Annotated in this window: 812 protein-coding genes, 8 tRNA genes and 21 pseudogenes (2 of these 841 only partly in view); 397 read left to right on the top strand and 444 right to left on the bottom strand. The window is 65.0% G+C overall.

The features are described 5' to 3' along the window. The 3 genes from ACVMIH_RS30105 to ACVMIH_RS30095 all read right to left on the bottom strand — a co-directional run. Positions 1-599, bottom strand: the 5' end (the start) of a protein-coding gene (locus tag ACVMIH_RS30105; protein WP_456864384.1) for an FMN-binding glutamate synthase family protein. The gene continues 1,027 nt to the left of window position 1, outside the view; only the first 599 of its 1,626 coding nucleotides appear in the window; the start codon lies at positions 597-599; its stop codon lies off the left edge, out of view. A 656-nt stretch (positions 600-1,255) separates the two neighbouring features. Further along, complete coding sequence (locus tag ACVMIH_RS30100; protein ID WP_082654003.1) at positions 1,256-2,125, bottom strand: patatin-like phospholipase family protein; 870 nt, start codon at positions 2,123-2,125, stop codon at positions 1,256-1,258. 252 nt (positions 2,126-2,377) lie between these two features. Further along, the gene (locus ACVMIH_RS30095) at positions 2,378-3,151 is read right to left on the bottom strand and encodes a ferredoxin--NADP reductase (protein WP_076832718.1); all 774 of its coding nucleotides are present in this window, start codon (positions 3,149-3,151) and stop codon (positions 2,378-2,380) included. 297 nt (positions 3,152-3,448) lie between these two features. Here ACVMIH_RS30095 and ACVMIH_RS30090 point away from each other — a divergent pair, with 297 nt between their 5' ends. After that, positions 3,449-4,384 (top strand): ATP-grasp domain-containing protein, encoded by a 936-nt coding sequence (locus ACVMIH_RS30090; protein ID WP_456864382.1) that lies wholly within the window; start codon positions 3,449-3,451, stop codon positions 4,382-4,384. A gap of 58 nt (positions 4,385-4,442) precedes the next feature. On the opposite strand, the gene ACVMIH_RS30085 is transcribed toward ACVMIH_RS30090, so the two are convergent. Both ACVMIH_RS30085 and ACVMIH_RS30080 read right to left on the bottom strand, forming a co-directional pair. Next, complete coding sequence (locus tag ACVMIH_RS30085; protein WP_057020127.1) at positions 4,443-4,643, bottom strand: hypothetical protein; 201 nt, start codon at positions 4,641-4,643, stop codon at positions 4,443-4,445. Between the two features lie 20 nt (positions 4,644-4,663). After that, positions 4,664-5,020: a response regulator gene (locus ACVMIH_RS30080; RefSeq protein ID WP_076832727.1), complete on the bottom strand. Its 357-nt coding sequence runs from the start codon at positions 5,018-5,020 to the stop codon at positions 4,664-4,666. A 215-nt stretch (positions 5,021-5,235) separates the two neighbouring features. Between ACVMIH_RS30080 and ACVMIH_RS30075 the strand changes: the two genes are divergently transcribed. Together ACVMIH_RS30075 and ACVMIH_RS30070 are read left to right on the top strand one after the other, a co-directional pair. After that, positions 5,236-5,493 (top strand): hypothetical protein, encoded by a 258-nt coding sequence (locus tag ACVMIH_RS30075; RefSeq protein WP_057020129.1) that lies wholly within the window; start codon positions 5,236-5,238, stop codon positions 5,491-5,493. Between the two features lie 336 nt (positions 5,494-5,829). Beyond that, positions 5,830-6,057 carry a hypothetical protein gene (locus ACVMIH_RS30070; protein WP_028337614.1) on the top strand — a complete coding sequence of 76 codons (228 nt, stop codon included), beginning with the start codon at positions 5,830-5,832 and terminating at the stop codon, positions 6,055-6,057. Between the two features lie 57 nt (positions 6,058-6,114). Here ACVMIH_RS30070 and ACVMIH_RS30065 read toward each other — a convergent pair whose 3' ends face one another. Beyond that, entirely contained in the window at positions 6,115-7,071 is a 957-nt protein-coding gene (locus tag ACVMIH_RS30065) for an amino acid ABC transporter substrate-binding protein (RefSeq protein WP_057020130.1), read from the bottom strand. Between the two features lie 12 nt (positions 7,072-7,083). Continuing rightward, complete coding sequence (locus tag ACVMIH_RS30060) at positions 7,084-8,373, bottom strand: dicarboxylate/amino acid:cation symporter (RefSeq protein WP_057020131.1); 1,290 nt, start codon at positions 8,371-8,373, stop codon at positions 7,084-7,086. 241 nt (positions 8,374-8,614) lie between these two features. Here ACVMIH_RS30060 and ACVMIH_RS30055 point away from each other — a divergent pair, with 241 nt between their 5' ends. Continuing rightward, positions 8,615-9,616 (top strand): NADP-dependent oxidoreductase, encoded by a 1,002-nt coding sequence (locus ACVMIH_RS30055; RefSeq protein WP_057020132.1) that lies wholly within the window; start codon positions 8,615-8,617, stop codon positions 9,614-9,616. A 390-nt stretch (positions 9,617-10,006) separates the two neighbouring features. Here ACVMIH_RS30055 and ACVMIH_RS30050 read toward each other — a convergent pair whose 3' ends face one another. Together ACVMIH_RS30050 and ACVMIH_RS30045 are read right to left on the bottom strand one after the other, a co-directional pair. Continuing rightward, positions 10,007-13,174 carry an efflux RND transporter permease subunit gene (locus ACVMIH_RS30050; RefSeq protein WP_456864380.1) on the bottom strand — a complete coding sequence of 1,056 codons (3,168 nt, stop codon included), beginning with the start codon at positions 13,172-13,174 and terminating at the stop codon, positions 10,007-10,009. Between the two features lie 12 nt (positions 13,175-13,186). Further along, on the bottom strand, positions 13,187-14,344 hold the full coding sequence (locus tag ACVMIH_RS30045; RefSeq protein ID WP_456864378.1) for an efflux RND transporter periplasmic adaptor subunit: 1,158 nt from the start codon (positions 14,342-14,344) through the stop codon (positions 13,187-13,189). Between the two features lie 249 nt (positions 14,345-14,593). On the opposite strand from ACVMIH_RS30045, the gene ACVMIH_RS30040 reads away from it, so the two are divergent. The 5 genes from ACVMIH_RS30040 (at position 14,594) to ACVMIH_RS30020 (ending at position 18,816) form a co-directional block, all read left to right on the top strand. Beyond that, positions 14,594-15,379, top strand: coding sequence for a cysteine rich repeat-containing protein (locus tag ACVMIH_RS30040; RefSeq protein ID WP_456864376.1), 786 nt, complete (start codon positions 14,594-14,596; stop codon positions 15,377-15,379). Positions 15,380-15,418: 39 nt separating this feature from the next. Then, positions 15,419-15,640 carry a cysteine rich repeat-containing protein gene (locus ACVMIH_RS30035; RefSeq protein ID WP_028336261.1) on the top strand — a complete coding sequence of 74 codons (222 nt, stop codon included), beginning with the start codon at positions 15,419-15,421 and terminating at the stop codon, positions 15,638-15,640. A 110-nt stretch (positions 15,641-15,750) separates the two neighbouring features. Next, entirely contained in the window at positions 15,751-15,963 is a 213-nt protein-coding gene (locus ACVMIH_RS30030) for a hypothetical protein (protein WP_253588206.1), read from the top strand. A 115-nt stretch (positions 15,964-16,078) separates the two neighbouring features. After that, positions 16,079-17,209 carry an FAD-dependent monooxygenase gene (locus tag ACVMIH_RS30025; protein WP_456783261.1) on the top strand — a complete coding sequence of 377 codons (1,131 nt, stop codon included), beginning with the start codon at positions 16,079-16,081 and terminating at the stop codon, positions 17,207-17,209. Continuing rightward, positions 17,206-18,816, top strand: a complete 1,611-nt coding sequence (locus tag ACVMIH_RS30020; protein ID WP_456864374.1) for a benzoate-CoA ligase family protein — start codon at positions 17,206-17,208, stop codon at positions 18,814-18,816. Before ACVMIH_RS30025 ends, ACVMIH_RS30020 begins: the two co-directional genes overlap by 4 nt. A 524-nt stretch (positions 18,817-19,340) precedes the next feature. Here the strand turns inward: ACVMIH_RS30020 and ACVMIH_RS30015 are convergent. The 3 genes from ACVMIH_RS30015 to maiA are packed head-to-tail and all read right to left on the bottom strand — an operon-like array spanning position 19,341 to position 21,659. Beyond that, positions 19,341-20,525, bottom strand: a complete 1,185-nt coding sequence (locus ACVMIH_RS30015; protein ID WP_456783259.1) for a 3-hydroxybenzoate 6-monooxygenase — start codon at positions 20,523-20,525, stop codon at positions 19,341-19,343. Continuing rightward, positions 20,525-21,037 carry a MarR family winged helix-turn-helix transcriptional regulator gene (locus ACVMIH_RS30010; RefSeq protein WP_092083193.1) on the bottom strand — a complete coding sequence of 171 codons (513 nt, stop codon included), beginning with the start codon at positions 21,035-21,037 and terminating at the stop codon, positions 20,525-20,527. The genes ACVMIH_RS30015 and ACVMIH_RS30010 overlap by 1 nt, the downstream gene beginning before the upstream one ends. After that, positions 21,027-21,659 (bottom strand): maleylacetoacetate isomerase, encoded by a 633-nt coding sequence (maiA, locus tag ACVMIH_RS30005; protein WP_076832895.1) that lies wholly within the window; start codon positions 21,657-21,659, stop codon positions 21,027-21,029. Before maiA ends, ACVMIH_RS30010 begins: the two co-directional genes overlap by 11 nt. Before the next feature lie 158 nt (positions 21,660-21,817). Here maiA and gtdA point away from each other — a divergent pair, with 158 nt between their 5' ends. After that, entirely contained in the window at positions 21,818-22,858 is a 1,041-nt protein-coding gene (gene gtdA / locus ACVMIH_RS30000; protein ID WP_456864372.1) for a gentisate 1,2-dioxygenase, read from the top strand. A gap of 233 nt (positions 22,859-23,091) precedes the next feature. On the opposite strand, the gene ACVMIH_RS29995 is transcribed toward gtdA, so the two are convergent. The 4 genes from ACVMIH_RS29995 to ACVMIH_RS29980 all read right to left on the bottom strand — a co-directional run bounded on the left by ACVMIH_RS29995 (position 23,092) and on the right by ACVMIH_RS29980 (position 27,318). Next, positions 23,092-23,919 (bottom strand): ABC transporter permease, encoded by an 828-nt coding sequence (locus ACVMIH_RS29995; RefSeq protein ID WP_456866584.1) that lies wholly within the window; start codon positions 23,917-23,919, stop codon positions 23,092-23,094. Beyond that, a complete protein-coding gene (locus tag ACVMIH_RS29990; protein WP_076832758.1) occupies positions 23,912-24,685 on the bottom strand; it encodes an ABC transporter ATP-binding protein in 774 nt (257 codons plus the stop codon). The genes ACVMIH_RS29995 and ACVMIH_RS29990 overlap by 8 nt, the downstream gene beginning before the upstream one ends. Positions 24,686-24,843: 158 nt before the next feature. After that, positions 24,844-25,848, bottom strand: a complete 1,005-nt coding sequence (locus ACVMIH_RS29985) for an ABC transporter substrate-binding protein (protein ID WP_456864370.1) — start codon at positions 25,846-25,848, stop codon at positions 24,844-24,846. A 114-nt stretch (positions 25,849-25,962) separates the two neighbouring features. After that, entirely contained in the window at positions 25,963-27,318 is a 1,356-nt protein-coding gene (locus tag ACVMIH_RS29980; protein ID WP_456866582.1) for an FAD-dependent oxidoreductase, read from the bottom strand. Between the two features lie 114 nt (positions 27,319-27,432). Here ACVMIH_RS29980 and ACVMIH_RS29975 point away from each other — a divergent pair, with 114 nt between their 5' ends. Then, positions 27,433-28,317 carry a LysR family transcriptional regulator gene (locus ACVMIH_RS29975; protein WP_456864368.1) on the top strand — a complete coding sequence of 295 codons (885 nt, stop codon included), beginning with the start codon at positions 27,433-27,435 and terminating at the stop codon, positions 28,315-28,317. A gap of 62 nt (positions 28,318-28,379) precedes the next feature. Further along, complete coding sequence (locus ACVMIH_RS29970) at positions 28,380-28,643, top strand: hypothetical protein (RefSeq protein ID WP_456864366.1); 264 nt, start codon at positions 28,380-28,382, stop codon at positions 28,641-28,643. 2 nt (positions 28,644-28,645) lie between these two features. Here the strand turns inward: ACVMIH_RS29970 and ACVMIH_RS29965 are convergent, their stop codons facing one another. After that, entirely contained in the window at positions 28,646-29,443 is a 798-nt protein-coding gene (locus ACVMIH_RS29965; protein WP_456864364.1) for an enoyl-CoA hydratase-related protein, read from the bottom strand. A 179-nt stretch (positions 29,444-29,622) separates the two neighbouring features. Here ACVMIH_RS29965 and ACVMIH_RS29960 point away from each other — a divergent pair, with 179 nt between their 5' ends. Continuing rightward, entirely contained in the window at positions 29,623-30,597 is a 975-nt protein-coding gene (locus ACVMIH_RS29960; RefSeq protein ID WP_456864362.1) for a ketopantoate reductase family protein, read from the top strand. Positions 30,598-30,637: 40 nt separating this feature from the next. Further along, positions 30,638-31,417, top strand: a complete 780-nt coding sequence (locus ACVMIH_RS29955; protein ID WP_168859383.1) for an SDR family oxidoreductase — start codon at positions 30,638-30,640, stop codon at positions 31,415-31,417. A gap of 98 nt (positions 31,418-31,515) precedes the next feature. Here ACVMIH_RS29955 and ACVMIH_RS29950 read toward each other — a convergent pair whose 3' ends face one another. Next, the gene (locus ACVMIH_RS29950; RefSeq protein WP_456864360.1) at positions 31,516-32,250 is read right to left on the bottom strand and encodes an aspartate/glutamate racemase family protein; all 735 of its coding nucleotides are present in this window, start codon (positions 32,248-32,250) and stop codon (positions 31,516-31,518) included. Positions 32,251-32,408: 158 nt separating this feature from the next. Next, positions 32,409-33,089: an alpha/beta hydrolase family protein gene (locus tag ACVMIH_RS29945; protein WP_057020149.1), complete on the bottom strand. Its 681-nt coding sequence runs from the start codon at positions 33,087-33,089 to the stop codon at positions 32,409-32,411. 249 nt (positions 33,090-33,338) lie between these two features. On the opposite strand from ACVMIH_RS29945, the gene ACVMIH_RS29940 reads away from it, so the two are divergent. Further along, positions 33,339-35,174, top strand: coding sequence for a di-heme-cytochrome C peroxidase (locus ACVMIH_RS29940; RefSeq protein WP_456864358.1), 1,836 nt, complete (start codon positions 33,339-33,341; stop codon positions 35,172-35,174). Positions 35,175-35,448: 274 nt separating this feature from the next. On the opposite strand, the gene ACVMIH_RS29935 is transcribed toward ACVMIH_RS29940, so the two are convergent. Next, on the bottom strand, positions 35,449-36,987 hold the full coding sequence (locus ACVMIH_RS29935; RefSeq protein WP_082654006.1) for an aspartate ammonia-lyase: 1,539 nt from the start codon (positions 36,985-36,987) through the stop codon (positions 35,449-35,451). Between the two features lie 317 nt (positions 36,988-37,304). Between ACVMIH_RS29935 and ACVMIH_RS29930 the strand changes: the two genes are divergently transcribed. Further along, the gene (locus ACVMIH_RS29930; protein WP_028336241.1) at positions 37,305-38,018 is read left to right on the top strand and encodes a hypothetical protein; all 714 of its coding nucleotides are present in this window, start codon (positions 37,305-37,307) and stop codon (positions 38,016-38,018) included. Between the two features lie 370 nt (positions 38,019-38,388). Here the strand turns inward: ACVMIH_RS29930 and ACVMIH_RS29925 are convergent, their stop codons facing one another. Further along, on the bottom strand, positions 38,389-39,162 hold the full coding sequence (locus tag ACVMIH_RS29925; protein ID WP_283805980.1) for a tetratricopeptide repeat protein: 774 nt from the start codon (positions 39,160-39,162) through the stop codon (positions 38,389-38,391). A gap of 291 nt (positions 39,163-39,453) precedes the next feature. On the opposite strand from ACVMIH_RS29925, the gene ACVMIH_RS29920 reads away from it, so the two are divergent. Continuing rightward, complete coding sequence (locus tag ACVMIH_RS29920; protein ID WP_456864356.1) at positions 39,454-40,707, top strand: glycosyltransferase family 87 protein; 1,254 nt, start codon at positions 39,454-39,456, stop codon at positions 40,705-40,707. A gap of 36 nt (positions 40,708-40,743) precedes the next feature. On the opposite strand, the gene ACVMIH_RS29915 is transcribed toward ACVMIH_RS29920, so the two are convergent. The 6 genes from ACVMIH_RS29915 to ACVMIH_RS29890 all read right to left on the bottom strand — a co-directional run bounded on the left by ACVMIH_RS29915 (position 40,744) and on the right by ACVMIH_RS29890 (position 47,765). Then, complete coding sequence (locus ACVMIH_RS29915; RefSeq protein WP_456864354.1) at positions 40,744-42,345, bottom strand: hypothetical protein; 1,602 nt, start codon at positions 42,343-42,345, stop codon at positions 40,744-40,746. Then, positions 42,345-43,091, bottom strand: coding sequence for an SDR family oxidoreductase (locus ACVMIH_RS29910; protein WP_057020153.1), 747 nt, complete (start codon positions 43,089-43,091; stop codon positions 42,345-42,347). The genes ACVMIH_RS29915 and ACVMIH_RS29910 overlap by 1 nt, the downstream gene beginning before the upstream one ends. Next, positions 43,091-44,446 (bottom strand): FAD-binding protein, encoded by a 1,356-nt coding sequence (locus tag ACVMIH_RS29905; RefSeq protein ID WP_456864352.1) that lies wholly within the window; start codon positions 44,444-44,446, stop codon positions 43,091-43,093. Before ACVMIH_RS29905 ends, ACVMIH_RS29910 begins: the two co-directional genes overlap by 1 nt. Positions 44,447-44,478: 32 nt before the next feature. Continuing rightward, the gene (locus ACVMIH_RS29900; RefSeq protein ID WP_076832794.1) at positions 44,479-45,909 is read right to left on the bottom strand and encodes a UbiA family prenyltransferase; all 1,431 of its coding nucleotides are present in this window, start codon (positions 45,907-45,909) and stop codon (positions 44,479-44,481) included. Positions 45,910-46,066: 157 nt separating this feature from the next. Then, positions 46,067-46,143: transfer RNA gene (locus ACVMIH_RS29895), tRNA-Arg, on the bottom strand. 119 nt (positions 46,144-46,262) lie between these two features. Next, positions 46,263-47,765 (bottom strand): flavin-containing monooxygenase, encoded by a 1,503-nt coding sequence (locus tag ACVMIH_RS29890; RefSeq protein ID WP_229192606.1) that lies wholly within the window; start codon positions 47,763-47,765, stop codon positions 46,263-46,265. An 84-nt stretch (positions 47,766-47,849) separates the two neighbouring features. Here ACVMIH_RS29890 and ACVMIH_RS29885 point away from each other — a divergent pair, with 84 nt between their 5' ends. The 3 genes from ACVMIH_RS29885 (at position 47,850) to ACVMIH_RS29875 (ending at position 50,656) form a co-directional block, all read left to right on the top strand. Then, entirely contained in the window at positions 47,850-48,500 is a 651-nt protein-coding gene (locus ACVMIH_RS29885; RefSeq protein ID WP_092083175.1) for a TetR/AcrR family transcriptional regulator, read from the top strand. A 200-nt stretch (positions 48,501-48,700) separates the two neighbouring features. Continuing rightward, positions 48,701-49,798: a helix-turn-helix transcriptional regulator gene (locus ACVMIH_RS29880; protein WP_057020156.1), complete on the top strand. Its 1,098-nt coding sequence runs from the start codon at positions 48,701-48,703 to the stop codon at positions 49,796-49,798. Positions 49,799-49,990: 192 nt separating this feature from the next. Then, positions 49,991-50,656, top strand: coding sequence for a hypothetical protein (locus ACVMIH_RS29875; RefSeq protein WP_057020157.1), 666 nt, complete (start codon positions 49,991-49,993; stop codon positions 50,654-50,656). Between the two features lie 108 nt (positions 50,657-50,764). Here ACVMIH_RS29875 and ACVMIH_RS29870 read toward each other — a convergent pair whose 3' ends face one another. From ACVMIH_RS29870 to ACVMIH_RS29860, 3 genes are read right to left on the bottom strand one after another with little or no spacing between them, the layout of a single operon-like run. Further along, positions 50,765-51,187, bottom strand: coding sequence for a CAP domain-containing protein (locus tag ACVMIH_RS29870; RefSeq protein WP_057020158.1), 423 nt, complete (start codon positions 51,185-51,187; stop codon positions 50,765-50,767). Positions 51,188-51,209: 22 nt separating this feature from the next. Beyond that, complete coding sequence (locus ACVMIH_RS29865; RefSeq protein WP_057020159.1) at positions 51,210-51,416, bottom strand: hypothetical protein; 207 nt, start codon at positions 51,414-51,416, stop codon at positions 51,210-51,212. A gap of 40 nt (positions 51,417-51,456) precedes the next feature. Next, positions 51,457-52,479, bottom strand: a complete 1,023-nt coding sequence (locus ACVMIH_RS29860; protein WP_057020160.1) for a 2-dehydropantoate 2-reductase — start codon at positions 52,477-52,479, stop codon at positions 51,457-51,459. Between the two features lie 151 nt (positions 52,480-52,630). Between ACVMIH_RS29860 and ACVMIH_RS29855 the strand changes: the two genes are divergently transcribed. Together ACVMIH_RS29855 and ACVMIH_RS29850 are read left to right on the top strand one after the other, a co-directional pair. After that, a complete protein-coding gene (locus tag ACVMIH_RS29855; protein ID WP_168858718.1) occupies positions 52,631-53,236 on the top strand; it encodes a YidB family protein in 606 nt (201 codons plus the stop codon). 36 nt (positions 53,237-53,272) lie between these two features. Further along, complete coding sequence (locus ACVMIH_RS29850; protein WP_024582682.1) at positions 53,273-53,551, top strand: GlsB/YeaQ/YmgE family stress response membrane protein; 279 nt, start codon at positions 53,273-53,275, stop codon at positions 53,549-53,551. Between the two features lie 165 nt (positions 53,552-53,716). Here the strand turns inward: ACVMIH_RS29850 and ACVMIH_RS29845 are convergent, their stop codons facing one another. Both ACVMIH_RS29845 and ACVMIH_RS29840 read right to left on the bottom strand, forming a co-directional pair. Then, complete coding sequence (locus tag ACVMIH_RS29845) at positions 53,717-54,499, bottom strand: SDR family NAD(P)-dependent oxidoreductase (RefSeq protein WP_225164107.1); 783 nt, start codon at positions 54,497-54,499, stop codon at positions 53,717-53,719. Between the two features lie 92 nt (positions 54,500-54,591). Continuing rightward, positions 54,592-55,353 (bottom strand): N-acyl homoserine lactonase family protein, encoded by a 762-nt coding sequence (locus tag ACVMIH_RS29840; RefSeq protein WP_456864350.1) that lies wholly within the window; start codon positions 55,351-55,353, stop codon positions 54,592-54,594. A 111-nt stretch (positions 55,354-55,464) separates the two neighbouring features. Here ACVMIH_RS29840 and ACVMIH_RS29835 point away from each other — a divergent pair, with 111 nt between their 5' ends. From ACVMIH_RS29835 to ACVMIH_RS29805, 7 genes are all read left to right on the top strand, one after another. Beyond that, positions 55,465-57,183, top strand: coding sequence for an AMP-binding protein (locus tag ACVMIH_RS29835; RefSeq protein ID WP_057020162.1), 1,719 nt, complete (start codon positions 55,465-55,467; stop codon positions 57,181-57,183). Between the two features lie 15 nt (positions 57,184-57,198). Further along, entirely contained in the window at positions 57,199-58,416 is a 1,218-nt protein-coding gene (locus ACVMIH_RS29830) for an ABC transporter substrate-binding protein (RefSeq protein ID WP_456783245.1), read from the top strand. A gap of 58 nt (positions 58,417-58,474) precedes the next feature. Then, positions 58,475-59,608, top strand: coding sequence for an NADH:flavin oxidoreductase/NADH oxidase (locus ACVMIH_RS29825; RefSeq protein WP_456864348.1), 1,134 nt, complete (start codon positions 58,475-58,477; stop codon positions 59,606-59,608). A 2-nt stretch (positions 59,609-59,610) separates the two neighbouring features. Further along, positions 59,611-60,462 carry an IclR family transcriptional regulator gene (locus ACVMIH_RS29820; RefSeq protein WP_229192821.1) on the top strand — a complete coding sequence of 284 codons (852 nt, stop codon included), beginning with the start codon at positions 59,611-59,613 and terminating at the stop codon, positions 60,460-60,462. A gap of 230 nt (positions 60,463-60,692) precedes the next feature. Further along, positions 60,693-61,760: an acyl-CoA dehydrogenase family protein gene (locus ACVMIH_RS29815; protein ID WP_057020166.1), complete on the top strand. Its 1,068-nt coding sequence runs from the start codon at positions 60,693-60,695 to the stop codon at positions 61,758-61,760. 30 nt (positions 61,761-61,790) lie between these two features. Then, positions 61,791-62,951 (top strand): acyl-CoA dehydrogenase family protein, encoded by a 1,161-nt coding sequence (locus ACVMIH_RS29810; protein WP_018269158.1) that lies wholly within the window; start codon positions 61,791-61,793, stop codon positions 62,949-62,951. 40 nt (positions 62,952-62,991) lie between these two features. Further along, positions 62,992-63,792 carry an enoyl-CoA hydratase/isomerase family protein gene (locus ACVMIH_RS29805; RefSeq protein WP_028341859.1) on the top strand — a complete coding sequence of 267 codons (801 nt, stop codon included), beginning with the start codon at positions 62,992-62,994 and terminating at the stop codon, positions 63,790-63,792. Positions 63,793-63,981: 189 nt separating this feature from the next. On the opposite strand, the gene ACVMIH_RS29800 is transcribed toward ACVMIH_RS29805, so the two are convergent. The 5 genes from ACVMIH_RS29800 to ACVMIH_RS29780 form a co-directional block, all read right to left on the bottom strand. Next, complete coding sequence (locus tag ACVMIH_RS29800) at positions 63,982-66,096, bottom strand: acetate--CoA ligase family protein (RefSeq protein ID WP_456864346.1); 2,115 nt, start codon at positions 66,094-66,096, stop codon at positions 63,982-63,984. 298 nt (positions 66,097-66,394) lie between these two features. Then, a complete protein-coding gene (locus ACVMIH_RS29795; RefSeq protein ID WP_253638048.1) occupies positions 66,395-67,150 on the bottom strand; it encodes a VOC family protein in 756 nt (251 codons plus the stop codon). A 3-nt stretch (positions 67,151-67,153) separates the two neighbouring features. Beyond that, a complete protein-coding gene (locus ACVMIH_RS29790; RefSeq protein ID WP_076832822.1) occupies positions 67,154-67,948 on the bottom strand; it encodes an enoyl-CoA hydratase in 795 nt (264 codons plus the stop codon). A 131-nt stretch (positions 67,949-68,079) separates the two neighbouring features. Further along, on the bottom strand, positions 68,080-69,285 hold the full coding sequence (locus ACVMIH_RS29785; RefSeq protein WP_057020170.1) for an ABC transporter substrate-binding protein: 1,206 nt from the start codon (positions 69,283-69,285) through the stop codon (positions 68,080-68,082). Positions 69,286-69,443: 158 nt separating this feature from the next. After that, on the bottom strand, positions 69,444-76,937 hold the full coding sequence (locus tag ACVMIH_RS29780; protein ID WP_456864344.1) for an Ig-like domain-containing protein: 7,494 nt from the start codon (positions 76,935-76,937) through the stop codon (positions 69,444-69,446). A 478-nt stretch (positions 76,938-77,415) separates the two neighbouring features. Here ACVMIH_RS29780 and ACVMIH_RS29775 point away from each other — a divergent pair, with 478 nt between their 5' ends. Next, a complete protein-coding gene (locus ACVMIH_RS29775) occupies positions 77,416-78,162 on the top strand; it encodes a thermonuclease family protein (RefSeq protein ID WP_057015130.1) in 747 nt (248 codons plus the stop codon). A gap of 72 nt (positions 78,163-78,234) precedes the next feature. Continuing rightward, positions 78,235-79,728 (top strand): M48 family metalloprotease, encoded by a 1,494-nt coding sequence (locus ACVMIH_RS29770; protein ID WP_076824772.1) that lies wholly within the window; start codon positions 78,235-78,237, stop codon positions 79,726-79,728. Between the two features lie 72 nt (positions 79,729-79,800). Here the strand turns inward: ACVMIH_RS29770 and ACVMIH_RS29765 are convergent, their stop codons facing one another. Continuing rightward, on the bottom strand, positions 79,801-80,202 hold the full coding sequence (locus tag ACVMIH_RS29765; RefSeq protein WP_057015128.1) for a c-type cytochrome: 402 nt from the start codon (positions 80,200-80,202) through the stop codon (positions 79,801-79,803). A gap of 192 nt (positions 80,203-80,394) precedes the next feature. On the opposite strand from ACVMIH_RS29765, the gene ACVMIH_RS29760 reads away from it, so the two are divergent. Beyond that, positions 80,395-81,204, top strand: a complete 810-nt coding sequence (locus ACVMIH_RS29760) for a transporter (RefSeq protein ID WP_076824774.1) — start codon at positions 80,395-80,397, stop codon at positions 81,202-81,204. Between the two features lie 132 nt (positions 81,205-81,336). Here ACVMIH_RS29760 and ACVMIH_RS29755 read toward each other — a convergent pair. After that, positions 81,337-82,646 (bottom strand): annotated as a pseudogene (locus tag ACVMIH_RS29755) (MFS transporter). Between the two features lie 215 nt (positions 82,647-82,861). Between ACVMIH_RS29755 and cyoA the strand changes: the two are divergent. From cyoA to ACVMIH_RS29720, 7 genes are read left to right on the top strand one after another with little or no spacing between them, the layout of a single operon-like run. Beyond that, positions 82,862-84,028: a ubiquinol oxidase subunit II gene (gene cyoA / locus ACVMIH_RS29750; RefSeq protein ID WP_229192747.1), complete on the top strand. Its 1,167-nt coding sequence runs from the start codon at positions 82,862-82,864 to the stop codon at positions 84,026-84,028. A gap of 10 nt (positions 84,029-84,038) precedes the next feature. Next, the gene (cyoB, locus tag ACVMIH_RS29745; RefSeq protein WP_057015510.1) at positions 84,039-86,042 is read left to right on the top strand and encodes a cytochrome o ubiquinol oxidase subunit I; all 2,004 of its coding nucleotides are present in this window, start codon (positions 84,039-84,041) and stop codon (positions 86,040-86,042) included. After that, on the top strand, positions 86,039-86,671 hold the full coding sequence (gene cyoC, locus ACVMIH_RS29740; protein ID WP_225163208.1) for a cytochrome o ubiquinol oxidase subunit III: 633 nt from the start codon (positions 86,039-86,041) through the stop codon (positions 86,669-86,671). The genes cyoB and cyoC overlap by 4 nt, the downstream gene beginning before the upstream one ends. Continuing rightward, positions 86,668-87,069: a cytochrome o ubiquinol oxidase subunit IV gene (gene cyoD, locus ACVMIH_RS29735; RefSeq protein ID WP_456783239.1), complete on the top strand. Its 402-nt coding sequence runs from the start codon at positions 86,668-86,670 to the stop codon at positions 87,067-87,069. Before cyoC ends, cyoD begins: the two co-directional genes overlap by 4 nt. A 2-nt stretch (positions 87,070-87,071) precedes the next feature. Further along, a complete protein-coding gene (locus tag ACVMIH_RS29730; RefSeq protein WP_456864342.1) occupies positions 87,072-87,902 on the top strand; it encodes an SURF1 family protein in 831 nt (276 codons plus the stop codon). Beyond that, the gene (locus tag ACVMIH_RS29725) at positions 87,874-89,259 is read left to right on the top strand and encodes an ATP-binding protein (RefSeq protein ID WP_456864340.1); all 1,386 of its coding nucleotides are present in this window, start codon (positions 87,874-87,876) and stop codon (positions 89,257-89,259) included. Before ACVMIH_RS29730 ends, ACVMIH_RS29725 begins: the two co-directional genes overlap by 29 nt. After that, a complete protein-coding gene (locus ACVMIH_RS29720) occupies positions 89,249-89,785 on the top strand; it encodes a response regulator transcription factor (protein ID WP_057015515.1) in 537 nt (178 codons plus the stop codon). The genes ACVMIH_RS29725 and ACVMIH_RS29720 overlap by 11 nt, the downstream gene beginning before the upstream one ends. Positions 89,786-89,843: 58 nt before the next feature. On the opposite strand, the gene ACVMIH_RS29715 is transcribed toward ACVMIH_RS29720, so the two are convergent. After that, positions 89,844-90,242 (bottom strand): nuclear transport factor 2 family protein, encoded by a 399-nt coding sequence (locus tag ACVMIH_RS29715; RefSeq protein WP_057015516.1) that lies wholly within the window; start codon positions 90,240-90,242, stop codon positions 89,844-89,846. Positions 90,243-90,436: 194 nt separating this feature from the next. On the opposite strand from ACVMIH_RS29715, the gene ACVMIH_RS29710 reads away from it, so the two are divergent. Further along, positions 90,437-90,856, top strand: coding sequence for a hypothetical protein (locus tag ACVMIH_RS29710; RefSeq protein ID WP_057015517.1), 420 nt, complete (start codon positions 90,437-90,439; stop codon positions 90,854-90,856). A gap of 335 nt (positions 90,857-91,191) precedes the next feature. Here ACVMIH_RS29710 and ACVMIH_RS29705 read toward each other — a convergent pair whose 3' ends face one another. The 6 genes from ACVMIH_RS29705 to ACVMIH_RS29680 form a co-directional block, all read right to left on the bottom strand. Continuing rightward, the gene (locus tag ACVMIH_RS29705; RefSeq protein WP_456864338.1) at positions 91,192-91,746 is read right to left on the bottom strand and encodes a hypothetical protein; all 555 of its coding nucleotides are present in this window, start codon (positions 91,744-91,746) and stop codon (positions 91,192-91,194) included. A 310-nt stretch (positions 91,747-92,056) separates the two neighbouring features. Continuing rightward, positions 92,057-92,863 carry a CarD family transcriptional regulator gene (locus ACVMIH_RS29700; RefSeq protein ID WP_076824782.1) on the bottom strand — a complete coding sequence of 269 codons (807 nt, stop codon included), beginning with the start codon at positions 92,861-92,863 and terminating at the stop codon, positions 92,057-92,059. A gap of 411 nt (positions 92,864-93,274) precedes the next feature. Next, positions 93,275-93,613, bottom strand: a complete 339-nt coding sequence (gene fdxA / locus ACVMIH_RS29695; protein ID WP_057015519.1) for a ferredoxin FdxA — start codon at positions 93,611-93,613, stop codon at positions 93,275-93,277. A gap of 136 nt (positions 93,614-93,749) precedes the next feature. Further along, on the bottom strand, positions 93,750-94,034 hold the full coding sequence (locus tag ACVMIH_RS29690; RefSeq protein WP_076824784.1) for an RNA-binding S4 domain-containing protein: 285 nt from the start codon (positions 94,032-94,034) through the stop codon (positions 93,750-93,752). 30 nt (positions 94,035-94,064) lie between these two features. Next, positions 94,065-97,583: a helicase-related protein gene (locus ACVMIH_RS29685; protein ID WP_456864336.1), complete on the bottom strand. Its 3,519-nt coding sequence runs from the start codon at positions 97,581-97,583 to the stop codon at positions 94,065-94,067. Between the two features lie 620 nt (positions 97,584-98,203). Then, complete coding sequence (locus tag ACVMIH_RS29680; RefSeq protein ID WP_456866581.1) at positions 98,204-99,034, bottom strand: DUF3108 domain-containing protein; 831 nt, start codon at positions 99,032-99,034, stop codon at positions 98,204-98,206. A gap of 355 nt (positions 99,035-99,389) precedes the next feature. Here ACVMIH_RS29680 and rpmB point away from each other — a divergent pair, with 355 nt between their 5' ends. After that, a complete protein-coding gene (rpmB, locus tag ACVMIH_RS29675; RefSeq protein WP_057015522.1) occupies positions 99,390-99,698 on the top strand; it encodes a 50S ribosomal protein L28 in 309 nt (102 codons plus the stop codon). A gap of 72 nt (positions 99,699-99,770) precedes the next feature. Here rpmB and ACVMIH_RS29670 read toward each other — a convergent pair whose 3' ends face one another. Both ACVMIH_RS29670 and ACVMIH_RS29665 read right to left on the bottom strand, forming a co-directional pair. Next, positions 99,771-100,040 (bottom strand): hypothetical protein, encoded by a 270-nt coding sequence (locus tag ACVMIH_RS29670; protein WP_456864334.1) that lies wholly within the window; start codon positions 100,038-100,040, stop codon positions 99,771-99,773. A gap of 418 nt (positions 100,041-100,458) precedes the next feature. Then, positions 100,459-101,007, bottom strand: a complete 549-nt coding sequence (locus ACVMIH_RS29665) for a dsDNA nuclease domain-containing protein (protein ID WP_456864332.1) — start codon at positions 101,005-101,007, stop codon at positions 100,459-100,461. A 996-nt stretch (positions 101,008-102,003) separates the two neighbouring features. Between ACVMIH_RS29665 and ACVMIH_RS29660 the strand changes: the two genes are divergently transcribed. The 3 genes from ACVMIH_RS29660 (at position 102,004) to ACVMIH_RS29650 (ending at position 105,424) form a co-directional block, all read left to right on the top strand. Further along, on the top strand, positions 102,004-102,231 hold the full coding sequence (locus tag ACVMIH_RS29660; protein WP_016843499.1) for a hypothetical protein: 228 nt from the start codon (positions 102,004-102,006) through the stop codon (positions 102,229-102,231). Between the two features lie 269 nt (positions 102,232-102,500). Then, complete coding sequence (locus ACVMIH_RS29655) at positions 102,501-103,706, top strand: ABC transporter substrate-binding protein (RefSeq protein ID WP_057015524.1); 1,206 nt, start codon at positions 102,501-102,503, stop codon at positions 103,704-103,706. 365 nt (positions 103,707-104,071) lie between these two features. After that, a complete protein-coding gene (locus tag ACVMIH_RS29650) occupies positions 104,072-105,424 on the top strand; it encodes an ISNCY family transposase (protein ID WP_456860876.1) in 1,353 nt (450 codons plus the stop codon). Positions 105,425-105,639: 215 nt separating this feature from the next. Here ACVMIH_RS29650 and ACVMIH_RS29645 read toward each other — a convergent pair whose 3' ends face one another. From ACVMIH_RS29645 to ACVMIH_RS29630, 4 genes and pseudogenes are all read right to left on the bottom strand, one after another. Further along, entirely contained in the window at positions 105,640-106,602 is a 963-nt protein-coding gene (locus ACVMIH_RS29645) for an alpha/beta hydrolase (RefSeq protein ID WP_057015525.1), read from the bottom strand. A 29-nt stretch (positions 106,603-106,631) separates the two neighbouring features. Next, complete coding sequence (locus ACVMIH_RS29640) at positions 106,632-108,407, bottom strand: NAD(P)-binding domain-containing protein (RefSeq protein WP_057015526.1); 1,776 nt, start codon at positions 108,405-108,407, stop codon at positions 106,632-106,634. 75 nt (positions 108,408-108,482) lie between these two features. Beyond that, a pseudogene (locus ACVMIH_RS29635) lies at positions 108,483-111,952 on the bottom strand (acyl-[ACP]--phospholipid O-acyltransferase). A 287-nt stretch (positions 111,953-112,239) separates the two neighbouring features. After that, positions 112,240-112,497 carry a hypothetical protein gene (locus ACVMIH_RS29630; RefSeq protein ID WP_057015528.1) on the bottom strand — a complete coding sequence of 86 codons (258 nt, stop codon included), beginning with the start codon at positions 112,495-112,497 and terminating at the stop codon, positions 112,240-112,242. Positions 112,498-112,549: 52 nt separating this feature from the next. Here ACVMIH_RS29630 and ACVMIH_RS29625 point away from each other — a divergent pair, with 52 nt between their 5' ends. Further along, positions 112,550-113,170, top strand: coding sequence for a TetR/AcrR family transcriptional regulator (locus tag ACVMIH_RS29625; RefSeq protein WP_194295307.1), 621 nt, complete (start codon positions 112,550-112,552; stop codon positions 113,168-113,170). 20 nt (positions 113,171-113,190) lie between these two features. On the opposite strand, the gene ACVMIH_RS29620 is transcribed toward ACVMIH_RS29625, so the two are convergent. Further along, positions 113,191-114,189: a winged helix-turn-helix domain-containing protein gene (locus ACVMIH_RS29620; RefSeq protein ID WP_057015530.1), complete on the bottom strand. Its 999-nt coding sequence runs from the start codon at positions 114,187-114,189 to the stop codon at positions 113,191-113,193. Positions 114,190-114,395: 206 nt separating this feature from the next. On the opposite strand from ACVMIH_RS29620, the gene ACVMIH_RS29615 reads away from it, so the two are divergent. Beyond that, on the top strand, positions 114,396-115,520 hold the full coding sequence (locus ACVMIH_RS29615) for an ABC transporter substrate-binding protein (RefSeq protein WP_456864329.1): 1,125 nt from the start codon (positions 114,396-114,398) through the stop codon (positions 115,518-115,520). Positions 115,521-115,679: 159 nt separating this feature from the next. On the opposite strand, the gene ACVMIH_RS29610 is transcribed toward ACVMIH_RS29615, so the two are convergent. Further along, the gene (locus tag ACVMIH_RS29610; RefSeq protein ID WP_057015532.1) at positions 115,680-116,099 is read right to left on the bottom strand and encodes a hypothetical protein; all 420 of its coding nucleotides are present in this window, start codon (positions 116,097-116,099) and stop codon (positions 115,680-115,682) included. Positions 116,100-116,319: 220 nt separating this feature from the next. Between ACVMIH_RS29610 and ACVMIH_RS29605 the strand changes: the two genes are divergently transcribed. Beyond that, a complete protein-coding gene (locus tag ACVMIH_RS29605; protein ID WP_456864327.1) occupies positions 116,320-118,587 on the top strand; it encodes a DUF2235 domain-containing protein in 2,268 nt (755 codons plus the stop codon). 231 nt (positions 118,588-118,818) lie between these two features. Then, on the top strand, positions 118,819-120,501 hold the full coding sequence (locus ACVMIH_RS29600; protein WP_057015534.1) for a phospholipase D-like domain-containing protein: 1,683 nt from the start codon (positions 118,819-118,821) through the stop codon (positions 120,499-120,501). A 66-nt stretch (positions 120,502-120,567) separates the two neighbouring features. Here ACVMIH_RS29600 and ACVMIH_RS29595 read toward each other — a convergent pair whose 3' ends face one another. Together ACVMIH_RS29595 and ACVMIH_RS29590 are read right to left on the bottom strand one after the other, a co-directional pair. Continuing rightward, a complete protein-coding gene (locus tag ACVMIH_RS29595; protein WP_057015535.1) occupies positions 120,568-121,668 on the bottom strand; it encodes an LLM class flavin-dependent oxidoreductase in 1,101 nt (366 codons plus the stop codon). A gap of 105 nt (positions 121,669-121,773) precedes the next feature. After that, positions 121,774-122,412 carry a TetR/AcrR family transcriptional regulator gene (locus ACVMIH_RS29590; RefSeq protein ID WP_456864325.1) on the bottom strand — a complete coding sequence of 213 codons (639 nt, stop codon included), beginning with the start codon at positions 122,410-122,412 and terminating at the stop codon, positions 121,774-121,776. Positions 122,413-122,467: 55 nt separating this feature from the next. Between ACVMIH_RS29590 and ACVMIH_RS29585 the strand changes: the two genes are divergently transcribed. After that, positions 122,468-123,979, top strand: a complete 1,512-nt coding sequence (locus ACVMIH_RS29585; RefSeq protein WP_456864323.1) for an FAD-dependent monooxygenase — start codon at positions 122,468-122,470, stop codon at positions 123,977-123,979. A 21-nt stretch (positions 123,980-124,000) separates the two neighbouring features. Here ACVMIH_RS29585 and ACVMIH_RS29580 read toward each other — a convergent pair whose 3' ends face one another. From ACVMIH_RS29580 to cobS, 5 genes are all read right to left on the bottom strand, one after another. Continuing rightward, positions 124,001-125,113 carry an NADH:flavin oxidoreductase/NADH oxidase gene (locus tag ACVMIH_RS29580; RefSeq protein ID WP_456864321.1) on the bottom strand — a complete coding sequence of 371 codons (1,113 nt, stop codon included), beginning with the start codon at positions 125,111-125,113 and terminating at the stop codon, positions 124,001-124,003. Positions 125,114-125,250: 137 nt separating this feature from the next. Then, complete coding sequence (locus ACVMIH_RS29575) at positions 125,251-126,333, bottom strand: esterase-like activity of phytase family protein (protein ID WP_229190795.1); 1,083 nt, start codon at positions 126,331-126,333, stop codon at positions 125,251-125,253. 3 nt (positions 126,334-126,336) lie between these two features. After that, positions 126,337-128,235: a cobaltochelatase subunit CobT gene (gene cobT / locus ACVMIH_RS29570; RefSeq protein WP_028343273.1), complete on the bottom strand. Its 1,899-nt coding sequence runs from the start codon at positions 128,233-128,235 to the stop codon at positions 126,337-126,339. Then, entirely contained in the window at positions 128,232-128,642 is a 411-nt protein-coding gene (locus tag ACVMIH_RS29565) for a GNAT family N-acetyltransferase (protein ID WP_229190794.1), read from the bottom strand. Before ACVMIH_RS29565 ends, cobT begins: the two co-directional genes overlap by 4 nt. A 3-nt stretch (positions 128,643-128,645) precedes the next feature. Continuing rightward, the gene (gene cobS, locus ACVMIH_RS29560; RefSeq protein ID WP_057015539.1) at positions 128,646-129,644 is read right to left on the bottom strand and encodes a cobaltochelatase subunit CobS; all 999 of its coding nucleotides are present in this window, start codon (positions 129,642-129,644) and stop codon (positions 128,646-128,648) included. 292 nt (positions 129,645-129,936) lie between these two features. Between cobS and ACVMIH_RS29555 the strand changes: the two genes are divergently transcribed. Next, the gene (locus ACVMIH_RS29555; protein WP_057015540.1) at positions 129,937-130,599 is read left to right on the top strand and encodes a DedA family protein; all 663 of its coding nucleotides are present in this window, start codon (positions 129,937-129,939) and stop codon (positions 130,597-130,599) included. 60 nt (positions 130,600-130,659) lie between these two features. Here the strand turns inward: ACVMIH_RS29555 and ACVMIH_RS29550 are convergent, their stop codons facing one another. Continuing rightward, complete coding sequence (locus ACVMIH_RS29550; protein ID WP_057015541.1) at positions 130,660-131,883, bottom strand: citrate/2-methylcitrate synthase; 1,224 nt, start codon at positions 131,881-131,883, stop codon at positions 130,660-130,662. A gap of 76 nt (positions 131,884-131,959) precedes the next feature. Here ACVMIH_RS29550 and ACVMIH_RS29545 point away from each other — a divergent pair, with 76 nt between their 5' ends. After that, positions 131,960-133,054: a citrate synthase/methylcitrate synthase gene (locus tag ACVMIH_RS29545; protein WP_456864318.1), complete on the top strand. Its 1,095-nt coding sequence runs from the start codon at positions 131,960-131,962 to the stop codon at positions 133,052-133,054. A 199-nt stretch (positions 133,055-133,253) separates the two neighbouring features. On the opposite strand, the gene ACVMIH_RS29540 is transcribed toward ACVMIH_RS29545, so the two are convergent. Further along, positions 133,254-133,892: a J domain-containing protein gene (locus tag ACVMIH_RS29540; protein WP_028338207.1), complete on the bottom strand. Its 639-nt coding sequence runs from the start codon at positions 133,890-133,892 to the stop codon at positions 133,254-133,256. A 109-nt stretch (positions 133,893-134,001) separates the two neighbouring features. Here ACVMIH_RS29540 and ACVMIH_RS29535 point away from each other — a divergent pair, with 109 nt between their 5' ends. Both ACVMIH_RS29535 and ACVMIH_RS29530 read left to right on the top strand, forming a co-directional pair. Further along, the gene (locus ACVMIH_RS29535) at positions 134,002-134,277 is read left to right on the top strand and encodes a BolA family protein (RefSeq protein WP_028338206.1); all 276 of its coding nucleotides are present in this window, start codon (positions 134,002-134,004) and stop codon (positions 134,275-134,277) included. Positions 134,278-134,395: 118 nt separating this feature from the next. Further along, the gene (locus ACVMIH_RS29530) at positions 134,396-134,845 is read left to right on the top strand and encodes a hypothetical protein (protein WP_456783226.1); all 450 of its coding nucleotides are present in this window, start codon (positions 134,396-134,398) and stop codon (positions 134,843-134,845) included. 176 nt (positions 134,846-135,021) lie between these two features. On the opposite strand, the gene ACVMIH_RS29525 is transcribed toward ACVMIH_RS29530, so the two are convergent. The 3 genes from ACVMIH_RS29525 to ACVMIH_RS29515 all read right to left on the bottom strand — a co-directional run bounded on the left by ACVMIH_RS29525 (position 135,022) and on the right by ACVMIH_RS29515 (position 138,220). Next, positions 135,022-136,329, bottom strand: coding sequence for an HlyC/CorC family transporter (locus ACVMIH_RS29525; RefSeq protein WP_076824825.1), 1,308 nt, complete (start codon positions 136,327-136,329; stop codon positions 135,022-135,024). Between the two features lie 117 nt (positions 136,330-136,446). After that, the gene (aroB, locus tag ACVMIH_RS29520) at positions 136,447-137,589 is read right to left on the bottom strand and encodes a 3-dehydroquinate synthase (protein WP_456864316.1); all 1,143 of its coding nucleotides are present in this window, start codon (positions 137,587-137,589) and stop codon (positions 136,447-136,449) included. Between the two features lie 10 nt (positions 137,590-137,599). Beyond that, positions 137,600-138,220 (bottom strand): shikimate kinase, encoded by a 621-nt coding sequence (locus ACVMIH_RS29515; RefSeq protein WP_076824827.1) that lies wholly within the window; start codon positions 138,218-138,220, stop codon positions 137,600-137,602. 145 nt (positions 138,221-138,365) lie between these two features. On the opposite strand from ACVMIH_RS29515, the gene ACVMIH_RS29510 reads away from it, so the two are divergent. The 4 genes from ACVMIH_RS29510 (at position 138,366) to ACVMIH_RS29495 (ending at position 142,401) form a co-directional block, all read left to right on the top strand. Then, on the top strand, positions 138,366-138,512 hold the full coding sequence (locus ACVMIH_RS29510; RefSeq protein ID WP_253638074.1) for a histidine kinase: 147 nt from the start codon (positions 138,366-138,368) through the stop codon (positions 138,510-138,512). A 16-nt stretch (positions 138,513-138,528) separates the two neighbouring features. Beyond that, a complete protein-coding gene (xerD, locus tag ACVMIH_RS29505) occupies positions 138,529-139,512 on the top strand; it encodes a site-specific tyrosine recombinase XerD (RefSeq protein ID WP_057015546.1) in 984 nt (327 codons plus the stop codon). A gap of 203 nt (positions 139,513-139,715) precedes the next feature. Then, a complete protein-coding gene (locus tag ACVMIH_RS29500; RefSeq protein ID WP_057015547.1) occupies positions 139,716-140,678 on the top strand; it encodes an acetyl-CoA carboxylase carboxyltransferase subunit alpha in 963 nt (320 codons plus the stop codon). Positions 140,679-140,907: 229 nt separating this feature from the next. Continuing rightward, positions 140,908-142,401, top strand: coding sequence for a L,D-transpeptidase family protein (locus ACVMIH_RS29495; protein ID WP_229189795.1), 1,494 nt, complete (start codon positions 140,908-140,910; stop codon positions 142,399-142,401). Between the two features lie 465 nt (positions 142,402-142,866). On the opposite strand, the gene ACVMIH_RS29490 is transcribed toward ACVMIH_RS29495, so the two are convergent. Beyond that, positions 142,867-143,097: a hypothetical protein gene (locus tag ACVMIH_RS29490; RefSeq protein WP_057015635.1), complete on the bottom strand. Its 231-nt coding sequence runs from the start codon at positions 143,095-143,097 to the stop codon at positions 142,867-142,869. A 68-nt stretch (positions 143,098-143,165) separates the two neighbouring features. After that, a pseudogene (locus ACVMIH_RS29485) lies at positions 143,166-144,222 on the bottom strand (flavodoxin family protein). 197 nt (positions 144,223-144,419) lie between these two features. On the opposite strand from ACVMIH_RS29485, the gene ACVMIH_RS29480 reads away from it, so the two are divergent. From ACVMIH_RS29480 to ACVMIH_RS29470, 3 genes are read left to right on the top strand one after another with little or no spacing between them, the layout of a single operon-like run. Continuing rightward, positions 144,420-145,043 (top strand): phosphatase PAP2 family protein, encoded by a 624-nt coding sequence (locus ACVMIH_RS29480; RefSeq protein ID WP_168858590.1) that lies wholly within the window; start codon positions 144,420-144,422, stop codon positions 145,041-145,043. Next, entirely contained in the window at positions 145,040-145,387 is a 348-nt protein-coding gene (locus ACVMIH_RS29475; RefSeq protein ID WP_057015633.1) for a DUF3147 family protein, read from the top strand. Before ACVMIH_RS29480 ends, ACVMIH_RS29475 begins: the two co-directional genes overlap by 4 nt. Then, entirely contained in the window at positions 145,384-145,872 is a 489-nt protein-coding gene (locus ACVMIH_RS29470; RefSeq protein ID WP_076824835.1) for a DUF3147 family protein, read from the top strand. Before ACVMIH_RS29475 ends, ACVMIH_RS29470 begins: the two co-directional genes overlap by 4 nt. A 6-nt stretch (positions 145,873-145,878) precedes the next feature. Here the strand turns inward: ACVMIH_RS29470 and ACVMIH_RS29465 are convergent, their stop codons facing one another. The 8 genes from ACVMIH_RS29465 to ACVMIH_RS29430 form a co-directional block, all read right to left on the bottom strand. After that, positions 145,879-146,580, bottom strand: coding sequence for a branched-chain amino acid ABC transporter ATP-binding protein (locus ACVMIH_RS29465; RefSeq protein WP_057015632.1), 702 nt, complete (start codon positions 146,578-146,580; stop codon positions 145,879-145,881). Continuing rightward, a complete protein-coding gene (locus tag ACVMIH_RS29460; RefSeq protein WP_021081562.1) occupies positions 146,573-147,307 on the bottom strand; it encodes an ABC transporter ATP-binding protein in 735 nt (244 codons plus the stop codon). Before ACVMIH_RS29460 ends, ACVMIH_RS29465 begins: the two co-directional genes overlap by 8 nt. After that, a complete protein-coding gene (locus tag ACVMIH_RS29455) occupies positions 147,294-148,388 on the bottom strand; it encodes a branched-chain amino acid ABC transporter permease (RefSeq protein ID WP_253588262.1) in 1,095 nt (364 codons plus the stop codon). Before ACVMIH_RS29455 ends, ACVMIH_RS29460 begins: the two co-directional genes overlap by 14 nt. Positions 148,389-148,395: 7 nt before the next feature. Beyond that, the gene (locus ACVMIH_RS29450; protein ID WP_028337305.1) at positions 148,396-149,613 is read right to left on the bottom strand and encodes a substrate-binding protein; all 1,218 of its coding nucleotides are present in this window, start codon (positions 149,611-149,613) and stop codon (positions 148,396-148,398) included. 4 nt (positions 149,614-149,617) lie between these two features. After that, the gene (locus tag ACVMIH_RS29445) at positions 149,618-150,475 is read right to left on the bottom strand and encodes a branched-chain amino acid ABC transporter permease (protein ID WP_028337306.1); all 858 of its coding nucleotides are present in this window, start codon (positions 150,473-150,475) and stop codon (positions 149,618-149,620) included. A 54-nt stretch (positions 150,476-150,529) separates the two neighbouring features. Beyond that, entirely contained in the window at positions 150,530-152,044 is a 1,515-nt protein-coding gene (locus tag ACVMIH_RS29440; RefSeq protein ID WP_057015636.1) for an amidase, read from the bottom strand. 164 nt (positions 152,045-152,208) lie between these two features. Beyond that, positions 152,209-153,393, bottom strand: a complete 1,185-nt coding sequence (locus tag ACVMIH_RS29435) for a substrate-binding domain-containing protein (protein WP_456866579.1) — start codon at positions 153,391-153,393, stop codon at positions 152,209-152,211. A 79-nt stretch (positions 153,394-153,472) separates the two neighbouring features. Continuing rightward, positions 153,473-154,654 carry a substrate-binding domain-containing protein gene (locus ACVMIH_RS29430; RefSeq protein ID WP_456864314.1) on the bottom strand — a complete coding sequence of 394 codons (1,182 nt, stop codon included), beginning with the start codon at positions 154,652-154,654 and terminating at the stop codon, positions 153,473-153,475. A gap of 178 nt (positions 154,655-154,832) precedes the next feature. Between ACVMIH_RS29430 and ACVMIH_RS29425 the strand changes: the two genes are divergently transcribed. Continuing rightward, positions 154,833-155,276, top strand: coding sequence for a MarR family winged helix-turn-helix transcriptional regulator (locus ACVMIH_RS29425; protein ID WP_016847408.1), 444 nt, complete (start codon positions 154,833-154,835; stop codon positions 155,274-155,276). 165 nt (positions 155,277-155,441) lie between these two features. Beyond that, positions 155,442-155,876, top strand: a complete 435-nt coding sequence (locus tag ACVMIH_RS29420; RefSeq protein WP_168858585.1) for a VOC family protein — start codon at positions 155,442-155,444, stop codon at positions 155,874-155,876. A gap of 55 nt (positions 155,877-155,931) precedes the next feature. Here the strand turns inward: ACVMIH_RS29420 and secA are convergent, their stop codons facing one another. Beyond that, complete coding sequence (gene secA, locus ACVMIH_RS29415; protein WP_253588264.1) at positions 155,932-158,796, bottom strand: preprotein translocase subunit SecA; 2,865 nt, start codon at positions 158,794-158,796, stop codon at positions 155,932-155,934. Between the two features lie 392 nt (positions 158,797-159,188). Here secA and ACVMIH_RS29410 point away from each other — a divergent pair, with 392 nt between their 5' ends. Further along, positions 159,189-160,115 (top strand): peptidylprolyl isomerase, encoded by a 927-nt coding sequence (locus ACVMIH_RS29410; RefSeq protein ID WP_076824733.1) that lies wholly within the window; start codon positions 159,189-159,191, stop codon positions 160,113-160,115. Between the two features lie 411 nt (positions 160,116-160,526). On the opposite strand, the gene ACVMIH_RS29405 is transcribed toward ACVMIH_RS29410, so the two are convergent. Beyond that, on the bottom strand, positions 160,527-161,555 hold the full coding sequence (locus tag ACVMIH_RS29405) for an IS110 family RNA-guided transposase (protein ID WP_057016162.1): 1,029 nt from the start codon (positions 161,553-161,555) through the stop codon (positions 160,527-160,529). Positions 161,556-161,832: 277 nt separating this feature from the next. On the opposite strand from ACVMIH_RS29405, the gene argJ reads away from it, so the two are divergent. Next, positions 161,833-163,074 carry a bifunctional glutamate N-acetyltransferase/amino-acid acetyltransferase ArgJ gene (argJ, locus tag ACVMIH_RS29400; protein WP_229189787.1) on the top strand — a complete coding sequence of 414 codons (1,242 nt, stop codon included), beginning with the start codon at positions 161,833-161,835 and terminating at the stop codon, positions 163,072-163,074. Between the two features lie 159 nt (positions 163,075-163,233). Here argJ and ACVMIH_RS29395 read toward each other — a convergent pair whose 3' ends face one another. Further along, on the bottom strand, positions 163,234-164,562 hold the full coding sequence (locus ACVMIH_RS29395; protein WP_057015622.1) for a TadE/TadG family type IV pilus assembly protein: 1,329 nt from the start codon (positions 164,560-164,562) through the stop codon (positions 163,234-163,236). Positions 164,563-164,736: 174 nt separating this feature from the next. On the opposite strand from ACVMIH_RS29395, the gene ACVMIH_RS29390 reads away from it, so the two are divergent. Beyond that, on the top strand, positions 164,737-165,147 hold the full coding sequence (locus ACVMIH_RS29390) for a (deoxy)nucleoside triphosphate pyrophosphohydrolase (RefSeq protein ID WP_057015621.1): 411 nt from the start codon (positions 164,737-164,739) through the stop codon (positions 165,145-165,147). 395 nt (positions 165,148-165,542) lie between these two features. Here the strand turns inward: ACVMIH_RS29390 and ACVMIH_RS29385 are convergent, their stop codons facing one another. Beyond that, positions 165,543-166,385, bottom strand: coding sequence for a methyltransferase domain-containing protein (locus ACVMIH_RS29385; protein ID WP_057015552.1), 843 nt, complete (start codon positions 166,383-166,385; stop codon positions 165,543-165,545). 77 nt (positions 166,386-166,462) lie between these two features. Between ACVMIH_RS29385 and ACVMIH_RS29380 the strand changes: the two genes are divergently transcribed. From ACVMIH_RS29380 to ACVMIH_RS29360, 5 genes are all read left to right on the top strand, one after another. Further along, positions 166,463-167,272 carry a ComF family protein gene (locus ACVMIH_RS29380; RefSeq protein ID WP_456864310.1) on the top strand — a complete coding sequence of 270 codons (810 nt, stop codon included), beginning with the start codon at positions 166,463-166,465 and terminating at the stop codon, positions 167,270-167,272. 29 nt (positions 167,273-167,301) lie between these two features. Then, entirely contained in the window at positions 167,302-167,574 is a 273-nt protein-coding gene (gene grxC, locus ACVMIH_RS29375) for a glutaredoxin 3 (RefSeq protein ID WP_057015554.1), read from the top strand. Beyond that, entirely contained in the window at positions 167,574-168,449 is an 876-nt protein-coding gene (locus ACVMIH_RS29370) for a carbon-nitrogen hydrolase family protein (RefSeq protein WP_057015555.1), read from the top strand. The genes grxC and ACVMIH_RS29370 overlap by 1 nt, the downstream gene beginning before the upstream one ends. After that, positions 168,446-168,916 (top strand): DUF1178 family protein, encoded by a 471-nt coding sequence (locus ACVMIH_RS29365; protein WP_456864308.1) that lies wholly within the window; start codon positions 168,446-168,448, stop codon positions 168,914-168,916. Before ACVMIH_RS29370 ends, ACVMIH_RS29365 begins: the two co-directional genes overlap by 4 nt. Before the next feature lie 113 nt (positions 168,917-169,029). After that, positions 169,030-169,470 (top strand): EamA family transporter, encoded by a 441-nt coding sequence (locus ACVMIH_RS29360; RefSeq protein WP_456864306.1) that lies wholly within the window; start codon positions 169,030-169,032, stop codon positions 169,468-169,470. Here the strand turns inward: ACVMIH_RS29360 and ACVMIH_RS29355 are convergent. The 3 genes and pseudogenes from ACVMIH_RS29355 to ACVMIH_RS29345 form a co-directional block, all read right to left on the bottom strand. Continuing rightward, positions 169,471-170,369, bottom strand: a pseudogene (locus ACVMIH_RS29355) (EamA family transporter). A gap of 256 nt (positions 170,370-170,625) precedes the next feature. Beyond that, positions 170,626-171,396, bottom strand: a complete 771-nt coding sequence (gene ubiG / locus ACVMIH_RS29350) for a bifunctional 2-polyprenyl-6-hydroxyphenol methylase/3-demethylubiquinol 3-O-methyltransferase UbiG (protein ID WP_057015558.1) — start codon at positions 171,394-171,396, stop codon at positions 170,626-170,628. Between the two features lie 14 nt (positions 171,397-171,410). Next, positions 171,411-171,878 carry a PH domain-containing protein gene (locus tag ACVMIH_RS29345; RefSeq protein ID WP_057015559.1) on the bottom strand — a complete coding sequence of 156 codons (468 nt, stop codon included), beginning with the start codon at positions 171,876-171,878 and terminating at the stop codon, positions 171,411-171,413. 209 nt (positions 171,879-172,087) lie between these two features. Here ACVMIH_RS29345 and ACVMIH_RS29340 point away from each other — a divergent pair, with 209 nt between their 5' ends. The 3 genes from ACVMIH_RS29340 to prfA all read left to right on the top strand — a co-directional run bounded on the left by ACVMIH_RS29340 (position 172,088) and on the right by prfA (position 177,169). Further along, positions 172,088-173,344, top strand: a complete 1,257-nt coding sequence (locus ACVMIH_RS29340; protein ID WP_057015560.1) for an aspartate kinase — start codon at positions 172,088-172,090, stop codon at positions 173,342-173,344. Positions 173,345-173,764: 420 nt separating this feature from the next. After that, positions 173,765-176,032, top strand: a complete 2,268-nt coding sequence (gene ptsP / locus ACVMIH_RS29335; protein ID WP_028343590.1) for a phosphoenolpyruvate--protein phosphotransferase — start codon at positions 173,765-173,767, stop codon at positions 176,030-176,032. Positions 176,033-176,089: 57 nt separating this feature from the next. Beyond that, positions 176,090-177,169, top strand: coding sequence for a peptide chain release factor 1 (prfA, locus tag ACVMIH_RS29330; RefSeq protein ID WP_456864304.1), 1,080 nt, complete (start codon positions 176,090-176,092; stop codon positions 177,167-177,169). Positions 177,170-177,203: 34 nt separating this feature from the next. Here the strand turns inward: prfA and ACVMIH_RS29325 are convergent, their stop codons facing one another. Together ACVMIH_RS29325 and ACVMIH_RS29320 are read right to left on the bottom strand one after the other, a co-directional pair. Further along, complete coding sequence (locus ACVMIH_RS29325; RefSeq protein WP_456864302.1) at positions 177,204-177,674, bottom strand: MarR family winged helix-turn-helix transcriptional regulator; 471 nt, start codon at positions 177,672-177,674, stop codon at positions 177,204-177,206. Between the two features lie 145 nt (positions 177,675-177,819). Beyond that, positions 177,820-178,260: a hypothetical protein gene (locus ACVMIH_RS29320; RefSeq protein WP_456864300.1), complete on the bottom strand. Its 441-nt coding sequence runs from the start codon at positions 178,258-178,260 to the stop codon at positions 177,820-177,822. 291 nt (positions 178,261-178,551) lie between these two features. On the opposite strand from ACVMIH_RS29320, the gene ACVMIH_RS29315 reads away from it, so the two are divergent. From ACVMIH_RS29315 to ACVMIH_RS29300, 4 genes are all read left to right on the top strand, one after another. Then, the gene (locus ACVMIH_RS29315) at positions 178,552-179,907 is read left to right on the top strand and encodes a substrate-binding protein (RefSeq protein ID WP_456864298.1); all 1,356 of its coding nucleotides are present in this window, start codon (positions 178,552-178,554) and stop codon (positions 179,905-179,907) included. Between the two features lie 114 nt (positions 179,908-180,021). Further along, the gene (locus tag ACVMIH_RS29310; RefSeq protein WP_456864296.1) at positions 180,022-180,897 is read left to right on the top strand and encodes a branched-chain amino acid ABC transporter permease; all 876 of its coding nucleotides are present in this window, start codon (positions 180,022-180,024) and stop codon (positions 180,895-180,897) included. Positions 180,898-180,911: 14 nt separating this feature from the next. Then, complete coding sequence (locus ACVMIH_RS29305) at positions 180,912-182,768, top strand: branched-chain amino acid ABC transporter ATP-binding protein/permease (RefSeq protein ID WP_456864294.1); 1,857 nt, start codon at positions 180,912-180,914, stop codon at positions 182,766-182,768. After that, complete coding sequence (locus tag ACVMIH_RS29300; protein WP_057015566.1) at positions 182,765-183,463, top strand: ABC transporter ATP-binding protein; 699 nt, start codon at positions 182,765-182,767, stop codon at positions 183,461-183,463. The genes ACVMIH_RS29305 and ACVMIH_RS29300 overlap by 4 nt, the downstream gene beginning before the upstream one ends. Positions 183,464-183,682: 219 nt before the next feature. Here the strand turns inward: ACVMIH_RS29300 and ACVMIH_RS29295 are convergent, their stop codons facing one another. After that, complete coding sequence (locus ACVMIH_RS29295; protein ID WP_456864292.1) at positions 183,683-184,108, bottom strand: HIT domain-containing protein; 426 nt, start codon at positions 184,106-184,108, stop codon at positions 183,683-183,685. 105 nt (positions 184,109-184,213) lie between these two features. Here ACVMIH_RS29295 and prmC point away from each other — a divergent pair, with 105 nt between their 5' ends. Together prmC and ACVMIH_RS29285 are read left to right on the top strand one after the other, a co-directional pair. Then, positions 184,214-185,101, top strand: coding sequence for a peptide chain release factor N(5)-glutamine methyltransferase (gene prmC / locus ACVMIH_RS29290; protein ID WP_316395909.1), 888 nt, complete (start codon positions 184,214-184,216; stop codon positions 185,099-185,101). A gap of 497 nt (positions 185,102-185,598) precedes the next feature. Further along, positions 185,599-186,369: a DUF4167 domain-containing protein gene (locus ACVMIH_RS29285; protein ID WP_057015569.1), complete on the top strand. Its 771-nt coding sequence runs from the start codon at positions 185,599-185,601 to the stop codon at positions 186,367-186,369. 66 nt (positions 186,370-186,435) lie between these two features. Here ACVMIH_RS29285 and ACVMIH_RS29280 read toward each other — a convergent pair whose 3' ends face one another. Next, entirely contained in the window at positions 186,436-187,188 is a 753-nt protein-coding gene (locus ACVMIH_RS29280; RefSeq protein ID WP_456783216.1) for a class I SAM-dependent methyltransferase, read from the bottom strand. A gap of 185 nt (positions 187,189-187,373) precedes the next feature. Here ACVMIH_RS29280 and gloB point away from each other — a divergent pair, with 185 nt between their 5' ends. Continuing rightward, positions 187,374-188,141 carry a hydroxyacylglutathione hydrolase gene (gene gloB / locus ACVMIH_RS29275; protein WP_092083095.1) on the top strand — a complete coding sequence of 256 codons (768 nt, stop codon included), beginning with the start codon at positions 187,374-187,376 and terminating at the stop codon, positions 188,139-188,141. Further along, on the top strand, positions 188,141-188,572 hold the full coding sequence (locus ACVMIH_RS29270) for a cupin domain-containing protein (RefSeq protein ID WP_076824702.1): 432 nt from the start codon (positions 188,141-188,143) through the stop codon (positions 188,570-188,572). Before gloB ends, ACVMIH_RS29270 begins: the two co-directional genes overlap by 1 nt. Positions 188,573-188,843: 271 nt before the next feature. Here the strand turns inward: ACVMIH_RS29270 and yddG are convergent, their stop codons facing one another. The 3 genes from yddG to ACVMIH_RS29255 form a co-directional block, all read right to left on the bottom strand. After that, on the bottom strand, positions 188,844-189,716 hold the full coding sequence (gene yddG / locus ACVMIH_RS29265; protein ID WP_092083093.1) for an aromatic amino acid exporter YddG: 873 nt from the start codon (positions 189,714-189,716) through the stop codon (positions 188,844-188,846). Between the two features lie 187 nt (positions 189,717-189,903). Continuing rightward, positions 189,904-190,629 (bottom strand): acetoacetyl-CoA reductase, encoded by a 726-nt coding sequence (gene phbB / locus ACVMIH_RS29260; protein ID WP_016841131.1) that lies wholly within the window; start codon positions 190,627-190,629, stop codon positions 189,904-189,906. Positions 190,630-190,896: 267 nt separating this feature from the next. Then, positions 190,897-192,075: an acetyl-CoA C-acetyltransferase gene (locus ACVMIH_RS29255; RefSeq protein WP_076824763.1), complete on the bottom strand. Its 1,179-nt coding sequence runs from the start codon at positions 192,073-192,075 to the stop codon at positions 190,897-190,899. A 313-nt stretch (positions 192,076-192,388) separates the two neighbouring features. On the opposite strand from ACVMIH_RS29255, the gene phaR reads away from it, so the two are divergent. Then, positions 192,389-192,979, top strand: coding sequence for a polyhydroxyalkanoate synthesis repressor PhaR (gene phaR, locus ACVMIH_RS29250; RefSeq protein WP_057015574.1), 591 nt, complete (start codon positions 192,389-192,391; stop codon positions 192,977-192,979). A 125-nt stretch (positions 192,980-193,104) separates the two neighbouring features. Here the strand turns inward: phaR and ACVMIH_RS29245 are convergent, their stop codons facing one another. The 6 genes from ACVMIH_RS29245 to ACVMIH_RS29220 all read right to left on the bottom strand — a co-directional run bounded on the left by ACVMIH_RS29245 (position 193,105) and on the right by ACVMIH_RS29220 (position 201,882). Continuing rightward, complete coding sequence (locus ACVMIH_RS29245) at positions 193,105-193,491, bottom strand: RidA family protein (RefSeq protein ID WP_225162692.1); 387 nt, start codon at positions 193,489-193,491, stop codon at positions 193,105-193,107. A 257-nt stretch (positions 193,492-193,748) separates the two neighbouring features. Continuing rightward, positions 193,749-196,085: an acetamidase/formamidase family protein gene (locus ACVMIH_RS29240; protein ID WP_456783215.1), complete on the bottom strand. Its 2,337-nt coding sequence runs from the start codon at positions 196,083-196,085 to the stop codon at positions 193,749-193,751. 82 nt (positions 196,086-196,167) lie between these two features. Continuing rightward, positions 196,168-197,409: an acetamidase/formamidase family protein gene (locus ACVMIH_RS29235; protein WP_456783214.1), complete on the bottom strand. Its 1,242-nt coding sequence runs from the start codon at positions 197,407-197,409 to the stop codon at positions 196,168-196,170. A gap of 40 nt (positions 197,410-197,449) precedes the next feature. Further along, positions 197,450-199,060 carry an amino acid ABC transporter permease/ATP-binding protein gene (locus tag ACVMIH_RS29230; protein WP_456783213.1) on the bottom strand — a complete coding sequence of 537 codons (1,611 nt, stop codon included), beginning with the start codon at positions 199,058-199,060 and terminating at the stop codon, positions 197,450-197,452. A gap of 32 nt (positions 199,061-199,092) precedes the next feature. After that, positions 199,093-199,986, bottom strand: coding sequence for an ABC transporter substrate-binding protein (locus ACVMIH_RS29225; protein ID WP_076824695.1), 894 nt, complete (start codon positions 199,984-199,986; stop codon positions 199,093-199,095). Between the two features lie 204 nt (positions 199,987-200,190). After that, complete coding sequence (locus ACVMIH_RS29220) at positions 200,191-201,882, bottom strand: EAL domain-containing protein (RefSeq protein WP_456864289.1); 1,692 nt, start codon at positions 201,880-201,882, stop codon at positions 200,191-200,193. Between the two features lie 220 nt (positions 201,883-202,102). Between ACVMIH_RS29220 and ACVMIH_RS29215 the strand changes: the two genes are divergently transcribed. Beyond that, entirely contained in the window at positions 202,103-202,387 is a 285-nt protein-coding gene (locus tag ACVMIH_RS29215) for a hypothetical protein (RefSeq protein ID WP_069279792.1), read from the top strand. Between the two features lie 7 nt (positions 202,388-202,394). Here the strand turns inward: ACVMIH_RS29215 and ACVMIH_RS29210 are convergent, their stop codons facing one another. The 3 genes from ACVMIH_RS29210 to mtgA form a co-directional block, all read right to left on the bottom strand. After that, positions 202,395-203,033, bottom strand: coding sequence for a hypothetical protein (locus ACVMIH_RS29210; protein ID WP_057015581.1), 639 nt, complete (start codon positions 203,031-203,033; stop codon positions 202,395-202,397). A 143-nt stretch (positions 203,034-203,176) separates the two neighbouring features. Continuing rightward, positions 203,177-203,362: a 50S ribosomal protein L32 gene (gene rpmF / locus ACVMIH_RS29205; protein ID WP_021077536.1), complete on the bottom strand. Its 186-nt coding sequence runs from the start codon at positions 203,360-203,362 to the stop codon at positions 203,177-203,179. Between the two features lie 160 nt (positions 203,363-203,522). Beyond that, on the bottom strand, positions 203,523-204,194 hold the full coding sequence (gene mtgA / locus ACVMIH_RS29200) for a monofunctional biosynthetic peptidoglycan transglycosylase (RefSeq protein WP_456866577.1): 672 nt from the start codon (positions 204,192-204,194) through the stop codon (positions 203,523-203,525). Between the two features lie 199 nt (positions 204,195-204,393). Between mtgA and ACVMIH_RS29195 the strand changes: the two genes are divergently transcribed. Together ACVMIH_RS29195 and ACVMIH_RS29190 are read left to right on the top strand one after the other, a co-directional pair. Continuing rightward, positions 204,394-205,314 carry a polyprenyl synthetase family protein gene (locus ACVMIH_RS29195; RefSeq protein ID WP_076824685.1) on the top strand — a complete coding sequence of 307 codons (921 nt, stop codon included), beginning with the start codon at positions 204,394-204,396 and terminating at the stop codon, positions 205,312-205,314. 18 nt (positions 205,315-205,332) lie between these two features. Continuing rightward, positions 205,333-206,013: a DUF1345 domain-containing protein gene (locus ACVMIH_RS29190; RefSeq protein ID WP_092090495.1), complete on the top strand. Its 681-nt coding sequence runs from the start codon at positions 205,333-205,335 to the stop codon at positions 206,011-206,013. Between the two features lie 78 nt (positions 206,014-206,091). Here the strand turns inward: ACVMIH_RS29190 and ACVMIH_RS29185 are convergent, their stop codons facing one another. After that, positions 206,092-206,526 carry a GFA family protein gene (locus tag ACVMIH_RS29185; protein ID WP_456864287.1) on the bottom strand — a complete coding sequence of 145 codons (435 nt, stop codon included), beginning with the start codon at positions 206,524-206,526 and terminating at the stop codon, positions 206,092-206,094. Positions 206,527-206,776: 250 nt separating this feature from the next. On the opposite strand from ACVMIH_RS29185, the gene ACVMIH_RS29180 reads away from it, so the two are divergent. Both ACVMIH_RS29180 and ACVMIH_RS29175 read left to right on the top strand, forming a co-directional pair. Next, positions 206,777-207,151, top strand: coding sequence for a nuclear transport factor 2 family protein (locus ACVMIH_RS29180; RefSeq protein ID WP_016847513.1), 375 nt, complete (start codon positions 206,777-206,779; stop codon positions 207,149-207,151). A 109-nt stretch (positions 207,152-207,260) separates the two neighbouring features. Continuing rightward, positions 207,261-208,868: a Na+/H+ antiporter gene (locus ACVMIH_RS29175; protein WP_057015584.1), complete on the top strand. Its 1,608-nt coding sequence runs from the start codon at positions 207,261-207,263 to the stop codon at positions 208,866-208,868. Positions 208,869-209,025: 157 nt separating this feature from the next. On the opposite strand, the gene ACVMIH_RS29170 is transcribed toward ACVMIH_RS29175, so the two are convergent. The 3 genes from ACVMIH_RS29170 to ispG all read right to left on the bottom strand — a co-directional run bounded on the left by ACVMIH_RS29170 (position 209,026) and on the right by ispG (position 212,875). Next, positions 209,026-210,366 (bottom strand): Rieske 2Fe-2S domain-containing protein, encoded by a 1,341-nt coding sequence (locus ACVMIH_RS29170; RefSeq protein ID WP_057015585.1) that lies wholly within the window; start codon positions 210,364-210,366, stop codon positions 209,026-209,028. Positions 210,367-210,439: 73 nt separating this feature from the next. Next, positions 210,440-211,333, bottom strand: a complete 894-nt coding sequence (locus tag ACVMIH_RS29165; RefSeq protein ID WP_028343560.1) for a TauD/TfdA dioxygenase family protein — start codon at positions 211,331-211,333, stop codon at positions 210,440-210,442. Between the two features lie 252 nt (positions 211,334-211,585). Then, positions 211,586-212,875, bottom strand: coding sequence for a flavodoxin-dependent (E)-4-hydroxy-3-methylbut-2-enyl-diphosphate synthase (gene ispG / locus ACVMIH_RS29160; RefSeq protein WP_057016780.1), 1,290 nt, complete (start codon positions 212,873-212,875; stop codon positions 211,586-211,588). Between the two features lie 259 nt (positions 212,876-213,134). On the opposite strand from ispG, the gene ACVMIH_RS29155 reads away from it, so the two are divergent. Beyond that, positions 213,135-214,010, top strand: coding sequence for a sulfurtransferase (locus ACVMIH_RS29155; RefSeq protein ID WP_456864285.1), 876 nt, complete (start codon positions 213,135-213,137; stop codon positions 214,008-214,010). 218 nt (positions 214,011-214,228) lie between these two features. On the opposite strand, the gene ACVMIH_RS29150 is transcribed toward ACVMIH_RS29155, so the two are convergent. After that, on the bottom strand, positions 214,229-214,417 hold the full coding sequence (locus ACVMIH_RS29150; RefSeq protein WP_038387623.1) for a hypothetical protein: 189 nt from the start codon (positions 214,415-214,417) through the stop codon (positions 214,229-214,231). A 164-nt stretch (positions 214,418-214,581) separates the two neighbouring features. Between ACVMIH_RS29150 and ACVMIH_RS29145 the strand changes: the two genes are divergently transcribed. Then, positions 214,582-215,841: a DUF805 domain-containing protein gene (locus ACVMIH_RS29145; RefSeq protein WP_456864283.1), complete on the top strand. Its 1,260-nt coding sequence runs from the start codon at positions 214,582-214,584 to the stop codon at positions 215,839-215,841. A gap of 187 nt (positions 215,842-216,028) precedes the next feature. Here the strand turns inward: ACVMIH_RS29145 and ACVMIH_RS29140 are convergent, their stop codons facing one another. Both ACVMIH_RS29140 and ACVMIH_RS29135 read right to left on the bottom strand, forming a co-directional pair. Further along, positions 216,029-216,985, bottom strand: a complete 957-nt coding sequence (locus ACVMIH_RS29140) for a DMT family transporter (RefSeq protein ID WP_028343556.1) — start codon at positions 216,983-216,985, stop codon at positions 216,029-216,031. 231 nt (positions 216,986-217,216) lie between these two features. Continuing rightward, positions 217,217-217,705: a Fur family transcriptional regulator gene (locus ACVMIH_RS29135; protein ID WP_026191999.1), complete on the bottom strand. Its 489-nt coding sequence runs from the start codon at positions 217,703-217,705 to the stop codon at positions 217,217-217,219. 169 nt (positions 217,706-217,874) lie between these two features. On the opposite strand from ACVMIH_RS29135, the gene ACVMIH_RS29130 reads away from it, so the two are divergent. From ACVMIH_RS29130 to ACVMIH_RS29115, 4 genes and pseudogenes are all read left to right on the top strand, one after another. Next, a complete protein-coding gene (locus ACVMIH_RS29130; protein WP_085970781.1) occupies positions 217,875-218,354 on the top strand; it encodes a MarR family winged helix-turn-helix transcriptional regulator in 480 nt (159 codons plus the stop codon). Beyond that, positions 218,347-219,520 (top strand): annotated as a pseudogene (locus tag ACVMIH_RS29125) (HlyD family secretion protein). The gene ACVMIH_RS29130 and the pseudogene ACVMIH_RS29125 overlap by 8 nt, the downstream one beginning before the upstream one ends. Positions 219,521-219,617: 97 nt before the next feature. Next, positions 219,618-221,174, top strand: coding sequence for an MDR family MFS transporter (locus tag ACVMIH_RS29120; RefSeq protein WP_253638107.1), 1,557 nt, complete (start codon positions 219,618-219,620; stop codon positions 221,172-221,174). A 282-nt stretch (positions 221,175-221,456) separates the two neighbouring features. After that, on the top strand, positions 221,457-222,767 hold the full coding sequence (locus tag ACVMIH_RS29115) for an ABC transporter substrate-binding protein (protein ID WP_057016785.1): 1,311 nt from the start codon (positions 221,457-221,459) through the stop codon (positions 222,765-222,767). 443 nt (positions 222,768-223,210) lie between these two features. On the opposite strand, the gene ACVMIH_RS29110 is transcribed toward ACVMIH_RS29115, so the two are convergent. The 9 genes from ACVMIH_RS29110 to ACVMIH_RS29070 all read right to left on the bottom strand — a co-directional run bounded on the left by ACVMIH_RS29110 (position 223,211) and on the right by ACVMIH_RS29070 (position 230,046). Next, positions 223,211-224,380 carry a Gfo/Idh/MocA family protein gene (locus ACVMIH_RS29110; protein WP_229192015.1) on the bottom strand — a complete coding sequence of 390 codons (1,170 nt, stop codon included), beginning with the start codon at positions 224,378-224,380 and terminating at the stop codon, positions 223,211-223,213. A 16-nt stretch (positions 224,381-224,396) separates the two neighbouring features. Further along, positions 224,397-225,251 (bottom strand): shikimate dehydrogenase, encoded by an 855-nt coding sequence (locus tag ACVMIH_RS29105; protein ID WP_253588284.1) that lies wholly within the window; start codon positions 225,249-225,251, stop codon positions 224,397-224,399. 21 nt (positions 225,252-225,272) lie between these two features. Further along, positions 225,273-225,737, bottom strand: coding sequence for an SRPBCC domain-containing protein (locus tag ACVMIH_RS29100; protein WP_057015448.1), 465 nt, complete (start codon positions 225,735-225,737; stop codon positions 225,273-225,275). A gap of 11 nt (positions 225,738-225,748) precedes the next feature. Continuing rightward, on the bottom strand, positions 225,749-226,072 hold the full coding sequence (locus ACVMIH_RS29095; RefSeq protein WP_057015449.1) for an ArsR/SmtB family transcription factor: 324 nt from the start codon (positions 226,070-226,072) through the stop codon (positions 225,749-225,751). Positions 226,073-226,215: 143 nt separating this feature from the next. Further along, positions 226,216-226,818, bottom strand: coding sequence for a protocatechuate 3,4-dioxygenase subunit alpha (pcaG, locus tag ACVMIH_RS29090; RefSeq protein WP_456864281.1), 603 nt, complete (start codon positions 226,816-226,818; stop codon positions 226,216-226,218). 1 nt (position 226,819) lies between these two features. Continuing rightward, positions 226,820-227,521: a protocatechuate 3,4-dioxygenase subunit beta gene (pcaH, locus tag ACVMIH_RS29085; protein ID WP_456864279.1), complete on the bottom strand. Its 702-nt coding sequence runs from the start codon at positions 227,519-227,521 to the stop codon at positions 226,820-226,822. 38 nt (positions 227,522-227,559) lie between these two features. Further along, positions 227,560-228,099, bottom strand: a complete 540-nt coding sequence (locus tag ACVMIH_RS29080; protein WP_229193455.1) for a 4-hydroxylaminobenzoate lyase — start codon at positions 228,097-228,099, stop codon at positions 227,560-227,562. A 13-nt stretch (positions 228,100-228,112) separates the two neighbouring features. Next, positions 228,113-228,841, bottom strand: coding sequence for a nitroreductase (locus ACVMIH_RS29075; protein WP_082653659.1), 729 nt, complete (start codon positions 228,839-228,841; stop codon positions 228,113-228,115). Continuing rightward, on the bottom strand, positions 228,817-230,046 hold the full coding sequence (locus tag ACVMIH_RS29070; protein ID WP_082653660.1) for an ABC transporter substrate-binding protein: 1,230 nt from the start codon (positions 230,044-230,046) through the stop codon (positions 228,817-228,819). The genes ACVMIH_RS29075 and ACVMIH_RS29070 overlap by 25 nt, the downstream gene beginning before the upstream one ends. A 232-nt stretch (positions 230,047-230,278) precedes the next feature. Here ACVMIH_RS29070 and ACVMIH_RS29065 point away from each other — a divergent pair, with 232 nt between their 5' ends. Further along, positions 230,279-231,256 carry a LysR family transcriptional regulator gene (locus ACVMIH_RS29065; protein WP_456864277.1) on the top strand — a complete coding sequence of 326 codons (978 nt, stop codon included), beginning with the start codon at positions 230,279-230,281 and terminating at the stop codon, positions 231,254-231,256. 8 nt (positions 231,257-231,264) lie between these two features. Here ACVMIH_RS29065 and pcaG (ACVMIH_RS29060) read toward each other — a convergent pair whose 3' ends face one another. The 3 genes from pcaG (ACVMIH_RS29060) to pcaF all read right to left on the bottom strand — a co-directional run bounded on the left by pcaG (ACVMIH_RS29060) (position 231,265) and on the right by pcaF (position 233,884). Beyond that, positions 231,265-231,867, bottom strand: coding sequence for a protocatechuate 3,4-dioxygenase subunit alpha (pcaG, locus tag ACVMIH_RS29060; protein WP_456864275.1), 603 nt, complete (start codon positions 231,865-231,867; stop codon positions 231,265-231,267). 1 nt (position 231,868) lies between these two features. After that, the gene (gene pcaH / locus ACVMIH_RS29055; protein WP_168858251.1) at positions 231,869-232,570 is read right to left on the bottom strand and encodes a protocatechuate 3,4-dioxygenase subunit beta; all 702 of its coding nucleotides are present in this window, start codon (positions 232,568-232,570) and stop codon (positions 231,869-231,871) included. Between the two features lie 105 nt (positions 232,571-232,675). Beyond that, a complete protein-coding gene (pcaF, locus tag ACVMIH_RS29050; protein ID WP_028337987.1) occupies positions 232,676-233,884 on the bottom strand; it encodes a 3-oxoadipyl-CoA thiolase in 1,209 nt (402 codons plus the stop codon). Positions 233,885-234,096: 212 nt separating this feature from the next. Here pcaF and mutS point away from each other — a divergent pair, with 212 nt between their 5' ends. Continuing rightward, entirely contained in the window at positions 234,097-236,826 is a 2,730-nt protein-coding gene (gene mutS, locus ACVMIH_RS29045; protein WP_253638115.1) for a DNA mismatch repair protein MutS, read from the top strand. A gap of 92 nt (positions 236,827-236,918) precedes the next feature. Here mutS and ACVMIH_RS29040 read toward each other — a convergent pair whose 3' ends face one another. The 5 genes from ACVMIH_RS29040 to ACVMIH_RS29020 form a co-directional block, all read right to left on the bottom strand. Then, a complete protein-coding gene (locus tag ACVMIH_RS29040; RefSeq protein ID WP_229193477.1) occupies positions 236,919-237,716 on the bottom strand; it encodes a hypothetical protein in 798 nt (265 codons plus the stop codon). A gap of 169 nt (positions 237,717-237,885) precedes the next feature. Next, positions 237,886-238,395, bottom strand: a complete 510-nt coding sequence (locus ACVMIH_RS29035) for an OsmC family protein (protein ID WP_076824652.1) — start codon at positions 238,393-238,395, stop codon at positions 237,886-237,888. Between the two features lie 157 nt (positions 238,396-238,552). After that, the gene (locus ACVMIH_RS29030; RefSeq protein ID WP_456864273.1) at positions 238,553-239,338 is read right to left on the bottom strand and encodes an ABC transporter ATP-binding protein; all 786 of its coding nucleotides are present in this window, start codon (positions 239,336-239,338) and stop codon (positions 238,553-238,555) included. Then, positions 239,338-240,171: an ABC transporter permease gene (locus ACVMIH_RS29025; protein WP_229192247.1), complete on the bottom strand. Its 834-nt coding sequence runs from the start codon at positions 240,169-240,171 to the stop codon at positions 239,338-239,340. The genes ACVMIH_RS29030 and ACVMIH_RS29025 overlap by 1 nt, the downstream gene beginning before the upstream one ends. 216 nt (positions 240,172-240,387) lie before the next feature. After that, entirely contained in the window at positions 240,388-241,362 is a 975-nt protein-coding gene (locus ACVMIH_RS29020) for an aliphatic sulfonate ABC transporter substrate-binding protein (protein WP_057015402.1), read from the bottom strand. Between the two features lie 199 nt (positions 241,363-241,561). Between ACVMIH_RS29020 and ACVMIH_RS29015 the strand changes: the two genes are divergently transcribed. Further along, complete coding sequence (locus ACVMIH_RS29015; protein ID WP_225647051.1) at positions 241,562-244,354, top strand: [protein-PII] uridylyltransferase; 2,793 nt, start codon at positions 241,562-241,564, stop codon at positions 244,352-244,354. Between the two features lie 524 nt (positions 244,355-244,878). Here the strand turns inward: ACVMIH_RS29015 and ACVMIH_RS29010 are convergent. From ACVMIH_RS29010 to ACVMIH_RS29000, 3 genes are all read right to left on the bottom strand, one after another. Continuing rightward, complete coding sequence (locus ACVMIH_RS29010; RefSeq protein ID WP_057015401.1) at positions 244,879-246,825, bottom strand: glycosyltransferase; 1,947 nt, start codon at positions 246,823-246,825, stop codon at positions 244,879-244,881. Beyond that, on the bottom strand, positions 246,822-248,177 hold the full coding sequence (locus tag ACVMIH_RS29005; protein ID WP_245311273.1) for an HlyD family efflux transporter periplasmic adaptor subunit: 1,356 nt from the start codon (positions 248,175-248,177) through the stop codon (positions 246,822-246,824). The genes ACVMIH_RS29010 and ACVMIH_RS29005 overlap by 4 nt, the downstream gene beginning before the upstream one ends. 388 nt (positions 248,178-248,565) lie before the next feature. Next, positions 248,566-248,832 carry a hypothetical protein gene (locus ACVMIH_RS29000; protein ID WP_057015418.1) on the bottom strand — a complete coding sequence of 89 codons (267 nt, stop codon included), beginning with the start codon at positions 248,830-248,832 and terminating at the stop codon, positions 248,566-248,568. A gap of 368 nt (positions 248,833-249,200) precedes the next feature. Between ACVMIH_RS29000 and ACVMIH_RS28995 the strand changes: the two genes are divergently transcribed. From ACVMIH_RS28995 to ACVMIH_RS28985, 3 genes are all read left to right on the top strand, one after another. Next, positions 249,201-250,952, top strand: coding sequence for a PAS domain-containing sensor histidine kinase (locus ACVMIH_RS28995; RefSeq protein ID WP_245311272.1), 1,752 nt, complete (start codon positions 249,201-249,203; stop codon positions 250,950-250,952). Continuing rightward, complete coding sequence (locus tag ACVMIH_RS28990; protein WP_057015399.1) at positions 250,946-251,620, top strand: response regulator transcription factor; 675 nt, start codon at positions 250,946-250,948, stop codon at positions 251,618-251,620. Before ACVMIH_RS28995 ends, ACVMIH_RS28990 begins: the two co-directional genes overlap by 7 nt. Positions 251,621-251,722: 102 nt before the next feature. Next, positions 251,723-252,097, top strand: coding sequence for a response regulator transcription factor (locus ACVMIH_RS28985; RefSeq protein WP_076824638.1), 375 nt, complete (start codon positions 251,723-251,725; stop codon positions 252,095-252,097). A 770-nt stretch (positions 252,098-252,867) separates the two neighbouring features. Here the strand turns inward: ACVMIH_RS28985 and ACVMIH_RS28980 are convergent. Continuing rightward, positions 252,868-253,392: a methylated-DNA--[protein]-cysteine S-methyltransferase gene (locus tag ACVMIH_RS28980; protein WP_057015397.1), complete on the bottom strand. Its 525-nt coding sequence runs from the start codon at positions 253,390-253,392 to the stop codon at positions 252,868-252,870. 190 nt (positions 253,393-253,582) lie between these two features. Here ACVMIH_RS28980 and ACVMIH_RS28975 point away from each other — a divergent pair, with 190 nt between their 5' ends. The 3 genes from ACVMIH_RS28975 (at position 253,583) to ACVMIH_RS28965 (ending at position 256,976) form a co-directional block, all read left to right on the top strand. Continuing rightward, positions 253,583-253,945 carry a DUF1304 domain-containing protein gene (locus ACVMIH_RS28975; protein WP_028335620.1) on the top strand — a complete coding sequence of 121 codons (363 nt, stop codon included), beginning with the start codon at positions 253,583-253,585 and terminating at the stop codon, positions 253,943-253,945. Between the two features lie 203 nt (positions 253,946-254,148). After that, positions 254,149-255,369, top strand: a complete 1,221-nt coding sequence (locus ACVMIH_RS28970; protein ID WP_057015416.1) for an ABC transporter substrate-binding protein — start codon at positions 254,149-254,151, stop codon at positions 255,367-255,369. Between the two features lie 380 nt (positions 255,370-255,749). Beyond that, the gene (locus ACVMIH_RS28965) at positions 255,750-256,976 is read left to right on the top strand and encodes an ABC transporter substrate-binding protein (RefSeq protein ID WP_057015395.1); all 1,227 of its coding nucleotides are present in this window, start codon (positions 255,750-255,752) and stop codon (positions 256,974-256,976) included. A 211-nt stretch (positions 256,977-257,187) separates the two neighbouring features. Here the strand turns inward: ACVMIH_RS28965 and ACVMIH_RS28960 are convergent, their stop codons facing one another. Further along, positions 257,188-257,613: a DUF1330 domain-containing protein gene (locus tag ACVMIH_RS28960; protein ID WP_057015394.1), complete on the bottom strand. Its 426-nt coding sequence runs from the start codon at positions 257,611-257,613 to the stop codon at positions 257,188-257,190. A 247-nt stretch (positions 257,614-257,860) separates the two neighbouring features. Here ACVMIH_RS28960 and ACVMIH_RS28955 point away from each other — a divergent pair, with 247 nt between their 5' ends. Continuing rightward, on the top strand, positions 257,861-260,116 hold the full coding sequence (locus tag ACVMIH_RS28955; protein WP_456864268.1) for a transglycosylase domain-containing protein: 2,256 nt from the start codon (positions 257,861-257,863) through the stop codon (positions 260,114-260,116). A 259-nt stretch (positions 260,117-260,375) separates the two neighbouring features. On the opposite strand, the gene ACVMIH_RS28950 is transcribed toward ACVMIH_RS28955, so the two are convergent. The 4 genes from ACVMIH_RS28950 to ACVMIH_RS28935 form a co-directional block, all read right to left on the bottom strand. Then, positions 260,376-261,215, bottom strand: a complete 840-nt coding sequence (locus ACVMIH_RS28950; RefSeq protein ID WP_076824634.1) for a M48 family metallopeptidase — start codon at positions 261,213-261,215, stop codon at positions 260,376-260,378. A gap of 198 nt (positions 261,216-261,413) precedes the next feature. Further along, on the bottom strand, positions 261,414-262,742 hold the full coding sequence (locus tag ACVMIH_RS28945; RefSeq protein ID WP_028341465.1) for a polyhydroxyalkanoate depolymerase: 1,329 nt from the start codon (positions 262,740-262,742) through the stop codon (positions 261,414-261,416). Between the two features lie 128 nt (positions 262,743-262,870). Beyond that, the gene (locus ACVMIH_RS28940; protein ID WP_057015392.1) at positions 262,871-263,695 is read right to left on the bottom strand and encodes an ABC transporter permease; all 825 of its coding nucleotides are present in this window, start codon (positions 263,693-263,695) and stop codon (positions 262,871-262,873) included. Next, positions 263,692-264,498 (bottom strand): ABC transporter ATP-binding protein, encoded by an 807-nt coding sequence (locus ACVMIH_RS28935; protein WP_456853934.1) that lies wholly within the window; start codon positions 264,496-264,498, stop codon positions 263,692-263,694. The genes ACVMIH_RS28940 and ACVMIH_RS28935 overlap by 4 nt, the downstream gene beginning before the upstream one ends. Before the next feature lie 141 nt (positions 264,499-264,639). Between ACVMIH_RS28935 and ACVMIH_RS28930 the strand changes: the two genes are divergently transcribed. Further along, positions 264,640-265,959, top strand: coding sequence for an ActS/PrrB/RegB family redox-sensitive histidine kinase (locus ACVMIH_RS28930; protein WP_456864266.1), 1,320 nt, complete (start codon positions 264,640-264,642; stop codon positions 265,957-265,959). Between the two features lie 134 nt (positions 265,960-266,093). Further along, the gene (locus ACVMIH_RS28925) at positions 266,094-266,648 is read left to right on the top strand and encodes an ActR/PrrA/RegA family redox response regulator transcription factor (protein ID WP_016845514.1); all 555 of its coding nucleotides are present in this window, start codon (positions 266,094-266,096) and stop codon (positions 266,646-266,648) included. A 317-nt stretch (positions 266,649-266,965) separates the two neighbouring features. On the opposite strand, the gene ACVMIH_RS28920 is transcribed toward ACVMIH_RS28925, so the two are convergent. Continuing rightward, entirely contained in the window at positions 266,966-267,448 is a 483-nt protein-coding gene (locus ACVMIH_RS28920; protein WP_456864264.1) for an MmcB family DNA repair protein, read from the bottom strand. Positions 267,449-267,665: 217 nt separating this feature from the next. Between ACVMIH_RS28920 and ACVMIH_RS28915 the strand changes: the two genes are divergently transcribed. After that, positions 267,666-269,366: an alpha-amylase family protein gene (locus ACVMIH_RS28915; protein ID WP_076824628.1), complete on the top strand. Its 1,701-nt coding sequence runs from the start codon at positions 267,666-267,668 to the stop codon at positions 269,364-269,366. On the opposite strand, the gene ACVMIH_RS28910 is transcribed toward ACVMIH_RS28915, so the two are convergent. Both ACVMIH_RS28910 and ACVMIH_RS28905 read right to left on the bottom strand, forming a co-directional pair. Next, positions 269,354-270,961 (bottom strand): alpha-amylase family glycosyl hydrolase, encoded by a 1,608-nt coding sequence (locus ACVMIH_RS28910; RefSeq protein WP_057015388.1) that lies wholly within the window; start codon positions 270,959-270,961, stop codon positions 269,354-269,356. The genes ACVMIH_RS28915 and ACVMIH_RS28910 overlap by 13 nt on opposite strands. A 120-nt stretch (positions 270,962-271,081) precedes the next feature. Beyond that, positions 271,082-271,894, bottom strand: a complete 813-nt coding sequence (locus tag ACVMIH_RS28905) for an RMD1 family protein (RefSeq protein WP_057015413.1) — start codon at positions 271,892-271,894, stop codon at positions 271,082-271,084. A 175-nt stretch (positions 271,895-272,069) separates the two neighbouring features. Between ACVMIH_RS28905 and ACVMIH_RS28900 the strand changes: the two genes are divergently transcribed. After that, a complete protein-coding gene (locus tag ACVMIH_RS28900) occupies positions 272,070-272,738 on the top strand; it encodes an MBL fold metallo-hydrolase (RefSeq protein ID WP_057015387.1) in 669 nt (222 codons plus the stop codon). Here the strand turns inward: ACVMIH_RS28900 and ACVMIH_RS28895 are convergent, their stop codons facing one another. Then, positions 272,739-273,914 carry an extracellular catalytic domain type 1 short-chain-length polyhydroxyalkanoate depolymerase gene (locus tag ACVMIH_RS28895; RefSeq protein ID WP_057015412.1) on the bottom strand — a complete coding sequence of 392 codons (1,176 nt, stop codon included), beginning with the start codon at positions 273,912-273,914 and terminating at the stop codon, positions 272,739-272,741. It abuts the gene before it with no gap. Positions 273,915-274,124: 210 nt separating this feature from the next. Continuing rightward, complete coding sequence (locus ACVMIH_RS28890) at positions 274,125-275,531, bottom strand: MFS transporter (RefSeq protein WP_456864261.1); 1,407 nt, start codon at positions 275,529-275,531, stop codon at positions 274,125-274,127. A 272-nt stretch (positions 275,532-275,803) separates the two neighbouring features. Between ACVMIH_RS28890 and ACVMIH_RS28885 the strand changes: the two genes are divergently transcribed. Continuing rightward, complete coding sequence (locus tag ACVMIH_RS28885) at positions 275,804-277,045, top strand: LLM class flavin-dependent oxidoreductase (RefSeq protein WP_229191221.1); 1,242 nt, start codon at positions 275,804-275,806, stop codon at positions 277,043-277,045. Positions 277,046-277,526: 481 nt separating this feature from the next. On the opposite strand, the gene ACVMIH_RS28880 is transcribed toward ACVMIH_RS28885, so the two are convergent. Next, on the bottom strand, positions 277,527-278,369 hold the full coding sequence (locus ACVMIH_RS28880; RefSeq protein ID WP_076824619.1) for an SDR family NAD(P)-dependent oxidoreductase: 843 nt from the start codon (positions 278,367-278,369) through the stop codon (positions 277,527-277,529). A 179-nt stretch (positions 278,370-278,548) separates the two neighbouring features. Here ACVMIH_RS28880 and ACVMIH_RS28875 point away from each other — a divergent pair, with 179 nt between their 5' ends. Both ACVMIH_RS28875 and ACVMIH_RS28870 read left to right on the top strand, forming a co-directional pair. Next, the gene (locus ACVMIH_RS28875) at positions 278,549-279,511 is read left to right on the top strand and encodes a sensor histidine kinase (RefSeq protein WP_057015384.1); all 963 of its coding nucleotides are present in this window, start codon (positions 278,549-278,551) and stop codon (positions 279,509-279,511) included. A gap of 204 nt (positions 279,512-279,715) precedes the next feature. Continuing rightward, positions 279,716-281,488 (top strand): putative bifunctional diguanylate cyclase/phosphodiesterase, encoded by a 1,773-nt coding sequence (locus ACVMIH_RS28870; protein ID WP_456864259.1) that lies wholly within the window; start codon positions 279,716-279,718, stop codon positions 281,486-281,488. Between the two features lie 167 nt (positions 281,489-281,655). Here the strand turns inward: ACVMIH_RS28870 and ACVMIH_RS28865 are convergent, their stop codons facing one another. Then, complete coding sequence (locus ACVMIH_RS28865) at positions 281,656-282,294, bottom strand: carboxymuconolactone decarboxylase family protein (protein WP_456864257.1); 639 nt, start codon at positions 282,292-282,294, stop codon at positions 281,656-281,658. A 219-nt stretch (positions 282,295-282,513) separates the two neighbouring features. Between ACVMIH_RS28865 and ACVMIH_RS28860 the strand changes: the two genes are divergently transcribed. Further along, complete coding sequence (locus tag ACVMIH_RS28860; protein ID WP_016843571.1) at positions 282,514-282,918, top strand: YccF domain-containing protein; 405 nt, start codon at positions 282,514-282,516, stop codon at positions 282,916-282,918. Between the two features lie 180 nt (positions 282,919-283,098). Here the strand turns inward: ACVMIH_RS28860 and ACVMIH_RS28855 are convergent, their stop codons facing one another. From ACVMIH_RS28855 to ACVMIH_RS28845, 3 genes are all read right to left on the bottom strand, one after another. After that, positions 283,099-283,356 (bottom strand): GCG_CRPN prefix-to-repeats domain-containing protein, encoded by a 258-nt coding sequence (locus tag ACVMIH_RS28855; protein ID WP_156436045.1) that lies wholly within the window; start codon positions 283,354-283,356, stop codon positions 283,099-283,101. 110 nt (positions 283,357-283,466) lie between these two features. Next, on the bottom strand, positions 283,467-284,507 hold the full coding sequence (locus ACVMIH_RS28850; protein WP_456864255.1) for an alpha/beta hydrolase: 1,041 nt from the start codon (positions 284,505-284,507) through the stop codon (positions 283,467-283,469). A gap of 95 nt (positions 284,508-284,602) precedes the next feature. Then, positions 284,603-285,682, bottom strand: coding sequence for an LLM class flavin-dependent oxidoreductase (locus ACVMIH_RS28845; RefSeq protein ID WP_168856590.1), 1,080 nt, complete (start codon positions 285,680-285,682; stop codon positions 284,603-284,605). A gap of 130 nt (positions 285,683-285,812) precedes the next feature. Here ACVMIH_RS28845 and ACVMIH_RS28840 point away from each other — a divergent pair. Then, positions 285,813-285,889 (top strand) — tRNA-Arg (locus ACVMIH_RS28840). Positions 285,890-285,942: 53 nt separating this feature from the next. On the opposite strand, the gene ACVMIH_RS28835 is transcribed toward ACVMIH_RS28840, so the two are convergent. The 3 genes from ACVMIH_RS28835 to ACVMIH_RS28825 form a co-directional block, all read right to left on the bottom strand. Beyond that, positions 285,943-286,263, bottom strand: a complete 321-nt coding sequence (locus ACVMIH_RS28835; protein WP_456864253.1) for a hypothetical protein — start codon at positions 286,261-286,263, stop codon at positions 285,943-285,945. A 71-nt stretch (positions 286,264-286,334) separates the two neighbouring features. Beyond that, positions 286,335-291,158: an NAD-glutamate dehydrogenase gene (locus tag ACVMIH_RS28830; protein WP_456864251.1), complete on the bottom strand. Its 4,824-nt coding sequence runs from the start codon at positions 291,156-291,158 to the stop codon at positions 286,335-286,337. Between the two features lie 321 nt (positions 291,159-291,479). Then, entirely contained in the window at positions 291,480-293,423 is a 1,944-nt protein-coding gene (locus tag ACVMIH_RS28825; RefSeq protein ID WP_456864249.1) for a sigma-54-dependent Fis family transcriptional regulator, read from the bottom strand. A 284-nt stretch (positions 293,424-293,707) separates the two neighbouring features. On the opposite strand from ACVMIH_RS28825, the gene ACVMIH_RS28820 reads away from it, so the two are divergent. Next, positions 293,708-295,516 (top strand): NAD(P)-binding domain-containing protein, encoded by a 1,809-nt coding sequence (locus ACVMIH_RS28820; RefSeq protein WP_456864247.1) that lies wholly within the window; start codon positions 293,708-293,710, stop codon positions 295,514-295,516. A gap of 191 nt (positions 295,517-295,707) precedes the next feature. Here ACVMIH_RS28820 and ACVMIH_RS28815 read toward each other — a convergent pair whose 3' ends face one another. From ACVMIH_RS28815 to ACVMIH_RS28785, 7 genes are all read right to left on the bottom strand, one after another. Then, a complete protein-coding gene (locus ACVMIH_RS28815) occupies positions 295,708-296,127 on the bottom strand; it encodes a CBS domain-containing protein (RefSeq protein WP_057015376.1) in 420 nt (139 codons plus the stop codon). Between the two features lie 251 nt (positions 296,128-296,378). Next, complete coding sequence (locus ACVMIH_RS28810) at positions 296,379-296,849, bottom strand: aminoacyl-tRNA deacylase (RefSeq protein WP_176937234.1); 471 nt, start codon at positions 296,847-296,849, stop codon at positions 296,379-296,381. A gap of 120 nt (positions 296,850-296,969) precedes the next feature. Next, positions 296,970-297,782 (bottom strand): pentapeptide repeat-containing protein, encoded by an 813-nt coding sequence (locus ACVMIH_RS28805; RefSeq protein WP_456864245.1) that lies wholly within the window; start codon positions 297,780-297,782, stop codon positions 296,970-296,972. 288 nt (positions 297,783-298,070) lie between these two features. Continuing rightward, the gene (locus ACVMIH_RS28800) at positions 298,071-298,628 is read right to left on the bottom strand and encodes a hypothetical protein (protein ID WP_456864243.1); all 558 of its coding nucleotides are present in this window, start codon (positions 298,626-298,628) and stop codon (positions 298,071-298,073) included. A 1,334-nt stretch (positions 298,629-299,962) separates the two neighbouring features. Continuing rightward, positions 299,963-300,646 carry a DUF1963 domain-containing protein gene (locus ACVMIH_RS28795; RefSeq protein ID WP_456864241.1) on the bottom strand — a complete coding sequence of 228 codons (684 nt, stop codon included), beginning with the start codon at positions 300,644-300,646 and terminating at the stop codon, positions 299,963-299,965. A 190-nt stretch (positions 300,647-300,836) separates the two neighbouring features. After that, positions 300,837-302,075 carry a CaiB/BaiF CoA transferase family protein gene (locus ACVMIH_RS28790; RefSeq protein ID WP_456864239.1) on the bottom strand — a complete coding sequence of 413 codons (1,239 nt, stop codon included), beginning with the start codon at positions 302,073-302,075 and terminating at the stop codon, positions 300,837-300,839. After that, the gene (locus ACVMIH_RS28785; protein WP_456783185.1) at positions 302,062-302,763 is read right to left on the bottom strand and encodes a haloacid dehalogenase type II; all 702 of its coding nucleotides are present in this window, start codon (positions 302,761-302,763) and stop codon (positions 302,062-302,064) included. The genes ACVMIH_RS28790 and ACVMIH_RS28785 overlap by 14 nt, the downstream gene beginning before the upstream one ends. A 95-nt stretch (positions 302,764-302,858) precedes the next feature. Between ACVMIH_RS28785 and ACVMIH_RS28780 the strand changes: the two genes are divergently transcribed. After that, on the top strand, positions 302,859-303,761 hold the full coding sequence (locus ACVMIH_RS28780; RefSeq protein ID WP_310882184.1) for a LysR family transcriptional regulator: 903 nt from the start codon (positions 302,859-302,861) through the stop codon (positions 303,759-303,761). Here ACVMIH_RS28780 and ACVMIH_RS28775 read toward each other — a convergent pair. Continuing rightward, the gene (locus tag ACVMIH_RS28775; protein WP_456864237.1) at positions 303,758-305,167 is read right to left on the bottom strand and encodes an MFS transporter; all 1,410 of its coding nucleotides are present in this window, start codon (positions 305,165-305,167) and stop codon (positions 303,758-303,760) included. The genes ACVMIH_RS28780 and ACVMIH_RS28775 overlap by 4 nt on opposite strands. A gap of 298 nt (positions 305,168-305,465) precedes the next feature. Here ACVMIH_RS28775 and ACVMIH_RS28770 point away from each other — a divergent pair, with 298 nt between their 5' ends. Continuing rightward, positions 305,466-306,635 (top strand): hypothetical protein, encoded by a 1,170-nt coding sequence (locus ACVMIH_RS28770; protein WP_456864235.1) that lies wholly within the window; start codon positions 305,466-305,468, stop codon positions 306,633-306,635. Between the two features lie 115 nt (positions 306,636-306,750). On the opposite strand, the gene ACVMIH_RS28765 is transcribed toward ACVMIH_RS28770, so the two are convergent. Genes ACVMIH_RS28765 through bioB form a run of 4 tightly spaced genes read right to left on the bottom strand, consistent with a single transcriptional unit; the run spans position 306,751 to position 310,855 of the window. Beyond that, the gene (locus ACVMIH_RS28765; RefSeq protein ID WP_253588315.1) at positions 306,751-308,013 is read right to left on the bottom strand and encodes an adenosylmethionine--8-amino-7-oxononanoate transaminase; all 1,263 of its coding nucleotides are present in this window, start codon (positions 308,011-308,013) and stop codon (positions 306,751-306,753) included. Then, positions 308,010-308,642, bottom strand: a complete 633-nt coding sequence (gene bioD / locus ACVMIH_RS28760; RefSeq protein WP_168856604.1) for a dethiobiotin synthase — start codon at positions 308,640-308,642, stop codon at positions 308,010-308,012. The genes ACVMIH_RS28765 and bioD overlap by 4 nt, the downstream gene beginning before the upstream one ends. Continuing rightward, complete coding sequence (locus tag ACVMIH_RS28755) at positions 308,639-309,793, bottom strand: 8-amino-7-oxononanoate synthase (protein WP_456864232.1); 1,155 nt, start codon at positions 309,791-309,793, stop codon at positions 308,639-308,641. The genes bioD and ACVMIH_RS28755 overlap by 4 nt, the downstream gene beginning before the upstream one ends. Positions 309,794-309,802: 9 nt before the next feature. Continuing rightward, the gene (bioB, locus tag ACVMIH_RS28750; RefSeq protein WP_456864230.1) at positions 309,803-310,855 is read right to left on the bottom strand and encodes a biotin synthase BioB; all 1,053 of its coding nucleotides are present in this window, start codon (positions 310,853-310,855) and stop codon (positions 309,803-309,805) included. A gap of 124 nt (positions 310,856-310,979) precedes the next feature. Here bioB and ACVMIH_RS28745 point away from each other — a divergent pair, with 124 nt between their 5' ends. Beyond that, the gene (locus ACVMIH_RS28745) at positions 310,980-311,618 is read left to right on the top strand and encodes a GntR family transcriptional regulator (protein WP_456864228.1); all 639 of its coding nucleotides are present in this window, start codon (positions 310,980-310,982) and stop codon (positions 311,616-311,618) included. Positions 311,619-311,847: 229 nt separating this feature from the next. Here the strand turns inward: ACVMIH_RS28745 and greA are convergent, their stop codons facing one another. The 4 genes from greA to ACVMIH_RS28725 form a co-directional block, all read right to left on the bottom strand. After that, positions 311,848-312,330, bottom strand: coding sequence for a transcription elongation factor GreA (greA, locus tag ACVMIH_RS28740; RefSeq protein WP_057015361.1), 483 nt, complete (start codon positions 312,328-312,330; stop codon positions 311,848-311,850). Positions 312,331-312,409: 79 nt separating this feature from the next. Further along, a complete protein-coding gene (locus ACVMIH_RS28735) occupies positions 312,410-315,556 on the bottom strand; it encodes an efflux RND transporter permease subunit (protein ID WP_057015360.1) in 3,147 nt (1,048 codons plus the stop codon). Further along, the gene (locus ACVMIH_RS28730) at positions 315,553-316,788 is read right to left on the bottom strand and encodes an efflux RND transporter periplasmic adaptor subunit (protein WP_456864226.1); all 1,236 of its coding nucleotides are present in this window, start codon (positions 316,786-316,788) and stop codon (positions 315,553-315,555) included. The genes ACVMIH_RS28735 and ACVMIH_RS28730 overlap by 4 nt, the downstream gene beginning before the upstream one ends. Before the next feature lie 311 nt (positions 316,789-317,099). Continuing rightward, the gene (locus tag ACVMIH_RS28725) at positions 317,100-318,236 is read right to left on the bottom strand and encodes a hypothetical protein (protein WP_057015358.1); all 1,137 of its coding nucleotides are present in this window, start codon (positions 318,234-318,236) and stop codon (positions 317,100-317,102) included. Positions 318,237-318,895: 659 nt separating this feature from the next. Between ACVMIH_RS28725 and ACVMIH_RS28720 the strand changes: the two genes are divergently transcribed. The 3 genes from ACVMIH_RS28720 (at position 318,896) to ACVMIH_RS28710 (ending at position 320,992) form a co-directional block, all read left to right on the top strand. Beyond that, complete coding sequence (locus ACVMIH_RS28720) at positions 318,896-320,008, top strand: helix-turn-helix transcriptional regulator (protein ID WP_057015357.1); 1,113 nt, start codon at positions 318,896-318,898, stop codon at positions 320,006-320,008. Positions 320,009-320,161: 153 nt separating this feature from the next. Continuing rightward, on the top strand, positions 320,162-320,467 hold the full coding sequence (locus tag ACVMIH_RS28715; protein ID WP_253638142.1) for a hypothetical protein: 306 nt from the start codon (positions 320,162-320,164) through the stop codon (positions 320,465-320,467). Positions 320,468-320,470: 3 nt separating this feature from the next. Then, the gene (locus tag ACVMIH_RS28710) at positions 320,471-320,992 is read left to right on the top strand and encodes a DUF1697 domain-containing protein (RefSeq protein WP_253638143.1); all 522 of its coding nucleotides are present in this window, start codon (positions 320,471-320,473) and stop codon (positions 320,990-320,992) included. Positions 320,993-321,131: 139 nt separating this feature from the next. Here ACVMIH_RS28710 and ACVMIH_RS28705 read toward each other — a convergent pair whose 3' ends face one another. The 13 genes and pseudogenes from ACVMIH_RS28705 to ACVMIH_RS28645 form a co-directional block, all read right to left on the bottom strand. Beyond that, positions 321,132-322,355, bottom strand: coding sequence for a threonine ammonia-lyase (locus tag ACVMIH_RS28705; RefSeq protein WP_057015354.1), 1,224 nt, complete (start codon positions 322,353-322,355; stop codon positions 321,132-321,134). A 316-nt stretch (positions 322,356-322,671) separates the two neighbouring features. Further along, positions 322,672-322,827 (bottom strand): response regulator, encoded by a 156-nt coding sequence (locus ACVMIH_RS28700; RefSeq protein WP_307720376.1) that lies wholly within the window; start codon positions 322,825-322,827, stop codon positions 322,672-322,674. Positions 322,828-322,881: 54 nt separating this feature from the next. Further along, positions 322,882-323,205, bottom strand: coding sequence for an aminoacyl-tRNA deacylase (locus tag ACVMIH_RS28695; protein ID WP_225646649.1), 324 nt, complete (start codon positions 323,203-323,205; stop codon positions 322,882-322,884). 211 nt (positions 323,206-323,416) lie between these two features. Next, positions 323,417-324,943, bottom strand: coding sequence for a magnesium-protoporphyrin IX monomethyl ester anaerobic oxidative cyclase (gene bchE / locus ACVMIH_RS28690; protein WP_456864224.1), 1,527 nt, complete (start codon positions 324,941-324,943; stop codon positions 323,417-323,419). 113 nt (positions 324,944-325,056) lie between these two features. Then, positions 325,057-325,797 carry a di-trans,poly-cis-decaprenylcistransferase gene (locus tag ACVMIH_RS28685; protein WP_057015350.1) on the bottom strand — a complete coding sequence of 247 codons (741 nt, stop codon included), beginning with the start codon at positions 325,795-325,797 and terminating at the stop codon, positions 325,057-325,059. A gap of 29 nt (positions 325,798-325,826) precedes the next feature. Beyond that, on the bottom strand, positions 325,827-326,249 hold the full coding sequence (locus tag ACVMIH_RS28680; protein ID WP_168856613.1) for a transcriptional regulator: 423 nt from the start codon (positions 326,247-326,249) through the stop codon (positions 325,827-325,829). After that, entirely contained in the window at positions 326,236-326,853 is a 618-nt protein-coding gene (locus tag ACVMIH_RS28675) for a hypothetical protein (RefSeq protein WP_456864222.1), read from the bottom strand. Before ACVMIH_RS28675 ends, ACVMIH_RS28680 begins: the two co-directional genes overlap by 14 nt. 128 nt (positions 326,854-326,981) lie before the next feature. After that, positions 326,982-327,338 (bottom strand): DUF1428 domain-containing protein, encoded by a 357-nt coding sequence (locus ACVMIH_RS28670; protein ID WP_028335567.1) that lies wholly within the window; start codon positions 327,336-327,338, stop codon positions 326,982-326,984. Between the two features lie 145 nt (positions 327,339-327,483). After that, positions 327,484-328,221 (bottom strand): DUF899 domain-containing protein, encoded by a 738-nt coding sequence (locus ACVMIH_RS28665; RefSeq protein ID WP_253588320.1) that lies wholly within the window; start codon positions 328,219-328,221, stop codon positions 327,484-327,486. A gap of 18 nt (positions 328,222-328,239) precedes the next feature. Further along, positions 328,240-328,602 (bottom strand): annotated as a pseudogene (locus ACVMIH_RS28660) (SRPBCC family protein); the annotation flags it as partial. Continuing rightward, positions 328,587-329,042, bottom strand: coding sequence for an ArsR/SmtB family transcription factor (locus ACVMIH_RS28655; protein WP_156436043.1), 456 nt, complete (start codon positions 329,040-329,042; stop codon positions 328,587-328,589). The pseudogene ACVMIH_RS28660 and the gene ACVMIH_RS28655, both read right to left, overlap by 16 nt. A gap of 130 nt (positions 329,043-329,172) precedes the next feature. Continuing rightward, on the bottom strand, positions 329,173-329,460 hold the full coding sequence (locus tag ACVMIH_RS28650) for a DUF3551 domain-containing protein (protein ID WP_057015346.1): 288 nt from the start codon (positions 329,458-329,460) through the stop codon (positions 329,173-329,175). Between the two features lie 171 nt (positions 329,461-329,631). After that, positions 329,632-330,603, bottom strand: a complete 972-nt coding sequence (locus ACVMIH_RS28645; protein WP_057015345.1) for a Bug family tripartite tricarboxylate transporter substrate binding protein — start codon at positions 330,601-330,603, stop codon at positions 329,632-329,634. A 204-nt stretch (positions 330,604-330,807) separates the two neighbouring features. Between ACVMIH_RS28645 and ACVMIH_RS28640 the strand changes: the two genes are divergently transcribed. Together ACVMIH_RS28640 and ACVMIH_RS28635 are read left to right on the top strand one after the other, a co-directional pair. Next, entirely contained in the window at positions 330,808-331,227 is a 420-nt protein-coding gene (locus tag ACVMIH_RS28640) for a VOC family protein (protein ID WP_057015344.1), read from the top strand. Between the two features lie 209 nt (positions 331,228-331,436). After that, the gene (locus ACVMIH_RS28635; RefSeq protein WP_456864219.1) at positions 331,437-333,017 is read left to right on the top strand and encodes an AMP-binding protein; all 1,581 of its coding nucleotides are present in this window, start codon (positions 331,437-331,439) and stop codon (positions 333,015-333,017) included. A 102-nt stretch (positions 333,018-333,119) separates the two neighbouring features. On the opposite strand, the gene ACVMIH_RS28630 is transcribed toward ACVMIH_RS28635, so the two are convergent. The 4 genes from ACVMIH_RS28630 to ACVMIH_RS28615 all read right to left on the bottom strand — a co-directional run bounded on the left by ACVMIH_RS28630 (position 333,120) and on the right by ACVMIH_RS28615 (position 338,723). Continuing rightward, positions 333,120-334,409, bottom strand: a complete 1,290-nt coding sequence (locus ACVMIH_RS28630; protein ID WP_076824552.1) for a cytochrome P450 — start codon at positions 334,407-334,409, stop codon at positions 333,120-333,122. Between the two features lie 151 nt (positions 334,410-334,560). Next, the gene (locus tag ACVMIH_RS28625) at positions 334,561-335,658 is read right to left on the bottom strand and encodes an HD-GYP domain-containing protein (RefSeq protein ID WP_076824550.1); all 1,098 of its coding nucleotides are present in this window, start codon (positions 335,656-335,658) and stop codon (positions 334,561-334,563) included. A 291-nt stretch (positions 335,659-335,949) separates the two neighbouring features. After that, on the bottom strand, positions 335,950-338,235 hold the full coding sequence (locus tag ACVMIH_RS28620) for a xanthine dehydrogenase family protein molybdopterin-binding subunit (protein ID WP_168856618.1): 2,286 nt from the start codon (positions 338,233-338,235) through the stop codon (positions 335,950-335,952). Further along, on the bottom strand, positions 338,232-338,723 hold the full coding sequence (locus ACVMIH_RS28615; RefSeq protein ID WP_026192016.1) for a (2Fe-2S)-binding protein: 492 nt from the start codon (positions 338,721-338,723) through the stop codon (positions 338,232-338,234). Before ACVMIH_RS28615 ends, ACVMIH_RS28620 begins: the two co-directional genes overlap by 4 nt. Positions 338,724-339,032: 309 nt before the next feature. Between ACVMIH_RS28615 and ACVMIH_RS28610 the strand changes: the two genes are divergently transcribed. From ACVMIH_RS28610 to ACVMIH_RS28600, 3 genes are all read left to right on the top strand, one after another. Further along, positions 339,033-339,821 carry an alpha/beta fold hydrolase gene (locus tag ACVMIH_RS28610; protein WP_057015340.1) on the top strand — a complete coding sequence of 263 codons (789 nt, stop codon included), beginning with the start codon at positions 339,033-339,035 and terminating at the stop codon, positions 339,819-339,821. After that, on the top strand, positions 339,818-340,153 hold the full coding sequence (locus ACVMIH_RS28605) for a hypothetical protein (RefSeq protein ID WP_057015339.1): 336 nt from the start codon (positions 339,818-339,820) through the stop codon (positions 340,151-340,153). The genes ACVMIH_RS28610 and ACVMIH_RS28605 overlap by 4 nt, the downstream gene beginning before the upstream one ends. A 134-nt stretch (positions 340,154-340,287) precedes the next feature. After that, positions 340,288-340,962, top strand: a complete 675-nt coding sequence (locus tag ACVMIH_RS28600; protein ID WP_253625188.1) for a dienelactone hydrolase family protein — start codon at positions 340,288-340,290, stop codon at positions 340,960-340,962. 131 nt (positions 340,963-341,093) lie between these two features. Here the strand turns inward: ACVMIH_RS28600 and ACVMIH_RS28595 are convergent, their stop codons facing one another. From ACVMIH_RS28595 to ACVMIH_RS28585, 3 genes are all read right to left on the bottom strand, one after another. Continuing rightward, on the bottom strand, positions 341,094-341,849 hold the full coding sequence (locus ACVMIH_RS28595; protein WP_168856621.1) for a polysaccharide biosynthesis/export family protein: 756 nt from the start codon (positions 341,847-341,849) through the stop codon (positions 341,094-341,096). A gap of 173 nt (positions 341,850-342,022) precedes the next feature. Then, complete coding sequence (gene msrA / locus ACVMIH_RS28590) at positions 342,023-342,679, bottom strand: peptide-methionine (S)-S-oxide reductase MsrA (protein WP_057015336.1); 657 nt, start codon at positions 342,677-342,679, stop codon at positions 342,023-342,025. Positions 342,680-342,809: 130 nt separating this feature from the next. Beyond that, positions 342,810-343,127, bottom strand: coding sequence for a hypothetical protein (locus tag ACVMIH_RS28585; protein ID WP_016842666.1), 318 nt, complete (start codon positions 343,125-343,127; stop codon positions 342,810-342,812). Positions 343,128-343,500: 373 nt separating this feature from the next. Here ACVMIH_RS28585 and rpsT point away from each other — a divergent pair, with 373 nt between their 5' ends. From rpsT to ACVMIH_RS28540, 9 genes are all read left to right on the top strand, one after another. Then, a complete protein-coding gene (gene rpsT / locus ACVMIH_RS28580) occupies positions 343,501-343,767 on the top strand; it encodes a 30S ribosomal protein S20 (RefSeq protein WP_253638150.1) in 267 nt (88 codons plus the stop codon). A gap of 1,232 nt (positions 343,768-344,999) precedes the next feature. Further along, positions 345,000-346,430 (top strand): chromosomal replication initiator protein DnaA, encoded by a 1,431-nt coding sequence (gene dnaA / locus ACVMIH_RS28575; RefSeq protein ID WP_057015334.1) that lies wholly within the window; start codon positions 345,000-345,002, stop codon positions 346,428-346,430. 264 nt (positions 346,431-346,694) lie between these two features. Continuing rightward, a complete protein-coding gene (gene dnaN, locus ACVMIH_RS28570; RefSeq protein WP_074126563.1) occupies positions 346,695-347,813 on the top strand; it encodes a DNA polymerase III subunit beta in 1,119 nt (372 codons plus the stop codon). A gap of 52 nt (positions 347,814-347,865) precedes the next feature. After that, positions 347,866-348,153: a GIY-YIG nuclease family protein gene (locus ACVMIH_RS28565; RefSeq protein WP_057015332.1), complete on the top strand. Its 288-nt coding sequence runs from the start codon at positions 347,866-347,868 to the stop codon at positions 348,151-348,153. A gap of 46 nt (positions 348,154-348,199) precedes the next feature. Next, a complete protein-coding gene (recF, locus tag ACVMIH_RS28560) occupies positions 348,200-349,336 on the top strand; it encodes a DNA replication/repair protein RecF (protein WP_092080951.1) in 1,137 nt (378 codons plus the stop codon). Positions 349,337-349,821: 485 nt separating this feature from the next. Continuing rightward, positions 349,822-352,257: a DNA topoisomerase (ATP-hydrolyzing) subunit B gene (gene gyrB, locus ACVMIH_RS28555; protein WP_057015330.1), complete on the top strand. Its 2,436-nt coding sequence runs from the start codon at positions 349,822-349,824 to the stop codon at positions 352,255-352,257. A gap of 164 nt (positions 352,258-352,421) precedes the next feature. Continuing rightward, complete coding sequence (gene murA, locus ACVMIH_RS28550; protein WP_057015329.1) at positions 352,422-353,714, top strand: UDP-N-acetylglucosamine 1-carboxyvinyltransferase; 1,293 nt, start codon at positions 352,422-352,424, stop codon at positions 353,712-353,714. A gap of 57 nt (positions 353,715-353,771) precedes the next feature. Next, the gene (locus ACVMIH_RS28545) at positions 353,772-355,169 is read left to right on the top strand and encodes an MATE family efflux transporter (RefSeq protein ID WP_057015328.1); all 1,398 of its coding nucleotides are present in this window, start codon (positions 353,772-353,774) and stop codon (positions 355,167-355,169) included. After that, the gene (locus ACVMIH_RS28540; protein ID WP_057015327.1) at positions 355,166-355,639 is read left to right on the top strand and encodes a DUF2867 domain-containing protein; all 474 of its coding nucleotides are present in this window, start codon (positions 355,166-355,168) and stop codon (positions 355,637-355,639) included. The genes ACVMIH_RS28545 and ACVMIH_RS28540 overlap by 4 nt, the downstream gene beginning before the upstream one ends. A 14-nt stretch (positions 355,640-355,653) precedes the next feature. Here ACVMIH_RS28540 and ACVMIH_RS28535 read toward each other — a convergent pair whose 3' ends face one another. Then, positions 355,654-356,793 carry an FUSC family protein gene (locus ACVMIH_RS28535; RefSeq protein ID WP_456864216.1) on the bottom strand — a complete coding sequence of 380 codons (1,140 nt, stop codon included), beginning with the start codon at positions 356,791-356,793 and terminating at the stop codon, positions 355,654-355,656. Between the two features lie 162 nt (positions 356,794-356,955). Here ACVMIH_RS28535 and ACVMIH_RS28530 point away from each other — a divergent pair, with 162 nt between their 5' ends. Then, entirely contained in the window at positions 356,956-358,326 is a 1,371-nt protein-coding gene (locus tag ACVMIH_RS28530; protein WP_057015325.1) for an MmgE/PrpD family protein, read from the top strand. A 273-nt stretch (positions 358,327-358,599) separates the two neighbouring features. Here ACVMIH_RS28530 and ACVMIH_RS28525 read toward each other — a convergent pair whose 3' ends face one another. The 4 genes from ACVMIH_RS28525 to ACVMIH_RS28510 all read right to left on the bottom strand — a co-directional run bounded on the left by ACVMIH_RS28525 (position 358,600) and on the right by ACVMIH_RS28510 (position 362,439). Further along, complete coding sequence (locus ACVMIH_RS28525) at positions 358,600-358,890, bottom strand: DUF1330 domain-containing protein (RefSeq protein ID WP_316395106.1); 291 nt, start codon at positions 358,888-358,890, stop codon at positions 358,600-358,602. Between the two features lie 129 nt (positions 358,891-359,019). Further along, positions 359,020-360,447 carry a serine hydrolase domain-containing protein gene (locus ACVMIH_RS28520; RefSeq protein WP_456864214.1) on the bottom strand — a complete coding sequence of 476 codons (1,428 nt, stop codon included), beginning with the start codon at positions 360,445-360,447 and terminating at the stop codon, positions 359,020-359,022. Between the two features lie 311 nt (positions 360,448-360,758). Then, positions 360,759-361,832 carry a helix-turn-helix domain-containing protein gene (locus tag ACVMIH_RS28515; RefSeq protein ID WP_456864212.1) on the bottom strand — a complete coding sequence of 358 codons (1,074 nt, stop codon included), beginning with the start codon at positions 361,830-361,832 and terminating at the stop codon, positions 360,759-360,761. A gap of 31 nt (positions 361,833-361,863) precedes the next feature. Next, entirely contained in the window at positions 361,864-362,439 is a 576-nt protein-coding gene (locus ACVMIH_RS28510; protein ID WP_456864210.1) for a GNAT family N-acetyltransferase, read from the bottom strand. A gap of 293 nt (positions 362,440-362,732) precedes the next feature. On the opposite strand from ACVMIH_RS28510, the gene ACVMIH_RS28505 reads away from it, so the two are divergent. The 3 genes from ACVMIH_RS28505 to ACVMIH_RS28495 all read left to right on the top strand — a co-directional run bounded on the left by ACVMIH_RS28505 (position 362,733) and on the right by ACVMIH_RS28495 (position 365,731). Beyond that, positions 362,733-363,650, top strand: coding sequence for a pirin family protein (locus ACVMIH_RS28505; RefSeq protein ID WP_028335539.1), 918 nt, complete (start codon positions 362,733-362,735; stop codon positions 363,648-363,650). A 99-nt stretch (positions 363,651-363,749) separates the two neighbouring features. Then, positions 363,750-364,664, top strand: coding sequence for a phosphoribosylaminoimidazolesuccinocarboxamide synthase (locus tag ACVMIH_RS28500; RefSeq protein WP_229190992.1), 915 nt, complete (start codon positions 363,750-363,752; stop codon positions 364,662-364,664). A gap of 260 nt (positions 364,665-364,924) precedes the next feature. Beyond that, a complete protein-coding gene (locus tag ACVMIH_RS28495) occupies positions 364,925-365,731 on the top strand; it encodes a crotonase/enoyl-CoA hydratase family protein (protein ID WP_057015319.1) in 807 nt (268 codons plus the stop codon). Positions 365,732-365,932: 201 nt separating this feature from the next. Here the strand turns inward: ACVMIH_RS28495 and ACVMIH_RS28490 are convergent, their stop codons facing one another. From ACVMIH_RS28490 to ACVMIH_RS28480, 3 genes and pseudogenes are all read right to left on the bottom strand, one after another. Next, a complete protein-coding gene (locus ACVMIH_RS28490; protein WP_456864208.1) occupies positions 365,933-366,394 on the bottom strand; it encodes a hypothetical protein in 462 nt (153 codons plus the stop codon). 109 nt (positions 366,395-366,503) lie between these two features. Further along, a pseudogene (locus ACVMIH_RS28485) lies at positions 366,504-368,001 on the bottom strand (NAD-dependent succinate-semialdehyde dehydrogenase). Positions 368,002-368,242: 241 nt separating this feature from the next. Next, on the bottom strand, positions 368,243-368,566 hold the full coding sequence (locus tag ACVMIH_RS28480) for a hypothetical protein (protein WP_092080983.1): 324 nt from the start codon (positions 368,564-368,566) through the stop codon (positions 368,243-368,245). Between the two features lie 345 nt (positions 368,567-368,911). Here ACVMIH_RS28480 and ACVMIH_RS28475 point away from each other — a divergent pair, with 345 nt between their 5' ends. Both ACVMIH_RS28475 and ACVMIH_RS28470 read left to right on the top strand, forming a co-directional pair. Then, positions 368,912-370,105 carry a serine hydrolase domain-containing protein gene (locus ACVMIH_RS28475; RefSeq protein WP_456864206.1) on the top strand — a complete coding sequence of 398 codons (1,194 nt, stop codon included), beginning with the start codon at positions 368,912-368,914 and terminating at the stop codon, positions 370,103-370,105. A gap of 289 nt (positions 370,106-370,394) precedes the next feature. Continuing rightward, positions 370,395-372,134, top strand: coding sequence for an AMP-binding protein (locus ACVMIH_RS28470; protein WP_456864204.1), 1,740 nt, complete (start codon positions 370,395-370,397; stop codon positions 372,132-372,134). Positions 372,135-372,304: 170 nt separating this feature from the next. Here the strand turns inward: ACVMIH_RS28470 and ACVMIH_RS28465 are convergent, their stop codons facing one another. Continuing rightward, positions 372,305-373,306 carry an adenosine kinase gene (locus ACVMIH_RS28465; RefSeq protein WP_076824515.1) on the bottom strand — a complete coding sequence of 334 codons (1,002 nt, stop codon included), beginning with the start codon at positions 373,304-373,306 and terminating at the stop codon, positions 372,305-372,307. Between the two features lie 259 nt (positions 373,307-373,565). On the opposite strand from ACVMIH_RS28465, the gene murJ reads away from it, so the two are divergent. The 16 genes from murJ (at position 373,566) to ACVMIH_RS28385 (ending at position 388,736) form a co-directional block, all read left to right on the top strand. After that, positions 373,566-375,104: a murein biosynthesis integral membrane protein MurJ gene (murJ, locus tag ACVMIH_RS28460; RefSeq protein WP_456864202.1), complete on the top strand. Its 1,539-nt coding sequence runs from the start codon at positions 373,566-373,568 to the stop codon at positions 375,102-375,104. 65 nt (positions 375,105-375,169) lie between these two features. Next, positions 375,170-376,222 (top strand): tryptophan--tRNA ligase, encoded by a 1,053-nt coding sequence (gene trpS, locus ACVMIH_RS28455; RefSeq protein WP_076824511.1) that lies wholly within the window; start codon positions 375,170-375,172, stop codon positions 376,220-376,222. 88 nt (positions 376,223-376,310) lie between these two features. Next, positions 376,311-376,805, top strand: a complete 495-nt coding sequence (locus ACVMIH_RS28450) for a universal stress protein (RefSeq protein WP_028335525.1) — start codon at positions 376,311-376,313, stop codon at positions 376,803-376,805. Between the two features lie 201 nt (positions 376,806-377,006). After that, complete coding sequence (locus tag ACVMIH_RS28445; protein WP_076824745.1) at positions 377,007-377,576, top strand: NifU family protein; 570 nt, start codon at positions 377,007-377,009, stop codon at positions 377,574-377,576. A gap of 88 nt (positions 377,577-377,664) precedes the next feature. Beyond that, positions 377,665-378,360: a tRNA (adenosine(37)-N6)-threonylcarbamoyltransferase complex dimerization subunit type 1 TsaB gene (gene tsaB / locus ACVMIH_RS28440; protein ID WP_057015310.1), complete on the top strand. Its 696-nt coding sequence runs from the start codon at positions 377,665-377,667 to the stop codon at positions 378,358-378,360. After that, on the top strand, positions 378,357-378,842 hold the full coding sequence (gene rimI, locus ACVMIH_RS28435; RefSeq protein WP_057015309.1) for a ribosomal protein S18-alanine N-acetyltransferase: 486 nt from the start codon (positions 378,357-378,359) through the stop codon (positions 378,840-378,842). Before tsaB ends, rimI begins: the two co-directional genes overlap by 4 nt. A 77-nt stretch (positions 378,843-378,919) precedes the next feature. Then, a complete protein-coding gene (locus ACVMIH_RS28430) occupies positions 378,920-379,372 on the top strand; it encodes a Fur family transcriptional regulator (RefSeq protein WP_016840396.1) in 453 nt (150 codons plus the stop codon). A 5-nt stretch (positions 379,373-379,377) separates the two neighbouring features. Next, a complete protein-coding gene (locus tag ACVMIH_RS28425) occupies positions 379,378-380,058 on the top strand; it encodes an HAD family hydrolase (RefSeq protein WP_057015308.1) in 681 nt (226 codons plus the stop codon). Positions 380,059-380,262: 204 nt separating this feature from the next. Further along, the gene (gene miaB / locus ACVMIH_RS28420; protein WP_057015307.1) at positions 380,263-381,651 is read left to right on the top strand and encodes a tRNA (N6-isopentenyl adenosine(37)-C2)-methylthiotransferase MiaB; all 1,389 of its coding nucleotides are present in this window, start codon (positions 380,263-380,265) and stop codon (positions 381,649-381,651) included. Between the two features lie 5 nt (positions 381,652-381,656). Next, on the top strand, positions 381,657-382,727 hold the full coding sequence (locus tag ACVMIH_RS28415) for a PhoH family protein (protein WP_077231173.1): 1,071 nt from the start codon (positions 381,657-381,659) through the stop codon (positions 382,725-382,727). Positions 382,728-382,795: 68 nt separating this feature from the next. Next, the gene (gene ybeY, locus ACVMIH_RS28410) at positions 382,796-383,293 is read left to right on the top strand and encodes an rRNA maturation RNase YbeY (protein ID WP_057015306.1); all 498 of its coding nucleotides are present in this window, start codon (positions 382,796-382,798) and stop codon (positions 383,291-383,293) included. 1 nt (position 383,294) lies between these two features. After that, positions 383,295-384,407: a hemolysin family protein gene (locus ACVMIH_RS28405; protein WP_456864200.1), complete on the top strand. Its 1,113-nt coding sequence runs from the start codon at positions 383,295-383,297 to the stop codon at positions 384,405-384,407. Then, entirely contained in the window at positions 384,404-386,017 is a 1,614-nt protein-coding gene (gene lnt / locus ACVMIH_RS28400; RefSeq protein WP_456864198.1) for an apolipoprotein N-acyltransferase, read from the top strand. The genes ACVMIH_RS28405 and lnt overlap by 4 nt, the downstream gene beginning before the upstream one ends. Before the next feature lie 261 nt (positions 386,018-386,278). Continuing rightward, complete coding sequence (locus ACVMIH_RS28395; protein ID WP_028335515.1) at positions 386,279-386,695, top strand: helix-turn-helix domain-containing protein; 417 nt, start codon at positions 386,279-386,281, stop codon at positions 386,693-386,695. 179 nt (positions 386,696-386,874) lie between these two features. Continuing rightward, a complete protein-coding gene (locus tag ACVMIH_RS28390) occupies positions 386,875-387,999 on the top strand; it encodes a M20 family metallopeptidase (RefSeq protein WP_057015302.1) in 1,125 nt (374 codons plus the stop codon). Further along, positions 387,996-388,736, top strand: coding sequence for a tRNA (guanine(46)-N(7))-methyltransferase TrmB (locus tag ACVMIH_RS28385; protein WP_057015301.1), 741 nt, complete (start codon positions 387,996-387,998; stop codon positions 388,734-388,736). Before ACVMIH_RS28390 ends, ACVMIH_RS28385 begins: the two co-directional genes overlap by 4 nt. Before the next feature lie 90 nt (positions 388,737-388,826). Here the strand turns inward: ACVMIH_RS28385 and ACVMIH_RS28380 are convergent, their stop codons facing one another. Continuing rightward, positions 388,827-389,669 carry a phytanoyl-CoA dioxygenase family protein gene (locus ACVMIH_RS28380; protein WP_456864196.1) on the bottom strand — a complete coding sequence of 281 codons (843 nt, stop codon included), beginning with the start codon at positions 389,667-389,669 and terminating at the stop codon, positions 388,827-388,829. A 217-nt stretch (positions 389,670-389,886) separates the two neighbouring features. Next, positions 389,887-390,957 carry a DUF2336 domain-containing protein gene (locus ACVMIH_RS28375; RefSeq protein ID WP_456864194.1) on the bottom strand — a complete coding sequence of 357 codons (1,071 nt, stop codon included), beginning with the start codon at positions 390,955-390,957 and terminating at the stop codon, positions 389,887-389,889. Positions 390,958-391,304: 347 nt separating this feature from the next. Here ACVMIH_RS28375 and rimP point away from each other — a divergent pair, with 347 nt between their 5' ends. From rimP to ACVMIH_RS28320, 11 genes are all read left to right on the top strand, one after another. Next, positions 391,305-392,093, top strand: a complete 789-nt coding sequence (gene rimP, locus ACVMIH_RS28370; protein WP_057015298.1) for a ribosome maturation factor RimP — start codon at positions 391,305-391,307, stop codon at positions 392,091-392,093. 3 nt (positions 392,094-392,096) lie between these two features. Further along, on the top strand, positions 392,097-393,713 hold the full coding sequence (gene nusA / locus ACVMIH_RS28365) for a transcription termination factor NusA (protein WP_057015297.1): 1,617 nt from the start codon (positions 392,097-392,099) through the stop codon (positions 393,711-393,713). Between the two features lie 15 nt (positions 393,714-393,728). Next, a complete protein-coding gene (locus ACVMIH_RS28360) occupies positions 393,729-394,415 on the top strand; it encodes an RNA-binding protein (RefSeq protein ID WP_456864192.1) in 687 nt (228 codons plus the stop codon). Between the two features lie 107 nt (positions 394,416-394,522). After that, positions 394,523-397,219, top strand: a complete 2,697-nt coding sequence (gene infB / locus ACVMIH_RS28355; protein ID WP_076824501.1) for a translation initiation factor IF-2 — start codon at positions 394,523-394,525, stop codon at positions 397,217-397,219. A 174-nt stretch (positions 397,220-397,393) separates the two neighbouring features. Then, the gene (gene rbfA, locus ACVMIH_RS28350) at positions 397,394-397,804 is read left to right on the top strand and encodes a 30S ribosome-binding factor RbfA (RefSeq protein ID WP_028343913.1); all 411 of its coding nucleotides are present in this window, start codon (positions 397,394-397,396) and stop codon (positions 397,802-397,804) included. Further along, positions 397,804-398,913: a tRNA pseudouridine(55) synthase TruB gene (truB, locus tag ACVMIH_RS28345; RefSeq protein ID WP_076824499.1), complete on the top strand. Its 1,110-nt coding sequence runs from the start codon at positions 397,804-397,806 to the stop codon at positions 398,911-398,913. The genes rbfA and truB overlap by 1 nt, the downstream gene beginning before the upstream one ends. Before the next feature lie 2 nt (positions 398,914-398,915). Continuing rightward, complete coding sequence (gene rpsO, locus ACVMIH_RS28340; RefSeq protein WP_016844725.1) at positions 398,916-399,185, top strand: 30S ribosomal protein S15; 270 nt, start codon at positions 398,916-398,918, stop codon at positions 399,183-399,185. Positions 399,186-399,499: 314 nt separating this feature from the next. Beyond that, positions 399,500-401,662, top strand: a complete 2,163-nt coding sequence (pnp, locus tag ACVMIH_RS28335) for a polyribonucleotide nucleotidyltransferase (protein ID WP_050383431.1) — start codon at positions 399,500-399,502, stop codon at positions 401,660-401,662. Positions 401,663-401,865: 203 nt separating this feature from the next. Continuing rightward, complete coding sequence (locus tag ACVMIH_RS28330; protein WP_456864190.1) at positions 401,866-402,588, top strand: superoxide dismutase; 723 nt, start codon at positions 401,866-401,868, stop codon at positions 402,586-402,588. A gap of 123 nt (positions 402,589-402,711) precedes the next feature. After that, complete coding sequence (locus ACVMIH_RS28325; RefSeq protein WP_456854017.1) at positions 402,712-403,188, top strand: GNAT family N-acetyltransferase; 477 nt, start codon at positions 402,712-402,714, stop codon at positions 403,186-403,188. Continuing rightward, on the top strand, positions 403,185-403,781 hold the full coding sequence (locus tag ACVMIH_RS28320) for a glutathione S-transferase family protein (protein ID WP_253638170.1): 597 nt from the start codon (positions 403,185-403,187) through the stop codon (positions 403,779-403,781). Before ACVMIH_RS28325 ends, ACVMIH_RS28320 begins: the two co-directional genes overlap by 4 nt. Positions 403,782-403,902: 121 nt before the next feature. On the opposite strand, the gene fabV is transcribed toward ACVMIH_RS28320, so the two are convergent. The 3 genes from fabV to fabA all read right to left on the bottom strand — a co-directional run bounded on the left by fabV (position 403,903) and on the right by fabA (position 406,942). Then, positions 403,903-405,075, bottom strand: coding sequence for an enoyl-ACP reductase FabV (gene fabV / locus ACVMIH_RS28315; RefSeq protein WP_456864188.1), 1,173 nt, complete (start codon positions 405,073-405,075; stop codon positions 403,903-403,905). Positions 405,076-405,153: 78 nt separating this feature from the next. Next, on the bottom strand, positions 405,154-406,377 hold the full coding sequence (gene fabB / locus ACVMIH_RS28310) for a beta-ketoacyl-ACP synthase I (RefSeq protein WP_057015290.1): 1,224 nt from the start codon (positions 406,375-406,377) through the stop codon (positions 405,154-405,156). A 43-nt stretch (positions 406,378-406,420) separates the two neighbouring features. Beyond that, a complete protein-coding gene (gene fabA / locus ACVMIH_RS28305; RefSeq protein ID WP_057015289.1) occupies positions 406,421-406,942 on the bottom strand; it encodes a 3-hydroxyacyl-[acyl-carrier-protein] dehydratase FabA in 522 nt (173 codons plus the stop codon). 327 nt (positions 406,943-407,269) lie between these two features. Between fabA and irrA the strand changes: the two genes are divergently transcribed. Then, positions 407,270-407,761, top strand: a complete 492-nt coding sequence (gene irrA, locus ACVMIH_RS28300) for an iron response transcriptional regulator IrrA (protein WP_026192029.1) — start codon at positions 407,270-407,272, stop codon at positions 407,759-407,761. Between the two features lie 72 nt (positions 407,762-407,833). On the opposite strand, the gene ACVMIH_RS28295 is transcribed toward irrA, so the two are convergent. Continuing rightward, positions 407,834-408,361: an SH3 domain-containing protein gene (locus ACVMIH_RS28295; RefSeq protein WP_076824741.1), complete on the bottom strand. Its 528-nt coding sequence runs from the start codon at positions 408,359-408,361 to the stop codon at positions 407,834-407,836. Positions 408,362-408,707: 346 nt separating this feature from the next. Here ACVMIH_RS28295 and ACVMIH_RS28290 point away from each other — a divergent pair, with 346 nt between their 5' ends. Beyond that, positions 408,708-409,712, top strand: a complete 1,005-nt coding sequence (locus ACVMIH_RS28290; RefSeq protein ID WP_253605834.1) for a 2-hydroxyacid dehydrogenase — start codon at positions 408,708-408,710, stop codon at positions 409,710-409,712. 590 nt (positions 409,713-410,302) lie between these two features. Here ACVMIH_RS28290 and ACVMIH_RS28285 read toward each other — a convergent pair. Continuing rightward, positions 410,303-411,214, bottom strand: a complete 912-nt coding sequence (locus ACVMIH_RS28285; protein WP_253590522.1) for a LysR family transcriptional regulator — start codon at positions 411,212-411,214, stop codon at positions 410,303-410,305. Between the two features lie 121 nt (positions 411,215-411,335). Here ACVMIH_RS28285 and ACVMIH_RS28280 point away from each other — a divergent pair, with 121 nt between their 5' ends. Further along, positions 411,336-412,343 carry an aldo/keto reductase gene (locus ACVMIH_RS28280; RefSeq protein WP_253638172.1) on the top strand — a complete coding sequence of 336 codons (1,008 nt, stop codon included), beginning with the start codon at positions 411,336-411,338 and terminating at the stop codon, positions 412,341-412,343. A 9-nt stretch (positions 412,344-412,352) separates the two neighbouring features. On the opposite strand, the gene ACVMIH_RS28275 is transcribed toward ACVMIH_RS28280, so the two are convergent. Next, a complete protein-coding gene (locus ACVMIH_RS28275; protein WP_253638173.1) occupies positions 412,353-413,156 on the bottom strand; it encodes a HesA/MoeB/ThiF family protein in 804 nt (267 codons plus the stop codon). 111 nt (positions 413,157-413,267) lie between these two features. On the opposite strand from ACVMIH_RS28275, the gene ACVMIH_RS28270 reads away from it, so the two are divergent. After that, positions 413,268-414,641 carry a serine protease gene (locus ACVMIH_RS28270; RefSeq protein WP_456864186.1) on the top strand — a complete coding sequence of 458 codons (1,374 nt, stop codon included), beginning with the start codon at positions 413,268-413,270 and terminating at the stop codon, positions 414,639-414,641. A 156-nt stretch (positions 414,642-414,797) separates the two neighbouring features. Here the strand turns inward: ACVMIH_RS28270 and ggt (ACVMIH_RS28265) are convergent, their stop codons facing one another. The 3 genes from ggt (ACVMIH_RS28265) to mutM form a co-directional block, all read right to left on the bottom strand. Then, a complete protein-coding gene (ggt, locus tag ACVMIH_RS28265; protein WP_253640934.1) occupies positions 414,798-416,477 on the bottom strand; it encodes a gamma-glutamyltransferase in 1,680 nt (559 codons plus the stop codon). 123 nt (positions 416,478-416,600) lie between these two features. After that, positions 416,601-417,164 carry a GNAT family N-acetyltransferase gene (locus ACVMIH_RS28260; protein WP_057020429.1) on the bottom strand — a complete coding sequence of 188 codons (564 nt, stop codon included), beginning with the start codon at positions 417,162-417,164 and terminating at the stop codon, positions 416,601-416,603. A 2-nt stretch (positions 417,165-417,166) separates the two neighbouring features. Then, positions 417,167-418,072 (bottom strand): bifunctional DNA-formamidopyrimidine glycosylase/DNA-(apurinic or apyrimidinic site) lyase, encoded by a 906-nt coding sequence (mutM, locus tag ACVMIH_RS28255; protein ID WP_057020428.1) that lies wholly within the window; start codon positions 418,070-418,072, stop codon positions 417,167-417,169. 141 nt (positions 418,073-418,213) lie between these two features. Here mutM and ubiE point away from each other — a divergent pair, with 141 nt between their 5' ends. The 8 genes and pseudogenes from ubiE to ACVMIH_RS28215 all read left to right on the top strand — a co-directional run bounded on the left by ubiE (position 418,214) and on the right by ACVMIH_RS28215 (position 428,450). Next, positions 418,214-418,975: a bifunctional demethylmenaquinone methyltransferase/2-methoxy-6-polyprenyl-1,4-benzoquinol methylase UbiE gene (gene ubiE, locus ACVMIH_RS28250; protein ID WP_057020427.1), complete on the top strand. Its 762-nt coding sequence runs from the start codon at positions 418,214-418,216 to the stop codon at positions 418,973-418,975. After that, positions 418,972-420,546 (top strand): 2-polyprenylphenol 6-hydroxylase, encoded by a 1,575-nt coding sequence (gene ubiB, locus ACVMIH_RS28245; RefSeq protein WP_057020426.1) that lies wholly within the window; start codon positions 418,972-418,974, stop codon positions 420,544-420,546. Before ubiE ends, ubiB begins: the two co-directional genes overlap by 4 nt. A 110-nt stretch (positions 420,547-420,656) precedes the next feature. Beyond that, positions 420,657-422,123: a bifunctional phosphopantothenoylcysteine decarboxylase/phosphopantothenate--cysteine ligase CoaBC gene (gene coaBC / locus ACVMIH_RS28240; protein ID WP_456864184.1), complete on the top strand. Its 1,467-nt coding sequence runs from the start codon at positions 420,657-420,659 to the stop codon at positions 422,121-422,123. A 51-nt stretch (positions 422,124-422,174) separates the two neighbouring features. Beyond that, a complete protein-coding gene (gene dut, locus ACVMIH_RS28235; protein WP_456864182.1) occupies positions 422,175-422,633 on the top strand; it encodes a dUTP diphosphatase in 459 nt (152 codons plus the stop codon). Positions 422,634-423,162: 529 nt separating this feature from the next. After that, positions 423,163-425,674, top strand: a pseudogene (locus ACVMIH_RS28230) (ATP-binding protein). Further along, positions 425,671-427,194, top strand: a complete 1,524-nt coding sequence (gene tsaE / locus ACVMIH_RS28225) for a tRNA (adenosine(37)-N6)-threonylcarbamoyltransferase complex ATPase subunit type 1 TsaE (RefSeq protein WP_076833817.1) — start codon at positions 425,671-425,673, stop codon at positions 427,192-427,194. Before ACVMIH_RS28230 ends, tsaE begins: the two are co-directional and overlap by 4 nt. An 87-nt stretch (positions 427,195-427,281) precedes the next feature. Further along, on the top strand, positions 427,282-427,602 hold the full coding sequence (locus ACVMIH_RS28220; protein ID WP_028337556.1) for a PilZ domain-containing protein: 321 nt from the start codon (positions 427,282-427,284) through the stop codon (positions 427,600-427,602). 125 nt (positions 427,603-427,727) lie between these two features. After that, positions 427,728-428,450 carry a nucleotidyltransferase family protein gene (locus ACVMIH_RS28215; RefSeq protein WP_057020444.1) on the top strand — a complete coding sequence of 241 codons (723 nt, stop codon included), beginning with the start codon at positions 427,728-427,730 and terminating at the stop codon, positions 428,448-428,450. A 12-nt stretch (positions 428,451-428,462) separates the two neighbouring features. Here the strand turns inward: ACVMIH_RS28215 and ACVMIH_RS28210 are convergent, their stop codons facing one another. Beyond that, positions 428,463-429,476, bottom strand: coding sequence for a DUF2891 domain-containing protein (locus ACVMIH_RS28210; RefSeq protein ID WP_229192687.1), 1,014 nt, complete (start codon positions 429,474-429,476; stop codon positions 428,463-428,465). Further along, the gene (locus tag ACVMIH_RS28205) at positions 429,473-430,396 is read right to left on the bottom strand and encodes a hypothetical protein (RefSeq protein ID WP_456864180.1); all 924 of its coding nucleotides are present in this window, start codon (positions 430,394-430,396) and stop codon (positions 429,473-429,475) included. The genes ACVMIH_RS28210 and ACVMIH_RS28205 overlap by 4 nt, the downstream gene beginning before the upstream one ends. A 90-nt stretch (positions 430,397-430,486) precedes the next feature. On the opposite strand from ACVMIH_RS28205, the gene ACVMIH_RS28200 reads away from it, so the two are divergent. From ACVMIH_RS28200 to ACVMIH_RS28175, 6 genes are all read left to right on the top strand, one after another. Beyond that, positions 430,487-431,407, top strand: a complete 921-nt coding sequence (locus tag ACVMIH_RS28200; protein ID WP_456864178.1) for a LysR family transcriptional regulator — start codon at positions 430,487-430,489, stop codon at positions 431,405-431,407. A gap of 80 nt (positions 431,408-431,487) precedes the next feature. Then, positions 431,488-434,634 carry a double-strand break repair protein AddB gene (addB, locus tag ACVMIH_RS28195; protein WP_456864176.1) on the top strand — a complete coding sequence of 1,049 codons (3,147 nt, stop codon included), beginning with the start codon at positions 431,488-431,490 and terminating at the stop codon, positions 434,632-434,634. Further along, positions 434,628-438,104 (top strand): double-strand break repair helicase AddA, encoded by a 3,477-nt coding sequence (gene addA, locus ACVMIH_RS28190; RefSeq protein WP_456864174.1) that lies wholly within the window; start codon positions 434,628-434,630, stop codon positions 438,102-438,104. Before addB ends, addA begins: the two co-directional genes overlap by 7 nt. A 116-nt stretch (positions 438,105-438,220) precedes the next feature. Next, positions 438,221-438,541 carry a thioredoxin gene (trxA, locus tag ACVMIH_RS28185; protein WP_016847387.1) on the top strand — a complete coding sequence of 107 codons (321 nt, stop codon included), beginning with the start codon at positions 438,221-438,223 and terminating at the stop codon, positions 438,539-438,541. 96 nt (positions 438,542-438,637) lie between these two features. After that, positions 438,638-439,702, top strand: coding sequence for an ATP-dependent DNA ligase (locus ACVMIH_RS28180; RefSeq protein WP_456864172.1), 1,065 nt, complete (start codon positions 438,638-438,640; stop codon positions 439,700-439,702). An 83-nt stretch (positions 439,703-439,785) separates the two neighbouring features. After that, positions 439,786-440,244 carry a DUF2231 domain-containing protein gene (locus ACVMIH_RS28175; RefSeq protein ID WP_057020418.1) on the top strand — a complete coding sequence of 153 codons (459 nt, stop codon included), beginning with the start codon at positions 439,786-439,788 and terminating at the stop codon, positions 440,242-440,244. Between the two features lie 5 nt (positions 440,245-440,249). Here ACVMIH_RS28175 and ACVMIH_RS28170 read toward each other — a convergent pair whose 3' ends face one another. From ACVMIH_RS28170 to aroA, 12 genes are all read right to left on the bottom strand, one after another. Beyond that, a complete protein-coding gene (locus tag ACVMIH_RS28170) occupies positions 440,250-440,990 on the bottom strand; it encodes a metallophosphoesterase family protein (protein WP_057020417.1) in 741 nt (246 codons plus the stop codon). 47 nt (positions 440,991-441,037) lie between these two features. Continuing rightward, positions 441,038-442,282 (bottom strand): bifunctional folylpolyglutamate synthase/dihydrofolate synthase, encoded by a 1,245-nt coding sequence (locus tag ACVMIH_RS28165; RefSeq protein WP_233475501.1) that lies wholly within the window; start codon positions 442,280-442,282, stop codon positions 441,038-441,040. Between the two features lie 95 nt (positions 442,283-442,377). Continuing rightward, the gene (gene accD, locus ACVMIH_RS28160) at positions 442,378-443,319 is read right to left on the bottom strand and encodes an acetyl-CoA carboxylase, carboxyltransferase subunit beta (RefSeq protein ID WP_057020415.1); all 942 of its coding nucleotides are present in this window, start codon (positions 443,317-443,319) and stop codon (positions 442,378-442,380) included. Between the two features lie 104 nt (positions 443,320-443,423). Continuing rightward, entirely contained in the window at positions 443,424-444,260 is an 837-nt protein-coding gene (gene trpA, locus ACVMIH_RS28155; RefSeq protein WP_057020414.1) for a tryptophan synthase subunit alpha, read from the bottom strand. Then, on the bottom strand, positions 444,257-445,474 hold the full coding sequence (trpB, locus tag ACVMIH_RS28150) for a tryptophan synthase subunit beta (protein ID WP_456864170.1): 1,218 nt from the start codon (positions 445,472-445,474) through the stop codon (positions 444,257-444,259). Before trpB ends, trpA begins: the two co-directional genes overlap by 4 nt. Positions 445,475-445,594: 120 nt before the next feature. Further along, a complete protein-coding gene (locus tag ACVMIH_RS28145) occupies positions 445,595-446,296 on the bottom strand; it encodes a phosphoribosylanthranilate isomerase (RefSeq protein ID WP_057020412.1) in 702 nt (233 codons plus the stop codon). A 75-nt stretch (positions 446,297-446,371) separates the two neighbouring features. Continuing rightward, positions 446,372-446,758 carry a LapA family protein gene (locus ACVMIH_RS28140; RefSeq protein WP_057020442.1) on the bottom strand — a complete coding sequence of 129 codons (387 nt, stop codon included), beginning with the start codon at positions 446,756-446,758 and terminating at the stop codon, positions 446,372-446,374. An 84-nt stretch (positions 446,759-446,842) separates the two neighbouring features. Continuing rightward, positions 446,843-447,172 (bottom strand): integration host factor subunit beta, encoded by a 330-nt coding sequence (locus tag ACVMIH_RS28135; protein WP_016847379.1) that lies wholly within the window; start codon positions 447,170-447,172, stop codon positions 446,843-446,845. 174 nt (positions 447,173-447,346) lie between these two features. Further along, a complete protein-coding gene (sppA, locus tag ACVMIH_RS28130; RefSeq protein ID WP_057020411.1) occupies positions 447,347-448,324 on the bottom strand; it encodes a signal peptide peptidase SppA in 978 nt (325 codons plus the stop codon). A 465-nt stretch (positions 448,325-448,789) separates the two neighbouring features. Then, the gene (rpsA, locus tag ACVMIH_RS28125) at positions 448,790-450,499 is read right to left on the bottom strand and encodes a 30S ribosomal protein S1 (RefSeq protein WP_028337539.1); all 1,710 of its coding nucleotides are present in this window, start codon (positions 450,497-450,499) and stop codon (positions 448,790-448,792) included. A gap of 394 nt (positions 450,500-450,893) precedes the next feature. Further along, on the bottom strand, positions 450,894-451,523 hold the full coding sequence (gene cmk / locus ACVMIH_RS28120) for a (d)CMP kinase (protein WP_057020410.1): 630 nt from the start codon (positions 451,521-451,523) through the stop codon (positions 450,894-450,896). Next, on the bottom strand, positions 451,520-452,857 hold the full coding sequence (gene aroA, locus ACVMIH_RS28115) for a 3-phosphoshikimate 1-carboxyvinyltransferase (protein ID WP_057020409.1): 1,338 nt from the start codon (positions 452,855-452,857) through the stop codon (positions 451,520-451,522). The genes cmk and aroA overlap by 4 nt, the downstream gene beginning before the upstream one ends. A 145-nt stretch (positions 452,858-453,002) precedes the next feature. Between aroA and ACVMIH_RS28110 the strand changes: the two genes are divergently transcribed. From ACVMIH_RS28110 to ACVMIH_RS28100, 3 genes and pseudogenes are all read left to right on the top strand, one after another. Beyond that, positions 453,003-453,410 carry a TIGR02300 family protein gene (locus ACVMIH_RS28110; RefSeq protein WP_057020408.1) on the top strand — a complete coding sequence of 136 codons (408 nt, stop codon included), beginning with the start codon at positions 453,003-453,005 and terminating at the stop codon, positions 453,408-453,410. Positions 453,411-453,505: 95 nt separating this feature from the next. Next, positions 453,506-453,581 (top strand) — tRNA-Ala (locus ACVMIH_RS28105). A gap of 153 nt (positions 453,582-453,734) precedes the next feature. Further along, positions 453,735-453,967: pseudogene (locus tag ACVMIH_RS28100) on the top strand (GIY-YIG nuclease family protein). Between the two features lie 15 nt (positions 453,968-453,982). On the opposite strand, the gene ACVMIH_RS28095 reads toward ACVMIH_RS28100, so the two are convergent. Next, entirely contained in the window at positions 453,983-454,444 is a 462-nt protein-coding gene (locus ACVMIH_RS28095) for a MarR family winged helix-turn-helix transcriptional regulator (protein ID WP_456866574.1), read from the bottom strand. A gap of 168 nt (positions 454,445-454,612) precedes the next feature. Between ACVMIH_RS28095 and ACVMIH_RS28090 the strand changes: the two genes are divergently transcribed. The 8 genes from ACVMIH_RS28090 (at position 454,613) to ACVMIH_RS28055 (ending at position 461,931) form a co-directional block, all read left to right on the top strand. Beyond that, on the top strand, positions 454,613-455,038 hold the full coding sequence (locus ACVMIH_RS28090) for an organic hydroperoxide resistance protein (protein WP_212057979.1): 426 nt from the start codon (positions 454,613-454,615) through the stop codon (positions 455,036-455,038). A gap of 189 nt (positions 455,039-455,227) precedes the next feature. Beyond that, on the top strand, positions 455,228-456,433 hold the full coding sequence (locus ACVMIH_RS28085) for a CaiB/BaiF CoA transferase family protein (protein WP_168856207.1): 1,206 nt from the start codon (positions 455,228-455,230) through the stop codon (positions 456,431-456,433). A 290-nt stretch (positions 456,434-456,723) separates the two neighbouring features. Further along, positions 456,724-458,040, top strand: coding sequence for a sn-glycerol-3-phosphate ABC transporter substrate-binding protein UgpB (gene ugpB, locus ACVMIH_RS28080; protein ID WP_076833789.1), 1,317 nt, complete (start codon positions 456,724-456,726; stop codon positions 458,038-458,040). A gap of 163 nt (positions 458,041-458,203) precedes the next feature. Then, the gene (gene ugpA, locus ACVMIH_RS28075) at positions 458,204-459,085 is read left to right on the top strand and encodes a sn-glycerol-3-phosphate ABC transporter permease UgpA (protein ID WP_057020405.1); all 882 of its coding nucleotides are present in this window, start codon (positions 458,204-458,206) and stop codon (positions 459,083-459,085) included. Beyond that, on the top strand, positions 459,085-459,933 hold the full coding sequence (gene ugpE, locus ACVMIH_RS28070) for a sn-glycerol-3-phosphate ABC transporter permease UgpE (RefSeq protein WP_057020404.1): 849 nt from the start codon (positions 459,085-459,087) through the stop codon (positions 459,931-459,933). The genes ugpA and ugpE overlap by 1 nt, the downstream gene beginning before the upstream one ends. After that, positions 459,933-461,015 (top strand): sn-glycerol-3-phosphate import ATP-binding protein UgpC, encoded by a 1,083-nt coding sequence (locus ACVMIH_RS28065; protein WP_018269287.1) that lies wholly within the window; start codon positions 459,933-459,935, stop codon positions 461,013-461,015. Before ugpE ends, ACVMIH_RS28065 begins: the two co-directional genes overlap by 1 nt. Before the next feature lie 170 nt (positions 461,016-461,185). After that, the gene (locus ACVMIH_RS28060) at positions 461,186-461,611 is read left to right on the top strand and encodes an Hsp20 family protein (protein WP_057020402.1); all 426 of its coding nucleotides are present in this window, start codon (positions 461,186-461,188) and stop codon (positions 461,609-461,611) included. A 50-nt stretch (positions 461,612-461,661) separates the two neighbouring features. Further along, on the top strand, positions 461,662-461,931 hold the full coding sequence (locus tag ACVMIH_RS28055) for a BQ00720 family protein (protein ID WP_016843536.1): 270 nt from the start codon (positions 461,662-461,664) through the stop codon (positions 461,929-461,931). Positions 461,932-462,010: 79 nt separating this feature from the next. On the opposite strand, the gene ACVMIH_RS28050 is transcribed toward ACVMIH_RS28055, so the two are convergent. Beyond that, positions 462,011-462,358, bottom strand: coding sequence for a DUF6665 family protein (locus tag ACVMIH_RS28050; protein WP_057020400.1), 348 nt, complete (start codon positions 462,356-462,358; stop codon positions 462,011-462,013). A 261-nt stretch (positions 462,359-462,619) separates the two neighbouring features. Here ACVMIH_RS28050 and ACVMIH_RS28045 point away from each other — a divergent pair, with 261 nt between their 5' ends. Continuing rightward, the gene (locus ACVMIH_RS28045; RefSeq protein ID WP_253588360.1) at positions 462,620-463,177 is read left to right on the top strand and encodes a cytochrome P460 family protein; all 558 of its coding nucleotides are present in this window, start codon (positions 462,620-462,622) and stop codon (positions 463,175-463,177) included. A gap of 17 nt (positions 463,178-463,194) precedes the next feature. Here the strand turns inward: ACVMIH_RS28045 and ACVMIH_RS28040 are convergent, their stop codons facing one another. The 3 genes from ACVMIH_RS28040 to ACVMIH_RS28030 form a co-directional block, all read right to left on the bottom strand. Then, on the bottom strand, positions 463,195-464,724 hold the full coding sequence (locus tag ACVMIH_RS28040; RefSeq protein ID WP_456864167.1) for an AMP-binding protein: 1,530 nt from the start codon (positions 464,722-464,724) through the stop codon (positions 463,195-463,197). Between the two features lie 123 nt (positions 464,725-464,847). Beyond that, a complete protein-coding gene (locus ACVMIH_RS28035; RefSeq protein ID WP_092081095.1) occupies positions 464,848-465,978 on the bottom strand; it encodes a DUF5938 domain-containing protein in 1,131 nt (376 codons plus the stop codon). Between the two features lie 36 nt (positions 465,979-466,014). After that, positions 466,015-466,818, bottom strand: a complete 804-nt coding sequence (locus tag ACVMIH_RS28030; RefSeq protein ID WP_456864165.1) for an SDR family NAD(P)-dependent oxidoreductase — start codon at positions 466,816-466,818, stop codon at positions 466,015-466,017. 365 nt (positions 466,819-467,183) lie between these two features. Between ACVMIH_RS28030 and ACVMIH_RS28025 the strand changes: the two genes are divergently transcribed. Continuing rightward, positions 467,184-467,789, top strand: coding sequence for a TetR/AcrR family transcriptional regulator (locus tag ACVMIH_RS28025; RefSeq protein WP_026192040.1), 606 nt, complete (start codon positions 467,184-467,186; stop codon positions 467,787-467,789). A gap of 147 nt (positions 467,790-467,936) precedes the next feature. Here ACVMIH_RS28025 and ACVMIH_RS28020 read toward each other — a convergent pair whose 3' ends face one another. From ACVMIH_RS28020 to ACVMIH_RS27975, 10 genes are all read right to left on the bottom strand, one after another. Beyond that, the gene (locus ACVMIH_RS28020; protein WP_057020395.1) at positions 467,937-468,230 is read right to left on the bottom strand and encodes a HepT-like ribonuclease domain-containing protein; all 294 of its coding nucleotides are present in this window, start codon (positions 468,228-468,230) and stop codon (positions 467,937-467,939) included. Beyond that, on the bottom strand, positions 468,231-468,527 hold the full coding sequence (locus ACVMIH_RS28015) for a nucleotidyltransferase family protein (RefSeq protein ID WP_057020394.1): 297 nt from the start codon (positions 468,525-468,527) through the stop codon (positions 468,231-468,233). It lies immediately after the preceding gene. A gap of 55 nt (positions 468,528-468,582) precedes the next feature. Then, complete coding sequence (gene ptsN / locus ACVMIH_RS28010) at positions 468,583-469,044, bottom strand: PTS IIA-like nitrogen regulatory protein PtsN (RefSeq protein WP_016843543.1); 462 nt, start codon at positions 469,042-469,044, stop codon at positions 468,583-468,585. Positions 469,045-469,275: 231 nt separating this feature from the next. Further along, complete coding sequence (gene hpf / locus ACVMIH_RS28005; RefSeq protein ID WP_057020393.1) at positions 469,276-469,875, bottom strand: ribosome hibernation-promoting factor, HPF/YfiA family; 600 nt, start codon at positions 469,873-469,875, stop codon at positions 469,276-469,278. A gap of 185 nt (positions 469,876-470,060) precedes the next feature. Then, positions 470,061-471,716 carry an RNA polymerase factor sigma-54 gene (gene rpoN / locus ACVMIH_RS28000; RefSeq protein WP_076833777.1) on the bottom strand — a complete coding sequence of 552 codons (1,656 nt, stop codon included), beginning with the start codon at positions 471,714-471,716 and terminating at the stop codon, positions 470,061-470,063. A 205-nt stretch (positions 471,717-471,921) separates the two neighbouring features. Further along, the gene (gene lptB, locus ACVMIH_RS27995) at positions 471,922-472,902 is read right to left on the bottom strand and encodes an LPS export ABC transporter ATP-binding protein (protein WP_028341724.1); all 981 of its coding nucleotides are present in this window, start codon (positions 472,900-472,902) and stop codon (positions 471,922-471,924) included. A gap of 341 nt (positions 472,903-473,243) precedes the next feature. Beyond that, positions 473,244-473,975, bottom strand: a complete 732-nt coding sequence (locus tag ACVMIH_RS27990; RefSeq protein WP_057020392.1) for an LptA/OstA family protein — start codon at positions 473,973-473,975, stop codon at positions 473,244-473,246. After that, positions 473,972-474,697, bottom strand: a complete 726-nt coding sequence (gene lptC / locus ACVMIH_RS27985) for an LPS export ABC transporter periplasmic protein LptC (protein WP_057020391.1) — start codon at positions 474,695-474,697, stop codon at positions 473,972-473,974. The genes ACVMIH_RS27990 and lptC overlap by 4 nt, the downstream gene beginning before the upstream one ends. A gap of 154 nt (positions 474,698-474,851) precedes the next feature. Then, positions 474,852-475,466, bottom strand: coding sequence for a ribonuclease H-like domain-containing protein (locus ACVMIH_RS27980; RefSeq protein WP_057020390.1), 615 nt, complete (start codon positions 475,464-475,466; stop codon positions 474,852-474,854). Between the two features lie 237 nt (positions 475,467-475,703). Next, positions 475,704-478,487, bottom strand: a complete 2,784-nt coding sequence (locus ACVMIH_RS27975) for an autotransporter family protein (RefSeq protein WP_456864162.1) — start codon at positions 478,485-478,487, stop codon at positions 475,704-475,706. Positions 478,488-478,939: 452 nt separating this feature from the next. Between ACVMIH_RS27975 and ACVMIH_RS27970 the strand changes: the two genes are divergently transcribed. After that, positions 478,940-480,205, top strand: coding sequence for an MFS transporter (locus ACVMIH_RS27970; RefSeq protein WP_057020388.1), 1,266 nt, complete (start codon positions 478,940-478,942; stop codon positions 480,203-480,205). Positions 480,206-480,245: 40 nt separating this feature from the next. On the opposite strand, the pseudogene ACVMIH_RS27965 reads toward ACVMIH_RS27970, so the two are convergent. Then, positions 480,246-481,456 (bottom strand): annotated as a pseudogene (locus tag ACVMIH_RS27965) (GNAT family N-acetyltransferase). Between the two features lie 255 nt (positions 481,457-481,711). Next, entirely contained in the window at positions 481,712-482,608 is an 897-nt protein-coding gene (locus ACVMIH_RS27960) for a LysR family transcriptional regulator (protein WP_057020387.1), read from the bottom strand. 93 nt (positions 482,609-482,701) lie between these two features. Here ACVMIH_RS27960 and styA point away from each other — a divergent pair, with 93 nt between their 5' ends. The 3 genes from styA (at position 482,702) to ACVMIH_RS27945 (ending at position 484,918) form a co-directional block, all read left to right on the top strand. Then, entirely contained in the window at positions 482,702-483,952 is a 1,251-nt protein-coding gene (styA, locus tag ACVMIH_RS27955; protein WP_253638188.1) for a styrene monooxygenase subunit StyA, read from the top strand. A gap of 129 nt (positions 483,953-484,081) precedes the next feature. Next, positions 484,082-484,609: a flavin reductase family protein gene (locus tag ACVMIH_RS27950; RefSeq protein ID WP_253638189.1), complete on the top strand. Its 528-nt coding sequence runs from the start codon at positions 484,082-484,084 to the stop codon at positions 484,607-484,609. A gap of 147 nt (positions 484,610-484,756) precedes the next feature. After that, positions 484,757-484,918 (top strand): hypothetical protein, encoded by a 162-nt coding sequence (locus tag ACVMIH_RS27945; protein WP_456864160.1) that lies wholly within the window; start codon positions 484,757-484,759, stop codon positions 484,916-484,918. Positions 484,919-485,089: 171 nt separating this feature from the next. Here the strand turns inward: ACVMIH_RS27945 and ACVMIH_RS27940 are convergent. Further along, positions 485,090-485,176, bottom strand: a tRNA-Leu gene (locus ACVMIH_RS27940). 146 nt (positions 485,177-485,322) lie between these two features. On the opposite strand from ACVMIH_RS27940, the gene ACVMIH_RS27935 reads away from it, so the two are divergent. Next, a complete protein-coding gene (locus tag ACVMIH_RS27935) occupies positions 485,323-486,291 on the top strand; it encodes a complex I NDUFA9 subunit family protein (protein WP_253638191.1) in 969 nt (322 codons plus the stop codon). A 269-nt stretch (positions 486,292-486,560) separates the two neighbouring features. Here ACVMIH_RS27935 and ACVMIH_RS27930 read toward each other — a convergent pair whose 3' ends face one another. Further along, complete coding sequence (locus ACVMIH_RS27930) at positions 486,561-487,367, bottom strand: undecaprenyl-diphosphate phosphatase (protein ID WP_028341730.1); 807 nt, start codon at positions 487,365-487,367, stop codon at positions 486,561-486,563. A gap of 263 nt (positions 487,368-487,630) precedes the next feature. On the opposite strand from ACVMIH_RS27930, the gene ACVMIH_RS27925 reads away from it, so the two are divergent. Genes ACVMIH_RS27925 through ACVMIH_RS27915 form a run of 3 tightly spaced genes read left to right on the top strand, consistent with a single transcriptional unit; the run spans position 487,631 to position 490,294 of the window. After that, entirely contained in the window at positions 487,631-488,323 is a 693-nt protein-coding gene (locus ACVMIH_RS27925) for a glutathione S-transferase family protein (protein ID WP_057020382.1), read from the top strand. Next, the gene (gene queG, locus ACVMIH_RS27920; protein ID WP_456864158.1) at positions 488,272-489,462 is read left to right on the top strand and encodes a tRNA epoxyqueuosine(34) reductase QueG; all 1,191 of its coding nucleotides are present in this window, start codon (positions 488,272-488,274) and stop codon (positions 489,460-489,462) included. The genes ACVMIH_RS27925 and queG overlap by 52 nt, the downstream gene beginning before the upstream one ends. Positions 489,463-489,496: 34 nt before the next feature. Beyond that, positions 489,497-490,294, top strand: a complete 798-nt coding sequence (locus ACVMIH_RS27915; protein ID WP_057020380.1) for an acyl-CoA thioesterase domain-containing protein — start codon at positions 489,497-489,499, stop codon at positions 490,292-490,294. A gap of 150 nt (positions 490,295-490,444) precedes the next feature. On the opposite strand, the gene ACVMIH_RS27910 is transcribed toward ACVMIH_RS27915, so the two are convergent. Further along, positions 490,445-490,912 (bottom strand): nuclear transport factor 2 family protein, encoded by a 468-nt coding sequence (locus ACVMIH_RS27910; protein ID WP_057020379.1) that lies wholly within the window; start codon positions 490,910-490,912, stop codon positions 490,445-490,447. A gap of 178 nt (positions 490,913-491,090) precedes the next feature. After that, positions 491,091-491,885, bottom strand: a complete 795-nt coding sequence (locus ACVMIH_RS27905; protein WP_057020378.1) for an alpha/beta hydrolase — start codon at positions 491,883-491,885, stop codon at positions 491,091-491,093. A 229-nt stretch (positions 491,886-492,114) separates the two neighbouring features. Here ACVMIH_RS27905 and infC point away from each other — a divergent pair, with 229 nt between their 5' ends. From infC to rplT, 3 genes are all read left to right on the top strand, one after another. Next, positions 492,115-492,654, top strand: a complete 540-nt coding sequence (gene infC / locus ACVMIH_RS27900) for a translation initiation factor IF-3 (protein ID WP_026192043.1) — start codon at positions 492,115-492,117, stop codon at positions 492,652-492,654. A 378-nt stretch (positions 492,655-493,032) separates the two neighbouring features. Then, positions 493,033-493,233: a 50S ribosomal protein L35 gene (gene rpmI, locus ACVMIH_RS27895; protein WP_008539890.1), complete on the top strand. Its 201-nt coding sequence runs from the start codon at positions 493,033-493,035 to the stop codon at positions 493,231-493,233. 74 nt (positions 493,234-493,307) lie between these two features. After that, complete coding sequence (rplT, locus tag ACVMIH_RS27890; protein WP_018269297.1) at positions 493,308-493,667, top strand: 50S ribosomal protein L20; 360 nt, start codon at positions 493,308-493,310, stop codon at positions 493,665-493,667. A 16-nt stretch (positions 493,668-493,683) separates the two neighbouring features. On the opposite strand, the gene ACVMIH_RS27885 is transcribed toward rplT, so the two are convergent. Beyond that, a complete protein-coding gene (locus ACVMIH_RS27885) occupies positions 493,684-494,094 on the bottom strand; it encodes a hypothetical protein (RefSeq protein ID WP_057020377.1) in 411 nt (136 codons plus the stop codon). 207 nt (positions 494,095-494,301) lie between these two features. Here ACVMIH_RS27885 and pheS point away from each other — a divergent pair, with 207 nt between their 5' ends. The 5 genes from pheS (at position 494,302) to ACVMIH_RS27860 (ending at position 501,574) form a co-directional block, all read left to right on the top strand. Then, entirely contained in the window at positions 494,302-495,384 is a 1,083-nt protein-coding gene (pheS, locus tag ACVMIH_RS27880) for a phenylalanine--tRNA ligase subunit alpha (protein ID WP_456864155.1), read from the top strand. A 163-nt stretch (positions 495,385-495,547) separates the two neighbouring features. Continuing rightward, entirely contained in the window at positions 495,548-497,956 is a 2,409-nt protein-coding gene (gene pheT / locus ACVMIH_RS27875) for a phenylalanine--tRNA ligase subunit beta (protein WP_456864153.1), read from the top strand. 215 nt (positions 497,957-498,171) lie between these two features. Next, positions 498,172-498,948 carry a sulfite exporter TauE/SafE family protein gene (locus ACVMIH_RS27870; protein WP_456864151.1) on the top strand — a complete coding sequence of 259 codons (777 nt, stop codon included), beginning with the start codon at positions 498,172-498,174 and terminating at the stop codon, positions 498,946-498,948. Between the two features lie 35 nt (positions 498,949-498,983). Then, a complete protein-coding gene (locus ACVMIH_RS27865; RefSeq protein WP_057020374.1) occupies positions 498,984-499,928 on the top strand; it encodes an MBL fold metallo-hydrolase in 945 nt (314 codons plus the stop codon). A 401-nt stretch (positions 499,929-500,329) separates the two neighbouring features. Further along, positions 500,330-501,574, top strand: a complete 1,245-nt coding sequence (locus ACVMIH_RS27860; RefSeq protein ID WP_456866572.1) for an IS4 family transposase — start codon at positions 500,330-500,332, stop codon at positions 501,572-501,574. Positions 501,575-501,692: 118 nt separating this feature from the next. On the opposite strand, the gene ACVMIH_RS27855 is transcribed toward ACVMIH_RS27860, so the two are convergent. Then, positions 501,693-503,102 (bottom strand): flavin monoamine oxidase family protein, encoded by a 1,410-nt coding sequence (locus ACVMIH_RS27855; protein ID WP_456783113.1) that lies wholly within the window; start codon positions 503,100-503,102, stop codon positions 501,693-501,695. Between the two features lie 199 nt (positions 503,103-503,301). On the opposite strand from ACVMIH_RS27855, the gene ACVMIH_RS27850 reads away from it, so the two are divergent. After that, a complete protein-coding gene (locus tag ACVMIH_RS27850) occupies positions 503,302-504,183 on the top strand; it encodes a YiiX/YebB-like N1pC/P60 family cysteine hydrolase (protein WP_456783112.1) in 882 nt (293 codons plus the stop codon). A 3-nt stretch (positions 504,184-504,186) separates the two neighbouring features. Here the strand turns inward: ACVMIH_RS27850 and ACVMIH_RS27845 are convergent, their stop codons facing one another. After that, positions 504,187-506,391: a TonB-dependent receptor gene (locus tag ACVMIH_RS27845; protein ID WP_245311771.1), complete on the bottom strand. Its 2,205-nt coding sequence runs from the start codon at positions 506,389-506,391 to the stop codon at positions 504,187-504,189. A gap of 147 nt (positions 506,392-506,538) precedes the next feature. Here ACVMIH_RS27845 and nikR point away from each other — a divergent pair, with 147 nt between their 5' ends. Then, positions 506,539-506,976: a nickel-responsive transcriptional regulator NikR gene (gene nikR, locus ACVMIH_RS27840; RefSeq protein ID WP_456783110.1), complete on the top strand. Its 438-nt coding sequence runs from the start codon at positions 506,539-506,541 to the stop codon at positions 506,974-506,976. A gap of 110 nt (positions 506,977-507,086) precedes the next feature. On the opposite strand, the gene ACVMIH_RS27835 is transcribed toward nikR, so the two are convergent. Both ACVMIH_RS27835 and ACVMIH_RS27830 read right to left on the bottom strand, forming a co-directional pair. Further along, entirely contained in the window at positions 507,087-508,034 is a 948-nt protein-coding gene (locus ACVMIH_RS27835; protein ID WP_456864149.1) for a hydroxymethylglutaryl-CoA lyase, read from the bottom strand. A 7-nt stretch (positions 508,035-508,041) separates the two neighbouring features. Next, the gene (locus ACVMIH_RS27830; RefSeq protein WP_456864147.1) at positions 508,042-509,211 is read right to left on the bottom strand and encodes a CaiB/BaiF CoA transferase family protein; all 1,170 of its coding nucleotides are present in this window, start codon (positions 509,209-509,211) and stop codon (positions 508,042-508,044) included. 170 nt (positions 509,212-509,381) lie between these two features. On the opposite strand from ACVMIH_RS27830, the gene ACVMIH_RS27825 reads away from it, so the two are divergent. Continuing rightward, positions 509,382-510,305: a LysR family transcriptional regulator gene (locus ACVMIH_RS27825; protein ID WP_456864145.1), complete on the top strand. Its 924-nt coding sequence runs from the start codon at positions 509,382-509,384 to the stop codon at positions 510,303-510,305. Positions 510,306-510,753: 448 nt separating this feature from the next. On the opposite strand, the gene ACVMIH_RS27820 is transcribed toward ACVMIH_RS27825, so the two are convergent. Next, entirely contained in the window at positions 510,754-510,975 is a 222-nt protein-coding gene (locus ACVMIH_RS27820; protein WP_456864143.1) for a hypothetical protein, read from the bottom strand. Here ACVMIH_RS27820 and ACVMIH_RS27815 point away from each other — a divergent pair. Together ACVMIH_RS27815 and ACVMIH_RS27810 are read left to right on the top strand one after the other, a co-directional pair. Further along, positions 510,878-512,047, top strand: a pseudogene (locus ACVMIH_RS27815) (MFS transporter). The gene ACVMIH_RS27820 and the pseudogene ACVMIH_RS27815 sit on opposite strands and share 98 nt — an antisense overlap. A gap of 104 nt (positions 512,048-512,151) precedes the next feature. Further along, entirely contained in the window at positions 512,152-512,904 is a 753-nt protein-coding gene (locus ACVMIH_RS27810; RefSeq protein ID WP_057020368.1) for a sulfate transporter family protein, read from the top strand. On the opposite strand, the gene ACVMIH_RS27805 is transcribed toward ACVMIH_RS27810, so the two are convergent. The 6 genes from ACVMIH_RS27805 to nth form a co-directional block, all read right to left on the bottom strand. Further along, complete coding sequence (locus ACVMIH_RS27805) at positions 512,901-514,403, bottom strand: DHA2 family efflux MFS transporter permease subunit (protein ID WP_456866570.1); 1,503 nt, start codon at positions 514,401-514,403, stop codon at positions 512,901-512,903. The two genes, ACVMIH_RS27810 and ACVMIH_RS27805, sit on opposite strands and share 4 nt — an antisense overlap. A 59-nt stretch (positions 514,404-514,462) precedes the next feature. Next, positions 514,463-514,975, bottom strand: coding sequence for an isoprenylcysteine carboxyl methyltransferase family protein (locus ACVMIH_RS27800; protein ID WP_456864141.1), 513 nt, complete (start codon positions 514,973-514,975; stop codon positions 514,463-514,465). After that, positions 514,972-516,024 (bottom strand): type III polyketide synthase, encoded by a 1,053-nt coding sequence (locus tag ACVMIH_RS27795; protein ID WP_229192877.1) that lies wholly within the window; start codon positions 516,022-516,024, stop codon positions 514,972-514,974. The genes ACVMIH_RS27800 and ACVMIH_RS27795 overlap by 4 nt, the downstream gene beginning before the upstream one ends. A gap of 140 nt (positions 516,025-516,164) precedes the next feature. Then, entirely contained in the window at positions 516,165-517,793 is a 1,629-nt protein-coding gene (locus ACVMIH_RS27790; protein WP_456864139.1) for an MFS transporter, read from the bottom strand. After that, entirely contained in the window at positions 517,780-518,925 is a 1,146-nt protein-coding gene (locus ACVMIH_RS27785) for an HlyD family secretion protein (RefSeq protein ID WP_168856183.1), read from the bottom strand. Before ACVMIH_RS27785 ends, ACVMIH_RS27790 begins: the two co-directional genes overlap by 14 nt. Positions 518,926-519,031: 106 nt before the next feature. Next, entirely contained in the window at positions 519,032-519,817 is a 786-nt protein-coding gene (gene nth / locus ACVMIH_RS27780; RefSeq protein WP_210262631.1) for an endonuclease III, read from the bottom strand. 22 nt (positions 519,818-519,839) lie between these two features. Here nth and ACVMIH_RS27775 point away from each other — a divergent pair, with 22 nt between their 5' ends. Both ACVMIH_RS27775 and ACVMIH_RS27770 read left to right on the top strand, forming a co-directional pair. Continuing rightward, on the top strand, positions 519,840-520,400 hold the full coding sequence (locus ACVMIH_RS27775) for a DUF2244 domain-containing protein (RefSeq protein ID WP_244558980.1): 561 nt from the start codon (positions 519,840-519,842) through the stop codon (positions 520,398-520,400). 273 nt (positions 520,401-520,673) lie between these two features. Continuing rightward, a complete protein-coding gene (locus ACVMIH_RS27770) occupies positions 520,674-521,570 on the top strand; it encodes a methylated-DNA--[protein]-cysteine S-methyltransferase (RefSeq protein WP_456866568.1) in 897 nt (298 codons plus the stop codon). A 124-nt stretch (positions 521,571-521,694) separates the two neighbouring features. Here ACVMIH_RS27770 and ACVMIH_RS27765 read toward each other — a convergent pair whose 3' ends face one another. The 8 genes from ACVMIH_RS27765 to dnaK form a co-directional block, all read right to left on the bottom strand. Then, on the bottom strand, positions 521,695-522,318 hold the full coding sequence (locus ACVMIH_RS27765; RefSeq protein ID WP_076833727.1) for a 2,3-bisphosphoglycerate-dependent phosphoglycerate mutase: 624 nt from the start codon (positions 522,316-522,318) through the stop codon (positions 521,695-521,697). Positions 522,319-522,365: 47 nt separating this feature from the next. Beyond that, a complete protein-coding gene (gene dapB, locus ACVMIH_RS27760; RefSeq protein WP_016841511.1) occupies positions 522,366-523,178 on the bottom strand; it encodes a 4-hydroxy-tetrahydrodipicolinate reductase in 813 nt (270 codons plus the stop codon). 71 nt (positions 523,179-523,249) lie between these two features. Next, on the bottom strand, positions 523,250-523,546 hold the full coding sequence (locus ACVMIH_RS27755) for a DUF1330 domain-containing protein (RefSeq protein ID WP_057020363.1): 297 nt from the start codon (positions 523,544-523,546) through the stop codon (positions 523,250-523,252). A gap of 21 nt (positions 523,547-523,567) precedes the next feature. Beyond that, positions 523,568-524,278 carry an orotidine-5'-phosphate decarboxylase gene (pyrF, locus tag ACVMIH_RS27750; RefSeq protein ID WP_057020362.1) on the bottom strand — a complete coding sequence of 237 codons (711 nt, stop codon included), beginning with the start codon at positions 524,276-524,278 and terminating at the stop codon, positions 523,568-523,570. A gap of 6 nt (positions 524,279-524,284) precedes the next feature. Further along, positions 524,285-524,863: an NADPH-dependent FMN reductase gene (locus tag ACVMIH_RS27745; protein WP_076833724.1), complete on the bottom strand. Its 579-nt coding sequence runs from the start codon at positions 524,861-524,863 to the stop codon at positions 524,285-524,287. A 48-nt stretch (positions 524,864-524,911) separates the two neighbouring features. Next, positions 524,912-525,514 (bottom strand): class I SAM-dependent methyltransferase, encoded by a 603-nt coding sequence (locus tag ACVMIH_RS27740; RefSeq protein WP_076833722.1) that lies wholly within the window; start codon positions 525,512-525,514, stop codon positions 524,912-524,914. A 99-nt stretch (positions 525,515-525,613) separates the two neighbouring features. After that, positions 525,614-526,741: a molecular chaperone DnaJ gene (dnaJ, locus tag ACVMIH_RS27735; RefSeq protein WP_456864137.1), complete on the bottom strand. Its 1,128-nt coding sequence runs from the start codon at positions 526,739-526,741 to the stop codon at positions 525,614-525,616. Positions 526,742-526,913: 172 nt separating this feature from the next. Next, positions 526,914-528,815: a molecular chaperone DnaK gene (dnaK, locus tag ACVMIH_RS27730; protein WP_028335770.1), complete on the bottom strand. Its 1,902-nt coding sequence runs from the start codon at positions 528,813-528,815 to the stop codon at positions 526,914-526,916. Between the two features lie 566 nt (positions 528,816-529,381). On the opposite strand from dnaK, the gene ACVMIH_RS27725 reads away from it, so the two are divergent. From ACVMIH_RS27725 to ACVMIH_RS27710, 4 genes are all read left to right on the top strand, one after another. Further along, positions 529,382-530,317, top strand: a complete 936-nt coding sequence (locus ACVMIH_RS27725; protein WP_057020358.1) for a hypothetical protein — start codon at positions 529,382-529,384, stop codon at positions 530,315-530,317. Between the two features lie 84 nt (positions 530,318-530,401). Next, positions 530,402-531,112, top strand: a complete 711-nt coding sequence (pncA, locus tag ACVMIH_RS27720; protein WP_057020357.1) for a bifunctional nicotinamidase/pyrazinamidase — start codon at positions 530,402-530,404, stop codon at positions 531,110-531,112. Between the two features lie 22 nt (positions 531,113-531,134). After that, positions 531,135-531,989, top strand: coding sequence for a helix-turn-helix domain-containing protein (locus ACVMIH_RS27715; RefSeq protein ID WP_456864135.1), 855 nt, complete (start codon positions 531,135-531,137; stop codon positions 531,987-531,989). A 68-nt stretch (positions 531,990-532,057) separates the two neighbouring features. Continuing rightward, a complete protein-coding gene (locus ACVMIH_RS27710) occupies positions 532,058-532,483 on the top strand; it encodes a VOC family protein (protein ID WP_456864133.1) in 426 nt (141 codons plus the stop codon). 48 nt (positions 532,484-532,531) lie between these two features. On the opposite strand, the gene grpE is transcribed toward ACVMIH_RS27710, so the two are convergent. Then, complete coding sequence (gene grpE / locus ACVMIH_RS27705) at positions 532,532-533,137, bottom strand: nucleotide exchange factor GrpE (RefSeq protein ID WP_456864131.1); 606 nt, start codon at positions 533,135-533,137, stop codon at positions 532,532-532,534. Between the two features lie 165 nt (positions 533,138-533,302). Beyond that, on the bottom strand, positions 533,303-534,391 hold the full coding sequence (gene hrcA, locus ACVMIH_RS27700) for a heat-inducible transcriptional repressor HrcA (protein WP_016841498.1): 1,089 nt from the start codon (positions 534,389-534,391) through the stop codon (positions 533,303-533,305). 182 nt (positions 534,392-534,573) lie between these two features. Here hrcA and rph point away from each other — a divergent pair, with 182 nt between their 5' ends. The 3 genes from rph to hemW are packed head-to-tail and all read left to right on the top strand — an operon-like array spanning position 534,574 to position 537,078. Next, positions 534,574-535,287, top strand: coding sequence for a ribonuclease PH (rph, locus tag ACVMIH_RS27695; RefSeq protein WP_016841497.1), 714 nt, complete (start codon positions 534,574-534,576; stop codon positions 535,285-535,287). Positions 535,288-535,298: 11 nt separating this feature from the next. Continuing rightward, on the top strand, positions 535,299-535,934 hold the full coding sequence (rdgB, locus tag ACVMIH_RS27690) for an RdgB/HAM1 family non-canonical purine NTP pyrophosphatase (protein ID WP_456864129.1): 636 nt from the start codon (positions 535,299-535,301) through the stop codon (positions 535,932-535,934). Continuing rightward, on the top strand, positions 535,921-537,078 hold the full coding sequence (gene hemW, locus ACVMIH_RS27685; RefSeq protein ID WP_456864127.1) for a radical SAM family heme chaperone HemW: 1,158 nt from the start codon (positions 535,921-535,923) through the stop codon (positions 537,076-537,078). The genes rdgB and hemW overlap by 14 nt, the downstream gene beginning before the upstream one ends. 193 nt (positions 537,079-537,271) lie before the next feature. On the opposite strand, the gene ACVMIH_RS27680 is transcribed toward hemW, so the two are convergent. Beyond that, positions 537,272-538,486 (bottom strand): penicillin-binding protein activator, encoded by a 1,215-nt coding sequence (locus tag ACVMIH_RS27680; protein WP_456864125.1) that lies wholly within the window; start codon positions 538,484-538,486, stop codon positions 537,272-537,274. A gap of 220 nt (positions 538,487-538,706) precedes the next feature. Between ACVMIH_RS27680 and rsmI the strand changes: the two are divergent. The 4 genes and pseudogenes from rsmI to ACVMIH_RS27660 all read left to right on the top strand — a co-directional run bounded on the left by rsmI (position 538,707) and on the right by ACVMIH_RS27660 (position 542,168). Continuing rightward, positions 538,707-539,661, top strand: a pseudogene (rsmI, locus tag ACVMIH_RS27675) (16S rRNA (cytidine(1402)-2'-O)-methyltransferase). Further along, on the top strand, positions 539,648-540,031 hold the full coding sequence (locus ACVMIH_RS27670) for a YraN family protein (RefSeq protein ID WP_028335783.1): 384 nt from the start codon (positions 539,648-539,650) through the stop codon (positions 540,029-540,031). Before rsmI ends, ACVMIH_RS27670 begins: the two are co-directional and overlap by 14 nt. A gap of 30 nt (positions 540,032-540,061) precedes the next feature. Next, on the top strand, positions 540,062-541,009 hold the full coding sequence (gene gshB / locus ACVMIH_RS27665) for a glutathione synthase (RefSeq protein ID WP_456864123.1): 948 nt from the start codon (positions 540,062-540,064) through the stop codon (positions 541,007-541,009). 187 nt (positions 541,010-541,196) lie between these two features. Further along, positions 541,197-542,168, top strand: coding sequence for an MBL fold metallo-hydrolase (locus tag ACVMIH_RS27660; protein ID WP_456783097.1), 972 nt, complete (start codon positions 541,197-541,199; stop codon positions 542,166-542,168). A gap of 72 nt (positions 542,169-542,240) precedes the next feature. Here ACVMIH_RS27660 and ACVMIH_RS27655 read toward each other — a convergent pair whose 3' ends face one another. Further along, positions 542,241-543,068, bottom strand: coding sequence for a hypothetical protein (locus ACVMIH_RS27655; RefSeq protein ID WP_156436526.1), 828 nt, complete (start codon positions 543,066-543,068; stop codon positions 542,241-542,243). Positions 543,069-543,207: 139 nt separating this feature from the next. On the opposite strand from ACVMIH_RS27655, the gene ACVMIH_RS27650 reads away from it, so the two are divergent. From ACVMIH_RS27650 to ACVMIH_RS27640, 3 genes are all read left to right on the top strand, one after another. After that, positions 543,208-544,746, top strand: coding sequence for a YifB family Mg chelatase-like AAA ATPase (locus ACVMIH_RS27650; protein WP_141339863.1), 1,539 nt, complete (start codon positions 543,208-543,210; stop codon positions 544,744-544,746). Between the two features lie 119 nt (positions 544,747-544,865). Beyond that, a complete protein-coding gene (locus tag ACVMIH_RS27645; RefSeq protein WP_456864120.1) occupies positions 544,866-545,387 on the top strand; it encodes a hypothetical protein in 522 nt (173 codons plus the stop codon). A 103-nt stretch (positions 545,388-545,490) separates the two neighbouring features. After that, positions 545,491-547,740 carry a response regulator gene (locus tag ACVMIH_RS27640; protein ID WP_456864118.1) on the top strand — a complete coding sequence of 750 codons (2,250 nt, stop codon included), beginning with the start codon at positions 545,491-545,493 and terminating at the stop codon, positions 547,738-547,740. 172 nt (positions 547,741-547,912) lie between these two features. Here the strand turns inward: ACVMIH_RS27640 and coaA are convergent, their stop codons facing one another. From coaA to hisB, 7 genes are all read right to left on the bottom strand, one after another. Then, positions 547,913-548,869 (bottom strand): type I pantothenate kinase, encoded by a 957-nt coding sequence (coaA, locus tag ACVMIH_RS27635; protein ID WP_026192056.1) that lies wholly within the window; start codon positions 548,867-548,869, stop codon positions 547,913-547,915. A gap of 35 nt (positions 548,870-548,904) precedes the next feature. After that, positions 548,905-549,228 carry a phosphoribosyl-ATP diphosphatase gene (locus tag ACVMIH_RS27630; protein WP_028341982.1) on the bottom strand — a complete coding sequence of 108 codons (324 nt, stop codon included), beginning with the start codon at positions 549,226-549,228 and terminating at the stop codon, positions 548,905-548,907. Between the two features lie 151 nt (positions 549,229-549,379). Next, positions 549,380-550,156, bottom strand: a complete 777-nt coding sequence (gene hisF / locus ACVMIH_RS27625) for an imidazole glycerol phosphate synthase subunit HisF (RefSeq protein ID WP_038382736.1) — start codon at positions 550,154-550,156, stop codon at positions 549,380-549,382. A gap of 9 nt (positions 550,157-550,165) precedes the next feature. After that, complete coding sequence (gene hisA / locus ACVMIH_RS27620) at positions 550,166-550,894, bottom strand: 1-(5-phosphoribosyl)-5-[(5-phosphoribosylamino)methylideneamino]imidazole-4-carboxamide isomerase (protein ID WP_057020434.1); 729 nt, start codon at positions 550,892-550,894, stop codon at positions 550,166-550,168. Continuing rightward, the gene (gene hisH, locus ACVMIH_RS27615; RefSeq protein WP_057020345.1) at positions 550,891-551,541 is read right to left on the bottom strand and encodes an imidazole glycerol phosphate synthase subunit HisH; all 651 of its coding nucleotides are present in this window, start codon (positions 551,539-551,541) and stop codon (positions 550,891-550,893) included. The genes hisA and hisH overlap by 4 nt, the downstream gene beginning before the upstream one ends. Then, the gene (locus ACVMIH_RS27610; RefSeq protein WP_456864116.1) at positions 551,538-552,068 is read right to left on the bottom strand and encodes a DUF2628 domain-containing protein; all 531 of its coding nucleotides are present in this window, start codon (positions 552,066-552,068) and stop codon (positions 551,538-551,540) included. Before ACVMIH_RS27610 ends, hisH begins: the two co-directional genes overlap by 4 nt. A gap of 86 nt (positions 552,069-552,154) precedes the next feature. After that, positions 552,155-552,748, bottom strand: a complete 594-nt coding sequence (hisB, locus tag ACVMIH_RS27605; RefSeq protein WP_456864112.1) for an imidazoleglycerol-phosphate dehydratase HisB — start codon at positions 552,746-552,748, stop codon at positions 552,155-552,157. 244 nt (positions 552,749-552,992) lie between these two features. Between hisB and hslV the strand changes: the two genes are divergently transcribed. From hslV to ACVMIH_RS27580, 5 genes are all read left to right on the top strand, one after another. After that, a complete protein-coding gene (hslV, locus tag ACVMIH_RS27600) occupies positions 552,993-553,550 on the top strand; it encodes an ATP-dependent protease subunit HslV (RefSeq protein ID WP_024583062.1) in 558 nt (185 codons plus the stop codon). Between the two features lie 2 nt (positions 553,551-553,552). Further along, entirely contained in the window at positions 553,553-554,038 is a 486-nt protein-coding gene (locus ACVMIH_RS27595) for a GNAT family N-acetyltransferase (protein ID WP_076833690.1), read from the top strand. Continuing rightward, positions 554,035-554,631 (top strand): DUF2585 domain-containing protein, encoded by a 597-nt coding sequence (locus ACVMIH_RS27590; protein WP_316398492.1) that lies wholly within the window; start codon positions 554,035-554,037, stop codon positions 554,629-554,631. Before ACVMIH_RS27595 ends, ACVMIH_RS27590 begins: the two co-directional genes overlap by 4 nt. A 61-nt stretch (positions 554,632-554,692) precedes the next feature. Then, the gene (gene hslU, locus ACVMIH_RS27585) at positions 554,693-555,997 is read left to right on the top strand and encodes an ATP-dependent protease ATPase subunit HslU (RefSeq protein ID WP_016841472.1); all 1,305 of its coding nucleotides are present in this window, start codon (positions 554,693-554,695) and stop codon (positions 555,995-555,997) included. 161 nt (positions 555,998-556,158) lie between these two features. Continuing rightward, the gene (locus ACVMIH_RS27580) at positions 556,159-557,283 is read left to right on the top strand and encodes a hypothetical protein (RefSeq protein WP_456864108.1); all 1,125 of its coding nucleotides are present in this window, start codon (positions 556,159-556,161) and stop codon (positions 557,281-557,283) included. A 2-nt stretch (positions 557,284-557,285) separates the two neighbouring features. Here ACVMIH_RS27580 and ACVMIH_RS27575 read toward each other — a convergent pair whose 3' ends face one another. The 3 genes from ACVMIH_RS27575 to ACVMIH_RS27565 are packed head-to-tail and all read right to left on the bottom strand — an operon-like array spanning position 557,286 to position 560,174. Then, entirely contained in the window at positions 557,286-557,879 is a 594-nt protein-coding gene (locus ACVMIH_RS27575) for a Smr/MutS family protein (protein ID WP_168856142.1), read from the bottom strand. Then, positions 557,876-559,492 (bottom strand): murein transglycosylase A, encoded by a 1,617-nt coding sequence (mltA, locus tag ACVMIH_RS27570; protein WP_233285960.1) that lies wholly within the window; start codon positions 559,490-559,492, stop codon positions 557,876-557,878. The genes ACVMIH_RS27575 and mltA overlap by 4 nt, the downstream gene beginning before the upstream one ends. After that, positions 559,470-560,174, bottom strand: coding sequence for a Tim44/TimA family putative adaptor protein (locus ACVMIH_RS27565; protein ID WP_057020336.1), 705 nt, complete (start codon positions 560,172-560,174; stop codon positions 559,470-559,472). The genes mltA and ACVMIH_RS27565 overlap by 23 nt, the downstream gene beginning before the upstream one ends. A 412-nt stretch (positions 560,175-560,586) precedes the next feature. On the opposite strand from ACVMIH_RS27565, the gene secB reads away from it, so the two are divergent. Beyond that, complete coding sequence (gene secB / locus ACVMIH_RS27560; protein WP_057020335.1) at positions 560,587-561,075, top strand: protein-export chaperone SecB; 489 nt, start codon at positions 560,587-560,589, stop codon at positions 561,073-561,075. A 149-nt stretch (positions 561,076-561,224) separates the two neighbouring features. Here secB and dnaQ read toward each other — a convergent pair whose 3' ends face one another. The 4 genes from dnaQ to ACVMIH_RS27540 are packed head-to-tail and all read right to left on the bottom strand — an operon-like array spanning position 561,225 to position 564,065. Further along, complete coding sequence (gene dnaQ, locus ACVMIH_RS27555) at positions 561,225-561,950, bottom strand: DNA polymerase III subunit epsilon (protein WP_168856141.1); 726 nt, start codon at positions 561,948-561,950, stop codon at positions 561,225-561,227. A 30-nt stretch (positions 561,951-561,980) separates the two neighbouring features. Continuing rightward, positions 561,981-562,580, bottom strand: coding sequence for a dephospho-CoA kinase (coaE, locus tag ACVMIH_RS27550; RefSeq protein WP_057020333.1), 600 nt, complete (start codon positions 562,578-562,580; stop codon positions 561,981-561,983). A 29-nt stretch (positions 562,581-562,609) separates the two neighbouring features. Next, positions 562,610-563,218 (bottom strand): Maf family protein, encoded by a 609-nt coding sequence (locus tag ACVMIH_RS27545; protein ID WP_456854114.1) that lies wholly within the window; start codon positions 563,216-563,218, stop codon positions 562,610-562,612. Between the two features lie 10 nt (positions 563,219-563,228). Then, positions 563,229-564,065 carry a pyruvate, water dikinase regulatory protein gene (locus tag ACVMIH_RS27540; RefSeq protein ID WP_016841463.1) on the bottom strand — a complete coding sequence of 279 codons (837 nt, stop codon included), beginning with the start codon at positions 564,063-564,065 and terminating at the stop codon, positions 563,229-563,231. Between the two features lie 473 nt (positions 564,066-564,538). Here ACVMIH_RS27540 and hemJ point away from each other — a divergent pair, with 473 nt between their 5' ends. Together hemJ and rho are read left to right on the top strand one after the other, a co-directional pair. After that, the gene (gene hemJ / locus ACVMIH_RS27535) at positions 564,539-564,961 is read left to right on the top strand and encodes a protoporphyrinogen oxidase HemJ (protein WP_057020433.1); all 423 of its coding nucleotides are present in this window, start codon (positions 564,539-564,541) and stop codon (positions 564,959-564,961) included. A 252-nt stretch (positions 564,962-565,213) separates the two neighbouring features. Next, complete coding sequence (rho, locus tag ACVMIH_RS27530; protein WP_021078151.1) at positions 565,214-566,479, top strand: transcription termination factor Rho; 1,266 nt, start codon at positions 565,214-565,216, stop codon at positions 566,477-566,479. A gap of 140 nt (positions 566,480-566,619) precedes the next feature. On the opposite strand, the gene ACVMIH_RS27525 is transcribed toward rho, so the two are convergent. Continuing rightward, on the bottom strand, positions 566,620-566,883 hold the full coding sequence (locus ACVMIH_RS27525) for a hypothetical protein (protein WP_456785684.1): 264 nt from the start codon (positions 566,881-566,883) through the stop codon (positions 566,620-566,622). Here ACVMIH_RS27525 and mnmE point away from each other — a divergent pair. The 5 genes and pseudogenes from mnmE to ACVMIH_RS27500 all read left to right on the top strand — a co-directional run bounded on the left by mnmE (position 566,783) and on the right by ACVMIH_RS27500 (position 572,946). Beyond that, the gene (gene mnmE, locus ACVMIH_RS27520) at positions 566,783-568,108 is read left to right on the top strand and encodes a tRNA uridine-5-carboxymethylaminomethyl(34) synthesis GTPase MnmE (protein WP_456783088.1); all 1,326 of its coding nucleotides are present in this window, start codon (positions 566,783-566,785) and stop codon (positions 568,106-568,108) included. The genes ACVMIH_RS27525 and mnmE overlap by 101 nt on opposite strands. Before the next feature lie 234 nt (positions 568,109-568,342). Beyond that, positions 568,343-570,227, top strand: a pseudogene (mnmG, locus tag ACVMIH_RS27515) (tRNA uridine-5-carboxymethylaminomethyl(34) synthesis enzyme MnmG). Positions 570,228-570,362: 135 nt separating this feature from the next. Further along, a complete protein-coding gene (gene rsmG, locus ACVMIH_RS27510) occupies positions 570,363-571,028 on the top strand; it encodes a 16S rRNA (guanine(527)-N(7))-methyltransferase RsmG (protein WP_456854118.1) in 666 nt (221 codons plus the stop codon). Between the two features lie 31 nt (positions 571,029-571,059). Continuing rightward, the gene (locus tag ACVMIH_RS27505; RefSeq protein WP_028335813.1) at positions 571,060-571,911 is read left to right on the top strand and encodes a ParA family protein; all 852 of its coding nucleotides are present in this window, start codon (positions 571,060-571,062) and stop codon (positions 571,909-571,911) included. Between the two features lie 144 nt (positions 571,912-572,055). After that, positions 572,056-572,946 carry a ParB/RepB/Spo0J family partition protein gene (locus ACVMIH_RS27500; protein WP_456864105.1) on the top strand — a complete coding sequence of 297 codons (891 nt, stop codon included), beginning with the start codon at positions 572,056-572,058 and terminating at the stop codon, positions 572,944-572,946. 106 nt (positions 572,947-573,052) lie between these two features. On the opposite strand, the gene holA is transcribed toward ACVMIH_RS27500, so the two are convergent. The 4 genes from holA to ACVMIH_RS27480 all read right to left on the bottom strand — a co-directional run bounded on the left by holA (position 573,053) and on the right by ACVMIH_RS27480 (position 579,423). Next, complete coding sequence (holA, locus tag ACVMIH_RS27495; protein WP_057020328.1) at positions 573,053-574,084, bottom strand: DNA polymerase III subunit delta; 1,032 nt, start codon at positions 574,082-574,084, stop codon at positions 573,053-573,055. Positions 574,085-574,199: 115 nt separating this feature from the next. Next, positions 574,200-574,757, bottom strand: a complete 558-nt coding sequence (gene lptE, locus ACVMIH_RS27490) for an LPS assembly lipoprotein LptE (protein WP_076833672.1) — start codon at positions 574,755-574,757, stop codon at positions 574,200-574,202. Then, on the bottom strand, positions 574,744-577,380 hold the full coding sequence (gene leuS / locus ACVMIH_RS27485) for a leucine--tRNA ligase (RefSeq protein ID WP_057020327.1): 2,637 nt from the start codon (positions 577,378-577,380) through the stop codon (positions 574,744-574,746). The genes lptE and leuS overlap by 14 nt, the downstream gene beginning before the upstream one ends. Positions 577,381-577,731: 351 nt before the next feature. Next, complete coding sequence (locus ACVMIH_RS27480) at positions 577,732-579,423, bottom strand: sensor domain-containing diguanylate cyclase (RefSeq protein ID WP_057020326.1); 1,692 nt, start codon at positions 579,421-579,423, stop codon at positions 577,732-577,734. 110 nt (positions 579,424-579,533) lie between these two features. Between ACVMIH_RS27480 and ACVMIH_RS27475 the strand changes: the two genes are divergently transcribed. Continuing rightward, complete coding sequence (locus tag ACVMIH_RS27475) at positions 579,534-580,238, top strand: YggS family pyridoxal phosphate-dependent enzyme (protein WP_057020325.1); 705 nt, start codon at positions 579,534-579,536, stop codon at positions 580,236-580,238. 61 nt (positions 580,239-580,299) lie between these two features. On the opposite strand, the pseudogene ACVMIH_RS27470 reads toward ACVMIH_RS27475, so the two are convergent. Continuing rightward, positions 580,300-581,086: pseudogene (locus ACVMIH_RS27470) on the bottom strand (2-keto-4-pentenoate hydratase). Positions 581,087-581,190: 104 nt separating this feature from the next. Beyond that, a complete protein-coding gene (locus ACVMIH_RS27465; RefSeq protein WP_057020323.1) occupies positions 581,191-581,730 on the bottom strand; it encodes a L,D-transpeptidase family protein in 540 nt (179 codons plus the stop codon). A 241-nt stretch (positions 581,731-581,971) separates the two neighbouring features. On the opposite strand from ACVMIH_RS27465, the gene ACVMIH_RS27460 reads away from it, so the two are divergent. Together ACVMIH_RS27460 and ACVMIH_RS27455 are read left to right on the top strand one after the other, a co-directional pair. After that, on the top strand, positions 581,972-582,658 hold the full coding sequence (locus ACVMIH_RS27460; RefSeq protein WP_057020322.1) for a response regulator transcription factor: 687 nt from the start codon (positions 581,972-581,974) through the stop codon (positions 582,656-582,658). Between the two features lie 57 nt (positions 582,659-582,715). Continuing rightward, positions 582,716-583,156, top strand: coding sequence for a cyclic nucleotide-binding domain-containing protein (locus ACVMIH_RS27455; protein ID WP_057020321.1), 441 nt, complete (start codon positions 582,716-582,718; stop codon positions 583,154-583,156). A 178-nt stretch (positions 583,157-583,334) separates the two neighbouring features. Here ACVMIH_RS27455 and ACVMIH_RS27450 read toward each other — a convergent pair whose 3' ends face one another. The 4 genes from ACVMIH_RS27450 to ACVMIH_RS27435 all read right to left on the bottom strand — a co-directional run bounded on the left by ACVMIH_RS27450 (position 583,335) and on the right by ACVMIH_RS27435 (position 589,039). Beyond that, positions 583,335-584,150: an exodeoxyribonuclease III gene (locus tag ACVMIH_RS27450; protein WP_028335822.1), complete on the bottom strand. Its 816-nt coding sequence runs from the start codon at positions 584,148-584,150 to the stop codon at positions 583,335-583,337. Positions 584,151-584,397: 247 nt separating this feature from the next. Then, entirely contained in the window at positions 584,398-585,216 is an 819-nt protein-coding gene (locus tag ACVMIH_RS27445; RefSeq protein WP_028335823.1) for an outer membrane lipoprotein carrier protein LolA, read from the bottom strand. A 99-nt stretch (positions 585,217-585,315) separates the two neighbouring features. Beyond that, a complete protein-coding gene (locus ACVMIH_RS27440) occupies positions 585,316-587,796 on the bottom strand; it encodes a DNA translocase FtsK (protein ID WP_456864101.1) in 2,481 nt (826 codons plus the stop codon). Positions 587,797-587,812: 16 nt separating this feature from the next. Continuing rightward, positions 587,813-589,039, bottom strand: coding sequence for an aminotransferase class I/II-fold pyridoxal phosphate-dependent enzyme (locus ACVMIH_RS27435; protein ID WP_456864099.1), 1,227 nt, complete (start codon positions 589,037-589,039; stop codon positions 587,813-587,815). Between the two features lie 179 nt (positions 589,040-589,218). Between ACVMIH_RS27435 and ACVMIH_RS27430 the strand changes: the two genes are divergently transcribed. Then, positions 589,219-589,692, top strand: a complete 474-nt coding sequence (locus ACVMIH_RS27430) for an NUDIX domain-containing protein (RefSeq protein WP_253588397.1) — start codon at positions 589,219-589,221, stop codon at positions 589,690-589,692. A 164-nt stretch (positions 589,693-589,856) separates the two neighbouring features. Here the strand turns inward: ACVMIH_RS27430 and ACVMIH_RS27425 are convergent, their stop codons facing one another. The 3 genes from ACVMIH_RS27425 to ACVMIH_RS27415 form a co-directional block, all read right to left on the bottom strand. Continuing rightward, positions 589,857-590,261, bottom strand: coding sequence for a GFA family protein (locus ACVMIH_RS27425; RefSeq protein WP_057020317.1), 405 nt, complete (start codon positions 590,259-590,261; stop codon positions 589,857-589,859). Between the two features lie 199 nt (positions 590,262-590,460). Then, positions 590,461-591,909 (bottom strand): ammonium transporter, encoded by a 1,449-nt coding sequence (locus tag ACVMIH_RS27420; protein ID WP_057020316.1) that lies wholly within the window; start codon positions 591,907-591,909, stop codon positions 590,461-590,463. A gap of 39 nt (positions 591,910-591,948) precedes the next feature. Continuing rightward, complete coding sequence (locus ACVMIH_RS27415) at positions 591,949-592,287, bottom strand: P-II family nitrogen regulator (RefSeq protein WP_024583097.1); 339 nt, start codon at positions 592,285-592,287, stop codon at positions 591,949-591,951. A 658-nt stretch (positions 592,288-592,945) separates the two neighbouring features. Here ACVMIH_RS27415 and ACVMIH_RS27410 point away from each other — a divergent pair. The 6 genes and pseudogenes from ACVMIH_RS27410 to ACVMIH_RS27385 all read left to right on the top strand — a co-directional run bounded on the left by ACVMIH_RS27410 (position 592,946) and on the right by ACVMIH_RS27385 (position 600,681). Next, positions 592,946-593,191, top strand: coding sequence for an acyl carrier protein (locus ACVMIH_RS27410; protein ID WP_057020315.1), 246 nt, complete (start codon positions 592,946-592,948; stop codon positions 593,189-593,191). Between the two features lie 4 nt (positions 593,192-593,195). After that, a complete protein-coding gene (locus ACVMIH_RS27405) occupies positions 593,196-594,398 on the top strand; it encodes an acyl-CoA dehydrogenase family protein (RefSeq protein ID WP_456864096.1) in 1,203 nt (400 codons plus the stop codon). A 1-nt stretch (position 594,399) separates the two neighbouring features. Beyond that, a pseudogene (locus ACVMIH_RS27400) lies at positions 594,400-595,324 on the top strand (amino acid--[acyl-carrier-protein] ligase). 1 nt (position 595,325) lies between these two features. Next, a complete protein-coding gene (locus tag ACVMIH_RS27395) occupies positions 595,326-596,324 on the top strand; it encodes a DUF1839 family protein (RefSeq protein ID WP_456866566.1) in 999 nt (332 codons plus the stop codon). Positions 596,325-596,350: 26 nt separating this feature from the next. Continuing rightward, positions 596,351-598,879 carry a glycoside hydrolase family 2 protein gene (locus ACVMIH_RS27390; RefSeq protein ID WP_456866564.1) on the top strand — a complete coding sequence of 843 codons (2,529 nt, stop codon included), beginning with the start codon at positions 596,351-596,353 and terminating at the stop codon, positions 598,877-598,879. Beyond that, positions 598,876-600,681, top strand: a complete 1,806-nt coding sequence (locus ACVMIH_RS27385) for an alpha/beta fold hydrolase (protein ID WP_456864093.1) — start codon at positions 598,876-598,878, stop codon at positions 600,679-600,681. Before ACVMIH_RS27390 ends, ACVMIH_RS27385 begins: the two co-directional genes overlap by 4 nt. Before the next feature lie 28 nt (positions 600,682-600,709). On the opposite strand, the gene ACVMIH_RS27380 is transcribed toward ACVMIH_RS27385, so the two are convergent. The 5 genes from ACVMIH_RS27380 to ACVMIH_RS27360 form a co-directional block, all read right to left on the bottom strand. Next, on the bottom strand, positions 600,710-601,336 hold the full coding sequence (locus ACVMIH_RS27380; protein WP_316395421.1) for an ATP-dependent Clp protease proteolytic subunit: 627 nt from the start codon (positions 601,334-601,336) through the stop codon (positions 600,710-600,712). Positions 601,337-601,391: 55 nt separating this feature from the next. Further along, entirely contained in the window at positions 601,392-601,748 is a 357-nt protein-coding gene (locus ACVMIH_RS27375; protein ID WP_456864090.1) for an SRPBCC family protein, read from the bottom strand. Continuing rightward, entirely contained in the window at positions 601,745-602,059 is a 315-nt protein-coding gene (locus tag ACVMIH_RS27370; RefSeq protein ID WP_016841428.1) for an ArsR/SmtB family transcription factor, read from the bottom strand. Before ACVMIH_RS27370 ends, ACVMIH_RS27375 begins: the two co-directional genes overlap by 4 nt. Before the next feature lie 178 nt (positions 602,060-602,237). Continuing rightward, on the bottom strand, positions 602,238-603,557 hold the full coding sequence (locus ACVMIH_RS27365; protein ID WP_253588405.1) for an ammonium transporter: 1,320 nt from the start codon (positions 603,555-603,557) through the stop codon (positions 602,238-602,240). Positions 603,558-603,704: 147 nt separating this feature from the next. Beyond that, a complete protein-coding gene (locus ACVMIH_RS27360; RefSeq protein WP_028335836.1) occupies positions 603,705-604,043 on the bottom strand; it encodes a P-II family nitrogen regulator in 339 nt (112 codons plus the stop codon). Positions 604,044-604,373: 330 nt separating this feature from the next. Here ACVMIH_RS27360 and ACVMIH_RS27355 point away from each other — a divergent pair, with 330 nt between their 5' ends. Then, positions 604,374-605,264: a DUF4339 domain-containing protein gene (locus ACVMIH_RS27355; protein ID WP_316395419.1), complete on the top strand. Its 891-nt coding sequence runs from the start codon at positions 604,374-604,376 to the stop codon at positions 605,262-605,264. Positions 605,265-605,307: 43 nt separating this feature from the next. Here the strand turns inward: ACVMIH_RS27355 and tesB are convergent, their stop codons facing one another. Continuing rightward, positions 605,308-606,171: an acyl-CoA thioesterase II gene (gene tesB / locus ACVMIH_RS27350; protein WP_016841424.1), complete on the bottom strand. Its 864-nt coding sequence runs from the start codon at positions 606,169-606,171 to the stop codon at positions 605,308-605,310. 206 nt (positions 606,172-606,377) lie between these two features. Here tesB and ACVMIH_RS27345 point away from each other — a divergent pair, with 206 nt between their 5' ends. Continuing rightward, the gene (locus tag ACVMIH_RS27345; RefSeq protein WP_076833641.1) at positions 606,378-607,598 is read left to right on the top strand and encodes a ubiquinone biosynthesis hydroxylase; all 1,221 of its coding nucleotides are present in this window, start codon (positions 606,378-606,380) and stop codon (positions 607,596-607,598) included. A 101-nt stretch (positions 607,599-607,699) separates the two neighbouring features. Here ACVMIH_RS27345 and ACVMIH_RS27340 read toward each other — a convergent pair whose 3' ends face one another. Further along, positions 607,700-607,897, bottom strand: coding sequence for a Trm112 family protein (locus ACVMIH_RS27340; RefSeq protein ID WP_018269337.1), 198 nt, complete (start codon positions 607,895-607,897; stop codon positions 607,700-607,702). 46 nt (positions 607,898-607,943) lie between these two features. Further along, positions 607,944-608,480, bottom strand: a complete 537-nt coding sequence (locus ACVMIH_RS27335; protein ID WP_456864087.1) for a TetR/AcrR family transcriptional regulator — start codon at positions 608,478-608,480, stop codon at positions 607,944-607,946. Positions 608,481-608,572: 92 nt separating this feature from the next. Here ACVMIH_RS27335 and ACVMIH_RS27330 point away from each other — a divergent pair, with 92 nt between their 5' ends. The 6 genes from ACVMIH_RS27330 to ACVMIH_RS27305 all read left to right on the top strand — a co-directional run bounded on the left by ACVMIH_RS27330 (position 608,573) and on the right by ACVMIH_RS27305 (position 613,942). Further along, positions 608,573-608,923 carry a hypothetical protein gene (locus ACVMIH_RS27330; protein ID WP_253588408.1) on the top strand — a complete coding sequence of 117 codons (351 nt, stop codon included), beginning with the start codon at positions 608,573-608,575 and terminating at the stop codon, positions 608,921-608,923. A gap of 11 nt (positions 608,924-608,934) precedes the next feature. Next, positions 608,935-609,741, top strand: coding sequence for a crotonase/enoyl-CoA hydratase family protein (locus ACVMIH_RS27325; RefSeq protein ID WP_456864084.1), 807 nt, complete (start codon positions 608,935-608,937; stop codon positions 609,739-609,741). Beyond that, on the top strand, positions 609,738-610,160 hold the full coding sequence (locus ACVMIH_RS27320) for a PaaI family thioesterase (RefSeq protein ID WP_456783071.1): 423 nt from the start codon (positions 609,738-609,740) through the stop codon (positions 610,158-610,160). The genes ACVMIH_RS27325 and ACVMIH_RS27320 overlap by 4 nt, the downstream gene beginning before the upstream one ends. 161 nt (positions 610,161-610,321) lie before the next feature. After that, positions 610,322-612,856: a bifunctional diguanylate cyclase/phosphodiesterase gene (locus ACVMIH_RS27315; protein ID WP_456864081.1), complete on the top strand. Its 2,535-nt coding sequence runs from the start codon at positions 610,322-610,324 to the stop codon at positions 612,854-612,856. Between the two features lie 221 nt (positions 612,857-613,077). Then, on the top strand, positions 613,078-613,374 hold the full coding sequence (locus tag ACVMIH_RS27310) for a PepSY domain-containing protein (protein ID WP_156436601.1): 297 nt from the start codon (positions 613,078-613,080) through the stop codon (positions 613,372-613,374). A 10-nt stretch (positions 613,375-613,384) separates the two neighbouring features. Next, positions 613,385-613,942 (top strand): cytochrome b/b6 domain-containing protein, encoded by a 558-nt coding sequence (locus tag ACVMIH_RS27305; protein ID WP_057021348.1) that lies wholly within the window; start codon positions 613,385-613,387, stop codon positions 613,940-613,942. Between the two features lie 100 nt (positions 613,943-614,042). On the opposite strand, the gene ACVMIH_RS27300 is transcribed toward ACVMIH_RS27305, so the two are convergent. Both ACVMIH_RS27300 and trxA (ACVMIH_RS27295) read right to left on the bottom strand, forming a co-directional pair. Then, entirely contained in the window at positions 614,043-614,717 is a 675-nt protein-coding gene (locus ACVMIH_RS27300) for an LON peptidase substrate-binding domain-containing protein (RefSeq protein WP_076833630.1), read from the bottom strand. 30 nt (positions 614,718-614,747) lie between these two features. Next, entirely contained in the window at positions 614,748-615,668 is a 921-nt protein-coding gene (trxA, locus tag ACVMIH_RS27295; RefSeq protein ID WP_026192069.1) for a thioredoxin, read from the bottom strand. A 222-nt stretch (positions 615,669-615,890) separates the two neighbouring features. On the opposite strand from trxA (ACVMIH_RS27295), the gene ACVMIH_RS27290 reads away from it, so the two are divergent. From ACVMIH_RS27290 to ACVMIH_RS27270, 5 genes are all read left to right on the top strand, one after another. Next, positions 615,891-616,382 (top strand): SRPBCC family protein, encoded by a 492-nt coding sequence (locus ACVMIH_RS27290; protein ID WP_057021346.1) that lies wholly within the window; start codon positions 615,891-615,893, stop codon positions 616,380-616,382. 160 nt (positions 616,383-616,542) lie between these two features. After that, positions 616,543-616,617, top strand: a tRNA-Gly gene (locus tag ACVMIH_RS27285). A gap of 287 nt (positions 616,618-616,904) precedes the next feature. After that, a complete protein-coding gene (locus tag ACVMIH_RS27280; protein WP_456864076.1) occupies positions 616,905-617,537 on the top strand; it encodes a DUF2865 domain-containing protein in 633 nt (210 codons plus the stop codon). Positions 617,538-617,805: 268 nt separating this feature from the next. Further along, the gene (locus ACVMIH_RS27275; RefSeq protein ID WP_076833625.1) at positions 617,806-619,083 is read left to right on the top strand and encodes a PQQ-dependent sugar dehydrogenase; all 1,278 of its coding nucleotides are present in this window, start codon (positions 617,806-617,808) and stop codon (positions 619,081-619,083) included. A gap of 194 nt (positions 619,084-619,277) precedes the next feature. Next, entirely contained in the window at positions 619,278-619,859 is a 582-nt protein-coding gene (locus ACVMIH_RS27270) for a c-type cytochrome (protein ID WP_076833623.1), read from the top strand. 106 nt (positions 619,860-619,965) lie between these two features. On the opposite strand, the gene panE is transcribed toward ACVMIH_RS27270, so the two are convergent. The 4 genes from panE to ACVMIH_RS27250 form a co-directional block, all read right to left on the bottom strand. Then, positions 619,966-620,886 (bottom strand): 2-dehydropantoate 2-reductase, encoded by a 921-nt coding sequence (gene panE / locus ACVMIH_RS27265; protein ID WP_076833621.1) that lies wholly within the window; start codon positions 620,884-620,886, stop codon positions 619,966-619,968. A 111-nt stretch (positions 620,887-620,997) separates the two neighbouring features. Beyond that, positions 620,998-621,603, bottom strand: a complete 606-nt coding sequence (locus ACVMIH_RS27260) for a 2-hydroxychromene-2-carboxylate isomerase (RefSeq protein WP_057021342.1) — start codon at positions 621,601-621,603, stop codon at positions 620,998-621,000. A 110-nt stretch (positions 621,604-621,713) separates the two neighbouring features. Next, positions 621,714-623,063 carry an MATE family efflux transporter gene (locus ACVMIH_RS27255; RefSeq protein WP_456864073.1) on the bottom strand — a complete coding sequence of 450 codons (1,350 nt, stop codon included), beginning with the start codon at positions 623,061-623,063 and terminating at the stop codon, positions 621,714-621,716. A 117-nt stretch (positions 623,064-623,180) separates the two neighbouring features. Further along, positions 623,181-623,765, bottom strand: a complete 585-nt coding sequence (locus ACVMIH_RS27250; protein WP_168856115.1) for a DUF2239 family protein — start codon at positions 623,763-623,765, stop codon at positions 623,181-623,183. A 131-nt stretch (positions 623,766-623,896) separates the two neighbouring features. Between ACVMIH_RS27250 and ACVMIH_RS27245 the strand changes: the two genes are divergently transcribed. Further along, complete coding sequence (locus tag ACVMIH_RS27245; protein ID WP_456864070.1) at positions 623,897-624,562, top strand: glutathione S-transferase family protein; 666 nt, start codon at positions 623,897-623,899, stop codon at positions 624,560-624,562. 8 nt (positions 624,563-624,570) lie between these two features. Here the strand turns inward: ACVMIH_RS27245 and ACVMIH_RS27240 are convergent, their stop codons facing one another. Then, on the bottom strand, positions 624,571-624,822 hold the full coding sequence (locus ACVMIH_RS27240) for a hypothetical protein (protein ID WP_456864067.1): 252 nt from the start codon (positions 624,820-624,822) through the stop codon (positions 624,571-624,573). A 102-nt stretch (positions 624,823-624,924) separates the two neighbouring features. Here ACVMIH_RS27240 and ACVMIH_RS27235 point away from each other — a divergent pair, with 102 nt between their 5' ends. Beyond that, positions 624,925-625,260 carry a GIY-YIG nuclease family protein gene (locus tag ACVMIH_RS27235; RefSeq protein ID WP_057021339.1) on the top strand — a complete coding sequence of 112 codons (336 nt, stop codon included), beginning with the start codon at positions 624,925-624,927 and terminating at the stop codon, positions 625,258-625,260. 1 nt (position 625,261) lies between these two features. On the opposite strand, the gene ACVMIH_RS27230 is transcribed toward ACVMIH_RS27235, so the two are convergent. The 3 genes from ACVMIH_RS27230 to ggt (ACVMIH_RS27220) form a co-directional block, all read right to left on the bottom strand. Continuing rightward, on the bottom strand, positions 625,262-626,137 hold the full coding sequence (locus ACVMIH_RS27230; protein WP_456864064.1) for an SDR family oxidoreductase: 876 nt from the start codon (positions 626,135-626,137) through the stop codon (positions 625,262-625,264). Between the two features lie 111 nt (positions 626,138-626,248). Next, positions 626,249-627,547, bottom strand: a complete 1,299-nt coding sequence (locus tag ACVMIH_RS27225; RefSeq protein ID WP_076833613.1) for an MFS transporter — start codon at positions 627,545-627,547, stop codon at positions 626,249-626,251. A gap of 131 nt (positions 627,548-627,678) precedes the next feature. Next, complete coding sequence (ggt, locus tag ACVMIH_RS27220; RefSeq protein WP_456864061.1) at positions 627,679-629,424, bottom strand: gamma-glutamyltransferase; 1,746 nt, start codon at positions 629,422-629,424, stop codon at positions 627,679-627,681. Between the two features lie 126 nt (positions 629,425-629,550). On the opposite strand from ggt (ACVMIH_RS27220), the gene ACVMIH_RS27215 reads away from it, so the two are divergent. Beyond that, positions 629,551-630,930 (top strand): MFS transporter, encoded by a 1,380-nt coding sequence (locus ACVMIH_RS27215; protein WP_057021335.1) that lies wholly within the window; start codon positions 629,551-629,553, stop codon positions 630,928-630,930. A gap of 147 nt (positions 630,931-631,077) precedes the next feature. Here ACVMIH_RS27215 and purH read toward each other — a convergent pair whose 3' ends face one another. The 3 genes from purH to ACVMIH_RS27200 all read right to left on the bottom strand — a co-directional run bounded on the left by purH (position 631,078) and on the right by ACVMIH_RS27200 (position 636,142). After that, the gene (purH, locus tag ACVMIH_RS27210; protein ID WP_456864058.1) at positions 631,078-632,670 is read right to left on the bottom strand and encodes a bifunctional phosphoribosylaminoimidazolecarboxamide formyltransferase/IMP cyclohydrolase; all 1,593 of its coding nucleotides are present in this window, start codon (positions 632,668-632,670) and stop codon (positions 631,078-631,080) included. 232 nt (positions 632,671-632,902) lie between these two features. Continuing rightward, positions 632,903-634,654 (bottom strand): heparinase II/III domain-containing protein, encoded by a 1,752-nt coding sequence (locus ACVMIH_RS27205; protein WP_168858083.1) that lies wholly within the window; start codon positions 634,652-634,654, stop codon positions 632,903-632,905. A 141-nt stretch (positions 634,655-634,795) separates the two neighbouring features. Next, on the bottom strand, positions 634,796-636,142 hold the full coding sequence (locus ACVMIH_RS27200; protein WP_057021332.1) for an RsmB/NOP family class I SAM-dependent RNA methyltransferase: 1,347 nt from the start codon (positions 636,140-636,142) through the stop codon (positions 634,796-634,798). Between the two features lie 175 nt (positions 636,143-636,317). Here ACVMIH_RS27200 and ACVMIH_RS27195 point away from each other — a divergent pair, with 175 nt between their 5' ends. Both ACVMIH_RS27195 and ACVMIH_RS27190 read left to right on the top strand, forming a co-directional pair. Next, positions 636,318-636,545, top strand: a complete 228-nt coding sequence (locus ACVMIH_RS27195) for a DUF1674 domain-containing protein (protein ID WP_057021331.1) — start codon at positions 636,318-636,320, stop codon at positions 636,543-636,545. Between the two features lie 40 nt (positions 636,546-636,585). Further along, positions 636,586-637,182 carry a thermonuclease family protein gene (locus ACVMIH_RS27190; protein ID WP_210262897.1) on the top strand — a complete coding sequence of 199 codons (597 nt, stop codon included), beginning with the start codon at positions 636,586-636,588 and terminating at the stop codon, positions 637,180-637,182. Between the two features lie 79 nt (positions 637,183-637,261). Here the strand turns inward: ACVMIH_RS27190 and ACVMIH_RS27185 are convergent, their stop codons facing one another. Continuing rightward, on the bottom strand, positions 637,262-637,777 hold the full coding sequence (locus ACVMIH_RS27185; protein WP_057021359.1) for a L,D-transpeptidase: 516 nt from the start codon (positions 637,775-637,777) through the stop codon (positions 637,262-637,264). A gap of 185 nt (positions 637,778-637,962) precedes the next feature. On the opposite strand from ACVMIH_RS27185, the gene ACVMIH_RS27180 reads away from it, so the two are divergent. Further along, positions 637,963-638,097 carry a hypothetical protein gene (locus ACVMIH_RS27180; protein WP_283809232.1) on the top strand — a complete coding sequence of 45 codons (135 nt, stop codon included), beginning with the start codon at positions 637,963-637,965 and terminating at the stop codon, positions 638,095-638,097. An 18-nt stretch (positions 638,098-638,115) separates the two neighbouring features. Here the strand turns inward: ACVMIH_RS27180 and acs are convergent, their stop codons facing one another. Then, positions 638,116-640,068 (bottom strand): acetate--CoA ligase, encoded by a 1,953-nt coding sequence (acs, locus tag ACVMIH_RS27175; protein ID WP_057021358.1) that lies wholly within the window; start codon positions 640,066-640,068, stop codon positions 638,116-638,118. Between the two features lie 771 nt (positions 640,069-640,839). On the opposite strand from acs, the gene ACVMIH_RS27170 reads away from it, so the two are divergent. Next, entirely contained in the window at positions 640,840-642,018 is a 1,179-nt protein-coding gene (locus ACVMIH_RS27170) for a DNA topoisomerase IB (RefSeq protein ID WP_076835000.1), read from the top strand. Positions 642,019-642,181: 163 nt separating this feature from the next. Here ACVMIH_RS27170 and ACVMIH_RS27165 read toward each other — a convergent pair whose 3' ends face one another. From ACVMIH_RS27165 to tsaD, 4 genes are all read right to left on the bottom strand, one after another. Beyond that, the gene (locus ACVMIH_RS27165; protein ID WP_057021328.1) at positions 642,182-642,595 is read right to left on the bottom strand and encodes an EVE domain-containing protein; all 414 of its coding nucleotides are present in this window, start codon (positions 642,593-642,595) and stop codon (positions 642,182-642,184) included. 86 nt (positions 642,596-642,681) lie between these two features. Further along, complete coding sequence (locus ACVMIH_RS27160) at positions 642,682-643,794, bottom strand: alpha/beta hydrolase (protein ID WP_456854162.1); 1,113 nt, start codon at positions 643,792-643,794, stop codon at positions 642,682-642,684. Between the two features lie 117 nt (positions 643,795-643,911). Continuing rightward, positions 643,912-644,889 (bottom strand): NAD(P)H-dependent glycerol-3-phosphate dehydrogenase, encoded by a 978-nt coding sequence (locus ACVMIH_RS27155; protein ID WP_456864055.1) that lies wholly within the window; start codon positions 644,887-644,889, stop codon positions 643,912-643,914. A 188-nt stretch (positions 644,890-645,077) separates the two neighbouring features. Beyond that, entirely contained in the window at positions 645,078-646,151 is a 1,074-nt protein-coding gene (gene tsaD / locus ACVMIH_RS27150; RefSeq protein ID WP_076834997.1) for a tRNA (adenosine(37)-N6)-threonylcarbamoyltransferase complex transferase subunit TsaD, read from the bottom strand. 174 nt (positions 646,152-646,325) lie between these two features. Between tsaD and ACVMIH_RS27145 the strand changes: the two genes are divergently transcribed. The 4 genes from ACVMIH_RS27145 (at position 646,326) to ACVMIH_RS27130 (ending at position 650,436) form a co-directional block, all read left to right on the top strand. Further along, positions 646,326-647,066, top strand: a complete 741-nt coding sequence (locus ACVMIH_RS27145) for a uroporphyrinogen-III synthase (RefSeq protein ID WP_456856711.1) — start codon at positions 646,326-646,328, stop codon at positions 647,064-647,066. A 112-nt stretch (positions 647,067-647,178) separates the two neighbouring features. Then, the gene (locus ACVMIH_RS27140; RefSeq protein WP_456864052.1) at positions 647,179-648,450 is read left to right on the top strand and encodes a COG4223 family protein; all 1,272 of its coding nucleotides are present in this window, start codon (positions 647,179-647,181) and stop codon (positions 648,448-648,450) included. 20 nt (positions 648,451-648,470) lie between these two features. After that, positions 648,471-650,252, top strand: coding sequence for a heme biosynthesis HemY N-terminal domain-containing protein (locus tag ACVMIH_RS27135; protein WP_456864049.1), 1,782 nt, complete (start codon positions 648,471-648,473; stop codon positions 650,250-650,252). Between the two features lie 108 nt (positions 650,253-650,360). Further along, positions 650,361-650,436 (top strand) — tRNA-Thr (locus tag ACVMIH_RS27130). A gap of 748 nt (positions 650,437-651,184) precedes the next feature. Here the strand turns inward: ACVMIH_RS27130 and ACVMIH_RS27125 are convergent. Both ACVMIH_RS27125 and ACVMIH_RS27120 read right to left on the bottom strand, forming a co-directional pair. Further along, complete coding sequence (locus tag ACVMIH_RS27125) at positions 651,185-652,252, bottom strand: hypothetical protein (RefSeq protein ID WP_456864046.1); 1,068 nt, start codon at positions 652,250-652,252, stop codon at positions 651,185-651,187. Between the two features lie 556 nt (positions 652,253-652,808). Next, positions 652,809-653,861: a polysaccharide deacetylase family protein gene (locus ACVMIH_RS27120; protein WP_456864043.1), complete on the bottom strand. Its 1,053-nt coding sequence runs from the start codon at positions 653,859-653,861 to the stop codon at positions 652,809-652,811. A gap of 308 nt (positions 653,862-654,169) precedes the next feature. Here ACVMIH_RS27120 and ACVMIH_RS27115 point away from each other — a divergent pair, with 308 nt between their 5' ends. Beyond that, positions 654,170-654,385: a hypothetical protein gene (locus ACVMIH_RS27115; RefSeq protein WP_456783059.1), complete on the top strand. Its 216-nt coding sequence runs from the start codon at positions 654,170-654,172 to the stop codon at positions 654,383-654,385. A 137-nt stretch (positions 654,386-654,522) separates the two neighbouring features. Here ACVMIH_RS27115 and ACVMIH_RS27110 read toward each other — a convergent pair whose 3' ends face one another. Next, positions 654,523-656,202: an MFS transporter gene (locus ACVMIH_RS27110; RefSeq protein ID WP_456864040.1), complete on the bottom strand. Its 1,680-nt coding sequence runs from the start codon at positions 656,200-656,202 to the stop codon at positions 654,523-654,525. A gap of 184 nt (positions 656,203-656,386) precedes the next feature. Between ACVMIH_RS27110 and ACVMIH_RS27105 the strand changes: the two genes are divergently transcribed. From ACVMIH_RS27105 to ACVMIH_RS27075, 7 genes are all read left to right on the top strand, one after another. Then, positions 656,387-657,748 carry a hydrolase gene (locus ACVMIH_RS27105; RefSeq protein ID WP_456864037.1) on the top strand — a complete coding sequence of 454 codons (1,362 nt, stop codon included), beginning with the start codon at positions 656,387-656,389 and terminating at the stop codon, positions 657,746-657,748. Positions 657,749-657,832: 84 nt separating this feature from the next. Next, complete coding sequence (locus ACVMIH_RS27100) at positions 657,833-659,218, top strand: cytochrome P450 (RefSeq protein ID WP_456864034.1); 1,386 nt, start codon at positions 657,833-657,835, stop codon at positions 659,216-659,218. Positions 659,219-659,259: 41 nt separating this feature from the next. Next, positions 659,260-660,669, top strand: a complete 1,410-nt coding sequence (locus ACVMIH_RS27095; RefSeq protein ID WP_225642287.1) for an adenylate/guanylate cyclase domain-containing protein — start codon at positions 659,260-659,262, stop codon at positions 660,667-660,669. A 277-nt stretch (positions 660,670-660,946) separates the two neighbouring features. Beyond that, a complete protein-coding gene (locus ACVMIH_RS27090) occupies positions 660,947-661,450 on the top strand; it encodes a tellurite resistance TerB family protein (RefSeq protein WP_016847256.1) in 504 nt (167 codons plus the stop codon). A gap of 226 nt (positions 661,451-661,676) precedes the next feature. Then, on the top strand, positions 661,677-662,456 hold the full coding sequence (locus ACVMIH_RS27085) for an SDR family NAD(P)-dependent oxidoreductase (RefSeq protein ID WP_076834982.1): 780 nt from the start codon (positions 661,677-661,679) through the stop codon (positions 662,454-662,456). 142 nt (positions 662,457-662,598) lie between these two features. Further along, a complete protein-coding gene (locus ACVMIH_RS27080; protein WP_456864031.1) occupies positions 662,599-663,414 on the top strand; it encodes a glutamine amidotransferase in 816 nt (271 codons plus the stop codon). A gap of 116 nt (positions 663,415-663,530) precedes the next feature. Next, a complete protein-coding gene (locus tag ACVMIH_RS27075; RefSeq protein ID WP_456854179.1) occupies positions 663,531-664,340 on the top strand; it encodes an enoyl-CoA hydratase in 810 nt (269 codons plus the stop codon). 151 nt (positions 664,341-664,491) lie between these two features. On the opposite strand, the gene ACVMIH_RS27070 is transcribed toward ACVMIH_RS27075, so the two are convergent. After that, positions 664,492-664,567 (bottom strand) — tRNA-Ala (locus ACVMIH_RS27070). Between the two features lie 297 nt (positions 664,568-664,864). Between ACVMIH_RS27070 and ACVMIH_RS27065 the strand changes: the two genes are divergently transcribed. The 3 genes from ACVMIH_RS27065 to folD are packed head-to-tail and all read left to right on the top strand — an operon-like array spanning position 664,865 to position 666,398. Further along, entirely contained in the window at positions 664,865-665,155 is a 291-nt protein-coding gene (locus ACVMIH_RS27065) for a YggT family protein (RefSeq protein ID WP_016847252.1), read from the top strand. A gap of 21 nt (positions 665,156-665,176) precedes the next feature. Next, positions 665,177-665,512: a DUF167 domain-containing protein gene (locus ACVMIH_RS27060; protein ID WP_456854181.1), complete on the top strand. Its 336-nt coding sequence runs from the start codon at positions 665,177-665,179 to the stop codon at positions 665,510-665,512. A 1-nt stretch (position 665,513) separates the two neighbouring features. Next, positions 665,514-666,398: a bifunctional methylenetetrahydrofolate dehydrogenase/methenyltetrahydrofolate cyclohydrolase FolD gene (gene folD, locus ACVMIH_RS27055; protein WP_253625278.1), complete on the top strand. Its 885-nt coding sequence runs from the start codon at positions 665,514-665,516 to the stop codon at positions 666,396-666,398. A gap of 154 nt (positions 666,399-666,552) precedes the next feature. On the opposite strand, the gene ppa is transcribed toward folD, so the two are convergent. Together ppa and ACVMIH_RS27045 are read right to left on the bottom strand one after the other, a co-directional pair. Continuing rightward, on the bottom strand, positions 666,553-667,083 hold the full coding sequence (gene ppa / locus ACVMIH_RS27050; protein ID WP_028337382.1) for an inorganic diphosphatase: 531 nt from the start codon (positions 667,081-667,083) through the stop codon (positions 666,553-666,555). A 165-nt stretch (positions 667,084-667,248) separates the two neighbouring features. Beyond that, the gene (locus ACVMIH_RS27045) at positions 667,249-667,758 is read right to left on the bottom strand and encodes a GNAT family N-acetyltransferase (protein ID WP_028343770.1); all 510 of its coding nucleotides are present in this window, start codon (positions 667,756-667,758) and stop codon (positions 667,249-667,251) included. A gap of 374 nt (positions 667,759-668,132) precedes the next feature. Here ACVMIH_RS27045 and ACVMIH_RS27040 point away from each other — a divergent pair, with 374 nt between their 5' ends. From ACVMIH_RS27040 to ACVMIH_RS27030, 3 genes are all read left to right on the top strand, one after another. Beyond that, complete coding sequence (locus tag ACVMIH_RS27040; protein ID WP_456854183.1) at positions 668,133-668,600, top strand: DUF2269 family protein; 468 nt, start codon at positions 668,133-668,135, stop codon at positions 668,598-668,600. Between the two features lie 125 nt (positions 668,601-668,725). Next, a complete protein-coding gene (locus ACVMIH_RS27035) occupies positions 668,726-670,054 on the top strand; it encodes an SDR family oxidoreductase (protein ID WP_456854185.1) in 1,329 nt (442 codons plus the stop codon). Between the two features lie 58 nt (positions 670,055-670,112). After that, complete coding sequence (locus ACVMIH_RS27030; protein ID WP_076834976.1) at positions 670,113-670,520, top strand: thiol-disulfide oxidoreductase DCC family protein; 408 nt, start codon at positions 670,113-670,115, stop codon at positions 670,518-670,520. 42 nt (positions 670,521-670,562) lie between these two features. Here the strand turns inward: ACVMIH_RS27030 and ACVMIH_RS27025 are convergent, their stop codons facing one another. The 6 genes from ACVMIH_RS27025 to ACVMIH_RS27000 form a co-directional block, all read right to left on the bottom strand. Continuing rightward, on the bottom strand, positions 670,563-671,813 hold the full coding sequence (locus tag ACVMIH_RS27025) for a flavin monoamine oxidase family protein (RefSeq protein WP_456854187.1): 1,251 nt from the start codon (positions 671,811-671,813) through the stop codon (positions 670,563-670,565). A 178-nt stretch (positions 671,814-671,991) separates the two neighbouring features. Beyond that, positions 671,992-673,818 carry a translational GTPase TypA gene (gene typA, locus ACVMIH_RS27020; RefSeq protein WP_016847242.1) on the bottom strand — a complete coding sequence of 609 codons (1,827 nt, stop codon included), beginning with the start codon at positions 673,816-673,818 and terminating at the stop codon, positions 671,992-671,994. A 276-nt stretch (positions 673,819-674,094) separates the two neighbouring features. Next, entirely contained in the window at positions 674,095-674,256 is a 162-nt protein-coding gene (locus ACVMIH_RS27015) for a hypothetical protein (RefSeq protein WP_456854189.1), read from the bottom strand. 72 nt (positions 674,257-674,328) lie between these two features. Then, complete coding sequence (locus ACVMIH_RS27010) at positions 674,329-674,607, bottom strand: hypothetical protein (RefSeq protein WP_456854191.1); 279 nt, start codon at positions 674,605-674,607, stop codon at positions 674,329-674,331. Beyond that, positions 674,604-676,049: a radical SAM protein gene (locus ACVMIH_RS27005; protein ID WP_456854193.1), complete on the bottom strand. Its 1,446-nt coding sequence runs from the start codon at positions 676,047-676,049 to the stop codon at positions 674,604-674,606. Before ACVMIH_RS27005 ends, ACVMIH_RS27010 begins: the two co-directional genes overlap by 4 nt. Continuing rightward, on the bottom strand, positions 676,030-676,749 hold the full coding sequence (locus ACVMIH_RS27000; protein WP_456854195.1) for a prolipoprotein diacylglyceryl transferase: 720 nt from the start codon (positions 676,747-676,749) through the stop codon (positions 676,030-676,032). The genes ACVMIH_RS27005 and ACVMIH_RS27000 overlap by 20 nt, the downstream gene beginning before the upstream one ends. A 303-nt stretch (positions 676,750-677,052) precedes the next feature. Here ACVMIH_RS27000 and ACVMIH_RS26995 point away from each other — a divergent pair, with 303 nt between their 5' ends. From ACVMIH_RS26995 to ACVMIH_RS26980, 4 genes are all read left to right on the top strand, one after another. Beyond that, positions 677,053-678,432: a hypothetical protein gene (locus ACVMIH_RS26995; RefSeq protein WP_456854197.1), complete on the top strand. Its 1,380-nt coding sequence runs from the start codon at positions 677,053-677,055 to the stop codon at positions 678,430-678,432. A 264-nt stretch (positions 678,433-678,696) separates the two neighbouring features. Beyond that, positions 678,697-679,155: a hypothetical protein gene (locus ACVMIH_RS26990; protein WP_028343759.1), complete on the top strand. Its 459-nt coding sequence runs from the start codon at positions 678,697-678,699 to the stop codon at positions 679,153-679,155. Between the two features lie 156 nt (positions 679,156-679,311). Next, a complete protein-coding gene (locus tag ACVMIH_RS26985) occupies positions 679,312-681,051 on the top strand; it encodes a type I secretion system permease/ATPase (protein ID WP_456854199.1) in 1,740 nt (579 codons plus the stop codon). Continuing rightward, positions 681,048-682,520: an HlyD family type I secretion periplasmic adaptor subunit gene (locus ACVMIH_RS26980; RefSeq protein WP_456854201.1), complete on the top strand. Its 1,473-nt coding sequence runs from the start codon at positions 681,048-681,050 to the stop codon at positions 682,518-682,520. The genes ACVMIH_RS26985 and ACVMIH_RS26980 overlap by 4 nt, the downstream gene beginning before the upstream one ends. 15 nt (positions 682,521-682,535) lie before the next feature. On the opposite strand, the gene ACVMIH_RS26975 is transcribed toward ACVMIH_RS26980, so the two are convergent. From ACVMIH_RS26975 to ACVMIH_RS26965, 3 genes are all read right to left on the bottom strand, one after another. Next, positions 682,536-683,306: a response regulator transcription factor gene (locus tag ACVMIH_RS26975; RefSeq protein ID WP_057021302.1), complete on the bottom strand. Its 771-nt coding sequence runs from the start codon at positions 683,304-683,306 to the stop codon at positions 682,536-682,538. A 206-nt stretch (positions 683,307-683,512) separates the two neighbouring features. Then, positions 683,513-684,097, bottom strand: coding sequence for a hypothetical protein (locus ACVMIH_RS26970; protein WP_456864028.1), 585 nt, complete (start codon positions 684,095-684,097; stop codon positions 683,513-683,515). A gap of 200 nt (positions 684,098-684,297) precedes the next feature. After that, positions 684,298-685,062 carry a Crp/Fnr family transcriptional regulator gene (locus ACVMIH_RS26965; protein WP_057021301.1) on the bottom strand — a complete coding sequence of 255 codons (765 nt, stop codon included), beginning with the start codon at positions 685,060-685,062 and terminating at the stop codon, positions 684,298-684,300. A 203-nt stretch (positions 685,063-685,265) separates the two neighbouring features. Between ACVMIH_RS26965 and ACVMIH_RS26960 the strand changes: the two genes are divergently transcribed. Next, the gene (locus tag ACVMIH_RS26960) at positions 685,266-685,640 is read left to right on the top strand and encodes a response regulator (RefSeq protein ID WP_229191914.1); all 375 of its coding nucleotides are present in this window, start codon (positions 685,266-685,268) and stop codon (positions 685,638-685,640) included. Positions 685,641-685,732: 92 nt separating this feature from the next. After that, positions 685,733-686,854: a hypothetical protein gene (locus tag ACVMIH_RS26955; RefSeq protein ID WP_456864025.1), complete on the top strand. Its 1,122-nt coding sequence runs from the start codon at positions 685,733-685,735 to the stop codon at positions 686,852-686,854. A 22-nt stretch (positions 686,855-686,876) separates the two neighbouring features. On the opposite strand, the gene ACVMIH_RS26950 is transcribed toward ACVMIH_RS26955, so the two are convergent. The 3 genes from ACVMIH_RS26950 to ACVMIH_RS26940 form a co-directional block, all read right to left on the bottom strand. Further along, positions 686,877-687,944 (bottom strand): N-acetylmuramoyl-L-alanine amidase family protein, encoded by a 1,068-nt coding sequence (locus ACVMIH_RS26950; protein ID WP_309143556.1) that lies wholly within the window; start codon positions 687,942-687,944, stop codon positions 686,877-686,879. A 240-nt stretch (positions 687,945-688,184) separates the two neighbouring features. Next, a complete protein-coding gene (locus ACVMIH_RS26945; protein WP_057021298.1) occupies positions 688,185-689,747 on the bottom strand; it encodes an alkaline phosphatase D family protein in 1,563 nt (520 codons plus the stop codon). A 183-nt stretch (positions 689,748-689,930) separates the two neighbouring features. Further along, positions 689,931-691,334 (bottom strand): TAXI family TRAP transporter solute-binding subunit, encoded by a 1,404-nt coding sequence (locus ACVMIH_RS26940; RefSeq protein WP_229160558.1) that lies wholly within the window; start codon positions 691,332-691,334, stop codon positions 689,931-689,933. A 212-nt stretch (positions 691,335-691,546) separates the two neighbouring features. Here ACVMIH_RS26940 and ACVMIH_RS26935 point away from each other — a divergent pair, with 212 nt between their 5' ends. From ACVMIH_RS26935 to ACVMIH_RS26925, 3 genes are all read left to right on the top strand, one after another. Beyond that, positions 691,547-691,852 (top strand): 4a-hydroxytetrahydrobiopterin dehydratase, encoded by a 306-nt coding sequence (locus ACVMIH_RS26935; RefSeq protein ID WP_168858057.1) that lies wholly within the window; start codon positions 691,547-691,549, stop codon positions 691,850-691,852. Positions 691,853-691,943: 91 nt separating this feature from the next. After that, a complete protein-coding gene (locus ACVMIH_RS26930; protein WP_057021296.1) occupies positions 691,944-692,321 on the top strand; it encodes a YkvA family protein in 378 nt (125 codons plus the stop codon). Positions 692,322-692,603: 282 nt separating this feature from the next. Then, positions 692,604-693,440, top strand: a complete 837-nt coding sequence (locus tag ACVMIH_RS26925; RefSeq protein ID WP_076824982.1) for an IS5 family transposase — start codon at positions 692,604-692,606, stop codon at positions 693,438-693,440. Between the two features lie 171 nt (positions 693,441-693,611). Here the strand turns inward: ACVMIH_RS26925 and ACVMIH_RS26920 are convergent, their stop codons facing one another. Next, positions 693,612-694,592 carry an NADPH:quinone oxidoreductase family protein gene (locus tag ACVMIH_RS26920; protein ID WP_168858174.1) on the bottom strand — a complete coding sequence of 327 codons (981 nt, stop codon included), beginning with the start codon at positions 694,590-694,592 and terminating at the stop codon, positions 693,612-693,614. 105 nt (positions 694,593-694,697) lie between these two features. Between ACVMIH_RS26920 and ACVMIH_RS26915 the strand changes: the two genes are divergently transcribed. From ACVMIH_RS26915 to argG, 6 genes are all read left to right on the top strand, one after another. Beyond that, positions 694,698-695,534, top strand: a complete 837-nt coding sequence (locus ACVMIH_RS26915; protein WP_057021294.1) for an SDR family oxidoreductase — start codon at positions 694,698-694,700, stop codon at positions 695,532-695,534. A gap of 154 nt (positions 695,535-695,688) precedes the next feature. Then, on the top strand, positions 695,689-696,282 hold the full coding sequence (locus ACVMIH_RS26910) for an invasion associated locus B family protein (protein ID WP_057021355.1): 594 nt from the start codon (positions 695,689-695,691) through the stop codon (positions 696,280-696,282). A gap of 125 nt (positions 696,283-696,407) precedes the next feature. Then, a complete protein-coding gene (gene rlmN, locus ACVMIH_RS26905; RefSeq protein ID WP_057021293.1) occupies positions 696,408-697,622 on the top strand; it encodes a 23S rRNA (adenine(2503)-C(2))-methyltransferase RlmN in 1,215 nt (404 codons plus the stop codon). A gap of 119 nt (positions 697,623-697,741) precedes the next feature. After that, on the top strand, positions 697,742-698,242 hold the full coding sequence (locus ACVMIH_RS26900) for a hypothetical protein (protein ID WP_076834963.1): 501 nt from the start codon (positions 697,742-697,744) through the stop codon (positions 698,240-698,242). A 157-nt stretch (positions 698,243-698,399) separates the two neighbouring features. Continuing rightward, complete coding sequence (locus tag ACVMIH_RS26895; RefSeq protein WP_076834962.1) at positions 698,400-699,182, top strand: phosphatase PAP2 family protein; 783 nt, start codon at positions 698,400-698,402, stop codon at positions 699,180-699,182. 90 nt (positions 699,183-699,272) lie between these two features. Continuing rightward, positions 699,273-700,610, top strand: a complete 1,338-nt coding sequence (gene argG, locus ACVMIH_RS26890) for an argininosuccinate synthase (RefSeq protein WP_229191908.1) — start codon at positions 699,273-699,275, stop codon at positions 700,608-700,610. Positions 700,611-700,778: 168 nt separating this feature from the next. Here argG and ACVMIH_RS26885 read toward each other — a convergent pair whose 3' ends face one another. Next, positions 700,779-701,366 (bottom strand): TetR/AcrR family transcriptional regulator, encoded by a 588-nt coding sequence (locus tag ACVMIH_RS26885; protein WP_076834698.1) that lies wholly within the window; start codon positions 701,364-701,366, stop codon positions 700,779-700,781. A 96-nt stretch (positions 701,367-701,462) separates the two neighbouring features. Here ACVMIH_RS26885 and ACVMIH_RS26880 point away from each other — a divergent pair, with 96 nt between their 5' ends. Together ACVMIH_RS26880 and ACVMIH_RS26875 are read left to right on the top strand one after the other, a co-directional pair. Further along, a complete protein-coding gene (locus tag ACVMIH_RS26880; RefSeq protein ID WP_028340880.1) occupies positions 701,463-701,828 on the top strand; it encodes a hypothetical protein in 366 nt (121 codons plus the stop codon). Positions 701,829-701,938: 110 nt separating this feature from the next. Continuing rightward, the gene (locus tag ACVMIH_RS26875) at positions 701,939-703,711 is read left to right on the top strand and encodes an alkaline phosphatase (protein ID WP_456854213.1); all 1,773 of its coding nucleotides are present in this window, start codon (positions 701,939-701,941) and stop codon (positions 703,709-703,711) included. Positions 703,712-704,003: 292 nt separating this feature from the next. Here ACVMIH_RS26875 and ACVMIH_RS26870 read toward each other — a convergent pair whose 3' ends face one another. From ACVMIH_RS26870 to ACVMIH_RS26845, 6 genes are all read right to left on the bottom strand, one after another. Further along, positions 704,004-706,340, bottom strand: coding sequence for an OmpA family protein (locus ACVMIH_RS26870; RefSeq protein WP_456854215.1), 2,337 nt, complete (start codon positions 706,338-706,340; stop codon positions 704,004-704,006). A gap of 187 nt (positions 706,341-706,527) precedes the next feature. Next, positions 706,528-706,803 carry a hypothetical protein gene (locus ACVMIH_RS26865; RefSeq protein ID WP_076834722.1) on the bottom strand — a complete coding sequence of 92 codons (276 nt, stop codon included), beginning with the start codon at positions 706,801-706,803 and terminating at the stop codon, positions 706,528-706,530. Positions 706,804-706,909: 106 nt separating this feature from the next. Beyond that, complete coding sequence (locus ACVMIH_RS26860) at positions 706,910-707,296, bottom strand: VOC family protein (RefSeq protein WP_057021286.1); 387 nt, start codon at positions 707,294-707,296, stop codon at positions 706,910-706,912. An 89-nt stretch (positions 707,297-707,385) separates the two neighbouring features. Beyond that, positions 707,386-708,243 carry an FkbM family methyltransferase gene (locus ACVMIH_RS26855; RefSeq protein WP_456854217.1) on the bottom strand — a complete coding sequence of 286 codons (858 nt, stop codon included), beginning with the start codon at positions 708,241-708,243 and terminating at the stop codon, positions 707,386-707,388. A gap of 57 nt (positions 708,244-708,300) precedes the next feature. Further along, positions 708,301-710,325, bottom strand: coding sequence for an ABC transporter ATP-binding protein/permease (locus ACVMIH_RS26850; protein ID WP_456854219.1), 2,025 nt, complete (start codon positions 710,323-710,325; stop codon positions 708,301-708,303). Positions 710,326-710,594: 269 nt separating this feature from the next. Continuing rightward, entirely contained in the window at positions 710,595-712,739 is a 2,145-nt protein-coding gene (locus ACVMIH_RS26845) for an ATP-binding protein (RefSeq protein WP_456864021.1), read from the bottom strand. Positions 712,740-713,072: 333 nt separating this feature from the next. On the opposite strand from ACVMIH_RS26845, the gene ACVMIH_RS26840 reads away from it, so the two are divergent. The 3 genes from ACVMIH_RS26840 (at position 713,073) to ACVMIH_RS26830 (ending at position 718,107) form a co-directional block, all read left to right on the top strand. Further along, positions 713,073-713,360, top strand: a complete 288-nt coding sequence (locus ACVMIH_RS26840; RefSeq protein WP_057018132.1) for a FeoA family protein — start codon at positions 713,073-713,075, stop codon at positions 713,358-713,360. After that, positions 713,357-715,231, top strand: coding sequence for a ferrous iron transporter B (feoB, locus tag ACVMIH_RS26835; RefSeq protein WP_057018133.1), 1,875 nt, complete (start codon positions 713,357-713,359; stop codon positions 715,229-715,231). The genes ACVMIH_RS26840 and feoB overlap by 4 nt, the downstream gene beginning before the upstream one ends. Positions 715,232-715,356: 125 nt before the next feature. Continuing rightward, entirely contained in the window at positions 715,357-718,107 is a 2,751-nt protein-coding gene (locus tag ACVMIH_RS26830; RefSeq protein WP_456854223.1) for a bifunctional acetate--CoA ligase family protein/GNAT family N-acetyltransferase, read from the top strand. 28 nt (positions 718,108-718,135) lie between these two features. On the opposite strand, the gene ACVMIH_RS26825 is transcribed toward ACVMIH_RS26830, so the two are convergent. From ACVMIH_RS26825 to ACVMIH_RS26805, 5 genes are all read right to left on the bottom strand, one after another. Continuing rightward, positions 718,136-718,921 carry a succinate dehydrogenase iron-sulfur subunit gene (locus tag ACVMIH_RS26825; protein ID WP_028337893.1) on the bottom strand — a complete coding sequence of 262 codons (786 nt, stop codon included), beginning with the start codon at positions 718,919-718,921 and terminating at the stop codon, positions 718,136-718,138. 18 nt (positions 718,922-718,939) lie between these two features. Then, a complete protein-coding gene (gene sdhA, locus ACVMIH_RS26820; protein ID WP_057018135.1) occupies positions 718,940-720,778 on the bottom strand; it encodes a succinate dehydrogenase flavoprotein subunit in 1,839 nt (612 codons plus the stop codon). Positions 720,779-720,781: 3 nt separating this feature from the next. Next, entirely contained in the window at positions 720,782-721,156 is a 375-nt protein-coding gene (sdhD, locus tag ACVMIH_RS26815; protein ID WP_141341401.1) for a succinate dehydrogenase, hydrophobic membrane anchor protein, read from the bottom strand. 14 nt (positions 721,157-721,170) lie between these two features. Further along, on the bottom strand, positions 721,171-721,569 hold the full coding sequence (sdhC, locus tag ACVMIH_RS26810) for a succinate dehydrogenase, cytochrome b556 subunit (RefSeq protein ID WP_028337891.1): 399 nt from the start codon (positions 721,567-721,569) through the stop codon (positions 721,171-721,173). Positions 721,570-721,798: 229 nt separating this feature from the next. After that, a complete protein-coding gene (locus tag ACVMIH_RS26805; RefSeq protein WP_456866562.1) occupies positions 721,799-722,701 on the bottom strand; it encodes a LysR family transcriptional regulator in 903 nt (300 codons plus the stop codon). A 122-nt stretch (positions 722,702-722,823) separates the two neighbouring features. Here ACVMIH_RS26805 and ACVMIH_RS26800 point away from each other — a divergent pair, with 122 nt between their 5' ends. Beyond that, a complete protein-coding gene (locus tag ACVMIH_RS26800) occupies positions 722,824-723,063 on the top strand; it encodes a hypothetical protein (protein ID WP_456854227.1) in 240 nt (79 codons plus the stop codon). A gap of 13 nt (positions 723,064-723,076) precedes the next feature. Then, a complete protein-coding gene (locus ACVMIH_RS26795; RefSeq protein WP_456864018.1) occupies positions 723,077-723,937 on the top strand; it encodes a sulfite exporter TauE/SafE family protein in 861 nt (286 codons plus the stop codon). On the opposite strand, the gene ACVMIH_RS26790 is transcribed toward ACVMIH_RS26795, so the two are convergent. Further along, the gene (locus ACVMIH_RS26790) at positions 723,915-724,388 is read right to left on the bottom strand and encodes a DUF3658 domain-containing protein (RefSeq protein ID WP_456854231.1); all 474 of its coding nucleotides are present in this window, start codon (positions 724,386-724,388) and stop codon (positions 723,915-723,917) included. The two genes, ACVMIH_RS26795 and ACVMIH_RS26790, sit on opposite strands and share 23 nt — an antisense overlap. Before the next feature lie 82 nt (positions 724,389-724,470). Continuing rightward, the gene (locus ACVMIH_RS26785; RefSeq protein ID WP_456854233.1) at positions 724,471-726,000 is read right to left on the bottom strand and encodes a malonate--CoA ligase; all 1,530 of its coding nucleotides are present in this window, start codon (positions 725,998-726,000) and stop codon (positions 724,471-724,473) included. An 86-nt stretch (positions 726,001-726,086) separates the two neighbouring features. Between ACVMIH_RS26785 and ACVMIH_RS26780 the strand changes: the two genes are divergently transcribed. After that, complete coding sequence (locus tag ACVMIH_RS26780; protein WP_057018142.1) at positions 726,087-726,848, top strand: SDR family oxidoreductase; 762 nt, start codon at positions 726,087-726,089, stop codon at positions 726,846-726,848. Between the two features lie 257 nt (positions 726,849-727,105). Here the strand turns inward: ACVMIH_RS26780 and ACVMIH_RS26775 are convergent, their stop codons facing one another. Beyond that, on the bottom strand, positions 727,106-728,506 hold the full coding sequence (locus ACVMIH_RS26775) for an MFS transporter (RefSeq protein ID WP_057020967.1): 1,401 nt from the start codon (positions 728,504-728,506) through the stop codon (positions 727,106-727,108). A gap of 326 nt (positions 728,507-728,832) precedes the next feature. Here ACVMIH_RS26775 and ACVMIH_RS26770 point away from each other — a divergent pair, with 326 nt between their 5' ends. The 3 genes from ACVMIH_RS26770 to ACVMIH_RS26760 all read left to right on the top strand — a co-directional run bounded on the left by ACVMIH_RS26770 (position 728,833) and on the right by ACVMIH_RS26760 (position 730,996). Further along, on the top strand, positions 728,833-729,387 hold the full coding sequence (locus tag ACVMIH_RS26770) for a fasciclin domain-containing protein (protein ID WP_057020966.1): 555 nt from the start codon (positions 728,833-728,835) through the stop codon (positions 729,385-729,387). Positions 729,388-729,567: 180 nt separating this feature from the next. Beyond that, on the top strand, positions 729,568-730,200 hold the full coding sequence (locus ACVMIH_RS26765; RefSeq protein ID WP_076834681.1) for a cytochrome b/b6 domain-containing protein: 633 nt from the start codon (positions 729,568-729,570) through the stop codon (positions 730,198-730,200). Positions 730,201-730,210: 10 nt separating this feature from the next. Continuing rightward, a complete protein-coding gene (locus ACVMIH_RS26760) occupies positions 730,211-730,996 on the top strand; it encodes a molybdopterin-binding protein (RefSeq protein WP_057020964.1) in 786 nt (261 codons plus the stop codon). A 98-nt stretch (positions 730,997-731,094) separates the two neighbouring features. On the opposite strand, the gene ACVMIH_RS26755 is transcribed toward ACVMIH_RS26760, so the two are convergent. After that, positions 731,095-732,318, bottom strand: a complete 1,224-nt coding sequence (locus tag ACVMIH_RS26755) for a YbfB/YjiJ family MFS transporter (protein WP_253588491.1) — start codon at positions 732,316-732,318, stop codon at positions 731,095-731,097. Positions 732,319-732,407: 89 nt separating this feature from the next. Then, the gene (locus tag ACVMIH_RS26750; protein ID WP_057020962.1) at positions 732,408-733,271 is read right to left on the bottom strand and encodes a DMT family transporter; all 864 of its coding nucleotides are present in this window, start codon (positions 733,269-733,271) and stop codon (positions 732,408-732,410) included. Between the two features lie 264 nt (positions 733,272-733,535). Between ACVMIH_RS26750 and leuB the strand changes: the two genes are divergently transcribed. Beyond that, positions 733,536-734,648, top strand: a complete 1,113-nt coding sequence (leuB, locus tag ACVMIH_RS26745) for a 3-isopropylmalate dehydrogenase (protein WP_038387231.1) — start codon at positions 733,536-733,538, stop codon at positions 734,646-734,648. Between the two features lie 176 nt (positions 734,649-734,824). Here leuB and ACVMIH_RS26740 read toward each other — a convergent pair whose 3' ends face one another. Together ACVMIH_RS26740 and ACVMIH_RS26735 are read right to left on the bottom strand one after the other, a co-directional pair. Further along, complete coding sequence (locus ACVMIH_RS26740) at positions 734,825-735,229, bottom strand: hypothetical protein (RefSeq protein ID WP_057020960.1); 405 nt, start codon at positions 735,227-735,229, stop codon at positions 734,825-734,827. A gap of 176 nt (positions 735,230-735,405) precedes the next feature. Then, entirely contained in the window at positions 735,406-736,200 is a 795-nt protein-coding gene (locus tag ACVMIH_RS26735; protein WP_456864015.1) for a hypothetical protein, read from the bottom strand. A gap of 116 nt (positions 736,201-736,316) precedes the next feature. Here ACVMIH_RS26735 and ACVMIH_RS26730 point away from each other — a divergent pair, with 116 nt between their 5' ends. Together ACVMIH_RS26730 and ACVMIH_RS26725 are read left to right on the top strand one after the other, a co-directional pair. Further along, positions 736,317-737,351 (top strand): aspartate-semialdehyde dehydrogenase, encoded by a 1,035-nt coding sequence (locus ACVMIH_RS26730; RefSeq protein WP_253588492.1) that lies wholly within the window; start codon positions 736,317-736,319, stop codon positions 737,349-737,351. A 38-nt stretch (positions 737,352-737,389) separates the two neighbouring features. Then, a complete protein-coding gene (locus ACVMIH_RS26725) occupies positions 737,390-737,950 on the top strand; it encodes a TIGR00645 family protein (RefSeq protein WP_092086973.1) in 561 nt (186 codons plus the stop codon). A gap of 1 nt (position 737,951) precedes the next feature. Here ACVMIH_RS26725 and ACVMIH_RS26720 read toward each other — a convergent pair whose 3' ends face one another. After that, on the bottom strand, positions 737,952-738,608 hold the full coding sequence (locus tag ACVMIH_RS26720) for a carbonic anhydrase (RefSeq protein ID WP_168858194.1): 657 nt from the start codon (positions 738,606-738,608) through the stop codon (positions 737,952-737,954). A gap of 143 nt (positions 738,609-738,751) precedes the next feature. On the opposite strand from ACVMIH_RS26720, the gene ACVMIH_RS26715 reads away from it, so the two are divergent. Next, the gene (locus tag ACVMIH_RS26715; protein WP_229192521.1) at positions 738,752-739,630 is read left to right on the top strand and encodes an HpcH/HpaI aldolase/citrate lyase family protein; all 879 of its coding nucleotides are present in this window, start codon (positions 738,752-738,754) and stop codon (positions 739,628-739,630) included. 56 nt (positions 739,631-739,686) lie between these two features. On the opposite strand, the gene ACVMIH_RS26710 is transcribed toward ACVMIH_RS26715, so the two are convergent. From ACVMIH_RS26710 to ACVMIH_RS26700, 3 genes are all read right to left on the bottom strand, one after another. Then, positions 739,687-740,475, bottom strand: coding sequence for a glycosyltransferase family 32 protein (locus ACVMIH_RS26710; RefSeq protein WP_057020955.1), 789 nt, complete (start codon positions 740,473-740,475; stop codon positions 739,687-739,689). A 93-nt stretch (positions 740,476-740,568) separates the two neighbouring features. Continuing rightward, positions 740,569-741,171, bottom strand: coding sequence for a 3-isopropylmalate dehydratase small subunit (gene leuD, locus ACVMIH_RS26705; protein ID WP_057020954.1), 603 nt, complete (start codon positions 741,169-741,171; stop codon positions 740,569-740,571). A gap of 87 nt (positions 741,172-741,258) precedes the next feature. Beyond that, positions 741,259-741,657 (bottom strand): metallopeptidase family protein, encoded by a 399-nt coding sequence (locus tag ACVMIH_RS26700; RefSeq protein WP_016847635.1) that lies wholly within the window; start codon positions 741,655-741,657, stop codon positions 741,259-741,261. Between the two features lie 115 nt (positions 741,658-741,772). Between ACVMIH_RS26700 and ACVMIH_RS26695 the strand changes: the two genes are divergently transcribed. Continuing rightward, positions 741,773-742,099, top strand: a complete 327-nt coding sequence (locus tag ACVMIH_RS26695; protein WP_456864011.1) for a hypothetical protein — start codon at positions 741,773-741,775, stop codon at positions 742,097-742,099. Here ACVMIH_RS26695 and ACVMIH_RS26690 read toward each other — a convergent pair. Beyond that, positions 742,096-742,434, bottom strand: coding sequence for a hypothetical protein (locus ACVMIH_RS26690; RefSeq protein ID WP_456864008.1), 339 nt, complete (start codon positions 742,432-742,434; stop codon positions 742,096-742,098). The two genes, ACVMIH_RS26695 and ACVMIH_RS26690, sit on opposite strands and share 4 nt — an antisense overlap. 220 nt (positions 742,435-742,654) lie before the next feature. Between ACVMIH_RS26690 and ACVMIH_RS26685 the strand changes: the two genes are divergently transcribed. After that, on the top strand, positions 742,655-742,888 hold the full coding sequence (locus ACVMIH_RS26685) for a hypothetical protein (protein ID WP_057020951.1): 234 nt from the start codon (positions 742,655-742,657) through the stop codon (positions 742,886-742,888). A gap of 127 nt (positions 742,889-743,015) precedes the next feature. Then, a complete protein-coding gene (locus ACVMIH_RS26680; protein WP_063790190.1) occupies positions 743,016-743,351 on the top strand; it encodes a hypothetical protein in 336 nt (111 codons plus the stop codon). 77 nt (positions 743,352-743,428) lie between these two features. On the opposite strand, the gene ACVMIH_RS26675 is transcribed toward ACVMIH_RS26680, so the two are convergent. After that, positions 743,429-743,722 carry a DUF1330 domain-containing protein gene (locus ACVMIH_RS26675; RefSeq protein WP_016847630.1) on the bottom strand — a complete coding sequence of 98 codons (294 nt, stop codon included), beginning with the start codon at positions 743,720-743,722 and terminating at the stop codon, positions 743,429-743,431. Positions 743,723-743,880: 158 nt separating this feature from the next. Here ACVMIH_RS26675 and ACVMIH_RS26670 point away from each other — a divergent pair, with 158 nt between their 5' ends. Further along, the gene (locus tag ACVMIH_RS26670; RefSeq protein ID WP_253638297.1) at positions 743,881-744,447 is read left to right on the top strand and encodes a hypothetical protein; all 567 of its coding nucleotides are present in this window, start codon (positions 743,881-743,883) and stop codon (positions 744,445-744,447) included. A 125-nt stretch (positions 744,448-744,572) separates the two neighbouring features. Here the strand turns inward: ACVMIH_RS26670 and ACVMIH_RS26665 are convergent, their stop codons facing one another. The 6 genes from ACVMIH_RS26665 to ACVMIH_RS26640 all read right to left on the bottom strand — a co-directional run bounded on the left by ACVMIH_RS26665 (position 744,573) and on the right by ACVMIH_RS26640 (position 750,396). Further along, on the bottom strand, positions 744,573-744,782 hold the full coding sequence (locus ACVMIH_RS26665) for a hypothetical protein (RefSeq protein ID WP_016847629.1): 210 nt from the start codon (positions 744,780-744,782) through the stop codon (positions 744,573-744,575). A 171-nt stretch (positions 744,783-744,953) separates the two neighbouring features. Beyond that, complete coding sequence (gene leuC / locus ACVMIH_RS26660) at positions 744,954-746,360, bottom strand: 3-isopropylmalate dehydratase large subunit (RefSeq protein ID WP_057020948.1); 1,407 nt, start codon at positions 746,358-746,360, stop codon at positions 744,954-744,956. 358 nt (positions 746,361-746,718) lie between these two features. Then, positions 746,719-747,099 (bottom strand): 50S ribosomal protein L19, encoded by a 381-nt coding sequence (rplS, locus tag ACVMIH_RS26655; RefSeq protein WP_018269387.1) that lies wholly within the window; start codon positions 747,097-747,099, stop codon positions 746,719-746,721. Between the two features lie 109 nt (positions 747,100-747,208). Further along, a complete protein-coding gene (gene trmD / locus ACVMIH_RS26650; protein ID WP_456854246.1) occupies positions 747,209-747,970 on the bottom strand; it encodes a tRNA (guanosine(37)-N1)-methyltransferase TrmD in 762 nt (253 codons plus the stop codon). A 9-nt stretch (positions 747,971-747,979) separates the two neighbouring features. Continuing rightward, complete coding sequence (locus tag ACVMIH_RS26645) at positions 747,980-749,062, bottom strand: zinc-binding dehydrogenase (protein ID WP_456864005.1); 1,083 nt, start codon at positions 749,060-749,062, stop codon at positions 747,980-747,982. A 134-nt stretch (positions 749,063-749,196) separates the two neighbouring features. Continuing rightward, positions 749,197-750,396 carry an MFS transporter gene (locus ACVMIH_RS26640; protein WP_057020945.1) on the bottom strand — a complete coding sequence of 400 codons (1,200 nt, stop codon included), beginning with the start codon at positions 750,394-750,396 and terminating at the stop codon, positions 749,197-749,199. Between the two features lie 172 nt (positions 750,397-750,568). Between ACVMIH_RS26640 and gcvA the strand changes: the two genes are divergently transcribed. Further along, a complete protein-coding gene (gcvA, locus tag ACVMIH_RS26635) occupies positions 750,569-751,480 on the top strand; it encodes a transcriptional regulator GcvA (RefSeq protein WP_225163580.1) in 912 nt (303 codons plus the stop codon). A gap of 13 nt (positions 751,481-751,493) precedes the next feature. On the opposite strand, the gene rimM is transcribed toward gcvA, so the two are convergent. From rimM to ffh, 3 genes are all read right to left on the bottom strand, one after another. Continuing rightward, positions 751,494-752,015 carry a ribosome maturation factor RimM gene (gene rimM / locus ACVMIH_RS26630; RefSeq protein WP_057020943.1) on the bottom strand — a complete coding sequence of 174 codons (522 nt, stop codon included), beginning with the start codon at positions 752,013-752,015 and terminating at the stop codon, positions 751,494-751,496. Positions 752,016-752,033: 18 nt separating this feature from the next. Continuing rightward, complete coding sequence (gene rpsP / locus ACVMIH_RS26625; protein WP_016847621.1) at positions 752,034-752,366, bottom strand: 30S ribosomal protein S16; 333 nt, start codon at positions 752,364-752,366, stop codon at positions 752,034-752,036. Between the two features lie 85 nt (positions 752,367-752,451). Continuing rightward, the gene (gene ffh, locus ACVMIH_RS26620) at positions 752,452-753,999 is read right to left on the bottom strand and encodes a signal recognition particle protein (protein WP_018269389.1); all 1,548 of its coding nucleotides are present in this window, start codon (positions 753,997-753,999) and stop codon (positions 752,452-752,454) included. Positions 754,000-754,424: 425 nt separating this feature from the next. On the opposite strand from ffh, the gene ACVMIH_RS26615 reads away from it, so the two are divergent. After that, a complete protein-coding gene (locus tag ACVMIH_RS26615) occupies positions 754,425-755,489 on the top strand; it encodes an MBL fold metallo-hydrolase (RefSeq protein WP_076834648.1) in 1,065 nt (354 codons plus the stop codon). A gap of 145 nt (positions 755,490-755,634) precedes the next feature. On the opposite strand, the gene ACVMIH_RS26610 is transcribed toward ACVMIH_RS26615, so the two are convergent. Continuing rightward, the gene (locus tag ACVMIH_RS26610) at positions 755,635-756,375 is read right to left on the bottom strand and encodes an SIMPL domain-containing protein (RefSeq protein ID WP_456864002.1); all 741 of its coding nucleotides are present in this window, start codon (positions 756,373-756,375) and stop codon (positions 755,635-755,637) included. A gap of 5 nt (positions 756,376-756,380) precedes the next feature. Continuing rightward, on the bottom strand, positions 756,381-757,085 hold the full coding sequence (locus ACVMIH_RS26605) for a GyrI-like domain-containing protein (protein ID WP_456863999.1): 705 nt from the start codon (positions 757,083-757,085) through the stop codon (positions 756,381-756,383). Between the two features lie 183 nt (positions 757,086-757,268). On the opposite strand from ACVMIH_RS26605, the gene dapF reads away from it, so the two are divergent. Together dapF and mtaB are read left to right on the top strand one after the other, a co-directional pair. Next, complete coding sequence (dapF, locus tag ACVMIH_RS26600; protein WP_456854256.1) at positions 757,269-758,156, top strand: diaminopimelate epimerase; 888 nt, start codon at positions 757,269-757,271, stop codon at positions 758,154-758,156. A gap of 18 nt (positions 758,157-758,174) precedes the next feature. Beyond that, entirely contained in the window at positions 758,175-759,449 is a 1,275-nt protein-coding gene (gene mtaB, locus ACVMIH_RS26595) for a tRNA (N(6)-L-threonylcarbamoyladenosine(37)-C(2))-methylthiotransferase MtaB (RefSeq protein WP_456854258.1), read from the top strand. Positions 759,450-759,709: 260 nt separating this feature from the next. Here mtaB and ACVMIH_RS26590 read toward each other — a convergent pair whose 3' ends face one another. Both ACVMIH_RS26590 and ACVMIH_RS26585 read right to left on the bottom strand, forming a co-directional pair. Then, entirely contained in the window at positions 759,710-760,849 is a 1,140-nt protein-coding gene (locus tag ACVMIH_RS26590; RefSeq protein ID WP_456854260.1) for a DUF2336 domain-containing protein, read from the bottom strand. 204 nt (positions 760,850-761,053) lie between these two features. Further along, positions 761,054-761,755, bottom strand: coding sequence for an RluA family pseudouridine synthase (locus tag ACVMIH_RS26585; RefSeq protein ID WP_456863996.1), 702 nt, complete (start codon positions 761,753-761,755; stop codon positions 761,054-761,056). Between the two features lie 49 nt (positions 761,756-761,804). On the opposite strand from ACVMIH_RS26585, the gene ftsY reads away from it, so the two are divergent. Both ftsY and ACVMIH_RS26575 read left to right on the top strand, forming a co-directional pair. Beyond that, positions 761,805-762,752 carry a signal recognition particle-docking protein FtsY gene (gene ftsY / locus ACVMIH_RS26580; RefSeq protein ID WP_456854264.1) on the top strand — a complete coding sequence of 316 codons (948 nt, stop codon included), beginning with the start codon at positions 761,805-761,807 and terminating at the stop codon, positions 762,750-762,752. A gap of 61 nt (positions 762,753-762,813) precedes the next feature. Next, positions 762,814-763,416 (top strand): septation protein A, encoded by a 603-nt coding sequence (locus tag ACVMIH_RS26575; RefSeq protein ID WP_057020937.1) that lies wholly within the window; start codon positions 762,814-762,816, stop codon positions 763,414-763,416. Positions 763,417-763,596: 180 nt separating this feature from the next. On the opposite strand, the gene ACVMIH_RS26570 is transcribed toward ACVMIH_RS26575, so the two are convergent. The 5 genes from ACVMIH_RS26570 to ccmA form a co-directional block, all read right to left on the bottom strand. Next, complete coding sequence (locus ACVMIH_RS26570) at positions 763,597-764,190, bottom strand: DsbE family thiol:disulfide interchange protein (RefSeq protein WP_057020936.1); 594 nt, start codon at positions 764,188-764,190, stop codon at positions 763,597-763,599. Further along, entirely contained in the window at positions 764,187-764,366 is a 180-nt protein-coding gene (gene ccmD, locus ACVMIH_RS26565; protein ID WP_057020935.1) for a heme exporter protein CcmD, read from the bottom strand. The genes ACVMIH_RS26570 and ccmD overlap by 4 nt, the downstream gene beginning before the upstream one ends. 4 nt (positions 764,367-764,370) lie before the next feature. Further along, entirely contained in the window at positions 764,371-765,159 is a 789-nt protein-coding gene (locus tag ACVMIH_RS26560) for a heme ABC transporter permease (RefSeq protein ID WP_456863993.1), read from the bottom strand. A 75-nt stretch (positions 765,160-765,234) separates the two neighbouring features. After that, positions 765,235-765,903 (bottom strand): heme exporter protein CcmB, encoded by a 669-nt coding sequence (ccmB, locus tag ACVMIH_RS26555; RefSeq protein WP_057020933.1) that lies wholly within the window; start codon positions 765,901-765,903, stop codon positions 765,235-765,237. Further along, positions 765,900-766,502, bottom strand: coding sequence for a heme ABC exporter ATP-binding protein CcmA (gene ccmA, locus ACVMIH_RS26550; RefSeq protein WP_456854266.1), 603 nt, complete (start codon positions 766,500-766,502; stop codon positions 765,900-765,902). The genes ccmB and ccmA overlap by 4 nt, the downstream gene beginning before the upstream one ends. Positions 766,503-766,742: 240 nt before the next feature. Between ccmA and acnA the strand changes: the two are divergent. The 3 genes and pseudogenes from acnA (at position 766,743) to ACVMIH_RS26535 (ending at position 771,351) form a co-directional block, all read left to right on the top strand. After that, positions 766,743-769,464, top strand: a pseudogene (gene acnA, locus ACVMIH_RS26545) (aconitate hydratase AcnA). Positions 769,465-769,690: 226 nt separating this feature from the next. Further along, on the top strand, positions 769,691-770,452 hold the full coding sequence (locus tag ACVMIH_RS26540) for a DUF1223 domain-containing protein (protein ID WP_057020930.1): 762 nt from the start codon (positions 769,691-769,693) through the stop codon (positions 770,450-770,452). A gap of 527 nt (positions 770,453-770,979) precedes the next feature. Beyond that, positions 770,980-771,351 carry a DUF2794 domain-containing protein gene (locus ACVMIH_RS26535; RefSeq protein WP_028340822.1) on the top strand — a complete coding sequence of 124 codons (372 nt, stop codon included), beginning with the start codon at positions 770,980-770,982 and terminating at the stop codon, positions 771,349-771,351. Between the two features lie 382 nt (positions 771,352-771,733). On the opposite strand, the gene ACVMIH_RS26530 is transcribed toward ACVMIH_RS26535, so the two are convergent. From ACVMIH_RS26530 to ACVMIH_RS26520, 3 genes are all read right to left on the bottom strand, one after another. After that, on the bottom strand, positions 771,734-772,525 hold the full coding sequence (locus ACVMIH_RS26530; protein ID WP_021078796.1) for a Bax inhibitor-1/YccA family protein: 792 nt from the start codon (positions 772,523-772,525) through the stop codon (positions 771,734-771,736). 234 nt (positions 772,526-772,759) lie between these two features. Next, positions 772,760-775,330 (bottom strand): ABC transporter permease, encoded by a 2,571-nt coding sequence (locus ACVMIH_RS26525; protein ID WP_456863990.1) that lies wholly within the window; start codon positions 775,328-775,330, stop codon positions 772,760-772,762. After that, positions 775,327-776,046 carry an ABC transporter ATP-binding protein gene (locus tag ACVMIH_RS26520; protein ID WP_028336302.1) on the bottom strand — a complete coding sequence of 240 codons (720 nt, stop codon included), beginning with the start codon at positions 776,044-776,046 and terminating at the stop codon, positions 775,327-775,329. Before ACVMIH_RS26520 ends, ACVMIH_RS26525 begins: the two co-directional genes overlap by 4 nt. Positions 776,047-776,101: 55 nt before the next feature. Here ACVMIH_RS26520 and ACVMIH_RS26515 point away from each other — a divergent pair, with 55 nt between their 5' ends. The 12 genes from ACVMIH_RS26515 (at position 776,102) to ACVMIH_RS26460 (ending at position 790,392) form a co-directional block, all read left to right on the top strand. Beyond that, on the top strand, positions 776,102-776,761 hold the full coding sequence (locus ACVMIH_RS26515; RefSeq protein WP_057020976.1) for an arylesterase: 660 nt from the start codon (positions 776,102-776,104) through the stop codon (positions 776,759-776,761). Between the two features lie 166 nt (positions 776,762-776,927). Then, the gene (gene thpR / locus ACVMIH_RS26510; protein ID WP_057020928.1) at positions 776,928-777,464 is read left to right on the top strand and encodes an RNA 2',3'-cyclic phosphodiesterase; all 537 of its coding nucleotides are present in this window, start codon (positions 776,928-776,930) and stop codon (positions 777,462-777,464) included. 222 nt (positions 777,465-777,686) lie between these two features. Continuing rightward, positions 777,687-778,874 carry a cell division protein ZapE gene (gene zapE / locus ACVMIH_RS26505; RefSeq protein ID WP_057020927.1) on the top strand — a complete coding sequence of 396 codons (1,188 nt, stop codon included), beginning with the start codon at positions 777,687-777,689 and terminating at the stop codon, positions 778,872-778,874. A 223-nt stretch (positions 778,875-779,097) separates the two neighbouring features. Further along, positions 779,098-780,066 carry a malate dehydrogenase gene (mdh, locus tag ACVMIH_RS26500; protein WP_028336306.1) on the top strand — a complete coding sequence of 323 codons (969 nt, stop codon included), beginning with the start codon at positions 779,098-779,100 and terminating at the stop codon, positions 780,064-780,066. A gap of 161 nt (positions 780,067-780,227) precedes the next feature. Beyond that, on the top strand, positions 780,228-781,424 hold the full coding sequence (sucC, locus tag ACVMIH_RS26495; RefSeq protein WP_057020926.1) for an ADP-forming succinate--CoA ligase subunit beta: 1,197 nt from the start codon (positions 780,228-780,230) through the stop codon (positions 781,422-781,424). Between the two features lie 2 nt (positions 781,425-781,426). Beyond that, positions 781,427-781,903, top strand: coding sequence for a DUF1579 family protein (locus ACVMIH_RS26490; RefSeq protein WP_057020925.1), 477 nt, complete (start codon positions 781,427-781,429; stop codon positions 781,901-781,903). A 95-nt stretch (positions 781,904-781,998) separates the two neighbouring features. Next, positions 781,999-782,880, top strand: coding sequence for a succinate--CoA ligase subunit alpha (gene sucD, locus ACVMIH_RS26485; RefSeq protein WP_028340814.1), 882 nt, complete (start codon positions 781,999-782,001; stop codon positions 782,878-782,880). Positions 782,881-783,134: 254 nt separating this feature from the next. After that, positions 783,135-786,095, top strand: coding sequence for a 2-oxoglutarate dehydrogenase E1 component (locus tag ACVMIH_RS26480; RefSeq protein ID WP_057020924.1), 2,961 nt, complete (start codon positions 783,135-783,137; stop codon positions 786,093-786,095). 167 nt (positions 786,096-786,262) lie between these two features. Then, positions 786,263-787,504, top strand: coding sequence for a 2-oxoglutarate dehydrogenase complex dihydrolipoyllysine-residue succinyltransferase (odhB, locus tag ACVMIH_RS26475; protein ID WP_057020975.1), 1,242 nt, complete (start codon positions 786,263-786,265; stop codon positions 787,502-787,504). A 72-nt stretch (positions 787,505-787,576) separates the two neighbouring features. Continuing rightward, positions 787,577-788,326 (top strand): SDR family oxidoreductase, encoded by a 750-nt coding sequence (locus ACVMIH_RS26470; protein ID WP_057020974.1) that lies wholly within the window; start codon positions 787,577-787,579, stop codon positions 788,324-788,326. A gap of 85 nt (positions 788,327-788,411) precedes the next feature. Then, positions 788,412-789,812, top strand: coding sequence for a dihydrolipoyl dehydrogenase (lpdA, locus tag ACVMIH_RS26465; RefSeq protein WP_057020923.1), 1,401 nt, complete (start codon positions 788,412-788,414; stop codon positions 789,810-789,812). A gap of 40 nt (positions 789,813-789,852) precedes the next feature. Then, complete coding sequence (locus tag ACVMIH_RS26460) at positions 789,853-790,392, top strand: hypothetical protein (protein WP_057020922.1); 540 nt, start codon at positions 789,853-789,855, stop codon at positions 790,390-790,392. Positions 790,393-790,602: 210 nt separating this feature from the next. On the opposite strand, the gene ACVMIH_RS26455 is transcribed toward ACVMIH_RS26460, so the two are convergent. Both ACVMIH_RS26455 and ACVMIH_RS26450 read right to left on the bottom strand, forming a co-directional pair. Then, positions 790,603-791,193 (bottom strand): DUF4337 domain-containing protein, encoded by a 591-nt coding sequence (locus tag ACVMIH_RS26455; RefSeq protein ID WP_028336314.1) that lies wholly within the window; start codon positions 791,191-791,193, stop codon positions 790,603-790,605. 143 nt (positions 791,194-791,336) lie between these two features. Next, positions 791,337-792,308 carry a tyrosine recombinase XerC gene (locus tag ACVMIH_RS26450; protein ID WP_057020920.1) on the bottom strand — a complete coding sequence of 324 codons (972 nt, stop codon included), beginning with the start codon at positions 792,306-792,308 and terminating at the stop codon, positions 791,337-791,339. 234 nt (positions 792,309-792,542) lie between these two features. Between ACVMIH_RS26450 and ACVMIH_RS26445 the strand changes: the two genes are divergently transcribed. Next, positions 792,543-794,753, top strand: a complete 2,211-nt coding sequence (locus ACVMIH_RS26445) for a primosomal protein N' (RefSeq protein ID WP_057020919.1) — start codon at positions 792,543-792,545, stop codon at positions 794,751-794,753. A gap of 223 nt (positions 794,754-794,976) precedes the next feature. On the opposite strand, the gene ACVMIH_RS26440 is transcribed toward ACVMIH_RS26445, so the two are convergent. Beyond that, positions 794,977-795,468: a septal ring lytic transglycosylase RlpA family protein gene (locus tag ACVMIH_RS26440; protein ID WP_057020918.1), complete on the bottom strand. Its 492-nt coding sequence runs from the start codon at positions 795,466-795,468 to the stop codon at positions 794,977-794,979. A gap of 629 nt (positions 795,469-796,097) precedes the next feature. Between ACVMIH_RS26440 and ACVMIH_RS26435 the strand changes: the two genes are divergently transcribed. The 7 genes from ACVMIH_RS26435 to ACVMIH_RS26405 all read left to right on the top strand — a co-directional run bounded on the left by ACVMIH_RS26435 (position 796,098) and on the right by ACVMIH_RS26405 (position 802,610). Continuing rightward, the gene (locus ACVMIH_RS26435) at positions 796,098-796,658 is read left to right on the top strand and encodes a F0F1 ATP synthase subunit delta (protein ID WP_028340805.1); all 561 of its coding nucleotides are present in this window, start codon (positions 796,098-796,100) and stop codon (positions 796,656-796,658) included. After that, entirely contained in the window at positions 796,658-798,187 is a 1,530-nt protein-coding gene (gene atpA, locus ACVMIH_RS26430; RefSeq protein ID WP_028340804.1) for a F0F1 ATP synthase subunit alpha, read from the top strand. The genes ACVMIH_RS26435 and atpA overlap by 1 nt, the downstream gene beginning before the upstream one ends. Positions 798,188-798,278: 91 nt before the next feature. Continuing rightward, positions 798,279-799,157: a F0F1 ATP synthase subunit gamma gene (locus ACVMIH_RS26425; protein ID WP_057020916.1), complete on the top strand. Its 879-nt coding sequence runs from the start codon at positions 798,279-798,281 to the stop codon at positions 799,155-799,157. Positions 799,158-799,183: 26 nt separating this feature from the next. Next, entirely contained in the window at positions 799,184-800,626 is a 1,443-nt protein-coding gene (gene atpD, locus ACVMIH_RS26420; RefSeq protein WP_016843821.1) for a F0F1 ATP synthase subunit beta, read from the top strand. A 117-nt stretch (positions 800,627-800,743) separates the two neighbouring features. Beyond that, on the top strand, positions 800,744-801,151 hold the full coding sequence (locus ACVMIH_RS26415) for a F0F1 ATP synthase subunit epsilon (RefSeq protein ID WP_028336321.1): 408 nt from the start codon (positions 800,744-800,746) through the stop codon (positions 801,149-801,151). Between the two features lie 204 nt (positions 801,152-801,355). After that, complete coding sequence (locus tag ACVMIH_RS26410; RefSeq protein ID WP_156436571.1) at positions 801,356-801,601, top strand: hypothetical protein; 246 nt, start codon at positions 801,356-801,358, stop codon at positions 801,599-801,601. Positions 801,602-801,614: 13 nt separating this feature from the next. Continuing rightward, positions 801,615-802,610, top strand: coding sequence for a helix-turn-helix domain-containing protein (locus tag ACVMIH_RS26405; RefSeq protein ID WP_057020915.1), 996 nt, complete (start codon positions 801,615-801,617; stop codon positions 802,608-802,610). Here the strand turns inward: ACVMIH_RS26405 and ACVMIH_RS26400 are convergent. The 12 genes and pseudogenes from ACVMIH_RS26400 to ACVMIH_RS26345 form a co-directional block, all read right to left on the bottom strand. Continuing rightward, a complete protein-coding gene (locus ACVMIH_RS26400; protein WP_057020914.1) occupies positions 802,568-803,068 on the bottom strand; it encodes an RNA pyrophosphohydrolase in 501 nt (166 codons plus the stop codon). The genes ACVMIH_RS26405 and ACVMIH_RS26400 overlap by 43 nt on opposite strands. A 32-nt stretch (positions 803,069-803,100) precedes the next feature. Beyond that, positions 803,101-803,604, bottom strand: a complete 504-nt coding sequence (locus tag ACVMIH_RS26395) for an RNA pyrophosphohydrolase (RefSeq protein WP_028336325.1) — start codon at positions 803,602-803,604, stop codon at positions 803,101-803,103. An 84-nt stretch (positions 803,605-803,688) separates the two neighbouring features. Then, entirely contained in the window at positions 803,689-804,891 is a 1,203-nt protein-coding gene (locus ACVMIH_RS26390) for a divergent polysaccharide deacetylase family protein (protein ID WP_456863983.1), read from the bottom strand. 150 nt (positions 804,892-805,041) lie between these two features. Next, positions 805,042-806,412, bottom strand: a complete 1,371-nt coding sequence (locus tag ACVMIH_RS26385; protein ID WP_253638315.1) for a S41 family peptidase — start codon at positions 806,410-806,412, stop codon at positions 805,042-805,044. Further along, entirely contained in the window at positions 806,409-807,812 is a 1,404-nt protein-coding gene (locus ACVMIH_RS26380) for a murein hydrolase activator EnvC family protein (protein WP_057020911.1), read from the bottom strand. The genes ACVMIH_RS26385 and ACVMIH_RS26380 overlap by 4 nt, the downstream gene beginning before the upstream one ends. A gap of 40 nt (positions 807,813-807,852) precedes the next feature. Further along, positions 807,853-808,335 carry a 23S rRNA (pseudouridine(1915)-N(3))-methyltransferase RlmH gene (gene rlmH, locus ACVMIH_RS26375; protein ID WP_456866560.1) on the bottom strand — a complete coding sequence of 161 codons (483 nt, stop codon included), beginning with the start codon at positions 808,333-808,335 and terminating at the stop codon, positions 807,853-807,855. Positions 808,336-808,385: 50 nt separating this feature from the next. Further along, entirely contained in the window at positions 808,386-808,754 is a 369-nt protein-coding gene (rsfS, locus tag ACVMIH_RS26370; protein WP_016847840.1) for a ribosome silencing factor, read from the bottom strand. A gap of 186 nt (positions 808,755-808,940) precedes the next feature. Continuing rightward, positions 808,941-809,564 (bottom strand): nicotinate-nucleotide adenylyltransferase, encoded by a 624-nt coding sequence (locus ACVMIH_RS26365; RefSeq protein WP_080583350.1) that lies wholly within the window; start codon positions 809,562-809,564, stop codon positions 808,941-808,943. Between the two features lie 45 nt (positions 809,565-809,609). After that, positions 809,610-810,902 (bottom strand): glutamate-5-semialdehyde dehydrogenase, encoded by a 1,293-nt coding sequence (locus tag ACVMIH_RS26360; protein WP_456863980.1) that lies wholly within the window; start codon positions 810,900-810,902, stop codon positions 809,610-809,612. Positions 810,903-811,025: 123 nt separating this feature from the next. Continuing rightward, positions 811,026-812,168 carry a glutamate 5-kinase gene (gene proB, locus ACVMIH_RS26355; RefSeq protein ID WP_057020908.1) on the bottom strand — a complete coding sequence of 381 codons (1,143 nt, stop codon included), beginning with the start codon at positions 812,166-812,168 and terminating at the stop codon, positions 811,026-811,028. An 82-nt stretch (positions 812,169-812,250) separates the two neighbouring features. Then, positions 812,251-813,304 (bottom strand): annotated as a pseudogene (gene obgE / locus ACVMIH_RS26350) (GTPase ObgE). Between the two features lie 101 nt (positions 813,305-813,405). Continuing rightward, on the bottom strand, positions 813,406-813,885 hold the full coding sequence (locus ACVMIH_RS26345) for a MaoC family dehydratase (protein WP_076834607.1): 480 nt from the start codon (positions 813,883-813,885) through the stop codon (positions 813,406-813,408). Positions 813,886-814,039: 154 nt separating this feature from the next. On the opposite strand from ACVMIH_RS26345, the gene ACVMIH_RS26340 reads away from it, so the two are divergent. Beyond that, a complete protein-coding gene (locus ACVMIH_RS26340; protein WP_456863977.1) occupies positions 814,040-814,954 on the top strand; it encodes a DMT family transporter in 915 nt (304 codons plus the stop codon). Between the two features lie 169 nt (positions 814,955-815,123). On the opposite strand, the gene ACVMIH_RS26335 is transcribed toward ACVMIH_RS26340, so the two are convergent. The 4 genes from ACVMIH_RS26335 to ACVMIH_RS26320 all read right to left on the bottom strand — a co-directional run bounded on the left by ACVMIH_RS26335 (position 815,124) and on the right by ACVMIH_RS26320 (position 817,937). Then, positions 815,124-815,720, bottom strand: a complete 597-nt coding sequence (locus ACVMIH_RS26335; protein ID WP_028336336.1) for a GNAT family N-acetyltransferase — start codon at positions 815,718-815,720, stop codon at positions 815,124-815,126. Between the two features lie 170 nt (positions 815,721-815,890). Continuing rightward, complete coding sequence (gene rpmA, locus ACVMIH_RS26330) at positions 815,891-816,160, bottom strand: 50S ribosomal protein L27 (protein WP_016847848.1); 270 nt, start codon at positions 816,158-816,160, stop codon at positions 815,891-815,893. 102 nt (positions 816,161-816,262) lie between these two features. Next, positions 816,263-816,730, bottom strand: coding sequence for a 50S ribosomal protein L21 (gene rplU / locus ACVMIH_RS26325; protein ID WP_016847849.1), 468 nt, complete (start codon positions 816,728-816,730; stop codon positions 816,263-816,265). 256 nt (positions 816,731-816,986) lie between these two features. Next, entirely contained in the window at positions 816,987-817,937 is a 951-nt protein-coding gene (locus ACVMIH_RS26320; protein ID WP_057020904.1) for a GlxA family transcriptional regulator, read from the bottom strand. A gap of 124 nt (positions 817,938-818,061) precedes the next feature. On the opposite strand from ACVMIH_RS26320, the gene ACVMIH_RS26315 reads away from it, so the two are divergent. Continuing rightward, positions 818,062-818,865 carry an SDR family NAD(P)-dependent oxidoreductase gene (locus ACVMIH_RS26315; RefSeq protein WP_057020903.1) on the top strand — a complete coding sequence of 268 codons (804 nt, stop codon included), beginning with the start codon at positions 818,062-818,064 and terminating at the stop codon, positions 818,863-818,865. 168 nt (positions 818,866-819,033) lie between these two features. Next, the gene (locus tag ACVMIH_RS26310) at positions 819,034-820,191 is read left to right on the top strand and encodes an ROK family protein (protein WP_057020902.1); all 1,158 of its coding nucleotides are present in this window, start codon (positions 819,034-819,036) and stop codon (positions 820,189-820,191) included. 467 nt (positions 820,192-820,658) lie between these two features. Here the strand turns inward: ACVMIH_RS26310 and ACVMIH_RS26305 are convergent, their stop codons facing one another. Further along, entirely contained in the window at positions 820,659-821,522 is an 864-nt protein-coding gene (locus ACVMIH_RS26305; RefSeq protein WP_456863973.1) for an alpha/beta fold hydrolase, read from the bottom strand. 213 nt (positions 821,523-821,735) lie between these two features. On the opposite strand from ACVMIH_RS26305, the gene ACVMIH_RS26300 reads away from it, so the two are divergent. Further along, positions 821,736-821,825, top strand: a tRNA-Ser gene (locus tag ACVMIH_RS26300). Continuing rightward, positions 821,781-822,227 (top strand): annotated as a pseudogene (locus ACVMIH_RS26295) (GNAT family N-acetyltransferase); the annotation flags it as partial. The gene ACVMIH_RS26300 and the pseudogene ACVMIH_RS26295, both read left to right, overlap by 45 nt. 63 nt (positions 822,228-822,290) lie before the next feature. On the opposite strand, the gene ACVMIH_RS26290 reads toward ACVMIH_RS26295, so the two are convergent. The 5 genes from ACVMIH_RS26290 to ACVMIH_RS26270 form a co-directional block, all read right to left on the bottom strand. Beyond that, the gene (locus ACVMIH_RS26290) at positions 822,291-822,968 is read right to left on the bottom strand and encodes a hypothetical protein (RefSeq protein WP_245311849.1); all 678 of its coding nucleotides are present in this window, start codon (positions 822,966-822,968) and stop codon (positions 822,291-822,293) included. Between the two features lie 112 nt (positions 822,969-823,080). Beyond that, on the bottom strand, positions 823,081-823,281 hold the full coding sequence (locus ACVMIH_RS26285; RefSeq protein ID WP_057020971.1) for a hypothetical protein: 201 nt from the start codon (positions 823,279-823,281) through the stop codon (positions 823,081-823,083). 190 nt (positions 823,282-823,471) lie between these two features. Next, complete coding sequence (locus ACVMIH_RS26280) at positions 823,472-824,056, bottom strand: protein-S-isoprenylcysteine O-methyltransferase (RefSeq protein ID WP_057020970.1); 585 nt, start codon at positions 824,054-824,056, stop codon at positions 823,472-823,474. A 243-nt stretch (positions 824,057-824,299) separates the two neighbouring features. Beyond that, positions 824,300-824,839 (bottom strand): SGNH/GDSL hydrolase family protein, encoded by a 540-nt coding sequence (locus ACVMIH_RS26275; RefSeq protein WP_229191613.1) that lies wholly within the window; start codon positions 824,837-824,839, stop codon positions 824,300-824,302. Positions 824,840-824,964: 125 nt separating this feature from the next. Next, a complete protein-coding gene (locus ACVMIH_RS26270; protein ID WP_141342041.1) occupies positions 824,965-825,678 on the bottom strand; it encodes a thioesterase domain-containing protein in 714 nt (237 codons plus the stop codon). A 383-nt stretch (positions 825,679-826,061) separates the two neighbouring features. Here ACVMIH_RS26270 and ACVMIH_RS26265 point away from each other — a divergent pair, with 383 nt between their 5' ends. After that, entirely contained in the window at positions 826,062-827,291 is a 1,230-nt protein-coding gene (locus ACVMIH_RS26265) for a hypothetical protein (protein ID WP_057020899.1), read from the top strand. Here ACVMIH_RS26265 and ACVMIH_RS26260 read toward each other — a convergent pair. From ACVMIH_RS26260 to ACVMIH_RS26235, 6 genes and pseudogenes are all read right to left on the bottom strand, one after another. Next, positions 827,292-827,433, bottom strand: a pseudogene (locus tag ACVMIH_RS26260) (sigma factor); the annotation flags it as partial. Beyond that, positions 827,430-828,069, bottom strand: a pseudogene (locus tag ACVMIH_RS26255) (flavodoxin family protein). The pseudogenes ACVMIH_RS26260 and ACVMIH_RS26255, both read right to left, overlap by 4 nt. A 284-nt stretch (positions 828,070-828,353) precedes the next feature. Then, positions 828,354-828,710 carry a hypothetical protein gene (locus ACVMIH_RS26250; protein ID WP_156436570.1) on the bottom strand — a complete coding sequence of 119 codons (357 nt, stop codon included), beginning with the start codon at positions 828,708-828,710 and terminating at the stop codon, positions 828,354-828,356. A 221-nt stretch (positions 828,711-828,931) separates the two neighbouring features. After that, a complete protein-coding gene (locus tag ACVMIH_RS26245; RefSeq protein ID WP_057020898.1) occupies positions 828,932-830,521 on the bottom strand; it encodes an ABC-F family ATP-binding cassette domain-containing protein in 1,590 nt (529 codons plus the stop codon). Between the two features lie 132 nt (positions 830,522-830,653). Further along, positions 830,654-831,973: an Hsp70 family protein gene (locus ACVMIH_RS26240; RefSeq protein ID WP_057020897.1), complete on the bottom strand. Its 1,320-nt coding sequence runs from the start codon at positions 831,971-831,973 to the stop codon at positions 830,654-830,656. Between the two features lie 242 nt (positions 831,974-832,215). Continuing rightward, positions 832,216-834,591, bottom strand: a pseudogene (locus ACVMIH_RS26235) (glucose/quinate/shikimate family membrane-bound PQQ-dependent dehydrogenase). Between the two features lie 223 nt (positions 834,592-834,814). Between ACVMIH_RS26235 and ACVMIH_RS26230 the strand changes: the two are divergent. Continuing rightward, positions 834,815-835,564 carry a class I SAM-dependent methyltransferase gene (locus ACVMIH_RS26230; RefSeq protein WP_456863969.1) on the top strand — a complete coding sequence of 250 codons (750 nt, stop codon included), beginning with the start codon at positions 834,815-834,817 and terminating at the stop codon, positions 835,562-835,564. A gap of 6 nt (positions 835,565-835,570) precedes the next feature. Here the strand turns inward: ACVMIH_RS26230 and ACVMIH_RS26225 are convergent, their stop codons facing one another. Both ACVMIH_RS26225 and ACVMIH_RS26220 read right to left on the bottom strand, forming a co-directional pair. Next, the gene (locus ACVMIH_RS26225; protein ID WP_456866557.1) at positions 835,571-835,873 is read right to left on the bottom strand and encodes an SRPBCC family protein; all 303 of its coding nucleotides are present in this window, start codon (positions 835,871-835,873) and stop codon (positions 835,571-835,573) included. A 194-nt stretch (positions 835,874-836,067) separates the two neighbouring features. Next, positions 836,068-837,024 (bottom strand): LysR family transcriptional regulator, encoded by a 957-nt coding sequence (locus tag ACVMIH_RS26220; RefSeq protein ID WP_092090019.1) that lies wholly within the window; start codon positions 837,022-837,024, stop codon positions 836,068-836,070. A 100-nt stretch (positions 837,025-837,124) separates the two neighbouring features. Here ACVMIH_RS26220 and ACVMIH_RS26215 point away from each other — a divergent pair, with 100 nt between their 5' ends. Together ACVMIH_RS26215 and ACVMIH_RS26210 are read left to right on the top strand one after the other, a co-directional pair. Next, positions 837,125-838,306 carry an MFS transporter gene (locus ACVMIH_RS26215; RefSeq protein ID WP_456863965.1) on the top strand — a complete coding sequence of 394 codons (1,182 nt, stop codon included), beginning with the start codon at positions 837,125-837,127 and terminating at the stop codon, positions 838,304-838,306. A 22-nt stretch (positions 838,307-838,328) separates the two neighbouring features. Further along, complete coding sequence (locus ACVMIH_RS26210) at positions 838,329-839,363, top strand: aldo/keto reductase (protein WP_456863962.1); 1,035 nt, start codon at positions 838,329-838,331, stop codon at positions 839,361-839,363. Positions 839,364-839,382: 19 nt separating this feature from the next. On the opposite strand, the gene ACVMIH_RS26205 is transcribed toward ACVMIH_RS26210, so the two are convergent. Beyond that, positions 839,383-840,285 carry an AraC family transcriptional regulator gene (locus ACVMIH_RS26205; protein ID WP_057020892.1) on the bottom strand — a complete coding sequence of 301 codons (903 nt, stop codon included), beginning with the start codon at positions 840,283-840,285 and terminating at the stop codon, positions 839,383-839,385. A gap of 302 nt (positions 840,286-840,587) precedes the next feature. Here ACVMIH_RS26205 and ACVMIH_RS26200 point away from each other — a divergent pair, with 302 nt between their 5' ends. Both ACVMIH_RS26200 and ACVMIH_RS26195 read left to right on the top strand, forming a co-directional pair. Beyond that, a complete protein-coding gene (locus ACVMIH_RS26200) occupies positions 840,588-842,228 on the top strand; it encodes a flavin-containing monooxygenase (RefSeq protein ID WP_057020891.1) in 1,641 nt (546 codons plus the stop codon). Positions 842,229-842,317: 89 nt separating this feature from the next. Then, positions 842,318-843,511 carry a methyl acetate hydrolase AcmB gene (locus ACVMIH_RS26195; protein WP_057020890.1) on the top strand — a complete coding sequence of 398 codons (1,194 nt, stop codon included), beginning with the start codon at positions 842,318-842,320 and terminating at the stop codon, positions 843,509-843,511. Positions 843,512-843,538: 27 nt separating this feature from the next. Here the strand turns inward: ACVMIH_RS26195 and ACVMIH_RS26190 are convergent, their stop codons facing one another. Together ACVMIH_RS26190 and ACVMIH_RS26185 are read right to left on the bottom strand one after the other, a co-directional pair. After that, the gene (locus tag ACVMIH_RS26190; RefSeq protein ID WP_456863959.1) at positions 843,539-844,672 is read right to left on the bottom strand and encodes a threonine synthase; all 1,134 of its coding nucleotides are present in this window, start codon (positions 844,670-844,672) and stop codon (positions 843,539-843,541) included. 38 nt (positions 844,673-844,710) lie between these two features. Next, positions 844,711-846,807, bottom strand: a complete 2,097-nt coding sequence (locus ACVMIH_RS26185) for an acetoacetate--CoA ligase (RefSeq protein ID WP_456866555.1) — start codon at positions 846,805-846,807, stop codon at positions 844,711-844,713. A 132-nt stretch (positions 846,808-846,939) separates the two neighbouring features. Between ACVMIH_RS26185 and ACVMIH_RS26180 the strand changes: the two genes are divergently transcribed. Beyond that, positions 846,940-847,941, top strand: coding sequence for a glycoside hydrolase family 3 N-terminal domain-containing protein (locus ACVMIH_RS26180; RefSeq protein ID WP_076834579.1), 1,002 nt, complete (start codon positions 846,940-846,942; stop codon positions 847,939-847,941). A 376-nt stretch (positions 847,942-848,317) separates the two neighbouring features. Here ACVMIH_RS26180 and ACVMIH_RS26175 read toward each other — a convergent pair whose 3' ends face one another. Beyond that, on the bottom strand, positions 848,318-848,713 hold the full coding sequence (locus ACVMIH_RS26175) for a hypothetical protein (protein ID WP_456854314.1): 396 nt from the start codon (positions 848,711-848,713) through the stop codon (positions 848,318-848,320). A gap of 600 nt (positions 848,714-849,313) precedes the next feature. Here ACVMIH_RS26175 and ACVMIH_RS26170 point away from each other — a divergent pair. Beyond that, positions 849,314-849,916: a helix-turn-helix domain-containing protein gene (locus ACVMIH_RS26170; RefSeq protein WP_229192800.1), complete on the top strand. Its 603-nt coding sequence runs from the start codon at positions 849,314-849,316 to the stop codon at positions 849,914-849,916. 135 nt (positions 849,917-850,051) lie between these two features. On the opposite strand, the gene ACVMIH_RS26165 is transcribed toward ACVMIH_RS26170, so the two are convergent. From ACVMIH_RS26165 to ACVMIH_RS26155, 3 genes are all read right to left on the bottom strand, one after another. After that, on the bottom strand, positions 850,052-850,300 hold the full coding sequence (locus ACVMIH_RS26165; RefSeq protein ID WP_076834575.1) for a hypothetical protein: 249 nt from the start codon (positions 850,298-850,300) through the stop codon (positions 850,052-850,054). 156 nt (positions 850,301-850,456) lie between these two features. Continuing rightward, complete coding sequence (locus ACVMIH_RS26160) at positions 850,457-851,176, bottom strand: Crp/Fnr family transcriptional regulator (protein ID WP_456863956.1); 720 nt, start codon at positions 851,174-851,176, stop codon at positions 850,457-850,459. Between the two features lie 188 nt (positions 851,177-851,364). Then, positions 851,365-852,075: a Crp/Fnr family transcriptional regulator gene (locus tag ACVMIH_RS26155; RefSeq protein WP_063779960.1), complete on the bottom strand. Its 711-nt coding sequence runs from the start codon at positions 852,073-852,075 to the stop codon at positions 851,365-851,367. Between the two features lie 547 nt (positions 852,076-852,622). Here ACVMIH_RS26155 and ACVMIH_RS26150 point away from each other — a divergent pair. From ACVMIH_RS26150 to ACVMIH_RS26125, 6 genes are all read left to right on the top strand, one after another. After that, entirely contained in the window at positions 852,623-854,146 is a 1,524-nt protein-coding gene (locus ACVMIH_RS26150) for a flagellin N-terminal helical domain-containing protein (RefSeq protein WP_076834571.1), read from the top strand. Positions 854,147-854,534: 388 nt separating this feature from the next. Next, positions 854,535-857,294 carry a hybrid sensor histidine kinase/response regulator gene (locus ACVMIH_RS26145; protein ID WP_456863953.1) on the top strand — a complete coding sequence of 920 codons (2,760 nt, stop codon included), beginning with the start codon at positions 854,535-854,537 and terminating at the stop codon, positions 857,292-857,294. Between the two features lie 73 nt (positions 857,295-857,367). Continuing rightward, positions 857,368-857,841, top strand: coding sequence for a chemotaxis protein CheW (locus ACVMIH_RS26140; protein WP_253588546.1), 474 nt, complete (start codon positions 857,368-857,370; stop codon positions 857,839-857,841). Positions 857,842-857,884: 43 nt separating this feature from the next. Beyond that, entirely contained in the window at positions 857,885-858,274 is a 390-nt protein-coding gene (locus ACVMIH_RS26135) for a response regulator (RefSeq protein WP_018269419.1), read from the top strand. Between the two features lie 37 nt (positions 858,275-858,311). Beyond that, positions 858,312-859,169, top strand: coding sequence for a CheR family methyltransferase (locus ACVMIH_RS26130; protein WP_456863950.1), 858 nt, complete (start codon positions 858,312-858,314; stop codon positions 859,167-859,169). Positions 859,170-859,172: 3 nt separating this feature from the next. Continuing rightward, entirely contained in the window at positions 859,173-859,490 is a 318-nt protein-coding gene (locus tag ACVMIH_RS26125; RefSeq protein WP_057021081.1) for a hypothetical protein, read from the top strand. A gap of 138 nt (positions 859,491-859,628) precedes the next feature. Here ACVMIH_RS26125 and ACVMIH_RS26120 read toward each other — a convergent pair whose 3' ends face one another. Continuing rightward, a complete protein-coding gene (locus ACVMIH_RS26120; RefSeq protein WP_456863946.1) occupies positions 859,629-859,937 on the bottom strand; it encodes a hypothetical protein in 309 nt (102 codons plus the stop codon). Positions 859,938-860,091: 154 nt separating this feature from the next. Between ACVMIH_RS26120 and ACVMIH_RS26115 the strand changes: the two genes are divergently transcribed. The 3 genes from ACVMIH_RS26115 (at position 860,092) to ACVMIH_RS26105 (ending at position 863,457) form a co-directional block, all read left to right on the top strand. Beyond that, positions 860,092-860,724: a response regulator transcription factor gene (locus ACVMIH_RS26115; protein WP_018269422.1), complete on the top strand. Its 633-nt coding sequence runs from the start codon at positions 860,092-860,094 to the stop codon at positions 860,722-860,724. 175 nt (positions 860,725-860,899) lie between these two features. Continuing rightward, positions 860,900-862,633 carry an L-arabinonate dehydratase gene (araD, locus tag ACVMIH_RS26110; RefSeq protein ID WP_456863943.1) on the top strand — a complete coding sequence of 578 codons (1,734 nt, stop codon included), beginning with the start codon at positions 860,900-860,902 and terminating at the stop codon, positions 862,631-862,633. 104 nt (positions 862,634-862,737) lie between these two features. Beyond that, positions 862,738-863,457 carry a ribonuclease activity regulator RraA gene (locus tag ACVMIH_RS26105; RefSeq protein ID WP_456863940.1) on the top strand — a complete coding sequence of 240 codons (720 nt, stop codon included), beginning with the start codon at positions 862,738-862,740 and terminating at the stop codon, positions 863,455-863,457. Between the two features lie 224 nt (positions 863,458-863,681). Here the strand turns inward: ACVMIH_RS26105 and ACVMIH_RS26100 are convergent, their stop codons facing one another. The 8 genes from ACVMIH_RS26100 to ACVMIH_RS26065 all read right to left on the bottom strand — a co-directional run bounded on the left by ACVMIH_RS26100 (position 863,682) and on the right by ACVMIH_RS26065 (position 875,583). Beyond that, a complete protein-coding gene (locus ACVMIH_RS26100) occupies positions 863,682-865,790 on the bottom strand; it encodes a S9 family peptidase (protein WP_456863937.1) in 2,109 nt (702 codons plus the stop codon). A 183-nt stretch (positions 865,791-865,973) separates the two neighbouring features. Continuing rightward, positions 865,974-867,689 carry an ABC transporter permease gene (locus ACVMIH_RS26095; RefSeq protein WP_456854325.1) on the bottom strand — a complete coding sequence of 572 codons (1,716 nt, stop codon included), beginning with the start codon at positions 867,687-867,689 and terminating at the stop codon, positions 865,974-865,976. Between the two features lie 215 nt (positions 867,690-867,904). Then, positions 867,905-868,969: an extracellular solute-binding protein gene (locus ACVMIH_RS26090; RefSeq protein ID WP_456854327.1), complete on the bottom strand. Its 1,065-nt coding sequence runs from the start codon at positions 868,967-868,969 to the stop codon at positions 867,905-867,907. A 22-nt stretch (positions 868,970-868,991) separates the two neighbouring features. Beyond that, on the bottom strand, positions 868,992-870,044 hold the full coding sequence (locus ACVMIH_RS26085) for an ABC transporter ATP-binding protein (protein WP_456856716.1): 1,053 nt from the start codon (positions 870,042-870,044) through the stop codon (positions 868,992-868,994). A 319-nt stretch (positions 870,045-870,363) separates the two neighbouring features. Then, the gene (locus ACVMIH_RS26080; protein WP_057021087.1) at positions 870,364-871,548 is read right to left on the bottom strand and encodes a pyridoxal-phosphate-dependent aminotransferase family protein; all 1,185 of its coding nucleotides are present in this window, start codon (positions 871,546-871,548) and stop codon (positions 870,364-870,366) included. A 131-nt stretch (positions 871,549-871,679) separates the two neighbouring features. Next, positions 871,680-872,513 carry an LssY C-terminal domain-containing protein gene (locus tag ACVMIH_RS26075; RefSeq protein ID WP_456863934.1) on the bottom strand — a complete coding sequence of 278 codons (834 nt, stop codon included), beginning with the start codon at positions 872,511-872,513 and terminating at the stop codon, positions 871,680-871,682. 144 nt (positions 872,514-872,657) lie between these two features. Beyond that, positions 872,658-873,383, bottom strand: a complete 726-nt coding sequence (locus ACVMIH_RS26070) for a thermonuclease family protein (protein ID WP_016845489.1) — start codon at positions 873,381-873,383, stop codon at positions 872,658-872,660. 472 nt (positions 873,384-873,855) lie between these two features. Then, positions 873,856-875,583, bottom strand: coding sequence for a hypothetical protein (locus tag ACVMIH_RS26065; protein WP_168859253.1), 1,728 nt, complete (start codon positions 875,581-875,583; stop codon positions 873,856-873,858). Between the two features lie 372 nt (positions 875,584-875,955). Here ACVMIH_RS26065 and ACVMIH_RS26060 point away from each other — a divergent pair, with 372 nt between their 5' ends. After that, the gene (locus ACVMIH_RS26060) at positions 875,956-876,807 is read left to right on the top strand and encodes a caspase family protein (protein ID WP_057021090.1); all 852 of its coding nucleotides are present in this window, start codon (positions 875,956-875,958) and stop codon (positions 876,805-876,807) included. A 208-nt stretch (positions 876,808-877,015) separates the two neighbouring features. Here ACVMIH_RS26060 and ACVMIH_RS26055 read toward each other — a convergent pair whose 3' ends face one another. From ACVMIH_RS26055 to ACVMIH_RS26040, 4 genes are all read right to left on the bottom strand, one after another. Next, positions 877,016-877,894, bottom strand: coding sequence for an efflux RND transporter periplasmic adaptor subunit (locus tag ACVMIH_RS26055; protein WP_076834752.1), 879 nt, complete (start codon positions 877,892-877,894; stop codon positions 877,016-877,018). A gap of 7 nt (positions 877,895-877,901) precedes the next feature. Beyond that, on the bottom strand, positions 877,902-878,798 hold the full coding sequence (locus tag ACVMIH_RS26050; protein ID WP_456854328.1) for an alpha/beta fold hydrolase: 897 nt from the start codon (positions 878,796-878,798) through the stop codon (positions 877,902-877,904). A gap of 377 nt (positions 878,799-879,175) precedes the next feature. Next, on the bottom strand, positions 879,176-881,614 hold the full coding sequence (locus tag ACVMIH_RS26045) for an adenylate/guanylate cyclase domain-containing protein (RefSeq protein WP_456863932.1): 2,439 nt from the start codon (positions 881,612-881,614) through the stop codon (positions 879,176-879,178). Between the two features lie 129 nt (positions 881,615-881,743). Next, positions 881,744-883,792, bottom strand: a complete 2,049-nt coding sequence (locus ACVMIH_RS26040; RefSeq protein WP_456854330.1) for an AsmA family protein — start codon at positions 883,790-883,792, stop codon at positions 881,744-881,746. Between the two features lie 211 nt (positions 883,793-884,003). Here ACVMIH_RS26040 and ACVMIH_RS26035 point away from each other — a divergent pair, with 211 nt between their 5' ends. Next, positions 884,004-884,678, top strand: a complete 675-nt coding sequence (locus ACVMIH_RS26035; protein ID WP_057021095.1) for a Crp/Fnr family transcriptional regulator — start codon at positions 884,004-884,006, stop codon at positions 884,676-884,678. 246 nt (positions 884,679-884,924) lie between these two features. Here the strand turns inward: ACVMIH_RS26035 and ACVMIH_RS26030 are convergent, their stop codons facing one another. Then, positions 884,925-885,785: an AraC family transcriptional regulator gene (locus tag ACVMIH_RS26030; RefSeq protein ID WP_028335183.1), complete on the bottom strand. Its 861-nt coding sequence runs from the start codon at positions 885,783-885,785 to the stop codon at positions 884,925-884,927. Positions 885,786-885,970: 185 nt separating this feature from the next. Here ACVMIH_RS26030 and ACVMIH_RS26025 point away from each other — a divergent pair, with 185 nt between their 5' ends. The 6 genes from ACVMIH_RS26025 to ACVMIH_RS26000 all read left to right on the top strand — a co-directional run bounded on the left by ACVMIH_RS26025 (position 885,971) and on the right by ACVMIH_RS26000 (position 893,105). Then, complete coding sequence (locus ACVMIH_RS26025; RefSeq protein WP_456863929.1) at positions 885,971-887,548, top strand: ABC transporter substrate-binding protein; 1,578 nt, start codon at positions 885,971-885,973, stop codon at positions 887,546-887,548. Next, positions 887,545-888,546, top strand: a complete 1,002-nt coding sequence (locus ACVMIH_RS26020; protein ID WP_456863926.1) for an ABC transporter permease — start codon at positions 887,545-887,547, stop codon at positions 888,544-888,546. Before ACVMIH_RS26025 ends, ACVMIH_RS26020 begins: the two co-directional genes overlap by 4 nt. Beyond that, the gene (locus tag ACVMIH_RS26015) at positions 888,546-889,379 is read left to right on the top strand and encodes an ABC transporter permease (RefSeq protein WP_057021099.1); all 834 of its coding nucleotides are present in this window, start codon (positions 888,546-888,548) and stop codon (positions 889,377-889,379) included. The genes ACVMIH_RS26020 and ACVMIH_RS26015 overlap by 1 nt, the downstream gene beginning before the upstream one ends. After that, complete coding sequence (locus tag ACVMIH_RS26010; RefSeq protein WP_456854333.1) at positions 889,376-891,064, top strand: dipeptide ABC transporter ATP-binding protein; 1,689 nt, start codon at positions 889,376-889,378, stop codon at positions 891,062-891,064. The genes ACVMIH_RS26015 and ACVMIH_RS26010 overlap by 4 nt, the downstream gene beginning before the upstream one ends. Then, complete coding sequence (locus ACVMIH_RS26005; RefSeq protein ID WP_456863923.1) at positions 891,061-892,362, top strand: ArgE/DapE family deacylase; 1,302 nt, start codon at positions 891,061-891,063, stop codon at positions 892,360-892,362. Before ACVMIH_RS26010 ends, ACVMIH_RS26005 begins: the two co-directional genes overlap by 4 nt. Before the next feature lie 107 nt (positions 892,363-892,469). Continuing rightward, positions 892,470-893,105, top strand: coding sequence for a pyridoxamine 5'-phosphate oxidase family protein (locus tag ACVMIH_RS26000; protein ID WP_076834761.1), 636 nt, complete (start codon positions 892,470-892,472; stop codon positions 893,103-893,105). Here the strand turns inward: ACVMIH_RS26000 and ACVMIH_RS25995 are convergent. From ACVMIH_RS25995 to ACVMIH_RS25975, 5 genes are all read right to left on the bottom strand, one after another. Beyond that, on the bottom strand, positions 893,023-894,132 hold the full coding sequence (locus ACVMIH_RS25995; RefSeq protein ID WP_456863920.1) for an IS481 family transposase: 1,110 nt from the start codon (positions 894,130-894,132) through the stop codon (positions 893,023-893,025). The genes ACVMIH_RS26000 and ACVMIH_RS25995 overlap by 83 nt on opposite strands. Positions 894,133-894,528: 396 nt before the next feature. Next, positions 894,529-897,681: an efflux RND transporter permease subunit gene (locus ACVMIH_RS25990; RefSeq protein WP_057021104.1), complete on the bottom strand. Its 3,153-nt coding sequence runs from the start codon at positions 897,679-897,681 to the stop codon at positions 894,529-894,531. A gap of 13 nt (positions 897,682-897,694) precedes the next feature. Beyond that, positions 897,695-898,612, bottom strand: a complete 918-nt coding sequence (locus ACVMIH_RS25985) for an efflux RND transporter periplasmic adaptor subunit (RefSeq protein ID WP_076834763.1) — start codon at positions 898,610-898,612, stop codon at positions 897,695-897,697. Positions 898,613-898,861: 249 nt separating this feature from the next. Further along, the gene (locus tag ACVMIH_RS25980) at positions 898,862-899,512 is read right to left on the bottom strand and encodes an OmpA family protein (RefSeq protein WP_028343656.1); all 651 of its coding nucleotides are present in this window, start codon (positions 899,510-899,512) and stop codon (positions 898,862-898,864) included. A 139-nt stretch (positions 899,513-899,651) separates the two neighbouring features. Further along, positions 899,652-901,211, bottom strand: coding sequence for a caspase family protein (locus tag ACVMIH_RS25975; protein WP_076834766.1), 1,560 nt, complete (start codon positions 901,209-901,211; stop codon positions 899,652-899,654). 388 nt (positions 901,212-901,599) lie between these two features. Between ACVMIH_RS25975 and ACVMIH_RS25970 the strand changes: the two genes are divergently transcribed. Continuing rightward, positions 901,600-902,406 carry an N-acyl homoserine lactonase family protein gene (locus ACVMIH_RS25970; protein ID WP_016843242.1) on the top strand — a complete coding sequence of 269 codons (807 nt, stop codon included), beginning with the start codon at positions 901,600-901,602 and terminating at the stop codon, positions 902,404-902,406. Then, positions 902,360-903,361: an NAD(P)-dependent oxidoreductase gene (locus ACVMIH_RS25965; protein ID WP_456854335.1), complete on the top strand. Its 1,002-nt coding sequence runs from the start codon at positions 902,360-902,362 to the stop codon at positions 903,359-903,361. Before ACVMIH_RS25970 ends, ACVMIH_RS25965 begins: the two co-directional genes overlap by 47 nt. 263 nt (positions 903,362-903,624) lie before the next feature. On the opposite strand, the gene ACVMIH_RS25960 is transcribed toward ACVMIH_RS25965, so the two are convergent. Beyond that, positions 903,625-904,185 (bottom strand): MarR family winged helix-turn-helix transcriptional regulator, encoded by a 561-nt coding sequence (locus tag ACVMIH_RS25960; protein ID WP_375167041.1) that lies wholly within the window; start codon positions 904,183-904,185, stop codon positions 903,625-903,627. Between the two features lie 169 nt (positions 904,186-904,354). On the opposite strand from ACVMIH_RS25960, the gene ACVMIH_RS25955 reads away from it, so the two are divergent. From ACVMIH_RS25955 to ACVMIH_RS25930, 6 genes are all read left to right on the top strand, one after another. Next, entirely contained in the window at positions 904,355-905,983 is a 1,629-nt protein-coding gene (locus tag ACVMIH_RS25955; RefSeq protein WP_141342735.1) for an FAD-dependent oxidoreductase, read from the top strand. A gap of 9 nt (positions 905,984-905,992) precedes the next feature. Beyond that, positions 905,993-906,220 carry a DUF2783 domain-containing protein gene (locus ACVMIH_RS25950; RefSeq protein ID WP_050401747.1) on the top strand — a complete coding sequence of 76 codons (228 nt, stop codon included), beginning with the start codon at positions 905,993-905,995 and terminating at the stop codon, positions 906,218-906,220. Positions 906,221-906,452: 232 nt separating this feature from the next. Then, positions 906,453-907,406: an MBL fold metallo-hydrolase gene (locus ACVMIH_RS25945; RefSeq protein ID WP_456854337.1), complete on the top strand. Its 954-nt coding sequence runs from the start codon at positions 906,453-906,455 to the stop codon at positions 907,404-907,406. 2 nt (positions 907,407-907,408) lie between these two features. Then, positions 907,409-908,755, top strand: coding sequence for a homogentisate 1,2-dioxygenase (hmgA, locus tag ACVMIH_RS25940; RefSeq protein WP_456863917.1), 1,347 nt, complete (start codon positions 907,409-907,411; stop codon positions 908,753-908,755). Positions 908,756-908,864: 109 nt separating this feature from the next. Beyond that, a complete protein-coding gene (gene fahA / locus ACVMIH_RS25935; RefSeq protein ID WP_076834776.1) occupies positions 908,865-910,136 on the top strand; it encodes a fumarylacetoacetase in 1,272 nt (423 codons plus the stop codon). Positions 910,137-910,361: 225 nt separating this feature from the next. Then, complete coding sequence (locus tag ACVMIH_RS25930; RefSeq protein ID WP_057015126.1) at positions 910,362-911,525, top strand: IS4 family transposase; 1,164 nt, start codon at positions 910,362-910,364, stop codon at positions 911,523-911,525. Between the two features lie 176 nt (positions 911,526-911,701). On the opposite strand, the gene ACVMIH_RS25925 is transcribed toward ACVMIH_RS25930, so the two are convergent. Continuing rightward, entirely contained in the window at positions 911,702-912,013 is a 312-nt protein-coding gene (locus ACVMIH_RS25925) for a DUF1272 domain-containing protein (protein WP_253605318.1), read from the bottom strand. Between the two features lie 81 nt (positions 912,014-912,094). Then, positions 912,095-912,571: an Lrp/AsnC family transcriptional regulator gene (locus ACVMIH_RS25920; protein ID WP_050384067.1), complete on the bottom strand. Its 477-nt coding sequence runs from the start codon at positions 912,569-912,571 to the stop codon at positions 912,095-912,097. 123 nt (positions 912,572-912,694) lie between these two features. Here ACVMIH_RS25920 and hppD point away from each other — a divergent pair, with 123 nt between their 5' ends. Continuing rightward, positions 912,695-913,813 carry a 4-hydroxyphenylpyruvate dioxygenase gene (hppD, locus tag ACVMIH_RS25915; RefSeq protein WP_456863914.1) on the top strand — a complete coding sequence of 373 codons (1,119 nt, stop codon included), beginning with the start codon at positions 912,695-912,697 and terminating at the stop codon, positions 913,811-913,813. 201 nt (positions 913,814-914,014) lie between these two features. Here the strand turns inward: hppD and ACVMIH_RS25910 are convergent, their stop codons facing one another. Then, a complete protein-coding gene (locus ACVMIH_RS25910; RefSeq protein WP_456863911.1) occupies positions 914,015-915,127 on the bottom strand; it encodes a CaiB/BaiF CoA transferase family protein in 1,113 nt (370 codons plus the stop codon). A 233-nt stretch (positions 915,128-915,360) separates the two neighbouring features. After that, positions 915,361-916,100 carry the 3' portion of an FAD binding domain-containing protein gene (locus ACVMIH_RS25905; protein ID WP_057021118.1) on the bottom strand. The gene runs 61 nt beyond the window's last position, so 740 of the gene's 801 nt are visible here — the last part of the coding sequence; its start codon lies beyond the right edge, outside the window — the gene reads right to left on this strand; its stop codon occupies positions 915,361-915,363.

Here is a 916,100-nt window from a genome sequence, read left to right as displayed (position 1 = left end):
CCCTCGCCGGTGTCGTGGGCGAAGCCACCCTTCTTGGCGCCGGCATTGAGCGCCCGCACCGCGTTCGGGCTCAGCGCGCCAAAGCTCATCGCCGAGATGTTGAAGACCGAGGCTGAATACGGCCTGGTGCAGTCGGGGCCGCCGATGGTGATGCGGAATTTCTGGTCGGCACGCGGCTTCGGCGCCACCGAGTGGTGCATCCACTCATAGCCCTCGCGATAGACGTCCTCCTGGGTGCCGAATGGCCGCTTGTCGAGCACCATCTTGGCACGCTGATAGACCACCGCGCGGGTGTCGCGGGAGAACGGCATGCCGTCCTTCTCGCTCTCGAAGAAATATTGCCGCATCTCCGGGCGGATTTCCTCGAGCAGGAAGCGGACATGCGCCGAGATCGGGTAGTTGCGCAGCACCGCGTGGTTCTTCTGGGTGAGGTCGCGAATGCCGAGCAATGTCAACGCGCCGAAGATGACCAGCGGGATCAGGACGATCCTGAAGACCTTGTGATCGAAAATTCCAACCAGCAGCAGGAGCGCGGTGACGACGGCGCAGATGGTCAGCACGATGAAGCGCGGCGAGAACGGAAGCAGCACTGTATCCATGAAATTCCTCCGGTCTGCCCAAATGACCTGTCGGCCGCGAGCCTAATCCAACTCGCGGAACAAGTGCACTACGGTTATACGGCCGAGCAGTCACAGATGTGACAACCGCCCGAATGGGCGGGTGCGGATACCGGTCAAACTAAAACGAAATCGACTTTTGCACTGCAACGAAGGGGAGCGCATGCGATAACCTGCCGTCGCAGGGCGCGCTGCCAAAATATCGAAAACAACCCCATGCAAAGGAGCCGGCGACGTGCCGGCGCTCGACCAGGCACCTTGACACGTCGGGCAAATCAGCGGCATTATTCTATTATCCCGAAATCGTGATGTGAATCTGCGGCTCCTCCAACCCGTCATCCCTGCCTGGTGCGCAATTGCGCACGGGAGCAGGGACCCATACGCCGCGGCGGACCTTCATCGATCACGCCGATCGAGACACCTTCATCGCCAAATTCGTCCACGACTACAATCGAACCAGGCTCAAATGCCTCCGCTACCAGGCCCCAATGCGGGCCCTCGCCAATCATACGGGACCAAACACTTTCGCAGGGACGACGATGGGGATGGTTCTCGATTCGAGGCGTCGCACCACGCGGTGTCATCACCCGCGCATGTGAGTGCGCTTGCAGAGGAGATGAGGAGAGAGCACCGTTCGCCTAATGCTCGTGCGGCTGCAATTCGTGCGGGATGTGGCCAGGCTTCAGGCCGTCGCCGTCGAGCCAGGCGTTGGTGGTGTCGAGCGCCCGCGTGATATGATCCGAGGTCCGGGAGAAATCGTAGGGCGAGCCGACCAGCGGGCAGAGCGGCGGCACCACGAAGTACTCGACATCGGGCCCGATGTTCTCGAGCTCGTTGACGAGCTGCCGCGCGATCAGGAGCGTCAGTGCGTGCAGGGCATTGGCGAGCGCGCCGACCGGCGGCGCCTGGTTGGCGCAGGCATGCCCGGTCGGCAGCACAATCAGCCGTTTGGCGCCGTGCCTGACCGCGACGCGGACCGGCGTGTTGCTGGAGATCGCGCCATCGGCCAGGAAACGATCGCGGTAATGCACCGGCGTGAACGCGCCGGGGATCGCGGTCGATGCGACGATCGCCTCGGCGGTCGAACCTTCCGACAGCACCACGCTGTCGCCGCTGATGATGTCTGTGGTGACGATGTGGATCGGGATCCGCGCGTCCTCGAGATTGCGGAACGGGATGTAATCGTCGATCAGCTTGCGGACGCCGTCATGCGGGATCAGGAAGTCACGCCGCCACAGGAAGCTCACCAGCGTCCGCCAGGTCACCGGAAACACGTCCTGACGGCTGAGGCCGCGCCAGATCTCGGCCAACCGCGCGACGCCCGAGACCGTCGGGTCGCCGGCGTAGAACGCGCCGTTCAGTGCGCCGACGCTGGAGCCGACCACCATGTCGGCAACCACGCCATGCGCGGCCAGCGCCTGCAGCATACCGACCTGGATCGCGCCAAAGCTGCCGCCGCCGGCAAACACAAAGGCGGTTTTCGGTGCATCCGGATCGGTGATGGACAAGGTTCTGCTCCCAAATCGCCGCGTTCGCGCAAAGGCCGCGCGGCGTTGGGGGCGTTATAGCAGCGTGGCAATGGTGCGCACTACAAACACCATCGTCGTCCCGGCCTAGTCTAGTGAGCAATTGCGCACGGGGCCGGGGCCCATAACCACAAATGCAAAAGGCTGAAGCCCGGCGGGGCCTCAGCCTTCGTCCAATCAGCAACGGTGGTTATGGGTCCCGGGTCGCGCTTCGCTTGCCCGGGACGACACCGGTTAGCGCTCGACGAACGCCTTCTCGATCACGAAGTGACCGGGAGTGTTGCCGCTGCCTTCCTTGAAGCCGCGCGTCTCGAACAGCTGCTTCAGCTCTTCCAGCATCGCCGGGCTGCCGCACATCATGATGCGATCGGTCTCGATGTCGAGCGGGCCCTGATGCAGGTCACTGAACAGCTGGTTGGAGGTGATCAGATCGGTGATGCGGCCGCGGTTGCGGAACGGCTCGCGCGTCACGGTCGGGTAGTACGAGAGCTTCTCGGACAGCAGCGGCCCGAACAGCTCGTCGTCGCGCAGCTTGGCGACCAGCTCCTCGCCATAGGCGAGCTCGGAGACCTGACGGCAGCCATGCACCAGCAGGATCTGATCGTAGCGATCATAGACCTCGGGGTCCTTGATCAGGCTGGCGAACGGGGCGAGGCCGGTGCCGGTCGACAGCAGCATCAGCCGCTTGCCGGGAATCAGGTTGTCGGTGATCAGCGTGCCGGTCGCCTTGCGGCCGACCAGGATGGTGTCGCCCTCGCGGATCTTCTGCAGCTTGGAGGTGAGCGGGCCGTCCTGCACCTTGATCGAGAAGAACTCGAGCTCTTCCTCGTGATTGGCGCTCGCCATCGAATAGGCGCGCAGCAGCGGCCTGCCGTCGACCTCAAGGCCGATCATGGCAAACTGCCCGTTCTGGAAGCGGAAACCGGAATCGCGGGTCGCCCGGAAGCTGAAAAGCGTATCGGTCCAGTGCTGAACGGAAAGAACTTTCTCTCGATAGAACGCGCTCATGGGTTTTCGTTTTCTCGACTGACCAGAATTAGAATGGTTTGATTTCTAGACGGCTCGCGACGGCGCGGAAGTGGCCGAAATCACTGAAGATCTCGCGTGTCCATTGCGCCAATGCAGGAGATAGTCAAGATCAACTGGCGTGCAATTGCGATCTCAGAATGGCAGTCGTTCGATTTCGCGCAGAGGTTCAACGACGTCATCGTTAACACGTGGCGCTGTACGTAATTTACTTGCTGAGATCGGCATCGATCTGGCAATTAATTGCTACAAAAACCGCGGTGAAGGGAAAATGATCTCGTGGTCCTGATCAGCCAGCGAATCTTCCTGGAAACCATCAAAAAATATTGTTTGGCGCACGCGATTGCGGTCGAGGTGCGGTCCGGCGGCTGGCTGGTCACCATGACCAAGGGCAACGCGCGGCGGCTCGCGATCGGCTACGACGTCGGGCTGAACAGCGCGGTCGCGCATCAGGTCGCCAACGACAAATCGGCCTGCGCGGACGTGCTGGCATCGGCCGGCGTCCCCGTCATTCCGCATACGCTGTTTTTGGGCGCGAAGCTCAGCAAGCACATCCCGGGATCGGGCTCGCTGGACGCGATGCAGCGTCTGCTCGAGCAGCATCCGCAGGGGCTCGTCATCAAACCCAATGAGGGGACCTCCGGCGAGCTCGTGTTCCGCGTGACGACGCGGGCGCAATTGGAGACCGCGGTCGCGCGCGTCCTTGCCGCACATCCAAGTCTCGCCATCTCGCCCTATGTCGAGATCGTGGACGAGGTGCGCGTCGTGCTGCTCGATGCGCGCGCGCTGATCGTCTACGGCAAGGCGCGCCCGTCGGTGACTGGCGACGGCATCCAGTCGCTGCGCGCGCTGGCGCAGGCGAGCGCGACGGCCGAGCAACTCAAGACCATCACCGAGGATTTCGATGCCGCCGCGCTCGACGCCGTTCCGCCCGCCGGCGAACGGCTTCTGCTGAACTGGCGGCACAACCTCGAAGCCGGCGCGGAGCCCGTGCTGCTCGCCGATGACGCAATGCGCGAGGCCTGCGTCGCGCTCGCGATCAAGGCCGCGCAGGCCGTCGGCATCCGCTTCGCCTCGATCGACGTCGTGCGCACGGATGGCGCGTGGAAAATCCTCGAGGTGAACTCCGGGGTGAAGATGGAAGCGCTGGGGCGCCGGCATCCGGCGTTGGTCGAGGCGGCGTATTCGGCGGCGCTGGACGAAGTGTTCGCGTAGCGTTTCCCTGCCCGACGACCCAGGCTCGCCGGCGCGATCCTGCACTGTGAGCGCCCGATCAGTCTTGCGGGTGCTCCTTTTCATAGGCGGCGACGATCAATTCCGATTGCTCGACCTGTGCCATGAGACGGTCGATCTCGGCTTGCGTCTCCGGAAACACGTCAGCCCCCGCCGTATTTCCGGATTGCAATTCCGCGATCAGTTCCCGGTTCTTCGCAATCTGCTCCCGGTGCCAATCGATTTCGGGATCGTCTTGCATGGGCCACCCGTCGGCGAGATCTACGACGCCAGCTCTCGCAGCAGCATGGGTGGATAAACCGGCTTCTCGAAAAACTTGACGCCCTCAGGCAGCGCGCTGTCCGGGGGCCGGCCCGAGATGACCATAACGCGCACGCCCGGGTCGCAATCGACGGCCAAGCGTGCAAGCTCGACGCCATCCATTTTGCCCATGAGCTTGATATCGGTAACCACCAGCGACGGATGACGCATCTTGATGGCCAGCGCTGCCGTCTCGGCGTCTTCGCACTGGATGACGTCGAAATGGCCTTCTTCCAACAACAGCGCAATCATGTCGCGCTGGATCGTGTCGTCTTCGACCACAATTGCTATTTGACGAATTGGTCTCGCGTAAGCCATGGCGACCTCCGAACGATCAACCAGAGTTAATGATCGAGGACGCTGATGGTTCTGGTTCCCGCTTCATGAGGGACTGTTCCGGCAGACCTTTGCAGGTTCCGTGCGGAACAACTTTGCAGGTTTCAGCGTCATCGATGGGCGACAAGCCGGACGAGCCGAATGGTTCGGGCCTGAGCAAGGGAATTCTTGCGAGATAGTGCCAGGAGGCAGAGCTCATGAAGAACGCTGTGCAGTCGGATCAGGATCCTTGCGAACCCCACGGGACTGACGTGACGGCCGGCGCGACAGGCTATGCGTCCTCTCGACGATTGATCGAGGATCAGGCGCTTAAACGACCCGCGCTCGCCAAGCGGCCCAGGATGCAGCACGAGACGACCGATCCGCTCCGCGCTCGCCTGCCGCACGACGTCATTTCCGAAATGGAAGCAGAGCTGAAGCAACAGGTCGATCGAATCGTCGCCGAACGACATTAGCCGGTGAAGCGACGAGTTCGCAGACCGCAACAGCCGAATCTTGCCTGCCGATGATGCTCCAGAGATCGCGGCGCGTGGACACTCGAAGGAAGATCCCGCCGGATCGACGGAGCTTTGATGGGAGCGATTCTTGGGCGCGCGGTTTTCCAGGTCATGGTTGTTCTGGCGGCGGTCGGCATCGTTGCCCTCGCATGCATGGCGGTTCGCGGCGGCTGACGCGGAGGCGGCGGTACAGCCGGCACCGAAGTTCTGACCGTCATTTTGATCGATTCAGCGCCTTGCTCATCCTACGCAAGGGAGTACGCTTCCCTGCATTGATTGATCCGGAAACAGATTATGCGCAAACTTCTTTTGAGCTTCGTCGCACTCGCGGCGTTCGCCGCCGCCTTCAATCCTCCGGCCGCCAACGCGGTGTTTTGGCGCGGCGTCACGGCGCCGACGAATATCGACATCCACGGCTACCCGATCATCAAGGAGCCGCCTCCGAGCACATGCCAGTTGATCCATGTAAACGGATACTGGGTCCGGCAGTGCCTGGATTTGTCGCGGCGCTATTGGCGGTGAACGGCGCGCACCGGGCTTTCCGACCTCTCCCGCAAGGGGAGAGGCCTAAATTCGCGGCTAGTTCGACCCGCCCGGCGAATCGTCGAGCGCCTTGAAGGCCTCTTCGAGCTGCGGTGACAGCGCGACGTTGAGCTTCTCGCCGGTCGGCAGCCGGGCGACGAACCATTTGTTGTAGAGCGGGACGATGTCGCGGTTCGAGGCCAGCCTGCGGAACGCGCGCTCGACCACGTCCTTCATCTGCGGCTCGCCCTTGCGGTACATGATGCCGTAGGGATCGTAGGACAGGTAGTCGCCGGTGACGCGGAATTTGTCCTGCGACTTGTGCCGCGCGATCAGGCCGTGGAGCAGGATGTCGTCGGTCGCGAACGCATCCGCCTTGCCGTCCACCAGCATCTGGTAGGACTGCTCGTGGTCGGGGGCGGTGACGATGTTGAGGCCGAGCTTTTGCTTGGCGTCGACATTGTGCATCGCCTGCTCGTTGGTGGTGCCCTTGGTCACCACCACCGTCTTGCCCTTCAGGTCGGCGACCTGGGTGACGCCGGAGGCCTTCGGCACCATCAGCTTGGTGCCGGCCACGAACATCAGCGGCGAGAATGCGACCTGCTTGCCGCGCTCGGCATTCGCCGTGGTCGATCCGCATTCAAGGTCGATCTTCTTGTCGACGACCGCCGGAATGCGGTCGTCGGAGGTGACCTTGACGTAGTCGACCTTGAGATTGGCGTCGTCGACCTCGGTCCCGATCTCCTCGACGATCGCATCGCACAGCTCGAGGCTGTAGCCGATCGGCCGGTTGGAGTGATCGAGGAACGAGAACGGCGGCGAGCTTTCGCGATAGCCGATCCGCACCGTGTGCGTGGCCTTGATGTTGGCGAGCGTGGGGCTGAGCCCCTCGCCCGCCGGCTGTGCGGACGCCGGTGCGGCGAGCAGGCTTGCCGCCAGCAGACACGCTGACAGCAGGCGTGTCGACAGGAGAGGCGCCTCAGCCCGTATCGGCCTCCAGCGGGCGCGGTGCATGCATGCCTCCCGTCAATGGCCGGCCATCACGGCGCCGGGCACCGCATCCTGCGGCACCGCGTCGTCGGGCCCGAGCTCGTGCTCGGGCTTCAACTCACCCTCCCACTTCGCGACCACGGCGGTCGCCAGCGAGTTGCCGATCACGTTGGTGGCGCTGCGGCCCATGTCGAGGAAGGTGTCGATGCCCATGATCATCAGCAGGCCCGCCTCGGGGATGTTGAACTGCGCCAGCGTCGAGGCGATCACCACCAGCGACGCGCGCGGCACGCCGGCGACGCCCTTGGAGGTGATCATCAGCGTCGCCAGCATCGCGAGCTGCGTGCCGAGCGACATCTCGATATGGTAGGTCTGCGCGATGAAGATGCTCGCGAAGGTGCAGTACATCATCGTGCCGTCGAGGTTGAAGGAATAGCCGAGCGGCAGCACGAAGGCCGAGATGCGCGAGGAGGCGCCGAACCTGTTCAGCCCCTCCAGCGTCTTCGGATAGGCCGCCTCCGACGAGGCGGTCGAGAACGCGATCATCAGCGGCTCGCGGATCAGCCGCAAGAGATGGCTGTAGCGCGGCCCGATCACGATGAACCCGACGACGACCAGGATGCCCCACAGGATCAGGAGCGAGAGATAGAAGCCGCCCATGAAGACGATGAGCTTCCAGAGCACGCCGAGGCCGTTCTTCGAGACGGTCGCCATGATCGCGGCCCACACCGCAAGCGGCGCGAACAGCATCACATAGCCGGTGACCTTGAGCATGATGTGCGCGAGGTCGTCGATCAGGCTCATGATCGGCTTGGCCCGTTCAGGCATCGCACCGAGCGCAACCGCGAAGAACACCGCGAACACGACGATCTGCAGAATCTCGTTCTGCGCCATCGCGTCCGCGATCGAGGTCGGGATCAGATGGGTGAGGAATTTTTCGATCGAGAACGCCGACACCGGCAGTCCGGTCGACTGCGCCTTGTCGGGCAGCGTGCCGGGGAAGTTGGCGCCGGGCTGCAGCAGGTTGACCATCACGAGGCCGAGCAGCAGCGAGACGAAGGAGGCGGAGACGAACCAGCCCATGGTCTTGGCAAAGATGCGGCCGAGCTTGGCGCCGCTTCCCATATGGGCGATGCCGCCGACGAGGGTCGCGAAAACCAGCGGCGCGATGATCATCTTGATCAGACGCAGGAACAGCATCGCGATCAGGTTGACGTCTGCTGCGATCTCGGCACGGCTGTCAGGAAAGTAGTTGAAGACAATCGTCCCCATCGCGATGCCAAGGACCATCGCAATCAGGATATACTGCGTAAACCTGCTGGACATTCTCTTACCCCCGTCAGTTCCCGGCGGAGGGCAAGTGTGGCAGATTTACGCAGCTACGCAACACGCTTCGCGTCCAGCGGGACTTTGCCGAAACGTTCCCGTTGTGGAATGCCAGCGCGCGGACTAGCGTTCATGCAGCGCACAATCTGTGCAAGGCGCTGCGCGCGTCGCGGTCAATTTGCATGCGAAACGACCAACGCCATGGGAAGGCAAAGCGAAGGCAAAGGGGGAGACACCGCCAATGAACGACACCGTCAATCGCCAGATCCTGCTTGTCGAAAAGCCGACCGGCAAGCTTGGCCCCGAGCATTTTCGTCTGACCACGGGGACGATCCCCACGCCGAAGGACGGCGAGGCGCTGGTGCGGACGCGCTACATCTCGCTCGATGCCGCCAACCGCGCCTGGATGCACGGCGCCACTTACCGCGCTGCGGTGGAAGCCAACACCGTGATGGCCGGCGGCAGCATCGCCGAGGTGATCTCGTCGAAGGATTCTAGCCTGAAGCCCGGCGACATCGTGTTCGGCGACACCGGCTGGCAGGATTATGCCGCCGTGCCCGCCAAGCACCTGGCAAAGATGCCGAAGCTCGAGCCGATGACGCATCTGCTCAGCGTCTACGGCGTTGCCGGCCTGACCGCCTATTTCGGCCTGCTCCACGTCGGCAAGCCCAGGGAAGGCGAGACCGTGGTGGTGTCGGCGGCCGCGGGCTCGGTCGGCTCGATCGTCGGCCAGATCGCTGGGATCAAGGGCTGCCGCGTCGTCGGCATCGCCGGCGGCAAGGACAAGTGCCATTGGCTGACCAGCGAGCTCGGCTTCGACGCCGCGGTCGACTACAAGGACGGCGCGACCTACAAGGCGCTGCGCGCGGCGGCGCCCAAGGGCATCGACGTCTATTTCGACAATGTCGGCGGCGACATTTTGGAAGCCTGCCTGGCGCAGATGAACAATCGCGGCCGCATCGCCTGCTGCGGCGCGATCTCGCAATATGACGGCGTCCCCTCCGCGCACGGCCCGCGCGGCGTGCCCGGCCTGATCGTGGTGAAGCGGCTGATCATGCAGGGCTTCATCGTGATGGACTACATGGACCAGCGCGACGCCGCACTCGCCGACCTGCAGTCCTGGGTCGCCTCGGGCAAGCTCAAGGTGCAGGAGGACGTGATCGACGGCCTCGAGAACACGCCGCAGGCGCTGATCGGGCTCTTGGCCGGCGAAAATCGCGGCAAGCGCATGGTGAAGGTGTAGGCGGGGAACATCTCCGAACCCGTCATCCCCGCGCAAATGCTTCGCCTTTGTCGCTGGAGGAGCGCGTAGCGCGTCTCGAAGGATGCACGGCCCGGCTGGTGGCCGTCGCCCCTTCGAGACGGCCGCTTCGCGGCCTCCTCAGGGTGACGGGGATGCAGCGCAATCTCTCCGCTCGTCGTCCCGGCGAAAGCCGGGACCCATAACCACAGGGTTGAGTCGTTAGAAAGCTGTGGCCCCAGCGTCGTGCAACAATGACCTTCGGTGGCTATGGGTCCCGGCTCCCGTGCGCAATTGCGCACTAGGCCGGGACGACATCGAGTATGTTGCGTCATCGAGAGTCATCCATTCACGGCCTCTCAGGGGCACGGTGATAGGTTTGAATGCGCAGACCTAATGCGCCGTGCCCGACGCCCGTGGAGCGGCTTGCGGCGCCGTCTTGCCTTTCTTCGCCTTGCGCCAGTTCTCAAAACTCTGCACCACGACGAAGAACGCCGGCACGAACAGCACGGCGAGGCAGGTCGAGGCGATCATGCCGGAGAACACGGTGATGCCGATCGACTTGCGGGCGTTTGCGCCGGCGCCGGTCGCGATCACCAGCGGCAGCACGCCGAGGATGAAGGCGAACGACGTCATCAGGATCGGCCGGAATCTCGCGCGTGCCGCGTCGATCGCCGCATCCAGCACCGATCGTCCGTCGCGCAGATGACGTTCCAGCGCGACCTCGACGATCAGGATCGCGTTCTTGGCCGACAGCGCGATCAGCAAGATGGTGCCGATCTGGGTGTAGAGGTTGTTCTCGATATTCAGGCTCAGCAGCACCAGCGTCGGGCCGAGCAGCGACAGCGGCACGGCGAGGATCACCGAGATCGGCGCGTACCAGCTCTCATATTGCCCGGCGAGCACGAGATAGACCAGCAGCAGCGCCAGCGCGAACACGTAGTAGATCTGACTGCCGACCTCCTTCTCCTGGTACGACATCGCCGTCCACTCAAAGCCCGACCCGGGCGGCAGCGTCTTGGCCGCGATCTCCTCCATCAGCGCCATCGACTGGCCGGACGAGTAACCCTGCGCCGGCAGCCCGATGATGGAGGCGGACGGATAGAGGTTGTAGAGGCTGATCAGCGACGGTCCGATCGAGGGCGTGATCTTGGCGACCGTGCCGAGCGGGATCATGTCGCCGTTGCTGTTGCGCACCATCATGTTCTCGATGTCGCGCAGGCTCAGGCGGTACTGTGCCTCGGCCTGGGTATAGACTTGGAAGGTGCGGCCGAACTTGGTGAACTGGTTGACGTAGCTGGCGCCGAGATAGGACGACAGCGCCGCGAAGATCTGGTCGGGGGTGACATGCAGGGTCTGCGTCTTGATGCGATCGACGTCGACGTCGAACTGCGGCACCATCGAGCGGAACGACGACTGGACCCGCTGCAGCGCGCTCTGGGTCTGTGCATTGGCCACGATCGCCCCCGTGACCGCCTGCAGCTTGCCGTAGTCGGCATTGCCGTCGCGCAGCTCGACCTGCATGGCAAAGCCGGCGGCGTTGCCGATGCCCTGGATCGGCGGCGGCGGGATCACCAGGATGCGCGCCTCCGGGATCACCGCGAGCTTGTCGTTGAGCCCGTAGACCAGCGAGCGCAGATCCTCGCCCGGCCCCCGCGCACTCCAGTCCTTCAGGATCAGATAGGCGACGCCGGCATTGGCGAGGCTCGAGGAATTGTCGAGCGCCGAGATGCCGGCGATGCTGACCACCTGGTCGACGCCCGGGGTCTTGCCGGCGATCCTGGTGACCTCGTCGAGCACGTGCTGGGTGCGGTCGAGGGCCGCGCCGTCGGGCAATTGCACCGCGGCGAGCAGATAGCCTTGGTCCTCGATCGGAATGAATCCGGTCGGCACCCGCGACAGGCCGTAGCCGGCAAGCCCGATGATGACAAGCGCAACGGCGACCGAGGTCTTGGCATGCCCGGCGATGCCGCTGACCAGCCGAGTGTAGCCGCGCTCGAGCCGGTCATAGACCGCGTTGAAGCCGCGATAGAAGAAATTGCGCTGCTCGGGCGGCGCGGGGGGACGCAGCCATAGCGCGCACTGTGTCGGCTTCAGCGTCGCGGCGTTGACGGCGCTGAGCAGCGCGGTGGCGGCGATCACCAGCGCGAATTGCGCGTACATTCGCCCGGTCAGCCCGGGCAGGAACGCCGCCGGCAGGAACACCGAGATCAAGACCAGCGTGATGCCGACGATCGGCGCGAACAATTCGTCCATCGCCTTGATCGCGGCGTCGTGGCCCGACATGCCGCGCTCGATATTGTGCGCCGCGCCCTCGACCACGACGATGGCGTCGTCGACCACGATGCCGATCGCCAGCACGATCGCAAACAGCGTCGACAAGTTGATGGTGAAGCCGAGCGCCGCCATGGCCGCGAACGCGCCGATGATCGTGACCGGCACGGTGGTTGCCGGCACCAGCATCGCCCGCCAGTCCTGCAGGAAGACCAGGATCACGACCAGCACCAGCAGGCCGGCCTCGAACAGGGTCTTGTAGACCTCCTCGATCGAGGCGTTGACGAATTTGGTGGTGTCGAACGGCGTGTCGTATTTGATGTCTTGCGGGAACTGCTTGGCGAGCTCCGCCATCTTCTTCTCGACGGCCTTCTCGACCTGCAAGGCATTGGCGCCCGGCGACTGGAACACGCCGATGCCGGTCGCGGGCTTCTGGTTCAGCGAGAAGATCTGGCTGTAGGTCTGCGCGCCGAGCTCGACCCAACCGACGTCGCGGACCCGGGTGACGTCGCCGACATTGCCTGTCTTGACGATGATGTCCTCGAACTGGCTCTTGTCGTCGAGCCGGCCGTTGACGTTCAGCGTGTACTGGAACGCCTGGCCCGCCGGCGTCGGCGGCGCGCCGACCTGGCCGGCGGTGACCTGCTGGCTCTGCTGCTGGATCGCCTGGATGACGTCCTGCGGCACCAGCCCGCGCACCTGCAGCTTGGTCGGATCGAGCCAGACCCGCATCGAATATTGCCCGGCGCCGAACACCGTGACGTTGCCGACACCCGGAAGGCGCGACAGCTCGTCCCGGATGTTGATGGTGGCGTAGTTCGACAGGAACAGGCTGTCATAGGTTTTGTTCGGCGAGGTCAGCGTCACGAACAGCAGGATCGAGGTCGACCGCTTCTGGACCGTGACGCCCTGGTTCTGCACCGAGGTCGGCAGCTGCGACAGCGCGCTGGAGACACGGTTCTGCACCAGCACCTGCGCGAAATTGAGATCGGTGCCGATCTTGAAGGTCACCGTCAGCGTATAGGTGCCGTCGGCGCCGCTGTAGGACTGCATGTACAGCATGTCCTCGACGCCGTTGACCTGCTGCTCGATCGGCAGCGCCACGGTGTCGACCACCGTCTTGGCCGAGGCGCCGGGATAGCGCGTCGTCACCTGTACCGTCGGCGGCACCACGTCGGGATATTGCGCGACCGCGAGATTGTACAGCGCCACGCCGCCGATCAGGATCATCAGGATCGCGATGACGTTGGAAAGGACCGGGCGCTCGATGAAGAATTTCGAGATCATGGCGCGTGCGTCCTATTTGGCGGCTGTCGGCGCCGCGTCGGCCTTCTGCACCTGCGGATCGACCTTCTGCCCGGGGATCGCGCGCAGCAATCCGGCAGTCACGATGCGGTCATCCGGCTTCAGGCCGCTCTCGATGACGCGCAGCCCCTCATCGAGCGGGCCGGTCGTCACCTTGCGCTGCTCGACCACATTCTCGGCATTGACGACCAGCACGTAGCGGCCGGCCTGGTCGCTGCCGATCGCGACGTCGGGCACCAGCAGCGCGTTGTCCTGCTTGTCGAACGGCACGCGAACGCGGACATAGAAGCCGGGCAGCAAAGTGCGGTCCGGATTTGGGAACACGCCGCGGACCGCGAGCGTGCCGGTCGACTGATTGAGGGTCGGCGAGATGTAATCAAGCTTGCCCTTGTGCGGAAAGCCGGTCTCGGTCTGCAGGCCGACCTCGACCGGCAACTGCCTGAGTTCGTTGACCGTCAGGCCACGACGGCGCGCTTCATCCCGCACGCGCTGCACGTCCTGTTCGTTGACGTTGAAGTTCACATAGATCGGATCGAGCTGCACGATGGTGGCAAGCTGCGTCGGCGACGCCGCGCCGACCAGCTCGCCGACCGAGACCAGGTGATTGCTGACGATGCCGTCGAACGGCGCGGCCACGTTGGTGTAGCCGTAGTTGACCGCCGCGATCCTGGTGTTGACCTGGGCCTGCTGCAGGCTGGCCTGGGCGTTGTCCCGGGTGGACGTCGAGGTATCAAGGGTCGCCTGCGAGACCGCCTGCCGCTGCACCAGATCGGTCTGCCGCTTGAAGTCGAGCTCGGCCTGCTTCAGCGTCGCCTGCGCGCCGACCTCTGCGGCCTGCGCCTGTTCCAGCTTCAGCTTGTAGGTCTCCGGCTCGATCGTGAACAGCGTGGTCCCCGCCTTCACGAAGGAGCCGTCCTGATAGTTGATCGCCTGCAGGAAGCCCTGCACGCGCGCGACCAGATCGACGGTCTGGATCGGCGCGGTGTTTCCGGTGGCGTCCAGATAACGCGTGACGGCGCGCTGCACCGGAGGCGCAACCTCGACCTTGGGCGGCGGCGGCGCAACAAAACTGTTTTGCTCGCAGGCACTTAAACTGACGAAGGCCGATACGACGAACGCGATGCGCGCAAGCGGTGCATTTCGCAGCCGCACAAAACTGCTCCGACCGAAATGTGCCGACGCGCGCGCATGCCTCATGTCCGAGCCTCGATTCAAATGACTAAATTTAAAGATCTCGTGACGGGCAAAAAATCCGCCTGCTTCATCCATAGCAACAATCCGCTTGCAGCGGAACTCGAAAGCGAAAATGATGCCGCTCGCCGAGGTTGCTACAACAAGACTTTTTCAGAACTCAGTTCAGTTGAGCCGGAGACATCCGGCGCGACCAGAGGATTAATTCAGATGATCAATGCGTTGACACGAGCAACGAAGCTGTCCGCATGTCTTGCGCTTGCAGCATTCATGAGCACCGCACCGGCCTTGACGCAGGCGCCGACCCAGGCGCAGCGCGACGCCATCAAGTCGCAATGCCGCAACGACTACATCGCCCATTGCTCAAGCGTACCGCCGGGCGGCGAAGCCTCACTGCAATGCCTGCAGAAGAACATGGCAAGCCTCGGCGCGGGCTGCGCCAGCGCGGTGAAGGCCGTCGAAGCGCCGGCCGCCGCACCGAAGGCAGACTCCGCGCCCGCGGCGGCCAAGACCGAAGCTGCACCCGCGGCAGCGGCCAAGCCCGCCACCGAAGCCGCCGCACCGAAGGCGGCCGGGACGCCGTCCAACACGCAGATCTCCGCGATCCGCAGCGCATGCCGCTCCGATTATCCCAAGGTTTGCGCGGGCGTGCCGACCGGCGGCGCGGCGGCGCTGCAGTGTCTCGAAAAGAACAAGGGCAAGCTTTCGCCGGCCTGCGAGAAGGCCGTCGCCGCCGCTGGTGGCGGCGCCGCCGCGCCGGCCGCCGGCGCTGCAGCGACGACAGCACCAGCCGCGGCGCCGGCCGTGATCGCGTTGCGGCCGCTGCGACCGCGCGAAGAGCTGTTCGTGCTGCGCTCGGCCTGCGGCGCCGACGTCCGCTCGATCTGTGGCGGCGTCCAGCCGGGCGGCGGGCGGATCGTGCAGTGCCTTGCGACCAATGCCGGCTCGCTGTCGCCGGCGTGCCGCGATGTGTTGGCGCCGTTCGCAGCGCGGTAATCCTGTTGTCACGCTAGAGACCGGAGAAGGGAGCAAACAATGCTGCGTATCGTCCTGACCGCCGCGCTGCTTTGCGGCGCAACCGCTGTCTACGCGCAGGAACTGACCACCGCGCAACGCGACGCCTGCATGGGCGACTACGAGAAGTTCTGCAAAAGCGTGACGCCCGGTGGCGGCCGCATCATCGCCTGTCTCGCCAAGCAGAGCGACAAGCTGGCGCCCGCCTGCAAGAAGGTGCTGGCGGAAGCGGAAAAGAAATAGCCGCGCCGGCGGTGAGACGAGAGGTGCCCGGCGATTTGCCGGGCACGGAACCGCAGCACCTTGTTGCCACCTGCAGGCCAACCATGCCTCACCCGGGAGAGGGAATTTTCATGCGTTCAATATTGCTGATCGCCGCGGCCCTGCTGTCCTTTGCCGCGACGATGACCTTTGAGTCCTCCGACGCCAATGCGGTCGTTTGCGCGCGCGGCGTCTACCGCGCCGGCTGCGCCGGTCCCAACGGCGCGGTCGTCGCCCGCAAACCCGTCGCCGCCGGCTGCCGCTGGGTATGGGTCGACGGGGTCAAGGCCCGCCGCTGCTACTGAACCCTTCGGCCCCACGCGGCTAGTCGCCGCACGCATTTTCCCTCTGGCGTTCCCGCCGGAGGGCGATTAGTCTGGACACAAATTGTAAGTATACTGTCAATCTGGGAGGCAGACGTTGCGGATCGCCGTGATCGGCGGAGGGCCCGGCGGGCTCTATTTCGCCTATCTGTGGAAGAAGCGTCATCCCGACGCCGAGATCGACCTGTTCGAGCAGAACGCGGCCGGCGCCACCTGGGGCTTCGGCGTGGTGTTCTCCGAACAGGCGCTGGACTTCCTGCGCGCCGACGACCCTGAGACGGTCGACGCCATCGCCCCGCTTATGGAGAGCTGGAAGAACATCACCCTCAATCTGCGCGGCGAGAGCGTCGAGATCGACGGCGTCGGGTTCTCCTCGATCGGCCGGCTGGCGCTGCTGACGATCCTGCAGGAGCGGGTCCGCAGCACGGGCGTCACGCCACGCTTCGACACCGTGGTGCAATCGGTCGACCAGCTCAGGGGTTACGACCTGATCGTTGCCGCCGACGGGCTGAACTCGATGGTTCGCCGCGGCTATGAGTCCGCCTTCGGCGCCTCGGTCTCGCATTCCACCAACAAATTCGCCTGGTACGGCACCACCAAGACCTTCGCGACGCTGTCGCAGACCTTCGTGGGGACCGAGCGCGGCAGCTTCAACGCCCATCACTATCGCTATGCGAAGGACATGAGCACCTTCCTGGTCGAATGCGACGCGGCGACCTGGGCGGCCTACGGCTTCGCCGACAAGAGCATCGAAGAGTCGCAGGCGATCTGCGAAGATATATTCGCCGCGGCGCTGGACGGCCACCGGCTGATCTCGAACAAATCGGTGTGGCGCAATTTCCCGTGGATCTGGAACGAGCGCTGGTCGCACGGCAACATGGTGCTGATCGGCGATGCGCTGCATTCGGCGCATTTCTCGATCGGCTCGGGCACGCGGCTCGCGATCGAGGATGCGATTGCGCTGACCAAGGCGCTGGAGACCGAGAGCGGCATTGGCGCCGCGCTTGCCCGCTACGAGAGCGAGCGCAAGCCCATCGTGAAGAAGCTCGTCACCGCGGCGCGGACCAGCGCCGACTGGTACGAGCATTTCCCCGCGCACATGACGCTCGACCTGATGGATTTCGCCTACAGCTACATCACCCGCTCCGGCCGGATCGACGAAGCGCGGCTGCGCGCGATGTCGCCCGCCTTCATGGCCCGCTACGCAGGCGCAAAGGGACAATCATGACTGGGATCGCCGACCAGGTTCCGCTGGACAATCCCGGTGCGCGCGAGATCGGCTTTACGATCCCCGAGCGCTACAATGCGAGCCGCATCCTGTTCGACAATCTCGGCAACGGGAATGCCGAGCGCCTGGCGCTGACCGGCCCGGCAGGCTCGCGGACCTATCGCGAGCTCTGCACTGAGGCCGCACGCTGGGGCCACGCCTTCCGGTCGCTCGGACTGCAGCGCGGCGACCGCGTGCTGCTGTTCCTCGACGACACCCCGGCCTATCCCGCGGCATTCTTCGGCGCGGTGCGCGCCGGCTACGTGCCGCTCTTGATCAACACGCTGACGACGCCCGAGCTGCTGCAATTCTACCTGTCCGACGCCGGCGCGCAGGTCGCCGTCACCGATGCGGAATTCTGTGGGCGCTTCAACGCGGAAGCCTGCAAGGACACGCCGCTGCGTACGCTGGTGGTGGTCAACGGCGCCGCCGGTGATCACGCGGCTGCCGAAACGCGCGAGGCCGCTGATTGGCTGCAAGCGTTTCCGACCGAGCTCGACGCGGCCGACACGCACCGCAACGAGATGGCATTCTGGATGTATTCGTCGGGCTCGACCGGCCGTCCCAAGGGCATCGTGCATCTGCAGCACGACATGGCCTATAGCGAGCGCGCCTTTGCCCGCAATGTGCTGAAGCTTTCGCCCGGCGACATCTGCTTCTCGGTGCCGAAGATCTTCTTCGCCTACGGTTTCGGCAACTCGATCACGTTTCCATTTTCCGTCGGCGCCGCGACGCTGCTGCTGCCGGGCCAGCCGAAACCGGCCGCGATCTTCGCGGCGATCGGGCAATATCGCCCGACCGTGTTCTTCGGCCTGCCGACGCTCTACATCTCCCTGACCAAGGCTGAAGGTGCCGACACCGCCGATTTCTCCTCGCTGCGGATGGCGGTCTCGGCCGCCGAAGTGCTGTCAGCCGACGTCTTCAACGGCTGGAAGCGGCTCACCGGGCTCGAGATCATCGAAGGCCTCGGCTCGACCGAAGTGCTGCACGTCTATCTCAGCAACCGCGCGGAACAAAAGAAGCTCGGCGCCGCCGGCCTGCGCGTGCCCGGCTACGAGATCATGCTGCGCGACAGCGATGACCGCGAGGTCGGCGACAGTGAGGAAGGCATCCTGTGGGTGCGCGGCGATTCCGCGACCCCGCTGTACTGGAACCGGCCGGACAAGACCGCCGAGACCGTGCGCGAGGACGGCTGGATCTACACCGGCGACCGCTTCATGCGCGACAGCGACGGCTTCCACTTCTTCCGCGGCCGCGCCGACGATCTGATCAAGATCTCCGGCCAGTGGGTCTATCCGCTGGAGGTCGAGCTCTGCCTCGCCGATCACCCCGACGTCCGCGAATGCGCCGTCTACGCCGCCGAATTGCCGGACCGGCGCATGACGCTGCGCGCCGTGGTTGTCATGAACAAGGCCGGCTTCGACACAGCCGAAGCGACGCGGCGGCTGCAGGACTACGTCAAGACAAGGCTGTTGCCGTACAAATATCCGCGCGAGGTCAAATTCATCGACGAGCTGCCGAAGACCGGCACCGGCAAGATCGACCGGCAGGCGGTGATGCGGATGTAGGGCGTTGGTTGATGGACGCGGCCACCGCAAATTCAATGTCGTCCCGGCGAAAGCCGGGACCCATAACCACAAATGCTTGTGGCGCGAGAGCTGGAGCCCCAGCCTGCCACAACAACAGCCATCGGTGGTTATGGGTCCCGGATCGCGCTTCGCTGTGCTCGCTTGCCCGGGACGACGAGCATTAGCTGCCCGCCATCCAGCCACACATTCGATGTCGTCCCGGCGAAGGCCGGGACCCATAACCACAAATATTTGCGGCGCGACGGCTGGAGCCCCGGCTCGCCATAACAACGGCCTTCGGTGGCTATGGGTCCCGGATCGCGCTTCGCTTGTCCGGGACGACGAGCATTAGCTGCCCCGCCATCCCGCCACACATTCGATGTCGTCCCGGCGAAGGCCGGGACCCATAACCATAAATATTTGTGGCGCGACGGCTGGAGCCCCAGCCTGCCATCACAACAGCTTTCGGTGGTTATGGGTCCCGGATCGCGCTCGCTACGCTCGCTTGTCGGGACGACGAGTAATTAGCTGCCCAGCCCCGTCCCGCCATACAGCCAGGCGATGTCATCGCACCACTCGACCTGCGACTTCGCGCTCATGATCGCGTTGCGGATGCGGGCGTGCTCGCCTGAGGGATGGTAGACGTGTTCGCCGATCGCGCGTGACATCAGTTGCACGCGCGCGGTGCGCGGGAAGCGCTGCGCGCTGTAGGCTTCGAGCGCCGCTGCCTGGTCATTGTGACTGGCCAGCATGTGCGACAGGCAGACCGCGTCCTCCATGGCCTGGCAGGCACCCTGCGCGAAATATTGCAGCATCGGATGCGCGGCGTCGCCGAGCAGCACCACGCGGCCGTCGATCCACTGCTCGTTCGGATCGCGGTCGCACAACACCCAGAGCTTCCAGTTGGTGCCGTGGCGGATGATGTTCTGCGCCCGTTCATGGACGTGGGTAAAACCCTTCATCACCTCGGCTTCGGAAACCGGCTTGCCGGCGACCGGCTCCGGCGCATTGTTGTGATAGGTGACGACGAGGTTGAACACTTTCCAGCCCGACAGCGGATAATGCACGATGTGGCATTTCGGGCCGGCCCACAGCGTGGCCGCGTTCCAGCGCAGGTCTTCCGGCATCTGCTCGGTCGGGATCACGGAGCGATAGGTGGTGTGGCCGGAGACGCGCGGCGGGCCGTCCGCCGTGACCTGCTTGCGGATGTTCGACCACAAGCCATCGGCGCCGATCAGGAGACGGCCGCCGATGCGCTCCCCACTCGCGAGCGTAGCGGTCACCGACGAACCATCCTGCTCGTAGCCTGTCACCTCGCTGGACACGCGCAGTTCGATCAGCTCGTGATTCTGGCAGGCGCGCAGGAACACACCGTGCAGATCGCCGCGATGCACCACGGCATAGGGATTGCCGAACCGCGCGCGAAAGGCATCGCCGAGATCGATATGGGTGATCTCGTCGGCGGTCAGCGCATCCATCAGCCTGAGCTGATCGATATAGACGGCCATGTTGCGCGCGGCCTCGCCGACGCCGAGATAGTCGAAGGCGTGGAACGCGTTCGGGCCGAGCTGGATGCCGGCGCCGATCTCGCCGAGCGCGACAGCCTTCTCCAGCAGGATCGAGCGGATGCCTTTTTGCGCGAGGCCCAGCGCCACGGCGAGGCCGCCGATGCCGCCACCCGCGATCAGGACAGGTCTCGTCTCCGCCATCAGCCCGACCTCCCGAGATGTTCGAGCGCATCCTCGGCGCGCAGCGGCACCCGCGACGCCTCGTTGTTGAGGTCGACGAGCTGGGTCAACAGCGCCAGCAGCGTCTTGCGGTCGGCCGGCTTCAGTGGCTGCAGCATCCGCGCCTGCGCCTTGTCGACCGAGGGCATGATGTCGCTCAGCACCGCCGCGCCGGCCTTGGTAAGATAGAGCAGCTTGACCCGCTTGTCCTCGGGCGCCGGCTTGCGCACGATGAACTCCTTGGCCTGCAGCCGTTCGATCACATTGCCGAGCGTGGAGCGGTCGAACGCGATCACCGCCGAGAGTCTTGTGGCGTCGATGCCGGGATGGGTCGAGATCGTGACCAGCGCGGCGTATTGCACCGGCGTCAGGTCGAACGCCTTGCACTCCTCGATGAACAGCGCGACCGCGATCTGCTGCATCCGCCGGAACAGGTAGCCGGGCGCGGTGTAGACCGCGTCCATCGTGACGGGCGCTGGTTTGTTATTCGGCATCGGGTTGTTTGTCCGGGGCGGCGTCGGCAAACGCCTTGATTTGCTTTGCCGCGGCCTCGGCCTTGAGCAGGCGCGGATAGGCCGAGACGTCGACACCGAAGCGCCGCGCATTGGCGAGCTGCGGCACCAGGCAGAGATCGGCCAGTGTCGGCGCATCGCCAAAGCAGAACGGGCCGGACTCCGCCGCGATCAGGGTCTCGCAGGCCGACAGTCCCTCGCGATTGGCCCAGGCCGCCCATTCCGTCACCTGCTCCTCGGGCAGGCCGAGCTGACGCAGCCGCGCCAGCACCTTCAAATTTTGCACCGGATGCGTATCGCAGGCGATCGCCTGCGCAAACGCCCGCACCTTGGCGCGCCGCAGCGGATCTTTCGGCAAGAGCGGCGGGTTGGGATTGGTCTCGTCGAGCCATTCGATGATCGCGAGCGACTGGGTGAGGATCGCGCCGGCGTCGCTCTCCAGCGTCGGTACCAGCCCCTGCGGATTGATCGCGAGATAGGCCGGCGCGCACTGCTCGCCCTTGCGCAGATGATGCGGCAGATGCTCTGAGGTGAGCCCCTTCAGGTTGAGGGCGATCCGGACCCGGTAGGACGCGCTGCTCCGGAAATAGCCATGCAGCTTCATCGGAACCTCCCTTGCATTATTCTGGTTTGGCGCGCTTTCTTTGCGCGAACCGGTATCCACTTCGCTCGAAAACGCCATGGCTTGCTTCATTGACGCTAGCCATATTGTCAGTATACTGTCAATTAAATTGCACCGACAAGAATGATGGGAGGCTTGCCATGGAAGCCGTGCAGAAGACCCCGGAGCGCGACGCATTCTACAAGAAGATCGACGGCCAGAACCTCTCGGCGCTGTGGAACGTGATGAACGATCTGATCACGCCGGAGCCGAAAAGCGCCTGCCGTCCGCACTTGTGGAAGTTCGATCAGATCCGCGACTACATGAACGAGGCCGGCAAGCTGATCACGGCCAAGGAAGCCGAGCGCCGCGTGCTGGTGCTGGAAAATCCCGGCCTGCGCGGCCAGTCCAAGATCACGACCTCGCTGTTCGCCGGCGTGCAGATGGTGGTGCCGGGCGACATCGCCCCCGCCCATCGCCATGCCCAATCGGCGCTGCGCTTCGTGCTCGAGGGCAAGGGCGCGTTCACCGCCGTCGACGGCGAGCGCACCGCGATGTCGCCGGGCGACTTCGTCATCACGCCGTCGATGACCTGGCACGATCATTCCAACGAAACCAATGAGCCGATGTTCTGGCTCGACGGGCTCGACATCCCGATGGTGCAGTTCTTCGACTGCTCGTTTGCCGAAGGCGCCAAGGAAGATCAGCAGTCGATCTCCAAGCCGGCCGGCGCCAGCTTCGCGCGCTACGGCCACAATCTGCTGCCGATCGACCAGAAGCGAACCTCGAAGACCTCGCCGATCTTCAACTATCCCTATGAATACACCCGCGAGGCGCTCGAGAAGGCCAAGGCCAGCGACGAATGGGACGCCTGCCACGGCCTGAAGCTGAAGTTCTCCAACCCCGAGACCGGCGATTTTGCGATGCCGACCATCGGCACCTTCATCCAGCTGCTGCCGAAGGGTTTCAAGACCGCGCGCTATCGCGCAACCGATGCCACCGTGTTCGCCGCAATCGAGGGCAAGGGCCGCACAAGGATCGGCGACCAGAGCTTCGAGTGGGGACCGCGCGACCTGTTCGTGGTACCGAGCTGGCACTGGGTCACCCACGAGGCCGATGCCGACTCCGTGCTGTTCTCGTTCTCCGACCGCCCGGTGCAGCAGAAGCTCGACCTGTTCCGCGAGGACAGGGGCAACGCATAACAGGCGCGGCAAAGTGTAATGCTGTCGTCCCGGGCAAGCGAAGCGCGACCCGTTTCGCGGGGACAGGGGAGCGCGTAAGTCTCGTCGTCCCGGCGAAAGCCGGGACCGATAACCACCGCCCTCGGTTGGTTAAAGAAGCTGCGGCCCCAGCCTGTTTTAACAACCACGCCCCTTGGTTATGGGTCCCTGCTTTCGCAAGGACGACAGCGGGGGTTGTGGCCCGCAGCGCGCCCTTACCGCCAGTGCAGCAACCGCGTCTCGAGCAAAGTGATCAGCTTCCCCACCGCAAGCCCGAACAGCGACAGGATCACGACGCCGGCGAGCAGCTGATCGGTCTGCATCAAATTGCCCGCCTGCAGCACGAAGGCGCCGATGCCGTATTGCGCGCCGATCATCTCGGCGCTGACGACGAGCAAGAGCGCCACCGACGCGGTGATGCGGAAGCCGGCGAGGATCGAGGGCAGCGCGCCCGGCCAGATCACGCGGCGGACAATGGCGTGGAACGGCACGTTGAAGCTTTGCGCCATCCGGATCAGATTGCGCGGCACCGCATCGACGCCGCTATAGACCGAGATCGCGGTCGAGAAGAACACGCCAAGCGCAATGGTCGCGATCTTCGGCTCCTCGCCGATCCCAAGCCATAGAATGAGCAACGGCAGCAGCGCGATCTTCGGAATCGGAAACAGCGCCGAGATGAAGGTGATGCCGACGCCGCGCGCCATCGTCGACAGCCCGATCGCGAAGCCGACCACGACGCCGGCGGCCGTGCCGATGATCCAGCCGGTACCGATCCGCATGATCGACCACGACAAGTGCTGCCACAGCGCACCCGACATCGCGAGCTTATAGATCGCGAACGCGATCGCCGACGGCGCCGGCAGGAACAGCGGATTGACCCAGCCTGCGCTGCCGGCGAGTTGCCAGACCGCGATCACGAGCGCGAGCGCGATCCAGCCGGCATGGCGGCTGCCGCCAGACGTGAAGCCGGCGCCGCGAAACGCGACCGGGCGCGTCGCCTCCGCCGACTGGTCTTTCGCTTCCTGCGGCGCGCGGTCAAGCATGCTGGACCTCGCGCTCGGCATCGATCGCCTCCTTCCGGATCAACGACCACAGCTCACCCTGTAGCGCGGCCATCGGCCCGCGCGCATCCGTCGTGCCGCGCTCGGCGCGCGTCATCGGGATGGTCACGATTTCCCGGATCCGGCCAGGGCGGCGCGACAGCACCACGACGCGGTCGGCGAGCCGCACCGCTTCCTCGAGATTATGCGTGACATAGACCGCGCCCATCGCGCCGTCGGCGAGCAGGCGCACGAAATCCTCCATCAGGAGCTCGCGGGTCTGCGAATCCAGCGCCGACAGCGGCTCGTCCATCAGCAGGATCGCGGGGCGAACCGCGAGTGCCCGCGCAATGCCGACGCGCTGGCGCATGCCGCCGGACAGTTGCTTCGGATAGGCGCTGCGGAAATCCGACAGCCCGGTGCGGCGCAGCGCATCGTCGATCACGGCGCTGCGCTCGCCGGCGCTCAAACCCGTATGCAACAACGGAAACGCGACGTTGTCCTCGACCGTGCTCCACGGCAGCAGCGCAAAATCCTGGAACACGAAGGTCAGCGGATTGAGGCTATCAGCCGGCGCCGCGCCGCGCAGCTCGGCGGCACCTTTGCTCGGCCGCAGCAGGCCGCCGAGGATCGACAGCAGCGTGCTCTTGCCGCAGCCGGACGGACCGACGATCGCAACAATCTCGCCCGCGCGGACCGTGAAGGAGACATCGTCGAGAACGTCGAGCGCGCCGAAGCGATGGCTGATATGGTCGGCGATCAGGTCCATCTACCGGCTCACTCTTTGACCCGTCATCCTGAGGAGCGCGCACTTGCGCGCGTCTCGAAGGATGGACGGCCGGTCACTATCGGGGCCGTCGATCCTTCGAGACGCCGCTTCGCGGCTCCTCAGGATGACGGGGATAGAGTGGTGTCTGCGGTCTAACATCAATCCGCCTTCACGTAATCCTTGGCGATGATCGCATTGGCATCGAAACCCTTGTCCACGAAACCCTGCCCCTGCAGCCATTTGATCTGGTTGTCGAGGTTCTTCACGTCGAGCTTGCCGTCGGGATCGATATAAGCGCAATTGCCGACCACCTGCGCGACCGGCAGGTTGGTGTATTTGGCGATGATCTCGAGCAGCGGCCTGGTCTTGTCGTTGATCGGCGCCACGCCGTCCTTGATCGCAGTCAGGATCACGTCGTGATATTCGTGGTCGGCACGGGTGAGCGCGGTGAGCAGCCTGGTCACCAGCGGTGCGTTGGTCAGCGCCTTCGGCGACGCGAAGATCGCCCCCAGCTGCCACGGCGTCTCGTCGCCGACCCAGCCGAGCAATTTCGCGCCGTTGGAATCCATCAGCGTCCGCGCGGTCGAGACCGGCAGCAGCGCGGCGTCGACAGTTTCGCCCTTCAGCGCCGCGGCCGCGTTCGACAGCGACTGCAGCGGCACTACCTTCACGTCGGACAGCTTGAAGCCGTATTTATCGGCGAGCAAGCCGAGCGAATAATGGAAGCTGGAGCCGACCTGGGTCACCGCGACGCGCTTGCCCGCCAGATCCTTCGGCGTCTTGAGGCCGGCGGCATAGGCGTTGTTGCTGGCGAAGTAGCCGATCAGGGGATAGCCGGCCTTCTCGCGGCTCATGCCGCCGATCACCTTCAGCGTGCCCTTGCCGGCGAGATTGTAGAGGCCGGCGGTGACGGCGGTGATGCCGAAATCGACATCGCCCGACGCGGTCGCGACCGCGATCGGCTGCGCCGCGTCGAAGAACTTCAGCTCGACGTCGAGCCCGGCGTCGCGGAAATAGCCCTTGTCCTGCACGATGAACACCGGCGCCGAGGACGACAGCCGCAAGACGCCGATCTTCGCCTTCAGGAGATCGTCGGCCCGCGCGATGCCGCTCGCGGCCCACACCAGCATGCCCGCGACTGCGAGCCGCGCCCAACCCTTCATTCCGTCCTCCGCCTGGAGCCGCTTCCGTCCCGATTAAATCGGAACGGGGCTCCAGATTCCTGTTTTGACGCGTTTTCTTCACGCGAACCGGTATCCACTTCGCTTGAAAACGCTCTAGATTCCTTCGGGCACGGCCTGATCGCGGCCGATGAACGCGCCCTGTGTGCCGAGCTGTTGTTGCAACTTTTCGATGGAAATGTCGCGCGGAATCGTATTGCCCGACAGCGCGAGTGCGGCTGCGGTTCCCGCCGCCTCGCCCATCACAAAGCAGGCACCGGAGACGCGCGCCGCCGATTGCCCCTCATGGGTCATCGAGGCGCAGCGGCCGGCGACCAGGAGATTGTCGACGCCCTCCGGTACCAGCATGCGGTACGGCAACTCGTTATAGCCGCGGCTCTCCGGGATCGGCGGAAACTCGAAGATCACATCACCCGGCACATGGGATTCCTTCGGCCAACCATTGACGCCGATCGAATCCTCGAACGAGGCGCAGCCCAGCACGTCCTCGCCTGACAGCATGTAGCCGCCGATCACGCGCCGCGTCTCGCGGATGCCGAGCTGCGGCGGCAGATCGACGATGTAAGAATTCTCGAAGCCGGGCACCGTGCGCAGGAACCTGAACGCTTCGACCGCCTGGCGGCGGCCCTCGATCTCGCCGCGCGTCATGTCGTCAGGATCGATACCGGAAATGGCGCCGCCGTCGCTTCGCGTCACCTGGGTGAAATTCACCCGCCATTCGATCTGCGATTTCTGCGGCCGCACGATCGCCGACTTGCGCGGGAATCTGTGGGTGCCGGCGGCCTCAGCCATCAGCGCCGGGATGGTGCGCCAGGCATCGCCGGCCTTCGCTGGATCGATGCCGTTGAGGCGGAACATCATCGAGGGGTAGAGCATGCCGCCGGCATTATCGCCGACTTCATAGGGCGCACCGGCCCACACCGCGAGATCGCCGTCGCCGGAGCAATCGATGAAGATGCTGGCGCGCACGGCCTGACGGCCGGCCTTGGTTTCCACCATCAGCGCACGGATATGCGAACCATCCATGACGACGCCGGCGCCGAGCGCGTGGAACAGAATGTCGACCTTGTGATGTGCGAGCAGATCGTCGGCCGCGATCTTGTAGGCCGCGGTGTCGTAGGCCTGCGCAAGGATCTTGCCGAGGATCAGATGTGGCGCGTTCAGCCCGCCGAGCCGGTCAATCCGCGCCAGGAGGTCGGAGGCGATGCCCTGCACCACGCGGTGCATCTCGCCGAAGATGTTGGCGTGCAGTCCGCAGAAGTTGGTCACGCCGGCCGCGGTGCCCATGCCGCCGAGAAATCCGTAACGCTCGATCAGGAGCGTCCGCCGTCCGGCACGTGCCGCGCCGACCGCTGCCGCGATGCCGGCCGGTCCGCCGCCAAGCACCACCACGTCATATTCGCCATAGATCGGGACCTGCCGCGCAGGTTCTTCGATCGTGCTCGCTCGCATCATTTCCGCCCTGAACAAAGTTGATTGGGCCAACTATGAATTGATGCAGATTGCAGTACAATCTACCAAATTATGTAATCAGCTTTCGCGAATCGAGAAAGACGAGCAAGGCAGATGGATACGCTGGTCAATCTCGAAGCCTTCCTTGCCACCGCCGATGCCGGCGGCTTTTCCGCCGCGGCGCGCAAGCTCAACGTCGCGACATCCGTCGTCGCCAAACGCGTCACCCAACTCGAGGAGCGGATCGGCACCGCGCTGTTCCACCGCTCGACCCGCCAGTTGCGGCTGACCGAGGCCGGGCAGCAATATGTGCATCGCGCCCGTGGCGTGGTTGCCGATGTCGGCGATCTCTTGTCGCGGATGGGCGAGAAGCAGCGCGACCTCTCCGATCATCTGCGCGTCAAGGCGCCGACTTCGCTGACGGTGGCGCGGCTCGCCGATGCCTTCACGATCTTCCAGAAGCAGAACACAAGCGTGAAGCTCGAGATCGTGATGATCGATCGTCCGGTCGATCCGGTGACCGAAGGTTTTGATATCGCGATCGGCGCCTTCCCGCATTCCTTCGGCGGCGTGGTCGACGAGCCCTTGTGCCGGCTGCCGCGCCTCGTGTGCGCCTCACCGGCCTATCTGAAGAAGCACGGCATACCGAAGCATCCGCGCGACCTGGTCGATCATCGCTGCCTCAGCTTCCTGCCGACCGGACCGGAATGGCCGTTCGAGGGACCGCGCGGCCGCATCAATATCCAGGTCCGCCCGATTCTCTCTTCGAACGAAGGCCGCGTGCTGACGCAAAGCGCGATCGCCGGCAACGGCATTGCGCTGCTCTCGCATTATCTGGTCGCGGACGCGCTGCGCGACGGCGCGTTGCAGCCGGTACTCACCGACTTTCCTATTCCGGAATTGTGGGTCAAGGCCGCCGTTCCCGAGCGCCGCATCGATGCCGCCGCGGTGCAGGCGCTGCTGAAGACATTGAAGAAATCGCTGTCGCAGCCGCTGTGATGCGACGCCGGCGTTGCCGTTGGCATGCCGACCTGAGACAAGGACGCGAAAGGATCGCCCGCTTGAAACTCCTGATCTCAATGTCGTTTGGTCTCATCATCGTCGCTGGGCCCGCGGCCGCGATCGAGACCTGCCGCTTCATTGAGGCCAAGGCGGAGCGCGAGGCCTGCTACCATCGGCAAGAGCAGGAACTTGCGGCGAAGCGCAAGCCCGAGCCGCCGGTGACGCGGTCGAGCGAATCGAAGACGTTTGATCAGCTGCAGCAGATGCGCCGTGACGACGAGGAGGTCTATCGCAGCATGCACGGCATCTGCCGCGGCTGCTGAGCTTACGCGCCGCTACCCCACCGGCCGGCGCGCTTCTCGGCGAACGATGCAAGGCCTTCGGCAGCTTCCGCGGTCTGCCGCTTGGCCGAGTGCAGATGAACGAGGCGTTTGTAGGCCGCGTCGTCCACCGCCATGCCGCCGAACGAGCTTTCCATCGCGAGCTTCTTGGTCTCGGCCATAGCGTCCGGCGCGTTGCCGAGCAGCTGCTCGACGACCTTGGCGCCGGCGCCGTCGAGATCGGCCAGCGGCACCACCTCATGGACGAGGCCGATGCGGCGGGCATCCTCGGCGCCGAACCGTTCGCCGGTCAGCGCATAGCGGCGCACCTGGCGGACGCCGATCGCGTCGCAGAGCTGCGGGATGATGATCGCCGCGGTCAGGCCCCAGCGCACCTCGGTGATCGAGAACAGCGCATTGTCGGCCGCGATCACGATATCGCAGGCCGAGATCACGCCGGTGCCGCCGCCGAAGCAGCCGCCCTGCACCAGCGCGACGGTCGGGACCGGCAGCGTGTTGAGACGCTGCACCGCCTCGAAGGTGGCGCGCGACGCCGCCTCGTTCTCCTCGAACGATTTCGGCCGCACGCCGTTGATCCATTTCAGGTCGGCGCCGGCCTGGAAATGCTTGCCGTTGCCCTTCAGTACGACGACGCGCACCGGCCTGGTCGAGAGATCGTCGATCGCGGCCAGCACGCCTGCAATCAGCGCGCCGTCATAGGCATTGTTGACCTCGGGACGATTCAGCGTGACGGTCGCGACACCCCGCGCATCGAGGCTCCACAGGACTGGGCTGGCCGACATGACGTTGCTCCCTCGTTCGGCATTGCTGTTATCTTGTACTGGCCTTGCACTATGGCGAGAGCGGATGCCTTGATCCATCACTTTCGAGCGCGCGCGACCGCGCCACGCGCATGACGGGTTGCGCGATGCCCCGCGCTTGTGGAAACTGACCGGGCACGTTGCGGAGAATTGTTCCACTCATGCGTATTTGCATTTTCGGCGCGGGCGCCGTCGGCAGCCACTTCGCGATCCGGCTCGCACGTGCCGGCCATGATGTGGCCTGCGTGATGCGCGGGCCACATCTCGACGCGGTCAGGACCAACGGACTGACGCTGAAGGTCGGCGACACCAGCATCACCGCGAAGGTGAAGGCCTCAGCCGATCCTGCCGATTTGGGACCGCAAGACATCGTCATCAGCACACTGAAGGCGACCGGCATCGGCGCGCTCGCAACCGGGCTCCCGCCGCTGCTTCAGCGCGACACATCAATCGTGTTCGCGCAGAACGGCATTCCCTGGTGGTACGATCTCGGCCTGCCGCCACAGCATCCCGCGATCCCCGATCTCGGCTTCCTCGATCCCGGCGGGCATTTGCGCAGCGCCGTCCCGAAGCAGCGGATCATTGGCGGCGTGATCTTTTCCTCCAACGAGGTGGTCGCGCCGGGTGTCGTCGCGAACCTGTCGCCGGACCGCAACCGCCTCTTGATCGGTGAATGCGACGATCGGCAGAGCGAGCGCATCGCCCGCCTGCGCGCGGCGCTCAACGACGCCGCGGTCGAATCGCCCGAGGTCAAGCAGATCCGCGAGACGATCTGGTCGAAGCTGTTGACCAACATGTCGATGTCGGTGCTCTGCCTGTTGACCGGGCTGACTGCGCGCGGCGTCCGCGACGATCCTGACATGCAGGACGTGATCCCGCGCCTGCTCGACGAGGCCAATGCGGTGGCGACACACTATATTCCCGAGGTCAAGCGTATCACCCGCTCAGGGCCGGCGCCGGACCACAAGCCGTCGATCCTGCAGGACTACGAACTCGGGCGCGCCATGGAGATCGACGCGCTGGTGCGCGCACCGGCGGCATTCGCCCGCGCGGCCGCCATTTCGACCCCGATGCTCGACCTGATGGCCGCGCTCGCGATCCAGAAGGCGCGTGACAAGGGCCTGTATCAGGGCTGACAATCCGACCCACCACGATAACAAGCAGGGACATCGAACCATGCAAGTCAAGGACAAGGTCTGCGTCGTCACCGGCGGCGCGAGCGGGATCGGCGAGTCGGTGGCGCGGGCCTATGCGGACGCCGGTGCTCGCGGCGTCGTGGTCGCCGATCTCAAGACCTCGCGCGATCGGCTCGCGAGCGTCGCCGGCGATATCGACGGTCTTGCCGTTACCGCCGATGTCGGGCTCGAGGAGGACATCAAGGTGTTGATCGCCGCCGCCGAGGACAAATATGGTCCGGTCGACGTGTTCTTCTCCAATGCCGGGCTCTCGCGCAAGGGACAAGAGACCGCGTCCGATGCCGACTGGGACGTGAGTTGGCGCGTGCATGTGATGAGCCACGTGTACGCGGCGCGCGCGCTGGTGCCCGGCATGCTCGCGCGCGGCTCCGGCTATCTCATCAACACCGCATCCGCCGCGGGGCTATTAGCCTCGCTGAACTCGATGCCTTACGGCGTGACCAAGAATGCCGCGGTCGCGCTCGCCGAGCATCTCGCCATCCAGTATGGCGATCGCGGCATCCGCGTCTCCGTGCTCTGTCCGCAATCGGTGCAGACGGGCATGACGACGCCGGGTCCGAGTGCCGCGCGCGTCGACGGCGTGCTGCAGCCGGGCGAGGTGGCGCGCATGGTGATCGAGGCGATGGCGGAAGAACGTTTCCTGATTCTGTCGCATCCGCAGGTGCAGGAATACATGCAGCGCAAGGCCACCAATCGCGAGCGCTGGCTGTCCGGTATGCGCCGCCTGCGCGACCGGATCTATGGCGGGGTGGCGTCATAAAAACTTCATCCGTCATTGCGAGGAGCGACAGCGACGAAGCAATCCATTCTCGGCATGCGGCGCCATGGATTGCTTCGCTTCGCTCGCAATGACGAAGCTTAGTCTTCTGGAGCCGGCGCGAATCCTTCGAGCAAACCCGTGTATCTCTTCGCCCCAGGTGAGGCATAGGCACCGCGGCGCGACGTCGTCAGCTTGAGGCCGGCAAGCGCTTCCGCCTGCTTCACCGCGGCGGCCACGCCGTCGACCACGGGCACGCCGAATTTCACCGACAGCTCATGGGCAAGATCAGCCATGCCGGCGCAGCCGAGCACGATGGCGTCCGCGCCCTTGTCCAGCGCGCGGGCGATCTCGGCCTTCAGCTTCGGCCTCGCGCCCGAGCCCGGCATCTCGAGATCGAGCACCGCGACATCGCAGGCAGTAACCACCGCGCGGTCGGCAAAGCCGTAGCGGCGGACCAGTTCCTCCAGCGGGACGATCGAGCGCGGCAGCGTGGTGACGATGCCGATGCGCTTGGCGATCTGCCCGGCGGTGACCAGCGCCGCCTCGCAGATGCCGACCACCGGATAGCGGGCCGCCGACCGCGCGGCATCGAGCCCGGTATCGTCGAAGCAGGCGATGATGCCGGCGTCGGCATCGGGCGTCTTCAGCAACGCCTCGATCAGCCCGGGAACGGCGAAGGCCTCGTCATAGAAGCCTTCGATCGAGGCCGGTCCCATCGCAGACGTGACGGCGACGATCTCGGTGCCCGGTGCGGCCACCGCCCGCGCGGCGGTCGCGATGGTCGCGGTCATCGACGCGGTGGTGTTGGGATTGACGATCAGGATCTTTGTCATGGGTGGAGAATAACATCCCTTTCGCGGCCAAGCGTAGCCCGGATGAGCCAACGGGTCGCGCGAACGCGCGCCCGATGACAGGCTCCGCGATATCCGGGACCGATCTCGCCCGCGGCATGCAGACCCCGGATGTCGCTTCGCTCATCCGGGCTACACACCTATGCATGCTTCGCCACCCAGCCCGCGAAGGCATCGAGCACGTCGGCCATCACCTCGCGGTCGTTGCGGCCGGAGCGCTTGAGGACATGGAAGGAGTGGTCGGCCTCCTGCACCGGATGCAGCGTCGCGCGATGACCCAACCCCTTCACCACGGGCTCGAGCAGGTCGAGCTCGGCCAGCGCGTCGCGGGTGCCCTGCAGGAACAGCATCGGGACCTTGACCTCGGCGAGATGCCTGGCCCGCTCGCTCGACGGCTTGCCGGCGGGATGCAGCGGAAAGCCGAGAAACAGCAGCCCGCGCACGCCGGCGAGCGGCGCCTTGGCCTGTGCCTGCGAGGTCATGCGTCCGCCGAACGACTTGCCGCCGGCGAACAGCGGCAGTTCGCCGCAATGACGCGCAGCTTCCGCCACGGCGGCACGCACCGTTGCCTGCGCGACGGCGGGCGGATCGGGCCGCTTGCTGCCCTTCTCCATGTAGGGAAACTGATAGCGCAATGTCGCGATGCCGCGCTCCGCCAGGCCCTCCGCAATCGCGACCATCGAGGGATGCGTCATGCCGGCGCCGGCGCCATGGGCAAACACATAGGCGCTACGGGCCTGCGCCGGCCGCAGCAGCAGCGCGGACACCGTGCTGTCGTCCGAGACCGTGATCGTGAGCGGCTGCACGCCTGACGTGTTCAAGATGACATCTCGAAGAATTGTTGCGCCGTTGTTTCTAGCCGCAGGCCTCGATGCGCGCAAATGCCGCCGCGGAGGGAACGCCGCAAGTGAACTGGCTCACAGCCAATCAACATTTCCGTTGTTAGACCAAGCGCCGCCACTGTAGGATGGCGCACACCGCATCACACGCTTAACGCGAACTCGTTTTTCGGCGAATTTTAACATCTCATCCATATCACGCGCGGATACCGCGAATTGGGGGAACGGGGCATGCCTCGCAAGACGATATTCGTCATCGGACTGTTGATTGTCGCCGGCGTGCTCTATTTCAAGGACGATATCGAGACGGTGGCGAGCGGCTTCCGCGTCAAGGTCGTCGACTACCAGCCGCCGGCAAAGACGGTGTGGCTGGATCAGAATGTCAGCGCGGAGCGGCTGCGCTGGTTCTATCACGCCGACCAGGGCACACGGACCTTCGGCATTCCCCATGAATGGTTCATGGCGCTGGAGCAGCCGACGGTCTGGCCGCTGTTCACCGCGGCGCCGCGACTTAGCGAGACCAATTATCTCGGCCGCTTCGGCTTTATTCCCGACACGGTGATTCCGGGCAAACCCGATGCGCTGCCGATCGGCTTTTCGCAGGGCGGCCCGATGGCCGATGCCAACGGCGCGCCGTGGCGCAATCCGCACAGCAAGGCGGATATGACCGGCGTCGGCCTGACCTGCGCCGCCTGCCACACCGGCAGCTTCTGCTATCGCGGCACCGAGATCGTGATCGACGGTGGGCCGGCCAACACCAATCTGTTCGAATTCCAGAAGAGCGTCGGCGTCTCGCTGCTGCTGACGCGGTTCTGGCCGGGGCGCTTCTCGCGCTTTGCCGACGAGATCCTCGGCAAGGATGCCAGCCTCGACGAGCGCATGGCGCTGCGCGGCCAGCTCGACCTCGTGCTGAAGCAATACGCCAACATCAATTCGCTGGAGAACAAGGTCGCCGCCAACAGCGTCGAGGAAGGCTATGCGCGGCTCGACGCGCTGAACCGGATCGGCAACCAGGTGTTCTCGATCGACCTGAACAACCCGAACAACTACGCCTCGCATTCGGCGCCGGTGCATTTCCCGCGGATCTGGAACGCACCGTGGTTCAGCTGGGTGCAATATGACGGCTCGATCATGCAGCCGATGGTGCGCAACGCCGGCGAGGCGCTCGGCGTCAGCGCCGAGCTCAACCTACTCGACGAGTCCAAGGGGCTTTACAAATCGAGCGCGCGGATCGACGTGCTGCACGAGATGGAGCGGATGATCGCCGGCGAGCCGCCCAGCGAGGACAGGGGTTTTGGCGGACTGGCGTCGCCGAAATGGCCGGAGAACATCCTGCTGCCGATCAACATGGATCTCGCGAAGAAGGGCGGCGAGCTCTACAAGGCGCATTGCCAGGGCTGTCACGGCCCGGCGATCGACAGCAAGGCGCTGCCGGCGAGCGAAGCCTTTGCGCTGTTCAAGGACAAGAAGCGCTGGACCAGGAACGAGGCCGGCCAGCCGCTGCTCGATGTCGAGATGATTCCGATCAGCCATATCGGCACCGACAGCGCGCAGGCCGAGGGCCTCGCGCACCGCACCGTCGAGACGCCGGCCAATCTGAACATCAAGGACAGCAGTTTCGGTCCGGCGCTCGGCGATCTCGTCGAGAAGACCGTCGACTATTGGTACGACCAGAACAAGACCCCGCCGGAAGATCGCAAGCGCATCAACGGCTACCGGCCGAACGAGATCCAGGCGCCGCTCGCCTACAAGGTCCGGCCGCTCAACGGCATCTGGGCGACCCCGCCCTATCTGCACAACGGCTCGGTCCCGACCATCTACGCACTGCTGTCGCCGGTGAAGGATCGTCCCGCAACCTTCTATCTCGGCAGCCGGGAGTATGATCCGAAGGATCTCGGCTACGTCTGGAAGGACAAGATCAAGAACGCCTTCATGCTCGACACCACCAAGCGCGGCAACAGCAATTCCGGACACGAATTCTCCAACGAGAAGCGCACCGGCGTGATCGGGCCGGAGCTGAAGGAAGACGAACGCCGCGCCCTGATCGAGTTCATCAAGACGCTGTAGGCCCCCGAAGGGACTGCGCCCCCTCTCCCGCTTGCGGGGGAATCGCATATAGAAAAATCTGTCGGGCAGCGTCCTCGCGGCCATCCTTCGAGACGCCGCTGCGCGGCTCCTCAGGATGACGGGTCTTGTTTTGCGGCACTCATGGTGAGGAGCGCCGCTTGCGGCGCGTCTCGAACCACGAGGCCGAGTTACCTCCGTAGCCGCTGAAGGTCATATGCGATTGCCCTACCCGCAAGCGGGAGAGGGAGCCGACTGCCGATGCAGCGGCTGTCCTTCAACTCCTCGGCACCGGCTGCCGGCGCGCCGGGCGGGTCATGGCCTCGAGCTCGAGGAGCTGGTTGAGCTGCGCTTCGGTCAGCAGTTTTTCCTCCAGCACGATGTCGGCGACCGAGCGGTTCTCCTTGAGCGCACGGCGCGCCACGCGCGATGAGGCTTCGTAGCCGAGCGACGGCGCCAGCGCCGTGATCAGGCCGATCGAGCCCTGCACCAGGCTGCGGCAACGCTCGCGATCGGCCTCGATGCCGTCGACACAGCGCTTGGTCAGCGTATCGACCGCCGCCGTCAGCATGCGCAGCGAACTCAAGACGCAATAGCCGATGGTCGGCTCGAACGCGTTGAGTTGCAACTGGCCGCCTTCGGCGCACATCGTGACCGTGAGGTCGTGCCCGATCACCAGGAAAGCCACCTGGTTGACCACTTCGGGAATGACAGGATTGACCTTGCCGGGCATGATCGACGAGCCGGCCTGCACGGCGGGCAGGCGGATTTCGCCGATGCCGGTGCGCGGCCCCGACGACAGCAGCCGCAGGTCGTTGCAGATCTTGGACAGCTTGACCGCAACGCGCTTGAGCACGCCGGAGAACAGGACGAAGGCGCCGAGATCGGACGTCGCCTCGATCAGGTTGGAGGCAAGCACCATCGGCTGGCCGGACAGCCGCGACAATTCCTCGACCGCGAGCGCCGCATAGCGCGGATCGGCATTGATGCCGGTGCCGATCGCGGTGGCGCCGAGATTGACCTCGCGGAACAGCGCGGAAATCTCGTTCAGGCGCGCGACATCCTCCTTCACGGTCACGTGGAAGGCATCGAATTCCTGGCCGAGCGTCATCGGCACCGCATCCTGAAGCTGGGTGCGCCCCATCTTCAACACGTCGGCGAACTCCACCGCCTTGCCTTTGAGCGAGTAGGCGAGATCGTCCAGCGCGCGCACCAGCGGCTGGGTGGCGAAAATCACCGCGAGCCGCAGCGCGGTCGGATAGGCGTCGTTGGTCGACTGCGCCATGTTGACGTCGTCGTTCGGATGCAGCGCGTGATAGTCACCCGGCTTGCGCCCCATCAGCCGCAGCGCGACGTTGGCGATCACCTCATTGGCGTTCATGTTGGTCGACGTGCCGGCGCCGCCCTGGATCGCGTCGACGACGAAGGATTCGGCATAGACCTTGTCGGTCGCAATCTGGGTGCAGGCCGCTTCGATCGCATCCGCCTTCTCCGGTGCGAGATAGCCGAGCCGCTTGTTGGCGCGCGCGGCAGCCTGCTTCACCAGCGCCAGCGCGCGGACGAATTCCGGGAAGTGCCCGACCGGCACGCCGGTGATCGGAAAGTTCATCACCGCGCGCTTGGTGTGAATGCCCCACAGCGCATTGGCCGGGACGTCGTCCTCGCCGAGCAGATCATGCTCGGTGCGGGACTGCGCCTGCTCGATCGGCACGGTGCGGACGGTCGCGACCGCGAGCTGGCTGGGGCCGCTGCCGCTCTCGCCGGAGGGGGACGCGGCAGCTGCAGCGTTGGCGGTCTCAACCTTCGATTCGGCCATGGTACCTCCGTTACCTCACGCAGATCGTGTCGTCAGCGACGCCATGATGCGCCCGGCGGGCGTCGAAAGCCAATGCCTATCGGCAGAGTCTTGCACACCGGTGAGCGGCAAGACGCGGAAAACCGGCATTGGCGCGCGCCGAACCGTGAGATTAAGGACTTTGCCTTATCCGTCATGATAACAACAACTTATAGCTCGATATCGCGGCTCGCTTCGCGACCGATGCGGCTGCTTTCTCCGCCCCGTCGTCGCGTGCTAGACGAGCATCGACTGGCGCAAGGGCGCCGCCGACACTGAACGAACCAAGGACCAAAGCCGTGTCCAACAATAACGAAGCGATCACCATCAAATTCCGCTGCCCCGCGGAGCTCGAGGGCAAGATTCCGCCGCCGATGCCTGCGTCGTTGGGGCTTCCCGGATGGCTCAAGGCGATGCCGACGCAGGCCTTCAATACGATGAGCAATCGCGAAGAGGATACCGTCAAGCGCTGCCCGCCATTCGTCGATGCGATGACATCGGGTTTCCTTTTGCCGCTGATCTGCGATCTCAAGGTCGAGAATGGCGCGATCACCTGGGACAACGACCTTCCCGCCGGCGGCGCGCTCGAATTCCCGCGCTCGCCGGTCGGCTTCCACGACGAAAGCCAGGTGGTCGGCTCGCCGCTGTTCGAGCCCGACCGCTTCGTCATCAAGTTCGTCAATCTGTGGACCATCGAGGCGCCGCCCGGCTACTCGCTGTTCTTCACGCATCCGGTCAACCGGTTCGACCTGCCGTTCACCACGCTGACCGGCATGGTCGATTGCGATCTGTTTCACGACAGCTGGGTTCATTTCCCGGCACGCTGGCACGACACCAGTTTCAACGGCGTATTGCCCAAGGGCACGCCGGTTGCGCAGTGCTTCCCGGTGAAGCGCGAAAACTGGGTCGCGCAGACCGCCGCGATGACGCCGGATGAAACATCGCGCGCCCAGGAACTGACCAACAGGATGGCCCGCGAGTCCGGACTCTATCGGCGGCAGTTTCGGACGTAGAGCGGGCCCGCGAAGCTCCGCTGCGGCCTCCTCCGTCATTGCGAACTACCCGATGGGAGGCTCGGCATCCACCGCCGTCGTCCTGGCGAAAGCCAGGACCCTTAGCCACCGTCTTCGGTGATGAGCGGGATCGCGGCCCGGTAGCGCTTAACAATTGAGATTTGGGGTAATGGGTCCTGGCTTTCGCCAGGACGACACCGACTATGGGGCGCGATCCTGAGCCAGTTCGGTGTCTTCACCCGGATGCGGGCGATCCAGCATTCCAGAGGCGCTTGTGCTTGAGCGCAGAGGCCGCGGCTTATCCCTGCCGCTCTAGATTCTAGTTTTGACGCGTTAGCGCGAGCCGGTGTCCGCTTCGCTCGAAAACGCCCTAGCTCAGAAATTCCGCAAAGGCGCTGCGACGGAAGAAGAAGCGGCCGTGCGATGACATGATCAGCGCGGCGGTCGTGCGGCCGATCATTTGCGGCCGGCCGCGCAACGCGAGACGCAGATTGGCCTCGCCGGCCGCGCGGTCGCCCATTTCCAGAAGACTGGCGGAGAAGCTGAGACGCGTCAGCGGGTCGTCGGGGCGCTGCGCCACCACCTGGCGGTAGAGATCCGCCGCGGCAGCATATTCGCCATCGAGCAGCAGCACACGCGCGAGCGCGGCCAGAACATCGGGATGTCCCGGCGCCGCATTGCGCAGCTTCTCCAGAATCTCGCGCGCCCGGCCACGCTCATTGCGCTGGGGCAGCAGCTGCGCCAGCAGCAGCTGAAACTCGAGGCTCTCCGGCGCGAGAACGAGCGCGCTCTCGATGACGGCAACCGCCTCGTCGATGCGACCGGCCGAGTGCAATTGCCCTGCCAGCGCCTGGAATGCGGGCAGGTACGGCGGCCGCCGCGCGGTGGTTCGCCGCAGCACATCGATCGCCTCGCTGCCGCGACCAGCGCCGCCGAGCGCTGCGCCAAGCAGGGTCTCGAGGCCGGGATCCTCGACGCGGCGTACGGCTCGCTCGAGCGGTGCGATCGCTTCCTCGTTGCGGTTCTGGATCATCAGCGCCCGTGCCAGGATCGAGGCCGCGCCGACATCGGTCCGGTTTGCCTTCAAGACCTCCGCCGCCAGCCGCTCGGCTTCGACGACCTGTCCCATCTGCAATGCGACCACGGCGCGTTGCAGTACCGGGGATGGGCTGGGCCCGCGATTGGAAGGAGGCGGCGGTTTCGGCATGCGGTCCGTCGTGAGATGGTTCTTGTCAGCGGTTATCACTGCCGCCGACGGAGCGTCCAGCGAAAGTCGCATCCGGACACCGAGATACCGTCCGGTTCCAGCCTCGACCGACCGATTTCATGCATCCCTGCGGCTGTCAGGCCACAGGGGATCCACCCTCTCCCTGCAATTTTTCGACTGCTTAACCTATTCAATCTAGCTTGGGTTGCCATAACAGGGCCCGGCCTGATGCTCGCAACAACGCTCGAAACAATTCAGTCGACGGACTCGAAGCGCACCAACTACACGCGCGGAATCCTCGTGATGCTGGTCGCCGCCCTCCTGTTCAAGGTTGTGTGGTTCTCCCAGCTGGGGCTGGGGCACGGCCGCGAACTGGTCGACTTCGCCGCCTTCTACATCACCGCAAAGCTGGTGTGGCTCGGCGACCTCGACCAGGCCTATCAATTCGCGAAGCTCGCCATCATCGAGAAGCAGGCGTCGGGCGGGCACGACGGCTTCATGCCGTGGACCTACCCGCCGCAATTCAACCTGCTGCTGGCTCCGTTCGCGCTGGTCCCGTTCGGGATGGCCTATCTGTTGTTCATGGCCTCGACGCTGGCTCTTTATCTCGCCGTGCTGCGGCGTCTTGCCGGAAACCGGTTCGTACTCGTGCTGATCGTTTGCTTTCCGACGATCGGGGTCACGCTGGCATGCGGCCAGAACAGCTTCCTTACCGCCGCACTGATCGGGCTGGTGTGCCTGTACTTCGAAGAGCGGCCGATGCTCGCGGGCGTGGCCCTTGGTCTCATGATCATCAAGCCGCATTTCGCCGTTGCCTTCGCACTCTATGCCATCCTGCGGCGCTCGTGGATCGTCGTGATGACGGCCGGCGCCGTCGTGCTGATCAGCTCGGCGATCTGCACCGTGCTGTTCGGCATGCAGATCTGGACCGTGATGCTGCAGAGCGTGCATGATTCGTCGGTATTCCTGCGGGAAGCCTACTATCCGCTGTATCGAATGGTCTCGACCTATGCCGCGCTGCGAACCACGGGGTTCTCCGCATCGGCAGCGTTTATCGGCCAGGGCGTGGTCGCTGTCCTTGCGCTCGGCATCGTGCTGGTCGCGGTCTACCGCAAGATGCCCGCGCGCGAGAGTCTCGGCCTGACCGCGATCGCATCGGTCTGCATCAGCCCCTATGCGTATGATTATGACTTCCTGATCTTCAGTGTCGGAATGGCGCTGCTGTTGCCGGCGCTTCAGGCCAAGGCCCGCGAGTGGGAACGTGCGATCATCTATGCCGCGCCGATACCGATCGGAGCCTTCGGCTACATGCACACGGTCCATAACAACACGCCGCGCACGGACGTCCATTGGGTCGACGTGCTTTCGATCGGAGGCTTCGGGATCGCCGCGCTGATCACGCTGATCGTCGCAATCCTGCTGCTGCGCGAATCAAGCAGCGGCTCTCCCGTTCCGGCGCAGGGGCCGCTTGCGAGGAATTGAGCACCCGGCGCGACGCCGCCCGCGATCACGCAACGCTTACGGCGCCACCATTTCGAGACGATCGCGCGCCGGCAGGGTCGACGCGAAGGCCTTCAGCGCGCCGGCGACGAGCTCCGGCTCCGCGGCCGGCGTGACGTAGAAGCTTACCTCACCGCGCGCGCCGGTCACCGGAATCGTGTGCAGGATCGCGACCTTCCTCCAGCTCGCCGGCACGCCCTGCGCAAACCAGCTGTCGTAGATCATGGCGACGCCGACATGATACTCGTCGGCGAGCGCGGCCATCTCGGCCGGGCCGTAGCGGCCGGCGCGCTTCGCCTTGCGCACGCGCTCCGAACCGAGCCCCCACAGATCCAGGACGAAGTTCGCATTTCCCCAGGCAACGAGCCCAAGATCGTTCACGGCAACCGGCCGCCGGTAGAGCTGCTGGGCAAAGCGCCCCAACTGATAATGCTGCTCGTAGACGCCGCGCGAGGCAAACGGCGTCTCCAGAGCGGCGCTGACATAGCCCACGCTGGCAAAACCGGCAAGCCCGACGCTGGCGAGCGTCGCGGCGGTCCATTGCGGGACGCTCAAGACCGCTCGCGCGCGTGCAACCGCGTAGAGCAGCGCCAGCACCGCAAGCGCAACGATGTAAACCTCATACCGGTGGAACCAGCCATATTGGCCAAAGCCGAGATGCGCAGCGATCGCGGCGAGCACCGTCGCACAGACGATCAGGGCGCCGCGGTCGGAGCGGAGCAGCGCCATCACGGCGGCGAACGCAAGACCGAGCAGCATCAGCCTGAAGCCGGCGGGATCAGCGAAGCTGTCGCCGAGATTTCGGAGGATGGAGGCGAACACGCCGGTCCCTTCATAGCCGGATTCGGCGATGCGTGATTTGAGCAATACCGAACTCGGCAACAGCGGGAGCCCGAGCGAGGCCATTCGCGCGAAATACGCGGCGAAAGCGCAGAGCGTGACGGCAGCGGCCGCGGCCGCAAAACGGCGCTGGCCGAGCAGGGCAAACCCCGTCATCGCCGCGATGGCGAACGCGATTCCCTCGAAGCGAATCAACGGCAGCAGCACCAGCGCCGCGAAGTGCATGGCGGTCGGCGGCCGTCCGCGCGCGGCTTCGGTCAGGCCGCCAAAGGTCGCGACCGTGGCCCAAACGTGAAGGCTGTGCTCCATGCCGGTCATCGGCAGGGCGATCGCGCTTGACGAAAAAATGGCGAGCAACGCGACGAAAAGCAGCAGCGGCTTCTCCCGGCCGGGGTCGAGCAGTTCAGCCGATTCAAGGATGCGCAGGAAAGCCACGACGGTCGCTGCCGCGGCCGCGGCATTGATCAGGAGCGGACCGAATGCGCCAAGATGCAGCATCTCCGTCACAGCCAGCAGATAGGGCCAGATGATCGATGAGCTTGGCGACGAGACCTCGGACGCATTGACGCCGTAGCCGCCCGACCGGATGTGATCGGCGACGGCGAGGTGGATGTAGGGATCGTCGAGGGTGAAGATCAGCCGGCCGTCGCAGAGCGTGACGCTGAAGGTCAGCGTCGCCGCGAACAGCATGAGCCACAGCGATGCCGTCACAAGCGGGACGCTCTGCCGGATCGCGCTGGATCGCGGGAACGACGCGTGGTTGGCGGCGACGCCCGGCATCAGATACGCATCCGTTTGAAGATCGTCTCCGGCAGCGCGCAGATGATCGCCATCACCAGCCGGAAGCGGCGCGCCACATAGATCACGTCACGCGGCCTGGTCACATCGGCCCGGAAGATATCCTCCGCGACCCGATCCGGCTGCACCGTCAGGGGAGCCGGCAGCTTCATATGCGCCGTCATCCTGGTCCGCACGAATCCCGGCTTGACGGTGACGACACGGACCTTGCCCGCAAGCGCCAGGCGATTGCGCAAGCCGGACAGGAATTGCGAGAAGCCGGCCTTGGCCGCGCCGTAATAATAGTTCGAGGCCCGCCCGCGATCGCCGGCGACCGAGCTCACGCCGACGATGGTTCCCGAGCCGCGCGTCGCGAAGGCTTGCGCGAACAGTTCGAGCAGCAGGCTGGGCGCCTCGAAATTGGTGCGCATGATCTTCGTCGCAAGCTCGGGATCGGTCTCGGCACGCTGCTGATCGCCGAGCTCCCCGACAACGCATACGACGGTGTCGGGAAGTGGGGAAAGACCGGCGACGAAGCCGGCAAGCTGCCCGGTCTGCAGCACGTCGAGCGCGACAACCGAGATTTCGGTACCGCTTCGCGTCTTGATGTCGTCCGCATTGCGCTGTGCCGCGGCGATATCGCGGGCGGCGAGCATCACGCGCCATCCGTCCCTCGCATAGCGCAGCGCGGTCGCGTGCCCGATGTCCGAACTGCCGCCAATCACCAGAATTGATTTTGTGCCGGTCATCAAATTCCAAGCCGTGCTGAAAGATGGGACACGAGGCGACTGTTCGCCCCGATCTGCTGGCGGATGTCGCGCAAGGCCGCAAGGCCGGGATATCCGGATTCGAATGTCGCGCGGGACTGCCGCGCATCCTTGGCGAGATAGAGCCGGCCGCCGGCATCGACCACCAGCGCGTCGAGCTGGTCAAGAAACCCGAACAGCGCGTCGGTGACCGGAAAGTCCATCGTCAGCGTGTAGCCGCGGAGCGGAAACGACATCGGCCCGCTGCCTTCGCCGAGCTGCTTGAGCACCGCGAGAAACGACGCATCGCCGCGCCGCGACACACGATCGAGAATTTCGGCGAGAACGCGGCGCGCGCGGCTAGCCGGGATCACGCATTGATATTGCACGAAGCCGCGCCAGCCGTAGATCCTGTTCCAGTCGGCGATCGCATCGAGCGGAAAGAAATACGGGTCCCAATGGACCAGCCGTGGCTTGCCCGGATGCGCGGCGCCGCGGCGGAAGTACAGCTCGTTGAACGCCCGCATCGATGCGCGATTGAGCAGCCATCCCGGAAACAGCTCCGGGACCGCGAGCCGCGACGCGCGAAGCTTGGGAAACGCTTCGAGGCCGGGTTCCAGCATATCCCTGTCGCGCCGCGTGGCGTGCTCGGCAAGATAGACGAGCGAGCGTCCGAGCGATGCCCCGCGCGCGAGGCAGTCGATCCAGGCCACCGAATAGGTGGTCGATGCGCTGCTTTCCAGCTGATCGATCGCCGCGTCGAGATTGCCGGCGACGCGGGTGTCCTGACGCAGCCAGGCGGTCTCGATCGGCAGCAGTTGCAGCGTCGCGTCGAGGATCATGCCCGTCAGCCCCATGCCTCCCAGTGTCGCCGCGAACAGCGCGGCGTTTTCCGATCGCGAGCAGGTGACGATCTCGCCGCCAGGCAGCGCGAGGCGGAACGAATCGACGATGTTGCCGAAGCCGCCATCGCGATGATGGTTCTTGCCGTGAACGTCGGCCGCGATCGCGCCGCCGACCGTCACGAATTTCGTGCCGGGCACGACCTTAAGGAAGAAGCCGCGCGGCTCGAAAACGGCAAGGATGTCGGCGATGGTCACGCCGGATTCGACCGTCAATCGCGCGGTTGCGGCATCAAAGCTCCGCATCCGGTTCAGGCCGCGCGACGAAATCGTGGATTGCGTTCCGATCGCGGCATCGCCGTAGGCCCGCCCGGCCCCGCGCGCGACGACGCCGGACCGCGCAAGCAGGTGGTCCCGCGCGCCTGCGGGCGTCTGCGGCGCCAGCAGTTCGGACGACGCCCTGGGATAGTTGCCCCAGCCGGACAGGCCAATGCCGCCCGGACTGGAGGTCGACATCACAGCTCCTGGTAACGCAGCCGCCGGCATCGCTAGATGGCGGCGAGCATGATGGCGCCGATCGCGCCGAGCGCGACCCAGCTGACGCGATCCCTCAGCGCAAAGATGACCGGATCGTCGTCGATCAATCCGCGCTGCGCGAACAACATCACGCGGCCGATCCAGTACATCAAGATCGGACAACCGACCCAGAGCAGTTGCGGATGGCTGTAAAGCGCGCGCACCGTATCGGACGAGATGTAGAGCGTGAAGATCACGACGGCGTTGAAGCCTGACGCGGCGGCGAGGATCGCGATCATCGATTTGTCTTCGACCTGGTAGCCGCGCGCCGCCAGCACGGCGCCGTCCGGCTGGCCGGCGAGCTCGATATAGCGCTTCACCAGCGCCAGCGACATGAAGATGAACAGCGAGAACGCGAGCAGCCATTCCGACATCGGCACGCTGATCGCGACGGCGCCGCCGATCACGCGGACGGTGTAAAGCGTGGCGAGCACGACGACGTCGACGGTCGCGATGCGCTTGAGCCAGAACGAATAGGAGGTGGTCAGCGCGAAATAGCCGAGCAGGACGCCGCCGAACTCGATCGATATCGACATTGCGATCGCAAATGCGGCGACCAGCGCCAGGGCCATCGCGCCGACGGCCCGCGATGCCGGGATGGCGCCGCTTGCGATCGGGCGGTTGCGCTTGGTCGGATGCGCGCGGTCGGCCTCGACGTCGAGAAGATCGTTCAGGATGTAGGCGCCCGACGCGCAGAGCGAGAATGCGATCACCGCAAGCAGCGACGTCGCCGCCGATCCCAATGCGAATTTGTGTGCGGTCAGCAGCGGCACCAGCACGAGGGCGTTCTTGGCGTATTGATGCACCCTGAACAGCTTCAGCCAGCTGCGCATACTGACGCGCATACTGACCCGCGCGGGCGCGGACGGCTCGGATCGAGCGGAGCGCGCGAGGCGCGATGCGGAATCGGGCAACGCGACCGCCGCGCTGCCGATATAGTCAAAGCCCTGCCGAAGCACGGGCGGCAGCTCTTCGCGCTGCGCCGGCGGCAATCGACGTTCCGGCGCGGCAGCCCAGGCGGTGAAGACGCCAAGATGCTCGGCGACCGCGCTGACGAACGGCTCGGGATGGGTTTCCGAGCAAAGGTAGACCGGGCGGCCTTCGCCCAGCACCTGCAGCAGGAACCTCACCGCGTCGGGGTCAAATTGCGCCCGGGATGGATCGAACCCCGATCGAGCTACACCATGAGTCGATCGCGCTTGCGCTCCAAGGGAAGCGGTGATCGCCGCGGCGAAAGCGCGAAGGCGGCGGATCAGATCGGATGCGATATCGGCCGGGACGGAGCTTCCCCGCACCATGACCTCGTCGACATCGACGACGAGCGGCCGGCCCTTCGAACGCAGCGGATCGCGAAGGGCATCGCCGCCCCCCTGCTCAACCCGTTCTGGAACGCTAGCTCGCATACGTGCGGTCTTCCGGTGCCCCCTCCCCATTGTCCCGGGCTTTCCCTAATTTGGGGTGAACTTGATTTCGGGTGAACTTGGGGGGAGCGAACGCCGGGCAGATGGCGCCGAAATGCGTGGTGAAAAGCCTCACCGACAGCGCGCGGTGAGCGAAAAATGGCGATCCCGGGAAGACTCGAACTTCCGACCTACGGTTTAGGAAACCGTCGCTCTATCCGGCTGAGCTACGGGACCGCACGGCCCGCAGCGAAAGCATGCGGGCGTCGCCATCCCATAGCAGAGCTGCCGGGTGATCGCCAGCCCGCGCCACATCGGGCGCGCGCGAAGTTGCATGGCGTTTGGCGCGTCGCGCGTTACGCCACCTGGCGTGCCGGATTCGAGGCGGCATCCGCGCTGGCCCGACGCGCCGGGAGAAACTCGATGGCTTCATCCTTCAGCGAGCCGAAGCGCAGCGTCATGATATCGAGAGCATAATTCTGGTAGAGCCGCCACGGCCGGCGCGAGCCCTGCTTGGGGAACCTGGCGGCGGCGCGCTGGATATAGCCCGATGAGAAATCCACCCAGGGCAGTTCGGCGACATCAGGGTCGTTCCGCCGCGGCGTGACCTGCGCGTACCCGTTCGCCTTCATGTGGTTGAGCATGCGGCAAACATATTCGCAGGTCAGGTCGCATTTCAGCGTCCAGGACGCATTGGTGTAGCCGAAGGCGGCGGCGAGGTTCGGCACGCCCGAGTACATCAGCCCCTTGTAGTTCATGGTCTTCGACAGATCGACGCGCGCGCCGTCGACATTGATCTCGAGTCCGCCGAGCACCTGCAGATCGAGGCCGGTCGCGGTCACCACGATGTCGGCGTCGAGCACATTGCCGCTCTTGAGCTTGATGCCCCCACGCGTGAAGGTCTCGATCTGATCGGTGACGACGGACGATCTGCCGTTGCGCAGCGATTCGAAGAGATCGCCGTTCGGCACCAGACAAAGCCGCTGGTCCCACGGATTGTAGCGCGGCGTGAAATGGGTGGCGACGTCGTAGTCCGGACCGAGTGCATGCCGCACGCCGCCGAGGATCAGCTTCTTGACGCGCTCCGGATCGCGCTTGCAGAGCCGGTAGAAATACATACCGAACAGCACGTTCTTCCAGCGCGTGAGGCCGTAGGCGAGTTTCGCGGGCAGCCGCGCGCGCAGCCAGTTGGCGACTTTGTCCTCGTCGGGCCGCGCCACGACATAGGTCGGCGAGCGCTGCAGCATCGTGACATGGGCGGCGGTCTTGGCCATTTCCGGCACCAGCGTCACCGCGGTCGCGCCGCTGCCGATCACCACCACCTTCTTGGCGGCATAGTCGATGTCGTCGATCCATTTCTGCGGATGGACGACACGGCCGGCGAAATCGGCGATGCCGGGGAAGTCGGGCGTGTAGCCGTGTTCATATTTGTAGTAGCCGCTGCACATGAACAGGAAGCTGCAGGTGAAGCGCTCGATCGTCTTCTCCGGCCCGCGCTCGACCTCGACCGTCCATTGCGAGTCCGCCGACGACCAGTCGGCGCGCACGACGCGATGGTTGAAGCGGATGTTCTTGTCGATGCCGTAGGCGCGCGCGGTCTCGCGCACATAGTTCAGGATCGACGGGCCATCCGCGATCGCCTTCGGCTCGGTCCACGGCCGGAACGAATAGCCAAGCGTGTACATGTCGGAGTCGGAGCGGATGCCGGGATAGCGGAACAGGTCCCAGGTGCCGCCAATGCAGTCGCGGCCTTCAAGAATGGCGTAGCTGCGGTCAGGGCAGTTGGCCTGCAAATGATAGCCGGCGCCGATGCCCGACAGTCCCGCGCCCACGATCAACACGTCGAAATGAACGGACACGCCTTGACCCTCCCGTGGCAGTATTGACAATACATATTGTCAGATAACTTGACATCTGACAATGCCTCGTGTCAATACACTTTCATGGCAAGCAGCCGGAAAGCCCGCCTCTATGGCGGTATGGACGCCGAGGAACGCCGCGCCGAGCGGCGGCTCAAGCTGATCGACGCGGCGATCGAGGTCTATGGCGAGGTCGGCTATCGCGGCGCCACCGTGAAGGCGATCTGCGAGGCGGCCGAGCTGACCGAGCGCTATTTCTACGAGTCCTTTGCGAACAGCGAGGCTCTGCTGATCGCCGCTTACGGCCATGTCGTCGGCCACCTGCACGAGGAAATGACCGCGGCCGCTGCAGCCGCAGGCGACGATGCCGAGATGAGGCTGCGCGCGGCGCTGACGCTCTATTTCACGCGGCTGAAGCAGCACCCGAAGCCCGCCCGGGTCTTTCTGCTGGAAATTTCAGGCATCAGTCCGGCGGTCGATGCCGTCAAGCTCGACGCCTTGCGCGTCTTCAGCGACATCCTGGTGCCGCCGGCGCTCGACCCGAAGCGCAGCGGCAAGGGCGCGGCCGCCTCGCTGCTCTCGGTCGGCATGGTGGGCGCCGTCATCTCGATCGCGCTGCGCTGGGTGTCGAAGCAATATCCGCAGGCCGTGGAAGAGGTCGTCGCGATCGCCGCCAGCTTCTGCCGCGTGGCGCTGACCGAGGCCGGCCACCGTGAGGATGGTCACTTATCGTAGCGGCCGGATCGCACCGGCCAGCGGGACCCGCCGATTTTCGATCATGTTTCGCCAGCGCTTGCGGACCCGGCCCCTAGCCTGTCGCTGATTTAACTTGCATATCGGGCCCCTGGGTTTTCTTATGCCCGGTACCGGGCGCAACGAGGTGCAGCCTGTTTCGCCTGACAAAACAACGCTGTTTGCATCGGCGGAGCTGAATTTTGGTCGATCTGCACAGGCTTGACGATGTGACCGCGCGCCTCGGCGATGTGGTTCTCGATCCCTCGACCTGGCCGTCCTTCATGGACGAGGTCTGCGCCGCCGTCGGCGCGACCGGCGCTGCGATGCTTCAGAGCGATATCCGCACTGAAGACATTCCGCGCACGGACTCGATCACCGAGTATTTCACCAAGACCTACTTCCCGCACAATCTTCACCTCACCGACATCCGCGCGGCCCGCGGCGTGCCGCTGATGCATGCCGGCGTCGATGTCATCACCGATGCGGATCTGTTCGAATCCGAAACCGAGATGCTGCGCGATCCGCTCTACGCCACGCTCGGCGAGTTCGGACTGAAATGGTTCGCGGCGATCGGCTTCCACTCCGGCCCGGCGTTATGGGCACTGACGATCCAGCGTTCGCCCAGAGAAGGCTTGTTCGACGCCGACGAGATCAAGGCGCTGCAAAGGGTGTCGGCGCCGCTCACGGAAGCCGCGACGCTCTCCGCCGTCGTCGGCCGCTCCGCACTCTCGGGCATCACCGGCGCGCTCGATCTGATCCAAGTCGCTGCGATTGCCGTCGGCCGCTTCGGCACCATCATCGGCATGAACAGCCAGGCGGAACGCTGCCTCGGCTACGACCTTGCGATCCGCAACAATCGCCTCACCCTGCTCGACCGACAGGCCAATGCCGATCTGACCAGGCTGATCGATCAGTTGGCCCACAGCTCGGACCTGCACCCATTGCCGTCGTCGCCGATCGTGGTGCGCAGGATCGACAAGCGGCCGATCGTGATCCAGATCCAACCGGTGCCTCCGGCGGCGCGCTCGCCGTTCCTCGGGGCGCGCGCGATCCTGTTGATCCGCGATCTCGAAGGCAGCGCCGCGTTCGATCAGGCGCTGCTGGCGGCGACGTTCGAGCTGACGCCGGCGCAGGCACGCCTCGCCGCGCGGCTTGCGCGCGGCGATTCGGTCGAAGCGGCCGCGCAGGCGGCCGGCGTTGCCCTTGCCACCGCGCGCAATCAGCTCAAGACGATCTTCCAGAAGACCGGCACCCACCGGCAGGCGGAACTGGTTGCGTTGCTGCACAGGGTGAAGTGAACGATTAGAGGCGAATTGTTCTAATCTCCGGCCCGTTCCGATGAGATTCTTCAATTATTCCAATCGCGAAGGCTGTGTTCCATCAGCCGCGGCAACATTCCACAGGTCAGGAAAATCGTCGGGTTCCCGGGTGACAAGTGTCACTAAAATGGCGACAATCTGCTCACTCTGTGTCGTTCGGGTTTGGTCTCAATGTCCGTGATGCCGTCACGATCATCGACGTTGGCTGTTGCCGCTTTCGCCGTCGCTTGCGTGCTGGCGCCGATGAGCGCGCACGCGCAATGGTGGCGCGGCGGCCCGAAGGACTTCGAGGACTGCGCAGACCTCGCCGAGAAGGCGAAGACCAGGGAAGACAAGACCGCGCAACTCGCCGATTGCAACGCCAAGTTCGCCGGCCGTCGCAAGCCTGGCGGTGGCTACACCTATTACGACTTCATGCAGGACCGCAGCTTCGACATCGCCGGTCCCAATCCGACGCCGGACGAGCAAAAGAAGATCGACCAGGAATATACCGGCTATCTCGAGCAGCAGCGCCGCTCGCGTATCGTCGCGGCGTTCAATGCGAAACAGCTCGAGCGGCAGGAGACACAGCCGGTGCGTCCGCCGCAGGTCCAGCAGGCGTCGTTGCACAATGAGCCGGTGCGCAGTGAGACTGCGAAGGTCCCCGTCCCTGCTGCAAGGCCGGTCAAGCCGCGGGGCGCTGCCGTACCTATTCCTGAGCCGCGGCCGCGGGCAAGCAACTGCGTGAAGGGTACGTTCTCCTGCGAATGGCCGCGGCTTTCCGAGGGATTGGACGGCCTGAAGAAGCTGTTCACGCCGACACCGCCGCCACCGACCAAGGTTGCGAAGCGAAACTGACGGTTCGCTTGGTCATTCCGGGGCTCGCGCAAGCGAGAACCCGGAATCTCTCTGCCGTCGAGATTCCGGGTTCGTCGCTTCGCTCCGCCCCGGAATGACACCGCAGGCTCAATCGGTAATCACCATCGCCCAAAACCTGCGGTACGGCGACTTCGGATTGTCGACGAAGGCGACGCCGACGCGCTTGGCGCCCGGCATCAGCAGGTTCTCGCGATGGCCCGGCGAATTCTCCCACTGCTTCAGCATCTCGGCGAAGGCGATGAAGCCGGCGCCGATATTCTCGGCGGCGCGCTGCTTCTTGAGCGGCGCGATGCGCGTGAAGAAGCTGCCGCCCGCGGAGTGGCTGACCGATCCGGTCGCCGACATCGCCTGGGCCTGCTTCAGCGCCATCGCGTTCAGCTTCGCGTCGAGCTTCACCGCGGGCATGCGGTTGGCGCGCCGGTAGGCACTGATCGAGCCGGCATAGTCGGCGGCACCTGAGGCCGTGGTGAAGCCAAACACGAAGGTGAGCGCGAGGAACAGCAGCTTCATCTGAAGTCGTCTCTGTAATGGATCAGTGCGCGCGGGTGCGCTTGTGGTGTCGGGGCGCGACCGATTTGTGCGCAGGCGTGGCCGCTCGGCTGGCTGCCGCAGCCGCCGCGCGCTGCTCCTGCAAGCGCGCATCATAGCCAGGCGACGGTGTCACGGTCGGCGGCGCCGCACGGACCGGGCCGGCCGCGAGCGCAACAAGCGTGAACAGCATGATGCTGGACCATTTCATGATGTCATCTCCTCTGTTGTTCGATCGACGTGGCGGACGATCATCGGCGTTCATGGTCACTGCCATCGCGGATCTGTTCGGGCGTTAGCCCCGGCGAGCCCTTGCCGTCCGCCTCCGCCTTCCGGATCAGCGCGATGACGCGGCGCGACAATGGCGCCTCGAGCCCGCGGCGACCCGCGATCGCGGTAATCACGCCCTGCAAATAGTCGATCTCGGTGCGGCGGCCGCGCTGCAGATCCTCCCACATCGAGGAGCGCGCCTCGGGATCGATCTTCATGGTGCGGCCGAGCAGCATGTCGAACAGCGCATCGGGCAGCCGCAGCAAAGGCGGCATCCAGTTCGACGGCAGCGGCGTCGGCGACACCGGCGCAATGCCTTCGGCGCGCACCGCGGCCAGGCCCTCGGCCATCTGATCGGCAAGCAGTCGTCGCCAGCCGCGCTGCGCGAGCTGTTGCCGCAGCGGAATATTGGACAGCGCATTGAGCGCATTGTTGAGATTGACGATCAGCTTGCCCCACTGCACGCCGTCGATATCGCCGGTGGGCTTGATCGCAAGGCCCGGCACCGACAGCCGCGCCGCGGTGCCCGCGTCATCCTGCGCGATGACGATGTCGCCGGAGGTCGAGCGATGGAAGCGGCCGTCGCCGAGCGCGACCACGTTGAACGGCACCATGCCACCGAGCACCTTGCGGCCCGGCAGGCGGTCGCGCAGCAGCGGCACATTGCCGACGCCGTTCTGCAGGCTGATCACCGCGGCATCGCCAGGCGCGTGGCGCGCGATCACATCGGCCATCGCAGCGGTATCGGCACTCTTCACCGTCATCAGCACGGCCTGAACGTCGGACAAGATCGACGGATCGTCGGACACAATGAGCCGGTCCGCGGATACCGTCCGCTCGGAGCCGTCAAAGCTGCTGATCCGCAAGCCGTTGCCTGCGATCTCCTGGATCAGCCGCGGCCGCGCCAGCAGCGCGACACGGCGCCCCGCAGCCGCGAGCGTGCCGCCGACGAAGCAGCCGATGCTTCCGGCGCCCGCAATGCCGATCGGCCGGTCCTCGTTCATGTGGCCAAACGTCCATTCATCATTGGCTCGATAGCAGACCTGGGGTTGCCTGCCTATTTCGACGCACCGCGGGCCGGGTGGCCCGCCTTGTAACCGTCATGGGCGGAAGCTATGTTTCCCGCTCGGGGCACGGTTGCGGCAGGAGACGATCATGGGTTTACTCGACGTACTCAACGGCATGCAGAACGGCCCGCGCGGTCCGAGCGCGCCAAGCACCTCATCCGACAGTTCGAGCGGCGGCGGAATGTCGCCGATGACGATGGCTATCCTCGCGCTGCTCGCCTGGAAGGCGGTCAAGCATTTCTCCGGCGGCCAGGCGGACGCGAGCGCCCCTGAGCCGAAGCCGGCGCAGGCGCCGCCGCTTCCTCCCGGCAACGTCACCGCAGGCCTGCCCGGCGGCGCCGGTGGCGGCGGGCTCAGCGATCTGCTGAAGGGCGGCCTCGGCGGCCTGCTCGCCGGCGGCGCAGCCGGCACCGTGCTCAGCGGCGGCCTCGGCGATCTGCTCAATCAATTGCAGCAGAAGGGCCATGGCGACGCGGCCAATTCCTGGGTCAGCAACGGTCCCAACAAGCAGATCGCGCCCGGCGATCTCGCCAACGCGCTCGGCGCCGACCAGATCAACTCGCTGGCATCGCAGAGCGGCCTCTCGCGCGACGAACTGCTCCAGGGCCTCAGCCAATATCTGCCCGACGCGATCAATCACCTGACGCCGGACGGCCGGCTGCCAAGCGGCGACGAGTTGCACCGCAGGCTCTGACGGTAGCGTTGATTCCATCTGAGGAGGACGACAGTCATGGGCGGCATCATCTGGGTCATCATCGTCGGCTTTGTCGCGGGGATCATCGCGCGATTCCTGTCGCCGGGACCGAACAATCCAAGCGGCTTTATTCTCACCACCGTGCTCGGCATCGCCGGCGCGTTTCTTGCGACTTTCATCGGCCAGGCGATCGGCCATTACGGTCCCGAACAAGGTGCCGGCTTCATCACCGCCACGATCGGCGCTCTGGTGGTGCTGTTCATCTGGAATCGGCTGGTCGCGGCGCGCGTGATCCCGGATATCGGAAACAGGTGACGCCGTAGGCGTCATCCCGGAGCGATGCGAAGCATCGAATCCGGGATCTCGAGATTCCGGGTTCGATGCTAACGCATCGCCCCGGAATGACGGAACAACGACAGGTTCAAAATCAAAATGCCCGGGCCAGGCCCGGGCATTTTTCATTTGTGCAACGGCGCTCCGTCACTGAATCAGATGCATGCCGGCGTCCATGCGGACGAACTCACCGGTCATGTTGCTCGACGCCGGGCTCGCCAGGAAGCAGACCAGGTTGGCGATGTCTTCGGCCGTCGAGGCGACCTTCAGCGGCACGCGCGCCACCACGGCATCGCGCACCTGCTTGGCGCCGGCCTCGCCACGGCCCTTGGTGAACCAGGGCGTATCTATATAGCCCGGACACACCGTGTTGACGCGGATCAACGGTGCCAACGCGCGCGCCAGCGACTGCGTCATGGTGTTGAGCGCGCCCTTGCTCGCGGCATAGGCGACCGACGAACCGCCGCCGGAAATGCCTGCAACCGAGGAGACGTTGACCACCGCCGAGGGACGGCTAGATGCCTTCGCGCCGGCTTCGAGCAGCGCGCGCGCGGCACGAACCATCTGGAACGGGCCGATGGTGTTGACGGCGTAGATGCGCTGGAAATCTTCCGCGGTCAGGCCGTCGAGATCGTGATGCGGGACGTGCTTGGTGGTGCCCGCATTGTTCACGAGCACGTCGAGGCGGCCCCAGCCCTGCGCGGCGGCTGCGATCTTCTTGCAGTCCTCATCGCGCGAGACGTCGCCCTGCACCACCAGCACCTCGGCGCCCTGCTTGCGGCAGGCTTCCGCGGTCGCCTCGGCTTCCGCCTTGCTGTTGGAATAATTGATGATGAGGCGCGCGCCCTGCGTGGCGAGGATTTGCGCGGTGGCGGCGCCGAGTCCCGATGCCGATCCCGTCACGATCGCGCACAAACCATCCTTGGACATCTGCATTTTCCTTGTTGTTGTGAGCCAGATGAACTCCGGCGGCGGCACACCATATCGCGTGGAACGACATCTGCAAGCCGCGCCCAAAATCCTCACGTGTACGCGTTCAGGCCCTTTTGCAGGCTGGCCCACTGCGCTTCGTCATGGCCGCAGATGATCTTGACGCCGGACGCCTCGAGCCTGGCGATCTCGTCGAGCGACTTCAGGAACTGGCCGACGTCAAGGCTGTTCCTCGGCGAGGTCCGCTGGTCGAGATTGGCGCGCACACTGAGCGCGTCGGAGGCGAGCAGGAATTCGCCGCTGTTGTCGAGCTTGACCAGCGCGCCGGTCGTTCCCTTCGAGTGTCCGGGCAGCGGGACCAGCGTCAGCTTGCCGTCGCCGAACACATCCATCTGCTTGTCGAAGATCTCCATCTTCAGCGGATGATCCCAATCCGCCTTGATGTATCCGCGATCGAACGCGTTATCGGCATTCGCGGCCTCGATCTCGAGTGCGTGGACGAAGATCGTCGCCTTCTTGAAGAAGGCGTTGCAGCCGCAATGGTCGGTGTGCAGGTGGGAGCAGATCACCACGTCGATGTCATCAGCGCCAAGGCCAACGGCCTTCAGGCTCGTCAGCACATGATCATCCGCCGGCATGATCGGGCGCATGTATTTGGCGAGCGTGCCGAGCCGCCCTTCAGGATCGGTCGCGACATCGGGATGGCATCCGGTGTCGAACAGCACATTGCCCTGCGCATGCCGCAACAGCACGCAGGCGACCGGAAGCTCAATCATCTCGCCGCGCGCCGCATCGGGCAGATAGGTCCGCTTCGACATCTGGAGACGGCCGCCCGACAATATATGCATCTTCATCTCGTTACCTCCGCTTTTGGCTTCAAACTACATATGAGTTTTATGGAAACTCATAATGGATTTGACAGCATATTATTCGTCCTTATAGCTTCCCCGCAACGTCGCGATCGCATGACAAATGCGCTCAACGAAGCACCCGGGCTCCTTCGGATCGGCATCGTTGGCATCGATCAGCGGCCGTCGAAGGGAAGTTTCGCCACGATGTACACCGTGTTCAGCACGTTCGCTGCGACATCCGATGCGGCAGCGTTCAAACCCTTTCTCTGCATTCCCGCGCGTGCCGACCGCGCATACTTTCCCGATGGCGTCGAACTGTCCTATGGCGGCATTGCGCGGCAGGTCTGCGCATTGCGCGATCAGTACCGCGCAGCAGGCTTCGGCCACGGCCACCGCGCCTGCCTGCTGCTGGAGAACCGCCCCGATTTCATCGTGCACTGGCTGGCGCTCAATGGCATCGGCGTCTCGATCGTTCCGATCAACCCGGCCTATCGCGCAGCGGAAATCGAATACCTGATCGCGCATGCCGAACCCGACCTGATCGTCACGCTGGCCGATCAGAAGGAATTGCAGAAGGCGCTGACCGGCGACGTTCCGCTGCTCACCGTCTCCGGTGACGATCTCGGCGCCAGCGTCGAGACAGTCCCGCACGCCCAGCGGCCGCCACCGCGCGCCGACGAGCCGGGAAGCGAGACCGAGGCTGCGCTGCTCTACACGTCAGGCACGACGGCGCGTCCGAAGGGATGCATCCTGACCAATGAATACGTGGTCTCGACCGGCCGCTGGTACGTCAGCCACGGCGGCGAGGCGACGTATCATGCCGGAATGGAGCGCCTCTACAGCCCGCTGCCGCTGTTCCACATGGCCGGCCTGACGCTGACCCCGATCGCGATGATCTTGACCGGCGGCTGCCTGATCCTGCCGGAACGCTTCAACGCAAAGTTTGCCTGGCACGACATCGTCGCATGCCGCGCCAGCGTGCTGCATTATCTCGGCGTGATCGTCGCGGCCCTGCTGGCGCAGCCGGAGACGCCGGACGAGAAGGCCCATGCGCTGCGCTTCTCGATGGGCGTCGGCGCCAATCCCGAGCAGCGCGCGCGAGCCCGCGAGCGCTTCGGCATCCCCTTCGTCGAAGGCTGGGGCATGACGGAGACCGGGCGCAGTCCGTTCAACACGGTCGAGCCGCGCCATCTCGAGACCAACACCATCGGCCGCAGCGTACCGGGGCTCGAAATGACGATCCTCGATGCCGACGGCAATACGCTGCCGGCTGGCGCAGTCGGTGAACTCTGCGTGCGCCATTCGGAAGCGACGCCGCGGCGCGGCTTGTTCTCCGGCTATCTGAAGGACCCCGAGGCCACCGAGCAGGCCTGGCGCGGCGGCTGGTTTCACACCGGCGACAGCGCCTGGCAGCACGAGGACGGCGCCTTCGTGTTCGTCGACCGGCTGAAGCATCTGGTCCGGCGCGCCGGCGAGAACATCTCGGCGGCGGAGGTCGAGGCCGTGCTGACGACGTCGCCTCAGGTCAAGCAGGCCGCAGTCATCGCCGCGCGCGATCCGATCCGCGACGAGGAAGTTGCGGCCTTCATCGTGAGCAACGACGGCGCCGATGCTTCACGCGAGCTCGCGCAGGACATCTTCCGCTTCTGCCGCGAACGCCTGGCGGCGTTCAAGCTGCCGGCGTGGATCGCTTTCGTCGCCGAGTTGCCGCTGACCTCGACCAACAAGATCCAGAAGCACGTGCTGCTCGGCGCGGACAGGGATCCGCAGTCGCATCCGGGCATGATCGACCTGCGGCAAGACAAGACCAACGCCATAAGGCAATCGAACTAGAGGAAACCAGGGACAATGACATCGAGATACGGATGGATCGCCGCGAGCGCTGCAATCCTCTCAGTCGCCTTCGCCGCCGCGCCATCCCACGCGCAGATTTCCGACGACGCGGTGAAGATCGGCGTGCTGACCGATCAGGCCGGACTCTACGCCGACGCCGCCGGCCCCGGAGCGGTCGAAGCGGTCCGGATGGCGATCGCGGATTTCGGCGGCAAGGTGCTGGGCAAGCCGATCGCGATGGTCGATGCCGACCATCAGAACAAGGCGGACATCGGCGCCGGCATCGCGCGGCGCTGGTATGAGCAGGAGAATGTCGACGTCATCGTCGATTTCGCCAATTCCGCCGTCGCCTTCGCCGTGCTCGAGCTCACCAAGCAGAAGAACAAGGCGATGCTGGTGTCGTCGGCCGGCTCCTCCGATCTGACCGGAAAGGGCTGCTCGGCGAATTCGGTGCAGTGGACCTACAACACCTATGCGCTCGCCAACAGCACGGTGCGGGCGCTGGCCAAGGAAGGCGCGAAGAGCTGGTACTTCGTCACGGTCGACTACGCCTTCGGCCACGCCCTGCGCAACGACGCGGCCAAGACCGTGGAGAAGGTCGGCGGCAGCATCGCCGGCGAGGTGCGGCATCCGCTCAACAGCATGGATTTCTCGTCCTATCTGCTGCAGGCCCAGAGCTCGAAGGCTGACGTGATCGCCTTTGCCAACACCGGCGGCGACCTCGCCAACTCGATCCGGCAGGCGCAGGAATTCGGGATGGCGCATACGCAGAAGCTCGCGGCCTTCCTGATGCAGACCAGCGACATCCACGCGATCGGCTTGCAGGCCGCCCAGGGGCTGCAGCTCGCGACCGCCTTTTATTGGGATCTCGACGACAAGACCCGCGACTTTGCCGCGCGCTTCATGGCCAGGACCAAGAAGCGGCCGACCATGGTGCAGGCCGGCCTCTACTCCGCGGTGATGAACTATCTCAAGGCGGTCGAGAAGTCCGGCACCGACGACGGCCCCAAGGTGATCGCGCAGATGAAGGACATGCCGATCGACGATTTCTTTGCCCGCAACGCATTCCTGCGCGAGGACGGCCAGCTCATCCACGACATGTATCTCGTGCAGGTGAAATCGCCGGCCGAATCGAAGGGCGCCTGGGATTACGAGAAGCTGGTTCAGGTGATTCCGGGCAAGGAGGCGTTTGCGACGCCGGAGGAGAGCGCCTGTCCGCTGCTGAAGAAATGACTGCGCGCACGAATCCACGCACCACAGGCAAGAAACCACAGGCAAGGCTGGACATCCCATGACTGAGCTGCCGCTGCTGTTCACCCCGCTGCAACTGCGCGACCTCGAACTGAAAAACCGGATCATGGTCTCGCCGATGGCGACCTATTCGGCGCAGGAGGGGCGCGCCACCGATTGGCACACCGCGCATATCGGCAAGCTCGCCGCCGGCGGCGCCGGCCTAGTGTTCGTCGAGCAGAGCTCGGTGAACAGCCAGGGGCGCATCACCCATGGATGCCTCGGCATCTGGGACGATGCGCACATCGCGGACCACGCCGCCCTCGCCGCGCTGATCCACAGCTTCAACGCCAAGGCCGCGGTCCAGATCGCACATGGCGGCCGGAAAGGCTCCTCGCAGCGGCCGTGGGAAGGCGGCAACCCGCTCGGCGAAGCTGACATCAAGGCACGCGGCGAAGGCCCATGGCAGATCGCGGCCTCGAGCGGCATTCCCTTCGATGACGGCTGGCCGGCACCGCAGATGATGACTTCAGAGCAGATCGATGCCCTGGTGGACGACTATCGCCAGGCATTTCGTCGCGCCAGGGCGGCCGGCTATGACGTCATCGAGCTGCACTGCGCGCACGGCTATCTGATGCACTCGTTCCTGTCGCCGCTGGCGAACAACCGCAACGACGAGTATGGCGGGTCGCGCGAGAACCGCATGCGCCTGCCGCTGCGGATCGCGGCGATCATGCGCGAGGAGTGGCCCAGCCATCTGCCGGCCTTCGTCCGCATCTCGTCGGTCGACGGCGTCGACATCGGCTGGTCGATCGAGGACTCGATCGCGTTTGCGGCGGAGCTGAAGGCGATCGGGATCGACATGGTGGACTGCTCGTCGGGCGGCATGAAGCTACCGCGCGGCAATTCGCTGGTGTCGCGCACCCCGGGCTTCCAGGTGCCGTTCGCCGAGCGCATCCAGAAGGAAGTCGGCATGCCGACGGTGGCGGTCGGGCTGATCCGCGAACCGGACTACGCCGAAGCCATTTTGCGGGACGGCAAGGCGACGCTTATTGCGCTCGGCCGCGAACTGCTGTGGAATCCGAACTGGCCCGCGCAGACGGCGCTTGCGCTCGGATGCGATCCGGAGTGGACGAGTTGGCCGGAGCAATATGGCTGGTGGCTGAAGCGGCGGGTGGCACAGCAGGGACGATAGCGATGCCGGTGGCGAAGAAAGACTTGGCGAAGGCCGGCACGGCTGCCGGCGCGCGGACTTTCGACCGCCCCGATTTCCCCGGCGACACCTCGCGCGACCTGCCGAAGATGGACAATGCAGTCAAGTCGGCGCGGCGCGTGTTCGACGTGCTCGAATTCTTCGAGGAGCACCAGCGCGCCGCCTCCGCGATCGAAGTCGCGGCCGCGCTCAAGTTCCCGCAATCCAGCACCTCGGCGTTGATGCGGACGATGACGGCGTTCGGCTATCTCCACTATGACACCAGCCGCCGCACCTATATCCCGACGCCGCGGATCTCGATGCTGGGGCACTGGCTGAGCCCGGCGTTGTTCACGAAGGGACGCCTGGTCAATCTGATGGAAGAGCTCTCCGCGCGGACCGGAGAGACCATCATGCTCGCGGTGCGCAACGGGCTCAGCGCGCAGTATGTCCATATCATTCAGGCCAAGCTGCCGATGCGGCTGTATGTCAAGGCCGGAACGCTGCGGCCGCTGGCGCGATCCGCGTCGGGTTACGCGCTGCTGTCGGCCTATCCGGACAAGGAGGTGCGCCGCCTGGTGCGCCTGATCAACGCCAACGAGAGCCGGCCCGATCGTCAGGTCGACATCAAGGCGCTGCTGCTTGAGCTGAAGAAGGTCCGCGCCAAGGGGCACGCTTTCTCGCTCGGCCTGGTCACGCCGGGCGCGGGCGCCGTCGCCATGAACCTGCCGCCGATTGCGGAATCGAACGAACCGCTGGTGCTGTGCGTGGCCGGATTGAACGACGCGCTGGTCACCCAGGAGACCGAGTTCGCCGACCTGATGCGGAAGGCAATCGAGTTTCATCTGGCGGACTGAACTTATGTCGGCGGCCGGTTTGCGCGTGTGCGTGGCATACAAACGGGGACAATCGAAAGTTCACTATGCGGAATTCATGCGCCAAGTCCGGCTTTATGCCATCCGCGCAAGTGGCCCTGCGGGCAGCGCTTGTCACGGCTATGGCTTTTCCGCATCATTGAGCGCAAGACAACATCGCAAGCAGGGCATGGCCGAACAGCCAGCCCGAGCCAATCAACACGAGGAACGCTGTGGCGGAGAGTGAAAACATCGTCGCCGAGACCGCGGAAAAGATTTTCGCCGATCTCGCGGATGCCCAAACCATCAATCACGACAAGCAGGGCGCATGGAAGGCGCCGCTGTGGCAGGCGCTGACCGAAGCCGGCCTGCCGCTGTCCTGGGTGCCCGACGATCTCGGCGGTTCCGGCGCCAGCCTCGCCGAAGGATTCAGCGTCCTCAACGTCGCTGGGCGGCATGCGATCGCTGTTCCGCTGGCCGAAACAATGCTGGCCGGCTGGCTGCTGACGCAAGCCAGGATCGCCTCTCCCGAAGGCGAGATGACCGTGCTGCCGGCAAGCCCGAAGGACCGCGTGACGCTCAACGCCGACGGCTCGCTCTCCGGCCGCGCCCGCGGCGTGCCGTTCGCCAAGGACGCAAAACATTTCGCGGTGCTGGCTGAAGGCAATGGCGGCGTGTCGATCGCGCTGATCGATGCAGCGAAGTGCCGGATCGAATCCGGCATCGGGCTCGGCGGCGATCATAACGACATTGTCACGCTCGATAAGGTGCAGCCGGTCACGACCAGGCCGGCGCCGAAGGGTTTTGACCAGTCCACGCTGATGCTGATGGGCGGCGTGGTGCGCAGCCTGCAGATCGCCGGCGCGCTGGAAGCGATGCTCGACATCTCGGTGCGCTATTCCAATGAGCGCATCGCCTTCGAGAAGAAGATCTCGAAATTCCAGGCGGTGCAGCACAACCTCGCGCGGCTCGCCGGCGAAAACGCCGCGGCACTGGCCGCTGCGACCTCGGCGGCGGACACGATCGTGAACGCCAAGTCGCTGGACACTGATGCGGTGTTCCTGGAAGCCGCAGCGGCCAAGGTCCGCTGCTCGGAAGCGGCGGAGAAGGGCAGCGGCATCGCGCATCAGGTGCATGGCGCGATCGGCTTCACCATCGAGCACATCCTGCACCGCTATTCGCTGCGGGCGCTGGCCTGGCGCGACGATTTCGGCTCGGAGAGCTACTGGGCGGTCGAGCTCGGCAAGCTCGTCGCGAATCGTGGCGCCGATGAATTGTGGCCGCTGGTGGCTTCGCGCTGAGATCAGGCAGAAAGATCAGGACTGGACATCATGACTGCAGCCCTTCGTTTCGATCCGATCCGCCTGCCGGAAAAATGCGAGCAGCTCCGCAAGGAGGTGCGCGCCTTCCTCGCCGAGGAAATCGCCGCCGGCACCTTCGATCCCCACGCGCCGAACCGCGAGGACAATGACGCGCCGGAATTCTCCCGTCGCGTCGGCGCCAAGGGCTGGCTCGGCATGACCTGGCCGAAGAAATATGGCGGCCAGGAGCGCTCGTTCCTCGAGCGCTACGTGGTCACCGAGGAGATGCGGGTGGCGAACGCGCCGACCCGGCGCTTCTTCGTCGCCGACCGCCAGAGCGGGCCGGTGCTGCTGAAATACGCGCCCGAGCACATCAAGATGGACATCCTGCCGCGCATCTGCCGCGGCGAGGTCTGTTTCGCCATCGGCATGAGCGAGCCGAACTCCGGCTCTGACCTGTTCGCGGCGAAGACCCGCGCCACCAAGACCGACGGCGGCTATCTGATCAACGGCACCAAGATCTGGACCTCGTCGGCGCACATCGCCGACTACATGATCGCGATCTTCCGTACCTCGCCGCCGACCAAGGAAAACCGCCGCCACGGCCTGACCCAGTTCCTCGTCAAGATGAAGCAGCCGGGCATCCAGGTGAATCCGATCGGCCAGATCACCGGCCAGTTCGAGTTCAACGAGGTCGTGTTCACCGACTACTTCGTGCCCGACGATCACGTGCTGGGCGAGGTCGATGGCGCCTGGAAGCAGGCGACGTCGGAGCTCGCCTATGAGCGAAGTGGTCCCGAGCGCTTCCTCGAGACCTATTACGTGCTCACCGAGCTCGTGCGCGCGGTCGGCAAGAACCCGGACACCCGCAGCGCCGAGGGCATCGGACGCCTGGTGGCGCAGGTGCACACCATGCGCCGCATGTCGGTGTCGGTCGCCGGCATGCTGCAGGCCGGCAAGGAGCCGGTGGTGGAGGCCTCGATCGTCAAGGACATCGGCACGGTGTGGGAGCAGCAGCTGCCGCATCGCGTCCGCGATCTCGCCGCCTTCGTCGAGGAGACCGCGACCAACCGCGAGACGCTGGAAAAGCAGCTCGATTTCGCCATCAAGACCGCGCCCAAGCTGACGATCCAGGGCGGCACCACCGAAGTGCTGCGCGGCATCATCGCCCGCGGACTTGGCCTGCGCTAGCCGCGCGGGCTCGCCTGCGCTAATTCAACGAGGACAGATCATGACCAAGTACACTGATATCGGCGTCGAAACCCACGGCCATGTCGGCCTGATCGAAATCCGGAAACCCCCGCTGAACTTCTTCGACGTCGCGCTAATCAACCAGATCGCCGACGCGCTGGAGGAGTTCGACAACAATATCGAGATCCGCGCCTCGGTGCTGGCGGCGCAAGGCAAGGCGTTCTGCGCCGGTGCCAATTTCGGCGATCCGGCCCGCCAGGAGCAGGAGGAGCGCGCCAAGAGCGATCCGGCTTCCAACCTGCCGATCAACCATCTCTACGTTCAGGCGGTGCGCATCTTCCGCAACAAGAAGCCGATCGTCGCGGCGATCCATGGCGCCGCGATCGGCGGCGGCCTCGGCCTTGCCGTCTCCGCCGACTTCCGCGTCGCCTGCCCCGAGGCACGCTTTTCGGCCAACTTCACCAAGCTCGGCTTCCATCCGGGCTTCGGCCTGACCGCAACGCTGCCGGAACTGATCGGCAAGAACAATGCCGAGCTGATGTTCTACACCAGCCGCCGCGTCACCGGCGAAGAGGCCTATCGCTGGGGCCTCGCCAATGTGCTGGTGCCGCAGGATCAGGTGCGGGCGGAAGCGATGAAGCTCGCGCAGGAGATCGCCGAATGCTCGCCGCTCGGCCTGGTCTCGACCCGCGCCACCATGCGCGCCGGCCTCGCCGACCGCGTGCTCGCCGCAACCAACCATGAGCTCGCCGAGCAGACCAAGCTGCGCGCGACCGAAGACTTCAAGGAAGGCGTCAAGGCCACCGCCGAGCGTCGCGTCGCCAACTTCAAGGGGCGGTAGCCGCAAGCGCCGCTCTCTCCACGGGTCGTCCCGGCCTAGTGCGCAATTGCGCACGGGAGCCGGGACCCATACGCCGCGGCCCGCGGAAGGGGCACAAGCGGCGTCGGCTTCTCTTACAACTCACTTCGGTGGTTATGGGTCCCGGCTTTCGCCTGGCTTTCGCCGGGACGACACCGGGGAGATATCTAGCTACCCCCTCGGTACCACCAGCGCATCGACGATCGTGACGCCCTGCCCCTCGGGGTGCACCAGCACCGGATTGACCTCGATCTCGGCGATCTCGCCTCGGTGCTGCGCCGCCAGCACTGAAATCTGCGAGATCAATCGGGCGAGTGCCGCGACATCCGCCTTCGGCGCGCCGCGGAAGCCGTGCAGCAGCGGCGCGGCCTTCAGCGTCTCAAGCATCGTGCTCGCTTCAGCCGGGCTCACCGGCGCGGGGCGATAGACCACGTCCTTGAACAGTTCGGTAGTGATGCCGCCGAGCCCCACCATCACCATCGGCCCGAACGTCTTGTCCGTCATGGTGCCGACGATGATCTCGACGCCCTTCCTGGCCATCGGCCCGACCAGCACGCCCTGGATTTCAGCGCCCGGCCGCTGCTTCTGCACCGTCTCCAGCATGTCGCGATAGGCCGTGAATGCCGCGCCCTTGGCGGCGATGTTGACGCGGACGCCGCCGACCTCGCTCTTATGCGCGATCGCGGGCGACTGGATCTTCATGACCAGTGGAAATCCGGCGCGCTCGATCGCAGCGTCGAGCCCGTCGCGGTCGGTCACCAGCACCTCATCCGGCAGCGCAATGCCGGCCGCGCGCAGCAGCGATTTGCTGTCATATTCCGACAACGTCTTCGACGTGAGATGCATGGAGAGATCGTGCGCCGGCGACGCTGATGCCGAGATCTCCGGCGCGGGCTTGAAGCCGGCATAGTCCGCCAGCCGCCGCATTGCGACGCCGACATGGGTCAGTCCCGAGAGCACCACCACGCCCGACTTCGCCAGCTCCTGCCGCGCGAATTGCGACGGCAGCGTGTAGGAATAGAACACCACCGGCTTGTTCTGCGCCGCGATCACCGGCTTCAGCTCGGCTTCCTTGAACGGCATCCGCGTCTCGCTCGACAGCGACAGCACCACCAGCGTCGCGTCCACTTCATCAGACGTGTCGAACAGCTCGATGCTCTTCTGCAGTCCGCCGGATGACACGCCCTGCGCGGTCACGTCGACCGGATTGCCCGCCGCGCCGTAGGACGGCATCCATTGCTTGATCTGGCTCTGGATCGCGGCTGAAAGCTCCGGCACGCGCAGGCCCTGCATCGAGACGGTATCGGCGCCCCAGATGCCGGCGCCACCGGACACCGTCAGCACCGCGACGCGATCGCCCTTCGGCAGCGGATTGGTGGTCAGAACCGCGGCAATGGTCACGGCCTCGTCGAGGTCGTTGGAGACGATGAAGCCGTATTTCGCGAACACCGCATCATAGGCCGCCGACCAACCCGCCATGCTCGCGGTGTGCGAGGCCGCCGCGCGCTCGCCGGCGCCGGAGCGCCCGACCTTGGTGACGATCACGGGCTTTTTGAGCTCTGCGGCGCGCTTCGCCGCCGCCAAAAGCTTGTCGACGTCGCGGATACCCTCGATGAACAGCAGGATCACGTCGGTCGAGGCATCCTGCACCATGTAGTCGAGGAACTCGCCGGCGCCGAGATCGCTCTCATTGCCGGCGCTGACGACATAGCTGAGCGCAACCCCGAGCGCCTTGGCGCGGTGATAGATCGCAAAGCCGATGCCGCCGCTCTGCGCGACGATGCCGATCCGCCGCTTGCTGGCGACCAGATCGGGCGCATCCGGCTTGACGTCGACGGTCGGGCTGAAGGTCGCGGCGACCTTCTGCGCCTGGCTGTAAAACCCTTCCGCGTTCGGCCCACTAATCCGCATCCCGGTCCGCTTCGCCAGCGCGACGATCGCGTCCTGCATGTCAGCGCTGTCGCCGCCCTCCTCGGCGAAGCCGGACGAGATGATGACCGCGTTCTCCACGCCGGCGGCCGCGCACTGCTCCAGCGCCGGCAGCACTGCACGGGCGGGAATGACGATAACGGCAAGATCGATCGGCGCGCCGATCTCGGCAACCGACCTGAAGCACCTCAAGCCGTCGATCTCGTCATAATTCGGGTTGATCGGATAGAGCGTGCCGGGATAGCCGTTCTTGCGCAGCATCGCGAGCAGCCGCCCGGGAATCTTCTCGTGATCGCGCGAGGCGCCGATCAGCGCGATGCTCTTTGGTGCGAAGAAGGTATCGAGCGGATGCGGCATGGGGGCGTGTTCCAATTGTTGTTATTGCTCTTGACGATATTGGATCGCTACAGCGAGCTCAACCGCTCTCCCCGCAAGCACCAATCGTTCACCGTCACCCTGAGGTGCGATCGAAGAGAGCCTCGAAGGGTGCACGGCCACAAGCCGGGCCGTGCATCCTTCGAGACGCCGCTTCGCGGCTCCTCAGGATGACGGGAGAAAGATGCGTAGCCCGGATGGAGCGCAGCGCAATCCGGGGCCGGTCTATCCGCGAAGAGCGCGGTCCCGGATTGCGCTCCGCTGCATCCGGGCTACGACGTCACGCCGTCAGCTTGAACGTCACGCCGCAGAGCAGGAACTCGTCGCCCTTCACCGCACAGCCTCTGGCTTTTGCGGCTTCCAGCACCTTCGCCTTGTCGGCGACCTTGAACGTCAAGCCGCTCATGATCTCGCTGTCGCCCTTGACGAAGCGGAAGGTGCCGTTCGGCAACTTCACCACGGCACCATCGGCGGGAATGCCGATGATCCTGCCCCAATGCGTCGCCAACGCCTCAGGCTCGGGGCTCTGCATCTCGACCGTGGTCAGCGCCAAAGTCGTGTCCTTGCGGATCGACTTCTGCCAGTCGGGGCCGGCCGGCGGGTACGGTCCCAGCACGTCGTCGCTGCCGTCGGTGTGGTTGAACTCGATGAAGGCGGCTCGGCAGTCGCGCGGATGCAGCTGCACGCCGTGATATGGCGCGTGCGTGATCACGTTGGCGGTGCGCACGCCCATCGCGTTGGCCTTGGCGCCACGCGCGTCGGGATCCTCACAAACGAAGATCGCCATATAGCCGCCGCGGCCGCCGGTCTTCTCGATGAAGCGGCCGGCCGCCGTGCCCGGCCCCGGCTGGAACGGCGCGACGACTTCGAGCAGGATGGTATCGACCGGCAGCAGCGCATTCTCGAGGCCGTATTTCGCGACGTTGCCGTCGCGATAGCAGACGTCGAGGCCCATGATCGCGGAGATGTCCGCGATCACGGGCGCAAGCTGCGGCGCCACCAGGCAGATCTGCCGCAGCCGCATGTACTCGGCCATGGTCTACTGCCCCTGGAAGGTGGGCTTGCGCTTCTCGACGAACGCTTTTGCCGCTTCCTTGTGGTCCGTGGTCTCGCCGGCACGCGTGTGGTGGATCGCCTCGCCGTCGAAGCAGGCTTCGAGGGTCATGGTCTCGGCATTGTTGATGTTGCGCTTGATGTAGCCGAGCGCCACCGACGGGCCCTGCGCCAGCGACCGCGCCAGCTCCAACGTCTCGGCCTCGACGTCGGCATCAGGCACCACCTTGGAGACCATGCCGAGATTGTATGCTTCCTGCGCCGACAGCACCGGCGACATCATGTAGAGCTCGCGCGCTTTCGCGCTGCCGAGCATCTTGGTCAGGAAGTAGGTGCCGCCGTAGTCGCCGGAGAAGCCGACCTTGGCGAAGGCGGTGGTGATCTTGCAGGAGGCGCCGGCAACGCGGAGATCGCAGGACAGCGCGATCGAAAGCCCGGCGCCGGCCGCGGCGCCGTCGAGCTGCGCCACCACCGGCTTCGGCATCTGGTGCAGGATGCGCGAGACCTCCATGCCGCGGCGCAGGTTGGCCATCTTGGCCTCGAACGGCAGCGGGGCGCGGCCTTCCGCCATCGACTTGACGTCGCCGCCGACGCAGAAGGTGCCGCCGGCGCCCCGGATCAGCACGGCGCGCACCTCGGTATCGTCCTGCGCCCGCCGCGCCGCCTCGACGAGGCCGCGCGTCATGTCGGGATTGAGCGCGTTGCGCCGATCGGGGCGGTTCATGGTGATGGTGAGCAGGCCCTTGTCGAGGGATTGGAGGACCATCTGATTATCGCTCATGGCGTTTTGCCTTTCGTTGTTATTTTGAATCCGTCATTCCGGGATGGTGCGTAAGCACCAGACCCGGAACCTCGAGATCCCGGGTTCGTGCTTCGCACGCCCCGGGATGACTGCGTGACTTCGTCACTTCGTCACTTCTTCACCAGCGGGCAGCGCGACTCCGACAGCGGCTGGAAGGCCTGGTCGCCCGGCACGGTCGCCACCAGCTTGTAGTCGTCCCAGCGGCCCTTCGATTCCGACGGCTTCTTGACCTCGAACAAATACATGTCGTGCACCATACGGCCGTCCTCGCGGATCTTGCCGTTCTTGGTGAACATGTCGTTGATCGGGCTCTCCTTCATCACCTTCATGACGGCGGCCGCATCGGTGGTGCCGGCGGCCTTCACCGCCTTGAGATAGTGCGTCACCGAGGAATAGACCCCGGCCTGTGCCGAGGTCGGCACCCGCTTGGTGCGCTCCATGAAGCGCTTCGTGAAGGCGCGGCTGTCGTCGTTGAGATCCCAGTAGAAGGCTTCCGCCAGCAACAGGCCCTGCGCGGTATCGAGCCCGACGCTGTCGATGTCGGTGACGAAGGCCAATAGCGGCGACAGTTTCTGGCCGCTCTTGGTGAGGCCGAATTCGGCTGCCTGCTTGATCGCGTTGATGGTGTCGCCGCCGGCATTGGCAAGGCCGATCACCTTGGCCTTCGACGCCTGCGCCTGCAGCAGGAAGGACGAGAAATCCGAGGTGTTGATCGGATGCCGCACGCTGCCGAGCACCTTGCCGCCCGACTTCACCACGACGTTGCTGGTGTCCTTTTCCAGGTCCTGACCGAACGCGTAGTCCGCGGTAAGGAAGAACCAGGTATCGAGACCGGATTTCACCGCGGCAAGGCCGGTCACATTGGCCTGCGCGAAGGTGTCGAACACGTAGTGCACGGTATAGGGGCCGCAGGCCTCGTTGGAGAGGCGGATCGAACCCGGACCGTTGAACATGATGATCTTGTTGCGCGCCTTGGCGATTTCGGCAGCGGCGAGCGCGGTCGCGGAGGCCGCGACGTCGAAGATCATCTCGACGCCCTGGTTATCGATCATGTCGCGGGCGATGTTGGCGGAGAGGTCAGCCTTGTTGAGATGGTCGCCGACCACGATCTCGACCTTGCGGCCGAGCACCTCGCCGCCGAAATCCTCCACCGCCATCTTGGCAGCGGTTTCGCTGCCCGAACCGGTGATGTCGGCATAGAGGCTCGACATATCGAGGATGCCGCCGAGCTTCAGCGGAGGCTTGTCCTGCGCCAGCGACGCATTCGCCGAGATCGCAAACGCACAGGCCAACACGCCGGCCAAAACTCGTCTCATTCCAATCCTCCCTTGCAGCGCGGACCTCGTTCCATCAGGTCCGTTTCGAGGGCCGGATCATGCCGCATGGCCTGCACTGCAGCAAGCCGCAGCGGCAGCAATCTGTTTTCCACTAAGCGGAATGAAGCGCCGCGCCGGAGCTTCCGGCGGCGCTGCGATCAGAGATGAAAGTCGGGAACGGTCTGATGGGGCGTTCCCGCCGGCAGGCCGAGGAACAGGTACTGCATGCCATAATGTCCGGCGAATGCCGATGCCGTTGCATCCATGATGATGCGACCGCCCAGATCCAGATGCAATTCCGGCCGGGTAATAGCCCCGAGTGTGTAGGCCGGCACGATGGTCTCGTTGATATGCAGGGCGTCGAAGACGGCGGACACCGCCGAAAGCGAGGCCGCATTACCGGCCAGGTCGACGACATCGGCGCCATCGGCGGCGAAGCCGGTCACCGCCAGCGATCCGGCACGATCCGTCGATGACACGATGTGATCGAATACCAGCTTCGAGGAATCGCCGAGCAGCGCCGTCGCCGCGGCGTCGTAGATTGCGGTGCCGCCATCGTTCAGCGTCAGGCTCGGCGTGCCGCCATTGACATGCACCGCCTCGTTGAAGCCGACCGTCAGTTGCACCAGCGAACCCGGCGCCGCGACGCCGCCGGAGGGCGTCGCCGTGATCCCGGCGAGATGGGGCGCCGTGGTGTCGAGGGTGAACGTCAGGCTCGACGACGCGCTGACATTGCCGGCGGCGTCGACCTCCTGCACCGTGACGGAGTGCATACCATCAGCCGTAAAGACCGGCGCCGCCGTGGAGAAGCCCGAGGCGCCGTCGGCCTTGTAGCGCAGCGTGTCGGCCGCATCGAACTTGGTGTAATCGATCAGCGGATTGCTGGTGATGTGGTCGGCGCTGGAGACGCCGGTGTCGCGGTGCAGCGCCAGCGTCGGCGCCGATGGCGCCTTGGTGTCGCCGGTGAAGCTGACCACGTTGCTCGCTCCGCCGGCGTTGCCGGCGATGTCGGTGTAGCTCGCCCCGGCAACCGAAAGATCGGCCGACAGATCGTCGGTGACATCGGCGGTGAAGGTCGCGGTGTAGATATCGTGGCCCGCGCCATTGATGCCGACATGGACGAGGCTGCCCAGCAGGCCGCCATGGACCGTGACATCGCCGAGTCCGAAACCTGCGACCGCCTCGGAGAAGGTGAACGTCATCAACGCGGCGTCGCCGGCGTGCAGAAGGGTGTGATCGGCCGCCACCGATACCGTCGGCGGATGCGTGTCGCCAACGATCGTCGCGGTATTGCTCGCCGCGCCGGCATTGCCTGATACGTCGGCATAGCTTGCGGCGGTGACCCGGATCGAGCCCGCCACGACGTCGTTGATATCGGGCGTGAAGGTCGCGGTGTAGACGTCCTGCCCCGACACGTTGAGCCCGACATGGACCAGATTGGTCACCGTGCCGCCGGCGACGACGGTATCGCTGAGCGCAAAGCCCGCGACCTGCTCGGAGAAGGTGAAGGTGACAACCGAAGTCTGGCCCGAAAGCACCGTGCTCGGGCTCGCCGCAACCGACACCGTCGGCGTCCTGGTATCGCCAGTGAAGCTGATGGTGCCGCTCGCCGCACCGGTATTGCCGGCAACATCCGTATAGCTCGCGGCGGTGACTTGCACCGAGCCCGCTTCAGTGTTGCTTTCGTCCGGCGTGAAAATTGCCGTGTAGACGTCCTGGCCCGATGCGTTGACGCCGACATGGAGCAGATTGCCCAACGCCCCGCCATGCACCGTGACGTCACCGAGCGCGAAGCTCGCGATTTGTTCGGAAAAAGTGAACGTCACCAGCGCGGTCTGGCCCGCCAGCAGCGCGTGACGGTCAGCCGCGATCGACACCGTCGGCGCCAGCGTATCGCCGCCGATCGTCGCGGTGTTGCTTGCCGCGCCGGCATTGCCGGCCACATCGCCGTAACCGGACGCATTCACCTTCACCGAGCCGGTCTCGGTGTCGCTGACATCGGGCGTGAAGGTCGCGGTGTAGACGTCCTGCCCAGCGCCGTTGAGCCCGACATGCACGAGATTGCTCAGCGCGCCGCCATGGACGGTGATGTCGCCAAGGGCGAAGCCCGACACCGCCTCCGAAAAGGTGAAAGTCGCGACCGAGAGGTCGCCGGCCAGCACCGTGTCGGGATTGAGCGTGACGGAGACCGTCGGCGCCAGCGTGTCACCGGTGAAGTTGATGGCGTTGCTGGCAGCGCCGGCGTTGCCGGCCGTATCGCTATAGCTCGATGCATTGACCTGCACCGAGCCAGCCTCGGCGTTGGTGACGTCGGGCGTGAAGGTCGCGGTGTAGATGTCCTGGCCGGCGCCGTTGACGCCGACATGGACAAGGCTGCCCAACGCGCCGCCGCTGACGCTGATGTCGCCGAGCGCGAAGCCCGCGACGGCCTCGGAGAAGGTGAAGGTCACGACCGCGGTCTGGCCGGCAAGCAGCGTACCACGGTCAGCTGAAACCGACACGGTCGGCGTTTTGGTGTCGCCGCTGAAGTTGATCGTGTTGCTCGACGCGCCGGAATTGCCGGCAACGTCGCTATAGCTTGACGCATTGACCTGCACCGAACCTGCCTCGGTGTTGGTCACATCGGGCGTGAAGGTCGCGGTGTAGACGTCGTGGCCGGAGCCATCGACGCCGATATGGGTGAGATTGCCCAGCGTACCGCCCTGGACGGTGACATCACCCAATCCAAAGCCGCCGACGGCCTCGGAGAAGGTGAACGTGACAACCGCGCTATCGCCGGCAACCAGCGTGGTGTGATCGGCTGCAACCGCCACCGTCGGCGCCTTGGTATCGCCGGTGAAGCTGATCGCGCTGCTTGCCGCGCCGGCGTTTCCGGCGCTGTCGGTATAGCTTGACGCGTTGACCTGCACCGAGCCCGCCTCGGCGTTGGTCACGTCGGGTGTGAAGGTTGCCGTGTAGATGTCCTGGTGCGCGGCGTTGACGCCGACATGCACGAGGTTGCTCAGCGCGCCGCCGCTCACCGTCGTGTCCGTCAGCGCAAAGCCGGTGACCGCCTCGGAGAAGGTGAAGGTGACAATCGAGGTCTGCCCGGCCAGCAGTGCGGTCGAGCTCGCCGCAACCGACACGGTCGGCGCGATCGCGTCGATCACGAGATGCAAATCGGTCGCCGCATGGGTCACGTCGGCGTCCTGGCCGCCGGGATCCCTGATCGTGCCGCCGTTGAGCGAGAGGCTCTGCACCTGAAGATCGGACGTGCTGTCGCCGTCCTGCACCGTGTAGCTGAACACCAGCGCTTGCGAGCCGCTGCCGCTCAGATAGGTCGCGGCCTTGCCGTCGTTGAGCAGCAACTCCGGCGCGCCGGTCACGTTCACCGTGTTGCTGAAGTTGACGGTGATGGTCACGACCTTGCCGGCGTTCAGGATCGTGAGATGATCGGTGGTGTCAGAAGTGACCGAGGCGATGCTCGCCTGTGACCGGATCTCGAGATGCGGAGAGGCCGAGCCGTCGGACGCCAGCATCAGCGAGCCGGCCGAGGCGCCAGCGCCAAAACTCAGGTTCAGCGATGCGAGCGTCGTGCCGCTGCCGCTTTTCACCAGCAACACGCCGTTCGCATAGGACAGCGTCGTCGTGGCATCATAGGCGATGTTGCCGAAGTCGATGGTGTCGCCGCCGGAAAGGCCGGTGATCGACGTGCCAAACGAGGTGCCGGAGAATGCCGCAGCATCGAGCACGAGTTTTTCGGTACTGCCGTCGGTGAAGGCGATCGCGCCGGTCCCTGCCGCGCCGTTCGCCGCCAGCTCCAGGATGGAGCCCTTGATGACGGTGCCGCCCGAATAGGTGTTGTGCGCGGACAGCACCAACCGGCCGCCGCCGGTCACCTCGACATCACCAGGCGTCGTGCCATCGGAAATGACGCCGCTCTGGGTGACGGTCTCGCCGGCGGCGACGTTGAAGACCGGATCGCCCGCGACGGTGATGTTGCGGGTCTGCGTGAAGCCGTCGGTGAAGCTGATACCGGTGCCGTCGCCAAGCTTCAGCACATTGGTCACCGCGCCGAGATTCACGTTGGCGGAGATCGACACCCGGGTGCCGGCGCCGCTGACCGTGGTATTGCCGGTGTAGGTGTTGTTGCCGCCGAGGATGACGGTGCCGCCGCCGCTGATGGCGAGGCCCCCAATGCCCGCATTGGCACCGGTGCCGCCATTGCCGCTCTGGTCCGCGATGTCGTTGGCAACCGTCAGCGTCTGGCCGCTGGCCGGCGTGAAGCTGAGATTGTTGTTGCCCTGGATGAAGATGCCGGAGCCGAAACCCGAGCCGCTGGCCTGGCCGATGCCATTGGTGCCGCCCTTGACGGCGCTGAAGCCGGAATCGTTCGACAGCGAGCCGCCCTTGACGGTCAGCGAGCCGCCTTGCTGAACGAAAATGGTGCCACCAGCGCCGAGGCCGCCACCCCCACCCGCCGTGCCATCACCGCCGCCGAAGCCGCCGAGCCCGCTGACGCCGCCACCGCCGCCGAAGCCGCCACCGCCGCCATAGCCGCCGCCACCACCGAAGCCACCATTGCCGAACGCCCCGCCGCCACCGCCGTAGCCACCATTGCCGCCGTCGATTGCGTTGCCGCCGCCGACGCCACCGCCGGTACCGTGCGCGCGGTTGTTGTTGCCGAAGAAGCCACCCGCGCCGCCGCCGCCGCCATTGGCGCCGCCCGTTCCGCCATACCAGTAAAGCATGGTCCCGCCTCCGAACGGGATCAGGTAGCCGTCGACGCCTTTGCCGCCCCCCGCGGCGCCGGGAACGATGCCAGCGGCCCCGTTCTGAAATGCGGCAGAGTTCGCACCCTGTGCGTGAAGGCCGATGCCGCCACCGCTGCTGTTTCCGCCTTGGCCCCCCATGCCGCCACCACCGCCGAAGCCGTCGATGTTGGCGTTGCTCGCGGTACTGCCGGTTCCGCCATTGCCGCCGATCGCGGCACTGTTGTGAAATACGACATTGTCGATCGTGGCGCTGCCGTTCGCCGAGACGAACAGGGCGCCGCCGAGCCCGGCGCCACCGCCGCCGCCGCCCTGGATGATGCCGCCGCCGGCCGCCACCGTGTTCTGGATGGTCAGGTTCTCGAGATTGACGTTGCCCGCATAGACGAAGAAGCCACGCTGGGCGTTGAGGCCGTCGATCGTGTGCGTGCCGCCGTGGCCGTCGCTGCCGTTGATGGTGACGCTCGATCCGCTCAAGAGATTGAGCGCGTACAGCTCCGACGAGAGGCTGAAGCTGGCGGTGATGTTGATGGTGTAGTTGGCATTCGGCGCGGCGTTCTGGCCGCCGGAATCCATCTGCAGGATGGCCGCATTGAGCTCGGTGACGTTTGAGACATTGAAGACGCGGGTCGACACAAGCTGCACGACCGTGCCGCCATTCGCATCCTGCGAAAGCTGGAAGCGGGCGCCGCCGTCGAGCCCGTTCACCGTCAGCGTATCCGTCACTGTGCCGTTCGAGATCGAGAGCGTGTTGCCGGAAAGACTGACCGTGTTGAGCGAGGTATTCTGGGTGTTGTAGTGCAGCCCGGTCAGGTCGATGGACTGGCCGGGATTGAAGTTGGAGATGCTGTTGGTGAGCGCGTTGCCGGTCAGCGCGGCGTCGTCGATCTTCAGCGTGCCGGGAAGGCCGGTCGTGAAGGAGATGTTGCCGGTGCCGGCTGCGCCGGCCGTCGCAAGCCACACTGTGCCGGAATAGATCGTCGTGCTGCCATAAGTGTTGGCATGGCCGAGCACGAAGGTGCCGCCGCCGTCGATGCCGAGATTGCCGCCGCCACTGATCAGGGCGGTATCGGTGACGGTTGCGCCGTTCGCGATCTTCAGGAGCGAGCTGCCGCCGACCGAAATTGAGTCGTCGAACGTGCCGCCCGTCGTCAGCGAAAGATGCGCGCTGCTCAGGTTGAGCGTCCCGGTCAACCCCGCGAGCTGACCGAGCCCGAGCTGCAACGTGCCGGCGCCCGACAGCGTGAACGTACCGGAGCCGCTGATCGCGCCGGTGTCGGCAATCGTGCCGGACGAGATGTCGAAGGTGCCGCCAGCGGCGGTGACCTGGATGTTGTGGGTGAAGGTGTAGCCGCCGGTCGTGGTCAGCGTGCCGCCGTTGAGGATCAGCGCACCGGCCGAACCGCCGATGTTGTTGTCGGCCGTGATCGAGAGAGTGTTGCCGGCATCGATCTGCGTGCCGCCGACATAGGTGCTCGCACCCGTCAACGTCAGCGTACCGCCGCCGGAGACGACCAGCTTGCCAGTGGTGCCGCTGCCGCTGATGCCCCGCTCATCGGCGATGCTGTCGCCGATCGTCAGCGTGGTGACGGTCTGCAATCCCTCGAAGACCGTGGAAACGGTGTGCGTCGGCGTGACGACCATCGTGCCCTGGATGAAGATGTCACCATAGGCGGAGCCGTTGCCCGCACCATTGGCACCGGTGCCGCCGGTCTCGGTCGCATCCATCAAGGTGCCGCCGATGACGGTCAGCGTGCCGCCTTGTTGAACGAAGATGTCGCCGCCGGCGCCAAGGCCGCCGCCACCGCCGCCGGCGAGCGAGCCGCTGCCGGCGCCGAATCCGCCGGTGCCGGGCGTGCCGTTCGAACCGCCGCCTCCGCCGCCGAAACCGCCATTGCCGCCGGTATGCGCGTATCCGCTGCCATTACCGGAGCCGCCGCCACCGCCGGCGAAACCACCATTGCCGCCGCCATAAATGCCGCCGCCGCCACCGCCGCCCATGCCGCCGGCGCCGCCGAAGCCGATCAGGGTGCCCGAGGGGCCGCCGCCCACCGAGTTGGCGCCGCCGATGCCGCCGCCGCCGCCACCGACACCGCCGCCACCACCGCCGCCACTCGCGCCACCGCCGGCATGTGCTCCGTAGCCTGAGCCGCCGTAATTGTCGGCGCCCTGTCCGCCGCCCGCCGCACCTTCGATCGTCGCCGGTGTGCCGCCCGCGGTCTGCGCCCCGGTCGAGGGATGCTGGCTGTCGGAGCCCGCCTCGCTGTAACCGCTGCCGCCATTGCCGTGATAGCCGTAATAGTCTTGGCCGCCGAAGCCGCCGCCACCACCACCGCCGCCATTGCCGCTGCCGCCATCGGCACCGATGCCGCCGCCACCGCCGCCGCCGCCGGCCGGATCGACCACGCCGCCATCGCCGCCCTTGGCCGTGTTGCTGCCGAAATTGACGTTGTTCAGCGTGACGTTGGCGTTCTGTCCGACGAACAGGCCGCCGCCGAGGCCCGCGCCGCCGCCGCCACCGCCGACCCCGCCATTGCCGCCGCTCGCAACCGCGTTGACGATCGTGAGGTTCTTGAACGTCACCGTGCCTGATGTGACGACGAAGCCTTGATAGCCGCGCGCATCGATGATGTCGCTATAGTCCTGTCCGCCGAGTTGATTGTTGTAGTCGGAGTTGCCGTCGAAGGTCAGCGTTGAGCCGTTCATCAGATTGATGGCCGGCAGATCGTCCAGCAATTGCAGCGTGCGCGCGCCGGACGAGAGCGAGAAGTTGATGACGTAATCGGTGTTGGCCGCAGCCAGACCACCGCCGACGCTGATCGCCGAGATCGCGTTGTAGAGCTGGAGATAATCGTGCAGCGGATCGCTGGTCGTCAGCGTCAGAACAACGGGATTCGACACAAGGACCTCGGCAATATGCGTGAGCGACCGCAATCGGTCGCCTTTCAGAAAATTGCCGAATAGTTACCTTGCGCCGCAAGTCATTGGCAACAATAACGAATTCTCATTCCGCGCACGGAGTTGCAATCATGAATGGGTAAGGTTGACGCGTGTGAGGGCCGCTCGACGCACGATCGGACGGCAATTTTCGTCACGACGAGGGGTGCTGAAGACGAGTTCGTCCCGCGACAGGCACGCATTGATGTGAAACACCAATTTCGCCTGTGCACGCGATGAGAAGCGCCGCAGAAAAATTGACCACCGAATCAACGATGGCATCCCTCGATGCGATTTCGCTTCGCTTGTGGTGGCTCTGAAGCGATCTTTCCGTCAGACTGTCCTTGTTGGCGACCACGCTCCGAGCGGAGCGCGCCGGAGTGACGAGTGCCGCATGACGCCTCCACGCGATAGAGCATGGCGTCGCCGTCCGTGGGCGGTGATGATGACAGCATGCGTCCTCGCGATCGGCGCGTGCAGCGGACGCGCCGAAGCGGCTGGATGCAATTTCGAGATTCAGGGCGAGGGTCGCGTCGCCGCCATCGTCGATGCGCGCAGCCTGCGGCTCGACGACGCCCGTGAGGTCAAGCTCGCCGGTATCGAGGTGGCCGACAAGGCGAAGACCATCGCTGCACTGACGGCGCTGCTGGTCGGCCGCGAGGTGACGCTGCGCGGACAGGACGACACGCCGGACCGCTATGGCCGGCAGCCGGCCTACGCATTCCTCGAAGGCAGTGAGAAGCCCGTGCAGAGCGAGTTGCTGCGCCAGGGCCTCGCTGTGGCGTCATCCGAGGTCGCCGACAAGGACTGTGCGGCGGCGCTGATGGCGGCCGAGGCCGAGGCCAGGGCCGCCCGATCGGGAACCTGGGCCGAGGCCACCGTCATAAAAAACGCCGAAAGTTCCGCCGATATTTTGACCGGGATCGGGCGTTTTACAGTGGTCGAGGGCAGGGTTTTGTCCGTGCGTCAGGCGGGCGCGACGACCTACCTGAATTTCGGTCGAAACTGGACTCAGGACTTTGCTGCGACTATTTCAAGGCGCATAGTCCCTGCGTTCGAGGCGGCCGGGCTTGCGCCCAAGTCTCTGGAAAATCGTAAGATTCGTGTACGAGGCTGGGTGGAAGCACGACGTGGGCCGCGAATCGAACTGCTCCGGGTGGGGCAGCTTGAAGTGCTCGGCGGGAACTAGAGGCCCAAGGGACTCAAGAGACCCAGGGGCCATGCCCCGGTCTTTTTACGGGACAATTTGTGAGTTTTTGACGTGATTGAGCGCGCAGGACGGCGTGAAGAGGGGACTGGCCGCCGCCTTTTGGCTGCGCCGGCGCTCGTCTGCGCCGCCCTGACGCTGTCGGCCTGCGGCAATGTCGGCCGGTTCGAGCAGGCCGCGCCCACGGCAGCAGCGGCGCCGGTAAAGCCGAACCGCGTGGTACAGCAGACGCCCACGAGCGAACGCGAACATGAGCGCATCCTGTCGTCCTATGGCGGCGCCTACGACGACCCGAAGCTCGAGGCCCTGATCAGCAAGACCGTCGAGCGGCTGGTCGCCGCCTCCGAACGACCCGACCAGGCCTACAAGGTCACGATCCTCAATTCCGGCGCGGTCAACGCCTTCGCGCTGCCGACCGGCCAGCTCTATGTCACGCGCGGCCTGATTGCGCTCGCCAGCGACACCTCCGAGCTCTCCTCGGTGCTGAGCCACGAGATGGCGCATGTGCTGGCCAAGCACGCGGCGATGCGCGAGGACCAGGCCCGCCAGGCGGCTGTGGTGACGCGCGTCGTCACCGACATGAGCACCGATCCCGATCTCACCGCGCTGGCGCTCGCCAAGACCAAGCTGACGATGGCGAGCTTCTCGCGCCAGCAGGAGTTCGAGGCCGACGGCATCGGCGTCGGAATCGCCGCTCGCGCGCATTTCGATCCCTACGGCGCGGCGCGCTTCCTGACCGCGATGGAGCGCAATGCCGCGCTCAAGATCGGCAAGACCGCGCTCGATCCGCGCGCGCAGGACTTCACCTCGTCGCATCCGGCGACGCCCGAGCGCATCAACAACGCGCAGACCACCGCACGGCAATACTCATCGCCCGAGAGCAACGAGCGCGATCGCGAGACCTATCTCGCCGCGATCGACAACATCGTCTATGGCGAGGATCCCAGCGAAGGGTTCGTGCGCGGCCGCCGCTTCCTGCATCCCAAGCTCGGCTTCACCTTCACCGCGCCCGATAATTTCACGCTCGACAACACCGCGCAGGCGGTGATCGGCGTGCGCGAGGGCGGCAGCCAGGCGATGCGCTTCGACGTGGTGCGGGTCCCGGCCGAGCAGTCGCTCGGCGACTACCTGAATTCGGGCTGGATGGAAGGCGTCGAGAAGTCCTCGACCGAGGACCTCAACATCAACGGCTTTCCGGCGGCGTCGGCCACCGCCCATGGCGACCAGTGGCAGTTCAAGGTCTATGCGCTGCGCTTCGGCAGCGACGTCTACCGCTTCATCTTCGCCGCCAAGCAGAAGTCCACCGAGAGCGAGCGTAACGCGCGCGAGACCGTCAATTCGTTCCGCCGCCTGACGCTCGACGAGATCCAGGCCGCGCGCCCGCTGCGCATCAAGGTCATTAACGTGCAGCCCGGCGACACCGTGGAATCGCTGTCGCACCGCATGTCCGGCGTAGATCACCCGGCCGAGCGCTTCCGCGTGCTCAACGGCCTCGACGCCCATGCCCAGGTCAAGCCGCGCGACCGCGTCAAGATCGTGGTGGATTGAGGCCGCGAGGCGTCGTGCTCGCGCCTCACCACCGCTGTCGTCCCGGCGAAGGCCGGGACGACAGGCTACATTCTACTTCGCCTTCTCCTTGAGGAAGGCAATGATGTCGGCGCGATCCTTCGGGTCCTGAACCTCGTAGAACATCTTGGTGCCCGGAACCATCGTGTCCGGACCGGTGAGCCATTTGTCGAGATTCTCCTCGGTCCACACGATCTTCGAGTTCTTCAGCGCCGGCGAGTAGTCGTAGCCTGCGACGGAGCCGGCTAGGCGGCCGACGACACCCTTGTGCATCGGGCCGACGTCGTTCTTGTCGATCGAGTGGCAATCGCCGCAGCCCTGGTACAGCGTGGCGCCGCGCGCCGCATCTCCCGCGGCACGGGCGCTGTTCAGGGCGAGCAGAATCGCGATGGCCGCCATCGCGGCAATTTTGGCTTGCCGCGGCGCCAGCACGCCTGCGATCGAACGAATGCTCATTCCCGGGGCTCTCCTGTTTGCCACCACAACAGGAGCAGGCATGCCGCGATTCTATTCCCTGGAATGCCGCGCGCTCGCGCGACCGGCGACTGACGAAGATTTTTGAGCCAACCGGGAATTTCCCCGCGCGCCGCCGATCTCTATCGAAAGCTGCCACCTCCGCAGCGGCGCCGGGCTATTGGAGCATCCCCAGTGTTTCAGAATCGGTTCGGCGCCGTCGCTCGACTTGCCGAACTCGGGTGCGTGCTTGCTGCGCTCACACTCGCAGCAGCCACCGCCGCGCGCGCGGACGGCTGTCCCAAGCCGGGCGACGAAATCGCGACCGACCGGCCCGACGTCACCAATTCGAGTATCGTCGTGCCGGTCGGGAGCCTGCAGAACGAGAACGGCATCAACCTGACCGGCCGGAGCAGTGGCCGCAGCATCGACGGCAGCAACAGCCGCTGGCGGCTCGGGATTGCGCCCTGCCTCGAGGTGCTGATCGACCTACCGAGCTATGTCGGCACCGTGAAATCGCCCGGCGCGTCGGGCTTTTCCGACGTCGCGCCTGCCATCAAATGGCAGATCAGTCCGCTGCCGGGGAAGATCGACCTCTCGATCACGGCCGGCGTCGCGCTGCCGACGGGCGCTGCCGAAATCGCCGGTCGTGGCGCGCAGCCCTACATCCAGTTGCCGTGGTCATGGGAGTTGCATGACGGCTGGGGCGTCAGCGGCATGTTCACGGAATTCTTCCGCCCTGCCGAGCTGACCGGCCGGCACATGTCGGAAGCGACCTTCGTGATCGAGAAGAAGCTGACCGAGCGGATCAGCGTGTTCACCGAATATGTCGGCGACTATCCCGACGGTGCGCGGCCGACCCAGCTCATCAACTCCGGCGGCCTGTACCAGATCACGCCGACCCAGCAGGTCGACTTCCATGTCGCGTTCGGACTCAGCCGCAACTCGCCGAACTACATCGTCGGCCTGGGGTACTCGTTCCGCGTCGACGGATTGTTCCGCTAGCCCACCCTCCCCTTGAAAAGGGGAGGTCGCTTTGCTCGCCAGAGCAAAGCGGGTGGGGATCTGCTCTCTCCGCTTGCAGCGGAGCCTATGGCTGATCCCAACCTTCCCCCTTTCAGGGGGAAGGAGAAGAGTTCAACCCTCGGCTTCGCGCAATCCGCTCAGCCACAGCGCCAGCAGCGTCCACACCGCGCCCGACAACAGGTACGCACCGGCCGAGATCAAGCCGAAATGCGTCGCCAGCAGCAGCGCCGCGAGCGGCGCAAAGCCGGCACCGAACAGCCAGGCTAAATCCGAGGTCAGTGCCGAGGCCGTGTAGCGATAGTTGCGCGCGAAGCTCGAGGCGATCGCGCCCGACGACTGGCCGAACGACAGGCCGAGCAGCACGAAGCCGAGCACCATGTACACCGTTTCGCCAAACGCGCCGGCATCGAGCAGCTGCGGGGCAAAGCCGCTATAGACCGCGATCGCGACCGCAGACCCGAGCAGCAGCGGCTTGCGGCCGACGCGGTCGGCGATCATGCCGGAGGCGATGATCGCGACGACGCCGACCATGGCGCCGATCATCTCGATGATCAGGAAGCGCACCGGGCTTTCCTTGGTGAACAGGAACACCCAGGACAGCGGAAACACCGTGACCATGTGGAACAGCGCAAAGCTCGCCAGCGGCGCAAAGGCGCCGAGCAGGATGTTGCGGCCCTCCTGCGCGATGGTCTCGCCGACCCGCGCCGGCTCGAGATCGCGGCTTTCGAACAGCTCGGAATATTCATCCGTCGCCACCATGCGCAGCCGCGCGAACAGCGCCACCACGTTGATCGCGAAGGCGACGAAGAACGGATAGCGCCAGCCCCAATCGAAGAAATCATCCGCCGAGAGGTTGCCGGCGAAGAAGGCGAACAGCGCGCTGGCCACGATCAGCCCGAGCGGCGCGCCGAGCTGCGGCACCATCGCGTACCAGCCGCGGCGATGCGCCGGCGAATTCATCGCCAGCAGCGAGGCAAGGCCGTCCCAGGCGCCGCCCCAGGCGATACCCTGCAGCACGCGCGCGGCGGCCAACAGCCAGATCGCCGCGACGCCGATCGTATCGTAGCCGGGCAGAAACGCGAGCGCCACCGTGGCGGTGCCGAGCAGGAACAGCGCGATGACGAGCTTGGCGCCCTTGCCGTGGCGCGGCGGTCGACCGCCATGAAGATGACGGTGCCGAGTGGCCGCGCGGCGAAGGCCAGCGCGAAGATGCCGAATGAATAGAGCGTGCCGGTCAGTTCATTGACGAACGGGAACACCAGCTTCGGGAACACGATGACCGAGGCGATTGCATAGACGAAGAAATCGAAGAATTCCGACGTGCGTCCGATGATGACGCCGATGGCGATTTCGCCGGGTTTCGCCTGCCCGTGACCTGATGCGGTCGGGGTGCCGTGAGCCATTGCTGGGGCTTGTGCCATCGCCGGAGAACCGTCCTTTGGAGCACGATCAAACCGGTTTTCCGAACAGACCGTGCTCAAACAAGAAGTGAGGCCACGGGCAGATTGCCACGCGGTCCACCTCACCTTCTGACCCTTCATCCCGCAGTGCAACATTGGACAAATTGTCCAATGTGAACTTTGCTGCATCGCAGCTACCCCTTGGCGGAACTCATAAAATTCAAGTGGGGTGAGCCGTGCGCGCCTTGAAATTATTGGCCTTATTGCCGTTCGCGGCGCTCCTTGGCGGGTGCGATTTCGTCGTCCTGGCGCCTGCCGGCGACATCGCCGTCCAGCAGCGCGACCTCGTCGTCATCTCGACCGTGCTGATGCTCATCATCGTGCTTCCGGTGATGGCGCTGACCGTGTTCTTCGCCTGGCGCTACCGCCAGTCCAACACCGCGGCCCCCTACGAGCCGGAGTGGGATCACTCCACCCAGCTCGAGCTCGTGATCTGGTCGGCGCCGCTGCTGATCATCATTTGCCTCGGCGCGCTGACCTGGATGGGCACCCATCTGCTCGATCCCTACCGCTCGCTCGGCCGCATCGCCGCCGACAAGCCGATCGAGAGCAAGGACGCCCCGCTCAATGTCGAGGTGGTCGCGCTCGACTGGAAGTGGCTGTTCATCTACCCGGATTACGGCGTCGCCGCCGTCAACGAGCTCGCAGCTCCAGTCGACCGCCCGATCCGCTTCCGCATCACGGCGTCCTCCGTGATGAACTCGTTCTATATCCCCGCGCTTGCCGGCCAGATCTACGCCATGCCCGGCATGGAGACCAAGCTGCACGCGGTCGCCAACAAGGAAGGCACCTATCGCGGCTTCTCCGCCAACTACAGCGGCGCCGGCTTCTCCGGCATGCACTTCGACTTCAAGAGCCTGTCTGGCGCCGATTTCGACAAGTGGATCGCCACCGCCAAGGCGAGCAGCAACATGCTCGGCCGCACCGACTATCTGCAGCTCGAGCGTCCGAGCCAGAACGATCCGGTCCGGCTCTACCGCTCGGTCGACCGCGATCTCTACAAGGCGGTCCTCAACATGTGCGTCGAGCCCGGCAAGATGTGCATGAGCGAGATGATGGCGATCGACGCCAAGGGCGGCCTCGGCCGCGAAGGCTTCAACAACACGCTGCCGCTGACCTACGACAAATACGCCCGCCGCGGCGCGCCGCTCGGCTCTGAGCCGACCTTCGTCGCCGGCATCTGCTCGATGGACGAGATCAAGGACGCGCCGTCGCACGAGATCACCGCGCCGCTCGACCTGACGCCGCTGCGCGGCTTCGGGCTGAAGCGCCCGCCGTTCTCGCCCGCGCACCCCTCGTCGACATCCTTGCTGCTCGGTCAGCGTCCGAAATCAGAGTCCTGAGGAGGACCGCATGAATCCCGATCTCGTCAAGATGATCTTCGGCCGCCTCAATCTGGAGGCGCTGCCGATCCACGAGCCGATCCTGGTCGGCACCTTCGCGGTGGTGGCGACCGGCGGCCTCGCGCTGTTTGCGATCGTCACCTATTTCCGGCTCTGGACCTATCTGTGGCGCGAGTGGTTCACCACCGTGGACCACAAGCGCATCGGCATCATGTACATGATCCTCGGCATCGTGATGCTGCTGCGCGGCTTCGCGGACGCGTTGATGATGCGGCTGCAGCAGGCGATCGCCTTTGGCGGCTCCGACGGTTACCTCCCGGCCCATCATTACGACCAGATCTTCACCGCGCACGGCGTGATCATGATCTTCTTCGTGGCGATGCCGCTGGTGACCGGCTTGATGAACTACGTGGTGCCGCTGCAGATCGGCGCACGCGACGTCTCCTTCCCGTTCCTCAACAATTTCAGCTTCTGGATGACGGTCGGCGGCGCCGTGCTGGTGATGATGTCGCTGTTCGTCGGCGAATTCGCCCGCACCGGCTGGCTCGCCTACCCGCCGCTGTCGAACATCGGCTACAGTCCCGATGTCGGCGTCGACTATTACATATGGGGACTACAGGTCGCCGGCGTCGGCACGACGCTATCGGGCATCAACCTGATCTGCACCATCGTCAAGCTGCGCGCGCCGGGCATGACGATGATGAAGATGCCGGTGTTCACCTGGACCTCGCTCTGCACCAACGTCCTGATCGTCGCCTCCTTCCCGGTGCTGACGGCGGTGCTGGCGCTGCTGTCGCTCGACCGTTACGTCGGCACCAACTTCTTCACGAACGACTTCGGCGGCAACCCGATGATGTACGTGAACCTGATCTGGATCTGGGGCCACCCCGAGGTCTACATCCTGGTGCTGCCGGCGTTCGGTATCTTCTCCGAGGTGACCGCGACGTTCTCCGGCAAGCGGCTGTTCGGCTACACCTCGATGGTCTACGCCACCGTCGTCATCACCATCCTGTCCTACCTGGTCTGGCTGCACCACTTCTTCACGATGGGCTCCGGCGCCAGCGTGAACTCGTTCTTCGGCATCACCACCATGATCATCTCGATCCCGACGGGCGCGAAGATGTTCAACTGGCTGTTCACGATGTATCGCGGCCGCATCCGCTTCGAGCTGCCGATGATGTGGACGGTGGCATTCATGCTGACCTTCGTGATCGGCGGCATGACCGGCGTGCTGCTGGCGGTGCCGCCGGCCGATTTCGTGCTGCATAACAGCCTGTTCCTGATCGCGCATTTCCACAACGTGATCATCGGCGGCGTGCTGTTCGGCCTGTTCGCCGGCATCAACTACTGGTTCCCGAAGGCGTTCGGCTTCAGGCTCGATCCGTTCTGGGGCAAGCTGTCGTTCTGGTTCTGGGTCTCGGGCTTCTACTTCGCCTTCATGCCGCTCTATGTGCTCGGCCTGATGGGCGTGACCCGAAGGCTCCGCGTGTTCGACGATCCCTCCTTGCAGATCTGGTTCATCATCGCGGGCTTCGGCGCGTTCCTGATCCTGCTCGGCATCGTCGCGATGCTGGTGCAGTTCGCGGTCAGCATTCTGCGCCGCGAGCAGCTGAAGGACACCACCGGCGATCCCTGGAACGCGCGGACGCTGGAATGGGCGACCTCGTCGCCGCCGCCGGACTACAACTTCGCCTTCACGCCCGTGGTCTACGACAACGACGCCTGGTGGGACATGAAGCGCCGCGGCTACAGGCGCCCGCTGACCGGCTTCAAGCCGATCCACATGCCCTCCAACACCGGCACCGGCATCATCCTCGCCGGACTTGCGACGGTGATGGGGTTCGGCCTGATCTGGTACATCTGGTGGCTCGCCGCCGTCAGCTTCGTTGCGCTGCTCGCGGTCGCGATCGGCCACACCTTCAACTATCACCGCGACTTCCACATCCAGGCGGATGAGGTGGTGCGGACTGAAGACGCGCGGACACGCGTGCTCGCCGCGGGAGCCCAGACATGAGCGTAGCAACAACCGTCTCCACCCAGGACTCCGAGCCGATCTTTCACGTTGTGGACGAGCACGATCATCCGGAAGGCGCCAGCACCATGCTGGGCTTCTGGATCTACCTGATGAGCGATTGCCTCATCTTCGCGATGCTGTTTGCGACCTATGGCGTGCTCGGCGGCAACTATGCCGCTGGCCCATCGCCGAAGGACCTGTTCGACCTCAAGCTGGTCGCGCTCAACACCACGATGCTGCTGCTCTCCTCGATCACCTATGGCTTCGCCATGCTGACGATGGAGAAATCGAGGATCGGCGCGACGCAAGCCTGGCTCGCCATCACCGGGCTGTTCGGCCTCGCCTTCCTCGGCATCGAGCTCACCGAGTTCGCGCATATGATCCACGAGGGCGCGACGCCCCAGCGCAGCGCCTTCCTGTCGTCATTCTTCACCCTGGTCGGCACCCACGGCCTGCACGTCACCTTCGGCCTCGTCTGGCTGGTGACGCTGATGGTGCAGACCGCGCGCTTCGGCCTCACCGAAGCGAACCGGCGCCGGCTGATGTGCCTCTCGATGTTCTGGCACTTCCTCGACGTGGTCTGGATCGGCGTCTTCACCTTCGTCTATCTCCTGGGAATGCTGCGATGACAACAAAAGCTCACGCCAAAGCTCATACGCTCGAAGCCAATGCCAGCCACGGACATGGCGATCACGGCGGCGCGGCTCACGGCTCGCTGCAGAGCTATCTGATCGGCTTCGGTCTCTCCGTCGTCCTCACCGCGGTGCCGTTCTGGCTGGTGATGACCGGCGCCATCGCCGACAAGCAGGTCACCGCGCTGATCGTGCTGGTGCTCGCCGCGGTGCAGATCGTCGTGCACATGGTGTACTTCCTGCACATGAACACGCGGTCCGAGAACGGCTGGACCATGATGGCGATGATCTTCACCGTGATCATGGTGGTGATCGCGCTGACCGGCTCGCTGTGGGTCATGCATCATCTCAATGTCAACATGATGCCGCTGCACGACATGAGCCAGATGCCGTGATCATGCGGTCTGCCAGACCATCGCTTGTGCTGCTCACGCTCGGCATGCTGGGCGTGGTGCTGCTGAGTGCGCTCGGTATCTGGCAGGTCGAGCGCCGGACCTGGAAGCTGGCGCTGATCGAGCGGGTCGAGCAGCGCATGCATGCGGCGCCGGTCGCGCCGCCGCCCCCATCGTCATGGCCGGCGGTCACGGCCGCGAGCGATGAATACCGCCGCGTCACCCTACGCGGCACGTTCCTCAACGCCGACGAAACGCTGGTGCAGGCCGTCACGGCCGAAGGTCCCGGCTTCTGGGTACTGACCCCGCTGCAAGCCGCCGACGGAACCACCGTGCTGGTCAACCGCGGCTTTGTTCCCGCTGATAAGCGCGATCCCGCGACACGGCGCGATGGCGAGCCGCAGGGCGCCGTCAGCGTCACCGGACTGCTGCGGATGTCGGAGCCGAAGGGCGGCTTCCTGCGCAGCAACGATGCTTCGGCCGGCCGCTGGTATTCCCGCGACGTTGCCGCCATCGCCGCCGCGCACGGACTGTCGCATGTAGCCCCCTTCTTCATCGACGCCGATGCGACGCCAAATCCGGGCGGCTACCCAATCGGCGGGCTCACTATCGTGCGGTTTCCGAACAACCACCTGATTTACGCGCTGACATGGTTCGCACTGGCCCTTATGCTGGCGGGCGCGCTCCTGCGCGTCATCAGCGGCAGGAGCCGCGCCGGCGCCTCCGATCCAAGGTGGGGTTCACGGCGCGCCGCCGTGCGCCGCTTGATCGGCGCAGCCCGCAATCTGTCTCGCGACACAGGCCCAGATGCTCGAGCGCACATCGGATCTGCATGACGACAAGGCCGCGACCGGCGCGGCGGTAACGCCGTCCGCCGCGGGCGCGGCCGCCGGCATGCCGTTCGACCTCGCAGCGCCCGCCGACATCGCGACCAATCGCAAGAACATGGCCCTCCTGGTCCAGCTGCGCTGGATCGCCGTGATCGGCCAGATCGCCACCATCGGCTTCGTGCAGTTCTGGATGGGCGTCGCGCTGCCGCTGCTGCCCTTGGCGGCCGTGATCTCCGGGCTGGTGGCGCTCAATGTCGTCAGCCTGCTGTGGCTGCGCTACCGCGCCGACATCAACAATCGCGAGCTGCTGGTCGCGCTGGCGCTCGACGTCGCGGCGCTGACCGCCCTGCTCTATCTCAGCGGCGGCGCCACCAACCCGTTCACCTCGCTCTATCTGCTGCAGGTGACGCTTGGCGCGGTGCTGCTCGACGCGCCCTCGACCTGGTCGCTGGTGGCGCTGGTCTGCATGAACTTCGCCTGGCTGACCAGCTATTACCGGCCGCTGGAGCTGCCGCAGCAAGGCTTCGCCGATGCCTTCAACCTCTATATCGCCGGCACCTTCATCGGCCTCGTGCTCGATGCCGTGCTGCTCGTGGTGTTCATGACCCGGATCAACCGCAATCTGCGCGATCGCGACCTGCGCCTCGCGGCGCTGCGCCAGCACGCCGCCGAGCAGGATCACATCGTCCGGATCGGCCTCCTGGCCTCCGGCGCCGCGCATGAGCTCGGCACGCCGCTCGCCTCGCTCTCGGTCATCCTCGGCGACTGGCGCCGGATGCCCGCGCTCGCCTCCGACCCTGAAATGTCGCAGGACCTCGGCGAGATGGAGATCTCGGTGCAGCGCTGCAAGTCGATCGTGACGGGCATCCTGCTCTCGGCGGGCGAAGCCCGCGGCGAAGGCTCCTCGCCGACCACGGTCACGGCGTTCCTGACGGCATTGGTGGAGGAATGGCGGACGACGCGGCCGTCGGCCACGCTGTATTTCCGCAACGCCTTCGGCGCTGATCTCGCGATCGTATCCGACATCGCGCTCAAGCAGGCGATCTTCAACGTGCTCGACAACGCCGCCGAGGTGTCGCGCGACTGGATCGAGCTGACCGCCGAGCGCAATGCCGACACGCTGGTGCTGTCGGTGACCGATCGCGGCCCGGGCTTCTCGCGCGAGATGCTGGCGCATATCGGCAAGCCGTATCAATCGACCAAGGGCAGCCCCGGCAGCGGCCTCGGCCTGTTCCTGGTGGTCAACGTGGTGCGCAAGCTGGGCGGCCTGGTGACGGCGCGCAACCGGCCGGACATCGGCGCCGCGGTCAGGCTCGAGCTGCCGCTCTCGACGCTCGCGATCGGAGACCATCTTGACGGATGAACGCCAGCTCCTGATCGTCGAGGACGATGCGGGTTTCGCCCGCACATTGAAGCGCTCGTTCGAGCGCCGCGGCTATGATGTGGCGGTGTCGGCCTCGCTCGACGAGGTCCGCCAGCTGCTCGAGCAGCAATCGCCCGGCTATGCGGTGGTCGACCTGAAGCTCGCCGGCGGTGCATCGGGCCTTGCCTGCGTCGAGGCGTTGCACACGCATGATCCTGAGATGCTGATCGTCGTGCTGACCGGCTTTGCCAGCATCGCGACGGCGGTCGAGGCGATCAAGCTCGGCGCCTGCCACTATCTGGCCAAGCCGTCAAACACCGACGACATCGAGGCCGCGTTCCTTAAAGCGCAGGGCAATGCCGCCATCGAGGTCGGTGCGCGGCCGACGTCGATCAAGACGCTGGAATGGGAGCGCATCCACCAGACCCTGATGGAGACCGACTTCAACATCTCGGAAGCCGCCCGCCGACTCGGCATGCACCGCCGGACATTGGCGCGCAAGCTCGAGAAGCAGCGGGTGAAGTAGGCGATAGAGGCGGATGACGCCGACGACATCCGCGCATGCGCGCCTGCCTCTTGCTTTGTCACGACATCGCGGCAACATCCGCCGCAGTGTCAATGTACTCCTGAAAGCGGACCGCCTTCCCGTCACGGTACTTGAAAACGTGGGCCCATTCGTTCGTTACAGTCTTGCCTGTTTTCTTTGCCCGCGCCGTGAGTGTACCCAGGACCACGACGGTGTCGCCCTGCTCAATCATCTCACGCGGCGCGAACTCGCTGAATTCCAGATTCTCGCCAACCTGGACGAAGAAGTTTGCAATCTGCTGCTTTCCCTTGAAGGTCCCGGCCCAAGGCAGTTTGTCCTGGGGACCCGGGGTTATCCACGTGCAGTCGTCATCGATCAGATCCCTCATGAGCGTCGGAATGTCACCACGTTGAAAGGCCTCATAACCCTTCCTGGTTGCCTCAACATTGGATGTCATCGAATTTCTCCTCGCTGCAAATTGATGGGGTCAGTTTAATGTCGATCAAATAACGGCAGGGCGGTCAGCATAGCACGCCGCGCTCCGGTTGCCGTCGTCATCCATGAAGCAAGACAAGACGATACTGGTCAGGATCGTTTACGTAGCTTCGAGCGTCATTGCGGCTCGCTTCGCTGCCAGTGTAAAGCGACGGCATGAGTAATGCCGACAAGCTCTTCCAACCCGACCCTGACAATGCCGACCATGCGGCCATGATCGCGGCGGCGATCCGCTGCATCGACGATTTCACCGACCGCTTCAACGCTCGCGATCTCGCCGGCATGGACGCGCTGCTGCACTTCCCGCACGTCATCCTATCCGGCGAGCAGCTCGTGATCTGGGATGGCCCGGGCCAGCTGCCGCCGTCGTTCTTCAACGATCTGGCGCGCACCACGGGATGGACGAAGAGCACCTATCAGCGCAAGGAGCCGGTGCTGGTCGGGCCGCGCAAGGTGCATCTGCTGGTCGAATACAGCCGCGACCGCGCCGACGGATCGATTGCCAGCCGTCACCGCAATCTATGGATCGTGACCTCCGAGAACCGCCGCTGGGGCATCAAGCAGCGCTCGTATTGAGCACGCGGCGCGGCAGCATCAACGGCGTAGCCGACGGGCTACCGCCGAGCCAGGAAGACCCCCAGCAAGAATGCAACGGCAAGCGATTGAAGCGGAGCCGCCCTGGTCGCTTCACTCAAGTGATGCAGCCACCGATCTTGTTGCGGCAAAGGTTCGAATACGCCGCGCTCAGCCATCTGACGGATCGCCTCTGACGCCTGCTCTATGCGTTGTTCAGGACTGGCAGTTGAAGCAATGGAGTTTTCGTTAGCCATCAGACGAACGGGCCTTCTGTATCAGCACTAACGTCCCTCGATTGCGGACTGTTCCTCGGCTCCTTCACTAAAGCGATGCGCTCAGTCATTCATGAAGAAATTCGCGAACGGACGCGGCGGGGAGTCATCGTCTTCAGACGCCATGATCGGCACTTCGTGGCGTCGCGCCTGCTCCAAGAGCACCGGAGCTTCGCGGCGTTGCTCGCCTTGTTCGATGCGCCGCTGTTGACGCCTCGCCTGCTCGGTCGCGACGCGCTTCGCCTTGCGTTCGGCGTAGCGCTTACGCCGCTCCTTTTCTGCAATGTCAGATTTTCTCGTGTCCACCACGTCCGCCTGCTTCTCGACAGGCGCTTGTACGTCCTTGACCGGCTCCAGTGGCGGCTGCGGCGGTGAGGCTGCGTCTGGCGTGGCGGGCTCTCGTTGGGTGGCAGGCTGCGGTGGCTGCGCAGCTTCTGCCGTGGATGGCAGGATAACGCGCGCTGGTTCCGCGGGCGCTGGCGAAGAGACGCGCGCGGGGGCGCCGGCAGAATCCTTAAGCGCCGAATTCGCCATGAACAGTCCACCACCGAACCCTGCGCCTAGGATAATAAAAGTTGTTCCAACGCCTGCGAAAAAAATGCCTGCCTTTGATGTCATGGTCCGCTCTCCTCATTGGCGAGCGAACGCGCGAAAGTTACCGGCGTTCCGTTTCGGGATAAGTCGGCAACGTGTGCCGCTGGTCCAAGAGTCCAGCGGCGCGGACAGTTTGGAATATCGATCTGCCCGGGCGAAGATCGCGGTCGGGGGCTGCAACTTGCGGAGAGCCTGCACCCTCACCCGGATTGCATTTGCCATGCAATCCGACCTCTCCCACAAGGGGAGAGGTAAGCGTGCCCCACGGACACGCCGCCAAAGCAAAAAGCCCGGTCTTGCGACCGGGCTTTTGTTTTCAATCCGTCGAACCCTTTCAGGCGGCTTCGTCCTCGACGGCGGTATCGTCGCCATCGGTATCGGCATCCTCGCCGTCGGCATCACCCTCGCCTTCACCCTCGGCTTCTGCCTTGGCGCCGCGGCGCGGGCTCTTGGCGAGCTGGCCTTCGATCTCCTTGATCGCCTCGGTCTCGGTCGAGTGCTGCACGACCGCGATCTCGCGCGACAGGCGGTCGAGCGCCGCTTCATAGAGCTGGCGTTCGCTATAGGACTGCTCGGGCTGCGATTCCGAACGATAGAGGTCGCGGACCACCTCGGCGATCGCGACGATGTCGCCCGAGTTGATCTTCGCTTCATATTCCTGGGCGCGGCGCGACCACATGGTGCGCTTGACGCGGGCACGGCCCTTCAGCGTCTCCAGCGCCTTCTTGACCAGCGCCGGCTCCGACAGCTTGCGCATGCCGACATTGGCGACCTTCGCCGTCGGGACGCGGAGCGTCATCTTGTCCTTCATGAAATTGATCACGAACAGCTCGAGCTTGGCGCCCGCGATCTCCTGCTCCTCGATCGCCAGGATCTGGCCGACGCCGTGAGCGGGATAGACCACGAATTCATTGGCCTTGAAGCCCTGACGCTGCGTCACGACCTTCTTCGGCTCCTCGATGCGCGGCGCGGCGGCCGGCTTGGCGGCAGCCTTCGGAGCAGCGGCGGGGACGGCAGCCTTCGGGGCGGCCGGCTTCGGCGCAGCAGCCGTCTTGGTCGCGGCAGGCTTGGGGGCGGCCTTGGCAGCAGCGGGCTTCGCAGCTGCCGCTTTCGCGGCAGTCTTGGCAGTCTTTTCTGGCATCACGCTTCTTTTGTTCTTTGAGGACTTTGCAGCCGCCGCCTTCTTGGCCCCCTTCACGGACGCCTTGGCACGGCCCTTGGTTGCGCTGCGAGCAACGACAGCGGCTTTTTTCGTCGTCTTTGAAGCACTCTTTTTACGCGTTTTCTGTGACACAGCCTGCGCGCGGAAACTGCCACGCCCCTGTTCGAGTTTGCGGGAACCTCGAAGCCACAAGGTACGCATGGCAGGGGGTTCTTGGCCTGTAATGTGTCAGATATAGCACATTTTCCGCAAAAATCAATGGTTTACGCCCGATTCCGGGCATAACAGGGGCCGTTCAGGTCATATGTCCGTCATTAGGGTTAAATGGGCGGCCGAACGGAGGGCCGCGGCGGACCAGAGTCCGACCTTACCACGGTATTCCCTGGCGAATCAGTCGCCGCTGCCGGGATTCGGAGAAAAATATTTATCGAACTTGCCTTCCTTGCCTTCCCACTCCTTGGCGTCTTCCGGCGAGTCCTTCTTCTGGGTGATGTTCGGCCAGCTCTTGGCGTAGTCGCGGTTGACCTCGAGCCACTTTTCCAGGCCCGGCTCGGTGTCCGGCTTGATGGCGTCCGCCGGGCATTCCGGCTCGCACACGCCGCAATCGATGCATTCGTCGGGATGGATGACCAGCATGTTCTCGCCCTCGTAGAAGCAATCGACGGGGCAGACCTCGACGCAGTCGGTATATTTGCACTTGATGCAGGCTTCAGTGACGACGTAGGTCATCCAAAACTCCGGAACGATCGATTTTTCTGGGGTTGCGTAGCGCAGGAATACCGGGGCCGCAAGGGAAGCGGCCCTCGAAAAACGCCCGTATTCTCACGCTCCTGCCACCCAAATTTAGATAGCAAGCGCTAGATAACTACTCCTTACCGGCCTGCAAATTGCCGGCCTGCAAATCCTCGTACAGCACCCGCGCCGAACTGGCATCGCCGCGCCGCTCGGCAAAGCCGATGACCTTGAGCACGCGGACGCTGTTGTCGAGCGCGACGGTGACGACATCACCCGCCTTCACCGCATGGCCCGGCGATTTCTCACGCGCGCCGTTGATCCGGACATGACCCGATACGACGAGTTCAGCGGCGCTGGTGCGGGCCTTCACCAGGCGCGCATGCCACAGCCATTTGTCGAGGCGCTGTCGATCCAAACTAGACCAAGCGTTAAACCAAGGGTTGGACTATTCCTTCCGGCCTGCGAGCTGCTCTTTCAGGGCAGCGAGCTTGGCGAATGGCGAATTCGGATCGATCGGCCGGTCGCGCTCGCGCGGCGCGCTCGAGGCGTAGGGCCGATGCGACGGGCCGCCCTCGCGCTTGTCGCGGCCGCCCTTGCCGAAATCGCGGCCGCCGCGGTCACGATCGCCGCGCTCGCCCTTGCGCTCGCCGCCAAACTTGTTGTCGCGGCGACGCTCATTGTCGCGATCGCGACCCTTGCCTTCGAAGCGCTCGCGGCGCTGGCCCTTGTCGTCCCTGTTGTCGCGGGCCTGCGCGCCCTCGGCGGGCGCCGCAGCCGGATCCGCGGGCGCACCCGGGCGCGGCGCGCGGAAATCCTGGTGACGGCGCGGACGGCGATGCTGCTCGCGCTTGCCGTCGCTCTCACCGCCGCCTTCGGCGGCCTGCGCGCCCTCGGCGGGCTTGCCCTGGTGACGGCCGCGGTTGCGATCGTGGCCGCGATGATGCGGACGGCGCTCGTCGGATCGGCCACCGGGACGCCAGACTTCGACCAGCTGCGGCTCGGCCGGCGTCTCCGCGGCGGCGACAGCGGCTTCAGCCTGTGCTGCCTCGGCACTCGCGGTCTCCGCGGCTGCGTCTGTGGCGGTCTCGGAGGGTGTCTCTGCAGTGGCTTCCACGGCAGGCGCGGGCTCGGATACCGCTTCCGAAGCGGGCGCCTCAGCAGCGGGCTCTTCGGCGACAGCGGCGGGCTCCGCGGCAACTTCTGCCACGGGCTCGGGCTTGGTCTCGACGACGACCGGCGTCGCCTCGCTGGACACCACCTCGGCAAAGCCGACATCGGGCAGCAGCGCGGCCGACGGTGCGGGATCGCCCGACACTGGCTGATCCGTGGCGGCCTCCGGCGCTTCGGCCACAACCTCGGCGGTGGCACCGACCGGCGCATCCACGGCGGCGTCAGAGGTCGCCTCGACCGGCAGCGTCTCGGTGGTCTCGGCGACGGCCTCCGTGGCCTCGGCGACGGCCTCCGTGGCCTCGGCCGGCGCGGCCTCGACGGGCTTCGGCGGCAGCGGCGGACGGCGGTCCATGCGGTAGCCGAGCGCGCGCAGGATCGAGGCAAAATCCTCGCCCGCGGAGCCGGTCAGCGAGGTCATCGCCTGCGTCACGACAAAGCCGCGGCCGTCGAACGCACCGGCGGGTTTTTCGCCCGGCGACGTCTCACGCCAGGCCAGAGCGGGGCGGATCAGGTCGGCGAGCCGCTCCAGGATGTCGACGCGCACCGCGCGCTCGCCGCACTGGCGATAGCCGAGTACGCGATAGGCATCGCGCGGCAACGCCTTGTCGACCGGGAACGAGGTGCGGCCGCTGGAGGCGAGATGCTGCACATTCGACAATGCCGCCATGTCGGCATTGCTCTGCTTCTCGGCCCACAGCAGCGAGGCCAGCGAGCGCGCCGCGGGCTTCAAGAGCTGCGGGAAATAGATGTGGTAGGCGCCGAACCGCACGCCGTATTTGCGCAGGGCCGCGCGCGAGGGCTGGTCGAGATCCTTCATCTCGGCCGCGATCTTGCTGCGCTCGAGCACGCCGAGCGCCTCGACCAGCTGGAACGCGATGCCGCGGGCGATGCCCTGCAGGTCCTCGGCCTTGGACAGTTCGAACAGCGGCCCGAGCAGCTTTTCGATATGCGTCTTGAGCCAGAGGTCGAGCCGGGTCTGCACCGCTTCGCGCGAGGCGCCGGTCAGCCGCTCGTCGGAGATGATGCGCAGCCGCGGATGCAGCGCGTCCTCGGCGGCCACCAGCTTGGCCACCGCATCGCCGGTCCAGCGGATGGTGCCGTCGGAGGTCAGCACGAACTGCTCGTCAGGGGCGGCGCCCAGTTTCTCGGCACGCGCATCGATCTCGCGCGCCAGCACCTGCTGGGCGGCGGCTTGCAGCGCCTTGGCGTCGCTGCCGGCCTCGGCCGCATCAGGTGCGAAGGTGAAACCATCGAGCCGGCCGATCACGTGGCCTTCCACGATCACTTCACCGGTCTTGCCAATTTCCGTATTCAAAACTGAGTTCTCCCGCAGGCGGCGCATCAATACACTGGTCCGCCTGTCAACGAAACGCTCCGTGAGCCGTTCATGCAGCGCATCGGATAATTTATTTTCGAGCTCGCGCGTGATCCCCTGCCAGTGGTCCGGGTCGTAGAGCCAGTCCGGCCGGTTGGCAACAAAGGTCCAGGTCCTGATCTGCGCGATCCGGCCCGATAGCGTGTCGATATCGCCGTCGGTCCGGTTGGCCTGGTCGACCTGGGCGGCAAACCATGCGTCAGGGATACGCCCCTTTTGCATCAGGAAGCCATACAGCGTGGTCACGAGTTCGGCATGGGCGGCCGGCGACAGCTTTCGGTAGTCCGGAACCTGGCAGGCCTCCCACAGCCGCTCCACCGCTTTGGCCCCATGCGCCCATTCGCGCACCTCGGCGTCGCGCGCGACGTGCTCGAGCACGCGCAGATCCTCGGCTACCGGGGCCCGCGTCAGTGCCTCATGATTGGGCGATAGCGCGAGCGACACCTGCAACGCGCCGAGCGAGGCGAAGTCCAACTTCGCGTTGCGCCATTGCAGCACCTTGACGGCATCGAAGGTGTGGTTCTGCAGCGCGTTGACGAGCTCCGGCTCGAACGGCGCGCAGCGCCCGGTGGTGCCGAAGGTGCCGTTACGCGTCGCGCGCCCGGCGCGGCCCGCGATCTGCGCGAATTCGGCCGGCGTCAGGCGGCGGAACTGATAGCCGTCATACTTGCGGTCGGAGGCGAAGGCGACGTGATCGACGTCGAGATTGAGCCCCATGCCGACCGCGTCGGTGGCGACGAGATAATCTACGTCGCCGTTCTGGAACATCGCGACCTGGGCATTGCGCGTGCGTGGCGAGAGCGAGCCCAGCACCACGGCCGCGCCGCCATGCTGGCGGCGGATCAATTCGGCGATCGCGTAGACTTCGTCGGCGGAGAACGCGACGATTGCCGTTCTGCGCGGCTGCCGCGTGATCTTGCGGTCGCCGGCGAATTCGAGCTGAGACAGCCGCGGCCGCGTAATGATGGAAGCGCCCGGCAACAGCCGCTCGATCATCGGCCGCATGGTCGCCGCGCCCAGCAGCAGCGTCTCGTCGCGGCCGCGGCGGTTGAGGATGCGATCGGTGAACACATGCCCGCGCTCGAGATCGGCCGCGATCTGGATCTCGTCGACCGCGAGAAAGGACACATCGAGATCGCGCGGCATCGCTTCCACGGTCGAGACCCAGAAGCGCGGCGCCTTCGGCTTGATCTTCTCCTCGCCCGTGACCAGCGCGACGTTATCGATGCCGGCACGATCCGCGATCTTGTTGTAGACCTCGCGCGCCAGCAGCCGCAGCGGCAGCCCGATCAGGCCCGACGAATGCGCCAGCATGCGCTCGATGGCCAGATGCGTCTTGCCGGTGTTGGTCGGCCCGAGCACCGCGGTGACGCCTGCACCGGGCACGCGGTCATTTCCGAACGAAGTTGAGAAAACCATATTTTGCAGGTGTTTCTTGAATTGTTGGGGCGCTCTCTGATCCGTCATCCCCGGTACAACGGCGAATTCGCCGTTGTACCTATGAGCAGCGCGTCAGCGCGTCTCGAAGGATGCACGGCCGAGATCGACCCGTTTGCGGCGATCTTGATGAGACAGCAGGGCCGTCGCCCTTCGAGAGGGCCGCTGCACGGCCTCCTCAGGGTGACGGTGAGGGATTGACGCTCTGGTCTTCACTCCTTCACGCGTCCTTTTCACAAAATCTGTCTCACAATGCGACGCCTACCTTAAGCTCTGGAACGACTCTAGAACGAATCGCGGCCGAATCGCTGACTCGATTCCGGGCTCGAAACGTTCACCGCAACATCTCGGGCAGGCTGACGGCGGCGGCACTAGATCAAGTTTGAAGGGGCTCCACAAGCACAGGATATGCGGACTGAATTCCTTAAGTTCCAGGGGTGGCCGAGTCGAATCAGAAGCGGACAAGAGTCAACTGGATTCCGGTGACATTTGTTGCTGGTCCGCGCCTACCTCTGTCTGTCATTCCGGGGCGCGCGTAGCGCGAACCCGGAATCTCGAGATTCCGGGTTCGCGCTACGCGCGCCCCGGAATGACGGTGCGACTTACTGCGTCTTCGCCACGCGCGGCGGCGCGGCTGTGGTGACGAACGAGGTGGCTTCCAGCATGGCCTGGCCGAGCGGGGTCGGGATCGTCATGCGGAACGGCACCAGCAGGCGGGTGCCGGCGATCGGCACGAAGGCGATCTCGATGTTGCGCTGGGCGGCGAGATATTTGATCACCGGGCGATCCGGGATGTAGCCCGAGATCGGCACGAAATAGAGCGCGCAGACCAGCGCCGGGCCGTGATAGCCGCGCTCGGCCTTGACGATCTCGACCCGCTTGAAATCGAGCTTGAGGTCGTAGCGCATGCGGCCGTCGAAGATGCCGGCGCCGCTGCGGCAGATGTCCGGGCTCATCAATTCGGCATTGCCGGGCGCGCGCAGGAACGAGCCGGTCATCGGATCGAACACGTTCTTCTTCTGCGCATCGGTCACCGGCAGCCGGTCGGGATCGACCGGCGGCTCCGGCTCGATCGTGGATTCCTTGATGCCACCATTGGCCAGCACCATCCGGATCGTCTCCGACTTCTTCGAGGTGGTGGTGGTCGCGGTGTAGGAGGTGGCGGCCAGCGCGCCGTTGACGACGCGGCCCTGCGAGGCGCCCGCGCCAGAGCCGCCGGAAAACGCCTTCAGGAGGCCTGCGGTGCCGCCCTGGGCCGAGGCCGAGAAGCTGTCGTCGCCGATTTCGATGGTCCAAGTGCCCTTGCCGACCGGGATACCGGCCAGGGTCGCCTCATACTGGGCGTCGAGCCGCCCCTGCGCGCTGGCGCGCTCGGCGCAGAACAGCAGCAATGCGCCCGCGCACAGGCCGAGCAGCCGGCCGAGCGGGGGCAAAATGGCAATGGCGGTGGTCACTTAACCTACCTGACGGTCCTGCTATCGGCGCTCTATCCGTTGTCCATTTCGGCGTTCAATTCGGCCGGACAACAAGGCGCATCTTGTATGGAACCTAGACTTGCAGCCGAATACGCCCTTTATATGGTTGCCATATCCGCCGTTAAGTGGCTGGAAGACCTTATGAACCGGCATTTCCGGCGCCCCGCATGCGGCGATATAATCTTGACGCTCGGGTATTCTCCCCCTATACACCCGCGGTTCCTGGAAAATGGACGCGAATTCAAAACCCCCGCGCGGGCCGTGTGATTGCACGCCTGGCAGAGAGGCGGGGATGCAATAAGGATTTTGTAAGATGTCCCGGCGCTGCGAACTGACGGCCAAGGGCCCCCAGACGGGCCACAAGGTGAGCCACTCGAACATCAAGACCAAGCGGCGCTTCCTGCCGAACCTGGCCAACATCACCTTCATCTCCGAAGCGCTCGGCCGCAACGTGCGCCTGCGCGTCTCGACCAATGCGCTGAAGAGCGTCGACCACAATGGCGGCCTCGACGCCTATCTGCTCAAGGCCAAGGCCGACGTGCTCTCGCCCCGCGCCCTCGACCTGAAGCGCGCGATCGAGAAGAAGGTCGGCAAGCCGGCGCTGGTGAAGAAGGCGAGCTGAGCGAGACGCGAGAGCGGAATTCGCGGAGAGAGTTTTGAACGGCCGGGTCGGATGACCCGGCCGTCTTGTTTTTTAGATGGTAGGCTGAACGACTGTAACCAGCGACCGCTCAAAATCAGAGAAGTCGGTCAGTTGATTGACGTCAACGGCTCTCAAGTCCTGCAGCGCTCTATCAAGGTCATATTGATCGAGGTAGGGGATCAGCTTTCGCGCAATCTGATTGGGAATTCCGTACTCGTCTAAGGCAGCTATCGGTGCGGGCAAGAATAGATGCTCTGTAGCCTCGGCATAAACGGTATAGTCCGGGGAAGACAGCTCAAGACGATCTGCGACCTCGGACACGATACGATGAAGAACCATAAGATCGCGTGGGAACTGAAACGTAGCGATGTTACGGACGATTTTGAGCGCATTGTCGATTCGACTGACACTGACTGGCCAGGCAGCACGCCAACCGCAATCTCTCGAAGATAACCAGACAAGCCCCGCGACATCCCCAACGCATTAAGATGCCAAGCAAGCCCTTTGCCTGACTTGATATCAAGGTCCTTCAGTCTCGGTCCGGAGAGGTCTGCGACTATTAAATCGCAAACGGCTACTAATTGATCCCGCTGCGGGAACCCCCTCCAGAGCAGAAGCGCGTCACCTTGAACGAGTCTATCGTGGACGGCCCGCGCGATCCTGTTTTGCGTGTCCGGCAAGACCGAACCATTCGCCCGCAAAGTATCCGCAGACAAGAAACTACTTTCGATCGCATCGTTTACGCGCTCCCTTGAGCGCTCTGAGAGTTCGCTCTCAAGCTCGATCGCTGATCCCAAACGGCGTTCAATGTCCAATATGCAAGGTCATGGAGTGCAGCCGAAAGAGTTTTTGGATGCCGCTTCTTCAGACTCGTCGCCAAACGAGCAATTTCGCCGTTGGGATCGCGCACATCAATCGGATCAAGCAAGGCGCGTAGCGACGCGTTTACGGATCGCCGTGTTACAATTCTGAATCGGGCTCCTGGACCGTGCTTATCTGCAAGCAACGACTTCTCGATCAACGAGGTCGGTGCATTCTTGTTTGCTCGGCTCGCGATTTCAGTTGCAGTCCAATTCTTGTCCCGATCGGTTGTCTTTACCTGGACGTATTCGGGGAATTCGCGTCCCTCAAACCGAAGTATGCGGGTGATATCGTCGCTCGTCTCGCATTCGACCTGCACGATTCGTGGATCGCCGATCATTTCGAGGACAAACGACGCAGCTACATGATCTTGATACTTAAATCCAATTCGTGCGGCGACGCCGCCGGCGTCTGAAATGTCGTCCACAATTCACCCTGTACGCAGTTCAACGAACTCAGGTCCCAAACGACTTCTGCAATCAAGCGTTGAAAACGATTCTCCGCAAGAATTTAGTCGAATGCCCTGGGCAGCTTCTTCGCGCGCAGAAGATAAAATTCATCAAATATTTTCAATGCGATACAGCCCCACCCAGTCAATTCAAGGAAAATGCTCCTACTCATTGGCTCCAAATCGCGAGTACAAGCAACGCGTGCCTCCCCCGCTGAGGGACGTATCGCGATCGTGACGGACTGGGTGCGGGATGCGGTGGACGCGGGAGGCGCGCGAGACGAGCGCGCCGAATCGCGGACGGTGAAAGCGTGTGGTCCTGACGCCTCGGTGAAAGGTGTCCCCCGCGAGATGCGAAAGCGTCTTGCGAAGGCGGCGACAATCAAACCCTGTCTCGCCGGAGGTGAATCGATCTGACCGTTGCACGCGGCGTGCGATGGCGAGGTGGATTTTTCTTTGTACGATTACGCGTGAAGTAAAATCATCCATCATATCGCACGAGGAGAGATGGATTTCTTCGTCGCTGCGCTCTTCGCAATGACGGCGTTCGCGAAGGTTCGATGACAGCTGCCGCCAATGACAGCGGTGTCATCGCTGGCCACACTGCGAATCTCTGCTGACGCGCTCTAGGCGAGTGAAGAAAGACTTAACGCACGCGCCTTAACCAACGAAGAAACCCTATAAACAAAGGCAAAGCGGGCCTCTCGCGTGGCCGTTAATCACAACATCACTGCGCATCATCACGAGCGCATGAGGCGCATGCAAAACGCCACGATCTCTTCCAGATATTAGTGTGCAAACAAGCCGTCCGACACGATTGCGATTCGACGCAGGCCAAGCCCGTATCGTCTCGAACACCGTGAGGGACATCACGGCCGGCACAACTGATTGTGAGGCGTGCGCCGCACTCTTGGGAAGAAGCCTGGCCGTTCTTACATCACGTCCGAAGAACGACCCCGATAAAGGAATTCGTCAATGCAAGTTCGCGCAGCCGATCCGCGCGGAAGACTGGTGCCTGCGATTGCAACCGCCGCCGTGGCGGTGCTCGCGACGGCCGCCCTCGTCATCCTCGAATTCAACCCGCCCCGCAATGTGCAGGCCGCGGCCGAGCCCGGCATGATCACCTCCGCCGCCGCCAGCAGAGCCGGCGCTACCGTGCTGCCGACCGATCCGGTCACGACCGGCAGCGTGCGGTATCGTTAAGGACTCCGCTCTCTCATCACGTCGTCCCGGCGAAGGCCGGGACCCATTACCCCGGCTGTTTATTGGTTATAAGGCTGGGGCAACATTCCATGTAACGGCAAACATTAGTGGTTATGGGTCCCGGCCTTCGCCGGGACGACGGTAATCATCACCTCCCCCGCCCGCATTTTCGCATCCCTGCCCCGGCGTCTCACCACAAGCCCAACGTGCGGCCGCTCACGTAAGCTCTCCCTCGCTAACAAAACAAAAAAGCCACAGGGAGGCTCACGATGATCTGGAAGGCCGTCACGGCAGCCGTCGCGCTTGCGCTCGCGACGCAGGTACACGCCGCCGAGAAGAAATACGGCACGGGCGCCAGCGACACCGAGATCAAGCTCGGACAGACCTCGCCATTCTCCGGCGCGGCGTCGGCCTACAGCGTGATCGCGAAGACGCAGGCCGCCTACTTTAGGATGATCAACGACCAGGGCGGCGTGAACGGGCGCAAGATCAACCTGATCACGCTCGACGACGGCTACTCGCCGCCGAAGACGGTGGAGCAGACGCGCAAGCTGGTGGAGCAGGAGGAGGTCGCCGCGATCCTCAATCCGCTGGGCACGCCGACGGGCCTGGCCGTGCGCAAATATCTCAATGACAAGAAAGTGCCGCAGCTGTTCGTTGGCGCCGGCGCCACGCTGTGGGGCGACTACGCGCATTATCCGTGGACGATCGGCTTCCAGCCGTCGTACCAGGCCGAGACCGCGGTCTACGCAAAGTATGTGCTGACCAACAAGCCGGACGCCAAGATCGCGCTGTTCTACCAGAACGACGACGCCGGCAAGGATTACGGCAACGGCTTCAAGAAGGGACTGGGGCCGGAGAACACCGCCAAGATGGTGGTGGCGGAGACGACCTATGAATCGACCGATCCGACGGTCGACAGCCAGATCGTGAAGCTGAAATCCTCCGGCGCCAACGTGCTGTTCATGCACGCGATCCCCAAGCAGGCGGCGCAGGCGATCAAGAAGATCGGCGAGATCGGCTGGAAGCCGGATTTGTTCTTCCTCGCGGCGACCTCGACCTCGGTGTCCTCGGTGCTGAAGCCGGCCGGCTTCGACTATTCCAGGGACATCATCTCGTCCTACTCGCTGAAGGATCCGAACGATCCGCAGTGGAAGGACGATAAGGACGTGATCGCCTGGCAGGACTTCATGAAGAAGTATTTTCCGGACGGCAATCTGCAGGACCAGCTGATCGTCTACGGCTATGTGGTGGCGGAGGCGACGGTGCAGGTCTTGAAGCAATGCGGCGACGACCTCACCCATGAGAACATCATGAGGCAGGCCGCCAATCTCGACATCGCGCTGCCGATGTTCCTGCCCGGCATCAAGGTGAAGACCTCGCCGACCGACTACTTCCCGGTCGAGGCGATGCGGCTGCAGAAGTTCAACGGCGAGACCTGGCAGCTGTTCGGCGACACGATCGGAAATGATTGAGGGGGTTGTTGAACGCAAATCCATCCACATCGTCGTCCCGGCGAAGGCCGGGACCCATTACCCCGACTGGATGGCGTGGCGCGACGCTGGAGCCGCAGCCCGCTCCTGCAACAGGCTGCGGTGGTTATGGGTCCCGGCCTTCGCCGGGACGACGAGGAGGTTAGCTCCCCGTCAACAACGGCGAAATGCCACCTGCCCCCGGGTGCGGGCATACGCATGATCGATTTCGGAATATTGGAAATATACCCCTGAGTTGCCCGACGCGTCAAGTCGCCGGGTCGAACGTGTCAGTAGCTCGTGATCTGTCGCCTGTTTGTAGCTCGTGAAGTGTCGTGTTTTCGGTGCTCCGGAACAAGGGGGGCACGATGAGCACGGCATCCATTCACGAGGGTGTACGACGGATGCGGTTTTCAGATTTGCTGGATCGGACGGAGGCGAAGGAACTGACGCAGGAGGCAGCTTCGGAGGTTCTTGGGATCAGTGTTCGGACGTTTCAACGCTGGGCGGAGCGCTATGAGGCGGAGGGCGACGACGGGCTTGTCGACCGCCGGCTGGGGCGTCGTTCGCCACGGCGGGCGCCGGAGGAGGCGCTGGAACGGATGCTTGCGCTGTACCGGGACAAGTACGCGGACTTCACGGTGAAGCACTTCCACGAGCAGATGCAAAAGCGGCACGACTATGTGCTGGGCTATACGGTGACGAAGCTGGCGCTGCACGCGGCGGGGCTGGTGCGGAAGGCTCCGAAGCGTTCGGCGCACCGCAAGAAGCGGCCGCGGCGGCCGCTTCGGGGCATGCTGCTGCACCAGGACGGATCGCGCCACGTTTGGATCGAAGGCCTGCCCGCGAGGGACCTGATCGTCACGATGGACGATGCGACCAGCGAGATCTACTCGATGGTGCTGGTCGAGGAAGAAGGAACGGCCTCGACCTTCCAGGCCTTGCGCGAAGTGATTGGCGAGCATGGCCTGTTCTGCGCGCTCTACACCGACCGCGGCAGCCATTATTTCCTGACCCCAAAAGCTGGCGAGAAGATCTCGAAGACGCAACAAACCCAGGTGGGACGGGCTTTGTCGCATCTTGGGATCGAGCATATCGCAGCCTATTCGCCGCAGGCGCGCGGGCGCTCCGAGCGGGTGTTCGGCACCTTGCAGGATCGGCTGCCGAAGGAGCTGCGGCTTGCCGGGATCACGACGGTTGAGGCTGCCAACGCGTGGCTGAAGGCGCATTACATCCCCGGGCACAACGCCGCGTTTGCGATCAAGCCCGAACAGGAAGGCACGGCATTCGTGGCCGATCGGCATGAGGCCTGGCGCGAGGCGCTGTGCGTGATCGAGGAGCGAACCGTCGCCAACGACAATACCGTTGCATGGAACGGTCGGCGGCTGCAGTTGCCGCAGAGCCGGCTCAGACCTCACTTCGTCAAGGCTGTGGTGCGGCTCCATGAGTATCCCGATGGCACCGTCAGCGTGTTCCTTGGACCGCATCGGTTGGCGATGTTTAGCGCCAACGGACAGCAGATCAGCCCCGACGCGCCTCAGCCTGGCGGTGTGCTCGGAGCCGTCAAGGACAAGCCCTGGCGGGCGCGCAAGCGCGCGTCCTTGACCGCTCCTGCGCGCGCCGCCGTCGAGAAAGCGCGGGTCGGGACGGAGAAACGGGCTTCAAGTCGAACAAAGAAACTCACCCACAGGGCTAAAACCGCCACAACAGCCGTGGCATGATCAATCAGGGAAAGCCGTCCCCGCCTTCCGGCTCCCCTGCAAATCAGAAACGAAGGCGACAGATCACGAGCTACAAAAACACGACATCTTCACCCGCTACGGACAGTCGCCGGGTCGAACGTCGGCCACCGCCGGCTACTTTGCATGGGGTTGTTTTCGATATTTTGGCAACGCGCCTCCCCCGCAAGCGCCCTCCAGGGGAGGCAAGCGAGGAGTCACACCCCCTTCTCCAGCAACACCCGAAAATCCGCCCGCGCACGCTGCGCCTCGGCGCGTGCGGCCTCCGACGCGTCGCCGAGACCAAAATAGCCGTGAATCAGCCCCTCGCCGGAATGATAGGTCACCGGCACGCCGGCCGCCTGCAACGCCCGCGCGTAGGCATGACCCTCGTCGCGCAGCGGGTCGAACCAGGCGGTGGTGACGACCGCCGGCGCCACACCGGCAAGGCTCTTCGCGCGCAGCGGCGAGACACGCCAGTCGGCGCCCTCGGCCTTGTCGGCGAGATAGTGCCCGCAGAACCACTGCATCGTCGCCCGCGTCAGGAAGTAGCCGTCCGCATTCTCGGCGCGTGACGGAAATTTGGCGTTCTCGGCCGCGTCGGCAAAATTGCCGACCACATCGGTGACGGGATAGACCAGCAATTGCCCGGCGAGCCTGATGCCGGCGTCGCGGCAGGCCAGCGCTGACGTGGCGGCGAGATTGCCGCCGGCGGAATCGCCGGCGACGCCGACGCGGGAAAGGTCGCCGCCGAATTCGTCGATCCGCGCGACCACGTCGCGGATCGCGGCGAACGCATCCTCGAACGCGCCGGGAAAGCGGGTTTCCGGCGGGCGGCGGTAATCGACCGAGATCACGACAGCGCCGGTGTCGATCACGAGGTTGCGGGCCTGGCGATCATGCGTCTCGAGATCGCCGGCGACCCAGCCGCCGCCGTGGAAGAAGATCACGGTCGGCGCCGTGCCACGGCCGTTGCGATAGAGCCGCGCGCCGAGCTTGCCGGCGGCGCCAGCGACCTCGATATCGCGTGCCACGTCGACCGGCGGCGGCGGCACCGCCTTGCGCGCCTCCGCCAGCGCCCGGAGCGAATCGCGACAGCTCTGCGGCGTCATGGTTTCGGGATCGCGCAGCGGCAGCAGCGGGATGATCTTCTCAATGACGGGATCGAGCGGAAGCGGCATGGGAGTCCTTCAGTGCGAGTGCGTGGAGTTCAGGTGAGTTGCTTGGAAAGCGCGCCGGCCTCGATCGCTGCGATCTGCAGCGCGATGAAGCGGCTGTAGATGCGGGCCTGCGAGAACGCGCCGCCGGCGAACCAAAGGCCGGGCTGCGGCGTGCGCGTCCACATGTTGCGCAGCTCCTGGGTCGCCTCGTCGAAGCCCCAGACGCGGCCGACGCGGGCGGCGACGTCCTCGCCGAACAACCTGCCGACCAGATGGTCCGGGCCCTTGTAGCCGGTGGCGAGCACGAACAGCTCGGCGGCGAGCGACGTGCCGTCCTTCAGCGCAAGGCCGGCGGCGGTGATATCGGCGATGTCGGCGGCCTGGATCAGGCGGATTTTGCCGTCGGCGATCAATTCGGAGCAGCCGACATTGAAGTAGTAGCCGCCGCCGCGGGAGCGGAATTTCAGCGGCCAGCCGGTGCCGTCCTCGCCGAACTCGAGCCGGAAGCCGGCGCGCTCCAGCCGCGACAGCAGCGGCGCATCGAGCCGCTTGACCTCGTCAGTGATGATCCTGTGCGCGATCTTCATCACCGGCAGCGGCACGCCGGAATTGAGGATATCGCGCACCTCGATCGGCGGGCCATCGCCGAGATAGGTCTTGTCGTAGAGCTGCGCCGGCTCGACATTGACCACCATGGTCGGGCTGCGCTGCACCATGGTGACGTCGGCGCCGGCGGCGTGCAGCTCCTGGCAGATGTCATGCGCGCTGGTGCCGGTGCCGAACACGACGACCGAACGCCCCGCCCATTCGCGCCCGGCCGCGAACGCGCTGGAGTGCAGCACCTTCCCCTCGAAATTCCCGATGCCGTCGATCCTGGGAATGTTCGGCGTGCCGCTGACGCTGGTCGCGAGCACGATGTGCTTCGGATGCAGCGTACGCGGGCCACAGCTGCGTTGCAGTGTCACCGTCCAGCGTTGCGTCGTATCGTCATAGCGCGCGCCTTCGAACGAGGTCTCGGTCCAGAAGTCGAGCTCCATGATGTCGACATAGCTCTCCAGCCAGTTCGCGATCTTGTCCTTCGGGATGTAGTCCGGAAAGCTCGGCGGGAACGGGAGGTAGCGGAACAGATTGACCGGCGTCTTGTTGTGCAGCTTGAGGCCGCGATAGCGCAGCCGCCAATTGTCGCCGATGCGCCGCTCGCGATCGACGATCAGGGCATCGAGCCCGATCCGCTTGCACTCGACCGCGGCCGCGATGCCGGCATGGCCGCCGCCGACGATCAGCACGTCGGGCTCGCGGTCGGCATAGGCGCGCGAGGCCTGTCGCTGCTCCAGCCAGTCGGGTGCGGCGAAATCGCGCGCGTGGGATTGCTCGGCAGCGCCGTCGGTGCGCGCCTCGCAGATGCGGTTGAAGTCGAGCATCGTGGAGAACGTCCACGCCGCGGAATTTCCGTCAGCATCGTGGAGCAGCCGCACCGCGCCGGTGCCGGGGCCATTCGATGTGTCGAAGGTGAAGACAGCCTCGATCGCCTCGCGTCCGGCCACCACGGCCTGCCGCGGTATCAAGGCACGGTCATCGAGACGAAATCCGCGCGCGCCGACCGCTTCAGCGCGTGCAAGCAGCTCGGCCACGACGCGCTGCCGCCCGCTGAAGGTCGCAAACTGCCAGGAGATGCCGAAGATATTGCGCCAATGGCTCTCCGGCGCAAACAATGCGGATAGAGCCTCCGTGGAGCGGCTCGCGAGCGCCGCATCCAGCGCGCCGATCCATTGCTCGGCGGCAAGTTCAGGCGCGTCCTCCGTGGCCGGGTTCAGTTTGTCCAGCATGATCGTGCTTTCTCGGGAGCAGTTGCCGTCTATCTGACAACATGCTCCCGAAAAGCACAACCATCATGCCAAGCCTCATGCAACGTGTTGCGCCAGCCGCGCCGGCTCGGCCTCGCCCTCATCGCCGGCGGGCTCGACCTGCGGCGCAGGCGCCGCGGCAAGTTCCGCTGCTATTTCCTTGGCCAGCGCAGTGGCGCCGACATAGTCGGTCTTGCCGGTGCCGAGCAGAGGCACCTTGTCGACGACGCGGATATCGGCCGGCACCGCGAGCTCGGAGGCGCCGACGCTCTTGGCCTGGCGCTGCATCGCGGCGCGGTCGGCGTCCTTCTGCGTAGTGAGCAGCACGATGCGTTCGCCCTTGCGCTGATCGGGCAGCGTGACCGCAACCGACATGGCCTGCGGCCAGATCGCGGCCGCGATCGCCTCCACCGCGGACAATGAGACCATCTCGCCGGCGATCTTGGCGAAGCGCTTGGCACGACCCTTGATCGCGATGAAGCCCTGCGCGTCGACCGAGACGATGTCGCCGGTGTCGTGCCAGCCTTCGGGCAGCGGCTCGAGCACGCCGGGATTCTCGGCACGGAGATAGCCGAGCATGACGTTCGGGCCCTTCACCGACAGGCGGCCGCCTTCCTCGATGCCGGGGACCGGATCGAGACGGTACTGCATCAGCGGCGAGATGCGGCCGACGGTGCCCTGGCGATTGGCCATCGGCGTGTTCATCGCCAGCACCGGCGCGGTCTCGGTGACGCCATAGCCCTCGAGGATGCGGATGCCGTAGCGCTCCATGTAGATCTGCCGCGTGCGCTCCTTCACCGCCTCCGCACCGGCGATGACGAGCCGCAGCGTGCGGAAGTCATAGGCATGCGCCGAGCGGGCGTAGCCGGTGAGGAAGGTGTCGGTGCCGAACAGGATCGTCGCGCCGGTCTGGTAGATCAGCTCGGGCACGATCCGGTAATGCAGCGGCGACGGATACATGAAGATCGGGATGCCGCCGAGGATCGGCATCATCATGCCGCCGGTCAAACCGAACGAGTGGAACACCGGCAGCACGTTGAACACCTTGTCGTTGGCATTGGCATCGACCCGCGCCAGCGCCTGTGCCGCGTTGGCGAGGATGTTGCGATGGGACAGCACGACGCCCTTCGGCGTGCCTTCCGAACCCGAGGTAAACAGGATGACCGCGGGATCGTTGGCCTTGCGGGCGACGCGCGGCGCGATGCCGGCGCGGAAGCCCGCGACCTTGTCGGCGAGGCCGATGCCGGCCCTGACATCCTCGAGATAGACGACGCGCGCCTGGCCGGCGAGCGCCGCGATCAGCTTGTCGAGCTTGCCCTTCTCGATGAAGGCCTGCGAGGTCAGCACGGTCTTCACCTGCGCCGCCTTCATCGCCGCCAGCACATTGACTGGACCTGCCGAGAAGTTGAGCATCGCCGGCACGCGGCCGATGGTCTGCAGCGCCATGAACACGACGGCAACGCCGGCCGAGTTCGGCAGCAGCACCCCGACATTCTCGCCGACCGCGGTGCCCTGCTCGAGCTTGCGGCTCAGCACCTGGGCGCCGAGGATCAGCTTGCGATAGGTCAGCTTGGTGCCGAGCGCGTCCTCGATGATCGGCTTGCCGGTATCGCGGTCGCGATAGGCGTGGCCGAGGCCCTCGAACAGCGTGTGGTCGAGCATCGCGTTCTGGACCATGGCGTTGATCATCACGTCCTGCAGCGCGGCACCGGCGGCATTGCGGCGCGCCTTGCCCTTCAGCGACTGGTCGACCGGCAGCTTCACCGGCGGCAGGATCGAGATCGTCACCTTGGGGAACCAGGAGCGCTTGATCTCGCCATTCTTGAGATAGCTGAGATGCGAACGCTGCGCGCCCTCGATGCGGACCGGGACGACGACCGCATCGGCCTTGTCGGCGATCATTGCGGTGCCGTCATAGACCTTCATCAACGAACCCGAGACCGTGATGCGCCCTTCCGGGAAGATCACCACCGGCTCGCCGGCGGCGACCAGCTTGATCAGGTCGCGCGCGGCCAGCGGCTTGGTCGGGTCCATCGTGTAATGCTTGATCATCTTCAGGAACGGCTTGGCCCACCACGCCTTGGAGATGCCGGTGTCGACCGCGAAGCTCGCATCGATCGGCAAGGTGGCGTGCAGCAGCGGGCCATCGACCAGGCTGACATGGTTGGGCGCGATCAGCATCCGCGTGCCCGATGGCGGCAGGTTCTCCATGCCACGCACCTCGACACGGAACAGCGCCCGGAACAGCAGCGCGCCGAAGTCGCGCACGCCCTCCTTGCCCCACTTGCTCAGCACGAACCAGACGGTGCCGAAGCTCGCGACGGCGAGGCCGAAGAAAATCCAGGCGATCGGCAGGCCGATATATTGCAGGGCGCCGACGAACACCGCGCCGGCGACCATGAAGCCGGCCTGCAAAATGTTGCCTGCGGCGATGATGCGGGCGCGCTCGGACGGCGCGGTCCAGGCCTGCACGGCAGCGAACGACGGCACCACGAACAGGCCGCCGCCGAAGGCGAACAGGAAGAAGTCGGCCAGCATGCGGAAGCCGCCGAACGAGGTCGCGAACGCAACCGCGGTGACATCCTTGCCGAGCGAGGTGGTGGCGATCGCCCAGGCAGGTCGAGGCCGACCACGCCCATCACGATGGCGCCGATCGGCACCAGCGCGAGGTTCGGGCGGACATGGCTCAGCTGCGCGGCGAACAGCGAGCCGGCGGCGATGCCGATCGCGAACACGGCGAGGCACAGCGTGACCACGCCCTCGGTACCGCCGACGCCTTCCTTGATCAGCGCAGGCAGCAGCGACAGCACGATCGCACCGACCATCCAGAACCAGGACACGATCACCATGCCGTCCCACAGCCGCGGCTCGGCATAGAGCGACTTCAACAGGCGCACGGTCGAGGTCCAGGGATTTTTTGTGATCGGCAGATCGGGCGCCGACGGCTGCGTCACCGGGATGCGCGATGCAAACGCCCAGGACAGCACCGACAGGCCGACCACGGCGGCGCAGATCCAGCCCATGTGGCTGGCGCCGGCGACGAACATGCCACCCGCAATGGTGCCGATCAGGATCGCCATGAAGGTTGCGCCCTCGACCAGCGCGTTGCCGGTCGCGAGTTCAGACACCGACAGCTGGTCGGGCAGAACGGCATATTTCACCGGACCGAACAGCGCCGCGACGATGCCGAACAGCGCCAGCGCGATGAACAGCAGCGGGATCGAATGGGTGAAGAAGCCGGCGGCGGCAAAGGCCGCGGCGAAGATCTCGAAGAACTTCAGCCGGCGGGCGACGACGGATTTGATGTAGCGGTCGGCGAGCTCGCCGCCGAGCGCCGAGAGCACGAAGAACGGCGCGATGAACACCGCCCCCGCGAGTTGGACCAGCGCCGGCCCCTGCTCGTTGGCGACGCCATACAGCAGCATGATGACGAGCGCGTTCTTCAGCACGTTGTCGTTCAACGCCGAGCAGAACTGCGACCAGAACAGCGGCGCGAAGCGGCGGGACGTCATCAATTCCTTGATCATGACCGGTTCCTTGGGTTAGCGCGCACGGCGCTGGCAGGTCTGCGAATTCGGGTGGCGGAGAATGGTGAGCGTGGAGAAAATGACGGGGATGCCGCAGCCTTTAGTCTTTTCCGCAACGTATCGGTTCGAAGGCGCGCAAAATCGGGCGAACCGGGACGTCGCGACATTGCCCGCCAGAGATGTACGAGACCTTATCCAGACCTGGGGTTGATCGACGCCGGATAGGCTCGCAGGGGACATGGTGAGCGCTTTGTTGAGGTTTCGCCGACAATTGCGGGCCGCGTGCTTCAGGTCAGTTCACTCAAGCCGCCGAACGGTGACCATCGGCAGTTGCGCGGCTTGCAGCGGCCTCCGCTCGCAGCCGCCTGGCGCGGCGCGCGCCGATCCGCGCGCCGCTGCTCCAGGACGCCTGCGACGTCGCAGGCGCGGGCGATCCGCTCGATCGGCGCGGTCGCCAGCGTGAGGACGGCGCGGCCGAAGCCCTTCACGAGCTCGATCGCGTCATCGACAAGGGTGGCGGTCAATTGAAGTGCTAGGGTCTGCATCTGAGTGGCCTCCTATGCCAAATTGAGCAACGCTCAAATTAGTAGTACGAAAATGAACATTGTTCAAGAAGAATCGCGACGAGACCGAAAAAAACTTCAGCGGCGGGCTCTGCTGATCGAGATCGCGCGTCGGTCAATCGCCACTAAAGGCTTGAGATCACTCAAGGTTCGCGATGTCGCCGAGGCCGCCGGCTGCTCCATCGGCAGTGTCTATAATGAGTTCGGCGACTTCGACGGGTTGATCCTGACGGTGAACCGGGAGACCGTTCACGCCCTGACCACGCGGCTCAAGGCGGTCCCGGCCGACGATCCCCTGCGCCAGCTGCACGGACTTGCCGACGCCTATCTCGGCTTCGCCACCGAGCACGCCAATCTGCTGCGCTCGCTGTTCGAGCACCGGATGGAGGACGACCGGCCGTTTCCGGAAGACATCCTCACGATGGTGATGGAGGCGTTCGCGCTGATGCATGCGCCGCTGCTCCGGCTGCTGCCCGATCGCGATCCCGACGATGTCGCGTTGCTGTCGCGGACGATGTTCTCCGCGGTCCACGGCATCATCTCGCTCGGCCTCGAAGAGCGCATGGTCGCGGTCCCGCCTGAGATGCTGCGCGAGCGCCTCGCGCAGTTCGTCGACACGCATCTGGCGGGGCTCGGTGTTTCGCGGCGCGCGTAATCACACCGGGTGCGCTTCGATCAGGTTTGACTGCGTGCAATGGGGCCTGGGTGGGCAAGGGTCCAGAGCGGTTCGAGGAACACGACACTGGTACCTCCCTGACGGAAGACGAGCTTGAACTCGATCCGCCCATCCGCGGTGATGGAGGCGGAATGCAGTCCGGTATTGCCGTCATAGCGCAAGACGTCGTCGAGGACATATCCGGTGAAGCCACCGGAAAAGCCGGGCCCGGGTACACGGCTGTGCGGCATCGCCGGGCCGTTCACGAGATAGCCGGTCGCGACACCATCCCGATCGACATTGGTGACGATCATCATGAATTGGCGGTGCGAATTGATCCAACCCTCGGCGCTCACCCACACGCCGAGAAAGCGGCGGACATTGTCCGGTACGTCACTTGCCGGCGCGCGAACGCGATAGGCGGGAAGCGGCAGCTGCTTCTCGGCGGCCAGCGCGGTGATCCGCTCGACATCCTGCTCCGGCACGATGCCGTGATCCTGCGGCACAAGCCAGTGCGCCAATTCGGCCAGAGGATGCCACATCCCGTTGGCGAGCGGCGGCGCGGATGCGAATGATGCGAAGGCGATCACCGACAGGCCGGCGATCAGCGACCATCGGGGAAGTGCGGCCAAGCGTGCCGCGATGCCGCGGGGAGCGGACGTTCGGCGCGAGACGTTCTGCGATCCATGATCGTGCGGCGGCGGCAGCGGCCTGGCATCGAGACGATAGCCGCGGCGAGACACCGTCTTGATGATGCGGTGGTCATCATCGCGCAGCTTCAGGCGCAGCTCGCGGATGCACTGGACGAGCGAGTCGTCGGAAACCGCGACGTTACCCCAGACCGCCTCGTGCAGATCCTGCTTGGACGCCAGCCGTCCGGCATTGCTGGCGAGATAGCCGAGCACCGCGAATGATTTCGGCCTGAGATCGAGATCGACACCATCCACGCGGGCTACGCCGCGGGCGAGATCAAGCTCAAAGGAATCAAATATCAAAACGGAATCAGTCGCCGGGTCCATAGAGGTCACTCCATGCCCACAGACGGCACCAATCGGGAAAATTTAGCAGGAAATTCGCCGTTCTGTCACTTCTTCATCAGGACTTCCCTGGCGCGAAGCCGATAGTCGCGAACCGGCCCGGCATCATCTCCGGGCTCGCGGGAGGTTGGCCATGTCGAGTACCCGGTTTGCCATGTTGGTCGGGGGCCGTTCTGGCGCTTGCGGCGGTGCGACCGGGACCCACCCAGGCGCAGGACGTCGTAAGGGTCGGGCTGGTGATGCCATTGACCGGCGTTCTGGGGCCGGTCGGCAAGCAGGCGGTCGCCGGGGCGCGGCTCTACATGGCGCAGCACGGCGACATGGTCGCCGGCCGCAAGATCGAATTGATCGTCCGGGACGATGCCAGCCTGCCCGACAATGCCAAGCGCATTGCGCAGGAGCTGATCGTCAACGACGGGGTGGCGATCCTCGGCGGCGGGTTGACGCCGAGCGTGCTGGCGCTCGCGCCGCTGGCCAATGAGAGCAAGACGGCAACCGTCGTGATGGTATCGGGCACCTCGATCGTGACCGAACGGTCGCCTTACTTCGTGCGCACCAGCTGGACGCACGCGCAGCAGGCCAGCGTGCTGGCGGATTGGGCGGCGAGAAACGGATCGAAACGGGCCACCATCATCGCATCCGACTGGGCACCCGGGCGCGAAGCCGCCGGCGTATTTTCGGCGAGCTTCACCGCGGCAGGTGGAATGATCGTCGAAGCGCTGAAAGTGCCGCTGGCCAACCCCGATTTCGCGCCGTTCCTGCAGCGCGCGCGGGATGGCAATCCCGACACTCTGTTCATTTTTGTCCCGACAAGCCAGGCCGGTATCCTGGCCAAGCAGTTCGTCGAGCGCGGGCTCGACAAGAGCGGGATCAAGCTGATCGGCCCCGGCGACATCGCCGACGACGAGGACCTGCCGGGCATGAGCGATGCGATGATCGGCATGATCACGGCGGGGTTCTACTCCGCCGCGCATCCATCCGAGCTGAACCGCGACTATGTCGCGGCGTTTCGCAAGGCCAACGCGAATGTTCGACCGAACTTCATCAGCGTCAGCGCCTATGACGGCATGCATCTGATTTACGAGGCGCTGAAGGTGACCGGCGGCAAGACCAATGGCGATGCGTTGGTCGAAGCCATGAAGGGCATGGCCTGGGAAAGCCCACGCGGCCCGATGTCGATCGACCCGAAGACGCGCGAAGTCGTCCACGACATCTACATTCGCAGGGTCGAGAAGGTCGGCGGCGAGCTCTACAGCGTCGAGCAGGAGACGTTCAAGGCGGTCAAGGACCCCGCCAAGGTCGCGAACCGATGAGGGAGGCGCAGTAGCAGCTGATCCGGCTTGGCGTAGGCCTTTGCGGTGTCCCGGCGTAGCGGTGACGGCCGACACAGGACTTGCGTTCAGACCATCCCCCCTGCAACACGACCGATCCCGAGCCAACAAACCAGCCTCGTCCAACGCCACTCCGACGCTTCACGCGCGCGCCCGCGCGATCGTGCCGCCGACGATCTGCATGGCAACGCCGAGCACCCAGCCCGCCATGATGGCCGCGGTCCAGCCGATGTCCGGCTCGCTGCGCAGCACGACGACGCCAACCGAGAAGAACGCAACCATTGTCGCGAGGAAGGTCCCGATCGCGCCGAGCAGCTCCGCCGCGTCGATCTTGCGCATCGAGGCCGTATCCTTCGGATGGAACAGCTTGGGGGGCGTATCGATGCCGAGATAGAAGCCGATCGCGCCGCCCAGCATCATGACGAGCAGGAACGCCTGCGAGGTCAGCGCCGAGACGCTCGAGCCGACATGGATGGCGACAAACAGACCGCTTGCAGCTCCCGCCAAAGCAAGGCCGAAGCGCTCTAGGACATGGGCAAATTTTCTGACGTGGCTGCGCATGGCTGTGCCTCATCAATGAATTGCGCCGCTATCAGGCTAGGCCTTTTCGCAGCAGCGCGAAAGCGGTCACCTCTCACATGGCCGCGACCACGTGACGCTTTGTGCGCCAGTTCACACCTATCGCGGCATGGAATGTTTAAAGAACGATCAAAGGTAGCAATCGATCCGGTCCCTGCTACGCTGCGCCATCCGCTTCATTCGTTTCAGCGAGCATCCTTTAATGCCGAGTCCGAAGATCATTATTCTGTCCGACGGCACCGGCAACGCCGCTTCCAGCGTCTGGCGCACCAATGTCTGGCGGATATTTCAGTCGCTGGATTTGCAGGGCAATACGCAGGCCGCCAAGTATGATGACGGCGTCGGCACGTCGAAATTCATTCCGCTGGCCATCCTCGGCGGCGCCTTCGGCTACGGCCTCAAGCGCAACATCCTCGACGCCTACAAGTTCATCTGCCGGAACTACGACCACGAGAACGATTCGAAGGTCTACCTGTTCGGATTCAGCCGCGGCGCGTTCACCGTGCGCACGCTCGCCGCACTCATCCTCAATCAGGGCCTGATCGTCGCGGACACCGAATCCGAGCTGCACGACGGCGCGGTGAAGGCCTATCGCGCATACCGGGCCGAGGGCTACCACTCGATCTGGCGCATCGAGGTGCTGTTCCGCGCGCTGCGTGACTATGTTCTTGTGCCGCTGTGGGATCGCCTTCGAGGCAACAAGCCGTATGCAAGGATCGCGCGGAAGCCGGTGCCGGCGATCGAGTTCATCGGCATCTGGGATACCGTCGCGGCCTATGGCCTGCCGATCGACGAGATGACGCGCGGCATCTCCAACTGGGTGTGGCCGCTCGAACTGCCGAACCGGATTCTAAGCCCGAAGGTCAAGTGCGCGCGACACGCGCTGGCGCTCGACGACGAGCGCACGACCTTTCATCCGGTGCTCTGGACCGAGCAAGAGCCGGGGCAGCCCGCACCGGCCGTGCCGACCAGCATCGATGGCGAGCGCCTCATCCAGGTCTGGTTCGTCGGCATGCACGCCAATGTCGGCGGCGGCTATCCGGACGACGCTGTCGCATTCGTGCCGCTGGCCTGGCTGGTCGACGAAGCCGTCAAGCGCGGCCTCGCATTCAAGAGCGCACCGATCGCCGACCCTGACGCGATCAAGTCAATCAAGTCCTCCGAGGACAAGGATGGCCGCCTCTACGATTCCCGGGCCGGCCTCGGCGCGTACTACCGGTACGGTCCGCGCAAGGTCGCCGACCTCTGCAACGATCCCTATGCCGGCGTCAGCGTGCCGATGCCGAAGATCCACGAGAGCGTGTTCGAGCGGATCGACAGCGGCGCCAATGCCTATGCCCCGATCGGACTTCCGCCGAACTACGTGGTCGTGTCGCGCAGCGGCCAGGTCACTCCGCTCGGCGCCAATACGTTTGAGACGCCCGCGGGCGCACCGGCGCGCTATGCCGCACAGGAGAAGCTGTGGAACTACGTCTGGATGCGGCGGATCGCCTACTTCGCCACGCTGGCGGCGTCGCTGCATCTGGCCGCGTTCTGGCTGTTCCATAGCCAGCACAAGGAGCACGAATTCAGCTCACCTGTCAGGATGATCTCGGAGCTGGTGCGCTTCGTTCAATCGTTCCTGCCCGATTCCTTTCATTGGTGGACCGATTGGTACGCCGGCAATCCGGAATGGTTCGCCGGCGGCATCCTTGCTGTCATCGTGCTGATGGGTGCCGGCAGTTCGCTCAGCGCGACGATCAGCGACAGGATGCGGATCATCTGGCGTGACCGCGCGAAGCCGACGCCACTCTCCGGGTTCATGCACGATGCGATCTATCGATTCCGTACCAGCGCGGTCTATCAGTGGATTCTCAACGTCGGAAAGCGGCATGTCGTCCCTTTCCTGCTCACGGCCCTGCTGGTCTGGTTCAGCGCGACGCTGGTCAGCCACTTCCTGTTCAATCTCGCCGATTCGACGGGGGCATTCTGCAAGGGCACTGCAACGGACAAGCTTGTCGCCGTCGACAAGGGCATCCCGCAGGATGCCGCCGACTTCGACACCGGCGCCATCTGTGCGCCGACCGGCCTCAAGGTCCGCACCGGGTTCAAATACGAGATCGCGATCACGATGTCGGAGCCATGGGAGGACGCCGGCCGCGCGGTGACGCCGATCGGATACCGGACCTCGACCATCGAAGGCACAAAGCAGTTGCGCGGCTATTTCGCGATCTTCCTGCGGCGGATCCTGTTCCGGCCATGGTTCAGGCTGATCGCACGGGTCGGAGAGACTGGCGTCGACGAGTATTTTCTCGACCCCCTGCCGGTGTCGAACACCGACCCGCAGGTCTACAAGGCGCGTTTCACCGCCGATCGCAGCGGCGAGATCTTCCTCTACGTCAACCAGGCCGTCATCAGCCTGCCCTGGGTCTGCGGATGGTTCTACGGCGACCATAAGGGCAAGGCGAAGGTCACGGTGCGGTTGCTGTAGGAAGCCGCGATCGGGCCCACAGCATCGCGGCCCAACGGGTGCGCACGACGTGACCGATCTGTGATCCTGCCGACAGACCAGGTTGTAGATTGTCTGGCATACTCTCCTTGCTAGATCAGCTGCCCCGACGCCCGGAACGATCCGACGCGACTTCAGGGATCGCCGGGCGACGTTGACGCGCCAGGTTCATGTCGACCGGATATTTCTCAGCCGCGATTTGGAGGCATCACCATGATTTCCACAATTCAGGCGTTCCCGACCACCGACGGCATCTTCGTGGTCTGGGAGGTCGCGGCAATGATCCCGGACTGCCTCGGCTTTGCGCTGTATCGTCAGCAGCAGGGCAAAAGTGCAACCGTGGTCGACACCTGGGTCGGGTTCGAGGACCAGGCGCAGGATCACAAGCCGGGCGAACATCGGCCGAGCACCGAATGGCCGGTGCAGAAGACCAACTGGACCGATTTCCTGGCGCCAACCGACGCGCCGGTCCGCTATGGCGTCGTTCCGGTTCTCAAGGACGGCGCCACCAAGGTGAAGCCCGCCTACAGTGCGCCAGCGACATGGACCGAATACGTCTCCGCAATGCCGTCGGGCCCGCTCAAGCCATGGTTCAACCGCGGCACGATCTCGGCGCAATGGCTGTCGCGCGCGATCGGCAAGGACAAAAAGCCGGCGCAAACCCTGGAGAAGGCGATCTCGACCAAGGGCAACAAGATCCGTGACTTCCTCAAGGGCCAGCTCGGCGCCCGCCTGCTGGCGCTGTTGGCTGAAGCCAAGAAGAGCAAGCGCGACGTCTATCTCGCGCTCTACGAGTTCAACGACCCTGAGCTGATCGCCGCGCTGACCGCGATGAAGGGCAAGGCGCACGTCGTGCTCGGCAACAGCACAGGCAAGGCCGACGCCACCGCCAAGGACACCGAGAAGAACGCCGGCGTGCTGAAGAAGGCCGGCGTCGACATCGTCCGCCGCAAGATCGCGCCGAGCCGTTACGCCCACAACAAGTTCGCGGTGTTCTGCGACGGCGCGCAGAAGCCGAAGGTGGTCTGGACCGGCAGCACCAACTGGACCCGGACCGGACTGTGCACCCAGAACAACAACGGGCTCGAGATCACCGACGACAAGGTCGCGGCGGCCTATCATGACCATTGGAAAGCGATCTACGCCGACGGCAGCAAGTCGCCGAAGGCGCTGGCCTTGGCCGGCGATCACGAATGGCCCTTCACCATCGGCAAGTCGAAGCTCAGCGTCTGGTTCACGCCCACCACCAGGAGCGGTGACCTCAAGGAAGCCACCAGGATGATCGAGGACACCGAGCATGGCGCGGCGTGCCTGATGCTCAATCCCGGCAACAAGGGCCTGCTCGGCCCGATCCTGGAGAAGGCGCAGGACAAGAAGCTTTATGTGCGCGGGGTGCTCAACAATTTCCCGGCGCAGGGCAAGGACAGCCCGAAGGATCAGCTGCAGCTCCTGGCCGGCGACGGACAGCAGCAGGTCTTCAAGGGCAAGCAGATCGCCGACGTGATCCGGCCCGCCGGCATCGACAAGACCGCGGACTGGTGGGAGCACGAGATCAAGAACACCGGCAAATTCATGATCGCCGTGCACAGCAAGGTGATCGTGCTGGATCCGGCCGGCAAGAACGCGGTGGTCATGACCGGCTCGCACAATTTCTCCGACCGCGCCAGCACCAAGAACGACGACAACCTCGTCATCATCAGGGGCGATTCGCAGCTGGCGCTGACCTATGCCGCGCGCATCGTCAGCATCTACGGCCAGTATCGCTGGCAGGCCTGGCGCAACACGCCGGAGGGCCAGAAGGACAAGGGTCTGAAGCGCAGCGACACCTGGCTGAGCAACCGCATCGGCAAGGGCTGGGCGGAAACCGAAACGCGGTTCTGGCTCGGCACCACCTGACGCCGGCGATCCGTCGTGAACACGGGGCAGCGTTACCGCTGCCCCTTGTTATCCTCTCCGCCAAACCTACGCCGCGCGGCCGACCGAGGCGTCGAGATGCTTCAGCCGCGGCAGCACCTCCTGCTTCAGGAGCCGCAGCGAATTGTGCCAGGCTTCCGGCTTGTGCTTGTAGTCGAAGCCGAACACCAGGAGCACGCCGAAGCCGCCGACCTCCTGGTAGATCTGCTCGATCTTCTCGGTGACCGTCGCGGGCGAGCCGACGATCCAGTTGTTGCGCGCGCAATATTCGACCGTGACGTCGCTGTCCGGCACGTCGGGCGAGGCCTTCAAGTAATCCTTGAAACCAAAGTGGCCGAGCAGCGGCAGGAAGTACTCGCCCATCATCCGGCCCATCATGTCGCCGGTCGACAGCTTCCATGCTTCTTCATCGGTGTCGGCGACGAATACCTCGCGCACCATTCGCCAATCCTTGCGGCTCGGCGTGCGGCCGGTCTTGGCCGCGCCGGCTTCGACCGAATCCCAGTGGCTGCCGACATAGGCAGGGTTGAGGTTGAGGCTCATCGGAATGAAGCCGCGCTCGCCGGCGAGCTTCAGCGTATCCGAATTCTTGGAGAGCCCCGCGACGCCGATCGGCGGATGCGGCGCTTGCTGAGGCTTGATGTGCGGCTTGAGGAAATCGAACATCGTGTCCGGCTTGGTCACGGTCCAGAACTTACCCTTGTGGGTCCAGGGAGCCGGCTCGGTCCACATCTTCAAAATGATCTCGAGCGCCTCGCGGGTCATGTCGCGGTTCTGTCCCGACATGCCGTCGACATTGAACATCGCCCAGTCGCTCGGCAGCCCGGAGGCCGCGACGCCGAAATTGAGCCGCCCGTTCGAGAGGTGATCGAGCATCGCGACGCGGTTGGCGAGCTCGGCCGGGTGATGATACGGCAGCAGGAAGCCGCCGGGCCCGATGCGGATGTTCTTGGTCTGCAGCAGCGCCTGCGCGATCAACAGATCAGGCGACGGATGCGGCTCCCACGGTGCGGTGTGGTGCTCGCCGATCCAGGCTTCCTGATAGCCGAGCTCGTCGAGCCAGCGCAGCACCTGCAGGTCCCAGTCGTGGCCCTCCTTCAATCCGCACTCCGGCGGATGCGACGGCATCGCGAAGTATCCGAGTTCCATGGGTTTCCTCTCTTTGTTCGATGCGTGTCTTCCGCACGCGCTTCGAGAGTAGCTGCCCCGGCTACGGCAGAACAATGGCCTTGTCGCATCCGGCTCGGCCGGGATTCATGCGTAGGGCGTATCCTTCAGCATGATCGCGATACCGGAAAAGCTTCGCTCCATGATCCGCAGGAAGGTCTCGCGTGACGATGCAGCCGACCTGCGGGCCTTGTGCTCGCGAAGCCCTTCCGCATAGGCGACGGTCAGCGCCGTGACCACCATCGACGCGGCGAGCCGGGCATCGGCATCGGCGAGCGGGCGCTTGATGGCTGCCGCCAGCACGCTCGCGAGATCATCGATCAGTTCGTCACGCATCTCGCGCGCCCGCGCCGAGAGCGCCGGGCTCTCGGCGACGGTGCGCCAGAATTTCGCCGTTGCGTCGGTGAATTTCGCGAGCGGATGCACGCGATCCGCCAGGCTGTGCACCAGCTTGCGGAGCGTCGCGATCGGCGCCTCGCCGGCCGGACGCTCGGCAAAGGCAGTCCGCAGCAACTGACGGCTTTCCTCTTCACGGTCGAAGAACAGGTCTTCCTTGCGTGGAAAGTAATTGAACACCGTCATCCGGGAGACCTCGGCTGCCTCGGCGACTTCGGCCACCGAAACATTGTCGAAGCCCCGTTCCAGGAACAGCTCGGTGGCGACATCCGAGATCGCCTGGCGCGTCGCCTCCTTCTTCCGCTCCCGCAACCCGCCCTGATTTGACATGCGGGAATTTGTACCATAATAAATATTATACTGAGTATAATTTTATGGTGACGGCGTGACGCGTGAACGAACCGATGTGGTTGTGGTCGGTGCCGGGCCGACCGGACTGCTGCTGGCGATCGAACTGACCCTGGGCGGCGCCGACGTGATCGTCATCGAGCGGCTGGCCGAGCCCGACCAGACCATCAAGGCCGGCGCGATCGGCGCGCTGGCAGGCGAGGCCCTCGAGCGCCGCGGCCTCGGCGATGCGATGAATGCGGTCGAACGCAGCATGGCGGACAGCATGTCCAGGCTCATGAAGGGCTCGGGCGATGCGAGCGACCTGCCGTTCAAGAAATTCGGCGGTCACTTCTCGGGCATTTTCCTGATCGACCAGACGCGTCAGCGCGAGCCGGACCGGCGGTTGCGCGGGGTGAACCAGCAAGCCCTGGAAAGCATGCTTGCCGAGCGCACCCACGCGCTCGGCATCGAGATCAGGCGCGGCTGCGAGTTGATCGATTTCGAGGATAGCGGCGACGGCGTCGTGGCGCAAACTAAGGACGCGTCCGGCGATGCCACGCTGCACGCGGCCTATCTCGTCGGCTGCGACGGCGGACGCAGCGCCGTGCGCAAGCGCGCAGGCTTCGCATTCCCCGGCACCGAACCGACCCTCACCGGACACCAGGCCATCGTCGATCTCGATCATCCGGATCGACTTCTGCCGGTCGGCTGGCGGCGAACGCCGGTCGGCATGATGGCCTATGGACCGATTCCTGGCCGGGTGTTCCTGGCCGAGTTCGACGGACCGCCGGCCGATCGCAGCGCGCCGGTGACGCGCGAGGAGATCGAGACCACCCTGCGCCGGCTCAGCGGCGTCGACGTTCGCGTCACCGCTGTCAAGACCGCGACGCGCTTCACCGACAATGCGCGACAGGCCGACAGCTATCGCAGGGGCCGCGTCCTCTTGGCGGGCGATGCGGCGCATGTGCACTCGCCATTCGGCGGACAAGGCCTCAATCTCGGCCTGCTCGATGCGGTCAATCTCGGCTGGAAGCTTGCGGCGGTCGTGTGCGATCGCATGCCCGACAGCCTGCTCGACAGCTACACCGAGGAGCGGCACCCGATCGCGGCAAGGGTGCTGGCCAACACCCGCGCCCAGGTCGCCTTGATGCGGCCTGACGTCATGACTGATGCCCTGCGCGAGATCGTCGCTGATCTGATGAGCCTCGACGAGGGCACCCGCTATTTCGGCGAAATGATCAGCGGCATCAGGATCCGTTACGATCTCGGCAGCGACCATCCATCGGTCGGCCGGCTCTCCGGCAATTTTGCTCTCGGCGACGACGGCGCGGAAACAACCCTGTTCGATCGGATGGAGGACGGCAGGGCCGTGCTGGTCGATGCGACTGATGGAGCCGCGTCAGCGATCGCGGCACGCTGGGATATCTTCGTGCGATGCGTGCCGCGACGTAGCGGCGCTTCGCTGCTGATCCGCCCGGATGCCTGCATCGCCTGGGCGGCCGACGACGCCGACACGACGGGCCTCGACGCCGCGCTGACGCGCTGGTTCGGGCCCGCCATGCCGTGACCTCGCAAGCGAGGTGCGCTGTCAGCGCGTCCCGAACGTGGTCTTGCCGAACAGCGCCTTCTGCGTCGAGGGCTGCGAGCGCCAGTATTGCGGCGGTGCGCTCACCTCGCCGCCGAGCTCGGCGGCAGCGTGCCAGCCCCAGCGCGGGTCGTAGAGCATGCCGCGGGCGAGCGCGACCATATCGGCCTTGCCGGACGAGACGATCTCCTCCGCCTGCTTCGCTTCCGTGATCAGGCCGACCGCCATCGTGGTAACGCCGGTCGCCTCCTTGACCGCCAGCGCCGCCGGCACCTGGTAGCCCGGCCCGAGCGGAATCTTCTGCAACGGCGAGACGCCGCCGGAGGAGACATCCATCCAGTCGACGCCGCGCTTCTTCAGCTCCCTGGCAAACTCGATGGTCTGCGCAAGGTCCCAGGCGCCCTCGACCCAGTCGGTCGCCGACACCCGCATGCCGATCGGCTTGTGATCCGGGAATACGGCGCGCACGGCGTCGAACACTTCCAGCGGGAAGCGCATGCGGTTTTCCAGCGAGCCGCCATAGCGGTCGGTCCGCTTGTTGGCGATCGGCGACAGGAACTGGTGCAGCAGATAGCCATGCGCGCCGTGCAGCTCGAGCGCATCGATGCCGAGCCGGTCGGCGCGCCTCGCCGACGCGACAAAGGCCTCGCGGATGCGCGTCAGGCCGGCGTCGTCGAGCGCCACCGGCGCGGTCTCGCCTTCCTTGTGCGGGACGCTGGATGGTCCGACCGTCTGCCAGCCGCCTTCGGCAATCGGGATCAACTGCCCGCCCTCCCAGGGGCGCTGGCTCGACGCCTTGCGGCCGGCATGGGCGAGTTGCATGGCGACCGCCGCTTTCGAATGCTTGCGCACCGAGGCCAGGATCGGCTTCAGCGCCGCCTCGTTGGCGTCATTGTAAAGACCGAGGCAGCCGGGCGTGATCCGCCCGATATCCTCGACATGGGTGGCCTCGATGCAGAACATCGCCGCGCCCGACAGGGCCAGCATGTTGATGTGGGTGAAGTGCCAGTCGTTGGCGGAGCCGTCGATGGCCGAATACTGGCACATCGGCGAGACCATGATGCGATTGGAGAGTCTCAGGTCGCGCAGTTCGATCGGGGAGAACAGGGTGCTCATGCGGCGGATATCCGGGATCGGGGAGAGGGCCCGGTTAAGATAGAGGCACCACGGCCGATCACCAACCGTCCGGATGGCCGCGCAGGCCGGGGCGCAGATCAGCAATGTCCTGACGGGGTCCCTCCGGGCCGGCGCCCTCAGTCCACCAGCGTGAACTGCAGCAGCAGGTTGCGCTGGATCAGGGAGAAATTGTCGTCGGAGACCATGGTCAGCACGGTCTCGCCCTCCTCCGTGACATGGGCGTCGATGCCTTCCATATTGTCGATCTCGTTGCCGAGATCGGCATTGAAGATCGCGGGGCCGTCGACCACGGCGCCGGGCGCGATATCGGACAGCGCGAGACGGCGGATGCGGATGCCGACGCCGCCGAACCAGGAGAATTTCCGCTCCAGAATCAACAGACCGCCCGACGGCAGCAGGACCGCGTCGCTGATATCGAAATTCTCGCTGCGACGGACGCTAAACTGGCCCGGCGTCTTGCCGCCGACCAGGAAGGCGACCAAATTGCCGCTCGCATCGAGCCCGCGTTCCGAGAATGCGATCAGCGTACCGGCAAGCGGCTGGCCTTTCGGCACGAAGACGAGCCCCTCCAGCCCCTTGTTGTTGGGAAGCTTGCGTGCCGCCGGCGGCAGCGCAATCACCTCGCCGCGCGAGCGGGTAAAGCCCTTGGCGAAATCGAAGCGCAGCACCTGGTTGACCCGCTCGAGACCGACATAGGCGAACGAGCCGTCGAGCGCGAGCGATTCCGAATCATACCAGCCGCGGGTCGCGGTGATCGGCCTGCCGTCGGCGCCGAGCAGCGGCGCCGCTTCGACATCCTCGAGCCCGACCATCTCCCGGCCGCGATAGACGATGCGGCCGGTGAACCAGCTGCCCTGGTCGCTGACCGCGATGAAGCGTTCGCCCTTGGCATCGAGCCGTAGCGCGGAGAGGCCGCCGAAGCCGGAGAACGACGAGGTCAGGATCAGGCCGCTGCGATATTCCAGCGCGCCGAACCGCGTGCGCGCGCGGTCGCGGATATCGAACGACGGCATTGGCCGCGCGTTGACGTCGATCGAAACCGGTTCGTTGACCCGGTAGGGGCTCGGCCTCGCAGCCGGCCTCGGCGTTGCCGGCGGCTGGGTCGCGCTCTGCGCCTGCGCAAGACGCGGCAATGCGGCGGCCGACAGCCCCGCCGCCATACCCTGGAGGAAACGGCGGCGGCTAGGGGATGAGCGCATGTCTCACGAGTGGAGGCGGCGCCGGATGCCCGGCGCGGGCGCCGAGCCGTGAGTCTCGCTGAACAGCTCGGCGAGCTTTTCGGTAATGGCGCCGCCGAGCTCTTCGGCGTCCACGATGGTCACGGCGCGGCGATAGTAGCGCGTCACGTCGTGACCGATGCCGATCGCGATCAGCTCGACCGGGGAGCGGGTCTCGATCTCGTCGATGATGTGTCGCAGATGCCGCTCGAGATAGTTGCCGGGATTGACCGACAGCGTGGAGTCGTCGACCGGCGCGCCGTCGGAGATCATCATCAGGATGCGGCGCTGCTCGGGGCGCGCGAGCAGGCGCTTGTGCGCCCAGTCGAGCGCCTCGCCGTCGATGTTCTCCTTGAGCAGGCCTTCGCGCATCATCAGCCCGAGGTTTTTCCGCGCGCGACGCCAGGGTGCGTCAGCCGACTTGTAGATGATGTGCCTGAGATCGTTGAGGCGGCCCGGATTGGCCGGCTTGCCGGCCGCGAGCCACGCTTCGCGCGACTGCCCGCCCTTCCAGGCGCGCGTGGTGAAGCCGAGGATCTCGACCTTGACGCCGCACCGCTCCAGCGTGCGCGCCAGGATGTCGGCGCAGGTGGCGGCGACCGTGATCGGGCGGCCGCGCATCGAGCCGGAGTTATCCAGCAGCAGCGTCACCACGGTGTCGCGGAAGGTCGCCTCCTTCTCATGCATGAAGGACAGCGGATGATAGGGATCGGTGACGACGCGCGACAGCCGCGCCGGATCGAGGATGCCCTCCTCGAGATCGAAATCCCAGGCGCGGTTCTGCTGCGCCATCAGCCGGCGCTGCAAGCGGTTGGCGAGCCGCGCCACGATGCCCTGCAGATGCGCGAGCTGCTTGTCGAGATAGGAGCGCAGCCGCTCGAGCTCGTCGTGATCGCAAAGGTCTTCGGCGGCGATCACCTCGTCGAACTTCGGCGCGAAGGCGTGATATTCCGGACCGCGCGGCTCGTTCTGTCCGCGCGCATTCGGCCGCGTCGCCTCGCCCGGCGTCTCGTCGTCGCCGAGCTCGCCGTCGTCGAACGTGTCCGACGTGGAGGCCTGCGCGCTCTCCATCGCGCTTTCGCTCATCTCTTCCGCTGACGTCTGCGCCTGGTCGGCGCTCATCTCCTGCGCGGCGTCGGAGTCGGGCGAGCCCTCGGCGCCGGACTGATCGCTCTCGCCGTCCTGATTCTCGTCCTGGTCGTCGTCATCGTCCGAATCCATGTTGCGGTCGTCGCCGAGATCGAGCGCCGACAGCAGATCATGGACGAGGTCGCCGAACCTCGCCTGGTCCTCGGTGAAACGGCTGAGCTTGTCGAGCCGCGAGCCGATCTTGTCCTCCAGGGTCGGACGCCAGAGATCGACCATCTTCTTGGCGGCCGCGGGCGGGGCCATGCCGGTGAGACGCTCGCGCACCAGCATCGCCAGCGCATCCGACAGCGGCGCGTCGGCGCGGTCGGTGATCTCATCATACTTGCCGCGATGGAAATGATCGTCGAGCATCGCGGTGAGGTTCTTCGCGACGCCCGCCATCCGCCGCGAGCCGATCGCCTCGACGCGCGCCTGCTCGACCGCCTCGAACACGCCGCGCGCCTGCGGATTACCCGGCATCAGCTTGCGATGCACCTTGGGATCGTGACAGGCGATCTTGAGCGCGATCGAATCGGCGTGGCCGCGCACGATCGCCGCATCGCGCTTGGTCATCTTGCGCGCCGGCTCCGGCAGCCGCGCCTTGCCGGGCGCAAGCCCCGGGCGCTCGGCGGCGAAGGAGACCTCGAGCTCCGGCTTCTTGGCGATCGCCTTCAGGCACGCCGACACCGAGCGCTTGAACGGCTCGGTCGGCGCTTCCTTGGATCCGGGACGGAATTTGATGTTGGAGGTTGTCATAGCGATTTCGTAAACCAATGGCGCGTTACGCCGCCGGGATACCCCTCAATCGAACCGAACTCTTTATATCCGTTGGCGCGGTAGAAGCCCGGCGCCTGGAAGCTCATCGTATCCAGATAGGATCGCGTCGCTCCGAAGCGCCGCGCCTCGTCCTCGATCGCCTTGATCAGCTTCGCGCCAAAGCCCTTGTTGCGAAACTTCTGCTCCATCCAGAACAACTGGATGAACAACACCGCGGTCCAGACCTCACCGACGATGCCGCCGACGATCTCGTCGCCTTGCCGCAGCGAGATGGCGAAGCGCTTGTACTTCTGCTTCCCCATCTTCTCGTTGTTGTAGTGGAGCAATCCGCCGAGCACCGCCTTCTTCGTCTTTGTGACTGTGCGCTCGACGGAGATTTTCGGCATGGACTAGCTGAGCGCCACGTTGACCGAGGATTCCGGCAGCTCGACGTTGAAGCAGCGCTGGTAGAACTCGGCGACCAGCGGCCGCTCCAATTCGTCACACTTGTTGAGGAAGGTGACGCGGAACGCGAAGCCGATATCGCTGAAGATGTCGGCGTTCTCGGCCCAGGTGATCACCGTACGCGGGCTCATCACCGTCGACAGGTCGCCATTGGCGAACGCGTTGCGGGTCAGATCCGCAAGCCGCACCATCTTGTTGACGATGTCGCGGCCTTCCTGCGTGCGGTAGTGCTTCGCCTTCGCCAGCACGATCTCCACTTCCTCGTCATGGGCCAGGTAGTTCAGCGTGGTGACGATCGACCAGCGGTCCATCTGGCCCTGGTTGATCTGCTGGGTGCCGTGATAGAGGCCCGAGGTGTCGCCGAGGCCGACCGTGTTGGCGGTCGAGAACAGGCGGAACGCCGGATGCGGCTTGATCACCTTGTTCTGGTCGAGCAGCGTCAGGCGGCCGGAAACTTCCAGCACGCGCTGAATCACGAACATCACGTCCGGGCGGCCGGCGTCGTATTCGTCGAACACCAGCGCGATATTGTGCTGCAGGGCCCAGGGCAGGATGCCGTCGCGGAATTCGGTGACCTGCTTGCCTTCCTTGACCACGATCGCGTCCTTGCCGACGAGGTCGATACGGCTGATGTGGCTGTCGAGGTTGACGCGCACGCAGGGCCAGTTGAGGCGGGCCGCAACCTGCTCGATGTGGGTGGACTTGCCGGTGCCGTGATAGCCGGTGACCATCACGCGGCGGTTCTTGGCAAAGCCCGCGAGGATCGCGAGCGTGGTGGCGCGGTCGAAGCGGTAGTCGCTGTCGACTTCCGGCACATGCGGATCGACTTCGGAATAGGCGGGAACTTCCAGGTCGCTATCGATCCCGAAGACCTGCCGGACCGACACCTTCATGTCGGGCAAGCCGACGGGTTCCTGAGCTTTGGTCTGGACGGCGGTCGTCATTCATCCTCCGAGGTCCCGGGCGTTCCCGAAACCAGATTAATCGTTTGGCTGCGGATGGGGTGCTTCGCATAAGCCTAGCAGAGAGCAACGGTTGGCAGAAGCCCGCGAGCAAATCAAAGTTCCGTTGTTCTATCATAAAGATAGGAGCGAAACTCGGTTTTTGGAAGGCTGCCCTGCAAATCCCGCCGTACTTTTGCCGCAGCACCACGACGGCCGGCCCGGGCCGGGCACTTTTCAGCCCGGCGGGGAGTTGTTAGCTCTCAAATCGATAACACCGCCACATGGGAATTTTGTGACTTCATTCCTTGACCCTTTGATCGCGTTCGTTTCGGCCCATGCCTGGCTTGCCTATCTGACGCTGTTTCTGGCCGCCCTGCTGGAGGCGGTGCCGGTGGTCGGCTCCCTGGTGCCGGGGTCGACCATCATCCTGGCGTTGAGCGCGCTGGTGCCGGGCGGCGAATTGAAGCTGTTGCCGGTGCTCGCCGCGGCGGCCGCCGGCGCGATGCTCGGCGACGGCACCGCCTACCTGATCGGCCACCGCAGCCAGCGCGAGATACTGTCGGCCTGGCCGCTTTCCAACTACCCGCGCGTGGTGGCGCAGAGCGAGGCCTTCTTCAACCGCTGGGGCGTGCTCGCGGTGTTCTTCGCCCGCTTCGTGCCGCCGATCCGCGCCTTCGTGCCGATCACGGCCGGCGCGCTCGGCATGCCGCCGGCGCGCTTCTACGCGGTCAACATCCCCGCGATCCTGCTCTGGGCGCCGGCGCATGTGCTGCCCGGCGTGCTCGCCGTCACCGCGCTGCATGACTATGCCGGCCTGCCGCATCATGGCCATGTCGGCAAGCATCTCTGGATGTTTGCGGTCGCGGGCGGCGCCGTGATCCTGGCGCTGGCTGTCTGGACCATCCGCCGCCGGCATGGCGGCAGCCTGATCGAACCGGCCAAGCCGGCGAAATAATTCCTTTCACTTGCGCATGATCTTCTCGGAAAACCGGTCTCCACTTTTCCGGATCATGCGCTAGATGCTGTTGGTCGTTCCCGCCCGCCCGGGTGCCGGACCGACATAGCGCGCGCGAGGCCTGATCAACTTGCCGAGCTGAAGCTGCTCGCTGGCATGCGCGATCCAGCCGACGCTGCGCGCCATCGCGAACAGCGCAAGCTCGCTGCCCGCGGGCATCCGCAGCGCATGCACCAGCACCGCCAGCGCGTAATCGATGTTGACGAATTCGCCCGTTGCCTCCGCGATCCGCTCCGGCACTTCCCTGGTGAATTTGCGCGGCGCGCCGGCCCGCGTCAGCGCCTCGAGCAGCGAGATCGCGCGCGGATCGCCCTTCTTGTAGACGCCGTGCCCGAAGCCGGCGAAACGTTCGCCAAGCGCGACCCGCTCACGAACCACCGGCGCAACGTCATTGTCGAGCATCGTCTTGACGAGGCGCGAGGCGAGCACGCCGGCACCGCCATGCATCGGTCCCTTCAGCGCGACGAGACCCGCGATCACGGCGTCGTACAGATTGAGCCCGGTCGATGCCGCGCAGCGTGCGGTGAAGGTCGACGCATTCAGTTCGTGATCGGCGAGCAGCACCAGCGCGCGGCGGATCAGGTCGGGCGCGTGCTTGTTGCCTGGCGTCCAAACCTGCGCCACCTGCTCGTGCAGCGGCTCGTTCGATGGCGCAGCGTTCAGCATGGTCGCGACCAGCAGCCGCAGGATGCGGCCGCCGACCATGGCGCGGCCGTCGGGCGCGCGCGTGAAGGCGCCGGGATCGGCACTTGCCGCCAGCGCCAGCACTGCCACCGTGCGGTCGATCGGCTGGGCGCGGCGCGCGGCCTCAGCGATCGCGCGCATTTCGTCCGAGAGGTGCGGGCAATTGTCCGGCGCGAACGGATCGACGCCGGTGACATCCCACAGCAGCGTCGCGGTGTGCTCCAGCGTGTCGCGCTCGGCGAGCTCGACGCAGTTGACGCCGCGATAGATCGGGCCTTGCTCGGTGATGGTTGCGATCGCCGAATCCATCACCGGCAGGTCGGCGTCGAAATTACGGAAGCCCCGCGGCTCCGGCGACGGCACGCGGCGCTCCTTCAACCCCCTGATGTCCTCGGCGCGGTAGCGGTGGCTGCGCGAATCCGGCGACGGCTCTGAGCGGATCAGCCCGCGGCTGACATAAGCGTAGAGGGTCGCCGGCGAGATCGCGAGCTCGGCGGCGGCTTCGCGAGCGGAGAGGTAAAGCTCGGCGGATTTTTTCATATTGATTTATATAATCAAGATTGATCAACTCGTCGAGAGGCCTGACCTTGAAGGGGTGAAGCAAGGAGATCAGGCCATGAATATGCACCTCACCAAGAGCCAGATCGGTCTGGACGGCGTTCCTGCCGCCGAGACCGTGTTGAGCCATGTCGACGGCGAGCGCGGCGAATTGATCATCGCCGGCGAGCACGTCGCCGACCTCGCGGGCAAGTCGAGCTGCGAGGGCGTCACGGCGCGGCTGTGGAACGGCGCCACCGGCAAGTCGCTGAGTGAAGCCAATGTCCGCGCCAGCCTCGGCGCCGCCCGCGAACGCGCCTTCGCCCGCCTGCCGGACCTGCTGCCGGCGACGCGCGGCATGTCGATCATCGACGGCTTCCGGGCCGCGATCGCAGGCCTCCGCGGCGAGAACGGGCTGGAGCACGAGGCGACCATCGTCGGCGCCTTCCCGGTGATCGCGGGCGCCCTGGTCCGGCGCGCCAGGGGCTGCGATCCGATCGCGCCGGACCCGAATGCCGGCCACGCCGCCGACACGCTGCGGATGCTGCTGGGCCGCAAGGTCGAGCCGCGCGAGGTGGCAGCGCTCGACGCCTATCTCGTCACCGTCTGCGACCACGGCATGAATGCGTCGACCTTCACCACACGGGTGATCGCCTCGACGCAGGCCGACCTGTTCGCGGCGATCACCGGCGGCTATTGCGCGCTGACCGGCCCGCTGCATGGCGGCGCACCTGAGCCGGTGCTCGAAATGCTGGACGCGATCGGGACGCGCGAGCGCATCAAGCCCTGGGTCGACGGCGCGCTGGCGCACGGCGAACGGCTGATGGGGTTCGGTCACCGCGTCTATCGCGTGCGCGACCCGCGCGCCGACGTGCTGAAGGTCGCGATCGAGCGCCTCGAGGCCAGTGGCGCCGACCTGCCGTTTGCCGCCGAGGTCGAGGCCTACATCCGCGAGGCGCTGCGGAAAAAGAATCCGGAGCGGCCGCTCGAGACCAATGTCGAGTTCTTCACCGCGATCCTGCTCGACGGGCTGGAAATCCCGCGACAGGCGTTCACGCCGATCTTTGCCACCGCGCGCGCCGCCGGCTGGACCGCGCACGCCCTGGAGCAGCGGCGCACCGGGCGCCTGATCCGGCCGAGCTCGTCCTATGTCGGGACGGTGCCGAAGGGGTGAGAACTAAGCCGCATCAACGTTTACGACGGCGGAGCCACACACTCCGCCGTCGTCCCGGCGAAGGCCGGGACCCACACGCCGCGGCCCATCGATGGGGCAATCGGGCAGACATCTTGTGCAAACGATAACGGCCGGTGGTTATGGGCCCCAGCTCCGTGCGCAACTGCGCACTAGGCAGGGGCGACGAGGACGAGAGACTTCAGGCCTCGCGCACCACGGTCTTCAGATAATTGTACGCCTTGATGATCTCGATCAGGCGATCCTCGGTGGAGCGGTCGCCGCCATTGGCGTCGGGGTGGTGCTGCTTGACCAGCGCCTTGTACTTCGACTTGACGTCTTCGAGCGTCGCCTCGGCCCCGAGCCCCATCACCTGCAGCGCCTTGCGCTCGGCGTTCATCACCTTGCGGGTCTCGGGCTTGGGCTCCGCGCCACCGGGTCCGGGGCGCCAGCGGCCGCGGCCGTTGAGCTCGGAGAATACGTGGAACGGATCGGAGGCGGCATCGAGACCGCTCTCGCCCTTCTTGCCGTTGTTGGCGCCCATCTTCCAGGTCGGACGGTGGCCGGTCAGCGCGTCCTTCTGGTAGCGCGCGACGTCGTCAGGGTTCATACCCTGGAAGAAATTGTAGGACTGGTTGTATTCACGGACGTGGTCGAGACAGAAGTGCCAATACTCGCGTGAATTCTCGCGGCCTTTCGGGGCGCGATGCGCGCCCTTGTTCTGGCAACCCGCCCACTCGCAGGTCACGGCCTGCTCGCCGGCCTGCGCCTGGCGCTTCGCACTGACCTTGGTCGGCTTGATGCGAATGGAGTCGAAGAATTTTGATGAATCGATCGGCATGTTCTCTTTGACTACGCAATGCACAAATCTTCAAGTCTTGACATTGCGCGGACCTCGTTTCCCGCTTGCACCATTGACGAAAAGCTGTCGCGAACCTAACTCCGCCGCCATGAGCACCAAAGACGCTATCATAAACAAGTTGCGTGAAGCTTTCTTGCCGGAAAGCCTCGACGTCGTCGACGAGTCACATCTGCATGAGGGCCACGCCGGCCACAGGCCAGGCGGGGAGACGCACTTTCGGGTATATATTGTGTCTCCGGCCTTCGAAGGGAAGAGCCGGATCGAACGCCATCGCATGATAAATGCGACGCTGGCGCAGGAACTCGCCGGCTCGGTGCATGCGCTGGCGATCCACGCCCACGGCCCCGGGGAAAAGCCGCGCTAGTTCGCGCTTGCCTCAAGACGAAGCGGTGGTTTTCCTCTATGAGAACAGGATGGACCTGCTCCATAGGTGAGCAGGTGAAACTACGGATTGCACCGCCACGCATGATATGGGGCCATTGATGATCCGTTGCTGGCCACGTTTCCGGTCGATCGTCACCGCCGCCGGCCTGCTCCTGATATGCGCGATGCGCCCGGCCTCGGCGCTGGACATGCCGAGCCCGTTCGTCCAGGAGGTTCTGATCAAGAGCATCCTGGTCTCGCTCAACGATGCGGTGGCGGCGAACAATTTCACCGTGTTCCACGCCAAGATCTCAAAGCCGTTCCGCGACCAGTTTCCACCCGACAAGCTCAAGACCATCTTCAAGGATCTGGTCGACAAGCACGCGGTGTTCGACGCCGTAGTCGCCAAGCCGATCGTTCTCGACGAGGACGCCAAGATCGACGACAAGGGCGTGCTGCGGCTGAAGGGTCATTTCGACACCACGCCCAAGCAGGTGAAGTATCAGCTCGGCTTCATCCCTTCCGACGGCGCCTGGAAGCTGTCGGGCATCTCGATCGATATCGAGTAGGTCCACGCCGCTGCCTGATCCGTCATCCCCGCGCAAAGGCTGCGCCTTTGTCGCTGGAGGAGCCGCGAAGCGGCGTCTCGAAGGATGCACGGCCACCGGCCGGGCCGTCGACCCTTCGAGACGCGCGCGATGCGCGCTCCTCAGGGTGACGGTGCTAGGAGACTGGCCAACTCGAACTAGAACGCCGTCCCCGCCCGCTTCGGCTTCTTCTCCTCCAGCTCGGTCTCGCGCGGGACGGCGACGATGCGCAGCGCGGTGATGCGGTTGCGCTCGCGGCGGAGCACGCGGAAGCGGAAGCCGTGGAAGGTGAAGCTCTGGCCGCGCTCCGGGATCGAGCGCGCCTCGTGGATCACGAGGCCGGCGACCGTGGTCGCCTCCTCGTCCGGCAGGCGCCAGTCCATTGCACGGTTGAGATCGCGGATCGGCACCGAGCCGTCGACCACCACGGATCCGTCCGGCTGCGCCCGCACGCCGGCGACCACGACGTCATGCTCGTCGGAGATATCGCCGACGATCTCCTCCAGAATGTCCTCCAGCGTCACCATGCCTTCGACCTCGCCATACTCGTCGACCACGAGGGCGAAGTGGGTCTTGCGGCGACGGAACGCCTTCAGCTGTTCGGAGACCGGACGCATCTCCGGCACGAACCAGGGCGGCAGCGCGATCGCCGAGGCATCGATCGCCGACATGTCACCCTCGTTGGCGCGCATCGCGCGCAGCAGGTCCTTGGCGTGGAGCACGCCGACGATGTTCTCCGGCTTCTCCCGCCACAGCGGGATGCGGGTGTATTCGCTCGCCAGCACCTCGCGCACCAGTTCCTCGGGCGGCAGGTCGGCGTTGACCATGGTCATCTCGGTGCGATGGACCATGACGTCGGAGACCTGCAGTTCGCTGAGATCCAGCAACCCGCCGAGCATGTCGCGATCCTGCTTCTCGACCTTGCCCTCGTGATGCAACAGATCGACCGCACCGCGCAGACGTTCGGTCGGCGACAGCACCGCCTGATGCGCCCCGACCTTGATGCCGAGCAGCTTCATCAGCGCCAGCACGATGGTCTCGATGATGGTAAGCAGCGGCCCCAGCACGAAGATTGTCAGCCGCATCGGCCGCGCGACCAAAAGCGAGATGCGGTCGGGCGCGTTGATCGCGATGGTCTTGGGCAGCACCTCTGCAAACACCACGACCATCACGGTCATGACAGCGGTGGCATAGAGCACGCCGACGTCGCCAAACCAGGCGGTGAACACGCCGGTCGCCAGCGCCGAGGCGCCGATATTGGCGATGTTGTTGCCGAGCAGCAGCGCGCCGATCATGCGCTCGCGCATGTTGACCAGCTTGGAGACCACACCGGCATCGGTGTTGCCCTGCTTCGACAGCCGCAGCATGCTGGCGCGCGAGGCGCCGGTCAGCGCCGTCTCACTCGCCGCGAAAAACGCCGAGATGAACAGGCAGAGCAGCACGATCGAGAAGGTGAACCATCCCACTGAACTGATCCGTGGCTAGAGCGTGATCCGGAAAAGTGTGTAGCGGTTTCCCGAAAAGATCATGCTCAAATCAAAAAGATAGAGCGGGATGACGATCCGAAGGAGAGGCATCCCGGTCTAGGCCTTCAGCTTGGCTTGCAGGAAGTCGCGCACCGGCTGCGGCTCGACATTGTTGGCGATCACGGCGCGGCCGACGGCCTCCAGCAGGATGAAGGTGAGCTTGCCGCGCTTGACCTTCTTGTCCTGCGCCATCAGCGCCAGCAGCGCGTCGGCGTCGGCAAGGCCTTCCTGCGCGAAGCCTGCGATATCCTGCAGGCGCGTCGGCAATCCGACCGCGGACAGATGACGCGCGATGCGCCCCGCATCGTCGGACGAAATCATGCCGAGCTGCGCCGAGAATTCCGCCGCCAGCACCATGCCGACCGCGACGCCCTCGCCGTGGAACAGCCGGTCGGAGAAGCCGGTTGCGGCTTCCAGCGCATGGCCGAAGGTATGGCCGAGATTGAGCATCGCCCGCTCGCCGGTCTCGCGCTCGTCGCGCGAGACGACGCCCGCCTTGGCGCGGCAGGAGGTTGCGATCGCGTGCTCGCGCCCGGCGCCGCCGGCGAAGATGTCGGTGTGGTTCTTCTCGAGCCAGGCGAAGAAGGCTTCGTCGCCGAGGATGCCGTATTTCGCGACCTCGGCGTAGCCGGCGCGGAACTGGCGCGGCGACAGCGTGTCGAGCACCGAGGTGTCGGCGATGACCAGCACCGGCTGGTGGAATGCGCCGATCAGGTTCTTGCCCTGCGGCGAGTTGATGCCGGTCTTGCCGCCGACGGAGGAATCGACCTGCGCCAGCAGCGAGGTCGGCACCTGCACGAAATCGACGCCGCGGCGCAGGATCGCGGCCGCGAAGCCGGCGAGATCGCCGACCACGCCGCCGCCGAGCGCGATCACGAGGTCATTGCGCTCGATCTTCGCCGCGATCAGCGCCTCGCTGACCTCGGTCAGCGTGGCATAGCTCTTCGAGCCCTCGCCCTCCTCGACGACGATCCGCGACGTCGGCACCCCCGCGGCGGCGAGCGACGCCTCGGTCGGCTCCAGCCAGTGCTTGGCGACGGTGCGGTCGGTGACGATGGCGGTACGCACGCCGGGCCGCAGCGCCGCGACACGCTCGCCGAGCGACTGCAGCACGTCGCGGCCGATCACGATGTCATAGGCGCGGTCGCCGAGCGCGACGTCGACGGTAACTGAGGCGGAATGTTTCAAGGGCGCAGTCATGAGGTCGCGTTCAATCCATCACAGGTGGTTGCTCGTCGGCCGGACGCGCACCGCACAGATGCGCATGCAGGGCCTCGAGGCATTCGTCGACGATGCGGTCGTGCGGCACGTCGCGCGAGGCAATCGTCAAATCGGCGGTGCCGTAGACCGGCTCGCGCTCGCTGAGCAGGCGGTTGACGGTCGCCTCCGGGTCGGGGGTGTGCAACAGCGGACGATCGGCGCGGCGGCGCACCCGGCGCATGATGATATCACTGTCGGCCTTGAGCCAGATCGAGATCGCGCGGTCGCGGATCCGGTTGCGGGTCTCCTCGCGCATGAAGGCGCCGCCGCCGGTCGCCAGCACGACCGGGCCATTGCCGAGGATACGGGCGATCACCCGCGCCTCGCCGTCGCGGAAATACGGCTCGCCCTTGCTCTCGAAGATCTCCGGGATCGTCATGTCCGCCGCCGCCTCGATCTCGGTGTCGGCATCGGTGAACGGCAGCTTGAGTCGCGCCGCCACCCGCCGGCCGATGGTCGACTTGCCGGCCCCCATCATGCCGACCAGCACGATCGACCGCGTCCCCAGCGCGGCCGCGATATCGGCCTCCAGGGTCGGGTGGGTGGGCGCCGGGACGGCTGCGTCGGACATCAAAAAGCTCGGATATTGGGACGAATTGTTCAGAATTCGAGCCACCTATACTACCCCCGGCGACACCCTTACCAGCGACTCTTGCAACCGCGCGGGGAACATGTTGGATGATTTCATTGGTTAATTCGCCGCCCGAGTCGCCTCCATGCCCAGCCTGTTCCGCTTCCTGACGGTCGTCGCCGTGATTTTCGGGATCGGCTACGGCATCGTCTTCGCGCTGGCGAATTTCGTGCACCCGAAGCCGCGGGAAATGACGGTGACCATCTCACCGGATAAGTTCCTCAAGAAATAGACGCTATGATTCCGGCATGCCCGCTGCTGCCAAAAATCCCGCCAAGACCCTCGCCAAGTCCTCCGACGCCAGACTGACCGCGTTGTTCCTCGACATGCTCGCCGCGGAACAGGGCGCCGGCGCCAACACGCTCGACGCCTACCGGCGCGACCTCACCGATTTCTCCGACTACCTCGCCCATGCCGGCGCCGATTTCACCAGCGCCGACACCGAGACGCTGCGTGGCTACCTCGCCGACCTCGATGTCAGAGGCTTCAAGTCGACCAGCGTGGCGCGGCGGCTGTCGGCGATGCGGCATCTCTACCGTTTCCTGCTCAATGAGCGGGTCCGCACCGACGATCCGGCCGCGATCCTGTCCGGCCCGAAGCGCGGCCGCGGCCTGCCCAAGGTGCTGTCGATCGCCGATGTCGACCGCATGCTGACCCGCGCCAAGGAACTGACCCAGACCGACGTCTCGCCGGCGCAGCGGCTGCGCGCGCTGCGGCTGTATTGCCTGCTCGAGGTGCTCTACGCCACCGGCCTGCGCGTCTCCGAGCTGGTGTCGCTACCGGTCTCGGCGGCGCGGCGCGATGCGCGGATGATCGTGGTGCGCGGCAAGGGCAACAAGGAGCGGCTGGTGCCGCTGAACGACGCCTCGCGCCAGGCGATGGCAGACTATCTCGCAGCGCTGGAGGTGATGCAGCCGAAGGCGAAGAAGGCCGCGCCGGCGAAATGGCTGTTTCCGTCCTCCGGCGAGAGCGGCCATCTGACCCGGCAGCATTTCGCCCGCGATCTGAAGGAGCTCGCGAGCGCCTCCGGCCTTGCGCCGCGGCTGGTCTCCCCGCACGTGCTGCGTCATGCGTTTGCCAGCCATCTGCTGCACAATGGCGCGGACCTGCGCATCGTGCAGACCCTGCTCGGCCACACCGACATCTCGACCACCCAGATCTACACCCATGTGGTCGAGGAGCGGCTGAAGAGCCTGGTCCGCGACCTGCACCCGTTGGCGGAGAAGTCCTAGGGATCCGAAGCCCAGAGACCTCAATACCTTCATCTGATCCGCCTTGACTTCCGCTTCGTCTCCGCAGAAAGAGCGTCACTTGCTTGCGATCCCGAAGCGTGCATTCCACCCGGATGCGCGTTAACCGTTTGAAGTTACAAAGCTTCTCTTTCCGACGCCGAAACCGCTTCGCCCCTCGCACCGATCTTCCCTATATTGAGTTGATGCCCGACCCGATGCGCAGCTATCTCGACTTCGAAAAACCCGTCGCCGAGCTTGAATCCAAGATCGACGAGTTGCGTGCGCTTGCCGCAAGCGGCAGCGACATCGGCGACGAGGTCGCGCGGATCGAGGACAAGGCGGCGCAGGCGCTCACCGAGCTCTATTCCAATCTGACGCCGTGGCAGAAGACGCTGGTGGCGCGGCATCCGCAGCGGCCGCACTTCACCGATTTCATCGGCGGCCTGATCACCGAATTCACCCCGATGGCCGGCGACCGCAAATTCGCCGACGACGAGGCCCTGGTCGGCGGCTTCGGCCGCTTCCGCGGCGAGAGCATCTGCGTGGTCGGCCAGGAGAAGGGCGCCACCACCGAGAGCCGCATCAAGCACAATTTCGGCATGGCGCGGCCCGAAGGCTACCGCAAGGCGGTGCGCCTGATGGAGATGGCCGACCGGTTCGGCATTCCGGTGCTGTCGATCGTTGATTCCGCCGGCGCCTATCCCGGCATCGGCGCCGAGGAGCGCGGCCAGGCCGAGGCGATCGCGCGCTCGACCGACGCCTGCCTGTCGCTCGGTGTGCCCAATGTCGCGATCGTCACCGGCGAAGGCATGTCGGGCGGCGCCATCGCCATCACCACGGCGAACCGCGTCCTGATGATGGAGCACGCGATCTACAGCGTGATCTCGCCGGAGGCGGCATCCTCGATCCTGTGGCGCGACGGCACCAAGGCGCAGGAAGCCGCCAACAGCATGAAGATCACCGCCCAGGACATGCTGCGCTTCGGCGTGATCGACCAGATCCTGAAGGAGCCCTCGGGCGGCGCTCATCGCGACCCGGGCGCGATGATCGCGACCACGGGCGATGCCATCGCCCAGGCGCTCAACGACCTACGAAATCTTGATCCGGACGCGATTCGCAAACAGCGGCGCCAGAAATTCCTCGATATCGGCCGCAAGCTCGGCTGAGGCGCCCAAACCGCCCGATTTTTCGTCCAAATCGACCAATTTTGCCGTAATTGGGCCCCGAGCCGGGTCTTTAACATTCCTTGAACCATGCCTGCTACCGTGAGGGCTGTCCGCCCCGGTTCAGGTTGCGAGCAGGGGTCGTCGAAGGCTAATATTTTACACAATGGCTTCAGGGCATATTCGCCGTGTTGGGGTCGCGAAAATCGCCCGGTGGGTGTGGAGCTCGGACTTGACTCATCGCACGCTCGTACGCGCGCTTCTGACCTCGGCGGTCCTCGCCGCAGGCGTCATGCTCGCCGGTTGTGACAGCGACCAGATCTCGCTCGCGCAGAACGCCAAGGCCAACCAGCCGGTCCCGCCAAAGCTCGTCGCTGCCATGACCGAAAAGGACATGGACATGCAGTCGCCGATCCTGGTGCGGCTGTTCAAGCAGGAGGCCGAGCTCGAGGTCTGGAAGCAGAACCGCTCCGGCCAGTTCGCGCTGCTCAAGACCTATCCAATCTGCCGCTGGTCGGGCGACCTCGGTCCGAAGGTCCGCGAAGGCGACCGCCAGGCGCCCGAAGGGTTCTACTCGATCAACCCGAGCCAGATGAACCCGCAGTCGGCCTATTACCTGTCGTTCAACACCGGCTATCCCAACGCCTTCGACAAGGCGCTCGGCCGCACCGGCTCGCAGCTGATGGTGCACGGCGATTGCTCTTCGCGCGGCTGCTACGCGATGACCGACGAGCAGATCGCAGAGATTTACTCGCTCGGCCGCGAATCCTTCTTCGGCGGCCAGAAGGCGTTCCAGCTGCAGGCCTACCCGTTCCGGATGACGCCGGTGAACATGGCCAAGCACCGCAACAATCCGAACATGCCGTTCTGGAAGATGATCAAGGAAGGCTACGATCATTTCGAGGTGACGAAGCAGGAGCCGAAGGTCGACTTCTGCGAGAAGAAGTATGTGTTCGACGCGGTGAAGGCGCCGGGCGCGACACGCGATCCGGTGTTCGACGCCTCCGCGAAGTGCCCGGCCTATGTGATCCCCGAGGAGATCGCGAGCGCCGTGCACGAGAAGGAGCAGAAGGACGCCGCCGAGACCGCCAAGCTGGTATCCAAGGGCACGCCCGTTGCGCGCCTCAACACCGGCATCGACGGCGGCATGAACGCGATCTTCGCCTCGAAGATTCCGGAAGGAAACACCGGCCTCTCCGAAGGCGGCGACAGCCAGGCGCTGGCATCGATGTCGCTGGCGCGCGCGCCCGGCACGATCCCCGGTACGGTCAATCCGCCGAAGCCCAATCTCGCGGTCCAGCAGGAAGAGCCGGTCGTGGCGACGACGTCGTCCACCGCATCGTCAGCCGGCACCCGCGTTGCCTCGGCGAACGCGTCCGACAAATCCGCCTCTGACAAATCCGCCTCTGACAAGTCCGAAGGCTTCTTCTCCAGCTTTGCCCGCAAGGTCGGGATCGGCGGCACCGCCGACGCCAGCAAGACGACCGCGCCGGCTCCGGCCGCTGCCGCACCAGCCAAGCCGAAGGTCGCCGAGGCCAAGCCGCAATCGGTGGTTCGCGTCGCCCCCAAGGCTGAGCCGAAGCAGGCCGCCAAGCCCGCGCCGAAGCCGGCAGTGACCACGGCCGCAGCCGCCGCACCGGCCCCGTCGTCGTCGACCCAACTCGCCGGCTCCGCGCCTGTCGTGCAGACCAACTCGTTCGACACCCGCTTCTCGGCGGTGAAGTAGGCGGGGCGCGTCTGCGCGAAGACAGCTCGCTGCCGCTTGTCGCAATGCTGCTGTAGCGCAAACTATTTCCAGCCGTCGTCCCTGCGAAAGCAGGGACCCATAACCACCGAACTTGATCGTGAATGGGATCGTGGCCCCAGCGTCGCGCAACAACTCTCATTTGGGGTAATGGGTCCTGGCTTTCGCCAGGACGACATTGAGTGTGTGGCGCGGTCTGTGAGTCACACCACAACGTTCTCGCGACATGATTTGTCCGAGCTTTGCTCTTCGTTCCGCCCTCTCCGTTGGCAGAGCGCGCAGGGAAAGCCGGGCGCCGATCGCACCCAAAGCGTCAGGCCTGCACGATTTCGCCGTCCGCGTTGCGTGCTTTCGTCAGTACCGCGCGCAGACGCCTCGTCGCTGCCGCACCGCCACGCTCGCAGGTTCGAACACCACGCTCCGTCACCGTCGCATGCGCGTTGACCGTTACATTCCGTGGCTTTCGAAAACCTTCTTGCAGCTTCGGCTCAGGCTGGCCCGCTTCATCTGGAGACAGCTCTGCACGGCGCCGTCATTGCCGAGGTCCTTCCGGCAGAAGCGCTGTGCATCGCGCGTGCACGCGCTCTGTTCCGATGGCGTACCGGAATGCTGCGCCAACGCGGCACCGCTGCTCATCACGGCAGCAGCAACAAGAGCTGCAATCGAAATATAGCGCATTGTGACTTCCTCCCGCGGCCTAACGGGCAGCGGGGGCCCATCGTTCCTTTGGGAACCCGGATTCCATCCTACTTCGGCCGCGGGTCCTCAAGCCCCTTGCCGGGATCTTCCAGATGCCCGGTGCGCGCGAGGTCGACGGCGGCGCCGAGCGCCTGCGCGACATTGCGCACCTGTTCCTGGAAGGCCTTGTCTTCGTCGAGATCGCGATGCGACGTCGCATAGGGCTTCATGTAGCCGACATAGCCATCGATCTCGGCCCTGCCGCCGGCCGAGATCAACTCCATGTCGGTGAGCCAGTCCGCAAGAAAGCGGCGGCATGTTTCCGCACCGACGCTGTCGCCGTGGACCACGATGCCGAAATGCCGGCCGCGCAAATGCGAGTTCGAGCGCCTTGGCTTCGCTCGCGGTCTTGCCGTGGGTCGAGGTCGGATCGGGATTGCCGCCATCGGCGCAGACCAGGCGATCGATCATCGCCTTGAGTCCGGTCGGCGTCTGGTACCAGTAGACGGGCGAGATGATCATGATGCCGTGCGCGCGCACCCACAGCGGATAGATCTCGTTCATCCAGTCGTCGGTTTGCCCGAGCGAGTAGTTTGGATAGCAGCTGCACGGCCAGTGGCAGAGTGCCATCGAGGTGGAGACGCAGGACTTGCAGGGGTGAATCTCCCTGCCGAACTCGGACGTCAGCCGCGACAGATCGAGCACATCGACCGCCAAGCCCATCTCGCGGAAGGCGGCCTCGGCGATCTCGACCATGCGCCAGCTTTTGGACATCTCGCCGGGACACGTGTGCTCGCTGCGCGAGGAGCCGTTGATCAGCAGGATATGCGGCGCTTCGTTTGGATCGTCGTGCCTGCGCTGCGCTTCATCGATGGCATCGCGCGCGGACAGCCAATCGACCGCGAGATCATAGTCGGGATCGGCAAAACCGGGGCCGGCCTTGCGGGTAACCGGCGCCTTGCGCGAATGACGATAGGCGTCCCAGGCGCCGGCGATGATCGTCGCAAGCTCCGTCTGCATGGATTGAAAGACCGGATCGGCAAATCGCTTGCGGTAGCGCCGTTCGAATTCATCGCGCGAAAGCTTGACCGGCGGCATCCCCTTGCGAACGTCCGGCTCCGTCATCGACACCTCTCCCTGCCTACAATCCATCGCCCGCCCTGCATCCCCATTGGCGCGCGAAGCCTCGGGATAAGCCTCGGGATTGAGCCTTGGGATCGGGTCGAGACGGGCAAGAGTTCAAGAGCATCGATCTGCATTTGGTTCCTTGCACGCCGATTAGGACCCATGCCGCGCCTGGTGCGTTGGATGGGAACCTGACCATGGATACGACAACCAGAGTTCGCGCACGCCGCCAGCGAGGCGCCCCCTTCCCGATCACCATTCGCCCGACCGCGGCGGACGCCATGATCGCGCGTGCGATCGCCCGCAACACCGCACCTGCGCCGGAAGAGATCGCCCGCACACTGACCTGGGGCGCTGACGAAAAGGTCCTGCTTGCGCTCGCCGCCGCAGGCTGGCTCGCCTCGCGCGGGCGCGGTGCCTCGCTCGAGCGCGCCGGCAATCACGCGCTGCTGGTGACGGTCGCAGCATCGCTGCTGCCGCATGGCCTGAAGTTGCTGTTCAACCAGACTCGCCCGGATCGCCTGACCGTGGCCGGCCATGCCAACGGCATCCCGATCTCTGGCAGGCGCGACGACGCCTTCCCATCCGGCCACGCGCTGCATATGGGCGCGCTGGCGTCGGCGGCAGCGACATTGCCCGCCGGCGCGCGCCGCCCAATCCAGGCACTCGCGGTCGGCCTCTCGCTGACGCGCATTATGGTTCTCGCACACTGGACGAGCGACGTGATCGCGGGATTCGGGCTCGGAGCACTTCTCGAGCGGCTGCTGCGATTGTGGACCGGCTATCCCGGTGACGATCCACCGCGGGGCAAGGCGCGATGAGCGAATATGTCATCCGCTTTCTCGTGGGCGGGGCCGTGGTGTCGGCCTTCGCGATGCTGGGTGACGTGCTGCGTCCGAAGAGCTTCGCCGGGCTGTTCGGCGCCGCGCCGTCGGTTGCGCTCGCCACCCTCGGCATCGCCGTGTACCAGCACGGCACCGACTATGCCGGCCTGCAGAGCCGCGCGATGATGGCTGGCGCCGTTGCGCTGGCCATCTATAGCTTCGTGGTCTGCCAATTGCTGATTCGCGCGAGGCTCCGCGCTGCCCCCGCCACCTTGCTGGCGCTTGTCGTCTGGCTCGCGATCGTCTTCGGCTTGCTGGGCGTTGCCGGAGGACAGGCATGACACCGGTCCGCGTCTCACTGTCCTCGCTCAGGGAAAGCCGGTGGACCGAATATCTGATCCGCTTCGTGCTCGGTGGCGGCGCCACCGTCCTGACCGGACTGATCAGCAGCACGTGCGGCGCCTATGTCGGCGGCGCCTTTCTTGCACTCCCCGCCATCTTCTGCGCCAGCGCCACCCTCATCGAGAAGCATGAAATCCGCCGCAAGCGGAACGCCGGCCTCGACGGCACGTGGCGCGGGCAGCAGGCCGCGGCGCTCGATGCGGCGGGCGCAGCGCTCGGCGCGGTCGGCATGCTGGCATTCGCCATCGTCTTCGCGCTGACGGTGGGCCGCAGCGTCCCGGCCGCCTTCATCGCGGCATCGCTGGCCTGGCTGATCTGCTCGGTCGCGGCCTGGTATGTGCGTCGCGAGATACGATCGGCACGGCGGACGCGGACGCCGGGAGACGGCGTGATCGGCCGCAAGGCCGACCGCCTGCCGCATTGAAGCCTGCTACGGCGCCAGATAGCGCAGCAGTTCCGGATCGCTCCGCACCTCGCTGGCGCCGCCCTGCAGCGCGACGCGGCCGCGGTCCAGCACATAGGCATAGTCGGCGACGCGCAGCGCGAGGTCGAGATGCTGCTCGACGATCACGACCGAGATGCTTTTGGCGAGCTCGATCAGCCGTTCGGTGATCTCCTCGATCACGCCGATCCAGACGCCTTCGGTCGGCTCGTCCAGCAGCAGCAGCTTTGGATTGCCGAGCATGGCGCGGCCGATCGCCAGCATCTTGCGCTCGCCGCCGGACAGCGTGCCGGCCGGCTGGTCGAGCCGCTGGCCGAGTTTCGGAAAGATGGCCAGCACGCGATCGACGGCGCTGGCATCGGAATTGAACAGCGAGCCGACGGCGAGGTTGTCGCGCACCGACAGGCGGGCGAACACCGAATGCTCCTGCGGCACATAGCCGATGCCGGAGCGCACCCGCTCCTCGGTGCGGCGGCGGGTGATGTCGCGGCCGTCGAAGAACAACTCGCCCTGCGAGCTTGCGAGCTCGCCGACGATGGTCTTCATCAGCGTGGTCTTGCCGGCGCCGTTGCGGCCGAGCACGGCGACGCCGCCGCGCCAGGGAATGCCGATGTTGACATCGAACAGGACCTGGCTGCGGCCATAACCGGCGTCGAGATGCCGGATATCGAGGAAGGTTTGCTCAGGCACGGCGAAGATAGATCTCCTGGACGCTTTTGTTGGCCTGGATTTCCGCGACCGTTCCCGAGGCCAGCACCTTGCCCTGGTCGAGCACGGTGAGGCGGTCGCAGATGTCGCGGATGAAATCGAGGTCGTGTTCGACGATGACGAGCGAGCAATGCTGCTTGATCGGCTGCAACAGCTCGCCGGTGACGCGGCGCTCCTCGAGGCTCATGCCGCCGGTCGGCTCGTCCAGCAGCAACAGCCGTGGCTTGCCGGCGAGCGCCATCGCGATCTCGAGCCATTGCTGCTGGCCGTGCGACAGGGCCGCGGCGGCATCATGTGCGCGATCGGCGAGCCGGAACTGGGTCAGCATCGTCATCACCTGATCGTGCAGCTTCTTGCGGGTCCGCGACAGCACGAGGTCGAACAGCGAGCAGTGTGCCTGCAGCGCCAGCAGGATGTTGTCGTACAGCGTCAGCGTCGGCAGCACCGAGGTGATCTGGAACTTCAGGCTCATGCCGGCGCGCGCGCGCTCGGTCGGCGTGAACGCGGTGATGTCGGTGTTGACGAAGGAGACCTTGCCCGTGGTCGGCACCTCGGCGCCGGCGACGCATTTCATCAGCGTGCTCTTGCCCGAGCCGTTGGGGCCGATCAGGCCGTGGAACTCGTTCTCGCCGACGGTCAGCGCTGCACCGTCGAGCGCGGTCAGCTTGCCGAACACTTTGCTGATCCCTTGCGCCTCAAGGAGCGGCATTGCCGGTCTCCTTCGGGGCTTTGCCGAAACTGCCGACCCGCTCGCGCTCGCCGAGCACGAAGGAGATCAGCCCGAGCGGCCGGAACATGATGACGAGCAGCAGCAGCACGCCGAGGATGATCGGCCAGACGTCGCGGTAATTGTCGGACAGCCAGAAGCTGACGCCCTCGATGATCACGGTGCCGATCACGGCGCCGATCAGCGTGCCGGAGCCGCCGAACAAGACGTAGAGCACGACCTGGGTCGAGAACACGACGCCCAGCATGTTGGGCCAGACGAAGCCCTCGTGGAAGGCATAGAGGCTGCCGGCAAGACCGGCGATGGTGCCGCCGACTGCAAAGATGATCGCCTTCAGATGCTGCGCCTTGTAGCCGAAGAAGGCGATGCGCTGCTCGTTCTCGCGCAGGCCGGCGAGCGCGAGGCCGAATTGCGAGCGGACCAGGAAGCGGCAGAGCAGATAGACGACCACGAGGATGCCGAGCACCATGTAGTAGTAGATCGGCCCCTCCTCGAACTCGTAGCTGCCGAGGGTGAGCGGCGGGATCGACGGGATGCCGTTCTGGCCGCCGAGATAGTACCAGCCGCGCGCCAGCCGGTCCGCGGCATAGGAGCCGGTGAGGGTGCCGAGCGAGACGAAGATCACGCTCGAGGGATAACGCCCGAGCAGCAGGAAGCCGCCGAGCAGCAGCGACGCGGTGAGCCCGATCAGCGTTCCGGCAGGCAGGATCAGGAGGATCGAGGTGACGTTGAGATCGCGCGCCAAGAGCGCCACGCCGTAGCCGGCGGCGCCGAAGAACAGCGCCTGGCCGAAGCTCATGATGCCGGCATAGCCCCACACCAGGTCGAACGACAGGGCGAACAACGCGAGGATCACCACGCGGGTGGCGAACACCGTCAGATAGTCCTGCAGCACCCATGGCAGGACCAGTGCGATCAGCAGCACCAGCCCTTCCACGATCGGCAGGACCTTCCATCCTGCCGATACCCGTCCCGCCGGCGCGCTTGCGGCCGGTGCACCCTCGCCCGTCACGACATCTGGTTCCTCACCGACGCGTGCGACAGCCTCTCTTGCTCCAACCATGGATCGCTCAGCATTCCTTGGGATCAACGAGACCGTCGCTGCGCGCGACGATCTCATAGTTCCCGCCTTTGGCAACAGCGGTGTACATCTTCATCTTGCAGTGACGCTTGCCCGGCACCATCTCCGCCGGTCCGCCCGGCCCTTCGGCGATCTTGGCGTGGTCGAGCGCGGCCGCAACGGAGTCGCGGTCGACCTTGCCGGCCTCCTTGACCGCCGCCTCCCACAGCTTGAGGCCGCGATAGGTTCCGGTGGCGGCGCTGCCGGCCGCGAACAGGAAGTTGCCGGGGAAATCCTTCTCATAGGCTGCCTGGAGCTTGGCGTCGAACGGATCCTCCTTGGTCAGCACCTTGAAATAGTCGAGGCAGCTCGCAAGGCCCTCGATCTCGTTGGCCTGATTGATGTTGAGCGTGTTCTCGTCATAGTAGACGCAGGCGAGCCGCCCGCCGTTCTTGAGGAAGCCGGCTTCATAAAGCTGCTTGAAGAACGGGCCGACGCCGGGCGGGATCACGGTGTTGAACACGACGTCGACCTTGTTGGAGATGACGCGGTTCACGGTGGCCGAGAAGTCGACCTGGTCGAGCGGGTAGTATTCCTCGAACACCACCTCGCCGCCGTTCGATTCGATCACCTTGCGGGCGTAGACGTTGAGCGTGTGCGGCCAGACATAGTTGGCGCTCGGCAGCGCGAACTTCTTGCCGCCGTTCTTGATCAGCCAGGGAATGAAGGTGTCGCACTGCTGCGCCGGGGTCGGTCCGGTGCAGAACAGATAGGGCGTGCACTCCTTGCCTTCGTAGAGCTGCGGATAGATGTAGAGCGTCTTGCCGCGCGCCACGATCGGATCCTTGATCGCATTGCGCATCGACGAGGTGATTCCGCCGAGCACCATGTCGACCTTGTCGCGCTGGATCAGCTTGCGGACATTGCCGACCGCGACCGATTCGTTCGAGGCAGTGTCCTCGATGTAGAGCTCGAGCGGCCGGCCGAGCAGGCCGCCGCCGGCGTTGATCTCCTTGATCACCATCTTGGCGACGTTGGCGTCGGCGTTGCCGGCATAGGCGATCGGGCCGGTCAGGTCGGTCGCGATGCCGACCTTGATCGGTCCCTCCGCTGCGTTGGCCCAGTCGGGCCTGACCACCCAGCTGCCGACCCCGGTCGCGAGCGCGCCGGTCGCGAACGCGAAATTGCTCATGAAGCGGCGGCGCGTGAGATTGGTGCGATCGAACATCTGACTAAACCCCTTTTCCCGATATGAGGCCCTGCGGGCGGAATTTGATGAAGGCAATGGCGAGCACGAAGACCAGGACGTCGGCGACGACAGGAGACATCACCCAAGGCAGCGCCGCGCTGAGCGTGCCGATCACACCGGCGCCGGCGACCGGACCGATGAAGGAGCCGACCCCGCCGACCATCACGGCGACGAAGCCCTGGATCAGGAAGCGGATGCCGAGATCGGCGAACAGGCTGAACACCGGCACAATCAGCGCGCCGGCAAGTCCGGCCAGCGCCGCGCCGAACGCGAAGGTTGCCCCGTAGATCAGGGGCGTCGAGATGCCCGACGCGCGCGCCAGCGCCGGATTCTCCAGCGTGGCGCGGACCCGAAGCCCGAACGAGGTGCGCGCCAGCAAGAGATAGCAGCCGCCCATCACCAGCAGCGTGATCACGATGATGGTGAAGCGCCAGGCCGAGATGTGGACGGAGCCGAGGTCGATCGAACCGCCGATCGGCTCCGGCACCGTGAGATAGAAGCCGCCGATCAGGCCGCGCACGCTCTCGCGGATGATCAGGCCGAGCGCATAGGTGCCGAGCATCGCCACGATCGGCGCGGCGTAGAACCGCCTGATGATCAGCGCCTCCAGCACGAAGCCGATCGCGCCGACCACGAAGGGCGCCGCGACCATGCCGGCCCAGACCGGCGCGCCGTGGGCGTAGGCCAGATAGGTGACATAGGCCCCGAGCAGGACGAACTCGCCCTGCGCGAAGTTGAAGATGCCCATCATGCTGGCGATGATGCCGAGCCCGAGCACCACCAGCACGATGATCGCGCCGAAGCTCACGATCTCGAACGCCGCGGCAAAAGTGCTAGCCATGTCGTTCGATCCGGCGTTCGATCCATCCAGCCTGCGTCTGCAACAAGCGGCGCCTCACATCTTCTTCCAGTCGCCGGCCTGCTCGAAGGCGTGCGCGGCGCGGTAGATGGTGGATTCCTCGAACATCCGGCCGACCAGCATCAACCCGACCGGCAGGCCGTCGACCATGCCGCAGGGCAGCGACATCGCCGGGTGGTGGGTGATGTCGAACGGCGCGGTGTTGGTGATCATCTCGAGCGCACGGGCGACATAGTCCTCGCGGCTGGCATTGGCCGCCGGCAGCGCCGGCGCCTTCATCGGCGTGGTCGGCAGCAGCAGCAAGTCGTAATCCTTGAACGCCTTGTCATAGGCCGCGGTGAGGCGGCGGGAGATGTTGAGCGCCTTGCCGTAGAAGCGCGGACCGAAATTGTTGTTGATGTAGGTGCCGAGCATCATGAACAGCTTGGTGGTCTCCGACAGCGAGTCCGCCTGGCGGCGCCAGCCGCGATGGAAGTCCATCAGCGAGGTCGAATAGAGGTCGGGCCGGCTGAGGCCGTAGCCGTCGCCGAACATCATGGTCTGGGTCAGGCCTTCGGTGCCGATCGGGGTCCAGATCGCGGGGCCGACCATGTGCATCGGGATCGACACGGTGTCGACCGACGCGCCGAGATCCTTGAAGCGCTTGGCCGCCTCGCGCACGCTTTCATTGACCGCGGCTTCCGCGGTCGGCTGCTCGAAGCCTTCCTTGAGGATGCCGATCTTCATGCCCTTGACGCCCTTGCCCAGCGCCTTGGTGTAATCCTCGACCTTGGGCGCCTTGATGCGCGGATCGTAGCCGTCGTCGCCGGCGATCACCTCGAGCAGCAGCGCGTTGTCCTCCACCGTTGCGGTCATCGGTCCTGTGTGGTCGACGAAGATCTCGATCGGCATGATGCCGGTATAGGGCACGAGGCCCCAGGTCGGCTTCATGCCGTAGGTGCCGCAGAACGAGGACGGCATGCGGATCGAGCCGCCCTGGTCGCCGCCGATCGCCATGTCGACCTCGCCGAGCGCGACCACGACGCCGGAGCCCGACGACGAGCCGCCGGCCGAATAGCCCATCTTGTGCGGATTGTGCACCGCTCCGTAAGAGTTGGTGTGGCTGCCGCCGGACAGGCAGAAGTGCTCGCAATGGGTCTTGCCGGCGATCTCGGCGCCGGCATCGAGCATCCGCGTGACGATGGTGGCGTCGAAATCGGGGATATAGCCTTCCAGCGTCGACGAGCCGTTCGTCATCGGCACGCCGGCCAGCATGATGTTGTCCTTCAGCGCCACCGTCTTGCCCTTGAGCTTGCCGGACGCCGCGCCCTTCACGGTCGACTTGTAGTACCAGGCGTTGCGCGGGTTCTCCTCTGGAGCCGGGCGATAGCCGGGCGTGCGCGGATATTTCACCGCGGGCAGTTCGTCCGGCATCGCGGCGATCACGTTGTAGGCGTCGATCGAGCCCTGCATCAGGCCGCGGAACGAGGCCACATCCTCATCGGTCAGTGACAGGCCGCACTGCTCGGCGACGGCACGAAGTTGCGTTGGCGTGGGAAGGACGACGGTCACGGCGCTCTCCTGATAGTTTTGATCTTTGGATTTGATCCCTCGACGCAGGGCGCAGCGGCGCGTTGCCCGCGCGAACCGCTCACCCAGTTGCTGTATTGAAAACGGAAATATTTTCCTTTTCAAGCATTATTTCGCAAGACCTTCCGGCGACGCTGTCGCACTGCTCAGATCGGCTTGATCACCCTGAAGTCGAGACCGTCGGCTTCGGCAAGATACATCGGCATCCTGGCATGGCCGCTGCGCACCGTGACCGGACCGCGCGGGCCGCGATAGACGAGGTTGTCCGCCGCCGCGAGCAGCGGCCGCATGTCCAGCGTGCCGGCGCGCTTGGCGGCGGCCTCGAGCAGGCAGAACCCTTCATAGGCGGACTCGCTGCACGAGCCGACCGGCGGCGCGAACGCACCGAACATCGCGCGATAGCGGTCCCTGAAATCGTCGCCTTCGCGTGAGCCGACGGAGGGGAAATAGCCGGAGGCGCAGTAAAGGTTCTCGGTCTTGTCGGCGCCGATGCCGAGCAGCGCCGTCTCGTCGAAACAGCCGGCAAAGCGCAGCGTGGTGGCGGCAAGGCCGGCATCGGCGAAGGCGCGGTTGAAGGTCACGCTATCGGTGCCGATCAGCGAGATCAGCACGACATCGGGTTTCGCGGCGCGGATGCGTTCCAGCTGCGCCTCGTGATTATCCTCGCCGACCGGCACGAACTCCTCGCCGACCACGAGCCCGCCGGTCTCCTTGATGTAACGCTTCACCGCGCGGTGCGACTGCCATGGCCAGACATAGTCGCTGCCGATCAGGTACCAGCGCGAGGCGCGCTTCGCCTCGGCCAGCCAGTGGATCGACGGCCGGTTCTGCCAGCGCGGCGTCTCGCCGATCGCGATGACGCCGGGCGTCCGCTCGCCGCCCTCATAGACCGGCGTGTAGATGTAGGGGATCTTGCTGCGGGTGATCAGGCCGCGCAGCGCGACGCGCACCGCGCTGGTGTGCATGCCCATGATGAGATCGACATCGTCGGACGCGATCGCCTGCTCGACGCGATCGAGCACGTCCTCGATCGGTCCGCCGGCGTCATAGACCGAGAACTCGACCTCGCGGCCGAGGATGCCGCCGCGCCGGTTGATGTCGGCGACGGCGAGCTGTGCACTCGAGGTCGCGGCCGGTCCCCACATCCCGGGCGAACCGGTGCAGCAGACGAAGCCGGCGATCCGCAGCCGGCTGCGCGCACCGCGCGGACCGAAACCGTCCCGATCCATCGGGGAAAATACCCGATCGGACCGCGCAGACGTCAGGTTCCGGAACAACAGGGATGGCGGGCATGGAAGGCCGCCATACCTGTTGCTCGAGGTTCGGGCCATGACGTAGGGCGTCGAATGCACACCTGCTCCTGTCTGGCACCGGCAAGCCGCGCGGCGAGCGCGGCATCGCCCGGTCCATCTAGATCGTCCTGATCACATTGAAGTCGAGACCGTCGGCCTCGGCAAGATAGATCGGCATCTCGGCGCGGCCGTCGCGAAGGGTGACGGTGCCGCGGGCGCCGCTGTAGACGAGGTTGTGCGCTGCGGCGGACAATGGTCCGATCGACAGCGAGCGCGCCTGATTGGCCGCCGCCTCGAGAAAGCGCATCCCCTCATAATTGGACTGCCCGACCGAGCCGATCGGCGGCGCATGTGCCCCGAACATCGCGCGGTAGCTGGTCCGGAAGTCGTCATTGGCGCACGAATCGATGCAGCCGAAATAGCCGGAGGCGCAGAACAGGTTTTGGGTCGAGTCGGGGCCGATGCCGAGCATCACGGTCTCATCCATCGCGCCGGCGTAACGCAGCGTGGTCGCGGCAAGCCCGGCCTCGGCGAAGGCACGGTTGAAGGTGATGCTGTCGGTGCCGATCAGGGTGATCAGCACGACATCTGGCCGTGCTGCGCGAATCCGCGCCAGATGCGGCTCGTGATTGTCCTCGCCGAGCGGGACAAATTCCTCGCCGACGACGTGGCCGCCGGCCTCCTTGATGTAGCGCTTCACCGCGCGATGCGACTGCCAGGGCCAGACATAATCGCTGCCGATCAGGTACCAGCGCTGGGCCTTCTTGACCTCGGTGAGCCAGTGGATCGCCGGCCGGCTTTCCGCGCGCGGCGTCTCGCCGATCGCCATCACGCCGGGCGTCCGCTCGCCGCCCTCATAGACCGGCGTGTAGACATAGGGGATGCGGCCGGCTGTGACCTTGCGCAGCGCGAGGCGCACCGCCGAGATATGCGAGCCCATGATCACGTCGATCTCGTCGAACGCGATCGCCCGCTCGGCGCGGCGCACCACCTCCTCGATCGGGCCGCCGGCGTCGTACATCGACAATTCGACCTCGCGGCCGCGGATGCCGCCGCGGCGGTTGATCTCGGCGACCGCGAGCATGACGCTGTTGGCGGAGATCGGCCCCCAGATCCCGGGCGCGCCCGAGAAGGTGATGAAATTGCCGATTCTAAGCTTGCTGTCGGTGCCGCCGCGGCGCGAGGACCCCGGCTTGACGGTCAAAGCGAGATCGGCCGCGCAGGACGACGGATTTCGAAACAGCAGCGGCGGCGCGACGGGCATGCCGCCATACGCCTGGAAAGAGACCGTCGAGAGCACGCCAACTCCTGTCTGGGAAGCAGTACGCAACGCAGCCAGCGGGCGGTCGCGGCATCCGCCCCTTGGTTGGGGGAATATCCTAGGTGAAAATATTGAATATTCAACAATTGAAGTGCATATAGAAACGGCATCAGTTGCCGGACATTCATTCACCGGGTCAGGAACCAGGTCTCACGCCGTGGCTAAACCGCCGAAAGAAAATTCCCCGATCACCGAACATCTCGCCTACCTGCTGGCGCAAGCCAACCGGGAGATCAACCGGCAGTTGGAGACGCGGCTCGCCAAGGAAGGCGTGCCGGTCGAGCAGTGGCGCATCCTGAAGGTGCTGTCCGACGGCAACGGCCACTCGATGGGCGAGCTTGCGGATGCTGTGCTGCTCAACCATCCGACGCTGACCAAGATGATCGACCGCATGGTGTCGGACGCGCTGGTCTATCGCGTCCAGGATCCCAAGGATCGCCGCAAGGTGCTGATGTTCGTCTCCGACCGCGGCAAGGCGCTGTGCCGGCGGCTCAACTCGCTCGCGGTGAGCCAGGAGGAGCACATCGTCGAGAGCTATGGCGACAAGTCGACCACCGAGCTCAAGCGCCTGCTGGAAAGCCTGATCGGCAGCGCCAATTAAGGCCGCGCCGGCCCGGCGCGCTTCTAACAAGACCATCGAAAAAAGACCGGCAGGAAATGTCGGGATGCCGCGGTTTGGTGCGTCCTTGGGGCGCGCCCTGCGGCGCAGCCTTCGCGCTTGGCCGCGCTGGTCCACCCGATCACTCGCTAGTGAGGATTTCCCGTCATGACTTCGATCACGCCGTTCCTCTGGCTCGACAACAACGTCCGCGACGCAGTCGCCTTCTACCAATCGGTGTTTCCGAACGCCAAGATCGAGACCGTCAGCGATTTCATGGCGAGCTTCGAGCTCGAGGGGCAGCGGTTTCACGCGCTCAATGGCGGGCCGCAGCACAAGTTCAACGAGGCGGTGTCGTTCTTCCTGAGCGTCGAGACCCAGGAGCAGGTGGACTACTTCTGGGAGAAGCTCACCGACGGTGGCCAGGAATCGCGCTGCGGCTGGCTCAAGGACCGCTTCGGCCTGTCCTGGCAGGTGATCCCGACCGCGCTGGGCCGCTATCTCAGCGCCCCCGATCGCAAGGCAGCCGACCGCGCGATGCAGGCGATGCTGAAGATGCAGAAGATCGTGATCGCCGATCTCGACAAGGCCTTCGCCGGCTGAGAGCGATGCGGCTCGACGGGCGGCCAGTCGCCCGCCGCCTCAGCGCGTGCGACGGCTACGCGTACCGGCCGTGGCAGTGCTTGTACTTCTTGCCTGACCCGCAGGGGCAGTCCTCGTTGCGGCCGACCTTGCCCCAGCTCGCCGGATCGTTCGGATCGCGGTCGGTGGCAATCATCCCGGGCGCCAGCGAGGCCTGGGCGTAGGTCGCCTCGGTCAGGCGGGCCTGCGCGAACTCGTCCTCGCCGGTGTTCGGATCGAGCTTGTGCGCCTCCATCAGCGGCAGCGGCTGCGGCGGCTCCTCCGGCGGCACGATCTCGACCCGCATCAGCTGCGCGGTGACCGCCTCGCGCAGATGCGCGCTCATCTCCTGGAACAGGTTGAAGGCCTCGGTCTTGTACTCCTGCAACGGGTCGCGCTGGCCATAGCCGCGCAGGCCGATCACCTGGCGCAGATGGTCGAGCATGATCAGGTGCTCGCGCCAGAGATGGTCCAGCGTCTGCAGCAGGATGGTCTTCTCGACGTAACGCATCACGTCGGGACCCCATTGCGCGACCTTGGCGGCCATGCGCTCGTCGACATGGGTCTCGATGCGCGTCAGCAGCTCCTCGTCGGCGATGCCCTCTTCCTTGGCCCATTCGTCGACCGGCAGATCGACATCGAGCACACGCTTCAGCTCGTCCTTGAGGCCGGCGGTGTCCCACTGCTCGGCATAGGCGTGCTCGGGAATGTATTTGGCGACCACGTCCTCGACGAAGGCATGGCGCATGTCGGTCACGGTCTCGACGACGCTGTCGTCCTTCATCAGGTCGACGCGCTGGTCGAAGATCACCTTGCGCTGGTCGTTCTGGACGTTGTCGAACTTCAGGAGGTTCTTGCGGATGTCGAAGTTGCGCGCCTCGACCTTCTGCTGCGCCTTCTCGAGCGCCTTGTTGATCCAGGGATGGATGATGGCTTCGCCTTCCTGCAGGCCGAGCCGCTGCAGCATGCTGTCGAGCCGGTCGGAGCCGAAGATGCGCATCAGGTCGTCTTCCAGCGACAGGAAGAACTTCGAGCGGCCGGGATCGCCCTGACGGCCGGAACGGCCGCGCAGCTGGTTGTCGATGCGGCGGGATTCGTGACGCTCGGAACCGATGATGTAGAGGCCGCCCGGCTTCTTCACGGTCTTCGCGGGCTTGTTGCCCTTGGCGGGCTCGACCTCGAAATCCTCTTCCGCCTTCAGCACGATCTCGCGGAAGCGCTCGATGTCGGCCTTGATCTGCTCGATCTTCTTGGCCTTCTCGGCCTCATCCGTGATCCCGGCGGTCTCCTGCTGGATCCGCATCTCGAGCGAGCCGCCGAGCTTGATGTCGGTACCGCGGCCGGCCATGTTGGTCGCGATCGTGATCGCGCCCGGTACGCCGGCTTCCGCGACGATATAGGCTTCCTGCTCGTGGAAGCGCGCGTTCAGCACCGCGAACAGCTTTGCCGGCTTGCCGGCGCGCGCGGCGGCATAGAGCTTCTCCATGCCGGATTCGGACGTGAAGTCGATCTGCTTGTAGCCGTGCTTCTTCAGGTACTCGGCCAGCACTTCCGACTTCTCGATCGACGCCGTGCCGACCAGCACCGGCTGCAGCCGCTTGTTGGCGCGCTCGATCTCGGCAAGGATCGCGGCGTATTTCTCGTTCTGGGTGCGGTAGACCTCGTCGTCCTCGTCAAGGCGCGCCACCGGCAGGTTGGTCGGGATCTCAACGACCTCGAGCTTGTAGATGTCGAACAGTTCGTCGGCTTCGGTCAGCGCCGTGCCGGTCATGCCGGACAGCTTCTGGTACATCCGGAAATAGTTCTGGAAGGTGATCGAGGCCAGCGTCTGGTTCTCGGGCTGGACCGTGACGTGCTCCTTGGCTTCCAGCGCCTGGTGCAGGCCTTCCGAATAGCGGCGGCCCTGCATCATGCGGCCGGTGAACTCGTCGATGATGACGACCTCGTCGTCGCGGACGATGTAGTCCTTGTCACGCGTGAACAGCGTGTGCGCGCGCAGCGCCTGGTTGACGTGATGCACGACGGAGACGTTCTCGACGTCGTACAGCGAGTCGCCCTTGAGCTGGCCGGCGTCGCGCAGCAGGTTCTCCAGCTTCTCCATGCCGGCTTCGGTCAGCGTCACCGTGCGCTGCTTCTCGTCGACCTCGTAGTCGTCCTTCTTGGCGAGATTCGGCATGAAGGTGTCGATGGTGTTGTAGAAATCCGAGCGGTCGTCGAGCGGGCCGGAGATGATCAGCGGCGTGCGCGCCTCGTCGATCAGGATCGAGTCCACTTCGTCGACGATCGCGTAATAGTGCTCGCGCTGGACCATGTCCTCCAGGCGGTACTTCATGTTGTCGCGCAGATAGTCGAAGCCGTATTCGTTGTTGGTGCCGTAGGTGATGTCGCAGGCATAAGCGGCCTTGCGCTCGGCGTCGTCGAGGCCGTGCACGATCACGCCGGTGGTCAGCCCCAGGAAGGCATAGATCTGGCCCATCCAGCCGGAGTCGCGGCGGGCGAGGTAGTCGTTGACGGTGACGACGTGGACGCCCTTGCCGGCGAGCGCGTTCAGGTAGACCGCGAGCGTCGCGACCAGCGTCTTGCCTTCGCCGGTCTTCATCTCGGCGATGTCGCCCTCGTGCAGCACCATGCCGCCGATCAGCTGAACGTCGAAATGGCGCTGGCCGAGCGTCCGCTTGGCGGCCTCGCGTACGGTGGCGAAGGCCGGAACCAGGATGTCGTCCAGCGTCTTGCCGCTGGCGAGCTGCTGCTTGAACTCGGCGGTGCGGGCCTTGAGCTGATCGTCCGTCAGTTTGACGAGCTCGGGCTCCAGCGCGTTGATGGCGTTGACGCGGGACTGATACCCCTTGACCCGACGGTCGTTGGCGGAGCCGAAAAACTTGCGGGCGAGCGCGCCGATCATGCGAAATTCCTGTTCTTCGGTCTCGAGTTCGGTCTTCGTTCAGTGTTGGAATTCAACTTGGAATTCAGTCTTGGATTACAGCCTGAGATGGTCCGCCGGATCGCCTATCAACTCAACGTGACGCGCTACGGTTCGAGCCCCGGCCCGGGGGCTCCTCCGCCAATTGAGTGGGAAACAGGCCATCCTGGGTTCAACGGCGAAAAACGCAGCAAAATAAGCGCTCTCGCCGCTGACGCGGTTGGCCAGAGATATGGCCCGGTCGGGGGGTTGTCAACGCTGGCAAGATGTCAAGGAATTCATCATTTTGACAAGACTTTCGCGTTGCCAATGTAACACGATTGGGCGAGTGTCCGCCCCGCTCGAGCTTCCCCCCTTTGAGACAAGGATTTTGCATGACCACCTCGCCCCCGGAAACCAAAACCGGCCTGCGCCTCGGCCTCGCCACCCTGGCCGCGACGGGCTGTCTTGTCGCAGTGCTGGCTGCCGGCCTCCCGGTCCGGGCCGCGGAATCCGATCCGGTGCTGGCGAAGGTCAACGGCTCGGAGATCCACGCCAGCGACGTGGCGCTCGCCGAGGAGGAACTCGGCCAGAGCCTGCAGCAGATGGACCCCTCGACCCGCAAGGACAACGTGCTGTCCTTCCTGATCGACATGAAGATCGTGTCCAAGGCCGCCGAGGACAAGAAGATCGAGAACAATGACGACTTCAAGAAGCGGCTCGCCTTCACCCGCAACCGCCTGTTGATGGACAGCCTGCTTGCCAGCGAGGGCAAGGCCGCGACCACCGACGACGCCATGAAGAAGGTCTATGAGGAGGCCGCCAAGCAGATCACAGGCGAGCAGGAGGTGCACGCCCGCCACATCCTGGTCGAGACCGAGGACGAGGCCAAGGCGATCAAGGCCGAGCTCGACAAGGGCGCCGATTTCGGCGAGCTCGCCAAGAAGAAGTCCAAGGACCCCGGCGCCTCCGACGGCGGCGACCTCGGCTTCTTCACCAAGGAGCAAATGGTGCCGGAATTCTCCGCGGTCGCCTTCTCGCTCGAGCCGGGCAAGATCTCCGATCCGGTCAAGTCGCAGTTCGGCTGGCACATCATCAAGGTCGAGGAAAAGCGCAACCGCAAGGCGCCCGACTTCGAGCAGGTGAAGGCCCAGATCGAGACCTATGTGACCCGCAAGGCCCAGGCCGACTATGTCGCCAAGCTGCGCGAGGCCGCCAAGGTCGAGCGCATGGACAAGCCGGCCGACGCGGCCGCGCCGGCGGATGCCGCCAAGGACGCGCCGAAGCCGGCCGACAACAAGATGGCGCCGGCGAAGAAGTAAGCTTCGCGACGTCAATAGCTTCAATGCGCGATGGCCGGGCATGTCCCGGCCATTTTGCTTTTTACAGCTTCCTCGTAGCCCGGATGAAGCGCAGCGAAATCCGGGGTCTGTTGCCGCGGAGGGACCTGTCCCGGATTGCGCTTCGCTCCATCCGGGCTTCTGTAACGGGCCTTGGTTAGTCAATCCCTTTTCGCGTCATCCACTCGCCGGGCACTTGCTTCTGTACGGGATCGGCGCGAAGGCCGTCGCCTGATGGGGTGCATTGAGGAGCCGGCCGGCCAATCTACGGATTGCGTGGTCGTGAGCCACTTCCCGGATGGCGGCCTGACCGGATCCATCGTCCCAGCGGAGGGACTTCGCTCGGGGAGAGCCTGGTGTCGTGGCCCGCCCGGAACCGATTGCTGCTCCTGGCTAGATGGCCTTGGTCATCGGGTTGAACGGTTTGGTGTCGGCGAGCATGCGATGCAGGATCACGGCGAGCTTGCGAGCCAGCGCTACCTTGGCCTTGCGCATGCCTGCGCGCCGGGCGATCCGCATCGCCCAGCTCTTCAATGCCGAGCAATTCTTGACCGGCTTGGTCAGCATGACGTGAGCTGCCTGGTAGAGTGCCTCGCGCACGGAGGCATCCCCGATCTTGCTGATGCGGCCGGTGTAGTCGGTCTCACCGGACTGGTACTTCTTCGGGGTGAGCCCAAAGTGGGCTCCCGTGGCCTTCGAGGAGCGGAAGCGCTTCGGGTCGTCGATCGCCGCGGCATAGGTGAGCGCCACGATCGGACCAACGGACGGCGTTGTCATCAGGAGCTTGGCGGATGGATGCGTCCTGGCGAGCTTCTGGGTGTGCTTGTCCAGGCTCTTGAACTCCCGCAGCAGCACCGCATGGGCTTGGAGCAGCGCCGCCGCGACCAACTCCAGTCCGGGATGGCCGGTCACGAGCTCGCGGATGCGTCCGGCGAACGTGCGCTCGGTGGTCGCACCGACCTTCAGGCCAAAACCGCGAAGTATGCCGCGCAGGCTGTTCTCGACATCGCGAAGCTTGGATTGCAGCAGCTTGCGCGCCGTCAGGATGGCGCGGGTCTCCTGCGCCGCGACCGACTTGCAGTGCACCGGCCGGAACCAGCCGAGCCGCATCAACTGCGCGATCCGGCGGGCATCGTTGCGGTCCGTCTTCACCGGCATCGACTTGAAGGCTTCGCGAACGTGCCGCGTTTCCAGCAGCTCGACCGCAAGCCCTGCGTCTCGCAGACCCGCATACAGCCATTGCGACAAGGGGCCTGCCTCCAGCCCGATCCGTTCCAGTACCAGACCCAGCGACCGGAACCAGGCGATCAGCGCCGCCGGCTCGCTCGCAACCTTCGTCTCGCGCAAAATCTTGCCTGTCCCATCGACAAGGCAAACGCTCGAGCATTCCAAAGACACGTCAATTCCTGCATAGTGGTACATGGTCGTCCCTTAATGATGCTTGGAGCGGGCTTGCCCGACTCCGTTGAACACCATCAGTTTGAGGGACGACCGCCTTCCAACCAACAGGCCGCTCGCGAGCGCGCTTCCAAATTGCGCCGTAGCGAGCGGGCGGCCGGCCCGTTACCCCATCTACGCATTCGTCGCGCTGCTGCTTCCTTGAACGATTCATGACAGCGCGTTCGCATCGCAGCCCTCTCCCGCTTCTTGCGGCGAGATGTTATGGAGCGCTTCCCTCCCCGTAGCCGGAAGCTTGCCGATGTCCACCGCCGTCTCCCCCCTCGCCCCGCCCGACGTTCCAGAGATGCCCGTGATCGCGGGTGTGCGGCTTGCGACCGCTGCCGCCGGCATCCGCTACAAGGGGCGCACCGACGTGCTGCTTGCGCTGCTCGACAAGGGCACCACGGTGGCCGGCGTGTTCACCAAGTCGAAGTGCCCGTCGGCGCCAGTCGAATGGTGCCGCGCCAAGCTGAAGGGCGGCGCCGCGCGCGCGCTGGTGGTCAATTCCGGCAACGCCAACGCCTTCACCGGCAAGACCGGCAAGGCGTCCACCGCGCTGACCGCGCAGATCGCGGCGAAGGCGGTCGGCTGCGCGACATCGGACGTGTTCCTCGCCTCTACCGGCGTGATCGGCGAGCCGCTCGACGCCACCAAGTTCGACGGCGTGCTGGCGCAGCTCGCACAGACCGCGACCCCCGATCGCTGGATGGACGCGGCCAGGGCGATCATGACCACCGACACCTTCCCGAAAGTCGCCACCGCGACCGTCAAGCTCGGCAAGGCCAAGGTGACGATCAACGGCATGGCCAAGGGCGCCGGCATGATCATGCCCGACATGGCGACCATGCTGTCGTTCATCTTCACCGACGCGCCGCTGTCGGCCTCGGTGCTGCAATCCCTGCTCAAGGCCGGCGTCGAGGACACCTTCAATGCGCTGACCATCGACGGCGACACCTCGACCTCGGACACGCTGCTCGCCTTCGCGACCGGCGCCGCCGCTGCCAACGGCGCGCCGAAGATCTCGCGCGCCGGCGACCCGCGGCTGAAGGCCTTCACCAAGGCGTTCCAGCAGATCCTCGCTGATCTGTCCGAGCAGGTGGCGCGCGACGGCGAAGGCGCCCGCAAGCTGGTCGAGGTCGTGGTCGAGGGCGCCACCACCAAACCGTCGGCACGCAGAATCGCGATGTCGATCGCCAATTCGCCGCTGGTGAAGACTGCGATCGCCGGCGAGGACGCCAATTGGGGCCGCGTGGTGATGGCGGTCGGCAAGGCCGGCGAGCCCGCCAACCGCGACAAGCTCTCGATCTCCTTCAACGGCATCCGCGTCGCCAAGAGCGGCGCGCGCGACCCCTCCTACAACGAGAAAGAGGTGTCGGAGGCGATGAAGGCGCCGAAGATCCAGATCAAGGTCGCGCTTGGCCTCGGCAAGGCCAAAGACCGCGTGCTGACCTGCGACCTCACCAAGGAATACGTCGCGATCAACGGAGATTACCGGTCTTAATCGCACACCTTCCTACCCGTCATCCTGAGGAGCGCGTAGCGCGTCTCGAAGGATGCACGGCCACGAGAGCGCCGCATAGAGAAACCCTGGCCGTCGACCCTTCGAGACGGCCGCTTTGCGGCCTCCTCAGGGTGACGGTGATAGAGCGTGTGCGCTTCGCTAGCTGCTGATCCGCGCGTCGGCGACGGCCTTCTTGAACAGCGCGTTCATCGCGTCGGCGATGCCTTGCGTCAGGCTGACCTCGAAATAGAAGCCCGGCGACGCGCAGGCCTGCATGTTCTGCGCGATCTGGCTGTTCGGCGACGGGCCGAACGGGCCCTGGTTGAACGGATCGATCCAGGTCATGTACCAGCCGTTGGTCGGCAGCTGCAGGTAAGTCGTGTAGAGCACCGCGATCTTGATGCCGCGGTTCTTGATGGCCGTGCACAACGCCGGATTGATCGGCGACTGGCAGCGATTGCCGCCGCTGACCGGCTTCAGGCAGCTTGAATTCGGTTCGTCGGCCACGCCGTCGGACACGAAGAACAGGTATTTCATCGGCGCCGCCGCCGTGCCCGGGCCCGGCGCGCTGATCGCGTTGCTGATGGCCGGAAGCACCGTCGAGAACTGGCTGTCCTTGTCGGCGGTGTAGGTATCGTTGTTGCCGTAGACGCCCATCAGGTCGATGTTGCCGGCAGCGGTCTTGGCGCTCGACAGGCTGGTCGACAGCGAGAACAGCGCGCGCAGGCCGATCGTCTTCGACGAGGCGCCGAAATCGTAGATCGCCATCCGGTACTGGCTGACATAGGTCGCAGTGTTCGCGGCCGTGTCCATCAATTGCTGGGTCGCGCTGCGCAGCACGTCGATCCGCGTCGTCACGCCGAGCGTCTTGGCGAGATTGTAGTAGTTGTTGGCGTCGTTGTAGTCGTGACAGGCGAAGGCGCACTTGTCGGACGTGTTGTTGACCATCTTGGTCAGGTCGGCCGGCGTCGCCGCAACCCCCATCGACGGCGAGTTGTCGAGCAGGAGATAGAAGTCGATATAGAGTGGCATGTTCGCGGTCGAGGTCGACGCGCCGGTCACCGTCATCTTGCTTTGTCCGATCACGCCGAGGAACATGGTCGGGACATCGGCGGTGAACTTGACCGTCGAGGTGATGACGCCGCCGGTCTTGGTCATGGTCGGCGTCACGCTGGTCAGCGTGAAGCCGTTCTGGTTGAAGATGTTGCCGTTGAAGATCTTGGCCGCATCGGCTTCGCCCGCCTGGATCTCACCGTCCGAGGTCATGGCGCCGGCGGCGATGAAGCCGGGCGACGCCTTGGCGATCGATCCGACGCTCGCGGCGTCGGCGGCCGATATCAGCTTGCTGCGGATCTGGTTGGCGCGGGAATAGTCGACCGCGCATCCGACCGCGACGACGAGCGGCAGCACAGCGAGGCCAAAGGTCATTGCGATGTTGCCGGAGCGATCGCGACGGAAACGGCTGATGGTCCGGATCAAGGTGCTCATGGGTTATGTCGGCAAAGAATATGATGGGCAGATAAATGAGAACCTTCACCCTGCCGGATACGAATTAAGGCCGGCTTATCGCGATCGCGGAAAGCCGCGCGGGCATAAATCGTTTGGCTGACAGCGCGTTGCTGGTTAATGAAAGCTTGCAGACTGGAAGGAATCCCCCGCCGCATGGCTGACATCAAGCTGACCCTCGTCGTCGCGTGCGCGCTTGTCGATGCCGACAAGCGCGTGCTGCTGGCGCAGCGCCCCGAGGGCAAGGCGCTGGCCGGCCTGTGGGAATTCCCCGGCGGCAAGATCGAGCCCGGCGAGCGGCCGGAGCAGACCTTGATCCGCGAGCTCCATGAGGAGATCGGCATCACCGTGAGCGAGCCGTGCCTCGCGCCGCTGACCTTCGCCAGCCATGCCTACGAGACCTTCCATCTGCTGATGCCGCTCTACATCTGCCGGCGCTGGGAGGGCATCGCGGCGGCGCGCGAGGGCCAGAACCTCGCCTGGGTCCGCGCAAGCAAGCTGCGCGACTACCCGATGCCGCCCGCAGACATCCCGCTGCTGCCGCATCTGATCGATCTGTTGCTGTGATCCTCTTCGCCTCTTCCGCTTGCGAGGGAGGCGCGCTGCCAAAATATCGAAAACAACCCCATGCAAAGCAGGTGGCGGTGGCAGGCGTTCGACCAGGCGACTTGACACGTCGGGCAACTCACCGGCATAATTCCATTATTCCGAAATCGTGCAGGCTCCCCTCGCCTTTTCCCGCAAGGACAGGGCAATCGCATATGGCCGTTTGAGGCGATCGGAGTTCCCACAAACTCGTCATGCCCGGGCTTGTCCCGGGCATCCACGTCTTCGTTTCCACCGGAGAAAAGACGTGGATGGCCGGGACAAGCCGGGCCATGACGGCGCGGAAGAATCGGTTCATTCCATATGCAATTGCCCTCCTCCGCAAGCGGGAGAGGGAGCCCTTGCGTCGTGCGTCCCTAACGCTTCATCCCCTTCACCGCCGCCTCAAGGCTCGCCTTCGCCGACCCTGGCTTGAGCGGCTTCGGCTGGCTTTCATGCGGCGCCCAGCCGGACAGCCAGACGATGTCGAAGGTGGCGCGGATGCGGCCGTCGGGATCGGCGAAGCGTTCGCCGTAGATCTGCGCCATCCGCAGCATGGTGGCGCGGCGGGTCAAGGTATGGCGGCGCTCGCGCAGCACATTGGTCGCACCCATGCGTCGCAGGTCAGCCATCAGCGCGAACGCGCTTGAATAGCGCACCACGACGCGGTCGACGTCGGTGACCGGCAGCGCGAAGCCGGCCCGCTGCAACAGCGCGCCGATATCGCGCAGATCGGCGAACGGTGCGACGCGCGGCGACGCCCCGCCCTCGCATTCCGCCTCCGCCGCGGCAAAGCTTTGCCGCAGCTCGGTCAGCGTATCGCCGCCGAGCATCGAAGCGAGCAGCAGCCCGTCCGGCTTCAGCGCCCGGCGGAGCTGCGCCAGCACGCCCGGCAGATCATTGACGAACTGGAAGGCCAGCGCGGAGACCACAAGATCGAGCGACTCCGGCGCCAGACCGAGCGCTTCCGCCTCGCTGAAACCGATCGCATCGACCGCGGCGACACGCCCGCGCAGGACGTCCGCGAGCCCGACACCCGGCGTCCAGACATCGGCCGCCGCCGAAAAGCTGCGCGATACCGCCTGCAAGCGGTCCGCCATATCTTCGCTGGCACGCTCGAGCAGGAATGTCGCCGCGCCCTCGCGCCGCGCGCGCGCCAGCCGCGCGCCGAGCAAGGCGCGGTCGAACAGGATGGGGGCTGAGGGCGGGTTCGGTGTCATGCCGCTGGTTACGCCGGACCGCCGCCGCAGGCAATGCGCCTTGAGCCGGCGTTGCTCAAACGCTAGCCTCGCCCGCCATGGACGCCGAGGCATCACCGACACGCTCCATTACCGGTCACGTCCAGCGCGCGCTTGGCGCGATCGGGGGCGCGTGGCTGCGCACGGCGCGGCTGGCACTCGATATCGCGCTGCCGACGCTATGCGTTTCGTGCCGCGAGCCGGTCGATGGCGAGGGGGTGTGCGCGGCCTGCTGGGCCAGATTGTCGTTCATCGCGCCGCCGTTCTGCCCGCGGCTTGGGATTCCCTTCGTCTACGATCCCGGGCCCGGGTTGCTGTCGATGGAGGCGATCGCCAATCCGCCGGCCTACAGCAGAGCCCGCGCCGCGGTGCGCTATGACGATGTCGCGCGCACGCTGGTGCACGCATTGAAATACCAGGATCGCACCGATCTGGCGCCAACAATGGGTCGCTGGATGGCGCGGGCGGGGAAGGAATTGCTCGCCAACGCCGATCTGCTGGTTCCGGTTCCTCTGCATTGGCGGCGCGGCTGGAGCCGGCGCTACAACCAGTCCGGGGCGCTCGCCAAGGTGATCGCGCTCCAGAGCGGCGTCAAAATGGCTGCCGAAGCGCTGCGGCGCATCCGCGCCACCGAGCAGCAGATCGGGCTGTCACGCAAGGATCGCGCCAGCAATGTGCAGGGCGCATTCGGGGTCGCCGATGAACGCAAGGCTGACGTCCAGGGCCGCCGCGTGATCCTGATCGACGACGTCCTGACCTCGGGCGCGACAGTGGACGCCTGCGCACGGGCACTGCTCCGCGCCAAAGCCGCGCAGGTCGAAGTGCTGGTGTTTGCCCGGGTTGTCGATACCCACCGCGCTCCCATATAATCTGACATTCTGGTTCAACCGAGCGCACCATGACCGCTGCCATTGAAATCTACACCCGCCCGGGCTGCGGTTATTGCAGCGCGGCCAAATCGCTTTTGACGCGCAAGAACGCCGCGTTCACCGAATTGAGCGTCGCCAGCAACCCGGCGTATCGCGACGAGATGTATGGCCGCGCCGGTGCCGGCTCGACCTTCCCGCAGATCTTCATCGGCAAGACCCATGTCGGCGGCTGCGACGAGCTCTACGCGCTCGACCGCGAGGGCAAGCTCGACGGCCTGCTCAGCAACGGAGGCGGCGCCTGATGACGGAGAACATTTTCACCGCCGCCATGGTGCAGATGCGCACCGGATTGCTGCCGGAGCCGAGCCTCGAGCAGGGCACGCGGCTGATCCGCGAGGCGGCGGCGCAGGGTGCCAAGTACGTGCTGACCCCTGAGGTCAGCAACATGATGCAGCTCAACCGCAAGGCGCTGTTCGAGCATTTGGCGAGCGAAGAGGACGACCAGTCGCTGAAGGCGTATCGCGCGCTGGCCGCCGAGCTGAAGATCCACCTGCATATCGGCTCGCTGGCGCTGCGCTACTCGCCGGAGAAGGCGGTCAACCGCTCGTTCCTGATCGGGCCCGAGGGCAATCTGCTCGCGAGCTACGACAAGATCCATATGTTCGATATCGATCTGCCGGGCGGCGAAAGCTATCGCGAATCGGCCAATTATCAGCCCGGCGAGACTGCCGTGATCTCCGACCTGCCCTGGGGCCGGATCGGACTGACTATCTGCTACGACGTGCGCTTCCCGGCGCTGTACCGCGCGCTGGCCGAAGCCGGCGCATCGTTCCTCACCGTGCCGTCCGCCTTCACCCGCAAGACCGGCGAAGCGCATTGGCACACGCTGCTGCGCGCCCGCGCCATCGAGACCGGCTGCTTCGTGTTCGCGGCAGCGCAGGCCGGCCTGCATGAGAACAAGCGCGAGACCTTCGGCCATTCGCTGATCATCGACCCCTGGGGCGAGATCCTCGCCGAGGGCGGCGTCGAGCCGGGCGTGTTCCTGGCCGAGATCGATCCCGCCAAGGTCGAGACCGCACGCAAGACCATTCCTTCGTTGCAGCATGGCAGGCGTTTCGGCATCGCCGACCCCAAGGCCGGCCCGGAGCATCTGCACCTCGTCCGGGGTTCGGCATGATCCGCTACACGCTGCGCTGTGAGCGCGGCCACCAGTTCGAGAGCTGGTTCCAGAGTTCCGCGGCCTATGAATCGCAGGAGCGGCGTCACCTGATCGATTGCCCGTCCTGCGGCTCAAGCAAGGTCGAGCGCGCCATCATGGCGCCCCAGGTCGTCAGCAAGAAGGGCCGCGAACCGGCCCAGCCGGCGCCGGCGACGCCCGTCGAGGCGACCGGCAATGAATCGACATCGCTGATGATGGCGCAGGAGCGCGAGCTGCGCAGCAAGCTGAAGGAGCTGCGCGACCACATCGTGAAGAACGCCGACAATGTCGGCGACCGCTTCCCGAACGAAGCGCGCAAGATGCATTACGGCGATATCGAGCACCGGCCGATCTACGGCGAGGCCTCGCCCGAAGAGGCCCGCGCGCTGATCGACGAAGGCGTCGAGGTCTCGCCGCTGCCGACGCTGCCGGAAGACCGGAATTGACGCGCAGCGTCATTCCGGGGCACGCGAAGCGTGAACCCGGAATCTCGCGCCGCAACCTCGAGATTCCGGGTTCGGTGCTGCGCACCGCCCCGGAATGACAATCTGGGAAGAGCATGACCCCCGATTCATTCTCCTCCTGGCAGGTCTGGGCGTTTCTTTCCGCCGTCTTCGCCGCGCTGACCGCGATCTTTGCCAAGGTCGGCGTCGAGGGCATCAACTCCGATCTCGCCACCCTGATCCGCACCGTGATCGTCCTGATCACGCTGTCGGCCATCCTGTTCGCGACCGGGCAGTTTACCCAGTCGGGGCCGATCTCGGCGAAGAGCTGGCTGTTCCTGCTGCTGTCCGGGCTCGGCACCGGCGCGTCGTGGATCTGCTATTTCCGCGCGCTCAAGCTTGGACCTGCGACGCTGGTCGCGCCGATCGACAAGCTCAGCGTCGTGCTGGTGGCGCTGTTCGGCGCTACCTTCCTCGGCGAACGCCCCTCGGCCTATGGCTGGATCGGGATCGCGCTGATCTCCGCGGGCGCGGTGCTGATCGCGGTGAAAGGGTAATTATGCGGCGATCAAGAGCGCGACGCCGATCACGATCAGGACGATGCCGAACACCTCGCGCAGCGAGAACGGCTGCTTGAGCGAGAAATACGCCACGCCCTGCGCGAACAGCACCTCGATCAGCGCCAGCGTGCGCACATTGGCGGCGGCGGTGAGCGCGAACGCCAGGAACCAGAATTGCGATGAGAACGCGCCCATGAAGCCCGCGAACATCGAGGGCCGCCACAGCTTGAGGATCGACCTCAGCACGTCGGGCGCGCGCAGCAACAGATAGACCGACAGGATCAGCGTCTGCACGAGGAGGCTCCACATCAGCGTGTAGGAGGCCGCCGTGACAAATGAGACGCCGGGCACCGCGATGATCGCGCCGCGAAAGCTCACCGCCGAGATCGCGAACACTGCGGCGGCGCCGAGGCCGAGCACGGTCGGGCGCAGGTCGGCGAAGCTCTTCTGCCCGCCGGGCCGCAGCGCGGTGATGACGACGCCGATGGTCGCGATCACGATCGCGATCACCTTGTCGTCGTTAGATGGTCGCCGAGGAAGATGAAGCCGAAGATCGCGGTCTGGATCGCCTCGGTCTTCATGTAGGCCGTGGTGACGACGAAAGAGCGGTCGTTCATCGCCAGCAGCATGAAGCCGGTGCCGACGATCTGGCTGAGCGCGCCGGTCACCAGCCACGGCCAGAACGACGATGACGGCCACGGCACGCGATCGCCGGTCAGCAGCACCGCCAGCGCGAAGAACACCACCGAGAACGGCAGGCCGAACAGGAAGCGGATATTGGTCGCGCCCCAGGTCCCGAGCGGCCCGGTCAGATGCCGCTGCATCGCATTGCGCGCCACCTGCCCGAACGCAGCGACGATGGTGAAGGGGATCCAGAGCGAGGCGATCGTGAACATGGGGGATAAGGAAAGCATGCCGGCGGGAGTACACGCCCAGCGTGCCGATTGCCGCTGACGCGGTCAACCGAGTGGGCGCATGACAGGCCTGCGCGATGTCCACAAACTTCCGTAGCCCGGATGAAGCGAAGCGCAATCCGGGGCCAGCTCATCCGCGGACGAAGCAGTCCCGGATTACGCTACGCTCCATCCGGGCTACGCATTCTGTGGTCGCAGGGACGACACCTATTGTGTGGCCGAGACCGTGGTATCTAACTCACACCTCTTCCGCCACCACCATGTAGTTCACGTCCATGTCGGTCGACACGGTCCATTTGTCGGCGAGCGGGTTGTAGACCACGCCGGCCTGCTCGGTGACGGTGAGGTTGACGTCGCCGAGATAGCGCTCGAGCTCGGCGGGGGTGACGAACTTGCTCCACTCGTGGGTGCCGCGCGGCAGCCAGCGCAGCACGTATTCGGCGCCGACGATCGCCAGCGCAAAACTCTTCAAGTTGCGGTTCAGGGTCGAGACCACCATCAGCCCGCCGGGCTTGAGCATGACAGCGCAGCGCTTGATGAAGGCGCCGACGTCATTGACGTGCTCGACCACCTCCATCGCCAGCACGATGTCGAAGCGCTCGCGGGCGTCCATCTCCTCCACCGTGGTGCAGCGGTAGTCGATCGACAGATGGCCCTTGTCGGCGTGCAGCTTCGCGGCAGCGATGTTGGTGGCGGACGGATCGATCCCGATCACCTGGGCCCCTAACCGCGTGAACGGCTCGCACAACAGGCCGGCGCCGCAGCCGATGTCGAGCAGGCGCAGGCCGGACAGGCAGCTGAGGCTCTTGGCGTTGCGCTCGAACTTGCGGCAGGCCGCGTCGCGGATATAGGTCAGGCGCAGCGGGTTGATCTTGTGCAGCGGCGCCATCTTGCCGCGCGGATCCCACCATTCATCGGACAGTTTCGAGAATTTCGCGACCTCGGCCGGATCGACCGAGCTGGCGGAGGCATTGGCGGAGGAACCGGAAAGAGTTGATTGCGTGGCCATGATTGCGCGCGCCCCTATCGCGCGGTGATCGAATTGCGGAACGACAGCGGCGCGGCGATGGTCCTGATGGTCTCGATGCCCTCGCCGACGCCGCGGATGGTGACGTCGCCGTAATTGAGCAGGCGTCCCATGATGCTCTGGTTGACGTCGACGCTTTCGACCTTGTCGAGGCTCATCTCGAAGGTACGCCGCTTGATGAAGCCGCTCTTGTGCACCACGCGGAAATTGGTGACGTCGGTTTCGGTGGTCCAGCGGTGGAACCAGGCCGCGGCGGTCCAGTACAGCGCCGCGACCGCGACCACGGCGGCGGCCGCAAAGCAGGCCATCACGAGGCCGTCGACCGTCGTCATCCGCGACAGGATCAAGAGCGCCAGCACCACGATCCAGGCCCCGATCGCCGGCAGATAGAACATCCAGTGCGCATTGGTGGAATACAGCACCTTCTCGCCAGGCTGCAGGATCTCATCGATATAACGTCCCATCCAATCCGCCTTCGAGTTGCCCCGTGTTACCCGTGCGCCACAACCCGCCCGCAACCGGTCAAAACACCCCCAAAAGACACTCGAGGGCCCCCTACCTACCGGCTTGCCCCCGGGCGCAGCGCTATGTATACGCGCGTTTCGGTCCCCGCGCTTGCGGTTTTCGGCGTGGGTTAACCTACTTATCCTCTTAAAGGAATAGACGCGTCGTCATGGGCCGCCTCGTGATGAAATTCGGCGGTACATCCGTCGCCAATATCGATCGTATCCGCAACGTCGCGCAGCATGTGAAGCGCGAGGTCGACGCGGGCCACGAGGTCGCCGTCGTCGTCTCCGCGATGTCCGGCAAGACCAATGAGCTGGTGGCCTGGTGCACCGATGCCTCGCCGATGCACGACGCGCGCGAATATGACGCGGTGGTCGCCTCCGGCGAACAGGTCACTTCGGGCCTGCTCGCGATCGTGCTGCAGGGCATCGGCATCCAGGCGCGCTCCTGGCAGGGCTGGCAGATCCCGATCAAGACCTCGGAGGCGCATGCCTCGGCGCGCATCCTCGATATCGACGGCACCGAGATCATCACCCGCTTCAAGGAGCGCAAGGAAGTCGCCGTGATCGCCGGCTTCCAGGGCATCAATCCCGACACCGGCCGCATCACCACGCTCGGCCGCGGCGGCTCGGACACCTCGGCGGTGGCGATCGCCGCCGCGCTGCGCGCCGACCGCTGCGACATCTACACCGACGTCGACGGCGTCTACACCACCGATCCCCGCGTGGTGCCGAAGGCGCGCCGGCTCGACAAGATCGCCTTCGAGGACATGCTGGAACTGGCCTCGCAGGGCGCCAAGGTGCTGCAGGTTCGCTCGGTGGAACTCGGCATGGTGCACAACATGCCGATTTTCGTGCGCTCCAGCTTCGACAAGCCAGAGGATATCGACCCGCACGCCAACCAGCCGCCGGGCACGCTGATCTGCAGCGAGGAGGAAATCATGGAAATGCACGTCGTCACCGGCATCGCCTTCTCCAAGGACGAAGCCCAGATTTCCGTGCGCCAGATCGAGGACAAGCCTGGCGTCGCCGCCGCGATCTTCGGGCCGCTCGCGGATGCCAATATCAATGTCGACATGATCGTGCAGAACGTGTCCGAGGACGGCAAGACCACCGACCTCACCTTCACCGTTCCGGCCGGCGACTATAACCGCGCCAAGGACACGATTACCGCCGCCAAGGCCAAGATCGGCTACGCCCGCGTCGATACCGCGACCGACGTCGCCAAGGTCTCGGTGATCGGCAGCGGCATGCGCAGCCATGCCGGCGTCGCTGCCAAGGCGTTCAAGGCGCTGGCCGACCGCAACATCAACATCCGCGCCATCACCACCTCCGAGATCAAGTTCTCGGTCCTGATCGACGCCGCCTACACCGAGCTCGCGGTCCGCACGCTGCACACGCTGTACGGCCTCGACCAGGCGTAGGCGCGACCGGCAGGGGCAGGGCTCGCTCCGCTGTCATTCCGGGGCGATGCGACAGCATCGAATCCGGAATCTCGAGGTTCCGGGTTCGCCGCTTCGCGACGCCCCGGAGCGACGAGACCGAGCACTGGCCGTGCTCCCCAGCCGCGCCCCGGAGTTAGAATTTCTCTTAGCGGACGCAGCATTGGGCTGACGCAGACGTTATTTGCTACTGGCAGGCGTTTTGCTTGGCAAAGCAAGCCTCGATTGGCTATACGGCCAGTCAGGTAGGCTGTCGCAAACTGTGGCACAGTTTAGTGATCCCGAATCGGCGGGAACTGGCGAGCGGCGACGCCGAATGATTAAAATTGTTGTTTTTGACGAGTTTTGCGCCAACGGCCGGCCGCACCGGTGCGCTGGCTACGTGGGGAGGGACTGAAACATATGCGGAGCGCGTCGGGAGGCCCCCGCATCCTGTTGAGACGGCTCCGCGAGACCATGGCGGAGCAAGTCTCCGCCCAGGAGCGGCTCGACAAGATCGTGGTGCTGATCGCGGCCAACATGGTGGCCGAGGTCTGCTCCTGCTACGTGCTGCGCATCGACAATACCCTGGAGCTCTATGCCACCGAAGGTCTGAACCGCGACGCCGTCCACCGCACCGTGATGAGCGCGCATGAAGGCTTGGTCGGCCTCGTCGCCAGCGAGGCGACGCCGCTCAATCTGTCCGACGCGCAAAGCCATCCCGCCTTCGCCTACCGCCCGGAGACCGGCGAAGAGGCCTACCACTCGTTCCTCGGCGTGCCGATCCTGCGCGCCGGCAACACGCTCGGCGTGCTCGTGGTGCAGAACCGCGCCAAGCGCACCTATGTCGAGGAAGAAGTCGAGGCGCTGCAAACCACCGCCATGGTGCTGGCGGAGATGATCGCCTCCGGCGAGCTTGCCGCGCTGGCGCAGCCCGGCGCCGAGCCCGCCGCGCGGCACTCGCTGCACAAGACCGGCGCGGTGCTCTCCGACGGCATCGCGCTCGGCCATGTCGTGCTGCACGAGCCGCGCGTGGTGATCACCAATTACATCGCCGAGGATCTGCCGAAGGAGATCAAGCGGCTCGACACTGCGCTCGCCAATCTGCGCGCCGATCTCGACCGCATGCTGGAGCGCGGCGACGTCGCCGACGGCGGCGAGCACCGCGAGGTGCTGGAAGCCTACCGCATGTTTGCCAACGACCAGGGCTGGTCGCACAAGCTGCACGAGGCGGTCGCCACCGGCCTCACCGCGGAAGCCGCCGTCGAACGCGTGCAGTCCGACACCCGCGCGCGCATGCTGCGCTCGACCGATCCCTATCTGCGCGACCGCCTGCACGACCTCGAGGATCTCGGCCATCGCCTGATGCGGCAGCTGGTCGGCCAGGACCATGCGCCGTCGCGCGAGCAGCTGCCCGACAACGCCATCCTGATCGCCCGCGCGATGGGCCCGGCGGCGCTGCTCGACTATGACCGCAAGCGGCTGCGCGGCCTGGTGCTAGAGGAAGGCACCGCGAATTCCCACGTCTCGATCGTGGCGCGCGCGCTCGGCATTCCCGCGGTCGGCGAGGTGCCGAACGCGCCCGGCATCGCCGACCCGGGCGATGCCATCATCGTCGACGGCATTTCCGGCGAGATCTATGTCCGCCCCTCGACCGAGATCGAATCCGCCTATGCCGAGCGTGTCCGGTTCCGGGCGCGGCGGCAGGCGCAATATTCGGCGCTGCGCGACAAGGCCTGCGTGACCAAGGACGGCCAGCCGATCGAGCTTCTGATCAATGCCGGCCTGACCATCGACCTGCCGCATATCGACGACACCGGCAGCGCCGGCATCGGCCTGTTCCGCACCGAATTGCAGTTCATGGTGAGCCCGAACCTGCCGCGCTCGAGCGACCAGCTCGCGCTGTACCGCACCGTGCTCGACGCCGCGGGCTCCAAGCCCGTCACCTTCCGCACGCTCGACATCGGCGGCGACAAGGCGCTGCCCTATATGGAGACCGTGATCGAGGAAAATCCCGCGCTCGGCTGGCGCGCGATCCGGCTCGGCCTCGACCGTCCCGGCCTTTTGCGCGGCCAGATCCGCGCGCTGCTGCGTGCCGGCGGCGGCCGCGCGCTGAAGATCATGTTCCCGATGATCTCGGACATCGCCGAGTTCGACCAGGCCAAGGCGATCGTCGAGCGCGAGTTGACCTATCTGCGCCAGCACGGCCATTCGCTGCCCGAGCGGATCGATATCGGCACCATGGTCGAGGTGCCGGCGCTGCTCTACCAGCTCGACGAGCTCCTGAAGAAGGTCGACTTCGTCTCGGTCGGCTCCAACGATCTGTTCCAGTTCCTGTTTGCTGTCGACCGCGGCAATGCCAAGGTCTCCGAACGCTTCGACATCCTCTCGGCGCCGATCCTGCGCGCGCTGCGCGACATCGTGCGCAAGGCCAAGGCGGCGAAGAAGGCCGCCTCGCTGTGCGGCGAGATGGCGTCGAAGCCGATCGGCGCGCTGGCGCTGATCGCAATCGGCTACCGTTCGCTTTCATTGTCGGCAACCGCGCACGGCCCGGTCAAGGCGTTGATCCTCGACCTCGATGCCAAGAAGGCCGAGGCGATGATCAATCCGCTGCTGGACGCGCCGGTCGGCAGCGTCTCGATCCGCGCGGCGCTGACGAAGTTTGCGGAAACCGAGGGGCTGGCCTTGTAGCGACGCTGCCGTCGCCGCTGTCGCCGTTCCGGACCTTCCGCAATTCGAGATACCGCCATGCTACCCGAAGCCAAACTCGACGTCCTGCTCGCCCATCATGCCTCGCTCGAGGCCGAGCTGCTCGGCGAGGTCAAGTCCGAGCGCTATGTGCAGATCACGCGCGAGCTCGCCGAGCTCAACCCGTTGATCGACGCGGTGAAGCTCTACCGTTCTGCGCGCAGCGAACTGGCCGATACCGAGGCGATGCTGGCGGACGCCGGGACCGATCCCGAGATGCGCAGCATGGCGGAAGCCGAGCTGGAAACGCTGCTGGCGCGGCTCGGCGAGCTCGAGCAGCAGATTCGGATCGCGCTGTTGCCGAAAGACGCGATGGACGACCGCAACGTGATGCTGGAAATCCGTGCCGGCACCGGCGGCGACGAGGCCTCGCTGTTCGCCGGCGACTTGTTCCGGATGTATGAGCGCTTCGCATCCTTGCAGGGCTGGAAGGTCGAGGTGATTTCGGCGAGCGAAGGCACCGTCGGCGGCTACAAGGAAATCATCGCCGAGGTGCAGGGCCGCGGTGCGTTCGCCAAGCTGAAATTCGAATCCGGCGTGCACCGCGTGCAGCGCGTGCCCGACACCGAGACGCAGGGCCGCATCCACACCTCGGCTGCCACGGTCGCCGTGTTGCCGGAGGTCGAGGACGTCGACGTCGATATCAAGGACACCGACTTGAGGATCGAGACCATGCGCGCGGGCGGCGCCGGCGGCCAGCACGTCAACAAGACCGAATCGGCGATCCGCATCACCCATCTGCCGACCGGCATCGTGGTGATGATGCAGGACAGCCGCTCGCAGCACAAGAACCGGGCGTCGGCGATGAACATCCTGCGCTCGCGCATCTACGATGCCGAGCGCCAGCGCGTCGAGGCGGCGCGCTCCGCCGACCGCAAGGAGAAGGTCGGCTCCGGCGACCGCTCCGAGCGCATCCGCACCTATAATTTCCCGCAAGGACGCGTCACCGACCACCGCATCAACCTGACGCTCTACAAGCTGCCGCAGGTGATCGCGGGCGAAGCGCTCGGCGAATTGATCGACGCGCTGACCACCGAGCACCAGGCGGCACAGCTCGCCGCGCAGGGCGCCGCGGCCTGACGCGCGCCGCCGCTTGCGCCGGCGGATGCTGCACTCAGTCCTCTTCGGAAGACGGCGAAGACTTCAGCAAGCGGCGCAACGCCGGGCGCGCGACGCGGCGCAGCTCCTCGATGTTCTTCTTCGAGACCGCCTGGAGCTTCTGCTCACCCTTTGCCGTCAGCTTGAGCTGAACCCGCCGCGCGTCGTCGGGATCGGCAAGGCGGCTGACCAGCCCGAGCTTTGCCATGCGGTTCATCAGTTCGACGGCGGAGTGATGCCGGATCAGCAGGAACCGGGCGATGTCGCCGACGGTCGGCGGACCGGGATCGACGAAACCCTTGATGCCGAGCAGCGCCTGATGCTGCCGCGGCGTCATTCCGGCCTTCCGGGCGCCCTCCTCGCTGAATGCGAGAAACCTGCGCAACTCGTAGCGAAACTGCGCCAGCGCCCGGTAGTCCACCGTCGCGGCCACGGCCTTGCGTTTGGTTGCGCCGGCGAGCGCTCGTCGTTGCTTTGGTTGCGGCATTCGATCGTCCTGCTGCTGGCTCGCTCCGCCGGACGGCAGACGCCGTGCAACGCTATCAAGCCCGCGCCGGACGCACCATACTACCGGCCGCCCTTCCACTCATGTTTTCAACGGTTTGACGATCGAGCGGCGGGGCCGCGCAAGCTCAGGGCTGCGGCCAGTTATCGTAGGTCGAGCTCAATATTTTCAGCAGCACGATCTGGAACGCGACCGGAATCCGCGGGCTCCTGCGGCGAATGGATTTCTCCAGCGCCTCGGTGATCTCGCTCTTGGTGAGATGCCCGGCCGAGGCACGCGCGACCAGATCGCCCCAGACCTCCGTCAACGACTTGCCGGTGTGATGCGGAGACGGGATCGTTATCCCGCGCGTCTCGGCCCAAGCGATGATCTCGCGCATGGTTTGCCGTCCGCAATTCCGCGCCGTCGCGAGATGGCGCGCGGTGAGCAGGCGCAGCAGATCGTCCGGCGGCGTCCAGCCCACCTTCGGCGGCACTTCGTCGAGCAGCTCGACCGCCAGTTCCTTCAGGACGTTGATCGCGCGGATGCTCAGGCTGCCCGATTGCCCGGCGGCACCGTGCTCGGACACGGCGTGCTCTCCGGCATTTCCGGTGCGACTTGAAGGCTCCTGGATCATCGCTCCCTCACTTACAGGACCCGCACCCGGTCGGTAAACCTCGATACATCGTAGAACGATATTATTTCTATCGTAGGCCGATATGATTCGACGAAAGGTGACATTGACTAAATATGCCGGTGGGGAATTGTAGCTGTGACAGGCTGCTCGATTGCAGCCGGCGCATCGTGCCGCCGATCGATCCGATCAGGCGACGAGTGAGCATGCGCGCCAACAATCAATATAATTGGAGGATACTGAGCGATGAGCACCAAGGATTTTCGGCCGGGCAGTGCCCCGAACGTTTCGCGCCGCACTTTGCTGCAAGCCGGCGCGGGCCTGATCGGCGGCAGCGTGCTGCCGGCCTCGATCGCATCGCGGGCCTTCGCCGAGGACCACCCGGCGATCGGAACCTATCCCGCGGGCTCGTCGGGCTCTTCGGCGTTCATCGGCATCTCGGTCCCGCGCACCGGCACCTATGCGGTGCAGGGCGAGGATGAGCTCAAGGGCTATCAGCTCGCGATCGAGCACATCAACAGCGGCCACGAGCTGATCAAGAAGATCTCGCCGAAGACCAGCAAGGGCGTGCTCGGCAAGGAGCTGAAGTTCGGCGTCGCGGATTCTGCGGCGAAGCCGAACGAGGCCGTGCAGGCGCAGCAGCGCTTCATCTCCGAGAACAAGGCGGTGATGATCACCGGCGGCACGTCGAGCGCGGTCGCGGTGGCGCTGAACAAGCTGGCGCAGCGCGAGAAGGTGATCTTCGTCTGCGGCATTTCCGGCTCGAACGACACCACCGGCAAGGATTGCGTGCGCTACGGCTTCCGCCAGAACTTGTTCGGCCAGACCGCCGCGGCGGCGATCGCGCCGGTGCTGATCAAGCAGTTCGGCAAGAACAAGAAGGCCGCCTACCTGACGCCCGACTACACCTACGGCCACACCGTCACCAAGTCGATGCAGGACTACCTCGCCCAGGCGGGCTGGACCACCGTCACCAACCAGGTCTCGCCGCTCGGCGCGCCGGACTATTCGTCCTATCTGCTCAACGTCGCGAATTCCGGCGCCGACGTGATGATCAACGTCAACTGGGGCCACGATGCCGTGCTGTCGACGCAGCAGGCCAAGCAGTTCGGCGTGCTCGACAAGATGAAGCTCGTGGTGCCCTACCAGGTGCCGTTCATCGCCCGCGAGACCGGCGGCCTGATGCAGGGCGTCTACGCCGCGACCGACTATTGGTGGACCATCGAGGACAAATATCCGCTGGCCAAGATGTTCAACGAGGCCTTCGAGAAGAAGTACGGATACAAGCCGGAATGGGGCGCAGAGAACGCCTATGTCAGCTTCGCGCACTGGGCCCGCATGGTCGAGGAAGCCGGCAGCTTCTACCCGCCCGACGTCATCAAGGCCTATGAGAAGGGCGAGACGCTGCCTTCGCTTGTCGGCGACGTCCACTATCGCCCCGAGGATCATCAGTGCGTCCGCCCCGTCGTCATCGTCCGCGGCAAGATGGAAAAGGAGATGAAGAACAAGGAGGACTATTACGAGGTGGTCGAGATCGTCCCCGGCGACGGCTTGATGCAGAAGCCGGATGCGTTCGGCTGCCATCTCGGCGACTACACCTGATTAACGTGGGAAGACTCGGCGCCGTGGGCGGGGCGACCCGGCCCGCGGCGCCGCTTTTCTCGGAACGCATCCTCCACTGACCGGGCCAGGTATACGGCTAAGTGAACGCGCGTCATGATCAACTGGCCAAATTTCGTCTCGCAACTTTTCAACGGACTGGCGCTCGGCGCGCTGCTCGCGCTGATCAGCTCCGGATTGACGATCATCTACGGCACACTCGGGGTGCTCAACCTCGCCCACGGCGCCATGTTCATGATCGGCGGCTACGCCGGATACGTGACCTATTCCTACACCGGCTCGTTCATTCTCGCCGTGATCGCAGGCTCGCTGTTCGTGATGGTGCTCGGGATTGCGATGGAGCGGATCATCATCCGCCACTTCTACCATCGCCCGCATGAGGACCAGCTGCTGGTCACGTTCGGCCTCGGCATCTGCTTCGTCGAGATCGTGCGGCTGATCTTCACCAGCCAGTCGCAGGTGGTGCCGCCGCCGGCGCTGCTGAAGGGCATCACCTCGCTCGGCTTCCTGTTCTACCCGACCTACCGGCTTGCGGTCGTCGGCATCGTCGCGGTCGCGCTGGGCGCGCTGTTCCTGATCCTGTACCGCACCCGGCTCGGCATGATCGTGCGCGCCGGCATCGAGGATTCGGTGATGGTCGATTCGCTCGGCATCAACGTCTACCGCGTCTTCATGATCGTGTTCGGCATCGGCGCGATGGCCGCAGGCTTCGCCGGCATCATCAATGCACCGGTGGTGTCGCTGACGCCGGGTGTCGGCGACGACATCCTGGTCGAGACCTTCGTGGTGGTGGTGATCGGCGGCGTCGGCTCGTTTCCCGGCGCCATCCTCGGCGGGCTGATCGCCGGCGAGATCATCAGCATCACCTCGATGTTCAACCCCGGTTACGCCTACGTCATGCTGTTCGCGGCGATGACGCTCGTGCTGGTGCTCAGACCGCATGGCCTGCTCGGCACGCAGGGCCGCGAATGACGACGGATATTTAGATGCTTAAACAGCGCCCATACCTGATCGAATTCCTGACGGCCGCCGGACTGATCGTCGCGCCCTTCGTGCTGCCGTGGCTCGGCTTCGCGCCCAACACGGTGAACCGGATCCTGGTCTGGGGTCTGTTCGGCCTCGGCTTCGACATCCTGTTCGGCTTCACCGGCCTGCTGTCGTTCGGCCAGTCGGCCTTCTACGGCACCGGCGGCTTTGTCGCCGCCTGGCTGCTGACGCGCGCCGGCTTCCCGTACGTCGTGCTCGCGCTCGTCATCGGCATGATCGCGGCCGCCGCCACCGGCTATCTGATCGGCCTGATCGCGCTGCGTCGCACCGGCATCTACTTCGCGATGATCACGGTGGCGATCGCCGAGGTGTTCTTCTTCGTCGAGTTCAATCCGCTGTCGGACTTCACCGGCGGCGAGAACGGGCTGCCGGGCGTACCGACCCCGAGCTTCAATCTCGGCTTCACCACGCTGCACTTCACCACCGGCTGGTCGCTCTACCAGTTCCTGGCGCTGTGCTACTTCATCGGCGTCGTGATCGCACTGCGCATCGTGCGCTCGCCGGTCGGCGCCGTGTTCAGTGCGATCCGCGACAATCCGCTGCGCGCGACCGCGGTCGGCCACAACATCCACGGCTACAAGCTGACGGCCTTCGTGATCGCCGCCGCCTATGCCGGCTTTGCCGGCGGGCTGCTCGGCGTGCTGCAGGCCTTCATGCCACCCGACGCGTTCACCTTCGACACCTCGGGCCAGCTCGTGATGCAGACCGCGATCGGCGGCCGCGGCACACTGTTCGGGCCGCTGGTCGGCGCCGCGGTGTGGCTGTCGCTGCAGGACTTCCTGCAGGCGGCGCTCGGGCTCGGCGCGGCCTGGAAGCTGGTGCTCGGCATCGTGTTCGTGCTGCTGGTGTGCTTCCTGCGCCGCGGCATCATCGGCGGCCTCGCCGACCTGTACCGCCTCCTGACCGGACAGCGCGGCGCCAAGGAGCCGGAGGAGAGCGCACCCGAGGTCGTCGCCGTGGCAAGCGAGCGGCACGCCACGGCGCCCGCCGCGCCGAAGCCGGCGGCGGCTCGTGCCGGCGGCAATCCGTCCGGACCGATCCTCCAGGCCAGGGGCCTGACCAAGCGCTATGGCGGCCTGCTCGCCAACAGCGACATCGACTTCACGGTCAATCACGGCGAGCTGCGCGGCATCATCGGCCCGAACGGCGCCGGCAAGTCGACCTTCTTCAAGATGCTGACCTGCGAGGTGCACCCGACGTCGGGCACCATCCTGTTCGAGGGCCGCGACATCACCGGCATGAATGTCACCGACGTCTGTCAGCTCGGCCTGACCAAGAGCTACCAAGTCAACCAGCTGTTTGCCGGGTTGACGGTGCGCGAGAATTTGGTGATCGCGGCGCTGTCGGCGCTGCGCGGCAAGTTCAAGCTCGACCTGTTCCGCAGCATCGACAGCATCCCCGGCCTGTCCGAGCGCGTGCAGCAGACGCTCGAGCTGGTCAATCTGACCTCGAGGCCGGACACGCCCGTGTCCGAGCTTGCCTATGGCGAGAAGCGGCGGCTGGAGATCGGGCTGGCGCTGGCAACGTCGCCGAGCCTGTTGCTGCTGGACGAGCCGCTCGCCGGCATGAGCCCGCGCGAACGCGTCGAGACCGTCAAGCTGCTGAAGTCGATCAGCCAGGGCCGCACCATGATCATCATCGATCACGACATGGATGCGCTGTTCGAGCTCGCCGAGCGCGTCACCGTGCTGCAGGAGGGCCGCGTGCTGGTCGAGGGAACGCCGGAAGAGATCAAGAACAACTCGACCGTCCAGGAAGCCTATCTTGGCGGCGTGCATGGAGTGCTCGCCGCATGAGCCTGCTCGAGGTCAACGGACTGAACAGCTATTACGGGGATTCCCATATCCTGTTCGACGTCTCGATGCGCGTCGAGCGCAACGAGGTGGTGGCGCTGCTCGGGCGTAATGGCGCCGGCAAGAGCACGACGCTGAAGAGCCTGATGGGCGTGGTGACCCCGCGCCGCGGCTCGGTGATGTTCGACGGCGTCGAGATCTCCGGCCGGAAGAGCCACAAGATCGCGCAGGCCGGCATGCAGCTGGTCCATGAGGAGCGCCGCATCTTCGGCAGCCTGAGCGTCGAGGAGAACCTCGTGATCGCCGGCCTGACCGCCTCGCAGCGCTGGCCGCTCGACCGCATCTACGAGATGTTCCCGCGGCTGCGCGAGCGGCGCGGCAACCGCGGCACCGACCTGTCGGGCGGCGAGCAGCAGATGCTGGCGATCGCGCGCGCCTTGGTACGCGATCCCAAGATCATCCTGCTCGACGAGCCGTTCGAGGGCCTGGCGCCGGTGATCGTGCGCGACCTGATGAAGGCGTGTCGCGATCTCGCCGAGGCCGGACAGACCATCGTGCTGGTGGAGCAAAACCTCGCCGCGACGCTCGCGCTGGCGCAGCGCATCTACATCATCAACAACGGGCACATCGTGCATGAAGGGCCGGCGCAGGAGATCAAGGCGCAGCCCGATGTTCTGCAGCGCTATCTCGGGGTTTAGGGCGCGTCACTTTCTCCGCCGTCATTGCGAGCCAACGGGTCGCGCGAACGCGCGCCCGGCATCGGCCCGCATGCGCGGATGGATGGATTGCTTCGTCGCTACAGCGCAAAATTGCTTTGCAAATTTTGTCGCGAGCTCCTCGCAATGACGAACTCGATATTGCGCATGGCCTCTCGGGATAGGGATTACGGCATTCCCGCGTCGGACCGGGCCACCCGCTCACCCATCCAGCGCCGCGATCATCCGCCTGGCGTGATCGGCGAGCACATCCATCTCCGCCTTGACGGTCTGCGCCGGCAGCAGTGCGACGCCGGCGTTCACCGGCATCACATGCATGTGCAGGTGAAACACCACCTGACCGCTGGCGGGCTCGCTGAACTGCTGGATGATGATGCCGTCGGCCGCGAACGCCTTCATCGCGGCGATGGCGATGCGCTTGGCCGACCGCGCCACCGCGGCGAGGTCGTCTTCCGCGATGTCGAGGATGCCGCGCGCGGGCGCCTTCGGAATCACCAGAGTATGTCCCGGCGATCGCGGCATGATGTCGAGAAAGGCAAAGGTCCGGTCGGTCTCGTAGACCTTGAAGCTCGGGACCTCGCCGCGCAGGATCCTGGCGAAGATGTTCTGGTCGTCATAGCCCGTCATGGTCGCGCGTTCCGGATCGCTAGGTTTAGATTCTGACCGTGCGCGCCGGCCGCACGGGGCGCAAGTGATATCGACGCCGCATCGACCATCGGCTAACAACGCGCCATGAGCGAACCCGCAGGACATGGCCAGACTGTCGAGAGCATCAGGCGCAGCCTCGCCGCCCGCCTCAAGGCGGCCGGCCACGACGCCGCCGAGCTCGATGCGCGACTGCTGGTCGGCGCCGTGCTGGGGCTCGATCTGACCGGCATGATCACCGGCGCGAAGCGCGCGCTGACGAGGGACGAAGCCGATCGCCTCGAGCACCTCGCGCAGCGCCGCCTCGCCGGCGAACCGGTCGCGCGCATCCTCGGCGTCAAGGAGTTCTGGGGACTGCCGCTGCACCTGTCCGCCGCGACGCTGGTGCCGCGCCCGGACACCGAGACGGTGGTCGAGCGCGCACTCGAACTGCTGCGCGCCGACGGGGTGGCCGAGCGCGCCTTGCGGATCGCCGATCTCGGCACCGGTTCTGGCGCGATCCTGCTGGCGCTGCTCTCGGAACTGCCGAACGCGCATGGCTTCGCCACCGACATCTCGACGGAGGCGCTGCAGACCGCGAGCCGCAACGCCACCGCGCTCGGATTCGCCGATCGCACGACATGGATCGAGTGCGACTACGGCCGCGGGCTCGTCGGCGCGTTCGAGCTGATCGTGTCCAATCCGCCGTACATCCCCTCGGCCGACGTCGCCGGACTCGACATCGAGGTGCGCGCGCATGATCCGCGCGCGGCGCTCGACGGCGGTGCCGACGGGCTCGACGCCTACCGCGCGCTGATTTCGCAATCTGCGGGTCTTTTGACCTCAGGAGGATTTCTGGTTGTGGAAGTCGGACAGGGTCAGAGCGGCGACGTTGAAGCGCTGATGACGGCATCCGGGTTATCCCCAACGGGGCCGCCAAAGGCCGATCTGGGGGGCATCCCGAGGGCCGTTTCCGCCCGCCGGCTGCCCCGATAAAGTCCTATTGGAACGAAAAAAAACCTCTTGGATTATCCCCCGGGAACGACTACGTTCCGGGCACAACATCGGTGCTGGCCCCGTAATCCGTTACGGGTGATGACCAGGGTTCAGCAGAGCCCGCCGATCGAAAGGTTCCAGGAACGCAGGTCATATAGAGCGCAATAGCCGAAGCTGTGCTGCTCTCGACCGCCAAGCGAACGAAAGCCTGTTATTGCGCTTGAAGACTTACGCACGAGAACTGAGCCTGTCTCAACGGGCGGAATGATTTGGTCGCTGGCGCGATTGCCGGCGGTTGGGGAACGCGTCTTTGCTGCACGCGACTTTGCTGAACGAGATGGTCGGCGACATCGAAACCACTTCGAACGGTATTGCGATTCCGTGTGCCTAGGCGCGCGCCGAATCGGACTCTGGGAATCGGACTTCTGAGAAATCGGACTGCTGAGAAATCGGACTGTGGACTGCAATAACTTCAGGGCTGGAATAAAAGGCGACAGATGAGAAACGGTCAGAACAACAAGCGGATGCGCAACCGGAATAACAACAACAATAACAACAACAATAACCGGCGCGGCCAGAATCCCCTGACACGGGTGTACGAATCGAACGGACCTGACATCAAGATCCGCGGCACGGCCTCCCACGTGGCCGAGAAATACGTTCAGCTTGCGCGCGATGCGCGCTCCTCCGGCGATCCGGTGGCCGCTGAGAACTACTACCAGCACGCCGAGCACTACTACCGGATCATCGCGGCCGCGCAGGAGCAGTTCCGGCAGAATCAGCAGCCGCCGCGCCCCGACGCCGAGGTCACCCCGACCGAAGACGGCGACGACGACAGCGACGGCTATTCGAGCTTCGGCCAGGAGCCGGGCTTCGTGCCGCAGCAGCAGCAACCTTTCATGCGCGACAACGGCCAGCAGCCGTACCAGCGCGAGCAGCAGCAGCCGCGCGAGCATCGCGAGCGCGACCAGCAGCCGCGTGAGCACCGCGAGCGCGAGCATCGTCCGCAGCCGCAATATCAGCCGCAACCGCAGAACCAGCCGCAGCCCGCGATGGCCGATGCCGGCGGCGTCGATCGCCTGCCCTCGTTCATCACCGGCGGCGCGCAGCCACAGGTCAACGGCGCCTATGAAGGCAATAATGGCGGCGCAGAACGCGGCGAACGGAGCGAGCGCTTTCCGCGCCGCCGCCGCCGTCCGCACGGCCCGCGCCCCGACCTGGCGACGCAGCCCGCACCGAGCGACGACTTCAATCCGGGCAACGAGTAATCCTGAAAATCTGTCACCCTCCCTTCACGGGGAGGGTGAATTGTCCGCGTCACGCCTCGGGTCGTGTTACGGCTCTGCGTGAGTCGATTTGCGCGTCGCCGTCGAGGACGGCACCAGCACCGGACGCAATGACGGGATCAGTTGCGTGCGCTCGCGACGCGCGGGAATCGCCCGATAGACCTGCTTGGTCGCCTCCACGATATGCACGCCGGCGAACGGCATCGACAGCGCCGCGCCGACCCGCTCCCACGCCATCGCCGAGCGCAGGAACCAGCTGCCCTGCACCGGCGGCATGAACAACGCCTCGCCCCACGACGACGGCGTGAACCAGGTCTGCCGCAACAGCTGCGTGATCTGCGCCCGCGAATAGGGCCGGCCATGGCCGAACGGCGTGGCGTCGGTGCGCGTCCAGACGCCGCGGCGGTTCGGGATGATCGCGATCAGCCGCCCCGACGGCGAGAGCACCCGCCACACCTCGCGCAGCAACCGCTCCGGGTCATCGGACATCTCCAGCGCGTGCACCAGCAGCACGCGGTCGACCGCGGCATCCGGCAGCGGCATCGAGAATTCGTCGATCAAGGTGGCCAGCGCCGGCCGGCCGGTCGGCCATTTCAGCACGCCCTGGGCCGCCGGCATGAAGGCAATGCAGCGCTCGCAGGACTCACGGAACAGGCCGAGATAGGGGGTCGGATAGCCGAGGCCGAGCACGCGCTGGCCTTCCGCGTTCGGCCACCGCGCGCGGATACCCCGGTTGATCAGCTGCCGCGCCACGATGCCGAGGCGCTGCGAATAGAAGTCGCGCAGGTCGATGACGTCCATGGTGTTTAGCCTAACACGCCCCCTGCTGCCCGGGTGCGCCGAAAATTGCATTGCCGCCGGAGCGTTAACGCCATATTTCACCCCTATATTGGGCGCGTTAAAAGCATGACCCGGGAAAGTCGATACCGGTCTTTCGAATACATCATGCTTTGAAAATGTCCGTCCCGTTTGTTCGTGGAGATATCATGACCGCCGAAATTCGCACCTTCAGCTGCCTCACCGACAATTTCGGGTATTTGATCCACGATCCCGCGACCAAGGCGACCGCGTCGATCGACGCGCCGGAAGCCGGCCCGATCATCAAGGCGCTGGAGCGCGAAGGCTGGACGCTGACGGATATCCTGATCACCCATCACCACGGCGACCATGTCGGCGGCGTCGCCGAGCTGAAGCAGAAATACGGCTGCCGCGTCGTCGCCCCGCACGACCAGTCGGCCAAGATCGCCAATGTCGATCTGCGCGCCGCCAATGCCGATGTCATCAAGGTCGGCAGCCTGCTCGCACGCGTGGTCGAGACGCCCGGCCATACGCTCGATCACATCTCCTATGTGTTCGACGGCGAGAAGGCGGTGTTTGCCGCCGATACGCTGTTCTCGATCGGCTGCGGCCGGGTGTTCGAGGGCACCTACCCCATGATGTGGGATTCGCTGCTGAAGCTGCGCTCGCTGCCGGACGATTTCCGTCTCTATTGCGGCCATGAATATACCGCTGCGAATGTGAAATTCGCGCTCACCATAGAGCCCGACAATCCGGCCCTGCAGAAGCGGGCCGAAGAGGTCACAAAGCTGCGCGCCGAGAACAAGCCGACGATCCCGGTGCTGCTCGGCGACGAGAAGAAGGCCAACGTGTTCCTGCGCGCCGACGAGCCCGCGGTAGCGGCGAAGCTGCACATGAAGGGCGCCGATCCGGCGCTGGTGTTCGGCGAGCTCCGCGAGCGCAAGAACAAGTCGTGATGGCCGACCTCTCGGCGGCCGACATCATCGCGCGGCTCGCGCTGCAGCCGCATCCCGAAGGCGGGCACTATCGCGAGACGTTTCGCGACGCGCGCTGCGACGCCAATGGCCGTGCGCATTCGACCGCGATCTACTTCCTGCTGGCGCGCGGCGAGCGCTCGCATTGGCACCGCATCGACGCCGTCGAGATGTGGCACTATTACGCCGGCGCGCCGCTGACATTGCGGATCGCGCAGGACGGCGGCCCACATTCGATCACGCTCGGGCCGGATGTGGCGCGCGGCGAGCAGCCACAGGCAATCGTGCCGGCGGACACATGGCAGGCTGCGGAAAGCAGCGGCGACTGGACGCTGGTCGGCTGCACCGTCGCGCCGGGATTCGAGTTCGCGAAGTTCGAGCTGGCGCCGAAGGGCTGGGAGCCCGCTTCGTAAGAGCTTTTTCCCGTCATCCCCGCGCAAAGGCTTTGCCTTTGTCGCTGGAGGTGCGAGCCTTGCGGCGCAATTGCGCCGCTGGGCGAGCCTCGAAGGATGAATCGGCCACAGACGGGGCCGTCGACCCTTCGAGACGGCCGCGTTGCGGCCTCCTCTGGGTGACGGTGAAACAATAGCAACAACCCTCTTCGTAGGATGGGTAGAGCGCAGCGAAACCCATCATCTCGCCGCGTGGACCAAAGGCGATGGGTTTCGCTTCGCTCTACCCATCCTACGTTCTTTTTCTCAGCACCATATCCTTGGCCGCGATCAACCCGCCGCCGGCGATCAGGATCGCGGCGATCGCGATATTGGCGCTGGGCTTGGCGAAGCCCGCTGCGATCAGGAACGCGGTCGAGAGCAGCGGCGTGGCGTAGGAGGCGGCACCGAGCACGCGGATGTCGCCGCGCTTCATGCCGATATCCCAGGCGAAGAACGCGGCCCCCACCGGACCGATGCCGAGCGCGACGACGGCAAGCCACTGCAGCGGCGTCGCGGGCCACACCGTCGTCTCCACCATCATGTGCACGAGCGCCGCAAGCACGGCGGTCGCGAGGCAGAAGCCTGCCACCGCATCGGTCGGCACCGCCTTGAGCCGGCGCGACATCACCGAATAGGACGCCCAGACGAACGCCGCGACAAAGGCGGCCGCGAAGCCTGGAATCTGCTCTTTTGTGAAGGCGCCGGTGTTGCCGGCGAACAGCAGCACGGTGCCGGCGAGCCCGAGCAGCGCGCCGACGATGTGATGCACCGCAAGCCGCTCGCCCGGCAGCAGTGACGAGAACAGCACGATCAACAGCGGCCAGAGATAATTGAGCAGGCCGGCCTCGGCCGGCGGGGCGAAGCGCAGCGCCAGGAAATACAGCGCGTGATAGCCGAACAGCCCGCCGACGCCGACGACCCAGGCGACCAGCGGTTGCTTCAACGCGCCGAAGGCTGACGGACGCAACAGGAAGCTCGCGAACGCGACCGCGGCGCCGATCGCAAAGGTCATGGCCGCGAGCTGGAACGCCGGGATCGCCCCGGTCGCGACCGTCATGACCGACAGCAGCGACCACATCAGGATGGCGGTCAGTCCGACAAGGGTGGCAGTTCGGGTCGTCATCTCAATTCAATCCGTCGTGGCCGGGCATGACTATCCAAAGGATGGCGGTCTGAAGCCGCTCGCCGATGTCCCGGCCGGCCACGTCTTCCTTCGCGTGTGGCGCGTTGTAAAGACGAAAATGCCCGGCACAAGGCCGGGCATTCGCTACTTGATTGTGCGCGCCTGCGACGCGACGACGCTACTCGCGTCAGGCGTGATACTGGCCGCCGTTCACGGTCAGCGTCGAGCCGGTGATGAAACCGGCATCGTCGGCGGCGAGGAACACCACGGCCCGCGCGATCTCTTCGGGTTCGCCGAGCCGGGCAACCGGAATCTGCGGGATCACGTTCTTCTCGAGCACGTCCTTCGGCACCGCCTGCACCATCTCGGTGTTGATATAGCCGGGGCAGATCACGTTCACGGTGATGCCGCCCTTGGCGTTCTCCAGCGCCAAGGCCTTGGTGAAGCCGATGTCGCCGGCCTTGGCCGCGGAGTAGTTGACCTGGCCGAACTGGCCTTTCTGGCCGTTGATGGAGGAGATCGAGATGACGCGGCCGAACTTGCGGGCGCGCATGCCCTCGATCACCTGGCGCGTCATGTTGAACAGCGAGCCGAGGTTGGTGTTGATCACGGCATTCCACTGCTCGACCGTCATCTTGTGGAACGCGGTGTCCTTGGTGATGCCGGCATTGTTGACGAGCACGTCGACCGGGCCGAGATCGGCCTCGACCTGCTTGACGCCGGCCGCGCAGGCGTCGAACGATGCGACGTCCCACTTGTAGACCGGAATCCCGCTCTCCGCCTTGAACTTCTCCGCCGCGGCGTCATTGCCGGCGTAGCTCGCCGCCACCTTGTAGCCCGCCGCTTTCAGCGCCTTGCTGATCGCAGCTCCAATACCGCGCGTTCCGCCCGTCACCAATGCAACACGTGCCATGTCCGTTTCCTCCTTGGCCGTCTTTTATAACCGGATAACTCCGGCCTACGCACTCACTCAACAAAGCGCGATGAGATCAGGTTGAATTGTCATCGCGCTTTGGCTCCCTTTTTTGAGCATGATCTTTCGGAAAACCGCTGCACACTTTTCCGGATCATGCTCTCGAAACAAAAATGCCCGGCGCAAAGCCGGGCATCTTATTTATCAGCTCGCTTCGCGGTTGACAGATGATCTTTTCATCACCTAACCGGCCTCGCTGCCTTTTGTTCAGTCGCGTGCAACGCACATAGCGATGCCCATGCCGCCGCCGATGCACAGCGTCGCGAGGCCCTTCTTGGCATCGCGCTTCTGCATCTCGTGCAGCAGCGTCACCAGCACGCGCGCACCCGACGCGCCGACCGGATGGCCGATCGCGATCGCGCCGCCATTGACGTTGACCTTGGCCGGATCCCAGCCGAGGTCCTTGTTCACCGCGCAAGCCTGTGCCGCGAACGCCTCGTTGGCCTCGATCAGATCGAGGTCGGCGATGTTCCAGCCGGCCTTCTTCAGCGCGGCGCGCGAGGCGGGGATCGGGCCGGTGCCCATGATCTTGGGGTCGACGCCGGCCTGGCCCCACGACACGATGCGGGCCAGCACCTTCTTGCCCTGCTTGGCGGCTTCCTTGGCGGTCATCAGCACGACGGCGGCGGCGCCGTCATTGATGCCCGAGGCGTTGCCCGCGGTCACGGTGCCGTCCTTCTCAAAAGCCGCGCGGAGCTTGGCCATCGCGTCGAGCGTGGCGCCGTGGCGCGGATACTCGTCGGTGTCGACCACGATATCGCCCTTGCGGGACTTGATGGTGACCGGGACGATCTCGTCCTTGAACTTGCCGGCCTTCTGCGCCGCCTCGGCCTTGTTCTGCGAACCGACCGCGAACTCGTCCTGCTGCGACCGGGTGATCTGGTACTGCTTGGCGACGTTCTCGGCGGTGTTGCCCATGTGGTAGCCGTTGAAGGCATCCCACAGCCCGTCCTTGATCATGGTGTCGATCAGCTCGAGGCCGCCCATCTTGACGCCGCCACGCAGATATTGCGCGTGCGGGGCCATGCTCATGGATTCCTGGCCGCCGGCGACGACGATCGAGGAATCGCCGTTGAGCAGCGCCTGGTAGCCGAGCGCCACGGTGCGCAAGCCCGAGCCGCAGAGCTGGTTGACGCCCCAGGCCGGGCTTTCCACCGGGATGCCGGCCGCGATCGAGGCCTGGCGGGCCGGGTTCTGGCCCTGCGCGGCGGTGAGGATCTGGCCCATGATGACTTCGGAGACCTGACCGCCCTCGACGCCGGCACGCTCCAGCGCCGCCTTGATGGCGATGGCCCCGAGGTCATGGGCCGGCGTGGTGGCGAAAGCGCCGTTGAAGCTACCGACGGGGGTGCGGGCGGCGCTGACGATGACGACATCGTCTGACATGGACATCTCCTATGGGTTGTAGCTGGGTTTCTCGACGGCGGGCGGCCGATTTGGCGGGCCTGTCTCTTGACGGCTATCCTGTAAACCTCGTTGAGACATGTCAATCGCACTGTCGGGCAAATCGCGCCGCGACGCACTCAAAATGACGCCCTTGGCACTTTCCTGAGCAAATCCTATGCTTTGGAATTAACCGCACAGCACAAAACTGTAGCCGAACCGCTTTGAAAATGCTTACCTTTGCTGCGATGCGTTGCATTTTGCCCTGCGGCGATGCCGTAGGGTTCCAGGTTCTTCGGTGTTGAAGTGAGAGCCCATGGCAAAATCTGAACAACCGACCACGATCAAGAAATACGCGAACCGGCGGCTCTATAATACCGGGACGAGCACCTATGTCACGCTCGAGGATCTCGCGGCGATGGTGAAGGAAGGCGAAGATTTCCTCGTCTATGACGCCAAGACCGGCGACGACATTACCCGCTCCGTGCTCGCGCAAATCATCTTCGAGCAGGAAAACAAGGCCGGGCAGAACCTGCTGCCGACCACTTTCCTGCGCCAGCTGATCCGCTTCTACGGCGACAGCATGCAGATGGTGGTGCCGAAATATCTCGAACAGTCGATCGAGACGCTGACCAAGGAACAGGAAAAATTCCGCAAGCAGATCGCGGGCGCGCTGAGCGGGACACCGTTTGCGCCGCTGGAAGAACAGGTCCGCCGCAACATGGAGCTGTTCCAGCAGACCTTCTCGATGTTCAAGCCGTTCGTGCCGCAACGCGGTGGCGGCGAGGCCGACAAGGCGCCGGAGCCCACGCCCGATGACGGCAACATCGACGATCTTCGCCGCCAGATGAAGGACATGCAGGAACGCCTCGAGCGCATGTCGCAGCCGACGAAGAAGGACGAGTAGGTCTCGTTCAGGTCCGCTGCCGGCCCGGCCGGACCTCCGGCCGCCATCACTTCTGAAGTCCTGATGGCGGCTCTCGCCGACGTCGGGCGGTCTCCGTCTGGTCGAGCATACCCTCGCGGGCGCGTCTATGCAGGCCGGCGGCAGACGAGATCGATTTCGATCAACGCATCATAGGCGAGACCGGTGACGCCGACGCAGGTGCGGGCCGGCAGGCGGTCGGACGGGAAATAGCTGCGATAGGTCTCGTTCATCGCCGCATAATCTTCCTTGAAGCGCGTCAGATAGATGCGCGACATCACGATATGCTCGAGGCCGAGATCGAGGCCCGCAAGCACCACGCGCAGATTCTCCATCACCGCGCGGGTCTGCGCCACGATGCCCTCGGGCAATAGGCCGGGTGCGGCCGGCGTATCCGGCATCTGGCCGGTGACGAAGACGAAGCCGTCCGTCTCGACCGCGTGGCTGAACGGCGCGACCGGCTTCGGGCCACCGGATATCATGTGAAACTGCAACGACGTCTCCTCGCCTGCTCTTTGATGGATCATGATGCGCGTCTACGGCATCGCATCATGATCTCATGTCTTTGTTCGAGCATGATCTTTCACGCTCTAGTGTCCCGAATCCGAAGTTCGCATCATTTGCCGCACCTTCGGAGCGAACTTCGGATTCGATAAGGACACTAGCAAACTTATGATTCTAGTGTGCTTTATGAATGCGAAGTTCGTGAAAGTGGCTGCCGCGAAATCGCACGAACTTCGCATTCAGCACACTAGTTTTGCGGCGCGTGATCGAAGACGCGCTTGCTGAGAATGGCATGGACGCCCCAATTGCCGTCCACCACCTGCGTCACGCCGAAATCCACCGCCACCGACATCAGCGCGATCGCCTCGTCCTCGGTAAGGCCTTTGATGTTCATCAGGAAGCGGCGCATCTTGCGGAACGCATCCTTCATCGCGAGATCGAGCGACGAGGTCGCGTAGACCTCGCTCTGCCCCTTGGCGCCGAATTCGGCGAGATAGTTGGGATGACTGAAGCCCATCAGCACCCAGTCGGCTTCGGTCTCGATCAACGGATAGGTAAGATCGGCGAAGGGCTGATTGGTAAGCTCGTTCTTCTTGTGCAGGATGACCTGGAACGTGCCGGTCATCGAACATTCGATGGCGGTGCCGCCGAGTTCGCCGTCACCCTGCGCAGCATGGGGATCGCCGACTGACAATAGCGCGCCCGGCACCGACACCGGCAGATAGACCGTCGAGCCCTTGCCGAGCCGCCAATTGTCGAGATTGCCGCCGAAATATGCGGGCGGGACGGAATCGACAAGCTCGGCCTCGCGCGGCGCAAGCGCGATGACTCCGAAATGCGGGCGCAGCGGAATGCGGATGCCGTCGAGCACGTCGTGGCGGCGCCGCACCGATGACGGCGGGATCGGGATGCCCGGATAGTCGTAAGTCTTGTGCAGCGTCCCGAACGGATCGGTCTGCGGCTCCCAGCGATAGGAATACAGCGCACGGGCATGCGGCGCGTCATCGTCGTCGACGATCTCGTAGATCGTCACCGCCTCATGGGCGTTCTGCTCGGCAAGGAACTCCTTGTAGTGATAGCCCCACCAGGCCGCGACGCTGCTGCCGAACACGCGGCCCTCGAAGTCCGGATTGCGGCTCGCGCGCGGCGCGATGTCGAGGATGCGGATTTCCAGTACGTCCCCTGGCTCCGCGTCCTTCACGGCCACCGGCCCGGTGCAAATGTGAACGCCGAATCCCTCGCCGGCGCCGCGGCCGTAGATCGAGGCATCGAGCGGGCCGGCGCCGCGGCGATCGACGTTCTTCCGATCGCGCGTCCAGTGGAACACGCTCTCCGCGCCTGGATCTCCCTTGATCATGCGCTCGGGATCGTCGGAGGCGTGCTGGGTCAGCGTCTCAATGGTGATGGTGTCGCCGGAGCCGATCTCGACCTGCGGCGGCAACGAATGGCTGAAATAGCCCCAATGCACGCGCGAGGCATCCGCGGCGAGATGGTGATGGCGCGGCGCGTCCGCGATCTCCACGTCATGGGCGTTGAACGGCGCAGCCGTCCTGCGCACCAGCGCTGCGCGCCGGCTGCACATTTGCGCCAGCGCCTGTTGAGGCCAGCCGCGTTGCACCGTGGCCGCGGATGCGGTCTGCCGCTCGGCTTCATGCTGGCGGAATTCGCGCGGCGACAGACCGAAGCGCTGGCGAAACGCGCGGCTGAAATGGGCAGAGTCGTTGAAGCCGACGCGGAACGCGATCTCGGAAATCGAACGATGCGCCTCGGCGGGATTCGACAGATCGGCCCAGGTGCGCTGCAGCCGACGTTCGCGCAGGTAATGCGTGAAACTGGTGCCGGCCCCCTCGAACAGCTTTTGCAGATAGCGTTCAGAAATGCCCTCGGCACTGGCGATTTTGACCGGCGTCAGATCGGGTTCCTCGAGGCTGCGTTCGACGGTCTGACACAGGCGATGCAGCGTCGCTGCCTTGGAAGCGCCGCCGCCGCCGCGATCGCCCGCCGTCTCGCCATGCTGACGCATGAAGGTCGGCAGCAGATCGGCGAGACTTCGCGCCAGCGCCGTCCATTCGACATCGGACAGCGCGTCGAGATCGCGCGCGGCGAGCTCCATCATCTGCGCGAATACGCTGCCAAAGCCGCCGGGCTGGAGCACCCGCACCTCGCCGCCTTGCAACGTGGCGCGATGGCGATGTGCCGGTTCGGACGTCACCGACAGCACTACCGCGCGCATCTCGCGCTGGAACGACACGCTCCAATCCCCTGCGCGTGGCAGCAAGAGAAGATGCCGCGCAGCAACGATCTGATAACCGGTGGTCGTCTTCAGCGCCACCCCGTCTTCGAGCGGCAGCAGCACCAGCGGATGATCGGCCACAGCATCCGTGCGCGGCGACACCGATTGTGGCCCTGCCGAAAGCCTGGCCAGCGTCACGCCCTGAAAGCTGCGCCGCACCGCGATGGCATGGCCGGCATGGGTGCTCGTGGCGACCGTGGGCTGCAAGCCGACCGACGCCAGGACGTCCCGCCACGCCTCGGGGCGGTCGCCTTCGGAGTAGGATTCACTCGTGAACGGACGCAACCTCATGCATCGACCTTTATGGCCGAAGCGAAGCAATCTCCGTGCCATCCCCAAGGATGACACGTCCTGCTCGGTGGCCGGCGCGTGATCAGTCACACCGGAACACGTTCTTGCGGATGGTCCCGTGCACGCCCCAATTGGCGTCGACCACCTGCGTCACGCCAAAATCTGCCCCCACCGACATAAGCGAGATCGCCTCGTCCTCGCTGAGCTTGTGCACCGTCATCAGGAAGCGCCGCATCTTGCGAAAGGCGTCGCGCATGGCGCGGTCGAGGCTGGAGTGATTGGCGATTTCGAGCTGCGCATTGGCGCCGAGCTCGGCGAGATAGTTCGGGTAGGTGAAGCCGTAGACCGACCAGGCGTCGGGGGTTTCCAGCATCGGATGCGTCAGGCCTTCGAGCTGTGTGCCGCCGAGATCGCGATGCTTGTGCAGGATGAATTCGAAATCGCCGGTGAGCGAGGTCTCGATCGCCGTGCCGCCGAGCTCGCTGTCGCCCTGCGCGGCATGCGGATCACCGACCGAAAAGAACGCACCGGGCACCGCAACCGGATAGAACATCTTGGCCCCCTTGCCGACGCGCCAGTCGTCGATGTTGCCGCCGGTATAGCTCGGCGGGATCGAGGAGACGAAATCCTGCTCCGACGGCGCGAGGCCCATGGTGCCAAAATGCAGCCGCGCGGGCACACGGACATTGCTCAGAACATTCTCACGCTTGACGACGGTGGCGTGATCGACGCGGACGCCGGGATAATCGATGGTCGGGTGCACGATGCCATCAGGATCGGTCTGCGGCGTCCAGATATAATTGTAGACCGCTTTGGCGAAAGGCTCACCCGACGCGTCGAGCTCGAAGATCGTCACCACCTCGCGTGGCTTCGGCTCTTCGATCAGGTCGTGATAGTGAAAGCCCCAATTGGCCGCGACGTTGGAACCGAAGCATTTGCCGGCATGGCAGGCGTTGCAGGCCGGCCTCGGTCGCACGTCGAGAATGCGAACCTCCAGCACGTCGCCCGGCTCGGCGCCTTCGATCGCCACCGGACCGGTGAGCAGGTGCACGCCGACGCCTTCGCCGGAGCCGCGGATGAACGGCCCTTCGATGGGCCCCGAACCGCGCCGCACCACCGCCTTGTGCTCGCGCGTCCATTTGAACACGCTCTCGGCACCCGGATCGCCCTCGATCATGCGCTCGTAATCGTCATTGGCGTGATGCGTCAGCGTCTCGATGGTCGCGCGGTCGCCGGACTTCAGCGTCAATGCCGGCGCCACGACCTTGCTGAAATAGCCCCAATGCACAGTCTTCGCAGATACCGGCAGCAGATGATGTTTCACGCAGGGGTCCTCACGCGGATGGAAACGGAACGGGTTCTATTCATGCGACCTCGGCCTCCATGGCATTGAGGAAACGCTGCGCGACCGGATTGCGCGGATTGCTCAGCACCTCGTCGGCCGGGCCCTCCTCGACGATCGCGCCATCCGCCAGCAGCACCACGCGATCAGCGACTTCACTGGCGAAGCGCAGTTGATGGGTCGAGATGATCATGGTGAGGCCGTCTTCCACCGCGAGGCGACGGATCACTTCAAGGACCTCATTGACGAGTTCGGGATCGAGCGCGGAGGTCGGCTCATCCAGCAACAGCACGCTGGGATTCGGCGCGATCGCACGGGCGATGGCGACGCGCTGCTGCTGGCCACCGGAGAGATGCCGCGGCAGCGCATCGGCGCGGTGGCTGAGGCCGACGCGCCCGAGCAGTTCGGTCGCCCGGCGATCCGCATCTATGCGCGACACGCCATGCACCCAGCGCAGCGGCCCGGCGATGTTCTCCTTCGCGGTGAGGTGACCGAACAGGTTGAACTGCTGGAACACCATACCGACACCGACCTCGGCGCGCGCCTGCGCCAACAGTCGCGGCGACAGCGCCTTGCCGCTATCGCTGAAGCCGAGCCGGCGACCGCCGACCTTGATGCTGCCGTCGTTCCAGAGTTCGAGATTGTTGATACAGCGGAGCAGCGTGCTCTTGCCGGAGCCGGACGGCCCGAGCAGCGCGACCACCTCGCCGATCCGCACCGTGAGATCGACGCCGGCGAGCACCATTTGCTTGTCATAGCTTTTGCGCAATGCGGCAACATCGACCGCCACATTGTTCCGCTTCAGGATCTCGTTGCGTTTGGCACGATCGACACGCTCGGTCTGCGCCCGCGGCGGCGGCAATTCGGCGACACCGGCATCGGGCAAGATCTCGGGCGGCGCGTCCTCGGCCGCAATCAGCGGATCATCGAATCCCTGCGCGCGATACCCCGGCATCATCCGCATCAGCTTGATCTGCTTCGATGCGCGGTCGAGATCGAACAGCCATTCGAGGAACAGCTGGATGCCGGCGATCGCCGCGGTAAGGAACAGATAGATCAGGCCCGAGGCGAAGAAGATCGAGAAGAAATCGAAAGTTGCCGACGCCATCTGGGTCGAACGCAACGTCAGCTCCTGCACGGCGATCACCGACGCCAGCGAAGAATTCTTCAGCGCGCTGACGGTCTCGTTGCCGAAGGCGGGGATCATCGAGCGGATCGCCTGCGGGGCGATGATCCGGCGCATCAGGACGCCGGGCGTCATGCCGAGCGCCTGCCCGGCCAGCACCTGGCCGCGATCGACGCCGAGCACGCCGGAGCGCAGCATCTCGGCGATGAACGGAGCTTCGTTGCAGGCCAGCGCGAGGCCGGCGGCGAGAATGGCCGGTAGCTTGATGCCGATCTGCGGCAGGGCATTATAGGCGAACACCATCTGCAGGATCAGCGGCGTGCCGCGAAAGATCACGGTGTAGACCCGGGCGAAGGACGCCAGCGCCCTGAAGCGGCTGAGTTGCATCCACGCCAGGATCACACCGAGGATCAGGCCGCCGAGCAGACCGAGGGCGGTGACCTGCAAGGTCGCCTGAATGCCCTCGATCATATACGGCATGGTCAAATAGTGGAGGAACAGCTCCATGGAGCATGTCGTCCTTTTGCCGGTGCTGGGGCCTACTTGACCGTCAGCAGACCGGGCTCGATCAGGTTCTCCGGATCGAGATTCCACTTCTTCAGCAACGCGAGCTGATCGCCCGATTTGTAGATCTCGGTCAGCGCCGCCTTCACGGCATCGCGGAAGGCCGGTTTGTCCTTGGGCACGCCGATGCCGACCTTGTACGGGATCGTCACCGCGATAGCTTTTTCGAGCTTGTCCGGATAGGCCTTCACCGCATTGTCGACGGTGTTGACGTCGTTGACATAGGTGTCGGCGCGTCCGGCCAGAATCGCCTGGATGCAGTTGGCGTTGTTGTCGTAGAGCTGAATGGTCGGCTCAGGCTTGCCCTCCTTCTTGCACTCCGGCACGAGCGCCTGGATCAGCGGAACTTCAACGTAACCTGTGTTCTCGGCCGCTGCCGCACCGCACATCGAGGTGTTGATGCCGGAGATCTTCTTCGGATTGCCCTTGGCGACCAATACGCCGTCGAACACCTTCGAATAGGTGATGAAGTCGGCCGCCTTGGCACGCTCTTCCGTGGCGTAGATGTCGGAGATCACAATGTCGGCCTGACCACTGGACAGCGTGGTCAGAAGTGCGGCGAAGGTCACCGCCTTGTAGGTCAGCTTGAAGCCGAGGCATTCGCCGATCTGCTCGCCGAGATCGATATCGAAGCCGACATATTTGCTCGGATCCTTCGGATCGATCGACTCGTAGCCCGGCGTATGCGGATTGATTGCGTTGACGAGGGTCTTGCCCTTCCAGTCCGGATACTTTGCCTGCAGCTCCGCACAGGCGGCCGGCGCAGCTGCCCTGGCGTCGGTTGGAGCACCGACGCCCACAACGAGCAATGCCCCTAACGCTGCGATGTGCATGAGTTTGTACGCGCGCGGAAAAGATAACGTGACCATTCGATCCTCTTTCGACGTTGTCATGGCGCAAGCCACGGTCCAAACCTCGAAGAAGTAAACGGCGGTCTCCGGCGGAAAACTTGTCTGGGGACGCACAATTAATTGGATGAACTCCCGCCAAACCTTGGGCAGGACGCGCTCATATTTTGAGCAATCCCTTTCGCGGGTATCACGACCGATATTGTGAAGCGGCCTATGGCCGCTTCAGCCCGTGGCGGGCACGGGCTTCTCCGCCGACGCGTTCCACGGGCGGTCCGGCGAGGCGAGGCCGATCAGGCGGCCCTGGATGAAGTCGCAGCCCCATTCGCGCAGCATCACGGCGGCTTCCTCGTCCTGCACCCATTCGGCGACCGTCCTGATCTCGAGGCGGCGGGCGAGATCGATCAGCGTTTGCACGAAAGCGCGGTCGTCGGCCGAACGCACGATGTTCTGCACGAAGGCGCCGTCGATCTTCACGATGTCGACGCCGAGCTTGCGCAAGTTGCGGAACGAGGTGTAGCCGGCGCCGAAATCGTCGATCGCGATCCGGCTGCCGAAGTTCTTCAGGCGCGTGACAAAGCCGCGCACGTCGTCGATATCCTGGATCGCCACCGTCTCGGTGATCTCGACGATCAGCCGCTCGCCGACGCCGGGATGCGCGCGCATCAGGGATTCGATGGTGGCCCACCAGTCCGGATCCATCGTGGTGTCGGGCGAGATGTTGAGGCTGAGCTGTACGCCGGGAGCGGCAGCGAGCTCGGCGATGGCGAGCTCCAGCACACGGTGATCGACCAGCCGGATCAGGCCGAGCCGCTCGGCGACCGGCACGATATCGGGCGCGAGCAGCGCGCGGCCGTCGTCCTGCTCCATCCGGACCAGGCACTCGTAGAACGCGGGCTGCCGCAGGCGCGCATCGACCACGGGCTCGAAGCCGATCACGATGCGGCGCTCGTTCAGCGCGGTGACGATCTCGTCGGTGACGCGGATGTTGACGCGGCGCTGGGCGTCGCGCTCGACATTCGGCTTCCACAGCGCGAACGATCCGGCGCGGCGGCTCTTGGCCGCGTCCAGCGTCTCCTGGGCGCGATTGACCGCCTCCTCCGCCGACCGCGCATGGCGGGGAATGGTGACGGCGCCGATCGAGACCGTCACCGATACCGGGCCGGACTTGGTCGGCACCACCTCGTCGCGCACCGCGGCCAGGAAGCGCTCGGCCGCGACATTGGTGTCGTCGACGGTGCAGTTGCGCAGGATCAGGCCGAACTTGTTGCCGGAGAAGCGGCCGAGCATGTCGCCGCTGCGCAGCCGCGCACGAATCCGCTTCGCGACCTCGGCGATGACGGCGTCGGCGACATCGAAGCCAAAGGCATCGTTGACGCGCGCGAGGTGATCGATGCCGATCAGCATGAAGGCGCAGGAGGAGCGAAAGCGCGCGCACTCCTCCATCGTCTCGGCGAGCGAGGCGATCAGATGGGTGCGGTTGAGCTCATTGGTCAGCGGGTCGTGCCGCGACAGCTTCAGCAGCTGCTCGTCGCGGGCATGCCGCTCATTGTTGATGCGGACGACGCCCTGCACGCGCGCCGGCCTGCCGTCGGCGCCGGCAAACCAGCAGCCGGTCTCCTCGATCCAGATCACCGGCGCCGAGGTGACGGCCCGCACGCCATATTCGATCCGGTAGGGAACGCCCTCCCCGCCGCGTACCGGCGCCGGCGCGCCGAGCGCATCGGATCGCACCGAGCGCGATGGCTCGATCAGCTTTGCAAGCTCGGCGCCGCTCGCCAGCGCCGCGACCGGGATATCCGGGAAGACTGCCGCCACATTGTCGCTCCAGGCGATCGCATCGCTCGCGAGGTCCCAGGCGAATGTCGCTTGGCCGAGCGAGGCGAGGATGCTGGCAGGTGGCGGGACAGGGGGCATCGAACATGTCTCGATTTGGGACGGCGCCCGGTGATTCTACACGCTCTCAAGATAGTGGTTCCGGCGAATCCAACGCTAGGTGAAGTTGATAAATAATCTGGAAACCACGTTTTCGACTGTCCGGGAACGAACTGGGGACGGCGGGCATGACCCTTGCCACAGGGGGTGTTGCGGAGGGCCGCAACGTCCCAAACTATGACGCTCCAACGGGTCGCAGACGATGCCGGATATCGATCAATCGGAAATCCTCGACGGCGAGTGCACCGGCGATGCTGCGGCGGCCAGCACGGCGCTGGTGCCGCTGGCCGCGACCACCCATTGGGCGCCCAAGATCCCGCTGCCGCATGCCGATCCGTCGTTTGTGGCTCATCTGATCGCCACCGCCGCACACGAACCGCAGACGCGCGGGCAGCGGCGTGGGTCATTGGCCGACGCGCAGAGCGCTTACGGCCCGCATGTCGACGAACGCCGCAGCGTGGCGCGGCGGACCCGGCAGATCATCTAGGAAAATATCAGCGCTGCGGCGCGTCCGACGGCGGATGGCCGCCCGGCTGCAAATCCGGCGAGGTCACCGTCGGCTTTGGCGCGGACTGATCGAGCAGCACGGATTCCGCAACCGACGTCGCCGAGGGGACCGGTGCGGCCGGTGGCGGCGCGGCAGGCGCCGGCGCGGCGACAGGCGCGGGCTCAGGCCGGGGTGCCGGCTCCGCTACGGGTGCAGGTTGCGGTGCCTCAGCTGCCGCAGGGTGCGCCCTGCCGGCGCTGGGCGCCGGTGCGACCACCGCACGGCGGCGGGTGCGCAGCGCAATTCCGGAAATGAAATCGACCAGCGCCAGCAGCGTGAGCAGGCCATAGGTCGAGTTGCCGAATTTCGGCCAGAGCACGAATTCGGCGGCGGCGGCGCCGAACACGATCAGCGACAGCAGATGGTCGGTGAGATATTTCGCGCCGGGGCGCGCGCCCTTGATGACCTCGAGCAGCAACAGCAGCACGGCGGCGGCGAGCAGCATGTCGCTGAGCGTGATCTGCCACTGCTCGCCCGACAGCAATGTCAGCCTGATCAGCGGGTCGGTGAACGACACGCCGGGCATCAGGAAAGCGATGATGTTGTAGACCGCGAGCGGAACGAGCAGCAGCGGAAAACCGACCATCGGGGCTTGCGCCTTATTCAGGGAGAACCAGCAATGCGGCGATGCTCATTGGCCTCGCCGCGGACGCGCCCGTCTTGGCCGCACTCGTTGACCGAATTCAGGCGCCGCGCCGCATGGCTGCGGCGCGTAGGCCGAATGTCCGATCAGGACTCTTTCTTGGCCTTCAGGACCTGGCGGCCCTTGTACATGCCGGTCTTCAGGTCGAGGTGGTGCGGACGGCGCAGTTCGCCGGAGTCCTTGTCCTCGACATAGGTCGGGGTCTTGATCGCATCGGCCGAACGGCGCATGCCACGGCGCGACGGCGAGGTTTTTCTTCTGGGAACGGCCATGACGGTGTCCTCTAGGGGTGTTGCGGAGGCATCGTCCGAAATGGGGACGAGCGCACAGCGCTTCAAAGCGCCAGCTGCGATGCCGGTAAGGCCGCGCTTATAGAGGAAGGCACTGCGTAAAGCTAGGGCCGGAGACAGCAAAAAGCGTCCGAAATCGGCCTCAGGAGCCGCGATTTTCGCGCCAGCAGCGCGTCACGGAGTTGGCCCGGACCATATAGGTTGCGGACAGCCTGCGGACCCCCGGGCCGGGGTTCCGGGCGCTCCTCTTGACCGGATTCGGCAGGATCGCGGCCAAAAGCGCGGCCTCGCGGGCTGACAGCCCAGCGGCGGACCGGCCGAAGGCATATTGGGCGCCGGCTTCGGCGCCGAACTGGCCGGACGGGCCCATTTCCGCGATATTGAGGTAGATTTCCAGGATCCGCTGCTTGGGCAGCACGAGATCGATCCAGAGGGCCAGCGGCAGTTCCAGCCCCTTGCGGATCACGCTGCGGCCGGACCACAGGAACAGGTTCTTGGCGACCTGCTGGGTGATGGTCGAGCCGCCGCGGGCCACCTCGCCATCCTCGGCGTCGTCGAGCACCTCGCGCAGCGCGCCCCAGTCGATGCCCCGATGCTTGCAGAAAAGAGCATCCTCCGAGCCGACCACGGACCGCACCAGATAAGGCGACATCGCGCCGAAATCGATCCAGTGCCGCGTCACCGGGGCCCCGCGCAGGGTCCGCCACGCCATCAGCGCCGAAACCGGATGGCCGGTGCGATAGAACGGCGCCACCAGATACGGCAGCAACAGCAGCGCCAGCAAAAGCAGCAATAAAATTCGGACGATGCGCAAAACAGGGGTTTCCGGGGAGGACCATTCCAGGAAGGATTTGGGACCCGCCCGCCAGAACACGGCCGGCGCCGTCGACGTCTGCGGGATAATTCACGGTTTTTCCAGCACTTTTAAGGCGCATTCCGTCGCAGGGCGGGAATTGACGAAGCCGATGCCATCAACGATTGTCCGGCCGAAAATCGATCTGGAGCAATTCTTAATGACGACCGGTACTGCAGAGTTTTCCAAGCGGCTGGACCAGACCGCGGAGGATACCGAAGCCCTGCTCGCCAAACTGCTGTCCGACGCGACCGAAAGCGATGAGATCGTGCGCCCGAAGCGGCTGATCGAGGCCATGCGCTATTCGAGCCTCGGCGGCGGCAAGCGGCTGCGGCCGTTCCTCGCGGTCGAGAGCGCGGCGGTGTTCGGCATCCCACGCGAATCCGCGCTGCTGGTCGGCGCCGCGCTGGAATGCATCCACTGCTACTCGCTGATCCACGACGATCTGCCGGCGATGGACAATTCCGATCTGCGCCGCGGCCGCCCGACCCTGCACAAGGCCTATGACGACGCCACCGCGATCCTCGCCGGCGACGCGCTGCTCACCATCGCCTTCGACATCATCACCCGTGATGCGATCCACAAGGACGCCCAGGTCCGCCTGCTCCTGACCCGCGCGCTGGCGCGCGCCTCCGGCGTCGGCGGCATGGCCGGCGGCCAGATCCTCGACCTCGCCGGCGAAGGCCGCTTCGGCGACCGCGAGCCGGTCGACGTCGCGCGCCTGCAGCAGATGAAGACCGGCGCGCTGCTCCGCTTCGGCTGCATCGCCGGCGCGATCCTCGGCCAGTCCTCGCAAAAGGAGTACCAGGCGCTCGACGATTACGGCAAAGCACTCGGTGAAGCCTTCCAGATCGCCGACGATTTGCTCGACGTCGAGGGCGATGCTGCCGCGCTCGGCAAGCCGGCCGGCGCTGACGCCGCGCTCGGCAAGACCACCTTCGTCACCCAGCTCGGCATCGATGGCGCCAAGCAGCGCGTCCGCGATCTCCTCGCGCGTGCCGACGCCGCGCTGTCGGTGTTCGGCGACCGAGGCGACGTGCTGCGCGCGGCCGCCCGCTTCGTCGCCGAGCGCAAGAACTAGCCGAGAGCACAGCGCGAAATGAACAAGGAGATCGACGACCGCCTTGTTCGCTTCCGCAAGCTGCCGCTGCCGGTCCGCGTCGTCGTGGGCCGGCCGCGCACCTTCGGCTCGATCGCTTTCGGTATCCTGGCTGCGCTGCTGGTGCCGGGAGCACCGCGCATCGTCACGCGGCTGCTCGCGGGCTGGGATGCCTTCGCCGCGCTGTATCTCGTGCTTGCCTATGTGATGATGCTGCGCTGTGGCGTCGCCCATATCAAGCGAAGCGCCATCCTGCAGGACGACGGACGTTTCCTGATCCTGCTGCTGACCGCGTTCGGCGCGCTGGCGAGCCTCGCCGCCATCGTGTTCGAGCTCGGCGCATCAAAGGGCAGCCCGGCCGGACTGGCGCTGGCAATCGTCACCATCACGCTGTCATGGGCCGTGGTGCACACCGCGTTCGCGCTGCACTACGCCCATGAGTATTACCGCGGCAAGACGCCCGGCGGCCTGCAGTTTCCGAGCGGCGACGAACATGCCGACGCCGATTACTGGGACTTCGTCTATTTCTCGTTCGTGATCGGCATGACCGCGCAGGTCTCAGACGTCGGCATCACCGACAAGATCATCCGCCGCACCGCGACCGTGCACGGCATCATCTCGTTCGTGTTCAACACCGCGCTGCTCGCCCTGATGGTAAACATCGCCGCGAGCGCGATCTAGTCGCGCCGCCTGATGAGATGCCGTCCGCAAGGGGGTCGGCAAGGACGACACGCAGCACGCCGATGACGTCGCGCGAATTTATTTGCTGCCTTGCGTCACGTGCTCCTGATATTGCGGCAGATCGTCCGATATCGCGTACCACGGCGCCTTGGAGCCGACGAAGATATGGGCGGTCGGCCGGATCGCCGGCGCATCGCGCAGCGTGCCCATCGCAACATGGACATAGGCGCCGTCACGGACCAGCGAATAGAGCAGCGAGCCGCAGCGGCCGCAATGCGCGTCATGGGTGAGTTCATCGCCATAGATCAGGAGCTCATCAGCGCCGCTGACCACGGTGAATTTGTCGCGCGCGATTCCCGCGAATGGCTTGAACGCCGATCCCGTGGTGCGCCGGCAGTTCGAGCAGTGACAATTGAGCGCATAGGCAAACGCGTCGGCCACCTCGTAGCGCACGTCGCGGCAGAAGCATTCGCCGGTCAGGATATGTTCGTTCGAATTTGCAGATGCGGTCACAACTCGTCCCTCACGCAGAATTTTGTCGCCGGCCATGGCGCAATCTAGCGGTTCATGGCTAAATCCTAGCATTGTGTCTCTGACAGTCCATTCCGTCATTCCGGGGCGCGACGAAGTCGCGAACCCGGAATCCAGAGGTTGTGGATCGAGATTCCGGGTTCTCGCTTCGCGAGCCCCGGAATGACACTGAGTGAATCACGCGTCAGAGACGCAACACTAACAGATCAAACCCTGCCGGGAGGACCAACCAATGAGCCAAGATCGATCCAGCGTCGAAAGCGTCGTGCAAACCTATTTCGACGGTCTCTACGAGAGCAATGCCGACAAGCTCGCCGAGGCTTTTCATCCGAGCGCCGATTTGCGCTGGGTGGAGAAGGGCGAGCTGAAGGTCCTGACCGTGCCGGACTGGCTTGCCCTGGTGCGCAAGCGCACCTCGGCGAAGGCCGAAGGCAAGCCGCGCGAGGATTTTATCGTCACCATCGACCGCTCCGACGACAACACCGCCTTCATCAAGGTGCGCTGCCAGCTGCCGCCGCGCTATTTCACCGACTATCTGGTGGCGATGAAGCTCGCCGACGGCTGGCAGATCGTCTCGAAGTCGTACCGCTACGACCTCAGGGATTGATCGACCGGGCGCGGCGCGCCCGCGACGGCTTTGTGACACGCCCCCCCGCGGTCCGGCTCCGGCCGGACCGCATTGACTGGCATCGGTTTCCGGGCGAATTGAGCCCGTTATGGAAGCCAAATTTCAGATTTTTCTCACTTTGCTCGGCGTGCTGGCGGGAACCGCCCTGGTGGCGCGGCGGACCGATATCGCGCCCGCGATCCTGCTGCTGCTGGTCGGCATCGTGCTCGCCTTCGTGCCGGGCATGCCGTCGCTGGAACTGCCGCCTGAGCTGGTGCTGCTGGTGGTGCTGCCGCCGCTGATCTATTCGGCGAGCGTCGCGATGAGCTGGCGCGAGTTCAAGGCCAACCTGCGGCCGATCATCCTGCTGTCGGTCGGCTGCGTGATCTTCACCGCCTTCATGGTCGCGGCCGCGACCCATTATCTGATCGGCCTGCCCTGGAGCATCGGCTTCCTGCTCGGCGCCATCGTCGCGCCGCCTGACGTGGTCGCGCCGCTGGCGATCGCCCGCAGGCTCGGCATGCCCCGCCGCATCCTGGTGGTGCTCGAGGGCGAAGGGCTCGCCAATGACGCGACCGCGCTGATCCTCTACCGCTTCGCGCTCGCCGCGATCACCACCGGACTGTTCTCGCTGCCGAAGGCGACCGGCACCTTCCTCGTCATCGTCGCCGGCGAGATCGCGTTCGGCACCGCGGTCGGCTGGCTCAGCCTGCGCGCCCGCCGCCGCGCCAGGGATCCGCAGGTCGAGATCACGCTGTCGCTGATCACGCCCTACCTCGCCTACTGGATCCCCGAGCATTTCGGCGGCAGCGGCGTGATCGCGACCGTCGCCTGCGGCCTCTACATGAGCTGGAACGGACCGCTGTTGATCTCGGCCGCGACGCGCCTGCAGGGCATCTTCTTCTGGGACTTGATCATCTATCTGATCGAGGGCCTGCTGTTCCTCTTGACCGGCTTCCAGATGCGTTCGCTGTACGAGAAGTCGAAGTCGTTCCCGCTGCACGACATCCTCACCGCGACCGTGCTTGTCGCCGTCATCGTGATCGTGGCGCGCTTCGTCTGGGTGTTTCCCGGCACCTATCTGCCGCGCTGGATCAGCCGACGCGTGAGCGAGCGCGATCCGCTGCCGTCGTGGCGGGCGGTGTTCGTGGTCGCCTTCACCGGCGTGCGCGGCGCGGTCTCGCTCGCCGCGGCGCTGGCGCTGCCGCTGACATTGCCGAGCGGAGACGCCTTCCCGTATCGCGACCTGATCCTGTTCGTCGCCTTCGGCGTGATCTTCGTGACGCTGGTCGGGCTCGGCCTCACTCTGCCACCGGTGGTGCGCTGGCTCGGCCTCGCCAGGGACGGGCGCAGCGAGCACATCGCCGAGCACGAGCAGGAGATCGCGGCGCGGCGCGAGGCGCTGAACGCCGCGCTGAAGTCGCTCGATGCCATCACCGACGACCGCGAGCTTTCCGACGAGGTGATCAAGCTTTTGCGCTCACGGCACGAGATCCGGATCAACCAGCTGCCCGACTCGCTCAATCCCGACACGCACGACGTTTCCGCCACCGGCACCGAGCTGACGCGGGAGCTGATCGCCTCCGAGCGCAAGTTCATCCACATGCTGCTGCGCGACGGCAAGATCACCGACGAGACAAGGCGCCGGATCGAGCGCGACCTCGACCTCGAGGAAGCGAGCCTCGCCAACCGCGAGTATCGCAGGATTCCGTTGTAGCGCGTGTAGCGCGCGGTATCCCTCCCCACGTCGTCCCGGCGCAGGCCGGGACCCATAACCACCGTCGCTGGCTTGGCGAAGGTTCGGGCCACAGCGCATCTCAACAATATCCAACGGTGGTTATGGGTCCCTGCTTTCGCAGGGACCACAGCAGAGATTACTCCGCCGCGGCGTTCTGGCCGGGACCGCCGACGAAGCCGGCGGGATCGCCGAACCGCTCGATCATGACGGCGGTGAGGTCCTTGGTCTTGCTGGTGACGCAGGCGCCGGAGCGCACGGTGTAACGGTCCTGATGCTGAGCATGCGGCGGCGCCTCGCCCTTTTGCAGCGCGCGGGCCGCCTCCATGACCAGCTTGCGGAAATGCATGATGCCGAGATCGGTCGGGCCGAGATGCTCGCGGGTACGGTCGGCGATCGGGCCCTGGCTGTCCTGCACCGCGGCGTCCTGCTCGGAGACGCCCTTGATGCCGGTGTAGCTTTTGGTCCGCTGCAGCTTGCGGTCGATCAGATAGTCGTTGGCCTTGTTGCGCAGCGGCACGTAGTTCTCGTCGACGACAGCCATCACGCCGTTGCCGTTGGCGTAGCCTTCGCGCTCGGCATCGGTCAGCGGCCGGTGGGGATTCCACGCATAGGTGTAGATCCAGCAATTGGTGTCGGTGACCGGCACGAAGGTCTGGCCGAACATGTTCTCGCCCGGCATCGAGCTCGGCGCGTAGCTGTGGAACGGCATCAGGAACTGGGCGATGCGCCAGTAGATGTTGTCGCTGCCGGTGAGCCGTCCGCCCGCCACCGTGAGGCCGGCCTCATGCGGATTGATCTTGATCACCGGGCGCGGGTCCTCGGCGATCCAGCGCATGTGATCGGTCGCGACCCGGGTCAGCGGGTTCACGAAATGCTTCTTGATGTCGAGGATCTCGTTCTCCTCCTTCTCGAAGGAGAGATGCGCGAAGGTGAAATGCGCGGTGTCGATCGAGCCTTCCACCGCCTGCACCCAGTTGCAGTCCTGCCACTTCTTGGTGACGAAGCGGTGCGAGGCCGGCAGCAGCGCCATCTCCAGCGCCGGCAGTTCTGGCATCTGATCGGCCGGGCCCATATAGGCCCAGATCATGTCGCCCCATTCGCGCACCGGATAGGACTTGATCCGGATCAGGTCCTTTGCGTTGAGGTCGGGATACGAGGTCGGCATATCGACGCAGCGGCCGTCGGTATCGAACTTCCAGCCGTGATAGACGCAGCGGATGCCGCATTCCTCGTTGCGGCCGAGCCAAAGATTGGCGCCGCGATGCGGGCAGTACTGGTCGATGACGCCGACCACGCCTCTGGTGTCGCGGAAGGCGAGCAGCTCCTCGCCCATGACAACGATCTTCTTCGGGTCGCTGTCCGGCTCCGGCAGTTCCTCGGACAGCAGCACCGGAATCCAGAACCGCCGCAGCAATTCGCCCATGCCGGTCCTCTCACCGGATTCGGTGAGGAATTTGTTGTCCTCGGCGCGAAGCATGGGCGGTCTCCCGATGGCATTTTTTCAGTTCGTAGTTCGTAGGATGGGTGGAACCAACGCAGCACGCAATTCCTCACACCGGCCGCTCTCCCTTCACGGTCACGCGGGTGCCGGAGCGGGTGTGCGGCCAGTAATCCCACATCGCGCGGTGCTGGGCGCAGCGGTTGTCCCAGAACGCGATCGCGTTCTCGGTCCAGCGGAAGCGGCACTGGAACAGCGGGTTCTCGGCGTGCTGGTAGAGATAGGCCAGCATGGCGTCGCTCTCGTCGCGCGGAATGCCGACGATAAAGCGGGTGAAGCCGCGATTGACGTAGAGCGATTTCTTGCCGGTCACCGGGTGGGTGCGGACCACCGGATGCTCGGCGCGAGGATATTCCCGCTTGTCGGCGACGCCGTAGTTCGCATACAGGCCACGATAGGTCTGCTCGCCGTCATGCAGCGCGGTCAGCCCGTCGAGATAGGCCTTCATGCGGTCCGACAGCGCCTCATAGGCGGCGTACATGTTGGCGAACAGGGTGTCGCCGCCGCGCGGCGGGCACTGCTTGATGTAGAGGATCGAACCCATCGGCGGCTCGAGATCGCAGGACACGTCGGTGTGCCAGCCCTCGCCATTCGCGCGTGGGCTATCCTTGTCGGCATAGATCTTCATCAGCGCCGGATCGCCCTCGTTGGGCGCGGCCGGATGCACATGCAGCTCACCGAACTTGCGGCCGAAGGCGAGATGCTGGTCGGGACTGATGTGCTGGTCGCGGAAGAAGATGACGAGGTTTTCGGCGAGCGCGCGATGGATCTCGTCCATCTGGCGATTGGAGCGCGCATCGTCGCCGACCAGCTTGCCGATATCGACGCCGGAGATCTCCGCGCCGATGATCGGCGTCAGCTTCTCGACGCCGATGGTCTCATAGGGCTCGGATTGGTCGGCGAGGTGGCGATAGCGCGGACCCTGCTTGCCGGATAGCGAGCTCATGGGCGTTCTCCCAATCATTCTTGATTGGGAGCATGGTAACGCGCATCGACGGAAGCGCAATCTGCGCCTCAAACATATCTGTCGTCCCGGACAAGCGCAGCGAAGCGGAGCGCAGATCCGGGACCCATAACCACAGGACCGGGTTTTGCGGAGGCTGGTAACCCGCATCTCGCGCCACAACCACGTCCTGTGGTTATGGGTCCCGGCCTTCGCCGGGACGACGGTTGAGTGTGGGTCACGCGCGGAGTGAAACTACTCCGCGGCGCCGGCCTGCTCCGGCAGCTTGGCGCCGTTGCCGTAGCGCTGGTCGATATAGTCGATCACCAGTGCCTTGAAGTCGGCGGCGATGCCGGGGCCGCGCAGGGTGCGGAACTTCTTGCCGTCGACGAAGACAGGCGCGGCTGGCGCTTCGCCGGTACCGGGCAGCGAGATGCCGATATTGGCGTGCTTGGATTCGCCGGGGCCGTTGACGATGCAGCCCATCACGGCGACGTTGAGCTGCTCGACGCCCGGATACTTGGTCTTCCAGGCCGGCATCTCGTCGCGGATGAAATCTTGGATCGAGCGCGCCAGCTCCTGGAACGTGGTCGAGGTCGTGCGGCCGCAGCCCGGGCATGCCGCAACCAGCGGCACGAAGGTACGGAAGCCCATGGTCTGCAGCAATTCCTGCGCGACCTGCACTTCCAGCGTGCGGTCGCCGCCGGGCTCCGGCGTCAGCGAGATGCGGATGGTGTCGCCGATGCCCTGCTGCAGCAGGATGCCGAGCGCGGCCGAGGAGGCCACGATGCCCTTCGAGCCCATGCCGGCCTCGGTGAGGCCGAGATGGATCGCATAATCCGAGCGGCGCACGACTTCCTGATAGACCGCGATCAGGTCCTGCACGGCCGACACTTTGGCCGACAGGATGATCTTGTTCTTCGGCATGCCGAGCTCTTGCGCACGCGCGGCCGACAGCAGCGCCGACTGCACCATCGCCTCGCGGGTCACCGCGCGGGCATCGCGCGGATTCGCAGACGCCGTGTTCTCGTCCATCAGCTTGGTGAGCAGCTCCTGGTCGAGCGAGCCCCAATTGGCGCCGATGCGCACCGGCTTGTTGTTCTTGTTGGCGATCTCGATGATGTCGGCGAACTGCGTATCGCGCTTGTTCTTGAAGCCGACATTGCCGGGATTGATGCGGTACTTGTCGAGCGCCTCCGCGCAGGCCGGATATTCGGCGAGCAGCTTGTGCCCAATATAGTGGAAGTCGCCGATCAGGGGCGTGGTGATGCCGCGCTTGCGCAGGCCGTCACGGATGTGCGGCACGGCAGCGGCGGCTTCCTCGCGGTCGACGGTGATGCGGACCATCTCGGAGCCGGCGCGGGACAGCGCGGCAACCTGGGCGATGGTGCCGTCGACATCGGCGGTGTCGGTGTTGGTCATCGACTGCACGACGATCGGCGCACCGCCGCCGACGGCGACGTTGCCGACCATGACCTGCGTGGTTTGGTGCCGCGGCGCGGGGCCGGCGACGTCGTCTTGCGGCAAAATCTCTGGCTTGTTCATGGCGTCTCGAATATCAGGTTTTGGTGACATTCACCAAGGGGGCGATGGGCCTCGCGCGCGGCGGGCCAAACGATCGTGTTTCGGAGTGAATTCAATAGCTTATGGCGCCGATTGAGGCCAAACGCAAGCCATGCAGCGGCGTCCTGCATGCCCAGCTATATTGGACCGGATTGGGGTGAATCAAAGGGCAAAGTGACAGCTTTTCATGTGATCTGGCGCATCTTAGCATCCCGTTAAACACACACCGGGAGGACGCAAAATGGCCGGCAACAGCGAGCTGATCACCACGGCGGAACTTGCCGAGATCCTGACCCGGCCGGATCTTCGCCTGTTCGACTGCACGACCTATCTGGAGCCGGCCCCCGCCGGCAGCAACGCTCCCTATATGGTCGTCTCGGGCCGCCAGACCTTCGAGGCCGGCCACATCCCGGGCGCCAATTTCCTCGATTTGCAGGCCGAGTTCTCGGATGCCCATACCCATCTGCGTTTCATGATGCCGCCGACAGCGCAGCTCGAAGCCGCGTTCGGCCGCCACGGCATCTCGGCGGGCAGCCGCGTCGTGCTCTATTCGATCGGCACCGCGATGTGGGCGACGCGGTTCTGGTGGATGCTGCGCTCGCTCGGCTTCGAGGGTGCCGCGGTGCTCGACGGCGGCATCGACAAGTGGACCGCCGAAGGACGCGACATCGAGACCGGACTTGCCGGCGGCTATCCGCCGGCGACGTTTCCGGCGCGGCCGAAGGACGGCATGTTCGTCGACAAGCATGACGTGCTCGACGCGACCACGGAAGGCGACACCGTCATCGTCAACGCGCTCGGCCCGCAATTCTACAAGGGACTGGAGCCGAGCCGTTACGGCCGGCCCGGCCGCATCCCCGGCAGCGTCAGCGTGCCGGCGGCGACCTTGATCGATCCCAAGGCCAAGACGTTCGTGCCGCTTGAGGAGGCCGAAGCAATCTTCGCAGCGCAAGGCATCACCAGGGACAAGCGCGTCGTCGCCTATTGCGGCGGCGGCATCTCCGCGACCATCGACCTGTTCCAGCTGCATCGGCTCGGCTACGACAATCTCACGCTCTATGACGGCTCGATGGGCGAATGGGCGAAGGATGAGTCCCTGCCAATCGAGAGGGGTTAGTGGGGAAGCGCGATGTCTCCTCCGTCGTCCTGGCGAAGGCCAGGACCCATAACCACCGAATTTGCTTGTGAACGGGAAAGCGGCCCCCAGCGCCACGCGACAACCGACAGTTGGGGTAATGGGTCCTGGCCTTCGCCAGGACGACGCTGAATGTTTGGCGCGCCGATGAGTCATACATCCGCATTCTCGCGACATGAATCGTCGGAGTCTTGAGGCGATCAAGCCGGCTTCTTGACGATCTCAAGGCCGCGGGCCGCCAACTCCTTCAAAATGCTCCGTGCCAGATGGGAGCACTCATCCGGCTTGATCCAGCACGCGCTCCGCCAGTCCGGATCATCCTCCTTGGAGTATGCGGTGAACGCGGAGCGAATACCGGCTTCAATTGCATCAGTGGCATCGATTGGCATCAGCGCGCCTCCAACGGCATCCCTCGCATGGGAGCCTTCGTGGAGGCGATGTTGACGTAAATCGATACCGTCCGCAATTGCGCCTGAAGGCCACAATTGTCCGCTCAGCAATAGGGAAACGTAAATCTTCGCCGCTAGAGTGCTGCCGTCTGCCGGAGATGGTCGTGCATCCCACTGCGTCGATCGCCACCTGTTTCAGGAAGTATGCTGATTTCACCGGACGGGCTTCGCGCGCCGAGTTCTGGTGGTTCTTCGGCTTTTGTCTGCTGCTCCTGCTCGCAGCCCATCAGCTCGACAAGACGGTCTACGCCGCCGTCGCAATAGCGCTGCCGCTGTATGCCGTGACGGCCCGGCGCTTCCACGACAGTGGCCTGACCACCGGCCTTGCGGTGTTCTTCGCCGTTGCGCCGTTTGTCATCTTCTACCTCTTTTCCGCTGTCCAGGATCGCATCGAGGCATGGTTTGGCGTGCACGTGCCGTATGGATTGATCGCCGCGATCCCGGCGACCTGCGCCTTTGCTTTCTCTGCCTTCTGCTTCCTCGCCGCACTCGGCCGCCGAAGCCTGCAGACCGCTTCGACGGCACGGGCGAGGTCCGGCGTCGATTCATCGGAAGCAAATCCGGCCGTGCTCGCCAGGCAAGAGGCGGAACGCAAGGTCTCCGGTTTTTCCAAAGCCGTCATGGCCGTATTCGCGATCCCGGCGGATGGCGGGGCGTCGGCCGGCGCCGACAAGACCGACCCCGGCGTCACCGCCGCGTGCGGGATCGTCGTCGATCTCTGCGCGCGTTACGGACACGGCATCACCTCACCGCCATTCAACGCGCTGTTTTCCGGATCAGGGGCGCGACTTGAGGCCGCCGGCTGGCACGCCCTACCGGACGGCGGCGCGGAGATCGACCTGAACCATCGCGCAAGCACCAGCATCGTGCGCAATTGCGCAGTTGAACTGCGCAAGGACGCGGGACAGACCGACATTGCCGGCCTGCTGCGCAAGGAGAAAGGGCAGTTGCAGGCGGCCGAGACGGCGACGCCGGAACAGGATCGGACGACGGCCTATTACGCGCTCGACGGAGCGGGCGCAGCCGGATTCATTGCGATCGAGAAGCTGCGTCAAAGCTACAACACCTATTTCCGAATCCGCATCTGCCTTGCCGAAGGGCATGGGCGCGCCGCGATGGAGACCCTGCGATCGTCGACGCTCTACCAGGCATTCCGCCACGCGTTCTCCGATGGCGCGCCGCCCTATCCCGCGTTCGGCCAGAGAATCATCAAGGGCTATCAGCCGATCCTCTACCGGGACGGGCTCGGCATCTCACTCGAGGTCACCGATCTCGGAGCCGGGAGCGCAAAAATGCTTGCCGGCCGCGGGCTGCATCTTCCGCCGGTCTACGTCGATTTCGAGATGCATGAGCGGATGATGTAACGGGATTGCGCTCCGGTTGTCTGCGGCATTCCGCTCCTCTTTGCTCGTCATCCTGAGGCGCGAGCTCTTGCGAGCCTCAAAGGATGAACGGCCCGGGTGCCGGCTGGGCCGTCGTGCTTCGAGACGCGCGTTCCGCGCTCCTCAGCATGACGGGGAGAGAGTTGAGCGCACGGCACCCAGGATAACCTCACGCCGGCACGTTGGGATCCGGCGTCACCTTCGGGTCGGGCTTGTTGACGAGATAGAGCCCGGCGATCACCAGCAGCGCGGCGACGCCGAACACCGCCGTCAGGGTGTCGTGCATGATGAAATAGGCCGCGACCACGCCGAACAGCGGCGTGACGAAGGTGAAGGCCGACAGCTTGCTCGCGGAGTAGGTTTTCACCATCGCAAACCAGATGACGAACGTGCAGCCCACCACCCAGACCGCCTGATAGGCGAGCAGCGAGATCGACAGCGCGCTCGGCACATGCTCGATGCGCTCGCCCGCGATCCAGGCGGCAAGGCCGAGGATCGGAATCGAGATCGCGACCTGGTAGCCGAGCGCCTTTTCCGGCGCGGCCTTGCGCAAGCCCGTGCCCTTGGCGACCAGCGTAGTTGCCGCCCACAGCGCGCCGCCGCCGACCACCATGAGGTCGCCGAGCAGCACCTTGGCATCGACGTTCGGCTGCGGCACGCCGATCGCGAGCGCGACGCCGGCAAAGCTCAGCGCAAGCCCGCTCCACTGCACGGTCGAGAGACGCTCGCCGAGGAACTGGTGCGAGCCGAGCGCAACGAAGAACGGCGCGGTGTAGAGGAACACCGAGGCGCGCGAGGCCGAGGTGAAGACGAGGCCGGTGAAGATCAGCACGAACTCGCAGCCGAACATCAGCCCGGCGATGATGCCGGGGACGAGGGTGCCGTCGCGCTCGAAGAATTTGACGCCGCGCAGGTGGCCGACGATCAGCATCACCGGCAGCGCGCCGGCGGAGCGGATCATCGCCTGCAACATCGGCGGCACGTCGGGCAGCGCGAGTTTCACCGCAAGCTGGTTGAAGCCCCAGCTCACGCACAGCATCAGCATCACGGCGATGGCGCCGGGCGGCAGCCCGTGTCCGACGCTGACGGGCCTCGTGACGCTGGCGGAGATCGCTTGGGTCGACATGTTTCCTCGCGGGCCGGCTTGGTGCCGTGTTGTTAATTGCCGGTTGGGCTCCCTCGCCCCGCTCCTGCGGGGAGAGGGTTGGGGTGAGGGGCCGTCGCCGCAAATTCGATAGAGGCGAGCGTGCGGAGAGTCCCCCTCACCCGAAATTCGCTACCGCGAATTTCGACCTCTCCCTGCAAGCGGGGCGAGGTAGCTCGAAAGCAGTGCGAGTTAGCTGAAACCATCGCGCCATCACGTCTTTTGGCAGTGCGCACAGGTGCCGGCGATCTCGACGACGGAGAGTTTCGGGATGAACCCCGAGGCCCGCGCCGCCGCGGTCAGGCTTTGCGCGACGGGGGCGGCCGGGATCTCGCCGACCGAGCCGCAATGGTCGCAGATCAAAAACGCCACCATCGAGGTCTCGTCATGGTCATGCGCGCAGGCGAGGAAGGCGTTGCGGCTCTCGATGCGGTGGACGAGGCCGTTCTCCATCAGGAAGTCGAGCGCGCGGTAGACGGTAATCGGTGCCGGCCGCGGCATCGTCTTGGCCAGCTCGTCGATCACCTCATAGGCGCCGAGCGGGCGATGGCTCGACAGCAGCGCCTGCAGCACCTGACGGCGGATCGGGGTGAATTTCTGGCCGCGGCGCGCACACACCTGCTCGGCATGCGCCATCGCGTCCGCGGCGCAGCGGCCGTGATCGTGGTCGGGGGCAGGAAATGTCGGCTTGGCCAGGCTCATTGCCTCGATATGTAGCATTTGCGCGCCCGTTCCCAAAGCCCGGCTCTCTCAACCCCGGTTCGCCGCCGCGTTGCAGCCATGCCCGCAATGCGGGGCAGCCTCGCGTTAACCCGGCATGCAGAAATCATAAGCAAGCTTATTATATCCCAAGCTTATGGAGGCAGGATCGATGCGCGGTTCGGTGGACACCGATTTCTTGTTTACGCTGGGCGAAGTGTTCCGGCTGATCCGCGTCTATGCCGACAAGGAGGCCGCACGCTACGGCATCACCCGCGCGCAATGGGCCGTGCTGTCCAAGGTGGAACGCCAGGAAGGGTTGAAACAGACCGAGCTCGCCGAGCTGCTCGAGGTGCAGCCGATCACGCTGACGCGGCTGATCGACAAGCTCTGCGACAATGGCTGGATCGAGCGCCGCAGCGACGAGAACGATCGCCGCGTCAACCGCCTCTATCTGAAGAAGGCCGCGCGCCCGCTGCTCGGCAAGCTCGCCGGCCTCCGCTCCGAACTCACCGCGACCGCGCTCGAGGGCATCAGCCCCGCTGACGCGTATCGCCTGCTCACCCAATTGGAATCGATCAAGGAAAACGTTCGCAATGCCGTCCAGACCCCAGCCGGCGAGCCCTCCCGAAAGGAACAGCGCTATGGCTGAACCCGTCCTCAAACTGGCCCCCCGAGCAGAAGAGCAATCCGGGCGAGCCTGCGCCGTCGGGCAAGGCCAGCCGCGCGCCGCGCCGTCGCCTGATGGCCGGTCTGCGGCGCTATCGCCGCACGCTGCTGCTGGTCGTGCTGCCGACGCTCGCTGCGATCGGCGGCATCGTGTTCTATCTCAATGGCGGCCGCTATGTCGGCACCGACGACGCCTATGTCGGCGCGCAGAAGGTGCTGATCACGCCGGAAATCTCCGGCAAGATCGACAAGATCGTCGTGAAGGAAGGCCAGCACGTCAGGAAGGGCGACGAACTGTTCGAGATCGACCCCGTGCCGTTCCGCCTCGCGGTGGCGCAGGCCAAGGCCGCGCTCGACCAGACCAGGACCACCTATGACAACCTGGTCGACAACATCAAGATCAACGGCAGGATGCTGGAATTCGCCCAGCAGAGCATCGAATTGAAGAAGCGCGACGTCGAACGCAAGTCGACGCTGGCCAAGCAGAATTTCGGCTCGCAGCTCGACCTCGACAACGCGGCGAATGCGCAAGTGACGGCCGAGAGCCTGGCGCAATACATCAGGCAGCAGATCTCCAAGGACAAGACGCAGCTGCTCGGCGATATCGACCTGCCGATCGAACAGTTCCCGCCCTACGCCCAGGCCAAGGCCAAGCTCGACGACGCCCAGCGCAATCTCGACCACACCGTGCTGCGCGCGCCGATGGACGGCGTCGCGACCCAGGTCGACCAGATCCAGCTCGGCCGCTTCGTCGCCGCCGGCTCGCCGGTGTTCTCGATCATCGACGTCGACCATCCCTGGGTCGACGCCAATCCGAAGGAAAGCGACTTCACCTATGTCGCGGTCGGCCAGCCGGTTGAGCTCGACGTCGACGCGTTCCCCAACCATCGGTTCAAGGGCAAGGTCGGCTCGCTGTCGCCCGGCACCGGCGCACAGTTCGCGATCCTGCCGCCGCAGAACGCGACCGGCAACTTCGTCAAGGTGGTGCAGCGCGTGCCGGTGCGGATCTATTTCGACGAGAACGATCCGTTCGTGAAGAAGCTGAAAGCCGGCATGAGCGTCTACGCGACGATCGACACCAACCACCGCCGCACGCTGGCCGGCCTGCTCGGGCTGGCGCCGGCCTCGGCGCACCCGGACCACGAGTAGAGAGAAGAAGCGGTCGATCATCGACCGCAGAGACAGTGCGCCCCCTCTCCCGCTTGCGGGGGAGCGGGTTTCCAGCGCTCGAACAGGACCGACCTGAATGAATGCACCGTCACCATCCGCCGTACCCGGCATGCGCCGGAACATGGTGACGATCTGCGCGATGACCGCGACGATCATGCAGGCGCTCGACACCACGATCGCCAACGTCGCGCTGCCCTATATGCAGGGCTCGCTGTCGGCCTCGCAGGACCAGATCAACTGGGTGCTGACCTCCTACATCGTCGCGGCCGCGATCATGACCGCGCCGGTGGGCTGGATCGCCAACCGCTATGGCCGCAAGCGCATCTTCATCATCTGCTCGGCCGGCTTCACCGTCGCCTCGGTGTTCTGCGGCCTGGCGCAGGACATCAACCAGATGGTGCTGTTCCGCCTGCTGCAGGGCGTGTTCGGCGCGGCGCTGGTGCCGCTGTCGCAGGCCGTGATGCTCGACTCTTACGCGCTGCATGAGCGCGCGAAAGCGATGTCGATCTGGGGCATGGGCGTGATGATGGGCCCGATCATGGGGCCCTCGCTCGGCGCCTGGCTGACCGAGACCTATTCCTGGCACTGGGTGTTCTTCGTCAACCTGCCATTCGGCGCCATCACCGTGCTCGGCCTTGCCGTCTTCATGGACGAGACCAAGCAAGACCTCAATCTGCGCTTCGACTGGTTCGGGTTCGGCGCGCTCGCGGTCGCGATCGGTTCGCTGCAGCTCGCGCTCGACCGCGGCGAGCAGCTCGGCTGGCTGGAATCCAACGAGATCATGATCGAATTCATCGTCTCCGCGATCGGCTTCTACTATTTCTTCGCCCATTCGCTGACGACCAGCCGGCCGTTCATCCAGTTCGCGCTGTTCAAGGACAAGAACTTCCTCGGCGGCTGCGTGTTCATGACTGTCATGGGCCTCGTGCTGTATTCGACGATGGCGCTGTCCTCGCCCTATCTGCAGAACGTGGTCGGCTACCCGATCATCACCGCGGGCCTGTTGTTGGCGACCCGCGGCGCCGGCACCTTCGTCGCGATGATGCTGGTCGGCCGCATGATGCGCTACATCGAGGCGCGCACGCTGATCATCTCCGGCCTGGCGCTGACCGCGGCCTCGCTGTTCCAGATGACCGGCTGGACCGACATGACGCAGGCCAACGAGATCATCGTCGTCAGCGTGATCCAGGGCTTCGGCTTCGGCCTCGTGTTCGTGCCGCTGTCGACGGTGGCGTTCATGTCGCTGCCCAACCATCTGCGCACCGACGGCACCTCGATGCTGACGCTGTTGCGCAACGTCGCAAGCTCGGTCGGCATCTCGATCGTGATCGCGCAGCTGACGGAAGGCGGACGGCGGATCTACGCAAAGCTGTCGGAGCAGATCAATCCGTTCAACCACGCGCTGCAGATGCCCGACGTATCGGGCATGATCAACCTCAACACCGATGCCGGCCGCGCGATGGCCGACAAGATGGTGGCGGCGCAGTCGCAGATCATCGCGTTCTCGCACGACTACCAGCTGGTGATGCTGTTCATCCTGGTCTCGATCCCGCTCGCGCTGATGATCGGCTCGACCAAGGCCACGCTGCGCGCGCAGTCGGCGCCATCGGATCATGCCGCGGTGATGGAGTAGATTCTCCTCCGTCATTCCAGCGCTCGTACCGGACTTTTCGACCCGTCGTCCTGAGGTGCGCGCGGAGCGAGCCTCGAAGGATGCACGGCCCCAGTTGGGCCGTCGCCCTTCGAGACGGCCGCTTTGCGGCCTCCTCGGGGTGGCGGTGATAGAGATGACACTCCCTCCTAAAGCGCAAGACGCCGCAGCCGCAAGCCGCGTTGACTTTCCGACCTTGCCTCCCAATACTCCGCGAAAACAAGCAGACCCGTCATACAACTGACGGTTTCAGGGGAGGACGCGATGCCGACTTCACGCAGGACGCTGCTGAAGACTTCAGCGGCTGCCGCCGCTGCTTTCAGCTTGGATTGGACACGGGCGCAGGCGCAGGCCGAGACGGTCCGGATCGGCGTGATCTACGACCTGACAGGCCCGTTCGCCGCCGGCGGCTCGGTCGCCTCCTCGATCGGCACCCAGATCGCGATCGACCTCGTCAACGAGAAGGGCGGCATCGGTGGCAAGTACAAGATCGCGCCGGTCAACGTCGATTCCCAGAGCAAGCCCGATGTCGCGATCAACGAGGCCAATCGCCTGATCGACCAGGAGAAGGTCGACATCCTCAACGGCGTGTTCGCAAGCTCCCACGCGGTGCCGCTCGCCGCCAAGGTCGAGCAGCAGAAGCGGATCCTGTGGATCACGACCGCAGTCTCGACCGCCGTGTTCAAGGACAAGAACCTGCAATACGTATTCCGCGCGCAGATCCATTCCGACCAGTACGGCCAGGCCTTCGCGAGCTTCATCAACGAGCATGCCAAAGCCAAGCTCGGCATGGAGCCCAAGGACGTTAAGGTGGCGCTGATCCACGAGGACGGGCCCTATGGCGTCGGCGTCGCCGCGGCCGACGAGGCCTTCGCCAAGGAGGTCGGGCTGCAGGTCGCGCTGAAGGAGGGCTATTCCGCCTCCGCGCCCGATCTCTCGGTGCTGGTCACCAAGCTGAAGCGCGCCAAGGCCGACGTGATCTCGCATGCCGGCTACAATCCCGACATCACGCTGTTCCTGCGCCAGGCACGCGAGAGCGGGCTGAAGTTCAAGATGCTGTTCGGCGCCGGCGCCGGCTACAGCCAGCTCGACAAGCTGCGCGCGACCTTCGGCGCCGACATCGACAATTTCTGCAACATCGATCCGGTGCCGGCGCAGCTGCTCGACCCCGCCAAGCTCGCGCCGGGAATCGGCGACCTCACCAAGACCATGGTCGCGCGCTACCGCGAGAAGACCAATGCGACCGAAGTGCCGCCGCACTGCTCGATGGGCTTCAACCAGACCTGGATCCTGCTCAACAATGTGCTGCCGGTCGCCAAGGAGAAGTACGGCGGCTTCGATCCCGAGGCGATCCGCAAGGCGGCGCTCGACGTCGACATCCCCGCAGGCGGCACCATCCAGGGCTATGGCGTGAAGTTCTATCCGCCGGGCACGCCGCTGTCCGGCCAGAACGAGCGCTCGACGCCGGTCGTGATGCAGAACGCCGGCGAGCGCATCACCGTGGTGTGGCCGACCAATATCCGCACCCAGGATCCGGTGTTTCCGCTGCCGAAGGGTTCGGTGTACGCGGCGTAGCGTGGCGACGAGGCGAGACTGCCGCCGCATCGGGGCTGCGCTCCCTCGCCCCGCTGTTGCGGGGAGAGGGTTGGGGTGAGGGGCTTCTCTCCGCGAATGCGATCGCGATGAGACCTGTACCCCCTCACCCGGATTGCATCTGGCGATGCAATCCGACCTCTCCCCGCAAGCGGGGCGAGGTGAGGGGAGATGTCGCCTCGCCGCTCGAGCGAATGACGCGGTGACAACCTCTCATCCGGCGCGCTGTGCGCGCCACCTTCTCCCACAAGGGGAGAAGGGAAGAGCAGCCGCAGGGTAACCAAAAGGAGTGCGACGACGTACCAGACTCACATGCTGCTCTCGACTCCGTCATCCTGAGGTGCGAGCGGAGCAAGCCTCGAAGGATGGACGGCCCGGCATACGCACTATGGGACGAGAGCAATCACGCTGCTCTTCCCGCGCCGTTACAACACCACCCGCCTGCCCTCATCCGCCGCCCAGTAGCCGGCGTAATTTACCCTGGTCGTCTCATACGCCAGCGCGAGGTCCGCGAGGGGCTGCCGCCCGGTCGCGACGCATTCCATGAAATCCTGGATCTCCTGCAGGTAGCCGCGGGTCCATTCCTCCTCGAGGCAGACATATTGCCAGCCGGTTTTGCGATCGACCTTTTCGGTGATGTAGACCGAGGCGAGCTTCTCCTCGCTCGTCTGGTAGCTGGTCAGATGCGTGTTCGGGGTGATGTTGGCAAACAGTGAGCCGCCGCTCGTATAGGTCTCGATCAAATTGCGCACGCCGCCCATGATCATGTCGCCGGAGAACACCGTTGCCTTGGTGCCGTCGGAGAAGGTTGCGGTCAGCGTGCCCCAATCCTCGACATCGACAGGATTGGCCTTGATGTAGGCGCGCTCCTCGGATTTAAGGCCGGCGGTGACATTGCCGACGTCGCAGGTGACGCTGGCGACCGTGATGGTCTCGCCGCGCGCTTTGGCCTCGACCTGCTTGAGATAGAGCACCGCCGACAGGGGATGACAGCCCATCCGGATCAGCGAGCCGCCGCCGGTCATCGCCCACTCGGCGGCATGCGCCGCATGCGAGCCGGAATGGCTCTCCTCGCCCTTCATGAACAGGATCTTGTCGCCTGTCGCGCGGATGATCTCCGCGGTCTTGGTCACCGCCGGTGCGTAGATCCAGTCCTCCGCATACATGAAGAGTTGTCCGCTTCGCTCGATCGCGGCGCGGGTCACCTCCATCTCCTCCATCACCCGCTGGTACATCAGCGCTTTCGGCACATACCTGCCGATCGGCGCCTTGTCGCCGTCGCGGCCGAAATAGCCGCTGAACGGCTTCTCGCAGATCACGTGCTTGCCGGCCTGCATTGCCTCGACGATCATCGCGGCGTGAAGGTTCGGCGGCGTGCAAATGTCGATCACGTCAAGCTCGCGGTCGGCGATCAGCTCGGCGAAGCTGCGATAGGCGTTCGGGATTGCGTGCTTGCGGGCGAACGCATTGACATGATCGCCGCGCGCCGCGACCGCCCTCACCTCGACGTCGACGCCATAGACGCGCCGGTAGGCAACCATATGCAGCTCCGACACGAAGCCGCAGCCGGCCAGCCCGATCCTGATTTTTGTCATTTTGTGTCTCCGCCCCTCAGGCGGGCGCAGAGTAGCGTGCGGCCATCACCGCGTCGAACGCATTTGCCATGACATCCGTCGAAGGCATCATTGTCGTGAACAATTCGAACGCGTCCGCCGCTGCGTAGATCGCAAGATCGCGCCCAGTCAGAACTTTGGCGCCCTTGGCCTTGGCCGCCAACAGCAGCGGCGTCCACAGCGGCGTGTAGACGGCGTCGGCGACCCACATCGACGGATGCAACAAGCCGTCCGGCACAGGACTGTCGCGGCTCGGCAGCATGCCGACCGGCGTTGCGTTGACGACGCCGGTCGCGCCATCGACCGCGGCCTCGATGCCGGCGACACCACGAACCGCATGACGGCCGGCCAACTGGCCGGCCAGCCACGCGACCTTCGCGGCATCAGCGTCGAAGATGCGGAGCCCACCAACGCCGAGGATGGCGAGCGCGAAGGCGATCGCCTTGCCGACGCCGCCGGCACCGATCAGCGCGATCGGGCCGCGCGGCGCTGACGCAAGCAGCGGCGCGATTGCGCGCGCAAAGCCGGTCGCGTCGGTGTTGTGTCCGACCAGCCGCGTGCGATCGACGACGATGGTGTTGACTGCGCCGATCGCACGCGCATCGGGTGCGAGATCGTCGAGCAGCTCGACCACCGCCTCCTTGTAGGGAAAGGTGACATTGACGCCGGCAAAGCCGAGCCGCCGGATGCCGTCGAGCATCGCGCGCAGCTCGTCGCGGCCGGCGCCGTTGACCTCGATGAGCTGGTAGTGGACGCGAACGCCGAGCGCTGCTGCGGCCGCTTCGTGCATCGCAGGCGCCGCCGAATGCGCGATCGGATAGCCAATCAGCCCCGTCAGGAAACGGTCGCGCATTGTCCCTCACGTCAGTCGCGTTCAGCTCATGCGGTCGAGCCGAGCATAGCTGTCTTCCATGCCGTGCTCCATGCCGGTCGCGAGCATCGCTGCGCGCGTTTCGGCATCCGGCAAGGTCATCCGCATCGTCATCAAGGTGCCGTCGCCGTCGAGCGCAAAGCGCGTCTCGACATGATTGTCCGGCGTCGGATCCGGCAGATGCATGCGCTCGACATGCACGATGCGGCTGAACGGTTCGAGCGCGAGATATTCGCCGGTCAAATGAAAGCCGCCGCCCTTCCCGTCGGTCCATTCGTAGCGGATCCTGCCGCCGGGCTTCGCCTCGCTGATGCAGACCGGCATGGTCCAGCCGTCGGGACCGAGCAGCCATTTCTGCAACAGCTCCGGCTCGGTATGCGCCCGATACACCGCCTCCGGCGGCGCGACGAAGCGCCTGGTCACGACGACATAGCGGTCGCCTTCGGTCTTCAGCGTCAACTTGCTCATGGGGATACCCTTCACTGCTCAGGCTTCATTGTGGCCAGCACACCGTCCAGCCGGTCGTAATTGGTTTCCAGCGCACGGCGCAGCATGCCGAGCCATTGATCGATCTCGGTAACCGCTGATGGCGCCAGCCGGCACGGTCGCTTGGTGCCCTCGATCCGCCGCACGATCAGGCCGGCGCCCTCGAGCACCTTGAGATGGCGGGAGATCGCGGGCTGGGTCATGTCGAACGGCTCGACTAGCTCCATCACAGTCGCCTCGCCCAGCGCGAGGCGCGCCAGGATCGCCCGGCGGGTCGGGTCGGCGAGCGCGGAAAAGGCGGCGTCGAGGTTGGCCATGCTTTATCTCGCATCGGTTATATAATAATCTTATTATATAACCGATGCTGCATGATCAAGCCAAATCCGCTGCGGCGAACGCGCGCAGCGGATTTTTCGGCCGTCCCCCAAAGTTGGATTGGCGCGCCGCTGGCGGCGCGCAGCTAGACGTCGAAGAACACCGTCTCGTTGTCGCCCTGCAGATGGATGTCGAAGGTGTAGACGCTGCCCGCGCCGGCGTTGCGCCTGGCGATCAGCGTCGCGCGTCGATCGGCCGGCACCAGCGCCAGCGTGGAATCTGTGGCGTTGCCGGCTTCATCTTCGAAATAGATCCGGGTGTAGAGGTGCAGCAGCATGCCGCGCGCGAACACCGCGAGCCCGATATGCGGCGCCTGCGGCTTGCCGTCGGCATCCGGCACCACGCCCGGCTTGATGGTGTCAAACGAGTAACCACCGCTCTTGTCGGTGCCGCAACGGCCAAAGCCCTTGAAGCTCGAATTGGGCAGCGCGCGCGCATCCTGCGGATCGGAGAAGCGGCCCTGGCTATCGGCCTGCCAGATCTCCAGCATGCAGTCCGGGATCACGGCGCCGTCGCCGTCATAGACCTTGCCCTCGACGCGGATGCGCTCACCCGAGACGTCAGGCGTCAGAAGGTTGTTGGTAAAAGCGTCGTTCCATTCATATTCGCCGTTCGGCGTCAGGCCATACTTGAAATAGGGGCCGACGGTTTGCGAAGGCGTGATTCCATCAGGACGCGGGTTCGACACGTTACTTGGTCTCCATCGGCGTGGCACTCTGCCCGCGCAGCACGATATCGAAGCGGTAGCACAGCGCCCATTCCGGCTTGGTGTTCTCGAGATCGAACGACGAGATCATCCGCGCCCGCGCCTTCTCGTCCGTCACCGAGTTGAAGATCGGATCGAACGGGAACAGCGGATCGCCCGGGAAGTACATCTGGGTCACGAGACGCGAGACGAACGAGTGGCCGAACACCGAGAAGTGGATATGCGCGGGCCGCCAGGCGTTGTGGTGATTGCCCCAGGGATAGGCGCCGGGCTTGATGGTGATGAACTTGTAATAGCCCTTGGCATCGGATTGCGTCCGGCCGGCGCCGGTGAAGTTGGGATCGAGCGGCGCCGGATGCTGGTCGACGACATGGATGTAGCGGCCGCAGGCATTGGCTTGCCACAGCTCGACCAGCGTGTTGGGCACGCCGCGGCCGTCCTCGTCGAGCACATAGCCGTGCACGATGATGCGCTCGCCGAGCGGCTCGCCCTCGGCCTGGATGGTGAGGTCGTTGTCGTGCGCGCGCACGGTCTCATGACCATAGACCGGGCCGGTCAGCTCCGAGAGCGTGTGCCGCAGCGGGATCAGCGGCTTTGAGGGTACGCGCTTGATCGCGCTGCGGTACGCAGGCGACAGGCGCGCCGGATGGACGCTGTTCGAAGCGACCGGATAGATCAATGTCATGCGCATTCTCCGGGCCGGATTGCCGTTGGCGCCGAACGTCAGGCCGGCGCCTTGAAATCGTAGGAGATGCGCCCGGCCGGCAGAAAGAACAGCGCGATGACCGCGCCACCCCTGACCTCCGGATAGTGCCGGCTGCCGGGATCCGGCGCGGTCCAGCCCGGCCCCTGCCAGCCCTGCAGCCCCTTCAACTGCGCGCCCTTGTCGAGGGGAACGACGAGGTTGAGCTCGCCATAGGGGTGACCATGATATTGCCCGCGCAGCACGTCGTGATCGTCCTCGTCCTTGAAGCGGCGCGGATCGGTGCTGTTCATGTAGACCGCGGTGATGCTGAACTGGAACGTCTCGGGGACCGGCTCGAGGATGCGGCTGCGCCGATAGTTCGGACCTTCCACCTCCTGGTTCGCCGCCCAGCCCTCCTCGACTCCCATTTTGATGAGGCGGGCGAGATCCTGGTACAGCGCGCTGTCCTCTCCATAGGTCTCGTTGAGCCATCGCTCCATCGCCGCGCTCGGCGTCATGTCCTTGACCTCGCGCAGAAACGGAATGCTGCGTTCGATAAGCTGTTCCCGGCTTCCCATGACTCTCTCCTGTCTAATCCTCGAAACCCTTGAAGGAGGCGAATGCCTCCAGTTCCGCGCGCGGCATCAGCCGCGTGCGCGACCGCTCCCTGGGGTGGCCCATCGAGATCCCACAGGCCACCATCTGCTCGGCGGGCATCGACAGCAGCGGACGCAAGATCCGATGGAATCTGGCGAAGGTCTCCTGCGGACAGGATTGCAGCCCGCGTCCGACCGCCGCCAGCATCACGTTCTGGATGAACATGCCGAGATCGAGCCAGCTTCCCATCGCGAGACGCCGATCGATGGTGACGATCAACCCAACCGGCGCGCCGAAGAACATGAAGTTCTTTGCGGTCTGCCGGCTCCTCGCCGCAGCGTCGCTTTGCGCGATCCCGAGCGAGTCATAGAACAATCGCCCGAACTCCTGACGACGGCCGAGATACGGCTCGGGGAAAGCGCTGGCGTAGTATTGATATTCGGAGACGTGCTCGTTCGGCTCGTTCTCATACGCATCCAGCAGCGCAGCCGACACCTCGGTCTTGGCGGCGCCGGCGAGCACGTAGACGTGCCAGGGCTGGATGTTCGCGCCGCTCGGCGCGAACCGCGCCACGCGCAGGATCTGCTCGATGGTCGATCGGGAGACCGGACTGCCGGAGAACTCGCGGCACGACAGCCGGCCGGCGATCACCTCGTCGATTGGATTGCGTGCGGCTCCGCACGCCACATCCCGGTCGATCACGACTTCTTCACGAGCGAGCATCCGCCGTCCTCCATCGGTCTGAAGGCCTCTTCACCCGGGATGGTGGCCAGCAGCTGGTAGTAGTCGAACTGGTATTTCGACTCTGCCGGCGACTTGACGCGGAACAGATACATGTCGCGGACCAGCCGGCCGTCGGGACGGATCCTGCCGTTGCGGGTCATGAAATCGTTGACCGGCAATTCGCGCATCTTGGCCGCGACCGTCGGCCCATCAAGCGTGCCGGCGGCTTCGACCGCCTTGAGGTAGTGCATGACAGCACCATAGGTGCCGGCGTGGATCATGGTGGGCACCTTCTTCGTCTTCTCGATGAAGCGCTTCGACCACGCCCGCGTCTCGTCGTTGAGATCCCAGTAGAACGCCGAGCTCAGCATCAGGCCTTGCGCACTCTGCAGCCCAAGGCTGTGAATGTCGGCGATGAAGACGATCAGGCCGGCAAGCTTCTGCCCGCGCGTCACCCCGAACTCGCCGGCCTGCTTCACGGCGTTGATGAAGTCGCCGCCGGCGTCGGCGAGCGCGATCACGTCGGCCCTGGAGGCCTGCGCCTGCAGCAGGAAGGACGAGAAATCGGGCGTGTTGATCGGGTGTTTCACGGCGCCGACCACCTTGCCGCCGGTCGTGTCGATCACCTTGCGGCTGTCGGCCTCGAGCTGCGCACCGAGCGAGTAGTCGGCCGAAAGAAAGAACCAGGACCTGGCGCCGAGGCGCGAAATCGCCCTCGTCGTCCCCTGCGACAGCGCATAGGTATCGTAGGTCCAGTGGATGCCGGTCGGCGAGCACTCGTCGCCGGTCAGCCGGGACGTTGCCGCGCCGGTGGCGAGAAACAGCTTCTTCTTGTCGCGCGTGATGCCCTGGACCGCCAGCGCGACCGCGGAATTCGGGACATCGAGAATGGCCTCGACATTGTCGTTCTCCAGCCAGCGCCGGGCAATCGCCGAGCCGGTATCCGCCTTGTTCTGATGATCGCCGGCAACGATCTCGATCGGGCGGCCCAGCACCTTGCCCTTGAAATCGTCCACCGCCATTTGCGCCGCGACCACCGAGCCCTCGCCGCCATTGTCAGCGTACAGCGACGACATGTCGGTCAGCACGCCGAGCCTGACCGGCCCGTTCTGTGCAATCGCCGACGTCGCCGTCGCCACCAGCATCAACGCCAGTCCGATTGATTTACGCGCGCCACTTCGGGCCAACATCACCCAGGCCTTCATCGCTCTTCTCCTCCCAACCCGGCGCCGGCAATCTTGGCCAGAACGCCGCGTTGCGGAAGTGAAAGTCTTGCAGAGTGATCCTGAACCGGCTTCAGATGGCAGGTGGTGACGACACGGCTATACGCTCGTGGAGAATCCGCTCGGTTGCATCCGCCAGACGCCTGGCCTTAACTGCCGTCGATCGCGGAATTTTGCCGAGACGAGCGATCTGCCATAGACGGGGACTCTCAGCGTGTCCGTTTCCTTCAAGACTCTGGACCTGAACCTGCTCAAGGTGTTCGACGCCGTCGTGGAGGAGCGCAGCGTGCTGCGGGCCAGCCAGAAGGTCGCGCTGAGCCAGTCCGCAGTTAGCCACTCGCTCGCGCGGCTGCGCGAGATGCTGGACGACGAGCTGTTCGTTCGCACCGCCACCGGCATGCAGCCGACCGCGCGCGCATTGACGATGGCCCCGCAGGTTCGCCAGGCGCTGCGATCGCTGGAGGCTGCGGTCGAGCTGCCGACCTTCGCTCCGGCGGTCTCGACCAAGCCGTTCACGCTGGCCGCGAACGACTTCACGACCATGGTGCTGGCGCCGCCGCTGCTGAAGATCTTGGGCCGGGAGGCCCCGTCGATCGATCTCACGATCAAGCCGGTGACCCGAATCGATCTTGCCGAGCAGATCGACCTCGGCCGCATCGACGTCGCGATCGGCGTGTTCTCGTCGCCGCCGAGCCGCTTCCGCACCGCGCTGCTGTTCGAATATGACGATGTGCTGATCGTCGGCAAGAAGCGCAAGCTCGACCGGCTCGACAAGGCGAAGCTCGCTATCTTGCCGCTGGTCGTCGTGTCCTTCGGCGGCGAGCAGGAGGGCGCGATCGGCGGCTTCATTTCCGAACGCGGGCTTGCCCGGCGTTCGGAGATGTACGATCGCCCCGCGCTCGAGCGCGCGCTGGCCGACAGCGACCGGCCGCCGCGGATCGCGGTCTCGCTGCCGCATTTCCTGGCCCTGCCCGCGCTGCTGGTCGATTCCGAATTGGCGGCGATCGTGCCGCGGCCGCTGGCGCGCGCGCTCGAACAGGCACATGCGATCACGACCCACGAGCTGCCCTACACCACGACACCCGTGGAGGTTCGGCTGCTCTGGCACGAACGCGTCGAGGACGAGCCTTCGCACGAATGGCTTCACGAGGTGCTCCGGCGCGCCACCGAAGAGCTGCGGCGCGGCGGCTAGCGGCCGGGCTAGACGTCGAAAAACACCGTCTCGTTGTCGCCCTGCAGATGGACGTCGAAGGTGTAGACGTTGCCCGCGCCGGCCTTGCGCTTGGCGATCAGCGTCGCGCGTCGATCGGCCGGCACCAGCGCCAACGTGGAATCAGCCGCGTTGCCGGCTTCGTCGTCGAAATAGATCCGGGTGTAGAGGTGCAACAGCATGCCGCGCGCGAACACCGCGAGCCCGATATGCGGCGCCTGCGGCTTGCCGTCGGCATCCGGCACCACGCCCGGCTTGATGGTGTCAAACGAGTAACCACCGCTCTTGTCGGTGCCGCAACGGCCAAAGCCCTTGAAGCTCGAATTGGGCAGCGCGCGCGCATCCTGCGGATCGGAGAAGCGGCCCTGGCTATCGGCCTGCCAGATCTCCAGCATGCAGTCCGGGATCACGGCGCCGTCGCCGTCATAGACCTTGCCCTCGACGCGGATGCGCTCACCCGAGACGTCAGGCGTCAGAAGGTTGTTGGTAAAAGCGTCGTTCCATTCATATTCGCCGTTCGGCGTCAGGCCATACTTGAAATAGGGGCCGACGGTCTGCGAAGGCGTGATTCCATCAGGACGCGGGTTCGACACGTTACTTGGTCTCCATCGGCGTGGCACTCTGCCCGCGCAGCACGATATCGAAGCGGTAGCACAGCGCCCATTCCGGCTTGGTGTTCTCGAGATCGAACGACGAGATCATCCGCGCCCGCGCCTTCTCGTCCGTCACCGAGTTGAAGATCGGATCGAACGGGAACAGCGGATCGCCCGGGAAGTACATCTGGGTCACCAGCCGCGAGACGAACGAGTGGCCGAACACCGAGAAGTGGATATGCGCGGGCCGCCAGGCGTTATGGTGATTGCCCCAGGGATAGGCGCCGGGCTTGATGGTGATGAACTTGTAATAGCCCTTGGCATCGCTCTGGGTGCGGCCGGCGCCGGTGAAGTTGGGATCGAGCGGCGCCGGGTGCTGATCGACGACATGAATGTAGCGGCCGCAGGCATTGGCCTGCCACAGCTCGACCAAGGTGTTTGGCACGCCGCGGCCGTCCTCGTCGAGCACATAGCCGTGCACGATGATGCGCTCGCCGAGCGGCTCGCCTTTCGCCTGGATGGTGAGGTCGTTGTCGTGCGCGCGCACGGTCTCATGACCATAGACCGGCCCGGTCAGCTCCGAGAGCGTGTGCCGCATCGGGATCAGCGGCTTCTGCGGCGAACGCTTCACGGTGGAGCGATAGTCCGGCGACAGCCGCGCCGGATGGGCCGCAAGCGATTGCAGCGGGTACAACAAGGTCATGGCGAATTCCTCCGCGGCCCACGCGCCCGGTGAGCTCACGTCAGATCATTATAATGCATAACCAATTTGGGGAAGGGCTGTTTTCAGCCCCTCCAAACCATTGGCTTAATTAAGTTTTTCGATCGCGACCGCAACGCCCTGACCGACTCCGACGCACATAGTTGCCAAGGCAAGCTTCCCGCCCCGCTTCTCCATGCCGTGCACGGCGGTCAAGACCAGCCGCGCGCCGCTCATGCCGAGCGGGTGGCCGAGCGCGATCGCACCGCCATGCGGATTGACGAAATCGGCGTCTTCCTTGACGCCGAGCTGGCGCAGGCAGGCGATACCCTGCGAGGCGAAGGCCTCGTTGAGCTCGATCAGGTCGAAGTCCGACACCTTGATGCCGAGGCGTTCGACCAACTTCTTCGTTGCCGGCACCGGACCGATGCCCATGATGCGCGGCGGCACCGCGGCCGAGGCAAGGCCGAGGATTTTTGCGCGCGGCGTCAGGCCGTGCTTCTTCACCGCGGCTTCGGAAGCGAGGATCATCGCGGCGGCGCCGTCATTGACGCCGGACGCGTTGCCCGCGGTCACTGTGCCCGGATTGCGCACGATCGGCTTCAGCTTGGCGAGACCTTCGAGCGTGGTCTCCGGACGCGGATGCTCGTCCTTGTCGACGGTGATCGGGCCGGCCTTGCCGCCGGGCACTTGGATCGGAACGATCTCCTCGGCGAAATAGCCCGACGCAATCGCCGCGCCCGCACGCTGCTGCGAGCGGATCGCCATCGCATCCTGATCGGCGCGCGACACCTGGAATTCCTCAGCGACGTTCTCGCCGGTCTCCGGCATCGCATCGACGCCGTACTGCGCCTTCATCAGCGGATTGATGAAGCGCCAGCCGATTGTGGTGTCGTAGATCTCGGACGAACGCGAGAAGGCTTCCGCGGCCTTGCCCATCACGAACGGCGCGCGCGTCATCGATTCGACGCCGCCCGCGATCGCGAAATCGATCTCGCCGGCGCGGATGGCGCGGCCCGCAGCGCCGACTGCATCGAGGCCGGAGGCGCAGAGCCGGTTCAGGGTCTGGCCGGGAACCGACTCCGGCATGCCTGCGAGCAGCAGCGCCATGCGCGCGACGTTGCGGTTGTCTTCGCCGGCCTGGTTGGCGCAGCCGAAATAGACCTCGTCAACCTCGTTCCAATTGAGCGTCGGGTGCTTGGCCATCAGCGCCTTGATCGGGGCCGCCGCGAGATCGTCGGCGCGCACCTTGGCGAGCGAGCCGCCGAAACGGCCGATCGGGGTCCGAACGGCATCGCAAATGAACACATCACGCATTGAATCTCTCCCTGAATGCCGCGACTTAGGCGCTGGATCGGCTGGAACTTGAGATCGGTTTTAGGAGCGTGCCCGCGGCAGGTCAATTGATGCGGCTGCGTGCCCCGCACGCATTGCCGTGAGGGCTGACATAATTGGCACCGTGGACAGGGTGGAAAACCCCGACCTCGCGGATAGGACCGCGCGACGAAATTTTGTAGTTTCCGCCCCTCATGACAGTCCAGCAGCCCATCCCCGTTCCGCCCGAGCCCGCTCCTGCCGCCGAGGCGCCGTCGCGCGTCACGCCGATGATGGAACAGTATCTGGAAATCAAGGCCGCCCATCCCGGCCTGCTGCTGTTCTACCGGATGGGCGACTTCTACGAGCTGTTCTTCGAGGATGCGGAGATCGCCTCCCGGACGCTCGGCATCGTGCTGACCAAGCGCGGCAAGCATCAGGGCATGGACATCCCGATGTGCGGCGTTCCGGTCGAACGCTCCGAGGATTACCTGCATCGCCTGATCGGCGCCGGCCATCGTGTCGCGGTGTGCGAGCAGACGGAAAATCCCGCGGAGGCCAAAGCCCGAGGCAACAAAAGCGTGGTCCGCCGCGGCGTGGTGCGGCTGGTGACGCCGGGCACGCTGACCGAAGACACCCTACTCGACGCCCGCACCAACAATTACTTGATCGCGATCGCGCGCGCCCGCGGCTCGGCCGGTGCGGATCGTCTTGGCCTTGCCTGGATCGACATTTCGACCTCCGAATTCATGGTGACGGAGTGTGCGACCGCGGAGCTCGCGGCGACGCTGGCGCGCATCAATCCGAACGAGGCCATCGTCACCGATGCGCTCTACAGCGACAGCGAGCTGGCGCCGACCTTGCGCGAACTGCCGTCGGTGACGCCGCTGACGCGCGACGTGTTCGACAGCGCCACCGCCGAGCGGCGGCTGTGCGACTATTTCGCGGTCGCGACCATGGACGGCCTGTCAGCGATGTCGCGACTGGAGGCGACCGCCGCGGCCGCGGCCGTCACCTATATCGACCGCACCCAGGTCGGCAAGCGTCCGCCGCTGTCGCCGCCGGCGCGCGAGGCCGCCGGCACCACGATGGCGATCGATCCGGCGACCCGCGCCAATCTCGAACTGACGCGCACGCTGGCCGGCGAGCGCCGCGGCTCGCTGCTCGATGCGATCGACTGCACCGTCACCGCGGCGGGCTCGCGCCTCCTGGCGCAGCGCCTTGCCGCGCCGCTCACCGACGTCGCCGTGATCGCGCGGCGGCTCGATGCCGTCTCGGCCTTCGTCGCGGATTCCGCGGCGCGCGAGGACGTCAGGACCGTGCTGCGCGCGGCGCCCGACATGTCGCGCGCATTGGCGCGGCTCTCGGTCGGCCGCGGCGGCCCGCGCGACCTCGCCAGCCTGCGCGACGGCATCCTCGCCGCCGACCAGGCGCTGGAGCTGCTGGCGCAGCTTTCCAATCCGCCGGCCGAGGTTTCGACCGTGATGGCGGCGCTACAGCGCCCCTCGCGCGATCTGGCGCAGGAATTCTCCCGCGCACTCTCCGAGCAGCTTCCGCTGATCAAGCGCGACGGCGGTTTCGTCCGCGAGGGTTATGAGGCCGCGCTCGACGAAAGCCGCAATTTGCGCGACGCCTCGCGCCTCGTCGTCGCCGCGATGCAGGCGCGTTATGCCGAGGATACCGGCATCAAGACGCTGAAGATCCGGCACAACAACGTGCTCGGCTATTTCGTCGAGGTCACCGCGCAGCACGGCGACAAGCTGTTCGCGCCGCCGCTGAATGCAACCTTCATCCATCGCCAGACGCTGGCCGGGCAGGTCCGCTTCACCACCGCAGAGCTCGGCGAGACCGAAGCCAAGATCGCCAATGCCGGCGAGCGCGCGCTCAATCTCGAGCTCGAGATCTTTGAACGCCTGAGCGCGATGGCGCTCGCGGCGAGCGATGATCTGCGCAATGCCGCGCATGCCTTTGCGATGCTCGACGTCGCGACGTCATTGGCCAAGCTTGCGATCGACGACAATTACGTGCGGCCTGATGTCGACGGCTCGCTCGGTTTTGCGATCGAGGGCGGCCGGCATCCGGTGGTCGAGCAGGCGCTGAAACGCGATGGCCAGCCGTTCATCGCCAATGCCTGCGACCTGTCGCCGGCGCCGGGCCAGAAATCCGGCCAGCTCTGGCTGATCACCGGTCCGAACATGGCCGGCAAGTCGACCTTCCTGCGCCAGAACGCGCTGATCGCGCTCTTGGCACAGATCGGCTCTTACGTGCCGGCGTCGCGAGCGCGGCTCGGCATCGTCGACCGGCTGTTCTCGCGCGTCGGCGCCGCCGACGATCTGGCGCGGGGACGCTCGACCTTCATGGTCGAGATGGTCGAGACCGCGGTGATCCTGAACCAGGCCAGCGAACGGTCGCTGGTGATCCTCGACGAGATCGGCCGCGGCACGGCAACGTTCGACGGGCTGTCGATCGCCTGGGCCGCGATCGAGCATCTGCATGAGAGCAACCGCTGCCGCACGCTGTTCGCGACGCATTATCACGAGCTGACCGCGCTCTCGGCGAAGCTGCCGCGGATGTTCAACGCCACGGTGCGGGTCAAGGAGTGGCAGGGCGACGTCGTGTTCCTGCACGAGGTGCTGCCGGGCTCGGCCGACCGCTCCTACGGCATCCAGGTCGCAAAACTCGCCGGCCTGCCGCCGGCCGTGATCACGCGCGCCAAATCGGTGCTGGCAAAACTCGAAGCCCAGGACCGCGGCCAGACCGCGCGTGCCTTGGTCGACGATCTGCCGCTGTTCGCCGTCCCCTCCCGCGCCGCCAGCGAGGACAAACCGCCGAGCGAGGCGGATCTGCTGGTCGAGGCGGTGAAGGCGCTGCATCCCGACGAGATGTCGCCGCGCGAGGCGCTGGATGCGCTGTATGCGTTAAGGGCAAAGCTGCCGAAGGGGTAGCTCCTGTCGTCATTCCGGGATGGTCCGAAGGACCAGACCCGGAATCTCGAGATTCCGGGTTCGATGCTTCGCATCGCCCCGGAATGACGGCGTCAACGTTTTACTTTCCTCCGCCCGATCTGCCACAGCACCAGATTCCAGACGATGCAGGTGGCGAGCGCGCAGCAAAGGCCGATTGGCGAGCCGAGTTGCAGCACCGCGACGTGCAGCACCGCAACCCCGAGGCCAAAGCCCATCAAGCCCCAGGCGCTGTTGGCGAGCACGGCGGCAGTTGCGGGGCCGCCGATGCGCGGATGCAGAATCAGCATCATCGAGGAGAATACGATCGGAAACAGCGCCATCACGCCGGTGACGCGCGGGCCGACCCAGCCTGACGCCGTGACCACGGTGCCGACCAGGCTTGCGACCAGCGCGGCGCGCAGCGGAATGTCGTACCAGCGCCGCGCGATCAGCGGCATTTTCGCGACGTGCCGATAGGGTCTCAGCAGCGGGATGCAGATCGCAAAGGTGATGGCGTTGACGATCAGCCCGGCGGCGAGCGACCACTCGAACTGGCGGATGATGGTGGCGAGCACCAGCCACACCGCGATCGCGCTGCCCGCGCTGATCCACATGCTGAAGCGCTGCGCCAGCACGGCGTAGGTCAGGCCCATATAGATCGTGGCGGCGTTGACCGGCAGGCTCGCCAGCGCCCCCTCGGCGATGAAGGCGGCGTCATGGTCGAGCGCGAGGAAGGTGTAGGACGGCCCGGCCGAGATCGGCAGGGTTGCGATCAGCGCGCCGATCACCGGTCCCGAACGCTCCGTGATGATGGACGCGCTGACCACGAATGCGGCCGCAACCGCCATGCGCAACACGAGGATCAGGACGAAGTGGAGTTCGGGGGACATTTGTTCCGTCGTCCCGGCCTAGTGCGCAATTGCGCACGGGGGCCGGGACCCATAATCACGACTGGGCGTGAGGAGCGAAAGCCGTCGGACAGCGCGGCTTGAACCGATGGGACACGGCGTATGGGCCCCGGCTCCCGTGCGCAATTGCGCACTAGGCCGGGGCGACGCGCTAAACCCGCTGCATCGTCACCGAAACCTTCGGGCCGTTCTTGATGGTCTGATAGACCACGCAATAGCGCTCGGTGAGTTTCAGCAAGAGATCGAGCTTGTCCTGCGGCGCGTCGGTGCCGATCTCGAAGCGGAGGCGGATCTCGCGGAAGCCGACCGGGGTCTCCTTGTCGACGCCGAGCGTGCCGCGGAAATCGAGATCGCCCTCGGCGAAGACATTGCCAGGCTTCAGCGGCACGTCGATCGCGGTGGCGACCGATTTCAGCGTGACGCCGGCGCAGGCGACCAGCGCTTCCAGCAGCATGTCGCCGGAGCAAAGCTCGAGCCCGGAGCCGCCGGTAGCGGGGTGGAGGCCGGCGATCGCGAGCGCACGGCCAGTCTCGACCTTGCAGGCGATGCTCTCATTGTCGATCGATCCCTTGGCCTTCAGCGTGATCACGGCGGCCTGGGGGTCGGTCTTGTAGCGCTCCTTGATCGGAGCCTGCATTGCGCGGAGTTCGGCGGAGTCCATGGGTCTGCTCCCGGCTATTCTTCTTAAAGCGCGATGAGACTCAGGCTGAAATCGTCATCGCGCTTTAGATTCTTGTTTTAGCATGATCTTTTCGGAAAACCGCTTCACACTTTTCCGGATCATGCTCTAGCCGATGTAAGGCCTTAAGGAGCGGATGTCACCACCACATCGCCTCGCCGGCGCTGGATTTGTCGGTGACGTCCCGCACCGTGCGGTCCAGCGAGCGGTCGAGCGCGGTCAGCACGCGGCGCTTGAAGGTGTCGAACAGCTCCGATTTGCGGTCGCGCGGCCGCGCCAGGTTGATGGTGATCTCCTCGAACAGCCGGCCCGGCCGCGGCCGCATCACCAGCACGCGGTCGGCGAGCACCACGGCCTCGTCCACGTCGTGGGTGACCAGGATCAAGGTCGGCCGCGTGTCGGCCCACAGATCGAGCAGATGATCCTGCAGATCGCGCCGCGTGAAGGCATCGAGCGCCGAGAACGGCTCGTCGAGCAGCAGCACTTCGGGCTGCGGCACCAGCGCGCGGGCGATCGCGACCCGCTGCGCCTGGCCGCCGGACAATTCGCGCGGCCAGGCCGCGGCCTTGTCGGCAAGGCCGACGCGGGCGAGCGCCGCCACGACGCGCGCGCGCCTCGCCTCGGCCGGAAGGTCGGCGAGGCCGAAGCCGATATTGTCGGCGACGCTGAGCCAGGGCAGCAGCCGCGGCTCCTGGAAGATGATCCCGATCTTGGCGTGCGGCGAGGTGATCTCCGCATTGTCGAGCGTCACGCTGCCCGTGCTGGCGCGATCGAGGCCGGCGATGGCGCGCAGCAGCGTCGACTTGCCGCAACCGGAGCCGCCGATGATCGCGATGATCTCGCCGGGCGCAATCTCGGCCGAGAACCGCTCCAGCGCGTGGACGCCGTTCGGATAGGTCTTGCCGACTGCTTTGAGCGCCAGCATTACTGCCCTCCCCGCGCGCCGAACGCGTCCTGCCAGCGCAGCAGCGGTGCGGCGGCGACCTCGATCAGCCAGTCGGTGAGCTTGCCGAGAATCGCGAAGATCACGATCGCGGCGAGGATCTGCGCCGGCTTGCCGAGCTGCTGGCCGTCGAGCAGGAGGTAGCCGAGGCCTTCGGAGGCGCCGATCAGTTCGGCCGCGACCACGAACATCCACCCCAAACCGAGCCCGACCCGCAGCGCAACCACATAGGCCGGCAGCACGGCGGGCAACAGGATGCGGCGGATCATCGCCGGTCCGGACAGGCGGAACACGCGGCCGACCTCGACGATCTTGCGATCGACCGACAGGATTGCGCCCATCACGCCGAGATAGATCGGAAAGAACACGCCGACCGCGATCAGCGCGACCTTCGAGGTCTCGAAAATGCCGAGCCAGAGCACGAACAGCGGCACCCAGGCGAGCGAGGGGATCGCGCGCAGCGCCTGCACCGTCGGATCGAGCAGCCGCTTGGCGAAATCCCAATAGCCGGAGATCGCGCCCATGATGGTCCCGGCGACGACACCGAGCGCAAAGCCCGCGCCCACGCGCCACAGCGTCGCGAGGATATGGCGCGACAGCTCTCCGCTCTTGGCGAGCTCGACGATGGTCTCGAACACCTTTGACGGAGGCGGCACCAGGCGGCCGTTGGAATAGCCGAGAGAGACGACGAGTTCCCAGCCCAGCGCCAGCGCAATCGGCAGCACGAGCCCGAGCACCGGGCGCGCATAGCGTGACCACCGCGCAGGTGCACCGGGCGGGGCCGTCTGTTCCAGCGCGGGCAGGTCAACGGTCATGGCCATAGCAACAACTATTCTTCCGGCGGGATTGCAAGGCGGAGCGCGCCTAACTCCATCCACGTCGTCCCGGCGAAGGCCGGGACCCATAACCACAGGGCGTGGTAATCAAGCGAGCTGGGGCCACAGCCTTGTTCAACAATAAAGCCCTGTGGTTATGGTCCCGGGTCGCGCTTCGCTTGCCCGGGACGACGGAGGTTAGTTTAACGACAGCGGTTAGTTGGTGGGCAGCGGGACCTGATCGTCGACCAAGGAATCCAGCGCGGCCTTGACGTCGGTCTTGGCGTCGATCACGCCCGCCTGCTGCAAGGCGAGGCCGGCGGCGAGGATCGATTCGCGCTGGGCACTGCCGATCCGGCTGTGGGTCAGCTCGGTGCGCTCCTTGAGCTGCTTGTCGACCACGGCGTCCGGCAGCTTGGTGACGGCGATGAAGGTCTTCTTCAGCTCGTCATAGTTGGCCAGCGAATATTTCCGCGCTTCCTCGTACGTCGCGAGCACGCGGCGGACGATATCCGGATGCGCCTTCAGGAACTCCTCGCGCACATTGAGGATGCCCCAGGTGTTGGCTTCCGCCTTGCGGTAGAACAGCTTTGCACCGTCCTCGACCTCCGCCTGCGCCATCATCGGATCGAGACCGGCCCAGGCGTCGACGTCGCCGCGGATCAACGCGGTCTTGCCGTCGGCGTGCTGCAACAGCACCGGCGTGATGTCCTTTTCGGTGAGACCGGCGCCGAGCAGCGCACGAACCAGGAAGATGTGCGGATCGGTGCCACGCGTCACCGCGACGCGCTTGCCCTTGAGGTCGGCGACGGACGCGATCCTGGAGTCCTTGGTCGTGACCAGTGCGGTCCATTCGGGACGCGAATAGACATAGATCGACTTGATCGGGTTGCCGTTGATCTTCGCGACCAGCGCCGCCGAACCCGCGGTCGAGCCGAGATCGATCGAACCGGCGTTGAGGAATTCGAGCGCCTTGTTGGAGCCGGCCGACTGCACCCAGACGATGCTGATGCCGTCCTTGGCGAATTCCTTTTCCAGGAGGCCCTTCTGCTTCAGGACCATCGACACCGGATTGTAGGTCGCCCAGTCGATCCGGATCTCCTTCAGCGCGTCGGCGGCGCGCGCCGCGCCGGGCAGCAAGGTCGAGACCGCGAGCAGCGCAGCGAACGTGCGCCGGGAAAATTTTTGCATTCGTCGACCCCCTCGATCAGTTTTATGAAACAATCTTTTATTTCAATGAGTTAGCCTTGCGGTCAACGAGAAAATCTCTACCCTTTACGGGATGGCGCGAGAACGATCTTGCTCGAAGCGCCGCCATGAGAGCATGGAGCTGCTGTCGTTATACTTTGGTCAGTGACAGCAACGGCTCCGTCCGATATCGGATGAACCTATGGACAGCGTCGTAGCCGAGGCCCGCCCTGAAGCGGATGATCGTTTCGAGACCGAGCGGATCACCGCGGCGGTGAATGCGCTTGCCGAACGGCATGCCGGCCGCGAGGACCAGTTCCGCGCCGCGATGGCGCAGCTGCTCAAGGCCGAGCTGATCGCGGCGCGCGCCACGGCGCAGGCGCTGCTGCTTAAGGACCGTCACGGCCGGCGCTGCGCCGAACGGCTCTGCTTCGTGCAGGACGAGATCATCCGCATCCTCTATGCGGCGGCGACCCGGCACCTCTATCACTCGCCGATCCCCTCGGGCGCCGAACGCATGGCCGTGGTGGCCACCGGCGGCTATGGCCGCGGGCTGATGGCGCCGGAGTCCGACATCGATCTGTTGTTCATCCTGCCCTACAAGCAGACCGCCTGGGGCGAACAGGTCGCCGAAGCCATTCTCTATTGCCTCTGGGACATGGGGCTGAAGGTCGGCCACGCCACCCGCTCGGTCGATGAATCGATCCGTCAGGCCCGCGGCGACATGACGATCCGCACCGCGATCCTCGAGACGCGCTTCCTGACCGGCGACCAGCCGCTTTATGACGAGCTGGTCGAGCGCTTCGACAAGGAGGTGGTGCAGGGCACCGCGTCGGAATTCGTCACCGCCAAGCTTGCCGAGCGCGAGGAGCGGCATCGCCGCGCCGGCCAGTCGCGCTATCTGGTCGAGCCCAACGTCAAGGACGGCAAGGGCGGGCTGCGCGACCTGCACACGCTGTTCTGGATCGCCAAATACGTCTACCGCGTGCGCGAGACCGACGAGCTGCTGGAACGCGGCGTGTTCGACGCGCAGGAATACCGCACCTTCCGCCGCTGCGCTGACTTCCTGTGGTCGGTGCGCTGCAATCTGCACTTCTTCGCCGGACGCGCCGAGGAGCGGCTGTCGTTCGACATGCAGCGCGAAATCGCGGTCCGCCTCGGCTACACCTCGCATCCCGGCATGCAGGACGTCGAGCGCTTCATGAAGCACTACTTCCTGATCGCGAAAGACGTCGGCGACCTCACGGCGATCCTGTGCGCCAAGCTCGAGGAAGAGCACAACAAGCCGGCGCCGGTGCTGAGCCGGATGGTGGCGCGGCTGCGGCCCGGCACCAAGCGGCGGCGGGTTAACGGCAGCGACGACTTCATCGTCGACAACAACCGCATCAATCTCGCCGCGCCCGACGTCTTCAAGCACGATCCGGTCAACCTGATCCGGATCTTCCGCCTTGCGCAGCAGAACAACCTCGCCTTCCATCCCGATGCGATGCGCACGGTGACGCGCTCGCTGAAGCTGATCAACACCCAGCTGCGCGAGAACGATGAAGCCAACCGCCTGTTCATGGAGATCCTGACCTCCGACAATGCGGAGATCGTGCTGCGGCGGATGAACGAGACCGGCGTGCTCGGTCACTTCATCCGCGCCTTCGGCAAGATCGTGTCGATGATGCAGTTCAACATGTACCACCACTACACGGTGGACGAGCATCTGCTCCGCTGCATCGGCTTCCTGCAGGACATCGAGCGCGGCGGCAACGAGGAGTTCACGGTCGCCAGCGACCTGTTTCGCAAGATCCGCCCCGAGCACCGCCCGGTGATCTATATCGCGACGCTGCTGCACGACATCGCCAAGGGCCGACCTGAGGATCATTCGATCGCCGGCGCCAAGGTGGCGCGGCGGCTGTGTCCGCGGCTCGGCTTCTCGGCGGCCGACACCGAACTGGTGGCGTGGCTGATCGAGGAGCATTTGACGATGTCGACGGTGGCGCAATCGCGCGACCTGTCGGACCGCAAGACCATCGAGAATTTCGCCGCCGTGGTGCAGTCGGTCGAGCAGATGAAGCTGCTCACGATCCTGACCACCGCCGACATCCGCGGCGTCGGACCGGGCGTGTGGAACGGCTGGAAGGCGCAGCTGTTGCGCACGCTGTATTACGAGACCGAACCGGTGCTGACCGGCGGCTTCTCCGAGGTCAACCGCGCCCAGCGCATCGCGGTGGCACAAGCCGAATTCCGCCGTGCCTTCACCGAATGGCCGGAGGCGGAGCTCAACGCCTATATCGGCCGGCATTATCCGGCCTACTGGCTCAAGGTCGAGCTGGCACGCAAGATCCGCCAGGCCCGCTTCATCCGCGCCAGCGAGCAGGCCGGCCACAAGCTTGCGATCAATGTCGGCTTCGACGAGGTCCGCGCCGTCACCGAGCTGACGATCCTGGCGACCGACCATCCGTGGCTGCTGTCGATCATCGCGGGTGCCTGCGCGTCGGCCGGCGCCAACATCGTCGACGCCCAGATCTACACCACGACCGACGGCCGCGCGCTCGACACCATCTCGATCTCGCGCGAATACGACCGCGACGAGGACGAGGGCCGCCGCGCCACCAGAATTGGCGAGATGATCGAGCACGTGCTGGAAGGCAAGCTGCGGCTGCCCGAGGCGGTCGCCAAGCGCACCGTCCGCAGCAAGGCGCGGCCGTTCATCGTCGAGCCCGAGGTGACCATCAACAACCAGTGGTCCGACCGCTACACCGTGATCGAGGTCTCCGGGCTCGACCGGCCCGGCCTGCTCTATCAGCTCACCACCGCGATCTCGAAGCTCAACCTCAACATCGCCTCCGCCCATGTCGCGACCTTCGGCGAGCGCGCCCGCGACGTGTTCTACGTCACCGACCTGCTCGGCGCCCAGATCACCGCTCCGACCCGGCAGGCCGCGATCAAGAGCGCGTTGCTGCATCTGCTGGCGAGCGAGGACCAGGCGGCGAAGCCGGCGGCGTGAAACGCCGCACCAGAGCCTGATGAAGTCAGGCTGGATCGGTCTCGCGCCACGCTGGCTGCACCTCTCCCGCTTGCGGGTAGGGCAATCGCATATCGGCTCGATAGCTCCACAAACTCGTCATGCCCGGCCTTGTGCCAGGCATCCGCGTCTTGGTTTCGCGAAAAGGCGTGGGTGGCCGGGACAAGCCCGGCCATGACGGCGCGGGAACAGCGGTGCTGGAGCCATTGCGATTGCCCTGCCTTTGCTGGGGAGGCGCGTTGCCAAAATATCGAAAACAACCCCATGCAAAGTAGCCGGCAGTGGCTGGCGTTCGACCAGGCTACTTGACGCGTCGGGCAACTCAGGGATACTCTTCCAATAATCCGAAATTACGCAGATGCACACTCACCCCTGGGTGCAAATGTCATTTGCGTCCTTCTTTAACGCTTCCACGTCGTCACGGCCGATGGCCTGCGATAGCCCGCCCTTTCGGGGAGCGGGCGCACCGCCTTCGCGGCCGCCATTCGACCTAATCTCACCGTGCCTTAGCCGAACAGCCGCATCAGCAGGGCCTTGCCGACCGGCGCGGCGCGCACGCCTTGGAAAGCGCGGACATATTCGCCGGCATAGAATGCGCGCACGACATTGACCCGGGTCGCGACCGCGTCCTCGAAGCGGACGCCGAAGCCGTCGCGGGTGCGCCGGACCACAGTCGCGGCGACGTTCTGTCCGTAGACATTGCATTTGATCAAGGAACCGATGGCGGGCGGGACGGGATCGATGAAGCGCGCACCGGAGATCGAGATGTCGGCCATCCGGATCAGCCGCATCTCGCTGTCCTGATGGATCAGGATCGGCTCGTCGCGCTCGAACCGCTCGGCCTTGCGGCGCCGCGGCTGCTCGATGCAGATGAAGCACACGATCGCGAGCACGACGCAATTGTACAGGCTCCAGGCCAGCGCCAGCCCGCCATAGGCGATGTTTTCGCCGCGCAGATGCAGGATGAAGGCGTAGGCGATCGCAAACAGCGTGATCAGCAGGGCGGCACCGTAGAGCCGCAGCAGCGGCCACTCGATGAAGCGGCGGTTGCGGTCGCCGCCCTTGGCCGTCACCTTGAATTTGTGGCCCTGCGGCCTGGCGAGGCCGGTCACGACCGCCTTCAGCACCGCGGGCGCCGCGATGTATTGCGACACGTCGGTCATGATCGCGAGCGAGCGGCCGCGCGAAATCCAGGCCATCGTGAAGGCGTGCCAGACATAGAACGGCAGGAAATATTTTAGCAGCTCGAACAGGTCGGCATGGACCGCCTTGATCCCGAACAGCAGATAAAGCCACGGCACGACCAGGCCGAACACCTTGGTGCCGTAGACCGCCGCCCAGCTCATGAAGGCGTCGACCAGCGACAGCCGGTCCATGAAGGCGAGCTTCGATTGCCGCGAGAACGGCCCGCTGCGGCCGCGGAAGATCTGCATGAAGCCGAGACACCAGCGTCCGCGCTGCGTGATGTATTCCTTCAGTCCCTCCGGCGCGAGTCCGATGGTCAGGCGCTCGTTCAGATAGACCGTGCGCAGTCCCTTCTCCTTCAGCCGCAGTGTGACGAGGTAATCCTCCGTCACCGAATCGGTCGGGAAGCCGCCGATCTGCATCAGGCCGGAGAAGCGGATCAGCGATGAGGTGCCGCAGCAGAACGCCGTGTCCCAGGCATCCTTGGCCGGCATCAAAATATCGAAGAAGAAGCGCTGCTCGTCGGGCCACACATCGGTCGCCGCGAGATTGGTCTGGATCGGATCCGGGTTGATGAAGTGCTGCGGCGTCTGCACGACGCCGACGCTGCCGTCCTGCATCAGGCTCATCGCCCGGGTCAGGAAGTCCGGCATCGGGACGAAATCCGCGTCGAGGATCGAGATGAACTCCGGCCGCTCGGCCAGCCCGGAAACGTGCTGGAGCGCATGATTGATGTTGCCGGCCTTGGCGTGGCGGTTGTCCGGACGGGCCAGATAGTTGCAGCCGAGCTCCTGGGCGAGCCGGCGCAGCCAGAGCCGCCGCCCATCGTCGAGCACCCAGACGCGGTAATTGGGATAGTTGAGCCCGGTCGCGCCGATGATGGTGCGCTCCAGGATCGCCTTCTCCTCGTTGTAGGTGCAGATGAAGACGTCGACGAGCGGCGCGTTTGCGGGCAGCTTCGATCGGCGCAGGATCGAATTGACCTCGGGTGAGCGGTCGATCGTGCGGCTGAGGAACAGCAGCGACAGGCACACCGCGATCATCGAGGCCGCCTCGGCCAGCATGAAGGGATAGCCGACCAGCGCGTCGGCGGTGAGGCCCGGAGGCGGCAAGGTGTGGGTCGCCCGCCACGCGAAATAGTGGACCAGCAGGACGAACGACATGCCGGTCATCATGACGCGGGCCAGGGTCTGCTCGCGGCGGAGCAGGGGTAGGATGGCAAGGCAGGCGCCGAAGGCGACCAGCCCGGGCGCAAATGCCGCCATCATGACTTTGCCACGTCCGCGTTGAACACCACGCGCCCGGTGCGGCCGACCGCGCAATCCTTGCCCGTGGTATCGAGCGCCGGCATCGAGACCGTGACCCGATAGGGTTCCTTGTTCAGCGCATCCGGATTGATCGCAAGGTTCGCGGGCGCGCCCGACGCGCCGGTGAGATTGACGATCTCGCCCTGCAGCGCGGCGCTGCCGTCATTCGGCTCGAAGTTCGCCTGCTCGCCGAGTTTCAGTCCGTTGTAGACGCTCTCGGTGACATTCGCCGTGACCACCGCGCCGCTGCAATCGAGCAGCTTGAGCAAGGGCTGCCCGGCCCTGACGTCCTCGCCGGGCGACGTCATCATCTCCCAGATGCGCCCGCCGACCGGCGCCTTGATGTCGGCTTCCGCCCGGTTGACGTAGTGCAGCTGCTCGGCTGCGATCTCGTGGGTCAGCCAGTCGATCTCGGCATCGGCATGCGCCAGATCGGCGCACAGATCGCTAACGCGCTGGCGCATCTCCTCTTCGCGCTGCACGGAGCTCGGCCGGTCATTGTAGCTGTCGCCGAGATAAGTGCCATTCCTTGCGGCGGTGAGCTCGACCTTGGCGGCGTCGAGACGCCGTCGAGCGCCGATTTCGGTCTGCTGCGAGATCGCATGCTCGCGCGTCAGGCGGGCCATTTCGACCGTCGACACGCTGCCCGACTTGATCAGCGACGACGCCCGCTCGACGGCGGCCACGGCCTCCTCCCGCCGTGCGGCGGCGGCCTCGATCGCGGTCTGGATTTCGGCGATCCGGGCCTCGAGCTGAAGGATGCGGCCGTCACGGAACTGGCCGGCCTGGCGGGCAAGATCCTGTTGCGCCGTCTCGGCGGCCGCAAGCTTGGCGGCCAGACTCGGGCGCTCATTTTCCAACCGCGACATCTGTCGTCGGAGATCATCGAGCCGGGCGCGATCGCCGCGTGCGTTAACGACGTGAAGGATCGCATCGCCCTCGTGAACCACGCTGAGCTGCGTGGATTTCTGCGGCTTCGCGCTCACGGTGCCGTCGATCGGTGAGCGCAAGGTCACGATCCTGGCGTTGACCACGGCCTCCACGCTCGAGGTCTGCAACACAGCCCTGAGCGGCAGCCATCCGAAGACGGTGACGATGGCAAGGCCAATGCCGACCTTGAGCAGGCGGCGAACCATCCGGCCTGAGCCTGCGGGCGCTTCGGGATGGGGAGCGCTATCGCTGGCCGGCTCGTCATGCTCCGGCTGCAGCCGTTCCTGCAGATCGCGCTGCAATCCCCGTGCGCCGTCGGCCTCATTCCTGGTGACGGAATTATTGTCTTCGGGAAGCGGCTTGTGCTGCTGTGCCTGATTCATAATGACCGGCCCCTGATCTGTCAGTGCGCGAACCAACGCACAGCTCTGCAGAGCGATGCCGTTGCCGGACAGATCCAATAATCAGGTGCTTCAAAAGCGGCTAAAGCGAACCGGGCATCTTTCGAAAAAATTGCTGCAATTTGCCGCCCGTCGGGAGCCTGGCGCGGGAGCCGCGCCGTCGACCCGCTCCGCCCATCATTGCGGTGCGCCATTGCGCAGCCGAGGGCGTCTGCAGAACTGAGCCCGGAATCCATCAGGGCCGGGGCTAGGCGGGGAATGGATTCCGGGCTCTCACGGAGGCTGTGATCGGACCCGTCTTGCGCGACCCAGGCGTGAGCAGCCAGCGCTTCGGTCCCGGCAGCCTGCCGGACTTGGAATTCAGGGCCGGCTACCGCCCTGAGTCTGGCGCGTCGAATTGCGGCTGCAGCGCCGCCAGGCTCGCTCCCAGCAAGGCCAGGTAGCTGGCCTGACAGACCACCACGCCCAGATCGAATGCGTCCAGCAGATCGATCCACGGGTTGTCGGTCAGCGTGCTTGCTGTTTGCCTGCCACCAACGATAACGGAAGGCTGGAAGCTGCGATCGCGTCTCTGAGGCCTTGCCTCGTGGTCGACGTCGTCGGAGCAAACGATCAGATGCAGGCGCGCGCTGGGCATTTCAATCTCCGTCACTGATAGGCGATTGCTGAACCCCGGAAATCTCTGCCGTCATCGAGTTACCCAATAAGCGTAGTCACCGGGATGGAACGGGCCATTGAACGGAGGTTGATCCGACCATTACATTCGGTGGGGACGACTCATACTTGAGTTTAGGTCGCAACCTGGACCTGAGCGCGCTCAACGGCTTCGCTTTCTGCGCGATCCCACGGGGGTGGACCGCCAAAAAGGCCGGCGTCATCCCGCCCGGGCGGCAAGAAAGCTGCTAATATACAGTCTATTGGGAGGGCGACGTTGTCGCCGCTGATGGTAGCAGTCACCTAGCGACGCAGCGCGGCCCATGATGATGGCCAAGTGCTGGGCTGCCGATGATCCGCGACCCGACCACGAAGTCCTGGTCGGCCGAGCAATGGCTGCTCGGCGGCATGGTGCTGGCCTTGGCGGCAACCTGCATCGGGCTGTTGCTAGGTTCGCAGCCGGCAGCTTCCGCCCATCTGGTTGCCCTGGCGCTGCTCGTCGCGTCGCTGACCGCCGCATTGCTGATGATCCGCCTGGTGGGCCGTTCGCAAAGGCGGATAGAAGCCATGTTGCGCGGCCGAGCCAGCAGCGAGGAGCGCGCGATGGAGGCGCTGCGCAACAGCGAAGCGCAATGGAAGGAGGTATTCGAGCACAACCCGGTCATGTACTTCATGGTCGACGCAACGGGGCTCGTGCTGTCGGTCAACACGTTCGGCGCGGCGCAGCTCGGCTACACCGTCGACGAACTGCTTGGACAATCGGTGCTGCGGGTCTTTGCCGCCGAAGACCGGGACATGGTCCAGCGCAACGTCGCGGCATGCCTCGACAACATCGGCCAGACCCACAATTGGGAAATCCGGAAGGTCCGCAAGGACGGTTCACGGATTTGGGTTCGTGAAAACGCCAAGGCGGTGCGGCGGCTGGGCGATCAGCTGATCGTGCTGATCGCATGCGAGGACATCACCGAGCGCAAGCACGCCGAAAATGCGCTGCAGCAGAGTGAAATGTACCTGACCGAAGCCCAGCGATTGAGCCACACCGGCAGCTTCGGCTGGCACGTCGCCAGCGGCGAGATCATCTGGTCGGAAGAGACGTTCAGGATCTTCGAATTCGACAGAGCTCCTTCCATCACACATGCCACGGTCCTGCAGCGCGTCCATCCGGACGATCGCGCCCGCGTGCAACGGACCATCGACCGCGCCTCGCTCGACGGCAAGGACTTCGAGCACGGCTACCGATTGCTGATGCCCAATGGGGCGATCAAATTTGTTCACGCCAGGGCGCATGCGGTGACGAATCTTTCGGGCGACACCGAATTCATCGGAGCGGTCACCGACGTGACCGCCCGCAAGCGAGCCGAGGCGGAGTTGCACGAAGCGCAGACCAACCTCGCACACGTCACGCGCGTGACGGCGCTCGGCGAGCTCGCCGCATCGATCGCCCATGAAGTGAACCAGCCGCTTGCCGCCGTGGTCACCAATGCCGCGGCATGCCTGCGGTGGCTCAACCGGGCGGCCCCCGATCTGAACGAAGCCCGCGGCGCGGTCAGGTCGATCATCAGCGACGGCAACCGGGCGGGCGAGGTCATCCAGCGCGTCCGCGCGATGGTGAACAAGACGACCGATCAGAAGGCGCCACTCGACGTCAATGAAGTCATCAACCAGGTGATCATCCTGGTGCAGCATGAACTGCAGCGCCACCATGTATCCTTGCAGCTCGACCTCGCTCCCGCGCTCCCGTCTGTCGTAGCCGACCGTATCCAGCTGCAGCAGGTCATCCTCAACCTGGTCCTCAACGGCATCGAGGCCATGCAGCCGGTCACGGACCGGCCGCGGGGACTGGTGATCCGGACGCGACATGACGAGGTCGGGCAGATCGTGGTCACGGTCACCGACTGCGGCGTCGGAATCGCGACCGAGAATGCCGAACGGCTGTTCGACGCCTTCTACACCACCAAGGCCAGCGGCATGGGAATGGGGCTGTCGATCTGCCGATCGATCGTCGAAGCCCACCGAGGCCGCCTGTCCGTGACCGGAAATAGCGGCCCCGGCGCGACATTCCAGTTCACCTTGCCACTGCACGAAGAGGATCATGCATGGTGACCGGGCGCGCGGCATCGCCTTCTGGTCTTGCAAACGCCGAGGATCCCGTCGTCTTCGTCGTCGACGACGACGCATCCGTGCGGGACGCCCTGAGCAATCTGTTCCGGTCCGTCGGCTTGCGGACCGCAGCATTCGGCTCGGCCCATGAATTTCTGCAGCGCAAGCCTCCGGATGTCCCGAGCTGCCTGATCCTCGACATCAGATTACCGCGGGTGAGCGGGCTGGACTTTCAGGGGGAGCTGGCGAAGGCGGGCATCGATATTCCGATCATCTTCATGACCGGCCACGGCGATATCCCGATGACGGTCAGGGCCATGAAGGCCGGCGCTGTGGACTTCCTGACCAAGCCATTCCGCGATCAGGACATGCTGGATGCCGTCACGACGGCGATCGAGCGCGACAGGAGTCGTCGCGATGAGGCCAAGGTTCTTGCCAACCTGCGCGCCGCCTTCGCGACCCTGACGCCGCGTGAACGCCAGGTGATGACGCTCGTCACGGCGGGGTTGATGAACAAGCAGGTCGCCGCCGAAATCGGTGTGGCCGAGATCACAGTGAAGATACACCGCGGGCACATCATGCGGAAAATGGCGGCAAAGTCGTTACCCGATCTGGTCAGGATGGCACAGATGCTCCAGATCGGACCGGCAGCCGGCGGGGCGCAAACCTAAGTATGATTCTCCGGCCCCGATTGGCGACGCACTGTGGTCCCCACATGATGCACACGCCAGAGGCCCTTCCGGCCCGGGATAACCTCCTTGCCCAACCCGCCAGTGATATCAATCATCGACGATGACATGTCGGTTCGCACCGCGACCGACAATCTCGTCAGGTCGCTAGGCTACGCGGTCGAGACCTACGCGTCGGCCGAGGAATTTTTGCACTCGCCCCGCCTGAATGACACATCCTGTGTGATCGCGGATGTCAGGATGCCGGCCATGAGCGGGCTCGACCTGCAGAGCCACCTCATTGCCAGCGGACACCGCTTTCCGTTCATTTTCGTCACGGCGTTCTCGGTCGAAAGCGATCGCGTCCGGGCGCTGAAGGCTGGAGCGATCTGCTTTCTGAGCAAGCCCTGCGACGGGGACGTCCTGATCAAATGCCTCGATACCGCCCTCAGGCAGCACAGCGCGGCGCCGGGTGCGTGAGTTGGATCAGCCATCACCAGGCCGGCTATACGCAAGGATGATGCCACAAAACATCTGGACAAGTTGCGCATGGACGGCGGCGGCGCGAGATTTCGCATCGTCGTCCTTCGGGAAGATCGACGGCGAGGACAGCACCAGACATTTTGATTGGCAAATGGCAATTCCTCGGAGGGAGGTCGCCATGCGTGCGGAACCGCGCTGCGCCCAGTGTGACAGCGAAGAGCCCAAGATCATCTGTTTGCGAAATCCGGCGGGCGAACGCTACTGCGGACGCCTCTGCCTCTACAAAGGCCAGGAGGACTTCATCCGCTGGCTTTGGCGCGCGAATGCGGAGGCAGCGTCATGACAGCTCGTTGCGGAAATCCGGCCTGCAAGCGGCCTTTCGGGCTGATCCGGCATAATTGGTATTTTGAGCAGTTTTGCTCGACGAAGTGCCGCGAGATCCACAAGCGGCAGCTGGAGCGCAACAAGACCTATTGGAAGTGGCTGTATCCCTTCCCCAGAACCGACGCCCCATCGAAAAAGCCGATCTGACGACGTTGGCCAACAACGCTCAAGGGAGTCTCACATGACGACGGTCGATGCGATGCTGGTAGGAGCGATACTCGCGTGGGTGCCTTCGCTCGTCGTGTTCCTCTATGTCGTGCGCGATCTGCGTAACATGCCCAGCGAAGATCTCGATTGATCGCCACACCGGCGGCCGAAGCGGATTGCTGGATCGTTGTCTTGACGCGCTTCTTCACGCGAACCGGTTCCCACTCGAAAACGCTCTAGACCTCCACGCCCTCGTGGCGTAGCAGCCAGCGCTTGCGCTCCAGCCCGCCGCCATATTTGACCAGTGAGCCGTTGGCGCCGATCAGGCGATGACATGGCACGACGACGCTGATCGGGTTGGAGCCGTTGGCATGGCCGACCGCGCGCATCGCATTCGGCGCGTTCAGTTTCGCCGCCAGCGCGCCGTAGCTCATGGTGGTGCCGTGCGGAATGTTCGGCAGCGCGTGCCAGACCTTCTGCTGGAACGGCGTGCCGGCGACGCGCCATTCGACATCGGTGAGACGATCGAGATCGCCCTTGAAGTAATCGCCGAGCGCCTTGCGCATCGCAGCCGGCGCGCGGCCGTCCCGCAGCGTCACGGCGCCATAATGCAGCCGCAGCAGGTCGAGCATGCGCCCTTCATAATCGTCCCAGTCGAGCGCGCGCAGCACGCCGTCATCATCGGTCACCAGCAGCGCGGTGCCGATCGGGGTCTTGAGGCGGTCGAGGTTGAAGGTCTGTGCAGTCCTGCGGTCGGCCATTGTCATATCTCGGGCAAGCAGATCGGCCGGCATACAATTCACCGCCCGCATGCTAGCGTCCACCCGAATTCTGGGTAGAGCGTTTTTCGAGCGAAGCGGAGACCGGTTCGCGTAAAGAAAACGCGCCAAAACAAGAATCTTGAGCTTCGATTCTGATTCAATCAGAACCGAAGCTTTGGGGGGCCGCAATATGTTGTTGCTTGGCAATGTTCTGGTCGCGGTGGTGGCCATGCTGCACGTCTATTTCCTTGTGCTCGAGATGTTTCTCTGGACCAAGCCGCTCGGGCTGAAGACGTTTCGCAACTCGATCGAGAAGGCAAACGATTCCGCGGTGCTCGCCGCCAATCAGGGGCTGTATAACGGCTTCCTCGCCGCCGGACTGATCTGGGGCCTCATACATGGCAATCCGGCCTTCGCGTTCCAGATCAAGACATTCTTCCTGCTCTGCGTGATCGTCGCCGGTGCCTATGGCGCCGCCACCGTCAGCCGCCGCATTCTTTATGTGCAGGCGGCTCCCGCTGCGTTGGCGCTGATCCAGCTCTGGCTGGCCTAAAGCGCGGGCGCGCTTTTGTTTTCTTGAGCATGATCCGCTCGGAAACCGCTTCACAGTTTTCCGGATCATGCTCAAACGCGACATCGCGCGCAGGGTGCATCGTCTTGCAATGGCCCAGCCGTTCCTCCATCATCCCGTGCAACGGTGACATCCGCCGGCCTGAGCTTGCGGACAAGATCACCGGCAACAGGGAGGTCACGGACATGAGAAGCGTGCAATTGCTCGCTGCGACGGCGCTTGCGATCGCGTTGTCGGTTACATCGGCCACCGCGCAGAAGAAATACGACATCGGCGCGACCGACACCGAGATCAAGATCGGCCAGACCGTGCCGTTCTCCGGCCCCGCATCCGCCTATGCCGGCATCGGCAAGACCCAGGCGGCCTACATGAAGATGATCAACGATCAGGGCGGCATCAACGGCCGCAAGCTGAACCTGATCCAGTATGACGACGCTTATTCGCCGCCGAAAGCGGTCGAGCAGGTGCGCAAGCTTGTCGAGGGCGACGAGGTGCTGTTCACGTTCCAGATCATCGGCACGCCGTCAAATGCCGCCGTGCAGAAATATCTGAATGCCAGGAAGGTGCCGCAGCTGCTCGCCTCCACCGGCGCCTCGCGCTTCTCCGACCCGCAGAACGCGCCGTGGACGATCGCGTTCAACCCGAACTACCAGTCCGAGGGACGCATCTACGCCAAATACATCCTGGCCAATCACCCCAACGCCAAGATCGGCATCTTCTACCAGAACGACGATCTCGGCCGCGACTACATCACCGGCCTGAAGAGCGGACTCGGCGACAAGGCCGCCAGCATGATCGTCGCCGAAGTCTCCTATGAACTGACCGACCCGACCGTGGACTCCCAGATCGTCAAGTTGAAGGCCGCCGGCGTCGACCTGCTCTACGACGCCTCGACGCCGAAATTCGCTGCGCAGGCAATCCGAAAGGTCGCCGATCTCAACTGGAACCCGGTGCACATCCTCGACATCAATGCGAGCCCGGTGTCGGCGACGCTGAAGCCGGCCGGTCTCGACATCTCCAAGGGCATCATCTCGACCAATTACGGCAAGGACCCCGCCGACCCGCAATGGAAGGACGATCCCGGCGTGAAGGCCTATTTCGCCTTCATGGACAAGTATTATCCGGAAGGCGACAAGCTCAACACCGTCAACACCTACGGCTACTCGACGGCCGAGCTCCTGATCCAGGTGCTCAAGCAGTGCGGCGACGACCTCACCCGCGAGAACCTGATGAAGCAGGTGACCAGCCTGAAGAAGTTCGTGCCGAGCCTCGCGCTGCCGGGGATGTCGATCACGACGGGGCCGAACGACTACCGCATCAACAAGCAGATGCAGATGATGAAGTTCAACGGCGAGCGCTGGGAGCTGTTCGGCCCGATCATCGAGGACACCGGACCGGCGGGCTAGCCGCGGTCGGGACGAGACTCCACTCCCTCTCCCCGTCCTTACGGGGAGAGAGTCGGGGTGAGGGGCTGCTTCCGCGCACCGCTGCATTAGCTGCGCCCGCGGAGACTCCCCCTCGCCCGCATCGCATCTTCGATGCGATGCGACCTCTCCCCGCAGGCGGGGCGAGGTAAAGCGGGCCCCAACCTTCGCGCCGCTCCACCCACCTTTTCGCAACGCCCCCTACTTTGGTTGACTGAAATCGCTCACCTTTTCGGCAGCGCTCGTCTTGCGTTGCAATAACGGTTCCTCCAGTATCCCGGCCCAGCGATGGCGACCGCGGGACCTTGAACCCGCGGACAAGATCATCGGCCAACCATCAGTCACGTGAGGGAAACAGCACTATGAGGAACGGGATTTTCCACCTGGTCACGGGAACGGCGCTCGCGATCGCGCTGTCAGCAACGTCGGCCTTTGCGCAGAAGAAGTACGATCCGGGCGCGAGCGACACCGAGATCAAGATCGGCCAGACCGTCCCCTTCTCCGGACCGGCCTCCGCCTATGCCTCGATCGGCAAGACCCAGGCGGCCTACTTCAAGATGATCAACGATCAGGGCGGCATCAACGGCCGCAAGATCAACCTGATCCAGTATGACGACGCGTATTCGCCGCCCAAGGCCGTCGAGCAGGTGCGCAAGCTCGTCGAGAGCGACGAGGTGCTCTTGACCTTCCAGATCGTCGGCACGCCGTCGAACGCCGCCGTGCAGAAGTATCTCAACGCCAAGAAGGTGCCGCAGCTGTTTGCCGCCACCGGCGCTTCGAAGTTCACCGACCCGAAGAACTTCCCCTGGACGCTCGGCTTCAACCCGAACTACTTCGTCGAAGGCCGCATCTACGGCCAGTACATCCTGAAGGAGCACCCCAACGCCAAGATCGGCGTGCTCTATCAGAACGACGACCTCGGCAAGGATTATCTGAACGGCATCAAGGCCGGCCTCGGCGACAAGGCCGCCAAGATGATCGTGGCCGAAGCCTCCTACGAGGTCTCCGACCCGACCATCGATTCCCAGGTGATCAAGATCAAGGACGCCGGCGCCGACCTGTTCTTCTCGGCCTCGACGCCGAAGCAGGCGGCGCAGGCGATCAAGAAGATCGCCGAGCTCGGCTGGCACCCGGTCCACATCGTCGACATCAACGCGACATCGGTCGGCGCCGTGCTGCAGCCGGCGGGCCTGGAAGCCTCCAAGGGCCTGATCAGCACCAATTACGGCAAGGATCCGGCCGATCCGCAGTGGAAGGACGATCCGGGCATGAAGCGCTATTTCGACTTCATGACCAAGTACTATCCCGACGGCGACAAGAACTCGAACTTCAACACCTATGGCTACTCGACCGCCCAGTTGATGGTGCATGTGCTGAAGCAGTGCGGCGACGACCTGACCCGCGACAACGTACTGAAGCAGGCGACCAACCTGAAGAATGTCGAGCTCGACATGGCGCTGCCCGGCATCAAGGGCAACACCGCGCCGAACGACTATCGCGTCAACAAGCAGCTGCAGATGATGCGCTTCAACGGCGAGCGCTGGGAGCTGTTCGGCCCGATCCTCGAGGACGCCGGCCCGGCCGGCTAGCCGGTTCGCGCAGGTTTGAAATGCAATCGGCGGCCTCCAGGCCGCCGATTTGTTTGCGGGGATGTCCTATCACCGTCACCCTGGGGAGCGCGAGGCGCGTCTCGAAGGGTCGACGGCCACCAGCGGGGCCGTGCATGCTTCGAGGCTCGCTCCGCTCGCACCTCAGCATGACGGGGATGGAGATCGCCGCGACCCATCGATTTTTACGCGCCTACTTCGGAATCTCGCCGAAATTCTTCCCCACCGGCAGCACGGCATGGCGGATCAGGCGGGAATCGTCCACCGCGGCCTGGCGGTGCTTCACCGCCTCGCGATAGACCGGATCGCGGATCATCTCGACGAAGGCGGCGACGCTTGGATATTCCGCGATGAAGCAGTGATCCCAGCGCTCCTCCTGCGGTCCGATCAGCATCAGCTCGAAGCGGCCTTGCCAGACGATGCGGCCGCCGAGCCGTTCGAACGCCGGCCCGCTCTCGCGGCCATACGCCGCATAAGCCTCCGCGCCGGTGGCCTTGCGGCCGTCGGGATAGGCGGCCCATTCGCGCAGGCGCACCAGGTTGAGCATGTGGATCGGGCCCGGCCGGTTGTTGTCCCGGAACTGCGCGAAAACGTCCTTGGTCGGATCGATATGGCCCATGCGGTGCTCCTTCGTTTCTTGTTCCCTAGCGCGATCGCTCTATCGCGCTCTTCCATCCTGTTTGAGCATGATCTCCGCGCAAACGCTCCGCGTTTGTCGCGAGGGAAAACCGGTGCCCACTTTTCCTGATCATGCTCCTTATGTAGCACGCGCTGCCTCACCTCCTAATGCCCCGTTAAGCTTTGCGTAACCGCCCCTTAAACCGGGAACGCTAGCGTGCGTCCCTGTCAGGGTGTGAGCGTTGCGGATGCCGTGGGGACGGAAAAAAGGCGGTGCGCGCAAGGAGCCGCTGTTCGGGCTTCCGGCCGCGCTTGCCGACCTTCGGCTGTCGCCGTCCGATCGCATTCCCGGAGGCGGCGACGACAAGCCCGCCAAATCCAAACCCAAGAGCAGCGACAAGAGCAGCGATTCCGGTAGCGAGAAACCGCGCCCGTCGCGCAGCGGCAGCAAGCGGCGCAGCAAGTCGCGCGGCTTTGGCATCGGCCGCCTGTTCTATTGGACCGCGGTGCTCGGCCTGTGGGCCGGCATTGCGGTGATCGGTGTCGTGGTGTGGGTCGGCGCGCATCTGCCGCCGATCCAGTCGCTGGAGATTCCCAAGCGTCCGCCGACGATCCAGATCGTCGGCATCGACGGCAGCGTGCTGGCGCAGCGCGGCGAAATGGCCGGCGCCAACATCGCGTTGAAGGATCTGCCGCCCTATCTGCCGAAGGCCTTCATCGCGATCGAGGACCGCCGCTTCTATTCGCATTACGGCGTCGACCCGGTCGGCATCCTGCGCGCGGCGGTGACCAACCTCCTGCACCGCGGCGTCTCGCAGGGCGGCTCGACGCTGACCCAGCAGCTCGCCAAGAACCTGTTCCTGACCCAGGAGCGCACCATGCAGCGCAAGCTGCAGGAGGCCGAGCTCGCGCTCTGGCTGGAGCGCAAGCATTCCAAGAACGAGATCCTCGAGCTCTACCTCAACCGGGTCTATTTCGGTTCCGGCGCCTATGGCGTCGAGGCCGCCGCGCAGCGCTATTTCGGCAAGTCGGCGAAGAACGTGACGCTGCCGGAAGCCGCGATGCTGGCCGGCCTCGTCAAGTCGCCGTCGCGGCTGGCACCAAATCGCAACCCTGAAGGCGCCGAGCAGCGCGCGCAGGTCGTGCTGGCGGCGATGGCCGATGCCAAGTTCATCACCGAGGCGCAGGCCAAGGCCTCGATCGGTCAGCCCTCGATTGCGGTGAAGCCGGCCGGCGCCGGCACCGTGAACTATGTCGCCGACTGGATCGGCGAAGTGCTCGACGATTTGGTCGGCCAGATCGACCAGGACATCGTGGTGCAGACCACGATCGATCCGAAGCTGCAGAATGTCGCCGAAGCCGCCATCATCGATGAGCTCGCCGCCAAAAGCGTGAAGTTCAATGTCAGCCAGGGCGCGCTGGTGGCGATGACACCGGACGGCGCGGTGCGCGCCATGGTCGGCGGCCGGAACTACTCGGAGAGCCAGTACAATCGCGCGGTCACCGCGAAGCGGCAGCCGGGCTCGGCGTTCAAGCCGTTCGTCTATCTCACCGCGGTCGAAGCAGGACTGACACCGGACACCATCCGCACCGACGCGCCGCTCGACATCAAGGGCTGGAAGCCGGAGAACTACACCCACGAATATTTCGGCTCGGTGACATTGACCCAGGCGCTGGCAATGTCGCTGAACACGGTCGCGGTGCGGCTCGGCGTCGAGGTCGGCGCCAAGAATGTGGTGCGCACCGCGCACCGGCTCGGCATCTCCTCCAAGCTCGAGCCCAACGTCTCGATCGCGCTCGGCACCTCGGAAGTCTCGGTGATCGAGCTGGTCGGCGCCTATGCGCCGTTCGCCAATGGCGGCTACGTGGTGTCGCCGCATGTGGTGACCAAGATCAAGACCAGTTCGGGCAAGCTGCTCTATGACCGTCCGACCGATCCGCCCAACCAGGTGATCGAGCCGCGCTACGATTCGATGATGAACAGCATGATGCGCGAGACGCTGATCTCGGGCACCGCGCGCAAGGCGGAGATCCCGGGCTGGACAGCCGCCGGCAAGACCGGCACCAGCCAGGATTATCGCGACGCCTGGTTCATCGGCTACACCGCCAAGCTCGTCACCGGCGTCTGGCTCGGCAATGACGACAATTCACCGACCAAGAAGGCGACCGGCGGCGGCTTGCCGGTCGAAGTGTGGACCCGCTTCATGAAGGCGGCGCATCAGGGCGTGCCGGTCGCGGCGATCCCGAACTCGCAAGGCAGCTGGGGGCCGGCGAACCTGATGCAGATCTCGTCACAGGTCACCGCGCCGTCAGCGCCGGCGGGACCGATGCAGATTCAGCCACCGATGCAGGCATCGCAACCGCCCGCGCCGGTACCATCCAGCGGTTACTATCGCCCGCCACCGCCGACGCCGGCCCGCGCCTCGGCGCCACCCAACCCGAACGCGCGGCCCGAGGCTGCGGCTGGACTGGACGGCTGGCTGGCGGATCGGTTGTTTCGGTAGAAGTCGGTAGGCGGACAGATCGCGTTGCTCCGTAGCCCTGATGAAGCGAAGCGTAATCCGGGACCAGTCACGCCATCGATGAAAGCTGCCCCGGATTACGCTTACGCTCCATCCGGGCTACGCACTCAAGCCGTCATCCCCCGCGAAGGCAGGGGATTCAGTACGCCTCAGCCCCTGGATTGAAGACAAACGCCTCTGGAATACTGCATCGCCCGCTTTCGCGGGCGATGACAGCAACGTTCGGGGCGAACAGCGCGCCCTACTCCTGGATCCCGTAGCGGTGCAGGTCGTTGCCGTAGGTGTCGAGCCAGTTCTTGGCGCGCGTTACCGACGCGCAGACCTTGTCGACCACCCGCCAGAACCGCGCTGAGTGGTTCATCTCGACGAGATGGGCGACCTCATGCGCGGCGAGGTAATCGAGCACGAAGGGCGGCGCCAGGATCAGCCGCCATGAGAACGACAGCGAACCCGCCGAAGTACACGAGCCCCAGCGGCTGGACTGATCGCGGATCGAGATCCGGCGTACCCGCACGCCGAGTTCCGCGGCGTGAAGCTGCGCCGCCTTCTGCAGGTCCTTGCGCGCCTCGCGCTTGAGGAAGTCGTGCACGCGGCGATCCATGTACTCGACGCCGCCGGCGACGCAAATGATCCTCTCGCCGCTGTCGCGCGTCTCGGTCCACACCGTGCCGCGCTCGCCCGAGCGGTGCACCAGGCGATGCGGCACGCCGCGCAACGGCACCACGGTGCCGGGCTGGAACGGCGCGGCCTTCGGCAAGCGGCCAAGACGGGCGGCGATCCAGCCGCCATGGAGATTGGCGAACTCCTTGGCTTCCGGAATCGTGCCGCGCGGCGGCATCGTCAGGATCGCTTCACGATCGGTTGGATGTATCCTGAGTGTGTAGCGGCGCGCGCGCCTATGCCGGCGCAACCTGACGGTGAAGAACTGGGAGCCGTGTCTGACCAATACGGTCGCGGGTTCGGCAGGCCGCCGATAGAGGAGCGCGCGAGTAGCCATTTCTGAGAGTCCGGGGAGCAGGAGTTCGCCCGAACTTTGCCATATCCGCCGCCAGGGAAAGCGCTCGGCGCAAAAACAAATCATTTGCCCAATATACAGGGGCTGGACGTTAATTGACCTCTACAGGCAGGGGCTGGAACCGGAATTTTTCCGATGAATCAAGATTACGAAAAAGGCCCAAAGAATGAAATTACATTCACCCTTTTGGCCTTGCCCGATTTGGGATTCTTTTAGTTAAATCAGCGACTTGCGCGACCGCGAAAATCGCGGCCGGGGCGATACCTATTCGGCGGCGGCGACCAGCGAAAGCCGCGTATTGGCCGCCGAAACCATGAAATCGGAGATCCGCGGCACGATTTCGGAGCGGAAACGCGAGCCGTTGAACACGCCATAGTGCCCAACGCCCTTTTGCACGTAATGCACGCGGCGATGGTTCGGGATCGCGGTGCAGAGCGCGTGCGTCGCCTCGGTTTGGCCAAGACCTGAGATGTCGTCCTTCTCGCCTTCGACCGTCATCAGCGCGACGCGGCGGATCTTCGACGGATCAACCGGCTTGCCGCGATGGGTCATCTCGCCCTTCGGCAGCGCGTGCTTGACGAAGACGAGGTCGACGGTCTGGAGGTAATATTCGGCGGTGAGATCCATCACCGCGAGATACTCGTCATAGAATTCGCGGTGCTTGTCGACGAGATCGCCGTCACCCTTGACCAGATTGGCGAACAGCGCCTTGTGCGCGTCCATGTGCCGGTCGAGGTTCATGCTGATGAAGCCATTGAGCTGCAGGAAGCCCGGATAGACGTCACGCATCACGCCCGGATGCGGGAACGGCACCTTGGTGATGACATTGTTGCGGAACCACTCGATGCCGCGCTCTTCCGCGAGGTTGTTGACCGCGGTCGGATTGCGCCTGGTGTCGATCGGCCCGCCCATCAGCGTCATCGACAGCGGCACGAACGGATCGTTGTTGGCTTCCATCACCGAAACCGCTGCCACGACAGGCACGGAAGGCTGGCACACCGCGATGACATGCATGTTGCCGCCGAGAGCGTGCAGCATCTCGATCAGGTAGTCGACATAGTCCTCGAGATCGAACCGGCCGGCCGCGAGCGGCACCATGCGCGCGTCGGCCCAGTCGGTGATGTAGACCTCATGCGTCGGCAGGAACGCCTCGACTGTGCCGCGGAGCAGCGTCGCATAGTGACCCGACATCGGCGCCACGATCAGCACGCGCGGCTGCGGCGAGCGCAGCGGGCGCGTCAGCTTGCGATCGAAATGCAGCAGGCGGCAGAACGGCTTTTCCCAGATCGAACGGACCTCGACCGGAGTGCGGATGCCGTTGACCTCGGTCGTCGGCAGGTTCCATTCCGGCTTGCCGTAGCGGCGCGTGGTGCGCTCGAACAGCTCACAACCGGCGGCGATCGACTTGCCGAACTCGGTGTGGGTCCACGGATTGAGCGGGTTCTGAAACAGGATCTTGGTGGCGTCAGTTACCGCGCGCACCGGATTGAGCGACGCATGCGCCATCTCGTACATCCAGTACAACGGCGTCGTGAGTGCCGGGCTGCCTTCCGCCGCTAGTGGCGGGGCACCGCCAAATTCACCGATGGGCATAGTATTTTCAGACCCCTGTTTTGCGCCGCAGCATACTGACCAATGCGTAACAATGCGTCAATGCGCCGCGAGCCGAATCTGGGGGCGATATCGGGCTAAAAGGCCGAGAATCCACGAGAAAGTGACATTTATTCACCACCGCCGAGCAGCGACCCGTTGCGCTTGGCGCTCTGCAAAAGGGCAAGGAAGATCGCAAAAGAGGCAGCGAACAGGAACGCGTTGATGACCAGCGCCCACGCCATCAGGTCGGCGCGGAAGACGTGATCGATCAGAAGCGAGCGCATGCCTTCGAACACATAGGTCGGCGGCAGCGTCCAGGCGACAGCTTGCAGCCAGGCCGGCAGCACCTCGACCGGATAGTAGATGCAGGCGAGCGGCATCACCGCGAACATCAGCGTCCAGACGATGCTTTCCGCCCCTAACCCGTTGCGCAGCACGAGGCCCGAGGCGAACACGCCGACCGACCAGCTCGTGAAGATCAGATTGCAGAAGAACGCGATCAGCGGCAGCCCGATGGCGTAGAAGTTGAAGCCGAAAAAGAACAGCGCCAGCAGCGTCATCGGGATCACGCCGATGGCGAGCCGGATCAAGCTCATGATCATCAGCGAGAGCAGGAATTCGATCGGCTTCAGCGGGCTCATCATCAGGTTGCCGAGGTTGCGTGCCCACATCTCCTCCAGGAACGAGATCGAGAAGCCGAGCTGCCCCCGGAACAGGATGTCCCACAGGATCACGGCACCGATCAGCGTGCCGCCCGCCTTGGCGAAGAAGCCGGATGCCTGCGAGATGTAATTCTGCAGGAAGCCCCAGGTGATGATCTGCAGTGCCGGCCAGTAGACCAGCTCCAAAAGCCGCGGCCATGACGACATCAGAAGATACCAATAGCGCAGCACCATCGCGTTGATGCGTTGCAGTGAAATGGTGTGCTGGTGCTGGCTGACGAGTTCACTCATGGTGTGCCCTCAGGCGCGCCCTCCCGCACCCGGCCGCGCGCCACGTCGAGAAACACCTCTTCCAGCGTCTCGCGGTTGTAGCGCGCCATGATCCGCTCGGGGCTGTCGTCGTCCTCGATCTTGCCGCGCTTCATGATGATGACGCGGTCGCAGAGGCGCTCGACCTCCAGCATGTTGTGTGACGCCAGCAGGATGGTCGCGTTATGGGTCTTGCGATAGGTCTCGAGATGCTGCCGCACCCAGTCGGCGGTATCCGGGTCGAGCGAGGCGGTCGGCTCGTCGAGCAGCAAGAGGTCCGGTTCGTTGATCAGCGCCTTCGCCAGCGCGACGCGGGTCTTCTGCCCGGCAGAGAGCTTGCCGTTGGAGCGGTCGAGGAATTCCTTGAGATCGAGATCGTCGGCGAGCTGGTCGATCCGCTCACGCAAACGCTGCACGGCATAAAGGCGCCCGAAAATGGTCAGGTTCTGCCGCACCGTGAGCCGCATCGGCATGTCGACGTAGGGGCTTTCGAAGTTCATCCGGCCGAGCACGTCGTAGCGCTGCTCGGGGATTCGTGCACCGAGCACCTCGACGCTGCCCGAGGTCGGCAGCACCAGGCCCATGATCATCGCGATCGTCGTGGTCTTGCCGGCGCCGTTGCCGCCGAGCAGGCCGGTGATGCTGCCGCGCGCGATGCGGAACGAGATATCGTCGACCGCGCGAGTGGTCTTGTAGACCTTGACCAGATGCGCGACGTCGATCGCGGCCGACTCGCCTTGTTCAGCCGCCGGAGCTTGCCTCTGACCTGTCCCGACCTGTTGCATATGGCCGTCATTGAGCCATTGCGACAATAAGCGCAAGGCTCGGCGGTAATTAAAGGCTTGGCGGTAATTAAAGGCTTGCCCTGCATCGGTGCGCTAAGTCGCGAATTTGTGCGCCGCCCACGGCACAGCTAAGGTCCCGGGATGACCGACGTCGCTTCCGATTTCCGCCAACCCCGCCGCTACGTCCGCCTGGATACGATCCTGCGGCTGCGCTGGCTCGCCGCGCTCGGCCAGCTCGTCGCCATCTTCATCGTGGCGCAGGGACTGGAATTCGACGTTCCGATCGTCCCCTGCGTCACCATCGTGACGTTCTCGGCGCTGCTCAATCTGGCGCTGCAGATCGCCTTCAACCCGATGCAGCGGCTGGAGCCGGCCTATGCCGCGGCCCTGCTTGCGTTCAACATCGTCGAGCTCGGCGGGCTCTTGTACTTCACCGGCGGGCTGCAGAACCCGTTCTCGTTCCTGTTCCTGGCGCCGGTCCTGATCTCGGCCACCGTGCTGCCGATCCGGCTGACGATCGCGCTCGGCTGCCTTGCGGTCGCCTGCGCCTCGGCGCTGTTCTTCTACCATCTGCCGCTGCCTTGGGACGCCGACGATCCCTTGGTGCTGCCGCCGATCTATTTGATCGGCGTCTGGCTTTCGATCCTGCTCGCGATCGGTGTCACCAGTCTTTACGCATTCCAGGTCACGGAGGAAGCGCGCCAGCTCTCCGATGCGCTGGCCGCGACCGAACTGGTACTGACACGCGAACAGCACCTGACTCAGCTCGACGGCCTCGCCGCCGCCGCCGCGCATGAGCTCGGAACGCCGCTGTCGACGATCTTCCTGATCTCGCGCGAGCTCGAGAAGACGGTGCATGACGCGGCGATCGCCGGCGACCTCAAGACCCTGCGTGAGCAGGCGCAGCGCTGCCGCGACATCCTGAGCAAGATCGCGCAATTGTCATCGAGCGGTGCGCCGTTCGACACCATGAAGCTGTCGACCTTGATCGAGGAGGCGGTGGCGCCGCATCGCGATTTCGGCATCAACATCAAGGTGCGGCTTGCTGTCGCAGCAACGCCTGAACCGGTCGCCGCGCGCAATCCGGCGATCCTCTATGGCGTCGGAAACATTCTCGAAAATGCGGTCGATTTCGCGCACCAGACCGTCGAGGTGAACGCGTGGTGGAACGCCGAGACCGTTGAAGTCGTCGTCTCCGACGACGGTCCGGGCATCGCGCCCGACATGCTGAAGCGGATCGGCGAGCCGTATCTGTCGCGTCGCCGAGGTGCGGATGAGGCCCAAAACCCACGTGGGGGCCTCGGTCTGGGCGTTTTCATCGCAAGGACGCTGCTGGAACGCACTGGCGCCAAGGTGTCGTTTACCAATCGCACCTTTCCCGATCACGGCGCCGTGGTGCAGATCGTCTGGCCGCGCGAGCGCTTCGAGGAATCCGCGCCGGGCAACGAAACCGAGTCCTAAGAACGATTCTTAATCGCAACTCTGGCATTACGGATGCATTGCTCTTTCCAGACAAGCACGCGACTTTCGGCTGCCTTGGCAGCGCCGCAGTAGGACCCCATATATTAGGGGTCTGCCACAGGGAAAAATGGATCGTGAACGCCATCACTGAACTGAATGACCATGCCGACCGCTCGCTCCTCATCGTCGAGGACGACAAGCCGTTCCTGGAACGCCTGTCGCGCGCGATGGAGACGCGGGGTTTCGCGGTGAAGTCATGCGACACGGTATCTGATGGTCTCGCCGAGATCGGCCGCGCCGCGCCCGCTTTCGCAGTCGTCGATCTTCGCCTCGGCGACGGCAACGGCCTCGACGTCGTTTCGGCGTTGAAGCGCAAGCGCCCCGAGGCGCGCGCGATCGTGCTGACCGGCTACGGCAACATCGCCACCGCCGTCACCGCGGTGAAGATGGGCGCCGTCGATTATCTCTCGAAGCCCGCCGACGCCGATGACGTCGTCGCCGCGCTGCTCGCGACCGGCACCGAGAAGTCCGAGCTGCCGGCCAATCCGATGTCGGCGGACCGCGTGCGCTGGGAGCACATCCAGCGCATCTACGAGATGTGCAACCGCAACGTCTCGGAGACCGCGCGCCGCCTCAACATGCACCGCCGCACCTTGCAGCGCATCCTCGCCAAGCGCGCCCCGCGGTAAGCGATACTTCATTTGCTTTCGCGATGGCCGGGCTCCTCCCGGCCATTTGCTTTTGTAGGGTGGGCAGCTACATAGGATGGGTGAAGCGAAGCGAACCCACCAACTTCACGCCGCGGCGACAAGTGATGGGTTTGGCTTCGCTCTACCCATCCTACGCCTCTATGTCCGTCACCCCGAGGAGCGCGCCCTTGCGCGCGTCTCGAAGGGTCGACGGTCACCAGCCGGGCCGATTCATCCTTCGAGGCTCGCTGCGCTCGCGCCTCCGGCGACAAAGGCGAGGCCTTTGCGCGGGGATGACGGGGCAGCAATGTTCTTCGCTAAAACTCGTGCCCCTGCGGATCGACCAGGCGGTTGATGCGCTGCGCCGCGGCCATGGCAAAGCGCACCGTCATCGCCTTGCGGGTTGCCGCCGGCAGGCGATGCTCCGGCGCCTCGCAATGCAGATGCGCGCCATAGGCGTCGGCGATGATCAAACCGGTGTCGACGGGAAAGATCTCGCACGGCAGATCCTGCGTGAAGGCGAAGAACAGCCGGTCGCAATGCATCCGGTAGTCCTGCCATTTCTGGTCGGCGCGCAGATCCTCGACCGATGACTTGATCTCAACGATCCAGATCTCGCCGCGCTCGTTCAGCGCGACCAGATCGGCTCTTCGGCCGGACGGCAGCGGCAATTCGCTGATGCAGGAAAATCCCAGCGATCTCAGAAGCCTCGTCGTGCCGCGCGCGATCGCAAGCGCGGTCTCCGACTGGCGTCGGTCGGACGCGGGCACAAGCGCGATCTGGCGGGCGGATGAGTCCATTGCGCGAAGATTAGCCGATTCCACGAGAGCATGATCCGGAAAAGTGAAAGCCGGCTTTCCACGAAGATCATGCCCAACCGATAGAGCGCGGCAGCGTCAGGCCGGCGCGGAGCGTCGTCCGGCTCTGTTACGGGACGGCGCTCCGCAGGAACCCGTCGCCGCTTCACCGCTTATCCTCCCGGCCGCCGCCACGGGTGGGACTGGAGAGGATTGCCTGGTGATCGACGACCTCTGGTACAAGAACGGAGTGATCTACTGCCTGTCGGTTGGCACCTACATGGATGCCAACGGCGATGGCATCGGTGATTTCAGCGGTCTGCTCCGGCGCCTGGACTATTTGCACGGGCTCGGCATCACCGCGATCTGGCTGATGCCGTTTCAGCCTTCGCCCAACAGGGACGACGGCTACGACATCTCGGATTATTACGACGTCGATCCGCGCTACGGCACGCTGGGCGATTTCGTTGAATTTACCCATGGCTGCCAGCAGCGCGGCATCCGCGTCATCATCGACCTCGTCGTCAATCACACCTCGGATCAGCACGACTGGTTTCGATCGGCGCGCAGCTCGAAGGACTCGCCGTACCGCGATTGGTATGTCTGGTCGGACAGGAAGCCCGCCAATGCCAACACCGGCATGGTGTTTCCCGGCGTTCAGAAATCGACCTGGACGCGCGACAAGCAAGCCGGCGCCTGGTACTTTCATCGCTTCTACGATTTCCAGCCGGACCTCAACACATCGAACCCGCATGTGCAGGCCGAGATCCTCAAGATCATGGGGTTCTGGATTCAGCTCGGCGTCTCGGGCTTCCGCATGGACGCCGTGCCCTTCGTGATCGCGACCAAGGGCGCCTCCAGGCGCAAGCCGGTCGAGCAGTACGACATGCTGCGATCGTTTCGGGAATTCCTGCAATGGCGCCAGGGCAACGCGATCATCCTCGCTGAAGCCAACGTATTGCCCGAGACGGACATGGAATATTTCGGGCGTGACGGCGACCGGATGCACATGATGTTCAACTTCCATGTCAATCAGCATCTGTTCTACGCGCTGGCGTCGGCGGATACGAAGCCGTTGGCGAAGGCACTGACGGCGACCAAGCCACGGCCCGCGACCGCACAATGGGGCTTGTTCCTGCGCAATCATGATGAACTCGACCTCGGCCGCCTGTCGAAGCCGCAGCGCGAGACGGTGTTCGAGGCATTCGGTGCCGACAAGAGCATGCAGCTCTACGACCGGGGCATCCGGCGACGGCTTGCGCCCATGCTGGGCGGCGACCGCCGACGCATCGAGCTCGCTTACAGCGTGATGTGCACGCTTCCCGGCACGCCCGTGATCCGCTACGGCGATGAGCTCGGCATGGGCGACAATCTCGACCTGCCCGAACGCGGTTGCGCGCGCACACCGATGCAATGGTCGACCGAGCCACACGCCGGCTTCACCGAGAGCGATCGGCCATGTGTGCCCGTCATCGACAATGGACCGTATGGCTATGAGCACGTCAACGCGGCCAAGCAACGGCGCGACCCCAATTCGATGCTGAACTGGACCGAGCGCATCGTCCGTATGCGCAAGGAAGTCCCCGAGGTCGGCTGGGGAGATTTCAAGGTTATCGCAAGCCGAAACCCCGCCATCCTGATCATCCGGTACGACTGGCGTAACAACTCGGTGCTGTTCGTGCACAATTTCGCGGAAAAGCCGCTCGAGATATCGTTCAACGTCGGTCTGCCCGACGATGCCGGCAAACTCCTCGTCAATCTCCTGACCGAGGACCACAGCCGCGCCGACGAGGCCGGTCGCCACAAGCTTCTGATCGAGGCCTACGGCTATCGCTGGTATCGGGTCGGTGGGCTCGACTATCTGCTCAAGCGCAGCGACATCGATACCATGGAGCCCCGCACCCGGCGTCAATCGTCCTGATGCGGCCCAAGGATCACGCCCTCATTGGGGCGCAGATCGAGCACGCCTTCGACCTTCTCGCCCTGCCGGTCCATCAAGGTCGACAGCAGGACCTCATTGCTGAAGCCGATCGCGCTCGAGGAGACCGACGCGGCGGCCGCGCCGAAGTTCAGCGCGATCACGGCCACGCCCTCAGTGCTGCGCCGCCGGTAGAGCAACACATCACCGTGCGCCGCCACCGGCTCATAGCTGCCATGGACGAGCTGCGGCAGCCTTCGCCGCAGCGCGATCAGCGCCTTGTAGAGATTGAGGATCGACGTCCTCTCGGCTTCGAGACTTGCGACATTGTCGCTGGCAAAATCCTGCGCCAGCGGCAGCCACGGCGGAGCCGTCGAGAAGCCGGCATGGCGCTCGGCGCTCCATTGCATCGGAGTGCGGCAGCCGTCACGGCCGATGCCGATATCCGGCACGTTCTTCTCGAAGGGATCGCGCACCTGATCCGGCGCAATCGCAACCTGGCGCATGCCGATCTCGTCGCCGTAATAGAGCGTCGGCGTGCCGCGCAGCGTCAGCAGCAGCATCGCGGCGACCGGCGCCTGCGCCGGCCCCACCCGGCTCGCCACCCGCGGCCGATCGTGGTTGCCGAGCACCCAGTTCGGCCATGCCCCCGGCGGCAGCGCCTTTTCGTAGTCGGCGATGATCATCTCGACCGATCGCGCGCTCCACAAGGTCGACAGCAGCGCAAAATTGAACGGCATCTGCGCGCCGCGTAGATCGTTGCCGTAATAGGCGACCAGCCGATGCAGCGGCAGATAAATCTCGCCGATCAGCACGCGGTTGTCGAATTCCTCGGTGACGCTGCGCATCTCGGTGATGACGGTGTGCACCTCGAGCTGATCGGTCGAATATTGCGTCAGCAGCTTTTCGTGCGGCGGCCGGCCCGCGCGATAGTGCGGGTTTGTCGGGTTATCGCGGAAGTCGGCATCCTTGATCAGGTGCCAGATCACGTCGACGCGAAAACCGTCGACACCCTTGCGCAGCCAGAAGCGCATCACGTCGTAGATCGCGTCCCTGACCTCGCGATTGCGCCAGTTGAGATCGGGCTGCTGCGCGAGGAAGGCGTGATAATAGTATTGGCCTGAGGCCTCGTCATACGCCCAGGCGCTGCCGCCGAACTCGGACAGCCAGTTGTTGGGCGGGCCGCCGTCCGGCGCCGGATCGCGCCAGATGTACCAGTCGCGCTTAGGGTTATCGCGCGAGCTCTTCGCCTCGATGAACCATTGGTGCTGGTCGGATGTGTGGTTCGGCACCAGATCGAGGATCAGCTTGAGGCCGGAATCGTGCGCGGCCGCGACAAGCGCGTCGAAATCCTCCATCGTCCCGAACAGCGGGTCGATGCCGGTGTAATCGGAGATATCGTAACCGAAATCGGCCATCGGCGACGGGAAGATCGGCGACAGCCAGACCGCGTCGACGCCAAGCCGCGTCAGATAGGGCAGCCGCGTGATGATCCCCTTGAGATCGCCGACGCCGTCACCGTCGCTATCCGCGAACGAGCGCGGATAGACCTGATAGAAAATGCCGCGCCGCCACCAGTCCCTGCTGTCCTGATCCATCCCGTCCCCCCAAGCTCGCAGCCCGGCCCAGGCCGCTCCGCGCCCGGAGTGGCCGATCGGCTCAGGGATGACGCACAATTCGGGACGGAAAGATGGCCGGATTCGGCCGCTGTAGCCCGTTCAATGCCGGGCCATCGCCAGCTGATAGATGGTGATCAGCACCTCGAACAGGATCAGGAAGACGATGATCAGCTCCAGCCGCAGCGAGCGGCTGGTGTCGATGATGTCGGTCAGCACCTGCGCGGTTTCGGCGACGACTGCGAGCTTGCGGTTCAGCGACTCCGCACGCTCCTTCAATTCATACTCGTCCTCGAGCCTGGCGTAGAGGCGCTCGAGCTGCGGCTTGTCCCAGAGGATATCGGGCTTCTCCGACACTTCCACCGGCCCGGCCACGCGATGCCGCACCAGCAGCGCGTTGCCGATGTGCTTGAGGATCGCAACGCGGCCGCGATGGACGCGGCCGCCCTTGGCGAGCTCACGCGCAAGCGGCTCGGTCGTGTCGAAGACTGCCCGGACCTCGCGCTCGTGCCGCGCCAGCACCACGCTTTTCGCCAACGCCTCGCCGACCAGGATCAGCCGCTCCGGCGAGAGGCCCTGCAGATAGATCGGGCCGCCCGGCGGAATCTGATCCTCCTTCTCGGCGGCGAGCTCGATGATTGCGATCTCCTCCTCGCGCCGCGTGAACAGGCCGGTCATGCGCGACTGCAGGCTGCGCAGGAATTCATCCTCCTCCAGCGCATTGAGGCCGATCAGCACGACGACGCCGTAGCGGAACAGGATCGCCACGCCGTTTTCATTGACGCGAAACGCCAGCGGCGTCGTGGCCAGCACGTCGCCGCGCTCGAGACCGGACGTGTTGATGCGGTCTGCGACGAAGAAGGCGCGCGCGGTGGTCCGGGGTCCGCCGAGCGGTGATTTGGAAGCCTGGGTCATGAAGTTCCGGACTGCGATGACTTGAATCATGATCGAGAGCAGCCGCGTACCGGCCCGCTCACGAACTTCTTCTGCTGGAGGTGACCTTATCACGGTCCGTTTTGGGATCACACGCCGGGGCAGCCGCATTTCCAGCGCGTGTTGACGACGTTTCCCGGAAGCCTATGGTGCCCCCATGAACGAGACAACCGACACCAAACCGAAGGCCGGCGCGATCATCGTGCCGGTGACGCTGTTCGAGCAGAACTGCACCATCATCTGGCACGAGCCCACCAAGAAGGCCGTGGTGATCGACCCGGGCGGCGACGTGCCGAAGATCCAGGCCGCGATCAAGCAGACCGGCGTGACGGTCGAGAAGATCTGGCTGACCCACGGTCATATCGACCATGTCGGCGGCGCCGCCGAACTGCGCGACGCGCTGCAGGTCAAGATCGAGGGCCCGCATATCGCCGACAAATATCTGCTCGACAATGTCGTCTCGAGCGGCGCGCGCTTCGGCATGACCGGGGTGCGCAATTTCGGGCCTGACCGCTGGCTCGATGAGGGCGATCAGGTCTCGATTGGCGATCTCACCTTCGACATCCTGCACTGCCCCGGCCACTCACCGGGCAGCGTGGTGTTCTTCAACAAGGAGCTGCGCTTCGCCCATGTCGGCGACGTGCTGTTCGCCGGCTCGGTCGGACGCACCGATTTGCCCGGCGGCAGCCATCCGACCCTGATCCAGTCGATCAAGGACAAGCTGCTGCCGCTCGGCGACGACGTCGGCTTCATCTGCGGCCACGGCGCCGGATCGAGCATCGGCCAAGAGCGGATGACGAATCCGTTCCTGACCGGCGAGATGTAGCTACTTCATCAGCCCCGCGGCGGTGAGCGCCCGCGTGATGACGCCGCCGACATCGACACCCTTGCTCCGTCGCTTGCGCGGCCGATCGCTCTTGCGGCCGGATGCCACCTCCGGCTCGGCCGCGGGCACCGGTACCGTCATCGAGACCGTGTCAGCGCGCTCGCGCGGAATTCCGGTCGGCGCGATATGCGGCTGACGGACCTTGTCGGTCAGGCCGAAGAAGCTCGCGATGTGATAGGAGGAGGAGATCCCGGCCTCGATCAGGAACGCGCCCTCCACGCCATAGCGCTCGTCATTGTCGGCAAGCCCGAGCGGCGTGCCATGCGCCATGTCGGCGATGGTGTAGGACTCGACCAGCGTTTCGCCGTCGGCGTTCCACCACACCTCGCGCGGATGGCCGTCGACATCCGCCTTCGACATCGCGGCAAGCGGCAGGCCGTGCACGTCGAGCCACTGCCGCACGATTGCATCGGCATTGCCGGGATGCACGGTGCGGTCGGCACTGCCGTGCCACACCGAAATCTTCGGCCAGGCGCCGCCATGCGTCGACGCGTTGCGCACCAGACCGCCGAGCTCGGGCGCGGAGAGCGCGCTGCCATGCATCATCGCGTGCAGCGCTTCGCGCAGATCGGTGGCGACGCCGAACGGCAGGCCGGCGATGATGGCGCCGGCCGCGAACACATCCGGATAGGTCGCGAGCATGACCGAGGCCATCGCGCCGCCGGCGGACAGACCCGTCACATAGATGCGGCGCGGGTCGATCTCATGCGTGCCGACCAGATGCGCGATCATCTGCCTGATCGACGCGGCCTCGCCCTGCCCGCGCGCGATGTCTTGCGGGTTGAACCAGTTGAAGCAGGTGTTGCCGTTGTTTAACGCCTGCTGCTCCGGCATCAGCAGTGCGAAGCCGTAATGCGCCGCAAGCGCCGACCAGCCGGCGCCGAGATCGTAGGACGCTGCAGTCTGGCCGCAGCCATGCAGCACCACGACGAGCGCGGGTGACCGCGCCAGCTGCGCGGGCACGAACGAGAACATCTTCAGATCGCCGGGGTTGACGCCGAATTCGGTCGTCTCGACGAGCGGCGTCGGCACGGCCGGCGCGAGTGCGCCAAGGCCGCTGAACGCGTTCATCTTCGGCAGATGACGCAGAAATTCGACGTTGTTGATCAGGGACAACAGCAACTCCTGAGGTGATTTAGTCTTCTGTGTCACCCGATCAGATAATTGCTGCACTGCAAAATGAAAAGGCCGTGTGCTGTCTTTCCCTGCGGAATTTGTGAGAATCGGCGTTAATGCGTGATCGCGCTGCGAGCCGGCCGAAATAGTTGCCATAGCACCTTGTTTGAGCACCAACTTTTCAGGGATGCGCGCCGCGTGGCGCCGGATTCACGCCGTGGCGCGGCGCATCCATGACAGAAATGCGGCTGAAATTGCGATCGACAGCACAAACAATGCGCATGCCGCAAACAGCGCCAGACGTGCTGACATCGTACTCTCGATTGCGAAGAAGACTGCGCCGATCGCGGCAACGCCGGCCGCGTTGCCGATCTGCGTCGTCGTGCCGTAGATGCCGGAGCCGGCACCGGCGCTGGCGGGCCGCACGCTCGCGAGCACCGCGCTCGACAATGGCGCCATGACAAGCCCCTGGCCGTAGCCGAAGATCATCAGCGCCAGCGCGAGCAGCAGTGCCGACGGTGCCGCGACCACCTCAATTGTCGCGACGAGCACGGCGAGACCGACGATCTGCAGCGCACAGCCCTCGATCAGCACCAGCGTGCCGCGATGCCTTGCGCGCACGCCGCTGTGACGCGAGGCAACCACGAAGGTCAGCGCCAGCGGCACGAACACCAGCCCGGCCTGTAGCGGCGGAATCTGCAAGCCCTTCTGCATGAACATGGTCATGATCAGGTAGAACGACAGGTTGGCGAAGAAGAAGAAAAACACCGCGACCAGGCCGCGCATGAAGGCGCGATCCGACAGCAGCGACAGATCGATCAGCGGCATGCCGCCGCGGCGCGCGACGGACCGCTCGAGCCGCACGAAGGTCGCGATCACAGCGATGCCCACGGCCATCACCAGCCAGACCCATGCCGGCCAGTTGAGATCATGGCCAAACAGCAGCGGACCGATCAGGCACAGCAGGCCCGCGAACAGCACGATCGCGCCCGGGATATCGAGCCGCGTGCCGGCCCGGCGCGGCACCGTCGGCATGATCTTCAGCGCCGCCGCAATGATGACGACGCCGCACGGCACGTTGACGAAAAACACCGCGCGCCAGCCGAGCCCGGCGAGGTCGAGCGTCACCAACACGCCGCCGAGCATGAAGCCGGCGGCGCCGGCGAGCCCCAGCACGATGCCGTAGATGCCGAACGCCCGCGCGCGGGCGGCGTCCGAGAACAACAGATGCAGCGTCGCCAGCACCTGCGGCACCATCAGCGCCGCGGTCGCACCCTGCGCCAGCCGGGCGATGATCAGCTCTGGTCCGGACTGCGCGAGACCACACCACAGCGAGGTCACCGAGAATCCGGCGACGCCGGCGATGAACACGTTCCTGGTGCCATGGATGTCGCCAAGCCGGCCGCCGGTGACCACCAACGTGGCATAGGCGATCAGGTAGATCGCGATCACGGCCTCGATCTCTGCCGGCGTCGCGTGCAGCTCCGCCGCGATCGTCGGGATCGCGACGTTGACGATGAAGGCATCGACCCCGAACATGAATTGCGCCGACACTACGATCGCCAGCACCCACCAGCGGCGGGACGTGTCCGCTCGCGTCGAAACGATCTGGTGCATGTCCTGTCCTGCCCGAAATGACGTTATAGCGGACATCAGCAGATTCCGGTCATCGCTTCGATTACCTGCGAGGTAAGCCCGGGATCACAGACGCTCGAGCCCCGGCTGCCAATTTGCGTTGACGCGCTAGGAAACATTCCGGACGGCGGCAATCGCCGCCGATTTGCGCAACAACCATGCGACCGCCGCAACCCCCGAGCATTGCCTTGCCCCGGGCCACCCCGTAGGTTGGCGGAAAGCCCCCGATAACAATAGTCCGGAGAGAACGACCCATGGCGCGCCTCAAGTTCGGAGCCTTCCTCGCCCCGCATCACCCGATCGGCGAGCATCCGATGCTGCAATTCCGCCGCGACCTCGATTTCGTCGAGCAGCTCGACGCGCTCGGTTACGACGAATTCTGGTGCGGCGAGCACCACTCCTCGGGCTGGGAGACCATCGCCTCGCCGGAAATGTTCCTGGCCGCCGCCGGCGAGCGCACCAAGCGCATCAAGCTCGGCACCGGCGTGGTCTCGCTGCCCTATCACCACCCCTTCAACGTCGCGCAGCGCATGGTGCAGCTCGACCACATGACCGGCGGCCGCGCCATCTTCGGCTCCGGCCCCGGCGCGCTCGCTTCCGACGCCCACACGCTCGGCATCGACCCGATGACCCAGCGCGATCGCCAGGACGAGGCGATCGCGGTGATCCGCCGCCTGTTCAACGGCGAGCGCGTCACCGCCAAGACCGACTGGTTCGAGATGCACGACGCCGCGTTGCAGATCCTGCCGCTGCAGGAGGACATGCCGTTCGTGGTGGCCTCGCAGATCTCGCCGTCGGGCATGACGCTCGCCGGCAAATACGGCATCGGCATCATCTCGCTGGGCTCGATGTCGACCCAGGGCTTGATGGCGCTGCCGCAGCAATGGCAGTTCGCCGAGGATGCCGCCAAGAAGGCCGGCACCACGGTGAGCCGCGCCAACTGGCGCGTGCTGCTGTCCTGGCACATCGCCGAGACCCGCGAGCAGGCGCGGCGCGAGGCCGGCGCCGGGCTGATGCGCTGGCACAACGAATATAACGTCGGCACCCTGATGCGGCCGGGCCTGACCGCGTTCTCCTCGCCCGATGAGGCCGTCGACAAGACCGCGTTCGTCGAAGGCGCCGCGTCCACCATCGGCACGCCGGATGATCTGATCAAGATGATCAAGAACCTGATCGATGTGTCGGGCGGCGTCGGCTCGATCATCGGCTTCGCGCACGACTGGGCCAATCCGGAAAATACCCGCCGCAGCTGGGACATGGTCGCGCGCTATGTCGTGCCCGAGATCAATGGCTATATCGACGGCCTGCGCAAGTCGCGCCAGTTCCTGATCGACAACCGCGCCGTGTTCGAGCGCGCCGGCCAGGCTGTCATGGCCAAGATCATGCAGAACGACAAGGCCGCCGCCGCCCTCCAGCAAACCGGCCCCGGCCGCGTCGCGATCCCCGCCGTGAACGCACCGGATCTTACTAAGGCCGCGGCGAAACAGAAGGCTTGATTTGTGATCCTTCCTGGAGGAAGAAAAAGCGCTGGAGGAAGAAAGAACGCCAGCTCGCGCCACACCCACCGCCGTCGTCCCGGCGCAGGCTGGGACCCATACGCCGCGGCGGGTGTTGTGAAAGGGGCTCGTCCTTCCAGCATTGGGCAACAATCACCATTCGTGGTTATGGGTCCCGGCCTGCGCCGGGACGACGGTGGGGATGGTTTGCGCTTCAAACGCCAAACAATGCGGCGTCATCACCCGCACATGCCGCGTGCGAGTGAGACCATTCGGGTGTGTCAAGGTCGTAAGCCCGATGACCGCGCGCAACCAACTCTTCGATCGCGGACGATTTCCCCGTTCCAGACATGCCCGTGATCAAGACGCGCTTCATGCATTTTCCTCGCCCTGAGGGAATGGGCAGCGCACGCTATGGATTACTCCCGCCTTCGCCAATGCTTCTGCGGACAAGTCGCTCCACTCGCAATGACGGATGCTGCTACCCCGCGCCCTGATCGAACGCCTTGCGCAGCGCGACGTAGCCCGCCTGCTGCTGGCTCCAGTTGCGGCCGCCGGTGATGGCGCCGTCGATCACGAGGTCATGGCCGTTGATGAAGCTCGACTCGTCGCTCGCCAGGAACACCGCGGCATGCGCGATGTCGTCGGGCAGGCCGGCGCGCGGGATCGGCTGCGCTGCCTTGTAGACCTCGCGCATCACGGCCGCGGTCTTCTCCGCCGCTTCCGTCGACAGCCCGAGCGCCTTGCCGAAAATGCCGGTGGCGATCGCGCCGGGCGAGATCGAGTTGACGCGGATGCCGGACTCGCCGAGCTCCATTGCCACGCATTTGGTGAAATGGATCACCGCGGCCTTCGCGGCGCCATAGACCATCGACGACGAGAAGCCGGCGAGCCGTCCGGCGATGCTGCCATTGTTGATGATGCTGCCGGAGCCCTGTTTGCGCATGTAGGGCGCGGCATGCTTCATGCCGAGCATGACGCTGCGCACCAGCGTCGCCATCGCGGCATCGAACCGCTCGACGTCGAGGCCTTCGATGCCCCCGGTCTGCGCCGGGCCGCCGGCATTGTTGAACAGGCAGTCGATCCGGCCGAACTTCTCAACCGCAAGCGCGATCAGCGCCTGCATCTGTTCCTCGACCGTGACGTCGGTCTGACGGAACACGCAGGTCTCGCCGAGCTGTTGCGCCAGTGCCTCGCCCTCCGGCGCGCGGCGTCCGGCAATCACCACCTTCGCGCCCTCCGCGACAAAGATCTCCGCCGTGCGCAGCCCGATGCCGCTGGTCGCCCCTGTGATCACCGCGACCTTGCCGTTCAGCCGTCCCATGTCGGTCCCCTCAACTTACGTATGATGTTGCGGATATTCCCCAGCTCCTGCTGCCAATACAAGTACTTGCAAGCCGCCACGGTCGCGAGGTCCGCCTGTGGCCAGAAGGCCACTACTGCGGTTTTTCGGTCGCAGCGGCCTTATTTTGGGTCGCCTGTTCACGTGAACTGGAACGACCGATGGCGAAGTGGATCGACGATTTCAGGGCGTGTTGGCGGGGCGATGCCCAGCCGTCGGTGCGGCTTGCGGTCGCCTTCGCGGTGCTTTGTCTCGTTTTGGCCACGGCCGCGCGCTTCGGGCTCGCCCAGATCCGGCCGGATGTGTTCTTCACGCCCTATTTCCCGGCGGTGTTCTTTGCCACCGCCCTTGGCGGTTTCCGGATCGGGATCGCGACCGCGCTGGCGAGCGGCCTGCTCGGCGTCGTGCTCAATTTCAGCGGCGCGCACGCCGATCCGGCGCGCTTTGCGCTGCTGATGATCTTCTGGGTTGTGTGCGGCATCGCGATCTGGGGCGTCGAGCATTACCGTTCCCTGGTCGCACAGCAGCGCGAAGTTTCCAAACGGCTGATCGAGGAAGAGCAGTACCGCAAGGTGGTGGTCGACGAATTGCAGCACCGGCTGAAGAACAAGTCCTCGACCATTCACGCCGTGCTGCATCAGGCGCTGCAGGACCGGCCCGATGTCTGGCAGCGCATCGACCATCGCATCCGCGCGCTCTCGGCAACCGACGATCTGATCGCGCGGGTCGACGGCTATGGCTGCGATATCAAGGATTTGCTGCGCTCGGAACTCGGGCCCTACGGCCACGTGCGGTTCAACCTCAATGGCGAGCAGCTGTTCCTGCCCGCCAAGCTCGCCGTCTCGCTGGCGCTGATCTTCCATGAGCTCGCAACCAACGCCGGAAAATACGGCGCCTTCTCCTCGCCGCGCGGATTTTTACAAGTGTCATGGACGGTCGACGACGGACGTCTCAACGTGATCTGGGACGAGACCGAGGGACCAGTGGTCGAGACGATCGGCGAAGCCGGCTTCGGCACCAAGCTGCTCAAGTCGGCGCTGCGGCCGTTCGACGGCAAGACCGAGATCAGTTACCTGAAGACCGGTGTTCACTGCACCATGCAGTGCAAGCTTCCGAGCTGTTGATAAGTCGGCTTTCCGGCACACGCGCATGTGTTGATGCAACCGCGCGCAGCGCAATCGCTTTCACCAGCGGTCGCGGCCGACATTGATACTCTGTTAATGACGATTGCCGCGACGGCTTGCGAAAGCCGTCGCGGTCTCATTCTGTCACGGCATTTCGCAGGTCCGCTTAACCAAAACTACAACGGACTTTGCCAAGGTCGGCGCATGCACAGTCTCACCAGACACGATTTTCAGGCGGGCGCGGCAGTGCCCGGCCAAGACGATATTTCCGGCAATGAATTGCGTATCCTGCGCGACCTTCTCCAACTCCTTCCGGCGGGAGTGACCGTCCAGGACGAGCAGGGCCAGATCATCCTGGTGAATGAAGCAGCCGCGAGCCAGCTGCAGCTGGCCGCCAGCGCGAGCCAGCCGTCCCCGGTCGACGAGCGCCACGCCGCCAACCTGGACCTGCTGCGCAGCGGCCGTCCGGTGGTGCTCGAGGAAACGCTCTCCTGCGGCGCATCCAAATACGTGTTCCTGACCTCGCACCGGCCCGTCCGGATCGCCGGTCGCAATCTCCTGATCTCGACCTCGACCGACATCAGCGAGCAGAAGGCGTTCGAGGACCAGCTGTTCCGCTCGGCCTATTACGACGAGCTGACCGGCCTGCCGACCCGCCGGGTGATCGAGCACCGCGTCAACGGCTTGATCCGCGACGATTCGCAAGGCCATTTCGCGCTCGCCTTCCTCGACGTCGACAACTTCAAGCACATCAACGACTATTACGGCCACGCGATCGGCGATGCGCTGCTCGTTGAGCTGTCGAAGCGACTCGGCCACGCGCTGCGCGACACCGATATCCTGTCGCGCATCTCCGGCGATGAATTCCTGCTGCTGCTCAACCCGATCAGCGGCAATGACGAAGTCGCCGAATTCATCCATGTCATGCAGGAGCGGCTGAAGGCGCCGTTCTTCATCGAGGACTCCGAAATCTTCGCCTCGACCTCGATCGGCGTCAGCCTCTATCCGATGCATGGCCGGAGCTACGAGGCGCTGCGCCAGAATGCCGATATCGCGATGTACCGCGTCAAGAACAACGGCAAGGGCTCGACCGCGTTCTTCGACAACAGCATGGAGCGCGAGGCGCTGGCGCGGATGAAGATCGAGCAGTCGCTGCGGCTGGCGATCCTGGAAAAGCGTTTCTGCTGCGCGTTCCAGGCCAAGGTCGATATCCGCACCCAGGAGGTGAAGGGCATCGAGGCGCTGGTGCGGCTGCGCGACGGCGAGGGCGTGATCCAGGCGCCGGGCACCTTCATTGATCTCGCGGTCGAGCTCGGCCTGATCGACGAGCTGACGTTCCTGGTGCTGGCGGAGATCGTCAAGTCGATCGACCTGATCAACGACACGTTCGGTCCGACGGCGACGATCAGCATCAATGTCGCCGCCAAGCAGGCCTCCAACCTCGAATTCATGCGCCGGTTCGCGCGCGCGCTCGAGGAGACCGGCTTCCCCAAACGCTTCATGATCGAGGTAACCGAGGACGCGTTCGTGACGCGGTCGCATTTCCAGGACCAGATCCTGCCGATCCTGCGCGGCATCGGCGTCGGCATCTCGATCGACGATTTCGGCATCGGCTATTCGTCGCTGTCGGCGCTCGCCGATATCACCGCCGACGAGATCAAGATCGACCGCTCCTTCATCACCGACATCCATCAGCGGCCGCGCAGCCAGGGCATCTTGCGCGCAATCGAATCGCTGAGCGAGGCGCTCGGCATGACCGTGATCGCCGAGGGTATCGAGTCCTACGAGGAACTCACCTATCTGCAGGCCGCGACCAAGATCCGCTATGCCCAGGGCTATTACTTCGCCAAACCGATCTTCCTCGAGGATTTGAAGCCGGCGACGCCGGTCGCCAGCGAAACGCGCGCCAGCATGGCCGCGCGCCCCGCCCAGGAAGGCCGCCAGGGCTATTCGCGCGCCAGCGGCTTCCGGCGGTAAGGGCGCGATGTGACTGCGCTCCCTCTCCCGCTTGCGGCGGAGGGTTGGGGTAGGGGTTTCACCACGAGTCAAAACTGGGGAGAGAGCCCCCACCCGCCGCGCGCTGCGCGCACGTCGACCTCCCCCGCAGGCGGGAGAGGTAAGAACGCGAGACCGCTGCAGACGCCCTACTTCTCCAGCACCGCCAACGGCTGCACGCCGTTATTCGCGGGATCGGCCTGCATCGTGATCAGCATCATCGAGACCATGTCGTAATAGCCCATGATGGCGATGATATCCGTGATGCCGCGCTCGCCGAATTTATCCAGCGCCGCCTTGTAGACAGCGTCGCTGACCTTCTTGTCGCGATAGAGCGCGATGCCGAGATCGTACAGCGCGGCCTCGTCGTCCTTCATGCTCTCGGGCCGCGTGCCCTTGGCGATCGCGTCCGCGATTTTCGGATCGAGCCCGCCCTTGATCGCCAGCGGATGGTGCGCGGACCATTCATATTGCGCGGTCCAGTGCCGCGCCGTGATCAGGATCGCCATTTCGCTGAGCCGCGCCGGCAGCGAGGTATTCCACCGCAGATACTCCGACAGGTTCGACAGCTTTGGTGCCAGATCGGGATTGCGGATATAGGCGCGGTAGGGCGGCGCGGTGAATTTGGCATTGCGCGGCGGCGCGCTGATCATGTCGGCCCAGGCCTTTTGCGCCGGCGACAGCTCCTCCGCCTTCAGCGGCGCGAAGCGCACGGCGTCCTCAGCCCGCACGGCCGACACCGACAATGCCAGCGCCGCCAAGATCCCTGCTCCGAATATTGTTCTCATTGTTGTTCTCCCTTTTCGGTGCAGGCGTCTTTGCGCCCTGCCCGGTCGCGCGAGATTAATTGCCGTCGCGATGGATGCAATGAGGTGCCAGCTGTCGTTCGGTGCCGGCCGCCGGTGACGCGCCTCGTCACGGCAGGCGCGCGGTTAGGCCACACCTACCGCAGCGCCGGGCGGCGGCGTATATAAAGAGCAGTCCCAAGCGGCGCGAAGGTGTCAGCCATGCAGCCTGTATCTATCCTCCTGAACATCCTCTGGATCCTGATCGGCGGCGCGTGGATGGCGTTCGGCTGGCTGGTCGCCGCCGTGATCATGGCTGTGACCATTATCGGGCTGCCCTGGGCGCGCGCCGCCTTCAACATCGCCGTCTACACGCTGCTCCCGTTCGGCTCGCGTGCGGTGCGCCGCGATGAGGTGACCGGCACGTCCGACATCGGTACCGGACCGCTCGGCGTGATCGGCAATCTGATCTGGTTCATCCTGGCCGGCTGGTGGCTCGCGATCGGCCATGTGATCACCGCGATCCTGCTGGCGGTGACCATCATCGGCATCCCGTTCGCCTGGGCGCATCTCAAGCTTGCCGGCATCGCGCTGTGGCCGATCGGCAAGGTGATCGTGCCGGCGTGACGCTGGCCAGGCCGTCGACGGCTAGTGTCCCGAATCCGAAGTTCGCATCATTTGCCGCACCTTCGGAGCGAACTTCGGATTCGATAAGGACACTAGCAAACTTATGATTCTAGTGGTTTATGAATGCGAAGTTCGTGAAAGTGGCTGCCGCGAAATCGCACGAACTTCGCATTCAGCACACTAGAGCCAATCCTTCGTGGTCTGGCTGCAAGCCTGGTAGTCGCGCCGCCAGACGAAGCCAGCGCCACCACACGGCGGGCGCGGGCGCGAGGTGGCGGGACACTCATTCCTGACCCGCGCGGCGGTGCCCCAGCCGTCGATCACGCAGGCACCTCGTGAGGTCCTGTGGCAACCGTCACCGCATCCCTCTGCGGCGTTGGCCGGGGTCAAGCCGAGGAAGGCACCGGCTGTCAGAAGCGTGATCAAACCTGCTCTCATGATGTTCTCCATCGAGCTGTCGGTCGTGCTGCTCCATTCGCGATACGAGCGTAGGCGATCTCAGTGCCGCTTGCCACCGTCTCCGCGCACAAATTCTGGTGTCGGGGGGCTCAGCGCGCCGCTTCGCAGCCGGGGATGTCGAACACGGCGGTCAGGCCGCAGGGCGAATTGAGCATCTTGCCGCCGGCATGACCGACGCCGGGCACATCCCACACGCTGTGGTTCGGCGCGCCGTTGTCGCGGGCCTGCATCGCGGCGACATAGGAATGCCCGCGCGCGTAACGGTACGGCCCCTGGGCCTCCGCCATGCAGGATTTGTCGAGCGCGGGATGATTGGGGTTGGTGTCGAGCGTTCCGAGCAAATAGATCACGCGGCGCGCGACATAGGCCTGCTCCAGCGCAGCCGGCGAAGGCTCGGCAAGATAGGGCGGGCGATCGTCCATACCGAATTTCCAGCTGTTGTAGCCATGGCAGTTCGCCGCGATCGCGGGCTCCGGCCGCTCCTTGGTGAAATAGGCGTAGGAGGACGGATTGGCGACCACATAGCGCACGCCGATACCCTCGCGCAGCAGCAGCTGATCGCCCTTCACCGCGATCGCATAGCGCTGCACCACCTGGCCGCCGCCGGAATGACCGAACACGACGACCTGCTGCAGGTTCGGAAACAGCTTGCGGTCGCCGAGCTTCGCCAGGATGGCATCGAGCGCCTCGAACGAGCTCGCCGCGCTCGGCGCGAGCGCAGGCTCGCCGCCCTGCCAGCCATAGAGGCTCCAGCGCAGCGTCTCCGCCGGCAGCTTGAAGGCCTCGACGTCGGACTCGATCAGGAATTGCGGCGCGATCATCAGCGCATGCTCGCCGGCATCGCCGGCCGCGGCCTGCGCGCTCAGCGCCGCGCGAAAATAGTCGTCGGCATTGCGCAGCACGCCATGCAGCACGAGCACCGCGCGCGTAACATCCGGCAGCGGGTTGGACCAGTCGGCCGAGAGGTAGAGCGGAAAGCTCGCTTTGCCGACGGCAATCCGCGCATTGGCGATCTCCTTGACCGGTTTCCGGTCGCGCTCGGTCTGCGCCTGCGTCGCGGACGCCGCGGGTACGTGCGCCGCCGCCACGACGAGCAATGCCGCGGCCGCAAGCCAGGCCCGGTGATGCATGGTTCGACTCCGTTGCTGCCGCGAGCTCGGCTGGATCATGGCGCGTCAGGCGCAGATTCACCCGTGAATTTTCGGAAAGCTTCCGCACCCGCACCTCAGGCCACGAGCCGTCCATGATTGTTGGCGGCGAGGATCGGGCGGATCAGGCGGCCGAACCGCTCGGCCTCCTCGTCGTGCAGATAACCGGACAGGCAGAAGGAGTGGCAACCGGCATCGATGAACTGCTGCAAGGTCGCGGCGCATTGCGCGGGATCGCCGACCACCGCGATGCCGGCGCCGGGCCGCACCTTGGTGATGCCGGTCCACAGATGCGGCATCAGGAGATCGCCGTAGTCGCGCGCGAGCTGCTGCACGCGCTGGTTGGCCTCCGAGCGATTGTAAAGCGTCTTCATCTCCTGCTTCTGCCGCTCGGTGGCGTGGCGCACCAGCTGGTCGGCCGCCTCCCAGGCATCCGTCTCGTTCTCGCGGCAGATCACCTGCAGCCGCATGCCGAAGCCGATCGCATCCTCGCGGTCATGCGCCCGCGCCATCCGCCGGATCTCGGCGATATTCTCCGCGATGCGTTCCGGCAGGTCGCCCCAGAACAGATGAACATCGGAATGCTTCGCCGACACCTCCCAGGCCTGCCGCGAGCCACCGCCGAGATAGAATTTCGGGAACGGCTGCTGCAGCGGCCGCGGCCTGATATGCGCGCCGGAGATCGTGTGAAACCTGCCCTGGAAATGCACCGGGCCGCGTGTCGTCCACAGCGCCTTGAGGATCGAGACCTCCTCCTCCATCAGCGCGTAGCGTTCCTCTTTGGCATAGCGCACGCCCTCGGCCTCGACCTCGCTCTCGTTCTGGCCGGCGATCAGATTGATGCAGATCCGCCCGCCCGACATCTGGTCGAAGGTCGAGATCATCTTTGCCATCAGCACCGGGTTGATATAGCCGGGCCGCGCCGCAATCAGCGGCTTGATCCGGCTGGAGCGCGCCGCCATGAAGGCGCCCGTGATCCAGGCCTCCCAGCACACCGAGCCTACCGGGATCAGCAGATACTCGAAGCCGGCGTCCTCAGCGGCCGCGACCACGCGCTCGCAGAGTTCCGGCGAACCGGCGATCTGGGCCTCCATCAGCCCATAGGCCGTGGTGTCGCCATGCGTGGGCAGATACCAGCCGAATTCCAGCGGACGCATGGGCAAACTCCCTCGAAAGACGGCCTTTTTTCGCGGCCTGTCATATTGTCGGGAGGCAGTTTACAGCCCTTAACCAGTTGGACAACGCCGTTGCCGACGCGGAGCCAATCAGCTAAATGAACCCCTGCACGCACCCGTAGCTCAGCTGGATAGAGCGTTGCCCTCCGAAGGCAAAGGTCACACGTTCGAATCGTGTCGGGTGCGCCATTTCCGCTTCGTTGCCGCCGATCAACCGTAGCCTTTGCTGCGCTTCCCGCGGCTTAGGGGATTCCTGGCACAACGTTGGGCCGGTTTTTCTCGAGCCAGGCGACGGCCTCGGGTCCATCGACGACACACTCGAAGGTTTCCCAGGTTGGGTCTTCCAAAGACTCCAATTGCAGTCGCTTCGCCGCATACTCAACGAGGTCGTGCAGGCGTTCGTATCCTTGTCTGCGCTCGAGGGAATCTGCAATCGCAGTGCTGGTCCATCCTCGTTGGGCCAAATCGATAATGCTCGGAGCGTCAGCCTCGCTGAACCACGGCGTGGCATCGAACTCGATGCAGCGAACATTGTCGGCGGTATGACAAGTGGCGTGGATCATTGGATTCCTCCGTTTACCGGCTAGCTACCTGCGCCAGCATCGCGCTTCTCACATCGCTGCCTCGCACGCCCTCAGGCCTTGACCAAGTCCCCCAGCAGGTTCGCCGCCACCGTCAGCTTGGCGAGGGTCAGGCCGCTGGCAGCGATCTCCTCCACCGAGCGGCGGATACGCGTCGCCTCGGGGTGAGCCGCGAGCCAGGTCTCGACGGCCTGCTGGCCAGACTGGCCGGTTGCCAGCATATCGGCGGCCAGTCTCCTTTCGGCGCCGGCGATCTGCTCGACGGCGCGATCGATGGCCATGCGTTCGAAATAATCGTTGGCCGGCACACTGCGTGCGGCGGCGATGATGCGGTCGAGACGGAAATTCGCCTCGGCGGCGTAGAAGGTCGCGGCGGCATCGCCGATGGGGCGCGTGGTGCGCTCGGCAACCGTCACGATGTCGGGAGCCGAGACCAAAGCGTCAAGATCGGCGAGCTCTCCGGCGAGGCCGGCCGGGACACCGGCGTCGGCGAGTTCCTGCCGCCGCTTGACGCGCGCGGCTTGCAAGTCCGGCGGCAAGGCAGTGTCGAGCCCGGCGACGATCTGGCGGATCGCCGGGCCGAAGCGCGCGACGACGGCCTCCAACCCGTCCTTGAAATCGGCATTGCGCACGTACCAGACCATGCGGGAGAGCAGGAGATCCTGCACCGAAGCGTAGAGGGATAGCTGCAGCTGCCCGTCGATGCAGGCGTCGAGCGCGTCGATCGCATCATTGAGCCACTTCAGGCCGTAGCATTCATCGACCGCCACATAGGCCATGACGATGGTCGGGATATCGGCGTCGGTCTCGTCGATCAAGCGCACGACGCAGGCCGGGCCGCCGCGATTGATCACCGCATTGGCGAGACTGGTCGCGATGATCTCCCGCCGCAGGCGATGCAATCCGGCGGCGGTCGGGAATTTGTCCTGAACCTCGCGCGGAAAATACTGGGATAGTTCGCGGGCGAGATAGGGGTCATCGGGCACGCTGGTGACGAGCAGGTCATCGTAGAGGGTCAGCTTGGCGTAGGCGAGCAGCACGGCAAGCTCCGGCCGCGCGAGGGACTGGCCGCGCCGTGTGCGCTCGGTGAGCGCGGCGTCGTCGGGCAAGAACTCCACGGCGCGACTGAGCAAGCCGCGCTGTTCGAGCGACTGCATCAGGCGAGTGAGGAAACCGGTCTCGGCCACACCCTTGCGCTCGGCCAGCGACAGCGCCAGCGTCTGCAGATAGTTGTTGCGCAGCACCAGCACGCCGACCTCGTCGGTCATCGCGGCAAGCAGGCTGTTGCGGTCAGTGGGACTGAGGCGTCCCTCGCGCTCGGGGCGCGCCAGCGCGATCTTGATGTTGACCTCGACGTCGGACGTGTTCACGCCGGCCGAATTGTCGATGGCGTCGGTGTTGAGCTTGACGCCCTTCTGCGCCGCTTCGATGCGGCCGCGCTGGGTAACGCCGAGGTTGGCCCCTTCGCCGATCACCCGGGCACGCACGTCGCCGCCCGCGATGCGGATCGGATCGTTGGCGCGATCCCCGACCTGGTCGTCGCTTTCCCCGGAGGAGCGGACATAGGTGCCGATGCCGCCAAACCACAACAGGTCCGCGCGAGCCTTCAGGATCGCCGTCATCACCTCGAAAGGCGTGGCTTGCGGCTTGTCGAGATCGAGCAACGTGCGCACTTCCGGCGCAAGCGGGATCGCCTTGAGCGAGCGCGAGAACACGCCGCCGCCCTGCGAGATCAGCGACTTGTTGTAGTCCTGCCAGCTCGATCGCGGCAGATCGAACAGGCGCTTGCGCTCGGCGAAGCTGGTCGATGGATCGGGTGAAGGATCGATGAAGATGTCGCGATGATCGAAAGCCGCCACTAGCCTTGTCGCCGGCGAGAGCAGCATGCCATTGCCGAAAACGTCGCCCGACATGTCGCCGACGCCGACCGCGGTGAACGGCATGGTCTGAATGTCGGTGCCGAGCTCGCGGAAGTGGCGCTTGACCGCCGTCCAGGCGCCGCGCGCCGTGATCCCCATCTTCTTGTGATCGTAACCCTGGCTGCCGCCAGATGCGAAGGCATCGCCGAGCCAATGGTTCTTCTCGGCCGAGATCGCGTTGGCGACATCGGAGAAGGTGGCGGTGCCCTTGTCGGCGGCGACGACGAGGTAGGGGTCGTCGCCGTCGTGGCGCACGGTGGATTCGGGCGGCACGACGATGTCGCCGTCGAGATTATCGGTGAGTTCGAGCAGCGAGCGAACGAAGATGCGATAGCTTTCGGTGCCCTCCGCGAGCCAGGCGTCGCGCTTGGAAGGCGGCGGCAGGCGCTTGGGCACGAAGCCGCCCTTGGCTCCGACCGGCACGATCACGGCGTTCTTGACCTGCTGCGCTTTCACCAGGCCGAGGATCTCGGTGCGGAAATCCTGCGGCCGGTCGGACCAGCGCAAGCCACCGCGCGCAACCTTGCCGAAGCGCAGGTGGATACCTTCGACACGAGGGGAATAGACGAAGATCTCGTAGAGCGGTCGTGGAGCGGGCAAGTCGTCGATCCGGCGCGCCTCGAACTTGAAGGAGATCACCGGACGCGGGTGTCCATCCTCGCCGATCTGCCACAGATTGGTGCGAACGGTAGCCTGCACCAGATTGGTGAAGCGGCGCAGGATGCGGTCTTCATCGAGCGAGGCGACGGATTTGAGCTGTTCCTCGATCTCGGCAAGCAAAGCCGCCTCGCGCGCCGCGCGCTCGGCGTCCGTCAAGGCGAGGCGCGGATCGAGGCGGGTCTGGAACATCGCGACCAGGCTGGCCGTGATCGCGGCGTTCTTGCGCAAGGTCTCCCACATGTAATCCTGGGTGAACGGAGCGCGGATCTGGTGCAAATAACGCGACAGCGCCCGAATGGTCGAGACTTCCCGCCAACTTAGGGCGGTGCGCAGGATCAGGCCGTTATATCCGTCGGATTCGGCGCGATCGGTCACCACCGCCATGATCGAGGTTTCCAGGCGATGGCTGAATTCCGGGTTGATCTCGATGGGCTGGCCGTCGCTGGTCTCGATCGTCATGTCGTGCAGCCATACCGGCGCAGGCCTGGTACCGGGCACGACCTGATAGGTGCGTTCGTTGACCACACGCAGGCCGTGATTTTCGATCACCGGCACGCGGTAGGACAACGACAGCGGTACGGCGTCCGAAAACACCTTCAGGCCGAAGCGCCTCGGATCGTCGCCTTCGATGCGGTAAACCGAAATCGTCACCGGGCGCGCCGGCGTCAGCTTTTCGACGGTCGTGATATCGGCGATCGCCTGTTCCGCGCCGAACACCTCGGTATAGCCGCCGCTGAAGGCCTGGGCATATCGGTTGGTGAGCATGCGCGCCCGCATGCCATCGGTCGACGCGGTGAGCGCGGCCTTCAGCTTGTCGGCCCAGGTCGCGGCAATGGCGCTGATCCCGGCTTCGAGCAAGGCGCGGTCGACGACGGGCGTTTTGCCTTCATAGCGTCCGATGATGAAGTGGACGCGCGCAAGCGCCCCTTCCGGGAATGATACGTAGGAGGCGGACAGCTTCCCTTTGTAGGCCTGCGCCAAAAAGGCTCCGACGCGCGTGCGGACGTCGGTGTCGTATTTGTCGCGCGGAATGAAGGTGAGGATGGAGACAAAGCGATCGAACTTGTCGACCCGCGGCAGCGCCCGGACGCGCGGACGCTCGTAGAGGATCAGGATCTCGATGACGAAGTTGTAGAGCGTGTCGACGTCGATCTGGAACAGCTCGTCGCGCGGATAATCTTCGAGAATATGCATCAGCGCCTTGCCGGAATGGCCGTTCGGGTCGAAGCCCGCGCGCTGCAGCACCCGCGAAACCTTGTGGCGGACATAAGGGATCTGCCGTACCGAGCGAGTATAGGCGCCCGAGGTGAAAAGGCCGACGACGCGCAGCTCGCCTTCGAGCCGGCCGTCGGGCGAGTAGAGTTTGATGCCCACATAATCCATCCGGGTGCGGCGATGGACGCGGCTGGAGACATTGGCCTTGATGACGATCAGCAGGGTCGGCTCGTGCATGAACTCGCGGATTTCCGGTGTCATCACCACCATTTCGCTGCCGCGACGCAGGACCTTCACGTCCGGATCGCGCAGGATGCCGAGGCCTTCGCCGGTTGTAATGTCGTCCGACGCGTCGCTGTCGGGCGAGAAGCGATATTTGCGCACGCCGAGGAAAGTGAAATTGTCCGCGCAGAGCCATTGCAGGAACTGATTGGCTTCGGCGAGTTCGTCGATCGGCAGCGGCGGCGGATTGGAAGAGAACGTCTTGATCGCTTCCTCGACACTGTCACGCATGACGCGCCAGTCGGCAACGCAGGCGCGGACATTGTTCAACGTCCTGGTCAGGCCGTCGATCAGCTTCTGGCGATCGGAATCCGCGTCCAGGCGGGTGATGTGGAGATGAATCAGGCTTTCGCGCGCGCCCTTTGCTCCCTCCGGCAGTGCTTCCCCGTAGAATCGCAGCAGCTTGCCCCCTTCATCGCGCTCCACGGCGATGATCGGGTGAGCGACCAGAGTGACCTCGAGGCCCTGCTCGGCGAGCTCCGCCATGGTGGAATCGAACAGGAAAGGCATATTGTCGTTGAGAATTTCGAGCACGGAAATCTCGCGCCCATTCGGCAACGTCGGATTGACGACGCGGATATCGGCGCTGCCAGCCGTGCGCCGCTGCACGTGCTCCCAGGCCTGCTCCGCCAGTTGGGCAAGCGAGGCGGCATCGTAATTGGCGAGATCCTCGATATTAGTGTAGCCGAACAAGGGCTCGGCAAAGGCCCTGGGGCTCTTGCCCGCTGGCACGCTGCCCGCTGCATCGCGGATCAGGGCTGCCCGGGCCTTGTCGTCACGCCACGCCATAATGTCCTCCATTTGCCGTGCCGTCCGATCGCAGCCGCGACCATCCGCTTGATTCTGGAGTGCATCTCTTCGTGCGTCGCGATCGAATGCTACGCGAAATCCTAGCTTCGACGGCTGCCGACGACAATACTACGATCCCGCAGCGAACGGCGCACGCTGTCGTGAGGCGTGCTGAATTTCGCTTGCGACAGCGGGTGGGCCGAAGACGGTGGCCGAACGACTGGGGCAGGAAAAATCACATGCAATTTCAATTATGTAATGGGTTCGCGCCACCGTTCGGCAGGGATGTCGTATCAGACGGTGGCAGTCAGCGACGGCGGGCAGCGACTGCGCTCAGGTCAGGTCTTTCGGCATCGTGATGCCGAAGCGGAGAATCTGGCGATGGATGGTCGAACGATCGACGCCGCGTTCGCGTGCCACCTGCGAGACATTCCAGCGATTGTTGCGCAACGCCGCAAGTAGCGCATCGGCTTGCCGCGACGTCGCCGCTCTGCCACGTACCGGCTTTCCGGAGATATCCTCACCCAGGGGATGAGCGATCCGGTCCGGCAGATCGGCAAGATCGATCGTGCCGTCGTTCGACAGCGCGCAACCATGATCGAGCGCATTGATCAGCTCGCGGATGTTGCCGGGCCATTGGTACTTGAGCAGCGCGCTGCGCGCGCTTGCCGTCAGCGCATAGTTGGCCTTGTGCTCCGTCGAAAGCCGATGCAGGGATTGATCGATCAGCCACTCGATATCGGTGCGCTGACGCAGCGGAGGCAGCGCAAGCACCGCGCCGTTGAGGCGGAAATAGAGATCCTCGCGGAACTGCCCCGCCTTCACAAGCGCGACGAGGTCGCGATGGGTGGCAGCGATGACGCGGACATTGAGCGGGACCGGCCGGGTGCGGCCGACCGGGGTCACCTCGCGCTCGGCGAGCACGCGCAACAGGCGCGTCTGCGACGAGATCGGCATGTCGCCGATCTCGTCAAGGAACAGGGTGCCGCCGTCGGCTTCGAGCACGAGACCCTTCTTGCCCTTGGCCGCCGCTCCGGTGAAGGCGCCTGCCTCGTGGCCGAACAGCTCGCTCTCGATCAGGCTTTCCGGCAGCGCGGCGCAGTTGACGGCGACGAACGGTCTGCCTGCCCGCGCACTGACCGAATGCAGCGCCTTCGTCAGGTGCTCCTTGCCGGTGCCGGTTTCGCCGGTGATGAGCAGGCCCATCTGGGTATTGATGAGCTTGGCGGCGCGCGTCACCACGTGATGCATGGCGGGATCGCCGCGGAACAGGTTGCGTAGTGGCGCCGGAAGCGCCGACTCGCTGCGGGAGGACGCCGGCGCCACCAGCTTGTTCGGGGGCGGCAAGGTCTGCGCGAACAGCGTCGCGCCGCTGTTGGCTAGTCGTAGCGTGCGTTGGCCGGTGGGGCGCGAATGGGCGAAGCGCGGCAGATCGTCGATGGTGCATTCGAAGATGTCGGACACGCCGAAGCCGTCGGCCCGCAGGCGAAGGTCCGGACGCTTGGCCAGTTCGCGGGCGAGCAGCTGCCTTGCGCGATTGTTGAAACCGATGATGTAGCCGCTGCTATCGACGGCCATTACATAGTCCGGATCGACATCGGCGAATTCCGCGGAGCCGGACAGCTTGATGATCCATTCCTGCCGGAAACGGTTCAGCAGATTCGCATTCTCGATCTTGTGGGCGAACGACTTGACCAGTTGCAGCGCCAGGAACTGGCTGGCCTTCGGTTCCGGCGAGCGCAGCGCGGAGATATCCAAGACCGCAGCGAGCTTGCCGCTGGGATCGAAGACCGGCGCGGCCGTGCAGGTCAGCGGAATATGGGTGGCGTCGAAATGGTCGGATTGATGCACCGTCAGGGCTTCTTCGGTCGCGATGCAGGTGCCGACTGCGCAAGTGCCGGCATGCGGCTCGTTCCAGTCGGCGCCGAGATAGAGGCCGGCCCTGCGAAGCGTGTTGTTGAATGTCGGATCGCCGATGAAATCCACCGTGATGCCCCTGGCATCGGTGAGCAGCAGCACGTAGCCGAGTCCGGCGATCTGACGATACAGCATCTCGACGCCGAAGCGCGCCGTGTGCAGGAACTCGTCCATGGCGTCGCGATGCTCGCGCAGCCGCCCGGACGTTACGATATGAGCGTCGCGCAGCACCAACGGATCGAGCTTGTGTTCGGAGACGCATCGCACCCACGACTGATGGATGATTGCGTCACGCGCGCTGCTCTGGCCGTCCGCAACGCGAACCAGCTCGTCGATGTGCGCAGCCCGCTCCGTCGTCACGGCTGATGCTCCTGGATGTTTCCCCGCACGTTGTTGCGTCGAGTGTCACTCGGATTGTGCCGCCGATCAAGTTTGTTGCGTGCAACACCTGTTGCATGACGCAACAAGTGAGGCGGCCTGGCGCCGACAGCTAACGCGAGGAAATGCCGAGCGTTTTTCGAGATGCGCCGCAATGGCATGAGGCTTGCTGACATGGTGGTCGAGGCAAGATTCGACCTCGCTAACAAACGTGCCGGACCCACGACGCAAAGGCGATCGACGCCGGCATATGGGAGAATGAAACCATGCTCACGAAGGCCCCGGACGGAAAGACCACCGCGCTGCTCGACGAGTTCAACGTCGCATTGTCGTCGGGTGACATCGAACGCGCGATCGCGCTGTTCCAGACCGATTGCTACTGGCGCGATCTGGTCACCTTCACCTGGAACATCAAAACCATGGAAGGCAAGGATCAGATCCGCGACATGCTTCAAGCGCGGCTTGCGGATAGCAAACCGTCGGGATGGCGCATTGCCGATGGCGAAGCCGCGAGCGAGGCCGGCGGCATCATCGAGAGCTGGATCGAATTCGAGACCGATGTCGCGCGCGGCTATGGTCACCTGCGCATGAAGGATGGACGCATCTGGACCTTGCTCACCACCATGGCCGAGCTCAAGGGACATGAGGAAAAGTCCGGCTCCACCCGTCCGCTCGGCGCCAAGCACGGCCATTGCAAGGACCGTAAGAGCTGGCGCGAGGAACGTGACCAGGAAATCACCGAGCTGGGTCATGCAAAACAACCCTATGCGCTGATCATCGGCGGTGGCCAGGGCGGCATCGCGCTTGGCGCGCGGCTGCGGCAATTGAACGTGCCAACCATCATCATCGAGAAGAACGAACGCGCCGGCGATTCCTGGCGCAAGCGATACAAGTCGCTCTGCCTGCACGATCCGGTCTGGTACGACCATCTGCCCTATATCGACTTCCCGAAAAACTGGCCGGTGTTCGCGCCGAAGGACAAGATCGGCGACTGGCTGGAGATGTACACGAAGGTGATGGAGCTCAACTACTGGAGCTCGACCACGGCGAAGTCGGCCAAGTATGACGAGAAGGCCGGGGAATGGACCGTCGTGGTCGAGCGCGACGGCAAGGAGATCACGCTCAAGCCGAAGCAGCTCGTGCTGGCGACCGGCATGTCGGGCAAGGCGAACTGGCCCACCTACAAGGGGCAGGACATCTTCAAGGGTGAGCAGCAGCATTCCTCGACCCACCCGGGGCCGGAGAAATATCGCGGCAAGAAGGTGGTGGTGATCGGCTCCAACAACTCCGCCCACGATATTTGCGCGGCGCTATGGGAAGGTGGCGCCGACGTCACCATGGTGCAGCGCTCGTCCACGCATATCGTGAAATCCGACACGCTGATGGATATCGGGCTCGGCGCGCTCTATTCGGAGCAGGCGGTGGCGAGCGGGATGACCACGCGCAAGGCCGATTTGATCTTCGCCTCGTTGCCCTACAAGATCATGCACGAATTCCAGATCCCGCTCTACGAGCAGATGCGCGAGCGCGACAAGGATTTCTACGCCGCGCTGGAGAAAGTCGGCTTCATGCATGATTGGGGCGACGACGGCTCCGGCCTGTTCATGAAGTACCTGCGCCGCGGTTCGGGCTATTACATCGACGTCGGCGCCTGCGATCTCGTGATCGACGGTTCGATCAAGCTCAAGAGCGGCAAGGGCGCTGCGGTGCGGGAACTGACCGAAACCGGCGTCAGGTTCGTGGACGGCAGCGAACTCCCCGCCGATCTCGTCGTCTATGCCACCGGCTATGGCTCGATGAACGGTTGGGCCGCCGACCTGATCTCGAAGAACGTCGCCGACAAGGTCGGCAAGGTCTGGGGTCTTGGATCCGATACCACCAAGGACCCCGGCCCGTGGGAGGGCGAGCAGCGCAACATGTGGAAGCCGACCCAGCAGGAGGCACTTTGGTTCCACGGCGGCAATCTGCACCAGTCGCGGCATTACTCCCAGTATCTGGCGCTGCAACTGAAGGCGCGGATGGAAGGCATCCCAACCCCGGTCTACGGCTTGCAGAAGGTTCATCACCTCGGTTGATCGACCGGGCGATAACGAGGTGTCGGGCGGATCGTCGTGCGATCCGCCCCTCGACAGATCGGATGGAGATCGAACCGTGCCGATCGCCGTCCAGCTTCGGGCCGATGCCTGCGAGACAGCCGGCACCGGTTGCCTTCCCGGTTGACCACGATACTGGCCGGTCTGCCAGCTTCCCGCAGACCGGCCTCGCCTCAATGATGAGCCGACACGCTCTTCATGCATTGGGACAAGAGATCGGCACCGGCAAAGTGGCCTACATCGCCCAGGCTGATCATGCCAACCATCCGCTTGCTCTTGTTGATCACAGGCAGTCTGCGAATCTTCAGCGTTTCCATGTGATGTATAGCTTTCGTCAGGTCGTCGTCTTCCCGGCAGCAGTGGATGCCTTCGGTCATCACATCCCGCGCTGTGGTGCGCGCAGAGTTGAAGTCCTTGCTCGCGAGACCTTTGCAGACGAGGTCGCGATCCGTCACCATCCCGATCAGACGATCGTCTTGCCCGATCGGAATGCAGCCGATGTCGTGCCCTTGCATCAATTTCGCGATTTCGGTGATTGGCGTGTCGGGGCTCACCCAATCGACGCCCTTGTGCATCACGTCCTTGACTTTCATGGAGGACCTCCCGTCCAAGGCAGCACCCCCTCGCTCGCAATTATACAACAGAGCTAGCGCGACTGCATACGTGCTGCGCCTTAAGGCACGATGAAACCGGGTCGAAGCGTTATCGCGCTCGAGCCCCTTGCTTGAGCATGATCTCCGCGCAAGCGCGTTCCTCCCTTGCCTCGGGGAAGAGCCGCTTCGCACCCCTCCGGATCATGCTCCAGTCGGGGCGCACAGATAGATGGTCCCGCTGTCACGCCGCCTCAGTCATGCGCACTGAAGCTGCCATGCAGGGAACCGGCGGTCAGGCGTGCGAATTGCGCACGACCGAGATGAAGCAACGTCTCATGATCGCCGGCTTCGATATAGATCTCGGGCTGCATCCGGATGCTGTCATCAACGATAACGTCGAGCCCGTAGCAGCTACCGGCGGCGGGAACCGCCCCGTGCGCACAGTCCGTGAACAGCCGATCGATCTCGCCTTCAGCGGCCATGGCGATATCGTCACCGAATCTCGCCCTGAGATCCGCCAGCCTGAGGTGATGCGATGCCGGCAGCACGGCGAGCAGATACCCGTCGTTGCGGCGCAGCACAATGGCCTTGGCCAAGCGATCGCCCGAGACGTGACAAGCCTGGGCGGTAAGGGCTGACGACATCGTCAGTACGTGCGGGATTTCGTCGTACTCGATGTTTTCTGCAGCGAGATAATTGTGCAGTTTGGGAGAAATGGTCATGACGTCACCTCCGGTGCGACATGCAACCATCCACCGTGGTCCTGCCCGCCGCACGATGAGCGGCTGCGTGGTTCTCAAGACAGAACATAGGTCTTGTCGCAGGACACTGCAATTCGATCCCTAACGGGGGCGCCGCGCCAAGTTCAAGTTCCGGGCCTTGTCCAGATTGCGGGCCTCGGCCAGCGCCGCCGCGCTCGGCAACAGGGCCGACGCAAGGTCGGCCTCGGTGAAATCTGCGCCGGCGACATTGGCGTCGGATAGGTCGGCTCCCGCAAGGTCAGCTCTATGGAGGCTGCAGTTCGCCAAATTGGCATTCTGCAGTTGCGCAAATTCGAGATCGGCGCGCGAGAGATTGGCGCCGCTTAAATCCGCGTTCCGCAGATCGGCGGATTTGAGCACGCCACGCATCAGGCCCATCGATTGGTTGCGCATATCAGCGCTCAGATCGGCGCCCGCAAGCCTGGCCCCGATCAGGCTGGCACCGGAAAGATCGGCGGTTATCCGAGCGCCGCTCAAGTCGGCGCCGCCAAGCTTGGCGCGTTGCATCTGCGTGCCGAGCAGCGATGCCTTGACGAGGGACGCCCCTGTCAAGTCTGCGTCGATCAGCCAGGCCTGGTTCAAGATAGCCCGATCGAAGCGGGCGCCTTTCAGATTGGTCCGGTTGAGCTTTACGAGATGAAGGTTGCCGCCGGAGAAATCGAGGCCCGAGAGATCGAGGTGCGACAGTCGCTTTCCCTCCAGATCCGCAGTGCGTCCGTCCCCTTGAGGGACCGACTTGAGGAGCGCATCGACCTCGGCGCGCGTCATCTCCGACGCCTTCATTTCCGGACTGTTGAGGTCGACACTCCGCAGCATGTCCTGCGACACGGCGTCAGTCGGATCAACCAGCAGCGCCGCTATCGACACAAAGGCAAATGCGAGACGAAACGACATCGCCGTCTCTCCGCCGCTCAGAAACCCGGTATTGTCTCTTGTATTCTCCGGGTTGGCCGCGCCGTCAGGTTAGCTGGCCGGCTCCGGCCTATGCCAGAGTATGAAACCGGATATCGATCCTGGCAATGCCAGTGACCGTCTCAGCGGGAGCAGGACGAGGCGAACCAAGCCAGGCGCGGAATATGGTCGGGCACTTCATGCCGCCGGAGGAATGGCGCCGGCTCAACCCGAGGCCTTGTCCCGATTGACGGGACGTCGCCAACACCTCGCGATGCACCACCGAGCCAGTTAACGCAGGATCAGCCGGCCGCGCTCGTCAACAAGCGCCGGAAAACGGGCCGCGAGAGCAGCGGTGAGCGGCGCATTCTGCTCAACCACTTGAAACGTCATTCGGCCGAGCCGGTAGCCCGCCCCGAAGGCCGCGGCGAGATTGTCGGGCGAGACCACGACAACGGATTTAGGCTTGTTCGTGTCGGTGAACATCACCAGCGCCGGATAATCCTTCGGACGCAGGACGCCGGATGGCTTGGCTTTGACAGCCGCGCTCATGGTTCTCGCGTTGTCGCCGGACGGAAGTGGCGGCGCCAGCTCGCGATAGCCGAGAACCTGGACGACGATATGCGTCATGCTGCTCAGATAGCTGTAATTTCGATCGTAGTTCGTCGCGAACAGAACCTTTCCGTCGCCAAGATCCACAAATGGGGCTTCGCCGTGCACGGTGAAGCCACCACCCCAGTCGGAACCACCGGCGCCCGGCATCGGGATCAGGAATTCCCGCTCAAGGCGCAGTTCCATCACTGAAGAGCCGGACTTCAACGCGCCGGGGGTTTCGACCTCGATGGTCATCCGGTAGCGCAAAGATGCCTGCGGCGTACTGCATCGGACCAACAGCCACGCCAATGCAATGGCCATGACGGCAAGAATGACAGGCCGTTTCAAAAGGACACCTTTGCGCAGCCAGCAATCGGATATTGGCCGTCTTTCGCTTCGCTGATCATTCGGCTGCCACCGGCAACCGCCTTTGCGGCGGATCTGTCAATTCGATACATCCACCCGCACATGTCTGAAGTCGTACCGTTCAAGATCGGAGCGGGAGATCGAGACGACGAGGTCGCTGACGTCGCCGCATCTGAAATGCGTGAGATTGTTGCTCGGAAATTGCAGCAGCATGACCGAGTTCGGCTTGTTTTCGATAAAGTCCGCGCACCAGCCGCGCGGGGCGCCGCCGATCTGGAGCGTGGCTTGCTCGGCGTCGAACGCCCAGTCGGTCTCAAGCGGATGCCGGGCCGCCGGGATCACTGCATCGGGATCGTCGGCGTAAAGCTGCTTGGCGATTTCGGAGCGCAACACCCTGTACCCCGTCGACCAAAACTCCGGCAGCGCCTGATCGGCCGCACGCTCATCGAGCAGCCGATAGAGCGCGGTCCACTCGTCGGGCACGAACGCGGCCTCGCTCTGGCGATTGCGGATCCTGCGCATGACCGCTTCCAGCTCTGCGACGAGCGCCTCGGCCTTCTGCTGCCTGCTCCGTGCGATGGCGGGCCTCTGGCCCTCGCTTGCCTCGGCCGTTCCGAACCTGCGCAATTGCTCATGCGCCCAGTCGCGCTCGCTCTCCGCGCGCCCGCGGGCGTCTGCCCAGCTTTCGGGCGGCGGCAGCCCGCGACCATGCGCCATCGTCGTCTCGAGCGCCGCGGCGTTGTCGATCCAGAACGCGTAGTACAGTTTGCGAATCCCGCGAACCCGCGCCGCATAGGCTTCCCAGTCCTGCGGAAACTTCTCCCTGTATTCCAGCCAGCCGGCGAGATCGGCTGAAACGCCCCTGTCGGGCGACGGCATCCGTACGTCGGCCTGAATATCTCGTTCAAGGTCCTGAATGAGCCGAACCAGCCCGGCATATCTGCGCCCTTGCTCGGTATCGGGCGGAAACAGAGGCGCTTTCGATTTCACCCAGATCGGAGCCAGAAAACCCTCGCCATTGGCGAGCTCGATTTCCGACTTGTCGAGCGCCGCAACGAAGCTGCCGCCACGCTGCAAGGTGATCTCGTCGTGCAGCTCCTTGATGCGCAGGACTAGTTCGGCGTGGGACAGCCAGCTTTGCAACGAGAATGGCTGCTCCGCTTCGGAACGTGCCAACGCCTCGCGCAGCCGTTCCGCTGTTTCAGCGAGTTGCTCGAACGCAGTCACCAGCGCGGCGGCTTGAGCCGCGCTTCCTGCTGCCGCGCCGCGTCGGTCAGACGCGCCGCCCACGCCCTCGATTGGGCAAGCGCCTCCTGCACGAGCAGTTCGAGCGTTCTCCAATCGATCGGCTGAAGCTCCCACGATGCGATGGCGAAAACTGCATCGGCAGAAGGATTGCGCCGCAGCCGGTTTGGAACGCAGCTTTCGCCGTCGATGGGATGCACGAAGTCGAGCGGCCATCTGGGCGGCGGTGCCAGCAGCCCGTCATACTTGTCATCGACCCAATACAGACCCGTGGCGCTCTTCTGCCAGGCGCGTTCGTTGCCGCGTTGCGGTCCGAGCGTCGGTTGATGGATCACCTTCACGTCGATACGGCCGGACACGGCTGCGAAAAATGCCAGCCACCCCGCCCTCGGACCGACGCCGCCCCACAGGCTGGGCGGCAAGGATGCGCAATTGATCTGGCAAAGAAACTGATACGGCTGGCCGTCCCTGCCGGGCCATTGGAAGGGATCGGGAAGCTTTGGATTGCCGCCGATCCAACCGATCTCGGCTGCCGCCGGACGAGCCGGAATCGCAGCGCGCAGCCATACTGCATTCCGGTCATGCGCGGCCGGGTCCTCATCCGAGGCCTTGCCAAGCATCTCCAGATTGTACGTTAGGAACTTGGCAATAAAGTCCTTCATCGCGCGCCGCTCCTCAACCTGGGCCAGAATATTGGCGTCGATTCAGGATTGCGCCATCCAAATTCTGTATCTTGGAAAGCGAGTTCTTAATTCCCGCGGACGGGCGCGCTTGATCAGGTAAAGGCCAGGACTGTGCTACGCGCCATTTCGCCGCACGTTGGGCGGCGCGGCGCGACCGCAGCGGCGCCGCTCACATCGACGATCGCACGAACGTCCGTCCAAAGTCGCCGAATGCGCCCTCGGCGGCAAAACTCCCGAACTGATCGTCGCTCCAGCCGAGCCATTCCGCAAACACCTCGCCTGTGTGTTCGCCGAGCATCGGCGGCGGCGTGGAAGGTGGCGGCGGTTCGTCGCCGAACCGCGTCGGCCTCGCGATGAACTTCACATCTCCCGCGGCCGGATGGCTGATGGTCTGGACCATTCCGCGCTGCGTGAGTTGAGGCGTTTCGCAGACCTCGCCGACCGACTTGATCGCGCCGCACGGAATGCCCGCCGCGCCGAGCGCCTGCAGCCAGTCGGCACGACTCCTCCGCGCGAAGATCGGCGAAAGGATCGCGACGAGCTCGTTTCGGCTCGCCGCGCGGTTCGGAGCGGTTGCGAAGCGGATGTCTTCGCGCAGCTCCCGACGGCCGACGACGCCGCAAAACGCCGCCCAGAACTTGTCGTTCGCGACCCCGACATTGATCCAGCCGTCACTCGCCTCGAACGGTTCATACGGGCTGATGGTCGGATGGACATTGCCGCGGCGCTTCGGGCTTTGTCCCGAGGCGAAGTACATGCCGGCGTTGAACGTCAGCAGCGATGCCATGGCGTCGAGCATGGAGACGTCGACTCGGCCGCCCTCGCCGGTGCGGCTCTTGCGCATCAGGGCGGCCAGCACCGAATGCGACGCATAGAGACCCGTGACGAGGTCGGCGATCGACGTGCCGACCTTGGTCGGCGGTCCGTCCGGATCGCCGGTGATGTCCATCACGCCGGATTCGCCTTGAAGGATCAGATCGTAGCCGGGGCGCGCGGCGTCGGCGCCGGTGCGACCGAATCCCGAGATGCTGCACAGGATGATGTCGGCCTTGCGGGCGCGCAACGCGTCGAAGCCGAGCCCCCATTTGTCCAGGGTACCGGGGCGGAAGTTCTCGATGACTACATCTGCGACGGATGCAAGATCGAGCACCGCGTCGCGCCCGGCCGGCGACTTCAGATCGATGGCGCAACTTCGCTTGTTGCGGTTCACCGACAGGAAGTACGCACTCTCGCCGCCGATGAAGGGGGGTCCGTAACGGCGGCTTTCGTCGCCTTGACGCGGATCCTCGATCTTGACGATGTCGGCACCGAGATCGCCGAGCTGCATCGTGGCAAACGGGCCGGAGACCACCCGGCAGAGGTCGAGGACCCTGATGCCCGACAGCGGCTCGCGATCAGACGATCGCATCGGCGAGGTCCTTCATCGACGGCACCAGGATATCAGGCTGATGCGGCGTGATGCCGAACGGGCGGCTGCGCCGATCGATGAAGGCCGTCCGCATGCCGGCGGACTTGGCGCCGATGCAGTCGAAGGCATGATTGGCCACGAACAGCACCTGCGCCGGCTTCACGCCCATGATCTCGGCCGCTTTGGTGTAGGTCGCGACATGCGGCTTGAACGAATTGGCCTCCGCCACCGAGATCACGCGATCGAACGGGACCTTGTGGTATTGCTTCGCGGTCTCGAGCATGTCCGGATCGCCGTTCGAGAGCACGATGAGCTTGTACTTGCGTTGCAGCCGCGCGAGCGCGTCCGGCACCTCCGGAAACGGCACCAGCTTCTCGATCTCGCCCACGAGGTAACGCACATCGTCCATCGTGTAGTCGATCTTCGCGCGATCCATGACGTGGGCAACCGCGCGGTGCCCGATCTCGCGATAAGGCGTGTGCTCGCGATGCAGCAACGCATCGATCATCGAGTTCTCGAAATGCGTGCGACGCCACCACGTGACGAAGGAATCCGGATCGCCCCTCCAGCCCTTCTTCTCGAGGAACGGCGTCGCGATCCTGGTCAGGCCGCCCTGCATGTCGACGACCGTGCCGTACTGGTCGAACATGCAGATCTTCACGTCGCGCTTGATCGTCTCAAAGCTCATTGATGCCCTCCTTGGTCCTGATCGATTGATACGCCCTGCGCCATCATGGATGAAATGGATTTGTTATCTTTCGTCATTCACGATATGAATGATGGATGAACCTTCGATCCATCGACCTCAATCTGCTCGTCGCGCTGGACGCATTGCTGACCGAGCGTCACGTCACCAAGGCGGCGGATCGCGTCGGCCTCAGTCAACCGGCGATGAGCAATGCGCTCAACCGGTTGCGCGCGATGTTCAAGGACGAACTCCTGGTGCGGACCACGACCGGGATGAAGCCGACGCCCCGCGCCACCGAACTGGCGGAGCCGCTGCGCCAGGTCCTGCGCCAGGTCGAGCGCGTGATGGCGAGCGACGCCGGCTTCGATCCAGACCGGACCGAACGCACCTTCACGATCAGGATGTCGGACATTCTCGCGTGCCTGCTGCTGCCGCGACTCGCCGCAGCGCGGCCGCCGGAGGGGCGGATCTCCTACAACACGATCCATCTGCCGCCCGCCCTGACGATCGATGCGCTCGAGCGGGACGAGATCGACGTCGCGGTGAGCATGGGGCTCGAGCATTCCGCATCGATCCGTTCGGAAACGCTGCTGCGCGACCGCATGGTCTGCCTGATGCGACGCGGACACCAGATCAAGCGCGCACGGCTGACCTTTGAGCGCTTCATCGCGCAGGAGCATATGAAGGTCTCGATGAGCCCGACCGATCTTCGCTTCGTCGACGACGTGCTCGCCGAACGCGGCCATCGAAGACGCATTGCCCTGAACGTGCCGCATTGGCTGGTCGTGCCTCACGTCTTGAAGAAGACCGATCTGCTCGCGGTGATGCCGAGGCACCTCGCGACCGTGCTGATGGACGACGATCTGAGGATGGAGGAACTGCCGTTCGAGTCCGCGCCGTTCGACTGGATGTTGTACTGGCACCGCAGATACGATCAAAGCAACGCGAACGGCTGGCTCCGCGACCGGATCAGGGCGGCGTGCTCCGACCTGAACTAGGCGCCGAGGTCCGCCGGCCTCCGCGCCATGGGCGATTGACGTGCTGCCTCGGCGTCCGTGACGGCCGATGCGTCCTCTAAAGAGCGCCCCTTGGTCTCGAAACCGAACACGAGGAAGACCACGGCCTGGAAGACGAGGATGCCGGCCAGGGTCGTCAGCACGCCGGTCAGCCCCTGCCAGGCGAAGATCGCAACCACGACGTATTGAACCAGCGCGGTCGCGATGCGTCCGGATGTGGCGCAGATCGCCGTGCCGCGAAGCCGATACCGCGTCGGAAACAGTTCGGGGACGTGCATCGCGAACCCGGTCGCCAGCATCACGTAGATCGCCGTGATCAGCAGGAAGCCCACACCCGCGAGCGCAACACCATCCGGCATGTATGGATAGGCGATACCGAGCGCCGCTGCCGCAATCGACGAACAGACGATCGACAGCCTGCGTCCGAGCCGGTCCGCCAGCACGAGCCCGATCAACGATCCGACCGGGCCGCCCAGCGCCATCACCGTGGTGTAGCCCAGCGAGGAAACCACGCTGTGGCCGCCCTTGACCATGAAGGTCGGCAGCCAGCCGATGAACCCGTAGAGGCTGAAGCCGACGACGATGTGCAACAGGCTGCCGAGCAGCGTGCGCGCGAGATACGGCGGCTGGAACAGACGCCAGACCGCGCCGGGAGACTCCTGCGCCGGCGCGCGGGCAGCGACGGCAGGAAGTACCGCCTTGCGCGCGGCCTCGGCTTCGATCGCCGACAGAATCTTCTCGGCTTCATCGGCACGTCCGTTGGCGGCGAGCCAGCGCGGCGATTCCGGCATCGACTTGCGCAGAAACCAGACGACCATCGCAAGGCAACCGACAAGGCCGAACATGTAGCGCCATCCAAGCGTCGGGATCACCCACAGACCGACCATGGAGGATACGAACAGCGAGAAATTGGTGATCACGGCCAAGAGCCCGATCCAGCGCCCACGCGACGAAGCCGGCACGAACTCCGTCAAGGTCGCATAGCCGACCACGATCTCCGCGCCGAGGCCAATGCCGATGATGAAACGCAGGCCGATCAGGACGATCATGTTCGGCACGAAGGCCGCGGAGATCGACGCGAGGCCAAAAATCGCGAGGTTCATCTGGTAGGAGAAGCGGCGACCGAAGCGGTCGCCGAGGATGCCGGAGCACCACGCGCCGATCGTCATCCCGACAAAGGTCGCGGAGACGAAGGCGGCGTTGAGCTCGAGCGTCGACCAGCCTGCCTTGAGCACGGCGCCCAGCACGCCGCCGGCCAGATAAATATCGAACGCGTCGAGGAACATGCCGGCCCCGATCAGGGCCAGAATGCGCCAGTGGAATCCGCAGATCGGCAGCCTGTCGAGGCGCGCGCCCGCGTTGATGTCGATGTCGGCGGATCGCGCCATGCCAAACCTCCCTGCCCGGCCTTTGGCAGCCGGATGCTCCGGGCACCGATTGATGACGCGCCGGGGGTCGTCGTCCAATTCAAATCGAAAATTCGACTATTTGGCGCAGTGATGAAGCTGACGCGACCGCACCGTCGCGTTCCATCCTGACACCGAGCTGACTTGCATTCGCCGTCGTTAACGATCTCGCCGTCGCTCGATCTCGAAATCACGGTGTCAGCACAAACATTCACAACGGGTTCATGTCGCCGCCACTATTCGACTCCAACGCTGGGGGAAGAAGATTGGAGTATGTGCCATGCGCCGCATCGCCGGACTGCCTTTCGCCCTGGCTCTCAGCCTCTGCTGTCTTTCACCACCACACGCTGCGCGCGCGCAGCTTGCCATCGGCATCACCGTCAATGCGGCGCCGCCGCCATTGCCGGTTTATGTCCAGCCGCCGATCCCCGCGCCGGGCTACATCTGGACTCCGGGCTATTGGGCATGGAGCGACGACACCGGCTACTACTGGGTGCCCGGCACATGGGTGCTTCCGCCGGCGCCGGAATTGCTGTGGACCCCCGGCTATTGGGGCTGGAGCGACGGCGCCTACGCCTTCCACGCCGGATATTGGGGTGCGACCGTCGGCTTCTACGGCGGCATCTCTTATGGCTTCGGCTACACCGGCGTCGGCTATGAGGGCGGCTACTGGCGCGGCGGCAGCTTCTTCTACAACAGCTCCGTCAACAACATCTCGAACGTCTCGGTCACCAACGTCTACAACAAGACCGTCGTCAACAACACGACCAACATCAGCTACAACGGCGGCACCGGCGGCACCACGGTGAAGCCGACGCCGCAGCAGCTCGCGGCCCAGAGCGGGCACCACATGGCCGCGACCGGCGAGCAGACGCGACACGCGGAAGCGGCGATGAAGAATCCGGCGCTGACGCTCGCCAACAACCATGGTCATCCGGCGGTCGCCGCGACCGCGCACGCAGCACGGTTCAGCGGCGCCGGCGTGGTGGCCGCGCGCCCGGGCAAGCCGATCGCGGCGCCGCCGCCCCGACATGCGCAACCCACGGCCGCACACGCCTTGCCAACGGGACATGCTCTCCCGACGGGGAATGCTCCGCCGCCAGGACATGCCCTGCCGACAGCAAATGCTTCGCCGGCCGGACACGCTCTACCGACGGGGAACGCTTTGCCGCCGGCACACGCCTTACCGCCGGGACACGCCTTGCCGACTGCGCATGCTCTCCCCGGCACCGGCGCACATCCCGCACCCGCGCCGCACGTCGCTCCGCCGGCGTCAAGACCGCAGCTCGTGCAGCATGCACCGCCGCAGCCACGCGCGGTCGCGCATCCACCGGCACCGCGCGTCGCGCAAGCGGTTGTGCATCGGCCCGCGCCGCCGCATGTGTCACGACCGGCGCCACGGCCGCATCCTGCTGCGAGGCCGCGTCCGGCGCCACACCAACACTCATGATCGGGCTCATCGGCGTGCCTGCAAGGGCACGCCGATCTCGTATGAGACCCCATCGCGGGCACCACGGCCCGCGATGCAATCATCAATCCCTGACCTTTGGGCGCGAAGCGCGTCGTCAAGCCAGCGCGTCGGCCGCACAGCTGATCCCGTCGTAGATCTCCTCGAGATCCGCCTCGGTGACGCAATAGGGCGGCATGACGTAGATCGTGTTGCCGAGCGGCCGCAGCAGCAGATTGCGGCGTTCGAAGAAGGCCTGAAGCTTTGGGCCGATGCCGGCGAGATAGCCCGCATCGCTCGCCTTCAGATCAAGTGCGGTGACGGTCCCGGTGCGGCGGACGTTCTCGAAGCGCGCGTCGGCACGGAACGCGGCGAGCAGACGCTCCTGCATCGCAACCACCGCGGAGACGCGCGCGCCTGCACCGTGTTGCCAGAGCTCGAGGTTTGCTTTTGCAGCAGCACAGGCGACCGGGTTTGCCGTGTAGGAGCTGGAATGGAAGAAGGTGCGCGAACGATCACTGGAATAATGTGCGTCGTAGATCTCGGCCCGGCAGAGCGTCACCGCGAGCGGCAGCGAACCGCCGGTGAGGCCCTTCGAATAGCAGGCGATATCGGGCCTGACGTCCGCCTGCTCGCACGCGAACAAGGTGCCGGTGCGGCCCCAGCCGGTCATCACCTCGTCGGCGATGAACAACACGCCAGCGGCTGCGCAGATGCGTTTCATTTCCTTCAGCACCCAGGGCGGATACATCAGCATCCCGCCCGCACCCAGGATCAGCGGTTCGACAATGAACGCTGCCGCGGATTCCTTCCTGCACGCGGCTTCGAGCGCGTCGAGCGTCGTCTGTTCATAGCCAGGCGCCGGAAACGGGATCGACGCGACGTCGAACAGCAGCGGCTCGTAAGCCCTGTTGAAGACGCCGCGCGCGCCGACCGACATCGTCCCGACCGTGTCGCCATGGTAGGAATTTTCCATCACGATGATCTGCGTGCGCGTCGCGCCGATATTGTGCCAGTAGCCGAGCGCCATCTTCAGCGCCACCTCGACGCTGGTCGAGCCAGAGTCGGAGAAGAACACGTAATCGAGCCCGTCGGGCGCCAGCTTCAACAGCTGCGCGGCGACCTGCTCGGCCGGATCGTGGGTATGGCCCGCGAAGATGATCTGGTTGAGCTGCTCCGCCTGGTCCTGGATCGCGCGCACGATGTGCGGATGGCAATGGCCGTGGGTCACGACCCACCAGGATGCGATCGCATCGATGATGCGGCGATCATCCGCGGTGTAGAGATAGGCGCCCTCCCCACGCACGATCCTCGTCATCTCGCCGTGCAGCGCGTGCTGGGTGAACGGGTGCCAGATCGGCGACTTCCGAGCGGATGTCATGGATTGAAATCTTCCCGCCGGAACGACGCCTTGAACGCTGCCTGCAGCGTGTCTGCCGCAAGCGGAGCAAGCCAGGGCAACCGGCCTAGCCGGCGCACCTGCCCGATCTCGCAGATCGCGCGCTCGCTCTCGGGATTGCTCTCGCCGATGAATGCGATCCCGTGAATGTCGATCCCGCGCGTGCGCAGCGCCTCGACCGACAACAGCGAGTGATTGATGGTGCCGAGCGCGGTGCGGGCGCACAGCACGACCGGAAGGCGCCATCGCGCGAAGATATCGATATAGAGCGTGTTGCCGTCGAGCGGCACCATCAGCCCGCCGGCGCCCTCGATCACCAGCGGACGGTCCCCGGCATCGGGCACGCCGAGCGCGGCAGCGTCGATGCGCACGCCGTCGAGTGCGGCAGACTGATGCGGCGAAGCCGGCGTTCGAAGCCGGTAACGTTCCTGCACGATGCGATCCGCCGGGAGCCCGCCAAGCCGTGCGACCAGTTGCGCATCGGTTTCCTCCTCGAGGCCGGCCTGAACCGGCTTCCAGTAGCGCGCGCCGAGGAAGCCGGCGAGGCCCGCGGAGAACACCGTCTTCCCGATCCCGGTATCGGTGCCGGTGATCACGATCCGGCTCGTCATCGCGACCAGCCTTTGGTCTCGTCGACCAGCGCGTCGAGCAGCGCGCGCACGTCGTCCTCGTCGACATTAAGGGTCAGCGCAATCCGCAACCGGGCAGAGCCTGCCGGCACGGTCGGCGGCCTGATGCCTCTGATATCGAAGCCGCGCGCCTGCAGCGCAGACGCCAGCTGCATCGCACGCGCATTGTCGCCGACGATATAGGGCACGATCTGCGAGCGCGACGGGCTGCGCCAACCGCGCAGGTCGAGCTCGCGATGCGTGAACGCGACCAGTTTTGCCAGGCGCTGCTGATGCACGGGCTCCTGCTGCAGGATCAGCAGCGCCTCGCGCACGGCGACGGCCACAAGTGGCGACGGTGCAGTGGCGAAGATGAACGGGCGGCAGCGATTGACCATGAAGTCGCGCAGCACGGTCGAAGCGGTGACCAGCGCGCCGGCGGCGCCCAGCGCCTTGCCGCAGGTATGAACGATCACGAGGTTCTCGCGCCCCTCATAGGACGCCGTCAGCCCACGCCCCTGCTCGCCATAGACGCCGGTGCCATGCGCCTCGTCCACCATCAGGAACGCGTCGTGCCGGTCCGCGATGGCGACAAGGTCGTCGAGCGACGCGACGTCGCCATCCATGCTGTAGACGCTTTCGACCACGATCCAGGCCCGGCCCGTGCGGCCCTCGGCACGCCAGCCGCGAATGGTGTCTTCGACCGACTGGGGATCATTGTGCGCGCTGATCCGGAATTCGGCCCGGCCGGCCCGCGCGCCTTCATGGATGCTGGCGTGCACGAGAGAATCTAGCACCAGGAGATCGCCGCGCTGCGGCAGCGTCGTCAGCACGGCGAAATTGGCGACATAGCCGCCGCCGAAGAACAGCGCCGTCTCGGCTCCAAAGAACGCGGCGGCTTCGGCCTCTAGCCGTTCGTGGTCCTCGCAATTGCCGCGCAGCAGCCGCGACCCACCGGCGCCGATCGGTGTGCCGGCCTCGAGCGCGGCCGAGACCGCATTCTTGATGCGCGGCGCGTTCGCGAGCGCCAGATAGTCGTTCGAGACGAAATCGATGCCCGCGCGCGGCTTGAGACCGCGCAGCCGATCGTCCTTGCTCAGGGCGTGCAAGGCCGCGGCGTAATCAGCGACCTTGGCCGCATGGATTGCGCTCATGCTTCTCTCTCAGATTTGTAGTTGGTCGCGCGGCGAATCCCGCCGCGCGCGTGCCGGAGCTGCGCTCAGGCGAGGGCGGAGGTTGATGCCGAGCCGGTCCAGCAAATCGGCGTCGCGATCGCGCTGCGGGTTCCTGGTGGTCAGCAGCACATCGCCGATGAAGATCGAATTCGCGCCGGCGAGGAAGCACATCGCCTGCAGCTCGTCGGTCATGTATTGCCGTCCGGCCGACAGCCGCACCACGCTCTTCGGCATCATGATCCGCGCAGTGGCAACCAGACGCACCAGCGCGATCGGATCGGGCCGTTCCGCGGTGTCGTTGACCGGAACGCCCTTGACCTCGTTCCACAGATTGATCGGCACGCTCTCCGGATGGCTGGGGAGATTGGCAAGCAGCATCAGCATGCCGAGCCGGTCATCGACCTGTTCACCCATGCCGATAATGCCGCCGCAGCAGACCTTGATGCCGGCGTCGCGCACATGCGCGAGCGTATCGATGCGATCCTGCAGGGTGCGGGTGGTGATGATCCTGTCGTAGAACTCCGGCGAGGTGTCGACGTTGTGGTTGTAGAAATCGAGCCCGGCGTCAGAGAGACGCTCGGCCTGCTTTGGCGTCAGCATGCCGAGCGTGACGCAGGTTTCCATGCCGAGGCCCTTCACCGCGCTGACCATGTCGCAGACCTGATCGAGATCGCGGTCCTTCGGGCTGCGCCAGGCCGCAGCCATGCAGAAGCGGGTTGCGCCGGCGTCCTTGGCGCGCTGCGCGACCGCGACCACTTCGTCCCGCGGCATCAGGCGAGTGGCCTTCAGGCCGGTGTCGTAATGCGCGCTTTGCGAGCAGTAGCCGCAGTCTTCCGGGCAGCCGCCGGTCTTGATGCTGAGCAGGCTCGCGGTTTCGACATGGTTCGGATTGAAGTTGGCGCGATGCACGCCTTGCGCCTGAAACATCAAATCCGCGAACGGCAAATTGTAGAGTGCTTCAGCCTCGGTACGGTCCCAGGTCTTGCGGGGCGCTGCACGGGTGCCGCTGTCGGTCCGTTCGATTTCCACGACATCAACCATATGGCTTGCTTTCTCGTTTGCTGTGGATCATAGATAATCTGGTATATTATCTATGATCTGTGGACTTAGAACGATGCTAGCCGAGCCAGTACGCGCGCGCACCCGTTTTTACGATAGATAATCTATGACGAGCGAAGGCGAGAACACGACCACCGCGGGGCGCATCGCCGAAGCGATCGGCGAGCGCATCATCAACGGCGAATTGCTGCCGGACGCGCCGCTGCGGCAGGATCATGTCGCGCGCGAATTCCATTCGAGCCACGTGCCGGTGCGCGAGGCCTTCAGGCAATTGGAGGCGCAGCATCTCGTTGTTGCGGTGCCGCGACGCGGGGTGCGGGTCGCGCCGCTCGACACCAGGTCGGTGAAGGAAATCGCCGAGATGCGCGCCGCGCTCGAGGTGGTCGCGTTGCGCAATGCCGCCCCCAGGCTCACATCGGCCCATCTGGCACGGATCGAACTCGCCATGATCGAAGGCGACAATGCCGAGACGGTGCGGGATTTCGAGATGGCCAATCGCGCCTTTCACCATGCGCTGGTGGCGCCGTGCGCGATGCCGCGGCTGCTTGCCAGCCTCGACGGCCTGCAGCTTGCGAATTCGCGACTGGTGTTCGCGATGGCGCGCAACGCCGGCTGGCGGCCGCGGCCGAGCCAGGATCATCGCGTGATCCTGCAGGCGCTGCGCGCACGCAACATCGAACAGGCCTGCAGCCTGCTGGCGCGGCATATTCAGACTATCGAGCGGCTTGCCCTGCCGGCAGCGTGATCACTTTGCTCCGAATCGAGCGACGGACTCCGGTTCACCTCGCCCCGCGTGCGGGGAAAGGTCGGAACGCATCGGCAGATGCGTTCCGGGTGAGAGGGGGAGTCTCCGCGAGAGTATCTGTCTCCGCGTGTGCGGAGGCAGCCCCTCACCCCCAACCCTCTCCCCGTAAGAACGGGGCGAGGGGACGCGCCGCCTTTGCGACCGCCATTCAATCTAATGCCATCACTCTCTAAGCGATCGCGACGATCTCCAGCTCCTGATCGCCCGAGCCTGCGACGTCGCCCAGGGCTTTGCCCATCAGCGACCTCGCTACCGGCGAGACAAAGGAAATCGAGCCTGCCTTTGGGTCGGCTTCGTCCTCGCCGACAATGCGATAGGTCTGCACCCGCCCGTCGGCGCGGCTGAAAGTCACCGTGCTGCCGAAGGCAACAGTTTCGGTGGAAGCAGGGTCAGGCACGACCTGCGCGGTGCGGAGCCGCTCTGTGAGATAGCGCGCGTCGCGCAACGGAACCGCCGACTGCCGCCGCCGTTCGTTGATATCGTCCAGCTGCTGCGCGGCCTCAAGGGCCTCGCGTGCCGCCTGGAGCTCACGCTCCAGCGCCTTGCGTCCTGCTTCGGTCACCAGGTTGGGATGCGGCGAAATAGGGCGGTCCGGCAACAGCGTTTCGGACGCGGTCTCGGCACTTTCTTCCTTGGTGAAGGCAACGCTCAATCCAGAACTCCATCGATGAGGCCAGTAGCATAGACCCGCCCCACGCGCCTCCCTAATGCGCGAAGGGATTAGGCAGGATCTAATGCGAGGCAGGCTGTTCCGCCTTGGTCCGTCTGCCGAAGCGGTTCTTTACACCCTCGCGCCAGCCCTGGAAGGTGACGAACAGCATCGGCACCAGGAAGATGCCGACCGAGCTTGCGGCGAGCATACCGCCGAACACCGCGGTGCCGACCGCACGGCGGCTGATTTCCGCGGCACCGGTCGCGACCACCAGCGGCACCAGGCCGAGGATGAAGGCAATTGATGTCATCATGACGGCGCGGAAGCGCATTTGCGCGCCCATCGTCGCGGCCTCCGCGATCGGCTTGCCGGCCTCGCGCTGCTCCTTGGCGAACTCGACGATCAGGATGCCGTTCTTGGCGGCGAGCGCGATCAGCACCACGAGGCCGATCTGACCGTAGAGATCGAGGTTGAGGCCCGCGAGCTTGATCGCAAGATAGGAACCGAACACGCCGACCATGACCGATAGCAGCACGGGAATCGGGATCGTCCAGCTCTCATACAGCGCGACCAGGAACAGATAGGCAAACAGCACCGCGAGGCCGAGAATGATGCCGGTCTGGCCGGAGGCCGCCTGCTCCTGATAGGCCGTGCCGGTCCACTCGTAGGAATAGCCGGAAGGCAGCGTCGACTTGGAGAGCTCGGCCATCGTCGCGATCGCGGTGCCCGAGGACACGCCCGCCGCCGGGCTGCCGTTCACGGTGACCGAACGATAATTGTTGTAGCGCGTGATCACCTGCGGTCCGGTCACGATGCGCAGGCTTGCGATCGAACGGATCGGCACCATCTCGCCGCCGCTGTTGCGCACATAGATCTGCCAGATGTCGGGAATGTCGCGGCGATCGGCGGCATCGCCCTGCACATTGACCTGCCAGGTGCGGCCGAACAGGTTGAAGTTGTTGACGTAGATGCCGCCGAGCGTGGCCTGCAGCGCGGTGAAGACGTCGGCCATGTTGAGGCCGAGCGCCTGCGCCTTGGCGCGATCGATGTCGAGATAGACCGACGGGTTGGTCGCGGTGAAGGTCGAGAACACGCGGGCCAGATTTGGATTGCGGTTCGCAGCACCGATCAGCCCGCCCATCACGCTGCTGAGCGAAGCCGGATCCTGCCCCTCCAGCGCCTCGAGCTGATATTCGAAACCGCCGGAGGTCGAAAGCCCGATGATCGGCGGCAGGTTGAACGGCAGCACCGAAGCCTGGCGAATCTGCGATCCCCCAACGAAGGTCTGCCCGATCGCAGCCTGCACCGAGTCGGTGACGGCCTTGCGATCGGCGAACGCCTTCATGCGCGCCACCATGAATGCCGAATTCGGCTCGCTGGCACCGTCGAGTAGCGAGAAGCCGATGATCGACAGCACATGGTCGATCGCCGGATTCTTCTTCAAGAGTGCCTCGACCTGCTTGGTGACCTCGCTGGTGCGTGCCACCGACGCGCCGTCGGGCAATTGCACCGCGATGAAGAAGGCGCCCTGATCCTCCTCGGGCAGGAAGCCGGTCGGCGTGATCTTCGACACGCCGAACACCGCGCCGGCAAACACCAGCACCGCAACCAGTGACAGCACCGCCACACGAACCAGCCGTTGCACCACGCCGGCGTAGCGGTCACGTACCCAGTCGATGCTGCCGAGCACCCGTCCCATGATGCCGCGGCGCGGCCCGCCATGACGCAGGAACACGGCGCACAGTGCCGGCGACAAGGTCAGCGCATTCAGCGCCGAGATCACCATCGCGGCGCTGATCGTCACCGCGAACTGGCGGAACAGCGTGCCGGAAATGCCGGGAATGAACGCGATCGGCACGAACACCGAGAGCAGCACCAGCGAGATCGCGATGATCGGCGCCGTGATCTGCGCCATCGCCTTCTTGGTGGCGTCGGCCGGCGATAGCTCCGGCTCCTCCTCCATGACGCGCTCGACGTTCTCGACCACGACGATGGCGTCGTCGACCACGATGCCGATCGCCAGCACCATCGCCAGCAGCGAGACTGTATTGGCCGAGTAGCCCAGCGCCAGCAGCACCGCGAACGCGCCGATCAGGCTGACCGGAACCGCGACCGCCGGGATCACCGTGGCGCGCAGATTGCCGAGGAACAGGAACACCACGATCACGACGAGCACGAAGGCTTCGCCGAGCGTCTTCATCACCTCCTTGATCGTATCGGACACGAAGGTGGTGGAGTCGTACTGTACGAGATAGGTCAGCCCCGGCGGAAACCGCTCCGACAGCCGCGCAAGCGTGGCCTGCACCGCCTTGGCCGTGGTCACGGCATTGGCGCCAGGCGCGAGATAGATGCCCATCGGCACGCCGGGATTGCCGTCGATCCGCGACTCCGAATCCATGTTCTGCGCGCCGATCTCGACACGAGCAACGTCCCTGATCCGCAGCACCGAGCCATCCGGATTGGCCCGCAGCACGATGTCGCCGAACTGCTTGGATGTCGTCAGGCGGCCCTGCGTCTGCACATTGAACTGGAACTGCTGGTCATTGCTGATCGGACGCGCGCCGATGCGGCCGACCGGCGCCTGCACACTTTGCGCCCTGATCGCGGCGATCACGTCCGACGGCGCCAGGTTGAGGCTGGTCAGGCGCTGGGTGTCGAACCAGATCCGCATCGAGTAGTTCAGCTTCGCGAACAGCGAGGCCTGTCCGACACCAGGCGTGCGCGAGATCGCGTCCAGCACGTTGATGATGGCGTAGTTGGTGATGAACAGCGGATCCTGATCGCCGCTCTTGCTGTACAGCACGATGAATTGCAGCACCGCCGAGGATTTCTTCTGCACGGTCAGGCCCTGCGCCTGCACCTCGGTCGGCAATTGCGCGAGCGCGCTCTGCACGCGGTTGTTGACGTTGACGGTGTTGATATCGGGATCGGTGCCGAGCGCGAACGAGACCGTCAGCGTGTAGCTGCCGTCATTGCCGCTGGTCGACTTCATGTAGAGCATCTTGTCGACACCCACGACCTGCGCTTCCAGCGGCTGGGCGACGCTCGATTCGACCACTTCGGCCGATGCGCCGGGGAATACGGCGGAGACCGTGACCTGCGGCGGCACGATGTCCGGAAACTGCGCGACCGGAATCTGCATCAGCGCCAGCGCGCCCGCGATCGTGATCACGAACGCGATGACGATCGCAAGCCGCGGACGATCGACGAAGACGGCAGAAATCATGGGTTATTGCCCGTCGATTTCGGCGCGCTGCTCGCGCCGCCATCCGCCGAAACCTTCATGCTCGACTGGATCAGCGCGCTGACGGGCCCCGGCGCCACCACCTCGCCCGGCTTGACCTTCTGCAACCCCTCGACGACGACCTTGTCGCCGAGCGAGATGCCACCCGTCACCGCCGCAATCGTTGCGGTCGATTGCCCAAGCTGGATCCGCCTTTGCTCGGCCTTGTTGTCCGCGCCGACGACATAGACATATTCGCCTTGCTGGTCCGACAGCACCGCCGAACGCGGGATCGCGAGCACCTCGACCGGCTGCACGCCTTCGAGGAGAACGGTCACGAACTCATTGTCGGTGAGTTCGCGGAGCGAGCCGCCGGCCGCGACGGAGGTATATGTCGGCGGATTGGGGATGGTGCCGCGCAGGGAGATGGTATCGGTGTTCTGCGCGATCGTGTTGTTGACGAAATTCAGCTCGCCGGTCTTGTCGAAGAGCCGGCCGTCCGGCAATCGCAGGCGGATGACGACGGCCTTGAAGCCGCCGCGCGTCGCATAACGGTCGCGCAGATCGAGCGCCTCGCGCACCGGCACGGGAAAGGTGACATACATCGGGTCCTGGCTGACGATGGTCGTCAGGGTTCCCGAGCTCGGCGTCACGACGTTGCCCTCGGTGACCGCGGTGCGTCCGATCCTGCCGTCGATCGGCGAGTGGATCATGGTGTAGTCGAGATTGATCTGGGACAGGTCGACCTGCGCCTGCGCGGCCTGCACCTGTGCCTCGAGGCTCTGCTGGTTGGCGACCGCCGCATCAACATTGGATTGCTGGCCGGCCGGGCCGCCCATCAGGGCCTTGGCGCGATCGGTGGTCAGCTTGGCGTTGACCAGCGTCGCCTGCAATTGGGCGACCTGTGCCTTCTTCGATGCGAGATCGGCTTCGAACGGTCCGCGCTCGAGTTGATACAAGAGATCGCCGGCCTTGACCTCGGAGCCCTCGACAAAGTTCCGCTTGTCCAGGAACGCGGTCACACGCGCCACCACGTTGACGCGGTTGGGGGCTTCGATGCGTCCGAGAAATTCATTGGTTTCGGTGATCGGCTGCTTCACCGCCTCGAACACGCCCACGGCAGGAGGCCCGGGCGGCCCCGCCTGGGCATGGGCCGCCGATACTCCCGCCGCCATTAGTCCCGCCGATACGAGAAACCCTGCCAAGCCACCGAGCATGCGTTCCGTACCACTCATGCAGTCCAACCCTTCGGCTACCAACAGACGCTACGAGACGTATATGACGTCGAGTTCCCTCAGACCCGAAGGTCAGGATGGGCAGTGCGTTGCAGCAGATCATAACGCGGCCAATCCGACAATGCTGTAAGCTGATCGCGATCGTTGCGCCGATCCCGACGACAGCCAGCTTTGTGAAGCGCTGCGACGCCACCATGACACAGCCATTGCGGCCGCGCGGACCGGCTCAGTGCATGCCGCCGTCGCCGAAAGCTCCCGTCAATGTGATCCCACACGAGCGCACTCTCGGTACCCTCGAGGTCAGGCTGCGCTCACAGCGCGATGGCGTTCTTCAAGCGAGAGGTGTCTTGATAGGCTGGCGACGCCAGACGTTCGGATAGCCACGGCCGCGCGCGCTTGCCGCTGACCTCGTGCACACCGTCGAAGATGTCCATGTCGATCAAATGCGGATGGCCTGACGATGCGTAGACCGACTGCATTTGAGAAAACTTTTCATCCCGCCCAAGTTCCAGCGCGTTTGCACCGTCACGGCTCCCGATCTCGACGAACAGCGGGCACGGGCAGAGCAAGTACGCCAGCTCCGCGCCGGCGTACTTGGCGCGGCCGTTGCTGAAATGAATGTAAGCCGCGAGTTCGACGCCGAGATTCCTGGTGATCACGGATGACGTCAGAAACCTCTTCTCGTCGCGCATATATCCGGACACAACAGTCGGCCGCATCTGCCCCGTCGCGGCTTCCAGATGCAGCGCGAGAAAGGCGCCCCAGGACACCCCGTAGACGCCGACATTCAAACCCGACACGCCGGTGAGCTTTCTGCAAACGATTTCGCCGGCGTCGAGCGATGCGCATGACACGTTGTGGGCGGAGATGCCGTGAGATGCCAGCATCGCGGCGATGTTGTTCTGGCTCTCCTGATTTCCGATCTGGACGATGTAAGGACACCAGACGACGTAACCGTCCCGACATAGCCGTTTGCCGAGCGCGTTCATGTAGTCCTTGTCGGCATCGTCGAAGCAGCGCTCCGGCGTGCTCGCCATGCCGTGGCCGAGCAGGATCAACCCCTTGAATTCTCCGTCGGGAATTCCAAGACATCCGCGCACCGGCACGCCGCATTCCAGATCGAACTCGACCTTCACGACCGAGAAGCCCTCCGCCGGCGCGCGCCAGAGCACCCGGATCTCGTCGTGCGACGGCCGATAAAGCCGCCGCGCCCGGAACAGAGATCGCATCTCTCCGCGAATCTCCGAACCGGTTGCGACCGCATGCAGCCTGCCGCTTGCCGCGATATCGAACAACGACCGGCAGAACTGATCGTAGCCAAGGGTCGGCAAGTCGACATTCGCGCATGATCCCTGGCAATGGCCCAGCGCCAGCCTGTCGCTGCCGGCCCGCGACGAGGGGCCGACCAGCGTCATCAACAATCCGGAAAGCGCCCTGCGGCTGATCATCGGCCCTCCCCGAGCCGACGATGGCTCGCATGAATGTCAGAGGTGGCCGCTAAAAAGCGCGATCAGACCCGGTTTGAATCGTCATCGCGCCTTAGGCCGCCCGTTAGGCATGATCCTTTTCGAAAAACCGCTTCGCACTTTTCCGGATCATGCCCTAGCTGGCGCCACGGATTGCGCGGATACAAATTAAAGGATGTTCATGCTCGAACGATCGCGTGCAACGTTGCAAATGTGTGACGCCGGCGGGCTTGGCGCAGCGCCAGTCATGCCAATCCGGTTTCGGGATGCTTCGGAATGTTTCCATCTGTCACGTAGCTTCGATTTTGCCGCGCGCGGCGATGATCGTCAGGCCCTGATTATCGAGTCTTCATCAAGTCTCTATCAAGTCATGGGGCCGCCCCGCCGACCTGGCATCGAGCTTCGCCTTCGTCGTCCGTGCGCCGGCGGCCGCGCGCCGGATCGCAGCCGAGCGAGCGAGACCCCGGCCGCCGCGCGAAAATCGCGAAGAAGAGGCGGCGAAAACGTCGGAGTTCCCTCCTGATGCGCGTGAACGCGCACCGGAATAACCCGGACTCGTGGGTTGGGCCGAATTACTCTACGCAATATTTCCGGGGTCGATGGGTTTATCTATTGGGCAACAACGGTTTTTGGGATGACCGATGGCGAACGACCTGCACGAGCATCTGATTGAACTGGCCTATGAGGCCGCGGTCGTCCCCGAATTGTGGCCGAATGTCCTGCATCAGGTCGGCGCGATCGCGCGGGCGCGCGGTATCGTGCTGTTGACGGCGGCCCCGCACGACGTCCGCTGGGTCGCGTCCCCCGACATGCACGACGACACGGTGGCCTATGTCGAGGGCGGCTGGCACGAGCGCAACGGGCGATTGCCGCGCCTGCTCGCGGCCAACCATGCCGGCTTCCTGCGCGACATCGACGTTTTCGATACGCCCGAGGAGGTGCAGCAGGATTTCCAGATCCGCGAATTCTTCCGCCCGCGCGGGCTCGGATGGGGCGCCGGTACTGCGATCCCGGTGCCGAGCGGCGACGTGCTGATCTACAGCGTCGAGCGCGAATACCAGCACGGGCCGATCGAGCGCGAAGCGATCGAGCAGCTCGACGCGCTGCGGCCGCATCTGGCGCGTGCCGCGCTGCTGTCGGCGCGGCTCGGGATGGAGCGCGCCAGGGCGGCAACCGAATCGCTGGCGATGCTCGGCCTGCCCGCGGCAGTGCTGCGGCGCGGCGGCCGTCTGATGACGGCCAACACGCTGTTCGACCGCCTGGTGCCCGACGTGATGCAGGATCGCGGCGAGCGCCTGACGCTGGCGGCGACCACTGCCGACACGCTGTTCGCCCAGGCGCTGGCCGCGCTTGATCAGGGACTGATCAGCGTGGAGGTGCGCTCGGTGCCGATCGCGGCGCAGGAGGATCGGCCGCCGCTGATCGTGCATCTGGTCCCGATCCACGGCGCGGCGCGTGACCTGTTCGACCGCGCGGCGGCGATCGTGATCGTGACGCCGGTGGTGCCGGCCGAGGTGCCGACCGCGGAAGTGCTGCAGGGCCTGTTCGACCTGACGCCGGCGGAGGCGCGTGTGGCGCGCGGCATTGGCGAAGGACGCACCGTCGAGGCAATCGCGGGCGCTTTCGGCATCTCCCGCGAAACGGTGCGCAACCAGCTCAAGGCGGTGCTGGCCAAGACCGGACTGGGCCGGCAGGTGGAGCTGGCCAGACTGCTCGCCGGCGCGAAGGTGCCGCCGGGGTCGTCAGGAGACTAGCGCACGCCGCGCAAGCCTCGGTGCAGGGTCGATGCGATCCTCCGGGAATTCGCAAAACGATCGCATGTTCAAACGGCACCGGTTACGCTAGGGGTAGCTCCCCTCCCTCCGTGCGCCCGCCCCGGCGCATGTCCAGTCAATGAGTGCAACTGAATGGCCGAAGCCGACCTCGACGCCGTCATCCGGCAAACCGCAAAAGCGCAGACCAAGGCCGTGATGGCGGCTGCCAAGAAACGCCAGGCCGTCTGGGTCACGCGCGCCGCCAAGGCCAAGGACAAGGAGACCAAGGCGCGCTTCCGCTTCCTGGCCAAGAGCACGATGCTGAACGCAACCGCGACCGCCAAGCGGTTGCAGAATTCGGCCGAGAACGCCGCCGACGCCTATGCGCGCGCCATGAAGAAGGCGATGGAAGAGCCGCCGCCGGCCAAGAAGCCTGCGAAGAAGAAAACCGACGGCTAGTCGATGCCGCGTTATGTCGCCCTGCTGCGCGCGGTCAATGTCGGCGGCACCGGCAAGCTACCGATGACCGAGTTGAAGGCAATGTGCGGCGATGAGGGATTTGCCGACGCGCAGACCTATATCGCCAGCGGCAATGTCGTGTTCTCCTCGAAGCTCGGCGCGGCCAAGGTCAAGGCGACGCTGGAGCGGCGGCTGCAGGCCTATGCCGGCAAGCCGGTCGGCGTCGCCGTCCGCAGCGCGGACGAGATCGCCGCGGTGCTGAAGGCCAATCCGTTTCCGAAAGCGCCGCCGAACTATACTGTCGCGATCTTCCTCGACGAGCCGCCGCCCAAGGACGCCTTGAAGGACATCAAGGGCCAGCAGGACGAAGAGGTGCGGCTCGGCAAGCGCGAGATCTATGTCGCCTATGGCAGCGGCATGGGCCGCTCGAAGCTGAAGATCCCCGCCGCCGCCAAGGGCACCGCGCGCAACATCAACACCATCGCGAAGCTCGCCGAGCTGGCGGCGGGGGACAACGAGGGTTAGTTCGCCCATTGAAATCCGTCATCCTGAGGAGCGCGCACTTGCGCGCGTCTCGAAGGATGCACGGCCCGGCTGGTGGCCGATTCATCCTTCGAGGCTCGCTCCGCTCGCGCCTCAGGATGACGGTCAAGCAGTCTGACAGCTAACTCTCCCGCACCGCGAATCCTTCGGCGCTGAGCCTTGCCAACACCTCCTCCAGATGGGCGCGGTCGCGGGTTTCGATCACGAGCTCGAGCAGCGTCGCCTTCGCCGGAAGATCGGAGAAGGTGCGCTGATGCGAGACCTCGATGATGTTGGCGCCGGCATCGGCAAGCAGGATCGACACCGCCGCGAGCTGTCCGGGCCGGTCGACGATGTCGAGCGCCAGTTGCGTCAGTCGTCCCTCGCGCGCGAGCTCGCGGGTCAGGACCGAGGCAATCAGCCTGGTGTCGATATTGCCGCCGGTCAGCACCAGGCCGACTGAGCTGCCCGCAAAGCGCTCGGGAGCTGCGAGCACCGCCGCGAGACCGGCGGCGCCGGCGCCTTCGACCACCGTCTTTTCGATCGAGATCAGGGTCGCGACCGCGCGCTCGATCTGGTCCTCGCTGACCAGGATGATGTCGTCAACGAGCTCGCGCACGATTTTCGTGGTGATCTGCCCGGGCGCCTTGACCGCAATGCCCTCGGCGAGGGTGTCGCCGCGCATCGGCAGCTGCTCGCCTTTGACCGCATTGTACATTGACGGATAGAGCTGGGCCTGCACGCCGACGACCTGGATCGACGGCTTCAGTGCCTTCGCGGCCGTGGCGATGCCCGAGATCAGCCCGCCGCCGCCGATCGGTACCACCAGGATATCGAGCTCCGGCACCGTCGCGAGCATTTCCAGTCCGATCGTGCCTTGCCCTGCAATGATCAGCGGATCGTCATAGGGATGGATCAGGATCAGGCCCTTCTGCGCAGCATGCGAGCCAACGAACGCGAAGCATTCTTCCAGCGTCTGCCCGGTGATGATGACCTCGGCGCCGTGCCGCCTGGTGTTCTCGATCTTCACCATTGGCGTGCCGATCGGCATCACGATGGTGGCGGGGATGCCGAGCCGCTTGGCGTGATAGGCCACGCCCTGGGCGTGATTGCCGGCCGACATCGCGATCACGCCGCGCTTCCGTTCCGCGGGCGAAAGCGCCTGCAGACGATTCAGCGCGCCGCGCTCCTTGAAGGTCGCTGTGAATTGCAGGTTCTCGAATTTGAGGAACAGGCGGCAGCCGCAGATCTCGCCCAGCGTGCGGCTCTCGTTGCAGGCCGTGACCATGACCGCATCCCGGATCACATCCGCGGCACGGCGTATGTCGGCAAGGGTGATGGCGGCGGTGTCGGAAGGCTGCGGCATCGGGTTTCGCTTTGGTCCGTTTCGTCGGACGGAACCTAGCGGGTTTCGGCGCCGAACACGACCGCGTTAGCGTGCGGCTAACACCCGTTCCTCCGCCCTCGCCGGCCCGGCCGGCTGAACTTCATCGCATTTCGGGCATACCAGCGCGGTGCGGAAATGCTTGTCGAGCACAATGGTTCGCGTCCTGCCGCACTGGCAGCGCATCGGCTTATCCATGGAAAACCGGCCCGGGTTCGAGATGCAAGGAGAGCGTGCGCCTGGCTACCCCGGTCCGGTTAACCCGATATGACTTGCCGCCGGATAATTTGTCGCGCGGCTAAAAGAGACCGGCGCTGAGATCGAGGCCGTAGCCTGCCCTGAGCGCCGCGACGAGCAGGACCGCCAAGGCGAACAGCAGGAGATGCCGGGCGATGCTGCTCCGAAGCGAATTGGCCGGAAACGCGCGTGCGATCGATTGAGCCAAAGCAGTCATTTGCGACCTCCGGAGCCACGTCCCGAAGGTAGGTCGCGTGCAGCGCAGTGAGGTTCAATGCGGCTCGCGGATCGGCCGGCGGCGCGCCAATGTGCTCTGTTCGGGATCACTCGGTGCCCGCACCCGATTCTTGAAGCGGTGACCGACCACGATCAGCCTGCCCTCGGCGCGGATTACGGTATCGGCCGATGGCGCGGACGGCAGATTGTCTTGCGTGACCGCTTCCAGTGCACGCAGGAACTCGCGACCGGCCGATGTGATCTCCCAGCCTTCGACGTCACGGAGCACATAGCCATGGCTAAAGATGTCGAGTTCGGGGACCCGCGACGCCAGACGTTTGATCCGCGCATGCCAATCGTCGCCGCTCGATGAGAGCACGGCGAGATCGTGCTTAAGTGAATTGATTGTGGCTTTGCCGCGGACGTGACTGGCCAATATTTTTAAGATCGCAACCTGTATGCTCAACTCGACGCCTCGACCGCCACGGTTCTTTTTGTTCTGCGCAGCCGACCTGGAAATTATCGCGCTGATGACTGAGGCGTCCAGTCATCAGCGTCAGATATCCAGAACCCGACAAGACGGTATCGACTTACGCCGCGCGTGATGGGCCGACGCGGCGCTCGGGCCGGTGCGACGACATCGATTCCTCCTCCATATCCTGCGGCGCGCCCCAAAATTCCTGCACGGTGGGCCCGTTCTTTAACCTCTTGTCGCGCAGGAAGCCGAGGATTTCGTGCGGCCAGACCCGGCGGCCCATCTGCGTGTACCAGCGCATCGCGTGACGAAGTCCGGCGTCGCGGTGGAGCAGCACGCGGAGCAGCGCCTTCGGGCGGCACTGCAGCACCATCTCGGTGAACTTGAACCAGAGCAGCACGCGCCATGGCGGCATGTGCCGGGTCGCCAGCACCTGATGCTTGTAGTCCCAGAGCCTGCGATCGGTCTGGATGACGCGCCGCTCCGCCGCGAGACGGAAATACGGCGTCCAGCGATGCGGCGTGACGTAGAGCATCTGGATCTGGTCGGGATCATAGGACAACAGCTGCCTGAGACCACGCCAATGATCGCGATCGGTCTCCTCCTCGAAGCCGACCACCCACGTCGCCATCGACAGGATGCCGTGCTGGCGCATCAAACGGATGGCTTCGCGATCGATCGTGGTGGTCGCGCCCTTGCGGATCAGCTCCAGCGTCTTCTCGTCGGTGTTCTCCATGCCGAGCAGGAAGCGCTGCCAGCCCGCCTTCTTGTAGAGATGCAGGATATCGGCGTCGCGCACGATGTCGTCGGCGCGGGTCGAGCCGACCAGGATCAGATTGACATCCTCCGCGATCAGGGCCTCGAGAAAGGCCCGCCACGCCTTCTTCGAGACGGTCGGATTCTCGTCGGCGAAATTGATCACCTTGACGCCGTGCTCGCGATGGAGCCGCGCCAGCTCCTTCGCAAAGCGCACGGGATCGCGGTGCCGCCACCGCGTCCAGAAGCCGCGCTGGCCGCAGTAATTGCAGAGATGCGGACAGCCGCGCGAGAACTGCACGACGACGGCGCACAGGCCGCCCCAATAGCTGTAGCGCGCGTGATCGATCAATTCCCAGCCGACGCGATAGGCATCGAGATCACGGATGACAGGCGCAGGCGGCATCACGCGCGGCCCGTAATCGTCACGGAATGCGATGCCGTTGATGATGCGGAGATCCTCGCCGGCCTCCAGCGCCCGCATCAGACGCCGCGCCGTCTCTTCGCCCTCGCCGCGCACGATCGCGGTGACGTAGCGCTCCTCGCGCAGGATGTCGCGCCAGTGATAGGTCGGAAACACGCCGCCATAGACGATCCGCACACCGGGCACGGCCTTGACGATCGCCTGCGCCACCTCGGCGATGACAGGATGGCCCGACGTCGAGCCGGAATGGCCGAACAGCACCGCATCCGGTGCAAATCTCGATGCCTCCGCCACGATGGCTTGGACCGGCATCGGCCCGAACTCAGCATCGATAAGACCAACGTCGTGGCCGTCATCGATCAGCGGCCCGCCGATCGACAGCAGGCCGAGTGGCGGCAGATGGTCGTCGGGGATCCGGCTGCCGATCGCCGGATGCGGCACGTTGATGAGAAGAATGCGCATGGATGATCGCTCCCGCTTTGGTTGGCGTGATCGTTCGTCCCCGCATCTTGTGAGAGAGAGCCCAACCCCCCGGCCGGGCTTTAGGAATAGAGCAGTTGGCGCGGCTTGACGCGTTAGAGGTTCGGCACCTCCGCCGGCGCGATCGCGGTCAGTCCGCCGAAGCGGCGCTCGCGGCGATGGAAGGAGCCGAGTGCGTCGGCGAGATCGTCGGCATCGAATTCGGGCCACATCCGCTCGGTGAAATGCAGCTCGGCATAAGCGCCCTCCCAGAGCAGGAAGTCCGACAGCCGCTTCTCGCCCGAGGTGCGGATGATCAGGTCGACGTCGCGCAGCCCGGCCTCGCCGGTAATGAGATCGGAGAACGTCTCGCGGCTGAGCTCGCCGGCGCCGGCCGCGCGCGCGGCGGCGTTCAGGATGGCGTCGCGCGCCGAATAATCGATCGCGATGCGCAGATGCAGCGTGGTGCCGCCGGCGGTCTCGGCCTCGGCGCGCGTGATCGCGGCGGCGATGCCGTCGGGCAGCCGGTCGCGGCGGCCGATCACGGTGAGGCGAACGCCGTTGCGCACCAGCGCAGCGATCTCGTTGGCGAGATAGAAGCGCAGCAGCCCCATCAGTGCCGCGACCTCGGCCTTCGGACGGCGCCAATTATCGCTCGAGAAGGCGTAGAGCGTCAGCGTGCCGACGCCCTGGTCCGGCGCGGCCTCGACGATGCGGCGGATCGCCTCGACGCCGGCCTCGTGTCCGCGCAGCCGTGACAGGCCGCGCCGCGTTGCCCAGCGGCCATTGCCATCCATGATGATGCCGACATGGAGCCTGAAGGCGGCTTCCGGCTTGAGCGCGACGTTACTTTGCATCACAAAGTCTCCGGACAAAATGAGATGGTTCAAACCGGCTGGATACCGAGGCGGCCAGCTGCGCGGTCGTCCTTGCCGGCGGCCTTTTCTGCCGTGCCGGCGGCCCTCTCGGCCGTGCCGGCGGCCTTGGCCGCGTCACGCACCAGCTGCTCGAGCACGGCGAGATAGTCGAGGAAGCGGCGACGACCGCTCTTGGTCAGGCGGCAGGTGGTGTGCGGACGATTGCCTTCATAGCCCTTGATGACGTCGACGAGACCGGCCTCCTGCAGCACCTGGAGGTGCCGGCTGAGGTTGCCGTCGGTCAGGCCGCAGAGCTGCTTGAGATCGGCAAAGGCGAGCCCCTTCGGATGCGCCATCAGCGAGGTCAGCAGGCCGAGCCGCGCCTTCTCGTGGATGACGCGGTCGAGGCCGTCATAGGCGAACGGCGCGGCGGTCAGGTCAGTCTTCGGCATCATGGCCTCCGGAAGCGAAATAGAGCAGCGCTGCGAGCAGCAACTGGCCGATCGCGAATGGCAGTCCCATGGTCCAGGGCGACAGCGCGTGGCTCTGGCTTGCGATCAAGAGCACCGTGAAGCCCGACAGGAAATACCAGGCGCCGCCGAGCGCGATCGTGCGCGGCAGCAGGCGGACCGAGGCGAACACGCCGAGGCTGACCAGCACCTGCCACAGGCCGGGCAGCATCCACAACGTCTCGGGCGCGAACTTCCATTGCAGGATCGCGAGCAGCACGCCGGCGATCGCCGCGGGAACGAACTGCTCGATCGCCTGCTGGACCATCGCGTCCGCAAGGCCGGAATGATGCCGCCGCGAGCGCGCCTGCATCTCGATCCAGATCAGCACGGCGGAGACCAACGCGGCCGCCGCCCAGCCTGCGAGGAACGCGATCGGATGAGCGGTGGGATCGGCGAGCCAGAGATATTGCGCAAGCGCCGTGACCAGCGCGATGCCGCTGGTGGCGGCGATGGTCGCCGGACCGTAGCCGCGGAACGCCGTTCCGGCCGCAATCTGGCTGCGGATGGCGAGGATATCGGCCAACGCCTTGTCGAGGTCACGCATGATTCGCCAGAACTTTGTATTGCAAAGTATACGGGATCACCAAGTAAACGCAAGCGGCATCGCGCAGCTTGCCGAGCGTGATATTTAACAGCCGGTTACTGCGCGGATTGCGGCGAAACCGTGCCGCGTCAGACCTTCACCAGGCTGGCGAAGCCGCCATAGATCATCCGCTTGCCGTCGAACGGCACGTCACCCATGCTCATCGATGCCAGGCGCGGATCGGCCATCACCTTGGCGTTGATCCGGTCGCGCTGGGCGCGCGACTTGTAGGTGATCCAGGCAAACACGACGGTTTCGCCGGCCTTCAGTTTCACGCTCTGCGGAAACGAGGTCAGCTTGCCTGGCTTGACGTCGTCGGCGACCCATTCGCGATAATCCAGTGCGCCATACTCGCGCCAGACCTTGCCGGCCTTCTTCGAGAGTTGCGCATAGGCTTTGAGTTTCTTCTTCGGCACGGCGACGATGAATCCATCGACGTAAGGCATTGGGCGGTTTCCTGCTGTTTGGGCTCCCTGTCATTACGAGCGCCAGCGATGCAATCCATCTCTCCAAACGCCGAGGAATGGATTGCTTCGTCGCTTCCGCGCAAAATTGCTCCGCAATTTTGTCGAGAGCCCCTCGCAATGACGATCAGGAGTGACAGCAGGATGCCTGAACCGGCGCCGGTTGGTACTGGTCACGTAGCCGCACCCAATCCATCGGATAGGGCAATCCTTCCTCGTGGCGGCCGAGCGGCGTCAGGTCGAGATAGTGATAGGCGGCATTCATCATGTCGAGGCCGCGCGCGAAGGTCGAGTAAGTGTGGAACACGCTCCCTGTCTCATCGCGGAAGAACACGCTGATGCCGGGCAGTTCGGGACCATAGAGCGGCGTCGTTCCATAATTGTATTTCGCGTCCTCCGCATCGATCTGCCCTTGCGTGAACGACACGCCGTAATCGTAGTTGAAGTCGCTCTCTCCCGAGGAGACCCAATCGAAGGTCCAGCCCATCCGCGCCTTGAATGCGTCGAGCTTGACGAGCGGGGCCCGCGAAATCGCGATCATCGTGGTGTCGCGTGCGGCGAGATGCGGAACCATGCGCTCGAAACCGTCGGCCCAGAACGAGCAGTTCTTGCACGCCGCGTCCCACTCCGGCGCGAACATCACATGCTGCACCACGAGTTGCGGCCTGCCCTTGAAGAGATCGCCGAGCGTCATTTTGCCGCCCGGCCCGTCGAACACATAGTCCTTGTCGACCTTGACCCAGGGCAGTTCGCGGCGCTGCCGGCTGAGCGCTTCGCGGGCCTGGGTCAGTTCCTTCTCACCGGCCATCAGCGCCTTGCGGGCTGCGATCCATTCTTCGCGCGAGACGATCATGTGCTGTTGCATGGGATGCTCCTTTGCAGGTCAGGCGTCGACGAAGCTTTCCAGATTGCCGAGGAATGCGGTCCAGCCGCGCTGGTGGTTGTCGCGGGCTGTCTCATCGACGAACTGCGCGTGATGGAAGGTGAGCAACGTACCGCCGGCATCGGGCTTGATCGATATCGTTACCTCGGATTCGCGTTCGGGCGTCGAATGCCAGGCCCAGCTGAACACCAGCTTCTCGTTCGGCACCACCTCACGATAGACGCCGCCGACCTCGTGATATTCGCCGTTGGTGCCGATGAATCCGATGCGATAGCGTCCGCCGACGCGGACATCGAGCTCCGCACGCGTCGTGGCCGGCTTGACCCCACCCGGTCCGAACCACTGCGCTAGATTTTCCGGCTCGGTCCACGCGGCGTAGACTTTTTCCGGCCGCGCGCGGAGGCGCCGCGTGAGGGTGAGGCTTGGGCGCGCGGCGAGGCCGGCGTCGGCGGCGACTGCGGATTGGTTTGCCATGGTTCTTCCTCCACAAAGGCTGCAAGGCGGTCGAGATTGTCGGACCAGAATTGCGCATAGCGATTGAGCCAGTTCATCGCCTGCTCCATCGGCCGTGCGGTGAGCCGGCACGCCACCGTGCGGCCGGTCTTTTCGCGCGCGACGAGACCCGCATCGGTGAGCACGTCGAGATGCTTCATGATCGCCGGCAGCGACATCGCGAATGGCTGCGCCAGCTCGCTCACCGACAGGCTTTCCTGGTCGCCGAGCCGCGCCAGCAGCGCGCGACGGGTGGGATCGGAAAGCGCCGCAAAGGTGCTGTCCAGCGTCTCATCCTGATACTTAACCATGTGGTTTAGTATAGGCGCAAACGGCGTGACGTCAAGTGCGCGGCTTCACGATCACGTCAGCATGGACCCGACGCGAGGGACGAACGTCAGGAACAGTGGCGACAGACTGCCTTGCGGTGATGCCGCAACGCTAGTCGGGATAAATGGTCCGGTGCCGACGCTGATAGCGGCCCGGTGGTGGCGGCGGCGGTTCGCTGAACAGGAAGCGCGGATTCTCGCCGCAATAGAGATAGCGGCCGGACACGCTCGCGAGGCATTGCTGGTAGGTCCGGTAAGCGCATTCGCCGGGATAACCCAGGCTCGGGCCCTGCGCGCACCATGGGTAGTCATAAGGATCGGCGGAAGCGGGCGTGATACTCACCGCGCCTGCGAGCGTCATCGTTCCCAGAACAAGCATTGCCAATCCCGATGCGCGCATGATCCGGCTCCTCGGACGCCGCAGTTAGCCAGGTGCGGCATCTTTGATAAGGTTCCTGAAGGTCATTTTATTCCGCGTCAAGGCCGACGAAACCGGCTTCGGCCAGGGACCGGCTGTACCACGCGGGCCACGTTTGTCCCGCGCGATCCAGCATCGCGCCTCTTGCGAGGCCTACTCGACCTTGAGGCCGGCGAACTCGACCACCTTCTTCCACTTGTCGGTCTCGGCCTTGATGTCGTTGCCGAAGGCTTCCGGCGTCTGGATCAGCGGATCGCCGCCGAGCTCGACCAGGCGCTTCTTCATGTCGGGTTCGGCGAGCACGGCGTTGATCTCGGTGTTGAGCCTGGCGATAACTTCCTTCGGCATGTTCTTCGGCGCGCCCATGCCGAACAGCGCGCTCGCCTCGTAGCCCTTTACAGTTTCGGCAACCGACGGAACATCGGGCAGTTGCGAGGATCGCTCCGTTGAGGTCACAGCCAGCGCGCGCAGCGCGCCGGAGCGGATGTGCTGGATGATCGAGGGCATGTTGTCGAAGATCACCTGCACCTGGCCGCCGAGCATGTCGGTGATCGCGGGCGCGGCGCCGCGATACGGCACATGCTGCATCTTGCAGCCGGTCATCGCCATGAACATCTCGCCGGAGAGATGCACCGAGGTGCCGTTGCCGGAAGAGGCCATGTTCACCTTGCCGGGATTGGCCTTCACATATTCGATGAACTCGGCGACGGTCTTGGCCGGCACGTCCTTGTTGACGGTCATCACGTTCGGCACGCGATTGAAGGAAGCAACCGGCGCGACGTCGCGCACGAAGTTGAACTTCAGATTGGCGTAAAGCGAGGCGTTGATGTAATTGGCCGGATTGACCAGCAGCACGGTGTAGCCGTCCGGCTCGGCATTGATCGCCGCCTCGGTGCCGATATTGTTGCCGGCGCCCGGCTTGTTCTCGATCACGAATTGCTGCCCGAGCCTCTCCGACAGCCGCTGCCCGACCAGGCGCGCGATGATGTCGGTGGCGCCGCCCGGCGGATAACCCACGATCCAGCGCACCGGCCGCGCCGGATAGTCGGCAGCGGAAGCGCGGCCGATCGCGAATGTCGAAATCCCCGACCCGATCAGGCCCAGCGCGGTACGGCGTGAAATCATGAAGCTTCTCCCAATCCAGCAGGGTTTGGCGCCCTGCCCGTTTCTGTTGCGTTGCGTGCGGCGCGGTTTTAACAAACAATGCCTGAAGCGACCAGTGCGACACGTGCGCCGCCGACCGCGACGAAAGACTAAGCTTCGGCTCTGATCGCACCAGAACCGGCGACCACATCGCTCGAAAGCACTCTGGACCGAAGAGGATCGATCATGTCCGTCAAGGTGAATGGGCTCGACCATCTCGTGATCAACGTCACCGATGTCGTGCGCTCGGTTGCCTGGTACAGCAGGATCCTCGGCATGGAGGTGAAGGTGTTCGACCCGGGCAAGGGCAAGACACCGCGCACCTCGCTGGTGTTCGGCAACCAGAAGATCAATGTGCGGCCGCGCGATGCCGACAAGGTGGACTGGTTCACCGCCGATCACGAGGCGGCCGGCAGCGACGATCTCTGCTTCCTCACTTCGAGCACGCCCGAGGAAGTGGTCGCACATCTGAAGGCCAATGGCGTCAGAATCGAGGAAGGCCCGGTGGCCAAGCAGGGCGCGCGCGGCACGCTGCGCTCGGTCTATTGCCGCGACCCCGACGGCAGCCTGATCGAGATCTCGTCGTACGAGAAGAACGCGACGTAGCTTTCGTTCGTCCTTGCGAACCGGCGCGGCGTGCGAAGGCGCGCCCGATAACGGATGCTGCGAATAAATCGATCTCTTCCGTGCGGCGGAACAGATTGCTTCAGCGCAAAACCGCTTTGCAAATCCCGATTTGCTCTCGGCGCACGCCGATGGCAGAACTGCTCCCAACCAAGACCAAGGGCGGCCGACAAGGCTGCGCGGGAGGACATATGGCCAACTCGAATCCAGCACCAGGCATCGTGGGACCGTTTGCGGGGCTCGACGTACCATGGCTGCTGCGGATGCGCGCCGAGGTGCGCCGCGACCATCCATTCCTGATCTGGGCGCCGTTCGACACGCCGGCACGGCGCTGGAGCTACGGCGAATTCCATGAGCGGGTCGGCGCGCTGGCTGCGGGCCTTGCGAAGCGCGGCATCCGGCAAGGCGACTACGTCCTGATCCATCTCGACAATTGCGTCGAGGCGATCATGTCGTGGTTCGCCTGCGTCGAACTCGGCGCCATCGCCGTCACCACCAACACCCGTTCCGCCGCCGCCGAGATCGAATATTTTGCCGGCCATTGCGGCGCGGTCGCCGCGATCACCCAGCCGGCCTATGCAGAACTGATCGCCGCCAACTGCAGGAGCCTGCGCTGGATCGCGGTGACCTCGCACGACGCCGGGCAAGCGCCGGCACAAACGCCCGCGCACGGCGACAGTTTTGACGCGCTGTTTGCCGACAGCGCCGACCGGCCGCGTCGCCCGACCGATCCGCTCGCCCCCTGCAGCGTGCAATATACCTCCGGCACCACGTCGCGGCCGAAGGCGGTGCTGTGGACCCACGCTAACGCGCTGTGGGGCGCCAAGATCAACGCCGCGCATCAGGACCTGCACGCCTTTGACGTGCACCAGACCTATCTGCCGCTGTTTCACACCAACGCGCTGGCCTATTCGATGCTGGCGAGCCTGTGGGTCGGGGGCACCTGCGTGATCCAGCCGCGCTTCTCGGCGAGCCGCTTCTGGCCGGTGGCGATCGAGCATGGCTCGACCTGGACCTCGACGATCCCGTTCTGCATGAAGGCGCTACTGGAGCACGAGGTGCCGAAGGATCACAGGTTCCGGCTCTGGGGCACCGCCGTGAACGAGCCGCCGGCGTTCAGCGTGTTCGGCATCAAGATCATCGGCTGGTGGGGCATGACGGAGACCATCACCCACGGCATCATCGGCGAGGTCGATCAGCCCAACACGCCGATGTCGATCGGCCGCGCCGCTCCCGAATACGAAATCCGCATCGTCAATGACGACGGCGCGCCGACCGGGGTCGGCGAGACCGGCAACCTCCTGATCAAGGGCATCCCGGGCCTGTCGCTGTTCGCCGAATATCTGCACAACGAAAAGGCCACGCGGGAAAGCTTCGACGAGCACGGCTACTTCATCACCGGCGACCGCGTCACGATGCTGGAGCGCGGCTACGTCAAGTTCGGCGACCGCTCCAAGGACATGCTGAAGGTCGGCGGCGAGAATGTCGCGGCCTCCGAGATCGAACAGGTGATCGCGGTGGTGCCGGGCGTACGCGAGGCCGCCGTGGTGGCGAAGAAGCATCCGATGCTGGACGAGGTGCCGGTCGTCTTCATCATCCCGCAGGCCGGCGTCGCCAAGCTGCCCGTCGACCTCCACGACAACGTCATGGCCGCTTGTCGCGCAGGCCTCGCCGACTTCAAGTTGCCGCGCGAAATCCGTTTCGTCGACGAGATGCCGCGGTCGACGCTGGAGAAGGTCGCGAAGGCGGAGCTCAGGAAGATGGTGGAGTGAGGCGGACTTGATCGCGTCATTCCGGGGCGATGCGTTAGTATCGAACCCGGAATCTCGAGATTCCGGGTCTAGTCCTTCGAACCATCCCGGAAGGACAAGTACTCAATTCACCTCGAACCGGATCGGCAGCTTCTTCGGGCCGTTGACGAAATAGGCCTGCGTCATCTTCACCTCGCCGTCGAGCGACAGCGACTTCAGGTGCGGCAGCAGCTCCTCGAACAGGATGCGCATCTCGAGCTTGGCGAGGTACTGACCGAGACAGAGATGCGCGCCATAGCCGAACGCGACATGGCGGTTGGGCTTGCGGTCGCTGCGGAAGCGATCGGGGTCCTCGAACACCTCCTCGTCGCGATTGCCCGAGGCGTAGCACAGCATCAGCCAGTCGCCCTTGGCGATCTTGCGGCCGCCGAGCTCGGTATCCGCGGTGGCCGAGCGCATGAAATGCTTGACCGGCGTCATCCAGCGGATCGACTCGTCGACCAGGCCCGGAATCAGGTCCGGATTGGCCTTCACCTTGGCGAATTCCGCGGGGTCCCTGGCCAGCGCCCAGATCGCGCCGGCCGTCGAGGATGAGGTGGTGTCGTGGCCCGCCGTCGCGACGATCATGTAATAGCTGGTCTGATCGTGCTCCGGCATGTACTCGCCGCCGATCTTCGCGTTGGCGATGACGGTGGCGAGATCGTCGCGCGGGTGCTGGCGGCGATCCTCGGTGATCTTGCGGAAGTAGGCGGAAAAGTCGGCGATGATCGCCTGCAACATCGCGGAGACCTGCTCCGCGCTCAGCGCGTCGCGGACGCGCGCGGTGTCGGGATCCTGCGGCCCGAACAGTTCCTGCGTCAGCTTGAGCATGCGCGGCTCGTCCGCCTCGGGCACGCCGAGGATCTCCATGATGACGTGCAGCGGATAGCCGAGCGCGACATCCTCGACGAAGTCGCAGGCGCCGCCCCTCGCGAGCATGCGTTGCACCGTGGCGCGCGCGATCTCGCGGACGCGGGCCTCGAACTTGCCGAGATTGGCCGGCATGAACCAGCCTTGCGTCAGCGCGCGATATTTCGGGTGATCGGGCGCGTCCATCTGCACCAGCGAGCGCACCAAATTGGGCCCGCCCGTGATCTTGCGAACGCGCTCCTCGAGCGCCTGCGTCGTCAGGGTGGTCGGCCGATCGGCGTTGTGGAACAGCTCGTTCTGCCGGCTGATCGCCTGGATATGCGCGTGCTTGGTCACCACCCAGAACGGGTCGAACTTCTCGGGCCGCGCGATGCCGAGCGGGTTGTTGGCGCGCAGCCAACGATAGCTGTCGTGGATGCGGTCGTCCGCATAGGCGACGGGATCGACGAGGGTTGCCGCGATGTCGGCGGGGATGTCGAAATCCCCGGTCGTTGCCGTATCCATGATCGTCCTCACCCGTCGGAGCATCGGTCCTGCCGATGATCACCGGAATCTAGGCGGAGGTAAGGAGCACGACTTGCGTTGATTGGCTAGAGCCGTCGCCTCAGCCGGCATTGCGACGACGAAGCGACGTAGCAATGATGGGGTTGAGGACTCAATAGTGCCCGAACGCCACCGGGCGGAACGCCTGCAGCAATTGCTGGTCGAGCTTGCCGCCCATCTCCTCCATCATGGAGAACGCCTTGGCGTGGGTGAACTGCAGGCGGTAGGCGCGCTTCTCGACCAAAGCGGCATAGACGTCGACGATCGTGGTGACGCGGACGATGTCGCTGATCTGGTTGCCGCTGAGGCCGTTCGGATAGCCGGTGCCGTCGAGGAATTCGTGGTGATGCAGGATCACGTCGAGCATTTCCGGCGGGAAGCCGCCCTGCGCGGACAGCGCCTCGTAGCCGCGGCGCGGATGCTCGCGCATCTCGGCCATTTCCTCCACCGTCAAGGCGCCGGGCTTGTCGAGCAGCGCGACCGGGACGAAGGCCTTGCCGACGTCGTGCAGCAGCGCGGCGCGGGCGAGCCGGCGCTGATCGTCCTCACGCATGCCGAGGTGCTGCGCGAACGCAACCGCAAAACCGGTCACGAACAGGCAATGGCGATAGGTCTCCTGGTGATGGCAGCCGACCGTGGTCAGCCATTCGCGCAGCGAGTTGTGCTTGATCGCCTTGAGGATCTTGTTCTCGGCGGCGACGATGTCCTCGAACTTGAGCGGCTCCCCGGCGCGCATCCGCTCGAACATCTTGACCATCACGCCGTGCGCGGCTTCGACGCCGCGGTTGAGCGCCTTGCCGCGATCGGTCTCGTCATAGCCGCTGTCGTCGGGGAATGCGGCGCGGATGCGCTGCAGGATGCCGCGCGCATCGAACGGCCGCGAGATCGTGTCGGTGGCGCCGAGCGCCCAGGCCTGCATCGAGGCGTGATGCAAGGCGTCCGCCAGCACGAACAGCCGCGGCATCTCGCGATAGGCGTCGGCCTGCAGCTTGGCGCGGACGAGTTGCACGGCTTCGGGCGAGCGCAGATTGATGTCGACGACGATGCCGGAGAGATCGCGGGCCGGCTGCTCGGGAATGTCAGAGGTCGGAACGGTATCGACCTCGCCCACCGAGCGCAGGATGTTGGCGAGCTCGTTGCTCTGATCGCTTCGATCTGACGCCAGCAGGAGGCGGCGCTTCGAAGTCTGGTTGTTGGCTAAGGCTGTCATGAAATCCCCGTCGCGGTAACGACTGACGCCGGGACGCTACCTGACGATGCGTTCCCTCCGACTTAATGGGGATGCTGAACGGCGCTTAAGCGCAATGGGTACAATTTGAGGGATCGCCGAATCCGCCAGCAAAATCAGGCCGGCCGGAAATCGATGCAGTTGCGCAGATCGGCAGCGAATCATGAATTTTTGCGGCGTCGAAGTTGATGCCGTCACTGCCCGGCCGACACGCGAAGCAAAGAAAAACGCCGGAGAACTCGTGCTCTCCGGCGTTCTTGTTCGTTCAGGCCGTTACGCCTTCATCGCAGCCTTGACGGCTTCCGCGGTGATCGGCAGGCCGCGAACGCGGGCACCGACCGCGTTGAAGACGGCGTTGCCGATCGCCGGCGCCACCACCGTCACCGCGGGCTCGCCGACGCCGGTCGCCTTCTCGCCATTGGCGATGACGTTGACCGCGACTTCCGGCAGCTGGCTCATCCGAAGCGGCGTGTAGCTGTCGAAGTTGGTCTGCTCGATGCCGCCGTCCTTCAACGTCGCCTTCTCGAACAGCGCCAGCGACATGCCCCACAGCGCCGCGCCCTCGACCTGGGCCCGGATGCCGTCGGGATTCACCTGCGTACCAACGTCGGTCGCAACCGTCAGCTTCTTCACCGTCACCTCGCCCGACGGGGCGACCGCGACATGGGCGACGCAGGCGGTCCAGCTCGCCGTGGCGCGCTCCTGCGACGACACGCAGGCCACCCCCATGCCTTCGCCCTTGGGCAGCTGCTTGGTGCCGTAGCCGGCAAGGCCCATCGCAGCAAGCAAGGTGTTGCGGAGACGCTGCGCGCCGCCGTCATTCTTGCCCTTGCCGTCGAGCAACGAGATGCGCAGCTGCGCCGGGTCCTTGCCGGTCGCATGCGCAATCTCGTCGATCATGCTTTCGACCGCCCAGAACGTCCAGCCCGGCGCCACCGAGCGGAGCTGACCAGACGGGGTGGCGTTGTGCGCCATCTCGTTCTTGATCGCCCGCACATAGTGGTTGGGCACGGTGTAGAAGAAGTCCGCTCCGTTCACGGTGAAGGAGTCGAGCGGACCCTTCTTGTCGACCGACGGTGTGAGGAAATCGGGGATTCCCCAACGCGCGGTCGGCCAGGCCGAGACCACGTCGTGGCTCATCGCGACGATCTTGCCGTCGCCGTCCATGCCGGCCTTCACCTTCTGGTAGGTCAGCGGACGCGAGAAATCCATCGTCATGTCGTTTTCGCGCGTGTAGATGACCTTGACCGGCTTGCCGACGGCCTTCGCCGCCTGCACCGCGGGCACCATCATGTCGGCGTCGAGACGCCGGCCGAAACCGCCGCCCAGCCACATCTGGTGCATCACCACGAACTTCGGATCGATCCCGGCGGCGCCGGCCGCAATCGCGCCGGAGCGCGTCGCGAACTGGTTGCCGGAATAGATGTGCAGGATGTCGCCCTTGAACTCCGCGGTGGCGTTCATCGGCTCCATCGGCGCGTGGATGTTGATGTTGGTGGTGTATTCCGCCTCCAGCACCTTGGCCGCCGATCCGAAGGCCGCCTTGGGATCACCGTCCTTGACGAAGAACTGGCCGGAATCGTCCAGTCCCTGAAGCCGCTTGGCCTCGGCGAGCAGCGATTCGCTCGACAGCTTCGCGTTCGGACCGCCGTCATAGCTGATCTTCAGCGCCGCCGCGGCCTTCTTCGCCTGCGCATAGGTGTTGGCGACCGCGACGACCCAGCCGGTCGTGGTTGTGGTCTTGTCGTCGAGGGTGACGGCCTTGATGAAGCCGGGCAGCTTCTTGGCCGCGCTATCGTCGACCGACTTCACGGTGGCGCCGTAACGCACCGGTGGGGTAACCAGCGCGCCGTAGACCATGCCCGGCACCATCACGTCGATGCCGTACTTGGCCGTGCCGTTGGTCTTCGACGGGATGTCGAGTTGCGGCACCGAGACGCCGATCATCGTGTACTGGTCGGGCGTCTTGAGCTTGATCGCCTTCAGATCATCCGCCGTGAAGGTCTTGGTCGCCTTGCCGCTCTTCACCACTTCGGCGAACGACATCGACTTCTTCGACTTCGCATGGCTGATCCTGGAGTCACGTACCACCAGCTCGCCGGCCGGCACGCCCATGGAGGCCGCCGCCGCCTCGGTCAATGCAATGCGGCCGGCTGCGCCGGCGCGGCTCATCGCGTCGAAGTTCATCATCGTCGACCAGCTGCCGCCGGTGATCTGCGCGCCCAGCACGGGATCGTTGAACTTCGGATCGTTGGAGGCGAGTTGAACCCGCATGTCCTTCCAGTTCGCGCCGAGCTCTTCGGCCACGATCTGCGCCATGGTCGAGGCGACGTGCTGGCCCATGTCGGCCTTGCCGCAGGTCACGGTGACGAGACCGTCGGGCGCGATCGAATACCAGACGCTCGGCTCGAAGTTGGCGGGCGCGGGTGCCGCGAGCGCCTGATCGATGCCGGACCCAGCGTAGCCGAGCACGAGGCCGGTTGCAGCGGTGCCGACCAGGAAGGAACGGCGGCTGAGATCGGTCGTCTCTGGCGCGAGGTTTTTCACGTGCTTGTTCATGTGGCCCTCCGCTCGGATCCGGTGGCCGATGCGGTGCGCATGTCGGACGCAGCGCGCATGATCGCCTTCTGGATTCGTGAATAGGTCATGCAACGGCAGAGGTTGCCGTCCATATGCGCGACCACTTCTTCCTTGGTCGGGTTGGTGTTCTTCGACAGCAGTGCCGCCGCCTGCATGATCTGGCCGGACTGGCAGTAGCCGCATTGCGGCACCTGCTCGGCGACCCAGGCCTTCTGCAAGGGATGATCGCCCTTGGCGGAGAGGCCTTCGATGGTAGTGATCTTCTTGCCGACGGCGTCGGCGACCGAGGTCTGGCAGGACCGCACCGCTTCGCCGTTGACGTGAACCGTGCAGGCGCCACACAGACCGGCGCCGCAACCGAATTTGGTGCCCGTCATCTGCAATTGCTCGCGGATGACCCAAAGCAGCGGCGTGTCATTGGCCGCCTCGACGGACATATTCCGTCCGTTGATATTGAGATTTGGCATCTCTCTCCCCTTCCGGTGTAGGAAGCCGCTTACGGCGGCAACTCACTGTTGGGTCTTGGCCGGCGCCCACCGGGTAAGCGACAGTTGCCGAAACAATGATCCGGTTCCCGGCTGGAGGCAATCCAATTTGGAATTGCTCGAAAAGAATAAATTTCCGAAGATGCCTGTTGTGCGATGCGGCAACGGCATGACGCTTTTTGGAATGCCAGCGTTCGTGTCTAATCGCCAGGCGCTTGCTCAAAGCGTCGGCAGCAAGCACCGGCAACGCCGTCCGATGACAGCGGCAAGAGAAACACAAGGAGCCCGTCAATGGCCAAGCTCAACCGCAACGGCGTCGAGATCTACTACGAGGTTCACGGCAATGGCCCGCCGCTGATCCTGACCCACGGCTATTCCTCGACCTCGGCGATGTGGCAGGGCCAGATCGAGGCGCTGTCGCAACGGCACAAGCTGATCCTGTGGGACATGCGCGGGCACGGCCAGTCCGACTATCCCGACGATTCCGATGCCTATAGCGAAGCGCTGACGGTCGGCGACATCGCCGCTCTGCTCGACGCCGCCGGCGCCGACAAGGCGATCGTCGGCGGGCTGTCGCTCGGCGGCTACATGTCGCTCGCCTTTCATCGCGCCCATCCGGAGCGGGTGCGGGCGCTGCTGATCATCGACACCGGTCCGGGCTTCAAGAAGGACGACGCCCGTGAGGTCTGGAACAAGCGCGCCCGCGAGACCGGCGACCGCTTCGACCGCGAAGGGCTCGAGGTGCTTAGATCGTTGAGCGCCGAGCGCGCGTCGGTCACCCATCGCAACGCCAGGGGCCTCGCGCTCGCCGCGCGCGGCATGCTGGCACAGCGCGATGCACGGGTGATCGAATCGCTGCCCGGGATCCAGGTGCCAGCACTGGTTGTGGTCGGCGCCGACGACACGCCGTTCCTGGCGGCGTCCGACTACATGGCGGCAAAAATCCCCGGGGCGCGGAAGGCGGTGATTCCGAACGCCGGCCATGCCGTCAACATCGACCAGCCGCAGGCCTTCATCGCCGCGGTGCTGCCGTTCCTGGATGGCCTTGAAGCCGGCGCGCCGGGAAAGCCCGCGCCATGAAGACAATCGCCGTTGCCTTGTTGCTGACTGCGGCGACGACAGGGGCGAGCGCGCAGAAGCTGCCGTTCGTCACAGCCCCGTCCACTTTCACTGCGACGTTGTCGAACACCACGCCGCTGGTGTTCGGCATGGGCGTTGCGGACGCGCAGCGCGCGCTCGGCACGCCTTTCACCTATGTCAGCGGACGGCCCGGCAACGAGATCTTCCTGACCTTCCGCGACCTCGGCGGCAGCGGGCTGTTTCCGCACCACGACCGCCTCTTCCTGCAATTCCGCAAACACCGGCTGACCGGCTGGAAGGCCGACTGGGGCGAGAACTGGATGTGGCGCTAGAGCATGGTCCGGAAAAGTGCGAAGCGGTTTTCCGAAACGGCCATGTTCAAACGAAGAGCCAAAGCGCGACGACGATGTCATCGCGCCTCATCATCGAGAGCTTCATGCACCCCCCAAACTGACAAGGATGGACCATGGGACAAGACATCAAACTCAAAGCTTCGGACGGATTTGAACTCGGCGCCTACCGCGCCGATCCTGCCGGCGCGCCGAAGGGCGCGGTCGTCGTGATCCAGGAGATTTTTGGCGTCAATCACCACATCCGCTCGGTCTGCGACCGGCTGGCGAAGGAAGGCTATGTCGCGGTTGCACCTTCGATCTTCGACCGCATCACGCCGAACTTCCAGAGCGGCTATTCCCCCGACGAGATCGCCGAGGCGCGGAAGTTCGTCGCCAATCCGGACTGGGCCGCGATGCTGCGCGACAGCCAGGCGGCGATCGACGCGGCGAAGCCGGCCGGTCCGGTCGGCATCATCGGCTTCTGCCTCGGCGGCAGCGTCGCCTATGCTGCCGCCACCAAGCTGGCCGGGCTGTCAGCCGCGGTCGGCTATTACGGCGGCGCCGTCGTGCGCTTCGCCGACGACAAGCCGGCGGTACCGACGCAGCTGCATTTTGGCGAGAAGGATGCCGGCATTCCCTTGGGCGATGTCGAGACCATCAAGTCGAAGCGGCCCGAGGTCGAGGTCTTCATCTATCCCGGCGCGCAGCACGGCTTCCATTGCGACGAGCGCGCCAGCTACGACAAGCCAAGTGCCGACATCGCCTGGCCGCGCAGCATGGAGTTTTTCGCAAAGCATTTGAAGAAGTGACGCTGTGAGCGTCACTCCGGGGCGATGCGCAGCATCGAACCACAGATGCGCAATTGCGCATCGGGGAATCTCGAGATTCCGGGTCTGGTGCTAACGCACCATCCCGGAATGACAAAGGACGCTGTCCTTCTTCAGAACCAGCGCTCGCCGACGAACACCGTATCGCCCGGGCTCATCGGCGTGCCCAGCGGCACCACAAAGCGCCCGGAGCCGGACGCATCGGTGTGGGTCAGCGTCACGCTGTCGCGGCGGGCACGCGGCGAGAAGCCGCCGGCAATCGCGACCGCGCTCTCGACCGTCATGTTCGGCACGTAGGGATATTGGCCGGGGGCCTGGACTTCGCCGAGGATGAAGAACGGACGATAGGACTCGATCTCGACCGCCACCGAAGGCTCGCGGATATAGCCGTTGCGCAGCCGTGCCGAGATTTCGCCGGCAAGCCCGGCCGGCGTGCGGCCGCGTGCCGGCACCGAGCCGATCAGCGGCATGGTGATCGCGCCCGCGGCGTCGATCGCATAGGAATTGGTCAGGCCTTCCTGGCCGTAGACCACCACGCGAAGCTTGTCGCCGGGGCCAAGGTGATAGCCGTTGTCGTAACCGGCGGGGGGTCCACCCGGGGAGGCGGCGGCATAGACGACCGGGGCGGCGGCCGGTGCGGCATAGCCATAACCAGGGGACGTGCTGGCGAAGGCGGAACGCAATGCGCTGATCGCACCGCCGCCGCCTGCATCGGCAACCGGAGCGGGTGCGTAGGCCGGGCCGTAGGTGACGGCATCGACGCCTTGCGGGCCGACGGCGACGGGACCGGACGTGCTCATGCAACCAGACAGCGCGAGCGCAGCCACAACGGCAGTGATCGGCAATCGTAACGCGCGTGCAACCGGCACCGGACCTATCCCTCAACGGCGAGACAGGCCCAGTCTTGCACCACTTATGGTTAACAAAGGGTTTTCGAGGATCGAGCGGGAGGCCGGAACAGCTGGCCTCCCATTGGCTTGGAGCCGTGCCCGGGAAGAGCGCAAACCGGCTTTCCAGAGCGAGCTCTTTCTCAACAAGACGATCAGGCGGTGACGCCGACGCCGATCGGGCAGGACACGCCGGTGCCGCCGAGCCCGCAATAGCCCGCCGGATTCTTGGCGAGGTATTGCTGGTGATAGTCCTCGGCGAAGTAGAATTCACCGGCCGGCGCGACCTCGGTGGTGATGGCGCCGAGGCCCTTGGCGGCAAGCGCCTTCTGATACATCGCCTGCGACTCATCGGCGGCTTTGCGCTGCGCGTCGCTGAACGTGTAGATCGCGGAGCGATATTGCGTGCCGATGTCGTTGCCCTGGCGCATGCCCTGCGTCGGGTTGTGGTTCTCCCAGAACGTCTTCAGCAGCCTCTCGTAGGAGATCTTCTTCGGGTCGAACACGACCAGCACCACTTCGGTGTGGCCGGTGCGCCCCGAGCATACTTCCTCATAGGTCGGGTTCGGCGTGTGGCCGCCGGCATAGCCGACCGCGGTGGTGTAGATCCCCTCGCCGAGTTCCCAGAACTTGCGCTCCGCGCCCCAGAAGCAGCCGAGCCCGAACACCGCCTGCTCGAGGCCTTGCGGATAAGGCGGCTGCAACTTGCTGCCATTGACGAAATGGGTGATCGCGGTCGGGATCGGCGTCGCGCGGCCCGGCAACGCCTCGGCGGCGCTTGGCAACGCAGTGGTCTTGCGCATGAACAACATGGACACCTCCAGGCGGGACATCGGCCGACGCGGCAACGGCCTGCGGGCCGGCTGTCACCTATATATGTCCTTACGCGGATGATGGCAGCCCCGTTACGGGGCGGTGCAGCCAAGGAGGGCTGCCGACAAGTCAGTCGCGCGCGTAGCCGATCAGGGGCTTACGCGGCCGGAACAGGATCATCAGCAGGATGCCGGCAATGCCGAGCACCGCGAATACCGGCTGCTCCAGAAGCAGGCGGATCACGTCATTCCAGAGCCAGGGCGCGAAGCGATCCACCCAGGCATGGAATGCCTGCTGGCTCGACTGGTGGATGTCGTTCCAGAACTGGCCGAACTGGGTGAACCGCAGGCTCTGGTCGGCGACGTAGCGGGCCCCGTCATAGACCATGAAGATGAAGCTGCCGGCCAGCAGCAGAAGGCCGATCAGACGGAAAAAGCCGCGGATCATGCGTCACCCTAACTCCCAGTCGCGCCCCACGCGTCGTCAGGCCTTACCGGGCGCCCCCCGGAAATTCAACCTCTTCAGCGGCTTATCCGGCCCCCGCAGGGACGATTTCGGGCCCTTTTGGGGTCCCGAAAGCGTTGACGCTTAAGCCCGCGCCATCTATAAGACCGACCGATGGCGGCGGGCGCAATCCTGCCGCCGCTGTTCTTTGGACAGTGCCGCATGCGGAGGCAGCATTTTGCGCTCTTCGCATGGCCGCCTCAAGGACACCCAAGAAAACCACCTTGGACAAATACATCAGAGTTGAGATTTGAACCGGCCGGTGCGCGCAAGCCCGACCACCGAGCGATCACCGCCGAAGGACAGTTAGAGAACCATGGCCAACACCACCTCCGCCAAGAAGGCGACCCGCAAGATTGCCCGCCGCACCATCGTCAACAAGTCGCGCCGCACGCAGATGCGTGGCGCGGTGCGCACCGTCGAGGAAGCGATCAAGAACGGCGACCGCGAGGCGGCACTGAAGGCGATGAGCCGCGCTGAGCCCGAGCTGATGAAGGCAGCGCAGCGCAACATCATTCACAAGAACCTCGCGAGCCGTAAGGTGTCGCGCCTCACGCAGAGCATCGCCAAGCTCGCGAAGTAACGGCTTGCCACCAGAGCTGACTGGAAAACACATTTGTCACGAAGCCCGGCTCGCGCCGGGCTTTTTGTTTTTGTCTCGACTTTTGTCGTGGAAGTTTCATAGCGCGAGAACACTTCGCGTTGCCGCGCAACGAACTGCGTGTCATGTTTCGTTTCGTCGCGTCCGTAGTTCTACCGGCTCGACATGCTTAACGCGCCACACTCGCCCACAGATTGTTCTTCGCTAAGCTAGATAGATGGAATAGCGCGCGAGCATTTCGCGGACGAAACTTGCGAAGCGGGGTTACCCTGCAAAAGTAATCGAGAAAAATGACGTCTCGCGAATTACTTATGCACATAGCGTTGGACAGCGATTGGAAAAATGACCGGCGCGAGACCAAATGTAAATTTTCTATGAAAAATTTTTGGTATTGCACCGTCGTTTGTGACACGCGTGAATCTGTGCGCTGATTCAAAAACTTGCTTTCGCAACTCAGCATCGGCAACGCCGCAACAGTCGCGAAGAGTCTCGATCCCCGTCGAATCCACGGATTGTCAGAAAATCAGCTTGGTGTATTTATTTCTTGTTCGCGACGCCCACGGCTCTCCAGATCAGCGCGGTTTGAGACCCAGGGGCGGACGCACAAATCGGCGGCGGTGTGTGCGTTAGCGACGCTTTCCAAGCGAAGCTGAATTGACGGCTCATAGCGATATGAGGACGGTCGACCTGTGTCAAAATTTCTCCGGCGATGTCCCCGGCAATTTGGGGGATCGAACAAGAGAGACCAGGACGTCAGTCGGAATTTGGCAGCGGGAACGCGGAGCGAGTGAACGGGTTGACGACGACACGGCGGCGGCGAAGCGCCGGGCATTTCGGTGTTCGGTAGCAGCAGTTCGAATTTGAAGACACGAGCAAGCTGACAACTTGCCGCGATACGTCGCGGCGGGAGGGGGAGGTCATATGGCTTACGGTATCATCACTGCAGTCGAACCAACGACAGCCGAAGCGCAAATTTCCAGTGGTGCCGTAATCAACCCCTCGGACGTCAGCTCCCACCCGAAGCGTCCGTCGAGTACGCGCTGACCTCGCGGGGCGCATCTTCTCCAAACAGCTGATCTGTCGGGTGGCGCATGGACGCCACACGGGAGAGCTTTGTCCGGAGCAGACCGCGCCCGCTAGAGGTCGCGCCGCGGCAGGAAACCTGCACGGCGCTTTCGCAACGATTATCTCTCAGACTTGGAAGTACGAAGGCAATGACGAACACGGAACAGGATCGCTGGTCGCGGGTGAAGGGACGTTTGCGGACGAGCGTTGGCGAGGACGTCTACACGAGCTGGTTCGCTCGGATGGATCTGGAGAGCGTGCACGACGAGAGCGTGCACCTGTCGGTTCCGACCCGGTTCCTCAAGAGCTGGATCCAGGCGCACTATGCCGAACGCGTGCTCTCCTGCTGGCAGGCCGAGATGCCCGAAGTGCATCGCATCGACCTCACCGTGCGCTCGGCAATCCGCGCGACGGCTCCGGTGAAGGAAACGGTTGCGCCCGTCGAAGTGCGCCGCATCGAGCGCACTGACGGCCGGCTCGTGCCTGAACTGCGCTCGGTTGCGACCGCGCCGGTGTCCGCGAGCCACGACGCGCTCGGCGGCTCGCCGCTCGATCCGCGCCTGACCTTCGCCAGCTTCGTCGTCGGCAGGTCCAACACGCTGGCTCATGCGGCGGCCCGCCAGGTCGCGGAAGGTCGCCGCGGCGATCCCGTGATGTTCAACCCGCTCTACATTCATGCCGGCGTCGGCCTCGGCAAGACGCATCTGCTGCAGGCGGTGACCTGGGCCGGCAATTCCGGCGGCGAGCGCAAGGTGCTGTATCTCACCGCCGAGAAGTTCATGTACGGCTTCGTCGCGGCGCTGAAGACGCAGACGGCGCTGGCCTTCAAGGAGGCGCTGCGCGGCATCGACGTGCTGGTCATCGACGATCTGCAGTTCCTGCAGGGCAAGTCGACGCAGGCCGAGTTCTGCCACACGCTGAACGCGCTGATCGATGCCGGCCGCCAGGTTGTGATCGCAGCCGACCGTCCGCCGTCGGATCTGGAAAGCCTCGACGACCGCGTGCGCTCGCGGCTCGCCGGTGGCCTCGTGGTCGAGATGGGCTCGCTCGGCGAGGAACTGCGGCTCGGCATCCTGAAGTCGCGCGTCGCCGCCGCCCGCGCCCACCATGCGAGCTTCGATGTACCGGAGGAAGTGCTCGACTATCTGGCGCGCACCATCACCCATAACGGCCGCGACCTTGAAGGCGCGATCAATCGCCTGCTGGCGCACTCCAAGCTCAACAACCAGCCGGTGACGCTGGAGATGGCCGAGCGCGAGGTGCGCGACCTGATCCGCCCACAGGAGCCGAAGCGGATCAAGATCGAGGACATCCAGCGCGTGGTCGCCCGGCAGTACAATGTCAGCCGCTCCGACTTGCTGTCGTCCCGCCGTACCGCCAATGTGGTACGCCCGCGCCAGGTCGCGATGTATCTGGCGAAGACGCTGACCTTGCGCTCGCTGCCGGAGATCGGCCGGCGCTTCGGCGGCCGCGACCACACCACGGTGTTGCACGCCGTGCGCAAGATTGAGGCACTGGTCGCCAAGGACACGGCGCTGTCGGAGGAAGTCGAATCGCTGAAGCGCCAGCTGCAGGAATAGGGCCGCTTCATCCGGCCGGATCGTTCCATAGCCCTCCCCTCGCCAAAGGGGAGGGCCAAACTTTTTTCCGACCCAAAACGTGGGGAACGGGGCTCGTTTCGCGCCCGTATCGCTTGCACCGGCCGCCCATCCGCGCCACCTTGCGGTCCCCCCGTGGGTTTGATCAAATCCGGTATTGATCCGGCTTTTCGGGTTTCCAATGCCGCGGCGCTGCCCTGAACGGCCGCCCGGCTTTTCCATCTGAGGGATCTGGCGGGTATTGCAATGAAGGTCACCGTCGAGCGCGCGCAACTCCTGAAATCGCTGGGTCACGTTCACCGCGTGGTCGAGCGCCGCAACACCATCCCGATCCTCGGCAACGTGTTGATCCGCGCCGAGGGCGCCAAATTGTCGCTGAAGGCGACCGACCTCGACCTCGAGGTGACGGAGACCTTGGCCGCCGAGACCGGAACCGCCGGCTCGACCACGGTGCCCGCGCACATGTTCTACGACATCGTCCGCAAGCTGCCCGACGGCTCGCAGATCGTGCTGGAAGCCGACGGCGACCGCTCGGTGCTGGCCGTGCGTGCCGGCCGCTCGCGCTTCACGCTGCAGACGCTGCCCGAGAGCGACTTCCCGGGCCTTGCCGCCGGCGACATGACGCATTCGTTCTCACTGCCGGCGTCCGACATCAAGCGCCTGATCGACCGCACGCAGTTCGCGATCTCGACCGAAGAGACCCGCTACTACCTCAACGGCATCTATCTGCACGCGGCCGGCAGCGCCAAGGCGGCGACCCTGCGCGGCGTTGCGACCGACGGTCACCGGCTGGCGCAGATCGACCTCGCACTGCCCAAGGGCGCAACCGGCATGCCCGGCGTGATCGTCCCGCGCAAGACGGTCGGCGAGGTGCAGCGGCTGATCGAGGGCGACGACGCCGAGATCTCGATCGAGCTGTCGGACGGCAAGATCCGCTTTACGCTCGGCAACGTGGTGCTGACCTCGAAGCTGATCGACGGCACCTTCCCGGACTACGGCCGCGTCATTCCGCAGAACAACGACAAGGAACTCGTCGTCGACAAGAAGGATTTCGAGGCCGCCGTCGACCGCGTCTCGACGATTTCCAGCGAACGCGGCCGCGCGGTGAAGCTCGCACTGTCCGCGGGCAAGCTGGTGCTCTCGGTCACCAACCCGGATTCCGGCAGCGCCACCGAGGAGCTCGAGGTCGAGTACGCCTCCGACGCGCTCGATATCGGCTTCAACTCGCGCTATCTGCTCGACATCGCCGCCCAGATTGAAGGCGAGGTCGCAGTGCTGAAGCTCGCCGATCCCGGTTCGCCGACCCTGGTGCAGGACCGCGACAGCAAGGGCGCGCTCTACGTGCTGATGCCGATGCGGGTGTGATTCCTCCTTCTCGTCATGGCCGGGCTTGACCCGGCCATCCATCGAGCAAGAGATGACCTATTGGGTGTACATCCTCGCCAGCAAGCCCGGTGGAACCCTTTACGTCGGTGTAACCAATAATCTGGTCCAGCGCGTCTACGAGCATCGCGAAGGTCTGGCCGAGGGCTTTACCAAGAAGTACGGCATCAAGACGCTCGTCTATTTTGAGGCACACGAGACGATTGCCGCCGCACTTCAGCGCGAGAAGAATATCAAGCACTGGTCGCGTGAGTGGAAGATCGATCTGATCGTTGCCGGCAATCCCGACTGGAGAGACTTATATGATGAAATTGTCCGCTGACGCGGACGATGGATTGCCGGGTCAAGCCCGGCAATGACAAGGTAACATGACCCCGTCCCGCATTCACCGCCTGTCGCTGACGCATTTCCGCAATTACCGGACGGCGACGCTGCAGGTCGCCGGCGACATGGTGGTGCTGGTCGGGCCGAACGGCGCCGGCAAGACCAATTGCATGGAAGCGGTCTCGTTCCTGTCGCCGGGCCGCGGCCTGCGCCGCGCGACGCTGGAGGACATCGCCGACAACCAGGGCGACGGCTCCTGGGCGGTCTCGGCCGAAGTCGAGGGCGCGCTCGGCCTTGCGACGCTCGGCACCGGTATCGATCCGCCGACCGGTGACGCCGGTAACACAAGGCGCTGCCGCATCGACCGCGAACCGGTGGGGTCCGCAACCGCGTTCGGCGATCATCTGCGCATCGTGTGGCTGACGCCGGCGATGGACGGCCTGTTCATGGGCGCCGCCTCGGAACGGCGGCGCTTCTTCGACCGCCTGGTGCTGGCGATCGATTCCGAGCATTCCAGCCGCGTCTCGGCGCTGGAGCGCTCGCTGCGCTCGCGCAACCGGCTGCTCGAGGTGCGCAACTATGACGACCATTGGTGTGATGCGATCGAGCGCGAGACCGCCGAGCTTGCGGTCGCGGTCGCCGCATCACGCGGCCAGACCGCCGCCAAGCTCGCCGTGATGCTGCGCGAGCGCGGCGCGGCCTCGGCCTTCCCCTCCGCCGAGATCATGCTCGACGGCTGGATGGAGAATGCGCTGCTGCAGGAGCCTGCAACGGCGGTGGAGGACCGCTACCGCGAGATCCTGCGCGCCAGCCGGCCGCGCGATGCCGCCGCCGGGCGCACGCTCGACGGCCCGCATCTGACCGATCTGCAGGTGGTCTACGCGCCGAAGAACATGCCGGCGCGTGACGCCTCGACCGGCGAGCAGAAGGCGCTCTTGATCGGGCTGGTGCTGGCGCACGCCACGATGGTCGCGGAGATGACCGGCATCGTGCCGCTGCTGCTGCTCGACGAGGTCGTCGCCCATCTCGATCCGAACCGCCGCAAGGCGCTGTTCGACGAGCTCGCCAAGCTCGGCGCGCAGGTCTGGATGACCGGCGCCGATCCCGCGGCGTTCGTCGATATCGGCCCGCGAGGAGAGATTTTCGACGTCGAATCCGGCCGCGCCACGCGGCGCGGCTGATTGGCTAGTCTAGGGCAATCTGAAGCGATGGCGCCGTCGCAGAGCGCATTGCCAAAATATCGAAAACAACCCCATGCAAAGTGGCCAGCGGCGGCAGGCGTTCGACCAAGCAGCTTGACACGTCGGGCAACTCAGGAACAATATTCTAATATTCCGAAATTACGCGAGCATCCCTCGCCCCGGTTCGCCCTGCCCAGCGGGGAGAAGCGAACCTCCGAAGTCGCTCCAATTCAGCTTGGTCTCATCATGTTTCTGGCGGCGCAGAATCGGCCTCGATAGGGGCTCCGAATCCGCCACCGAATCGGGCTTTTCAAAGCCCTCGGAATCCGCCTTTGAAAGCCTTGAAACAGGCCTAAAAAATCCTATTTATTCAATAGTTTGTAGATGGAGACTTTGCGCTAGGCGCAACCCCTCTTTCATGGCACAAATAGCGGAATCAGCGCCTCATATTGCGCGGCTGATTCGGATATCCTCGAAGGCCTCACATGACTGAACCTGCCCGGCAGACCCCTGCCGAATCTGAGCATCCCGTTCCGGCCGAATATGGCGCGGAATCGATCCGGGTGCTGAAGGGCCTCGACGCCGTCCGCAAGCGCCCCGGCATGTATATCGGCGATACCGACGACGGTTCCGGCCTGCACCACATGGTCTACGAGGTCGTCGACAACGCCATCGACGAGGCGCTGGCGGGCCATGCCAGCCGCGTCCTGGTCACCCTCAACGCCGACAATTCCGTCACCGTGTACGACGACGGACGCGGCATACCGGTCGGCATCCACAAGGAAGAGGGCGTCTCGGCAGCCGAGGTCATCATGACCCAACTGCACGCCGGCGGAAAATTCGACCAGAACTCCTACAAGGTTTCCGGCGGCCTGCACGGCGTCGGCGTCTCCGTCGTCAACGCGCTCTCCAGCAAGCTCGCGCTGCGGATCTGGCGCGACGACAAGGAGCACTACATCGAATTCGCGCACGGCGATGCCGTGGCGCCGCTCAAAGTGGTCGGCGATGCCCCAGGCAAGCGCGGCACCGAGGTCACCTTCCTCGCCTCGGTCGAGACCTTCAAGAACATCGAATATGATTTCGCGACGCTAGAGCACCGGCTGCGCGAGCTCGCCTTCCTCAATTCCGGCGTCAACATCGTGCTCTCCGACATGCGTCACGCGGTCGAGAAGCGCGAGGAGATGCACTATTCCGGCGGCGTCGAGGAATTCGTCAAATATCTCGACCGCAACAAGAAGGCGATCGTGCCGGCACCGATCATGGTGCGTTCGGAAGCCAACGGCATCGGCGTCGAGGCGGCGCTGTGGTGGAACGACAGCTACCACGAGAACGTGCTGTGCTTCACCAACAACATCCCGCAGCGCGACGGCGGCACCCATCTGGCCGGCTTCCGCGGCGCGCTGACGCGCCAGGTCAACGGCTATGCCGAGGCCAATGCGAAGAAGGAAAAGATCGCGCTGACCGGCGACGATTGCCGCGAAGGCCTCACCGCGGTGCTGTCGGTGAAGGTGCCCGATCCGAAATTCTCGTCGCAGACCAAGGACAAGCTGGTGTCCTCGGAGGTTCGACCGGTGGTCGAGAACGTCCTGAACGAGGCACTGGCCGCCTGGTTCGAGGAGAATCCGAAGGAAGCCAAGGAGATCGTCGGCAAGGTGATCCAGGCCGCCGCGGCCCGCGAGGCTGCGCGCAAGGCCCGCGAGCTGACCCGCAAGAATCCGCTCAGCGTCTCCTCGCTGCCCGGCAAGCTCGCCGACTGCCAGGAGAAGGACCCGGCCAAATCCGAACTGTTCATCGTCGAGGGCGACTCGGCAGGCGGCAGCGCCAAGCAGGGCCGTAACCGCGAATTCCAGGCGGTGCTGCCGCTGCGCGGCAAGATCCTCAATGTCGAGCGCGTCCGTCCCGACAAGATGCTGTCGTCCGAGCAGATCGGCACGCTGATCACCGCGCTCGGCACCGGCATCAGCGACGATTTCTCGGTCGACAAGCTGCGCTATCACAAGATCATCGTGATGACCGACGCCGACGTCGACGGCGCCCATATCCGCACCCTGCTGCTGACCTTCTTCTATCGTCAGATGCGCTCGATCATCGATGGCGGTTATCTCTATATCGCACAGCCGCCGCTCTATAAGGTCTCGCGCGGCAAGTCCGAGCAATACCTGAAGGACGAGCGCGCCCTCGAGGACTACCTGATCTCGACCGGGCTCGATGAATGCGTCTTCAAGCCGGCCTCCGGCGACGACCGCTCGGGCCGTGATCTGCTGTCGCTGGTCGAAGACGCCCGGGTCATCCGCTCGGTGCTGCGCAACCTGCATAGCCGCTATAATCGCGCCGTCATCGAGCAGGCCGCGATCGCGGGCGTGCTCAATCCCAGGATCACGAGCGATATCGCCACCGCCAATTCGGCGGCCGAATACATCGCCAAGCGGCTGGACGCCGTGGCCGAAGAGGTCGAGCGCGGCTGGATCGGCACCTTCACGGAAGGCCAGGGGTTCCAGTTCGAGCGCACCGTGCGCGGGGTCAGGGAATTCGCCGTGATCGACGACGCGTTTCTCGGCTCGGCCGACGCCCGCAAGCTCGATGAATACGCGACCGAACTGCAAGAGATCTACGTGCGCGCGGGCAAGCTGCGGCGCAAGGATGCCGAGCAGATCATCCACGGCCCGATCGACCTGTTCGAGGCGGTGACCGACGCCGCCCGCAAGGGCATCTCGCTGCAGCGCTACAAAGGTCTCGGCGAGATGAACCCGGAGCAGCTCTGGGAGACCACGCTGGACACCGAGGCGCGCTCGCTGCTGCAGGTGAAGATCAAGGAGGTCGACGAGGCCGACGATATCTTCACCAAGCTGATGGGCGACGTGGTCGAGCCGCGCCGCGAGTTCATCCAGGACAATTCGCTCAGCGCAACCATCGACATCTAGGTTCCGCGCACGGCCAAGCGGGTGTGCGCTTTTCGGCGCCGTCGCGGCGCTACCTTTCGTGTGGAAGCTGCGCCGCCAGTTGTGTTACGGTGCCGGACGGCCGTTGATTCCGTTGCGGAATTTCCAATGGCCCAGTCTGAATGATGCGTTAGGGGACATTCCGCGTGCCGCCGATCCAATACATCGTCGAAGGCGGCCGCCGCCTTTCGGGCACCATCGAGCCGTCGGGCAACAAGAATTCCGCGCTGCCGATCATCGCCGCGGCACTGCTCACCGAGCACCCGGTCACGCTGACCAACGTGCCGCGCATCCGCGACACCGAAACGCTGGTCGAATTGTGCCGCTCGGTCGGCGCCACCGCCGAATGGACCGAGCGCAACACGCTGCAGATTCATGCCAGGGAGATCCGCGCCGCCGATCTCGATCCGGCGCTGTGCGCGCGCATCCGCGCCTCGATCCTGCTCGCAGGCCCGCTGCTCGCCCGCTGCGGCGAGGTCGCGCTGCCGCCGCCCGGCGGCGACGTGATCGGCCGCCGGCGGCTCGACACGCACTTCCTGGCCTTCGAGCAGCTCGGCGCCACCGTCACCGCGACGCACCGGCTCGAATTCCGCGCCACGCGGCTGAAGGGCGCCGACGTGTTCCTCGACGAGCCCAGCGTCACCGCGACGGAGAACGCGCTGGTCGCCGCGGTCGCCGCCCGCGGCACCACCTATCTGCGCAACGCGGCCTCCGAGCCGCATGTGCAGGACCTCGCCAATTTCCTGATCGCGCTCGGCGCCAGGATCGAAGGCGTCGGCACCAACACCATCATCGTGCACGGGCCGACAACGCTCGGCAGCACGACTTTCGCGATCCAGCCCGACCATATCGAGGTCGGATCGTTGATCGGGCTCGCCGCGGTGACCCGCTCGCCGCTGCGCATCGCGCGCGCCGGCGTCGAGCATCTGCGCTCGATCCGGATGGGTTTTGAGCGGCTCGGCATCGTCTGCGGCGTCGAGGGCGACGACCTCGTCGTACCGTCCGGCCAGACCATGAAGATCCAGGACGATTTCGGCGGCCATGTGCCGAAGCTTGAGGACCAGCCCTGGCCGGCCTTCCCGGCCGACCTGATGTCGATCGCGATCGTCACCGCGACGCAGTGCGACGGTGTCATCCTGATGCACGAGAAGATGTTCGAATCCCGGATGTTCTTCGTCGACAACCTGATCGCGATGGGTGGCCGCATCGTGCTGTGCGACCCGCACCGCGCGATCGTCGCCGGCCCCAGCCGGCTGCGCGGCGCGCCGATGAACTCGCCCGACATCCGGGCCGGTATGGCGATGCTGCTGGCCGCGGTGTGTGCCGAGGGCACCTCCACAATCAACAACGCCGACCAGATCGAGCGCGGCTATGAGCGGATCGATGAGCGGCTCAACGCCCTCGGCGCCAAGATCAAGCGGATTCCCGCGCGATCGTGATTCCCTGCGGCAGCTTGGCCATCCTTCCGGCCGGTTTGCCGTGCTAAGCGTGCCGTCATGACCTGCATCGACAAGATCGACCCGGCCGCGCCGAACGCGGCCGTTGTCGTCCCTCGCAACCTGTTCACGGCCGAGCTCGCGGAAACGCTGAAGCTCGCGGTGCCGCTCGCGCTGACGCAGCTCGGGCAGATCGCGATGATGACGACCGATCTCGCCTTCATCGGCCGGCTCGGCAGCGAAAACGTCGCCGCCGCGGCGCTGGCGCACACCGTGTATTTCGTCAGCTTCACCATTGGCATGGGCATGATGTCGGCGGTCTCGCCCCTGGCCGCGCAGGCGTTCGGCGCGCGCAACCCGCGCGTGATGCGGCGCGCGCTCCGCGTCGGCCTGTGGGCCGGCTTCTTCATGGTGCTGCCGCTGATGGCGCTGCCGTTCCAGGGCGAGCGCATCCTGCTTATGCTCGGCCAGACCCAGGCCACCGCGCATCTGGCGCAGCAATATCTGTTCGGTCTCGCCTGGGGCATCCTGCCGGCGCTGTGGTTCATCGCGCTCCGCGGCTTCATGAGCGCGGTGAACCGGCCGGAGCCGGTGCTATGGATCACGCTCGCGGCGATCCCGGCCAATGCGCTGATGGTCTACCTGTTGCTCTACGGCAAATGGGGCATGCCCGAACTCGGCATGTTCGGCGCCGGGCTTGCGACCACGATCGTCAATCTCGGCACCTTCCTTGCCGGCGTGTGGTTCGCGGCGCGCCGCCGCCCGTTCCGCAAGTACCACGTATTCAGCCGCGTCTGGCGCATCGACTGGCCGCTGATGGGCAAGCTGGTCGCCGTCGGCGCGCCGATCTCGATCGCTTTCCTGCTGGAGTACGGCCTGTTCGGCGCGGCCGGCCTGCTGATGGGGCTGATCAGCACCACGGCGCTGGCCGCGCACCAGATCGCGCTGCAGATCGCGGCGATCCTGTTCATGGTGCCGTTCGGCGTCAGCATGGCCGCTACCGTGCGGGTCGGTCAGGCCGTCGGCCGCCGCGATACCGACGCGGTGCAGCGCGCCGGCTTTGTCGCGATCGCGCTCAGCGGCATCTTCATGAGCATCATGACGTTCGCGGTGATCCTGGCCCGCTTCGAGATCGCGGCGCTGTTCCTCGGCGAGGCCTCCGATACCACCGCGCAGCTCACCGCGGCGCTGCTGTTGATTGGCGCGACCTTCTTCATCGCCGACGGCATCCAGACCACCACCGCGGGCGCGCTGCGCGGCATGAACGACACCCAGGTGCCGCTGCTGTTTGCCGTCATCAGCTATTGGCTGATCGGCTTCGCGTCGGCCTCCGCGCTCGCCTTCTGGGTCAAGCTCGACGCCGCCGGTGTCTGGATCGGGCTGTCGCTCGGGACGGCGGTCTATGCGACCCTCCTTGTCTTGCGTTTCCGCCTGCTGGCACGCAGACTGGGCAAATGAGGGTCGACGAGGTCACGCCGAACGTGGATTCCGCCGCGCTGCTCGCCGGCGCGCAGTTCGTCGACGCGTTCCGCATCGCGACCGCGCGCCCCGACCTCGATGCGCGGCACGCCGCCGAGGCGATGGTGGCGCGGCAGCCGCGCTGGATCGAATGGCTGCTTGCCCTGCGTAATTTCATCGTCGCGCCGCTTGGCCTGAAAACCTCGGGCGCAGCCGACGGCGCGACACGCGACATGATCGGCATCTTTCCGGTGGTCAGCGAGACGCCGGAGCGGCTGGTCGCGGGATTCAACGACAAGCATCTCGACTTCCGGCTCGTCGTCGACGTCGCCTCCGCGGGAGCTGTGCGCAGCATTACCGCGACCACGCTGGTGCTCACCCACAACTGGTTCGGGCGCGCCTATCTCGCGGTGATCCTGCCGTTCCATCGCCTGATCGTGCCCGCGATGCTGCGCAAGGCCGGAGGCTGAACTACTACACGATCTCAAGCCGCGCTCTTCTCCGGCGTGTCGGCGACGATCTTCTCGGAGGCGTCGGCGTTGGTGCACCAATTGCCGTGGCAGCGCTTGAGGTCGTTGAGATTCTGCCGCATCTGGTCGAGCGAGAAGCCGAGCGCGTAGAAGCGCTCGGCGGCATCGACCGGCAGGCCGCGGATCAGGCCATCCCTGCGCACCGCGGCGACCTCCTCGCTATAGGCGTGCAGCGCCGCATCGACCGGCGCCATGTCGGCCGGGCCGCTGCCGGCGCGCAGAGCGGTCGCGACCGCCACCATGTAAGTCACGATCGCCTTGCTGACGTCTGCCAATGGGCGCGCCAGCCTCGCCTGGATATCGGCCGGCAGCGGCACCACGCAAGCCCGCCCGATCATCACGACGTCGTGCCGCAGCCGCTGGATTGTCCGCAGCAACGGGCCGGTGTCCGGTCCTGATGACAGATGCATGGAGCGCTCGCGCTCGGCCTCGAGGCCGGTCGCGTGCAGATTGGTCACCGCGGTGCCGATGCCGTCCTGGATCCGGTGCAGCGCGTCGTTGTCGAGGCCGCGGGTCAGGCCGGCGAGCAATTCGGCGAACGCCGCCGACAGCAGTTCCAGCAGCTTCGATCCGTTGACCCTGATCTGACTGACCGCGCGCGACGGCAGCACCAGGAACGAGATCAAAAGCCCGGTGAGCGCGCCGACCGTCACCTCGAGGACGCGGTCGATCGCGGAATCCAGCGGGTTGGAGTGATGCATCGTCGGCAGCAGCAGCACGATCACCGCCGTCACGGTCGCAGAGTTCAGACTCGGATTGAGCGCGGCGATGAAGGCCAGCGGCACGATCGCCAGCACCAGCAGCGCCAGCAGGCTGCCCTCGCCGGAATGCGGTATCAACACCGCGATCGCGCCGCCATAGACGGCGCCGCCGATGGTGCCGAGCATGTAGTCGCGGCTGGCCTTCAGCGAGCGGCCGACGCTCATCTGGGTCACGATCAGCGAGGTCAGCACCGCCCAGAGCGGCAGCATCAGGTTGAGCGCCAGCGCGATGGTATAGGCCGCCACGCCGGCGGACGCGATCCGGACCGCCAGCGCCAGCTGCGTCTTGCGAGCCCAGAGCTGGTCGAACATGCGTTTTGCGAAGGTCCTCATGCACCGTGATCCGCAATCAAAGGAAAGGCCCGTGTTACATGACTTGAAGCTAACCGACCTGAAGCTAACCGATCTGGAGCATGGCAGCTGCCCGCGGCGGCAAGGTGACTTGAAAGGCCTGACCTGCCCGCCTACCCTGCGCCGCAAAATTGAGGAAACACGATGGCCCACGAAACCGCAACGCTCGCCGCCTACGTCGCCGACCTGAAATATTCCGACATTCCGCCGGAGGTGCTGGAGCGCGCCAAGGTTTTGACGCTGGATTTCCTCGGCAGCACCATCCGCGCCCGGCGCGATGCGGAATCGACGCCGTCGCTGATGAAGATGCTGGAGGCGCTGGCGCTCGACGGCAAGGGCGAGGCCACCGTATTCGGCGACACCAAGACCTGGACCCCGGCGGTCGCGGCGCTGCTCAACGGCGCGCTCGGCCATTCGCTCGACTTCGACGACACCCACGCCGATTCCTCGCTGCATCCGAGCGCACCGGTGGTGCCCGCCGCGTTCGCGGTCGGCGAGATGGTCGGCGCCTCCGGCCGCGACGTGCTGACTGCGATCGTCGCCGGCTATGAAGTGTGCTGCCGGCTCGGCAACGCACTCGACCCGACCTCGCATTACGCCCGCGGCTTCCATCCGACCGCGACCGCCGGCACCTATGGCGCTGCCGCGGCGGCGGCCAAGCTGTTCGGCCTGTCGAAGGAGCAGATCGTTTCCGCGTTCGGCGTCTCCGGCAGCCAGGCCGCGGGCTCGCTGCAATTTTTGGTCAACGGCGCCTGGAACAAGCGCTACCAGGTCGGTGCCGCCGCGATGAACGGCGTGATCGCCGCGACCCTGGCGCGCAACGACTTCATCGGCTCGAGCGAGTCGGTCGAAGGCAAGCACGGCCTGCTGGTCGGCTACAGCGACGATGCGCATCCGGACAAGGCGGTGGCGGACTTGGGCCACACCTACGAGACGCTGAAGATCGGCGTGAAGCCGTATCCGAGCTGCCGCTACACCCACGCCGCGATCGACGCGCTGATCGCGATGCGGCGCGAGCACAACCTGACGCCGGACCAGATCAGGAAGGTCGAGATCGGTCTGCACCGCAACGGCATCACGCTGACCGGCGACGCCGCCACCAAGCGCCACCCGACCTCGGTGGTCGGCGGCCAGTTCTCGATGTTCTTCACCGGCGCGATCGCGCTCGACCAGGGCCATTTCGGCTGGGACGACTACGACCGGCTGGGCGACAAGGCCATCGACGCGCTCGCCGACAAGTTCGACGTGGTGCAGGACGACCGGCTCGAGGTCGGCCGCACCCATCCGTTCGGCGCCCGCGTCTCGATCACGACAGATGACGGCACCCATGAGCGCCTCTATGCCGATCCCTCCGGCGAGCCGACCTCGTTCCCCGACGCAAAGGCGATGCAGCAGAAGTTCCTGACGCTGGCCCGCCCGGTGCTCGACAAGCGCGCCGACCAGCTCGCCGACGCCATCCTGACGCTGGAGCGCTTCGATCGCGTGGAGAAGGCGACGCAGCTGGGAAGGCAGTAAGCAGGCCGTCGAGGCGCAGGCTGCACGCCACGCCCACAGCTGTCGTCCTGGCGAAAGCCAGGACCGATAACCACCGCATTTGATCATGAAGGGGATCGTGGCCCCAGCGTCGCGCAACAAGTCTCATTTGGGGTAATGGGTCCCGGCCTTCGCCGGGACGACGACGGCGGGGATGCGTCGTAATTCAAGAAGTCAAACAGCGCGGTGTCATCGCCCGCGTGGCGAAATGGATTCCGGGCTCATGCTTCGCATGCCCTGGAATGACGGCGCGTCCTACTCCGCTCCATCGATAATCACAAAATCCCCCTCTGAATATTTCTGCCGGATCACCTTCGCGGCCTGATATTCCGGGCAGGTGTAGCATTCCATCGCAGTGGCGCGGTCCCTGAATTCGATGACGAAGTTGCGCTGGCGCGTTGCGCCTTCCATCACGTCATAGGGGCCGTTGCGCACGATGAAATTGGCGCCGTACTTTTCGAACACCGGCATCGCGGCGGCGAGATATTCGGGATAGCGCGCTTCATCGTGAACCGTGACGTGCACGATCCAGTAGGCTTTCGGCATGATGGTCTCCGGTTGACGCGTGCTTCAAGAAACTATGGCGCGCCTCCTCGCGAGATGCGCCATCGCATCAGAAAATTCCGGAGGCCGAGATTCAATTCACGATCGCGCGGGTGTTGTGTGACATGCCGGTCAATTGCCGCCCGCGAGCCGCGCACTTGCAGACGTCGCTGTGACGACGTCACGGACCAGATCGAACACGCCGTCCGCCTCGGGCGGCATGTTCGGCGAGCGGCCGAGGCGGACGATGACGAGGTGCTGCGACGGCACGATAATCACATATTGCCCGATCGTGCCCTTGGCGAAGAAGGCATCGCGCGGCCAGCCGTGCTCGACACGGAAGCGAGCGCCAAAGCTGTCGCCGAGATTGGTCCAGAAGCCCGCGCCATAGCCGACCCAGGCATTCGGCGTCGGCGATGCCGAGTATTTCACCCAGCCCTCGGGCAGGATACGCTTGCCGCTGGCCACGCCGTCATTGAGATAGAGCTGACCCAAGCGCGCCCAGTCGCGCGCGCTCGCCATCATCGCGCCCGATCCTTCCGGCGTGCCCGCAGCATCGAACTGCATCACGACATTGCGCATGCCGAGCGGTCCGAACAGCTCCTCACGCGCGAAGCGCATCACATCAGTCGCATGCCCGCCGGCGGCGTTGCGGATCAGGTGCGAGAGGATCAGGTAGTTGCCGTCGTGATAGTTCCAGACCCGGCCGGGCGCGCTCTCCAGCGGAGCGCTCTCGGCGAAGGCGGCCATATCCGATTCCATGAACTTCATGCGGTTGACCGGCTCGAGCACGGATGCCAGCGACGCCTGCAGCGAACTGCCGAGTGCGAGGCCCGCGGTGTGGCGCAACAGCTCGTCGACCGTGATCGCGTGGCGCGGATCGTCAGGATTCCGCCAGGCCGCGATTGGGACCGGCTGGTCGCGCGTCAGCCTGCCCTCGCGCACCAGGATTCCGATCAGCGCCGAGATCACCGATTTGGTCGCGGAGAAACCGAGCAGCGGCGTGTCGGTGCCAACGCCGGCGGCGTAGCGCTCGGCGACGATGCGGCCGTCCTTCATCACGACGACAGCGCGGGTGCGGCGGAACGGCGGCTCGGCCGGCTCGGCAAAGGCGCGGTCGAGCGCAGCCGCAAGCTGCGGGGTTTGCGGCGCGACGAGCGCGGGGCCGGCGATCTCGGGCAGCAGCGCGGCCTGCGGCCTCAAAGGCGGCAACGCAGTCTCGCCCAGCGTCTCGTCATGTTCGAGCGTGCAGCCCATGCCCTCGCGATAGACTGCATGGCTGCGGCCAAGCCCGAACAGCGTCACGGTGACGTCCTTGCGGTCGAGGTCGACCTCGGTGTCCATCGCCCAAGTGATCAGGCCCGCCCCCGGCATCGCGTCAGTGGTCTCGGTCAGGTTTCGCCTGGGGTCGAGCCCGCTGACGAAGGTCTCCGAGCAGATCACGTTGGCGACAAAGCCGGTCGCGACCTCAGGCACATCGCGGGCGCGGGCGGCGGACAGCGCCAACGCACCGAAGGCGGTGGTGGCGGCGAGAATGAGAAAGAGCTTTCGACGGGTCACGGGATCCTCCGGCATGGCGCAACGGGCGCGTGGCCGGATCGGGCCGCCGGGGACGGGAGAGCGCTCGCCGGATTTGGAAATCGGGCTGGTCGAGGATTGGAGGCGACTGGTCGATTCTGGAATTCTACAGCGATTACAAGGGCCTGTAATCGCGACGCCTCTTAGGTGGCGCGGACGAAGTCCGCGACGGATGAGGGGTCTCTCTCTATCCGAGGAGACAAACCCCTCACCCGGCTTCGATGCTACCGCATCGAATCCACCCTCTCCCACAAGGGGAGAGGGTGCAGCGGTATCCGCCGCAAGCAGGACATCTACACCGCGCTTGCCTTCAGCTTCCGGTACTCTGTCGGGGTCACGCCGGTCGTCGCCTTGAAGGCGCGGTTGAAGGGGCCCAGCGACTGGAAGCCGGCGTCCATGGCGATGGTGATGACCGGGACTTCGGCTTGGGAGGGATCGGCGAGCGCCGCCTTGGCCTCCTCGATCCGGTGGTTGTTCAAGAAGACATTGAAGTTGCGGTAGCCGAGCCGCTGGTTGATCAGCCGTCGGAGACGATATTCGGGGATTTTCAACCGGGTCGCCAGCGCGCCGATGGTGACGTTGTCATGGCGGTAGATCCGCTCGTCCGCCATCAGCCGCATCAGGGCATCGACCAGCTTGCGGTCGGCCGCCTCCTCGGCCGCGGCCGGCTTCGTCGGCACGACGGCCTCCGCCGGCACCGTGAACAGGTCGGCGCCGTCGACGCGCACCATCGCCCAGGTGATTGCGGCCACGATGGCGGTGAGCACGGCCGCGTTCACCAGGTTGGCCCATTCCACGGTTACGCGGCTGCCGGCATAGGCAATCTGCAGCAGCGCGTTCATTCCGCCGTACAGCGCAGAGGCGGCGACGATGAAGACGCGGACACGTCGGCGACGCTCGACCAGATCCGCCGACCACGATCCGATGGTTTGCGCCACCGCGAGCGCAACGAAGGCGAGCGTGAGCGAATTGACCATGATGATCGCGATCTGCGCGTGACCGGCGGGTGCAATCCACATGCAACTGACGAAGCTGTAGGCCACGACCGCGGCCCAGATCAGGCCGTGCCACCAGCGCAGCTGAAACGCGTCATCGAACAGCGCGCGCGTGAACAGCCAGAACACCACGATATCGCCGGTCGAGAGCGCGATCAGTGGCGCATGCCAGTCCGAGACCGGCGGCCCGGCGCCGATCGAGGCGGTCACCGCATGCGCGGCCGCGCCGAGCGCGAAGGCGGCTGCAAGGCGCCCGGAAAGCGCCTTGCGAAAGTCAGTGAGCAGCAAGGCGGCAAGCACCAGCAGCAGCGCCACGCTGGCGCTGCGCAGGCAGAGTTCAAGTGCAGGCCAATGTGAAGCAGCCGATGTCATCGCCGGACAATCGTCGGTCGGACGTGGTTTTTCAAGATGGCCGGCGCTGCCAGCGTTGACGCGACGTCACCCAGATATCGACGACATCACCCTCGAGCTTGCCCGGCCCCTCATTCACGGCACCTAGCCGCCGCGCCACGGCCTGGGAAGCTGCGTTGGCCGGATCGATGCAATGGATAATGCGGTCGACCGTGAAGTTCGCGAACACAAAGTCGATCGCGGCACGCGCCGCTTCCACCGCATAGCCCTTGCCGCGATGCTCTTTGGCGATGCCCCAGCCGACCTCGAAGCCGGGCCATTCCGGCGGATAATACGGGCCGACGCGGCCGATGTAGCGGCTGGAAGATTTCTCCTCCACCGCGAACATGCCGAAGCCGTATAGCGCCCAGTGGCCCGAGATGACGGCGGCATTGCGCCAGCCCTTCAGCTCAGACGTGACCGGCTGGTGATCCGGCGTAATGAAGCGCGCCGTCTCGGGATCGGACAGCATCCGCGTGTTCGCAGCAATATCCGATGCGCGCCACGGCCGCAGGATGAGCCGCGCGGTCTCGATCACGGGACCGTCGACCTGCAGCAGACTTGCGCCTGGCTTGATCAGAGAAACCATGACTGTCTCCGGTTTCCAAGTTTGAACTTGCTGCCATCGAGAGCAGGTGCAAGCCACAAGTAATTCGTCGTCCCTGCGAAAGCAGGGACCCATAACCACCGATGTGTGTTGCTAGCGAAAGCTGGGGCCCCAGCCTTCGCAAGACTAGCATCGGTGGTTATGGGCCCCGGCTCGCGCGGAGCCTGTCATCGGGCGGCGCTTCGCGCCAACCCGTTGGCTTGGCCGGGACGACGGATAGAGAGTATGATCACGGCAAAAGAGTATCATCGCTACACTACTGTAAGGAGTCCGACATGAGCTGGCAGCCCTCGACCGATCCCGAACTCGGCGATCCCAAGACCTGCGACGCGCTGGATCTGATCATCGTGCCGCGCACCCGCGATCTCGGCGACGGCTTTGCGGTGCGCCGCGCGCTGCCGCACGGCAAACGCCAGATGGTGGGACCCTTCATCTTCTTCGACCATTTCGGGCCGGTGCAGTATCTCGCCGGCAAGGGCATGGACGTGCGGCCGCATCCGCATATCGGGCTCGCCACCGTCACCTATCTGTTCGACGGCAGCATCATGCACCGCGACAGCGAGGGCAACATCCAGGAGATCCAGCCCGGCGCGATGAACCTGATGACCGCAGGCCGCGGCATCGCGCATTCCGAGCGCACCCCCGACGTGCAGCGCCGCGACGGCCAGAAGATGCTGGGCCTGCAAAGCTGGATCGCGCTGCCGGCGGGCAAGGAGGAGATCGCGCCGTCGTTCCAGCACTATGGCGCCGGCGATCTGCCGATGATCTCCGAGCGCGACTTCACCGCGCGCATCATCGCGGGCTCGGCATTCGGCATCACCTCGCCGGTCAGCATGGTCTCGCCCTGGTTCTACACCGAGGTGACCGCGAAGGCCGGCACCTCGGTGCCGCTCGACCCCGATCACGAGGAACGCGCGATCTACCTCGTCGACGGCGAGGTCGAGATCGCGGGCGACCGCCACGAGGGGCCGAGGCTCCTGATCTTCCGGCCCGGCGACCGCATCACCGTCAAGACGCTGCGGCCGACCCGAATGATGTTCCTCGGCGGCGACGCCCTGGAGGGGCCGCGCCATATCTGGTGGAATTTCGTCTCGTCATCCAAGGAGCGGATCGAGCAGGCCAAACAGGACTGGAAAACCGGCCGTTTCGCGCAGGTTCCGCACGAACACGAGTTCATTCCGCTGCCGGAGTGAGCTAATTCCTGTGATAATCTCGAACGCCCGCACGGCCGTGTGCGGGCGCTCGTCTTTGCAAGCCACCTATTTTGAAAAGCCACCTAGAAAGATCACGCCATGACCGCGATGCTATCCAGCGATTTGCCCCTGCCCCGGATCGGCCGCGGCAAGGTGCGCGATATCTACGCCGTCGGCGACGATCGTGTGTTGCTGCTGACCACCGATCGCATCTCGGCATTCGACGTGGTGATGGCGGAAACCATTCCGATGAAGGGCGCGGTGCTGACCCAGATCAGCGCCTGGTGGTTCCGGCAGCTCGAGGGCACCGTACCGCATCACATGATCAGCGCCGATGCCGACGAGATCATCCGCGCGGTGCCTGAACTGAAGGATCATCGCGCCGACATCCTCGGCCGCGCGATGCTGTGCAAGCGCACCACCGTGTTCCCGATCGAAGCCGTGATCCGCGGCTACATCTCCGGCTCGGCCTGGAAGGAATACGCGGCCGAGGGCACGCTTGCCGGCGAGAAGCTGTCGGCCGGCCTGGTCGAGAGCCAGAAGCTCGAACCCGCGATCTTCAGCCCGGCGACCAAGGCCGAGGCCGGCCATGACGAGAACATCACGGTTAAGCGGGTGCGCGAGATCGTCGGTGCCGACGTCGCCGCGACGCTGGAGAAGATGGCGCGCGACGTCTATGGCTACGGCGAGCAGACCAGCCGCGCCCGCGGCATCATCATCGCCGACACCAAGTTCGAGTTCGGCCGCGACAAGGACGGCCGCATCATCCTGATCGACGAGGTGATGACGCCGGATTCGTCGCGCTTCTGGGCGGTCGATGCCTACAAGCCCGGCCAGCCGCAGCCGAGCTTCGACAAGCAGCCACTGCGCGACTATCTTGACGTCGAGCGCCGCGCCGGCCGCTGGAACGGCGATGCGCCCGCTCCGCCGCTGCCAGCGAGCGTGGTGGATGCGACGAGCAAGCGGTATCTGGAAGCGTATCGCCGCGTGACGGGAAGCGAGCTGAAGGTTTAGCTGCACCGTCGGCGCGTTCGCTCTTTCACCGTCACCCTGAGGAGGCCGCAACGCGGCCGTCTCGAAGGGTCGACGGCCCGGCTGGTGGCCGATTCATCCTTTGAGGCTGGCTCCGCTCGCACCTCGGGATGACGGGGAACGAGCGGTGCACGCTTCGCTTTGCCCACCCTGCGGAATTGCGCTGTCTGTCGTGGGATTGCAACGAACTCACCTCTGATGCCACTCTCCGGGCACAACAAGAACAGCCCAGGGAGCGCCCCATGTCCGATGCCGATACCGTGCTCGTCGAGCGCGACGGTCCTGTCACCATTATCTCCATCAACCGTCCGCACAACCGCAACGCCGTCGATGGCGCCACCGCGCGCAAGCTGTATGACGCGTTTCTCGCCTTCGATGCTGACGCGAGCGCATCGGTCGCGGTGTTCACCGGCACCGGCGGCTATTTCTGCGCCGGCGCCGATTTGAAGGCGGTGGCGGCGGGCGATCCCGAGAAGAAGCGCGAGGTCGGCGGCCACGACACGATCGCGCCGATGGGACCGAGCCGGCTGCGGTTGTCGAAGCCGGTGGTCGCCGCGATCGAAGGCTTTGCGGTCGCCGGCGGCATGGAGCTCGCGCTGTGGGCCGACATGCGCGTCGTGGCCGAGGACGCAACCTTCGGCGTGTTCTGCCGCCGCTTCGGCGTGCCGCTGATCGATCTCGGCACCATCCGCCTGCCGCGACTGATCGGCCATTCGCAGGCCATCGACATGATCCTGACCGGACGCCCGGTTGCCGGGCCCGAAGCCCACCGCATGGGACTCGCGAACCGATTGGTGCCGAAGGGTGAGGCCCGCGCCCACGCCATTGCGCTCGCCAAGGACATCGCGAGATTCCCGCAGAAATGCATGCGCGCCGACCGGCTGTCGGCGCTGCGGCAGTGGGACCTCGACGAGGAAGAGGCGATCAGGAACGAGATGCGCGGCGGGCTCGACGTGATAGCGTCAGGCGAAACGCTGTCGGGCGCGGCGCGCTTTGCCTCCGGCGTCGGCCGTCACGGCGCCTTCGGCACTGAGAGCGGCCACGGCTGAAGATTACGTCTCGCTAGCCTTCTCCTTTTCCTGAAAGGGGGAAGGTCGGGATGGGGTGAGCCGCAGGCGATGCCGTATGCGGAGAGAGCTGATCCCCACCCGCTTGCTCTGACGAGCAAAGCGACCTCCCCATTTCAGGGGAAGGTAATGCGGAGAGACTCCGGATTTCGCTTCGCTTCATTCGGGCTACGAAGGCGAGAACTACAGCGACCCGCGGCTTTCGCTCGCCGCAAGCTGACCCATCAGCGCCTTGTCGTCATAGCGCGCGAGCGAAAGGCTGCGGGCGAAGACTGGCACGGGCGCGCCGACCACAGCGCGGGCGCAGAGGTCGCCGGTGGCGCGGGCGCCCATCGTGCCGAAGCCCGACAGCGCGGTGGCGAGGAACACGCTTGGCGTCTTCGCCGCCCCGATCAGTGGCCAATTCTCTCTCGTCATCGGATAGTAGCCGCCGTAATGCACGCGGTCGCGCGGCAGCGCGCCGAGATAGTGCGCGAGCTTTGGCTGCAGCCGGCTCGCCGCGCGCAGCACGACTTCGGGGAAATAGGGATTCAGTTCCGGCTCGCGAACCGGCTCGGTGATCTGTTCCGCGTTGAACGCCCAGCCGAGCTTGATCCACTCGCCGTGATCGCCGCCGTCGGGCCGGCAATGGATGCTGCCCGGCATGCCCCCCACCTCAACCGTCTCCCCGCAAGAACGGGGAGAGGGTGCGCAGCGGCAGTTGCCGTCACGATACGGCCTAATCTCGCTACACTCTCAAAGGTAATGACGGCGATCAGACGCCGGCCATCATCACGTATTTGATCTCGACATATTCCTCCATGCCGTGGCGCGAGCCTTCGCGGCCGAGGCCCGATTCCTTGACGCCGCCGAACGGCGCCACTTCGGTCGTGATCAGGCCGGAGTTGACGCCGACCATGCCCGACTCCAGCGCCTCGGCGACGCGCCAGACGCGGCCGATGTCGCGCGAATAGAAGTAGGAGGCAAGGCCGAACGGTGAGGCGTTGCACATCGCGATCACGTCGGCCTCGTCCTTGAAGCGGATCACCGGCGCGAGCGGGCCGAAGGTCTCTTCGTGCGACACCAGCGCGTCCGGCCGCACATCCGACAGCACCGTGGGCTCGAAGAAGCTGCGGCCGAGCGACGAACGCTTGCCGCCGGTGACGATCTTGGCGCCGCCCTTCACCGCATCGGCAATGTGCCGTTCGACCTTCTCGATCGCTTCCATGTTGATCAGCGGCCCCTGCGTCACGCCCTGCTCCGTGCCGTCGCCGATCTTCATCTCCGCGACCTTCTTCGACAGCTTTGCGACGAACGCGTCGTAGATCTTGTCCTGGGCATAGAGACGGTTGGCGCAGACGCAGGTCTGGCCCATGTTGCGATACTTCGAGACGATGGCGCCTTCGACGGCGGCATCGATATCGGCGTCGTCGAACACCACGAACGGCGCGTTGCCGCCGAGCTCGAGGCCGAGCTTCTTCACGCCGACCGACGCCTGCCGGTACAGGATCTTGCCGACCTCGGTCGAGCCGGTGAAGCCGACGAAGCGCACCGCCGGATGCTCGCACAGCACCTTGCCGATCGGCGGCGCATCACCGGTGATGATGTTGAACACGCCCTTCGGCACGCCGGCCTTCTCGGCCAGCGGCAACGAGCGCGAGCGCGGACAGCGGCGTCTCGTTGGCGGGCTTCAGCACCACGGTGCAACCGGCCGCCAGCGCCGGCGAGACTTTGCGGGTGATCATCGAGTTCGGGAAATTCCATGGGGTGATGGCGCCGCAGACACCGATCGGCTGCCGGATCGCGAGCAGACGCGCGTCCGGACGCTGGGTCGGGATCGTCTCGCCATAGACGCGACGCGCCTCTTCCGCGAAGAATTCGACATAGGCGGCGCCGATATCGACCTCGCCGAGCGCTTCCGCCAGCGGCTTGCCCTGCTCGGAGGTCAGGATCAGCGCAAGGTCCTCGCGGTTGGCGATGATCAGATCGAACCATTTGCGCAGGATGTTGGAGCGCTGTTTCGCGGTCAGCTTGGCCCAGGCCGGAAACGCGCGCTCGGCGGCCTCGACGGCCTTGGTCGCGTCATCGGCGCTCAGCTGCGGGATCTTGATCAGCTCGACGCCGGTCGCCGGATTGTTGACGGCGAATTCAGGGGTGCCGACCCAGGCGCCGTCGATGTAGCAGCGGTCGCGCAGCAGCGAGGGGTCCTTCAGGCGGCTTTGCAGGGAGGATGCTGCGGATTGGGTGGCGCGTGCGGCAACGGGCGGGGTCATGGCGTTACTCCTGTCATTTCTGGAATTTCTTGGGGGTGTTCGCCCCGTATATAAGCGGAAAGCCGCTGCGATGCACCGGCGCCGGGCGCGACCCTGCTTGGACGCAAACGCGGCGCGATTGTTGGAGGGTTGCCATTCCGGGGCGGCTCTAAGAGCCGAACCCGGAATCTCGAGATTCTCGGTGCGCAGTTGCGCACCTGAGGGTTCGATGCTGCGCATCGCCCCGGAATGACGGCTCTGATCAGACCGCGCCGCCAGACATATAGGTTTCCCGACGGCCGATCATGCGCTCGGCCGCGGCCTTGGCGTCCGCCTTGGTCGAGGTCGCGCAGGTCCGGTATTCGAGGTCGGCCTGCGCCCGCGCATCGCGGCGGCCGAACCAGGATTTGGCGCCGGTCTGCAGCAGCGCCAGCGCCCGCGCGACATTCTCGACGGCCTCGAACGAGTGCAGCGCGCCGGTACCTGCGTAGCGGACTTCGTAGAGACCTGGGCTGATCGGCGCTTCGATATTCTCGCCGCGGCCCGGCCGCGGATAGCGCTTCCATTCACTCCATGTCGAAATCATTGCTGCGCCCCCGCAAGGCGGGAAATGACGAATCTTTTCGTCAAATCCGGTCCAATCCGCCGCACCGTTTGTGCAGCGATCTGAATGCGTTAATGCAAATAATCAGGTACGAAAATCATTCCTTGATCACGTTACCGTGGCCACCCGCGAAGGTCACCGGGACTTGCTCGAAGTCCCCTGCAAAATCTGCGCGCGTGGTGAACGCCTCCCGACCAAGGCCGTTCCTGGCGGCCGGCCTTCACGACATCGCGACGTCGTCGCATCGCGCCCGCCTTGCGGGAGCGGAAAAGCGGGAGGATGATCCGCCCACTTCAAAACAATAAACCCCACCGGAGGAAGCCCCCAATGCAGAGCAAGGCTCAGATCGATCAGGTATTGCGCCAGAAAAGCGAGGCAAAGGAAATTCCCGGCGTGGTCGCCATCGCGGCCACCGGCAAGGACGTGATTTATGAAGGCGCGTTCGGCAAGCGCGACCTCTCCAAGAGCGATCCCATGACGGCGGACAGCGTGTTCTGGATCGCCTCGATGACCAAGGCGGTGACTTCGGCGGGCGCGATGCAGCTCGTCGAGCAGGGCAAGCTCTCGCTCGATGAGCCGATCGGCAAGCTGTTGCCCGATCTCGCCGCGGTGCAGGTGCTCGACGGCTTCGACGCCAAGGGCGAACCGCAGCTGCGGCCGGCGAAAAAGCCGATCACGCTGCGCCAGCTCATGACCCACACCGCCGGCTTCGCCTACGACATGTGGGACGGCAATCTCGGCAAGTATCTCGAAAAGACCGGCACGCCCGGCATCATCACCTGCCTGAATGCCGCGCTCAAGACGCCGATCATGACCGATCCCGGCACGCGCTGGGAATACGGCACCAATATCGACTTCGTCGGCAAGGCGGTGGAGGCCGCATCCGGCAAGAAGCTCGATGCCTATCTGCGCGACAACGTGTTCGCGCCGCTCGGCATGAGCGACACCGCCTTCAAGATCTCCAACGACATGCGCAAGCGTCTGGTCGGCATGCATGCCCGCGGCGAGGACGGCACGCTGGCGGCAATCCCGTTCGAGCTCGAGCAGAATCCTGAATTCCACATGGGTGGCGGCGGCCTGTATTCGACCGCGGCCGACTACATCAAGTTCTGCCAGATGATCCTCAACAAGGGCAAAGGCAACGGCAATCAGGTGCTGAAGGCCGAGACGGTCGCGACCATGGGGCAGAATCACATCGGCGAGCTCACCGTCGGCAAGATGACGACGGCCTTGCCGATGTACACCAACGATGTCGATCTCTATCCCGACATCGTCAAGAAATGGGGCTTGAGCTTCCTCATCAACACCGCCAAGACGCCGGAAGGCCGCAGCGCCGGCAGCCTCGCCTGGGCGGGCCTTGCCAACACCTATTACTGGATCGATCCGTCGCGCGACGTCTGCGGCGTGATCCTGACCCAGCTGTTGCCGTTCGCCGACAAGCACAGCCTGGAAGCTTTCGCAGGCTTCGAGAAGGGCATCTATGCCGGGCTCGACGCCGGCAGCGGGCAAAGGGCGGCGTAAGGCTCGATGAGATAAGTCGTACCAACCGTGACGGGACTCCTCTCCCTCTCCCCGTTCTTACGGGGAGAGGGTTGGGGTGAGGGGCTGCTTCCGCGCAGACGGTCGCAATTGGACTCGCAGAGACTCCCCCTCACCCGGATCGCATCTTCGATGCGATCCGACCTCTCCCCGCACGCGGGGCGAGGTGAAGCGGAACCCGTCGCCGCCACAATCGAAAACCATACCCGCCATAGGTCGGGCCTGTCCCATCGGCGCCAAACGACTAAGATCGCGCAAAAAGCGTGACGACATGAACACGACCACGAGGAGGACGAGCTTGGCACCCATACCCAAGGGAGACAGCAAGGCAGACAGCTATGTCTGCGGCATTTCCGATACGCCGCTGCTCGGTGAAACCATCGGCCGCAGCCTCGACCGCGCACGGGCGCGCTGGGGCACGCGCGAGGCGCTGGTCTCGCCCAGCCACAATGTGCGCTGGACCTGGAACGAGTTCGCCGAGCGCGTCGATGCCTTGGCGGCGGGCTTCATCGCGCTCGGGCTGCAACGCGGCGAGCGGATCGGGATCTGGTCGCTGAACCGGCCGGAATGGACGCTAACGCAATTCGCCGCCGCGAAAGCCGGACTGATCCTCGTCACCATCAATCCGGCCTATCGCCTCAGCGAGCTGGAATTCGCACTCGGCAAGGTCGGCTGCGCCGCGATCGTGACGGCGACCGCATTCAAGACCTCGGCCTATATGGAGATGCTGAACACGCTGCTGCCCGAGCTTGCGAGCTCCGAGCCCGGCCATCTGCGCTCGGCGCGGCTGCCGCAACTGCGCGCCGTGATCCAGATCGGCGGACCGGCGGCGCCGGGCACCATTCCGTTCGATGCGGTATCGCAGATGGGCGGCGATCGCCATCGCGAGCAGCTTGCGGCGCTCGGCGAGAGCCTGCAATTCGACGATCCCGTCAACATCCAGTTCACCAGCGGCACCACCGGCTCGCCCAAGGGCGTGACGCTGACCCATCACAACATCCTCAACAACGGCTACTTCACCGGCCGCGCCATGCGCCTGACCGAAGCGGACCGCATCTGCATTCCGGTGCCGCTCTATCACTGCTTCGGCATGGTGATGGGCAACCTCGCCTCGGTCACGCTCGGCACCACCATGGTCTATCCCGGCGAAGGTTTTGATCCGCTGGCGACGCTGACGACGGTCGCGCAGGAGAGATGCACGACGCTGTACGGCGTGCCGACCATGTTCATCGCCGAGCTCGACCATCCCGACTTCGCGCGCTTCGACTTGTCGTCGCTGCGCACCGGCATCATGGCCGGCGCGCCCTGCCCGATCGAGGTGATGAAGCGCGTCAACACCGAGATGAACATGCGCGAGGTGACGATCGCCTATGGGATGACCGAAACCAGCCCGGTGAGTTTCCAGAGCGCGACCGACGATCCCTTGGAGCGCCGCGTCTCGACCGTCGGTCGCATCCATCCGCATGTCGAGGTCAAGGTCGTCGATCTCGACGGCAAGGTGGTGCCGCGCGGCGAACGCGGCGAGCTCTGCACCCGCGGCTACAGCATCATGCTCGGCTATTGGAACGAGAAGGAGAAGACATCAGACGTGCTCGACGCCAATGGCTGGATGCACACCGGCGATCTCGCCGTGATCGACGACGAGGGCTACTGCAACATCGTCGGCCGCATCAAGGACATGGTGATCCGCGGCGGCGAGAACCTCTATCCGAGGGAGATCGAGGAATTCCTCTACCGCCATCCGAAGATCCAGGACGTGCAGATCTTCGGCGTCGCCGACGAGCGCTATGGCGAGGAGCTGTGCGCCTGGGTCAGGATCAGGCAGGGTGAAACGCTCAGCGCCGACGAGGTCCGCGCCTTCTGCCATGGCCAGATCGCCCACAACAAGATCCCGCGCTATGTCGAGTTCGTCGAGGAATTCCCGATGACGGTGACGGGGAAAATCCAGAAGTTCGTGATGCGCGACGCGGTCGAGCAGCGGCTCGGGCTCAAGGCGGCGAAGACGGCGTGATCTCTCTTCTCCCTCGCCCCGCTCTTGCGGGGAGAGGGTCGGGGTGAGGGGCCGCCTCCGCAAACTGGATGAAGATGAGTACGCGGAGACTCCCCCTCACCCGGATCGCATCTTGCGATGCGATCCGGCCTCTCCCCGCAGGCGGGGCGAGGCGAGAAAGAGCGGCGCCCTTAAACCAGCAGCCCCTGCTGCTTCGCCAGATCCTGCAGCGACACCAGCGGCCGGGCGCCGATGTGCTGGATCACCTCGGCGGCGGCGAGCGCGCCGAGCCGACCGGCATTCTCATGGCCGACATTGCGCACGAGACCGACGAGGAAACCGGCGGCGAACAGATCGCCGGCGCCGGTGGTGTCGACCAGCCTGTCGATCGGCGAGGCGGGCGCCGAGACGACGCTGTCGCCTGATATCACGACGCAGCCCTTCTCGCTGCGCGTGACGACGCCGAGCTTGGTGTCCTTGCCGAACTGCTTCAGCGCGGTGTCGAAATCCGAGGTCTGGTACAGCGAGTGCAGCTCGGACTCGTTGGCGAATACCAGATCCACCACGCCCTTGCGCATCAGATCGACGAACTCGTCGCGGTAGCGATCGACGCAGAACGAATCCGACAGCGTCAGCGCGACCTGGCGGCCCGCGCCATGCGCGATGTCAGCCGCCTTCACGAACGCGTCCTTGGCGTTCTTCGGATCCCAGAGATAGCCCTCGAGATAGATGATGCTGGCGGCTGCGATCTGGTTCGGATCGATATCGTCCGGCGTCAGATCCTGCGCGGCCCCGAGATAGGTGTTCATGGTGCGCTCGCCGTCCGGCGTCACCAGGATGTAGGAGCAGCCGGTGGCCGGTCCGGTCCTGGCCGGCGCGGTGTCGAACGCCACGCCGGCGGCGCGGATATCATGGACGTAAAGCTTGCCGATCTGGTCGTCCTTGACCTTGCCGACATAGGCGGCGCGGGCACCGAGACTGCCGACGCCGACGATGGTGTTGGCAGCCGAGCCGCCCGACATCTCGGTCGCCACGCCCATGTCGCCGTAGATCGCGGTGGCGCGCGCCTCGTCGATCAGTTGCATCGAGCCCTTGGTCATGCCGTGACGGGCAAGGAACCCCTCGTCGGTCTGCACCAGCACGTCGAAGATCGCGTTACCGATCCCAAGAACGTCGTATTTTGCATCAGCCATAGACCTGCCCTGTGTTAACGCCACCCAACAAGAGTGGCGGCCTATCACGTTACGCCTCGGGGCAGCAAGCGAAGCTCTACGTTCCGTCATCCTGAGGAGCGCGGAACGCGCGTCTCGAAGGATGCGCGGCCCCACGCCGGCCGATTCATCCTTCGAGGCTCGCCCAGCGCCGCAATTGCGCCGCAAGGCTCGCACCTCAGGATGACGGGTCCGTTAGAGTGCCGCTGGCAGCAAAGCGCGCTGCTGCTATACAGACCTCATGTTCCGCTCCTTCCTCACGGTCTCCTCGGGAACGCTGGCCTCGCGACTGCTCGGCTTCGTGCGCGATTCCGCGATCGCGGCGCTGCTGGGCGCGGGACCGGTGGCGGATGCCTTCCTGGCGGCATTCCAGCTTGTGAATGTTGTGCGACGGCTGTTGTCCGAGGGCGGACTGAATGCCGCCCTGGTGCCGGCCTGGCTGAAGGCACGCGATGCCGGCGGCTTGGAGGCGGCAACCGCCTTTGCCGGCCGCGTGCTCGGCACCGTCAGCGCCGCGGTGATCGCATCCGCGCTCGTCATCGGCCTGCTGATGCCGCTGGTGATCGCGGCGATCGCGCCGGGTTTTGTCGGCCGCGACACGCTGCAATTCGCCGTCGACGATGCAAGGCTGATGCTGCCCTATCTCGCCTTCGCCGGCCCGGTCACCGTGATGATGGCGCTGCTCAGCGCCCAGGGACGTTTCGCGCTGACCGCGTTCTCGCCGCTGTTGTTCAACATCGCGCTGATATCGGTGATGGCCGTGCTGCTGGTGCGGCAGCAGGAGCCGGCGCAGGCCGCGATTGTCATGGCGGCAACGATCGGCGTCGCCGGCTTCCTGCAACTGTCGATGCTGGCGCTGCGCGGCGCAAGGCTCGCCTCGCCGCTCCGCGTGTCCTTCGATCCTGACATGCGCGGCTTTCTCGGCCGCGCGATCCCCGGCATGGTCGCGAGTAGCGCGCCGCAATGGCTGATGGTGGCAGGCGCGGTGATCGCATCGACCTCGCCGTCGGCGGTGTCCTGGCTCTATTTCGCCAACCGCCTGCTCGAGCTGCCGCTCGGCATTGTCGGCGTCGCCATGGGCACCGTGCTGATCCCGGAGATGACGCGCGCCGTGCGCAGCGGCGAATCCAGCGCAATCGCGCATGCGGAATCACGTGCCCTCGAGCTCGCGGTCGGGCTGGCGCTGCCGGCGACGCTCGGCCTGATGGTGCTGAGCGAACCGATCGTGCGGATGCTGTTCGAGCACGGCGCGTTCACCGCCCAGGATAGCGCGGCAACCGCGCAAGCCTTGATCTGGCTGACGCTGGCCGTGCCGGCGCATGTGCTGGTGAAGGCGCTGTCGCCGGCGTTCTTCGCGCGCGAGGACACGCTGACGCCGCTGCTCGCGACACTGAAGGGTATCGTGGTTACGATCGCGGCGGCCTTCCTGTTCGGTCATATCTTCGGTGCGAGCGGAATTGCCGCAGGCATCGCGCTCGGCGCCTGGAGCAACGCGCTGGCACTGATCCGCAAGGGGGCCGCGACCTTCGGCTTCTCGATCGATGCCGATGCGCGCCGCCGGCTGCCGCGCATCCTGGCCGCGGCGCTCGCGATGGGCGCCCTGCTCTGGTTCGCGGAGGGCGGGCTGCCGTCAGCCGGCAGCCACGGTTTCGTGCAAGCAGGGTCCCTGCTCGTGCTGATCGCGGCAGGTATCGCCGCTTACGGGCTGTTCTTGCAGCTTTTCGGCGTCACCGGCTGGCGCGAGGCGGTTAACGCCGTCAGGCAAAGGCGCCCCGCCTGACTTGCGCGCGCGGAGCTTAAGTGGCAAACGACGCGGCAAAACTAGCCATTTCCGGGAATTAGACCATGGCGTTCGTTGAACGGGTTTTCTCAGGCGTCCAGCCGACGGGCAATCTGCACCTCGGCAACTACCTCGGCGCCATCGTCAACTTCGTGAAGATGCAGCAGACCCACAACTGCATCTATTGCGTCGTCGACATGCATGCGATCACGCAGGGCGTCGAGGTCTGGGGCGGCCCGGCCGAGCTCGCCCGCAACACCCGCGAGGTCACCGCGGCCTTCATCGCCGCCGGCATCGATGCCAAGAAGCACATCGTGTTCAACCAGAGCCAGATCGCCGGCCATGCCGAGCTGACCTGGATCTTCAACTGCGTCGCGCGGATCGGCTGGCTGAACCGCATGACGCAGTTCAAGGAGAAGGCAGGCAAGGACCGCGAGAACGCCTCGGTCGGCCTCTACGACTATCCGGTGCTGATGGCCGCCGACATCCTGCTCTACCGCGCGACCCATGTGCCGGTCGGCGAGGACCAGAAGCAGCATCTGGAGCTGTCCCGCGACATCGCGCAGAAGTTCAACAACGATTTCGCTGATTCAATTCGTGGTCATGGTTTCGCCGACGGCCTGTTCTTCCCGCAGCCCGAGCCGCTGATCACGGGGCCGGCGACGCGGGTGATGAGCCTGCGCGACGGCACCAAGAAGATGTCGAAGTCGGATGCGTCGGACAATTCGCGCATCAACCTCACCGACGACGCCGACACCATCGCGCAGAAGATCCGCAAGGCGAAGACCGATCCGGAGCCGCTGCCGTCCGAGGAGAAGGGTCTGGAAACTCGCCCCGAGGCCGACAACCTGGTCGGCATCTACGCGGCGCTGGCCGGCATCTCCAAGCAGGAGGTGCTGACGCAGTTCGGCGGCGGGCAGTTCTCCAGCTTCAAGAACGCGCTGGTCGAGGTTTGCGTCGCGAAACTGGCGCCGATCGCCTCCGAGATGAAGAAGCTGGTCGCCGATCCCGGCCATGTCGACGCGGTCCTCGCCGACGGCGCCAACCGCGCCCGCGGCATCGCCGACGAGACCATGCGCATCACCAAGGACATCGTCGGCTTCATCCGCCCGCGCTGACGCGCGAGGCAGGAACTGCGCGCTCCCTCTCCCAAACGGCGAGGGAGTATGGCACCATGGGTTGGTTTGGTTCAGCACCGGGACATGCATGACCACCCAGCGACGCAGCTACGAGTCAGGTCACAAGCCGAAATGCCTCGTCATCGTTGACGACACGGCGGAATGGGACCGCGCGGTCTATTACGCCAGCCGGTGGGCGATCCGGGTCGGCGGCGGCGTCGTGATGCTGCGGGTGATCGAGACCGAGGACCAGAACCAGCAATGGCTCGGGGTCGCCGACATCATGCGCGCGGAGGCCGAGGAAGCCGCCAACGAGGCGCTCGACCGCGCCGCCGGCCGCGCCAACGGCATCGCCGCGATCACCCCGGAGCGGGTGATTCGAGAGGGCGACCCGATCGAACAGATCCTCGACGTGATCGACAAGGACGTCGATATTGCAGCGCTGGTGCTGGCCGCCAACCCGGGCGCCGAGGGGCCCGGGCCGATCATCACCACCATGGCCAAGACCATGGGGGCATTCCCGATCCCGGTAACCATCGTGCCGGGCGGCCTGACCGACGCCGAGATCGACGCCCTGTCCTAACGCGTTACCGGCGCCGGACCCGCTTCCGGGCATGGGTATGCGCCTGGAACCGCGGTTTTGCGGCTTGATCGCGGGCTTTTTAGTTGCCATCTGACTCCTTGATTTGACGCGTTTTCTTCGCGAACCGGTGTCACTTCGCTCGAAAACGCTATAATGGAACCCAACGCGCCGGCCTTGAACCGGCGACGCCGGAGACAGCAGATGTTCATCCAGACCGAAGCCACGCCGAATCCCGCCACGCTGAAATTCATTCCGGGCCGCACGGTGCTCGACAGCGGGACGATGGAATTTTCCTCGCCCGAGTCCGCCGCGCGCTCGCCGCTCGCCGAACGGCTGTTCGCCGTATCCGGCGTCACCGGCGTGTTCTACGGCGGCGACTTCATCACCGTGACCAAGGCGGACGGCGACTGGCAGCACCTCAAACCCGCGATCCTCGGCGCGATCATGGAGCACTACATGTCCGGCGCGCCGCTGCTCGCCGACGGCACCGCCGGCAGCGACGACGCCCGCGATGAGGAGGACGAGTTCTTCGACGAGGCCGACGCCGAGACGGTCGAGCAGATCAAGGACCTGATCGAGACCCGCGTGCGTCCCGCGGTTGCCAATGACGGCGGCGACATCACCTTCCGCGGCTTCAAGGACGGCATCGTCTACCTCAACATGAAGGGCTCCTGCGCCGGCTGCCCGTCATCGACCGCAACCCTGCAACACGGCATCCAGAACCTGCTCCGGCACTTCGTGCCCGACGTGCAGGAAGTCCGGCCGATGTGATGGAGCGGCGAATGGCGAGTGGCGAATCGCGAATAGCATTCTCCGCAAGATCCCTGTTCGCCATTCCCTATTCGCTATTCGCCCTCCCATGATGATTCTCGCCATCGATACGGCGCTCGACGCCTGCTCCGCGGCGGTGCTCGACACCACCTCCGGCAATACAATCGCCATTGAATCGCGGGCGATGCAGCGCGGCCATGCCGAGGCGCTGATGCCGCTGATCGCTCGGGTGATGAAAGAGAGCGGCATCGGCTTCGCCGGGCTCGACCGCATCGCCGTCACCACCGGCCCCGGCAGTTTCACAGGCCTGCGCGTCGGCCTCTCGGCGGCGCGCGGCCTGGCGCTGGCCGCAGAAAAGCCGGTGGTCGGACTGTCGACGCTCGCCGCCTACGCTGCGCCTGTCGTCGCCGAGAATGGCGCGGCTGCGATCCTGTCGGCGATCGATGCGCGGCATGATCACGTCTATTTCCAGCTGGTCGGCGGCGACGGCAGTCCGATCATCAAGCCGAAGGTGGCGCCGATCGCGGAAGCGCTCGAGGCCTCCCAACACGGCGCGCTGCATCTGGTCGGCAACGCCGCCAATATCCTCGCCGAGCGCTGGCCCGCCGACGCCGCACCGCCGGTCAAGGTCGACCGGCAGCCCGCGCCCGATATTACCTGGGTCGCCTGGATCGGCGCGGCCGTGGATCCTGAAACCGCGCCGCCGCGGCCGTTCTATCTGCGTGCGCCCGACGCCAAGCCGCCGAAGGACCGGCTCGAGATCAGCACGCCGCGATCGACATGATCGGCTGGCTGTCACGATGGTGGGGCGGCGGTCCGCCCGCGGTCGAGCCCGCATCGCTGCGCGATGCGGCGCGACTCGCGCAATTGCACGGCGCGTCGTTTCATCGCGGCTGGGGCGAAGGCGAATTCGAGGCGATGCTGACCGAGCGCAACACGCTGGTGCACCGGCTGCGGCAGGGACGCAAGGTGATCGGCTTTGCCGTCTCGCGGATGGCGGCGGACGAAGCCGAAATTCTGTCGATTGCGATCGATTCCAATCAGCGCGGCCGCGGCCTGTCGCGCGATCTGCTGCTGACCCATCTCGGCCATCTTGCCGGCCGCGGCATCCGCACCATCTTCCTCGAGGTGGAAGAGAACAATCAGCCGGCGCGACGGCTCTACGAAAAGGCCGGATTCGGCGTGATCGGCCGCCGCGAACGCTACTACAAGCAGCCCGGCGGGGAACATTTGAACGCGCTTCTGATGCGGCGCGACTTGTCGTAACATCGGCGCGATGGCAGAACAGCGCCCTGCTCTGCCATCCAAGGCTCAAGGACTGGCCAAGGACCTGCCAAGGACCCATGACGACGGTGAAAATCACGCCTGCGCAGAAGAATACCGGCATCGAGGCGCGCTGCGCCGCGACCGGCATGCGCATGACCGAACAGCGCCGTGTGATCGCACGCGTGCTGGCGGAGGCCATGGATCACCCTGACGTCGAGGAGCTCTACCGCCGCTGCGTGGCGGTCGACGACAAGATCTCGATCTCGACCGTCTATCGCACCGTCAAGCTGTTCGAGGATGCCGGCATCATCGAGCGCCACGACTTCCGCGAGGGCCGCGCGCGCTACGAGCAGATGCCCGAGAGCCATCACGACCACCTGATCAATCTGCGCGACGGCAAGGTGATCGAGTTCACCTCCGAAGAGATCGAGAAGCTGCAGGCCGAGATCGCGCGCAAGCTCGGCTACAAGCTGGTCGATCACCGTCTCGAGCTGTATTGCGTCCCGCTCGACGAAGACAGCAAGTCGTAAGCCGGGTGAGTTTCGACCTCGTCATCTTCGATTGCGACGGCGTGCTGGTCGACAGCGAGGTGATCTCCTGTCGCGCGCATGCGGAGACGCTGACGCGGCACGGCTTTCCGATTACACCCGACGGCGTGCTGAAGCGCTTCCTCGGCGTGTCCGACCGCGAGGCGCGGCGGATCGTCGAGAGCGAGATCGGCCGCGCGCTGCCCGAGACCTTCGAGGCCGAGGTCAAGCACGCGACGCTGAGCTTCTATGCCGACGATCTCAGCGCGATCGCGCATGTCGGCGAGGCGATCGCCGCGCTCGGCTTACCGAAATGCGTGGCGTCGAGCGGCACGCCGGAAAAGATCCATCACGGCTTGACCTGCGCCGGGCTCTACGACCAGCTCGCGCCGCATATTTTCTCCGCCACCCAGGTCAAGCGCGGCAAGCCGGCGCCCGATCTCTTCCTGTTCGCGGCGGCGCAGATGGGCGCCACCCCCGCGCGTTGCGTCGTGATCGAGGACAGCGTGGCCGGCGTCACCGGCGCCCGCGCCGCCGGGATGACCGTGCTCGGTTTTTACGGCGGCAGCCACTGCACGGCGGAACATGAGGGGATGCTGCGCCAGGCCGGCGCGGCCGTCACCTTCGCCGATATGCGGAAATTGCCCGATTTGATCGCCCGGGTGGGGGCCACGGCGAGCGCTGACTGACCCTGCGAGGTCATTCCGGGGCGCGACCGAAGGGAGCGAACCCGGAATCTCGAGATTCCCCGGTGCGTAATTGCGCACCTGAGGTTCGATGCTGACGCATCGCCCCGGAATGACGTCCAGACCGCTGGATTTTCCCCGGTTTAAGCTATATTTCAGCCTCGGCGCCCCGATGGCGCCGTTTCCATTTTTCACACTCAGGGTTCCATGACGACGCCGCGCAAGCTGCACATCAAGTCCTATGGCTGCCAGATGAATGTCTACGATGCGCAACGCATGGCGGACACGCTGGCCGGCGAGGGCTTTGTCGAGACCGCGAGCGCCGAAGACGCCGACCTCGTCATCCTCAACACTTGCCACATTCGCGAGAAGGCGTCGGAGAAAGTCTATTCCGAGCTCGGGCGGCTGCGCGTCGCCAAGGACGAGGCCGCGCGGGCGGGCCGCGAGATGAAGATCGCGGTCGCCGGCTGCGTCGCGCAGGCCGAAGGCGCAGAGATCATCCATCGCGCGCCGACCGTCGACATCGTGGTCGGGCCGCAGAGCTATCATCATCTGCCCGAGCTGTTGAAGCGCGCCAAGGCAAACGGCCGCGCGCTGGAAACGGAATTCCCGGTCGAGGACAAGTTCGGCTTCCTGCCGCAGCCGAAGCCGGATGCGATCCGCGCCCGCGGCATCTCCGCCTTCGTCACGGTGCAGGAAGGTTGCGACAAGTTCTGCACCTTCTGCGTGGTGCCCTACACGCGCGGCGCGGAAGTCTCGCGTCCGGTCGCCAGGATCATCGACGATGTGAAGCAGCTCGCCGACAATGGCGTGCGCGAATTCACGCTGATCGGACAGAACGTCAACGCCTATCACGGCGAAGGTCCCGACGGCCGCGTCTGGCCGCTCGGCAAATTGTTGCAGCGGCTGGCCACAATTCCCGGCGTCATGCGGCTGCGCTATTCGACCAGCCATCCGCGCGACGTCGACGACGCCCTGATTGCGGCACATCGCGATTTGCCCGAACTGATGCCGTTCGTGCACCTGCCGGTGCAATCCGGGGCGGACCGGATCCTTGCCGCCATGAACCGCAAACATACCGCCGATGACTACCGGCGCGTCATCGACCGGTTCCGCGCCGCGCGGCAAGACATTGCTTTTTCATCAGATTTTATCGTGGGCTTCCCCGGAGAGACCGCGGAAGAATTTTCAGCCACCCTCGCGCTTGTCACGCAAATCGGGTACGCTGCGGCGTATTCATTCAAGTATTCGCCACGGCCGGGCACGCCGGCGGCGGAGATGCGGGAGACAGTGTCAGCAGCCGAGATGGACGAGCGCTTGGGGCGGCTTCAGGAATTGATCGACAGCCAGCAATCGGCCTTCAACCGGGCTGCGATTGGCACAACGGTCGATGTGCTGTTCGAGCGCGCCGCGCGCAATCCGGGCCAGATCGTCGGCCGCACCGCCTATCTGCAGCCCGCCCATGTGATGGCATCGCCCGACATCATCGGCCAGGTCCTCCCGGTGAGGATCGACAGCCTCGAGCGCTACAGCCTGATCGGCGAGCTCGCGACGCGACCCGTGCCCGGCCTCATTTCGCAGACCATTGGAGCCTGAAATCCTTGCCCAAAAGCGCATCGGATTCGTCTTCGCTCGCTCCCAGCCGCAAACCTGACCGCGACATGCAAATGCCACCTGAGACCCGGCCCCCTGAAACTCAGGTCGTCATCGATTTCGACGACAACCGCGCGGCATCCGCGCTGGTCGGCCCCTACGGACAGAATCTGGCGCTGATCGAGCGGCGGCTCGGCGTCGTGGTCGATTCCCGCGGCAATCATCTCACCATCGCAGGCTCCCGCGACGGCTGCGACGCGGCGCGGCGCGTGCTGGAGACGCTCTACGCGCAGGCCGTCGAAGGACACGACCTCGATCAGGGCGAGGTCGAAGGCGCGATCCGCGCCGTGATCGCACAGGGCTCGCTGTTCGAATTCGACAACAAGACCGCCAAGCCGACCTTCGAGACCATCAATCTGCGCAAGCGTCCGGTGCGCGCCCGCACCGCGGCGCAGGATTCCTACATCCGCGCCCTGAAGCGGCATGAGCTGGTGTTCGGCATCGGCCCGGCCGGCACCGGCAAGACCTGGCTCGCGGTAGCCCATGCCGCGCAGCTGTTCGAGCGCAAGGAGGTCGATCGCATCATCCTGACGCGGCCCGCTGTCGAGGCCGGCGAGCGGCTCGGCTTCCTGCCCGGCGACCTCAAGGAGAAGGTCGATCCGTATCTGCGCCCGATCTATGACGCGCTGTACGATCTGATGGACGCCCGCGTCGTCGAGCGCGCGCTGCAGGGCAACGAGATCGAGATCGCCCCGCTCGCCTTCATGCGCGGCCGCACCCTGACCAATGCCGCCATCATCCTCGACGAGGCGCAGAACACCACGACGATGCAGATGAAGATGTTCCTGACGCGTCTCGGCGAGAACAGCCGGATGATCGTCACCGGCGACCCGTCGCAGGTCGACCTGCCGCATGGCCAGGCCTCGGGCCTCACGGAAGCCGTGAAGCTGCTCGACGGCGTCGAGGGCATCGCCCAGGTGCATTTCAAGGCCGAGGACGTCATCCGCCATGAATTGGTGGCGCGCATCGTGGCCGCCTATGAGGGATTGCCGCAAAAGCCGGCAAACGCCAGATCTTGAGACCAATAGCTTCGGCCGCGAGCCCGCACGATGCGGGATCCGGCCATAACGCAGATTTTGAAACCAACGTGTCCGCTTTTCCTGCCACCGAGGTTCTCGTCACCGCCGAATGCTGGCAGGCCGAGCCCAATGCCGACGCGGTGATCCACCGCGCCATCGAGGCTGCCGCTGAAATCGCCGATGCCGATGTCGCCGACGCCGAGCTTGCGGTGATGCTGACCGACGATGCCGGTATCCGCACGCTGAACGCCAACTGGCGCAGCATCGACAAGCCGACCAACGTGCTGTCGTTCCCGGCGCTGCAGCCCGAAGGCGCCGGCGGACCCGACGATGCCCCGCGCATGCTCGGCGATATCGCGATCGCCTATGAGACGACTCGGCGGGAAGCCGATGAAGAAGGGAAACCGTTCGACCATCATTTGAGCCATCTCGCGGTGCATGGCTTCCTGCACCTGATCGGTTACGACCACGAGAACGATGACGATGCCGAGGACATGGAGGCGCTCGAGCGCGAGGTCCTCTCTTCCCTCGGCATTCCCGACCCCTATGCGGATCGGACCGCCTGACATGCCGGATTCCGAACCGACCCACGACAACCCGCGCAACGTGAGCAACCTGCCCGCCGTGGTGCATGAGGGCGAGGTGCAGCGCCCGGCGGCCGAGGGCTGGCTGGTGCGCGCGATCCGCACCCTGTTCGGCTGGAAGGCCGGCTCGGTGCGCGACGATTTGCAGGTGGTGCTCGACGCCTCGACGCCCGACGATGTCGGCTTCTCGGCGATCGAGCGCACCATGCTGCGCAACATCCTGTCGCTGAACGAGCGGCGGATCGCCGACGTCATGGTGCATCGCGCCGACATCGTCGCGGTCAAGCGCGACATCCCGCTCGGCGAATTGATGAGCCTGTTCGAGAGCGCGGCGCATTCGCGGCTCGTCGTCTACAACGAAACCCTCGACGACCCCGAGGGCATGGTGCACATCCGCGACCTGCTCGCCTTCATGACCGCGAGAGCCCGCGTCACCGACGCGACCAAGACGAAGCGCAAGAAGCCGTTCCCGGCGGGGCTCGATCTGCGCAGCGTCGATCTCGCGCTGCCGCTGTCGGAAGCCAACATCATCCGCAAGCTGCTCTATATCCCGCCGTCGATGCGCGCGATCGACCTGCTGGCGCAGATGCAGGCCTCGCGGATCCATCTCGCTTTGGTGGTCGACGAATATGGCGGCACCGACGGACTGGTGTCGATCGAGGATATCGTCGAGCAGATCGTCGGCGAGATCGACGACGAGCACGATTCCGACGAGCCGCCGTCCATCGTGCGCCAGCCGGACAGCTCCTTCATCGCCGACGCGCGCGCCAGCCTCGACGATGTCCGCTCGGTGATCGGCGAGGATTTCGTGATCGGCGACGCCGGCGAGGAGGTCGAGACGCTCGGCGGTTACCTCGTATCGTTCGTCGGGCGCCTGCCGGTACGCGGCGAGGTGATTTCGGGGCCCGGCAATTACGAGGTCGAGGTGCTCGACGCCGATCCGCGGCGGGTCAAGCGCGTGCGCATCACCGCGCGCAAGGAGCGGCCGACGCCGCGCAAGGAGCGCGAGCGGCGCCGCGAGCAGTCGCCGGACTCCGGAAACCCGCAGGCGAATGACAACATGCCGCCGCCCGGCGAGGGAGCCGGTCCGCAGTGAGGCTGTCCGACAAGTTCCGATCGATCGGCCTTGCAATCATCCTGACCTGGGGATGGAAACGCGCCGTCCTCGCGCTCGCGGCCGGCGCGCTGTCTTCGCTGGCGATGGCGCCGTTCAACGCCTGGCCGGTTCTGTTTCTCACCTTTTCCATCGCGGTCTGGCTGATCGACGGCAGCGCGGCCGGCCGCTGGCGCGGTCTGCCTGCCGCGGCGCTGTCCGGCTTCTGGTTCGGCCTCGGCTATTTCGTGCCGGGACTGTACTGGATCGGCTACGCCTTCTTCGTCGATGCGGACACCTTCGCCTGGCTGACGCCGTTCGCGGTGCTCGGCCTGCCTGCCTATCTCGCTTTGTTCACCGCGTTCGGCTTCGCGCTGGCGCGGCTGATCTGGCCGCGCGACGCCTCGCGCGTGCTGGCGCTCGCGGTCAGCCTGACGATTTCGGAATGGCTGCGCGGCCATCTCCTCAGCGGCTTTCCGTGGAATGCGTTCGGCTACGCACTGACCGAGCCGCTGGCGCTGGCCCAGACCGCGTCGCTGATCGGGCTCTGGGGCATGACGTTCCTGGCCGTCGCGATCTTCGCAAGTCCGGCCGTGTTGATCGATGGCGCCTCGCGCGGCCGCAAGCCGTGGCGCGCGCCGGTGGCCGCGGTGCTGGTGCTGGCGGCGATGCTGGCGTTCGGCGTGGTCCGCCTCGCGCAGCAGCCGACCAGGTTGGTCGACGGCGTCAAGCTGCGCATCATGCAGCCCGATCTGCAGCAGGACGCCAAATTCAACTACTCCGCCAAGGCGGCGGTGATGCAGAAATATCTCACCCTGTCGGATCGCGCCTCCGGGCCGCACGCCACCGGCGTGAAGGATGCCACCATCCTGATCTGGCCGGAATCCGCGTTTCCGTTCTTCCTGACCAAGGAAGCCGACGCGATGGCGCAGATCGCCGACCTGCTGCCGAAGGGAACCGTGCTGATCACCGGCTCGGTGCGCGCGCCCGATCTGCCGCCCGGCGTCCGCGTGACGCGCGCCTATAATTCCATCTACGTCATCGACCACGACGGCAACGTGCTTGCGGTCTACGACAAGCTGCATCTTGTCCCCTTCGGAGAATATCTGCCGTTCCAGGACTGGATGGAGAAGCTCGGCTTCGTGCAGCTCACCAAGGTGCAGGGCGGCTACATTCCCGGCACGATCCGCCGGACGCTCGATATTCCGAATGCACCGCGCGCCCTGCCGCTGATCTGCTACGAGGCGATTTTTCCCGGCAATGTCGTGAGCCGCGACGACCGTCCCGACTGGATCGTCAATGTCACCAATGACGGATGGTTCGGAATCTCGACCGGCCCTTACCAGCACCTGCAACAGGCCCGGCTGCGCACCATCGAGGAAGGCCTGCCGATGGTCCGCGCCGCCAATACGGGCATCTCGGCCGTGATCGACCCGGTTGGCCGGATCGTTGCACAACTCGGGCTCGGCATCGAAGGCGTGCTCGATGCCGGCCTGCCGGCGGCCATCGCGCCGACGATCTATGCGCGTGTCGGGAACGTCCCCGCCGCTGTGATTGTGATCACAGCCCTGGCGTTCGTGTTGCGGCGGCGGTTTGTGAGGCGAAAACCCTGACGGCTGCATATCGCCGGTTGTCACGAACCCGAAAAAACGTCGAAATTTACCTCAGTATGATTCCACCAGTTGACAGATCGACCGTGCACTTCGCATTGTACGGGTCCACGCGAAATCACAAGTCAAGTCAGCCCCTTTGCGCAAATTGTCCGCATTTCGTCCCGATCCTCCTTGCAGGATTTGACGGCACCGGCGCCTGAGGCATACTCCACTTCCAACTTGCCTCATCCACGGGCGCGCAATCCCTTAGGAGAGTTGGAGATGTCCACCAAAGCGCCCAATCCTGTTGACAAATATGTCGGCAGCCGCGTCCGTATGCGACGCATCATGCTCGGCATGAGCCAGGAGAAACTGGGCGAGGCGCTAGGCCTGACGTTCCAGCAGGTGCAGAAATACGAGAAGGGCACCAACCGCGTCGGCGCCAGCCGGCTGCAGCAGATCTCCGAAATCCTGCAGGTGCCGGTCTCCTTCCTGTTCGACGGCGGCCCGAGCGGGGTCAAGACCGCCGACGGCTTCAGCGAGGGTGCCTCGCCGACCTACGTCTCCGATTTTCTGGCAACCGCCGAGGGCCTGGCCCTGACCCGCGCCTTCACGCGGATTGCGGACGCCAAGCTCCGCCGCAGCATCGTCGAACTTGTCGAGCAGATCGCGGCGCGCGAGGCGGCCGAGCAGGCCTGATTCAGCCATATCCATTTGAGAGATCGTCAAATCTGGAATATGCCATTCCGGCGCGCGCCAACGCGATGAACTCAGCTTGAGCATCATCGCGCTTGAGCGCCTCCTTTGAGCATGATTCCTGATCGTGCTTCGGCGCGTGCGCGCAATGACAAAGCGAATTCACAGGCGACGACAACAGCATGTCCAGCAATCCGTTCGAAACCGCCGTGATTCTCGACGGCATCCGCCGCTGGGTCGAGATCGAATCTCCGACCGAGCGGCCCGATCAGGTCAACAAGCTGGCTGATCTCGTCGCGTCGGGCTATCGCGACCTGCCGGCCACGGTGGAGCGCATTGCGGGACGCGACGGCTGCGGCGATCACCTGGTGACGCGCTCGTCCTGGGGCCAGGACGCGCCGGGCATCCTGGTGCTGAGCCATCTCGACACAGTTCATCCGATGGGATTCATCGAACGGTTACCATTCAAGGTCGACGGCGACAGCGCCTTCGGCCCCGGCATCTACGACATGAAGGGCGGAGCCTACCTCGCCCATCATGCGTTCAGGCAGGTCTGCGCCGACGGCGCGCGCCCGCCGCTCGGCATCACCCAGCTCTACGTATCGGACGAGGAGATCGGCAGCCCGACCTCGCGGGCGCTGATCGAGGCCGAGGGCCGCAAGGCGAAATACGTGCTGGTGACCGAGCCGGCGCGCGACGGCGGCAAGATCGTCACCGGACGCAAGGGCGTTGCGCGTTTCGACGTGTTCATCAAGGGCGCGCCGGCCCATGCCGGCACGCGCCCCGAGGACGGCCGCAGCGCGATCCGGGAGCTCGGCAATGTGATCCAGGCGCTGGAGGCGATGAACGACCTGAAGCGCGGCGTCACCGTCAATGTCGGCGTCGTCCGCGGCGGCACCAAGCCGAACGTGATCGCCGAGGAGGCCTATGCGGAAGTCGACATGCGCGTGCCGACGATGGCCGACGCCGACGAGCTGGTGCCGAGGATCCTCGGAATCACCTCACGCACCGAGGGCGTCAGCGTGAAGATATCGGGCGAATTGAACCGTCCGCCCTATGAGAAAAGCAACGCCGGCGCCGCGCTCTACGAGCACGCCAAGGGGCTGGCCGCCGAGCTCGGCTTCGAGCTGGTGGATGTGTTCACCGGTGGCGGCTCCGACGGCAATTTCACCGCGCCACACACGGCGACCCTCGACGGCCTCGGCGTCGACGGCAAGGGCGCGCATACCCATTACGAGCAGCTCTACATCTCGTCGATCGAGCCGCGCGCGCGGCTGCTCCACCGTCTCTATCAAACGCTGCGATGACACCGGCTCCAGGCGACCGCGGCGATCGCGATTCCCCCGACGACGGCGCGATGGCGCATGCGCGCGGCTCGTTCTTCGGACGGCGCAAGGGCCACAAGCTGCGCCCGCATCAGGCCGACCTGATCGACACTCTGCTGCCGCATCTGGCGGTCGACATCTCGGCGCCCGCGCCCGAGGCGCTGACCGAGTTGTTCGATGACGGCATCGAGAATGTCAGGCTCGAGATCGGCTTCGGCGGCGGCGAGCATCTGATCGCGGAGGCACAGGCCTTTCCGGCCACGGGCTTCATCGGCTGCGAGCCCTATGTCAACGGCATGGCGAAGATCCTGACCCAGATCGAGGCGCTGAATATCGGCAATATCCGCCTGTTCGCCGGCGACGCGGCCGAACTGCTGGCCTGGGCGCCGACGCGCTCGCTTGCGCGCATCGACCTGATTCACCCCGATCCCTGGCCGAAGCGGCGGCACTGGAAGCGGCGCTTCGTGCAGGATGCAACGGTCGCTGCGATGACACGATTGCTGCCGCCGGGCGGCGAATTCCGCTTCGTCAGCGACATCGACGACTATTGCGCCTGGACGCTGGCGCATCTGATGCGCTCGCCCGACTTCGCCTGGCTCGCCGAGCGCGCGATCGACTGGCAGCAGCCGTGGCCGAACTACACAATGACGCGCTACGGCGCCAAGGCCGAGCGCGAAGGGCGCAAGGCGGCGTATTTGAGGTTCAAGCGCTTGCCTTGACGCCGTCATTCCGGGGCGTGCGAAGCACGAACCCGGAATCTCGAGGTTCCGGGTTCAATGCTTCGCATCGCCCCGGAATGACGGATATCTTCACGCCTGCCCCGCCAGCCGCGCCTTCCTGACGTCGGTCGCCTCCCACACCATCCGCTTGCCGCGCGCGCGGCCGAGCAGCTCGATCGGATCGTGATTGTCGATGTGGCCGAACTGGCCCTTGTAGACGCTGTAGCCACACAATTCCTGCAGCCGGCGCGGAAAGCGGGCTGCGGTCTCGCGCGGAATGCCGAGCTGCAGGTTCTCCTGCTGCCGCATCCAGCCCCAGCAATAGGCGCAGGAGAAGGCAAAGCGCCTGGCGTCGCTGCTGTTGGCGCCGCCGCCATGCCACAGCGCGCTGTCGAACAGCATCACGCTGCCGGCCGGCATGGTCGCGGTGACCGCGTCGTACTCCTTGCCGTATTCGGGCGACGAATCGAATTTGTGGCTGCGCGGGATGATCCGCGTCGCGCCGTTATCTTCGCGGAAATCGGACAGCGCCCAGATCGCATTGATCGTGATCGGAATGTGCGGCCGCGGCAACGGGATCAATTGGGTGTCTTCGTGAATCGGCTGCGCTTCCTGGCCGGGCCCGAGCACCAGCGAGCAGAACGACGACAGCAGGCATTCCCTGTCCAGCACGCGTTCGACCACCGGCAGCACGTTGTCATGCAGCGGCACCTCCCAGAACAGATCGTCATAGGTCAGGAGGTTGTTGATGCGCAGCGTCTTGAAGCCTTCGAACGACGTCCTGGCAGGTGCGAGATTGTGCTCGCTCTCGATTCTCAGCACCGCCGCCTTCAACCCCTCGACCAGATCGGGCGAGGCGGCGCGCTCGATCACGGTGTATCCGTCGTCGCGGATCCGCGCGGCGTGCGTTTGGATGTCGGCGTCCGTCAGCATGGCAATCTCCCCGTTGGCGCTGTGTCGCGCCTTGCGGAAAGCATAGCGGAACGATTTTGGGTTTGGGAAGTGTGCACGGTGATCCGTCATGCTGAGGAGGCCGCAAAGCGGCCGTCTCGAAGCACGACGGCCCGGCTGCAACAGCGTGGCCGTGCATCCTTCGAGACGCGGCTGCGGCGCTCCTCAGGATGACGGAGCCAAGAGCAGTTAGCGTGAACTAGCGCGACTTCCAGAACTCCACGACGCGCTGCGCCGTCGAGGGCATCAGGCGCACGAAATTCACCCGCGCACCTTCGATATCGGCAGGAGACGGCACGCGGTTCGGCCCGAGCCGCATCAGGATCAGGGCGCGCACGGTCGGCCATTCGAAGCCGATCGTCTTGCTGGCGATCAGGATCGGATCGTAACGGTCGCCGGAGATCAGGCGATCGAGCGTGACGATTTTCACGCCGGCCATCGCGGCGAGCGCCGCCACGCATTCCTCATATTTGAAGGCCTTTGCGAAGCCGGCCACCGCGGCCTCGTTCAATTCGCCGGCGCGATGCAGTGCCAGGATGACGCGCTGCGCGGCCGTGAAATCGCGGCCCTCGACCTGAACGATCACGCCCTCGATCTCGGTCATCGCCAGCTTGATCTCGGCCTGGCGTTCCGGCTTGGCGACGGCATGCAGACGGCGGCGGATCACGTCGATCGAGCCGGCGAGCAGGCCCTTCAGATGCTCGGGCGGAAGATCATCGCGGCGGCCGATCCGCAGCGTCAGCACGCCGTCCTGGCTGGCGCGTTGCACGAGCGTCGTGAAGGAGGCGTCCGAGAACGCCGCGCCCGCATTGCCGGCCGCGCATCGGATGACGTCGCGATCGCCGCGTCGGACGAGGACGTCGGTCAGCGCAGTCGAGAGCTTCAATCGCTCGGCCATCGCGAGCAGATGGCCCTGGCCCTTGGCATTGGCGATCTCGACCAGCACCTTTTCGTCAATCACCGGCGATCGGCGCAGCAGCGGCCCCGCGATCGCGACCTCGTCGTCGCGGGCGAGCTGCCCGACCAGATGCCGCGGCGCATTGGCGAGCAGCGCGAGCCGTTCGGCGAGATCGACCCGCGCAGCAAGCTCGGCATGCGGGACCAGGCTGGTCAGCACCCCGTCGAACAGGTCGATATGGTCGGGACGGAAGCTCGCGGCGCCCTGCAGGAACAGCTCGCCGAGCCGCCGCGCGGCCTCGGCGCGGCGCTTGGGGTCGCCGCGGCGAACGATATCGTCGAGTTCCGGGATCAGCGCAGGGGCTGTCGTCATGGGCCTTGTCCAACCGGCGACTTCTGCCGATTTTCGGCAATCTATGGTCCCGTTCGTAAACGGAGGGTTAGATCAATCCGGCATCCGGAGAGCCGTAAAATCGCCTCCCGCCGGACCCGAGGGCCTTGCCGGACCCGGGCAAAAGAGCTATATCCGGCGCAACTTATGGTATCTCATACGATCGCGTAGGAGAGTGGGCCCCCCGGGACCCGCTCTTTTTTATTACCTGACGGGACCCAACGAGGCCGGGTCCGGTTTGGGTAGCGTTAGCGGCCCCTTAAGGCCACCTGAACAACACAACAGACCTCAGCAGCCTTTAAGACCCTAGACAGCCTTTGACACTGGATATGACCGAACCGACCGCCACGTCCGTGGACACCGAACTGCTCGCCGAGCCGCGTCTCGTCGTCGAGCCCGGGGTTGCGGCGCGCATCGCCGCGGTCGCGGTCCCGGTGCTGCAGGGCATGGGCTATCGCCTGGTGCGCATCAAGGTCTCGGGCGATGCCGGCTGCACCGTGCAGATCATGGCGGAGCGACCCGACGGCTCGATGCAGCTCGAGGATTGCGAGGCGATCTCGCGCGCGCTGTCGCCGGTGCTCGATGTCGCCGACCCCATCGAGCGTGCCTACCGGCTGGAAATCTCGTCGCCCGGCATCGACCGCCCGCTGGTGCGCCGCTCCGACTTCGAGCGCTACACCGGGCATCTCGTGAAGATCGAGATGGCGGTGGCGCATCAGGGCCGCAAGCGGTTTCGCGGCGTGCTTGCCGGCGTCGAGGGCGATGCGGTGCGCATCAGGCGCGACGATCCGCGTCCGGACGAGGACGCCGAGGTTCTCCTGGTGATGGAGGACATCTCGGACGCGCGGCTGGTGCTGACCGACGAATTGATCGAGGAATCGATGCGCCGCGGCAAGGCCGCCGAGCGTGAGCTGCGCCGCGAGCTCGGCCTCGCGCCGCCGCAACCGGCCCACGCCAAGAAGAGCGATCCGGCGAAGAGCCAGAAGCCGAAACCCAAGCCTGGTGATAAGCCTGCTCACAAGCCCGGCAAGAAACCGGCTCCGACTAACACCAAAAAGCACCGCCTGGCGGCCGAGCGCGCGCGCCGTGGCGAGATCGATCCATCTGAAGGAGACTAAGCCATGGCAGTCAGCGCCAACAAACTCGAACTGCTGCAGATCGCAGACGCAGTTGCGCGCGAAAAGTCGATCGACCGCTCCATCGTGATCGCGGCGATGGAAGACGCCATCGCCAAGGCCGCGCGTGCCCGCTACGGCAGCGAGACCGACGTCCATGCCGAGATCGACGCCAAGAAGGGCGAGCTGCGGCTGACCCGCCACATGCTGGTGGTCGACGTCGTCGAAAACTCGTCGAACCAGATTTCGCTGCACGACGCGCAGCGCGCCAATCCGGGCGCCCAGGTCGGCGACACCATCGCCGACACCCTGCCGCCGCTGGAATATGGCCGCATTGCCGCGCAGTCGGCCAAGCAGGTGATCGTGCAGAAGGTGCGCGAGGCCGAGCGCGACCGGCAGTACCAGGAATTCAAGGACCGCATCGGCGACATCGTCAACGGCATCGTCAAGCGCGTCGAATATGGCAGCGTGATCGTCGACCTCGGCCGTGGCGAAGCGATCGTGCGCCGCGACGAGATGCTGCCGCGTGAAGTGTTCCGCAACGGCGACCGCGTCCGCGCCTATATCTTCGACGTCCGCCGCGAGACCCGCGGTCCGCAGATTTTCCTGTCGCGCACCCATCCGCAGTTCATGGCGAAGCTGTTCGCGCAGGAAGTGCCGGAGATCTATGACGGCATCGTCGAGATCAAGGCGGTCGCCCGCGATCCGGGCTCGCGCGCCAAGATCGGCGTGATCTCGCGCGATTCCTCGGTCGACCCGGTCGGCGCCTGCGTCGGCATGCGCGGCTCGCGCGTGCAGGCCGTGGTGAACGAGCTGCAGGGCGAGAAGATCGACATCATCCCGTGGTCGCCCGACATTGCGACCTTCGTCGTCAACGCGCTGGCGCCGGCTGAAGTCGCCAAGGTCGTGATCGACGAGGACCGCGAGCGCATCGAGGTCGTGGTTCCCGACACCAACAACCAGCTGTCGCTGGCGATCGGCCGCCGCGGCCAGAACGTCCGCCTCGCCTCGCAGCTGACCGGCTGGGACATCGACATCCTGACCGAGCAGGAAGAGTCGGAGCGCCGCCAGGCCGACTTCGAGAACTCGACCCGCGTGTTCATGGAAGCGCTCAATGTCGACGAGGTGGTCGGCCAGCTGCTCGCCTCCGAAGGCTTCACTTCGGTCGAGGAACTCGCGCTGGTCGATGTCAAGGAACTCGCCGGCATCGAGGGTTTCGACGAGGAGACCGCCACCGAGCTGCAGACCCGCGCCCGCGAATATCTGGAACAGCTCGAGGCGGAACTGGAAGCCAAGCGCAAGGAACTCGGCGTCGAGGACGCCATGAAGGACGTGCCCGGCATCACCGGCAAGATGCTGGTCAAGCTCGGCGAGAACGATGTGAAGACGGTCGAGGATCTCGCCGGCTGCGCCACCGACGACCTGGTCGGCTGGACCGAGCGCAAGGAAGGCGGCGAGCCGACCAAGCATGCCGGGTTCCTCGACGGCATCGAGATTTCGCGCGACGAGGCCGAGGCCGTGATCATGCAGGCCCGTCTGAAGGCCGGCTGGATCACCGAGGCCGACCTCGCCAAGCCTGCCGAGGAGGCCGAGGCCGCCGAAGCAGAAACGACGGCTTCGTAAGGAGATGCCCCACGGATGCTGGCTCAGGCTGACCCCGATCTCGACGATGGGCCGCGGACGCAGAAGTCCGCGACCACGCGGATGTGCGCGGTCAGCCGCGAGGTGCGTCCGATCGACGAGCTGATCCGGTTCGTCGTCGCGCCCACAGGCGAGGTGATCCCGGATATCAAGCGCAAGCTGCCCGGCCGCGGACTCTGGGTTTCCGCGTCGCGGCGCAGCGTTGCGGAAGCGGTCCGCCGTCACCAATTTAGCAAGGGATTCAAGCGCGACGTCCGCGTCGCGCCGACCCTTCCCACCGATACCGACACCCTCCTGGTGCGCAGCGTCACCGAGGCCCTGGCAATGGCCGCCAAGGCCGGTCAGGTCGTTTCGGGCTTCGGCAAGGTCGAGGACGCACTCAACCGGAACGAAACTGCAGCCCTGATCCACGCTTCCGACGGCGCGGCGGACGGAATCCGCAAATTGGACGCGATCGTGGGGCAAAGGGGCGAAAAACGTGGTGAATCGCCGGTAATCCCCGTCGTCAATGTTTTGACGTCGGAAGAATTGGATTTGGCACTTGGGCGGTCAAATGTGATACATGCTGCGCTGCTCGCGGGCCCGGCGAGCAAGACGTTCCTGTCGCGCTGCCAGATGCTGGTCCGATACCGGCTGGCCGACGACGACAAGACCGCCGAAGCGGCCAGAAATTCCAGAGCGTGATCCGGGAAGGCGGACGCCGTCTTTCCGACCGGTCATGCTCAGCAAACGACGACACGTTGAAGGATTTGTGCGGCAAACGCACAGCGAAACGAGATTAGGACTGCTGAATGGTTGATACCAAGACCCCTGGCGACAAGACTTTGAGTGTCCCGAGCAAGACGTTGTCGCTGAAGCCGCGCGTCGAGACGGGCACCGTGCGCCAGAGCTTCAGCCACGGCCGGACCAAGCAGGTCGTGGTCGAGAAGCGCGGCAAGCGTCGCGTCGGTGGCGATGGTCCCGGCGAGGCGCACGCGCCGGAACCCGTGGTTGCAAAGCCAGCGGCGCCGGCCGCCAGGCCGCCGCTCGGCCGCCCCTCAGGCCCGCCTCCCGGCCAGCAACAGCGTAACACCCGCTCCGGCGTGGTGCTGCCGACCCTGACCGAGGACGAGCGTTCCGCGCGCGCCAGCGCGCTGGCCGACGCCCGTCAGCGCGACATCGAGGAGCGCCGCCAGGCCGAAGAGGAAGCCAAGCGCCGCGCCGTCCGCGAGGCTGCCGAGAAGGCAGAGCGCGAGGCCGCCGAAACCCGCCGCAAAGCGGAAGAGGAGCGCCACCGCCACGAGGAAGAGGCCAAGCGCAAGGCCGAGGTCGAGGCCAAGCGCCGCTTTGGCGAGGGCGAAGCCAAACCCGGCGCTCCGGCCACAACAGCGGCCAGGCCTGCGACAGCCGCACCTGCGTCTGCTCCGCCTGCCCGCGCGCCCGCAGCACGCCCGACCACCACGACAACCGCGCGCGCACCAGCCTCTGCGCCGCGGCCGGCGGCAGTTGCGGCCGGGCCGGACGAAGACGAAGGTCCGCGCCTAGTGCGCCGCCCCGGCGGCGCCGTGCGCCCCGCCGCGGCTCCGAAGACCACCCACAAGCCCGGCCCGCAGAAGGAGCGCGGCCGCCTCACTCTGACCACTGCGCTCAACGCCGACGACGTGCGCGAGCGTTCGATCGCCTCGTTCCGCCGCCGCACCCAGCGCCTGAAGGGGCATGCGTCGAACGAACCGAAGGAAAAGCTGATCCGCGAAGTCACCATTCCGGAAGCGATCACGATCCAGGAACTCGCGAACCGCATGTCGGAACGCGCGGTCGACGTCATCCGCATGCTTATGAAGCAGGGCGCGATGCACAAGATCACCGACGTGATCGATGCCGACACTGCGCAACTGATCGCCGAAGAACTCGGCCACAGCGTCAAGCGCGTCGCGGCGTCCGACGTGGAAGAGGGCCTGTTCGACGTCGTCGACAATTCCACCGACACCGAGCCGCGCTCGCCGGTGGTCACCGTCATGGGTCACGTCGACCACGGCAAGACCTCGCTGCTCGACGCGCTGCGCCACGCCAACGTCGTATCGGGCGAAGCCGGCGGCATCACCCAGCATATCGGCGCCTACCAGGTGCTGTCGCCCGAGAGCGGCACCAAGATCACCTTCATCGACACACCCGGCCACGCCGCGTTCACCGCGATGCGCGCCCGCGGCGCCAAGGTCACCGACATCGTCGTGCTGGTGGTCGCGGCCGATGACGGCGTGATGCCGCAGACGATCGAGGCGATCAATCACGCCAAAGCGGCCAAGGTGCCGATGATCGTGGCGATCAACAAGATCGACAAGCCGGATGCGCGGCCGGAGCGCGTGCGCACCGAGTTGCTCCAGCACGAGGTGCAGGTCGAATCGCTCGGCGGCGACGTCGTCGACGTCGAGGTTTCGGCCAAGAACAAGACCAATCTCGACAAGCTGCTCGAGATGATCGCGCTGCAGGCTGAAATCCTCGACCTGAAGACCAACTCGGAGCGTCCGGCGGAAGGCACCGTGATCGAAGCCAAGCTCGATCGCGGACGCGGTCCGGTCGCGACCGTGCTGGTGCAGCGCGGCACGCTGCGCGTCGGCGACATCATCGTGGCCGGCGCCGAGATGGGCCGCGTCCGCGCCTTGATCTCCGACCAGGGCGAGAATCTCGAAGAGGCCGGCCCTTCGGTGCCGGTCGAGGTGCTCGGCTTCAACGGCCCGCCGGAAGCCGGCGATCGTCTCGCCGTGGTCGAGAACGAAGCCCGCGCCCGTCAGGTCACGAGCTATCGCGCGCACCAGAAGCGCGAGAATGCCGCGGCCTCGATCTCGGGCATGCGCGGCTCGCTCGAGCAGATGATGTCGCAGCTCAAGACCGCGGGCCGCAAGGAGTTCCCGCTGATCGTCAAGGCCGACGTGCAGGGCTCGCTGGAAGCGATCCTGGGCTCGCTCGAGAAGCTCGGCACCGACGAAGTCGCCGCCCGCATCCTGCATGCCGGCGTCGGCGGCATCTCGGAATCCGACGTCACGCTGGCGGAAGGCTTCAACGCCGCGATCATCGGCTTCTCGGTCCGCGCCAACAAGGAAGCGGCGGCCGCGGCCAAGCGCAACGGCATCGAGATCCGCTACTACAACATCATCTACGACCTCGTGGATGACATCAAAAAGGCGATGTCCGGCCTGCTCGCGCCTACGCTGCGCGAAACCATGCTGGGCAACGCGCAGATCCTGGAAGTGTTCAACATTTCCAAGGTCGGCAAGGTCGCGGGTTGCCGCGTCACCGACGGCACCGTGGAACGCGGCGCCAATGTTCGCCTGATCCGCGACAACGTCGTGGTGCACGAAGGCAAGCTGTCGACGCTGAAGCGCTTCAAGGATGAAGTGAAGGAAGTGGTCGCCGGCCAGGAGTGTGGCATGGCGTTCGAGAACTACGGCGACATGCGTGTCGGCGACGTGATCGAGTGTTACCGCATCGAGACGATCCAGCGCTCTCTGTAAGTCCAAATCTTACGAAGCGCAGATCTTGCTAGGCGCTGGGTCCATTTAACTGAAAATGCGACGGCGTGGCCGGACTTTAGTCCGGCCACCAGCGCATCGTCCGATTGAAAGCAAAGCAAGGACATTGATGCCCGCGGCCACGGCTGGCGGGCGCGACGGTTTTGGAAAAAGGTCATGCCCCGTCAAAAGAAGAGTTCCAGCCCCGGCGGATCGCAACGTCAGCTGCGCGTCGGCGAAACGGTTCGCCATGCAGTTGCCGAGATTCTGTCACAGGGTGAGGTTCACGATCCCGATCTGGAAGGCCACATCATCACCGTTCCCGAGGTGCGTATGTCGCCGGATCTGAAGCTCGCCACGATCTACGTGATGCCGCTCGGCGGACGCGACACCGACACGGTGATATCCGCGCTCGAGCGCAACAAGAAGTTCCTTCGCGGCGAGATCGCGCACCGCGTCAACCTGAAATTTGCACCCGACATTCGCTTCCGCGTCGATGAGCGGTTCGACGAGGCGGAGCGCATCGAGAAACTACTGCGGACACCTGCGGTGCAGCGAGACCTTGCACCCGATTCGGACGACGAGTGATGACTGTGATGACGACCAACAGCGTTATCGACGCGAAGGATACCGACGCGCGCGACGCTGAGCGGGATGCTTTTGCCGGCCATCGCACCGACGATGCGCGCCGCACCAACAACGACCCGCGCCAGAAGCAGGGCAGGCAGAACCAGCAGCCGCGCCGCGACAAGCGCGACGTCCACGGCTGGGTGGTGCTCGACAAGCCGATCGGCATGACCTCGACGCAGGCGGTCGCGGTGCTCAAGCGCCTGTTTCAGGCCAAGCGCGCCGGCCATGCCGGCACGCTCGATCCGCTCGCCTCCGGCGGCTTGCCGATCGCGTTGGGCGAGGCCACCAAGACGGTGCCGTTCGTGATGGACGGCCGCAAGCGCTACCGCTTCACGGTGTGCTGGGGCGAGGAGCGCGACACCGACGACACCGAGGGGCGGCCGGTCAGGACCAGCGAGAGCCGGCCGACCGCCGATTCGATCCGGGAACTGTTGCCGCGCTTTACCGGGGTGATCGAGCAGATCCCGCCGCAATATTCGGCGATCAAGGTGCAGGGCGAGCGCGCCTATGATCTGGCGCGCGACGGCGAGACCGTGGAACTGAAGCCGCGCCCGGTCGAAATTCACGAATTAACCCTTGTAGAACATGGCGATAACGGCCAGTCCGTGTTCGAGGCCGAGTGCGGCAAGGGAACCTATGTCCGGGCGCTGGCCCGCGATATGGGCCGGATTCTGGGCTGTTTCGGCCATATCTGCGCCCTGCGGCGAACCCTTGTCGGTCCGTTTACCGAACGAGACATGATTCCGCTGGAACAGTTGGAGGCTTTATGCAATAGAGCCGCGTCTGGCGAGGGCAGCCTCGCCGACGCGCTTTTGCCCGTTGAGACCGCGCTGGACGACATCCCGGCACTGGCCGTCACACGGGCTGATGCGGCAAGGCTCCACAGGGGCCAGGCCGTTTTGTTGCGCGGACGGGATGCGCCCAATACCAGCGGCACAGTCTATGTCACGGTGGCAGGCCGGCTTCTCGCGCTTGCCGAAATTGGCAATGGCGAACTCATCCCCAAGCGCGTGTTCAACCTGAACGGACTGACTGCCGGTCCGGCTCGCAACCATGAAAGTAACTGACGATGTCGATTACCGCCGAACGCAAAGCGGAAGTCATCAAGACGAATGCCAACAAAGCCGGCGACACCGGCTCGCCCGAGGTTCAGGTCGCGATCCTGTCGGAACGCATCAATAACCTCACCGAGCACTTCAAGAGCCATGTGAAGGACAACCATTCACGCCGCGGCCTCCTGAAGCTCGTGTCGACGCGTCGTTCCCTGCTTGACTACATCAAGCGCAAGGACGAGGCGCGCTACAAGGCGCTGCTCGAAAAGCACAACATCCGTCGTTGATTTGAGAAGCACGCGCGCGAGGGTTCGCGCGCGTTTTCGCATGGTCGTCCGTGAACTCGGGCTTTCGAATTGTCGAAAGATGACCATGCGCAGCATGGCAGTCGCGCCATGCACACTAGCGTCCAGCAGCAATCCGGCCGCTGGGCCGGGCAAGATGCCCAGATGACCGAAAGGATGGACGCCATCCGAAATCCAGGGACCATGGCAGGATCGCCGGATGCTGATCGCGACAGCGCATCAGTGTCTCGCCGTCTTGGCATGGTCTTTGTGTTTCAGGGCGCCGTGCTTTCGTGAAACCATGAAAGAAAACCGAAATGTTCAATTCGCATTCCGTCGAAATCGACTGGGGTGGACGTCCCCTCAAACTTGAAACCGGCAAGATCGCCCGCCAGGCCGACGGCGCCGTGATGGCCACCTACGGCGAGACCGTGGTGCTTGCCACCGTCGTTGCGGCGAAGGCGCCGCGCGAGGGCGTCGACTTCCTGCCGCTCACGGTCGACTACCAGGAGAAGACCTACGCTGCGGGCCGCATTCCCGGCGGCTACTTCAAGCGCGAAGGCCGTCCGACCGAGAAGGAGACGCTGGTCTCCCGCCTGATCGACCGCCCGATCCGTCCGCTGTTCGTCGACGGCTGGCGCAACGAGACCCAGGTGATCGTCACCGTGCTCTCGCACGACATGGAGAACGATCCGGACATCGTGTCGCTGGTCGCCGCCTCCGCCGCCCTGACGCTGTCGGGCGCGCCGTTCAAGGGCCCGATCGGCGCCGCGCGCGTCGGCTTCGCCAATGACGAATACGTGCTCAACCCGACGCTGGACGAGATGACCGAGACCCAGCTCGATCTCGTCGTCGCCGGCACCGCCGACGCCGTGCTGATGGTCGAATCGGAAGCCAAGGAGCTCAACGAGGACGTGATGCTCGGCGCGGTCATGTTCGGCCACCGCCACTTCCAGCCGGTCATCAACGCGATCATCGAACTCGCCGAGAAGGCCGCCAAGGAGCCGCGCGAAGTCACCACGATCGACAATTCGGAGATCGAGAAGGAGATGCTCGGCATCGCCGAACAGGAGCTCCGCAAGGCCTATGCGATCCCGGTCAAGCAGGAACGCTATGCCGCGGTCGGCGCCGTCAAGGAGAAGGTGCTGGCGCACTTCTTCCCGGAAGGCCAGGAGCCGAAATACGACAAGCTCCGCGTCGCCGGCGTGTTCAAGGAACTGGAAGCCAAGATCGTTCGCTGGAACATCCTTGACACCGGCAAGCGCATCGACGGCCGTGACGCCAAGACCGTGCGCAACATCATCGCCGAAGCCGGCGTGCTGCCGCGCGCCCACGGCTCGGCGCTGTTCACCCGCGGTGAGACCCAGGCGATGGTCGTGACCACGCTCGGCACCGGCGAGGACGAGCAGTACATCGATGCACTGTCGGGGACGTACAAGGAAACGTTCCTGCTGCACTACAACTTCCCGCCCTACTCGGTCGGTGAAACCGGTCGCCTCGGCGGCACCAAGCGCCGCGAAATCGGCCACGGCAAGCTCGCCTGGCGCGCGATCCACCCGGTGCTGCCGCCGCACCACGAGTTCCCGTACACGATCCGCGTGGTCTCCGAGATCACCGAGTCGAACGGCTCGTCCTCGATGGCTTCGGTGTGCGGCGCGTCGCTGTCGCTGATGGACGCCGGCGTGCCGCTGAAGCGGCCGACCGCCGGTATCGCCATGGGCCTGATCCTCGAAGGTCAGCGCTTCGCGGTGCTGTCGGACATCCTCGGTGACGAGGATCATCTCGGCGACATGGACTTCAAGGTCGCCGGTACCGACCACGGCATCACCTCGCTCCAGATGGACATCAAGATCGAGGGCATCACCGAAGAGATCATGAAGGTTGCGCTTGGCCAGGCCAAGGAAGGGCGCATCCACATCCTCGGCGAGATGGCCAAGGCTCTGACCGCGGCGCGCGCCGAGCTCGGCGAATACGCACCGCGCATCGAGACCTTCAAGATTGCCACCGACAAGATCCGCGAAGTGATCGGCACCGGCGGCAAGGTGATCCGCGAGATCGTCGAGAAGACCGGCGCCAAGGTCAACATCGAGGACGACGGCACCGTGAAGGTCGCCTCCAACGATGGCGAGGCGATGAAGGCTGCGATCAAGTGGATCAAGTCGATCGCCTCCGATCCGGAGGTCGGCCAGATTTACGAGGGCACCGTCGTCAAGGTGATGGAGTTCGGCGCGTTCGTGAACTTCTTCGGCGCCAAGGACGGCCTCGTCCACATCAGCCAGCTCGCGTCCAACCGCGTGCAGAAGACCTCCGACGTCGTCAAGGAAGGCGACAAGGTCAAGGTCAAACTGCTCGGCTTCGACGATCGCGGCAAGACCCGCCTGTCGATGAAGGCGGTCGACCAGGAGACCGGCGAAGATCTCGAGGCCAAGCAGAAGACCGAAGCGCCGGCTGCGGCGCCGCGCGAAGCTGCCGGCGAGTAAGCCAAGGCCAATCGACTAGCAAATCGACTGTTACGAAAAGGGCGGCCCTGTGGCCGCCCTTTTTGGTTTGCCGAGATCGGACGCAAATCAATCTCCGCTGATCGGCATGCGCGATTTTGACCCGGCATTGTGACCGGATTCGCTGGAACCCGTTCACAACTCGGGCCTAACATCAGGAAGCTTTCCCAGCACGGAGAACCACGATGTCCTCGATGTCCCGACGCCATTTGATCATCGCAGCAGGCGGCATCGCCGCAGCCGCAGCCGCATCGCGCACGGCATTCGCGCAGGCCCCCGCCGGACCGTTCAAGATCGATCCGCTGACCTATCCCACCAATGCGCTGGAGCCGCATATCGACGCCAAGACGATGGAAATCCATCACGACCGGCATCATCAGGCCTATGTCACCAACCTCAACAATTTCGCCAAGGACAATCCGCAGATCGCCGAGAAGCCGGTCGTCGAGGTGCTCGCCAATCTCCGCAGCGTGCCGGAGGCGATCCGCACCGGCGTGCGCAACAACATGGGCGGCCACGCCAACCACACGATGTTCTGGCAGATCATGGGACCGAACGGCAGCAAGGCGGACGGCGAGGTGCTCGCCGCAATCGATCGCGACCTCGGCGGCATGGAAAAATTCCAGACCGATTTCAACGCTGCCGGCGGGCGCGTGTTCGGCTCCGGCTGGGTGTTCGTCACCGTGACCAAAGACGGCAAGCTCGCGATCGAGACGCGGCCGAACCAGGACAATCCGATCATGGACGGCAAGCGCGCGCTGCTCGGCAACGACGTCTGGGAGCACGCCTATTACCTGACCTACCAGAACCGCCGCCCCGATTATCTCAAGGCGTGGTGGAATACGGTGAACTGGAAGGCCGTGGCTGAGCGCTATGCGGCAGCAAAGGCCGGCACGCTCGGCGTGTGAGCCGCCGGGCTCGCCGGTCGCAAACAACTACGCTAGAGTTGAAAGCTCCGCGAGGCGCTCGCGGGCTTTCACCTTTATGCACCCACAGCGTCGCGCCGCCGGCGTCGAAGGCGATAGGGAACAATGACGCTGCCGATCATCCGCCCCGCTCGTCCCGACGAACATGACGCGATCGCGCGCGCCTGGATGGCTAGTTGGGTTTCGACCGGGCTCTCGCAAGCCAGCGACAGCCTGTTGAACGATCTGCGTATCCGCCTGCCGCGCGAGATCGCCGGCGGCTGGAGCCTGTTCGTCGCCGACGATCAGGGCAGCATCGCCGCCATGCTGGCGCTGCACTTGCCGACCTTGCTGCTTGATCAGCTGATGGTGGTCCCCGCCTATCAGGGCCGGAGCCTGGGACGCGAGCTGCTTGCCTTCACGCGCCGGCAGATGCCCGACGAGATCTGGCTGAAATGCGTCCGGGAGAACGAGAAGGCCTGGCGCTGGTACGAGCGCGAAGGCTTCATCTTCGAGAAGGAAGCGCCCCATCCGGTCACCGGCTTCATGATGAAGCACTATCGGTGGATGAGAACAAACCGCACATCGGAGGCTAAGCCATGATCAAGCTGTACTGGTCGCCGCGCTCGCGCTCGTTCTCAGCCATCTGGCTGCTGGAGGAATCCGGCCTGCCATACGAACGGGTGCTGACCGACATCAGCACCGGGGCGCAGAAATCGCCCGATTTTCTCAAGATCAACCCGATGGGCAAGGTGCCGGCGCTGACCGACGGCGACGCGCAGCTCGCCGAGGCCGCCGCGATCTGCGCCTATATCGCCGACCGCTATCCCGAGACCAAACTCGCGCCGGCAGCGACGGACCCGAAGCGGGCGCGCTATCTGCAGTGGCTGTTTTTCTCGCCGAGTTGCATCGAGCCGGCGCTGATCCAGCTCTTCACCAAGCTCGAGGTGCCGACCAGCACCGCGGCATGGGGCAACGCCGCGCAGGTGTTCGACGTGCTCGACGCCGAGCTGCAGAAGGGGCCATGGATCCTCGGCGATCAATTCTCCGCGGCCGACATCGCGATCGGCGCGGGACTGAACTTTGCGGTGCGCGTGTTCAAGATGGTGCCGTCGCGGCCGTCATTCGAGGCCTATATCGGCCGCTGCGTGGCCCGGCCCGCGTTCCAGCGCGCAGAGAAGATCGCGGCGGGGTGAGACATGTAGCCCGGATGAAGTGCAGCGAAATCCGGGGCTCTCTGCCACAGAGGGACTGTCCCGGATTGCGCTGCGCTCCATCCGGGCTACGAAGCTGTGATTGCGATGTTTCCCGAACGGCCTAACCCGGCACGACGCGGGGATCGACATCCTGCGTATAGTCGACGCCGTCGATGCCGAAGCCGAACAGGCGGAGGAACTGGCTCTTGTACTCGCCGAGATCGGCCAACTCGCCGAGCGTCTCGGTGGTGAGCAGTGGCCAACGCCGCGACACTTCCGTCTGCACTTCGGGCGAAAGCTCCCAATCGTCGACCCGGACGCGCTGCGTATCGTCGAGCGCGACATCCCTGCCGAGTTTGGTCCGGAACAGGCGATCGATCTGCTCGATGCAGCCTTCGTGGAGACCGAGCTGCTTCATGACCTTGAACAGCACCGTGCCATAGAGCGGCACCACCGGAATGGCCGAGCTCGCCTGGGTGACGACGGCCTTCAACGCGACGACGCGGGCCGCGTCCGCGCCGAGCCGGCCGCGGATCGCTTCCGCCTTGCTGTCGAGATCGACCTTGGCGCGGCCGAGCGTGCCGTTCCAGTAGATCGGCCAGGTCAGTTCGCTGCCGATATAGGTGTAGTTGAGCGTCTGGAAGCCCAGCGCCAAAACGCCGGCATCCGCGAGCTGGTCGATCCAGCGCTTCCAGTCGTCGCCGCCCATCACCGCGACGGTGGCCGCGGTTTGCTCCTCGCTCGCCGGCTCGAGCGTGGTCTGGAATACCTCGCCGGTCTCGGTGTCGAGCGTCTTGATCTCGACCGGGGCGCCCAGCGGCTTGATCACCGAACGATAGGTCTTGCCGGTGTCGGGATCGGTACGGACCGGCGCGGCCATGCTGTAGACCAGGAGGTCGAGCTGCCCGAATTTCTCGCGCACGCGCTCGATGAAGGTCGCCTTCAGCTCGTCGGAGAAGGCGTCGCCCTCCAGCGTGAGCGGCGAGCGTCCGATCTTCTGGGCCTCGATCTCGAAGGCGCGGTTGTTGTACCAGCCGGCGCTGGCGCTTCTCTTTTCCGACGGCTCGCGCTCCAGCGACACGCCGATCGTATCGGCGCCGCCGGCGAAGGTCGCGACGATGCGGCTCGCGAGGCCATACCCCGTCGAGCAGCCCAGCACGGCAACGCGCTTCGGGCAGTCGGCGACCGGACCCTGCTTCAGAACATAGGCGATCTGTTCGCGGACATTCGTGGCGCAGCCGACGGGATGTGCCGTCGTGCAGATGAAGCCTCGCACGCGCGGTTCAATAATCATTCCCACCCCATTCCGGATCGTTGCAATGTTCCCATTCGCTGCCTGCGGACCTCCCTCAGCAAGCGAGGAGAGGCGAAATCACGCGTCAAGCCGCCTGAACACCAGCGTCGCGTTGGTACCGCCGAAGCCGAACGAGTTCGACAGCACGGTGTTGAGCTTGGCGTTGTCGATGCGCCTGCGCACGATCGGCATGTCGGCAAACACCGGATCGAGTTCGGTGATATGCGCGCTCTCGCAGATGAAGCCGTTGTTCAGCATCAGCAGCGAATAGATCGCTTCCTGCACGCCGGTGGCGCCGAGCGAGTGGCCGGTCAGCGCCTTGGTCGCCGAGATCGGCGGGCACTTGTCGCCGGTGCCGAACACCTTGCGGATCGCCTCGATCTCCGGCGGATCGCCGGCGGGCGTCGAAGTGGCGTGCGGATTGATGTAGTCGACCGGCGTGTTCACCGTCGACATCGCCATGCGCATGCAGCGCTCGGCGCCCTCGCCTGACGGCGCCACCATGTCGTAGCCGTCGGAGGTTGCGCCGTAGCCGACGACCTCGCCATAGATCCTGGCACCGCGCGCCTTGGCATGCTCGAGCTCTTCCAGCACCACGACACCCGCGCCGCCCGCGATGACGAAGCCGTCGCGGTTGAGATCGTAGGGACGCGAGGCGGTGGCGGGCGTGTCGTTGTATTTCGAGGACATCGCGCCCATGGCGTCGAACAGCACCGACAGCGTCCAGTCGAGTTCCTCGCAGCCGCCGGCGAAGATGACATCCTGCTTGCCGATCTGGATCGTCTCATAGGCGTTGCCGATGCAGTGGTTCGACGTCGCGCAGGCCGACGAGATCGAATAGTTCACGCCCTTGATCTTGAACCAGGTGGCGAGCGTCGCCGACGCGGTCGAGGACATGCCCTTCGGCACTGCGAACGGACCGACCCGCTTCGGGCCCTTGGCGCGCGCGATGTCGGCGGCCTCCACCAGCGTGCGCGTCGACGGACCGCCGGATCCCATGATGATGCCGGTGCGGATGTTGGAGACTTCGTTTTCCTCGAGGCCCGAGTCGCGGATCGCCTGTTCCATCGCAACGTGATTCCACGCCGCACCTTCGGCAAGGAACCGCATCGCGCGGCGATCGATCACCTCGGCAGGATTGAGTGTCGGCGCACCGTGCACCTGCGAGCGGAAGCCGAGTTCGGCGGCCTTCTCCGCGCGCGAAATGCCCGACTTCGCCTCGTAGAGGCTCGCAAGCACTTCCTGGGTGTTGTTACCGATGGACGAGACAATACCCATCCCCGTGATGACAACCCGCCTCATGTTCGCCTCGCCCTGCCTTTATGTTGCCGCATGATGATCCTGCTCAAGATGGAGCCGTGCCCTGCTTGAACAACCCGACCTTCAAGTCCTTGGCGCGATAGATAATCTCGTCGTCCATGGAAAGCCACCCGTCGGCAATTCCAAGCACGAGCTTTGACCGCATCACGCGCTTGATATCGATGTTGTACACAACCTTGCGCGCTTGCGGCAGCACCTGTCCGGAGAACTTCAGCTCGCCGAGGCCGAGCGCGCGGCCACGACCTTCGCCACCGATCCAGCCGAGGTAAAAGCCGACCATTTGCCACATGGCATCGAGGCCGAGGCAGCCCGGCATCACCGGATCATTCTTGAAATGGCAGCCGAAGAACCAGAGATCCGGTTTCACCTCGAGCTCGGCGCGCACCAGCCCCTTGCCGAACTCGCCGCCATTCTCCGAAATCTCGCTGATCCGATCGAACATGAGCATCGGCGGCAGCGGCAACTGGGCGTTGCCGGGACCGAAAAGCTCGCCCCGCCCGCAAGCCAGCAAATCCTCGTATTCGTAACCGCCGCGCCGATCCAGCATCCTCTTTCCACCTCTGATGTCCCGATGAGCGCTTTGCTTGGTCGGACCTTGATCTACCCACGGGAACCGGAATAACCCGTCCCGCATCTTGGCGCTACCTGGGTACGCTACGGCCTGTTATCTCTGCCGAAAGCGCATATGTGGTCCGCGCGCTCTCTAACATAGCGCCAACTGGGCGGCAAAGCGGCATTCCGAGGATAAATGACCGCTTCTCCTTAGGTTTCTACCGCAGCTTGGATTCGTTCTAGTTGCGAAAAACTTGCATCTGATAGGCATCCTTTTTATATTTATGAGGAATATTGCCTGAGTTGGGTGCATAGAGTGGATATGAACGAGGAAGTACCGGCTGTGAACGATGATGCCGTGCACCCGGCTGCCCGGGGCGCTGGGCACCACCCTGCCCTGACCGGCTGTCCGTGGCATGACGTCAACGAAATGTTGCAGTCTGCCGGTCTGCGGCCGACCCGTCAGCGCATGGCGCTGGGCTGGCTGCTGTTCGGCAAGGGTGCCCGCCACCTGACCGCTGAAATGCTGTACGAGGAAGCCACGCTGGCCAAGGTTCCGGTGTCGCTGGCGACCGTCTACAACACCCTGAACCAGCTGACCGACGCCGGCCTGCTGCGCCAGGTCAGCGTCGACGGCACGAAAACCTATTTCGATACCAACGTGTCGACGCACCACCACTTTTATCTCGAGCATAACCACGAGCTGGTCGACATTCCCGACCCGAACCTCGTGCTGTCGAAGATGCCCGACGTGCCGGAAGGCTACGAGATCTCCCGCGTCGACATGGTGGTGCGGCTGCGCAAGAAGCGCTGAACCGTCTTACCGTCGATTTGAGTTGTGATGGCCGGGCTCGTCCCGGCCATTGTCGTTCGGGACGAGGAAAACTCAGTCCACCTTCTCGTCGGCGTAGACGCCCCAGAGGCGCTGCTGCTCGATCCAGCCGTCGAACCCGCTGCCGGTGACCCGGCACCAGTTATTGGCGCATTTCTTTACCTGCGCGACGACGCCGGCCTGCAGGCGCGCCGCGATCGCGCTGGTGGCGTCGGGACGATCGTAGAGCGAGGCCAGATCGTCCTTGTTCTTCATCGTGACGACGGCGGTGCGGCGGCCGGACAGCAGGGAATGATAGACCCAGCCTTCGGCACCCTCGGAATCGCGCACCCGGCGCCAGTTCTCGAACTCGGCGGTAATTTCGACCGGCAGCCCCGACCGGGTGTAGACCCAGGCGACGTCATTGTCCTTGGTCGGGCCGGCCCGGACGTTCACGTGATCCGACTTCAGGCTGACATAGCGCGGGATCGGCAGGCCGCTGGTGGTGGGGCTCAAATCCTTGGCGGAATGTCCGGGCATGACCGACGCGCTCAGCATGCTTCCGACCAGCGCCACCAATGAACTGAAACGCCAGAACGCCACCATCAACCCGTCTCCTGCCGAGATGCCCAATCGGCACTCGGCGAATTGCAACCCAAACCACGCCCGAGGGCCCCCGGCGCCTGCGCCGTTCGCTCCCGCACTGCAAGTCCGAGGGGTTCTTGTCTTGGCCCGGCCTTCTGCTAGAGAGGACGGAACGCCTGAGAGCCAGAACACCCGAATTTGCCCGTCGTTTCGCCTTGGCGAAGAGCCGGGGCAAGTATCGGGGAACCCTAGGAAACGCGAAGGAAACGCCGGGACAGCGCGGCTATCAGCAGTGTCGAACAACCGGGTTAATGAGGCCTCAACGGTTTGCTTTTTGGCAAGCCGCGCGTCATGAAAGCAGGACATGTCGGTGAAGAAAAAGCCTCTCGTCGTCGTCACCCGCAAGCTGCCGGACTCGATCGAGACCCGGATGCGCGAGTTGTTCGACGCCAGATTGAATCTCGACGACACGCCGATGACGCCGGAGCAGATCGCCGAGGCGGCGCGAACCGCCGACGTGCTGGTGCCGACCGTGACCGACATGGTCCGCGAGGACGTGATCAATCAGCCCGACTGCAAGCTGAAGATGATCGCCAATTTCGGCAACGGCGTCGACAATATCGATGTCGCCGCGGCGCATGCCCGCGGCATCACGGTGACCAACACGCCGAAGGTGTTAACCGAGGACACCGCCGACATGACCATGGCGCTGATCCTGGCGGTGCCGCGGCGCCTGATCGAGGGCGCCTCGATCCTGACCGAAGGCAGGCAGCACTGGGCGGGCTGGTCGCCGACCTGGATGCTCGGCCACCGCATCGGCGGCAAGCGCCTCGGCATCGTCGGCATGGGCCGCATCGGCCAGGCCGTGGCGCGCCGTGCCCGCGCCTTCGGCCTGCAGATCCACTATCACAACCGCCGCCCGGTGGCGCCCATGATCGCCGAAGAGCTCGGGGCGACCTATTGGGAAAGCCTCGACCAGATGCTGGCGCGGATGGACATCATCTCGGTAAATTGCCCGCACACGCCGGCCACCTATCACCTGCTCTCGGCGCGGCGGCTCAAGCTGATCCGGAAAGAGGCCTATGTCGTCAACACCGCGCGCGGCGAGGTGATCGACGAGGACACGCTGATCAAGCTGATCGAAGCCGGCGATATCGGCGGCGCAGCCCTCGACGTCTATGAGCACGAGCCCGCGGTGAACCCGAAGCTGGTGCGGCTCGCCAAGGCCGGCAAGGTGACGCTGCTGCCGCATATGGGTTCGGCCACCATCGAAGGCCGCGTCGAGATGGGCGAGAAGGTGATCATCAACATCCGAACCTTCCTCGACGCCCACAAGCCGCCGGATCGCGTGCTGCCGAGCATGCTGTAAGCGCTCGTAGCCCGGATGGAGCCAACGGGTCGCGCGAACGCGCGCCCGATGACAGGCTCCGCGCAATCCGGGACCGCTTCTTTCCATAACCTACCATTGAAAAGGGGAGGTCGCTTTGCTCGCCAGAGCAAAGCGGGTGGGGATCATCTCTCTCCACGAGCGACGGTGCGTGTGGCTGGACCCCCCATCCCGACCTTCCCCCTTCAGGGGGAAGGAGAAGAGAGATCTGTAGCAGGGATGGAGCGCAGCGAAATCCGGGGCCTGTATCCGCGGACAGGCCGCCCCGGATTACGCTTCACTCCATCCGGGCTACGGGACGTGGGTAGTCACACGCGACAGCCCTGCCGTCGCAGGGGCGCGCTGCCAAAATATCGAAAACAACCCCATGCAAAGGAGCCGGTGCGGCCGGCGAGGCGCATGCTGTAATCACGCATTCGGTGTCGTCCCTGCGAAAGCATGCGAAAGCAGGGACCCATAACCGCAGGGCCTCGTTGTTGCGAGGGCTGTGGCCCCAGCGCTGCAAGGCAATCCGCATTTGTGGGTACGGGTCCCGGCTCAAGGCCGGGACGACGATGTGGCGAGGTCCTGCTCTACTTCTTCCGTCGCGCCTGCTTGCGCCAGTCGGCGACGAACGACACGAACGCAGCGAGCGCCGGCGGCGGCTGGCGACGGCTCGGATAATAGAGGAACGGTCCGTCGAATGGCGGGCACCAGTCGTCGAGCACGCTGACCAGCGCACCGGATTTGACGCCGTAGCGGACATAGCCCTCGAACGTCGCCCAGTAGCCGACGCCGTCATGAACCGCACGCAGCGCGAGGCCGAGATGGGTCGCGGTCAGCCTGGCCGGCGGCGAAATCTTCACCACGCGGCCGTTCTTCTCGAACTCCCAATCGAACATCACACCGTTGCTGAAGCGGCTGCGGATGCAGGGGTGCGCCAGCAGATCTTTCGGATGCATCGGCCGGCCGTGCTTTGCGACATACGCGCTGGACGCCACGATCGCGTAACGTTGCGGCGCGCCAAGCGGAACCGCGACCATGTCCTGTGCCAGGTGCTCGCCGTAACGCACGCCGGCGTCAAAGCCCTGCGCGACGATGTCCACGAACGCACTCTCCGCAACGACGTCGAGCTCGACCCGCGGATATCTGGCGAGGAACGGCGCGATCATCGGCGCCAGCACCAGATCGACCGCGGGCGGCGGCGCGTTGATGCGCAACCGCCCCGACGGCTCGGCGCGCAGGCCGCGCACCTCGGTGATCGCATCGGCGACGTTGACCATGGCCGGCGCGACACGGGCAAGCAGCAGTTCGCCGGCCTCGGTCAGCGCGACGCTGCGGGTGGTGCGGTTCATCAGGCGGACGCCGAGCCGCTCTTCCATGTCGCGCAGGCGCTGGCTGAGGCTGGAAACCGAGACGCGCTGCTCGAGCGCCGCACGCCGGAAATTGCGCGTGCGCGCCACCGCCACGAAGGCGTCGAGGTCGCGAAGGTCGAAATCCTGCATTGTTCGATATAGTGAACAAGCCATTCGGGATTGTCCAGCTTATCGGCGAAAGCTGGCCGGCCCATATCACCTCGGCATTTGGCGACGGATTTTCCGCCGCAAACGTTCGAGGAACATCCACATGGACACACGCAAACTCGGCTCAACCGGGCCCACCGTCGCGGCCCTCGGCCTCGGCTGCATGGGCATGTCCGAGGTCTATGGCCCGGCCGATCGCGGCGAGAGCATCGCCACCGTGCACGCGGCGCTCGATGCCGGCATCACGCTGCTGGATACCGGCGACTTCTACGCCATGGGCCACAACGAGATGCTGGTGCAGGAAGCCCTGAAGGACGTCGCGCGCGACCGGCTGCAGATCAGCGTCAAGTTCGGCGCGTTGCGCGGCCCCGCGGGTGAATTCGCCGGAATGGACACCCGACCGGCCGCTACGAAGAATTTTCTCGCCTATTCGCTGCAACGTCTCGGCACCGACTACATCGACATCTATCGCCCGGCACGTCTCGATCCCAACGTTCCGATCGAGGAGACGATCGGCGGCATCGCCGATCTGGTGAAGTCCGGCTACATCAGACATATCGGCCTGTCCGAGGTCGGCTCCGACACCATCCGCCGTGCTCATGCCGTGCATCCGATCGTCGATCTCCAGATCGAATACTCGCTGATCGAGCGTGGTATCGAGCGCGATATCCTGACGACCTGCCGCGAGCTTGGCATCGGCATCACAGCCTACGGCGTGCTGTCGCGCGGGCTGATCAGCGGCCACTGGTCGAAGGAGTCCGGCAAGATCGGCAGGGACTACCGGCTGATGACGCCGCGCTTCCAGGGCGCGAACCTCGATGCCAATCTCGCGCTGGTCGAGCAGTTGCGCGCCGTTGCCGCCGAGATCGGGGCGACGCCGGCGCAGGTCGCGATTGCCTGGGTCGCGGCGCAGGGCAAGGAGATCGTGCCGCTGGTCGGCGCCCGCACCCGCAACCGTCTTGCCGAAGCGCTCGGCGCGACCAGGCTGACGCTGACGCAAGCTCATCTCGCGGCGCTGGCGAAAGCCTTCCCGCCGGATATCGCTGCCGGCACGCGCTATGCGGCCGAGCAGATGGCGCATCTCGACAGCGAGAAGCCGGCCAGCAGATAACGGCAGCAATCAGGTGCGATGGGCGCTGAGGTCAGTGATGACAGGCCCATCGCCATTGAGCGGGTTCTGCGAATCGCGCGCGTAGCGCAGGGTTTCGAACCGCATCGCGCGCGCATCCACCATCAGGAGGCGGCCGACCAGGCCCTCGCCGAAGCCGACGATCTCGCGGATCGCCTCCAGCGCCATCATCGACCCCAGGACGCCGGCGAGCGCGCCCATCACGCCGGCCTCGGCGCAGGCCGGCACCGTGCCCGGCGGCGGCGCCTCCGGAAACAGGCAGCGATAGGTCGGATTGAACACGCCGTCCGCATTCTTCTCATGCGCGCGGATCGTGGTCAGCGAACCGTCGAACTGGCCCAGTGCGGCCGTGATCAGCGGCCGCTTCGCGAGGAAGCAGGCATCGGCGACGAGATAGCGGGTCTCGAAATTGTCGGAGCCGTCGAGCACGAGGTCGTAGTTCGCGATCAGCGCCATCGCATTGTCGGCGGTGAGCCGCATCGAATGCGCCTCGAACGTCACATGCGGATTGAGCGCATGGATCTGTGCCGCCGCGCTGTCGACCTTGCGCTTGCCGATATCAGACGTCGCATGGATGATCTGGCGCTGCAAATTGGAGAGCGAGACGATATCGTCATCGATCACGCCGAGCCGGCCAACACCGGCTGCCGCCAGATACATCAGCACCGGCGCGCCGAGGCCGCCGGCGCCGATCACCAGCACCGACGCTTTTTTCAGCGCATTCTGGCCGGGACCGCCCACCTCGCGCAGCACGATATGGCGGGCATAGCGTTCAAGCTCGTCGGCACTCAGCATTGCGGTGTCCTGCGCGCTGTTCCCTGAACCGGAGCGCGGTTGTTGCCGACCAAGCAGATGTGCTTAATTGCCTGGACGTCAATGGTGTCAGTCATTCCCCCCGGATTTGTCATGAGATCGGTGCTTTCGGCAACATTGATGGCCGATTCCATTACGGTCACAGGGATGGGCATGGCGCAGGCCCAGATGACGCCGCCCTCGACGGCGGGGGCGAAGCCGAAAACCGTGGCGACGGTGCCGATACGCCCCGGGCTGCAGAAGCCGGAGGATACCGCTGGCGCGATGGCGCAGGCCGAGCGGCTGGCGCTGCAATCCGACCTCGCCTGGGTCGGCGAATATAACGGCGCCATTACCGGCGACGTCAGCGAGCGCATGGTCAATGCGATCAAGGAATTCCAGAAGAAGCGCGGCGGCAAGCCGACCGGGGTGCTGAATCCGCAGGAGCGCGGCGTGCTCGCCGACACGGCGCGGCGGAAGCAGGAAGGTGTCGGCTGGCGGATCGTCACCGAGCCGGCCACCGGGGCGCGGCTCGGCATTCCCACAAAGCTGGTGCCGCAGCTCACCAGCGACGCTTCTGGCGCCAAATGGACCTCGCCGACCGGCACCGTCCAGGTGCTGCTGACCCGGCGCAAGGAAGCAAGCCCCGCCACCGCAAAGCTTGCCGAGCAGGAAAGGAAGGAGCCGGCCGGGCGCACCATCGACTACACCGTGGTGAAGCCGGATTTCTTCGTGCTGTCGGGCATGCAGGGCCTGAAGAAGTTCTATCTGCGCGGCACCTTGAAGGGCGACGAGGTCCGCATCCTCACCATCCTCTATGACCAGGCGATGCAGACCACGGTCGAGCCGGTGGTGATCGCGATGTCGAGCGCCTTCAACGCCTTTCCGTCCGCCGTGCAGGCCGGTCCGCCGCCGCGCAAGACCGTCGAATATGGCACCGGCGTAGTGGTCAGCGACGACGGCGCCATCGTTACCGATCGCGTGGCGACCGACGACTGCATCACGCTGACGATCCCGGGCTACGGCAATGCCGATCGGGTCGCCGAGGACAGGGATCACGATCTCGCGCTGCTGCGCATCTATGGCGCGCGCGGGCTGAAGCCGCTCAATATCGCAGGCCAGGCGACGCAGACCGCGCTCGACATCACCGGGATTGCCGATCCGCAGAACCAGGGCGGCGGAGCGGCCGCGAGCAACGTGAAGGCTTCGGCCGCACAGATCGGCGGCGGCGATCAGGCGCTGTCACCGGCGCCGGCGCTCGGGTTCTCCGGCGCAGCGGCGACCGATAGCGGCGGCAGGTTTGCTGGGATCGCGGTGCTGAAACCCGTCATCGTCGCAGGCCCCGCAAACGCGGCGCCGCCGGCGCAGGCCGCGCTGGTGCCGGCCGACACGGTGCGCAGCTTCCTGAAGGCGCATGGCGTCACCGCGTCGGGCGACTCGGCAGACGCCAAGGCGGCCGTGGTCCGCGTGATCTGCGTCAGGAAGTAGAGCTACCTCGCCCCGCTTGCGGGGAGAGGTCGGATTGCATCGCCAGATGCAATCCGGGTGAGGGGGTACAGGTCCATCAATGGACACCACCTGGTGGAGTGAGCCCCTCACCCCACCCTCTCCCCGCGAGAGCGGGGCGAGGGAGCCTAACCAACCTCACCTCAACGCAAAGCGCACCCCGGCGCGGGCGAGGCCGCCGGCAATGCCGACCGGGGTGCCGTCGGCGCGCCAGCAGGCTGCGCCCGACATCGTGCCGTCGGCGTGAAACTGGATCGCGTTCATGCCGCCGGCCACCGTCGGCACGACCTGCACCTTGTGGCCCTTGGCTGATAGCGCGGCGCGGACAGCCTCCGGCACCGCCTGCTCGACCTCCAGCGCATTGCCCTCGGTCCAGACCCGCGGCGCCTCGACCGCCTCCTGCAGGCTCATGCCGTGGTCGATCAGATTGATCAGCGCCTGCATCGCGCTCGGGAAGATGCGCTTGCCGCCGGGCAGGCCGAGCGCGTAAGCGAGCTTGCCGTCGCGCAGCGCCATCATCGGCGACATCGAGGTGGTGACGCGCTTGCCGGCGGCCAGCGACAGCGCGTGCCCCGGCCGCGGATCGAACAGGTTCATGTAGTTGTTCGGCACGGTGCCGAGTCCGGGGATCAGGATCTTGGCGCCGAACAGATTGTTGATGGTCTGGGTGGTCGCGACCACATTGCCCATCGCATCCGCCGCGGTCATGTGCGTGGTGTGCGCGCTTTCGAGCTGGGTGACGCCGGCGCTCCAGGCCTGCGCGCGGTCGGGATCGATCGCGCGGCGGCGCTCCTCGGCATAGGCCTTCGAGGTCAACCGCTCCACCGGCACGTTGATATAGGCGGGATCGCCGCTCGCGGCCGCGCGGTCGGCAAAGGCGATCTTCAGCACCTCGGCAAGATAATGGATCGTCTCGGTCGTGCCGAAGCCGAGCCGCGCGATGTCATAGCCTTCGAGGATGTTGAGCATCTGCGTGATATGCACGCCCGATGCCGCGGGCGGCGGAGGCCCGAGGATTTCCCAGCCGCGGTAGTCGCAGCGGATCGGCTGCCGCTCGACGGTCTTGTAGGTCGCGAGATCCTCCTGCGCGATGAAGCCGCCGCTCTTTTTCATGTAGTCGACCAGGATGTCGCCAAGCGGCCCCTGGTAGAGCGCGTTGTCGCCATGATCGGCGATGTATTTCAGCGTCTCGGCATATTCCGCCTGCACCACGCGCTCGCCGGGCTTCAGCGGCGTGCCATCAGGCAGATAGATCGCCGAGATCGGCTTGTCCTTCAGCATCTCCTCGGCGCCGTCGGTGATGCATTCATGCAAATAGGGCGTCGCCGCATAGCCGCGCGCGGCGTGCTTGATCGCGGGCTGCATCACATCGGCAAGGCTCATGGTGCCGAAGCGGCGCAGCGTTTCGCACCAGGCTTTCAGCGAGCCCGGCACCGCGACCGCTTTCGGCCCGTTCAAATTCTCGTTGCCGACGGTGTCGAACACGTCGTGCGCCGATCCTGGCTTCGAAGTGTAGGTGTCCGGCCGCACCGCGTTCGGCACCGTGCTCTGGCCGTCGATGAAGCGATGGCTGCCGTCGGCGAGACGAATATGCGCCATGCCGCCGCCGATGATGCCGACCATCATCGGCTCGACCACGGTCAGCGTGAACAAGGTGGCGATCGCCGCATCGATCGCATTGCCGCCGGCAGCCAACATCTCGGCGCCCGCGCTCGATGCCAGCGGATGATTGCTCACCACCATGCCGCGGCTGCTGGTGGCCGGCTGCTTCTCGCATTGAAAACTTGTCGCGGCGCGGTCGCGCCAGGCGTCATTCATCGACATGCCGTTCATCGCCATTGTGTTCTCGTTCTTGATGGAGCGATCGGAGCCATGTTCTCCGGCCGCGCGTGCACGGTCAAGGCGCCGCGATTTTCCTCGCGGCGGTATTCGCAAATAAGGTCACGGCTTCGCGCGATCGCGCAACCAGGTCTCGCGCGTCACCTTCCACTTCTCCGCTCTGGATTCGCCATTGTGGTGCGGAAGCTCGACGAAGCCGACGAATTCGGCTCCGGTCTTCTGCTTGACCCGGCGCGAGCCGACGTTGGACGGCGCGTTGCAGACATGGAAGTGATCGAGGCCGAGCGCCAGGAAGGCGAAATCGTTCACCGCCGCGATCGCCTCGGTCATGAGGCCCTGATTCCAATACGGCTCAGCGAGCCAGAATCCGCGATTGCCCTTGCGGCCGTCGGCGCGCGGCCGGAAATTGATGTTGCCGATCGCCTCGCCATCGCGGGCACGCAACACCAGTGCCCATTGATAGCTTTCCTCTCCGGCCGCGATCTTGTCGAGCTCGCGCCTGATAAAGCTTTCCGCGCCGTCGCCGGGATAAGGCCACGGCACCACCGTGGCGAGAGTCTTGATCACATTCCAATTGTTGAAGTGACTCTGGATCGCCGCGGCATCCGACAGCGCAAGCGGCCGCAGGATCAGGCGTGGCGTCTCGATGCGCGGGGTCTCGAACATTGCTACTTCTGGCACTTCGGGCACCAGAACGTCGAACGGCCGTTCTGGGTGAAGCGCCTGACAATACCTTCGCAGCCCGACGTACGGCACGTCTCGCCCTCGCGGTCATAGACCTGGAACGAATGCTGGAAATAGCCGAGATCGCCGTTGGTCAATCGATGGTCGCTGATCGAGGAGCCGCCGGCCTTGATCGCCTGGTTGAGCACCGAATGGATCGCGTCGACCAGCCGCCTGGCGTGGTCGGTCGGCTCGCCCCCGGCAACGCCCTTGCGTTGTCCGGACTTGGTCGCGAGCGTCGCGGCCAATCGCCGCGGCGACAGATGCGAACGAAACAGCGCCTCGCAGACATAGATGTTGCCAAGTCCCGCCACCACGCGCTGATCGAGCAGCGCGGCCTTCAGGCTGGTCTTCTTGTTGTGACAGGAGCGCGCCAGCATCGCCGCGTCGAACTCGTTGCCGAGCGGCTCGGGACCGAGCCCTTTCAGGAGCGGTTCATCCTCGATCGCGTTGCGCGCGATGATCTTCATATAGCCGAAGCGCCGCGGATCGTTGAAGACGACGGCCGCGCCCGACGACATGTGGAACACCACGTGATCATGCACGCGATCCTCGCTGCGCGGATGGTGGAATTGCCCCGGCGTCGCCGCGCCGTCCTGCTTCAGCACGCGGAACGAGCCCGACATGCCCAGATGCATCAGCAGCACGTCGCCGGAGTTCAGGTCCGCCATCAGATATTTGGCACGGCGGCCGAGCCCGGTGATGGTCCGGCCCTCCAGCCGGGCGATAAAGTCTTTTTGAAACGGAAACCGCAAATCCTTGCGGCGAGCCTCGGCCTTGAGGATCCTGGACCCCTCCATGGCCGGTTGCAGGCCGCGGCGGACGGTCTCGACTTCGGGTAATTCCGGCATGGCAGGCATTCACCTTTTGGAAGTGACGTGATAGCGCCATTGCGGCCGCCGCGCTATGGTTTGGCTGGAGCGTTTTTCGAGCGAAGCGGCTACCGGTTCGCGTGAAGAAAACGCGACCAAAAAGGGTAAGAGTTCTGAGTGATGGATCGGCCGGATCAAACCACCCATTTCGGCTTCAGGGATGTGCCCCTGGGCGAGAAGCAGACGCTGGTGAACGACGTGTTTCACAGCGTGGCGTCCCGCTACGACCTGATGAACGATCTGATGTCGGCGGGCCTGCACCGGGCCTGGAAGGACGTCATGATCACGATGCTCGATCCGCCGAAGGGCGACCGGCCGTTCGCGCTACTCGACGTCGCCGGCGGCACCGGCGACATCGCGTTCCGGGCCGCCAAGACCGCGGGCGCGGGCTTTCATGCCACGGTCTGCGACATCAATGCCGACATGCTCGCCGTCGGCCGCGAGCGCGCCGCGAAGCAGCACCTCGATGACCGGGTGTCGTTCGTCGAGGGCAACGCCGAAACGCTGGGTTTTGCCGACCGCGCGTTCGACGCCTACACCATCGCATTCGGCATCCGCAACGTGCCGCAGATCGACCTCGCATTGCGCGAGGCCTATCGCGTGCTCAAGCCGGGCAGCCGCTTCCTGTGCCTGGAATTCTCCACCGTCGACGTGCCCGGCCTCGACAAGATCTACGATCTGTTTTCCTTCAAGGTGATCCCGCCGCTCGGCCGCGCCGTCACCGGTGACGCCGAGTCCTATCAATATCTCGTCGAGTCGATCCGCAAATTCCCGCGGCCGAACGCGTTCGCCGAGATGATCGGCGCCGCCGGCTTTGCCCGCGTGAAGTGGCAGAGCCTCTCCGGCGGCATCGTGGCGCTGCATTCGGGCTGGCGTTTGTGATCTCTGCACTGACCCACATCACGCGCCTCGCCCGCGCCGGTTTCGTGTTTGCGCGCGAGGGCGTGTTCGGCGTCGTCGATCCCGCGCTGGTGCCGCCGCCCGGGCAGCTCGCGCTGAAGCTGGCGCGGCTGATCGAGCGCCGCTCCGCCAAGTCAGGTCCGCGGTTGTCGCGCGCACTGACGCGGCTCGGACCCGCCTATCTCAAGCTCGGGCAATTCCTCGCCACCCGCCCCGACGTGGTCGGCGTGGCGATGGCGCGCGATCTCGAAGCCCTGCAGGACCGGCTGCCGCCGTTCGCGCAGGAAGCGGCCGAAACCGTCATCACGCAATCGCTGGAACGGCCGCTGCCGCAGGCCTTTGTGCATCTGGGCCCTGCGGTTGCCGCGGCCTCGATCGCGCAGGTGCATCGCGGCGAAATCGAGCGCGACGGGGTCCGGCATCAGGTTGCGGTCAAGGTGCTCCGGCCCAATGTCGCCGCGCGCTTCCGCCGCGACCTCAGCGACTTCTTCTTTGTCGCGCACAAGGCCGAGGCGCATTCCGCCGAGGCGCGGCGCTTGCGCCTGATCGAGGTCATCAACACGATGTCACGCTCGGTCGCGATGGAGATGGACCTGCGGCTCGAGGCGGCCGCGCTGTCCGAGATGGCCGAGAACACCCGCGACGATCCGGACTTCCGCGTCCCCGCGGTGGATTGGGATCGCACCGCGCACAGCGTGCTGACGATGGAGTGGATCGACGGCATCGCGCTGAACGATCACGTCCGGCTGGCGCAGGCCAAGGTCGATTTGCCCGATCTCGGCCGCAAGGTGATCCAGAGCTTCCTGCGCCACGCGCTGCGCGACGGCTTCTTCCATGCCGACATGCATCCCGGCAATCTGTTCCTCGACGAGGCCGGCCGGCTCGTTGCCGTGGATTTCGGCATCATGGGACGGCTCGGGCTGAAGGAGCGGCGCTTCCTGGCCGAGATCTTGCTCGGCTTCATCACCCGCGACTATCGCCGCGTCGCCGAGGTGCATTTCGAGGCCGGCTACGTGCCGGGCCACCATTCGGTGGAGAATTTCGCGCAGGCGATCCGCGCGATCGGCGAGCCGATCCACAACCGCACCGCCGAGGAAATCTCGATGGCGAAGCTACTCACGCTTCTGCTCGAGGTCACCGGCCTGTTCGACATGCAGACGCGCCCCGAGCTGATCCTGCTGCAGAAGACCATGGTGGTGGTCGAGGGCGTGGCGCGCGGCTTCGACCCGAAGCTCGACATCTGGAAGATCGCCGACCCCGTGGTGCGCGAATGGATCACGCAGAATCTCGGCCCGGCCGGCCGCATCCAGGGCGCGCTATCGGGTGCGGGCGAACTCGGTCGCATCCTCGCCAACCTGCCGTCGATCGCCAACCGCGCCGTCACGGTGCTCGAGCAGCTGGAGACCATGACGCTGGAGGGCCACATGCTGTCTTCGGACTCGATCGACGAAATGGCCCGCGCCGAGGCCCGCAAGGCGCGGGTGCAGACCGTCGGCCTCTGGGTCATTGCGATCGCCTCCATCGCGATCTTTTTCGCCATCCGGGCTCACTGATTGCAATGCATGCACCATGTGATAGCATCGCTATCATATTTATTTGAGCATGATCGCTCCCGGAAAACCGCTTCACACTTTTCCGGGTCATGCTTTGAGGGCAGCACGCCATGGCCAGCCTGACCATCCGCAAACTCGACGACACGCTGAAGGCCTATCTGCGGCTGCGCTCCGCCAAAAACGGCCGCTCGGTCGAGGAGGAGGTGCGGGTGATCCTCCGGGAGCTCGCGGACGGCGGTCCGGAGCCCGCAGAGACGCTTGGGGCGGGTTCCGCGGCGGTTGCCGCCCCTGCTCCACGAGCCGCCAGCGCGGCCGGCGAGCCGCGCGTCACCCTGATCATCGGCGGGGGGATAGCGGCCTACAAGGCGCTGGATCTGATCCGGCGGCTCAAGGAACGGCACATCCAGGTCCGCTGCGTGCTGACCAGGGCGGCCCAGCAATTCGTCACCCCGCTCGCCGCCAGCGCGCTGTCGCATGAGCGCGTCTACACCGACCTGTTCGACGCCGAGAGCGAATTCGACGCCGGCCATATCCGCCTGGCGCGGGACTGCGACCTGATCGTGGTGGCGCCGGCGACCGCCGACCTGATGGCCAAGATGGCACAGGGCCATGCCGACGATCTCGCCACCGCCACCTTGCTGGCGGCCAACCGGCCGATCCTGCTGGCGCCGGCGATGAACCCGCTGATGTGGAACAATCCGGCCACCCGCCGCAACGTGCTGCAGCTGCGCCGCGACGGCGTCCACACCGTCGGCCCCAATGCGGGCGAGATGGCGGAAGCCGGCGAGGCCGGCGTCGGCCGGATGGCCGAGCCGACCGAGATCGCCGCCGCCGCCGACCGCATGCTGCGCCCGCCGCAGCCACGTCCGCTGGCCGGCAAGCGGGTGCTGATCACCGCGGGCCCGACCCATGAGGCGATCGATCCGGTCCGCTACATCGCCAACCGCTCGTCCGGCAAGCAGGGCTTTGCCATTGCCGCCGCCGCGCGCGCCGCCGGCGCCGAGGTGGTGCTGGTGACCGGCCCGGTCGAGCTCGACGACCCCCAGGGCATTTCGGTCATGCGCGTGGAGTCCGCGCGCGACATGCTGCACCGGGTCGAGGCGGCGCTGCCGGTCGACGTCGCGATCTTCGCCGCCGCGGTCGCCGACTGGCGGGTCGCCACCGAGGGCAGCCAGAAGCTGAAGAAGACCGCGGCCGGCACGCCGCCGCTGCAGCTGGTCGAGAACCCCGACATCCTCGCGACAATTTCCAAGCTGAAGGAGCAGCGGCCGCCGCTGGTGATTGGGTTCGCCGCCGAGACCGAGCATCTGATCGAGAACGCCAAGGCGAAGTTCGCGCGCAAGGGCTGCGACTGGATCGTCGCCAACGACGTCTCGCCGGCAACCGGGGTGATGGGCGGCGACCGCAACACCGTTCACCTGCTCTCGCGCGAGGGCAAGGACGTCACCGTCGACTCCTGGCCTGTGATGACCAAGGAGGAAGTCGCGACCGCGCTGGTGTCGCGCATCGCAAGAGCGTTTTCGAGCGAAGTGGTCACCGGTTCGCGTCAAGAAAACGCGACCAAACAAAAGGATTAGAGCATGATCCGATTCAATCGGATCATGCTCTAGAGCCGTAGGAACCGCATCGTGAGCGCCACCATCAAGCTCGAAGTCCATCAACTGCCGCACGGCGCCGATCTCCTGCTGCCGATCTATCAGACCGCCGACGCGGCCGGGCTCGACCTGCTCGCGGCGGTGCCGCAGTCGGCGCCGCTGCTGCTGCTCCCGGGCCGCTACGAGATGGTTCCGACCGGACTGACGATCGCGCTGCCGCCGGGCTACGAGGCGCAGGTGCGGCCGCGCTCCGGCCTTGCCGCCAAATACGGCGTCACGGTGCTGAACTCGCCCGGCACGATCGACGCCGACTATCGCGGCGAGATCAACGTGCTGCTGATCAATCACGGCCACGAGGTGTTCTCGATCCGGCGCGGCGAGCGCATCGCGCAGATGGTGATCGCGCCGGTCACAAGGGCCGAGCTGGTTCCGGTCGACGTGCTGTCGGCGACCGGGCGCGGCAGCGGCGGCTTCGGCTCGACCGGACGCTAGTGCGCGACGACTTCACTCGAGCGGCGGCGCCACTTCACCTCGCCCCGCGTGCGGTCGCGTGCGGGGAGAGGTCGGAACGCATCGTCAGATGCGTTCCGGGTGAGGGGGAGTCTCCGCGAACGCAGCTATCACCGGATATGCGGAGACGGCCCCTCACCCCAACCCTCTCCCCGTAAGAACGGGGAGAGGGAGCCAAGCGCCTTCGCATCGGAGAAGTGTGCGGACGAGCTCGGGAAGATCACGCTTCGTGCGCGCTCTCCGCACCAATACGGAGTCAATTCGCGTAAAATCCGCCCCACCCGGCGGCATTTTTTCACAGGGGATTCTGCGTTCACGGTCTGGACTCTTACTCGCCGAGTCCCGTTGGGACTATTCTGTCTTGATTCGAGCACGACGGGGGGTCTTCGTCGGGCTGTCTGGTCCTGCTTGGGCATGATCGGCGGACAAACGTCGTACGTTTGCCGTGAGGGAACACCGGTCCCCTCTTTTCCGGATCATGCCTTAAGGTTTGTGCGTTCTGGGGCAACATATGTCGGGCGTAGTCGCGGCAATGCGTCGAACCCTGCTGTCATGCACCTCACTGGCGCGCGACGGCATGATTGGGCTCGCCATCACCGCATTGCTGCCGGCCCGCACCGCGTTTGCCGCCGAGAGCCCGGTCGCCCAGGCGATGTCGGATCATTTCGGCTTCAATCACCAGGAGGTCGCGGTCCTCGCGACGTCGCTTGCGCTGGTCGGCTTCTCGGCCGTCGCCGCGATCCTCTTGATGCGCACCCGCGTGCGCGCGACGAGGAACGAGGAACAGCTGCAGTCCGAGATCACGGACCTGCAGGCGCAATCGGACCGGCTGCGCGCGCTGCTGTTCGTCGAGCCGCAGGTCCTGATCTCCTGGGCCGCGGGCGACAACCGGCCACAGATCTCGGGCGACATCTCGCTGGTGATGTCGCAGGAAGGATCGCCGCAACGCGTCCTCGCCTTCGGAACCTGGCTGCCGCCCGAGCCGGCGCTGCAGATGGATCACGCCGTCGACGCGCTGCGCGAGAAGGGCGAGGCGTTCCTGCTCAACCTCTCGACCTCGGCCGGCCGTGCCATCGAGGCGATGGGCCGCGCGATTGGCGGCCAGGCCATCGTGCGGATCCGCGAGCTCGGCGGCCTGCGCCGCGAGCTCGCGGAGTCCAACCTGCGCTACAAGGCGCTGCAGGAGGAAACCGAGCTGCTGCGCGATTTCGCCGCCGCCGCGCCCATGGCCGATCTGGGCCAAGAGCCTCGAGGGCAATCTGCGTTACGCCAACGCCGCCTATGTCCGCGCCACCGAAGGCAAGAGCGTGTCGGATGCGCTGCAGCGCAATCTCGAACTGCTCGAAAGCGACCAGCGCGGCGAATTGACCCGCGCGCTGAACGACAATGCCAATTATGCCGCGCGGCTGCCGATCGTCGTCAGCGGCGAGCGGCGGATCTACGACGTGCAGGCGCTCAAGCTCTCCGGCGGCAGCGCCGGCATCGCGATCGACGCCAGCGAAGCTGCGGCGTTGCGCGCGGCGATCGCGCGGATGGTCGAAGCGCACCGGCGTACCCTCGACCAATTGTCGTCGGGCGTCGCGGTGTTCGATGCCGACCGGCGGCTCACCTTCTACAACGAGTCCTATCGGCGGCTGTGGGGCCTCGATCAGGCCTTCCTCGACGGCAACCCCGACGATTCCAGCGTGCTGGACCGGCTGCGCGCCAACCGCAAGCTGCCCGAGCAGCCGGATTTCCGCGCATGGAAGGCCAAGCTGCACGAGGCCTATCGCGCGGTCGAATCCGAAACCTATACCTGGTTCCTGCCCGACGGCCGCGCCATCAGCGTCGTCACCACGCCGAACCTCGAGGGCGGCGTCACCTATCTGTTCGACAACGTCACCGAGAGCCTCGACCTCGCGCGCCGCTACGACCGCCTGACGCGGGTGCAGCGCGAGACCCTCGACAATCTCGGCGAGGCGGTCGCGGTGTTCGGCAGCAACGGCCGCGCGGAACTGTTCAACCCGCCCTTCGCCAAGATGTGGAAGCTGCCGGCCGACGCGCTGCAGGGCGAACCGCATATCGAGGCGGTGGAAGCACTGTGCCGGCCGCTGTTCGACGACGCCCTGACCTGGCGCACGCTGCGCGAGCAGATCACCGCGATCGAGAACCGCGCCCAGGTCGCGCTCAAGCTCGAGCGCAAGGACGGCAGCGTGCTGAATTGCATGACCATCCCGCTGCCCGACGGCAAGACCCTGCTCGCCTTCCAGGACATCACCGACACCGAAAATGTCGAGCGGGCGCTGCGCGAGCGCAACGAGGCGCTGGAAGCCGCCGACCAGATGAAGGTGGATTTCGTCCACCACGTCTCCTACGAGCTGCGCGCGCCGCTCACCACCATCATCGGCTTCGCGCATTTCCTCAGCGATCCCTCGACCGGACCGCTGACGCCGAAGCAGGCCGAATATCTCGACTACGTCACCAAATCGACCAACGCGCTGCTGGCGCTCACCAACAACATTCTCGATCTCGCCACCATCGACGCCGGCGCGATGAAGCTCGAGCTCGGTCCGGTCAATATCGGCCAGGCGATCGAAGCCGCCGCCGAAGGCATCCAGGATCGCCTCGCGACCGACCGCATCACCCTCAAGGTCGATATCGAGCCCGACATCGGCGCCTTTGTCGGCGACGAGCGGCGCGTGGTGCAGGTGCTGTATAATCTGCTCGCCAACGCGGTCGGCTTCTCGCCGCACGACGCCACCGTCGCGATCAGCGCCCACCGCACCGAGCACAGCGTGGTGTTTGCGGTGACCGACGCCGGTCCCGGCATTCCGGCGGAGATGCGCGACAAGGTGTTCAACTGGTTCGAGAGCCATTCGCACGGCTCGCGGCACCGCGGCGCGGGCCTTGGCCTGTCGCTGGTCCGCTCCTTCGTCGAACTCCATGGCGGACGGGTGCGCGTCGATTCGACCGTAGGCCGCGGCACGACCGTGACCTGCGACTTCCCGATCGACCAGACCGCACACCGCAACGCTGCTGAATGACGGCGACCTCGACATTCTCGGTGGCGCTCGCGAACGAGACCGCGACAGCAGAGCTGATGGCCGACCTCGCGCTGCTGATCGGCGCCGGCGACGTCATCACGCTGTCCGGCGATCTCGGCGCCGGCAAGACCACGGCCGCGCGGGCGTTGATCCGCTATCTCGCCGACGACGACGCGCTGGAGGTGCCGAGCCCGACCTTCACGCTGGCGCAGAGCTACGAGCTGCCGTCGTTTCCGCTGGTTCACGCCGACCTCTACCGCATCAACGACGCCGGCGAGCTCGAGGAGATCGGGCTCTCACCGCTGCCCGACGACATCGTGGCGCTGATCGAGTGGCCGGAGCGCGCGCCCGACGCGATGCCCGCCGACCGCATCGATATCGCGTTCAGCCATCGCCCGGCGCTCGGATCGGCGGCACGCGCGGCCGAGATCACCGGCCATGGCAAGGGCGCGGCGAAGGTCGCGCGGCTCAACGAGCTGCGCCAGTTCCTCGATCGCGCGGGCTTTCTCAATGCCCGGCGCGAACGCATGCCGGGCGATGCCTCGACACGCTCCTATGCGCGGCTGCGCAACGACGACGGCACCGTCATCCTGATGAATTCGCCGCGCCGTCCCGACGGCCCGGCGATCTACAGCGGCCAGTCCTACAGCGCAGCGGTGCATCTCGCCGAAGACGTCAGGCCGTTCGTCGCGATCGGAAACGGCCTGCGCAAGCATGGTTTCTCCGCGCCCGCGATCCGCCACATCGACCTCGGATCCGGCTTCCTCATCACCGAGGATTTCGGCGCCGAAGGCGTCATCGAGGGCGATCCACCGCAGCCGATCGCCGAGCGTTACGAGGCCGCCGTCGACATGCTGGCGGCGCTGCACCGCGAGGTGCTGCCGGAGCAATTGCCGCTGACGTCGGACGAGAGCTACGACATCCCGGTGTTCGACATCGACGCCTGGCTGATCGAGATCGGGCTGATGTTGGAATGGTACCTGCCAGACCGCGGCGCGCAGCCGAGCGAGGAGCTTCGCGCCGAATTTCTCGGGATGTGGCGCGGCCTGTTGGAGAAGCCCGCAGCCGCACCGCAGACCTGGGTGATCCGCGACTTCCATTCGCCGAACATCATCTGGCTTGCCGAACGCACCGGCATCCTGCGCGTCGGCGTCATCGATTTCCAGGACGCGCTGCTCGGCCCCGCGGCCTATGACGTGGTGTCGCTGCTGCAGGATGCCCGGATCGATGTGCCCGAGCAGCTCGAGCTGTCGCTCTTGACCCGCTACATCAAGGCGCGGCGCGCGACCGATGAAAGCTTCGATCCGGCCGGCTTCGCCGAGCTCTATGCGATCATGTCGGCGCAGCGCAACACCCGCCTGCTCGGCACCTTTGCGCGACTCAACCGCCGCGACGGCAAGCCGCAATATCTCAAGCACCAGCCGCGGATCTGGACCTATCTCGAGCGGTCGCTGGCTCACCCCGCGCTGACCAGCTTCCGCATCTGGTACAAAGCCAACGTCCCTCCTCCAGTACCGTAGTTTACGGGTTATTAGCCTCGCCTCCCCTAAGGTTGCGGAGCCCGCACCTGATCCATGGCGCGGCCGGATCTGGAGCGGGACCACACGATGGGGACGGAACGACGCAAGGGCGATCGTGTCACGTTTGAGCGCGGCATAGCAGCGCACATGATGGGCATCGACGGCACCTGGCGGCGCGACTGCACCATGGAAGACGTGTCGGAGACGGGCGCCAAGCTCTCCGTCGACGGCTCGGTCGAGGGCCTGAACCTGAAGGAGTTCTTTCTGCTGCTGTCGTCCACAGGATTGGCCTATCGCCGCTGCGAGCTGGCATGGGTCAATGGCGACCAGATCGGCGTCAACTTTCTCAAACAAGGCGACAAGAAGAAGAAAACCGCCAGACGCGGCACGCAAGCTGCCGACGTCTAGGCCAGGGTCGTCATTGCCGTCTTACGGCCGTCATGTCTCGTGACTATGGCGTCTGATTGATGTGCTTGCCGAATCGCCGTGATATGATCGGCGCATGAGAGATGATGACCGAGAATATCCGGAAGATGCCCGTCACTCCCCATAAAGCCATGGTGCTCGCTGCGGGCCTCGGCGTGCGCATGCGCCCCCTGACCAACACGATGCCGAAGCCGCTGGTCAGCGTCGCCGGCCAGCCGCTGCTCGACCATGTGCTCGACAAGCTCGCCGGCGCCGGCGTCAGCGAAGCGGTCGTGAACGTGCACTATTTGCCCGACCAGATCATCGAGCACGTCAAGCCCCGCAGCCGTCCGCGCGTGATCATCTCCGACGAGCGCGACCAGGTGCTCGGCACCGGCGGCGCGGTGGTGAAGGCATTGCCGCTGCTCGGCGATGCGCCGTTCTATCATCTGAACGCGGACACGATGTGGATCGACGGCGTGCGCTCCAATCTGGCGCGGCTCGCGGAAACCTTCGATCCCGCGCGGATGGATATCCTGCTGCTGATGGCGCCGACCGCTACGAGCATCGGCTATGGCGGGCGCGGCGACTATTCGATGTTGCCGGATGGCGCGTTGCGCAAGCGGCGCGAGCACCAGGTGGTGCCCTTCGTCTATGCCGGCGCCGCGATCATGTCGCCTGCGCTGTTCGCCGACGCGCCGGCCGGCGAGTTCTCGCTGACCAAGATGTTCGACCGCGCCAACGAGCAGGAGCGGCTGTTCGGCCTGCGCCTCGACGGCGTCTGGATGCATGTCGGCACTCCGGACGCGATCCAGGCTGCGGAAGAAGCTTACCTGGAAAGCGTCGCGTAGGCGGCGCCTTCGTCAGCCATCGGCGTCGATCGCGAGCACCGCGAAGCTCGCAAGCCAGTGTTCACCCATATAGTCGCTGGCGATATGCGGCAGGCCGGCGTCGAGATGCCGGCGCGCGGCATCCTGCAGGATCGGACGGCGCGCATCGGCCGCCGGCAACGCACCGGCCAGCGCCCGCCAGCACCATGCGCGGCTGAGATTGAGCCCGTCGAGATGTGCCAGCTTGCCATCCGAGCGATCGGTGACCGTGGCGGGCCGGAACAGGGTTGCGGGTTCGCGCAGCTCGAGCCGCGGCAGGAAGCGGTCGAACCAGGGCAGGAAGTCACCCGGTGCCAGCAGCCGGCGCATGCACTCCGCTTCGATCAGCGCGGACGACTGGAAGTCATCACCGCTCGGCTCACCCCAGGCGGGGCAGTCCTGATCGGCGCCGTACCAGCGCAGCGCTGTGTCGCGCAACAGCGCACTGAGCGCATCGTCCTGTGTCACCGCGGCGTAGTCGGCTGCCATGCGCAGTCCGAACGCGGTGTTGAAATGGGTGCCGACCCGCACCGGATAAGTGGCGAGCGGCAGGAAATCGCGGTAGCGCTGCGCGAAGATCTCGGCGAGCGGAGCGATCCGATCGCGCCAGTTGGTGTTCTCGACGAGCGAGAGCTCTGCGGCGAGCTTCAATAGCCAGCCCCAGCCGTAAGGCCGCTTGAAGCCGCGCGCGGTCGGGGCGGCGAGATAGCTGCATTCCGCCGCGATCTTCTCCGCAACGAACTGCGCGTCGAACAGCGCGCGGATATCGTCCGCCGCCTCGGATGAGGGATAGCGGCGCAGCAGCCGGGCAAGCATCCAGTAGCTGTGGACGCAGGAATGCCAGTCGTAGCTGCCGAAGAACACCGGATGCAGCTCGCGCGGCGTGCGCGCATCCTGCGGCCCCGCCAGCACGTGATCGGGCTTGTTCGGATATTCGCGCGTGACATGGCCGAGCGCGATGCGCGCGAAACGGACGGCGAGGTCTTCGGTCAAGATCGTCGCGCTCATGGTGAGGCATTCTCCTTGCGCTCGCGGCGAACAAGCATCTCGATCAGCCGCGGCGTCATATAGATCGGAAACTGCGTGGCGGCGAAGAACAACGCCGTCATCGGCGACACCGCAGCGCCCATCGCCGACCAGACCAATCCGACATTGCGGTTGCCGAGAATGAGGCCACTTGTCAGCCGTGCAGCCAGATTGCCCGGCGTGAGCAGCGCGCCACACAATTGCAGGGCAAGATTGCAGGCGAAGGCAAGGCCGACGCAGGTGAACGCGGCGGCCGGTTGCGCTTCGATCTGGGTGCGCACCCCGGCCACGGTGGCGATCGCGAACAGCAGCAGCGAGGCCAGCACGAGCGCGTCGATGATGCGCGCATGCTGCACCAATCGTGCAGCGGCCTGACGGCGCAACAGCAACGCCAACGCGCCGGCGCCGCCAACCAGGAAGACCAGCCGCGTCGCAAGCGCCAGCGGATCGAGCGCGAGACCGGCAAATCCCGCGGCGATCAGTGGCACGGTAACCGGCGCCAGCGCCATCGACAGCAGCGTCACGGCAAGCGGAATGGTCGCATCGAAGCCGAGCATGCGCGCGACGGCCGCCGTGCCGCTCGACGGTGGCGCACACACCGACAGCACCAATGCGACGATCAGCTCGGGTCGAAAGCCGGCGCCGCGCGCGGCAAGGCCGACTGCAAGCGGGCTCGCCAGCATGGCCAGCGCCGGCAACAGCAGCCAGACCAGCGGCCGCCGCAACGCGCGCCGGAACGCCGTGCCGTCGACCTGGAGGAAGGTGCCGAGCACCAGAACGAAGATCGCCGCCGCCATCAGCGGGCGGGCGCCGTCCGCCAAGGCGGGGAAAGCCAATCCTGCCAGCACGCCGATAATCAGCAGTGTCGGCCCGCTTGGCACCAGCCTCGCAAATCTCGCCAAATTCCTGGGTCCCGTCGTCATGTCCGGCCAATGAGCATAGGCCGGGGCAAATCATTGTTGAAATCGATTATTCTTATAATCATTGTTGCTATGATGAATTTATCCGCCGTCGATCTCAACCTGCTGGTCGCCTTCGAAGCGCTGATGGAGGAGCGCCACGTCACCCGGGCGGCCGAGCGCGTCGGGCTCGCCCAGCCGTCCATGAGCAGCGCGTTGCGAAGGCTGCGTGCGCTGTTTGCGGACGAACTGTTCCTGCGTGCCGGCGCGGGCATGCAGCCGACCGAAAAGGCGCTGGCGCTGGCCGGGCCGATCGGCGAAGCGCTGCGGCAGATCCGGAGCGCGTTGGTACCCGATCAGGGCTTCGATCCGGCGATCGCGCGACGGCGCATCACCATCGCCGCGACCGACTATGGCGATCTCGTTGTGGTGCCGGAACTGACCCGGCTGCTGCGCATCGAAGCGCCCGGCATTGACCTTGCCGTGCGCCCGCTCACCGATGCGACGGTGGCGCTGGCGAAGCTGGAGCGCGGCGAACTCGATGCCCTGATCGGCGGGCAACTGCCCGACTCGCCGCGCTGTGTCCGGCACCGGCTGTTCGAGGAACGCTTCGTCTGCGCCCGCGATGCACGCACGAACCGATCGGAGCGCCTCAGTCTGGAAGATTACGCGACCTTGCCGCACGCGCTGTTCTCGGCGGCCGGCGGCGATGGCCTGCCGAGCGTGATCGACGCGCTGCTGGCGCGCCATGGACTGAAGCGACGGGTGGCGGTGACGCTTGCGCATGTGGTGGCCGTTCCGTTCGCCGTGGCCGGCACCGATCTGATCGCCACGATGGCCGAGCGCGTCGCCCGGCGCTTCACGCATCTGGCCGACATTGCCGTCGTCGCGCCGCCGATCGACATCCCCGCCTTCGCGATCGACCTGATCCATACGAGCCGCGCCGCCCAGGATCCGGCGCTGCGCTGGTTCCTGGATGCCGCCGATCGCTGCGCCGGCCGACTGCGATATTGAGCGGTGACGGTTCTCTGACAGGGGTGGCTAACGACGGTCGCCGCTCCCTATATTGGCGCCGGATTCGAATCAGGCAGCCCATGCGCGTCTTCAGTGTTCCCGTTTCTGCGCCGTTCCTGCGGACCGTCATCTCGGCGCTGGTCGATGGCCGGCTGGTCGCGGGATTCGAGGCGCAGAGCGATCCGGCAAGGCTCGCCAACGCCACGCTGTATCTGCCGACTCGCCGTGCCGGGCGGCTGGCGCGGGAAATCTTCCTCGATGTGCTCGAGTCGGACGCCGCCGTGCTGCCGCGCATCGTCGCGCTTGGCGACATCGATGAGGACGAACTCGCCTTCGCCGACCAAAGCGAGGACGTCGGCGGCGCCGCGCCGCTGGAGATTCCGCCAAGGCTGGGCGAGCTCGAGCGCCGGCTGACGCTGGCGCATCTGGTCGCCGCCTGGGCGAAGACGCCGGTATCGGCGCCGCTGGTGGTCGGCGGGCCGGCCTCGACGCTGCAACTCGCTGGCGATCTGGCGCGGCTGATGGACGACATGGTGACGCGCCGCGTCGACTGGCGCGCGCTCGACCGCCTGGTGCCGGACCAGCTCGACAAATACTGGCAGCACTCGCTCGACTTCCTGCGCATCGCGCGCGAGGCCTGGCCCAGCTACCTCAAGGAGATCGGCCGGATCGAACCCGCCGCGCGCCGCGATCTGCTGATCGAGGCGGAGGCGGCGCGGCTGACCGCGCACCACGCGGGCCCGGTGATCGCGGCCGGTTCGACCGGCTCGATGCCGGCGACGGCGAAATTCCTGCACGCGGTGGCGAAGCTGCCGAACGGTGCTGTGGTGCTGCCCGGGCTCGACACCGATCTCGACGAGGACTCCTGGGACACGATCGGCGGCGAGCGCGGCGACGACGGCAGGTTCGTAACGCCGCCCTCGTCGAACCATCCGCAATTCGCGATGCACGCCTTGCTCGACCGCTTCGGCATCAAGCGCCGCGACGTCGAGAGCCTTGCCGAGCCGGCGCCGCTCGGCCGCGAGGTGCTGGTGTCGGAGACGATGCGTCCCTCGACCGCGACCGCGCAGTGGCACGACCGGCTGGAACGGCCGGAGATCGTGGCGCGGATTTCCGCCGGGATGACCAACCTCACCGTGGTCGAGGCGCCCAATCCGGAAATGGAGGCGCTGGCGATCGCGGTGGCGATGCGCGAGGCGCGGCATCTCGGCAAATCGGCCGCGCTGGTGACGCCGGATCGCGCGCTGGCGCGCCGCGTGATGGCGTCGCTGACGCGCTGGAAGCTCGAGTTCGACGATTCCGGCGGCGATGCGCTGATCGAGACGCCGGCCGGCGTGTTCGCCCGCCTGACCGCGGAGGCGGCGGCCAAGGGGCTGGAGCCGCCGACGCTGCTCGCGCTGCTCAAGCATCCGCTGTTCCGGCTCGGCGGTTCGCGTGGCGCGCTGCGGCGCGCGATCGAGGTGCTGGAGATCGCGCTGCTCCGCGGCACGCGGCCGCAAGCCGGGACCGGCGGCCTCGCCCGCGACTTCGCGCGCTTCCGCGCCGAGCTGGTCAAACTGCACGGCGGCGAGACCTCGTCGCTGCACGCCATGGAGCCGCGCGCCCGGCTGCGCGACAACGAGCTCAACCGGGCGCAGGACCTGATCGCCAGATTGCAGGCGGCGCTGGCGCCGCTCGAAGGCATGGCGTCGTCAAAACCCTATGATTTCGCGGAGCTGGCCGCGCGCCACCGCGAGGCCCTGATCGCGCTGTCCGGCGACCAGAACGGCGTTGCGGTCGTGTTCGAGGAGCGCGCCGGTGCGTCGCTGGCGTCTGCGTTCGACGAGCTGCTCGCCAAGCAGCAGCCGAGCGGGCTGATGACGCCGCTCGCCGATTATCCCGAGGTGTTCCAGACCGCGTTCGCCGACCGCATGGTGCGGCGGCCGGAATCGGCGCGCGCGCAGCTCAACATCTTCGGCCAGCTCGAAGCCCGTCTAACCGAATCCGATCGCGTCATCCTCGGCGGCCTGGTCGAGGGCGTCTGGCCGCCGGCGCCGCGGATCGATCCGTGGCTGAGCCGGCCGATGCGGCACGAGCTCGGGCTCGACCTTCCCGAGCGCCGCATCGGCCTTTCCGCGCACGACTTTGCGCAGCTGCTCGGCCATGACGAGGTGATCCTCACCCACGCCGCAAAAGTCGGCGGTGCGCCGGCGGTCGCCTCGCGCTTCCTGCATCGGCTCGAAGCGGTCGCCGGCGAGGCGCGCTGGAAGGCCGCGACATCGGCCGGCGAAACTTACGTGCAATATGCCGCCGAGCTCGACCGGCCCGACAAGGTCGAGCCGATCCCGCAGCCGGAGCCGCGGCCGCCGCGCGAGGCACGTCCGCTGAAGATGTCTGTCACCGCGATCGAGGACTGGCTGCGCGATCCCTACACGATCTATGCGCGCTACATCCTGCGGCTCGATCCGCTCGACCCCGTCGACATGCCGTTGTCGGCGGCCGATCGCGGCTCGGCGATCCACGAGGCGCTCGGCGAGTTCACGCAGGTCTATGCCGACGCGCTGCCTGCCAACACCCTGCTCACGTTGCGCGAGATCGGGGCCAAATATTTTGCGCCGCTGATGGAGCGGCCCGAGGCGCGAGCGCTGTGGTGGCCGCGCTTCCAGCGCATCGCAACATGGTTTGCCGAATGGGAGCAGGCCCGGCGCGGCCAGATCGAGGCCATCAAGGCCGAGATCCGCGGCGAGATCGGCATCCCGCTCGACGATGCCAGGACCTTCACGCTCTCGGCGCGCGCCGACCGCATCGAGCGGCGCGATGACGGCAGCTTTGCGATCCTCGACTACAAGACCGGCCAGCCGCCGACCGGCAAGCAGGTGCGCATGGGCCTGTCGCCGCAGCTCACCCTGGAAGCCGCGATCCTGCGCGAGGGCGGCTTCGCCGACATCCCGGCCGACTCCTCGGTCGGCGACCTCGTCTATGTCAGGCTGAGCGGCAACAATCCGCCGGGCGAGCAGCGTTCGCTGGAGCTGAAGATCAAGACCAACGACACGCCGCAGCCGCCCGATGAGGCCGCCGACAGCGCGCGGCGCAAGCTCGAGGCCCTGATCCGCGCCTTCGACGACGAGCAGCAGGCCTACACCTCGCTGAACCTCTCGATGTGGGCGAACCGCTACGGCGCCTATGACGACCTCGCACGCATCAAGGAATGGTCCGCCGCCGGCGGCCTGGGGATCGAGGAATGGTGAAGGCGCCCCGTCCGATTCCGCCCGCCGTGCGCGACGCGCAGGCGCGCGCGTCCGATCCGAAAGCGTCGACCTTCGTGTCGGCCAACGCCGGCTCGGGCAAGACCCACGTGCTGGTGCAGCGCGTGATCCGGCTGCTGCTGTCGGGCGTGCCGCCGGAAAAGATCCTCTGCATCACCTTCACCAAGGCGGCTGCCGCGAACATGGCCGAGCGCGTCTTCACGACGCTCGGCCATTGGGTGACGCTCGATGACGCCGGGCTCGATGCCGCGATCCGCGAGGCCGGCATTGCCCATCCTTCCGCCACGTTGCGGCGCGAGGCGCGCAAACTGTTTGCCTGCGCGCTGGAGACCCCCGGCGGCTTGAAGGTGCAGACCATCCACGCGCTGTGCACCCGCCTGCTGCAGCAGTTTCCGTTCGAGGCCAACGTGCCGGCGCGCTTTGCCGTGCTCGACGATCGCGACCAGAACGAGATGATGGAGCGCGCCAACCTCGCGGTGTTCCTCGAAGCGTCGCGGATTCCCGACAGTCCGATCGGCCGCGCGCTGCGGACGGCGATGGCAAATGCCGCCGACGTCACTTTCAAGGAGGTGGTCCGCGAAGCCTGCCTCAGCCGCGACCATTTCATGGCCTGGACCGATGCCGCCGGCAACGCCGCGGCCGCCGCAGCGCAGATGTCGGCCGCGCTCGGCGTCTCCTCTGACATTCGCATCGAGGAGGTCGAGCGCGAGATCGTCGACGGGCCGCACCTGGCGCGCGCGAGCTGGAAGGAGATGGCGATGCTGCTCGATACCAGCAGCAAGGCGGATCAGAAGCAGGCCCAACGGCTGCGGAGCGCGCTGACCTTCACCGGTGCAGCCCAGGTCGACGAATATCTCGGCGTCTTCCTGACCGATGAACGCGCCCCCCGCGCGTCTGTCGTCACCAACAGTTTCATCAAGAAGAATGCGGTCGCGGGCCATCGGTTCGAGGCGGAGGTCGACCGTCTCGGTCCGTTGATCGAGCGCCGCCGCGCCGTGGTCGCGCGCGACCGCACCGAGGCGCTGATCCACATCGCGACCGCGGCCGCCGCGCACTACCGGCGCGAGAAGCTGGAACGCGGCCTGCTCGACTATGACGATCTGATCGACAAGACGCTGGCGATGCTCGACCGCGTCTCGTCGGGCTGGGTGCATTACAAGCTCGACCGCGGCGTCGATCACGTGCTGATCGACGAGGCGCAGGATACGAGCCCGCGGCAATGGGACATCGTCGCGCACATCATCTCGGAATTCACCTCCGGCGCCGGCGCGCGCGACGGCCTGGTGCGCACCGTGTTCGCGGTCGGCGACGAGAAGCAGTCGATCTTCTCGTTCCAGGGCGCGGCGCCGCGCGAATTCGACCTGCGCCGGCGCGAGCTGAAGCGGCGGTTCGAGGAAGCCGGGCTGAAATTCGACCCGGTGTCATTCACCTATTCGTTCCGCTCGGGGCCGGTGATCCTGCATTCGGTCGACCATGTGTTCCGCGAGCAGGAGATCTTCCGCAGCATTCATGCGATCGAGAACGGCTACCCGATCCACAACGCGATGGCCGATGCCGGCCCCAGCCAGATCGAGCTCTGGGATCTCGCCGTGGCCGACGATCGCCAGGATATCGAGGGCTGGCGCGCGCCGTTCGACGGCGTGTCGGTGACCAGCCCCGAGGTGAAACTGGCGCGTCGCATCCAGGCCGAGATCAAGCGCCTCGTTGCCAGCGGCACCATGACCGGCAGCACCGGCGGACGGCGGCCGCTCAGCTACGGCGACATGCTGATCCTGGTGCGGCGGCGCGGCAACGCCTTCGACGCGGTGATCCAGGCGCTGAAGCACGCGGGCATCCCGGTCGCCGGCGCCGACCGGCTGAAGCTGACCGAGCACATCGCGATCATCGACCTGATGAACCTCGCCGATGCGCTGTTGCTGCCGCAGGACGATCTCGCGCTGGCGGTGGCGTTGAAGAGCCCGCTGTTCGGCCTCGACGACGACGATCTATTCAAGCTGGCGTACCAGCGTCGCGGCTCGCTGCGCGAGGCACTGGCCGCGCAGGCACCCACCGATGAGCAATTTTCGGCCGCGCTGCGCCGTCTCGAACAATGCGAGCGCCGCTTCACCCAAGAGACGCCGTTCGCGTTCTACGCCTGGCTGCTCGGCGGCGATGGCGGGCGGGCGCGCATCCTGCGCCGGCTCGGCCATGAGGCGAACGACGCGCTCGACGAGTTCCTCGAGCTTGCGCTGAGCTACGAGCGCAAGGCGCCGGCCTCGCTGCAGGGCTTTGTCGCCTGGCTGCGCGCCGCCGACACCGAAGTGAAGCGCGACATGGAGATTTCGCGCGACGAGGTCCGCGTCATGACCGTGCACGGCGCCAAGGGCCTCGAGGCATCGGTGGTGTTCCTGGTCGACACCACGACCTCGCCGTCGGACACGCAGCGGCTGCGGCTGATCCATCTGCCGCAGGGCAACGCCGCGCCGAACGCGCCCGGCCTCGTGGTGTGGGCCGGCAAGAAGGCCGAGGATCCGCCCGGCGTCGCCGAGGCGCGCAAGGCGATGCTCGGCGACACCGAGGACGAGTATCGCCGCCTGCTCTATGTCGCGATGACCCGCGCCGCCGACCGGCTGATCGTCGGCGGCTGCATGCCCGGCAACATGAACACGGTGCGGAAATCGTCCTGGTACGATCTGATCACCAAGGGGCTCGCCAATTCCGGGCTCAAGCTCGAGGAGCTGGAGACGCCAGGCGGCAAGGTGATGCGCTATTCGCGGCCGGATGACGTCGCCGATCTCACCGGTGCGACTGCGTCGGCGGCCGCGGTGCCGATCGCATTGCCGTCCTGGCTGCGGGCTCCGGCCGTACCGGAAGCATCGGCGGCGAGCATGCTGCGTCCGTCCGATCCGGCTGATGACGACAGCCATCCGATCCGAACCGGCGAATCGGTGCAGCTGCGCGCCCGCGCCCTGCAACGCGGCACGCTGGTGCACCGGCTGCTGCAGTCGCTGCCCGACGTCGCCCTCGAGCGGCGGCGCGCCGCCGCGCTCGGCTTCCTCGCGCGCAATGCCGACGGCTGGAGCGAACAGGAGCAGGTCGCGCTCGCCGATCAGGTGCTCGGCCTGATCGGCGATCCGCGCTTTGCCGCCGTGTTCGCGCCCGGCAGCCGCGCCGAGGTCTCGATCGTCGGGCGGCTGGAGCGGCCGGGCCAGCCGAAGGCGCTGGTGTCGGGCCAGATCGACCGCCTGGTGGTGACGCCGACCGACGTCCTGATCGTCGATTTCAAGACCAACCACGCTCCGCCCAGGACGGCAGCCGAGGCGCCCAGGGGCTACGTCCGGCAGCTCGCGCTGTACCGCGCGGTGCTCGCCAGGCTTTATCCCCAGCTGCCGGTGCGGGCCGCCCTGCTCTGGACCGAAACGACTGAAATCATGGAGATTTCCGCCCCCGCGCTGGACGCCGCCCTGGCATAAGTTCATGTCGGCGTGAGCAAGCTTGACCCGGCAAGGGGGCGTTCATAGGTTTGACCCATGCTCCCGGGCGCGATTCCCAACCGCGCCCTTTTGTCTCAACCGAACGAGGTACTCACATGGCCGTTGGCAAGGTTTCTGACGCCGATTTCGAAGCCGAAGTGCTCAAGGCGACCGGGCCGGTGGTCGTCGACTTCTGGGCCGAGTGGTGCGGCCCCTGCCGCATGATCGCGCCCGCTCTCGATGAGATTTCCGGCGCGATGGGCGACAAGGTCAAGATCGTGAAGCTCAACGTCGACGAGAGCCCGAAGACCGCATCGAAGTATGGCGTGATGTCGATCCCGACCCTGATGATCTTCAAGGGCGGAGAGATGGCGTCCCGTCAGGTCGGCGCCGCGCCGAAGGCCAAGCTGCAGCAGTGGATCACCGCTGCGGTCTGATCCCGCTTCTTCTGATTAATAAATTCGTGCACGGCCGGCGGATTCGCCGGCCGTTTGCGTTGGGACCGTGTGTGTTGCGTTTGAAGGTCCCGGCACTTGCCCTCCCCGCGTCAAAAGCCCGCTTCCAGGTCCACGCCGCTCGTTGCGATGGAGGCGCGCTCGGTCGATGCCATCCCGCGCGGGAAGGAGTGGCAGTACGAACCCAAGTGGGACGGCTTCCGCTGCCTGCTGAAACGCGAAGGCCGCAAAGTCGACCTGCGCTCGAAATCCGGCGAAGATCTCGGCCGCTACTTCCCGGAGCTGGTCGCCGCGGCGCTGAGCGTGAAGGCAACGTCATTCGTGCTCGACGGCGAGATCGTGGTGCCGCACGGCCGAACGTTCTCCTTTGACGATCTCCTGCAGCGCATCCATCCTGCCGCCAGCCGGGTGACGCGGCTCGCACAGGAAACGCCCGCCTTGTTTCTGGCGTTCGATCTCTTGGCCTCGCCAACCAGGAAGAAGCTTTCCGGCCAGCCCTTGAGCGAACGACGACCGCAGCTCGAGGCGTTCGCCAGGTCGCAATTGAAATCCAATTCCAGCTTTCGGCTGTCTCCCGCGACGACGAGCTACGCGCTTGCCGGGAAATGGCTGGCGCGATCCGGCGGCGGCTTCGACGGCGTGATCGCCAAGCGCCTAGACCTGCCCTATCAGGCCGGCAATCGCGACGGCATGCAGAAGATCAAAAGGTTCAGGAGCGCCGACTGTGTGGTCGGCGGCTTTCGCTACGCCACCAACAGGATCGGCGACCGCCAAGTGGTCGGCTCGCTGCTGCTCGGCCTCTATGACGACGATGGTTTGTTGCATCATGTCGGCTTCACCTCCGCAATCAGGCAACAGGACAAGGCGGCGCTCACCGACCGTCTCGAGCCGTTGATTGCCAAGCCCGGCTTTACCGGGAATGCGCCGGGCGGCCCGAGCCGGTGGTCGACCGAGCGCTCGGCGCAATGGTGTCCGCTGAAGCCGAAGCTCGTGATCGAGGTCTGCTACGACCATTTCAGTGGCGATCGTTTCCGCCACGGCACCTCGATCCTGCGCTGGCGTCCGGACAAGGCGCCGAAGCAATGCTCGTTCGAGCAACTGAAGCAGAAGGCGGCCGACTCGATGAAGCTGTTGAGGGGATAACGGCACTGCCGTTGCGGTGCAGCGAATAGGAACCCGGACAGGCAGTCGATGTTGAGGGATCAAATGGCCCTCAGGAGGGACCCATGTCGAACCCCAGATCAACCGCGCAGGTCGCGGGACATCCTATCCATCCGATGCTTATTCCATTTCCAGTCGTATGCTTTGTTTTGACCTTCGTTGCCGATCTCGCTTTCTGGAAGACGGGCACTGACTTCTGGGCCAGCGCCTCGCTCTGGCTGCTTGGCATCGGCTTGATCATGGCCGCGCTCGCCGCCATCGCCGGCGTGATCGATCTCCTCGGAGACGATCAGGTCCGCAATCTTTCCGATGCATGGCAGCACGCCGGCGGCAATGTCATCGCGGTGCTGATCGCGCTCTACAACTGGTATTCGCGCTTCGAGCACGGCGCATCCGCCATCGTGCCGACCGGTCTCGCGCTATCGCTCATCGTGGTCTTGATCCTGCTGTTCACCGGCTGGAAGGGCTGGGAGATGGTCTATCGCGAGCATGTCGGCGTCTCGGATGAGGCGCACATCCATTAGGCAAGTCAGCGAATCCATCCCGTCGCCAGCGCCGAGGCGAGCTCGGCCTGGCCATTGCGCTGCGCCAGTGCCGCCATCGCTGCGTGATCGTACGGGATGTGGCGGAAGGTGACATCCCAGCCACCATCGACCTGTTCGAGGATCGCATAGCGCGCATCGGGCGAACCGGCCTCGACGACATGCGGATGCGGCTTGCCGACGCGATAGCCGGGCGAGCCGACGCTGCCGGGATTGACGATCAGCCGGCCGTCGCGAAGCCGCACGGCGCGCGCAGTATGCGTGTGTGCGCAGAGGATCAGCGATTGCGGCACGCCCGCCGCTCTCGCCTCGATCGCTTCCAGCGAGGACATGCAGACTTCGCCGCCCGGCAGCACCGTCTCGAGCCAATAGGTCTCGTCATTCTGGGGCGTTGCATGACAGAGGAAAACTTCGTCGCGATAGATCGAATTCGCCGGCAGCGTGCGCAGCCAGTCGAGATGCCGCGGCTCGAGCTGGGTATAGGTCAGCCGCTCCCAGGAGCCCATTTTCTCATGCGGGCGGTCGATCAGGTAGCGGTCGTGATTGCCGAGCAGATGGACCGCATCGAGCGCCATCAGCGTATCGATGGTGGGCCGGGCGTCGAGCGGCCCGCTCACCATGTCGCCGAGGTCGACGATGTCGGAAATGCCCTGCGCGCGGATGTCCGACAGTACGGCTTCGAGCGCGAGATGGTTGCCGTGGATGTCGGCGATCGCAGCAAAACGCATGATGCTCGTCCTCCCTCATGCGCACCGCATCCGGGACGCGTCACCTGTTATGCAGGAGGCGTGCCGTTGGCCGCAAGCACGGGACCGGCCAAATACAGCGAGCCCGTGATCAGGATGCGCGGCGGCACCTCGTAGGCCAGCGCAGCAAGCCGCCGCAAGGCGGCGGCGACGCCATCAGCGATCTCGACCCGCATGCCGAGCGCTCGCGCGGCGTCAGCCAGCCTGTCCGGCGCCATGCCGTTGTCGCGGCCGGGCACCGGGACCGCGATGATGTGGCGGGTCAGTCCAGCGAAATTGGCGAGGAATGCGTCGGCATCCTTGTTGGCCATCATCCCGACGATCACCACCAGCGGCCGCGACACGCGCTCCTCCAGATCGCCGAGCGCAGCCGCCGCGACGCGGCCGCCCTCGGCATTGTGTCCGCCGTCGAGCCAGACCTCGGAGCCCTGCGGCCCCTGTCCGACGAGAGTGCCGGAAACCAGCCGCTGCATTCGCGCCGGCCATTCCGCATTGACGATGCCGGCTTCAAAGGCCGCGATGTTGAGCTTGAATGCGTCGATCGCGCGCAGGGTCGCGATCGCAAGGCCCGCATTGTCGAACTGGTGCCGGCCGAACAATTTCGGCGCGGCGAGATCCAGCAGGCCGCGCTCGTCCTGATAGACCAGCCGGCCGCGCTCGACGCCGACATGCCATTGCTGGCCGGCCGCATGCAGCGGCGCGCGCATGCGGTTCGCCTGCGCCTCGATCACGGCCATCGCATCCGGCGCCTGCTCGGCACACACCACCGGCACCTTGCGCTTGATGATCGCGGCCTTCTCGCCGGCGATCGCCATCAGATTGTCGCCGAGGAATTCCATGTGGTCCATGCTCACCGGTGCGATCACCGAGGCGAGCGGCGCCTCGACCACATTGGTCGAATCGAGCCGGCCGCCGAGCCCGACCTCGAGCAATGCGACGTCGGCCGGATGCTTGGCGAACAGGCAGAACGCCACCGCCGTTTCCATCTCGAAGATGGTGATGGGACTATCGGCGTTGATGCGCTCGCAGTGCTCGAACGTCTCGCGCAGCTCTTCGTCGCCGACCAGCTTGCCGCCGCCGACGGCGCCCAGCCGGTAGCATTCGTTGATCCGCACCAGATAGGGCGAGGTGAAGACGTGCACGCGCAGGCCGGCGGCTTCGAGAATCGCGCGCAGATAGGCGATGGTCGAGCCCTTGCCGTTGGTGCCGGCGACATGGATCACCGGCGGCAGCTTGCGCTCGGGATGATCGAGCCGCTCCATCAGGCCGCGCATGCGATCGAGGCTGAGATCGATGCGCTTGGGATGCAGCGCCGATATCCGCGCGATCAACGCCTCGAACGAGGCTTGCGGTGAGGTGGCGCTTGCGGTCACGCGTGCGGCGCGGCCGGCACCGTCTCAGGCGCCGTGACGATCTGGGCCGGCTCGGTGACCGCGGCCTTGGGCTTCGATGCGGATTCAAGCGCCGGCGCCTTGGTCAGCAGGCGGCACAGCCGCGCCAGCGTGGCCTTCATCTCGTGGCGGTGCACCACCATGTCGACCATGCCATGCTCGCGCAGATATTCGGCGCGCTGAAAGCCGTCCGGCAGCTTTTCGCGGATGGTCTGCTCGATCACGCGCGCGCCGGCAAAGCCGATCAGCGCACCGGGCTCGGCGATCTGGATGTCGCCGAGCATCGCATAGGACGCGGTGACACCGCCGGTGGTCGGATTGGTCAGCACCACGATGTAGGGCTGGCGCGCTTCGCGCAGCATCTGCACGCCGACGGTGGTGCGCGGCATCTGCATCAGCGACAAGATGCCTTCCTGCATCCGCGCGCCGCCGGATGCGGCGAACACGATGAAGGGCGACTTCTTCTCGACCGCGAGTTCGAGCCCGCGCACCATGGCTTCACCGGCGGCCATGCCGAGCGAACCGCCCATGAAATCGAAATCCTGCACGGCGACCACGACGCCGGCACCTTCTAACTTGCCGTAGCCGACCTTGATCGCGTCGTTCAGCCCGGTCTTGGTGCGGGCGTCCTTGATGCGGTCGACATATTTGCGCTCGTCGCGGAATTTCAGCGGATCCGCCGTCACCTCGGGCAGCGCGACGTCGAACCAGGTCTCGTTGTCGAAGATCGACTTCAGGCGCGCCACCGCGCCCATGCGCATGTGGTAGTTCGAGCCGGGGATCACGAACTGGTTGGCCTCGACGTCCTTGTAGAACACGAGCTGCCCGGAATCTGGGCACTTGATCCAGAGGTTTTCCGGCGTCTCGCGCCGCAGGATGTTGCGGATCTTCGGCCGGACGACGTTGGTGAGCCAATTCATGGTTCGCTCCGAAATGCGGATCGGTTCCGCACCAGCTGGATATATGGCGGGCCGGGCGAGCCCGGCAAGCCGCCATCGGCGGCCTTGTTGCCGCAAAATGTGGCTTATTCAGCGGCCTGCTTGGCGCCCCGGACCCCCTGCGCCAGCGCCGACACCAGGTCCGCCACCGCGCTCACCGTCTTCGGCGTCGCACGGCCCTCGGCATCGAGATTGGCACGCACCACATCGACGATCGCGGTGCCGACCACCGCGCCGTTGGCGTTCTCGGCGATCGCGCGCGCCGTCTCCGGGGTGCGGATGCCGAAGCCGACGCAGACCGGCAGCTTGGTGTGCCGCTTGATGCGGGCCACGGCCTCCGCGACCACCTTCGAATCGGCCGTCGCGGCGCCGGTGATGCCGGTGATCGAGACGTAATAGACAAAGCCCGAGGTGTTGGCGAGCACCGCCGGCAGCCGCTTGTCGTCGGTGGTCGGCGTCGCCAGCCGGATGAAGTTCAGCCCGGCCTTCATCGCGGGGATGCAGAGCTCGGTATCTTCCTCCGGCGGCAGGTCGACGATGATCAGGCCGTCGACGCCGGCGGTCTTGGCGTCGGCCAGGAAGCGGTCGACGCCGTAGATGTAGATCGGATTATAGTAGCCCATCAGCACGATCGGCGTGGCGTTGTCCTCCTTGCGGAAGTCGCGGACCATCGCCAGCGTCTTGCGCAGCGTCATGCCGCCCTTGAGCGCGCGCAGACCGGCGGCCTGGATCGACGGGCCATCCGCCATCGGGTCGGTGAAGGGCATGCCGATCTCGATGACATCGGCGCCGGCCTTCGGCAGCGCCTTGAGGATGTCGAGCGAGGTCTTGGCGTCGGGATCGCCGGCCATCACGAAGGTGACGAAAGCGGAGCGGCCCTGCTGCTTCAGCTCGGCGAAACGTGCGTCGATACGGGTGGTCACTTCTTCCTCGCCTTCAAGATGTCGCCGACCTGCGGCACGTCCTTGTCGCCGCGACCCGAGAGGTTGACCACTATCAGGTGATCCTTCGGCCGCTGCGGTGCGAGCTCGGACAGTTTCGCGATGGCGTGCGCCGATTCCAGCGCGGGGATGATGCCCTCGAGCCGCGACAGCAGCTGGAATGCGGCCAGCGCCTCCTCGTCGGTCGCCGAGAGATATTTCACGCGGCCGGTCTCGTGCAGCCAGGCGTGCTCCGGGCCGATGCCGGGATAATCGAGACCCGCCGAGATCGAATGCGCTTCCTCGATCTGGCCGTCGGCGTCCATCAAGAGATAGGTGCGGTTGCCATGCAGCACGCCGGGACGGCCGCCGGCCAGCGAAGCGGCATGCAGCTGCGTCAGTCCGTGACCGGCAGCCTCGACGCCGAAAATCTCGATCAAGGGATCGTCGAGGAACGGATGGAACAGGCCCATCGCATTGGAGCCGCCGCCGATGCAGGCGATCAGCGAATCCGGCAGGCGGCCCTCGGCCTCCTGCATCTGCTTGCGTGTCTCGTGGCCGATGATCGACTGGAAGTCGCGCACCATCATCGGATAGGGGTGCGGACCCGCCACCGTGCCGATGCAATAGAAGGTGTTGTGCACGTTGGTGACCCAATCGCGCAGCGCGTCGTTCATCGCGTCCTTCAGCGTGCGCGCGCCCGACTGCACCGGGACGACCTTGGCGCCCAGCATCTCCATGCGGATCACGTTCGGCTGCTGCCGCTCAACGTCGACCGCGCCCATATAGACCACGCATTCGAGCCCGAACCGCGCGCACAGCGTCGCCGTCGCCACGCCATGCTGGCCGGCGCCGGTCTCGGCGATGATGCGCTTCTTGCCCATGCGGCGCGCGACCATGATCTGGCCGAGCACATTGTTGACCTTGTGCGAACCGGTGTGGTTGAGCTCCTCGCGCTTCAGATAGATCTTGGCGCCGCCGAGATGCTCGGTGAGCCGCTCGGCGAAATAGAGCGGCGAGGGCCGGCCGACATAATCCTTCAGATAGACATTCATCTCGGCCTGGAACGCCGGATCGGCCTTGGCGTCGGCATAGGCTTTTTCGAGATCGAGGATCAGCGGCATCAGCGTTTCCGCGACGAAGCGTCCGCCGAAAATGCCGAAATGCCCGCGCTCGTCGGGACCGCTGCGGAAGGAATTGGGCAGATTTGGATTCATCGAACCATCAGTTCTTCTTGCCGGCTTGCGGCGCTGTTTCCGTTCCCTCGCCCCGCTCTTGCGGGGAGAGGGCTGGGGTGAGGGGTTTCTCCAATTGCTCGATCATCGTTGCAGCGCCCCTCACCCGCCCGCGCGTTGCGCGGTCGACCTCTCCCCGTGAACGGGGAGAGGTGAAGAAGGCTGGATTGCGCGCGCGGCGCGGATGAAGGCGCGGATCAATTCGGGATCCTTGACACCGGGCATGCGCTCGACGCCCGACGAGACATCGACGCCGCCGGCGCGCGTGACGCGGACGGCTTCAGTGACGTTGTCGGCGTTGAGCCCGCCGGAGACCATGTAGGGCAGCGCAAGATCGAGATTTTCCAGCACGTGCCAATCGAAGGGCGCGCCGAGGCCACCCGGCCGCGTGGCATCCTTCGGCGCGCGGGCATCGAACAGGATGCGATCGGCGACACCGGCATAACCCGGCAGCGGCGCAAGGTCGGCCGACGTCTCGACCGGCAGCGCCTTCATCAGCGGCAGGCCGAACTTCGCCTTGATGTCGCGCAGCCGCGCCGTGGTCTCCTTGCCATGCAATTGCAGGATATCCGGCCGCAGCGTCTCGACGATGTTTTCCAGGATCGCATCGTCGGCATCGACGGTGAGGGCGACCTTGACGGCGCGGCCCTTGGCGCGGCTGCCAAGCTCGCGCGCGGTCTCGAGGCTGATGTGACGCGGCGACGGCGGAAAGAATACGAACCCCACCATATCGGCACCGCCTTCAAGCGCGACGTCGAGCGTCTCGCGCGTGGACAGGCCGCAGATTTTGACGAGCAGGGGCATGGTCTCGAAACAGGTCTCAAAACGGGTTGTCGGGCGACCGGAACCGGGGTGAACCCTGGTCCGGTGGGGCGGGTTCTACAACGTCGCGCCCTGCTTGTCTCGCCCGGCGGCCCCGTAAAAGCCGAGTTGCGCCGGGGCCGAACGGCGCTGCGCGTCGTCCCGGGAGGCGGCGGCCTTGAGGTCGGCGAGCTCGGCGCGGACATGGCGGGCGTCAGCCTCGTGCTGCCGGGCCGCGCGGCGCCAGCGCCCTTGCTTGAACCAGGTTCCGATGCCGCCCGCGAGCACGCCCAGGATCGCGGAGGCGATGATGACGACGAACAACGGCAGCGTGACCGCAACCGTCGGGGTCACCGAATTGAAGGGATCAAACGACACCGTCACCCAGTGACGGTTAGCGACTGCAAAAATGATGAAGATCAGACCGAGCGGAACGACGACCACTGCCGTGAAGAACTTTCGCATGACCATCTCTCGCAGCGATGGAGCAAATGCGGGCATATCGCCCGCAACACGGCAACGCCTGACGTCGCGCCTTAGGCGTCGGCCTTAAGCATCAGCCTTGGGCGCATCGACCTTGGCGGCGCCCGCCTCGGTCACGTCGCGGTTGAGGCGCTCGCGCATTTCCTTGCCGGTCTTGAAGAACGGCACGCTCTTCTGGTCGACCGGCACATGCTCGCCGGTGCGTGGATTGCGGCCGGCGCGCGCCGGGCGGTGCTTCACCGAGAATGCGCCAAAACCGCGCAACTCGACACGGTCGCCACGTGCCAGCGCTGCGACGATTTCATCGAGAATCGCATTCACAATGTTCTCGACATCCCGCTGATAGAGGTGCGGGTTGTGCTCGGCGATACGCTGAACAAGTTCGGATTTGATCATCGAAAGTGGGATCCGGGCTCTTGCGGAAACCCATTTCCGTGAAAATGCCGTGCACTGTCAAGACGCTAAATCGATTTAGGGCGTCGTGAAATCACGTGACAAATAGCCCAATTGGGGCATGCGGCGATTCCCGCAAAGCGGGAATAGCCTGACGAGCACGCCTTTGGCAGCCGATCAGTTGGTTCCAGCCGGGCTCCACAGCGCCAGCATGCCGTCAAGCCCGAACCGGTCGACCGCCTCGGCCACGCCGCCCTGCTCGATCCGCCGCGCGATCGCGCCAAGACCGAACGCATCGAGCGTCACGGACGCCGCCGTGCGCAGGAAGGTCAGGTCGCCGAACCGCGGATTAAGCTTGTAATTGCGCACCGGCAGGTCGCTTTTGACCTTCTTCTCGGCAACCAGCCAGGCGATCGCGGTCTTCTCGTCCCCCAGCTGATCGACCAGCTTGAGATCGACCGCCTGCCGGCCGGTGAAGACGCGACCGTCCGCGACCTTCTCCAGCAGGTCATCGTCCATGCCGCGCCGTTGCTTCACCAATCCACGGAACCATGCATAGGAGTCCTTGACGAGACCGTCGATCGCGGCGCGGGCCTCCGGGCTGGTGGGTTCGAAGCCGTTGGGCGCGGCCTTCAGCGGGGAAGATTTAATCTCCTCCATCTTCACGCCGACAGTCTTGAGCAACTCCGAAACGTTCGGATACTGGAACAGAACGCCGATCGAGCCGACCAGCGAGGTCTGCTGGGCGACGATATGATCGGAGGCGATCGCCGTGATGTAGCCGCCCGAGGCGGCCAATCCCTCGACCACGACGACAAGCGGCTTCTTCGCCTTCAGCTGCATCAGCGAGTCGTAAAGCTGCTCGGAGCCCGCGGTGGTGCCGCCGGGCGAATTGATGTGCACGACAACAGCCGCATAGCTCGACTTGCCGAGCCGCTCCAGCGCCTCGACGCGATCCTGGTCGCTGCGGATCAGTCCGTCGATATTGACCCGCGCGATCGTGTTCGATGTCGAAAAGGTGCCGCGTCCGCCGGCGGCGACCACGCCCACGCCGACGATGGCCGCGATCGCAATGACCGCGGCGGCGACGCGCCAAAAGGTCAGTTTGCGCCTGATGCGGCGACGATCGACGATCACGTCCGAATCCAGCGACATCCGATCTCTCCAGAAATGGTCAGCGCAATCCGCGCGTTTTGCAGTCGCAGCGTCACTATCAGCTTAGCCAAATACATCAATTGCGACGCAATATGAAGAAAACAAGGCCCGGTATTCGGAGGCACTCGTAGCCCGGGTGCACGTGCGCTTCATCCCAGCCGCGCCCTAACCTCCCCTTGAAAAGGGGAGGTCGCTTTGCTCGCCAGAGCAAAGCGGGTGGGGATCTGCTCTCTCCGCAAACAGCATCGCCTGCGGCTGACCCCCATCCCGACCTTCCCCCTTTCAGGGGGAAGGGGAAGACAAATCCGTAGCCCGGATGAAGCGAAGCGTAATCCGGGAGGCTTCAGCAGCACGGATAGAAAGTCCCGGATTTCGCTTCGCTTCATCCGGGCTACGGATGCCCCAAAGCAAAGGGCCCCGGCTTGCGCCGGGGCCCCGATTGTTCGCCTCAAATCGCGCGAACGCTTACTTGTCGGTGCCGCGGTTCTTCAGCGCGGTGCCGAGGATATCGCCAAGCGTCGCACCCGAATCGGAGGAGCCGTACTGCGCGATGGCTTCCTTCTCTTCGGCGACTTCCAGCGCCTTGATCGAGACCTGCACCTTGCGGGCCTTCTTGTCGAACTGGATGACGCGGGCATCGACCTTCTCGCCGACGGCGAAGCGCTCGGCGCGCTGGTCGTTGCGGTCGCGGGCCAGCTCGGACCGCTTGATGAAGGTGGTGAACTCGGTGCCCGAAATCCGGACCTCGATGCCGCTCTCCTTCACTTCGAGCACTTCGCAGGTCACGACCGCGCCCTTCTTGACGTCGCCCGGCTCGGCGAAGGGGTCGCCTTCGAGCTGCTTGACGCCGAGCGAGATGCGCTCCTTCTCGACATCGACATCGAGCACCACGGCCTTGACCATGTCGCCCTTCTTGAAGTTGTCGATGACCTGCTCGCCCGGAAGCTTCCAGTCGAGGTCGGAGAGGTGGACCATGCCGTCGACATCGCCCTCGAGACCGAGGAACAGACCGAACTCGGTCTTGTTCTTGACCTCACCCTCGACCACCGAACCGACCGGGAACTTCTCGACGAAGACTTCCCAGGGATTGCGCATGGTCTGCTTGAGACCGAGCGAGATGCGGCGCTTGACCGAATCCACTTCCAGCACCTGCACTTCGACTTCCTGCGAGGTCGAAACGATCTTGCCGGGGTGCATGTTCTTCTTGGTCCACGACATCTCGGAGACGTGGATCAGGCCTTCGATGCCCGGCTCGAGCTCGACGAACGCGCCGTAGTCGGTGATGTTGGTGACGCGGCCGGTGAAGCGGGCACCCAGCGGGTACTTGCCTTCGATGCCCTGCCACGGATCATCCAAGAGCTGCTTCATGCCGAGCGAGATGCGGTGCGTCTCGTGGTTGATCTTGATGATCTTGACCTTGACGGTCTGGCCGATGGTCAGCACCTCGGTCGGGTGGTTGACGCGGCGCCAGGCGATATCGGTCACGTGCAGCAGGCCGTCGATGCCGCCGAGATCAACGAACGCACCGTAATCGGTGATGTTCTTGACCACGCCGTCGATCACCTGACCCTCTTCGAGGTTCTGCACCAGCTCCTGGCGCTGCTCGGCGCGGGTCTCTTCGAGAACCGTGCGGCGCGACACCACGATGTTGCCGCGGCGGCGGTCCATCTTGAGGATCTGGAACGGCTGCGAATTGTTCATCAGCGGCGCAACGTCGCGGATCGGACGAATGTCGACCTGCGAGCGCGGCAGGAAGGCCACCGCACCGTCGAGGTCGACCGTGAAGCCGCCCTTGACCTGGTTGAAGATGACGCCGTTGACCTTTTCGTTGTTCTGGAACGCCTTCTCGAGCTTGCCCCAGCTTTCCTCGCGGCGCGCCTTGTCGCGCGACAGCACGGCTTCGCCGAGCGCATTCTCGATACGGTCGAGGAACACCTCGACTTCGTCACCGACCTTGAGATCGCTTTCACGGCCGGGGCCGGCGAACTCACGCAGCGCAACGCGACCTTCGGTCTTCAGGCCGACGTCGATGACGGCCATGTCCTTCTCAATTGCAACCACCTTGCCCTTGATGACCGAGCTTTCCTGCAAATTGCCGCCGGCAAAGGACTCATCAAGCATCGCCGCGAAGTCATCGCGGGTGGGAGTATAGGAAGACGCAGAATTCGAAACCATTTGTTCTCCAGATGCGGGATCTCGCCGGCCGTTCGGGTTGATGGGCGCACCGTGCGTGAAGTGTCGGGGTTCCGCAAACCCTGACGACCGCTCATTGCAGGAGGTGCAACAGCGGGCCGGCAGCAAGACTGCACGTTCGGTACGTATGATTGATCCGGAGCCTGAAACGAAAATATCGACTGCAAGACCTGGGAGCGGGCGTTCCTCCAGATGCGGCGTTGGTTTCGTTTGAGGAATAGCTCAAACCCATCGCCGGCCCGCTCAGACACGGCCTCGACATCGTCGATGCTGCTCCGAACGGCGCTGATATAGCCCTGCATGCGACTTTCGGCAAGCAGGAAATGCCCAATTTTGCTGGGTTTTCGGGCCGAGAGCGCCGCGGCGGCCCGCGATTCTAGCGCCTGGCGCGCGCCGCCTCGACGATGGCGATGGCGGCGCGGACGCCGGCCTCAATGTCCAGATTTGAATTGTCCAGCGTGTGGGCGTCCGGAGCCGGCCGCAGAGGCGCAATCGCCCGGTTCTTGTCTCGCTCGTCGCGCTTGAGGATGTCGGCGAGCACCGCCTCTTCGTCGGCGTCCTCGCCGCGGGCGCGCGCCTCCAGCGTGCGCCGCCGTGCCCGCACGCGGGGGTCGGCGACCACGAAGATCTTCACGTCGGCATCCGGGCAGATCACAGTGCCGATGTCGCGTCCATCCAGCACCGCACCGGGCGGATCGGCGGCGAACTGGCGCTGGAAGTTCACCAGCACCTCGCGAACCTGCGGAATCGCCGACACCACGGAGGCGGCATCGCCGACCTTCTGGGTCTTCAGGATCGGATTGCCGAACTTTTCGGGGTCGAGCTCGAGCGCCGCGGCCACGGCCAGCACCTCGTTGCTGAGCTCGGCACCAGCTTGAATCATCGCATAGGCCACCGCACGGTAGATCACGCCGGTGTCGAGATGACGATAGCCGTAGTGGTGGGCGAGCCGCTTGCCGAGCGTGCCCTTGCCCGAGGCGGCGGGTCCGTCGATGGCGATGATCATGCGAAATCAGCTCCGAGCGCGCGCATCATCGGGATGAAATCCGGAAAACTGGTGGCGATGAAGGCGGTATCGTCGATTTTCACCGGCCGATCGGAGGCGCAGCCCATCACGAGCGCCGACATCGCGATGCGGTGATCCATATGCGTGGCAACGAGGCCGCCGCCTGGAACATGGCCGCGGCCCTCGACGATCAGATCGTCGCCGGAGACCTCGACCTTGACGCCGTTGACCCGCAGCATGTCGGCGGTGGCTTCAAGGCGGTCGGATTCCTTGACGCGCAGCTCCTGCAGGCCGCGCATGGTCGTGGTGCCCTCGGCGAAGGCGGCCGCGACCGCCAGCACCAGATACTCGTCGATCATCGACGGCGCGCGCTCCGGCGGCACTTCGACACCCTTCAGCTTCGAGGCGCGCACACGCAGCTGCGCCATCGGCTCGCCGGCATCGCCGCGCACATCGCTCTCCTCGATCGAGGCGCCCATCTCGCGCAGCGTGGTGAACAGGCCGGTGCGCAGCGGATTGGTCATCACGTCTGAGAACACGACATCGGACCCTTCGACGATCAGTGCGGCCACGATCGGGAATGACGCGGAGGACGGATCGGCGGGCACCACGACGTTGGCGCCGTGCAGCTCGGGCTCGCCGTGCAGCGAGATTCGCCTGCCGTGGCTGCCTTCCTGCTCGGAGGAGATCTCGGCGCCGAAATGCTTCAGCATCAGCTCGGTGTGGTCGCGGCTTGCCTCCTGCTCGATCACCGTCGTGATGCCGGGCGCGGAGAGCCCCGCCAGCAACACCGCGGACTTGATCTGGGCCGAGGCGACCGGCGTCTTGTAGACGATCGGCACCGGATAGCGGGCGCCGTGCAGGGTGAGCGGCAGCCGGCCGCCCTCCCTTATGTCGCTGGTTCGGGCGCCCATCAGCTCCAGCGGGTCGAGGATGCGGCGCATCGGCCGCGAGCGCAGCGAGGCGTCGCCGTCGAAAATGGCGGCGATCGGGCAACCGGCCACCGCGCCCATCACCAGCCGGCAGCCGGTGCCGGAGTTGCCGAAATCGAGCGGCGCGGCAGGCTGGGCGAAGCCGCCGACCCCGACGCCGGACACCGACCAGGTAAACGGCGCCGACCGCTCCACTTTGGCGCCGAGCGCGCGCATGGATTTGGCGGTATTGAGGACGTCCTCGCCCTCCAGGAGGCCGGAAATGCGGGTTTCGCCGACCGAAAGCGCCCCCAGGATCAGGGCGCGGTGGGAAATCGATTTGTCGCCGGGAACGCGGACCGTGCCGGCCAGGGGGCCGCACGCGCGCGATTCCAGCGAGGTCGGGGTGTCAGAATGGGCCAAGATTGTGTCCTCTCGCGTCGCGGCAGGTATCACATAGGCAACACCGCGTCACGCGCCCGTCAAATGCGCGCAGACCGCTATTGACAGCGGCTCCTCAACTAGCCAAGTGAAGCTCCGTTTTTCAGGAAAATTCTGGGATTACCACGTGGCCAAGTCCGAGCTCGGAACCAAGCGCATTTGCCCGACCACGGGCAAGAAGTTCTACGACCTCAACAAGAATCCGGTGATCTCGCCCTATACCGGCGAAGTCGTGCCGATCGCGCCGATCGCCCCGCCGCGGGGCCGTGGCGCCACCGTCAGTTCGCCTGCGACCGCAGCCGACATGCCGGAGCCCGCCGAGGCCGAGGAGATGGTCTCGCTCGAGGAGGCCGATGCCGAGGAGAACACCGGGAAGGTCAAGGCCCAGGTTCCCGAATCCGAGGACGATATCGAGGTCGATGAGACCATCGACGACGATGACGACGACGATTCGACCTTCATCGCCGACGAGGAAGAGGGCGATGAGGACGTGACCGACATCATTGGTGACGTCGGAGGCGACGAAGAGACTTGAGATCGGCGCCGATCTATGATCAACGGTGCTGCCGCGCGAGTCGTCCAGGCCGCGCGGACCGGGATCGATCCCCCAGGATCATCCCAACTGGATAAGGGGCCATAGCTCAGCTGGGAGAGCGCTTGCATGGCATGCAAGAGGTCGGCGGTTCGATCCCGCCTGGCTCCACCAGCCTTCGCGAGCTTCGGCTCGGCAAGCCCGGATAGTCCATCGTAGCGAAGTGAGCGAAGGCTGCCGCGGCGTAGCCCAAAGGGCGGAGCCGGGCTCTCTCCGAAATCCGAATGCGTTAGCATCCACCCCATCAGCCGTGTGTTGGGGGAACAGATGAAATACGTTTACATTCTCGAGAGCCTTGATTGCCTGCACTTCTATGTCCGGATTACCGATCTGCGGGCTAGACTGGCTAAGCACAATGCCGGGGAAGTGCCCCATACATCCAAATTTGGACCGTGGCGGCTCAAGACCTACGTCGCTTTCAGCGACGAGAAGCAGGCCGTCGCTTTTGAAAATATCTGAAGTCCGCATCCGGCCGCGCCTTCGCCAAGAAGCGCCTCTAACCGCCCCGACCGCCCCTACTCCCCCAGCACCGCATTCAGCCGGTCGCGCAGCGCGACGATCTCGTCCTTCATCGCCATCAGTTCGCCGACGGTGCAGTCCGAGGCCGCGAGGATCGACTGCGGCACGGCCTTGGCCTTTTCGCGCAGCGCGTGGCCCTGCGGCGTCAGCGCGATCAGCACCACCCGCTCGTCCGCGGTGCTGCGGGTCCGTTTGATCAACTCCGCCGCCTCCAGCCGCTTCAAGAGCGGCGTCAGCGTGCCGGAATCCAGGAACAGGCGCTCGCCGAGGTCCTTCACCGCGACGTCGTCGCGCTCCCACAGCGCTAGCATCACGAGATACTGCGGATAGGTCAGCCCGAGCCGGTCGAGCAGCGGCTTGTAGACGCGGTTGAAGGCGTGCGCGGTCGAATAGACCGCAAAGCAGATCTGATTGTCGAGCCGCAGCGCCTGATCCGCGGCCGTCAGTTTCCTGGCCATGATTCCCATCGAATCCATCTCGTTTCCGGGTCATTCTGGGCTCACGGGACCGCGGATTCAATTGCGAACAATTAAATGTGAGGCCGCATATTTTATATTGTGCGCAATCTATTTGCGTGCAATACATGCGTCATCGAATTCAAGCCCAACCCACCAAGGGAGACCACGATGTCTGTGAACGTGCTCTACAAGACCAGCGCCAAGGCAACCGGCGGCCGCGACGGCCATGCGGCGACGCTCGACGGCGCACTCGACGTCAAGCTCACGACCCCGAAGGAGCTCGGTGGCGGCGGCGGTGCCGGCAACAATCCGGAGCAGCTGTTCGCGGCAGGCTATGCCGCCTGCTTCATCGGCGCGATGAAGTTCGTGGCGTCGCAGGGCGGCCCCAAGGTTCCCGCCGACGCCTCGGTGACCTCGACGGTCGGCATCGGCCCGCGCTCGGAAGGCGGGTTCGGTCTCGCCGTCGAGCTCGCGGTGTCGCTGCCCGGCCTTGCGCGCAGCGATGCCGAAGCGCTGGTCGAGAAGGCGCACCAGGTGTGCCCCTATTCCAACGCGACCCGCGGCAATGTCGACGTCAAGCTGAGCGTCGTCTAATTCCACATCACGCAATGGTCCGCCGCAACACGTGGCGGACCATTGCTCTTTCAGCGGCGCGTTCGCTTGGCGAACGCATGCGCCGTCTGCTGCATGGGCCTGCGCCGACGGAAGCATTGCTGCCCCGGCTGAAGACCGTTAGCTCTGGGACCCTCGTTATCTGATCCCAACTGAGCGAAGGTTGCTTCCATGAATACCCCAGCGGCTACGGGCGCGATGACCGGCCTGCGCGTGATCGATCTGACGCGCGTGCTCGGCGGTCCGTATTGCACCCAGATTCTCGCCGACCACGGCGCCGACGTGATCAAGGTCGAGCCGCCCGCCGGCGACGAGGTGCGAGACTGGGGTCCTCCCTTCCACGAAGAAGACGCGGCCTATTTCGTCGGCATCAACCGCAACAAGCGCTCGATCGGCCTCGACCTCGCTTCCGAGGGCGGACGCGCGGTGCTGATGAAGATGCTCGAGACCGCCGACGTGCTGATCGAGAATTTCAAGCCCGGCACGCTCGACAAATGGGGCATCGGCAACGACGCGCTGCGCGCGAAATTTCCGCGCCTCGTGCATTGCCGGATCTCCGGCTTCGGCGCCGACGGCCCGCGCGGCGGCAATCCCGGCTATGACGCGATCATCCAGGCGATGACCGGCATGATCGCGGCGACCGGCTCGCCGGAGAGCGGCCCGATGCGGATCGGCGTGCCGCTGGTCGACATCACCACCGGGCTCTACGCCACGATCGGCATCCTGATGGCGCTGTCGGAGCGGCAGCGCTCGGGGCTCGGCCAGTTCATCGAGACGACGCTGTACGAGACCGGGCTCGCGATCATGCATCCGCACACCGCGAACTACTTCATGCACGGCAAGCCGCCGTCGCTCACCGGCAACGAGCATCCCAACCTCGTGCCGTACGCGATCTTCCCGACCAAGACCGACAACATCTTCATCGGCGTCGGCAATGACGGAACCTTCCGCAAGCTCGCCAAGGAGATCGGCAAGCCCGAGCTCGGCACCGACCCGCGCTTTGCCCGCAACAAGGACCGCATCGCCAACCGCGATGCGCTCCGCGTCGAGCTGGCCGCGGTGTTCAGCCAGCACGAGGCCGAGCCGCTGTGCAACCGGCTGCTCGCCGCCGGCCTGCCGGCTGGCCCGGTGCAGAAGATCGACCAGGCGCTGACCAACCCGCACACCATTCATCGCGGCGACGTCATCGAGAAGGATTGGTACAAGGGCGTCGCCTCGCCGATCCGCCTCGAACGCACCAAGCCGAACCTGCGCCGGACGCCGCCGAAGTTCAGCCAGCACGCCGCGGAAGTGCTCGGCGAGTTCGGCTACTCGAAGGACGAGATCAACGGCCTGGTTGAGAAGGGCGTGGTCTGCGGTCCCCAGCGCAAGCGCTAAAGGCGTTTTCGAGCCTGTCCCGCACGTGATGCGGGATGCGCACCGGTTCGCGTCAGGACAAAGCTGGAGCGTCGGCCCGTATCGAACCGGCCGACGCATCAACACTGCGGTGCAACGTCGCGTTTGGCGCTGCACCGCACGGAGCCGGCTGCGGTCTTCGCCTTTTTTACCGCTTCCCTTCGCTTCGGCTTCCCCCCTACCATGACTTTCGTTTATACGGTCATTTGAACGTCATCCGGCGCTGATAACGCGCGCAACGAAAGATGATGTTCCAATTGGGAGGGGTTTTGATGTTCTTTCGACGACTAGGCGCTGCCGCGGCAGCCGCTGCCGCGCTTGCATTCGCGTCGCCCGCGTTCGCGGTGACCGAGATCCAGTGGTGGCACGCGATGACCGGCGCCAACAACGACGTCATCGTCAAGCTGGCCAACGACTTCAACGCCTCGCAATCCGACTACAAGGTGATCCCGACCTACAAGGGCGGCTACGCCGACACCATGAACGCCGGCATCGCCGCGTTCCGCGCCGGCAACGCGCCGCATATCATGCAGGTGTTCGAGGTCGGCACCGCGACGATGATGGCCGCCACCGGCGCCGTCAAACCGGTCTACAAGCTGATGGCCGACGCCGGCGAGAAGTTCGATCCGGGCGTCTATCTGCCCGCGATCACCGGCTACTACTCGACCTCCAAGGGCGAGATGCTGTCGTTCCCCTTCAACTCGTCGTCGACGGTGATGTGGATCAATCTCGATGCGCTGAAGAAGGCCAACATCGCGGAGATTCCCAAGACCTGGCCGCAAGTGTTCGACGACGCCAAGAAGCTGAAGGCAGCCGGCTATAACACCTGCGGCTTCTCCGGCTCGTGGGTCACCTGGGTCAATCTCGAACAGCTCTCGGCCTGGCACAATGTGCCGCTCGCCAGCAAGGCCAATGGCCTCGACGGCTTCGACACCGTGCTCGAATTCAATGGCCCGCTGCAGGTCAAGCATCTCGAGAGCCTCGTCGAGCTGCAGAAGGACAAGACCTACGACTATGCCGGCCGCACCAACACCGGCGAGGGCCGCTTCACCTCGGGCGAATGCCCGATCTACCTGACCTCGTCGGCCTTCTTCGGCAACGTCAAGGCGCAGGCCAAGTTCAACTTCACCGCGGCGCCGATGCCGTATTATCCCGACGCCAAGGGCGCGCCGCAGAACTCGATCATCGGCGGCGCCTCGCTCTGGGTGATGGGCGGCAAGTCGGCCGAGGAATACAAGGGCGTGGCCAAGTTCCTGACCTTCCTCTCGGACACCGACCGCCAGGTCTGGATCCACAAGGCCTCGGGTTATCTGCCGATCACCAAGGCCGCCTACGCCAAGGCCAAGGAAGAAGGCTTCTACAAGGACCAGCCCTATCTCGAGACCCCGCTGCTCGAGCTCACCAACAAGGAGCCGACCGCGAATTCCCGCGGTCTGCGCCTCGGCAACATGGTGCAGCTGCGCGACATGTGGTCGGAGGAGATCGAGCAGGCGCTGGCCGGCAAGAAGACCGCCAAGCAGGCGCTGGACGCCGCCGTCGAGCGCGGCAACCAGATGCTGCGGCAGTTTGAAAAGACCGCCGTCCGCTGACATGATGCCTTCAGGTATGAACCGGACAAGCGCGAAGCGGCTTTCCGAAAAGATCATGCCCAGACGACAAGCTAAAGCGCGATGACGATCCAAGCTCATCTCATCGCGCTTTAGGGCGATCAACCGGCAGGCCGCATCCGCGGCCTGCCCTTCCTCCGAGCCCATGCAAAAGCAAGCGATTTTCCAGTCAAAGCTGTTGCCTTACGCGCTGGTTGCCCCGCAACTCGCGATCGTCCTGATCTTTTTCTACTGGCCGGCCCTGCAGGCGGTGATCCAGTCCTTCCTGCTGCAGGACGCCTTCGGCCTCTCCACCAGCTTCGTCTGGTTCGAGAACTATCTCGAGCTGTTCAAGGACCCGGCCTATTTCGCGGCGATCGTCCGGACCTTCGTGTTCTCGTTCGCGATCGCGGTCTCCTCGCTGTCCTTCGCGCTGCTGCTCGCGGTCATGGCTGACAGGCCGCTGCGCGGCTCGACGCTGTATCGCACGCTGCTGATCTGGCCCTATGCGGTGGCCCCGCCGGTGGTCGGCGTACTCTGGGTGTTCATGCTGCACCCCTCGCTCGGCGTGCTGTCGCGCTATCTGCGCGCCATGGGCATCGACTGGAATCCGCTGCTCGACGGCGACCAGGCGGCGGCCCTGATCATCCTCGCCGCGGCCTGGAAGCAGATCTCCTACAATTTCCTGTTCTTCCTCGCCGGGCTGCAGAGCATCCCGAAAAGCGTGATCGAGGCCGCCGCGATCGACGGCGCCCGGCCGATGCGGCGGTTCTGGACCGTGATCTTCCCGCTGCTGTCGCCGACCATCTTCTTCCTCTTGGTCATCAACATCGTCTACGCCTTCTTCGACACTTTCGGCATCATCGACACCATGACCCGCGGCGGTCCCGGCAAGGCGACCGAGACGCTGGTTTACAAGGTCTATACGGACGGCCTGCTCGGCGGCAATCTCGGCTCGTCGGCGGCGCAGTCGGTCATCCTGATGGTCATCGTCGTCATGCTGACGGCGATCCAGTTCCGCTTCGTCGAACGCAAGGTGACCTACTGATGGTCGAGGAGGAAGGCTTCCAGCGCTATCTGGCTCACGCCATCCTGTGGATCGGGATCGCGATCGTCGCCTTCCCGGTCTATCTCGCGCTGGTCGCCTCGACCCAGGACAACGCCGTGATCGCCAACGGCCAGATGTCGCTGCTGCCCGGCGGCCATTTCCTCCAGACCTACTACCAGACGCTGTTTGTCGGCACGAGCGGCTCGACCCGCGAGCCGGTGCTCCACATGATGCTGAACTCGCTGGTCATGGCGCTCTTGATCGCGGTCGGCAAAATCGCGATCTCGATCATCTCGGCCTACGCGATCGTGTATTTCCGGTTTCCGTTCCGGATGGCGATCTTCTGGATCATCTTCATCACGTTGATGCTGCCGGTCGAGGTACGCATCTATCCGACCTACAAGATCGTCGCCGATCTGCATCTGCTCGACAGCTATGCCGGCCTGTCGCTGCCGCTGATTGCGTCGGCCACCGCGACGCTGCTGTTCCGCCAGTTCTTCATGACCGTGCCGGATGAATTGCTGGAGGCTTCGCGGATCGACGGCGCAGGCCCGTTCCGCTTCTTCTGGGATACGCTGCTGCCGCTGTCGCGCACCAACATGGCCGCGCTGTTCGTGATCCTCTTCATCCTCGGCTGGAATCAGTACCTCTGGCCGCTGTTGATCACCACGCGCGACGACATGCAGACCATCCAGGTCGGCATCCGCAAGATGATCACGACGACGGACGCGCTGACCGAATGGCCGATCGTGATGGCGACCGCGTTGCTCGCGATGCTGCCGCCGGTGTTCGTCGTCGTCGTGATGCAGAAACTGTTCGTGCGCGGATTGGTGGAGACGGAAAAGTAATGGCTAACGTCACGCTGCGCAGCGTCCGCAAGACCTATCCCGGCGGCTTCGAGGCCATCAAGGGTGTCGATGTCGACGTCGGCGACGGCCAGTTCTGCGTGCTGGTCGGCCCATCCGGCTGCGGCAAGTCCACGCTGCTCCGCATGGTCGCGGGGCTCGAGACCATCACCGGCGGCGAGATCGACATCGGCGGCCGCGTCGTGAACCAGGTCGAGCCTGCTGATCGCGACATCGCGATGGTGTTCCAGAACTACGCGCTCTATCCGCATATGAGCGTCTACAACAACATGGCCTACGGCCTGCGCAACCGCGGCATGGCCGAGGCCGAGATCAAGACCCGCGTCGAGGAAGCCGCGCGCGTCCTCGAGCTCTCGCCGATGCTGGAGCGCAAGCCGCGCCAGCTTTCCGGCGGCCAGCGCCAGCGCGTCGCGATGGGCCGCGCCATCGTGCGCCAGCCGAAAGTGTTCCTGTTCGACGAGCCGCTGTCGAACCTCGACGCCAAGTTGCGCATCGCGATGCGGGTCGAGATCCGCAAACTGCAGCGCCGGCTCAACACCACGTCGATCTACGTCACCCACGACCAGCTCGAGGCGATGACGCTCGCCGACATCCTCGTCGTCATGAACGGCGGCCAGGTCGAGCAGGTCGGCAATCCGCTGGACATCTACCAGAAGCCGGCGACCACCTTCGTCGCCTCCTTCATCGGCGCCCCGCCGATGAACCTGATGCCGCTGCGCGCGGACGAGCTGAAGTCCCAGATCACGGGCGCCGACGGCGCCGGCATTGTCGGGATCCGGCCGGAGGATTTCGTGATCTCGAGCGAGACCGCATCCGGCGGCGTCGCGCTCGGCCTCACCGTCGAGGCGATCGAGCATGTCGGCGCCGAGACCTTCGTCTACGGCAGCCGCCAGCGCGAGGAGCAGGGCGTTGCCGCCAATCCGGGCGAGCTGCCGCCCGGTGAGGTGATCGTCCGGGTTCCCGGCGTCTCGGGTCCCGCCATCGGCGAGCGGATCCGGGCCGTCGCCCCCCGCGACAAGCTGCATCTTTTTACCGCCGATGGCCGCAAGCGCGTCGGGGAGTAACCGATCGGGAAGAATTTACCCCCATGTTGCGGGCGTTTAGGCTGGTTTCGGGGCTGCTTGAACGCTATCCAGATCGCCCCCATATCCCCCACTGACCGGAGGCCAGACGGCCCGCCGGTTGCATGGGGCGCCGCAAGGGCCCCTCAAAGTCGCTTCGAGAGGACTTTGTAATGTCTCGTGTTCCATCGTTGTCCAGTCCGTTCCTTCTGGGATTCGACGAGATCGAGCGTGCGCTCGACCGCGTCGTGAAGGGCGCCGACGGCTATCCTCCGTACAACATCGAGCGGTGCGACCGTACCAACGGGCAGCCTGAGCGGCTGCGCATCACGCTGGCGGTGGCGGGCTTCACCCGCGACCAACTCGATGTAACTATTGAGGAAAATCAGCTCGTCATCCGCGGCCGCCAGCAGGACGACAAGGCCCGGCAATACATCCATCGCGGCATCGCCGCGCGCCACTTCCAGCGCACCTTCGTGCTGGCGGAGGGGATGCATGTGCTGGGCGCGGATCTGAAGAACGGGTTGTTGTCGATCGACCTGGCCAGGCCGGAACCTGAACGGGTCATTAAGACAATCGCTATCAATGAGCACGAATAATAGAAACAACGAGCGGACTCGACCGCTTATCTGACTGAGGAGTCGAGACCATGAGTGAACTGAGTACCACCACCATCGAATCCGAGAGCGTCACGCCGGAAGCGCTGGCCCATCTGGGCGAAGGTCATATCGCCTACGTGAAGCAGGTCCGCTCCGAGGACGTGCCGGATCTCTTTCCGCAAGCGCCGAAGATCGCGCCGGGCCTCAAGCTGTTCGCACTGCACGCCGCCGACGGCACGCCGATCATGCTGACCGACAGCCGCGAAGCCGCGGTCGCAAATGCGTGGAGCAACGAGCTGCAGGCCGTCAGCGTCCACTGACGCAAATCTACGGCTGAATTCAGCATCCGCGAATTCAATGCGCGGGCCTGCTTCGTCACCGAGGGGGCCTGCGCATTTTTTATGGCGATGAGGTCGACGTGGCGAGCATCGGGCCCATGCTGAGCTGCACCTCGCCGGGCACGTTGTAGTCGCGCATCAGCATGCGGTTGTTGCGCAGCCCGCAGGCTTCCCGCTGCACCACGAACATCCAGAGCGCATGGCCGGCCTCCCGCACCAGGAGGCGCCGTGCCTGTTGTGTTGACGTCGATGTTTCAGCGCGCGGATGGGCGGCATCGAACTCGCGCAGCCTGGCGAGTGCCTGTTCCAGCGCGCGGCCCATGCGGCCGAGCGCACTCGCCCTCTCTTCGGCGAGCTCGTAAGCGAGAACGTCGACGGGAACGCGATCAAGGCGAAAATCGCGGGACATCAGTCATCCCTGGTTCGTTGCGCGCGTCCGTCTTCCGGCGTCATCGGCTGGTTGTCAATAGGTGCTCGTGTCTTCGATCGCCAAGCGAAAGCTCGCTCAACTTGAGCAATTCATTGCGCAGCCTTGGGCAGCGGACCATGGCCGCGGCTCCATTTCGCTCCGTGCATTTCCGTGCTGTAATAAGTTCCCGCGAGAAGCACTGCGACAAGGAATTTCCAGCACGAATCATTCGCCGCCAAATCGATTGAAGGAGATGCGACCATGCAGAAGAGCTCGCTGATCAATCTCGTTGCTTCGGTGTCGATTTCCGTCCTCGCGACAGGTGTCGCGATTTCCGCGCAGGACAAGTACAGCCTGCAGGTGCCCAACGGTCTCGCGTTCTCCGAGTTCAGGGGATACGAGGACTGGCCCGTGATCGCGATCAGCGAGAACGAAGGCGTCATCGCCGCGATCCTGGGCAATCCGGCGATGATCGGCGCCTTCCGGGAAGGCATACCCGGCAATGGCAAGCCGTTCCCGGACGGCGCCAAGATGGCGAAGATCCACTGGATCCCGAAGAAGCAGGAGGCGTATCCCGGTCAGCCGACGGTGCCGGGCGCGCAGCACGACGTCGACTTCATGGTCAAGGACAGCAAGAGGTTCGCCGACAGCGGCGGATGGGGATACGGCGCGTTCGAGTATGATCCCACCTCGGATGTGTTCAGGCCCGCCACCACGGCGGACAATCCGCCCCAGGAAAACGACGCGAAGTGCGGCCATGCGTGCCACACGGTGGTACAGAATCGCGACTACGTGTTCACCGAGTACGGCAAGAGGTAGACACCGGATCGCACGGGCTAGCGTTGCACCAGCCGCGCGCGGATGTCCGGCTTCAGCACCTTGCCGACCTTGGAACGCGGAAGATCGTCCCAGACCTCGATCTGCTTCGGCGTCTTGATGCTGCCGATCTGCTGCTTGACGAAGGCGGCGAGCGCGGTCCCATCGACAGTGTGGCCGACGCGCGGCTGCACCACGGCGACGATCCGCTCGCCCCATTTGTCGTCGGGCAATCCGATGACGGCGCAATCCTGCACCGCCTCGTGGGCGTGCAACGCGTTCTCGACCTCGATCGAATATACGTTGAAGCCGCCGGTGATGATCATGTCCTTGGCGCGATCGACGATATAGAGATAGCCGTCGCCGTCGATGTAGCCGATGTCGCCGGTGTGGTGCCAGCCATGCGCCGAAGCCTCGCGCGTGGCCTCGGGGTTCCTGTAGTAGCCTTCCATCACCAGCGAGCCGCGTACCACAATCTCGCCGCGCGATCCCGCCGGCAACAGCTTGCCGTCGCCATCCATGATGCCGGCCTGCACCAGCGGGCCGATCCGCCCGGCCGACGAGAGTCGCTCCATCGCGATGGTGCCGTCCGGATTGTAGTGATCGGCGGGCGGCATCATCGAGATCATCATCGGCGCCTCGGTCTGGCCGAACAGCTGCGCCATCGGCCCGATCCGCTTCAAGGCTTCCGCTAGCCGCGTCGCCGAGATCGGTGCCGCGCCGTACCAGAAGCATTGCAGCGACTTGCGATCGGCCGCGTCGAGCCCGGGATGATCGAGCAGCATGTAGATCACGGTCGGCGGCAGGAAGGTGTGGGTGACGCGGTAGCGCTCGATCAGCGCCAGGAACTCGCCGATGTCAGGGTGGTGCATGATCACGACGCGGCCGCCCAACGTCATGATCGGGAAACAGAGCACGCCGGCGGCATGCGTCAGCGGCGCCAGCGCGAGATAAATCGGGCGGCCCTTGAACGGATAGCCCATCAGAGTCAGCGCGGTCATCGCCTCGATGTTGCGTCCCGACAGCATCACGCCCTTCGGCTTGCCGGTGGTGCCGCCGGTGCCCGGGATCATCGCGAGATCGTCGATCGTGGCGCGCTGATAGACATCGTCGGCGAGCCCGCCGAGCCAGCGGTCGAATGACGGCGCGAATGGCAGCTCGGCGTCGAGACAGACCAGCGCGCGCAGCTTGGGTAGGTCCTGCCGGACCGCGTCGACCATCGGCGCAAAGCTGGAATGAAACAGCAGCAGGCTGCAATCGAACTGATCGAGGATGAACTTGTTCTCGGTCGCCTCGTTGCGCGGATTGATCGGACACCACACGGCAGCCGCGCGCGAGATGCCGAACACGCAGGCGAAAGCGAGCGGATCGTTGCCGGACAGGATCGCGACCTTCTCGCCCGGAGAGATACCCGACCGCTTGAGCCCGCGCGCGATCCGGTAGCTCAGCCGCTGCACCTCGCCATAGCTGAGGTCGCGCCCGTCCATGGTGAGACACGGCACGTCGGCGCCGAGCGAGGCACCCTTGTCGAGATAATCGATGAAGCGCATGGCAGGTCTCGCGCAAGAGGCGGGTGACGCGCTACTGCGTCACCCGCGGAAGGTGCGTTTTCGAGCAAAACGAAAACGCTTCAGGGAAGGAGTGTCGAGCCCCGATCCGAGCGGGGCTCAAGCTCAATCATGCACGGTCAGGACCGGCTTGCCGACCAGCCCAAAACTGCGCAATTGCCCGAGCAGCTCGCGATGGCCGAACGCCTGACAGCCGGAGGCGAACCCTACACGCTTGGGCGGCTGCTGCAGCAGGTGCGCGGCAGCATAGGCCTGCAGCATGCCGGTCTGCTTGTAGTTGCTGTTTCCGTAGATGACGCAGTGCGCGCGCCCCAGCGGGCCGGAGGCATACACCGAATCCAGCGACTTGTTGACACGCGGGTTCTCGCGCGGCGGCATGGTGTTCATCACGCCGGCAGCGGTCTGTGCCAGCGCGGCGTAGCGCTCGTCGGGCTTCATGTCCTTGGTCGCCTCCAGCGCGGCGGCGACGATCTGCGGCACGCCCAGCATCAGCGCGCGATTGAACACGCCGCCCAGCACCTTCACGTTGGCGACGCGCGGATCCTGCTTGAACCACACCGGGTGCGAGGTGCCGCCCCACGGCAGCGCCAGCGCCAGCTCGTGTTGGCCGGGGATGGCGAGGTTGTATAGGCCGGCATCGGGCTGATGCTCGACGTACTTGTTCTGCTCCAGGTAGTAGGCCTTGGCCATCGCGGCGTTGACCAGGATGGTCTGCGTCGAGGCGATGGTCGGGCTGCCGCCCCAGAACACGGCGATATCGAGTGTGTCGAGGCCGGGCGTTTCCAGGCACAGCTGCGCGGCGATCTCGCCGGTGGTGTACATCTGCGCGATGCCCGGCGCCAGCAGCAGGCCGGCATTGGCGAATTTCGTACCAAACTCCTGCTCGAGCGTGATCAGCCAGTCCTGCTCGCCGGTCGTGTCGGTGTAGTGGCACCTGGCAGCCAGGCAGGCCTGTACCACCTCGCCGCCGAACTTGGCGAAGGGGCCCACAGTGTTGAGCACCACGGAGGCACCCTTGAACAATTCAGTCAGCGCGGCCACGGTGTGCGGCACCGACACGACCTCGTAGTCGGCGGTCTCGATGCCGGCCACGTTCGACTTCATCGCGGCGTTGAGCTTCTCGGCGCTGCGGCCGGCGGCGATGAAGGGGATGTTGTACTCGCGCAGATATTCGCAGACCAGCCGGCCGGTATAGCCGGATGCGCCATAGACGATGACGGGCTTCTTGTCGCTCATTGCGATCCTCCGAAATGCTTGTTGTCGGTTTTGTTGCTACATGCCCATGCCGCCATCGACCGGCAGGCCGATGCCGGTGATGAATCGCGCATCGTTCGAGCACAGGAACACGGCGGCGTCGGCGATGTCGGAGACCTCCGCGAGCTTGCCGAGCGGCGTCTGCTCCACCACCGAACCGACAGCGGCGTTGACGTCGGGCGCGAGACCGATCTTCACGATGTCGTTGGCGAGCTGCAGGCCCATGTCAGTCGGGATCAGGCCTGGATAGATGCAGTTGACGCGCACGCCATAGCCGAGCTTGCCGGCTTCCATCGCGCCGACCCGCGTCATGCGGTCGACCGCGGATTTGGTGCCGGAATAGACCGCGATGCTCGGAAACGCGATCGTCGCCGCGACCGAAGCGATATTGACGACCGCGCCGCCCTTGCCCGCAGCGCCGCCCGGCCGCATCGCGCGGAAGGCGTGCTTCATGCCGAGCACGGTGCCGACGATGTTGACGTCGCACATGCGGCGCGCGTCCTCGGCCTTGATGTCGGCGACCAGCGAGGTGATCTCGATGCCGGCATTGTTGATCAGGATGTCGAAGCCGCCGAGAGTTTCGACCGTCGCTGCGGCGGCCCGCTCCCATTGCGCATCGTCAGTGACGTCGAGCTTGACGAAGCCGGTCTTGACCCCGGCCTTGGCGATCTCGGCGACGCTGGCCTTGCCGGCGTCATCCAGAATGTCACCGATCATGACCGCGGCGCCGGACCGCGCCAATGCCTGCGCGATCGCCGCGCCAATCCCCCGGGCGCCGCCGGTGACCAGGGCTTTCCTGCCTTCAAGGCTCTTCCCACTCATGACGTAGTCCTCCCTTTGCTTGCCGATTGATGGTGGTGCTGACAGAGGCAGCGCGGGCCGGGGCCTGCGCATTTGGAGCGCAATGGTGATCGCGGCCGGCGTCGGCAGGGCGCAGCGTTGGCGCGCCCCGGCGGTGCATTTCCTCCTGGTTCGTCGATTGGTCAGCCGTCTTGACGGTTGTCCAAATTATTTCGCCAACCCTCGTCCAGGAACTTGACACTTGTCAAGTCTGAATTTGACAAGTGTCAAAGAGGATGGTTGTGAAGAGATGGAGCGCGCCGCGGTCGCCGCGGTATAGTTGCTCGAGGGAAGAAGCAGAGGGAAGGCACGGAATGGCGCGGCAAGCGACAGGAGCGGCCCAACGGGTGGCTGTAGCGGCCGAGGCGCTGCGCGACGAGAAGTTCAACGCGCGGCGCGTCGAGCTCGCGGAGGCCGCGCTGGAGACGCTTGGCGAGCTCGGCTTCGCGCGCACCAGCCTGCGCGAGATCGCGCAAAACTCCGCATTCACGCACGGCGTGTTTCACTACTACTTCAGCGACAAGCTCGATTTGATCTGCTGCTGCGTCCGCCACTACAAGGCGAAATGCGTGACGCGCTATGACGAGGTGGTGACGACAGCACGCAGCCGCGACGAATTGACCGAAGGTTTTCTCGCCAAGCTCGCGGCCACGCTCGAAAACGAAGCGCGCATGCATCGGCTCTGGTACGATCTGCGCTCGCAGGCGATGTTCGAGCCGGCGTTCCGCAAGGACGTGCTCGAGATCGACAAGAGCCTGGAAGCGATGATCTGGCGCATCGCCACGCGCTACGCCGAGCTCGGCAACAAGCGGCCGGCATCGTCACCGGCGGCGCTGTACGCGCTGTTCGACGGCCTGTTCCAGAGCGCGCTGCTCCGGCATCTCGCCAATGACGAGAAGGCAATCCCCGATCTGCTCGACGAGGTTCGCCGTCTGCTGCCGACGATCTGCTGAGAGGTTTGCGAACGCTCCGTAGCCCGGATGGAGCGCAGCGTAATCCGGGACTGAACTATCCGCAGTTAGAGTAGCTCCGGATTGCGCTTCGCTCCATCCGGGCTACGGACTACTCCAATGAAGCCTTGAGCGCCAACAGCGCGGCCTTCAGCGGTGGTAGATCATCCTTGACCTCGTGGCGTCAACGCGCTGGTAATCATGCCGCAAGATGTTGCCTATGCCTGCGATGTCTTTCCAGCGGACATTCTCGTGCTGAGCCTTTAACTCGCTGCCGAGGTGGCGGCTCGCTTCCGAAATGACTTCGATTCCGCGTTCAATTGCGGAGCGCAGCAGCCACGAGCGCTCGTAGTCGCGGATGGATTTTCCTGCCAACGCCTTTTCGATGCCACGGATGCTTTCGAGCATGTCGTGGATACGAAGCAAGGGGGAGCGCACGATCATTCAGAAAACCCGCGTTGCCTCCGCCTCGATCCGCTCTCGAATCAGTGGATGAAGTCCTTTGCGTGTGGTGAGATCGACTTCGACGCCGAGACTCTCTTCGAGCAGTCGCTTGGTCGCGACCAGGTCGAGAGCATTGAACCGGCTGCGAGGATCGTAGTCCACGAAAAGATCAATATCACTCCCTGCACGAGCCTCGTCGCGCGCAGTCGAACCAAATAGATACAGCGAAGTCGCCCCGAGTGCCTTGATGGCATCGGCCTGGTCACGGAGCTTCCTGAGGGCTTCGGTTCGCGTCATGAACGAACTATACCACGGGCCGCCAAGCGCCCGCAAAATCGTACGGCAGGCGGCCTTACGCCGCGCTCGCCGGCGGCAGTGCGAGCACCGAGTAGATCGCCTGGGCGTCGCGTGAGGCGCGCAGCTTCTTGGCGACGTCCTGGTCGCGCAGCAGGCGGGCGATCCGCGCCAGCGCCTTGAGATGGTCGGCGCCGGCGCCTTCCGGTGCGAGCAGCAGGAAGATCAGGTCGACCGGCTGGCCGTCCATCGCCTCGAAATCGATCGGGCGCTCGAGGCGGGCGAAGAAGCCGAACAGCTTCTCCAGCTTGGGCAGCTTGCCGTGCGGAATGGCGACGCCATAGCCGACCGCCGTGGTGCCGAGCTTCTCGCGCTGCAGCAGCACCTCGAAGATGGCGCGCTCATTCTGCCCGGTCAGAGCGGAGGCACGCGCGGCGAGTTCCTGCAGCGCCTGCTTCTTGCTGATGACTTTCAAAGCCGGGAGAATCGCCTCGGGTGCGACCAAATCGGTAATCGGCATTGGGACGTTCCGAGGTGAATGACCGTCAGGTTGCGAAATAGGCTTTACAGCGGCGGCGTCAAGAAGATGAGGTGGGATGCGGGCTTAGCCCGGGTCCGGTTGGCAGGGCTTCTACTCCAACGTATCGGCGGTGCCAACACCTGCGAACCCTGTTCCGCCCCCCTTGTTCCTGGAGGCGGCGGACCATAAGCAGGGCCGGCTTCGGACGTCAATGCCATCTGCCAACTATCCTCAAGGGCTCACCGCCGGCGGATCGACCCAGCCGACATTACCGTCCGTACGGCGGTAAATGATGTTCAACCGGCCGCTGCCGCCATGCTGGAACACCAGGCAGGAGGCGCCGGTCAGATCGAGCTCCATCACGGCTTCGCTGACCGACAGCCGCTTCAGCGCGGTGGTTGCCTCGGCAATGATCACCGGGCTGTATTCGGTGACCTCGTCCTCGTTCTCGGGCGCCTCGATGACGTAGCTCGGCGCGTCGAGCCCGACGCCGTTCAATTCGGCGAGCGCGGCCGTCGCGGCATAGGTCTTGCGGGCGGAGCGATCCTTGAGCCGGCTCTTGTAGCGGCGCAGGCGCTTCTCGATCATCAAGAGCGCGGCGTCCGCGCTGGCATAGGCGTCGGTGGCGTTGGATTCGGCTTCCAGCGTGATGCCGGAATCCAGATGCAGCGCGCAATCGGTTCGGAAGCCGAAGCCATCCTTGCTCAGCGTGATGTGACCCGAATAGTTGCCATCAAAATACTTTCGCAGGACCTCGTCGGTGCGCTCGTTGACGCGCGCGCGAAGCGCCTCGCCGATGCTGATGCTCTTTCCCGAGATTCGAAGGGTCATTTGATGCCTCAATTGCTGGATGCCTCGATCACTCTTGCAGGAGCATGATGCTTGCTGGGCTTCCGGTTACCTCCCCTTCTGGACGACGCTCGACCTGGAAAGATTGAGACTATCCCGATTTGGCGCGAACGCAACGAGCGCATGGCCCGGTCCGTACCCGAACGGGGTCACGCTCAAGAAGTAACCTAAACGGAGGCTGTATCGCGCGACCGGTCGGACGAGGAGGCAGGAGCCGAAAGGGCATTACCGAGCATGCTCTGTTTGTCACGGCGGCGCTGCACCGAGGATGGTATCCGCATCGCCTCGCGATACTTCGCGACGGTACGGCGGGCGATATCAATGCCCGAGGCGCGCAAACGTTCCACGATCGTGTCGTCGGACAGGATCGCCGACGGGGCCTCGCCGTCGATCAATTGCTTGATGTGATGACGCACCGCTTCGGCCGAATGCGCCTCGCCGCCGTCGGCCGACGCGATCGAGGCGGTGAAAAAATACTTCAATTCAAAACTGCCGCGATTGGTCGCCATGTATTTGTTGGCGGTGACGCGCGACACCGTCGATTCATGCATCTGGATCGCGTCCGCGACCGCCTTCAGATTGAGCGGCCGCAAATGCGCGACGCCATAAGTGAAGAAACCATCCTGCTGGCGGACGATTTCGGTCGCGACCTTCAGGATGGTGCGGGCGCGCTGATCGAGCGCGCGGACCAGCCAGGTCGCGTTCTGCAAGCAATCGGTGAAATACGACTTGTCACCGTCCTTGCGGATCGTCTTCGACAGTTCAGCGTAATAGGTCTGGTTGACCAGCACGCGCGGCAGAGTGTCGCTGTTGAGCTCGACATGCCAGCCGCCGTCGGGACCCGGACGCACATAGACGTCGGGCACCATGGTTTGCGTTCGCGCGGTGCCGAACTTCAGTCCGGGCTTCGGGTCGAGCCGGCGGATCTCGGCGATCATGTCGGTGATGTCTTCGTCGTCGACGCCGCAGAGCTTTCGCAAGGCCGCGATGTCGCGCTTGGCGAGCAGGTCGAGATGCTCGACCAGCGCCTGCATCGCCGGATCGTAGCGATCGAGCTCGCGCAGCTGGATCGCGAGGCATTCGCTCAGGTTTCGCGCGCATACGCCGGGCGGATCGAACTTCTGCAGCACGGCGACGACCTCGTCGACCGCTTGCTGCGACGCACCGAGCCGCTCGGCGGCCTGGCCGAGATCGGCCGGCAGGTAGCCGGCGTCGTCGACCAGGTCGATCAGATACTGCCCGATCATGCGCTGCGCCGGCGCCGAGAACGCGACCGCGAGTTGTTCGGCGAGGTGGTCGGCAAGCGTCAGCTCGGCGGCCACGAAAGCTTCGAGATTGTATTCGTCGTCGCTGGAGGCGCCGCCGCCCCATTCGGTGTAGACCGATGGCGGTGCATCCTGCGCGGCGCGCGCCGCCGCCTCCGCCGGCTCCTCGGAAAACACGTTGTCGAGGCGGGTATCGAGCGTCTGCTCGATTTCGGCGCGGCTGCCGAGGTCGCGGTTCAGCCATTCCTCCTGGCCGGGATCGAATCCGGCCTCGCCGCCTGGGCCTGCGGCCATGTCGGAGGCGTCGCCATCGTCCCCATAGCTGCTGGAACCGTCGGAATCGCCGTAGTCCGGCCGCTCCATGGCGGGCTCGCCCGCCACCGGCGGCTCCGGTCCGTCGGCCGCCCGCTCCAGCAGCGGATTGCGCTCCAGCTCTTCCTCGACAAAGGCCGACAGATCAAGGTTCGACAGTTGCAGCAGCTTGATCGCCTGCATCAGCTGCGGCGTCATCACCAGCGACTGCGACTGGCGGAACTCTAGTCTTTGGGTCAGCGCCATGGAGGCAAGAACGATCCTAAAAGTTGGCTCGATTCTTGCTTATATTAGTCCGAAGCCCTTGTACACGGCTTGACGGATTGGAAAATAGCGATAACCGCGATCAGCAAAAGTGGACGCCCCTGTTTTGCGTCCGATCGCGCGTCAAATTCTTTAATTAGCGCATGATCTTATCGCCAAACCGCTTCACACTTTGGCGGATCATGCGCTACAGGCGGAATTCCTCGCCAAGGTAAAGCCGACGTACATCGGGATCATTAACGATCTCCTCCGGGCTTCCCTCAGTCAAGATTTCACCGGCATAGACGATATAGGCGCGGTCGGTCAGGCCGAGCGTCTCGCGGACATTGTGGTCGGTGATGAGCACGCCGATGCCGCGGTTGGTGAGATGGCGGACGAGGTCCTGGATGTCGCCGACCGCGATCGGGTCGATGCCGGCGAACGGCTCGTCGAGCAGCATGTAATTGGGGCGCGTCGCCAGCGCGCGCGCAATCTCGACGCGGCGGCGCTCGCCGCCGGACAACGCGATCGACGGGCTCTTGCGCAGCCGCGTGATGTTGAACTCGTCGAGCAGCGAATCCAGCTCGTGCTCGCGCTTCTTCTTCGAGGGCTCGACGACCTCGAGCACCGCGCGGATGTTCTGCTCGACCGACAGGCCGCGGAAGATCGAGGCTTCCTGCGGCAGATAGCCGATGCCAAGGCGCGCGCGCTGATACATCGGCAGCTTGGTGACGTCGTGGCCATCGAGCTCGATCGCGCCGCGATCGGCCTTGATCAGCCCGGTGATCATGTAGAACACGGTGGTCTTGCCGGCGCCGTTGGGCCCGAGCAGGCCGACCGCCTCGCCACGGCGCACATAGATGCTGACGCCGCGCACGACCTGGCGGCTGCCGAAGCTCTTTTCCACGCTATGCACAGCCAGATAACCCGGCCGCTTGATCAGCTGCGGCGCGGCGGGAGCGCTGTTCCTGGCCGGCCTCGCACGCGCCGGCGCTGCTGCCGGTTGGGATCGCGGCAGCTCGACGCCGGGAGCCGACGCGGCGCGCGCCATCGGCGGCGCGTCACGCACTGGAGACGTCAGCATCTCGCCGAACTGGTCATCGAGCGCCGTGATGTCGTCATGCGAGCGCGCAAATCCGGTACTGCGTTTCGCAGAGCGCCGCCGGAACATGCCGAGAAAATCCACCATCCCCGCTTCGCTTCAGCCTTTCACGGTGATCCCGCGACCTCGCCTGCGCATCGATCGATTCGCGTGCGAAGCCGCAAGCATGAGCCGGAAATCTGAATACCGGCCTTCCCGCGCGACAAAAGCGGACGCGTTTGCGCGGAGATCATGCTCGAACAACACGGCAAAGCGCGATCACCCGCGCCTTGAATGAATGGATGCCCCTGTCCCGGCCGACATATTCCCCTCGAGGCGCATTGTTCGGCCGGGCCGCTGCAGTAGATACAGTCTCGCCCCGCCGGCTTCAACCACGCGGCCGCAGAATATTATCTAACTGATTGATTCTGCTTGACCTTACGTGAAGCTTACTTGGACTTGCCGCCCGGAAGCAGCTGCATCGGCGACGGGGCCGGGGCTGAGCCGGGGGCGGCCGGCGTGCCGCACTTGCCGCTCTGTCCGCCCGGCGACTGGATGAACAGGCCCTGCACCTTGCCATTGTCGGCTTCGACGCGCGAGACGCCGGTGGTCATGTCGACCAAAAGGCGGTCGCCGCGCAGCACATTCTGGCACTGGGTCAGCACCACCTGGCTGCCGCCGCCGCCAAGCATCGTGATCAGATTGGTCTTGGTGTCGAAGATCGCGGTCTCGCCGGTGACGACCTGATCCTTCTGGGTCACGACGACATTGCCCTTCGCCTCCAGCCGCTTGATCGAGGAGGCGCCGCCGGGGCCCGGGGTTGCCGTCTGCATCGGCGCGGCGCCCTTGGCGTTTGCCCCCTTGGTGCCGGCCGGGGCGGGCGCCGGCGCCTGGGTCGATTTATCCTCGTAGAACACGACCAGCGTCTTCGACGTCATGGTGGTGTCGCCCTGCACGACCTTCACATTGCCGGCGAAGGTCGCCTCCTTTTTCTTGTCGCGCATTTCGAGCGAAGCAGCCTCGATCTGGATCGGCTGGTCGCGGTTCTGCGAGAAGCCCTGCATAGCGTTGGGCACGCCGCTCATCGAGCCCTGCGCGAACGCGGCACTCGCGGAGAAAAGCGCGAGCAGGAACGCCGCAATTGCCATGCCGTGCGGAAAACGTCTCATCATCAAAATCATTTCGTGTTGGCGGATTTGCGCGGCTTCGGCGGCGGCGGCGGTGGAGCGGGCTCGGCAGGCGGGGCAGCATTGTTGTCACCAAGCTTGTCGAGATTCATCACGACATTGCCTTCGAACCGCACCAGCTCGCCGCTGTTGTAGATCCGGAGCCTGTCGGCGGTCAGCGTGCCGTCGAGCAGCTTGACGTCGACATGCTCGTCCGACGACACGTTGCCCTTGTTGATGTCGACGAAGGCCTGCGTCAGCCTCGCCTCATAGCCGGTGGACGACTGCAGGAAGATGTCCTGGCGCAAGTCGAGCAGCTGCTTCTTGTTGTCGAAGAAGCCGGTGCGCGCATCCATCGTCACCGTCGACCGATCCTGCTGCGCCACCTTGGCGCGGATCGTCTTCAGCTCGACATGGTCGGGATCGGTGACATCCTGGATCGCCGCCTTGGCCCACATTTCGTAGGGCCGTCCGTCGTTGGAGAAGCCGGCGATATGCGGCGCTTCCATCGTGATCTTGGTGCCGGACACGACGAGGTTATCCATCTCGAGCGGCAGCTTGGGGATCAGGTCGTGGAACGGATTGAAGAGTGCGATGTAGATGATCACGGCCATCGCCAGCCCGACCATCGCGGGAACCGCGACGCGCAGAATCCGCACCATGCGACTGTGCCGCGCGGCGGCGGCAAAGCGCGCCTCGAGGCCCGTGACATAGGCTGGATTCTGAACCGAATTCACCTGAGCTCCAGAGGCGCGAAACTGCCCCTATTCTAGCCGGAGCCGCCCAAATATGCAGCCCGGACCTCACCTCGCGCCCCCGCAGCGGACCACGCGTGAACAGTTTGGCCGAAACGGGGCGGAACTGCCCCGGCCGAGACGAATTCGGCGCTCATCATGAATGGGCGAAAATGTCCTCGGCCTCCCAGCCGTCGAGATCGAGCCTGGCACGGGCGGGAAGGAAATCGAAGCAGGCCTGGGCGAGATCGGTCCGTCCCTCGCGCGCGAGCATGACATTCAACTTGTCGCGCAGCGCATGCAGGTGCAGCACGTCGGAGGCCGCGTAGGCGAGCTGGGCCTCGCTGAGGCTTTGCGCGCCCCAGTCGCTCGACTGCTGCTGCTTCGACAATTCGACGTTCAGCACCTCGCGCACCAGATCCTTCAGGCCGTGGCGATCGGTGTAGGTGCGCGACAGCCGCGAGGCGATCTTGGTGCAATAGACCGGCGTCGGCATCACGCCGAACGTGTTGTAGAGCACCGCGACGTCGAACCGTGCGAAATGGAAGATCTTGGTGATCTTGGGATTGGCGAGCAGCGCCTTCAGGTTCGGCGAATCGGTGTGGCCCTTCGGAATCTGGATCACGTCGGCGGTGCCGTCGCCGCTCGACATCTGCACCACGCAGAGCCGGTCACGGTGCGGATGCAGCCCCATGGTCTCGGTGTCGATCGCCACCGAGTCGGTGTAGCGGGACAGATCGGGCAGGTCGCCGCGATGCAGGCGGATGGTCATGCTGTCAAAAACCTCGTCGAATCGCTGTCGGAATAAACTACCGTCCAATCCGCCGACAGGCGAGCATGCGGCAGTCTTCGGATCGCGCATTGGTATCGGGGCCCGTCAGGGCCGGACACGAGCAGCGGGAATCCTTAATTGTTCCGGCACAGATAGTTCAGGGTGTACCGCCATTGTGCAGCGGAGACAATGGGTTGCTGTCCCCGCCGCGCGCCCCCCCCCCACGAGGGCGCGCCATCATTGCCAGCTGACGCGGAGGCCGAAGCGGCCAGTGATGTCCTCGCGATGGAGGCTGTCCACCGAGGTCGTGTAGCCGGCGCTCGCATAGGCGCTGATCGTGCGATTGAGCTGCGCGGAGATGCCGGCACCGATCTCGACGGCGGTGCCGCGGCTTTGCACGCCGATCAGGTCCGTCGTCGCGAACGCGATGCTGCGGTCATTCGCGGCCGTGTGCCAGAGATTGGCCTCGAGATACGGACGCAGTTCGGCCGTGCCGACGACGAAGGTTGAGGGAATGCGCACGCCGAGCCGCCCGGTCAGCGTATCGGCACTGCCGAGCGCGACGCTCGAAAACATGTCGTTGAAGCTGTCGAACGACTGCCGTTGCCAGATCAGCTGCACCTGCGGCTCGATCGCGAGAAAACTGTTCAGCGGGATCGGCGCGCCGGCTTCCAGCGATGCAGCGACGCCGGTGCCCGACACCCGTGCGCCGACCTGACGATCCGACTGCGGGCTTGCGCCGTAGAAACTGCCCATCAGCACGGCGTCGACATACCAGCCCGACGGGCCGACATGGGTCCAGTAGCCGCCGATATTCTGGCTGTCGATCGAGAGCGTGCCGGTGCGGACGTCGTTCAGGCCGAGCGCGAAGCCGCTGATGTTGCCGTTGGCCCAGCCATACGCATAGAAGAAGCCGGCGCGATCATGATGCTCGGGCGCGGACTGGAAGCGCAGGATGTCGACGCCGACCTGCACGCCGGCCATGGTGCCGTCGAAGGCGGGGCTGACCGTGCCGGCCCAGCTCTGCGAGCTGTGCGAGCCATAGGCACGCGCCCACGCCGCCGGCTGTTCGCCGCCGCTGGTCAGCAAGGCCTGATCGCCCTGGCGCTGATGGAAGGTGCCGAGCGTCGCCAGCCCGAGCTTTTGAGCCACCTGCGGCAGCGCCGAATAGACCGACACCTCCTCCCGGTAGAGCTGGACCGGTGCGGCGCCCGCCGGCGGCGGCGTCAGCGACGACAGATCCTCCGCAGGCAGCCCCGGAGGCGGCGGTACCACGTTGGGCGATAAAGGCGGCGCCGGCGCGGGCGCAGCCGGCGGCGCAGGCGAGGCCGTGCCGGGCAACAATGTCGAGCGCAGATACCAGTTGTTGGCGCTGCCGGCGGAGACGCCGCCGCGGAACAAGAGATATTCGTGCGCGCCCGCCACCACGGCGTTGGAGAGACCGAATGCGCCCGCAGCCGTGGTGCCGCCGTTGACGGCCTGCACCACCATGATGCCGTCGGCGGTGGTCAATGCGCCCGTGCCGCCGGCATTGGTCACGGTCACCGCGGTCGAGCCCGACGCATTGCCGCCGGAGATGACGAGCCGATCCGACGGCGACCCATCGCCGCCGAGCACGGTGCGCAGATAAAGCCCGCCGCCATTGCCGACATAGTTGCCGGCAATGGTCAGGCTGTTCGCCGCGGTGGCGCCGCCATTGGTCAGGTTGATGACGCCGGCATTGGTGACGGTGATCTGCGGGCCGCCCGGAAACGGCGTGATCGACGGATTGGCGCCGTTGCCCGCCAGCAGGCTGGTGCCGGCCGCAATCGACACATTGCCGGTCAGCGACGTCTGCAGCGTCAGCGAGCCGCTGTTGACGAAGGTGTTGGCGAAGGTGCCGGTGCCGGCCCAGGTCCAGTCATTGCCCTCCATCGTCAACGTCTGGAATCGCGCGAACGCATTGTTGGCCGCGCCGCTGCCTTGCAGCCGCACCTGGTTGCCGCCGCCGCCGCCATCGGCAAGCCCGACGATCTGCGAGCCGGTTTGCAGGATCATCGTCACCGCACCGCCGCCGCCCGCGAGCGCCGTACCGCTGTTGCCGGCGATCAGGCCGGCATTGACGATGGTGGTGGCGCCGTTGAGCGTGCGGATCGCGGGTCCCCCCTGGCTGATGATCTTGCCGCCGGCGAGGTTCTCGATGCGGGCGGTGAACGACGATCCGGCGGTGTTGGAGAACACGCCGTCGGCATTGACGCCGCGCGCCTCGATCGTGCCGCTGTTGCGCAACACGCCCGCATTGCCCTGCATGAACACGGTGTTGTTGGCGGTGCCGCCCGCGTCCCCACCGGTCGTGAGCAGCGTGCCGGTATTGGTGATGGTCGCAAACTGGCCGGCGGAGAAGATCGCACGGGCGCCTGCGCCGGCCGTGGTGATGGTGCCGCTATTGGTGAAGGTGTTGCTGTCGCCGGTCTGCACATAAAGGCCGTGCGATTGCGGGCCCTGGGTGGTGATCGTCCCGGTATTGATCAGCGTGTTGTTGTTGTGCTGCGTGAGACCGGTGATGGCAAGGCCGCGCGAGGTGCCGTTCTGCGTCGTGATCGCACCGTTATTGATCAGCGTGTTGCCGTTGCTGCTGGCGGCGATCGCATTGCTGCCGGCGCCCGAGGTCGTGATCACGCCCGACGCGCCGTTGGTGAAGACGTTGCCGTCGCCGCTGCCGAAGATGCCGGTGCCACCGCCGCTGATGGTCAGCGTGCCGTTATTGGTGGCGGCGCTGCCGGAGACAAGCCCGATCGCGGTCGCTCCGGCGCCGGGCGTGATGCCGGCGCCCTGCAGCACGTTCACGGTGACGTTCGAGCTGCCGGCAGCGGCCTGCACGCCGGCCGGCGAGGGATTCGGCGCTGCGGTCAAGCAGGTTACCGTCTGCCCGCTCGCCGGCGCGAGACTGTCGCAGGCGGCAAACGCCGGCGATGTGGACAACAGGCAACCGCCACTTAGAGCCGTGCACGACAGGATCGCCGCGAGCCGCGAGGAAACCATGCCCTTACTCCAACGTCGGCGCGAAACCGAGCCCCCGGCCTCGCGCCATCTGCTACCCCCGCCCCGCTCTCAGCTCATCCGATCGCTCCATTCAAACTTGAAACGATTTGCAGCGACCTGTTGCGCGGTCGCCACAGACGGAACCATGAGATGCATCCGCATGATTCACATCCTTGACGTGCGTACGCTTTCAAGGTTGTGAAGTACAGCATTCACCCGTTGCGGTTATCGACCGATACAACCGGAAACAAAATCGCCATGGCGTCTCGGTTGCGCCGCTGTCCCATTTTCTCGCCAAGTTCGACGTGGGCACGCAGCCAAGTCGGGGGCCAAGTCATTGCCGTGACGCGTTCAATTTCGAGGGAACTGTTGCCCGCGCGCCCCATGAAATCGGGCCGCGCCGACCCTATCTGTTGCCAGCCCGAACCCGCCTTCCCAATGAAATGAGCCTTATGTCCGACCAGACCATCGCCGCGCCGATCGACGACCAGCAGGAGCGCGGCTTCTCGCGGTACCAATCGTTCCTGATCGCGCTGCTTGCCTTCACGCAATTCACGCTGATCCTCGACTTCATCATCATGTCGCCCCTCGGCGCCATTCTGATGCCGTCGCTGAACATCACGGCCGGGCAATTCGGCGTCGCGGTCTCGGCCTACGCGTTCGCGGCCGGGATTTCCGGCGTCCTCGCCGCCGGCTTTGCCGATCGCTTCGACCGCAAGCGGCTGCTGCTGTTCTTCTATGTCGGCTTCATGCTCGGCACCGTGCTCTGCGCGCTGGCGCAGAATTTTCACGTGCTGCTGCTCGGCCGCATCGTCACCGGCGTGTTCGGCGGGGTGATCGGCTCCGTCGTGCTTGCCATCGTCACCGACCTGTTCCCGCTGCAACAGCGCGGCCGCGCCATGGGCATCCTGCAGACGGCGTTCGCCGCGAGCCAGGTGCTCGGCGTCCCGGCCGGCCTGTTCCTGGCCAATCACTTTAACTGGCACATCTGCTTCGTGGCCATTGTCGGCCTGTCGATTGCGGCGATCGCGGCGATTGCGATCGCGATGCAGCCGGTCGATGCCCATCTCAAATTGCAGCACGACAGCAATCCGTTCCGCCATCTGATCGCGACCGTGGGCCAGCCGCGCTACACGCTGGCTTTCCTGGTGACCACGCTGCTCGCGACCGGCGGCTTCATGCTGATGCCGTTCGGCAGCGCCTTCACCGTGCACAATCTCGGCATCGACATCGTCCACCTGCCGACGATCTATCTCGTCTCGGGCCTGTTCAGCATCATCATCGGGCCGCTGGTCGGCCGCGCCAGCGATGCGTTCGGCAAATATCCGACCTTCGTGTTCGGCTGCGTGGTGTCCGTCATCATGGTGCTGATCTACACCAACCTCGGCCACGTCTCGCTGCTGACCGCGATCCTGGTCAATGTGCTGATGTTCATCGGCATCTTCTCGCGCATGATCCCGTCCCAGGCGCTGATGTCGGCGATTCCCGACGCCAGCCAGCGCGGATCGTTCAGCGCGATCTCGGCCTCGGTGCAGCAGCTGTCGGGCGGGCTGGGCTCGGTCTTTGCGGCGGCAATCATCGCGGAAAATCCCGACGGTTCGCTGCTGCATTTCGACCGGCTAGGCTACATCGTCGTCGCAACGACCATCATTTCGATGATCGCGATGTATTTCGTGCAGCGGCCGATCGCGCGACGCGCGGGCCGGCGGATCGTGTGACGGCAGGGGCCGCTCGTTCCGGCTACGCGGGCTTCGGCAGCTACATTTGAAGCAAGGAAACGAGAGGAATTGCGCAGAATGCTTTGTCAAGCAAGGCCTTGCGAAGGCGCTGCGCAACACCGCGGAGCTTCGGGTGGTGTTCCACCAGCCGCTTGGTGCGGTCCACCGCGGACATCACTCCGGCGGCCTGTCGGCCGAGCCTGGTGAGCGGAATGAAACTGTCGAACAATGGCTCGTCGTCCTTGCAGAACAGCCGCTTGTACTCATGCGAGCCGAGGCCGAAGTCGAAGGCGCGATAGTGCCGGCCGGCAAAATGACGGATGATTTCCTGCATCAGGAGCAGGCCGGGACTGATTTCGCGTTGTCTGACAAAGTATAGGTGTTGAACATCGTCGAGAAGCGGTGGCCATCGGCAGCCAAGGCGAAGATCGCGATCACTTCCTCGTCGCATTCGAGCGCATGGATTTCGATGACACGGCCGCCGTGGGACAGCCTTGTCGTGCAGGCGGCGCGGATGAAGTTCTCCACCGCGCCTTCGGCGAACACATTGGACACCTTCCGCTCGGCCAACCGCTCCGACTTCACGCGGAAAAACCAGTCGAGCAGACGGGCAATGTCGGCATCAGTGGAGGCAACGTGATAGCGGTAGCCGGTCAGCTCCAGCAGTTTGCGCTGCTTGAGCTTCATGCGGCGGGAGGCATTGCCGATCAGGTTCGCGGCCGTTGCGCCCGGCTCGATTGTGCGCATCGGGCAGTTCAAGACCAGGGGCTCATGAGGCAGCAGCGCCAGCGGGTTTTGCACGCCGCGCCACTGCGCCGGCTGCTGGCGCAACGCCAGCACGTCGACTTTGTCACGCTTGGCGAGCATCGCCATGAATGCGTGGAGATCGGCCTTCGTGGCACCCAAGGCGAACCCACGCTCCCACAGGCCCATATTGAAGGTTGCGTGCTCGCCGCCCATGAAGCTCGCGCGGCGGACGCCGAGAACCGTTTGCAGAGCAAGCGGGAGCAAGCCCCGTGGTTGGCCATCGCCGTCACGCGCGATGACGATGAAAGGCGACAGTCCCGCGCGCTCACCGACCTCACGCTGCCAGGGGGCGAGGAAGTCGAACCGCTGAAAGGGCGTGATGGAATGACTCGAGTTCTCAAGACTCCGCCAGATCATCTCGGCGGCGTCGAGATCATGGACGACGTCGACGGCGGCGATGCGCGCTGATTGAGCTCGCGCCGTCCGGCTTTCGATCGCGATCATCGCCAAGCTCTGTCGTGGTGCATAGTCGGAGCGCGGCTGGGGCCGTCCAGTCGGCGCCCGATCTGAGCGTAATTCGATGCCGGGACAAAATTGGCAAAATGCCGCAGGACGAGAGAACTGGGATTACCTCCATCGTTTATTCGTTGGTCATGAAGCTGTCGCTTCGCGCGACGCGCGGGCCGACGGATCGTGTGACGGCAGGGGCTGCGGCGGCGATCGCCGGCGTTCTCAAATTCCCAGCATCGGCCGACGTGTTCAGCCAATCGCAAACATGTCGGCACGCTCAATGATCAGATCGCGGAATAGTCTTGCGCGGCGCGACATCCAATGCGGGTCAGGATAGACGAGATGCATCGGTAGCGATGGTACCGCATAATCCGGCAGCAGATGAACAAGCCGGCCTGCGGCGATGTGTTCGACGGCGCACCAGCTTGGTAGCACCGCGACGCCGAGCCCCTCAACCGTCGCGAGCGTCATCACGTCGGCGTCGTCGCAGGTCATGGACGGCGCGATCTCGACCACATGGCGGCCGGTCTCGGCTTCGAACGTCCACTGATTCCGCGGCGACAAGCGTGAATACGTTACGCTCGGCATGCGGCGCAGATGGTCGGGGAGGAGCGGGGCTTGATGCCGTGCGAGCAGTGAAGGGGCCGCCACCAGGAGGCGCTTGATGGTGCCGACGCGCCGCGCCACCAGCGAGCTGGAGTTCAGCATTCCGATCCGAATTGCCAGCTCCGTCCCGGTCTCCACCAGGTCTACGAACTGCTCGGTGAAGCTCGCATCGAGCCGCACGTCGGGATAGCGGCGAAGATACTCTGCGAAAATGCCGCGGAAAAAGTAGCGACCGAACGAGGTCGGCACAGTGATTCGCAAGGTCCCCGACGGACTGCGAACCCGGCTCTGCGCCGGCGTGCTGGCACTTTCCAACAGCGCGACGATATCCTTGGCGAGCTTGAGCACGCGATCGGCCTCCGGCGTCGGACGAACCTTGCGCGTAGTGCGGACGAACAGCCGGCAGCCGAACTCCGCCTCCAACAACGCCACGCGCTTGCTGATGGCCGGCTGTCCGAGGCCCAGATCGCTCGCGGCCTGGCTGAAGCTGCCGGCCTCCATCACGCGAATGAAGGTTTGCAGCGCATCGATTCGATCCATGCATTCCTCCCAGGAATTTGTAATATTCTTATCATTCCCTACATGGACACAGTCGATCCGGTCTAGCCTCTCGGTAACCAGGGAGGATCAACAATGAACAAATCGATCGGGATCGTCGGCGCCGGAATCGGGGGCCTGCATCTGGCTCTTTATCTCCAACAGCATGGGATCCAGGCGACGGTGCTGACCGACCGCACTCCGGAGCAGTACGCCTCGGCGCGGCTGATGAACACGGTCGCCCATCACAGCGTCACCATCGCGCGTGAGAACGAACTAGGCGTGAACCATTGGGATGACGCCGCCACGATCTACCACCACCACGACCATTTCTTTAATTTCCCAGGCAACGGGCTGCTGTTTCGCGGCGCGTTCAAGAAGCCGAGCCGGGCAGTGGATTACCGCATGTACCTGCCCGCGCTGATGAGGGATTTCGAGCATCGCGGCGGCAGCATCGAATATGCCAGCATCCAGGACGACGACATCCCGGCTCTGGTTTCACGCTTTGACCTTCTCGTCGTGTCGACCGGCAAAGGTGCGCTCGGGCGAATGTTCGCCCATCGGCCGGAGTTGTCCCCCTACAGCCAGCCACAGCGCCTGCTCTGCGTGGGCCTCTATGACGGCGTCGATCACGGCAGCCCGGACGGTGACGACCCGCGCGGTGTCACGCTCTCGGTGTCGCCCAGACATGGCGAGATGATCGTCATTCCGACGCTGTCATTCAGCGGCATGAAGACGGCGCTCCTGATGGAGAACATTCCCGGCGGCGACATGGCCGATCTGGTCTCGCTGAGCTACGACGCGGACCCTGCAGCCTTCCGCCAGACAATTCTCGACAAGCTGGAAAAGCATCATCCACACACCTACAACCGGATCGACACCCATCGCTTCGGGCTTGCCCAGCCGCTCGACCTGCTGCAAGGCGCGGTGGTGCCGACCGTGCGGCAATCGTCGGTCGCCTTCGATGGTGAGAAATTCGCCGTCGCGCTGGGCGACGTACATTCAGTGGTCGACCCGCTGATGGGCCAAGGCGCCAACATCGCCTCCTACGCCGCCTTCGAACTCGGCAAGGCGATCGTGGAAACGGTGGCCTTCGACGCACGCTTCGTTGAGGAGGTGGATCGCGCCCGCGAAAATCGCGTGTTCGCGGCTGCGCGCTGGACGAATCTGATGCTGCGGCCGCCGTCCGAGGCGATGGGTCGGCTGATCCTCACCATGGCGCAGGACCGAGAACTCTGCGACGAGTTCACCGATAATTTCAACTACCCGGAGCGTCAGTGGGATCGTGTCGCGACCGACAAGCGCATCCACGCTTGGATCGACAGGCGCGCGCCGCTCGCTGCCTGACGCAACAATGATCGCGAGCCGGCCGTACGGTCCACTTGCACCAGGCCGCGACTGCGTGCCGACAAACCATCTCTCGAACCACACGCCGAAAGGCGCGACCTCTTGCCGTTTCGCCATGGAGCGCGATCGATGAACCCGCATCCCGATCCGGCGAGCTTCCGGGCGGCCGCTGCGCGATTCCCCACAGGCGTGACAGTCGTGGCGAGCATCGACCGCAACGGCACTCCGGTCGGCATGACGGCCAACAGCTTCACGACCGTCTCCACCAAACCGCCGACCGTGCTGGTCTCGGTGATGCGAGGGCGGACCTGGCAGGCGATCATGGATTCGAAGCGTTACGCCGTGAATGTCCTTCACGCGGAAGATCTCACACTCTGCGCGCACTTCTCCGGCAGGCCGCAGGCCGAAAGCTCGCCATCGCTGGTCAACCGGGAAGAGTTTCCCGTCCTGTCGCAAGCGATCGCCCAGTTCGCTTGCGACGTGGTCCGGTCAATTGACGTCGCCGACCACACGCTGTTCATTGGCGAGGTCCGCTGGTGCCGGCAGCGAGACGGTTCCCCGCTCGCCTTCTATTCCAGCCGATTCTGCAACGGGCTCGGCATGACGATCGAGCCCGCGGAGGCAGTCGCCTATCCCGCCGACGGATGGGCGATCTAAGGCGAACCGCGAAGCCTTCGCGCGACGCCCCCTGGAGAACCCGAAATTTGCGGCGCACTGGAGCGGTGGCGCCACGGGGGAACGATCGCAAGCGCCAGCTGAGCAGGATGCCTGCCAAGCTCGTCAAGCCCGTCCTGAGATGGTGGAATGAAGATCGGGGACAGAGTCGAAGTCGTGGCGATTCCAGATGCGCTACCGGAATACACGGGAACGCGGACATTCTTCACGAGGTGTCTCGGCCGCCATTTTCCGACCGTCGATCTCAAGGGAGAACTGGTCGAACTCGAAGTCGGCGAGGTGGTCGACTAGTCCAGCTACATGTACTCGATTTGGATCGAACGAGATTACGTCCGTCGCGTCTAACGACGAGAAATGAGGGCCAACGGTAGAATCGCTGTCTCGCCTCTACCCTCGCTGGGTGACGGCTTGCCCGCACCCACCCCCCGGATACTGAGCGATTTCAATCGCTTAAAAAGGGGGTGGTGCCCAGGAAAGGACTCGAACCTTCACGGCCGTTAAGCCACTGGCACCTGAAGCCAGCGCGTCTACCAATTCCGCCACCTGGGCATGTGGAGCGGCTTAGTAAGGATCGGTTGCGCGCTTGTCAAATTCGCGATTGGAAATTCAAATACCCTGTACAGGATAAGGCCGATGGCGTATCGCCAGACGGTTAACCTACGTCAATCGCTCTCGAATCCCACAGGAATCACCCCATGGCATCGAACCTGGACACGCTGGTCACGGTCTTCGGCGGATCGGGTTTTCTGGGGCGGAACGTGGTCCGGGCGCTCTGCAAGCGCGATTACCGCGTCCGAGTCGCGGTGCGGCGGCCTGAACTGGCCGGCCACCTGCAGCCGCTCGGCCGGGTCGGGCAGATCCATGCCGTCCAGGCCAATGTGCGCTACCCGGCCTCGGTCGAGGCGGCGATGCGTGATTCGCACATCGCCATCAACCTGGTCGGCATCCTGGCCGAGGGCGGTGGGCAGAGCTTCGATGCCGTGCAGGTGAAGGGCGCCGAGACCATCGCCAAGGCGGCGGCCGCGGCCGGCGGGCGGATGGTCCATGTCTCGGCGATCGGGGCCGACGCGGATTCGCCCTCGAGCTATTTCCGCGCCAAGGCGGGCGGCGAGGCAGCGGTGCTGGCGGCCTTGCCGTCGGCCACCATCATGCGGCCGTCGCTGCTGTTCGGGCCCGAGGATCAGTTCACCAACCGCTTTGCGGCGCTGGCACGGATGTCACCGGTGCTGCCGCTGGTCGGCGGCGGGGTCAACACGGTGCAGCCGGCCTATGTCGGCGACGTCGCGGACGCCGTGGTCCATGCCGTGGACGGCGAGGCGAAGCAGGGCGCAGCTTACGAGCTCGGCGGGCCGGAAGTGCTGACCATGCGCGAGGTGATGCAGATCATCCTCAAGATCACCCAGCGCGATCGCATGCTGGCGCCGCTACCGTTCGGCCTCGCCAAGTTCCAGTCGTACTTCCTGCAGTTCGCGCCGGGGCCGTTCACGCTGACGCCGGACCAGGTCGAGATGCTGCGTTCGGACAATGTGGTGTCCGACGCCGCCAAGGCCGCCGGCCTGACCTTCGCAGGCCTCGGCATCTCGCCGGATTCGATGGAAGCGATCGCCCCGCAATATCTCTGGCGCTTCCGCGCGACGGGTCAGTTCCAGAAGAAGAGCGCGTAGGCAGCTCTCTCCACCTGTCGTCCCGGCCAAGCCAACGGGTCGCGCGAACGCGCGCCCGATGACAGGCTCCGCGCGAGCCGGCACGGCACCACTACGCTTTTCCCACGCTACCAAGCCCTTCCCCGTCATCCCCGCGCAAAGGCTTTGCCTTTGTCGCTGGAGGTGCGAGCCTCGAAGGATGAACGGCCGGGATCGGGGCCGTCGCCCTTCGAGACGGCCGCTTTGCGGCCTCCTCAGGGTGGCGGTGATGGGATGGTGTCCGTCGCGCCTTACCGTCCCATCGCCAGCGCGATCAGGCCGAGCGTGCCGACGATCACGCGCCACCAGGCGAAGAAGGTGAAGCCGCGGCGGGTGACGAAATTGAGGAAGGCCCGCACCACGATCATCGCCGTGATGAACGACACCACGAAGCCGACCGCGATGACGCTGAGATTGTCGGAGGTGAAGTCGGCCCGGTTCTTGTAGAAATCATAGGCGAACGCGCCGACCATGGTCGGGATCGCGAGGAAGAACGAGAACTCCGCCGCCGAGCGCTTGTCGGCGCCGAGCAGCATCGCCGCCACGATGCTGGCGCCCGAGCGCGACACGCCGGGAATCATCGCCAGGCACTGCGCGACGCCGATCCAGAAATACATCAGCAGCGGGAAGCGGGTCGCATCGTCCTCGTACACTTTGAGATCGAGCTGATCGACCCACAGCAGCACGGCGCCGCCGACGATCAGCGTGAAGCAGACCACCCACGGATTGAACAGGAACTCCTTGATGTATTTGCCGGCGATCAGGCCGATCACGACCGCGGGCAGGAACGCCACCAGCACGCCGATCACGAAGCGGCGGTCGTCGGGATTGGTGAACATTCCGAGCGCCACGCGCCACAATTTGACGAAGTAGAGCGCAAGGATCGCGAGGATCGCTCCGAGCTGGATCAGGATCGCAAAGCTCTTCCAGAAATTGCCTTCGCCCAGATTGAAGAAGCGCTCCGCAAGCAGCAGGTGGCCTGTCGAGGAGACCGGCAGGAACTCCGTGACGCCCTCGATGATGCCGAGAATCACCGCCCGCAGCATATCCGTCATCATGTTGTGGCCTGCCCTGTGTGGAAAACGGGATTCTTCTCGCTTATTCGCACATTGGCCGCAATCGCAAAAAATCGTCAAACAATGGGTTACCCGGCCGATTTGCTGAGCTATAGCGTTTTTGTGACCCGCACCATCTGCGGGGATGGCTACCGGTTTGCGTGCTGACGCGACATAGAGACGACCGGAACTAGTCTGGCCAAAGCACAGGTCCAGACCGCACAGGTTGATGATTTCTTAAGCGCCGCGAAACTACCAAGGGCTTCATGTACACGCTGTATCACCATCCGTTCTGTCCGCATTCGCGCTTCATTCGGCTCGTGCTCGGCGAGTATGGGCTCGATTTGCGCCTTGTGGAGGAACGGGTGTGGGAACGGCGCGAGGCGTTCCTGGCGCTCAATCCGGCGGCCACCACGCCGGTGCTGATCGCCGAGAGCTTTCCGCCGATTCCGGGTGCGCCTGTGATCGCCGAATATGTCGACGAGACGCACGGCCTCGATGCCGGCGATCGGCGGCTGTTGCCGACGTCGACGGCCGAGCGCGTCGAGGTGCGCCGGCTGATGGCGTGGTTCAACGAGAAATTCTTCGAGGAAGCCTCCAACCCGCTGGTGACCGAGCGGATCTACAAGCGGTTCATGAGCGAGGATAATGGCGGCGGCCCGCCGGCGCCCGACATCATGCGCGCCGCCAAGGTCAATGTGCGCTATCATCTGAGCTATATCGGCTGGCTGGCGAAGACGCGGAACTATCTCGCCGGCGACCGCCTGACCTACGCGGATCTCGCCGCCGCGGCGCATCTCTCGGCGATCGACTATCTAGGCGACGTGCCATGGAGCGAGGACGACGCGGCAAAGTCGTGGTACGCGCGGGTGAAGTCCCGCCCGTCGTTCCGCCCGCTGCTCAGCGAATGGCTGGCGGGGGTGCCGGCGTCGCGCACCTATGTGGACCTCGACTTCTGAACCCGGCGGTCAGGCTCTCCCCTTCCGATCTCAAGGCAGCGCTTCAGCGCGAGGCGCATGCGCTCGGCTTCGACGCCGTCGGCTTCACCGCGCCTGATGCGACCAGCGAGGCCGGAAAATATTTCCTCGAATTCCTCGGCTCCGGCGGCCATGGCGACATGGACTGGCTCGCGGCCAATCCGGAGCGGCGCACCGATCCGCGCGTGCTGTGGGGCGGCGTGCGCTCGATCATCATGCTCGGCGTCAATTACGGGCCCGACGACAACCCGCTCGACATCCTCGCGCGACGGTCGCATGGCGCGATCTCGGTCTATGCGCAGGGCGACGACTATCACGACGTGATCAAGAAGCGGCTGAAGGTCCTGGCGCGCTGGCTCGCCACGATCACCGGCGATGAGGTGAAGGTGTTCGTCGACACCGCCGCAGTGATGGAGAAGCCGCTCGCCCAGGCCGCCGGCATCGGCTGGCAGGGCAAGCACACCAACCTCGTGTCGCGCGAATTCGGCTCGTGGCTGTTTCTCGGCGCGATCTATTCGGCTACCGAGCTGCCGCGCGATGTTGCCGAGGCCGATCATTGCGGCAGCTGCCGCGCCTGCCAGGACATCTGTCCGACCGCGGCGTTCCCCGCGCCCTACAAGCTCGATGCGCGGCGCTGCATCTCGTATCTGACGATCGAGAACAAGGGTCCGATCCCGCACGAATTCCGCAAGAGCATCGGCAACCGCATCTATGGCTGCGACGATTGTCTCGCGGTGTGTCCGTGGAACAAGTTCGCGCAAGCGGGGCGCGAGCAGAAGCTCGCCGCGCGCGATACGTTGCGGGCGCCCGCGCTCGCCTATCTCGCACGGCTCGATGATGCGGCTTTTCGCGCGCTGTTCACGAAGTCGCCGGTCAAGCGCATCGGCCGCGACCGCTTCATCCGCAATGTGCTGATCGCGATCGGCAACTCCGGTGACGCAAGCCTTGTCGGCGAAGCGCAGCGTTTGCTCGACGATGCGAGCCCGCTCGTGCGCGGCGCCGCGGTGTGGGCGCTGTCGCAGCTGATTGCCCGCGACGCGTTCGCGGCGCTGGCATCGCGCGCCGGCGGCGAGCCCGACGTCACCGTACAGCAGGAGTGGCGCGCGGCCACCGCCTCTTGATTTCATCGCGCCATTCCCGTCATGGTCGCACGCCATGACAAACCAGCCCTTCTTCACCAGGCACGGCGACGGCTTCATGCCGACGGCCGTTGCGAACGGACCGTGGAGTCCGGAATCCCTGCACGGCCGCGTCGTGATCGGCCTGCTCGCCTTCGTCATCGAGGAGCGCCACGGCTCCGACGAATTCGTCCCGGCGCGGCTGACGGTCGACATGTTCCGGCTGCCCAGCATCACGACGCCGATCGAGGTGACGACCAAGCTCGTGCGCGACGGCATGCGCATCAAGATGATCGAGGCCGAGTTTGTCTCTGGCGGCACCAGCATGGCGCGCGCCTCCTGCCAATTGTTGCGCCGGACGGAAAATGCCCCCGGCAATGTGTGGTCGCCGCCGAACTGGAACGTGCCGGCGCCATCAGACATTCCGAAGCCGACCGATCCGAGGCTCGGCATGAACGGCAAATGGGAGACGCGGCCGATCGTCGGCCATATGGGCTCGCTCGGCGAGCGCCGGCTCTGGATGAGCGAGGTGCGCGAGCTCGTCGCGGGCGTGAAGATGACGCCGTTCGTCCATGTCGCGACCGGCGCGGATTTCGCCAGCCCCTTCGCGAATGCCGGCGACCAGGGGCTCGGCTACATCAACAGCGACGTCACGATCTATCTGCATCGCTTGCCGGTGACCAACTGGATCGGCTTCGAGGTCGTCAACCATCACGCCACGGACGGCATCGCGATCGGCGAATGCTGGCTCTATGACGAGAAGGGTCCGATCGGCACCTCCACGGTGGCCGCGCTCGCCCAGCGCAAGCCGATGACCAATCCGCCGCCGCCATGATTGTCATTCCCCGGTGCGCAATTGCGCACCTGAGGGCGATGCGCAGCATCGAACCCGGAATCCATCGGGCCGTAAAGACCAACGGAGAAATGGATTCCGGGTTCGCGCTTCGCGCGCCCCGGAATGACGACGGGGGGATTGAGGCTTAGACTAAGCCAGATGCCGCTGCATCTCCGGCCGCGCTTTCAGCTCCGCGCCCTGCTTGCCGACGATCTTGGCGATCCGCTTCGGCGCGAAGTTCAAATCGACGAAGGCCGGCGCGGTGTTGGCGACCTCGTGGTACTCCGTGATCTTGCCGTCGCGCAGCCGCATGATCGCGACGCCCTCGAACATCCCACGCGCGCCCTTGGCTTCCGGCAAGGTCGAGCGGTAGCTGAACGTGTAGCGCGCGTAGAGCGTCGTGCCATCGCTCACGGGATCATGCATCACCCAGCGGAAATCGGTCGCGGTCCGGTAGAACCAGTCGTCGATCATCTCGCCGATTTTGCCGTGGCCCTTGAAGGCACCGTAGAACACATCGTGATAGACGCCGTCCTCGGTGAAAAGGCTAGCGAAGGCCTTGCCGTTGCGCTGCTCGACCGCGTCGCAGAACGCGCGCAGCATTGTTGTCGTGTCCATTGGTATCCTCTCCCGGCTCCTCGCTTCTTCTTCCCTCTCCCCTTGTGGGAGAGGGTGGATCGAATGAGCGAGAGCTCATTCGAGACGGGTGAGGGGTCTGTGTCCGCGGAGAGAACCCCTCATCCGGCGCGGACATCGTCCGCGCCACCTTCTCCCACAAGGGGAGAAGGAAAAAAGCTTAGCCGATCTCCGCCACCGCGACGATGATGCGGGCGATGTCCTGCGGACGCGACAAGCGGTGGTCGCCGTCCTGGATCATGGTGAGCACGACATCTTCAGCCGGCAGGCGGTGCACCAGCGCGAAGGCGTGCTTCCACGGCACGTCGGGATCCTGCGCGCCCTGCAGGATGCGCACCGGGCAGCCGACGTCGATCTTGCTTCCGAGCAGCAAATGTTTGCGGCCCTCCTCGATCAGATTGCGTGTGATCGGATAGGGCGTGCCGTCGCCATAGTCGGACGGACGCAGCCACATGCCCTTGGCCTCGATCTCGGCGCGGACCTCCGGCGAGAAGGCCTTCCACATCAGCTCCTCGGTGAAGTCAGGCGCCGGCGCGATCAGCACGAGGCCGGCGAGCTGTGCTTTCCCGTTCCCGCGCCTGGCAATCTCGCGTGCGAGCAGCAGCGCCATCCAGCCGCCCATCGAAGACCCGATCACGACCTGCAGCCCGCTGCAGAACTGCGAGAACACCGCTACGCTCTCCTCGAGCCAGCGGCCGATGGTGCCGTCGGCGAAATCGCCGCCGGATTCGCCGTGGCCGGAATAGTCGAACCTGACGCAGCCGCGGCCGTGCTCGGCCGCCCACGTATCGAGCGCCAGCGCCTTGGTGCCGGCCATGTCGGACTTGAAGCCGCCGAGCCAGAACAGCCCGGGATTGCTGCCGGCACGGGCCCGCACCGCGATCCGGCGCGCCTCGCTGCCCTCGCCGACCTCGATGAAGGCAGGTTCCTGTTCCGATGCGGCGGTTTGGCTCATGGTTCGGTCACTCGCGTGTCAGACATCTGCTTTTCAATTGTCGCGCGGCACCGGTCAACGGCTGCGACCCCTGCCTTGCGGAGCAGACGAGCCCGCTATATGTGCCGGGCGTGGCCAAAATGCCTCGCAATTGGCGGTTTTGCCGCTTAAAGAAGCGAGTTCGCTTGCCCGTTGCGGCATCTTGCTTCAAAATATCCGCCTTCCCTTTCACAACTTTGGAGAGTTACCCATTCGCCGTCCCAATAGAGCCCCGCCCACAGTCGCCAAAGAAGGGCCGCGCACCAATGACGAGATTCGCAACGCACAGATCCAGCTGATCGATGCGGAGGGTGTCAATCAGGGCACCGTCGAAACCATGGTGGCCATCAAGATGGCCATGGAAGCCGGCATGGATCTCGTCGAGATTTCGCCGAATACCAGCCCTCCCGTCTGCAAGATCATGGACTACGGGAAGTACAAGTATTCCGCGCAGAAGAAGGCTGCCGAAGCTCGCAAGAAGCAGAAGGTCGTCGAGATCAAGGAGATCAAGCTCCGCCCGATGATCGACGATCACGACTATGACGTGAAGATGCGCGCGATGCAGCGCTTCTTCGAGGAAGGCGACAAGGTCAAGATCACCTTGCGCTACCGCGGTCGTGAGATGGCGCACCAGGAGATCGGCACCAAGCTGCTGGACAAGGTGAAGGCCGACGTCGCCGAATTCGCCAAGGTCGAGCAGGACGCGAAGTTCGAGGGCCGCCAGGTCGTGATGGTTCTGGCGCCACGCTAGTTCGAATTTGTCGCTTTGTTGAAATGAAATGGCCCGTCAGGCGATCTGGCGGGCTGTTTCGTTTCCGTAGCCCGGATGGAGCGCAGCACATCCGGGGGGCCGGTGCGTCCGCGGCGCGACCTGCCCCGGATTGCGCTGCGCTCCATCCGGGCTACCCGGTTCCGGCCCCGATTCCCCGCCTGAAACGTTGCAAAACCGCCGATCCTCTGTCATAAGCCGGGCCTTCGCCGCCCGGCTGATCAAGGGCTGCCGTGGCGACGTCTGGTGCAGGTTCTTTCAATTCGGAAAAAACCTTAGCACTTTCAACGCTCTAACGAGCATTTTAGCCGGCCGGACGCCTCTCGGGGCGATTTTCGTGCTGTGCGACAGGAGAGCCAAATGCCCAAGTTGAAGACCAAGTCGGGCGCTAAAAAGCGCTTCAAGGTGACCGCCACTGGCAAAGTCATGCACGCCCAGCGCGGCAAGCGCCACGGCATGATCAAGCGGACGAAGAAGCAAATCCGTCAGCTCCGCGGCACCCGCGTGCTGTTCAAGACCGACGGCGACAACGTCAAGAAGTACTTCTTGCCGAACGCCTGATCGCACCGATCGCTTGAACCCTCGCCGCGACTGCGCGGCGCCCCGTCACCTCTTCCAGATCAAGGATTTCCGTCATGTCTCGCGTCAAACGCGGTGTGACCGCTCACGCCAAGCACAAGAAAGTCTACAAGGCCGCCAAGGGCTATTACGGCCGCCGCAAGAACACCATCCGCGTCGCCAAGCAGGCCGTCGAAAAGGCCGGCCAGTACGCCTTCCGCGACCGCAAGCGCAAGAAGCGCACCTTCCGCGCGCTCTGGATCCAGCGCATCAACGCCGCGGTCCGTCCGTTCGGCATGACCTACAGCGTGTTTATCAACGGCCTCTCCAAGTCGGGCGTCGTCGTCGACCGCAAGGTGCTGTCGGATCTCGCGATCCACGAGCCGGTTGCGTTCCAGGCGATCGCCGAGAAGGCCAAGGCCGCGCTGGCCGCCTGATCCTGGCGGGGCGGCCCTAACGCGATTTGGGGCCCGCCTTCAGCGCCTTCTGCGAATAGCGCTGGGCGACGATCGCCCGGCAGAACGCCGTGAACGAGCGGTACATGGTGCCGCTTTCGTGGTCGTATTTGTGGTCGCAGCGCTTGAGCTGGCCGGCATAGGCCTTCTTCTGCGACGCTCCGAGGCCGGACAGGAAGTCCCCCTCGCACCTCTTCTCGACCACGGCGCCGAACTGGACGTCTCCGCTGGCGCCGTATTCGCACGCCTCGAAGATCTTCATCGCGCGGTTGCAGCTCGGCGCCTTCTGAAGCTCCGCGATGATGTCGTCCATCTGGGTCGATTTGGCGGGACATTCCTCGGTCGCGGCATGCGCCGTGGTGAGCATCAACAGCACCGCCGGCACGGCCAGGCAAGATCGCAGCAACATCGCGTGGGCCTCCTTGAACTCCCCTTGGGTAGCCCGGCCTCCGCGCGGGGTTCAATGCTGCCGGCCACCGGCTCGAAATGACCGGCTTTTCGCTTGACGTTACCGCCTTCGGGCGGCGACAACCCAGCCGAATTTTGGCGCATGGTACCGGTTCGGGTAGCGGTTCTTCCCACCGGATCATGCTCCGCTCAAGCGCAGGAATTGACCGTGTCCGACCTCGCAACGCTCGAACAATTCATCCTCGACCAGATCGCCTCAGCCGCTGACGAGGCCGCCCTCGAGGCGGTCCGCGTCTCGGCGCTCGGCAAGAAGGGCTCGATCTCGGCCTTGCTCGCCACCCTCGGCAAGATGTCGCCGGAGGAGCGCAAGACCGAAGGCGCGAAGATCAACCTCGCCAAGGATGCGGTGACGCAGGCGCTCGCGGCCAGGCGCGACGTGCTGAAAGCGGCCGCGCTCGATGCGCGCCTCGCCGCCGAGACCATCGACGTCACGCTGCCGCTGCGCGAGGCGCCGGCGGAGACCGGCCGCATCCATCCGTTGAGCCAGGTCTGGGACGAACTCACCACGATCTTCGCCGACATGGGCTTTGCGGTCGCCGAAGGTCCCGACATCGAGACCGACGACTACAACTTCACCAAGCTGAACTTCCCCGAAGGCCATCCGGCGCGCGAGATGCACGACACCTTCTTCTTCAACCCGAAGGAGGACGGCTCGCGCATGCTGCTGCGGACCCACACTTCGCCGGTGCAGGTGCGCACCATGCTGACCAAGCAGCCGCCGATCCGCGTGATCTGCCCGGGCCGCACCTATCGCATCGATTCGGATGCGACGCACACACCGCAATTCCACCAGGTCGAGGGCCTGGTGATCGACAAGGGCTCGCATCTCGGCCACCTCAAATGGATCCTGCACGAGTTCTGCAAGGCGTTCTTCGAGGTCGACCACATCAACATGCGGTTCCGGCCGTCGTTCTTCCCGTTCACCGAGCCGTCGCTCGAGGTCGACATCCAGTGCCGCCGCGATAAGGGCGAGATCCGCTTCGGCGAGGGCGAGGACTGGCTGGAGATTCTCGGCTGCGGCATGGTGCACCCCAACGTGCTGCGCGCCTGCGGCCTCGATCCCGACGTCTACCAGGGTTTTGCCTGGGGCATGGGCATCGACCGCATCGCGATGCTGAAATACGGCATCGCCGACCTGCGCCAATTGTTCGACAGCGACGTGCGCTGGCTCAGCCACTACGGCTTCAAGCCGCTCGACATCCCGTCGATCGCGGGAGGGCTGAGTACGTGAGTCAGGTTCTCCTTGACCTACGTCGCGCTCTCTCCGACAGCGCAACGTCCTTCCGAGCAAGTGGCTTGCGCCTCTCCCCAATCCTCCCCCGCAAAGGGGGAGGGAGCCCTGCCGCCGTCGCAAGCACGCTAGTCAACACCAACAAGAACCGAGGCATGCAGCCGTGAAGTTCACCCTCTCCTGGCTGAAGGAACATCTCGAGACCGACGAGCCGCTCGACAAGCTCGCTGACAAGCTCACCATGATCGGGCTCGAGGTCGAGAACATCGAGGACAAGGCGAAGGCGCTGGCGCCGTTCACCATCGCGCGTGTGATCTCGGCCGAGCAGCATCCGAATGCCGACCGGCTGCGTGTCTGCATGGTCGACACCGGCGACGGCGGCGCGCCGGTGCAGGTGGTCTGCGGCGCGCCGAATGCGCGTGCCGGGCTGATCAGCGTGTTCTCGCCGCCCGGCACCTACATCCCCGGCAAGAACATCACGCTCGGCGTCGGCACTATCAGAGGCGTCGAGAGCCGCGGCATGCTGTGCTCGGCGGCGGAATTGCAGATCTCCGAGGATCACGACGGCATCATGGAGCTGCCGGCGGACGCGCCGCTCGGCAAGGGCTATGCCGACTGGGCCGGGCTCGGCGATCCCACCATCGAGATCAATTTGACGCCGAACCGGCAGGACTGCACCGGCGTGCACGGCATCGCGCGCGATCTGTCCGCCGCCGACATGGGCAAGTTCAAAGACCCCGGCATCAGGCCGATCAAGGGCGAATTCCCCTGCCCGGTCGAGGTGAAGGTGGAAGACGCCACGCTGTGTCCGGGCTTCGCGCTGCGGCTGGTGCGCGGCGTGAAGAACGGCCCGTCGCCGGAATGGCTGCAGAAGCGGCTGACCTCGATCGGCCTGCGCCCGATCAACGCGCTGGTCGACATCACCAACTTCATGACCTACGACCGCGCCCGCCCGCTGCACGTGTTCGACGCCAAGAAGGTGCAGGGCAACCTCACCGTCCGCCGCGCCAAGGACGGCGAGACGCTGCTCGCGCTCGACGGCCGCACCTATACGCTCGACAGCAACATCTGCGTCATCGCCGACGAGCACGGCGTCGAATCGCTCGCCGGCATCATGGGCGGCGAGGCCTCGGGCTGCGACGACAACACCACCGACGTGCTGATCGAATCGGCGCTCTGGAACGAGATCAACATCGCGCAGACCGGCCGCAAGCTCGGCATCAATTCGGACGCGCGCTATCGCTTCGAGCGCGGCGTCGATCCGGCCTTCATGGTGCCCGGGCTCGAGCTCGCGACCAAGCTGGTGCTGGCGCTGTGCGGCGGCACGCCGTCCGAGAACGTCGTGGTCGGCAAGCAGTTCGGCGAGGATCGCGTCATCGACTTCCCGCTCAGTGAAGTGAAGCGCCTCGCCGGCATCGAGGTGCCGCTGGTCGAGGTGAAGCTGATCCTCACCCGGCTCGGCTTCATGCTGGCCGGCAACGGCCCCGTGGTGAAGATCGCGATCCCGTCCTGGCGCGCCGACGTGCACGGCAAGGCCGACATCGTCGAGGAGATCGTGCGCATCGTCGGCGTCGACAAGGTGCCGATGACGCCGTTCGAGCGCGGCGAGGAGCCGCGCAAGCCGGTGCTGACGCCGATGCAGCTGCGCACCCGCCGTGCCAAGCGCGCGCTCGGCGTGCGCGGCATGGTGGAAGCCGTGACCTGGTCGTTCATCACCAATGACGCGGCAAAACTGTTCGGCGGCGGCCAGAGCGAGCTCGTGCTTGCCAACCCGATCGCGGCCGATCTCTCCGACATGCGGCCGAGCCTGCTGCCGGGCCTCGTCGCGGCGGTTCAGGCCAACATCAATCGTGGCTATCCCGATGTGGCACTGTTCGAGGTCGGCCAGGTGTTCCGCGGCGACCGCCCGGAGGACCAGTTGGTCGCCGCCTCCGGCGTGCGCCATGGCTTCGCCTCGGCGAAGGGGATCGGGCGGCACTGGACCGGCTCGGCTGCGGCGGATGCGATGGATGCCAAGGCCGACGCCTTCGCCGTGCTGGCGGCCGCCGGCGCGCCGATGCAGGCGCTGCAGATCGTCCCCGGCGGTCCGGCCTGGCTGCATCCGGGGCGCTCCGGCACCATCCAGATCGGCCCGCAGAACGTGCTCGGCACTTTCGGCGAGCTGCATCCGCGTGCGGCCGAGGCGCTCGGCGCCGACGGCCCGATGATCGTGTTCGAGGTGATCCTCGAGCGCATCCCGCAAGGCAAGCAGCGGGCGACGCGCGCCAAGCCGGTGCTGGAGCTCTCGGCATTCCAGCCGGTGTCGCGCGACTTCGCCTTCATCGTCGATCGCGGCGTCAAGGCGGGCGACATCGTCCGCGCGGCGCAGAATGTCGACAAGAAGCTGATCACTGATGTGACCGTGTTCGACGTCTACGAAGGCAAGGGCATCGACCCCGACAAGAAGTCGATCGCGATCGCGGTGACGATCCAGCCGCGCGAGAAGACCATGACCGACCAGGAGATCGACGCGGTCGCCGCCAAGGTCGTCGCCGATGTGACCAAGAAGACCGGCGGCACGCTGCGCGGGTGATGTGAACCACAGGCGGTCTATTGCACCGTCACCCTGAGGAGGCCGCGTAGCGGCCGTCTCGAAGGGTCGACGGCCCCGCCTGTGGCCGTGCATCCTTCGAGGCTCGCTCTGCTCGCACCTCCAGCGACAAAGGCGAAGCCTTTGCGCGGGGATGACGGGTCTGAGTAGGGGCGCTTTGAGTTGCCAGCCAGCTAGTCGAATCTCGTTATCCTTTCATGACCTCCTTCAGCCTGATCCCCTCCGACATCTCGACCAGCATCGCGCTTGCGATCTGTGCGATCGCCTTCGTGTCGGGCACGGCGCGCGGCTTCTCGGGCTTCGGCTCGGCGCTGATCTTCATGCCGCTCGCGAGCAGCGTCGCGGCGCCGCGGCTGGTGGCGGCGCTGCTGCTCGTCATCGACTTCATCGCCGCCACGCCGCTGCTGCCGAACGCCTGGATCCATGCTGACCGCAAGGCGACCGCGGTCATGGTCGCCGGCGCCTTGGTCGGCGTTCCCATCGGCACCTATTTCCTGACGGTGCTCGAACCCGTCACGACGCGCTGGATCATCTCCTGCTTCGTCGCGGCGCTGCTCGCGCTGCTGCTGTCGGGCTGGCGCTATCACGGCAAGGAGCACGTCGCCCTCTCCGTCGGCGTCGGCGGCCTCTCCGGCTTCTGCAGCGGCCTCGCGCAGACCGGCGGCCCGCCGATCGTCGCCTACTGGCTGGGCCGCCCGATCTCGTCGGTGATCTCGCGCGCCAATATCGTGCTGTTCTTCGGTGCCTCGGACTTCTTCTCGCTGGTCAGCTACTGGTTCACCGGCCTGATCACGATCGAATCGGTCAAGTTCTCGCTGATCGTCGGCCCGATCTACGGCATCGGAGTCTGGTTCGGCGCCGCGCTGTTCGGCAAGGCGAGCGAAAATGTGTTTCGCGCGATCTGCTACGCGCTGATCGCCGCGGCCGTCATCGTCGGCCTGCCGGCGCTTGATGGCATCCTGCGCGGCGGCTAGGGTCGCAGCATTCAAAAGAGACCAGGGAGACACCGATGATCGATCGCCGCAACGCATTGAAACTGGCGCTCGGCAGCGCCGCCGTGCTCGCGGCACCGGGCGCGCGCGCGCAAACCGACAAGGCGCGGACCCGCATCGTGTTCCTCGGCACCAAGGGCGGGCCGCGCGTCGGCAACGGCGCTTCGAACCCTGCCAATCTCGTCGTCGTCAACGATACCCCGTTCGTGATCGATTGCGGCATGGGCGTCAGCCGCCAGCTTGTGCGCGCGGGCGTGCCGATCCCGCAGGTCAAGTACATCTTCATCAGCCATCATCATTCCGATCACAATCTGGAATACGGCAATCTGTTCTACAACGCCTGGGCGGCCGGCCTCTCGACGCCGATCCATTCGTTCGGCCCCAAGGGCATCGAGGCGATGACCAAGGAATATTGGGAGCTGAACAAGTTCGACGTCGAGACCCGGATCGAGGACGAAGGCCGCCCGGACCCGCGCAAGCTGCTGATCGCGAAAGACATCAGCGACGACGGTGTGGTGCTGAAGACATCGGATGTCACCGTGACCGCGTTCCGCACGCCGCATCCGCCGATCACGGATAACTTCGCCTACAAGTTCGAGACCCCGGACGGCACCATCGTGTTCTCCAGCGACACCGCCTACAACCCGAAGCTCGCCGAATTTGCCAAGGGCGTCGACGTGCTGGTGCACGAATGTCTCTACGTCCCCGCGGTCGACCGCCTGGTCGCCACGACCAAGAACGGCGCCACGCTGAAGAAGCATCTGCTCGACAGCCACACCTCGACCGAGGACGTCGGCCGCATCGCAGCCGCCGCCGGCGTGAAGACGCTGGTGCTGAGTCACTTCGTCCCCGGCGACGATCGGCAGGTCACCGACGATGACTGGACGAGGGACGTGAAGAAGAACTATTCCGGCCGCATCGTGGTGGCCAAGGATCTGATGGAGCTGAAGCTGCCGGTGTGATCGGACAAATCATGTCGCGAGAATGCGGATTCATGACCACCTGCTGCGCAACATCCTCGGTGTCGTCCCTGCGAACGCAGGGACCCATAACCACGAACGGTTATTGGTGAACGATGGTGGAACGACGAGTCCCGATCACAACATCTGCTGCGGCGTATGGGTCCCTGCGTTCGCACTAGCGTGTCTACACGGTTTTGGGGCGCGACAGATTGACTCGGTGCAGCAAGAAGTGGCGTCTCTGCAGCATGTTGTATGATTCTCTCACTGGCGCTTTGATTCGAAGGAGCGCCAGCGATGCAGCCGGATTTGTCTTTGGGTGAGTTCGGGGACGTTCGTCTCGACAAAAGGGGGCGACGCTTCTCCGGGCTATGCTTTGCACGCGCAGCGTCTGCTTGCGCCAGATGGCCCGGGGCGATTGGGCTGCCAATATGGCGTTCTGGCGGTTTGTGAACAACCCCCAAGTCACGATCGATAAATTGATTGAGGGCTGGAGCACGCAGACGCGGACTGCGGTCAGCGGGCGTCATGTGCTGGCGATCCAGGATACGAGCGAGGTCAAGTTCCAGACCCAGGCGGGACGGCGGCGCGGGCTGGGCAAAGTCGGCAAGGGCAATGCTCGCGGCGTGCTGTTGCATGCGATGATGGCGGTGGATGCCGACAGCGGGGTCTGTCTTGGCCTTACTGGCGGCAACGTTTGGACGCGCAAAGGCAAGGTAAAAATCCCGCATGAGCGGCGCGCCTTGGCCGACAAGGAGTCGGCGCGCTGGGTGACGGCCGCCGAGCAAGGCCGCGACGTCCTGGCAGATGCCCGCATGATCACCGTCGTCAACGACCGCGAGGGGGATTTCTTTGCTCACTGGGCGCTGACGCCAGCTGAGAATGTCCATCTTCTGTCGCGTGCCATGCACGACCATGCGCTGGTCGATGGCGACACACTTTATCAGGCGGTCGAGCGGAGCCGCTTCTGCGACAACGCGGTGATCGATCTGCCGCAGCGAATGGATCGGCGCGGCCGGCAGGCCCATCTCTCGATGCGCTTCGGAACCGTCGTGCTCAAGCGGCCGCAGAGGCCCGGCGTCACCGACTTGGCGGAGGGCATCAAACTCAGCTTCGTAGAAGTGGTCGAGTTGCATCCGCCGAGAGGTGCGGAGCCCATTCGCTGGCTGCTCCTGACCACTCATCCGGTCGCCACCGCTAAAGACGCCTGGCAGATCGTCTCCTGGTACCGCCAGCGCTGGATCATTGAGCAACTCTTTCGCTCGCTGAAGAGCCAGGGTTTGCGCATCGAGGATAGTCAGATCGAGAGCGCCGAAGGCCTGATCAAGCTCGTGGCGGTCGCCACCAGAGCGGCATGTATCGTCATTCAACTCGTTCAGGCCCGCAACAGTGGCGAAGAATTGCCGGCTGAATTTGTCTTCACCGCAGAAGAGATCGAGACGCTCAGGGCCATCAACAAAACCATGAAAGGTCGCACCGAGCTTCAGAAAAACCACCATCGCCCCAACACCCTTGCTCGGGCGGCATGGATCATCGCAAAACTCGGCGGATGGACCGGCTACGCCTCCCACCGTCCACCTGGACCAATCACCTTCCACACCGGAATGGCCCGCTTCCAAATCCTCGCAAATGGCCCGACAAACGTGTAGATGCACTAGTGCTTTCGCAGGGACGACATCTGTTGTGCGGCAGCACTCGCCACCAAATCAAATCATCGCACACACGACGGTAAGGCCGGCCGCGCTCAACCGTCACCTCGCCCGACCGTCAATTCATCGCCCCGGAGCGAGGCGACGTGCGGCGCTTGTGTTTTGCGGCGGGCGCTGCGGGCGCCGGTGTCGCTTCCTTCGCCCCGCCGATCCTGCGCAGCGCGGCGTCGGCGGCGCGCTCGCCGCTGTCCCAGGCGCCGTCGATGGTGCCCCACAGCGTCTCATGGGTGGCCTCGCCCGCGAGATACATCGCGCCGATCGGCTCGGCCAGGATTCGGCGCGAGAATTGTGCGCCGGGTGCAGCAGCCGACATCGCGCCCATAATGAAGGGCTGTGCATTCCAGCGCGTCGCGCTGGTCTTCTTCACGGCGGCGCCGACCTCGCTGCCATAGAGCTTGGTCAGCCATTCCACCGCGAAAGCCGACATCGCCTGCTCGCCCTGCGCCGACAGGTCGCGGCCGAACGAGCCTGCGACGTCGATCGTACACAGCGAGGAGCCTGCGATATTGCCGTAGAGCAGCGCCGTCTTGGTCGAATTGCTCTGCTCAATGATGACGTCATCGCGCGACAGTCCGAGCGGATTGCCGGGGATCTGCAGCGCGATGCGATCGTAGCTGCCGAGGCTGAGCTTGGCGGCGGCATCGAGCGCGCGCTTCGGAAGCTCCGGCGCGAATTTGATATTGCCGCTCGCGAGCACGTTGCTCGACACCGTGACGATGGCGGCGCGCGCGGTGATCTTGCCGGAGGGCGTCTCGACCATGACGTCGCGATTGCTCCACAGGATACGCTGCGCCGGCGTCGACAGCGCCAGCGGCAGTCCTTCGCCGAGCTTTGCGATCAGCGCGCCGAGCCCCTGCCGGCAAGCGATCGCGGTGTTGCGATCCTGCGCGCGCACCTTGTCGACGGCGGAGAGATCCTTCAGATCCTTGCCGCAGAAATTGGGCCCGAGCAGGAATTCCGCGGTGCCGGCCCAATCGCCGAGATCCTTCGGCATCGCAGCGGCGCAGGCGATATCGGCCTTGCGCGCAGCGTCGTCGATGGCGCGATTGGCGCGCACCAGCGCCGCCAAAAACTCCTCGGTCTCGCCGGGGCGGGCATAGCGCCGGCCGATGCGAATCTTCTGCCCCGCAGGCGCCGTGACGATGTCGAGGCCCGCGGAGCGGGCCAGCCGGATCATCGGATTGGTCTCGGGATTGTGCATCCAGCGCGCGCCGCGGTCGAACGGCACACCGAATGTCGACGCGTCGGTCTGGCAGCGACCGCCGACCTGGCCTGCCGCTTCCACCACGATCACCTTGCGGTTGGCGGCAACGATCCGTCGCGCCGCGGCAATGCCTGCGGCCCCTGCGCCGATCACGACGATGTCGGCCTCGCGCGGCGGCGGCGCCGCAAGCACCCGGCCGCCCAGCGCAGGCACCAGCGCGAAGGCTGCGGACGCCGACAGGAAATCGCGGCGGGTCACGGTCATGACATAGCTTCTGGCATGGTTTCCGGGGACTTGCGGAGAACGGGAACGCTTCGCGAACTGTGCCGCATCTCACCGACCGCAGCAACCATCACGGTAAATCAATCATGATTGATCCGCCGATGGCATGAACTAAATTGCAACAGCTTGCGACCATGATTAAGTGAAAGACAAGCGGTCATAGAACCGCTGGGGGGAATCCATGGGCGTAATGCTCGATACCGTCGGTAAATGGATCGCGGGGTACCTGCAGAAGGAAGTCCCCGGTTACGAGCCGTTCACGCCGAGCGACCCGGACCATCTGCGGACCATCATGCAGCCCGGCGACGTGCTGCTGGTCGAAGGCAACAACCGGATTTCCGGCATCATCAAATACCTCACGCAGTCGACCTGGTCGCACGCCGCGCTGTTTGTCGGGCCGATCGACGGCGCGTTCGAGCCTGACGGCGAACAGCATGTGCTGATCGAGGCCAATATCGGCGAAGGCGTGACCTCCGCGCCGCTGTCGAAATATCTCGCCTACCACACCCGCCTCTGCCGTCCAGTCGGACTGTCGTTCGAGGACCGCACCACGGTGTGCCGCTACGCCATCAACCGCATCGGCTTCGGCTACGACACCAAGAACATCGTCGATCTCGCGCGCTATCTGTTTCCGCTGCCGATCCCGCAGCGCTGGCGCCGCCGCATGATCGCGTTCGGCTCCGGCGATCCGACCAAGATCATCTGCTCGGCGCTGATCGCGCAGGCGTTCGACGCCGTGCGCTATCCGATCCTGCCCAAGATCACGCGCGCCGCCAGCCGCAAGGCGCGCCGCGAGATCCTGCATATCCGCGATTCTTCGCTCTACATGCCTCGCGATTTCGACATCTCGCCCTATTTCGAAGTCGTCAAACCCACCATCGTGCACGGTTTCGACTATACGGCCCTGCACTGGGCCGACAAGCAGAAGCCGCTCCAGGAGGTGGCGGGCGAATTCGGTGTGTTTCCAGAACGTAAGTCGCCGCCGCTTGTTCCTGAAGCGACTGACGAAGAGACGGCGCTTCCGGCTGCGGAAATGACCGCGGAAGGTCGCGCGCCGGTGTGACGATCAGAACGTTGCCGCAAGCGTCAGCCGAACGGCAAGCGGCTCGGCAGGATGCACATGGCGGTCGGCGACGCCATCGATCGGCTCGCCCGGCAGCCGCGACAGATAGTAGTATTCGATCTGGTTGGTTTGCGCGTTGAAGAGATTGAGGACGTCGAGCTGCAGCCGCATCCCGTTGTCGAATTTGTAGCCGGCGCGGGCGTTGACGATGAATGACGACAGCGAGCGCACGCTGTCATCCTCGATCAGCGGGCGCGGGCCGAAATAGCGGGCGCGCAGGCTGCCGAACCAGCCGGTCTCGCGGCCGAAGGTGACGCCGCCGCTGGCGACCCAGGCCGGCGCACCCGGAATGAAATTGCCGGCCGGATCGACATCCGTGAAGCGGGCGCGGGTATAGGCGAGGTCGAAATCGAGGCTCACCCACGGCAAGAGCTTGTACTGGTTGGTCCACTCGACGCCGACGCGCCGGCTCGGCCGGCTCGGCTCGGTGGTGCCGGCATCGCCGACGAACAGCAGCTCGGAATCGAAATCGAGCACGAACACGGCGAGCGACGAGGTGAGGCCGTCGATCGCCCTGGTGCGGATGCCGAGCTCGGCGCCCTTCGAGCGCACCAGCAGCGGCACGCGCTCGAGCGGCGTCACCTTGTCATTGGGATCGACGGTGATGGTCGCGCCCCTGATGTCGTTGGAATGCAAGCCGAAGCCGGCATTGCCGTAGAACTCGGTCCTGGACCAGGGGCCGAGCACGATGCCGGCCTTCGGGCTCGTCATCGCCGCCTGGGCGTTGCCGGAATTCTGCGGCGTGTCGCTCAGCACATGGCCGGCAAAATAATCCTCGCGGATGCCGACCGTGGTGCGCAGCCAGTCGGTCCAGCGCGCGGTGGTATCGGCCCACAGCGCGACGCTGCCCTCCTGCACCTGGTCGTTGCGCACGCTGGACAGGATCTCGCGCTGCACGGTCTTGAACAGACCGACATTGATGTCGTCGTAGCGGGTCTGCACGCCGACCCGGGTCTGCGTATCGACGCCGGCGAAACGAAGGTCGAAAGCATGGCTGGCGTCGAGGCCATAGACGGTGCGCCTGTCGGTCTGGCTGAACTGGTCACCGTTGACGGGGTCGTCGAGGAAATAGGTGAAGTTGTTGTCAAGCTGCAGCGACGAGCGGATCACATAGGCGTTGAGCTTGCTCTGCCCGTAGTCGCTGGACTGCGCCCAGTTGCCGGACAGGCTGAAGCGGCTGGCGGTGCCGCCATCGGTCGGATCGAGCGTGCCATAACGGCCGATCAGGCCCTGGTCGATCGCACGTTGCGCGACCTGGTCGGTCGAATTCCAGCCATTGGAATAGGCCATCGCGGTCAGCGAGAAGCCGTCGGTCGCGGTACCCTGGCTATAGCGCAGTACGCCGTTGAGCTTGCGAATGTCGTCGGGCACGTCCCACGGGCCATTGTATTTGTTGGCCTCGAAGGCTGCGAGCAGCGTGCCATCGCCGGCCTTGGCCGAGCTGGCTGTCATCGCGCGCAGATAGCCGAAGCTGCCAACCGTCAGCTCGGCGATGTTCTTCGGCAGTGCGTTCAGATAATTGATGTCGACCGCGCCGGCGGAAGCGAAGTCGCCCTTGTCCGCGTAGTATGGACCCTTGCGGACATCCATCGACCGGATCAGCTCCGGGATCAGGAAATTGATGTCGGCATAGCCCTGGCCATGACCATGGGTCGGCATGTTGACCGGCATGCCGTCGACGGTGATGGCGAGGTCAGTGCCGTGATCGAGATTGAAGCCGCGCAGAAAATATTGATTGGCTTTGCCCTCGCCGGAATGCTGGGTGACGATCAGGCCCGGCACCACCTCCAGAACTTCGCCGACGCGCGAGATCGGCCGCGCATTCACCTCGTCGCCGCTGATCGGCCGCGCGCTGGCGGCGGTCGGTTGCAGATCGGACGCGGACACGGTCGCCGAGCCGCCGGTGATTCCGTCGCTCGCAGCGGTGGGTTGACTTGGTTGGAGCGCGGCAGGCTTGCGGCCGCCGCTGGCGACATGGCGCGGACGCGGGGACGGTCTGGCGTGCCTGGGTGGCGCCTGGTCCGGCGACGTTACCGTCACCGGCGGCAACTGGCCGGGCACGGTGGCGACCGCCTGCGCTTCGGCGGCCGGCGCAAATGCTGCAATGGACGCGGCGGCGGGAAATATCCGCCATGCAGTACGACGCAACGCCCATGCCCCCGCATGATACCTGTTACAGTCACGCGACGACCGCACCAGTCCAACCAACCTCGGCAAAGCGACGCTAGCAAGCACAGTATGACGTTACAAGAAAAATGTCATACCGCCAGGCAATCGAGCCACCACGGATAATCCATGCAACGCATCACCATCACCATCGAGGATGACCTGCTCGCGGAGATCGACGCCGCCGCCGAGGCGCGCGGCTATCAGAACCGCTCCGAGATCATCCGCGATCTCGCACGCGCCGGCTTGCAGCAGAGCGCGGAAGAGGCGCCGTCAGGGCAGTGCGTTGCGGCGCTGGTCTATGTCTACGACCACGCCGCGCGCGATCTGTCGAAGCGGCTGGTGCAGAATTTCCATGGCCATCACGACCTGTCGCTGGCGACGCTGCACGTCCATCTCGACGACGACAGCTGCATGGAGGTGACGGCGCTGAAGGGTGCCAGCAGCGAGGTCCGCCATCTCGCCGATCACATCATCGCCGAGCGCGGTGTGCGTTACGGTCGCGTCGTGATGATCCCGACCGTCCCGGACAAGAAGCCGCGCAAGCGGGGGCACGGGCACGATTGAGAGCGTGTCGTCTCGTAGCCCGGATGGAGCGCAGCGAAATCCGGGAAGCTCCGTCTGCGGGCGAGGCCCCGGATTTCGCTTCGCTCCATCCGGGCTACGCAATGAATACGCTACGCCGCCCTCGCCTTGGTGCCGCGCGGCAGGCCGGCGCGGGCGAGACCGCCATAGAGCGCCTCGTTCGGCATCTCCGATTTCAGGATCGCGCGCACCTCGACCAGGCGATCGAGATCGATGCCGGTCGGAAATCCCTTGCTCTCGCAGAGAAAGACGAGGTCCTCGAACACGACATTGCCGGTGGCGCCCGGCGCGAACGGGCAGCCGCCGAGGCCGCCGAGCGAGCCGTCGAGCACGCGGGCGCCCTCATCGAGCGCGGCGGAAGCATTCGCGATGCCCATGCCGCGGGTGTCGTGCAGATGCACGCAGACCGGCTTCGATCCCGCGATCTTCACCGCGCCCCGCGTCAGCTCGCCGACCTGCTTCGGCCCGGCATAACCCACCGTGTCCGCAATCGCGACCATGTCGACGCCGACCTCGTACAGCTTCTCGGTGAGGCGCAGCACCTCGTTCGGATCGACGGGACCGACGATCGAGCAGCCCAGTGCCATCGAGATCGCGGCATTGACCAGGGGCTTGTGCGCGCTGGCATCGCGCAGCTCGCAAAGCCACTTGATGTTCCCGATCGCGGATTCGCGCGAGCGGTTGGCGTTGGCCTGGCTGTGCTCCTCGGTCGCCGATACCACCGAGGCGATCTCGGCAACGCCGGTGGCCAGCGCCTCGTTGACGCCGCGCTCGTTCAGCGCCAGCGCGACGCCGTGCGCCCCGGGCAGCGCGGCGATGGAGGCGACCACGTCGCGGACATCGACGAATTGCGGGAAGGTCTTGGCCGGCAGGAACGAGCCAACCTCGAAATGCCGTACGCCGGCGGCGTATTCATCGCGCACCCAGCGCTGTTTCGCCGCGGTCGACGGGAACGTCTTCACGAGCTGCAGCCCGTCGCGCAGGCCGACCTCGCGCAGGCTCACCTTGTCGGTGGGATAGATATCGTGGACACGGGTCATGTCAGCCTCACGCAGCGTTTCCGGTTGATGAAATCTTCTGTTGTGTGAGCTCGGCGCGCACCGCTTCGGTATCGGCGCCGAGCACCGGCACCTTCAGACCTTCGCCGATATTGCGGCCGTTCCATTCGAGCGGCAGCGCGGGGACGCGGAACGGCTTGCCGTCGGCGTTCACGTTGTTGACCAGCCCGCCGGGACGCAGCACATGCGGATCCCCGAGCAGATCCTCCGGCCGGTTGATCGGCGAGAAGCAGATGTTAAGCGCGTCGAGCCTCGCCGAGAGGTCCGCCACGTTCCAATCCTTGATCACCGCGGCAACGCGCGGAATGATCCGGTCGCGCGCCATGATGCGGTCCGTGGTCGAGCGCAGCGTCGGATCGTCGGCGAATTCCGTGAGGCCGAACTCGCGGCAGAAGCTCTGCCAATGACGTTCCGTGACGACGCCGATGAAGATGCGATCGCCGCCGGCGGTATCGAAGATGTCGTAGATCGGCCAGGCATGCTCGCGTTCCGGCATCGAGCGCGGCTTGCGTCCGGTCATCTCGTACTCGACCATGTGCTGGGCGACCAGGAACAGGCAGTTCTCGAACAGGCCGATGCGGATGTCAGCGCCGCTCCTGTCGCCGCCACGCTTCTGATAGAGCGCGGCGAGGATCGAGATCACCCCGAACATGCCGCCCATGATGTCGTTGGCGGAGGAGCCGACGCGCTGCGGCTTGTCGCGCGTGCCGGTCATCGCCGCGAGCCCCGACATCATCTGCACGACCTCGTCGAGCGCCGGCCGATGATCATAGGGACCGGACAGAAAGCCCTTGTGGCCGGCGATGATCAGCTGCGGATATTTTTGGCGAAGCTCCCCGGCGCCGAGCCCCTGCTTGTCGAGCTGGCCGTCGCGAAAATTCTCCAGGAACACGTCGGCGCTGGCAAGCAGCCGGTGCATCGTGTCGCGGTCCTCGGGCTTGGCGAAGTCGAGCACGACGCTGCGCTTGCCGCGGTTGAACAGCGGGAAGAACGAGACGCCCATGCCGCCGAGCGAACGGGTCTTGTCGCCAGCGGGCGGTTCGACCTTGATCACCTCGGCGCCGAGTTGCGCCAGGATCATGCCGCAGGTCGGCCCCATCACCATGTGGGTCATCTCGACGACCCTCACACCTTCCAGCGGCAGTCCGTTCCCGGTCATCGGTTTCTCCGTGCTCGTTGCGCTCTTGTTCTGACGCGTTTCTTCACGCGAACCGGTACCCACTTCGCTCGAAAACGCTTTGTGATCGGCGCAGGTTAGGCTTCCGCACGCTATCTGAAAAATATAATCTGTCGAATAGAGTATTCGTGGTTCTAGAACGCTGAACCCTCATGGATTCGCGCCAGCTTCGCTATTTCATCGCGGTTTACGAGCAGCGCAATCTGTCGCGGGCGGCGGATCAGGCCAACGTCGCGCAATCCGCGCTCAGCCACCACATCGCTAATCTGGAAGCTGAATTCGCCACGCCGCTGTTCGAGCGCAAGCCACGCGGCATGGAACCGACCGCGGCGGGCGAGCGGCTCTATGAACATGCCCGCATCATCCTGCGCGCGATGGCGGCGGCCGAGCGCGAGATCAAGGAAGGCGCCAGCGTGATCGCCAGCGATATCTCGATCGGCATGGCCAATTCCGGGATGAAGGCGATCGGCGTGCCGCTGATGCGCACCGTGCTGACGAAATATCCGAACCTGAAGCTGTCGCTGACCGAGAGTCTCTCCGGCGCGACGCTGCTGCATCTGCTGAGCTCCGAGGTCGACCTCGCGCTGGTCTACAATCCGCCGTCGGAAAAGGACTTGGTCGCCGAGCCGGTGCTGGAGGAACAGATGTTCTGCGTCGGCACCGAGAAGCTGATCGGGAAGAAAACGCCAATCACCTTCGAGGAGGTGACGCGGCTGCCCCTGATCCTGTTGCGGTACGGACTATCGGCGCGCGCGCTGCTGGATGATCCCGTGCTGCTGAAGCGGCTCGAGGCCAATGCGATCATGCATCTCAACTCGACCAGCGGCATGATCGGCGCGCTGACCGCGGGCTTGGGCTGCACGATCGCGACGACGCATTTCGTCAGCGAGCCATTGAAGGCACGATCGCTGGTCGCGCGCGAAGTCATCGAACCAAAACTGACCCGCACGCTCTATCTTTGCCGCTTGCGCAACCGCCCGATGACTTACGTCATGGAGGAGATGTGCCGCCTGATCCGCGCCCTGATCGCAGACCAGGTGGGCCGCGGCGCCTGGGAGGCGACGCTGCTGATCTGAATGTATGACCCAGTGGTTGCACAGGTTCAGTGTCGTCCCTGCGAAAGCAGTGACCCATAACCACCGAACCGCAAAGTTGCGCACCAGTGGGACGACGAGTCCCTTTCACGACACCCGCCGCGGAGTATGGGTTCCTGCTTTCGCAGGGGCGACAGTTGAACAAGCCGTTTGAAAGGTGAATCAATGCAACCCTACCCCCTGAGTTCGAAAATATCGAACGATTCCTTCGATATGTTCGTCTGGATTTCTGGCTCCCGGCTGCCAAACATGCGCGACCGGCACGCCTTCGCAAGAAGGGCGGCCGTTGCACCATTCGGGGAGGACCATCATGAGCGCCGTCGAACTCGGCTCGGTCGCCGATCTCGCCACCACGACAAGCGGACCCGACCAGATTTCGCGACGGCTCGAGGCGCTGCCCACGTCCGGCTACGTCTGGCGGCTGGTGATTCTACTCTCGCTCGGCGGCTGCTTCGAAATCTACGACCTGTTCTTTACCGGCTATATCGCGCCGGGCCTTGCCCGCAGCGGATTGATGACCACGACGACGCAGGCGTTCTTCGGCTTCTCCGGGGATCGGCGCCTTCGTCGCGGCGACCTTCGCCGGCCTGTTCGTCGGCACGTTCTGCCTCGGCTTCCTCGCCGATCGCTTCGGGCGCAAGGCGGTCTTCACTTGGTCGCTGCTGTTCTACAGCGCCGCATCCGTGATCATGGCGTGCCAGACCACACCCGGCGGCCTGCTGCTGTGGCGCTTCATCGCCGAGATCGGGATCGGCATCGAGGTCATCACCATCGACGCCTACATCACCGAGCTGGTGCCGAGCTGGATGCGCGGCCGGGCGTTTGCGATCAACCAGGCGGTGATGCTGTCGGCGGTGCCGATCGTCGCCGCGCTGTCGTGATGGCTGGTGCCGCTCTCGCCGCACGGCATCGACGGCTGGCGCTGGGTCGTGCTGATCGGCGCCGCCGCCAGCATGATCATCTGGGTGCTGCGGCTCTACGTTCCGGAAAGCCCACTCTGGCTGGCCCGCCATGGCCGCGCTGCCGAGGCCGAGACAATCATGCGGACGCTCGAAGCCGCATCGCCGACGGCGGCGCCGCGCCCGACCGCGACGGCGGCGATGGCGCCGGCAGGTGCGCCGGCCGAGACCGGCTATGCCGACCTGTTCAGGCCGCCCTACGCCTCGCTCGTCGTGCTGTTCATGATCTTCAATCTCTGCCAGGCATTCGGCGTCTACGGCTTCTCCAACTGGGTTCCGGCGCTCTTGGTGCAGAAGGGCATCAACGTCACCAAGAGCCTGCAATATTCCTTCATCATCGCCTTCGCCTATCCGCTCGCGCCGCTCTTGGCCGCAACCTTCGCCGACCGCTTCGAGCGCAAATGGATCATCTGCGGCGCGGCCGCCGCGATCTCGGTGTTCGGTCTCGCCTTCTCGCAGCTCACCGAGCCGGTGCTGCTGATCGCCAGCGGCGTGCTGGTGACGGGGGCCAACATGACGCTGTCCTACGCCTATCACGCCTACCAGACCGAGGTCTTCCCGACCGCGATCCGGGCACGCGCCGCGGGCCTCGTCTATTCGATGAGCCGGCTCAGCGCGACCTTCTCCGGCTTCATCGTGGCGTTCATGCTGAAGGAGGCCGGCGTCGGCGGCGTGTTCGGCCTGATCACCGCGGCGATGGTCATCGTGATCATTGCCATCGGTGTCTGGGGACCGAACGTCCGCGGCAGGCCGCTCGACGCCTAGAGCAATTCACTCGAAAACGCTCTCGCCGCGGCACAAACGGCACTTGCCGAAGCCATATTGGGTGTCTACCTCTCGCGGGTCATTTGTGCAGAGGTAACCCAGTCATGTTAGCCGCCGCCGTCAAGGCGCTTTCGCAAATCCTGTCGCCGCCGATGCGCTCGATCCTGTGGCGCTCGATCGGGCTCGCGCTGGTGCTGATCACCGTGCTGGCGATCGGATTGCAGCGGCTGCTGAGCTGGTTTGCCGACTATGGAGAGGTCTGGGCCGAAGGCATGCTCGGCCCCAATTTCCATTCCACGCTGCACGTGCTGTCCTGGATCGTCTCGATCTCGGCGGGCCTTGGCGTCGTGCTCGGCGGCATCTTCCTGATGCCGGCGATCACCTCGCTGGTGGCGAGCCTGTTTGTCGACGACGTCGCCGACCATGTCGAGCGCGAGCATTATCCGGCCGACCATCCCGGCGTGGCGCTGCCGGTGACGCTCGCGACGATCGAGGGCGTCAAGACCGCGCTGCTGACGATCCTGGTCTATCTGGTCGCGCTGCCGTTCGTGCTGTTCGCGGGCGCGGGCTTCATCATCTTCTTCCTCGCGACCGCCTGGCTGCTCGGCCGCGAGTATTTCGAGCTTGCGGCGATGCGGTTCCGCTCGCCTGATGACGCCAAGGCGATGCGCAAGGAGAACGCGGCGACGGTCTTTACCGCGGGCCTGTTCATCGCTGCCTTCGTCTCGATCCCGATCGTCAATCTGGCGACGCCGCTGTTCGGCATGGCCTTCATGGTGCACATGTACAAGCGGCTGTCGGGCCCGCGGCGCGAGCTGATCGAACCGGCGCGGCGAACCAACGTGTCCTCGGTCTAGGTGGTATCCGGAAGCTCGGGCAGCGATGCCGGCACCCGATCGCTTGCGAAGGGCACGAGCAGCAGTCCGACGATCGCCACGCAGGCGAGCATCGCCCATGCTTCGTTCACGGTGAGTGCGAGCGACGCCCGTTCGACCAACGGCCGGATGAATGCCACCGTGGCGTCGTCCGGCAGACCCGGCGGCCGGTCGATCAGCAACTTCGGATCGAGCCCGATCGCCTGCGCCGCAGTGACATCCCCCGCCAGCAGGCGCAGGCGGAAATCCTCGCCATAGATCGGGCTTCGCCCATAGAGGATGGTATCGATCAGGGCGATCCCGATCGCGCCGCCCAGATTGCGCATCAGATTGAACAGTCCGCTGGCGTCGGCAATGTCCGCCTCCGGCAGGGCGCCCAGCGCAATGCGCGTCGGCGGTAGCAGGCAGAAAATGATCGCGACGCCACGCACGACCTGCGGCCAGAACATCTCGCCAAAATCCGCCGTGCGCGGCTGAATGGCGCTCCAGCCGAGGCCGAGCGCGAACAAGGCGAAGCCCGCGCCGGTCAGCCGCCGCGCGCCGACGCGGCTTTCAAGGATCGCCGCAAGCGGCGCGGCGGCGAGCTGCGCAACCCCCGTGACCAGCATGATCGTGCCGATCTCGAAGGCGTCATGGCGGCGGACGAAACCGAGGAATACCGGCATCAGATAGGTCGATCCATACAGGCCAATGCCGAGGCAAAAGCTCAGTGCGCAACCGATCGCGAACGGACGCCGCTTGAAAAGCGTCAATTGCGCGATCGGATAGGCCGCGCGGAGCGTGCGCCGGATCAGCAGCGCCATCCCGGCAATGCTTCCGATCAGCAGGCCGAGGCAAGGCATCGAGGCCCAACCGCGTTGCGGCGCTTCCTTCAGACCGATCATGAAGCTTGCGAGTGTCGCTGCGAGCAGGACAAGCGACCATTTATCCAGCCTGGAGAACGCGCGAAACTGCATGCCTTCCCTCGGAAGCAGCAACGGCGTGACCGAGGCTGCCACCGTTCCCGGAAACACATTGATCAGGAATAGCCATGGCCACGACCAGGTCTGCGTGATCCAGCCGCCGACGACGGGTCCAACGGTCGGCGCGAGCACCGCGACGACGCCGCCGATCGTGGTGGCTACAGGATGAAGCCGCGCCGGAAACAGCGTGAACACGGCGGAGAACACTGCGGGGATCAGGACGCCGCCGGAAAATCCCTGCAGCACGCGAAACGCCAGCAGCGCGGCAAAACCGCCGCTGAGGGCGCAGCCGACCGAGGCGACAGTGAACAGGCTCACCGCAAGCGCGAACAGCCAACGCAACGACAGCGCGTGCGTGAGCAGGCCGGTCAGCGGGATCGCGATCACCTCCGCGATCAGATAGGCGGTCTGGATCCAGCTCATCGCCGCCGGCGAGATCGCAAGCGCGCGCTGGATCGTCGGCAACGAGGTTGCGACGACCTGGATGTCGAGAATCGCCATGAACATGCCGAAGCACATCAGGAGAAAGCCGGTCCAGGTCGCAGCCGATGGGCCGTCGGTTCGGTGATCCGCCTCGCTCATGGCGTGCTTGTGCGTGGCCATTCGGAAACGGAGAGCGCGCGATTCTCGATCCGAATCCGGACCGCAAGCACCGCGAGATTGAGGAGGGTAAAGATCAGCGCCAATCGCGGCAGGTGGAGCGCGAGGGGAAGAAGTGCGATTTCACCGACCACGACGGCGTAGTTTGGATGCGGGAAATATCGGTACGGCCCGGATGCGACCAGCGGCGCGCCCGGCAGCACGACGATTCGCGTGGTCCATCGCGGCCCCAGCGCGACGAGGGTCCATATCCGCAAGCCTTGCAGCACCAGGAAACCCGCCAGCGCGGCCAGATTGACGTCCTGGTCGCGGCCCCAGATCCACAGCGCGGTCAGCCAGCCGGCGTGAACCAGGACAATGAGCGGGTAGTGATTGGCGCCGACCTCGACCGCGCCTCGTGCGAGAAGCCGCTCGGTGTTGCGACGTGATAGCACGAGCTCGCCGAGACGCTGCAGCGTGACCAGCGAGAGGATGACCGACGCGAAGCTCACGCCGCGTGCCTGAGCGCAACGCAGCTGAGCGTGAAGCCCGGCCCGAGCGCCGTGAGCAGCGAGCGCGGCGGCAATCCCTTGGCGCAGGCTCGTTCGAGAACAAAGAGAACCGTCGGGCCCGACATGTTGCCGCAAGCCGCGATGACGTCGCGTTCGTGATCGAGCGTGCCCTGATCGAGCGCGAGTGCCCGCTCCAGCGCGGCGATGACCTTGGCGCCGCCGGGATGGCAGAGGAAGCGGTCGATGTCATCGGCGGTCAGCTGCATCCGCGCCAGGATTTCGGCGACGGCTGGTCCAACATGGTCGCGGACGAAATCCGGAATGGTTCGCTGAAAGACCACGCCGAATCCTTCCGGATCGACCGTCCAGCCCATGATGTCGAGCGTATCCGGCCACAGCTTTTCGCCCATCGCCTCGATCCGCGTCGCGCCACCGTCGCCGGCACGCAGCACGATCGCGGCCGCGCCATCGCCGAACAGGCTGGCCGCAACGATATTTGCCTTGGTGAGCTCGTCGTGCCGGACCGCGAGCGTGCAGAGTTCGAGCGCAACCAGCAGCACGTTCGCTCCCGGCCGCGCTTCGGCCAGCCGCGCCGCGATCGACAGGCCGGACACTCCGCCCGCGCAGCCCAGGCCGAACACCGGCACGCGCGACACATCCGTCCGCAGACCGAGCTTGCCGGCGACGCGCGCCTCCAGCGTCGGCGTGGCTATACCCGTCGAGCACACCGTGACCACGATATCGATGTCCCCGCCGGTCAGGTCGGCGCGCGCAATCGCCTTGCGGGCCACGTCGACGTACAGCGTCTCCGCGCCCTCCAGGAACGCCAGCGTTCGCTCCGGCCAGCCCCGCCGTTCGAGATACCATTCGATCGGCTTGACGCCGTAGCGATGCTGGATGCCGGTGTTGGCGAACAGGCTGGAGAGCGTCTCGAATTCGGGATAGCGATCGGCGAGGAGATTGCGCGCGGCCTGCAGGACCTGTCCCTGATGGAATAGATGCGGTGGGACCGCCGTCGCCAGGGAAACAAGCGCGGCCGTCTGCTTTATCTCGATCATCATGGCTCCATTTCCCCCGCTCTTGGAACCGCGCGATGAGCAAAATATTTCAACACGCCTGCGACATAGCGCGAGCACCACCTTCACTATAAATTGACCCGGCGCCGATATCCGCGCCGCCTCTTCGAAAATCAGGAAGCGGTGACGCCCAGCCTGCGCATCGCGCTCTTCACCAAGCCGAGCGGCGCCGGCGACAACGGGCCCTGCGGCGCGCGCGTGATGAAGGCGACCAGGACCAGCGCCAGGATCGCGAGCCAGAAGCACAGCCAGAAGCCGTCGATATAGGCGAGCGTGTTGGCCTCGCCCTGCACCAGCGCCGCCAGCGTGCCGACGGCGCGCCCGGTCGCTGTCCCGATGCCGTGGCTGGAAAATTCGCCCGCCAGCCGCTTGAGCAGGTTCACGACGTCGATATCGCCGTTCTGGATGTGCTGTCCGAGATAGTTGGAATGGATCTGCTCGCGAACGCGCAGCCAGGTCCCCATCAGCGCGACGCCGATCTCGGCGCCGCCGAGGCGCATGATCTGGATATAGGCCGCGAACGCCGTCGCCCGCGACGGATCGGAATTCGACAGCGCCATGATGATGATCGGCAGCAGCGTGAACGCCTGCCCGATCGAGGTGAGCAGGACGATGCCGACAAAGTCCTCGCGCGCCCAGACGTGGCTCAGCTGCGTGCCCCAGAGATTGGCGGCTGCGAACGCCGAGAAGCCGAGCACCACGACGATGCGCGGATCGAGGTGGCGCAGCAGCAGGATCGAGATCGGCACCAGCACGAACATCGGCAGCGCGCCGTAGGTGAACAGCAGCACGCCCGACTGCTCCGGCCGCAGCGCGCCGACGGTGCCGAGGAAGTTCGGCACCAGCGACGAATTCGACAGGCTGGTCAGCGTGTACAGCAGGATGACGACCAGCGAGAGCCCGATATTGCGCGAGAACAGCACGTTGAAATGCGCCCAGGGCCGGCGCGCGATCATTTCGTTGATCATGAAGGCGACGATCAACAGCCCGCCGCCGATCAAGAGCGCCATCACCGTGCCTGACGAGAGCCAGTCCAGCCGGTTGCCCTGATCGAGCCCGGCATAGACCATCGACACCCCGGCGCCGAGCAGCAGCATGCCGCCCCAATCGGCATGGTGCAGCAGTTCGCGATTGACGGGTTCTTTCGGCGTGCCGAGATACACCATCAGCCCCATCAGCGGCGCGATCACCACGCCCTGCCAATACAGCCACTGCCAGCCGAGATGCTCGACATAGAAACCGACCAGCGAGCTCGACGAGTCGAGCGCGAAGCCGACGCGGATCGAGTACATCGCGATCGCCGGCAGCCACCATCGGATCGGCAAATTGCGCAGGATGATCATCAGCGTCGCCGGCACGAAGGTGCCGAGCAGCATGCCGTGGGCGATGCTGAGCGCGATCAGCGTCGTGTAGTCGCGCACGAACGGGATGGTCAGCGAGACCACCGCATAGACCAGGCTCGGAATGCCGAGCACGCGGCGCAGGCCGAACACGGTGGCAAGCCAGGCCACCGCAGGCGCGACGAAGATCTGCGAGCCGATGGCGGCCGTCGAGAGCCAGGCGCCCTCGTCGAAGCTGAGCGAGAACGCGCCGCGCAGATCGGGCAGGCCGACCGAGGTCAGGCGGCTGTCGAAATTCGCCAGAAACGCGCCGAGCAGCACGGCGACGACCGCGAACAGCGGATAGCGCGCGACGTCGCCGCGCGAGACCGGACCACGGTTGCGGTCGTCACTTTCCGCCATTGGCGACCGCCTCGCCGGTGTCGATCCGCGTGACGACCGACATGCCCGGCAGCAGGCGCTCGAGCAAGGGCTGGCCCTTGTCGAACTGGATCCGCACCGGAATGCGCTGCACCACCTTGGTGAAATTGCCGGTGGCGTTGTCGGGCGGCAGCAGCGCGAACTGCGATCCGCTCGCCGGCGCGATGCGCTCGACGACGCCGCGCAGCTTCTGGCCCGCGAACGTATCCACGGTGACCTCGACCGGCTGGCCCGGCTTGACGTTGGTCAGCTGGGTCTCCTTGTAGTTGGCGATCACATAGACGTTCGGCAGCGGCACGACGTTGATCAGATTGGCGCCGATGTTGACGTAGTCGCCCGGCTGGACTTGGCGCTCGCCGGTGACGCCGTCGAACGGCGCGACGATCTTGGTGTAGCCAAGCTTGAGCTTGGCCGATGCCAATAGCGCCTTGGCGGCGTCGAGGTCGGCGGCACGCTGCTTCTTGGTGCCTTGCAGGACCTCAAGCTGATGGCGCTGTGCCGCGATGACAGCGCGGCTGGCGCGCACGTCGGCCTCCGCCTTGGCGTAGGATGCGGTCGCCTGCTCGAGCCGCTGCCGCGTGCCGGCGTCGGTTTGCGACAGCGACTGCTGACGCTCTTCCTCCTGGCGTGCCAGAGTCTGCTGCGCCTCCGCGGACAGCCGCGCAGCTTCGGCCTGCGCGATGGTCGCATATTGCAGCTCGACCTGGTTGTTGAGGTTGTCGAGCACGGCCTGAGCACCGACCACGCCGGCCTCGGCTTGCGCCACCTGCGCCTGATAATCGGCCGGATCGATCTGCACCAGGAGATCGCCGGCCTTGACGTGCTGGAAATCGGAGACGGCGACGGTGAGCACCTCGCCGGACACGCGGCTGGAGAGCTGGGTCAATTCGGCGCGCACATAGGCATCATTGGTGGTCTGGATCGTGGCGCTGCCGACCCAGGCATCCCAGCGGCTGGTCGCCACCGCGACGAACACCAGCGCGACGAGCACGGCAAACAGCGGAATCGCGAAACGGCTCCAGAAGCCGCTTGCCGAAGGTTGCGGCTTGGCAGGTGCCGCAGCAGGCGCGGTCTGGCTGGCGGGTGACGGACCATCTTCAACCTGCTCTGCCACACCGCACTCCCTCAATCACGCACCGGAACAGCCGACGAACCTATCACGCGGACCGGCATCCACTTCGCTCGAGAACGCCCTGATAGCACATGACGACGATCATGCCTCAGACGGTCTTTTCCGGCCACCGGCAGAGATCATTGATCAGACACACGTCGCAACGTGGACCGCGGGCGAGGCAGGTGTAGCGGCCATGCAGGATCAGCCAGTGATGGGCGTGCAGCATGAACTCGGTCGGGATCACTTTTTCCAATCCCAGCTCGACCTCGAGCGGCGTCTTGCCGGGCGCGAGCCCGGTGCGGTTGCCGACGCGAAACACATGGGTGTCGACCGCCATCGTGTGCTCGCCGAACGCCATGTTGAGCACGACATTCGCGGTCTTGCGGCCGGCGCCGGGCAGCGATTCGATCTCGGCACGCGTGCGCGGCACCTCGCCGCCGAACTCGGCGATCAGCTTCTGCGAGAGCGCGATGACGTTCTTCGCCTTGTTGCGATAGAGCCCGATGGTCTTGATGTAGTCGCGCACTTTGTCCTCGCCGAGCTCAAGCATCTTGTCCGGCGTGTCGGCGACCGCGAACAGCGCTCGCGTCGCCTTGTTGACGCCGGCGTCGGTCGCCTGCGCCGACAGCACCACCGCAACGAGCAGCGTGTAGGGATTGAGGTGCTCGAGCTCGCCCTTGGGCTCGGGATTGGCTTTGCGGAACCGGTCGAAGGCCTCGTAGACCTCCTCCGATGTCCATGGCTTTGACTTTACGGTTCGCTTGGCAGCCTTCTTGGCCGCCTTCTTTGCCCCGCGTTTGGGCAGCAGCCTTGCCGCATTCGCAGGCTTCTTCTTCGGTGCGGAACGAACGCTTGATGTGCTGGCGCGTTGAGAGCGGATGATTTTGGCCATGAACCGGATATACTGATACGTCATGACCGCAGGCAACGACTTTGATCCGGGCGAAGACCGCAGGGCCAATGATCTCGCGGCTGATGCCGCTGAGGCCGAGCCCAAACTGTTCTCGGCATTGCTGACGCCGCACCGCTCGCTGAATCGCACCGGCTTTATCGTGCTGATGTCGTTCGTCACCGTGGTCAGCTTCATCGCCGGCGCGGTGTTCTGGTGGCTCGGCGCCTGGCCGATCTTCGGCTTCTTCGGCCTCGACGCGCTGGTGATCTATTGGGCGTTCAAGGTCAATTTCCGCTCCGCCAAGGCGAGCGAGGAGATCACCGTCACACCGTCGGAACTGCGGGTGCGCAGGATCAGCCATCGCGGTCATGTGGCCGAATGGGTGCTCAATCCGCTCTGGGTGCGGTTCGAACAGATCTCGCATGAGGAGTTCGGTATCGAGCGGCTCTATCTGGTCTCCCGGGGCCGCCGGGTCAGCGTTGGCAGCTTCCTCGGACCGGACGAAAAGGCCAGCTTCTCCAAGGCCTTGACGGCGGCGCTCAACGCCGCAAAACGCGGCCCGACTTACAACCCCATCCACTAGTGTGCTGAATGCGAAGTTCGTGCGATTTCGCGGCAACCACCTTCACGAACTTCGCATTCATAAAGCACACTAGAATCAAAGGCTTGCTAGTGTCCTTATCGAATCCGAAGTTCGCTCCGAAAGTGCGGCAAATGATGCGAACTTCGGATTCGGGACACTAGTCGAGCTTACTTTTGAGCATGATCTCGTCGGAAAACCGGTCCCCACTTTTCCGGATCATGCTTGTCAGAAATCGGGTGGTTTGGACGCGCCATGGCTCCTAAATCAGACACCATGATGACACTCGCCATACACGACCAGCGCCTGGCCAAGCCGGGCCTCCAGAGCGCCGCACTGCGCGACTATGACTCGGTTCGGCGCGCCATCGCGTTCATCTCGGAGCATTGGCGCACGCAGCCGACCATCGAAGCGATGGCCGATGCCGCCGCCGTCACGCCGGATGAATTGCACCATCTGTTCCGCCGCTGGGCCGGGCTGACGCCGAAGGCCTTCATGCAGGCGCTGACCCTGGACCACGCCAAGAACCTGCTGCGCGATTCCGCCAGCGTGCTCGATGCGGCACTCGACTCCGGCCTGTCAGGGCCGGGACGGCTGCACGACCTGTTCGTCACGCATGAGGCGATGTCGCCGGGCGAATGGAAGACCGGCGCCGGCGGCATGACGCTGCGCTACGGCTTCCATTCCTCGCCGTTCGGCACCGCGATCGTGATCGCGACGGATCGCGGGCTTGCGGGGCTTGCCTTCGCCGATCACGGCGACGAGCAGACCGCATTCGCCGACATGAAGCGGCGCTGGCCGAACGCGAGCTATGTCGAGGACACCGACGGTACCGCAGCATTGGCGCAGCGCGTGTTCGATACAAGGTTGTGGCGGGCGGACCAGCCGCTGCGCGTCGTCTTGATCGGCACCGACTTCGAGGTGCGGGTGTGGGAGACGCTGCTCAAGGTCCCGATGGGCCGCGCGGTCAGCTATTCCGACATCGCCTGCAAGATCAACAGCCCGAAAGCCTCGCGCGCGGTCGGCGCCGCGGTCGGCCGCAACCCGGTGTCGTTCGTGGTGCCCTGCCATCGCGCGCTCGGCAAGAGCGGCGCGCTGACCGGCTATCACTGGGGCATCACCCGCAAGCAGGCGATGCTGGGCTGGGAAGCCGGCCAGGTCGGATTGCACTAACCTCTATCTCGTCGTTCCGGGATGGTCCGAAGGACCAGACTACAGATGCGCAATTGCGCATCGGGGAATCTCGAGATTCCGGGTTCGATGCTGCGCATCGCTCCGGAATGACAACATCAAACCTCTACCCCGCGAGATCGACCTTTGACGCTACGGTGGAATCGGCATTGAGCCGATAGATCACCGGCGCGCCGGTGGCGAGCTCGCGCTTGAGGATCTGCTCGGGCGTCAGCTTCTCCAGCACCATGATCAGCGCGCGCAGCGAATTGCCGTGGGCGGCGATCAGCGTGCGCTGGCCGCGCAGCACGCCGGGCAGGATCTCCTGCACGTAATAGGGCAGCGTGCGCGCCAGCGTATCCTTCAGGCTTTCGCCGCCGGGCGGCGGCACGTCGTAGGAACGGCGCCAGATCAGAACCTGATCCTCGCCCCACTTCTTGCGGGCGTCGTCCTTGTTGAGGCCGGAGAGATCACCGTAATCGCGTTCGTTGAGCGCAAGGTTCTTCGTGGTCGGCAAACCGGTCTGGCCGATCTGCTCCAGCATCAGCTTCAGCGTGTGCTGCGCACGGGTAAGATCGGAGGTGAACGCGACATCAAACGACAGGCCCTGCGCCTTCAGCTTGCGGCCGGCCTCGTTCGCTTCGTTGACGCCCTGCTCGGTGAGATCAGGGTCCTTCCACCCGGTGAACAGGTTCTTCAGATTCCAGTCGCTCTGACCGTGACGAACGAGCACAAGGAGACGATCACTCATTTCAGATTCCGTTTTCGCTTAGCTGGATTTCATTCCGTCGAGCGGTGTCAGTCGCTCAACCCGAGGACGTCGGCCATCGAATACATGCCGGGCTTCTTGCCATGCGCCCACAGCGCTGCCTTCAGCGCGCCCTGCGCGAACAGCGCGCGATCCTCTGCATGGTGCGAGAGCGTGATGCGCTCGGAGGGGCCGGCAAAGATCACGCTGTGATCGCCGGCCGCGGTGCCGCCGCGCAACGAGGCAAAGCCGATATCGCCCGCGCGCCGCGCGCCGGTGAGACCATCGCGGCCGCGCGCCGAATGCTGATCGAGCGCGATTCCGCGTCCCGCGGCCGCGGCTTCGCCGAGCATCAAGGCGGTGCCCGACGGCGCATCGATCTTGGACTTGTGGTGCATCTCGAGAATTTCGATGTCAAAGCTCTGGTCGAGCGATTGCGCGACGCGCTTGACGAGCGCGGCGAGCAGATTGACACCGAGGCTCATATTGCCTGACTTCACCACGATGGCGCGGTTGGTCACGCTGCGGATCACCGCATCGTCGGACGGCGACATCCCGGTGGTGCCGATGACGTGAACAAGGCCGCGCTCGGCCGCGATCGCGACGTTGGCGATGGTCGCGGCCGGCACGGTGAAATCCAGGATGCCGTCGGCGCCGGCCGACATCGACCACAGATCGGCCGACAGCTTGACGTCATTGGCGGGGAGGCCGGCGAGCACGCCTGCGTCCTTGCCGAGCAGTTCCGAGCCCGGCGCTTCCAGAGCGCCGACCAGCACCGCCCCCGGGGTTTCGGAAATCACCCGGGTCAGCGTGCGGCCCATCCGGCCGCCGGCTCCCGCAACAATCAGACGCATGTCAGCCATGGCTCACCTCTCCACGCGATATAGCGAGCCAAGGCTGTTCCGGCAACCGAACCGGCTACCCGATGTGCGGACTATGGGCTGTCGTGCCCCTCGATGATGATGAGGTCGGCGATCGAATGCGGCTGTCGCACCTTGATGTTGGCTTGGTATTCCGGCGATTGGTAGCAAGCGAGCGCGGTCGCGTAATCGGGGAATTCGATCACGACATTGCGGGAGCGGCTCTGCCCCTCCACGCCGGTGAACTTGCCACCGCGAACGATGAACTTGCCGCCGAATTTCTGGAAGATGGCGGGGTTGGCCGCCATGTAGGGCTTGTAGCCTTCCTCATTGTGAACGTCGACGCGTCCAATCCAGTATCCCTTCGCCATCTCTGTTCTCCCTCTTGTTGTTCAGGCGAGCGCCTGGGCGATTTCGGCGTGAATGGCTTCGGCTGATGCCTTCGGGTCGGCGGCTTCCATCACCGGACGTCCGACCACGAGATAGTCGGCGCCGGCGGCAATGGCGCGAGCCGGCGTCATGATGCGCTTCTGGTCGCCGGTCGCCGAGCCTGCGGGGCGGATGCCCGGGGTCACCAGGTTCATCTGGTCGCCGACGATCTTGCGCAACGCGGCGGCCTCCTCGGGCGAGCTGACGAGGCCGTCAACGCCAAGCGCCTGCGCCTGTTTGGCGCGCGCTTCGACGAGATCGGAGACGTTGAGGCGATAGCCCGCCGCATGCAGATCGGTGTCGTCGTAGGAGGTCAGCACCGTCACCGCGAGGATCTTCAGGCCGGAGCCGGCGCGTGCCTCGACCGCCGCCTTCATGGTCTGCGGGTAGGCATGCACGGTGAGGAAGGTCGCGCCAAGCCCGGCGACGCTTTCGACCCCGCGCGCGACGGTGTTGCCGATGTCGTGCAGCTTCAGATCGAGGAAGACCTTCTTGCCGCTGCCTGCAAGCTGCTTCGCCAGGATGAGGCCGCCGGCATAACCGAGCTGATAGCCGATCTTGTAGAAGGTGACGGCATCGCCGAGCCGGTCGATCATCGCCTCGGCGCTGGCGACGGACGGCAGATCGAGCGCCACGATCAACCGGTCTCTTGGAGCGATCCTGGCTGGCTGCATGTCACCTCACATCATGCGTTGGGATTGGTCGATCAGTTGCCGCACCAGCGCCTGCATCGCGTCGATGTCGGCTTGGTGCTTCAGATGATCCATATCGTCGTAGGCCTGCTCGGCAAATGACAGCGCGAGCTGGTTCGGGATCACGGTGGCGCGGCACGCCGACAGGATCAGGCGCAGCGCCGCGAGCGCGCGGGTGCCGCCGAGCCGGTTGCCGGATGCGGCTGAGATCGCGAACGCGCGGCCGTGGAACACCTGACCTCGCACCTCATGCGGATCCTGCACGCGGCTCACCCAGTCGATCGTGTTCTTCACCAGCGCCGGCACCGAGGAATTGTATTCCGGCGTCACGATCAGCACGCCATGATGGGCGCCGATCATCCGTTTCAGATTCACGGCATGCTGCGGCACGCCGGATTTCGCCTGCAGGTCGCCATCATAGATCGGCAGCGGAAAATCGCCGAGCGAGATGCGGGTGACGTCGGCGCCGGATTGCGCCAGTTCATGCGCCAGCACGGCAGCCAGCTTCGCATTGAGCGAGCCTGACCGAAGCGATCCGGGGATCACGAGGATTTTCAGCGCGGACATTTTGAAATCGCAGGTAAGGCGCTCGCCCGGCGCGACGGCGCCGGGTGGTCAGCCCTTGCGATACACCCAGACCCGCGCGGGCGGAAGGTTCATCCAGATCCGCTCGGAGGCCTCTGTGGACACGCCCGGCAGCGACTTCGGAATCGGAGGCACCACCGAATAGGTGAACTGAATGAACGGCGCGCCGGGTGCGAGCGCCAGGAAAGCGTCACGGACCAGCCTCAGGCGGGTCAGCATCGGCTTGGTGACGAGCGGCAGGCCGGAGACCACGGCCGAGGCGGGAGATTTCAGCACCTCCCACAGCGTATCGCGGAGCGTATAGGCGTCCCCCTGGACGACCCTGGCGTGCGGATAACGTTCGCGCAGCAACGCGCAGAAGCCGGGATTGTATTCGACCAGGACGAGACGCTTCTGGTCGACGCCGTGCTCGATCAGCGCGTTGGTGATCGCCCCGGTGCCGGGTCCAAGTTCGACGACCGGCCCCTCGGCGTCGCGATCGACATATTGCGCCATGGTGCGGGCGAGCAGCCGTCCGGACGGCATCACCGCGCCCATATGCAGCGGCTTCTCCATCCATGAACGGAGAAATCGAACCTCGTCGTCGAGACGGAGGGGCTTCTTCGACGCACGCACGGACGATTGCAAAGGCATGTCGCTACCAGGCGGGGACCGCACAATCGAGCGGTTGTCAGAAAACAGTCACAAAGACGTATAGATCGAAGTCGTTACGGTCAAGCATAACGACTGCGGCTAGACGGAGCGATTGCCAAAGAAGTCCTTGACCTTAGAGAAGAAACCCGCTGCCTCCGGCTGAGTTGCGCCGGACGACAGCTTTTCGAACTCCATCAGCAGTTCCTGCTGCTTCTTGGTCAGATTCTGCGGCGTTTCGACCACGACCTGGACATACATGTCGCCGGTCTGGCGCGAGCGGAGCACCGGCATACCCTTTGATGCGATGCGGAATCGCCGGCTCGACTGGGTGCCGGCCGGCACCTTCACCTTGGTCTTGCCCTTGTCGATGGTCGGCACCTCGAATTCGCCGCCGAGCGCTGCGGTCACCATCGAGATCGGCACGCGGCAGTGCAGGTCGGCGCCGTCGCGCTGGAAGAACGGGTGCGTGGTCAGCGACAGGAAGATGTAGAGGTCGCCGGGCGGTCCGCCGCGGACACCGGCCTCGCCTTCACCGGCGAGACGAATGCGGGTGCCGTCCTCGACGCCAGGGGGAATGTTGACCGACAGCGTGCGCTCGCGCGTCACCCGGCCGGAACCGGCGCATGAGGTGCAGGCATCCTCGATCATCTGGCCGCGACCCTGACAGCCGGGACAGGTCCGCTCGAGCGTGAAGAAGCCCTGGGCCTGCCGGATACGGCCGGCGCCGCCGCAATGTGAGCACGTCTTCGGCTTGGTACCGGCCTTGGCGCCGGTGCCCGAGCAGGATTCGCAGGTGACTGAGACCGGGATCTCGATCTGCGCGGTCTTGCCCTGGAAGGCCTCCTCGAGCGTGATCTCCATGTTGTAGCGCAGGTCGGCGCCGCGCTCGCGGCCACCGCCGCGGCGCTGCCCGGCCATGCCGAACAGGTCTTCGAAAATGTCGGAGAAGGATGAGGCGAAGCCGGCGCCGAAGCCGGGGCCGCCACCGCCCATGCCCTGCTCGAAAGCGGCATGGCCGAAGCGGTCATAGGCGGCGCGCTTGTCGCCGTCCTTCAGCACCTCATAGGCTTCGTTGATTTCCTTGAACCGGACTTCGCTGGTGGCGTCGCCCGGATTCTTGTCCGGATGCCATTTCATCGCGAGCTTGCGGAAAGCCGATTTGAGCTTGGTCTCGTCCGCGTTCCGCTCAACCTCGAGGGTCTCGTAATAGCAGCGCTTGGTGGACATCCTTCAATTCCGTCCGAAGTTCATCGCGATCGCCAAAGATTGCGCCGACGATTGCGTCAAGGATTGCGCCTGTCTGGAAGATGCAGCGATCGCCTTAAAGAAAAATGACCCCCACTCCTCCGAGACGCGGCGCGTGCTCATTGGTGTGAGGGTCATGATCGCAAATCCGCGCTTAAGCAGACTTCTTGTTGTTCTTGTCGTCGTCGACCTCGGTGAACTCCGCGTCGACAACGTCATCCTTAGCAGCGTCCTTGGCCGCATCGGCCTCGGCCTGCTGCTTGTACATGGCCTCGCCGAGCTTCATCGAAGCCTGCGCCAGCGTGTTGGTCTTGGCCTTGATCGCCTCGGCGTCGTCGCCCTTCAGCGCTTCCTTGAGGTCGCTGACGGCGTCTTCGATCGCGCGGCGCTCGGTGTCGGCGATCTTCGAACCGTGTTCGGCCAGAGCCTTCTCGGTCGAGTGAACCAGACCGTCGGCATGGTTCTTGGCGTCGACAGCCTCACGGCGCTTCTTGTCCTCGGCCGCGTTGACCTCGGCGTCCTTGACCATCTTGTCGATGTCGGCCTCGGACAGACCGCCGGATGCCTGGATCCGGATCTGCTGTTCCTTGCCGGTCGCCTTGTCCTTGGCCGAGACGTTGACGATACCGTTGGCGTCGATGTCGAAGGTCACCTCGATCTGCGGCATGCCGCGCGGAGCCGGCGGAATACCCATCAGGTCGAACTGGCCGAGCATCTTGTTGTCGGCCGCCATTTCACGCTCGCCCTGGAAGACCCGGATGGTGACAGCGCCCTGATTGTCTTCGGCGGTCGAGAACACCTGGCTCTTCTTGGTCGGGATCGTGGTGTTGCGGTCGATGATGCGGGTGAACACACCGCCCAGCGTCTCGATGCCCAGCGACAGCGGGGTCACGTCGAGCAGCAGCACGTCCTTGACATCGCCCTGCAGCACGCCGGCCTGGATCGCAGCGCCGATCGCGACGACCTCGTCGGGATTGACGCCCTTATGCGGCTCCTTGCCGAAGAACTGCTTCACGACTTCCTGGATCTTCGGCATGCGGGTCATGCCGCCGACCAGCACCACTTCGCCGATCTCGCCGGCGGTCAGGCCGGCATCCTTCAGCGCCTTGCGGCACGGCTCGATGGTCTTCTCGACGAGATCGGCCACCAGCGCCTCGAACTTGGCGCGGGTCAGCTTCATCGTCAGATGCTTCGGACCGGTCTGGTCAGCCGTGATGAACGGCAGGTTGATTTCGGTCTGCGTGGTCGACGACAGCTCGATCTTGGCCTTCTCCGCAGCCTCCTTCAGGCGCTGCAGGGCAAGCTTGTCGTTGCGCAGGTTGATGCCCTGCTCCTTCTGGAATTCGTCGGCGAGATAGCCGACCAGGCGCATGTCGAAATCTTCACCGCCGAGGAAGGTGTCGCCGTTGGTCGACTTCACCTCGAACACGCCGTCGCCGATCTCGAGGATCGAGACGTCGAAGGTGCCGCCGCCGAGGTCGTACACGGCGATCGTGCCGGACTTCGACTTGTCGAGACCGTAGGCGAGCGCGGCAGCCGTCGGCTCGTTGATGATGCGCAGCACTTCGAGGCCGGCGATCTTGCCGGCGTCCTTGGTGGCCTGACGCTGCGCGTCGTTGAAATAGGCGGGAACAGTAATGACGGCCTGCTCGACCTTCTGGCCGAGATGCGCCTCAGCGGTCTCCTTCATCTTCTGCAGAATGAAGGCCGAGACCTGCGAGGGCGAATAGGTCTTGCCATCGGCTTCGACCCAGGCGTCGCCGTTCGATGCCTTGACGATCTTGTAGGGAACGAGCTTCTTGTCCTTCTCGACCATCGGGTCGTCATAGCGGCGGCCAATGAGGCGCTTCACCGCAAAGAACGTACGCTCGGGATTGGTCACCGCCTGGCGCTTCGCCGGCTGGCCGACGAGGCGCTCGCCATCGTCAGTGAAAGCAACGATCGACGGCGTCGTTCGCATGCCCTCGGCATTCTCGATCACCTTGGCGTTCTTGCCATCCATTACGGCGACGCACGAATTCGTGGTGCCGAGGTCGATCCCAATGACCTTACCCATGGTTTTGATATCCTCTTTGCTACGGCAGGTTGGTTGGGCCCTGACGGCGCTCCGTACCGAACCCCCAGACGTTCACATACTCGCGATATTGCGACGGTGAGCCTGATATAGGAGAGAGGGTCCTGCCCGCAAGGACTGGACGCAACGTTGAGGCCTGAAAAGACTGACGTTTGAAAGATTGTGTCAGCCCGGCCGCAGCGCCGGTTCAAGCCCGATCCAAGTTAACAAATCGGCAATGATGCGGCACGCCGTCGACCGCGAACATCCGCCACGCGACGTCCGCGCTGTTGAGTGAACACTCACAAACGTCGTATGCGGAAGCGGGCGCAGGCCGAGGGCGCGCTGTTTGGCCGCTGGTGGCCGATCGTCGGAAACGTCGGGAAACTGGAAAGTGCCAGCCAATGGGGACGAAAAGCCCCTGGAATCGGGCCTGCAGGCCCGGAGTGCGGCTTTGGCGGCCTGTTACAGGGTCATCAAAACCGCTAAAAGCGGTCCGACTGAAAGAGGCCATCCAGCCCTGCACCGGCCCCGTTGCGCGGCCACCAAGCAAAACCGGTAGATCCCCCATGACGCCTTTTCGACTTCTCGTTGCGGTTGCCTTGCTGCTTGCTGCCACCTGTCGTGGCTTTGCCGCCGACGTGGTGTTTCCGCCGGGCGCGCATGTCGGGATGAAGCCGCTGGTGGGCCTCAACCGCGCCAAGTCGTTCATCGGCTTCGAGACCGAGGACCAGGGCGTGAAGGTCTTGATCGCCGATCTGCCCGCGGACGCCTACAACGAGGTCGTGAGCGCCTTCAAGGCCAACCCGGCCGGTAGCGGAAACATCAAGCCGGAGAGCCTCGAGACGCCGGCCGGCCTCGCCTATTACACCGTGGAGAGCGCGCGTGACGGCACCACCAATGTGCGGCGCTATTCCATGATCCTGCCGGGACCGACCTTCTCCGGCTATGTCGCGGTCCAGGTGCCGGAGAACGCCAGCAAGATCTACACCGACGACGCCGTGCGGCAGATGTTCGCCACCGCCCAGATCCGCAACGAGGTGCCGGTCGACGAGCAGCTAAGCATGATGCCGTTCAAGGTCACCGAGCTCAGCAGCTTCAAGAATGTCCGCATGCTGGCGCCGGGCGCCGCGCTGCTGATGGCCGACGGCGACGACAAGGGCCTTGAGACCAAGCCCTTTATGCTGCTTGGCATCATCGGCTCGGCCCCGGCCACACCGGATGATCGCGGCCGCTTCGCCCAGCAGATCGCCACCACGATCCCCGGCGTGCGCGACGGGCGGATCACCATGTCCGAACCGATCCGGATCGACGGCCAGCCCGGCTTCGAGACGCGCATCGACGCCGTCAGCGGCAAGGACAATACCCCGGTGACCATCGTGCAGTGGCTGCGGTTCGGCGCGCAAACATCGATGCGCATCATCGGCAGCTCCCCGCGCACCGATTGGGAGAAGGCCTTCCCGCGCTTCCGCGCGGTGCGCGACGGCATCCAGCCGCGCGGCTGACGGGCCCGCCGAAAAATCGGACTTTCGCAGCTCCACGAACGGAACTAGCCTCCTCGTGCAATTATCAAAGCGAGGAGGGGCGCGATGCCGGATCGACGACAGGTTGTTGCAGGCCTCGGTACGCTGGCGCTTGCCGCGCTGGTTCCAAAACATCTCTGGGCGGCTGCGATCAAGCCCGACGACGGCTCCGCGCTGCTCGTGATCGACGTCCAGAACTGCTTCCTGCCCGGCGGCAGCCTTGCCGTGAAGGACGGCGAGCAGGTGGTGCCGGTGATCAACCGGATCGCCAAGAGCTTTGCCAATGTGGTGATGACGCAGGACTGGCACACGCCCGGACACATCTCCTTTGCCTCGACCCATTCCGGCAAGAAGCCGTTCGAGACCGTCGACCTTGCCTATGGCAAGCAGGTGCTGTGGCCCGACCACTGCGTGCAGGGCACCGACGGCGCATCGCTATCGAAGGAACTCGCGATCCCGCAGGCCGAGCTGATCATCCGCAAGGGTTTTCACAAGGACGTCGACAGCTACTCCGCCTTCACCGAGGCCGACGGCAAGACCACCACCGGGCTCGCCGCCTATCTCAAGGCGCGCAACGTCGAGCGGGTTTTCGTGGCCGGGCTCGCCACCGATTTCTGCGTGGCATGGACCGCGCTCGATGCGCGCAAGGCCGGCTTCGAGACCTATGTGGTGGAAGATGCCTGCCGCGGCATCGACACCCAGGGATCGCTCGCCAAGGCCTGGGACGACATGGCCAAGGCCGGCGTCAAGCGCATCCAGTCCTCGGATATCGCGTAAGACGCAGCCTCGCGAGATTCGCATGGCCGAGCCTGCGTCACCTCATGCATTCGATCTCGCGCAGCGCCTGCCGTCGCCGCGCATGGCTGGCCTGATCGTCCGGATCACCGGTTATCGCGAGACCGCAACGGGCCGGTTCGCGCAGCGGCAGACCGCGCCGCTGATCGTCCCGCTGATCATCAGTTTCGGCTCGCCGTTCCTGATCGCGCTGTCGCGCGAGCCCGGTGCGGCCGACCGTCAGCTCAGCTTCGCCGCCGGCCTGCATGCCGGGCCTGTCTACATCGAGTCCGACGGCCACGCTGCCTGCGTGCAGGTCGATTTCACCCCGCTCGGCGCCTACGGCTTCTTCGGCGGCGCCGTGACCGACCTGGTCGGGCGCATGGTCGATATCGACGATGTGCTCGGCCATGATGGCCGTCGTCTGCGCGAGCAACTCGGCGCCGTGACCTGCTGGCAGCGCCGCTTCGACCTGATCGAGGCGTTCGTGCTGCGCCGTGCCGGCCACATGCCGTCTCCCGAAGTCGCGTTCGCCTATCGAAAACTGGCGCGTTCGGCCGGCGCCATCAGCATCACGGCATTGGCCGACGAGATCGGCTGGAGCCGCAAGCATCTGGCCGGCCGGTTTCGGTCCGAACTCGGCCTCGCCCCCAAATCGCTGGCGCGCATGATGCGGTTTCACCGGGCGAGCCGGCTGGCACAAAGCCAAGCCGCGCTTGGCTGGGCGGGGATCGCGGCGGAAAGCGGCTATGCCGACCAGGCCCATCTCGCTCGCGAGTTCGTCGAATTCGCGGGCGAACCGCCAACCGCCTGGGCGCGCCGCCAGGCCTTGACCGACCGCCGGCTGGTTCACGCCGGCGATGGGCTGGCGGACTGGTAACAAACCTTCAAGCCGACGCCGCGTTGCCCCGTGCAGGATGGCGCCGTCAGCCAAGGAGGTGAGCGACCATGACGCACGACATCGAACCGCCCCGCATCTACCCGACCCTGCGCTGCAAGGATGCCGAGGCGATGACCAATTGGCTCACGACGGTGCTTGGGTTCACCGAACACGTCGTCTACCGCGATGGCGGCGTGATCCATCACGCCGAGCTCGCCTATGGTTCCTCGATGCTGATGCTGGGTCAGAGCCCTGACGACGCCTATGGCAAGCTGGTCGGCGACCTCGACCACCGCCGCACCGACTCGATCTATATCGCCGTCGACGATCCCGACGCGCTGCACGCGAAGGTCAAGGCTGCCGGAGCGAAGATCGAGATGGAACTGCGAAACACGGATTATGGCAGCCGCGACTTCGCCTGCCGCGATCCGGAAGGAAATCTCTGGAGCTTCGGCACCTATTGGCCGAAGGCACACGAGAAGCCGCGACCGTGAGCCCGCGCAATCCGCGAGCTCACAGACGGGTGTCCGGGATCGGACGGATCAGGCGCTGATGTCAGCGGTCGGGGCGGCCTTGGCGCCGCCCTTGGAGACGCCGACCAGCGCCGGACGCAGGATGCGCTCGCCGATCATGTAACCGGCCTGCACGACCTGCACCACGGTGCCCGACGGCACCGACGGATCAGGCACCTCGAACATCGCCTGCTGGAAGTTCGGATCGAACTTCTCGCCGATCGGGTCGAACTTCTTGACGCCGTTCTTCTCCAGCGCGTTGAGCAGCGAACGTTCGGTCAGCTCGACGCCTTCGATCAGCGCCTTCAGGCCGGGATCGGCGGCTTCCTTGGTCTCGGCCGGCACCGCATCGAGCGCGCGCTGCAGGTTGTCGGCGATATCGAGCACGTCGCGGGCAAAGCCGGTGATGCCGTAGGTCTTGGCGTCGGCGACCTCGCGGCGGGTGCGCTGGCGGAGATTCTCCATCTCGGCCAGGGTGCGCAGCGTCCGGTCGCGCGCCTCGGCGAGTTCCTTGGTCAGCGCCTCCGCCGATCCGGCTTCGGGCTCGTCAGGCATGATGTAGGGCTTCGAGACCACGGGCTCACCCGTCGGCGCCGAATTCTCGGTGTTGTCATTGGCCCGGTTCGGATCGGTCATGGCTTGCCTTCTCGAAAACTCGCGTCGGTTCAAATCTTGGGGATTGCTTGCCGGGATATCGTGCTTTGGGCGGCGAAAATCAAGCGCAACATACCGGTCTCGGGAACTGGGATCTCCGGCTTGGGTGAAGAAAACCCGTCAAATGAAAGCGAAATCGCCCCCCGGTCAGCCGCCCAGCATCTTGCTGACGATGCGCGCGGCATAATCGACGGTCGGGATCACCCGCGCATAGTTCAGCCGCGTCGGTCCGATCACGCCGAGGACGCCCACGATCCGCCCCTGGGCGTCGCCGTAGGGCGCGATGATGGTCGAGGAACCCGACAGCGAGAACAGCTTGTTCTCCGAGCCGATGAAGATCCGCACCCCCTCGCCGCGTTCGGCGCGGCCGAGCAGATCGATCACGCCGCGCTTGGTTTCGAGATCGTCGAACAGCGACTTGATGCGCTCGAGATCGTCGAGCGCATGCAGGTCCTCCAGCAGATTGGCGTGACCACGCACGATCAGCTGGCGGTCCTCATTCTCGCCGCCGGACCAGCTCGCAATGCCCGCCGCGACCACCTTCTGCGTGAGCTGATCGAGCTCGGCGCGGTTTTGCGTCAGTGCCGTCTCGAGCTCGAGCCGCGCTTCGGCCAGCGTCCGGCCGCGGATCCGCGCATTGAGGAAATTGGTCGCCTCGGTCAGGGCTGAGGATGGAACACCCGGCGGCAGTGCCAGCACGCGGTTTTCGACCTGGCCGTCTTCGCCGACCAGCACGACCAGCGCCTTCTCCGGCTCCAGCCGCACGAACTCGATATGCTTCAGCCGCGCATTCGACTTTTGCGTCAGCACCACCGCCGCGGCGCGGGTCAGGCCCGACAGCCGCGTCAAGGCCTCGCCGAGCGCGGCCTCAACGGATTGCGCGCGGCCGACGGCAGCAAGCTGGGTCTGGATCGATTGACGCTCGGCCTCGGTAAGGTCGCCGACCTGCATCAGCGCATCGACGAAGAAGCGCAGCCCGAGTTCGGTCGGCAACCGGCCGGCGGAGGTGTGCGGCGCATAGATCAGGCCGAGTTGCTCGAGATCCGACATCACATTGCGGACCGAGGCCGGCGACAGCGGTAATGCGATCAGGCGCGAAATGTTGCGCGAACCGACCGGCTCGCCGGTCGCGAGATAGCTTTCGACGATTTGACGAAAAATATCGCGCGAACGCTCGTTGAGCTGGGCGAGCCCGGCATGCGGCGCGATCAGGCCAATCGGATCGTGGTGAGTCACACTCCAGTCCCTCACAATTACTGCATAATTTGTCGATCCGGGAGGCCGATGACAAGCATGCATTCGGCCCCCTCGTACCGGACCATACCGGGGCCGAAAACCCTCGCCAAAACCCTTGCCGCTGCCCCTTCCCGCTCCTACAAGCACCGCCAGCCAATTTTCTCGGATTTCTGGAGGATTTCATGCGGCCAAGCCGCCGTGCACCCGACGAACTGCGTCCCGTGTCGCTGGAACGCGGCGTCGTCAAATATGCCGAGGGTTCCTGCATGGTGAAGTTCGGCGACACCCATGTGCTGGTGACCGCCACGCTGGAAGAGCGATTGCCGCCGTGGCTGAAGGGCCAGGGCCGCGGCTGGGTCACCGCCGAATACGGCATGCTGCCGCGTGCTACCCTGGAACGCACCCGCCGCGAGGCCTCGGCCGGCAAGCAGGGCGGCCGGACGGTCGAGATTCAGCGGCTGATCGGCCGCTCGCTGCGCGCGGCCGTCGATCTCGAGGCGCTCGGCGAACGCCAGATCACGGTCGATTGCGACGTCATCCAGGCCGACGGCGGCACCCGCACCGCCTCGATCACCGGTGCCTGGGTGGCGCTGGCCGACTGCATCAACTGGATGAAGACCCGCAACATGCTGAAGACCAACGTGTTGCGCGACAATGTGGCGGCGATCTCCTGCGGCATCTACCAGGGCACGCCGGTGCTCGATCTCGACTATGCCGAGGATTCCGAAGCCGACACCGACGCCAATTTCGTCATGACCGGCGACGGCCGGATCATCGAGGTGCAGGGCACCGCCGAGAAGACGCCGTTCTCGGAAGGCGAATTCCTGGCGCTGATGGCGCTGGCGCGCAAAGGTGTCGCGCGTCTGGTCGACTTGCAAAAGATCGCGGTGGCGTAGTCAGATTGGTCATGCACCGCCGAATCACCGGAAGGCTCGTCATCGCCACCCATAATCCCGGCAAGCTTGCCGAGATGCGGGAACTGCTGGCGCCGCACGGCGTGGAGGTGGTGTCGGCCGGCGAGCTCGACCTCGCCGAGCCCGAGGAGACCGGCAACAATTTTCGCGCCAACGCGGCGATCAAGGCGATCGCGGCAGCGAAGGCGACCGGACTGCCCGCCTTCGCCGACGATTCCGGCCTCGTGGTCGATGCGCTCGACGGAGCGCCCGGGATCTACTCGGCGCGCTGGGCCGGCGAGGGCAAGGACTTCATGGCGGCGATGACGCGGATCGAGCGGCTGCTGCAGGAACGCGGCGCCACCGCACCGGACCGGCGCAAGGCGCACTTCGTGTCGGCGTTGTGCGTGGCCTGGCCCGACGATCATCTCGAGCAGGTCGAGGCCCGCGTCGATGGAACCCTGGTCTGGCCGCCGCGTGGCACCGCCGGCTTTGGCTACGATCCGGCCTTCCTGCCCGACGGCTACACGCGGACCTTCGGCGAGATGACCAGCATCGAGAAGCACGGCCTGCCGCCGCTCGGGCTCGGCCTGTCGCATCGCGCCCGCGCCTTCGTGAAGCTCGCGGAGATCTGCCTTGAGCCACGCTGACCGAGAAGTCTTCGGCGTCTACGTGCACTGGCCGTTCTGCCTGTCGAAATGCCCGTATTGTGATTTCAACAGCCATGTGCGGCATGCGCCGGTCGACGAGGAGCGTTTCGTGCGCGCGTTCGCCCGCGAGATCGAGACGACGGCCGCGCGCGTGCCGGGGCGGCAGGTGTCCTCGATCTTCCTCGGCGGCGGCACGCCATCGTTGATGCAGCCGAAGACCGTCGGTGCCGTGCTCGATGCGATCGGCAAGCACTGGCAGGTGGCGCGCGATGTCGAGGTCACGCTCGAGGCCAATCCGACCAGCGTCGAGGCGACGCGCTTTCGCGGCTATCGCGCAGCCGGCGTCAACCGCGTCTCGCTCGGCGTGCAGGCGCTCGATGACGTCTCGCTGAAGGCGCTTGGCCGCCTGCACACCGCGCGCGAGGCGCTCGACGCGGTCGCGATCGCGCGCTCTGCGTTCGACCGTTACTCGTTCGATCTGATCTATGCCCGCCCCGACCAGACGCCGCGGATGTGGGCCGATGAACTGAAGCAGGCGATCTCGGAAGCGGCCGAGCATCTGTCGCTCTACCAGCTCACGATCGAGGAAGGCACGCCGTTCTTCGGGCTGCATGCCGCCGGCAAATTGCAGACGCCGGACGAAGCGACCGCGCGCGCGCTCTACGACGTGACGCAGGAGGTCTGCGCCCGCGAGGGATTGCCGGCCTATGAGATCTCCAATCACGCCCGCGCCGGCGCGGAGTGCAAGCATAACCTCGTCTACTGGCGCGGCGAGGAATATGCCGGCATCGGCCCGGGCGCACATGGAAGGCTCGACATCGATGGCGTCAGGCACGCGACCGCAACCGAGCGGCGCCCCGAGGCGTGGCTGTTGAACGTCGAGGAGCGCGGTCACGGCGTCGTCAGCGATGACAGCCTCAACAGCGAAGAACGCGCCGACGAGTTTCTGCTGATGGGATTGCGGCTCGCCGAGGGCATCGATCCCAAGCGCTATGCGAAGCTCTCCGGCCGCCAGCTCGACCCGCACCGGATCGCGATGCTGCGCGAGGAAGGCGCGATCGCCGTCGACGCCGACGGACGACTGCGGGTGACGACGTCGGGATTCCCGGTGCTCGACGCGGTCGTTGCGGATCTCGCCGCCTAGAACCTATCCCGTTCCGATTGAATCGGAACGAGGCTCTAGATTCTTGTTTTGACGCGTTTTCTTCACGCGAACCGGTATCCACGTCGCTCGAAACCGCTCTAGGTGCACGCTGCCAAAATATCGAAAACAACCCCATGCAAAGGAGCTGGCGGGTGCCGGCGCTCGACAAGGCAGCTTGACCGCCCGACGAAAATCAAGCGCCAAAGCTCTTCGGCGAGCCTGCCACCGGCGTGCTGCCGCCTGAGGCCACCTTCATGACCGCAAGGCCGCGCTCATTGGTGCCATCGGAGCGGAAGCGGAACAGACCGTCGATGCCGGCAAAGCCGGACGGATTGGTCAGAGTCTCCGGCGCAAAGCGCTGCGCCCCTTGCGTGCGCGCGAGCGCCGCCATTAGCGCCACGGCATCATAGGCAAGCGTCGCGGTGCGCACGGGCTCGCCGCCATATTTGCCGCGGTAGCGGCCGGCGAAGCTGCGGAAGCCGGACGGATCGGGCGCGGCGTAGAGGCCACCCTGCAAGACGGGGCTCGCGAACACCCGCGGATTGTCCCACAGCCCGGTGCCGAGCAGCTGGATGTTGCGCAGATTGGCGCCGGCTGCGGTCAAGGCATCGGCGGTCGCGACCACCGAATCACCATCGTCGGCGATCAGCAGCGCATCGGCCTGGCCGAGCGCCTGCGCCACGGTTCGCGCCGGCGTCGCGCGATCGGCGCCATATTTCTCGAATGCGACGACGCGGCCGTTCTTGCGGCCGACCGCCTGCTTGAACGCGGCCTCAACCACGTTGCCATAGGCGTTGTCCGGCACCATCGCGGCGAACGAGCGCTTTCCGATCCCCGCCGAGTAGTCGACGATGCGGTTGATGTCGGACTCCGGCAGGAAGCTCAGCAGATAGACGCCGCGCCCGGCCACGCTCGAATCGGTGGAGAACGCGATCACCGAGGTTCCGCGCGGCCGCGTCAGTTGCGCGACGGCCGGCACCGAGCCTGCGAACAGCGGTCCCAGAATGATCTCGGCGCCTTCGGACAGTGCCTGCTGGGCACCCTGCGATGCGCCCTGCGGGCTGCCGCCATCGTCCTTGATCAGGAGCTGGATGTTCGGGTTCTGAAATTCCGCCAGCGCCATTTCGGCCGCGTTCCGCATCGACTGGGCGGCAAGCCCGGCATTGCCGGACGCCGACAGCGGCAGGATCAGGCCGATCTTGACCTGCCCGGTGCCGACCGCCTGCGGCGGCTGCTGCGGGCCGGCAGGACCGCCTTCCTGGTTGCCGCCGAACGGGCTGGAAAACTGGCTCAAGCTTTGCTGCACGCCGGAACAGGCCGTCAGCAGCGGCGCGCCCACGATGAGGCCGAGCGCGGTCCGCCGGGTGGTGCCCGACGGCGGGGACTTGCGGTGATGCGGGCCTTCCATCGTCTCTCTTCTCTTGGCCGACCGTGATCAGCCAGGACTCCATCCAGCTCTGATGAGGCGGGTGGATTCAGGCATATTCTCGGCGAATAGTTAACTAAAACAAAAGGATTATGGCCCCGCGGCGCCCTTGCCGCGGCCTCCATTTCCCCCGTCAGCCAGCGTTCCGTCACCGCCGTTTGCGGATGTGGCGCAAGCGCCGCCATCCCTCTAGATTGGCATTATGCGCGCAAAAGCCAGTTCCCTCCACAGTTCGGATGCCACGACAGGCGCTGCGGCCAGAACATTTTCGATCGGCGGCCAGCAATTGGCCGCGCCAAGGGCAGCACCCGGGCTCCATCTGGTCGCGACCCCGATCGGAAATCTCGCCGACATCACCCTGCGCGCGCTGGAAAACGCTGGCCGGTGTCGACGTCATCGCCTGCGAGGACACGAGAATTACCCGGCGGCTGACCGAGCGTTATGCGATCGCCGCGGAGCTTGCGCTCTACCACGAGCACAACGCGGCCCAGGCCCGTCCAAAAATCCTGGAGCGGCTGGCGCAGGGCGCCGCGATCGCGCTGGTTTCCGACGCCGGCACGCCACTGATCTCCGATCCCGGCTTCAAGCTGGTGCGCGACGTCTGCGCCGCCGGGCATGCCGTCATCGCGGTGCCGGGGCCATCATCGGTGCTGACGGCGCTGTCGGTCGCGGCATTGCCGACCGACCGGTTTTTCTTCGAGGGATTTTTGCCCGCCAAGGAGCACGCGCGCCGCGCCCGGCTCAACGAGCTGGCGAGGGTCGATTCGACGCTCGTGATGTTCGAATCGGGCAATCGCGTACAGGACACGCTGCGCGATCTCGCCGCGATCATGGCCGGCCGCGATGCCGCGATCTGCCGCGAGCTGACCAAGCTGCACGAGGAAATCACGCGCGCGCCGGTCGCCGCGCTGGCGGCAAGCGCGGACGCGCTGGAAACGCGCGGCGAGTTCGTGCTGGTCATCGGACCTCCGGCCGATGATGCCGGGGTGATGGACCAGGATGCGCTCGACGATCTGCTGCGGGCGCAGCTCGGCCGCGGCAGCGTCAAGGATGCGGTCGCCCATGCGGTCGAACTGTCGGGCCGGCCGCGCCGCGAGGTCTATGCCCGTGCCCTCGAGCTTGCGAAGACCATCGGGGACGGCAATGGCGAAGACTGACAGCGCCTCGCCCGAGCGCGTCGCGGCGTTCCGGACCGGCATCTCGGCGGAGAGCCGCGCCGCAGCGCTTCTGATCGCCAAGGGCTATCGCATCCTGGCACGACGCTTCCGCACCCCCTTTGGCGAGATCGACCTGGTGGTGCGCCGGCGCAATCTGCTGGCCTTCGTCGAGGTCAAGGCCCGGGCCAGCCTCGACGACGCCGCCTATGCGGTGACGCCGCGGCAGCAGCTGCGCATCATCAATGCCGCCCAGGCCTGGCTGATGGCGCATCCCGAACATGCCGAATTCGAGCTCAGATTCGACGCCGTGCTGATTGCGCCGAAGAGCCTGCCGCGCCATTTGTTAGCGGCATTCGATGCCAGCCCTTAACGTTATCCTCAGACCTCGCGGAACATGCCTATGAAATTGAAGATCGCCGTCCAGATGGATCCCATCGCGCGCATCAATATTCGCGGCGATTCGACCTTTGCGCTGCTGCTCGAGGCGCAGAAGCGCGGCCACGGCATTTCCTACTACACGCCCGACAAGCTGTCGTTGCGCGGCGAGGAGCTGGTGGCGCCGGTGCAGCCTCTCACCGTGCGCGACGAGGTCGGCAATCATTTCACGCTGGGCGAGCCGAAGCGCGAAGCGCTCAACGGCTTCGACGTCGTGCTGCTGCGGCAGGATCCGCCGTTCGACCTCGCCTACATCACCTCGACCCATTTCCTCGAGCGCATCCATCCGAAGACCTTGGTCGTCAACGACCCGGCCAGCGTGCGCAACGCGCCGGAAAAGCTGTTCGTGATGAACTTCCCGAAGCTGATGCCGCCGACCCTGATCTCGCGCGATCTCGACGAGATCAACGCATTCCGCGACCATCATGGCGCCGTCGTCATGAAGCCGCTGCACGGCCATGGCGGCGCCGCCGTCTTCCGCGTGATGCCGCAGGACATGAACTTCGGCTCGCTGTTCGACATGTTCTCCGTCACGTTCAAGGAGCCCTGGGTGATCCAGCGCTTCCTCCCCGAGGTGAAGCATGGTGACAAGCGCATCATCCTGGTCGACGGCGAGTTCGCCGGCGCCGTCAACCGCGTGCCGGCGGCGGACGATCTGCGCTCCAACATGGTCCGTGGCGGCGCAGCCACGGCGACCGAACTCTCGGATCGCGAGAGCGAAATCTGCGCCACGCTCGGACCGGCGCTGCGCGAACGCGGCCTGCTGTTCGTCGGCATCGACGTGATCGACGGCAACCTGACCGAGATCAACGTCACCTCGCCGACCGGCATCCGCGCAATCCAACGGCTCAATGGCCCCGACGTCGCGGCGATGATTTGGGATACCATCGAGAAGAAGCGCGCCGCGAAATAATCCTCCCTTGTGCGCCGCACAGCTGGCTGAAATTTTAGCCAGCGTTCGATCGCGCATGCGTTCTCCTTATTCTTCTTGCCAGCTTGCGCAGGCGAGGGCAGCATCCGCTTGCCTGCGTCAGGTCAAGCAGCGGGTCAACGCGCGGGCACAACGCGAAAATCTTATAAAAATTCTGGAGGAAGACGTTATGACGCTCAATGTCTCACGACGATCCTTGCTCGCGCTCGGTGCCGGTCTCGGCGCCAGCACCCTGCTCGGGGGCACCGCACAGGCACGCGCGCCGAAGCTCGGCACGCAGACACCCTATTGGCACCGCTTCATGCTCGGCGAAGCCGAAGTGACCGTCGTATCCGACGGGCCGCTTCCGCTCGGCGATCCCTCCGGCACCTTCACCGGTGTGCCGAAGGAGGAGGTGAAGAAGATGCTCTCCGACAACTTCCTCTCGCCCGACAATGTCGTGCTCGAGCAGAATTCGCCGATCGTCAATACCGGCGACAAGCTGATCCTGTTCGACACCGGCATGGGCACGTCGCAACTGTTCGGCAAGACCACCGGGCGGCAGCAGAAGAGTATGCAGGAAGCCGGCATCAAGCCGGAGGACATCGACGCCGTCGTGCTGTCGCACGCGCATATCGATCATATCGGCGGCATCGTCGGCGCCGACGACAAGCCGTTGTTCCCGAATGCGCAATATTACATCGCGCAGAGCGATCTCGAGTTCTGGACCGACGAAGGCAAGATGGGCAGCCCGTTGAAGGATTTCATCGTGCACGCCCGCAAGAACCTGCTGCCGGTGCGCGACCGCATCGTGTTCTTCAAGGACGGCCAGGAATTCCTGCCCGGCGTGACGGCAATCGCGGCGCCAGGCCACACCGTGGGCCACACCATCTTCATGGTGAGCTCGGGCGGCAAATCCTTCGCCTTCCTCGGCGACCTCTCGCATCACGCGGTGCTGCTGCTGGAGCGGCCGCGGATGGAGTTCTCCTACGACACCGATCCGAAGCAGGCGGCGGCGTCGCGGGTCAAGCTGCTGGAAATGCTGGCCGCGAACAAGACGGCCGTGATGTCCTATCACTTCGCTTGGCCGGGCTACGGCCACGTCGCCAAGGCCGGCGAAGGCTTCCACTACTATCCGGAGCCGATGCAGATGAACCTGTGATCTGAACACTCCGTGAGGGGGACAAACGTCGCCCTCACGGATGTGATCGAGAATACCTTACGTCCAGTACGTTTAGGACTTAACGCTGTTGACTTGATCCAGGTAAATCAACCAGCGCAAGAATGCGGTACCGTTACTTATGGCCAAAACCGCAAGATCAATCGGCGGTTGGACCGGCTCCTCACTGCCCTGTTCATGGCGATAATTGTGCGAAGAATCTATCCAGTCCCTGAACGATGCTAGCTGTTTGTTGGCAGCACGCATTGCAACTGCGTCGTTCACATATGTCTGCTGAATAATTGAGCTTAGGTAAGTTTCCGCAGCGCCCGCATTCAGCTGAGGTGCGGACGGAAACATCAAACGAAAGAGCCCCTCCACTGCGCTAAAAATCGCTCGCCATGCGTCTTTGCCGTTGGGAGGCTGCTCAGCCAATTGATCAGATATTCGTTCGAACGCCGCCAAGCTGTTCGAGTATCGAGCATTCTGAAGTCCCGCCAGCGTAGATCGACGGTTCCGCTGGAATTCCTTGTCTACGGCCGGGTGAACAACGCATCCTTCATCGATTTCATACGCAAGACGTTCTTCGGTAAAGATGCGTCGAACTTCCTGCTGCCAAATACGTGCTCCGGCTGATTGGCCTCTCTTTACGAAGAACGCGTTGGCAAGCGTGATGCAATCAAGGAAATCGCGAATGTCACACTTCTCGCAGAACGAAATCCATTCGATATTATAAGTGGCCTTTACCTTAATTCCCAACTCACGCTCTAACAGATCCCGTAGCTCTGGCGTGGTCTCATCGGTGGTGACTCTCTCCATCAATTTTCCGACGCGCCGGCGAGCACGCGCGCTGTCCGATGTTGGTCCCGCTTGATCAATGTACAGTTGGCTATAACGGGACATATTGCCCTCATTTCAGTTCTTGGGACTTCACTGGCCGCATCCTTATCGTACGGGACAGCTCCGCCGAAGTTTGTTCTTGTAATGTTCTTGCGCTTTCCACTAGTTTCTACTACCCTCGATTGCGGAAGATAGGGGCAGCATGGTTCAGCGCGTTTCCACCGTCGCATTCGAGGGGATCGAGGCCCGCGCGGTCGACGTGCAGGTCCAGGTTGCGCCGGGATTGCCCGCATTCGCGATCGTCGGCCTGCCCGACAAGGCGGTGTCGGAAGCCCGCGAACGCGTGCGTTCGGCGCTGATCGCCTCCGGCCTCGCGCTTCCCGCCCGCCGCATCACCGTCAACCTCGCACCCGCCGACCTGCCCAAGGAGGGCAGCCATTACGACCTGCCGATCGCGCTCGGCCTGATGGCGGCGATCGGCGCGATCCCGCCGGATGCGCTGAACGGCTTCACCGTGCTCGGCGAGCTCGGGCTCGACGGCTCGCTCGCGCCGGTGGCGGGCGTGCTGCCCGCGGCAATCGGCGCCAATTCGCGCGACGAGGGATTGATCTGCCCGGCCGCCTGCGGCTCGGAAGCCGCCTGGGCCAGTCCGGACATCCAGATCATCGCGGCAGATTCGCTGATCCAGATCGCCAACCACTTCAAGGGCACGCAGGTGCTGTCGCGGCCGCAGCCGAAGGTGCATGAGCGCGAGGAAACGCTTTTGGACCTGCGCGACATCAAGGGCCAGGAGAGCGCGAAACGCGCGCTCGAGATCGCCGCCGCCGGCGGTCATCATCTTCTGATGATCGGCTCGCCCGGCGCCGGCAAATCGATGCTGGCGGCGCGACTGCCCTCGATCCTGCCGCCGCTGTCGCCGTCGGAGCTGCTCGAAGTCTCGATGATCGCCTCGGTTGCCGGCGAGATCCGCGACGGCGCCCTGACCGCGCGACGCCCGTTCCGCAGCCCGCATCATTCCGCCAGCATGGCCGCGCTGACCGGCGGCGGCATGCGCGCCAAACCGGGCGAGATCTCGCTGGCGCATCAGGGCGTGCTGTTCCTCGACGAATTGCCGGAGTTCGATCCGCGCGTGCTGGATTCGCTGCGTCAGCCGCTGGAGAACGGCGAGGTTTCGGTGAGCAGGGCCAACCACCGCGTCACCTATCCGGCGCGCTTCATGCTGGTCGCGGCCATGAACCCGTGCCGTTGCGGCCATGCCTATGAACCCGGCTATTCCTGCAAGCGCGGCCGGCTCGACCGCTGCACCGGCGACTACCAGATGCGGATCTCCGGCCCGCTGATGGATCGCATCGACCTGCGGATCGAGGTGCCCGCCGTGACCGCGGCCGATCTGATCCTGCCGCCGCCGGCGGAGGGATCGGCCGAGGTTGCCGCCCGCGTCGCGGCCGCGCGCGACATCCAGCTCGCGCGCTATGCGGCTGCCGGCATGCCGCATGTCCGCACCAATGCGGAAGCGCCGAGTTCGCTGCTCGAGACCATCGCGCAACCCGACGCGCATGGGCAGAAGCTGCTGCGCGAGGCCGCCGACAACATGCACCTCACCGCGCGCGGCTATCACCGCGTGCTGCGGGTGGCGCGCACGCTTGCCGATCTCGACGGCGCCGAGACGATCGGCCGGCTACATCTCGCCGAAGCGCTGTCTTATCGTGCATTGGCCGACGATTTGCGCCGCGCGGCGTGATCTCCGCCGGCTTCCGGCCGGTGCCCGCCGCGTCAACGTGACAGTAACCACTCTCATTTACGCTCCGCAAACCATAAGCACCGCGATCGGCGGCAAGCTTGGGTCGAGCGAGTTGTGTCATGTTGCGTTTGAAGATTTTGACCTCGGTGGTCCCCCTTGCCGTGGCCGCGGTCCTTGCCCGCGCCGAATTCCTGCCGGGCCCGCGGCCCTGCATCGAGGTGGGCGGCGCCACGATGCAGATCGCATCGATCCCCTGGCTGGCGCAGCTTCACGTCAGCTTCACTGACGACCCCAGCCAGGCCACCGTCCGGGTCCAGATCGCCGACAGCGCCGACGCCGCCGACTTCACCGTGATCGACGACATCGACGACGCCGAGGCCGGCGCCTGCGAGAGCAGCGCGACGGCGCAGCTGATCGGGATTTCCGGCGATGCCTCGGCAACCGGCCCCGTCATCTATCTGACGCGTGATGCTGGCCCGTCCGACTACCGTGTCTTCGTGCAATCGAAGACGTTCTCGGTGCGGGATGCCGCGGCCTTGATCGTCAGCGCCCGCGGCGGACACCGCCGACTTGAAGCCGCATCGCCCGCACCTGACACGCGCGTCCCGAACCGGGTCATGGCGGAATTAACCTCCCGCTAACCTTGTTCTGAGGGCAGCGCGAAATGGCCACCAATTTCAAGCACTTTGCAAGCTGGCCGACGCATCGTCAGCGCCAGATCAAGCTGTCTCAGGGTCACCATTGATGGGGCGTTTCTTCCGGATCAAGTTGCGCCTTCGCCGCTTCCTCCGGCGCCATTCCTGGCTCGCGACGATCGTGCGCTCGTTCACGATCTTCTCCGTCGCGTTCGGCAGCGCCTTCGGGTTCATTTCGGGCGCGCTCTCGCAACAGAGCGGCTACGATCCCAATGCATTCGCGATCGGGGTCAGCTTCCTGTTCGCGCTCGCCTGCCTCTGGATCGTGACGCTCGGCATCCGCCTGCGGCTGATGCGCAAGCGGCTGCGCACCATCGCCATGCACAATGAAGCGATGGCCGACCGCAACTGGGAACTGCAGGAGGCCGAGCAGCGCGCCTCTACCCTGTTCGAGGCGCAGGACGATTTGATCGTGCTGCGCGACCTCGACGGGCTCATCACCTATGCCAACGATGCCTATTGCGAGCTGGCGCAGAGGCCCCGCAGCGAATTGATCGGCAGCACCGCAACGCTGAAGGTGCTCGAACAAGGCGACACCGCGCTCGAATCCAACGGCACGCGGGTCTACGACCAGAAGATCGAGGGACCGCTCGGACCGCGCTGGATCGCCTGGCGTGAAGGCCTCGTGCGCAACGATGCCGGCGCGCCTGCAGAGATGCAGAGCGTCGGCCGCGACGTCACCGACCGCACCGAGAGCGAGCGCGCGCTCGCCGAAGCGCGCGATCAGGCCGACGCCGCCAACCGCGCCAAGTCGCGCTTCCTTGCGATGGCGAGCCACGAGATCCGCACTCCCCTGAACGGCATCATCGGCATGAGCGGATTGCTGATGGATACGCAGCTGACGTTGGAGCAGATGACCTACGTCAAGGCGGTCAAGACATCCGGCGACGCGCTGCTCGCGCTGATCGAGGAGCTGCTCGATTATTCCAAGATCGAGGCCGGCAAGATCGATCTCGAACACCGCGCGTTCGCGCTGTCCGGCCTGATCGAGGACATCACCGAGCTGCTGGCGCCGCGTGCGCAGACCAAGGGCATCGAGATCGCCGCCTATGTCGACGAACGGCTGCCGATGCAGGTGACCGGCGACGCCGCGCGGCTGCGTCAGGTGCTGCTCAATCTCGCCGGCAACGCCATCAAGTTCACCGCGACCGGTGGCGTGGCGCTGATCGTCGAGCCCGGCATCTGGCCGAACGAGATCAGCTTCCTGGTCCGCGACACCGGCATCGGCATCGCGCCGGAAGCGCAGCAGCGTATTTTCCGGGAGTTCGAGCAGGCCGACGACCGGATCGCGCGCAGCTATGGCGGCACCGGCCTCGGCCTCTCGATCAGCGATCGCATCATCAAGCGGATGGGCGGCCGCATCACGCTTGCGAGCACGCCGGGCGCAGGCTCGACCTTCGAGGTGTCGATCCCGCTCGTCGCCTCCGATACCGGCGAGGCCAACGGCTTCGCCGCGCCCGACTTGACGGGACAGTCGATCATGCTGGTGGCGCCGCACAGCATCGAGGTCTCGCTGATCTCGCGGCGGTTGCAGCGCTGGGGCGCACAGACCTGCATCGTGTCGGATGCCAACGTCGCCGAGGCGCTGCTGCCGGAGCGGAGCTGGCATGCGGTGCTGATCGACCACACGCTCGGCACGCCGACGATGGAGGCGTTTGCCGACGCCTCCCGCCTCCATGCAACCCATCGCATCGTGATGTTCACGCCGGCGACGCGGCAGGACCTTTCGGCTTCCGAGTCAGCCATGTTCACCGGTTACCTGGTGAAGCCATTGCGCGCGTCGTCGCTCGCCGCGCGCCTGACCGCATCGCCGGAAGTCGCTGCGCCGAGCCTCGCGATCGAGGCGGCCGCCGAGTCCGCGCCCACAGCGCTTGCGTCCGCGCTGCCGGACAAGGGGCTCTCGATCCTGGTCGCCGAGGACAATGAGATCAACGCGCTGTTGATGCGCTCGCTGCTCACCCGGCTCGGCCACAACGTGGTCATCACCACCAATGGCGAGCAGGCGATGGAGTCCTGGCTGTCGGCGACCTCAGCCGGCACGCCCTATGATCTCGTGCTGATGGACATCCAGATGCCGCGCCTCAACGGCATCGAGACCACCAAGCAGATCCGCACCCATGAAGCGGCACAATCCGTCCGCCGGACCCCGATCCTGGCACTGACGGCAAATACGCTGGTGGAGGACCGCTATGCCTGCTTCGAAGCCGGCATGGACGGCTTTCTGATCAAGCCGCTCGACCGCGAGAAGCTGGAAGAAGCGCTCGCGGGCCTCGCCGCCGCGCGGCACATCGCAGCGTAGCAGCCAAAACCTCAGTGTCGTCCTGCGCAAGCAGGGACCCATAACCACCGAAGCCAGTTTTACGCCCGCTGGGGCTACAGCGCTGCAAATCACAGGTACCTGTGGTTATGGGTCCCCGCGTTCGCGGGGACGACAGCTGTGATGTGGCGCGTTCGCCGGAATGCGGTGCCGGCTACAGCCGGCGCAGCGCGACCGACTGCACCACGTGGTCGGCGCCCTTCTTCAGGATCAGCGTCGCGCGCGGGCGGGTCGGCAGGATGTTGTCCTCGAGATTGGCGAGGTTGGTGCGCTCCCAGATCGCGATCGCGGTCGCCGTTGCTTCCTCGTCCGACAGCGGCGCGTAGCGGTGGAAGTAGGACCTCGGATCGGTGAACGCGGTGTCGCGCAGCGCCAGGAAGCGCTTGATGTACCACTCCCGCAGCACGGCCTCGTCGGCGTCGATATAGACCGAGAAGTCGAAGAAGTCGGAGACGAACGGCACCGCCTTGCCGTCGCGCGGCAGCCGCCCGGTCTGCAGCACGTTGACGCCCTCGACGATCAGGATGTCCGGCTGGTCGATCTCGACCCATTTGTTCGGCACGATGTCGTAGGTCAGATGCGAATAGACCGGCGCGCGCACGCGGCGCCGCCCCGCCTTGATGTCGCTGAGGAACGACAGCAGCGTCGGCAGGTCGTAGCTTTCCGGAAAGCCCTTCTTCTGCATGATGCCCTGCCGCTCGAGCACCGCGTTCGGAAACAGGAAACCGTCGGTCGTGATCAGATCGACCTTCGGCCGCGGCGACCAGCGCGCCAGCAGCGCCTGCAGCACGCGAGCCGTGGTCGACTTGCCGACCGCGACGGATCCGGCGACACCGACGATGTAGGGCATCTTGCGGTCGCGGATGTTGAGGAACTGGCGCTGCGAGTAATACAGCCGCTGCGTCGCGTCGACATAAATCGAAAGCAGCCGCGACAGCGGCAGGTAGATGTCCTCGACCTCCTGCAAATCGAGGCGATCGTGCATCGAACGCAGGCGATCGAACTCGCCGGGCTCGAGCGTCATCGGCGTATCGTCACGCAGATGCGACCATTGCTGGCGCGTGAAGATGCGGTAGGGGTTGTACTGTTGATCTGGTGCCCGGATGTCCATGAGGCTGCCCCTCTCGATGCGCTCGATCATTTGCGCTAGTCGCGCTTGCGCGACGCCTTCTCTTCCAGTCCCGACATCGAGGTGCGCTTCTCCAGCGCGGCCTCGACGTCCTCCAGCTTCACGCCGCGGGATTTCAACAGAACCAGCAGGTGAAACACGAGATCGGCACTTTCGGCGATGAGGTGATCGCGGTCATTCTCGACCGCGGCGATCACGGTCTCGACCGCTTCCTCGCCCAATTTCTTGGCGCAATGCTCCGCGCCCTTGTCGAGCAGCTTGCGGGTGTAGGACGCCTCACCGCCCGTTGCAGCGCGGGCGTCGATGGTGGCGGCCAGATCGTGGACCGTGAAACGCGACATCAACTCAACTCAAGCATGCACAGCGGCACCGCACGGGTACCATCCCTTAGGTGGGGACTTAGCATTTTTGTGACAAGGAGTCCCAGCTCTCCCTGTTTGAGCGTGGTCTTCACGGAAAAACCGGTTTCCACTTTTCCTGACCACGCTCACGCTAGGGATCGAGCCGCATCGGCAGGCCGGCGCGCACCATGTGATCCTTGGCCTGGCGGATGGTGAATTCCCCGAAGTGGAAGATCGACGCGGCCAGCACGCCGGTGGCGTGACCCTCGCGGACGCCGTCGACCAGGTGGTCGAGATTGCCGACACCACCGGACGCGATGACCGGTACGGGGACACTGTCCGCGATCGCCCGGGTCAGCGGCAGGTCAAAGCCCTGCCTGGTGCCGTCCCGGTCCATCGAGGTCAGCAGGATTTCGCCGGCGCCGAGCGAGACGACCTCCTGGGCGTATTCGATGGCGTCGATCCCAGTGGCATTCCGTCCACCATGGGTGAAGATCTCCCAGCGGTCCGAGCCGCCGGCGCGCTTGACCCGCTTGGCGTCGATCGCGACCACGATGCATTGCTCGCCGTATTTCTCGGCCGCTTCCTTGACGAATTCGCGCCGGCTGACGGCCGCCGAATTGATCGAGACCTTGTCGGCGCCGGACCGCAGCAGGGTCTTGATGTCGTCGACGGTGCGGACGCCGCCGCCCACGGTCAGCGGCATGAAGCAGGCTTCCGCGGTCCGCCGCACCACGTCCAGCATGATGCCGCGGTTTTCATGGGTGGCGGTGATGTCGAGGAAGGTGAGCTCGTCGGCGCCGGCGGCGTCATAGGCGATCGCGGCCTCGACCGGGTCACCGGCGTCGCGCAGATCGACGAAGTTGACGCCCTTGACCACGCGGCCGTCCTTGACGTCGAGGCACGGGATCACGCGAACCTTGAACATGATCTCCTCCTACGCGCCGCGGATCAGCTGAAGGGCAGCGGCCGGATCGAGCCGTCCGTCATAGAGCGCACGGCCGACGATCGCACCGGCCAGCTTCTTCGCACGCGGCTCCAGCAGCGCCTTGACGTCGTCGATCGAGGCAAAGCCGCCGGAGGCGATCACTGGAATCGAGATGCGGTCGGCAAGCGCGATGGTGGCGTCGAGGTTGAGGCCCTTGAGCAGGCCGTCGCGGGCGATGTCGGTAAAGATGATCGCGGCGACGCCGGCATCCTCGAAGCGCTGCGCGATCTCGAGCGCGGTCACATGCGAGGTCTCGGACCAGCCTTCGACCGCGACCTTGCCGTCGCGCGCATCGAGGCCCACGGCGACACGGCCGGGGAATGTCTTCGCCGCGCCCTTCACCAGCTCAGGATCGCGCACCGCGGCGGTGCCGATGATGACGCGCGTGATGCCCTTGTCGAGCCAGGCCTCGATGGTCTTGAGGTCGCGGATGCCGCCGCCGAGCTGCACCGGCATGGTGACGGCCTTCAGCATCGCCTCCACCGCATGCGCATTCATCGGCTTGCCGGCGAAGGCACCGTCGAGATCGACGACGTGGAGATATTCGAAGCCCTGCGCGGCGAAGCTCGCCGCCTGCGCCGCCGGATCGAGATTGAACACGGTGGCGCGCGCCATGTCGCCCTGCTCCAGGCGCACGCACTGGCCGTTCTTCAGATCAATCGCTGGAAAGAGAATCACGGCTTCCACTTCAAGAAATTGGCGATCAAAGCGAGGCCGAAGCGCTGGCTCTTCTCGGGGTGAAACTGGGTGCCGATCGCGGTGTCCTTGCCGACGATCGCGGTCACCGGCCCGCCATAGTCGGCGCGCGCGAGCACGTCCGCCTCATTGGTGGCGTTGAGGTGATAGGAGTGCACGAAATAGGCGTGACGTCCTTTCGGCCCGAGCGGCAGCCGCTCCAGCACCGGATGCTCGCGCACCATGTCGAGCGTATTCCAGCCCATATGCGGGACCTTCAGGCTCTCGTCGCGCGGCTCGATCTTCTCGACATCGCCGCCGATCCAGTTGAAGCCCTCGGTGATCACGTGCTCCTTGCCGCGCGTCGCCATCAGCTGCATGCCGACGCAGATACCGAAGAACGGCCGCGCCTTGACCCGCACCGCCTCGGTCAGCGCCTCCAGCATGCCGTCGACCGCGTCGACGCCGCGGCGGCAATCGGCGAACGCGCCGACGCCGGGCAGCACGATGCGATCGGCGCGATACACCGCATCGGGATCGCGCGTCACCTTGATGGCTTGCGGATCCTCCATGCTGCGCGCGGCGCGCTCAAAGGCCTTGGCCGCCGAATGCAGATTGCCGGAGCCGTAATCGATGATTGCAACGGTCATCGCGTTCCTCCTGGCTCTGGAAACAATCCGATGATGCCGCCTTGCGGCATCGACGGGGGTTTTGAGAATGACTGACCCGGAACGTCGCGGGTCGGCGGCGGCGCGCCGCGATCGACCGAGCGCTGATCGTGGACGGCGCCGCGATGCTGCGCGGTCCAGCGCGCGAAGAAGCGGCGCTCGGCGGCCTCCGCATCGTCGCCCACGACGATGTCGATCTGGCGCCACCTGCGCCGCGACAGCGTCCAGCGCTGCAGGGTCGCGGCCTCGAGGCCGAGCAACACCATCAGCACCAGGTCGACGAAGAAGATCGCGCTACGGCCGACGCCAAGCTTGGCCAGCGCGTAATCGATCACGAAAGTAAGAACGAACCAGCCGATCAGCGCCAGCCAGAGCCGATGCCAGGCCAGCCAGATCACGCCTGCAACCGCGGCCCAGAAATGGAAGCCGTCTCGCACGAAGACGAACTTGTCGGTCGCCGCGAGATCGGCGCCGTTGGCCACGGGGGCATGCACTGTATAGACCGGCATCGAACGCTCCGCCGAGGATGGACTCTTAGTTAAAGCACGATCTTTCGGAAAACCGGCATCCACTCTCCCGGATCATGCTCCAGAGATCAGCCGCCGAGCTGACCCTTGGTCGAGGGCACTTCGCCCTGGGCACGCGGATCGATCGCAATTGCCGTCCGCAGCGCCCTCGCCAGACCCTTGAAACAGGATTCGGCGATATGATGGCTGTTCTCGCCATATAGGGTCTCGACGTGCAGAGTCACGCCGGCGTTAATCGCGAAGGCGTTGAACCACTCGCGCACCAGCTCGGTGTCGAACTCGCCGATCTTGTCGCGCGGGAATTCGGCCTTGAACACCAGCACCGGGCGGCCGGAAATGTCGATCACGACGCGCGAGAGCGTCTCGTCCATCGGCATGTGGATCGAGGCATAGCGGGTGATGCCGGCCATGTTGCCGAGCGCCTGCTTCACGGCCTGTCCGAGCGCGATCCCGACGTCTTCGGTGGTGTGGTGGTAATCGACATGGAGATCGCCATCCGCCTTCACCGTGATGTCGATGCGCGAATGCCGGGCCAGGAGGTCGAGCATATGGTCGAAGAAGCCGATCCCGGTCGAAACCGTGGATACGCCTGCTCCGTCGAGGTTGACCGTCACCTCGATGTCGGTCTCCTTGGTCTTGCGCTTGATGGTTGCGGTGCGCATGAAAATTGAGCTTTCCCGTGCCGAAAACGCCGGTCTTTTAACAGGCTGATGTCACCTTCGCTACTGCGGGATGACCTCGAAACGCCCCAACTTCCGGCCATGGTGACCGGAAATCGTTGTCGATCTGGTTCTGACGCGTTTCGTCACGCAAACCGGTGGCCCCCTCGCCTGAAAACACGCCGATTTCGTCCCGATTGTAACCCCCTGCCCGACCGCCTAAATCTGCCCGGAAGAGAGGTAACCTATGCAAGCATCCCAAAATGAGCTGCCGGTCTGGCATGGCACCACGATCTGCACGGTCCGCAAGGGCGGCAAGGTGGTGATCGGCGGCGACGGGCAGGTCTCGATCGGCCAGACCGTGATCAAGGCCAATGCCAAGAAGGTCCGCCGGATCGGCAAGGGCGACGTGATCGGCGGCTTTGCCGGCGCCACCGCCGACGCCTTCACCCTGTTCGAGCGGCTGGAAAGCAAGCTGGAGCAATATCCGGGGCAGCTGACCCGGGCGGCCGTCGAGCTCGCCAAGGACTGGCGGACCGACCGCTACCTGCGCCGGCTGGAGGCCATGATGATCGTGGCCGACAAGGACGTTTCCCTGGTGCTGACCGGCACCGGCGACGTGCTGGAGCCCGAATCCGGGGTCATGGCGATCGGTTCCGGCGGCAATTACGCCCTCGCCGCGGCCCGCGCGCTGGTCGATACCGACAAGGACGCCGAGACCATCGTCCGCCGCGCCCTGGATATCGCCGCTGATATCTGCGTCTACACCAACCGGAACGTGACGATCGAGACGATCGGCGGCTGAGCATGGCCAGCCCCTATCATTTCCGCCCGATGACGCCGGCCGACCTGCCGCTGGTCAAGCAGTGGCTGGCATTGCCGCATGTCCGGGAATGGTGGGGCGATCCCGCCGAGCAATATGCGCTGGTCAGCGGCGACCTCGATGAGCCGGCCATGGACCAGTTCATCGTCGCAACCGATGCGTCCGATTTGGGCTACATCCAGTGCTACGACCTGACGGCGTGGAATTCCGGCTTCGGGGTCCAGCCTGAGGGCACGCGCGGGGTCGACCTCTTCATCGGCGAGCCCGACATGATGGCAGGTGGCCACGGCTCGGCGCTGATCCGCGCCTTTGTCGATGACCGGCTGGCGCAGGGCGCGCCACGCATCGTCACCGATCCCGATCCGGCCAATGCGCGCGCGATCCGCGCCTATGAGAAGGCGGGTTTTCGAAAGATGGGTATGGTCGACACGCCGGACGGGCCGGCGCTGCTGATGGCGCGCGACGCATGACGATCGCGCACAAGCCCATCACCGGCGTTTCAGCGCGGCATTGGCTGGCGATCGCGGCAGCGCTGCTCGTGCTGCAAGCAGCGCTGCTTTATGCGATGGGCCGTCTTCCGATCTGTGCCTGCGGCTACGTCAAGCTCTGGCATGGCTCGGTTCAGAGCTCGGAGAACTCGCAGCACGTCGCCGATTGGTACACGCTGTCGCATGTGCTGCATGGCCTGCTGTTCTACGGTCTGACCTTCCTCCTGTTGCCGCGCCTCGCCTGGCCCGGGCGGCTGATTGTCGCGATGCTGATCGAAGGCAGCTGGGAGCTCGTCGAAAACTCCAACTGGATCATCGAGCGCTACCGCGCCGGCACGATCTCGCTGGACTATTACGGCGACACCATCGTCAATTCGGTGTCGGACACCCTTGCGATGGTTGTCGGCTTCCTGCTGGCGCGCAAGCTGCCGATCGCGGCGACCGTCGCGCTCGGCGTGTTGTTCGAAACCGTGCTGCTGCTTCACATTCGCGACAATCTGACACTGAACATCATCATGCTGATCCACCCGTTCGAGGCGATCAGGCAGTGGCAGGCCGGGCCGCCGATTCTTTAGGGGACGATGCCTTGGAGGACTGCCGCTTGCCGAGACCGCGATTCCAACCTAGCTAGAGCCAATGACTCACTTCTCTCCCCGTGAAATCGTTTCTGAACTCGACCGCTTCATCGTCGGCCAGACCGACGCCAAGCGCGCCGTCTCGATCGCGCTGCGCAACCGCTGGCGGCGGCTGCAGCTCGCCGGTTCCCTGCGCGAGGAGGTTCTGCCCAAGAACATCCTGATGATCGGGCCGACCGGCGTCGGCAAGACCGAGATCGCGCGGCGGCTGGCCAAGCTCGCCGGCGCGCCGTTCCTCAAGGTCGAGGCCACCAAGTTCACCGAGGTCGGCTATGTCGGCCGCGACGTCGAGCAGATCGTCCGCGACCTCGTCGAGGTCGCGATCGCACAGACCCGCGAGCGCAAGCGCAAGGACGTTCAGGCCCGCGCCCAGCTTGCCGCCGAGGAACGCGTGCTGGACGCGCTGGTCGGCCCGGGATCGAGCCCGGCGACGCGCGAGTCGTTCCGCAAGAAGCTGCGCGCCGGCGAGCTCAACGACAAGGAAATCGAGATCGAGACGCAGTCGGGCGGCAGCGGCATGCCGATGTTCGAAATCCCCGGCATGCCCGGCGCCCAGATGGGCGCGATCTCGCTCGGCGACATCTTCGGCAAGATGGGCGGACGCAGCAAGACCCGCCGCCTGACGGTGGAGGGCTCGCACGAAATCCTCGTCAACGAGGAATCCGACAAGCTGCTCGACACCGATCAGCTGGTGCAGGAGGCGATCAACGCGGTCGAGAACAACGGCATCGTGTTCCTCGACGAGATCGACAAGATCTGCGTGCGCGAGAACCGCGCCGGCGGCGACGTCTCCCGCGAGGGCGTGCAGCGCGACCTGCTGCCGCTGATCGAGGGCACCACGGTCTCGACCAAGCACGGCGCCGTCAAGACCGACCACATCCTGTTCATCGCCTCGGGTGCGTTCCATATCGCCAAGCCGTCGGACCTTTTGCCGGAGCTGCAGGGCCGCCTGCCGATCCGCGTCGAGCTGCAGGCACTGACCCGCGACGACATGCGCCGGATCCTGACCGAGCCGGAGGCGTCGCTGATCAAGCAATATGTCGCGCTGATGAAGACCGAAGGCGTCACGCTCGACATCACCGACAATGCCATCGACGCGCTGGCCGATGTCGCCGTGGCGGTGAATTCCACGGTCGAGAATATCGGCGCAAGGCGGCTACAGACCGTGATGGAGCGGGTGCTGGACGAGATCTCCTTCACCGCGCCCGATCGCCACGGTGAGACCATCCAGGTCGACGCCGACTACGTCACCAAGCATGTCGGCGACCTCGCCAAGAACGCCGACCTGAGCCGGTTTATTTTGTAGGCGCCCCCGCTAAGATCGTCGTCCCTGCGAAAGCCGGGACCCACAACCCCGCAGCTCGAAGTGACCAAGACTCGGGCCGACATTCCCCTTAGAACTGCCTTCGGTTGTTATGGGTCCCGGGTCGCGCTTCGCTTGCCCGGGACGACAAGAGTGGGCGATCGATGAATCTGCGGGTGTGGCAAAACCCCTGGCGCCTGATGCTGGCCGTCAATGCGGCGGTGCTGGTCGGCGTGTTCCTGCACAAGATCGCGCTGCCGCCCTTCGTTCCCTACATCCATCTGCTGGTCGACTATCACTACGGCTTCACCAAGCGCGCGCTGGTCGGGGCGATCGTGTCGCTGTTCACCGACAAGGTGCCCGTATGGCTGGTGTTCGCGCTGGCCGGCGCGATCTGGCTGGTGACGCTGGGGCTGTTCATCAAACTGTTCCGCCGCACATTCGGCTTCAACGACGCGCATTGGCCGTTGTTCGTCTTCATCGCGGGCTCGCCGTTCTTCCTGAAGAACTTCATGCACACGCTCGGCCATTTCGACATCTATGGCTGTGCGCTGACGATCGTGCTGCTGCTGATCCCGGCGCGCTCAGTGGCGTATGTGCTGATTGCCGCGCTGTTCTCGATCCTGCTGATCCTGGTCCATCACATCTTCGTCTTGATGTATGTCCCGACCATCACGGCGATCGTGGTGCTGCGCTTTTATCTGGTGCAGGGCGTGACGCCGCGGAACGCCGTCTTCGGCATCGCAGCGCTCGCAGGGATCGGCATCCTGTTCCTGATCGCGCAATTCGCTGGCACGGTCGACGTGCCCTACGACGAATTCATCCGTCATCTGCAGAGCCGGATGGCCGATCCGTCACGCACTGACCTGCTTCAGTTCGCCTACATCTGGTACCAGCCGCTGTCGAAGGAGTTCGCCGACACCTGGGCGCGCATGCCCTCGAACATCCTGGGCGTTCCGGTGTTTGCGCTGCTGATCTGGCTGCACACGCCGCTGTGGCGCTATTTCGCGCGACTGATTGGCGCGCTCGCGAGTGAACTGCATCGCCGGATCGTGCTCGGAGCGCTCGTTGTGATCAGCGCCGGCTATTTCGTGATGTTCGTGACCGTGTTCGACTATTCGCGCTGGATCTCGAACTGGGCGGTCTGCATGTTCCTGATGCTGCATGCCACCAGGATGCTGCCGGCGTCGAAGGACGTGCCGGCGATCCCGTCGGACGACCGCAAGACGACGATATCAGGCTGGATCGTAACGCTGATCCCGCGCGTCGGGATCGTCCGCCCGTTTTAGCTTTAGGCTCGCGCGCGCCGGACACGCACGTAAAGCGCGCCCTCGCCGCCATGGCCGATATGCGCTTCCTCGAAGCCGACAACCAGCGAGCGGAATTCCGGCAGGCTGAGCCATTCCGGGACCTGGCGGCGCAGCACGCCGCGTTCGGAATCGAGACCACCGACCTTGCCCTTGCCGGTGATGACGAGCACGAAAGTGAGCCCGTCGCTGTGCGCGCGCTGCAGGAAGGTGAACAGCACGCGATGCGCGCGCAGCTGGGTCATGCCGTGCAGATCGAGCCGCGCATCGATCTCCTGCCGGCCGCGCGAGAGCTTTGCACGTTCGCGACGGCCGATCGGCGCCAGCGGCGGCGCGTGCGGGCGTTGCGCCGGCGCAGCCTTGACCGCTGTCGCCGGCTTGACCGGGATGGGTTTGGCAATCGCGTGATGGGTGGCCGGGTCAGAGGCGGCGGCGGGGGCCTTCGCGGCGACCGGCCGCTTGCGCAGTGGCTTGACCTGCTTTGCCACGCTCTCCCAGAGCGCGCGCTCCTCTTCGCTCAGCGCGCGCTTGCGCCGCGACGGCGCGGACAGATCGGGGATCGGCGCGGGTCGTTTCATTGATCGCGGTAATGGCGATAGCGCCGGAAGCGCCGCTTCTCCGGTTGCGGAATATCGGGCCGGGCGACCGGCAGCGGCACCGGTTCTGCCACAGGTGCGGCCTGCGCGACAGGGGTCGTTGCTGCCGGCGTTGCGGGCGCGACATCCTTCGCGGCCGGGTTCCTGGCGGCGCTATTGCCTGAGTCTTTCACCGCGCTTCTGGCGATGCCGGCGGTCGGCACATCCGCAGCCTTCGCCGCCGGCTTGTCCTTCGGCGGCTCGGTCTGCGGAAACAGCTTTGCGATCTTGGCCGAGGGCCGCTCATCCGGGAGAGGCAGCTTGTGGCCGCGCGCGACAGGGTCGAGACCCCTCGGCACCAGCATGACGAACTGCATGTTGTGCCGCAGGCGGCCCGAGACCTTTCCAGCTTCCGCGCCGGCGCCGAAATAAAGATCGGCGCGCGCCGGGCCGACGATCGCAGAGCCAGTGTCCTGCGCGATCATCAGCCGGTGGAACGGCGTCTTCGACTGCTCGGATTCGATCGGCAGCTCGCCGGCGATGAAGAACGGCGTGCCGTAGACATGCAGCGCCTTGTCGACCGCGATCGAGCGGCCCGGCGTCAGCGGCACGCCCTGCGCGCCGACGGCCTCGTCCTTGTCGGACAGCGGAACCTCGCGGAAGAAGACGAAGGAGCGGTTTTGCCGGCGCAGGTCCTTGGCGCCGTCGGGGTTCTGCTCCATCCACTCCCTGATCTTCTGCATCGACATCTGATCCTTCGGGATGATGCCGCGGTCGATCAGGACGCGTCCGACCGGCGTATAGGGATAACCATTATGCGCGTCGTAATTGATGCGCAGCGTGATGCCGTCCTCGAGCTTGATCCGCGCCGAGCCCTGGATCTGCGCGAACAGGAGATCGGTCTGGCTCTTCAGCCAGCAGATCTCGAGCCCGCGGCCGGCGATCGCGCCGTCCTCGATCTGGCCGCGGTCGTAATAGGGCACGAGCTTGCGGCGGCCGATCTTGCGATACACCGCGCCGCCATTGGGCAGCCCGACCGAATTCTGCGTCTTGCCGCGCACGAACAGGTTGGACGGACGGCGATAGACCGGCACGTTGTAGACGTCGGTCTGGGTCCGCGATCCATCGAGCACCGGCTCGTAGTAACCGGTGACGAAGCCGGCGTCCTCGCCGAGCCGCGAGATACGCAACGGCACGAAATTCTGCTCGAAGAAGTCCTTCGCCTTGACGCCGTCGCTCAGCGCGAGTCCCTTGGCGATCCGGCAGGGATCGCGCAGCGAGCTCCCGAGCGCTTTCGAATCTGCAGGCGCACCCTGCTGGGCCGCGATCGGCTTGCAGCTGGTGCGAAACGCCTTGTAGGCCGCGAGATGATCGTCGGCGCTCCAGCCGGCGACGTTGGACCAGGCGAGCGGCTCGTACTGGCTGCCGCTGACCTGCAGCGGCATTTCCAGATTGGGATAGGGGATCGGGTGGCTATGCTCGTGTCGCGGCGGAGGGTGCCGGCTTGATCTGTAGCGCGCGGCGATCGCTGCGGTGGAGCACAGCACCGCGAGCGCGCAGCACGCGACCGCGAGCCGCCCGTAGCTGAGATGCTTAGTGAGCGCTTCCAGTGCCAACCAGCTTCCAATTCGGATCGCGGGAAGTCGAGTCGCGGGCGAATGTCCAGATATCGGTGATGTCGGCGACCTTGTCCGGGCTGCCGTCGACGATGGTGCCGGCCTTATCGCGCGTGACCGAGATCATCTGCGACACGAAGCGGACGGTAAGCTGGGTCGAGCGGTCGCGCGTCTCCGCGCTGACGATCTCGGCCTTGTCGATCGAGACGAACCGCGTCTCGGTCTTCTGCTCGTGCTTCTCGCGATCCTTGATTGCGGCCTCGAAGCTTTCATAGACCTCGGTCGACAGCAGGTCGCGCAGCGCGCGGCGATCGCCATTGGCGAAGGCCAGCACGATCATTTCATAGGCCGAGCGGGCACCTGAGAGGAAATGCCGCGGATCGAACGAGGAATCCTGGACGGCCACCGCGTCGAGACCCTGCGCCAGCGCCGTGCCGGGCTCGGCGATGCCCTTCCAGCGTTCCGTGGGCTCGACCGGCTCGGCGGGCGCCGCCGAGGCCGGCTGGTCGATTACCGATCCCGGGATCGGAACGACGTTGTTGTCCTGACCGCGCTGCACGACGTTGGGCGCGGCGCGATCATAAGGCGGCCGCTCGCTTCCCGTGCGCTGTCCGAGAACGCTGCGCAGGCGCAGGAAGATAAACACGGCCAGCGCCAGGAAGATGATGGTGTAAATATCCACGTCGAATTCGCTTTCTGGTCTCTGCCGGCAACGGGCCGGCCGTCAAAGCGTTCCCGGTCGGGAACAGCAGAGATCACATCACCGATAGAGTCCGAAGATGTAGGCACGAAACTATGCCCGGCCAATGGCGCTTTTTGGCACGGGCAAGTGTAGCGCGTTTTGACCCCCGGGGGAAACCGTTCCTTTTCAGGAAATCGCGCATCTTCAATAATTTAGGAAGCTGTTAAGAGATTGGACAGGCTCGCGCGCGCTGCCCTTTGCCGGGAGAATTTGCCGCCCGCCCGCCCTTTCGTCGTCCTTGTGGACCGAGCCGGGCCTATGATAGCCACTCGCCCGGCATCGGCATTCTCAACACCTTAACGCGTGCCGTCGGACATTCTGTCCATCGAGCGCTGCTCCAGGAGACATTTTCATGACCAATGGCAACGGCGCCCCCGTCGAACAACCCGCTCCCCAGCTCAACGTACTGGCGCAGTACACCAAGGACCTGTCGTTCGAGAACCCGAATGCGCCGGCTTCGCTCGGCCAGCAGCAACAGCAGCCGGCGATCAACATCCAGATCAACGTCTCCGCCAACAACCTGTCGGAGAACGAGTACGAGGTGATCCTCTCGATCGAGGGCAAGGCCGAGACCGCAGGCAAGGTGATGTTCAGCTTCGACCTCGCCTATGCCGGCGTCTTCCGGATCGTGAATGTGCCGAAGGAGAACCTGCACCCGCTGGTGATGATCGAGTGCCCGCGGCTGCTGTTCCCGTTCGCACGCGAGATCGTCGCGACCGCGGTCCGCGACGGCGGCTTCCCGCCCTTGTTGCTCGACCCCGTCGATTTCCTCGGTCTTTACCGCCAGAACATGGAGCGGCAGGCGGCCGGCCAAGCCGCTCCCGGCGTCAAGCCGAGCTGATCCTGCAAAGTTCAATGACCTTACCCCCGTCATCCTGAGGAGCCGCGAAGCGCGTCTCGAAGGATCGACGGGCCACCAGCCGGGCCGTTCATCCTTCGAGACGCCGCTTCGCGGCTCCTCAGGATGACGGGGATACAGAGCAATCTTGATTAGGCCGCCGGTGCCGCAGCAGGCGCTGGCGGCGGCAGGTAATCGTTCCAGATCGGCTTGTCGCCGAGCGTGGCAATGAAGGCCCTGTGGGCCTCTCGATCGGCGTCACTGACCCGCGCGAGTAGCGGGGTTTCGCGCTGCCGCCGCGGCATGTCACCACTATGGCCGCCCACACGCGCATCCGACGTTTCCGATGCCAGGATCAGCTGCGACTGCCGCGCGCCGATCAGGTCGATATAGACCTCGGCCAACAGCTCGGCGTCGAGCAAGGCGCCGTGCTTGGTGCGGCGGGAATTGTCGATCTGATAGCGCGAACAGAGATCGTCGAGCCGGTTCGACACGCCGGGATGCTTGCGCCGTGCCAGCAACAGCGTATCGACCAGCTGGTCCTTCGGGATCGCCTTCCGCTTGATGCGGTCGAGCTCGGCGTTGATGAAGCTGATGTCGAACGACGCGTTGTGGATCACCAGCGGCGTATCGCCGATGAAGGCCAGGAACTCGTCGACCACTTCAGTGAACAGCGGCTTGGAGGCCAGGAACTCGGTCGACAGCCCGTGCACGGCGAAAGCTTCCGCCGGCATGTCGCGCTCGGGATTGATGTAGACGTGGTAGGTCTGTCCGGTCGGCATGCGGTTGAAAATCTCGACGCAGCCGATCTCAACCAGCCGGTCGCCGCGCAGCGGATCGAGGCCAGTGGTTTCGGTATCGAGAACGATTTCGCGCATGACGTGATGGAATCCGAAAAGGCAGGCGAATCAGGCGCGCCGCTTCGGCATCTTAACAACCTCGGCCAGAATGTCGCGGATACGCGCCCGCACCGGATCTAGGCCGTGCGAGGTATCCACTATGAAATCCGCGCGTTTGCGCTTCTCGGCGTCCGGCATCTGCTTGGCGATGATGGCGTCGAGCTTGGCCGCATCCATCGTGCCGCGGGCCAGCACCCGCTCGCGCTGCAGTTCCGGCGAGGTGGTGACGACAACGACGGCATCGACACGCTTCTCGCCGCCGGTTTCGAACAATAGCGGCACGTCGACAACGACGATCGGGTTACCGGCGGCTTCCGCATCGGCGAAGAATTTCTGGCGCGACGCGCCGAGCATCGGATGCACGATCTGCTCGAGCTGCTTCATCGCAGCAGGATCGTGCACCACGCGCGCTGACAGTTTCGCGCGATCGACCTTGCCGCCGGCGGTGGTGCCGGGAAAGGCGGCCTCGATCGCCGGCGCGGCTTCGCCTTCGTAGAGCTGATGCACGGCCGCATCGGCGTCATAGACCGGCACGCCGGCCTCCATGAACAGTTTGGCCGTGGTGGATTTCCCCATCCCGATCGAGCCGGTCAGTCCAACTATCAACATCGGTTCAGCATCTCTCCCGTCGCCACGCCTCACACCGCAAGCAGTTTCTCAGCACGCAGGAACGCAAGCAGCGACAATAGCGGCAGGCCGAGGATGGTGAAATGGTCACCTTCGATCCGCTCGAACAGATGCACGCCGAGGCCCTCGAGCTGGTAGGCGCCGACGCTGGTCATCACCGCCTCCCCGGCATGGTCGAGATAGCTCTCGATCTCGTCGGCGGCGAGCCGCCGCATCGTCATGCGGGCCACACCCACATCGCTGAACAGGACCTTTCCATCGCATGCGACCGAGACGGCGGAATGCAGCTCATGGGTCCGTCCGGCGAGCAGGCCGAGCTGCTCGGCAGCCTGCGCGCGGCCGGCGGGCTTGCTGAACATGCGCTGCCCCAGCGCCAGCGTCTGGTCGGCGCCGACGACATATTGACCGGGCCTCTGCCTGGAGACGAACAACGCCTTCTCGCGCGCCAGGAGCGATGCGATCTCGCCCGGGGCCGAAAGGCCGGAATTCTTCTGCACCGCGCGTTCATCGATGTCGGCCGGCAGCGCCTCGAAATCGAGGCCGGCATTTTCAAGCAGCATCTTTCGCGCGCGGCTCTGCGACGCGAGGATCAGCTTCTGTGGGCCGCGCCAGATGCTCATGACGTGGGAATCATTCCGACGGCCGCGCGCGCTGGCGGTCGTTGAAGAGTTTCATCACCGCGGCCGCGGTCTCCTCGATCGAACGCCGTGTGACGTCGAGCAGCGCCCAGTTGAATTTCGCGCTGAGGCGCCGGGCAAAGGCGACCTCGTCGGCTACCGACTGCTTGTCGATGTAGGTGTCATTGTCGCGGTCGCCCATCGTGAGCAGGCGGTTCTGCCGGACCTGGATCAGGCGCTCGGGCGTCGCATGCAGGCTGACCACCAGCGGCTTCTTCAGGGTCTCGAGCTGGTGCGGCAGCGGGATGCCCGGCACCAGCGGCACATTCGCCGTTCGGATGCCGCGGTTGGCGAGATAGATCGAGGTCGGTGTCTTCGAGGTGCGGGATACCCCGACCAGCACGACATCGGCCTCCTCGAGGCCTTCGACATGCTGACCATCGTCATGCATCATCGTGTAGTTCAGCGCATCGATGCGGCGGAAATATTCCGCGTTCAGCACGTGCTGCGCGCCGACGCGCCCGGTCGTCGCGGCACCCAGATACGCCTCGAACAACTGCATCACAGGCCCGATGATCGACAGGCTCGGAACGTTGATCTCCTTGCACTTGCCCTCGAGCCGGCCGACCAGATCCTTCTCCAGCAGCGTGAACAGGACGATGCCGGGCGATTCCTCGATCTCGTCGAGCACGCGATCGAGCTGCTTCTGGCTGCGCACCAGGGGATAGACATGCTCGACCGCGGTCACATTGGCGTATTGCGCGGCGACCGCGCGCGCCACGGTGATCAGCGTCTCGCCGGTCGAGTCCGACACCAGATGCAGGTGGAAATAATTGGAAGTCGTCGGCACCAGAGCCCCTGTCTATCCTGTGAATCCCTGTGGAGGTCGAGGAGAAGAATCCGGGTCCATGGCCAGGCCCCTGTATATCTCGCCCCCTTCTTCACAGCACGTCGCAAAAGGATAAGTCGACGTCATGGCGGAGATGATAGTGAAGCAGTGTGGATTTGTCTCTTCATAAGCTGGCCATAGAGGCGCACAACCAATTGAGTCCTGCGACAGATTCCGGATATCCGCCGCCGCCGACCGGAATGTTGAGGGATGTGAACAAGCGCGCAGCAACCGCTGGACCGGATTGCATGAGTCAAATTCACTGCCATTAAGACTCAAACCTTAGATTCTAAAATTAATTAGGTTTAGGAGAGCCGTGTGTGCGGATATGTATCCGTCCCTCGCCGGCGAAGCCTTGCGCGCAGCGCTGAGCCCTCCCGAACTGTTCCCCGAAAGGCATCACTGCGATGTTCGACTGGATCAACGCCCTGCCGATCTATGCCTGGGTCAAGGCCCTGCACATCGTCGCCGTGATCTCGTGGATGGCCGGCATGCTCTATCTGCCGCGGCTGTTCGTCTATCATTGCGAGGCCGAGGTCGGCTCCAGGCAGTCCGAGACCTTCAAGATCATGGAGCGGCGGCTTTTGAAGGGGATCATCAACCCCGCGATGATCGTGACCTGGCTGGCCGGGCTTTTCCTGGTCTGGGCCGGACACTGGTACCTATCCGGCTGGTTTCACGTCAAATTTGCGCTGGTGCTCGCCATGTCGGGTATCCACGGCTTTTTGTCCCGCTGCGTGAAGGATTTCGCCGCCGACCGGAATCAACGAACCCAGAAATTCTATCGTATTATCAATGAGGTGCCGACGGTTCTGATGATCCTGATCGTGATCATGGTGGTGGTGAAGCCGTTCTAGACATCACGATGGTCAAGACGCATGCTTCAGTCCTTCTTGCGAAGGACGAATCGATTTTCTATATAGGATTTATCCCACCCCACGCAGGCGGATGTGGTCGCGTTCCGGTTCTTTTCGGACCGGCGCCGCATCAGGTTTGAAAGCCCAAACGGCACTTTCCTGGCTGAGACCTGCGGACCTTCCTTTGGCGTCCGCTTTTTCCAGAGCCACCTCGCACCCCTTCCCTACCTACTTCCTCACAGGACGACCCCAATGCGGGAAATCAAACTCCAGGACCTCAAATCGAAAACGCCGGCCGAGCTCGTCTCGTTTGCGGAAGAGAATGGGGTCGAGAATGCCAGCACCATGCGCAAGCAGGAGCTGATGTTCGCAATTCTCAAGCAGCTCGCGATCGCCGAGACCGACATTATCGGTGAGGGCGTTGTCGAGGTGCTGTCCGACGGCTTCGGCTTCCTTCGTTCGCCCGACGCGAACTACCTGCCCGGTCCCGACGACATCTACGTTTCGCCGTCGCAGATCCGCCGTTTCGGCCTGCGCACCGGCGACACGATCGAAGGCCATATTCGCAGCCCGAAGGAAGGCGAACGCTATTTCGCGCTGCTGAAAGTCAACACGCTCAATTTCGAAGATCCGGAAAAGTCGAAGCACAAGGTCAATTTCGACAACCTCACGCCGCTGTTTCCCAATCAGCGTTTCCGCATGGAGCTCGAGGATTCCACCAAGAAGGACCTTTCCGCCCGCGTGATCGATATCGTCGCGCCGATCGGCAAGGGCCAGCGCGCGCTGATCGTGGCGCCGCCGCGCACCGGCAAAACGGTGCTGATGCAGAACATCGCGCACTCCATCACCGCCAATCATCCCGACTGCTATCTGATTGTGCTGCTGATCGACGAGCGTCCGGAAGAAGTCACGGACATGCAGCGCTCGGTGAAGGGCGAGGTGGTGTCGTCGACCTTCGACGAGCCTGCGGTACGTCACGTCCAGGTCGCCGAGATGGTGATCGAGAAGGCCAAGCGCCTCGTCGAGCACGGCCGCGACGTCGTGATCCTGCTCGATTCGATCACGCGCCTCGGCCGCGCCTACAACACCGTCGTGCCGTCATCCGGCAAGGTGCTGACCGGCGGTGTCGACGCCAACGCGCTGCAGCGGCCGAAGCGCTTCTTCGGTGCCGCGCGCAACATCGAGGAGGGCGGTTCGCTGACCATCATCGCGACCGCGCTGGTCGATACCGGCAGCCGCATGGACGAAGTCATCTTCGAAGAGTTCAAGGGCACCGGTAACTCCGAACTGATCCTCGACCGCAAGGTTTCGGACAAGCGGACCTTCCCGGCGATCGATATTGCCCGTTCCGGCACCCGCAAGGAGGAGCTGATCACTGATCCGCAGGTGCTGAAGAAGATGTACGTCCTGCGCCGCATCCTCAATCCGATGGGCACCATGGACGCCATCGACTTCCTGCTCGACAAGCTCCGCAATACGAAGAGCAACTCGGAATTCTTCGATTCCATGAACACCTGAGGCCACGGCCGAAAAGAACAGGCGCTCCGCACAAACGGGGCGCCTTTTTTCATGCTGCGGATTTGCTGCAGCGAAGTGCAGCATAAAGGGAGCGGCTCCCCCCACTAACTTCTCATTTAACTATCTGAATTTATTTATATTTATATCGTAGCTTTGTGAGCTAGCTGACGACACCCGCAGCAAAATTGCTGCGCGGCTGTTTGCAGTGAAACCAGACGATGCTGCGCTGCAACATTCTTCTGCGGGAAGGCGTGCGAAATCGAAGCGGCATTGCCTTTGCCGATTTGCTGGAAGAAATAGGCGATGCATCCGCGCGACCAGACTATTTTCGCATTATCCTCGGGGCGGCCGCCGAGTGCGATCGCCATCGTCAGGTTGTCTGGCCCAATGGCCGAGTCGGTCATTGCAGGACTGGCGGGCAAGACGCCGGTGCCGCGGCTGGCGACCCGCGCGCTGCTCCGCGATTCGAACCATCAACCGATCGATGACGCGGTCGTGCTGTGGTTTCCAGGCCCGGCCAGTGCCACCGGCGAAGACGTCGCCGAATTTCATGTCCATGGCGGACGCGCGGTGTTGGCGGCGATGTTCGATGCGATCGCGGCATTCGACAATGTGCGGCCGGCCGAGCCGGGCGAGTTCACCCGGCGGGCCTTCGAGAACGGCAAGCTCGACCTGACCGAGGCCGAGGGCCTCGACGACCTGATCCACGCCGACACCGACCGTCAAAGGCGCCAGGCGCTGCGCCAGCTGAAGGGGTTGCTCGGCGACCGCGCGCGGGACTGGCGCGAGCGGATCATCGCGGCGTCGGCGCTGATCGAGGCCGGCATCGATTTCTCAGACGAAGGCGATGTGCCGGCCGAGCTGATCGCGCCGGCGCTCAAGCGGATTCGCGCGCTGCATGATGAGATCAAGCAAGTCCTTGCAGGGCAGGGGCAAGGTGAACGGCTGCGCGACGGCCTCGTGGTCGCGATTGCGGGTCCGCCGAATGTCGGCAAATCGACCCTGATCAATCAGCTTGCCAAGCGCGAGGTCGCGATCGTCTCGCCGCATGCCGGAACAACCCGCGATGTGATCGAGGTGCAGCTCGACCTCGACGGCTATCCGGTGACGGTCATCGACACCGCCGGCATTCGCGAGACCGACGACCCGGTGGAGCAGGAGGGCGTCCGCCGCGCCCGCGCCCGCGCCGCGGAGGCGGACCTGGTGCTGTGGCTGGCCGACAGCGGCGATGCAAAGGCGGGACATGGCGGAGCGACGCCGACCTGGCTGGTGCGGAACAAGATCGACCTGGTCAGGACCGCGGCGGGTGAGGGCGGCAGTTACCCCGAATTCAGGATCTCGGCTGCTCGTGGTGATGGGTTGCCAGAGCTGATCGCCGCGCTGGTCGGGTTCGCTCAGGACTATTTTGGAACCAGCGAAGGCGGCTTGATCAGTCGGACGCGGCAGCGCGGATTATTGCAGGAGACCGTCGAATCCCTTCAGCGCAGCATCGACGTGGTCGGGCAGGGGGAAGAGCTGGCGGCGGAGGAACTGCGCCGAGCTGCCTACTCACTCGGTCGTTTGCTCGGCCGGGTGGATGTTGAAGACATCCTTGATGTTATCTTCCGCGAGTTCTGCGTCGGGAAGTAGCGGGCGCCCATCTTGTTTCACGTGAAACGTGGTTTCGATCCGGTTAAGGAGCCCTCGGCCTGTTTCACGTGAAACAATTGCCGGTCAGACAGCCGCACTGTTTCACGTGAAACGGTTCCGCCTGTCATTGCGAGCGAGGCGAAGCAGTCCATATTTGCCTCGGGCTTCGGTCTCAGAGCGGCGATCCCAACTTCGTTCTTCCGGCTTTCACGACTCCACGATAGAAGTCCCGGCATGACTTCCAGGGCAGATTCATTTGACGTCATCGTCATCGGCGGCGGCCATGCCGGCTGCGAGGCCGCGAGCGCTTCTGCCCGGATGGGCGCCAAGACCGCCCTGGTAACCCATCGTTTCGTGACCATCGGCGCGATGTCGTGCAATCCCGCCGTCGGCGGGCTCGGCAAGGGCCATCTGGTCCGCGAAGTCGACGCGCTGGACGGTCTGATGGGCCGGGTGGCCGACGCCGGCGGCATCCAGTTTCGCATGCTGAATCGCCGGAAGGGTCCAGCGGTTCGTGGCCCCCGGGCCCAGGCTGACCGCAAGCTCTACGCTGCGGCGATGCAGGCGGCGATCACCGAGACCGCGAACCTCAGCATCATCGAAGGCGAGGCGGATGAACTGATCGTCGTCGATGGTCGCGTGACCGGCATTTGCCTGGGCGATGGCCGCCGGCTGTCGGCGGGGGCGGTTGTCATCACGACCGGGACCTTCCTGCGTGGTCTGATTCATCTCGGCAAGAAGAATTGGCCGGCGGGCCGGGTCGGCGAGGCGCCGGCCATGGGCCTGTCTGCGTCCTTCGAACGGGCAGGGTTTGTGCTCGGCCGGCTCAAGACCGGGACACCGCCGCGCCTCGACGGCACCACGATCGACTGGTCCGCGGTCGAAATGCAGCCTGGAGACGAGCCTCCGGAGCCGTTTTCGGTCATGACTGACCGGATTACGACCCCGCAGATCCAGTGCGGCATCACCCGGACCACGCCGGCGGCCCACGAGGTGATCCGGGCCAATGTGCATCGCTCGCCGATGTATTCCGGCCAGATCAAGAGCTCCGGACCGCGCTATTGCCCCTCGATCGAGGACAAGATCGTCCGCTTCGGCGACCGCGACGGTCATCAGATCTTCCTGGAGCCGGAAGGGCTCGACGACACCACGGTCTATCCGAACGGCATCTCGACCTCGCTGCCGGAAGAGGTCCAGCTTGCGATCCTCGCCAGCATCCCGGGCCTCGAGCGGGTCAAGATGGTCCGGCCGGGCTATGCGATCGAATACGGACCACGTCGACCCGCGCGAGCTCGATCCGACCCTGCAGACCAAGCGTCTGCGCGGGCTTTTCCTGGCCGGCCAGATCAATGGCACCACGGGCTATGAGGAGGCCGCGGGGCAGGGTGTTATCGCCGGACTCAATGCCGCGCTCGCTGCCGGCAGTGCAGATCCGATCGTGTTCGACCGCGCCGACGGCTATCTCGGCGTGATGATCGACGATCTCGTGACCCGCGGGATCACCGAGCCGTATCGCATGTTCACTTCGCGCGCCGAATATCGGCTGACGCTGCGTGCTGACAATGCCGACCAGCGCCTGACCGACAAGGGCATTGCGCTCGGATGCGTCGGAACGGCGCGCGCCGAGCGCCATCGGACCAAGATGGCGGCGCTGGGGGCGGCCAAGCGGCTGGCGAAATCGCTCGCGATTACGCCGAATGAGGCCGCCAAGCACGGGCTCGCGCTCAATCGCGACGGCCACCGCCGGTCGGCCTTCGAGTTGCTGGCTTACCCCGAGATCGAGTGGCCCGCGGTCCGGGCCATCTGGCCGGAGCTGTCGGCCATTGACCCTGCGATCGCGGTGCATCTCGAGATCGATGCCAAATACGATGTCTATCTGAAGCGCCAGACCGCCGATGTCGATGCCTTCCGGCGTGACGAGGGTCTGGTTCTGACCGACGTCGACTATGCCGATGTTCCCGGTCTTTCGAACGAAGCGCGCGTCAAGCTGCAGAAGGCGCAGCCGCGGACGGTCGGGCAGGCGGGCCGGATCGACGGCATGACGCCGGCGGCATTGGGTATCCTAGCGGCCTATCTGCGGCGCGAGGCGCGACGGAAGACTGCGAAGGCCTCTGCCTGACGTTTCACGTGAAACGGCGGCGGCCCTCGTCATTGCGAGGAGCGGAAGCGACGAAGCAATCCATCGCTTCCTCACGCGGCACTACGGATTGCTTCGCTTCGCTCGCAACGACGAGCTCGACCGGCATTCCAGAGAATGGCTTCAATTTCGCAATCCGCCGAACTCAGTGTCTCCGCCAAGGACAAGGCCGCGGCGCTCGCGCTGACGCCTGTTTCACGTGAAACAGAGGCGCGGCTCGACCGCTACGTCGCCCTCCTCCTGGCGTGGCAGGCCAAGACCAATCTCGTCGCGCCATCGACGCTGCCGACCCTCTGGACCCGCCACGTCTCCGATTCGCTGCAGCTCCTGAGTCTGGCGCCGACGGCGAAGTCGTGGGTCGATCTCGGTAGCGGCGGCGGCTTCCCCGGCGTCGTGCTGGCCTGCGCACTGGCCGAAACTCCGGGCGCGTCGATTCATTTGGTTGAGCGAATCGCCAAGAAGGCGGCATTCTTGCGCGAGGCGATACGGGTGACGGGCTCGCCGGGGACGGTGCACCTGGCTGATATCGGGGATACTGTGGATAGAATCCCGGGGCCCATCGATTGCGTCACCGCGCGGGCGCTGGCTCCGTTACATCAACTCATCGGCTTTGCGGAGCCGTGGGTCAAAAAGGGCGCCAAGGCGCTGTTTTTGAAGGGTCAAGATGTAGAGGCCGAATTGACCGAGGCCACTAAATATTGGATTATTGAGCCAAAGCTACACTCCAGCCGGACCGGCGGACAGGGCTGGATCGTCGAACTCGGGTCAATCGAGCGGCGCTAGGGGACTCCGCGAGAGCAAATGGTATTTTGGTATGACTGTGATGGACGAGGTTTATCAAGAGGATAAGGCGTCCCAGCCGCCTGGCCATCCGCGCATCCTGTCGCTCGCCAACCAGAAGGGCGGCGTCGGCAAGACCACCACAGCGATCAATCTTGGGACCGCACTCGCTGCGATTGGCGAGCGCGTCCTGATCGTCGATCTCGATCCGCAGGGCAACGCCTCGACCGGCCTCGGCATCGATCGCCGCAACCGCAGCTGCTCGACCTACGACGTCCTGATCGGCGAAGCGCCGCTGCGCGATGCCGTGGTCGCGACCGCGGTGCCGCGGCTGCACATCGCGGCTTCCACCATGGACCTCTCCGGCCTCGAGCTCGAGCTCGGCACCACGCCGGGCCGCGCGTTCCGGCTGCGCGATGCGATCGCAGGATTGAACAACAATGTCTCGCCGGAAGCCGACTACACCTACGTGCTGATCGACTGCCCGCCCTCGCTCAATTTGCTCACGGTGAATGCGATGGCGGCGTCGGACGCGATCCTGGTGCCGCTGCAATGCGAGTTCTTTGCGCTCGAAGGTCTGTCGCAATTGCTGCAGACCGTGGAGCAGGTGCGCTCGACGCTCAATCCGAACCTGTCGATCCACGGCATCGTGCTGACCATGTTCGACTCGCGCAACAACCTCTCCAACCAGGTCGTTGCCGACGTGCGCCAGTTCATGGGCGACAAGGTCTACGACACCATGATCCCGCGCAACGTGCGCATCTCCGAGGCGCCGTCCTACGGCAAGCCGGTTCTGGTCTACGACCTCAAATGTGCCGGCAGCGATGCGTATCTCAAGCTCGCCACCGAAGTGATCCAGCGCGAGCGCGAGCTGCGCACGCATTGATGTTGCGTAGGATGGGTAGAGCGAAGCGAAACCCATCACTCTCATTGCGAGCCGCGATGGGTTTCGCTTCGCTCTACCCATCCTACGTTTCTTTTGAAATTCAAGTCTGGAGTACTGCGTGTGAATCCAAGGGAGCTCGCAACAATGGCCGATGAAGCGCGTTCGCGACTGGGGCGCGGGCTGGCAAGCCTGATCGGAGATGTCGGCGGCGAGGCGGCCGCGCATGTCGAGCGGCCGCGCAACCAGCGCAAGGTGCCGATCGAATTCCTCAAGGCCAACCCGCGTAACCCGCGGCGCACCTTCGCCGACACCGAGCTCGGCGAGCTTGCCGATTCGATCAGGCAGCGCGGCGTGATCCAGCCGATCGTGGTGCGTGCGATCAAGGGCGCGCAGGACCGCTACGAGATCATCGCCGGCGAGCGCCGCTGGCGCGCCTCGCAACTCGCCGGCCTGCACGAAGTGCCGATCGTGCCGGTCGAGGTCTCTGATTCCGACGCGCTCGAGATCATGATCATCGAGAACGTCCAGCGCGAAGACCTCAATGCGATGGAAGAGGCGCAGGGCTATCACGCGCTCGCCGACGAGTTCAAACGCAGCCAGGAAGAGATCGCCAAGATCGTCGGCAAGAGCCGCAGCCATGTCGCCAACATGATGCGGCTGACCAAGCTGCCCGTCGAGGTGCAGGCGCTGATCTCGAAGGGCGATCTCTCCGCCGGCCACGCCCGCGCCCTGATCGGCGTGCCGGATCCGCTCGCTGCAGCGAAGCGCATCGTCGCCGAGGGTCTCAACGTTCGCCAGGCCGAGGCGCTGGCGCATGAGGAGGGCGTGCCGGAGCGCAAGCCGCAGAAGGCGCGCAGTGGCAGCGCGGCCAAGGTCGACAAGGATGCCGACACGCTGGCGCTCGAGAAACGCGTCAGCGATGCGCTCGGCCTTGCCGTTACCGTCAGCCATCGCGATCCCGGCGGCACCGTCCAGATCAGCTACCGCAACCTCGAGCAGCTCGACGAAGTGGTGCGGCGGCTGGAGGGCGGCTAGCGGTTTCGTCATTCCGGGCGCGCGTCAGCGCGAACCCGGAATCTCTTTTTCAACATCTCTGGATTCCGGGTTCATGCTTCGCATGCCCCGGAATGACTTCTTCAATTTACCCCCGGCGCTTCGCATTCGCCGCGATCGAGAGCAGCGCGCGCTGCGCGATGACGGCGGCGAGCGAGGCCTGCTTGCGCATGTCGAGTGCCGCGGTGGCGAGCTGATCGATCACGTTCACCAGCCGCGGCGGCGTGAAATTGCGCAGCGCGATCTCGACCGCGGGTTTGCGCGAGAAGTGCAGCCGCGGGAATCCGCCTTCGAGCACGGCTGACGCCGGCGTGCCGTCCGCGATCGCGAGCGCTGATTTGTGCAGCCATGCCGCCTGGCGCTGCGCGGCCGAGATGATCACGCCGGGATAGGTGCCGGCGACCATTGCCTTGGTGAACTCGCTTTCGACCAGCGCGGCGTTGCCGGCGAAGGCGCCGTCGACGATCGGGTCGAGCTTCAGCTCGGAGGCGTCGGACACCACGGTCATGACGTCCTCGAGCGTGATCTCGCCCTTGCCGTGCGCGAACAGCGCCAGCTTGCGCAGCTCGTTGCGCGAAGCCATGCGGTCGCCGCCGAGCAGCGACATCAGTACCGCGCGCGCATCCTGTGCGAGCCGCAGATTCGATGCGCGCAGCTCGTCCTCGATCAGCTTGGTGAGATCGCGCTCGGTGTCGGGATAACAGCCGATCGCCACCGCATTCTTGGCGCGCTCGCAGATCTTGCGCAGCGGCGATTCCGGCCTGAGCTCGCCGGCCTCGATCACGATGCGGCAATCCCTGAGCGCCGTGGTCTCGGTCAGCGTCTCGACGCCACTCGAGAAGTTGCGCGAGCCGGCGCGGACGCGGATGGCGCGGCGGCCGCCGAACAGCGGCACCGTCATGGCCTCGTCGACCAGCCGCGACGGCTCGGCGGCGAGCTCGTCGCCATCGAGCCGCACCAGCGAGAATGGATCGTTGGGATCGTCGACCGCGGAGGCCATCAGCGCGTCGGCACGCTCGCGCACCAGCCCGAGGTCCGGGCCGTACAGCAGGATGATCGGACGGCCGGCGTCAGGCCGGGCGAGGAAGCTGTCGATCTCTTTTCCGCGAAGCGCGACCATCTCGCCTTAAACTGTCATTCCGGGGCGCCTCGTCAGAGGCGAACCCGGAATCTCGATCCATCATCTCCAGATCCCGGGTTCGCGCCGGTGGCGCGCCCCGGAATGACCTCCCGCCTCAGGTTCCGGTGGAGAAGAAGGAGGCGAGGCGGGTCTGGATGTTGTCGGCGATCTCCTGCGCGGCGCGGTCCTCGGCGTCGCGGAAGGCGCGGGCGCGGGCGAAGCGCTGGTAGGAGCCGGGCATGTCATAGGACACGCGCGAGAACGTGGTGCCGGTCATGACCGACTTGTTCGAGGCGATCTCGATCAGGTTGAACTGGGCGTCGATGGCGTAGTTCTCGCTGGTCGGCAGCGCGGTGGCCGGATCGATCATCAGCGAGGAGCGGCTGGTGTTGAAGCGCAGCACCAGCCGATGCGTAGGCGGCATGCCGGTGGCGGTGCCGTAGAGCTTGAAGGCGAGGGCGTTGCGGACCTCGACGCCAACCCGGGCCTCGCGCGAGGCGTTCGGCTTGTCGACCGGCGGAACCTCGACGCCCATCAGCTTTTCGCGCAGCGCGGACGACTGGCCGTCAAGGGTACGCTCGGCATACATCGGCTGGAAGCATCCGGCCGTCAGCGCGGCCAAGGCAGCCACGGCCACGAGCCGGGCGGCGATCCTGATCCTAGCCGACAACATTGACGATCCTCATGGGCACCACGATCACCTTGCGGACGGGTTTGCCGCCTAAGGCGGCTTTTACCGCATCGAGCGCCAAAACGGCAGCCTCTATATCCGCATTTTGGGCCGCCCGTGGCACGGTAACATCACCTCGTTTTTTACCGTTGACCTGGACAACCAGGGTCACGCTGTCTTCGACCAGCAAATCGCGCTCGATTTGCGGCCAATCGGCCTCGGAAACCAGCCCGGTCTGGCCCAGAACCACCCAGCACTCCTCGGCCAGATGCGGCATCATCGGCGAAAACAGCTGCACCAGGATGGTCGCCGCCTCCTTGACGGCCCAAGAAACATCTGGAGCCAGGTCCGGCGCCGGCTTGTCGCCCTTTGCCAGCACCTCGGACAGCGCATTGGCGAACTCGCGGATATGGGCGAGACACACGTTGAAATGCAGCCGCTCGATCCCGGACGACACCTTGTCGAGCGCGCCATGGGCGGCCTTGCGCAGCGCCAGCGCCTCGGCTCCGAACGTGGCCGGCCGGGCCGCCGGCGCCGTCTTGGCAATCTCGGCCGATTCGTTCACCAGCCGCCACAGCCGCTGCACGAAGCGTGAGGCGCCCTGCACGCGCTCGTCGCTCCAGATCACGTCGCGGTCCGGCGGCGAGTCCGACAGCATGAACCAGCGCGCGACGTCGGCGCCGTAGCTCGCGATGATGTCGTCGGGGTCGACGGTGTTCTTCTTCGACTTCGACATCTTCTCGATCGGGCCGATCGCGACGTCCTCGCCGGTCGCCATCAGCACCGCGCGGCGGCCGTTGCCGCCAACCTCGATCTTCACCTCGGCCGGCGTGACCCAGCTGCCGTCGGCCTTCTGGTACGTCTCGTGCACCACCATGCCCTGGGTGAACATGCCGGCGAACGGCTCGCTCATGTCGACGTGGCCGGTGGCCTTCATCGCGCGGGTGAAGAAGCGGCTGTAGAGCAGATGCAGGATCGCGTGCTCGACGCCGCCGATATACTGATCGACCGGCATCATCCGGTTGGCGACCGCAGGCGTGGTCGGCGCGGTCTCGTTCCACGGGTCGGTGAAGCGCGCGAAATACCAGGACGAGTCCACGAAGGTGTCCATCGTGTCGGTCTCGCGCACGGCCTTGGCCCCGCACTTCGGGCAGCTGACGTGCTTCCAGGTCGGGTGATGGTCGAGCGCGTTGCCCGGCTTGTCGAAGCTGACATCCTCCGGCAGCGTCACCGGCAGCTGGTCGTCGGGCACCGGCACCACGTCGCATTTCGGGCAGTGGATCACCGGGATCGGGCAGCCCCAGTAGCGCTGGCGCGAAATGCCCCAGTCGCGCAGGCGGAAATTCACCTGCCGCTCGCCGACCGGCGCATTACCGCGGACTTCGCTTTCCAGCCGCTTGGCGACCTCTTCCTTGGCCGCTTCGATGGTCATGCCGTCGAGGAAGCGCGAATTGATCATGCGGCCGTCGCCGTCATAGGCGACGTCGGTGATGACGAACGTCTTCGGGTCCTGGCCCTCGGGGCAGACCACCGGCACATTGCCGAGATTGTACTTGTTGACGAAGTCGAGGTCGCGCTGGTCGTGCGCCGGGCAGCCGAAGATCGCGCCGGTGCCGTATTCCATCAGCACGAAGTTCGCGACATAGACCGGCAGCTTCCAGCTCGGATCGAACGGATGCACCGCCTTGATGCCCGTGTCGAAACCCTGCTTTTCTGCGGTGTCGATGATCGACTGCGCGGTGCCGATCTTCTTGATGTCGGCGATGAACTCCGCGAGCTTCGGGTTCTTCGCGGCAGCCGCTACCGCCAGCGGATGATCCGCCGAGATCGCCATGAACTTGGCGCCGAACAGCGTGTCCGGCCGCGTGGTGAAGATCTTCAGCTCGCTCTCGCCGGCCGGCGTGGTCGCCGCATCCAGTGCAAAGCGGATCAACAGGCCCTCGGAGCGGCCGATCCAGTTGCGCTGCATCAGCCGCACCTTGTCGGGCCAGCGGTCGAGACCATCCAGCGCTTCCAGGAGCTCCTGCGAGTACTTCGTGATCTTGAAGACCCACTGGCTCATCTCGCGCTGCTCGACGACGGCGCCCGAGCGCCAGCCACGGCCGTCGATCACCTGCTCGTTGGCGAGCACGGTCATGTCGACCGGATCCCAGTTCAGCTTGCGCTTCTCGCGCTCGGCGAGGCCGGCGCGCAGCATGTCCAAAAACATCTTCTGCTGATGCTTGTAGTAGCTGGGGTCGCAGGTCGCGAACTCGCGCGACCAGTCGAGCGACAGCCCGATCGACCGCAGCTGCTTCTTCATCGCGGCGATGTTGTCGTAGGTCCAGGCCTTCGGCGCCACCTTGCGCTCGATCGCGGCATTCTCCGCCGGCAGGCCGAACGCGTCCCAGCCCATCGGGTGCAGCACGTTGTAGCCCCTGGCGCGCATGAAGCGGGCCAGCACGTCGCCGAGCGTGTAGTTGCGGACATGGCCGATATGGATGCGCCCCGACGGATAGGGGAACATCTCGAGCACGTAGTATTTCGGCCGCGGATCGTCGTTCTTGGAGGCGAAGATCGCCTTTTCGTCCCACAGGCGCTGCCAGCGGGGCTCGGATTCACGGGCGTTGTAGCGTTCGGCGGTCATGAAATCGCAAGGATTTTGGGTGGCTTTGGGTGGTTTTCGGGTCCCGTCCGGGGACGGCGGACTAGGCCACAAAAGCGCCTGCGCGGTCAACGGCTTGGGGCCTCCAAACGTCCCATCCCCTCGCGCAGCCGCCCTGCCGCTGTCGCAGGGGCGCCGTCTGCAGCCTTCTCGACGTCCTGGCGAAGGCCTGGACCACAGAGCTTTGTCGAGGAAGGGATCGTGGCCCCAGCTTCGCGCAATAATAAACGGTGGGGGTAATCGGTCCTGACCTTCGCCAGGACGACGCTGAATATGCGGCGTCGCCGATGGTCATGGTTCCGCGCTCATGGCGCGGCTCGATCACGCACGATCTCAACTCGCCAGCGCCATCCCGGCTTCGTCCAGCGTCTGCAGGAAGCCGTGCTCGATCACGGCATTCCTGCCGCGGCGCTTGGCGGCGTAGAGGGCGGCATCTGCAGCTTCGATCAGGTCGCCGGGGCGCTGGGTCTCGTTCGGTCTGGTCGTCGCGACGCCGACGCTGACGGTGACGACGCAATGGCTCGAGGACGCGTGCGGCACGGCGAGGCCGAGCACGGCGGTGCGCACGGTCTCGCCGATCGCGAGCGCATGCGCGGCGTCGGTGTTCGGCAGCAAGAGGCAGAATTCCTCGCCGCCATAGCGGCCGGCGAAGCCCATGGTGTCGGCGGCGATCCCCGACAGCACTTCGCCGATTCGGGTCAGGCAGGCATCGCCTTCGGGATGGCCGTAGGTGTCGTTGTAGAGCTTGAAGTGATCGACATCGATCATCATCAGCGACAGCTCGCATTCATATTGCTGCGCCCGCATCCACTCGAAGTCGAGCCGGCTCTGGAAGCCGCGGCGATTGGCAAGGCCGGACAGCGCATCGATCGAGGCCATCACGGTGAGACGATCGTTGGAGGCGACCAGCTCGCGCTCGCGCTGGCTGAGCTGCGCCGCCATCGCGTTGAAGGCACGCGCCAGCGGCACGAATTCCGCCGGCAGCTTGTGCTTGGCGACGCGCGCCGACCAGTCGCCCTCGCCGAACCGCCGCGCCATGCCGGTCATCAGCTCGATCGGATGGATGACGAGCCGCTCGGCGCCGACCAGGGCGCCCAACAAGACGAAAAGGCAGACAAATCCAAGCTGCAGATAGGCGGTGCGGATCTCGCGGTTGATCGCCGCCGTCACCTTGGCCTCGTCCATGCTCACGATCAGCCGGGACTGCGTGCCGGCGATGTGCGCGAAGCTCAGCGTGCGCTGTGCGCCGTCGGACGCGGTGAACGACACCGAGCCGGACGGCTCGTCATAGCTCAGCGCCTTCTCGGCGATCGCTGCCATCAGCGGGATGGTGTCGAGCGAGCGGCCGATCAGGCTCGCATGATCGGCGGGCGCGGCGATCACGACGCCGGTAGAGTCGACCAGCACGGCCGACATGCCGGGCTGGCCGCCGAGATTGGCCATGATCTGCGACAGCCAGTCGATATTGATGCCGGCGACCACGACGGCATCCTGCTCCGGATTGATCGCGGCGACCGGATAGGCGGCCATCATCATCGGGCGGCCATTGGTCCTGCCGCGCAGATAGTCGCTGAACACGAAGTCGCGGTTGTCCTGCGCCTTCTTGAAATATTCGCGGTCGCCGACATTGAGGCCGACCTGGACGTTGAGGGTCGAGCATTGCACCAGCCCGTCCCTGGAAACGAACATGATGCTGCGGATCCAGGGCAGCACCGTCGGCAGGCTGGCGCGCAGCACCTCGCAGCTCTGCGCGATGCCGCCGGAGGCGCGGATATAGGCTGCGGATTTCAGCATGGTCTCGACCGAGGAGACCACCTCGCGCTGGGTTTCCGCGGCATGCGCGGTGAGGCTGGCATAGCCGGCCGCGGCCTGCGCGATCTGCTTGCTGCGGGAATCCTCCAGCGTGCGGACGCGGTCCAGCATCAGGGGCGCGACCAGCATCAGCGCAAGCAAGGCCAGCCGGGCACGAATTCCCAGAACCTTCTTGAGCCTGACCCGGTTGCGGTTGAAAGTAACGCCCGACATTCTATTCCCTTGCCCGTGCGCAAGTTAGAATGCAGGGCTTCAAAAAGCCTTTCCCGAATTTGGTAAAATTCGAGCCAACCCCCCCGCACCTGTCAGAGAACGGCACAAGCATGACGCAAAGCCCGACCACGCCGTTACCGGCCGATTCACCACATGGCCTCGCCGCCGTCGAACGCGAGATCGTCCATGCCTGCAAGGAAGCGCGGCGCGACCGCACGTCGGTGACCTTGATCGCGGTGTCGAAGACGTTCGCGGCCGACGCAATTTTGCCGATTATCGGCGCCGGACAGCGCGTATTTGGCGAAAATCGCGTGCAGGAGGCCAAGGGCAAGTGGCCGGCGCTAACCCAGGCTCATCCGGGATTGCAGCTGCATCTGATCGGACCGTTGCAGTCGAACAAGGCCAAGGAGGCCGTCGCGCTGTTCGATGCGATCCATTCGGTCGATCGCGCCAGCATTTGCGAAGCGTTAGCCAAGGAAATCAAAAATCAAGGCAAGCACCCGGAACTGTTCGTCCAGATCAATACCGGCGAGGAGCCGCAGAAGGCCGGCGTCGCGCCGCAGGACGCAGATACCTTCATCGCGGCATGCCGTGACACCTACGGCCTGCAGATATCAGGACTGATGTGCATCCCGCCGGTCGACCAGGCGCCGGCGCCGCACTTCGCGCTCTGCGCCAAGATCGCCGCGCGCAACGGGCTGACGAATCTCTCGATGGGCATGAGCGCGGACTTTGCCGTCGCGATCCAGATGGGGGCCACCCATGTGCGGGTGGGCTCGGCGATCTTCGGGACGCGGACGGTGCCGCATAACTGACTGTCGTCCCCTGCTTTTGAAAGCAGGGACGACAGCGGTGTGTGTGGCGCGTGCGCGGCGCCTACACGAACCGCACCGACACTTTTCCGATCGCGCCAAAATCGGCGGCGAATTTATCGCCGGCGGTGATCGGCAGCGGGGGGATGGCAGGTGCCTGTGGTGACGACTTCCTCTGCCCGCAAGGTCAGCCCGAGCGCGCGCAGCTCGTTGGCGCACCAGGCGAGCGCTGCGCAGGGATCGCCGAGCACGTTCTTGCCGTGGCCGATATAGCGCTCGCCGCGCAGCGTGATGACCGGGCGGTCCTCGACCAGGTCGATCGCGCGCCAGTCGGCTGAGGTTGGGGGTCCGAGCACGAACAGATGCGCGCAGGCATTGTCGGCGATCAGCTGCGCTTCGCCGGCGGCGACGAAATCGGCGAAACGCGAATCCGGAATCTCGATCGCCGGATGCAGCGTGCCGACGGCCTCCAGCACCTCCTGCACGCTGTACGGCGTCGTGCGCGGCGCGAGATCGCGCGCCATGCGGAAGGCGTATTCCGGCTCGCCGACGCGCATCTCGTTGCCCTGCATCGACGCGGTGCCGCCATCCGGTATCACCGTCTCGGCAAGGATGCGCCCGGCGAGCGGTCCGGCGACATTGATGTGCTTCTGGCCGGCCGCGCTGGTCGCCGCGATCTTCCAGCCGAACAGTTTTTTGCGCGACGTCTTTTCCAGTTCGGCCTGCACCGCATAGCCCTCGGCGCGATCGCGCGGCCGAATGGCGACATCGAGCGCTGCGAGCTTGGTGCCGGCGTGCCAGTGATCGTGCAGGACCTTCGAGGCGGCGGCGATCTTGTTGTTGTCGAGCATGCTGTTTCGCTCCCCGCGGGAATTATTTTCTGTTGTGCACGATCTCAGCACAAACGCGTCGCGTCTGTCGCGTGGGAAAACCGATGCTGAGCTATTCCACCACCCTACTCAATAACGATCCGGGTCTGCGGCGACATCCGCCGCAACAGCCGCAGCATCGAGGTCTTCGTCATCGAGACGCAGCCCGCGGTCGGCGAGAAATTCGGCCGCGCCAGATGCAGGAACACCGCGCTGCCGCGGCCGGCGACGCGCGGTGCGGCGTTGTGATCGATCTCGATAATGAAGTCGTAGAGATGGTCCTCGCGAGTCAGGCGGTCGCCGCCTTGCATCCGATCGAGCCGGATCGGCTGGTTGTAGTGACGGTCGGCGGGGTCCTCGCACCAGGCGTCCTCGCGGTGGATCGGCCGGGTCGGCAGGAAAGTCGTCGGACGCTGGTGCCGGTCGGCGCGCCACCAGAGCTGGCGCGGATGGAAAACGCCGCGCGGCGTGCCGCCGTCGCCCTCGCGCTTGTTGGCGAGGATTCCGCCGCGCCCGAGCGCCACCGGCACGGTCCAGCCGTCAGCCGACAGCCAGCCCCGGCGCGGGTCGCCGGCGGCTGCTCGGACCTCGATGATGGAGAGCGGGCGATCACGTTTGGCTGTCATATAAGTGATTGAAATAGCTGACCTTCCCCTAAGAATCGTTCCAAACTGAGCTTGCCTTGGAGGTTCAGAACATCCTATCTCCCGGCATTACAGGACATTCACGTCCTGCCCCGCCGGATTTGAGGTAGACTGCGTTGCCTTGTGAATCGGTAACAATCGCCTACCTGAACACATATCTAGCCGATGTTACGGCCATAAGCGTCCTCTGCTTCTGACCGCCCGCCCCCGAAGGATTATACCTATGGCCAATGCCCGCAAGATCTTGATCGTGGATGACGATACCGATCTGCGCGATACGCTGGTCGAGCAGCTGTCGCTGCACGAGGAATTCGAAGCCTCCGCAGTCGACACCGGCGCCAAGGGCGCCACTGCCGCCAAAGCTAATTCCCCCGATCTGGTCCTGATGGACGTCGGCCTGCCCGACACCGATGGCCGCGAAGTGGTCCGCTCGCTCCGCAAGGGCGGCTTCAAGGCTCCGATCATCATGCTGACCGGCCACGACACCGATTCCGATACGATCCTGGGGCTCGAATCCGGCGCCAACGACTATGTGGCGAAGCCATTCCGCTTCGCGGTGCTGCTGGCCCGGATCCGGGCGCAGCTCCGCCAGCACGAGGCCAGCGAGGACGCGGTGTTCTCGGTCGGTCCGTACTCGTTCCGGCCCGGCTCGAAGATGCTGACCGGCGCCAATGCCAGGAAGGTGCGGCTGACCGAGAAGGAAACCGCGATCCTCCGCTTCCTCTACCGCGCCGGCCAGATGCCGGTGTCGCGCGAGACCCTGCTCCAGGAAGTCTGGGGCTACAATTCCGGTGTCACCACCCATACGCTGGAAACCCACATCTACCGCCTCCGCCAGAAGATCGAGAAGGACGCCGCCAGCCCGGAAATCCTGGTGACGGAAGCCGGTGGCTACAAGCTGGTGCCGTGATACGCTTTGCGCTCAACGATTCGTGAAATCGAGGCGCACCGCGGTTACCGGACCTGAATGTCGATCGATGATGACGTAGCCCTGCTCGAGCGGGTCCCGACAATGCGTCTGTTGGGCGAAAGCTCCTTGCGCATGCTGGCGATCGGCTCCGAGCAACGTGATTTCAACGCAGGCGACGTGCTGTTCAAGGCCGGCGACGCCGCGGACGCCGGCTATGTCGTGCAGCGAGGCACCTTCCGCGTCGAGGAAGGCGGCGCCGAGATCATCGCCGGTCCCGGCGCGCTGATCGGCGAGCTCGCATTGATCGTCGCGATGAAGCGGCCATCGACCGCCACCGCGCTGGAGCGCGGCTCGGTGATCCGAGTCGCGCGCAGCCTGTTCCAGCGCGTGCTGGAAAGCGATCCCGCCGCGGCCCTTCGGCTGCGCGACGAGCTCGCGCTGCGCACCAGCCAGCTCGCAAGCGATATCCTGATGGCGAGCGGGAAGCTGAGTACGTGATCTTTCCGCGCGTCATTCCGCAAGGTCATTGAACCGTCACCCTGAGGTGCGAGCCTTGCGGCGCAATTGCGCCGCTGGGCGAGCCTCGAAGGGTCGACGGCCACCAGCCGGGCCGTGCACCCTTCGAGACGCGCGTTCCGCGCTCCTCAGGATGACGGGTCGAGGGTCGGCGGCGCCCTTAAACCTCCATCACCGCCGTCACCGGCACGTGGTCCGACGGGCGCTCCCAGCTGCGGGCGTCGCGGGTGATCTTGAAATCGCTGACCTGATCCTTCAGCGCGCGCGAGACCCAGATGTGATCGAGCCGTCGGCCGCGATCGCCGACGGTCCAGTCCGCCGCGCGGTAGCTCCACCAGGTGTAGACCTTTTCCGACATCGGGATCCGCTCGCGCGCGATGTCGAACCATTCGCCATGCGCCTGCGCGGCGAGCAGCTTCTCGGTCTCGACCGGCGTGTGCGAGACCACCTTGAGCAGCTGCTTGTGCGACCACACGTCGTTCTCATGCGGCGCGACGTTGAGGTCGCCGACCAGGATGTGGCGGTCGTCGCCGCGCGGATGCAGCGGCTCGCAGGCCTTCATCTCGTCGAGGAATTGCAGCTTGTGCTCGAATTTCGGATTGAGCGCGGGATCGGGAATGTCGCCGCCGGCCGGCACGTAGAAATTATGCAGCACCAGCGGCTTTGACAGCTGCGCCTTCTCGCCGAAGGACACCGAGATGTGTCGTGAATCGATCTTGTCGCAGAACGTCCTGATGTCGGTCGTCTCGAACGGCAGGCGCGAGACGATGGCGACGCCGTGATAGCCCTTCTGTCCGTTCAGCGCGACGTGCTCATAGCCGAGCCGCTTGAAGCGCTTGAGCGGAAACGCATCGTCGATGCATTTGGTCTCTTGCAGGCACAGCACATCCGGCCGCGCGCTCTTGATGAACTTGGCGACGGTGTCGATGCGCAGGCGCACCGAGTTGATATTCCAGGTGGTGACGGAGAACCGCATGAGAGGTGCGTCTTAGCACGGTTCTCGGTGCGGATTTCAATTGTCCACAGGGAGGCTCCCACCTCGCCCCGCTTGCGGGGAGAGGTCGGATCGCATGGAGCGAAGCGCAATGTGATCCGGGTGAGGGGGACTCTCCGCGTACTCGCGTCTTTCGGATTCGTGGAGGCAGCCCCTCACCCAACCCTCCAAGAGCGAGCTTCGCTCGTCTCGACCCCGCAAGAGCGGGGCGGGGGAGAAGGAAAGGCGGTCAGCCCGGCGAGGTGCCGGGATAGGTCGTGAAGTCGATCTTGAACAGCGCCGGATCGGGCTTCTGCGTCGCGTCGAGATTGTAGACCGCAACTGTCGTGTCGTAGCCCTGCGGGTCGGTAACGGTCCACTGCTTGAGCTTGCCGTCCTTGGCGCCGATCATCAGCAGGAAGCGGCTGGTGCCGACCAGCGCCTGCTTTTCCTCGATCGTGATGCTGACGAACACGTCGTCGGCGGTGACGCTGATGACGTTGGTGTCCTTCATCAGGTCGATGCGGTCCGACAGCAGATAGCGCAGCGGGGTCTGCGACAGCGGATAGACGTCCTGGGTGGCGAGCCTGCGGTCGCGCACCGCGACCGAGGAGCCGTCCGCGATCACCTCGATCGGGCTCGGATCGTCATATTCGAAGCGCAGCTTGCCGGGCTTCTGGATGTAGAAATCGCCCTTGGTCTTGGTGCCGTCGGGGCCGACCTGGACGAAATTTCCGACCAGCGTTTGCAGCGACGAGAGATAGGCCGAGACCTTGGCAGCCTGCGCCTTCTGGTTGGCGTCGAAGGTCTGGAAGATGTTGGCGGGCACGTTGCGGCGCGGATCGGGAATCACCGGGTTCGGCGGTGCCTGGGTGGCGCCCGTCGTCGTCGGACCCTTGTCCGCATTGGTCTGCGCGCCAGCGTCCTTCTTTGGCGCAGCCTTGGATCCGGCGTTGGGCGCGGGCTTCGGGGGCGGCGCATTCTGCGCAGTCGCAGCGCCGGCGATCGCGGCGGTGACGAGAAGAGCGAGCGCAGTGCGCGTGCCGCGGTCAATGAGGTGTTTTGCCATCAGATATGTCAGGTCTCTGTTCGACGTCGTCCCGCTGCGCCGGATTTTATCCCGCCTCTTCCGAGGGAGATATGGTTTTTCCGTGATGATCGTCCCCGATCAGAACTGGCCTTCTTCCTCCCCGACCAGGATTTCGCGCTTTCCGGCGTGATTCGCCGGACCGACGATGCCCTCAAGTTCCATCCGCTCCATCAGCGAGGCCGCGCGGTTATAGCCGATCTGCAGCCGGCGCTGAATGTAGGAGGTCGACGCCTTGCGGTCGCGCTTGACGATCGCAACCGCCTGCGTGAACAGATCGCCGCCGCCGTCGCCGCCCATGCCGGTGGCATCGAACACGGCGCCGTCCTCGTCGGTCGGCTCTTCCGCGGTGACGGCTTCGAGATACTCCGGTGCGCCTTGCGTCTTGAGGTGACGCACGACCTTCTCGACTTCCTCGTCCGAGGCGAACGGTCCGTGCACGCGGCTGATGCGGCCGCCGCCCGCCATGTAGAGCATGTCGCCCTGGCCGAGCAGCTGCTCGGCGCCCATCTCGCCAAGGATGGTGCGGCTGTCGATCTTCGACGTCACCTGGAAGGCGATCCGGGTCGGGAAGTTCGCCTTGATCGTGCCGGTGATGACGTCGACCGACGGACGCTGCGTGGCGAGGATGACATGCAGGCCGGCGGCGCGCGCCATCTGCGCGAGGCGCTGCACCGCGCCTTCGATATCCTTGCCGGCGACCATCATCAGGTCGGCCATCTCGTCGACGATGATGACGATGTAGGGCAGCGGCTCGAGGTCGAGCTTCTCTTCCTCGTAGATCGCCTTGCCGCTCTCTTTGTCGAAGCCGGTGTGGACGGTGCGCGTCAGCTCTTCGCCCTTGGCCTTGGCTTCGACCAGGCGCGCATTGTAGCCGTCGATGTTGCGCACGCCGAGCTTGGCCATCCGCTTGTAGCGCTCTTCCATCTCGCGCACGGCCCATTTCAGCGCCACCACCGCCTTCTTCGGATCGGTGACGACGGGCGTCAACAGATGCGGGATGCCGTCATAGACGGAGAGTTCGAGCATCTTCGGATCCACCATGATCAGGCGGCATTGATCCGGCCGCAGCCGGTAGACCAGGCTCAGGATCATGGTGTTGATCGCGACCGATTTACCGGAGCCGGTGGTGCCGGCGATCAGCATATGCGGCGTGCGCGCCAGATCGATGATGACGGGGTCGCCGCCGATCGTCTTGCCGAGGCACAGCGGCAGCTTCGCAACCGAATCGACGCTTTCCTTGGCGACCAGAAGCTCGCGCAGATAGACCTTCTCGCGATGCGCGTTCGGCAGCTCGATGCCGATCGCGTTACGGCCGGCGACGACCGCGACGCGGGCCGACAGCGCGCTCATCGAGCGCGCGATGTCGTCGGACAACCCGATCACGCGCGACGACTTGATGCCGGGCGCCGGTTCGAGCTCGTACAGCGTGACCACCGGGCCGGGATTGGCCTTGACGATCTCGCCGCGCACGCCGAAGTCCTGCAGCACGCCCTCGAGCGAGCGCGAATTGGCTTCGAGCTCGGCCTTGCTCAGCGGCTGTCGATCGCTGGCTTTCGGCGCGCTGAGCACGGAGACCGAGGGCAGCTCGAACTTGTCGGAATTCTTCTTCTTCGGCTTCGGCTCGGCCTTCTTGCGCGGGGCGCGGGCGGCGGGAGCTTCGTCCTCCTCGTCCTCCTCTTCCTCCTCGTCGTTGAAAGCCTCAGCCTCGTCCTCATCATGGTCTTCATGCGCCGGTGCGATCGAGGGCGCCGAGCGGCCGCCGCCGATATTCGGCTCCTGGCGCTCGAACGCGGCGCTGCGGCCCTGGGCTCCGCTCGAGACCAGCGATTTGTAGGCGGTGGTCAGCAGCCAGCCGAGCCGCGCTTTCGCGCTCATCAGCGCATGGAACAGCCAGCCCAGCGAGACCGAGCTGCGGTCGTTGTCTTCGTCCTCGACGAACGGCTCGTCATCGTCGGAGATCGGCGTCAGCTCGTCGTCCTGCTCCTTGGCGCCCCAGCCGCAGGCGAACAGGAAGCTTGCCGCCATCGCGACGAACAGGATCAGGCCGAGCACGACGCGATAGATGAAGCCGGGCGGGCCGAACACGACGGCCGGCGCACGCAGCAGCGCGTCGCCGACCACGCCGCCGAGCCCGGTCGGCAGCGGCCATGCGGTGTTGTACGGCCAGCAGCTGGCGAAGCCCGCCGCGATCACCGTGCACAGGATCCAGCAGCCGAGCCGCAGCGCCTCGCGGTCGAACGGGCGATGCGTCAGCATCCGCCAGCCCCACACCGCGACCGGCAGCAGCAGCATGATCGCGCCGAGACCGAGAATCTGCATCAGGAGGTCGGCGCCGATCGCGCCGGGATAGCCGAGCACGTTGCGGATCGCGCGCGAGGTGGCGTGGCTCAGCGACGGATCCTGCACCGACCAGGTCATCAGCGCCGCCGTGATGGCGCCGGACAGCGCGATCAGGCCGAGCCCGGTGAGTTCGCGCAGCCGTCGCGCCAGCGCCTCGCGGAGCGAGAGCGGCAGATGGCCGACCAGGGGGATGACACGTTCGATCGCTGGCATACTCAATCTTCGCGCTTCGCGATTAACCCAGGGTTTCGACCAGGCGATGCATCGCCTCGGCCGTCGATTCACTGTCGGAGACGAGCGCAAGGCGGATATAGCCCGCGCCCGGATTGGAACCGTCGGTCTGCTGGCGCGCCAGATAGCTGCCGGGAATCACGCGCACGCCGGCGTCGCGATAGAGCCTGACCGCCGCAGCCTCGTCGCCGCCGCGCTCGGAGACGTCGAGCCAGACGCAGAACCCGCCGGCGGGACGCTTGTAGCCGTAGCGGTTGCCGAGGATCTGGTCGGCGAAATCGAACTTGATGCGATAGAGCCGGCGGTTCTCCTCGACATGCGCCTCGTCGCTATAGGCGGCGACCGCGACATGCTGCAGCGGCACCGGCACCTGCGGTGCGGCGACATTGCGCAGCTCGTGGAATGCGGCCAGAAACTTCCTGTCGCCCGCGGCAAAGCCGACGCGCATGCCCGGCAGGTTCGAGCGCTTCGACAGCGACTGGAACGCCACGACATTGCTGAAGTCGGGACCGGCGCATTCGAGAATGCTGCCCGGCGCCTCGCGGGTGTAGATTTCCGAGTAGCACTCGTCGCTCAGGATGATGAAGCCATAGCGATCGGCGAGCTCTTTCAGCCGTGTGAAGTAGGCGCGCGAGGCGACCGAGCCCTGCGGATTGGCGGGCGAGGCGATGAAGAACGCGACGGTGCGCGCCAGCGTCGCCTCGTCGATCGAATCGAGGTCGGGCAGGAAACCGTTAGCGAGCGTGGTCGGCAGGTAGATCTGCTCGCAGCCGGCCGCGCGGGCGCCGGCGCCATAGGCCGGATAGAACGGGTTCGGCATCAGGATCGCCGGCCGGCCCTTGCGCGGCGCGACGTAGCGCGAGGCTGATATCGCGGCAAAGAACAGCCCCTCGCGGCTGCCGTTCAGCACCATCACCTCGCTCTCCGGATCGACCGGTCGCGGCAACTGGAACCGGCTTCCCAGCCAGGTCGCGACGGCGCGGCGGAACGGTTCGATGCCCTTGGCGATCGGGTATCGGCCGAATTCGGCGGTATGTTTTGCCAGCACCGGTCCGACGAAATCGGGCACCGGGTGCTGCGGCTCGCCTAATGACAGCGTAATCAAGGGCTTGGCGGGCTGATACGGCGCCAGCAGCTCGGTCGTGCGCAGGAAAGGGGAACGCTCGGCCTGGCCGGCGGATGCGACATCGCCGGCGCCCTGCGCCAAGCCGGATGAGGCGGTCATTGCCATGATTGAAATGCCAGCACTTTCACTGCGGTCGGAGGGTGGGGGCGCCGACCGTAAACCGATCAAGTCACCATAGATAGGGCGAGGTTAAGACGCGATTAACCATCGGCGGTGCGGCACGATCGGCCGACGCGTGATATCCGCGCTGATCCCAAGGCACCGCATCGAAATTGCTCCGAGACATGATCCACCGCCGCGCCGTCCGGGCGCTCATCATCACCGGCGAGCGCGAAGTCCTGCTGATGCGGATTCGCTCGCCGCACGGCGGCGACTGCTTCTGGATCGCGCCGGGCGGCGGCGTCGAGGGCGACGAGACGGCTGAAGCGACGTTGCAGCGGGAACTGGCCGAGGAGTTGGAGCTGATCGATTTCGAGCCCGGGCCCGCAATATGGCGGCGGCACCACACCTTCAACTGGGGCGGCAGGCGGATTTCCCAGAAAGAGGAATACCGGATCGTTCACGCGGATCGCTTCACGCCGGTGATGGCCGACGAGGCCGAGGCGCGCGTGCTCGATTGCTTCCGCTGGTGGCCGATCGCCGACCTATCCGGTGCGAGCGAGCGCCTCACGCCGCTGTCGCTTGCCGACATCCTGGAGCGCTATTTGTGCAACGGCGCGCCAAGCGAGCTGCCGGATGAGGAAGTTTTGATCGACTGACGCGGCTCCATGGCGTGACCCACAACTTGTCATGCCCGGGCTTGACCCGGGCATCCATCGACTAAGCCAGAGTCTTGCGAAGCGGGATGGATGGCCGGGGCAAGCCCGGCCATGACGATTCCAATTTTCCGGTCCATCCGGGCTACGCGCGCGATGGGTGACCTCTACCGCGCCGGCAGCTTCTCGAACGACGGCTTGCCATCGGGCACATGGTGGAAGGTCTGCTTGTCGCAGGTGTAGATCGTCATCTGCGGGGTGAACACCGAGGGGTCGTCGAAGGTGCCGACCTTCAGGATGGTGGCGGGCAGGCCCGGCACCTTGGTCACGAGATGCGTGCCGCATTCCGGGCAGAACTCGCGGGTCACGGCGCGGTCGAGATCCTTGCGGGTGAACTGCTTGGGCTCGCTGGCGGTGTATTTGAAGCCGGTGGTCGGCATCGCCATGAACATGTTCGGTCCGCCGCCCGTGATGTACTGGCATTCGCGGCACAGGCACTGCGCCGCGATCATCGGCTCGCCCTCGGCCTCATAGCGCACGTTGCCGCAATAGCACCTGCCTTGCACCTTCATGACGTCCTCCCGTTTTCGTTGTTTGTAGCCTGTCATTCCACAATGGCAGGCAATTCCGACAATATTTTCTCAAGCCGCGGAAAAAAGAAAGGGGCCCCAGCTTGCGCTGGAGCCCCTCAACGGCCCGGACATTGCCGGGTATGTGTCCGGACCGTAGTTCTGGACCCGGCCCCGGAGGGAGCCAGAGTCCCGGGAGAACTCACATGTTGTAGGCGCGCTCCGTATGCTCGGTGATGTCGAGGCCTTCACGCTCGGTCTCGACGTTGGCGCGCAGGCCGACGATCACGTCGACGATCTTGTAGAGGATCGCCGAACCGATGCCCGACCACACCAGCGTGGTGCAGACGCCCCAGACCTGCGAGATCATCTGCGCTGCGAAGTCGTAATCGGCGACCTTCGGCGGGATCGCGGTGTAGTCGATGATGCCTGCACCGCCGAGCGCCGGGTTGACCAGGATGCCGGTGCCGAGCGCGCCGACGATGCCGCCGACGCAGTGGACGCCGAACACGTCGAGCGAGTCGTCATAGCCGAGCGCGTTCTTCACGACCGTGCAGAAGAACAGGCAGACCACGCCGACCACGAGGCCGAGCACGATGGCGCCCATTGGGCCGGCATAGCCGGCCGCCGGGGTCACCGCGACGAGGCCCGCGACCGCGCCCGAGAGCGCGCCGAGCAGCGAGGGATGGCCCTTGATGATCCATTCCGCGAACATCCAGGCCAGCGCCGCCGCGGCAGTGGCCACGAAGGAGTTGGTCATGGCGAGCGCAGCGCCGCCATTGGCTTCGAGGTTGGAGCCGGCGTTGAAACCGAACCAGCCGACCCAGAGCAGCGAGGCGCCGATCATGGTCATGGTCAGCGAGTGCGGAGCCATCAGCTCCTTGCCGTAGCCGGTCCGCTTGCCGATCAGCAGCGCGCCGACCAAGCCGGCGATACCCGCGTTGATGTGCACGACGGTGCCGCCCGCGAAGTCGATCGCGCCCTTCTTGAAGATCCAGCCGGCATCGGCGTTGATCTCGTCGAGCTTGGCCTGCGCCGCGGTCTTCGCCGCGCCGTCAGCCGCAGCGGCGAGCGCCTTGGCGGCATCCTGGATCGCGTCCGGGCCCGGCCAGTACCAGACCATGTGCGCGATCGGGAAATAGATCAGGGTGACCCAGAGCGGGATGAACAGCGCGATCGCCGCGAACTTCATGCGTTCGGCGAAGGCGCCGACGATGAGGGCCGGCGTGATCGCCGCGAACGTCATCTGGAAGCACATATAGATGAGTTCCGAGATGTTGGCGTCGACCGAGAAGGTCGCCGCCTTCGAGTCCGGCGTGACGCCCATCAGGAAGGCCTTGGAGAAGCCGCCGATGAAGTCGGAGCCGCCGGTGAAAGCGAGGCTGTAGCCGTAGAGGGCCCAGAGCACGGTGACGAGGCAGACCGTGTAGAACACCTGCGCCAGCACCGAGAGCATGTTCTTGGAGCGGACCAGGCCGCCATAGAACAGCGCGAGGCCCGGGATGGTCATCAGCAGCACCAGCACCGTCGAGGTCAGCATCCAGGCGTTGTCGCCCTTGTTGACGGTCGGCTCGGCGTAGGCGGCGGTCGCGGCGAACAGGCCGACTGCAAGGGCCGCCAGTCCCGCGCCATAGGGACGCTTGAACGTCATGTTATTTCACTCCTGAGGTCTTAAGGTTTGAGCGCGAAATCAGAGGGCCGCTGCATCGGCCTCGCCGGTGCGGATGCGCACGGCGTGTTCGAGGCTGATGACGAAGATCTTGCCGTCGCCGATCTGGCCGGTCTTGGCGGCGGAGGTGATGGCGTCGATGGTCTTGTCGACCTGATCGGAGTTGACCGCGACCTCGATCTTGATCTTCGGCAGGAAGCTCACGGCATATTCGGCGCCGCGATAGATTTCCGTGTGACCCTTCTGACGGCCGTACCCCTTGACTTCCGTCACCGTGAGACCGTGAACGCCAATGGCGGTCAGGGCGTCACGGACCTCTTCCAGCTTGAATGGCTTAATGATCGCCATAACAATTTTCATGAGTCCTATCCCCGCTTGGGCCCGGTGCGAATGAACACCGGGAGTTTCGACTGAGGTTCACCACGCGGAGGACATCCACTACGCGGGCACAGCCTGGAGCCTTAGAATCAAATGCCGTGCCAAACGGCCGGAGCTCGCTAATGGATTATGAATCCGGACCTTTTCCCGCTTTACGGGTGGGAGGTGCCCCTGCGCTATTCCGCCGCGCCTAAAATATGGTCAGACCTGTCTAGAACGCAGGCACGGCTAACTCCGGACACAATTCTGCTCAGCCGCGGGGCAGCAGGCGGTATCCGGCGAGGGCTTCCGGGCCCGCCCCGCGGTCCGCGAACACCCTCTCGATCATTTCGCCATTGGCGTCTGTCGGACGATTGCGCGATGGGAATTTGATGTTGGGCTTCATCGGCTTGTTTGGGTTCCCACCCGAAACGGGACCGGCGCGAAGACAGTTGCGGGCATCCTCGCCGCGTCGTTCTGCGCGAAGCGGACAAGGGCTCGCATCAGGTACGCCCGCCCGGACAGCAATGCTGGACTTTTGCCGGCGCTCGTTACCGATCGTTAGCTGTCTGTAACATTGTCGTTCCGGCGTTAACGCCGCGGTTGCCGTCGTTGCGCTATTGCCGCCGCATAAGAACTTCAATGACAGGTGGGGCAACCAATGATTGATCGTATCCGCGCGCTGCTCGAGCAGCAGCCGATGATTTCGCTGGATTTCAACACAATCACCGACGACACGAATCTCTATGACGCAGGGCTGACATCCTTCGCCACGGTGCAGGTGATGCTGGCGCTCGAGGAAGAGTTCAACATCGAATTTCCCGAAGCGATGCTCACGCGACGGACCTTCTCGTCGCTCGCCAACGTCGCGGACGCCGTTTCACGGCTGACACAGCGGGCGGCGTAAGACCATGAGCGTGGTGAGAAAGATAGAGCCCGTGCCGGCCTCTGCCGCCACGCCGGCCGAGCGCATGCGTCGGGTCGCCAAGGTCGCGGCGCAGCAGGTCGATGCGGTAGACCGTGAGGGCCGCTTCCCGGCCGATACCATCGAAGCATTGAAGCGCGAGCGCCTGCTCGGCGTCGCGATTCCCGTCGAGCATGGCGGGGAGGCATTGGGCACGATGGAGATCGCGGAGCTGATCGTTCAGCTCGCCCAGGCCTGCGGCTCGAGCGCCATGATCTACGCCATGCACCAGATCAAGACGTCGAGCTTCGTCAGCCATGGCGGCGCCAGCGACTGGCATCTGGCCTATATGCGCCGCATTGCGGCGGAGCAGTTGCTGATGGCCTCGGCGACCACGGAAGCCGGCATCGGCGGCAATCTGCGCAATTCGATCTGTGCGGTCGAAGTGGCAGACGGCCGCTTCTCGCTGACAAAGGAAGCAACCGTTATTTCCTACGGCCGCCACGCCGACGCGATTCTTGCCACGGCGCGGCGCGCTCCCGACGCGGCAAGCTCCGATCAGGTGATGGTTGTCATTCCCGCGGACCTGAACCGCACGCTGGAGCGCACCTCCGTATGGGATACGCTCGGAATGCGCGGCACCTGTTCGGACGGTTTTCATCTCGTCGCGCACGGTGACGCGGCGCAGATTTTCCCCAAGCCGTTCTCGGAGATCGCGGCACAGTCGATGCTGGCGAGCTCGCATATCTTCTGGGCAGCGACCTGGTTCGGTATCGCCACCGATGCCTTCAATCGCGCGCAAGCATTCGTCAGGGCTGCGGCGCGCAAGCAGGCGGATGGAAGTCTGCCGCCGGGTGCACTTCGGCTCGCCGAGGCAGCCGCCCTGCTTCAGGAGATGAAGGGTCATCTCACGGCGGCCATTGACCGCTTCGATGCGGCCAAGGGCAATGACGACGCGCTCTCCTCGATTGGCTTTACCGCCGAGATCAACGCGTTGAAGGTCGCTGCGAGCGAGAAGGCCGGGGCGATCGTGCGGCTCGCCATGCTGGTCAACGGCATCGTCGGCTACAAGAACGGCACGCCGTTCAGCGTCGGCAGGCACCTGCGCGATGTGAGCTCAGCGCCGCTGATGATTTCGAACGACCGTATTCTTTCCAACACCGCGACGCTCCTGCTGATGAGCCGCTTTGACACCAGCCTGAGAGGTTGAGATGGACGCCAAGACGTTCGATGCCAAGAGCCTGCTCGACACCCTGTTCGACAAGAGCATCCTGTTCAAGACCGGAGTAGACGGGCTTTATGGCCGCTCCGGCGTTTTCGAAGACGTGATCGAGCGCTTTGAGCGGCTCGTGACCAGCATAGGAGCGCCAGACAAGGCAACCCGCATCCACTTCCCGCCGGGCATGAGCCGCGCCACGCTTGAAGGCAGTGGCTATATGAAAAGCTTCCCGCAGCTTGCAGGCTGCGTGCATTCCTTCATGGGCGGCGAGCGCGAGCATGCGCAGCTTCTCGGCATGATGGCTGCGGGAGAGGACTGGACCGAACTGCAGCAGGCGACGAACGTCGTGCTGACGCCAGCCGCCTGCTATCCGCTCTATCCGACCGTTGCCGCGCGCGGTCCGGTGCCCGATGACGGTGTGCTGTTCGAGCTTTCCTCCTATTGCTTCCGTCATGAGCCTTCCAAGGATCCCGCCGCGCATGCAGCTGTTCCGCATGCGCGAATTCGTCCGCATCGGGACGGCCGAGCAGGTGTGCGCCTTCCGCGAAAGCTGGCTGGAGCGCGGCAAGGCGATGATCGAGTCCCTCGACCTGCCATGCGAAGTTGACCTCGCCAACGATCCGTTCTTCGGTCGCGGCGGCAAGATGATGGCCAACAACCAGCGCGACGAGGGACTCAAGTTCGAGCTGCTGATCCCGGTAACCAGTATCGAGAAACCGACGGCCTGCTTGTCCTTCAACTATCATCGCGACCATTTTGGCCAGACCTGGGGCCTCAAATTCGCGGATGGCAGCCTGTGCCACTCGGCCTGCGTCGGCTTCGGGCTGGAGCGCGTGGCGCTCGCGCTGTTCCGCCATCACGGCCCTGACGTCGAGGCATGGCCGGCTTCCGTGCGCGACACGCTTTGGGGCAACTGAAATGCAGAGTGCCATCGCCGGGCTCGATCCGGCCGACTACAAGCCGCACCGGCTACACGATCCGGAGCGGCGATGGCCGCAGACCAACTGCTATATCGATCTTCTGATCGAAGTCATGCATGCGAACGGGAATGACCCGGTCGCTGCGCTCGGCTTCACCGTGGCGCAGGACTTCGAAGGCGACCAGTTCACGTTCTTCAAATTCCCGACGGCCGACCTGCAGCGATTGGCCGGCCTGGATATCCAGGAACTGTCCGTGTTCGATCGTCTGGAGGCGCACGTTCTCAATCAGATCGAGCGCGGGCGGCTGCCGCTGGTCGAGGTCGATGCCTTCTACCTGCCCGACACGAAGGGCATCACCTATCGCAGTGGCCATTCCAAGACGACGATCGGCGTCAACGTGCTCGATCCCGGGCGCCGCCACATGGCCTACTTCCACAACGACGGCTACTTCGCCCTGGACGGCGAGGACTATGACGGCATTTTCGGGCAGCGCAACGGCGCGCCGGCCGGCGGCCTGCCGCTGTTTCCCTATGCCGAGTTCGTCAAGTTCGATACCACGCGCCCCTCGCGCGATCCGGTCAGTGCGGCCACGGAAATCCTCGCGCAGCATCTGCGGCGCAGGCCGAAGCGCAATCCGCTCGATGCCTATGCGGCCGTGTTCGGCGGCCATGCCGAGGCACTGGCCGCCCGGTCACCGGAGTATTTTCACATCTACGCCTTCAACACGTTGCGGCAGGTGGGCGCCAATTTCGAACTCCTCTCCAGTCATCTGGAATGGCTGGGACGGCACGGCGAGACCGGTCTGGCCGAGGCGATCGAAGCCGCCGCGGCAATCGCCGAGGGCGCCAAGGTCATGCAATTCAAGCTCGCCCGCGCCATGGCCCGGCATCGGTTCGATGGGCTCGCGGACGCCATCGGGCCGATGGCCAAGGCCTGGCAAACGGTGATGGACGCTCTGGACAGTCGCATGGCGGATCTCGCCAGCAAGGCAGCGTAGGACCGGCCTGCCGGTCATGGGAATGCATGTGTATGGACGCTTTGGTGTCGACGACCGACACGGCCGAGCCTCTGGACAGCGGCTGGTGCATGGTCGTCTCGCCGGCCGGCGCGTGGGCGTCTCCGGCGGCGATCGACGGCAGCGCCGAATGGCTGGAGGCGGCGTGCCCCGGCACGGCCGCTGCTGCGCTGGAACGGCTTGGCCGCTGGGACCGCAACCATCCCACTCCGCTGCACGACCAGGACGTCTGGTATCGTCGCCGGCTCGATGTCGCCGGCCCGGCCCGTCTCGTATTTGACGGCTTGGCGACGGTTGCAGAGGTCTGGCTCGACGATCGCCTCGTGCTGTCCTCGACCTCGATGTTCGAGCGCCATGATGTGGCCCTGACGCTTGCCGGCGGCGAGCAACTGGCCATCGCATTCCGCAGCCTCGACCGCCATCTGGAAACCCTGAGCGGTCCGCGTGCGCGCTGGCGGCCGCGCATGATCGACGATCAGCGGCTGAGGCTCGTACGGACCACGCTGATCGGCCATATGCCGGGTTGGTCCCCTGGCTTCGACATCGTCGGACCATGGCGACCGATCAAGCTGATCCACGATACCAACGGGCAAGGCGTGCGCGATGTGCAAATGCAGGCCGACCTCGTCGGCACAACAGGGCATCTTTCCATCGCGATCACGCTGATCGAGCCGTTTGATGACGCGCCGGCCACGGTCGCCTGCGCGGGCGCTGTCGCTGCATTGACCTCGGAGACAGCGACGCGGCTGACGGCGAAACTGGATATTGCGAACGTTGCGCCATGGTGGCCGAGCAGCCATGGCGATCCGGCGCTGCACGAGGTTGTCGTCACGCTCGGCTCGATGCGAGTAGCGCTCGGCCGCGTCGGCTTCCGGCATATCGAGATCGATCGCGGCACCGACGGGCGCGACTTTCGGCTGGTCGTCAACGGCGTATCCGTCTTTTGTCGCGGCGCGGTGTGGACGCCGTCCGACCTGGTGCGGCTGCCGTCCTCACGCGAAGAGATCGCGCGCGACCTCGATCTTGCACGACGGGCGGGCGTCAACATGCTCAGGGTCGGCGGCACGTTCGTCTACGAGGGCGACGCGTTTCACGAGCTTTGCGACGAGATGGGCATCCTGGTCTGGCAGGACCTGATGCTCGCCAATTTCGACTATCCGGCGAAGGACGACGCCTGGTGCGCGTCGCTCTCGCGCGAGGTCGAGGACCTGCTCAGGCGGCTCAGGCATTCGCCGTCACTCGCCGTTCTGTGCGGCGGCAGCGAGGTGGCACAGCAAGCGGCGATGATGGGCATGCCGATGTCGATGGATCCGACGCCCTGGTTCGACAGGGTGGTGCGCCCCATCGCCGAAGCGAAGCGTCCCGACCTGGTGCTTGTGACGTCATCGCCATCCGGCGGCAACCTGCCTTTCACGGCCGATGGCGGGCCGATGCATTATTACGGGGTCGGCGCCTATTGCCGCCCGCTGGATGACGCGCGCCGGGCCGAAGTGCGTTTCGCGAGCGAATGCCTTGCCTTTGCCAATGTGCCTGACCAGGCAACGCTGGATGCGCATCTGCCGGTGCCGCCGGTGCACGATCCGCGCTGGAAGGCGGGTGTGCCGCGCGACGTCGGCGCGTCGTGGGACTTCGAGGATGTGCGCGAGCACTATCTGGAAACGCTTTTTTCCGTCGACGCGCGCCGGCTGCGCATCGAAAATACCAGACGCTATCTCGAACTCTCCCGTGCGGTGACGACCGAGGTGGTGGAGCGCACCATCGACGAATGGCGCAGACCCTGTTCGCCGACGGCCGGAGCGCTGTTGTTCTTCTGGAAGGACTTGCGGCCGGGCGCGGGTTGGGGCGTGGTCGATTCGACCGGCCGGCCGAAGCCCGTCTGGCACGGGCTGAGGCGCGCATTTGCCCCGCTACGGCTGATCCTGAGCGACGAGGGCGTCAACGGGCTGACCGTCCATGCCGTCAACGATACCGCGAAGACCGTTCGGGCGACATTATCGCTGACCTGTCTGCGGGACGGCGTCACGCCGGTGGTGTCAGCGCGCCAACCGATCAGCGTGCCGGCGCACGGCGGCCTGTCGCTTTCGGCCTTCTCGGTACTCGGCGCCTTTTTCGATATTTCCTACGCCTATCGCTTCGGGCCGCCCGGACATGAAGTCACCGTTGCAAGGCTGGAAGGCGACGACGGGAAGGTCTTTGCCGAGGCCTTCCATGTGCTGCCGGGTGTCATGACCGCGCAGCGCGACGTGGGCCTGACTGTGAGTTTGGTGCGTCGGAAGGACGTGTGGCGGCTGCGGCTGGCCTGCAAACGCGCGGCCTACCACGTCTCCATCCAGGACGATCGGTTCGTTCCAACGGAGAACAATTTCCACCTGATGCCGGGCATCGAGCGGGAGGTCGGCCTTGACGGTCCGCCCCTGGCGACGCCTGGCGGCGCGGTGACGGCGCTCAATGCCGATCGCGACGCGAGCTACGAGGTGCCGAGAGCGCAAGAATTGGAAGTCGTGCGGACCAAGGAGTCCGCCGGGAGCATGACATGAAACCAGTTGTCTTTGCCGACACCATCGGCTGGCTGAACGTAGCGAAGGGGCGGCGGGGCGTTGTCATCGCCGGCGCACATGGTCATGAGGATCTATGCAGTCGCCGATTCCTGAAGCTGTTGTCCGACAGGGCGGCCGCCGCGGGCCTGCCTGTCCTGCTGTTTGACTATCCCGGCTGTGGCGACGCTGCCGGCGACCATTCGGCGCCGGGCCGGGTGATGGCCTGGACCGCAAGCATCGGCGCGGCGATCGACCGGTTGAAGCGGGATTGCGGCGTGGAGGATGTCATCCTCGCCGGCTTCCGTCTCGGCGCGCTGCTGGCCCCGCTCGCTGCGGCAGGGCGGGACGATGTGGCAGGCCTTGCGCTGCTTGCGCCACCGAGTTCCGGCAAAGCCTATGTGCGCGAAATCACCGCGATGTCGCGCGTGATCGATGGATCGCTCGCCAAGAGCGCCGCAAGCGACGCGACGTTCGCCGAGGGACGCGAGGCCGTCGGCTTCCGGCTTTCGCATGAGACGCTCGCCGATCTGTCGAGGCTGGATTGGCGGCGGGCCGTCGCGGCCCTTCCGCCCCTGCCGATGCTTTTGATCGCGAACGGAAAGCCGTTGGCAGGCTCTGAAATCCGCGACGGTCGAACTTCTTTCGAAGGCGCGACAATCGCGGAGTTCAAGGACCATCACCTGCTCATGTGCGACCCGACCGCGAACCGGATCCCGGCCGACGTTGTCGATTGCTGGGCGGATTGGTTGTCCGACCGGGCCGTCGCCGGCGTAGCTCAGGGCGTCGAGTCCCTGACCGGCCGCGAGCTTTTGGAGGGATCGCACTACACGGAAGAGCCGGTTGTGATCAGGCAGGCGCCATTGATCTGTGGCGTGCTGACCCGGCCACGTGACGGCCATGCTGCGGCCGATCCGGTCATCTTCCTCAACTCCGGCGGCGTGCCGCATGTCGGTTGGGCGCGCGGCACGGTCGAGGCGGCGCGCGAGCTTGCCGCCGCCGGCGTGGCGTCGCTACGCATTGACCTGCCGGGCCTCGGCTTGAGCGACGATGCCGGGAGCAATCGTCTGTTCCTCTATGATTCCCGCACCCGCTTCGACGTCGGCGCGGCGATTGACTGGATGCAGCGGGCGGGCTTTGCCAAAGTCGAGCTTGTGGGCATATGCTCGGGCGCCTTCCAGGCCTTTCACACTGCGCGCGCGGACCGCCGCGTCCGCGCCCTGACCATGATCAACCCGCTCTGCTTTGCCTGGAACAGTTCCTACGCGCTGGAGCTTACGGCCTGGAAAGCATACGAAGCCTCCAAGGCGAATCGCGGAAGCCAGCCGCAGGTCGGGCCGGAGGAGGGGTCTGCGATGACGACCAAGTCCGCCTGGAAGCTGTCAGTGTCAGATAGCGCCAGGCGGCTGGTGCGGCGCGGATTGGAAGCCGTCAAGTCGACGCTGTCGGCGATGCATCCGTCCGCCTTGCTTGGTCGTAACCGCGTCGAGCGCTGGATGCGCGAGCTTTGTAGCCGCGGCGTGCGCGTCCTCATGGTCACCTCGGACGGCGATCTCAGCCTGCAGGAGATCGCACGGCATTTCGGTCAGGACGGCAAACGGCTCACAAGTATACCTGGAGTGACGCGGTTGACGCTGCCGAACGCCGACCATTCGCTGACGCCTCGTCATGCGCGGCGCGCTGTCGTCGCGCGCCTGATCGACCACCGCGGCGGCGGCAGGCGCGGAGGATCGAGCCGTCCCGATGCCGTGCGGGTCACGGTGCAGCATGCCGAGGTGAAGCCTAAATCGATGGCGCTGTCATAAAACGGTTTGGCCGCTCCAGCGACGAAGATCAACGCGGCACCGGATCATGTTTTTCGGCGGCGTCGCGTGCCGCAAAGACCTTGTCGATCAATCCCCATTCGAGCGCCTGCTGCGCGGACATGAAGTGATCCCGATCCAGGGTCCGTTCCACGTCGGCTTCGGTGCGCCCGCAGTGCTGCGCATAGAGTCGGATGATGCGCCGCTTGGTCTCCTGCATCTCGGTGGCATGGATCAGGATGTCGGACGCCTGGCCCTGGAAGCCACCGAGCGGCTGATGCACGTGGAGGCTCGCATTCGGCAGCGCGGCGCGGTGACCGGGCTCGCCGGCCATCAAAAGGAACGACCCCATCGAGCGCGCCGTGCCCATGCACAGCGTGTGCACCGGCGCCTTGATGAACTGCATGGTGTCGTACATCGCAAGCCCGCTGGTGATCACGCCGCCATAGGAGTTGATGTAGAGGTTGATCGGCTTGTTGGGGTTGTCGGCTTCGAGGAACAGCAGCTGCGCGCAGACCAGGCCGGACATCGCATCATTGACCTCGCCGTTCAGGAAGATGATGCGCTCGCGCAGCAGCCTGGAATAGATGTCGAAGGAACGTTCGCCGCGGCTCGACTGTTCAACGACCATAGGGACGAGTTGCATCATGTCGCGCATCGGCGACCTCCATTGCTGCAGGTGATGAAGTTTCAGCGGGTGACGAGGTTTGTGATCAGGCCGCGCGCATCAGGCAGCGGTTGTTGCTGTTGGCCGGTTGCGGCTGCTTTCCTCTGATGTCGCAGGCTTGCTGGATGATGCGAAAGCGGGTGCCGCCGGCCTCGTTCGGCTCGATCCGGAAGGTGACATGGCTTTCGCGAAACGGCGGCTCGGACTCGCGCAGCCGGAAGCGCACCTCTTCGCCAGCGATCGATGACAGGGGTTCAGCGTCCGCGAGATCGCAATCCGGGAGCCAGCGTTCGCGCAGAGCCGGAATGGTCACCGCGCGCCATACTTTTTCAGGCGGTGCATCGAGCTCGTATTCGAGCATCAGGTCGGCGTCGGCATGATCAGGCTCAACTGTGTCGCTCATTGATCCATGTCCTTCAGCAGATCGGAGAGCGCTTCGATGCGCTTCGGCCAATAGGCGCGGTAGCGGGCAAGCCAGGTCCCGATGCTGGCGATGCCGTCCGGGTCGACCTCATAATTCACGAAGCGGCCCTGTCGCTGCTCGCGCACCAGCCCTGCCGCGCGCAGCACCGCCAGATGCTGCGACATCGCCGGTTGGCTGATCTCAAGTCCGTCGCGCAAGGCGCTGGCGTTCAGGCTGCCGCCGGCCAGCTTCTCAAAGACCTTGCGGCGGGTCGGATCGGCCAGCGCCTTGAAGATGTCGGTGTCGACCATGACGACACATAAGCATACACTTATGTGTCGTGCAAGCCCGAACCTTGCTCGCGCCGTACTTCGTGACGTCGCGGCGCTCGGGTCCTTTGCATGGGGTTGTTTTACAAATTCGCCCTCGCGGTGGCCGGTGTCGTCGTCCTGGCCCCGTGAGTCCGGCTGCCACCGCCGCCTCGGCTACTTACTGCAGCGCCTCGCCATGCTGGGAGATGTCGAGACCTTCGAGCTCCTGCTGCATCGAGACGCGCAGCGGGACGAAGGCGCTGACCAGCTTGAGCAGCACGAAGGTGACGCCGCCGCACCAGACAAAGGTGACCGCGACGCCGTAGAGCTGGATCAGCAGCTGCTTCGGATTGCCCTCGAGCAGGCCGGACGTGCCGCCGATCGCCGAGGCCGCGAACACGCCGGCAAGCAGCGTGCCGGTCAGGCCGCCGATGCCGTGCACGCCGAACACGTCGAGCGAGTCGTCATACTTGAAGCGATGCTTCAGCCAGGTGCAGGCCCAGAAGCAGACCAGGCCGGCAATGATGCCGATGACGACGCCGTGCCACGGCGCGACGAAGCCGGATGCCGGGGTGATGGTGCCGAGTCCCGCGACCGCACCCGAGATCATGCCGAGCACCGACGGCTTGCGGCGCGTCGCCCATTCGATCGCGCCCCAGGTCAGCGCGCCGGCGCAGGCCGCAAGATGGGTGGCGGTGATCGCCATCACCGCGCGCGAATTGGCCGCGAGCGCCGAACCGCCGTTGAAGCCGAACCAGCCGACCCAGAGCAGGCCGGTGCCGACCACCGCGAGCGACAGATCGAACGGCGAAAGATTGTCATGGCCATAGCCGTGGCGGTTGCCCATCACCTTGGCCGCGACCAGGCCGCTGATGCCGGCGGAGAGATGCACCACAAGACCGCCGGCGAAATCCAGCACGCCCGTTGCAGCGAGGAAGCCGCCGCCCCACACCCAATGCGCCAGCGGCACATAGGCGAAGATGAACCAGCCGATCGAGAACAGCACATAGGCGGAGAACCGCATGCGGTCGGCGACCGAGCCTGCGACCAGCGCCACCGTGATGATCGCGAACGTCATCTGGTACAGCATGAACAGCGCTTCGGGGATGGTCTTCGCCGCCGGATTGATGCTGTCCATGGTGATGCCGGTCAGGAACCAGCGATCGAGCGAGCCGAGCCAAGGACCGTCGCCGACGAAGCTCAGCGAATAGCCGAAGGTGACCCAGAGGATCGAGACGAGCGCAACGGCGGTGAGGCTCTGCGCCATCGTCGCCAGCACGTTCTTCTTGCGCACCATGCCGGAGTAAAACAGCGCCAGTCCGGGGATCGTCATCATCAGCACCAGCGCGGTGGCGACGATCATCCAGGCGGTGTCGGCGGCGTTGACGCCGGCGCTGGATGCCGAGTCTTGCGCGAAGGCCGGCGTGGCTTGCGCGAACAGGATTGCGGCAGTGATCGGCGCAGCTGATATCGCTGCACGAAGAGCTCGTGCCCCCATCATCATTCCCCGGCGGTCGTCGTTTCTTGGTGTGCGGTTGTGGCGTGCGCCGGCGTCGTTGCCGGCGATGATCTCGATCGTTTTGTTTGGGCATGATCTCCGCGCAAACGCTTTCCGCGTTTGTCGCGAGGGATCAGGCTCCAGGGTTCAGAGCGCGTCGTTGTCGGTCTCGCCGGTGCGGATGCGCAGCGCATGATCGATCGGCGTCACGAAGATCTTGCCGTCGCCGATCTGGCCGGTGCGGGCGTGCTCGGTGATGACGCTGACCGCCTTGTCGGCGAGCTCGGTATCGACGGCGATCTCGATCCGAAGCTTGGGCAGGAAGTTCACGACATATTCGGCGCCGCGATAGATCTCGGTGTGGCCCTTCTGGCGGCCATAGCCCTTCACCTCGGTCACCGTCATGCCGTGGACGCCGATCGCGGTCAGCGCTTGGCGCACCTCATCGAGCTTGAACGGTTTGATGATCGCGACGACGAGTTTCATGGTTCAGGCCTTCATTCCCTTGAGGTTTTCCGTGTGCGCCCGTCCCGGAGCGGCACTTGCCGTCCCGCGAGCCGGCACCTGCTGCCTCCCGGAGCGGCAATTTGCCATCCCCGAGCGGCACTTCGCGTTCGCCAAATCTGGCAGCTTTCTGGGCAAATGGCATAAAAAACTTGCAGGTTGAAGCGGAAAACATGCGCAGCGCGTGTGCTCCCTCACTGTACGGAATGGAAACGCTCGGCCACAATGTGGCTTTCCCGCCCCGGCCAGCGCTCTTGCTGGTTCGTTTCGCCTATCGCGTGTCCCTGTGCGCGCGCCCCGAGGAAACAAGAAATGTCGAACCGAAACTGGTTTTATGCATCCGAAGGCCAGCAAAAGGGCCCCCTGCCTGAAACCCAGCTCCGCGACCTGATCACCCGGGGCACGGTGGGGGCCGACACCCTGGTGTGGACCGAGGGCATGGCCGGCTGGCAGAAGGCCGGGGAGATTCCGGGCCTCGTCCCGAGCGCCGGCGCGCCGCCGGTATTTCCGCAAGCCGGCGGACCGCCGCCGGTGGTGGCGTCCGGAAGCTATAGCGGCGGCACGCTGTCCGCCGACTTCCCGATCTGGGGCCTGTTCGGCCGCAGCCTCCTGATGTTCATCGGCCAGATTCTCGTCATCCCGGCGCCGTGGACCGCGACCGGCCTGTACCGCTTTGCGATCCCCTATATCCGCGTGCCGGGCCGGCCGCATTTCGCCTTCACCGGGCAGCCGCTCGACATCTGGTGGGTCTTCATCGTGCTCGGCCTTCTGACCTATGCCGGCGTGGCCGACAGCAACATCGTGACGCTGCTCTCGCTGCTGTTGCAGGGCTTCCTGAGCTGGATGATCGTGCGCTGGATCATCGGCCATCTCAGCTCGAGCGGCCAGGACCTGCCGATCTCGTTCAAGGGCAGCCCGGTCGCCTATGTCGGCTGGTACGTGGCGATGGTGGTCTCGGCCATCACCATCATCGGCTGGGCCTGGGTGCTGACCGCCTGGATGCGCTGGATCTGCCGCAACATCGACGGCACGCGCCGCGAGGTCAGCTTCAATGCGTCCGGCATCGAGGTGCTGTGGCGAACCATCGTGTTCACCATCGCCTGCGGCTTCCTGATCCCGATTCCGTGGGTGCTGCGCTGGTACGGCAACTGGTTCGTCTCCCAATTCGCGCTGACCGAGCGCGGCGCCTACGCCGGCCAGTAAGCGCGATCTCATCGTGCCCACCGGCTCCGTTCGAGCGTGAGCGCTACGCCTTTCGCTCGCGCACCGATCCTTCCTGCGCGACGGACGCCACCAGCGTGCCGTCGGGCTTGAAGATCAGGCCGCGTGTCAGGCCGCGGCCCGACTGTGCGCTCGGCGAATCCTGCGCGTAGAGCAGCCATTCGTCGGCGCGGAACGGGCGGTGAAACCACATCGCGTGATCGAGGCTCGCAGGCATCATGCGCTTGTCGAACAGCGTGCGGCCGTAGCGCGCCATCACGGCATCGAGCAGCGAGAAATCCGATGCATAGGCGAGCGCGCACAGATGCAGCGCGGGATCGTCGGGCAGCTTGGCGGCGGTGCGGATCCAGACATGGATGCGGCCGTCGTCGATCTTCTGGCCGAAATAACGGCCGAGCTCGACCGGGCGCAGCTCGATCGGCCGGTCGCTCTCGTAATAGCGGCGGATGAACTCCGGCATCTCCTTGAACATCGGCTGCTTCGACACTTCCTCCGCGGTCAGCTTCTCCGGCGGCGGCACGTCGGGCATCTTCTCCTGATGATTGAAGTTGCTCTCCTCCTCGGCATGGAACGACACCATGATGGAGAAGATCGCGTTGCCGTGCTGGATCGCGGTGACGCGGCGGGTGGTGTAGCTCTTGCCGTCGCGCAGCCGCTCGACCTGGTAGATGATCGGGATCTGCGGATCGCCGGGCAGGATGAAGTAGCAATGGATCGAGTGCGGCAGGCGGCCCTCGACGGTGCGGCAGGCCGCCACCATCGCCTGGCCGATCACCTGGCCGCCGAACACGCGCTGCCAGCTCGTTTTCGGGCTGTTGCCGCGAAACAAATTCACTTCGAGCTGCTCGAGATCGAGGATGGACAGCAGGTCGATCAGGCTCTTGGACATCGGCGGCTTTCGGTTTGACTTGAACGGTCATTCCGGGGCACGGGCAAGCGTGAACCCGGAATCTCGAGATTCCGGGTTCGATGCTGACGCATCGCCCCGGAATGACGTCCGTTAGGTTCGTGACCTTGTTTCTGGCCCCTGTTTCGCCCAGCTATTATCAGGTAGCAAGCATAGTCTGAGAGCGTGAGGCGCGTAAGGGAAGGGCAATGCCGGCACAGCGAAGTATTGTCATCTGCGGGGGCGCATTTGCAGGGTTGGCGCTGGCCGTGGCGCTGCGCCAGGGGCTTGGGCCCGACATCCCGGTCATCGTGGCCGATCCGGCGCTGAGCCAGCGCCCGAGCCGCGATCCGCGCGCGACCGCGATCGTGGCGGCCTGCCGGCGGCTGTTCGAGACCCTCGGCGTCTGGGGCCAGGTGGCGCCGACGGCGCAGCCGATCACGGATATGGTCGTGACCGACTCCAAGCTGGAGGACGCGACGCGCCCGGTATTCCTGACCTTCGCCGGCAATGTCGCGCCCGGCGAGCCGTTCGCCCATATGGTCGAGAACCGCTATTTGATCGATGCGCTCGCGAGCCGTGCCGAAGCCGAGGGCGTCGAGCTGCGCGCCGCCGCGGTGTCGAGCTTCGCGTCGCGGCCCGACGGCGTCAGCGTTACGCTGGCCGACGGCACCGTGATCGATGCGAGCCTGCTGGTTGCCGCCGACGGCGCCCGCTCGAAGCTGCGCGAGCGCGCCGGGATTGCGACCCATGGCTGGGACTACGACCAGTCCGGCATCGTGGTCACGGTCGGGCACGAGCGCGAACATCACGGCCGCGCCGAGGAGCATTTCCTGCCCGCCGGGCCGTTCGCGATCCTGCCGCTGACCGGTAATCGCTCGTCGCTGGTGTGGACCGAGACGCGCAACGATGCCGCGCGCATTGTCGCCTTGAACGAAGAGCAATTCCACGCCGAGCTCGAGCAGCGCTTCGGTCTGCATCTCGGCGAGATCAAGCCGCTCGACAAGCCGCGCGCCTTCCCGCTCGGCTATTTCGTCGCGCGCTCGTTCATCGCCGAACGGCTGGCGCTGATCGGCGACGCCGCGCATGTGATCCATCCGATCGCGGGGCAGGGGCTCAACATGGGCCTGAAGGATGTCGCTGCGCTCGCCGAGGTCGTGGTCGATGCGGCGCGGCTCGGCATGGACCTCGGCCAGGCCGACGTGCTCGAGCGCTACCAGCGCTGGCGCCGCTTCGATACGATGGCGATGGGCGTCGCCACCAACTCGCTGAACTTCCTGTTCTCCAACGAATCGACGCTGCTGCGCACCGTGCGCGACATTGGCCTCGGGCTCGTCGATCGCGCGCCGCCGCTGAAGGAGATGTTCATCCGCCAGGCGGCGGGACTGTCAGGCGAGGTGCCGCGGCTGCTGAAGGGCGAGGCGCTTTAGCCCTCGTAGCCCGGATGAAGCGAAGCGAAATCCGGGGCCGGCCTTTCAGCGGTGCGACTTCCCCGGATTTCGCTGCGCTCCATCCGGGCTGCGCGCTGACATCAATCGATCTTCCTCGCCTCTTCCGGCAGCATGATCGGAATGCCGTCGCGGATCGGATAGGCGAGCTTGGCGGAGCGCGAGATCAGCTCCTGCCGCGCGGCGTCGAATTCCAGCGGCCCCTTGGTGATCGGGCACACCAGGATTTCGAGCAGTTTTGGGTCGGCAGTGCTCTCGAGATGGTCGGTCGTGGAATTCATGGGAGTCTCCGGCTCGCCGTGATGTAGCACATCCAAATAAGCGCTGTCAGCGCTTGGCCATCCGCAGCAGTTCATCGATCGCGGCCTGCTGACGCGGCTTCGGCAGCGCCTGCTCGGACAGCGCGTAGCCGATGAACGCCCAGTAGAAGATCTGCGCGCGGCCGCGCGCCACGTCGTCCGGGAATCCGGCCTGCCGCAGCAGGGTTTCGATATAGCCGACCCGGCGCTGGTCGACCTCGAGCACGGCGGCGCGCGCCACGGCATCGGCGGTGGCCCAGCTGCGCACCGCGCGTTCCAGCGCCAGCCGCGCCGAGAAGGCACGGCGCAGCAACAGCGCCAGCGCGTCGCCGCCTTCCGGAATGGTCTCGAGCTCCGCGATCACCTGCTCGGCCGCGACCTCGCGCCAATGGGTCAGGACCGCGGCGCGGTAGGCGCCGATGTCGGCGAAATGCCAGTAGAAGCTGCCGCGCGAGACGCCCATGGCCTTGGCCAGCGGCTCGGCCTTGAGCGCCGTGAAGCCGCGCCGCGCCAGCGTCTTCAGGCCCTGATCGAGCCAGTCCTTGACCGAGAGCTGATCCGTCATGGTTCCCCGTCCCGCCACCACCATACACAGGTGTATTGACAGGCGCCAGCGGGCGGTGTCATATCCATACAGTAGTGTATGGAGGCATCGCGATGCGTGATCTTCTGCTGCAGGGCGCAGGCGTCGTCGCCATTCTGGTCAGCCTGATCCATGGCGTGCTCGGCGAGACCCGGATATTCGCGCGCGCCACCGTCGAGCCGCCGCGGCTGCGGCTCTTGCTTCGCCTGGTCTATCAGGCCGGCACCATTGCCTGGATCGGCGGCGGTGTGCTGCTGATCGCCGCGCCTGCGATGGCCTCCGATGCCGCGCGGCACTGGATCGTGGCGACGCTCGGCGTCGTGTTCGGCATCGCGGCGCTCGCCAACGCGGTGGCGACCCGCGGCCGCCACTTCGGCTGGATGGCGATGAGCGCCGTCGTGGCGCTCGCCGCCGCCGGCTATTAGCGAGGGCGACCATGACGACTGATCGCATCAGCCTCAGCATCGCCGATGGCGTCGCGGACGTCAGGCTCAACCGCCCCGACAAGCTCAATGCGCTCGATCCGGCGATGTTCGCCGCGATCGCCGAGATCGGTGCGCAGCTTGCGGACAACCGCAAGCTCCGCGCTGTGGTGCTCTCGGGCGAAGGGCAGGCCTTCTGCGCAGGCCTCGACATGGAGCGGCTGGTCGCAACGACGGAGGGCGAGTCCATCCTGCCCTTTGCCGATCTCGGCCGGCGGACCCACGGCATTGCCAACTTTGCGCAGCATCTGGTGTGGCTCTGGCGCGAGTTGCCGGTGCCGGTCATCGCTGCCGTCCACGGCATCGCCTTCGGCGGCGGCTTTCAGCTGATGCTTGGTGCCGACATCAGATATCTCGCACCCGGCACGCGCCTTGCGATCATCGAAGCCAAATGGGGGTTGGTGCCCGACATGGCCGGCACGCAGCTGATGCGTCATCTCGCGCGCGAGGATGTGGTCCGTGAACTCACCTACACCGCGCGCATCTTCTCCGCGGAGGATGCGCTTGGTCATGGCTTCGCCACCCGCATCGTCGAACAGCCGCGCGAGGCCGCGCTGGAGACGGCGCGCGCGATCGCGGACCGCAGCCCGGATGCGATCCGCGCGGCCAAGCGGCTGCTCAATCTTGCAGCCGATCGCGATGCGGCGACCGGACTCGCGGCCGAAACGGCCGAACAGGCGCTTCTGCTCGGCTCGCCCAATCACATCGAGGCCGTCAGAGCGAATCTCGAACGGCGACCCCCGCAATGGAGTTTTACATGACGACTGGCCCGGGCTTCGATCTCGAACGTCTCGTTGCGACCAATGCGTCGGCGGCCTTCAATCGGCTTGCCGGCTTTGAGATCGTCTCCACCGGCACCGGCACGGTGGAACTGCGGATGCCCTGGCGCGACGATCTCACCCAATATGCGGGTCACCTCCATGCCGGCGTGATCGCGGCGCTGCTCGACACCGCCTGCGGCTTTGCCGCGGCGTCGATCGCAGGTTCCGTCACGGCATCGCATTTCTCGATGAATTGCCTGAAGCCCGCGCTGGGCCGCTGCTTCATCGCCAGAGGAACCACATTGCGTGCCGGACGCAGGCAGGTCTTCGCGCGCGCGGAACTTTTTGCGGAGAACGAGCAAGGTGAGACCTCGCTGGTTGCAACCAGTGAAACCGTGCTCGTTCCGCTGCCAGGCTGAGCCGCGCGGATCGCGCATGACTGTGAAATTTATGGAGCCATCAATTTCGGTGCGGAATCGGCTTACGCGCGGATAACCATGCCACTGAAAGTTGCAGAATATTATCGAGAAGACAATTCAATCAGCCTAGCCTGTGCGCACGGACAACCATGGACCGACGCATGTTTCGTGTTCTTACGTGCCTTTCAGGTGAGCATGACTGGCGGCTCGTTCTGCTCGCCGGACTGGTCTGCTTCGTTGCCAGTATTGTGGCCGTCAATATTTTTCATCGCGCAATTGCATCGCAGGCGAGGACCCGGCTGATCTGGATTGCGATCGCGGGAGCCGCCATCGGCTACGGCATCTGGGCAACGCATTTCATCGCCATGCTGGCCTATGAGCCGGGAATCCCGACCGGCTACGGTATCGTCCTCACCGCGCTGTCGCTCGCCGCGGCGATGATGCTGACATCCGGCGGCCTCGGCCTTGCCGCCAGCGACTCCAGCCGCTGGCGCGCGCCGGTCGGCGGCGCCGTGATCGGAGCCGGGATCGCCAGCATGCACTATCTCGGGATGTGGGCGCTGGAAGTACCGGGCCACGTGGTCTGGTCGTTCGATCTCGTGGCGGCCTCCGTCGTGCTCGGCATGCTGTTCGGCTACGCCGCGCTGGCGATCGCAGTGCGCCGTCAGGACCGCTGGATGTCGCTCGTCGCTGCGCTGCTGTTGACGCTTGCGATCGTGTCGCATCATTTCACCGCGATGGGCGCGGTCGAGATCGTTCCGGATCCGTTGCTGGCTCCGGCGGCCCTGTCGCTCTCGCCTGCCTTCCTCGCCATCGTGATCGCCGGTGTGGCGCTATCGGTGCTCGGGATGAGCCTGGTCGGTGTGCTCGCGGATCGCCGGCTGGCGCTTCGCACCCGCCGCTTCGAGGAGATCATCAGCCAGCTTTCGTCGGCGCGACAGCAGGTCGAGGCGTCGCAGAAGGCGCTGGAGGAGCAGAGGTTCCGGCTGGATACCGCGATCAACCACATGGGCGAGGGCCTCTGCATGTTCGATGCAGAGAAGCGCCTCGTCGTCTGCAACGATCGCTACGCCAAGATGTACCGGCTGCCGCCGGAACTGCTGCTGCCCGGCACGGCCCATCGCGAGATCATCAGGCATCGCATCGCCAACGGCATTCTCAAGGGCGAGACCAGCGACAGCGCCGCGACGCAGGTGCTCGCGACACTGAACGCGCTCCCGGCCGGCGAGATCAACAGCCGGGTCGACGAGCTCGCCGACGGCCGGCTGATCTGCGTGACGCGGCAGCCGATGCCCGGCGGCGGCTGGGTGGCGACGCATCGCGACGTCACCGAGCAGCGGCGCTCCGAGGCCAAGATCACCTATATGGCGCAGCACGACGCGCTGACCGATCTGCCGAATCGCGTGCTGCTCAAGGAATGGATGGAGCGCGCGCTCTCCGGTGCCCGGTGCGGCGGACCGAGTCTTGCGGTGCTGATGCTCGATCTCGACCGCTTCAAGGACGTCAACGACACGCTCGGGCATCCGGCGGGCGATGCGCTGCTGAAGTCGGTGGCCGCGCGCTTGCGCAGATCCGTCAGTGATACGACGCTGGTTGCGCGGCTCGGCGGCGACGAGTTCGCGGTGATCGACCATGTCAGCGATCCGGTCACGGAAGCGGGCCTGCTCGCCGAGAAGATCAGGAAGGCGCTCAGCGAGCCGATCGATCTCGGCGATCATCGGGTGACCACCACGACCAGCATCGGCATTGCGATCGCTCCGCGCGACGGCACCGATTCGGACGAGGTGCTGCGCAGCGCCGATCTCGCGCTTTACTCGGCCAAGAGCGGCGGGCGCGGCTCGTTCCGCTTCTTCGAGCCGGAGCTCGATCGGCTGCTGCAGGCCCGCCGCAGCCTCGAGCGCGACATGCGCAGTGCGCTCGCCAATGGCGAGTTCGAGCTGCACTATCAGCCGTTCATCCACGTCGCGAGCGGGGAGACCTGCGGCTTCGAGGCGCTGCTCCGCTGGCACCATCCGCAACGAGGCATGGTATCTCCGGCGCAGTTCATTTCGCTGGCGGAAGAGACCGGCCTGATCGTGCCGCTGGGGGAATGGGTGCTGCGCACCGCGTGCGCGGAGGCCGCCAAATGGCCCGACGACCTCAAGATCGCGATCAACCTGTCGCCTGTGCAGTTCAGGAGTCCGGAGTTGGTCCCGGTGATCGTGCACGCGCTGGCGAGTGCCGGAATTTCGCCGGAGCGCCTCGAGCTCGAGGTCACCGAAACGGCCATCATTCAGGACAGCGAAGCGGTGTTTACCGCGCTCAGCCAATTGCACGATCTCGGGGTGCGGATCGCGCTCGACGACTTCGGCACCGGCTACTCGTCGCTGAGCTTTCTGCAGAAGTTTCCGTTCGACAAGGTCAAGATCGACCGCAGCTTCGTGTCCGAACTCTCCGGCGCGACCGACGAGTCGCGCCGGATCGCGCGCGCGATCGTGCGCTTTGCCGTCAGCCTCGGCAAGACCACGACGGCCGAAGGCGTTGAAACCAGGGAGCAGCTCGACATCCTCCGCGCCGATGCCTGCGTGGAAGTGCAAGGCTTCCATTTCAGCCCGCCGGTGCAGAGCGAGAAGGTCGCACAGATGATCGGCGGGCGAACCCCGGCAGCGGCCGAACGGCCTACGGTCCGTCTTGCAATGGCGGGTGCCGCGTCCTGATCGATGGGCTGCGCCGGGCGGCCCGATACGCATGAGGCGTAAGGCCGCAGCACGCGGTCAAAACCGAACTGCGCGTGGAGCGCAAAGCGGTTTTGGCGACCGTTAGAATTCCTCTAAAGCCAGCCGTCGCGGCGCTTCCTTGACTTGGCAATCGCCTCAGCATTCTTCACGCATGTGCCCTGCGCGAAGGCGTTGTGGGTATGATTGTCAACGGAGGGGATATGCGCGTGAGAGTGATTTTGAGCGCTGCGCTTGCAGCATTCGTCCTTGGGAGCGTTCTTGGGCTGACCGGATCGGCGGCGTTCGCCGACGGCTACAAGAATTGCACCAAGCTCGACAAGGCGTCGTGGAAGCCGGCAAGCGAGGCCGAAGCCAAGGCCAAGTCGCTCGGCTACGAGGTGCGCCGGTCGAAAATCGAGGGCTCCTGCTACGAGGTGTACGGCGTCAAGGAAGGCAAGCTCTACGAGCTATTCTACAGCCCGGAAGACCTCAGCCTGAAGCACACGATCGCGAAGTGAAGCAGGCGCGATGACGGAGGCGGCGCGGGGCGCCCGCGGCGCGACCAGCCTGCAGGTCTGGGACCTGCCGCTGCGGCTGTGGCACTGGGCGCTCGCCATCCTCGTCCTGGTCGCCTGGGTGACGCCCAGCACCTATGACCGGCTGCACCGGCTGGCGGGTTATTCGGTGATCGCCCTGCTGGCGTTCCGGCTGATCTGGGGCTTTGCCGGCACGCGCTACGCGCGTTTCGGCAGGCTCGGCGTCCGCCTGCGCGCCGCGCCGCGCTACATCTGGAATCTCCGGCGCGGCATCACCGGGCGCTATATCGGGCTCAATCCGGCGGGCACCGTGATGCTGGTGGCGCTGCTGTTGCTGCTTGCGATCTCGACAATCACGGGCGTGATGGAGGTCACCGTGACCTTCTTCGGAGTCTGGTGGGTCGAGGACACCCACGCCTATGCCTCGGATGCGGTCATGGTGCTGGTCGGGCTGCATGTGCTCGGCGTCGTCGTGGTCGGTTTGCTGCAGCGTCAGAACCTGGTGCGCGCGATGTTCACCGGCCGCAAGCAGCTGCGCAATCGTTCTTAAGCTGAAGCCGCACCGGAAGTTTACCTCTCCCCGACGGGGAGAGGTGGACGATCGCGGGCCGAGCCGATCCAAACAACAAACGTCTGATCCCGGTCGGTAGCTACTGCACCGGCGGGTCGCCCGAGGTGCGCTTCTTGGCGAGGTCCATCTCGGTGACCGCGATCAGGATCTCGGCGCGGGTCTTCAGGTCCGGCGCCTCGAGCATCGCCTGCTTCTCGGCGGGACCATAGGGCGACATCATCGCCAGCGCATTGACCAGCGCCTCGTTGGGCGCGGACTCGATACCTTCCCAGTCGACCTTCAGATTGTTGGCTTCCAGGAAATCGGCCAGCACTTCGAGCAGCGCCTTGCGGTCGACGGCCTCCTCACCCTTGCGCGCCGTGAAGTCGCCGACGAAGGAGAAGAAGTCGACCTTGCACTGCCGGTACGGCGTCTGCACGGTCAGCTCCTCGACCACCTTGAAGCGCGCGACGCCGGTCAGTTCGAGGATGTAGCGGCCGTCGCCGGATTCGGCGAGCTGGGTGATGCGGCCGACGCAGCCGATCCGGAACAGGACCGGCTTCGCCTCTTTCTGCGAATGCGCCACGTCGGGTTGGATCATGCCGATCAGGCGATGGCCGTCGCGCAGCGCGTCGTCGATCATCGCGAGATATCGCGGCTCGAAGATGTTGAGCGGCATCTGGCCGCGCGGCAGCAGCAACGCGCCGGGCAGCGGGAACACCGGGATCACCTCCGGGAGCTCGCCGGGCCCGCGATATTCGGCATTGATCGGCATCTGCGGTCCCGCTGCTGTGACGGGCGTGCTTTACGAGAACAGGATGGTCGACAACCGCTTGCGCCCCTCGACGGTTGCCTCATCGGTGCCGCCCCACGCCTCGAAGAACTGCACCAGCTGCTTGCGCGCGCCGTCGTCGTTCCACTTGCGGTCACGCCTGACGATGGCGAGCAATTGCTCGGTCGCTTCCGTGCGCTTGCCCATCGCATTGAGCGCGGTGGCGAGATCGAATCGGGCCTGATGATCGAGCGGGTTTGCGGCGACTTTCTGTTCCAGCTCCGCGACCGGGCCGACCGCTTCCGCCTGTTCGGCGAGATCGATCGCCGCCTGCACCGCCTTCACCGCGGCGTCGTTGCGCTTGGATTCCGGAACCATCGCCAGCGTCTGCTTGGCCTGCTCCATCGCACCCGACGTGACGTAGCACTTGGCGAGGCCGGCGAGGGCCGCGATGTTGGTGGCGTCGTGCGCCAGCACCTCGGCATAGATCTGCGCGGCCTGGGCGGCGTCGCCCTCGGCAAGCACGGCGTCGGCCTCGGCCAGGATCTCGGTGAGATTGGGCTCGCCGGCGGCCGGCACGCCCTTGGTGATCTTCTCGATGAAGGCGTTGACCTGGCTCTCCGGCACCGCGCCCATGAAGCCGTCGGCGGGCTGGCCGCCCACGAAGGCGATCACGGCCGGGATCGACTGGATGCCCATCTGGCCGGGGATCTGCGGATGCTCGTCGATGTTCATCTTGACCAGCTTGACCCGGCCCTTGGCGTTGCGAACCGCCTTTTCCAGGATCGGCGTGAGCTGGCGGCAGGGACCGCACCACGGCGCCCAGAAGTCGATCATGACCGGTTGACGGCGCGATTCCTCGATGACGTCCTTGACGAAGGTCTGGGTCGTCGTCTCCTTGATCAGATCGGGCGCTGCCTCGGGCGTGGGGCCGCCCTGCTCCATTATCGTCACGTTGTCCTCGCCTGCTTCTGAGGTCGGAAATCCGGTGGGCGTTCTAGCACGCCCGGAACGGCACGTTCAGCCGTTCTGTCAGCTAGAGCATGATCCCGGAAAAGTGGGAACCGGTTTCCGGGATCATGCTCCGTAAATGGCAGTCAGCCGGCAAAATTCAATCGCTTGGCCGCCCGTCCCGTTCCATCGGAGATCGGGTGGGTTGGTGCCGCGGAACGGCCGATGATGGCGATCATTCATGACAGCAGGGGAGCGCTCGTGGCAAAGGCCTATTACAGCACGGTGTTCGAGCAGCCGGCCGGCGAGGTCTGGAAAATCATCCGCGATTTCAACAATTACCCGGTCTGGGTCCAGGGCGCGGGGGCGAGCGAGATCGAGGACGGCAAATCCGGCAATACCGTCGGGGCGGTGCGCAATGTGCTGTACCGGGGGCGGCGGATCCGGCAGCGGCTGCTCGCGCAGTCCGACGTCGAGCGCTTCCAGACCTACGAATTCGTCGACACCCCGACCCTGCCGATGACGGATTTCAGTGCGACCCTGCGGGTAACCCCGGTGATCGACGGCGACCGGGCCTTTATCGAATGGTGGGCCGTGTTCGATTGCGACCCGACCCGCCGCGTCGAGCTGGCGCAGACGCTGGCCGGCTGGTTCGAGACCTGGCTCGAATCGCTCCGGGACGAGATGGCCCTGAGGCCGGATCAGGCGGAAATCTAAAAAGAAATCGGCGGCGCAGCCGGTTTCGGCCGATTCGGGGTCAATTTTTAGAGAAACCGTGCGATTTCGTGAGGTTCGGACCGCGCTCTTGTGTTGCATTCACAGACAGCTTTTGGCATAGGTCTGCCGTTGCCGGCGAGCGATCGCCGCCATTTCGGATGCGGGTGTAGCTCAGTGGTAGAGCACGACCTTGCCAAGGTCGGGGTCGAGGGTTCGAGCCCCTTCGCCCGCTCCAAAACTTCTCGCTGACCGAGCTGACAGTCTGATGAAGGCCCGCTATTGGCGCGGGCTTTTTGCTGTCCGGCCCGAGGTCGCGTCTCCACGGCGCGATTGCGAGGTCAAGATGCCGCGGCCCGCCGTGGCGGTTTCCGGCCTTTGTTAACCGGCAAACGTTGCATTCTTAAAACTGATAGAAATCTGTGGTTGTGTTGGCGCTGGAATGGTTGCCGCCGGTTTTGCCGGCGCGGCAAGCGCGTGAACGATGTCGATCTGTTGGAAGCCGGCTCCGGGTTAAGTCGCCGCTTGGCTCGCGCAAACGTCGCTGCGCTGGTCGTGCTGGTCGGCGTCTGGACATGTTCGGGCGCATCAGCGCAGCAATTGCCGAGCGACTCGGCGTATGCCCCGGCGCCCAGCTTCTCTCCCATGCCTGGCTTTGGGCCGGCGCCTGACTTCGAGCCGGCCGAACGGCCGCGAGCGCGGGTCTACATCACGACGCGGTCGCACCGGGGCGGCCAGCAAAACTTCTGCGTCAGGACCTGCGACGGCCGCTTCTTTCCGTTGCCGCGCGTCAGCGAGACGGCGGACGTCAAGGCATGCGAGGCGGCCTGTCCCGCCGCCGAGGTGAAGCTGTACTCCAGCTCCGATATCGACAGCGCCAGAACCGAAGCCGGCGAGACCTACAAGGCGCTCGCCAATGCATTCCGCTTCCAGCGCGAGATGGTGCCGCAATGCTCGTGCAGCGCCGGCGCGTCCACCGGCCTGTCGCCGATTGCGATCGAGGACGACATGACGCTTCGGACCGGCGACATCGTCGCCGCCGATGACGGCTTCAAGATCGCGGCGATCACGAGCGGACAGCGGCGCGGCGTGTTATTCAGGCCGCTGTCGAAGGCCAAGGCGCAAGCGCTCGGTCTGGCGCGCCTGTCGTCGCGATAGAGGCGATCACGAGCGTTAGCTTCATTCGAATATCACGCTGCGGTGCAGAATGCCTTGTTATCAGGCAGGCTGCTCAGGAAAATTTCGTCTCAAATATCGTCTCAACTAGTTTTGACGCAGCGCACACCGGCGGACGCGCTTTTCAGCGTCGATGGATGTGCTACCATTTTGCCGTCTGACCTACCTCACAGACCGCCACCATCATCTCTCAGGGCGTTCAAAATCAATAACAGGCAAGCTGCAACGGCTTGCGTAGGGGAGTGACGCGATGAAATCCGCTTTCAATCGATCAATACTTGCGTTCGCGGCGATCGTGCTGCTGGCGGGGACGACCTTCGCCAGTGCGCAGCAACAGACAGACAAGAATCGTGCGCTGAAGAAGTACGAATCGGGCACCAAGGAATTCTGGACCCATCCGCCGGACGACTGGTTCCTCGGCGACGAGACCGAAGCGCAGAAGGGCCTTGCCCCGCCGTCCGGTCCGCCGACCGGTGCGTCGGATTCCGAGCTCGCGACGATGATGAAGAAGATCAAGCTGCCGCCGGGCTTCAAGATCGAGGTCTATGCCTCGAACGTGCTCGCCGCGCGGCAGATGGCCTGGGGTGACAAGGGCACGCTGTTCGTCGGCTCGTTCGGGCTCGGCAACGTCTATGCGATCAAGGACAACAACGGCAAGAAAGAGGTCAAGACCATTCTCAAGGGCCTCAACATGCCGACCGGCCTCGCCTTCCGCGACGGCGCGCTCTACGTCATCGCGGTCGACAAGCTGATCAAGTACGACAACGCCGAAGCCAATCTCGACAATCTCGGCAGCGGCAAGGTGGTGTATGACGACATGCCGTCCTACGCGGCGCATGGCTGGAAATACATCGCCGTCGACAAGGAAGGCTGGTTCTACATTCCGTTCGGACCGCCCTTCAACATCGGCATTCCGCCGACCTCGGTGTCGCAGATCCGCCGCGTCGATCCGAAGACCGGCAACGCGGAAATCTGGGCGCTCGGCGTGCGCAACTCGGTCGGCGGCGACGTCGATCCACGCACCGGCAAGTACTGGTTCACCGAGAATGCCCGCGACTGGATCAGCGACGATCTGCCGAGCGACAAGCTCAACATGATCTCGAAGATCGGCGAGCACTTCGGCTATCCCTATTGCCACCAGGGCAACCTGCCGGACACCAAGTTCGCGATGGGTCACAAGTGCTCGGAGTTCACCCCGCCGGTGTACAATCTCGGTGCGCACGTCGCGCCGCTCGGCATGAAGTTCTATACCGGCAGCCAATTCCCGGCCGAGTACAAGAACAGCATCCTGATCGCCGAGCACGGCTCCTGGAACCGGCATAAGTACCAGGGCGGCCGCATCGTGAAGATCACCGCGAGCCCTGACGGCAAGAACGCCAAGCAGGAGATCTTCGCCGACGGCTGGATCGAGGGTGACCAGGGCTATCTCGGCCGTCCCGCCGACATCCTGCTCGACAAGGATGGCTCGATTCTCGTCGCCGACGACTGGGCCGGTGCGATCTATCGCATCAGCTACAGCAAGAAGTAACGGTTGAAACAATGCGGGGCTGCGGTGGCCGATCAGGCAGCCGCAGCCCCGTTTACGTGGTTCGGCAAGCCCAACGACGGAACAGACTCGTCATGCCCGGACTTGATCCGGGCATCCATCCAAACAAAAACCCTTCTGCAAGCCAGATGGATTACCGGGCCAGGCCCGGCAATGACCCGTGGAGAAAACTGGCAATGCGTGTTGCGTCCTTTGCAATCCTGTTCGCGGCGGTGATCGCAGTTGCGTCGTCCGCCAATGCCGCCGATGTCGCCGCCGGCAAGGCGAAGGCCGAAATCTGCGCCGCTTGCCACGGCGACAACGGCATCTCGCAGACCGAGAACATTCCCTCGCTCGCCGGCCAGCTCGACCAGTACGTTCAATGGCAGCTGGTGTTCTTCCGCGCCGGCGCGCGCAAGAACGAGCAGATGCAGCCGATCGTCGAGCAGCTCAACAACGACGACATCCGCAATCTCGGTGCCTATTTCGCGTCGCTGACGCCGTTCAAGGGCGGCAAGGACGACAATCCGGACTTGTCCGAAAAGGGCAAGCAGGCCGCCGCCGGCCGCCGCTGCGCCTCATGCCATGGCGATACGTTTGCCGGTACCAAGGCGGTGGCCCGCATCGCCGGCCAGCGCGAGGAATATCTCGTCAAGGCGCTGCACGATTACAAGTCGGGCCAGCGCTCCGGCGGCGCCCAGGCCGCGATGGCCGATGTTGCCTATCCGCTGAGCGACGAAGAGATCACCGCGCTCGCGCATTATCTGGCGCATTTGTAGGTACGAAAAATGTGCGTAGCCCGGATGGAGCGCAGCGCAATCCGGGGCGCTCTATCTGCCGCGAGATGATTCCCGGATTTCGTTCCGCTCCATCCGGGCTACAAGATCACCCAGCCCGCTGCTTCTCATACGCCTTGAGATGCGTGTAGGCCGTGCGCAGCTTCGGCACCGGGATCTTGGCGGCGTCGGCGCGCACGATCAGGTCGCCGATCACGTGATCGGCCTCGACCGGCAGCCCCGCCTTGATGTCGCGGAACATCGATGCGGTCATCGGCGAGCCCTCGGTGGTCAGGAGCCCGCGGGTGCGCTGGAAGAACGGTCCGCCCGGGCCATGGCCGGCGTCGGCGGCGATCGCGCTGCATTCGTCGAGGATGCCGAGCAGGAAATCCTTGCCGCCGGGCGCGGCCAGGATGTTGCCGACCGAGGTCCGCATCAGGCTGGTGGAGGCGGCGAGCGAGGCCAGGAACACCCACTTCTCCCACATGTCCTGCATCACATGCTCGCTGGCGTTGGCGCCGTTGATCGCCGAGAAAGTTTCAGCGATCGCGCGCACCCGGTCAGACAGGCCGCCGGCGCGCTCGCCGAAGCCGAGCGACTGCATCGGCTGCAGCTGCACCACCTCGCGCTTCTCGTTCAGCGTCGCCGCGATCGCGCACAGGCCGCCGAGCACATGCTGAGCTCCGAACGTCTTGTCGAGCGTATCGAGATGCAGCATGCCGTTGAGCAGCGGGATGATCGCGGTCTTGTCGCCGACGGCGGGCGCAAAGGACTTGATCGCATCCTCGAGATCGAACGCCTTGCAGCTCAACAGCACGACGTCGAACTTGTCCGACAGCTTGTCGGCCTGCACGGTCGGCGGGTTGTTCAGCGTGACATCGCCGTTCGGGCTCTTGATCACGAGCCCGGCGGAGGCGAGCTCGGAAGCGCGGCGAGGGCGCACCAGGAAAGTGACGTCGCGGCCGGCCTGAAGCATCCGGCCACCGAAATAACCGCCGATCGCACCGGCGCCGACCACGAGAACGCGCATGGGAATTTGTCCTTCTTTGTTGTTGCCCGAGGAGGCGAGCGAATAGGGAGTAGCGAATAGATAAGGATACTGTTCGACTATTCGCTACTCGCTATTGGCCATTCGCTCATCTCACTTTCCCGATACCATTTCCTCGACTTCGCGCAGCTGCTCCTTGCCGAAGAAGATCTCGTTGCCGACGAAAAAGGTCGGCGAGCCGAACGCGCCGCGCTCGACGGCGGATGAGGTATATTCGATCAGCTTGGCCTTCACATCCGCGTCCTGTGCGCGGGCGAACAGTTTCGCGGCGTCAAGGCCGGAGGAGGCGATGGCTTTACCGGCGACCTCAGGATCGTCCATCTTCTTGGGCTCGACCCACATGTGGTGGAAGGCGGCCTCGATATACTTCTCGAACACGCCCTCAAACTGGGCGGCGACCGCCGCGCGCATCAGGTTCAGCGTATTGACCGGGAAAAACGGGTTCCAGGTGTAGGGCTTGACGTTGAAGCGCTTGAGAAAGCGTTCGGTCTCGATCTTCTGAAACTCCGGCTTGTTCCTGACGCCCGCCAGCGTCTCGGCCGGCGACTTGTTGTTGGTGGCCTTGAAGATGCCGCCGAGCAGGATCGGGACATATTCGAACTTGACGCCGGTGCGCTTTTCGATTGCCGGGATTGCTTCATGGCTGAGGAAAGCGTTGGGGCTGCCGAAATCGAACAGGAATTGCGGATTTTGGCTCACGGCGGTCTCTCCCTCGGCCTGTCTAGTTTGGGCTTATTTAGCATGGACCTGCTGTCGCAGGCGCCATCTGTAGAATATGATAGTCATCATGTGAGCCGCGGCGCGCGATGTCAAATCAGCCGCTTGATGGTCTGCTTGCGCCATACCAGGGCGTAATAGGCCATCTGCAGCACGAACATGGTTGCGAAGGTGACGGGATAGGCGATCCAGATGCCGCTGACTCCGATGGAGCGGCTGAGCAGGATCGCGACCGGCACCTCGACCACCGCGATCGCCAGCGTCGAGAGCAACAGCGGCATCCACACCGTGCCGCCGGCGCGCATCGCGCCCGAGAACACCGTCGCCATACCGAACAGCACCATGCTCCACAGCACGATGTACAACAGCTGCTGCGCCAGCCTGAGCACGGCATTGTCGACGATGAAGAAGCCCATCAGCGGCCGCGCGAAGAGATAGCCGAGCACGACCAGCCCGCCGGTCAGCGCGAGATTCATCTCGATCCCGGTCCGGACGATGGCGCCGACCCGGGCGGAATCGCCGCGGCCGATCGCCTGCGCGCCGAAGATCGACACCGATATCGCGATCGAGATCGCCGGAAACTGCACATAGCCGATCACCTGGTTAACCGCGCCATAGGCCGCGGTGGCGTCCGAGCCGAAGCCGTTGACGAGGCCGAGCAGCACCAGTTCGGCGAGCGAGACCACCACCATGCCGATCGCGGTCGGAATGCCGAGCCGCAGCACGATGCGCAGCAGGGCGCCGTTCGGCCGCATCGCGCGCAGGAACGCGGCGTCGAAGGCCAGCGCATGGCGGTGCCGCAGCATATGGACATGCAGCCACAGCAGCGTGACCACGCCCGAGACCGCGGAGGCGACCGCAGCGCTGGCGACGCCGAGCATCGGCAGGCCGAGCCAGCCGCGGATCAGCGCCGGCGTCACCACCAGGCCGATGGCGGTCGAGACCGTCAGCGCGACCAGCGGCGTCACGGTGTCGCCGACGCCGCGCATCATCGCCGTCAGCAGCAGGAATGCGAAGGTTATGGGCATCGTGATCATCATGATCCGCGCATAAGCCACCGCAGCGTCGAGGACGTCGGATGGCGTCGCGAGCGCGATCAAGAGCGGGCGGGCGAATAGGCCGCCTGATATCGCGATCGCCAGCGCGAGCAGCAGCGTCACGGTCATGGTGGTGCCGGCGACCGCTTTCACCCGGTCGGGCTCGCCGGCGCCCCAGGCCTGGCCGATCATGACCGAGGCGCCGGCGCTCAGGCCGATCACGAAGGAAATGAAGAAGAACATCACCGGAAAGAACACCGAGACGGCGGCGAGCGCGTCGACGCCGATCATCTGGCCGAGATAGACGCCGTTGATGGTGCCGAACAGCGACTGCAGCACGTTGCTGAGCAGCATCGGCGCGAGGAAGGCGAGGAAGGCTTTGCGCAGGGAGGGAGGGTTGGACACGTTCAACTTCCAAAAATTGCGACGTCAGCGACGGCGGCGGACCAGGGGCTGCGGTTCAGTTCGATCAGAACCGAATCGCCGGCAGGCCGGGCCGCCATCCATGTCACTCGAAACCAGTCAGTCCGCTTGATCGCTATAGGCGAGCCGGATCGCGTGATCGCGGATGTCGGCCGGCCAGTCCGCGATCAGCGTCGCAAAGCGGCGCCGGTCGTGGGCGAACAGCGCGCGGATCGCATCTTCATAGTTCGGCCGGTTGCCGGCCATGACAGTCATGAAGCGATAGGCGGCGTCCTGCGCGCTGCGCGTGCGGTCCTTGTCGCCGCTTGAGCGCCGCGCCTCGTCGACCAGCTTGCGGATCGCAACCGACGCGCCGCCCTTCTGCTGCGCGAGCCAATCCCAATGCCGTGGCAACAGCGTGATCTCGCGCGCGACGACGCCAAGCTTCGGACGTCCCGGGCCGCGCGGCGCGGTCGGCGTCGGCTCCTCGTCGCGCGCAGGTGCGGGCTGCGGCAGCCGCGCCAGCACGTCGTCGACCGAGCCGCGGAAATCGATATCGACCAGCGCCGAGGTGCGGCCGTTGAACACCAGGATCGCGGCGTCCTTGCGTTGGTCGAGGTGTTGCTTGGCGGCGCGCGCAACCTCCGGGAGGTCGCCGGCCCCGATGCGGTGCTCGCCTTCGAACGCGACATAGGCAGGATTCATGGTAGACCTCTCAGATTGCGCGACATACTGGCCGGATAATTCTTGGCAATCGCGGCGCGTGGATCTCGACTTTCTGGTTTCCCGCTGGCACCAAACGTCGCCCGATTGCGCTGATCTTTCAGAGGATGCCCATGCTGACGGTTCATCACCTCAACAATTCCCGCTCGCAGCGCGTACTGTGGCTGCTCGAGGAATTGGGTGTGCCCTACGAGATCGTGCGCTACCAGCGGCAGCCCGACATGCGGGCGCCGAAGGAGCTGCGCGCGATCCATCCGCTCGGCAAGTCGCCCGTCGTCACCGACAACGGCCACACGATCGCGGAATCCGGCGCGATCCTCGAATACATCATCGGGACCTACGGCAACGGGCGCCTGACCCCGCCGGCCGATACGCCGGAGCGGCTGCGCTACACCTATTGGCTGCACTACGCCGAGGGTTCGGCGATGACGCCGCTGCTGCTGAAGCTCCTGTTCACGCTGATGCCGAAGCGCGCGCCGGCGCTGCTGCGGCCCTTGGTGCGCAAGGTGTCCAACACGGCGCTGTCCACGCTGGTCAATCCGCAGCTCAAGCAGCACATGGCCTATTGGGAAGGCGAGCTCGGCAAGAGCGAATGGTTCGCCGGCAGCGAGTTTTCCGGCGCCGACATCCAGATGAGCTTTCCGCTCGAGGCCGCCGCGGCGCGCGGCGGGCTCGAGGACGGCCATCCCAACTGTGTCGCGTTCCTGGAGCGCATTCACGCCCGCCCGGCCTATGCGCGGGCGCTGGAGAAGGGCGGGCCGTACCAGGTCGGCCGGTAAATTCGCGGTCATCGCGGCAGCTCGACCAGCGGCAGCAGCCGCGAATCCGCCAGCGCCGCGGTGCGGTGTCCGATGCCGGCGAGGTAGGCCTCCGCCCCCGTGATCGGCTGCGGCGGGGCGAGCTCCGGGCTTTGCGAATAGTCGGCGATCACGCGGAAGCGCAACAAATTGAGCATCACCAGCTCGCCCGCGATCTCGCGCTGGGCAAAGTCGCGCCCGGCGTTCCAGGTCGGCTCGAGATAGCAGGCGGCGGTGTCCATGTCGGTGTCCCATCGAAGGTTGATGGCACTTTTTACCCGGGCATAATTGCTTTGTCAATAATACCCGGATATAAATAGCCCGACAGAACGACAGGAGTCACCATGAAGACCGAGGACCGCAAGCAAGCCATCGCCGACTACAAGAAGCGCGCGAGCGTCGCCGGCGTGTTCGCGATCCGTTGCCGCGCGACCGGTGAGGTTTGGGTCGGGCAGGCGCTCGACCTCGACAAGATCGAGAACCGCATCTGGTTCACGCTGCGGATGGGCAGTCATCGCAACGCCGAGCTGCAGCGCGCCTGGTCGGGGCATGGCGCGGACAATCTCTCGCTCGAAACGCTGGAGCGGATCGAGGACGAGGAGCTCGCCTATGTGCGCGACACGCTGCTGAAGGAGCGCGTGCAGCATTGGCGCGCGGAGCTGAATGCGTTCGCGGTGTAGCCTAGTGTGACGGCAGCGGCTGCACGGTGACGCCGGGCGGCGGCACGTCGTCGTCGGGCACGAAGAAGTCCGACATCAGCGGCACCGAGGGATCGACGCGGTAGCGCTCGAAGTCGCGGACGCCATTGGCATAGAGCACCTTGTCGTCGATGCAGAAATGCCCGGTGAATTCGCGCGACGGCCGGGTGATGATCGCGTAGGCCGCATCGCCCATGATCTCGGGCGTGCGGCTCGCGCGCATCATGGCGTCGCCGCCGAGCAGATTGACGACCGCGGCGGTCGCGATCGTGGTGCGCGGCCACAGCGCGTTGACGGCAATGCCGGCCGATTTCAATTCGCCCGCGAGCCCGAGCACGCACATGCTCATGCCGAACTTCGCCATCGTGTAGGCGGTCGAGTGCTCGAACCATTTCGTCTTCATGTCGAGCGGCGGCGACAGCATCAGGATGTGCGGATTCTCCGCCTTCTTCAGGTGCGGGATGCAGTATTTCGACACCATGAAGGTGCCGCGGGTGTTAATCCCCATCATCAGGTCGAACCGCTTCATGTCGGTCGCCTGCGAATTGGTCAGGCTGATGGCGCTGGCATTGTTGACGCAGACGTCGATGCCGCCGAACTCGGCGACGGTCTGCTCGATCGCCGCCATCACCTGCGCCTCGTCCCTGATGTCGCAGAGCACCGGCAGCGCCTTGCCGCCGGCGGCGCGGACCTCGTCGGCGGCGGTGTAGATCGTGCCCTTCAGCTTCGGATGCGGCTCGGCGGTCTTCGCCGCGATCGCGACATTGGCGCCGTCACGCGCGGCGCGCAGCGCGATCGCCAGCCCGATGCCGCGGCTCGCGCCCGAGATGAACAGCGTCTTGCCTTTGAGCGACGTCATGAGAATGGCCTCCAGTTAGGGACGCACCATTGTCAGGCTCCCTCTCCCCTTGGGGGAGCCCGAGGCGAGCGAAGCTCGCTCTCGAGGTTGGGGTGAGGGTTGTCTTTCCGCCTACCCATCCGCATGCAGCACGCGGCCGCGGGTTTCCGGCAGCGCGTAGGCGGCAATGAAGAACACGCCGTAGGCCGCCACCGCGAAGATCGCGATCGCGTTGGCGAGCGTGGTCGTGGTCGACAGCGCGCCGACCAGGAACGGGAACAGCGCGCCGATGCCGCGGCCGAAATTGTAGCAGAAGCCCTGGCCGGAGCCACGCAGCCGGGTCGGATACAGTTCGGTCAGGAACGCGCCCATGCCGGAGAAATAGCCTGAGGCAAAGAAGCCGAGCGGGAAGCCCAGCACCCACAGCACCTCGTTGGACAGCGGCAGCTGGGTGTAGAGCAGCACCACCGCGATCGCGCCGATCGAGAAGATCAGGAACAGATTGCGCCGGCCGATCCGGTCGGCGAGCCAGGCGCCGACCAGATAGCCGATGAAGGAGCCGATGATCAGCGTCGCGAGATAGCCGGTCGAGCCGACCACCGAGAGCTTGCGCTCGGTGGTGAGGAAGCGCGGTACCCAGAAGGTGATGGCGTAATAGCCGCCCTGCATGCCGGTGCCGACCAGGGAGGCCAGCAGCGTGGTCTTCAGGATCGGTCCGTGGAAGATCTCCCACAACGCGGCGGGGCCGCTGCCAGAGGCCTGCGCCTGCGCCATGGTCGCGGCGGAGATTTCCGGCTCGGTGACGTAGCGGCGCAGGTAGAACACGAGCAGCGCCGGCAGTGCGCCGATCACGAACATCCAGCGCCAGGCGTTCTCCGCCGGCAGCACCGAGAACAGGATCGCCTGCGCCAGCACCGCGAGGCCCCAGCCGACCGCCCAGCCCGACTGCACCGAGCCGACCGCACGTCCGCGATACTGCGGCCGGATCGCCTCGCCGATCAGCACCGCGCCGGCCGCCCATTCGCCGCCGAAACCGAGGCCGAGCAGCGCGCGGGCGATCAGGAGCTGATCGAAATTCTGCACCAATGCGCAGACCAGCGAAAAGAACGAGAACCAGACGATGGTGAGCTGTAGCGTCTTCACCCGCCCGATGCGGTCGGACAGATAGCCGCCGAGCCAGCCGCCGACGGCGGAGGCCAGCAATGTCACGGTGCCCGCGAGGCCGGCGGTGCCAGGGTCAACTTTCCAGAGCGTGATGATGGTGCCGATCACCAGCGGATAGATCATGAAATCCATGCCGTCGAGCGTCCAGCCCGACGCGCAGGCCCAGAACGTGCGCCGCTCCTGCAGGTTCATGTCGCGATAGAAGGCGAGGAGGCTGGTGTCCTCGATCTCTGCGACTTCCATTGACTTGGATTCGGCCGTGCTCATGCGCGTTCCCCGGAGAAATCTTTCACCGGCTGTTTGCGATCCGCGGCCGGAGGTGCGCGGACCGCCAATCTATCGCGATGTTGCAGGCGGGGCAAAGCCGCGTTTTGCACGCCTTAGGTGCGGATCATCCTTTAGTACCCCGCGGCCTCCGAGCCGCGCGTGCGCGGATCCGGCGCGCCGAGCAGACCGTTGGTCGTGACGAGGATCGAGTTCGCGGAGGAGTAGCCGAGCGGCTCGACCAGCTTGTGGCCCTTGGCCTTCAGCTCGGTCAGCACCCCGTCGGGAAAGCCGCGCTCGATCCGGACCTCGTCGGGCAGCCATTGATGGTGCATGCGGGGTGCGGCGACCGCGGCCGCGATGTCCATCTTGTAGTCGATCACGTCGACGATGATCTGCGTCACGGCGGAGATGATGCGGCTGCCGCCGGGCGAGCCCGTCACCAGCACCGGCTTGCCGTCCTTCAGCACGATGGTCGGCGACATCGACGACAGCGGACGCCTGCCGGGTCCCGGCAGATTGGCCTCGAAGCCGACCAGGCCGAAGGCATTGGAGGCGCCGGGCGCTGCGGTGAAATCGTCGAGCTCGTTGTTGAGCAGCACGCCGGTGCCGTCGGCGACGAGGCCGACGCCGTACGGGAAGTTCAGCGTATAGGTGTTGCTGACGGCGTTGCCGCCGGCATCGACGACAGAGTAATGCGTGGTGTTGTCGCCTTCGTGAGGCTGCTTGGCGTTGCGCACATCGGTCCAGGGCGTGGCGCGGGCAAGATCGATGGTGGCGCGCTGTTTGGCGGCATAGTCCTTGACGATCAGCAATTGCGTCGGCGCGTCAACGAAGGCGGGATCGCCGAGATAGCGCGCGCGATCGGCATAGGCCCGCTTCATCGCCTCGATCATCACATGCAGCGAGGCGGCCGAGCCCTGCTTCATGTCGGACATCGGAAAGCCTTCGAGGATGTTGAGGATCTCCAGCAGCACGACGCCGCCGGAGGAGGGCTGCGGCATCGAGACGATGTCGTAGCCGCGATAGCTGCCGCGGATCGGCGTGCGGATCACCGGCTGGTAGGATTTCAGATCCTCGAGCGTAAAGATGCCGCCGGCATTCTTGATGCCGCTGACAAGCTTCTCGGCAACCGGACCTTCGTAGAAGCCGCGCGGGCCCTGTTCGGCAATATCAGTCAATACGCCGGCGAGATCGCCCTGGATCAGGCGGTCGCCCTCGCGCAGCGGCGTGCCGTCGGCGTGCGAGAATGTTTTGGCCGAATTCGGCCAGCGCGACATGCGGCGATACATGTCGTTCAGCGTGTCCGATGTGTCGTCGGTGACGATGAATCCGTCACGCGCGAGATCGATCGCGGGCTTGAGGCTCTGCGCCAGCGTGAACTTGCCGGAGCCGTATTTCTCCAGTGCGAGCGCGAGACCCGCGACCGTACCGGGCACGCCGATCGCGAGCGCGGAGTTGCGCGACTTGTCGGAATCGGGCTTGCCGTCGGCGTTCAGGAACATGTCGCGGGTAGCGGCCTGCGGCGCGGTCTCGCGATAGTCGATCGCGACATCCTCATTGCGCCCGGCGAGATGGATCACCATGAAACCGCCGCCGCCGATATTGCCGGCGCGCGGATAGGTCACCGCCATCGCGAAGCCGGTGGCGACCGCGGCGTCGACCGCGTTGCCGCCCTGTCGCAGGATGTCGGCGCCAACTTGCGCAGCCAGCTTCTCCTGCGCCACCACCATGCCGTTTTCGGCGTGAATGCTGCGAATCGTGTCCGCGGCCGAAGGTTCATAGAAGCGGCGCTGGACCTGGCCGAGGGCAGGCGTCGCGATACCAATCACCAGGAGAGCGGCAAACAGCCGTCGCGACATCGTTGCCGTCAGCGCCATCGAAATGTCCTGCCCAGTTCATCGCCGTATCAGTCAAACCGGCCCATGCTATATGGGAGCGGATTGGAGCGGCAAAAGCCTGCCTGTGGTTCGAGTTGGGGAATATCTTTCGCGATGACGGCAACAATGCAGACGGGCGCCGGTGACGCGAAGGCCACCACCAAGGTTTATCCTGGCCGCGCCGCCGTCATCAGCTGGATCTTCTTCGATTGGGCTGCGCAGCCATATTTCACACTGATCACGACCTTTGTGTTCGCGCCTTATTTCGCGAGCTTCGTCGCGCCTGATGCCGCGAGCGGCCAGGCGCTGTGGGGCTTTGCCACCGCGGCGGCCGGACTTGCGATCGCGCTGCTGTCCCCGGTGCTAGGTGCGATCGCCGATGCCAGCGGCCGGCGCAAGCCGTGGATCGCGGGCTTCGGCGCGCTGCTCGTGATCGGCGCCAGCGCGATGTGGATCGGCAAGCCCGGCAATCCCGACATCATCCCGGCGCTGCTGCTCGCCTATGCGATTGCGAGCGTCGGCGTCGAGTTCGCGACCGTGTTCAACAATGCGATGATGCCGACCCTGGTGCCGCCCGACAGGATCGGGCGGCTGTCGGGCACCGGCTGGGCCACCGGCTATGTCGGGGGCATCCTGAGTCTTGTTCTCGTGCTCGGCTTTCTTGCCGCCAATGCCGAGACCGGCCGCACGCTGTTCGGCTTCACGCCGCTGTTCGGTCTCGATCCCGCCATGCATGAAGGCGACCGCATCACCGGTCCGCTGACCGGGTTGTGGTTCATCATCTTCGTGACGCCGATGTTCCTGTTCACGCCGGACTATCCGACGAAGCGCCCGATGCGCGCGGCGCTCGGCGAAGGCCTGCGCGAGCTCAGGCAATCGTTGTCGAGCCTGCCGAAGCAGAAGTCACTGGCGCGCTTCCTGCTGGCGAACATGATCTACACCGACGGGCTGGTCTCGCTGTTTGCGTTCGGCGGCATCTATGCCGCAGGCACGTTCGGCTGGGACACGATCCGGATCGGTACCTTCGGCATCATCCTCGCGGTGGCCGGCACGTTCGGCGGCTGGATCGGTGGCAAGCTCGATGATGCATTCGGACCGAAGCGCGTGATCACCGCCAGCTTGCTGATCCTGCTGCTTGCGATCGTCGTGATCCTCACCGTGAACAAGGATTCCGTCCTGTTCATCCAGGTCGTGCCGCCGGTGCCTGGCGGTCCGTTGTTCGCGGGCGCCGCCGAGCGCGCCTACATCGTGCTGGGCTGCCTGATCGGCGCCACCGGTGCGCCGCTGCAGGCCGCCTCGCGCTCGCTCCTGATCCGCCTCGCGCCGAAGGATCGCATCGCGCAGTATTTTGGCTTGTTCGCGCTTACCGGCAAGGTGACGTCGTTCATCGGCCCGCTCCTGATCGGCGCGATCACCGCGGCGACCGCGAGCCAGAAGGCCGGCATGGCGGTGCTGGTGGCGTTCTTCGTCGCGGGACTGGCGCTATTGGCGAAGGTGCGGGAATAATAAACACTGTCGTCCCGGCCAAGCGAAGCGCGAGCCGGGACCCATAACCACCGCTGCTCGTGTTGCGCGGCGCTGGAGCCTCAGCTCGTTCCAACAAGACACGCTTGTGGTTATGGGTCCCTGCTTTCGCAGGGACGACAGGTTGCTCTAGTGCCGGAAATGCCGCACGCCGGTGAACACCATGGCGATGCCGTGCTCGTCGGCGGCCTTGATCACCTCGTCGTCGCGCATCGAGCCGCCGGGCTGGATCACCGCGGTGGCGCCGGCCTCGATGCAGGCGAGCATGCCGTCGGCGAACGGGAAGAAGGCGTCGGAGGCGACCACCGAACCCTTGGTCAGGGGCTCGGCGAGCTTCAGCTCGGCGGCCGCATCCAGTGCCTTGCGCGCGGCGATGCGCGCGGAATCGACCCGGCTCATCTGGCCGGCGCCGATGCCGACGGTCGCGAGGTCCTTGGCGTAGATGATGGTGTTCGACTTGACGTGCTTGGCGACGCGGAACGCGAATTTGAGATCGCGCAGCTCGGCGTCGGTCGGCGCACGCTTGGTCGCGACCTTCAGGTTCATGTCCTCGACCACGGCATTGTCGCGGCTCTGCACCAAGAGGCCGCCGGCGACGGTCTTGGCGGTGAGGCCGACCGCGCGCGCGTTCGGCAGGCCGCCGGCGAGCAGCAGGCGCAGATTGCGCCGGCCGGCGATGATCGAGATCGCCTCCTCGGTTGCGTCGGGCGCGATGATCACCTCGGTGAAGATGCCGATGATGGCGCGCGCGGCATCCGCATCGAGCGTGCGATTGACCGCGATGATGCCGCCATAGGCCGAGGTGGAGTCGCAGGCGAGCGCGCGGGCATAGGCGGTGGCGAGATCGGGGCCCTCGGCGACGCCGCAGGGATTGGCGTGCTTGACGATGACGCAGGCCGCGGTGCGCTGCGGGTCGAACTCGCCGACGCATTCATAGGCCGCGTCGGTGTCGTTGATGTTGTTGTAGGACAGTTCCTTACCCTGCAGCTGGCGCGCGGTCGCGACGCCCGGCCGCTTCTCCGGCGTGGCATAGAACGCCGCGGTCTGGTGCGGGTTCTCGCCATAGCGCAGCGACTGGATCAGCTTGCCGCCAAAGGCGCGGAAGTCCGGCGCCTTGGTGTCGAGCTGTACGGCAAACCAGTTCGAGATCGCGGCGTCATAGGCCGCCGTGCGCGCATAGGCCTTGGCGGCGAGCCGGCGGCGCAACTGAAGCGAGGTTGCGCCCTTGTGCGCGGCGAGCTCGTCGAGCACGGCGGAATAGTCGTTCGCCTCGACCACCACGGCGACGTCGCCATGGTTCTTGGCCGCGGCGCGGATCATCGCGGGACCGCCGATGTCGATGTTCTCGATGCACTCCTCGAAGCCGGCGCCTTTGTCGACGGTGGCCTCGAACGGATAGAGGTTGACGACCAAGAGGTCGATCGGCGCGATGCCGTGCGAAGCCATCGCCGCGGTGTGTTCCTTGTTGTCGCGGATCGCGAGCAGGCCGCCATGCACCTTCGGGTGCAGCGTCTTGACCCGGCCATCCATCATCTCCGGAAAACCGGTGAGCTCGGAGACGTCCTTGACCTTCAGCCCGGCCGCCGCGATCGCCTTGGCGGTGCCGCCGGTCGAGACCAGCTCGACGCCATGGTCGGCCAGCGCCTTGGCGAAATCGATCAGTCCGGCCTTGTCGGAGACGGACAACAGAGCGCGGGTCACGCGGCGAAGCTGCTCGGTCATATCGGAAAATCCCTGGCTGTTAAGGCAGCCGGGTAGCATGGTTTTGTGCCGTACGAAACCGGTACATGCGCCTGATTCCCCGCAAATTGAGGGTGGTCCGGTATTCTTTCCCCGTCACGCTGAGGAGCGCGCAGCGCATCTCGAAGGGTCGACGGCCACCGGCGGGGCCGTGCATCCTTCGAGACGCCGCTTCGCGGCTCCTCAGGATGACGGGTCGGAGGACTCACCCGTCCTACAGCGGCAGTTCCGGCTCGCGGCGGGCGTTGCGGCGTGCGGTGGTGGCGGAGGCCGAGGTCGAGGAGCGCACGAAGCTCCAGCGGATGGTGCCGGCCTGCCTCGCGTCCTGCCGGATCACGATCTGGGAGGTGCGGCGCGGGCCGTCATTGCCGGCCAGGAACACGCTGTCCTCGAGATCGACCTTGTCGTCCATCGCCTCGAAGGTCCAGACGTCGCGGTTGGGCAGCACCAGCATCACGCCGCGGGCATCCGACAGCCGGCTCGCCTTCACCGAGGGATGCAAATGGAAGCGCAGCGCGAAATCGGCCTCGCTGCCCTTGATGCGGCCGCCCGGCGCCGGCGACAGCGAATCTTCGCCCTCCAGCCGCGTGCCGTCCTGCGAGACCATCAGCACACGGCGGTGGATCACGCCGAAGCGCGAGAGATAGCCGTCATGCGAGGCGGTGAGCACGTCGCCGTCGGGAACGGCTTCGCGGTAGCTCTCGACATTGCTCGGACCGCTGGTGATGGGCGCGCCGCGGAGCAGCCGCTTCATCGCCGACAGCTCGACGAACTGGCATGACGAGGCGTCGCGATAGGTCAGCGTCGAATGCGCCGCGGTGGAGCGCGCGAACGGCCGCCAATTGTCGCGGCCTGTGCTTGGCATGCCGCAATTGACGACAATGCGGCTCACCCCGGAGGAGAGCTCGAACGACAGGCAGCCGGCATGCGCGTCCTGGCTGACGCTGGCCGGCGGCGGCGGGCCGGTATCGATGATCAAGGCGGTGTTGCCGGCATCAAGCCGCTGAAAGCCGGTATGCGGCATGCTCGCCATCGGCACGCCGCGGGTGTCGTCATAGGCGAGCAGCGTCGCGACGAGATCGGACGGCGCGGTGCTCATGCCGTTGAACAGCGCGAAGCTGCCGTCGCCGTGCCGGAAGAAGCGCAGCATCGGCATCATGCGGTCGATCGCGTTGAGCAGCGCCGGCGGCGGCGCGATATTCCGTGCGGCAAAGGTCTGCCGCAGCGGCAGGAGATCGCTGAGCAGCTCGACCAGCGCGCCGGGATTGCGCGAGATGTGGCCGCCATCGGGCAGGATCTGGCGCTGCAATTCGTCGGACAGCTTGCGCGTCGCCGATTTGATGTTGCGCGCCTGGTTGGCGAGACAGAGCGAGGCGTAGCACAGCGCGATCAGCACCTGCAGGCGCGGAACGCCGTCATTGTCGAGCGTCGCGTGGCGCAGATAACGGATCTCGCGCGCCAGCCCGCGCAGATATTTGCGGTAGAATTTTCCGTCGGTGTCGCCGAGCACCAATGGAGCCTGCGACAGCAGCGAGATCACCCGCCGCGCGCGCACATCGGCGCGGCGCTCCAGCGGCCGCTTGCGGGCCTGGTTGGAGATCCAGTCGTCGACCAGCGAACGGGCGTTGGCGCGGGTCAGCGCGGTGTCGGCGGCGCGCAGATGGCGCAGCCAGCCGAAGCCGAGCAGGGCGGCTTCCCAATCCTCCGACGGCGGCTCGAGATCGAAGATCGAGCGGCCGTGGCAGGTGACGATCTTGCCGGCGAAGACGAATCGTCCGGCATAGATCTCGGCCGCGCGGGTGGCGTCGGCGGTCCGCAGATCGTGCGGGGCGATGACCAGCCGGTCGGTGCGGCCGGGCCAGAGCCGCGACAGCGCAACCGTGCTCCCGCTGGCGCGTGCGAGCATGCTGCGGGCAAAGCGGCCAGCAATCAGCGTCGAGATGCGTCTGCTTTGAGCGACCGACACGCCTAACCTTGCGGGGAGGGAATTTTCAACGAATCCTTATTTAGTCCGGAAACGCGGCCAAGACACCTGCCAAGAAACTTGCCCAGGCACCCTCTTGATACCGCACGAATCACTTCGAGCTTAGAGGACTGAAGTTTAAAATCAGGATTTAACCAGCCGGGCCGCGTAAAATCCATCCAGCCCGCCGAGCCGCGGGTCGGCATTGGGCAAATGGCTCGGCAAAGTGCGCAGATCGCCGTCGGCGGTGATGATGTCGTCGAGGCCGGCGACCTCGCTTGTCTCGACCGGCGCACGGCGCAGGCCTGATTCGCTCGCCAGCAGCGCGGCGATCGCGTGCTCGCCTTCCTCCGGCTCCAGCGAGCAGGTACAGTAGACCAGCGTGCCGCCGGGCTTCAGCAGATTGGCGGCTTTTTGCAGCAGCCGCTTCTGCAGCGCCGACAGCGCGGCGATGTCGCCTTCCTGCCGCAGCCAGGCGACGTCGGGGTGGCGGCGGATGGTTCCCGTCGAGCTGCAGGGCGCATCGACCAGGATACCGTCGAAGCTTGCGGCCTCGGCGGGCCATTCGGCGGCGTCGGCAACGACGGTCTCGGCCTGCAAGGCCAGACGCGTGAGATTGTCGCGCAGCCGCGCCACGCGCGCCGGCGAGCGGTCGACCGCGGTGACGTGCGCGCCGGCCAGCGCGAGCTGGGCGGTCTTGCCGCCGGGCGCGGCGCAGAGATCCGCGACCGCCTTGTCCTTGATGTCGCCGAACAGCCGCACCGGCAGCGCGGCGGCGGCGTCCTGCACCCACCACTGTCCTTCGGCAAAGCCGGGCAGCATCGTGACGGAACCCTGCAGCAGCGTGCGCACGGTTCCCGTCGGCAGCGTCTCGCCGTGCAGGCGGGTCGCCCATTGCGCCGCGTCCGACTTCACCGTCAGATCGAGCGACGGCTCGTGGCCGAGCGCAAGCGCCATGTCGCGCGCGGTAGCTTCGCCGTAATGCGCGTTCCAGCGCGCCAGCATCCATGGCGGCAGGTCCAGGGTCTGCATGCTGATCTCGTCGATCAGGCCCTGGCCCTCGCGCGCGCAGCGGCGCAGCACGGCGTTGACGAGCCCGGCATATTTCGCGGCGCGCCGGTCGGACTGCACCAGCCGCACCGAGAGATCGACCGCGGCATGGTCGGGCACGTCCATCCAGAGAATCTGTGCCGCGCCGATCAGGAGCGCGCTCTGCGCGCGCGGCGCATCGGTCGGGATGCCGCGATCGAGCAGGCGCGACAGCAGATGGCCGAGCGTGCCGAGCTTGCGCAAGATGGTCGACACCAGCCGGCGCATCAGCGCACGGTCGCGATCGGCGAGCGATTTCAGGCCGGGATGCGCGCCGGCGCCGTCGAGCTGGTCGTCGAGCGTGCGGTGCTTGTGCAGCACGCCATCGAGGATGTCGGCCGCGATGCGGCGAGCCGCGAGACCGGGGACTTCGGCAGGTACTGCAAATCTTGAAGGAGGCATGAAGCGGAGATATCTCGAAGGTGCTGAGTTACATTCGGCTCATGCCCATCAACTCCATACCACCTCTGGCATGCGAATATGCCAAATGTAAGAATCGCCTTGCGGGATTTCGTGATCGTGATGTCGTCACTGAGCCAGTACAGAGATACGGAATCCGCAGGCAGAAAGTTTTGCCATGTCTGATAAATCGCCGTTGTCATCGCCGCTGGAGGCCGCGCCGCGCAAGCCGCTGACGCCAGCCGCGCAACGCGCGCTCGCCGAGGCCGCGGCGCGGCGCAGGGCTGCCGAGGAGGCGGCCGCGCAGAACGCGGCGGCGCGGCCGAAGGAGTTCCAGGGTCCGAAGGGGCCGGAACCGACGCGTTACGGCGATTGGGAGACCAAGGGCATCGCCTCGGACTTCTGAGAGCCTTGCCTGACGGCTCGACTCGCGCCAGTCTGGGAAAATGTCCCCATACGAAAGAATAAATGCTTATCGTGGGACGGGACGTCCGCCCTTCCGAAGATCACCTTGGGGCCGCCGCGTCTCGGCGGCGCTGCCATGGGTGTTCGTGCTCGGCATTGCCGTCGGCAGCACGCTGCCGATCCGACAATGGGTGCATCTGCCGCCGCATTGGTCGCTCGGCAGGTCGCGCGACACCGACGTGATCTGGCAGCGGGCCGGCGCGCCCGACATCAGGCACAACGTTGATGTGATCAGGACGATCGACGGCGACACGTTCGAGGCGCGGGTGCATTTCTCGCCGGGCCCGGATCTGTACACGCGAGTCCGGCTGCGCGGCATCGATGCGCCGGAGCTGAAGGCGTCGTGTGCGCGCGAACTGCAGATGGCGCAAGCGGCGACGGTGGCGCTGCGTGACCTGCTCGGCCAGGGCGACGTCGCGATCTACAATGTCGGTCCCGACAAATATCAGGGCCGTGTCGTCGCCGACGTCGCGACCAGGAAGACCGACAACGTCTCGGCCGCGCTGCTCGCGGCCGGTCATGCGCGGGCCTACAATGGCGGGCACCGGTTCGGCTGGTGCGGATATTTCGCGCGCTAGGCGACAGCGTCAAACCAGGCTGGGCAAACAAAAGCCGCGCATCTGCGCGGCCTTGCTTTGGACGAGGCGCTGTGCCTGATCAGCGGGTGACGACGACCGTCGTGCCAATCTCGACGCGCGAATAGAGGTCGGTGATGTCGGTGTTGAGCATGCGGATGCAGCCGTAGGAGACGAAACCGCCGACCGAGCCCGGCACGTTGGTGCCGTGGATCGCATATTCACCGCCGGCCAGCGTCATCGCAGCGACGCCCATCGGGTTATGCGGCGAGCCGCCGGCGATCACGTTCGGGATGCTGGGCTTGTCGCGCTTGACCTCGGCGGGCGGCGACCAGGCTGGGTTGCGATATTTGCCGTCGATCTTCGTGGTGCCGGCCCACTGCTTGCCGGACTTGCCGACACCGACCGGATAACGCATCGCGTGGCCGGAATCGAGAATGAGGTAGAGCCGCCGTTCGTTGGTCTTCACGACGATGGTGCCTGGCTCATAGTTGTCGGCGTGTATTCCCACCAGTTCCGGCCGGGCTTCGGCCGCCTGCGATATCAAAGCAACCGCACCAAGGGTGGCAGCCAGCGCCACCGCAAACTTCCTCGACATCAACCTCTCCACTTCCCAACAGCTCCCGCAAGGAAGCCAAAAACGAAGATGCAGAGCCCTTGAAAAACCGGGCCTGCCGGTCTCACGCACGCAACATTAACTGCGTGTGTTAACCGGGTGGTTTCACACCGGCCGCGAGACACGTCTTGATGGCGGGAGAGAATGAAAAGTTCGGATTAAAGTAAATGACCTGGAAACAACACTTCGCCACAAACGCGCCTCAATCGCGCCTTGCCTATGACAATCCCGTGAAGCGCCCGTTGCAGAAAACGGGAAGGGCCGCGGCGGTGATCGCGCGCGGCCCTTCTTTGGTCTTCTGATCCTTGCTGCTGCTGGCCTTACGCCGGCGCGCCCTTCTTGTTCTGACGGTTCTGCACGAGGTCGTCGACCACGGCCGGATCGGCCAGGGTCGAGGTGTCGCCGAGGCTCGACGACTCGTCCTCGGCGATCTTGCGCAGGATGCGGCGCATGATCTTGCCGGAGCGCGTCTTGGGCAGGCCGGGCGCGAACTGGATCAGGTCCGGCGAGGCGATCGGCCCGATGTCCTTGCGGACCCAGGCGACCAGCTCCTTGCGCAGCGCTTCTGTCGGCTCGGTGCCCTTCATCAGCGTGACATAGGCGTAGATGCCCTGGCCCTTGATGTCGTGCGGATAGCCGACGACCGCGGCCTCCGAGACCGCCTCATGCGCGACCAGCGAGCTCTCGACCTCGGCGGTGCCCATGCGGTGGCCGGAGACGTTGATGACGTCGTCGACGCGGCCGGTGATCCAGTAATAGCCGTCGGCATCGCGCCGGCAGCCGTCGCCGGTGAAATACTTGTTCTTGTAGGTCGAGAAATAGGTCTGCTCGAACCGCGCGTGGTCGCCATAGACCGTGCGCATCTGGCCCGGCCATGACCTGGTCAGGCAGAGATTGCCCGAGGTCTCGCCGTCCAGCGTCTTGCCGTCGGCATCGACGATCTCCGGCACCACGCCGAAGAACGGCCGTGTCGCCGAACCGGGCTTCAGCTTGGTCGCGCCGGGCAGCGGCGTGATCAGGATGCCGCCGGTCTCGGTCTGCCACCAGGTGTCGACGATCGGGCAGCGGTCGTCGCCGACCACGCGGTAATACCACTCCCAGGCTTCCGGATTGATCGGCTCGCCGACCGAGCCGAGCAGGCGCAGCGATTTGCGCGAGGTCTTCTTCACCGGCTCGTCGCCGCCCTGCATCAGCGCGCGGATCGCGGTCGGTGCGGTGTAGAAGATGTTGACCTTGTGCTTGTCGACCACGTTCCAGAAGCGCGAATTGTCCGGATAGTTCGGCACGCCCTCGAACATCAGCGTGGTCGCGCCGTTACAGAGCGGCCCGTAGAGAATGTAGCTGTGGCCCGTGACCCAGCCGACGTCGGCGGTGCACCAATAGATGTCGCCGTCGTGATAATCGAACACGTATTGATGCGTCATCGACGCAAAGACGAGGTAGCCGGCCGAGGTGTGCAGCACGCCCTTCGGCGTTCCGGTCGAGCCCGAGGTGTAGAGGATGAACAGCGGGTCCTCGGCGTGCATATGCTCGGCCGGGCATTCCGTCGTCACCATGGCAGCGGCCTCGTGATACCAGAGGTCGCGGGTCGGGTTCATGTCGATCTTGCCGCCGGTGCGCTTCACCACTACGACCCAATCGACGCCGCCGGTCTTGGCGATGGCGGCATCGACATTGGCCTTCAGCGGCACTTTCCTGCCGCCGCGCAGGCCCTCGTCGGCGGTGATCACCACCTTCGAGTCGCAGTCCTTGATGCGCTGCGCGAGGCTGTCCGGCGAGAAACCGCCGAACACCACCGAATGAATGGCGCCGATCCGCGCGCAGGCCAGCATGGCGTAGGCCGCTTCCGGAATCATCGGCAGATAGATCGTGACGCGATCGCCCTTCTTGACGTTCCGCGTGCGCAGGATGTTGGCCATCTTGCAGACTTCGTCGTGCAGCTGGCGGTAGGTGATGTGTTTGGATTCGGAGGGATCGTCGCCCTCCCAGATGATCGCGGTCTGGTCGCCGCGCTTGTCGAGATGGCGGTCGATGCAGTTCCAGGCGACGTTCAGCACGCCATCCTCGAACCATTTGATCGAGATGTTGCCCGGTGCGAAGGAGACGTTCTCGACCTTGGTGAAGGGCTTGATCCAGTCGATCCGCTTGCCGTGCTCGGCCCAGAAGCCGTTCGGGTCCTTGACCGAGTGCGCATACATCTCGCGATATTTGGCGTCATCGATATAGGCGCGCTTGGCCCAGTCGGCCGACACGTCATAGATCTTCTCGGACATCATTTTCCTCCACTCATTGCCGATCGCGCACGACGCGACGGCAAGCCGTCTTGATCATTGCCGCGATTATGCGTTGCCGCATTCCGGCCCGGCAAGGAAAAAGGACTGTCACTTTCGTCGCGTTGAAGCCGCCGGATAGTCCGCCGGCTTCCGCTTGTGATAGGACGGCTTACCGCAACGCATCGACGAGAGAAACCTATGCGCCATCGCTTGCTCGGGGTCACTGGTCTCTTGGTCGTAGTGGTATCGTTCTCTGCGCGTTCGCCGTCGCTGCAGTGGTGCCGCGTGCGACGACGATGCGCTGACGCCGATTTTGATCGACGGCTTCGGGCACAATTGAACGAATTGTCGGACGCCGCCGCGATGAGCTGCGTCAACACGTTCGTGACCGAATAATCCTTGATTGCGGCCAGCGGTTGGACCGTCCCGTGGCTGCCGAGCTCGAGCCGCGCCCCGGCGAGAGCGGCGCGCGAAAGGGCAAGGTCGCTGACCTGATCTGGGGGACCGCGGTGGACCTCCGGGCGTTCAAACGCCGGTTTCCGGCACCGCGCTCGCGTCATTTTGTCCGATCCCGGGCAGCCCAAAATCAACGTTAGCGGGCGAATGGCACCCATGAAAGGTAATTTAATACAGTCAATAACTGATTCGCGACTCGCAATGTCGGCCCCGACGCCCTAAATCGCGTTTCCGAGGCCAGACGGCCCACCGGAACGAAGCCCGAAGCAACGGCATTACCGGGAGAACAGCGGAACAAGGCGTCTTGCGAGAGTAATGATGGATCAGCAGAATATCGCGGCTGTGCGGCCCGTTTCCGCCGATCCCGCTGTCGCCTTGGCAAAGGCACTGGGCCAGTGGCCGTCCAAGCCGCCGCGGGCCAGGCTGCAGCCGCCGGCAAAACTCAAGCTCGACGCGCCCGCTGCCATCAGAACGACGGTTGAAGAACTGGCGCGCGATCTGGGCCTGCGGCTCGGCGACCAGAACGAATTGACCATCCGCCGCATCAAGCGCGGCAAGACCTATTCATTCGTCCGTGCCAATGGCTCGCGGGTCCGCGATGCGCGCACCATCCGCCGGCTGCACGCGATGGCGGTCCCGCCGGCCTATCGCCAGGTGCGCTATTCCAGCGATCCGAGCTCGCATCTGCAGGCAGTCGGCCGCGATGCCGCGGGCCGGCTGCAATATCGCTATCACGCTGACTGGGAGAAGGTTCGCGAGCAGCGCAAGGCGCATCGCCTCGCCAAGCTGGTGGCCGCGCTGCCGAAGATCCGGCGCAAGGTCTCGGCGTTTCTGTCCGGCGACGAGCCGACGCGCGAGTTCGCGCTGTCGGCGGTGATCGAACTAATCGCGCGCACCGCGATCCGGCCTGGCAACGAATCCTATGCGCGCCTCAACGGCACCCGCGGCGCCACCACGCTCTTGAAGTCCAACGTCACGCTGGAAGACGACTCCCTGGTGCTGACCTTCAAGGCCAAGGGCGGCAAGGCCGTGCGCAAGGAATGCGATGCGGCCAAGCTGGTGCGTGCGATCGGCATCCTGCGCGGCGTCCCGGGCAAGCGCATGTTTCAGTATTACGACCGCTCCGGCGTGGTACGGGCCGCCTCGACCACGGCGGTGAACGCGTTCCTGCGCGAGATCGCCGGCATCAAGATCTCGCTGAAGGATTTCCGCACCCTGATGGCGTCGGCGGTCGTCGTGGAATCGCTGTCGCGGATCACGCCGGCCACCAGCCAGCGCGGCCGCAAGCGCCAGGTGCTGGATGCGATCCGCGCCGCCGCCGACCAGCTGTCCAACACGCCGGCGATCTGCCGCAAGAGCTATGTCCACGACACCATCGTCACCGCGTTCGAGGACGGCATCCTCGAACGCTTCGCCGCGACGATGGGAGGCTACCGCACCCAAAGCAAGCGCGAGCAATTGCTGGCGCAGGTGGTGATGGCGGCCGGGGCGTAGGTCCCGCAAGCCGTCGTCCCGGCGAAAGCCGGGACCCGTTACCACAGCCGCCTGTGATTAGAATTCGCTGTGGCCCCAGCTCGTTTCAGCAATCGACATTTGGGTAATGGGTCCCGGCCTTCGCCCGGCCTTCGCGGGGACGACAGTAGAGTTGGACGAGACATCACAGCCCGCCCATCTTGCAGACGTACTTCCACTCCTCCGCGGTCACCGGCTGCACTGAAAGCCGCGAATACTTTACCAGCGCCATGTCGGCGAGCTTCTTGTCCGCCTTGATCGCGGCCATCGTCACCGGCGTCTTCAGCGGCTTGTCGGCCTTGATGTCGACGCAGACGAACTTGCCGGTCTTGTCGGTCGGGTCGGGATAGGCTTCCTTGATGATCTCGGCGATGCCGACGATCTCTTTGCCCTCGTTGGAATGATAGAAGAACGCCTTGTCGCCCTTCTTCATGTTGACGAGATTCTGCCGTGCCGTGAAGTTGCGCACGCCGGTCCAGGCTTCGCCCTTCGCGCCCTTGGCGACCTGATGGTCCCACGACCAGACCGACGGTTCGGATTTCACCAGCCAGTAATTCATCGCAACTCACCCCGTTCGATTGCGCTGCAATCTACAGCGACGCGGATGCCCGCGACAAGCACGGGCATCTGATCCCGGCGCGGCACCTACTGTTTCAAATATCGATCGAAGAACCTGGCGATGTCGGTGAACGCCTCCTTCGTCTCGGGCGCGTCGACGTTGAACTGGTACTGCGCGTGCGACTGCCCCTCATAGACATTGAGATCGGCGATCACGCCGGCGCGGCGCAATTTGCGATGCGTGCGAACCGTGTTGCTGAGGAACAGATCGCGCGTGCCCGATGTCAGGATGGTCGGCGGGAAGCCCTTGAAGTCACCATAGATCGGCGAAATGTAGGGATTCTTCAGGCTGGTGCCGTTTGCATAAAGCCTGGCGGCGCGGCCGAGCCAGCCGTCCCAGGTCACCAGCACGTTGTCGACCCATTCATTGCTCGCGTAGCTGTCGCCGATCTTGTCGATATCGGACCATGGCGTGCCCGGCGCGATGGCGGCGGGCAGCGGCAGCTTCTCATCCTTCGCCCGCAACACCATCGCAAGCGTCATCGCCCCACCGGTTGAGGTGCCGAAGATGGCCAGCCGGCGGTGCTCGTGCGATTTCAGAACTTCCTTCCAGACCGCCATCGCGTCGTCCATCGCCGCCGGATAGGGGAAGTCCGGCGGCATCCGGTAGTCGACCGAGAGGACCTTGAAGCCGCCAAAGCCGGCCATCATGATGGCTTCCGGCAACGCGGCTTCGCCGGGGCCGAACACGTAACCACCGCCATGGACGTGGATCAGCAGGCGTCGCCTGTTCTCGAGCGCGATCTTGTTCGGGGTCACGATGTAGCAGTGCACGCCGGCAAGCCTGGTTTCCTCGACCTTGACGCCGAGCTTCGCCTTCAGCGCCGGAATACCCGCGATCAGAAGCTTGGCGCGGCGATCGATCAACTCCTTCCATTCCGCAGGGGTTTTGGGGTCGGCATTGAAATGCGGCGGATAGGGCGCGCCGATCATTGCCTGCATCTCGGCAGACACGTCGGTGGTTGGATTGCCGATCGATTTGAGTGGCGCGACCCGCTTGCCGTTGTCGGCATTGGCGGCGGCCTCGCTCTTGGCAAGGTCGTCGTAGGTCGTGGCCGTTTGGGCGTGGGCTATGGCGGATGAGGCGGTGAATGCGACGGCGAGGCTGATCGAAAGGATGGCGCGATGCGGTTGACGCATGGGTTTTCCCTTGGGATCCGTTTTTCGATTTGTTGGACCGGGATCCGACGGTTCGCCGCCACGCTAGTACGGCGCGCACGGATCGTGAAGCTCTGCCACGCGCGACCGTGACGTGCGCTACTCCGCCTTGAACGGCCGCGTCAGCAGGCCTTCGATCGCTGCGTCAATGGTCAGCCGGTCGCTCAGGATCGCGGCGACCGCGTTTGACACCGGCATGTCGACCTTCTGCGCAGCGGCGAGCTCGCACAGCACCGGCGCGGTGAACGCGCCTTCGGCGAGCTTGCCGATCGGCGCGGCTTCGCCGCGGCCGAGCGCGAGGCCGAGTGCGAAATTGCGCGATTGCGCGGTCGAGCAACTCAGCAGCAGATCGCCCAATCCCGACAGGCCGGAGAGTGTTTCGGCGCGGGCGCCGCAGGCGCGGCCCAATCTTGCGAGTTCGCTGAAGCCGCGCGTGGTCAGTGCGGCGAGCGCGGAGGCGCCGAGATTCTTGCCGACCACGATGCCGGCGGCGATCGCCAGCACGTTCTTGGCCGCGCCGCCGATCTCGACGCCGCGCACATCGGTGGTGTGATAGGGCCGGAAGGTCGCCGAGCCGAGCGCCTGGACGAGCGCGCGTGCCAGCGCTTCGTCCCCGGTGGCCAGCGTGACGGCGGTGGGCAATCCGCGCGCGACGTCGTCGGCAAAGCTCGGCCCCGACAGGATCGCGGGGACCGCGCGCGGCGCGGCTTCCGCGATCACCTCGGTCATGAATTTATGCGTGCCGTGCTCGATGCCCTTGGCGCAGGCGATGACAGGCGTGTCGGGTTTGAGATGCGGCGCAAGATGCCCGACCGCCGCGCGCAGATGCTGCGCCGGGGTCACGGCCAGGATGATGTCGGCGCGGGCCGCGGCGGCGATATCCGACGTCACGGCGATGCCGGGATGAAGCTGGACGCCAGCCAGCCGCGGATTGACCCGCGTCGCCTGGATCTGCGCGGCATGCTCGGCATTGCGCGCATACAGCGTCACCTTGCGCCCGGCGCGCGCCGCGACATCGGCCAATGCCGTGCCCCAGGCGCCGGCACCGATCACGCTCACGGACATATGCGCCGGCATCAGGCGGGCCTGTCTTCGCTCCCTCTCCCCGCTCTTGCGGGGAGAGGGTTGGGGTGAGGGGCTTTATCCGCGAGCGAGCCGAGTGTTGAGACCTGTACCCCCTCACCCGGATTGCTGCGCAATCTGACCTCTCCCCGCAAGCGGGGCGAGATGCGACGGTGCCTGATGCGCGCCCCGTCGTACATTGTTCAATATCCGGCGCGGCTGTTGGCGTGGCCGGCCGGCGCCTTGGCGTTGGCGTCGAGCAGCCAGCGCGCGCGCGGCGGCGCCTCCATCGTGTCGGTGAGGCCAAGCGCCATCCGCTCGGCGCCGGCCCAGGCGATCATCGCGCCATTGTCGGTGCAGAGCGCCGGCGGCGGGATGATCAGCGTGGTCTGCGCCTTCGCCGCGACCTCCTGCAGCGCGCTTCGAATCGCATGGTTGGCGGCGACGCCCCCGGCCGCGACCAGCGCGCGCGGCGTGCCGAACCGCTCCTGAAACAGCTTCAGGCCGACGCTCAGGCGGTCCGCGGTCGATTCCAGCACCGCGGCCTGGAAACTCGCGCAGAGATCGCTGACGTCCTGCGGCTCGAGCGGCTCCAGCCGGCTGGCTGCATTGCGCACCGCCGTCTTCAGTCCCGACAGCGAGAAATTCGCATCGGCGCGGCCGAGCATCGGACGTGGAAAGCCAAACCGCGTCGGGTCGCCGCCGGCGGCCGCGCGCTCGACCTCCGGTCCGCCGGGATAGGGCAGCGACAGCATCTTCGCCACCTTGTCGAACGCCTCGCCCATCGCGTCGTCGACCGTGGTGCCAAGCCGCACATATTCACCGACGCCGACCACGGCGACGATCTGGGTGTGTCCGCCCGAGGCCAGGAACAGGCAATAGGGAAATGCCAGCGCGCAGGTCAGCCGCGGCGTCAGCGCGTGCGCCTCGAGATGGTTCACCGCGATAAGCGGCGTATCGTGCACCATCGCGATCGCCTTCGCGGTGGTGAGGCCGACGATCACGCCGCCGATCAGGCCGGGGCCCGCGGCTGCCGCGACCGCCGACAATTGTCCGTAGCCGACGCCGGCCTCCTTCATCGCGGAGGCGACGATGCCGTCGAGCAGGTCGACATGGGCGCGCGCCGCGATCTCCGGCACCACGCCGCCGAAGCGGGCGTGCTCGTCGGTTTGCGAGCGCACGACGTTGGAGAGGATTTTCGCCTGCCCGTCAGCCTGGCGCTCGACCACGGCGGCCGCGGTCTCATCGCAGGTGGTCTCGATCCCCAGCACCAGCATCGGCGGTTCGTGTCCCAATTTCGGTCCTTGTGCTACGAGCATGATCCGGACAGGCCGGAACCGGTTTCCGGCAAGATGATGCTCATCAAAATGTCCGCTCCGGGGTAGCATTGCGAGGTCTTAAAGTGCAATCGGTCGCCAACGTCCAATTTATACGGCTGGAGGCCTGAAACCCTGACAATCCTTGTCACACGACCGCATCCGGACAATGACGCGACGCTCGCGACGCTGCGCCAGCGCGGCTTTGACGCCCTGTCGGCGCCGGTGCTGCGCTTCGAGCCGGTGCCGTTCCGCGGCGACGACGATGCGGATTATGATGCCGTCATCCTGACCAGCGCCAATGCGCTGCGTGCGGTCGATCTCGCGACCAGCCGCTTGTTGCGGCTGCCGCTGTTTGCGGTCGGGGTACACACCGCCGATGCGGCGCGCGCCGCCGGCTTCGACAAGGTGATCGTGGCGAAGGGCGATGCGGTCTCGCTGCGCAATCTCGTGCTCGCACGGGTCGAGGCCGGCGAGCTGCCGGCGTCTGCGACGCTGCTCTATCTCGCCGGCGCCGACCTGTCGCGCGATCTTGCGGGCGAGCTCAGCGAGCGCGGGCTCAGCGTCGTCACCCACACCACCTACCGGATGGCGCCGGTGGCCGGCTTCCCGAGGGAAGTCAGCGACGCCTTCATGGCGAACCGGATCACCGCGGTGCTGCATTATTCCCGCCGCAGCGCGCAGGCCTTTCTGGACACGGTCCGAGCCGACGGGATCGAGATTTCGGCGCTCGCCTTGCCGCAATGCTGCATCTCGGCGGCCGTCGCCGCGGTGCTCCATGACGCCGGCGCGACCAAGGTGGTGGTGGCGGCGCGGCCGGACGAAAATGCCCTGCTGGAGGCGCTGAGCCGCGCCCTGCGGCCGAGACCGGAATAATTCTTTCGTCTGACCATGATGTTAGGCAATGCTCGGTTATTCGGATCGTGCTCTAAGAGCCTGGGCCGATTCTGGTACAATATGCGGCCAATAGTTTTGAGGACCCCCCGCGATGGCTGAAGAAAGGCCAGACGACCCAGGATCTTCGCCGGATTCCCGGCCCAAGCGCGCGCCGCCGACCATCGATCTTCAGGCGACCGAAATCTCCAGCGAACCGTCGAAGGCGGAGGGGGCCGAGGAAGCCGCCAGGGAGGCTGACCAGGATGCCGGCAAGGATGCTGCCAAGGCGTCCGCGGACGCGGCGACGCCTGAGGCCGAGCCCCAAGGCGACGCCGCACCGCAAGCGGAGCCGCAGCCCGAGACCGCCTCCGCGGCGCCGGACGCCGAACCGGCGCGGCCGGTGTCGCCCTGGGTGGTGGCTCCGATATCCGGCGCCGTCGCGGCGGCGCTGGTGATCGGGGTTGGCTGGCTGCTCGGCTGGCCCGTCGTGCAGCCGGTCCCGGCGCCGCTACCCAATGCCGCCATCGACCAGCTCGGCATGCGCCTGAGTGCGCTGGAATCGAAAGCCGGCAGGCCGGTCGCGGCGGCCGCCGATCCCGCGGCGACGGCGCGGCTGGAGGCGCTCGACAAATCGATCGCCGCACTGCGCACCGAACTCGCCGCGACGCGGGCGCAATCCGACAAGCTTGCGGCGGCGGTCAATGACGCGAAAGCCGCGCCGCGCGATGGCGCGGCTGCGGCTGATCTCTCCGGCATCACGGCGCGCATCGACAAGGTCGAAGGTGCGGTGAAGGCGCAGGGTGCTGCGATCGCGAGGCAGGACGGCAAGATCGCCGACACCAAGGCCGAGGCGAAGGCCGACGATGTGCCGCTGCGCCGCGTCGTCGCGGCATCGCTGCTCGACGTCGCGGTGCGTCACGGCGATCCCTATGCCTCCGCGCTCGAGGCTGCGAAGGCGCTGTCTGACGATGCCGAGGTGCTGAAGCCGCTCGCGACGTTTGCGACCTCAGGCGTGCCGAGCCCGAACGCGCTGTGCCGCGAGCTGATCGAGATCGTGCCGAAACTTGCGCCGCCTCCGCCTGAAGCTGCGGCGGCCAGCGCCGGGCTGGTCGATCGTCTGAAGGCCGGTGCCTCCACGCTGATCCGGATCGAGCGGACCGACGGCACGGGGACCGATCGCGGCAGCATCGTCGCGCGCGTGACATCGGCCGCCCTGCATAATGACCTCGCATTGACCGAGCGTGAATTGAAGTCGCTGCCGCCGGCGGATCGCACGGCGGCGCAAGCCTGGCTCGCCAAGGTGGACGCGCGCCGCGCCGCGCTCGACGCGTCGCGTAAATTTGCCGACAACGCCATGGCGGCGCTCGCCACGGTCAACCAGTAAGTCTTTGCAATAGGTCTTTGATGATCCGGATCATTCTGTTCCTGCTGCTGATCGCGCTCGCTGCAGCGGGTGCGGCCTGGATGGCCGATCAGCCCGGCGATCTCGTGCTGAATTGGGGCGGCTTGCGCTTCACGTCCAAGCAGCCGATGTATCTGCTCGGCCTCGTCGTCGTCGTCGCGATGGTCGCCGGCGTGATCCTGCGCGGGCTCTGGAAGATCCCCTCGCACATCCGCCGTGGCCGGCGCGAGCGGCGTCACGCCCGCGGCCGCCACGCCATCACGCAAGGCCTGCTTGCGATCGGGCATGGCGATTCTTCGGCGGCGCGCGCGCATGCCGAAGTGGCGCGGCGCCACGCCGGAGGCGATCCGCTGGCACTGCTGCTGCACGCGCAATCGGCGCAGCTCGACGGCGACCGCGACGGCGCGCAGCGCGCCTTCCGTGCCATGGCCGAGCGCGAGGACACGCGGCTGCTTGGATTGCGCGGTCTGTTCATCGAGGCGCAGCGCGCCGACGATCCGGTGGCGGCCGTGATGATCGCCGAGGAAGCGCTGAAGATGTCGCCGTCGTCGTCATGGGCCTCGCATGCGGTGCTCGGCTTCTGCTGCGCCAAGGGCGATTGGGCCGGCGCGCTGTCGATCATCGACAACAACCAGAGCGCCGGATTGATCGACAAGGCGACCTATCGGCGGCAGCGCGGCGTGCTGCTGACGGCGCGTGCGCTGGAGTTCGAGACCGTCGATCGCGACCTGTCGCGCTCGAGCGCGGTGGAGGCGGTCAAGCTGGCGCCGACGCTGATCCCGGCCGCCGTGCTCGCGGCGAAGTTCGAGAGCGAGGCGCATCAGGTGCGTCGCACGATGCGCATCGTCGAGACCGCGTGGCTGGCGCAGCCGCATCCCGATCTCGCCGACGCCTATTCGCATGTGCGGCTCGGCGATTCCGCGCGCCAGCGCCTGGTGCGGGTCGAGACGCTGGCGGCGAAAACGCCGGGCCATATCGAGGGCGCGCTGGCGATCGCGCGCGCCGCGATCGACGCGGCCGAGTTCGCCAAGGCGCGCGCGGCGCTGGAGCCGTTTGTCGCGGCGCCGACCCAACGCGTCGCGCTGTTGATGGCCGAGATCGAGCGCACCGAGCATGGCGACAGCGGCCGGGCGCGGGCCTGGACCCTGCGCGCCGTGCGCGCGCTGCACGATCCGGTCTGGACCGCCGACGGTTATGTGTCGGACCGCTGGCGTCCGGTCTCGCCGGTCACCGGCCGGCTCGACGCCTTCCAGTGGCAGACCCCGGTGGCGGCGCTGCCGTCCGACAAGGGCCACGCGATCGAGCCGTCGCCTTTCGAGGAGGCGATGCTGGCGCCGCGCCGGGTCGAGCCGCCAAAGGAATTGGCCAGCGAGCCTGCGGACGCCAAGCCGGCCGAGCCGGTCGAGGTGAAGCAGGTCGAGGCGAAGCCAGTCGAGGTCAACCCCTTGGAGCCGGCCGCGCCGACGGTGCAGGATAACGCCCCGCTGCCGGCGGCCATCGAGGCCGAGCCCGCCCCGGCCCCGGCCGAACCCGCCGCTCCGGAACCAGCTCCCGCGCCGGCCGCCGAATCGGCGCCCCCGGCGCCAGCCCCCCTGTTCCGGTCGAGGGCCGACCTGCCCAAGGCCGCACCGGCGCCGATTCCGGCCGTGATCCCGATCATCCGGGCCCCCGACGACCCCGGCGTCGACGAGGACGGCCCGGTCGACGAATTTGCGGAACAAATCGGCCCGCCCAAGGCCCAGGTGGGCGGCTGGCGCGGATTTCTGTCACGTTTGGGAAGCTAATTCGCGGTTACGTAACGGCCGTATGGTTCGATACCCGCGTTGTCCTTGCCAATCGGGGTCATGCCCGATATCAGGTGGCCGCATGATCCGGCCGTTGCCGAACGGTTCGCCGCAATAGCTCAGTTGGTAGAGCACGTCATTCGTAATGACGGGGTCGGGGGTTCGAGTCCCTCTTGCGGCACCAGTTTTTTCAGTAAGTTAGCTTGAGGATCGACTGATACCAATTGTCCTTCGGTGCGGGACAGTGCGGCGCCGATCCCATCGTGTTGTATCTTGAAGCCCACCCTTCCAAACCTCCTGCCGAGGCCGGCCACCCGGCGAATGGCAAGCGCTTCTCAGGCCACAGCACCAATCACGGCGTCGGCCGTCCGGGTGTGCAAACCCCAGCGGCCGCTTTCGCAATTGACGCGCGGCGAGACCACCGACCGCAATTTCACGAAGAAATCCCCGCGAAAGCTGATTGATCGTCCGCAAGTCGAATTGCAGTGCTCAACCGCCAATTGTACTCTTGGGTGGACGGGCGATTCGTATTTCACTGATGGCAATTAAGAAACAAGAATTTTATGAGGGGGCCGCTCTTCACCTGATTATTAGGTCGGGTCGCGTAAAGAGCATTCGTTATGACCCTCCCTTCTTTTTCTTGAACGAACGAATATGGATGGAGTGTCCTTAGGATATGGCAGCATGATCTTCGAGACCATCCGGAGAAGGTCGGCAAGCGCGTGATTCGGACGTTAAGTCGACAACGAATGATAAGGAAACGTGGACGATAGACGGCGCGTCAAAGCGGCGAAGGGCATAATCGCATCCCGCTTTTCTGCGCAGCGAGCGAAGCGTACGCCGGCACCTGAATTCAAATGAACCAGCTATTATCGGGGCGTAATGATCTTCCGAAAGTCCGGCCGGGTCGCTCTTGCCGCCCCGGCCGAAGCCTAGATTCGCGCTCCACACAGTCCGCTCATGATCGCGATCGCGACCAGCCCGCCGGCTGCGAGGCCGGTTGCCCAGATCCGGTTGGCGATCGTGGTGGGCACGCCGTGCGCGATCTGCACGCCGCGCAAACCCGATGCGAGATGTGCGAGGACGAAGAAGACGCCGAGCGCGTAATGCGGCACCAGGCGAATGCTCCAGGCGTCGTGGATCAGGCCGGTTGGTGCACCCGACGCCCAGGCCCAGTTGGTGTCGATGTGGCGCACGGCGCGCGCCGAGACCAATGCGGAGTTCAGATGGGTGACGATGAACGCCGCGAGGTAGACGCCGGAGCCGATCTGAAATACGCGGTACGCATCCGCTGGCAGCGCGCTCCAGCGCCAAGCGAGCCGCATCCCGACGGCGACCTGGAACAGCATCAATACGACGAGGATGGGCTCCACCACGGACGACCGATAGACGGTGCGCCCCGCCTTCATCACGGCGGCATGAACATCAGGTCCGAGCCAACCCAGCAGATGATTGGTGAGATGGAATGCGACGTAGAAAAGGATGATCGCTGCGGCGACGCCATGTGTCACGCGCCATCTGGCGATGGATGGCGCAATCGCGGCTGATCTTGCCGGGCGCTCTTGCTCGCTGCCGAACAGCACATAGAGACACGCGACGAGCCAACCCGCGACCCAGACAAGCTCGTCGCGGACGGGGATGTGCAGCAATCCGAGACCGACGCCGGTCAGCACGAACAAAGGCGGCGCGGCGATGCTGAGATAAGCGAGGCGGCGGGCGCGCAGCGCGAACGATGACGGTGCGGCCTTGGTCATCCAGTACGCGCAGGCAAGACTCAGCAAGGGCGCGGCGGTCGCCGCCGGCAGGCAAAGCGCCGCCAGGACCAGTCGCCCGAACGACACCGGACCAGCAGCGGGAGAGACCGCGAGATGAAATGCATCGAGCAGGAACGGATAGGCCATCGCTCCAGCCGCCGGGACCATCGAACGGAGCTTTTCGGCGGCCGTATTCGCCAAGCCATCGCCGCCGGGCCGTACGCGGCCTTGTTCGAGTGCACTCACTGAGCTCTCCAGGGTTCGGGCATCGTGAAAGAGAGGGCCAAACCGACGAATCTATTCCCGGATCATCGTCGAAGGCGCGGCACACAGGCTGGTGCTGCAGACGCCGGCGTGCACGGGCAAGCCGCGTTGCGCCGAGACCATGTCTCAAGGCGCAAAAACTACAGCGATACGGGCCCACCGATAGGACCGAGTTTCAACAATCCGACTGGACCACGCCAACCCGTCGGCAACTGCTGTGCTGACAGCGTGATGCATCTCACAAAATGGGCTCGACGTGGCTGGTCTCCCCCACCAACGGGCGAGGGATGCGTGATTTCGGAATATTGGAAATGTATCCCTGATTTGCCCGACGGGTCAAGTTGCCTTGTCGAGCGCCGGCATCCGCCAGCTCCTTTGCATGGGGTTGTTTTCGATATTTTGGTGGGAGCCGCAGCCGCCGGGCGCGATGGTGCCACTCTCGAAGGCGCACAGGCGCAGAAGGTGGCTGCGAGCAGAAAGCGAAAGCGCCCCTGGATCCGATCCAGGGGCGCTTTGCGTTGAGAGTGCGTTCGCTGCGTTACTCGGCGACCGTCTGCACGACGTTGCCGATCGGCCGGCCCGTTGCGATCGGCTTCTCGGTCTTCGCCATCATCGCGTCGTATTCGGGCAGCGTCTCGAGCTGGGTCTTGGCCTTCATCCAGACCACCTTGTAGCCGCCGGCCTTGAGCTTGCGGAGCAGCGTCGGCAGCGCCTGCGCGGTGTGCTTCTGCAAATCGTGCATCAGGATGATGCCCTTGTGCTCCTTGTCGAGCTTGGTCATCACGTTGTTGATCACCTCGTCCGCGCTCTTGGACTTGAAGTCGTTGGAGTCGACGTCGACCGAGAACATCGCGATGTTGCGGGTGCCGAGATAGGCGGTTGTCGCCGGGGTGTGCGCCAGCGCCGGGAAGCGGAAGAACGGAGCAGGGTTGGCACCCAGCGCCAGCTTCACCGCGCTAAAGCCCTTTTCGATCTCGTCCTTGGCCTGCTGCTCGGTCAACTTCTTGCTGGCGAGATGCGCATGCGACCAGGTGTGGGCGCCGATGGTGTGGCCGGCGGCGGCGACCTGGCGCAGGATGTCCGGGTGATAGGTGGTGTGCAGGCCGATCGGGAAGAACACCGCCTTGGTGCATTCATCGGCCAGCGCCTTGAGCACGGCCGGCGTGGTCGGCCACGGACCGTCGTCGAAGGTCAGCACGACCTCCTTGTCGGTCAGGAAGTCATACTGCTTGTACTGCAGGAAACCGAAGCCCGGGCCGCCATTGGTGTCGACCACGACGGTGCGGCTGATGCCGAGCGCGTCGGGGTTGGCGCATTTGGCCGCGGCCGCGACGGGGGCCGGCGCCGGCGCAGGAGTGGCGGCCGGGGCCGCGGCCTGGGTGGCATCGGCGCGCTTCGACAGCGCTGCGGTCGTCTCGACATCGTCCCTGGCGGCCTGTTTTGCCGCCGCAGGCATCGGATCGGCCTTGGCCGCAGCCGTGGTTTGCGGAGGAGCCGCGTCGGCACGCGGCGAGGAGGTCCAGAACCACACGCCGGCGATCACGATCGCCGTTACAACACTGGCCAGCATCAGGCCCAACGCACTACGCATCGCTACACACTCTCTCGGAACTTAAGGATACGCCACAGCCGTAACGAGCGATTAATGCCAACAAGGTCTTAACGCGATCCCAACAAGGCGCCGGAAGGACAAGAAAAAGCGGGCGTTACCATGCGTGATGACCGTCACAGTCGGTTTCAAGCTTCTTCGCGGCACGGAAACGCTATAAAACCGGTCGCATTCCCTGGAGCCGTTTCCGCTCCGATGATTCGGAACGGGGCTCCGGATTCCTTATTTGACGCGTTGTCTTCACGCGAACCGCACCCCTTCGCGCGAAAACGCTTGAGAGGCTTTGAGAGATGACCCGATTTCTGCTTGCCGTCGTTCCGCTGGTTCTGTTGACGTCGGCCGCCTCGGCGCAGCAGCAGGGGCGCGATGCCTGCTCGCGCGATGCCTCGCGGTTCTGCCGCGCCCATCTCAGCGAGGGCGATCAGGTCGTGCTGGCGTGCCTGAAGGAGCATCGCAGCCGCCTCAGCAAGGCCTGCCAGCAGACGCTCGCCGATCACGGGCAGTAGACCCATCAGCTGTCATTCCGGGGCATCGCGGAGCGATGAACCTCAGATGCGCAACTGCGCATCGGGGAATCTCGAGCTGATAATCTCCAGATTCCGGGTTCGTGCTATTCGCGCGCCCCGGAATGACAATGGAGAGACTATGTACTGCTGCCCGCTGCGGTCGCGACCACCGGGATCACCTCCTTGGCGGCGCGGTCCGGGGTCTCGTCCTTCCAGCGAACCGATCCGAACGGACGCTCCAGCATCCGGCGCACGCGGATCGGCTCGGCGCCGATGTGGAAGTCGGCGGCCTTCTGATGCAGTTCGCGCTCGATCTGCGTGGCGCGGTTGCGCTGGCGCAGGAAATCGAGCCAGGTCGGGCAATGATAGCGCTCGGTCCACAATTCGGGATCGGCGATGTCGCGGGCAATCGACCAGCCATAGGCGCCGTTGCGCTGGCGGCTGAGCTGCACGTCCTGCATCACATTGTGGAAGGCGCGGGCGTTGTCCTGCGCCACCCGGTATTCGATCTCGACCACCAGCGGCCCGCTGCGCCCGCTCAGTTGCAGCCGCACCTCGGGATCGGCCAGCGCATCGGTCGCGTCCTCGTTGCGTGCGCCGATCGGCGGCATCCTGAGCCAGATGCCGAGCAGCGGCGACAGCAGCATCAGACCAGCGGAGATCAACAGCGCCATCTCGACGCCGCCGACGTCCGTGATGCGTCCCCAGCACCAGCTGCCGATCGCGATGCCGCCGGCGATCGCGGCCTGGAAGGCCGCCAGCGAGCGGCCCGCGACCCAGCGCGGCGCGGAGAGCTGCACGCCGATATTGAACAGCGCGATCGCCAGCATCCACGCCGCTCCGGCAACCACCAGCGCTGCGGCGGTGATCACCGGCTGCTTGCTCACGGCAACCGCGGCGATCGCCGCGCCCATCGTCAAAGCGCAGACGCGTATGGCGGCTTCGCCGCTGAGCCGGCTGCGAATCTCGCTGATGTTGAGCGCGCCGATCACCGCGCCCATGCCGAAGGCACCGAGCATGATGCCGTAGGTCTGCGCGCCGCCGTGCAACAGGTCGCGCGCCACCAGCGGCATCAGCGCCGAGACCGAGCCACCGATGATGCCGGTCACCATGGTGCGGGTTAGCACGATCTTGATCGACGGCGAATTGGTGATGTAGCGCACGCCGGAGACGATGGCGCGGTTCAGCCGCTCGCGCGGCAGCCGCGACGGCTCGCTGACGCGATTCCACAGGAACAGCACGACGAGCAGCGGCAGATACAGCACGGCATTGGCGGCGAAGGCGGCCACGGCGCCCGCGGACGCTACCACGATGCCGCCGATCGCCGGACCGAAGCTGCGCGCGATGTTGTAGCTGATGCCGTTCAGCGCGACCGCGGCGGGCAGCGTCTCCGGCGGCACCTGTTCGCTGACCGAGGACTGCCAGGCCGGGCCGAACAGCGCCATGCCGCTGCCGACGACGAAGCACAGCGCGAGCAGGATGTTCGGCGTTACCAGATTGAGCCAGGCCAGCACGGTCAGGCTGGTGGCGCCGGTCAGCGCGATCGCCAGCGACACCAGCGCGACGATGCGGCGGTCGTGCATGTCGGCGATGGCCCCGGCCGGCATCGAGATCAGCATCACCGGCAACATCAAGGCGGTCTGCACCAGCGCGACCTTGTCGGCCTCCGAGGTCATCTGCGTCATCGCCCAGGCCGCGCCGACGCCCTGGATCAGGATGCCTAGATTGGAGAGCAGGCTCGCGAGCCAGATTCGCCTGAAGATTGAATGCCGCAACGGTGCAGTGATACTGTCGGGGCGATCACGCGGTTCGGTCATATCCAGTTCCGGTTGGCCTGCTATGGCTTGTTGGACGATTCCGGCTGCACCAACTGATGCCCGCGAAACGCGTGTCCTGTCCAGCGATTACGGCATCCTTGGCGGGGATAGGGTACAGCTAAAGCACTGAAAGACCTGAGGAAGGCCAAGGGCAGGTCAAGGGAAGGTCGGGGGGAAGGGGCTAATGGCACTGTCGCGGCGGAGAATATTGCAAGGGGCCGGCGCCATGTCCCTCTTGGCCAGCCGCCTCGGCGCCCCGGCCTCGGCTCAACCGGCGCCCGCCGGTGACACCCCGCCGATTCTGTTCGTGCACGGCAATGGCGATCACGCCGCGCTCTGGATGACGACGCTGTGGCGGATGGAATGCAACGGGGTGCCGCGCGAGCGCATGGCCGCGATCAATTTCACCGATCCGCTGGCACGCACCGACGACAAGATCGAGCAGGCGAGCCGCTCCTCGACCGAGGACCAGCGCCGCGAGCTCGCCGAGGCGATCAGGGAGCTGAAGCAGAAGACCGGTGCGCCACGGATCGCACTGGTCGGCAGTTCGCGCGGCGGCAATGCGATCCGCAATTACATCAAGAATGGTGGCGGCGGCGACATCAGCCACGCGGTGCTGTGCGGCACGCCCAATCACGGTGTGTATGCGTGGGACGACGGGCTCGGCAACGAGTTCAACGGGCGTGGTCCGTTCCTGCGCGGACTGAACGATGGCGACAGCGAAGTGACTGTTGGCACCTTGTTCCTGACGCTGCGCAGCGACGGCCTCGATAAATATGCGCAGGCCGACGGCCGCTTCGTCGGCAAGCCGGGCACGCCGACCAACGTCACGACGGACGGCCCGGCGCTGAAAGGCGCGACCAATCTGGTGCTTGGCGCGGTCGATCATCGCGAGACCGCCTTTCATCCGCGGGCCTTTCGCGAGATCTACAAATTCATCGCAAGGCACGAGCCGTCGCGGATCGAGATCGTGCCGGAGACCGCGGTGAGGCTGAGCGGCCTCGTCACAGGCATGCCCGGCGGCGTGCCGACCAACCGGCCGGTGCCGGGGGCCACGGTAGATATCTATCATGTCGCGGCGGAGACCGGCGAGCGCATCGGCGGCCCGCTGCACAGCTCGCAGACCGGCGCTGACGGTCGCTGGGGTCCGGCGCAGGTCGACCCGTCGTGGCCGCTCGAATTCGTGCTGACGTCACCTGGTACGGCGACGACGCACATCTATCGCTCGCCGTTTACGCGCTCGTCCGAGATCGTGCATCTGCGCGCGGCGCGGCCGCTGGGACCGGCCGATGCCGGCGCAGGCGCGGTTGTGCTGATGTCGCGGCCGCGCGGCTATTTCGGCCTGCCGCGCGATATCGTGCTGTTCGACGGCAAGGAGCCGGCCGATGTAAAGCCGGGCGTGCCGACCGATTCGGTGACGACGCTGCGGCTCGCCGCGGACGATGTCGGCCGTCCGGTCGCCGCGATCTTCAACGGGGAGCGCATTATGATGCGGGCCTGGCCGGCATCGGAGAATCGCATTGCGGTCGCCGAGCTGACTTATTAGGTCTGGTGCAGGGTCCGCGCGCCTTCATGGCGCCGGGATCGCATGGCCGGATCGGCCGTCGCGTGAGGCAGGGAAGCGAGGACCATGAGCATAGCCGAGGTCTACGATATCACGGTCACGCGGCGTCCCCTGGTCCCGCCGGCCCCGCCGCGTGCGCCCGACGACATGGGCGCGTTCCAGCGCATGCGGGTGATGCGCAACTCGCCGATCGAGACCTGGGGCCAGCGCGCCTATGAGGACGATATCGTCCAGGGCCGCTTCCTCAAGCACTCGAGCTTCATCCTCAACACGCCGGATGCGATCCGCCATGTGCTGGTCGACAATTACGAGAACTACACCCGCACGCCGGCCGGCCTTCGCGTGCTGCGTCCGATGCTCGGCGAGGGGCTATTGATCGCCGAAGGGCGTGCATGGAAACACCAGCGCCGCACGCTGGCGCCGGCGTTCACGCCGCGCGCGGTGACGACGCTGGTGCCTTACATGATTGCGGCGGTCGACGAGACCATCGCAAAGCTGAACTCCGCCAGCGGCGGCCCGGTCGATCTGCGCGAGGCGATGCAGCGGATGACGCTGGAGATCGCCGGCCGCACCATGTTCTCGTTCGGCATGGATCGCCACGGCGCCGCGCTGCGGGATTTCGTGATGGAGTATGGCAACACGCTGGCGCGGCCGCACATGCTCGATCTGGTGCTGCCGTTGAACTGGCCGACGCCGCAGGATTTCCGCCGCGCCCGTTTCCGCAAGCGCTGGACCGCGTTCGTCGGCATGCTGATGGCCGAGCGACGTGCGGCCGGCAAGGATGACAACGCGCCGGCCCGCGACCTGTTCGACCTGATGGGCGCCGCGCGTGATCCTGAAACCGGCGAGGCCTTCACCGATGCCCAACTCGGCGACCAGGTCGCCACCATGATCCTGGCCGGCCACGAGACGACTGCGACCGCGCTGTTCTGGGCGCTCTATCTGCTGGCGCTCGATCCCCTGACCAAGGAACAGCTGGCGGCAGAAGTCGGGAGCGCGGCGACGTCTGGCGCGCTCGACATCGAGCGGCTGAAATTCACCCGCGCGGTGATCGACGAAACCATGCGGCTTTATCCGCCGGCGTTCCTGATCGCGCGTGCGGCGGGCGGTCCCGATACCATCGCGGGCCGTCCGGTCAGGAAGGGTGACGTAATCCTGATCGCGCCGTGGCTGTTGCACCGGCATGAGAAGCTGTGGCGCGATCCGAACGCGTTCGTGCCGTCGCGTTTCATGACGGGAACGCCGCCCGATCGGTTCGCCTATCTGCCGTTCGGGGTCGGCGCGCGGGTCTGCATCGGGGCGCATTTTGCGTTGGTCGAGGCGACGCTAGCGCTTGCGAAGATCATCGGCGCGTTCCGCGTCGCGCTGGCGGACAAGGATCCGGTGCTGCCGATCGGCGTGGTGACGACACAGCCGAGCCGCTCGCCGGTGTTTACGATCAAGCCGCGCTGATCTTGCGCGGCGGTGTCCCAATGCTCATCTAGGGGCTCACCATGAGCGATACGCAGGCCCATTTCGCAGTCCTCAGGCAGACGACCGATCCGGCCGTCGTCGATGCCATGCAGCAGCTGATCGCGGACGGTCATGACCGGGATCTCAATCGCATCAATCTGCTGGATTTCTCGAACCGCACCGGGCTCGACCAGGAGAAGGTAATCTCCGGCTTCCTGCATGCGTCGCGGCTCGGCCTGTTCGACATGAGCTGGAATGTGCTGTGCCCGGGCTGCGGCGGCGTGCTCGATGCGCATTCGACGCTGAAGTCGTTGCGCCATGACGACTACAACTGCGCGCTGTGCGCGGCCGGATACGAAGCGTCCGTCGACGATCTGGTCGAGGTCGCCTTCACCGTCAGCCCGCGCGTGCGCCGCATCGGCGCGCATGATCCGAACACGCTGCCGATCTGGGAATATGTCCGCCAGATGTTCTGGAGCTCGGGCATCGAGCTCAACGAAGACTCGCTGGAGCGCCTGCTCAAGGAGGTGACGCTGGAATCGCTGGAATTGCCGGCCGGCGAAAAGGCGCTGCTGTCGCTGCAATTGCCGAAGCAGTTCCTGATCGTGTTCGAGCCGGTGACGCACTCGGCGCATTTCTTCGACGTGCAGGGCGAGCCGACCACTGAGCGCCAGCAATTCTCGATCGTGTTCAACAAACTGCAGGCGCCGACCGGCACCACGGTGCTGCGGCCGGGGCCGCTCCGGCTGTCGCTGGACAACCAAACCGACACCCGCGTGCTGCCCGCTGTTTGGGTCGCGGCCGATGCGCTGCATGAGCTGCTCGGCAAGCGCAAGCCGATCCTCACCGCGAAGCGGATGCTGTCGAACCAGACCTTCCGTGATGTGTTCAAGGCCGACAACCTCACGGTCGACCAGCGGCTGAAGATCACCGCGCTCACCTTCCTGTTCACCGACCTCAAAGGCTCGACTGCGCTCTATGAACGGGTCGGCGATCTCGCCGCATTCGATCTGGTGCGCGCGCATTTCCACGCGCTGCTCGAGATCATCGCTTCCGAGCACGGCGCCGTCGTGAAGACGATCGGCGATGCCGTGATGGCGACCTTCATCCGGCCAGAGCATGCATTGTCGGCGGGCCTGCGCATGCGGGCGGCGATGAAGCAGCTCAACACCGCGCGCGGCAAGGAAGATCTGATCGTCAAGATCGGCATCCATGAGGGGCCGTGCCTTGCGGTGACGCTCAACGAGCGGCAGGATTATTTCGGCCAGACTGTGAATATCGCAGCCAGGGTGCAGAGCCTGTCGACGTCGCAGGAAATCCATTTGACCCAGCCGGTGATGGAATCGGCTGAGGTCGCGGGCATCCTCGATCGCGCCGCGATCAAGCCGATCCAGAAGGAAGCGGCACTGCGTGGCATTGCCGACAAGCTCGTGGTGTACGAGATACCGTAGTTGAGCACATCGTCATTCCGGGATGGTTCGTCAGGACCAGACCTCAGATGCGCAATTGCGCATCGGGGAATCTCGAGATTCCGGGTTCGATGCCTTCGCATCGCCCCGGAATGACTCAATCCATGTTGCCGAAACGTAATGTCGCAGCGGGAACTTGCGCGGATTGCACCGGTTCTGTTTCCACGCCATATAGATTTCAACGGAGCGGGATCCGGGAAAACTTGATGGCCGGAAGATCACGCTCAATTCAGGCAGGCTTCATTCCACAGAGAGAACGATGCTCGACGGACTTCGCCAATTCATTGCCGATATCGTTTCCCCCGATGCTCAGGCCGACCGCACCTTCGATGACGGCGACTATCGCCTGGCGGCGACGGCGCTGCTGGTGCATGTCGTCTCGCTGGATGGCGAGCCGACGCCTGCCGAGACGCGCAAGCTGCACGGCCTGATCGAGAGCCGTTTCCAACTCGATCGCGGCGCGGCCGACAAGCTGATCGCCTCTGCCATGCGCGTCGAGGGCGAGGCCGTCGATCTCTATCACTTTACCAGTGTGATCATGCGCTCGGTGAACGAGGAGGGACGCCTGCGCATCGTCGAGATGATGTGGGAGCTGGTCTATGCCGACGGTCAGGTCAGCGAGTTCGAGGACAATGTGGTCTGGCGCGCCGCCGATCTGCTCGGCATTTCCTCGCGCGACCGCATCGATCTCAAGCATCGGGTTGCCGAGAAGCAGGCGGCGCTGCCAAAGGGCCCATGGGGCACGGCGGACGCCGCAATCTGACGCGATTGCCCGCGCCGGCGGACGCATCGTCACCGGTATCAGGGATGACGAAATTTTAATGTCCGCCGCGATTGTGGGCGATCCGACTGAAAATCTGGCGTTTCATCACAAAACCAGTGCCTCGCCGCTGTCCACAAGCTTACACACGGCTTGCGTCCCACCGCATGCCTATGCTCTCGTCGGCTTGTTGGGGACCTCACTAGAATTTGCAGTAAGAGTTTGAAACGTGACCGAGCGTGTGACGCTGATAACCGGGGCATCGGCGGGCATAGGCACCGAACTGGCGCGCGTGTTTGCATCGAATGGTCACCGTGTGGCGCTCGTGGCGCGGCGCGCCGACCGCCTGAAGGCGCTCGCCGACGAACTCGGGGCCAAGGGCGGCGCAGCGCCGATTGTGATCCCCTGTGATCTCCAGCACGCCGATGCGGGCGACCGGATCGCGCAGGCCCTGACCGACGCCGGGGTCGAGGTCGAATTTCTCGTCAATAATGCCGGCTTCGGCCTGTTCGGCCGCGCCATCGAGCGCGACCGCGCCGAGCAGCTCAACATCATCAATGTCAATATCCGCGCGCTGACCGATCTGACGCTGCGCTTTGCCGACCAGCTGATCCGCAACCGCGGCGGCATCCTCAATCTCGGCTCGATCGCCGGATTTCTGCCGGGCCCCGGCATGGCCGTGTACTACGCCAGCAAGGCCTATGTGTTGTCGTTTACCGAGGCGTTGCGCTGTGAGCTGGCGCCGCAGGGCGTGCGTGTCACCGTGTGTTGCCCGGGCCCGGTACCATCGGAGTTTCAGGATCGCGCCGGATTTGCCCCTGGATTCGATTCCGCCATCCTCAACGTTTCACCGGAAGAGGTGGCCCGTCAGGCCTATCGCGGGTTGATGGCCAACAAGCGCGCGGTGCTGCCCGGCACCTTCATCAAGCTGGTGCCGTTCCTGCTCCGGCTGTTTCCGCGCGACTTCATCCTGACGGCGGTCGGCGGATTCCAGCTCCGCAAGCGCTAGCTGCCCTGGAAAGCCCACTCGTTGCCGCTAAGGCTGTTTCTGGCCCGCGATTTGCTTCGCTTGGCTGTGCGCAAACTCACACGATGTTAACGACCACTTAGCTATGATCGCGCCTTACGTGCCGAAACTTTAAGCAGAGGCAATGTCGTTCCGGACTGACCAGAGCCGTGTCATGGTGCCCTTCGCCAGCCGAAAGCCGGCCGCGGTCACGCCCAGGGATCAGGTCTTGGATCAGATCTCGTTGCGGCCGGTGCTGATCGTGCTGCATCAGGAGACATCGACTCCCGGCCGGATCGGCAACGCCCTGCGCGCGCTGGGTTACCGCCTCGACATCCGCCGCCCGCGCTTCGGCGACGCGCTGCCCGAAACGCTCGATGCGCATGCCGGCGCGGTGATCTTCGGCGGTCCGATGAGCGCCAATGATGGCGACGACTATGTGCGGCGCGAGATCGACTGGATCGCCGTTCCGCTGCGCGAGCAGCGTCCGTTTCTGGGCATCTGCCTCGGCGCGCAGATGCTGGCGCGGCAGCTCGGCGCCGAGGTCGCGCCGCATCCGCAAGGCCGTGTCGAGGTCGGCTATTATCCGGTCAGGCCGACCGAGGCGGGCCGCGCGCTCTGCCCGGACTGGCCGGCGCGGGTCTATCACTGGCACGGCGAGGGATTTCAATTGCCGGCCGGCGCCGACCTGCTCGCGGCGGGCGATGATTTCCCGGTGCAGGCGTTCCAGTTCGGCAACGCCTTCGGCCTGCAATTCCATCCCGACGTGACCTACGCGATGATGCATCGCTGGACCACACGCGGTTGCGCACGGATGGATTCGCCGGGCGCACAACCGGGCCATCTGCACTTCGCCGAGCGTGCCGTGCACGATGCCGCCGAGCGCGCGTGGCTGAAGCATTTCATCGACGGCTGGATCGCGCGCGTGCCGCAGCGGCAGCTGCTGCAGGCCGCTGAATAGCCGCCACGCGGAATTTCGCGCCGGCTTTTCATTCTCGTGAATGTGCTACTGTCGGCCGCCGCGCGCAGGCCGCATCGCCGCGCGTATCGATAACAACAAGGCACAGGGAGATCGCCGTGAGCTACGAGCACATCCTCTATGAGGTCAGCGACAGGATCGCGACCATCACGCTCAATCGCCCCGATCGCATGAATGCGTGGACCGCGATCATGGAGCGCGACGTGCGCCACGCCATGGAGGCGGCGGCCAACGACGAGAACGTTCGCGTCATCGTGCTGACCGGCGCGGGCCGCGGCTTCTGCGCCGGCGCCGACATGGACGCGCTGAAGGGGATCGATCCCAACGAGGTCAGGCGCGGCGAGAACATCCCGTTCGACATGAACCGCCGCGCCGACTGGCAGACGCGCTACGCCTACTATCCCGCGATCCGGAAGCCCGTGATCGCGATGCTCAACGGCGCCACCGCCGGCATCGGCCTGGTCCACGCGCTCTATTGCGATTTGCGCTTCGCCGCCGACACCGCGGTGTTCACCACCGCCTTCGCGCGGCGCGGCCTGATCGCCGAACACGGCATCAGCTGGATGCTGCCGCGGATCGTCGGCCACGCCAACGCGCTCGATCTGTTGATGTCGGCGCGGCGGGTGTCGGCCGAGGAGGCGCTGCGCATCGGCCTCGTCAACCGGCTCTCCTCGCCGGAGAAGCTGCGCGAGGAGACCTATGCCTATGCCCGCGACCTCGCCGATTTCGTCTCGCCGAGCGCGATCGCGGTGATCAAGCGCCAGATCTACGACGTGCCGTTCCAGACGCTCGCCGAAGCCACCATCGATGCCAACCGCGAGATGCAGATCGCGCTGAAGGGCAATGATTTCCAGGAAGGCGTCGCGAGCTTTGTGGAGAAGCGGCCGCCACGGTTTACCGGGACGTGAGGGGCTAACGGACAAAGTCCATCTTCGCCCTGCGGGCAGATTGCCTCGGCCCGGCTTCGCCCTTCGGGCTACGCCGCGGCAGCCTTCGCTCGCATCGCTGCGATGGACTATCCGGGCTTGCCGAGCCGAAGCTCGCGAAGCGAGCGAAGGCTGGTGGAGCCAGGCGGGATCGAACCGCCGACCTCGTCATTGCGAACGACGCGCTCTCCCAGCTGAGCTATGGCCCCATCGCGGCCGGGTGTTGCTGAGTATCCCGGCCGTCAGTCGGGCGCCATTTACAGTCCCGTCCAAGGTCAAGTCAAGAACGGTGAAAGCGCGGTTTTCGGCCTGTCCCGCCGGGAACTTCCCTTGTTTGCGGGGGGATGAACCGATATCTAGGGCGTGATCCCGACCCGGCGGACCGCCCGAGCGCCCAGTGCATAGCGGTTTTCCGAAACGATCCTGCTCAAACAAGAAGCGCGATGGCGGCTCAGTCCGGTCTCGTTGCGCTTCAATCGGTTGTCTTACCCGCGAGCCCCCCTCATATGCGCGCTGTTCTCGACATCGTCATCATCATCCTCGACCTCTATGTCTGGCTGCTGATCGCCTCCGCCATCCTGTCCTGGCTGGTCGCCTTCAATGTGGTCAACACGCGCAACCAGTTCGTTTCCGCGGTGGCCGAGTTCCTCTACCGGATCACCGAGCCGGTGCTGCGGCCGATCCGCAACGTGATGCCGAATCTGGGCGGGCTCGATATATCGCCGATCATCGTGATCCTGATCATCATGTTCATCCAGCGGGTGATCGCCTATTACATCTATCCCAACGTGATCTGACCCTTTCTCGACGGGGCCTTGATGGATCCGTGGCGCTATTCCACCGAGGGCATCAGCATCGCGCTGCGCGTGACGCCGCGCGGCGGCCGCGACGACGTCGACGGGATCGAGACGCTGGCCAACGGCCGTTCGGTGGTGAAGGTGCGGGTGCGCGCCATCGCCGAGGGCGGCGAGGCCAACCGTGCGGTGACTGAGCTGCTGGCCAAGGCGCTCGGCGTGCCGAAAGCCAGGGTGAAGCTGTTGTCCGGCGCCACCTCGCGGCTCAAGCAGGTCGCGGTGGACGGCGATCCGAAAGGGCTCGGCGATACATTGAGGAAGCTGACTGCGGCCAAGCCGAACCAGCAGACAAGGGACTGACATGACTGCCCGCATCATCGACGGAAAAGCCATCGCCGCCGAGCTTCGCGCCCGCGTCGCCGACGAGGTCGCCCGCGTCAAGCGCGACCACCAGCTCACGCCGGGGCTCGCCGTCGTGCTGGTCGGCCATGATCCCGCGAGCGAGGTCTATGTCCGCAGCAAGCACACCCAGACCCAGGCCGCCGGCATGGCCTCGTTCGAGCACAAGCTGCCGGAGGATGTGTCGCAGGCCGATCTGCTGGCGCTGATCGCGCGGCTCAACCGCGATCCCATGGTGCATGGCATCCTGGTGCAGCTGCCGCTGCCGAAGTCGCTGCACACCGAGACCATCATCAACGCGATCGATCCGGCCAAGGACGTCGATGGCCTGCACCCCAACAATGCCGGCCGGCTCGCCGGGGGCTTGGCGGCGCTGTCGCCCTGCACGCCGCTCGGCTGCATCATCCTGACCAAGAGCGTGCACGCCTCGCTGGAGGGCATGAACGCGATCGTGATCGGCCGCTCCAATCTGGTCGGTCGTCCGCTGGTGCAATTGCTGCTGAACGAGAACGCGACGGTGACGATCGCGCATTCGCGCTCGCGCGATCTGCCAAAGCTCTGCGCCCAGGCCGATCTGGTCTATGCCGCGGTCGGCCGGCCCGAGATGGTGCGGGGCGACTGGCTGAAGCCGGGCGCGACGGTGATCGATGTCGGCATCAACCGCATTCCGGTGCCCGGCGGCAAGCCGAAACTGGTCGGCGATGTCGCGTTCCAGGAAGCCCTCAATGTCGCCGGCGCAATCACGCCGGTGCCCGGCGGCGTCGGGCAGATGACGGTGGCGTGCCTCCTGGTCAACACGCTGCGCGCCGCCTGTGCGATTGCCGGCTTGGCGGCGCCGGCGGTGTGAAATGCTCCCTCGCCCCGCTCTTGCGGGGAGAGGGTTGGGGTGAGGGGCCCCTCTCCGAGATGGGACTGTCGAAAGACCTGTACCCCCTCACCCGGATCGCATTCCGCTCCGCTACATGCGATCCGACCTCTCCCCGCAAGCGGGGCGAGGTTAGTCACTTCTTCTTCGCGCGCTCGATGCCTTCGAGGATCAGCCTGCGGGCTTCGTCGGCGTCGCCCCAGCGTAGCACCTTCACCCACTTGCCCTTCTCGAGGTCCTTGTAGTGCTCGAAGAAGTGCTGGATTTGCTGCAGCGTGATGTCGGGCAGGTCGCTGTAGTTCTGCACCTTGTCGTAGCGCTGGGTCAGCTTCGATGACGGCACCGCGATGATCTTCTCGTCGCCGCCGGCCTCGTCCTCCATCAGGAGCACGCCGACCACGCGGACGCTCATCACCGCGCCCGGCACGATCGCGCGGGTGTTGACGATCAGCACGTCGCAGGGATCGCCGTCGCCGGACAGCGTGTGCGGGATGAAGCCGTAATTGCCGGGATAGCGCATCGGCGTGTAGAGGAAGCGGTCCACCACGAGCGTGCCGGCTTCCTTGTCCATTTCGTACTTGATTGGCTCGCCGCCGACGGCAACCTCGATGATGACGTTGACGTCGTGGGGCGGATTTTTTCCGATCGATATGGCGTCGATACGCATGGATTGCTCCGCGTGGCCTCTGGAAGTTGAGAACGATGTGATTTTTTGGTTGGCGCCGCCGGGCCGCGAAACGGCTCCCGGCCCGGCCTTGAGACCGGGCTGGCCGACGCGCGCAGCGCTGGAGGCTGGTTTAGCCTTGCTGCAGCTGCGAGAGAAGCAGGATTTTCAGTTGGCCCAGGCGAAAGCGACCTTGTCGAGCGACTTGGGCCCGAACCGCTCCGAAGAGCGCGCCACCATTCGGCCGCCCAGCGCACGGTAAAACTCGGTTGCCGGCTCGTTGTCGGAGAGCGCCCAGATCACCATGCTCTTGAGGCCGCTCTGCATCAGGTCGCGGCGGGCGGAGGCGAACAGGCGCCGGCCGAAGCCAAGCCCCTGGAATTCCGGCCGCAGATAGAGCTCGTAGATCTCGCCTTCGAAATGCAGGCTGCGGGCGCGGTTGCGGCCGTAATTGGCGTAGCCTGCGACCCGGTCGCCGAACACCAGCACGCTGACGCGGCTGCCCTTGCGGATGGCGCTGTCCCACCACTGCGGGCCGCGGCGATTGATCAGCTTTTCGAGTTCGGCGCCGGGGATGATTCCCTGATACGCCGAGCGCCAGGCTTCGTCATGGGTAGACGCCACCGCCGCCGCGTCTGCAGCTTTGGCCGGCCGGACCTCGATTAGCGTTGTGCTCATGGGTGTAATCAAAGCAAGTCGGCGGGCCGCCTTCAAGGTCCATCGTTAATTATCGGTTAATCTGTGGATTTTTTGCATCAGTGTCGTGAGAACTTGTTCCGAAAGAGGACACTTGCCGGAGTTCAAGCGGCCAACCGCCGATCCGGAGCTGTGCAAAGCGTGGATCGCGAGCGCAGTATGACACTGCCATAGTTGGAAAAAGCTCATTCGGGGGCTGATTCGCGGCCGGGATTCTGCGGGCGAATCCAGACGCGATGTGGGTACTCCGACCGCGCCACGCCTGCGCCGCCGCAGTGGATTTTCGCGCCCGACCGGCCTATGGCAGCGGCGGTATTTGTGCGCGCCGAAGTTGGCCTGATCACGAGCGGACTGCGATGACGCTCTACTTCCTGATCAAATATCTGCACGTGCTCGGGGCCATCGTGATCCTGGGCACCGGGACCGGCATCGCCTTCTTCATGCTGGCGGCGCATCGCACGCAGGATGTGGCGTTCATCGCGCGCACGGCGGCGACCGTCGTGATCGCGGACATGATCTTCACGCTGAGTGCCGTGCTGCTTCAGCCGGTGAGCGGCGGACTGCTGATGCTGTTGTCGGCAACGAGCATCACCGAGCGCTGGCTGGCGGTTTCGCTTGCGCTCTACGCGCTGGCCGGCGTGTTCTGGGTTCCCGTCGTCTTCATGCAGATCGAGATGCGCAACCTCGCGCAGGCGGCCGTCGAAAAAGGCCTTCCGCTGCCGCCGCGTTATTTTGCGCTGTTTCGCCGCTGGTTCCTGTTCGGTATTCCCGGCTTCGGCTCCGTGATGATCATCCTCTGGCTGATGATCGCGAAACCATTTTAGCGCAGTGTCGTCATTCCGGGACGATGCGAAGCATCGAACCGCAGATGCGCAATTGCGCATCGGGGAATCTCGAGATTCCGGGTTCGCTTCGCACCCCGGAATGACGCCAAATAGTCTGGGGCCTCATGAGTGACGACGCATCACACAACATCCTCGTGCTCGGCGCCTCGGGCCTGATCGGGCGCACCATCACCGACGATCTGCGGGCGCGCGGCTTACACGTGATCGGGGTCGCGCGGCATTTCACGCCGGCGCAGAAAATCAGCGCGACCGACATCGAGCTGCCTGTCATGTCGATGGATGCCGCGGCGCTGACGCAGCTGCTTCGCACCCATGAGGCCGACATCGTGGTGAATTGCCTCGGCGTGCTGCAGGATGGTCCGGGCAGCGACACAAGCGCGGTGCATCGCGACCACGTCGCGCGGCTGTTGCAGGCGATCGGTGACAGCCACCGCGCCATTCGTCTCGTCCACATCTCGATTCCCGGCGCTGCCGATGCGGACCGCACCGCCTTCAGCACCACCAAGCGCGAGGCCGAACGGCTGATCGCAGCGTCCGAGATTCCCCACGCGATCCTGCGCCCGGGCTTCGTCATCGCGCCGTCGGCCTATGGTGGCAGCGCCATGCTGCGCGCGCTGGCGGCGCTGCCGGTCGAACTGCCGGCCGATGAGGCCGCGACGCCGTTCCAGCCGGTCGCGGTCGAGGATATCGCCGCGACCATCGCCTGGCTTGCGGCGCGCGATGTCGCCGATGAAGCGGTGCGATCGGTGACATGGGACCTGATGCAGGAGCAGCCGATTTCGCTCGGCGGCGTCATCGCCCAGTTCCGCCGGTCGTTCGGCACGGCAAAGCATGTCCGCATCGCGACGCCGCCAGTCCTGATCGATCTCGGCGCCCGCCTCGGCGATCTCGCGAGCCGGCTCGGCTGGATGCCGCCGCTGCGCTCCACCGCGATCGCCGAACTGCGCCGCGGCGTCACCGGCGATCCCGCAGGCTGGATGCAAGCGACCGGCATCGTGCCGACGACAATCGCGCAAGCGGTCGGCGGCCGCCCCGCGACCATTCAGGATAAATGGTTCGCGCGGCTGTTCCTGATCAAGGCGCTGATCTTCGCAAGCCTCGTGCTGTTCTGGGTCGCATCCGGCTTCATCGCGCTGGTGATCTCCTATGACGCCGCGGCGGGCATTTTGCGTGCGCACCATTTCCCGGCGGCGCTGGTCGGGCCGGTGACGGTGTTGACCAGCCTGATGGACATGAGCATCGGGGTGCTGATCGCGATCCGTCGCACCGCGGCGTTCGGTCTGATCGCAGGCATCGTCGCCTCGCTCGGCTACATGGCGGGATCGGCGATACTGACGCCGGATCTCTGGATCGAGCCGCTCGGCGCGCTGGTGAAGACGGGACCTGCGATCGTGCTGATGCTGGTCGCGCTGTTGATCCTGGATAACCGGTAGCGTTTTCGAGCGAAGTGGGAGCGGGTTCGCGTGAAGAAAACGCGTTGAGGGAATCGAGATGAGCAGTTGGCCCGACGACGACGTGATCCTCTATGACGGCGTCTGCATCTTCTGCTCGCGCTGGGTCCGCTTCGTCATCGCCCGCGACACGGCACGCCGCTTTCGCTTCACGCCGATCCAGTCCGGCTACGGCACGCGGCTGGCGAAGAGCTTCGGCATCGATCCTGACGACCCCGACACCAACGCCGTCGTCCATGGCGGCGTCGCCTACATGAAGTCCGACGCGGCGCTGACGGTGCTGAGCCATCTGCCCGGCTGGCGCTGGACCCGCACACTGTTCGCGGTCCCCAAGCCGCTGCGCGATGCCGTCTACAGCCTGATCGCCCGCAACCGCTATCGCATCTTCGGGAAGTACGAGACGTGCTTCGTGCCCGACGCGGATATGCGGGCGAGGGTGCTGGAGTGAAGTCTGGTCGTTCGGACCATCCCGGAATGACCAATCTGACGGCTACCCCTTATGCGGAAATCCATCCGCCACTTCCCTCGCCGCCCGCTCGCCCGAGTCCCGCGCGCCGTGCGCCGTCGAGAAAAACTCCGGCGACGTCGCTTCGCCGGCGAAGAACAGCCGCCCGTCGACCGGCGCGGCCAGCACGGCGCGCTTGTCGGCGTGGCCGGGCAGTGCGTGCGAGTAGGAGCCGCGGGCGAACGGGTCATGGGCCCAGCGGGATTCGCTGAGCGGCTTCAGCTTGCGGCGGAAATCGCTGCCGAGAAAGGAGACGATCTCGTCGATACTGTGCGCGGCGATGGCGCCGTCGCCGGCATCTTCAAGCTGTCGCGCAAAACGGCCGCCGAAGAAACCTTCGATGCAGGGCTGGCCGAACGGGCGGATGTGATAGGTGCCCATCTCGGTGCGCATGGTGGCGCCGCGCAGATTGCCTTCCTTCGGCAGCGCCTCGGGCTCGGCGAGCGCCAGCGTCACCTTGTCGGCAAGGCCGAGCGGCAGGCCGCGCGCGGCGTCGAGCTTGTCCGGCAGCGCAGGTAAAAAGCGGATCGTCTGATCGGCGATCAGGTTGGTCGGCACGGTGACGATCACCTTGTCCGCCTCAAGCGCGCCGCGCGAGGTCTCGATGCGGATCCGCTTGCCGGAGTGATCGATCAGGCTGACCTCGCAGTTCAGCGCCACCGGCACCTGCGCGCCATAGGCCGCGACCAGCGCGCCATAGCCGCGCCGCACCCGCCAATTGACGTCGGTGTCCTCATAGGCGTCGACGTCGAGGATCGAGACCTGGTCGAGCTCGCAACCGTTCACATAGGTGGAGATCGCATCGATCATCGGGTTCCAGCGGTTGCCAGGCTCGAGGTACAGGCTGGCCGGGCAGTCCTTGCCGTGCCGCGCCGCCTGCTCGATGCGGTCGTAGAATTGGTCGAGTGCGTGCGTGAAGTCGTCGCGAGCGGCCTGCGGGAACGCCTCGCCGTAGGCGCGCTCGCGCCACGGCGGCAAGTCCTTGTTGAGCTCGAAGTTGAGTTGCCGGGCGATGCCGACAAAGCTGTTCCGGTCGGCCGAGTGCAGCCAGCCGCAGCCGACGTCGAACACCACGTCAGGCGCGGCCTGAATCGTATGCGCGCGGCCGCCGAGGCGGTCGCGGGCTTCCAGCACGATCGTGGAGAGGCCGGAGTCCTTCAGCGCATTCGCGGCACCGAGGCCTGCGGCGCCGGCGCCGATGATGGCAACATCGATCGTGGAGGGAGGGGAAGTCATGTCCCGGCTCTAGCACGTCCGCCGCCGGGCCTGAAGCCGCCACATGCATGACTGTCATCACCCGCGCAGGCGAAGGCGGGTGATCCGTATTCCAGAGACAGAGGAGCTCAAGCCGACAGGTCGCGGCGTACTGGATGCCCCGGACAAGCCGGGGCACGACAGGCTACTACGCCACCGCTTAAGCTACAGCTTCCTTGGCCTTTTCGGCGCGCTTGCGGTCGTTCGGGTCGAGGTGCTTCTTGCGCAGCCGGATCGACTTCGGCGTCACCTCGACGAGCTCGTCGTCCTCGATATAGGCGAGCGCCTTTTCCAGCGTCATCCGGATCGGCGGCGTCAGGCGCACCGCCTCGTCCTTCGAGGTGGTGCGGATGTTGGTGAGCTGCTTGCCCTTCAGCACGTTGATCTCGAGGTCGTTGTCGCGGGTGTGCTCGCCGACGATCATGCCCTTGTAGACCTTCCAGCCCGGCTCGATCATCATCGGGCCGCGGTCTTCCAGCTTGAACATCGCATAGGCCACCGCTTCGCCCTGGTCGTTGGAGATCAGGACGCCGTTGCGGCGGCCCTGGATCTCGCCCTTGTAGGCGGCATAGCCGTGGAAGATGCGGTTCATGATCGCGGTGCCGCGGGTGTCGGTGAGCAGTTCGCCCTGGTAGCCGATCAGGCCGCGGGTCGGCGCGTAGAACACCAGCCGCAGGCGGTTGCCGCCGGACGGGCGCATCTCGATCATCTCGGCCTTGCGCTCGCTCATCTTCTGCACGACGACGCCGGAATGCTCCTCGTCGACGTCGATCACGACTTCCTCGATCGGCTCCTGCCAGGCGCCGGTCGCCTCGTCCTTCTGCAGCACGACGCGCGGGCGCGACACCGAGAGCTCAAAGCCCTCGCGGCGCATGGTCTCGATCAGGATCGCGAGCTGCAATTCGCCGCGTCCGGAGACTTCCATGGAATCCTTGTCGGCGGCCTCGACGACGCGCAGCGCGACATTGCCCTCGGCCTCGCGCATCAGGCGGTCGCGGATCATGCGCGAGGTCACCTTGTCGCCTTCGGTGCCGGCGAGCGGCGAGTTGTTGACGATGAACGACATCGACACCGTCGGCGGATCGATCGGCTGCGCCGGCAGCGGCGTCTCGACGGTGGGATCGCAGAAGGTGTCGGCAACGGTGCCCTTGGTGAGGCCCGCGATCGCGACGATGTCGCCGGCCTCGGCCTCCTCGAGCGGGGTGCGCTCAAGGCCGCGGAAGGCGAGGATCTTGGTCAGGCGGCCGCTCTCGATCAGCTTGCCGTCGGCGGACAGCACCTTGACCTGCTGGTTCGGCTTGATCGAGCCCGAGGAGATGCGGCCGGTGATGATGCGGCCGAGATAGGGGTTGGCCTCGAGGATGGTGCCGATCATGCGGAACGGACCTTCCTCGACCTTCGGCGGCTCGACGTGGCGCACGATCAGGTCGAACAGCGGCTGCATGCCGAGGTCCTTCGGACCCTCCGGGCTCTCCGCCATCCAGCCCTGCTTGGCCGATCCGTACAGGATCGGGAAGTCGAGCTGCTCCTCGCTGGCGTCGAGCGCCGCGAACAGGTCGAACACCTCGTTGATGACCTCGGTCGGGCGTGCGTCGGGACGGTCGACCTTGTTGATCACGACGATCGGCTTCAGACCGATCTTGAGCGCCTTCGACACCACGAACTTGGTCTGCGGCAGCGGGCCCTCGGCGGCGTCGACCAGCACCAGCGCGCCGTCCACCATGTTGAGGATGCGCTCGACCTCACCGCCGAAGTCGGCGTGGCCGGGGGTGTCGACGATGTTGACGCGGATGTCCTTCCACTGCACCGAGGCGGCCTTGGCCAGGATGGTGATGCCGCGCTCGCGCTCCAGGTCGTTGGAGTCCATGGCGCGCTCGGTGACCTTCTGGTTCTCGCGGAAGGTGCCGGATTGCTGCAGCAGGCGGTCGACGAGGGTGGTCTTGCCGTGGTCGACGTGGGCGATGATGGCGACGTTGCGAAGGTTCATGGCTCTTCTTCTGGTCGTGCAATGGTCAGATGCGCGATCTCGCCGGACCAGTTTGGCCGGCCGCTCGCTCGCGTGGCCCATTCGGGCCCGGATCACGCTCATACCCAAGAAATTTGACGGGGACGCATCACCCCAAAAAGGAAGCCCGGTCAGAGGACCGGGCACCTTGCGCGTTGCGGCGCAATATAGTCAGAAAACGCCAAAAAACAATGATTTATTGGCTGTTTGGAGGGCTGATTTTGGTTCCAAAGGCGGGTTTTGAGGGGCTTTCAGGTCCTACTTCCGGGTAATCGCGAACACGATCAGGCCAAGCCCACCCAGCGCCACCATCATCACGAACATGGTGATGGGGTCGCCGCCGGCCCCGGCGCCCATCTTGGCGTTGAGAATGGCGCACAGGACGCCAGGGATCAGCAGGATCACCCCTACCACCAGCATGAGGGCGGTCAGGCAGCCGTTGCGCTGTCTCTGTTTCCGGGTTTTGCTGAAAACTGCTCACGATACCCCGGACTAGCGTCCCTTAATCGCGGCGCGGATCAGCATCACGCCGGCGAAGCAGACCGCGAGCCCGAGCAGGATCAGGAAGAGAATGGAGGGATCGGTTTTCGACTCGCTCAGGACGCCGAACCCGAACAGCAGGGCGCAGAGCCCCGGCAGCAGCAGGACCAGCCCGAACAGCACCATGAACGCGGTGGCGCAGCCGCTGCGTGGTGACGGTGGCGACGGGACGTATTGGTAGGGTGGCTCCGGTGGTGCAGGCGGGATGGGCGGTGGATTGGTCTCGCTCATCGCGGCGCCTCCTCGCTTTGCCGGGCTTCACGATAGGTCTGGCCGGCCAGCGCGGCGCGGATGCCGTCGATCTTTCCGTCACGGTAGAACAGATTGTAGGTGTCGAATGGGATGATCGCGCCGCTTTCGGTGACGAAGTGGATGCAGCTTCGCTTGACGTTGCCGACACAGAAATTGAAGCGGTCGAGAAACTGCACGATGGTGACGCGGAACACGTTCTCGTAGGTAAGCCCCTCCGGCACCTCGAAGCTCGGCAGGCAGCACAGCAATTCGCAGACCCGCTCCGATGTGTTCAGCGGCCCCGACGACAGCGAGAACAGGTCGACAAACTTCTCCCGCAACACCGGATACTTCTCCGGGCTGATGGTGTTGGGCATCACGGCGATGAGCTGCTCCTGCGGGATCAGCGAGGTCAATGGCAGCACCTTGTCGCCGTTGCGCAGGCCGTAGCCGATCGAGATGCTCTCGGGATTGCAGGGCAACGGGATCATGTCGTCAGCGCCGAACACCCCGGTCTCGATCACGCGCCGGCGGATCTCCGACAGCATGATGCGGTCGGTGTCCTTGTTGAAATGCTCGTTGCGGCCGGCATCCTGCACCGGCTGCAGCGTGACGCCGCGGACGCACTTCCAGGTCAGCGCGTGACGGACGATGTCGCCGATCTCGCCGTCGTTGACGCTGCGCTTAATGGTCGCGACCAGCGTGGTCGAGACGCCGTGGCGCTCGAGATTCTCCAGTGCCTGTTGGCGGATCTTGCGTAAGTCCGCGCCGCGCAGATTGACCAGCGCCTCGCGCTGCAGCGAATCGAACTGCAGATAGACCTCAAGCCCGCGCTTGTTCTCGGCGAGCTTCGCCACGAAGTCGGGCTCGCGCGCGATCCTGAGGCCATTGGTGTTGATCATGACATGGCGGATCGGGCGGGCGCGCACCGCATCCAGAATGGCGAAGAAATCCGGATGCAGCGTCGGCTCGCCGCCGGAGATCTGCACCAGGTCGGGCTCGCCCTCGCTCGCGACCAGCGCGTCCAGCATCTTCTCGATTTTCGCCAGCGGCGTGAAGCTGGTGCGCGCCGGCGAGGAATCCGCAAAGCATACCGGGCAGGTCAAATTGCAATGCTCGGTAATCTCGATCAGCGCCAGGCAGGAGTGCTGCTCGTGGTCGGGGCACAGTCCGCAATCATAGGGGCAGCCGAATTCGGTGTGGCGCTGGAACGCGAGCGGCCGGTCGCCGGGCTTGATGAAATCCTTGCACAGCCGCCAATAGGCCGCATCCGTCGAGACCAGCGTCGACTGCACGCCATGCTGCTTGCAGCGCTTCTCGTACCAGACCTCGTTGCCTGATATCTGGATCTTGGTCGGCACCAGGGTGAGGCAAGTTTCGCATAGCGACTGGGTCTGGCCCCAGAAGATGTAAGGGCGTGCGTTACGCAGCGGCGCGTTCATGCTTCAAGCTCACATTCGGCGCCGTCGCCAGCATGACGGCGGCGTAAATCATGACAAACAGCGACAGCAGGTGAAACAGCGAGAATGGTCCGATCAGCGCGCCATAGGGCTTGATGAATTCCCACAGGAAGCGCTGCAGCCCGTAGTAGAACAGCACGAGGTAGAATCCGTTGGTGATGACGGCGGCATTTCGGTTCAATACGGCCCAGGCATAGAATGCCGCGAACCCCGCCATCGCCAAGCTTTCATAGAGCTGCACCGGATGGCGCAGCACGCCGTCGCCGAAATCATGGCCCCAGGGCAGCGTGGTCGGTGTGCCATAGGTGAAGTCCTCGAGCCCCGCGAAATAGCAGCCGAGACGGCCGACCGCGACGCCGATCGCAAGCGGCAGCGCGAACCGCGCGCCGGTGCGCAACGAAATCCCGTGTCGCCATTTGTAGAGCTCGATCGCGACGATGCCGCCGGCCAGCGCGCCCTCGACCGAGCGGGCGATGCCGGACATGCCGGAGAACCACAGGTTCAGCGTGCCGAAGATGTAGGCGCCGATGCCGGCGCCGAATACCAGCGCGGCGATGTAGGTGAGCTCGAAGGATTGCCGCGGGAATTGCAGCCCGCGCCGGCGCGACAGCCACCACATCGCGAGCGCGGCCGCGCCCCATGCTGCGACGTCGAAAACGGCGTGAAGTTCAGCCCCACTCATGAGGCGAGTGTAGCGCGGTTTTCGCGGTCCGCGATAGCGGCTTCCCGATTGCAATGGCGGAACGAGGTTATAACCCGTCCGCCTGGGAGCGGCGGGCTGATGGACCACACCGGCGACGCCAGCCCGCGCAAAACGACAAAGGCTGTAACCGCGCCAGAACGGATATAGCCGATGTTACGGCGTCCATCCGAAGCGCTATATCCGAACTGACGGCTGGGCTTTCGACCTTACCAAGATGACATTCTGTCCGGAGTGCAAAACCCGTCCCGATTGCGCGGAGCGATTGCGATGAGGAAGGCTACGATGGATTTTTCGCGGATGTCGGACGGGATCCGGCTGCATCACGCCTCTCATCGCGACGATGGGCACGATGGTGACGACGAGTCGGGTCCGGCACCGAGCAGCCCGTTTGCAGGGCTCGATGCGCATCCCGCGACGGCGAATTCCCCGCCTTATGACTCTGGCCCGGGCCAATCCGACCATCCCACCGCGTCGGGGGTCGACACGTACGGCCACGTCGGCAACCACACTGCGGCGAGCCTGGATGCTTCGGCAACGAAGCCTGCTGCCGGCGCATCCCATTCCGCGACGGGCATCGCTTCGATCGAGAGCGGGGCGAACACCGCCGGGAACGGCGGAGACGGTTACTTTTACGGAGGTATCATTCACGCATCCCTGTTGATCTATGAACCGATCAACATTTCGGTGAGTTTGGGATACGGCTCGGCCGCCGTGGCCAACCAGTCGAACGATTTGAATGTCGATCAATCCGCCTTTCAGATCGCCGGCGTCGGCGGACATGGTGGGAATGACAACCTTGCATCGGGAGGCAGCATCAGCGCTTCCCTGGGCTCCGGCGTGATCGGGAGCGGCGACAACGGCGCCGGAAACGGCGGCAGCGGCCATTTCTCGGGTGCGTTGGTGGACGCTCCCGTGGTGATCTATCATCCGATCAATATTGCGGTGGCGAGCTCAGGCGGCACGGCCCATGCAAGTCAATCGAACGCAGTCGACATCGATCAATCGGCCACGCAGATCGCGGGCGTCGGCGGCAGTGGCGGAAATAGCAATGTGGCCTTCGGCGGCAGCATCATCACGCTCGACCCCAGTTGGGGATCAAGCAACGGAGGAAGCGTCTGGGACGTTCAAACGGGCGGGAGTCAGGCCGGCAATGGCGGCGACGGCGCGTTCCACGGGAGTCTCGTGCATTCCTCGATCTTGGTGTACGACCCGATCAACATCGCAGTCGCGGGCTATGGCTCCAACGTTCATTCAGTCCAGACGAATGACGCCAACGTGGATCAATCCGTAGTTCAGATCGCCGCTATGGGCGGGCACGGCGGCAATGGCAACGCCGCGACGGGCGGCCATGCAAGCCTTCTTTCCCACGGCTTGTGGGGCGGCTCCGACACCATTGCGACCGGCTCGAACGGCGCAGGCAACGGCGGCAACGGCTATTTTGCCGGCAGCCTGATCGATGTCAGCGTCGCGATCTATGCACCCATCAATATCGCAATCGCGGGGCCCCATTCGACGGCCGTGGCCGATCAGGTCAACAACGTGCACATCGACCAGAGTGCGGTCCAGATTGCCGGACTTGGTGGGGACGGCGGCTACGGCAATCTCGCGCTGGGTGGCGATCTTTCCGCCCATCTTCTGTCCGATCTTCACCTGTTGGCATAGCGAAACATCGAGCCGCTCGCGCAGGCCGGTCGCAAGGTAGCGGACTCCCTGCGCATGCAAATCTCGCGCAGGGGCGCCTCCCGATGTTTCGAGCTCCGATGTTGCTCGACGAATGTCATACTTTCGTACGTAGGTCGACCAACCCGGATGGTGTCCGATTTGACATCTATCGGCAGCGCGCATCGCCGGATCAGACTCGCCCGTGCGCGTCCGCCTGATCGGGATGGATGATGCACGACAGCCAACACAAGGACGGAGGCTCAAATGTTGCCCAAGGCGATCAGCATCTCGGATTCGATCGAATTCAAATCGATCAACACCGGTGGTCAAAGTGTCGGAAATGGCGGCGACGGTACCTTCAAGGGAGCTATCATCAGCAAGCCGACCCTCAACTTCGATCCAACCAACAAGGCAGAAGGCGCCGATGTGCATGTGAACACCGGCGACCACGTCACTCAGACCGCAGATTGGGACGCCGGCGGCGCAAACGCGACGGCCTCGGTGTTTGCGAAGGCCCATGGCGGAAGCGCCGAGTCGAACGGAAGCCAGAAATCCTACAGCGGCCACGATACCTCCAAGGTATATGCCAATACGGATGCCACTCAGATCAACAAGCTCGCGGTGGACCAGCACCAGGAGGTCCTGGCCGGCATCGGCGGCAATGGCGGAGACGGCAACGCCGCGCTGGGTGGAGAAGTGAGCTTCCACCTCGATACATTCTGACCATCGGCTCGTCCGACCACGGCGGGACCGGCGGCCATTGCTGCCGGTCCCGCAGTTCAAGCCGATGCCCGCCGATGCCCTGCCGATGCGCTTCTTGGCAGCTCGCGTTGGCCGTCGGGCAAGTGCGCCGGACTCCGATTTCAGGCGGTGACGATCATGCTGATGCCGCCCATTCGGTTGCCTGTCCTGCCGCAGATCTCGACGCCACTGCACGCGGCCCTTTGGTCCTGTGCGGGACCGCTTGGTCTCGTATTCGCGTATAGCTGCAGCTACAACCTGCTTTTGTTTGCGCCCTCCATCTACCTTCTTCAGATCTACGACAGGGTGTTGTCGAGCCGGAGCGGCGACACGCTGCTCCTGCTCACGCTCATTGTCGCGATCACGGTCGTGGTCGGCGGCGTGTTCGATGCCTTGCGGCGCGCTGTCCTGGGTCGCCTTGGCGCCTGGCTCGACGATCGGCTCCGTCCCTGCGTGCTTTCGGCCAGCCTCGAATCCGCGTTTCGCAGCGATTGGACGCGGGCGTCGGACGCCTATCGGGATCTCACCGCGCTGCGCCAGTTCATCGATTCCGGCGCATGTCCGATGCTGTTCGACGCACTCTGGGCGCCCCTGTTCCTCCTGGTCCTCTTTCTCATCCATCCCCTGCTTGGCGTGGTAGGCGCCTGCTGTGTGGCTTTCCTCTTCGCTCTCACGGTTGCCGGAGATCTGGTTACCGAGGACGTTCTGCTCAGATCCGGCGCCGCGCTGTCCAGAAGCTACGGCCGCCTCCAGGCCGCCGCAGGCAACATCCATATGATCCGCGCCATGGGAATGCTCGATAGCGCTGCGCGCGCGATCTATCATGACGCGCAGCAGGCACGCAGAGAGCACGATGTGGCAGTCCGGCGAAGCGAGATCGTGATGCTGGTCACCAAGCCGGTCCGCGCGCTGTCGCAGGTGTTGATAATGGGGGCTGCCGCGTGGCTTGTCCTCGAGCACGGAAAGAGTCCGGCGATCATTTTTGCTTCGACACTGATGTTCAGCCGCGCGCTCGCGCCGGTCGAAAGTGCGATCGCAGGCTGGAAGTCACTCAGGACGGCCGTGAGTGCCTGCCAGCGGCTCGGCGCGGTTCTCGCCGCGTCCCCCGCCGCCGCCGGACGGCAGGATCCGGAGGTTTCGCAGCGGCAAGCGTCGAGCGGTCTCGTTGTCGACAACGTCGGCGTGAGGCTATCGGGGACCAATCACCTTCTGCTGAACGGTGTCTCGTTCACGCTCGCGAGCGGAGAATGTCTTGGCATTATCGGTGCGTCCGGGTCAGGCAAGTCCCTGCTTGGCCGGGTGATTGCCGGGCTGTCGACGCCAACTCATGGCTGTGTCCTGCTCGACAATACCGACGTCTCGCTGCTTCGCGAGGGCCTAAGCGGTCACCGTCTCGGTTATCTCCCCCAGGACATCGACCTGCTCGGCGATACGATAAGCGATATCATCGCACGGCTTGATGATGCCGATCGGCGGAAGGTCGTGGAAGCGGCCAAGCTGGTCGGAATTCATGAGGCGATCATGCGCCTGCCGCACGGGTACGACACGGTGGTTCACCGTGAAAAATCCTTCTCGCGCGGATATCGGCAGCGCCTCGGTCTTGCCAGGGCCTTTTTCGGCGGTCCACGCCTGATCGTTCTCGACGAACCGAATGCCAGTCTCGATTACGGGGGCGAGCGAATGCTGCTGGACGCTATCGAGCGCATGAAGCTCGCCGGTGTCATCCTGGTCGTCGTCACTCATCGTATGGGTCTCCTCGCAGCCACAGACAAGATTGCCATTATGGAAGAGGGGGCGGTCGTCGCTTTCGGCGACAGCGAGGAAATCTTCGAGCGGCACCTGAACCGACCCCAGGTTACATCGCGGATTGCGCCATGATCCGCAATCCTCTCACCATCTGGAAGCTTCCCACGATATCGAGGCTACCCACGATCTGGGACCGGCTCGTGCGAGCGCCGGCAAGCCCCCCGCTCGCCGGACGGCTCGGAGTCGTGGTTACCGCGATCGACGATTTCGAGCCCCTCGAATATCCATGGTGTGCGACCCCGACACCCATCTCTCCGCGTAGACGGCTTCGCGGTATCACGCTGGCGGGCAACCTGCTGGTGCTCTGCTTCATGCTGGGGCTTGGCACATGGGCGTGCCTCGCGCCTCTCGAGAGCGCCGCGATCGCTTCCGGCGTCGTGGAATCAGAATCGAGCCGCAAGACGATTCAGCACCTGGAAGGCGGGATCGTCAGGAAGATCCTGGTTGCGGACGGCGATATCGTGCGAAGCGGACAGACGCTGATCGCGCTGGACGACACACGGCCCGGTTCGGAGGTGCAAAGCCTTCAAGGCCAGTTGTGGGATGCAATTGCTCGTGCCGCACGGCTTCAGGCCGAGCAGCAGAACTTCGAGAGCATCGCAATCCCGAGCGCGCTGGAACAGGACAGCAAGCGAAATGGGGTGGCCGCCGCCGCGGTATCGGCGCAGCAGTTCATTTTTCAGGCGCGCCGGCAGGTTCATGAGTCGCAGCTTGCGGTCATTCGCGAACGGAGGCTTCAAGTCGAGAGGGAGATCGAAGGTCTCAAGGCTCAGCAGAACGCCACCGGGCAGCGGGTCGACATCGTCCGGGAAGAACTGGATATGGTCACGACGCTCGTGAACAAGGGACTCGAACGGCGGCCGCGGCTTCTGAACCTGCAACGTGAACTGGCCGACGTTGAGGGTCGCCGCGGCGAGATCACCGCGCAGATTTCTCGCGCCGGGCAGGTCATCAGCGAGCAGCAGGCCACATTGTTCAAGCTCGAGAGCGATAGGCAGAGCGAGATCGCACAGTCGCTTCGTGAAGCACAGAACCAGATGTTCCAGCTCCGCGAGCGGTTGCTTGCGGCCAGGGACCAGCTATCGCGAACGGAGGTGAAGGCGCCTGAGGACGGCGTGATAACCGACTTGCGGATTCACACAGCGGGCGGCGTCATCGGGGCGGGTGCTCCGCTCATGGATCTGGTGCCTCGGCAAGACCGCCTCATCGTGACCGCCCGCCTGAGGCCCGAGGACATTGATGTGGTTCATCCCGGCCTCAATGCCGAGGTGCATCTCGTGCCGTACAATCAGCGTCGCGTACCGCGCCTGAAGGGAAGCGTCGTGCACGTATCGGCAGACCGGCTACTCGACAAGCGTACCGACCAGCCATACTACGCGACCAAGATCCGGATCGACGACGCGCAGATCGCCGCAAACGACTTCCAGATCGTCCCCGGTATGCCGGTTCAAGTGTTCATCACCACGGGGCGCGGTACCGTCGCACTTTACGCGCTCAGGCCCCTGCTCGACAGCTTCCGCGGTGCATTCAGAGAGGATTGATCCCGCTCAGTGTGACTAGGTCTCCGGCATTGGGGCTGTGCCCGGGTCGTGATCGCGATTCTGCGCGAGCGACCGGCCGCGCCAGCGGAGGACCGCTTCCGTGCGATTGTGAGCGGCACATTTCCTCATGATGTGCTGAATGTGCATTTTGACGGTGCTTTCCGAGAGCTTCAATTTGGCTGCGATCAGCTTGTTGGGCAGGCCGAGCTCCAATTCCGCCAGAACGTGCTGCTCTCGAGGCGTGAGACCGCTCCTGTCGATGGCCGCCCTGGCTGCCTCGTTCATCAGATATGCGGACGCAAGCCCGCGCGCGTCCGGCGGATCGAAACCCGGCATCCTGTTCATCTCGGCGACCGGCAACGGCCTGTAGACGCCGCCGACAAGAACAAGGCGCAGGCCGGCTATGACGACCTCGATTGGTAGCGAGGTGGGAAGAAAGCCGCGAACACCCCGCTGCATCGCGGCTTGCGCGGTCGGTTCGTCGTCATGGTTTGACAGGATTGCGACGGCGGCATTGGGACAGTGCTCGGCCACGAAGGCGAGATCGTCCTCGACCGAGGGATCGCCGATGGGCTTGTCCGCGATGCTGAGCAGCACCAGACGAACGTCGCGGGTTGACATGCAGTCCAGGCCTCGGACCGTTGCCATGTCGAGGATCTCGAAGTCGGCCAATTCCCGCCTGAGGACGTTAAGAATACATGTGCGGGGCAACAGGTGCGGCTCGATGATCACCAGAACCGGTACGTGAAGCGCTCCATTGAGCCGTTTTGAGGTTATGTCGTCCATGATTTCCTCGGAATGAAAAGAATTTCTGCGACAGTCCCATCGATCCGTATTGCGCATTTACCGTTGCGGCATTCATCCTGAATGCATCATCACGCGCAGCCCCGACATCAGGATCGCATCCATTGCGGGATAGCCTGGCGCCTCGGTGGGAAATTCTTTCCGCTCAAATCATTTGGACGCGCGCCGTGGCGCGGTCGACGCATCCCCTATTTGCAGATATTTCGATACGCCGTTGACGCCGCCGACCCCGACTTGCCGTCGACGACATACGCTTCATCCTCCTTCACAAGATACAGAAACGGCCTCCCTCCAGTCTCTCCGCCCGACGCACTTCTTCCTTTCACGCGCCCGCAAATCGTATCCACGGCGCGTCCGAACGTGTTCTTTCGCATGGCGCGCTTCATGTCGCTGAATTCGGCCGATCCCGAATCCTCTATCTGCGCTGCAATCGTGACCTTCGCTTTGGTGAGGACAGGATCTGCCATGTCCGCGGCGTGTTCGGGTGTCGGGACGTTGATCCTCGTCCGCGGGGACGCCGCCTTGGCGAGGTCGGGCGGTCCGTGTTTCTTCGATGATGGTCTCCTGCCGGATTTTGCCGGGGTTGCAGAATTCGATTTGACGATCGCAGGCGCAGGCGCTAACGCCGCCGGCACTGGCTCCGTGGGTCGGGCGACTGCAACCTTGTCGAAACAGGGTCTTGACTCACACCCAAGGAAATCCCTTCGGGAAGGCGCGAACCAGCCAAAGCCGATCAGGATTCCTGCCAGCGCTCCGACAAAAAGCAGTCCCATCCGATTCCCCTCCTCGGGAGCTCGGCTCGCACTCATAACTAGGACTAATTCCGCGCTGGTGATCCTATCTGTTGCGCAAAAGCGTTAAGCGCTCATTAAGCGCGCGGGGTTGGGGCGATAGGACGAACCCCTACGGCGATGTCGGGTTCAGCGTCGGCTTCCGGAAGCATGGCGGATGCGACGAATAATGAGTACACACCCTAGTTCTGCGGGTTGTCCTCGCTTGGATACACGCCGCGCAGCACTTCCTCGAAATGATCCTTGACGGCGTCGTTGCACAGGCAAGAGCGCTGCCGCAGCTTGTCCGCGTCGCGGATCACGATCGCGCCGCGACGCGTCTCGAGCACGCCTTCCGCCTTGAAGTTCTGGATCACGCGGCTGGTGTAGCTGCGGCCGACGCCGAGCAAAGTCGAGAGCTGTTCATGGGTAAGCGGCACCATACCGTTGCCATTGGTGCGCTCCATCGCCGAGATGATCCATTTCGCCGCGCGCTGCTCGATCGAGTGGATCGCATTGCAGGCGGTCGACTGAAAGATCTGCGCCAGCATACAATCGGCATAGCGCGCGAAGATGTTGCGCACGGAGATCGACGTCAGCTTGGCGGCGTCGAGCTTGCTGACCGGCAGCCGCGCGAACGGGCCGCCGAACTTGACGGTGATGCGGGTATAGGCCGGCAGGAAGCCCTGGCTGACGATGCCGCCGACCGCGCCCTCGCGACCGACCAGGATGGTCTCGACATCGCGGCCGTCCTCATTGGGCACCATGTAGGACGCAAGGCTCGGCCCGCATGGAAAATGCACGGTCTGGACGTCGTCGCCGGGATTGTAGAGCAGATCGCCGGCCGCGGCCTCGACCAAGGCAAGGTGCGGCGCGATCAGTTCGTAATCGGCGGCGTTCAGCCGGCGCAAAAGATTGTTGAACGGCCGGTCACTCGTCCCGGCCAACTCGGTCCGTTTCGTGATCATTGGAAATCCTGAGAACCCAACGCGGACCATAATCGGAAAGTTCCCGGATTTATGTTCACTAGTGAACAGACGCGGCAGCCCGCGATGTGATGGGTTTTACCTCGGGAACAGCCCGGCGTGCTTTCAGGCGCCGGGTCGCGGGCCAATCCGGCCGGACTGATCCGGTCTTTCATCCATGCTTTAAAAACGGAAACTGGCACGCCATGGACTTCACCCCCAATGCCGGCACGCCCGGTGACGTCCTCGTGGTTGAGGACGATCCGATCATCTCGCTCTATTTCGAGGACACCATCCTCGGCTTCGGCGCCCGGACGGTGCGCACCGCCACGAACGTCGCCCGGGCGCTCGAGCTGATCGCCGAACGCGCGCCGGATTTCGCGCTGCTCGACGTCGGCCTCGTCAGGGGCGAGAAGACGTTCGCCATCGCCGAGCGGCTGGATGCGCTGAAGGTGCCGTTCGCGTTCGTCACGGGCTATGGTGCGGACATCCGGCTGCCGGCATCGCTCGCCGACAAACCGCGGCTGACCAAGCCGTGCTCGAGCGAGGCGCTGGAGGCGGCGCTGCGAAACGGACGTTGACGCATTGCCGGCTTCGGCCTCGCCGTCGGCGCGTTCGTCGTCTACCATCCAGCCTGTCGGATTCGGTGACGCAAGGGCTTCGGGAAAGCGTCATGGTGGTCAGGATATTTGCCGCGCCCGCAGCCGCGCTCGCTCTCGGGCTGCTGCCAGCGCCGCCGTTCGGCTCGGCCGTCGTCGGTCGCTTCGTGTCGCCAGCTCTCGCTACGCCGGCCGCACTTTCCAGCGAGCAATCGGCCGCGCTTGGGACCTATGACAATGCCCTGAAGGGCTTCGAGTCGATCCTGCGCCAGCGCCGCGCGCAGGTCGATTCGAAGCAGCCGCTGCCCGACTTGCCGGGCCAGGCGATCTATCTGGCCCGTGTCGAGATGATGAGCGCCTACAAGGACCTCACCGATGCGCTTCCGTCCAGGATTGGAAGACCCAACAGATTCGGAATCCCCCCGGCCTATTTCGACGCCGACAATGAGCCGCTGCTCGATGAGTACAGGAAGCTCTTCGACGTCATGGAGGCGCCGCCCGCCGGTGCGCAAACATCCGATACGCCATTCAAGGACGTGGTCGATCTGGCGACGGTGATCGCGCGCGCCAAGGGTCTGGATGCCGCCGACGCCGCCGTCGCGGGCCGTATCAGCCTCGGCCTCTTCTTTGCCGAGACGAACGGCAAGCAGAATGCGGGCAATGCACGATCGAACACCTATAAAGGAAGCCTGCAGACCGGCCCGTCCGAGGATCGCGACGGCCGAAGGAAATGGGCCGCCATCAAGGGGTCGATCGCGACGCTCGATCCTGCGCTGAGCCGTCGCGACGACCGGGAAGAGGCGCGGGTCGGCAACCTCGACCACAGGTTCAATCACTGGACCGCCGTGCGGGACGGCCTCATGAACGCACACGCCGAACTTTTCCCGCAGGTCGCGGCGATCCAGAAAGCGCTGCCGGACCCGATCGATCAGATGAAGGTCTTTGAGCTGATCCAGATCATTCCCACGCCGACCAGGGCAGCGCTCAAATCGGGCAACCTCGTCGGCTACAGAATTTCCGATCCCAGGATCATGCGATATCTGCGCAACAACAGCGTCTTCGCGTTCGGCCGGGCCGACCGGGCAAGAACATCCGCGACCTTTCGCGAAATCCTCGATGCGATGTGGCTGTTCAACGCCAAGTTCGAGCAGGCGCTTGCCAAGTTCAAGGAGATCAAGTCGGGCAAGCCGGGCTGAGGAGGAGTCGATCGCTCGGCCGTCAGGGTGGACCGAGCAGCGCCCATCGCGGCTCGCAGAATTCCTTCACGGCGGAAGCAACGCTGCTGCTGATGAGGTTTTGGCGCTCGGGCGAGTCCATCTCGCGTTCCTCGTCCCGGTTGATGATCGAGCCCGCCTCCAGCAGGATCGCGGGCATCGCGGTCTTTCTCAGCACGATGAGTTCATCATTGCTGTAGACGCCGGTATCCTTGTTCAGCAACGGGTGCTGGTAACGACCCATGATGGCCTGGCTGTATTGCTCGGCATAATGCAGGCCCTGGGCCTTCATTTCCCCGGCGACCAGTTCGGCGAACCGGAGGCTGGTCTTGAAGTCCGGATTGTCCCGGGAGACGAACACGGAGTAGCCGCTGAAGCGGTCGCTGAAGTGGCTTTTCTTGCCCTCGAACTCCCAGTCCTCGAGCATCTTGTTGGGCACGGAGTCATGGTGGATCGACATCAGCAGATCCGCGTGCAGATTGTTGGCGGCGGCGACCCGCTTGAAGAGGCTCGGTCTCGCTTTGCCTTCGGTCAGTAGCAGCCTGGTTTCGGTAAAGCCTTCGGCCTTCAACCTCTCCTCGATCAGCCGCGCAAGGCGCAGGTTGAAGGTGAACTCGGCGACATTCCGCGCGCTGATCGCGCCTTCCGATTGCGCGGTATGTCCGACATCCAGCACGATCCGGAACGTCGCGGGATCGCATTTGGCAGCGGCCGGCTTGAGAGCCGAAAGCGGCAGGGTGACTGGCCCAAGGGCGGCCAGCCGCATGGCGCGGTGCCTGGGCGGAGCGCGGTGCCTTGCCAATTTGGCAGCCCTTGTCGCCTTCGCGCGCTTCGGCGACTTGGCATGCTTGGGTGAGCTCCTGAAGAGATCGGGCAGCCAGCCGGCATCGCTGACTTCGATCGGCAGCAGCGCGAACACTGCGATCGCGACGACCAACAAGCGGCGAGGCCGAAACCTCGCAACGCTACCACTGAGCACGCGAAAGAATTCGCAGCGCCTCATGCTCCGCCCCTCCGGGCCCCCAGCATAACGACTCTGACATCGGTACCGGAAGATGCCGGGGAGGTCCATCCCCGGCAATCGCGTTGCCTCGCCTTGGCGGCAAGGCCGTCAAGACCAAGAGTCCGGTTCCGTCGTGGCTGTGACCGAACTAGTGTCCCGAATCCGAAGTTCGCATCATTTGCCGCACCTTCGGAGCGAACTTCGGATTCGATAAGGACACTAGCAAGCTTATGATTCTAGTGTGCTTTATGAATGCGAAGTTCGTGAAAGTGGCTGCCGCGAAATCGCACGAACTTCGCATTCAGCACACTAGACCGGCTTCGGGTCGAGCGTGATCGCCCACAGCTCGGCGTCGACGCGGTCGCGCAGGCTTACCGTCATCTGCCCGCTCTTGCCGTCGATCTTGACGTGGCCGAAGAACTGCATGCCGGCCGACGGCGGCAGGTTCTGGTTGCCTTCGCCCGGCGCCTTGATGAACTTCACCTCGGGGCCGAAGGTGTTGTCGAGCTCGTTCGGACCGAACGTGCCGGCATGCAGCGGGCCGGAGACGAATTCCCAGAACGGATCGAACTCCTGGAACTGGGCCTTGTTCGGGTTGTAGTAGTGCGCGGCGGCGTAATGCACGTCGGCGGTCAGCCACACCGTGTTGACGATTCCCGCGGTCTTGATGAAACGCAGGATATCGGCGATCTCGAGCTCGCGGCCGCGCGCCGGGCCATCGCCCTGCGCAAAGGCTTCCGAGCCCTTCTTGTTGGCGGCATCGTCATAGACGATCAGCGAGAGCGGCATGTCGGAGGCGATCACCTTCCAGGTGGCGCGCGAGTTGAGCAGCGCGCGCTTCAGCCAGGCCATCTGGTCCGGGCCGATGAAATAGGCGTCGGGGCCGTACTGCTCCTGCAGGTTCGGGCCGTTGGGGCCGCGATAGCTGCGCTCATCGAGCATGAAGACGTCGAGATGCGGACCGTAGCTCAGCGTGCGATAGACGCGGCCCGGCTCGACGATGCTCTCGCGCATCGGATACATCTCGTGGAAGGCCTTTGCCGCGCGCGCCGCGAGCACCGTGATGTCGCGCTCCTTGTAGGCCGCCGGCAGCTGTTTCGACAGCGACCAATTGTTGGTCACCTCGTGATCGTCCCACTGCACGAAGATCGGCACCTCGGCATTGAAGGCGCGGACGTTGTTGTCGAGGAAGTTATACTTGTGGGCGGCCCGGTATTCGTCGAGCGTCTCGGCCACCTTCGCCTTCTCGGGTATAGTGACGTTCTTCCAGATCTTGCCGTCGGGAAGCTTCACCTCGGACGGGATCACGCCGTCGGCGTAGATCGTGTCGCCGGAGTGCAGAAGGAAATCCGGAGCGTGCTTCTTCATCGCGGCGAAGGTGATCATGCCGCCGTCGTCGGGATTGATGCCCCAGCCCTGGCCGGCGACATCGCCGCCCCACACGAAGGAGACGTCGCGGCGGTCGCTCGGCGCGGTGCGGAAGCGTCCGACCACCGGCTCGCCGACGATGTCGATATGGGCGAGGTCGCGGAAGCGGACGCGGTAGAAGATGTCCTGGCCGGAGGGCAGGTTCTCCAGCAGCATCTTGGCGGTGAAGTCGCTCTCGGGCAGCGCCGTGATCGGCGGCAGTGTATGGGCGTCCTTGAACGATTCAGTGGTCGCGACCTCGACCATCATCTGCGCCGGCCGGTCCGCACGCGCCCACACCACGCCGCCGTCGACGCCGACATCGCCGGACTGCACGCCATGGGTGATCACGGGACGGTCGGCGGCGCGCGACAGATAGGGCATCGCAATCACGCCGGCGCCGGCCGCAGCCGCCGTGGAGAGAAAGCGTCGGCGGGTGAGATTTCGCGAGAACCGGATCGTCATAGGGAGCCTCCTCAGGTCACAGCGACAATGCGCCGCAGGCGCGCCAAGACCTAGAAAAATTCCATGACGGAGAGATTACAGCGGCGGGAGTGCGGGACGTAAGGGAAGCGCATCTGTCAGGCTCCCTCTCCCCGAGTGCGGGGGGAGGCAAGGGGGATTTGCGGATAAAGATTGGCGGCGCCCCTACGCCGTGCCCGCCGCCCTGAACTGCGTCGCAGCCCGTTGCAAATTCTGCGGCATGCTGAACAACAGCGCCTTGCGGTCGGCGACGGCGTTATGAAGCTGCTCGAGCGCGATGTTGAACGCGGTCAGCGTGCCTTCCTCGATCGCGCCGTGCTCGAAGCAGTCCAGCGTGTGGCGCAGGATGTCGTCGGCCTCCGCCTGCATCTGGTCGAGTTCCTCGATCGAATCGCTGTGCCGCGCGGCTTTCAGCATCTCCAGCAGGCGTTCGCGCTGCGAGGTGTTGGTGTTGCGCTCGTCCTGCTTGAGATAGCCGGCGAACCACGCACCGGCCGAGCCCATCGCCGAGAACGCCATCAGACTCCACCAGATGTAGTCGCTGTAGCGGTCGAGGAAGGTTTTTTCCTCGCCGTCGACAAACGCGGCGGCGCCCGGATGCACCGGAATGGTGGCGTCCTTGTCGGTGTCCGGCGTCTCGATCTTGGCGGCGAGCGGGAAATCGGTCTTGAGCGACTGCCGGATCGCGAACAATTGCCGCGTGAATGCCGCGACCGTCGAGTCCGACAGGCCCTTCCGCGCAACGATGTGGTGCGAGAAGCTGATCGTCTTTACCTCGTCGTCGGGCCGGTCGGCGGAGCCGAGCGAGCCGGCGGGGATTTCCGCGGCCTCATAGGCCGGATGGTTCTGCGCGATCGCCTCGGAGGCGTCGATCGCAAGGAAGCTGGGCTCGCCGCCGTCGCGGACCGACGCCGTGATCGCATCGATCGTGATCTTGCTGTTGGCCGGGCCGACGGCGAGATAGGCGTCGGCCTTGAGGTTCTTGATCGCTTCCGCCGCCTCATTGGCCGGGAATTGAACGATCTCGACCTTCATCGGGTCGACGCCGTATTGCGTCAGGATCAGCTTCAGCAGATTGACATTGGCCGGGGTGCGGCCGACGACGCCGATCTTGCGGCCGGCAAGCTGCGCGATCTTGGTGATCCGCGCGGATTTCCGAACCTTGCCCTTGGCGGGCGGAACCCACATCACCACGACATTCTTGCGCAGGGTCGCGACCGCCTGGGCATTCTTCGGCACCTCGAGATCGCCGCGGATGATGGCGAGATCGGCCTTGCCGTCGGCCAGCGTCTGGGCGCTGGCAGTGGCGCCCTCGGTCTGCACCGGCCTCAGCTTGACCTGGGTGTTCTGCTGGTTGTTGAAGGCCTGCGCCAGCGCCTGCACGACCTTGACGTCATCGCTGTTGGCAGGACCGACCGCGATCCGCAGCGTCACCGGACGCACGGCGAAATAATAGCCGGCCAGCAACGTGCCGATGATGGCCAGCGCGCCCGCGATCAAAACGAACATCAGCCGCCGCTTTGCCGAACGCAGCGGCTTGGGCGACATGCTGGCGGAGCCGTCTGTCATCGATCTCGCAAACAATCGTCGGGGCTCAATCTCGCAAAACTACCAACGCGCATACATCCTCTATGTGTAGCAAATTACTGAACGGACAGATGTTACAACTCCGTCATGGTTACCAGCGGCGATAGGACGCGATTTCGGCCTTAATTTGGGCGTGGATCCCATCCCGGAGGCCGGTTGTTAGGCTAAAGTCGGCGTCAAACGGGAGGGTTACCATGGTCGAACGGCTGTCAGCGGAAGCAAAGAAGGCCGCCCTTTGGGAACTGGCCGGCTGGTCGGAGATGTCCGGTCGCGAGGCGATCGCCAAGACTTTCGTGTTCAAGGACTTCAACGAGGCCTTCGGGTTCATGGCCCGCGCCGCCCTGGTCGCCGAGAAGAGCGACCATCACCCCGAGTGGAAAAACGTCTACAAGACCGTCGAGGTGGTGCTGTCGACCCACGATGTCGGCGGGGTGACCAAGCGCGATATCGACCTCGCCAAGGCCATGAACGCGATCGCAAGGCAGCTTGGGGTCAATTGACTCCGGCGCGTGGAACCTTGCGCGGGTCCGCCGATGTCCCCAGATTCGCATCGTCCGCCGCCGAACTGGCGCGGCGTCGAGGAACCTTGCGATGACATCGAGCGAACCCGGCGTGGGATTTGGGCCTGCCGATCGGCTGGCGCAGGACCCCGAAAGCGTGCGCCGCCGTTTCTGGATCAAGTTCAAGAAGGTGGTGGCGAGCCTGCCCTTCGCGGAGGACCTGCTGGCCGCCTATTACTGCGCCTTTGACCGGCAGACGCCGCGCCATGTCCAGGCGGCGCTGCTCGGGGCAATCGCCTATTTCATCCTGCCGTTCGATTTCGTGCCCGACATGCTGCCGATCCTCGGCTTCACCGATGACGCCGCAGTGCTCGCAACTGCGCTCCGCATGGTGGCAAGCCACATCACGCCGGAGCATCGCGATGCCGCCCGCGCCGCGCTGAAGCGCGGGGTGCCGGAAGAGGAGTGAGATCTGCCTTCTCCTTCCCCCTGAAAGGGGGAAGGTCGGGAAGGGGGTCAGCCACAGGCGACGCTGCAAGCCGGCAGATTTGATCCCCAGCCACTTTGCTCTCGCGAGCAAAGCGACCTCCTCTTTTCAAGGGAAGGTTATGATGCATCCCGGATTTCGCTGCGCTCCATCCGGGCTACGAAACTTTCGATCCGTCATCCTGAGAGCCTGACTGAAAAATGGGTGAGTGATCTCAGTGGGGTGTGATTCCATCGGATTTGCAAAGATTCGAGGGAGAGCACGATGCCCTGGACCAAGATCACTCGGGAGCAATATCGGCGGGACGATCTGCGTTATGCAAGCGATATGACCGATGCGGAGTGGGCGGTGATCAGACGCCTGTTGCCGCGAGCGAACCGGCGCGGCCGGCCGCGTAAGACGGAGCTGCGTCGTGTGATCGAAGCGATCCTCTATATCGTTTCGACCGGCTGCCAGTGGCGGGCGTTGCCGCAGGAGTTCCCGCCCTATTCGACGGTGCAGGGCTATTTTTATAGATGGCGGGATACAGGCCGGTGGCAGAGGATTGTCAGCGTGCTTGTCCGACGGGCGCGAAAAAAGCTTGGACGGACACCGAAGCCGACGGCAGCCGTGATCGACAGTCAAAGTGCGCCAACCACGCAAGCTGGCGGACCGCGCGGCTACGATGCAGGCAAGCGCATCTACGGCCGCAAGCGGCATATCGTGACGGATACCAATGGCCTCCTCCTTGGGGTTCATGTTCATCCGGCCAACGTTCAGGACTGCCATGGCGCCGTACCGCTGCTGAAGAACGTGCGGATGAACTTCCCCCGGCTGCGCCACGTCTTTGCCGACCGGATCTACCGCGGAAATCAACTCCTCGACGCGCTCTCAGACTGCGGTCCATGGACTGTCGAGATCGTCGAGCGGCCTCAAGGCGTCAAAGGCTTCCAGCTTCTGCCGAGGCGGTGGGTGGTTGAACGCACATTCGCTTGGTTCGGCAGATGCCGCCGCCTCGCCAAGGACTTCGAGGCGACGGTGGCAACCGAAGCTGCCTGGCTGCTGATTGCACACATCAGGCTCCTGACCCGCAGACTCGCGGCTGCAGCTAAGGTTGGGTGATTTATGAGTCAGACTCTGAGGAGCGCGAAGCGCGTCTCGAAGGATGTACGGCCACCAGCGGGGCCGTCGACCCTTCGAGACGCGCGCAAGAGCGCGCTCCTCAGGGTGACGGAGACGGTAGGGAGTGCCATGGTAGTCCGTTCGGCTCCTTCCGGGCTGCGCAATCTCGGTTCAGCTTCCCGGGTGCAGGATCACCTTGCCCATCGCCTTGCGGCCGGCGAGCACCTTCAGGGCTTCTGATGTCTGCGACAGCGGGAAGGTGCGGTCGACATGCGAGGAGATCTTCCCTTCCGCGGTCCACTGCACGAGCTTCTCGAGGTTCTTGCGGTTCTTGTCCGGATTCTGCCGCGCCCAGGCGCCCCAGAACACGCCGCGGATATCGCAGCCCTTCAGCAGTGCGAGGTTGAGCGGGATCTTCGGAATCTCGCCGGCGGCAAAGCCGATGACCAGGAAGCGGCCTTCCCACGCGGTCGAGCGCAACGCGGCTTCGGCATAGGCGCCGCCGACCGGATCGAACACGATGTCGGCGCCCTTGCCGTTGGTCAGCTTGCGCAGGCCCTCTTTGAGATCTTCCTTCGCATAGTTCAGCGTCAGCTCGGCGCCGTGTTGCTTGGCGAATGCCAGCTTCTCGTCCGACGAGGCGCAGGCAATCACCTTCAACCCCATCAGTTTGCCGAGCTCGCACGCAGCAAGGCCGGTGCCACCGGCGGCCCCCAGCACCGCGAGCGTCTCGCCCGGCTTCGGGCTCGCGCGATCTTCCAGCGCATGCAGCGCGGTGCCGTAGATGATGATGATGCCGGCGGCGCGGTCGTAGTCGAGATTGTCGGGAATCTTCACGATCGAATTCGCCGGCAGCGCGATCTTGTCGCGCGCGCCGTTGTGGCCGCAGGACGCGACGACGCGATCGCCGACCTTCAGGTCAGTGACGCCGGCGCCGACGCTTTCGATCACGCCGGCAACTTCGGCAGCCGGCGAGAACGGGAACGGCGGCTTGATCTGGTACTTGCCCTGGATCATCAGGATGTCGAAGAAATTCAGCGCCGCCGCCTTGATCGCGATCACGGCTTCGCCGGGAGCCGCCACCGGATCGGGCACATCAGCCAGCACGAGATCGTCAGGTTGACAGTATTGCGAGCAGAGGATGGCTTTCATGGACACACCTGAGTTTCGGACGCAGAAAGAGCTGCAAGATCTTGGACTACAAGCTTCATGCCGGATTTGCGGCGGAGCGACAATACAAAGCGGAGGGATCAAACTATGTTTGAAAAAGGCCTGCTAGCAAAAAAGCGCATCCTGATCACCGGCGGCGGCTCCGGCCTTGGTGCTGCGATGGGCTACCGCTTCGCCGAACTCGGCGCCGAATTGATCATCTGCGGGCGGCGCGAGGGGCTGCTGGAGGAAACCGCAGCAAAATTCCGTAGCGAGCTCGACGCCAAGGTTTCCATCGCGCGCTGCGATATCCGCGACGGCGCAGCGGTCGAAGCGATGATGGATCAGGTCTGGCAGGACGCGCCGATCGACGTGCTCGTCAACAATGCTGCCGCAACCTTTATTGCGCAGAGCGAACATTTGTCGTTCCGTGCGGCGGACGCGATCCTCGCGCCGACACTGCATGGCACGATGTACTGCACGCTCGCCGCCGGCCGCCGCTGGATCGACGGCAAGCACAAGGGCGTGGTGCTCTCGATCCTGTCGACCTCGACCATCACCGGCCGCGCGTTCACGGTGCCGTCCGCGATGGCGAAGACCGCCGTGCTGGCGATGACCAAGAGCCTCGCGGTGGAGTGGGGCCCGAAGGGCATCCGCACCGTCGCGATCGCGCCCGGCGCGTTCCCGACCGCAGGCGCGACCGGACAGTTGCGCCCCGAAGGGCGCGGCGAGAGCTGGGCGCATCGCAATCCGCTCGGCCGCGCCGGCGAGCATTCGGAGCTCGCCAATCTCGCGACCTTTCTGATCTCGGATCAGGCCGGCTACATCAACGGCGAGATGGTGGTGCAGGATGGCGGCTCGCACTTACGCAGTTCCGGTGCCGAGGACCTGCTGCAATGGACCGATGCGCAGTGGGAGAAGCAGCGCGCTGCGCGCGCCAAGTGATAACGCGTCGCGATTACGCGCCCGACGGTGAGCGGCGTTCGCCTTTCGGCCTAACTGCCTTCCCAAAAAAGCGTTTCCCGGTTATCCATCCGAGTCGGCGGAGGGGAATCGCCGGGCCATCTTGCAGTCACAATGATGGGGGAACCAGTTGGCCGTGCGGCAGATTCTGACATCACTGGTTGCTTGTATCCTGGGCGGGTTCATCACCCTCGCGCCGGCGCAGGCCGCGCCCAAGAAGGATACGGCCAAGGAAGCAGCCAAGCCGGCGCCTTCGGCCGCGGCGGCTGCGGCCGGCGGCGCGGAGCCGACGCTGATCGGCCAATTCGGGACCTGGGGCGCGTACACGGCATCGCCCAACGGCAAGAAGGTGTGCTTTGCGCTCGCCAAGCCGTCGTCGTCGAAGACCAATCCGGCGAACCGGCCGCGCGATCCGGCCTATGCCTTCATCTCCACCCGTCCGGCGGAGAAGGTCGTCAACGAAGTCTCGATCATGATCGGCTACACGGTGAAGCCGGGCTCCGAATCGACGCTTCAGGTCGGCGGCGGGACCTATGCGATGTACACGCAGGGCGACGGCCTCTGGATCAAGAATGCGGCCGAGGAGGAGCGGATGGTAGAATCCATGCGCAAATCGGCCGAACTGACGGTAAAAGCCGTCTCGGCCAAGGGCACCGAGACGACAGACACCTTCTCGCTGAAGGGCCTGGCGCAGGCGCTCGACCGGCTCGGGCAGGACTGCCGGCGCTAGAGCATGATCCGGAAAAGTGTGAAGCGGTTTTCCGGAAAGATCATGCTCTAAAAATCGACTTAAGGCCTGAAATCGAGGTATTCGGTGGCTTTCCAGCACCGGCTGGAAGGCCTATTTGAGGTTTCATGACCGACACCGTGACCACCCATGCCGTCTCCGGCGCCAGCGCGCTGGTCGAGAAGGTTCCGCTCGAGACCTACGTGCCGCCGGCCAAACCGTCGCTGATCGGGCTGTCGCGCGCCGAGATCGCCGATCGCCTAGGCGAGATCGGGGTGCAGGCCGGCCAGCGCAAGATGCGCACCCAGCAGCTCTGGAATTGGATGTATTTCCGCGGCGCCAAGAGCTTTGCCGAGATGACCAACGTCTCGAAGGACATGCGCGCCGAGCTCGAGAAGCATTTTACCGTCGATCGTCCCGAGGTGGTCGCCGAGCAGATCTCCAACGACGGCACCCGCAAATGGCTGCTGCGGCTGCCGAGCGGCGACAAGGTCGAGCGGCCGCACGAGGTCGAGTGCGTCTACATCCCCGAGACCGATCGTGGCACGCTGTGCGTTTCCTCGCAGGTCGGCTGCACGCTGAACTGCGCGTTCTGCCACACCGGCACGCAGCGGCTGGTGCGCAACCTCACGGCCGGCGAGATCGTCGGCCAGGTGATGGTGGCGCGCGACCGGCTGAATGACTGGGCCGACCGCGAGGACGGCACGCGCCGCGTCACCAACATCGTGATGATGGGGATGGGCGAGCCGCTCTACAATTTCGACGCGGTGCGCGATGCGCTGCTGATCGTCGCCGACAATGAAGGCATCGGCATTTCGCGCCGGCGCATCACGCTGTCGACCTCGGGCGTGGTGCCGAACATCCAGCGCACCGGTGACGAGATCGGCGTGATGCTCGCGATCTCCTTGCATGCGGTGCGCGACGAGCTGCGCAACGAGCTGGTGCCGCTGAACCGCAAATATCCGATCAAGGAATTGCTGCAAGCCTGCCGCGATTATCCCGGCGCCTCCAACGCCCGGCGCATCACCTTCGAATATGTGATGCTCAAGGGGGTCAACGATTCGCTCGATGACGCCAAGCTCCTGGTGAAGCTGCTCAAGGGCATTCCGGCGAAGATCAACCTGATCCCGTTCAATCCGTGGCCGGGCACTGCCTACGAATGCTCGGACTGGGAGCAGATCGAAAAATTCTCCGAATACATCTTCAACGCCGGCTATTCCTCGCCGGTGCGCACGCCGCGCGGCCGCGACATCCTCGCCGCCTGCGGCCAGCTCAAGTCGGAGACCGAAAAGCTCTCGGCCCGCGAGCGCCAGGCGCTGCGCGCGATGGCGATGACGGATTGAGTGTGACGCCCTCCATGCAATCCGTCATTGCGAGGAGCGAAGCGACGAAGCAATCCATGCCTCGGCGAGCTGCGAGATGGATTGCTTCGCTCCGCTCGCAATGACGGGGAGGTCGTAGCATGGCCCTGATCGGCCGCCTGTTCGTCGTCGCCTTCGGCTTCCTGATGGCCTGCTTCGTGGCAGGGATCATCGTGGTCGTCGCGGTGCTGTATCCCGAGATCAGCGATTTCGGCGGGCAGATCGACCAGAGCGCGATCAACGTTGTGCTCGGCTTCGGGTTCATCTTTATCTCAGGCTTTGCGCTGCTGCCGGCGTTGATCGTGGTGCTGATCACCGAGGCGTTCTTCATCCGGAGCGTGCTGGCCTATGCCGTCGGCGGCGCGATCGTCGGCGCGGCGTGCTATCTCGGCCTGGTTCCGTTCGATCCCGACATGATGCAATTCCATGGCATCGTGCGCCGGCACATGGAGATCATGACCGGGGCCGGCATCGTCGCGGGCCTGGTCTACTGGCTGATCGCCGGCCGCACCGCCGGCGCCTGGCGCGAGCCGGCGCGACCGTTGCCGCCGCCCCCGCCATTGCCGTCGCAACGGCGGCCGCAAACACCGCCGTCATCCTGAGGAACCGTGCGCAGCACGGTGTCTCGAAGGATGGGCCGCAGCAAGACCGCATCCTTCGAGGCTCGCAAGAGCTCGCACCTCCAGCGACAACGGCGAAGCCGTTGCGCGGGGATGACGTCACTTCCCATGCTCATCCGCCTCGGCTAAACCGCGCGCCATGAACCGGACCGGACTTTTCATTGCGCTGGGGCTGGCGCTCATCATCGGCATCCTGTTCGGGATCTATCCCGAGCTCGACCTGAAGCTGGCGGCGCTGTTCTACGATGTGGCGCAGAAAACCTTCCCGCTGAAGCTCGACGCGGTGGCGTCGTTCGCGCGCGATGCGGCGATGTGGATCGCCTGGGCGCTGGTGCTGCCGGCGATCGTGACCATCGTCTGGAAATTCATCCGCCCGGACCGGCCGATGCTGATGTCCGGCCGCGCCGCGGTGTTCCTGCTCACCACGATGCTGCTCTCGGCCGGCGTGCTCACCAATTTCACCTTCAAGAATTATTGGGGCCGGCCGCGGCCGGTGTTCGTGACGCAGTTCGGCGGCGACCTGCAATTCATGCCGTGGTGGGACCCGCGCGGCGGCTGCCCGCGCAACTGCTCGTTCTTCTCCGGCGAGGGCGCCACCGCGTTCTGGACCTATGCACCGGCGGCGCTGACGCCGCCCGCGTGGCGGCCGCTGGCCTTTGCCGGGGCCACCGTGTTCGGCATCGTCACCAGCGGGCTTCGCATGGCCTTTGGCGGCCATTTCTTCACCGATGTGGCGATCGCGGGCCTGGTGTCGTTCTTCACGGTCTGGCTGTTCTACGCGCTGATCTACCGCTGGGCAGCGACCCGGCTGACTGACGCCCAGGTCGATGCCGCGCTGACGCGCCTTGCGATGCCCGGCTACCGGTGGATGCAGCGCTGGCGCCGGGGCGGCAAGGCGGCGTCCAGCCAGACCGAGGCCTGATTTGGGCCTGATTAAAGGCGTGCTCAGCGTTCGGAAATTTGATATCGCCACCCCGGAAACATCATTGATTTCGACCGATTGGACCGTCCCATGAGTACGATTCTGAAAAGCCTGCCCACTGGCGAAAAAGTCGGCATCGCGTTCTCGGGCGGGCTCGACACCTCGGCGGCGCTGCTCTGGATGAAGCTGAAAGGCGCCAAGGTCTTCGCCTATACCGCCAATCTCGGCCAGCCCGACGAGGCCGACTACGACGCGATCCCGCGCAAGGCGGTGGATTTCGGCGCCGAGAAGGCCCGCCTCGTCGATTGCCGCACCCAGCTGGTCCATGAGGGCATCGCCGCGATCCAGTCCGGCGCGTTCCACATCTCGACCGGCGGCATCACCTATTTCAACACCACGCCGCTCGGCCGCGCGGTGACCGGCACGATGCTGGTCGCGGCGATGCAGGAGGACGGCGTCAACATCTGGGGCGACGGCTCGACCTTCAAGGGCAACGACATCGAGCGCTTCTATCGCTACGGCCTGCTGACCAACCCGAGCCTGCGCATCTACAAGCCCTGGCTCGACCAGCAGTTCATCGACGAGCTCGGCGGCCGCGCCGAGATGTCGGCGTTCATGACCGCGCAAGGCTTCGCCTACAAGATGAGCGCGGAGAAGGCCTATTCGACCGACAGCAATCTGCTCGGCGCGACGCATGAGGCCAAGGATCTCGAGAGCCTTGCGAGCGGCATCACCATCGTCAACCCGATCATGGGCGTGCCGTTCTGGCGCGCCGATTGCGACGTCAAGGCCGAGAAGGTCGTGGTGCGCTTCGAGGAGGGGCAGCCGGTCGCGCTGAACGGCAAGACGTTTGCAGATCCGGTCGCGCTGTTCCTCGAGGCCAATGCGATCGGCGGCCGCCACGGCCTCGGCATGAGTGACCAGATCGAGAACCGCATCATCGAAGCGAAGAGCCGCGGCATCTATGAGGCGCCCGGCATGGCACTCTTGCACATCGCCTATGAGCGCCTCGTCACCGGCATCCACAACGAGGATACGATCGAGCAGTACCGCATCAGCGGCATGCGGCTCGGCCGCTTGCTCTATCAGGGCCGCTGGTTCGATTCGCAGGCCTTGATGCTGCGCGAGACCGCGCAGCGCTGGGTGGCGCGTGCCGTCACCGGCGAGGTGACGCTCGAGCTGCGCCGCGGCAACGACTACTCGATATCAAACACCGAGAGCCCGAACCTCACCTACGCGCCGGAGCGGCTCAGCATGGAGAAGGTCGAGGACGCCGCCTTCACGCCGGCCGACCGCATCGGCCAGCTGACGATGCGCAACCTCGACATTGCTGACACCCGCGCCAAGCTCGGCCTGTACAACAAGACTGGCCTCATCTCGAGCGGCGAAGGCTCGCAGATCTTCCAGCTCGAGAACGACAAGGACTGAGGCGGCACCCTCTCGCCTTGTCGTCCCGGGCAAGCGAAGCGCGACCCGGGACCCATAACCACCGGCCATGGTTATGAAGCACGCTGGTGCTCCAGCGCGCTTTTACGACTCCTCCCTGTGGTTATGGGTCCCGGCCTTCGCCGGGACGACGTGGGGAGAGAGGCCTGCCTACTTCACCCTGAGCGCATCGAGCAGCGAGCGGAACGCGCGCGCGTAATCGGTGCCGGTCTTGCCGATATCCGGCCCCGCGGAGACCGCAACCGCGGCTTCCGTCACCGCGCCGAGCAGCAGCCGCGCCAGCGGCTCGATCGGCTGCTTGGCGATCACGCCGGCATCCATCGCGGCGGCCAGCGCGCGCGGAAACTTGCCGCCGAAATGCTTGGCGTCGATCTCGCGCCAGCGTTCCCAGCCGAGCACGGCGGGGCCGTCGCGCAAGATGATCTGGCCGGTCGGGCCTTTCGAGCACGCCGCGAAATAGCCCTGCGTGCCCGCCGCCATCGCCGCCAGCGGATCGTTCTCGGCGCGCGAGATGCGGTCGAGATCGGCAACAAGGTCGATCGACACCTGCTCGAACACCGCCTCGAACACCGCCTCCTTGGTCGCGAAGTGATGATAGACCGCGCCCTTGGCAACACGCGCGCCGGCGGCGATGTCGTCCATCGTCGCAGCGGCGAAGCCGCGCTCGCCAAAAATGCGCCGCGCCGCCTTGACGATGGCGGCTCTGGTTTTCTCGCGCCGTTCGGCCTGGGTTGCCATGGCGCATCTCTAGCCCAGTTCCAGACGCAAGCCAATTGACTTACCGACTACTAGTCGATAAATACCGACTGTAAGTCGGTAAATGGAGAATGCCCGATGCCCTCGCTTAGGACGTTGCAAGCCTTCGCTGACACGGTCGAGTCCAACGACCATGTCGGCGCGATCAGGAACTTCTATTCAGTCGATGCCCGCACCCAGGAGAACGACGGCGAGTGGCGGGTCGGCCGCGAGGCGCTGGCGGCGCGCGAGGCGGCGGTGCTGGCCGCGGTCGCCGGCGTCAAGACCACGCGGCTCGGGCCGCTCCTGCTTGACGGCGATCATTCGGCGATCTGCTGGCGCTTCGAATTCACCGGCAAGGACGGCAAGGTCCGCAGCATGGAGGAGGTCGCCTGGCAGACCTGGCGCGGCGAGGAGCTGGTCGAGGAGCGCTTCTTCTACGATCCGCAGCAGATGGCGCGCTGAAATCACGCCGGCCTTGCGGCAATACGCCCCGGCGCGCCTCATTGCGCCGTCATCCGCCGCAACTAGCCTCCGCTCCGATGCGCATGATGCGCGAGAGCGGAGCATCGATCATGATCAAGCAAGTTGCCGGGATGGCCGTCACGCTGGCGTTGTCGGCAGCGCCGGCGTTCGCCCAGACGATCTATCCGATCGATCGCGCCGATATCCTCGTCGGCGCCAAATTCGACTTCAAGGTCGAGCTTCCGGGGGTGGTCGATCAAGCAAAGCTCAAGGTCACGCTGAACGGCGCGGACTATGCCGCGGTGTTCGGCCAGGGCGGCACATTCACCGTGCACGAGGCCGGCCGGGAGCAGTCAGCGCTGGTGCTGCGCGATGTCTCGCTCGTCAAGCCCGGGCAGGTCGCCGTCGAAGTCAGTGACGGCACGCAGAGCCGGAAGATGACCTGGACCGTCTACGACACCGGGGCACGCAAGGCCAGGAACGTGATCCTGTTCATCGGCGACGGGATGTCGCCGTCGCATCGCGTCGCCGCGCGAATCCTCTCCAAGGGAATCGCGGAGGGCAAGAGCCGCGGCAAGCTCGCGATCGACGACATGCCGCATATGGCGCTGGTCGCGACCGCCGGCTCGGACTCGATCATCACCGATTCGGCGAATGCCGCGAGCGCCTACGCCACCGGCCACAAGGCCGCGGTCAATGCGCTCGGCGTCTACGCCGATCGCACGCCCGATCCGCTCGACGATCCCAGGGTCGAGACCATCGCGAGCCTCGCCAAGCGCCGGGCGGGCCTCGAGGTCGGCATCGTCACCAACACCGAGGTCGAGGACGCGACGCCGGCGGCGATGGTTGCGCATACCCGCCGCCGCGCCGCCTATGACGCGATCGTCGCGCAATATTTTGACGCGAAGCCCGACGTGCTGATGGGCGGCGGCTCCGCGAACTTCCTGCCGCAATCCGCGTCCGGATCGAAACGCAAGGACGATGTCGACTATCTCGCGCGCTTCCGCGACGCCGGCTATCCGGTCGCGACGACCGCAGGCGAACTCGCCACGCTCGCGGCCAAACCGGACACCCGCCAACTGCTCGGCCTGTTCGCCGCCGGCAACATGGACGGCGCGCTTGACCGCAAATTCCTCAAGGGAGGCGGCGTCAGGAAATTCCCCGAACAGCCGGACCTGACCGAGCAGGTCCAGGCCGCGCAGGTCCAGGCCGCGCTCACGGTGCTGTCGAAGCACGAGGCCGGCTTCTTCCTAATGATCGAGTCCGGCCTGATCGACAAATACGCCCATCTGCTCGACATGGAGCGCGCGGTCTACGACACCATCATGCTCGACAACGCGGTGCGGCTCGCAAAGGACTGGGCGAAAGCGCGCAACGACGACACGCTGATCCTGGTCGTGGCCGACCACAACCATCCGAACAGCCTGGTCGGCACCATCAATGACGACATGGCGGCGACACCCAACGTGCCGCTGCGCGAGCGCGTCGGTGTCTACGAGAAAGCCGGGTTCCCGAATTATCCGGCGCCGGACGCCGAAGGTTATCCGTCACGCGTCGATGTCAGCCGGCGGCTTGCAATCTTCTCCGCCAGCCTGCCGGATCACTACGAGACGTTCCGCCCGAAACTCGACGATCCGAACGAGCCGACCGTGAAGGCCGACCAGCCCGACACGTTCAAGGCCAATGACAAGTACAAGGATGTCCCCGGCGTCGTGCTGCGCTTCGGCAATCTGCCGGCGATGATCGGCGCCAGCGTGCATTCCGGCGAGGACGTCATTCTCACCGCGACGGGCCCGGGCAGCGAGCGCGTCCACGGCTCGATGGACAACACCGAAGTGTTCCGCGTGATGGTCGAGGCGCTGGGACTGGGTGCGGGCAAGTAACGCATGATGAGATTGAGACGAGGCATGCCCGCTGTACCCCTCCCGCTTGCGGGGGTCGAGATGAACAAAGTTTGCTGTTGGAGGGTTGGCGTGACCGGCGAGGCTTCTCCGACCTCCCCTTGAAAAGCGGAGGTCGCTTTGCTCGCGAGAGCAGAGCGGGTGGGGATCTGCTCTCTCCGTAGACACCGTCACCTGCGGCTGACCCCCATCCCGACCTTCCCCCTTTCAGGGGAAGGAGAACAAACAAAAATGGCCGGGATCGCTCCCGGCCATTCCGTCATGTCGCGGCGGCTCAGCGCGGCGGCGCGGCCGAGGCGGTGCCGCCGTTGAGCAGCGGGGTGATGCGGCGGACGGTGACGCGCCGGTTGATGCGGCTCGGTCCGTCGGTCTGCTCCTTCGGATATTGAGAGCCATAGCCCTGCGAGGTCAGGTTCTCAGCCGGCACACCGAACTGCTGCGTCAAGAGCTCGGCGGCGGATTGCGCACGGCGGTCCGACAGCGACAGATTGTCGGTGTCGTTGCCGGTCGCATCCGTGTGGCCCTCGATCAGGAACACCTCGCGCGGGTTGCGCTGGATGGCCCGGTTGAGGCCGTCGGCGATCACCTGCAGCCTCGCCGCCTGGTCCGGTGGGATGGTCCACGATCCGGAGTCGAAGTTGATCGTGTTGACGTCGATGCTCGGCATCTGCATGCGGATATTAGGGCTGTAGCGGATCTCGTCCAGCGAGTAGCGCCGTTCGATCCGCTGCACCGGCGGTGCCTCCATGGTCTCGTAGATCACGTCGGGCGACGCGTCCTGAGCATCGACGATGTAGCGATCGTAGGGAATGTTGACCACCGGCGGCGGGGCGTCGACATAGAAGCCGCCGACCGCCCGCGGATCGCGATAGCTGTTGTCGATGATGACGACCTCGCGGCCGCCAGTATCCCTCCGGATTCGGCGCAACATCTGGCCGTCGGAGCCGACCACCGTGATGATCTCGCTGCCGTCGGGACGAACCACCACGGTGCGGGTTTCGCCGCCGATCGTCTCGGTGCGGATATCGCGCGCGCCATAGCGGAAACGATAGACGTCGTCGCCGCGGACATAGGCCTGGCCGCCCGGATCGCGGATGATGACGCGGTCCGGCTCGGTGTAGATGGTGCGGCCGCCCTCGACGACCTCCTGCCGCTGGCTGTGCAGGTCGGCGATGCTGCCGCCGATGATGGCGCCGGCGACCACGCCGGCACCGACGGCGGCGCCGATCGCGAGCGGCTTGATGTTGTCATGGCGCGGTGGCGGCGGCAGCGGCGCTGCGACGGCAGGCGCGGCGCGGAAGGCGGGCGCAACCGTCGGCGGCGCATATTGCGCGCGGCCGGGCGGCGGCGTTGCGGCGGCCGAGCCGGGGACGACCGATGGCGCGGGCGCGCCCATCGCGGCGCCCTGGGCTGGCGATACGCCGGGCGCGACGCCCGGACGTGCTGCCGGCTGACCCGGAGCCGGGGTCGCGCCGGGCGCGCCCATTGCCGCGCCCGGGGTCGCCGGCGTTCCGGGCGGTGTCGCCGGACGTCCCTGCTGACCTGGCGCCGGTGGCGTCGGCGTCGCGCCGGGTGCCGGAGGCGTTGTTGCGGCAGGCGGGGTGCCTGGACGCGCGGGCTGTGCGCCGGCTGCCGGAGGTGTCGGCGTCGGTGTCGCACCGGGAGCTGTCGCGGCGGGCGGCGTGCCCGGTCGTGCCCCTGCTGCCGGAGGCGTTGTCGTTGCCGAAGGCGCCTGCGTTGACGTCGCCGCGGGCGGCGTGCCCGGCGGTTGCTTGGCGCCGCCAGGACGTTCACCGCGTTCGCCACCCGGACGATCGCCGGGACGGCGTTCGGCCGGCGCCGTTGTCGGAGCTCCCGGCGTTGCGGGCGTCGGTGTCGGCGTTGCCGCCGTGGGCGGGGTGCCGGGACGTGCTGCGGGCGCGGCATTCGGCGTGGCGCCGGGCGCCGGCGTCGGCGGTGTGTGCGCGGGTCCTGCGCCGGGCGGCGGCGTGCCGGGTCGCTGCGGTGCTGCGGCCGGCGGCGGTGGCGTCGGATGTGCGGGGGCGGCCGCCGGCGGTGGCGGGGTCGGCTTCGCAGGCGCTGCTGCGGGCGGCTCCGGCCGTGCCGGTGACGGCGATGGCTTCGCGGGTGCGGCCGCGGGCGGCGGCGGTGTGGGATGTGCGGGAGCAGCCGACGGCGGAGGCGTCGTCGGGCGCGCGGCAGGCGGCTCGGGCCGTGCGGGAGCCGGCGGCGGTGCCGGATGCGGTGCGGCTGCCGGAGGCGGCGTCGGCTTTGCCGGTGCAGCTGCGGGCGGCTCGGGCCGGGCAGGGGCTGGAGGCGGGGTCGGCTTCGCGGGTGCTGCGGCCGGCGGAGCGGGATGCGCGGGTGCCGCGGCGGGAGGTGGCGCCTGCGGATGCGGTGCTGCGGCCGGCGGTGCGGGACGTGCGGGAGCACCCGGCGCACCCGGCGCGCCCGGCGCCGGCCGCGCCTTCGGCTTTCCGTCAGGTCCGGTTTCTTCCTTCTGCGCCTGTGCGACGACCAGCGGCGAAGTTTGGGCGTGCGACGCTGAGGTGGCGAATTGCATCACCGTCAGCGCAGTCGTGGCAAGCAGCACGAGACGAAGCTTTGTCATTGTCTAGGAGTCCCCGGCGGAAAGTCTGGGCAGGAAAGCAAAGTGAGAACCGAACAATTCGGCAGGACGATGAACCGCCAGCCGTTAGGCCGGATTGTGGCGAGCCACGAATCATCGGCGAAGTTTATTTCGACATTATAACGGGTTGCGTGTGTGGTTGTTCACCGCGCGTTCAGAAGAAACGCGCCTACACATTTGCAATCGACGTGGAACTTGGGCGCAAGGGCGACTCACCGGCGGCGAGTCGATCTGTCGCAGGCGGCGGGCCGGACGGTCCAGGCGGTCCGCGCACCGGTGATTCGTCAGGTGTCTTGCCGGGCAACTCGTCCGGTCGCGGCGGCTCGCCGGGTTCGCGCACCGGCTCCGGAATCTCGGGGCGCGGACTGCCGGGCGGAATTCCCGGCGGCGGTTCGCTCGGTGTGCCCGGCGTCGTCGGCGGAATCTCGGGAGGCTCGATCGGCATCATATCGAGGCCCCGCGGCTGCCGCCGCCAGATCGCGTCGCGCGCATTGATCGCTCCATCGAAGTTCGAAGCGACAACGGATCGCGCGCCGCGGCGTTCCGATGTTTCACCCGGGCGTGTGGCAGACCGCCTCGATATTGTGGCCGTCGGGATCGAGCACGAATGCGCCGTAATAGTTCGGGTGGTAATGCGCACGGATGCCGGGCGCGCCGTTGTCACGGCCGCCGGCCGCCATCGCGGCCTTGTAGAAGGCGTCGACGGTAGCGCGGTCCCTGGCCGTGATGGCGATATGCACCGGCTTGTTCATTGCGCCTTCGCCGCCGATCCAGAAGTCCGGCTTGCCGTCGGCGCCGAAGCCCGCGGCGGGCGCGTGCCCGGTCACCTCCGCGGGCACTTCCATGATCAGGCCGTAGCCGAGCGGCGCCAGCGCCGTCTGGTAGAAAGCCTTCGCGCGTTGATAGTCGGAGACGGAAAAGCCGATATGGTCGATCATCGCGAGCCTCCCTTGTTGTGTGACGCTACAGACTCGTTGCACCTCCTCCGCAAGCGGGAGAGGGAGCAGATCTCAGCCGCGGCCAGGTCTCAACTCCGCACCAGCAGCGTGTTGCTCCGCGTCCGGCCGTGCTCGACGTAACCGCGCGCATGCATGTCCGCAATGCAGTCGTCGGTCCATTCGTCCTTCGACAGATGCTCGATCACCACCGCGCGCGGCCACAGTGCCTGGGGCGCGTCGCGGAAGAAGCCGATCAGCACGCGGTCCTCGAAACCCTCGACGTCGATCTTGAGCGCATCGACCTTGCTCGCGCCGGCCTCGTCGAGGATGCGTTGCAGCCGCAGCGAGGGCACCTTGAACGCCTTGCCCGTCGGCGTGCCGATGACGATGTGGCTGGCGCCGAGATTGTCGCCGTCGGTCTCGATCATCAGTTCGCCATCGGTCGGGCCGGCGGCCGCCGCAACCAGGCGCACCTGCGGAAAGCCGGAGGCCTGGGTGTTGAATTTGAGCCGCGCATGCGTCACCGGATGCGGCTCGATCGCGATCACCTTGCCGCCGGGCCCGACATCGCGCGCCAGCGCCAGCGCATAGGTGCCGACATTGGCGCCGAGATCGACGAAGGTGCCATCCGCGCCGACATGCGCCCGCAGGAAGGCGAGTTCTTCAAGGTTGTAATCGGGATTGAACAGCGCGCCGCGCTCGGTCGCGCTTTGCTGATGATAAAAGCGGAACGATGCGCCCTGATAGGTCACGTCCAGCGGTCCGGCGCCGAACAGATTGACCAGTTTCGACAGCCAGGGCCGGAATGCGCCGCGCTTCAATCCTGAGCCATGCGCCAGGCGGATGATGGCGGCCTGCGCCGCATTGGGCGCGAAGGCGCCGAACGGCGCCGGCGATATGTCGTTGCTCGGGATCACGCATGGCCTCGTCGAAAGCGCGGCATGCATAGCCGGTTTTGCCGGCAGCGCCAACGCCCGTTACGCCGCCTTGCCCGCTGCCTGCCGTTACCGCAGGAAGCGGCCGAGCAGCCTTCGCTTGCCCTTGCGCGGGATCAGGTCGACGTCGCTGACCAGTTTGGCGCCGCCCTTGCGGCGCTCCAGCACGATCTTGCGGCTATGGAACGCTTCGAGCTCGACGCGGTGGGCGACGCTGACGATAGTCGCCTTCGGCAGTTCCGTCGTCACCGTCTCCATCATCTTGTCCTGGCTCTTCTCGTCGAGCGCGGACGTCGCCTCGTCGAGCACGACGATGTCGGGGGCATGCAGCAGCAGTCGGGCAAAGGCGAGCCGCTGCTTCTCGCCGCCGGACAGGGTCTGGTCCCACGGCGCGTCCTCCTCGATCTTGTCCTTGAGATGGTCGAGGCCGACCTTGTGCAGGGCACGGCTGATCTCATCGACGCTCCAGTCCTCCGCCGCGCCGGGATAGGCCACCGCGCGCCGCAGCGTGCCCGAGGGCACGTAGGGCTTTTGCGGCAGCATGAACAATCGGCGGTCCGCGTGCAGGCCGACACTGCCGCCGCCCCACGGCCACAGCCCGGCGATGGCGCGCACCAGCGTGCTCTTGCCGGTGCCGGATTCGCCGGCGACCAATAGCCGCTCCCCCGGTTCGATCACCACTTCGGTCTCGCCGACCACGGCGGTGCCGTCGTCCAGTGTGACGGAGAGATCGTTGAGGCTCAGCATGGCCTCGCCCGCGGTCTCGCCGCGCTCGATGCGGCCGAAGCCGTCGCCGGTCTCGGCGCGTTCGAGCCCGTCAAGCGACGTCATCAGCGAGGCGATGCGCCGGGCGCAGGCGTTCCAGTCGGCGAGCCGCGGATAGTTGTCGACCAGCCAGCCGAACGCGGTCTGCACGATGGTGAAGGCCGAGGCCGCCTGCATCACCTGGCCGAGCGACATGCTGCCGTCGAGGAATTTTGGCGCGCACAGCAGCAAGGGTACCACCGGCGCAATGAGGTTAGATCCCTGCGACACCAGCGTCGTGCGCATGTGCTGCCCAGCGAGCCGCGCCCATTGCCGCAACACATTCGAGAACGTCTTGTCGATGCCGTCGCGCTCCTCGGTTTCGCCGCCGAGCAGCGCGATGCTTTCGCCATTCTCCCGCACGCGGGTCAGTATGTAGCGGAATTCCGCTTCCGCCTGGTTCTTGTCCTCGGAGATCTGCGCGAAGCTGCGGCCGATCGCCGTGATCGAGCCCGACGCGATCGCCGCATAGATGATCGCGGCAATGACCAGGAAGCCCGGGATGCTGATCGACGAGCCGCCGAGCGTCACCGTCAGCGCGCCGCCGATGGTCCAGAGCACGACGATGAAAGTGACGGCCGAGAGCAGCGCCGACGTCACGCCGGCGACGAAGTCGACCGGAGAATCGGTCGCGATCCGCAGATCCTCCGCGATCCGGTACTCCGGATTCTTGTGATCGCCGTCGACGAGGTTGAGCTGGTAGTAGCGGCCGTTCGTCAGCCAGCGCGAGACGACGGCGTTGGTCAGCCAGGCGCGCCAGCGCCGCTGGATGCCCATGCGGCCGAACACCTGCGCGACCCCCAGCAGCACGCTGCCGATCGCCAGCGGAAAGAAGATGGCCGTCAGGTGGAAGACACTGGCCGCGTCGCGCTTTTCGATCGCATCGAAGATCGAGCGATTCCAGACATTGATGCCGTACTGAACGGCGACATTGGCGACGATCAGCAGCAGCAGGCCGATCGTGAACAGCCACGCCAGCCGGTCGCCGCTCCGGCCCCAATAGCCGCGCGCGCTGATCCAGAACCGCGTCAGCAAATAGTCCTTGCGCGCCTGTTCGGCCTCTTCGGCCGACAATTCGGGATCGGGTTCGACGATTTCCGGCGGCGGCGGTTCGACATCCTCGCCGCCTTCGGCAATCACCTCGACGAATTCCGACTTCTCATCCCCTTCGCTAGGCGCGGGATCCTTGCGCTCTTGACCGGCCGCCTTTGCGCTCGCTTTCCGGGACGATGCAGTCCTGGCCGACGACGGCCCGTCCGACGATTTGGATTTTGCCTCAGCTTTGCCCATGGCACGATAACGCCAGGCAAATTACCCGGTTCCGCACTGGGACCGGCGGTCAGTCGCGCGGATTGCAACGACTTCAGGGGCTGAGGCCCGCGCATGCGGGCGATCCAGTACGCCGCGACCTCTTGATTCAAGCACAGCCGTCTCTGGGACACTGGATCACCCGCGGGTGATGACACCGATATTCGATATCTTGAAACGAGACCTATCCTCATCGTCGTCCTGGCTTTCGCCAGGACGACAACGTGCTTGAGATGTGCCGCGCAACTACCTCACTCCGCCGGCGCCTGATCGCGCTTCAGCCGGCGCGAGCGCGTTGCTTTGTGCAGCACGCGCGCGAGCTGCTCGGCCGAATAGGGCTTCTGCAGCAGCTCGAAGCCGCCGCTGCCCTGCTGCGACAGCACCTGGCTGTAGCCGGAGGCGAGCACGATCGGCAGATCGAGGCGCTGCCGGCGGATCTCTTCCGCAAGCTCGATGCCGCTCATGCCGGGCATCACGACGTCGGTGAACACCAGGTCGAACCGGTCGGCGTCGACGGCGAGCTCCTCCAGCGCGTGGGTGGCGTTGTCCACCAGCACGCAGGTGCAGCCGAGCTGGGTCAGCGTGTCGGCGGCAAACTTTCCGACCTCGGCATTGTCCTCGACGATCAGGACCGATGCGTTGGTCCGATCGACCGAGGGCGCGTCCTCGGTGCGCTGCGCTTGCGCGCCATGCCCGCCGACGACGCGCGGCAGATACAGCGTGAATGTCGCACCCTTGCCGACTTCGCTGGTGACGGTCACCTCGCCGCCGGACTGCTTGGCGAAGCCGAACACCTGCGACAGGCCAAGGCCGGTGCCGTGACCGACCTCCTTGGTGGTGTAAAACGGCTCGAAGATGCGGCCGAACAGCTCCTGTGGAATTCCGACGCCGGTGTCGGTCACCGACACCGCGACGTGGCCGGGCGAGATCGGCGGCGTGCTGGTCGCGGACGGCAGTCTGTCCACGGCGCGGACCGCGATCGTGAGCCGGCCGACGCCGTCCATGGCGTCGCGCGCGTTCACCGCCATGTTGATGATGGCGGTCTCGAACTGGCCGGCATCGGCGTTGACGAGACAGGTCTCGTCCGGCACCTGCGCTGTGATCTCGATGCGCGCGCCGATCAGGGTTGCGATCATCTCGCTCAGGGTGCGGACATTCTGGCAGGCGTCGAACACCTCGGGCTTGAGGGTTTGCCGCCGCGCGAATGCAAGCAGCTGGTTGGTCAGCTTGGCGGCACGGTTCACGGTGTTGGAGATCGCATCGATGTAGCGCTGCCGCCGCGGCTCCGGCAGGTCCGGCCGCCGCAACATGTCGACCGACGCGCGGATCACGGTGAGCAGGTTGTTGAAGTCGTGCGCGACGCCGCCGGTGAGCTGCCCGAGTGCCTCGAGCCGCTGGCCGTGCCGCAATGCCTCCTCGGCCTCGATGCGCCGGTTGGCCTCCTCCTGCAGGCGCTGGGTTCGTCGGAAGGCGAGTGCGAGCAGGCCGAACAGCAGGGCGGTGGCCGGGATCCCGAAGATCAGGTGCTGGGCCATGGTCGACATCCAGCGCGACTGGATCGCCGAGGTTTCAAGGCCGGCACTGACATAGACCGGGTATTCCGCCAGCCGCTGATAGCGCATGCGCCGCTCGATGCCGTCGGCTGGGGATTGGATCGTCATCGTCCCGGCCTCGGGACTGGCGACGATCTGCCGCCCGAGCGGGCCGCTCGGCTGGAACCGGACATCGTGGCCAACGGCAGGGAAATGCGCCAGCACGGCGCCGTCGGTCCGGATCAGCGCCAGGAAGCTGCCCGGCTCGCGGCCGATCCTGGCGTAGAAATTCTCGAAATATTCCGGAAGCACGGAGGCCTGGATCACGCCGGCAAAGCTGCCGTCGTCGCCGTTGCGGCGCCGGCCGACGCTGAAGAACCGCGAGCCCTGATAGGGCGGCCGCGGCGTCAGCACCTCGCCGATATAGGTGCCGATGTCGCCCTGGGCATGGATCCGGAAGTAATCCCGGTCCGAGAAGTCGACGTCGGGGGCCGGCTGCACCAGGCTGTTGACGAGGGCACGGCCGTTGGCATCGAACACCCAGACCGATTTCACCTGGGGAAGCGCCATGGCGACCTGCCGCAGCCGCTCGTGCAGGCTCTTCTCGCGCGCGCCGATATCGGCATCGCCCATGCCGCGGACGACCTCGGTGACCTCGGCTAGGCCCCGATCGATGGTCTCGAACACCTTCAGCGCATGCTCATGGGCGACATCGAGCGTGCGCTGGATCTCCCGGTCGGCGGCCTCGCTGATCGAGATCCAGGACATTGCGGAGGCAAAAACGAACAGCGCCAGCGGAAGGGCCAGCGCGGCGGCCATCATCCATTGCAGCAGTCTCAGCGAATTGCGTTGTGCGGTCTGCACGGGCGCTCCGGCTCCGCGCGGACCATAACGCAAACCGTTGCGCGGGAGGAAGCGAAACGGCGCCGCCGGGCGCGGCGCGGACGCCCGTTCGCCATTCCGCGACCCGTCAAGGTTACCGGAGGCCAACCCGGATCGATCAATTCGCAGCCGGCTCGCGTCCGGGGCAGCACGGGGCGGCTGCGGCGCGGCGGCATCACGACCTCGTTAGCGCCTCGCCGGCAGTCAAGCGGAAAATCGGCCTGGATGGCGCTTCCGGGCGCTGTTTTTAGGAGTTCTAAAACCTCTCACGGGCAAACGCTTGACCCTGTGACTACCTGCTGAAAAACAGGCCGCATGACAGGCGATCCAAACAGCTCCCGGGATGATTTGCAGGACGTCCGGCTCGGACATGCGGATCGCGGTTTTGTCGGAAAGATCATCAGGCTCGATGCGCTCGTGACGGGCTCATCGCTGTCTCCGCAGGAGCTGGAGCAGCGCCTGGTCGAGATGGGATTTGTCGAGGGCGCGCGCGTGGAAATCCTGCATGAAGGCACGATCCGAAAGGACCCGATCGCGGTGCGCGTCGACAACATCACGATCGCGCTGCGCCGGAGCGAAGCCATGGCTGTGATCGTCGAATGACCGCTGCATCCCTGCGCCTGGCGCTGGTCGGCGCGCCGAACACCGGCAAGACGTCGCTGTTCAACAGCCTGACCGGCAGCCGTCAGAAGGTCGCCAACTATCCGGGCGTCACGGTCGAGCGCAAGTCCGGCGGCTTCGTCACGCCCGAGGGCCGCAGCGTGACCGTGCTCGACCTGCCCGGCACCTATTCGTTGCGCGGCCGCAGCCCGGACGAGGAGATCACCCGCGACATCGTGCTGGGCCGCTTCGACGGCGAGGCGGTGCCCGACCTCGTGCTCTGCGTCGCGGACGCCACCAATCTGCGGCTGACCCTGCGGCTGGTGCTCGAGCTGAAGCGCGTCGGCCGGCCGATGATGCTCGTGCTCAACATGATCGATATCGCCAAGCGCCGCGGCGTCACGATCGACATCGACCGGATGTCGCAGGAGCTGGGACTGCCGATCGTGACCTCGGTCGCGGTCCGCAAGGGCGGCATCGACGAGCTCCTGAAGCGGACCGACGAATTCCTCTCCAAGTCGCATGAGGCGGCGGCCAGCGAATGGACGACGCCGACGATTGCCGACCTCAAGGCGGCGCAGCGCGAGGCGGACCGCATCATCGCGGCGGCGGTGACGCTGCCGACCAAGCCCGACACGCTGACCAACCGGATCGATTCGGTCGTGCTGCATCCGGTCTGGGGTCTCGTGATCCTGGCCGTGATCCTGTTCGTGATGTTCCAGGCGGTGTTCACCTGGGCGCAGCCCGCGATGGAGTTCCTGTCGGACAGCTTCGCCGCGCTCGGGCAGCTGATCCACAATTTGCTGCCCGAAAGCTGGAGCCTGTTGCAGAGCTTCCTGCAGAACGGCGTGATCTCCGGCGTCGGCAGCGTGATCGTGTTCCTGCCGCAGATCATCATCATCTTCCTGTTCATCCTGCTGTTGGAAGATTTCGGCTACATGGCGCGCGCCGCGTTCCTGATGGACCGCATCATGGGCGGCGCCGGGCTGCATGGCCGCGCCTTCATTCCGCTGTTGTCGAGCTTTGCCTGCGCCATTCCCGGCATCATGGCGACGCGCGTCATCGACAATCGCCGCGACCGCCTGACCACGATCCTGATCGCGCCGCTGATGACGTGCTCGGCGCGCATTCCGGTCTACACGCTGATTATCTCCGCTTTCGTTCCAGCGACCACGCTGTGGGGTTTCGTCAATCTGCAGGGACTCGTGATGTTCGGCCTCTACGCCGCCGGCATCACCAGCGCGCTGACGGTGTCGGCGATCGCGAAATTCTTCTTGTGGCGCGATCACGCGCCGGCACCGTTCATGCTGGAATTGCCCGACTACAAGATGCCGCGGCCGAAGAGCATCGCGATCGGCGTGTTCACCCGCGCCAAGATGTTCCTGTACCGGGCCGGCACCACGATCCTCTCGATGATGGTGCTGATCTGGTTCCTGGCCTCGTTCCCGCAGGCGCCGGCCGGCGCCGAGGGGCCGGCGATCAACTACAGCTTTGCCGCGATGATCGGCCATGCGCTCGAGCCGCTGCTGCGGCCGATCGGCTTCAACTGGCAGATCGCGGTGGCGCTGATCCCCGGCATGGCGGCGCGCGAGGTCGCGGTCGCGGCGCTCGGCACGGTCTATTCGATCGAGGGCGGCAAGGAGGCGGCGGACCAGATCGGCCAGGTGCTGGCGCAGAAATGGACGCTGGCGACCGCGCTCTCGCTGCTGGTCTGGTACATCTTCGCCCCGCAATGCGCCTCGACGCTCGCGGTGATCCGCCGCGAGACCGGCGGCGCGAAGTGGATGGTGGTGACGTTCGTCTACATGCTCGCGCTGGCCTATGTCGCGAGCTTCCTGACTTTCAACCTCGCGCAGGCGCTCGGCCTGCATTGATCGGCAACACAGTTTCATCATCTCGACTCGAAACTGCGATAGGTGCATGCAACCAAGCGAAGCAGTAGAGTTGGTCGAGGGCGCATGAAGCGGGCGCCTCCGCGTGTTCCCTGCGAGACCATGCAATGTCGACGTACGGCCTGGAGCGGCTATTTTCGCCTCGAAGCATCGCAATCGTCGGCGGCAGCCCGCGTCCGTCGTCGCTCGGCGCGGCGGTGCTCAGGAACATCAGAGCGAGCGGCTTCACCGGCCGCGTCGGCGTCGTCAATCGGAACTATGCCGACGTCGATGGTGCGCCGACCGTTCCCGACCTGAAATCGCTGCCATTCGTTCCGGACCTCCTCGTCATCAGCGCACCGGCGGCTGCGGTTCCGGAGATCGTCGCGGAGGCGGCTTCGGCCGGCGTTGTCGGCGCGGCGATCCTGTCGGCCGGTCTCGGCCATGGCCCGGGCTCGCTCGCGGAGACCGCGGGGCAGACGGCGCGACGGCATGGCATGCGCCTGATCGGGCCGAATTGCCTCGGCGTCATGGTGCCGCGCGCCAAGCTCAATGCGAGCTTCGCCTCGCATCAGCCGTCCGACGGGCACGTTGCTCTGATCTCGCAGTCCGGCGCGGTCGCGTCGGCGATGATCGAATGGGCGGCGGAGCGGCGGCTCGGCTTCTCCGGCATCGCGTCGATCGGCGACCAGCTCGATGTCGACGTCGCCGACCTCCTGGATTATTTCGCGCTCGACGACCACACCAGCGCGATCCTGATCTATCTCGAAGCCGTCAAGGACGCGCGCAAGTTCATGTCGGCGGCGCGCGCCGCGGCGCGGCTGAAGCCGGTCGTCATCGTCAAGTCGGGACGGATGGAGCAGGGCGCCAAGGCCGCCGCGACCCACACCGGCGCGCTGGCCGGCTCCGATGCGGTCTACGACGCCGCATTCCGTCGCGCCGGCATGCTGCGCGTCTACGACCTGCGTCAGCTGTTCGATTGCGCCGAACTGCTTGGCCGCGGCTTCGTTCCGCGCGGCAACCGACTGGCGATCCTGACCAATGGCGGCGGGCTCGGCATCCTCGCGACCGACCGGCTGGCCGAGCTCGGCGGCGTTCCTGCGACACTGACGGCGGAGACCATCGAACGGCTCGACAAGGTGCTGCCGCCGGGCTGGTCCTATGCCAATCCGGTCGACATCGCGGGCGATGCCGATGCCGATCGCTACGTGGTGGCGCTCAGCGCACTGCTCGATGATGCGAACAGCGATGCGGTGCTGGTCGCGAATGTGGAAACCGCGGTTGCGCCGGCCCAAGGAATTGCAGAGGCGGTGGCGCAATGCGTCCGCGACCGCAGGACGAAGCGGAGTGCGGTCGCCGCACTGGTGCTCGCGGCCTGGGTCGGCGCCGACGAGCGCACCGGCGCGATCTTCGAGGCGGCACGGATTCCGCACTTCCCGACCGAGGACGATGCGGTGCGCGCCTTCATGTATCTGGTGCGCTATCGCGAGGCCTCGACCGCGCTCGCCGCAACCCCGCCTGGCGGCGCATCGGTGTTCACGCCGGAGACGGCGGCGGCGCGCCATGTCGTCGTGAACGCGCTGTCGGAAGGGCGCGCCTGGCTCGATCCGGCCGAGATCGTCGCCCTGTTCGCGGCCTATCGTATTCCGATCGCGACGACGCTCGTCGCCAACAGTGCCGAGGACGCTGCCGAGAAGGCGGCGCCGTTCCTCGCCGAGGGACATGCGATCGTGGTCAGGGTGTTCTCGCGCGACATCCGGCACGCCTCCGACGTCGGCGGCGTGATCCTCGACCTGCGCACGAAAGACAGCGTCGTTGAAGCTGCCCGGACCGTCATGGCGCGGGCACGAAGTGCCCGGCCCGATGCCATCCTGCAAGGCGTGACGATCCAGCCGATGATCGTGCGGCGCGCGGCGCGCGAACTGATCCTCGGCATCGCCGAAGATCCGACCTTCGGTCCGGTGATCGTGTTCGGCCGTGGCGGCCCCGCGGTCGAGGTGATCAACGACAAGGCGCTGGCGCTGCCGCCGCTCGACATGAATCTCGCTCGCGAACTGATCGGGCGCACCCGCGTCTCGCGGCTGCTCGGCGGCTATGGCGATGTGCCGGCGGTCCCGGCGGACGTCGTGCCGCTCACCCTCGTCAAGCTGGCGCAGATGGCGGCCGACATTCCCGAGGTCGCCGAGCTCGACATCAATCCGATGCTGGCGGACGAGAGCGGCGTGCTCGCGCTCGATGCGCGGGTCGCGATCCGCAAGCCGGCGCGGCTGTTTGCCGGCCACACCCGGCTCGCCGTCAGGCCCTATCCGTCGCAATGGGAAGGTGAGCTTGCGCTGCGCGACGGCTCGCGTGTCACGGTGCGCCCGATGCGGCCGGAAGACGAGCCGATGGTGAGCGAGTTCTTCAAGCGCGTCACCGCCGAAGACCTCAGGCTGCGCTTCTTCCATGCGATGAAGGAATTCTCGCACGCCTTCATCGCGCGCCTGACCCAGCTCGACTATGCGCGGGCGATGGCGTTTGTGGCGCTCGATCCGAACACCGGCGAGATGATGGGTGCGGTCCGGCTGCATTCGGACTCGCTGTACGAGAATGCCGAATACGCGATCCTGCTGCAGTCCGATCTCAAGGGCAAAGGGCTCGGCTGGGCGCTGATGCAGCTCCTGATCCACTATGCGCGGTCGGAGGGATTGAAGCGTCTGTCCGGCCAGGTGCTGACCGAGAACACCACGATGATCGGGATGTGCCGCGATCTCGGCTTCACCGTGACGATGGATCCGGACGATCACAGCATCGTCGATGTCGTACTCGACCTCGATCGATCCGGCGTCGATGCGGTCGGCGCCGATATCCTGATCCGGCCCGCTGCGGCTGGCCGCTGATAACAGCGCCAGCCGCGGCTGCAACGGATCAGATTTGGCGTTCGACCAGCTTGAACTTGAGCTCGGCGATCGCTTCGGAGGGGTTGAGGCCCTTCGGACACGCCTTGGCGCAGTTCATGATGGTGTGGCAGCGATAGAGGCGGAACGGATCCTCGAGATTGTCGAGCCGCTCGCCGGTCGCTTCGTCGCGGGAATCGGTGACCCAGCGGTTTGCCTGCAGCAGCGCGGCGGGGCCGAGGAAGCGCTCGCTGTTCCACCAGTAGCTCGGGCATGAGGTCGAGCAGCAGGCGCACAGGATGCACTCGTAGAGGCCGTCGAGCTTCTCGCGGTCCTCGTGGCTCTGCCTCCACTCCTTCTGCGGCGTCGGCGTCGTGGTCTTCAACCACGGCTCGATCGAGGCATATTGGGCGTAGAAATTGGTCAGGTCCGGAACCAGGTCCTTCACCACCGGCTGGTGCGGCAGCGGATTGACCTTCACCGCGCCGCCGGCACCGACGTCGTGCATCGACTTGGTGCAGGCCAGCGTGTTCTGGCCGTCGATGTTCATCGCGCAGGAGCCGCAGACGCCTTCGCGGCAGGAGCGGCGGAAGGTCAGCGTCGGGTCGATGTGGTTCTTGATCCAGATCAGGCCGTCCAGCACCATCGGACCGCAATCATTGGTGTCGACATGATAGGTGTCGACGCTCGGATTCTTGCCGTCGTCCGGGTTCCAGCGATACACCCGAAATTCGCGCGTCTCGGTGGCGCCGGCCGGCTTCGGCCAGGTCTTGCCGCCGGAAATCTTCGAATTCTTCGGAAGTGCGAATTCAACCATGCTTGCTCGCCTTCGTTCTCAGTAGACCCGCGCCTTCGGCGGGATGTACTGCACGTCATTGGTCATCGTGTAGCTGTGCACCGGACGGTACTCGATCGCGGTCTTGCCGGCCGGATCGATCCAGGTCAGCGTGTGCTTCATCCAGTCCTTGTCGTTGCGGTCCGGGAAGTCCTCGCGCGCATGCGCGCCGCGGCTTTCGGTGCGGTTCGCCGCCGAATCCATCGTCACGACCGCCTGCACGATCAGATTGTCGAATTCCAGCGTCTCGACCAGGTCGGAATTCCACACCAGCGAGCGGTCCGACACCGAGATGTCGCCGACGCCGCCATAGACCTTGTGGATCAGGTTCTGGCCTTCCTGCAGCACGTCGCCGGTGCGGAACACCGCGCAATTGTTCTGCATCACATGCTGCATGCTGTCGCGCAGCTTCGCAGTCGGCGTGCCGCCGGAGGCATGGCGGAAATGATCGAGCCGGCCGAGCGCGAGGTCGGCGGAATCCTTCGGCAGCTCCGGCTGCTTGGCGTTCGCGGTCAGCTTGTCGGCAAGGCGCAGCGCCGCGGCGCGGCCGAACACCACGAGGTCGATCAGCGAGTTGGAGCCGAGGCGGTTGGCGCCGTGCACCGAGACGCAGGCCGCTTCGCCGATCGCCATCAGGCCCGGCACCACCGAATTGTCGTCGCCATTGCGCTTGGTCAGCACCTCGGCGTGATAATTCGTGGCGATGCCGCCCATGTTGTAGTGCACGGTCGGCACGATCGGGATCGGCTCGCGGGTGACGTCGACATTGGCGAAGATCTTTGCCGATTCGGAGATGCCCGGCAGCCGCTCATGCAGCACCTTCGGATCGAGGTGGTCGAGGTGCAGGAAGATGTGGTCCTTCTTCTTGCCGACGCCGCGGCCTTCGCGGATTTCGATCGTCATCGCGCGCGAGACGACGTCGCGCGAGGCGAGGTCCTTGGCCGACGGCGCATAGCGCTCCATGAAGCGCTCGCCCTCGGAGTTGACGAGATAGCCGCCTTCGCCGCGGGCGCCTTCGGTGACGAGGCAGCCCGAGCCGTAGATGCCGGTCGGATGGAACTGGACGAATTCCATGTCCTGCAGCGGCAGGCCGGCGCGCAGCACCATGCCGCCGCCGTCGCCGGTGCAGGTGTGCGCCGAGGTGCAGGAGGCATAGGCGCGGCCATAGCCGCCGGTCGCCAGGATCGTGGTCTGGGCGCGGAAGCGATGCAGCGTGCCGTCATCGAGCTTGAGCGCGATGACGCCGCGGCAGACGCCCTGATCGTCCATGATCAGGTCGATGGCGAAGAACTCGATGAAGAACTCGGCCGAGTGGCGCAGCGACTGGCCGTACATCGTGTGCAGCATGGCGTGGCCGGTGCGGTCGGCGGCGGCGCAGGTGCGCTGTGCCTGGCTCTTGCCGAAGTCGATGGTCATGCCGCCGAACGGGCGCTGATAGATCTTGCCGTCCTCGGTGCGCGAGAACGGAACGCCCCAGTGCTCGAGCTCGTAGACCGCGTCGGGCGCGTTGCGCACCATGTATTCGATCGCGTCCTGGTCGCCGAGCCAGTCCGACCCCTTCACGGTGTCGTACATGTGCCAGCGCCAGTCGTCCTGATGCATGTTGCCGAGCGAGGCCGAGATGCCGCCCTGCGCCGCCACCGTGTGCGAGCGGGTCGGGAACACCTTGGTGATGCATGCGGTGCGCAGCCCGGCTTCCGAACAGCCGACCACTGCGCGCAGGCCCGCGCCGCCGGCGCCGACCACGACGACGTCGTAGGTGTGGTCCTGGATCGGGTAGGCCTTGCCGTTCGTGGCCGGGCCACCGTTGGTGGCCTTGCCGTTTCCTTCACCGGCCATGGATCAAACTCCCGACGACAATTTGAGGATTGCGTAGATCGAGGCCAATGCGACCGCGACGCAGAAGAAGTTGTTCGCCATCACGCTGGCGATCTTCAGCTTCTCGTTATGGATGTAGTCCTCGATCACGACCTGCATGCCGATCTTCATGTGCCAGGTGCTGGCGACGATGAAGAGCAGCAGGATGATGGCGATTGGGATCGAGCCGAGGATCTGCGCCGCGCCGGCATGGTTGCGGCCGATCAGCGTGATCACCACGACGATCACGGGAACGATCAGCAGCGTCATCGCAACCGCGGTGAGGCGCTGGCGCCAGAAATCGCCCGTGCCGGTGTGCGCGGAGCCGAGGCCGCGGACGCGCTCCAGCGGCGTGCGCATCGAGGAGGGGCCGCTCATCGTCCACCTCCCACGGCGTAGGCAATGATCCAGACCAAAACGGTCAACGCGATGCCGGCGACCAGCGCGCCCCAAGTCAGGGCTTCGCGCTCATTGGCCTTGAAGCCGTAGCCGAGGTCCCAGACGAAATGCCGGATGCCGCTGCAGAGATGGTGCATCAGCGCCCATGTGTAGCCGAACACGATCAGCTTGCCGATCGCGCTGCCGGTGAAGGCCTGGACGTTGGCGTAAGCCGAGGGGCCGGAGGCGGCGGCGATCAGCCACCAGGCCAGCAGCAGCGTGCCGAAATAGAGGGCCAGACCCGTGGCGCGGTGGACGATGGACAGCGCCATCGTCAGCGTCCACCGGTAGGTCTGCAAATGGGGTGAAAGCGGTCGTTCGATCCTGGCGGTCATCGGCGGGCTTTATGTTGTGAGGGACCGCGGCCGGCCCATCGGGGAACGCGGTAGAGGAGTTCTATTTACGGAGTCGGATCACCCCGCGCAACGGCCAAATAGCCTTCGGTCGAACCGAAGTTCATTGTTAGAGTTGCCGAATTCTGGTTGATCCGCAGTGTGGTATACCAGATGCAAGGTTGAGCGAACCAAGTAGTGAATTGAGATGTTCGAGGATCGATTGGCGCGCTCAGCTGCCCGCAAACGGGGGGCGCAAGGCGTCGATTTTGCCCCAGCGTTCCACCAGATAATCGACAAATGCCCTGATCTTAGGCGATGCGAGACGTGACGGCTGAAGCATCAGATGCAGCGGCGTCGGCGCCGGCTCATGGTCGATCAACAGGCGCGTCAGGCGACCGTCGGCGAGTTCGGACTGCACTTGCCAGGACGGCACGCGGACGATGCCGGCGCCCTCCCGCGCCGCGCTGACCAGCGCGTCGAGGCTATTCATCCAGAGCCGACCGGATATGCGGATTTTGCGACCCGTCTTGCTGCCGTCGGCAAAGCGCCACTCCGCGCTGCCGGGCGAATCGGAAAACACCAGGCAGTCATGCCCGGCAAGATCAACCGGTGTCTGCGGCGCGCCGCGCCGGGCCAGATAGTCCGGCGACGCGCACACGATCAGCTGCAGATCGGTGAGCTTGCGCGCCACGAGTTGCGAGTCGCGCAAGCGGCCGATGCGTATTGCCAGATGGATGTCCTCGTCGACCATATCGACGGCGCGGTCGACCAGCAGAAGGTCGACGGACAGCGCCGGATAGCGGCGCAGAAACTCGACCAGCAGCGGCGCGATCACGAGCCGACCGATCAGACTCGGCGAGCTGACGCGGATCCGTCCCGATGGCTGATGCGGGTCGCGCGCCAGCGCCGCCTCGATCTCCCTGATCTCGCCGAGGATCGATTTCGCGCGCTCGTAGAGGATGCGTCCGTCGTCGGTCAGCGCGAGCTGGCGGGTGGTACGCAGTAGCAGGCGGGTGCCGAAATGCTCCTCGAGCGCGCTGATCTGCCGGCTCACTGAGGTCAGCGAGCTTGGCAGCGCGCGCGCGGCCGCCGACAGGCTGCCGCTCTCGACCGCGCGGACAAAGGCCGCCATCGCCGCAAGCTGATCCAAGCCTGATCCTTCCGCATTTCGCAAGAGAGCCTGCTCATCTGCAGCAATACCCCCGTCTTTCAGAAGGGTCTAGCCTCACGGCTCCACGATTTGAGGAGTTCGACATGGCCTCAACGTCCATCCGTCCAACTTCGCTCGAGCGGCGCGGACGTGCCGGTGCCGACGATCCGGCCATCCTGCTTGTTTTCTCCTGCGTCGGACTGTTAATCGACGTGCTGACGTTGCCGATGCAGGGCGCGACGTCCTCGATCCCACTCCGCTTTGCCTTGATTGCGGTCGCTGCTCCCGTGGCAGCGTTGGTCGCACTGTGGTTGGCCGACCGCACCGAGGCAGGCGCCTCCTGACGATGCGAAGGACATGATGGCCGGCCTCGATCCCAAGGAATTGCTCGAACTTGCGCTGCTACTGATTGCGGTCGGGGCGCTGTCCGGCTTTCTCGCCGGCCTGTTCGGCATCGGCGGCGGCGCGATCCTGGTGCCGGTGTTCTACGAATGCTTCCGCCTCGCCGGCGTGCCGCTCGAGGTGCGGATGCCGCTGTGCATCGGTACCTCGCTCGCGATCATCATCCCGACATCGCTAAGCTCGTTCCGCGCCCATTATCGTCGCGGCGCGGTCGATATGGCGATCCTGAAGCGCTGGTGGCTGCCGATCGTGATCGGCGTTGCCGCCGGCAGCGTCACCGCGCGCTTTGCGCCGGAGCGGCTGTTCAAGATCGTGTTCGTGATGGTGGCGTGGTCGGCGGCCGCGCGATTGTTACTGGCGCGCGAGACCTGGAAGTTCGGCGACGACGTGCCGAAGGGCTTCCTGATGCGCGTCTATGGCTTCTTCGTCGGCCTGCTCTCGACGCTGATGGGCATCGGCGGCGGCCTGTTCGCCAATTTGCTGATGACCTTCTACGGCCGGCCGATCCATCAGGCAGTCGCGACGTCTTCCGCGCTCGCGGTGCTGATCTCGATCCCCGGTGCGCTGGGCTACGTCTATGCCGGCTGGCCCGCCGCCGCGCGCTTCCCCGACGTCGCCGCGCTGCAATTGCCGTTCGCGCTCGGTTACGTCTCGCTGATCGGTGCGCTGCTGGTAATGCCGACCACGCTGGTCACCGCGCCGCTCGGCGTCAAGGTCGCGCACGCGCTGTCGAAGCGGGCGCTGGAGGTGGCGTTCGGGGCCTATCTCTTCATTGTCGGCGGACGGTTCGTGATCAGCTTGCTGGGCGGGCACTGATCGGGATCGGCTCGTCCTTCAGCCGCACTTCGCTGTGACCCCACCGTCGGAGGTCTCCGACACCCTCGATCCGACCGGCGTGGGACAAGAATCGCAAGCGTGCTCCGATCATTTCAGGAGCTATTGGCAATTTCAGTTTCTCGCAGTCTGCCATCACGACCCCTATAATCATCGCGACCTTCTGCCATCGCGATGTCAGGGCCGACATGATGATGTCGTCGAGCGCAGCTTCCGTAGCGTCGCGGGGGAGACGCACGTCGCTCCACTTCAGTTCGGAGGTCGGGGGAGGCAGTTCTTCATGAAGCTCCAGCTTCATCAGGTCGCGAAACTGTTCGTAGAGCGGTAGCATCACCTGCCATTCCAGCTCGAGCAGGAGGTCATAAAGCGGGCCATCCAATTCAAGCCGCTCCTGTTTTCCGATCTCCGCAATCGCGACTCGAGCCTTCTTCATCGCCTCGTGCGCGATGACGAGTTGATCGTTAATCTGGATGCCTGCTCCCGCTCCATCTACCCCTCACGACGTTCTTGCGGCTTCATCCCTTTGCGTAGATATCCTTATACGTATCGCGCAAAATATTCTTCTGCACCTTGCCCATCGCGTTGCGCGGCAATTCCTCGACGACGAAGACGCGCTTCGGCATCTTGAACTTCGCCAGCCGTCCGTCGAGCGCCTTCAGCACCGCGGCCTCGCTGACATCGGCGCCCTTGGCGCAGACCAGAACGGCGGTGACGCCTTCGCCGAAATCGGCATGCGGCACGCCGATCACGGCTGACTCGATCACGCCGGGCATGGCGTCGATCTCGCTCTCGATCTCCTTCGGATAGACATTGAAGCCGCCCGAGATCACAAGATCCTTGCCGCGGCCGAGGATGTGGACATAGCCCTTGTCGTCGATCTTGCCGAGGTCGCCGGTGATGAAGAAGCCGTCGGCGCGGAATTCGGCCTTGGTCTTCTCCGGCATCCGCCAGTAGCCCTGGAACACGTTCGGGCCGTTGACCTCGATCATGCCGATGGTCTCCCGCGGAACCTCCTTGCCGGTCTCGGGATCGGTGACCCGCACCGAGACGCCGGGCAGCGCGAAGCCGACGGCGCCGGGTACGCGGTCGCCGTCATAGGGGTTGCTCGTGTTCATGTTGGTTTCGGTCATGCCGTAGCGCTCGAGCACGGCGTGGCCGGTGCGATCAGACCATTCGCGATGGGTGTCGGCGAGCAGCGGCGCCGAGCCCGAGATGAACAGCCGCATGTGCCCGGTGGCGTCCTTGTTCAGGCCGGGATTCTGCAGCAGGCGGGTATAGAAGGTAGGCACGCCCATCATCACGGTGGCGCGCGCCATCAGCTTGATGATCACGTCCGGATCGAACTTCGGCAGGAAGATCATCGAGGCGCGCGCAAACAGCGTCACGTTGCTGGCCACGAACAGGCCGTGGGTGTGATAGATCGGCAGCGCGTGGATCAGCACGTCCTTGTCGGTGAAGCGCCAGTAGTCGACCAGCGAGTACGAGTTCGAGGCCAGATTGTCGTGCGACAGCATCGCGCCCTTGGAGCGGCCGGTGGTGCCCGACGTGTAGAGGATCGCGGCGAGATCATTGTTGCCGCGCGGCACGGTGGCGAATTCCTTCGCCGCCTGGTCGGCGGCCTCGGTCAGCGAGCCGTTGCCGTTGGCACCGAGCGTCTCGACCTTGGCGCCTACCTTGGCGGCGATCGCCTTGATGCCGTCCTGCTTGGAAGGATCGCAGACCACCAGCGCCGGCTCGGCGTCGGTGATGAAGTATTCGAGCTCGTTCAGTGTATAGGCGGTGTTGAGCGGCAGATAGACGCCGCCGGCGCGCACGGTGGCGAGATACAGCACCAGGGCCGAAACCGATTTCTCGGTCTGCGCCGCGACGCGGTCGCCCGGCTTGACGCCGCGCTCGACCAGCACGTTCGCCATCTGGCCGGCGCGCGCGATCAGATCGCCATAGGAGATGCGGCTGCCGTCGAGCTGCTCGATCGCGAGCCGGCTGGGGTCGTCGAGGCCGTCGAACAGGCGGGAAAACAGGTTGGCGTTGGTGGTCGTGTTCATGCAAAGATTCCCCGAGGGGCGAAGGGCCGGAAGATTTCGGCTGGATTAGCAAAAACGCCCTTCAGAAAGCAACGGAGACAGTTTGCATGACAAATAATGGGAAACGCGTGGCCTGGGTTACCGGCGGCGGTACTGGAATCGGCGAATCCGGGGCGGAATTCCTGGCTGCGGACGGCTGGACGGTGGTGGTCTCCGGCCGCCGCAAGGAAGAGCTCGACCGCGTGGTGGCCAACATCACCAAAAAGGGCGGCAAGGCCGAGGCAATCCCGCTCGATGTCAGCAACAAGGCCGACGTCAACAAGGCCGCCGAGGCGATCGTCGGCAGGCACGACCGCATCGACCTCCTGGTTAACAGCGCCGGCATCAACGTGCCGAAGCGCAGCTGGGCCGACATGGAACTGGAAGGCTGGGACAAGCTCGTCGAGGTCAACCTCAACGGCGTGCTCTACTGCATGCGCGCGGTGCTGCCGACGATGCGCAAGCAGAAGGACGGCTGCATCATCAACGTCGCCTCCTGGGCCGGCCGCCACGTCTCGAAGATGCCGGGCCCGGCCTACACCACGACCAAGCACGCCGTGCTGGCGCTGACCCATTCCTTCAACATGGACGAATGCGTCAACGGCCTGCGCGCTTGCTGCCTGTCGCCGGGCGAGGTCGCGACCCCAATCCTGAAGCAGCGGCCGGTGGTGCCGAGCGAAGCCGAGCAGGCCAAGATGCTGCAGCCCGAGGATTGCGGCCGCACCATCGCCTTCGTCGCCAGCATGCCGGCACGGGTGTGCATGAACGAGATCCTGATCAGCCCGACCCACAACCGCGGCTTCATCCAGACGCCGGCGAACCGGGATTAGATGAGGTCCGTCTTCTCCTTCCCCCTGAAAGGGGGAAGGCCGGGATGGGGGTCAGCCGCAGGCTATGCTGTATGCGGAGAGCGCTGATCCCCACCCGCTTTGCTCTGCGAGCAAAGCGACCTCCCCTTTTCAAGGGGAGGTTGGAGCTCCGTAGCCCGGATGGAGCGAAGCGTAATCCGACGGTCTGCCCGCGGAGAGGCTGGTTCCGGATCTCGCTGCGCTTGATCCGGGCTACAAACGACGGAGTCCCGCGCGACTCACTCGATGATCTCGTTCAGCTCTTTCCCGGTATGCTCCGGCACGAACAGGAACACGCCGATCGCCATCGCGATCATCAGCACCGGGATGCAGAGGAACGACAGCGCGAACGAGCCGGTGTGCTGCTGAAGCGCGATCGAGACGAAGGGAAACAGCACGAAGCCGACGAAATAGGCGATCGCCCAGACCACGCCGTTGGCGGCGCCGCGGATGCGGGTCGGGAAGATCTCCGCGGTCAGCGTCGTGCTCGGCCCCCAGAAGCCGAGGAAGCCGAGACACCAGGCGAGCCCGAACGTCCATAGCAGCACGCGGTCTTCGGAATAGACCCAGAGCGTCATGAAGATCGCACCCTCGATCAGGGTGATGATGAAGGTGCGACGGCGGCCGATCTTGTCGATCAGCCAGCCCACCAAGCACAGTCCAAGGAAGCCGCAGAGCCCGTAGAACACGTAGAACAGGCTGTACTCGGCGGTCGACCAGTGCTTCTCGGTCGACAGATACAGCGGCATCCAGGCGCCGACCGTGCCGTAGATGCAGGTCGAGGCGCAGGCGACGAACAGCGCAACAAGCGTGGCGGGCAGCACGTCGGGCATGAACACCTGGCGGATGCCGACCGACTTGGCCTTGCCGAACCAGGCGCTGTCCTCGGCGCTGACCGTGCCGCCGCGCGCCAGCGTCTCCGAGATGCGCCGCTTGCGGTCCTGCGCGCGCACCCAATAGGGCGATTCCGGGCAGGTGGAGCGGATATAGATCGCAAGCAGCGCGATCACGCCGGGCACCATCACTGCGATGCGCCAGCCGAAATTGGCAGCCACGAGCCCGGTGATTGCGCCGGCGAGCGTGGCGCCGAGGCACCAGGCCGAGCGGGTGATGCTGATGACGCGGCCGCGCAGCCGGGCCGGCCAGGTCTCCGCGACCAGCATCGAGCCCAGCGACCATTCGCCGTTGAGCGCGAAGAACAATAGCGAGCGCGCGATCACGAACACCGCGAAGGTCGGCGACATCGCCGCGACCGGCATCAGGAGCGAGAACAGCGCGATATTGACGGCGAGCAGCGTGCGGCGACCGTAGCGGTCGGCGAGCCATGGCCAGAAGTAAAGCCCCGCGATGCCGACGAACAGCGCGATCTGCATGCCGGAGCGGTACTCCGGCAGGCTCAGCGAAAATTCCTTGATCACCATCGGCGAGATCAGCGCGAAGATCACGCCGTCCATGCCGTCGAAGCCCCAGCCGAGCGCGTTGGCGGTGGCGATATGCCAATGCGTTTTCGTGATCTCGGTTGTGTCCGCAACCGCGCGGTAGTTGGCGTATTGCAGGTGCTTCTGCTCGAGCGGACCGATGTCGATACTTGCATCGTTCACCGCAGGTGCGGCGTGGCCGTCAGCCGTGATGCTGCTCATGATGCCTCCCCGCGGCCGCTTTCTGCGAAGCTGTGCCGCAACCTCAAGCTGAACCAATCAGCTGACTGCGGCAAGCAAATTGCTCGCGGCAGCGCACGCGTCCATTCCGCTGAATGGAATGCATGCCGGGCAGCGCGAGGCGTCGCGTGTACGCAGCGCGCGCCGGCCGGTTTCAACAATCACAAAGAATTATTTCCGGAAACCGTCCGGAAAGCCTGCCGTAGCTCAGCCAACGACGACGCACTGATCAACCAGCACGCGCCGTTGTTGCCCCTTCAACGCCGGCGAAGCCTCGCCGGTCGGCCTACTCATCGGGAGATGAAACCATGTCGAAGCGTATTGCCTATCTCGCCGCCGCCGCCTTCAGCGCGCTTGCGATCACCGCCACTGTCGTGGCGCCGGTCCGTGCCGAGGAAAAGACCGTGATGGTCGGCGGCGCCGCGATGTTCCCGTCGAAGAACATCGTGCAGAACGCCGTCAACTCGAAGGATCACACCACGCTCGTCGCCGCAGTGAAGGCTGCGGGCCTGGTCGGCACGCTGGAAGGCAAGGGCCCGTTCACGGTGTTCGCGCCGACCAATGCCGCGTTCGGCAAGCTGCCGGCCGGAACCGTCGACACCCTCGTCAAGCCCGAGAACAAGGCGACGCTGACCAAGATCCTCACCTACCATGTGGTGCCGGGCAAGCTCGAGGCCTCCGACCTCACCGACGGCAAGAAGCTGAAGACCGCCGAGGGCGAGGAGCTGACCGTCAAGAAGCAGGACGGCAAGGTCTGGATCGTCGATGCCAAGGGCGGCAGCTCGATGGTGACGATTTCCAACGTCAACCAGTCGAACGGCGTCATCCATGTGGTCGATACCGTGCTGATGCCGGCGACGTAACACCTGGCGGCCTGCTTTAGTCCCTCAAAGGACCCGCGACATAGCGAGCCGGCGCCTCGCCCGGCTCGCATTTTTGTGACCATGTGAAGCAGCCTATATCAAACTGATGATGCCTGACCCCGTAACGGAACGCCGGTTCCGGGCGTATAACCTGGTAACGATCACGAGCAGAGACATCCCATGACGAGCCTTGCCGTCAGCGACCACCAGGCAGAGACCGCGACGCCCGCGAAGGCGATCCAGCCGGTCTGGGTGCGCATGGTGCACTGGATCAACGCCTTCGCGATGATCCTGATGATCATGTCCGGCTGGCAGATCTACAACGCCTCGCCGCTATTTAGCTTCACCTTCTCGCGGAGCATTACGCTCGGCGGCTGGCTCGGCGGTGCGCTGCTCTGGCATTTCGCCGCGATGTGGCTGTTGATGGCCAACGGCTTGGTCTATCTGGCGCTGGGTTTCGCCACCGGCCGCTTCCGCAAGAAGCTGCTGCCGATCACCCCCGGCGGCGTGATTGCCGACACCAAGGCGGCGCTGGCCTTCAAGCTGTCGCATGACGATCTCAGCAAATACAATTCGGTGCAGAAGCTGCTCTATGCCGGCATCATCGTGGTCGGCGTCGTCATCGTGCTGTCCGGCCTGTCGATGTGGAAGCCGGTGCAGCTGCATTGGCTGGTGTCGCTGTTCGGCGGCTACGATTTCGCCCGCTACGTTCACTTCACCTGCATGGCGCTGATCGTCGCCTTCCTGGTGATCCATGTCGCGCTCGCGCTGCTGGTGCCGAAGAGCCTGCGCGCCATGATCATCGGACGCTAGGGAGGTAGTCATGGGTCGTCTCCGCAAGCTCCTGATCCCCGGTGTCGACAAGAAGCTGCTCGTGCGCGATGCGGTGAAGACGATGCCGGAGCTGACGCGCCGCCGCTTCATCACGGCGGGCACCAGCCTCGGCGCGCTGACGCTGCTCACCGGCTGCGATGTGGTCGATTCGTCGTCAGCCGAGGAAATGCTCAAGCAGGTCTCGAAGTTCAACGATGCGGTGCAGGCCTGGATGTTCAATCCGGATGCGCTGGCGCCGACCTTCCCCGAGAGCATGATCACCAAGCCGTTCCCGTTCAACGCCTATTACGATCTCGACGACGCGCCTGAGATTGCGGCAGCGGACTGGAAGCTCGAGGTGCGCGGGCTGGTCGAGAACAAGAAGTCGTGGACGCTCGACGAATTGTACAAGCTGCCGCAGGTCAAGCAGGTGACGCGGCATATCTGCGTCGAAGGCTGGAGCGCGATCGGCAGCTGGACCGGTACACCCTTGCGCGATTTCCTCAAGCTGGTCGGCGCCGACACCCGTGCCAAATATGTCTGGTTCCAGTGCGCCGACAAGGACGGCTACAACTCGCCGCTCGACATGCGCTCGGCGCTGCACCCGCAGACCCAGATGACGTTCAAATTCGGCGACGAGATCCTGCCGCGCGCCTACGGCTTTCCGATGAAGATCCGGGTCCCGACCAAGCTCGGCTTCAAGAACCCGAAATACGTGCTCTCGATGGAAGTCACCAACGACTACAAGGGCGGCTACTGGGAAGACCAGGGCTACAATTCGTTCAGCGGGAGCTAACTCGCTGTCGTCCCGGCCTAATGCGCAATTGCGCACGGGAGCCGGGACCCATACCCCGCGGCCGCGGGAATAGGTACGAGGGGAGACGCTCCCTTCCATCACAACCGCTTGTGGTTATGGGTCCGGCCTTCGCCGGGACGACGCTGGGAGGGGACCTTCCTCTGAAACGCCGACAGCAGCGCGCCGAGCGCGAGCATCGCGGCCGAGACGTTCAACGCGAATGACAGGCTGCCGACCGCGTCGGTGATGGCGCCGACCACGATCGGTCCGAGCGTCTGGCCGATGCCGAAGGCGATGGTCATCGCCGCGATCGCGGTCGGCCAGGATTGCGGCGGGTAGTTGAAACGCACGAAGGCGGTGGTCGAGCCGACCACGGCGAAGAAGGCGACGCCGAACACCAGCGCCGAGATCGCCAGCAGCAGCGGCGAATGCCCGAAGATCGGCAGGCTGGCGCCGAGCGCGTTGACGCCGAGGATGATGGTGGTGGCGAGCCCGCCGCGGTCGAGCGCCAGCACCCGCCCCCAGACCCAGGGCGTGACGAATGCGCTGACGCCGATCAGGCTCCAGAACGCGCTCTGTGCAGCTGCGCCGCCGCCGCCGTCCCGGACATAGGCGATCATGAAAGTCATGTAGGCGATGTAACCGGCGCCGAACAGAAAGTAGGCGGCGAGGTAGATCAGGACCGGCATGACAGCGAATTGGGTCCGCACGATACCGCCGGCGGCGGTGTTGGCGTGGAGCGGCGCCAGCATCAGCGGCACGGTCATGATCGCGGAAAGCAGCGTCATCGCCCACCACACGATCGACCACGAGCCGGCGCCGAAACCCTGCAGCACGAAGGGCGCGATCAATCCGGATGCCAAGATGCCGACGCCCGGCCCGGCATAGAACAGGCTGAGCAGGAAGTTCGCGCGTTCGGGTCGCGATTGCGCGATGGTTGCCGCAAGCGCGCCGCCGCCGACAAAGCCGATCGCGGCGGCGAAGCCGACCAGCAGGCGGGCAAAGCTCAGCACCACGAAATTGCCCGAGAGGGCGCAAAGCGCCAGCGACAGCGCGCAGGCCAGCGTCGACCAGCGCACCGACGCGGCAAGTCCGAAGCGTTCAATCAGGCGTGAGGCGAGCAGCGCGCCGACCAGATAGCCGGCGGCGTTGATCGTGTTCATGAAGCCGGCGGCCGAATAGGACCAGGCCAGCTGCTCGCGCATGTCGGGCAGCACCAGCGAATAGGCAAACCGGCCGATGCCGAGACCGACCGTCGGTGCGAGCGACAGAATAAGGATCAGCCGCGCGGCATGCGGGTAGGACGGGGCGGGGGCTCTCACAATTCACTCCGGCAATGCGGCCATTGTGACAGGCCGCGGCGGCGCTGCCCAGCGCCGATGCCCGCAACACTGTCTTGCGTATCAGGCAATCAGGCGATCAGGACCAGCGCGACGCCGATCACGGTCAGCAGGGTTCCGCCGACGATCCGCGCGGTGATCTCGACATGCTTGAGCACCACCGCGCTCATCACCACGGTGACCAGCGGATAGATCGCGGCGAGCGGCGCCACCAGCGTGATCGGGCCGTTGCGGACCGCGGCGAACAGGCTGAGCGCGCTGAGCCCGTTGCTGATCCCGGTCAGCGCGAACCAGAACCGGCCCTCGCGCGGCGCCTGCACCATGAAGCTGCCCTTGCGGACCCGTTGCACGGTCAGCACCACCAGCGAGGACATGACGTAGCCGACCAGGCAGGCCCATAGCGGGCTCGGCCAGATCGCAAGGCCGAGCTTGGCGATCGGCGGCACGATGCCGCGCACCAGCGCGCTGGTAAGCGGCAGCAGCAGCGCCCAGCTGCGCCAATGGCCGAGGTCGCGCGGCCTCGTCACGGTGATGATGGCGGCGCCCGCGACCGCGACGACGAGGCCGATGAGCTGCTGCGGCAGCAAGGGCTCGTGCAGCAGCACCACGGCGGCGGTGACCGCAAACAGCGGCGCCAGATTGCCCAGCGTCGAGGTGATGACCGGTCCCAGCGCCCGGTTTGACGCAAAGGTCAGGAGCGTCAGCGAGGCCGGGAAGAACAGCCCGATCGCCATGAAGATCGGCAGCGCACGCCAGACCACCGGCTCGCCATGCAGGATCAGCGGCGACAGCACCAGGAATAGCAGGGTGAAAGTGGGCACGCTGATCGCGGCGCCCGACAGCGGCTCGACGGTGCGCAGGCCAAGCTGCGCCAGCACCACCCCGGCGCCGAGGAAAATCGCCGAGGCGAAGGCGTAGACGATGGCTGCGGTCATGAGGTCCGTCTTGTTGGCTTCTGAAGGCGCGGGTTGCCCGTTGGGACCATTCTGGGCCGATCCGGGGTGCCTTGCCAATCCGGCTCCGGCGTTTTAGCACTCCGGCCGGATTTCCCCCGCTCGTCATGCCCGGGCTCGACCCGGGCATCCATCCATCTTCAGAGAGACCTTTCGAAGCGGGATGGATTGCCGGGTCATCTGTGCGAGGACGCGCTTCGCGCTCTTGCCCGGCAAAGACAACAACGATTAGCTCGAGGTAACACCATGGCGACCCATAAACTGCTGCTTCTCCCCGGCGACGGCATCGGCCCCGAAGTGATGGCCGAGGTGCAACGCGTGATCGACTGGCTGAATGCGCAGGGCATCGCGAAGTTCGAGACCGAGCAGGGCCTGGTCGGCGGCTCCGCCTATGACGCCCACAAGGTGTCGATCTCCGAGGGCGACATGGCCAAGGCGACGGCGGCGGACGCCGTGATCTTCGGCGCGGTCGGCGGCCCGAAGTGGGACAGCGTGCCCTATGAGGTCCGTCCCGAGGCCGGCCTGCTGCGGCTGCGCAAGGATCTCGGCCTGTTCGCCAATCTGCGCCCGGCGGTGTGCTACCCGGCGCTCGCCGAGGCCTCGAGCCTGAAGCGCGACGTGGTTGAGGGTCTCGATATCATGATCGTCCGCGAGCTCACCGGCGGCGTCTATTTCGGCGAACCGAAGACCATCACCGATCTCGGCAACGGCCAGAAGCGCGCGGTCGACACCCAAGTCTACGACACCTACGAGATCGAGCGCATCGGCCGCGTCGCCTTCGACCTGGCGCGCAAGCGCCGCAACAAGGTGACGTCGATGGAGAAGCGCAACGTCATGAAGTCGGGCGTGCTCTGGAACGAGGTCATGACCCAGGTCCACGCGCGCGAATACAAGGACGTCACGCTCGAGCACCAGCTCGCCGATTCCGGCGGCATGAACCTCGTCAAGGCGCCGAAGCAGTTCGACGTCATCGTGACCGACAATCTGTTCGGCGACATGCTGTCCGACATCGCGGCGATGCTGACCGGCTCGCTCGGCATGCTGCCATCGGCCTCGCTCGGCGAAGTCGACTCGAAGACGAAGAAGCGGCGCTCGCTGTTCGAGCCGGTGCACGGCTCGGCGCCCGATATCGCTGGCCGAGGCCTCGCCAACCCGATCGCGATGATCTCGTCGTTCGGCATGGCGCTGCGCTATTCCTTCGACATGGGCGAGCTCGCCGACAAGGTCGATGCCGCGATCGCGGCCGTGCTCGCCAGCGGCCTGCGCACCGCCGACATCAAGTCGGAAGGCACCACGCCGGCCAGCACGAGCCAGATGGGCGAGGCGATCCTGAAGGAATTGCAGAAGCTGCACGCGTGACGGCTCTGCCGTCATTCCGGGGCGATGCGTAGCATCGAACTATGGTGTGCGCTTGCGCACCTGAGAATCTCGAGATTCCGGGTTCATCGCTGCGCGATGCCCCGGAATGACAGCACCAAAAATGAAAATGCCCGGCCGGAGCCGGGCATTTTCGTATCGGCTGCTCGCCGAAATTCTCAGTACAGCGGGAAATTCCGCGGATAGCCGCCGAGATCGGCCGGCGGGCTGAGCGGCTGGCGATCGATCGGGCGGTTGTTGTTCTCACGCGCGAACGAGGGATAACCGATCTCCGGCGGATAGGCGTAGTCGTTGAACTTGCGGTCGCCCGGCAGCACTTCGGTGCCGGCGTCGAGCCACGAGCGCGTGGTGACGTAAACGCGGGTGCGCGGACCCTGCTGATAGACCCGGTTCGGACCCTGCGCGCCGTAGTAGCGGCGGCCATCGCGGTCATACTGCTCCTGCTGCTTGCGCGTGCTCGGGCTCTGCGCGCTGGCTGCGGTCATGCCGAACGCGGTTGCGGTGACGGCAGCCGCGGCAAGCAACACCACGAGCTTGTTCGCGGCAGGGAATTCTAGGGTCATCGCATCCTCGTCATTACGGCCCCGTCGGGGCTGGCGCGTCCGCCAAAATCACTCGGAACACATTGTAGCCATGGTGGGGAGGCCGTCACTAGGTCAATTGCGCCACACCGGCCGAGATAATGAGTGTCCAAGCGCAAAAGTTTCATGAAAACCAGTGCTTTGCCACGGTCTCGCCATCAAAGCGCGCCGCGCAGGCGCGGGTTCTCGCTGCCCATGACCCAGTCGGCCGACAGGGCCGGCGCGCCGGAGGTAACGCAGTCGGTGCGCTTGAGCTCGGCATGCGCGAACAGGGCGGCGAGCCGCGGATCGTTGCCCGCGGCCAGCAGGGTCAGGCGGTTCAGCATGCAGATGATCGCGGCGCGCCGGGCCGGCAGGCTGGCGCCCTGGCAGGTCCAGCCGGAGATCCGGAGGTCAGGCGCGTCGGCCTGCTTGAGGAAGCCGAGGCAGGCGCGGTCGCCGTCCTGCCGCGCCGGGCGCAGCAAGGTGACGCTGCCGAACTTGCTGTCGACGATGCCGGCCGCCTCGAGCTCGCGGACGCCATCCGGGTCGAGCCGCCCGGCAATCTCGGTGACCGCAGGCCCTACGGTCTCGCCGCCGGGGCGGTAGATTTCCAGCTCGGCGACCGCTGCACCGTTGGCATCGGCCCAGCGGAAGACGTCCTTGCGGCCGCCCTCGGAGTGCCGGAGGATCTCGTAAGTCTCTGTTTTATCTCGCAGATCGAGCCGGCTCACGGCAAAGGCCGGCGCCGTGCGGCCGGCCGGGCTCCAGCCTGCGGCGGCAGGGGCCGCCATCGCCGTTGCGTCGGGCAGTTGCTTCCATAGATAGTTGCCGAGGACGACGAACAGCGCGAGCACGGCGACATAGGCGAATAGCCGGGAGAGCGTGGCGTACACCTCGTCGACGAAGCTCGTCAGTGTTGACGGAATTCTCGTATGATGGGGCGCGGCCGGATCGGCCCGAAATAAACGCATCAAAACGCTCAAAAACTACGCAACGTTGTCTTGACGGGGTTTCTCGCATAGAAGCGCTGCCTCTTCCCTTTCCGCAGCTTGCGGGGGAACGGGCATTTTTCGTCGGAGAGTGAACGATGGGTTACAAAGTCGCGGTGGTCGGAGCGACCGGCAATGTCGGGCGCGAAATGCTCAACATTCTCGACGAGCGCAAATTCCCCGCCGACGAGGTCGTCGTGCTGGCCTCGCGCCGCAGCGTCGGCATCGAGGTCTCCTATGGCGACCGCACGCTGAAGGTGAAGGCGCTCGAGCACTATGACTTCTCCGACATCGACATCTGCCTGATGTCGGCCGGCGGCTCGGTCTCCAAGGAATGGTCGCCCAAGATCGGCGCCGCCGGCGCGGTCGTGATCGACAACTCCTCGGCCTGGCGCATGGACCCGGATGTGCCGCTGATCGTGCCCGAAGTGAACGCGGATGCGACCGCCGGCTTCACCAAGAAGAACATCATCGCTAACCCTAACTGCTCGACCGCGCAGCTCGTCGTCGCGCTGAAGCCGCTGCACGACAAGGCGACGATCACGCGCGTCGTGGTCTCGACCTATCAATCGGTGTCGGGCGCCGGCAAGGACGCGATGGACGAATTGTTCTCGCAGACCAAGGCCGTCTACACCAACGACGAGCTGGTCAATAAGAAGTTTCCGAAGCGCATCGCCTTCAACGTCATTCCTCAGATCGACGTCTTCATGGAAGACGGCTACACCAAGGAAGAGTGGAAGATGATGGCGGAGACCAAGAAGATCCTCGATCCGAAGATCAAGCTCGCCGCCACCTGCGTACGCGTGCCGGTCTTCGTCGGTCACTCCGAAGCCGTCAATGTCGAGTTCGCCAATCCGATCACGGCGGACGAGGCGCGCGACATCCTGCGCCGCGCGCCGGGCTGCCTCGTGATCGACAAGCACGAGCCGGGCGGCTACGTCACGCCCTATGAGGCTGCCGGGGAGGACGCGACCTATATCAGCCGCATCCGCGAGGACGCGACGGTGGAGAACGGCCTGTCGTTCTGGTGCGTGTCGGACAACCTGCGCAAGGGCGCGGCGCTCAATGCCGTGCAGATCGCCGAAGTCCTGATCAACCGCAAGCTGATCACCGCCAAGCAGAAGGCGGCATAAAAGCTGCCGCGGGAATACGGCGTCAGGAAGCTCGTGGCATGGCGGAAGCGGAACAACCGGCGACCTATCGGCCCAATCCGACGCTGAAGCGGGTTGAACGTCGTTTCGAGAACCTGCTGTTCAACAGCCGCTGGCTGATGGCGCCGTTCTATTTCGGCCTCGTCATCAGCCTCGCGGCGTTGCTGTTCAAGTTCTGCATGGAGCTGTGGCACTTCATTCTGCATGTGCCGGATGCCAAGGAATCCGACATCATTCTCGGCGTGCTGGCGCTGATCGACATCTCGCTGACCGGCAATCTGATCCTGATCGTGGTGTTCTCAGGCTACGAGAACTTCGTCTCGAAGATCGATCCGGAAGGGCATCCGGATTGGCCGGACTGGATGACCAAGGTCGATTTCGGTGGCCTGAAGCAAAAACTGCTGGCGTCGATCGTCGCGATCTCGGCGATTCAGGTGCTGAAGGCGTTCATGAACCTCGATACCGCGTTCGACCCCAGCAAGCTCGCCTGGCTGGTCGGCGTGCACCTGGTATTCGTGGTGTCGTCCTTCATGCTCGCGATCTCCGACCGCTGGGGCAGCGGCCATCACGGCAACGAGTAGATTACTGGTCTGATTTCAGCTCGTCGCGGACGCTGATGAATTCCTTCGCGACCCGGTCGAGCACGAACAGCGAGCCCTCGGCGACGCCGAAATAGGCACCGTGCAGCTGCATCTCGCCGCTCTCGACGCGTTCGCGCACGAATGGGAACGTCATCAGGTTCTCCAGCGAGCGGAACACCGCGGCCTTCTCGATGCGGACGACGAAGTCCTGCATGGTCTCATGCTCGCGTTGCTCGACGATTTCGCCGGGCTTGATGAACATCTGCATCCATTTGCCGATGAAGTCGCCGGGCGTGAGCGGCTTGATCTTGTCGACGAAGGCGCGGATGCCGCCGCACTGCGCGTGGCCCAGCACCACGATGTTCTTCACCTTCAAAACGGTCACGGCATATTCCAGCGCGGCCGAGACGCCGTGGGCGTTGCTGTCGGGCTGATAGACCGGAACCAGATTGGCGATGTTGCGGACCACGAACAACTCGCCGGGGCCGGCGTCGAAGATCACCTCCGGCGAGACGCGGGAGTCGCAACAGCCGATCACCATGGTCTCGGGAAACTGGCCGCGCTCCGAGAGATCCTGGTAGCGCGACTGCTCGGTCGGCAGCCGCTGGGTCGCGAACGTCCGGTAGCCGTCGATCAACTGCTTCGGAAAGAATTTCATGGCCTCTGGCTAACCACATGCGGGTAACGGGAACAAGACTTTCGGCGTGTGGCCTGAGATGATACGGCAGCGTTGAAGAATGGTTCCCGCCCGATGCCTAAACAATGGCCACCGGCGGAGCCCGAGCCTCCAGGAGAATGTCGATGACCCGTCCGCGCCGCAGCTTGTTGTTCATGCCGGGATCGAATGCACGGGCGCTGGAAAAGGCCCGGACGCTGCCGGCGGACGGCATTATCCTCGACCTGGAGGATTCCGTTGCCCCCGACGCCAAGGCCACAGCCCGGGAGCAGATCGCCACGGCGGTCGCGGCCAAGGGCTTTGGCAAGCGCGAGGTGCTGATCCGCATCAACGCGCTCGACACGCCCTGGTGGGTCGACGACATCGGCATGGCTGGCAAGTCGCAGCCGGACGGGATCCTGGTTCCCAAGATCTCGACCGTCGACGATCTCAACGCCGTCGCCGATCGCCTCAGCGACATCAATGCGCCTGCCTCGATCCGGGTCTGGGCGATGATCGAAACCGCGCGCGCGGTGCTCGACGCCGACAAGCTGGCCGCGGCATCGAAGGATTCCGAAACCCGGCTCGCCGGCTTCGTGTTCGGGCCGAACGACATTGCCCGCGAAACCCGGATCCGGATGAAGCCGGGCCGCGCGGCGATGATTCCGATGATCACGCATTGCATCCTGGCGACCCGCGCGCACGGGCTCGAGATCCTCGACGGGCCCTATAGCGACATCAGCAATGTCGACGGCTTCGCGGAGGAATGCGCGCAGGGCCGCGATCTCGGCTTCGACGGCAAGACGCTGATCCATCCGAGCCACATCGATGCCTGCAACGCGATCTTCACGCCGCCCGAGGCCGAGGTCGCCGAGGCGCGCAAGATCATTGCCGCTTTCGAGAAGCCGGAGAACGCCTCGCGCGGCGCGATCCAGCTCGACGGCCGCATGGTCGAGCGCCTGCACGCCGAGATGGCCAGGCGCACCATCGCGATCGCCGATGCGATCGCCGCGATGGGGCATTAGCCCTGCGAAGCGTCTTCCCTTCTCTCCCTGTGGGAGAGGGTGCAGCGGTGTTTGCGTTACGCTCCAAATCTCTCCGCCGCCCACGCGTAGAGGCTGCCCGGGATCGGCGCCTCCTTGCCGCGCCCTTTCGGCGAGATGTGCAGGCCGATGATCCCGGGATCGTTCAGGTAGCGCGAAAAATCCGACGGCTCGAAGAACAGCTTCGGCTCGGCATGCACGGCGTAGAATGATCGCTTCGGCAGCGCGTGCTGCAACTCGCCCGCGCGGCGCGCCAGCGCGGTGAGCGCCGCCGGGCCGTAGATTGCGACACGGATGTCGGCGAGGCGGTTGGATTTGCCGCGCAGCCGGCGCATCGCGAAGGTCAGGCGATGGCGCAGCGCCAGCCAATCCGGGATCAGCTCGTCCTGCTGCATCAGCGCCTCGAAGGCGCGCACGATCGGATCGTCGGGCGGCAGATACAGCACGGAGTTGCCGAGCTGCCGCGGCCGCTCCCAGGCAAAATAGGGCTTGGCCGGATCGAGCTCGACGCCCTTCAGCAGCAGCACGTCAGCGTCGAGCCAGAGACCGGCGCGCCGCGCCATCAGCCGCATGCGGAAGAAGTCGCTGAACTGCAGCATGGTCCAGTCGCGCCACGAGCCGTCGGGCTCCGCCGGGCGCAGCTTCTCCGCGAACGAATGCGGCAGCACGGCTTCGGCTTCGGCATTGCCGATACCGTCGGGCAGGCCGGGAATCGGATCGAAACTGTAGACGGTGACCTTGTGCCCCGCCGCCGCCTGCGAGCGCAGGCAGGTCTGGCGCAGCGCGTCCATCGAGCCGTGCCAGAAGGTGACGATGTCAGGCAGCATGCGCGTCAGCTATCAGCGGGTTTGCGGCGAGCGAATTCGGCAAAGAAAAGCCCCGGCGCCTGACGGCACCGGGGCACGATGATGCGCTGAGCCTCAAGCCCAGGCGCGTTCCTTGAGCTTCGTCTCGTAGCTGTCGATCGACGATTTCTTTTCCATCGTCAGGCCGATGTCGTCGAGGCCGTTGATCAGGCAGTGCTTGCGGAACGGGTCGATCTCGAACTTGACCTTGCCGCCGTCGGGACCGCGGATCTCCTGGTTGGGGAGGTCGATGGTCAGCGTCGCGTTGGCGCCGCGCTCGGCGTCGTCGAATAGCTTGTCGAGGTCCTCCTGCGACACGCGGATCGGCAGGATGCCGTTCTTGAAGCAGTTGTTGTAGAAGATGTCGCCAAACGAGGTCGAGATCACGCAGCGGATGCCGAAGTCGAGCAGTGCCCAGGGCGCGTGCTCGCGGCTCGAGCCGCAGCCGAAATTGTCGCCGGCGACCAGCACCTTCGCGTTGCGATAGGCGGGCTGGTTGAGGACGAAATCCGGGTTCTCGCTGCCGTCATCCTTGTAGCGCTGCTCGGAGAAAAGCCCCTTGCCAAGGCCGGTGCGCTTGATGGTCTTGAGGTATTGCTTCGGAATGATCATGTCGGTGTCGACATTGATGATCTTCAGCGGCGCCGCGACGCCTTCCAGCGTGGTGAACTTATCCATCGGTGCTCTTCCCGGGCAAAAAATAGCGGATATCGGCCGGATGTTTATCGCGAATGTGACAGCGGTAAAAGGGCCATTTCTGCAGGGCTAGCCCGCATCGGCCTCAATCGCCTCCATATCGGCGTCGGAGAGGCCGAAATGGTGCCCGATCTCATGGATCAGCACGTGGCGAACGATGTGGCCGAGGGTCTCGTCGTGCTCCGCCCAGTAATCCAGGATCGGCCGGCGGTACAGCCAGACCAGGTTGGGCAGCCGGGCCACGTCGCTATGGCTCTGCTGCGGCAGGCCGATGCCCTGAAACAGGCCGAGCAGGTCGAACTCGCTCTCGGCCTGCATCTCGTCGAGCACCTCGTCGGTCGGAAAGTCGTCGACGCGGATGATCAGGCCCTCGCAGAGGGCCCGGAACGTCTTGGGCAGGCGCTCGAAAACCTCGTGCGCCATGGCCTCCATCTCGGCCAGCGAGGGGGCTTTTTCTGTGGTCCACATGACACTCCTTTAGCGCGAGTGCTATCGGCGGCGCCAGCGCAGTTGACCTTGGCGGCGCAATGGGAGACCGTGCCGCCCACGAATGGGGCTCAAGAATCGAGCTTGGGTGGGCGTAATGAAACGGATCGTGGCGGCAGCGCTGTTGGCTGTAGCAGTCGGGCTCTCGCTCCCGGCGACAGAGGCGCAGGCTCAGAGCGCGGCGGCTGAGGCGCGCGTCGGCGAGGCGGCACCGGTCGCGCGCACGCGCGTCGTCGAGCGTCGCCGGCTGAAGCGGGTGCCGATCTACCGGTCCCGGCCCGATCATTGGGAACCCGATGTCATCCCGCGCTACAACCCCGGTCCGAACGCCGTGCGCGACTGCACCGCGACCTATGTGCAGGAGCACCGGCCGAGCGGTACCGTGATCACGCCGCGCATGAACTGCTTCTGGCGGCCGGGCTAGTTATGCGTATGTCGGCGCGCCGTGCCGATCATCGCAACAGCCGCAATCAATCCTGTCGCCCCATAGACCGCCGCCGCCATCAGCATCCGCGTGCGATGGCTTGCGGTGCCGATGTCGTCGCCCGGTCCTTGGGAGGCGAGCGCGACTTCGCCGAGCATGATGGAACCGCAGAGCGCGAGGGCTATTCGAAGCATCGATCTGCGTGGGCTTGTTCGTGTCACGGCAATCTCCTGCAACAAACGGAAGGCGAGATACGACCATCGTCTATGTCGTTTGCACACGAACGCGAAAAATCGCGCGCAGTGCCGGAACCTGATTGCGCCGGCAGCATTCATGTTCGTGGCGCAGTCATTCACTTCCCATTCACGTCGTCCGCATTCTGCTAGCGATCTGCGTCGCGGCAACGGCGTCGATTCGAAAGCTCAAGCGTTTTCCAGCGGAGCCTGTCCCACACGTGATGCGGGACGGACACCGGTTCGCGTGAGGAAAACGCGTCAAGCAGAAGTTCAAGTCGTCGCTGCAAGACGTGACATCAAAGGATCAAGGAGACAATTCATGAAGGCGATGAAGGTTCTGGGGCTCGCGGCTGTCGGTGCCGTGTTGGTGTTGGCGGCGCCGGCCGAGCGTGCAAGCGCGATGTCGCTCGCCACGCCGGGCACAGCCGCCACGGTTCAGGACAACGCGAACCAGGCGACCACGCAGGTACGCTGGGGTGGGCGCGGCTGGCATCGTGGCTGGCATCGCGGACATCACCGCGGCTGGGGGCATCGTCGCCACTGGCGCCGTTGATCGCGCGGCGTATTAGCGCAGTTGAGACACAGGCCCGTGAGCAGCGGGCCTGTTGTCGTTCTCAGCCATCAAACCGGCAGATTCGCCCACGCGGGATGATATCCATCGCAATCTGCAGGAGTTGATCATGATGAGATGGATCGGTGTCGCGGCTGTCGCTTGTACATTCGCGTTGACGGCGCCGGCATCGGCAACCGCCGCGGCATCAGCCCAGCCGCAGGCCGCGGCACCGCAGCGGCAAGTAGGCAAGGCAACGGATATCAGCGCGCAGCGCTATCATCATTACCATCGTCGCCACTATCACTACGGCTACCGTCCTTATTACCGGCCGTACTACCGGCCCTATTCCTATTATCGGCCGTACGGCTCCTATTATTACGGGCGGCCCTATTACTATCGGCCGTACCCCTATGCTGCGCCGGCGCCATTCACCTTCGGCTTCGGGTTCGGCCCGTTCTGGTGATGCACGCAGTCGCGCCGTGCGCGACATCAGCCGTGCAACAAGAGAGCAGCTCTCGGATCGGAGCTGCTCCGTCCGCCTCAGGGCGCGAAGCCCTTCGCCAGCAGCACAATGCCCTGCGCACCCGCCTTGCGATCCCTGGAGATCTCGACATATTCGGGCGACTCCGACCAGGCGCGGAATGCGGCTTCGTCAGGGAATGACATCAGCACCAGCTTGTCGCGATCCCAGCTGCCCTCGAGCACCGCGGGCTGTTCGTCGGCCGACAGCAGGCGTCCGTTGAACTTCCTGAATACGTCGAAGAAGCGCGCCTGATACCGATCATAGGCGGCGCGATCGGTCATCTTGAGTTGCACGATCACATAGACAGTCACTGACGTTTCTCCCGGACGTTTCGCCGCAGCGTTTTGCGCGTTCATGGCGCATTCACTCAGCGATTTCTAGCGTCATGCCGGGAGCGACTGCAATGAACGCAATGAAACCGGCTGCCATGCAGCTTGGTGCTCGTTGCCGTTGTCAGGGAGGTTCAGAGATGAGGGAGAGCTATTTGCGGCGCGGATTGGTGCGCCGTCTCGGCGTTGCGGCGGCCGCTGTCTTCGCATTGTCGGTTGCTTCGCAGCAGCGCGCCGAAGCGCTGTCGCTGGCAAGCCCGGCCGCCGCGCCCGCGGCAAGGTCTGCGGCCGATGCCATGACGACCCAGGTCCGGCACGGCGGTGGCGGCCACGGCGGCGGAGGTTTTCATGGTGGCGGCTTCCGCGGTGGTGGATTCCACGGCGGCGGATTTCACGGCCGCGGCTTCCGTGGTGGCGGCATCCGCGCCGCGCCGGCGTTCCATGGCGGCTATCGCTATGGCGGCTTCCATCGCCATTATGGTGGCTACCACCGCTTCTACGGCGGCGGTTACCGCTACGGCTATCGGCCCTATTACCGCCGGCACTTCCATCACCGGCGCTTCTTCTACGGATCGTCCTACTATTACCCGGCCTATTATCATCACCGCCGTTGCCGGGTGGTCTGGACCTATTACGGACCGCGCCGGATCTGCCGGCCGTGGTGGCACCACCGCCACTACTGGCGGCCGTATCGCGTCTATTGGTAAAGTTTGAAATGACAGCGGGCGCCTCACGGCGCCCGTCTTGTTGGGTCCCTCTCTTTGCGCGCTGGAGCGTGTTCGAACGAAGTGGGCGCCGCTTCGCGTGAAGAAAACGCGTCAAGAAAGGGGCGTTAGTCCCAGTTCTTCAGCTTCCAGGACTTTATCTTCCACGGCGTCAGGTTTTCCATCCGCCATTGCGTCCAGCGCTCCGGCGGCCAGTGGCTGAGGCGCGAGGTTTCCTTCACCTCGGGAAGCGGATCGATGATGCGCGCCACGGCACGACGGCGCTTCTGGCGCGTCGCGTCGCTGATCATGTCGACGAATTCGGGTTTATCGGCCACGGCACGCGCTCCTTGCGAAGGCTTGTTTTCGCAAGGAGGCAGTTTGCGTGCGCCCCGTTAACGAGCCGTTTCCGAAACGGCTCGAGCTTGAGACGAAGCAATAGCGTTTTCGAGCGAAGTGGCCCCGGTTCGCGTGAAGAAAACGCGTCAAAAAAGAATCTGGCGCGTACCTTACCGCCAGTCGCGGACGTCGACGAAGTGTCCGGCGATCGCGGCGGCCGCGGCCATCGCGGGCGACACCAGATGGGTGCGGCCCTTGAAGCCCTGGCGGCCCTCGAAGTTGCGGTTCGAGGTCGAGGCGCAGCGCTCTTCCGGCTTCAGCTTGTCGGGGTTCATCGCAAGGCACATCGAGCAGCCTGGCTCGCGCCAGTCGAAGCCGGCCGCAATGAAGATCTTGTCGAGGCCTTCGGCTTCCGCCTGCTCCTTCACGATGCCGGAGCCCGGCACGATCATCGCGTTGACATTGCCGTTGACGGTCTTGCCCTCGGCGATCTTCGCGGCAGCGCGCAGGTCCTCGATGCGGCCGTTGGTGCAGGAGCCGATGAAGACGCGGTCGAGCTTGATGTCGGTGATCTTCGTGCCGGCGGTCAGGCCCATATATTTCAGCGCGCGATGCTTGGAGATGCGCTTGGCCTCATCGGCGATCTTGTCGGGATCGGGCACGAAGCCGGTCACCGAGATGACGTCCTCAGGGCTCGTGCCCCAGGTGACGATCGGCGGCAGCTTGGCCGCATCGAGCCGGATCTCGTGGTCGAAATGCGCGCCCTCGTCGGAGCGCAGCGTCTCCCAGTAGCGCATCGCGGCGTCCCAGGCGGCGCCCTTCGGCGCCTTCGGGCGGCCGCGCAGGAAGTCGAACGCCTTCTGGTCGGGCGCGACCAGGCCGGCGCGCGCGCCGCCTTCGATCGACATGTTGCAGACCGTCATGCGGCCTTCCATCGAGAGCGCACGGATCGCCTCGCCGGCATATTCCAGCACGTAGCCGGTGCCGCCGGCGGTGCCGATCTCGCCGATGATCGCCAGGATGATGTCCTTGCCGGTCACGCCTTCGGGCAATTTGCCGTCGACGATCGCGCGCATGTTCTTGGCCTTCTTCTGGATCAGCGTCTGCGTCGCCAGCACGTGCTCGACTTCGGAGGTGCCGATGCCGTGCGCGAGCGCGCCGAACGCGCCATGCGTCGAGGTGTGGCTATCACCGCAGACGATGGTGGTGCCGGGCAGCGTAAAACCCTGCTCCGGGCCGATGACGTGAACGATGCCCTGGCGCTTGTCGAACTCGTTGTAATACTCGATGCCGAATTCCTTGGCGTTCTCGGCCATCACCCGCATCTGCTCGATGCTTTCAGGGTCGGGGTTCGGCTTCGAACGGTCGGTGGTCGGGATGTTGTGGTCGACGACGGCGAGCGTCTTCTCGGGCGCGTGCACCTTGCGGCCGGCGGCGCGCAGCCCTTCGAACGCCTGCGGCGAGGTCACCTCGTGCACCAGGTGGCGATCGATATAGAGCAGGCAGGTGCCGTCGTCGGCCTCGTGGACCAGATGGTCGTTCCAGATCTTGTCGTACAGCGTGGTCGGTTTGGACATGAGCTTCAGCTCCAGAAGAAATTCAGTGGTGGGATGACATGAGCGCGTCTTAAGCGCGCGATCAGGCGAAAGCGTCCAGGCAGCGTTACGCTGCGCGTCTAAGCTCAGACGTTGCCGACGTCGCAAAGCGACCGAAGAAGCGGCCGGGCAGCCGCGAGCGATCGTCGATCACGACGCGCTTGCAGGTCTGACTTGGACAGCGCTTGCTTGCTTGATCCGGAACCATTCTAAATTTCTAACACAGGGCTCGCGCCCACGACAATCGATCCATGCGCGGGCCTGCACGTCAGATAGGTATGCCGCAACAAAAAAGCGCGGGGCAGGCCCCGCGCTTTCGGTCACATCCCTGAGGGAAACGTTACTCGCCAACGGCGGTCTGGCGGTCCTGCTTCTCGACGATGCGGGCCGACTTGCCGCGCAGGTTGCGCAGATAATAAAGCTTGGCGCGACGAACCTTGCCGCGACGCACTACCTTGATCGAGTCGATCATCGGCGACATCACCGGGAAGACGCGCTCGACGCCTTCGCCGTAGGAGATCTTGCGCACGGTGAAGCTCTCGTTGAGGCCCTGACCGGAACGACCGATGCAAACGCCCTCATAGGCCTGCACGCGGGTACGCTCGCCTTCGACCACCTTCACGTTGACGATGACGGTGTCGCCGGGGCCGAATTCCGGGATATCCTTGGTGGCGGCGAGCTTGTCGAACTGCTCTTTTTCGAGCTGCTGAATAAGGTTCATTGAAATCTCCATCGGCGGCGCGCCCAGCCTTTCGCGGGCTGCGCAAACGTCCATCTATCCTGCGCGGGTGCGGATTTGGCCGCCCGTATAAGGCAAAGCGCAGGGTTTGTCACCCGTCTGTCTTGTTTTTTGTCCGGCGCGGAGCGGCTTTTTGGCCGGCCTTGCGGGCCCAGAGATCGGGCCGCCGGGCCGCCGTCAGGGCCTCGGACTGGGCCAGCCGCCAAGCCGCGACCTTGGCGTGATCGCCGGAAATCAGGATTTCCGGGATTGGCCGGCCCTCGAACGCCTGTGGGCGGGTGTATTGGGGGTATTCCAGTAGTCCTTCGGAAAAGCTTTCCTCGGTTCCCGAGGCCTGCTTGCCCATCACCCCCGGCAACAGGCGGACGCAGGCGTCGATCAGGGCCATCGCGGCGATTTCGCCGCCGGACAGCACATAATCGCCGATCGAGACCTCCTCGAGGCCCCGCGCCTCGATCACCCGCTGGTCGATGCCCTCGAAGCGGCCGCAGACGATCAGGGGCCCGGGCCCGGCCGCCAGCTCCGCGACCTGGGTCTGGGTCAATGGCCGACCGCGCGGGCTCATCAAGAGGCGCGGACGGTCAGGCGCGATATCAGCGGCGTCGATCGCCGCCGCCAGCACATCGGCCCGCAGCACCATGCCGGGGCCGCCGCCGGCCGGCGTGTCGTCGACGCTGCGGTGCTTGTCGGTGGCCGAGGCCCGGATGTCGCGCGCTTCCAGCGCCCAGAGTCCGCCAGCCAGCGCCTTGCCGGCGAGGCTCACGCCGAGCGGCCCCGGAAACATGTCCGGGAACAGGGTCAGCACGGTGGCGCGCCATGGTGTCGCCTGGGCTGTGGTGTCTTGCGATGTCATGGCCTCTGGTTACGGCACCACGGCCGTGAGGTCGAGGCTCTGCATCATGGCGGCCGCGTCCACCGCGCGGCGGAAGTCGGCAAGCTTGAAGGTCGCGACATTGATCTTGCGCAGGTCCAGCAGGCCTTCGGCGGCGAGGCCGGCGAGCTGGCCTGGTGCCGTGCGGTCGTACATGAACTGCCCGACCACCTCCCAGTCATTGGCCAGCATCTCGCGGAACGAGAGTTCGAGCGGCACCTCGGCGCTGCCCATCAGCACCACCCGGCCGCCACGCCTGAGCGCGCGCAGGGAGGACAGCGTGGTCGAGGTGCTCTTGGCGGCGCCGAGCAGATCGAGCGCGACATCGGCGCTGCCGCCAGCGGCGCGGCGGATGACCGCAAGGTCGGCTGCGGCATCGCCGCTGACGACGGCGGGAATGACGCGCGGGCCGAACGCGTCGCGCAACTGCTCGAGCGCGGCCTCCTTGCGGCCGACGGCGACGACGCGGCCCGCGCCCATCGCGACCGCGAGCATCACGCCGCCCGAACCGAAATAGCCGGTCGCGCCGTTGACAATGATGGTCTGCCCGCCGCGCAGGCCGGAGCGCTGCAAGCCGCCGAACGGCACGATCAGTTTTGCGAGCCCGATCAGCTCGGTCGCCCGCTTATCGTCGAGATTGGCAAGTGGCGTAACGCAGGCGGCCGGCCAGTGCGCGATCTCCGCGAATACGCCGTCGCGCCAGCGCGCCTGCAATGCGAGCGCCTCCGGCGTCGTCACCGTGGCGGTGAGGCCGATCAGGATCTGCGGCGGATCGCGATCCGGCACGTCGCCGCGCAGATGCGGGCTCAGGAACACGCGGTCACCGCTTTGCACGTGCGTGACGTTGTCGCCGGCGGCGACGACGCGCGCGATCGCGTTGGTGCCCGGCACGAACGGCATCGGTGGCAGGCTGTAGGGCAGTGCGCCGGACAGCAGCCTGTTGGTGTAGGACAGCACCATGCCGGCTTCGATCCGCACCACGACGCCATCGGGCGCGGGCATCGGCGTCGTGACATCCTCGAAGCGCAGATCGTTGTGGGCGTGCAGCCGCCAGGCCTTGTGCGTGCTTGTCATTGGGATGCTCCGTGAGACCATTGCTTAGGTAGCCCGGATGGAGCGAAGCGCAATCCGGGAATCACGCAAGCAATGACGAGCGGCCCCGGATCGCGCTGCGCTTCATCCGGGCTACGGGCTAACCCACGTTATGGTCACGCCGTCGTCGGATCGTCAGCGAGATGCCGCGCGAGCGCGACGGCAAGCGGACAGATCGCCAGCGCCGTGAGCGCGGTTGCTGCGGTCGCGAGCGACGGGCCGAGCGCGTCGCCAAGCAGGCCGTAGATAACAGGCGCGACGGCGCCCGATCCGATGGTACCCGTGTAGAACAGCGCGAAGGCGCGCTCGGTCTGGTGTGCCGGCGTGAGCTCGGGCACAGTGCCGTAGAGCACCGAGGAGGTGCCGTTGAGCATCACGCCGAGCAGCGGCAGCAGCACGATGGCCGGCGCCAGCGGCAACACCAGCACGGCCACGATCAGCGCCGCCGTACCACCTTCGGTGATCAGCACCGTGCGCAGCGTCCCGACCCGCGCGCCGAGCCATCCGCAGGTGAATTTTCCCGCCGCGCCGCCGATGAAGACCAGCGCCAGCGCAAGGCCGTTGGTCGGCAGCGAGGCGCCCTTGTCGCGCAGCAGGAACGGGAGGAAGGTGAGAAAGCCCATCCTGACCGCGGTGTCGAGAATTCCGATCGCGAGCAGCCAGTGAAAGCCGCGGCCTGTGCTGGCGCCGCGCGATGTTGATGCCGCCTTGTGCTCGGCGCCCTTGCCGACCGACGGCATCCAGAGCGCGATGCAGACCGCGACGAGCAGGCCTGCAAGAGCGAGCACGAGCAGCGTGTGCCGCCACGACATGATCACCAGCAGGATCGAGGTCAGCGCCGGGATTGCCGCCTTGCCGAGATCACCACTGAAATTGTAGATGCCGAGCGGCCCGCGCGCCGCCGTGCCATAGGCGCGCGACACCGCGGCGGAAGCGATCGGATGCTGCGTGCTCGACCCCGCGCCGGAGAGCGCGAGGGCGAGGCCAAGGCCAATGACACCGCCGGAGAATCCGGCAAACGCGTAGCCGAGCGCCGACAGCGCCGTGCCCGCGATCAGGATGACCTTGCCGTCGATCCGCTCCGCGATGCGTCCGACCGGAATCTGCAGCCCGGCCATGGCGCCGGCATAGAGCCCGCGCAGCAGCGCCAGCAGGCCGTAGCTCAGCGCGAATTCGGCCTGCCAGACCGGCAGCAGCACGTAGATGACGTCGGTGTAGCCGTCGTGGAGCGCGTGGTTGAGCCCGGTCACGGTCAGGGTGCGGGTTGACCGGGCACGGTCGGGCCGCGCCGTGCCAGTTTCGGCCGACACGCTCATTGCCGCCCTCCTGTGCAAGAAAATCTAAAGTTGGGGCGGGCGGGCATCAGGCGGGGACCTCAGAAAAGAAAGCCGTACAAGTAGCTTGCATGGCAGTATGCGCCGCCAAGGCTGTTGTCACAAATCAGTAATAATCGGATCATGCGTTAGAAAATCTTGTATTGAGGGGTCAATGTTCGTCCCACGCCGCAGCCTGCCGCCGCTCAATGCGGTGCGTGCCTTCGAGGCCGCCGCCCGGCTAGGCAGCTTCAAGGAAGCCGCCGCTGAGCTCAGCGTGACCCATGGCGCGGTCAGTCAGCAGATCCGCCTGCTCGAGGAATGGCTGGGGGCGCCGTCGCTGTTTCGGCGATCGGTGCGGCGCGTGGTGCTGACGCCGGCAGGCGCGGCATTGCTGGCAGAGTTCGCGCCCGCGCTCGACCGGATTTCCGCCGCCGTGCAGCAGCATCGCGAGCGGCGCGGCGATCTGGCGGTCGCGGTGTTGCGCGTCAATGCGCTCGCGACCTTCAGCCTGCGCTGGCTGCTGCCGCGGATGAGCCGGTTTCGCGCCGAGCATCCGGATATCGAGGTACGCCTGAGCACGTCGAACGATCCGGTGGATGCGTTGTCTGAATCATTCGACGTCGTGATCCGCGGTGGTCCCGACACCTTCCACGGCTTCTCGTCGCGCTTCCTGGTGTCGGAGCGGAGATTGCCGGTGTGCAGTCCGTCGCTATTGGCGCAGCTGCCGCTCAATGAGATCGCGGACCTCTCCAGGCACACGCTGCTGCATGTCACGTCGATGCCGCGGCTGTGGCGCGACTGGCTCACCGAGGCCGGGCAATCCGCGCTGGAGCCGGCGGCCGCGCTGACCTTCGATCACTTCTATCTGACGATCCAGGCCGCGCTCGACAGTCTCGGCGTCGCGATGGGACCGACCGCGCTGATCGCGGATGATCTCGCGGCCGGGCGCCTGGTGACGCCGTTTCCGGATGTCAGCCTGCCGGCGCGGAGCTACTTCGCGTATTTTCCGGCGGGCCGCAGCAACGATCCGCACAGCGCGGTGTTCTGCGACTGGCTCGAGCAGCAGGGCCGGATGACGGGTTGAAAATTATTCTCGGTCAGGCGGCCGACGGATCGTCGCCGTCGATTTCCTTGGGCAGGTCGATCACCACGCGGCCGCCGTCGAGATCGACAGTCGGCACCACGGCATTGGTGAACGGCAGCAGCATCGTCGCGCCCTGCGGCGGGGCGATCTCGATGATGTCGCCGGCGCCGAAATTATGGATCGCGATCACCTTGCCGAGCGGCTGCTCCGTCGTCGTCACCGCGGCGAGCCCGATCAGATCGGTGTGGTAGTATTCGCCGTCGTCGGTGTCCGGCAGCCGGTCGCGCGGAACGTAGAGCTCGAGCCCGTTGAGCCGTTCGGCATCATCGCGGCTGGCGACGCCCTTCAGTGTCACCACCAGATGGTCTTTGGCCTCACGCAGATGCGTGACCTCGAACTGGCGCGTGCCGTCCTTGGTCATCAGCGGACCGTAGTCCTTCACGGCCAGCGGATCTTCGGTGAAGGTCCAAAGCCTGACGGCGCCGCGCACGCCATGCGCAGCGCCGATACGGGCGACACAGACCGGTGCAGCCACCGTGGTCGCCGTTCAGCCTTAAGCCTTGGCGGCGGCTTCGGCCTGCGCCTTGCGCTCCTTGCGCGGCACGGCCTTTTCCGGGTTGTTGCGCGGCGCGCGCTTCTTGACGCCGGCGGCGTCGAGGAAGCGGGTCACGCGATCCGACGGCTGCGCGCCCTTGGCGAGCCAGGCCTTCACCTTGTCCATGTCGAGCTTCAGGCGCGACTCGTTGTCCTTCGGCAGCAACGGGTTGAAGTGGCCGAGACGCTCGATGAAGCGGCCATCGCGCGGGAAGCGCGAGTCGGCGACGACGACGTGATAGACGGGACGCTTCTTGGTGCCTGCGCGAGCGAGGCGGATAACAACGGACATTCAGTTCTCCTTCAAAGGTCGATGTGTTCGATTGATTGGCATTCCGCGTCGCGCCGGCCGTATACGAGCCGTCGCGACGAATTCCTCATTTCTTCTTGCCCGGGAAACCGCCGAGGCCCGGCAGCATCGGCTTGCCGGAAAGGCCGGTTAGGCCCGGCACGTTCGGCAAGCCGCCGCGCAGCCCGGCCGGCAAATCCTTCGGCAGATTGGGCAGGCCGCCGCCGGCGCCGCCCTGCATCTTCTCGGCGAGCGCCTTCATCTCCTCGGCCGAGGGCGGCTTCATGCCGCCGCCGAATCCCATCGCCTGCGCGATGCCGGCGAGCGGGCCGCGTTTGCCGCTGCCCATGGCCTTCATCATGTCGGCCATGTTCCGGTGCATCTTCAGCAGCTTGTTGACGTGCTCGACGCTCTGGCCAGCGCCTGCCGCGATGCGCTTCTTGCGGCTCGCCTTCAGGATGTCCGGGTTCTTGCGCTCCTGCCGCGTCATCGAGTCGATGATCGCGACCTGGCGCTTCAGGATCTTGTCGTCGATGCCGGCCGCCGCGATCTGGTTCTTCATCTTGGAGATGCCGGGCATCATGCCCATCAGGCCGCCGATGCCGCCCATATTCGCCATCTGCTGCAGCTGCTCGCGCATGTCGTTGAGGTCGAACTGACCCTTGCGCATGCGTTCGGCGGTGCGCGCGGCCTTCTCGGCGTCGATATTGGCGGCGGCCTTCTCGACCAGCGAGACCACGTCGCCCATGCCGAGGATGCGGCCGGCGATGCGGTTCGGATGGAAGTCTTCCAGCGCGTCGGTCTTTTCGCCGGTGCCGATCAGCTTGATCGGCTTGCCGGTGACCGCGCGCATCGACAGCGCGGCGCCGCCGCGGCCGTCGCCGTCAACGCGCGTCAGCACGATGCCGGTGAGGCCGACGCGCTCGTCGAACGAGCGCGCGAGGTTGACCGCGTCCTGGCCGGTGAGGCTATCCGCGACCAGCAGCACTTCGTGCGGGTTGGCGGCGGCTTTGATCTCGGCCGCCTCCTTCATCATGTCTTCGTCGAGCGTGGTGCGGCCGGCGGTGTCGAGCAGCACGACGTCGTAGCCGCCGAGCTTGCCGGCCTCCAACGCGCGCCTTGCGATCTGCGGCGGCATCTGGCCGGCGACGATCGGCAGCGTCGGAATGTCGAGGTCGCGGCCGAGCACCGCGAGCTGTTCCATCGCCGCCGGGCGGTAGACGTCGAGCGAGGCCATCAGCACCTTGCGCTTGTCGCGCTGGACCATGCGGCGCGCGAGCTTTGCGGTGGTGGTGGTCTTACCGGAGCCTTGCAGACCGACCATCATGATCGGCACCGGCGGCACGGAGTTGATATCGATGGTCTGGCCGTCGGAGCCGAGCGTGGCGACGAGCTCGTCATGGACGATCTTCACCACCATCTGGCCCGGCGTCACCGACTTGACGACGGTGGCGCCGATCGCCTGCTCGCGGACCCGGTCGATGAAGCTACGGACCACCTCGAGCGCGACGTCGGCCTCGAGCAGCGCGCGGCGCACCTCGCGCATTGCGGCATCGACGTCCTTTTCGGTCAGCGCACCGCGCCCCGTCAGACGATCGAGAATGCCACCAAGCCGTTCCGACAGATTGTCGAACAATGCCGTTGTCCTCTTTTACCTCTCCCCGCCTGCGGGGAGAGGTCGCCGCGCATTTGCGCGGCGGGTGAGGGGGTACAGGGCCATCCACACGCACAGTGCGCGGAGAGAGCTCCTCACCCCGACCCTCTCCCCGCAAGAGCGGGGCGAGGGAGAAGGAAATCCAAACACTTTCGCGCCCGAGGGCGCATCGCGCTGTCGGGCGTTGGCCTCTGGCCTCCAGGACCAGTCGGCGGGTCGAAAAGACGGAGCTTTCCGAGAAAGTGGCCGGGTTAAACGCTGCCGGGGCGGCAAAGTCAAGGAAAGTTTCGCTGAAATCCGCTCAGTCGGACAGTAAGGTACTGAAATCACGTCGATTTGCCCTATTGGTTCCGAATTCGCCGCTGCCACCCATATAACCGGAGCCTGCCTCCTATTCCGGAACCCGCGTGCTGATCACCCGCCGCCGCCTTCTCGCAACCTTGACCGGAGCCGCCGCAGCGATCGGTGTGCCCTCGATCTGGATGACGACCATGAAAACCTACGACGGCCCCGTGTCCGATCATTTCGACGGCCTGCACTTCTTCGATCCGGACGGCTCGCCGCCGAAATCGCTTGGTGAGGTGCTGCGCTGGCAGTTCGGGGGCGGCCGGAAGCGCGCAGTCTGGCCGGAATGGGCGCCGAGCCCCCATGCCGATACGCCGCCGCCCCGCGTCGAGGGCGACAAGGTGCGGCTCTGTTTCGTCGGTCATGCCAGCTGGCTGATCCAGACCGCGGGCCTCAACATCCTGTTCGATCCGGTGTGGTCGATGCGGGCCTCGCCGTTCAGCTTCGCCGGGCCGAAGCGGCACAACGATCCCGGCATCGCATTCGATAAACTGCCCAGGATCGATGTCGTGCTGGTGTCGCACGGCCACTACGACCATCTCGACGTCGCGACGCTGTCGAAACTTGCGGGTGCATTTGGTCCTCGCGTGATCACGCCGCTCGGCAACGACGTCACGATGCGTACGTCCGATGCCGCGATCAAAGCCGAGGCGTTCGACTGGCATCAGCGCGCCGAGCTCGGCAATGGCCTTGCCGCGACACTGGTGCCGACGCGGCACTGGTCGGCGCGCGGCCTGTTCGATCGCAACAAGGCGCTGTGGGCGAGTTTTGTTTTGGAGACGCCGGCCGGCAAGCTCTACATCGTCGGCGATTCCGGCTACGGCGACGGGGGACATTTCCGCCGGGTGGCCGAGGCGCATGGACCGTTGCGGCTCGCGATCCTGCCGATCGGCGCCTATGAGCCGCGCTGGTTCATGCGCGACCAGCACATGAACCCGGAGGATGCGGTGAAGGCGCTGGCCGATTGTGGCGCCGCCCAGGCGCTGGCGCATCACCACGGCACATTCCAGTTGACCGACGAGGCGATCGACGCGCCCGCGATCGCGCTTGGCGAAGCGCTCGACGCCGCCAAGGTGCCGCGCGGGAAGTTTGTCGCGTTGAAGCCCGGGCAGGTGTTCGAAATCTAAATGCTGTCGTCCCGGCGAAGGCCGGGACCCATTACCCCAAATATTAATTGTTGCGCGACGCTGGGGCCACGATTCCGTTCACAACTAAACTCGGTGGTAATGGGTCCCGGCCTTCGCCGGGACGACGTCAATTGGCTGCCTTGAATTACTTCTCCTTGATCGCCCAGGAGACGCTGACATTGACCGTCAGTGTTTCCTCGCCTTGCGCCACCGGCGTCGGCGCGGCGAAGCCTGCCGTCGCCATCTTGGGACGGAACACCGGGACCGGCGCCGAGCCGACCTCCGCAATATTCACGGGTGCGCCGAGCGTGACGCCGGCGGCCTTGGCGTAGATCTCGGCCTTGCGGCGGGCGTCGGCGATCGCCTTTTCGCGCGCCTCGTCGAGCAGCTTCGAGGCCTGCGACACCGAGAAATTGAGCCCGCCGATATCGTTGGCGCCGGCGCCGACCAGCACGTCGATGACGCTGGCGACCTTGCTTACATCGTGCAGCCTGATCGTGACGCGATTGCTCGCATGGTAGCCGACGATGCTGGGCGGGGCGTTCGGCGACGACGGCCCACGATTGGCGAATTGCGGCTGCAGCGACAGCCGCGAGGTCTGAAAGTCCTTCTCCGCGATCCCGGCGCCCTTCAGCGCGGCCAGCACCTTGCCCATCGTCACATTGTTGGCTTCGGCGGCTTCGCGTGCGGTCTTGGCGTCGGTGGTGACGCCGGCGTCGAGCTGCGCCTGGTCGGGCGGCGCCGACAAGGTCGCCTCGCCGGTGACCGAAACCGCCGGCGGAAAGTCGTCATTCGCCAGTGCGGGCGCAGCCAGCAGCGTGGTCGCGATCAGGGTGGCGGCGAAGGAGAGGCCAACGGGGAGGCCAAGCGGTAGGCGATGGGTCATCTGGCTCACTTCAGGGGTACGTAGACGTTGATCACAAGCTTGTCCTCCGCGGTCTTCAGCGGATCGGTGATGTATTCCTCGATAAAGGTGTCCTTGGCTTCGAGCTTCTTGTCGTCGAGGTGGTTGGTGATCGCCTCATAGGTGTTGTCCATGTTGTCGTAGGAACCGCGATGGACGAACTTCAGCGCCTTGCCGTCGGGCGAATTGCCCATGCTCATGTTCTTGCCGAGGTTCTTGACGTCCTGATCGACCGGGATCTCGGCGATGAAGGTGAAGCCGGTGTCGTCGGTCGAGGTGTAGACGATCATCGGATTGCCCGATGCCTTGACGCCGTCCTTGTCGAGCAGCGCGGTGAGCTGCTTGAACGCCTCGATCAGGGCGTCGAAGGCGGAATCCCAATTGGCCGTGCCCTTCAGCATCACGACCTTTTTCGGCTCCAGCGTGAACGGCTCGCCGAAGGGATCGGCGGTCTGCACCGGGGCGGCCGGCGCCGGCGCCGGGGTCTGCGCTGCGGCCGGGCTGTCGGCCGGCGACTTGGTCTCGGCCGGCGGGGGCACCGGTGTCGCCGACGGTGCAGGGGCAGGGGTCGGGCTCGCTGCGGGAGCGGGCGTGGCTGACGGCGACTGGGCAGGGGCCGGGCTTGCCAGTGCGATCGCGGCCAAGGGCAGCAGCGCGACCAGGGCCGCGCGGAGCGTGTTGATACGGTTCATTGGTTTTTCTCCATCCCCTGCCTCGAACGGCCGCTCGATCTGTCCCGGCGCGCGGTCCGCGAGGTGCGATATTCCTAACACGCAAGTTCTGCATTCGTCCCATGACAGATGTGTCATGGGGCCATTCAGGCTGGCTAACTGGCCACCACTCGCCATATAACCGGGCAGAATTTGGGAAAATCGATGAGCGCGCTCGCCAATCACGCATTCGCCAAGATGAACGGCATCGGCAACGAGATCGTCGTCGTCGACCTGCGCGATTCAGCGGTACAAGGTCGGGCACAGGTGTCGGCAGCGGAGGCGCGCGCCGTGGCTTCGCCGGCGGGCGGCGTGCCCTATGACCAGCTGATGGTGCTGCAGCCGCCGCGGCTCGACGGCACCGAAGCGTTCATCTCGATCTACAACAATGACGGCTCGGAGGCCGGGGCCTGCGGCAACGGCATGCGCTGCGTGGTGCGGCGGATTTTCGAGAAGACCGGCCAGACATCAGCGACGTTCCAGACCCGCGCCGGCCTGCTCAATTGCTGGCAGGGGCCGGCGCCCGATCTCTACACCGTCGACATGGGCGCGCCGAAGTTCGGCTGGCAGGACATTCCGCTGGCTGAGGAATTTCGCGACACCCGCTACATCGAGCTGCAGGTCGGGCCGATCGACAATCCGGTGTTGCATTCGCCCTCGGTGGTCTCGATGGGCAATCCGCATGCGATCTTCTGGGTCGATGACGTCAATGCCTACGATCTCGAACGTTTCGGCCCGCTTTTGGAAAACCACCCGATCTTTCCGGAACGCGCCAACATCACCCTCGCCCATATCGTCGATCGCGACCACATCACGATCCGCACCTGGGAGCGCGGCGCCGGTCTCACCAAAGCGTGCGGCTCGGCGGCCTGCGCGACGGCGGTTGCGGCGGCGCGGCTGAAGCGTGCCAATCGCAGCGTCGAGATCACGCTGCCCGGCGGCAAGCTCGGCATCGAGTGGCGCGAGCGCGACGATCACGTGCTGATGACCGGCACCGCCGATTTCGAATATGAGGGCCGCTTCGATCCGGCGCTATTCGCCAGCGTCGCTTGATCGGGCGTGAGATCGGTTATGGGCGTCGATGTCGTCACCTTTGGCTGCCGCCTCAACGCATTTGAGTCCGAGGTGATTCGCCGCGAAGCCGAGCAGGCGGGGCTTTGCGACACCATCGTCATCAACAGCTGCGCCGTCACCAACGAGGCGGTGGCGCAGGCGCGGCAGTCGATCCGCAAGCTGAAACGCGAACGCCCGCATGCGCGCATCGTCGTCACCGGCTGTGCGGCGCAGACGCAAAGCCGGATGTTCGCCGAGATGGCCGAGGTCGATCGCGTCGTCGGCAATGACGAGAAGATGCGTGGCGACGCCTGGCAGGCCACGCGCGCCGCGTTCGAGGCGCCGTTCGGCATCGACACAAGCGAGAAGGTCGCCGTCGCCGACATCATGGCGGTGACCGAGATGGCGCCGCATCTGCTCGACGGCTTCGAGCGCGGCCTGCCTCGCGTATTCGTGCAGGTGCAGAACGGCTGCGACCATCGCTGCACCTTCTGTATCATCCCCTACGGACGCGGCAATTCGCGCTCGGTGCCGATGGGCGCGGTGGTCGATCAGGTCCGCGCGCTGGTCGAGCGCGGCCATGCCGAGATCGTGCTGACCGGCGTCGATCTCACGAGCTATGGCGCCGACCTGCCGGGCGCGCCGAAACTCGGCCAGTTGACCCGGCAGATCCTGCGCCATGTGCCCGAGCTGAAGCGGCTGCGCATCTCGTCGATCGATTCGATCGAGGCGGATCGCGACCTGCTCGATGTCATCGCCGACGATGCGCGGCTGATGCCGCATCTGCATCTGTCGTTGCAGTCCGGCGATGACATGATCCTGAAGCGGATGAAGCGCCGACATTCACGCCGGGACGCGATCGATTTCTGCGCGCAGGTCCGCCGGCTGCGGCCGGACATCGCTCTCGGCGCCGACATCATCGCGGGCTTCCCGACCGAATCCGAAGAGATGTTCGCGCGTTCGCTCGATCTGGTCGCGGAATGCGATCTCACCTTCCTGCACGTGTTTCCCTATTCGCGGCGTCCGGGCACGCCCGCCGCACGGATGCCGCAGGTCGATGGCGGCGCGATCAAGGAGCGCGCCAGGCGGCTGCGCGCGGCAGGCGAAGCCGCGCTGCTGCGCCGGCTTGACGCGGAAGTCGGCGCGATGCGCGAGGTGCTGATCGAGAGCGAGCGGCAAGGCCGCACCGAGCACTTCCTGCCGGTCGCGATCGAGAGAGATGTGCCGGGCATGGTACGCGCGATGACTATCCGCGGCCATGACGGTGCGCGGCTCATTGCATCGGGCCGCTGAGAAAGTTCGCTCCCATTGTTCTCCCGGCGCAGGCCGGGGCCCATTACCCCAGATCTCAATTGCTGCGCGACGCTGGGGCCGCGATCTCGCACGGTCACAGAATGCGGTGGTTATGGGTCCAGGCTTTCGCCACGACGACGAATGTGGGGAGCCGCGCATGGCGGGTCCGGAGCAGCGGATCACCTGCATTTCGCATGTGATCATACTGAACGAGCTATTTGACAGGTTGAATCTCTACATGCGCATCGTGCATGACGCACTCAGTGCGTGCGCCCGCCCAGCCTTGCCGGCTGCGACGCGCGAACCTGCCAGAACCGCAGCAGGCGATCTGCGTTTTCGCGGGTCAATTTCGTGAACTGGCTCTTCGCATGGGCGAGTTCGACCGGTCCCATGGAGCCGGTGGTATAGCGACATTCCATCACCGCGGCGGCGGTATCCCAACTCAGGCCTGCTGCCCGGCACGGCACCAGCAGGCCCTCACTGCGCAGGCTTTGCATCAGGGAGCGGATCACCTCGATGTTCGACTGCGCAAGATACGCCAGCGCAACGATGGTCTCTTCATATTTTCGCTGCCTGGCGAAACCGAGCAGTGAGGCTTCGTTGAGCTCGCCGTCGTCCTTCAGCTTCGCGACGTGGTGCTTGGCCGCGGTGAAGTCGCGGACTTGCGACATGTCGCGCTCGACGCCGGCGGCGACCGCTGCGATCGCATGCCGGATTTCTTCGAACAGATAGGGCGGGGCGCGTTCCAGCAGACGGCCGCGAACCTCTTCCGTCGCGCGGCGCAGGAGCTGAAGGCGGAGCTCCGACGGCAGGTCGGCGCGAATGCCGGTCTCGACCGCAAGCACCGGATCGTGCTCGGCCTGCGCGAGGATGACGGCAAATCCGCCCGGCGATACTTTGGCGCCGGGATTGGTGACCAGGCGGTGGCTCACGCTCGCAAAGCGACGCGCCAGAAGCGCGTCAGTGACGACCTCCTTTAGCCACCAGCGGCCGGCGACGGCGAGCAGATGCTGCTCGCTCTTGGTCCGTGCGATCTCGACCAAATCGTCCGCGCTGAGCCGCGACGATTCCTGCAGGATCGGCCGCGCGATCCTGATCTCGTCATTGCTGGCGAGACGGCGAATGATCGCGGGCGGTGCCTGGGCGACCGGTGCGAGCTGCTCGCTGATGTCGGTGAGCGCCATCCGGGCGCTGATGTCGGCGAGCGCGCGCAACTCGATGGTCTTCACCAGACGCTCGAGCACGTTGTCGAACAGCTCGATCTGTTCGCTGTTGAACTTGCCGGCGGATGCGAGGAAAAGGCCGGTGACGCGCCTTGCCGTGGCCAGGCATTTATCGGCGGAGCCGGCGCGTATCGCAGCCTCGACCTCGTCGACAATTGCTAGTCCATCATTCAGCATTGCTCGTCCTGAGCCGTCGCGGCGCGCTTTTCTAAGCCGCCTTCAGGACTATCGGATGGGCCTGAATGTTCCGTAAAGGATAATTCTCCGTAAAATCACGGAGGCTAAAGCGCGATGAGGTTGGGCTGGATCGTCATCGCGCTTTAGCTCTTTGTTTGAGCATAATCCTTTCGGAAAACCGCTTCGCACTTTTCCGGATCATGCTTAGTCGCCGTTCCAGCCGCAGGCCTTGAGCCGCTCCCGCATGTGCTCGGGTGCCGGCGCGACCACATGCACCGGGTCCTTGTTCCTGGAGATCGGGATGCCGATCTCGCGGGAATGCAGATGCAGGGTCGGCTCGCCGAAGCGCGGGCCGTTGCCATAGATATTGTCGCCGACGATCGGCCAGCCCATCGCCGCCGAATGCACCCGCAGCTGATGGGTGCGGCCGGTGACCGGCTCCATCGCGAGCCAGGTGAGGCCGTCGCCACGCCCCAGCACCTTCCAGTTGGTGATCGCCTTCTGGCCATCCGGGTCCGGCTTCTGCCACCAGCCGCGCTCGGCGTTGAGCCGGCCGAGCGGCATGTCGATTGTGCCTTCATCCTCGGCAGGGCCGCCCTCGACCACGGTCCAATAGGTCTTCGCAATCTTGCTGTGCTTGAACAACAGCCCGAGCGAGGCGGTCGCCTTGCGGTGGCGTCCCAGGACGAGGCAGCCCGAGGTGTCCTTGTCCAGCCGATGCGCCAGCACCGGCGGCCGCGGCAGGCCGAACCGCAGCGCGTCGAACGAGGCCTCCAGATTGGGGCCGCCCTTGGGACCGCGATGCACCGGCAGGCCGGCCGGCTTGTCGATCACCAGCATCAGCCCGTCGCGGTGGAGCACCCGGCCCAGGATTTCTTCCGCGGTCAATTGGGGAACATCGATCAATTCGTCGAGACTTTCGTTTATGGGCCGAAACGGCTAACACGTCCGCGCCATGAACGATACCACTGCGGGAACTCCAAAACAGAGCTGGTGGCAGCGGCTGAAGGGCGGCCTGAAGCGAACCTCGAGTTCGATCGGGACCGCGGTCGCCGACCTCGTCACCAAGCGCAAGCTCGATGCGGCCATGCTCGATGACATCGAGGATGTGCTGCTGCGCGCCGATCTCGGTACCGATGTCGCGGTCCGCATTGCGGAGGCTGTCGGCAAGGGGCGCTACGACAAGGCGATCTCGGCCGACGAGGTCAAGGACGTGGTCGCGACCGAGGTCGAGAAGGTGCTGTCGCCGGTGGCGAAGCCGCTCGAGATCGATGCCGCGAAGCAGCCGTTCGTCATCTTGGTGGTCGGCGTCAACGGCTCTGGCAAGACCACGACGATCGGCAAGCTGGCCTCGAAATTCTCCGCCGAGGGCCGCAAGGTCATGCTGGCCGCCGGCGACACCTTCCGCGCCGCGGCGATCGAGCAGCTCAAGGTCTGGGGCGAGCGCACCAAGTCGCCGGTCATATCAGGCGCCCAGGGCTCGGATTCGGCGAGCCTTGCCTTCAGCGCGCTGACCGCGGCCAAGGAGCAGGCGCGCGACGTGCTGCTGATCGACACCGCCGGCCGCCTGCAGAACAAGTCCGAGCTGATGAACGAATTGGAAAAGGTCGTGCGCGTCATCAGGAAGGTCGATGCGTCGGCGCCGCACGCGGTGCTGCTCGTGCTCGACGCCACGGTGGGACAAAATGCGTTGTCGCAAGTCGAGGCGTTTCATCGTACGGCAGGCGTCACGGGGCTCGTGATGACCAAGCTTGACGGCACGGCGCGCGGCGGCATCCTTGTCGCGCTGTCGGAGAAGCACAAGCTGCCGGTGCATTTCATCGGCGTCGGCGAAGGCGTCGAGGACCTCGCGCCCTTCGCGGCGAAGGATTTTGCCAAGGCAATTGCCGGAATCGAGGCATGACCCCGAAACGTGGACACCGGTTTTCGGATCGGGTCATGCCTCAAATCAAAGTAGAGAGTTGATGGACAAGACCCAGCCGCATCCGCTGTTCAAGCTGGCGACCGAACTCGGGCCACTGCTCGTGTTCTTTATCGCCAACGCCAAGTACCATCTGTTCGTCGCGACCGGCGCCTTCATGGTGGCGATCGTGGCCGCGATGATCGCATCCTATGTGGTGACCAGGCACGTGCCGATCATGGCGCTGGTGACCGGCGCGATCGTCTTGGTGTTCGGCACGCTGACGCTGGTGCTGCACGACGAGACCTTCATCAAGGTCAAGCCGACCATCATCTACGGGCTGTTCGCGGCCGTGCTCGGCGGCGGGCTGTTGTTCGGCCGGTCCTTCATCGCCATCATGTTCGACCAGGTGTTCAACCTGACGCCGCAGGGCTGGCGCATCCTCACCCTGCGCTGGGCGCTGTTCTTCGCCGGCATGGCGGTGCTCAACGAGCTTGTCTGGCGCACGCAGACCACGGATTTCTGGGTGAACTTCAAGGTGTTCGGCGTGACGCCGCTGACCATGATCTTCGCCATCGCCCAGATGCCGCTGACCAAGCGCTATCACCTTGAGCCGGTCTCGCTGGAGGCGAGCGAGGCCGACGCGGGCGACGTGCGGAAGGGGTGATCAGCACTCTGCTCCCTCGCCCCGCTCTCTTGTCCGCCGAAGCCCGCCTTCGGGCGAAGGCGGATGCGGGGAGAGGGTGGGGTGAGGGTCTCTCCACGGATAGGCTCGGAGTTTATTACAAACACCGTCCAAAGCCCCTCGCCGTAAAGGACGGGGAGAGGTGAGCGCAAGTAACGGCTATCAACTGCCCGCCGCGAGCGCCTTCTCGATCTCGGCCTTGAGCACGCGGTTGACGTTGTCCGGAGTCACCGGGCCGACCAGCTTGTAGACGATGGTGCCCTCGCGCCCGACCAGGAAGGTCTCGGGCACGCCATAGACGCCCCATTCGATCGAGGCGCGGCCGTTGCCGTCGACGCCGACGATGCCGAACGGATTGCCGTAGCGGCCGAGGAAGCGCCGGGCATTCTCGGGCGAGTCCTTGTAGTTGATGCCGATGATCTGGAAGCGCTTGTCCTTGCCGAGCTCGGTCAGCAGCGGCGCCTCGTCGTGGCAGGGCACGCACCACGACGCCCAGACATTGACGACCGAGACCTTGCCCTTGAAGGCGGCGGGATCGAGACCGGGGACCGGCGCACCGTCCCGCACCAGGCCGTCGAGCGCGGGCAGGGCGGTCTGCGGCGCCGGCCGGCCGATCAGCGCCGACGGGATTTTCGAGGGATCGCCGCCATAGAGCCGCAGCAGGAACAGCCCGGCGAGGCCGAGGAAGATCAGCAGCGGCAGCACCACCAGCAGGCGGCGCGCTTGCGGCGGGCTGTTGGTTGCCTGATCGCTCATCTTATATCTGCCGCGCTGCGGCCGGAGCGGCGCGTCACGCCGCTGGCCTCGATCTCCCTGAGGCGCGCCTGTTGCCGGCGATAGTCGGCGATGATCCAGACGATCAGCAGCAGCACAACCGCCGCGACCAGCGCGTAGGACGTCACGATGAAGGAGGCGTAGGGACCAAGCGCCATCGTATCACGCCGCTCCAATTTCGTTTGACGCGGTTGCTTGCGAACCGCCGCCCACCTCGCTCGTGAACGAGACGCGGCTCGCCTGCATCATCTGCAGGCTGCGCACGCGCCGGCTTAGGATCTCGTTGCGCATCGCCGCCAGGTGCAAGGTGATGAACAGCAGCGAGAACGCGATCGCCATCACCAGCAGCGGCCACAGGAACGCCTTGTCGAGCGTCGGCCCGCCGGCGCGAAACACCGAGGCCGGCTGATGCAGCGTGTTCCACCAGTCGACCGAGAACTTGATGATCGGGATGTTGATCGCGCCCACCAGCGTGAGCACCGCCGCCGCCCGCGCCGCACGCGACGGGTCCTCCACCGCGCGCCACAGCACCATCAGGCCGAGATACATCAGGAACAGGATCAAGACCGAGGTCAGGCGCGCATCCCACTCCCAATAGGTGCCCCACATCGGCCGGCCCCACAGCGACCCGGTGACGAGCGCCAGAAAGGTGAAGGCGGCGCCGATCGGAGCGGCAGCTTTCGCGGCGACGTCGGCGAGCGGATGCCGCCACACGAGGGTGCCGAGCGCGGCCACGCTCATGACGCCCCAGACGAACATCGACAACCACGCATTCGGCACGTGGATGAACATGATCTTCACCGTGGCGCCCTGCTGGTAGTCGTCGGGCGCCATCGCCGACTGGTAGAGCCCGATCGCGAGCAGGATCGCGGTCACGCCGGCGAGCCACGGCAGGATGCGCGCGGTCAGCGCCAGAAACTTGGTCGGATTGGCGAGGTCGGTCAGCGTCATGGCACCCTGATAATCGTCCGATGTGTCGCAGGCAATTGGCCGATTTCCTCCCGGCGAGATTTGATCTGGCTCATCTCAGTCCAGCCCGTGCCGCAGGCTCGCGGCCGCGGCAAAGGGGCCGATCACGAGGCTGGCAAGCGACAGCGCGCAGAGGATCGAGAACGGCGTTCCAAAGGGCAGGGGGCCCGAAATCGCCGCCTGCGAGGCCGCAACACCGAAGATCAGCACCGGGATCGACAGCGGCAGCACCAGCACCGCCAGCAATAGCCCGCCGCGATGCAGCGTCACCGCCAGGGCCGCGCCGATCATGCCGGTGAAGGTCAGCGCCGGTGTTCCCGCCAGCAGCGTCGCCGCGACCGCGAGCGTCGCCGTGCCGTCGAGATTGAGCAGCAGGCCGAGCACCGGGGTTGCGATGATCAGCGGCAGGCCGGCGGCGATCCAGTGCGCCAGCGCCTTGGCGGCGCAGGCGAGTTCCAGCGGCGTCCGGCTCATCACGATGAGGTCGAGCGAGCCGTCCTCGTGGTCGGCCGTGAACAGGCGGTCGAGCGTGAGCAGGCTCGCCAGCAACGCGCCGAGCCAGAGGATGGCGGGGCCGAGCCGCGACAGCAGCGCGAGATCCGGGCCCACCGCGAACGGCATCAGCACCGTGACGGTGAGGAAGAACAGCACGCCGATCAGCGCACCGCCGCCGACGCGCAGCGCGATGCGGATGTCGCGGCGGATCAAGGCGCCAAGCGCGCTCATGCCGCGCCTCCCATCCGCAGATCGCGCGCATCGATGCCGAGCGGCAGATGCGTCGCCGCGACGATCAGGCCGCCCCGTGCGAGATGGTCGCGCATCAGGTCGATGAACAGCGCCTGTCCGGCCGCGTCGAGCGCCGATGTCGGCTCGTCCAGCAGCCACACCGGTCGCCGCACCGAGAGCAGGCGCGCGATCGACAGGCGGCGGCGCTGCCCGGCGGAGAGGTAGGCCGCCGGCAGATGCGCGGCGTGGTCGAGCGCCACGGCGGCAAGGCAGCGGCCGGCGTCCTCGGTCTCGCCGCCGAGGAATTCCCGCCAGAAGGACAGATTTTCCGCAACGCTCAGCGCCGGCTTCAGGGCGTCGCGGTGGCCGAGATAGTGGGCCTGCTCAGGCAGGCTGAGCTCGGCGTCGCCGCCTTCGAGCGCGACCACACCCTCGGCGGGAACCAATAGCCCGGCGAGGACGCGCAGCAGCGAGGTCTTGCCGGCGCCGTTAGGGCCGCTGATGGCGAGCGCCTCGCCTGACGTGGCCGACAGATCGAGGCCGGAAAACACCTCGCGTCCGCCGCGCACGCATTTCAGATTTCGTCCCGAGAGCCGCATGGTTCGTCTTGTCACAGCCCTCTGAAATCTTTCGCTACCGCGTGAGAATTTTTGGGTCGCGCAACGCTGTCGCACGCTTGTCGGTGTGGCGGCGCTTCTAGAAAGGTTCTATAAGCCCGGAACTTGATGCAGCACACACAATCGGCGGCCGCAACCCACCCCAGGCCATCCCTTGGCCAGTCTCGATCGCCGGTGTTTAGTTACCCTTGCCGGGTATAACTGAGAATTGGGATTCCTCGCATGACCTCGCTCGACAGCTTCAAATGCCGCAAGACCCTGAAGGTCGGCGGCAAGTCCTACGTCTATTACAGCCTGCCCCAGGCAGAGAAGAACGGACTGAAGGGGATTTCGAAGCTGCCGTATTCGATGAAGGTTCTGCTGGAGAACCTGCTGCGCAACGAGGACGGCCGCACCGTCAAGAAGGAAGACATCGTTGCGGTGTCGAAGTGGCTGAAGAAGCGCCAGCTCGAGCACGAAGTCGCGTTCCGCCCGGCGCGCGTCCTGATGCAGGATTTCACCGGCGTCCCGGCCGTGGTCGACCTCGCGGCGATGCGCAACGCGATGCAGAACCTCGGCGGCGATGCCGAGAAGATCAACCCGCTGGTGCCGGTCGATCTCGTCATCGACCACTCGGTGATCGTCAACTTCTTCGGTGACAACAAGGCGTTCGCGAAGAACGTCACCGAGGAATACAAGCAGAACCAGGAGCGATACGAGTTCCTCAAGTGGGGCCAGAAGGCGTTCTCGAACTTCTCGGTGGTGCCGCCCGGCACCGGCATCTGCCACCAAGTCAATCTCGAATATCTCGCGCAGACGGTGTGGACCAAGAAGGAGAAGATGACGGTCGGCCGGAAGACCGGCACCTTCGAGGTCGCCCTATCCCGACTCGCTGGTCGGCACCGACTCGCACACCACGATGGTCAACGGCCTCGCCGTGCTCGGCTGGGGCGTGGGCGGCATCGAGGCGGAGGCCTGCATGCTCGGCCAGCCGCTGTCGATGCTGCTGCCCGAAGTGGTCGGCTTCAAGCTCAAGGGCCAGCTCAAGGAAGGCGTCACCGCGACCGACCTCGTGCTGACCGTCACCCAGATGCTGCGCAAGCTCGGCGTGGTCGGCAAGTTCGTTGAATTCTTCGGCCCGGGCCTCGACTATCTCTCGGTCGCGGACAAGGCGACCATCGGCAACATGGCGCCCGAATACGGCGCGACCTGCGGTTTCTTCCCGGTCGATGCCGCGACCATCGATTACCTGAAGACCTCGGGCCGCAAGGCCGATCGCGTCAAGCTGGTGCAGTCCTACGCCAAGGCGCAGGGCCTGTTCCGCACCGCCAAGTCGACTGACCCGGTGTTCACCACCACGCTGACGCTCGACCTCGGCGACGTCGTGCCGTCGATGGCCGGGCCGAAGCGCCCCGAAGGCCGCATCGCGCTGCCGGCGGTGTCGACCGGTTTCGCGACCGCGCTGGTCGGCGAATACAAGAAGCCCGAGGGCGAGCAGAAGCGTTATGCGGTCGAGGGCCGTGACTTCGATCTCGGCCATGGCGACGTCGTGATCGCGGCGATCACCTCCTGCACCAACACCTCCAATCCGAGCGTGCTGATCGGCGCCGGCCTGCTGGCGCGCAAGGCGGCCGCCAAGGGCCTCAAGGCCAAGCCGTGGGTGAAGACCTCGCTCGCGCCGGGCAGCCAGGTGGTGGCGGAGTATCTCGCCAATTCTGGCCTGCAGGCCGATCTCGACAAGGTCGGCTTCAACCTCGTCGGCTTCGGCTGCACGACCTGCATCGGCAATTCCGGCCCGCTGCCGGAAGACATCTCGAAGTCAATCAACGAAAACGGCATCGTCGCCGCCGCCGTGCTGTCGGGCAACCGCAACTTCGAAGGCCGCGTCTCGCCCGACGTGCAGGCGAACTACCTCGCCTCGCCGCCGCTCGTCGTCGCGCATGCGATCGCCGGCACCGTGACCAAGGATCTCGCGGTCGAGCCGCTCGGCATCGGCAAGGACGGCAAGCCGGTGTTCCTCAAGGACATTTGGCCGACCGCCAAGGAGATCAACGCCTTCATGAAGAAGTACGTCACCGCGACGATCTTCAAGAAGAAGTACGCCGACGTGTTCAAGGGCGATACCAACTGGCGCAAGATCAAGACCACGGAAAGCGAGACCTATCGCTGGAACATGAGCTCGACCTATGTGCAGAACCCGCCCTATTTCGAGGGCATGAAGAAGCAGCCGGATCCGGTCACCGACGTGGTCGACGCGCGGATCCTCGCGATGTTCGGCGACAAGATCACCACCGACCACATCTCGCCGGCCGGTTCGATCAAGCTGACCTCGCCCGCCGGCAAGTTCCTCAGCGAGCACCAGGTGCGCCCCGCCGACTTCAACCAGTACGGCACGCGGCGCGGCAACCATGAAGTGATGATGCGCGGCACCTTCGCCAACATCCGCATCAAGAACTTCATGCTGAAGGGCGCGGACGGCAATATTCCGGAAGGCGGTTTGACCAGGCACTGGCCCGACGGCGAGCAGATGTCGATCTACGACGCCGCGATGAAGTACCAGCAGGAGAGCGTGCCGCTGGTGGTGTTCGCCGGCGCCGAATACGGCAACGGCTCGTCGCGCGACTGGGCCGCAAAGGGCACGCGCCTGCTCGGCGTGCGCGCGGTGATCTGCCAGAGCTTCGAGCGCATCCATCGCTCCAACCTGGTCGGCATGGGTGTGCTTCCGCTCACCTTCCAGGACGGCACGTCGTGGTCCACGCTCGGCCTCAAGGGCGACGAGAAGGTCACGATCCGCGGGCTGCAGGGCGACCTGAAGCCGCGCCAGACGCTAACGGCCGAGATCGTCTCCGCTGACGGCGGCAAAAAGGATGTCCCGCTGCTCTGCCGCATCGATACGCTGGACGAGCTCGACTACTATCGCAACGGCGGCATCCTGCATTATGTGCTGCGCAAACTCGCGGCCTAAGGCCCCTTTGTTTGAGCATGGTCTGTCCGGAAAACCGCTTCACACTTTTCCGGACCATGCTCCAACGCGGATTTGTGATCGGTGCCTCACTGCTTAGTGAGTAGCGGCTAAAAAGAAGGCGGCCTATGAAAAGGCCGCTTTCTCGCGTTTTGGGGCACGCAAGTTCAGGGACAGACTTCATGCTCCGTACAATTACGGATGGAAATCATCACGACTGGTTCGCAGTATGACAGCGATGATGGCCTATAACTGTATCTCGCGATGGTCCAGCGCCCTTGGTATCTGCGCAATCGTCGCGATCATCCGCCCCGCCCACGCCGATCCGCGTGCCGTCGTCGAACTCTTCACCTCGCAGGGATGCTCGTCCTGTCCGCCCGCGGACAAGATCATCGGTGACCTCGCGAAGGACCCCAACGTCATCGCGCTGAGCATGCCGATCGACTATTGGGACTATCTCGGCTGGAAGGACACGCTGGCCGATTCCCGTTTCAGCGCGCGCCAGAAGGCCTATTCGCATGTTCGCGGCGACCGCGACGTCTACACGCCGCAAGCCGTGATCAATGGCTCCGCGCATGTGATCGGCAGCGATCGCGCCAGTATCGAGGACGCCATCAAGGACACCGAAAGGAGCGGCAGCGTGATGTCGGTGCCCGTGACGATGACGCTGAGCGGCAAGCAGATCAACGTGTCGGTCGCCGCATCGAAGTCGCCGGCCGTGTCGCGCGGCGAGGTCTGGATCTGCTCGATCTCGAAGTCGGTGCCGATCTCGATCGCGCGCGGCGAGAACCGCGGCCGCGAGATCACCTACCACAACGTCGTGCGCAATCTCCTCAAGGTCGGTGACTGGAACGGTTCGTCCGGGAGCTGGACCGTGCCGCTGGAGAACATCACGCGTGACGGTGTCGATGCTGCGGCGGTGTACGTCCAGGACGGCAACCGCGACAAGCCGGGCCCGATGCTCGGCGCTGCCTTCACCTCACTTCACTAGCGCCTCGCTGCGGTAAGGCGCGATGCGCTGGCTTCCGCCGGTCGCACGCATGTTTTCGTGCAGCCGCATGGCGACAAACCTGCATTCAGTGATCTGCCGAAAGGAAGGCGCCGGTGCTTGGCGCGCGCGTCTCGCTTGCGCAGGTCCCAAAACAAAAAGGACCAACTTTCGTTGGCCCAGTGTTGGGATTTGACTCCCCTGCGAACAGGCCCGATCCCGACGGCCCCGGGGGGCTGGGGGCTGAGGAATCCGGAACCGAAAGGACCGGGCCAACGCAGGATTTCCTTTTCGCAGGGCAGCGGGGCGGGCGATGGGCGGAAGTGGGGCAGCAATATGATTCCGCTAACGTTCCCGTGACTCTGCGGTTTTTCGGACAATCCGCCGCGCGCGGCGGTGGTTAAGGCCCGGTTGCATTGCGATTGGCCCCTTGCGGGCCCGCGCGCTTAGCGCGATCATGTCACTCTCGTGACGATCCCGAAGAGGGGCCTTCGGAACCCGATCGCCACCGAGGTGACAGGAGGCGCTCGATGAGTTTGATCTCGGAGGACACTGATCCGAGCGGGAGTCGTGCCGCGGCGCGCACCGCCGCCGCGACCCCTCAGCCCAATCGCGTGACTTTCAATCGACTTGAACTCAACCGCATTCTCAATCTCTACGGCCGCATGGTCGCCGACGGCGAGTGGCGCGATTATGCGATCGACTTCCTGAAGGACCGGGCCGTGTTCTCGGTGTTCCGGCGCGCGTCGGAAGTGCCGATCTACCGGATCGAGAAGGACCCCCGGCTTGCGCGCAAGCAGGGCATGTACAGCGTGATTTCCGCGACCGGCCTGATCCTCCGTCGTGGCCATGAACTCGAACGCGTGCTGTTCGTGATCGATCGCAAGCTGTCGCTGGTGTAAGCGCGTCAGGTCAGTCCGCTTGTAGCCCGGATGGAGCCAACGGGCCGCGCGAACGCGCGCCCGATGACAGGCTCCGCGCAATCCGGGGAAGCTGTACTCGCGTGGTAAGACCGTCCCGGATGTCGCTTCGCTCATCCGGGCTACAAATCCGCTGATCCGGCGGCACAGTTGTGCCCGAGTTTCGTAGCCCGGAGGAGGCAACAGGGCGCGCAAACGCGCTCGATGGCAGGCTCCGCTCAATCCGGGGCCGTTGAAGCCGCGGATGAGCCTGTCCCGGATTTCGCTTGCGCTTCATCCGGGCTACATCACATCTCGCCTCGCCCAAAAGAAAAGCCCCGGCGGAATGGCCGGGGCTTGGATTTGATCGGCTCGCTCGAGGCGCTTAGTCGCGCTGGCCGAGCAGCTGCAGGAGCAGCGTGAACAGGTTGATGAAGTTCAGGTAGAGCGACAGCGCACCAGTGATTGCCGCACGCTCTGCCATCACGCCACCCTGCGAGGCGTAGCCGTAGATGTAGTCGTTCTTCAGCCGCTGGGTGTCCCAGGCGGTGAGGCCCGCGAACACCAGCACGCCGACCACCGACACGATGAACTGCAGCGCCGAGCTCGCCAGGAACAGGTTGACCAGGCTCGCGATGATGATGCCGATCAGACCCATGAACAGGAACGAGCCCATGCCGCTCATGTCACGCTTGGTGGTGTAGCCGTAGAGGCTCAGCGCACCGAACGTTGCCGCGGTGATGAAGAACACGCGCACGATCGAGGTGTGCGTGTACACCAGGAAGATCGACGACAGCGACAGACCCATCAGCGCCGAGAACACCCAGAACAGGAGTTGGGCGGTCGCGGGCTGCAGGCGGTTGATGCCGGCCGAGATGACGAACACCATCGCCAGAGGGGCGAGGATGAACAGCCACTTCAGCGGGCTCACGAACATCGCGTAGCCGAACTGCGTCAGATAGGCGTTGCCGAACTTGGCGACGGCGGCCGACTGGTCGGTCGTCACCGCACCCATGTAGACGCCGAGCGCGGCGAGGCCGGTGATGGCCAGGCCGATGCTCATGTAGTTGTAGATGCGCAGCATGTAGGCGCGCAGACCGGCGTCGACGGCCGCAGCGTCAATGCGCCCGGCGGCCCGGCCGAAAGGAGAAGCGTAGTTGCGGTCTAGGTCCGACATGGTCGAATTCCCGTGGTTGGTCCCGGTGGAGCGCAAGGGATTTGCGGCGCCGGTCGTAAATCTATCTCAGATGGCTCGGTTTGCGGAACATTAATTCCGTGTCATTCAAACCGACCATCCGACCCGATTGGTATGTGGGAAATTAACACATCCGACGCAAGCTTCCACGCGCGGCCGAATGTCGCTCTGCCCTAGCATCATAGGCAAAAACGGCGCTCGCGCCGCTACATTTTGTCACAAATTCCGCAACACTGAGGCCGGCTTCTGGTTTAGCGCGAGCAGCGTCCCGGCGAGCCCCAGTCCGACCGTGACGACCAGCGCGGCGACCACGACCAGCGCGGCGCTGCCGGCCTGCCAGATAAAACTCAGCGTCATCAGCCTAGTCACGATCAGCCAGGCCGCGATCGAGCCGGCGATCACCCCGAACACCGCGGTTGCAAAACCGATCATCAGATACTCCAGCGCGTAGGCGCCGAGCAGTCGCACCCGCGTGGCGCCGAGCGTCTTGAGAATCACGGCGTCATAGACGCGGTGGCGGTGTCCGGCGGCGAGCGCGCCGCCGAGCACCAGGATCGCGGAGATCAGCGTCACGGCGCTGGCGCCGCGGATCGCCAGCACCAGATTGCTGACCACGCTGCCGACCGTCTCCAGCGCCTCGCGGACCCGCACGCTGGTCACCATCGGGAACGCGTCGGCGACCTGCTTGATGATGCGCGCGTCGTCGGCGGAATCGGCGTGTGGTTCCGTCAGGGTCGCGACATGGCTGTGCGGCGCACCCCTGAAGGCATTCGGCGAGAACACCAGCACGAAATTGATGCCGAGGCCCTGCCAGTCGATGTTGCGCAGGTTGGCGATTTTCGCCGGCACGTCGCGTCCGAGCACGTTGACGACGATCTCGTCGCCGATCTTCAACGACAGGCCGTCGGCGATCTTCTTCTCCATCGAGACCAGCGGCGGCCCGCTGTAGTCCGGCCCCCACCATTCGCCCTCGACGATCTTCGAGCCCTTGGGAATTTCGCCGGTGTAGGTCAGGCCCCGGTCGCTCTGCAGCACCCACTCCGAATCGACCGACGGCTTGAGCTGGTCGGCCTTGACGCCGCGCGCGGCCACGATCCGTCCGCGCAGCATCGGTACATCCTCGACGGTCGAGCCGGCGGTGACCTTCGCCAGGAAGGCATTGAAGCGGTCGGCCTCGGTGGAGGGGATGTCGATGAAGAAGAACGACGGCGCCCGCTCCGGCAGGGCGGCCAGGAATTGCCGGCGCAGATTGCCGTCGATCTGGGTGATGGTGACGAGCACCGCCAGCCCGAGCCCCAGCGACAGCACCACCGACGGCGTCAGCGCGCCCGGCCGGTGGATGTTGGCGATCGCGAGCCGCAGCATGGTCATGCGGCTGCGCGGCAGCCGCCGCGCCACCGCCATCAGGAGCTCGGCGATTCCGCGCAGCAGCAGGAACACCGCGATCGACGAGGCGACGAACACGGCAGCGACCCGCTTGTCATAGGCAAGCCCGATCGCGACTCCGATCAGGAGCGCGATCACCACGGCCATCAGCGCCAGATAGCTCCAGCGCGGGCGATGCCACTCGCTGGTGACGGTCTCGCGGAACAGCGCCGCGACCGGCACGTCATGCACCCGGCCGAGTGGCCACAGCCCGAACGCCAGCGCGGTGAGCTGGCCGTAGAGGAAGGACAGCGCGAGCTCGTCGGGATGCAGCGCGGGCACTACCGGCAGCGGCAGCAGCTTGCCGAACAGGCCGACGATGACGAAGGGGAGCGCGGCGCCGAGCACGAGCCCGATCACCGAGCCGATCCCGGCCAGCACCACCACCTGCGTGCAGTAGATCGTGAAGACGTCGCGGCCGGTGGCGCCGAGCGCCTTGAACGAAGCGATGACGTCGCGGCGCCGGTCGATATGGCTCTTCACCGCGTTGGCGACGCCGACACCGCCGACCAGCAGCGCCGCGAGGCCGACCAGGGTCAGGAACTGGGTGAAGCGGTTGATGGTGCGCTCGAGCTGCGGCGAGGCATTGCTGCGGCTGCGGACCTCCCAGCCGGCCTCCGGCGCGGCGGTCCGCGCGCCGTCGATCAGCGCGGTGGTGGCGCGATCGTCGTTGGCGCCGTCAGGCAGCTTCACGCGGTAGATCCAGCGCACCAGGCTGCCCGGTTGCAGCAGGTCGGTGGCGTGCAGGCTGGCTTCGCTGACCAGGAAGCGCGGCCCGAGGCCGACGCCGCCGGCAAGCTTGTCGGGCTCGGCCACCACCACGCTGCGGATCTGGTAGGTCGCACTGCCGATGGTGACGCGGTCACCGAGCTTCAGGTCGAGCCGCGCCAGCAACGTCGAATCGGCGGCCGCGCCGTAGACGCCGTCGCGTTCGGCAAGCAGATCGGCGACCGGCATGTTCGGCTCGAGCGTCAGCTCGCCGAGCATCGGATATTTGCCGTCGACGGCCTTCAGCTCGACCAGCGCCAGCTTGCCGTCATTGCTGCGGGCCATCGCGCGCAGCGTGGCCGCGATCGAAACCTCGCCGCGTGTGCGCAGATAGGCGACCTCGTTGGGTTTGGCCTCGCGCGAGATCAGCGAGAATGCGACGTCGCCGCCGAGCAGCGTACGTCCCTCGCGGGACAGGCCGTCGCCAAGGCTCGCGGCGACCGAGCCGACGCCGGCAATCGCCATCACGCCGAGCGCGATGCAGGCGATGAACACGTAGAAGCCGCGCAGGCCGCCGCGCAATTCGCGCAGCGCATAACGGAAGGCAAGCGACGACGCGCGGCCCTGCACCGCGGCTTCGGACGCGATGCTCATGTCGTGGATTGTCCGTCGATGCGGCCGGAGCGCAGCCGCACGACGCGGTCGCAGCGCTGCGCGAGCGCGAGATCGTGCGTCACCAGCACCAGCGTCATGCCGCGCTCGGCGTGCTTGGTGAACAGCAGGTCGACGATCTGCTTGCCCGTCGTCTCGTCGAGATTCCCGGTCGGCTCGTCGGCAACGAGGATCGCGGGATCGGGCGCGAGCGCGCGCGCGATCGCGACGCGCTGCTGCTCGCCGCCGGAGAGTTGCGTCGGATAATGATGCAGCCGCTCGCCGAGCCCGACCGATTGCAGCTCCTGCGCGGCGCGCGCGGCGGCATCGGGATTGCCGGCGAGTTCGAGCGGCACCGCGACGTTCTCCAGCGCCGTCATGGTCGGGATCAGATGGAACGACTGGAAGACGATGCCGACCTGGCGGCCGCGGAAGCGCGCCAGCGCATCTTCGTCGAGGGCATTGAACGAGGTGCCGTTGACGACCACTTCTCCACTGTCAGGACGTTCGAGCCCCGCCATTACCATCAGCAAGGTCGACTTGCCCGAGCCCGACGGGCCGATCAGGCCGATGGCCTCACCCGCTGCCACACGAAGGCTGATATCTTTGAGGATATGGACCCGTGCCGCGCCGGTGCCGAGCGAGAGATTGACGTTCCTGACGGCAATGGTGTCCGGCTCGACGTCGGTCAGTGAAGAGGATTCGATGAGACTGTCCATGGTTCGGTCATATGGCACTTCCGCGTCTGCGGTCGAGGGCCGGTTGAGAATCTTCGTGCACATACTCGTGTTGCTTATGGGCTTGATGACGGCGGCCAGCGCGCAGACGCCAAGGCTGGAGAATGGCCCGGAGAAGGGCCCGGCGAAGCCGATCAAGATGGTGATTCTGGGCGATTCCCTGAGCGCCGGGTACGGCCTCCCGGGCCCGGCGGCATTCCCGATCCGGCTGCAAAAGGCGTTGGAAGCCAAGGGGATAAAGGTCGAGATGAGCAATGCCGGGGTGTCCGGCGACACCGCCTCGGGCGGCCGCGAGCGGCTCGACTGGTCGGTGCCTGATGGAACCGATGCCGTGATTGTCGAGCTTGGCGCCAACGATGCCTTGCGCGGCATCGATCCCGCCGTCACGCGTGCCGCGCTCTCCGACATCATCACAAAGTTGCAGGCGCGCAAGATCGCCGTGCTCTTGTGCGGCATGCTCGCGCCACCGAACTATGGCAGTGAGTATGCAGCGAAGTTCAACGCGATCTATCCGGATCTCTCGAAGACCCTTGGCGTGCCGCTCTATCCGTTCTTCCTCGATGGGGTTGCCGCCGACGCGAAACTCAACCAGGCCGACGGCATGCATCCGACGGCAGCAGGTGTGGACATCGTTGTGAAAAATATCCTGCCCACAGTGGAGGCATTTCTCGGCGCAATATCAGGGCAACGCAGTTGAAGCGCAGGCAGTGAGCCGTGCCGTGTCCGTAGGTTTACGAGCTGTTAACGGGTCATGCTTCGCAGAGTCACATATCTCGGGTACAAATAGGCATCGGTGATTCGTCGCCGGGCCGTTACAGGGTGCGGGCTCCCAAAACCCGCGCCAAGCATCGAGGATTATTGCGATGCCGCGTCTGTTCACTGGACTGGAAATTCCGGCCGATATCGGCCAAACCCTCTCCAGCTTGCGTGGCGGCCTTCCCGGCGCACGCTGGATCGATCCCGAAAATTATCACGTCACTCTGCGCTTCATCGGCGATATCGATGGCATGTGGGCCAACGAGATCGCGACGATGTTGTTTCGGGTAAACCGCAAGCCGTTCGAGGTCAAATTGCAGGGCCTGTCGAGCTTCGGCGGACGCAAGCCGCGCGCGGTGGTTGCCGCCGTCGAGCCGAGCCGGCCGCTGATCGAACTGCAGGCCGAGCTCGAGCGGATGATGCAGCGGATGGGGCTCGATCCCGAGGGCAGGAAATTCACGCCACATGTCACGCTCGCTCGTCTGCATGACGCTTCGAGCCAGGACGTCGCGGATTATCTGTCCGTGCGCGGCTACTTCCCGAGCCGCAGCTTCCTGGCGGACCGCTTCGTGCTGTTCTCGTCGCGCGCGTCGACAGGCGGCGGCCCCTATGTGGTCGAGGATTCCTACGCGCTCTGCGCGTGAGCCTCTTCACCTCGCCCCGCTTGCGGGGAAAGGTCGGATCGCATCGAAGATGCGATCCGGGTGAGGGGGTACGGGTCCGTCGATAGAGCGCGTCGGGTGGTGAGAGCCCCTCACCCCAGCCCTCTCCCCGCAAGAGCGGGGCGAGGGAGAGGAAAGTGCATACCCCACTGGCACAATTCACGGCTTGCAATTTGCCGCACACTAGGGCCGTAAGGTGGGCTCATGCTGTCCACCTCGCCCAGTTCCTTTCTCGAGCTCTACAAATCCCTGGTCGCCTCCGGCGCGATCGAGGCCGATCCCGCCCAGGCCCGCGCCGCCGAGGCATTCGGCGCGCTGGATGAGCGGCTCGCGAGCTACAAGCCGCAGCGCAAGCAAGGCCTGTTCGGGCGGCTGTTCGGCGGCGACAAGGACGACAAGCCGCCGCGCGGGCTCTACGTCCACGGCGAGGTCGGTCGCGGCAAGACCATGCTGATGGATCTGTTCTTCCAGCAGAGCCCGGTCGAACACAAGCGCCGCGCGCACTTCCACGAATTCATGGCCGAGGCGCATGAGCGCATCTACGGCTACCGTCAGCAGATCGCGCGCGGCGAGATCGCGGACGGCGACGTGATCGCGCTCACAGCGCAGGCGATCTTCGACGAAGCCTGGCTGCTCTGCTTCGACGAATTTCACGTCACCGACATCGCCGATGCGATGATCCTCGGCCGGCTGTTCGCCAAGCTGTTCGATCTCGGCACCGTGGTGGTCGCGACCTCGAACGTTGCGCCTGACGATCTCTACAAGGGCGGGCTCAATCGCGCGCTGTTCCTGCCGTTCATCGCGCAGATCTCCGACCACATGGACGTGCTGCGGCTCGATGCGCGCACCGACTTCCGGCTGGAGAAACTCGTCGGCGTCAAGATGTGGCTGGTGCCCGCGGATGACGCGGCCGATGCCGCGCTCAACGCGGCCTGGCGGAAGATGACCGGCAATGCCCCGTGCAAGGCACGCCTCATTCCGATCAAGGGACGCATCCTGAACGTGCCCTGCTCGGCGCACGGCGTCGCGCGCTTCAGCTTCATGGACATCTGCGAGAAGCCGCTTGCCGCGTCCGATTATCTCAGGCTCGCGCACGATTACCACACGATCCTGATCGACCACATTCCGGTGATGGATTACGCCGAGCGCAATGCCGCCAAGCGCTTCATTTCGCTGATCGACACGCTCTATGACAATGCCGTGAAGCTGATGGCCTCGGCCGAGGCCGATCCGGTGTCGCTGTACCTTGCGACCGACGGCGTCGAGGCGATGGAGTTCAAGCGCACATCCTCGCGCCTGATCGAGATGAGCTCGGAATCCTACCTGGCGCTGCCGCACGGCCGGAAGGACTCCTCCGCGAGCGGCGCGTCGACCGGCCTGGTCGAGACCTGAAATTCAGCCTCGAAATTCCGTCTCGAAATTCCGTCTTGCGCGCGGTCCGGTTCGGAGCAACTTTTCGTGTCTCCGCGGCGGATGTTGCTGGCATGCCTGATCGAATTCCAGGCAGGGCCCGCAATCGGGCAGGCCGCGACTTGAATGGATCATTCGAAAGGGATAACCACCCTTGCAACCGACTTCCCTCCCTCCCGTACACAGTTCAAAGGACTGATTTCCCATGGCACGCGACAAGATTGCTCTGATTGGCTCCGGACAGATCGGCGGAACGCTGGCGCACCTCGTCGGCCTCAAGGAACTCGGAGACGTCGTGCTGTTCGATATTGCCGAGGGCGTGCCGCAGGGCAAAGCGCTCGACATCGCGCAGTCGTCGCCGGTCGACGGTTTCGATTCCAATCTGGTCGGCGCCAATTCCTATGAAGCGCTCGACGGCGCCAAGGTCTGCATCGTCACCGCCGGCGTGCCGCGCAAGCCCGGGATGAGCCGCGACGATCTCCTCTCCATCAACCTCAAGGTCATGGAGCAGGTCGGCGCCGGCATCAAGAAGTACGCGCCCGACGCCTTCGTCATCTGCATCACCAACCCGCTCGACGCCATGGTGTGGGCGCTGCAGAAGGCCTCGGGCCTGCCGCACAAGAAGGTGGTCGGCATGGCCGGCGTGCTCGACTCCGCGCGTTTCCGCTATTTCCTGGCCGACGAATTCCACGTCTCGGTCGAGGACGTCACCGCCTTCGTGCTCGGCGGCCACGGCGACACCATGGTGCCGCTGACCCGCTACTCGACTGTCGCCGGCATTCCGCTGCCCGACCTCGTCAAGATGGGCTGGACCTCGCAGGCGCGCATCGATGAGATCGTCGATCGCACCCGCAACGGCGGCGCCGAGATCGTCAACCTGCTCAAGACTGGCTCCGCCTTCTACGCGCCGGCTGCGTCCGCGATCGCGATGGCCGAGAGCTACCTGAAGGACAAGAAGCGCGTGCTGCCCTGCGCCGCCTATCTCAACGGCGAGTACGGCGTGAAGGACATGTATGTCGGCGTGCCGGTCGTGGTCGGCGCCAAGGGTGTCGAGCGCATCGTCGAGATCGAACTGGCGGGCAAGGACCGCGAGGCTTTCGACAAGTCGGTCGGTGCGGTGCAGGGCCTGGTCGACGCCTGCAAGAAGATCGCGCCCGATCTGCTCGGCAAGTAATCTCGATTGGCAATGACCCGATAGGCGGTTTCAATCGCCTGTCGGGTCCAAGGCGATGAAATTCCGGCGGATTTTTTAGTTGCGCGAGCTTTGGTATATGGTATGCCAGTCTCAAGGCTGACGTAAAAGGTCGCCGCACGAGGGTTTGGGAGCGTCTTTCCATGAATATCCATGAATACCAGGCCAAGGCTTTGCTGCATGAATTCGGCGTGCCGATCTCGCGCGGCGTGCCGGTGCTGAAGCCGGAAGAGGCCGACGCGGCGGCCAAGCAGCTGCCTGGCCCGATCTGGGTGGTGAAGAGCCAGATCCATGCCGGCGGCCGCGGCAAGGGCAAGTTCAAGGAAGCATCGGCCGGCGACAAGGGCGGCGTCCGCATCGCCAAGTCGGCCGCCGAGGTCGCCGAATTCGCCAAGCAGATGCTCGGCGCGACGCTGGTCACGGTGCAGACCGGTCCGCACGGCAAGCAGGTCAATCGCCTCTACATCGAGGAAGGCTCCGACATCGACAAGGAGTTCTACCTCTCGATCCTGGTCAATCGCGAGACCTCCGAAATTTCCTTCGTGGTGTCGACCGAAGGCGGCGTGAATATCGAAGAGGTCGCGCATTCGACCCCGGAAAAGATCGTCTCGTTCTCGGTCGATCCCGCGACCGGCATCATGCCGCATCACGGCCGCACGGTTGCCAAGGCGCTGAAGCTGACCGGCGATCTCGCCAAGCAGGCCGAGAAGCTGACCGGCCAGCTCTATGCCGCCTTCGCCGCCAAGGACATGGCGATGCTCGAGATCAATCCGCTCGTCGTCACCAAGCAGGGCCAGCTGCGCGTGCTCGACGCCAAGGTGTCATTCGACAGCAACGCGCTCTACCGTCATCCGGACGTGGTCGCGCTGCGCGACGAGACCGAGGAAGACGCCAAGGAGATCGAGGCGTCGAAATACGACCTCAACTACGTCGCGCTCGACGGCACGATCGGCTGCATGGTCAACGGCGCCGGGCTCGCCATGGCGACCATGGACATCATCAAGCTATATGGCATGGAGCCGGCTAACTTCCTCGACGTCGGCGGCGGCGCCAGCGTGGAGAAGGTCGCGGCCGCGTTCAAGATCATCACTGCCGATCCGAACGTGAAGGGCATCCTGGTCAACATCTTCGGCGGCATCATGAAGTGCGACGTGATCGCCGAGGGCGTGGTCGCCGCGGTGAAGCAGGTCGGCCTCAAGGTTCCGCTGGTGGTGCGCCTCGAAGGCACCAATGTCGAGCAGGGCAAGAAGATCATCCGCGAGAGCGGCCTCAACGTCCTGCCCGCCGACAACCTCGATGACGCTGCACAGAAGATCGTGAAAGCCGTCAAGGGAGGCTAACGATGGCCGATCATCTCGACGCTCCGACACCGCTGGACGAACACCGCAAGCTCGCGGCGTTTGCGGGCGAGTGGAGCGGCGAAGAGATGGTCTATCCGTCGCGCTGGACCGCGGGCGGTCCGGCCACCTCGCAGGTCGTTGCGCGCATCGCGCTCAACGGCTTCTACCTGATCCAGGACAGCGTGCAGACCCGCGACGGCAAGGAGAGCTTCGCCACCCACGGCGTGTTCACCTACGACCGCGACGATCGGGCCTACAAATTGTTCTGGCACGACTCGCTCGGCTACTACCCGCCGTCACCGGCGTCCGGTGGCTGGGCGGGCAAGTCGCTGATCCTGGTGCGCGGCTCGCTGCGCGGCAATGCCCGTCACGTCTACGAGGTCGTCGACGACAACACCTACAACATGAAAATCCAGTTCTCGCCTGACGCGGAAGGGTGGGCCGACGTGCTCACCGGCGTGTACCGGCGTATTCACTGAGCATGATCCGGAAAAGTGGTCTCCGGTTTTCCGACAAGATCATGCTCAAACCATAGAGTCCCATCACCGATCGTCTCGCGAAAGCATCTCGAACCATGTCCATTCTGATCGACAAGAACACCAAGGTCATCTGCCAGGGCTTCACCGGCAAGAACGGCACGTTCCATTCGGAAGCGGCGATCGCTTACGGCACCAAGATGGTCGGCGGCGTGGCGCCGGGCAAGGGCGGCTCGACCCATCTCAACCTGCCGGTGTTCGACACCGTCGCCGAAGCGCGCGAGAAGACCGGCGCCGACGCCAGCGTGGTCTATGTCCCGCCGCCGGGCGCAGCCGACGCGATCTGCGAGGCGATCGATGCGGAAATCCCGCTGATCGTCTGCATCACCGAGGGCATCCCGGTGCTCGACATGGTGCGCGTGAAGCGCTCGCTGTCGGGCTCGAAGTCGCGGCTGATCGGGCCGAACTGCCCCGGCGTGATGACCGCCGGCGAATGCAAGATCGGCATCATGCCGGCCAACATCTTCAAGCCCGGCTCGGTCGGCATCGTCTCCCGCTCCGGCACCCTGACCTATGAGGCGGTGTTCCAGACCACCCAGGAGGGTCTCGGCCAGACCACCGCGGTCGGCATCGGCGGCGACCCGGTCAAGGGCACCGAGTTCATCGACATGCTGGAGATGTTCCTGGCCGACGAGAAGACCAAGTCGATCGTGATGATCGGCGAAATCGGCGGCTCCGCCGAGGAGGACGCCGCCCAGTTCCTCAAAGACGAGGCCAAGCGTGGCCGCAAGAAGCCGATGGTCGGCTTCATTGCCGGTGTCACCGCACCTCCCGGCCGCCGCATGGGCCATGCCGGCGCGATCATCTCGGGCGGCAAGGGCGACGCCGGTTCCAAGACCGCGGCGATGGAAGCCGCCGGCATCAGGGTGTCGCCATCGCCGGCCCGCCTCGGGCACACGCTCGCGGAAATGCTGAAGTAACCGCCGTCCGGCGAGTTCCCTTCGAGGTTTGGCGTGATTTGGGGCGGGTTCTCCTTGGGGAACCCGCTCTTTTATTGCGTTTTGGTGCCGGAATGCCGATCAATAAAAAATGAAAATAAATTCACTTCTTGGTTCTTTTAGGCAGGAATATCTGTCCTAGATAGGGTAAAGGGTATCAATCCAGCCGGCGCACTTCCAGACCGGCATCAGCGCCGTCTCCTACGCGCGAACCGAAAAAATCACCAGGACTGCCCATGTCTCGCCAAGACGCGAACGCCGCTTTTGCACTCTCATCATTCCTGCAGGGCACCAACGCCGCCTACATCGACGACCTCTACGCCCGCTACGAGCAGGACCCGTTGTCGGTCGACGCCGAGTGGCAGGATTTCTTCAAAAGCCTGAAGGACGCCCCGGCCGATGTCCAGAAGAACGCCGAGGGCGCCTCGTGGGGCCGCGACAACTGGCCGGTGACGCCGCGCGACGAGCTGACCTCGGCGCTCGACGGCAACTGGGCCCAGGTCGAGAAGGCGGTCGGCACCAAGCTCGCGGCCAAGGCGCAGGCCAAGGGCGCCGAACTGTCCGATGCCGACGTCCATCAGGCCACCCGCGATTCGGTTCGCGCACTGATGCTGATCCGCGCCTACCGCATGCGCGGCCATTTCCACGCCAAGCTCGATCCGCTCGGCATCGAGGCGCCGCGCGACCGCGAGGAGCTCGATCCGCGCTCCTACGGCTTCACCGAGGCGGACTTCGATCGCAAGATCTTCCTCGACCATGTGCTCGGCCTCGAATACGGCACGCTGCGCGAGATCGTGCAGATCTGCGAACGCACCTACTGCCAGACGCTCGGCGTCGAATTCATGCACATCTCGAACGCCGCGCAGAAGGCGTGGATCCAGGAGCGCATCGAGGGGCCGGACAAGGAGATCTCGTTCACGCCCGAGGGGCGCCGCGCGATCCTCAACAAGCTGATCGAGGCGGACGGCTTCGAGAAGTTCTGCGACACCAAGTTCACCGGCACCAAGCGCTTCGGCCTCGATGGCGGTGAATCGCTGATCCCGGCGCTCGAGCAGATCATCAAGCGCGGCGGCAATCTCGGCGTGAAGGAGATCGTGGTCGGCATGCCGCATCGCGGCCGCCTCAACGTGCTGACCCAGGTGATGGGCAAGCCGCACCGCGCGCTGTTCCATGAGTTCAAGGGTGGTTCGGCCAACCCCGACTCGGTCGAAGGCTCGGGCGACGTCAAGTATCACCTCGGCGCCTCCTCGGACCGCGAGTTCGACGGCAACAACATCCATCTGTCGCTGACCGCAAACCCGTCGCATCTCGAGATCGTCGATCCGGTCGTGATGGGCAAGGTGCGCGCCAAGCAGGACCAGCACGGCGATCCGCCGGATATGCGTATCTCCGTGCTGCCGCTGCTGATGCACGGCGACGCGGCATTCGCAGGCCAGGGCGTGGTGGCTGAATGCTTCAGCCTGTCCGACCTGAAGGGCTATCGCACCGGTGGCTCGCTGCATTTCATCGTCAACAACCAGATCGGCTTCACCACCTACCCGCGCTACTCGCGCTCGTCGCCCTATCCGTCCGACGTAGCGAAGATGATCGATGCGCCGATCTTCCACGTGAATGGCGACGATCCGGAGGCCGTGGTGTTCGCGGCCAAGGTCGCGATCGAGTTCCGGCAGAAATTCCACAAGCCGGTCGTCATCGACATGTTCTGCTACCGGCGCCACGGCCACAACGAGGGCGACGAGCCGGCGTTCACCCAGCCGGTGATGTACAAGAAGATCGCTTCTCACCCCTCAACGCTCGAGATCTACGCCAAGCGGCTGGTCGCTGACGGCGTGTTGACCGAGGGCGAGGTCGAGAAGGCCAAGGCCGACTGGCGCGCGCGGCTCGACGCCGAGCTTGAAGCCGGCGCCGGCTACAAGCCGAACAAGGCCGACTGGCTCGACGGCAAGTGGGCAGGCTTCAAGATCGCCGACCAGGAAGAGGACGCCCGCCGCGGCGTCACCGGCGTCGATGTCGCCGTTCTCAAGGATATCGGCCGCAAGATCACCAAGGTGCCGGACGGCTTCCGCGTCCACCGCACCATCCAGCGTTTCCTCGACAATCGCGCCAAGGCGATCGATAGCGGTGTCGGGATCGACTGGGCCACCGGCGAGGCGCTGGCATTTTGCACGCTGCTGCAGGAGGGTCATCATGTGCGGCTGTCCGGCCAGGATTCCGAGCGCGGGACCTTCTCGCAGCGCCATTCAGTGCTGATCGACCAGGAGGACGAGAGCCGCTACACGCCGTTCAACCATCTCGGCGGCGAAGACACCGGCCACTACGAGGTCATCAACTCGCTGCTGTCGGAAGAGGCGGTGCTCGGCTTCGAATACGGCTACTCGCTGGCCGAGCCGAATGCGCTGGCGCTCTGGGAAGCGCAGTTCGGCGACTTCGCCAACGGCGCGCAGGTGGTGTTCGACCAGTTCATCTCCTCGGGCGAACGCAAGTGGCTGCGCATGTCGGGCCTCGTCTGCCTGCTGCCGCACGGCTACGAAGGGCAGGGACCGGAGCATTCCTCCGCGCGCCTCGAGCGTTACCTGCAGATGTGCGCCGAAGACAACATGCAGGTGGTCAATCCGACCACGCCGGCGAACTACTTCCACGTGCTGCGGCGCCAGCTGCATCGCGAGATCCGCAAGCCGCTGATCCTGATGACGCCGAAGTCGCTGCTGCGCCACAAGCGCGCGGTGTCGCAGCTCGAGGAGCTCGGCAAGAACGCCACGTTCCACCGCATTCTGTACGATGACGCGCAGATGCTGCCGGACGAGAAGATCAAGCTGGTGCCGGACGACAAGATTCGCCGCGTCGTGCTGTGCTCCGGCAAGGTCTACTACGATCTCTACGAGGAGCGTGAGAAGCGCGACATCGATGACATCTATCTGATGCGCGTCGAGCAGCTCTATCCGGTGCCGCTGAAGGCGCTGGTGCAGGAGCTCGGCCGCTTCAAGAACGCCGAAGTGGTCTGGTGCCAGGAAGAGCCGCGCAATATGGGCTCCTGGCACTTCATCGAGCCCTATCTGGAATGGGTGCTCAACCAAATCCACGCACCCAACAGGCGTCCGCGCTATGCGGGCCGTCCGGCATCGGCGGCAACCGCGACCGGCTTGATGTCGAAACATCTGGCGCAGCTCAAGGCGCTGCTCGACGACGCACTGAACTAACGACTTTCATTGAAGCCATGCCCCGCGAATGCGGGGCATCCGGTATCCCGCGTCATCCAGCAGAAGTGCTGTCGTCACGGAGTACCGGATCGCTCGCTTTGCGGGCGGTGGCGGACAAGTTTCACGACCGCAAATTTTGCGACCGCAGGGTTATCGAGGAAAAGACCATGACTGAAATTCGCGTTCCAACGCTCGGCGAATCCGTGACCGAGGCCACGATCGGCCGCTGGTTCAAGAAGGCCGGTGAAGCTGTCGCGGTGGACGAGCCGTTGGTGGAGCTGGAGACCGACAAGGTCACCATCGAGGTGCCCGCGCCGGTGGCCGGTACGCTCGGCGAGATCATCGCCAAGGACGGCGAGACGGTCGCCGTCGGCGCGCTGCTCGGACAGATCAATGACGGCGCCGCTCCGGCCGCCAAGCCGGCTGCTGCGGCTCCCGCCAAGGCCGCCGCACCGGCTGCCGCTGCTGCGCCGGCTGCTGCCGCTGCGCCGAAGGCGCCGCCGGCGGATGCGCCGCTGGCACCCTCGGTCCGCAAGCTGTCCGCTGAAAGCGGCATCGATGCGTCCACCGTTCCCGGCTCGGGCAAGGACGGCCGCGTGACCAAGGGCGACATGCTGGCCGCGATCGAGAAGGCCGCCTCGGCGCCGACCCCGGTCAACCAGCCGGCCGCCGCCGTGCAGGTTCGTGCGCCGTCGCCGGCGGACGACGCCGCGCGCGAGGAGCGCGTGAAGATGACCCGGCTGCGCCAGACCATCGCGCGCCGCCTCAAGGACGTGCAGAACACCGCCGCGATGCTGACGACCTTCAACGAGGTCGACATGACCGAGGTGATGAAGCTGCGGGCCCTCTACAAGGACACGTTCGAGAAGAAACACGGCTCGAAGCTCGGCTTCATGGGCTTCTTCACCAAGGCGGTCGTGCAGGGGCTAAAGGACATTCCGGCGGTCAACGCCGAAATCGACGGCTCTGACCTGATCTACAAGAACTACTATCACATCGGCGTTGCGGTCGGCACCGACCGCGGCCTCGTGGTGCCTGTGGTGCGCGACTGCGACCACAAGTCGATCGCCGAGATCGAGAAGTCGATCGCCGACTACGGCCGCCGCGCCCGCGACGGCCAACTCAAGATCGACGAGATGCAGGGCGGCACCTTCACCATCACCAATGGCGGCATCTACGGTTCGCTGATGTCGACGCCGATCCTGAATGCGCCGCAGTCCGGCATCCTCGGCATGCACAAGATCCAGGAGCGGCCGATGGTGGTCGGCGGCAAGATCGAGGTGCGCCCGATGATGTATCTGGCGCTGTCCTATGATCACCGCGTCATCGACGGCAAGGAAGCGGTTACCTTCCTGGTGCGCGTCAAGGAGAGCCTGGAGGATCCGGCCCGCCTGGTGCTGGACCTCTAAGGTCGTATCGCGCGCGGCGTCCGATCGGCTCGGGCGCCGCGATCTGTTGGTTGCTCACATTTGGGGATCAAAGTGACGGATAAGGTCGTTGTCATCACCGGCGGCAGCCGCGGCATCGGCCGCGCCACCGCGCTCGCTGCCGCCGCGCGCGGCTATCGCATCGTGGTCGGCTATGCATCCAACAAGACCGCGGCGGACGAGGTCGTCGCCGCGATCGAAGCCAGCAACGGCAAGGCGATCGCGGTGAAATGCGATGTCGGCAGCGAGCAGGACATCCTGGCGCTGTTCAAGGCGGCCGACGGCTTCGGCACGCTCGGCGCGCTCGTCAACAATGCCGGCATCGTCGGCAAGAGCGGCGTGCGTGTCGACGAGATGTCGGCCGAGCGTATCCAGCAGATGATGGCAGTGAATGTCACCGGCAGCATCCTGTGTGCGCGCGAGGCGGTGAAGCGCATGTCGACCAAGCACGGCGGCAAGGGCGGCGTCATCGTCAACCTGTCCTCGGTGGCGGCGAAGCTCGGTGCGCCCAACACCTATGTCGACTATGCCGCTTCCAAGGGCGCGATCGATTCCTTCACGATTGGCCTCGGCTACGAAGTCGCGAATGAGGGCATCCGCGTCGCCGGCATCCGGCCCGGACTGATCGACACCGACATCCACGCCGCGGGGGGCGAGCCCGATCGCGCGCACCGGCTTGCCCATATGGTGCCGATGAAGCGTGTCGGCACCGCCGATGAAATCGCCAACGCCATCGTCTGGCTGATCTCGGACGAGGCTTCCTATGTCACCAGCGCGATCCTCGACGTGTCGGGCGGTCGCTAGCACACGATCAAGAGCGGGCGGCGGTCTGCCGTCACGATCGCGCCCCGCGTAATTGTCGCAGAGCTTAGCTACAGGACCTTCCATCATGGCTTCTTACGATCTCGTCGTCATCGGCACCGGCCCGGGCGGATATGTCTGCGCGATCCGCGCGGCGCAACTCGGCATGAAGGTCGCCGTCGTCGAGAAGGACGCGACGCTGGGCGGCACTTGCCTCAACGTCGGCTGCATGCCGTCGAAAGCGCTGTTGCACGCCTCCGAGATGTTCGAGGAAGCCGGGCACTCCTTCGCCAAGATGGGCGTCAGCGTCCCGGCGCCGAAGCTCGATCTGCCTGCGATGATGAACTTCAAGCAGCAGGGCATCGACGGCAACGTCAAGGGCGTCGAGTTCTTGATGAAGAAGAACAAGATCGACGTGCTCAAGGGGACCGGCAAGATCCTCGGTGCCGGCAAGGTCGAGGTCTCCGGCGACGGCAAGTCCGAGACCGTCGAGACCAGGAACATCGTGATCGCCACCGGCTCCGATATCGCCCGCCTGAAGGGTATCGACATCGACGAGAAGCGCATCGTGTCCTCGACCGGCGCGCTGTCGCTGGAGAAGGTGCCGGAGAAATTGCTGATCATCGGCGCGGGGGTGATCGGGCTCGAGCTTGGCTCGGTCTGGCGGCGTCTCGGTGCGGACGTCATGGTCGTGGAATTCCTCGACCGCATCCTGCCCGGCATGGACGGCGAGGTGGCAAAGCAATTTCAGCGCATGCTCGAGAAGCAGGGCTTCGTCTTCAAGCTCGGCGCCAAGGTCACCGCGGTCGATAGCTCCGGCAAGACGCTGCAGGCCAAGGTCGAGCCCGCCGCGGGTGGCGCTGCGGAAACCATCGAAGCCGACGTCGTGCTCGTCTGCATCGGCCGGGTGCCCTACACCGAGGGCCTCGGGCTGAAGGAAGCCGGCGTCGCGCTCGACAATCGCGGCCGCGTCGAGATCGACGCGCACTTCTCGACCAACGTGAAGGGTATTTATGCGATCGGCGACGTCGTGGCCGGGCCGATGCTCGCGCACAAGGCGGAAGACGAAGGCGTTGCCTGTGCGGAGATCATCGCGGGCCAGGCCGGCCACGTGAACTACGACGTCATTCCAGGTGTTGTGTATACCACGCCGGAAGTGTCGTCGGTCGGCAAGACCGAGGAAGAACTCAAGCAGGCCGGCGTCGCCTACACCGTCGGCAAATTCCCGTTCACGGCAAACGGCCGGTCCAAGGTCAATCAGACCACCGACGGCTTCGTGAAAATTCTCGCAGATGCGAAGACGGATCGGGTGCTTGGCGTCCACATTGTCGGCCGCGAAGCCGGCGAAATGATCCATGAAGCCTGCGTTCTGATGGAATTCGGCGGATCGGCCGAGGATCTGGCTCGCACCTGCCACGCGCACCCGACCCGTTCGGAGGCGATCAAGGAAGCCGCGCTTGCGGTGGGCAAGCGCGCCATCCATATGTGATGATCGAAAGTCCGGCGTCAGCCGGGTCGAGATCATAGCGATGCTGCGCCGCCTGCTTCAGCCGTTCTGGGTCCTGCTTGCGATCATCTTCCTGGTCGAGGCTTGGCTATGGGACCATCTCGAGCCGATCGTGGCGCGGGCGGTGGCGTGGATTCCGCTCCGCGCGCTCAAGCAATGGCTTGCCGACCGGGTCGATTCGCTGTCGCCGGCGATGACGCTGATCGTCTTCGTCGTGCCGGTCATCCCGCTGTTTCCGCTCAAGCTGGTCGGGCTCTGGCTGCTCGCGAACCAATACTGGTTCAGTGCGGTCTCGCTGATCCTGTTCGCCAAGTTCGTCGGCGTCGGCGTGACGGCCTTCCTGTTCGACGTGACGCGGCCGAAACTGCTGGAGATGCCCTGGTTCGAGGCACTCTATAATTTCGTGATGGCGCTGCGGGCCAAGGCCACCGCGCTGGTCGACCCAATCAAGCGGCGCATTCGCGAGATGATTAGTGGCGACGGCGAGGGCTGGGCGGCGCGCACGCTGCGCGTGATCGCGCGCTTCCGCAAAAGCGTGCATCAGACCAGCAAGCCTCTCTAAGCGGGACTCTTCGGTCCGTCATCCTGAGGAGCCGCGCTCTGCGTGTCGTCTCGAAGGATCCCTATTCTCGTCATTGCGAGCGAAGCGAAGCAATCCATAAGTCGGCAGAACGGAAGGATGGATTGCTTCGTCGCTATCGCTCCTCGCAATGACGGCCATGAAAGCCTCACAGCCTCTCAGGATGACGGTCGCAAAGCGGCGCCTTCCTCCTCAATGCAGATGCAGCAAGTGCGGCTGGAACAGGCCGAGCGCCGTCATCACGATGCCGGCGAGCGTCACCAGGCCGGAGACCCAGGCCAACGCGATGATGCCCGTGATGATGGTCGCCGATGCCAGCACGATGGCGATCTGGAAGGCGGCGGAGGCAAGCTCGAAATGATGATATTTCGCGGTGGCCTCGTCGCGCTCATGCTCGGCGTGCTTGGCGCGTTCGGAGAGCTGCTCTGAACCCTCGCCGGTTTCCGGCTCCGAGCGATAGCGCGCCGCGGTCTTCTGCCAGTCGTCGATCTGCTTCTGCAGCGCGGCCCTGGCCGCCTCGTCGGTGGTGGTCGCGAGGTTCAGCTTGCCCTGTTCGGCTGCGGTCTGCACCGCGGTCCGGCGGATGCTCTTGGCCTGGAAGAAGGCCCACAGGTTGGAGGCCTCGACATTCTTGCTGATCGATTCGGTCTGGGCGCCCTTGCCGAGCGTTTCCGACAGCGCCAGGCACAGGGCGATCACGGCGATCAGGAGCGCGATCTTTTTGTTCTCGCCCGAGGCATGCTCGGCATGCTCCGCGTGCTCCATACTTTCATGTGCGCTCATGATTCCCTCCGGATGAGACCGCGCCACGATTGCCGAATGCGGCGCACAAGGCAAGGGCCGAACGGTTTTGGGTAGCCGTATCAAGATGAACGGCGCATGACGGCGGGCCAAAGCCCGCGCTTTATTTTTTCAGAACCGAACGTTCAACCTCGGGGATGCGCGGAGCGATAGACTTCGAGCAGGCGGTCGCTGTCGATGCCGGTGTAGATCTGCGTGGTCGATAGCGATGCGTGGCCGAGCAATTCCTGGATCGCGCGCAGATCGCCGCCGCGGCTGAGCAGATGCGTGGCGAAGGAATGCCGCAGCGCATGCGGCGTTGCGCTGTCGGGGAGGCCGAGCGCGCCGCGCAGCCGCTCCATGGTGAGCTGGATGATGCGCGGGCTCAAGGGACCGCCGCGCGCGCCGACGAACATCGGCCCGGTCGGGCTGAGCTGATGCGGGCAGATCGCTGCATAGTCCGCGATCAATTGCAGCACGTTCTGCAGCACCGGCACCATGCGGGTCTTGTTGCCCTTGCCGGTCACCACAAGCACGTCGCCTTCGCCGGGTTTCGGTACGTCGCGGCGCTTCAACCCGAGTGCCTCGGAGATGCGCAGGCCCGAACCATAGAGCAGCGCCATGACGGCGGCGTCACGCACCAGGATCCAGGTCTCGCGGGTTTCGTCCGCGCGCTCGTCGGCGTCGGCGAAGCGTTTCGCCGCTTCCATGTGAATCGGCTTCGGCAGGCTCTTCGCCACCTTGGGCGCGCGGATCGCCGAGAGCGCGCCGACCTTGCCCTTGCCCTCGCGTTCCAGGAATCGTCCGAACGAGCGCAGGCCCGCCAGCGCCCGCATCAGCGATCGCCCACCGATCTCCTCGGTTCGGCGCATCGCCATGAAGGCGCGCACATCGCTCGCCTCGAGCGCGGAAAATGCCTTAAGCGTCACCCGCGCGCCCCAGTGCCCGGCCAGGAAGGCGAGGCATTGGCGCACGTCCCGGGCATAGGCCTCAAGCGTCTTCGGCGACAGCCGCCGCTCCGCACGCAGATGCGACAGCCAGCGCGTCATCTCCTGCGTGACCGATGCGTCGGTGCAGTCGAGCTCGAGCGGCTGGATAGGCTGATCGGTCCGGGCCATGTCCGTGTCTTAAGTCCGTGTCTTAAGGGCTATTGGCGCTGCTCATCTCCTGATTATATGGCACTGCCTTCGTTTACCGTTCGCTAAGGAGCGAAGCGGTGATAGAGCGTTTTCGAGCGAAGTGGACGCCGGTTCGCGTGAAGAAAACGCGTCAAAACAAGAAGCTGGAGATTTGGTTCTGGTTCAATCAGAAACCAAATCTCTAGCCCGCTCGGGTTCAAGGTTTCTGATTCAATGGACCATACCACGCGCCCCGGCCCAGCCTCTGCATCGACGATACGTGTCGTCGACGTGCTGGTGCCTGTCGCGCTGAACCAGACCTATTCCTACCGCGTTCCGCGCGGCATGGAGCTTGCGCCGGGCGACGTGATCGGCGTTCCGCTCGGGCCGCGCGAGGTGGTTGCGGTGGTGTGGGCGGAAAATGCCAATCCGGATCCGCGGCTGCACAACCGGCTCAAGGACGTCAGCGAGAAGCTCGATGTTCCGCCGCTGAAGCCGGAGCTGCGTCAGCTGGTCGACTGGGTCTCCAATTACACCCTGTCGGCACGCGGCATGGTGCTGCGGATGACGCTGCGGATGGGCGAAAATCTCGGGCCGGAGCGGATGCGGCTCGGCGTGCGGCTGGTCGGCGAGCCGCCGCGGCGCCTGACGCCGGCACGCCGGAGGGTGATCGAGGTGCTGTCGGACCGCTTGCTGCACGGCAAGTCGGAGGCGGCCCGGGAGGCCGGCGTCAGTTCCGGCGTGATCGACGGCCTGGTCGACGAAGGCACCCTGACGGTTGAGGCGATGCCGCCGCCGGCACCGCCGCCCGTTCCGGATCCCTCCTACGCGCAGCCGGATTTTTCGCGCGAGCAGCGCAGCGCCGTCGACGTGATGCGGACGCTGGCCGCGAGCGGCAGCTTTCACGTCGCGTTGCTCGACGGCGTCACCGGTTCCGGCAAGACCGAAGTCTATTTCGAGGCGATCGCCGAGAATATCCGCCGCGGCAAGCAGACGCTGATCCTGATGCCGGAGATCGCGCTGACCGGCCAGTTCCTTGACCGTTTCGCGCAGCGCTTCGGCGTGCGGCCGCTGGAGTGGCATTCGGAGCTGACGCCGCGCACGCGCGCGCGCAACTGGGCCGCGATCTCCGAGGGCAAGGCGCCGGTCGTGGTCGGCGCCCGCTCCGCGCTGTTCCTGCCCTATGCCGATCTCGGTCTCATCATCGTCGATGAGGAGCACGACCAGGCCTACAAGCAGGACGACGGCGCGCATTATCACGCGCGCGACATGGCGGTGGTCCGCGCCCATATCGCAAAGATCCCGATCGTGCTGGCGTCGGCGACGCCGTCGGTCGAGAGCGAGGTCAATGCGCGCAAGGGGCGCTACCAGCGCGTGGCGCTGCCGTCGCGGTTCGGCGGCCAGCACATGCCGCATATCGAGGCGATCGACATGCGCCGCGCGCCGCCGCCGCGCGGCCGCTTCATTTCGCCGGTGCTGGCCGAGCAAATCGGCCATGCCATTGAGCGCCGCGAGCAGGCGCTGCTGTTCCTCAACCGCCGCGGCTATGCACCGCTGACGCTGTGCCGGGCCTGCGGCCACCGCTTCGCCTGCACCATCTGCGATGCATGGCTGGTCGATCACCGGTTCCGGCAGCGGCTGGTCTGTCATCATTGCGGCTTCTCGATGCCGCGGCCGAATATCTGCCCGCATTGCGCGGCCGAGGAATCGCTGGTCGCGGTCGGGCCCGGCGTCGAGCGCCTGCAGGAGGAGGCCGCCCACATCTTCCCCGAGGCACGGACGATGGTGCTGTCGAGCGATCTCATCACCTCGATCGAGACCATGCGCAGCGAGCTCAACGAGATCGCCGAGGGCCGCGTCGACATCATCATCGGCACCCAGCTGGTGGCGAAGGGCCACAACTTCCCGCGGCTCAATCTGGTCGGCGTCATCGACGCCGATCTCGGCCTGAGCAATGGCGATCCGCGCGCCGCCGAGCGGACGTTCCAGCTGCTGAACCAGGTGGTCGGCCGCGCGGGCCGCGAGCAGGGCCGCGGCGTCGGCTTTCTGCAGACCCATCAGCCGGAGCATCCGGTGATCAAGGCCCTGATCGCCAATGACCGCGAGGCGTTCTATGCCAGCGAGATCGAGATTCGCGAGCGCACCGGCTACCCGCCGTTCGGTCGGCTGGCGAGCCTGATCGTCTCCGCCGGCGACCGTCCGACCGCGGAAGGCTTCGCCCGCAAGCTCGCCGCGGTGGCGCCGCTCGATGAGCGGATCCAGGTGCTCGGCCCCGCCGAGGCGCCGCTCGCCGTCATCAAGGGCCGCTATCGCTTCCGCCTGCTGGTGAAGTCGCTGCGCAATGTCGACCTGTCGCAATATCTGCGCGAATGGCTGGAATCCGGTCCCAAGACCAAGGGCAATCTGAAGCTCGAGGTCGACGTCGATCCGCAGAGCTTTTTGTAAGCAGCTTCAATCTTGACCGTCATTTGCGAGGAGCGAAAGCGACGAAGCAATCCATGTGTCCGCAAACGCGGTGAAATGGATTGCTTCGCTCCGCTCGCAATGACGGCGGCTGGCAGCACGTCCCGCAAAAGAAAAAGCCTGCCGTCATTTGCGACGGCAGGCCATTTTTTGGCGCGAAGCAGGCCTCGCGGCCGTTACGCAACGCAACGCTTACTGAAGGCGCTTACGAGACGACCTCAGCGGTGATGCGGCCGACGCCGGCACCGGTCAGGCCGATGGCGCGTGCCGCGCCGGTGGAGAGGTCGAGCACGCGGCCGCGGATGAACGGGCCACGATCGTTGATGGTGACGACGACGCTGCGGCCGCCATGGGTGACGCGGAGCCTGGTGCCGAACGGCAGCGAGCGGTGGGCCGCGGTCATGGCGTTCTGGTTGAAGCGCTGGCCGGAAGCGGTGCGGCTGCCCGACTCATTGCCGTAGAAGGAGGCCATCCCCGAGAACGAGTGGCCGCCGGACGGCTGGATCGATGCATTGGCGTCGCGCCAGGACGAGCCTTCGGCGCGGGCGTGGTGATGATGGTGGTGGCGATGATGGTGGTGCCGGGACTTCGCGGACGCCTCGGTCACGCTGCCCCCGACCAGAATAGTTGCGGCTACAAACGCAAGCGCCGTACGCGAGCGGGTTACGTTGCCCGCCGCCTTCTTGATATTCAGCATTGATAAGACCCTCAGACAGTATTGCCGCTAACGCGGCAAGTGGAACCCCCGTCCCTTCGTTGACCAAGGCCGTTTGGTTTCCCAATGAGGCACGAATTGGGCAGTAAATCCGGATTATCTCGTGCTGAAATATCTTGTTACCGCCTTGGGGTAGTCAATCGAGGTCCCGTAATCTTGCTGTTTAACCAATTTTTAACGATCAATATACTTGCCAATACTGATTATCGAGGCGACGGTAAGTTTTCGGTAAGTAATCGCTAAATGAAACCGCAGCCGGCCCGGAGTTCCCTGCGCGCTCGGCCATAGGCCTATGCAAATTTCGATGGAACAAAATCGCGGCGGCGCGAATCGGAGCCGACGCGCCGAATTTCCGCGCGCCAAATTTTCCGGTTCGGCCACCGGCTGCGGTCGGCAAAAAGCGCATGCGACAAGGCTGCACTCACGATGCCGTCATGTTGCACCTGCGCGATTGCTATGTTAGCAAAGCCGCGATTTTAACGGTCCCGGCACGTCCTGTGCCGGTCGAAAATCGAAGTCCCGCTTGAATTCCAAGGGCTTGGATCGCTAGGCGCTGCTTTGGTGGCGACGGTTTTTCCCTTGCGAATTTGACAGCAAAAAAGAGCGAGCTCGTGGCTGCTGAAGATCCGTCCGTTTCGGGAGTGTCCGGTCGTTACGCAACGGCCCTGTTCGAGTTGGCGCGCGACGAGCAATCCGTCGATCAAGTCCGGGCCGACCTCGACAAGTTCGAGGCCCTGCTCAACGAGAGCGCCGATCTCAAGCGCCTCGTCCGCAGTCCGGTGTTCGCGGCGGACGCCCAGCTGAAGGCGCTGACCGCGGTGCTCGACAAGGCCGGCATCGCCGGCACGTCGGCCAAGTTCCTCAAGGTGCTCACCGCCAATCGCCGGCTGTTCGCCGTTGCCGATGTGATCCGCGCCTATCGCGCGCTGGTGGCGAAGTTCAAGGGCGAGGCGACTGCAGAAGTCACCGTCGCCGAGCAGCTCAGTGACAAGAATCTCGACGCGCTGAAGGCCGCACTGAAATCAGTGACGGGCAAGGACGTCGCGCTCAACGTGAAGGTCGATCCCTCCATTATTGGTGGCCTGGTGGTCAAGCTCGGCAGCCGCATGGTGGATAGTTCGCTTCGCACCAAACTCAATTCGATCAAGAACGCGATGAAAGAGGCAGGCTGATGGACATCCGCGCCGCAGAAATTTCTGCGATCCTCAAGGACCAGATCAAGAATTTCGGCCAGGAAGCCGAGGTCACCGAAGTTGGCCAGGTGCTGTCGGTCGGTGACGGTATCGCCCGCGTCTACGGTCTCGACAACGTTCAGGCCGGTGAAATGGTCGAGTTCGAGAACGGCACGCGCGGCATGGCGCTCAACCTCGAAACCGACAACGTCGGTATCGTGATTTTCGGCGCCGACCGCGAGATCAAGGAAGGCCAGACCGTCAAGCGCACCCGCGCGATCGTGGACGCGCCGGTCGGCAAGGGCCTGCTCGGCCGCGTCGTCGACGCGCTCGGCAACCCGATCGACGGCAAGGGCCCGATCCAGGCCACCGAACGCAAGCGCGTCGACGTCAAGGCGCCCGGCATCATTCCGCGCAAGTCGGTGAACGAGCCGATGGCCACCGGCCTCAAGGCGATCGATGCGCTAATCCCGATCGGCCGCGGCCAGCGCGAGCTGATCATCGGCGACCGCCAGACCGGCAAGACCGCGATCGCGCTCGACACCATCCTGAACCAGAAGCCGCTCAACGCCCAGCCGGACGAGAACCTCAAGCTGTATTGCGTCTACGTCGCGATCGGGCAGAAGCGCTCCACCGTCGCGCAGTTCGTCAAGGTGCTCGAAGAGCAGGGCGCGCTGGAATACTCGATCATCGTCGCGGCCACCGCGTCCGATCCGGCGCCGATGCAGTACATCGCGCCGTTCACCGCCTGCACCATGGGCGAGTACTTCCGCGACAACGGCATGCACGCCGTGATCATCTATGACGACTTGTCCAAGCAGGCCGTCGCCTATCGCCAGATGTCGCTGCTGCTGCGCCGCCCGCCGGGCCGCGAAGCCTATCCGGGCGACGTGTTCTACCTGCATTCCCGCCTGCTCGAGCGCGCCGCCAAGCTCAACAAGGAGCATGGCTTGGGCTCCCTGACGGCGCTGCCGGTCATCGAAACCCAGGCCAACGACGTGTCGGCCTACATTCCGACCAACGTGATTTCGATCACCGACGGCCAGATCTTCCTGGAAACCGATCTGTTCTTCCAGGGTATCCGTCCCGCCGTGAACGTCGGTCTGTCGGTGTCGCGCGTCGGTTCGTCGGCGCAGACCAAGGCGACCAAGAAGGTCGCCGGCAAGATCAAGGGTGAGCTCGCGCAGTACCGCGAAATGGCGGCGTTCGCGCAGTTCGGTTCGGACCTTGACGCTTCGACCCAGCGCCTGCTCAACCGCGGCTCGCGTCTGACCGAACTTCTGAAGCAGCCGCAATTCTCGCCGCTGAAGATGGAAGAGCAGGTCTGCGTGATCTGGGCCGGCACCAACGGCTATCTCGATCCGCTGCCGCTCAACAAGGTGAAGGCGTTCGAGGACGGTCTGCTGTCGCTGCTACGCGGCAAGAACGCCGACATCCTCGATGCGATCCGCACCAGCCGCGATCTGTCCGACGACACCGCCGCCAAGCTCAAGACGGCCGTCGAGGGCTTCGCCAAGACGTTTGCATAACGAATGGGGCGTCGCCCGGCTCGCCGCCGGGCGTGACGAACGGAGGCTTGCGATCTGACCATTGTGGTCGGATCGCCGGGGTGAACGAAGAATGGCGTCACTAAAAGACATGCGGGTCCGCATCGCCTCGACCAAGGCGACGCAGAAGATCACCAAGGCTATGCAGATGGTCGCAGCCTCGAAGCTGCGCCGCGCGCAGAACGCCGCCGAAGCGGCGCGGCCCTATGCCACCAAGATGGATGCGGTGATTTCCAACATCGCCGCGGCAGCCAACGGCACGCCCGGCGCGCCGGCGCTGCTTGCCGGCACCGGCAACGATCAGGTGCACCTGCTTCTGGTCTGCACCGGCGAACGCGGCCTGTCCGGCGCGTTCAACTCTGCCATCGTGCGCCTGGCGCGCGAGCGGGCGAACGCGCTGCTCGCGCAGGGCAAGGAAGTCAAATTCTTCTGCGTCGGCCGCAAGGGCTACGAGCAGCTGCGCCGGACGTTCGAGAAGCGCATCGTCGAGCACCTCGACCTGCGTTCGGTGCGCCAGATCGGCTTCGCCAATGCCGAGGACATCGCCAACAAGGTGCTGGCTCGGTTCGAGGCCGGCGAGTTCGATGTCTGCACATTGTTCTACTCGCGCTTCCAGTCGGTGATCGCGCAGATCCCGACCGCGCAGCAGATCATCCCGCTGGAGGTGGCTGCGCCCGCGGCCAATGCGGCGCCCTCCACGTCCTACGAATACGAGCCTGAAGAGGACCAGATCCTCGGCAGCCTTCTGCCGCGCAACCTCGCGGTGCAGATCTTCCGCGCGCTGCTCGAGAACAACGCCTCGTTCTATGGCGCACAGATGAGCGCGATGGACAGCGCGACCCGCAATGCCGGCGAGATGATTCGCAAGCAAACCCTGATTTACAACAGAACCCGTCAGGCCCAGATCACGAAGGAGCTGATCGAGATCATCTCCGGCGCTGAGGCGGTCTAAGGCAGATTTTCGAAGGAGAACAGTCCATGGCTACAGCAGCCAATCAGATCGGTCGCGTTACCCAGGTCACGGGCGCCGTGGTCGACGTGCAGTTCGAAGGCCACCTTCCGGCGATTCTGAACGCACTCGAGACCAAGAACGGCGGCAACCGCCTGGTGCTCGAAGTCGCGCAGCATCTCGGCGAATCGACCGTCCGCACCATCGCGATGGACATCACCGAGGGCCTCGTGCGCGGCCAGGAAGTGACCGACACCGGCGAACCGATCCGGGTGCCGGTCGGCGAAGGCACGCTCGGCCGCATCATCAACGTCATCGGCGAGCCGATCGATGAAGCCGGCCCGATCAAGTCCGACGGCCTGCGCGCCATCCATCAGGAAGCGCCGACCTATACCGACCAGTCGACCGAAGCCGAAATTCTCGTCACCGGCATCAAGGTCGTCGACCTTCTTGCTCCGTATGCGAAGGGCGGCAAGATCGGCCTGTTCGGCGGCGCCGGCGTCGGCAAGACCGTGCTGATTCAGGAGCTCATCAACAACGTCGCGAAGGCGCACGGTGGTTACTCGGTGTTCGCCGGCGTCGGCGAGCGCACCCGCGAAGGCAATGACCTCTATCACGAGTTCATCGAATCGAAGGTCAACGCCGATCCGCACAATCCGGATCCGAGCGTGAAGTCGAAGTGCGCGCTGGTGTTCGGCCAGATGAACGAGCCGCCGGGCGCCCGCGCCCGCGTCGGTCTGACCGGTCTCACCGTTGCCGAGCACTTCCGCGACCAGGGCCAGGACGTGCTGTTCTTCGTCGACAACATCTTCCGTTTCACCCAGGCGGGTTCGGAAGTGTCGGCGCTGCTCGGCCGTATTCCTTCGGCGGTGGGTTATCAGCCGACGCTCGCCACCGACATGGGCGCGCTGCAGGAGCGCATCACCACCACCCAGAAGGGCTCGATCACCTCGGTGCAGGCGATCTACGTGCCGGCCGACGACTTGACAGACCCGGCGCCCGCCACCTCGTTCGCGCACTTGGACGCCACCACGGTGCTGTCGCGCGCGATCTCGGAAAAGGGCATCTATCCGGCGGTGGATCCGCTCGACTCGACCTCGCGCATGCTGTCGGCGCTCGTCGTCGGTGACGAGCACTACAACACCGCGCGCATGGTCCAGCAGATTCTGCAACGCTACAAGTCGCTGCAGGACATCATCGCCATTCTCGGCATGGACGAACTGTCGGAAGAGGACAAGCTGACGGTCGCCCGCGCTCGCAAGGTCGAGCGCTTCCTGTCGCAACCGTTCCACGTCGCCGAAGTGTTCACCGGCTCCCCCGGCAAGTTCGTCGACCTCGCCGACACCATCAAGGGCTTCCGCGATCTCTGCCAGGGCAAGTACGATCATCTGCCGGAAGCGGCGTTCTACATGGTCGGCACCATCGAAGAAGCCGTCGAGAAGGGCAAGAAGCTGGCGGCTGAAGCCGCCTAAGCTTCGGGATGTCGTCATCGCCGGACCTGATCCGGCGATCCATCGCACGAGAAGTATTTTTGACTGATGGACCCGCGGGTCGAACCCGCGGGGGACAGCGCAAAGAACGGAAAGACCATGGCCACCTTCCACTTCGATCTCGTCTCTCCCGAAAAGCTAGCCTTCTCCGGCGAGGTCGATCAGGTTGACGTCCCCGGCGTGGAGGGTGATTTCGGTGTGCTCGCCGGACACGCTCCGGTCATCGCCACGGTTCGTCCGGGCATCCTGACGATCACGACCGCCGGCAAGCGCGAGAAGGTGATCGTGCTCGGCGGCCTTGCCGAGGTGTCGGACAAGGGCCTCACCGTGCTCGCCGACGTCGCGACCGCGCTTGCGGACATCGATCGCGCGAAATTCGCCGAGACGATCAACGAGATGCAGGAGAAGCTCGCCGAGAAGGAGGGCTCCGAGCTCGACCACGCGATCGAGCGGCTCGACCACTTCAAGAGCATCCAGCAAGAGCTCAACACGACGGCTATGCACTAAGGCGCGGTTGCCGACCGGCGATCGCGCCGCCATGTCGAGTGAGCCGACCCCTTAGTGGAATAGCTCGCACTTTTTCGATCATCGCCTGAGAAGGCTTGAATAATTCAACGCTCGCCACGCCGTGGCGAGCGTTCAATGTTTATTGCGCGCGGGATCGTCTGGCGGCATTCTCCTCGGCATATCTGGGTTCGGGGGCCGCTACTCATGAAGCGTAAGGTCGCAGCAATCCTCGCGGCCGATATTGCAAGTCAGGGCCGATTGGTTGCCGACGATGAGGAAGCGACGCTGCGGCGGCTCGCCTCTTCTCGACAAGTCGCTTCTTCGCGGTCAGCCCGACCGAACGACCTGCAAATATGTGAAGCAGGTTACAGCAGGGATCGCGCACAAATGACAAGCTGCAGCGCGATGACGATACGGCCCGACCGCATCGCGATTTCATTCCTGACATAACGGACAAGCTGCCGTGCTGACCTTCGCCACCGATGCTCTCCGCCCCCAGGACCGTTTCGAGCACTGGTGCGAGGTGCGCGGCAAGAGCCTGTTCGGGGTCACGATCGAACTCGAGCGCGACAAGAGGGCCGATTTCCGCGGGCGCTTCTCCGCGACGCCGGTGGGCAGTGCCGTGCTCGCGCAAATGTCGGCTTCCTCCTACCGCGTCAGCCGGACCGCATCCGACATCGCGCGCGTTCCGAGCAACAGCCTGCATCTCGCCTGGCAGGTGCGCGGCCCCGGCCACATGAATATCGGTCGCGATCGTGTCCAGTTTGTGCGCAACGGCGACCTGGTGTTCGGCCATTCCAATCTTCCGTTTGCCTCGACACCCGAACGGACCGACGGCTTTGACTTCTTCAGCCTCAAGATCCCGGTCACCGACGAGCTCGTGCTCGGCGCGCGGATCGAGGATGCGCCGCCGGTCGCGCTGGCGCGTGATGCGAGCCTGACCCGGCTTGTCGGCGCCATGTTCCGCTCGATGACGCGAGATCTCGCGCAAGCCGGGCAGTTCGCCGACGACGTTGCGCATATGGTGCGCCTGGCGCTGCTCGCGCGCGGACGCGTGCGGCCACGCCAGGACGAAATCCGTGCCGCGCTGCATGCGGGCTACCTTCATGCCGCCCGTGAAATTCTGTTCCGCGACCTGCATCGCGCCTCGCTCACGCCGGCCGCGGTTGCCGCCGAGCTCGGCATCTCACTGCGGCAATTGCATGCGCTGTTCGAGCCGACCGGCCTGTCATTTGCGCGGACGCTGACGGCGGCAAGGTTGAAGGCGGCGAGGCGCGCGCTCTACGCCATACGGGAGCGCAGCATCGACGAGATCGCGTTCTCGTGCGGCTTCGACAGCATCGCGACCTTCTATCGCGTCTTCCGTTCGACCTACGGCATGACACCGGGCGACGCGCGGCGCATACCGCCGCAGGATCAGCCGGCGAATTCCGCGAACCGGGTCGCGACCGCGCGATAGACGTTGCGGCGGAACGGCACCACGAGATCGGCAACGTGGTCGAGGCGCTCCCAGCGCCATTGATCGAATTCGGCGGGCTGGCCGTTGCGCGGCGTCAATGGATCGATCTCCTCGTCGCGTCCGGTGAAGCGCAGCGCAAACCATTTCTGCCGCTGGCCGCGGAACTTGGCGAGCCGGTGCGATGCCGGCCCGTCATAGGCGGGGAATTCGTAGGTCATCCAGTCGGTCTCGCCGAGATAGTCGGCGTTGACCGCCCCGGTCTCCTCCCACAATTCGCGCATCACGGCCTGGCGCGGATCCTCGCCGGCGTCGATGCCGCCCTGCGGCATCTGCCATTCGAGGCCGGGCAGCACGATCTCCGGACCGTCGTCCTTGATCCGGTGGCCGATCAGCACGCGTCCGTCGGCGTTGAACAGCGCGATGCCCACATTGGGGCGATAGGGCTTATCTGATGACATTCAGTGGGTACGTCGCGCGTTGACCCGGTCGGCTACTTGGCCGCCAGACCGGCGAATTCCTTCACGACGCGCTCATAGACCGGACGCTTGAACGGCACAATCAGCCCCGGCAGATTCTTCATCGGCTCCCAGCGCCAGGTGATGAACTCGGCCTTGTGGCCGCCGCCCGGATTGGCGACGTTGATCTCGTTCTCATCGCCGGTGAAGCGCAGCGCGAACCATTTTTGCCGCTGTCCGCGATAGCGGCCCTTCCAGGCGCGGCCGGCGACGGTGCGCGGGATATCATAGATCAGCCAGTCCGAGACCTCGCCGAGCTTCTCCACGGACTTGATGCTGGTCTCCTCATAGAGCTCGCGCCGCGCCGCCTGAAACGTATCCTCGCCGGGATCGACGCCGCCTTGCGGCATCTGCCAGACATGCGCGTCGTCGACATGCTCGATGCCGCCCGCGCGGCGTCCGATGAAGACCAGCCCCGCAGTATTCAGCAGCATGATGCCGACGCAGGTTCGATAGGGCAGGTCTTCATAACGTGCCATGCTGCCGCTACCTCGCACATTTTCTGGAGCCGCCCGACCCGGCCCCCCCGGCAAGGTCTCGAGCTGCTCCAACGGATTGAATCTTTAGCCCGATTTTGATTTCAGCATCGCCGTTGTCAATGGCACAAGCATAATGCCCTTGGAGTCCAGTGTCTTGAGCCAGGCGCCGAGCCGCTCGATCGAGACCGGCAACGCCGAGGCGACGCCCACCGCCGCGCCGCGTTCCTTGGCGATGGTTTCCAGCTTGACCAGGGCGCGGTCGATTTCCGCCGACGTCGGCACTGCGTCGATGGCGAAATCGGCCTTGGCGAACGGCAATGCCTGCCCCGCTGAGAGGGTCTGCGCGACGCTACGCGGGGTGGAACCGTCGTCGAAATAGCTCAGGCCGCGCTTTGCCGCTTCGCGGACGATGGGCTGCATCACGGGATCGGCCGCAACGAACCGGCCTCCCATGAAATTGGCGATCCCGGCATAGCCCTGCAGGCGGCTGAGGTGCCAATAGAAGCGGTCGAGGTTCTGCTCGCTGCTCAGCGTCGTCAGCAGGGTTTGCGGCCCGGGATCGTTGTCAGGATAGTCGAATGGCTCCATCGGGATCTGCAGCAGGATCTCGTGACGCTGGGTCCGGGCGCGTTCCGCAAGCTTGCCCGGATCGGAGCCATAGGGCGTGAAGGCCAGCGTCACCGCCGGCGGCAGCTTCATGATGGCGTCGATGGTCTTGGCGGCCCCGACGCCGAGGCCGGCGACCACGATGGCGACCACGGGCATCCGGGCGGCCTTGGCGCGGTCAGCCTCGGCCGCGTAGACCGTGAACGGCTTCAGGCCGTCGGCGACCACCGGGATCATGCCGTAGCGTGACTTTTCCAGCAGGCGCGGATCGATGCCAGTCATCGCAAGTGGCGGCGTATCGCCGTCGGCCTTGTCGGCCGGATCGCCGGCGCCGATCACCACGTCCTGGCGCTTGCCGCTGGAGCCGTCGATGATGGTGACGGTTCTCGCGTCACTGGCTGCGGCCGGGGCCTTGGCGGCGGATTTGGCCGCCGCCTGGGCGGCTGGAGCGTGCTTGTCGTCAGCGGCGGCGGGCGGAGGATTGCGGAGCGTGACACGGGCGATCGGCTCGCCCCCGAGCGGGTTGTCGTCGAACAGCGCGATGCCGACAAAGCCGACCAGCACGAGCCCGAGCAGCACGGCGAGCGCCTGCATCGCCGTGAATGGCAGGCGAAACCGGCGCGTCCTGCCCACGGTCGTCTGCCCAAGCGGCGTGCTCAGTTCGTCGGCCGCTTCTGCCATGACCCTCCCCGAATCAACAGCGCGAACGATAGCACGATGCGGTGCAATCCCGCGCGCCGGCCTGCCCGGCAAAGCACGGTTACGGGTGGACACCGAAAGCAGAAAGGGCGGCCCGCGGGCCGCCCTGTTCGCCGAATCGATCGGATTAAATCAGTTCGCGGCCTTGTTGCCCGGCTTGTTGTCGACCGCGGCCTTGTCGCGCGCGGCCTCCGGCGCCGCTGGTGCGCTTGAGGTCGACTTGATGCCGTGCAGCAGGTCGTCGGCCATCTTCAGCGCCTTGTCGTCCTTGGCGTCCGGCGGGACGTAGGACTGCGAGCCGGTCTTCTCGTCGCCGTCGTTCTTGAGATGGCCGCGCAGCGAGGCTTCGCCCTTGGTGTCGGTGCGCGCCTTCAGCTCTTCCGGCACGTCCTGCAGCACCTCGATATCGGGCACGATGCCCTTGGCCTGGATCGACTTGCCCGACGGCGTGTAGTAGCGCGCGGTGGTCAGGCGCAGCGCGCCATTGCCCGAGCCGAGCGGGATGATGGTCTGCACCGAGCCCTTGCCGAACGAACGGGTGCCGACCAGCGTCGCCCGCTTGTGGTCCTGCAGCGCGCCGGCGACGATTTCGGAGGCCGATGCCGAGCCGCCGTTGATCAGCACGATCACCGGCTTGCCCTTGGTCAGGTCGCCCGGATGGGCGGCGCGGCGCTGGGTTTCCTCGGCGTTGCGGCCGCGGGTCGAGACGATCTCGCCACGCTCCAGGAAGGAGTCGGACACCGTGACCGCTTCTTCGAGCAGGCCGCCGGGGTTGTTGCGGAGATCGATGACGTAGCCCTTCAGCTTGTCGCCGATCTGGCCCTGCAGATTGGTGATCTCCTTCTTCAGGCCTTCGGTGGTCTGCTCGTTGAAGGTGGTGATGCGGATATAGGCGATGTCATCGGCCTCGACGCGCGCACGCACCGAGCGGACGCGGATGTTGTCGCGCACCAGCGTGACGTCGATCGGATTGTCCTGGCCCTTGCGGATGATCTTGAGCTTGATCTTGGTGTTGACCGGACCGCGCATCTTCTCGACGGCCTGGTTCAGCGTCAGACCCTGCACCGCCTCGTCGTCGAGGGTCGTGATGATGTCGTTGGCCATGATGCCGGCCTTCGAGGCCGGGGTGTCGTCGATCGGCGAGACGACCTTGATCAGGCCGTCTTCCATCGTGACCTCGATGCCGAGGCCGCCGAACTCGCCGCGGGTCTGCACCTGCATGTCGCGGAAGCTCTTGGCGTCCATGTAGCTCGAGTGCGGGTCGAGGCCGGTCAGCATGCCGGAGATCGCGGATTCGACCAGCTTGCTGTCATCGGGCTTCTCGACATAGTCGCTGCGCACCCGCTCGAACACGTCGCCGAACAGATTGAGCTGGCGATAGGTGTCCGACGTCGCGGCGCGCGCGCTCGATCCCATCAGCACAGCGCGGGGCTGCGTAACGAAAAGCGTCAGGGCCGCGCCGGTGGCGGCGCTAAGGAGAATTACCGAAGTCTTGCGCATCATCCGCGAACCTTTTCGCCTTCATTTGCGGCCCACCATGGACCTGGATCGATTGGAGTGCCGTCTTTCCGGAACTCGACATAGAGCACTGGCTGGCTCGCATTTGTCGCGAGAATGGATGCAACTTGGGACGTCGACCCCATGGTCGCAACCGGCTCCCCCGTAAGTACAAACTGGCCGATGTTTACCGAAATACGCTCCATCCCGGCGATCAGGACATGATACCCGCCCCCGGCATTGAGGATCAAGAGTTGTCCATAGCTACGGAAAGGACCAGCGTAAACAACCCAGCCGTCACACGGGGTTGTGACCTGCGCGCCCGGCTTGGCTGCCAAAGAAATGCCTTTTTGTACGCCCCCCGCGCCGTCGGAACCGCCAAATTCGCGAATCTTGGTACCGTTCACGGGATAGGAGAACAGGCCCTTGGCCGAGGCGAAAGCGACCGCCGGGCTCATGCGGGCCGGGTCCTTGAGCGCCCCCAGATTCGGCTTGCCGTTAACCGTCGCCGGCGCTCCCTGGAGGCTGGCGGTGGCGGCGGCCTTGGCCGCGCTCTTGAGATCCTGCTCCATCTTGGCGATCAGGGTCTGCAGATTGTCGGCCTGCTTCGACAGCGCGATGGCACGGGCGCCTTCGGCCTCCATGTCCTTTTCGGCCGCGCTCTGCTGCCGTTGCCGTTCGTCGACCAGCGCCGCCAGCCGGGTCTGGTCTTCCTTCAGCTTGTCGCGGTCGGCCGCCAGCGCATCGCGTTCGGTCGAGATGGTCTTGCGCAGCGCCACCAGCTCGCCGAGATCGGCCGCAAGCTTCTCGGCGCGGACGCGCAACTCCGGCACCACGGCGCCGAGCAGCATTGCGGTGCGCAGCGATTGCAGCGCGTCCTCGGGCCGCACCAGCAGCGCCGGCGGCGTGCGTCGCCCGGCGCGCTGCAGCGCGGCCAGCACCTCGATCACCTCGGAGCGGCGTGAATCGAGCGAGGCGCGGATCTCCCGCTCACGGCCGTCGAGCGGCTGCAGGCGTGTCTCGGCGTCCGCGATCCGCGTCTCGACGCCGCGCACCTGGCCGGCAATGTCGATCAGCTGCTGATTGAGCTTGCTGCGGTCCTGGCCGATCGCGGCGATGTCGGCCTTCAGCTTCTCCTGCAGCTCGGTCGCCTTGCGCTGCTGCTCGCGCGCGGCCTCGAGTTCCTGTTCGCGCTGCTTGATCGCATCGGGCGATGGCTCCGCGGTTGCGGCCTGCTGCGCCGGCGGCGCGGATTGCTGCGCTGGTGGTGTCGCTTGCCCATGCGCCGCGGCCAGCGGATAGGCGAACATCGCGATCGACAGCGGCAGCGATGCCGGCAGCCGGCGGCGGCGCGCGGTGCCGGCATGCGAAGCCGAATACGAAGCTGTGTCCCGCTTGTGCTGCATTCGCGTGAGTTCAGTGGTTTCGACTGTCCGTCACCACGCCTTACGCGCGATGATAGGGGTGGCCGGCCAAAATGGTTGCGGCGCGATAAATCTGTTCCAGAAGCATGACGCGGACCATTTGATGCGGCCAGGTCGCGGAGCCGAATGCAATTCGCAACAAAGCCTTGCGCTGCAATTCAGGCGAAAGTCCGTCTGCGCCGCCGATCACGAAGATAGTATGTGTTGTTCCCTCGTCGCGCCAGCGGCCGAGCTGCCGGGCAAAGGTCGCACTGTCGATGCTCTTGCCGCGTTCGTCGAGGGCGACCAGCGCGTGCTTCTCAGGCAGCAATGCGGAGATCGCCGCAGCCTCCTCGGCAATGCGCGCGGCGGTGTCGCGCGCGCGGCTTTCCGCGATCTCGTGGATCTCGAGGCCGCGAAACCCGAGCTTGCGGCCGATATCCTCGAAGCGCTCGCGGTAACGCTCGGCGAGCTCCCGTTCAGGGCCCTGTTTCAGACGGCCGATGCAGATCACGACAAGGCGCATCAACGCAGACTAGCTGCGCTGCAGCCGATTCGCATCGGCTTCGAACCCCCTTAGACCGCCGCGACCGCCGGGTTCTGAGTCCACAACCGCTCGAGGTTGTAGAACTCGCGCACCTCAGGCCTGAACACGTGCACGATCACCTCGCCGGAATCGATCAGCACCCAGTCGCAATTGGGCAAGCCCTCGACATGGATGTTCTTGACCCCGTTCTCCTTGAGGCTCTTCGTCACATTTTCCGCGATCGCGCCAACGTGCCGGTTAACCCGGCCGGTGGTGACGATCATGTAGTCGGAATATGCGGATTTGCCCCGAAGGTCGATGGTGACCGTCTCTTCCGCCTTCATGTCCTCGAGGCGGGAGAGGATCAGGCTCAGCGTCTTGTTGGCATCCGGTTTGTCGGCGTCCGGTTGCGCCTGCAAGGCCGCGGTTTTCGTCGATGTTTTACGCGCAGTCTTTGGAACCTTGGGTAAAACAGACTTTGACAATACAGATGTGGCCAGGGACCATTCCTTTCACTGTATCGCGGGTGCCGAATCCTCGGCCCCACGCGCCATACTACGCATGTGGGGTTAATGGTTTCAATATTCCAGTAACCCTTTTGCGCTTCATGCCGTTCTCCAGCTCCCGTCCGGGTTCCGAAGTCCGGTCGAAGACAAATTGGATTTCATTCCTGTCAGGAACACCCAGGCCGGCGCCTGCTGGTCGGCCAGCCGTGTCGCCTGATTTTCGGGCATGCGATAGCGCGCGAGCGCCTGCGCCGCCGGTGCGGCAAGGGCGCGGAAGCTTTGGGGCGGACGGTCGATCACGGCAATCGGCACATCGGACGCGATGCGCCGCCAATCTTTCCAGCGATGAAATTGCGCGAGATTGTCAGCGCCCATGATCCAGACGAAGTGCACGCCGGAGACACGGCGGCGCAAGTGGATGATCGTGTCCACAGTGTAGCTGACGCCAATGACAGCTTCGAGACAGCTGATGTCGATGCGCGGATCATCGGCAACGCGGCGCGCGGCCTCGGCGCGCTCGGCAAGCGCATGCAGGCCGTCATGGTTCTTCAGCGGGTTGCCCGGCGTCAGCAGCCACCACACGCGGTCGAGCTGCAGGCGCTTGAGCGCAAACAGGCTGATGGCGCGATGCGCGGCGTGCGGCGGATTGAACGAGCCGCCAAGCAGCCCGATGCGCATGCCGTTGGTATAGAACGGAAGCGCTTGGGCTGCGGATAACGACACGCTCGATGCTTGCTGCAATGGCTTACCGTGCGCGTGCGACAATGATCACGGCCGCGTCTGCCCGGTGCCGTGGACGCGGTACTTGAAGCTCGTCAGCTGCTCGGCGCCGACAGGCCCGCGGGCGTGGAATTTGCCGGTAGCAATTCCGATCTCCGCGCCGAAGCCGAACTCGCCGCCGTCGGCGAACTGGGTCGAGGCGTTGTGCAGCACGATCGCCGAATCGACCTCGTTGAGAAATCTTTGCGCGGCAGCGGCATCCTCCGTCACGATCGCATCGGTGTGATGCGAGCCGTGATTTTGAATATGCGCAATCGCTTCATCGAGACCGTCGACGATCCTCGCCGAGATGATCGCGTCCTCGTATTCGGTGTCCCAGTCCTCGTCGGATGCGGGCTTCACCCTGGCATCGACGCCCTGCACGGCGTCGTCGCCGCGCACCTCGCAACCGGCATCGATCAACAGCTCGACCAGCGGTTTCAGCTGCGTCGCGGCAGCGTTGCGATCGACCAGCAGGGTCTCGACGGCGCCGCAGACGCCGGGACGGCGCATCTTGGCGTTCAGCACGACCGCCTTGGCCATATCGAGCCTGGCGCTGGCGTCGACGTAAATGTGGTTGACGCCCTCGAGATGCGCGAACACCGGAACGCGCGCCTCCGCCTCGACACGTGCGACCAGGCTCTTGCCGCCGCGCGGCACGATCACATCGATGCCGCCGTTCAATCCCGTCAGCATCAGGCCGACGGCCGCGCGGTCACGGGTCGGCACCAGGGTAATCGCGGCCTCGGGCAGGCCGGCCTCACGCAGGCCCTGCACGAGGCAGGCATGGATCGCGCGGCAGGAGCGGAAACTGTCCGAGCCGCCGCGCAGGATCACGGCGTTGCCGGACTTCAGGCACAGCACACCGGCGTCGGCGGCGACATTGGGCCGGCTCTCGAAGATCACGCCGATGACGCCGAGCGGCACGCGGACGCGTTCGATGGTCATGCCGTTCGGCCGCTGCCAGCTTTCGGTGACGGCGCCGACCGGATCGATGATCTCACGCACGGTCGCAACGCCATCGGCCATGCCGGCAACGCGCGCCTGGGTCAGCGTCAGGCGGTCGACGAAGGCGGAGGTCATGCCGCTCGCGCGCGCCTCGGTAACATCCTCGGCATTGGCGGCGAGGATGGCCGGCGCGTCGGCGCGGATCGCGCGTTCGATCGCGGCGAGCGCCCGGTCCTTCTGCTCCGGCGGCGCCAGCGCCAGCACGCGCGCGGCGGCGCGCGCCTTGGCGGCGAGGTCGGTCATCAGGGCGGTGAGATCGGCGTTGCCGTCGATCGCCTTCAGGGGGGCGCTCATGAAACTACCAGCTTTGGACTAAGACCATGTTCTAGCATGGCAATTGAAGGGTGGCGAGGCGCGGAACCGGCATGGCAGGTGGGCGGCAGGCCGCCCCGCTCGGCCAATGGCCTATCCGGTGGCTTATTTGGGCGGGATCGCCCCGGCCGGGCCGATCACGAGGTCGTCGCGATGGATCATCTCGGACCGGCCGCTGATGCCCAGAATGGTCATCACGTCGGGCGAGGAGCGGCCCATGATCTTCTCGGCGTTCTCGGCGTCGTATGCGACCAGGCCGCGGCCGATTTCATGGGTGTCGGGGCCGCGCACCACCACGGCATCGCCGCGGGCGAACTGGCCGTCGACCCGGATCACGCCAGCCGGCAACAGGCTCTTGCCGGCGCGCAGCGCCGCGACCGCGCCGGCATCGATGGTCAAGGTACCCTTTGGCTCGAGTGAGCCCGCGATCCAGCGCTTGCGCGCGGTGACCGGATTGGCGGGGGTCAGGAACCAGGTGCAGCGGCCGCCGTCGGCGATCGCAGCGAGCGGATGCTCGATCTTGCCGGAGGCGATCAGCATGTGGGTGCCGGCCGTGGTCGCGATCTTCGCGGCCTCGATCTTGGTGGTCATGCCGCCGCGCGATAGTTCGGACCCGGCCGAGCCGGCCATCCCCTCGATCTCCGAGGTGATGCTTTCGACCACCGGGATCAGCCTGGCGTCGGGATCGAGCGCGGGCGGCGCGGTGTAGAGGCCGTCGATATCGGACAGCAGGATCAGAAGATCCGCGCTCGCCATGGTGGCGACGCGGGCGGCGAGGCGATCATTGTCGCCATAGCGGATCTCGGTGGTCGCGACCGTGTCATTCTCGTTGATCACGGGCACCGCGCCCCATTCCAGCAGCTTTGCGATCGTCGAGCGCGCGTTGAGATAGCGGCGGCGCTCTTCGGTGTCCTGCAGCGTCACCAGAATCTGCCCGGCGCCGATGCCGTGATGGCCGAGCACCTCCGACCAGATTCGCGCCAGCGCGATCTGGCCGACCGCTGCGGCAGCCTGGCTCTCTTCGAGCTTCAGCGGGCCGCGCGGCAGCTTCAGGCGGCTGCGGCCGAGCGCGATCGAGCCCGACGACACCACCATGACCTCGCAGCCTCGTTTGTGGAGCTTTGCGATGTCCTCGACCAGCGCGGCGAGCCAGGACGCGCGCACTTCGCCGGCCTGCGAGTCGACCAGCAGCGATGAGCCGACCTTGACGACGATGCGGCGAAAGTTCTTGAGCGCGGGGCGTTTCATGGATTCGGTCTGGCAGGAAGGTGGAAGCAATAGACGCCACAATGTGGCTTGGGAAGTCCAGGCGTTGCGCGGCTTGTGCCGTTCAACCCTGCGGCACCGGCGTCGCCCACGGCTCCGCCTGGCCACCCTTGGCCTTGTTGGACACCGGCGCCTCGCCGATCACCTCGACCAGCGCGCGCAGCGCATCCTGCACGCCTTCGCCGGTCGCGCGCCGAGAGCAACAGCGGCGTCTTCTTCGCCGCCCGCTTGAGGCGGTCCTTCTGCTTCTTCAGTTCGTCGGGCGCGACGGCGTCGATCTTGTTGAGCGCGACGATCTCGATCTTGTCGGCGAGATGGCCCTCATAGGCTTCGAGCTCGGTGCGCACCGTCTTGTAGGCCTTGCCGGCATGCTCGCAGGTCGCATCGACCAGATGCAGCAGCACGCGGCAGCGCTCGACATGGCCGAGGAAGCGGTCGCCGAGGCCGGCGCCTTCATGCGCGCCCTCGATCAGGCCGGGGATGTCGGCGAGCACGAATTCGCGGCCGCCGAAATTCACCACGCCCAGCTGCGGATGCAGCGTGGTGAAGGGATAGTCGGCGATCTTCGGCCGTGCCGCGCTGACCACCGAGAGGAAGGTCGATTTGCCGGCATTGGGCAGGCCGACCAGCCCGGCGTCGGCGATCAGCTTCAGCCGCAGCCAGATCCAGCGCTCTTCGCCGGGCGCGCCGGGATTGGCGTTGCGCGGCGCGCGGTTGGTGGAGGATTTGAAATGCGCGTTGCCGAAGCCGCCATTGCCGCCTTCAGCCAGCACGAATTTCTCGCCGAGTTCGGTGAAGTCGTGCAGCAGGGTCTCGCGGTCCTCGTCGAACACCTGGGTGCCGACCGGCACCTTCAGCACGATCGGCTTGCCGTTGGCGCCATGGCGGTCCTTGCCCATGCCATTGGTGCCCTTCTGTGCCTTGAAGTGCTGCTGGTAGCGGTAATCGATCAGCGTGTTCAGTCCGTCGACGGACTCGATGATGACGTCGCCGCCGCGGCCGCCATTGCCGCCGGAGGGACCGCCGAACTCGATGAACTTCTCGCGCCGGAACGCGACGCAGCCGTTGCCGCCGTCGCCCGAGCGAATATAGACCTTGGCTTCATCGAGGAATTTCATGATTTTCACTAGTTAGGGCAGGGTGGCCGCGGCGGCAACCCGGAAAGGCCCTGACTTCAGCGAAAAGCCTTAATTTTCGGCCCTTTTTACGGCCCTTGCGGCTAACTCGGCCGCCGCCGGACCAGGAATTTCTGCATCCCCTCCAGCACCAGCTCGCGGCGCTGGTTGTGCACGGTCGAGCGCAGCGTCACGACGCCGGTGGTCTTGCCCGGCGACAGCTCGATCACCTCCAGCGCGGGGTAGATGGTATCGCCGGCATAGACCGGTTTCAGGAACTTGCTCGATTGCTCGAGGAAGCCGATCAGCGACTCCTCCACGACATAGGGGAATAATCCCGCGCCGGGCGCGGTGTGCACCAGGGTCTGGAAGCCGTGCGCGAGCAAATCAGGCATGCCGCGCGCGCGGCAATATTCGACGTCGTAATGGATCGGATGGGTGTCGCCGCTGGCGGTCTGGAACGCAGCGAAAACAGCCGAGGTCTGGGTCCGGCTCGGAATCACGAAGCGCTCGCCGAGCACGAAATCCTCGAACCAGCGCTGCGCGGGGACCATGCGATGCTGGGTGGGGTCGAAGTCGCTCATGCGGCGTTTCCTGCTCTTTTTGTTGCCGGGATCAGCTACCGGTATCGCAGCGGCGCAGGTGCGGCAATCCGTTCAATTCGTCATGCCCGGGCTTGTCCCGGGCATCCACGTCTTTAAAACCGGACGACTCGGGAACAAAAGCGCAAGTCTGCTCATGAGCCTGTTCGCAAAGCTGTCCTCCTACGACGACCGATCGGCGCGGCTCGCCGGCATCGGGTTGATGCTGCTGTCGATCTTCATGTTCTCGTTCGGCGATGCGATGGGCAAATTCATCGTCGCCACCTATTCGGTCGGGCAATTGCTGTGGCTGCGCGCCTGTGCGGCGCTGCTCGTGCTGCTGCCGATCGTGTGGCAGCGGCGCGCGGATTTTCTGCATCTGGAACGCCCGTGGCTGCAATTGCTGCGCGTCACGCTGTCGACGGTGGAGGTTGCGGCGTTCTTCATGGCGACCGTCTATCTGCCGCTCGCCGACGTCATCACCTACTATCTGGCCGGACCGATCTTCGTCACCGCGATGTCGGGCCTCGTGCTCGGCGAGCATATCGGCTGGCGGCGCTGGACCGCGATCCTGGTCGGCTTCTGCGGGGTGTTGATCGCGCTTCGGCCGTCGGCGCAGACCATCAGCTGGCCGGCAATGATCGCGCTCGGCGGCAGCCTGTCGTTCGCGGTGCTGATGCTGATCACGCGCTCGCTGCGCGCTACCCCCGATATCGTGCTGGCGACGTCGCAATTCGGCGGCACCTTCATCCTGGGCCTCGTGCTCTCGCCGTTCGGCTGGGTGACGCCGTCAGCCGGCAGCCTCGTGCTGTTCTTCACCGCCGGCATCATCTCGGTCGCGGCGCTGCTTTGCGTCAATCGTTCGCTGAAGCTCGCGCCGGCGAGCGTGGTGGTGCCCTACCAGTATTCGATGATCGTCTGGGCGGTGATCTTCGGCTTCGTGGTGTTCGGCGACGTGCCGTCCTGGGCCACCATCGTCGGCGCCGCTGTCATCATCGCGGCCGGCCTCTACATCTTCGTGCGCGAGCAGCAGCTCGGACGCACGGATTCCGCGATCAATCCGCCGGCGTGATGTTTACCCTCCCCTGGAGGGGGAGGGTCGACGCGAATGCAATGAGCGGCGGGGTGGGGCTCTCCTCATCCAACGGTGCCCGAGTGGAGAGATCACCCCACCCCGTTGCGCCTTCCGCTGCGCTTCAGCAACGACCCTCCCCCTCCAGGGGAGGGTGAAGCCAAAAGTCTCAGCTCTCCCGCCGGGTCGAGTTGTTCCAGCGCTTCAGCGACGTCCAGACACCGCGTGACAGGCGGAAGCAGTCGACCGGGCTCGAGGAGCCCAGCGCCTCGAAGCGGTGCAGCTCGACGCCGCCCCACTGGAAGCCGCACTTCTCGAGGATATTGCGCGACGACGGATTGACGACGCGGGCGCCCGAGATCAGCTGGTCGAGATCGAACTCCTCGAAGAAGTAATCGATCACCGCGCGCGCAGCCTCGGTGCCGAAGCCCTGGCCCCAATAGTCGACGCCGAGCCAGTAGCCGAGTTCGGCCGATGTCTCCTCGCGCCAGTCGATGCCGACCATGCCGATCGGCGTGTGATTGTTCTCGATCAGGAAAACGGTTTCGCGCCCGCCGGCGCCGAGCGCGCGCACGAAGTCGATGGCGTCGTCCTGGGTATAGGGATGCGGCAGGCGGCGGGTGTTCTCCGCGATGCGGCGGTCATTGGCGAGGCGTGCGATTGCTTTTACGTCCGCGAGCGTCGGCTTGCGCAATGTCAGCCGTTCTGTCTCGAGGACGCAAGCTCTTGCCTCGCGCAAGGTCGGCGTCGGGATGTCCTGCAACATGTCGAGCTCCTGTGATGCGAAAAATCGGGACGCAACGCTTGGAACGTCACGCGCGGTCGAACTGGAACGCGCGCAACAAAAAGGGGAGGCCGGTCATCCCGCCTCCCCTTGGAGCCCTTTGCGACTCCGCCGGTTCAACAGGACCCGGCGGACTCATGTGTGTCCACCGTCTACTCGGCCGCCTCTGCCATCGGAATAACCGATACGAATGTGCGGCCGTTGGCTTTGGCACGGAACTCGACATGACCCTCGACCTTGGCGAAGAGAGTATGATCGGTGCCCATGCCGACATTAAGGCCAGGATGCCAGGTGGTGCCGCGCTGACGCGCGATGATGTTTCCGGGGATCACGCGCTCGCCACCGAACGCCTTGATGCCAAGGCGCTTGCCCTTGGAATCACGCCCGTTGCGCGATGAACCGCCTGCTTTTTTGTGAGCCATGGCTCGTCTCCGACTTCGCTTTGATCTCTAGATCAATTCCTTGACGGAATCATTTCACGTTTTGTCACGCTTCACATCTGAAAGCGCGACGATCACTTCTTCTTAAGCCTTGGCCGCGGCCTTCTTGGCCGGAGCCTTCTTGGCGGCCGGCGCCTTTGCGGGCGCCTTCTTCTTGGCCGCCTTTGGCGCTGCATCCTCGCCATCGGCGGGCGCTGCGACCTTTTCCTTCTTCGGCCGCGGGCCGACGGTCGGCTTGGCGTTATCGGCGAGGATCTCGGTGATGCGAAGCACCGTGAGCTCGTCGCGATAGCCGCGCTTGCGGCGTGAATTCTTGCGGCGACGCTTCTTGAACGCGATCACCTTGGCGCCGCGCTTGTGCTGCAGCACTTCGGCTGCAACGGACGCGCCTGCGACGGTGGGCGTTCCCAGCACCGGCGTGTCACCGCCGAGCACCAGAACTTCGCCAAGCTGCACGATCGTGCCGACATCGCCGGCGATCTTGCCTATCTCGAGTACATCATTCGGAACGACACGGTATTGCCGGCCGCCGGTTTTGATGACTGCGAACATCGTTTGATTCCTTCGTGTTCGATCCCGGCCTCGGACGATTCGCCCGGGTCGGCTTTTTGTTCAGTCGCTATGGGTTGCGTGTCTCGTGCGAAGGGAATGAATTCCCAAATGGTCCGCACAAAAACGATCGGCGCGAGAAATCCTCGCGCGCGGATGGGGGGACTTATAGCCGCAAACGACCGAGAGTCAAGGTAAAGCAGGGCAAAAACCGGCCAAAAATGAAGGGTTTGGCATGGTTTTGGCCGAGATTGGCGGCTCAAGCCTGCGCCTGGGCCGCGATCCTCGCGTGGCGTCGGATGGTCTGGGGCGGCTGGCCCAGCACCCGCAAGAACGCCCGCCGCATCCGTTCGCGGTCGGCAAAGCCGGTCTCTACGGCAATTTCGTCCATCGAATGGCGGCCGTCACCGATCAATTCGCGCGCCGCCTCGACCCTAAGATGCTCGATCGCCTTGGCCGGTGACTGGCCGGTCTCTGAACGGAAGGCGCGGCTGAACTGGCGCGGGCTGAGCCGTGCGACGGCGGCCAACTCCTCGACCGAGAGCTCGTTGCGCAGATGCGCCTTGGCGTAATTGAGCGCGTTCTGGATACGATCGGATTTCGGGTCGAGCTCGAGCAGCGCCGAAAACTGCGACTGTCCGCCGGTGCGGCGGTGATAGACGACGAGCTTGCGCGCCACCGAACGGGCGACCTCGACGCCGAGGTCATGCTCGACCATCGCCAGCGCCAGATCGATCGTCGCGGTCATGCCGGCCGAGGTCCAGATCGGCCCGTCGACGATGTAGATGCGGTCCTGCTCGACTTTCAGCTTGGGAAAGCGCGCCTGCAGCTCGGCGGCGTATTGCCAATGCGTGGAGACGCGCCGGCCGTCGAGCAGGCCGGCTTCGGCGAGCGAGAAGGCGCCGACGCAGGGCGCGGCGATGCGCTGTGACGCCGTCAGGGCGCGGCGAACATAGTCGGTCAGCTTCGGTGACGCTGGATGCAGCTCGGTGCCCGCGCCGACGAACAGCGTGTCGAAGCTGCGCGCGCTGAACGCTTCGGTCTCGACATTGAAGCCCGCGGATGACCGCACCGGGCCGCCATTCTCGGACAGCAGTGTGACCCGGTAGAAATTTTCACCCGCCACCAGATTGGCGATCTCGAAGGCGGTGATGGCGGTGAAGCCCATCACCTGGAATCCCGGGAAGACGACGAAGCCGATCTCCTGCATGGAACCCTCCAGCCACGATACGTGTCCTAAAAAGGTGTATATATGACATTTGAGACATGCAAGGGGGCCTGTAGAACCTGAACAGCGGCCAAAACCGGCCGTTCGGGTCAAACAGGAGACCAACATGACCAAGTCAGCCAAAGGAACGGCGCTCGTTACCGGTGCGTCGTCCGGAATCGGTGCCATCTACGCGGACCGGCTCGCACGGCGTGGCTACGATCTGATCCTCGTCGCACGCAACCGCGAGCGCCTCGATGGGCTTGCCAGGCGTCTGTCGGCGGAGACGGGCCGATCGATCGAGATCGTTGCCGCCGACCTCGGCAAGCGCGGCGACGTGTCACGGATCGAATCCATTCTGCGCAGCAATACCGGCATCAGCGTGCTGGTGAACAATGCGGGCGTCGGTGCGACCGCGCCGCTGCTCGCGTCCGATGTCGACAAGATGAGCGACATGATTGCGCTCAATGTCGATGCGCTGATGCGCCTGACCTATGCGGCGGTGCCGGGATTTGTCGCGCGCGGCAACGGCACCATCGTCAACATCGCCTCGATCGTCGGCGTCGCGCCCGAAATTCTCAACGGCGTCTACGGCGGCAGCAAGGCTTTCGTCCTCGCCTTGACGCAATCGTTGCAGCACGAGCTCAAGGACAAGAACATCCGGGTCCAGGCGGTGTTGCCGGGGGCCACCGCGACCGAATTCTGGGGCGTGGCCGGTACGCCGGTCGAGCATCTGCCCGGCGAGATCGTGATGAAGGCCGAGGACATGGTCGACGCCGCGCTCGCCGGTCTCGACCAGGGCGAAGTCATCACCGTGCCGTCGCTGCCGGAGGCTGCCGATTGGCAGGCCTATGAGGCGGCCCGCCAGAAGCTGATGCCGAACCTGTCGCGCAGCACGCCTGCGGTCCGCTATGGGGTGAAGGCCGCCTGACGCCCTTGCGAAAATTGCGTCCCGCGCAGGCCGAGTGCCCGAACGCGGGACGCAACCATTTGAGTTCCCGGCCGTTACAGCATGATCCGGAAAAGTGCGAAGCGGTTTTCCGAAATGATCATGCTCAAACAATAGTGCAGGCAACCTCAAGCGGGCAGGCAAGGGCGAATGGCTGAAGACGCTGGATTGACCACGGGCATCGCGCACCACGGTGCCGCGCGGTTGCCGTCTGTCGACATCGACAGCTTCAACATCGAGCTGAAGGACGACGAGGGCTTTCTCGGCGATCGCGCCTCGAAGGGCGCGTTCCGCAAGATCCTTGACCGTTGGCGCAAGCCGCTGCGCAAGTCGGACGAGGATCCGTTCGGCGACGAGCCGTCGGACAAGATCAGCAAGAAGAAGCTCGATGAGCTGCTGGTCGGCGACGACACCGAGGCCTCGGCGGTCGTGCACAGCGCCATCGAGGAGTTTGCGCAGGAGCTCGCCCATGTGACGCGGCGCTTCCTCAACACCAAGGCCTGGGCCAAGACCGAGCGCATCGTGGTCGGCGGCGGCTTCCGCGACTCCAGGCTCGGCGAACTCGCCATCGCACGCACCGAGATCATCCTGAAGTCGGAGGATTTCAAGGTCGATTTGCTGCCGATCCGCTTTCACCCCGACGATGCCGGCCTGATCGGCACGCTGCATCTGGCGCCATCGTGGATTTTCGAGGCCCATGACGGCGTCCTCGCCGTCGACATCGGCGGCACCAATATCCGCTGCGGCGTGGTCGAGTCGCGCTGGAAGAAGGCGCCCGATCTCTCCAAGGCGGCGGTCTGGAAATCGGAGCTGTGGCGCCACGCCGATGACGAGCCGACGCGCGAGGGCGCGGTGAAGCGGCTGGTGAAGATGCTGAAGGAGTTGATTGCCGCCGCCGAGAAGGAGAATCTCAAGCTCGCGCCGTTCATCGGCATCGCCTGTCCCGGCGTCATCAATGACGACGGATCGATCGAAAAGGGCGCGCAGAACCTGCCCGGCAATTGGGAGAGCAGCAAATTCAACTTGCCGGCGAGTCTGGTCGAGGCGATCCCGCAGATCGGCGATCATGACACCGCGATCGTGATGCACAATGACGGCGTGGTGCAGGGGCTGGCCGAGGTCCCGTTCATGCAGGACGTCTCGCGCTGGGGCGTGCTGACGATCGGAACCGGGCTTGGCAATGCCCGCTACACCAATCGCAAGCGGGAGAACGGCAAGGACGAGAAGAAGGCCGAGAAGAAAGACAAGGATGACGAGAGCGAAAAGAGCGAGAAAAAGGCCAAAAAAGCCAGGAAAGCCGACGCCTGAGCCGTGCGGGCTTCAGCGATCGTGCGCGCTCCATCCGGGCTACGGTCTGCCTTCTCCTTCCCCCTGAAAGGGGGAAGGTCGGGATGGGGGTCAGCCGCAGGCGATGCTGTTTGCGGAGAGAGCAGATCCCCACCCGCTTTGCTCTGGCGAGCAAAGCGACCTCCCCTTTTCAAGGGGAGGTAAGCATGCGTAGCCCGGATGCAGCCAACGGGTCGCGCGAATGCGCGCCCGATGACAGGCTCCGCGAAATCCGGGCACCTCCATCCGCAGATCCAGCGGCCGCGGATTACGCACGGTAAGGTTGATCGGTTAGGTTAAGATCGGGTTCGCGTTGCCGTTTCGACGTCGGTCGCTACCGTGGACCGTGTCGCTCCCGCCGACCGGCGAAGCCGCACTTCCCGGCCAGCAATATTAAGAAGCGGCACGGGACCGCCAGTTTTTGTCGCGTCCTGGCGGTCCCACCACTCCTACTTCCAATTGATCCGCCCGAAGAAGCCGGCGATCTCGGCGGCCGCGCGGTCGGGGTCCTCGCGATGCGGGAAATGCCCGACATCGGGAAACATCCCAAGGTCCAGATTGGAGAAGGTCTCGCCTAATCGGTCGGTCCAGGCATAGGGAAACAGCGGATCGTGCTCGGCCCAGCGAATGCAGGTCGGAACAGTGATCGGCGGCAGCGCCGGGGCTTCGCCCTGCATCATCTTCACGCGCGCCGCATGCGACGCGCGATAATGCGCAAAGCCGCCGGCGAGATTGCCGGGCTTGAAGAAGTTGTCGGCGAAGTCCTCGATCACGTCGTCGAACGCAGCCTTGCGGTGCGACCAGTTGTGCAGGAAATGGCCGATATAGGTGCGGCAGCTGTCTCTGTTGGCGCCGACCAGCGCCGGCGCCATCTCCATCTGGTGGAACGACTGGTACCAGATGTGGTTCAGCCGGTCGGGCGCGGCCATCCGCGGCCCGATGCCGGGATAGACGAAATCGAAGAAAAACAATCCGGCGATGCGCTCGGGCGCCTTGCGGGCGAGGGGCTGCATCACGGCGCCACCGACGTCGTGGCCAACCACGCCGGCCTTGTCGATCCCGAGCACGTCCAGCAACGCCAGCATGTCGTCGGTATGCTGATCGGGGCCATAGGGGCCTTCGGGCTTGTCGCTGTCGCCGAAGCCGCGCAGGTCGGGGGCGATCAGGGTGTAGCGGCCGGCGAGGCGCGCCATGACAGGCTTCCAGGTCAGCCAGAACTCCGGCCAGCCGTGCAACAGCAGCAGCGGCTTGCCCGTCCCGGTCCGCGCGACGTGGAACGCCGCGCCATTGGCTCGAATCGTCACATGCTCCATGGCCCGCTCCTGCTCCGGCTGGTTCGCTCGCGCGCCGATCGAGCCAGAACCGTTCTGCTAGCGCTTTGTTTCCGCGCGCTTTCTCCGGCCGTCCTGGTGCTTTGGTGGCGCGAGGCACGGGTGACGGAAATATTATTGCAGCGCCTTGTCTGGCCCGCCATCCTCGCCTAGAACACGCCCCGACCGCGGGTGGCGCAAATCACCCGGGCCATCGGAGAGGTGGCAGAGTGGTTGAATGCACCGCACTCGAAATGCGGCATAGGTGCAAGCCTATCGGGGGTTCGAATCCCTCCCTCTCCGCCACCCTTCGCCCTGCCGGGCTTCGAGTGGCAGGCCACCCTGCCTAGCGGGCTCCGCTGCGCGCTGACATTCCACACGATCACGACCGCTCGCCTGACGCTGCGTCCGCAGGCGATTGACGAGTTCCCCGCCGATCAGGCGTTCCTGGCCTCGCTCCGATCGGCCGGAATGGGCGGCCCGATCGATGTGCGCGCGGCGTGGGGGATGTTTTGCCACGACCTAGCGTGCTGGCGCTTGTTCGGCCATGGCGCGTTGATGATTGAGGTCACAGCTTCGAAGCAGTGCGTCGGCCAGGTCGGCATCAACCATGGGCCGCTGTTTCCGGAGCAGGAGCTTGGCTGGCTGCTCTATGACGGACAGGGCTACGCCACCGAGGCGGCGCTTGCCTTGCGCAACTGGACCTTTGCGGCAGCCGCGATCCGCTACAGCCTCGACCTCCCGGTATTTCGAACAGCCTTAGCGGGAAAACTAGCGATCCGAATCAGCCAACTGCGCCGTTTGGCGCCCGCCGTTCAACTCTCTCAACTGATTTACGTATTCCTCAGGCTTCAACAAATGGAATGGCGCCTTCAGGCCCATGAAGTTGGCGATGCGACCAATAAAGGCCGTGCAATTGGTCGTTTCCGCATTCCAAACAGGCGAGGTCGCCTGGAGGTGCTTGATGTACGCAAAGACCTTCTTCGCGTCGGCCTCGCTCAAGTACACGCGATAGCTGGCCGTCAGATACTGCTCGTCAAGGTCGCCGTAGCTCGCTCCGGTCTCGGAGGGCACCCAAGTAAGATGTCCGAGCACATAAGGCAGGACATCGCCCGCCGGGTGCAGCCCGGCGACTTCGACCTGCTTCTCGCTTGTCTTGCCGTACCAAACAAACGCATGCCCATAAGAAGCCGCCGTGCGGGCACGAAAGTCGACGTAGTACGGCCCTTTGGCCGAGGACCTTCGAACCGGCTTCGCGGCTGCTCCGGAAGCGGGACCGCTTGAACCCGCGACGGCCGTTGCCACAACCGACCTCGTCGACGGCTTACGCGGCTTGTCCTGCCGCAGCGGCGCTTGATCCGTTTGCGCAGCCAATTGCTGCGCATGACCGATGCCGGCTTCCAAAGTCACGGAAGCCACAATGACACCAATTCCGGCAAGCAGCCACAAGCCGCCCCGTGTCCGATTGGATTCTGGCACGTTCAAGCCCTCACAAGGGTAGTCGGCCCCAAGCAGCGCCTTCAGCAAAACTAAAGCGTGCGCTGACTGAGCGATCCTCGAGCTAACCCTTCGTCACGATCGGAGCAGGAGCTTTTCCAACCGGGTACTTGCCGACGGGGTACTTGCCAACCGGATACTTGCCGATCGGCATCTTGCCAACCGGAGCCGTAGCAGTAACCGGCTGCGGATGAGGAAGGTCTGCCGCGCTGGCGGCAGCCACAAAACCGAACGTCGCAACTCCAGCAACCAGGAACTTCAACATCGTGATCTCCGAGATGGGTAGCGTGAACATGAACAGCCTACCCTCTAAAGGCCATGGCGTAATTAACGCTGTAGCAAAGCTGGCGCTTGCGCGGTCATTTCCTTGCCGAGTGTGACAAAAACGGCACGGCATTATTGCTTTGCGTGAGTATCGGACGTGAGTTCGGCGAGAGGAGTCTCTTGTGGCCGGCTCAGAACAGCCTCGGTAAAAGGCGTCCGGTCCGGGCCATATATTCGCGATACTCGTCGCCGAAGGCTTCCAGCATCATCTGCTCTTCTCGGGCAACTCGCCCGAAAAACAAGGTTCCAAATCCGATCAGGCCTGCGAAACCGGCCACCCAGTTCGGAAGGAGCAATGCCTGAGCAGCAGCCCAAAGCCAGAATGCGGTATACATAGGATGGCGAACTGTCCGATAAATACCGTCTGTGATCAGGCGATGATTTTCCCGCACGTCGAGGCTTAAGGACCAATTCCGACCAAGAGCTCGGTGGGTCAGCCGGAACATGACCAGCGCCGCAACCGCGACGAAAACACCCAGCCAGGCTTGAGCTGGCCGGAAAGCGTATGATGCGAAATGAGGCATGGCCGTTGCGATGTAGACGAGCGGCACAATGCCAAGACCCGTGAGCGATATCAGCAGCAGGGTGTTTTCGCGCGAGCCTCGGGCGCTTCTCGCGACCTTTTCACGGCGAGCACGACGCGCGTGTCTGTAGCGGATGAGATACCAACCGACCGCCATCATCACGAACACGAACTTGGCAATACCGGGCGTCATCATGGACCACGCGCTTGTTTCGCTGGCGCGCCATCTTCGCCGATCATCGAAAGGGTAGCATCCTTGGCGAGCGTTGAGATCTGACAGAAGCACGTCCACAGACCGGCATGAACCAATCATACAGGGCTTGCGGGTCGTTTCCACCGATTAGTTGGCAGTCCGACAGGTGGATCCTGGGTGGATGCGTCGCCCGGTTCGCTCTATCGAACCGGATAGCACAATGCCGGCATGGCAAGGCTTTTTCTATCTCGCGCGCGGCGGAGGCACGGTGGCTCTCCGGTCTATCTCCAACACTCGCGGGAGCAATTGCGACGCTATGAAAGCATGCCCGGCAGCCGTGAGGTGAATAAGATCGAAAGCGTAATACTGCGGAGGAATCTCTTCGTCGTACAAAATGACTTTGATGGCGCGATCACGGAGCCGTCGCTCCATCGCCGCGATGTTGGCCGCCCGCTGCTCCTTCGTGACAAGGAAGCGCCTATCGTTGCCTCCAGGCTGCAAGATGACGATGTCGGTTCCCTTTGGCACGTCGCTATCAATGCGCTTCAACATGCCGGCGGTGGTGTCAAAGGGAACTCCGGCATTGGCGACGGTCGCATTGACGCCCTTCTCCCTCAGCAGGGCTTCTAGCTTGGCCGGGTAAGCGCCTTGCCTCCCAACGTACCAGCCTTGGGTGTTGCTTGCGCCGACTGCCACGATATGAATCGGCTTTGTGAAGGCTGCACACACGGCCGCCACGCAACAAATGGCGATGGCGGCTGAGAGTTTTCTAAATGGCGTCACTGACTGTCTCCCGGCCTAAAGTGCTAAGCAAAAACAACACCGACACCGGGCTCCTGCAGGGACCTAATCTAAAGCCTCACATCTTGCGTCAACGCCAACTTCAAACTGTCCTTTTGGACGGTATGCTAAGAGTTGGTCGAAGCTCGGGCTGCAGATGAAACCGGGTTCGAAGGACTCTGATTTCTTCGTGGGCGCGCGACAGCCGATCCGATTGCCCTGATCTTTCGTAGAACCATGCTATGCAACGCCGTGTCTTTATCGATGTTGAAGTGAGTGACGTTTGCATTACGAACATAGAAATTTGTCAGCTCGCCGCGGAAGCCGGGTCCGCGACCTATTCTAACGCCTTCATTTTTGTACAGATTTAGAACGCGCCCTACGTTGGCCGATGCCATATGCGACGATGTTCCGTCGAATGGGACGACCAAAGCAACCGGCACGCCCATTTGGCCAAGGTGCTCCGCCATCGACATCACGGCATCTGCACCAAGAGAGTGCCCCACCAGTATGATAGGCCCGCGCTGGCCTGCCCTATATCTTACGATGATTTCGTCGGCGACGCTTCTCCATTGAGTGTGATTTGCGACAGCCGCGACAACGCCAGCCGCTTGCAACTGAGCGGCAAGGTCGTCCATGCCCAAAGAAAAGACGTTCAACAATCCGCGGAATAAATAAACGTGCGCCGCAGAAGAATGCAGTCGAGCGGGCGAATTTGTCGATCTAAGCGCCACCGCCGTTCCGGGCTTCGCCTGAGCCCCATTGTTCAAAAGCAGACTGCTTGCCAAAAGAATCGTCAAGCCGGCGCAAATCAGCGCCGTGCTGCAACGCAATCTCTCCATTGTCAGAATCCCCGCCACCTCAGGTCGAGACGCATTAAATCAGACTTACGAATCGTGACAATCCTGAACGGCTTCGAAAAACGCGTTGAGGCGCGCAATTGGCTCGCTGTCGCGGATTTGCCACACGAAGAAAGCGATCGTGCCGCGACCGTCAGGACCCTCTACTGTCAGTGACTCCGGCGCCCTGCGCTTTTTTGCTCAAAGCCAAACTCAACGAGTGCCACCCCGCGGACGAAGTGGTAATTTTACAAGCCGAGATCCGCATCATCCATGTCAGGTTCGCCAAGGGCTGCGGTCAACGAGGAGTAGCGCCAAAGTGTCCATGCATTTCCGTCTTACAGAATGAGCGCCGATCAATATCTTTACAGAATTCGAGCTGCTGGATGATTCGACGACGGCACGTCTTTCACATTGGTGGTTACGATCCAATCACCCCCGAAGAGCAGGTCGAGCGCTTGCGGCGCTCGCTCTCGAGCTTCCAAAAGATTTGGGGCGCTTCTTCACGGCTGTCGGAGATATCGAACACGTCTGCAATTAGTGCTTCATGCAGCCTGGAAGCATGGGGGCCAAACTGGAAAACTCACGTCACCTTCGAAATACTCCGCTGGGATGATCTCATTCGGTGCGATTCGAAAGCCGGCTTCGTGTCTCGTCTCGTTCAATCCTTGAAAGCGCTATTCGACTTCATCGTGACGGGAACAATATTTAGATATGCGATCGCGAGCTGGAAGTACGCTGTCTTTTTCATCTTTCCATATTGCTGCTTGCTATTGATCGCATTTTGCAGCCTCGGGCTGTCATATCTGGTGATCAGGCTCATACACGCTACATTTTGGATCGAATTACTGCTTGGACTTTCTTTGTCGCTTGCCATCTTCGTCGGCGCGATGCTCTGGATCGGACCAAAGCGTAGGATAAATCACATTCTCGATGATGCCATTTTCTCCCACCAATTTCTTTACGGGCAGAAGAACAAACTTGACGAGCGGCTCGGCGCTTTTGCGAACCTGATATCAAGAACGGTTCGGGCCGCAGAAGTTGATGAAGTTCTGATTGTGGGCCACTCCCTCGGCGCAGCGCTCACAATTGCGGCGGTCGCGCGCGCGCTGACATCGGATCCTCCGCTCGAAACGTGTGGACCCAAACTATGCGTTCTCACGGTGGGCGCTACCATTCCTAAATTCGCGCTGCATCCGATGGGCGGCCAAATACGGAAAGCGGCGCAACTTGTGGCCGGAACGTCTGCGATAGGCTGGGTCGAATACCAGGCTCGAGATGACGCAATCAGCTTCTATCGCTTCGACCCCGTCACTCTGAAACGTGTCAGTCGAGACCATTCAGGTGGCCACCCAAGGATTCGGCGCGTCCAAATACATTCAATGATAAGTCCAATCCGCTTCAGACGTCATCGATTCGATTTTATGCAGATTCACTATCAGTTTCTAATGGGAAACGATCAACGTTCGGCTTACGACTATTGCATGATTACTTGCGGTCCGCTCGATTTCGACGTTTCGACTTCACCGTGCGGAGCGGTTGGCCTGTTCGACGCGGACGGTTCGGTGATGACGACCAAAGTTGATGATCGGCTGGATCCGTCATGCCGAGAATAGACGCGAGCCAGCGCAGCCGGGCGTCGTGCACGACATCCTCCGCGTCCGCGACCGAGCCCAGCATCCGATAGGCTAGCCGGATCAGGCGCGGACGCAGCTCGGCGAAGATCTCGGCAGCTGACGGTTCAGCTGCATCTGTCACGACGCCACCGGAACGGGCACCGAGGCCGCGTCACGGCCGCGTACAAACTGAAGTGCCGTCTTTGCCACCCGCTGTCCCAGGTGGCGGGCGGTTGCGAGATCGGAATCGGGCGGGGCGGTGTCCGCGCCCTCGTCGGTGTTCGACTGTGCGTCGGCTCCGAGCCAGAACCCCAGCCTGTTCGGATCGGCTTCCGATCCCGATGCGGAGTTGTTCCCCGGGGGCAGATCGAGATTGACCCCAATGCATCCCATGCTGCGCGGCGAACAATGCAAGCTGGATCAATGTGGACAGCTTGTCGCCGGCGTGTGTCCCCGAATTGGTGAAGCCTGCCGCGAGCTTGTCCTTCCAGCGATAGCCTTTGGACATCACCGCGCGTGAAGTTGCTTCCTGAAAGGCATTGAAGGCCGCGGAGGCGGCGCCCATGTAGGTGGGCGTGCCGAAGATCAACGCTTCCGCATCCATCAGCCGATCCCAGTTCTGTTCCACGTTCTCGACGGGCACCAGAAGCGCCTCTGCGCCATCGATATCCTGGACGCCGGACCTGACGGCCTCCGCCTGCCGCCGGGTATGACCGTAGGCGCTATGATAGACGATTGCGATCAGGGTGCGACCACCGCCGGTTCCGAGTGTGTGCATGCTGTCCTCTGCTGCTGCCCTTGCAGAAGCCAAGACAAGACAGCGCGTCGAAACGTGACATGCCCTGCGAATTTTCGTCCGGAGGATGTTGCTCCAATTGACCGCCACGCAGGCCGGGAGCGGCGGCCGCCGGCTCCTTTGCATGGGGTTGTTTTCGATATTTTGGTGGGAGCCGCGGCCACCGGGCGCGATCGACACCTGCCGAAGGCTGACCCCGACGATCCCATCCATCGTCACCGGGTGTCGGCACCGGGGTCGAACTTGGAGCGGTCGCGCCGGTAACCTTAATTTTCCCTTTCGATTGTCGATAAAGTTTTATCGATTATCCTCGTGGCCATTGAGCGGTGTGACGAACCGCACGATGAGCGGCAACAGCCGAGTGGCTGGACGATCGCTCTGAAATCGAAGGGCGGGCAGAGCGCAGTGCCAGCCACCTTTCGGGCTGTCCGGCGGCGGCCGGCGGGGCAAATCAATTTTGAAGTGCTTTTGATTGCCAGGTTGCGGCGCATATCGCTCCGCATGAAGCCTTTCAATTGGGATGTTCCAAGATGACGCTCGCGCATGTCTTGATCGCGGCCGGTGGCGGCTTTTTGTTGCTCGCTGGCTTCGTCGCATTTGCCCTTTGGAGAAACGCGCTTCATTCGACGGCGCGGATTTAGCAACAGACCAGATTCAGCTCCGACGGCCTCGCGCTTGGGGACAAGCGAGGCTGGCGGGATGGCCGCACCGCCGCGCGGCCTGACAGCCGAGCACCGCGCCTTACGACCTACCCCAAGGCGACGCGTGCTCGGCTGTTCATTTCCTGATCAATCTTCGCCGTTCGAACATTGATTGCGCAATGGCAATTGCTCCGCGCTCCGCGTCACCTCCACGACGCGAGATCCAGTCTGCGCGTGATCGCGATGGCCTCGAGGAAGGCCTCGTCGTGGCTGACGACCAGCAGCGCGCCGTCATAGGCGCGCAAGCCGGCCTCGACCGCTTCCATGGACTCGATATCCAGGTGATTGGTCGGCTCGTCGAGGATCAGGAAAGGCGGCGGCCTCACGCCGCCCAGCACACAGGCAAGACCGGCGCGAAGCAACTGGCCGCCGGAGAGACTCGCAACGGGCTGCAGCGCGGCATCGGCACGGAACATGAATCGCGCCAGCGCCGAGCGACAGGCATTCTCGCCGGCATCCGGATTGATGCGCCGGAAATTGTCCAGGATGGAGGCCGAGGCATCGAGCAGGCTGACCGCCTGATCGAACATCGCGAATCGGGTCATCACCTCGACGGTGCCGCGCGCCGCGGTCAATTCGCCACTGACGAGCTTGAGCAACGTCGTCTTGCCGGCGCCGTTGGGGCCAGTGATCGCGACGCGCTCCGGACCCGACATGGAGAAGGTGACGTCGCGCAGGGTCGGCGCGTCCGCGCTGTAGCCGACATCGGCCGCGTCGATCCGCAGCACCATCCTGCTCGCCGGCAGATGCGTCGAGGGCAGCTGCACCGCGAACGGTTGCAGCACCTCGATGCGTTGCCGCGCCGCGGTGGCAAGTTCGAGCGCTTGCGTCCGCCGTCGTTCGGCGAGGCGGGCGTTCTCGCCGCCGCTGTCCTCGCTGCGGTCCTTGCGCAGCCCGGCGGCGATGCGCGGCAGATCGCCCTTGGCGCGCTTCCTTGCACCCGCGCCGTCCTTGCGCGCCTTCCGTTCGTTGGCTTCTCTTGTGTTACGGTCGATCTCGGCGACGCGCTTCTCGGCATCGGCTAGATCGCGTCGTGCCGCCGACAGCTCGATGGCCTTGCGTGCGCGATACTGGCTCCAATTGCCGCCGTACCGCCTGGCTTCCAGCGATGTCAGTTCGACGATCGCATCCATCGTCTCCAGCAGTTCGCGGTCGTGGCTGACGATGATGGCGCCTTGCCGCCAGTCGGCGAGCAGGTCGATCACCGCCTTGCGTCCCGCGCGGTCGAGATTGTTGGTCGGCTCATCCAGCAGCAGAAAGTCGGGTTGCGCGAAGGTCAGGGCGGCGAGGCGCGCCCGGGTGGCCTGGCCGCCGGACAGCGCTGCCAGCGGCGCGTCGAGTGCATCGCTCAGTCCGACGCGCTCGAGCGCGGCCGCGATGCGCGTATCGAGCGTCCAGTCGACGTCGGCAATCTCCTCGGAGCTCGCAAGGCCCTGTTCGGCACGACGTAGCGCGGCCAATGCGCGGCGCGCGTCGAACAGGTCGACGACGCGTTCATCCGGCTTTAGCTGAACCGTCTGATGCAGCATCCCGACGCGTCCCTGAACCGAGACCGTGCCGGATTGCGGCGTGCGCACCCTCGCGATGAGGCCGAGCAGCGTCGTCTTGCCGACGCCGTTCCTGCCGACAAGGCCGGTGCGTTCAGGTCCGAAATTCAGATCGACATTGGAAAGGAGAACCCGGCCGTCAGGCGCGGACAGGGTCAGGTGAGAAAGCGCGATCGATGCAGGCATGAATATCCCCGAGGGCAAGGCTGATGGGCGTTGCTGTCAGGGTGAAATCCATGGCCGTCGGCATCCTCGTGGATTGATGATTGGCGTGATGTAGTCGTCTATTGAGCCGGGATCAAGGCGCGAAGCAAGCCGTCACGCGGCCTCGGCGAAGGTCCAGCGGTCTGGATCGGGCGTGTGGCCGATCAAAGCGAGGCCGTAGGCGATCGATTCGAATTGATCCGCCGAAGTCAGCCGTGCCGCGCCGAAGCGCTCGGCGAACAGCCGCTGCACGGCCGGCACGAACGAGGTGCCGCCGGTCAGGAACACCTTCTCGACGTCGCGCGCGGTGATGCCCGCCTTGGCCAGCGCCTCGTCCACCGTCGCGCCGAGCCGCTCGATGTCGTCGGCGATCCAGGATTCGAAATCGTCGCGCGTCACGGTGGCGCCGATATCGATGCCTTCGCGGGCGAAGCGGAACTCGACGCGGTCGCGGCTCGACAGCGCGACCTTGGTGTCGGACACGGCGCGATAAAGCGCGAAGCCGAGATCGTGGTCGACGATGGTGATGAAATCGTGCAGCGGCGCCGGATCGAGCGCGGTGCGCGCGAGCTGCTGCAATTCGCGCAAATCGCCATTGCCCCGCATCATCGCGAGCTGATGCCAGCGGGCGAGGCTCGAATAATAGTGATTGGGGATCGGCAGCACCTTGTCGAACGAGCGGTAGCTGGTGCCCTTGCCGAGTCGCGGCGAGACGATGTGGTCGACGATGCGGTAATCGAAGGTGTCGCCGGCGATGCCGATGCCGGCGTGGCCCAGCGGTTCGGCGCGCAGCACGCCGCCCTTGCGCGAGAACCGCATCACGGAAAAGTCGCTGGTGCCGCCGCCGAAATCGGCGACCAGCACCGTGGCATCGTGGTCGAGTGTGCGTGCGAAGGAGAACGCCGCGCCGACCGGCTCGTAGACATAGCGCGCATGGCCGGCGCCGAGCCGTTCGAACGCAGCGCGGTAGCGCTGCATCGCCAGCTCGTCATTGGGATTGCCGCCGGCAAACTTCACCGGACGGCCGACCATGATGGTCGGCGCGCCCAAGTCGAATCCTTCGCCGGCATGCCGCGTCAGCGTGCGCAGGAACGCCGCAAGCAGGTCCTCGAACTTGTAGCGTTGCCGGAAGATCTGGGTGGTGTTGAAGGCCGAGCTTGCCGCGAACGTCTTGAACGACTGGATGAAGCGATGGATCGTGCGTCCCTCGAGGAACTGCTCGATCGCCCACGGGCCGCCCTCGGCGCGCGGATGCAGGCCCGCGCCCGGCCGCTCCTCCCAAAAGCACAGCGCGGACACATAGACGCTATGCGTGCGGCCGCCGTGGTCGAAACGAACAGCCTCGACGCGGCCGTCGCCGTCGGACAGCGCGACCACGGTGTTGCTGGTGCCAAAATCGACGCCAATCGAGACGGCGGGCGGGGCGCTCGACATGTCATGCTCGGATTGTCTGTGAAAGGGGGCGGACCTTTAGCGGCTTTGGCCGGATTTGCCAACCCGTCTGGACGCTATCCAGCTGGGCCAGTTCCACCTCCCCGGAAGGGGAGGTCGCTTTGCTCGCCAGAGCAAAGCGGGTGGGGATCCGCGCCCTCCGCAGAGAGCATTGCCTGCGGCTACCCCCATCCCGACCTTCCCCCTTTCAGGGGGAAGGAAGATGACGGCCTCAATGACGCGGCTCAATCCTTCAACGCGTAGGCGATGACGTAGTCGCCGCGTTTGGTGCCGAACGAGCCGTGGCCGCCGGCCGCGGTGACGACGTATTGCTTGCCGCCAGCCTCGTAGCTCATCGGCGTCGATTGGGCGCCGGCCGGCAGTCGATCCTCCCAGAGCACCTTGCCGTTGCGCACATCGTAGGCCCGGATCGTGTACTCATAGGTCCCGGTGTAGAACGCAACGCCGCCGGCGGTGGTGATCGGCCCGCCCAGCATCGGCACGCCCATCTTGAATGGAAGCGGCAGCGGCGTGGTGTCCCGGATCGTGCCGTTGGGATGCTGCCAGACGATCTTCATCGTCTTCAGATCGATCGCGGCCATCGAGCCCCATGGCGGCCGGTAGCACGGCACGGAGAGCGGCGAGAGGAAACTCGAGATGCCGACGCCGAACGGCGTGCCGTACATCGGCTGCACCCCGACCTCGCTGCCGACCGGTTTCTCGGCCGTCGGCGCCGGAGGATTGAGCGGACCGCGCGGAATGAGCCTGGAGGCGAACGGCAACGACATCGGATTGGCGATGGCGATCTGCCTGACAGGATCGACCGCGATGCCGCCCCATTCGAACATGCCGAGATTGCCCGGGAAGACCAGCGTGCCCTGCAACGAGGGCGGCGTGAAGGTGCCTTCGTAGCGCAAGCGGTGGAACATGATCCGGCACAGCAACTGGTCGAAGATCGTGCCGCCCCACATGTCGGCGCCGGTCAGCTTCGCCTCCGGGCGGAAGGTCAGTTCGGAAAACGGCTGGGTCGCTGCAGAGCGGTCGCCGGGCGCGGGCCCTTGCGGCACCGCGCGTTCCGGCGCCGGCACGATCAGCTCGCCGGTCCTGCGGTCGAGCACGAAGATGTTGCCCACCTTGGTCGGCTGGATCAGCGCGGGAACGACGCCCTTGGCCGTCGTCACATCGACCAGGCTCGGTTGCGAGGGAACGTCCATGTCCCAGAGATCATGATGCACGGTCTGGTACGACCAGACGCTCTTGCCGGTGTTGACGTCAAGCGCGACGATGGCGCTGGAATAGCGCTCGACCAGCGCATCGCGATTGCCGCCCCAGATGTCAGGTCCGTTGTTGCCGGTCGGGATTTAGACCAGATTCAATTTCGGATCGAACGAGGCCGTGATCCAGGAATTCGGCGACCCGTTGGTGTAATGACGCGTCGGCGACGGCAATGCGTTCTCGTCCGCCGCGCCGGAATCCCAGGCCCAAACCAGCTTGCCGGTATAGACATCGAAGCCGCGGATCACGCCCGACGGCACCTCGACCGCATAATTGTCGATCACCGCGGCGGCCACGACCAGGATCTTGTCGCTGACGACCGGCGGCGACGTCGGCTCGAAGAAGCCGGCGGTCTTGATCCCCATGCCTTGCTGCAGGTCGAGGATGCCGTGATCGGCGAAGCCATCGCAGAGCTTGCCGCTGTCGGCATCGAGCGCGATCATGCGGCCGTCATTGACGGGCAGGAAGATCCGCCGTGGGCATTCGGCCGGCGCCGAATTGCCGCCAGAGTCGACGGCGCCCTGCGCGGTTTCGTGATAGGAGACGCCGCGGCAAGTCATGTGCTGGAACGTCTTGTTGTGCACGAGCTTGGGGTCGTAGCGCCAGCGCTTCGTGCCGGTCTTGGCGTCGAGCGCGAACAGCACCTGGTGCTGCGAGCAGAGATAGAGCGTGTCGCGCACCTTGATCGGGGTGACCTCGAAGGTCGTCTCCCCGGAATCGTCTGGTGTCTTCACGTCACCGGTGCGGAAGGTCCAGGCGACCTTGAGGTTGCCGACATTGTCAGGCGTGATCTGCTTCAGCGGCGAATAGCGCTGTCCGAACTGCGTGCGTCCATAGGCGCGCCAGTCGCCGTCCGGCTGCGGGTCGGCTTCGCTTTGCGGCACGGCAGAGCCGGACTCGGCAATCGTGCCGTTGATGTCGTGATAGCTGGACAGCAGCCCGGCGATGAGCACCGCCGCAGCAGCGACGACGCCGATCCAGAGTGGCGCCGTCGCGCGCATGTAAGGCACCGGCCCGCTTCGTGTCAGGGCACGAACGATCACCGGCGTAAGCAGCCAAAGCGCCATGGGGAAGATGATGTCGCCACGCGCCGCGAGCGGCCACCAGTCGAACCGCACCTCATAGACGGCCCACGCCAGCGTGCCGAGCAGCACGATCGCAAACAGCCAGAGCGCCTGATGGCGCCGCGCCAGCAACAGCGCAGCCGTGGCGAGAATGCCGACGCCGAGGACAATGTAGAAGGGCGATCCACCTAGTGCGGCGAGCCAAATGCCCCCGCCCGCGAGGACCAGGCCGATCAGGGCGTAGACGATAGCCGTGATGAAGACTGCCCTGGATCGCTGCATGGTCGCTCCGGTGCGGGGGAGGGATCGGGCTTGTCCCGCACAAGCGCGACAGACCGCGTCCGCCATCGCGGACTGTCGGAGCAGTGGAGCTGCGGGGCTGACGCAAAGGTGAGAGATCTTCAGCGAATTTTGAATCGACGCGCTCTTCCAGTCCTGTGCAGGCGCTGCTCTATACCGTTCCGCGGATCGCACCGCGGATGGTTGGCGCGCAGGAGAAGCAACAATGACACTGAACCCCACTGCCGAGAATTATCGTGTCGCGGTCGCCGCCTACGAGGCGGGCCGGCCGAGCTACCCTGCGGAGATCGTCGCCGCGCTGCCGCTTGCGGCCGCGCGCTGTGCCGTCGACCTCGGTGCCGGAACCGGCAAATTCACCCGCCTGCTGCTGCAGCATTTGCCCGCGACTGCGCGCCTGGTCGCGGTCGAGCCCGTCGCCGAGATGTCGGCCAGGCTGGCCAGGGAAGCCGGGGTGGAGGTCATCAACACGCGCGCCGATGCGATCAATCTTGATACCGGCAGCGTCGACCTCGTCACCTGCGCCCAGGCGTTTCACTGGTTCGACAACGAGGCGTCGGTTGCCGAGATCGCGCGACTGCTGCATCCCGGCGGGACGCTTGCGCTGGTCTGGAACAACAGGGACGACCGCACGCCGTGGGTCGACGCGTTGTCCGTCATGATCGAGGGTTATGCGGGCGACACGCCCCGGCAGCGGACCGGACGCTGGCGCTGGATCCTGAAGGACCCGCGCTTCGTGCTTGAGAGGGAAATCGTGCAGGACCATCCGCACCGGATGAAGCGACAGGACGTCTTCGAGCGCATCGCATCGACGAGCTATGTCGCCAATTTGCCCGATGCGGAGAAGGCGATCCTGCGCGACAAAACCGACAATATCCTGCGCGAAGCCGGTCTCGGCGACGCCGACGAAGTGGTGTTTCCCTACGTCACGCAGCTCTTCTTGCTGAAGCGGATCTAGACCACGCTATTGCGCGGCGCGTCCTTGCTCGACCGCCTGCTTCAGGCGCGGCAGCGTCATGCGCCAGTAGAAGGAAACATGCTTGGCGCCTGAGTCAGGCCCGATTTCCCAGCCGCTTCCGCGGCGGGTCGGCGAAGGCGGCACCTGCTGGGTGACGGTCAGCACCGTTTCGCCGCCGTCAGGCACGAGCGTCATCGTGATCGTCGCATAGGATTGCGGAACATCCGGCAGGCCGGAGACCTGCGACCAATAGGAGTATTCGAGCCGCATCGGCGGCTCGACATGGAGGACGCGGCCCCCTGTCGCGATAGCGCTTTGTGCCGATCTCCGCCTCGATCTCGATCGGCGCGCCGATCCGCCAATCGGTCCTGAAATGCGCGTTGCGCCATCTCTCGCCCGCTTTGGAGTCCATGATCGCGTCCCACACCTGCCTTGGCTCGGCAGCGATGCGGATCGTTTCGGTGACGGACTGAAAGGCCGGGGGCTCGTGCGTCATCGAATGCTCACTTGTCGCCCACGACCTTCCATTTTCCATCGGCGCCGCGCCGCAGCGAGGGATCGCCGATGCGGATGTGTTGCGCAAGAAAATCGATGAAAGCGCGGACCCGTGCCGGCAGCGGGCCGGCATGGCCGACATAGACCGCGTGGATGTCCTCGCGGTCGCCGGGATTGAGATTTTGCAGCACCGGCACCAGGCGCCCGGCCTCGATATCGGGGCCGATGTGAAACAGCGCCAATCGTCCGAGCCCGATACCGCCGAGCGTGAGCTGGCGCGCGGCTTCGCCGTCGCTGACGCGGGCAACCGGCGGCGGCAGCGCTTCCTCGATCCGTTCAGCGCGGCGAAACGGCCAGCCGCGGATGCTGCGCGGAAAGGTCCAGCCGATGCCGCGATGGGCGGCGAGGTCGGCCGGCGTCTTCGGCGTGCCGAAGCGCGCGAGGTAGGACGGCGCGGCGGCCACCACCATGCGGCTGGTGCCGAGCTTGCGTGCGATCAGCCGCGAGGCGCCGAGCGGGCCGACCCGGATCGCGACATCAGCGCGCGCCTGCATCAGATCGACCAGCGTGTCGGTCAGCACGATGTCGAGCGTGATATCGGGATGTTCGCGCATGAAGCGCGGCAGCAGCGGCATCACATGCAGCATGCCGAACGGGATGTTGCTGTTCACGGTGAGATGGCCGCGCGGCACGCATGAGGCGGCCTCGCGTTCGGCCTCGTCGATATCGGCGAGGATGCGCTGGGCGCGCTGATAGAACGCCTGGCCTTCCTCGGTGAGCTGCAGCTTGCGCGTGGTGCGGTTGACCAGCCGCGTGCCGAGCCGGGTCTCAAGCCGCGAGACCAGCTTGCTGACGCCGGACGGTGTCTGGCGCAAGCTGTTCGCGGCAGCCGTGAAGCCGCCGAGATCGACGACGCGGACGAATACGTCCATCTCGCCGGAGCGGTTGGTATCTGTGCGGGCCATCTTGAATTCAAGTCACAAATGATTGGATTGCGGTCATTCTAATCCTTCCCCGCCCGGACCGCTATCTCGCTTTGCGGATCCTTTTTGTCCGGAGCGACACATGCCTGCTGCAGTCCTTGCCTTGACCGCCGGTGCCTTTGGTATCGGCACCACCGAATTCCTCATCATGGGACTGCTGCTGCAAGTCGCCGCCGACATGCAGGTATCCGTATCCGCGGCTGGCCTGCTGATCTCCGGCTATGCGCTCGGCGTATTCGTCGGCGCGCCGATCCTGACGCTGGCAACACGGCGGATGCCGCGCAAGGCGGTTTTGCTGGCGCTGATGGCGATCTTCACGCTCGGCAACGCAGCGTGTGCGCTGGCGCCGAGCTACGGGCTCTTGATGGCGGCACGCATTCTCACCTCGCTGGCGCACGGCACCTTCTTCGGCGTCGGCTCCGTGGTGGCGACAAGCCTCGTCCCGGAAGACACGCGCGCGTCGGCGATCGCCACGATGTTCATCGGGCTCACAGTTGCGACCCTGCTCGGCGTGCCCTTCGGCGCCTGGTTCGGGCTGATGCTCGGCTGGCGCGCGGCGTTCTGGGCGGTGGCCGCGATCGGCGTGATTGCGTTCATCGTGCTGGCGGTGCTGGTCCCCGGCCATGTCGGCGCCAACGACAAGCCTGCGCCGCTGCGCGAGGAGCTCGCCGTGCTCGGCCGCCCGCAGGTCCTGCTCGGACTTGCGATGACGGTGTTCGGCTTCGGCGGGCTGTTCGCGGTCTTCACCTATGTGCAGCCGATCCTGACGCGGATCACCGGATTCTCCGACGCCGCGGTGTCGCCGATCCTGCTGGTGTTCGGTGCCGGCCTTGCGATCGGCAACGTCGCCGGCGGACGGCTCGCCGACAAGGGACTTGCGCGGGCGCTGCTGGTGTCGCTCGGCGGCCTCGCCGCCGTGCTCGTCGCGCTGACGGCGGTCGTCTCGATCAAGGCATTGGCGGTCGTGCTGCTGTTCATTCTCGGCATCGCCGCGTTCGCGACCGTCGCGCCGCTGCAGCTCCGCGTGCTCGAAGCCGCCGGCGTCGAAGGGCGGACGCTGGCCTCCAGCCTGAACATCGCGGCGTTCAATCTCGGCAACGCGCTCGGCGCCTGGGCCGGCGGCGTCACCATCGATCGCGGCCTCGGCCTCGGCGCGCTGCCGCTGGTGGCCGCCGTCATCACTGCAATCGGCCTGCTGCTCGCGCTGTGGAGCCTGCGCCTCGATCGGCCGATCGCGCTCGCCGCGCAGTGCCCGGCGGAATGAATCGGATCAAGGGAGCATGACCATGGAATACCGCAATCTCGGTGCATCCGGCCTGAAGGTCCCCGTGCTTAGCTTCGGCACCGGCACCTTCGGTGGCCAGGGGCCGCTGTTCTCGGCCTGGGGCCGCAGCGACGCCAGCGAGGCGCGCGGGTTGATCGACATCTGCCTCGAGGCCGGCGTCAATTTGTTCGACACCGCCGATGTCTATTCAAACGGCGCGTCGGAGGAGATCCTCGGCGCCGCGATCAAGGGCCGCCGCGACAAGGTGTTGATCTCGACCAAGACCGGCCTGCCGATGGGCGACGGCCCGCTCGATGCCGGTACGTCGCGATATCGCCTGGCCGCCGCGGTCGACGCCGCGCTTCGCCGGCTCAACACCGACTATATCGACCTGCTGCAGCTTCATGCTTTCGATGCCTTCACGCCGGTCGATGAAGTGCTGTCGACGCTCGATGCGCTGGTGCGCGCCGGCAAGCTGCGCTATGTCGGCGCCTCGAATTTCTCCGGCTGGCATCTGATGAAATCGCTCGGTGCCGCCGAGCGGCACGGCTGGCCGCGCTATGTGGCGCACCAGGTCTATTATTCGCTGGTCGGCCGCGACTATGAATCCGAGCTGATGCCGCTCGCGCTCGACCAGGGCGTCGGCGCACTGGTCTGGAGCCCGCTCGGCTGGGGCCGCCTCACCAGCAAGATCAGGCGCGGGCAGCCATTGCCGACCAACAGCCGCCTGCACGAGACCGCGCAGTTCGGGCCGCCGGTCGACGACGAGAAGCTTTACGCGATCGTCGACGCGCTGGACGCGGTCGCCACGGAGACCGGCCGCAGCGTGCCGCAGATCGCGATTGCCTGGCTGTTGGCGCGGCCGAGCGTGTCGTCCGTAATCATTGGCGCCCGCGATGAGGCGCAGTTGCGCGACAATCTCGGCGCGGTCGGATGGTCGCTCTCGCCGGACCAGATCGCGCGTCTCGACCGCGCGAGCGCAGTGATGCCGGCCTATCCCTACTATCCCTACCGAATCCAGGAAGGCTTCGCGCGCCTCAATCCGCCGCCAGTGTGAGTCCGTCGCAGACTCGGTCTCATGCCTGGACGGTGTGCTCGCAGACCTGCCGGCGGTATTCCGCCGGCGTCACGTTCATGTGCTGCCGGAACACGCGATTGAGGTGGCTTTGATCGGCGAAGCCGGCGAGCAGCGCGATCTCCTTCAGCGCGACGCGGTCCTTGCGCAGATGCTGGCACGCATGCTCGACCTTGCGCCGCAGGACATAGGCGTGCGGCCGCATGCCGTAATGCACGCGGAACTTGCGGGCGAACTGGACCGGCGTGCAATTGCAGATGTTCGCGAGCTCCTCCAGCGTGATGTTCCGGAAGATGTTCTGCTCGATATAGTCCTCGATCAGCCGGGCATGCGCCGGGCGGAAGCGTCCTTGCGCGCAGGGCATCTTGAACTCGATCGCCGCATATTTCCGCAGGATGTGCACGCTCGCCTGCAGCGCCAGCGCATCATAGCAGAGGCGTCCGCCGGGACCGCCCGCGGCGACTTCCTGGACCATTTGATCGTTGATCCAGGTCAGCATTGGGTCTTCGACCTTGAGCAGGTCGTGAATCTCGATCGTTTCGGCGTCGCGGTCGAAGGCATCGCTCGCGGTCTTCGTCATGAGGGCAGGGGAGATGTAGAAATGGCTGACCTCAATGTCGTTGTTCCAATGCCAGCTTGACGGCTCGGCGCGCGTCATGAGCGACGTGACGCCGCGACCGACCTGATCCTGCTTCCATGTGCCGGTGACGCGGCGGTTCATCGACGTGACGCCGTCGCGATAGAGCACCAGGAGGAAGTTTGCCGACGGCGGGACCCAGATGTCCGACGGCGCATAGCGGAAAATTCGCAGCCGGAAATCGCTTCTCCCGACTGACAAACTATCCAGCTTCATCTCGCCGGGAGCGTAGCGCGGCAGCTCCTCGACCGTGATCAACTGGCCCATCGCGTGAGCCTCCTCCCTGGGATTGGTGGCGCGGTTGACCGCTTGTTCTTGGCCGGACGGCTGAGCGCAGAATAGGCCGCTTTCGCCATTTGCCAAGCCGACCAACGGCTGGTGCTCGATTGCACGGTCGCGTTCCAGAGATTGTCGGTTTCATCCAAGCCGCGCGGCCGAACGGCCCGTAGCCTGCTCTGCGTTTCGGCGACAACGCGAACGGCCGAAACCCAAATTGACGCAACGCACCATCATCCGGCGACACCGCGGGTGGGAAGGTGCGTGCGAGAAGCCAGACACAGGAGGAAACCATGACCGAGACCGTCACAAGGTCGAATGGAAGCAATGGTGCGCATGCAACGACCAAGCTCGACGCCGTGGTCGTCGGCGCCGGCGTCGCCGGTCTCTATCAATTGTTCCGCCTGCGTGAGCAGGGACTGAGCGTGAAGGCGATCGATGCCGGGTCTGGCGTCGGCGGCACCTGGTACTGGAACCGTTATCCCGGGGCGCGCTTCGATTCCGAAGGCCACACCTATCAGTACCTGTTCTCCGAGGAGCTCTACAAAGGCTGGAGCTGGAGCGAGCGCTTCCCGGGCCAGCCGGAAATCGAGCGCTGGCTGAACTACGTCGCCGACCGCCTCGACCTCAGGAAGGACATCCAGTTCGGCACCACGGTGAAGAGCGCGCACTTCAATGAGGCGACGCAACGCTGGCTGGTCGCGACCGACCAGGGCGACGTGATCGATACCCAGTTCCTCGTCACCTGCTGCGGCATGCTCTCGGCCCCGCACGTGTCCTTCCCGGGACAGGAGACGTTCAAGGGCGAGCTGTTCCACACCGCGCGCTGGCCCAAGGGGCCGATCGAGCTCGCCGGCAAACGCGTCGGCGTGGTCGGCAACGGCGCGACCGGGATCCAGGTGATCCAGTCGATCGCCGGTGAGGTCGGCCACCTCAAGGTGTTCATCCGCACCCCGCAATACATCATCCCGATGAAGAACCCGAAATGGGACGCGTCGGATGCCGAGGCCTACAAGTCGAAGTTCAAATTCCTCACCGAGCGGCTGCCGAAGACGTTCACCGGATTCGAATTCGACTTCGAGCACGCCTGGGCCGACCTGACGCCACAGCAGCGCCGCGAGGTGATCGAGGACTGCTGGAACGACGGATCCCTGAAGTTGTGGGTCTCGTCCTTCGCCGAACTGTTCTTCGACGAAGCCGTCAACGCCGAGATCACCGAATTCGTCCGCGAGAAGATGCGCGAGCGGATCAAGGACCCCAAGCTGTGCGAACAGCTGATTCCCGCCGACTACGGCTTCGGCACGCACCGGGTGCCGCTCGAGAGCAATTTCCTCGAGGCCTTCCACCGGCCCAATGTCGAGATCGTCAGCGTCAAGAACAATCCGATCGCCCGCATCACGCCTGAGGGCATCCAGACCGCCGACGGCACGGTGCACGAGTTCGACGTCATCATCCTGGCGACCGGCTTCGACGCCGGAACGGGAGCGCTGACGCGGATCGACATCCGCGGCCGCGACGGGCGATCGCTGAAGGACGATTGGGGCAGGGACATCCGCACCACGATGGGCTTGCAGGTCCATGGCTATCCGAATCTGTTCACAACGGCGGTGCCGCTCGCGCCCTCGGCCGCACTCTGCAACATGACCACCTGCCTGCAGCAGCAGGTGGAGTGGATTGCCGACTGCATCAGATATTTGCGCGGCAAGAACCTGAACGTCATCGAGCCGACCAGGGATACCGAGGATCAGTGGGTGGCGCATCACGATGAGACCGCCAACGCAACGCTGATCGCCAAGACCAACTCCTGGTACCTGGGCTCCAATGTCGAGGGCAAGCCGCGCCGGGTGCTGTCCTATTGCGGCGGTGTCGGCACCTATCGCCAGAAATGCGATGAGGTCGCCGCGAGCGGCTATCGCGGTTTTGCCACGCAGTAGGGCTGACCGCATTTCGACCGCGTAGCCGGATGGAGCGAAGCGTAATCCGGGCTGCGCGGGTCAACATCACAAAACACAGGAGGAAGACAATGAGCACGAATTTCAGTGCAGCCGCCGATGCAATCCTTGACGGAGTCGTGACTTCAAACCCGCGCGTTCCCGGCGTCGTTGCGATGGTGACCGACCGCCATCGCAACATCTATGAAGGTGCCGCCGGCAAGCGCCGCCTCGACCAGCCCGCCGATATGACGGCCGATAGCGTGTTCGCGATCTTCTCGACCACCAAGGCGATCACCGGGACGGCCGTCCTGCAGCTCGTCGAGGAAGGCAAGCTCGATCTCGACGCACCCGCCAGGACCTACGCGCCCGACATCGGCAAGCTCCAGGTGATCGAGGGTTTTGACGACAAGGGCGAGCCGCGGCTGCGTCCGCCGAAGCGCGACATCACCACCCGCATGCTGATGGTCCACAGCGCGGGTCTGAGCTACGACTTCATCAATCACACCTATAACCGGCTGGCGCAAGAGAAGGGGCAGCCCAGCGTCATCACGGCATCCAAGGCTTCGCTGATGACGCCGCTGCTGTTCGATCCAGGCGAGCGCTGGGAATACGGCACCAACATGGATTGGTGCGGCCAGATCGTCGAGGCCATCGCCGGCAGGCGGCTCGGCGAGGTCTTCAGGACGCGGATCTTCGAGCCGCTCGGGATCATGGACACGACGTTCGAGCTCACCGACGCGATGCGTCGCAAGCTCGCCGGCATCCACGCCCGCAACGCCGACGGCTCACTCACGCCGATGGATTTCGAGCTGCCGGCCAATCCCGAGATCCACATGGGCGGCCACGGGCTTTACGGCACGATCGGCGACTACATGCGATTCATCCGGATGTGGCTGAACGACGGCGCCGGCGAGCATGGGCGGGTCCTGAAGGCGGAGACCGTGCGGATGGCGGAGAAGAACCATCTCGGCAACAACAAGGTCACCGCGATCACCGGCGTGATCACCTCGCTCGCCAACGACGCCGAGTTCTTCCCCGGTCAGTCGAAATCCTGGGCGCTGAGCTTCATGATCAATGAGGAGCAGGCTCCGACCGGCCGCCCCGCCGGCGCGCTCGGCTGGGCTGGGCTCGCCAATTTGTTCTACTGGATCGATCGGCAGAACGGTTTTGGCGGATACTGGGCGACGCAGATCCTGCCGTTTGGCGATCCGACGTCCTTTATCGGCTACATCAATTTCGAGACCGCGTTCTACGAATCCCTGAGGCTGCGCAAGGCGGGATAGGGACAGCCAATCGGAGCGTGCTAAAGGCTAGCTCGCTCCGAGCAGCTCCGTGATCAGCCCCGCCGCCTTGATCCCGGTGCCGCTGATGATGACGACGGTGCGCTCCGCCGGCCGGATCGCGCCGCACGCCTTCAGGACATCGAGCGCGGCGGCGGCCGAGGCCGAGGTCGGCTCGACGAACAGACCGGTCTGCGCCAACCGCTTCAACGCGGCGACGATGCCGTCTTCGGGAATTGCGACGGTGCCGCCGCCGCTCTCCTTCAGTGCCGCGATCATCTGCTTCAGCCGCAGCGGATGCTTAATCGCGGTGCCCTCGGCGATGGTCTTGCGGACCGCGCGATCGACCGGCGTGTCGACGCCGGCGGCGAAGCTGGCATCGACCGGCGAGCAGTTGAGCGGCTGCGCCGCGAACAGGCGCGGCAGGCGCGCGATCTGCCCGGCCGCCAGCAGTTCCTTGAAGCCGATATAGCAGCCGAGCAGGCTGCTGCCGGCGCCGACCGGCATGATGACATTGTCGGGCGCGGTGAAGCCGAAATCTTCCCAGATCTCATAGGCCAGCGACTTGGTGCCCTGCAGGAAGAACGGTTGCCAGTTGTGGCTGGAGTAGAAGATCTGCTTCGACTGGCGGATCGCCTCTGCCTCGGATTCCTCGCGCGGGCCTTCGACCAGCTGCACCTCGGCACCGAAGGCGTGCATCTGCGCCACCTTCATCGGCGACGTCGTCGCCGGCGCAAGGATCCTGACCCGCATGCCGCCGGCCGCGCCATAGGCCGAGACCGACGCGCCGCCATTGCCGGAAGAGTCCTCCAGCACCGCATCGACGCCGAGCTGGCGCAGGAACGACAGCATCACCGTGGTACCGCGATCCTTGAAGCTTGCGGTCGGATTGAACCATTCGAGCTTGAAATGCGGCCGCAGATCATCCCACGCCTTCTCGACGGCTGGCGTGCAGCCTTCGCCCATCGTGATCGGCCGCCTGATCTCGACCGGCAGCGCCGCGCGATAGCGCCACAGCGACCGCGTCGTGCGATCGATGTCGTCGCGGGAGATGCCCGGCAGCGGCGTTATCAGGAGCGGCTTGCCTTCGTCGGAGCACCAGCGCGGGATATCCAGCGGATAGAGCTTTCCGTTGAGCGGGTCGATGTAGCTGGGTGAAGGCATGTCGTGAAATCCCAAACGCGAGTGGCATTCAGCGGCCGTTACGCCGCGCCGGCCTGCCTGCTCAGATAACTCTTTGCAAAATCGAGATACCAGTCGAGGCATCCTGGATTGGCCATCGCATCGCGATTGATGATCTTCTCGACGGGGTGGCCGAGCAGCAGCTTCTTGACCGGCAGCTCCTGCTTTTTGCCGGACAGCGTGCGCGGAATTTCCGCCACCACGAAGATGTCGTTGGGCAGGAAGCGGCGCGACAGCCCGGCCTCGACCGCCTTGTTGATCTTCGCCTTCATCGCGGCATCGAGCGCGATGCCCTCGCGCAGCACCACGAACAGCGGCATGTAGCTGTCGCGGCCGAGATATTCGAGGTCGACGACCATCGAATCCAGCACCTCCGGCAGCGCCTCGATCGCGGAATAGAGCTCGCTGGTGCCCATCCGCAAGCCATGGCGGTTGATGGTGGCGTCGCTGCGGCCATAGATCACGCAGGAGCCGTCGGGGTTGATCTTGAGCCAGTCGCCATGCCGCCACACCGGGCCGCGGCCACTTCCGTCGAAATTGTCGGGGTAGGTCTCGAAATAGCTGGAAAGGTAGCGCGCATTGCCGGGATCGTTCCAGAAGCGCAGCGGCATCGAGGGCAGCGGCTCGGTGCAGACGAGCTCGCCGACCTCGTCGATCACCGCGCGGCCCTGCTCGTCGAACGCTTCCACCGCGCAGCCGAGCAGGCGGCATTGCATGATGCCCGGCGTCTGCGGCAATTCGCGATTGCCGCCGATGAAGGCGCCGGCGAAGTCGGTGCCGCCGGAAATATTGGCCCACCACATATCGGCCTGCGCGGCGTTGCCGTTGTGCTTCGCAAGCGCGGCGAAGCGCTCGTTGAACCAGGCCTGGGTGTCGGCGCTGAGCGGCGAGCCGGTCGAGCCGAGCGTGCGCAGGCCGGAGAGGTCGCCGACGGCAGCGAGATCGATTTCCGCCTTGGTGCAATTGGCAAAGAACGCCGCCCCTGCGCCGAAGAAGGTGGCCTTGGCGTCGGCGACGAAGCGCCACAGCGTGGTCCAGTCGGGCTTGTCCTTGGTGCCGCCGGGACTGCCGTCGAAAATGCAGCAGGTCGTGCCGTTGAGCAGGCCGTTGGCCTGGCAATTCCACATGATCCAGCCGGTCGAAGAGTACCAGTGGAAGCGTTCGCCGAACGAGTTTGGCTGATAGCTGCAGCCGATGTCGTTGTGCAGGGTCGAGAGCGGCAGCGCCACGACGATGATGCCGCCATGGCTGTGCAGGATCGGTTTCGGCAATCCGGTGGTGCCTGAGGAATAGACGATCCAGAGCGGATGATCGAACGGCAGCCATTCCGGCTCGAAGGCGTCGATCTCCGCGCTCCGGCCCGCGAGGATCGCTGACAATCGCGTCTCGGACGGCGCGGCGTCGCTGTGCAGGATGACATGCTGCACGGTCGGCAGCGCGCGCCGCAATTCCTCGATCACACCTTGCCGGTCGTGGCGGCGGCCGGCATAGGTCACGGCGTCGCAGGCGATCAGCACCTTCGGCTCGATCTGCTTGAAGCGATCGATCACCGCGGGTGCCGCCATGTCAGGCGCGCAGACGCTCCAGACCGCGCCCAGGCTCGCGGTCGCGAGGAACGCGATGATCGTCTCGGGAATGTTCGGCAAGTAGGCGGCGACGCGATCGCCGGCGCGCACGCCGTTGGCCTTCAGATGCAGCGCCAGCGCTGCCGATTTGCGCTGCAGCTCGGGCCAGCTCGTCTCCGAGAGCTTGCCGTCCTCTCCACTCGAGATCAGGGCCGGCAGGCCTGCGGCATGCGCCGGCGCGACGTGGCGGAAGACCTGGCGCGCGTAGTTCACCGAAGCGCCGGGAAACCACACCGCGCCCGGCATCTTGCGCTCGGCCAGCACCGCCGAATGCGGCGTCGGCGAGTGCAGGTCGAAATAATCCCACACGCTCTGCCAGAAGGCATCGATATCGGTGACCGACCAGCGCCGCATCGCCTCGAAATCCGCAAATTCAAGGCCGCGCGTCTGCTTCAGCCATTGGCGGTAAAGAGCCATTTGCGGGACGTAAGCTGCTGTCATGGGCGGTTTCCGAAAGTCCTTGTGTCGTGGCGGGCGACCGAGGCCCGCCAGCGTGTCTTAACATAGTGATGCGAGCACGGGGAACGCAGTCGAGCGGCAAGCTGCGTCATATTCTTACCGCCGCCGCAGCGTGCTATTCTATCGGGTGCGGCTGATTCCATGCGGCAACTGAATCGAGCGGCCATGTCCGTCGGCGAACTCTTCATTCTCGGCTTTTACGGCAAGGTCGTTCCGCCCTGGCTGAAGGAATTTGCCGCGCAGTTCGGGCTCGGCGGGGTAATCCTGTTCGACTATTCCTGCCAGACCCGGCAGTATGACAACAACATCGCCTCGCCCGCGCAGGTGCAGTCGCTCTGCGCCGAGATCGCGGCGCTGCCGTCGCGGCCGCTGGTCTTCATCGACCAGGAGGGCGGCCTGGTGCGCCGGCTCAAGGACAGCTGCGGTTTTCAGCCGCTGCCGAGCGCGAAGGAGTTCAACCTGCTCGCGCGCGCGGAAAAGCAGACGGTGCTGGCCGCAAGCTACGGCGAGCTGCGCCGGCTCGGCATCCGCTACAATTTCGCGCCTGTCATCGACGTCGACTACAATCCCGACAATCCCAACATCGGCAGGATCAAGCGGTCCTATTCGCCCGATATCGGTGAGGTCGAGGCCAATGCCCGGCTGGTCGACGCTGCGGCGCGGCAGGCGGGAGTAGGCCTCTGCCTGAAGCATTTTCCGGGCATCGGCGGTGCAAGCGTCGATTCGCACCTGGAGTTCATGGACATTTCCGATGCGCTGCGTCCCGAGCAGGAGGAGCTGTTCTACGCGTTGGCGCCGCGCACCTATGGCGATGCGGTGCTGGTCAGCCACGCCATTGTCCGGCAGTGGGACGCGCAGCGTCCGATGACATTGTCATCGGCCGGGCTCGGCCGGCTTCGCCGTCGTCTGCCCGAGACGCTGCTGATCACCGACGACATGCAGATGCAGGGGCTGCAGAAGGCGCTCGGCACAAGCGCGGCCAGCCTGCAGTCGATCGCCGCCGGCATGGACATGATCTGCATCGGCAACAATCTGTTCGACCAGGAGCAGGGGATGGCCGGCATCGCCGCGGCGGTCGCGGGTGCGGTGCAGGATGGATCACTCGATCAGGCCGCGGTGCGGCGATCCATTGCGCGCGTGCAAAAGCGCAAGGCGCTGTTCGCCTGACGGCGTTGAACCAAATTTTGCGTCGGGCGACCACAAGGTGTGGAACCAAATTTCATTGCCGCGATTTAACAATGACGCTCATCGGGGCTGACAACCATGAAGATGCTCAAGCGTCTCTTCCGATTGACCTGGCTACGTCGGGCCGCACGCAAACCAGCCGATTTTCCGCCTGCCTCCATCGATCCTGACGAATTCAGCCGCCTGCTTTGCAGCGGGCGCGCCGAGGATTTGCGGACACTGGCAAAGCGATTGAGCCAGCGCTCGCGGGCTCACGCATAGGCGGTGGATCGGATCCAATCGCTAGCCTGGTCTTCGGCCAAAACCGGCAAGTCCGGCGCGCGGCCCTGACTCCCGGCATCGGTCTCGATGCGACCCGCTACTGCTTTGCTTTTTCATGATTGCCGATCCCGACCGCCTTGTAGTCGTACGTCGGGTAGAACTCGGTGTGGTAGGCGCCCCAGGCGCTGTTCTCGATGACGCGGTTGACCTCGCGCAGCCGCGATGCCGGCAACCGCAGCGTCACCACCTGGCCGATCCCCATCATCACGTACCAGCTGACGACCTCGACACCCTCGGGCGGAAACGCCTTGTAGAAGCCCTGCCGCTCAAGCTGGGCATTGAGCTCACCGAGCGGTCGTGACTGATCATGCTTGAAGAAGATGGTGAGCATGACCGCGGTGTCGGGCGTCGGCGTTGCATCGCTGGTCGGCGGGGTCTGGGCCTGCGCGCCTGCGCTAAGCAGCAGTGCCGCGGCGAGCGCCGCAATCGACATCAAGGAAATCCAGGATCCGTTCCGCCCTCGCTTCATGGCCGCGCCCTTATTGCTGATCGAGAGGCGGCGATCATCGCGACGCCTGCCGGGGCTGTAAATTGACATTCGCCTGATCCGGTGCCTGCCCGACGCTTCTCGGTTGATGTGAACCGTCTCATAGGTGCGCGCGCCCGCGTGCGGTATGCCGGGGCCATCCCGATGCCCAGAGGGATGATCGATGACGACCCGGCGAATGGCGTATTGGTGGTTCAGGTTCGTTCTTTCGGGGCGGTTCCTGCAGAAATTCCTTCGGCTCCGGCGCCCCTGAGGCGCCGGGCCGCGAATTCCGGCCTTTTTCAATCCGGAACCAGGGGGGCCGGAAATGGCTGCCCGAACCGTTGAAGGTCGATGCCCGGCGGAGAATCCCGCCGGTAGCAGCCTCGCCCATCCGTCCCGTAAGAATACTGTAATTCGACTCAAATATGCGAGATTCGTTGCCAAATCAGCGGTAACCTGCGCCTGCTTGGCAGGTCGGGGACCGAGGTCACAGTTGCGTCACCCGTAGTTCTACGGAGCCCCATGTTAACGCGGCCACAAGTTCACCTTTGGTAAACCATACTTATGACGCAACATGACAACCGAGCCGAGGCGCGCCTTCCGGCATGGACGGGTGGAACCGCGACGCTCGAGCCGCAGTCGCTTGACACTCAGGGACCCGCAGGGCCGCGGCCGCAGGCGGACGCCGGTGCCGCGATCGTCCGGCAGTTCAATGGGCCGGTGACGGCGCTGCTGCTCTATATGAACGAACTCAAGCAGCACAGTCAGCAATTCGCGCACGCGCCCGGCAACGGCGTCTATCTGCGGCAGGTGATCGAGAACGCGCTCGAGCAGACCGAGCGCGTGTCCGCGATGCTGAAGCAGATTTCCGACCTCTATCCCAATGCCGTCCCGGCCGCAGACCTCAAGCCGCCGGGCGACGACAAGCCGGCAGGCTCCCGGCCGCCGGATGTCGTGTTCGCACCGGAAGCCGGCCGCAAGCCATTGACCAAGCGCGAGCGTGAAGTGCTAAGCCTGATCAGCGACGGCTATTCCAACAAGCAGGGTGCGCTGCGGATGAACATCAGCCCGCGCACGTTCGAGAGCCATCGCGCCGAGGCGATGCGCAAGCTCGGCGCGCGCAACACCGCCGATCTCGTCCGCAAGGCCTTGCTGCATTCCGCATAGAGCGATTTCAAGCGAAGTGGTTCGCGCAAAGAAGACGCGTCAAAACTGAAAACCAGAGCCCCGTTCCGATTCCATCGGAATGGGGCTCTGAGCGGTGTTCGGTTCGTTAGGACCCGGTTCTCAGAAATCGTCTTTTCAGAAATCGTCTTCCGCGGCGAAGCACAGGCGCGGTGCGAGCCGCGCGGCCGTCGCGGATGCCTTCGGTTCATCCGGAACGATCGTGACCACCCATGCCGCGGTCGCGCCAGACCTGCTTTCGACGATCGCGCGCACGCGTCCCGTGACGATCGCGCCGGCCGACCGTATGGTGGCGGTCCGGCCGTTGAACTGGGCCATGCGGAAGCGCCGGGCTTCCTTCCGGTCGGTCGTCTGGTACGTGAACATCGGCTCCCCCGTGCGTCCACGTGAATGTGAGGAAACAGCGTTATCCGACGATGAAAATCGCACGCCGTAGAAGTACGGCTTGCACAGCGGTCAGAGCGCTTTTGAGCGAAGCGGGTGCCGGCTTGCGCGAAGAAGACGCGGCAAAAACAACAAACTCTAACGGCCGACTTCCTGACAATTCAGCAGTCCGGCATATTGCGCCTTGACCGCGGCGTAGCATTCGCACGCCGTCTTGATCAGCCCCTCCGCGTTGGTGATCTCGATGTGCCCGCGGCTGTAGTGGATGAAATTGGCCTGTTGCAAGGTATGCGCGACCAGCGACACGCTGTTGCGGCGCGCGCCGATCATCTGCGCCATCGCCTCCTGCGTCAGGACGATCTTGTTGCTGCCGGAGAGATCGCGCGTGTGCAGCAGGCATCGCGCCAGCCGTGACTCCACGGTGTGCGCGGCGTTGCAGCCGGCGGTTTGCTGGATCTGGGCATAGACGGCGAGCCCGTGCCGGATCAACCTCGCGCGAAGCGTCGGGCTCTGGCCGGCAGCTGCGCGCAACGGCTCGAGTTCCACGGTCGAGGCGACGCCGGGCACCAGCACCGTGGCGTTGTTGAGGACAGGCCCTTCGACGAGCGGGGCGAATGCGCCATAGATGCTGTCGCGGCCGACCATCGCGACCTGCACGCGCTCGCCTCTAGCCAGCTTGACCACCAGCGAGATCACGCCCTTGTGCGGCATGTATGTCCGCTTGAGCATCTCGTCGGTCTCGACCAGGACCGAATCGGCCGCGAGGTCGACCGTCCGCAGATGCGGCCGAATCAATTCGAAATCGCTCGCCGAGAGCGACGCCAGGAATCCGTTGGGTGATCGAGGAACCGTTTCCAAAGCAACCTCCAGCCTGCCGGCAAAGCTTGTCTCTGGGCCCAGGGCTGACGTGCGGCTGGACGTCCTTGCAACCTATTCTGGCACGCCAGGGTTCCAATGGAAACATGTCTTGGTTCCAATAGGAATAGACCTATCGCCGCACATTCGGGTTGTCTGCTCGATCACAGTTGGGGCTGGCGGCGCGCCAGTCAGTCTTCCGGCCCGATCAATTGTTCGGCGTGCGCCTTGACCGTCGTATAGCATTCACACGCCGCCTTCCGCAGGCCGTCGATATCGGTGATCTCGATATGACCGCGGCTGTAACGCAGGATGCCGGCCTGCTGAAACCCATGTGCGACAATCGAAACCGCATTGCGCCGGACGCCGATCATCTGCGCCAGCATCTCCTGGGTTAGCGGCAACGCCTCGCTGCCGCACAGATCGCGTGCGCGCAGCAGCCATCGTGACAGCCGTGCCTCCACCGGATGCGAAACATTGCAGGCGACGGATTGTTGCGTCTGCGCCATCAGCGCCTGCTCATAGAGCGCGACCAGGGTCCGGAAATCCGCGCTGCGATTTGCTGCCTCGCGGAAATCCTCCGCCCGCATCATCGAGGCTGAGCCTGGCACCACGACAATCGCATCGGCAAGCAGCGGCCGCTCGTGCAGGGCGGCAGACGCGCCCACGACGCCGTCGCGACCGACGGTTGCAATCTCGACAGATTGCCCGTCGGACAGATTGATCATCATCGAGACCACGCCGCTATGCGGAAAATAAACCCGCTGCACCGGCGCGCCGGCATCGGCGAGCGCCGTTTCCTTGGTCAGGTCGACGGTTTCCAGGAGGGGATGAAGTTGCGCGTACTCCGTGGGGGGAAGTGCTTGCAACAGACGATTGGGCGGACGCGATACCGCGGACATTGCTGCTCCTGCCGAGGGCGGGAGCACTACGGTCTCGCATCACCTACTCTTGGCGTGTGGAAGGACTGCGAACATAGCTTGCCTGTCCAATTGCACAAGGGTTGTGGTGTTGAAACTATACCCTCTGGAGGGCAGACGGCGTGGCCGCCGCCGGGACCGGTGATCGACGTCGATCCGCGCGGCGCGAGATCCCAGCGCGACTTTGTCTCTCATTTATTGATTTCCATTAACTCTGTTCCTCGCTGGACTTTGCATCGTGGTGACCTGCAACGCCGGCTATCGACGCGCCGGGCCTGCCGCGCCGGGATGTCGCAAGTCCTGCACATGCGCAGGAAATTCACGGCCATGACGTCGGTCCGGCGCCGACCGCGCGCTGCTGCGGCCAGCCATCGCGCCGGCCCGTCGAATCACCGGCAAGGCCGTCCTGGGTATTTGTACGGACCAGCCCTTTAACGAACGGGTAGCGCGGACGGACCAGTGTGACGTGGGTCGCCGTGCGAAATTTACGGCGTCGCGTCAATCGTGTTCATCCAGAAGGGTATCCAGTATGTCCGGCATCGTTCTTTCGGCATCGGTCCGTCAAAACCTGCTTTCGCTGCAGTCGACCGCTGACCTGCTCGCCACCACGCAGAACCGCTTGTCCACCGGCAAGAAGGTCAACACTGCGCTCGACAATCCGACCAACTTCTTCACGGCGCAGTCGCTCGACAACCGCGCCAGCGACATCAACAACCTGCTGGACGGCATCGGCAACGGCGTGCAGGTGCTGCAGGCCGCCAACACCGGCATCACCTCGCTGCAGAAGCTGGTCGACAGCGCCAAGTCGGTCGCCAACCAGGCCCTGCAGGCCGCCGTCGGCTATTCCGCGAAGTCGTCGGTGACGACCGCCGCGATCCCCGGCGCGACCGCCGACAACCTGCTCGGCACCGCGACCCCGACCAATGCGACCCTCACCAGCACCGCCGCCTATACCGGCATCGACCTCACCGCGGCCGGCGCGAACCTGACGTTCCAGATCAACAGCCAGACTGTGACCTTGAACTCGGGCACGAACTACTCCGCCACCCAGGTTCGCGATGCGATCAACACGCAGGTCGGCGCCAGCGCCAAGGTCGCCGCCTCGATCGACGGCACCGGCAAGCTGGTCCTGACCAGCACCAACACCGCCGGCACCGGCGACACGCTCACCGTCGGTACGTTCAGCTCGGGCGACGCGACGCAGCTCGGCCTCCCGGCCGGTGCTACGGCAACCGCAACCGGCACGGCTGGCGCGAGCCCGCTGGACACCCTCACGCTGACCATCGGCGCAACCGGCAACGGCACCGCGACCAACATCACCTTCGGCACCGGTGCCGGCAAGGTGAAGTCCCTCAACGACCTGAACGCCGCGCTGGCGGCCAACAACCTGCAGGCCTCGCTCAGTGCGGCCGGTGCGCTCACCATCAGCACCACCAACGATGCCGCTTCGGCGACCATCGGCACGATTGGCGGCACGGCGGCCGGCGCCGGCAAGCTGTTCAACGGCCTTGCGGGCAGCGCTCCGGTGCAGGACCCGACTGCGCTGGCGAACCGCGCCAACCTGGTCAACCAGTACAACAACATCCTGGACCAGATCACCACGACCGCCCAGGACGCGTCGTACAACGGCATCAACCTGCTCAATGGCGATCAGCTCAAGCTGACCTTCAACGAGACGGGCTCCTCGACGCTGAAGATCCAGGGCGTGACCTTCGACGCCACCGGCCTCAACCTCACCAAGCTGACCGCCGGCACGGACTTCGTGGACAACGCTTCGGCCAACGCGACGCTGAAGACGCTGAACAGCGCGAGCGGCCTGCTGCGCACCCAGGCTTCGACCCTTGGTTCGAACCTGTCGATCGTGCAGATCCGCCAGGACTTCTCGAAGAACCTGATCAACGTGCTGCAGACCGGCTCGTCCAACCTGACGCTGGCAGACACCAACGAGGAAGCGGCCAACAGCCAGGCGCTGTCGACCCGCCAGTCGATCGCGGTGTCCGCGCTGGCGCTGGCCAACCAGTCGCAGCAGAGCGTGCTGCAGCTGCTCCGCTAAGCGTAGCCGCGACAGGCATCGACTATCGAGGCGGCGGAGGAAACTCCGCCGCCTTTTCTTTGGCTGCGCTTAGCCATCCCGCCGGGTTCAACCAATGAGCGATCGCGTTCGGATGCAGGCGGTCGTCATGTCGCGAACGTTTTGCCAGACTTAGCGGTCCTCAATTCCAATTAGTTCAAATTGCGATGACCGGTGGAACGGCCTCTTTCCCGTCCGGGTGGTAAGGCCTGTCCTTGTGAGACCGGCCGTGTTGTCGTGATGCGTCGTCGAACTGCAGAAGGGCTTCATCGTCCGTATTTGCACGGACGGCAAAATTAACGTCGCCGTGAAGCCGGCCAAGTTATCGATGCAAGGCGAGCGTTCCGTAGCACCTTGAGGGGACCTATCCATGGACGATCTGTTGCGCGAGTTCCTGACGGAGAGCAGCGAGAGCCTGGATACGGTCGACAACCAGCTGGTGCAGTTCGAGCAGGATCCGAACAACGCGAAGATCCTGGATAACATCTTCCGGCTTGTGCACACCATCAAGGGCACCTGCGGCTTCCTCGGGCTGCCGCGGCTCGAGGCGCTGGCGCATGCCGGCGAGACCTTGATGGGCAAATTCCGCGACGGCATGCCGGTGACGGCGGAAGCCGTGACGCTGATCCTGTCCTCGATCGACCGCATCAAGGAGATCCTCGGCGGCCTCGAGGCGACCGAGGCCGAGCCTGAAGGCAATGACCGCGATCTGATCGATCAGCTGGAGGCCATGGTCGAGCACGGCATGGCGGCGATGTCCGATTCGACGCAGTCGATATCGTCAGGCTCGACGCAGTCGATGCCGGTTGCTGCTGATGAAGATGTGCCTGTCGTTGAAGCGCCGTCGGTGCAGGCGGCAATGACCGAAGGCGCGCTGGTGGTGCAGACGCTGGAGCGTCCGCTGCGTCCGGGCGAGGTCTCGCTCGACGAGCTCGAGCGCGCCTTCCGCGAGACCGAGACCGAAGTCGCCGCACCGGCGCCGGCCGCGAAGCCTGCCGCTGCAGCTCCCGCCGCCGAGCCGGCTGAGGCTGCGAAGAAGCCGGCCCGCAAGGCCGCCGGTGAGGATGTCCAGGAAGGCGACAAGATCGCCAACCAGTCGATCCGGGTCAATGTCGACACCCTCGAACACCTCATGACCATGGTCTCCGAGCTGGTGCTGACCCGCAACCAGCTGCTGGAGATCTCCCGCCGCAACGAGGACACCGAGTTCAAGGTGCCCTTGCAGCGGCTCTCCAACGTCACCGCCGAGCTGCAGGAAGGCGTCATGAAGACGCGCATGCAGCCGATCGGCAATGCCTGGCAGAAGCTGCCGCGCATCGTCCGCGACCTCTCCGGCGAACTCGGCAAGCAGATCGAGCTCGAGATGCACGGCGCCGACACCGAGCTCGACCGCCAGGTGCTCGACCTGATCAAGGATCCGCTGACGCATATGGTGCGCAACTCCGCCGATCACGGGCTGGAGACCACCGCCGAGCGGGTCGCCGCCGGCAAGCCGGAGCAGGGCACCATTCGCCTGTCCGCCTATCACGAGGGCGGCCACATCATCATCTGCATCGCCGACAATGGCCGCGGGCTCAACACCGAGCGGATCAAGGCCAAGGCGCTCCAGAACGGTCTCGTCACCGAGGCCGAGCTCGAGAAGATGACCGAGGCCCAGATCCACAAGTTCATCTTCGCGCCGGGCTTCTCGACCGCCGCGCAAGTGACTTCGGTGTCCGGCCGCGGCGTCGGCATGGACGTGGTGCGCACCAATATCGACCAGATCGGCGGCACCATCGACATCAAGAGCGTGGCCGGCGAGGGCGCCTCGGTCACCATCAAGATCCCGCTGACCTTGGCGATCGTCTCCGCCCTGATCGTGGAAGCCGGCGGCGACCGCTTTGCGATTCCTCAATTGTCTGTCGTCGAGCTGGTGCGGGCCCGCGCCAACTCCGAGCACCGCATCGAGCGGATCAAGGACACCGCAGTGCTGCGCCTGCGCAACAAGCTGCTGCCGCTGATCCACCTCAAGAAGCTCTTGAAGATCGACGACGGCGCGACCACGTCAGACGCCGAGAACGGCTTCATCGTGGTCACGCAAGTCGGCAATCAGACCTTCGGCATCGTGGTCGACGGCGTGTTCCACACCGAGGAGATCGTGGTCAAGCCGATGTCCACAAAACTGCGGCACATCGACATGTTCTCCGGCAACACCATCCTTGGCGATGGCGCCGTCATCATGATCATCGACCCCAACGGGATTGCAAAAGCCCTCGGCGCGTCCGGCTCCTCGGCCCATGACCTCGCCGACGACAATGCGAACGCCCACGCCGCAAGCGGCGAGCAGCTGACCTCGCTCTTGGTGTTCCGCGCCGGCTCCTCGCAGCCCAAGGCGGTGCCGCTCGGCCTCGTCACCCGGCTGGAGGAGATCGCAACCGACAAGATCGAACTCTCGAACGGCCGCTACATGGTGCAGTACCGCGAGCAGCTGATGCCGCTGGTGCAGATGGCCGGCGTCGAGGTGCAGTCGCAGGGCTCGCAGCCGATCCTGGTGTTCGCCGACGACGGCCGCTCGATGGGGCTCGTGGTCGACGAGATCATCGACATCGTCGAGGAGCGGCTCAACATCGAGGTTGCGGGTTCGCAGGACGGCATCCTCGGTTCGGCCGTGATCAAGGGCCAGGCCACCGAGGTGATCGACGTCGGCCACTTCCTGCCGATGGCGTTCGCCGACTGGTTCTCGCGCAAGGAGATGCGGCCGTCGGCCTCGGCGCAGTCGGTGCTGCTGGTCGATGACTCAGCCTTCTTCCGCAACATGCTGGCGCCGGTCTTGAAGGCCGCCGGCTACAAGGTCAGGACCGCGGGCGGCGCGCAGGAAGGGCTCGCCGCGCTGCGTTCGGGACAGAGCTTCGACGTCGTGCTGACCGACATCGAGATGCCCGAGATGAACGGCTTTGAGTTCGCCGAGAACATCCGCTCGGACCACAATCTGATCGGGCTGCCGATCATCGCGCTGTCGGCGATGGTGTCGCCGGCGGCGATCGAGCGCGGCCGGCAGGCCGGCTTCCACGACTATGTCGCCAAGTTTGATCGTCCCGGGCTGATCGCGGCGCTGAAAGAGCAGACCGCCGAACTGCGCCGGGCGGCTTGAGGGGAGAGAGCATGATCCGGAAAAGTGTGAAGCGGTTTTCCGATCGGATCATGCTCAAACAAAGGGTTCATTGATGACCAGCAAGACCGAGACAAGCGAAGGCGCGATGGCCGAATACGTCACCGCCGTGATCGGCGGGCAGCTGTTCGGCCTGCCGATCTCGCGGGTGCAGGACGTGTTCATGCCGGAGCGGCTGACGCGGGTGCCGCTGGCCTCCAGCGAGATCGCCGGCGTGCTCAATCTGCGCGGACGTATCGTCACCGTGGTCGACATGCGCGCCCGGCTCGGGCTGCCGAAGGCCGACGACGGTAAGCCTCCGATGGCGGTCGGCGTTGACCAGCGCGGCGAATCCTATGGCCTGTTGATCGACCAGATCGGCGAGGTGCTGCGGCTCTCCGAAAACAGCCGCGAGGACAACCCGGTCAACCTCGATCCCCGCATGGCCAAGCTCGCCGGCGGCGTCCATCGCCTCGACGGCCAGCTCATGGTCGTCCTCGATATCGATCGCGTGCTCGAACTGGTGCCCAAAACAGCTGCTGCAGCGTAACACTCCACCGCGGAGACGGTGGATTCCACAGGGAGGCCAACACATGAAGACATGTCTCGTCGTCGACGATTCCGGCGTGGTGCGAAAGATCGCGCGCCGCATCCTGGAAGGAATGGAGTTCACGGTCATCGAGGCCGAGGACGGCGCGGTCGCGCTCGAAGCCTGCAAGCGCGCGCTGCCGGATGCCGTGCTGCTCGACTGGAACATGCCTGTGATGGACGGTTTCGAATTCCTCGTGCAGCTCCGCCGCATGCCCGGCGGCGATCAGCCCAAGGTCGTGTTCTGCACCACCGAGAACGGCATCGACCACATCTCGCGGGCGCTGCATGCCGGCGCCAACGAATACATCATGAAGCCGTTCGACAAGGACATCGTGATCGCGAAATTCCAGGAAGTGGGCCTGCTGGCGCTCGACGCGTCGGCCGAAGCCTGACACCCAGTTTCACCATTCAGTCCCTTGTGAGGCTCCCGTGACGCCCCCCGACTACGAGTATCTGCGTAAGCTCCTGAAGGACCAGTCCGGTCTCGATCTGTCCGCGGACAAGCAATATCTGATCGAGAGCCGCCTGCTGCCGCTGGCGCGCAAAAGCGGCCTGTCCGGCATTCCCGACCTGGTCGCCAAGATCAAGGCGGGCTCGTCCACGCACACCGTTCAGGTGATCGAGGCCATGACCACCAACGAGACGTTCTTCTTCCGCGACAAGGTGCCGTTCGAGCACTTCCGCGACACCATCATGCCGGAGGTGCTGAAGGCACGCGCCGCGCGCCGCAGCGTCCGGATCTGGTGCGCCGCCGGCTCGACCGGCCAGGAGCCCTATTCGCTGGCGATGTGCCTGAAGGAAATGGGCGCGGCGCTTGCCGGATGGCGCGTCGAGATCATCGCGACCGATCTGTCGCAGGAGGTGCTGGAGAAGTCGAAGGCCGGCATCTACAGCCAGTTCGAGGTGCAGCGCGGACTGCCGATCCAGATGCTGGTCAAGTACTTCAAGCAGTCGGGTGAGTTCTGGCAGGTCAATCCCGAGTTGCGCGCGATGGTCCAGCACCGCCAGCTCAATCTGCTGCACGATTTCTCCCAGCTCGGCACGTTCGACGTGATCTTCTGCCGCAACGTGCTGATCTATTTCGATCAGGACACCAAGATCAGCATCTTCAACCGTCTCGCCCGGTTGATGGAGGCCGACGGCTTCCTGGTGCTGGGCGCCGCCGAAACCGTGGTCGGCCTGACCGACACGTTCAAGCCGATTCCCGAGCGGCGCGGCCTGTACCGGCCGAGCGGGGTGCGGGCCGGGCTCGCCATGCCGAAGCCTGCCATGGCGGTCGGATATTGAGCGATGGCCGAGGACGGCAAATCCATTGAGCGGGTCACCTTCAGCCGGGGTGTCGATGTCTGCATCATGGCCATCGACGGCACCTGGCGGCGCGACTGCCAGCTCAATGCCATCTCGGACACCGATGCCTCGCTGACCGTCGAAGGTTCCATTCAGGGGCTCAACCTGAAGGAGTTTTTCCTCCTGCTGTCCTCGACCGGCCTCGCCTATCGCCGTTGCGAACTGGTCCGCGTCAACGGCACCGAAATGGACGTCAGTTTCCTCAAGGGCAAGCCGAGCAAACGCCGATCGGCCGCGGACGAAGAGCGGGCCAGGGCCTGACGTCAAGAAGGCCTATCCGACCGGGCGGGCAAGGCCCGCGGCCAATCCGGACGATGCGTGGAACGGATCGTCGCCTGATGGGTTGGGCGTCGTCGGGACAATCGAGGTGATTGGGCCGAACCCGTCGGTGGCGGCGGGTCAGTTCAGCAGACGCGCTGCTGCCCCGGAATCGCGCAGGCGGTCGAGCGTCCTGCCGAGGCCGGCATCGTATGCCTGCAGGGCGGTAGATGCTGTGAGGTAGCGCGGGGTAACGTCGTCGAGAACGACGGTGTCGACGTCGGCCTGCCGCGCGGCCAGCAGGGCGTCGCGCGCGATCGCCGCTTCGATCAGCCGCAGGCTCGCCTGGACATGGCCAATCAGCGCGACCAGGTCCGTCACGATCAGACCGTAGGGATCATGGCCCTCGTCCAAGCGCGCTGCAACGCGGTCCGACGCTGCATTTTCCATGCATGTTTCTCCACTGCCCCCCACTTTTAGGGAACGCGGTGCTACTTGTGCGTTAAGCGGACGTCCCGTACAAATACGGGTCCATTGATCGAGATGGTCGAGTTAGTTCTTGTGCGGTCAGGGCAGCACGCTTCACCACTGATGGACGATGCATATGGTTGAAAATGGCGCTCCGCGCGGGGAAATCTTTGTAGTCGACGACGATCCTGCCGTTCGCGAGACGCTTTCAGTGGTCCTGTCGACCGCTGGTTACAAGGTGATCTGCTTTGCGGACGGCGCGGCGTTGCTCGCGGTGGCGCGCAGCAGGACGCCAGCCTGCATCCTGCTCGACGTTCATATCCCCGGCAAATCCGGCCTCGATATCCTGAGAGAGCTGCATGGCGAGGATTATCCGGCGCCGATCTTCATGATCTCCGGTCAGGGTGACATCGCGATGGCGGTCAGTGCCATCAAGAACGGCGCGCTCGACTTCATCGAGAAGCCGTTCCGCGGCAACGAGATCGTGAGCCGTCTGAACGAGGCGATCGACGCCTACACCAGGCGCCAGGCCGAGACCTCCGCGTCGCGGATCGCCGCGCTGCACTTCCCGGGTCGCGAGCCGCTGACCCGCCGCGAGCGCGAGGTGCTCGAGCAGTTCACCGCGGGCGCCTCCAACAAGGAAGCCGGGCGCCACCTCGGGATCAGCCCGCGCACGATCGAGGATCACCGCGCCAACATCATGAAGAAGCTCGGCGCGCGCAACGCCGCCGATCTGGTCCGCATCGTGATGACGGCGCAGCAAAAGTAAGCCAGGGCCGGTTTACGTTCCGATCGCCACATTGTGGAGCGTGTGCGGCGCACGTTCAGCGAACGGCACGTCTGCGCCGGGGGCGGGACGACATGTCTGAAAATCGAGTGTATGCCTGACGCAGGGCAAGCGCGCCGGAACCGCGCGCGTGCGAGCAATGTCGAGACCCATGCCGATGACGAAGAAGACCCCTGATCAATTGCGCAGCGCGCGCTGGTTTGCGCCCGATGATTTGCGCGCCTTCGGCCACAGGTCGCGGGCAATGCAGATGGGTTACGCGCCGGAGGAGTGGCGCGACCGCCCGGTGATCGCGATCATCAACACCTGGTCGGATGCGCAGCCCTGCCACATGCATTTCAAGAGCCGGGTCGACGACGTCAAGCGCGGCGTGCTGATGGCCGGCGGTTTTCCGCTCGAGCTGCCGGCGCTGTCGCTGTCGGAATCGCTGTTGAAGCCGACCACGATGCTCTACCGCAACATGCTGGCGATGGACGCCGAGGAACTGCTGCGCGGCCATCCGGTCGACGGCGTGGTACTGATGGGCGGCTGCGACAAGACCACGCCCGGCCTGCTGCTCGGGGCCACCAGCATGAACCTGCCGGCGATCTACCTGCCTGCCGGACCGATGCTGCGCGGCAATTGGAAGGGCCGCACGCTGGGCTCAGGCTCCGACGCCTGGAAATACTGGGACGAGCGCCGCGCCGGCAAGATCTCCGACAAGGACTGGGTCGACATGGAGGCCGGCATCGCCCGCAGCTACGGCACCTGCATGACCATGGGCACGGCCTCGACGATGACGGCGATCGCGGAAGCCATCGGCATGACGCTGCCGGGCGCCTCGTCGATCCCCGCGGCCGACGCCAACCACATCCGCATGAGTTCGGAGGCCGGCCGTCGCATCGTCGAGATGGTGTGGGAGGATCTCACGCCGCAGAAGATCCAGACGCGCAAGGCCTTCGAGAACGCGATCACGGTCGCGATGGCGATGGGCTGCTCGACCAACGCCATTATTCACCTCATCGCGCAGGCGCGCCGCGCCGGCCAGGACATTTCGCTGGACGATTTCGAGAAAGCGAGCCGCAAGGTGCCTGTGATCGCCAACGTGCGGCCGAGCGGCGACCTCTATCTGATGGAGGATTTCTTCTACGCCGGCGGGCTGCCCGGCCTGATGAACCGGATCAGGCAGCATCTGCATCTCGACTGCATCACCGTCACGGGCCAGACTCTCGGCGAGAACATCGCAGGTGCCGAGGTGCACAATGACGACGTGATCCGCACTGTCGACAACCCGATCTACAAGGAGGGCGCGCTCGCGGTGTTGAAGGGCAATCTCGCGCCCGATGGCTGCGTCATCAAGCCAAGCGCCTGCGATCCGCGTTTCCTCAAGCACACCGGGCCTGCGCTGGTGTTCGACGACTATCCGTCGATGAAGAAGGCGGTCGACGATCCCGATCTCGACGTCACGGCCGATCACGTGCTGATCCTGCGCAATGCCGGCCCGCAGGGCGGGCCGGGCATGCCGGAATGGGGCATGCTGCCGATCCCGACCAAGCTGGTGAAGCAGGGCGTGCGCGACATGGTGCGGCTGTCGGACGCGCGGATGAGCGGCACCAGCTACGGCGCCTGCGTCCTGCACGTCTCGCCGGAATCCTATATCGGCGGCCCGCTGGCGCTGGTGAGGAACGGCGACCGCATCACGCTCGACGTCGCCGCGCGCACCATCAATCTCGATGTGCCGGAGGCGGAGCTGGCCAGGCGCCGCGCCGAATGGAAACAGCCCGAGCAGCGCTTCGAGCGCGGCTATGGCTGGATGTTCTCGAAGCACATCAAGCAGGCCAATGAGGGCTGCGACTTCGATTTCCTCGAGACCGGCTTTGGCAAGCCGGTCGGCGAGCCGTCGATTTATTGATCACTGTCGTTCCGGGGCGATGCGCAGCATCGAACCCGGAACCTCGAGATTCCGGGTTCGGTCGCTGTAGCGCCCGCCCCGGAATGACAATCGGAAAAATCATCATGTCAAAACTCAGCGACACCACCCGCAACAAGCTGAAATCCGTCTCCACCGCGACGGTCGCGACCGCGCTGTTCAAGCGTGGTTTCCGCATCCAGATGATCCAGGATGTTAATCCCCTGGGCCCGGATCAGCCGACCATGGTCGGCGAGGCCTTCACGCTGCGCTACATGCCGGCGCGCGAGGACCTCAACAAGATCGAGGTGTTCCGCGATCGCGCGCATCCGCAGCGCAAGGCGATCGAGGAGTGCCCCGTGGGCGCGGTGCTGGTGATGGACAGCCGCAAGGATGCGCGCGCCGCGTCGGCCGGCGCGATCCTGGTGACGCGGCTGATGAAGCGTGGCTGCGCCGGCGTTGTCACCGACGGCGGCTTCCGGGATTCGGCCGAGATCGCGCGGCTCGGCTTCCCGGCCTTTCATCATCGCCCGAGCGCGCCGACCAACCTCACGCTGCACCAGGCGATCGAGATCAACGTTCCGATCGGCTGCGGCGATGCGCCGGTGTTTCCCGGCGACGTCGTCCTTGGCGACAGCGACGGCGTCATCGTGATCCCGGCGCATCTCGCCGACGAGATCGCCGACGAGACCTTCGAGATGACCGCGTTCGAGGATTTCGTCACCGAGCAGGTCCAGAACGGTCGCGGCATCTTCGGGCTCTATCCTGCGACCGACGAACAGACGCTGAAGGATTTCGCGACGTGGCGGAAGGCGAAGGGGCGGTAGCGCCTCACTCTCCGCCGTCGTCCTTGATAAGCGATCGCCATACATCCCGCCGTCGTCCCGGCGAAAGCAGGGACCCATAACCTCAGGGAGGAGTTTGGCGAAGACTGGCAGTTGCGTTGTGTGCCGTGGTACTGTGACTGCCTTGCTCGATAGATCACGCGGTATGGGTCCCGGCCTTCGCCGGGACGACGATGGGGAGGGGACCGCGCAAGCCAACCGGCACCCTACACCTCCGCCTTGTCAGCCATCCCGACCGCCCACAGCGCGAACGCATAGACGATCGCGACCTCGTCGAGGCGGTTGAAGCGGCCGGAGGCGCCGCCGTGGCCGGCGCCCATGTTGGTGCGTAGCAGCACCGGGCCGCCGCCGCGCATGGTGGCGCGCAGCCGCGCGATCCATTTCGCCGGCTCCCAATAGGTGACGCGCGGATCGGTGAGCCCGCCCATCGCCAGGATCGCCGGATAGTCCTTGGCCGCGACATTGTCGTAGGGCGAATAGGACAGGATGGTGCGGAAATCCTTCTCGCTCTCGATCGGATTGCCCCATTCCGGCCATTCCGGCGGCGTCAGCGGCAGCGTGTCGTCGAGCATGGTGTTGAGCACATCGACGAATGGCACTTCGGCGACGATACCGGCGAACAGCTCGCCGGCGCGGTTGGCGACCGCGCCCATCAGCATGCCGCCCGCCGAGCCGCCATGGCCGACGATGCGCTTCTCACCGGTATATTTCGCCTCGATCAGCGCCCGCCCGGCGCCGGCGAAATCGTCGAACGTGTTGGTCTTCTTCTCGCGCTTGCCGTCGAGATACCAGCCCCAGCCCTTGTCGGCGCCGCCGCGGATATGCGCAATCGCATACACAAAGCCGCGGTCGACCAGCGACAGCCGGTTGGCGGCAAACGACGCCGGCATCGCCATGCCGTAGGAGCCGTAGCCATACAGTAAAAGCGGCGCCTTGCCGTCACGAACGAAATCCTTGCGATGCAGGATCGAGACCGGCACTTGCGCGCCGTCATGCGAGGTCGCCATGATGCGCGTGGTGACGTAGTCGGCCGGGTTGTGGCCGGACGGAATCTCCTGGCGCTTGCGTAAGCTCCGCGTCCGCGTCGCCATGTCGTAGTCATAGACTTCCGACGGCGTCGTCATCGACGAATAGGCAAACCGCAGGTTGGTGGTGTCGAACTCGTAGCCGCCCATGGTGTCGAGCGAATAGGCCGCCTCGTCGAAGGCGATCGCGTGCTCCTCGCCGCTGTTGAGGTCGCGGATGATGATCGCCGGCAGCGCATTGGCGCGCTCCAGCCGCACCATGTGGCCGGCATAGAGCTCGACGTCGAGCACATAGACGCCTTCGCGATACGGGATCAGGTCGCGCCAGTTGCTGCGCTCGGGCGCGGTGAGCGGCGCGGTGACGACCTTGAAGTCGATGGCGTCGTCGGCGTTGGTGAGGATGAACAGCTCGTCGCCGCGGTCGGCGATCGAATATTGCACGCCTTCCTCGCGTGCCGCGACCAGCCGCGGCGGCGCGTCGGGACTGGAGAGATCGATCAGCCGCTGTTCCGAGGTCTCATGGTCGCCGCCCGCGATCACGCAAAAGCGGCCGCTCGCGCTCTCGTGCAGGTGGGTGAACCAGCCGGAATCCTGCTCCTCATAGATCAGGGTGTCGTCGGCCTGTTTGGTGCCGAGCTTGTGCCGCCACACCTGCATCGGCCGGTGATTGTCGTCGAGCTTGACGTAGAAGAAGCTTTTGGAATCCGCGGCCCAGACCACGCCGCCGTCGGTCTCCTCGACGAGGTCGTCGAGATCACCGCCGGTGGCCCAGTCGCGCACCCGGATCGAGAAATATTCGGAGCCGTTGGTGTCGGCGCTCCAGGCGTGCAGGCGGTGATCGTTGGAATGCCGGCTGCCGCCGAACTTGAAATATTTGTGGTCCTTCGCCAGCGCGTCGCCGTCGAGCACGACATGGGCGTCGCCGCCGTCGCGCGGCGTGCGGCAGTACAGCTCATGCTGGCCGCCCTCGCGGAACTTGCGGAAATAGGCGAACGGGCCGTCCGGCGACGGCACGCTGGAATCGTCCTCCTTGATCCGCCCGCGCATCTCCTTGACCAGCCGCTTCTGCAACACGTCGGTATGGCCGAGCAGGCTCTCGGTGTAACCGTTCTCGGCTTCGAGATAGGTCCGGATGTCGGGATCTAGGATCGAGGGATCGCGCAGCACCTCCTGCCATTTCGGATCCTTGATCCACGCATAGTCGTCGGTCACCGTGATGCCGTGGGTGGTGAAGGAATGCGGCCGGCGCGGCGCGACCGGGGGCGATGTTGTGGTGGCGGATTTGGTCACACGATCCTCATGGTGCGGGGTTCCGCTCTATATCGGGATGAATGTGGCGATTGCCAGATGGGGCGGGCATCCTTGGTTGCCTCGTCATTGCGAGCGAAGCGAAGCAATCCATCGTTCCCCGAAGGGATAGAATGGATTGCTTCGTCGCTTCGCTCCTCGCAATGACGACGTGGTTAGGGCGAGCTACCCGTTCCGCAGCCGCGCGCCGGCATTGCCGCCGGACATCGGAATCCGGTTCACTGCCAGCACCACGGCGAAGGTGATCACCAGCATCGCGATGCCGAGCACCGCGATCGCGGCGAGGTCGCCGCCTTCGTTGAGGTCGTAGATCAGGACCGACAGCACCTTGGTCTGCGAGGTGAACAGCACGATCGCCGCCGACAGTTCCCGCATCACGCCGATGAAGATGAAGCACCAGGTCGCGATCACGCCGGTGCGCAGCAAGGGCGCGGTGATCTGGCGCAGCGCCTGCAACCGGGTCGCGCCGAGAATGCGGCTTGCCTCCTCGAGCTCGGGATGGATGGTCGCGAACGCCGCCTGCAATTGCTGGTAGGCAGAGGGCAGGTTGATGGTGAGGAACGCCAGCAGCAGGATCCACAGCGTGCCGTAGAGCACGAAGGGCGGCCGCGTGTAGCTCAGGAACAGGCCGACGCCGAGCACGATGCCGGGGACCGCGACCGGCGCGGTGGCGAGGAAGCCGAGCACGCGGTAGCCCGCGATCACCTTGCGCGTCGTGACATAGGCGATGACGAGCGCGAGGATGGTGCCGATGGTCGCGGTCGCGGTGCCGAGGATCACGGTGTTCTTGAGCGCGAGCTGGGTCGACGACAGCTCGGTGAACACGAAGACGATGTTGTGCAGCGTCGCCGTCGATGGCGTCACCAGCGTGGTCGCGTTCGGCGAGAACGCGGCGTTGAGCAGCGCGAGGTAAGGCAGGAACACCGGGTTGAGCAGCACCAGGAGGCAGAAGCCGAGCGCGGCCCAGCGCCAGCCGCGCAATTCGACCCGGCGCGGCGCGCCATATTTGCCGCCGATCACCGAATAGCCGCGGCGGCCGAGCAGCGCCTTCTGGCCCTGCAGCAGCAGGATGGTCAGCACCAGCAGCGGCACCGCGGCGGCGGCCGCGAGCTCGAGCTTCGGCGGATACTGGAACAGGCTCCAGATCTTGGTCGTCATGGTGTGGAAGCCGGCCGGCAGCGCCAGGATCGCGGGCGAGCCGAACAGCGTCATCGCCTGCAGGAACGCGATCAGGGCGCCCGCGACCAGCGCGGGCAGCGCGAGCGGGATCGTCACCCGCCGCGCAGTGGTCCAGGCATTGCCGCCGAGGATCGCGGAGGCGTCCTCGAGCTCGCCCGGCATGGTGTCGAGCGCATTGGCCACCAGCACGAACACGAACGGGAACGTGTAGCAGGAGATCACGAAGATGATCCCGGTCATCGAATAGATGTTGAACAGCGCGTCGGCGTCCTCGCCGGCGAACAGCCGGTAGAGCTGGTTCAGCAGCCCGGAATTCGGCGCCGCCAGCAGTTCCCAGGCGACCGCGCCGAGAAATGGCGGCGTCACGAACGAGGCCGTGACCAGTGCGCGGATGGTCTGCCGCCCCGGCATGTCGGTGCGCGACACCAGCCAGCTGATCGGCGCCGCGACGATGCAGCAGATCAGCGCCGACGTGGTCGCGATGATCGCGGTCGTCAGCAGCGGATCGAGGAAATCCGGATTGCTGAACAGCGTGACGAAGTTTTGCAGCGTCGGATGCCGGCTCTTGTCGGTGAAGGCAAACACCGCGAGCCACGACAGCGGCAGCAGGATCAGCAGGATGAGCAGCGCCGCGAACAGCCACATCACGGGGCGTGTCCAGTCGATGCGGGGCTTTGCGGCGGGGGAGGCGGTTGTTGTCATGTTGGCACGCTGCAAGCTGTTTCGACTCCCTCGCCCCGCTCTTGCGGGGTCGAGACAAGCGAAGCTTGCTCTTGGAGGGGTGGGGTGAGGGGCTGCCTCCGCAGACACCGAATGCGCGGAGAGTCCCCCTCACCCGCCGCGCATCTTGCGATGCGCGTCGGCCTCTCCCCGCAAGCGGGGCGAGGCAAGGAAGTGTGCACCGCGCCCTTCATCGCTCAAACCCTGAACAAGCGCGCATAGCGCGTCTTGATTTCTTCGGTCATCGCTTCCACCCCCGCCGGATCCTCTTTCATCAGCTTGATGTCGGAAAGCTTGCGCCGGCCGGCCTTCGGCTGCACCTGGGCGTGCAGCGAATATTGGCCGGTGAAGTCGACGAAGAATTGCTGGGTCGCGCGGGTGTGCAGCCAGGCCTGGAACAGCTTTGCGGCGTTCGGATGCGGCGCACCGGCGAAGATGCCGGTGGGACCAGAGATCGTCGGCGTGCCTTCGGTCGGATAGACCGGCTCGACCGGCTGTCCGGCTTCCTTCAAGAGCACGATGCCATACTCATTGCCGTCGGCCATCACGGCGCGCTCGCCGAGCGAGAGCTTCTTCGGCGGGTCGGTCGAGGACTGCACCTGCATCACGCGCTGTTTTGCGAGCTTTTCGAGGTAAGGCCAGCCGAGCTCGCGCACGATCTGGAATGTGGTGGTCATGATGGTGCCGCTATAGGCCGGATGGCCCTTCACCATCTTGCCCACCCATTTCGGGTCGAGCAGGTCGGCAAAGCTCTTCGGCGCGTCCTCCGCCTTCACCAGATTGGTGTTGTAGGCGATCGACGACAGCCACAGCCGCGTGGTCACGGCCATGCCGTCGGGGTCGCGGTAATTGTCGGGAAAATGCTTCGCGACGTCTTCGGGCACGAACGGCATCAGCCAACCGCTCTTCTTCCAGGGGATGAAATGCGAGGCATCGGCGCTGTTGACGACGTCGGCGGCGTGGATGTTGGAATCGAATTCCTGCGCCACGCGCTGAAACAGCCGCTCCGAGCCTGAGCGTTCGATCTGCACGGTGATGCCGGGATAGGCGGCCTCGAACGCCTTGCCGAGCTTTTCGCCGACCGGCAGGTCCATCGACGAATAGAACACGAGCTTGCCTTCCTTGGTCGCGGCGGCGACGAGATCGGGCGTGATCGCGACCGGCTCGGGCGCGGCGGCGCGTACCGGTGACGCGAACACCTTGCCGACCGCAAGCGCCGCAGAGCCTTTCAGGACGCCGCGTCTGGAAATCGGCTTCGGCATCGGCTCGCTCCGTTTCTTGTTGTTATCGGCTCAGCGCCCGGCAGCGCGCGGGCGGCAAGGTCAGCCAGACCTCGCTGCCCTTCTCGACTGCGGTTTCGGTCGGCGTGGTCACCCGCAGCGATGTGCCGTCAGCGGTCTCCAGCATGTAGTCGCGATTCATGCCGAGATAGACCTGCCGCGTCACGATGGCTTTGAGCGTGTTCTGCGCCGCCGCGGGCGGTTGCGTCGCGAGCTGGATTTCGTGCTGGCGGATCGCGACCGGCGCACTCTGGCCGGCCGTCAGCGTGGCGCCGACCACCTCGATCGTTGCGCCGGCGAACTCCACGTGGTTCGCATCGCGCGCGGTGCCCTTGATCACATTGGCGGCGCCGATGAAGCGCGCGACGAATTCGGATTCCGGCCGCGCATAGATGTCCTCAGGCGCGCCGAGCTGGTCGATCTTGCCGGCATTCATCACCGCGATCAGATCGGCGGTCGTCATCGCCTCGGACTGGTCGTGGGTGACATAGACCGTGGTGTAGCGATATTCGTCGTGCAGGCGGCGGATCTCGAATCGCATCTCCTCGCGCAGATTGGCGTCGAGATTCGACAGCGGCTCGTCGAGCAGCAGCGTCTCGGGGCCGACGATCAGCGCGCGCGCCAGCGCGACGCGTTGCTGCTGGCCGCCGGAGAGCTCGCCCGGATAGCGCTGCGCCAGTGGTTCCAGCTTGGTGGTGGCCAGGATCGCGGCGAGCTTCTTGGCGATGGTGTCGCGATCCATTTTGCGCAAGCGCAGGCCGTAGACGATGTTCTCCGCCACCGTCATATGCGGCCACAGCGCGTAGCTCTGGAAGATCATCGACATGTTGCGCTGCTCGGGCGGCAGCGTGCGCGCCTTCGATGACACCACGCGCTCGCCGACGCGGATCTCGCCGTCGGATGGTTCGAGGAACCCGGCGATCAGCCGCAGCGTGGTGGTCTTGCCGCAGCCGGACGGCCCGAGCAGGCAGACCAGCTGGCCATGATCGATCGTGAGCGAAACATCATCAACCGCGACAAACGATCCAAACCGCTTGACCAGGCCGCGCAATTCCACCGATGCCAAGCGGTCCCTCCATTTTGTTGTGTCGCAGGGATCCGTGCCCGGCTGTTGCCGGCAGTAAAGCGGAAAATGATGGCGACGAAAAGTGCTCGTGCCCCGTCAAAAAGTCGTGGCACCTCTTCGTTGCGCTATTCCCCGACCACTCTTCCGTCATCCTGAGGTGCGAGCGGAGCGAGCCTCGAAGGATCGACGGCCCGGCTACTTCCGCGCACTCCGATTCGATCACGGCGGGAGCGCGGCCGTCGATCCTTCGAGACGCCCGACTTTGGCGGGCTCCTCAGGATGACGGGTTAAAGCCTCAGACCGCCTCGGCCTACGCCTTCACGTTCTCGCCGAGCCACTGGATGGCGGCGTCGGCGCCGGCCTTGCCGTGCGGGATGTTCAGCGCTGTCAGCGCGACCTCGACGACGCCGAGGGTGCCGAGAATCATCGGGGCGTTGACGTGGCCCATATGCGCGATGCGGAAGGCCTGGCCCTGCAAATCGCCGATGCCGGTGCCGAGCACGACGCCGCATTTCTCCTTGGCGTAGCGCTGGATCGCGGCGGGGTCGGCGCCCTTCACGGTCACCGTCGTCACGGTGTTGGAACGCTCGGCGGGCTCGGCGATGTTGAAGCCGAGCACCTGTCCTTCACCCCAGACCGCGACCGCGCGGCGCACCGCTTCGCCGAGCAGGCGATGCCGCTCAAAGGCATTCTCCAGGCCTTCGGCGTGCAGCATGTTGATCGCCTCGCGCAAAGCGAACAAGAGATGCACCGGCGCGGTGCCGGCATATTTGCGGTAGTGCTCGCTGCCCTCGCGCTCGGTCCAGTCCCAATAGGGCGTGCGCAGATCGGCCTTCTTGTGGGCGTCCCAGGCGCGGTCATTGGCGGCGACGAAGCCGAGGCCGGGCGGCGTCATCAGGCCCTTCTGCGAGCCACTCATCGCGACGTCGACATACCATTTGTCCATCTCGAACGGCATGCAGCCGAGCGAGGCCACGGTGTCGACCATGTACAATGCGGGATGGCCGGCGGCCTTGATCGCCTTGCCGATTGCCTCGATGTCGTTATAGGCGCCGGACGCGGTGTCGACCTGTACCACCAGGATCGCCTTGATGGTGTGCTCCTTGTCGCGCCGCAGCCGCGCCTCGACCTCGGCCGGACGGATCGCGCGGCGCCAGTCGCCCTTCAGCACCTCGACCTCGGCGCCCATCGCGGCCGCAGCCTGGCCCCACCCGATCGCGAAGCGCCCGCTCTCCAGCACCAGCACCTTGTCGCCGCGCGACAGCACGTTGGAGAGCGTCGCCTCCCACGCGCCGTGGCCGTTGGAGATGTAGATGTAGGACTTGCCCTGGGTGGCGAACAGCCTCGAGAGGTCGCGCAGCAGGCTCTCAGTCAGTTCGACCATCTCGTTGGAGTAGATGTCGAGCGCCGGGCGGTGCATTGCCTGCAGCACCTGATCGGGCATCGTGGTGGGCCCGGGGATGGCCAGAAATTCCCGGCCCGCGCGAACGGTCATCGTCCTGTTCCTTTTGGATAAAGCGCGCAAATCATGCGTGTGAGGGGTCAAGCGCGGAGACTATTCCATCGCGGCTTCGATTGCGAGCAGGACGAAGCAATCCAGCGTTTCCAAAACCGCGGGACACGATGCTATTTGCCGATCGATTCGACGACCGCGCGCCAGATCTGGTCCTTCAACTCGGTCGCGGCGGGGCTCGGGAGCTGCTCGACGGTGCCGTTGTTCTTGCGGCAGGCCTCGACCAGCCGCAGCACCCAGATTTCGCCGTCGGTGTAATAGGGATCGCCGCCGCCATTGCGGCCGTTGAAGGTCGGGCCGATGCCGGTGACCTGATATTTCGCGGTGACCATGCCGGCGGACTCGAGGTCAGTGGCGAGCAGCGCGCGTTCGGCGTCGAGGTCGGCCGCGATGTGATGCGTCACCGCGCCGGTGTAGTGGCTGACGCCGACGCTGCGGTCGAGCGTCGCAGCGCCCAGCCACACCGGACGTTTCTCCTCGCCCTGGTCGAGCACTTTCCAGAACCGGACATGGTTGCGGCGGTCCGCGCTCGATCCGACCGGCCGCTCGAAGGCGAGATCCTCGCGGCGGTCGAGATAGAACAGGTTGCTCACCGGCGCATCCTTGTAGGGACGATCGAGCAGCACGCTGCCCACGATCTCGATCGAGGATTTCAGCGTCACCGGATCGGCCGGAAACCAGGCGGCCTCGTGCATCGCGCAGACCACATCCTTGGTGTCGCCGATCAGCCCGACATTCATCGGATCGCCGGGAATGCCCTGCGCGGTGCGCGTCACCATCGGCAGATTGGCGAGGCCCTTCTGATGCTCGTAATGCGTCCACAGTGCCGGCAGCAGCAGATAGGCTGCGATCAGGTAGATCGCCAGGACGAGCAGCAATGCCATCTGCGCTTGCCTAAGGCGGCTGCGCCGGCGCACGGAAGGCGGATCGATCTCGACATCGGTCATGCCGTGGTCCTTCACCTCTCCCGCTTGCGGGGGTCGAGACGAGCGAAGCTCGCTCTTAGGTCGGATTGCATCGAAGATGCAATCCGGGTGGGGGCTTTCTCTTCATAAAGAGCGTCGCAGGCTACAACTCAATCGCACTTCCGACTAGCGCCGCGTCTCGCGGCAGCCGGCGGCCTCGGCTTCCTCGACCGAGCAGAACCAGCGCGTGCCCTTGCTGATCTTCATTTCGATCTTGGCGTACCAGCGACTGGTCCGCTGGTGAAAGATGCATTCACCGGAGCGGTTGACGTTGCCCTTGATGGTGCAGTCGGGCGAGGGCGCCACCGGGCCGGAGGCCGAGGCGAGCAGGATCGCATTGGCGCCATCCGGCGGCTTCACCGCGCCGAGCACGGTGGTCTTCTTGTTGCGCACCCGCCAGTCCCACGGCGCGATGAAGGCGCCCTGCCACATCCCGGCTTTTGCCTCACGCGCGGCCTTCTCGTCGGCTTCGTAGTCATGCGAGGCGCGGGTGTAGGCCAGCGCCCAGCCGCTCGCGACCAGCCATTTCTGGATGTCCTCGCCGTCGACCTCGCAGCGCGCGATGGTGCGGCCGCGACGATCGACCGAGCGGGCGTGGCAGGTCCAGCTCTTGCTGCCGGCATGCTTGATCAGCTCGTCGCGCGCCGCGACGCCGCAGGTCCAGCGCTCGCCTTTGGTGTTGAGGCAAAGCTGGTCGGTCGACGGCGCGTCGACGCCTGCGAGCCGGATGCGGACGCTGCCGATCATGAGCTGGTCGCCGTCGCGGATCTTCGGCACGCCGGTGATGTCGGCGGCGACAGCCAGCGTCGGCAGCGAGAGCAGCAGGCCCGCGGTGAGCAGCGTCTTGAACATCGGCGTTCCCGGCCAGGTTCTTATCGTTCAAATGGCTTTTAGCGTGCAGTGGTCAGTGCCCAACGATTGTGCGGGCAATTGGGCAACCGTGCCAGTGCTGTTGCGTTTCCGCCAGTTTCAACTTCGCGTCATCCCCGATGTCCGCCATCCTCCCCTGGAGGGGGAGGATCGGGTCGCATGAAGCGCAGCGCAATGCGAGCCGAGGTGGGGTGAAGGTCTGTCCACTTGAGCAGTGCCCGTGTTGAGAGATCACCCCACCCCATATCGCATCTTGCTTCGCGCGACGCGATACGACCCTCCCCCTCCAGGGGAGGGTGAAGTCCCGCAGCCCGGATGAGTAGAGCGCAGCGTCATCGGGTATCAACGAGGCGTTGGTCTTTATCCGTAGCCCGGATGGAGCTCCGCGCAATCCGGGAATCTTTGTCGGCGGGCAACACCCCGGATTACGTTGCGCTCCATCCGGGCTACGAAACTACACCGCGGCCATTCGTCGCTTCGCCAGCGCCAGCGCCATCAGCACGAACGCCGAGGTCACCTCCGGCCCGCCGACCAGGATGCGGGTTGGCGTCTTCATCTTATTCCACTCATAGGCCCGGTAGGGCCCCTTGCGGCCGCCCTCGCCGAGGCCCTGCACGATGCAGTGCAGCGCCGGCGTGAAGGTCGAGACCTCGGCGCCGAGATGCGCCAGCGCCATCAGCGCCAGCGCGGCGTCGAACGGGTTCATCTCGTGGGCGATCAGCTCGTGCGTGACATAGCCGAGCACGCGGGCGCGGATCAGCGCGAACACGTTGCCGGGATCGATGATGCGCTGCGCCGCCAGCGGCAGCGCGACGAAGGCGGCATAGCAGCGGCCGAAATAGGCCGAATAGAGCTCGGGCAGATAATAGATGTGCGAGCGCGGATTTTTAAACGCGCCGCTTTCGACCAGATTCTTCTGGAAGGCGATGATGCGATGCACGGTCTCCAGCCGCTGCGGCGTCTCGATGATCTGCCAGCGGGCGAGGTTGCGGAACGAGACCTCGAGGATGTCGAGATTCAGCGTCGGATCGAGGTCGTTGCCATAGGGCCGCTCGCCGGCGAGATTGTCGATCCAGGTGACGACGCCGCCCTCGTAGTCAAGATGATCGTTGAGCGGCACGGTGACACGCGGCTCGTTGGCGCCCGATCGCACCTGGTAGCCGTGGTAGAAGTCGAGCAGCGGCTGCTGCAGGATCGGGTCGTCGGAGCCGGCCTGGGTCGCGGCCGAGAACGAGCACGCCGTGGTGTCGCAGTCCGGCACATAGATGCCGAAGCCGAGATCCTGCTTGATCTGGGCGAAGAAGCGCGAGAAGCGCGGATGCCGGCCCGGCGCCAGCGCGGTGATGACCTTCACCGTCGAGCCGTCATGCGACGGCACCTCCTCGGCGCTGGTCTTGAGGCAGAAGTCCACCATGTCGGCGATCGCGCGCCGCGCGGTAACAGCTTCATCCGGCGAGGCAAGCCCGGTCTCGACGAAGCCGAGCAGCGCCTCGGTGAAGAAGGCGTCGTAATAGGCCGAGCGGTGGCGGATCTGCACCGGCTCCCACATCGGCTCGGCGATGCCGCGCCAGGCCGGGTTGATCAGCGCGCGCGCCGGCGAATGCGCGATGAAGATCCGCGCCAGATTGAACAGCAAGGTCGAGTTCTTGTAGCCGCGCGCGTTCAGCCCGGTCAGCGCCATCAGCAGCTCGCGCCCGCCGACGTCGGGGTCGCCGATCAGGTTGAAGGCGGCATAGGTCGGGATGAAGCCGTTCCTGCCGAACGAGCGCAACAGATGCGCGCCGGTCAGGCGGATCACGCGGTCGATCTCGGCGATCTCCGGCGGGCGGCCAGGTGCGGTCGCGGCGGGCGGTGCCGGATGGCGCACACCGATACCGTCCATCAATACTGCGACGGGCGTGCCGATCGCGGCCCAGTCCGGCGTCTCGACGTCGCGCGCCGCGGTGAGCGCCGCGCGCAGGCCGGAGAGGCGGTCGGGATCGTTGAGCGCGGGCAGGCCGGTGCGGCGGAGCAGCGCGCGCAGCGGCGGATTGCCGAGCGCGGTCCGGTAGAATTTTCCGAGATGGGCATCGCCGCCGCGATAGGCCTGCAGCACGGGGTCGCAGACATCGTACAGCGACGGGCCGTCCTTCTTGACAGTCAGCGACCGGCACACCGCGCCTGCGATCTCGTGAAGACCCAAGAAGCTCAAACAATCCCCTTTCCCGAGGAACCGGTTAACGCCGCCGCCCGACGGAGTTTCCTGTCGCTCTGCCCCAAACCCGCAAGCCTTTGGAAAGCTACATGAATCCCTGAAGAATACAAATGTGACAGAGATCACGTAACGGGATCTTAACGGCGTCAATGGCCTCTGCCGGGCGGCGGCATGCGGCAATTCGGGTTGCCCCGGGCGGCCGTCCGGGTTAAAGGAGCGTTTGTTGCGGCGCCGCAAATTGAGTTCAATTCAACGGCACACACACCTCAACCCCATTAAACCTGAACGTCTTTGACGCGACTAACTGGCGCGATCTTCGCTTGAGCGCCATCGGGATAAGAATTGGGACTTAGGAACGCTATGGACCTTAGGCAGCTTCGCATTTCCCGCCGCACCATCGCCGTCTGCGTGGCGGTGGCCGGCACGGTGTCGCTGGCGATTGGCGCCCATGCCGCGCTCAACAAGCGCACCCTCGATGTCGCCAAGGGTGGCGACAAGATCGCCCCCACCGAGCTGACCGGCAGCATTCCGGCAGGCACGTCCCGCCTCGCGCTGATCATCGGCAACGGCCATTATCCGGACGCCGCGGCGCCGCTGGCCCAGCCGATCAACGATGCCCGCACCCTGTCGTCGGCGCTGCGCCGCGAGGGCTTTGACGTCGACGTGGTCGAGGATGCGACCAAGGACGACATGTTCCGCGCGGTCGAGCGCATGAAGGCCAAGATCCGCCCCGACACCGTCGTGATGCTGTTCTTCGGCGGCTACGGCGTGCAGGTCGGCCGCGAGAGCTACATGATCCCGGTCGATGCCACGATCTGGAAGGAAGCCGACGTCAAGCGCACCGGCGTCAGCGTCGAGTCCGTGCTCGATGCGATGAAGGAGCGCGGCGCCAAGGCCAAGCTCGTCGTGCTCGACGCCTCGCGCCGCAATCCCTATGAGCGCCGCTTCCGCGCGTTCTCGCACGGCCTCGCCCCGATCAGCCCTCCGGAGAACACCATCGTGCTGAGCTCGGCGACGCCGGGCAAGGTCGCCGACGATAGCAAGGCGCCGAACAGCGTGCTGGTCTCCGAGCTGCTCAACAACCTCAACGCCCAGGCCGGCGCCGAAAGCGCCTTCAACAAGACCCGCGTCGCGATCTCGCGCGCGAGCGAAGGCGAGCAGGTGCCGAGCGTGTCGTCCTCGCTGCTGGAAGACATCAAGCTCGGCGGCTGAGCTTCCTTTGCTCTATCCACACGTCGTCCCGGCGAAAGCCGGGACCCATAACCACAGGGCCGCATTGTTGAAGCGCGCTGTGGCCACAGCTCTTCAGACAATTCACATTGGTGGTTACGGGTCCCGGGTCGCGCGGAGCCTGTCATCGGGCGGCGCTTTGCGCCGACCCGTTGGCTTGCCCGGGACGACGCTGTAGATGGAGCGCCGCCTACTTCGCATCCGCGCTGGCGCCGACTGGCCGCACCGGATCGCCCTCGCGCAGCAGGGCGCCGGCGCGGGCGACGACGATGTCGCCTTCCTGGATGCCGTCGCGGATCTCGACCTGGCCGGCCGACATCAATCCGGTCTCGACCCGCCGCGTCTCGACGCGGCCGCCGCGCACCACTTGCACCACGGTGCCGGCGGTGGAATAGAGGATCGCGGTCAGCGGCACCGCGACGCCGCAGCTCTGCCCGGTCTTGATCTGGGCGCGGCCGGACGAATTCACCAGCAGCCGCTTGTTCGCGCCGATGCCGATGAACACCTGGCCGAGCTGGCTGTTCGGCTCGACCGTCGGCGCGATCCGCCGCACCTTGCCATCGAGATCGCCGGCGCCGAGGACCTTGAGCTGCGCCGTCTGCTCGGTCTTCAGCTTGGCGATGTCGCGGGTCGGCACCATGCCGACCAGATCGTACTCGCTCTTGGCGATGATCGAGAACAGCGCGTCCTTGCCCGAGGCCGGGCTGCCTACAATCGCCGACGACGCCGAGATCGTGCCCGCCACCGGCGCCGTGACGTTGACCGAGTTGGCCCCATCGGTCAGCTTCGCCAGCACCTGGCCGGCGGTGACAGTGTCGCCGGGATCGACCATCACCTCCGCCACCTTCAAGCCGAAACGGTCGGGCCGGATCTGCTGCTCGTCACGCGGCAGCACGATGCCCGAGACCTCGACGATATTGCCGAAGCAGAATTTCGAGGCCTTCAGCACAGTCACCGCCGCGCCCTTCGGCACGGCGTCGGCTTCGCCCGCGGCAAGCGCGGGAGAGGCCGCGAGCACGAGCAGCGCGGAGGCGGCAAGGGCTGGGGCGCGCGTGCGAGGCAAAATCATTGGCAAACTATTCCCAAAATGAGGGCCTCCTGAATACCAGATGCCGCCGGGCCGAACCAGCCGCCTGCGCTGCCTCGGCCGGCCCCGCATTCGCCGCCAGCTCCAAATTCGCCAGCTCCTCGGCGCGCCAGATATGCCGCAGGATCTCCGGGTTGACCCGATCGGCATGCGTCACCGGCAGCATGTGGCCGGCACCCGGCAGATGCCGCAGCTCGGCGCCATCGATCAGCGCGGCGAGTTTGGCGACAATGCGCTGCGTCACATAGGGCGACAGCCCGCCCGAGATCAGCAGCGTCGGCACCTTCAAGGCACGCGCGGCTTCCGCCACGGCGTCGAGGTCGAGCGCGGCGCTGAAATCGCAAGGCAGCTTGTCGGCCTGCTCGATCATCCGCAGCCGCCCGCTCGGCGAGAACTGCTCGCGCGGCCCGGAGCCGGCCCAGAACGCGGTGAACGCCTCGACCGCCTCCATCACGGCGCCGTCGACAATATCCTTCGAGACAATCTGCGCGATCCGCGCGAAGCGATCGTACAGCCGCGCATCGGCGGGCGTGTCACGAAGCAGCGTGGGCAGCACCGGCTCGATCAGCGTCAGGCTGCCGATGTACTGCGCATAAGGCAAGGCGGTCGCCAGTCGGAACGCGATCGCCCCGCCATAGGAATGCCCGATCAGATGGATCGGCCCGTCGGCCCTGGCGAGCCAGGGCTCGAGACGCGCGATCTCGCCATCCAGCGTCTGTGGCCAGTCGCGCCCGCAGGCGGCAACGCCATAGCCGGAAATATCCGGCGCCATGAACCGATCGCCGCCGAGCGCCGCCGCAAGCTTGGTCCATTGCCGTCCCGACCCCAGCGAGCAATGCAGCGCCACCACCGACGCCGCCGCGTGCGTCCCATCCAAACCCGTCATCAAACCCATCCTGCTTGTTCTTGTTGTCGCCGGGCGCGCGTTCGCACGCGCCCGTCATGACGCGAGCGATGCGGGGGAGGGGTTATTCCTGGCAGGGGAGGGAGGGGGGCGGGATCGTGATTGCGGAGGTGATCAGATTCACTGGATGTTGATTTGAGGCTCGTGGCAATCGGCGCCCGGCCTTCCCTGCGCCCTCTCCTGTGTGAGGCTGGATTGATCGCATGACTCGGGCGCGATCGCGTCGCGAGGATGCGGGCGTGTGCTTCTCCCCTCGGGTCTATCCCTTGGCTGTTTGATAGTTGAATCAGAAACGGGGCCGCATATTCAGTGTCGTCCCGGCTTTCGCCGGGACGACGTGGGAGGGAGCCGTGTCTTGACTACTCCGCCGCCGCTTCCGCTGATGGCTCGCCCTTCCAGCTCAGGATCTCCGCGGCAAGGATCGGATGATTGAATCCCTTCAGCACGAGGTCGTCCATGGCGCGGCCTTCGACGTAAGGCTCGACCATGCCGTAGACGCGGCGGCTCACCACGATCTGGCCGGCCTTGGCCTCGCCGCACAGGCGCGAGGCGAGGTTGGTGACGCTGCCGATCGCGGCATATTCCAGCCGCTGCTCGAAGCCGACCTGGCCGAGCGTGGCATAGCCGAGCGCAATGCCGATGCCGAAGCCGAGACTGTGCCCGCGGTTGCGCCACTTCTCGGTCAGCGGGCCGACCGTGTCGCGCATCTCCACCGCCATCTTCACGGCGCGCGCGGTGTGGTCGGCAAGCTGGATCGGCGCGTTGAACAGGATCATCACGCCGTCGCCGGCATATTTGTCGAGGGTGCCTTCATATTTGAAGATCAGCTTGCCGAGCGCGGCGTGATATTCGCGCAGCACGTTCATCGCCTCTTCCGGCTCGGTTGCCTCGGTGAAGGCGGTGAAGCCGCGCAGATCGCAGAACACCACGGTGACCTCGCGGCGGTGGCTGTCGAGCAGGCCCTCGGGATTGTCCGACGAGGCGATCAGCTGCGCAACCTGCGGCGCCAGGAAGCGCTCGAGCCTTCGGACGCGCTCGAGCTCGCCGAGCTGGGTCTCGACCCGCTGCTCCAGCGACTTGTTCCAGTCCTTGAGCGCCTCGGTCTGCTCGCGCAGCTTGTCGGCCTGCTCGCGCACGGTGGCATTGGCCTCTTCCAGCGCGTGGCTCTTCTGGTCCACCTCGGTGAACAGCCGCGCGTTGCGCATCGCCAGCACCGCCTGGTGCGCAAAGGTTTTCATCAGGCCGATCAGGCTCGCCGGGAAGTCGCCGGCCGCCTTACGCAGCACCACCAGCGCGCCGAGCACGCCCTGCTGATCGACCAGCGGCACCACGAGCACCGAGTGGAAGCCGGCGCCGACCACGACATCGCGCAGCGGATGATTTGGCTGGTCGGTGAGATCCGGGAACGCCAGCGGCTCGCCCTTCGCGGCGGCTTCGCCGAGCGGGCTGCTGTTCGCCGCATCGATCGCGCGATGATGGCCTTCGGTCGCAGCGTCGATGCCGATCGATTGCGTCAGGTTGAAGCTGCGCTGTGCGGCGTCATAGCCATAGATCAGCACGGCGTCGGCATGGGTGATCTCGAGCGCGCGGGCGGCGACCGTCGGCAGCACGGCATTGAGGTCGAGCGAGGACGCCACCGCGCGGCCGACCTCCTCCAGCACCTTCAGCTCGTTGATCGATTGCGCGAGGTCGCGGGTGCGCTCCTTCACCTTGGCCTCGAGGTCGGAATAGGTCTCGGCAAGCTGGGTGGCCATGCTGTTGAACTGGCCGGCGAGCTCCTCCAGCTCATCGGATGTCTTCACCTCGATGCGATGGCCGAAATCGCCGGCCCCTAACCGACGCGCGCCGGTGCGCAGCGCGGTGATCGGCTCCAGCATGCGCCGCGCCAGGATCGTGCCGGCGATGATCGCGACCACGAGGCCGAGCGCGATCAAAAGCGCAATGCGCACCAGCTGGTCGCGGATCGGCGACAGCGCCTGCGCGGTCGGCTGCTCATAGAACACGTGCCAGCCGAGGTTCGGCGCGGCCGTTGCTGTTGTCAGCACCGCGTTGCCGTCGACATCCTTGCCGGAGGCGATCGGCCTGCCGCTTGGCGACAGCACCGCAGCGACCTGCGGCAGCGCGGCAAGGTCCTTGCCGACCTCCGGACCCTTCGACGAGCTCGCCAGCACGCGGCCGTTGCCGTCGACGACATAGGCATGAGCGAGGCGGCCGACCTGGGAGTCGCCGAAATAGTCATTGAGGAAGCGCAGGTCGATCTCGGCCATGGTGACGCCGGCATTGAAGCCGGAATGCTGCTCGCCGATCGACATGAACGGCCGCCCGTCGCGGAAATACGCCGGCGCGTAGGCGGTGCCGCGGGCGATGGTCTCGGTGAATCTGACATCGCGGGAGAAGTCGGCGTTGGAGTTCACGGTGGTGGTCTGGCGCGACAGCCGCAGCAGCTCGCGGCCCTGGCCGCTGATCAGGGTGAGCTGGCTCACCGCCGGCACCTGGCCGAGCAACTGCGCGTAGTCGGCGCGGCGCAGCTCGATCGTGTTGGAGGAGGCGCGGGTCACCCAGGAGATCTGCCGTTCGAGATCGGAGATCGCTTGCTCGATGCGCTTGGCGGAGGCGTCCGCCTTCTCGCTCATCGCGTCCGTCAGCGTGCCCTTGATGCCGCGGTAGCTGATCCAGGTCTCGAGCGCGCCGTTGACCGCCAGCACGAACACGACGAGGCCAACCAGCGCGAGGACATATTTGGCGAACAGGCCGCCGCGCAGGAACCAGTTCTTGCCCTTGTCCGTAGCCGCGTTCATCCAGCCTCGTCCGGCCCCCAATCGGGTGCGCCGCATGATCCGCCGCTATTTAGCACGGATCGGCGGGGCGGGGCGGCCGCTCGGGCCGCATGGTTATCCCTTCATATCGGCGGGGGATATCCGGGAATATCAGCGATTGAACAGCTGACGCAGCACGTCCTTCATCGCCGGACTGTCGTGCTGCTCGGCGGTCTCGCCGGGCGGAGGGGGCGGTGGCGGCGGGGCCTGGTCGGGGGCCGGCGGCGCGGGCTGGCTCAGGTCGCGGCTCGGGCGCGATGCGTTGCTCTGGTTGAGGGTGGAAAGGCCCTGCTGCAGCAAATTGCCGATGGTGTCGCCAAGCTGCCCGCCGAGCGGGTTGCTCTGGCCGGCGCCGCCGCCCTGGCCGCTGCTGCCGGGCTGCGCGCCGCCCTGCACGCCATTGAGCAGATTGGTCAGCCCGTTGAGGCCCTGACTCAACCCCTGGCCGTTCGCCCCGAACAGGCCCTTGCCCATTTCCTTGAGCTTGGCATAGGCCGCCTGCGGATTGTCGAGCATACCCTGCATCTCCGGATAGATCCGCGGCGATACCCAGGGTCCCTCGAGCATCACGGGGATGCCGAGGCCGACCGGATTGTCGGCCCGGCCCTGGCCTTCGGTGGTCATCACGAGCTGCGGCTCGACGCGGAACCCGATCTGGCGGGTGTTGAGGTCGATGGTGCCGACCCCGGTCATCTTCACCAGCGGGCCGATCAGGTTGAGATCAGTGGTGACGGCTTGGCCCTTGTCGACCTTGAACGAGGCCGAGAGCTGGCTGAGATCGGTCGACAGCTCTTGGCTCTCCTGCCAGCCCGACAACGTGCTGGTGGTGAGGTTGCGGATCATCTGCGCCACGTTGAGGCCGAGGATCTTGCCGTCCTGGAACACGACGAAGGCGGTGCCGGCGAGATTGCCGACGATGGCACGCTCGCTGCCGCCTTGCGAGGTCAGCGCGATCTTGGCCTGCATCTTGCCGTCGAGCTTGTCGAACTCGGCAAGGTTCTTCAGCACCGGCAGCGCGCGCACGCCGGCGAGGTCGAGCCGTAGCGCGTAGGTTGGATTCGTAGCTCGCGCGTCGATGGTGACGTCGCCATCGGCGGTGCCCTCATAGGCGCCGAGACTGGCGAGCCGGCCCTTCAGCACGCCGCTGTCGATGGACGCATCGATAGCCGCCTGTGTGAAGCGGCCGTCGCCGATCACGAGCTCCGCCGCCGAGATGCGCGCCTGTGCGTCGACATAGTTGAGCCCGGCAAGATCGACCGACGCGTTGCTCCACGTATTCGTACCCAGCGGCTGCGTGGAGCCGGCCTGCCCCGGCGGCATCGCGATCGCAATGTGCTGGAAGTCGAGATCGAGCTTCACCAGCGGCTTGTTGCTGGCGAAATCGACCGAGGCCCAGCCGGTGAAGCCGCCGTCGCCGAGCGTGCCGGAGACGCCGTTGAACATCACCACCGTGCCGTTCAGCCGCGCTTCCGCATTCGCCTTGATCGCCGCGGGCAACAGGCCGGGCGCATCGATGCTGAATTCGGCCGGCACGCTCTGACGCTCCAGCGGTGCTTGCGGCGCGGTGGCGCGGATCTCGAATTTCAGCGGCTTGTCGCCGGCGCGTGCGTCACCCGTGACGACGATCTTGCGGTCGTCGCCGATGGTCGCGTCCGCATTGAGCGTCTCGATCCGGCTCTCGATCCGGTCGCGCACATTGGCGAAGACGATGGTACCGCCGCTGACGCTGACATGCCGGATCGTGATGCCGCCGCCGTTGGACGCGGAGGATTTCGCCGGCGGATTGTGGTCGCGGGTGCGCTCGCGCTGCAGCGGCAGGTTGATCACCGGCTTGACGATCGAAAGGTCGGTGATATCGGGCCGGCCCGACCACAGGCTCGACAGCGTCATCTCGGCCTCGACGCTGCTTGCCGCGAACCGGTTGTTGACGTCGCGCGCGCGCGCGTCCTGCAACACGACGTCGCTCAGCGTCAGATTGACCTTCGGCCAGAGGCCGATCTTGGCGCCGCCATTGATGGTGAGCTTGTAGCCGGTCTCGCGCTCGACCCGATCGGTGATGGTCGATGTGAGGAACGAGGACGGGATCCCGACCACGGCCACCAACGCAATGATCACGATCACGGCAGCAATGGCGGCCCCGGCGAATTTCAGTGCTCTCATGTCGTTGTTCCAGGCCGGGCGAGCGGGGTTCCGTTGCAGAAAGTCACGGCCGATCACACGAGTTTATCCCGCAAGCGGGATCTGGCTCCAATGACCGGAAAAATAATCCGTTACCGCATGAACTTATGTGACCTCTCCCACACTCTTATGAGGGTGATTTTTGCTAACCGGGCGTCAGGGGACTGCTCGGATGGATTTGGAAGGCAGTACAATGAGCAAACAGGCCGAATTTGCGGTCATTCTGAAGATGAATCCGATGTTCGCCGATCTCGGTGCGGACGAGTTGCAGCGGCTTTCCGGCCTCTGCCACACCCAGCAACTCGCGACCGGTGAGGTGCTGTTCCAGAAAGGCGATCCCGGCGATGCCCTGTTTGGGGTCCGCCGCGGCCAGATTCGGATCGAGACCGGTGCTTCCGACGGCAGCCGGCTCACACTCAACTTCATGGGATCCGGCGACCTGTTCGGCGAAGTCGCCGTGCTCGACGGTCAGGACCGCACCGCGGATGCGACCGCGGGCGAGCCTAGCGAATTATTCGTATTGCGGCGGCAGGATTTCCTCGGCTTCCTCGAGCGCGAGCCGAAGGTTGCGGTCAGGCTGATCGAATTGCTGTGCCAGCGAATTCGTTGGCAGAGCGAGCGGATGGAAGAATCCGTGCTGCAGCCTTTGCCGGTCCGCCTCGCACGGCGTCTGTGCGCGCTGGCCGAGGATTTCGGTTCCGAGGTGCACATCTCGCAGGAACAGCTCGGCATCTTCGTCGGCGCCGCGCGCGAAAGCGTCAACCGGCAGCTGCAGACCTGGCGCAAGGACGGCATCGTCGACCTGCAACGCGGCCGGATCATGCTGCACAACATGACCAAGCTGACCGCGGTCGCCCGCAACGACTAGAGCGGACTGCATGCAACGCGTGCGGGAAGATTCAATTCTCTCGCGTGCTCTGCTTGCCGATGTTGACGCACTCCTGCCTAAAAGACGTGCTTGCATGATGAGGCCGGTACCGCTTTCATCCGGCCGCCGGTCCTTGGGGTGACACCCAGCCTTGCTGGCCTCACGCCATCCACCTGCAAACCCCTGCGGTCTCTCCCGTTGACCGCAGGGGTTTTGCATTTCGATGGATGCCTGACGCGAGGGCGCCTACCGCATCACCACTTCGGGATCGGCCCAGCGCAGATACTGGCGCGGCGCGGCGCCGAGCTCGCGCTTGAACATCGCGGCGAAAGCGCTCGGACTTTCATAGCCGACGTCGAGCGCAACGCAGGTGACGGCCTCGCCGGCGCCGAGCCGCGCCAGCGCTTCGAGCAGCCGCACCCGCTGGCGCCAGGCCGCAAAGCTCTGGCCGGTCTCGCGCCGGAACAGACGCGTCAGCGTCCGCCGGCTGAGCTGGCAGCGATCGGCCCATTCGTCGAGCGTAAGATCGGAACTCGGATCGACCAGCACGGCTTCGCAGATCGCGGCGAGCCGCGGATCGGGCGGCACCTGCACATGCAGCGACACTTCCGGCATCCTGCCGATCTCGTCGAGCAGGAAATCGACCAGCCTGCCGTCGCGCCCTTCCGGATCGTAACGGGTCGGCATGTGCACCGCTTCCTCCATCAACGCCTCGACCAGCGCGGAGACTTTGATCAGGCGGCATGTCGCCGGAGCATTCCTGATGCGGTCAGGCGTGACATAGATGGTCTGGATCTCGACCTCGCCCCATGCCCGCGACTGGTGCGCGACGCCGGCCGGAATCCACAGGCCGTGGCCGGGCGGCACGACGAAATGGCCGCGCTCGGTCATCATCGAGGTCACGCCCGCGGTCTGCAGGATGAATTGATCGCGTCGGTGCGCGTGCCGCGCGCTGGTGCTTTCGTTCGGATAGGAGGCCGCCATCGCCGCGAGCGGCCGTTCGACCTGTTGCAGCTGTCCGGCATAGTGCGCGGCGGCCGCGGGACCCGATTGCTTGCGGCAAACGCGCAAGCCGGTGGTGTCATTTCGTCGCGCTGCGACTTTCAAGTGTCGTGAGCTCCTGATCGATCGTCGTTTTCGCAGGGTGCTCATGCATCTTCCGGGCCACTTGGCCCGATCGCGATGGTTGTTGTCCCCCTTCAGGTAGCGCGGGATATGGCGTTTGGCAACAATGCCTCACCCCGCGGCATTCGCCGAAATCGAATGTGAGAGCGCGGAGACGGAGAGGTCCGATGAACAGACGCGAATTCACCAAGGCAATGCTGGCCTGCGGTGCAGCCATCCCGTTCGGCATCACGCGGGCGGCGGGCCAGACCCGCGGTGGGACGCTCAACACCATCATCCAGCCCGAGCCGCCGGTCCTAGTGACCGCGCTGAACCAGCAGCAGCCGACCTTGACGCTCGGCGGCAAGATTTACGAAGGCCTGCTGAAATACGGCGCCGATCTCAAGCCGATGCCCGGCATGGCGCAGTCCTGGGAGATCTCGCCCGACGGCCTGACCTATACGTTCAAGCTGTTTCCCGGCATCACCTTCCACGACGGCAAGCCGATGACCTCGGAGGACGTGGTCTTCAGCTGCATGAAGCTGCTGGTGGAGACGCATCCGCGCGCACGGCAAAATTTCGCCCGTGTGGCGTCGGCGGAGGCGCCCGATCCGCTCACCGTCGTGTTCAAACTGAAGCAGCCGTTCGCGCCCTTCATCGGCTGCTTCGATTGCACGTCTGCACCGATCGTACCCAAGCACATCTATGACGGCACCGACTACCGCAAGAACCCGGAGAACGACAAGGCGATCGGCACCGGCCCCTTCAAGCTGAAGGAGTGGGTGCGCGGCTCGCACGTTCATCTCGTCCGCCACGATGGCTACTATCAGAAGGACCAGCCCTATCTCGACGAGATCGTCTACCGCGTGATTCCGGATGCGGCCTCGCGCGCGCTGGCGCTCGAGAACGGCACGGTGCAGCTCGTGCAATGGTCCGACGTCGAATTCTATGACGTGCAGCGCTTCAAGGCGCAGAAGAATCTCGAATTCACCACCAGGGGCTACGAGTATTTCGCGCCGCATCAGTGGCTCGAGATGAACAACCGCATCGCGCCGATGAACGACAAGCGGTTCCGGCAGGCGGTGATGCACCTGATCGATCGCGAGGCGTTCAGCAAGCGGGTCTATTTCGGCAATGCCAAGGTGGCGACCGGACCGATCTCGTCGAAGACGCGGTTCTACGATCCGAACGTGAAGCGCTACGAGTTTTCGGTCGACAAGGCCAAGGCCCTGCTCGACGACATGGGACTGGAGCCTGGCGCCAACGGCAAGCGCGTCGAGATCAAGTATATCGTGCCGCCCTATGGCGAGTCCTATCAGCGGGCCGGCGAATTCTTCCGCCAGAGTTTTGCGCGGGTCGGCATTGATCTCGTGCTTGTCGGCACCGACATGGCCGGATGGGCCGAGAAGGTCGGCAACTGGGATTATGAGATGACCCAGAATCTGCTCTACCAGCTCGGCGATCCCGCGCTGGGCGTCGCCCGCACCTATATTTCGTCGAACATCAAGAAGGGCATCCTGTTCTCCAACACGCAAGGCTATTCGAATACCGAAGTCGACAAACTGTTCGACGAGGCCGCGGTGACGCTCGATGAAGCCAAGCGCCAGGAGCTCTACAGCAAGGTGCAGCAGATCCTGGTCGAGGATGTGCCGGTGGCCTGGACGCTCGAGATCGAATATCCCATCATCTACGACAAGGCGTTCAAGAACATCGTGACGACGGGCATCGGCTCGCACGAAACCTTCGGGTCGGTCTACAAATCGTGACCCGGCTCGGCAGCGCCGCGACGATCGGACTTCAGGCGGTCAGCCGCATCGCCCAGCTCGTCGCCGTGATCCTCGTCATCGCGACGTTCAATTTCGTGCTGGTGCGCGCCGCGCCCGGCGATCCGGCCCAGGTCATGGCCGGGCAATCCGGCGCGTCCGATCCAAAACTGCTCGACGACCTGCGCAAGGAGTATGGCCTCGACAAGCCGTATTTCGTGCAGCTCGTGAGCCACCTCGGCCGCGTCATCAGGCTCGACCTCGGCTATTCCTATCGCCAGCGTCGTCCGGTCGTTGATCTGATCCTCGAACGGCTGCCGGCGACGCTGCTGCTGACCGTCACGGCGTTTTGCCTCGCGCTCCTGATCGGCACCGCGCTCGGCGCGCTGGCCGGGCTCGCGGCCGGCAGCGTGCTCGACACGGTGTTCACCGTGCTCTCGCTCGTGCTCTATGCGACGCCGGTGTTCTGGCTCGGCCTGATGCTGGTGCTGGTGTTCTCGGTGACGCTCGGCTGGTTGCCGCCGTTCGGTTACGAGACCATCAACGTCCAGCTCTCGCCGGTCGAGCATGCGCTCGACATCATGAAACACATGATCATGCCGGTCACGTCGCTGGCGGCGATCTATCTGGCGATCTATGCGCGGCTGATGCGATCCTCGATCATCGAGGTCGCGCAGCAGGATTTCATCAAGACCGCGCGCGCCAAGGGCTTGTCCGGAACGCGCATCGTGGTCGGCCACATGCTGCGCAATGCGCTGGTGCCGGTCGTCACCGTCGCCGGCATGCAGGCCGGCGCGCTGGTCGGCGGCGCTGTGGTGATCGAGACGGTGTTTGCCTGGCCGGGCCTTGGCCGCTTGACCTTCGAGGCACTGTTGCAGCGCGACTATCCGGTCCTGCTCGGCATCTTCCTGATCCTCTCGATCGTCGTGATCGCGCTCAACCTGCTCACCGACCTGGTCTACCGGTTGATTGATCCCCGCATGACCACGGGAGCGACGTGATGGACACGGTGCGCGCCTTCCTGCGTCATCCGAGCGGAATGATCGGCCTCGTCCTGCTGCTCGTCGTTGTTGTCGTCGCGATCGTTGCGCCGATCGCGTTTCCGGTCTCGCCCTGGGAGATGGTCGGCGCGCCGTTCACGCCGCCCGGCGAGGACGGATTATGGCTCGGCGGCGATACGCTCGGCCGCGACGTCGCCGCCGGCGTCGCCTATGGCGCACGCGTGTCGCTCCTGATCGGCATCGCCTCAGCGCTCGCGGCGATGGCGATCGGCGTCGTGATCGGCGCGATCTCAGGCTATTTCGGCGGCAAGGTCGATCTGGTGCTGATGCGGATGACGGAATTGTTCCAGACCATTCCAGCCTTCGTGCTGGCCATCCTGCTGGTCGCGACCTTCAATCCGTCGCTGCTCACGATCATCCTGACCATCGGCGCGGTGAGCTGGCCGCCGCTGGCGCGGCTCACGCGCGCCGAATTCCTCCGTCTGCGGCACCGCGAATTCGTCGAGGCCGCGCTGTGCCAGGGCGAACGCACCTGGCGCATCGTGCTCGGCCATATCCTGCCGAACGCGATCTCGCCGATCCTGGTGGTGACGTCGCTGACGGTTGCCACTGCGATCCTGCTGGAAAGCGCGCTGTCCTTCATGGGGCTCGGCGATCCCAATCTGATGTCGTGGGGCTTCATGATCGGCGCGGGCCGCACCGTGATCCGGAACGCGTGGTGGATGAGCGTGTTTCCCGGCCTCGCCATCCTCGTCACCGTGCTGGCGATCAACCTGTTCGGCGAGGGACTGTCTGATGTCCTCAACCCGCGCGTCTCGAGGCGCCGCTCATGAGCGAAGCCATGCAGTCCGGTGCGCCTGTTCTTGCCGTCGATGGTCTCTCGATCGCGCTCCCCAAGGGCGGTGATCGGCCCTTCGCGGTCGAGAACGTCTCCTTTGAGATCAAGCCAAACGAAGTGGTTTGCCTGGTCGGCGAGTCCGGCTCCGGCAAGTCGATGATCGCGCATGCGGTGCTGTCGCTGTTGCCGCGGGGCGTCGACATCGCGTCCGGCGCCGTGGCGGTCGCAGGGCGGGATCCGTCGAAGCTCGACGGCCGCGCTCTCCGCAAGCTGCGCGGCGGCAACGCCGCGATGATCTTTCAGGAGCCGTTGTCTTCGCTCAATCCGCTGAAGCGCGTCGGCAGGCAGATCGAGGAGATGATCCTGGCGCACCAGCGGCCTGCGCCCTCGGCGACCGAACTCCGCGAGCGGGTGCTGACGCTGCTGACCCAGGTCGGACTGCCGAATCCGCAGCTGCTGGAAAAGAGCTACCCGTTTGAGCTTTCCGGTGGCCAGCGCCAGCGCGTGATGATCGCGATGGCGATGGCCAACCGCCCCGCGCTCCTGATCGCAGACGAGCCGACGACCGCGCTCGATGTCACGACCCAGCGCCAGATCCTGCGCCTGATTGACGATCTCCGGCGCGAGCGCGGCATGGGCGTGCTACTGATCACCCATGATTTCGGCGTTGTCGCCGACGTTGCCGATCGCGTCGTGGTGCTGCGCCATGGCAAGGTGGTCGAGCAGGGCACGGCCAGCGAGGTGCTTCGCAATCCGCAGGCCGCCTACACGCGCGAACTGATCGACGCGGTTCCGAAGGCGCGCCTCGCCGACATCCACGAGGCCATCCTGCGTCCCGAGCCGCTGCTCGAGGTCATCGGCCTGCAAAAGACCTTTCGGGTCAAGCGCGGCTGGCTGCAGCCGCCACGCGAGGTGACCGCCGCTGATGGCATCTCACTGACGCTGCACGAGGGCGAGACGCTTGCGGTGGTCGGTGAATCCGGTTCCGGCAAGTCGACGCTCGGGCGCATGATCATGCGGCTCACCGAACCTGACGCCGGCGCCATCCGCTTTGGCGGCGCGGATCTCCGGCAGCTGCGCGGCGAGGCGTTGCGCCAGGCGCGGCGCCAGCTCCAGATCGTGTTCCAGGATCCGTTTGCCAGTCTCGATCCGCGCCAGAAGGTCGGCGATGCCATCGCGCGCGGACCGATGGCCTATGGGACGTCGCGGGCCGAGGCGATGGCCCAGGCGAACAAGCTCCTGGTGCGGGTCGGCCTGTCGGCGACCGCCGCCGATCGCTACCCGCACGAGTTCTCGGGCGGCCAGCGCCAGCGCATCTGCATCGCGCGGGCGCTGGCGCTGAAGCCGCGGGTTCTGATCGCCGACGAGGCGGTGTCGGCGCTGGACGTCTCGGTGCAGGCCCAGGTGCTGGCGCTGCTCGCCGAGCTGCGCCAGGAGATGCGGCTTGCGATGATCTTCATTACACACGATTTGCGGATCGCCGCCGAGATCGCCGACCGCGTCATCGTCCTGCAGAAGGGGCGTATCGTCGAGGAAGGCACCACCGCCGAAGTGTTCACCGCGCCGCGCCAGGCCTACACTCGCGATCTGCTCGACGCGATTCCCGGGCGCGATTTCTTCGACCAGCCGGGCTTTGCGGCCGTGGCCGATACACGCCCCACAGCAAGGATCAATTCATGACCGACAGCCGTTCAGTTCCCCTTCCGGCCGGCGCGCGCGAGCGCATCGAGGCGGCTGTCGACGCCGCCTTCGAGCAGCAGCTCGCGACCACGATCGCCTTCTCGTCGATTCCCAGCACGCGCGGCCAGGAAGGTCCTTGCCAGGACATGTTCGCGAAGCTGCTGCGCGAGCGCGGCTATGAGGTCGACGACTGGGTCATCAATCAGGACGAGCTGAAGACCTTGCCCGGCTACGGGCCGGTCGAGACCGATTTTTCCCGCGCACGGACCGTCGTCGGCACCTATCGGCCGGCGCGCGAGGAGGGGCGTTCGCTGATCCTTCAGGGGCATTGCGACGTGGTGCCGGTCGGGCCGCTCGACATGTGGGAGCGGCCGCCGTTCCAGCCGGTGGTCCAGGACGGCTGGCTCTATGGCCGCGGCACCGGCGACATGAAGTCGGGCACCATTGCCGCGCTCTACGCGCTCGATGCGGTGAAGGCCGCGGGCTTTGCGCCGAAAGGCCGCATCCATCTGCAATCCGTGATCGAGGAGGAGAGCACCGGTCTCGGCGCGCTCTCGACGTTGCAGCGAGGTTACCGTGCCGATGCCTGCCTGCTGCCGGAGCCGACCGAGGAACGGCTGATGCGAGCCCAGGTCGGCGTGATCTGGTTTCGCCTCAGGGTTCGCGGAATCCCGGTCCATGTCGCGCGCGCCGGCACCGGCTCCAACGCTATCCGCGCCGCCTATCATCTGATCGGCCACCTCGACGCGCTCGAGGCGGAGTGGAACGAGCGTGCCAAGTCGCATCGCCATTTCGGCGCGGTGCATCACCCGCTCAACTTCAATCCCGGCATCATCAAGGGCGGCGATTGGGCCTCCAGCGTGCCGGCGTGGTGCGACGTCGATTGCCGGATCGGAATCCTGCCGGGATGGAAAATCGCCGACTGCCAGGCCGAGATCGTCGAGTGCGTGACCAAGGCTGCCAGGGCCCATCCGTTCCTCGCCAACAATCCGCCAGAGATCGTCTGGTCCGGCTTCCTGTCGCCGGGCTATGAAGCGACCGAGGTGCAGGAGAGCGAGGCGGTCCTCGGCTCGGTCTACGAGCATGTGTTCGGGCGCAAGCTGACGGATTTTCCCTCGACCGCGCTGACGGATGCGCGCTTCTATGGCCTGGATTATGGTGTTCCCGCATTCTGCTTCGGCGCCAGGATGGAGAACGCGCACGGCTTCAATGAACGGGTCCAGCTCGATTCGCTGAAGAAGGTGACCAAGGCCTACGCCCTCTTCGTCGCGAGCTGGTGCGGGATCGACGCGGTATAGAGCATGATCCGGAAAAGTGCGAAGCGGTGTTCCCTCACGACAAACGCGGAGCGTTTGCGCGGAGATAATGCTCAACGAATTGAGACAAACCAAACGGGAGGTTCGCTATGGGTGACCAGAGTGCGGGCGGCAAGCCGCCGGTCAAATCGCACGAGGATCTTCGTGCGCATTTCGGGCAATTGAGCCCGCTCGCCGAGAAAAAGGTGCTCTATCATCTCGACAAGTTCTGCCGCGACTTCATCGCGCTGTCGCCGTTCCTCGTCATCGCTTCCAGCGACGGCAAGGGTCATGCCGACGCCAGCCCGCGCGGCGATGCGCCGGGCTTCGTCTCCGTGCTCGACGACAAGACGCTGCTGATCCCGGATCGGCGCGGCAACAACCGGGTCGATACGTTCGGCAATATCATCGCGTCGCCCGGGATCGGGCTGATCTTCATGGTGCCCGGCATCAACGAAACGCTGCGCGTCAACGGGCGGGCCGAAATCTCGCAGGAGGCGGATCTGTTGACGCCGCTGACGGTGCAGAACGTCACGCCGATCATCGGGCTCAAGGTGCATGTCGATGAGACCTACTTCCACTGCGGCAAGGCACTGATGCGCTCGAAGCTCTGGAATCCCGCCGCGCAAGTCGAGCGCCACAGCTTTCCGACGCTCGGCCGGATCATCGCCGAGCAGACCGCCGCGATCGAGGTCGAAGTCGCCGAGAAGGCGATGGAAGAGGCCTATCGGACGCGGCTGTATTAGAACTTGAGATCACCCGCATGCGCAGGCGATGACACCGCCTGGTGTAACGCCCTGAATCGATATCCTTCCTTACCGTCGTCCCTGCGAAAGTGTTCGGTCCCGTGTGATTGGCGAGGGCCTGGATTGGCGCCAGGTAGCCGAGGCATTTGAGGCGGGTCCGATTGTAGTCGTGGACGAACTTGGCGATGAAGGTGTCGCGGTCGGCGTGGTTGACAAAGGTACGGCGGGCGCTGCCCCGTTTGTGTTCGCGGCCGATGGCTTCGGCGATGCGCCGGTTGAAGCGTTCGACGAGGCCGTTGGTCTGCGGATGGTAGGGCTTGGTCAGGCGATGCTCGATTGCGCGCTGCTTGCAGAGCCGATCAAAGGGGTGGTCACCGGAAGGCTTCCCGACCGGTTTGTTCTTCTTGTCGACGGCGAAGCGGTCGGTGAACTCGGCTCCGTTGTCGGTGAGGATAGTGTGAACCTGGTGCGGAAAATCAGCCAGGAAGCGCTTAAGGAAACCGGTCGCGGTCGCTCCGTCCCGCTTGGAATGGACCTCGACAAAGACGTAGCGGGTGGCTCGGTCGATGGCGACAAAGGCATAACTGGTGCGGCGCTGCAGTGCCGGCAGATACTTCACGTCGATATGGATGAAGCCGATACTGGCATTCTCGAAGACGCCGGCTTTGGGCTTGTCAGGCTTGGCAAGCCGGCTGATGCCATTGCGCTGCAGGCAGCGGTGAATAGCACTACGGGACAGCTTGGCGTTGATGCACCGCTGCATCACCTCAACGATGTCGTCCAGCGGCAATTGGAGCGACGTCCGTAGTTCACAAACGGCCCTTTCTTCAACCGCGGAGAGGCTGGTCGTGAGGTTCTTCGGCCGGTGCGAGCGGTCTTCGACCGTCGTGCGGCTGCGCCAGCGATAAATCGTGGTCTCGCTAACCCCCAGTTCGGCCGCCAATTGGGCGACCGACTTCCGGCTGCGCTGGATGTAGGCACGTGTCTTCGGCGTCGTCGTGGCGTTCGCGTGCAAGCTCAGTTCCATGACACGAGGCGCTCCCTAACAAAGGCCACGCCTCGTTCTACACCGATTCCATCCAACCAATCTGCAGGGACCAAACACGAAAGCAGGGACCCATAACCACAGCTACCAATCGTTGGGCGATGCTGGAACGACTAGTCGCTGCAACAAGGTCCGCCGCGGCGTATGGGTCCCTGCTCCCGTGCGCAATTGCGCACCAGGCAGGGACGACGTGTTGGAGGAGTCGTAGACTCACACCATGATTTCGGAATAATGGAAAAATATCGCTGATTTGCCCGACGTGTCAAGTCGCCGTGTCGGATTCCGGCCGCCGTCTGCTCCTTTGCATGGGGTTGTTTTCGATATTTTGGAGTACGTCATCTCGTACGGGTCGCACCGCTGGCGAGGCGCGGCCTCAGCTCATTCCGCGGCGGGCGAGATCATGTTCGGCGGGCCGGGCGGGCGCTTGGTGTCGTCGGACTGGTGCTCGTTCGGGGTCAGCTCGTGGTCGGCATGCGAGACCACGAGCCGCTTGCCGAAGCGCCAGATCAGGCCGCCGACATCATCCATCACCATGAACATCGCCGGCACGAACACCAGCGACAGCGCGGTCGAGAAGATCAGGCCGCCGATCACTGCGAGCGCCATCGGCGAGCGGAATTCGCCGCCCGCGCCGAACGCAAGCGCTGACGGCATCATGCCGGCGGCCATCGCGATCGTGGTCATCACGATCGGGCGGGCGCGCTTCATGCCGGCGTCGATCATGGCTTCCTCGCGCGCCTTGCCGTCGCGGATCGCCTCCACCGCGAACTCCACCAGCATGATGGCGTTCTTGGTGACGATGCCCATCAGCATCAGGATGCCGATCCACACCGGCGTGGTGAGCTGCTTGCCGGTCAACAGCAGTGCGCCGATCGCGCCGCCGATCGAGAGCGGCAGCGAGAACAGGATGGTGATCGGCTGCAGGAAGGTGCCGAACAGCAGCACCAGCACGGCATAGACCATCATCAGGCCGGCGGTGATCGCGGTGGCGAAACCGTCGGACAGCTCGGCGAGGCTCTCGGCGTCGCCGGACGGGCTGACCCGCACGCCCTTCGGCAGGGTCTTCATGACCGGCAGGTCGTAGATCAGCTTGGTGGCGTCGCCCAGCGCGGCATTGCCGACAAGGTCGGCGGCGACGGTGGCCTGCCGCTCGCGGTCGTAGCGGTTGATGCTGGTCGGGCCCTGGTCGAGCTGGATGTCGGCGACGACGGAGAGCGGCACGCCGCCGCGTTCGCCGCGCTGGCCGAGCGGCACCCGCAACTGCTCCAGCATCTGCAGATCGCTGCGCGCATTGTCCTCGAGCTGGACGCGGATCGGCACCTGGCGGTCGCCGGCGTCGAACTTCGCCAGCGCCGGGCCGACGTCGCCGATGGTGGCAACGCGAATGGTCTGCGACAGGCTTTCGGTCGAGACGCCGAGCCGCGCCGCGAGCTCGGCGCGCGGACGGATGCGCAGCTCGGGCCGGTCGAGCGCGGTCTCCGAGATCACGTTGGCGATGATCGGAATCCGCTTCATCTGCGTCGCGAGTTCGCTGGCCACGTTGTTGACGATGTTGCTGTCGGTACCGGTGACGACCAGCGAGATCGCGCGCAGGCCGTTCTCGTCGAGGAACCAGAACCTGATGTCAGGAACGTTATCGAGCTCCTTGCCGATCGACAGTTCGAGCTCGCGCTGGGTGATCTTGCGGTCGGCCTTCGGCGTGTAGTTGATGATCAGCGCGGCGCGGCGGACCTCCTGCAGGCCCGGCGGCACCCGGCCGCCATCGACGAACACGCTCCGTACCTCAGGCCGCTTGCGTAGCCGCGCCACGATCTCCTCGGTGACCTTCTCGGTGTAGGCGAGCTGCGAGCCGGGCGGTAGCTCCATCGCGAGCAGCGAGCGCGCGGTGTCCTGCGCCGGCAGGAAGCCCTGCGGCAGCAGCGTGATGCTCCAGATCGACGCGGCGAAGATCGCAAAGCCGATCAGGACGGTGACGAAGTAATGCTTCACCGACCAGGTGACGAGGCTGTGATAGCCGCGCAGGATCGGGCCGGGCGGTGGATCGTCGTGGTCATGATGCTTGAGGAAATAGGCGGCCAGCATTGGCGTCACGAAGCGCGCGGCGAGCAGCGAGAAGAACACCTGCACCGACACGGTGATGCCGAACTGCTTGAAGAACTGCCCGGCAATGCCGGACATGAAGCTCGCCGGCGCGAAGATCGCGATGATCGTGAGCGAGATCGCGATCACCGCAAGGCCGATCTCGTCGGCCGCTTCGAGGGCGGCACGATAGGGCGTCTTGCCCATCCGCATGTGACGGACGATGTTCTCGATCTCGACGATGGCATCGTCGACCAGGATGCCGGTCGACAGCGTGATGGCGAGGAAGGAGACGAGGTTGAGCGAGAAGCCGAGCAGATCCATCGCCCAGAAGGCCGGGAAGATCGACAGCGGCAGCGAGACCGCCGCGATGATCGTGGCGCGCATGTCGCGCAGGAACAGCAGCACGATGATCACGGCGAGGATCGCGCCCTCGAACAGGGTCGAGATCGCGGCCTCGTAATTGCCCTTGGTGAACTCGACCGAAGTGTCGATCAGCTTGAGGTCGACATCGGGATAGGCCACCTTCAGCGCGTCGATCCGCTTCTGCACCGCGGCCGCGACGACGACATCGCTGGCGCCCTTGGAGCGCTTGATGCCGAGCGCGACCACCGGCTCGCCGTTGAAGCGGGCGAAGGTGCGCCGGTCGGCGATGGTGTCGGTGACGGTGCCGAGATCGTCGAGCCGGATCTCGCCGCCGCCGAACAGCGGGATCATGGTGCCGGCGAGCTCGTTCAGCGTCTTGGCGCCGGCCAGCGTGCGGATCGCCTGGTCGTTCTTGCCGATCTCGGCGCGGCCGCCGGCGACGTCGACATTGGTGCCGCGCAGGATCTGGCTGACATTGACCGCGGTGAGCCCCACCGCCTGGAGCTTGTCGGGATCGAGCGAGACCAGGATCTCGCGCTCGACACCGCCGATGCGCTCGACCTGGGCGACGCCGCGCACGCCCTGCAGGGCGCGCTTGACCACGTCGTCGACGAAATAGGACAGCTGCTCCGGCGTCTTGCCGGGCGAGATCGCAGCATAGGTCACGATCGGCAGGCCGATCACGTCGACGCGCTGGATCAACGGCTCGGTGACATTCTGCGGCAGATTGGCGCGCACCCGCGTCACCGCGTCCTTGACGTCGTTGAGCGCGCGGTCGGTGTTGGTCTCCAGCGCGAATTGGATCGTGGTCACGGACAGGCCGTCGGTGATCGAGGAGGAGATGTGGCGCACGCCCTCGACGCCGGAGACGCCGTCCTCGATGGTCTTGGTGACCTGCGATTCAAGTTCCGACGGCGCGGCGCCGAATTGCGAGACCGCGACCGAGATCACCGGAATGTCGGCGCTCGGCAGCCGCGTCACCGCGAGCTTGGTGAAGGAGACCCAGCCCAGCACGAGCAGGATGATCGAGAAGACGATCGAGGGAAGCGGGTTCCGGATCGACCATGCCGAGATGTTCAAAGCCATTAGCGTGCCCGAATTACCGTGATCGCGTGCGATCGAGTTCGTCGGCGAACATGGTCTTGATCTGGTCGCCGTCATGCAGCGAGGTGCCAGCGTCGGCCACGACGATTTCGCCGACGTCGAGGCCTTCAAGGATTTCGGTCGAGGTGTCGGAGGTCAGCCCGACGCGCACCCTGCGGGTCTCGACGGTGTTGCCCTTCACGACCTGCAGGGTCAGGCGGTCGATCGCGGTGCGCGGCACCGCGACGCCGCAGGAGCGCTTGGCGTCGATATTGGCGCGCGCGAACATGCCGACCTTCAGCGTCGGATTGTTGTTGATGGTGATGCGGACGTGCCCGAGCTGGGTGGTGCGGTCGATCTGCGGCGAGATCTGGCGGACCTTGCCGACCATGTCGGGCGCATCGTCGCGGCTGATCCGCACATTGGCGCCGGGATTGAGCTTCAGGAGCTGGAAGCCCGGCACCTCGGCGTCGAGCTCGATCTCGTTGTTGATGGAGATCTTGAACATCGGAGGCGCCTGCGGCGAGGCCGGCGCGCCGGGCGCGGTGCGCACTTCGGTGATAAGGCCGGCCGCCGGCGCCCGCAGCACAAGCGGCTTGGCATTGGCCTGTGCGGCCTGCTGCGGCGGCGGGGTCAGCCGCGCCAGTTCCTGGTTCTCGGTGACGGTGTCGCCCTCGCGGACCAGCACGTCGGTGACCTTGGAGCCGTCCTGGTCGACATTCACCTGCGCCTCGCGGCGCGGCACGATGAAGCCGGTGACGCGGACCATGTCGGAGAAACAGGCATTGGTCGACTTCGTGACCACGACCAGCGCCTGGCCCGGCGTCACCTTCTCTTCGGGATGGGAGCGATGCTCGAACGCGTAATAGGCGATCGCGAGGGCGAGGAAGAACACCGTGCCGAGCGCAGGCTTGAGGTATTGGGAAAAATTCATCGCCTGATCAATCCGGAGCCTGGCGCGTCATGGGTGTTGGTCGAAGTCTCATCACGCTCGCTATCGTACTGCCTGGGCATTCGGAAGGCCGGTGCCATTGTTCCGGATCATGCCCTGACGTCATGTGAGGCGGGTCACCTGTTATGCCACATTGGGGCTCGGCCCAAACAGCATTGGCCCTAAAGCAAATGCGCCCCGCCGGGGTGCGGGGCGCATTGTAACCTCAAAAAGGGGCCACGCCACCGCCCATCACTTGGCGGCGGTGGCCTTGTTTTCCACGTTCACGACCTGCACGCGCCGGTTCACCTCCGCCATCGGGTGGCTCGGGTCCTTCAGCTTGCTCTTGCCATAGCCGACGGTGACGAGATCGGTGCCGTTGATGCCGTATTTGTCGACGAGATAGCGCTTGATGGCGTCGGCACGGCGTTCCGAGAGGCCCTGATTGTAGTCCTCACCGCCGGCGGCGTCGGTGTGGCCGGCGACCACGAAGGTCGAGCCCTTCAGGTCCTGATTGGTCAAGGCGCGGCCGAGCGCCTGCACCGACGGCAGCGACTTGGCGCTGATATCGGCGGAGTTGTAGTCGAAGTTGATCTCGAGATCGATCTTGGGCTTGTCCTGGACGATGGTCGCGATTTCCTCGCGTTCCGCCGAGGACAGCGAGCGGGTGGCGCGGCCACGGACGCTCTGCACGAATTTGGCCTGGTCGGCATTCAGCTCCGGCGAGGTGGTCTGCGGGCCGGCCGAAAGGCCGCGGGTCAGCGGCTTCTTGTCGGGCGTCAGCGCCTTGATGATCTGGTCTTCGGTGACGTCGCCGGCATGGGCGACGGCCATGCCGAACGACAGCGCGGCGCCAACGGTCATGATTGAAACGATCGCGGCCTTTGCCGACGGCTTGAACATTTCGGTCCCTCCTGCGCAAGCTGGCGCGGTTCCAACGACTATTCAGATTGATTGCCGGCATCGCTGCCCGGCTCGCACCCTCTGATTAGTCGCTCAATTCCGTCAGCGGTTCGCGCCGCGGGCAGACCTTCGTCCATTGTCACTGCACGCCGTAGTCGGCGAATTCCTTGACGATGTTCGGGTCCATCGCCTTGGCGTTGGCGATGTCGAGATCGCCCTCCGCGACCGCGCCGTTGCGCTGCTTGGCGAGCCCGCGCCCGTATAGCGACGAGGTCAGCCGCGGGTTGATCTTCAGCGCGGCGTCGAAATCGGCGATCGCGTTCTTGTTCTGCCCGCCCTTCAGGTTCATCAGCCCGCGGCTGTCGAGCGCATCGACGAAGTTCGGGCGCAGCCGCAGCGCCTCGTTGCAGTCCTTCAGCGCCGCCTGCAGGTCGCCGATCACGGTGCGGACCCAGCAGCGGTTGTTATAGGCCTCGACATCCTTTGGGTTCAGCCGCAGCGAATTGGTGAAGTCCTTCACCGCGAGGTCGTAGGCCCCCTTGCTGGCATAGACCTGGCCGCGGCGATACAGCGCCGCTGCGTCATCGGGATTCTTGTCCAGCTTTTCGCTCAAGCTCTTGATCGTCGGATCATCGGCGAGCACAGGCGAATTGCTCGGGGCCGGCGTGGGCTGGATCACCACCGGCGGCGGAGCCGCGGGCGGCGGCAGGGCGATCTCGGGCGCCTTGGGCTGGGGTGGCGGTGCAGTCGGCGCTGCCGCAATCGGAGGCGTCGGCGGCGCCGGTGATGGTGTCGGCGCTGTTGCCGCTGGTGGCGTCGGGGTCGCCGCGGGCGGTGTCGGCGTTGCTGCGGGCGGAGCCGGCGGAGGCGCGACTGGCGGTGCCGCTGCCACTTCCGGTGACGGCGACGCGGCGGTTGCCGGCGCGGCGTTCGACGGCCCGGCCGTGCCGGCCGGAATGAACGAGAAATCCTCGGCCAGTGACGACGAGATCCACGGCACCTGTTCCTGCCGCGAGGCGCGGGTGACGCCGACGCGGGTGCGGTTCAGCGTTTCCTCGGCCATCAGGTCGGGGGTGCGGATCTCCTTCAGGAGTTCCCGCACGAACAGGCTGTGGTCGCTGCCATTGTCGGAGACGACAGACGACAGCGCGGCCGAATACATCACCAATGTACCGTTCGGGGCGATCACCGGGGCGAGCCCTGCCGAAAAGCTGCGGAAGCGCCGCTCGAACGGGTTGCGCCGCGAGGCGTCGATCAAGGCGATCTTCACCCCGGCGCCACGGCTGTTGATTTCCCCGAGCACGGTCTCGAGGCTGAAGCCGTCGCGCCGAACGTCGGCCTCGGCCCAGATCTGCGCATCGATCGGGATCATGTAGCTCTGCCGGTTCGACTGGATACCGTAACCGGAGAAGAAGATCAGGGCGACCGAGCCCGGCTTGATCTTGCCGTAGAGCCGGTCGAAGGCGCGACGCATGCCGTCGCCGGTCAGGTTCTCGCCGACCTCGACGGTGAAGCCGTCGCGCTTGAGCTCGTCGGCGACGTCACGGGCGTCGTTGACCGGCTCCTTCAGCGGTGCGTCGGCGTCGGGATATTTGGCGTTGCCGATGACCAGCGCGAAACGGTCGCCGGCAGCGAAGGACAAAGTGGGCGCCGCGATTGAAAAAATCAGCGTGGCGAGCAAGGCAAGGCGGATTTTCATAATCGCAGCAAATCCAGATCGCGGCATTCCAATGAAACGGCGCCGCTTCCAGCCTGCGCCTCGGGAACCTTACTCTAGCGAAAATCCATTATCAAACCACGGCCAAGTCCCCGTCAACGGCTTGCGGCAGCATCGTTTATCGCGGTGATGCCAGCCAGACCGCAGTGCAGCAGCATGCGGTCATGGCGGCCATCGTCATCCGGCACGGTGCTGGTTCCTGCGGGCCGATAACGTGCCTGCACTCACGAAGGCTGTCGCCACCCTGTCATGCGCTCGTCGCACGCCGCGCGGTTTGACCTTTGCGCGAGGCGATGGCTTTGTGTTCGGGACGGCAGGCTATTCAAAGACAAGCCGTTCAAAACAGGCCTTGCAAACAAGAGCGAAACCGATGGGAAACGCCTACGAGATCTACGCCCTGCGCTATGCGACGATGTCGCCGCGCACGCCCCACCTCAACTTCCTGGTGCCTGATCCGCACGATACCACCGCGCAGGACCTGGATTATTTCGTCTGGCTGATCCGTGGCCATGGCCGCGACATCCTGGTCGACACCGGCTTCAACGCCGAGGAGGCCAAGGCGCGCGCCCGCAAGCTGACGCTCAACCCGGTCGACGCGCTGGCCGGCTTCGGCGTCAGTGCCGATAGCATCAAGGATGTCGTCGTCACTCACCTGCATTACGACCACGCCGGCAATCTCGATCGCTTCCCGAACGCCAAATTCCATCTGCAGGAACGCGAGATGAGCTACGCGACCGGCCGCTGCATGTGCAACGGCATGCTGCGCCATCCGTTCTCCATCGAGCACGTCACGCAGATGGTGCGCCACGTCTATGGCGAGCGCGTCACCTTCCACTCCGGCGACGGCGAGATCGCACCCGGCGTCACCGTGCATCGCGTCGGCGGCCATTCCGACGGCCTGCAAGTGGTGCGCATCGAGACCGCGCGCGGCCCGGTCGTACTGGCGTCGGACGCCGCGCATTATTATGCGAACCTGCACAAGCGCAGCCCGTTCCCGATCGTCTACAATGTCGGCGACATGGCGCAGGGCTGGGAGACCGTCGAGCGGCTCGCCGGTCATCCGGACCGCTTCATTCCCGGTCACGATCCGATCGTCAGCGAGATCTATCCGCGCGCCAGCGACAAGGTCGATGCGTTCGCGCTGCATCTCGCGCCATCGCGATCGTTCGCGAAATAGCCTCGCCGATTGGGCGAGGCTCGTCTGCAACACGTCAAGAAACGTCAAAAGAAGCGATATGACTGACACCAAGACGACTGACACCAAGACTCTCGGGTTCATCGGCCTCGGCGTGATGGGTGAGCCGATTTGCCGCAACCTGGTCAAGAAGAGCGGCAAGCGCGTTGTCGTGTTCGACCTCTCGGCCGAACCGCTGCAGCGGTTGCGCGCCGACGGTGCCGAGGTTGCCGCGTCGGTCGCCGACGTCATCAAGCAGAGCGATGTGCTGTTCCTCTGCTTGCCGAGCGCCAGGCACGTGCGCGCGGTGTTCGAAGGCGACGGCATCTTGAAGAACACGAGAAGCGGCCAGATCGTGGTCGATCTCGGCACGTCTTCAGTCAGCCAGACCCGCGATTTCGCCGCGCAGTTGCAGGCCAAGGGCGCGGCGTGGGTCGACGCACCGATCGCGCGCACGCGGCAGGCGGCGCAGGACGGCACGCTCAGCGTGATGGTCGGCGCGGTGCCCGCGCTTTATGCCGCGATCGAGCCCTTGATCCGCTGCTTCGCCACCGATGTCACCAATTGCGGTGACGTCGGCGCCGGGCAGGTGACCAAGATCCTCAACAACATGGTGCTGTTCGAGACCGTGAACGCGCTGGCCGAGGCTGTCGCGGTGGCGAAGCATAACGGCGTCGATCCGAAGCTGCTGCTGGAAACCTTGTCGAAGGGCTCGGCCGACAGCTTTGCGCTGCGCAACCATGGCATGAAGGCGATCGTGCCCGGCGTGTTTCCCGAGCGCGCATTCTCGACCGAGTATGCGCTGAAGGACCTGTCCTACGCGCTGGAGCTCGCCGCCGATGCGGGCATCAAGATCCGCGGCGCGGAGCTGATCGGCACGGTGCTTCAGGAAGCGATCGACAAGGGATCGAAGGACAATTATTTTCCGGTGATCGCGACACATATCGACAGGGCGTAACGGCACCGTCATTGCGAGGAGCGTAGCGACGAAGCAATCCATCGTCCCGCATGCTCGGATGCATGGATTGCTTCGCTTCGCTCGCAATGACGGTGGAAGGAGCCGCACAAGATTCCATCACCGTCACCCCCGCGCAAAGGCTTCGCCTTTGTCGCTGGAGGAGCGCGCTCTTGCGCGCGTCTCGAAGGGTCGACGGCCACCAGCCGGGCCGTGCATCCTTCGAGACGCGCTGCGCGCTCCTCAGGATGACGGGTTGAGTGAGCCTAATACACGTCCTTGGCGTCGGCCTCTTCGCTGGTCTGCACCAGTTCGAGGCTGTTCTCGACCTTGCCGAGCAAGCGGCCGAGGTCGCGGCGTTCCTGTGCGGAGAGGCAGGACAAGATCTCCTGTTCCTTGCGCAGCAGGCGCGGGATCAGTTCCTCGTAGAGCGCCTGGCCCGTTTTGGTCAGTCGCAGGCGGAATTCGCGGCGGTCGTCGGCGTTCTCGACGCGCTCGACGATCTCGCGCTCCATCAGCGCCGACACCGCGCGGCTGATGGTGGATTTATGGGTGCGCGTGCAGTGCGCGATGTACTGCGCGCTGCAGGGATCGCTGCGGAAGCCGAGCGTTGCGAGCACGCGCCACTCCGGAATGTCGAGGCCGTAGCGCGCCTGATATTCGCTCGACAGCGCCGAGGACACCTCGGCCGCCAGCCGGTTCAGGCGGAACGGCATGAAATGGAAGAGATCGAGGCGCTTCTTGGTCGGCGCGATAGTGTCGCGCAGCTCCGCTTCCACGGCACTGCGCGGCCGGGCTGGAGGCTGGCTTGCAGAGGTCCGTGCCAAAAATCCCTCCAATTTGAGTTGACGGCAGCCCCGACTGGGGGTTTAAGATAGTTGCAAGTGAGACTAATTTAGCAAGGTCGCGGCCGGCTCGCAAGGTCCCGGTCGCTCGCCGGTCACACAGAACCGCAGCCAGAGGCCGCGGCGCAAGGGAAACATCCAGGGTCACGCAATGGCACACGCCAACACGGCACAGGCCAAAACCCAGTTCGGCTATCGCCGTCATCCCGACCAGGAGCGCTCGGGCGCCAATGTCGCGGAGCATCCCGTCGTCGTGGTCGGCGCCGGGCCGGTGGGATTGTCGCTCGCGATCGATCTCGCGCAGCGCGGCCAGCGCGTGGTGCTGCTCGACGATGCCGACCGGATCGGCGAAGGCTCGCGCGCGATCTGCTTCTCGAAGCGCTCGCTTGAGTTCTGGGATCGCCTCGGCGTCGGCGACCGCATGGTCGAGAAAGGCGTGGTGTGGAGCGTCGGCAAGATCTTCCACGGCGCCTCGCAGCTCTACCAGTTCAATTTGCTTCCCGAGGAAGGCCACAAGCGGCCCGCCTTCATCAACCTGCAGCAGTTCTACGCCGAGGCCTATCTGGTCGACCGGGTCGGGCAACTGCCTGAAATCGACCTGCGCTGGCGCAACAAGGTGATCGCGCTGGAGAGCCGCAACGATGGCGTTGCGCTGACCATCGCAACCCCTGACGGCTCCTACCAGGTGCACGCGACCTTCGTGGTCGCCTGCGATGGTGCTCGTTCCTCGCTGCGGCAGATGGTCGGCGCGGAGTTCGCGGGCCAGGTGTTCGAGGACCAGTTCCTGATCGCCGACGTCAAGATGACGGCGGCGTTCCCGACCGAGCGCTGGTTCTGGTTCGATCCGCCGTTCCATGCCGGACGCTCGGCGCTGCTGCACAAGCAGCCGGACGACATCTGGCGGATCGATCTGCAGCTCAACCCGGATGCCGATCCGGTGGCCGAGAAGCAGCCCGAGAATGTCCGGCCGCGGATCGAGCGCATGCTCGGCCATGACAAGTTCGAGTTCGAATGGATCTCGCTCTACAAGTTCCAGTGTCGCCGGATGGCCAAGTTCATCCACGGCCGGGTGATCTTTGCCGGTGATTCCGCCCACCAGGTCTCGCCGTTCGGCGCGCGCGGCGCCAATTCCGGGCTCGAGGACGCCGAGAATTTGGCGTGGAAGCTCGACCGCGTGCTGCGCCGGCTGTCGCCGGAGGGCTTGCTGGAGAGCTATCACATCGAGCGCAGCGCGGCGGCGGACGAGAACATCCGCGAGTCGACCCGCTCGACCGACTTTATGGCGCCGGTGACGAAACAGGAAGCGCGGCTGCGCCAGGCGGTGCTGTCGCTCGCCAACGATACCGAGTTCGGCAAGCGCATGGTCAATGGCGGGCGGCTGTCGGTGCCGTCGGTCTACGATACGCCGCTGTCGAGCGGCGATCGCGATGATTGGCGCGGCGGCCCGCGGCCCGGCGCCTCGATGCCGGATGCTCCGGTGACGGAGCAGGGCGGAGGTTCCACCTATCTGACCGATGTTTTCATCAGACAGGGAACGCGCTTCACGCTGCTGGAGTTTGGCAATGGCGCGGCTGCCGATGTGCCCGATGGCGTCGGCAGCATCCGAGTCGGCGGCGAGGATGGGCTGGTCGACGCGCAGGGCCTTGCCGGCAAGCGCTACGATGCCGAGCCCGGCACCGCCTATCTGCTGCGGCCGGACGGCTATGTCGCGGCACGCTTCCGCAACGCGGCGCGGCCGGCACTTGATGCGGCGCTGGCGCGCGCAGCCGGCCTGAACTGAGGAGCAGTCATGGCGCTGTCGACCAGTTCGAATTTCGCAAAGCCCGACGACGCCTTCCGCGCCATCGTCGAGGCCCATCGCGGCCTCACCGAGGCGCAGAGCGCCGATCTCGATGCTGCGCTGGTTCTGGTGCTCGCCAACCATATCGGCGATCTCGACGTGCTGCGCGAGGCGATCGCGCTGGCGAAGCGGCGGATGCTGGACGCCAGCCAGCAGCAACAACAGCAACAGCAATAGCTACGAGCTGAATCAGGATGGATCTTTATCAAGTCGCGCAGCAGCCTCCGCCTCACCTCGCCCCCGCTTGCGGGGAGAGGTCGGAACGCATCGTCAGATGCGTTCCGGGTGAGGGGGAGCTTCCGCAGACACATCTGTCGCCGTGTATGCGGAGACAGCCCCTCACCCCAACCCTCTCCCCGTAAGAACGGGGAGAGGGGGCGAATGCTCTTGAACGGACAGGATTGAACTGATGGCCAAAGGTTTCGCATCGACCACGGATCTTTCGGAGAAGAAGGTCACCTTCTCCGAGATCGGCACCGATCTCTATGCCTTCACTGCCGAGGGCGATCCCAACACCGCCGTGATCGTCGGCGACGACGGCTGCCTGGTGTTCGACGCGCAGGCGACGCCGGCGATGGCCAACAAGGTGATCGAGCGGGTCAAGACCGTCACCGACAAGCCGATCAAATATGTCGTGCTGTCGCACTATCATGCGGTGCGCGTGCTCGGCGCCTCCGCCTATCACGCGCAAGGCATCGTCGCCTCGCAGGAGACCTATCGCCTGATCGAGGAGCGCGGCCAGCAGGATTGGGATTCCGAATATGGCCGCTTCCCGCGCCTGTTCCAGGATGCGGCAAGCATTCCCGGCCTGACCTGGCCGACGCTGACCTTCGAAGGCGAGATGTCGATCTATCTCGGCAAGCGCGAGGTGCGGCTGATGCAGCTCGGCGCCGGCCATACCTCGGGCGACATCGTCGCCTGGGTGCCGGATGCCGAGGTGATGTTCTCCGGCGATCTGATTGAATATCACTCGGCCTGCTATTGCGGCGATGCGCATTTGCGCGAATGGCCGACGACCCTGAACGAGATCCGCGCCTTCAATCCGAAGGCGATCGCGCCGGGCCGCGGCGACGCGCTGAAGGGGCTTGCCACCGGGCGCGATGCGATCGCGATGACCCGCGATTTCGTCACCACGCTCTACGGCGCGGCCGAATCATCCGTCGCCAAGGGCCGCAGCCTGAAGGAATCGATGGCGGCAACGCGCGACGTGATGGATCCGAAGTTCTCGAGCTTTGCGATCTACGAGCACTGCCTGCCGTTCAACGTTTCGCGCGCCTATGACGAGGCGTCGGGGATCGACGATCCCGTGATCTGGACCGACAAGCGCGACCAGGAAATGTGGGCCGCCCTGCAAGGAGGATAGCGATGAACATCATTACCTCGCCTGATCAGATCGTCCGCAGCTCAGGGCAAGTCACCCCGGGCTACATGTCCGGCTTCGGCAACAGCTTTGAGACCGAGGCCTTGCCCGGCGCGCTGCCGATGGGGCGCAATTCGCCGCAGCGCTGCGCCTATGGGCTTTATGCCGAGCAATTGTCCGGCTCGCCGTTCACGGCGCCACGCGGCACCAACGAGCGCTCGTGGCTCTATCGCATCCGCCCGTCGGTGCGGCACTCCGGCCGCTTCGCCAAGGCAGATAGCGGGCTGTGGCGCACCGCGCCGTGCCACGAATACGACATGCCGATCGCACAGTTGCGCTGGGACCCCGCGCCGATCCCGAAGGAGGACATGACCTTCCTGCAGGGCGTGCAGACCATGACCACGGCGGGTGATGCCAACACCCAGGCCGGCATGGCCGCACACATCTATCTCATCACCAAATCGATGGTCGATCAGCATTTCTACAATGCCGATGGCGAGATGATGTTCGTGCTGCAGCAGGGCAATCTGCGTTTCGTCACCGAGTTCGGCCGGATCGACGCCGAGCCGGGCGAGATCGTGGTGATCCCGCGCGGCGTCAAATTCCGCGTCGAAATTCCCGGCGGCCCGGCGCGCGGCTATCTCTGCGAGAATTACGGCGGCGCGTTCACGCTGCCGGAGCGCGGCCCGATCGGCGCCAACTGCCTCGCCAATTCGCGCGACTTCCTGACGCCGGTCGCGAGCTACGAGGACAAGGACACCCCGACCGAGCTCTACGTCAAATGGGGCGGCTCGCTGTTCAAGACCACGCTGCCGCATTCGCCGATCGACGTGGTCGCCTGGCACGGCAATTACGCGCCCTACAAATACGATCTGCGTACTTTCTCGCCGGTCGGCGCGATCGCCTTCGATCATCCCGATCCCTCGATCTTCACGGTGCTGACCTCGCCGTCGGAGACCGCGGGCACCGCGAATATCGACTTCGTGATCTTCCCGGAGCGCTGGATGGTGGCCGACAACACCTTCCGTCCGCCGTGGTACCACATGAACATCATGTCGGAGTTCATGGGGCTGATCTACGGCGTCTACGACGCCAAGCCGCAGGGCTTTGTGCCGGGCGGCATCAGTTTGCACAATTGCATGTTGCCGCACGGTCCCGACCGCGAAGCCTTCGAGCACGCCAGCAACAGCGAGCTGAAGCCGGTCAAGCTGACCGGCACGATGGCCTTCATGTTCGAGACCCGGTTCCCGCAGCGCGTGACCGAACATGCGGCGAAATCGTCGACGCTGCAGGACGATTACTCGGATTGCTGGAAGGGCTTGGAGAAGAAGTTCGACCCGAACAAGCCGTGAGTTTGTGTCCCTCGTCATCGCCGGGCTTGACCCGGCGATCCATCGCGCTTTCCGAAGATGGATGCCCGGGTCAAGCCCGGGCATGACAGCTTCTTGATTGGAGGAATCAGTGACCCACCCCAACGACCCAAAGCTCCGCTCCTTCATCGACGTCGCCCCGACCTCCGACTTCCCGATCCAGAACCTGCCCTATGGTGTGTTCTCGTCGAAGGATGGCCTTGCGCCGCGCGTCGGTGTTGCGATCGGCGATTATGTGCTCGACCTGTGGGAGCTCGAGCAGGACTCGCGGCTCGATGTCGGGCCGCTCGGCGTGTTCTCGCAGCCGTCGCTCAACGCCTTCATGGCGCTCGGGCCGAAAGTGTGGTCGGCGACGCGGGCGCGGATCAGCGAGCTGCTCCGCTCGGATCATCCGGAGCTGCGCGACAACAGGGAACTGCGGGCGCGGGCGCTGGTGCCGATGGCCGACGTCAGGCTGCACATGCCGTTCGCGGTCTCCGGCTACACCGATTTCTACTCGTCGAAGGAGCACGCCACCAATGTCGGCGTCATGTTCCGCGGCAAGGACAATGCGCTGCAGCCGAACTGGCTGCATATGCCGATCGGCTACAACGGCCGCGCCTCGACGGTGGTCGTGTCGGGCAGCAAAGTGCGCCGCCCCCGCGGCCAGCTGAAGCCGCCGACCGCTGAGGTGCCGAGCTTCGGCGCCTGCAAGCGGCTCGACTTCGAGCTCGAGATGGGCGTGGTCGTCGGCCAGGCCTCGCCGATGGGCGAGATGCTGACGGAGAAGCAGGCCGAGGAGATGATCTTCGGCTTCGTCATCCTCAACGACTGGAGCGCGCGCGACATCCAGCAGTGGGAGTATGTGCCGCTCGGCCCGTTCCAGGCCAAGGCGTTCGCGACCTCGATCAGCCCGTGGGTGGTGACGCGCGAGGCGCTCGAGCCGTTCCGCATGCAGGGCCCGGCGCAGCAGCCGGAGCCGCTGGCGTATCTCAAGCAGACCCAGCCGAACAATTACGACATGCAGCTCGACGTCGCGCTGCGCGCCGGTGCAATGAACGAGGCGAAGACAATCTGCAGCACCAACTTCAAATACATGTACTGGTCGTCGGTGCAGCAGCTCGTGCACCATGCCTCGAGCGGCTGCGCGATGAATGTCGGCGATCTCCTCGGCAGCGGCACGATCTCCGGCCCCGAGAAGCACCAGCGCGGCAGTCTCCTGGAAATCAGCTGGAACGGCACCGAGCCGGTCGAACTTGCCAGCGGCGTGACGCGGTCGTTCCTGGAGGACGGCGATTCGCTCGTGATGCGCGGCTGGTGCCAGGGCGACGGCTATCGCGTCGGCTTCGGCGAGGTCGAAGGCACGATCGTCGCGACGGAGTAGGTCGCGCTGTTTCACCTCCCCTTGAAAAGGGGAGGTCGGTTTGCGCAGCAAACCGGGTGGGGATCTGGTCTCTCCGTAGACGCCAGCGCTCGCGGCTGACCCCCATCCCACCTTCCCCCTTTCAGGCAGGGGTGTCCGGGGAATGATTCACTGTGTCGCGGTGCATGCTCGGCAGGACCGAGGCAAATCGGTCTTTTCTGGTTGTCGAGACACAGAGGGCCGAGCATGCGATATCGCGGTAGCATTTTTGGAAGGCTGCTTGAACCGATCAATCGACGGCAGTTTCAGACGGTTGTGGATCGTCTGGACGGGGATGCCTACGACAAGTCGTTCAGGAGCTGGGATCATCTGGTGGCGCTGATCTATGCCCAGCTTAGCGGCAACAGCAGTCTGCGCGGGGTGGTGACTGGCTTCAACGCCAATTCGCAGCATCACTATCACTTGGGAACCGGCAAGCTGTCGCGCTCGACGTTGTCCGATGCCAATGCCCGCCGTCCGATCGGCATTTTCGCGCAAACCTTTGCGGCGCTGTCGGCGATGGCGCGTCGCCAGCTGCGGAGTGAAGGCATGGAGATGGTGCGTCTGATCGACGCCAGTCCGATCCCGCTCGGCAAGGTCTGCAGTTGGGCGACGTGGAACGGCCGCATCCGCGGCATGAAGCTGCATGTCGTCTACGACCCAAGGAGCGATGTCCCGACCTGCGTCGAGATGACGGCCGCGAACGTCAATGACATCGAGATCGGCCGACAGACCCCAATCCAGCCCGCCACCACCTATGTGTTTGACAAGGGCTATTGCCGTTTCGACTGGTGGCAGAAGATCAATGATAGCAAGGCTTTCTTCGTTACCCGGGCGAAGACGAGCATCCGTCTTCGCTCGCTCAGGCATCGCGCCATCCGCAAGCGTAACGGGGATGGCTTCGAAATCCTTGCCGATGACGAGGTGAAGCTCACCAGCAAGGGCGATTCGCGCCTTCCAATCCCGCTCCGCCGCATCAAGATCAGACGCGAGAAAGGCGGCAAGATCACACTCCTGACCAACGACCTTGCCCGTAGCGCCGTCGAGATCGCCGCCCTCTACAAGAGCCGATGGCAAATCGAGCTGCTGTTCCGCTGGATCAAGCAGCATCTCGATATTCGCAAGTTCCTCGGCGCCAACGACAACGCGATCCGCCTTCAGGTGCTCGCTGCGATGATTGCCTACCTGCTGCTGCGCATCGCCGCTCACACCAACTGCATCAAAATGCTCCCGCTCAGGTTCGCCGAACTCGTCGGCCAGCTCCTGCTCACGCGTCGATCCCTCGCTGCCATCGACAAACCTCCGCCCATCAACCCCAGCCGTCGGAAATCAACCATCTCACCTGACCAGATGGAGCTCCGCTATGCCTGAATTTCCCCGGACACCCCTGCCTTTCAGGGGGAAGGTGCCCGACAGCGGGGCCGTCATTGCGAGGAGCTCGCGACAAAATTGCAAAGCAATTTTGCGCTGAAGCGACGAAGCAATCGATCCGGCCCCGGCATGGAGAGAATGGATTGCTTCGCTGCGCTCGCAATGATGAGTGAGTCTCACCGCTCCTCGGGCCTGACATCCCTCAAGCGCGCCGTATTCGCCGCGACGTCCTCGAGGCTGTATTTCAGGTGCACCCGCTTGTCCGACGGCGGCTGATTGACCGTGCAGACACCTGGCCGCCACGGCTTGGCCGGGCGGATCGGCCGCGGCGCAAAGCCGCCGCCGCAGTTCGGGCAGACATTGCCGAGCCTGGTCTCGGCGCAATCCGCACAGAACGTGCATTCATAGGAGCAAATCCGCGCGTCGATGGCGCTGGGTGGCAGGTCCTTGTCGCAATATTCGCAGTTCGGTCGCAGCTGCAGCGCCATGGTTCGTCTCTCTTGCCGTTGTCGGAATGATCGCAAGCCAAGCCGCAAAAGCGAATGGCGGATTTCCCTCGATTCGAGCCATCACGCCTGTAGCGACTTCAGCGGCAGCCTGGTGCTCTCCTTTAGCCGGTCGAGCACGATCGAGGAGCGCACATGGGCCACGCTCTGGTGCGGCATCAGCACGTTGTTGACGATGTCGGACAGGCTCTTGAGGTCGCGCAACATCACCTTGAGCACGTAGTCGGCATCCCCGGTCAGCGCATAGGCCTCCTGGATATCATCGACCCGGTTGACCAGCTCGCGAAACCGCTTGGCGTTGTCGGGCGAGTGGGTCGCCAGCGTGATGTGGATGAAGGCGATCAGGCCGAAGCCGAGCGCCTCGCCGGCGAGGTCGGCGTGGTAGCCGGCGATGACCTTCTCCTCCTCCAGCCGCATCCGCCGCCGCGAACATTGCGATGCCGACAGCCCGACGAGGTCGGCCAGCTGTTGGTTGGTCAGCCGGCCGTCGTCCTGCAGCGCGGCGAGCATTTTCAGGTCGAAGGCGTCGACTTCAGGCATGCGTAGAATGTCCATTTCGTGCACGGATCGTGCGCAAGGCTAGCAAAATGGGACCGATTTTGCACGCACGTTGTGCAGCAAATGACGGAAACTGATCCCCAGACAAGTCAGGGAGTTGCCGCCATGGGTCCGTTTCCGCACGATGCGCCGCCGGCCGAAATCAGCACTGAGAACCCGATGGGCACCGACGGCTTCGAGTTCGTCGAATATGCCCATCCGAATCCGGCGGAGCTGCACGCGCTTTTCAAGCTGATGGGCTTCGTCGCGGTCGCCCGCCACCGGACCAAGCAGATCACGGTCTATCGCCAGGGCGACATCAACTATCTCGTCAATGAGGAGCCGGGCAGCCACGGCTTCAACTTCGTCGCCGCGCACGGTCCCTGCGCCCCGTCGATGGCATTCCGTGTGGTCGACGCGAAGCATGCCTATGAGCGCGCGCTCGCGCTCGGCGCGGAGCCGGCGGATGTCTCGCCCGCAGCGAAGACGCTCGATGTGCCCGCGATCAAGGGCATCGGCGGCAGCCTGCTTTATTTCGTCGACCGCTACGGCGCCAAGGGCTCGGCCTATGATGCCGAGTTCGAATGGCTCGGCGCGGCCAACCCGCGCCCCGCAGGCTCGGGCCTGTATTACGTCGATCACCTCACCCATAACGTCTATCGCGGCCGGATGGATGTCTGGACCGGCTTCTATGCAAAACTGTTCAACTTCCGTCAGATCCGTTTCTTCGACATCGAGGGCCGCGCATCCGGCCTGTTCTCCCGTGCGCTGACCAGTCCGGACGGCAAGATCCGGATTCCGATCAACGAGGACGCCGGCGATTCCGGTCAGATCGAGGAATATCTCAACGTCTACCGCGGCGAGGGCATCCAGCACATCGCCTGCGGCGCGCGCGATATCCACGCGACGGTCGAGAGGTTGCGCGCCGACGGCCTGCCGTTCATGCCGTCGCCGCCCGATACCTATTTCGAGCGGATCGACGCCCGCCTGCCCAAGCATGGCGAGGACGTCGCCCGGCTCAGGACCAACGGCATCCTGATCGACGGCGAGGGCGTGGTCGACGGCGGCCAGACCAAGGTGTTGCTGCAGATCTTCTCGGCCAACGCGATCGGACCGATCTTCTTCGAGTTCATCCAGCGCAAGGGCGACGATGGCTTCGGCGAAGGCAACTTCAAGGCGCTGTTCGAATCGATCGAGGAAGACCAGATCCGCCGCGGCGTGCTGAAGGTCGATCACGCGGCGTGAGCCATGGCGCGCCGCGCCAGCGCACAGCAAAGGGTGTCGTCCCGGCCTCGTGCGCAATTGCGCACGGGAGCCGGGACTCATACCGCGGAATCTATCGCGTGTGCCGGGTAGTAGTCCCGCGGAAAAAGCCGCGCGCCACAACCGCGTGTCGTGGTTATGGGTCCCGGCTCGCGCTTCGCTTGGCCGGGACGACAACGAGATTTACTTCGCTGCTTTCCAAGCCGCCGTCACATCCCCGATATTCGCCAGCTCCGGCTCGCGGATCGCGGACGGCGTGCGCGAGAAGCGCGGCGCGGGGGCAGGCTGGGTGACGCCGTGGCGTTCGACGAACACCTGGCGCGCGGCCATGTGCGGATGCTTGGGCGCTTCCTCCATGGTCAGAATCGGCGCGAAGCAGATGTCGGTGCCTTCCATGATCTGGCACCAGTCCGCGCGCGACCTGCTCTTGAACACCTGGGTCAGCTTCTCCTTCAGCGCCGGCCAGGCCTTGCGGTCCATCTGCGCGTCGAAGTCGGCGTCGGTCAGGTCGGCATGCTTGCGCAGCAGCGCGTAGAATTGCGGCTCGATCGAGCCGATCGAGATGAAGTTGCCGCAGGAGCATTCGTAGACGCCGTAGAAATGCGCGCCGCCGTCCAGGAAATTCTGGTCGCGGCCGCCGCTCCAGCGGCCCTGCGCGGCCATGTCGTAGAACATCGACATCAGCGAGGCCGCGCCGTCGCACATCGCGGTATCGACCACCTGGCCCTTGCCGGACTTCTGCGCTTCCAGCAGCGCGGCGAGCACGCCGACCACGAGGTAGAGCGCGCCGCCGCCGAAATCGCCGACCAGGTTGAGCGGCGGCACCGGCTTCTCCTTGGTGCCGATCGCAGCCAGCGCGCCCGTGATCGAGATGTAGTTGATGTCATGGCCGGCGGCATTCGCCAGCGGGCCTTCCTGGCCCCAGCCGGTCATGCGGCCATAGACCAGTCTTGGATTGCGCGCGAGCACGACATCCGGGCCGAGGCCGAGGCGCTCCATCACGCCGGGACGAAAGCCCTCGATCAGCGCGTCGGCGTGGCCGAGCAGGTCGAGCACTTCAGCAATCGCCGCCTTGTTCTTGAGGTCGAGCTCGATGACCTTGCGGCCGCGGGTTGCGACCGCCTTCAGATTCTTGCCGGCGCCGACCCGATCGAGCGTGATGACCTCGGCGCCCATGTCGGCGAGCAGCATGCAGGCGAACGGGCCGGGACCGATGCCGGCGAATTCGACGATGCGGAGGCCGGCGAGCGGGCCCGAGGTGCGGGCGGCGGTCTGGGAGGCAGGTTTATCGAGCACGTTGTTCTTCCGTTGGTTGCGGGGCGCTAGGCGGCTGAGATGTCGCGGCTGGCTTGGTGCCGAACTTCATGCGTTCTCCCAGCCGTCCGTGGGACGGTATTTTTAATTAGCTGATTAGCTAAATTGTCTCGCCTAAAGCCGGATGTGGCAAGCACCTTTTGTCCTGTGCCGCCGGTAAAAACGCGAACGGCGCGCATCGCTGCGCGCCGTTCTGGACTTGTGTTTAGGCGCTATCAGCCCGCGGCCGCGACCGCCCGCTGTCCCATCACCTTGATCAAGTTGGCGCGGTAGTCGGCCGAGCCGTGGATGTCAGCGAGCAGGCCGCTCGCCGGGATATTGACGCTGTCGAGCGCCGAGGCCGCCCAGTTCGCCTTCAGCGCCTGCTCGATCGGCGCGACCCGCATGACGCCGCTCTGCGACGCGCCGGTGGCGGTGGCGCGGACGTCACCCGACTTGGTCTTGGTGACGAACACGCCGGTCAGCGCGAAGCGCGAGGCCGGGTTCGGAAACTTCGCGTAGCCCGCCTTGGCCGGGACCGGAAACGACACCGCGGTGATGATCTCGCCATCCTCGAGCGCCGTCGTGAACAGGCCCTTGAAGAAATCATCCGCCGCGATCGACCGCTTGTTGGTCTTGACCGTCGCGCCGAGCGCCAGCACCGCCGCCGGATAATCCGCCGCCGGGTCGTTGTTGGCGAGCGAGCCGCCGATCGTGCCGCGATAGCGCACGGCGGGATCGCCGATCAGCGACGCCAGATTGGCGAGCGCCGGGATCGCCTTCTGCACCGCATCACTTTGCGCCACATCGTAATGCGGAGTCGCGGCCTTGATGGTGACCGTGTCGCCCGACACCTCGATGCCGATCATCTCCTGCACCTTGGACAGGTCGATCACGTCGGAAGGCGCGGCAAGACGCTGCTTCATCACCGGAAGCAGGGTCTGTCCGCCGGCGAGGAATTTTGATTCCGCGCCTT

It is taken from the genome of Bradyrhizobium sp. USDA 4503 (assembly GCF_054055815.1).
Note: the sequence above shows the minus strand (reverse complement) of the source record. Positions and strands in the feature narration are given on the sequence as shown.

Coding starts and splice junctions, on each gene's coding strand:
- ACVMIH_RS27105 (WP_456864037.1), top strand. CDS start 656,387: ATGGCACTGTCGCGGCGGAGAATATTGCAAGGGGCCGGCGCCATGTCC.
- ACVMIH_RS27835 (WP_456864149.1), bottom strand. CDS start 508,034: ATGACCCGTGTCCACGATATCTATCCCACCGACAAGGTGAGCCTGCGC.
- ACVMIH_RS26870 (WP_456854215.1), bottom strand. CDS start 706,340: ATGACAAAGCTTCGTCTCGTGCTGCTTGCCACGACTGCGCTGACGGTG.
- ACVMIH_RS28480 (WP_092080983.1), bottom strand. CDS start 368,566: ATGATTTCGACATGGAGTGAATGGAAGCGCTATCCGCGGCCGGGCCGC.
- trpB (WP_456864170.1), bottom strand. CDS start 445,474: ATGAATCCAAATCTGCCCAATTCCTTCCGCAGCGGTCCCGACGAGCGC.
- ACVMIH_RS29950 (WP_456864360.1), bottom strand. CDS start 32,250: ATGACAAAGATCCTGATCGTCAATCCCAACACCACCGCGTCGATGACC.
- ACVMIH_RS28710 (WP_253638143.1), top strand. CDS start 320,471: ATGCCGCGTTATGTCGCCCTGCTGCGCGCGGTCAATGTCGGCGGCACC.
- leuD (WP_057020954.1), bottom strand. CDS start 741,171: ATGGATAAGTTCACCACGCTGGAAGGCGTCGCGGCGCCGCTGAAGATC.
- ACVMIH_RS28770 (WP_456864235.1), top strand. CDS start 305,466: ATGCGCCGCATCGCCGGACTGCCTTTCGCCCTGGCTCTCAGCCTCTGC.
- ACVMIH_RS26215 (WP_456863965.1), top strand. CDS start 837,125: ATGCCTGCTGCAGTCCTTGCCTTGACCGCCGGTGCCTTTGGTATCGGC.
- ACVMIH_RS28855 (WP_156436045.1), bottom strand. CDS start 283,356: ATGAGAGCAGGTTTGATCACGCTTCTGACAGCCGGTGCCTTCCTCGGC.
- ACVMIH_RS26570 (WP_057020936.1), bottom strand. CDS start 764,190: ATGAGCGATCAGGCAACCAACAGCCCGCCGCAAGCGCGCCGCCTGCTG.
- queG (WP_456864158.1), top strand. CDS start 488,272: ATGGCTGGCGGGGGTGCCGGCGTCGCGCACCTATGTGGACCTCGACTT.
- ACVMIH_RS29340 (WP_057015560.1), top strand. CDS start 172,088: ATGGGCCGCCTCGTGATGAAATTCGGCGGTACATCCGTCGCCAATATC.
- irrA (WP_026192029.1), top strand. CDS start 407,270: ATGAACGAGGAAGTACCGGCTGTGAACGATGATGCCGTGCACCCGGCT.
- ACVMIH_RS29395 (WP_057015622.1), bottom strand. CDS start 164,562: ATGAGCACCTTGATCCGGACCATCAGCCGTTTCCGTCGCGATCGCTCC.
- ACVMIH_RS26700 (WP_016847635.1), bottom strand. CDS start 741,657: ATGTGGACCACAGAAAAAGCCCCCTCGCTGGCCGAGATGGAGGCCATG.
- ACVMIH_RS28700 (WP_307720376.1), bottom strand. CDS start 322,827: ATGACTGCTTTGGCTCAATCGATCGCACGCGCGTTTCCGGCCAATTCG.
- ACVMIH_RS29590 (WP_456864325.1), bottom strand. CDS start 122,412: ATGTCAAATCAGGGCGGGTTGCGGGAGCGGAAGAAGGAGGCGACGCGC.
- ACVMIH_RS26955 (WP_456864025.1), top strand. CDS start 685,733: ATGGTGGTCAGGATATTTGCCGCGCCCGCAGCCGCGCTCGCTCTCGGG.
- gyrB (WP_057015330.1), top strand. CDS start 349,822: ATGACTGAACCTGCCCGGCAGACCCCTGCCGAATCTGAGCATCCCGTT.
- rpmB (WP_057015522.1), top strand. CDS start 99,390: ATGTCCCGGCGCTGCGAACTGACGGCCAAGGGCCCCCAGACGGGCCAC.
- ACVMIH_RS27420 (WP_057020316.1), bottom strand. CDS start 591,909: ATGACGTTCAAGCGTCCCTATGGCGCGGGACTGGCGGCCCTTGCAGTC.
- ACVMIH_RS28360 (WP_456864192.1), top strand. CDS start 393,729: ATGCTGGCTCAGGCTGACCCCGATCTCGACGATGGGCCGCGGACGCAG.
- ACVMIH_RS29875 (WP_057020157.1), top strand. CDS start 49,991: ATGTCCGTGATGCCGTCACGATCATCGACGTTGGCTGTTGCCGCTTTC.
- ACVMIH_RS27950 (WP_253638189.1), top strand. CDS start 484,082: ATGAACCCGCATCCCGATCCGGCGAGCTTCCGGGCGGCCGCTGCGCGA.
- ccmD (WP_057020935.1), bottom strand. CDS start 764,366: ATGGCGCTTGGTCCCTACGCCTCCTTCATCGTGACGTCCTACGCGCTG.
- rpsT (WP_253638150.1), top strand. CDS start 343,501: ATGGCCAACACCACCTCCGCCAAGAAGGCGACCCGCAAGATTGCCCGC.
- dnaQ (WP_168856141.1), bottom strand. CDS start 561,950: ATGCGCGAAATCGTTCTCGATACCGAAACCACTGGCCTCGATCCGCTG.
- ACVMIH_RS26115 (WP_018269422.1), top strand. CDS start 860,092: ATGGTTGAAAATGGCGCTCCGCGCGGGGAAATCTTTGTAGTCGACGAC.
- argJ (WP_229189787.1), top strand. CDS start 161,833: ATGTCCACCGCCGTCTCCCCCCTCGCCCCGCCCGACGTTCCAGAGATG.
- ACVMIH_RS28390 (WP_057015302.1), top strand. CDS start 386,875: ATGTCCAGCAATCCGTTCGAAACCGCCGTGATTCTCGACGGCATCCGC.
- ACVMIH_RS25945 (WP_456854337.1), top strand. CDS start 906,453: ATGGCCAAAGGTTTCGCATCGACCACGGATCTTTCGGAGAAGAAGGTC.
- ACVMIH_RS27970 (WP_057020388.1), top strand. CDS start 478,940: ATGTCCGACCAGACCATCGCCGCGCCGATCGACGACCAGCAGGAGCGC.
- ACVMIH_RS28705 (WP_057015354.1), bottom strand. CDS start 322,355: ATGCCGCAGCCTTCCGACACCGCCGCCATCACCCTTGCCGACATACGC.
- panE (WP_076833621.1), bottom strand. CDS start 620,886: ATGCGCGTTCTCGTGGTCGGCGCCGGTGCGATCGGCGGTTATTTCGGT.
- ACVMIH_RS29865 (WP_057020159.1), bottom strand. CDS start 51,416: ATGAAATGGTCCAGCATCATGCTGTTCACGCTTGTTGCGCTCGCGGCC.
- ACVMIH_RS29715 (WP_057015516.1), bottom strand. CDS start 90,242: ATGACATCCAATGTTGAGGCAACCAGGAAGGGTTATGAGGCCTTTCAA.
- ACVMIH_RS27710 (WP_456864133.1), top strand. CDS start 532,058: ATGACGCACGACATCGAACCGCCCCGCATCTACCCGACCCTGCGCTGC.
- ACVMIH_RS26395 (WP_028336325.1), bottom strand. CDS start 803,604: ATGGCACGTTATGAAGACCTGCCCTATCGAACCTGCGTCGGCATCATG.
- ACVMIH_RS26345 (WP_076834607.1), bottom strand. CDS start 813,885: ATGAGCGACTTCGACCCCACCCAGCATCGCATGGTCCCCGCGCAGCGC.
- ACVMIH_RS28725 (WP_057015358.1), bottom strand. CDS start 318,236: ATGATCAGCCGCAGGGCGCTTTCCGGATTGTTGATGACGCTGGTCGGC.
- hisF (WP_038382736.1), bottom strand. CDS start 550,156: ATGTTCAAGGTTCGCGTGATCCCGTGCCTCGACGTCAAGGACGGCCGC.
- ACVMIH_RS26140 (WP_253588546.1), top strand. CDS start 857,368: ATGACCAGCAAGACCGAGACAAGCGAAGGCGCGATGGCCGAATACGTC.
- ACVMIH_RS27300 (WP_076833630.1), bottom strand. CDS start 614,717: ATGCCGATCAATGCCGAATATCGCGGGCCCGGCGAGCTCCCGGAGGTG.
- ACVMIH_RS29845 (WP_225164107.1), bottom strand. CDS start 54,499: ATGTCCAAGGATGGTTTGTGCGCGATCGTGACGGGATCGGCATCGGGA.
- ACVMIH_RS29915 (WP_456864354.1), bottom strand. CDS start 42,345: ATGCCGGGCGTCGCCGCCAACCACGCGTCGTTCCCGCGATCCAGCGCG.
- ACVMIH_RS27525 (WP_456785684.1), bottom strand. CDS start 566,883: ATGACCGACTCGGCCATTGGGCCAGACAACCTGACGATGGCGATCGCA.
- ACVMIH_RS28905 (WP_057015413.1), bottom strand. CDS start 271,894: ATGACCCAGGCTTCCAAATCACCGCTCGGCGGACCCCGGACCACCGCG.
- ACVMIH_RS26965 (WP_057021301.1), bottom strand. CDS start 685,062: ATGATCACGAAACGGACCGAGTTGGCCGGGACGAGTGACCGGCCGTTC.
- ACVMIH_RS30010 (WP_092083193.1), bottom strand. CDS start 21,037: ATGCCGAATAACAAACCAGCGCCCGTCACGATGGACGCGGTCTACACC.
- ACVMIH_RS28645 (WP_057015345.1), bottom strand. CDS start 330,603: ATGATTTCACGCCGTACCGCGCTGGGCCTGATCGGGTCGGGGATTTCG.
- ACVMIH_RS29240 (WP_456783215.1), bottom strand. CDS start 196,085: ATGAGGTTGCGTCCGTTCACGAGTGAATCCTACTCCGAAGGCGACCGC.
- ACVMIH_RS29255 (WP_076824763.1), bottom strand. CDS start 192,075: ATGTCAGACGATGTCGTCATCGTCAGCGCCGCCCGCACCCCCGTCGGT.
- ACVMIH_RS28045 (WP_253588360.1), top strand. CDS start 462,620: ATGCAGAAGAGCTCGCTGATCAATCTCGTTGCTTCGGTGTCGATTTCC.
- ACVMIH_RS27575 (WP_168856142.1), bottom strand. CDS start 557,879: ATGAAACGACCCGCGCCGATCCCCGATCTGTCCGCGCCGTCGCGGCGC.
- addB (WP_456864176.1), top strand. CDS start 431,488: ATGCGCGTCTTCAGTGTTCCCGTTTCTGCGCCGTTCCTGCGGACCGTC.
- ACVMIH_RS28450 (WP_028335525.1), top strand. CDS start 376,311: ATGACCACCCAGCGACGCAGCTACGAGTCAGGTCACAAGCCGAAATGC.
- ACVMIH_RS28215 (WP_057020444.1), top strand. CDS start 427,728: ATGCCCGTCACTCCCCATAAAGCCATGGTGCTCGCTGCGGGCCTCGGC.
- ACVMIH_RS29850 (WP_024582682.1), top strand. CDS start 53,273: ATGGGCGGCATCATCTGGGTCATCATCGTCGGCTTTGTCGCGGGGATC.
- proB (WP_057020908.1), bottom strand. CDS start 812,168: ATGAAACGCCCCGCGCTCAAGAACTTTCGCCGCATCGTCGTCAAGGTC.
- ACVMIH_RS26735 (WP_456864015.1), bottom strand. CDS start 736,200: ATGCGTTTATTTCGGGCCGATCCGGCCGCGCCCCATCATACGAGAATT.
- ACVMIH_RS27415 (WP_024583097.1), bottom strand. CDS start 592,287: ATGAAAATTGTTATGGCGATCATTAAGCCATTCAAGCTGGAAGAGGTC.
- leuS (WP_057020327.1), bottom strand. CDS start 577,380: ATGACCGCCGAACGCTACAACGCCCGTGAATCCGAGCCCCGCTGGCAG.
- ACVMIH_RS26670 (WP_253638297.1), top strand. CDS start 743,881: ATGAGGGAGAGCTATTTGCGGCGCGGATTGGTGCGCCGTCTCGGCGTT.
- ACVMIH_RS26710 (WP_057020955.1), bottom strand. CDS start 740,475: ATGCTGCCTGACATCGTCACCTTCTGGCACGGCTCGATGGACGCGCTG.
- hpf (WP_057020393.1), bottom strand. CDS start 469,875: ATGACCCTTCGAATCTCGGGAAAGAGCATCAGCATCGGCGAGGCGCTT.
- ACVMIH_RS26440 (WP_057020918.1), bottom strand. CDS start 795,468: ATGCTGAATATCAAGAAGGCGGCGGGCAACGTAACCCGCTCGCGTACG.
- ACVMIH_RS26280 (WP_057020970.1), bottom strand. CDS start 824,056: ATGACGCCCGGTATTGCCAAGTTCGTGTTCGTGATGATGGCGGTCGGT.
- ACVMIH_RS28850 (WP_456864255.1), bottom strand. CDS start 284,507: ATGCATCACCGGGCCTGGCTTGCGGCCGCGGCATTGCTCGTCGTGGCG.
- rpmF (WP_021077536.1), bottom strand. CDS start 203,362: ATGGCCGTTCCCAGAAGAAAAACCTCGCCGTCGCGCCGTGGCATGCGC.
- phbB (WP_016841131.1), bottom strand. CDS start 190,629: ATGGCACGTGTTGCATTGGTGACGGGCGGAACGCGCGGTATTGGAGCT.
- ACVMIH_RS29870 (WP_057020158.1), bottom strand. CDS start 51,187: ATGAAGCTGCTGTTCCTCGCGCTCACCTTCGTGTTTGGCTTCACCACG.
- ACVMIH_RS26310 (WP_057020902.1), top strand. CDS start 819,034: ATGGCTGAAGACGCTGGATTGACCACGGGCATCGCGCACCACGGTGCC.
- ACVMIH_RS28650 (WP_057015346.1), bottom strand. CDS start 329,460: ATGCGCGCATCGGGATTGGCAATGCTTGTTCTGGGAACGATGACGCTC.
- ACVMIH_RS26060 (WP_057021090.1), top strand. CDS start 875,956: ATGGACCTTAGGCAGCTTCGCATTTCCCGCCGCACCATCGCCGTCTGC.
- tsaB (WP_057015310.1), top strand. CDS start 377,665: ATGATGATTCTCGCCATCGATACGGCGCTCGACGCCTGCTCCGCGGCG.
- dnaN (WP_074126563.1), top strand. CDS start 346,695: ATGAAGGTCACCGTCGAGCGCGCGCAACTCCTGAAATCGCTGGGTCAC.
- ACVMIH_RS30060 (WP_057020131.1), bottom strand. CDS start 8,373: ATGTCCAGCAGGTTTACGCAGTATATCCTGATTGCGATGGTCCTTGGC.
- hslU (WP_016841472.1), top strand. CDS start 554,693: ATGACTCACTTCTCTCCCCGTGAAATCGTTTCTGAACTCGACCGCTTC.
- ACVMIH_RS29885 (WP_092083175.1), top strand. CDS start 47,850: ATGGCAAGCAGCCGGAAAGCCCGCCTCTATGGCGGTATGGACGCCGAG.
- ACVMIH_RS27680 (WP_456864125.1), bottom strand. CDS start 538,486: ATGGAAGGCCCGCATCACCGCAAGTCCCCGCCGTCGGGCACCACCCGG.
- ACVMIH_RS27810 (WP_057020368.1), top strand. CDS start 512,152: ATGTTAGCCGCCGCCGTCAAGGCGCTTTCGCAAATCCTGTCGCCGCCG.
- ACVMIH_RS27455 (WP_057020321.1), top strand. CDS start 582,716: ATGTCGATCGATGATGACGTAGCCCTGCTCGAGCGGGTCCCGACAATG.
- ACVMIH_RS26860 (WP_057021286.1), bottom strand. CDS start 707,296: ATGATCGACCATATCGGCTTTTCCGTCTCCGACTATCAACGCGCGAAG.
- tsaE (WP_076833817.1), top strand. CDS start 425,671: ATGACGGCGACCTCGACATTCTCGGTGGCGCTCGCGAACGAGACCGCG.
- ACVMIH_RS29510 (WP_253638074.1), top strand. CDS start 138,366: ATGCCCAGCCTGTTCCGCTTCCTGACGGTCGTCGCCGTGATTTTCGGG.
- ACVMIH_RS27450 (WP_028335822.1), bottom strand. CDS start 584,150: ATGCGGTTCTCCGTCACCACCTGGAATATCAACTCGGTGCGCCTGCGC.
- ACVMIH_RS29345 (WP_057015559.1), bottom strand. CDS start 171,878: ATGGGACGTTATATCGATGAGATCCTGCAGCCTGGCGAGAAGGTGCTG.
- ACVMIH_RS30035 (WP_028336261.1), top strand. CDS start 15,419: ATGCTGCGTATCGTCCTGACCGCCGCGCTGCTTTGCGGCGCAACCGCT.
- ACVMIH_RS28285 (WP_253590522.1), bottom strand. CDS start 411,214: ATGCAGGATTTCGACCTTCGCGACCTCGACGCCTTCGTGGCGGTGGCG.
- ACVMIH_RS27975 (WP_456864162.1), bottom strand. CDS start 478,487: ATGGTTTCCTCGCGGCTCGCGGCGATCCTGTCGTGCACGGCTCTAAGT.
- ACVMIH_RS28865 (WP_456864257.1), bottom strand. CDS start 282,294: ATGAGAACAATATTCGGAGCAGGGATCTTGGCGGCGCTGGCATTGTCG.
- ACVMIH_RS26120 (WP_456863946.1), bottom strand. CDS start 859,937: ATGGAAAATGCAGCGTCGGACCGCGTTGCAGCGCGCTTGGACGAGGGC.
- ACVMIH_RS29420 (WP_168858585.1), top strand. CDS start 155,442: ATGACTTCGATCACGCCGTTCCTCTGGCTCGACAACAACGTCCGCGAC.
- ACVMIH_RS28200 (WP_456864178.1), top strand. CDS start 430,487: ATGATGAATTTATCCGCCGTCGATCTCAACCTGCTGGTCGCCTTCGAA.
- ACVMIH_RS27805 (WP_456866570.1), bottom strand. CDS start 514,403: ATGTGCTTCGGCATGTTCATGGCGATTCTCGACATCCAGGTCGTCGCA.
- ACVMIH_RS29630 (WP_057015528.1), bottom strand. CDS start 112,497: ATGCAGACCCTAGCACTTCAATTGACCGCCACCCTTGTCGATGACGCG.
- ACVMIH_RS29325 (WP_456864302.1), bottom strand. CDS start 177,674: ATGCCGCAACCAAAGCAACGACGAGCGCTCGCCGGCGCAACCAAACGC.
- ACVMIH_RS29700 (WP_076824782.1), bottom strand. CDS start 92,863: ATGCCAGAAAAGACTGCCAAGACTGCCGCGAAAGCGGCAGCTGCGAAG.
- ACVMIH_RS28385 (WP_057015301.1), top strand. CDS start 387,996: ATGACACCGGCTCCAGGCGACCGCGGCGATCGCGATTCCCCCGACGAC.
- ACVMIH_RS28620 (WP_168856618.1), bottom strand. CDS start 338,235: ATGAACAAGCACGTGAAAAACCTCGCGCCAGAGACGACCGATCTCAGC.
- ACVMIH_RS26920 (WP_168858174.1), bottom strand. CDS start 694,592: ATGAAAGCCATCCTCTGCTCGCAATACTGTCAACCTGACGATCTCGTG.
- ACVMIH_RS26400 (WP_057020914.1), bottom strand. CDS start 803,068: ATGTCATCAGATAAGCCCTATCGCCCCAATGTGGGCATCGCGCTGTTC.
- ACVMIH_RS27480 (WP_057020326.1), bottom strand. CDS start 579,423: ATGTCGGGCGTTACTTTCAACCGCAACCGGGTCAGGCTCAAGAAGGTT.
- ACVMIH_RS28050 (WP_057020400.1), bottom strand. CDS start 462,358: ATGTCCCGCGATTTTCGCCTTGATCGCGTTCCCGTCGACGTTCTCGCT.
- ugpA (WP_057020405.1), top strand. CDS start 458,204: ATGCAAAAGCAAGCGATTTTCCAGTCAAAGCTGTTGCCTTACGCGCTG.
- ACVMIH_RS28260 (WP_057020429.1), bottom strand. CDS start 417,164: ATGTTCGAGACCCCGCGCATCGAGACGCCACGCCTGATCCTGCGGCCG.
- ACVMIH_RS29410 (WP_076824733.1), top strand. CDS start 159,189: ATGACCACCTCGCCCCCGGAAACCAAAACCGGCCTGCGCCTCGGCCTC.
- ACVMIH_RS28775 (WP_456864237.1), bottom strand. CDS start 305,167: ATGGCGCGATCCGCCGACATCGACATCAACGCGGGCGCGCGCCTCGAC.
- ACVMIH_RS29110 (WP_229192015.1), bottom strand. CDS start 224,380: ATGACAAAAATCAGGATCGGGCTGGCCGGCTGCGGCTTCGTGTCGGAG.
- leuB (WP_038387231.1), top strand. CDS start 733,536: ATGGCGACCCATAAACTGCTGCTTCTCCCCGGCGACGGCATCGGCCCC.
- ACVMIH_RS27410 (WP_057020315.1), top strand. CDS start 592,946: ATGATTGATCGTATCCGCGCGCTGCTCGAGCAGCAGCCGATGATTTCG.
- ACVMIH_RS28610 (WP_057015340.1), top strand. CDS start 339,033: ATGGCCAAGCTCAACCGCAACGGCGTCGAGATCTACTACGAGGTTCAC.
- ACVMIH_RS28860 (WP_016843571.1), top strand. CDS start 282,514: ATGCAGCCTGTATCTATCCTCCTGAACATCCTCTGGATCCTGATCGGC.
- ACVMIH_RS27305 (WP_057021348.1), top strand. CDS start 613,385: ATGACGGAGGCGGCGCGGGGCGCCCGCGGCGCGACCAGCCTGCAGGTC.
- ACVMIH_RS29300 (WP_057015566.1), top strand. CDS start 182,765: ATGAGCCTGCTCGAGGTCAACGGACTGAACAGCTATTACGGGGATTCC.
- ACVMIH_RS26750 (WP_057020962.1), bottom strand. CDS start 733,271: ATGACCGCAGCCATCGTCTACGCCTTCGCCTCGGCGATTTTCCTCGGC.
- ACVMIH_RS27715 (WP_456864135.1), top strand. CDS start 531,135: ATGGCCGAGCCTGCGTCACCTCATGCATTCGATCTCGCGCAGCGCCTG.
- ACVMIH_RS30065 (WP_057020130.1), bottom strand. CDS start 7,071: ATGCACCGCGCCCGCTGGAGGCCGATACGGGCTGAGGCGCCTCTCCTG.
- ACVMIH_RS25930 (WP_057015126.1), top strand. CDS start 910,362: ATGCGATATCGCGGTAGCATTTTTGGAAGGCTGCTTGAACCGATCAAT.
- ACVMIH_RS25925 (WP_253605318.1), bottom strand. CDS start 912,013: ATGGCGCTGCAGCTGCGACCGAACTGCGAATATTGCGACAAGGACCTG.
- ACVMIH_RS28530 (WP_057015325.1), top strand. CDS start 356,956: ATGGCCCACGAAACCGCAACGCTCGCCGCCTACGTCGCCGACCTGAAA.
- ACVMIH_RS26075 (WP_456863934.1), bottom strand. CDS start 872,513: ATGACCGATGTCGAGATCGATCCGCCTTCCGTGCGCCGGCGCAGCCGC.
- ACVMIH_RS28040 (WP_456864167.1), bottom strand. CDS start 464,724: ATGCGCTTCATCGATTATCTCGACAAGGGTGCCTCGCTCGGCGCCGAC.
- rlmN (WP_057021293.1), top strand. CDS start 696,408: ATGACCGACACCGTGACCACCCATGCCGTCTCCGGCGCCAGCGCGCTG.
- prmC (WP_316395909.1), top strand. CDS start 184,214: ATGAGCGAACCCGCAGGACATGGCCAGACTGTCGAGAGCATCAGGCGC.
- infB (WP_076824501.1), top strand. CDS start 394,523: ATGGTTGATACCAAGACCCCTGGCGACAAGACTTTGAGTGTCCCGAGC.
- ACVMIH_RS27065 (WP_016847252.1), top strand. CDS start 664,865: ATGCGCGCTGTTCTCGACATCGTCATCATCATCCTCGACCTCTATGTC.
- ACVMIH_RS29830 (WP_456783245.1), top strand. CDS start 57,199: ATGACATCGAGATACGGATGGATCGCCGCGAGCGCTGCAATCCTCTCA.
- pcaF (WP_028337987.1), bottom strand. CDS start 233,884: ATGCGTGATGTGTTCATTTGCGATGCCGTTCGGACCCCGATCGGCCGT.
- ACVMIH_RS29390 (WP_057015621.1), top strand. CDS start 164,737: ATGGCTGACATCAAGCTGACCCTCGTCGTCGCGTGCGCGCTTGTCGAT.
- ACVMIH_RS29095 (WP_057015449.1), bottom strand. CDS start 226,072: ATGGCCAACCTCGACGCCGCCTTTTCCGCGCTCGCCGACCCGACCCGC.
- ACVMIH_RS26040 (WP_456854330.1), bottom strand. CDS start 883,792: ATGAGAGCACTGAAATTCGCCGGGGCCGCCATTGCTGCCGTGATCGTG.
- ACVMIH_RS29965 (WP_456864364.1), bottom strand. CDS start 29,443: ATGTCGGCCAGCCCAGTCCTGTGGAGCCTCGATGCGCGGGGTGTCGCG.
- ACVMIH_RS26540 (WP_057020930.1), top strand. CDS start 769,691: ATGACAGCGATGATGGCCTATAACTGTATCTCGCGATGGTCCAGCGCC.
- accD (WP_057020415.1), bottom strand. CDS start 443,319: ATGAATTGGCTCACCAACGTCGTCCGGCCGAAGATCCGCAACATCCTG.
- ACVMIH_RS27915 (WP_057020380.1), top strand. CDS start 489,497: ATGACAAACCAGCCCTTCTTCACCAGGCACGGCGACGGCTTCATGCCG.
- ACVMIH_RS27670 (WP_028335783.1), top strand. CDS start 539,648: ATGGCGAAGACTGACAGCGCCTCGCCCGAGCGCGTCGCGGCGTTCCGG.
- ACVMIH_RS27935 (WP_253638191.1), top strand. CDS start 485,323: ATGGCATCGAACCTGGACACGCTGGTCACGGTCTTCGGCGGATCGGGT.
- ACVMIH_RS26000 (WP_076834761.1), top strand. CDS start 892,470: ATGGGTGACCAGAGTGCGGGCGGCAAGCCGCCGGTCAAATCGCACGAG.
- ACVMIH_RS26360 (WP_456863980.1), bottom strand. CDS start 810,902: ATGAGCGCCCCCCTGAAGGCGATCGACGGCAACGCCGATCTCACCGCC.
- dapB (WP_016841511.1), bottom strand. CDS start 523,178: ATGGCTGACATGCGTCTGATTGTTGCGGGAGCCGGCGGCCGGATGGGC.
- ACVMIH_RS26265 (WP_057020899.1), top strand. CDS start 826,062: ATGATTCGACGACGGCACGTCTTTCACATTGGTGGTTACGATCCAATC.
- ACVMIH_RS29605 (WP_456864327.1), top strand. CDS start 116,320: ATGCCGAGTCCGAAGATCATTATTCTGTCCGACGGCACCGGCAACGCC.
- ACVMIH_RS29080 (WP_229193455.1), bottom strand. CDS start 228,099: ATGGGAAGCCGGGAACAGCTTATCGAACGCAGCATTCCGTTTCTGCGC.
- ACVMIH_RS29705 (WP_456864338.1), bottom strand. CDS start 91,746: ATGACATCAAAGGCAGGCATTTTTTTCGCAGGCGTTGGAACAACTTTT.
- trmD (WP_456854246.1), bottom strand. CDS start 747,970: ATGACATCGCAAGACACCACAGCCCAGGCGACACCATGGCGCGCCACC.
- ACVMIH_RS26970 (WP_456864028.1), bottom strand. CDS start 684,097: ATGGGACTGCTTTTTGTCGGAGCGCTGGCAGGAATCCTGATCGGCTTT.
- rpsA (WP_028337539.1), bottom strand. CDS start 450,499: ATGGTTTCGAATTCTGCGTCTTCCTATACTCCCACCCGCGATGACTTC.
- ACVMIH_RS26125 (WP_057021081.1), top strand. CDS start 859,173: ATGGCCGAGGACGGCAAATCCATTGAGCGGGTCACCTTCAGCCGGGGT.
- ACVMIH_RS26315 (WP_057020903.1), top strand. CDS start 818,062: ATGACCAAGTCAGCCAAAGGAACGGCGCTCGTTACCGGTGCGTCGTCC.
- ACVMIH_RS29980 (WP_456866582.1), bottom strand. CDS start 27,318: ATGCGAGCGAGCACGATCGAAGAACCTGCGCGGCAGGTCCCGATCTAT.
- ACVMIH_RS29645 (WP_057015525.1), bottom strand. CDS start 106,602: ATGCCGCTTCCGCTCGATCCCGTCATTGAGAAGATCATCCCGCTGCTG.
- ACVMIH_RS29840 (WP_456864350.1), bottom strand. CDS start 55,353: ATGAAGATGCATATATTGTCGGGCGGCCGTCTCCAGATGTCGAAGCGG.
- ACVMIH_RS28090 (WP_212057979.1), top strand. CDS start 454,613: ATGTCTGTGAACGTGCTCTACAAGACCAGCGCCAAGGCAACCGGCGGC.
- ACVMIH_RS29920 (WP_456864356.1), top strand. CDS start 39,454: ATGCTCGCAACAACGCTCGAAACAATTCAGTCGACGGACTCGAAGCGC.
- ACVMIH_RS25920 (WP_050384067.1), bottom strand. CDS start 912,571: ATGCCTGAAGTCGACGCCTTCGACCTGAAAATGCTCGCCGCGCTGCAG.
- ACVMIH_RS26930 (WP_057021296.1), top strand. CDS start 691,944: ATGACATCGAGCGAACCCGGCGTGGGATTTGGGCCTGCCGATCGGCTG.
- ACVMIH_RS27160 (WP_456854162.1), bottom strand. CDS start 643,794: ATGCGTCAACCGCATCGCGCCATCCTTTCGATCAGCCTCGCCGTCGCA.
- ACVMIH_RS26015 (WP_057021099.1), top strand. CDS start 888,546: ATGGACACGGTGCGCGCCTTCCTGCGTCATCCGAGCGGAATGATCGGC.
- sdhD (WP_141341401.1), bottom strand. CDS start 721,156: ATGCGCACGCCGCTGGAGCGCGTCCGCGGCCTCGGCTCCGCGCACACC.
- ACVMIH_RS26900 (WP_076834963.1), top strand. CDS start 697,742: ATGGCCCTGATCGGCCGCCTGTTCGTCGTCGCCTTCGGCTTCCTGATG.
- bioD (WP_168856604.1), bottom strand. CDS start 308,642: ATGACGAGCCGGATCGTGATCACCGGCACCGATACCGGGATCGGGAAG.
- ACVMIH_RS28330 (WP_456864190.1), top strand. CDS start 401,866: ATGTCCTCGATGTCCCGACGCCATTTGATCATCGCAGCAGGCGGCATC.
- ACVMIH_RS26230 (WP_456863969.1), top strand. CDS start 834,815: ATGACACTGAACCCCACTGCCGAGAATTATCGTGTCGCGGTCGCCGCC.
- ACVMIH_RS26985 (WP_456854199.1), top strand. CDS start 679,312: ATGCTGATGCCGCCCATTCGGTTGCCTGTCCTGCCGCAGATCTCGACG.
- ACVMIH_RS26785 (WP_456854233.1), bottom strand. CDS start 726,000: ATGAACACGACCACCAACGCCAACCTGTTTTCCCGCCTGTTCGACGGC.
- ACVMIH_RS27035 (WP_456854185.1), top strand. CDS start 668,726: ATGAGTGACGACGCATCACACAACATCCTCGTGCTCGGCGCCTCGGGC.
- ACVMIH_RS26105 (WP_456863940.1), top strand. CDS start 862,738: ATGTCAAAACTCAGCGACACCACCCGCAACAAGCTGAAATCCGTCTCC.
- ACVMIH_RS29385 (WP_057015552.1), bottom strand. CDS start 166,385: ATGACACCGAACCCGCCCTCAGCCCCCATCCTGTTCGACCGCGCCTTG.
- ACVMIH_RS26760 (WP_057020964.1), top strand. CDS start 730,211: ATGGGTCGTCTCCGCAAGCTCCTGATCCCCGGTGTCGACAAGAAGCTG.
- ACVMIH_RS27825 (WP_456864145.1), top strand. CDS start 509,382: ATGGATTCGCGCCAGCTTCGCTATTTCATCGCGGTTTACGAGCAGCGC.
- ACVMIH_RS26980 (WP_456854201.1), top strand. CDS start 681,048: ATGATCCGCAATCCTCTCACCATCTGGAAGCTTCCCACGATATCGAGG.
- ftsY (WP_456854264.1), top strand. CDS start 761,805: ATGAACGATACCACTGCGGGAACTCCAAAACAGAGCTGGTGGCAGCGG.
- ACVMIH_RS29960 (WP_456864362.1), top strand. CDS start 29,623: ATGCGTATTTGCATTTTCGGCGCGGGCGCCGTCGGCAGCCACTTCGCG.
- ACVMIH_RS27235 (WP_057021339.1), top strand. CDS start 624,925: ATGAAGACCGAGGACCGCAAGCAAGCCATCGCCGACTACAAGAAGCGC.
- ACVMIH_RS27340 (WP_018269337.1), bottom strand. CDS start 607,897: ATGAATTCCACGACCGACCATCTCGAGAGCACTGCCGACCCAAAACTG.
- ACVMIH_RS30085 (WP_057020127.1), bottom strand. CDS start 4,643: ATGCAAGACGATCCCGAAATCGATTGGCACCGGGAGCAGATTGCGAAG.
- ACVMIH_RS29490 (WP_057015635.1), bottom strand. CDS start 143,097: ATGCGCTATATTTCGATTGCAGCTCTTGTTGCTGCTGCCGTGATGAGC.
- ACVMIH_RS26210 (WP_456863962.1), top strand. CDS start 838,329: ATGGAATACCGCAATCTCGGTGCATCCGGCCTGAAGGTCCCCGTGCTT.
- ACVMIH_RS29195 (WP_076824685.1), top strand. CDS start 204,394: ATGACGACCGGTACTGCAGAGTTTTCCAAGCGGCTGGACCAGACCGCG.
- rho (WP_021078151.1), top strand. CDS start 565,214: ATGCGGGAAATCAAACTCCAGGACCTCAAATCGAAAACGCCGGCCGAG.
- ACVMIH_RS26995 (WP_456854197.1), top strand. CDS start 677,053: ATGGATTTTTCGCGGATGTCGGACGGGATCCGGCTGCATCACGCCTCT.
- ACVMIH_RS25950 (WP_050401747.1), top strand. CDS start 905,993: ATGGCGCTGTCGACCAGTTCGAATTTCGCAAAGCCCGACGACGCCTTC.
- ACVMIH_RS28735 (WP_057015360.1), bottom strand. CDS start 315,556: ATGATTTCTGCCGTCTTCGTCGATCGTCCGCGGCTTGCGATCGTCATC.
- leuC (WP_057020948.1), bottom strand. CDS start 746,360: ATGTCCAAACCGACCACGCTGTACGACAAGATCTGGAACGACCATCTG.
- ACVMIH_RS29730 (WP_456864342.1), top strand. CDS start 87,072: ATGCGGTCTGCCAGACCATCGCTTGTGCTGCTCACGCTCGGCATGCTG.
- ACVMIH_RS29020 (WP_057015402.1), bottom strand. CDS start 241,362: ATGCAAAAATTTTCCCGGCGCACGTTCGCTGCGCTGCTCGCGGTCTCG.
- ACVMIH_RS30040 (WP_456864376.1), top strand. CDS start 14,594: ATGATCAATGCGTTGACACGAGCAACGAAGCTGTCCGCATGTCTTGCG.
- ACVMIH_RS28475 (WP_456864206.1), top strand. CDS start 368,912: ATGCAGAGCAAGGCTCAGATCGATCAGGTATTGCGCCAGAAAAGCGAG.
- ACVMIH_RS27580 (WP_456864108.1), top strand. CDS start 556,159: ATGAATCTGCGGGTGTGGCAAAACCCCTGGCGCCTGATGCTGGCCGTC.
- ACVMIH_RS26165 (WP_076834575.1), bottom strand. CDS start 850,300: ATGTTCACGTACCAGACGACCGACCGGAAGGAAGCCCGGCGCTTCCGC.
- ACVMIH_RS29115 (WP_057016785.1), top strand. CDS start 221,457: ATGCCGACTTCACGCAGGACGCTGCTGAAGACTTCAGCGGCTGCCGCC.
- thpR (WP_057020928.1), top strand. CDS start 776,928: ATGCCGCGTCTGTTCACTGGACTGGAAATTCCGGCCGATATCGGCCAA.
- ACVMIH_RS27395 (WP_456866566.1), top strand. CDS start 595,326: ATGCAGAGTGCCATCGCCGGGCTCGATCCGGCCGACTACAAGCCGCAC.
- ACVMIH_RS28210 (WP_229192687.1), bottom strand. CDS start 429,476: ATGAGCGCGACGATCTTGACCGAAGACCTCGCCGTCCGTTTCGCGCGC.
- ACVMIH_RS30095 (WP_076832718.1), bottom strand. CDS start 3,151: ATGAGCGCGTTCTATCGAGAGAAAGTTCTTTCCGTTCAGCACTGGACC.
- ACVMIH_RS28960 (WP_057015394.1), bottom strand. CDS start 257,613: ATGGGCCATATCGATCCGACCAAGGACGTTTTCGCGCAGTTCCGGGAC.
- hisB (WP_456864112.1), bottom strand. CDS start 552,748: ATGCGCACCGCAACCATCAAGCGCAAGACCAAGGAGACCGACATCGAG.
- cmk (WP_057020410.1), bottom strand. CDS start 451,523: ATGATCATCGCCATCGACGGACCCGCCGCCTCGGGCAAGGGCACGCTC.
- ACVMIH_RS29990 (WP_076832758.1), bottom strand. CDS start 24,685: ATGGACCTGATCGCCGACCATATCAGCCATCGCTTCGGCGCGCTCGAC.
- ACVMIH_RS28135 (WP_016847379.1), bottom strand. CDS start 447,172: ATGATCAAATCCGAACTTGTTCAGCGTATCGCCGAGCACAACCCGCAC.
- ACVMIH_RS29650 (WP_456860876.1), top strand. CDS start 104,072: ATGAGCACGGCATCCATTCACGAGGGTGTACGACGGATGCGGTTTTCA.
- ACVMIH_RS28745 (WP_456864228.1), top strand. CDS start 310,980: ATGACGAGCGAAGGCGAGAACACGACCACCGCGGGGCGCATCGCCGAA.
- ACVMIH_RS27610 (WP_456864116.1), bottom strand. CDS start 552,068: ATGCCGGTCTATACAGTGCATGCCCCCGTGGCCAACGGCGCCGATCTC.
- ACVMIH_RS28720 (WP_057015357.1), top strand. CDS start 318,896: ATGGCGAACGACCTGCACGAGCATCTGATTGAACTGGCCTATGAGGCC.
- ACVMIH_RS25955 (WP_141342735.1), top strand. CDS start 904,355: ATGGCACACGCCAACACGGCACAGGCCAAAACCCAGTTCGGCTATCGC.
- ACVMIH_RS28635 (WP_456864219.1), top strand. CDS start 331,437: ATGGCCAACTCGAATCCAGCACCAGGCATCGTGGGACCGTTTGCGGGG.
- lpdA (WP_057020923.1), top strand. CDS start 788,412: ATGGCTTCTTACGATCTCGTCGTCATCGGCACCGGCCCGGGCGGATAT.
- ACVMIH_RS26005 (WP_456863923.1), top strand. CDS start 891,061: ATGACCGACAGCCGTTCAGTTCCCCTTCCGGCCGGCGCGCGCGAGCGC.
- ACVMIH_RS28430 (WP_016840396.1), top strand. CDS start 378,920: ATGACGACGGTGAAAATCACGCCTGCGCAGAAGAATACCGGCATCGAG.
- ACVMIH_RS25995 (WP_456863920.1), bottom strand. CDS start 894,132: ATGGAACTGAGCTTGCACGCGAACGCCACGACGACGCCGAAGACACGT.
- ACVMIH_RS27775 (WP_244558980.1), top strand. CDS start 519,840: ATGACCGCAGGCAACGACTTTGATCCGGGCGAAGACCGCAGGGCCAAT.
- ACVMIH_RS27460 (WP_057020322.1), top strand. CDS start 581,972: ATGGCCAATGCCCGCAAGATCTTGATCGTGGATGACGATACCGATCTG.
- ACVMIH_RS27215 (WP_057021335.1), top strand. CDS start 629,551: ATGCAGACGGGCGCCGGTGACGCGAAGGCCACCACCAAGGTTTATCCT.
- ACVMIH_RS26940 (WP_229160558.1), bottom strand. CDS start 691,334: ATGACAGACGGCTCCGCCAGCATGTCGCCCAAGCCGCTGCGTTCGGCA.
- ACVMIH_RS27120 (WP_456864043.1), bottom strand. CDS start 653,861: ATGCGTAGTGCGTTGGGCCTGATGCTGGCCAGTGTTGTAACGGCGATC.
- ACVMIH_RS26445 (WP_057020919.1), top strand. CDS start 792,543: ATGGACCATACCACGCGCCCCGGCCCAGCCTCTGCATCGACGATACGT.
- ACVMIH_RS30075 (WP_057020129.1), top strand. CDS start 5,236: ATGAAGAACGCTGTGCAGTCGGATCAGGATCCTTGCGAACCCCACGGG.
- ACVMIH_RS27790 (WP_456864139.1), bottom strand. CDS start 517,793: ATGGCGGAAAGTGACGACCGCAACCGTGGTCCGGTCTCGCGCGGCGAC.
- ACVMIH_RS26450 (WP_057020920.1), bottom strand. CDS start 792,308: ATGGCCCGGACCGATCAGCCTATCCAGCCGCTCGAGCTCGACTGCACC.
- ACVMIH_RS28060 (WP_057020402.1), top strand. CDS start 461,186: ATGTCTCGTGTTCCATCGTTGTCCAGTCCGTTCCTTCTGGGATTCGAC.
- ACVMIH_RS28920 (WP_456864264.1), bottom strand. CDS start 267,448: ATGGACTCATCCGCCCGCCAGATCGCGCTTGTGCCCGCGTCCGACCGA.
- ubiG (WP_057015558.1), bottom strand. CDS start 171,396: ATGGCCACGCAATCAACTCTTTCCGGTTCCTCCGCCAATGCCTCCGCC.
- mutS (WP_253638115.1), top strand. CDS start 234,097: ATGACAGTCCAGCAGCCCATCCCCGTTCCGCCCGAGCCCGCTCCTGCC.
- ACVMIH_RS27425 (WP_057020317.1), bottom strand. CDS start 590,261: ATGAAGGTGCAAGGCAGGTGCTATTGCGGCAACGTGCGCTATGAGGCC.
- ACVMIH_RS26010 (WP_456854333.1), top strand. CDS start 889,376: ATGAGCGAAGCCATGCAGTCCGGTGCGCCTGTTCTTGCCGTCGATGGT.
- ACVMIH_RS30020 (WP_456864374.1), top strand. CDS start 17,206: ATGACTGGGATCGCCGACCAGGTTCCGCTGGACAATCCCGGTGCGCGC.
- ACVMIH_RS29530 (WP_456783226.1), top strand. CDS start 134,396: ATGATCCGTTGCTGGCCACGTTTCCGGTCGATCGTCACCGCCGCCGGC.
- ACVMIH_RS28845 (WP_168856590.1), bottom strand. CDS start 285,682: ATGCGTCCGCTGGAATTCGGCTGGTATCTGCCCACGCATGGCGACACC.
- ACVMIH_RS26305 (WP_456863973.1), bottom strand. CDS start 821,522: ATGGAGCATGTGACGATTCGAGCCAATGGCGCGGCGTTCCACGTCGCG.
- ACVMIH_RS27355 (WP_316395419.1), top strand. CDS start 604,374: ATGTCGAACCGAAACTGGTTTTATGCATCCGAAGGCCAGCAAAAGGGC.
- ACVMIH_RS26335 (WP_028336336.1), bottom strand. CDS start 815,720: ATGTTGCAGGACATCCCGACGCCGACCTTGCGCGAGGCAAGAGCTTGC.
- ACVMIH_RS29575 (WP_229190795.1), bottom strand. CDS start 126,333: ATGCGCTCATCCCCTAGCCGCCGCCGTTTCCTCCAGGGTATGGCGGCG.
- ACVMIH_RS29825 (WP_456864348.1), top strand. CDS start 58,475: ATGACTGAGCTGCCGCTGCTGTTCACCCCGCTGCAACTGCGCGACCTC.
- ACVMIH_RS26680 (WP_063790190.1), top strand. CDS start 743,016: ATGATGAGATGGATCGGTGTCGCGGCTGTCGCTTGTACATTCGCGTTG.
- ACVMIH_RS28015 (WP_057020394.1), bottom strand. CDS start 468,527: ATGACGCGAACCGAAGCCCTCAGGAAGCTCCGTGACCAGGCCGATGCC.
- ACVMIH_RS26170 (WP_229192800.1), top strand. CDS start 849,314: ATGACGCAACATGACAACCGAGCCGAGGCGCGCCTTCCGGCATGGACG.
- ACVMIH_RS26715 (WP_229192521.1), top strand. CDS start 738,752: ATGACCCGTCCGCGCCGCAGCTTGTTGTTCATGCCGGGATCGAATGCA.
- ACVMIH_RS28465 (WP_076824515.1), bottom strand. CDS start 373,306: ATGGCTGATGCAAAATACGACGTTCTTGGGATCGGTAACGCGATCTTC.
- ACVMIH_RS28795 (WP_456864241.1), bottom strand. CDS start 300,646: ATGAAGGACTTTATTGCCAAGTTCCTAACGTACAATCTGGAGATGCTT.
- ACVMIH_RS27170 (WP_076835000.1), top strand. CDS start 640,840: ATGATGGATCAGCAGAATATCGCGGCTGTGCGGCCCGTTTCCGCCGAT.
- ACVMIH_RS26795 (WP_456864018.1), top strand. CDS start 723,077: ATGATGGCCGGCCTCGATCCCAAGGAATTGCTCGAACTTGCGCTGCTA.
- ACVMIH_RS28615 (WP_026192016.1), bottom strand. CDS start 338,723: ATGCCAAATCTCAATATCAACGGACGGAATATGTCCGTCGAGGCGGCC.
- ACVMIH_RS28270 (WP_456864186.1), top strand. CDS start 413,268: ATGAGATCGGTGCTTTCGGCAACATTGATGGCCGATTCCATTACGGTC.
- ACVMIH_RS27740 (WP_076833722.1), bottom strand. CDS start 525,514: ATGCCTTTGCAATCGTCCGTGCGTGCGTCGAAGAAGCCCCTCCGTCTC.
- zapE (WP_057020927.1), top strand. CDS start 777,687: ATGCTGTCCACCTCGCCCAGTTCCTTTCTCGAGCTCTACAAATCCCTG.
- ACVMIH_RS28950 (WP_076824634.1), bottom strand. CDS start 261,215: ATGATTTGTTTTTGCGCCGAGCGCTTTCCCTGGCGGCGGATATGGCAA.
- ACVMIH_RS26050 (WP_456854328.1), bottom strand. CDS start 878,798: ATGACGGGTTTGGATGGGACGCACGCGGCGGCGTCGGTGGTGGCGCTG.
- ACVMIH_RS27755 (WP_057020363.1), bottom strand. CDS start 523,546: ATGGCGAAGGGATACTGGATTGGACGCGTCGACGTTCACAATGAGGAA.
- ACVMIH_RS27000 (WP_456854195.1), bottom strand. CDS start 676,749: ATGAGTGGGGCTGAACTTCACGCCGTTTTCGACGTCGCAGCATGGGGC.
- ACVMIH_RS26865 (WP_076834722.1), bottom strand. CDS start 706,803: ATGCCGATCGAGCCTCCCGAGATTCCGCCGACGACGCCGGGCACACCG.
- ACVMIH_RS27475 (WP_057020325.1), top strand. CDS start 579,534: ATGACGCAAAGCCCGACCACGCCGTTACCGGCCGATTCACCACATGGC.
- ACVMIH_RS27930 (WP_028341730.1), bottom strand. CDS start 487,367: ATGATGACGGATATGCTGCGGGCGGTGATTCTCGGCATCATCGAGGGC.
- cyoB (WP_057015510.1), top strand. CDS start 84,039: ATGAATCCCGATCTCGTCAAGATGATCTTCGGCCGCCTCAATCTGGAG.
- ACVMIH_RS28505 (WP_028335539.1), top strand. CDS start 362,733: ATGAGCTGGCAGCCCTCGACCGATCCCGAACTCGGCGATCCCAAGACC.
- ACVMIH_RS29220 (WP_456864289.1), bottom strand. CDS start 201,882: ATGCCCCCTGTCCCGCCACCTGCCAGCATCCTCGCCTCGCTCGGCCAA.
- ACVMIH_RS27945 (WP_456864160.1), top strand. CDS start 484,757: ATGAAGATCGGGGACAGAGTCGAAGTCGTGGCGATTCCAGATGCGCTA.
- ACVMIH_RS29155 (WP_456864285.1), top strand. CDS start 213,135: ATGGCCGGCAACAGCGAGCTGATCACCACGGCGGAACTTGCCGAGATC.
- ACVMIH_RS26425 (WP_057020916.1), top strand. CDS start 798,279: ATGGCGTCACTAAAAGACATGCGGGTCCGCATCGCCTCGACCAAGGCG.
- yddG (WP_092083093.1), bottom strand. CDS start 189,716: ATGACGACCCGAACTGCCACCCTTGTCGGACTGACCGCCATCCTGATG.
- ggt (WP_456864061.1), bottom strand. CDS start 629,424: ATGGCGCTGACGGCAACGATGTCGCGACGGCTGTTTGCCGCTCTCCTG.
- secB (WP_057020335.1), top strand. CDS start 560,587: ATGACCAATGGCAACGGCGCCCCCGTCGAACAACCCGCTCCCCAGCTC.
- ACVMIH_RS27155 (WP_456864055.1), bottom strand. CDS start 644,889: ATGCCGGCGCATATGTCCGTGAGCGTGATCGGTGCCGGCGCCTGGGGC.
- ACVMIH_RS28885 (WP_229191221.1), top strand. CDS start 275,804: ATGGCGCGCCTCAAGTTCGGAGCCTTCCTCGCCCCGCATCACCCGATC.
- ACVMIH_RS28780 (WP_310882184.1), top strand. CDS start 302,859: ATGAACCTTCGATCCATCGACCTCAATCTGCTCGTCGCGCTGGACGCA.
- ACVMIH_RS29805 (WP_028341859.1), top strand. CDS start 62,992: ATGACCAAGTACACTGATATCGGCGTCGAAACCCACGGCCATGTCGGC.
- secA (WP_253588264.1), bottom strand. CDS start 158,796: ATGATCGGCGCGCTCGCCCGCAAGTTTTTCGGCTCCGCCAACGACCGT.
- ACVMIH_RS28630 (WP_076824552.1), bottom strand. CDS start 334,409: ATGGATACGGCAACGACCGGGGATTTCGACATCCCCGCCGACATCGCG.
- ACVMIH_RS28320 (WP_253638170.1), top strand. CDS start 403,185: ATGATCAAGCTGTACTGGTCGCCGCGCTCGCGCTCGTTCTCAGCCATC.
- styA (WP_253638188.1), top strand. CDS start 482,702: ATGAACAAATCGATCGGGATCGTCGGCGCCGGAATCGGGGGCCTGCAT.
- ACVMIH_RS26045 (WP_456863932.1), bottom strand. CDS start 881,614: ATGAACGCGGCTACGGACAAGGGCAAGAACTGGTTCCTGCGCGGCGGC.
- ACVMIH_RS29460 (WP_021081562.1), bottom strand. CDS start 147,307: ATGCCGCTCCTTGAGGCGCAAGGGATCAGCAAAGTGTTCGGCAAGCTG.
- ACVMIH_RS26830 (WP_456854223.1), top strand. CDS start 715,357: ATGTCGACGTACGGCCTGGAGCGGCTATTTTCGCCTCGAAGCATCGCA.
- ACVMIH_RS26525 (WP_456863990.1), bottom strand. CDS start 775,330: ATGAGCATCGCGTCCGAAGCCGCGGTGCAGGGCCGCGCGTCGTCGCTT.
- ACVMIH_RS28815 (WP_057015376.1), bottom strand. CDS start 296,127: ATGAAAGTCAAGGACGTGATGCACAAGGGCGTCGATTGGGTGAGCCCC.
- ACVMIH_RS26220 (WP_092090019.1), bottom strand. CDS start 837,024: ATGGCCCGCACAGATACCAACCGCTCCGGCGAGATGGACGTATTCGTC.
- ACVMIH_RS26850 (WP_456854219.1), bottom strand. CDS start 710,325: ATGGGCAAAGCTGAGGCAAAATCCAAATCGTCGGACGGGCCGTCGTCG.
- ACVMIH_RS28165 (WP_233475501.1), bottom strand. CDS start 442,282: ATGCGCGGCCTGATGGAGCGGCTCGATCATCCCGAGCGCAAGCTGCCG.
- ACVMIH_RS27770 (WP_456866568.1), top strand. CDS start 520,674: ATGATGACACTCGCCATACACGACCAGCGCCTGGCCAAGCCGGGCCTC.
- ACVMIH_RS26800 (WP_456854227.1), top strand. CDS start 722,824: ATGGCCTCAACGTCCATCCGTCCAACTTCGCTCGAGCGGCGCGGACGT.
- ACVMIH_RS27240 (WP_456864067.1), bottom strand. CDS start 624,822: ATGGACACCGCCGCCTGCTATCTCGAGCCGACCTGGAACGCCGGGCGC.
- tsaD (WP_076834997.1), bottom strand. CDS start 646,151: ATGCTGGTGCTGGGGATCGAGACCACCTGCGATGAGACCGCGGCCGCC.
- ACVMIH_RS26825 (WP_028337893.1), bottom strand. CDS start 718,921: ATGGTTGAATTCGCACTTCCGAAGAATTCGAAGATTTCCGGCGGCAAG.
- tesB (WP_016841424.1), bottom strand. CDS start 606,171: ATGTCCAAGAGCCTGATCGACCTGCTGTCCATCCTCGATCTCGAGCAG.
- ACVMIH_RS26270 (WP_141342041.1), bottom strand. CDS start 825,678: ATGGAGAGATTGCGTTGCAGCACGGCGCTGATTTGCGCCGGCTTGACG.
- ACVMIH_RS29540 (WP_028338207.1), bottom strand. CDS start 133,892: ATGCCGATCGATTCATCAAAATTCTTCGACTCCATTCGCATCAAGCCG.
- ACVMIH_RS27830 (WP_456864147.1), bottom strand. CDS start 509,211: ATGACCGGGAACGGACTGCCGCTGGAAGGTGTGAGGGTCGTCGAGATG.
- ACVMIH_RS29450 (WP_028337305.1), bottom strand. CDS start 149,613: ATGTTCGATCGCACCAATCTCACGCGCCGCCGCTTCATGAGCAATTTC.
- ACVMIH_RS26610 (WP_456864002.1), bottom strand. CDS start 756,375: ATGACCCATCGCCTACCGCTTGGCCTCCCCGTTGGCCTCTCCTTCGCC.
- ACVMIH_RS28890 (WP_456864261.1), bottom strand. CDS start 275,531: ATGCACCAGATCGTTTCGACGCGAGCGGACACGTCCCGCCGCTGGTGG.
- ACVMIH_RS26875 (WP_456854213.1), top strand. CDS start 701,939: ATGATCAAGCAAGTTGCCGGGATGGCCGTCACGCTGGCGTTGTCGGCA.
- ACVMIH_RS26765 (WP_076834681.1), top strand. CDS start 729,568: ATGACGAGCCTTGCCGTCAGCGACCACCAGGCAGAGACCGCGACGCCC.
- ACVMIH_RS28640 (WP_057015344.1), top strand. CDS start 330,808: ATGTCCGTCAAGGTGAATGGGCTCGACCATCTCGTGATCAACGTCACC.
- ACVMIH_RS28145 (WP_057020412.1), bottom strand. CDS start 446,296: ATGCCCCTGCTCGTCAAAATCTGCGGCCTGTCCACGCGCGAGACGCTC.
- ACVMIH_RS28515 (WP_456864212.1), bottom strand. CDS start 361,832: ATGACATCGGCTGCTTCACATTGGCCTGCACTTGAACTCTGCCTGCGC.
- ACVMIH_RS28930 (WP_456864266.1), top strand. CDS start 264,640: ATGACCGACGTCGCTTCCGATTTCCGCCAACCCCGCCGCTACGTCCGC.
- ACVMIH_RS30030 (WP_253588206.1), top strand. CDS start 15,751: ATGCGTTCAATATTGCTGATCGCCGCGGCCCTGCTGTCCTTTGCCGCG.
- ACVMIH_RS26145 (WP_456863953.1), top strand. CDS start 854,535: ATGGACGATCTGTTGCGCGAGTTCCTGACGGAGAGCAGCGAGAGCCTG.
- ACVMIH_RS29785 (WP_057020170.1), bottom strand. CDS start 69,285: ATGAGACGAGTTTTGGCCGGCGTGTTGGCCTGTGCGTTTGCGATCTCG.
- ACVMIH_RS26685 (WP_057020951.1), top strand. CDS start 742,655: ATGAAGGCGATGAAGGTTCTGGGGCTCGCGGCTGTCGGTGCCGTGTTG.
- ACVMIH_RS27590 (WP_316398492.1), top strand. CDS start 554,035: ATGACGATCGCGCACAAGCCCATCACCGGCGTTTCAGCGCGGCATTGG.
- ACVMIH_RS27135 (WP_456864049.1), top strand. CDS start 648,471: ATGATCCGGATCATTCTGTTCCTGCTGCTGATCGCGCTCGCTGCAGCG.
- ACVMIH_RS27745 (WP_076833724.1), bottom strand. CDS start 524,863: ATGTCCGCGCTGAAAATCCTCGTGATCCCCGGATCGCTTCGGTCAGGC.
- sppA (WP_057020411.1), bottom strand. CDS start 448,324: ATGTCGCTGGATTCGGACGTGATCGTCGATCGTCGCCGCATCAGGCGC.
- ACVMIH_RS27960 (WP_057020387.1), bottom strand. CDS start 482,608: ATGGATCGAATCGATGCGCTGCAAACCTTCATTCGCGTGATGGAGGCC.
- mnmE (WP_456783088.1), top strand. CDS start 566,783: ATGCATCCGCGCGACCAGACTATTTTCGCATTATCCTCGGGGCGGCCG.
- ACVMIH_RS28395 (WP_028335515.1), top strand. CDS start 386,279: ATGTCCACCAAAGCGCCCAATCCTGTTGACAAATATGTCGGCAGCCGC.
- ACVMIH_RS29070 (WP_082653660.1), bottom strand. CDS start 230,046: ATGAAGGCCTGGGTGATGTTGGCCCGAAGTGGCGCGCGTAAATCAATC.
- ACVMIH_RS26180 (WP_076834579.1), top strand. CDS start 846,940: ATGTCCGTCGGCGAACTCTTCATTCTCGGCTTTTACGGCAAGGTCGTT.
- ACVMIH_RS26135 (WP_018269419.1), top strand. CDS start 857,885: ATGAAGACATGTCTCGTCGTCGACGATTCCGGCGTGGTGCGAAAGATC.
- ACVMIH_RS29455 (WP_253588262.1), bottom strand. CDS start 148,388: ATGGTTGGAGCAAGAGAGGCTGTCGCACGCGTCGGTGAGGAACCAGAT.
- ACVMIH_RS27040 (WP_456854183.1), top strand. CDS start 668,133: ATGACGCTCTACTTCCTGATCAAATATCTGCACGTGCTCGGGGCCATC.
- ACVMIH_RS26885 (WP_076834698.1), bottom strand. CDS start 701,366: ATGGCAACCCAGGCCGAACGGCGCGAGAAAACCAGAGCCGCCATCGTC.
- ACVMIH_RS27990 (WP_057020392.1), bottom strand. CDS start 473,975: ATGATTTTGATGATGAGACGTTTTCCGCACGGCATGGCAATTGCGGCG.
- ACVMIH_RS27365 (WP_253588405.1), bottom strand. CDS start 603,557: ATGGGGGCACGAGCTCTTCGTGCAGCGATATCAGCTGCGCCGATCACT.
- ACVMIH_RS28375 (WP_456864194.1), bottom strand. CDS start 390,957: ATGACGACAGCCCCTGCGCTGATCCCGGAACTCGACGATATCGTTCGC.
- holA (WP_057020328.1), bottom strand. CDS start 574,084: ATGGTCGCGCTTCGCGGAAAAGAGATCGACAGCTTCCTCGCCCGGCCT.
- ACVMIH_RS28220 (WP_028337556.1), top strand. CDS start 427,282: ATGGGGACGGAACGACGCAAGGGCGATCGTGTCACGTTTGAGCGCGGC.
- ACVMIH_RS29210 (WP_057015581.1), bottom strand. CDS start 203,033: ATGGTCGGTTTTCCGCTGCTGCTCGTTCCGCTCGCGGTCTACAACATC.
- ACVMIH_RS29225 (WP_076824695.1), bottom strand. CDS start 199,986: ATGGTCACGTTATCTTTTCCGCGCGCGTACAAACTCATGCACATCGCA.
- ACVMIH_RS29380 (WP_456864310.1), top strand. CDS start 166,463: ATGGACGCCGAGGCATCACCGACACGCTCCATTACCGGTCACGTCCAG.
- ACVMIH_RS29480 (WP_168858590.1), top strand. CDS start 144,420: ATGGATACGACAACCAGAGTTCGCGCACGCCGCCAGCGAGGCGCCCCC.
- pnp (WP_050383431.1), top strand. CDS start 399,500: ATGTTCAATTCGCATTCCGTCGAAATCGACTGGGGTGGACGTCCCCTC.
- ACVMIH_RS25975 (WP_076834766.1), bottom strand. CDS start 901,211: ATGAAAATCCGCCTTGCCTTGCTCGCCACGCTGATTTTTTCAATCGCG.
- ACVMIH_RS29775 (WP_057015130.1), top strand. CDS start 77,416: ATGATGACAGCATGCGTCCTCGCGATCGGCGCGTGCAGCGGACGCGCC.
- ACVMIH_RS26090 (WP_456854327.1), bottom strand. CDS start 868,969: ATGCCGAAGCCGATTTCCAGACGCGGCGTCCTGAAAGGCTCTGCGGCG.
- ACVMIH_RS26240 (WP_057020897.1), bottom strand. CDS start 831,973: ATGTCGAGCGCCCCGCCCGCCGTCTCGATTGGCGTCGATTTTGGCACC.
- ACVMIH_RS26780 (WP_057018142.1), top strand. CDS start 726,087: ATGACAAATAATGGGAAACGCGTGGCCTGGGTTACCGGCGGCGGTACT.
- sdhA (WP_057018135.1), bottom strand. CDS start 720,778: ATGGCCGGTGAAGGAAACGGCAAGGCCACCAACGGTGGCCCGGCCACG.
- ACVMIH_RS29765 (WP_057015128.1), bottom strand. CDS start 80,202: ATGAGCATTCGTTCGATCGCAGGCGTGCTGGCGCCGCGGCAAGCCAAA.
- ACVMIH_RS28065 (WP_018269287.1), top strand. CDS start 459,933: ATGGCTAACGTCACGCTGCGCAGCGTCCGCAAGACCTATCCCGGCGGC.
- ACVMIH_RS29500 (WP_057015547.1), top strand. CDS start 139,716: ATGCCCGACCCGATGCGCAGCTATCTCGACTTCGAAAAACCCGTCGCC.
- ACVMIH_RS27140 (WP_456864052.1), top strand. CDS start 647,179: ATGGCTGAAGAAAGGCCAGACGACCCAGGATCTTCGCCGGATTCCCGG.
- ACVMIH_RS29035 (WP_076824652.1), bottom strand. CDS start 238,395: ATGGACTCCGCCGAACTCCGCGCAATGCAGGCTCCGATCAAGGAGCGC.
- ACVMIH_RS29545 (WP_456864318.1), top strand. CDS start 131,960: ATGAATATGCACCTCACCAAGAGCCAGATCGGTCTGGACGGCGTTCCT.
- ACVMIH_RS28765 (WP_253588315.1), bottom strand. CDS start 308,013: ATGACATCCGCTCGGAAGTCGCCGATCTGGCACCCGTTCACCCAGCAC.
- bchE (WP_456864224.1), bottom strand. CDS start 324,943: ATGCGCATTCTTCTCATCAACGTGCCGCATCCGGCGATCGGCAGCCGG.
- ACVMIH_RS27110 (WP_456864040.1), bottom strand. CDS start 656,202: ATGACCGAACCGCGTGATCGCCCCGACAGTATCACTGCACCGTTGCGG.
- ACVMIH_RS29810 (WP_018269158.1), top strand. CDS start 61,791: ATGACTGCAGCCCTTCGTTTCGATCCGATCCGCCTGCCGGAAAAATGC.
- ACVMIH_RS28140 (WP_057020442.1), bottom strand. CDS start 446,758: ATGCGAAAGTTCTTCACGGCAGTGGTCGTCGTTCCGCTCGGTCTGATC.
- ACVMIH_RS29150 (WP_038387623.1), bottom strand. CDS start 214,417: ATGCCAATCGATGCCACTGATGCAATTGAAGCCGGTATTCGCTCCGCG.
- folD (WP_253625278.1), top strand. CDS start 665,514: ATGACTGCCCGCATCATCGACGGAAAAGCCATCGCCGCCGAGCTTCGC.
- ACVMIH_RS28965 (WP_057015395.1), top strand. CDS start 255,750: ATGAGGAACGGGATTTTCCACCTGGTCACGGGAACGGCGCTCGCGATC.
- msrA (WP_057015336.1), bottom strand. CDS start 342,679: ATGTTGTTCATGCGCAAGACCACTGCGTTGCCAAGCGCCGCCGAGGCG.
- ACVMIH_RS28175 (WP_057020418.1), top strand. CDS start 439,786: ATGTCGAACCCCAGATCAACCGCGCAGGTCGCGGGACATCCTATCCAT.
- ACVMIH_RS27765 (WP_076833727.1), bottom strand. CDS start 522,318: ATGAGTGATCGTCTCCTTGTGCTCGTTCGTCACGGTCAGAGCGACTGG.
- ACVMIH_RS27165 (WP_057021328.1), bottom strand. CDS start 642,595: ATGAATTACTGGCTGGTGAAATCCGAACCGTCGGTCTGGTCGTGGGAC.
- ACVMIH_RS26390 (WP_456863983.1), bottom strand. CDS start 804,891: ATGGCAGAAGCGGCCGACGAACTGAGCACGCCGCTTGGGCAGACGACC.
- ACVMIH_RS28625 (WP_076824550.1), bottom strand. CDS start 335,658: ATGACAGCCTTAGCCAACAACCAGACTTCGAAGCGCCGCCTCCTGCTG.
- dapF (WP_456854256.1), top strand. CDS start 757,269: ATGAGCGCGCTCGCCAATCACGCATTCGCCAAGATGAACGGCATCGGC.
- ACVMIH_RS25990 (WP_057021104.1), bottom strand. CDS start 897,681: ATGGCTTTGAACATCTCGGCATGGTCGATCCGGAACCCGCTTCCCTCG.
- ACVMIH_RS26640 (WP_057020945.1), bottom strand. CDS start 750,396: ATGAGCGTGTCGGCCGAAACTGGCACGGCGCGGCCCGACCGTGCCCGG.
- ACVMIH_RS26320 (WP_057020904.1), bottom strand. CDS start 817,937: ATGCAGGAGATCGGCTTCGTCGTCTTCCCGGGATTCCAGGTGATGGGC.
- argG (WP_229191908.1), top strand. CDS start 699,273: ATGAGTACGATTCTGAAAAGCCTGCCCACTGGCGAAAAAGTCGGCATC.
- ACVMIH_RS25970 (WP_016843242.1), top strand. CDS start 901,600: ATGGGAAACGCCTACGAGATCTACGCCCTGCGCTATGCGACGATGTCG.
- ACVMIH_RS28445 (WP_076824745.1), top strand. CDS start 377,007: ATGTTCATCCAGACCGAAGCCACGCCGAATCCCGCCACGCTGAAATTC.
- ACVMIH_RS29365 (WP_456864308.1), top strand. CDS start 168,446: ATGATCCGCTACACGCTGCGCTGTGAGCGCGGCCACCAGTTCGAGAGC.
- ACVMIH_RS26805 (WP_456866562.1), bottom strand. CDS start 722,701: ATGGCGGCCTTTGTCCGCGCGGTCGAGAGCGGCAGCCTGTCGGCGGCC.
- ACVMIH_RS28545 (WP_057015328.1), top strand. CDS start 353,772: ATGACCTGCATCGACAAGATCGACCCGGCCGCGCCGAACGCGGCCGTT.
- ACVMIH_RS26415 (WP_028336321.1), top strand. CDS start 800,744: ATGGCCACCTTCCACTTCGATCTCGTCTCTCCCGAAAAGCTAGCCTTC.
- rpoN (WP_076833777.1), bottom strand. CDS start 471,716: ATGGCGCTGACCCAAAGACTAGAGTTCCGCCAGTCGCAGTCGCTGGTG.
- ACVMIH_RS29215 (WP_069279792.1), top strand. CDS start 202,103: ATGCCGGATATCGATCAATCGGAAATCCTCGACGGCGAGTGCACCGGC.
- ACVMIH_RS29595 (WP_057015535.1), bottom strand. CDS start 121,668: ATGGAACTCGGATACTTCGCGATGCCGTCGCATCCGCCGGAGTGCGGA.
- ACVMIH_RS29130 (WP_085970781.1), top strand. CDS start 217,875: ATGCGCGGTTCGGTGGACACCGATTTCTTGTTTACGCTGGGCGAAGTG.
- nusA (WP_057015297.1), top strand. CDS start 392,097: ATGGCAGTCAGCGCCAACAAACTCGAACTGCTGCAGATCGCAGACGCA.
- ACVMIH_RS26285 (WP_057020971.1), bottom strand. CDS start 823,281: ATGTTGAAGTTCCTGGTTGCTGGAGTTGCGACGTTCGGTTTTGTGGCT.
- ACVMIH_RS29100 (WP_057015448.1), bottom strand. CDS start 225,737: ATGAGCAAGTTGACGCTGAAGACCGAAGGCGACCGCTATGTCGTCGTG.
- ACVMIH_RS27910 (WP_057020379.1), bottom strand. CDS start 490,912: ATGGACACGACAACAATGCTGCGCGCGTTCTGCGACGCGGTCGAGCAG.
- ACVMIH_RS27010 (WP_456854191.1), bottom strand. CDS start 674,607: ATGAGCGAGACCAATCCACCGCCCATCCCGCCTGCACCACCGGAGCCA.
- ACVMIH_RS26645 (WP_456864005.1), bottom strand. CDS start 749,062: ATGACAAGCACGCACAAGGCCTGGCGGCTGCACGCCCACAACGATCTG.
- ACVMIH_RS30015 (WP_456783259.1), bottom strand. CDS start 20,525: ATGGCGGAGACGAGACCTGTCCTGATCGCGGGTGGCGGCATCGGCGGC.
- ACVMIH_RS29685 (WP_456864336.1), bottom strand. CDS start 97,583: ATGGTTTTCTCAACTTCGTTCGGAAATGACCGCGTGCCCGGTGCAGGC.
- ACVMIH_RS28035 (WP_092081095.1), bottom strand. CDS start 465,978: ATGAGCGACAAGAAGCCCGTCATCGTCTATGGCGCATCCGGCTATACC.
- rplT (WP_018269297.1), top strand. CDS start 493,308: ATGTCTCGCGTCAAACGCGGTGTGACCGCTCACGCCAAGCACAAGAAA.
- maiA (WP_076832895.1), bottom strand. CDS start 21,659: ATGAAGCTGCATGGCTATTTCCGGAGCAGCGCGTCCTACCGGGTCCGG.
- ACVMIH_RS26915 (WP_057021294.1), top strand. CDS start 694,698: ATGTTTGAAAAAGGCCTGCTAGCAAAAAAGCGCATCCTGATCACCGGC.
- mdh (WP_028336306.1), top strand. CDS start 779,098: ATGGCACGCGACAAGATTGCTCTGATTGGCTCCGGACAGATCGGCGGA.
- fabV (WP_456864188.1), bottom strand. CDS start 405,075: ATGATTATTGAACCGCGCGTGCGAGGCTTCATCTGCACGACGGCACAT.
- ACVMIH_RS29190 (WP_092090495.1), top strand. CDS start 205,333: ATGAACAAGGAGATCGACGACCGCCTTGTTCGCTTCCGCAAGCTGCCG.
- sucD (WP_028340814.1), top strand. CDS start 781,999: ATGTCCATTCTGATCGACAAGAACACCAAGGTCATCTGCCAGGGCTTC.
- ACVMIH_RS26530 (WP_021078796.1), bottom strand. CDS start 772,525: ATGTCGGACCTAGACCGCAACTACGCTTCTCCTTTCGGCCGGGCCGCC.
- ACVMIH_RS29535 (WP_028338206.1), top strand. CDS start 134,002: ATGAGCACCAAAGACGCTATCATAAACAAGTTGCGTGAAGCTTTCTTG.
- ACVMIH_RS26080 (WP_057021087.1), bottom strand. CDS start 871,548: ATGACCGTTCGCGCGGGCCGGGAATTTCTGGCCATCCCCGGGCCCACC.
- ACVMIH_RS28755 (WP_456864232.1), bottom strand. CDS start 309,793: ATGAGCGCAATCCATGCGGCCAAGGTCGCTGATTACGCCGCGGCCTTG.
- ACVMIH_RS29315 (WP_456864298.1), top strand. CDS start 178,552: ATGAGCACCAAGGATTTTCGGCCGGGCAGTGCCCCGAACGTTTCGCGC.
- ACVMIH_RS26960 (WP_229191914.1), top strand. CDS start 685,266: ATGGACTTCACCCCCAATGCCGGCACGCCCGGTGACGTCCTCGTGGTT.
- ACVMIH_RS27465 (WP_057020323.1), bottom strand. CDS start 581,730: ATGACAGCCAAACGTGATCGCCCGCTCTCCATCATCGAGGTCCGAGCA.
- ggt (WP_253640934.1), bottom strand. CDS start 416,477: ATGAATGACGCCTGGCGCGACCGCGCCGCGACAAGTTTTCAATGCGAG.
- rph (WP_016841497.1), top strand. CDS start 534,574: ATGCGGCCAAGCCGCCGTGCACCCGACGAACTGCGTCCCGTGTCGCTG.
- ACVMIH_RS26460 (WP_057020922.1), top strand. CDS start 789,853: ATGCTGCGCCGCCTGCTTCAGCCGTTCTGGGTCCTGCTTGCGATCATC.
- ACVMIH_RS28280 (WP_253638172.1), top strand. CDS start 411,336: ATGGACACACGCAAACTCGGCTCAACCGGGCCCACCGTCGCGGCCCTC.
- ACVMIH_RS29975 (WP_456864368.1), top strand. CDS start 27,433: ATGGATACGCTGGTCAATCTCGAAGCCTTCCTTGCCACCGCCGATGCC.
- ACVMIH_RS29120 (WP_253638107.1), top strand. CDS start 219,618: ATGAATGCACCGTCACCATCCGCCGTACCCGGCATGCGCCGGAACATG.
- ACVMIH_RS26380 (WP_057020911.1), bottom strand. CDS start 807,812: ATGCAGCACAAGCGGGACACAGCTTCGTATTCGGCTTCGCATGCCGGC.
- ACVMIH_RS29030 (WP_456864273.1), bottom strand. CDS start 239,338: ATGCTGGCGCTCAAAGCAGTCGGCAAGACCTATCCGAACGGCGTCCAC.
- ACVMIH_RS28525 (WP_316395106.1), bottom strand. CDS start 358,890: ATGCCGAAAGCCTACTGGATCGTGCACGTCACGGTTCACGATGAAGCG.
- cobS (WP_057015539.1), bottom strand. CDS start 129,644: ATGACGACCGCCGTCCAGACCAAAGCTCAGGAACCCGTCGGCTTGCCC.
- ACVMIH_RS28030 (WP_456864165.1), bottom strand. CDS start 466,818: ATGAGTGGGAAGAGCCTTGAAGGCAGGAAAGCCCTGGTCACCGGCGGC.
- ACVMIH_RS26520 (WP_028336302.1), bottom strand. CDS start 776,046: ATGGACAGTCTCATCGAATCCTCTTCACTGACCGACGTCGAGCCGGAC.
- fdxA (WP_057015519.1), bottom strand. CDS start 93,613: ATGACCTACGTCGTCACTGAAGCCTGCATCAAGTGCAAATATACCGAC.
- ACVMIH_RS29565 (WP_229190794.1), bottom strand. CDS start 128,642: ATGCCGAAAATCTCCGTCGAGCGCACAGTCACAAAGACGAAGAAGGCG.
- ACVMIH_RS28675 (WP_456864222.1), bottom strand. CDS start 326,853: ATGCGTGACCTCGACAAGGCGTTGGCCGATATCCTCGCCATCCGCAGC.
- pcaH (WP_168858251.1), bottom strand. CDS start 232,570: ATGACCTTGTTGTACCCGCTGCAATCGCTTGCGGCCCATCCGGCGCGG.
- ACVMIH_RS28805 (WP_456864245.1), bottom strand. CDS start 297,782: ATGTCGTTTCGTCTCGCATTTGCCTTTGTGTCGATAGCGGCGCTGCTG.
- ACVMIH_RS28955 (WP_456864268.1), top strand. CDS start 257,861: ATGCCGTGGGGACGGAAAAAAGGCGGTGCGCGCAAGGAGCCGCTGTTC.
- ACVMIH_RS26775 (WP_057020967.1), bottom strand. CDS start 728,506: ATGAGCAGCATCACGGCTGACGGCCACGCCGCACCTGCGGTGAACGAT.
- pncA (WP_057020357.1), top strand. CDS start 530,402: ATGCCGGATCGACGACAGGTTGTTGCAGGCCTCGGTACGCTGGCGCTT.
- ACVMIH_RS28940 (WP_057015392.1), bottom strand. CDS start 263,695: ATGAGTGAACTCGTCAGCCAGCACCAGCACACCATTTCACTGCAACGC.
- feoB (WP_057018133.1), top strand. CDS start 713,357: ATGACCGCTGCATCCCTGCGCCTGGCGCTGGTCGGCGCGCCGAACACC.
- ACVMIH_RS28870 (WP_456864259.1), top strand. CDS start 279,716: ATGCACAGTCTCACCAGACACGATTTTCAGGCGGGCGCGGCAGTGCCC.
- ACVMIH_RS29015 (WP_225647051.1), top strand. CDS start 241,562: ATGGACAGCGTCGTAGCCGAGGCCCGCCCTGAAGCGGATGATCGTTTC.
- lptB (WP_028341724.1), bottom strand. CDS start 472,902: ATGGTGGATTTTCTCGGCATGTTCCGGCGGCGCTCTGCGAAACGCAGT.
- ACVMIH_RS28020 (WP_057020395.1), bottom strand. CDS start 468,230: ATGATCGTGCGCTCCCCCTTGCTTCGTATCCACGACATGCTCGAAAGC.
- ACVMIH_RS29165 (WP_028343560.1), bottom strand. CDS start 211,333: ATGAGCTCGCTATCCGGCAAGCAGGGTCCGCGCTATCGCCACCTCGCC.
- ACVMIH_RS26925 (WP_076824982.1), top strand. CDS start 692,604: ATGCCCTGGACCAAGATCACTCGGGAGCAATATCGGCGGGACGATCTG.
- mtaB (WP_456854258.1), top strand. CDS start 758,175: ATGGGCGTCGATGTCGTCACCTTTGGCTGCCGCCTCAACGCATTTGAG.
- ACVMIH_RS28685 (WP_057015350.1), bottom strand. CDS start 325,797: ATGCAAAGTAACGTCGCGCTCAAGCCGGAAGCCGCCTTCAGGCTCCAT.
- ACVMIH_RS29640 (WP_057015526.1), bottom strand. CDS start 108,407: ATGCTGGACAAACTGAACCCGGCCACGGAGGACGCGCCTGAACTTGCC.
- rimI (WP_057015309.1), top strand. CDS start 378,357: ATGATCGGCTGGCTGTCACGATGGTGGGGCGGCGGTCCGCCCGCGGTC.
- ACVMIH_RS28380 (WP_456864196.1), bottom strand. CDS start 389,669: ATGCTGACGGACGCCGACATCCAAACGCACGCCGCGCGGATCCGCGAC.
- mutM (WP_057020428.1), bottom strand. CDS start 418,072: ATGCCGGAATTACCCGAAGTCGAGACCGTCCGCCGCGGCCTGCAACCG.
- ACVMIH_RS27245 (WP_456864070.1), top strand. CDS start 623,897: ATGCTGACGGTTCATCACCTCAACAATTCCCGCTCGCAGCGCGTACTG.
- ACVMIH_RS29625 (WP_194295307.1), top strand. CDS start 112,550: ATGAACATTGTTCAAGAAGAATCGCGACGAGACCGAAAAAAACTTCAG.
- rpsP (WP_016847621.1), bottom strand. CDS start 752,366: ATGTCCGTTGTTATCCGCCTCGCTCGCGCAGGCACCAAGAAGCGTCCC.
- ACVMIH_RS29075 (WP_082653659.1), bottom strand. CDS start 228,841: ATGCTCGCTCGTGAAGAAGTCGTGATCGACCGGGATGTGGCGTGCGGA.
- ACVMIH_RS28975 (WP_028335620.1), top strand. CDS start 253,583: ATGTTGTTGCTTGGCAATGTTCTGGTCGCGGTGGTGGCCATGCTGCAC.
- ACVMIH_RS27270 (WP_076833623.1), top strand. CDS start 619,278: ATGCGTGTTGCGTCCTTTGCAATCCTGTTCGCGGCGGTGATCGCAGTT.
- ACVMIH_RS29470 (WP_076824835.1), top strand. CDS start 145,384: ATGACACCGGTCCGCGTCTCACTGTCCTCGCTCAGGGAAAGCCGGTGG.
- ACVMIH_RS26730 (WP_253588492.1), top strand. CDS start 736,317: ATGGGTTACAAAGTCGCGGTGGTCGGAGCGACCGGCAATGTCGGGCGC.
- ACVMIH_RS27185 (WP_057021359.1), bottom strand. CDS start 637,777: ATGTCGAGGAAGTTTGCGGTGGCGCTGGCTGCCACCCTTGGTGCGGTT.
- ACVMIH_RS27925 (WP_057020382.1), top strand. CDS start 487,631: ATGTACACGCTGTATCACCATCCGTTCTGTCCGCATTCGCGCTTCATT.
- atpD (WP_016843821.1), top strand. CDS start 799,184: ATGGCTACAGCAGCCAATCAGATCGGTCGCGTTACCCAGGTCACGGGC.
- gcvA (WP_225163580.1), top strand. CDS start 750,569: ATGTTCGTCCCACGCCGCAGCCTGCCGCCGCTCAATGCGGTGCGTGCC.
- gshB (WP_456864123.1), top strand. CDS start 540,062: ATGAAATTGAAGATCGCCGTCCAGATGGATCCCATCGCGCGCATCAAT.
- ACVMIH_RS26200 (WP_057020891.1), top strand. CDS start 840,588: ATGACCGAGACCGTCACAAGGTCGAATGGAAGCAATGGTGCGCATGCA.
- ACVMIH_RS28680 (WP_168856613.1), bottom strand. CDS start 326,249: ATGCCGAAGACTGACCTGACCGCCGCGCCGTTCGCCTATGACGGCCTC.
- ACVMIH_RS30070 (WP_028337614.1), top strand. CDS start 5,830: ATGCGCAAACTTCTTTTGAGCTTCGTCGCACTCGCGGCGTTCGCCGCC.
- ACVMIH_RS27595 (WP_076833690.1), top strand. CDS start 553,553: ATGGCCAGCCCCTATCATTTCCGCCCGATGACGCCGGCCGACCTGCCG.
- bioB (WP_456864230.1), bottom strand. CDS start 310,855: ATGGTTGATGTCGTGGAAATCGAACGGACCGACAGCGGCACCCGTGCA.
- ACVMIH_RS26855 (WP_456854217.1), bottom strand. CDS start 708,243: ATGCATGCCGCGCTTTCGACGAGGCCATGCGTGATCCCGAGCAACGAC.
- nikR (WP_456783110.1), top strand. CDS start 506,539: ATGCAACGCATCACCATCACCATCGAGGATGACCTGCTCGCGGAGATC.
- ACVMIH_RS27640 (WP_456864118.1), top strand. CDS start 545,491: ATGGGGCGTTTCTTCCGGATCAAGTTGCGCCTTCGCCGCTTCCTCCGG.
- ACVMIH_RS28995 (WP_245311272.1), top strand. CDS start 249,201: ATGATCCGCGACCCGACCACGAAGTCCTGGTCGGCCGAGCAATGGCTG.
- ACVMIH_RS26695 (WP_456864011.1), top strand. CDS start 741,773: ATGAAACGGATCGTGGCGGCAGCGCTGTTGGCTGTAGCAGTCGGGCTC.
- ACVMIH_RS29860 (WP_057020160.1), bottom strand. CDS start 52,479: ATGAACGAGGACCGGCCGATCGGCATTGCGGGCGCCGGAAGCATCGGC.
- sucC (WP_057020926.1), top strand. CDS start 780,228: ATGAATATCCATGAATACCAGGCCAAGGCTTTGCTGCATGAATTCGGC.
- ACVMIH_RS27335 (WP_456864087.1), bottom strand. CDS start 608,480: ATGACGGATCAGCTCTCGGTCAAGGACTGGCTCGATCAGGGCCTGAAG.
- ACVMIH_RS27630 (WP_028341982.1), bottom strand. CDS start 549,228: ATGTCGCGTTTCACGGTCCACGATCTGGCCGCCACCATCGACGCCCGC.
- ACVMIH_RS28875 (WP_057015384.1), top strand. CDS start 278,549: ATGGCGAAGTGGATCGACGATTTCAGGGCGTGTTGGCGGGGCGATGCC.
- ACVMIH_RS26245 (WP_057020898.1), bottom strand. CDS start 830,521: ATGCCTGCATCGATCGCGCTTTCTCACCTGACCCTGTCCGCGCCTGAC.
- ACVMIH_RS27375 (WP_456864090.1), bottom strand. CDS start 601,748: ATGAGCGACACAGTTGAGCCTGATCATGCCGACGCCGACCTGATGCTC.
- ACVMIH_RS29620 (WP_057015530.1), bottom strand. CDS start 114,189: ATGGACCCGGCGACTGATTCCGTTTTGATATTTGATTCCTTTGAGCTT.
- ACVMIH_RS29600 (WP_057015534.1), top strand. CDS start 118,819: ATGATTTCCACAATTCAGGCGTTCCCGACCACCGACGGCATCTTCGTG.
- ACVMIH_RS29910 (WP_057020153.1), bottom strand. CDS start 43,091: ATGACCGGCACAAAATCAATTCTGGTGATTGGCGGCAGTTCGGACATC.
- cyoD (WP_456783239.1), top strand. CDS start 86,668: ATGACAACAAAAGCTCACGCCAAAGCTCATACGCTCGAAGCCAATGCC.
- trxA (WP_016847387.1), top strand. CDS start 438,221: ATGGCCGTTGGCAAGGTTTCTGACGCCGATTTCGAAGCCGAAGTGCTC.
- ACVMIH_RS26205 (WP_057020892.1), bottom strand. CDS start 840,285: ATGGGCCAGTTGATCACGGTCGAGGAGCTGCCGCGCTACGCTCCCGGC.
- dnaJ (WP_456864137.1), bottom strand. CDS start 526,741: ATGTCCACCAAGCGCTGCTATTACGAGACCCTCGAGGTTGAGCGGAAC.
- rsmG (WP_456854118.1), top strand. CDS start 570,363: ATGGCTTCAATTTCGCAATCCGCCGAACTCAGTGTCTCCGCCAAGGAC.
- ACVMIH_RS26410 (WP_156436571.1), top strand. CDS start 801,356: ATGAAGCGTAAGGTCGCAGCAATCCTCGCGGCCGATATTGCAAGTCAG.
- ACVMIH_RS26790 (WP_456854231.1), bottom strand. CDS start 724,388: ATGAAGAAGGCTCGAGTCGCGATTGCGGAGATCGGAAAACAGGAGCGG.
- ACVMIH_RS28495 (WP_057015319.1), top strand. CDS start 364,925: ATGTCCGATGCCGATACCGTGCTCGTCGAGCGCGACGGTCCTGTCACC.
- ACVMIH_RS26055 (WP_076834752.1), bottom strand. CDS start 877,894: ATGATTTTGCCTCGCACGCGCGCCCCAGCCCTTGCCGCCTCCGCGCTG.
- ACVMIH_RS29725 (WP_456864340.1), top strand. CDS start 87,874: ATGCTCGAGCGCACATCGGATCTGCATGACGACAAGGCCGCGACCGGC.
- ACVMIH_RS27330 (WP_253588408.1), top strand. CDS start 608,573: ATGCGTGATCTTCTGCTGCAGGGCGCAGGCGTCGTCGCCATTCTGGTC.
- ACVMIH_RS29310 (WP_456864296.1), top strand. CDS start 180,022: ATGATCAACTGGCCAAATTTCGTCTCGCAACTTTTCAACGGACTGGCG.
- ACVMIH_RS27230 (WP_456864064.1), bottom strand. CDS start 626,137: ATGACGTCGCTCAAAGGCAAGACGCTGTTCATCTCGGGCGCGAGCCGC.
- ACVMIH_RS26095 (WP_456854325.1), bottom strand. CDS start 867,689: ATGACAACAACCGCCTCCCCCGCCGCAAAGCCCCGCATCGACTGGACA.
- ACVMIH_RS28085 (WP_168856207.1), top strand. CDS start 455,228: ATGAATACCCCAGCGGCTACGGGCGCGATGACCGGCCTGCGCGTGATC.
- ACVMIH_RS30055 (WP_057020132.1), top strand. CDS start 8,615: ATGAACGACACCGTCAATCGCCAGATCCTGCTTGTCGAAAAGCCGACC.
- ACVMIH_RS28290 (WP_253605834.1), top strand. CDS start 408,708: ATGTCGGTGAAGAAAAAGCCTCTCGTCGTCGTCACCCGCAAGCTGCCG.
- coaE (WP_057020333.1), bottom strand. CDS start 562,580: ATGTTGATAGTTGGACTGACCGGCTCGATCGGGATGGGGAAATCCACC.
- gloB (WP_092083095.1), top strand. CDS start 187,374: ATGACCGCCGAAATTCGCACCTTCAGCTGCCTCACCGACAATTTCGGG.
- ACVMIH_RS29795 (WP_253638048.1), bottom strand. CDS start 67,150: ATGGCCGAGTACATGCGGCTGCGGCAGATCTGCCTGGTGGCGCCGCAG.
- typA (WP_016847242.1), bottom strand. CDS start 673,818: ATGAACCTTCGCAACGTCGCCATCATCGCCCACGTCGACCACGGCAAG.
- ACVMIH_RS27080 (WP_456864031.1), top strand. CDS start 662,599: ATGTCGTTCCGGACTGACCAGAGCCGTGTCATGGTGCCCTTCGCCAGC.
- dnaK (WP_028335770.1), bottom strand. CDS start 528,815: ATGGGTAAGGTCATTGGGATCGACCTCGGCACCACGAATTCGTGCGTC.
- ACVMIH_RS29710 (WP_057015517.1), top strand. CDS start 90,437: ATGAGTAATGCCGACAAGCTCTTCCAACCCGACCCTGACAATGCCGAC.
- ACVMIH_RS27390 (WP_456866564.1), top strand. CDS start 596,351: ATGTGTATGGACGCTTTGGTGTCGACGACCGACACGGCCGAGCCTCTG.
- ACVMIH_RS27650 (WP_141339863.1), top strand. CDS start 543,208: ATGGTTCAGCGCGTTTCCACCGTCGCATTCGAGGGGATCGAGGCCCGC.
- ACVMIH_RS26560 (WP_456863993.1), bottom strand. CDS start 765,159: ATGACGCTGACCGACCTCGCCAATCCGACCAAGTTTCTGGCGCTGACC.
- ACVMIH_RS27115 (WP_456783059.1), top strand. CDS start 654,170: ATGACCCGATTTCTGCTTGCCGTCGTTCCGCTGGTTCTGTTGACGTCG.
- ACVMIH_RS27290 (WP_057021346.1), top strand. CDS start 615,891: ATGATGGCGATCATTCATGACAGCAGGGGAGCGCTCGTGGCAAAGGCC.
- ACVMIH_RS29180 (WP_016847513.1), top strand. CDS start 206,777: ATGAGCCAAGATCGATCCAGCGTCGAAAGCGTCGTGCAAACCTATTTC.
- gtdA (WP_456864372.1), top strand. CDS start 21,818: ATGGAAGCCGTGCAGAAGACCCCGGAGCGCGACGCATTCTACAAGAAG.
- ACVMIH_RS27870 (WP_456864151.1), top strand. CDS start 498,172: ATGACCTCCTTCAGCCTGATCCCCTCCGACATCTCGACCAGCATCGCG.
- ACVMIH_RS27655 (WP_156436526.1), bottom strand. CDS start 543,068: ATGTCCCGTTATAGCCAACTGTACATTGATCAAGCGGGACCAACATCG.
- ACVMIH_RS29550 (WP_057015541.1), bottom strand. CDS start 131,883: ATGAAAAAATCCGCCGAGCTTTACCTCTCCGCTCGCGAAGCCGCCGCC.
- rbfA (WP_028343913.1), top strand. CDS start 397,394: ATGCCCCGTCAAAAGAAGAGTTCCAGCCCCGGCGGATCGCAACGTCAG.
- ACVMIH_RS26740 (WP_057020960.1), bottom strand. CDS start 735,229: ATGACCCTAGAATTCCCTGCCGCGAACAAGCTCGTGGTGTTGCTTGCC.
- ccmA (WP_456854266.1), bottom strand. CDS start 766,502: ATGCGGCTCTCGGGACGAAATCTGAAATGCGTGCGCGGCGGACGCGAG.
- ACVMIH_RS27500 (WP_456864105.1), top strand. CDS start 572,056: ATGGCCGATGAAGCGCGTTCGCGACTGGGGCGCGGGCTGGCAAGCCTG.
- xerD (WP_057015546.1), top strand. CDS start 138,529: ATGCCCGCTGCTGCCAAAAATCCCGCCAAGACCCTCGCCAAGTCCTCC.
- ACVMIH_RS27310 (WP_156436601.1), top strand. CDS start 613,078: ATGCGCGTGAGAGTGATTTTGAGCGCTGCGCTTGCAGCATTCGTCCTT.
- coaA (WP_026192056.1), bottom strand. CDS start 548,869: ATGGACATCCGGGCACCAGATCAACAGTACAACCCCTACCGCATCTTC.
- ACVMIH_RS29835 (WP_057020162.1), top strand. CDS start 55,465: ATGACAAATGCGCTCAACGAAGCACCCGGGCTCCTTCGGATCGGCATC.
- ACVMIH_RS26690 (WP_456864008.1), bottom strand. CDS start 742,434: ATGAATGCTGCCGGCGCAATCAGGTTCCGGCACTGCGCGCGATTTTTC.
- ACVMIH_RS28325 (WP_456854017.1), top strand. CDS start 402,712: ATGACGCTGCCGATCATCCGCCCCGCTCGTCCCGACGAACATGACGCG.
- ppa (WP_028337382.1), bottom strand. CDS start 667,083: ATGCGTATCGACGCCATATCGATCGGAAAAAATCCGCCCCACGACGTC.
- ACVMIH_RS27865 (WP_057020374.1), top strand. CDS start 498,984: ATGATCGATCGCCGCAACGCATTGAAACTGGCGCTCGGCAGCGCCGCC.
- ACVMIH_RS27385 (WP_456864093.1), top strand. CDS start 598,876: ATGAAACCAGTTGTCTTTGCCGACACCATCGGCTGGCTGAACGTAGCG.
- ACVMIH_RS28900 (WP_057015387.1), top strand. CDS start 272,070: ATGAACGAGACAACCGACACCAAACCGAAGGCCGGCGCGATCATCGTG.
- ACVMIH_RS29135 (WP_026191999.1), bottom strand. CDS start 217,705: ATGAGCCTGGCCAAGCCGACATTTCCTGCCCCCGACCACGATCACGGC.
- pcaH (WP_456864279.1), bottom strand. CDS start 227,521: ATGACATTGATCTATCCGGTCGCTTCGAACAGCGTCCATCCGGCGCGC.
- ACVMIH_RS27660 (WP_456783097.1), top strand. CDS start 541,197: ATGACGCTCAATGTCTCACGACGATCCTTGCTCGCGCTCGGTGCCGGT.
- ACVMIH_RS27320 (WP_456783071.1), top strand. CDS start 609,738: ATGACGACTGGCCCGGGCTTCGATCTCGAACGTCTCGTTGCGACCAAT.
- ACVMIH_RS27015 (WP_456854189.1), bottom strand. CDS start 674,256: ATGCTGGTGGTAGGGGTGATCCTGCTGATCCCTGGCGTCCTGTGCGCC.
- ACVMIH_RS26150 (WP_076834571.1), top strand. CDS start 852,623: ATGTCCGGCATCGTTCTTTCGGCATCGGTCCGTCAAAACCTGCTTTCG.
- grpE (WP_456864131.1), bottom strand. CDS start 533,137: ATGACCGATCCGAACCGGGCCAATGACAACACCGAGAATTCGGCGCCG.
- ACVMIH_RS27445 (WP_028335823.1), bottom strand. CDS start 585,216: ATGGCAAAACACCTCATTGACCGCGGCACGCGCACTGCGCTCGCTCTT.
- ACVMIH_RS27100 (WP_456864034.1), top strand. CDS start 657,833: ATGAGCATAGCCGAGGTCTACGATATCACGGTCACGCGGCGTCCCCTG.
- addA (WP_456864174.1), top strand. CDS start 434,628: ATGGTGAAGGCGCCCCGTCCGATTCCGCCCGCCGTGCGCGACGCGCAG.
- ACVMIH_RS29660 (WP_016843499.1), top strand. CDS start 102,004: ATGCAAGTTCGCGCAGCCGATCCGCGCGGAAGACTGGTGCCTGCGATT.
- ACVMIH_RS25980 (WP_028343656.1), bottom strand. CDS start 899,512: ATGTTCAAGCCGTCGGCAAAGGCCGCGATCGTTTCAATCATGACCGTT.
- ACVMIH_RS27325 (WP_456864084.1), top strand. CDS start 608,935: ATGACGACTGATCGCATCAGCCTCAGCATCGCCGATGGCGTCGCGGAC.
- coaBC (WP_456864184.1), top strand. CDS start 420,657: ATGGCCAGCCTGACCATCCGCAAACTCGACGACACGCTGAAGGCCTAT.
- miaB (WP_057015307.1), top strand. CDS start 380,263: ATGACGACGCCGCGCAAGCTGCACATCAAGTCCTATGGCTGCCAGATG.
- ACVMIH_RS27905 (WP_057020378.1), bottom strand. CDS start 491,885: ATGAGCCAAACCGCCGCATCGGAACAGGAACCTGCCTTCATCGAGGTC.
- ACVMIH_RS29995 (WP_456866584.1), bottom strand. CDS start 23,919: ATGCTTGACCGCGCGCCGCAGGAAGCGAAAGACCAGTCGGCGGAGGCG.
- ACVMIH_RS29140 (WP_028343556.1), bottom strand. CDS start 216,985: ATGTCGACCCAAGCGATCTCCGCCAGCGTCACGAGGCCCGTCAGCGTC.
- ACVMIH_RS27885 (WP_057020377.1), bottom strand. CDS start 494,094: ATGTTGCTGCGATCTTGCCTGGCCGTGCCGGCGGTGCTGTTGATGCTC.
- rlmH (WP_456866560.1), bottom strand. CDS start 808,335: ATGCGCCTTGTCGTGATCTGCATCGGCCGTCTGAAACAGGGCCCTGAA.
- ACVMIH_RS29955 (WP_168859383.1), top strand. CDS start 30,638: ATGCAAGTCAAGGACAAGGTCTGCGTCGTCACCGGCGGCGCGAGCGGG.
- ACVMIH_RS29445 (WP_028337306.1), bottom strand. CDS start 150,475: ATGGCTAGCACTTTTGCCGCGGCGTTCGAGATCGTGAGCTTCGGCGCG.
- ACVMIH_RS26975 (WP_057021302.1), bottom strand. CDS start 683,306: ATGGACGACATAACCTCAAAACGGCTCAATGGAGCGCTTCACGTACCG.
- ACVMIH_RS28935 (WP_456853934.1), bottom strand. CDS start 264,498: ATGCAACAGGTCGGGACAGGTCAGAGGCAAGCTCCGGCGGCTGAACAA.
- ACVMIH_RS27980 (WP_057020390.1), bottom strand. CDS start 475,466: ATGACCATCCGCCTGCATCGCGGCGACCTGCCCGATCTGTCCCGCTAC.
- ccmB (WP_057020933.1), bottom strand. CDS start 765,903: ATGAGCGCGCTTGGCGCCTTGATCCGCCGCGACATCCGCATCGCGCTG.
- ACVMIH_RS28585 (WP_016842666.1), bottom strand. CDS start 343,127: ATGATCCGCGGCTTTTTCCGTCTGATCGGCCTTCTGCTGCTGGCCGGC.
- ACVMIH_RS28470 (WP_456864204.1), top strand. CDS start 370,395: ATGAACACGACCACGAGGAGGACGAGCTTGGCACCCATACCCAAGGGA.
- ACVMIH_RS29025 (WP_229192247.1), bottom strand. CDS start 240,171: ATGACCGTTGACCTGCCCGCGCTGGAACAGACGGCCCCGCCCGGTGCA.
- rpmI (WP_008539890.1), top strand. CDS start 493,033: ATGCCCAAGTTGAAGACCAAGTCGGGCGCTAAAAAGCGCTTCAAGGTG.
- ACVMIH_RS25985 (WP_076834763.1), bottom strand. CDS start 898,612: ATGAATTTTTCCCAATACCTCAAGCCTGCGCTCGGCACGGTGTTCTTC.
- ACVMIH_RS28565 (WP_057015332.1), top strand. CDS start 347,866: ATGACCTATTGGGTGTACATCCTCGCCAGCAAGCCCGGTGGAACCCTT.
- ACVMIH_RS27275 (WP_076833625.1), top strand. CDS start 617,806: ATGAAATCCGCTTTCAATCGATCAATACTTGCGTTCGCGGCGATCGTG.
- ACVMIH_RS28655 (WP_156436043.1), bottom strand. CDS start 329,042: ATGGTTAAGTATCAGGATGAGACGCTGGACAGCACCTTTGCGGCGCTT.
- ACVMIH_RS28835 (WP_456864253.1), bottom strand. CDS start 286,263: ATGATCCACGCCACTTGTCATACCGCCGACAATGTTCGCTGCATCGAG.
- ugpE (WP_057020404.1), top strand. CDS start 459,085: ATGGTCGAGGAGGAAGGCTTCCAGCGCTATCTGGCTCACGCCATCCTG.
- hisH (WP_057020345.1), bottom strand. CDS start 551,541: ATGACCGTTGCAATCATCGATTACGGCTCCGGCAATCTGCATTCGGCG.
- ACVMIH_RS28600 (WP_253625188.1), top strand. CDS start 340,288: ATGGGACAAGACATCAAACTCAAAGCTTCGGACGGATTTGAACTCGGC.
- ACVMIH_RS28715 (WP_253638142.1), top strand. CDS start 320,162: ATGGCCGAAGCCGACCTCGACGCCGTCATCCGGCAAACCGCAAAAGCG.
- ACVMIH_RS27090 (WP_016847256.1), top strand. CDS start 660,947: ATGCTCGACGGACTTCGCCAATTCATTGCCGATATCGTTTCCCCCGAT.
- ACVMIH_RS28800 (WP_456864243.1), bottom strand. CDS start 298,628: ATGACCATCGAGGTCGAAACCCCCGGCGCGTTGAAGTCCGGCTCTTCA.
- nth (WP_210262631.1), bottom strand. CDS start 519,817: ATGGCCAAAATCATCCGCTCTCAACGCGCCAGCACATCAAGCGTTCGT.
- ACVMIH_RS28490 (WP_456864208.1), bottom strand. CDS start 366,394: ATGCCGGGCAGCATCCATTGCCGGCCCGACGGCGGCGATCACGGCGAG.
- ACVMIH_RS29010 (WP_057015401.1), bottom strand. CDS start 246,825: ATGATGGCGGCATTTGCGCCCGGGCTGGTCGCCTTCGGCGCCTGCCTT.
- ACVMIH_RS26990 (WP_028343759.1), top strand. CDS start 678,697: ATGTTGCCCAAGGCGATCAGCATCTCGGATTCGATCGAATTCAAATCG.
- ACVMIH_RS29905 (WP_456864352.1), bottom strand. CDS start 44,446: ATGTCGACCTCCAGTCCGGGCGGCATTGGCCTGTCCGGCTGGGGCAAC.
- ACVMIH_RS27315 (WP_456864081.1), top strand. CDS start 610,322: ATGTTTCGTGTTCTTACGTGCCTTTCAGGTGAGCATGACTGGCGGCTC.
- rimP (WP_057015298.1), top strand. CDS start 391,305: ATGACCGAACCGACCGCCACGTCCGTGGACACCGAACTGCTCGCCGAG.
- rplS (WP_018269387.1), bottom strand. CDS start 747,099: ATGAACCTTATTCAGCAGCTCGAAAAAGAGCAGTTCGACAAGCTCGCC.
- ACVMIH_RS26535 (WP_028340822.1), top strand. CDS start 770,980: ATGAGTTTGATCTCGGAGGACACTGATCCGAGCGGGAGTCGTGCCGCG.
- ACVMIH_RS28510 (WP_456864210.1), bottom strand. CDS start 362,439: ATGGTTTCTCTGATCAAGCCAGGCGCAAGTCTGCTGCAGGTCGACGGT.
- sdhC (WP_028337891.1), bottom strand. CDS start 721,569: ATGACCGCCAGGATCGAACGACCGCTTTCACCCCATTTGCAGACCTAC.
- ACVMIH_RS29175 (WP_057015584.1), top strand. CDS start 207,261: ATGGAAGCCAAATTTCAGATTTTTCTCACTTTGCTCGGCGTGCTGGCG.
- ACVMIH_RS29305 (WP_456864294.1), top strand. CDS start 180,912: ATGCTTAAACAGCGCCCATACCTGATCGAATTCCTGACGGCCGCCGGA.
- ACVMIH_RS28980 (WP_057015397.1), bottom strand. CDS start 253,392: ATGGCCGACCGCAGGACTGCACAGACCTTCAACCTCGACCGCCTCAAG.
- fabA (WP_057015289.1), bottom strand. CDS start 406,942: ATGCTGGATCGGCGCGGCGGTTACGAATACGAGGATTTGCTGGCTTGC.
- ACVMIH_RS26895 (WP_076834962.1), top strand. CDS start 698,400: ATGAACCGGACCGGACTTTTCATTGCGCTGGGGCTGGCGCTCATCATC.
- ACVMIH_RS26880 (WP_028340880.1), top strand. CDS start 701,463: ATGCCCTCGCTTAGGACGTTGCAAGCCTTCGCTGACACGGTCGAGTCC.
- ACVMIH_RS29295 (WP_456864292.1), bottom strand. CDS start 184,108: ATGACGGGCTATGACGACCAGAACATCTTCGCCAGGATCCTGCGCGGC.
- cobT (WP_028343273.1), bottom strand. CDS start 128,235: ATGACAACCTCCAACATCAAATTCCGTCCCGGATCCAAGGAAGCGCCG.
- ACVMIH_RS26605 (WP_456863999.1), bottom strand. CDS start 757,085: ATGAACCGTATCAACACGCTCCGCGCGGCCCTGGTCGCGCTGCTGCCC.
- ACVMIH_RS27855 (WP_456783113.1), bottom strand. CDS start 503,102: ATGACCGTGACCCGCCGCGATTTCCTGTCGGCGTCCGCAGCCTTCGCG.
- murJ (WP_456864202.1), top strand. CDS start 373,566: ATGTTCCGCTCCTTCCTCACGGTCTCCTCGGGAACGCTGGCCTCGCGA.
- ACVMIH_RS29105 (WP_253588284.1), bottom strand. CDS start 225,251: ATGCGCGACCGTTTCCTGACGGGGCTGATTGGCTATCCGATCGCGCAT.
- ptsN (WP_016843543.1), bottom strand. CDS start 469,044: ATGCCGATTACCGATTTGGTCGCACCCGAGGCGATTCTCCCGGCTTTG.
- atpA (WP_028340804.1), top strand. CDS start 796,658: ATGGACATCCGCGCCGCAGAAATTTCTGCGATCCTCAAGGACCAGATC.
- ACVMIH_RS29655 (WP_057015524.1), top strand. CDS start 102,501: ATGATCTGGAAGGCCGTCACGGCAGCCGTCGCGCTTGCGCTCGCGACG.
- ACVMIH_RS29280 (WP_456783216.1), bottom strand. CDS start 187,188: ATGGACGTCATCGACCTGCGCGACTTCTATTCGCAGCGCCTCGGCATC.
- ACVMIH_RS26935 (WP_168858057.1), top strand. CDS start 691,547: ATGGTCGAACGGCTGTCAGCGGAAGCAAAGAAGGCCGCCCTTTGGGAA.
- lptE (WP_076833672.1), bottom strand. CDS start 574,757: ATGTTGTCGGCTAGGATCAGGATCGCCGCCCGGCTCGTGGCCGTGGCT.
- ACVMIH_RS28810 (WP_176937234.1), bottom strand. CDS start 296,849: ATGACCATTTCTCCCAAACTGCACAATTATCTCGCTGCAGAAAACATC.
- ACVMIH_RS28830 (WP_456864251.1), bottom strand. CDS start 291,158: ATGGAGGACATTATGGCGTGGCGTGACGACAAGGCCCGGGCAGCCCTG.
- rdgB (WP_456864129.1), top strand. CDS start 535,299: ATGCACCGCCGAATCACCGGAAGGCTCGTCATCGCCACCCATAATCCC.
- ACVMIH_RS26025 (WP_456863929.1), top strand. CDS start 885,971: ATGAACAGACGCGAATTCACCAAGGCAATGCTGGCCTGCGGTGCAGCC.
- ACVMIH_RS27030 (WP_076834976.1), top strand. CDS start 670,113: ATGAGCAGTTGGCCCGACGACGACGTGATCCTCTATGACGGCGTCTGC.
- ACVMIH_RS29935 (WP_082654006.1), bottom strand. CDS start 36,987: ATGGCCGAATCGAAGGTTGAGACCGCCAACGCTGCAGCTGCCGCGTCC.
- ptsP (WP_028343590.1), top strand. CDS start 173,765: ATGCGGAGCGCGTCGGGAGGCCCCCGCATCCTGTTGAGACGGCTCCGC.
- ACVMIH_RS27850 (WP_456783112.1), top strand. CDS start 503,302: ATGGGCGTAATGCTCGATACCGTCGGTAAATGGATCGCGGGGTACCTG.
- ACVMIH_RS27430 (WP_253588397.1), top strand. CDS start 589,219: ATGATCCACCGCCGCGCCGTCCGGGCGCTCATCATCACCGGCGAGCGC.
- ACVMIH_RS28170 (WP_057020417.1), bottom strand. CDS start 440,990: ATGCGTTTTGCTGCGATCGCCGACATCCACGGCAACCATCTCGCGCTC.
- aroB (WP_456864316.1), bottom strand. CDS start 137,589: ATGACTGCGCCCTTGAAACATTCCGCCTCAGTTACCGTCGACGTCGCG.
- ACVMIH_RS26480 (WP_057020924.1), top strand. CDS start 783,135: ATGTCTCGCCAAGACGCGAACGCCGCTTTTGCACTCTCATCATTCCTG.
- ACVMIH_RS28945 (WP_028341465.1), bottom strand. CDS start 262,742: ATGCCCATCGGTGAATTTGGCGGTGCCCCGCCACTAGCGGCGGAAGGC.
- ACVMIH_RS27380 (WP_316395421.1), bottom strand. CDS start 601,336: ATGCGCGACATGATGCAACTCGTCCCTATGGTCGTTGAACAGTCGAGC.
- ACVMIH_RS29940 (WP_456864358.1), top strand. CDS start 33,339: ATGCCTCGCAAGACGATATTCGTCATCGGACTGTTGATTGTCGCCGGC.
- ispG (WP_057016780.1), bottom strand. CDS start 212,875: ATGAACAAGCCAGAGATTTTGCCGCAAGACGACGTCGCCGGCCCCGCG.
- ACVMIH_RS26155 (WP_063779960.1), bottom strand. CDS start 852,075: ATGTCCGCGGTATCGCGTCCGCCCAATCGTCTGTTGCAAGCACTTCCC.
- ACVMIH_RS26725 (WP_092086973.1), top strand. CDS start 737,390: ATGGCGGAAGCGGAACAACCGGCGACCTATCGGCCCAATCCGACGCTG.
- dnaA (WP_057015334.1), top strand. CDS start 345,000: ATGACGAACACGGAACAGGATCGCTGGTCGCGGGTGAAGGGACGTTTG.
- rpsO (WP_016844725.1), top strand. CDS start 398,916: ATGTCGATTACCGCCGAACGCAAAGCGGAAGTCATCAAGACGAATGCC.
- ACVMIH_RS29475 (WP_057015633.1), top strand. CDS start 145,040: ATGAGCGAATATGTCATCCGCTTTCTCGTGGGCGGGGCCGTGGTGTCG.
- ACVMIH_RS30080 (WP_076832727.1), bottom strand. CDS start 5,020: ATGGCTTACGCGAGACCAATTCGTCAAATAGCAATTGTGGTCGAAGAC.
- ACVMIH_RS27645 (WP_456864120.1), top strand. CDS start 544,866: ATGTTGCGTTTGAAGATTTTGACCTCGGTGGTCCCCCTTGCCGTGGCC.
- ACVMIH_RS28820 (WP_456864247.1), top strand. CDS start 293,708: ATGCTCACGAAGGCCCCGGACGGAAAGACCACCGCGCTGCTCGACGAG.
- ACVMIH_RS29000 (WP_057015418.1), bottom strand. CDS start 248,832: ATGCCCAGCGCGCGCCTGCATCTGATCGTTTGCTCCGACGACGTCGAC.
- ACVMIH_RS27250 (WP_168856115.1), bottom strand. CDS start 623,765: ATGAATCCTGCCTATGTCGCGTTCGAAGGCGAGCACCGCATCGGGGCC.
- ACVMIH_RS27200 (WP_057021332.1), bottom strand. CDS start 636,142: ATGCCTCCTTCAAGATTTGCAGTACCTGCCGAAGTCCCCGGTCTCGCG.
- ACVMIH_RS29610 (WP_057015532.1), bottom strand. CDS start 116,099: ATGCGCAGCCACGTCAGAAAATTTGCCCATGTCCTAGAGCGCTTCGGC.
- ACVMIH_RS29515 (WP_076824827.1), bottom strand. CDS start 138,220: ATGTCCGACGCAGCCGTCCCGGCGCCCACCCACCCGACCCTGGAGGCC.
- grxC (WP_057015554.1), top strand. CDS start 167,302: ATGACCGCTGCCATTGAAATCTACACCCGCCCGGGCTGCGGTTATTGC.
- ACVMIH_RS28275 (WP_253638173.1), bottom strand. CDS start 413,156: ATGCTGAGTGCCGACGAGCTTGAACGCTATGCCCGCCATATCGTGCTG.
- ACVMIH_RS29285 (WP_057015569.1), top strand. CDS start 185,599: ATGAGAAACGGTCAGAACAACAAGCGGATGCGCAACCGGAATAACAAC.
- ACVMIH_RS28405 (WP_456864200.1), top strand. CDS start 383,295: ATGCCGGATTCCGAACCGACCCACGACAACCCGCGCAACGTGAGCAAC.
- ugpB (WP_076833789.1), top strand. CDS start 456,724: ATGTTCTTTCGACGACTAGGCGCTGCCGCGGCAGCCGCTGCCGCGCTT.
- ACVMIH_RS28990 (WP_057015399.1), top strand. CDS start 250,946: ATGGTGACCGGGCGCGCGGCATCGCCTTCTGGTCTTGCAAACGCCGAG.
- ACVMIH_RS28670 (WP_028335567.1), bottom strand. CDS start 327,338: ATGCCTTACGTCGATGGATTCATCGTCGCCGTGCCGAAGAAGAAACTC.
- prfA (WP_456864304.1), top strand. CDS start 176,090: ATGCTACCCGAAGCCAAACTCGACGTCCTGCTCGCCCATCATGCCTCG.
- ACVMIH_RS26195 (WP_057020890.1), top strand. CDS start 842,318: ATGAGCACGAATTTCAGTGCAGCCGCCGATGCAATCCTTGACGGAGTC.
- ACVMIH_RS27860 (WP_456866572.1), top strand. CDS start 500,330: ATGGCCCGGGGCGATTGGGCTGCCAATATGGCGTTCTGGCGGTTTGTG.
- ACVMIH_RS26340 (WP_456863977.1), top strand. CDS start 814,040: ATGAGCCTGTTCGCAAAGCTGTCCTCCTACGACGACCGATCGGCGCGG.
- ACVMIH_RS28535 (WP_456864216.1), bottom strand. CDS start 356,793: ATGAGGACCTTCGCAAAACGCATGTTCGACCAGCTCTGGGCTCGCAAG.
- hppD (WP_456863914.1), top strand. CDS start 912,695: ATGGGTCCGTTTCCGCACGATGCGCCGCCGGCCGAAATCAGCACTGAG.
- ACVMIH_RS27405 (WP_456864096.1), top strand. CDS start 593,196: ATGAGCGTGGTGAGAAAGATAGAGCCCGTGCCGGCCTCTGCCGCCACG.
- ACVMIH_RS26950 (WP_309143556.1), bottom strand. CDS start 687,944: ATGGACCTCCCCGGCATCTTCCGGTACCGATGTCAGAGTCGTTATGCT.
- ACVMIH_RS27545 (WP_456854114.1), bottom strand. CDS start 563,218: ATGAGCATCTGGCGCGGCCCACAGAAGCTGATCCTCGCGTCGCAGAGC.
- ACVMIH_RS29360 (WP_456864306.1), top strand. CDS start 169,030: ATGACCCCCGATTCATTCTCCTCCTGGCAGGTCTGGGCGTTTCTTTCC.
- ACVMIH_RS26720 (WP_168858194.1), bottom strand. CDS start 738,608: ATGAAATTCTTTCCGAAGCAGTTGATCGACGGCTACCGGACGTTCGCG.
- ACVMIH_RS29005 (WP_245311273.1), bottom strand. CDS start 248,177: ATGAATCAGGCACAGCAGCACAAGCCGCTTCCCGAAGACAATAATTCC.
- ACVMIH_RS30050 (WP_456864380.1), bottom strand. CDS start 13,174: ATGATCTCGAAATTCTTCATCGAGCGCCCGGTCCTTTCCAACGTCATC.
- ACVMIH_RS27505 (WP_028335813.1), top strand. CDS start 571,060: ATGACTGTGATGGACGAGGTTTATCAAGAGGATAAGGCGTCCCAGCCG.
- ACVMIH_RS26945 (WP_057021298.1), bottom strand. CDS start 689,747: ATGACGATCCGGTTCTCGCGAAATCTCACCCGCCGACGCTTTCTCTCC.
- ACVMIH_RS28910 (WP_057015388.1), bottom strand. CDS start 270,961: ATGGATCAGGACAGCAGGGACTGGTGGCGGCGCGGCATTTTCTATCAG.
- ACVMIH_RS27345 (WP_076833641.1), top strand. CDS start 606,378: ATGCCGGCACAGCGAAGTATTGTCATCTGCGGGGGCGCATTTGCAGGG.
- ACVMIH_RS29900 (WP_076832794.1), bottom strand. CDS start 45,909: ATGCGAGCTAGCGTTCCAGAACGGGTTGAGCAGGGGGGCGGCGATGCC.
- odhB (WP_057020975.1), top strand. CDS start 786,263: ATGACTGAAATTCGCGTTCCAACGCTCGGCGAATCCGTGACCGAGGCC.
- rpmA (WP_016847848.1), bottom strand. CDS start 816,160: ATGGCTCACAAAAAAGCAGGCGGTTCATCGCGCAACGGGCGTGATTCC.
- purH (WP_456864058.1), bottom strand. CDS start 632,670: ATGACCGAGCAGCTTCGCCGCGTGACCCGCGCTCTGTTGTCCGTCTCC.
- ACVMIH_RS28785 (WP_456783185.1), bottom strand. CDS start 302,763: ATGAGCTTTGAGACGATCAAGCGCGACGTGAAGATCTGCATGTTCGAC.
- hmgA (WP_456863917.1), top strand. CDS start 907,409: ATGAACATCATTACCTCGCCTGATCAGATCGTCCGCAGCTCAGGGCAA.
- ACVMIH_RS27005 (WP_456854193.1), bottom strand. CDS start 676,049: ATGAACGCGCCGCTGCGTAACGCACGCCCTTACATCTTCTGGGGCCAG.
- ACVMIH_RS29170 (WP_057015585.1), bottom strand. CDS start 210,366: ATGCTTCGCGCCGAGGACAACAAATTCCTCACCGAATCCGGTGAGAGG.
- ACVMIH_RS29790 (WP_076832822.1), bottom strand. CDS start 67,948: ATGAGCGATAATCAGATGGTCCTCCAATCCCTCGACAAGGGCCTGCTC.
- ACVMIH_RS27025 (WP_456854187.1), bottom strand. CDS start 671,813: ATGACTTCCCCTCCCTCCACGATCGATGTTGCCATCATCGGCGCCGGC.
- ACVMIH_RS29855 (WP_168858718.1), top strand. CDS start 52,631: ATGGGTTTACTCGACGTACTCAACGGCATGCAGAACGGCCCGCGCGGT.
- ACVMIH_RS29435 (WP_456866579.1), bottom strand. CDS start 153,393: ATGGCCCGAACCTCGAGCAACAGGTATGGCGGCCTTCCATGCCCGCCA.
- ACVMIH_RS29985 (WP_456864370.1), bottom strand. CDS start 25,848: ATGAAGGGTTGGGCGCGGCTCGCAGTCGCGGGCATGCTGGTGTGGGCC.
- ACVMIH_RS27045 (WP_028343770.1), bottom strand. CDS start 667,758: ATGAGCACAACGCTAATCGAGGTCCGGCCGGCCAAAGCTGCAGACGCG.
- ACVMIH_RS26385 (WP_253638315.1), bottom strand. CDS start 806,412: ATGATGCGCAAGACTTCGGTAATTCTCCTTAGCGCCGCCACCGGCGCG.
- pyrF (WP_057020362.1), bottom strand. CDS start 524,278: ATGCAGCCAGCCAGGATCGCTCCAAGAGACCGGTTGATCGTGGCGCTC.
- ACVMIH_RS27370 (WP_016841428.1), bottom strand. CDS start 602,059: ATGGTCGACACCGACATCTTCAAGGCGCTGGCCGATCCGACCCGCCGC.
- ACVMIH_RS26070 (WP_016845489.1), bottom strand. CDS start 873,383: ATGTTCAAGACGCTGCTCACCGCGGGCCTGCTGCTCTCGCTGCCGACG.
- ACVMIH_RS28665 (WP_253588320.1), bottom strand. CDS start 328,221: ATGCAACAGCACATGATCGTCTCGCGCGAAGAATGGATCGCAGCCCGC.
- ACVMIH_RS26035 (WP_057021095.1), top strand. CDS start 884,004: ATGAGCAAACAGGCCGAATTTGCGGTCATTCTGAAGATGAATCCGATG.
- ACVMIH_RS26840 (WP_057018132.1), top strand. CDS start 713,073: ATGACAGGCGATCCAAACAGCTCCCGGGATGATTTGCAGGACGTCCGG.
- ACVMIH_RS28500 (WP_229190992.1), top strand. CDS start 363,750: ATGACCGCGATGCTATCCAGCGATTTGCCCCTGCCCCGGATCGGCCGC.
- ACVMIH_RS27190 (WP_210262897.1), top strand. CDS start 636,586: ATGTCCCCATACGAAAGAATAAATGCTTATCGTGGGACGGGACGTCCG.
- cyoC (WP_225163208.1), top strand. CDS start 86,039: ATGAGCGTAGCAACAACCGTCTCCACCCAGGACTCCGAGCCGATCTTT.
- ACVMIH_RS26770 (WP_057020966.1), top strand. CDS start 728,833: ATGTCGAAGCGTATTGCCTATCTCGCCGCCGCCGCCTTCAGCGCGCTT.
- ACVMIH_RS29820 (WP_229192821.1), top strand. CDS start 59,611: ATGCCGGTGGCGAAGAAAGACTTGGCGAAGGCCGGCACGGCTGCCGGC.
- ACVMIH_RS27225 (WP_076833613.1), bottom strand. CDS start 627,547: ATGAGCACGGCCGAATCCAAGTCAATGGAAGTCGCAGAGATCGAGGAC.
- trpS (WP_076824511.1), top strand. CDS start 375,170: ATGGCGTTCGTTGAACGGGTTTTCTCAGGCGTCCAGCCGACGGGCAAT.
- ACVMIH_RS27435 (WP_456864099.1), bottom strand. CDS start 589,039: ATGGCAATGACCGCCTCATCCGGCTTGGCGCAGGGCGCCGGCGATGTC.
- fabB (WP_057015290.1), bottom strand. CDS start 406,377: ATGAGGCGGGTTGTCATCACGGGGATGGGTATTGTCTCGTCCATCGGT.
- ACVMIH_RS29405 (WP_057016162.1), bottom strand. CDS start 161,555: ATGTACCACTATGCAGGAATTGACGTGTCTTTGGAATGCTCGAGCGTT.
- hslV (WP_024583062.1), top strand. CDS start 552,993: ATGCAAGCATCCCAAAATGAGCTGCCGGTCTGGCATGGCACCACGATC.
- ACVMIH_RS29580 (WP_456864321.1), bottom strand. CDS start 125,113: ATGAGCACCCTGTTCTCCCCGATCGAACTGCGCGACCTGAGACTCTCC.
- ACVMIH_RS28605 (WP_057015339.1), top strand. CDS start 339,818: ATGAAGACAATCGCCGTTGCCTTGTTGCTGACTGCGGCGACGACAGGG.
- acs (WP_057021358.1), bottom strand. CDS start 640,068: ATGTCCGAGAAGATCTATGACGTGTCGGCCGACTGGGCCAAGCGCGCC.
- rplU (WP_016847849.1), bottom strand. CDS start 816,730: ATGTTCGCAGTCATCAAAACCGGCGGCCGGCAATACCGTGTCGTTCCG.
- ACVMIH_RS26175 (WP_456854314.1), bottom strand. CDS start 848,713: ATGTCGATTGCGGCGCTCGCCGCGGCACTGCTGCTTAGCGCAGGCGCG.
- ACVMIH_RS28880 (WP_076824619.1), bottom strand. CDS start 278,369: ATGGGACGGCTGAACGGCAAGGTCGCGGTGATCACAGGGGCGACCAGC.
- ACVMIH_RS25965 (WP_456854335.1), top strand. CDS start 902,360: ATGCGTTCGCGCTGCATCTCGCGCCATCGCGATCGTTCGCGAAATAGC.
- ACVMIH_RS27195 (WP_057021331.1), top strand. CDS start 636,318: ATGTCTGATAAATCGCCGTTGTCATCGCCGCTGGAGGCCGCGCCGCGC.
- recF (WP_092080951.1), top strand. CDS start 348,200: ATGACCCCGTCCCGCATTCACCGCCTGTCGCTGACGCATTTCCGCAAT.
- ACVMIH_RS27095 (WP_225642287.1), top strand. CDS start 659,260: ATGAGCGATACGCAGGCCCATTTCGCAGTCCTCAGGCAGACGACCGAT.
- ACVMIH_RS28970 (WP_057015416.1), top strand. CDS start 254,149: ATGAGAAGCGTGCAATTGCTCGCTGCGACGGCGCTTGCGATCGCGTTG.
- ACVMIH_RS29040 (WP_229193477.1), bottom strand. CDS start 237,716: ATGTCCCCCGAACTCCACTTCGTCCTGATCCTCGTGTTGCGCATGGCG.
- ACVMIH_RS28540 (WP_057015327.1), top strand. CDS start 355,166: ATGAGGGTCGACGAGGTCACGCCGAACGTGGATTCCGCCGCGCTGCTC.
- ACVMIH_RS28055 (WP_016843536.1), top strand. CDS start 461,662: ATGAGTGAACTGAGTACCACCACCATCGAATCCGAGAGCGTCACGCCG.
- ACVMIH_RS27725 (WP_057020358.1), top strand. CDS start 529,382: ATGACGCCTTTTCGACTTCTCGTTGCGGTTGCCTTGCTGCTTGCTGCC.
- ACVMIH_RS26250 (WP_156436570.1), bottom strand. CDS start 828,710: ATGAAGCGCGTTTCTCCAAAGGGCAAATGCGACGAAGCCAGCGAGCAA.
- ACVMIH_RS26190 (WP_456863959.1), bottom strand. CDS start 844,672: ATGCCTTCACCCAGCTACATCGACCCGCTCAACGGAAAGCTCTATCCG.
- phaR (WP_057015574.1), top strand. CDS start 192,389: ATGGCAAAATCTGAACAACCGACCACGATCAAGAAATACGCGAACCGG.
- ACVMIH_RS28790 (WP_456864239.1), bottom strand. CDS start 302,075: ATGCGATCGTCTGATCGCGAGCCGCTGTCGGGCATCAGGGTCCTCGAC.
- ACVMIH_RS27060 (WP_456854181.1), top strand. CDS start 665,177: ATGGATCCGTGGCGCTATTCCACCGAGGGCATCAGCATCGCGCTGCGC.
- ACVMIH_RS26575 (WP_057020937.1), top strand. CDS start 762,814: ATGGACAAGACCCAGCCGCATCCGCTGTTCAAGCTGGCGACCGAACTC.
- ACVMIH_RS26455 (WP_028336314.1), bottom strand. CDS start 791,193: ATGAGCGCACATGAAAGTATGGAGCACGCGGAGCATGCCGAGCATGCC.
- ACVMIH_RS29270 (WP_076824702.1), top strand. CDS start 188,141: ATGGCCGACCTCTCGGCGGCCGACATCATCGCGCGGCTCGCGCTGCAG.
- truB (WP_076824499.1), top strand. CDS start 397,804: ATGACTGTGATGACGACCAACAGCGTTATCGACGCGAAGGATACCGAC.
- ACVMIH_RS28095 (WP_456866574.1), bottom strand. CDS start 454,444: ATGGCCAGGAAACTGACGGCCGCGGATCAGGCGCTGCGGCTCGACAAT.
- ACVMIH_RS29230 (WP_456783213.1), bottom strand. CDS start 199,060: ATGGAGCTGTTCCTCCACTATTTGACCATGCCGTATATGATCGAGGGC.
- ACVMIH_RS27360 (WP_028335836.1), bottom strand. CDS start 604,043: ATGAAACTCGTCGTCGCGATCATCAAACCGTTCAAGCTCGATGAGGTG.
- ubiE (WP_057020427.1), top strand. CDS start 418,214: ATGGATCGGCCGGATCAAACCACCCATTTCGGCTTCAGGGATGTGCCC.
- ACVMIH_RS29800 (WP_456864346.1), bottom strand. CDS start 66,096: ATGCCGCATCCGCTCGATACCTTCTTCGCACCAAAGAGCATCGCGCTG.
- araD (WP_456863943.1), top strand. CDS start 860,900: ATGACGAAGAAGACCCCTGATCAATTGCGCAGCGCGCGCTGGTTTGCG.
- ACVMIH_RS28730 (WP_456864226.1), bottom strand. CDS start 316,788: ATGAGTGGTACGGAACGCATGCTCGGTGGCTTGGCAGGGTTTCTCGTA.
- ACVMIH_RS26490 (WP_057020925.1), top strand. CDS start 781,427: ATGGCCGATCATCTCGACGCTCCGACACCGCTGGACGAACACCGCAAG.
- ACVMIH_RS29370 (WP_057015555.1), top strand. CDS start 167,574: ATGACGGAGAACATTTTCACCGCCGCCATGGTGCAGATGCGCACCGGA.
- ACVMIH_RS27180 (WP_283809232.1), top strand. CDS start 637,963: ATGACCTGGAAACAACACTTCGCCACAAACGCGCCTCAATCGCGCCTT.
- ACVMIH_RS26590 (WP_456854260.1), bottom strand. CDS start 760,849: ATGCTGAATGATGGACTAGCAATTGTCGACGAGGTCGAGGCTGCGATA.